Below are 922746 nucleotides of genomic sequence, written 5' to 3'. Positions count from 1 at the left end.
CGATATGACTAACATGGAACAAAGCTTGCCCTGATACGTCATTCCGGCGAAAGCCGGAATCCATTTCTGGGGAATGGCTATGTACTGTATGTGCTGAATAGTTACGATTGAACCTGTAAATCAGAACAGTACAAGGAGTACGTCATGAATAAATTGCAACCTGAACAGGGCTACAACCTGATTGATCATTCCGCGGTATCCGTGGATGAGCTGAAAAGTTCCTATGTATATGACTCCAACCATGCCAAGATTTCCGGGGTAAAAGATGTAATTGTCACATCAGACAAAGTTGACAAGTTTATTATCGATGTCGGCGGATTTCTCGGAATAGGCGCGCATACCGTTGCCATTTCTCCCAGCGAGGTCGAAATTCATAAGGATGATCATGGAAACACTCGAATTTATCTGCCGATGACAAAAGAGCAATTGAAAGATCTTCCTGAGGATGCAGGCAAGTCATCGCCCCTTTAAAAAAATACAGCCGTCCGTCATCGACGTCGATGACGGACGGTTTTCAACGAGAATGGACTGTGAATCTTCGGTTTCGGCAATTTACAGTTCGTATCTTCATGAGGTGAACAATGGACGGTCAAACGTACGATAAGCCTGGCCCAACCACGGCAGAACAACAGGTTTCAGGCAAGCCAACGGGTTTTGAAAACGTCAAGCATACCATTGCCGATCAGTTGGATGCGGTCTCCGAGGCATTAGGCGGAAAGACGGTGGATCAGGTCGGGAACGAGAGTATGGTTGAGTATGGAAATCAGGCGTCGGAGTGGTTGGGGAAATCAGCTGATTACGTTCGGCAATTTGATTTGGAACAGGCGGATGCCGATGTTCGGGAATACATCCGGCAGCACCCGGTTCCAAGCCTGATGGCTGCAGGAGCCGTAGGTTTTTTTGTCGGAGCAATGTTACGACGAAGGTAAGGAGGCGGTTTTCTACATGGAAAACAAAGTGGAACACAAAAGTCCTGCGCAACGCGAATCATTCAAAGAGTTGTTGGAGCAACTTGCCAACAATGTATCAAATATAGTTCGCGATGAGATCGAACTTGTGATTCGCAGAGCCCAAGAAAAGGCGGCGGATTTTCGTGGCGGAGTCGTGACGCTGATCATAGGCGCGGTTATCTGTTTTATCGCCTTCATACCACTCAGCATCGCACTCATCATTTGGCTCACTTCTTACATGGAGCCTGTCATGGCGGCGCTGGCCAGCGGTGGAACGTTTATATTCATTGGGGTGCTCATTGTCCTTATCGGCTCCATGAAATTGAAAAAAGCGTTCCGGAAGTGAAAAATCAGTAATTCAAGGAGGACAACGGAATGAATGATGACACAGGTGCAAGGCCAAAGCCGAATGCCGAACGGAGCGTCGACGAGATTCGTCAGGACATCGCCAGGGAAAAAGAGAATGTATCCCACACGGTGGAGCAGATCGGCGAGCGGATCAAATCAAAAATGGATTGGCGGGAGCAGGTAAATAATTATCCGTATTTGTCCTTGGGAGTTGCTGCCGGCTTGGGCTATCTTGCCTCCGTGGCTTTGCTGCCGCGTCCTACTCCCATGGAGCGATTCCTGCGCCCGATTGCCGATGAAGTTCGCGATACCCTCGGAGATCTGATGCCCCGGTCCTCGAGTCCCGGCATCATCAGGCTGACCCTGACAGGCATTGCCACGAAGGTTGCCTCGAATATGATCAAGGATGCCACCCAGAAAGCTGTTTCCAACGGGGTGTCCCAGGCATCATCGCATAAAAGACGTGATTCAGGTGAGGGCGTGCCGAGCGGTTATGAAACATATTAATGAATAATTTTTTATGAACTATCAAGGAGAACATCATGGCTAATGAGAAAAACAGATTTGAGACTTCAAGTCAGGGGATAGTGGGACGCGGTGGCGAAAGGTCCGAAGATCAGGGCGTCAAGGAACGCGGCGCGGAGTATTACGATAGGGCAGAGAGAGCCGTAAGTGACACTTATGAGAAAACAGAACAGATGGCTGGAGAAAAATATCGCCGGGTCAGGAACTACAGTAGCGAAAACCCCGGCAAAGTCGTGCTTGCCGCATTTGGTATTGGATTGGCGCTTGGCTTTATCCTCTCCGCGAGCACGCAACACCACCCGAGCATGAGTGACCTTCGGAAATATTACCGTAATTACACAGCCTGAGAGAGGGCAGCATAAGGGGAGCTTTCAAAACATGCGCCAAGCATGTTCTGGATTCGCCGCCTTTGCGGGAATGGTATTGGTTCCGTGGCATGTCCAAGTCAGTCATGCCCGCGAAGGCGGATATCCCCATTGCGGACTGTGATCCCATTATCCTCGCTTCAGGCCAGGAGATAGAATCCGAGGTCTTTTGCGTAGGGGGGCGGGTTGTAGAATTCGGCGTCGATCTTTTCGCCGTGAACGCCGCGAACCATGACCCGTCGTTCGATCAGGGACCTGTTCCTGTCGTCCAGGTGGAATGAAACATCCAGAAAATCCCCCGGCCGGATATTGTATTGATCCGGCGGGACGGTAAAACCCATCTCAAACATGGCGAGTTCCACCACATTCATGATCCCTCCCTGTTTCGTCTGGAGCTGCGTGAACTCGCCGTACAGCATGACCTTCTTGCGATAGACTTTTTTCCTGCCGACTTCCTGGTTCCTCGCGCCCTGATCCAGAAGGGGCCGCAGGCTCTCTTCCATGGTTTCCCCGGAGGCGCATGCCTCACCGGCCTTGTCCTGGGGAAGTCGTTCCTCAATGAACCGGATCAGACCGCTGGAGTGATCCGTGCGCACGGAATGCACGAAGACGCTGATGGAGGTGTCCGTCTCGCCCTTGAGCGCTTCAAACGACTTGCGCATCCGGTTTTTGGCCTGGTCCGCTGCCTGTTTGTCGGTTCCGGACAGCAGGGCGATGAATTTGTCCCCCTCGTAGCGAAAAACGTCGTCAGTGCGCCGGAACGTCGTCTTGATCAACCCGGCGACCTGTTTCAGGAGTTCGTCCGCGGCCCGGCGGCCCTGTTTCCGGTTGACCTGCTTGAAGTCGTCAATGTCGATGATCATGATGGACATATCCTGTCCATATCGCCTGGATATCTCGTCCTTGTTGCACAGAATGCGTTCAAGACTGTAGCGGTTCTTGAGCCCGGTCAGGGCATCCGTGGTGGCCGCCCGATGCAGGACCTGGTTGTAATGGACGCGTTCCATGGCAATGGCCGCATAATCCGCAATGGACTCAAGCAGCTTCAATTCGTCTGCCGTGTAGACGCCTCCGTCGACCTTGTTGACCAGTTCAATCACCCCGAACGTATTGTTTTCGCCGCGGAGCAATGTGCCCATGCAGGTTCGCGGTTCAAGGCCCAAAGAGGTGGTGACGCCACCGGCCAGGCCGGGATCTTCGGACAGATCTTCGACAAGCAGCGACGCCCGGTTTTCCAGGATGCGGCCGGCAATGCCCTGATCCCCGGCGAGTCGGGTTCCGCGCAGTTTGTCCTTGTTGGCGCCCTCAACCACGGAGAAGACCAGATCCCGGCTTCTGGGGTCCTTGAGCAGCAAGGCCCAGTGCATGGGTTCGAATGCAACGCCGATCCGGTACATGATCAGGTCCATGACTTCCCGAAAGGTTTTCGCCTTGGCCAGGTATTTGCCGAACTCGAAGCCGTCGTCGGGGAGGAGGGGAGGGCGGTTTGCCCGCTGCTGGAGGCCGGGAGCTTTTTTCAAAGCTTCCGGATCACCTTGGGCGTCTGGTGCATGTGGGACATGTGGTGCATGTGAGGCATTCGGGAACAGCAGCCTGGTGTTCGCCCTGGAAAGATGGAAGTTCATTCGGATCAGACTTTCATGAATCTGACCGGGGGTGGGAAATACAAAGTGGAAAAACTCGGATATGCGTTCCATTTCCCGGTTCATGGCCATGATTCGGTCAATGATGCCGATCTGCTCAATATCGATGCAGTGCTCGATCTCCGGAACCAGAATCGGCGGGCGAATCCTGTCTCCAGCCAGCGAGCCGACGCCCTGGGTCCAGCAGATGAAATCGGCGAGGGAAACCGTGGCGATGAGCAGGGTCTCTTCATCGGAAAAGTTTCGCGTCTGGAATTGCTGGTGATGGTATTTGACGGGCAGCACGATTCGCTCCGGCAATTTCCACAGGGAGCAGAAAAATGCACCCACATCGTCATGCCCCAGACCCAGGGCAGCGCGCTCCTGGTCGATCAGGCATTCCTCGCCGGTTGCGGCCTGGTAAAGAAAATCTCCGTAATCCCGGTGGCCTTGAAGATCGAGGAAGATTTTTCCGACATCGTGCAGCAGACCGGCGACATACGCTTCCTCCGGGCGCGGGTAGCGGGCCTTGCGGGCGATTTCCAGGGACAGCACCGCCACGGAAAGAGAATGACGCCAAAAATGGATCCTGTCGAACTGCTTCGACCCGGCCGAGGCGAACAGCCCCTGAAAGATCGTGGTGCCGATGGCCAGTTGCCTGATTTCATCCTCCCCGAGAACCACCATGGCCTCGGGCAGCGTGGTGATCGTCCTCTGGGTGCCGTAGCCGGCCGAGTTCACAATTTCGAGAACCCGGGCCGCAATGCCGGGATCCGTCTCGATGATCCGGGAAATGTCGTGCAGGGAAGTGGTCGCATCACCCAGCGCTTCCAGCATTTTCAGGGCGACCTGGGGAAAGCTGGGCAGTTGCCTGCGATCAAACCTGATGACGCTCTTGATCTCGGCTGGTGAAGGAAGATGGACATCTCGAGGCATTACGTGACAAGATCCTTGGAATAGCAAAGAAAACAGTGAGTTGAAGAAGATGCTCCCGGCATCATTCTTTTGCAGTGAAGTACCCAAGAACAGGATGCAAGGCAAGGAAGTGTCGTCCCATGGCGTCTCACGGCAGATTTGATCTTCCGGCTGGTTTACCCTGTTTGGGCCGGACAGAAACTCCCTCATCGGCCTCTTACCAACAAGCCGTTGCGCAGTCATAACGGTACCTATTCAGCACATACGCGCATGACAATTCTCCAGCTACTGGATTCCGGCGTTCACCGGAATGACGAATCGAAGCAAACCTTTTCTTGTCAGTCATCCCGGCGAAGACCGGCGCTATCGCTATCCAGTTTTTTCTCCGGCACTGCTGAGTAGCCACTCACAGCAAGAGGCTGTGCTCCCGCAACTCATGCAGAGCCGTGTTTGAGATCAGCCGGCTCATCCGGATTATCAGATTTATGGATCAACAGATAGATAAAACCTGCGGTTTATTTTGGAACTCGCCAAATTCTGAGTTTTTTCTCAAGAATCAGTTCTTGCAACCATGGAATTCATTTGGTCCATGGTTCTGCTTCATGTTCCAAAAGTAAATGATTCCAAAGTATTGCTCGCGGTAATGCGTTGGCATTGATATTGATACATCGTCATGTAAACGCAGCCTTGGATCCGGTCCAGTTCCATGCGGGATCAATCAGGAATTCCAATCCGCAATGACTCTACAAGGTCGACGTTGTCTGCGAGGCTGGCAATCCATGACCATGTGAAGGTGATTCAGATGTACAACGCGAAAATTCTGGTTATCGATGACGAGTACTATATCCGTCTGTTCTATTTCGAGGAACTCCAGGATGCGGGGTATAATGTCGCCACATCCGACGGTTCAAGAAACATCCTTGATCTGTTGCGGCAGGAAAATCCCGATGTGGTCATCCTGGACATCAAGCTGGACGGCAATCGTTCCGGATTTGATCTGTTGCAGGAAATCCGGATTCATGATCAAGGCATTCCGGTTATTCTCTGCAGCTCCTGTGAGGATTTTCAGTATAATCTGCAATCATTGATCGCGGATCACTTCGTCTGCAAGTCCATTGACCTGACCGAGTTGAAGGAAAAGATCGAACAGGTTCTGATCAGTTCAGGACGCCCCAACTTCCCCTCCGGCGAAAACTGCTGCCGCGTGTAATTCCATATCCCATGCACGATTCCCCATCCAACTCATAATCGAAATCGCAATCATAATCGCAATCGACTGGCCGCACTGGTGGATGACTTAATCTCAAGCACACCAACCATCGTGCCCTTCGTGGTAAAATAATCCTCAGAGATTTAACCACGAAGAGCACGAAGAGGGAAGGGGAAGAGTCGATTTCGATTTCGATTGCGATTTCGAAGGGAAAACCAGCTTTTATCTTCCTGGGGAGGTTCAGCCCGCGGAGATGAACCCCGGGTAGAGGATCATGCCGCCGTCCACGATCAGGCTCGTGCCGTGGACGTAGTCCGACTCGTCCGAAGCCAGCCACAAGGCCGCCTTGGCTATATCCGCGGGTTCGCCGATGCGGTGGCGCGGGATCAGCTTCAACAGTTCGGCCTTCGCCTCGGGGTCATCCCAGGATTCGCGATTGATGGGCGTCCTGATCGCGCCGGGAGCGATGCTGTTCACGCGGATTCCCTTGGCCCCCAATTCCTGGGCGATGCTTTTCATGAACAGCATCAGCCCGCCCTTGGATGAGGCGTAGTTCACTCGTCCGGCCCAGGGAATTACTTCATGCACCGAACTCACGAAAATGATCTTGCCCAAGGCCGAAGATCGCTCCGGAACCATGCCCCGGCGCAGAAACTCCCGGGTCGCGGCCTGGGCGCAGAGAAAGCCCCCGGTCAGGTTGATGTTGATGACCATGTTCCACTCATCCAGGGTCATCTCCGTAAACTCCGCGTCCTGCTGCACTCCGGCGTTGCTGATCAGGATGTCCACGGTGCCGAACTTCTCCACGGTCTTGCGAAACATGTCCCCCACATCCGATTCGCTGCTTACGTCGGCCTGGAAGGCCATGGCCTGGGAGCCATGCGTCTTGATCCCCGCGACGACCTCCTCGGCCCCCTCGCGGCTGCTGGAGTAGTTCACCACCACGTTGGCCCCGGCCTCGCCCAGCGCCCGTGCAATGCCCGCGCCGATACCCGAACTGCCGCCGGTGACAATGGCGGTCTGGCCGTCCAGAATGGTCGATGGTTTGGGATAATTCTGGTTCATGTCGTTCCTCCGATTCGTGTAGTTGTGGATATTTGGTGAGTATCGAATGATTAGGAAATTTGAACCGCTCGCTTCGCTTAAGGCGCAGAGGACACGAAGAAGAATTTTTGACTTCCGCTGGAAAGATGCGGAAGTCAAAAGAGATTCACGCCTGACGGCGAACATGACTTCCCCCTTCAGGGGGAGGCAATCCTTTTGGAAAGCATCTCTTTCCCTGCTTTCCAAAATGTTTTCCTGGGCGTCCTCCGCGCCTTGAGAGAAGCGGGCGGTTCAATTTGGCATCAGATGATGCTGAAGTCTTCCGTAAAGATCTGCTCAAACGGCACACCGGCTTCCATGAGTTTCTCGCGCAGCGAGTCCATCATCGCCTTGGGCCCGCAGATCAGGTAGACCCTCGCCTTCAGGTCGCCGCCCACACGGTCCGCGATGACCTCCGGCGTAAGGTAGCCTTCCTCGTCGGAGGAGTGGGGGAGGTAGTGCAGGTTTTCCTCCTTCAGTCCGAGTTCCTTTATTTCATCGTGATAATAGGCTTCGTCCGGTTTCTGCACACTGTAGAAGAGATGGGCCTTGTTGAACTTTCCAGCGCGAAAATCCTCGTTCTCCACCATGCTCAAGAAGGGAGTGATCCCGATCCCGCCGGCCAGGAGCACGGATTCCTTGTCCGCGTGTTCCGCCATGTGCTCCCCGAACTTGCCGTAGGGGCCCCAGACATGGGCCCGCTGACCCGGCTCCAGCACGGGTAGCTGTTCCGTCCAGTCGCCCATCTGCTTCACTGAGATCCGGATGGTTTCGGCCTGGGGCGCCGATGAAATGCTGAATGGATGCGGTTCGGCCCGCAGGTCCGGCGATTCGAAGTAGACGTACAGGAACTGGCCGGGCTGAAAGACCATCTTTCGCTTCGGATCCCGGGGGCGCAGGTAGACTTCGGTGATGTCGCCCAGGGTCCGGACATGATCCACCAGGTAGTCATGGAGCGGGCCGAACCAGCGGTAGAGCACCCGGATGTAGAAATAGCAGCACACCGCGGCCGCAACCCACACGCCGAACCAGAGGCCGAGCAGCGGATAGGACATGATCTCGCCCTGGGCCACGATCCCATGGAAAACAACCACAACCAGCACCAGCCCGAAAAAATTATGCGTCTGTTTCCAGACGTGATAGCGTAGCGAGATCCACAAGGACACCGCCGTCAGCCCGACCAGCCCCGCCAGGGCAACCAGACCGGACATCCGGGCAAGATGGTAATGTGCGGCTTCACCGGGCAGTTGCGCGATCCAGAAAAACCGAAGGAAGTTGAACTCGGGATCCAGGGCCAGAAAAATCGGGTGCAGAAAAATAATGTACAATGCGATTTCGCCGAATCGACGGTGCGCCTTGTAGACCTTGTCCAGCCCCCCGAACAGCCGCTCCACGACCCGCAACCGCGCGGCTAAAATTATCGCCCAGCACATCAGCATGGTCGTGCCCATGCTTCCGAGCTTGGCCAGGTACTTCAGGCGGTAATCGTACCAGTCGTCGTAGAACCACATGGACCCGAAATAGATCGCGTAGGTGGCCAGCACGCTCAGCAGAACCGCCAGATACCCCCAGTAGTACTGTTTCTTGATGATCACGCTATCCCTCCGCATGCAAGTATTTCTTGCATCGTAATCGAAGTCGGTCCTCGCCCGGGACCGCCGCACCCCAGTGCGGCCACCGGACCCAAAGCCACCGGAGAACAGTCGGCCTTAACCCGAAATTCCCGCTTTCTGCCGGAACTCATTCTTAGCGCGCTAGACCTCGGCCGCACTGGGGTGCGGCGGTCCCGGGGTTTCCCGGGGGGGGGCGTCTGAAACATTTCCTCGTCTCAATATCAATTCATAAGAAATCATTCTTGTCCGACGATAACCAATGCATCCCGCGTCCTCTAGATTCACATAAAATATAATAATTCCGATTTTTTAGTCATCATCCATATTCTGGCACTCATATTGTTACCCCAAGGAATGAGCATTCCTTGTGCCAAAGGTAAATCATTGAATTCCATGGCTCCGGAAAACGAAAATGGACGGATACAGCAGAGAGGAACAGATGACCCGGAATTCCGAGAAGGTGAACAAGACTTTGACCAGTCTGGCGGACGATCTGGTTGCAGCGGGGGATGTTCCCGCGGTGATCAGGATGACTTCCGACGATATTGAACGACGAACCGCGCGCTTTATCGGCGAAACCGCCCTCAAGCTGGCCCGGGGGCTGAGCGAGCAGGGCATCGGGACGGGAGACAGGGTTCTTCTGCTCGCTCCGGCCTCGCCGGAATTCTTCATTGCAGCTCTGGCGATTTTCCGCGTGGGCGGGGTGATGACGCCGGTGGACATGCAACTGGGCGACGAGAATCTGGAACACGTGTTCAATGCCAGCAACGCGAAAATGGTGTTCGCCGCCGGAAGGGTCGCTCGTCGGCTGCGGCAACTCGACAATGTGCCGGATTTACCCACGTATCTGCTGGACCGGGACCAGGACGGGGAAGAAGACGGCGAACAAAGCTGGCGAAGTCTTGTGGTCGAGCCTCCGTCCGGCTCTGGGGCGGACACGCCACCCCAAAGCGATCCCGACGACATCGCGGTGCTGTTCTACACCTCGGGCACCACGGGCGCTCCCAAGGGAGTGCCCCTCTCACACAAGAACGTGATCTCCCAGATCCGGATGCTCGAAAATTCCGGGCTGCTGGCGGACAACGACCGGATCATGCTCCCGCTTCCCCTGCATCACGTCTATCCCGTGGTCATCGGGATGCTGGCGCCATTGGCCTTGAACGTGCCCATCGTTCTGCCCCATGCCCTGACCGGCCCCGCGATTTCCCGGGCCCTGCGCGAGGGCGAAGCGAGCATCGTGATTGGCGTGCCCAGGCTGTACCGGGCCCTGTTCAACAGCGTCCAGGACCGCGTGGCCAAATCCGGCCGCATGGCCGCCGCGGCCTTTCGCGGCCTTCTGAGTGTCTGCCGGTTCGGGGAGCGCTTCAACCTGGGGCTGGGGCGCAAGGTATTCCGCTCGGTCCACAAGCGCGCCGGTCCCAGGGTGCGCATTTTCGCCTCCGGCGGATCGCCCCTTGATCCGGATCTGGCCCGCGATCTGGAAGCCCTGGGATGGCCCACGGCCGTGGGCTACGGTCTGACCGAAACCTCTCCGCTGCTCACCCTGAAGAAGCCTGGAGAGGCGCATTATGCGTCGGTGGGTCAGGCGGTCCAGGGGGTGGAATTGAAGATCGATCCCTCGGCCCTGTCCGAAGCCGGCCCGAACGACAGCGGAGCAGGTAGGCAGGAACAGCGGGGCGAACTGCTTGCCCGCGGGGACAACGTCTTTCGCGGCTACGACGGCCTGCCCGAAAAGACCGAGGAAAGCTTCTCCGACGACTGGTTCCGCACCGGGGACATCGCGCACATCGATGCCGAAGGCTACGTCTACCTGCATGGCCGGGTCTCCACCATGATCGTCACGGAAAGCGGCGAGAACATCGATCCGGAAAAGGTCGAGGACGCCTATGAGGAAAGCGGCCAGGTGGATGAAATCGGGATCGTCGCGGATGAAGGCAGGCTGGCCGCGCTGGTGGTGCCGAACAAGGAACTGTTGCGCGAACATTCCGATGATCCGGAAAAGCTGGCCAAGATCATCCGCAAGGCCCTGAACGAGCGGGCTTCCGGTCTGCCTTCCTACCAGCGCATCTCCCGGGTCGAGGTGACGCGGGAACCCTTGAGCCGGACCCGGCTCGGCAAGCTCAAGCGCAAGCAACTCCAGGAAGCCTACGACGCCGTGAAAGCGGGCAAGGGGCACGGAAAAGCGCCCAGGAAGGAGCCGATGCCGATCAGCGAGATGCAGAGCGAAGACCGGGCCCTGCTGGGAGACGACCGGGTCCGAAAGCTCTGGGACATGCTGGTCCGGCGGTACCCGGATCAGCCGCTGTCGCCGGATGCCAGCCTGGAATTCGATCTCGGGGTCGATTCCATGGGCTGGGTGGAGCTGTCCATGGAGATCGAGGAAAGCGTGGGCGTTGCCGTGGATGAAACCTGGTTCGAGCGCATCCAGACAGTGCGCGAACTCATGGAAGAGGTCGCCGACTCCGAACAGGTTGAAGCCTCGGAGGGCAGGCAGCCGCTGCGGGAGCCGGAAACCGTGATTCCGGAAGAGCAACGCAGCCTGGCCAAGCCGCGGGGTTCGGCGGCCCACGCGGTGGCGGTGGTGTTCTATGCGCTCCTGATTGTGATCATGAAGATCTGCTTTCGCGTTTCCGCCAAGGGTCTGGAAAACGTGCCCCAAAAAGGGCGTTTCGTCCTGTTGCCCAACCACGTCAGTTACATCGATCCCTTGGCCATGGCCGTGGCCCTGGGCTACGGCCGGACCAGGCCATGTTTCTGGGCCGGTCTCTCGGAAATTCTGTACCGCAATGCCGTACTCCGCGCCCTGAGCCGTATCGGACAGGTGATCCCCATAGATCAGACCCTGGGACCGCTGTCCAGCCTCGCCTACGGCGCGCTGGTTCTCAAAGGCGGACATCCGCTGGTCTGGTTTCCTGAAGGCCAGCGTTCCAAAGACGGGGAACTGCAGCCCTTCAAGAACGGAATCGGCCTGCTGCTCGGCGAATACGATGTGCCGGTGATTCCCGTGTTCATCGAGGGAGCGCACCGGGCGCTGCCACCCGGACGCGCCATGCCGCGGTTCGTGAACATCGTGATCCATTTCGGCAAACCCATGGATTCAGCGAAACTGCGTGATGAAGTCCGCAAAAAAGGCGGGGACCAGGAACAACACAAGCTGATCACGAAGCGGTTGGAAGAGGAGATGGCTGCTCTGCGGGATCAGGTGCTGCAGTGATGAAGTGGGGAATCCGGCTGGAAGTGTTAAGCATGAGGAATTGAACCGCCCGCTTCGCTTGAGGCGCGGAGGACGCCAGGAAGATTTTTTGTAACTGCTCAATAAGGCAGGGCAACGAACCACCGCGGATCCGTGCTGCCTGGATAGCGGAACGCGCCGGCCTGCGCCGGTATGACGGAGTGGAGTACCTCGAAAGCGAGTTCTCTCGGTCGTCACCCCGGCGCAGGCCGGGGTCCAGGTGTTTTTTCTATGGTTCACTGCCCGGAGTTATTGAGTAGTTACGATTTTTTGACTTCCGCTGGAAAGATGCGGAAGCCAAAAGGGCTTCACTCCTGACAGCGACCATGCTTTTCACCTCCAGAGGGAGCAATCCTTTTGGAAAGCAGCTCTGTCCCTGCTTTCCAATAATGTTTTCCTTGGCGTCCTCCGCGCCTCAAGCGAAGCGGGCGGTTCATAATTTCTGCTGTCTCATTTCTTGAGAAAATAAATCTTGTTATTGTGGAATAGAGCGCATCCGAAACAGCCAGAGAATATTTTAAGCTGTAAATTCATGTTTGTAGCAAATGTTCAGCGGTGGCATTTTTCTTGTACTTCAATCATGGTCGACGTGGTCGGTGGTGGCTGATTACGTCAATTTGGGTAACTGCTCAAAAAAAGGTCGGGCACGGACTGCGCGTTACCCTTGAAGCTGGATTCCCGCCTTCGCGGGAATGACCTCAATGCGAACGTTTTTACAAGCACGTCATGCCCGCGAAGGCGGGCATCCAGACCATGCTTGCCACAGTTTATTGAACAGTTACTAATTTTGTCACATTTCAATCAATAAAAGTTCATTATTTCACGTAAAGGAGCAATACAAATATGATTGTCAGGCAAGTCACGATTCACGACCCGTATGGATTGCATGCCCGGCCTGCGGCCATGCTGGCCAGGAAGGCCAAGTCGTTTGATGCAGACATCAACCTGTGCGTAGAGAACAAGAAAGCGGATGCCAAGAGCATCCTGGATATTCTCGGTCTGGCCGTGGGACCGGGAATGGTGGTGAACATCGAGGCCTCAGGCAATGACGCCGGCATGGCCCTGGATGAGATCTGCGACCTTATCGGCAACGGCATGCGCGAGGAAAAGGAGCGCTTATTGGATCAAAGAAAATTTCCTGACAAAGACGTATTCCGGAATACGGTCCACGCGGCTGAAGAATTTGTCAAAAGCGAAGTGTTTCATGTTCAGAGCTACCTGCGTAATTCCGTTCGTGTCCAACCGGAGAAGACCGTGGAAAATTACGCCAGATAGCTGGTGAATGGAAAGAGGAGGTGCGTGATGCAGGCCCGTGGGCATTTGATGAAAGAACACCGGTTGATTGAGCGGATGATAACGCTGATCAAGGAAACAGTGGAGTATATCCGGAAAGGAAACCGGATCGACCCTGATCTGGTGGATGTTGCCGTTGATTTCATCCGGACCTATGCCGACCGAACGCATCACGGAAAAGAAGAGGATATTCTCTTCAAAAAACTTGACCAAAAGGGTTTGTCCACTGAAGACCGAAAAATGATGGACGAACTGATCGAAGACCATGTGTTCGGGAGAAAGATCGTTCGCAATATCGTAGAGGCCAATGAGCGGTATCGCAAGGGCGATGCATCCGCTCTGGAACAGATTGCGCAAAATCTTCAAGCTCTGGCTGAGCTGTATCCCGGACACATTGAAAAGGAAGACAAAGACTTTTTCCCGGCTTCCAGAAACTATTTCACCGACCAGGAAGACGAGGCCTTGCTGGAAGAGTTCCTGGAGTTCGACAGACAAATGATTCACGAGAAGTATGAATCCATAGTGGAGTCATACGCCAAGAAAGCGAATATCGGGTAGATTTCCAATCCTGCCCTGTTGATATAGGGACCATCGACTCAGGTTCCACACATCCATTTCCACCGCCGCACGGCTTCGGGCATCCAGCGCCAAATCCGCGAGATGTTCGAAGCAGGCGGCGGTATCCTCCTGCCCCTACCGGGGTTCAGCCGGGACAAGCTCCCGGCGCAATCGTAACCGCCCGACTGCAAGGGCGACATCCACTATGATTTCATGCCTGACAATCCAATTGCAAATCACGGATCTTCCTCTTTGAACGAAGCTTGTTTGCGCCGACTGCTGCATGTTCTTGTGGCGACGATTCTCGTGTTCACGTCCGGCGTTGCCCGGGCCATGGAACTCAGCTTTGAGAACGCCCTGGATCTGGCGCATCGCCATGCCACCGAGCTGCAAAGCTTGGCTGCCGAGCAGGCCATTGCCGAGGCCGGCCATACCCGTTCCGCCCAGGTCTTCCTGCCGCGTTTGACCGCCGACGCCACTTGGCTGCGCGCGGATTCCTCGCTCATCAACGACATCACGCTGCCCACGCTGACTCTTCCGCCCCGCCTGGTCACCCGGGATTTCGGCCCGGTGGAAGGGACGGTCAGCGCCCTCCAGGTGGTCCAGCCGCTGATCAATGTCGATGGCTGGAAAGTCCGCAAACAGGCCGGATTGGGTGTGGAAACGCGCCGTCTGGCCCGGGAGTGGGGCGCGGAAATGGTCCGCCTGGAAACGGCCCGGCGCTACTTTGCCGTGGCCGTGGGCGAGTATGCGGTCAATGCCGGCGTGATGGCCGTGGAGGCCTCGCATCAGGCCCTTGTGGCGGCCCAGCGGGCCTACGAGGAGGGATTTGTAGCGCGGCTGGACGTGCTGCGGGCGAATACGGAATACGAAACAAACAGGGCCCGGCTGATGGAGGCCCGGGGCGACCTGCACGAGGCGCGAACGGATCTGGCCACGTTTCTGGGGTTGCCGTCTTGGGAAGACCTTATCCTGACCAGCGATCTGCCTCGGCCCCTGCCCCCGACCGAGGTGTATCCCGCCGCGCCGCGCAAGGATCTGCTGGCCATGGAGACCAGGGTGGAAGCGGCCGCGGCGGGCTTGGAACGGGCCGGAGCGCGGTGGTTGCCCCGGGTCAATTTCCTGGCCCGCCAGCAATGGTTCGACAGCTCCAGGCCCATCGACACGGATGGCGACAGCTGGGTTGTGGCCGTGAATCTGCAGTGGACCCTTTTCGCCGGCATGGACCGGCAGGGAGACATTGCGGAGGAGCGGGCCCGAACCAGCCTGTCGCGCATCGAATTGTCCCAGGCCCGCCGGGAGGCGACCCGGGAGCAGGAAACCGCCTCCAGCGCATGGTACGCCGGCTGGTCCGCGTGGCAGGCATCCACCCTTGCCCTGGAATCCGCGTCCACCGCGGCAACCCTGGCCCGAAGGCAATACGAGGAAGGTCTCGGCAGCATGACCGATCTGCTGGCTGCCCAGGCCATTCTGCACCAGAGCCGGCTGGAACAGGTCCGATATCAGTACCGTGCGCTTGTGGCGTCCATGAGCGCCTACCTCAGCCATGGCCTGGATCCGCTCCTGGCGCTGTCCGGAGAGCGGCCATGAACCCAGCGGAGCTTCACCATGATCCATGGCCGCGCATCGCGGGTCGGCAATGGCGTGCCGAACGGCTCTCGTTCCGGGTTCGAATCCTCCTGACCGTGATTGCCGTGCTGATGCTGTGCGGCTGCTCAGAAGCCGGAAACGGGCAGCCCGTGACCGGGAACGAGGGGAGCGAGCCGGTGGTGGTGGAAACCGCCGAAGTGCAGCCCTGGCCCACGGAGACGGTTCGCCGGTTTCCCGGCGTGGTCCGGCCGGGACGGCGGGCAACGCTGAGCACGCGCATGAGCGGCGCCGTGAAGTCGATTCCCGTGCGGGCCGGGGAACAGGTTCAGGCCGGGGACCTGCTGGCAATCGTCGAATCCCGGGAAGTGGAGGCCGCCATTGCCGCTGCCGGGGAACAACTGACGGCCGCGCAAACCGCCCACGCGCAGGCCGTAAAGAACGTCCAGCGCCTGCAGCGGCTGTACAGCGAGGATCTCGTGGCCCGCAACCGGCTGGAGCAGGCCCAGGTTCGAGAGCAGGAACTCGACGCCGCGGTCCGGCAGGCAACAGCCGAACTGCAAGCGCAGCGTGTCAATCTGGACTACGCGAACCTTGCCGCGCCGTTTCCCGGCATCGTGAGCGAGGTCGCCATGGACGAAGGCGCATTCGTCGGACCCGGCACCCCGATCGTGATTCTGGAGGACCGCTCCACCTTGCGGATTGATGTGGTCGTGCCGACGCCCATCGCCCATCGAATGCAGACCGGAGAATCCCTCTCCGTGGCCAGTCCGTTGATGACCGAGCCCGTTCGGGCGGAATTCGTGGCCGTTATTCCCGCTCTGGAGGAGGCCGCGGTGGGGCAGCGTCTGCGCCTTGCCCTGGACGCACCGCCGGATGCACTGCAACCGGGTCATGTCGTGGACGTGCTGGTTCAGGACCGGGACATGGATGGCCGGGTTGAAGCGGCTCTGCCTGAAAACGCGCTGATCCGCCGCGGGCAGTTGAACAGCGTTCTGGTGGTGCAAGAGGAGAATGGCGAGAATGGCGGGCATGTCCTTGAACTGCGCTGGATCAGCGTCACGGCCAGGGACCATGGCGAGGGCGGTCTGGTTCCTGTCGCCCAGGGACTGCAGCCCGGAGAAATCGTCGTTGTGAACCCCTCTTTGGAACTTCGGGAGGGGCAACGGGTGATTCCGGAAAGGACGCCGACGCGCTGATGGAAAAACTGGGACTGGCCGGATGGATCGCGGATCGACTCCTTGATTCCCCATTGGTGCCGCTGTTCGTGATTTCCTGCCTCATACTGGGCGGCTACGGCCTGCTGGTCACGCCCCGGGAAGATCGCCCGGACATCGACGTGCCCACGGCCATGGTGATCATCCCCTGGCCCGGCGGCGGCACGGAACGAGTGGACGACCAGTTGGCGCGCAAGGCCGGATCCTGGGTCCGCCGCCTCGCCACGGTGACCGAAGTCCGTTCCAGCAGCACGGATCATGCGGCCTTGCTGGCCGTGGAGTTCGAGGCCGGCACCGCCGAATCCACGGCTTTCGCCGAACTGCAGGAAGTGTTCAGCGCCAACGCGGAACTGTTGCCCGTGGATGCAGGCCCGGTGGTGATCGAGACCTTCGGCGAGCAGCGCCTGGTCATGTTCATCGCCACCCTGAGCAGCCCAAGCCGTTCGCCCCGGGAACTGGAGCTGATTGCCGGAGAATTTGCCGCCCGCCTGGAACCGGTGGCCGGAGTCCGGAGCATTACCCGTCACGGCGGCGAGGCGCGGGCCGTGGAAGTCCTGCCGCGCCCGGAAGACATGGCGGCCCGCGGCATCCGGTTCCATCAGCTCGAGGAGGCCTTTGCCGGTCTCGCCGGACAGCTTCCGGCGGGCACGCTGGAAGATGCACCGGTGACCCGGGTCCGATCCGGAGCGAACATCGGCGACAGCCGGGTATTGGCGCGCATTCCCGTGGGGCAGGGGGATTTCGGCCCGGTCCACCTCGAAGACGTCGCGGACATTCGGGACGGCATTGAACCGCGCAAGGAGGCGGTGCTTTACTGGAGCCGCGATCAGGCCCAGGCATATCCCGCCGTGACCCTGGGGGTGACCACCCTGGCCGGGCGCAATGTCAGCGACGTGACCAACCGGGTTCTGGAACGGATGGAGGAGCTGCGGTTCGAGCTGCTCCCGGAGGATGTCCGGCTCACGGCGGGATATGATGCCGGCAAGGACGCCACGGAACGGGTGCGCAGGGTCCTGCGGCAGCTGCTGTCCGGAACCCTGGTGGTTGTCGGGATCATCTGGATCGGGCTGGGCTGGCGGGCCGCGGTGATCATTGCCATGATGATGCCCTCGTCCTTGGCCATCGTGCCCTATGTCTACAACCGGTTCGACTTCACCCTGAACCCCGTATCCATCGCGGCCATGATCCTGGCCATCGGCATTTTGTCCGACGATGCCGTGGTCATGCTGGAGAACATATCTCGGCAGTTTCGCAAGGCAGGCGAAAAAAGCCGGGAGTTGACCGTGCGGGCCGTGAACGAGGTTGGCAATCCCACCATCCTCGCCGACCTGCTCGTGGTGGCGACCCTGCTGCCCACGGCCTACATCACCGGCGAAATGGGCCAGTACATTCGGGCCATTCCCGTGGGCGCATCCGTGGCCGTGATGTTTTCGCTGCTCATTGCCCTGAGCATCACGCCGTATTTCGGCCTGCGCCTGCTGAAGGTCGACGCCTCCGCAAGCAAAAATGATCAGGAAGAGAACGGCGGCAAAGAAGGGGAGCGGTACACCCGGATCTACCGGGCCGTGATCGGGCCCTTTCTGGCTCGCGGACTTCTGCGCTGGATTTTGTATCTGGCTCTGGTCGTCCTGCTTCTGGCAAGCATTTCCATGGTCTGGTTCCGTCTGGTGCAGGTCGGACTGACGCCGCTTCTGGATCGCCAGGTGTTCGTCGTCCATGTGGAATTGCCCGCCGGATCAACACTCACCGAAACCCTGACCGCCACATCCGCCCTGAGCGGGCACCTCCGGGAACTGGAGGAAGTGCAGAGCCTGACCATCTATGCCGGCCTGGAAGGACCGCTGATCTATCCGCCCGCGGAAATCCCCGTGCCCCAGGACACGCCGCCGCATCTGGCCGCCGTCCATGTGGAGCTGGTTCCCCAGGAGGAGCGGGAGCGGCAAAGCTACGAAGTCGGCCGGGAAGTGGCCGGCCGGCTCGGCGACTGGCTGGCCCCGTACGACGCCTTCGGGTACATCGGTCGGATTCCCTCCGGTCCTTCCAACGACCGGGACATCACCGCGGAAATCTATGGGCCGGATGCCGAAGCCCGCGAAATCCTCGCCCAGCGCGTCAAACGCTCTCTGAGCCGCCAGCCCGGCGTGGTGGGGATTGAGATGATCCCGAGAGCGCCGCTGGACGTACTGAACATCGAGATCGACCCCCAGCGCGCCGCCGCCTACGGCGTCGTGCCCGGGGAGATTACGCGCACCCTGCGCCTGGCCGTGGAGGGCCGGCATGTGGCTGATCTGCCGGGCGTCGTGTCCCGAGATCCGGTACCCATCATCCTGCGGCTGGATGAAAACCGGCGCGCCAATGCCGATGCGCTTAGGGCGCTGCATGTTCCCGGCCGTACCGGAATGTCGGCGCCCCTGGAAGAAGTGGCTGATTTTCGTTTCCAGGCCGGTGATCCCGTCCGTTACCGTCGCGATCAGCTCCCGGTGATCACGGTCGTGGCGGATCTGGACCGTTCCATTGCCCAGGCCGTGACCGTGCAGCAGGATGTCCAGGAGGACCTGCGCCGGGAGTACGGCGAGGAGGCGATTCCCATAAGCTGGCTGTCACTGCCCGAGGACACCACGCATTCCAGCCTCTATTGGGCCGGGGAATGGGAAATGACCCGGGACGTGTACATCGATCTGGGGGCGGCCGGAGCGGTGGTGATGCTGATCATCTACGTCCTGCTGGCCGGATGGTTCGGGTCGTACGGCCTGCCGTTTCTGATCATGATGCCGATACCGCTGATCTTCATCGGCGTAATTCCGGCCCACTGGATCTGGGGCATCGACATCGCCGGAACGGGGATTCTGGGCGTCATCGCCCTGGCCGGAATCGTGGCCCGCAACTCCATCCTGCTGGTGGATTTCATCCGCAAACGCCAGGAGGAAGACATGGAATTGGGAGAGGCCGTGATCCAGGCCGGAGCCCAACGCACCCGGCCGATCATCCTCACCGCCGCAACCGTGATGTTCGGCAGCGGCGTGCTGATCTTTGAACCATCACTTGAACCTTTAGGCCTGACCCTGGCCAGCGGAGTCCTGATCTCCGTCCCCCTGACCCTGCTCCTGATCCCGGTCCTGTATTTCCACACCCACCAGGAAAAGAAAGACTAACTCCCGCCTTTTCTCCCTCGAAATCGCAATCGCAATCGAAATCGACTCTTCCTCTTCCCCCTTCGTGCTCTTCGTGCCCTTCGTGGTGAAATATTCCTCAGAGATTCAACCACGAAGAGCACGAAGGACACGAAGGGTGGGGTGCTTGAAATCAAGACATCCACCAGTGCGGCCAGACGATTTCGATTGCGATTTCGATTTCGATAAGAGCCGCAAGCCCCCTGGGACCGCCGCACCCCAGTGCGGCTCCATCATTCTCTATCCCCTTCGTGCCCTTCGTGGTGAAAAAATCTTCAGAAATTTAACCACGAAGAGCACGAAGGACACGAAGGGTAGGGTGCTTGAGATCAAGACATCCACCAGTGCGGACAGACGATTTCGATTTCGATTTCGATAAGAGTCGCAAGCCCCCTGGGACCGCCGCACCCCAGTGCGGCCAGCCTTGTTCCGCTCCTTCGTGCTCTTCGTGTCCTTCGTGGTGGAAAAATCCTCAGAGATTTAACCACGAAGGGCACGAAGGACACGAAGCGTTGGGTGCTTGAAATCAAGACATCCACCAGTGCGGCCAGACGATTACGATTTCGATTTCGATTCGTTGAAAAAAAAACGGCGCCCGGAGTGGTTTCTCCGGGCGCCGTGTTGGCTGACAAAGCAAAGCGGGGTTATTGCTTGACCATGGGAGCTTCGCAGCAGGACAGTTCGCCGCTGCCGGCTTCCTTTACTTCCACGACGTTGCCGCACATTTCACACTTATAGATTTCACCTACGTTAGCCATGATGCACTCCTTTCAGGTTAAAACATTAAAACTCATCAAAAAAAGACTTTATTCCAATCAGGCGGTCTGAGTTCCCTGAGCCGTCTGCTTGTACTTGGCGTACAGGTCGTAGACTCGTTTCCGCAATTCCTTGATCCGCTTGGACTCTTCCTTGGAAGCCCATCTCGGTTCGCTGATGGCGAACAGGTTCTTGTTCAGATCGTCGATGACATGCTCGATAGCCTCACACCATTCATCCGTGCAGACGCCTTGCATATTGGCGGCTTCGTCGATGTCCTTTTCCAGGTCGTTCAGCGACTCCTCCAAGGACGAAAGGAAGATATTCCAGGATTCCGCCGATTTCTTTTCATACCTCGACTTGACTACCGTGTCTGACATTTTTTCCTCCTACAATGGACAAAGGTTGATACCCGCATGAAATCAACTGCTGATGAAAATGTAGCGGATTCGATGTATCCCCTGTTTCCATCAAATATGATGCCAATGTCATGGCTGGATTATTTCTCTGGAATCACAAAACAAAAAGCGAAAAACATTCTGTGATGGTCATAAATTCCACAATTCTGATTCCATTTTCTTGAGAAAAAGGAATCAGGTTTTGAGGTTGTATTCTTCTTCCAAATGGCTGGAATTCTTAAAAAGTCATTCTTGAGTTTCAAGAATAGTGTGTCATGTGCAAAAGGATATTTTATAAAAATAAAATATTCAGATAGGTTAAGTCTAGTCCAACTTTGGCACTCAATTTGATTAGCCATGGTCTGAACAGCGACAAAATTGAGTGTTGTTGATGAACGAAAATAATCACTATTTTGCACCTATGCAAAGCCATGAGGATGCACACACATGATGGAAACAAATGCAAAAGGGAAATATAAAGGGAAATTGGTGAATGGAAACAAGGGCGACGCCCACCAATTTTCCGTTCCATGCTCCTGCGATAATGTCCATGAGATCAAAAAGGTGAAAAGAAATCATCTTTCTCAGGATGATGGAGTAAAAAAGATGCCTCGCTCCATATTGCGCCCGCGCAAGATTTTTCAGGTTCCGCGTTCGGAAGGACCATCGCGGACGAATAACAAATCAATGCCGGCGTTGGAACAGTTTCCACCTCTGCAAGGGTATATTCCCTTGGACTATCGGCACGACGGAATCGATGATGGGACATCGTGGATAGATGTCGCGGAAGTGCTTGAGGGCGCTGAACGTGAAAATGTCCATCACCTGCTCTTGGATGAACCAGGCGAACTGCATGAGCGCATCCTGGACAAAATATGGGCGCTGTATCTGGATAATGCACCAGTCGAACAAAATAATACGGCTTTGACCTTCCGCGGCGAAACCGGCGGTGACGAATCCATTCCGCGGGACGATCCGGCGACGGTCTCGAGAGGTTGGGTTGTCGAATCCGGCGAAACGCATCGCGAGCGCAAACTGTCCAGCCTGCTGAATGCAATCAGCGACACATTGCTCCTGGTCTCGCCGAAGTTTGAACTGTTGTGGTCCAACCATTTCGGAATTCATGGATCCAGTGGCGAGGCTGCAGACGGCGTATGGAAATATTGCCTGAAAATGCTGCGCGAGGGCGCGACTTCATCCAATGGCTGCCTGGTCCAAAGGTGTTTTGAAGCGAAAGATAAGGTGATCGATATCGTCAACCATGATGGAACGGCACTGGAGATAAAGGCCTACCCCATCAGCAACGGCGAGCATGGCGGCAGCGTTTTGTTGTGGGTCAGCGACGTGACCGAGAAGATGGTCCTGGAGGCGGAACGCATTCAGGCCGGAAACCTGGCCGCGGTGGGCGAATGGGCTGCCGGAGTCGCGCATGAAATCAACAACCCCATCATGGGAATCATCAACTACGGCCAGATCCTGATCAACGAATCCGCCCCCGACAGTCTGGAAAAGAACCTTGGCCGGCGCATCGTCAAGGAGGGTGAACGGGTCGGCCGGATCGTCAACAACTTGCTTTCCTATGCTCGGGACAGGCAAAATGAACAGACTCCGGCCCAGGTTTCGGCAATTCTTGAGGAAACCATTATTCTCACTCGAACCAAGCTGCGAAAGGATGGCGTGTACCTGAAGGTCGACCTTCCCGACGATCTTCCGGAAGTGGATGTCAACTTTCAGGAAATCCAGCAAGTTTTCATCAATATCATTACCAATGCGCGTCATGCCCTGAATGAAAAATATCAGGGTCGGCATGACAACAAGCGCCTTGAAATCCGAGTCGAACAGATCCACGTTCATGATCGGCCGCATGTCAGGATCGATTTTCTGGACTACGGGGTTGGAATAGCTCCCGAAAATCTTGATCGGATCACCAAGCCGTTCTTCACCACAAAACCTTCCGGAACAGGAACCGGGTTGGGATTGAGCATCGCCGGAAGAATCATCTCCAATCATGGCGGCCGGCTCTATTATGAAAGCACGGAAGGCGAATATACAAGATCAATCATCGAGTTGCCGTTATCGACGGCTTGATGATCGAATCAATTGATCAGTTCGTCTTGCAATGAATGGAAATATGTGTAAGCAATATATCATCCGTTTGTGTGGAAAGTAAAACAGAGCAGATATCTTCAATTTATCATAGCGGAGGGGCTGTGAACAACCGGCATGGTCGTGTATGACACTGTGTCCTCGCGGTCGAAACCGAATCGATTCGAAGCCGGATGTAGCATCACCCTGAACCCCCCCCTTTTTTCATATATAATGGAGGTTGCAATGCAGTCGAAAGAAAAGGTCGTCATCGTGGTTGGGCCGCAAATGTTCAGAGAGTTCCTGAGAACGATGCTGGAGGCCAAGGGGGACCTTGAAGTGGTCGATGAAGTGTTCGACGGCATGGAAGCCATCGAGACTATCAAAAGTCATGCACCAAACTTGTTGCTGCTGGATCTTGCGTTGCCGCGACTGAGCGGGGTGAGTGTCCTGAATGCAGTCCGGGATCAATTTCCGGACATGAAAATCATGATTTTGACCGATTACAAGGCGGATCAGTACGTGCTGGAAGCCTTTCAGGCCGGTGCGAACGGGTACTGCATCAAGGACGCGAGCAGGGAGGAACTGCTTTTGGCCATCGAAAGCGTCATGGCCGGACACAAGTTCGTGAGTCCGGGTATTGCCGGCAACGTGGTGGATGGGTATCTGGACGGCCGCAAGAAAATCAAGGAAAGCAGCGACTGGGACTCCATCACCCAGCGGGAACGAGAAGTGCTCAAGCTGCTGGCCGAAGGGTACAAAAACAAGGAAATCGGGGCCATGCTGCATATCAGCTGCAAGACGGTTGAAAAGCATCGTTCCAACATCATGAACAAGCTCGATCTGCACAACGTCGCCGCACTGACCACCTTTGCCATTGATCATGGACTGGTCAATGGAAATGCGAACTCCTTCATCTTTTCCGCGGATTCCCCCTTGATGACTCCCACCTCCAGCAACAGCAACAGCGGCAACTTCAATCGCCGACATTCCGACTTCGTGCCGAATCTGAAAAACGAACTGGCAGCTTCTCGATAACCCGAGGCAGAAACTCAAACGGCAACCCGGATGATCCCGGGTTGCCGTTTTCGGGTGTTTGGCTTCGCTCTTCTTTACGTCCCCTGCGCTTTTGCGCGTGGGCAGTCATTCATCAAAAAGTATGCTCCAGACTGATGGACTGATTTTCAGCATCCCGTGATCGATTGGAATCAGGAGACTGAAGAATAATTCCATGTGTCCGGCTGCTTTTCCTGCTTTTTGAGTAGAGGTGATACCCCTTCATTTTCAGCTTGTTGATGACATGAATCGATCTGTTCAGGTCATTGATGACGTGTTCCACCGTGGCGCAACATTCCTGGGTCAGGCATTCATTCTTTGCCGCCTCGTCAATGTCCATTTCCAGTTCCTTCAGGGATTGCTCCATAAATGCAAGATGAGCGTTCCATGATTTGGCCCACTGTTTTTCATACTTCTCCAGAATCAGCGGCATGTTCATCTCCTTAGGACATAATAATTAGGTTCATCCGGCTGAAGCTATTTTTCTTACGCTTTAGGTGGAACTGCTCAGCGCACCTTATGTGATTTACCTTCGGCAATCGGGGTCGGTTGTAGTTACCTTTTCGGTTTCATTTTGTCCTGGGTCATCGCAGCAGGGCAGCAGGTGGTCCACTCCCGAACGAGAATCAAGGCAAGCCGGATTTTGAATGAAAATTGACCATCAATAATAATGCCATTGGTGACGAACTCTTAGTAGATTGAATTTGCTGGAGAATGATTATTCCGAGGTGCGCCTGTGAGCTGTCGTTCTTAACGATCTTTGTGCAGTTATTGAGAAATGAGAACAGGAATGCCGCTGCAGGTGGATGAAGAGTAAGTTCACCAGAAGTGCGATATCACGATTATAGATCAGATGGACAGGCATACCTTCTTGTTGGATAAGAAATACATATTTCCCCTACTTGTTCCGGGTACTGAAAATATACGATAAGAAAATCAAGTGTTAATTGCTCTTAGGTGAAGTTTTTTGCCGTTGTCATAACGCATGTTTCATCGAATGAGCCAATTGTTGTAGAGGAAAAAGTCAATTCAACCAGAGGAGGTGCATATGCTGTATTGGGCGGTTATTTTTCTGGTTATTTCCATTGTCGCGGCACTTTTTGGCTTTACCGGCATTGCCGTGGCCAGTGCGGAGATCGCGAGGATTCTTTTCTTCATATTCATCGTGATTTTTCTCGTCCTGCTCATCACCGGACTTATGCGTCGACCACGTGGACCATCGGGAACGCATCATCCATGACTGCTGTTCGTCAATCTGCCGTGTATCAATGTGTTGTCAATATTTTATTCACGTTTAATCAAAGGAGAATGTCATGTTGAATGTTAAGAAAATGTTGGGATTTGGTTTTGTTTTGATGATTCTTGCCTCTCTGCTTGCCTGCCAGACTCCCGCGGGACGGACGCCCGGCGAGTTTTTCGATGATTCAGGCATCACGACACGTGTCAAATCCGCCTTGCTGGCTGATGATTCAATCAGCGGATTTGCAATAGGCGTCAAAACCTTTGAAGGTCAGGTAAATTTAACCGGCGCGGTGGATACTCCCCAGCAGAGACAGCGGGCTGGTGAACTGGCCGCCAATGTGGATGGGGTTCGTCAGGTCAACAACCAGATTATTGTCCGGCAACAGCAGTAGCTGTGCCAAGTTCCGGGAACCTGCCATTGTGTCTTCACTATGGGACGGTTCCCAGAATCCAACAATAAACACGATAACACACAAGGAGCATGATATGCTGAGCTGGGCGCTACTGTTTCTGATCATCGCAATCATTGCCGGAATACTTGGTTTTTCCGGAGTTGCCGGTACCGCCTCCTGGATTGCTCAGGTCATCTTTGTGGTTTTCCTGATTTTGTTGATTTTGAACCTGCTGTTTGGCGGGACACGGGTCGCGGCACTGGATTTGGCCCTGTTGCATCAATTTTTGCTTCCGACAACATGCTGACCATGCATTATCAGCGGTAGTGCATTCACCCATAGAACAAGGAGTAGCGTTATGCCTATCATTTTATGGCTTCTTGGAGTACCTTTGTCTTTGATCATCATTCTCTGGCTCCTCGGTGTATTCTAACTTGTACATCTTAACTACTCAGCTGCGTTCCGGATTGTCTCGACTTTTCGGCATTGCAACTCCTTCGCCGGCTTCGGAACATCCAACCATTGCTCGAACAAACCTCATCTGGCGCTTCTGGCGTTGGACGATAAATCGATGAACGAATCCTGGCTCAGTCAGACAGGCAATGCCGAAAAAACGAGACAATCCGGAACGCTTCTGACCTATCCTGAAAGTGCTGAGTAGATCCGAACATTCAAATGTTGATCCGCATCTGGAGCCGGTTGCCGACAGGCGGCAATCGGAACCAATTTTTGATCCTTGACCCATAAATGGTGATATAACAGCAGAATGAATGAAATCAGAGACAATGCTCTGAAAAAGATGCAACAAAACGGCCCAAAGGAAGAGCCCAGGCTGTTTAGTGAAACGGATTACCGTATTTTTCGCGCAACAGCCGTTCTCGCATCGGTCGTCGCGTTCATTGGTTTGATCATACTGGTTCTCTGGGTCGTCAGCATCGTATTGTCCCAGTTCTATTCGCTGCTGTTGCCATTGGCCGTGGCCGGCGTTCTGGCCCTGGTTCTGGATCCGGTCGTTCGTTTTTTTCAGGATAAACTGCGAGCGAGCCGTCTGGTCGCCGTAATCATTACGACCATTCTGCTGCTGATTATCCTCGCCGCGGTCTTGATTCTGGCGCTTCCGGAAATGCTTGCCCAGATAGGTGAATTGATCCGGATCGGACCGGACTATCTGACGGGATTATATGAATCCTTTCAAAAAACTTTTCCAAACCTTGTGAACACCATTGCTGCCAAGATTGAAGCAGCGGAAATCGACATCTTCGGATTCGACATTGAGCCGTTTATCGAGCGAATGCAGAGGTACACCGGAGTACTCATCGTCATGCTGTTCGTCCCGTTGTTTTTGATTTTCATGTTGATCGACGGGCACAAATTCAGAAAAACTGCCCCGGAATTGATTACCGTGCTGGGTCAAAAACAGCAGGATGAAATCATGTTTCTGACGAACATGTTCATCGGGTATGTCACTGCATTCTTTCAAGGCCAGTTGGTTATTGCGCTGCTCATGGGAATCATGATGGCAATCGGGTTCACATTGATCGGACTGCAGGCGGCGATTCTGCTCGGCCTTGTCCTGGGCCTGCTGAACATCGTTCCATTTCTCGGAGTGATTGTCGGCCTGACCCTGGCTCTTCCGGTGGCCTGGATTCAACCGGACGGTGGATTGCATCTCGTGGGTCTGACTTTGGTCGTCTTTGGTGTGGTTCAGGTCATTGAAAGCTGGGTGCTCACGCCCAGGATCATGTCAGAAAAGTCAGGGTTGCATCCAGCAATCGTAGTCATATCTCTCTTTTTCTGGGGGATCGTTTTGGGCGGGATTATCGGGATGATCCTGGCTGTTCCGATTACCGCGTTCCTGGTCTCGGCCTGGTGGCACATCAAGGCCAAGTACCTGACCACTGTGGTCATCGCCTCGGAGCATGATGCAATTGAGGTGGAGTTGAAACAACACATTGATCTAAAGGAGTAAAATCATGAACAAGACCGTTGATCAGGTTTCTGAAAAAACGCACGAAGCCGTTGATTTCGCGGCACGAATGGCAGGGGAGGCGGAACACCGGCTTCGCGACGTCGCGGAACAGGCCCAACATGGATCACATGATTTGATCGAGGCGGTCACGGAGTACGTCAAGGAAAATCCTCTGACCGCTCTCGGCATTGCCTTCGTGGCCGGCAGCCTGCTTTCGAATTTTACGCGTCGCCGGTAGCAGCGCCACAGTTTTTGGCTTGGAGCGTTCAATAACGTTTTTTCTCAGTCACGCTGGGTAGCCTCTTCCGGAAACCGGCTTTCGCCGATGTAACTTTTAGGGTCTGCCTTTTCGGTCCGCAAGAAACTGCCTTTGTCTGTCATTTCGACGAAAGTCGGAATCCAGGTCTTTTCAGGGCAGTTCAACGCTCAGCCTTTTTAAGCAGTTACACGATAACATTCTAGCCTATGGAGGTCACATGAACTGGGATAAAGTGAAGGGAAACTGGTCGCAGGCAAAAGGGACGATCAAATCCAAGTGGGGAAAGTTGACCGATGACGAATTGACTCAGATCGACGGCGAGCGGGAAAAGTTCATTGGCAAGATCCAGGAAAAATACGGCATTGCTCGGGATGAAGCCGAAAAACAGGTCGATGATTGGACGAAGAACTACTAGCGTCTGCGGAGTGTGCCACTTCAAAGTGGCACACTCTTTTGCGGACTTGCGGCCGTTGATCATCGTCGTGTTGCTCGACTTGCGGCAAGCGTGACAAATTGATCAGGAAGGTTGAAATGCGTTCGATTACATCAATAATGGCGGCTTTGGTGTTGATCAGTCTGGTTACAACAACCCTTCTCAGTGCGGAACAAGAGGCTCAGGAAGCTGTTGCCGGGCAGCTCAGCCTGATCACATCCACGCCTGAAGAAGGATTCCAGTTGGCCCTGGTCCTGGCCCGGAAAGGCGTGACCGAAACCCAGCGCGACAAGGAAGTGTTGGAAACGCTCCGGCCGGCGTATGCACATGATCCGGACAGCCTCATCGCCGCGTCACATGTGGTTGCCGTCCATTTCCAGACCATTGCCGCGGCCAACAATTACTGGCGCGACAATGACTGATGTAACTACTGATGTAACTACTCGGCTCATTCGAGAAAAATTGGACTGGATACCGGCCTTCGCCGGTATGACTTAACTTGGAAAGTACGTGGTACGATACGTCATTCCGGCGAAAGCCGGAATCCAGCTCTGGCGAGTGACCACAGAGTATGTGCTGAATAGTTACCGACTGATCAGGATTCAGATTCCAGAGTAAGATGATAATTTGCAGTCAATGATCCAGGAGAAACGATATGGACCACGTACAGCAGGAACAGCGGGAAAATGTCTCGCCGGCGGAAGGGAAGACGCCGGCTGATCCGCCTTCTGAAAAGGACTATTCTGCGGTATTGCAAGACATCGCCCGGACCAGCGGCGCCATGTTCACGGACCTGCTGGATCTGTTCGCCACCGAGCTTCGCCTGGCCGGCCGGTCAATGGCCGCCATGCTCATGTTCGCCGTGGTACTCGCCGTGGTTGTCCTCAGCGCCTGGCTGCTGATGAACGCCGTCGTGGGGGTGTGGCTCGTCTGGAGCCAGGTTTTCAACCTGATTCAGGCTCTGTTCTTCCTGATCTTCGTGAATATCCTGCTGGCCGTGACCATTGCCTTTTCCATCATCCGCCTGTCCCGCAACCTGACCTTCCAGGAGTTCTCCGGAGCAGTCCGGGATCTGATTCCGGCCAAGCCGGTAGAGGACGACAAGATTCCAACTCCACCAAAAGAGGATACTGCATCGTGATCAAAAAATTTCGAACCCTCTCCCAAAAACGTCGCATGCTGCGGGAACAGATTCAGGCTCGACACGGTGAACTTCATCTCAGCAGGCAGCTTCTGGTCGAGAAGACGCACCAGTATCTCGGCACGAAACATGCTGTCACCCAGGCTTTCGTCGTCGGCTATCTCGTCGATCAACTGCGATCCCTGATGCCCGGCAAACTGACGCAGCTCAGGTTCTATCTGCCCTGGGTGATGCGGTACATGCAATGATGGAAAAACGTAACTACTCAGCAGAGCCAGAATATAGATCTGGATAGCGATAGCAGGCCTTCGCCGGTATGACTAACATGGGAAACGGCTTGCTCCGATCCGTCATTCCGGCGAAAGCCGGAATCCAGAGCTGGGGACTGGTCATGCACCGTATGTGCTGAATAGTTACGGAAAAACAAGAAATAACCTCGGAGAAAGCATGATTCCAAAAGACACCATCGAAAAAGCAAACCAGCTTCTTCTGAAGCGACGTGAAGATCTGCGCGAGATGCGCCGGGAGAACGAGGAAGCCAATTTGCGACTGAGCGAACCACAAGTGGAGTTCGAGGAGCGGGCGCAGCAGGAAAAGATGCAGCAGGAACTGGAGGGATTGGACCGGCGCAACCGGGATGAACTCAATGCCGTGAACATGGCGTTGCAGCGGATCGGAGCCGGAACGTTCGGGCTGTGTCTGGAATGCGGTGAGGAAATTTCCGAAAAACGCCTGCTGGCCATCCCCTGGACCGCCACATGTATCGAGTGCGCCGGCGGTGGAACGGCGGACATCGCACCGCCGGTGGTGGAACTGGACGAAGAGGAGGAAAGCGAGCAGCCGATGAATGAAACCTATCCCAAGTTTACTAATTGCTGGGCCCAAAACCATTTTTTCGGGTCATTTTCAGGCAGACTCCGAATGTAAGCATTTAATATAATTAACATGAGCTTCCAGGAAAGGTCGTTGTAGTGCCCATATGGATAGCCTTGGGGGTTGCCAAGCCTCGTGAGTATGCTACAATGGCCCGATGTTTATCCGCGAAAAAGTCAAACAAAACAAAAACCCGAAGAAAGTTTATCATGCTCACTTTCTCGTAGAGTCCATCAGAACGGTCAATGGCCCAAGGCAGCGAACAATTCTCAAGCTGGGAACGCTCTCGTTGCCCAAGGAGAAATGGAAAGCTCTGGCCAATCGGATCGAGGAGATTTACCTCGGATCCCAAAACTTTTTACAAGTCGATCCTGAGGTTGAACCACTGGCGAGCCACTTTGCCAGGCTCCTGATCCAACAAAAAATCGCCGAGAAACAGCAGGCTCCGCAAGAAGATAAGGGAGGCCCGGATTATTTGACCGTAGATGTCAGTGAACTCTCCTCTTCACCGGCGAAGTCGGTCGGGGCGGAACATGTCGGCGTGCATGCCATGCAACAGCTCGGTTTTTTTGATCTCTTCAAAGAACTTGATTTAACGAGAAGGCAGTCCGACTTGGCGACCTTGTCCATCGTAGGCCGACTTGTTCATCCCTGCAGCGAGAACGAACTCAAACGCTTTGCAAAAGAAAACAGCGCGTTAGACCTGATCCTGAATACCGATTTTTCAAGAATCGGCCAAAATGAACTCTACAATGTTTCGGATCTGCTCTTTGAAAACAAAGAGCACATTGAATCCTTTTTGCGCAATCGCGCCAAGAAAGTGTTCTGTCTTAAGGAAACCATCATCTTATACGACTTGACGAACACGCATTTTGAAGGCGCGGTCAAGCAATGCTCCAAGGCTCATCGAGGACGATCCAAGCAAAAGCAGCATCAAAGGCCGCTGGTGACGCTCGGCCTGGTCATGGATGAACTTGGTTTCCTCAAGTCCAGCAAAACCTTCGACGGTAACGTCGTCGAAGCTCATACTTTCCAGGAAATGATCAAGGATCTTCATCAACAATCCCAAGGACTACGACCGGTTTTACCGCTTTACAAGCCTACGGTGGTCATGGATGCCGGAATCGCCACCGAAGAGAACCTTGCTTTCCTCAAGGAACAAAATTTTGCGTATATTGTCGTATCTCGCAAGAAATACAAAGAAATTCCTGAAGGAGAGGCCGTCTCCGTTAAAGACGGCGTCACGGTCAAATCCTTCACTCAGGATGATGAGGTGATCCTGCATTGTCAAAGTCAATCCAAAGAACAAAAAGAACAGGGTATCGTCACAAAAGCTAAAGACAAGATGGAAGCCGAACTCAAGGCGTTGCGCGAGGGCCTGAGTCAGAAAAACAAGCTCAAAAAATACGTCAAGGTCCTGGAAAAGATCGGTAAGCTTCGCAAACAGTATTCGCGAGTCTCCAAAGCCTTTGAAATCAACGTCACACAAGATGAAGACTTGGCCGTGGATCTCGTATGGACCTATGATCCGAAAAAACTGGGCAAACCCTACGACGGCAGCTACTTTCTGCGTACAAGTCGCACCGACCTCGATCCGGCCCGGATATGGGAGGTCTACATCATGCTGACGATTCTGGAGGGAGCCTTCCGTCACATGAAGAGCGAACTTGGCCTGCGTCCGAACTTCCACCGAAAAGAGGACCGCATCGAGGGTCACATGTTCATAACCGTGCTGGCCTACCACCTCTTGCATTGGATCGGGTACAGGCTCAAAAAGGCGGGCATGTGCAGTTCGTGGACAGGGATCAGGGAAACCCTTGATACCCATCGTCTTCTGACCACCAGCATGCCCGTCAAGGATGGTGGAATTGTGAGTATTCGGCACTGCACAACTCCAACGGTCGAACAAGCGAAAATCTACAACGTCTTGGGCGCTTCGGGGATGCCAATCAAAAAAACGAAGGTGGTCACGAAACAAAAGTAGTGCCTACGAGATGCCGCAAATCCAACGTAACACGCTAAAATAAAATGAATAATCTTCAACGCATTAGTAAACTTGGGCTATGAGGGGCTGTTCGACGAGGAATTGAGCAGCGCCATCATGGAACATCTGCGCCATGATCGTCGGGTCGAACTCGACGACCTGCAGATCGACTGCGACGGCCAAAAGGTGATTTTAACGGGAGCCCTGCCAAGTCGGGAGCGGGTCGAACTGCTGCATGAAATACTGGAAGATGTTTTCGGTGTGCATGATATCGAGGACAACCTGCGCATCGATCCCGAAGCCTGGGAAAGGGCGGATCGCACCCCCGGAGTGGACGTCCCCGAACGCAGCGACGAGGAAGACCTTCTCGAAGGCGAACCCGGAGAAAGCGAATATTTCGTCTCCATCAAGGACGGTGAACCCGTTGACCCGAATTGAACTATTTTCATCCCTCAATCGCAGGATTCCTCCAATCCAAATCGAAATCGTAATCGAAAAAGATTCGTAACTACTCAGCACACTTTTATGTAAATCTGTCTCCGGCAATCGGGGTCGGAGTCGGTATCGGAATCGGGTTCGAGAACGTTGAGGCTCCCTCCGTACGGCTTCGTTTCCGATCCCGATACCGATACCGACAGCGAGTCGAACTGGGCTGCGGTGGTGCCGGACTGGGGATCTCTACCACCCATACTCCCCAAGCAGCGGAACGAAGCGACAGCCCCCCAGTTCCTGTTTTTCGATCCGGCCCTTGTTCTTGGTCACCTTGATCAGTTCCTGGAGGCCCTGGTCGCCTACGGGAATGATCATTCGGCCGCCTTCGGCCAGTTGATCGACCAGGGGCTGGGGCACTCCCGGAGCTCCGGCGGTGACCAGAATGGCATCGTAGGGCGCGTATTCCGGCCAGCCCAGGGTACCGTTGTGCAGCTTGCAGAACACGTTGTCATACCCCAGTTCCTCAAGAACCGCCTTAGCGCGTGCCAGCAGCGGCTCAACTTTTTCGATGGTGTAGACCTGCGTGGCCATCTCCGCCAGGACGGCGGCCTGGTAGCCGCTGCCGGTCCCAATTTCCAGCACCTTGTCCTCTTCCTCGAGTTCCAGGGCCTCGGTCATGAGCGCGACGATATAGGGTTGAGAAATGGTCTGGTGATGGCCAATGGGCAGCGGCTGGTCGGTGTAGGCGAGGTGCTCGTCTTCCGGTTCCACGAAACGGTGACGGAGGACCGTGCGCATGGCCTTCAGCACGCGCGGGTCGGCGATTCCGCGGGCCGCGATCTGGTCCTCGGCCATTTGTTTTCTGGCCTGATCATGGTCTTGCATATCAGCTCCTTGTATCGTGGCTTTTCGATTTCGATTTCGATTTCGATTTTAATTGGGATCAGGATGAGGATTGGGGCAGGGAAGCATTTTCCTCGAGGAGAGAGTTAAATTCCTTATCGTCCAGGACTTCCTTCTCCAGGAGACGTTCGGCGACCTTGTGCAGGACTTCCAGGTGCTCTGACAATACGTTCCGCACCACGTCCTCCCGTTCGCCCAACAGTTCCTTGACTTCCAGATCCAGTTGCGCGGCCGTGGCTTCGCTGTATTCCTTGCCCTGAAAGGGGGAATGTTCCGATTCCAAAAAGGCCGGCCGCCGTTGTTTCGGATAGGTGGACAACCCCAGGGTCTTGCCCATGCCTAGTTCCAGGACCATGGCCCGGGCGATGTCCGTAGCCCGCTGCAGATCGTTCTGGGCGCCGGTGGACACCTCGTCGAAGACCAGAGCCTCGGTGATCCGGCCGCCCAGCATGACGTCGATCTTGCCCAGGAGTTCCTGGCGGGTCATCAGGTACCTGTCCTCGGTGGGCAGTTGCTGCGTATAGCCCAGGGCGCCGATGCCCCGGGGCACGATGGTGATCTTCTTGACCTTGTCCGCGCCAGGGGTGAACGCGGCAACAAGAGCGTGACCGGTTTCATGGTAGGCCACGATCTTTTTTTCCTTGGGATTGATGACCCGATTCTTCTTGGCCAGCCCGGCGATGGTCCGGTCCACGGCTTCCTCCAGCTCGGGCATTTGCACCTCGTCCTTGCCTTTGCGGGTGGCCAGCAGGGCGGCCTCGTTGATCACGTTGGCCAGATCCGCGCCGGAAAAACCGGGCGTCATCCGGGCGATGGTCTCCAGGTCCACGTTTTCGGCCAGCTTGATCTTCTGGGCGTGCAATATCAGGATCGCCGTGCGTCCCTTGAAGTCCGGCTTGTCCACCAGGACGTTGCGGTCGAACCGTCCGGCTCGCAACAATGCAGGGTCCAGGGTTTCCGGCTGGTTGGTGGCGGCCAGGACGATGATTCCTTCCCGGGGGTCGAAACCGTCCATTTCGGACAGCAACTGGTTCAGGGTCTGTTCGCGTTCCTCATGGCCGCCTCCGAATCCGCCCTGACCGGCCCGGGCCTTGCCCACGGCATCGAGTTCATCCACGAAGATGATGCAGGGCGCGGTTTCCCGGGCCTGCTTGAACATGTCCCGGACCCGAGCCGCGCCCACCCCGACGAACATCTGGATGAAATCCGAGCCGCTGATGCTGAAAAAGGGCACTCCGGCTTCGCCGGCCACGGCCTTGGCCAGCAGGGTTTTGCCGGTTCCCGGCGGCCCGACCAGGAGGACGCCCTTGGGCATCCTGCCGCCAAGACGGCGAAACGGCTCGGGATTCTTGAGAAAATCCACCACTTCCCGCAGTTCTTCCTTGGCCTCGTCCACCCCGGCCACGTCTTCAAAGGTGATCTTGATGTCCTTTTCCAGATAGACCTTGGCCTTGCTCTGGCCGATGTTCATGAAACCGGCCCCGGCGGACATCCGGCGCATGATCAGAAACCAGATCCCCAGAAAGATCATCAGGGGAATGACCCAGGCCAGAATGTCTCGGAAAAAGGTTCGCTCCGGTCGGCCCACAAAGGTCACCCCGTGTTCGACCAGTTTTTCCGACAATTCCGGCTCCACCCGGAAGGTGGTGAACCGGACGTCCGTGTCCGGATCGTCCCGGTCCAGCATCAAACCTTCAATCTGGTCCCCGGTGATGGAAACCTCCACGATCCGGCCTTCGTCCAAAGCATCCAGGAATTCGCTGTAGGGGATGTCCCGGGGGGCGTACTGGGCCACAATGAGCTGATTGAGGACCAGGACCCCGATAATGGCGAAGACGACGTACCAGATCAGGAACTTTGTCTTCTCGTCCCACTGATTCTGCTTCTCCGGGCCGTGGTGCTTTCCGCGGGGACCATTGTTCATGATGTGACCAATCCTTGCACGGCGCGTACGATGGCCGTCTCATCGATGTTTTCCAATTCCAGCAATTCCCGCGGCGTGCCGCTGCGGGGGAGCCGGGTCACGGCCAGCGTGTGCACCAGGCACTGGGTTCCGGCCACCGCGCTCATCACGGCTTCGCCGATTCCGCCCTGGGCCGCATGGTCTTCCACAGTGACGATGAGGCCGGTTTCCTGCGCTGCCTTGCGCAGGGTATCCTCGTCCAGGGGCTTGACGCTGTACAGGTCGATGACCCGAACGGAGATGCCCTGCTTTTGCAGGGTGTCAGCCGCCTTGATCGCCTCGTGCAGTGTGATGCCCGCCGCCACCAGGGTGGCGCGATCCGCGGAGCTTTCGCGCAGCACCTTGCATCCGCCGATGGGGAAGGATTCTTCCGCATCATAGAGAATCGGCGTCTTGGCCCTGGTGGTGCGCAGGTAGACCATGCCATGATGCCGGGCAGCCTCTTCCACCAGCCGTTCGGTGCTCATCGCGTCGGAGGGGTAGAGCACCACACTGTCCAGAATGGTCCGGAAAAAGGCGATATCTTCCAGCCCCATCTGGGACGGACCGTCCTCGCCGATGGATACTCCGGCGTGGGAACCGCAGAACTTGAGATTCGCGTCGGAGTACCGGGCCATGCGCACCTGATCATAGGCCCGGACCAGGAACGCGGCGAAGGAGGAGATAAAGACCAGCTTGCCGCGCACCGCCAGACCGAGGCCCGTGGAAACCATGTTCTGCTCGGCCACGTACATCTCGAAGAACCGGTCCGGAAATTGTTTGCGGAAGATGTCCGCCATGGTGGAATTGCTGACCTCGGCGTCCAGGACCACCAGATCGGGATACGCCGCGCCGAGACGGGCCAGGGCGCGGCCGTAGGCCACCCGGGTCGCCTCCTGTCCTCCGGCTTCATATGCGGGGTTTTCCAGCTCCTGGGGGGCGGGCTTTTCAGACTGCAGACGTTCCGGCTGCGCAAGGTTTCCAGGTACATCGGCGGGAGCCTGGCCCAGTTCCCTCAGGGCTTGTTTACCCTGTTCCGCGTTCAAAGGCTTCCCGTGCCAATCCTCCCGGTTCTCCATCAGGGGCACGCCCTTGCCCTTGAAGGTCCGGGCGATGATCATCACCGGCGCCGATGCATTCATGGCCCGGGTCAGCGCTGGGATGAGCTGACCGAAATCGTGCCCGTCCCGCACCAGAATGGTTTCCCAGCCGAAGGCCTCAACCCGACGGGCATAGCCCTCAATGTCGTGACCATACATGGTCTCGCCGCGCTGCCCCAGTCTGTTTACGTCCAGAATGCCCACCAGGTTGTTCAGCTTGTAATGGGCCGCGATCTGGATGGCTTCCCACTGCGAGCCTTCCGTCATTTCGCTGTCGCCCAGCAGGACGAAGGTGCGGTAGGGCAGCTTGTCCAGGTACCGGGCGTTCAGGGCCATGCCCACGCCCACCCCCAGCCCCTGGCCCAGGGAACCTGTGGCTGCCTCGGTAAAGGCGAAGCGCCGGGTGGGATGTCCTTCCAGGGGGCTTTCCAGCTTCCGGTAGGTCAGCATGTCGTTGAGGCTCAACTGGCCCGCGGCGGCCCAAAGGGAGTAAAAGAGGGGAGAGGCGTGACCCTTGGAGAAGATCAGCCGGTCGTTGTTTGGATACATGGGATCCTGGGGATCGAACCGGAAAAACGGCTTGCCTTCGGCGCTTTCGCCGAACATCAGCCCGGTGGCGAGTTCCACGGCGGAAAGGGACGACGTGGGATGACCCGAACCCGCTTCCGTGGTGCTTTGCAGGATCAAAACCCTCAGATAATGGGCGATTTCCGTGAGTTTCGCTTCAACTTTGTCCATGATTTCTCCTTTTCGGCTCAACAGTTTCGATTGCAATCCACCTTCAAATCAATTGAATCGAAACCGTAATCGAAATCGCTACCGAAATCGAATCCGAATCACACCATCCAGTCAAGCATTTTTATCACCACGAAGGACACGAAGAGCACGGAGGAATCCAGTCTTCGTGTACTTCGTGCTCTTCGAGGTAAAAATTAGTTTTTATCCTTGCAGTGCCTAATGAATATGAATCGAAATCCAAATCGAAATCGTAATCGAAATCGAATTCAAATCACATCATCCGGTCAAACAATTTTTATCACCACGAAGGGCACGAAGGGCACGGAGGAATCCAATCTTCCTGTACTTCGTGCTCTTCGTGGTAAAAATTAGTTTTATCCTTACAGTGACTAATGAGTATGAATCGAAATCCAAATCGAAATCGTAATCGAATTCAAATCACATCATCCGGTCAAGCAATTTTTATCACCACGAAGGGCACGAAGGGCACGGAGGAATCCAATCTTCGTGTACTTCGTGCTCTTCGTGGTAAAAATTAGTTTTATCCTTACAGTGACTAATGAGTATGAATCGAAATCCAAATCGAAATCGTAATCGAAATCGAAAGAAAATTGTGCGTCATTTCATACCATAGCGGCACAATGATGAAACATTTTCGATTTCGATTGCGATTTCGATTTCGATGAAAAAAACCGTGAATAACACTTTTACATTATATTCCGGATGACCATCCCCCGACATAAGGTCAATTTCGTATTTCCGAAGAGAATCGCAACCAAAAATACATGATTTCCCTCATTGCACTTGTTTCACCTCCAGCAATAGGTTCGTATTCATGAAAGGTGATTATTCATGGATTTGATCATGGCTTTGGTGGCGCTCCTGCCCATTGTCATCGTGGGCGTGCTGATGGTCGGCTTCATGTGGCCGTCGAGCAAGGCCATGCCAGTGGGAGCACTGGCGGCTGTGGGCATAGCCGTGGGCGTCTGGAACATGTCTCTTTACGACCTGGCGGCGGCCGTTGCGGCCGGTATCATCAACGCCCTGGACATCCTGATCATTGTCTTCGGCGCCATCTTGATCCTGCAATTGATGAAAAAAAGCGGCGGCATGGACGGCATCTCCCGGTCCATGGCCTCGCTTTCCACGGACCGCCGGGTGCAGGTTATGATCATTGCCTGGCTGTTCGGGTCATTCCTGGAAGGGGCGGCCGGATTCGGCACGCCGGCCGCCGTGGCCGCACCCTTGTTGATGGGCATGGGTTTTCCGCCGCTTTTGGCCGCGATCTTGACGCTGGTCGCGGACAGCGCGTCCGTCTCGTTCGGTGCGGTGGGTGTGCCCATTCACGGCGGATTCGAGGCGATCCGCGACGTGGTCAGCCTGCCCGACGGTGTGGCGTTCAACGATTTCCTGCACAGTATCTCCATCCATGTGGGTTTGTTGCATCTGGCTCTGGGAATGTTCATTCCCCTGGTCATGGTTCTGTTGATGACCAGGATGGTGGACGGATCGTTCCGGAAAGGCAGGGAAGTCTGGCTGTTGGCCCTGTTCGCCGGGATCGTTTTTACCTTGCCCCAGATGCTGGTGGCCTGGTTCTTCGGTCCGGAACTTCCAGCCCTGCTGGGCGCCTTGATTGCGTTGCCGATTTTTCTGTTTGCCGTGTCCAGGGGATTCCTGCAGCCGAAAAAAAAGTGGGATTTTCCGGACAAACAGGACTGGCCCGACACCTGGCAGGGCAAGATCGAAGCCGGGGCCGGAAACGGCGACGGACCGACCATGAGCTGGTGGCTGGCCTGGTCGCCCTATGTGGTGGTTGGTTTGCTGCTCTTGCTCACCCGGATCGAGCAACTGGGCATCTCCGAGCGATTGCAACAATGGAGCGTGGGCTCGGAAGACCTTCTGGGCACAGGCATCGGCGCGACATTTGCACCACTTTATAATCCCGGGATCATCCCCTTTGTTCTGATCGCCTTGGTGATTCCGTTCCTGCACCGGATGAGTTCGGAGAACGTGATCGTGGCCTGGAAAAAAACAGTGTCCATGATCGGCTCCGCATCCGTGGCCCTGATCGCTGCCTTGATCATGGTCTACGTGATGATGAACTCCGGCGGCGCGGACGGCAGGGACTCGATGATCATTACTGTCGCAAAGGCCGCCGCTGACGTCACGGGACAGAGTTGGTACCTGATCGCACCGCTGGTGGGTGCGCTGGGAACGTTCATTTCCGGCAGCAACACGGTGTCCAACATCATGTTCGGCGTGCTCCAGCATGACACTGCTGTCCAGAGCGGGCTGCAGGTGGTGCCGGTGCTCGCCCTGCAGGCCGTAGGCGGCGCGGCAGGAAACATGATCTGCGTGCATAACGTGGTTGCCGTGCTGACGACAGTTGGCTTGCTGGGCAAGGAGGGTATCGTGATCCGCAAGATCGCGCCCATTGCCGTGGGCTATGCTTTGCTGGCCGGCGTGATCGGGTGGATGGCGATCGGGATGGGTTTTGGTTGATTTTGTTTGAATATTCAAATGCTTATGTGTTGAAACTTGCCCAATATATCAAAATGTTCAGTCCAACCAAACAAGGAAGCGCAGCATGAGACGAATGCTCATTTACCTGATTATCGGCGTTTTGGCTGTTTTGGGCGTGATCTGGTTCTTTACCGCGGATGAACCGCCACCGGTCATGCAACCTACCGAAGAACGCCACCCACCCCCGGGACTGGATATTTTCACCCCTGAGGATCTGGCCGAACATGCCCATGAACGGATGGAAGCCTAGCGGGTGCGGCCTGAGGACATTCAGGATGAACTCGCCCAGGATGGAGAAGTAGTCCGGCGGGCGCCTGACACCTATGTCGTGGAATACGATGAGGCCATGGACGAGCGGATCTCGTCGGAGATCAGCAACAGGATTGCGGGAGATCCTGCGCTTGCAGAGTTCGACATTGACGTATCCACTGATGAGGGACGCGTCCATCTGTCCGGCACGGCGGGATCCCTGGAATACATCGGGCGGGCCATGGCGCTGGCCCTGGATACGCCAAACGTGCGCGAGGTCAGATCAACCCTTGAGGTTCGGTAGACGCATTGACAGAAGCGGCCCTTCCAGCACATACTTTGTTCATGTTGATTGTCACCTGCTGAACACTTGCCTCGGTCTGGCAGGACAAAGTGAAGCCAGGGTTTGTTCAACTTGCGATTGAATAGGATTACGAAACCTGCTCATATATACAATCCAACCAAACAAGGAGGCGAATCATGAAAAGAACGGTTATTTATCTGATCATCGGCGCTCTGGTGGTCGTGGGGCTGATCTGGTTTTTCACCGCGGATGAACCGGATCCGGTCATGCAGCCCACGGAAGAACGCACCACCCCTCCGGGCATGGAGCCGGGACGAGCAATCACTGCTGAGGATCAGGCCGGACAGGAATACCATGCCCGCATGGAGGTCTGGCAAGTGCGGGTCGAGGACATCCAGGACGAACTCGCCCAGGACGGTGAAGTTGTCCGACGAGCGCCTGATCCCGAGGATGTGGAATACGATGCAGCCATGGACGAACAGATAACTTCGGACATCAACACCAGGATAGCGGGTGATCCGGCGCTCGCGGTGTTCGATATCGGCGTGTCTACCAATGAAGGTCGCGTCCATCTTTCCGGGACGGTGGGATCACCGGAATTTATCGGTCGAGCAATGGCCCTGGCCCTGGACACGCCCAATGTACGCGAGGTCAGATCGACCATTCAAGTTCAGTAGGGGTGGTTCGTGAATCCGACGAACATTCATCCAAACAACGACCGTATCAACCAATTCTGAACCATCAGTTTTGATATTTTTTTTGAAAAGGAGCGAGACATGGAAAAGTCCCCAGCCCAATCCTCATTTACACTGATGCCCCTTCCGTATTCGGAGGACGCACTGGAACCCGTGATTTCCGCGAAGACCCTGCAGTTTCATCACGGCAAGCATCATCAGAAATACGTGGACACCCTGAATGAGCTCATCTCCGGGACCGAGTACGTAAACAAGTCTCTGGAAGAAATCATCAGGGATACGGACGGCAAGGAAGACAAGTCCAAGATATTCAACAACGCGGCCCAGGTCTGGAATCATCAGTTTTTCTGGAAAAGCCTGAACCCCAAGGCCGGGGGGAAGCCCACGGGCGAATTGATGAAGAAAATTGAAGAGTCCTTTGGAAGCTTCGAGGACTTCAAGACAGGTCTTTCCGAAGCCGCCGTTTCCCAGTTCGGCAGCGGCTGGGCGTGGCTGGTGTATGACGGCGACGGGCTCAAGGTCATGAAAACCTCCAACGCCAAAGTCCCCTTCACCCAGGGCTTAAAGCCGCTGTTGACCATTGATGTATGGGAACACGCCTACTACCTGGACTACCAAAATCTGCGCCCGAAGTACGTTGAGGCGGTGATCGACAAGCTGCTCAACTGGGAATTCGCGCTGGAGAACATGCGATAGATTTCGGCATCTCTTCAGTAAATTTGCGAAAAAGGCCTGGATAGCGAAGGCGTCGGTATTCGCCGGTATGACTGATGGGGAAAAGGCTTGTTGCGACAGGCCATTCCCGTGAAAGCAGGAATCCATTGCCGGTGAATGACCACTGGATATACTGCATAATTTTAGATTTCATTGCACTAGTGTCCCAACGTTTTATATCGATCAATGCTTAACCAATTGTAAAGTTTTACTTTTTGCTCGTATTTGGCTGTTACCGATTTGAACATCCAACAGCATGTCCTTATACCTCTTGCAACTTTTTTCAGGAGGTATGCGGTGTTAACCGAGAAAAAAAACTCAAATTCAAGGTTTCACTCTACAAATTTTTACAGATTTTGAGCGTGAACATCTTTAGACGAATTCAATTTTTACAGGCAGTTGGGAATTTCAGCTACGAAAACGGAATTCTTCCAAACAGTAACCTGTTGAGTTTGTAAGATTAAACGTTGGGACACTAGTGATTTCATTGCTTAACGCAAAAAAGCAGAGTGGACCTTAAAAGCCACTCTGCTTTTTTTGGGGACAAAATGTTTTCAAGGTTGCTGGGTGATCCTCAACCCAGCCTATGACCACGATATGCACCGTAATCTACGCACACTTACCCGGAACGTTCATCGAGTTGCCGTTTCAGTTTTTCCAGTTCAGCCAAGGCTTCTTCCTTCATTTGACGCTCCTTTTCAACCTGCTGCCTAGCCTCTTCCAAAATCGCTTCATATGAACGATCCCGGCGTCGCCAGGCTTCCAGGTATTCGTCTTCCACTTCCATCTGGGAGCGGATTTTCTTGTCCAGGGCTGCCCGGTAGAGGCGGTCCAGTACGGTCTGGAACTCTTCGGGTAGTTCGTCCTCAAAGACCTTCAGGTGCTTGTTGGCCTGGAGGTTCATTTGTTCGAACAGGGCCAGCAACTGCTCCAGCTTGTTGCGCCGGCGCTGCATCAGCTCGGAAACCTGGATTACATGACTGTCATGGGTCAACAGCTCGATGAAGTCCTCGCGTGCTGGGATTTCCTCTCCAGTGACCGAGTCCTGATAATGACGTCGGATCGTGACCGCGGAATGTCCCTGGAGGTGCTTGAGCGGATAGCCGAGAATGTAGATGGTGATGATCGGCGCCATGGGAGCGTCTGTCTCCGATGCGCCGCTCGCTTCCTGTTCTTCCAGTTGCTTGTGCACGGGGGAGTAATAGTTCTCGGCCAGGTAGCGGCGAAAACGGGGGATGTCGTCTCCGCTGTCCGCTTTCTGAATCTCGATGAGCACATTCTTGCGGGAACCGTCCGCGGTTTTGACCACAGCGGAAAAGTCCAGGCGAAAGATGCTCACTCCAAGGGTCGCCAACTGGGCAGATCGTTCACGCTGCTTGAAAGCCAGCTCCTCGATTTCTTCGCCGATGATCGTGGAAATGATCACCTTGGCCGACCGGGGATCGTCCATCAGATACTTGAAGACGCTGTCGTAGATGGGATTGGCGATCAGCATGAAGCAGCTCCTTGATTTTTCCATATGCACTCTCAGGATGGGGCCGGACCAGAATAGCACGTGATTACGTGATAAAGGTAAATGGATGATGCCACCGGAATATGGCTCTTGGCGTCTAACATCGCTGCCGCACTGGGGTGTGGCGTTCCAGGATTTAACACGTTTATTGCCGCGAATATGAGCAGTTACGAACGTTCCTCCAGTTGTCGTTTCAGTTTTTCCAGTTCAGCCAAGGCCTCTTCTTTCATTCGCCGCTCCTTTTCAACCTGCTGCTTGGCCTCTTCTTCCCTTGCTCTGGCATCTTCCAAAATCGCTTCATATGAACGATCCCGGCGTCGCCAGGCTTCCAGGTATTCGTCTTCCACTTCCATCTGGGAGCGGATTTTCTTGTCCAGGGCTGCCCGGTAGAGGCGATCCAGTACGGTCTGGAACTCTTCGGGTAGTTCGTCCTCAAAGACCTTCAGGTGCTTGTTGGCCTGGAGGTTCATTTGTTCGAACAGGGCCAGCAACTGCTCCAGCTTGTTGCGCCGGCGCTGCTTCAGCTCGGAAACCTGGATTACATGACTGTCATGGGGCAACAGCTCGATGAAGTCCTCGCGCGCTGGGATTTCCTCGCCAGTGACCGAGTCCTGATAATGACGTCGGATCGTGACCGCGGAATGTCCCTGGAGGTGCTTGAGCGGATAGCCGAGAATGTAGATGGTGATGATCGGCGCCATGGGAGCGTCTGTCTCCGATGCGCCGCTCGTTTCCTGTTCTTCCAGTTGCTTGTGCACGGGGGAGTAATAGTTCTCGGCCAGGTAGCGGCGAAAGCGGGGGATGTCGTCTCCGCTGTCCGCTTTCTGAATCTCGATGAGCACATTTTTGCGGGAACCGTCCGCGGTTTTGACCACAGCGGAAAAGTCCAGGCGAAAGATGCTCACTCCAAGGGTCGCCAACTGGGCTGATCGCTCACGCTGCTTGAAAGCCAGCTCCTCGATTTCTTCGCCGATGATCGTGGAGATGATCACCTTGGCCGACCGGGGATCGTCCATCAGATACTTGAAGACGCTGTCGTAGATGGGATTGGCGATCAACATGAAGCAGCTCCTTGATTTTTCATACGCACTCTCAGGATGGGGCCGGACCAGAATCAGCACGTGATCACGTGATAAAGGTAAATGGATGATGCCATAAGCCGGAGCAGCATGGCATAGCCTGCAGGACTCGTAATTCCAGCCGTCATGCCTCGCAAGCAGTCATGACTTCCAGTGCATATGGTCGACCGTGAAATGTTCAATCCTGCAGTCGCTTATCCGGAACGTTCCTCGAGTTGCCGTTTCAATTTTTCCAGCTCAGCCAAGGCTTCATCTTTCATTCGCCGCTCCTCTTCCGCAAGTGCCTTGGCCGCTTCTTTTTCACGCCGCTCCTCTTCAACTTGCTGCCTGGCCTTTTCTTCTCTTGCTCTTGCCTCTTCTTCCCTTGCTCTGGCCTCTTCCAAAACCGCTTCGTATGAACGATCCCGGCGTCGCCAGGCTTCCAGGTATTCGTCTTCCACTTCCATCTGGGAGCGGATTTTCTTGTCCAGGGCTGCCCGGTAGAGGCGATCCAGCACGGTCTGGAACTCTTCGGGTAGTTCGTCCTCAAAGACCTTCAGGTGCTTGTTGGCCTGGAGGTTCATTTGTTCGAACAGGGCCAGCAACTGTTCCAGCTTGTTACGCCGGCGCTGCTTCAGCTCGGAAACCTGGATTACATGACTGTCATGGGTCAACAGCTCGATGAAGTCCTCGCGTGCTGGGATTTCCTCGCCAGTGACCGAGTCCTGATAATGACGTCGGATCGTGACCGCAGAATATCCCTGGAGGTGCTTGAGCGGATAGCCGAGAATGTAGATGGTGATGATCGGCACCATGGGAGCGTCTGTCTCCGATGCGCCGCTCGTTTCCTGTTCTTCCAGTTGCTTGTGCACGGGGGAGTAATAGTTCTCGGCTAGGTAGCGGCGAAAGCGGGGGATGTCGTCTCCGCTGTCCGCTTTCTGAATCTCGATGAGCACATTCTTGCGGGAACCGTCCGCGGTTTTGACCACAGCGGAAAAGTCCAGGCGAAAGATGCTCACGCCAAGGGTCGCCAACTGGGCTGATCGCTCACGCTGCTTGAAAGCCAGCTCCTCGATTTCTTCGCCGATGATCGTGGAAATGATCACCTTGGCCGACCGGGGATCGTCCATCAGATACTTGAAGACGCTGTCGTAGATGGGATTGGCGATCAGCATGAAGCAGCTCCTTGATTTTTCATACGCACTCTCAGGATGGGGCCGGACAGGATAGCACGTGATCACGTGACAAAGAAAAATGGATTGATGCCACCGGAATATGGCTCTTGGCGTCTAACATCGCTGCCGCACTGGGGTGTGGCGTTCCAGGATTTAACACGTTTATTGCCGCGAATATGAGCAGTTACGAACGTTCCTCCAGTTGTCGTTTCAGTTTTTCCAGTTCAGCCAAGGCCTCTTCTTTCATTCGCCGCTCCTTTTCAACCTGCTGCTTGGCCTCTTCTTCCCTTGCTCTGGCCTCTTCCAAAACCGCTTCGTATGAACGATCCCGGCGTCGCCAGGCTTCCAGGTATTCGTCTTCCACTTCCATCTGGGAGCGGATTTTCTTGTCCAGGGCAGCCCGGTAGAGGCGGTCCAGTACGGTCTGGAACTCTTCGGGTAGTTCGTCCTCAAAGACCTTCAGGTGCTTGTTGGCCTGGAGGTTCATTTGTTCGAACAGGGCCAGCAACTGCTCCAGCTTGTTGCGCCGGCGCTGCTTCAACTCGGAAACCTGGATTACATGACTGTCATGGGTCAACAGCTCGATGAAGTCCTCGCGTGCTGGGATTTCCTCGCCAGTGACCGAGTCCTGATAATGACGTCGGATCGTGACCGCGGAATGTCCCTGGAGGTGCTTGAGCGGATAGCCGAGAATGTAGATGGTGATGATCGGCACCATGGGAGCGTCTGTCTCCGATGCGCCGCTCGTTTCCTGTTCTTCCAGTTGCTTGTGCACGGGGGAGTAATAGTTCTCGGCCAGGTAGCGGCGAAAGCGGGGGATGTCGTCTCCGCTGTCCGCTTTCTGAATCTCGATGAGCACATTCTTGCGGGAACCGTCCGCGGTTTTGACCACAGCGGAAAAGTCCAGGCGAAAGATGCTCACTCCAAGGGTCGCCAACTGGGCTGATCGCTCACGCTGCTTGAAAGCCAGCTCCTCGATTTCTTCACCGATGATCGTGGAGATGATCACCTTGGCCGACCGGGGATCGTCCATCAGATACTTGAAGACGCTGTCGTAGATGGGATTGGCGATCAGCATGAAGCAGCTCCTTGATTTTTCATACGCACTCTCAGGATGGGGCCGGACCAGAATAGCACGTGATCACGTGACAAAGGAAAATGGATTGATGCCACCGGAACTAGGCTCTTGGCGTCTAACACCGCTGCCGCACTGGGGTGCGGCGCTCCAGGATTTAACCCGTTTTATTGCCGCGGATATTGATCACTTACGAACGTTCCTCGAGTTGTCGTTTCAGTTTTTCCAGTTCAGCCAAGGCTTCTTCTTTCATTCGCCGCTCCTCTTCCGCAAGCACCTTGGCCGCTTCTTTTTCACGCCGCTCCTCTTCGACTTGCTGCCTAGCCTCTTCTTCCCTTGCTCTGGCCTCTTCCAAAACCGCTTCGTATGAACGATCCCGGCGTCGCCAGGCTTCCAGGTATTCGTCTTCCACTTCCATCTGGGAGCGGATTTTCTTGTCCAGGGCTGCCCGGTAGAGGCGGTCCAGTACGGTCTGGAACTCTTCGGGTAGTTCGTCCTCAAAGACCTTCAGGTGCTTGTTGGCCTGGAGGTTCATTTGTTCGAACAGGGCCAGCAACTGCTCCAGCTTGTTGCGCCGGCGCTGCTTCAACTCGGAAACCTGGATTACATGACTGTCATGGGTCAACAGCTCGATGAAGTCCTCGCGTGCTGGGATTTCCTCGCCAGTGACCGAGTCCTGATAATGACGTCGGATCGTGACCGCGGAATGTCCCTGGAGGTGCTTGAGCGGATAGCCGAGAATGTAGATGGTGATGATCGGCACCATGGGAGCGTCTGTCTCCGATGCGCCGCTCGTTTCCTGTTCTTCCAGTTGCTTGTGCACGGGGGAGTAATAGTTCTCGGCCAGGTAGCGGCGAAAGCGGGGGATGTCGTCTCCGCTGTCCGCTTTCTGAATCTCGATGAGCACATTCTTGCGGGAACCGTCCGCGGTTTTGACCACAGCGGAAAAGTCCAGGCGAAAGATGCTCACTCCAAGGGTCGCCAACTGGGCTGATCGCTCACGCTGCTTGAAAGCCAGCTCCTCGATTTCTTCACCGATGATCGTGGAGATGATCACCTTGGCCGACCGGGGATCGTCCATCAGATACTTGAAGACGCTGTCGTAGATGGGATTGGCGATCAGCATGAAGCAGCTCCTTGATTTTTCATAGGCACTCTCAGGATGGGGCCGGACCAGAATAGCACGTGATCACGTGACAAAGGAAAATGGGTTGATGCCACCGGAATATGGCTCTTGGCGTCTAACATCGCTGCCGCACTGGGATGTGGCGTTCCAGGATTGAACACGTTTATTGGCGCGAATATGAGCAGTTATGAACGTTCCTCGAGTTGTCGTTTCAGTTTTTTCAGTTCAGCCAAGGCTTCTTCCTTCATTCGCCGCTCCTTTTCAACCTGCTGCCTGGCATCTTCTTCTTTTGCTCTGGCCTCTGCTTCTCTTGCTCTAGCCTCTTCTTCCCTTGCTCTGGCCTCTTCCAAAACCGCTTCGTATGAACGATCCCGGCGTCGCCAGGCTTCCAGGTATTCGTCTTCCACTTCCATCTGGGAGCGGATTTTCTTGTCCAGGGCTGCCCGGTAGAGGCGGTCCAGTACGGTCTGGAACTCTTCGGGTAGTTCGTCCTCAAAGACCTTCAGGTGCTTGTTGGCCTGGAGGTTCATTTGTTCGAACAGGGCCAGCAACTGCTCCAGCTTGTTGCGCCGGCGCTGCTTCAGCTCGGAAACCTGGATTACATGACTGTCATGGGTCAACAGCTCGATGAAGTCCTCGCGCGCTGGGATTTCCTCGCCAGTGACCGAGTCCTGATAATGACGTCGGATCGTGACCGCGGAATGTCCCTGGAGGTGCTTGAGCGGATAGCTGAGAATGTAGATGGTGATGATCGGCGCCATGGGAGCGTCTGTCTCCGATGTGCCGTTCGTTTCCTGTTCTTCCAGTTGCTTGTGCACGGGGGCGTAATAGTTCTCGGCCAGGTAGCGGCGAAAGCGGGGGATGTCGTCTCCGCTGTCCGCTTTCTGAATCTCGATGAGCACATTCTTGCGGGAACCGTCCGCGGTTTTGACCACAGCGGAAAAGTCCAGGCGAAAGATGCTCACTCCAAGGGTCGCCAACTGGGCTGATCGCTCACGCTGCTTGAAAGCCAGCTCCTCGATTTCTTCGCCGATGATCGTGGAGATGATCACCTTGGCCGACCGGGGATCGTCCATCAGATACTTGAAGACGCTGTCGTAGATGGGATTGGCGATCAGCATGAAGCAGCTCCTTGATTTTTCATACGCACTCTCAGGATGGGGCCGGACCAGAATAGCACGTGATCACGTGACAAAGGAAAATGGATTGATGCCACCGAAACTTGGCTCTTGGCGTCTAACACCGCTGCCGCACTGGGGTGCGGCGCTCCCAGGATTGAACACGTTTTATTGCCGCGTATATGAGCAGTTACGAACGTTCCTCGAGTTGTCGTTTCAGTTTTTCCAGTTCAGCCAAGGCTTCTTCTTTCATTCGCCGCTCCTCTTCAACCTGCTGCTTGGCCTCTTTTTCCCTTGCTCTAGCTTCTTCTTCCCTTGCTCTGGCCTCTTCCAATACCGCTTCGTATGAACGATCCCGGCGTCGCCAGGCTTCCAGGTATTCGTCTTCCACTTCCATCTGGGAGCGGATTTTCTTGTCCAGGGCAGCCCGGTAGAGGCGGTCCAGTACGGTCTGGAACTCTTCGGGCAAATCGTCCTCAAAGACCTTCAGGTGCTTGTTGGCCTGGAGGTTCATTTGTTCGAACAGGGCCAGCAACTGCTCCAGCTTGTTGCGCCGGCGCTGCTTCAGCTCGGAAACCTGGATTACATGACTGTCATGGGTCAACAGCTCGATGAAGTCCTCGCGTGCTGGGATTTCCTCGCCAGTGACCGAGTCCTGATAATGACGTCGGATCGTGACCGCGGAATGTCCCTGGAGGTGCTTGAGCGGATAGCCGAGAATGTAGATGGTGATGATCGGCACCATGGGGGCGTCTGTCTCCGATGCGCCGCTCGTTTCCTGTTCTTCCAGTTGCTTGTGCACGGGGGCGTAATAGTTCTCGGCCAGGTAGCGACGAAAGCGGGGGATGTCGTCTCCGCTGTCCGCTTTCTGAATCTCGATGAGCACATTCTTGCGGGAACCGTCCGCGGTTTTGACCACAGCGGAAAAGTCCAGGCGAAAGATGCTCACTCCAAGGGTCGCCAACTGGGCTGATCGCTCACGCTGCTTGAAAGCCAGCTCCTCGATTTCTTCGCCGATGATCGTGGAGATGATCACCTTGGCCGACCGGGGATCGTCCATCAGATACTTGAAGACGCTGTCGTAGATGGGATTGGCGATCAGCATGAAGCAGCTCCTTGATTTTTCATACGCACTCTCAGGATGGGGCCAGACCAGAATAGCACGTGATCACGTGACAAAGGAAAACGGATTGATGCCACCGAAATTTGGCTCTTGGCGTCTAACATCGCTGCCGCACTGGGATGTGGCGTTCCAGGATTTAACACGTTTTATTGCCGTGGATATGCACAGTTACGAACGTTCCTCGAGTTGTCGTTTCAGTTTTTTCAGTTCAGCCAAGGCTTCTTCTTTCATTCGCCGCTCCTCTTCCGCAAGCACCTTGGCCGCTTCTTTTTCACGCCGCTCCTTTTCAACCTGCTGCTTGGCCTCTTCTTCTTTTGCTCTGGCCTCTTCTTCTCTTGCTCTAGCCTCTTCTTCTCTTGCTCTGGCCTCTTCTTCCCTTGCTCTGGCCTCTTCCAAAACCGCTTCGTATGAACGGTCCCGGCGTCGCCAGGCTTCCAGGTATTCGTCTTCCACTTCCATCTGGGAGCGGATTTTCTTGTCCAGGGCTGCCCGGTAGAGGCGGTCCAGTACGGTCTGGAACTCTTCGGGTAGTTCGTCCTCAAAGACCTTCAGGTGCTTGTTGGCCTGGAGGTTCATTTGTTCGAACAGGGCCAGCAACTGCTCCAGCTTGTTGCGCCGGCGCTGCTTCAGCTCGGAAACCTGGATTACATGACTGTCATGGGTCAACAGTTCGATGAAGTCCTCGCGTGCTGGGATTTCCTCGCCAGTGACCGAGTCCTGATAATGACGTCGGATCGTGACCGCGGAATGTCCCTGGAGGTGCTTGAGCGGATAGCCGAGAATGTAGATGGTGATGATCGGCGCCATGGGAGCGTCTGTCTCCGATGCGCCGTTCGTTTCCTGTTCTTCCAGTTGCTTGTGCACGGGGGCGTAATAGTTCTCGGCCAGGTAGCGGCGAAAGCGGGGGATGTCGTCTCCGCTGTCCGCTTTCTGAATCTCGATGAGCACATTTTTGCGGGAACCGTCCGCGGTTTTGACCACAGCGGAAAAGTCCAGGCGAAAGATGCTCACTCCAAGGGTCGCCAACTGGGCTGATCGCTCACGCTGCTTGAAAGCCAGCTCCTCGATTTCTTCGCCGATGATCGTGGAGATGATCACCTTGGCCGACCGGGGATCGTCCATCAGATACTTGAAGACGCTGTCGTAGATGGGATTGGCGATCAGCATGAAGCAGCTCCTTGATTTTTCCATATGCACTCTCAGGATGGTGGGGCCGTACCAGGATAGCACGCGATCACGTGACGGAGAAATATGGAATGATGCCATAAGCCGGTGCAGCATGGCATAGCCTGCCGGACTCGTATTCCAGCCGTCATGCTTCGCCGGCAGTCATGACTTCCACTACCCTATGCGTCGACCGGGAAATGTTCAACCTATGACATCAGGCAAGCCGACAATCTGCCCGAATTCGTCTCCCAGGTCAGGCATGGGGCATGACTCCGAAGTGGGCAGCAAAAGCCCAGAGCAGACTTGCCCCTGGCTCTTTGTCAGCGACAACTGATTCTTGAAATATTGGATGAGCTGCTTTTTCTTTGTTATTAAGAATTGTTTTTGTTTTCTTGTGAAATGCAGGTCAGTGTGAAGCGGGGATATCGTGTGGGCCTGGAAAAATATAATAATTTCAGTATATAGAGCAGCCTCTTTGCTATGGCATCATTCTTGATATGTATTTGGGGAATAATCCCGCTTGGTCGCCTGGACAGGGCGATTGGAAGCTTCGGGAACCGGGCAGCCCGGTGCTGAGCGGGAATGAAAGGGGATGTGCGATGCGGCGAATGACCCGGGCAATGATGTCATGATGACGCATGGGTGCAACATATCATTATTCTATAAGTGGAGGAACAATGCAGGAATATCGAATCAAACGCATGAATCTTGAGGATCTGGTTTTTCATGGTGTTCTGCTGGCATCGGTGGATGATGAAAACCGAACGGTGAACTGTTCCACCCGGATGCAGCTTGCCCTGTATCGATCAGCGGCGGATGCATACATCCTGGGCATCATTCTTCGTCACAGCGGAGATTTGGAAGAAAAGGTCTTCAATGGAGCCATTACTTTTGCCTCCATTGAAGACATCCACCTCTTTCTTCTGTCCGATGAAGGCCGATCCATCGCGGATCTTGTTTACCTGCTTCTGGCGCAACTCATCGAACCCGAAGTCGACGCCGTGGAAGACAGGAAAAGGATGCATCACGCTCCGTTTCGGAACAGGGAAGCAGTCAGTGCGAAAATGTAAGTAATGCCTGATTCCTGTCAGACGACCAGGCGGCTCGACCTGATTGTCGCAGGTCGTTTCATGTGCAGCGAGGGTAATGTGGGAGAGCAGGAAGCATCGAGTCTTTCAAGGCGAGATGCTTCCTGCTCGTTTTTGTGCTCCACACGCTTTTGAACGATCCCCATCTGCAAGGAGGCCACTGCAAAAAGTCCGTAGACTGAAACTACAATCTTGTGGGATTCGACACATGTTGACTTATTGGACGCTAATCACTGATCACTGACCACGCCCTGACGAAAATTACTGTTTCGCCAGGCTCTGTGAGTCCAAAATGACTCCGCAAGTCATCAATATGAGGATACAGCCATGAAATGGAATAAATGCGCGCCGATTCAACACGATGAAGAAAACCGGCTCTTTGTTTCCGGGAGATACGGCTCCAGCGCCGTCATTTCCGAATTGAACCGCCTGGCTGATCGTCACGGCCCGCGTCTGGGCATGACCCGGCGGGATTTTTTGAAGAGCCAGATGGGGCTTGCGGCCTCGTTTCTGGCCTTGAATTCGGTTTTCGGTCACTTTTTTCACGTCAATATCGCCGAAGCATCCGATCCGGGCATGGCGCGGGATCAGATCGAACGCTACGCGCACCAGTTCATTTTCGACGTCCAGGTTCATTATCTCCATGAAGAATTTCCCGAGCCCGAGAACCTGCTCGCCCTGCGCCGGGCTGCGGATGACTGGAACCCGAAAAAGGACGACGAGAACCATGAATTCGAGGATCTGCTGTTTGAAAACTTCTACCGGGAAGTCTTTGTCGAGAGCCAGACAACCTGTGCCGTACTGAGCAACGCGCCCAGCGACGACAAGGAAGGCTGGTTTCTGACCAACGAACAGGCCCTGGCGACCCGAGAGAAGGTCAATTCCCGCACCGGCAAGCGTTCCCTGCTGGGCCACGCGGTGATCACCCCCGGCCAGCCGGGCTGGGAGGAGGAGCTGGATCGGTCTCTTGAACTGAAACCCGACGCCATCAAGGGCTACACCATCGGCGACCCCGTAGGCGAATCCGAATACCCGTGGCGGCTGGACGATGAAAAACTGGTCTATCCGGCCTATGAGAAGATCCAAAACGCCGGCATCCGGAACATTTGCATTCACAAAGGCCTGTTGCCCGTGGGCTATGAGCAGAACCTGTCCCCGGAACTGGTTGCCTACGCCAACGTGGACGACGTGGGCCAAGCGGCCAAGGATTGGCCGGATCTGAACTTCATCATTTACCATTCCGCCATCGAGCGGGTGGTTCCCATAGTCCAGGACGTGGACGAATTCCAACGGACCGGCCGGATCAAATGGGTGACTGACCTTTCCGAGATTCCGGAAAAGTACGGTGTGGCCAACGTGTACGCGGAACTGGGCGCGGTCTTCGCCGCGACCAGCGTGGCGCATCCGTATCTGTGCGCTGGAATCCTGGGCACGTTGATCAAGAACATGGGCGCGGACCATGTCTGCTGGGGCACGGATTCGGTCTGGTTCGGCTCGCCGCAGTGGCAGATCGAGGCGCTGCGCCGGTTCGAGATTCCCGAGACCGTCCAGAAGCTGCACGGTTTCGAACCTCTGGGGCCGGCGGATGGGAAGGTAAAGAACAAGATTTTCGGTGAGAATTCGGCTCGGCTGTACGGCATCGATCCCGCTGATTACGTTCCGCGTCACGACAACTATACCGCTTGAACAACCGGCATCGTCGCCGCTTTTGCTCGTTGTTTGGGTCTACTCAGCTTCAGAGCGGAAAAGCTTTAGCTTTTCAAAGCTTGTGGCAAGCATGACCTGGATTCCCGCCTTCGCGGGAATGACTTGTTTTTCAATGCCGTCTTCGAGTCAGTCAAATCCGCGAAGCCTGTCCTCGTGTAGACGGGGAGCGGTATCCAGTCAGTTTTTAAACGGATGAGCCGAGTAACTACCCTTGTTGTCGATTTGATCCGAGGAGCGGCGTGGAGCTTGTCGAGTCATTCTGAAGCGACATCCAAAATTTGGACGGATGCGGCTAAAAGGCCGCATCCGGCCAAGTGTGTGATTCTGTCCGTTATTATAACATGCGAATGCATGTTCCCATTTGTTGAGAATTGAGATAACGACATCCGGATAAAACATGCTTCAGGGAGAATGGCTTTTGGCGCATGAAGGCTCATCGCCGATAGCACAATCGCAATCGCAATCGAAATCGAAATCGCAATCGCAATCGAGTCAAAAATTGTTTTTTGTAATTCAGCACATACGGTGCATGACCATTCCCCAGCACTGGATTCCGGCTTTCGCCGGAATGACGAAACGGAGCAAGCCGTTTCCATGTTAATCATACCGGCGAAGCCGGTAACCAGATCTTTTTTTTTGGCTTAGCTGTAACTGCTCAAAAACTCCGGGCGATGAAGTTCCCTTGTGCAGGTATACCCATCGACGCGGAGTTTCGTGACCAAGCTACTGGGACCATGCTCCAGCCGGAACTTTGCCCTGAGTGCGTTACACCGTTGCCGCACTGGGGTGCGGCGCTCCCAGGATTTATCCCGTTGAATGCCACAAGTTTGTGAGCGGTTACGCTCAGCTGGTAATTACGTTTTTTTTCGATTGCGATTGCGATTGCGATTGCGATTGCGATTTCGATAGAGAGAGATGGACCTCACGAAATTGGACTGCCGGGATAATCCCCCTCCCCGGAAGATGCGTTGCCTCTGGGTGGCGGGTGGCGTACGTTCTTAAAAAAAAGCGGAATCTTGCTTCCGTTGAACCTTCGGACAATAGAGACCTCACATGGCGAACATTCTGATCATTGACGACGATGAACTGTTCAGCGCGGCGCTTTCCGACGTTCTGGCCAGCGAGGGGCACAGGATTTTTCACACCCCGACCTTGACCCAGGGCCAAAACCTGGCTCATTCCCAGAATCAGGACATCGACCTGATCTTCCTCGACCTGCAGCTTCCCGACGGCTTTGGGCTGGACATCCTGTCCGATCTCAAGTCTCTGCCCAATTCGCCGGAAATCATCGTCGTCACCGGCTCCCTCGAATCCGAGAACGCGGAACTGGCCATCCTTAAAGGCGCCTGGGACTTCATCACCAAGACCAGTACCCCGTTGCAGATGAAGCTCTCGTGCATGCGTGCTTTGGAGTATCGGAGCACCAGGCTGGCCCTGCAGCCGGTGAATCGGGATGGGATCATCGGCGACAGCGCGGCTTTGCGGCGCTGTCTTGAAGAAATGGGCCGGGCGGCCAAGAGCGCGGCGGAAGTGCTTTTTCTGGGGGAGACCGGCACCGGCAAGGAGGTCTTTGCCCGGGCCCTGCACGCCAACAGCCCGCGCAAGGACCAGGAGCTGGTGGTGGTGGACTGCGCTTCCTTGACCGAAACCATCGCGGGCAGCGAGCTGTTCGGATACCGCAAGGGCGCGTTCACCGGGGCGGTCACGGATCGCACCGGGCTGATCCAGCGGGCCCACAAGGGCACCCTGTTCCTGGACGAGGTCAGCGAGATGCCGCCGGCCCTGCAGAAAAGCTTTCTGCGGGTGCTGGAAAGCCGGACGTACCGCCCCCTGGGCCAGAATCAGGAGCTGACCAGCAATTTCCGACTGGTCTGCGCCAGCAATCGCAACCTGAACGAAATGGCCCGCCAGGGCCGTTTCCGGGAGGATCTGCTGTTCCGGATCCAGACCGTGACCATTCAACTGCCTTCGCTTCGAGAGCGCCTCGACGATCTGGGCGATCTGGTGAATCACCATCTCAACACCATCAGTCGCCACTCGGGACTTCCGGACAAGGTCGCCTCTCCGGATCTGATGGAACTCTTCGCCGACCACGACTGGCCGGGCAATGTGCGGGAACTGGTGAACACGCTCAAGGCCCTGATCGCCTCGGCGCCCGAGGAACGGGTGCTGTATCCGTCCCATCTGCCCCGGGAACTGCATGTCCGGTTTCTGAAGTCCAAACATGCGGTTCATCCCGTTGATTCCGGCGTCTCGGCCGCCGCGAACGAAGGTTACGCCCCTCCGGAAGAACTGCTCGGCCAGGATTGGAAAACCTACTGCACCCATGTCCGGGAAGCTTCTGAAAAGCATTATTTGACGCATCTCATGCACAGCGCCGGCAACGATCTCCGCAAAGCGCTGCACCATTCGGGTCTCAGCCAAGCCCGGCTCTACGGCCTGCTCAAGAAATACGACATTCCTCGTCCCGGCAGATCGGCGTAACTTTTGTAACTTTTCAGCACACACGGTGTATGGCCATCCTCCAGCACTGGATTCCGGCTTTCGCCGGAATGACATCGCATTTCATGTCGTTTAAAGTCAGTCATGCCGGCGAAAGCCGGCGCTATCGCTATCCAGTCCGAATCATTCTCGGATGAGCGGAGTATTTACTTAACTTTTTTGTAAATACTCAGCACAGCTAGAAAAAAGATCTGGATACCGGCCTTCGCCGGTATGACTAACGTGGAAACGGCTTGCTCCGATTCGTCATTCCGGCGAACGCCGGAATCCAGTGCTGGAAAACGGTCATGCACCGTATGTGCTGAATAGGTACACTTTTTTTTGGATGAGGAACCCCGGCATGACATCCGATACCAAGGCCGAAAATCAAGACCGAAGTACCCGCAAAACATCGGAACCGGATCAGGATTCCGAGTCAAATACCAGGGCAAAAAATCAAGACCCCGGTACAGGTAAGACTTCGGAACCGGATCAGGATTCCATGTCCGATATTTTCCCCATTGTCGGCATGGGCGCTTCGGCCGGAGGGCTGGACGCGTTCAAGGCCTTTTTCTCGGCAATGCCCAAGGACGCGGATCCGGGCATGGCCTTTGTCCTGGTCATGCACCTGTCCGCGGACTACAAGAGCATGTTGACGGAGATCCTCCAGCGCCATACCCGATTGCGGGTTTTCGAAGTGCAGGACGACATGGTCGTCGAGACGAACTGCGTCTACATCATTCCACCGGGCCGGGACATGGCCGTTCTGGACGGCAGGCTGCACCTGGCGAAGCAAAAATCAAAGCATCGCCAAATGTCCGTGGACTACCTCTTTCGCTCCATGGCTCAGGATCTGCACGAACGGGCCATTGTCCTGGTCTTTTCCGGCACGGGCACCGACGGAACCCTCGGCGTGCAGGACGTCAAGGACGAAGGCGGACTGGTCATGGTTCAGGAGCCGTCCACCTGCGAATACGCGGACATGCCCAGGAGCGCCATTGCCACGGGAAAGGCGGACTTTGTGCTGCCTCCCGAGGAAATGCCCGACCAGCTCATGACCTACAAGCGGCATTTCTTCAAAAAGCTCCGAACTGCCCCCGCCGCACCGGGGAAGAAAATCAATTCCACTCTGAAGAAGATTCTGGGTCTGCTCAGGGCCCAGTCCGGCCATGATTTTTCCCAGTACAAGCCCCGCACCATCCATCGACGCATCGAGCGGCGCATTGCCGTTCATCACATAAACACCATCGAGGAGTACGAACAATATCTGCGCGACAATCCGGAGGAGGTGGAAGCCCTGTTTCGCGACCTGCTGATCGGCGTGACCAGTTTTTTTCGGGATCCTGACGCGTTCAAGGCGCTTGCGAAAACCGTCATTCCGAAGATTATCGCCGACAAGCACGAAGACGGAGTCATCCGGGTCTGGGTGGTGGGGTGTTCCACCGGCGAGGAGGCCTATTCGCTGGCGATGCTGCTGACCGAGGAACTGCAAAAGGCAGGTGAGCGCATCAACGTGCAGATCTTCGGCACGGACATTGACAGCCGGGCTATTTCCGTGGCCCGGGCCGGCATCTATCCGCGAAACATCGCCGAGGACGTGCCGCCAAAGCGGCTGCGGGACTTTTTCACCAAGATGAACGGCCAGTACCAGGTGAAGTCGTTCATCCGGGAAATGATGGTTTTCAGCGAACACAGCGTGATCAAGGACCCGCCGTTCTCCAAGATCGATCTGATCAGCAGCCGCAATCTTCTGATCTACCTGAACGACGATTTGCAGAAAAAAGTCCTCCCCCTGTTTCATTACAGCCTGAAAACGAAGGGATTTCTCTTCCTGGGCAGTTCCGAAAGCGTGGGGAATTTCCATAATCTTTTTGATACCCTGGACCGCGCGTGGAAGCTGTATCAAAAAAAGAACGAAGATCCCACGTCGCAACGGCTCGCCCTGGAGAGTTTTCTGCCGAGCATGGAACGAGTGAAAAAGCCGCCCCATCGAGATATGCGACAACATAAACCACCACTGCTGAAAATTATTGAACGGAATCTGCTGCTGCACCTTGCTCCCTCCGCCGTACTGGTCAAGGAGCACGGTCACGTACTCTACTACTACGGCCGCACGGGCGAGTATCTGGAGCCGTCCCAGGGCGAATCCGGAGCGGACAACGTCGTGCAAATGGCGCGTCCGGGATTGCGCCGCGAGCTGGCCAAGGCATTGCGCAACGCCGTCGATTCCCGGAAGGTCGTGCACCACCCCGGAGTGCACATGTTTTCCAGCGACCGGCCGATGCTGGTCGATCTGACCGTCCGTCCGGTGGCCCGGCTCCCGGACGAATCCGAAGAAGAGACGCCGGTTCCTCTTTTTCTGGTGATCATGGAGAAGTCGACGCGGACGGACCATGCGGCGTCGGATCAGGACTCCGGTTCCCGGCCTGGCGGCGAGAACGTTTCCGGGAACGAGGTTTCCGGCGCAAAAACTCCCGCGACCGAGAATCGGGACGCTTCCCTGATTGCCTCCTTGCAGCGCGAACTCCAGTTCAAGGAAGAGAGTCTGCGGTCCGCGTATGAGGACCTGGAGACGTCCAACGAGGAACTGCAAGCCTCCTACGAGGAACTGCAGTCCGTCAACGAGGAGCTGCAGTCCACCAATGAGGAACTGGAAACCTCAAAGGAGGAGCTGCAGTCGGTCAATGAGGAATTGACGTCGGTGAACAGCGAACTGCAGGCCAGCGTGGTCGAACTCACCCGCGCCAACAACGACATGAACAACATGTTGGCCGGCACGGGCGTCGGAACGGTGTTCGTGGACATGGACCTGCGCATTGTCCGCTTCACGCCCGCCGTCACCAAGGTGATCAACCTGATCCAGAGTGACCTGGGCCGTCCCGTGAACCATGTGGCCACCAATCTGAAAGATTACGGCGATCCGGCCGAAGACATCAAGGCGGTGCTGGACAACCTGACTCCCAAGGAGCTGGAAGTCCGGGACAAGAGCGGCAAATGGTATTTGATGGAGATTCGTCCCTATCGGACCATGAACAATGTGATCGAGGGCGCGGTGCTCACGTTTGTGGACATTTCCCAACGCAAGCAGGTGGAACGGGAGTTGCGGGAGGCGAAGCTGCGCGAGGTACGGGACAAGCTGTTCAAGACCGTCTTCGACACGGTGCATGAACCGTTGGTGGTGCTGGACGAGCAAATGCAGGTGGTGTTCGCGAACTGGGCTTTTTGCGGCCTGTTCCAGGTCACTCCGGAGAACACGAATGGACGGGCCTTCTACGAATTGGGCGACAGCCACTGGAACACCCCGAAGCTGCATGAATTGTTGGAGGAAGTTCTGCGTGAAAACAAGATGGTTACAGATTTTGAAGTGACGATCGAATTCGCGAAGATCGGACAACGCACCGTGTTGCTCAACGCCCGGCGCATCTACAACGAGCAGGGACAATCCGAGCATATCCTGCTCGCCATCCGGGACGTCACCAAACCCGAGGCTCTCGATACCGGGCAATCCTGAACGGGCGAATTATGCCGAACATCATGCCGGAGGCGGAACAATGAGCAAAAAGAAGCAATCCCAGGATTCCAGCGAGTTGCGCGAGTGCGCCGAGGAAAAGCTCCGCCGGGATCCTGATTTGTCCACAAAATATCTTTCCGAGGTGACCGGATCGGAGAAGAAACGCATATTTCATGAACTGAGCGTGCACCGCGTCGAACTGGAACTGCAGAATGAAGAGTTGCGCCAAACTCAAGAAAAGCTGGAGGCGGAGCGCGCGCGCTACCAGGATCTGTATGACTTCGCGCCCATGGGGTACCTCACGGTGGATGAAAAGAACCAGATCCTGGAAGCCAATCTCACCGCCGCAACCCTGCTCGAGATTTCCAGGCAGGATCTGATCCACCGGAAGCTGACCAGTTTCATCCTGCCCGAAGACCAGGACGCCTTCCTGCTGTACCGCAGGCGAGCCATGGAATCGGATCAAATGGAGACCGAGGAACTGCGGATGTTGAAACAGGACGGAACCTGGTTCTGGGCCTATGTCCGCTCCGCGGACATGGAGGTTTCCCACGGCAGGAAGCTCTGCCGCATCGCGTTCAGCGACAACACCGCCCGCAAACGGGAACAGGAAGAGATGGCGCGCACCGCCGGACTGCTCGATGCCGCCGGAAAAATCGGCCGCTTCGGAGGATGGAGCGCTGACCTGACGAAGAAGAGAGTATACCTGACCAGCCAGGCCGCCGAAATCCGGGGCAAGCCCGAGGAGCAGGACATCCCCCTGGTCGAGGCCGGGGCATTTTATCCTCCTGAGTGGCGCAAGCTGATCGGCAATGCGTTCCGCAAATGCGCCCAGGAGGGGGTGCCCTACGATGTGGAAGTGGAAATGTTCACCGGCTGGGGCGAGCGGATCTGGGTCCGGAACATCGGCGAGCCCATCCGGGACGCCTCCGGCGCCGTCATCCGGATTGACGGCTCCATCCAGGACATCACAAGGCAAAAACAGGCCGAGAAGAAGGCCACACAGACCCAGGTGCTGCTGGAACGCGCCGGCCACCTGGCTCGGTTCGGCGGCTGGAGCGTGAATCTGGTCGAGAACCGGCTTGTTCTGACCGCGGAAGTCGCCTCGATCTACGGCTTGCCTCCCGACTTTTCGCCGACAGTGGAAGACGCCATTCAATATTTCACTCCGAAATGGCGGGACAGGATCACCGAAGTATTCGGCAGTTGCGCCCGGGAAGGCATTTGTTTCGATGAGGAGATGGAACTGGTCACCATCCATGGCGATCGGGTCTGGGTGCGAATCCTCGGAGAAGCGGTCCGGGACGCCTCCGGCGCCATCGTGGGGGTGGAAGGGGCATTTCAGGATATCACCGAGAGCAAGCGGGCCGAAGAGGAAATCCTGCGCGTCAAGACCATGCTGGAACAGGCGGGGCGCGTGGCTCGTTTCGGAGGGTGGTCCGTCAATTTTGCCGAAAATCGCGTTTATTGGACGGATGAGGTTGCCGATATTCATGAAGTGCCGCGGGGCTATTATCCAGCCTTGGAAGAAGGCATCAATTTTTACGCTCCGGAATGGCGGGCGAAGATTGCTGAAGCATACCGCAAGTGCGTCCACGAAGGCATCCCATATGACGAGGAAATGGAAATCATCACCGGAAAAGGCAATCGAACCTGGATCCGAGTCATAGGAGAAGCGGTTCTAGACGACAGCGGCTCGGTCGTAGGGGTCGAGGGAGGATTTCAGGACATTTCCGAGCGCAAGCGTGCCGAAGAGGAGATCCTGCGCACTCACCTTTTGCTTGAGCAAAGCGGCCGCCTTGCCAGGTTCGGCAGTTGGTTCGTGAATGTGGAAGATCAAAAGGTCTTTCTTAATCCAACGACGAAGGAAATTCATGGCTTTCCAGCTGATGCTTCCCCATCAGTGGAGGACTGCATCAGGATGTATGCCCCGGAATGGCAGGAATCAATTACCGAATCACTCAGGAAATGCACTGAAGAGGGAGTACCCTTTGACGAAGAAATGGAATTGATTGTCCAGGGTGAAAGACGGTGGGTCCGCGGGATTGGAGAAGCCGTGCGCGACGCATCCGGGAACATTGTGCAGGCGATCGGCTCGTTCCAGGACATATCCGAGCAGAAGCAGGCTGAAATGGAAATCCTGCGCGTGAAGACCATGTTGGAGCGGGCCGCGAGCATGGCCTTGTTCGGCGGTTGGAGCGTGGACGTGTCCGAAGAGAGGCTCTATGTCAGCGGTCAGGCTTCTGAAATCTATGGACTGGAGCTGGGAGAATCGCTTACACCGGAGGAGGCCATCAGCCGATATGTTCCGGAGTGGCAACAAACGATCACTGATTCATTTTACAAATGTGCCCGGGAAGGCCTGCCTTTTGATGTTGAAGTGGAAATCATCAACAAGAGAGGCAATCGCATCTGGATCCGCAAGACCGGCGAGGCGATCCGCAATGAATCCGGAAAGATCATCCGCGTCGAGGGAGCTATCCAGGACATCACGGACCGGGTCCAGGACAAGGAGGCGCTGGTCCGAAAGAACCAGCAGCTGCAAACAGCCATTGACGAAAAGGACAAGTTCTTCTCCATTATTGCCCACGACCTGAAAAGCCCCCTGGCCGGCTTCATGGCTTTGACCAGGATGCTCACCGACGAGTTCAACACCCTGCCCTTGAGGGATCTGCGCCGCATGGCCGCTGAACTGTCCCAGGCCACGGAAACCATGTACAATCTCCTGAAAAATCTGCTGGAATGGTCGCTGATGCAGCGAGGGCTGATGACGTACAACCCGGTGATCAGTCAGTTGGCGGACCTGATTGAAAACAACATCGAGCTGTTCCAGACCACTGCCGGCAACAAGAACGTGTTCCTGCAAAGCGATCTTGACCAGAATTTGATGATTTACGCGGACAAGCAGATGATGGACACCGTGATTCGCAATCTGATCTCCAATGCCATCAAGTTCAGCATGAGCGGGGGAACCGTGTTCATTACCGCGGCCAGAGAAAAGGACATGGCCATTGTCTCCGTCCGGGACGAAGGAACCGGCATGGACGAAGAACATCTCTCCAACCTGTTCATTCTGATCCGAAAAAAATCACTGCGCGGCACGCAGGGCGAGCTGGGCAGCGGCCTGGGCCTGCTGCTGTGCAAGGACTTTGTGGACAAGCACGGCGGCAAAATATGGGTGGAAAGCCAACCCGGCAAGGGCAGCACGTTTTCCTTCTCCCTGCCCATTGCGGATGGAGTGGACTTCGTTCAGTAGAATCCCCGGCACATACAAACTTGCGACATCCGGCAGGAAGTCGCTCCCTCCAAAGCGAAAGGCGTCGTTCTTTTGCCGAAACGCCGTCCTGATCAAGCCGGCGAAAGGCTTTTTTTGCGGCCAGGAACAGGTTGACGTCGTAGGATAATTAATTATTTATTGGCCTCTTTTTTGGTTCATCCGGGTGGAACGTACTTTGGAAAATTAGAACCGCTCGCTTCGCTTGAGGCGCAGAGGACGCCGAGAAGAAAAAGATTTTGACTTCCGCTGGAAAGATGCGGAAGTCAAAAGGCTTCATGCCTGACGGGAAAAGTGTTTTCCTTGGCGTCCTCCGCGCCTTGAGCGAAGCGGGCGGTTCCCATTAAAATTTTATCGATTGACCACGTACGCACAAACCGGATGAGCCCTCATTTTGGTCGAGAAGCGTAATATTTCATCTGACAAGCGAGGGAGCATTTTTATGAACGCGGAAGCACAGACAGTTGAAACGAGAGAATTTCAGGCTGAGGTCAAGAAGATTCTCGATATCGTGATCCACTCCCTGTACACGGAGCGGGAAATCTTTCTGCGGGAGCTGATTTCCAACTCGGCGGACGCCTTGGAACGGTACCGACACCAGAGCTTGACCGAGCAGGACGGCGCGGATCCGGATTTGCCCCTGGAGATCAAGATCACGGTGGACAAGGATGCCAAGACCTTGACCGTGACGGATACGGGCATCGGAATGGATCGCGGCGAACTGGAAGCCAACCTGGGAACCATCGCCCATTCCGGAACCAAGACGTTCCTGTCCCAGCTTGCTGAAGGCGGCAAGGACGTCAACCTGATCGGCCAGTTCGGTGTGGGCTTCTATGCCGCCTTCATGGTGGCGAAGAAGGTGCGGGTTTCGTCGCGATCATTCCGGCAGGCGGAGCCGGGTCATGTCTGGGAATCCGACGGCGCCGGAAGCTACACCATCGCCCCTGCCTCGGATCTGCCCCGGGGCACCTCCATCGTTCTGGAACTCAAGGACGATGCCGAAGAATTCGCGGACCCGGAACGGATCAAGCGGATCATCAAGCAGTACTCCAGTTTCGTCCCGTTCCCGATCAGCCTGGACGGCGAGGCCGTGAACACGGTTCAGGCGCTGTGGACCAAGAGCAAGAGCGAGATCAAGGACGAGGAATACACGGAGTTCTACAAGTTCGTGGGCAATGCCTTCGACGAGCCGCTGCTGCGCCTGCACTTTGATACGGACGCGCCCCTGGCCATCAAGGCGCTGCTGTTCGTGCCCAAGGAGAATTTCGAGAAGTACGGCCTGGGCCGCACCGAGCCGGGCGTGAACCTCTATTGCCAGCGGGTGCTCATCGAACAGCACTCCAAGACCATCCTCCCGGAATGGCTGCGCTTTCTGAAAGGCGTCATCGACTCCGAGGACCTGCCGCTGAACATCTCCCGGCAGGCCCTGCAGGACAGCTCCCTGGTGCGCAAGATCAACACCGTGGTCACCAAACGGTTCCTGAAGCACCTGGAAGAAACCGCCAAGAACGATGCCGCAACCTACGAAACATTCTGGCAGGATTTCGGCTACTTCCTGAAGGAAGGCATTGTCAGCGACTTCGGGCACCGGGAAGGCCTGGGCAAGCTGCTGCGTTTCGAGTCCTCCACCACGGAGCCGGGCAAGCTGACTTCCCTGGCGGACTACCTGGGCCGGATGAAGATCGCCCAGAAGGAAATCTACTACATCCACGGCTCCAACCGCGAATCCATCGAAGCCGGCCCCTACATCGAGGCCTTCCGCAAGCGCAACCTGGAAGTGATCTACACCATGGATCCCATCGACGACTTCGTGATGGGGCACCTCGCGGAGTTCGAAGGCAAGAAGCTGGTCTCCGCGGACCGCGGCGACATCGAACTGCCGGAACTGGAAGAGGAAAAGGACAAGCCGGAAAAAAAAGAGCCGGAGAAGGAACTGGACAAGGCCGAAGCCACGGATCTGGCCGCATGGATGAAAGAGGTCCTGGGAGAGCGGGTCAAGGAAGTCAAGGAATCCAAACGCCTCGAAGGCAGCCCGGCCATGATCGTCAACCCGGACGCCTACATGACCAGCTCCATGGAACGCATCATGCGCGCCGCCGGCCGCCAAGGCGATCTGCCCATGTCCGCAAAAAACCTGGAAATCAACGCCCGCCATCCCCTGATCAAGGGATTGGCCGCATTGAGGCAAAAAGACGACACGTTTGCCCGAACCGTCGCCGAACAGATTCTTGACAACGCCATGGTCCAGGCCGGGTTGTTGATTGAGCCAAGGGATATGGTGGAGCGGACGTATCGGATTTTGGAGCGGGCGGTTGGTGGAGCTGAGGAAGCGCCTGTCAAGGACGAGCCAGTCAAATCAGAGCCGCAGGCGGAATAATTTACTGGACTTTCGCTTTCCACCCCATCAAACGCAAACAGGCCGGGAGCAGATACTCCCGGCCTGTTTACGTTAAAGCGTATATTTCGAATTACCGCTTCATCCGAATCACTTCATCCAACATCATGTCGGTAGTGGTGATGGTCTTGCTGTTGGCCTGGAAGCCTTTTTGGGTGCTTATCATTTTGACGAATTCAGTGGCCAGGTCGACGTTGGAGAGTTCGAGGGAGTTGGAGGACACTACACCCAATCTCCCCGTGCCGGCGACCCCGGTATAGGCAGGACCGGAATCCCTGGTCTCGGCAAAGAGGTTGCCGCCTTCTCGCCGTAGCCCCCAAACGTTGTTGAAGTCGCCAACCGTCAACGTGAACAACTCCTCTATTTGGCCGTTGGAATAACGACCAGTCATTACGCCGTCACGACTGATGGACACGTTCTGCAGAAAACCGGCGGTATAGCCGTCCTGGGTCTGAAATAGGGTTGCGGAGCCACTGGAATAGCTGGTGGAGGACAAAGCTTCACGTTGATCAAACGCACCTAATGGATCCAGTGTCGCTCCGAGATTTAATTCAATAGGTTGTGCAGCGCCACCACCTTGTGTCGTACCAAGAAAATCGGCATAAATGAGAGGATAGCCGTTTCTAAGATCGGCTGGATCGATTGCTCTGGCAGCGGGGGCGTTGCCGGGGTTGGCGGGGTCGTGATAGGTAAAAAGGTTGTTTAAATTTGCGAATTCACCGGCGGCATTGAAAATCATCTCACCATGGAAGAGCAGTCCGGCAACTTGTTGTCCAGCTATAGCTCCGTCGTTTCCATCATTACGCATGTCCTCATCAGGAGGGCAGGTCACGATGAATTGCCAATATTTCTGCGCTGGATCTTCACCAGCCTCCGGTTCTCTTTGCCGATAATAGACAGTCAAGTTGTGCCCACCGCCATTTTCGTCATAAACTCGCAACGTGGATTGATATGTATAGTTGTTTGCTCCGATGGGAGGATTCTGTGCGCCATCCCAGCCACCGGGACCCAATTGCCAGATATTTCCTGCTGCCGCATCGAATTGGTCGCTACGTGAATCCAGATTGGCAATAATATGTAAATTCGCCGTCGGTGCCGGAGGGGACTGAAAATTTTCCAATTGCATGTCACCGGGTACACCTTGTATGGCTCCGCCGTCCATGCCCCATCCCTGCACCCTATACCCTTGCGGATTAATGAAGTAGCCGTCCTTGTCGAACCGAAAGTTGCCGGCCCGGGTGTAGTAAATCATCTCCTCGTTCGGGGGGCTGACCATGAAAAAGCCATTGCCCGTGATGGACACGTCTGTGGCCTCGTTGGTGGACTCAAGAGCGCCCTGGCTGAAGTCGCCTAGGATAGTACCCACGGTGACGCCGCGGCCCACTTGGCCCGCACCGCCGGCCGTATTAACCGTCTGGCTCATGAAGTCCTCAAAGTGAAGACGCGAGCCCTTGAACCCCAACGTGCTCACGTTGGCGATGTTGTTGCCGATCACGCCCATCTTCTGACCATGGCCCTTGAGGCCGCTGACTCCGGTCCACATTGATGCCGTGAGACTCATGGTGGTTCTCCTTCTAATTGGTGCTTGTCCGGAGTCCGGACGTGCAGGTGATTGTCTATCATTCTTGGGAAAGGTTTGTGGCCGACTATCGCGCAACTCAAGAACTCAGAAGCCCCATCAGATCCTGAGTGCTGCCCATACCCGAGAGAATACCGTTCATACCCGTCATGCCGCCGGTCAGGTTTTGAAGCTGGGAGGTCAGGGTGGCGGGATCCGTTCCCGTGCCGGTTCCCACGACTTCCTTGACGTCACGGAAGTTGACTCTCCGTCCATCGGCAAGACGGAGAAATACCGAATTGTCATCATTGACCACACCAGAGACCACGCCGCTGGATCTGGTGGAAACCATCATCGGCTCACCGTTCTTGCCCTCCGCGGCCATGGACACGGTGTACACGCCGTCAGGCAGTTCATTGCCATGATGGTCCTTGCCATCCCAGGAGAACTGGTGCTCTCCAGGCATCCGTCCTGGCATCTTCACCGTGCGGACGATGTTGCCGTGGTTGTCGAAGATGTTCAGGTAGAGTTTTTCAGCCACGTCCGGAAGCGTATAGGCAAAGGAACTCGTTACCGCGCCTTCCTTGCTGATGCTGCGCCCCTCGACCATGACCTCCTTGCCGATGTACCCAACAGCGCCCTGCATTTCCTGGCGCTCAACGGCATCCTTCATTTCGGTCATGGCTTCGGCCATATTGCTCATCTGTTCCAAGCTGGAGAACTGGGCCAACTGGGCTACGAATTCCTTGTCGTCCAAAGGATTCAGCGGATCCTGATGCGCCAGCTGCGTGGTCAGCAAGCGCAGGAACGCATCTTTATCCAGCGCGGAGCGATCTCCTGTTCGCGGTCCTGATGGCGCGTGGTCGGTTTCCGCGCGACCAATGAGATTACTGGTCTGTGGGGCAAAAGTTGGGCTGGTGGGCATGGCGCTGCTCCCGGAAAGAGGAAAATTTTGCTAGGCGACTAGGTTAATTCCGCCTTCTCGGGACGAATCAAGCAAAATTGATGCCTCTTCAGAGGAAACATTTATTCCCGAAGCACTGTTTTTCAGCAGACCCCGCCCCAGGGCGGCCCACTGGGTATTGGCTCCTTGCTCCTGAAACTTCTGACCCTCCGAACCGTGCCAATGCTGGGTGAACTGGTTTTGGCTCTGGTCCTGCAGTTGGGTCGAGACTTCCAGGCGGGTGACGCGCAGGCCTTGGGATTCCAGGGACTGGCGGAGCAGGGGCATGTTTTCGGCGATGATTTGCCGAGCCTCGGAACTTTCTGCCCGGAGTACGGCCTGGATTTCCTTGCCCACGACCTTCAGGTTGACGGTCAGGCTGCCCAGGTCTGCAGGGTTGAGCTGCAAGGTCAATTGCTGCCGGCCCTGGCCCAAGTTCTGGAGCAGGCCTGAATTAACCTGGTTGAGCACGCTGCGATGCGGAGCCGGTGCGTTGGAAATGATCCGTTTGGCTGCGGTTTCGGCGTTGTTGGCTGAATTTGTCTGGCCGAGAATTGTTCGAAGATCAGGGCCTGCATCCTTGGTGATGGTTCCGGCGGCTTCTCCCGTATTCTGGACATTGATTTTGTTCCAGAACGATTCCCAGCCCTGAGCGGATTTGTTCTGAGCGGTGGGATTGTCCCTGGCCGATCCCTGGCCGGCGTTTTGATTCATCATGCCGGAATCCTTGCCGTCTCCACCTTGGGACGCCATCTTCAGCGCGTTTGTTGCCTCGGTCATGGAGACGCGGGGCGCATTGGCGCCGTTGTCCGCGGCATTCAGGCGCTGTTCCCTGCCCTCGCCGGCTGCCATGGCCTTCTGTACCTCGGCCAGGATTTGTTCTTTGGAATTACTGGTCGCCTGGTCCCTGGAAGTGACGGCATCCTTGATCTGGGCCAGGATTTTTTTCAGTTCTTCCGGGCTGAGTTCCTTTTCCGTTGCCAAGGCGATGATCTTTTCCAGGCTGGATATGTTCTGATGACTGTCCTTGATCATGTTTTGCAGGGCGGCACGCAGTTCTGGATCCATTTTCAACTCGCCCTTGCTCAGGGCTTCGGCAAGCCTGCGCATGGTGTCGAGCGTCTTGCCGTCCAGTTTTGAGAGGCCTTCGGTATCGGTCCCCAGGAGCTTGGCCAGACGCGACATCGCATTTTCGGGAACCTTGACAGGATCATTGCCGGCTGAGCCGCCGCTCTCCAGAGTGCCTGCTCCGACCTTCAAGCCAAGCACCTGGAGCAGAGAGAGAATTTCCGCGGGAGTAATGGAAATCTTTTCGCTGCCGGTCAGGGAAGAGAGAGTGTGCTGGATGCGGCTCCAGACGGAGTCGAAGTTTTTATCAAGGATATCCTGGGCCAGGTTCAATCCATCTTCCGGCGAGAAGCCGATTTTGTCGAACAGGCTGAGCAGGTTGCGTTCCTGTTCCGGAGAAATCTTGATTTTGGCCAATTCCTTCAGAGGCTCGCGCAGCACTTCCAGAACCTGGCGCCAAGTTACCGTACCGGGCTGATCATACAAATCCTCAATTTGGTCCAGTGTCTCCTGATCCACGCCAAGCTTTTCCAGTTTGTCCCGCAACCGGGCAAAATCTTCCCGGTTGGCCGGCTTGTCCAGGTGCAGCGGGGTTGGAGGCGGATCCGAATGCACGGAGGACGGTGGAGCAGGGTGTTGCCGTTGTTCCTGGATCGGGTTTTCACGGGGAGGAAGAGGCTCCGGAAGTAAAGCATGATGCCGATTCTCCTCCTGGGGAGCAGGCATGAAAGTGCCGAAGACATCCTCGAAATTATTGTTTCCCAGGTTGAACAGCGGAATGTCTCCGCCGGGAACCGAATTGCCGGATGCCCTGGAAGTGGCTGGAAATGAGGGAAAAATCTGCATGGTTCTCTCTCCTTGCAGCTGATGATTCAAAAGCCATTCCAGCCCAGGCAATCACCCTTGTCCCCAAAGGCATGTTGCAGTAGAAACATGCCATGTCCGCTCCACACGCGTCTGCCATTGGGTTTGCCATTGGATCTTCAAGGCAATCCTGTCGAATGTATCTGCAGATCGACCCCAGCAACATCTCTTTTCTGAAATTTCTCCTGGAGGCCCACGACAATCTGGCCTACCTGACCACGATCAGTCCGCAATCGGCGGTGATAAAACTGGTCTTTGCTCCGGAACAGGAGCGGGAAGTGCGGGAATTTCTGGAATCGGTGCGAGATGAGATTGGATTTCTGGAAATAATGATGGGTAGAAACGACGTTTGTAACTGCTCAAAAAGATCGGGCGATGAGGTTTACCGTGGAAGGAGTTTCAGGGATGGAGTTTCGTGATTCAGCTACTGAGGGCCATGCTCCAGCCGGAACTTTGTCCTGAATGCGTTACACCGCTGCCGCACTGGGGTGCGGCGCTCCCAGGATTTGCCCCCGCTGATTGCCGCAAGTTATTGAGCAGTTACCGACGTTTAGCTTAACTATATATTATATTTGAATAAATATTGTTGCCAAGATATGGAGGGGCTATGCGTTGTCGTTCACATCACTCAAGAATGACGCGGTGGGTTGCGGTATTGGTGCTCTTGGCCTGGTTGTGCATGGGCATGGGTGGCTTCGGGGATACGGAAGTGGTGACCAAGATACCAAGGCCGGAGCGATCCTTTTTGGTGGAACTGATAGACGCTGATGACGTGTCCTTCCGGCTACATGATTTTTCCATGGACGGTTTAACCCTGATTCCGGTCACCGCGGGCAGGGCGCAGATCAGCCTGGATTTCGCGGAGATTCGTGAAGTCCGGATGTATGTCCAGGATGATCAGGTCATGGCCCGGGTATCCTTCCGTAATGAATCCACCAGTGAATTCATGATGCAGCCTGACCTGATGTTTTACGGACTGACGGATTGGGGGAAGATGAAAATCGAGGCCGGGGATGTGCGCCGGATAACCTTTCTGGGGCGGGCTGATGCACCCCAACCGGTCAGGCCGGAGGCAAATTGAAGAACTCCCGCGCCGTATTTGCGCAGGATTCCCAGATCCGCGGAATTGACTCTCCGCGTAGATTCGCAACGGCCTGGGCCGTATAACAGAGATAGGCCGGCTCGTTGCGCTTGCCCCGGAAGGGCATCGGGGTCAGAAAGGGACAATCCGTTTCCAGAACCATTCGCGAGAGCGGGATTCTGGTAACGGCTTCATGAAGCGCGGTGTTTTTGGGAAAGGTGACCGGCCCGGGAATGGAGATGTGCCAGCCTCGGGCCAGGACTTCTTCGGCCAGATCCGGATCGCCTCCGAAACAATGCCAGAGCAGAGGACGATCCGTGAAGCCCATGTCCTGAAGGATGGTCAGGGTTTTCTCTTCAGCTTCACGGCTATGGACGACCACAGGAAGATCCCGTTCCTTGGCCAGGGCCAGTTGGTCCTGGAATGCGCGGATCTGAACATCGTGCGGGCTGCGGTTCCAATAGAAATCGAGCCCGATTTCACCCAGGGCTCGCAGGTTGGCGTCGTCGGCAAACAGGGCGTTCATGTCCGCCAGGACACGGGAATTGACGGTGGATGCTTCATGGGGATGGATGCCCAGGGTGAAGAAGATGTTTTGCGACGCGGATAATCTGGATTGATGGGCCTGATACGCCTCCACCGAGAGGAAGATATTTCCAATCCAGGCCACGCCTGCATTCCCGGCCCGCTCCAGGACCTGATCCAGGTCTTCGGCAAAGTCAGGAAAGTCCAGGTGCGCATGGGTTTCCACGCCCACATGGGGCAGGGCGAACGTCTCCGGCAAGGGGATATTTTTTTTTGACGACATGGGTGCTTCTCCTGGGGGGCAAGGTAGAGTATGGCCTGCCGCTTGTCACCTTTTCGAGGGCGGGTACGGGAAAATTAGCTCAACGGGAATGCGTCATTTAGTGTCTCCGGGATGGAGTTTCGTGATTCAGCTACTGGGGCCACGCACCAGCCGGAACTTTGTCCTGAGTGCGTTAAACCGCTGCCGCACTGGGGTGCGGCGCTCCCTGGATTTAACCGTTGATTGCCACAAGTTTTTGAGCAGTTACATTTTTTATTACATCATATGACGATACGAACATGCATTTCTCCTGACGGGATGTTCCGGTACGGCGTGCATCGACCTTCCTATTCCGTGGCCAATATGCGCGGCGCCGATCATCATGCGGAATTGGGGCTGACTTTTGATGGCGAGCGGGTGGAGAATCGGCGCAACTTTCCGGAAGGCGACGTTGACGTACCCCAGGCCGGGGCGATTTATGAAATTCCGAATGCTTTTGCGTTTCGGGGCACGACGTATATTGATTCCTCCTGGGCCGACGCCAAGGCGCGTGATCCCAAGTCCATTGCATTGCCGCGACAGCAAGAGGTTTCCTTGTTCCGGGCGGTGAGTTCATGGTCCGGCGACGGGATTACAAAACAAGGAATTAAAGAGTTGTTTGGTCTGCTTCCGGATTCAATTCTGGCGGCGGTGGCCACCACGTCCACGGACCCGGAGGATTTGCGAATCCTGGCGGAATCGTGCTGCGAGTTGCTCTTTGATCCGCAAACCGCAGAACCCAAGGGGTTGCGTTACACAAAGGACGATTCAGGACGAGCGCGCGCCGTGGTTCATAATCATGATCTCTTTGAAGCCGTGGCCAATAACCCGTATTTGCCCGATGCCTACAAGGTGGCCATGGTATTGCAGCCCGGAGTCCAGGGCGACAGCGAGATTGTCGGCGATGTGGGGGGCGGCGACGGCGGGACGCATGTTTTCGAGTACCTGCGTCGCAACAGCTACATTCCCTGGGGACATTTCGCGGCGAACATGGCCCATGATGCAGTGCGATACGCTGTCCGGGATCTGGATGTGGAGGATATGCGCGGTCTGCGTCATTTGTATTACCAGCGGACGTATCTGCGTCTTGCGCAAATGTTGGATCTTGATGTTCCGCGTCGCGGTATACTGAGCGAGGAGTCACTGGAAGAACTGCGTCTGGGGATCGTGGAGCGGATGGCCGAGGCGGCGAAGCAAGGTCGCGGCCTGCCGTACACCGCAACATTGTGGGGCTGGAATTTTGGTTTCGACTTTGCGCCCAGCGGCTATCGCCTTCATGCCTCGCACCAGCAGATTCACCAGCAGTTCGCCTTGATTCCGAAAACGGTTGCGTCCACCTCGTCGGCCGCCGATCAAGACCGGGAGCCGGGTCGGGATCCGCATGCCTTTGCCTGCGGCGATCTGGTGACCGATGCCGTGTCCGCCTACCGCCGTGAAACCGGCCGGGGGCTGTTTACGGACTACCTGCGGGCCATTCGGTCGAATCAGCGCACTGATGGGAGGCCGGGAGAATCCAGCCTGGTGGTATATGAGGATGAACAGGTGCTGCTGTTCGTGCCTAAAGCGCAGACATCGGCCTTTGAGTTGCAACTCATGCCCCTTGGGCCGATCGGTCACCTGCTGGAGGCGGACACGGCCTGCCGCAAGGCCCTGGACGAGGCCTTGCTCAAGGCCCAGCAGGCTCTGGAGGGGCTGGGAGCGCGCATGGTCACGAGCATCGAGTATTCCCGCCGTCTTGACTCGGACGACACGGACCAGCGCCTGCTCTATGCCTTCCTGCCCAAGCTGCCCTATGCGCCCGGCGGTTTCAGCGAGGCGCAGCTGCGCAGCATCATCGGACATTATCCCGAAGACTTCGCCCATGCCTGCCGCATGGCCCTGGCTAGGGCCTGATCATGCGGCGTCGGGAAGTCTCCAATTACCTGGAAAAGTCCGATCCTGTTCTGTTCACGTTCTCCGGTGTCCGGCGCGGTTTTCAGCTCTGTCTGCCGCTGGGCTTGAGCGTGTTCGCCTATGGGCTGGTTTTCGGCATCCTGGCCGTGCAGGCCGGGATGAGCGCCGTGCAGGCCGGGGCCATGAGCCTGAGCGTCTTTGCCGGCGCTTCCCAGTTGATGGTCCTGGAGTTCTGGGGCCCGGTCCTGCCCTTTCTCGGCATTGTCCTGACCACGTTCATCGTCAATTTGCGTCATGTGCTCATGGGCGCGGCCCTGCGCGACTGGCTGACCGGAATCGCGCCATGGAAGGCCTACAGTTCCCTGTTCTTCATGACCGATGAATCCTGGGCCCTGTCCATGCGGGAGATGGCCGGCGGCGGCCGGGACGTCGGTTTTCTGCTCGGGTCTGGGCTGTGCATCTATGTTTTCTGGTTCACGGCTACCTGCCTGGGAGCGTCCAGCGGATATTTCGTCGGTTCGGCCTTGAGCGATCCGGCCAGATGGGGACTGGATTTCGCCTTCACCGCGGTCTTCATCAGTCTGCTGATTTTTTTCTGGAAAGGACGCCGCGATCTTCCGGTCTGGCTGGTGGCCGCGGGCGCGGCCTGGATCGGCGTCCTTGTCCTGCCCGGCAAATGGTATATTCTCTGTGGCGGACTGGCCGGCGGGCTGTATGGAGCATGGCGTCATGAGTCTTGAGTCCGGAGCCGTCGCATCCAACCTGGATGTCTTTATCGTCCTTCTGGGGATGGTCGCGGCGACGTACTTCACCAGGGCGGCGGGGCTGTTTCTGATCAGCCGGGTCACGCCCACTCCCCGGGTCGAGGCTTTTTTACGACATGTTCCGGCGTCCATTCTGGTGGCCATTGTGGTTCCCAATCTGGTGAACGGAACGTTGGCGGAACGTCTGGCCGCCGGGGCAACGGCTATCGTCGCCGGCTTGACCCGCAATCTGATGGCCGCCCTGGGCGCCGGCGTTCTGGCCGTGGTGCTGCTGCGAGGAGTACTATGACCGCCGTACCGTCTCTGACCGTAACATGGCACGATCGGATTGAGGACATTGATCCGCGGGACTGGAACATGCTCTGCCGGGAGCGGGATATTCCCTTTCTGCGCTGGGAATGGCTGCACCTGCTGGAAGAGTCCGGAAGCGTCACTCCCCAAAACGGATGGCAACCCCGGCATCTGACCATGCACAGCCAGGGCCGAATGGTCGGCGCCGCGGCTTTGTACCTGAAGAGCCACAGTGACGGGGAATTCGTCTTTGATCAGGCCTGGGCTCAACTGGCTTCCAGCATGGGGGTGCGCTATTATCCGAAGCTGGTGGGGATGAGTCCTTTCAGTCCGGTCACGGCGTATCGGTTCCTGATGGCCGAGGACGTGAACCAGTCCAGGCTCAGCACGGCCATGAGCCTGGAAATTGAAAAATTTTCCCTGGAGCATGGCGTATCGGGTTGCGGGTTTCATTTCGTGACCACGGCCTGGGGACAGATCCTGGAAACCTTGGGATACAAGGTCTGGCTGCACCAGGGGTTTGTCTGGCTCAACCCCGGGTTTGCAAGTTTTGACGATTACCTCTCGGGATTGAAGGCAACCCAGCGCCGCAACGTGCGTCGCGAACGAACGCGCCTGGCCGGACAGGGCATCACCACGAAGTTTTTTTTGGGCGAGCAGATACCGGAGCCGTATTTCGAGCTGATGTATGAATTCTATGCCCGGCATAACGATCGCTTCGGGCAATGGAGCTGCAAGTTCCTGACGCCGGAGTTCTTTCAGGGACTGCGCCGGACTTTCCGCCGAAACGTGCTGATCATCGCCGCCTTTGAACCGGGCGACGATCAGCCGGTGGCCATGTCGCTGTTGATCGCCGCCGGAGATCGTCTTTATGGCCGCTACTGGGGCACGCGCAAGGAGGTGGAGTTTTTGCACTTTGAACTCTGCTACTACCGGCCCATGGAGTGGATGATCGAACAGGGTTTTCGACTCTTCGATCCCGGCATGGGCGGGGTGCACAAGGCACTGCGCGGTTTTGTCTCCGCGCCCAACTACAGCCTGCATAAATTTTTTGATCCCCGTCTGCACGGAGTGATGGAAGTCTACATTCCGGAGTACAATCGCATGGAAATGCAGGATATTGCCGCCTTGAACAGCATCCTGCCCTACAAGAGCAGGAAATGACCGGCTGGTTTCAAGGCTCTCATTTGAATTTGCGTTCATTCCGAGGACGGGTATCCAGCTCATCTCGCATGTAATCGCGATCGCAATCGAAATCGCAATCGCAATCGAAATCGAATGGTATCTATTCAGCACATCCGCGAAAAAAATCTGGATACCGGCGTTCGCCGGTATGACTGTATAGATGCAGCTTGCCACGATAAGTCATTCCGGCGAAAGCCGGAATCCAGTGCAGGTGAATGACCACCCTCCGGATGAACTGAATAGTTACATCGAATGTAACTACTCAGCACATACGGTGCATGATCAATATCCAGGTCTTTTTCTGGCTCTGCTGATTAGTCACAATCGAATGTAACTGCTCAATAAGGCAGGGTAAACAACCACCGCGGATCCGTGCTGCCTGGATACCGGCCTGCGCCGGTATGACGGAGTAGAGTACCTCGAAAGCGAGTTCTCTCGGTCGTCACCCCGGCGCAGGCCGGGGTTCAGGTGTTTTTTCTATGGTTCACTGCCCGGAGTTATTGAGTAGTTACAAACGAATAAACAAAAGAGATCATGAAACTATTGCGATAACGATACCGATTTCGATTGCGATTTCGATTTGGATTTCGATTTTATTTCGATTACCAAGGATTCAGGGGGCGGTTTCGTGATGCTTCGCCGCCGACCGCATTTACATTTTCACCTCAACCGGCTACAGGTTTCAATGAAATGTTGTCCATCATCCCATTTTATCTTCTCTTTTTTCCGCTGACCATCTTTCTTGCAATCATCGCCATTGCGCTGTCCTTTTTTGACTCCAGTGGAAATCTCCCGAGCAGGGTCGGTACCTTCTGGGGCGAGCTTGTCTGTCGTCTGGCAGGGGTCAAGGTCCATGTGGACCGGAGCGGCTTTGATCCTTCAGGCAAGTACATTCTCATGGTCAACCATCAGAGCTGGTTTGATATCCCTGTCCTTATGGTCGCCTTGAAAGGGCATCATTTTCGGTTTGTCGCCAAAGAAAGCCTCTTCCGCATCCCGTTTTTCGGCCAGGCCATGACCCGGATCGGCTATATCGGCATTGACCGTGACAATCCCCGCCGGGGCATGAAAAGCATCCAGGATGCGATTGCGAAGTCCGAGCACGCCTCGATCCTCATCTTTCCCGAAGGCTCCCGGTTCGCCCAGCTTGGCGAGTTCAAGATCGGCCCGATGATTCTGGCCATCAAGAGCGGTCGCCCCGTGGTTCCAGTTCTGATCTCCGGAAGCCACGACGTCCTGCCCAAGCCTTCCTGGAGGATCAGGCCGGGGCATGTCGCGGTTCGCTTCTTTCCCGCAATTGATACCAAGGACAATTACACGATCAAGGATCGTGAACGATTAAAGCAGGATATGTGGAATATCATGCACACGCATTCCAAGGAGACTGATGAATGGTTGACCAAGAAACGTCCGTGACCCTGACCCCTTTGGGAGGGCTGGGCGAGATCGGAATGAACTGCATGCTGCTGGAATCCGCTGACAGCATCATCGTTATCGATTGCGGGCTCATGTTTCCCAGTGATTACCACTACGGCGTGGATATTCTGATCCCGCGCTTTGAAACCCTGCTGGCCAAGAAAGACAAGATCCGGGGAATCATTCTGACGCACGGTCACGAGGACCATATCGGAGCCTTGCCGTGGCTGTTGCCCTATGTGGATGTTCCCGTCTACAGCTCGTCATTCACTTTGGCCCTGCTGGATAACAAGCTGCGGGAGCACAACCTGAACAAATATGTGGATCTGCGTCAGGTTTCCGGTGGGGATCAGGTGAAACTGGGTCCGTTCACGGTCCATTTTATTCCGGTGTGCCATTCGATCATCAACGGCTTCGGCCTGGGCATCGAGACTCCGGTGGGACGCATCGTGCACAGCGGTGACTTCAAGATCGACCTGACGCCCATGGACAACCAGTTTACTGATCTGGATGCCTTTGCCGCCTTTTCCGAGCCGGGCGTGCACTTGCTGCTTTCGGACTCCACCAATATCGAACGCGACGGCGTGACTCTGACCGAGATGGAGATCAAGGCGGCCCTGGAGCGGACCTTTCGTCAGGCCGAGGGCCGGATCATCATCACCTTGTTTTCCAGCCATATTCAACGGATGCAGGAAGTTTTCGACCTGGCGGCCTTGACCGGACGGAAGGTGGCCATCAGCGGCAGAAGCCTGGTGAACAATATCGGCCTGGCGCGAGAGTTGGGCTACCTGCGGGCTGCACCGGACGCCACCTGTTCCCTTGAAGATATCGACAACATGCGCGACGACAAGCTCGTGCTTCTTGTGACCGGGTCACAGGGGGAGCCGCTTTCCGTTCTGACGCGCATCGCCCAGGGCGATCATCGCCAGATCAAGATTCATAAAGGGGACTTGGTATTGATGTCCTCACGGATCATTCCCGGCAACACCAAGGCCATATCGCGGGTGATCAACAACCTTTATCGGCTGGGCGCCGAAGTGTTGTACGAAAAGGTGCAGGGCATCCACGCCTCAGGCCATGCCCACCGGGAAGAACTGGCCACCATGCTGAACACGGTCAAGCCCAAGTTTTTCGTACCCATCCACGGCGAGTACCGTCACCTGGTGAAGCATTGCCAGTTGGCCCGGGAATGTGGGGTGGCTTCGGAACGAGCCATTGTTCTGGACAACGGTCAGCCATTGACCTTTTTCGAGCGGGGCATCCGCTTTGAGGATCGAATTCGGGTGGATTCGACCCTGGTGGACGGCAAGGGAGTCGGAGACGTGGGAGCCAGCGTGCTCAAGGAACGTAAATTGCTTGCAGAGGAAGGACTGGTGGTCGTGCACCTGGTCATTGATCAGGAAACGGGACACATCCTCGTTGGTCCGGAGATGATTACCAAGGGCTTTGTTTTTGAGCAGCAGTTCGAACACGTTCTGGACGACTCCAAGTGCCTGATCCTGGATGTTTTCGAATCCAATCCCAAAGCCTCGCCCAAGAAAAATGCTGAACGAATACGAGTAGTTTTGCGTAGCTTTTTCCGCAAGGTGCTGCAACGCGACCCCGTGGTCTTGCCCGTTGTCGTCGGGGTGTAACGTGGCAGAGGCCAGCCAGGCCGGACAAGTCTCTCGCCGGAAGGGCTTGGTCCTGGCGAGCCGACACCAAATTGTTTCCGGCGCAGGGCCTCTGGTTTCTCTGAGCATGTCGGCGTGGAACGAGTCCGGCTCAATCGGACAGTAACGGCGCAACACCGAGACAAGATCGACCAGCTTTCACCTTGAGTTTTAGGAGTGTAACTGCGTATGGCTCCAGGCACGTGGACCAAACAAAAACACCTGGACCCCGGTCTGCGTCGTGACGATCCAGAGAACTCGCTATCGAGATATTTTTTTAGTCCTACCGGCGCAGCCCGGTATCCGGACAGCACGGAGTCACGGCGGAAAGGCTACCAATCTTTTTGAGCAATTGCCAAGAAGTTGCTGAAGCGCAACCTATTTGGTTGAAACCTCCAGGGAGTTTTTTATGCGTGTCGTGCGAGTTCAATATGCGGGGAAGACGTTCTATGCCACCCTGCAACCGGATCATGTGATGTGTCTGAACAAGGACATGGGGTTGAACGATCCGATTGGTCTGGATCAGATTGCCCTGCTTCCTCCGGTGGCCCCGAGCAAGATCATCTGCGCGGCCCTGAACTACCATGCCCACGCTGAGGAAATGGGCCAACCCGTTCCGGATGAGCCGGTTCTTTTTCTCAAACCCCCTTCCGCGGTCATCGGCGCCTGGCAGCCCATAGTCCTGCCTGTCCAGTCCTTTCGGGTCGATTATGAAGGAGAATTGGCCGTGGTCATCGGCAAGCCCTGCCGGCGGGTCAACGCGACCCAGGCCGCGGAATACATCTTCGGGTATACCTGCGCCAACGACATTACCGCCCGGGATCTGCAAACCAAGGACGGCCAATACGGGCGGGCAAAAGGATTTGATACCTTTGCGCCCATTGGACCGTGGATCGAGACGGAAGTGCCCGATCCTTCCGAACTGACGCTGGTCACCAGGGTCAATGGGCAGGTGCGTCAGAGCGGCAACACCGGCGACATGATTTTCAGCGCCTGGGAGTTGCTCAGCTTTGCCTCCCATGTGATGACCCTGCTCCCCGGGGATGTTATCCTGACTGGTACGCCTCCCGGAATCGGCCCCCTGCATGCTGGAGACGAGGTGCAGGTGGAAATTTCGGATATCGCCTTGCTGACCAACACGGTGATCGTGGAACAGGATCACGTGGAAGGGTATTCCGTTATTCAATAATGCGTTTGCGACATTTTCGGAGCAAGAAGAGCCGCCGTAGATTGAACCACGGGGCGCACGGGGAGCACGGGGAAGGTTGTTATCAGTTAATGGTTATCGGGGCCGGAAACTGTTTGGCAATTGAAGCCAACGCAGCGCGATCGTAACTGCTCAGCTCGTCCGAATATTAATGGGCTGGGTACAAGCCTGTGCGTACATGACTGACTCGGCGACGGCATGAGAAACAACGTCATTCCCGCGAAGGCGGGAATCCAGGTCATGCTTGCCGCAAGTTTGAAAACTGTCTTGCCCCGTAACTGCTCAATAACACTAGGCAATTAACTATACGAAACACCTGGACCCCGGCCTACGCCGGGGTGACGACCGAAGGAACTTGCCACGTGGCACTCCATTTTGTCATACCGGCGCAGGCCGGTATCCAGGCAAAACGGAACTTTGGGGGCAGGCTGTCAGGTCTTATTGAAGCAATTACCTTCAAGCTGAGTAGTAACGCGCGATAAAATCAATTTGTATCCAGGAACAGGAGTTGTGAGTGGGCTTTCTTTCCGCGAGTACGGGGTTGACGAGATACAGATTGCCGGATGACGTCGGGGACGATGTTCTTACAGAAATTCCCAGGCGATTGAAGAGTTTCGCCTTTGTGGATATTGATCAGAGCATGGAGGAGCGATCCTTCGGGTGGGTCTGTTTCGATGACCTTCTGGATGTGGAATGGGCCGCGGCCGGTCCGGAGAAGGGGCCCTACCTGGCGTTTTCCCTTCGCCTGGATACCCGCCGCATTCCGCCCGCGGTGTTCAAGAAGCACTGGATGATCGCCTTGAAGGAACGGCAGGCTCAACTTGCCCAGGAGGGCAAGAAGTTCGTGCCCAAGGATCAGAAAACCGAACTGCGCGAGCAGGTGCGCCAGAAACTGCTGATGCGCAGTCTGCCGATTCCGGCTGTCTTCGATGTAGTCTGGAGTGTACGCGACAACAGGGTGTACCTGGCCACCACCAACGGCAAGGTCCGCACGCTTTTTGAAGATCTGTTCGCCCGGACATTTCAGTCCGAACTGGAGCCCTTGACGCCGGTCGTCCTGGGTCTGGAGATGCTGGGGGCTGGGGCTGAAGGTCATCTGACAAGCTTTGAAGGTTCGGTTTTCATTCCAGCCCGGGAGGCTTCCCAGTGACCCTGGAAACGATCAAGGCCAAGGACCTGGCCCTGGGGCAGGAATTTCTGACCTGGGCCTGGTTTCGCAGCGTGCGTAACAACGGGCAGTGGCAGACCATGGACGGTGTGGCGTTCGGGTTGATCTTCGAGGGCCGGGTCATGGTCCAGAGTGGAGAAGGCGAATACCTGGAATCCGCGATCTGTAGCGGTCCCGGCGGTGAACTGCACGAGGCCAAGACCGGTTTGGCACGGGGCAAGAAGGTTCATCAGGCTAAATTGCGAATGGATGAAGACGGTCAGGGCTGGCAGGTCACGGTAAAGGCCGAGGATTTTTCCACGGGCGGCTTCAAGACCCCCAAGGTTGAGTTCAAATTGGAAGAAGGGCAGGATCCCGACGGTCCTTTTCTGGAAAAGATGTATCTTCTCGAACGGGGCCTGTTCTTTTTCGACCAGATGTTTCTGCAATTCCTGAAGCTGCGATTCTCGCCTGAATGGTCCCAGGAACTGAACGCCATCCGCAAATGGGTGGCTGACTGACAAATATGTCACCGGATGTATTTCCCTACTCCATGCATCATGCCCAGGGCGATCAATCTGGTTGGATTACAGTGACATACTGCTTCAAGCCTGTCACAAAACAAGAATTTGTTATCGGTTAGTATTTATTAGCATGCCACTGCCTTGTGGACTTTAGCATCGCAGTCGGCGTCGGTATCGGTATCGGGATCGCAGGCGGAGCCATGCGTAGATCTTTTCAACATTTTCGAATCCGATTCCGACCCCGACACCGACCCCGATGTCGGAGGCAGATCGCACATTATGTACTGAATAGTTATCGGTTATTTGTTATCAGTTATCAGGATGAACCAGATGACAAAACTGATAACTGGGGTTGCGGGGAAAGCCCGCTTTAGACATTTCTTATACTGAATACGGGATTTCCCGAAAACTGCACATTTTGACCAGCCAACGTCTCGACGCAGAAAAACGACCTTGCACAGGAGCACATCGTATGTCCGATTCGCAAATGGAACAGAGTTTTGCCGAAATGTTCGAAGCCTCTGAAATGGAAATGAAACCGGAACTCCGGGTCGGCAACCGGATCAAGGGCAAAATCATCGCTGTCGGCGAGGAAATGGTCTATGTGGATACCGGGACCAAGAGCGACGGCGTGATTGATAAGCACGAGCTTCTGGATAAGGACGGGGCGTTTACCATGCGGGAGGGCGATGAAGTCGAGTTGTACGTGGTTTCGATGCAGGGCAGTCAGATCCGGCTTGCGCGTGCCTTGGGCGGCGAGGGCGGCATGGAGCAGTTGCAGCAGGCCATGGAGGAGCGCATTCCCGTGGAAGGCAAAATCAAGGAGGTCTGCAAGGGCGGCTTCCGGGTCCGCGTGCTGGACAAGATTGCCTTTTGTCCGCTGAGTCAGGTGGACAAGCGTCCGGTGACCAACCCCGACGACCTCGTGGGCCAGAACATGCAGTTTTTGATCACCCGCATCGAGGAGCGGGGGCGGAACATCGTGGTTTCCCGAAGAGCGCTTCTGGACCTGGAACAGGCCCACTCCCTGGCCGAGTTCCTGGACCGCACCAAGGTCGGCGACGTGCTGCAGGGTACGGTTACCCGCCTTGCTCCTTTCGGAGCCTTCGTGGAGGTTGCCCCGGCCCTTGAGGGCTTGGTCCATGTTTCAGAAATGGGCTGGTCCAGAAACATCTCCCCCGAGGACGTGGTTGCGCCAGGGGATCAGGTGACCGTGAAACTGCTGAAGGTCGATGACCAGGGCAAGGGACAGGTCCGGGTGGAGTTGTCCATGAAGCAGGCCATGGAAGACCCCTGGGGGCAAGTTGCCGCGGAGGTGCAGGTCGGCGCCAAGATCACGGGCAGGGTGACCAACCTCGCGCCCTTTGGTGCTTTTGTCGAAATCCTTCCGGGCATCGAGGGTCTCGTGCACGTCAGCGAAATGAGCTACCTCAAGCGCGTGCACAAGCCCGGCGACGTGGTGGCCGTTGGTGACATGGTCCCGGTCATGGTCAAGTCCATTGACTTGCAGACGAAACGCATCGGACTGTCCATGCGCGACGCCGAGGGTGACCCCTGGGACGGACTGACCGACCGATACAAGAAAGGCCAGGTTGTGCAGGGCATACTGGAGAAAAGAGAAGCCTTCGGCATGTTCGTCCGGCTCGAACCCGGGGTTGTTGGGCTGCTTCCGGCTTCACGGCTGGAACGCTCCGAAGACGATGTTTACGGCAAGGCCAAACCCGGAGATACGCTCCCGGTGGCCATTGATGTCGTGGATCTGGAAAAAAGACGCATATCTCTGGGGGTGCCGGACGCCGAGCAAAGCGATGACTGGAAGAGCCACGCCGTGCAGGAAGCTCCCATGGGAAGCTTGGGGGAACAATTGAAAAAGGCCATGGAGCAGAAATGAGCTTGATGCAAAAAGTCATTTGCACCAAGCAGTGGTCAGTGATCAGTGGTTTGTGGACAGTAAAATCAGCATGTTGCCGGAAGTTTACAAGGTTGTGGATTCAGTCCACGGACTTTTTGCAGTGGCCTCAGAAATCTCAGAAATAGGATTTAATCAAATCACCCAAAAAAAGGGGCGAAGGCATCTTCGCCCCTTTTTTTATTTCTTCTTCCGCGCCCTGCTTCGTGTCTGGTCTTTTTTCGCGGGAGAGGCCGGTTCAAGCAGGGACGTCAATTTTTTGTGTTGCGCCTGGCGTTGGGCATCGCCGCTGGCGACGAACAAAGGATTGCCCGCAGTGTCTTTCCCGGCATGAAACATGGCCGTGGCCAGGGTTCCGGGGGTGGGCACGAAGCATTGGACCTGCTGCGGCCGCCAGCCTTTTTGCTTCAGCCAGTTGGCCAGTTCGGCCATGTCCTGATCCGTGCAACCCGGGAAAGCGCTCATCAGGTAGGGAACGACAAACTGTTTTTTGCCGATCCTGGCGGATTGGTGTTCGAACAGGGCCAAAAACTGCTCAAAAACCTTGAACCGGGGCTTGCGCATCAATCGCAGAACGTTTTCCGAGGCGTGCTCCGGGGCCAGTTTGAGCTGACCGCCGACAAAATCCCGGATCAATCCCACCGCGGCCTTGGTATCCTGAAGCAGCAGATCAAAACGGACTCCGCTGGCAACACGCACATGGCGGACATCCGGCAATCCCCGGATTTCAGAGAGCATGGCCAGGATGGATTGCTGGTCGACGCGAAAAAAGGGGCAGACCGCCGGGTGCATGCAGCTGTTCCTTTGGCATGGCTCGCTTTCACGGGAGCAGGTGGCCTGCCACATGTTCGCGCTCGGCCCGCCCACATCGCTGATCACTCCTTTCCAATGATCCATGGCGGTCATCTTCCGGGCTTCGGCCATGATGGATTTCTTGCTGCGCGAGCTGATCCGGCGGCCTTGATGGAGGGCCAGGGAGCAGAACGAGCAGCCTCCTCCGCATCCGCGATGCGTCGTGATGCTGGCCGCAATCATTTCCAGGGCCGGGATCGGTTCCGTGTAGGAGGGGTGCTGTCGCCGGGCAAAGGGCAAATCGTACAGGGCGTCCATTTCCTGTTCGCTCAATGGAGCGGATGGAGCCGTGAGCACGAGCAGCCTGTCGCCCACGGACTGGATCAAGGCGTGCTGTCCCTGGTGAACATGCTGTTCCATGAGTTCCGTCGCCTTGAGCAAGGTATGGGGCGATGACAAGATTTGATCGTGGGACGGCAATTCCAGGGCATCGGGCAGCCGTGGCAGATCTGCCTCGCGGCAGGAAAAAACAGCCCCCGGAATCTGCAGGCATGTTTTGACGGAAAGGGGGGCGGCGGGTTGTTCCGCTGACTTGTCCGCTTTCAAGGCTGTTTCCAGCGCCAGTGCCAGTGCCAGAACGGATCTTTCGGCCATGCCGGAGAGCAACAGGTCCGCCTTGCTGTCCAGCAGAATGGATCGACGGATCTTGTCGGTCCAAAAATCATAATGGGATATTCGCCGCAGGGAAGCCTCAATTCCGCCGATAACCACGGGCAGACCGGGAAAGGCGCGCTTGACCAGATTGGTGTAGACGATGGTCGCCCGGTTTGGCCGTGCTCCGGCTCGGCCTCCGGGGGAATAGGCGTCGTCGCGGCGAATTCGTCGAAAGGCCGTGTAATGGGCCAGCATGGAGTCCAGAGCGCCGGCAGTGACCCCGGAAAAGAGCCGGGGACGTCCCAGAGCCAGGATGTCCTCCAGGCTGTCCCAGCGCGGTTGGGCCACGATACCGACCTTGAATCCGTGGGCCGAGAGCCAACGCCCCAGGAGCGGTACCCCGAAAGCGGGGTGGTCGATGTAGGCGTCGCCGGTGACCAGGAGGATATCGAGTTCGCGCCAGCCCAGGTCCTGCATTTCGCTGCGCGACATGGGCAGAAATTCGGGTTGGGCTGGAGTGTTGGAGAGGGACTTTGTGACCATTCGTCGTTCACCTGAGCCATTAGAAAAATTTCGTGGGCTGGATTGCCTGAAAGGAGCTTAGCCCCTTCTTCCCGGTTCGGAAAGTGTGTTGGGTACGTTGTAACTATTCAGCACATACTCTGGTCACTCGCCGGAGCTGGATTCCGGCTTTCGCCGGAATGACGTATCATGCCACGTCCTTTCCAAGTTAAGTCATACCGGCGAAGGCCGGCGCTATCGCTATCTAGTCCGATTTGTCTCGGATGAGCTTCGGATGAGCTTCGGATGAGCTGAGGAGTTACGATACGTTTAGCTGACTGTTTTCCGCGGATGCATTCCCATATTGCGGCTTGCACCGACATTGTCACTGCAATACAACGAAATCGGCGGATGAGATACCAAAATCAGGGCGATCAGGTTACTGCCCCTCCCTGGGAGCGCCGCACCCCAGTGCGGCCTCTGGCGCCGAATGAACGAATGCAAGCCGCACTGAAGGCGGTGATCCCAGGCCGCACTGGGGTGCGAGGTTCCCAAAAGTGAGAGGGGGTTGTGTGGTATGGACTCAAAAAGAGCTATCCAGTGACGTAATATGTCCAGAGCTGCTGGGCACCCTGCTGAGTTGACACTGAACATTCACCAAAAACGATGACCGTATTTGCTGAAATTCTGTCCGTTGCTCTGGCCGCGGCCCCCTGGTTGCTTCTGGGATTGTTCGCCGGGGGGCTGGTCAAGGCGTTTGTTCCGGAAAGCATCCTGAAGCGTATGGTCGGCGGCCGTGGATTTATTGCCGTTGCGCGGGCCGCGGTTGTCGGCGCGCCATTGCCGCTGTGTTCCTGCGGCGCGATTCCCGCGGCCCTGGCCCTGCATCGAGGAGGCGCGGGGCGTGGACCAACCACCGCTTTCCTGATCGGCACGCCGGGTATCGGCGTGGATTCAATCACCATCACCTACGCGCTGCTTGGGCCGTTCATGGCCGTTATTCGCGCTCTGGGCGCAGTGGTCACGGCCCTGATTACCGGTCTGCTCGTGGCTGCCGTCGCGGACAAGGGTGCATCCTTGCCCTTGGCGGATACAACTGCCTCATGCAACGGGGAATGCTCCGGCGGCACATGTTCCGGAGGCTTGAAGCCCTTGACTCTGGAACCCGCGCCGTCGGCCGGAGCCCGACTTCGTGGCGGCATGCGCTTTGCCTTCCGTGACCTGCTGGACGATATCAGCGCCTGGATCTTCGCCGGCCTGGCCATTGCCGGAATACTCATCGCCTTTATGCCGCCTGAAGCGATGGCCGCCTACGGAAGCGGTCTTTTGCCGATGCTGTTCATGGCCGTGGTCGGCATGCCTCTTTACATCTGCGCCACCGCGGCCACGCCCATCGCCGCCGGAATGCTTCTGGTGGGCGTCTCTCCCGGCACGGTACTCGTCTTCCTGCTCACCAGCCCGGTCACGAGCATGGCGACGCTCGGCATTTATCGTCGGGAAATGGGCAACAAGGCCCTGGGCTGCTATCTCTTCGGCATCGTCTTCACGGCGGTGCTTCTGGGGATTTTGGTGGATCAGGCGGTTGCCTGGCGGGATGTTGACGTTGTCGGCCAGATCGGAGCCGTACAGGAGATCATGCCGCAATGGCTGGAGTGGAGTTCTCTGGCCATCTTTATCGTGCTGGCCGTGCGGCCGGTCAGATCCAGGATTGGTTCATGGTTCACACGTCATCCTTGAGAACCTGCCGGTTAATAAATCATTTGACTCGAAACAGTTAAAGAAACTATTCGTGCTTCACGCAATAGTTTCATCTGGAAATTGTCGGCAGCAATTCGGATGACTTCCTGTATGGCACGATGAGCGTGATCGCTGACGGTTGGAGACACGGGACTTGATGTTCGAATACCGAACCTGTCGGATACGGTTAATCTGTAAAAGGAGGGTCTGCGGTGGGCAAGAATGTTTGGTGGGGTGGACTGGTTTTGTTCCTTTTTCTGGGGTTGGCGGCGCCGGTCTCGGCGCAAATCGTTCCATACCAGGACGGTGGTCAGCATGATTTGGGAAAAATTCTTGGCGGTCAGCGGGCTGACATCAGGACTTGGCCCTGGACTGTTGCCGTGGCGCATGCCGGTGTGGCGGATGCATTCCGTGCCCACTTTTGCGGCGGCACCTTGATTTCCGGACGCTGGGTAGTCACCGCGGCCCATTGCTTGACGGACAGTGCCGGAAACCTGAAATTCAGACCTGGAGATCTGCATGTGGTCACCGGCAGATCAAATCTGCGTTCCGAAGGAGGGGATCGGATTCCCGTCAGCGGGTTGGTGGTGCATCCCGGATATAATCCGGAATCCAACGATTCAGATCTTGCCCTGCTTCAATTGGCCAGAGATCCCGCGGAAGGAACGATCTGGAGTGTACTGCCGGTAATCCAAACCAATGACCCGGCAGGCCTGACTGCTGCGGGCAACCCTTCCTGGGTCACGGGCTGGGGCGCCTTGGGACCTCAGGGTCCATTCCCTCAAGATTTGTACCAGGCTCAAATCCCCCTGGTCTCACAGACAGCCTTGATTTTGGCCTACCCACCTCCTTTCTTTTCCATTACCGGCAATATGATCGGCGCGGGTCCGGGAGACGGGCGCGTGGATACATGTCAGGGCGATTCCGGCGGGCCGCTGATGGTGCGTGACGGATCAGGCAATTATGTGCTGGCCGGCGTGACCAGTTGGGGGCTGCGCTGTGGCACCCCTGGCATTTACGGTGTTTATGTCCGATTGGCGAACTATTGCGGCTGGATCAAGGGCGCTACCGGCGTGGGCGATTGCGGTCCTGAGCATGGAGGATCCGGAGGCGGCTGCACTGTCGGCGGAGAAAACCAAGGCGGAGAATGGTTGTTGCTGGTCATGGTCTTGCTGCTGATGGCGGGGCGAACGTTTTTAAAACGCCAGGCAGCACCCTGATTACCGAAATAAGTATGCTGCTGAGTTCTCACCACGTTTTCAAAAACATGTGGCAAGCATGACCTGGATACCTGCCTTCGCCGGAATGACTTGTTTCTCAATGCCGTCGCCGGATTAGTCATACCCGCGAAGGCGGATATTCAGTTCTCTTTTTACTCGGATGAGCAGAATAGTTACCTCCGGTCCCCTGCGTGAATTCTCCATGTACACCATTTAAAGGGGTTGGACTTCCGTGCTTTACTCCTCAGCTTGTGAGATTCACAGGGGGAGCCATTTCCATTATCCTGGGATCTTTTCCAGCTACTGCTTCCGATTGCCTTGAACGGCGTAACCCATGACGTGACGGCAATCCGGGCGGTAGCGAGACTTGTCTCCGCACGGGATTTTCAGATTCGGCGCGGAAGAGAAAGGAGCTTAGGTGATGATTGAAGTGGTCCGTGTCACAGTTGCCCCGCGCAAGGAACTGGTGGTCGTGGTCAATGCCGGACTGGAAGGTTTGTGTCGCCTGATGAACTACCCTGAAGACGTCTCCAAACGGTTGCAACTGGCGACGGAAGAAGTGTTTCTTTACGTCGTGAATACCATCAGAACCACAAAGATGAACGCGGATATTACGGCGCGTTTCCGCCATCATGCCCGCAGTTTCCAAATCGTGATTGAATATCCCGGAATCCGCGGTCCCTTGGATCACTATCTACGACTGGGGCATCTTCATCTGCTGCAGGTGAAGACCTTCGAAGCCCTTGGTCTCTGTCTGGCAAGCCAAATCCTGGATTCGCTCAATGCGCGGTATTGGCCGCAAGAGGGCATTAATTCCTATGTTCTGTCCTTGAACGCACCGAACCCAGACTGAGGAACGTTCGCGTTTTGCCGCAAATATCCCGAAAACCCCCCAACCTGCTGTACGGAGTCAACGACAGCCCCCCCAGGCTGAGTCTGGTCATCCTGGGTATCGAGCACGGCGCGCTGCTGATTTCCAGTCTGATGGCCACCGTTTTTTTTGCCCAGGCACTGGACTTGGACACGCCTGGGACGACCTCCCTGATCAATATCGCGCTCATTGCCGGAGGGTTGGCCTGTATTCTTCAGTCCCTGGGCAGATGGGGGGTCGGCTCGGGATATTTTTGTCTGCACACCAGTTCATTCATCTACTTTCAGGCTTCCATTACCGCGGCCCATGTCGGCGGACTGCCCCTGGTTTTCGGCATGACCGCGTTTGCCGGCATCATGCAGGCCATTCTTTCCAGGATGATCGGCAGGCTGCGCGTTTTGTTCCCTCCCGAGGTGGCGGGTTTGGTGGTGGCCATGGTTGGGATGGCCTTGGCTCCGTATGCGGTGAGATCGCTGTTCGGTTTGGGAATGGGGAACGTCAGCCTCGAACTGGATACATTTCTGGTGGGAGTCGGCACCCTGGTCATCATCGTCGGCTTGAACGTCTGGGGATCCAAAGTTTTCAGGCTCTACTCCATCCTGATCGGCATCATTTACGGATATGCGTCCGCCCTTCTGCTGGGGGTCATGCCTCGAGAGGTCCAGGTGGAGGCGTGGGCCATGTCCTTCTTCTCATTGCCGCATATCGAGCATCCGGGATTTTCCTTCGATCCTCTGCTTATTCTGCCGTTTCTGATCGCCGCGATCTGCGCGTCGTTGAAGCTGACCGGCGACATCATCACCTGTCAGAAAATCAATGATCTGGAATGGAAACGGGTGGATATGGCTTCGGTGCAACGCGGAATCAACGCCGAAGGTCTCGGCACCATGACCGCCGGGCTGCTGGGCGGCACCGGCTTGGCCGCCTCGTCGTCGAACATCGGGATGTCCTATGCCACCGGCGCCACCAGCCGCGGAATCGGGTTCGTTACGGGCGCTTTTTTCATTGGTCTGGCTTTTTTTCCGCAGGCGGCGTTTATTCTCGCCAACATGCCCGTTCCGGTCATCGGGGCGATCATCATGTACGCGGCCTGTTTCATGATCGTTACCGGCTGGTCCATTATCATGTCCCGAATGATGGACTCCCGCAAAACCTTTGTCGTGGGGATTTCATTGATTCTGGGCGTGAGCGTGTTGGTCGCGCCGGAAATATTCGATTCCATCCCGAACCAGTTCAAGCCCATCTTTGGGTCGTCCATCGCCTTGACCGCGGTTTCCGGCGTGCTTCTGACGCTGCTGTTCCGGATCGGCATCACGGATCGGGCGGTTCTTGTCTTGAGCCTGCACAAGGGTGCCGGAAGCACGATCCATGATTTTTTTGAAGACATGGGTGGAAAGTGGGGTGCCAGACAGGAAGTGGTGCGCAAGGCGGCCGGGGCTTGCGCGGAACTGCATGAATCAGTTTGCGGAACAAGTTCGGCAGCAGGGGAGATGCGCCTGGAGGTATCTTTCGACGAATACGTTCTCAAGGTATGCGCGGAATACGAAGGCCCGGAACTCATCGCCACCCACCACAGGCCAAGTCCCGAGGAACTGTTGGAGGACGATCAAGCCCTGGCCAGGATGTCGGGATATCTCGTCATGCAGTATGCGGACAAGGTCCAGTTGGAGAACGTAGCAAACAGGCGAACGGTGAGGTTGTCCTTTCTGCATTGAGGAGGGAATCGTTGTCCTGCAATGGTTCGATGAACGAATCCTGACTCAATTGAATACCATGCAGGATCGCAAAATCAAGGCAACCCAGGCCAGTACCGTTTCATGGAACTTTTGCTGTGGAGTTACCCAGAACGTATACTGTAACTGCTCAAATAAGGTCGGGCACAGACTGCGCGTTCCCTTGAAGCTGGATCCGGCCTTCGCGGGGATGACTTCAATGCGAACGCTTTCAAGCACGTCATGCCCGCGAAGGCGGGCATCCAGACCATGCTTGCCACAGTTTATTGAGCAGTTACCGTATACTTGCTCAATTACTCCGGCAGCTTCGCCTGGACACCGGCCTGCGCCGGGGTGACGACCGCGAAAATTCGCTAATACAGAACACCAGCCGGTATCCAGGCAGCAAGGAGCCCGATGGCAGGCTGCCCGTTGTTATTGAGCAGCTACCAATGTGATCGTTAACTAATTAAAATCAAAGAGAAAATTTTGCTGCACATTTTTGTCGATGCTGATTCCTGCCCGGTCAAAGAGGAAGTGTACCGCGTTGCCGACCGTTATCAACTCTGCGTTACGTTGGTGGCCAACTCCTGGATGCGTATTCCCAGTGAGCGCAGGATCGTGCTCGAAGTTGTCGCGGAGGGGCTGGATGCGGCTGACGACTGGATTGTCGATCACGTCAACGCGCATGATATCGTGGTCACCACTGATATACCGCTGGCCGGCCGCTGTCTGAAGAAAGGTGCGCAGGCGATCAGACCCACGGGCAAGCCATTTACGGAAGACAATATCGGCATGGCCGTCGCCACTCGGGATCTGTTATCGGAGCTTCGCGGTTCAGGTGAGATGATCGGCGGTCCCCCGCCCCTCAAAAAGCAGGACCGATCGCGTTTTCTGCAACAATTAGATGAGATGATTCAAAAGATTCGCCGTCTGCACCCGCCGGAGTGAAAAGCAAAACCACATGTTTTGGCGATGTTATTTGTTTTCAGTCACGCTCTCGTCTTGGGCATCCCCGGGCACGACTTTTTGGCGTTGGAGGCCTTCTTTGCCTTGGACGGGCGACGTTTGCCCATAAAGCCTGAATCCAGGCAATACACCCTCGAGTCATCACGGGAAGCCTCGTTTGATATTTGAATTCCGGCCTTGGACAGGGCGGATTGGCGATTTATGTGTTGAAAGGAACATTTCAAACCATGGAGGAGTCATGAGCAACTTGACGACAACATCCGCCTGGAAGGCTCTGGCAGAGCATGCCGAGATCATGAAGACCCGGCACATGCGGGATCTTTTTGCAGCCGATGCACAACGATTTGAGCGTTTTTCGGCCACGGTGAACTCGATTCTGGTGGATTACTCAAAGAACATCATCGATCAGCAGAGCATGGATCTGCTGTACAGCTTGGCGCGGGAAGCCGAAGTGGAGCAGTGGCGGGACAGAATGTTCGGCGGGGAGCGGATCAATTTTACGGAAGACAGGGCTGTTTTGCATGTGGCTCTGCGAAATTACTCGGACAGGGCGATTATGGTCGACGGCAAGGACGTCATGCCCGAGGTGCGCGATGTCCTGGCCAAAATGGAAGCCTTTTCCACCGCGGTTCGGGATGGAGACTGGGTGGGCTTCACCGGCAAGCTGGTCAAGGATGTCGTGAACATCGGCATCGGGGGATCGGATCTGGGGCCGTACATGGTCACCGAGGCCCTGAAGCCGTATGGGCATCCCAATCTGCGGGTTCATTTCGTATCCAATGTGGACGGGACGCATATCGCGGAAGTGCTCAAGCGATGCGACCCGGAAACCACGCTGTTTCTTGTCGCTTCCAAGACCTTCACTACCCAGGAAACCATAGCCAATGCCAATACGGCCAAAAAATGGCTGTTGGATGCGCTGCTTGATCCGACAGCCGTGTCCATGCATTTCGCCGCATTGTCCACCAATACGGAGAAAGTTCGGGAGTTCGGGATTGATCCGGAAAACATGTTTTCGTTCTGGGACTGGGTCGGCGGGCGATACTCCTTGTGGTCGGCCATCGGGTTGTCCATTGCCATCTATGTCGGGATGGACCACTTCGTGGAACTTCTGGAAGGGGCATTCGTCATGGATGAACATTTCCGGACCGCTCCCCTGGAAGAGAACCTGCCTGTGATTCTGGCCCTGCTCGGCGTCTGGTACAACAATTTTTTTGGCGCCCAAAGCCATGCCATCCTGCCGTACGATCAGTATCTGCATCGGTTTCCGGCCTATTTTCAGCAGGGGGACATGGAAAGCAACGGCAAGCGGGTCACCCGGGACGGGGATGTCGTGGACTATTCCACCGGCCCGGTGATCTGGGGCGAGCCCGGAACGAATGGTCAGCATGCATTCTATCAGCTGATCCACCAGGGAACCAAGCTGATCCCCGCGGATTTCCTGGCGCCGGCGCAGAGCCATAACCCATTGGGGAAGCACCATGAAATCCTGCTCTCCAATTTTTTCGCCCAGACCGAGGCCCTGATGCGGGGCAAGACCGAGGAGGAGGCGCGGCGAGAGCTGGAGGCTTCCGGCATGGATGCGAAACAAGTGGATCTTATTGCACCCCACAAGGTTTTTCCGGGCAATCGACCCACCAACTCCATTCTTTTTCCGCAATTGACGCCGCATACGCTGGGCAGCCTGATTGCCATGTACGAACACAAGATTTTCGTGCAGGGCGTGATCTGGCGGATCAACTCCTTTGATCAGTGGGGCGTGGAACTGGGCAAGCAGCTGGCCAACGCCATTCTTCCGGAACTGGAGGATGATCAACCCGTTCAGGGGCATGATTCGTCCACCAATGGGTTGATCAATTACTTCAAAATGATCAGGCGCTGAGATGTCCGCTATACCGGTTCAGCATCTTTATGCCGATGAACTCAGCCATTGCTATGGTTGCGGCAGGAACAACCCGCACGGACTGCACGTGCAAAGCCGGTGGGACGGCACGGAAGCCACGTCCCGGTTCTCTCCGGGTCCGGAGCATATCGCCGTTCCGGGCTACGTCTATGGCGGGCTGCTGGCCTCGCTGGTGGATTGTCACGGCGTGGCCACGGCCGCGGCGGCCGCCGGGATGGAGCGCGTCGGCAACGAGCCCCTGGGGCGGTTCGTCACCGCCTCCCTGAATGTGGTTTTTGTCAAACCCACGCCCTTGGGCGTTGAGCTGGAGCTGCGAGGGCGGGTCACGGAGCGTCGCCGACGCAAGCTGGTGGTGGCGGTGGAAATTCTGGCCGAGGGGGAAGTCCGGGTGCGCGGCGAGGTCGTGGCCGCGCCCATGCCGGGGAGCATGGAAATGAAGTAGGAGCTGTTTCTTGTGCTGATAATACTCGAAAAGGCGGCCTTTGGCCGCCTTTTATATTTCTGATGGTGGGAAATGGTCCGGGACCGCCGCACCCCCAGTGCGGCATGAGCGCGAACATCCCAAGTGACATGGCATTCACCAACTTGCCGCACTGGGGGGCGGCGGTCCCAGGAGGGCAAGGCGCAGCATGTCAATGTGTGAACCATTTCTGAACCAGTTCACATTTTATCTGAACAATTCGACGAACTGTCCGTAGCCTTCGGCCTCCAGGTCTTCCGCGGGAATGAAACGCAGGGCCGCGGAGTTGATGCAGAAGCGCAGTCCGGTGGGAGGGGGGCCGTCCGGGAAGACGTGGCCCAGATGCGAATCGGCATGCTTGCTGCGGACTTCGGTCCGGCGCATGAACAGTTTACGGTCCTGACGCTCCACGACGTTTTCCGGAACCAGCGGCCCGGTGTAGCTGGGCCAGCCGGTGCCGGAATCGAATTTGTCCAGGGAACTGAAGAGCGGTTCGCCGGAGACCACGTCCACATAGATGCCCGCCCGCTTGTTGTCCCAGTATTCATTCTTGAAGGGCGGCTCGGTACCGTCTTGCTGCGTGACCTGGTACTGCATGGGCGTGAGTCTGGAGCGCAATTCCACCATGGAAGGCTTGGCAAAGGGCGGAGTGAATCCAGGGGATGCGGGGCGCTGAACCTCAGACTCGCTCCAGTGCTTGTCCAGGAAGGGCTGGCGCCCGGAAAGCACTCGGTAGCGTTGATAATGCTCGGGATTGGTGTCCGAATAGTTCTGGTGATAGCCTTCGGCGGCGTAGAACTTCCCGGCCGGAAGAATCTCCGTGGCAATGGGCCGGGAAAATTTTCCTGAGTCCCCAAGAGCCTTCTTTGATGCCTCGGCCGCCGCTCGCTGTTCTTCATCATGATAGAAGATCGCGGTCTTGTATTGGGAGCCGCGATCCGCGAATTGTCCACCCTGATCGGTGGGATCAATGGAACGCCAGAAGGCTTCCAGGATTTGTTCGTAGCTGGTCACGGTCGGATCGAACCGGACCTGGACGGCTTCATAGTGGCCCGTTCGTCCGCCGGTAACCTGCTCGTATGTCGGATTGTCCACATTCCCGCCGGTGTAACCGGATATTGCCTCCTGCACTCCAGCCAACTTCTTGATGTCCGCTTCCAGGCACCAGAAGCAGCCTCCAGCCAGCGTGGCCAATCCATGATTTCGGGATTCCTGTTGCATTGTCGTTTTCTCCTTGGCGCTGATCAATGTCGGCAAACCCATATATGTCGGCAGAACGATCAGACAGCTGAATATGAATGTCTTCATGAGGGTCTTCATGCCAAACTCTCCTGTTCTTTCGCAATTATGCCGTGCAGTCACGATAAGATCCGGATGAGCAATGGCAAGCAGATAATGTGTTTGGGGCTTTTGAACGAACTGCCGGACAGGACTTTTTCGACACTCCGTTATGCCAGATGGATTTGGCGGCGTTTTTGGATGGATGAGGATTGCAATGAAAGCAGTCGTTGTACCCGTTTTTCTGTCGCGGGATGGGTCCGCAGCCAGGAATACTGAGGAATCCGTGATCCCGGCCAGAGACGTCGGAGGATGGAAACATGGTGATGTTCGACCTTGTACAGGGCGCTGGCCAGTCCTTCAGGATCGTTCGTCAATTGAACGGCCTGCATGTCAGCATCATATTCCCTGGTCCGGGAAAGACCCAGCTGGGCCAGCAGCATGATTTGCGGAGCAAAAACCAGCAGCAGGACAGCCCACCAGTTGACATGCACTTCCGCCATCAGGATCAGGGGTAGATTCAGAAATAAAAGAAACTGGCCGATCAATGAGAGTAAACCTGCCATGCGGGTAATCAGATCGGCCAGGACCATGACCCGCAGGTCATTGTTCGCAATGTGGCTGATTTCATGGGCCAGCACGCCAACGATTTCTCGGGGTTGCAGGGATTGCAGCAGGCCATTGGTGACGGCCACGGCGGATGCTTTACGGTTGCCGACGCTGAAGGCGTTGATCACGTTGCTGGAGATGAAGAATATTTGCGGAACAACCTGCAATCCGGCTCTCTGGGACAATTCGCGGACAAGTCCGAACAAGGCCGGAGCCTGGTCGAAAGAAAGGGGGCGAGCCCGGTAAAGACGCAACACCAGGTGAGGTGATTTGGACGGGTTCCAGAGCAGGGGGATGACGGACATCAGCAGCATCATCCACAGCCCCTTGGAACCAAAAAGGATGTAGCCAAGCAGTCCCAGAAAGCCGCTCATGGAAATCAGCAGCAATCCGGCCTGAAGGCGGTTGTGCAGGTTATGTCGCTTCCAGTCGGCGCGATTGATGCGGGGGCTGTTCATGTACTCATATGGGAAATGGCTTGATGCCGTGGATGTGGACACTAATAAATAACAACTCGAACAAATGTCGTACCAAGTTGGCATCTGCATCGGGGTCGGTATCGGCGTCGGTATTGAAAGCGCAGTCTGCAGGAGCATCAATGTATACGAAACCGATTCCGATTCCGGTCCCGACCATGATGCAGAAAACCGGAGCAATGGTGCAAAACAGAACGGGTGCTGAGTTGATATATCGATAATGATTGATGACCACGCGAAATGTGATCACGGATGGTATGACCATCTCGAGAGATGGCAAGAGGGAGGAGGGGAATTGACCAGCTTCAGTCGATCAAGACGGTAATTTCAAAAAACCTTGGTCGGACTGGTGAAACGCTTGGCAGAGGCTGTACTATTTGCCGGATCTCCGGCATTCCGGGCAGACCCCGAAAAGGTACATTTTGTGTCCCGTCAACGTGAAATCGTGGTCCTTGGCCAGCTGTTCCTGAAGCTTCTCGATTTGGTTGTCGATAACTTCCACGCTGCGGCCGCAGCTTGAACAAATCAGGTGATCGTGATGGGCATGGCCGAAGGTCGGCTCGTATCGCGTCACGCCATCGCCGAAATTCACTTCACGCGCAATTCCTGCTTCTGAGAGCAACTTGAGTGTCCGGTACACGGTGGCCTGACCGACCTGCGGGTCGCTCTGCTTGACCAGGTTATACAGTTCTTCCGGGGAGACATGATCACTGGTTTGCCAGAAAACATCAAAAATGAGCCCTCGCTGGGATGTAAACTTGAGCTTCTTCTTGGCCAGAAAATGAAAGAACTGATTGCGTGCATCTTGCATGTGGCTATCTCCATAATTTGATTATCCTTAACTAGCCTGCAGCATGTAACCTGTCAATGTCGTATTCTGATCCGACGCGAAGTATTTTTTTGGAAAAACCAATCAAATCAAGTTATTGACATTAAGTCGAAGTCTTTTTAAGATCCAAATCGCAATATGTTGACTAACGATTCATGGCTGCTCATGAATATGTCTCATCATCGGCTCATTGTCTTGCACGGCTTTCCACGATAATGATTTTTTTCCACTTCGCCCGCTGCCAATGAACGAATGGATTGATCGCGGGTATGGACCCTCATGCACACAATTCATGGGGATGAAGCTGGAATTTCAAGCCCGCGGCCCGGATTTTTTGCAGACACCTTGCACCTCCTTGGAGTTCTCGATGTCCAAGAGCAGCCAATGCCCCCGGATTAAAATCAACACCAAATTTTGCACATGCACATCGGTAGATTGTCCGAAGTATGGGTTGTGCTGTGAATGCCTTCATTATCACCGGCAACGCAACGAGCTTCCCGGATGCTACTTCACCCCGGAGGAGGAAAAGTCACTGAATCGAAGCATTGATTTTTTTGTTCAAAGACGCTCCCCAAAATGATTTTCAACCTGGAACCTATGGATAGTCAGCATATCGGGTGCTTGCAGCACCTGTTGAGCATCATCGCAAACTCCTTCGACGCCTACTCGACGGTTTTGTTCCTGCCTGACGCAAGCGGCACGTACAGCGTGGCCGCTCACTTCAGCCTGGGAGATGATCTCTCGCGCAATGCCACGGTTCAACCTGGAAAAGGGCTGGTGGGATGGATACTCCGAAACAATCAGCCGCTGCTGGTCAATAACTTTGAACTGCAGAGCGAATCTTTGGGGTATTATTCCGGCCAGAGCGAGTCCGTGGTCAAGGCGTTCATGGGCTGCCCGCTCAGGGATGGACAGGGAGTCTTGTGCGTCGACAGCAAAAAAAGCTACTCCTTCAGCACCAAGGATCAAAAGATTCTCCATCAGTTCGTGGAGTTTGTCGCCGCGCTGCAAATGGATAGTTGTCGGCTGCGGACAAGCAGGAAGGACTTCACGTATTATCAGGCGCTACAAAAATTGCGTGAGCTTCGACAGCGGTTTCCGCTCTGGTCGTCATACCTCAAAAATTTTCTCGAGATTCTGTCGGAAACCACCCAGATACAACACACTGCCCTTGCCGTCCGGGATGAACTCGGACAAAATTTTTCCATCGAGGGCTGGACCGATGGATTTCCACTCAACAATCTTTCCAAACTCGACTCTTACCCCATTGGAAGCGGACTTGTGGGGTGGGTTTTCAAGAACGAAAAGCCCGTGTTTTCAGCGGACATGGAATCGGGACATACCGGGGTCACGCTGTTTGCCAAAGATGTCCTCGGTTCAGAGGTGCTGCATACGGTTATCTGCCTGCCGCTCAACGTCTCCAAGCGAACGAGGGCTGTTTTGGTGCTGGCCGATCCAATAGTCCGTGTCCCGTGTAACGAAATGAGGGTCTTTCTGCGGTTGGTTACGGAACATCTCGAGTTTTTTCTGGAAAATCTTTATCTGCGCAATCAGGTGAGCAAACTCAAAGCCATGCTCCCGCCACCGCCCGCTCCGGAAAAAGACCACTGATTTTTGACGATCCTGACATATCAGGTTCTTATCGTAAATTTTTGTTCTCACCCAACTCACTGAGATACTTAAAGGTGGTTGCCCTGTTTTGGGTGGAACGGCTGCCCAACCGAGCCGGACATCGCTCATCAAGCCGTTGCCAAACGCAGAGAGCACAGTCTCTTGTTGTTGCAGCGCACCGGTTTGGTGTTCCGGTCGGGCGGAAGTTTTGATCCGGCCAAAACAGGGTACACCACCGGGAGAACAGATTTGTCCTGGGTTTCTGAGATTTCCGTTGACAGCGGATACGAACTTGGGTCAGGAAATTACGTCAGGCAGCATGGCTTCACTTTTTTGTCCCCATTCATCATTTGCAAGGTGGTCACGGCATGTTTTTCAAGCGCTTCTTCTCTTTCATGAACACCGATTTGGCCATGGATCTGGGTACGGCCAATACGCTGGTGTATACGCCGAAAGATGGCATCGTCCTTAACGAACCCTCGGTTGTGGCATTGGACAACCGGAGTGGAAACGTTCTGGCGGTGGGCAAGGAGGCCAAGGAGTTTCTGGGCAGAACCCCGAAAAGCATCCGTGCGATCCGGCCCCTGAAAGACGGGGTCATTGCCGATTTTGAGGTGACCAAGGAGATGATCGCCTATTTTGTCCGCAAGGTGATCCGGGGAATGCGCCTGATCAAGCCGATGATCATCATCGGCGTTCCCGCAGGGATCACCCAGGTCGAGAAGCGGGCGGTCATAGAGTCCGGAACCCAGGCCGGAGCACGGGAAGTCAAGTTGATCGAAGAGCCGGTGGCCGCGGCCATCGGCGCCGGTTTGCCCATTGACGAGCCCATTGGGAACATGGTCGTGGATATTGGCGGCGGAACAACCGAAGTGGCCGTCATCTCTCTTTCCTCGGTGGCCTATTCCGAATCGGTGCGCATAGCCGGCGATGAGATGAATGAAGCCATCCAGCGTTATGTTCAAGATGAGTATCAGATGCTGATCGGGGAAAATATGGCCGAGAAAACCAAGATCGTCATCGGGTCGGCCTTCCGTCAGGACAAGCCTCTTTCCATTGAAGTCGGCGGGAAAAACATGGTGGACGGGAATCCGCGCACATTGACCCTGCACGATGAGGAGATTCGGGTGGCGATTCAGGAACCGGTCAATGCCATCGTGCTGGCGGTTCGTCGCGCTCTGGAAAAAACCCCGCCGGAACTGGTGGCCGACATTGCCAACAACGGTTTATATCTGGCCGGAGGCGGGGCATTGCTCAAGGGGCTGGATCAGCTCATTGCCCAAAGTGCGCATCTCCAGGTCATCAAGGATGACGACCCTTTGACCACGGTGGTGCGAGGCGTGGGCAGGGTCCTGGAAAATCAAAAAAAATATACGTCCGTGTTCATCAACTAATTACCTTCACGGTTGTCACGCATCCGATTTTTCGGATTTCTCTTTCAATAGCCGGTCCAGCTTGCTGTCCAAGCCGTTCAGGCGAGCTTCCAGCCTTTGCCAAGTCTTGGCCGGATCTTCCCGTATTCCCTCTTCAATGGCCTTTTCCTCCATGGCCCCGACAATGATGCCCACAACCAGGTTGATGACCGTGTATGTGGTGACAATGATGAAGGGCACGAAAAACATCCAAGCCAGCGGAAAAACCTCCAGTACCGGGCGTACGATGCCCATGGACCAGCTTTCCAGGGTCATTATCTGAAACAGGGTATATAAAGAAGCGCCGATGGATCCGAACCACTCCGGAAAGGCGGCTCCGAAAAGCTTGGTCGCAATGACCGCTCCCACATAGAAGATGATGCCCACAATGCCGGCTACGGAACTGACGCCGGGCAGGGCGTGCAGCATGGCGGCAATCACCCGGCGCATGCTCGGCAAAGCGGAGATCATCCGCAAAACGCGCAGCACCCGCAGCGAACGCAGTACGGCAAGCCCGCCATGACTGGGTATCAATGAAATGGCCACCACGAGAAAATCGAATATGTTCCAGCCTTCCTTGAAGAAACGTCCCCGCAGGGCGTAGAGCTTCAATCCGATTTCACAAATGAAAATGCTCAGACAGATCCGGTCAATGATCAGGAGAAGGGGGCCTGCCATTTCCATGGCCCGGGCCGAGGTTTCCAGGCCAAGCACAATACCGTTGATGATGATGACAACAATAATGGCATTTTGGAACCGACTGCTCTGGACGACGTCCTGGATGCGGTCACGGGTGACGGCGGCAGGGGATTTGAAAGGCATTCTGTATCCGTTGGGTTTTGAGAATTAAGGAGGAATGGGAAGGTGAAACAGCGGAGAAGTCACGATCAAGAGGAACTCCTGACCATGACCCGAATGGAATTTCAGCAAATTGTATGGGCAACTTTTCCGGATCGATTTAAAGAAGAACCATGTACCCGTCAAGAAATCAGAACAGCGATTTTGTTGCAAGCCTTTGGTTCGGTGAGTAGTTGCCCCAAAAAATATGCAACCGCCGAATAAAGCCTCCGGCGGTTGCTATGCTGGGAGCTGGAATTTCACTTTTCCAGCAATGCCCGTATCAGGGATAAGGATCAATCAGACGCGGGGATGTTTGTGGCGGGGCCGTCTGGTTCAAAGAGTCCCACTGGACCGCCAACGATAACCGTCACCATAGTTTCGGGCCGCAGGCGGCGTTGGAGCGCGTCGTGAGACTCCTGCGTCGTGACCTGAGAAACATGCTCGGTATAAGTTTCCAGGTAGTCCAGAGGAAGCTCATAGAATCCGATCATGGCCAGAGCAGAGACGATTTCGCTGTTGGAGACAAGGCCCAAGGGAAACCGGCCAATGATGTTCGCCTTGGAGGCGGCCAGTTCTTCTTCCGTGGCACCATGTTCTATGAACTGTTCCAATTCGTTGTGCAGTACTTCCACGGACAGAGGGGCCTGATCGATGCCGGTCTGCATGCTGATCACGAAGGGCCCCTCCGCAGACATGGGAACAATGCCGCTGGAAACGGAATACGCCAATCCACGTTCATTGCGAATTTCCCGGAACAGTCTGGACGTGAATCCGCCGCCGCCCAGAACGTGATTGGCCACACTCAGCGGGAACCGGTCCGGATCGTTGCGACGCAGCACGGGAGTACCCATCTGGATATGGGCCTGTTCGGAAGCGAAAGGAATGTGCTCCAGAACGGGAGACGTGCGCGGCGATACCGGCGGAAGCTCCGGCATCCGCTCTCCCTGAGGGAGTGCAGCGCAAATGCGTTCGCTGATTTCCCTGGCTGTCTCCAGGTCCAGATCCCCGGTCATGGCCAGAACCCCGTTTCGGGATGTATAGTGTTCCTGAAAAAATCGCAGCAGTTCGTCGCGGTCCAGGTTCGGGATGCTGTTCTCGGTCCCCAGCGGGTGCGCGGCATAGGGATGATCGCCATACGCCAGCTGGTAGAAGCGCCGGGAGGCGAGGGTTCCCGGCTCCTGGCGTTCCTGCTGGAGTGCCTGCAGCGTATGGCGACGGGCTCTTGCCAGATCGTTCTCCGGAAATGACGGGTCATCCAGGATGGAGACGAAGGTTGCAAGGGCCGTCTCCATCCAGTCCGGTTCGGTCAGGGTTCGCAGGCGAAGAACGGCCATGTCCCGGGCCGTGCTGGTGCCGAACTGAGCTCCGATGGATTCAAACCGTTCCGCCACGGCGTCCGCGTCCAACTCTGTAGTGCCGAAGGCCAGGGCCTGGTTCGTCAAGCGGGCCACGCCGCCACGGTCGCCGTCCCGGGCGGAGCCGGCATCGAAAAGCAGGCGCACGTCCAGCATGGGCAGGGCCGGAGCCGGTGCAAAGAGCACGGTCATGCCTTTTTCTGTTTCCCAATGCTCGAACTCCGCGGCCGTTGCCGACGTCGCGATCAAGCAGGCGGCCATGAAGAAGAACAGGAAAGGAATCAGGAAACGTCTTTGAATCAGCATAGGTTTCAGGAAAGCTTGCATGTATGGATCACGTTGTTGCATGGGATACCTCGGATGAAAGAACCTTTGTTCAATTGGGAGTCGACGAGCACAAGAGGTGCTGGCTACTGACGCTTTGCCCCTTCGTGCTCTTCGTGTCCTTCGTGGTGAAAAAAAACGAAACGGACTGAAAGAAACCAAGTCTGCGACGGTATTATTTGAATCGATCGATTACCATAATTCTTAACTAAGTAATTCTTAACTACTGGACCAGGATATCTGACGATTCTCGCACAGGGACATCCAGCGGCAGCGGGTCGAGAACGGCGACGGTTCGCGTATCCGGAATCAGATATCGTTGCGCAACGCGCTGGACATCTTCCGCTGTAACTTCACGAATTCCCTCGGCATATTCTTCAATGGTCCGCCAGCCGAGCCCGATGGTTTCCAGCATGCCCAGCTCAAAAGCCTGGGCATTGAGCGAATCCCGGCGATAGACCATTGAAGCGATGACCTGGGCCTTGACCCGTTGCAGCTCCTGCTCGGTGACGGGTTCGTTCCGCAACGTCTCCACCTGTTCAAGGAGCGCCTCTTCCAGGACCTGGATTTCCGTTCCCGTGGACGGCATGGCCGCGAGAGTAAAAAGGCTGTCCAGGCGGCTGAAAGCGCTGTATCCCGCGTTGGCGGCTCGTGCCAGTTCCCGGCCCCGGACAAGTTCACGGTCCAGGCGGGATGCTCGGCCGGAACTGAGCACTCCCGCCGCGACCATCAGGGCATAGGCGTCCTTGGCCGATTCCAGAGAATCTTCGCCGTGTTCCCGCAGGGTCAAGAGCACCGGCGTTTTCCAGCCCATCATCAAATACGGCATTTCCGCCGGCACCCGCAGGGTGGTCCGGCGTTCGCCCCGCTGAGGAGTTTCCACGCGCGGTTTGACTTCCGGCAGCGGTCTGGCCGGGATGGGGCCGTAATACCTTTCGGCAGCGGCAATGACTTCCTCCGGATTCACGTCGCCCACCACCACGGCCACGGCGTTGTTGGGCACGTACCACATGTCGTACCATGCCTGAAGATCCTCCAGCGTGTAGGCTAGAATGTCCGTCATCCAGCCGATGGCGGTATGCCGGTAGGGGCTGTTGAAGAAGGCCGTGGCCATGAAATGTTCGTTCAAAAGGGCAATGGGCCGATCTTCCCGGGTCAGCCTGCGCTCTTCGATGACGACGTTGCGCTCCGGTTGGAACTCGTCCTCGGTCAGCTTCAAGCCGTGCATCCGCTCGGCTTCCATGGACATGACCATCTCCCAGTGCGGCGTTCCGACAACCTGAAAATAGGCGGTGAAATCCGGCCCGGTGAAGGCGTTCTGGGACCCGCCGATTTCCGAAATGATCCGCGTGAACTCCCCGGGCGGATATTTTTCACTGCCGCGGAACATCATGTGCTCCAGCATGTGGGAAATGCCGGTGATACCGCTATGCTCATGCATGGAGCCGACGCCGTACCAGATCTGATTGGTGACGACGGGAGCGCGTTGATCCGGAAGAACCAGGACGGTCAACCCGTTGTCCAGGCGATGCTCGACTACGTCCGCTGAAACCGTGAGCGGCAAAACCGCCAGCCAAAAGAACACGACAAAAACAGTGAGTGATCGTTTCATGTTGAGTACCTTGTCTGATTGGAGGATGTGTGGAGATTGGTGGATATGTTGGCGGTGACTTGGAATCGCCTGCAACCTGAATCTCACAATTCTTGGGTGGTATGGTGATCACTGATCCGGACTTGGCAAGAGTGAAAAAGGACACGCGGCACCGACCATTCGTTACGATCCGGATAACCTGATCTGGCGGAGAACTGTATCATTTGTGCTTGTAGGACGATGAGTTAGTAACAGTAAGTAAACAATATTTCAGGAGCGAGTCAATTTGTTCAAGGTTGTTGATTTTCCATATTTTTCGCCGTAAGAGACCCAATCAGCTCAGTGTTGCTGCTGGCATTCACAACTGGTTTCGGCTTGGAATGGTTCAACCTTTTTCTTCCGTAGGAGGCAATTGCATGAAAAAACGTTTGTTTTTAAGCGTGTTGGCGAGTTTGCTGGTGCTGCCCCTGTTGCTGGGCCAGGCCCATGCCGAGATCCGGATCGGCCTGATGGCTCCCTTGACCGGCTCCTGGGCCAGCGAGGGTCAGGCCATGAGGCAGATCGTGGAACTACTCGCCGAGGAACAGAACAATGCCGGTGGAGTCATGGGGCAGAAGGTGGTCATTGTCGCCGAGGATGACGCAGGCGATCCGCGTACCGCTGCTCTGGCAGCCCAGCGTTTGTCCACTCGCAACATCGTGGCCGTCATCGGCACGTATGGCTCGTCCATTACCGAAGCCAGCCAGAACATCTTCGATGAAAACAGGATCGTTCAAGTGGCCACCGGCTCCACGGCCATTCGCTTGAGTGAGAAGGGTATGCGTTATTTTTTCCGCACCTCCCCCCGCGATGACGAGCAGGGACTTGTAGCGGCGAATACCCTCAAGGACATGGGATTCAACAAAGTCGCCATCCTTCACGACAACACCACCTACGCCAGGGGACTGGCCGATGAGGCCCAGGCACTGCTCAGGGAAGGCAATGTTGAAATCGTCTTCTTCGATGCCCTGACTCCCGGCGAGCGCGACTACAGCGCCATTTTGTCGCAATTGCGTGCTCGTGGCCCGGAAGTCGTTCTGTTCACCGGCTATTTTCCTGAAGCAGGTCTCCTGCTGCGTCAGAAAAAAGCCATGGGCTGGGATGTACCCTTTATCGGCGGCGACGCCACGAACAATCCCGACCTGGTGAGCATTGCCGGGAAGGAAGCAGCCGAAGGCTTCATGTTCCTCAGCCCGCCCGTGCCTCAGGATCTGGACTCTCCGGAAGCCACGTCCTTCATGAATGCCTACCGGGCCAGGTACCAGGACGACCCGGCTTCGGTCTGGGCCGTACTGGCCGGCGACGCCTTCAAGGTTCTTGTTGCCGCCATTGAAGGCACTCAGTCCACGGATCCGGACAAGATCGCGGAATTTCTGCGGACGGAACTGCAAGATTTTCAAGGCCTGACCGGAACCATCGCCTTTGATGAAAAGGGCGACCGGGTGGGAGAATTGTACCGCGTGTACAAGGTGGACGGCGAAGGCCGCTTTGTCATGCAGCAATAATTTGTGACATATCCCGGCAGGCCGGCTTGTGCTGGTCTGCCGGAATCGCCTTTGAGGAATAAAGCGGATTGGCGATAGCCCTTTAGGTAATGATTTTGAAATGATGCCGAGGCCCACGGCGTGCCGATCTTTTGAAAAAGCAAGCATGCATATTCAAAATACTTACCTGAATGTCCATCTCCCGCATCATCTTCACAAGCTCCGTGTTCTCCTAACCACTCGAAGGACATGAAATGCAACTTTTCCTGGAACAACTGACCAACGGCTTGGCCGTGGGCGGCATCTACGCCCTGATCGCCCTTGGGTACACCATGGTCTACGGCGTACTCAAGCTGATCAACTTCGCTCACGGCGACCTGTTCACCATTGGAGCCTACCTCGGATTGACTCTTCTGCTGTCCTTGGGGTTGACCGAACACCTCGGTCCCATGGCCGGCATTATGGTTCTGGTGATCATGGTCATGGGTTTGGTGGCCGTTATCGGAGCGCTGCTGGAGCGGGTCGCCTATCGCCCCCTGCGCACGTCGCCAAGGCTGTCCGCGGTTGTTTCCGCCCTGGGTGCGTCCATTTTTTTTCAGAACGCCGTGATGCTCATCTACGGCGCCCGGTTCCGCGTCTACCCCCACGACATCTTGCCGACCACGTCGATCTCCATGTTCGGAGTGGACATTCCTGTGATGCGGATCGTTCTTTTTGCCGCGTCCATTGTGATGATGGCAGGGCTGTACTTTTTCGTGCAGCGCACCAAGACCGGTACGGCCATCCGGGCCGCGGCCATTGATCAGGGCGCCGCCAAGCTGATGGGCATCGATGTGAACCGGGTCATCATGTACGTCTTCCTGATCGGGCCGGCCCTGGGCGGAGCAGCCGGGATGATGGTCGGGCTCTACTATGGTCAGATCAACTTCACCATGGGCTGGGTCTACGGCCTGAAAGCGTTCACGGCCGCAATCCTGGGAGGAATCGGCAACATTCCCGGCGCCATGCTCGGGGGCCTGCTTCTGGGCGTCATTGAAGCCATGGGCGCGACGTACATCTCCCTGGCCTGGAAGGACGCCATTTCCTTCATGGTCCTGATCCTGATCCTGATCTTTCGCCCCACCGGCATCCTGGGCGAGCGCGTGGCGGACAAAGTATGAAGCCCGCAATCATCATCAATATTCTTTTCGTTGGGGCATTGCTGGCCGCTCCGCACTTTCTGGACGCCTACTGGATCGATGTCCTCAATTCCATCGGCCTGTACGCGATTCTGGCCCTCAGCCTGAACATCATTCTCGGCTACGCCGGGTTGTTTCACATGGGGCATGCCGCATTCTTCGCGGTGGGCACCTACACCACGGCCATCCTGAACACCCAGTTCGGGATTCCGGTGCTCTGGCTGATGCCCCTTTCCGGCATGGCGGCCGGGATTTTCGCCCTGCTCGTGGCCAGACCGATCATTCATCTGCGCGGCGACTATCTGCTCATCGTGACCATCGGAATCGTGGAAATCGTGCGCATCGCCCTGGTGAACAACGTTTTCGGGATCACCGGCGGCGCCAACGGCATTTTTGGGATCAGCCGGCCCGTTGTTTTCGGCTATGTGATCCGCACGCCATATGATTTCTACTATCTGATCCTCGCCTTTGCCGCGATCACGGTGCTGCTTTTCACGCGCCTGGAAAACTCACGTTTCGGACGGGCCTTGAACTACATTCGCGAGGACGACGTGGCCGCGGAAGGCAGCGGCATCAATGCGGCCCACTACAAACTGGTGGCTTTTGTCATCGGTGCCTTCTGGGCCGGCATGGTCGGGACCATCTTCGCGTCCAAAATGACCATTGTTTCCCCGCAGTCCTTCACGTTCTGGGAATCCGTGATCATGTTCACCATCGTGATTCTGGGCGGAGCCGGTAACATCAAGGGCGTCATTCTCGGAGCCTTTCTGATCATCGGCCTGCCGGAAGTCTTTCGGGAGTTTGCCGGGGCACGAATGCTCTTCTTCGGTGCGGCCATGATCCTGATGATGATCTTTCGGCCAAAGGGCATCCTGCCGCCTCCGCCGCGGACGTTCAATCTGGATTTCCTGGCCAATTCGCGGGGAGGTGGAAAATGAGCGGTACGCCTCTTTTGCGCCTCGCCAATCTGACCAAGTCCTTCGGCGGGGTCATGGCCGTGAACAACGTCACCTTCGATGTGGATCACGGTTCCATCGTCGGCCTGATCGGCCCCAACGGCGCGGGCAAGACCACTGTCTTCAATCTGATTACGGGAAACTACCAGCCCAATAGCGGACAGATTCTTTTTGACGGGCGCAATATCGTGAACATGCGCACCAACAAGATCGTTTCCCTGGGCGTTGCCAGAACGTTTCAGACGATTCGCCTGTTTCAAAACATGAGCGCGCTTGAAAACGTGCTTGCCGGATGCCATTGCCGGATGCGCTCCGGAGTCGTCGGCGCCATGCTCCGGCTGCCCTGGCAGAAAAAGGAAGAACGCGAGGCCCTGGAAATTGCCGTGAAGGAACTGGAGTTCGTCGGGTTGCGGCCGCATCTGGATCAGGCCGCCCGGAACCTGTCCTACGGCAACCAGCGCCTGCTGGAGGTCGCCCGGGCCCTGGCCACCAAGCCGCGCTTTCTGATTCTGGACGAGCCGGCGGGCGGGATGAACGACTATGAGACCCAGGTGCTGGTGAACCTGATTTTGCAGATCCGGGATCGCGGAATCACGGTGCTGCTGATCGAGCACGACATGAATCTGGTCATGCAAATCTGTGAAAAACTGGTGGTGTTGGAGTATGGGGTATTGATCGCCCAGGGGACTCCGGCCGAAATACAAAAGGACCAACGGGTCATCGACGCCTACCTGGGTGCACCGGATGACGACGACGAGGATTTCTGATCATGCTCCTGCGAATTGAAAATCTGGAAGTCAAATACGGCAATGTTCAGGTTCTGCATGGACTGAACCTGAACGTGGCCCAGGGCGAGATCGTGACCATCCTCGGGGCCAACGGCGCGGGCAAGTCCACCACTCTGATGACCGTCAGCGGCCTGGTCAAGCCGTCGGGAGGCGGGATCTACCTGGAAGACAAGGCCCTGCACAAGCTCGAGGCCCATGATATCGTCAAGCTCGGCCTGGCCCAGGTTCCGGAGGGGCGACGAGTCTTTGGAACCCTGAGCGTGCAGGAGAACCTGCATCTTGGAGCGTTCACGGCCACGGATCAAGCACGGATCCGCAAGAACATGGATTGGGTGTACGAGATGTTTCCCATCCTGCATCAGCGCCGCGGACAACTGGCCGGCACCCTGAGCGGCGGTGAACAGCAGATGCTGGCCATCGGCCGCGGCCTGATGGCCAATCCCAAGATCCTGCTCCTGGACGAACCCAGCCTGGGGCTGGCGCCGATTCTGGTCAAGTCCATCTTCGCCACGATCCGGGAGATCAACAAATCCGGCGTGACCATCGTCCTCGTGGAACAAAACGCCCGCCTGGCCCTGAAGCTGGCCGACCGGGGCTACGTCCTGGAACTGGGAAAGATCGTTCTGGAAGATACGGCCAAAGCCCTCCTGGTCAATCCGGAAGTCCAGAACGCCTACCTGGGAGGAGTAGGGTAAGCTGAGCGGACTGCTACGACAGGTTATACAACGCCCCTTTCAGCAATGAACAGGGGCGTTTTCACGTTAAAAACGTAATACTCAGGAAATGTAACTACTCAGCAGAGCCAGAATAAAGATCTGGATAGCGATAGCGCCGGCCTTCGCCGGTATGACGAACATGGAACGGCTTGCTCCGATCCGTCTTTCCGGGGAAAGCCGGAATCCAGTGCTGGGGACTGGTCATGCGCCGTGTGCGCTGAATAGGTAACTGCTCAATAAGGCAGGGCAACCAACCACCGCGGATCCGTGCTGCCTGGATACCGGCCTACGCCGGTATGACGGAGTGGCGTACCTCGAAAGCGAGTACTCTCGGTCGTCACCCCGGCGCAGGCCGGGGTCCAGGTGTTTTTTCTATGGTTCACTGCCCGGAGTTATTGAGTAGTTACCTGAATAGTTACCCAAAAATAATTATTGAGACAGAACTTTCCAATACCGCTCCATGAACCGCTGAACAGCTACTTGCAAGTCCCCTGGCAGCGCAACATCAATCCCTTTTAGTTCGGACAGCTTACCTCGAATACAACCGTTGGTATCAGGATAATATCGGCCAAGTCGTCGATTATCCGCGCTCCATTAATCGCGGCGTACCAGGTCGGAGCGAAAGTGAATTGCCACTCGCCGCGCGGGTCGAGTAACTGCGCTCCGTCGAGATTCGTGGGCGGCAGCAGTAGACCAGCATTTGCCTGGTCCACGGCGAAGCGCGTGCGCGGCGTGCCGGTCCCGTCGACCCCTGCCCCGATGCGGCTGCTGTAGGCACCGTGATCATCGGTGGTAATGGGCAGTTCCGGCAACATCCCCACTTTCCGCAGGGCGAGGTCGCCGCTACGCTCTTTGCCCGCCGGGCCGACGAGGAGCACCATCAGGTGCTGGAGTCCGAGAGGGGCGCCGGCAGGTGGCGGGAAGGTGTGAGCCGCGAGCGCGAAGGGGATCGTCTGCGCAGTGGTCGGGTCGGCCGGGTTGTGCAGGTCGTACCATTGGTCGGGGTAGCTGTGACGCAGGCTGATCACCACGTCGCTGCTTTTCCGCTCCCCGAGACGGGCGATGACCTGGCCGCGATAGGCGGCGTCCTGGTATGCCGTGTACTCGATGGTAAACAGCACATCCACCAGGGAGTCGAAGTTGAGGCGGTTGCTTGCATGGGGCAGCTCGAAGCGCCACAGGGTTTCCACGCCAAGGCCCTCAAAGGGCAGCAGCATCGGGTCGTTGTAGTTGAGTACGAAGACACCGCTGTCGTTTATTGGGCTGTCTAGGGCGACGGTTTCGGGAAAGCGTTGAAGGGCGTCTACTTCCACAAAACTGCCGCTGTTGTTCACGACTACACGCGAAAAGCCGCTGTTGCTCAGGGTGGCGTGAATGCCGTCAACAGGCGGTACAAGGGCGATCACGGTGACCTTTACGCTCTTGACGAGGCGCATGTAATGACCGGGAAAATCCCAATCGAACCACTCCTGCAGAGTGTTGAAGGTGATCGCACCGCTTTCGCGCAGATGCATTAACGCACTTGGCAGAGCCTGGGCCAGGGAGATAGTCTTGCTCAGTTCCAGGCGTCGGCGGTCGGTGCGGATCTTCCACTCATCGAGCTTGCTCATATCGGCCAGAAGACGTTCGGCGCCCAACAAGCCCGAGGCACGCTGGGCCTCGCTGAGGGTTGCCTCGTCAATGCTCCAGTAGTCGCCCTGGATCACGGTGATCGGCTGTTGGCGCTCGAATTCCAGGGCATGCTGGGCGAGGCGCGCCGTGGTGACGGCGTGTTGCATTACGCTGCGATAGGAATCCTGGAGCACGCCGATCATCCACTGGTACAGCTGCTCGTTACTAAACTGGTTCTTGAGAAAATCAATTACCAGACGCGTGTGGTTGTGCTGCAGTTCGGCCACAGCCTGCTCCTGGGCGGTGATTGTCACGCGCAGCTGAGCCTGGCCGAGGTGCGCGTCGGCAAGTCGACGCCCGATGCCGGCCAGTTCGTGTTGATGCTGCCAGTCTTCCCAGCGCCTTTCAAAGCTGGCGAAGGTCAGGGCGAGGCTTCCGAAGGTGCCGAGGGCGCCGGCTGTGGCGCTGAAGCCGCTCGCCATTTGCTGTCCGCCGGCGATCAGCCCCGCGCCGATGGCGGCGATGCCTGCAATGCCAACGGCGGCGTTAACCGGCAACGTCGGCAACCCAGCGACCGACGCCGCCTGGACCAGTCCGGCGGCTGTAGCGCCGATGCCTGCGGCCGCTCCGGTGAAAGCCACCCCGGCAGCCGGCGCGGCTATCATAAAGTATGTGAGGGCGGACAAGCCTTGAAACGCGCCGCTACTCGCCATCAACGCCATAGCGGTCATCTCCGCCTCGTTCAGCCCGCCGGCGCCCATCATGTTCATTCCGTCGCCCACGCGGTCCTCCCAGAAGCCGAGTTCAACTAGGGCACGCTCCAGTTGCAGGTTTGCGATCTGGACGCCACGCACCGCTTCGTCGCGGCCAAGGGCGCGCAAAGTGATCGTAGCGGCGGCCACTTCCTCGGCGATCTCGGCTTGCAGCAGGGCCAGGGCGGCGCTGTCGCGCTTTTCGATCGCCGCGAGCATCAGTGTCTGGAGTTGCTGTGCCAGGCCGGTATGTTGACGCGACTTCTCGATCAGAAAGTCGTAGCGATAGCGCGGAGGCGTGATCGGCCCGCTGTTCAAGGAATTCTGCAATTGGCCAAATGTGTCGATGATCCGCCCCTCCAAGCTGCCTGTGAGTTGCGGTTGGCCGGGTTCACCGTTGATATCCAGACAGTTACGCAGCAAGGTTAGGGCGACGTCGATCCGCATCTGGTAGGCCTGGAGCAGCGGGTTGGGCGGGATGCAGAAAACAGCCGTGGCGTTACTCGGCGGCGCGGCACTGCTTGGCGTGGGTGGGCCGATGTTTTTCTGCCAGTGGGGATCGAGAATCTGTTCGAGCTGGTCGTGTAGAGCTTGCTCCTCCTTCCTGCGCCCCAAGAGGGTTGCCGGCAATGCCTGCTGCTCGCGGGCCTTGAGCAGGGCTGACGCGACGATCGTCTCAAGCTCGAGGGCCAACTGCCGCAGCGACAGACTCCTGGCCTGGAGCGCCTTGATATGTTCCGTTGCTTCACGCACGATGTTGAGCAGTGGAATACCCATCAGTTGCGCGATGGCTCGTTGGATGAGCTGGGCGCGGGCTTTGTGTTGTGCTGCTGCTTCCGCTGTGGTCGCACGCAGGCCGCCAACTTCACGCGCAACGGCGAACTCCAGGGCCTGCAGTTGCTCCGCGCAAGGATTAGCGAAGGCCGGCGCCTGGAGCACCTGCGCCGCCAGTTGGTACAGTTCGCGCGCCCGGTTGCGCGATTCGGCGTTGTTCAGCGTAAACTGGTGGTCGGCCCAATCGAGGAGGTTCTTCGTTTGCATCAGAATGGCGTGGCGCAGGTAAGGCCCGGCCCGACGCTTGGCGACGGCGTCGGGATCCTCGATGCCGTGCAGCCAATCATCGGGGCGCTCGAAGCCACCCGTGAAGACGTCCGTGAAAGGAAAGACCTGCTGGGGCTGGGCGAAGAGGTCGTATAATCGGCGATACATCTGGTAGGCGGAGGCGAAGTTGCCGGAGCGGTTCAGAGCCCATCCAGCCAGCAGCGGAAAATAGAGATAGCGCTCGGTCACGGCAATGTGGCGAGCCGCCGGTGATGCCGGGTCGAGTTGATTGAAGGCTGTCCCGATCGGCCAGCGCTCCGCCGTGGCAATGTGCTTGAGCACCACCGTCACACGCATTTGGAAATCCAGATCGAGACCGTTGTTGCGGACGGAAACGCGCTTGACCTGGATGGCTCCGTTCGGTTCACTCAAAATAAGATAGCTTTCGTTCCCATCACGATTCCAAGCCAGGCTGACTGAGCCACCCGCAGGCGAGGATAATGGTTTGTCGAGCTCCAATACAGCATCTTGCGGTGCAGCTTCAGCCGGGAACGGCCATGAGCGGATACCAGCCGTGAGCGCATCTTTGCGCCATGCGGAGCAAGGGCTTCGATTGACGATAGTCGAGCCAAGCCAGTTGAACCAGGGCGTCAGGTTGCCACCGGCGGCGTAGGGATCACCGTGATACTGCCAGGCCGTCCAAGTGCCCGAGTCGCTGTCGAGACGGGCATAAAAGTAGTGCAATGTCGTGTTGTTGCCTTGTGTTGTGAAGGTTCTGGCCCAGAGTGTGGGCTCGTGAGAAAGAGAGTTGCTTGTACTGAGGTTCCAAAACTCACTTTTGGGATTGCTTCCCGGTGCGTTCGGCAGCGTACCCTCGATTGACGCTTCGCCCGTAACGCGGCCTTGCGGCGCAAGACGCAGGGTACGCCAAGAATCGAACGCCTCGGAATTATTGCCTTTGTAACCAAGGCCAATGAACATGAGGCCGTCGCCGCGGCCGTAAGGCAATACGACGTGCGGGATGAGTTCTTCGGGCCAACCGAGCACTTCCGTCCAGCCGCCGGCGTCGGGAGTGACCGGGTTGACGGCAACGGGCGGCGTGCTGAGCGAAGACGTGGAGAGTCGGTTCAGCCAGAGACGATACGTGCGCGTGCTGTCGGCGGCGATGACCTCGTTGCGGGCGAAGATGAAGAGTTCGGAACCGATCACATGGGACGTTACAGCTTCAAGCTGATCGATACTGCGGAACAACTCTTCATAGTCGCGCTCCAACTCGGAGACGACCTGCAGCGAGGCGCTGCCGGCAACCAGTCGCTCGATGGCGCGCTGAAACAGGTTGGTCATTCGCCGACGCTGGATGGGCGGTGAGAGCAGATTCTCAGGGTAGAGCAGGACGTACATCGCGGCGTTCCAACTCGCGTAGCTCTGGAGCCAGTGCCATGGCTCGGGAGCGAAGCGATCTATGTCGATGGCTTGCGCCGCCGGACGGGGGTTGCCGGCGAGAGCGCGCGTGCGCACGGACAGAATGAAGGATTGCAGCGATTGGATGATCTGGATACCGCGCGTCGTCATCTGGCAGGGCGCAGTGTGCAAATCAATAAACAGGTGCTGCTCAAGGGTCGCTGCATCGTTGTTGCTCGCGGCGATCAACTGCTCGCGATATGCGCTGAAGAGGGGCGCGGTGAGCCCCTCAATCTGCTTGTCAAATCGACGACGCTGCTGTTCCTGTTCCGCTTCAAGTTGCATTTGAGCGGCCAGGTAGGCCGCGTAGGCGTCATCGTTGTCTGGCGGCGGACCGAGAAGAGCGACGGCGGCCTCTAACGTGCTTTCAAAGACGGCGTGGGCTTCTTTGTTCAACGCCAGCAGTTCCTTCAGGGTCGGATTCGTACTGTTGGCTGCTTGATAGAGCGGTTGATGGGCCGGTGGCGGTGCTGAGGAGGTCGGCGCGAGTCCCAGGAGTTTGAGCACGGCTTGGGCATGCTCCTGATAATGGTTGCGCCAAGCCGCTGAGCTGCTGAGAGGCCCGGCAAGCTCGCCTGTAAGGTGCTGTTCGAGCACTTCACAGGCGAGCAAGATCTGGCGGATTGGCGCCTGCGCTGCGGAACAATCCAGGTCGATCGGCTGCAAAATCAAGCGCTCGATCTCCTGAGGCTCGATGAACCATGTCGAACCGATAAAGGACACAAGATCATAGATGTAGGCCAAGGGACTAAAGACCGTCGCGCAGGCATCACAATCGGCGCAAAGGGGTTCGTCGTTTGGCGCCGGCTCAATGATCGGTTGAAAAATGCCTGGAATGACGTCCTTCCAGATCATGCTTCCGTGACGATCGGGGTGGATACGCGTGTTCGTGCCACGAGCGATGATCGCATCCTTCACCAGGTGCGCGCCGACTCGCGCCTTGCCGATCAGATCTTTCAGGGCGGCACGCTCTTCGCTGCTGAGCGGCTTGCCGTCGCGCGTCAGGCGTGCTTCGGCCTGGCCGGGCGTGACGGAGGCCAAGCGGTTGAGCGAGTCGAAGCCGTGATCAATAAGTCTGGCCGATAGCGCAACATCACCGGAAAGAGCGGCCCAGCGGCCTGCGGCGTACAGCGCTCGGCTTTCTGCGGGGCTGAGATCCGCAGCAGTCAGGGAATCACGCGCTTCGGTGCTGAAGAGATCGTCAAGTGTGGCAATATTCGCTTGGCGCAGTCGCTCCAGCGTCTCCGTAGACAGTTGCGCCGCCTCGGCGATTGCCCGGAGGTCGAGTTCCTTGCGCAAGGCCTGGGGAGCGGACGCTGCCTCAAGCCGGCTGAGGGCTTTCGCGGGCAGCGCGATCTCCACGGGTTGCGCGGCGGTGTCGAGCGACACCCTCAGCGGCTCGCGCCCGGTGTAGAGGGGCCGTCCGTTCCAGGCGACCTGGAGGAACAGCTCCGCCGGGGCGGATAAACCCATGTGCCGCCATTCGTCGGCGGTGGTTTGGAGGATAAAGGTGCCATCGGTATTGAGAGGACTGCGCAGGGCTGTCTGGCCTGATCGTTGATCGGCAGTGACGAGGATAATGCTAAGTTGTTGCCAATCGATGTTGGATGGCAGGTTCGTCACACGCCCGCTGAGTGTCACCACACGTTTATGCTCGGTGGCGGCATTGCTCTGGGTGAGATCGCCAATTATGCGCAAAACAGTATCCGCTTTGGCGCGGCCATCGGCCACCGTGCGGCCGGTCATGGCCGCGAGCAGTCGATCCGGAGACAGACGAAGCAGCTCGGCAGAGTCAAGATCGCCAAACGTATCTTGTAGTTCTTTGATCTCAAGGGCACTGAAACCCTTTTGCCGGAGCGCCTCGCTGAGTTTTTTCCAGAATTCCATGGGTTGCCTCCGGCATACGTCTTTTTTGGTCGTTAACGGGATGCAAACTGCATAGTATCGTTTTGTTGTAACCTGCTCATATAGCAGATTTTAGATCCGTTTGTTTCAATTCCCAGCGGAATATCGTCGCTCATGATATCGATCGTAGAGATCCGCGGCTTGATCGCCCCACCACGACAATGCGGTTTCACCGATGCCGTATTCATCATCCATCTGGCGAAATGCCTGAAAAGCCTTGCCGAGATCGTTGAGCTCATCTGGTGGCGTCCACGGTGATACTGGTTCGCTCTCGCGAAGTCCCAATTGATATTTAGCGAGTTCACCGAAATAGTTGGCCTCTGAGTCTAGTCGCTCTGCAAAATGTGGATCAAGAACACTAAATGCGTCATTGCCTGTAGCGGCAGGCGTGTCCTGCAGCACGCCAAGGCCCTGCCCAATGCCGCCCAAAGCTTTACCGAATACTTTAACGCCAACGGCGCGTGACATCCTCATTGCGGAACTGAATCGCTTAGTCGCGTCCTGCAGAGACTCCAGGGTCTTCGCTGGCACCTTGCCGCCGAAATTAGCAACCCAATATCCATCTGAAGTCACATAAGCCAACACGCGCCCTTTGTTGACTGCTTTATCTATGAATACGCGCTTCTGTGTCACCCGAACGGATGAATCGTGCAATTTCAATTCAATATCCAGCTTATGTTGCTTCAGTGACACATCAATTCGGTGCTGAGTCTCCACTGCACTATATTTGACTTCAATGTTATCCTTGCCAAATATTTCAGCGATATCTTCCTGCAGAATTCTGGCCGCACCTTCACCGATTTGTGAGGGTGTCGCCCTTGGATTGCTTTTGGCGAAATCTTGAGCGTACATTGAATATCGTTCCTGTACGGCTTCGACAAAGTGCACCATCTCGGTTGGAACTTCAGATTGATAGCCAAGAGAATCTAGATATAATAAAGGGCTATTCTGGACATAACTGTAAAGCCCGACGTTATCCGCCGGTCCTGCCGGATCACAACTCACCCAACGGCACATCCACGGTGCAAGATAGCGAACACCGTAGTAATACAACCCACTCTCCTCATCCCGCTCCTTGCCACTGTAGCGGTAGCGCTTTTTGCCAAAGCCGCCAAAGCTGGTCTCACCGTAGGGGAAATATTCCTCATGATTGATAAACGAATTCGAGTCACTGCCGGTACCACCCACCACCAGATGGCTGCTGCCCAGGTGGTCGCCCAGGTGGTACTGCACCCGCTCGCCGCTGTCGTCCGGGTGGCGAGTGCCAATGAGTACAGTGGCGAGCCTGCTCTGGTCGTCCATGACATGCAGCGAATTGTTCGCGCCGCCGCCATCCTGCTGCCAGCGGTGATGTTCGAAGACACCGTCCACATAAGTGCTGGTGTGGACTTGCCCCTGCTGGTTGCGCACCCACTTCTTCACGCGCATGCCGTCGGCGCCGTAGAGATAATGAGCCCGGATCGAAGGCGGATTGCCGTTGTTAATCTGCACCCGGTAGCCGATCATGCGGTCGGCATGGTCCCAGATGTGGTGCTTTTCGGTGTTTTGCCGGATCAGGTTGCCGTTGACGTCGAAAAAATGGTTGCTTGTCTGGTCTTCGTTCCCCACGTTGGTCAGCCGGTTGCCTTCCGTGCCCCAATCTGTTGGAGTCCCGCCGGGTGCGGAGAGCTTCGCCGCCCATTGGTCGGGTGTGAAGCCGGCCATGCCGAAGCGTCGCGTCCATTGCCCGCTATCTGCGTTGTAATGCAGCGTGAGCATGTTGCCGGCCGGGTCGTAGGTGAAAGTTTCTTTGTAGCCTTCGGTCAGATCTGGGCCGTTGGTCTGGCTGCCTGTGGCGGAACCACCGCTGAAATGGCCACAACGTGGGTCATCGCTGAATGGGCGAGGCTGGCCGATATCTGCGCAGGCTCGGCCGGTGGCCGACAACAGCCGGTAGATTGGATCGTAAGTGAATTGCCGCAATAGCCGATCACGTCCGTGGATGCTGTTGGCAATCCCGCAATCAGGCGTATGTTCGTCAATAACCGTGATATTGCCTGTCAGGTCGTAGCGATAGCCAAAGTCTTGCAATGGCTGCCCATTGCTGCTCCACCTTTCTGTATTGGAAGCTTGATCATCGCTGTAATCAAAATGCTCTGTGCGCACGCGGACCAGGCGAAAGGTCTGCTCGTCGTAATGATGACGCGTCATAATGCCGTTGCCGTAGGCGATCAGCACCCGCTGGCCTTTGGCGTTGTGGGCGATTTGCTGCACGTAATCGTCGTTGCCAAGCCGGACGGCCTCCAGTGCGCCGGCGCGGTTGTAGCGCGGGGTGAGCTTTTTGCGCTCGCCGTCCACATCTTGCGGATAGATGATCTCCGTGGGCCGGTTGAGAGCGTCATAGCGACCGCTGGTCTGATAGACGGTATCTTCAAGCGCATCCTCGGCGTTTGCAGCCGACCAATCGGCCTGCCATCCATTGGCCAGGGCCTGATCCGAGATGGTGCGGCGTTTCTTTTCCAGCAGATTACCCTTGAAATCGTATTCGGGCATCTCCAGCAAGCCCGCTTCGTCCTCATGGCGGACCGGCTTGCCCAGCGTGTTGTGCTGCCGGGCCAGGGCATGGTCGTTTTCATCCCCGTACTGGATGCGCTCGCGCAAGGTAAAAGCGCTTGCGCTGTCATTGCGCGCCCACAGTTCCTTGGGCCGGTTCAGGGGGTCGTAAGAACGCAGCGCCAAGCTGCCTTTGCTGTCGCGGTACTCGATCAAATTTCCCGGAGCATCAAATACTGAGGTGCGCAATCCGGCATCGATGCTGTTGACCGTCAGCGCGCGGTCAAGCAGGTCGTAGCGATAGGTGAAGGCAGTCCGCCCCAGTGCATCGATTACTGTAAGCAGGTTGCCGCGAATGTCGTGGCTGGAGCGGGTGATGTGCCACTGGTCGGCCGACTGGCCATTGCGGGCAACGGCGCACAGGGTACGGCCCATGCCGTCGAGTACCACGCTGGCCGGAGTGAAGTGGTGGTCGTCGGGGACAGCGCTATTGCCGTCATGGGTCAGCTTCGCCAGATCGTTGGCGTCATAGGTGTAGCTTTCCCAGGGCGTCGGCGCGAAGCCTTCCGGCACATCAAGGGATGTCAGCCCGGCCGGGGTCAGGTCGAGCTGATCGGCTTGGATCGGCCGGCCGAAGATGATCCGCTGCTGTGAACCATCTGGGTTGAGGGTCCGGATCACTTGGCCGCGCGGGTCATAGAACAGGGTGGTGTGTTGGCCTTTTTTGGCGTCCACCTCGCCCTGGAAATCCCAGCCAGTGGAAAAGAAGGGTTCGTACTTTTCGATCACCTGACCCTTGTTGTCGAAACGCTCCCAACCGCTGACCACGACGCTGTCGTCGACATGCTGACCAACGGCCGGGCCCGACGCGCTGCCCGCTTGGGCGGACAGGCCGACTTCACTGCCCAGTTCGCCAAAGACCAGGTCTTCGGCTTGAGCGCGGCTCTGGATCAGACGCCCATAACCGTCGGAGTACTCATATGATTGAATGGTAGCGTCCGAGATATTGTCGCCCGCATGATGTATGCGGCGCGTGGTGCGGACAAAGACGGGGCCGTTTGTCTGCTCGAAGTGGCGGAAGTTATAAATAAAGGCGATTTCGGGTTTGTCTTCCGTTCCTCCCACGAAATTGCCCTGGTGGTCATGACCGGTCACAAACTGCTTCGCCGGCAGGCCGATGGGGTTGTAGCGAACGTGAGTGCTGTTGCCGTTCGGCTCAGTCAGGCTTGTGGGCTGGAGCAGGCGCATATTGTAGGTGGCCCTGACCGTCATCCCTCCGGCGTCTATAACCTCGATCTGCAATAAATCGTGACCGTCATAGGCAATCTGTGTGTCATGTCCGCGAGAGTCACGCACGATCTCCGGCAGGCCGCGCGGCGAAAGCTGCCGGCGCAGCGTGGGAGCATAGTAGGCCGCTTTGTCGGGGTCTGCATTGGCCGGTTCTTTGCGATAGCCGAGGGTGTCGAGGGTGACTGCCGGGGCCGGTCCGGGCAAGGCAGCCGTGCCGTCAAGATAGGCAGGGCGGCGTTCCTCATAAGCGGCGTCCAACAACGCTCCGGTGCAGACCAGCGCCTCACTGCGGATAAGCGCGCCGTGCCGGCCGATCTGGCCGGATGCCAGGCCAGTGAATGCCGGGCCGTCATAGTGATGGATCTGATGGCCGATCAGCGTGCCGTTATCCGGGTCGTTGAAGAGCTCGTGAATCTGGGCAGCCGTTTCCTGCTGTTTGCGCAGGGCTTGCTGAATGGAGTCACCAGCGCCGTCCGGCCCTGACGGCGGGGAAGCCAACTCATAGGCGCGCACCTGGGCCACCCGGTCATGGATGTAGAGGCCACTGTTGTTAGGTCGGGCGTATGCGGTATGGGTGTGCGTTGCCAGCACGTGGGTTTCGTTGATTTGTTCGGCTGGGAGCGTCCCGACCACCGCGCCGGTGATGCTGCGTTGATGCCGACGCAAGCGGGGCATAGCGACAGCGCTCTGCCGTTGCGGCTGACCGAAGTTGTCGTAATCGCCGGTGAAGGCGAACTGTGTCATGGGGTCGTCACCCCGCTCCCACTGGGTGGTTCGCTGCGCGATCAGGTGGGGGAAGAAGATGCGCTTGCGGTCGCTGCCGTCCACCGGGACAACGATTTCCTTCAGGTGGTAGGCGTGCTCCGTCACGGTGTAAGGCCTGTCCTGCCGCTCGCTACCGTCCAGGGCATACAACTCGCTACGCAGGATGCTGCCGCGCAGGGTGCGCAGGGCGTCACGCTTGATACGCCGGTTGCGGGGCGAGGGCATGGCGCCGGGGCCTCGGTCGTTATAGCCGCGCAGAAAGGCGTTGACCGCATCGGTATGGCCCAGCAGTTGCGGGTCTTCCGGCCAATATTCGTGGGTGTAGTCCACCTCCTGCCAGTCACCGAACTCTTCGCCTATCGGCCCTTGATGAAACCAGGTCTTGGTGAGCGTGGGGGGAGAAAACAGCTGCTCCACCTTGTGAAAGGCGTCGGGATCACCCGCTAGACCCGCGCTGTTGTAGTCCTCGAATGATTCGGTATCCAGTTGTTCCACCATGCCGAAGCCGCGAAACTCCCGCTCCGCGCCGTCCCAGTAGCCATGGTGGTAGCGGTACTCGGTGGTGAGCTTGCCCCTGGAAATACGGTCAATCGCCTCAACCTTGGCCACCACCTGCACCGGGAAAGGCAGCGGCGTGCGCCAGCGCGTGGCCGGTTTTCGCTGGTCTTGCAGGAAGTAGTAGGTGGAAGGCCTGTACTCAACCCGCGTCACGGCGCCCATGTGGTTGTCCATCTCGTTCAGCACATAAGGCTTCACCCCGCCGGTGAAGTCCAGAAACATCAAGCGGTGGGGGACCAGATGAGTGACGTCGCTGCTCCAGAGCACGCCGCTCACTCCAGTGCCATGCAGGTCGACCAACCGCAGGTGGTCCATGCTGGTGACGGGCGGCGTGCCTTTGATCACGATTGGCTCAGGACACCAGCCGTTGCCGCTCTGGTTGATCCAAAGCCGCACTTCGCTGTGGCCCACGTAAACCAGGTCGGCCAGGCCGTCGCCGTCCACATCGCCGAGCAGGACGCGCCGCGGGTCATAACCCAGTTCGTATCCGCTGTCGTGAAAGCGTGGGGCGTGACGCATGCTGATGCGCTTGCCCCATCGGTTGTGGCCGAGGTTGGGCCAGTACTCCACGTTGCCGTCGTGGATCAGAACGATGTCCTGAAGGCCGTCGCCGGTCATGTCGGCCATGCGTACGCGCGGATCGGCGAAGTTGACGTCGGGGAAGGCATCGAGCCGCTGACGTTCGGCAAAACGGGTGCGCTGCCAGGCTACGGTTGTGTCGGGATCATTGAAGAATGCTTCAAGGCGGCTGCCGGAGCGCAGGATGTCGGTGTAGCCGTCGCCGTCCAGGTCCACAAGCTTCACTTCCGGGGCGTCGAGGTTGAAGCTGGGGGCGACTGGATAGCGTTGGAACGATTTTTTCGACCAGCGGGCGCCGTGCTCCAACGGATAGTAGCCGGCCACGGGGCCGGAGGTGACGAGTAGATCCATGCGGCCGTCGCCGTTGGCGTCGATCATCTGGACATCCGGGTCAGCGAGGGCGTGTGGCGGCGCTTCCTGCATGGGCCGAGGCATGTCGAAACGGCCGTGGCCCAGGTTGCGCCAGTAGCGCACCGTGCCATTCATCTCCAGGATGTCCGGCAGGCCGCTGCCGTGCAGGTCTACCAACTCCATGTCCTGCGCGCCCAGGGCTCGGGTAGGCAGATCGCGGCCCTCGACAATCTCAAAGCGGCGCTTGTCCGGTGCAAACTGGGTGTAATCGAAGGTCAGCGGTGGAAGCTGCCTGGAGTGGGCGGCATCATGATCGTCGTAGGGTTGTTTGGCATCGTCGAAACCGATGATATCGAGTTGCCGTAGCAGCGACACGCCATTGTAGGGGGCGGCGGAATAGGCAAAGCGGTACTCGCGTGCCGGGTGCTCTGAGCCGTATTCGGTGTGGGTGGTGATCGTGATTGCCCGGCAGCGCCGAGTGGTACGAATCTCGAAGCCGGCGCGGAAATCGGAGAAGGGGTCGGGGCGCTCTTCGTCATCATAGAAGAAATTGACGTGAACAAGAAATTGATCCGAATTGCCCCCATAGTCCACGTACCGGATCGACTTGAGCAGCAGCTGGTTGCCGCGATCGCCCGGATCAGCTTCGTACTCATAGCGGATCCGGTTGCCGAAGGGATCTTTGGTTTCGGTCAGCTTCCAGGCGAATATTCGCGTGGGATCATCCGGTTTGGTCAAGGTCGCCGGATCGCCGGCTGCCTGCTCTGGTGTGCCGTAGATGCTCACCAGGCCGTCTTTGCTCTCCACCTGCCAGTAGTTTTTTCCATCCATCCGGTGGTGGACGATGCGGGCAAACAGCCCTTCGGTTCTCGGCCGGTAGACGACCTGGCCGGGATAACTTTCCGTTATGGGAGTCAAGTCTTCGGTGCCGGAAAGAATGAACGTATCGCGCTTCTCACCGGTTGGGAGATGTTGGGCGTTCTCGTTATAGAGTGGTACTCCAGCAGATGTTTTCCGGCTCACGCCGGGAATGCTCAAACTCCATCCCAGCCCGTAGGGACTATTGCCGTTCCCGGTACTGTAGACCAGTCTCAGTTCCGGCTGAAAACCGTTGCGGCCCGGCGGCAGGGCAATGGGCACCGTGAAGTTGCCGGTACCGGTATGCAGGTCGGGTGAAAACTTCTCCCCGATGCCGGAGAGGGCGCCGCCGCCCTGGGGTAGGGAGATGACATGACCAGCGGTGTTGGAGCCACCCATATTTCTCTCCTTGATTCAATGACCCGTCACGTCATTCGAACAAACAGGCCATATGTGCTGATAGTTACAGCACTACAGCGACACTCCATTTTCCATCGTCTGGTCTGGTTGTTTAACCACGGGGCACACGGGGAAAGACCCTTGAATGGAATATGTTCCCTGTGCCCCGTGATCCCCGTGGTTGAATCTTCCAGCGGTGTCGGTTGCTTTCTCAAATATCGATAGTGTTATGAACCTGATCGGTTTGTGGAAGAGCAGATCCACGACGCAGCGAATGCCGCACCTTGAATAGAGCGGGTGCAGGAACTATCGCACAGCTTTTTGCTCCATACGCTTGATCTTTTTGAAAAGGATTGATTGATCAGGATTTTTCAACGTTCAGTTGTAGGGGGACCATGCGGCCTTGGAGAAAATCAGGAGGGTTATGCAATAATCATGCGAAAATATTACTTTTTAAATATCACTTGAAATCAATATGATGGATGAAGTCCTGGGGAAGTCCCTGAAGCAAAAATCATCAAGTCTGTAAAATTTTTCGAATAATTGAGGCTGCAAATGTAAAGATTCCCGACAACATCCTGATTATCCGAAGGAATCGCATAATAACGTTGCCGCGGACAAGACATGACCTGACCTGACCCCGCATTCCTTGCCATGACCGGGATGATCCGTTTGGATCAGGAAATTGGAGAACGCTTCGAACGTTTCGACAGCCGGACCGGTCAAAGCCATGAGGTTGAATGTGGAGCAGGTGTTTCAAATTATCAATCCAGGTTGTTCAAAGCATCCCTTCACGGCAGCGATCCAAAAGCTCTTCCTGTGCATTCGGGAGAAGGTTGTCTGCACCGTCGCTTACCAGGCCTCACCAGCTTCACCGGAGAAATGCCACAGCTTTGCGCCATTGCGCATGGTTTCCTACCGCGAAGCCTTGTATGTCAGCGGGTTCAAGGTGCCGCACGAGGGCAGGCCGGAAATCGTCAACCCCATGACCCTGTGCGTGCATCGGATCAAGGATGTCGTTCCGACCATCCGGGTACATGATCACCATGCGGATCAGGCCAATGACGGATACTTCGGATTCCAGCGCGAAACCCCTTTCCGCGTGACAGTCAGGTTCAGCCCCGAGGTGGCAAACTATGTTCTGGAACGCACCTGGAGCGAGGATCAGAAGTGCACCCAACGCAAGAACGGTTCAGTGGTGCTGGAATTCACCGCCCAGAGCAGACCAGAGGTGGTCTCCTGGGTGCTGGGCTTCGGCGGCCATGCGGAATTGATCAAGCCGAAGGACGTGAAAGAGGATATCATGAAGGAAGTCACGCGAATGTATGCCATTTACCCATTGGCGGGACAGGGAATCGAGTAGCAAGTCCACAATCAGACGTCGAAACAGGAGAACTCTTCATGGGCGCAATGACCGCACAAATCCTGATCGGTTCCGGCCATCCCAACCACGACGGCATCGGGCTGAGTCACTATCTTTTTCTTTCAGAAAACAGCAGGCCAGCCTGGTTGCTGGTGGAACGAAAAAGGGTTTACGATTTTATTCGTAAACCCTTGATATTTCTTGGTGCCGGGGGTCGGAATCGAACCGACACGGAGTTGCCCCCGCTGGATTTTGAGTCCAGTGCGTCTACCAGTTTCACCACCCCGGCCAAAAGATCATTCTATACTCTGGGTCAAAGTTTGCTGTCAAGGATGGAAGAACTGTTTTTTGGAGGAGCGGTGAAGTTCTGTTTCCCAATCGGCAACTGTGGGATCAAGTCGAGTCGGCGAAGTAATGAGAAGCCATGGTGCTATCCCGGTTCCGGCAACTTGGCGATGAGGGGGAGGGCCATGGTCATGGGGGGAGTCCAATTGGCTACTGATGCAGTGAGCTGAGGGCTTCCAGTTGGTCAATGCGTCGTTGATGGCGTTCGCCTTCGAATTCCGTGGACAGAAAAACGGAAACAATGCTTTTTGCCAGTTCACTTCCCAAGACTCTTGAGCCGAGGCAGAGCACATTGGCATTGTTATGGGCTCTGGTCATTCTGGCCAGAAATTCATTGGTGCACAGTGCCGCGCGGATACCAGGGAAGCGATTGGCGGCCATGCTCATGCCAAGACCGGTACCGCAAATCAGGATGCCGGGGTTGTGCGTGTCGAGCACCACTCGGCACAATTCGCCGGCCATAAGGGGGTAATCGCAGGAATCGGCCGAGAACGGCCCGATGTCGTGCACGGCATATCCCAGTTCTTGAATATGATCCGTCATGATTTTTTTGAACTCAAAACCGGCATGGTCTGAGCCGATGACGATGGTTCGGATGTTCATGTGTATGACCTTATGGGATGTTCAGTTTGTGATGAAGGGTGGTGGTGATTTTGCAGGCAAATGAAACCAGACTGCCTTCAAAAGCGATTATATGTTTATCCGGAGAACTGACGTCATGACTTTGAATCACGACAGGTGCCACTTGCGAACACGACGGCGGACATACTCCTGGCGCTCGTCTCGGAGCTGATCCGTCAAGAAGGCGATTTCATCCAGCAAGAAAGAGATCTGCTTGATGGCCAGTTCTTTATCATCAAAGATATCCAGTGCGTCTCCGGCCTTGGCAATTTCCAGGTCCGAGGCGGCCGCCTCGATCATGCCCAGGGTGTGATATTCCTGGTGAAGTCGCTTGCGCAGTTGCGAGATCTCCAAGTTGCGCAACGAGCGAATAAAAATCCATTTGAATTCGCTTCCCAGGACCCTGAATCCGAGCAAGAGGTCGGTATGTGCCGAGATACCATAAAAATGCGACTTGGCCGGGTGGTTCATGCATTTTCTCCGTTCACTTGTTCCGTCTGAGCTCATTGTGTTGATGGGTGAAGCGTGCTTCAGCGGGATAAATTGAAAAGTTGCGTCCCGGGCGGCAATTCCAGTCGAAGATCGTTGTCCTGCCAGGGATCGACATCGAGATCCAGACGCTGAACGCGAACCACGGCGGACTGGTCTCCCTGATACAGGCTGATGCGTCTTGGAAGGCGACGGAATTCTTCCGTCCACTGGTCAATATCGACAACCCATCCGGTCGGTGTTTCCTGACGAATGGTCAAGGGGTGGCCATCCGGAGTGAGGTGGATGGATATGCTCATGTCGTTGATGGAATAGGAGAACTTCAGGTTGCCGCCGGTACTCAGGACATACTCGTACTCCGGTGAAACGACGGTTTGCCAGCAACCGACGAGCAACTGGGCCAGCGCGTTCAGACGCAGGGGCATGAACAAACCCATTTCCCGGGCTCCATCCTGGACGGAATCGGCAAAATAGGCCTCACTGCCTGTGGGCGAATATCCAACCCAGCCTGAATCGTCTTCCCGCCAGTGAGCCAGCATGGCGCCCACGCCGGCTCTGATATCGAGCCGGATTGGAAAATCGGTGCGGCCCCACATGGAGAGCACGAAACGGGATTGCTGGTCCGGAGAAGCATAATTGACGCTGGCTCGCAGCGAGAAGTCCCGCGGGGCGCAGTTCGCGACGTATTGCTCAAGGAACCGCTCCCAGATCAGATCAGCCTGTTCAGGAGCGATATCCAAGGGAACCAGGGTTTTGGGCGCACATCCTCCTGCCAGTACCCCGAGCAGAACGCAGCACCCGAAGAAGCAATGAAGCCATGACCTGGAACGAAAACTGGCAGTGATCATAACTCCTTCAGCTTGCTTTGGATCTCGTCCGGATGTTTTGTCTGAAAACGCAGGGCGTTGTTGTAGCCTTTGCGGGCCTGATCCTTTTTGCCTTTGGCCGCGGCAATGTCTCCGTAGTGTTCCCATATGATCGGATCATCGGCCATGATTTCCACGGCGGAGCGGATATGCCGCCACGCCTCTTCCAGGTTGCCCATCTTGTAGTGCACCCAAGCGAGGGAGTCGATGATGTGCCCGCTGCCGGGCTTGAGTTTCAGCGCGTTTTCAATGAGCACCAAGGCTCGTTCCAGCTCGCGACCTTCCAAGGCCAGGGTATAGCCGATAAAGTTCAACGCTTCGGCATGATTTGGATCCAGAGCGATGATCTCCTCCATGGTCCGCAAGGCTTCCTCTCGGTGCCCCACCTGTTCCTGAAGATATCCCAGGCGATAAAGAACGTCCGTATCACCAGGCCATTTTCGGCGGGCTTCTTCCAGCAACTTGGAAGCCTGGAGCATCTTGTCTTCACCAATCAATATTTCCGCTTCCAGCAGAAGAAAATCGCTCATGTTCGGAAAAAGCGCCCGGCCTTCCCGGGCCAGTTGACGAGCCTCGTCGGTGCGTTCCATTTGCAGGAGCAGGTAGCCTTGAAAACTGAGCGCTCTGGAATAATGCGGATGATCTTCCGGAATCCTTCCCAGGTAGACCAGGGCTTGCTCCGGATCGCTCTCGCCCTCATAGGCAATCAATGCGCGGTAGAAGTCCGCTTCCGGCGGACCGTCGTCATGGACGTCGAGCAGGGTTTTGGCTTCCTGGAACAGGTTTTCACCAATGAAAATCAGGGCCGCCTCCAGGACAAACGACTCTCGATCGGATTGGCTCAGGGCCAGGGAAAGGGCTTGTTCCGGTTGGTTCAGGGTCACATTGACCTGAACCATGCGCAGCAGAATGTCGTCCGCGTCGGGGCGCAGTTCAAGAATACGTCGATACGTCTCCTCGGCACGAACAAGATCGCCTTCGGTCTCATACAGAAATGCCAGTTCCGCCAGGGCCTCGAGAAAATACGGATCCTGATCCAACGCAAGCAGGAGTTGTTCCTCGGTCTGGCGGGTCAAGCCAAGTCCGGCATTGCTTTTGGCCAATAAAAAGCGGATCTCGGCCGTACGCTCGGATTCGGGTATGGCCGACAGGATGTCCGCGGCATGGGCATATCGGGCATACTGCAGCAGCAGGGCCGCCATGTTCCGGCGCATCTGCCAGTCATTGGGGGAAAGTTGCAGATACTGCTCCATGATCGCGATGGCTTCTTCGGCCATGTTGTCGGCAAGATAGGCGTTGACCAGGGCCGAAGACAGGATCTGGTCAGCCGGAAAAACCAGCAGGGCGCTGCGCAAGACCTGTCTGGCCTCGGCGGTTTTGCCTTCACGCCAGTAGGAATTGGCCAGTTCCATGGCCAAAAAAGGATTGGGTTCCAGGGTCATGGCCAGCTGGAGAGCATACCGTGCACCTTCCTGATCTCCCCGGCGTTCCAGCTCCTGTGCCCGCAGGTAGGCGAAAGCAGCCTGGGCGGAGGAGGTCAGCTCGAGTTCCGGCTCGGATATCTGCGCGGTCAGCAATGGTTCAGGGGCGTAATCAATCCTGGGAGCGCAGGCGGCCATGAAAACGAAGCAGGCGAGGCATACCGGAACCCGGAAAAAGCGAAACATGGGAAGAGTGTTGAACACCGAAAAAAATCCTTGTTGAAGAAGGAGCAAAGCGGGATTGAAGGGCGATTGTTTGTGGCGGCTTTTGGTCTTTTATGTCCGCGCCGTGGTTTCGCCCCTGTCCGGGGAAGGAACATGATGCTGCAGAATGGTGTAAAGACGGTTCCCGAGCTGAATTCCAAGCTCGATGAATTCAGGACCGAAGGTTCGTCCGACTTCTGTGCGAAAGGTGTTGGCTATGGCGCGGATTCGCTCCACTCCGGCTGGGAATTTGCTAAGAATTTCACGCAGACACCATTCTTCGTAGTCGCAAATCTCCCACAATGTCGTTCCGAAATTGTCCGGACCCCACCGAAACTTGTCCGCGTCATACAATGCGGAAGCGATAATTTCCTCCATGGGATCGTCCGTGGCTTCCTTGGGCCGAAAGGCCTCGTGGCTGCGGATGGAGAACGCGACCATGCTCTTGTCCCTATCCGCCAACGGATAATCGTGCAGAATGCGCAGCGCCAGTTCCGCCCCACGAAAGGCGTGTTCCGGTTCAAGGCGACATATATCGTGCATCAGGCCGCCAAGTTGCGCCAACATGCAAAGATGGCGGGCCTGGTTCATGCCAAAGGGCTGGGCCTCAGCCAGGGTGATGGCCCCGGCCTCCAGGGCCACCTTCTTGGCATGATCAATGCCGTGTCCGTACTCGTCGCTGAGAAAGGGCAAGACGTCCTCGCAGCAACGGACGACAAGAGGATGATCGAAGAATAGTTCCTTGGAAAAAGCCAGCTCGGCTGAAAATCGTTCATAAAATAGTGGTTGCGACTGAATGCCGACCAGGTTTTTTGCTTCCTGCCGTACGAGTTCAAGTTCTTTCAACATGCTCTCCCGGTCCTTTTCTGCTGGGAATCTCAAGTTTTTGAGTAAAATTGTCGCGGATTTTTTCGATCAGCCGGGCTTCAATCTGGCGTACTCGTTCCCGCGTGATACTGTACTTTTCACCGATTTCCCGAAGCGTGACGGGCTCCTCGTTCATCAAGCGCTGCTCCAGGACATCGCGCTCCTTGGCGTTGAGCTGGGGAATCATTTCCTTGATCTGGTCCTTGAGGATGTGGATCATTTCTTCCTCAGCCAGAAGATCATCCACGGGAGTGGTCAACGCCGGGAGCATGTCCATCCGGGACATGCTCGTATCCTCCGAGAAGGGGGCGTCCAGGGAAAGGTCTGAGCTTCCGAGCCGTTGGTCCATCTCCGTGATGTCCTGTTCGCTGACATTGAGGCTTTTGGAGAGGGAACTGGCATTGACGTCGAAGCCCTGGTTCTGCAGTCGCTGGCGTTCCTTGCTCAGGTTGTAAAAGAGCTTGCGCTGGGCCTGGGTCGTGCCGACCTTGACCATGCGCCAGTTGTCCATGATGAACTTGAGGATATAGGCCTTGATCCAGAAGGATGCATAATAGGAAAACTTGATCCCGCGGTCGGGATCAAATTTCTGGACGGCCTTCATCAGGCCGACATTTCCTTCCTGGATCAGGTCCAGGATGTTCTGCATCCAGCCACGCTGGAAATCCATGGCAATCCGGACTACCAGGCGCAGGTGGGAAGAGATGAGCCGGAATGCTGCTTTGGTGTCGTTGTTCTCCCGATACTGATGGATCAAGGTGAATTCTTCATTCGGCTTAAGCATTGGGAATTTATTGACTTCACGCAGATACAATTGCAAAGAGTCCCGGATTGCCGGTGAAGAAGTCTTGGAGAAGTCGATGGGCCCTGGGACGTCGACAGGTTCATTGTCCGAGTCCAGGGATTCATCGGGATCTTCGGCCAGGATATCCTCGGATTCCTCTTGCAGGAATTCTTCTGAACTTTCCGTAACAAGTTCTTTCGAATCCTGGTCGGAGCGAATATTTTTATTTTCATCAACCATGACGTGTACCGTTTTTTCCTTGATAAAGCTGAGTCGGGTTGCTTGCGGTGGTGTCTCGGTGGATGCAGTCTCATACGAACCTCACCCGGGGGCGCCCGCGAATGCCAATTGCTCGGATCTACCCGTTACCTCAAACGGGCAGAGAGTTTGCGGCGAGGCTGACCCTCCAAATGATCGATGCATTCATAAGCCACGGCGAGTTGCACAGTGAGTTGCCGTGCGAACGGTATTCGTGCATGTGGCAGGAGTGCGGTGGACAAAGTCTCGCGGTATGATCATGGATCTTATATTTTTTATTTGTCCTTTTCAATGTTTTTCAGTAAGTCCTCGTTTTGCAGGTTTTCCTGTGTTTTGGCACCTTTCAGCACAGAAGGGCCAGGGCAGATTTGTTCTCCCGGCTTGTTCGCCCGGGTTTGGCCGGATTGAAACTTCCTCGCAGGCCTCGCAACCGCAAGCCGTTGCGCTATCATTTTCTGATTTTATTGAGATTCTCAACGTCCAACAACCATAACCACCAGCGTAGCTGGAGCAAGACAACATGAACGACAAGGTTCGGTCCTTGATCCGGGACAACAACATTCTTGTGTTTGACGGAGCCATGGGAACCCAGTTGCAGGATCGCGGCCTGCAACCGGGGCAATCTCCGGAAGAGTTCGGCGACCGGCATCCAGAATTGATCGCCGCCATTCATGCGGATTATCTGCAGGCCGGAGCCATGTTCCTGACCACGAACACCTTTGGCGGAACCAGCTTCAAGTTGCCTCACTCCCTGGAACCCCAGGCCTTTAACCGCAAAATGGCCGAGGTGGCCCGGGGCGTGGCGGGAAGCAGGGGGTTCGTGGCCGGCAGTGTGGGGCCCACAGGCGAACTGCTGGCTCCGCTGGGCAAGGCCGGTTTCACGGAACTGGTGGATGCCTTCGCCCGCCAGATTTCCGGTCTGGCCCAGGGTGGTGCGGACTTGATCCTTGTCGAGACCCAGTTTGATCTCGGGGAGATTCGGGCCGCGGTGGTTGCCGCACGTAGGGTTTGCAATCTGCCCGTGGCCGTTTCCATGACCTTCGAGTCCGGTACCAGCCTGACCGGCACCTCGCCGCTGACGTTTCTGGATACCATGCAGAACCTCGGCGTAGACCTGATCGGCACCAATTGCAGTCTCGGGCCGGAAGGCCTGGAGGAAATCGTTCGGGCCATGTTGCCGCGGGCGAGAACACCTCTTTTGGTCCAACCCAATGCCGGCCTGCCGATTCTGGAGGACGGGCGAACGGTCTTCCCCCTGCAACCGCAAGAATTTGCCGAACGGATGAGACGGTTTCCGGCGCTGGGCGTTCAAGGAGTCGGCGGTTGCTGCGGCACCAGTCCGGCGCATGTCCGGGCCATGGTCGAGGCCTTACGGGATGTACGCATTTCACTTCAGTCGCCGACATCCAATCCGGATATGGTGCTCACCTCCCGATCAACGTCGGTCTGTATCGGCCTTGATGAACCGGTGGTCATCATCGGCGAGCGGATCAATCCCACGGGCAAGAAACAGCTGACGGCCCAGTTTCAAGCCGGTGAGCAGTCCCTGGCCATGGAAATGGCCGGGCAGCAAATAGCGCAAGGGGCCGGAATACTGGACGTCAATGTCGGGGCGCCCATGGTCGTAGAGGAGAACTTGCTGCCGGAGCTGGTTTCAAGGCTGGCCGCACGCTTTCCGGCTCCTTTGAGCATTGACTCCAGCAAGGCGGAAGCCATCGGCGCAGCGCTGGAATGCTATCCAGGCTCGGCCCTGGTCAATTCCATCAGCGGAGAAACCGGCCGCATGGAAAGCCTGGGGCCGCTTTGCAAGATGTTTGGCGCACCCTTTGTTCTTCTGCCGCTGGCCGGCCGGGACTTACCGGAAACGTCCAACCAGCGATTGAAAATCGTCGAATCCCTGCTCCGTAAAGCCGAGGATCTGGGAATCCCGCGGCATTTGATCCTGGTGGACGCCTTGGCCTTGACCGTGTCCTCCAAGCCGGAATCCGCGAAACACTGCCTGCAGACCATTCGTTCCTGCCGGGAGGAGTGGAATCTGCCCACGGTGGTCGGGCTGTCGAACATATCCTTCGGCCTGCCGGCAAGGGAATTGCTGAACAGCACCTTTCTGACCATGGCCATGTCCCACGGGCTTTGTGCCGTCATTGCCCACCCCGGGGCGCGGCGGGTCAAGGAGGCCCTTGCAGCCGGGGAGGTTCTGCTGGCCCGGGACCCGCAGGCCAAGGCGTTCGTGCGGAATTATTCGGGTTGGACGGCCGGCGACGGTTCAACCACGGGCAAGGCGGACAGCAGCATCGTGAGCGCCGGAGCCCCGCGAAAGGAAGTCGGAACCTTGGGCGAGGCAGTCATCCAGGGAGAAAAGGAACATATCCTGGAGCTGCTGGAACAGGCCCTGAACAATGGAGACCGAGCCGGCGAGCTGCTGGACCAGCATTTGATCCCGGCAATCATGGAAGTCGGGCGGCGCTATGAGAGTCGGGAGTTCTTTCTGCCGCAATTGATACTCTCAGCGGAAACCATGCAGAAGGCCTTTGATCGATTGACGCCTCTGCTCCAGGAACAGGCCGGCAACGCAAAGAGAGCGTCCATCGTCATGGCCACGGTGGAAGGCGATATTCATGACATCGGCAAGAATATCGTCTGCCTGATGCTGCGCAACATGGGTTATGAAGTGCACGATTTGGGCAAGGACGTCCCGGCTCGAACCATTGTTCAGGCAGCCAGGGAAAAGCAGGCCGGCCTGATCGGCTTGTCCGCGCTGATGACCACGACCATGGTCCGCATGGAGGACACTGTCCAACTGGTGCGGGAATTTGGAATCAAGGCCAAGGTCATGGTCGGCGGAGCCGTGGTAACCCAACGATTTGCCGATATGATCGGTGCTGACGGATATGCTCCTGACGCCGTTGCGGCAGTCCGCGTTGCCGCGCGGCTCCTGGAAGAGACCATCCAAGACCAGGCTGCTGCCTCGTGACTTTACCGCAAGGTGTGATTAATCTTCAGGGTGCCGGGCAATGAACATCTCTGAATCGATTCATGTCGCGCCGGCAAATCGGCGACATGATTATTGGTGGATATAATATGAAAAAACTATTGATTTGCATCCTGCTGCTTTTTGGCGTGCTCCTCTGCCCGCGGCCAAGTTTGGCTCAGTCTCTGCCGATAATGGATCTGTCGGACTACAAGCAATTCCTGGAGAAAAACAAGGGGAAGGTGATTGTTGTTGATTTCTGGGCAACGTGGTGCGGCCCCTGTCGCAAAAAGCTGCCGGAATTGAAAAAATGCCGTGACGCATTTACCACTGAGGATCTAACCCTGATCGGCATTTCCCTGGACTTCAATCCCGATACATTGGCGACTTTTTTGCAAAACAATCCTCTCAATTACCCGGTCTATCTGGCTGAGGAAAATTTGGCCGAGCAGCTGGGAGTACAGACCATCCCCATGTTGTTCATTTATGATGTCGCCGGACAGTTGCAAATCGTGGAAGAGGGGCTGACACCCCATGATACGCTGTGCCAAAATATTGACAATCTCTCAGCCGTTCCATGACCGCATCTTCCGGCATCTATATTCGCAAGGCCCGCATCCAGGATGTTCGCACCATCCACGCCCTGCTCATGGATTGTTCCAAGCAGGGCTTGCTGTTGCCTCGGTCCTACAATCAGCTCTACAGCCATCTGCGGGATTTTTTCGTGCTGGCCCAGGATCAGGGAGCAATTCTGGGATGCTGCGCGCTCAGCATCACCTGGGATGATCTGGCTGAGGTCCGCTCTCTGGCCGTGGCGCCCGAATGTCGCAGTCAGGGTTGGGGACGCAGACTCGTGGAGGCCTGCCTGAGCGACGCCATCACCCTGGGCATTTTTCGCGTCTTCACCCTGACCTATCAGGCTCACTTTTTTGAGCGGCTCGGGTTCCAGGTGGTCAGCAAGGACAATCTGCCGCAAAAGGTCTGGGCTGACTGTCTGCACTGCCCCAAGTTTCCGGATTGCGACGAAATCGCCATGAGCATTGAAATGTAACGTTAATCGAGCAACGAGCGCATCATGACTCCATCCAAGCACATGATAATCAGCAGTGAAGCTATTGCCGCCCGGGTCAAGGAACTTGGAGCGGCCATCTCCGAGCAATATGGCAATGAACCTCTGGTCATGGTTTGCGTGCTCAAGGGAGCCTTTATTTTCTTTGCCGATCTGGTACGCACCTTGTCCATTGAACCGGAAGTGGATTTTGTGCGTTTGGCGAGCTATGGCGGACAAACCACCCGTAAAGGCCGCATCCTCTTTACCAAGGATATGGAATTGCCGGTTCACGACAAACATGTGCTTGTCGTGGACGACATTGTGGATACCGGTCATTCCGCGCGGTATCTGTTGAACGTTCTGCGGATGCGCGGGGCAAAAAGCCTGCGCGTCTGTGCTCTGGTAGACAAGCATCAGCGCCGGGAAGTCGACGTGACTGTCGATTTTCCGGGCTTCACCCTCTTTGATGGGTTCGTAATTGGTTATGGATTGGACCATGCGGAGCGTTATAGACATTTGCCCGCGGTTTATACCCTCAACGAAGCGAAACCGGCCCCAGAGGCAACCAGAGAGGAAGCACAATGATCGTAACCTGCCCCAATTGCGATACAAAATATAATCTCGATGCTGCCGTGCTCGGAACCGATGGGGCAAAAGTACGCTGCATCCGCTGCAGCCATATTTTTTTCGCCACCCCGCCGTCGGACCACGAATCAGAGCCGGACCATCATCTTGATGCCGAATTCGATTGGCTCAAGGATATTGACGAGCCAGGCATTGGCGGCAAGAAGACCAAAACCGGTGGGGCAGCCTCGGACTCCCATTCTTCAGATATTTCTCTGGAGATCCAGACTTCGGAAGAACCGAAAAGCAGGGCGCTGACGCTGGTTTTCGTCGCACTGGGGATTGTGATCATCGGCCTTGGAGTTTTGTTGTTTTCGCGCCAGGATGGTCAGAATATTTTTGCTTCCTGGTTCGGGACCCCGCCCGCCGAAGAGGCGCGGACGCCGGAGGTGCTCGGACCGGACCAGGTTCACCTGATATCCTTGCAAAATGTCCGTCAGTACTTCGTGTCCAACGAAAAAATTGGTCAGTTGTTTGTCATTGAAGGAAAGGCGCGCAATGATTTTCCCATTCCCATGGAACTTTTCAAGATCGAAGCCACGCTTTTCGACGAGGAAGGGCATGTGGTGGAGCGCAAGGAGTTTCTGGCAGGGAATTCGGTTTCGCTTTTTCAGCTTCAGATTCTCTCTGAACAGGAGCTGGAAGCAGCTCTTCAGGCCAGAGTCGGCATCCTGAGCAACAATACGAACTTGCGTCCCGGCATGGATGTGCAGTTCATGGTTGTCTTTCCCAATCCGCCGGAAACTGTTCAGGAGTATGGGCTGAAAGTCATTGAAGCCCGGCATCCGCCACAGTAGCCGGCCGTGACGGCAGCTTTTCGCGGCCGGATATCGACACCTTCATGAAGCCTCGCCAAATCGCCTACGTCTGTTCTGCCTGCGGAGCCGAAACTCCCCGGTGGCAAGGTCAATGCCCCCAGTGCAAGGGATGGAACTCCCTCCGGGAGGCGGCAAAAAGCGCTCCCGTGAAGCCGGGGCATATTCCGAGCTTCAAGCCCGTCAGCCTGACGGATGAAGCCGAAGCCGCAGCTGAGTCCTGGAAAACCGGTCTGCCGGGGTTGGATGAACTCCTGGGAAATGGGCTGATGCCTGGCGCCTCCATGTTGCTGGGAGGGGAGCCGGGTATCGGCAAATCCACCCTGTTATTGCAGTTGGCCGCCCAGGCCGCCAAGGCCGGGCGGCAGGTCGTCTATGTTTCCGGGGAGGAATCCCTGGGCCAGATCAAGTCCAGGGCCCAGCGTCTGGGTTCGGTTGCGGCGCTTCTGAAGGCATTGAGCACCAATCGCCTGGAGGACGTGCTTCCTCTGGTGCTGCAGTCCGATGCGCCGGCATTGCTGGTGGTGGATTCCATCCAGACCATCTCCTCGGATGAATCCGACGGCCTGCCAGGCAGCGTCAGCCAGGTGCGCACCGTGGCCACGCGGCTGGTTGAAGCCTGCAAGGGGCATGGGGTCTGCCTGATCCTGGTCGGACACGTGACCAAGGATGGCTCCATTGCCGGACCAAAGCTCCTCGAACACATGGTGGATACGGTGCTTTCCCTGGAAGGCGACCGCCAACACATGTTCCGATTGCTTCGCGTGTCGAAGAACCGCTTCGGTCCCAGCAACGAGCTGCTGGTTTTTCAGATGGAGCAGCAGGGGCTGACCGTGGTGCCGGATCCCTCGGAGTACTTTCTGGGGGATCGGGACGCCAGCTTGAGCGGAGCGGCCCTGGTCATGGCTCTGGACGGCTATCGCCCCTTTGCCGTGGAGGTCCAGGCCCTGGCCACCAAGAGTTTCCTGCCCATGCCCCGCAGGACGGTGCTCGGCTTCGACGCCAACCGTCTGCACCTGCTGCTTGCCGTTCTGGAAAAGCGCCTGCGCCTGCCTTTGGGACAATTCGACATTTACACGAAAATCGGCGGCGGTCTTCGCCTGCAGGACCCAGGACTCGATCTCGGAGTCGTGGCCGCCGTGCTTTCCTCCTTCCTGGACAAGCCCTTGCCGGAACGCGCCGTGCTCTGGGGCGAGGTCGATCTGAACGGCCAAATCCGCCCCGTCCTGGCCCAGGACGTCCGCAAACGTCAAGCCGACCGTCTCGGCTACACCCCCATCCTCACACCTCGCGGCGCGGACAACCCGAAAGGCCTGGGCAATGTGCAAGAGCTGGCAAGGACGTTGTTCGGGAGCGTGGGGTAGGTTTCCATGCACATTTGCATGTTTTCGCTCGTAGTGTGCCACTCTCATCGGCAAACCTTTGTTGAAAACGGTGCAGGGTTATCGATTTCACTATACCGGAAGGGAAGTGTATGCCTCTCCTGAGAGCAAAAGCAGGATTATATGTTGTTTATCGTAAAGGTCGACTGGAACGTCAAGGGGTTGCAACCTGCTCTGAAAATAGTCAAGCAAAGCGGCAGCAGAATGATCATTGCCGGAGATTTTCTTGATCCCATATTTCATGAAAGGGAACTCCATCGTCAACTGTTGAAGAAAACGAATTCTTAGCCCTGTTGGCGGGCAGGAGAAAGCGCGTATTCCGACAGATGCCAAGGCTTTGATGTTTCCGTCACCCTGGCCGGAACCATTTGGGTTGGTTTCCACCGAGGTGAATAGTCAGCGGGACCTCTGTCCTTGAGACAATGAACGGAACGCTTCCAGAAGTTTCATTGTTCATGGAAAATCAGGGTTTCTGGCTCAAAAACCGTCACAGCAATTGAGCAACTGGGCATGATTGAGACGATTCAACCAAAATTTGCCGGAATCATGTCCTGAGGAACTTTACCAGTACCAGAATGGCTGAAAGATACCTGCGTTTATATTCTCAAGCCATTTCGCGCTTCAACTACAGTTGATTCAACATATAACGGCTGTATATGAGTTTGCGGATGGTTTCAGTGGAAATCTGACGCCTATTGCGGAGCGAACTATGGAATGAGGTATTTGCAGCACTTAACGATATAAAAGAATGCAATATCATGTATTGCCTATTGCACCCCAAAAGGATGTCAAGGCTGCGCGTGATAATTCAGGACTGTATCGCATAGCCGTTTTTCTTCCCTGCTGGAGATAGTTTTGTTCTCCTTTTCGGACAATGATTTTACAGGCTTCATCCAGGCGCCTAGCCGCTTGAAGCAGATCACCCTGTCGACACCAGAGTCCGTTTTTGTCTGTGGCATACTCCTGTCCTCCATAATTGGAGAAACCGACCACGAGACAACCTGAAGACATCGCTTCAAGGGCTGGCAGGCCAAATCCCTCAATGGTGCCCAGATAGAAAGATGGCCGATTCACCAAGTATTTTCCGCGAGTCTCGTGGAATTTTCGTGGGCTATCTCCTGAAATGCGAATAGTGATCATATTTTCCGGTCTTTTGGACATTTTCGATAACGAATCGATATTGTTCCGGAGCCTTGTACGGAATATACGCCACGGTGTATTTTTTCTTTCGTGGTTTGAACATTTTACCGTCAACCGAATTTGGAACAAGGACGCCGTTGATTCCTGTAACGGAAAAAAGTGTTTCCTGGATAACCTTGGAACAGCAGATGACATGGTCCGGAGGACAGTCCTTCCAATCCCGAAGCGAAGTGTTTTCAAAAAGTCCCGCAAGGCTTTGGATAAACAAGCATTTTCGAGATGTGATTTTATTCAGTTCCTTCAGATCATTCCCCTCTGGAAAAACAACAGCGTCCTCTTTGCCGATCAGTAAGTCATTCTGGGTGATGATCGGCACGTCAATGTCAGCATAGACATTGCTTTGATGTACGATATGTGCCTTGAATCCATGCGCATTAAGCCAGAATACATGAAGATATATTCTGTGGACACCGCCGCATGGCGAGTCTATCTCGGGACAAAAGTAATATATGTTATTCATTATTGATGTTCATCAGTATATTAAGATGTTTTTTCGCGATCTCTGAGCATTTTGTTAAAAGCAGCGATCAAGAACATCATGAATTTTTTCTTATTGCATAATTCCGAATGCAAGAATTTGGATCGCAACTCTGAACGCGCCTTTATAAATTCAGTGCTCTTCGTTGAGTAGCGAACAGCTTTCGCAATGTATTCATCCAGTGAGTGACAGATCGCATCTTTGATCCCCGCAGCATGAAGAATGGAGTAACCCATTCGACTGACCATCGTCTCGCCAACCAGCGTTAAAACCGGAACTCCCATGAGCATGGAGTCGCACGTAATTGTTCCTCCATTGTAGGGAAAAGGGTCAAGGCACAGATCAACACGTTTGAAGGAGGCCAGATATTGGTGATGCGGGCTCGTGCCTTCGAAAAACAACCGTTCTTCGGGCACGCCATTGTCCTTGAAAAGACGTATGAATCTTTGTGAAACGCTTGGATCAGAGAACGCCCTGGCTTTCAGGAACAGTCGAGAAGTCGCTGAAGCACGCAGGATTTTGGACCAAACACTGATCACCTTTGGTCCAAGTTTTTGAGCCTCGTTGAAACAGCCAAAGGTGAAGGGTTTGCCTTCAAGGCAAGGGGCTGTCTTCGCCGGACAAGGAGCGTGATCCGGCGGAGTGTAGCAAAAAAAACTGCCCGGAAGACGTATTATTTTTTCCGTGAACCAATGATCTTCCCCCAGTGGACAACATCGTTCATCAGCTATCAGGTAGTCCATGGCGGGAACACCCGTAGTGTTGAAGTATCCCAGCCATACTGCCTGAACGGAAGCTGCGCGATGCGCCATCAGCGGTAAACGGTTTCGGGCCGTATGTCCTGAAAGGTCGACGAGTATGTCGAGCTTTTGACGACGGATCAGATTCAGGGCTGCCTCGTCGTTCAGTTCAGTGATTTCAAAAACATCCACTCCCACAACCTTGAGGCGTTCTGCAACTTGCGCATCCACCGGTGCATTGCAGAAAATCATGGTTGTGCTTTGAGTCGGGTCATGACATTCCAAAAGTGGCAAGATGAAAGTGCTGACCGCATGGCCACTGAAATCGGCAGACATGTAGCCCAACCGCAAAGGTGTCTCATCTTTTGCCGACACGATGGGCCAAGGGGCGGGATGATGTTGCCGGCTTCCGTATTCCTTGGCTTTTTCTAAATAATATTGGCGAGAAATATCCAGGCAAAGATTCATGGCCAAAAGGTAGTTGCTGTGTACGGCCGGATTGTGGTTGGAGGCGATGGTTGCCTTGCGATACGCTTCCAGAGCCTCGTCAATGCGCCCCATCTCCTGAAGCACGACGGCCATGTTGTTCAGGTTCTGGGAGCTTCGCGGGTCAAATTCCACAACCTTTGAGTACCATGCAACAGCTTCCTCGCGTTTTCCGGCTGCATGGGCCTGATCGGCTAGCCGCTCCAGCGCTCTGGTCAAACCCGCCCGTGCCGGATGAAACGTCGGATCACAGCGCAAAGCCTGCTGGTAGTAGGCTGCCGCTTTCTGAAGATAACCAGAACCTTTGTATGCTTGTGCGATATTCGAGAGCAGTGGAGGTGATTCCGGATTAAATGCCAGGGCATGATTAAGAAGTTCCAGGCCTATGGCATATTTGCCCTGCTGGCTGTATAAAACGCCCAGCAGGTGGACGACATCCGGATTGCGCGGCTGGAAAACGAAGGTGAGGAGATATTTTTCGCGAGCCAGAGGCAAATCGCCATTCATATGGGATTGATGCGCCTTTTGTAAACATTCGTTCCTGAAATCCGTGAGTCGACTTTCAAGTGATTGTGGCGCCTGAATCCCAAGATCGTTTTGCAACACAATATAAAGTAAACGGTTCACGAGATCTGTCGCAACCCGATCAATGTTTCTCAGGTTGATCATGGTCATGAACATCTTCCTCATGTCGTACTTCCCCGGTTCCTGGTTGGTTGATATCGTTTGCCGGTGGTTGATATCGTTTGCCGGTTATTCGCACGATGCGTTGCCGAGATTAGCCCACAACCTGGCATCATTTGGCGAATGTTTCAAAGCCTCGATGTACTGGTCCACGGCCTCATGAAACTTGCCGCTCCTGAACAAGGCGTCCGCATGATCGAGGGAATTTTGCATAATCCTGTCAGGCTTTCCAGTACGAAATCCGGGCTTGTAAGGGCTCAATCGAAGAACCAACCGACGATAGACATTGATGGATCATCTATTGCGCTGAGGATCCATAGAATGAGAAGTCGAACGACTCTGTGGCGGAGGGATTCAAGGAGTTTGCGACATGTTGCAGGATGCCATTTTGTTCGAGCGGCCTGAACACCTGCAGGACTTCATTCCATGCCGTGCTGCCGTTTCCCTGAAATTTGCCATTTTCAATCAGGTGACCGAGACCGCGAAGATCCTGAAAAAAATGGGAAAGCAACAGGTGGTGTGACTTGAAACAATTCCTTCATCGAGGTCAGGAAGAAAACCCTGTCGGCAAGAGGTTCGTCGATGCCCAATAGCGATGCTTGATCCATGAGGTGGAGAAAGACGTGGGACATGTACAAAAACTCGATATAGATGAGAGCAGGATCTTTGTTGTTCAAGACGTGATTGATGCGGTGCAGCATTTCCTGCATGAACAAAACCACGCATACTTCCATCGACGAACTTTTTTTCAGTTTCCCCATCTCATGATCGGCAAACCAAGCCCATTGTCTCATGATCAACGCATTCAGCGAAAGTTTGCGGACTTGTGTTGCCTGAAGATTCGGAGGGGCATACAGAAGATAGCCCATCTGGCGAAGCTTTTTGCAAAAGTGATGATCCTCATGCGTTCTGTGCCGGTATTCGCTCAATCCGCCACTTTCCCTCCAAATCTTTTTGCGAAGAAACCAGATCCCGCCGGTCAGAAAGTCCATCGAACCGGATTGTGGATGACCATGGAACATCCTGAGGTATCGTCCGGTCAAACTGTTGCCGGCGTTACAGACAATGGAACTTCCGATTAGCCCGATATCTTTCCGAGCCGCGTATGGCAGGCATGATTCAAGCCAATCCGCGGGTAGACGGATATCGCAATCCATCGACAAGACATACTCTCCTTGAGCAGCCGTAATGCCGGCATTCTTTGCTGCCGCGCAACCAAAGTTTGTCTGATGTCGTAGGATACGAAACGGGATGTGGCCTGAGGTCGTCTCGGCATCAATTCCGAAGGCTGGTTCGGATCCGTCGTCCACGATGATGATTTCTGAGGGTTTGACTGTCCAGCCCTGAAGAGTTGCCAACAATTCGCGCACCAGACGGGCGTCATTATAAGTATAGGTACAAAGGCTGATCCGTGGCAATTCAACGTGCATGGTGGGACGTGAGGAGTTTTTGCAATGACTTCCGGATGCATCACCTGCACTCAGGCCTGACTTCCCAGCCATTGTTCCATTGCCCGACATGCATGGCCAGATCGCATGCAAGGAGGGTCATGATGGAATAGACTGGTTCCACGGGCATACGGCGGGTGTGGTGGGCGATGATGAAGTCGCGGCGGGGTTGGGGTTCCATGCGCCCGGAGTGTTCCATGATCCAGATTCGCTGACCGCCTTCCACCTCGAAGATTTCCGTGAACAGGCTGATTGCCGTGGTGCCTCTGGACCCCCCGCTCAGAAAGTAGGGAATCTCCGCGCGAATGATGAGGTCCACATCCAGGGCTCGAGCTCGGGCCAGAGCTCGAGGCAGCCCGGGCCACGGAGTTTCCTCCTCGTAGACAAGCGTTGGAAACACCAGGGCCTGGTTCCAGGTTTGCCAGAATATGCGCCCCAGAGCGCGTCCAAGAACAAGAGGATTGTCGACAGGTTGGGTGACACGGGGAGGATAGAGGATCGCGGAAAGAGGTGCTGCCGGCGTGTTCGTGGGATAAAGAGAAATGACCGGAGCATTACGGAATACCGGTGCGTCGGTGGTGACCTCCTGAGGGCCGATTCGCGGCTCCCAGTAATCGCCCACTCGCTCGACATAACCGCAACCAGAGAGCATCAGCCCCAGGAGCGGGACCAGGATCAGTGCAACAAGTATAAAGAGTGAGCGCATGCTGAAGCTTTTCCCTGATGGCCAACCAGTCCAAAGTCTACCACAACTGATCTTTATCGGTCGGTTCATTCTGACTGTGATCAACATGTCATGCGGTCAGTGAATAAGTTCCTGAGCGAATCAATCGCCTTGAGGTGTTCATGAATGTAAACTGTACAGGTCACTGTTACTGGCACTGGATGCTGCCGGGGACATAATGTCTTTTGCGTTACAAGCATCATTGAGGCAAGGGGGATGCAGTCGGCGCCTCCTTGACTGCCTCCAGGAGATGCTCTCGTGATTCAATAAGGTTTTCCCGCAACTGGATTCTTTTTTCGGTTGAAACCAGACGGAAGTTCGGGCGCTCGATAATTTTTTCCAGTATTTTCATTTCCTGTTCGATTTTCAGCAGTCTGTCCCTGTGTTTGGGTTCGTTCACCCAGAAACGATTTACGGCTTCAGCCAGAGCCCGGACTTCCCTGGAAAGATCCAGCAGCGCCTCGGGTTTGGTTTGCCTGGAGATTTCGTGGTTTTCCCTGTAGGCGGACCATTTATTCTTCAACCAGGAAATGAACATATGATGAATCTCCAAAAACAAAGCGAGTTTAAAAATCAGAAGGTCGGCACGCCGCTGTTTTGGGCCATGCTCATGACCACGGCCAGGATGAGGACAAATGGGATCAACGGAAGCAGCATGGCCAGGATAACCTTGGCCGTCGTTGTTCCGTGAATGTGCTTGTAGCCGAGAAACGTCACCACCAGCGACCAAATTGCGCCGATCAACGGCCCGATAACTGGAACAATGGTCATGACCATGGGGGCGCTGCCGTAGGTCAGTGCCCGAAAAGTTCCCTCAAATCCACGCGTGGCGCCTCCGACGAGATTCAGGCATGCATGGACCAGTACGGCCATAATGTACAGAAGAACAGTTAATATGGCCGGATAGCCCACAAGAAGCATCAGCATGTTGGCGCCCATGGCTTCACCATCGCCGGCCATGCCTGGTGCCACCCCGGTCATCTCCCAGAGCATTTGCATGACAATCTGGAACAAGGCAATCAAGAGGTAGAAAATCAGGGGCTTTATCTGGCCCGAGCCCACCGGCATGGCCTGAAAAAAGCCGACCGGGCGGAGCATGGCCCGCTTGATGGTTTCCCACATCCCGGGAAAAAAGCCGTGAATATCCAGACGTTCCCAAGGGACCTCAATTTCCCCATTGGGTGTGACGTCTGAGTCGTGGTCATGCCGGGTTTCCTGGTGGGGGGACCCCATGGAGGCGAGGCTGTCCCAGAAATCCCCATTGCCTGCACCCGCTTTTTCTGATTCCTGCGTCTGGGACGTTTTCCGGGGCGAGTCGTTTTCAGGTACCTCAGGGTCCACCGGCGGCGATGGGTCCTGATCCTGGCTTTTTTCACTGAGAAGCGGTGGGGGAAGGGTTTCAGTCGTTGTTCGAAATTGGAATTTCTCTTTGCATTTCGGACAAGTGGCTATTTCGGCACGTGCCGGAATTTTTTCATCCGGGATATTTCGGGTAAAGCCGCACTTGGGACAGGTTATCTCCATGTTGATTCCTCGGAAACAGGCGTTCAGAAAATATCCGCATATTTAGCCCTTCCGGCGGAGAGAATCAAGCAAGGTGCATTACATGGAAACTCAGGATAAAGCTTGTTTGCGGCTTCTACTTGTAGGCGTTACGGGCGTAGCTCATGCTCGTAGTCGGAGTCGTCGTGGGCATGGGGATATTTTGTGAGGTGGACGTGTTCATCTCGAAAGCGCCGGACTGCATCGGCGTATGATTTTGGTTCTTGATTTCCTCGAAAGCGGACTTCAGACCCGAAAGAATGGTGATCACTTCATCCACAAGCTTCGGGTCAAGCTGCAGGTTCGCCTGCAGCAACCGTGTGTTGCAGAAGAAATACAGCTTGTGCAGGTTCTCTCCCAGTTCGCCTCCCTTCTGGGTGTTAATGCTACCGTCGAGTTCAGCGATAATGTCGAGAGCCTTGGAGATCAGGATCCCTTTTTGCTCCATGTCGCGCTCAGCCATTTTGATCTTGGCCTGCTGCAAAAACTTTATGGCGCCTTCATACAGCAGGACGACAACGTCACCAGGGTTGGTCGTCGTGACTTGAGTCTGCAAATAGGCTCTTGCTGCGTTGTACATAACTCTCCCGATGATCGTCCAATTTTTACGGATTATTAGCTATCGGTCCGGAGCGCGCCCAACTGGGAATTCATTGCCTGACCGAGCTGGTCGTAATAGCCAAGTAGTGTTTCCAGCCGAGCGAAACGATTGCGCAAATCTCGTTCCAGACGGGTAATGCGCCTTTGTTCAAAATCGATTTTCCGATCAATACCCTCAGTGATGTCGTCGTAATTCTCTTCAAGAATTTTCAAGGGACCGGATGAAGCATCCGTCAAATCCCTGAGCGCATCTGCCAGTTCGGGGATCTTGCCGTATTTCAAGAAAACATTTCCCGTGAACGTTCCATCCGTGGTCAAATCGTCAACCTTGATTACCATACCGGCCTCAGGCTTGCCGCTTTGGCCGGTTATTTCGCCGTTGCCGCTGTAACTGGCCGGATTGCCGTTGATGGTCGCATTGATGATGGTCCCTCCGCTGACAGTGTACTCCACAGCATACTCGCCGCCTTTGGTCACGCCGTTAACGCTGGATAGATACCGGAAGTGCTGTGAATCGCTTGACCCGATATAGTCCGCGGCAAAAACCCGGGCCAAGGCATCTGGACGGTTGCGCAAGGAATGATCCAAAACCGCTTCGTCGAGCTTGAGCATGCCGAAGGTGGGCGAACCTTGCTCCGCATCCGTGGTGATGCCGACCATGGACAAGGAACTGAACACGTCGTTATTCACGTCGAACCCAATGCCTTTCACCGCCAGAATGGACTTCAGCCGGGAATCGATCATCTGAATGGCGTAGTTGCCGGTGAGGATCGAGCCGTTCCCACTTGTATCAACCTTGGTGAGTTCATTTATCTGTTGCCGAACCTCATTCACCTGGTTGACGAACTCACGGACGTTGTCCTTGATCTTCTCGTTGTCCACTGCAATGTTCAGGGTTGTGGCGCCCTTCTCGCGCAAGGTGAGGGTGACGCCTTCGATGAAATCGGAGATGGAGTTTGTGGATCGTTCGATCCAAAAGTCTGGGTCGGCTGGAAATCCGTCCACTTTGATTTGCGAGTTCTGAGCCGTCAATGTTGTCACAAAATCAGTAGCCTCATATCCCGCGAGTGTGCTCGCTTCAATGATGACATCCTTACCGGCTCCCAGATCCATGCCGCGCAGTTGCAAGCGATAATCTTCGTCGGCATTCTTGATAATGCCGGCCCGTATTCCCGGATTTTCCGGATCAGAGTTGATCAGGTTGCGCAAGGCCTCCAGGGTCGTTCCAGAGGGAATCGTTAAAACCCGGGTTTTTCCATTGTAGGTATATGAAAACTCTGAGCTGAGGCCGCCAGTAATATCCGCGGTCGGGGATGCCGGCCCGGGCTCGCGGGTGGTGAGGATGTGATTCTGGGCCAGTTGATTGACTGTGATGGAATGGGTTCCAACCTGAGCCTTGTCCGTAGCCGTGGCTGTCAGCACGTTTGTGTTAATGCTGTCTGCTCCTTTGACCATGAACCGACTCATGGTGTTCATCCCTTGCAGGTTTGTCCGCAAGGAGAGCATCTTGGAATTCAGCTCACGAAATCCGACCTGCTTTGCCTCCCATTCCGCTTTCCACAGTTCCAGACGGACGGTATGACGCTGTTCCAGCTTGAGGAGCTGGTCGATCATGGTCTTGAAGTCCGTGCCGGAGCCCAGGCCGGTGAAACTGATCTGTCCCGATAAAAGAGCTTCTGTATCCATAAGTGCACCTTGCGGAAAATAATGCCGTTATATTCTAGTGCATATTCTTATGCAAAATACATGCTATTGTGTAGGGTTGGGACAGAAGTCGGGAGTTGGGTTCAGTCGTTTTCGCAGGCGCAAAACCAGTGGCATAAGGTATGTAGTTCTTCAAGAAGATAACAGCCTTTACCAGTGATATTCTCAAATATGAAAGTCGTTAGTTGTTGATAAAATGGCCGGACCCTTATGGTGCCCGGCCTATTTGTTAAGGATGCGTGTGTTTTTATCCGCCGATGAGCTGCATAGCCATTCTGGGCAGGTTGTTGGCTTGGGCGAGCATGGCCACACCAGCCTGAGTCAGAATCTGGTTACGCACGAATTGTGTCATTTCCTGAGCAACATCAGCGTCGGAAATGCGCGATTCCGCAGCCTGGATGTTCTCAGCCTGAATCTGGAGGTTGGTGATAGTGTTGGAGAGTCGGTTCTGGAGAGCTCCAAGGCTGGCTCTGATGTTGTCCTTCGACAATATTGCCACTTCAAGCGCTTCTAAAGCATTTTGGGCACCTTGTTGGGTTGAGATAGAGAATCCAGCGTCATCCTCTACATCTTCTCCGTTGAATTTGCCAGATGCGCGATTGGCATCGGAGTTGTTGCCGAGCCCAAGTGCCGAGGCCGTAGATATGCCAATTGCAATGTAGTAGTAATCTTCAGAACTGTTATTGCTTGGACCAAAGTGTACTTTTAATGGGCCTGTGGATTTAAGTTCAGAGCCATTATGCGCCTCTCCCCAGAGGTGAGGATTTGCTGTAGCTACATTATCACCAGATCCAGAAAGATTGCCATTCAAAAGGTAGATGCCGTTAAACTTCGTTGCATTTGCAATACGCGTGATTTCCGAAGCCATGGCTTGGTACTCGGAATCAATGATCAATCTTTGGTCCGAGTTGTACGTCCCAGTTGCGGCCTGGGTGGCGAGTTCCTTCATTCGGATCAGCTTTTCGTCGATAACGGCGAGGGCGCCGTCGGCCGTCTGGATCATGGAAATAGCATCGTTTGCATTTCTGATGCCCTGGTTTAGCGAAGCGATTTCCGCGCGCATGAATTCACGAATTGCCAAGCCTGCGGCATCGTCGGCACCGCTGTTGATGCGCAGACCCGATGAAAGGCGTTGGGTTGAAGTGCCCAGAGCCGCATAGCTGTTGCTTAAGTTCCGAGCGGTATTCTGCGCCATAAGATTGGTGTTAATACTCAGCATGATACTTCCTCCTTGCGTAATGTTGGCTTCCTTGCCTGAGCGTCAAACCGTCCATCATGGACATGATCCGCACCCCCATGAGTGCAGCCGCTCAGTGTTAAACTCTCTATCGACGGAAGGAGGAAAAACTTTAGGGGGTTGGAATATCTGCTCGTCATCACCGGCTTAGCCGGTGACTTGACTGGACCTGCAAGGGGTTTTGGCTTTCGAGGTTGGACGGGGAATTGGCAGTTTTAAATGAGGGAGTGTCATGAGTGCGCACTTACTCAGCAACCACCGCGACAAATTCAATCTCCACCAGCGCGTCCAACGGCAGCTTGGCAACCTGGAAGGTGGAACGGGCCGGATGGTCTTTTGTGAAGAATTCGGCGTACACTGTGTTCATTGCCGCAAAATCGTCGATGTCCTTGAGCAGAACCGTGGCCTTGACCACGTTGTCCAAAGTGCAGTCGGCGGCTTCCAGAATCGTTTTGGCGTTGACCAGAACCTGCCTGGTCTGTTCGGAGATGCCGCCGGGAACGAACTGCATGGTCGCCGGGTCCAGAGGCAACTGGCCGGAAAGAAAGAGCATGTTGCCTGCACGCACTGCCTGGGAATAGGGGCCGATGGCCTGGGGGGCGTTTGGTGATGCGATGCATTGTTTCATTTGTTCATCCTTTGGTTGAAGTTTGTGCAGTCGGCTTGATTGTCTCCCAAGGGCGAATCGGCTGATCGTCACGGTTGTGCACGTCGTCTCGCCAGGGATTCAGCGGTGCGCAGCAGCCTTTTCCCTGGAGCAGAGCCTTGCGTGAAGCGCGGCCCTGGACCGGGTCCAGCATCATGGAGCATTGATACCGCTGTTGAAGCTGGTCCCAGAACACCTCGGGGCAGCGGGGCAGGTATCCGTGTTTGCGGTGCGACTCCATGCATTGGTCCGTCAGACAGCACCAGCCGCAGCCGACGCAGGATTTCGTTTCCATGGTGATCTTCCTCCCGGTGGCTGAGATATGGACACATTGAAGTCTTGAGTATGCGCCTGTTTTATGAAAACATCCAGCATTATACGGACAAAGATGTACTGGCGGAGCAAATCATGCCGCCTTGGAAGGCAGGACAGCAGGTACGGCATGGATTCGGGTTTGGCGGCAACAGCAAAGGAGGGACCATGGACCGTGATGAAATAGTCAGCGTATTTGAAGCGTTTTTTGAGAAGTACAAAAAGACCGAGGGAGACCGCACATCCTGGTCCGCCCACTGGACCGAACAGATGCCTTCCGGAACCAGCGTGGAGATCAACATGACCAAATGCCCGCAAGGGACACGATTCAAGGTTTTCAAGAACGGTTCAAAACTCGGGGAGATTTCCGGCTGGGACGGCTTTTTCTCCGAAATCGACACCATGCTCGGCTCCGACTGGGATCAGGAGGCGTTTTTTGGTTCGATGCGCGATATGGCGTAGCCGAGCTTGGTGAAAAAGTCGGTTCATCCGGCTGGAGCATAATTATGAATTCTGAACCGCCCGCTTCGCTTAAGCCGCGGGGGACGCCAAGAAGAAAGATTCGAAGATTTTTGACTTCCGCTTGAAAGATGCGGAAGTCAAAAGGCTCCTCGCCTGAAGGCGAATAGGGAAATACCCAGTCAGGGGGAGCCAACTATTTGGCAAGCAGTTTTTTACCTGCTTTGTAACTATTCAGCAAAGTCAGAAAAAAGACCTGGATTCCGGCTTTCGCCGGAATGACATATTGAAGAACCCGTTTCCACGTCAGTCATGCCGGCGAAAGCCGGTATCCAGTGCGGATTTATGACCATACGGATGATGTGGTGAATGTTTACCCTGCTTTTAAATTATACTTTACTTGGTGAACTTGGAGCCTTGAGCGACCAGCGGGAGTAGCTTGCCCCGCACTCACTTTGCCCAGACACATAGCCAAAGCCGAGTGATGCAAATGTTCAGGCAAAATGAGTGCGGGGGGCGGTTCAGGAGAGGATTTCTACATGGCAGATCGTCGAGAAACATGCAGGCCGTTGGCGGACTCGGTCTCGGACCATGCCAGGTCATACGAGCACTTCCAGGAATTTCTGGTTCATAATTCCGATGCCCTGGAAGCCATGGCGGAAGTGGATCAGGCGTACCGGAGCGGCCGGTCTCTGCGGTCGGCGGACGTGCATGAATACCTGGGCAGGCTGCTTGTTTCCGTGAGAGCCATGGTTTCGTCCATGGAGGCTCTGGGCGGCGACAAGTACGCACCGTTGGGGCAACTGTTGGAACGGATCGGCAGGGAGGTTCTGTTGGAACTGCGGCCTCTGGCCGAAAAGCGCAAGGAACTTGTGCTGCCTTTGCGGGCGGTGACGTCGGAAATGATCAGCTTTGCCGGGGCCAAGGCCGTCAACCTCGGGATCATGGCTACCCAAATGGATATTCCGGCTCCGCCGGGATTCGTGGTGACCGCCGAGGCATTCCGGATGTTCATGCGCGAAAATCAACTCCAGGAACGCATCCGGGAAGCCCTGATCGATCTCGATCCGGATGCGACGAACGCGCTGGAGCAGGTCAGCGAGAATCTGCGGCAGGCCATTCTGGAAGCTGAGGTTCCCCGACCGTTGGCCCAGGCCATGGAGGACGCGTGGCAGGAGTTGGAAACACAGCACGGGGAGCCTTTCCTGGCTGCCGTGCGCAGCAGCGCCGTGGGCGAGGATGGTCGGATATCCTTTGCCGGGCAGTACGTCACGGTGCTGGGGGTGGAGAGGGGCCGGATTCTGGACGGCTATCGGCAGATTCTGGCCGGAAAATACAGTCCCCGGGCCATCGCCTATCGCCTGCACAACCAGCTCGGGGACGATGAAACTCCCATGTGCGCCTTGGTCATGGCCATGGTGGATGCGCGAGCCGCGGGCGTGGCCTATTCCGTGAATCCAGCAGGAGAACAACGCGATCGAGACCTTGCGAAGGATGCTCCGAAGCCCGACGACATGGATTCCAACGTTGTGATGATCTTCGCGGTCCTGGGGCTGGGTGAGACGCTGGTCAGCGGAGTGAGTTCACCGGATGTCTACGTTGTGGACAAGGCGGATCACTCGATCTTGCGGCGGGAGGTGGTGGGCAAATCACGTCAGTTGCGCTTGCGGTCCAACGGCGGCACCGAACTCGCGGACGTGGAAGGCAACCTTCGGGAAAAGCCGGCTCTGTCCGACGCCCGCATCCAAAAGCTGGCCCGGCATGTGATCCGGCTGGAACGCTATTTTCAATCCCCCCAGGATGTCGAGTGGGCCGAGGATCGGCAGGGCCGCATGCTGCTGTTGCAGTCCCGTCCCTTGAAGGTGGTTGAAAGCGACCAGACTTCCAGGGCCGGGGTCGATGACGCGGTGCATCCGGTGCTGCTCAGCGCCGGGAAGACCGCTTCCGCGGGCATTGCCGCGGGACCGGCGTTCTTGCCCGGTAATCCCGCGGATATGGAGCGGATGCCGGAGAAGGCGATTCTGGTGGTCCGGAATGCATCGCCGGACTATGCCCGGTACATGCATCGCATCCAGGGCCTGGTGACGGAAACGGGCGGGGTGGGCAGCCATCTGGCTTCGGTGGCCAGGGAATACGGGGTTCCGGCCATTGTGGACGCAGGGGAGGCCGCGACGCGGATCGAACCGGGCCTGGAAGTAACCCTGGACGCCGGGACAACCACGATCTACCAGGGGCGGATCCAGGAATGGGTGGACGCGGCCAAAAATCAAGGCATGGGAAGGGCGATGCATGGCCCCATGCAGCGTCGCCTGGAAGAGATCCTGGAGAAGATCACCCCGTTAAATCTGCTCGATCCCCAGTCCGAGGCGTTCACTCCTGAATACTGCCGGACCATCCACGATGTGATCCGCTATCTGCACGAAAAAAGCATCGCCGAGATGTTCGCCGTTTCCAGAGATGAGCAGGCCCATGACCGGCATCCCGCCGCAATACTGACGGCGGATATCCCGCTGCGCATCCGTCTGATCGATCTCGGGGGCGGTCTGCGGGAAGGTTTGACGGACTGCGACACGGTGACTCCGGAAGACATTCGCTCGGTTCCTCTGCGGGCATTATGGAACGGTCTGACGCATCCCGGGTTGAACTGGACCAGCGCGGTGGACCCAACGCCGCGCAATCTGGCGGCATTGATGAGCAGCGACTCCATGGGCCATGCGCGACAAGCCGTGGGACAGGACAGCTTTGCCCTGGTCGCCGGGGACTATTTGAACCTGAATGCCAAATTCGGGTATCACTATGCCAATCTGGACGCGATCTGTACCGATGAAGGATCGCAGAACATTATTTCCTTCCAGTTTTCCGGCGGCGCGGGAAGCTACTTCGGCAAGTCCCTGCGCGTTCTCCTGCTGGCGGAAATTCTGGAGCGGCTGGAATTTCAGACCGATCTGAAGGGCGACTACATATCCGCCGTACTGAAGGGATTTGATGCACGGGTTCTGCGGGAAAAGCTGGATCTGGTGGGACGGCTTCTGGGTTGCAGCCGCTTGCTGGACGTGGCGTTGAAGGATGAGTCGGACGTGCACCGGCTGGCGGAAATGTTTTTTGCCGGGGAATATGATTTTCTGGTCGGCCAACCTGAAGAGGGGGTCAGGAATTTCTATGTTCGGGAAGGTCACTGGACGCGCCATGGGGAGGATGGAAAAACGATCTGCCGGCAGACGGGAACCCGGATGGTCGATCCCGTTTCATCCGGGCTGGCCTGCCTCATGGGGCGGGTAACGGGGGACGGCTATCACTCCTTTCTGGAAACCATCAAGGCCTACTTCTATTTTCCCCTGGCCATCGCCAAGGACAGCCGCTTATCCGACGGCGAACTTGAGGTTGCCGTCCGCTGCGAATCCGGATGCATCGACATGGCCGCCGGCGTGGTGTTCGGACTGCGCGATGTGGGAAACTACTTCGTCTTCCGCATCGATGCGCTGAAGAACAATGCAATGCTCTTGGTCTTTGAACAGGGCCGCCCCAAGGAACTGGTCAAAACGGCCATGGAATTGAATCCAGACCATTGGTACCGCCTCGGCATTCGCATCGAGGAGCAGGTGCTAACAGCTTCCGTGGACGGTCAAATTGTTCTGGAACATCATGCTTTGAAAGCGGTCCAGGGCTATTGCGGTCTCTGGTCCAAATCGGACTCCGTCACATCGTTCGGGGAACTGCATCTGCGCCATTCGCGGGGGGAACAGACCTTTGCATGCTGATATCGGAACCTTACACAAGCACGTCCCGTTCATCCGAAAGCAGGGCCAAGGCGAGTTGCATTTCCTGGTCGAAACGGGATTGGACCGCTGAACGAACTGCCGGGGTGGAGCCGGTGAAGCGGGTCTTCCGTTCATTGTAGATGGCCTGGATCAGCTCGCTCTCCGAGGGGGAGTTTCCGTTGGCGGATGCCGTATCCAGGGCGCGCTGGAAGACGTTGGCCGCGCCATGAACGCCGTGCTGCACGGCCGTGCTCCAGATAACTTCCCGCAGAGCCGGGGATGCCTGGGCCGGATCGATGCCGGTACGCTGCCGCACCAGTCGGGCAGCCGGATCATAGTAGGCCTTCTGGGTAAAGGCGTGCTGAAGGTCGGCGAAACGCCGCGGGTCTTCCTGGTAGATGCGTTTCCATTCCGCGGGCATGGCGCCGCTGGTCCCCTTGGTGTTGGCTGGACCGGCGTTCCTCAAACGTTTGGCCCACTGGGGGGCTTCAGTGTCCAGGAATTTCAGGAAGTTGTCCATGCCGCCCATCCTGGAGGAGAGCTGGTAGGTCCCATAGCAGGTGCCGCCGCGACGATCGTAGCCGATGGCGTCCGGACGATTGGCGGATTCAAATCTCGCCGCCAGGATACCGGGTTGTGCGGGGGGGGCGATGGGGCGCATGCGGTCCGCGTGGTGCGGGAGAGGAAGATCATGCTCTCGAAAGGGTATCCGGGCAGGATTCTTGTCGAGGTGCGCCATGGTTTCGGGTGCTTGGGCAGGATTTTCCGACGCAACATGATGTGCGGCGACGTTTTTAGTGGAGAAGTCAATCTTTTGGCGCAATCCTTCCGAGGAGTAGTGCGGGGTATAGGCGGAAATGGCCCGGCGCAGGCTGGACGAGTTGGCCGGATCAGGCGAGGGTGGCTGCGCCGGATGTTCGACGGTTGCCTGGATCAAGGCCATCAGGGCAGCCGGTGAATCCAGCGGCAATCCGTTCGCCGGAGCAAGGGGAAGCGGCGGATTTCCGCCTTGGCCAACCTTGGGCAGGGACATTTGGTTCATCCGAGACAAAGACGACTCCAGCGGCGATACCTCGAGTCCGGGCAGATCGCCCAGTGATTTGATGGCGGATGTATTCAGCGACAGTTTCAGCATTTCAGACAGAAAGTCGGCATTCCGACGCCCATCCGCATCAAGGGGACCATTCTGAGCGGAATTCTGCTGCTGTTTGTCCGGCGGAAGCAAAGGCGACCATGGGTAATTGACGATCATCACCTCATCCTTGGTTGTGAATTCTTCCATGTCGGATTACAAAATATGGGCCAGTTTGATAAAGCCGGGAGGCATGATGAATCAATACAAGGTGATCGTTGAGAAACATGTGGACGGATATGTGGCCTACCCCCTTGGGTTCAAAGGCGTAGTGGTCGGACAGGGAGACACTTACGAAGAGGCTCTGGCCGACGTGAAATCAGCCATTGCGTTCCATATCGAGACATTTGGTCGTGAAGCATTCGACATGGTTCAATGACTTGTAAGCTTGATCAAACTCCCCAACTCCGAAACTTTGTTGAACCCATACTTCCCAGGAGGCAATTCATGGCCGTACATCCCTTGGCAGGGCAGCCGGCTCCCCAGGACATGCTGCCCAACATTCCCAGGAGCCTTTCCAGATACTATGCCCTGGAGCCGGACCCGGCTCAGCCCGAACAGCGCGTCGCTTTCGGCACATCCGGCCATCGGGGCGTGGCCGAGGCCCGTTCCTTCAACGAGGCCCATGTTCTGGCGGTGAGCCAGGCGGTTTGCGAATATCGTCAAAAAGCCGGGATTGCGGGGCCCCTGTTTCTGGGAATGGACACCCACGCCCTGTCTGAAGCGGCCCTGGCCACGGCTGTGGAAGTCTTCGCGGCCAATGGGGTCCGGGTGATGATCCACAAAGGGCTCGGTTACACGCCGACTCCGGTGATCTCCCACGCCATCCTGACCTTCAACCGGGACAACCCAGGGCAACAGGCGGACGGGGTCGTGATCACGCCCAGCCACAATCCACCCGAGCATGGCGGGTTCAAGTACAATCCGCCCCACGGCGGGCCGGCGGACACGGATGTCACGAAGGCGGTGGAGGGCAGGGCGAATGAACTGCTGGAATTGAACCTGCGCGGCGTGCAACGGATTTCCCTGGCCAGGGCCCTGGCCGCGGAAACAACCCGGGAATATGATTATGTCGGCCCGTATGTGGCGGATCTGGCCAATGTGGTGGACATGGCAGCCATTGCCCGGGCTGGTCTGCGACTGGGCGTCGATCCCATGGGTGGGTCCGGAATTGCCTTCTGGGAACCCATTGCCCAACGCTACGGCCTGGATCTGACCGTGGTGAACAAGGTCCTGGACCCGCGGTTTGCCTTCATGCCCCTGGACAAGGACGGCGTGATCCGCATGGACTGTTCTTCGCCCTATGCCATGGCCGGCCTGCTGAAGCTCAAGGATCGCTTTGACCTGTGCTTTGGTAATGATCCGGATTACGACCGCCACGGCATCGTTACTCCTGCCGGACTGATGAATCCCAATCACTACCTGGCTGCCGCGACAGCGTATCTTTTTTCCCATCGTTCGCGGTGGAGCGAGAACGTGCGGGTGGGCAAGACCGTGGTCACCAGCGCCATGCTGGACCGGGTGGCCTCAACCCTGGGCCGGGTGGTGCATGAAGTGCCCGTGGGCTTCAAGTGGTTCGTGCCCGGACTGCTGGAGGGCAGCCTCGGCCTGGGTTGCGAGGAAAGCGCCGGCGCCTCGTTCCTGCGCATGGACGGAACGGTCTGGACCACGGACAAGGACGGCCTGGTCATGGATCTGCTGGCCGCGGAAATGCTGGCCATGACCGGCAAGACGCCCCAGGAACTCTACGACGAGTTGGCGGACAAGCTGGGCCGGCCGGTGTACGAGCGGCGTCAGGCCCCGGCGGGACTGGCCCAGAAGCAGGCCTTCAAGACCATGACGCCGGAAATGATCCGCGCCGACACCCTGGCCGGGGAGCCGATCCAGGCCGTGCTGACCAACGCTCCCGGCAACAACGCCTCCATCGGCGGGCTGAAGGTGGTCACCACCAACGGCTGGTTCGCGGCCCGTCCGTCTGGCACCGAAGACATCTACAAGATCTATATTGAAAGCTTTCGGGATCAGGCCCATCTGGATCAACTGGCCGAGGAAGCGCAGGACCTGGTGGACGCGGCTTTTCGCGAGGCCGGGGTGGAGTGATTGTGTTTAGACGTTATTTAGATACTTTTGCTAATGACCCATCAGGATAGGGCACGGGGTCAAGAATTCCCCTCCTTTGGAGGGGTGGCAGGCGAAGCCTGACGGGGTGGTGCCGAAGAGAAGTACAAAAACGCTACATGTCCTTACTTTTCAACCTAAACCACCCCGCCCTACGGGCACCCCTCCGAAGGAGGGGGATTTAAAACCACCCCGCCCTTCGGGCACCCCTCCGGAGGAGGGGAATTTAAAACCACCCCGCCCTTCGGGCACGGGGTCAAGAATTCCCCTCCTTTGGAGGGGTGGCAGGCGAAGCCTGACGGGGTGGTGCCGAAGAGAAGTACAAAAACGCTTCATGTCCTTACTTTTCAACCTAAACCACCCCGCCCTTCGGGCACCCCTCCGAAGGAGGGGAATTTAAAACCACCCCGCCCTTCGGGCACGGGGTCAAGAATTCCCCTCCTTTGGAGGGGTGGCAGGCGAAGCCTGACGGGGTGGTGCCGAAGAGAAGTACAAAAACGCTACATGTCCTTACTTTTTTACCTAAACCACCCCGCCCTTCGGGCACCCCTCCGAAGGAGGGGAATTTAAAACCACCCCGCCCTTCGGGTACCCCTCCGAAGGTGGGGAATTTTAAACCACCCCGCCCTACGGGCGCCCCTCCGAAAGAGGGGCAAATACAGCCCAGGGCAACGCCCTGGGATACCAATGAGTTAGTTTATCCAGCCCTGAAGGGACGATCTAAATGGGTGAAGCTCATCAAAAAATGCGCAATGCTCGCATCCCGATTTACAGAAACGCGTAATGCTCCCGGGGCACACCTACAGTTGTATGATGCGGTAATGATATAGAGGCGACCCTTTGCGCTCGCCCTGGTTTTGTTTTGCAAAGTCACATTATGACCTCCATTCTTTTCGTTTACCCTCCCATTGCCAAGCCGTCCGAACCGCCGGCGGGCATCGCCGTGCTGGCCGGAGTGCTGCGCGGGGCGGGGGTGGGATGCGCCGTGGTGGACATGAATTTGGAGGGCATGCTGGCCCTGATGAAGGGCCCAGTGCATGCCGCGGACACCTGGACCCTGCGAGCCGTGCGCAACCGCGAGAAGAATCTGGAGCTGATCCGTCGGCCGGAGACGTATGCCGTTTCGGGCCGCTACCAACGCACAGTGGCCGACCTGAACAGGGTGCTGGAGAAAACGGTTTCCGAACCAGACGTGCATCTGTCCCTGGCCAATTACCAGGACGACACCCTGTCACCCACGCGGAGCGCGGATCTGCTCCAGGCCGCGGAGCATCCCGAGACCAATCCGTTTTTCCATATTTTTGCTTCGCGCCTGACCGAGGCGATGGATGAATTCCAGCCCGGCGCAGTGGGTTTTTCCCTGAACTATCTGAGTCAAGCCCTGTGCACCATGGCCATGGTTGGGTACGTCCGTCGCCAGTGGCCGGGTTTGGCGATTATCCTGGGCGGCGGACTGGTGACGTCCTGGATGCAGGGGCCAAGCTGCCATGGTCCGGATGACCACGCACCCGGGGACGCACGCGGTGGCCCATCCTTAATGTTGGATGCGGATTCGATGCAACGTTCTTACAAATATCCCGTTCATGCCTTTACGGGATTGGTGGACGAGATGGTTTCCGGGCCGGGGGAAGAGGCGCTGCTGCAGCGATTCGGCAAAATTGACGCAGCGAATCCGGCACATGCAACTCCGGATTTCAGTGACCTGCCCTTGACCGAGTATTTTTCACCTGGGCCGATTCTGCCATACAGTGCTTCCCGGGGCTGCTACTGGAATCGTTGCGCCTTCTGTCCGGAAAAGGCCGAAGGCAATCGCTACGCTCCGGTTCCCCGTTCTGTGGTCGCTTCGGATTTGCGGATTCTCGTGAACAAAGTCCATCCGGTCCTGATCCATCTTTTGGACAATGCGGTCAGTCCGGCCATGATGCGCGAACTGATCCGTCGTCCTCCCGGCGCGCCCTGGTATGGTTTTGCGCGTTTCAACCGTCAGTTGGCGGAACCGGATTTTTGCCGTGAACTGCGCAGGGCCGGTTGCGTGATGCTCAAACTCGGGCTGGAATCCGGCAGTCAATCCGTGCTGGACGGAGAATCCAAGGGCGTGGACCTGGCCCTGGCCGAACGGGTACTGGAGAACCTGCGCAGCGCGGGCATTGGCACGTATGTCTATCTGCTGTTCGGCACCCCGTCGGAGTCCGAAGCCGAGGCCCGGGAGACCCTGGACTTTGTTGCCAGGAACCATCGGGGCATCGGCTTCCTGAACCTGGCCATATTCAACCTCCCCCTGGCCGGAAGAGGGCGGGCCGGTCTGGACGTCATTCCCCACGGCAACGACGACTTGTCCCTCTATGCCGGCTTTCATCATCCCCTTGGCTGGGATCGGGCAAAGGTTCGCCGGTTTCTGGACCGCGAATTCCGACGGCACCCGGCCATTGCCCCGATCCTGCGCCGCGATCCGCCGATTTTCACCTCCAATCATGCGCCGTTTTTTCTGAAGAAGTGAAACCCGGAATCACCTGATCCGGGTAGGGGAGACCTGGGACCGCCGCACCCCAGTGCGGCATGTAAGCCTGGGACCGTCGCACCCCAGTGCGGCACGGTATGAGCGCGCAACATCATAAGTAGCGCGAAAGTTCCCAAATTGTCGGAATAAGGTGCGAGGATTCTTTCGATTTCGATTGCGATTGCGATTTCGATTGAGCGCGGGCAACATCATACGTGCGCGAAAGTCCCCAAGTTGCCGCACTGGGGTGCGGCGGTCCCATGCTGGGTACCGGCCTTCGCCGATATGAGTGAACTTGGAAAGGATATGGGTACAATAGTCATTCCGGCGAACCCCGGAATCCAGTGCAGGTGAATGACCAAACACCGGATGTGCTGATTAGTTTCGCTCTGGGTATGCTTGCATGAGAGGCTGTGGAACGGGCATAAGGATTCTTTCGGTTACGATTTCGAGTGGAATCGATGGTGCGAGAATGGAATGAGGCTGGGTTGATATGCGTGGAATAGTGGTGGAGTGGCAATTTCTTGGAAACTGGCCGACGTTTCTGGCGGTTGGTTTTTTTCTGTACTGGCTGACGGTTCTGGTGGTGCTGGTCAATGATCAGCGTGATCCCACCAAGACTTTGGCCTGGCTGATTGTGCTCTCGATGGTGCCGCTTGTCGGGCTGATCATCTATTATTTTTTCGGCCGGAACTGGCGCAAGATGGCCGAGCTGAGCGGATTGCACGAGCTGCGGCGGGCATTGGCCGAACCGAGCCTCGATTCAATTCGGATGCGGTATGCCGAGGATTCCAATGCCGGCCGCAAATGGGCCGAGAAGCATGGCTACGCCGGCTTGGTCCAGCTGATCGAGCAGGCTGAAGGCGTCCAGCCTCTGCCGGCGTACGACGTCTGGATCCTGCCTGGCGGGGCTGAAAAATTCGCGCTGCTCAAGCAGGAACTGGCCGCCGCGACCCAGACTATCAACATCCAGTATTTCATCTGGGAGTGCGATCAACTGACCGCGGAACTGGTGGAGATCCTTCTGGAGCGCATTGCCGCGGGCGTGGAAGTACGGATGCTCAACGATTTCATCGGGTGTCTGCCATATTCCAAGTCGGAATTGCGGAAGTTGGTCGCGGCGGGCGCCAGGGTTCATTCCGACGTCAAGCAGATCAACAGGGCCAATTACCGCAATCATCGCAAAATCGTGGTCATCGACGGCCTGTGGGGATATACCGGCGGAATCAACGTGGGCCAGGAATATGTCGACGGCGGCTCCCGATTTTCCGCCTGGCGCGATACCCATGTTCGGTTTGGTGGCCCGGCCGTTGCCGAGTTGCAGAAACTCTTCGCCCTGCGCTGGTATCAGGCGACCCGGGAAACACTTTTTTCACCCCGGTTCTTTCCGGAGGAGCATCCTCTTGGAGCGTCAAAAGTTCCGGCTTTAACTGTTGCCACCAGTGTCGAGGACAAATGGCAGTCCGCCCGGCGGGCGCATATTCTGGCCATCAGCATGGCCCGCAAACGGATCTGGATCCAGACGCCGTATTTCGTGCCGGACGATCAGGTATACGAAACCATGGTCAATGCCGCCCTGTCCGGAGTGGACGTCCGATTGATGATGACCGGAATCCCGGACAAAAGGACCGCTTGGTATGCGGCCCATACTTATCTTGGACTGCTTCTGGAGTCGGGTGCGCGGGTTTTCTTCTACACCCGTGGCTTTTTTCATGCCAAGACCATGACCGTGGACGGCAAGCTCCTGGCCATAGGAACCATGAATATCGACATCCGGAGCCTGGAACTGCACAAGGAACTGATGGTCTGGTTTCTGGACGAAGACCTGGCCGGACAACATGAAGCCCTTTTCGAGGCGGATTTGGCCCATTGCGAGGAATACACCCTGGAAAGACTGCAATCCCTGTCACGATACGAAGTCTTCCGCAATTCCGCCATGCGTCTGGCCTCCAACCTGCTGTAGGGTGTGCGGATGCCGCATTCTTGCCGCAATCCCGTGATTAGGGGAAATCCGTCAGGCGACTGGGGGCGCATCATTTCTTGCAACTATTAACCTGATTGGTTAAAAATAAAAATGGAGAAAGCTACGCCGCACTGCAGCCTGGCGCAGATCAAAACTCTTGTAGAGGCAGGAAAAGTACGTTCACCATGTCGGCATTGGCTGGTGCCGCGGAGCTAGGCTTTGATTTTGATGGCATTGTTCAAATTATCTTGTCATAGTCGACAAAGGATTTCTACAAGAGCATGACCACATATTCCAACCATCGGGTATGGCAGGACGTTTACATGCCCCTCACACCATCGGGCGAAATCTATCTTAAGCTGACCGTTGTCGAGGACGTGCTCATCGTGTCTTTCAAGGAGCTGTAATCATGAAGTGTCCATTTTGCGATGCCGCAGAAATGATCCATGACATCCGAGACAGGCCCTACACCTACAAGGGCGAGTCAACCGTGATCCAGGACGTGACGGGTAATTATTGTCCGGCCTGCGACGAAGTGCTTTTGGATGTAGACGAGTCAAGGCGGGTCAGTTCAGCGATGTCGCAGTTCAACAAGCAGGTCAACGCCTCGAGCATCGACCCCATGTTTATCGCCAACGTGCGCAAGAAACTTGCCCTGGATCAACGAGAGGCGGCCATGATTTTTGGCGGCGGAGTCAATGCCTTTTCACGTTACGAAACCGGAAAGACAAAGCCGCCCATGGCCCTGGTCAAACTCCTCAAGGTGCTTGACCGTCATCCTGACTTGCTCAAAGAGATCAGGACCGGGTAGGTTCACAGCTGTGCGCACACAGGGGGCGTGCCCCTACGGGATGTTGCGCGGTGATTTTGGGGATAATTCGGGTAAATGCGTTGGGGGCGGATTGTCGATGATGATCCCAAGGGGCAGGCCCTGTTCGGAATTTGCTTCCTTCACCTGAGAAATAGCGCTTCGAGCACTGGCCCAAGCGGACTGCGCTGTATGCAGTCCGTCTACGCCACGGCGACCTGAATATGACCGACCGGTCTGGTGGAAGGCATCATCCGGATCTCGATGTCGTAGCCTAAGCGGCTCAGGCACTCCATGAGCTTTCTTTCTGAAAACCTGTCGAGCTTTCCGCGTGTCATTTCCGAAACCTTCGGCTGGGTCAGCCCCATCCTCTCCGCTGCCTGCTGTTGGGTCAGGCCCAGTCGGTCCATGGCATTCATGATTTCGACGACCAGATCCGTCTTGATCTTGAGCTTGTCCGCATCGGGCAGCCCAAGATCCGCATAGGCAGTAACTGCTCAATAAGGCAGGGCAACCAACCACCGCGGATCCGTGCTGCCTGGATACCGGCCTGCGCCGGTATGACGGAGTGGAATACCTCGAAAGCGAGTTCCCTCGGTCGTCACCCCGGCGCAGGCCGGGGTCCAGGTGTTTTTTCTATGGTTCACTGCCCGGAGTTATTGAGTAGTTACCGTAGACATTACCCGAACCGACCTCGTATTCAATTCCCCTGGTGTCCTGTTTTTCCATGGTGACGCTCCTTTACAATGCTTCAGCAGCTTTCAGCCTCTGCTTGATAATTTCCATATGTTCCCTGGGAGTGGCAATCCCTCGTGTGCTCTTCTTCTGGAAACAACGCAGGACAAATACGATCTCGGCGAACCTCACGGTATAGACTGCCCGATACGTACCGCTAGTGGAATGCTCAGGCAAGGTCATCGATTTCTCCCGAATCCAGCGCAAAACCGCCCCTGGCCCTGGTCAAACTCTTCGTTTCCGACAGGATGTGAACACGCAGGGTCTGGAGACAACATCTCCCGTTTGCGAGTTTCTTGGAAGTGGTTACATTTTCTGGTAGCCTGGCAGCAAGACTTGCGGAGAGGGTGCCGACTGCGGAAGGCATGGGAAGCAATCCTGTCTTCACGAGCAGGCCGGGATCGAGCCGCAGCAACGCGATCAACATGCCGTTTTCAACCCCTTAATGGAGGTGTTTATGCAGTCTGACAGCGTGTACAAGATCATCGAACTGGTGGGGACGAGTCCGACGTCATGGGAAGACGCGGTCCAGAGGGTCGTGGAAAAAGCATCCAAATCATTGCGGGATCTCCGGGTTGGTGAAGTCAACAAGCTCGACGTCAAGATCGAGAATGGCAAAATCGTAGCCTATCGAGCCAGGGTGACTGTCTCATTCAAATATCATCCCAAGGATTGAGGCCGATTAATCGATTGATGCCGCCCGCCATGATCGTCGGACAGATCCTGGCGGGCGAAGTGCAGAAAGAGAGATCATGAGAGCGGAAAGGTAACTGCTCAATAAGGCTGGGCAACCAACCACGCGGATCCGTCTTGCCTGGATACCGGCCTGCGCCGGTATGACGGAATGGAGTACATCGATAGCAAGTTTTCTCGGTCGTCACCCCGGCGAAGGCCGGGGTCCAGGTGTTTTTGTGTGGTCCACTTGCCCGGAGTTATTGAGCAGTTACGAGGAAAGTGCCTATATCCGCGGAAAGTTTGTAACTACCCAGCTCATCCGCGAATAATTCGGACTGGATAGCGATAGCGCCGGCCTTCGCCGGCATGACTTACCTTGGAAAGGACGTGGTATGATACGTCATTCCGGCGAAAGCCGGAATCCAGCTCTGGCGAGTGACCACAGAGCATGCGCTGAATAGTTACGAAAGTTTCAACAAGGGAGTTGAATGGAGGACCACAATTATCGCATTCTCAGACCGGGCGAGAACTGCGGTCTGGTGGCCAGGGCGCATCGCGCGGCTGTGCTGATCGACGGCGAAAGCTATTTTGCCGCTTTTCGGCAGGCTGCCATGAAAGCTCGTCGGCAAATGTTCATTCTCGGCTGGGACATTCACAGCAAGGTCGAGTTGTTGCGCGGGGATGCCGCGATCGAAGCCGAAAAAGACGGTGCGCCCATCACTTTGGGACCATTGCTCAACCATTTGGCCCAGAACAACCCGAATCTGGAAATCCATATCCTGATCTGGGATTTTTCCATGCTCCTGAGCCTGGAGCGCGATCCGAACCTGCGGTTCAATCTGGGCTGGACGTTGCATCCCCGAGTTTTTTTTCATCTGGACAAAGAGCATCCCATCGGCGGGTCACAGCATCAGAAAATCGTGTCCATTGACGGTCAGATCGGTTTCTGCGGTGGTCTGGATCTGTCGCATTACCGTTGGGACTCTTCCGACCATGAACCGGACGATCCGCGACGCACGACTCCTGCCGGCGATCACTACGGGCCATATCACGACGTGATGATGATCGTAGACGGTGAAGCCGCCGCGGCCCTGGGCGATCTGTGCGCGGACCGCTGGCAACGGGCCACTCGTCAATCCGTCAAAGTCAACAGACATGACCAGTGGGATGCCTGGCCGGACTCCGTCCAGCCCTGGTTCAAGGAAGTGGATGTGGCTGTTGTGCGCACGGAGCCGCCCTTCAAGTCGCGGCAAGAGGTCCGGGAAGTGGAAGCCCTGTACAGGGATTCGATCAAGGCAGCCGAGCGCTCCATTTTTATCGAAAACCAGTTTTTCACGTCCACGGTGATCTGCGAAGCCCTGGAAGAGCGGTTGCGGGAGGAGCATGGTCCGGACGTGGTGATCATTCTGCCGAAAGAGGTTGATGGCTGGGTGGGCAACAAGTTCATGGAATTCCGGCGCGTGAACATCCTGAAAAAGGTGCTCAAGGCGGACGTTCATGGCCGGTTGCGGCTGCGCCATGCCTGGGTCGGAGAACCAACCAAGCATGGGATCATGATCCATGCCAAGCTGATGGTGGTGGATGATCTTTTCCTGCGCATCGGTTCGTCGAACCTGTCCAATCGCTCTTTGGGCATGGATACGGAATGCGATCTGGCCATCGAGGCGTCTTCACCGGAACAGGAAGCCGGAGTGCGTCGGTTGCGAAACGAGCTGCTGGCCATGCATCTTGGTTTTCCGACGGATGAAGTGGATCATCTGACCAGAGAAACAGGTTCCATTGTCCGGGTTGTGGATCTGCTTTCGAATCCGGAAAGATCCGACTCGAAAGCTCGCGGACTTGGCCCCTTAGAGGCTCAGGAAGAGCAGTTCCCGGAACTGGTCACCGAATCGGAAATCGTGGACCCGAAACGCCCCCTGGAAATCGACCGCCTGCTGGATGTCTTCATTCCTGACGAGACGACGCAACACAGCTGGCTGCGGGCAAAATGGCTGTGGGTTGTACTGGGTGTTCTGGCGCTGGTCGGACTGGCCGGAGCATGGCACTTTACGGCCCTTTCCGAGTACGCAAACCGGGAAGTCCTGGCCGAGACCATGGAGGGCATGGCGAGAGGCTGGACCATATATCCGCTGATCGTCATGGTTTATCTGCTTGGCGGCTTTATCTTGTTTCCGGTGACCGTGATGATCGGCGCCACGGCCATCCTGCTGGAACCCATACCCGCGATGCTCACGGCCTTTGCCGGGACCCAGGCCAGTGCCATTGTCCTGTATTTCGTAGGCATGAAATTGGGCCGCGAGCGGATCCAGAACATGGCCGGCAGCCGGCTGAACCGGATCAGCAAGCACCTGGCCAAGCACGGCGTACTGAGCGTGACCTTGATCAGGATCGTGCCCGTGGCACCGTATACCATTGTCAACATTGTTGCCGGCGCATCGCATATCCGCTTTTTCGACTATGTTCTCGGCACACTGCTGGGCATGACTCCGGGCATCCTGGCCGTGACGATCTTCACCGACCGGCTCTTGGCCTTTCTGCGACAACCCGACCTGAGCAACGTCCTGATCATGATCGCCGCCCTGGTTTTTCTTGTGTTCACCACCAGATGGCTCAAACGCAGATTTACCTGAGGGCCGATGACCGTACCCCTGCTGACTGCGGTGACATATAACGTCCATCAATGGGTAGGCATGGACAGTTTCTATGACCCATTCCGCGGACTCAAGGTTCTGCAGGAGATGGTCGCGGACGTTATCGGCCTTCAGGAAGTCAATTTTCCCAAACACATCAAGCACAAGATCACTCCCTCCATCCTGGCCGAAGAACTGGGCATGGAGCTGGTCGTGGGCAAGACCCTGATGCGCAAGGAGGCCTTCTACGGCAATGTCCTGCTGACGCACCTGCCTATTCGCGACGTTCGCCGGCACGACATCAGCGTGGGCAGCCATGAACCCCGCGCTGTTCTGGACGTGGATCTGCAAGCAGAATCCGGATTGATCCGGGTCCTAAACACGCACTTCGGCCTGCGGTTCATGGAACGGTGCAAACAGCATCAGCGGCTTCTGGAAATCCTGAAGGAGATCGACCACCGGGAAATGACCATTCTGATGGGCGATTTCAACGAATGGTTGCCGTGGTGTTTCCCTTTTCGAAAGATAATGACCATTTTCAAGTGTCTCCATGCCCCAAGATCCTTTCCCACCTTCTTCCCTTTGCTTGCTTTGGACCGGATTCTGGTCGCCCCGGACCAGCACCTGATCGAGATCCACGTCCACAAGAGCAAGCTCGCCAGAACAACCTCGGATCATTACCCCGTGGTTGCCACGATCAAGTGTTGCTGATCCATATATCAGCCTGAACTGGATCACTCCATTCCGGAACTGCATCCTGTCGCACGCCGCGAGCGGCGCTGCATCTGCCGCGAGCATTTCGCGAAGTACCCATCTCTCATAATCAATCTACAGGGAATCATGTATTTCAATAAATCCTTGGATTTGGTTATTCAAACAATACGGTAACCGCTCAACAGAATGGAAAGAGGTCAGCTATGTACGAACTTGTGACAAGCATGACCTGGATTCCCGCCTTCGCGGGAATGACTTGTTTGTATTATGCCGTCTCCGGATCAGTCATACCCGCGAAGGCGGGTATCCAGTCCGGATTTATTCGGACGAGCTGGGTGGTTACACAATACGTTCAGCAACTGGTGAACAATCAGGCGGAAGATGTCCGGCCTGAATACTCGTGATCCCGGACGGGGATCAATAACGTGTTCAAGGACCGGACGGACTCGAACCATGTCGAAACCCAAAAGGAATTGACTGCTTATGAATGAATCTCGCCAAGACGGTTATGTACGGTGGTTTGACGATCTCAGTTCCAACGACGTGCCTCAGGTCGGAGGCAAGAATGCTTCTCTGGGTGAAATGATCATGGCCCTGAAGGAGAAAGATATTCGTGTTCCCGATGGATTTGCCACGACCACCAAAGCCTACCGCGCGTTCCTGGCTGAAAACGACATTGAAGACCGGATCAAGGAACTGCTCGGTGAATATCAGCAGGGAAAGTCATCCCTGAAGGACACGGGGCAATCCATCCGCGACCTGTTCAAGCAGGGGGAGATGCCCGCGGAGGTGGCCGAGTCCATCCGCGATGCCTACCGGGAACTGGGCAAGCGCTACGATGCGACGGACGTGGATGTGGCGGCCCGTTCCAGCGCCACGGCCGAGGACATGCCCGAGGCCAGCTTTGCCGGACAACAGGAATCCTATCTGAACGTGACCGGAGAAGACGATCTGCTGGAGGTCTGCAAGAAGTGTTTCGCCTCCCTGTTCACCAATCGGGCCATCTCCTATCGGGAAGAACAGGGTTTCGAGCACATGAAGGTCGCCCTCTCCGTGGGCATCCAGAAGATGGTCCGCTCGGATCTGGCCGGTTCCGGAGTGCTGTTCACCCTGGATACGGATTCAGGATTTCCGGACGTGGTCCTGATCAACGCTGCCTGGGGACTGGGGGAAAACGTGGTCCAGGGCACGGTGAACCCCGATCAGTACACCGTGTTCAAGCCCTTTCTCGGCAAGGACGGCATCGAACCGATCATCGAAAAGACCCGCGGAGCCAAGGAAAAAAAGATGATCTACGCCAAGGACGGAGCCGAACCCACGAAGAACGTGTCGACCAGCGAGGAGGAGCAAAGTTCCTTCGTGCTGACGGACGAGGAAATTCTTCAACTGGCCCGTTGGAGCAAGGTTATCGAGGATCATTACGACAAGCCCATGGACATCGAATGGGCCAAGGACGGGGAGCAGGACAAGATCTACATCGTCCAGGCCCGGCCGGAGACGGTGCATTCCCGGAAGACCGGCCAAAGCATGAAGACCTACAGGCTCAAAGGGGAGGGCGAGCGTCTGGTGAGCGGCCTGAGCATCGGCCAGTCCATTGCCGCGGGCAAGGTCTGCGTCATCGAGAGCGCCGAGCAGATCGATGACTTCAAGGACGACTGCATCCTGGTGACCACCATGACCGATCCGGACTGGGTTCCGATCATGAAGCGCGCCGCGGCCATTGTCACCGATCACGGCGGGCGCACGTCCCATGCCGCCATTGTCAGCCGCGAGCTGGGCATTCCGGCCATTGTGGGCTCCAACGACGCGACGAAAAAGCTGCGGGACGACCAGGAAGTGACCGTATCCTGCGCCGAGGGCGACAAAGCCTTCGTCTACGATGGCATCCTCGAGTACGAGGAAGAAGACGTGGACTTGGAAAACGTTCCTGAGACAAAGACGCAAATCATGCTCAACATCGGCGCGCCCCAGGCGGCCATGCGTTGGTGGAAGCTGCCCTGCAAGGGCGTGGGCCTGGCCCGGATGGAGTATCTGGTCAACAACGTGATCAAGATCCACCCCTTGGCGCTGACCCGTTTTGATGACGTCGAGGACGACAAGGCCAAGGACAAGATTAGGGAGCTGACCCAGGGATATGCCGAAAAGAAGGACTATTTCGTGGAACTGCTGGCCAGGGGCATCGGAACCATTGCCGCTTCCCGTCATCCCCATCCGGTGATCGTGCGCATGAGCGACTTCAAGACCAACGAGTACGCCGACCTCATCGGCGGCCGGCAGTTCGAGCCCAAAGAGGAAAACCCAATGCTCGGCTGGCGGGGAGCCTCGCGCTACTACAGCGAGGACTACCGGGACGGCTTTGCCCTGGAATGCAGGGCCATCCGCATGGTGCGCGAAAAGTTGGGGTTCACCAACGTCCTGATCATGATTCCTTTCTGCCGCACTCCGGCCGAGGCGGACAAGGTTCTGGAAGTCCTGGCCGAGAACGGCCTGAAGCGGGGGGAAAAGGATTTGGAAGTCTATGTCATGGCCGAAATACCCACCAACATCCTGGAAGCCGAGGCCTTTGCCGAACGCTTTGACGGATTTTCCATCGGCTCCAACGACCTGACCCAGCTCGTCCTGGGCATCAGCCGGGATTCCGAAAAATTGTCCCACCTGTTCGACGAGAGTGAAGAATCGGTCAAGCGTCTGATCCGGATGCTTATTGATACGGCGCACAAGGCCGGGCGCAAGGTGGGAATCTGCGGCGAGGCGCCCAGCAACAACAGCGATTTCGCCGCTTTTCTCGTGAAATCCGGAATCGACTCCATTTCCCTGCAGCCGGACAGCGTGCTCAAGGTCACCCGGCGAGCTGCCGAGGTGGAGCAGGGCGGATGAGACAAGAACCTGAACCGTTATCGGAGATTTTAATGCAACCAAATGTGTACAGCCACCGCAAGGTGACCATCGTTGGAACAGGCTTGGTAGGCATGTCCTATGCCTACGCCCTGACCATCAAGGGGCTGGTCCGCGAACTCGGGCTGATCAACCGCACCGCGGCCCGGGCCGAGGGCGAGGCCATGGATTTGAGCCACGGGCTGCCCTTCGTGAAACCCATGGATATTCAGGCCGGCGGATATGAGCTTTGCAGGGATGCCCAGATCGTGGTCATCGCGGCGGGCGCGAACCAGAAGGAGGGGGAGACCCGCCTGGACCTGGCCAAGCGCAACGTGAAGATCGTCGAGGACATCGTGCCCCAAATCATGGAGAACAACTCAAACCCGATTCTGCTCATGGTCAGCAATCCGGTGGACATTCTGACCCATGTGGCGCTCAAGGTTTCCGGCCTGCCGCCGCAACGGGTGATCAGTTCCGGCACGGTGCTGGACACCATGCGCTTTCGACATCTGCTTTCCGAATTCTACAACGTCGATCCGCGCAACGTGCACGGATACGTCATCGGCGAGCATGGAGACAGCGAGGTGCCGGTCTGGAGCCGGGTGAACATCGCGGGAATTCCTTTGGATGACTACTGCGAGTCCTGCGGCAAATCCATCGAAGCCCGAAAAAAGGCCATCGAGAACGACGTTCGGACAGCAGCCTACGACGTCATCGAACGGAAGCAGGCCACCTATTACGCCATCGGTCTGGCCATGATCCGGATCACGGAAGCGATAGTCATGAATCAGCACAGCGTACTGACCGTGGGAACCTTGATGCAGGGCGAATACGGCATCAAGGACGTCTGCCTCTCCCTGCCCAGCATTGTCGGCGCCCAGGGCGTGGACCGCGTGCTGGCAAATCCTCTGGCCGAATCTGAACTCAATGCGCTTCTTGAATCAGCACGTATCCTACGTGAAGGTCTTGATTCCATCGGCTATTGAGCATGTCGTTCGCTTTCAGCAACTGTGCGGAGAAGATCATGTCTGAAGAACGAGATGCATACTTGAAGAGTTTGCAATCCGAGATTGATAAATGCAACGCCGAGATCGACAGGCTGGCGTACAAGGTGCATCAGTTCGAAGCTGAGATAAAGGCAAGGTATCTTCAGATGGAAGACTATCGTAATCAACGTCAATCTCTGGAAAACAAGATTTCGGAACTGCAGCGTTCCGAAGATGTTCCCGGTGATGAGGCAACGGAAGGTATTGAAACATCCTGGGACAGTTGGATGGAAAGCTTTGCGAAATCCAAGTCGGAATTCCAGAAGGGCTTCCATGAAGGCAGGACCAAATGAAGTTGGAATAACCATTACATCAAGGGAGAATTCAAATGCTGGGAAAAATCGTGATTGATCAGGATGAATGTATCGGCTGCGGCACTTGCGAATCCATCTGCCCACAGGTTTTTCGTCTGGATGAGGATGCGGCGAAGGGCGTTGTAATCATGGCCAGAGGAGGCCCGTCTGAATTTATCGAGGAGGCCATGGAGAGTTGTCCTCAGGAAAGTATCCGGATTTCCTGGTCGCGCAAGCCGTCCAGGAGACCCATGGAAGTAGAGGCTTTTGGTTGGCAAATGTAATGAGGTTGGCAATACTTCAACTTGGTCCGGCTTGCCTTGATCTGGCTGCCTTGCAAACTCCTATGTCGCCTTCGCAACAACTCTGCTTATTCCATGATGCAATACCCTTTATGTCATTGGAAAAACGCAGGACAGGCGAGGGAGACAAGGCCACATAATCAAGGCAAGCCGGACCAATTCCACCTGGACTTCGACTTTCTTTGTAAATCCGAAGAGCCAGATCCCCCCACAAGTCATATCGGCGAAAGCAGGGTGTTTCTCTATGACGATGCTTGGAATGTTAAGCAGTCGTCCTTGGAACAGGAGGAAAATCAGTATGAACAACAAAAATACCAAAAATGAATATATTCTGGATATGCAGCGCAGGATCGATGAATTGTACGGCTATATTGTCCAACTCAGGACAAAACTCAGCATTTCCAATCCTGAAAAGAAATACGAGTACAACAAACAACTGGAAAGCCTGCGTGAAGAGCGGGATGAACTTGAGAAAAAAGTCGCCGCAATGCAGGCAGCCGATGAATCCTCCTGGGAAAAGCTTAAGGACGGCTTTGAAAGATCTTGGGAATCCTTCAATGAAAGTTATGCCTCGCTAAAATTAAAATTTACACATGATTCCGAAAAAGAACGGGATCAAGATCATGAGAGGAGGGAATCATGACATTACGTATCGGACTCAACGGCTTCGGCCGGATCGGTAAGAATTTCGCTCGCCTGGTGATGCAGGATCCGGAAGTGGAGCTGGTGGCGTTCAATGCCCGAAAAAGTCCTTCGACCTATGCCTATACGTTCAAGTACGATTCCGTGCATGGAAACTGGCCGGGAGAAGTCAGCGCCGACGACGACGGCATTATCGTCGACGGCAAGAAGATCAAAATGACCAGCGCCGGCAAGGGCGAGTGGCAGTGGGGCGATCTTGGGGTTGATCTGGTTGTCGAGGCCACGGGCATGTTCGTGGATCGCGAATCCTGCCAGATGCATCTCGACGGGGGCGCCAAGAAGGTGATCATCAGCGCGCCCGGCAAGAAACCCGACCTGACGGTGGTCTACAACGTCAACCATGATCAGTACGATCCCTCGCAGCATAACATCATTTCCGTGGCCTCATGCACCACGAATTGCCTGGCGCCCGTGGTTCTGGCCCTGCACAAGGAGTTCACCGTCACGAAAGGGCTGATGACCACGGTTCATGCCTATACCACCAGCCAAGCTATCCTTGACAGCACGAACCCCAAGGATCCGCGGAGAGGCAGAGCTGCGGCCATAAACATCCTGCCCACGTCCACGGGAGCTGCGAAAATGGTGGGGCAGGTGCTGCCGGAAATGGAGGGCAAGATTGACGGCCTCGCCATCCGCTCGCCGAATCCGAACGGATCCATTGTGGATTTGACCGCCGTGGTGGAAAAACAGACGTCAGCGGATGAAGTGAATGAGGCGTTTCGCCGTCTGCAAAGCGAGACCCTGGGCTATTCGGATGAATACATTGTTTCAAGCGACATTGTCGGTGATACGCATGGATGCGTTATTGATGGGCGAAGCACGGCGGTGATCCAGGGAAACCTGGTCAAGGTTCTTGCCTGGTACGACAATGAAATGGGATTCAATAACCAGATGCTGAGAATGGTCAAATACGTGGGATCGAAGCTGTAAGACAAACGCCTGAAGTTTGCGCCCGAAGTCCGGCTTGCGCGGGAGCAATCTTGTGTTCATATAAAAAAAGTCCAGCATGGACAAACCATGCTGGACTTTTTTTATGCGATTCCAGAGTAGATGACTATTCCTGATATTCCGGCTGATTTTCGAACTCTTCCTCGGTCATCTGAATGTAGACCCTGATGTCGTCGTCCAGGCCCAGGAAAATGTCGATGTCATTCATGTCCACGGCGGCGGTATGTCCCCCGACACCGAGAAAACCACCGGCGGTTATCACGACGCGTTCAATTTGACCATCGGGAGCCATCAATACCTGTTCCACATTGCCGATGTTCTCGTGGTTGACATCAAAGACATTGGCGTCCCTCAGTTCGTCCACGGTAATGGTTTCCGGGGTGACCCGCTCAAAACCCTGGCCAGGATCGGGTCTGTAATGCTCACCTTCCGGCAAATGGGTGGTCCCTTCCGGAGACGGCGGATAGGTGGTGCGACGATATACGTCGCCCATATCCTGATCATCTCCATTTTCAGGGGCGGCTTGCTGCTGGTCATTGGTTCGTTCGTTTGAACGACCTTCCGGACTTCCCGCTGCTCTTTCATCGGCTGCGGCAAGGAGGATGAAAGCATCGCTTCCGGAATAATTTTCTAAATTGCTGGTTTCATTTGCAAAAACAGGGCTCAAGGCCAACAATCCAATAATCAAACTAAAGATCAAAGCTTTCATGAGTCACTCCTTTGTTGAGCAGTTACTTTTTGACGAACAAGAGCGCGAGTCCGACGACGGAAGAAACGCCGCCGATAATCAGCAGCCACATGGTGGATTCCGTGAACCTTCCGGTTAAGGCTTCGAAAATTTGATCATCCACGGCTTGAGAAGACTGGTATCCGAAAATGAGCATAATAATGCCGATCACAAGAAGTGCAATGCCAATTATCTGCTGGCTGTTCATGAATCCGTCTCCTTCTTGTTGCGAGTTGTCGTTTCTTCTTTCCGTGTTTGAAACAAAGCTGTCCAGGCATCAGATTGTTCCGTGCCTGGACAGCTTCGGGTCGTGCCGTGGCACGGTTATGACTAGTTGTTTCTTCTGTATTCAGGCTGGTTGCGCAGTTCCTGTTCAGTCATCGGAACGTACACGCGAATATCGTCTTCCCCGTCTCGTTGAATGTCGATCTGATCGATATCAAGGGCCACATCGCGTCCACCGAATCCGAGGAAGCCGCCCACTTTCACGACAACGCCCTCGACCTCGCCTTCGGGAGAGAGCAGCACTTCATCAACATTGGCAATATTTTCATTGTTGATGTCGTAGACATCGGCACCTTGCAGGTCATCCGCAGTCATCATTTGCGGTGATACACGGTTGAAGCCTTCCTGGGCCTGTCTGTCGTTATACTGCTGATCTCTTGTCTCGTCGTACTGCTCCGGCCGCTCTTCGGTGTTCACGCGGGGCTGTCCAACGCCTCCCGTGTGGTCAGGAGACTGCCGATCACGTTGGTATTCTTCCCGCATCTGTTGGTCTTCCCTGAATTCCGGGGCATTCTCAAGCTCTTCCTTGGTTGCTGGAATAACCAGATAGAATTCATCCTGACCTTCTCGCTGCACGACTTCCAGCGCGTCCATGTCGATGGCGATGGTCCGCGCACCCATGCCGAGAAAGCCGCCGACATCGACCAGCACGGCCTTGATTTCGCCGTCACGGGAAAGGATAAGATCGTCAATGGATCCGACATTTTCCCACTCGTCGGGTTCCTGGCTTACGGAACGGGGTACGTCACCGCCGCCCGATGCATAGACATCCTTGTCCATGATGTCGGATACACGCGTCATTTGCTCGTCCATCTGCTGAGGGTCGACAAACATATTGCCGTGTCTATCCGCGAATGCCGGACTCAAAGCCAATAAGCCGATGATAATGCTGAGAAACAATGTTTTCATGGTGGTTCTCCTTTCCTGTAAAAGTTAGGTTGAGTGAAGCATTCTACTCGCCTGTGTCTCTATGTATCCGGGTTGTGCTGCGGCCGATGTCGTTGTCGTATCGATGAGCGCCACCCTGGATTCCGTGTTCCCAATCCCGAATATTTGAATTGCGAAGAGTTTCGTTCTTCCCGTCTTGATCGTGCTGCTCCCGAGTTTCGGAATCGGAATATTCTTCGTGAGGTCGCCGATCATTTTCCAATTTGCCTTCTTGCTTTTTACGATCCGGCCCGGCGGGAATATGGCCGTAGGCTTCCGGGGCGCCTTCTGGCTGCCACTGGGTCGGTTCTCCGTCACTGGTTCTTGAATGTTCCTGAACTTCAACTTCCTGATGCATTTGCTGATCGCTAGGTTGTTCCTGATTCCGGGACTCGGCAAATGCGGGACTTATGGCCAATGATACAATGATGATGCTAAACATGAATCTTTTCATGGAGGCTCCCTTTGTTATGTTGGTGATCGCGAAGAGGAGGCCGCTCCAGTTTGTATTCTTCACAGTTCATTGACCCGTGATGAACTTTCCTCCTGAAAATTTTGCCATTTCCAGTTCCAACTTTACGGATTGTCGTCATTTGGGGAATAGGGACATTCCCGTATTCTTCTTCTCTGTCACCCGTAATGTCATCTACTTCATGAGGGTGGCAGTGGAATGAAAAAGCCCAGGTCATCAGCCCGGGCTTGAGAATGCTTGAACACTGGCAGCCAACACTGTCGGACTAGTTCGCGGGGCTGTATTCCGGTTGCTCTCTCAATTCTTCCTCGGTCATGGGAACATAAACACGCAGTTCGTCTTCCGCATCCTGATGGATCTCGACTTCATCAATGTCGATGGCAACGCTGTGTGCGCCCAATCCGAATAAGCCGCCAACATTAACGACCACACGCTCAATAATGCCTTCCTGGGTGACGAGAACTTCGTCCACATTCCCCAGGTTTTGGTGATTTGGGTCAAAAACATCGGCATTGCGAAGATTGTCCGCAGAGACGTGTTCCGGAGAAATCTTGGAATAGCCTTCCAGAGGATCCACCTCGACAGCTCTGAGAGGACGTGCCGGATCGAGGACAACTTCCCGTTCAGGATCATACCTGGGTAGAATATCCCTTTCTTCATTGTTTTGGGCTTGGGTTCGACTGTCCGCTCCTTCCTCCTGGGTCTGGCCGGCGGCGGGACGCTGCTGGTCCTGACTTGCAAATGCCGGGCTCAGGGCCAACAATCCGATCATGATACTGGTCAGCAATGTTTTCATTTTATCCTCCTGGCTGGTGTTCTCGTTGCTTTTCAAGGAAGTTTCGCAACTACTTCGTCGTAATCCGCTCAACGCTTCAGACCTGCCGCTGAATCTGCTTCATGCAGTGGATCAAGTTCTGTAGGTTGCAGGTAAAAAAAAGCTGTCCGGGCCTCTGATTGCTCGATGCCCGGACAGCTTCATGGATGCCGTACGAGGGCAATCCATTGATACTAGTTGTTTTCTTGGAATTCAGGCTTGTTTCGCAGTTCTTCCTCGGTCATATCGATATAAACCCGAAGATCGTCGTCATTGTCCTTATGGATGTCGATTTCATCGAAATCCAGGGCCACGCTGCGGGCGCCCATTCCAAGGAAGCCGCCGACATCAACGACCACTTTTTCAATCTCGCCTTCCTGGGTGACCAGGACTTTTTCAATGCTGCCCACATTCTCATCCTGAGCATCATAGACATCGGCATTTTGCAGATCATTTACGGAAATCAGATCAGGGGAAACACGATCATAACCCTCACGAGGCTGGACTTCCGTTCTTCTCTCACCGGGCTGGTGCATGCGATCCTGCTGCATTTGATCATGCTGCATGCGATCCTGCTGCATTTGATCATGCTGCATACGATCCTGCTGCATTTGATCCTGTTGCATCTGATGCTGGGTGCCGGTCTGTCCGTGGCCGTAACCGCTGTCGCCCTGCTGAGCCGCAATTGCCGGGCTCATGGCCAACAATCCAATAATGATGCTTGCAAGTAACGTTTTCATGATGGACCTCCAAGTCTATCTATATTTATGCATCCAGTCGGAAAATTCCGTGCGGATGCACAGCCTGGTCGAGCAAACTCGACCAGGCTTGTTGGTGATGGAAAATAGTTGTGTTACCAGTTACGCTGCGTGTCATCTCTCATGAAAGTGCTGGGATAGCGCAAGTCATCCCGATGCCGCTGGGGTACGTTGGAGCGATGCGGATCGGCATCATCGCCAGGGCGCCACTGGTGCGTCCATTCCTGATCCTGCCATCTGCGCTGATCCTGATCGCGCCACTGCTGATCACGCTGCCACTGCTGGTCCTGACCCCACTGCTGATCCTGCTGTCGCTGCCACTGCTGGCGCTGTTGATCCTGATCGCGCCACTGTTGCTCACGCTGCCACTGCTGGTCCTGCTGCCGCTGCCACTGTTGGCGCTGTTGATCCTGGTCGCGCCACTGCTGATCACGCTGCCACTGCTGGTCCTGACCCCACTGCTGGCCGCGCTGCCACTGCTGATCCTGATCGCGCTGCTGGCCGCGCTGCCACTGCTGATCCTGATCGCGCTGCCACTGGCGCTGTTGATCCTGATCAGGGGCGCCGAGAATCTGGGAAGTTGTGGGGCGCTGGCCGCGCTGCCTCTCCTGGTCCTCGTCGCGCTGCCACTGACGCTGGCCGTTGAACCGCTGGTCCTGATCGCGCCACTGCTGCTCACGCTGTCTCTGTTGGTCCCACCGACGATCCCTATCAGCTGGATCTCCTGGCCGCCACAAACGCTGCTCCTGGTCACGCTGCCACTGCTGGCCACGCTGCCATTGCTGATCCTGGTCTTGATCACGCCACTGCTGCTGACGCTGCCACTGCTGGTCCTGGTCACGCTGCCACTGACGCTGTTGATCTTGATCGCGCTGCCACTGTTGGCGCTGCTGCCATTGCTGATCCTGGTCCTGATCACGCCACTGCTGGCCACGCTGCCATTGCTGATCCTGGTCCTGATCACGCCACTGCTGCTGACGCTGCCACTGCTGGTCCTGGTCACGCTGCCACTGACGCTGTTGATCTTGATCGCGCTGCCACTGCTGGCGCTGCTGCCATTGCTGGTCCTGGTCCTGATCACGCCACTGCTGCTGACGCTGCCATTGCTGGTCCTGGTCACGCTGCCACTGCTGGCGCTGTTGATCCTGATCACGCTGCCACTGGCGCTGTTGATCCTGGTCACGCTGCCACTGCTGGCGCTGCTGATCCTGGTCTCTATCCCTGTTCTGGTTGTTATTGTTGCGATCGCGTTCCTGATTCTGCTGACGCTGCCATTGCTGCTGGCGCTGCTGATCCTGGTCCTGGTCACGCTGCCACTGGCGCTGTTGGTCCTGGTCCCTGTCTTGATTGTTGTCGTTTTGATCCTGAGGCTGCAGCTGCCGCTGGCGCTGCTGATACTCGTCAGCAGTGCGCGAATGTTCCAGCGTGCCTTCTCTTTGCCGTTGCTGCTGTCGATTCGTGTCCCGCTCCCCATTTCTTTCCTGATCCGTTCTTTCTTGTTGGATCTGGATTTGAGTGCGAGTTTCCTCATCATTTTGATCTTGCGCAAAAGCGGGATTCAGAGCCAGGAGGCCGATGATGATGCTTGCTAACAATGTACGCATGGAAAATCTCCTATTAAGTTTTAGAAGGTTGAATTTAGCCGGATTGGACGATTGGGATCAGAAGGTCATGGATAATTGCTGCTCATGATCCACCTCCTGGGATTAGGATGTTGAAATTTCCGCGACCATCCTTGGTTGGGTACATCTTTTGGCGGCCCCTGGTGCAGGATTGTTCAACCCCACGGATGCCGCAGAAAAACAACAGGTTCCTGTTCACAATTAGGATATGGATTGTGGATAAACGTTCGGCTTTCCGTTGTTCAGCCGAAGGTGTTTCCGGCTGAACAAGCCGCGCTGCCGCAATCCCCGCCTTCGTTAGGTATTAAGATTATGATTTCGGCCTGCTTTGAATATGGGGAGTACTCCGTATTTGGCATCCACTCCCTACCTAATTGAATGCTACGAATTCAGGCAGTACCAGAAAATATGACTGATTATGAATGGTTTAGACAACTATTCATTTGTTTAGTTTGATTTGGCTGAATATGTTTCTTAATAAACAATAATTTTCGATCATTGCTGCATCTATTTTATATAGATGAACAAATTACAATATCTTATTAAATTTCAAGAAAATGCCGCGGCATCTCTAATCGTCCATGTCAAGTTGTGCCTATGATCTCAGTATGTTGCGTGGGCAGATATTTGGCATGGAAATTGAGGCGGTTAAGAACTTTCAAGGAGGGTGCTGACTGGATGTCGAGGAAATTGCGCCAAATACGTACTGAAATGTTGCGAACTCACGGAAGAAAGATTTCGACCGTAAAGCCAAGACAGCCGGGTCAGTTGCAGAGTCAAGCAGGATCGAACAATTCAAACAGAAAGGTGGAGGGAGTAATGGTTGGAAGAAAATGGTTGATGATATTGATGGGGCTGTTGTTCTCCATATTCATGATGAACCAGGCCTTGGCCGACAGGACGGCAGGGGAGATACTCGATGATTCCGTCATTACCACCAAGGTCAATGCCCTTCTGTTTGAAGACGATTTTGTGAGTGGGCTGGACGTCTCCGTGAACACTTATGCAGGAGAGGTCACTCTCACAGGCGGTGTCGAGAACGTGGATCAAAAGCAACGAGCGGAAGAAATTGCGCGTTCCGTGGACGGCGTCGTCGGCGTGAACAATCTGCTCAATATTAGCGATCAATAGCCAGCAATACTTCTGAAGGCTTGCCGATCGCATCTCACCCACAACATCACATGGATAGGCAACTATGATGTGATTCAAGGAGGTTGACATGCTAGGCTGGACGATTGTTTTCCTGATTATCGCCATCATTGCCGGTATTCTCGGATTTTCCGGAATCGCGGGCACTTCCGCATGGATTGCTCAAGTATTGTTTGTGATTTTTCTGATCCTGTTGATCATCAGCTTCTTTTTTGGAGGAACGCGGGCGCCTGCCGCGGAGGTAGGTTATCTTGTTCCATATGTGTTTCTTTCATGACTTTGCAAAATCATCCGTAATTATTCAGCACATACCGCCAGCGTATGTGCTGAGGTAATTACGTTTTCCTGAGCGTGAGGTGCTGGACTTTGCACAACAAACCTGAAACATAGGAAGGGATCCCGTGAGAGTAGAAGTCGGCGGTTTTTTCGGACTGATCATTTTCATTCTCTGCATCTGGGCCATCATCCGGACCATTCAGAGCAATGCGTCCACCGGGGCAAAAGTGTTCTGGACGGTCATCATTCTCATCTTTCCGGTAGTCGGACTCATCATCTGGTATTTCGCGGGGCCTCGCCCGGTCCGGAATCACCCTGTACGAAGATGATTGGCGCAGAGGGGTCATCGTGCTGATGCCGTCCGTGATTTGAAAGATTGTTCGGAGGCGGCAACTGCTCAACATTGGAAAAATTCATATTTGACTGACTTGGAGAAAGTGTGGTCGAGACATGTCAGCCGGTGGAAGCCTGAATCCAGTGTCGAAGGATGGCCATACATCAGATTTGCTGATGATTACCGGATGCGAATGCTTTAGGTCGATGCGACCCCACGATGACAACGAGGAGCAGACATGAAGAGTGACAAATGGTTTTTCAACCAAAGGCTATGCTGGACGGTTCTGATCGCGTACGCGATTTTTGCGTTGATCCCCAACAATGCCGAGGCGTTCCTGGCCCAGAGCCGGTTTTCATCCGGAGAACTCATCTCCGAGCGAAGTGCATGTATCGGATCCATTCAGGCTGCCTTGGAACACAAGATCGTTGCGCAAAGATTGGCGGACTTCGGGCTGACCAAGGATGAAGTGCTGGCCAAACTGGACGGCATGAGCGACGAACAGCTGCATCAACTGGCCGGCCTTTCCCATGACGTCGGCGGCGGCGACGCCATCGGCACGGTAATCGGCCTTCTGGTCATCGTTATCCTGGTCATTGTCATTCTGAAACTCAGTGATCGACGCATCGTCATTCAATAAAGTCCTTCTCTTCCTTCTCTTTGCCTTTGCTCTGAGCGGGCAGGGATGCGGCTCGCATTCAGGAAAACAGCTTCTGCCGGAGCTTCCGGAAGAGGCTGTTTTCCTGGATGTGCCATTTGTTCCCCAGTCCCGGAAAAACGACTGCGGTCCCGCGGCCCTGGCATCCGTTCTGATGTTTCTTGGTCATAATCCCATATTGGACGAAATCACCCGAGATGTTTTCACGCCGGCCCTGGGCAGAACCCTGCTGCCGGACATGGAAAACCATGCCCGGGGTCTTGGTTTCAGCACCCAGGCCGGCAGAGGCGACCTGGAACTGCTCAAGGAGCGGATCAACTCCGGCAATCCGGTGATTCTTTTGCTGGAAATGGGCAGAGGCGTTGTGAGCAGGGGGCATTACGTCGTTGTTTTCGGTCATGCCCGGGACGGATTCCTGATGCACGCCGGAGAATGGGCAAATGTCCTGATGCCCGCGGACGAACTTGTTTCTCGTTGGGCGGGGATGAACAACCTCTATCTTGTGGTGGAGTAGGGGGAGAATGGCTTTTCGTGCGGAGTTTACCTTGCTGAAGGTTCTGTGTTTCTTGGCGGCGCTCAGCCTGATGTCCTGTTCCATGCCCCGGATAGTGCTGCTCAGCGACCCCCTGAACGCTCAGGAATACAACGACCTCGGGGTTTCCTACGAGGCTTCCGGAGAAATGGCCTTGGCCCTTGAAGCCTATGCGTCCGCCGCGAAGAAAGACCGTGGCTGGGAACAGCCCCTGATCAATCTTGGCAACGTCCATGCCGCCCTGGAGAATTGGCTGGCCGCGGAGACGAGTTATCGTCAGGCCTTGAGGAGAAATCCGGAAAACCCCGAAGCGATGAACAATTTGGCTTATGTCCTGCTCAAGCAGAACGATATTGCCGGAGCATTGCGGTGGTCAGGGCTGGCTTTGGATGCCGAACCGGCCAATCCATTCTTCAAAAGCACCAGAGCCATGGTTTTCGCGGCAAAAGGCGACATGGACCTGGCAATGGAACTCCTGGAATCCGCTTTACATGGCCTTTCCGTCAATGATCCGCTCCATCACGACATCCGCCTTTTGCAACAACGCCTCCATTTCTCAACCCAGGAATGATGATCGGCCGGGCAGGTCGGCTGTGTTTTATCCCTTCATCGTAACTTATGAAAAAATACTGCTTTTTGTGTCCTGATTCAGGAATGATGTTACTGGGCTTGTTCCGGGCTGTTCCATATTGACCTGATTTGTTATGAGAGTTACCAAAAAATGGTAGATGTGAAAACGCTGATTCGCTGTGGATTGTTTATTCCATGGGGAGCTGGAACAAGCAGGGACGAGGGAAACCGATCACGCATATTTCCGGGAGTCGTTGATGCAGATTTCCTTTGCCAGGTTCATTCCACCGGAAGTCGGGACACTTGTTGTCCGGCAGAGGCTTTTTGACTCTCTCGACGAAGCCTCGTCCCGGCCCATCACCTGGATTTCCGCCCCCCCGGGTTCAGGAAAAACCCTTCTTGTCGCCAGCTATGTGCTCGAGCGGAAGCAACCTCTGATTTGGTATCAGCTGGATGAATCCGATATTGAGCCCGCCGTATTTTTATCCCGTCTGGCTCAAGCCTCCTCATCCGTTTTGGCCGATGAACATCTGAATCTGCCTGCCTTGCACCCCCTCCAGGCCAAGGATCTTTCATCCTTTACCGATCATTTTTTCAAGCAGCTTGCCCAGCGCCTTCCTGAAAACTGCTTTCTGGTGCTGGACAATTATCAGGCTGAAATGGACACCAGGGAGCACAAACGCATCCTGGAGACCATTGCGGTTCTGCCGGGAAGATGCAGAGCGCTGATCACCTCCCGCAATCTGGCTCCGCGGCATACCGTGCGCATGCTGGTGGAACGAAGAATGAGCGTCCTCGATTGGCATGATCTGCGGTTTACCCTGGAAGAGAGCAAGTCCCTGCTTGGACCGGAAAGGTTTTCCGATGAGGTGTATGACCTGCTTCTGGAAAAAACGGACGGCTGGGCAGCAGGACTCGTACTGCTCGGTGAAAGTCTGCGTCGCGGGGGGAGCATTGTCGGGGCTTCTCCATGGATGCCCATGCGGGATGTTTTTGATTACCTTGATGTGGAACTGTTCGATAAGCTGACCCCTGAACTGCGTGATTTCCTGGTCAGGACGTCCTTTCTGCGAACAATGACCCCAGACATGGCCAAGGCAATATCCGGCTCCGATCATGCCGAAGCCATCCTGATGCAGCTGTTTCAAAACAACCGCTTCACCTATCGGCGCGCCTCTCCCCATTATGAATTCGAGTATCACCCGCTGTTCACGCTGTATCTGCAATCCATCGCCGAGAATACGTATTCCGCTGAAGAACTGAATGCCCTGCGCTGCTTGGCCGCTGAAATTCTGGAGTCGGCCGGCCGGATCATGGATGCCGCTGAATTGTGGCTGGCGGCAGACGTCACGCAACGCCTGGAACGGCTGATCCTTGCTCATGCCGAACAGTTGTCCCGTCAGGGGCATTTTCCGACCCTGGAAAAATGGATCACCGGCCTTCCAGCCGATGCGCTGGAACGAGAACCCTGGCTTGTCTACTGGCTGGGAGTATGTCGCCAGATCGAAGATCCGGCCCAGAGTCGAAACTTTTTTCGAAAAGCCTTTGAAATGTTTCGGGAGCGCCGGGACGAGAATGGCGTCCTGGCCTCCTGGTGCGGCGCGGTGGACACCTTCATCTACGACTGGAGCGAATTCCTTTCCCTGGGGGAATGGATTTCCCTGCTGGAATCATTGTTGGAGGCGGGACTGGATATACCTTCCACGGACCTCGGGGGCCGGACGGCCTCCTGCATGGTCGCTGCCCTGGTTTATCAGCATCCGTATCAATCGCGAAAGATCCAGCAATGGCTGGAATTGGCCTTGCGGCAAAACTCCCTGTGTTCCGCCGGATACATCCATCTGCATTCCGGCTTCCATGCCGCCTATCACTCCATGTGGGTGGGCGATCTTATCCGGCTTCGGCTTATCAACGACAATATTCAACAGATGGTCCGCAATCCGGATGTACCCATGGTCCATGTGCTGAATGCGAAGTGCATGGAAGCCATGGTCCTCAATCTCTGTCATGCCCGGGGGGATCAGGCCCTGAAGGTGGTGAAGGAGAGCTTGCAGCTGGCCCGACGGCACAACCTCGACGCCTGGAACACGATGCTCTACGGACAGGGCGTGTTTGCAGCCCTGACCATGGGCGACGTGGACGAAGCTGACAAACATCTGACGCAAATGGAGCGAAACACGTCCCGATCGAAGCGTTTTGCCCGGGGGCAGTATCATTATACGGCCGCCTCCTACCATCTGTACCGGGAAAACTTCCTGCTGGCGGCGATGGATGCCGGAAAGGCCCTGGCCATCGCCGAGGAGACTGGCGCCCGGTTCGCGTATCCCTACTTTGCCTTGTCCAAGGCCCAGACCTGCCATGAGACCGGAGAACGTGACGAACGGGACCGACTCATGGAGGGCCTGGAAGCCTTCATTGCCGATTCAGGGAGCAGGTTGCTGGAGTATATGTGGCTGTTATGTGCCGCGCACTTTGCCCTGGATCAGGAAAAAATGGACAATTCGCTGCAGCTTTTGGGTAGGGGATTCAACCTGGGGCGCCGGGAGGGTTACATAAACATGTACGGGCAGTGGCGACCGAAATTGGTTGCCCGGTTGTGCACGGTTGCCTTGCAAAACAATATAGAGACGGAATACGTCAAGCTGTTGATTCGCCGGCGAAACCTGTTTCCCGAATCTCCACCCATGGATATTTCCGACTGGCCCTGGCTGTTTCGAATCCATACGTTGGGTCGATTCGCGTTGATCCGGGAAGGCGAGGTGGTCCATTTTTCCGGCAAGTTGCAGCGTCGCCCCCTGGATATGTTGAAGATTCTTTCCTCCAACGACCAAAACGGCGCCAACGAGGAGGAACTGTGCGACCTGCTTTGGCCGGACTCGGATGGGGACCGGGCTCACAGCGCCCTGACCACCACTGCTTCCCGGTTGCGAGGCCTTCTGGGCTGCCACGAAAGCATTGTTGTCTGCAATGCCCGCGTCAGCCTCAATGCCAGACTCTGCTGGGTGGACGCCTGGGCGTTCATGCAATTGTGCAGACAGATCGCAAAGCTGGAGCAGGAATTCGGCGCAGCCTGCACCAAGCCGTTGCGCAACGGGGATGCCGCCCGACTGTTTTTATTGGCGCAACAGGCCCTGGACCTGTATCAAGGCCACTTCCTGCCGGATGACCTGGCTCTCTCCTGGACCATACCGGTACGGGAGCGTCTGCGCGGCAAGTTTTACGATCTTGTCGCCACCATCGGGGACGTCCTGGAATTATCCGAAAATTGGAGTTCGGCCCGAAGCGTTTATCTGCAGGCCCTGGAGGTGGACGATCTCCATGAAGACATCAATGGGCGCGCGGTCCGCTGCGCCCACCTTCTGGGCCGGCCCGGCGAGGCGCGAAACCTGTTGCGTCGCTACCGGGAACGATTGAAAACCGAGTTGGGCCTGAACGTCTCGCCCGAAATTCAATTACTGGTCCGCAAACTCGGTATTGACGACACTCCGGACAGTGCTCGATGACAACCGGGTTCCGACCGGTGTCGCCTTCACCATATATCTTCCGACTGTTTCCCCCAATCGTTCGTCCTTCTCACCGCCCCCCGGTTATCAACTCCTGAAATCTGTTCAGCGCAATACGTGACCTATCCGTGACCAGTCTTCCATGAAACTATGATCGAGTTTCAGATGGAAACCCCTCATCAGTGCTTCAGAGTCTTGTGATTCTTCCGGAAGCACTCTTTTGCGCCATCCCCTCAAAAATTGTCTGTTGTCCACGAAACCGCTTTGATCATGCTCTCTCCCGGCATTATCAGCTCCGCTTCCGAAAGGAGAACGGTCATGCGCAAGGTACCCCTTAACAGGCTGCTTAAACCGTTCCAGGTCTGCTACCGGCATGGCCTTTGGGATCAATACGCCCGATTGGTGGAAGATTACGGCGCTGTCTGGCTGCTGGATCTGCATTTGCACCGGCTGGCAATGCACGTCATGCCGCTGCTGCATGTGAACAAGGGATTCGTGGGAACGGCCCGAGTACGTTTTCTCCTTGATGTCGTTCAAGGGGCGGCGGACCAGGAGAAGCTGTCGGCGTATCACCGGAAATTTCATGAAGCCGGGGATGCGCTGTATGCAACCGCGGCCATCGATATGGGCGTGTCCCAAATCTGGAGCTGCGGAAACTCCCTTCAGCGCCTGGAAAACTGGAAACGGCTCGCAGACAAGACACTGGAATTTGCTGAGATATCTTATCCGGCAGCTGCCGGCTTATGGCTTCAAAAAGCATTCATCGCGCTGCTGGGCGAAGGGGATTTCGAATCCGCGTTGCATTGCGCGAAGTTCGCCAAAAATCAGGCCGCTCACGGCGGCTCCTCATCCCTGATGCTCAGAACGGCTTGGATATCCGGGATGCCCCTCACTTTTACCGGTGATTTTGGGGCCCTGCGGATTCTTGTCCAGGACGCGCTTCCGCTTTGTGCGACGGATGACGCATCCTTCGGCGCGGTTTCCCAGCTCAAGACCCTGGCCGGGCTGCTGAACTACTTCGAGGGGAGATGTTTTGAGGCGGAGGAAATATTTCGCGAGATACTGGCCCATCCCATGGCGGAGCATCTTCCCGTTTCCGCCCGTCTGCTGATCTCCGGTCCCCTGCTGATGACGGTCTCCGGACTGGGGAAAAAGGATGAGGTTGATGAACTTGCCCATGAACTCCGCCAACAGGCAATTGCGCAACACAATTATTATTTTTGTTCATGCGCCCACTACTGTCTCGGCGTCTCCGAACTGGCGCTCGGGAAACCTTATGATGCACTGCTGCACGGGAAAGAAGGCATGGAGCAGGGCACTCTCAGTGACGGCCCACTCCCGGCGAGTCAGTGCGCCCTCGTGGCTGCCCAGGCATTGGTGGATCTGGAGAGAATGGATGAAGCGGAATCATTTCTTCTCCACTGGATCACCCATTGGCGTGAAACCGGGTTTCAATATTTCGCCGCCTGCGGCGCCATGGAAATGGCCCGGCTGCGGTTGTGCAAGGGCGATTTGGAGCGGGCCGGGGAGTTCCATGACCTGGGCATGAGCCTCACAACCAATGGCCGGAACCTGCGCGTGGTGAACAGGCCACCGGAGTTTATGCAGAACTTGCGCAAGGAGCTGCAGCCCAGGGAAAGCTCGTCCTGCTCCTGGGGGGATGCGAATCATGTGGTTGTCCGCGTTCAAACCCTGGGTGATTTCGTGATGACCGTAGGCGATCATGTTTTGTATGATCGAAAATGGCGCGGCGAGAGAACGAAGCTGCTCCTCAAAGCCCTGATCGTGCACGGCGGCACCAAGGTTTCCATGGAAGTGCTCGTGGATCTGCTCTGGCCGGACAAGGATGGAGACATGGCCGCGAACAACCTCAAGGTGGCAATTTCCCGACTTCGCAAGCTTGTGAACAAGGTAGCGGAAGATCAGGTGAATTGGCTGATCGTTACGGACAGTCGCGTTTCACTGGTCAAGAGGCTGTGTCATGTGGATTGCCTCAGTTTTCGGGAAATGTTGCAAGCTGCGTTGCATGCGGAATGCGACGTCGATGATCTGGCCGGAATTCTGGACAAATATACGGGCGATTTCATTCCGGCCGACGCGACCGGGCAATGGATTGACGAGTATCGGCAACGACTCCGCAAGGAATATGTCCGGGGGGTTGTTTTTCTGGCTCAACGCTGTCTGCGGGTGGGAGAATCGGAAAAAGCCCTGGAGTATCTTCTCCGGGTTCAAGACATGTCCATGATCAATGAGCAGATCTTTGCCCTGCTCATGCAGACGTATCTGAACATGGGGTATCCTTCGGATGCCCTGGCGGTTTTTCGACAGGCCCGTTTCCGCCTGAAAAAGGATTACGACGTCCTGCCCGGAACCACCCTGTTGTCTTTGGCCCGTCAGGCACGGGAAGCCGTTTGACGGCAGTCGACCCACCAAGGCGCCACCGTCTATACCTCCCTCATAACCACACTGCCCGTCTTTCCCACAAAAACCACGAAAGTCTCCTCAAACCTTTCGGTTTCAAGCAGTTGTTACCGAACCTGTTACCTTGCGGATACTGGTCTATCTATAGGATCAAGTCCAATTGGGAATGGACCATGTAATAGGGGGGAGCGCCATGAGGTTAAACAATCCACTCGAAAAATCGATGCGAGGTTCGGCGGGAGCTCTTGTCGGCATGGATAGTACCGTAACACGACGACCAACCAGAAGCACAGGAAAGAGCGGAACATACTTTGGAGATGAGAAAAGCTATCTCCGGGGAGAAGATCACCCTGTCCGGGTAGGGCTGGATGCCGAAAATTTCAATGAACACTCCAAAGGGTTCCGGGATCTGGAACGTGAACTCATTTCCCAAAAACAATGCCGATGTTGTGGGGGATGCGTAACGTACTGCACTTCAGCGCGGTACAATGCACTTGAGATGGGAGAAGACGGCTATCCCCGCTTTGCGGACCAGAACAATTGTACCCAGTGCGGCTTGTGTTATCTGGTTTGCTCGTCAAGCAGCGAACTGGATGCGCGCGTCAAGGAAATGCTTTCCTGGCAGGAGCCATGCGGCCGTGTTCTGGGAGTCGGTTTGTACAGGGCAAAAGATGAAAATCTGCGCAAAGAGTTGGGCAACGGAGGAACACTGGTTGCCTTGCTGAGCCATATGCTGGGTTCGGGGTATCTGAGTGGAATCTGCGTACCGCGTCATGCGGACGGGGAACGGCTGCCCCTTGTGGTTCACGAAGAATCGGAAATCCTTCGCAATGGTGCACTGTTCATGGAACCTGGCCATGGAACGCTTCTGTATCGCACTGCTTCAAACGGTTCAGTGGTTGCGCCAAACGGGGGGCGCCAGGGCGACAGTTCCTCGCAATTCGGGAAGTTGGGGTTCGTCGGCAGGCCATGTCAAGTCCATGCTTTGCGTAAAATGGAATATCTCGGGGTCATGCCGGCGGAAAACTTTGCCCTGAAAATCGGCGTATTTTGCAGCGACGAGGACATGAACCTGGAGCGGGGCAATGGTTGTGGCGGATGCTCGGATCATTACGCGCAATTCGCGGACGTGGCCATCAGCGATTATTGTGTAAAAAACGACTATTGCGCAATCATCACGCGCACGACATTGGGGATGATGCTCATCTCCGGCGCAGCAGAAAGCGTTCTGGAATACGGTCGAGGTTCTTGCGCGTAATAGTACAGTCACGCAGGGAGCACATTGTTCTGGGTGCAAAACGTGGCGGCGCAAGTACAACCCTTTCATATTCACGATGGAGGTCATGATCATGATGAAATGGAAACTGGTATTCGCGACAGTGGCAGTGTTGTTTTGGTGCACCATGGAATGGGTCGTTCCGGCAGTCGGCAACGCGGGGTGTGGCCATGTGGCCGGTCGCGCCTGTGTGCGCATTGACGGGGCTAATGCCTTTCTTTCCAATACCGATCAGGGGTTGACCATTGTCAACATGAGCGATCCGAGCAATCCGATCGAAATGGGGTGTCTGCAGACGAAGGGTCGCATTCTTGATATGGACTTTTCCAAAGGGTTTGCCTACGTGGTCGACGATCGCGAAGGGTTGTTGATCATTGATGTCCGGAATCCTGAACGCTGTCTTGAGGAGGGCAGATACGAGGTCTTCGGGGGCGGCATTCAGGCCTTCAAGGTTTTCGGCGAGTACGCCCTTGCCTCCATCTCCGGGCAAGGCTTGCGGCTTTATGACATTTCATGGCCCGCGACGCCGCGTCAAATCGCCAGAATGGACTCGCCGGCACAGGTTCAGGGACTTGTTGTTGTCGACGGCCTGGCCTACGTGGCCAATTTCAACGGCGGACTGCATGTTTTCGATCTGAGGCAACCGGATAATCCAAGAGAACTGGCGATGATCGACGTCCCCGGGCGTCCTCGGAGCCTGGGAGTATCAGGATCGGTCCTTTTCATGAACACTTCCGAGCGCAAGATGCATATTTTTGATATTCAAGCGCCCACAAGTCCGAGATTGACCGCCACCATCAACACCGGCGGGGCTCCGTTGGCCGTGGTTTCCGGAAACCACGCATTCTTTGCCAGCCAAGACAAGGGATTCCTGGTGTACGACATCAGCGATCCGAATGAGATCGTCATGGTGGGCAGGGAGGACCTGGACGGCATCTGTCTGGCAATGTGCATTCACGACACTCTCGCGTTCGTGAGTGTCGCGGGGCGGGACGAAGTGCGGGTGATTAACCTGCAGCAAATCGTGCAACGCTAGGTCGGCCTCCAAGCACGGTTCACTCATCATCACGCACTCAAAGCGTCTGAAACGGCTTCACGCCGCTTCAGACGCTTTTTCGTTTTCAACGTTCCGCCGTGCACCAGTACACCGCCCAGGGGCCGAGGGTGAGGCGTTCTTGTTGCTCCAGGAGAGCGTTGGATGACGCGAACAGTTCCTCGATCCGGATATTTTTCACGTCCACGTTCCAGGATTCAAGGTCTTGCGGCTCGATGAACAGCGACCGGGGGCCGATATTGGCTGCCAGGGCAAGCGACCGGTTGTCGCGCAACGGCCATTGTACCAGGAGCACCGAGTTCTGAAGGATCTTCCATCTTGCCTCACCGGGCCGGATCAGGGGCAGCAGGGGCTGGATCCGGTTGCGGCGAACCGCAAGCAATTTTCGGTTCAGGTCCAGCCAGCGGGCATACTTGGGCTGGACCGGTTCGTCCCAGTGCAGGACCGTCTTCTTGAAGGTGTCCGGATGGGTTGGATCCGGGATCTGCTCAAGCATGGCCGGATCGGAGAATTCGGGAAAGCTCGCGAACTCCCGTCGCCGCCCATCGCGCACGGCATTGGCCAGATCGCCTTCGAAATCGCAAAAATAGAGAAACGGCCGCCGTGTTCCCCACTCCTCGCCCATGAAGAGCAGCGGAATCTGTGGGGAGAGCAGAATGATGGAGGCCAATGTTGTCCGGCGATCCGGAGTGGTCAGCATGCTCAGACGTTCGCCCCGGGCCCGGTTGCCGATCTGATCGTGATTCTGGAGAAAGGCAACGAAGCTTTCCGGGGGCAGGTGGGCGCTGGGTTCGCCTCTGGTCTGGCCGTTGCGATGCGCTGACGGATCGCCCTGGTAGGTGAATCCTTCGGCCAGACAGCGCCCCAGGCGATCCAGGGGGGCTTCGACGAAGTCGGTATAATAGCCGTGGTGCTCGCCGGTGGCCAAAACATGGCAGACGTGATGGATGTCGTCGTTCCACTGGGCCGTGTAGAATCCCGACCTGTTGGTCTCGCTTTGTTCCAAGAAATGAGCCTGATTGGCATCGTTTTCCAGGACAAGATGAACGTGCCGGTCCCGGGGCAGAGCCTGCCGGATCCGCTGGGCCATTTCCTCCAGGATGTGCGGCGTGCCGGTGTCCTCGATGGCATGCACCGCGTCGAAACGCAACCCGTCAAAACGGTAGGTGTCCAGCCAGTAGATGGCGTTGGCAATGTAGAATTCGCGGACCTGGGGCATGGAGAAGTCGATGGCCGCGCCCCAGGGAGTGTGCCGCTCCGGATTGAAGAAGTCCGGAGCGTACAGATGCAGATAGTTCCCTTCCGGTCCGAAATGGTTGTAGACCACATCCAGAAAGACCATGATTCCCAGTCCGTGGGCCTCGTCGATGAGCCATTTCAGTTCCTCGGGCGTTCCGTAGTTCGAGTCCGGCGCAAAGGGCAGCACTCCGTCGTAGCCCCAGCCGCGGCCTCCGGGAAAATCCGCCAGGGGCATCAGTTCAATGGCCGTGATTCCCAGGTTCTTGAGATAATTCAGCCTGGTCCGCACGCCGTTGTAGGTGCCCTCGGGGGTGAACGCGCCCACATGCAGTTCGTACAGCACCGTATCGGTCCAAGGCAGCCCCTTCCAGTTCGGGTTGTCCCACCGGAAAGCGGCGGTATCCACAACCTGGCTGGGGCCGAAGACATCTTCGGGCTGAAAGCGGGAAGCCGGATCCGGCACCAGGGTTTCCTCGTTGATCAGGAAATTGTACAGGGTTCCGTCGCCAGCCTCCGGAACCAGAACTTCATGCCAACCGTCCTCCATCGGAGACATGCGTTCCCGGCGATCCGGTCGTTGTTGATCCTTCAAGACCACGTCCACCTGATCGGCGCCGGGAGCCCATAGCCGGAACCGCACGCCGTTTTTTTCAATGGAAGGTCCGTACGCATTCATCATGTCACCTCTCTCATTCGCTCCTGAACGCGATTTCCAGCGTCTTCCCCTCGTCAAGTTCATGGATTGTTCCCTTGTAGCCGATCTTGATGACGTTTTTTCTGGCCCTGCAGGCCGTGATTTTCATGTGTTGCGGAAAAATCTCGATGCTCAGGTTATGCCCTCGATAGTGAATGTGCATCTTCATTCGGTCGAGATCCTTGGGCAGACAGGGATTGAACCACAGCACGTCGCCTCGTGTTTCCAGGCCGGTGTAGCCCACCTGGATCATGTTTACCGTGCCGGCCATGGCGCCGAGATGGATTCCTTCGGGAGTCGTCCCGCCCTGGACGTCGGATATGTCGCTTTCCAGAGCTTCGGAGAAAAGTTTCCACGAATGATCCCGGTCCCTTCGAAGCATCACCCAGGAGTGGGCCACCCGGCTCAGGGTTGATCCGTGGGAAGTGCGCTGGATGTAGTATTCGATGTTTTTCGGGATGGTGTCCTGCTCGAAGGGGTAGTCGAGTCGCTGGAACAGCTCCTTGAGTTCTTCCGCCGAGAAGAGATAGAACAGCATCAGCACGTCGGCCTGCTTTGAAGCCTTGTAGCGGTTGGGGCTGTCGTCCTCGCTTTCCAGAATTCTGTCCAGGCGCTGAATATCCTCGTATTTTTCCCGATACCCCTCCCAGTCGAATTCCTGAAGTTGATCGTAGCCCTCGAACTGGCTGATGATGCCGTCACCATGAAAAACCAGCCGCATTTTGCGGCTGACGCGGCGCCAACGATCCAGTTCTTCATCTTTCAGGGCCAGCTTTTCGCACAATTCCTTGCGTCGATCTTCCGGGATCACCTCCAGCAATTCCAGCGCCTCGTTCAGGCACCAGGCCGCCATCACGTTGGTGTAGGCGTTGTTGTTCAGGCCTGGAGTATCCGAATCCGGGTAGGCCTCATGATACTCGTCAGGACCCATCACGCCGAGAATCTCGTACCGGTCTTGACTGCTATTGTACGTGGCGATGCTGGACCAGAAGCGGGCTATTTCCAGGACCATCTCCGCGCCGTAAAAAGAGAGAAATTCCATGTCCTGCGTGGCCTGGTAATAGTCGCGGATGTTGTAGACGATGGCCGCGTTCACATGGCGCTGACGGCGGGAATTATCCGGTATCCACCGGCCGGACTTGGGATTGAGGTGCAGCCGCTGCGATTCCTCGCGGCCGTTGCTGCCGCTCTGCCATGGATACATGGCGCCCCTGAAGCCTTCCTCCGCGGCAGCGGCTCGGGCCTGATCGATGCGCCGGTAGCGGTACATCAGCAGAGACCGGGTGATCTCCGGAACGCGGAGGTTCAGAAAAGGAAAGATGAACAGTTCATCCCAGAAGATATGACCGCGATAGGCTTCGCCATGCCAGCCGCGCGACGGCACGCCCACGTCCAGATCCATGGTGTGCAGGGAAGTGGTCTGGAGCAGATGAAACGTGTGCAGATGGAGGATCATGCCGGTTCGATCCTCGATGGGCGGGTTTTTTTCCTCAAAGTCGATATCGAAGCGCCCCCAAAGGTGCTTCCAGGCCAGGACATGGCTTTTACGCAGGCTCTCGAAGTCGCCGGCGCGGCGGACATGGTTCATGGCTTCAAGCCCGCACTCCGAAGAGGCCTTGTCCCGCGAGGTGGTCAGGCTGACGATCTTCTCGACATGGATATCCATGCCTTTGCCCACCTGGACGAAAAAATGTCGGGCCATATATTTCGGCTCCACCACGTTTTCATGGTGGATGTCCAGCGGTTCACCGTTGCCGCGGAGCGTGGTTCTGGCTGCCTGGGCAATTTCAAGCCGGGACTGGTTCGTCCGCACCTTCAGCAGGATGGTTTCCTGGTCCGGCACGTCGTTTTCCACCGGTTCCAGGTGGGCGTTGTTCAGATCACGATACCGTGGAACTCCGCTGTTGATCACTCTGCCGTCCAGACCGGAACGAAACTCCACTTCGCCGGACCAGTTTTCAGGGCTGAAGATCAGTCGCAGGGCAGCCAGATGCGGTTGGGCCATATGCACGATGCGCTGTTCCTCAAGCCGGGTTCGTTTGCCCTGACTGTCCCTGAAACGGACCTTGCGGTGCAGGATGCCGCGTTTCATGTCCAGTTCCTGACGATATTCCAGGATCTCCACGTCCTGGAGACGGAACCAGTCCTGGTCCGCGTAGCGAAAACTCAGGTTGAGCCAATTGGGCAGGTTCACCAGATCTTCATTTTCAATAATTCTGTCTTTGATTTTGGTTTTAAGCCGATTGTACCCTCCGGCCAGATAGGTTCCGGGGTAGTGCGTATCGTCCGCTTGCGCCTCGGATGCCGCCCCCCTGGTGGCAAAATATCCATTTCCCAGAGTGCACAGCGCCTCGCGCAACTTCTCCTGTTCAGGGTCGAATTCGTTGTAGATCAGAGACCAGACTGTCATGATTGAGTTATATCCTCGGGCAGTTTGTCTTGCACATACGTAATGGGTGCAAGGAATGCAAACGGATCAGGCTGAGACTCAACATCAGTGTTACCTTGGTCGGTTGCCCCGCGTACCAATGGGAGAACCACGATGCAGTGCCGTATTGATGTCCGCCAGGATGAACGACAGATCCTCGGGCAAAGGTTGTTCATGCTGCTGGAGATGCATTTTGATCTTCTCCTTCAGTTCTTTCAGATTAAATGATTTGACCACATAGTCATCAGCCGCCATTGTTTTAAGGTCATCCTGAAATTTTTCGTAGGCACTGCAAAGAATGATCGGCAGGGTTTTGTGGTGCATCCGGATTTTTTGCAGCAAGTCCAGGCCGGACCGGTTTTTGCCGAGTTTGATGTCCAGAACCAACAGATCCGGCTGTGTTTTGGTCAGAATATCGAGAACATTCCCCGATCCGTCGGAGGTCCGCACCTCATATCCTTCCCCGCTCAGTTCTTCGCGATAAAGCATCCGAATATGATGTTCATCATCCACAATGAGTATCTTGGGTTTACCCATAATTCGTCCTCTTGGCCGATGGCAGTTTGATGGATTGGCAATTATTCTTTCGAGATTGTAACTACTCAGTTCATTCGAGAAAAATCGGACTGGATAGCGATAGCGCCGGCCTTCACCGGTATGACTTAACTTGGAAAGGACGTGGTATGTTAGGTCATTCCGGCGAAAGCCGGAATCCAGCTCTGACGAGTGACCACAGTGTATGTGCTGAATAGTTACTCGAGATTATACATATGTCTTTCTTAGTTTATTTGGGAAATTCAGACATGGGGAAAACTCTGTATTTGTCGATCCCATCAACGGTAATCATCACTTACCGCTCATTGCCTTATCAATCAGCCACAATAAAACGAAATAAGAGTTCATTCACTGCAATGCGTCGGCTTTTCTCCGAGCTACGCCATTTGCTTATTCGAAGTACGGGAAAACCCCACTGTTCATTATTCCAGATATTTTGGAAAATCTGGGACTGTTCAGCTTGTATGGGAAAAGGTGAATTGTCAAAACTTATGGCAAGCATGACCTGGATTTCCACCTTCGCGGGAAAGACTTTTTGAAACTACTCAGCAGAGCCAGAAAAAGACCTGGATACCGGCCTTCGCCGGCATGACTAGCGTGGTAGTAACTATTCAGCACACGTTCTTTCTCCGGTAATCGGAATCGGGGTCGGGGTCGGAATCGGTCTCAAAAACAATGGGATGCCCTTCCACATGGCTTCGCTTCAATACCGATCCTGATACCGACCCCGATTCCGAGCGAAACCCGACAACAGCATTCGCTTGCTGAGTAGTTACGCGTGGTAAAGGCTCTTGCCCATACGTCATTCCGGCGAAAGCCGGAATCCAGTGCTGGAGAATGATCATGCACCGTATGTGCTGAGTGGTTACGACTTTTTTCTCAATGCTGTTCTGAAGTCAGTCATACCGCAAAGGCGGGTAGCCAGTCCGTAACTGCTCAATAACTCCGGGCCACTGCCCCACACAAAAACACCTGGACCCCGGCCTGCGCCAGGGTGACGATCGAAAGAACTCGCTATCGAGGCACTCCATTCCGTCATACCGGCGCAGGCCGGTATCCAGGCAGCACGGATCCGCGGTGGTTGGCGCCCTGCCTTATTGAGCAGTTACGCCAGTCCGTTATACTCAGGCGAGCTGAATAATTACATTCAAGGAAATAACTAGCAATTCAGGAGGTAGACATGCCCGGAATCGTTACGCTGACCATGAATCCGACCATCGACAAGAGCACGTCCATCAATAACGTGGTGGCGGAACGCAAATTGCGTTGCGATCGTCCCAGGTATGAGCCGGGAGGAGGCGGGGTCAACGTATCCAGGGCCGTCAAGAAGCTTGGAGAGGATTCACTGGCCGTCTACCTTGCCGGCGGGCCTCCCAGCGACATGCTCAAAAGTCTCCTGGACGCGGAGGAGATCCGCCAGGATCCCTATCCAATCAAGGGGCTGACCAGAGAAAATTTTGTGGTTTTCGAAAAATCCACGGAACAGCAATACCGTTTCGGCATGCCGGGTCCGGAGATCCAGGAAAATGAATGGCAAGGCTGCCTGGACCGGCTTGAACAGATGGACCCGACTCCAGAGTTTCTTGTCTGCAGCGGAAGCCTTCCGCCTGGCGTACCGCCGGACTTTTACGCCAGGATCGCCAAGTTCGCGAAAAATAATGGATCAAAGGTCGTCCTTGATACATCCGGAGAACCGTTGACCGTCGCCTCGGAAACGGGCGTCTTCCTGATGAAGCCGAATCACCCGGAACTGGAAAGTCTCGCGGGCCAAGCCATCGAAAATGAGCAGCAGCAGGAAGAACTCCTGCAAGATCTCATTGCAGCGGGACGTGCCGAAGTGATCGTCGCTTCCCTCGGCGCCGCTGGAGCGCTGCTTGTCTGGAAGGAGGGCGTTTTCAGAACGCGAGCCCCCAACGTGCCCATCAAAAGCAAGGTTGGCGCGGGCGACAGCATGGTCGCCGGCATGGTCACGGCGTTGTTCCGGGGATGGGATATGAAGGACGCGGTGCGTTTCGGTGTGGCCGCCGGAGCCGCAGCGGTCATGACACCCGGGTCCGAGTTGTGCCGCCGGGAGGATACGGAGCGGTTGTACGAGAAGATCAAAGACGAATGAAGAAGGAAGAGTAGGAAGGAACCGCCCCCGCACTCACTTTGTCCTGACAGACTGTAGCAAGTGATAATCAACCTGAACAAAGTGAGTGCGGGGGCGGTTCAATTTCTTATAACCATCCTGTCAGTTACGCTTGAACCGGATGTGCCGGAACTTTGGATTGCAAGGAGACAAACCATGATCAGTTATCACGCTTCCCACGAGCAGTTTCCCCCCGGAAAACTGCTCGAGCTGGCCCAGCTGGCCGAGGATGCCGGCTTTCAGGGCATAACCTGTTCGGACCACTTCAATCCCTGGAGCAGGCAGCAGGGACAGAGCGGCTTTGCCCTGTCCTGGCTGGGCGCGTCCCTGCAGGCAACCGGGGTGCCGCATGGCGTGGTCACGGCGCCCGGGTGGCGGTATCATCCGGCCATTCTGGCCCAGGCCGGGGCCACGCTTGCGGAAATGTTTCCAGAGCGGTTCTGGATGGCTCTGGGCAGCGGCGAGCTGCTCAATGAAGGCGTCGTGGGGCAGCGCTGGCCCGCGAAAGCGGTTCGCATGCTCATGCTGCACGAATCCGCGAATATCGTGCGCTCGCTCTGGGCCGGAGAAACCGTGACCCACTACGGTCATGTGAAGGTCGAAGAGGCCAAGCTCTATTCCCTGCCCGCGCAGCCTCCCATGCTCATCGGAGCGGCCATCAGCCCGGAGACCGCGGAGTGGGTCGGCGGATGGGCCGACGGGATGATCACCGTGTCCGCGGAGCGGGAGAAAATGGTCCAGGTGGTCGAGGCGTTTCACCGCGGCGGCGGCAAGGGCAAACCCATGTTCCTCAAGGCGGAACTCTCCTATGCCCAGACCGACGAGGCGGCTCTCCAGGGAGCTTGGCAGGAATGGAGAACCAATATTTTCGACAGCTCCCTGCTGGCCCAGTTGCGGCTGCCCAGCGAGTTTGAAGCGGTCGGGAAATATGTCCGTCCGGAAGACATGCATCCTCATGTCCGCATCTCCTCGGATCTGGGCAAGCACCTGGAGTGGATCAGGGAGGACATGAACATGGGTTTTTCCACGATCACGCTGCATAACGTCCATCGGGACCAGGAAGCTTTTGTCCGTGATTTCGGCCCGGAGATCAGCAGGCTTGCCAAGGGGTGATGACAAACGGAGTAAAAGAAAAAGAATAGGTGAACCGCCCGCTGCGCTTAAGGCGCGGAGGACGCCAAGAAGAAAGATTTTTGCCTTCCGCTGGAAAGATGCGGCAGGCAAAAGACTTCAGCCTGCGGCGAATCCGCTCCCCGACAGGGGTGCAATCCTTTTGGAAAGCAGCTCTTTCCCTGCTTTCCAAAATGTTTTCCTTGGCGTCCTCTGCGCCTTAAGCGAAGCGAGCGGTTCAAATTAATACTCCGCTCCAGCCGGATGAACCGCACAGATCCGCCAACACTGAAAAAGGAGTCCATAAGAATGAACATCCAGGATTACAAGCCCATTTCCGATTACGGCATCATCGGCAACCTGAAAAGCTGCGCCCTGATCGCCAGGGACGGGTCCATCGACTGGTGCTGCCTGCCCAAAATGGACAGCCCCAGTGTTTTCGGGGCCATCCTGGATGCCCGGCGGGGAGGATATTTCCGGATCGGTCCCATGGGCGGGGGCGGCGGCAATCAGGAATATGTCGAGGAAACCAACGTCCTCAAGACCAACTTTGAACAGGAAGGCGCCGTCCTGACGGTGACCGACTTCATGCCCCTGGAGGGCGACATCAACGGGCGCAACGTCTCGTATGCGCCACCGGAAATTCACCGTCTGATCGAGTGCCATGGCGATTCCGTGGACGTCGAGGTCCTGTGGTGTCCTCGCTTCGATTACGCCAGAAAAACCGTTGCCGTGGAGCAAGTCACGGGCGGATGGATTGCCCGAAGCGACGAGGACGCCATGCGCCTGGAGGGCCTGGATAACGCGGAACTGGGCGAAGACGATCACGGTCCGCTGATCCGGGCCCGGTTTCGGATCAATCCCGGGGAGAGCAAATCCATTGTCGTGCGCTGGGGCGAGGATGACGGGAAGGACGGATACCAAACCGCTCTTGCACTCAAATCCACCCTTGAATGCTGGAACGGCTGGCTGCACCAGGAAGGCAGCGTCAAGAAGCAGGTCTGGGCCGGGGATCAAATCAACATGCTCATCCGCTCGGCGCTGGTCTTCAAGCTGATGTGCATCGCCGACCAGGGCTCCATTGCCGCGGCGCCCACAACATCCCTGCCGGAAGAGATCGGCGGGGTTCGCAACTGGGATTATCGCTATGCCTGGATCCGGGATGCGGCCATGACCGGACAGGCCTTGATCTCCATCGGCCATGAAGCGGAAGCCGTGGATATGTTGCGCTGGTTCGAGGAAGTTTCCAAGTCCTGCAAGTCCTGCAAGCGCGACCTGCAGATCATGTACGGCCTGCACGGCGAATTGGAACTGACCGAGCAGCACCTTGAACATCTGGAAGGATACAAGGGATCGAAACCGGTGAACATCGGCAATGAAGCCTACGGACAGTTCCAGCTCGAGGTCTACGGCGAGCTGGTCAGCACGGCATACGAACTGGCCCGCAGAGGCCATTCGCTTACTGAAGACATCTCCGAATTCATCGCCTGGGTCGCCGACCATGTGGTGGAAGTGTGGGAGCGGCCTGACTACGGGATCTGGGAGGTCCGGGGAGAGACGCGTCATTTCGTCTATTCAAAGGTCATGGCCTGGGCCGCCCTGGACAAGGCCCTGCTTCTGGCCAGTCATTACGGACTCAAGGGCAATGTGGAACTCTGGGCCGAAACGCGGACCAAGATTCGGAAACAGGTCCTGGAGAAGGGTTTTGATTCGGAATTGAACGCGTTTGTCCAGTCCTACGGCTCCAAGCACATGGATGCCGCCAACCTCCGCATTGCTCTGGTGGAATTCCTGCCCGCCGACGATCCCATGATCCAGGGCACGGTCAACCGGATCATGGAAGAATTGATGAGCGACTGCCTGATCCGTCGCTATATCTCCGACGATGGTCTTCCCGGCGAGGAAGGAGCGTTCGGATTGTGCACCTTTTGGCTGGTGGATGTGTTGGCGCTTTCGGGACGGATCGAGGAGGCTGAAAACATCTTCAGGAACATAGTCCAATACGCCAACCATCTCGGACTTTTTTCGGAACAGCTGGTCCCGGAAACCGGAGAGTTTCTCGGCAATTTTCCCCAGGCCTTCACGCACATCGGCCTGATCAACAGCATCTTGTACCTGGCCTACGCCAAAGGCCTGGATGTGCCGGTGCATGACCCGGTGGGCACCCCTGGTCACAGGGAATTCCGGAACAGTCGGTGAAGCTGGACGGGGGCAATGAAAGAAGGAGGGAACCGCCCGCTTCGCTCGAGGCGCAGAGGACGCCAAGGAAAACATTTTGGAAAACAGGGAAAAAGCTGCTTTCCAAAAGGATGCCTCACCTCTGTCGGGGTGAGGTCAAGTTGCCGTCAGGCGTGAAACCCTTTTGGCTTCCGCATCTTTCCAGCGGAAGCCAAAAAATTCGTAACTGCTCAATAAGGCAGGGCACCAATCACCGCGGATCCGTGCTGCCTGGATAGCGGGACGCGCCGGCCTGCGCCGGTATGACGGAATGGAGTGCCTCGATAGCGAGTTCTCTCGGTCGTCACCCCGGCGCAGGCCGGGGTCCAGGTGTTTTTGTGTGGGTCAGTGGTCCTGAGTTATTGAGCAGTTACAAGAATTCTTCTTGGCGTCCTTCCGCCTTGAGCGAAGCGGGCGGTTCATCTTTAAATCAAAGGAGAGCGGACGATGAAGGAATGGTCAAACTGGTCCGGGAGTCTACGGTTTACACCGGCTGCCCTGGTTGTTCCCGAGAATGAAGAGGAACTTGCCCAAATCGTCCGCCGGGCCGGGGAGGAGGGCAAAACGGTTCGGGTCAGCGGGGCGGGGCATTCCTCGACTCCCCTGGTACAGACGACGGACATCCTGGTGTCCATGAAAAAGATCACGGGCTTCGTGTCCAAGGATGGAGCGACCATCGCCATCCGAGGCGGAACCATGCTCAAGGATGCCAACGAGATCTTTCTCGAGCACGGCCTGGCCCTGGAGAACCTTGGGGACGTGGATCTCCAGGCCCTGGCCGGGGCCATCGGCACGGGAACCCACGGCACGGGGCGAAATCTGCGGATCATCTCCAATCATCTCGTAGGGGGCAGGCTGGTCAACGGCAAGGGGGAAATCGTCGATTTCAACATCAAGGATGATCACGACTTCACCCTGGCCGCCCGGGTGGCCCTGGGAACTCTGGGCATTTTCACCGAACTGCGGCTGAGGCTGCTGCCGGCCTTCCACCTGCACCGCAAGGAATGGTGCACCCACATCGAGGACTGCATGGTCAACCTGGACAAGCTCATCGCCTCGAACCGCAATTTCGATTTCTACTGGTATCCCCGCAGCGACGAGGCCAAGCTGAGAACGTTGAACATTCCCGGAACAGGGCCGGAGGATATCCCGTACGCCTGGTGCCAGAAGGAACGGGTCGGCTGGAGCGGCGACGTCATCCCCCGCACCCGGGAGAACAAGTTCGATGAGATCGAATTCTGGCTGCCCATCGATAACGGTCCGCCCTGTTTCGAGGAGATCCGCCAGCGGATCAAGGAAGTTCACAGAAAGGACGTGGGCTGGCGTGTTCTGTATCGCACCGTGGCCGCGGACGAGGCCTTGCTGAGCGGAGCCCACGGCAGGGCCACGGCCACCATTTCCATGCACCACAACGCTTCCCTGCCCCACGACGCATTCTTCCGGGACATCGAACCGTACCTGATCAAGTACGGCGGCCGGCCGCACTGGGGCAAGAAACACTACCGGACCGCCGCGGAACTGAAAAAACTGTACCCCCGCTGGGATCGATTCCAGGAAATCCGCAAGTCCATGGATCCGGAAGGGGTGTTCATGAACGAATATTTGCGGACGATTTTCGAGGAAGGGTAGGGGGATGGGTGGTTGCCGCGATTTTGGAATTTGCGGCAGACCTGAGTTCCTTGATTTCATGTTGATTCAATTATCACCACGAAGGACACGAAGAGCACGAAGAAAGAGGGGAAGCGAAAGATTTGATGCCGTTCTGCGTTTCGTAAATTTGGATAGCCAAATCTGGTAATCTTCGTGTCCTTCGTGCTCTTCGTGGTGAAATCTCAAGCGGGGGTGGGGAGATGACAAAAATGGGAAGGAAGGTCTGGATGATCTCGGCGGGGCATATTCCGTTGCGCAGCACCGGGCGGGAGCCGGAAAACACCAGCAGGGACGAGTTGTGTTTTCTCAATGCCGGGTACCGGGAAGCGCAGGTGGAGGTGACCCTGTTTTATGCGGACCGGGATCCGGTGGGGCCTTACAGGCTGGATATTCCGCCGCGCCGGATTCGGCGGGTGCGCGTGAACAATCTGATCAATCCCGAGGCCCCGCCGCTGGATACGGATTATGGCGCGGTGATCGAATCCAACGTCCCCATCGTGGTCCAGTTCGAGCGCACGGACACCAGTGAATCGAAACCCGCCATGCCGGCCATCATGGGGTTTGCGTCATGAACCAGAAAACGGATGATCGCAGCCACGAGCAGCGTCGGGCGTTCGTCGCTCCCGTGCCCACAAAGTGGGACAAATTGAAATGGTACGGTCCCGGATTCGTCTGGATGGTCTCCTCGGTGGGCTCCGGATCAATCCTGTTCACGCCCCGGGTCGGCTCCCGATACGGCTACGACCTGCTCTGGGCCGCGCTGATCGTGACCTTCCTGACCTGGGTGATCATTCGGGAGATCGGTCGCTACACCGTTGTTTCGGGCCGGACGATCCTGGACGGTTACGAGGGGGTCAAAGGCCCCAGGGGGTGGGCCGTATGGCTCATCTTTCTGCCCGGCATCCTCAGCGGCATCGTGGTGGTCTCCGGGATTGCGGGCCTAGTGGGCAGCGCCCTGTTGATCATTCTGCCCCTGAACCAGGCCGTCAGTTCCGTGGCGATCATCCTCGTCTCGGCCGTGCTGGTGATCAGTGGGCAGTACAAGAAACTGGAGCTGGTGACCACGATCATGGCGGTGATCATGATCGTCTCGGTTTTTCTGACCGCCATAGCCGTCTTTCCCGGCTGGGGGGCGTACGGCAGGGGATTGCAGCCCACAATAGTCGCGGATTTCGACCTTTACTTCATCCTGCCCTGGTTCGGGTTCCTGCTGGCCGGCGCCGCCGGCATGATGTGGTTTTCCTACTGGGTCGCGGCACGGGGGTACGGCGGGGAAATCATTGAGGGGGGGGCCACGCTGCCTCCGGAAACTCCTGCCGAACGCACCGATGCCGACACGCGCCTGCGCCGCTGGCTGGTAATCATGTCCACCACCGCGGCCATCGGCGTGCTCGGCGCCACCATGGTCAACTTCTCCTTTCTCACCCTGGGAGCGGAGTTGCTCCGGCCCCAGGGCGTGATTCCCGAAGGCGTCAGGGTGGCCGAGGATCTGGCCAGGCTTCTGGGCGAAGTCTGGGGCGGACCGGGTCAGTATCTGCTCATTGCCGGCATTTTCGTAGCCCTGTGGGGATCCATCCTCTCCAACCAGGACGGCTGGGGCCGGATGTACGCGGACGCAACGCTGATGTTGCTGCCGGGGACCATGGCCCGGTTCCGGAAGGGCGATTCCCCGGCCAGACTGCGCAGACGACTGATGAACATCTACATCATCGTCGTCCTGACCGTGATCCCGATCATCGTCTTTCTGATCTTGCGCGACCCCGTGGTCATCCTTTCCGCTGCCGGGATCATCACCGCGGCCCACTTGCCGGTGATGGTCTCCTTGACCCTTTACCTGAACCTGACCCGCCTGCCGCGCCAGCACCGTCCCGGCATCTTTTTTGTCGCCGCAACAGGTTTTGCGATACTATTCTATGCATTCTTTTCGATCCTGTTTTTTTACAATCTGCTGTTTACCTGATAACATTGAACATGGAGAAACTGTTTTCTTCAGGGTGAACAGCTAACAGGAGGGAGTAAATGACAGCACCGAAACAGCGTCATCACCATCCATCCGGTGAACGGCACCAATCTGACCGGAATCATTCCGGTGGTTCAAAAAACGGAGATCACGCCGATCACGGCGATCATAAAAAGCAGGACAACGGTCACGGCGGACATGGCGGCGACCACTCCGGCCATGACAAGCACGCCGGCCACAGCGTGGAAATGTTTCGCACAAAGTTCCTGGTCTGCCTGATTCTCAGCATTCCGGCATTGATCTGGGAACCGATGCTTATGGACTGGTTCGGCTACACCGCGCCGGAATTCACCGGGTCCGAGTTCATTCCCGCCATCTTCGGGACCATGGTATTTCTGTATGGCGGCCTGGTTTTCCTGAAAGGGGCGATGCATGAGCTGGCGGATCGTATGCCGGGCATGATGACCCTGATCGCTTTGGCCATCACCGTGGCCTTCGTCTACAGCGTCGCCGTGACCCTTGGGTTTGACGGACATGCCTTGTGGTGGGAGCTGGCCACGTTGGTCACGATCATGTTGCTGGGGCACTGGATCGAAATGCGTTCCATTTCCCAGGCCCAGGGATCGTTGCGGGAACTGGCCAAGCTTCTGCCGGACACGGCGGAGCGAATTCTGGAAGGAGACCAGACCGAAGAAATTCCGGTGGATCAGCTGCAGGAAGGTGATCTTGTGCTGATCCGCCCCGGTGCGAACATTCCCGCGGACGGAATTGTGGAGAACGGGAACAGCTCGGTGAACGAGGCCATGGTCACCGGGGAGTCGCGCCCGGTGAAGAAACATCCCGGCGAAAAGGTCACGGCCGGAACGATCAATGGAGACGGCTCGCTGCGCGTGAAAGTGGAAGGCGTGGGCGACGAGACGGCCCTGGCGGGAATCATGAGGATGGTGGAGCAGGCCCAGGGGTCACGTTCACGTGCCCAGACCCTGGCCGACCGGGCGGCGTTCTATCTGACGCTGGTGGCCCTCGGTGCGGGGGGAGCGACGTTCATCGCCTGGCTTGTTTTCGGCGCCACGCTGGACTTCACCATTACCCGCATGGTGACCGTGCTCGTCATTGCCTGCCCCCATGCCCTGGGGCTGGCGGTGCCCCTGGTGATCGCCATTTCCACCACCGTGGGCGCGCGAAACGGGCTGCTCGTTCGCGACAGACGCGGCCTGGAGGAGGCCCGGAAGCTGCAAGTCGTGGTTTTTGACAAAACCGGCACCCTGACCATGGGCGAACATCGGGTCGTGGACAGTGCTGTTTCGGGCAGCATTGAAAAGAACGAAGCTCTGCGTCTGGCCGCCGCTGTGGAACACGACGCGGAGCATCCCATTGCGAAGGCGCTGCTCGGCAGTGCCCGGGAAAAGGAACTCGACATTCCCCAATCGCGGGACTTCCAATCCATCCCCGGACATGGCGTCCAGGCCGTGGTGGATGATCAGACGCTGAAGGTCGGCGGCCCGGCCCTGCTGCGGGAACTCGGTGTCGACCAGCCGGATGAGATCCGCCAATCCGCGGAACGCTTTGAACAGGACGGCCAGGCCGTGGTCTATCTGGTCAAAGACAACCGGGTCGTTGCCGTATTCGCCCTGGCCGACGCGATTCGTCCGGAATCCCATGAAGCCGTGCAGAAACTGCATCAACTCGACATCGAAGTGGCCATGCTGACCGGCGACTCCAAAACCGTGGCTGACAGCGTGGCCCGGGAGCTGGGCATCGATACGGTGTTCGCCGAGGTCCTGCCTGAAGACAAGGCCAAAAAGATTCAGGAACTGCAGCAGGGCGGCAAGCGGGTGGCCATGGTCGGGGATGGTGTGAACGACGCGCCGGCCCTGGCCACGGCGGATATCGGCATCGCCATCGGCGCGGGCACGGATGTGGCCGTGGAAGCCGGAGACGTGGTTCTGGTGCGCAGCGATCCGCGGGACATGTCGCGCATCGTGACCCTGAGCCGGGCCACCAACCGGAAAATGATCCAGAACCTGTGGTGGGCCGCGGGTTACAATATCGTGGCCATCCCCCTTGCCGCCGGGATCATGGCCTGGGCCGGCATCATCCTTGCCCCGGCCACGGGCGCGATCCTGATGTCCGCCAGCACGGTGATCGTGGCCGTGAACGCTCAGTTGTTGCGGCGGGTTGAATTGTAGGAATTTGTGCAGACAGAAAAATCACGGAGGTCATTCGTGGATAAGGAAATATGGGAGAAGGTCCAGCAGGTCTTGCCTTCCATTTCACTCAGGGATCAGGGCAGGGTGGTTACGGATACAACGGAATTCATGGGCATTTCCTATGGGGATGTCCTGGCCCTGGAGGACCGGCATTTCGTGGTCATCCGGGATGAGGCGGAACGGCGTTTCGGCATGGAGGATCCCAAGTTCTGGGTCAAACGATGCCGGGATCTGGAAGCGGGTGATATATCCATCCTCAAACTGGTCTTCCATGAAAGCTTCAAGCAGACCATCGGCTCCATATCCATCCGCTGCTATCGCAGTCCGGAAAAGGAATCCCGGATTCTCGACCTGGTCAGGAACGACGATAGATTCATGCAGGGCGTCACCCTGCGCGACACGCAAGGAAACTCCGTCCGGGTCCTGGAATTGATCCGGGGGCGGAGCCTGGACAATGTAATCGAGGATATTGATGCCGATCACCAGACATACTTTCAGTCCTTCTTTCCCGAAATTCTGGAAAAATTCATCGGCGCCTGCAGGGCGATCAGGTATCTGCATGAGCAGGGCGAAAAGCATGGCGATGTCCGTCGGGATCACATCTGGGTGGAGCACAGGACCGGAAAGTACCGCTGGATCGACTTTGATTACGCCTATGAATCCATGGAAAGCCCCTTCGGTCTGGACCTGTTCGGCCTGGGAAACATTCTGCAGTTCATCATCGGCAAAGGTGTTCATACAACCCATGACATGGCTGCCTCGCCTTCAGGCCGGGAAATCCTCTCCGGCCTGCGCAATGAGGATTTTTCGCTTTTTTTTCCCAATCGTCTGGCCAACCTGAAACGGTTGTTTCCCTACATCCCCGTCCAGTTGAACAACGTGCTGCTGCGATTTTCAGCCGGTTCGGACGTATTCTATGAAAGCGTTGAGGAACTGCTCCAGGATTTGGAACCGTGCATGGAGAGTTTGAAATGATGAAATGATTCCGTGGAAGCATACGACTGAACGCAGCCTCTGGGATCGCCGCACCCCAGTGCGGCCACCAAATGAGCGCGAATATCCCTGGTGACGCGTAATTCATGGATTGCCGCACTGGGGTACGGCGGTCCCAGAGGCTCAACATTTTCCGGAGGTAAACGATGAACTTCAAAAAAATTCTTTTGGCCGTGGACGCATCCGAGAATTCGAATCGTGCCGTGGACTATGTCGGCACCATGATCGGAGGTGCTTCGGGTTTTGAAATTCAACTGCTGTACGTGGAACGCAATCCGGAGCGTGATACGTTTCCGGATGACGCGGCGTGGAAAAAGGCCTGTGAGCAGGAGGAGAAGAAGATGCGCGACTATCTCGACCAGGCCAAGGAAGAACTGCAAAATCGGGGCGTCGCGTCCGAAACGGTCTCCATCGACTACTACGTGCCGACTTTCAATGCCGTCCCGTCCCAGACCGGCTCCACACCTCCCCTCAGCGTGGCGGATCATCTCTTGCGGGTGATCCGGGAGGGTGGGTTTGGAACCGTGGTGGTCGGCCGGAGAGGCATGTCCAAGGCCGAGGAGTTCCTGTTCGGCAGCGTATCCACCAAGATCGTGCACAATACCAAAAACTGCACGGTCTGGGTGGTGGAGTAGGGCTCTGCCTGATGCCCACATATCCGGATCTTTAGGTGAATTACTGCTTCTACCTGCCACAAAAAAACATGAAATTGTTATCAGTTAGTTTTATCAGTTGTCAGGAAAATCGTAACTGCTCAATACTCTGGCAAGTGGACCACACAAAAACACCTGGACCCCGGCCTTCGCCGGGGTGACGATCGAGAAAGCTCGTTATCGATGTACTCCATTCCGTCATACCGGCGCAGGCCGGTATCCAGGCAGCACGGATCCTTGGTGGTTGGTTGCCCTGCCTTATTGAGCAGTTACGGAAAATCCAGATAACAAATTACTGATAACTGATAACCGCGTTGCGGGCATGGCCCGCTTAGAAACCCTTTGAATAGTGCAACACACTGTTGCGAAAATGTTGCATGGTTACAATTTTTGCGTTGGATTGAGTGTCACTGGGTTTACCCTTGAGGAGAAAGATCTATGATTTCAAATCATTAATTCGAGAGTAGCGAGTTGCTCAGCAGGCATGACATTTGCTTTAGTTATCTTTTGACTCTTGCTCTCAAGCATCACGAAAAGTGATCGAGGAGGAAACAATGACTGGAACCCCTGAAAAAAAATCAATGGACATGTTTTGCTACCAGTGCGAACAGGCTGCCAAGGGTGAAGGCTGCGAAAAAATAGGCGTTTGTGGAAAAAAACCGGATGTTGCGGCGCTTCAGGATTTGCTGGTTCATGCCCTGCAGGGATTGGGGATCGTGGCCCATGAGGGTCGCAAAGTGGGCGTGAGGCGGGCGGATGCGGACGCCTTTGTCTGCGAGGCCTTGTTTTCCACCCTGACCAATGTGGATTTCGACCCGGAACGATTCAAGCCCATGATCGAGCAGGCTGTCAGATATCGCGAGGAGTTGCGTTCTGAAGTCAAGGCCGCCGGCGGAGTTGCCGACTTTGACGTGCCGGAAACGAATTTTGAACCGGCGCCGTCACTGGACGGCATGATTCGCCAGGGTGAGGAGCACGGCCTGCTCAACGACAAGGAGACCGATCCGGACAAGCGCTCCCTGAAACACACGCTGCTCTTCGGATTGAAGGGCATCGCCGCCTATGCCGACCATGCCAGGATTCTGGGCCAGACCGACGATTCCGTCTATGCCTTCCTCCATGAGAGCATGGCCGCACTGGCCCGCACGGATCTGTCCCTGGAGGACTGGCTGGATCTGGTGCTGCGCTGCGGCGAGGCCAACCTGAAGACCATGGAATTGCTGGACAAGGCCAACACCGGAACCTACGGCGATCCGGTGCCCACGGAGGTGCCCCTGGGCCCGAAGAAGGGCAAGGCGATCCTGATTTCCGGCCATGACCTGAAGGATCTGGAAGACCTGCTCAAGCAGACCGAGGGCAAGGGCATCAACATCTATACCCATGGCGAGATGCTGCCCACCCATGGCTATCCCAAGCTGAAGGCCTATCCCCATTTCTACGGCCATTACGGCACGGCGTGGCAGAACCAGACCAAGGAGTTCAGCGCCTTTCCCGGCGCCATCCTGATGACCACGAATTGTCTGATGCGTCCCCAGGATAAATACAAGGACAACCTTTTCACCACCGGTTTGGTGGGCTTTCCCGACGTCCGGCACGTCAAGAACGGCGATTTCGGGCCGGTAATCGAGAAGGCTCTGGAGATGCCGGGCTTTCCCGAGGACGTCCAGGACAAGACCGTGATGGTCGGCTTTGGGCACAACGCCGTAATGTCCGTGGCGGACAAGGTCATCGACCTGGTCAAGTCCAAGAAGATCCGTCATTTCTTCCTGGTGGCCGGTTGCGACGGGGCCAAGCCGGGTCGCAACTACTACACGGAGTTCGTGGAAAAGGTGCCCAAGGACTGCGTGGTGATGACCCTTGCCTGTGGCAAGTTCCGCTTTTTCGACAAGGATCTTGGCGATATCGAAGGTCTGCCCCGGCTTCTGGACATCGGCCAGTGCAACGACTCCTACTCGGCCATCCAGATCGCCGTGGCCCTGTCCAAGGCCTTCGGCGTGGGGGTGAACGATCTGCCGTTGTCCATGATCCTGTCCTGGTACGAGCAAAAGGCCGTGGCCATCCTGCTGACGCTGCTGCATCTGGGCATTCAGGACATCCGGCTCGGGCCGTCACTCCCCGCATTCACTTCTCCCAATGTCCTCCAGGTTCTGGTGGACAAATTCAACATCAAGCCCATCACCACCCCGGAGGAAGATCTGAAGGCCATTCTCGGATAGGATGAGACGTGAACGTACAACGAGGTTCGAGACACAACGAACGATGTTGGATGTTCAATCCAGGAACAGGAACGACAAAAGTCGTTCCTGTTTCCAGGATGAGTGTCTTCAGGATAGGGCACATAGTTGGTAACTGCTCGATAAACCGTGGCAAGCATGATCTGGATGCCCGCCTTTGCGGGCATGACGTGCTTGGGAAAGCGTTCGCACTGAAGACATTCCCGCGAAGACGGGAATTTAGCTTCAAGGAAACGCGCAATCCGTGCCCGACCTTTTTGAACAGTTACCATAATTGTAAAAAAAAGATTCGCCATGACTAACCAGTGCGGCAAACACAACCTGAGAGGTTGCATTTGCCGCATTTTTTTCAAAATCAAACATTCCCTCTCGACAATGATTTAAAATACAATATACCTATCAACCAACCGCAACCGCAAGGGCAACGCATCCCGAAAGGGTGCTGCGCAAAGCCACCGGCCTACGTTCCATGTATGCGGAATAGGGTAGCGGGGTTGCCGGATTGAGAGCCTCTGAAGCCATGTTTTAGCTGTTTTTGTTTGCCTCAAGCAACCGGTACCTTTGCTGTGATGACTCTGTTGTTCATTTTTTGACTGAGTTCAATTGAGCCGCCGCAAGGTGGTGTTCAAGAGGCCATCATGACAAGAATCAGGCACGATATGGCGATGCATGCAGGTTCTTCAGACCAGACCGGGATCTCCATGTCCAGGCAAAGAACCGTTCAATATCACGAAGCCACGCCTTCGAACAATCCGGCGCTTGGTTTTCCGGTGGTCGGCATCGGCGCTTCCGCCGGGGGTCTGGCGGCTCTGGAGGCGTTCTTCTCCGATATTCCGGAGGGTACTGAACCGGCCATGGCCTTTGTCCTGGTTCAGCATCTGGCTTCGAACCACAAAAGCGTTCTCGCCGACCTGCTCAAGGAACAAACCGGAATGGAGGTTCTGGAAGTCCGGGATGGGACGCGGATTCGTCCCAATCATGTCTACATCATTCCCTCCGGTTATGATCTGGCATTGCAGGGCGGAGTCCTGTACCTTTTTGAGCCTACTGTACAGTACGGCCACCGAATGCCCATCGACTTCTTTTTCCGATCCCTGGCCCGGGATCAACGCGAAAATGCCATCGGTATCGTGCTCTCAGGCACCGGCAGCGACGGCGCGCAAGGCGTGCGGGACATCAAGGGCGAGGGGGGCATGGTCATGGTCCAGGCCCCTTCCTCAGCCGAATTCGACGGCATGCCTCGGGCCGTGGTGAACACGGGACTGGCCGACTTTGTCCTGCCGCCGGCCGCCATGCCCTCCCGACTCATCGCCTATGCCTCCCAAGCTCTGGGCATGCTGCCCCAGCCCGCCGCCGCCCCTCCGCAGCAGGATACGGTGGTGCTGCAGAAAATCCTGATTCTGGTCCGCGACCAGAGCGACCATGATTTTTCACAATACCATCTTTCCATTACCTGGCGACGGGTACTGCGACGCATGGCCGTCCACCAGATCCATTCCATGGAAGGCTATTTGAAATATCTCCGTCGCACGCCTGAAGAAGTCCAGGCCCTGCTGCGCGACCTGCGCATCGGCCTGACAAGTTTTTTTCGTGATCCCGAAGCTTTTAAGATTCTTGAAAAACAGGTCATTCCAAAACTCTTTGCCGGGAAGTCCTCCGGATCAACTATCCGGGTCTGGTCCGTGGGATGTTCCACCGGAGAGGAAGCCTATTCACTGGCCATGCTTCTGACGGAACAACGGCAGAAGTTGCAAAAAAACTTCAAGATTCAGGTATTTGCCACGGATTTGGACAGCGAGGCCATTGCCACGGCCCGGGCGGGTCTTTACCCGGCAAGCATTGCCGCGGATATCGGATCCAAACGGCTGGCCGGTTTTTTTACCATGGACCGGGAAACCGGCGGATACCAAATCAATAAGGACATCCGGGACATGGTGATCTTTTCCGAACATGACATGATTCGGGATTACCCGCTTTCCCGGATGGACCTGATCAGTTGCCGCTATGTTTTGATCTACATGAATGAAGAACTGCAGAACAAGCTTATTGCCAAATTCCATTACGCACTGGTCCCGAGGGGCTATCTTTTTCTGTGCCCCACCGGGACGGTGGCGGAGATCAGTGACCTGTTCAACACCATGGACCGAAAAATGAATCTGTACCAACACAAGGAAGATGTTCTTGTTGCGCATCCACCGTCGCCGGCAATGGGCAACCCGGAATTTTCGGATCATGGAGCGAGAATGCCGAGTGCGGGATTGCCGCTGAAGGAATTGACCGAACAAGTGCTCCTGCAGGAGGTCGGTCTGGCGGCCGCCCTGGTCACCGGCTCCGGCGACATGCTCTATCTGCACGGCCGGACCTGCCTCTACCTGGAGGCTCCTTCGGGAGTGATCGGAGTGAACAATATCCTGAACATGGCCCGCCCCGGGCTGCGCAACGATTTACGACGGGCGCTGCACCGAGCCGAATCGAGCCAAAAAACCGTGCATTGTCCCGGATTGCGCGTCAAATCCAATGGCGATGCGCAACCGGTCAACCTGACCGTCCGGCCCGTGACCACGGATCCCCTTTCCGGAGCCCAGGCCGATCCCTCGAAAATGAACGGCGCATCCTTGTATCTGGTCATTCTTGAGCCGGGCCGGTTCATGGAACAAAAACCGACCTCCTTGCGGGAGGACCATGACGGAACGGATGTTTTTGAAGCCCCTGCCGAATACGATGCGGACAGCGAATCCGAGATCTGGATCGCCGCACTCCAGCAACAGTTGCGGGAAAAGGAAGAACAGCTTCGCGTCGCCCTGATCGAACTGCGCAAGACCAATGCGGAACTCAAGTCCTCGAACGAGGAAATGCATTCCGTGAACCAGGAGCTGTCCTTCAGCAACGAGAAGCTCAGTTCATCCAAAAAGGATCTGGAATCGCTCAACACCGCGTTGCAATCCAAGATCAATCAATTGTCCCGGGCCAACAACGACATGAACAACATGTTCGCCGGAACCGGGGTCGGAACCTTGTTCGTGGACATGGAACTGCGCATCGTCCGGTTCACTCCGGACATCAGCAGCGTGATCAATTTGATCGAAACCGACATCGGGCGGCCCGTGGGCCACATTCTGTCCAACCTGGAGAATTACGACGATCTGGTGACGGACACCCGGAACGTCATTGAAACCCTGACCGCCAAAGATGTGGAAGTGCGGACCATCACCGGATTATGGTACCTGATGCACATCCGGCCCTACCGGACTCTGGAGAGCAGGATCGAGGGCGCGGTGATCTCCTTTGTGAACATCACAAAACGCAAAGATATTGAAGAGGCGAAGCGCAAGAGCGAGGAGCATTTCAAGCAACTGTTCCTGAACGCGCCCATGCCGTACCAGTCCCTGGACGAAGAAGCGAATTTCCTGGATGTCAATCAGGCTTTCCTGGACATGCTGGGTTATTCCGCCGAGGAACTGATCGGCAAAAACATGACGCGTTTTCTGCCGCAAGAGCTGGTCGAGGGATACCGCAAGGAGTTTGCCAAGTTGAAGGAGGTCGGGACGGTTCAGGGGTATGAATTCAAGATGGTCAAAAAAGATGGGGCCGTCATTCTCGTGTCGCTCAGCAGTCGGGTCCAACTGGATAATAACGGCCGGTTTGCAAGAACCCACTGCATTCTGCAGGACATCACGGAGAAGAAGCGAGCCGATCGAAAGCTCAAGGAAACGCTGGACCAGTTGTCGGCCACCCTGAACGCCCTGCCGGACTTTCTGTTCGAAATGGACATCGAGGGCCGCATTCTGGACTGCCGGGCCACGAATCCGGAACTGCTCTATCTCCCACCGGAGCAGTTTCTGATGAAAACCGTACAGGAGGTGCTGCCGGAGGATGTGAGCAACATTTTTGTTGAGGCCATAGCCGAGGCCGCTGTCGAAGGAACGCACCGGGGGGCGGAGTATTGTCTGCGAGTGGCCGACGAGGTGAACTGGTACGAACTTTCCATTGCCGTCAAGGGCGATCCTCTGGCCGCAATGCCCCGCTTCATCGTCATGGCCCGGGACATCACGGATCGCAAGTACGCCGAGCAGGCACTTGAGGAAACCCGGGATCAGCTTGTCGCCACCCTGAATACCCTGCCGGACCTCCTGATCGAGGTCGACGACAGAGGGTTGATCCATGATTACCGGGCTCCGCTCCGGGAGCTCCTCTATCTCCCCCGGACGGAATTTCTCTCGCAAGACATGCATGACGTGCTGCCCATCAACATGAGCCGGGCCATCGAGGAATCCATGGCCGAAGCCAAAATTCACGGATATCACAAGGGAAACATTTTCTCACTCTATCTTGGCGACAATCTGCACAGTTTTGAAATTTCCGTGGCCTTGAAAGGTGACCCGCATGCAGCCAATCCTCGTTTCATCATTCTGGCCAGGGACATCACGGAACGGCGCAAGGCGGAAGAGGCGCTGAAAAAAAGCCAAATGGAGTTCCGGACCCTGGCCGAGAAGTGTCCGATATCCATCATGCGCTTCGACAAGCTGGGCCGGATTACCTTTGTCAACGAATGGCATATCAGAACGTTTGGTCAGGACAGAATGGATCAGGATTTTTTTCTGGGGAAATACATCTACGAACTCCCTGGGCTGGTAAAAGCGGGTATCGGGGATGAGGTCAAAAAACTTGTTTACGGCGAACCGCTGGAAATGGACGAGGTTTATTTTCCCGAGTTCACCGGAGGGCATTCCGGTTGGGTCAGCGTCCGGGGGGTCCCAATCATCAAGGAAGGCATTCCTGACGGCGGCATCCTGATCCGGGAAGACGTCACCGAGCGCAGAAAGTTCGATGAGGAGATTGTCGAATACAACTCCCAGCTTCAGAAGGCCCTGTCGGAACGTGACAAGTTCTTTTCCATCATTGCCCATGACCTGAGGTCGCCGTTCATCGGCTTTCTGGTCTTCATCAAGATGCTGACCGAGCGCATCGAAAATCTCTGCCTGGAAGACATCCAAAGACTGTCCCAGGACATGCAGCAAACCGCTGAAAATCTATACAATCTTCTGGAAAATCTCCTTGAATGGGCCATCGTCCAACGCGGGGAGGCCCAGTTCATGCCGCAGCTTTTCAATCTCACTGACCAGGTCAAGAAGAACATCGACCTGATGCGTGCCCCTGCGTACCAGAAGGATGTTCAGATCATGTACGACATTCCGGAGGACCTGAACGTGTACGCGGACAAGCCCATGTTCAACATGATTTTGCGCAACCTGCTCACCAATGCCGTCAAGTTCACCAAAGCCGGGGACATGGTGGTGGTTGCCGCCTCAAAACGAGGATCCATGGTCGTGATTTCAGTGGAGGACAACGGCATGGGCATGGATCAGACCTCTCTGTCCAAGCTGTTCATGCTGGACAAGGTTTCCTCCCGCAAAGGCACGGCCGGAGAGAAGGGAACAGGGCTGGGATTGTTGCTGTGCAAGGAGTTTGTCCAGATTCACGGCGGCCAGATCTGGGCGCAAAGCAAGCACAAAGAAGGCTCGACCTTCTATTTCACCCTGCCCGCGCACAACCCGGAAGAACCCCCCGACCAGCAAGCACTGCCGGCCGAATAACGCGAAAAAGCATTGCCGGAGATTTCACCACGAAGGGCACGAAGGACACGAAGGGTTGAGGGCGCTTTCATCCAATCGCGTCCAGTGCGCCCATCCTGGGACCGCCACACCCCAGTGCGCCCCCTCTCCCTCTTTCCCCTTCGTGCTCTTCGTGCCCTTCGTGGTGAAAAAATCTTCAGAGGTTCAACCACGAAGAGCACGAAGGACACGAAGGGTAGGGTGCTCTCATCCAAATCGCACTCCATTGCGCCCATCCTGGGACCGCCACACCCCAGTGCGGCCCTTCTTCCTCTTTCCCCTTCGTGCTCTTCGTGTCCTTCGTGGTGAAAAAATCTTCAGAGATTCAACCACGAAGAGCACGAAGGACACGAAGGGTTGAGGGCGCTTTCATCCAATCGCGTCCAGTGCGCCCATCCTGGGACCGCCACACCCCAGTGCGCCCCTTCTTCCTCTTTCCCCTTCGTGCTCTTCGTGCCCTTCGTGGTGAAAAAAAATCTTCAGAGATTCAACCACGAAGAGCACGAAGGACACGAAGGGTAGGGAGGCTCACATCCAAATCACATCCAGTGCGCCCCCCTGGGAGCGCCGCACCCCAGTGCGGCCCCTCTAAGCACAGCACGGCCAGACGACAGATGAACCCGTGACCGCTGTATTCCAGGCGGGGAGTGTTCCTTGCCGCGTTCAACCGCAGCCGCACTGGGGTGCGGCGGTCCAACACTCTTGACTTGTGTATCAATAGAGATACAATCCGGATCAAATGAAAGGAGGTATTTATCATGTCCCAAACATCAATGATCCATGTTCGTGTTGATACGGAGATCAAGGACCAAGCAACTCAAGCTCTGGAGTCCATGGGGCTTACGATGTCTGATGCCGTCCGCATCCTGCTGAAGCGAATCGTAACGGACCAGGCGTTTCCTCTGGAACTCAAGGTGCCGAATGCTCAGACCAGGGCGGCTATGGAAGAGGCTCGTGAAATCATGGCTGCTCGTTCTTTGCGGTTCTCATCCTCTGAGGCTTTGATCGATGACATCGAAAAAAGCGCCCACTAAACGAACGAAACTGCCGAGAACCTCAGACTACACCAAGCAATTCCAGAAGGATTGGGAGCGCCTTTCCCGTGCAGCCCGGCATGACATGAAGATGCTCAAAAACGTGATGCTTTTGCTCATAGCCAATGATGAACCATTGGGGCCGGAATGGAAGGATCATCCGCTGAAAGGCCAATGGAGTGATCACCGGGAATGCCACATAGGCGGAGATTTTCTCTTGGTCTATCAGCTTGATGGGGACTCCATCGTTTTTGTTCGCACAGGAACACATGCGGAACTTTTTAAAAACTGACCTGGGACCGCCACACCCCTTTGCGGCCCTTCTCCCTCTTTCCCCTTCGTGCTCTTCGTGCCCTTCGTGGTGAAAAAATCTTCAGAGATTCAACCACGAAGAGCACGAAGGACACGAAGAGTAGGGTGCTCTCATCCAAATCGCACTCCATTGCGTCCCCCCTGGACCGCCACACCCCAGTGCGGCCCTTCTTCCTCTTTCCCTTCGTGCTCTTCGTGCCCTTCGTGGTGAAAAAAATCTTCAGAGATTCAACCACGAAGAGCACGAAGGACACGAAGGGTAGGGTGCTCTCATCCAAATCGCACTCCATTGCGCCCCCCCCCTGGACCGCCACACCCCAGTGCGGCCCTTCTCCCTCTTTCCCCTTCGTGCTCTTCGTGCCCTTCGTGGTGAAAAAATCTTCAGAGATTCAACCACGAAGAGCACGAAGGACACGAAGGGTAGGGTGCTCTCATCCAAATCGCACTCCACTGCGTCCCCCGTGGACCGCCACACCCCAGTGCGGCCCTTCTCCCTCTTTCCCTTCGTGCTCTTCGTGCCCTTCGTGGTGAAAAAATCTTGCCGCACTAGGTGCGGCGGTCCCGGCTGTATATTCTCTTCTCGCAAGAAATATATTATTGTAATAAAAGAAAAAACTCCTCTTCTCGTTCTTTTCTTCCACGGAAAGCCATAAAAATCAGCATATTATCACGTCCACCTCCTTGGCATTGATATTGAATCCAAGATGATGGTTCTCGACCCAATCCAGTGCCGGATCCGCGGCGAACTGCGTACGGACTTCTCCGGCTGGAGTCAGTCGCCATTCCATCACCCACATTACGGAGGATAATGTTGATGTCCCTGGCGAAAAATTACCCGAAAAACAGTTCCAAGTGCAGAGTCACCTTCAAGATCCCGAAGGACGTGGCCAAAAGCGCTGAACAGGCGTCCGTGGTCGGCGATTTCAATGGCTGGGATTCCTCGGCCTCGCAGATGAAGAAACTCAAGGACGGCTGTTTTTCCGTAACCTTGAGTATTCCCGCGGGAGCGACATACCAGTTCCGTTATCTGCTGAACGACGACTCCTGGGTGAGCGATTCCGAGGCCGATGGCTACGCCTACTGCACGTATGCGAATTGCGAGAATTCCATTCTCACGATCTGAACTCCAGCGCGAACCGAAGCCGGATTGCAATACCGGCATCCTTTAACAGGGTTGTGTCCTGAAAGATGGTTCCGCGGGAAACGGTAAATCATCTCCAAGACATATCCATGTTTTTCGGGCTGTTTGGCAACCGGTCGCGGTATTGCGTCCGGCAAAGACGCCAGTGCGACATTATTTTGGAGGTAAATATGCATAATGAATATGTGACGACAATTGAAGCTGAAGAGACAACCAGCATCAAGCCAAGGGTTCCGGCAGGGCGTTCGGTTGTCGCAAGCCGTTCTTCCGATGTGATCAGCATGACCAATCACAAGCGGGAAATGCGCATGGTCATCGCGAAGACGCTGTATTGGTGCGATTACTTCATGCAGCTACAGAAAGATTTGCACGAAAGTTTTCAGTCCGACGAGGAAACGGAGCACGTGGCTCGAGATGTCAGCCCTCGGAGCAATGCCGCTCCTCGTCGCAAGTCATCTCGCAAAGAAGCGACCCGCGACCGCAGGTCCGGGTCTCGAACTGCAAGACGGGATGATCGATCCCGAATCGAGAAATCAGCATTTTATTGATTGCTTCGGCAAGAGGCTCCGTGGCGCTGACCATCTGATCCGGAACCACCACGTGTGCGGTCAGGGCCACGGACTGATCGCTGATGTTCCAGACATGGAGGTAGTGGATGCCCTCAACGCCTTCCAGGGCCTCCAGTTCGACCTGAACTGCTTTCAGATCCAGACCTTTGGGGGTTGCGTTGAGCAGAACCCGTGTCGCTTCGCGGAGTAGATAGACGCAGTTGAAGAGAATGTAGGCCACGATCAGCAGACTGAGGGCCGGGTCCAGCCAGGGCATGTCCGTGAAGCGCATCACCAGCGCGGAGACGAGAACGGCCACGGAGGTCAGCATGTCTCCCATCATGTGCAGGAATGCCCCCCGGGCGTTCAGACTGTGCCTGGAATCGTCATGGAGCAGCCAGGCGGACACCCCGTTGCCGACGATCCCCAGCAGGGCTAGGCCGATGACCAGTTCCGTGAGCACGGGCGTGGGAGCGAGCAGCCGCTTGAACGCCTCCATGGCGATGTACACGGCCGCTCCCCCCAGCAGGGCGGCATTGATCACGGCCGCAAAAATTTCGACCCGGCGAATGCCGAAAGTGTGCCTGAGAGACGGGCTGCGCCTGCCGAGCTTGTGGGCGACAAACGCCAGCAGCAGAGCCATGAAGTCGCCGATATTGTGCACCGCGTCCGAAATCAGGGCCACGCTCCCCGCCGCAATACCTCCGACAATCTGGAAAACAGGGATCACGATGTTGATCCCCATGCAGATCAGCAGACGCTTGCCGAATCGGTGCGTTGAGTGATTGTGGACGCGGCTCATTATCTAAACCTCTCCAGCCACTTTGCGATGATTTCGCGTACTTTTCAATGATGGCCCGAGAATCGTTCACCTGCGGCACGCATAAAACACCACTTCTCCATTCACTCCTGAATTATGTTTGCTGAACCTATGGGTTGAGAAGTTGGGTCAAGTTGATCATTGATGAAAGATGAGCCTCCTTGAAATGACTGGAGGCTCTTTTCATTCCATCACCCCTCGGTGGCTGTCGGAATGACTTGGCTCTCGCCTGGCGATCAGTCGACAGATCTCACGGACAGGAAGATAGGGCTGAATATTTGTCTGATTTTTTTTTGAACAATTGATCCATGTCAAGGCGCGCTTTCTCCACGCCTGACATACAGGAATCGCGTTCAGAGAAAAGAAGGCGATGGCGACCAACTCGATTCACGAGTCGCCGTGCACAACCAGCAAAATATATCAGCCCAAGGAGAAACGGATCATGAACAAGGAAATCAGGGACATCGTACGGATCGATGAGGAATTATGCGATGGTTGCGGCGTCTGCGTGCCCAGTTGCGCCGAAGGGGCCATTGAGATCAAGGACGGCAAGGCCGTCCTGGTGGCCGAGAAATTTTGCGACGGGCTGGGGGCGTGCCTCGGGCAGTGCCCCAAGGACGCCATCACGATCATCAAGCGGGAAGCGGACGCCTTTGATGAAGAAGCGATGGAGAAACGGCTTGAGGAATTGAAAGCAGGGGAGCAGGCCGAGGCAACGCAAAGCAAGCCCTTGCCCAATCTAGGCTGCGGCTGCCCCGGATCGGCCATGGCCACGTTTGCTCCGGCCAAGTCCGCCGCCAAGCCCGTTGCCGGAGCGAAATCGGAATCAGCTGAAACGCCCGGCGAGTCGGCCCTGAGCCACTGGCCGATCCAAATTCGCCTGATTCCGCCCCAGGCTCCGTTTCTGAAGGGAGCGAACCTGCTGGTGGCCGCGGACTGCGCACCGGCGGCCTATCCAGACTTGCACAAGGAACTGCTCCCGGGAAAGGTGATCATGCTCGGTTGCCCAAAATTTGACGATTTCCAGGCATACGTGCAGCGATTCGTGGACATTTTCAATGTCGCCGGCATCAACAGCGTCACGGTCTTGTCCATGGAAGTGCCGTGCTGCGCCGGACTGGCGGAGATCGTGCGCCAGGCCATGCTCGTTTCCGGGAAGCGGATTCCGTTCCAGGAGATCAAGATTTCCCGCCAGGGCCAGATCCTGCCCGAGAATGCCGGCGGAATGAGGCCGCTGTAAGCAGCGGCAATGTGAGATGTATGCTTTAGCAGTTGGGATGCGTGATATGTGGAAGAAGAGTAATAGCTCGATTGCGATTTCGATTGCGATAAGATGAAGCCCGGCTGTGAGTAACGTCACTGACGCAAATGAAACAACCCAGTGTCTACTCAGCAAAAGCCTCGACAAAACCTGGATAACGGCATTCGCCGATATGACTGGAGAGCTTGCTTCGGTAAGTCATTCCGGCGAAAGCCGGAATCCAGTACAGGTGAATGACCATCCACCGGATAAGCTGAATGGATACCAACCCAAAAGGAGAACCATCATGAAGACGGTCAACTTGTTCGAAGCCAATGGGTTCAATGATCTGGGGCTGAAGAAATTTCTGGTCCATGACTCGCCCTACTTCAAAATCCTGAACTTCAACTTCAAGGCGGGCCAGCAACTCCCCGTGCATTCCCATGACATCGAGGGTCAGCTGTCCATCCTGATCCTGGAAGGGGAGGGGGAGTTTTTGGCCAATGACGGAGCGCTCCCGGCCAAGGCCGGCGACGTCCTGGTCTGCGACATCAGCGTGCCCCACGGCATCAAGGCCACCACGGACATGCGCACCGTGGTCACCATCGCCCCGCCGATCTGATGCGAGGCAAGTGATTCGTAACTATTCAGTTCATCCGGAGGGTGGTCATTCACCTGCACTGGATTCCGGCTTTCGCCGGAATGACTTATCGTGGCAAGCTGCATCTATACAGTCATACCGGCGAAAGCCGGTATCCAGATCTTTTTCGCGGAGTTGCTGAATAGATACAGTGATTCATGCAAAACATGAAACATCGGTCCCGATCAATCGGACCGAGCAATCTTGATCAACAAACAAATATTGGAGGTCCATCATGGCACGGCAAGTTTATGTCGATTGGGATGAATGCATTGGGTGCGAGAGTTGCGTGGAAATCTGTCCGGAAGTTTTCAAAATGACTGAGGATGGCTCAAAGGCGGAAGTCATCCTTCCCGAAGGTGGTCCGGAGGATCAAATCGAAGAAGCCATGGATACCTGTCCGGTCCAGTGCATTCACTGGCAGGAGTAGCGGTTGTGTCGCGTCGGTGTTGTCATCACCCGTTGGGACCGGCGGTGACAGCTCGAGTGCGTAGAGCTATCTGAAAGACAACAACGGCCCCCGCGGATTTTCCGCGGGGGCCGTTGTACGTGGTGCAGGTTTTCAATCCAGGAGCTTGATTCAGTCCGTGGTCACAACTTTCGTCCCCTTTTGTTCGGGTGGGATGTCCATGGTTCTCGGCCAGGCCCGAAGCACGGCCTGAACCACCGTGGCCAGGGGGATGGCGAAGAAGATGCCCCAGAAGCCCCACAGTCCGCCAAATACGAGAATGGCCAGGATGATGGCCACGGGGTGGATGTTCACTGCCTCGGAAAAGAGCAGCGGCGCCAGGATATTGCCGTCCACGGCCTGAATGATGGCATAGGCGATGAGCACGTAGAGCATTTCGTCGCCGAATCCCCATTGGGCATAAGCCACCAGGGCCACGGGCAGGGTGATCACCGCCGCTCCGATGTAGGGAATCAACACGGACAGCCCCACCACCAAGCCAAGGAGCATGGCGTACTGCAGACCGAGCCAGAGGAAGGTGACGTAGGTGACGCCCCAGACGATCATGATCTCCCAGAATTTTCCCCGCACATAGTTGCCGATCTGGCTGTTCACCTCGGCCCAGACCTGGGATGCCAGACGACGTTCATGGGGCAGGAAGGAAGCGACCCAGGCCATGATCTTGTCCCTGTCCTTGAGAAAGAAAAAAACCAGCATGGGTACGATGATCAGATACACGACAATGGTGATCAGCCCCATGACAGAGGCCACGGAAAAAGTGAGCAGCTTTTGACCAAAATTGAAGAGTTCGGTTCGTAAGACGCTGGTGAACTGCACTACCTGTTCGTCGGTGATCAATTTGGGATATCGATCGGGAAGTTGGAGCAACAGGGATTGCGTTTCCGTGATCAAGCCTGGAATCTGCTGAACAAGCGAGGCCACCTGCCTGGTGAGCAAGGGCAGCAGCCAGAACAACGCGAAAAACATCCCGGTCATGAAAGTCAGAAAGACTACCAAAACCGCGAGTAATCTGGGGATTCGCAATCTGGTCAGGAACTGGACCAGGCCTTCCAGGAGATAGGCGATTACCAACCCCGCCAGAAACGGGACCACCATTCGACCCAGAAAAAAAAGCGCGGCAAAGCAAATCGTGAGCATGCCCACCAGGATAACCACCTGGGGGTCGTTGAACTGGCGTTGAAACCAGGCGCGAATCAATTGCATGATCTTAAATACATTTGATTTTTTGAATGTGGATCTTGCTGTTACCGCGAAAAGACGGGGCTGGTACAAGGTCAACCGTAACTATTCAGCACCTACTCTATGGTCACTCGCCAGAGCTGGATTCCGGCTTTCGCCGGAATGACATACCACGTCCTTTCCAAGTTAAGTCATACCGGCGAAGGCCGGTATCCAGTCCGATTATTCTCGGATGAGCTGAGTTAGTTACGGTCAGCCCCAATAAGCGCTAACTTGAAAAAAGTGATAACTATTCAGCATTATGGTGAATGAACATTTCAACACTGGATTCCGACTTTCACTGAAATGGCGAATCGAAGCAAGCCGTACCAACATCAGTCATACCGGCGAAGGCCGGTATCCAGTCTTTTTCTGGCTCTGCTGAGCAGTACAAGAAAAGCGGCCTTTGTTAGTATACGTCATTCCGGCGAAATTCTGAATCCAGATAAACGAGCTCATGATATAAATCTAGCCATTCCGGGTTCAAATGTTCTATCAAATCCAATTTCCATTTGCGTTTCCAATCCTTTATCCGCTTCTCCCTCTCAATGGCTGATTGCATATTGTCATGTAACTCATACCAAACTAGGTGATGAACGGCGTAGCGCTTGGTAAATCCTTCGACCAAGTTGTTTTTATGCTGCCAAATCCTCTTCAAAAGGTCAGAAGTAACGCCTACATAGAGAGTTCCATTTCGTTTGCTAGCCAAAATATATACCGCTGGCTGTTTATTCATCGCTTCTTTCTGGATTCCGGCTTTCGCCGGAATGACGGATAAGAGTTGCATTCCCGCATTTAAGAGTTCATCCGAGAAGCATTCAGACTGGATACCGGCCTTCGCCGGTATGACTTGTCGCAGCAAGCCGTTTCCGCATCAGTCATAACGGTGACTGCCGGTTCCAGTTTTTTCCCGAATTTGCTGAATAGATACAATGCTCATTTACTAGCACAGTGTGGCTGCCTGGGGCCTTTAAACATGGTTGCGCAGCTTGAGTTCAAGGGGATGGGGGTCAAAGAAATATTGGTCCTTGAGATACGGTTCGTCGAACTTTCGGATGTAATGGTTGAGCAGGACAATGGGCACGATGAGTGGAATTCGGCCTTCCTTGAAATTTCGGAAAACCTCCAGCAGTTCCTGTTTCTCCCAGGCGGTGAGCTGCTTCTTGAAGTACCCCATGCACTTTTCCAGCACGTTGAACAGTTTGGCCTTGGTGGTGCGCAGTTGCAACGCCTCGGCCAGTTGCCGGGCATATTCGGCAAAGACCTCTTCGCGCTCCATTTCAGAGGCGTGCGCGACCAGGGCGCCCATGGACCGGTAATGCTTCGTGCTGTGCGATAATATAAGATACTTGTGGCGGGAATGAAAGGCAATCAAGGGCGACAGGGCCGGTTTGGCCGCTTCCACGTCCTGCCAGCGACGCATCACGAAGATCCGCTCAATGAAATTTTCCCGGATGCCCGGATCATGCAGACGACCATCGTCCTCCACAGGCAAGAGGGGGAAGTTTTGAATGAATGTCCGGGCAAAAATGCCCACGCCGGCTTGCCGCGGCATGCCTTTTTCCGAATAGACCTTGACTCCCTGAAGACCGCTGGAGGGCGATCTGCTCTTGAAAATGAACCCGCACAGATCCTGCCGGGCCAGCCACGCATTCTTCTCCGCCGCCCAGGCCTGCATCTGATCAGTAAAATCCTGGCCGGAACGAATGGTCACCAGACGTGGATTGTCCACTTCACCCACCAGGCGCATGGCTTCGCGGGGCACGGGCATTCCGCATTCCACTTCCGGACAGACCGGCACAAATTCCACATACTTACCCAACGTATCCCGCAGAAAACGATCCAGCTTGTGCCCTCCGTCATAGCGCACATTGTTCCCCATCAAGCAGGAACTGATCCCCAGTCGCAAAGGCCTGTCCAAGTTGCTGTTCATGATTTCCCCTTTATTGACGGTGCTCAACCAGGCTCTTCGTGGTTTTAGTTATCTGTTATCTGTTATCTGTTATCTGGATTTTTCCTGAGAACTGATAACAAACAACTGATAACAATTCCTACAATTCCTAGTTATTCTGATGGCTTGAAGCAACAAGCGCCTAAATGACCGGCAGGGTCACCAAACAGGTGGTCCCAACTCCGGGTTCGGAATGCATGGACAGGTGTCCGAGATTCTTGCGCACGGCCAGTCTGGCAATGGGCAGCCCAAATCCGGTCCCCAGGGCTTTCGTGGAAAAGAATGGAGTGAAGAGGCTTTCCAGGCTGTCCGGATCCGGGGCCGGGCCGTTGTTGAAGATGTTCACATCCAGGAATTTCGGATTGTTTTCGCTTTGTTCCGATGTGACGCGGATTATCGGCTCCTGGACTTCCGCGACGTTTTCCAGGCTGTTCTGCAGCAGATGAAAAAAAATGATCCGCAAGTCGTCGGCATCGACCAGGACGGTTGAAGGTCCGGGATCAAGGCGGATATCGATCCTGAAGGAATCAGCGGGATGAAGTTCTTCCAGGGCTGTTTTCAGGTATGCCTCCAGATTACAGGAAACCGGATGGGGCTCGCGCTGAAAGACCTCGTTGTAGGTGGCCACGTTGCGGACCATACGCTCCAGGCGATTGGCCTCCAGAAGCATGGTGTCATAGACCTCATGCTTGGGATCGTCCGGCGGGATCTGCCTTTGCAGCCGCAGCACGTTGCCCCCGATGACCATCAGCGGGTTGCGCACCTGATGGGCGATGCCCCGGATGATCTCGTGGTCGCATTTGCTCAGGGACGTGATGAAGGCGTCGGTTTCCACCAGCAGGCAAAGATCCAGGACCCGGTCCATGAGGTCCAGGGCATGGATGCCTTCACCCGCCTCGAATTTGGCCGCGCCAATTTCGCGGATGAACTTGCGGACCAGGGCGTAGGCCAGGCTGATGTAGCGATGGTCGATGCCCGCCGCGACATGATTCAGGCCGCTGCGCCATTGCGAAACCAGAAACGCTTCCTCGTTGCGGTTGTGGAAAAGGGATTCGTACCAACGGCTCCAGACCTGGATCATCCGCTCCTGCGACGGTCCGTGGTCCAGGATGATCCTGGTTGCCGGAATAGAATGAAAATGGTCGAAGATGCGGTGGGCAAACTCGATCTTTTCCGGCAAAAACACCTCTGAAAAAGCGTTGATCCGGGCAAAGTCCTCTTCAACCACGCCCAATTGATTCTGGAAGCTGCGCAGGCGATCCAACGGCGCCGGCATGCCCGCGAACACGGCCTTATTGGGTGCGCCTATTCCTGGAGGCATTGCCGCTCCAAAGCGACCAGATCGGCGTAGGTTTCCCGCTTTCTGGCCAGGATGACGTTGCTGCCGTCCACCAGGATCTCCGCGGCCCTGGTGCGCGAATTGTACTGGGACGACATGGTGAAGCCGTAAGCGCCGGCGGAAAATACGGCCAGCAGTTCGCCGGATTTGACCTCAGGCAACTCGCGATCCCGGGCCAGAAAGTCGCCTGTCTCGCAAATCGGTCCGACCACGTCCACGTTGCGAACGGGCCGCTGCTGGGGAACGACTTCGGCAATGCCATGGTGGGATTGGTAGAGCGAAGGGCGGATCAGGTCGTTCATGGCCGCATCCACAATAACGAAGTGCTTGGTCTTGGTGGATTTGGTGTACACGACCTCGGTCACCAGAATGCCGGTGTTGCCGGCGATCACCCGCCCCGGTTCCAGAATCAGCGTCAGGTCCATGTCCTTGAGTTCCTGAACCAGGGCCTGGCCGAATTCCTTGGGATGGGGCGGTTCCTCCTGGTCGTAGGTGATCCCGAGCCCGCCTCCCAGGTCGAGAAACCGGATATCCAGTCCCAGATCCTTGAGCTTCGCATGAAAATTCTTGATCCGTCGGAGAGCTTCGAGAAAAGGATCAAGGGATGTGAGCTGGGATCCGATATGGCAGTCGATGCCGATGGGCTCGATGCCCGGCAGGGCCATGGCCAGCTTGTACGCTTCCAGGGACTGCTCGATGTCCAGTCCGAACTTGTTTTTCTCCATTCCCGTGGAAATGTAGGGATGGGTTTTCGGGTCCACGTCCGGGTTGATGCGCAGGCTGATCCGGGCCACCTTGTCCATTTCCTGAGCAATCTCGTTGATGCGGTGCAGTTCGTCCACGGATTCCACGTTGAACATCAGAATGTCCGCCAGCAGCGCTTCCCGGATCTCGCCGGCTTTCTTGCCCACCCCGGAATAGACGATCTTGCGGGCCGGCACCTTGGCGGACAGGGCCCGAAACAGCTCGCCGCCGGAAACAATGTCCATGCCCGCGCCAAGATCGCTCAGCAGACGCAGGATGCACAGATTGGAGTTGGCCTTGACCGAGAAACAGGTCAGATGCGGCAGATCGGCGAAGGCAGAGTCGAATGCCTGGAAATGACGCTTGAAGGTTGCCGTGGAATAGACGTACAACGGCGTGCCATATTCCGCGGCCAGTTTCCGGACCGCCACATCCTCCGCGAACAGTTCGCCATCGCGATATGTAAAGTGATGCATTAAGATTTCTCCTTCTAGCTATCCTGATCCAAGTCGTTCCCGCCAGCTCTGGAGCAGGGTCAGGGCCTGCATTGGACTGAGGTGGGCGGGGTCCTGTTTGCGGAGCTGATCCAGGATTTCGCTTTCCGGTCCCGGCGGCGTTGCCGCGGGCGATGATTCCATGCCGGGCAGGGCTTCCCGAAGACGGGGGATTTCGCGGGACGATATCTTGCTCGGTTTCCTGGCATCCAGGCCTTCGAGAATTTCCTTGGCCCGGGCAATAACCCCGCGAGGCACTCCGGCCAGTTTGGCCACCTCGATGCCGTAACTGCGATCCGACGGCCCCGGCACCAGCCGGCGCAGGAAAATGATCTCTCCCTTCCACTCCTTGACCGCGATATTGTAGTTGCGCACCCCCGGGAACCGGCCTTCCAGGGAGGTCAGCTCATGGTAATGGGTGGCGAAAAGCGTCCGGATGCCGCCTTGGCCCTGCCGGACCAATTCTTCCACCACGGCCCAGGCCAGGGCCAGGCCGTCATAGGTGCTCGTTCCGCGGCCGATCTCGTCCAGGATGACCAGGCTGCTCCGGGTGGATTGCCGGAGAATGCGCGCCGTCTCGATCATCTCCACCATAAAGGTGCTTTGCCCGAGACTCAAGTTGTCCGATGCGCCGACCCGGGTGAAGATGCGGTCCGTCAGCCCGATCACGGCTTCAGAAGCGGGAACGAAGGAGCCAATCTGCGCCAGGATGCAAATCAGGGCGGTCTGGCGCAGGACAGTGGATTTGCCGCCCATGTTCGGGCCGGTGATGATCAGTACCCGGCGCTGGGCGTCCATGACCACGTCGTTGGGAATGTAGTCCGCGCTCCCCTGACAGGCTTCGATGACCGGGTGCCGGCCCGCGGTGATGGCGATATCGAGTTCAGCGGTAACCACGGGTCGCGACCAGGACCATTTCCGGGCCGCCTCGGCCAGAGCCAGCCAGACGTCCAGGCGGGCCACGGCGTCGGCCATGCGCATCACCCTGGGACGGTACTGGTCCACCAACTCCCGCAGTTCCTGGAACAGGCGGTACTCCAGCGACTTGCGCTCGTCCGAAGCGCCAAGCAGACGATCCTCCAGTTCCTTGAGTTCCGCTGTGATGAATCGTTCGCTGGACACCAGGGATTGACGCCGCTCGAATCGCTCCGGCAGGGTTCCGGACTGGGACCGGGAAAGTTCAAAATAGTACCCGAAGACCCGGTTGTAGCCCAGCTTGAGCTTGGACAGCCCTGTCTGTTCCTGCTCCCGCCGCAGGATTTCCTGCAGCTTGCCCTGGCCGTGCTCCACCAGTTCCAGCAAGCCATCCAGTTCGGAGTGGTATCCGGACCGAAAAATGCCGCCGTCCGTGACCAACAGGGGAGGGGAGTCCACCAGGGCCCGGCCCAGCAGATCGGTCAGCTCCGGCAGATTGTCCCATGTATCCAACGTGATCCGGAGCAGAGACGGCAAGTCTGTCTGTTGCTCGTTCGGCTGCGTGTTGTCCGGCAATTGCGGTTGCGGCAGGTTGCGGAGCAGGTGCTCGATTTCGGGCAGATGCCGGATACCCTGAAGCAGAGCGACAAAATCCCGGGGAGAGGTCCGGTTCATGGTGATCCGGGTGCAGATCCGTTCCAGGTCCGTGGTCTTGGCCAACAGGCGGTTCAGTTCGCCGCGCAGTTGCTCCTGGAGGAGAAAAAAGGCGACCACGGCCTGATTGTCCTGGATGGGCCGGAGTTCCTTCCAGGGATATTGCAGTCTGGTCTCCAGCATTCGCCCGCCCATGGGGGTTCGGGTCTGGTCCAGGACATGCCACAACGTGCCGGGGCCCCTTCCCCCGTCCATGCGCCGGAATATCTCCAGGTTGCGCAGGGTGACCTCGTCCAGGAGCAGAAAATCCCCCGGATGAATGATCCGGAAAGATTGCAGGTGATCCGGATCCCGTTTCTGGGTCTGCTTCAGATAGGCCAGCAGCGCGCCGAACGCCTGGATGAGTTGCGGTTTGTTCTCCAGATCCAGGACCTGGAGGTCCGCGACGCCCTGAGCTTTGAGGACACGTTCGCGAGCCTGGCCGAATTCAAAAAATCCGCGCTGGGGCAGGGGAGTGATCCGGGCTGCGATGTCTCCGGCCTGGATGGGCGGACGCTGGTGATCCGGCAACAGGAGTTCCCGGGGCGCCAGTTTGGAAACCCAGGACCAGATCTGCATCTGTCCGCGGATTCGAATGCCGGTGCACTCTCCGGTGGAGACGTCCACCCAGGCCAGCGCGCCCCAGTCGGTCTGGGCGTCCCGGAACAAGGCTGCCAGGTAGTGGTGCTCCTTGGCTTCCAGGCCGGCGTCCTCGATCAGGGTGCCCGGGGTCAGGACCCGGGTCACGGCCCGTTTGACCAGCCCCTTGGCCTCTCGCGGGTCCTCGACCTGATCGCAGATGGCGACCTTGATCCCCTTTTTCAGCAACTGCGTCAGGTAGGAATCACAGGCGTGGTAGGGCACCCCGCACATGGGCACGGGATGTTCGGCATTGGGATTTCTGCTGGTCAGGGCGATCTGCAGTTCTCCGGCGGCCCGTTCCGCGTCCTCGAAGAACAGCTCGTAAAAATCGCCCATCCGGAAGAAGAGCAGGGCATCGGGATGCTCGGCCTTGATGCTCAGGTACTGCTCCAGCATGGGAGTCAGCTTGAGGGGTGCGGAATCATTCATTCAGGTTGCGCCGAAAAGAAATGGAATGCCAGGCGCCGCAGCGAGGGCAAACGAAAAAGACCGACTCGCGTTTCAGGCCGCACTGCCGGCAGGCGTAGTTCTTGACCTCCCGGGCCCGGGAAATGAAGAAGTCCAGCTGCACGTCCAGGCTTTTGGGCAGATCATGGTTTCTGCGCGTCAGTGCCAGGAGCTCGAGACGCGCCAGCCAGAAATTGGAATCCAGAAGCAGGCATTTCTCGAACCAGATCCGGGCTTCCTCCTGGCGACCGTGATCCAACAGAAGCAGACCCCCATAGTACTGGAGCAGCATGTCCTGGGGATAGCCGGATAGACTGGCCAGAATGCCTTCCAGCTCATTCATGTCGCTCACGGCGCCAGCTGTACAGGAGCCTTCCCTGGAGGTGGTCAACAGGCCCTCCAGAAGGGCGAACCGCATCTGCTCCGGAACCTGCCCCATGGCCTGGTCCAGGATTTTGGAAGGCTTGCCTTTTTCCAGGCCTTTCCAGACGCGCTGCAATTTCTCAAGCCAGGCTTCGGTGGAGCCGGGGTACACCTTCAGGGCCCGGTCGATCCATTTGACAATCTGGGAGCTTTTCGGATTGTCCCGGCATTCCTTCTGGGCCTGGCGGACGAGATAATGCGCCTCGGCAATGTTGTTTCCGAGTTCGACGTAATATTTGGCCGCCTGGAGATACTCCTCGGAGTCGGCGCTGAGCCTGGCCAATTCGTGGTTGATGGCCGGATTGTTGCCGGCGATTTTCCGCGCCTGCTGAAAGGCGTCGAAAGCCCGGTCTACAAAGCCGCCGCGCTTGTAGTCGCGGCCAAGTTCATACAAGGCCCGGGCCTTGAACTCCGGATGCAATCCAGGGCGCAGAATCAGGTTCTGGCGAATGTGCACCGCCCGCTCGATTTCCCCCTGGGAACGATACAGATTGCCCAGAGCCAGGTAGATCTCCACGGCGTCCGGATTGTTCTTGACCACCCGGCTCAGCTCGTTGATGGCCGAGAACGTATCCTCCGAAGGCGGCAGCAGCCCATCGGCATGCACTTCGCCGGGAAAGCGGTCGCCTCCGGTGCTTTTGGAGGAGAAAAATGTTTTAATCCAGCCGGACATAGATGAATTTCCTGGGATTATCGATCTTGAGAGGACGGGAAAGGCAAGAGATTGAAGGACCGAGGCAAATTTGTTCTCAATTTCAATCAAACGTAACTACTCAGCATAAGTTTTTACTCCGATAATCGGTATCGGGGTCGGTATCGGAATCGGTATCGAAAACATTGTATTGCCCTTACACATCGCTTCGCTTCGATACCGACCCCAACTCCGACCCCGATACCGGTGTCAAACTCGGCAACAGTCTGAGTTTGCTGAATAGTTACAATCGAACAAACAATACGATACAGTCATTGCAGACAGGGCTTGATTCCAATCGAAATCGAAATCCAAATCGATATTGGGATCCGAATCAAATCAAGAGGTCCGCGGCAAAAACGAAGGTGATGCGTGATCTCCATCCGATTTCGATTTCGATAAGAAAGTGCTTGAGATCAAGTTTGTCCTGTTTGCACGCATCTATACGGTGTAACAAGGTGGGTGAAAAACCGCCGGCCCGTGTTCCAAAGTGCCGGATCCTCGCGGCCATGTGTCCGGATCCGACTGTTTTCAGCACCGTGAAGACAGATGACAATGCCGAAACATCGGCAGGTCGTCAGCCTCACGGAACCGGAAACTCTTCCTCACGTTCAGCCGGCGGGTTTGTTCCGCGCATGCGACTTTGTTGATTTCAACACGCTGTTGGAAAGAATACCATGTGACGTGTGAGAGTAGCGCAATACTCAGGTTCTACGTGTTTTCTTCACGCTTTTTTTCCGCCGGAGCAGAGGCTTCCTTTTCCTTCTCGGCTACCGGTTTTGCGTAAATCGTCGGAGGTTGTATTTCTTCCTTTTCGGAGGCTGTCTTCGGAGGCGTGGCCGGAGCTTTTTCAGCTTCCTTCACGGTTGCTGTCTGCGGAGGCGTGGTCGGAGCTTTTTCAGCTTCCTTTACAGTCGCTGTTTTCGGAGGCGTGGCCGGAGCTTTTTCGGTTTCCTTCGCGGCGACGGTTTTTTGGGGAGCCGTGGGATACGTTTCCTCTTCCAGGGGCAGATTACGCAACGAGGTCACTTCCTGTTCCAAGGCGGCGCGCTTGTTGTTGGCGGCCTTGAGTTCACGGCTCATGCGGATCTTTTCGCCAATGAAATAGGCCAGGCTGAAAACCGATCCGACCACGAAACTCAAGAGGACAACAAGATAGAAAGGCAGCGGCCGGGAGGCGACATGCCAGTCGAACAACTCCAGTTGCAAGACGAGTTCCTCGGAAAGCACTTCGTTGTTTTGAATGAAAAAAAGCATGGAAACGAAGAAAAACAGGATCAGAAGCAGAACCTTGAGGTAGCGCATACGCCTCTCCTTACAAGTGTGTTGAGGGTGATGAAGATATGAATAGCGGGGCCAATCTCGCATACGTTGAACAAAGATGCTCGGGTACGACTCGGGTATGCCCGCAAACCGCCATGAAGGACGTATCGCCATGCCAACGGGGCACCACATGCACATGCAGGTGCTCCTGAATGCCCGCGCCGGCGACGTCCCCCAGGTTGACCCCGACATTGAACCCGTCCGGGTTCAATGCCTGACGCAATGCCTGAACCGAGCCGCGAATCCAGTACATCATCTCGGCGGATTCCCTGTCGTCCAGGTCGGTCAGGTCCGGGACATGACGCCGGGGCGACACCATCAGGTGGCCGTTGGCATATGGATACCTGTTCATGATCACAAAGCAAAGCGCCCCCCGGGCCAGAACAAATTGTTCACGGTCCGTGGAGGTGGATTCCGGGATGCAGAAAACGCAATCGTCCGCCTTGGGTCCAAGAATATATTCCATTCTCCAGGGCGCGAAAAGAGTGTCCATGGGGGATAAATATCCAGGAAAATCTACATTTACAGAATTTGACTCAAGAATTTTTTGGTCCGAGGATGCCGGGTCTGTTCGAAGAACTGTTCCGGCGTCCCTATCTCGACGATCTCCCCCTGATCCATGAAGACAATTCTGTCGGCCACCTCGCGAGCAAAACCCATTTCATGCGTGACCACGGCCATGGTCATGCCTTCCCGAGCCAGGGTGACCATGACGTCCAGCACTTCGCCGATCATCTCCGGATCCAGGGCGGAGGTCGGCTCGTCGAAGAGCATGATCTTCGGGCTCATGGCCAGGGCCCGGGCAATGGCGACCCGCTGTTTCTGCCCGCCGGAAAGTTGCGCCGGATAGACGCTCGACTTCTCATCGATTCCGACCTTTTTCAACAACGCCATGGCCATGGTTTCGGCCTTGTCCCGCGGCATCTTGCGGAGCTTGATGGGAGCCATGGTCAGGTTTTCCAGAGCCGTCCTGTGGGGGAACAGGTTGAAGCTTTGAAACACCATGCCCATGTCCATGCGCATGGCATTGATGTCGTTTTTCGGGTCGTTGATGTCCTTGCCGTCCACGGTGATGGTGCCGGAATCAATGGTTTCCAGGCGGTTGACGGATCGCAGGAGAGTGCTTTTGCCCGAGCCGCTGGGGCCGATGATGACAACTTTCTCCCCGGCGTGAATGTCCAGAGAGACGTTGTTCAGCGCCTTCAGCGGGCCGAAAAATTTGTAGACGTTGGTAATGCTGATGATCTTGCTAGCGTCGATCATAGTAGCTCAACCTTTCTTCCATGGTGCTGACGATCTTGGACAGCAGCAGGGTGATCACCAGATAGACCAGGGCAACCATGGTGTAGGTCTCGAAGTAGTTGAAGGTCACGCTGGCGAACTCCCGTCCGCGTCGCAGGATGTCCGAAACAGCCAGGATGGAAACCAGGGAACTGTCCTTGAGCAGCGCGATGAATTCATTGCCCACCGGCGGAAGAATGGTCCGCCAGGCCTGGGGCAGAATAACGTAGAACATGGTCTGGGTGCGATTGAATCCCAGGGACCGGGCGGCTTCGGTCTGGCCATGATCAATGGATTCGATCCCGGCCCGGAAGACTTCGCCCATGTATGCGCCGTAGCAGATCCCCATGGCGATGACCGCGGCCACCAGAGGCGGCATGTTCCGCAAGAAGATGAAGAGCGCGTTGGTTTCCGGCAGATTGGCAAAAACCTGCCCCAATGCAAAATAGATGTAGAACAACTGGACCAGCAGCGGAATGCCCCGGACCACTTCCACATACGTGGAGGCGATCAGGTTGATGAACCTGTTCTTGGAAATGCGTCCCAGGCCCGTGAACAGGCCGATCACGAGCGCGAGCAAAATGGAGAGGATGGTGACCTGAAAGGTGACGACGATGCCGTCGGGAAGAAACTTGATGATCCGCAAATAGGGATCGGGCCGGGACAGGCACAGGTAAACAATGATGCTCAGCGCTCCGATAAGGGAAATCCACCAGGCATTGAAAAGGCCTTTGTCACGCTTGCGTGGAATGGCGGCTCCATCCCCAACTTCAATCACCACATTCTTGTCGGCCATCGTGCACCCTCAGTGACTTACTGCTTCAAGCCTGTCACAAAAAATAAGAATTGATATCAGCTACTTGTTTGCAGTTATCGTAACTGCTCAAAAAGGTTGGGCAACCAAACATCGCGGGTCAGTGCTGCCTGGACCCCGGCCTGCGCCGGGGTGACGACCCAGGGTGCTTGCGAACAAGGCACACCATTCCGTCCTACCGGCGCAGGCCGGGGTCCAGGAGAGGCAGTCCAAAGTTTTTGAGCAGTTACCAGTTATCAAGAAAACCCAGATAACAAGTAACTGATAACTGGGTTGCGGGCAAAGCCCGCTTCAGGATTGCGGATGACGGAATCCGGCCCTTCGTCAAGCGAAAAGGCCGGAATCCGTTTACGTCAGCCGGAGAAAAAAGCTATTCCCCGCCGAACCACTTATTGAAGATCTGATCGTATTCGCTGCTGGCCTTCACCTGGGCCAAGGCGTTGTTGATGAGCGTCAGGGCTTCCTCGTCGCCTTTCTTCACTGCAAAGCCAAGATATTCAGGCTCATCCGGCTCGATCAGGAAAGCCAGCTTCAGTGTTTTGGAAAGCTCCGGATGGGTCAAGGCATAGTCAGCGGCCACGGCGTCGTCGGCAATGGCGGCGTCGATCCGGCCGTTGGCCAGGTCGATGACGGCCAGACCGATTTCATCGTAGCTTTTGGCGTTGTTACCGGCAATGCGCATGGCGGCAAAGTAACCCGTGGTGCCGATCTGGGCGCCCACGGTCTTTCCAGCCAGATCTTCCTCCGACTTGATGGGAGAATCCTGCCGGACCACGACCCCTTGCTTGACCTCAAAATAGGGGTCGGAGAAGTCCATGGCTTTCCTGCGCTCTTCGGTGATGGACACGGAAGAGGAAATGGCATCATATCGGCCCATGGCCAAGCCGGCAAAAATTCCGTCCCAGGCGGTATTCTGGATCCTTGCCTCGAATCCGCCCACCCGGGCCATGGCATTGACCAGATCAGGACCAAAACCGACGCATTCGCCGGCTTCGTTCATCATTTCCATGGGGGGCCATGTACAGTCGGAAGCGAACACAAGAGTCCGCTGAGCCCAAGCCGTTGAACTCATGGCCACCAGAATCAAGGCCGTCATCAACAGTCGTTTCACCATTCTTCGAAACCTCCGTTTGTTGCTGAAATGAAAAATCATTGAACAAGAAAACAACACCTTCCACACCACGTGCCTGTAAAGTGTTGCCCCGTCCAGGTCAAGAACCTGGACAGACAGGATGGATGGTATCGGCCTTCATCCATCGAAATCGCAATCGAAATCGCAATCGAAATCGAAAAAATGCCGCTATCCGCTTATAAGACTACCGATTGCGATTTCGATTGCGATTTCGATTTGGATTGCCGTGGTAGCGCATTTATCAGAGAGGTGTTCGGGGCTGGATCGTCATTGTCGCTCCCGCGGAACCTCGCCTTGGGACTTGAGACGCGACACCAGTTCTCCGGCCAGGGCCAGCTGGCTGTTCCGGTCAATGGCCTTGCCGTCGATCATGGCCGCATGCAGGGTCCGCAGGACGTCGGAATAGACGGGGCCGGGGGTAAGTCCCATGGCCTTGAGATCCTTTCCGGTCACGGAGACCTTCTGGGTCTTGAGTTGCGTCAGGAACAGGGAAATGTGCCGCCGCATCTCCTCCTTCTGGCTGCGGGCCATCAGATACAGGATGGACTCCAGGGGCAGGGGATCGAGGATGAAAAACAGTTCGCTCAGGCTGCCGGTCCGGCCCTGCCATTGATGCAGCTGTTGAATCGTTTCGGTCAGGCCGTCGCGCACTCCCTGGAAATAGCGTTCGTCCCTGTCTGAAAAGTTCAAGCGACGCATGAGGATTTGGAATTGGGCATTGTCCAGGTTCGACGCCAATCCCAGCATGAATACCTTCCATGACTGCACATGCGGTTCCAGATAGAGCAGGCGATACCAGTTCAGGACCCGTTCCACCTCTCCCAGAATGTTTTCCAGGTGATCCGAGAATTTCAGCAGCGGATGCAGAACCTGCAGGAGATTGAAGGCGTCCATGCGCCGGAAGCAGGCAAGAACCTCCTTTTCCTCCATGATCAGATACAGTTCGTGAAAAAGACGTCCTCCGGACAGCTTCTGGAACAGGTTCAGGTTCAGGGCGTTCTTGATCAACCGTTCGGTCTGGCGGTCCATCCGAAAATTGTAGCGCTGTTCAAAGCGGATGGCCCGCAGGATGCGTGTCGGATCTTCCACGAAGCTCAGGGAGTGCAGGACCCGGATATTGCGCTCCTTGATGTCCTTCTGGGCGGAAAAGAAGTCCACCAGGTTTCCGAACTGGTCCGGGCTCAGGCGCACGGCCAGGGCGTTGATGCTGAAATCGCGCCGGTAGAGATCCATCTTGATGGAGGACAGCTCCACCGTGGGCAGGGCGGTGGGGTACTGGTAATATTCCAGACGGGCCGTGGCCACGTCCACTTTCTGGCCGTCCGGAAGGATGACCACGGCGGTCTGGAATTTCTTGTGCATCCGGATGCGGCCCCCCAGCTTGCGAGCGAGTTCCTGGGCGAATTCGATGCCGTCGCCCTCCACCACCAGATCGATGTCCAGGTTTGGCCGATCCAGCAGGATGTCCCGCACGAAACCGCCCACGGCATAGACGCTGACCCCCATTTCCCTGCCCAGGGCGCCCGCCTGCTCCAGGAGGCGGAAAATGTCCGCCTCCAGCCGCGACCGGAGCATGTTCTTGATGTTGCGCTCGTTTCGGCGTTCCGGGAGCAGAAACTCCGGTATTCGTGCGGATTCCTGGATGAAGATAGTAATCAGATCGGTGCGGGTGATCACGGCGATGACCTGGCCGTGCTGGGCCACCGGAACAAGGCGCTGCTTCAGCCCCAGAATGATCTCCATGACCGCGTAGAGATCATCCTCCGGCGATACCATGGCCACATCCCGCTGCATGTACTCCTCAACAAAAAGCTGTCCCAGTCCGTGCCCCACGGCCCGGTCCGACAGCTGGTGCTCCAGGATGCCGACGCAGAACCCGTCTTCGCGAACCACCGGAATGGCCTTCAATCCATAGCGGGTCATGATTTCCGTGGCCTGGATCAGGGTTGTCCCTTCGGGAACGGTGACCGCGGGCTTGGACATGAAGTCGCGGACCAGGATTTGCGGGTTGATGTGCGAGTAGAGCAGGGCGAACAGCTCTTCCTTGATTTCGGACAGCGTGCGGTCCTTGATGGTCGCCGAGGCGGCATAGACATGTCCGCCGCCGCCGAAAAAGCCGCAGATCCGACCCGTGTCCACTTCCGGGCGACGGCTGCGGGCAATCAGGTGCACCCGGTCGTTCATGCGGGCCAGAGCGAAGAGCACGCGGATGTTCTCCATGTCCACGAGCTTGTGCACGAGCACGGCGAAGTCGCCCACGTATTCATCAACGCTGACTTCGGTGATTACCACCTCGATGCCGTTGATGTCGTGAATGGTGGCAGATCCCAGCATGGTATGCAGGAGATGGACTTGCTCCGCACTCAGGTCCCGGGTGATGAGGTCGGAAACCGTGTTCAGGTCCATGCCCTGGGCCAGCAGCCAGGATGCGGCGTCAAAATCATGGGTGGTCGTCGAGGAAAAGGTGAAGGAGCCGGTATCCTCGTAGATGCCCAGCCCCATGATCGTTGCCTCGTCCGGGTTCACGGATATGGAACGCCTGCGGATTTCATCAATCAGGATCGCCGTGGTCGACCCCCAGGGCAGAACCACGGATTTTTCGGCAGGCAAATCCTCATCAGAGTCCGGATGGTGGTCGTAGGCATGAATGACAAGACCGGACTGTTCCAGGACGGCGCGCACGTGATCCAGTCGCGAACGCTGGCGGGTGTCCACCACCACCAGCAGTTCCACGGCGGAAACGTCGATCTCTTTCATGGACTGGAAATTGAAAAGATAGGTGGCGCTTTGGATGAAGAAATTGCGCAGGTTCTTTTCCTGGCTGCCGGGAAAGATCAGTGCTGCGTCCGGATAGAGTTTTCCCGCGGCCACCATGGCCGCCAGCGCATCGAAATCCGCGTTGTTGTGGGCCGTGATCAGGGTCTTGGGGGTGGATGAGGACATTGGATGTGTTGTTTATTCGCGCGGTTCACCGGAAGACGCTTTTTCCTGATCGCCCCGCGGATGATGACGGCAGTGCTGGCTCTTCAGGCGCGAGGACTGGACATGGGTGTAGATTTCCGTGGCCAGAATGTCGGCGTGGCCGAGCAGGATCTGCACGGTGCGCAGGTCAGCTCCGCCTTCCAGCAGATGCGTGGCAAAGGAATGGCGCAGGGTATGCGGTGATATGGGCTGCTGGATGCCGGCCTTGCGCGCGTATGTCTTGATCAGTTTCCAGACGCCTTGCCTGGTCAAACCTTTGCCTGAACGGTTCAGAAAAAGAAAGTCCGATTTGGGAAGAAAGGCCGGACGCCAGGACTGAATGTATATTTCTAGCAGGTTTCGAGCCGAATCGTGCACCGGCGTGATCCGTTCCTTGCGACCCTTGCCGAAAACCCGGAGCAGGCCGGTCTGCAAGTCCACGTCCAGGGGGCGCAGGGCAATCAGCTCGGAGACCCGCAAGCCGGAGGCATAGAGCAGCTCAAGCATGGTTCGGTCCCGAAAGCCCAGCTTGTCGTTGACATTGGGCCGAGCCAGCAATTCGGTGACTTCCTCCCGGCTGAGCACGTCCGGAAGGTGCCGGGGCAGTTTGGGATTTTCCAGCTTCTCCAGCGGATTGTCCTGCATCAACCGCTCCTGAACCAGGAAAGCGAACAGTCCGCGCAATGTAGCCAGATGCCTGGCCAGCGAACGGTTCTGCAAGCCGGACTGTCGCAGATGCAGAAGATAGAGCAGGCCGCTCTGGGAGGTGAATTTCTCCAGAACGATGTTTTCACTATTCAGGAACCGCTGCAGTGCCTCAAGGTCCATGGTGTAGGCGGCCACGCTGTTTTCCGCAAGGCCTTTTTCCACGAGAATGAACTCCAGAAAGCGGTCCATCCAGGGGTGCAGGGCAAAGGCGTCAGGTCGCGGCATGGTTGTCGGATTCGGTCGTGCAAATCGTCGTCCGCGATCCGGCCGGCCGTGATTTCACGGCCGCGAAATACAGGATTTGACTTACACGGCAAGTCTTTTTAATCAGCATGTTGGCGTTGAGCTGTATTGATTTCGCTCACAGGGTAGATTTTATATGAACTCCTCAGCCACCAGTGGCGAGGAGTTCATTCCATTACGTTTAGCATTCAAGGAGTCCACACACATGCCGAATTTCAAGCCGGCTGAGCGTTTGGCGCTGTTGCCGCCCTATCTGTTCGCGGAAATCGATCGAGTCAAGAACGAAGTCAAGGCCAAGGGTGTTGACATTATTGATCTTGGAGTAGGGGACCCGGACCTGCCGACTCCGAACTTCATCATTGAATCCATGAACAAGGCCATTACCAAGGGCGAAAATCATAGATACCCTTCTTACTCGGGATTGAACACCTTCCGGGAATGCGTGGCAAAATGGTATGGCACCCGCTTTGGCGTCAACCTCGATCCCAAGTCCCAGGTACTCAGTCTGATCGGTTCAAAAGAGGGATTGGCCCACTTTCCCCTGGCGTATGTGGATCCCGGGGACCTGGTCATCACCAGTACGCCCAATTATCCGGTTTATCCCATTGCCACCATGTTCGCCGGCGGAGAGACCTATTTTGCGCCCCTGACCGAGGACAACAACTTTCTGCCCGACCTGGACGCCATCTCTCCGGATATCTGGAAAAAGGCCAAGATCTTCTTCCTGAATTATCCGAACAATCCCACATCCGCCATGGCTCCCCGCAGCTTCTACGAGCAGCTGATCGCCAAGGCGAAGGAGTACAATACCATCCTGGTGCATGATGCCGCCTACTCGGAAATGTACTACAATTCCGAAAACAAGCCGTTGAGCATCCTGGAAATTCCCGGCGCCATGGATGTGGCCATCGAGTTCCACTCCCTGTCCAAAACCTACAACATGACCGGATGGCGTGTCGGCATGGCCGTGGGGAACGCAGAATTGGTCCAGGGACTGGGAAAAATCAAGAGCAATATCGATTCCGGAATTTTTCAGGCCGTCCAGGAAGCCGGGATCACCGCCCTGGAAGATGGCGAGTCCTTTGCCCAGGAAATGCGGGATATCTACAAAGGCCGACGCGACGTCGCCGTGGCGGAATTGTGCAAGATCGGCCTGGATTGCCGCTCGCCCGAAGCCACGTTCTATATCTGGACCAAGGTGCCCAAGGGCATGGACTCCGCCGGCTTCGTCACCAAGGTGCTCCAGGAAACCGGAGTCGTGGTCACCCCGGGCAATGGTTTCGGCGCCCCTGGAGAAGGGTACTTCCGCATCGCCCTCACTGTGGGCGAGGACCGGCTGCGCGAGGCTCTGGGCCGGATCGCCAAACTGTAGGGCAGGGCAGAAGGTAGCAGGGCAGAGGTCAGGAAATCGCAACGAAGACTGACCCTGGACCAGCGCAGGAAACGTAAACCCTGGAAACGCGGGGCTCCGTACCCGCTCTTCAAGAACTGCGAGTTCAGAGCCTCGCGTTCCCGGCAAAGGCAGCCCACGCCCCTCGAAACCTTCTTCGATAAGGTCGAAACCCATATTTTTTTTTGGTAACCAATACACGTTATCTGATCTGCCTCCGGCAATCGGGGGCAATATCGGAATCGGTTTCGAGAAAGTTGTGGCTCCCTCCGCACGACTTCGTTTCCGATCCCGATACCGAATACCGACAGAGATGCCTAACTCGGCAACAGGCAGGGTATGCTGAATAGTTACAATCCGGGCAGACATCGCGTCTGCCCGGTTTTTTTCTGAAAAGGTGTTGCCCTTGAATGATGATCGTGACCCGCTGTCCCAAATAATTCCCGGCTACATCAGCCTTGGGTCGAACCAGGGCAACCCGGTAGCCAATCTGCAACAGGCGCGAAATGCTCTGGCAAAATTGCCCGGAGTCCAACTCGGACCATGTTCTCCAATCTACAGGACAGAACCACAAAATGTCCGAAACCAGCCCTGGTTTGCCAATCAGGTTTTGCGGCTTGATTGCGGTCCGGCATGGACTGCGGTATGTTTGCTGGAGACGATGCTGGAAATCGAGAATCAGATGGGCCGGGTCCGGGAAGAGGACAAGGGTCCCAGAATCATCGATCTGGACCTGCTCCTTTTCGGCAATCAACGCCACGACACACCGGCCTTGACCCTGCCGCACCCGCGAATCAAGGAAAGAGCCTTCGTTCTCGTCCCCCTGCGGGATATCGCACCGGACCTGATCTTTCCCGACGGCACCCCCATCCAGACCACCCTGAATGCCATTGACTTTCAGGTACGAGGGGACTTGATTTTTCAGACGGAAAAATGAACCACTCGAATTCACCTATGCACAACAACATGAAACGGCAGCGAAAGGCTGAATTTGTTCAATGGATGGGACCACTTCTGGATGCATTGCGTGAATTGGGTGACACCGCGACTCCACAGGAAGCATCCGATCTGGTTGCCCTGAAATGTGGTGTGTCGGATGAAAAGAAAGAAGAGTTAATGGAATCGGGAACAGCCCGCTTTCACAACCAAGTCTGCTGGGCTCGTCAATACCTGGTGTGGGAAGGGTTGGTCAGCTCTGCAAAAAGAGGAATCTGGGCACTGACCGAGCAGGGCAAGAATACCAGTCTGACTGAAGCACAATCGAGAGAGATCTTCAAAAAATGGGTAGCCATCCACTCGGAGCGAAGGAAAAATAAAAAAAAGACCCCCTCAACCTTTCCGGAATGCATGGAAGAAACCAATGCGAATCAACCTATTGATAGCAAACATGAAGATTCTGATGAGCAAACTCCTGAGCTGAAAGAAGAGGTGAAACTTCTTGATGTCCTACGCAAGATGACACCAAAGGGTTTCGAAAAATTTTGCAAATACCTGCTTCGTGTATATGGATTCGAGAGGGTGGAGGTCACGCCTGACGGTAAAGATGGTGGAGTGGATGGTTATGGCGTACTCCAGTTGAATCCCTTTGTCTCGTTCAAGGTCATTTTTCAATGCAAACGTTATGTCGGCACGGTTTCCAGGTCACAGGTCGGGGATCTACGCAATGCCATGCTCGGAAGGGCTGACAAGGGGATTATGATAACAACAGGCATTTTTTCAGAAGATGCAAAACGGGAGGCTACCCGTGAGGGAGCTCCTCCTATCGAGCTTATTGACGGGAATCGCCTCGTGGCCATGCTGGAAAAGGAGGAAATCGGTGTTATTTCCCGTACGGTTTTTGATATCGATTACGCCTTTTTCAGATCATATTTACCAGAGTAGCCGGAATCGTAAAACAAGCGAGTGCGGCGTAAGGAAAAGATTATGCTTAAATTTTTGATATTCATTGCGGCCATTTTCATCCTGTACAAGCTCCTGATGGGAGATCTCAAGAAGAAGAAGGAAGTAAAGGAGAAGGAGCACGAAAATCTGGCCGCGACAGGGGTGATGACCAAGGATCCCGTATGCGGAACCTACGTCCCGGTGGGCAGCGACATCCGGATCAAGGAAGGCGATAATGTCCATTGCTTTTGCAGCTACGAATGCCGGGATTCCTATCTGAAGAAGCTGGAAGCAAAGTAGAGTCATTCACAGCAGCGACCAGCAATGCTTGCAGGCCGTCCTGGAATTCAGGGCGGCTTTATTTTTGGGCAACGTACAAGTTCAGGGTGGGGCAGGAGGCATCCCTGTGGGAGGAATTGACGGCAGGAAGCGCCGATTCATCCACCCAGAGCGCCTATGGGCACCGCCTGCAGCGGTGTACCCTGGTACTCTCCGAAAGGCAGCGCGGTTTTTCCTGAATAGAGAACCAAGCCCTTCTTGATTCGGTCCGGGTTCTGATCGATGAAATGACGGATATGCCGGAAATCATCCGGATGTACGCTCTGGCTCGCCTTGACCTCAAGGGCGATCACTGCCGTTCCGTTGTCCAGAATGAAGTCGATCTCCTTGCCGTCGCTGGTGCGATAGAAGGTGATGTCGGCGGGTGACTCGGCCCAGGTATTGGCCTTGATCAGTTCGCTGAGCACGAACGTCTCATAAATGCTTCCCCTGGCAGGAGATTCGTGTAGCCGTCGAGGGTTGTTGATTTTCAGCAGATGGCAGAGCAGGCCACTGTCGAGCATGAACAGCTTTGGCATTTTTACGAGACGTTTCAGTGGATTGCGATAAAACGGCTTGACCAGGTGGACCTGATACGTGTGCTGGAGAAGGGAGAGGTAGTGGTCAAGCGTCTTGTTGTCCACCTGGCTTTCCCGTCCCAGTTCCGCCTTGTTCAACAGATTTGCGCTACGATAAGCCAGGGAAAGGTAGAGCCTGGTAAAACGGTCAAGATTACGCAGGTTGCTGATGTCGTGCAAATCCCGTTCGATGTAGGTGCGAATGTATGAACTGAACCACAGGTAGCGGATCTGAATTTGCGTGATGGTCTGAACTTCGGGAAATCCCCCCTTGAGGATCTGGTCGGGCAGGTTGAAGCAGGCTTCTGCTTGATGGAAAAGATCCTTTTCGTAAAGGCCATCGATAATGTTCCATCTGGTCTGTCGAATTTCCCCAAGACTGAATGGATAGAGGTCAATGATCGCGACACGGCCGGCCAAAGAGTCCGATATGTCCCTGAACCCCTGAAAATTGCTGGATCCGGTCAGGACAAAAGTACCCGCAACCCGTTGCGTGTCGATATGTTCCTTGATGGCGACAAAGATTTCCGGAACACGCTGGACTTCGTCGATGATCACAGGTTTGGGCAGACTGGTGATAAATCCCTTGGGGTCGGCCTTGGCGCTTTGATACAAGGCCATGTCGTCGAAGGTGACGGCATGCTGGATCCCCAGATTCAAGGCCAGGGTGGATTTCCCCACCTGACGGGCGCCGGTAATGAGCAGAGCCGGAAAATGCTCCAGACCTTGTTTCACAAGAGGGGCGATATGACGTGCAAGCACATGATCCTCCATGTTTCTTCCGGCAAATTACTCCTGAAAATTGCAGGAGTCTACTCCTGTAATTTTCAGGATAACCATGATTTTTTTTGCCATGAAATTCACCAGGAGCACAAAATTGAATTTCGTGACCACACTGGGGTGCAATGGTCCCATGGATTGTAGTAAATGATCATGGATATCAATTATTCTAGAAAGTTATATTTATGTCCCATAATGTAAATTATGTAAACTTTCATCCAGGAAAGGCTTTCCTTCTCAATAATCATGAACTGGATTCATGACTCGCTGGATCGTTTTTTCGGGAACTCCCCTTGCGGGTTCCATAAGGTAGCGCGATCTTGCTCAAGTTAGTTATCGGAGTCGGTATCGGGGTCGGGGTTGGAAATCGGTTTTGAAAAAGCAATTGTGACTACTCAGCTCATCCGAGAAAAAACGGTACTGGATACCGGCCTTCGCCGGTATGACTTAACTTGGAAAGGACGTGGTATGATACGTCATTCCGGCGAAAGCCGGAATCCAGCTCTGGCGAGTGATCACAGAGTATGCGCTGAATAGTTACAAACAATTTTGAAAAATTATGCCCATCTTCAGATGGCTTCACTTTCAATATCGATCACGTTCCCTGCCCGATACCGATACCGACCCCGACTGGGACTCCGATACCAAATGCAAAATTCGGCAACCGTATTTTGCTGAGCATCAACTCTCAGGCTTCCACTTCTTCCATTGGTCTGGTTTTCCAGCGACGATGCATCCAAAACCATTGCTCCGGATACTGAAGCACGACCCGTTCGACAGCTCTGGTATAAAATGATGCCAGCGCGTGAATCTTTTCGTGCCGATCTCCTTGAAGTTGTTGCGTATCCAGCGGCTCGTCGAAAATAAGCCGATACCTGTCCGGATCTTCCCGTACCAGAAAGACCGGCATGACCAGAGCCTTGCCCCGCAAGGCCAACAAGGCCGGACCGGCGTTGACCGCGGCCAATCGACCGAGAAAAGGAAGGAAAACGGCTTCTTCGCGCCGGCAGTTATGGTCCACGAGAAAGGCGCTGGCCCCGGGTTTCCTGAGGTTGCGCAGGACCTTTTGCGCGGCCTGTTCATGCTCCACGATGTGCACTGTGGAATGGCTGCGCAAGCGTTTGATCACGGCGTACAGATCCTTGTCATGGGTGGCTTTGACCACCACCTGACCATGCTGTTGCGGCGCCAGGAGGTGCAACAGGCCCGCGAGCATCTCCCATCCTCCCAGATGAGCGGTCGTGATCACGCAGGCCCTGTCCCGTAACAGGTTGAAGGTGCGTTGCATCCGCGTCGGATCATCCACAAGCAACCGGTCCCGGACAAACCTCCAATCCACCTTTCGGCTCAAGCATATTTCCAGAAATGATCGCCCGTTATGCTGGAAGCTGGACCGGGCCAATGCGGTGGCCGCGGAAAAATCCAAGCCAATCCGCTCGCTGATTGCGGCCACGGCCAGTTTCCGCCGGGACGGCACCACGTTCCAGATCAATTTCCCCATGCCGGCCCCCAGAGCCTGGACACGAGGAAAATCCGCATTTTGACCCAACGCAGCCAGGGTTTCGTACAAAATTCCACGCATATGAAAAAGCTCATGTAGTACTTGAAGGTTTGCTTTCAAGTCGCTCAGGCGAGCGAAGTCGCGATTCCTCGTCAGGTTCGAGCGATTGTTTCTATCTGCTAACCGCCTGTTAATAAAGTCTTGTTTTTGTGGGCTGCCAACTCATCATTCAGCATTGTTTTATGCCAGATAACAAGGAATGGCATGCACAGGCGGTTTTTTGGCAAGTCAACGAGAAACCTATTGATTTTTCTTCAAAAATTAGGTATTTACAATGCACTCATCCGATATGGAGCTGCCATGACGAGTATGATTCTCATGACATGTAATGAACTCGATTGATCCATGAGCATTATCTGGGAACAAGCTTTTTCACAGGTCAAGGATATGATCTGGCAGGATTCCTGGTCTCTCAAGGAAATGCCGGAACTGTCTTCGTTGCCCGAGCTGCGCCGTTTTCTGGACATGGTGCATATCAAGTACTGCCTGATCAAGCCCTACTTTGAAACGGCGAACTATCCTCTTGTCGAAGCCCGGGAACTTCTGCCCTCCTTTGACCTGGACATCTTTGAATATCAGCATTTGCCGGGATTCAGCCTTGTGGCCCTGGCGCGTCCCCTCTCCTACTTTCAGGAAATTTTCCAGTTTGACATCCTGCATTCGCCTTTCGAGTATCTGGATCAGAAAGATTCCTCCATCTGTCCACTGGAAACCCACATCCTGCAACAGAACCAGCTGTCCTTTCAGAATCGGTTGCCCAGGCAAATGCATGACGAGTTCCAGTATTACTTTTCCGAGCGGGACCTGACCGCCCTGGAACATTATCCCCGTGTGCTCTCGTTTCTGTTGCACATGGAGCGTGGACACGTGTTCTCCACAATCCCCTCGGGGCCTTTTGTCTTTTCAGGCGTCAACGCCTCCTTCCCTTCCGACCTGGATACGGAACTCAAGCGTTTCGGCCTGCGCATCGGCATGTTCAAGGTGGGCCACAACCGCTGTTATGAGCTGAACAGAAATTTCGTCTACCAATTCCTGATGGAACTCTATGGCTTTCCCATCGTTTCCGAACGCCGAACCTCATCCGCCTTGTTCGCCCGCCGTCTGTACAAGCTGAGCGAGGAATTCCTGGTCCGCGTGCTGGGACAATCGGATCGCACCATCACCACCTTGTACTCCAACGCCCATGCCACTCCTTATCCGCAAGTGGACAAGATCGCCCTGGTCCGCATTGATTCGGATCAGCATGACCTGATCGACCATCTCAGCCATAACGGCGCCTTTGTCGATTCTCAAAAAAACGTCGTTATTTTACGCGTGACCTATCGCCAGCATCGCTACGACAAGAACAACGTCCGTCAGGACCGGGCGCTTTCGGTTCTTCGGCAGGAGATCATCCACCCCCTGACCGGCGAAGTCTGCTGTGAAGCCAATGTGATCAAGGACATCTCGAACATGCTTCTCAAGCTCAACGACATCGTCAAGGGGGAGTATGCCGGATCGATTCGTTTCAAGAAATCAGAGGTCGTCAGCAACACCGACACCCATGAAAAACGTCTCAAATTCTTGTATGCATGGCTTTCCAAGCATCAACGCAGAATCATCGGCTACGGCGACGAATTCTATTCCGGTGTGGTCAAGGTACTGGACGGGTACATCTTCCAGCCTGAACACCTGGATACCTTCAAAAATCATCAAAGCCTGTACACCGATGTCTGGTCCAAATATTCCTATATCCGCCAGGCACGCAAGGTTCGCATCCTCGAAGACCTGACCCGGCGCTCCCGCAAGGGAACGCCTCTTTCCTGGCTGGACATGCTCCAGCAAATGAACGAACTTCTCAATGACTTCAAGTTCGAGATCCACCCGTATTTTGACGGGCTGATGGAACGGGTCATCGACCAGTGCGAAAGGGTTCTGCGCAATTCCTATCTCAACAAACGATATGTCCAGCTCGATGAGCGTCAGGCCGGCAAGTACGGACTGAACGTCAAGACCCAGTACCGAAGACTGGTGGGATTGGTGGACGAGTTGAAGGACATCCGCAAACAGCGACCGGAGTACCGGCAAACGGATCCAGCTCAAAGCGGAAAAGACAAAGGCGAAAAAGACAAGTGATGCACAAGACACCGCTTCACGCATGGCACGTCGCGCACAAGGCGAGGATGGTTCCGTTTGCCGGATGGGAAATGCCCGTTCAGTATGAGGGCATCCTGGTCGAGCACGAACAGACAAGGACCAGGGCCTCGTTGTTCGACATCAGCCACATGGGCGAGTTCCTCGTTTCCGGCGAGAACGCCCTTGTGGCCCTTGAGCGCATCGTGACCCACAACCTGCAAACACTGAAACAGGGCAAATCCAGATACGGCTTTCTGCTCAACCATGCCGGCGGCATTCTGGACGACCTGATCATCTATCGCCTGGATCAGGAAACATTCATGCTTGTGGTCAATGCGGCCCGAATCGACCACGACCGGGAATGGATCGCCGGCAGGTTGCCGGATACCGTGGTTTTGGAGGACATTTCTGCCGGGACCGCGAAAATTGATCTGCAAGGTCCTCTTTCCGCGGACGTGCTGGGCGGCGTTCTTCCGGAAAACCTGCGGGATTTGGCCTACTTTTCTTTTCGTCAGACCACGTTCCAGAATGAATCGATCCTGGTCAGCCGAACCGGCTACACCGGTGAACTGGGCTACGAAATTTACCTGCCGAACACCCTGGCCCTGGATTTTTGGGAAGCCTGCCTGGAAGACCACCTTGTTCGTCCGGCTGGTCTGGGGGCCAGAGATACTTTGCGCCTGGAAATGGGGCTGCCTTTGTATGGTCAGGATCTGGACGAGAATCACACTCCGGCCGAGGCCGGCTACGAGGCCCTGCTCACCTCCCCCGCTTCCTACGTCGGCAAGGACCGCCAATCCGATGTCCGGGAGCGCCTGACACCGCTTCTCGTTCCCGGCCGACGCAGCGCACGGCACGATGACGAAGTTTTCACAACGGATGGGCGCAAGGCTGGTCGAGTCACCAGCGGCAGTTTTGCACCTTCCCTTGGCCATGGCATTGCCCTGGCCTACATTGCCCAGGAGTTCGAGGGGGAGGAGCATTTCAGCGTTCGGACCGGCAAGACCGAGTTGGCCGCACGGAAGTCCGCCCTGCCCTTTTACAAGAACGGCACGGCCCGGATCAAACTGTAATTGCTCTCTTTGCCGTCGTTGAAATCACTGTACCTGACCTCGGATCAATGGCGGGAGCCCTTTGTTCTGGAAGGCTCCGAAGCCCACCACCTGCTCAAGGTGCTCCGCGCTCGCACCGGCGAAACGATCCGCGTTTTCGACGGGTGCGGCCGAGTCGGCATCTTTGAAATTCTCCGCCTGGATCGCAAGGCGGTCTATCTTGACCTGATCTCCGAGCAAACCCTGCCTCCCCGGGATCGGGAAATCATCCTGGCCCTGGGTTGGAACAAGACCGCGCGGCGCGGTTGGCTTCTGGAAAAGGCAGTGGAGCTTGAAGCTTCGGGAATTGTTTTCTGGCAGGCCGAGCGGAGCCAGGGGCGGGTTCCGGACACTCCCAAGGACACCTGGTCAGCCCAGCTTGTGGCCGCGGCCAAGCAGTGCGGCAACGCCCGTCTGCCCTTTCTGGGCATTGCATCCGGAGGGGCAACGGAACTGGTGCGGCAATTCGGAACAAGCCCGGGAAAATTCCTGCTTTGGGAGCAAGCCGCCAGGGAACGCCTTTTCAATCCCAGCCTGCTTCCAGCCTCCGGACGGAGCATCATCCTTCTCGGCCCGGAAGGCGGATTGACGGATGACGAGGCCCATGTTTTCATCCAGGCCGATTTTCACCCGCTTTCCCTGGGCCGGTCCGTTCTGCGCTGGGAAACAGCCGCCCTGCTCTGCCTGGGGTTGTGCTACTGGGCGGATCAATAGCAGTATGACGCTGAATAGTTACTTTTTTTTGTAACTATTCAGCACATACTCTGTGGTCACTCGTCAGAGCTGGATTCCGGCTTTCGCCGGAATGACGTATTGTGCCACGTACTTTCCAAGTTAAGTCATACCGGCGAAGGCCGGTATCCAGTCCAATTTTTCTCGAATGAGCTGAGTAGTTACCTTTTTTTGAGTAACCAGGGAAGCGTAAGTTTGAACCTCGGGGTACACGGGGAGCACGGGGTAAAAAATCAATAACAGGAATTTCGTCCAGCGGGGACGAGTTTTTTTATGAAGGTAGGATCATGTATTGTCCGAAATGCAAATATACCAGTTTTGATCACCTCTCCACTTGTCCGAATTGCCGGTACGACTGGCAGCAGATCCGCTCGACCCTGAATCTGACATGGCTGCAGTCCGCGGGCTTTGAATGGTTCCCCGGACCCAGGGATCTTTCGCAAGGCATGGCAGTTCCATCCGCCTCCCTTGACACTCTCGAAGCGCCGGCGGTTCCTCAGATAGATTCCCCAACCGAACTTGCACTGGACCTGCCCGAGAATCCGGGCATGGCGGAACTGGAACCGGACATTTCCACGGACGGTCTTCCCTATTTTGAATCCGATTCCTTGCCGCAGAGCGCTCCCCTCACTTCCGAAGCCGAAACCGATCTTTCCAGCGACGATCTGTTTTTGCCCGAGGACCTGAATGCGGAGGCAATATTCGAGGAGCATGCCGTTGATGTTTCGAAAGATACATTGGAAGAATCTGCTTCACGGGAATCGACGGAAGCGGAGGTTCCGGTTTGGGAAATCGAGTTGCCCGAGGACATCCTCCCCAAGGATGACTCCGCAAGCTCCAGCCGGCAGGATCTCCAAGCCGAATCCAACCCCGTGTCCCCGGATACTGAAGAAGTCCTGACCCACGAAGACATTGTCTATGACTTTGATGATCTTGACGCCATTCTTCCGGAACTGGAGATTGAAGTCGATCAAGACTCGCCCCGGGACGAGCATTCCATGAACCGGAAAGCTGACGACCCGGACCGGAAAGCGCCAAACTCTGCCGACAGCAGCCCCGACAAACTGTCATGACCTGTCGCCAGCCATTGGCCGCGGCCATTCGGCCCACAACGCTCGATGACTTTGTCGGCCAGGATCATCTTCGCGTCCGACTGGAAGCCCTGTTTCAAGCCAAGCGGATGCCGAGTCTACTGCTGTTCGGCCCGCCGGGCTGCGGCAAATCGACTCTGGCCCTGCTCTTGGCGACATCTCGAGACCAGGCCTATTTGCGACTGAGCGCGCCGGAAGTCGGGCTGGCGAATCTGCGCAAAAAGCTGGAAAACGTGGAAATTCTTGTCCTGGATGAGTTGCACCGCTTCTCCAAGGCTCAGCAGGATTTCTTTCTGCCCATCCTGGAAAGCGGAGAAATCACCCTCCTGGCGACGACGACGGAAAATCCCTCCTTCAGCGTCACCAAGCAACTGCTGTCCAGGATGCACGTCCTGCGCTTGCGCCCCCTCGGCCGCCATGAGCTGGCCGTGCTGGCCAAACGCGGAGCCCAGAGCCTTGGGGTCGACATTCCCGACGCCAGCCTGGAGATCCTGGCCGGACTCTCCAACGGCGATGCGCGAACGCTCTTCAATCTCCTGGAACTGACCGCGGAACTGCCGCCGGAAAAATGGCCGGCGGACAAGCTGCGTCAGGCTCTGCCGGAAGTGGTGATGCGCGGGGATCGGGAAGGCGATTCCCACTACGAACTTGCCTCGGCCCTGATCAAGTCCATCCGGGGTAGCGATCCGGATGCGGCGTTGTACTATCTGGCCTGCCTCCTGGAGGGCGGCGAGGATCCCCGCTTCATCTGTCGCCGCCTGATTCTGTCCGCGTCCGAGGATGTCGGGTTGGCCGATCCCCAGGCCCTGTCCCTGGCCGTCTCCTGCCAGCAGGCCGTGGAGTTCGTGGGCATGCCCGAAGGCTTCATTCCCCTGGCCGAGACCACGGTCTACCTGGCCCTGGCTCCCAAGAGCAATGCCACCTATGCGGCCTATCTGGCCGCCCAGAAGGAAATCCGCACCCACGGCGCCCATCCCGTGCCCATGCACCTGCGCAACGCTTCCACGGCCTTGCAGAAGGAATGGGGCTACGGCCGCGGCTACAAGTACCCGCATGCCTACCCGGATGCCTGGGTGGAACAGGACTATCTGCCCCCGAAAGTGCAGCTCCGGTTCTATGAGCCGAAAATCCAGGGCCAGGAACCGCGCCTCAACGCCTGGCTGGCTAAACACCGCAAAAAGCGCAAGCCCGGTTGAGGGGCATATCTTGCGGCATTTGCGCTACGTCGTCGTTATCATTGCTTGGGCAAGGCGCAGCTTGTCGCGGAGATCTCGTTCATGAACCTGACGGGGCCTGATGGGCGACCCGTTCGGTGGGCGATCTTGCGGAGCATGCCTTTGAAGATCAGGATATGCAGAGGGTATGTTCCATACCAATAGGCCAGTCCAAAAAGCCCCAGGGGCAGAAATCGCGAGCGCATGATAAGTTCGGTACGCTCTCCGGCAGCCCCTCCCGGAAGCAGTTCAATGTCCAGAAGCGCTTCACCGGGAACCTTCATTTCCGCCAACAGACGCAGCCGTCGTTCCGGTTCCAGTTGCAATACGCGCCAAAAATCCAGGGCATCGCCGACGCCGATTTGCGAGGGATGACGTCTGCCCCTGCGCAGCCCCACTCCGCCGACCATTCGGTCCATGAATCCGCGCAACCGCCACAGGTAGTCGCCATAATACCAGCCGGTCTCCCCGCCCAGCGCACAGACCACGGGCCAGACTTCTTCGGGACTGGCAGCGATATCGATGTGATAGGAAAGGCCATGCAAGGTTCCGCCGGCATACGGCGCATCCCCGCAGTCCAGCCATTCCGGAGGTGGCTGGAATCCGGCGTCGCTCCAGCAGGTTTCCACGTCCAACTGCTGCACCTTTTGCAGAGCGACTTCGATGGCCTGCCTGCTGGTCAGAAGCTCCTGGGGGATGATCTCCCGGATGCGATTTTCGGTACAGACCACCCGGTTGCGCAGCCCCTGGACAAGCGGTCTGGCCAGGGCCGTGGGTACCGGGGTCACGAAGTTGATCCACAAGGATGAAAGGTACGGGGTCAGCCAGGGGACCGGAATCAGGATTCGCTTGGGCAGGCCGGCTACCTCGGCGTAGAGCTGGAACATCTGCCTGTAGGTCAGGATGTCCGGACCACCGATGTCGTAGGTTTGTCCGGCGGTGCCTGGATGATCCAGGCAACCCGCGAGATATTCAATGACATTGGAAACCGCGATGGGCTGGCATTCGGTGTTCACCCAGCGCGGCGTGATCATCACCGGCAGACGTTCGGTGAGATAGCGGAGGATTTCGAAGGAGGCGCTGCCCGCGCCGATGATCTGGGCCGCACGGAAGAAGGTTACCGGAACCCGGCCCTGGCTGAGGACATTGGCGACCTCAAGCCTGGAGCGCAGGTGCTTGCTCAGCTCCTTGTCGTCCTTGTCGCCCAGACCGCCCAGGTAGATGATCCGTTCCAGCCCCTTCCGTTCGGCGGCCTGGGCCATGTTCGCCGCGGCGGTCCTGTCCTTGTCGGCATAATCCCGAATCCCCGGCTGCATCGAGTGCACGAGATAGTAGGCCGCTGTGCAATCCTGCATGGCCTCCTCCAGGGAAGCCAGATCCATGACATCGCCCTTGACCAGGCGGATCAACTCATGGCCGGCCCAGGGTCGACACCCCAGCTTGTCCAGGGAACGAGCCATAGCCGTGACGGCTTGACCCCGCTCCAGAAGATTCTTGATCAGTCGACCACCGATATATCCCGTTGCGCCGGTGACCAGTACGCGCTGTCTCGTCATCACAACCTCCCCTGTTCAAGGGTAAATCCGAATTATTATTGAGGAACCTGAATTATTGCCAGGTTGTTATATGTTCTCAATTGATTTCCATAAGTATTATCGATAGCTTGTAGACCGTCACGTCCAACGGGACACCACATGCTGCCTCCCTGTTCATCACGAATTTCTCTGTTGAGAGGCCACAGCAAAAAGTCCGTGGACTGAATCCACAACCTTATGAGCTTCAGGCAACATGTTGATTTTACTGACCACTAACCACTGATCACTGACCACTGCTTGGTGCAAAATGACTTTTTGCACCAAGCTCTGTTGAGGACCCTTGCAATGCTCGGCACGGATTACCTGCAGATATTTCTCAATTCATCACTGATTATCCAGGCAATGTACATCCTTCTGGGGGCCATGTCCGTGATCTGCTGGGGATTGGCGTTTGCCAAATTGATGCAGTTCCGGCGGTTGCTCAGGATTGTTGCCGAAGACACGGAATCACTGCAAGAGGCCAAGGAACTCCAGACCGCGTTTCTTAATCTGACCCCTGCTCCCGACGCCGTCGCCAGAAAGGTCGCGCAGGCGGGCTACGACGATTATCAGGAACTGCAGGGGCTCAGGATGCCGCAAGGGGAACGGACTCAAATCATCCTGGATAATCTGCGGCACACGCTTCGGGATGAAGTGGGACGTCAGGCAGGTAAATGCTTCAGGCCCACCGCTTTTCTGGGCGTCTGCGCCAATGCCGCTCCATTGATGGGGTTGTTCGGAACGGTATGGGGCATATTCCACTCTTTCCAGGGATTCGGCAACATGAGTCGCGCTGCCGGTTTGATGGTCGTGGGACAGGGGTTGGGCGAAGCACTGGGTACGACGATTGTCGGCTTGCTGGTGGCCATCCCGGCAACCCTCTTCTACAATTACTTGCTGAGTCGTCTGGGAGAACTGCAACGCAATCTGTCCTACTTTGCTCAACTCTTTCTGAAGCTCATCAAAGCCGACCTCCATCAGCAGCAGATTCGAGAACGCCAGGCGCGGCAGACAGCGTCCATACTCGCGAAAGGCCATCCGTCTGAAGACGCCTGAACCGCTTTCGTTTTCTCACCATCGTAAACAAAACGAACTACTCAGCTTGAGCAAGAATAAAGTGACTTTTCAAGAATTGTGGCAAGCATGACCTGGATTCCCGCCTTCGCGGGAATGACTTGTCGTAGCAAGCCGCTTCACCTCAGTCATGCCGGCGAACGCCGGTATCCAGGTCTTCTTCAAATCTGATGAATAGTAACCAAAAAAACAGGATATTGTGACAGGATCAACAGGATTGGCAGGATAACAATCCGTGGGCGGAAGCCGCGGATTGAATGAGCCATCGCCAAAAGCGATCGAACAATGTCGCAAGCCTGGCCTACTTCTGTATACCTGCTCCCAAAAAATGCTGTTTGATGACGGCATCCACTTCCTTGGGAATTTCCGGCTTGCCCTGCTGGTTCAGGGCCGTCGCGGTTATCTTGGCCTTGAGGATCAGTTTTTCGTCCGACAGCCGGTGAATGTCCTGATAAAAGACCATGCGCAGACGGGTTTCCTTGATCAGGTTCAGGCCGACGACAAAGGCGTCGCCGCCGGTCAGGGCGCTTTTGTAGTCAATTTCGGCCCGGACCACGACAAAAAAGATGCCCATCATGGTGTAGCTTTTGAAGTCGATGCCCACCTTTTTCATGTACTCGTGCCGGGCGTGTTCCAGGTAGTTCTGGTACACGGCATTGTTCACGATCCCCTGCATGTCGCATTCATAATCCCGCACAGCCATTTCCAGCGTGAAATCGTATTGTTTCATTGTATTTCCTTGGATGTGGATTCGTTTGCCCTTCGACGAATGAATAATTGATTACCCGTGCTTTCTGCTCTCCAGCCGGGTAACAGATCGTGCCAGCAGGACGTACATAGCCGCCAGAATCGCCAGTCCGGCGCCCACGGCCAATGTTTCTTCAACCCGCAACAGGACCAGCGCGGCGCAACCGACAACCATCATCACGGCGTATTCGGCCAACACTGTCTTGCGGTGGCTCCACCCGGCCTGGACCAGGCGTTGATAATAATGGCTGCGATGGGCTTGCCAGATCTTCTCTCCGGCGAGGAGGCGACGCAGCAGGGTCACCGTGGCATCCACAATGAACGGGGAGAAGACCAGAATTCCGGCCCAGAAAGAAAACAAGCCCTGGGCATCCGCCCAGAGGATCAGCACCGCGGCCCAAAAACCCAAGGTGGACGCACCGGCATCGCCCATGAAAATCCGGGCCGGAGGAAAGTTGAAGACCAGGAATCCCAGGCAAGCCAGGGCTGTTATCCAGCAGAGCAAGGCATATCCCGGATCGCCGGCCAGCCAGCCGAACAACCCCAGAAAGCCGAACCCCAGCGCCCCCATGCCTCCGGCAAAGCCGTCCATGCCGTCCATGAAGTTGTAGAGATTGGTCATCCAGATCAGGAAGAGCAGGGAAAAAACGAGGCCGATGAACTTCGGCCAGATCCAGCTCCACGAACCGAGTTCCACAGCGGAGAGGAACAATCCGCTGGAGACCGTAATCACCGCGGCCGCCGCATGTACGGCGAAGCGATGACCCACGCCCACTCCTGAGCAATCATCCCAAAAGGACACCAAGGTGACCAGACTTGTGGCGAGTGCGGGCCAGACAAGGCTCCTGGTCAGGACAAAGGGCAATCCTGCAAAGAAATGCATCCAGACCATGGCCAGCAGGCCGGCGACCATGCCGCCGAGAATGGCCAGGCCTCCGGTCCGGGAAACCGGTGTATGGTGCAGAGAGCGTTCATTGGGATGATCCAGAATGCAGAGCCGGGTGCGCGAGGATGCCAGATAGGCGGTCAGCCCGGTGCTCACGCCGAAAGCGATCAGCAGGGGCAGAAGAAGATGGAGATGCGCGGCGGCCGGAAACATGCGTGATGACTACTTCGACCGGGAATCCGTGTACCATTGGACCATGTCGCCGAGCCCCTCATGCAGGCTTTTGGAGGGGGACCAGCCCAGTTCGCGCTGGATCTTGCCCGCATCCACTTCCAGGGAGCCTGTCAGGCGGCGGAATTCCGATTTGCGCTTGATGACCTTGGCCGCAAGCTCCATCAGGGGCACCGGCACGGCGAACTGGCGGACCTGACGGCCCATGGCCTTGGCCAAAGTGCGGACAAGCTCCGGAGAAGAAATCGATTCCGAATCCGCGACAAGATAGGTTCCGGTTGCGGGATGGGCAACGCACAAACACAGGGCGGAACATAAGTTTTCAATCCCGATCAGACTGCGTTTGTTCACCACCGCGCCCAGGGGAAATGGACGGTTCTGTTGAATCCCCTGCAGCAGGCGCAGCAGATTGCCCTTTACGCCGGGGCCATGCACGAGGGGCGGGCGTAAAACGGTGATTTCCAGGCCGGTCTCGGCGGCCACTTCGGCCAGGGCCTGTTCTGCCTCCCATTTGGTGATGCCGTAGGGGTCTTCAGGATTAGGCGGATCGTCTTCGGTAAAGGGTCGGCTATGCGTTTCCTCACCGTTGACCTTGACCGAACTGACGAAGACAAGACGTCGGACGCCGTGTTTCGCTGCCTGCCGGGCCAGGTTCTCCGTGCCCTCCAGATTGACGCGACGATAGGCGCTGAATGCTTGAGCCCGGTCCCCGGTCATATGGGCCCGCCCTGCCAAGTGAACGACGACTTCCATCCCCTGCAGAGCCTCGACCCATTCGGTTTGTCCGTCAATCTCGCCCACGGCGACCTGGTCGTTCCCGCCTTCGGCTCGAACGGCTTCCCGGACAGCGTGTCCCTGCTCACGCAGTGCGGAACACAGAGCCCGTCCCACGAATCCATTAGCGCCGGTGACCAATATATTCATTGTATTCAAGAGATTTCCTCAACAATTTGTAACTGCTCAAAAACTCTGGGTCGCATCGCCTGGACCCCGGCCTGCGCCGGCGTGACGACCCAGGGTGCTCGTCAACACGCACTCCATTCCGTCATACCGGCGCAGGCCGTTATCCAGGCGGCACGGATCCGCGGTGATAGTTGCCCTGTCTTATTGAGCAGTTACAATAGTTTGTATTTGCATGCCAGATTGGCATCACTCATTTCATCCCATGATAATTATTGTAAATCTTCAGTTTCGCGCCCCACAGGCACGGCCAGGCTCAGGAATCGGTCACCCTCACCGAACATCAGGCGCTTGTCCAGCATCATGCGCAGAAAACCGTCCACTTTGTCCGCGGGCAGTTTGCAAAACCAGGTCTGAATCTGCTCCCGGGTGCGACTGGTGCGGCAGAACAGATAGATCCGCCGCGAGGCCAAGGGCAGGCGGTGGACCGCGTTGGCATCGCCGGGCTTTCTGTGAGTGATGATCAGAAAGTCCCCACCATCCTGATATCCCAGAATCGGATCCGGATCGGGCCCGCGCATCAGGAGGTCGTATTCCTTGCTCCATTGCCGTACCCTGGTCGCCACCGGCGCCCAAAGCCCCCGCTGCGCTCTCCCTCCTCCGGCGTAGCCCTGGATCATCAGTCGCATGCTCTGGATCACTGCGGCCGGGAACAGGGCGCTCCAGCGCGGATCATTACCCGTGAGCCGGATGCCGTATAGTTCGGGCCGGCAATAAACAGGACTATCAAGTCCAAGCCAGAAGGAAACCGGCTTCAGAGGGCGATAACAGGCGGCATATTCCAGGTTTTTCAGGGTCTCCCGGATCTCATCGGCGGTGCTTCCGGGAAAACGCATCAAAAGATTGCCGCCATGATGCATGCCCAGGGCTTCGCAATGGCGCATCATCTCGATATTGTCCAGGGCACTGGTCCCCTTGTTCATCCTGGCCAGCAATCCGCTGCTCAGGGCCTCGACGCCCACCTGCAGCTCCCGCATCCCGGCCCGGCGCATGGCGGCCAGTATGTCTAGAGGCGTATCCGCGCGGATTTCTCCGAACAGGCTGTACTGTTTCCCGCTGTCGGCCAGGGCCGTGAACAGCTCCCCTGCACCCTTGCGGGGCAACAGATTGTCCATGAAGGAGAAACCCAGCACCTTGTGCCGGGCGCTCAGATGTTCGATCTCCGCGACGATTTTTTGTGGCGACTTGGCGCGGTATCCACTCCATTGCAGATTCAGGTTGCAGAAGGCGCAGCCCCGCCCCGACGATTCATTGACGGATTTGCGCCACCAGCAGCCCCGGGAGCCTTCCACCGGCAGCACCGGAAAGAAGCGTTTCTCCGGCGCGAGACTTTGCAGCAGCGCAAAATATTCCTCGAAGTCCGGCCCGGGAAGGCTGTCCAGATCCGGAATTTGACGGACCTGGTGAGGTTCAAAACGGCTCTTGTCCGGTGCTGAACCGTTCCGGCACACCTCGTCCGCCAACTCGGCCAGGGCTTTCTCACCCTCTCCGCGAATCAGGTGATTGATCTCCGGAAAAAGTCTGGTCAGCGTCTCAAAAGATTCCCCGGAAAAAGTGGAGCCGCCCACCACGACGCGCAGGGACGGGAAACGCGCCTTGATGCGCCGGATCAGGTACAAGGAGGCGGTCATCTGGCACAGCGAGACGCTGAACCCGGCCAGCCCCTGATCTTCCCAGCGAATGCCTTCGATGAAACGCCCGCAGACATCCTCCAGGGCAGTGGTCAAAAACGCCAGTCCTGCCCGGCGCACCACCCTGCTCTGCCGGCTTTCCCGCGCGAAAAGCTGTTCAATGCGCGCAGCCTGCTCCGGAAACAGCAACGCCGCGGCCACGCATTCCGCGATCCATGTCCGCTCGGATACGGCTTGATACAATGGATAGCCGATATGCGCCGCGGCCTGGAGATGAAAATGCTCCGCCCGAACCGGGAGGTCCGGGAAGCATTGCCGCAGATGGGCCTTGAGCACCCCAAGCTGGATGGAAGGTCTGTTGTACAGCGCCCAGGGTGCGGAAATGAGAATCAGCGGTCGCATGACCGCGACCTTAGCTTTCACCGCCTTGGTGTTGCAAGCACGCGGCCAGAGTCACCAAAGGACTTGGTGCACGGTCAATAATCACTCAGCATACGACAAGGCATGCGCAAAACATGAGTTCGTTCTTGCTGATAAAATCATGTAGTTTTGTTGATGTGTTATTGATCTTCCGGCCACTCCCTGACCAGTTCCAGCAGCGTTCGCACGCCGAAACCCGTTCCGCCGGAGATGCCCAGGTCTGTTTTCTTTTTGGAATAGGCCGGACCGGCGATGTCCATGTGAATCCAGGGTGTCTTTTCCGGAACGAAGCGCTGCAGGAACATGGCCGCATGGATGGCGCCGCCTTCCCGGCTGCCGACGTTTTTCAGATCCGCCACTTCGCTCTTGAGTTCATCCTGATAGCCGTCCCACAACGGCATGGGCCAGCAGGGTTCGCCGACCCGTTCCCCAATCCCGCGGATCAAGGTGGAAAGGGATTCCTGGGGAGAAAATGTGCCGGCGATCTGCGGCCCCAAAGACACAACCATGGCGCCGGTCAGGGTGGCGAGATCCACGATGCCCCGCGGCTCGTACTTCCCGGCATAGGCTAAAACATCACAGAGCAGCAGCCGCCCCTCGGCATCCGTGTTCACGATCTCCACGCTCTTCCCTGAAAAGGTCTTCACCACTTCTCCGGGCTTGATGGCCCGCGAACCGGTGAGGTTTTCCGTGCAGGGAATGATGCCCACCACGCGCCGCTCGGGCTTCATTTGTCCATAAGCCTCAAAAAACCCGATCACCGCGGCCGCACCAGCCATGTCGCCCTTCATCTCCTCCATGCCTTGGCTGGGCTTGAGGGAAATGCCGCCGGTATCAAAGGTGATGCCCTTGCCGATGACCACCATGGGCTTGTCTGCTTCCACGGCTTTCGCTCGTGTCTGGCTTCCTGTTTCCTGGTCCGTATGCGTATCCAGAATGATCAACCGGGCCTGTTCCCGGCTGGCCTGAAAAACAGCCGCAAAAGCCCCCATGCCCAGAGCCTCGATCTGATCCGCCTCCAGTACTTCGATTCCGAAACCATGACGCTTTGCCGTTTCCAGGGCCGCTTTTGCCAGATACGCCGGCGTGGCCAGATTGGAAGGCATGTTCACCAGGTCGCGGGTCAGCCGCAGTCCCATGCCGACAGCCCTGGCTTTTTCCACGGATCGAGTCAGATTCGCTTCCGACTCTTTCGAGGCAAGCAGCCGCAATTCCGTGGGATTTCCCTTGGGGCCATTCTCATTGGTCTTGAGTTGATCAAATTTGTAGGTTGCCGTTTCAGCGGCGCACATCGCCTCTTCAACGGCCAAAGTCGATTCCAGACCGGTATCGGCGAGAACGGCGACATCCAAGCCCAGGGATTTCAATTCCAGATCCGCGGCGCAGCCCACCGCCGCAACCATCCCCTGGCGCAGCTCTCGAACGGTGAATACCTCGCGCTTGCCCAGTCCCACCAGAATCACCGCCGGACCGGCTACGCCTGCCGAAGGAAAAAAATACCGAACGGATTTCTTGCGTCCGGAAAACCCGACCAAAATTGGATTTTCAGCCAGCCAATCGCCCGTTCCCCCCAGCCAAGCCTTGAACGCGGGCATCAACTCGCCTTCCTTCTCAAAAGCAAAAAAAACAAGCGCCTCGCAATTCTCAGCGCCTTGTGCCTGCAATATAATTTCCATTATTTCACCTGTCATTTTTGCGATTTGAATGATGATCGATTGACGAATATTAAAATATTTACCGTAGATATTCAGTCATTCGGCACGCTCAGCCGGAATCTGGTTCCATCTGCGTGAAAGCGAATTGCTGATTAGGGTTTCGATGTTCATGGGAATTTTTTAGCTGGGATCGCGAGGCTCTGCACTCGCGATTTAAGAAGCGGGTGCGGAGGCCCGCGTTCCCAGGCTGCTTTTCAACACATGTGGATAAGCTGCCGAACTGCCATTCATACCGCCAGCAACGTCATCTCGTCCAGCCGGCCTCTCCAGCCCACAGGGCAGATCTGTTACAAGGCTGGTAAAGCCCGTTTTTATGTCGGATCGAGACAAATGCCTGCACCTGACCTTCACCATTGCGGACCGCTCAATCGTCACTCTCCTTTCTTGTTGTACAAATCCATGAAGCAGACTTCCGACTCCGCGTCGCCGATCATGATCAATTCGGAATCCGCGGCAATGGCGCTGCCCGGGGCGGGGTTGACGTCCAGCCTGCCCTCCCGTCTGATGGCGATCACGTTGCAACCGGTTTGCTGTCGAATGCTGCTCTCTTCCAGGGTCTTGCCGCTCAACTGAACGGGAGCGGGCGCTTTGAAAATGTTCAACCCTTCGGAAACCATCAATGTATTGTCCTGAAGCAGGTAGTTGGTGATGTTGGTCCTGCCGAGAGAGGCATAGGACATCACCAGGTCCGCGCCCGCGCGGTGCAGCTTGGATATGTTGCGATCCAGCGTGGCGCGGGTGATGATCTGGATATCCGGCCGGAGCCTGCGGCAGTAGATGGTCAGGTAGATGTTCATGTCGTCGTCGTGAGTGGTCACGATGACCGAGGGAGCCGTGTCGATGCCCGCCTTGCGCAGGGTATCCAGATCCGCCGCGCTGCCATGGATGTACTCCTCCGATCCGCTCCGCACGGCGCGAATATTCTTCTCCACGATCCGGTAATTCACGTCCCGCGATTTCAGCGTATCCGCGGCGGCCCTACCCACCCGGCCACCTCCGAGAATAAGTACCGGAGCGTCGCTTTTCCAATTTCCGCCAAATATTTCGTCATACACGGCCAACTGTTGTTCTGAACCTGCCAGCACCAGCACAGTGGAGGATGTGATGATTGTATCCGGCGTCGGCACTCGGAAACGGCCGCGTTCCCAGACTCCGGCCACGGTGATCCCGGTCAGTTCCCGCAGTCTGCTCTCAAAGATGGTTTTTCCTTCCAGGGAACTGCGCATGGCCGGAACTTCGGCAATCAGCAGTTCATCGAACCTGCCGATGATGTTCGCCTGCATGCTCACGCCGAGCACTCTGCGCGCCAGGGATTGGCCGAGCATCTTGGTGAACTGATACACTTGCGAACTCCCCGCCAGTTGCAGGATGTCCACGGAATCCTCGTCCGAGGCGTTGGACACGATGGGTGTCTCACAAAACTCCCGCAAGGTGTAGACGATATTCGTGTTGATCTTGTCTTCGCCGCTGTTCACCACGACCAAGGCAGCCTTGTCGACCTGGATCCGCTTGTAGGTTTCACCGTCGTCCAGATCGCCATGGATGACCTTGTAGCCCTGATCTTGAAGAGTCGAAGCAACTTGTTGATCGTCGACGACCAAATAGGGATTACGCTGATGCTGCTTGAGCTTGTTCGGCAGGCTCAGGCAGACGGCATCCGTGCCGACGATGATCACATGGTTTTCCGTCTCCTCAGGCAAGGAACGGATGGTGCGCGATTTGGCATAGGCTTCCAGCCAGGGCGCATAGAAAAACTGGATAAAGGTGAACGGCAGCATGACCAGAAGAAATACGACCCCTGAGAGCAGAACCGTGACGGAAAAAAGCATTCCCAGATCGGTGTAAAAGACGATGTCTCCGAAGCCCAGCGTGGACATGGTCACCAGGGTCCAGTAGAAACCCGTCACCCAGGAGAAGCTGCGCCCTTCGTGGTGCTCCATGATCACATGGAAAAGGATGGTATAGGTTGTAACCAGCAGAAAAAGCACCAGCAAAAACTTCAACAGAACCCGCAGGTCTCTCTTTGCCGGCTGCTTCTGCAGCATGGTGATGATCTGCGATGGAAGATATTTCATGAAATGCGACCAACCTTGAAAGAAGCTTATCGTTTTGTCCGAATGATCAGAACGAGCACAATTATGCTCCACAGTTAGACCTGGACTTGGTCCTGCTCTGTCCAACCGCAAAACTTCTCAACTCCCACAGGCCTTGTCAAGGCGACGATTTGAGCTTAGGTTCAGTAGGATTTGGTCTTTGCCTTTCGGCAAAAATTGACATACATACTCCCCTTTTTTGCATTCAATTCATGAACATGAGGAAACCATGATCGGCATATCCAAACTTTACTGCGGCACCATAGAACCTTCCGACGCCCTGCGCTACGGCCGGCACTCCGGCAAGCTGCCGTCGCACCTGCTCCAGTTTTCCCAGGACAAGAAACCGGTAGTGGTCTGGAACATGACCAGGCGCTGTAATCTGAAGTGCGTGCATTGCTATGCCAAGGCAGTGGACCCGGACGGAGTGGACGAGATCTCCACGGATCAGGCCAAGACCATGATTGACGATCTGGCGGCCTTCGGCTCGCCGGTCATGCTTTTCTCCGGCGGCGAGCCCCTGGTCCGCAAGGATCTGGTCGAACTGGCCCATTATGCCGTTTCCAAGAACATGCGCGCCGTGATCTCCACCAACGGCACCCTGATCACCAAGCAAAAAGCCCGTGAACTCAAGGAAGTCGGCCTGTCCTATGTCGGTATTTCCCTGGACGGCGGCGAAGCGGTGCACGACAGCTTCCGGGCCGTGCCGGGCTCCTTCAAGAAAGCTTTGGAAGGCATTGCCAACTGTCAGGCCGAAGGGCTCAAGGTCGGGCTGCGCTTTACCATCAACAAGCGCAACGTGGATGAGGTCCCGGTGCTGTTCGATCTGGTCCGCGACCTGGAAATTCCCCGGATCTGCTTCTACCATCTGGTCTACTCCGGGCGCGGCTCGGACCTGATCAACGAGGATCTGAATCACGAGCAGGCCCGGGCCGTGGTCAACCAGATCATCGACCGGACCAAGGCCCTGTTCGACGCCGGCCTGCCCAAGGAAGTGCTCACCGTGGACAATCATGCCGACGGCCCCCTGATCTATATGCGCCTGCTCCAGGAAGACCCCAAGCGGGCCGAAGAGGTCCGGGAACTGCTGTCCTTCAATGAAGGCAACAACTCCGGGCGGGGCATCGGCTGCATTTCCTGGGACGGTCAGGTCCATGCAGACCAGTTCTGGCGCAACCACACCTTCGGCAACGTCCTGGAGCGCCCGTTCTCGGAAATCTGGATGGACCCGAACATCGAACTCCTGGCCAAGCTCAAGGACAAGAAGGCCCACGTCACCGGACGCTGCGTCGAGTGCCGTTTCCTGAACGTCTGCGGCGGCAACTTCCGCGCCCGCTCCGAAGCCTTCCACGGCGACATCTGGGCCCCGGACCCGGCCTGCTACCTCACGGACGAAGAAATCTCCGGCCCGGCCATTGCGTGAGAGCTACTTTCGCAACACATCAGGAATGATCCAAACCCTCGAGCATGCCATGACCTTCCACCGTGGACGTCGCCTGCGGCGGACCGCAACCTTGCGCGGTCTTGTCCGGGAGACGTCAGTTTCCCGTCATGACCTGATCCAGCCCTACTTTGTCGTGGACAATGACGATTCGAACTTTGTCAAACCCATCGGCGCCATGCCCGGGCAGAATCAGCTCGGCCTGAACAAGCTGGTGGAGCGCGTCGGACGGGCCGTGGACCTGGGGCTGACGTCCTGCATCCTCTTCGGCATCCCCAAGACCAAGGACGCTTCCGGCTCCCAGGGCTGGGCCGACAACGGAATCGTCCAGCGCGCCGTGTTCGCGCTCAAGCACGCCTATCCGGACCTGTGCGTGATCACGGACGTCTGCCTTTGCGAGTACACCGACCATGGCCATTGCGGCCTGATTTCCGGCGAGGAAGTACTCAACGACCCGACACTGGATCTGCTGGCCAAGATCGCCCTGTCCCATGCCCGGGCAGGAGCGGACATCGTCGCGCCGTCGGACATGATGGACGGTCGGGTGGGCGCGATTCGCGACGCCCTGGACGGTCAGGGGTTCACGCACCTGCCGATCATGAGCTATGCCGTGAAATACGCCTCCGGTTTCTACGGCCCCTTTCGCGAGGCCGCGGAAAGCCCGCCCCAGTTTGGCGACCGCAAGACCTACCAGATGGACCCGGCCAACCGCCGCGAGGCCTTCCGGGAAGCCCAGGCCGACCTTGACGAAGGGGCCGACATGCTGATGGTCAAACCGGCCCTGCCCTACCTGGACATTCTCCGTGATCTGCGCGAAACCACGGACGTTCCGCTGGCCGCCTACCAGGTCAGCGGCGAATACGCCATGATCAAGGCCGCGGCCCTGAACGGATGGATCGACGAAAAGACCGTGGTTCTGGAAACCCTGACCGGCATCAAACGCGCCGGCGCGGACCTGATCCTGACCTATTTTACCGAGAATGTGCTGGAATGGCTGGAGTGAGAAGCATCCCGCTCCCGCTGATCCATTGTTAGCTGCTTAATTCGTAATTATTCAGCTCATTCGAATAAAAAGGGGCTGGATACCCGCCTTCGCGGGTATGACTGACTCGGAGACAGCTTGAAAAACAAAGTCATTCCCGCGAAGGCGGGAATCCAGGTCATTCTTGCCACAAGCTTTGCAAGCTGCCCTTTTCCCGCTCTATCAGGCTGAGTAGTTACCTTAATTCTTACTTTTTTCTCAACCAACACCATGCATCCAAAATCCCAAGCTCCCCAATCGCATCCGGGCCATCCTCGGCATGAACGGCCTTTGGACGGTCCCCAGCCTTCCCATGGGACAGGCCACCCGTCAGGCCATCCGTCTGGACAATCGGGAACACCGCCCATCGGCCACCCCCACGGCCATCCCGGTGCGCCGAAAACCCTGGAGGACGGCTCTCCCCTCTGCCGCCTGATCGCCTGGGAGGTGACCCGCTCCTGCAATCTGGCCTGCAAGCATTGCCGGGCCGAGGCGCACATGGAACCCTACCCGGGGGAATTCTCCACCGAGGAAGCCAAGGCGCTGATCGACACGTTTCCGGAAGTGGGCGACCCGATCATCATCTTCACCGGCGGTGAGCCGCTGCTCCGGCCGGACATCTTCGAGCTGGTGCGTTATGCCGACGCCAAGGGCCTGCGCTGCGTCATGGCGCCCAACGGAACCCTGGTCACCGCCGAGAATGCCCGCCGGATGAAGGATTCCGGCATCCAGCGGGCGAGCATTTCCCTGGACGGTCCGGACGCCGCCAGCCATGACGCGTTCCGCGGCGTGGAGGGCGCATTCGACGCGGCCATGCGCGGCATCGAACACCTGAAGGCCGTGGATCTGCCCTTCCAGATCAACACCACCGTGACCCGGAACAACCTGGGCCAGTTCAAGGAAATCTTCCACCTCGCCGAAAAACTGGGCGCCGTGGCCTGGCACATTTTCCTGCTCGTGCCCACGGGCCGGGGCGCGAACCTGGGCCGGGAAGTGATTACCGGCGAGGAATACGAGGAAGTCCTGAACTGGTTCTACGATTTCCGCAAGACCACCAGGATGCAGCTCAAGGCCACCTGCGCCCCGCACTACCTGCGCATCCTGCGCCAGCGGGCCAAGGAGGAAGGCATCCCGGTGACCATGGACAATTTCGGGCTGGACGCGGTCAGCCGGGGCTGTCTGGGCGGGACGGGATTCTGCTTCATCTCCCATACCGGCCAGGTCCAGCCCTGCGGCTATCTGGAACTGGATTGCGGACAGGTCAGGGACACGCCGTTTCCGGAAATCTGGAAGAAATCGAAGCAGTTTTTGGAATTTCGCGATCAGAAAAGCTATCAGGGCAAGTGCGGGGTCTGCGAATATCACAAGGTCTGCGCGGGCTGCCGGGCCCGGGCCATGACCATGAACGGCCACTATCTGGCCGAGGAACCCTTGTGTACCTACCAGCCCAAAAAATCAGAAAAAGCGGATTTAAGCCATGGATGACGTCGACAAGAAGATTCTGGACCTGATTCAGACCGATTTCCCCATTGATCCCCGCCCCTACGCCAGGATCGGCGAACGCTTCGGGTTGACCGAGGCCGAGGCCCTGGCTCGGGTGCGGGCCTTGAAAGGCAAGGGCATCATCCGCCGCATCGGCGCCAATTTCCAGTCCCGCAAGCTGGGCTGGACCAGCACCCTTTGCGCGGCCATGGTCCCGGAGGACAAGCTGGAACTCTTCACCGCCGAGGTCAACCGACATCCCGGCGTGACCCACAACTACCTGCGCCAGCACATGTACAACGTCTGGTTCACCATGATCGCGCCCAGCGTGGAAAAGGTTCGCGAGACCCTGGCCGAGATCACGGCCAAAACCGGAATCGAGATCCTGAACCTGCCCGCGGTGAAGACCTTCAAGATCAAGGTGGATTTCCCCATGGCCCGGAAAGGCCAGCAGGAATAGCACCTGCCACTCGACGCGAACGGCTGGGCATGGAAAACATGACCCAGCCAGGCAGCTCTTTAGAAAAAACCACCCGTCAGCTTACCGTATCTTCGGCCTCGTCCTTCTCCGGCCACTGGGCCAGGCAGTCCAGGATCTCCACAGTTGCGTCCAGCACCTCCTGCGGGATGCCGTCCAGATCCCCTGCCCAGTCATCCTGATCGCGCCCGGGCAGCTTCCCGCCAGCTTCCCCATCACCCACCTGCCCTGCCCGCATCGCAGGGCCTTTGTCCGGATCAACAGCTGATTTGCTCCTTGAATAACCACCCAACACCATACGCAAACCTCCTCAAGCCCACGTTTTTCCACCCACTCCAATTCCCTCAGCCACCTGGAATAGCCCCCTGGACCTCTGCCCCCTGATCTCCTCCTCAAGCTCAGTGCCCCTCCTGGGAGCGCCGCACCCCAGTGCGGCAAGTCGCGAATTCCCGCGTCACTTCAGATGTTCGCGCTCACATCGTGCCGCACTGGGGTGCGGCGCTCCAGGGCTGCGTCCAAAGCATTGAACGGCAACGTTCCAAAGAAAAAATCTCTAACCTCTGACCTCTGCCCACTGATCTCTGATTTCTACCCTCCGCCTTCCGTCTCCAACCTGCAGCACTGGCTGTAATACGCGGCGCAGTTGCCCATGTCCGTCTCACGGATCTCGATGATCGCATTGGGCCCATGGCCCAGGCTGACCCACCCGTCACGGCGGATGATCACGGCCAGCGGGTGCAGGGTCTCGTCGATCCCTACGGTCACGGACATCCGTCCCAGGGGGGTGGCCAGGAAAATCTCCGCGTCTTTGTCCAGTTCCGACAGGTCGGGATTGTCCGGCGACACCCATATCCTGGGCAGGCCCTGCTGTTCGGCCTCGGGGATCTGGGAATGCATGTATTTGCCCCGCACCAGGGAAAGCAGGCGCAGGGAATACTCGTCGTCCTCGTCAGGTTCCGTATCCAGCGAGTCCGGGAAACGATAAAGTCCGTCCGGATGGGCAAAGCGCATTCCGGCAAAGGCCACCTCCGGATGCTCGGCCTTGGCGAATCCCCTGCTTCGGAATGTGTCCAAATCCATGTCCAAAGGACTCAAACCGATCCGCAGACATTCCTCGACTTCAGGGAAGACCACCGGCGGTTCCAGCCGGGCTCCCAGATCCCGCAGGATGTCGAAGTCGGACCGGCACTCTCCCCGAGCCGAGACAGCCCGGCCGGAATAGTTCACGTAATCATGCAGGCACGAGCCCAGAATCTCCTCGCGCTCCAGCATCAGGGCGGGCGGAAGCACCACGTCCGCGCATTGGGCCGTGTCGTTCCAGAAGGCGTCCACGCAGACCGTGAAAGGACGCTCCAATGCCTTGGCCATGGCCAAACTGTCCGGGACCTGATTGACCACGTTGTGCCCGTCCACCCAGACGAATTCCACAGACGGATCGGCCCACTCCAGATCCCATGCCAGAGACGGAAGCAGAAAGGAACGTCGGGCTTCCGCATCCACCGCGCGGCCGGGGGATGAAGCCGACCACTGCCCCAGGTTTCGCCCGGATGCGATGTTGAAGTAGGCCCCGCCGCCGCTGCGGCCGATGTTTCCGGACAGCACGGCCAGGGCATTGATGAACCGCACGTTCTGTCCGCCGAAGACATGACGCTGCAGTCCCCAGCCGATCAACGAGGCCGTGGGTCCGGCAGCGGCATACCATTCCAGCAGCTCCCGGGCGTCATCGGGATTCACATCGCAGACCCGCAGCAATTCTTCAGGATCTAGGCTCAGCACAAGTTCCCGGAACCGAGGCCAGTCTAAGGCCGCCCTGGGCACATCCGCTGTAACGGCGTCCAGCTCCAGCAATCCCCGCATCACCCAGGCCGCCAGAAAACGATCCGTTCCCGGCCGGATGCGCAGAATTTTGTCGGAGAAGGCCCCGCTGCCGTCGCCTCCCGGGGAAACAGTCAACACCCGTACGCCACTGCTCCTCGCCCGTCGGACAAGCAACGCCGTGTGCAGGGACGACCGACCCAGATCCTTGCCCCAGTTCACGATCCGAGCCGCCTTCAGCAGATCAATCGGATCATTATGGTCCAATGCCCCGAAATCGCGCAAACAGGCCTCGATGCCTGCTTCATCGCACAACGATCCATGAATCGTGGATGATCCCAATGCCGCGAAAAAATTCAGGCTCGCCTGGGCCAGCACGCCGCGGTAGCCGTAGCCGCGGACATGGAGCACGGCATCGGGACGATCCCGCAGCGAATTCAGCCTGGAGGCGATCAGATCCAGGGCCACATCCCAGGATACCGGCTCGAATCCCCGCCCCCCATGCCCCGCCTGAAGCCGCCCCGTCTTTCGACGCTTGCGGATCATGGGCTGAAGAATCCGCTCCGGCGCATCCAGCCGCTCGAAGAACCTCGCTCCCTTGCGGCAGATCAAGTTCCCGGTGAACGGATGATCCGGGTTGGGGCGAATGGTGCGGGTGTGCGGATCGGCCAGGAAGGAGCAGCCGTCCGGACAGTCGAGGGTACATGCGCTGATAGTTGACGATGTTGTTCCGGGACTGTTCACTGATCCTCTATTACTCGACACTGTTCATGCTCCTCTTCCAGTTCATCATGAATCCAGATCCAGCTCGGCCGTGAAGTAACCCACGACGACCTTGCTGCGCACCCGCACCGGCAGTCGCGATTCATCCGCTGTGACCCAGATCTGCAATGCGGCATCCGGGCTTTTGCGGAACACGCCGCCCAGGTCCTGCAGGTCCGGCTCTACGACGAAACAGTCGAATACCCGGTCGTCGATGCTGATCTCCTCACGGGCGACCACTCTTGCCACTCCCTGGACGAGCTTCTTGCCGTCGGAGACCGGAACGCTCAGTTCCTCGCCCACTTCCAAAGGCTGGGTACGGAAGACATAGAAGATGGACAGCGGGTCGAAGGTACCGTCCACCAGTTCGGCCCCGTCCCTGGTCTGGCCCTTCTCGCTGATCCGAGCCACCTGACGGTTCCAGTCGAAAAGCACGTCCACGTTCCGATGACGCGAGCGTTCCTCCTCCTGCTTGTTGAAGGCAAGGGACCGGCTCATGTCGATCTCCGTGAAGGAGTCGATGTAGTTGCGGTAGCGGTAGAAATAATCGGCAAAGGAGTTGGTTCGGGTGGTCATCACGAAGTGGTGCGCCGGTCGACCGTGCAGTTGTGCCCTGGGATGGACTTCCAGGGTGGCATGGGCCGCGGGAATGACGCCCCAGCGGACGTTGTAGCGCAGGACTTCTCCGGGCGAAAATGAGAACTCATGTGGTTCAGGGTGTTCATCGCCCGGCATGGCGACGGAATGCCCAAGGAAGAGGCCGAGACCCGCGCAGACCACGATGGTCAACATGCAAAACCACATTGCTCCCGCAAATACCCGGCGCGGGCGCACCGGTGTTGTCATTGGGCGCGACTGGGAGTGCTTGATGAAAATGATCATTTTTTTCTCCGAAAATCAAAAATACGACCACGAACCATGGCTTCCGGCCCGAACTTGTCCCGTATGGCGTCCAGGGTCCGGTCCAGGGTTTCGTCCACGCGGTTTTCTTTAGGTTGGAACAGTGAAAGCTGACTTTGCCCGCTGGAAAAATTGGAGACGCTCAGCCCGATCAGGCGGACCTTGCGGGCAAGTTTCTCATTGTCCAGCAGGGAGGCGGCGGACTCGAAAATCACCCGCGTCGAGTTGGTGGCCTCGCCAAGGGTCCTGGAGCGGGTGATGGACTTGAAATCGCTGTACTTGAGCTTCAGGGTCACCGTTCGCCCCTTGTGACCGTCCCGGCGCAATCGCCGCCCCACGCGCTCGGCCTGGTCCAGAAGCCAGCGCTTCAGTTCCTCCCGGTCCTCGGTGTCCTCGGCAAAGGTGTTTTCCGCGCCCTCGCTCTTGGCCTCATACTCCCGGACCACCCGCCTTGGGTCAATGCCACGGGCGCGGTCGTACAGCAGTTCCCCCCACTTGCCGAAACGCTCTCGCCAAAATTCTTGGCTAAACCGCTGCACGTCCCCGGCAGTCCGAATCCGGAAGAGGGCAAGCTTCTCCACGGCCCGCGGACCAACGCCGGGGATTTTCGAGATGGGCAGCTGATTCAGAAACGCCTCAACCTGATCCGGCCGAAGGATGAACAGCCCGTCCGGCTTGTCCTGGTCCGAAGCGATCTTGGCCAGGAACTTGACCGGCGCCATGCCCACGGAACAACGCAGTCCGGTCGCATCCAGCACGGCCCGCTTCAGGTCCGCGCCAAGCTGCTCTGGCGGACCGAAAATCCGCTCCTGGCCGGTGACGTCCAGGTAGGCCTCGTCCACGGAAGCCTGTTCCACCAGCGGCGAAAACCGTTCCAGGACCGCCATCACGCTTCGGGACGCCTCGCTGTAGCGCCGCATCCGACCCGGCACGAATACCCCATGGGGGCAAAGCCTCTTGGCCTTGAACATGGGCATGGCGGAATGAATCCCGTAGCGGCGGGCCTCGTAACTGCACGCGGAAACCACCCCCCGCTCCGAGCCGCCGACGATCACCGGTTTGCCGCGCAATTCAGGGCGATCCAGCTGTTCAACGGAAGCAAAGAACGCATCCATGTCCACGTGCAGGATCAAGGTGGGGTGCGTGCAGGGTGAAATGTGGGGAGGAGTTTGCAAGGTAACTCAAGGAGTAGAAAACAGAAATCGTCACTGCTCGAAAAATATGGCAAAAATGGTCTGGATACCTGCCTTTGCGGCATGACGCGATTGCAAAGGTTCACATTGACGTCATTCCCGGGAAGGCGGGATCCAGTTGTAAGATAACGCAGTCTGTACCCGCGCTCTTTGAGCAGTTGCCGGAATCCAGAAAAAGTCATTTCATGAGTCTTGTCGCGGCCTTGGCTGGGAAGGTGGCAACTTCTCATAAAGGTCGGGCGATGAGGTTTTCTGTGCGAGGGATCCCTCCCTGCTCGGGGTTTTGTGATACAGCTACTGGGCCGTGCTCCAGCCGAAACCTGGTCCTGAGTGCGTTAAACCGCTGCCGCACTGGGGTGCGGCGCTCCCAGGATTTCTCCCTTTGGTGCCGGAATTTTTGTGTTGTTATGAAAAAGGTGGTCCCAGACGTCTTGTACCCGCCAAGCGATAACTGCCGGTCATCATGATCATGAGTATATCCAAATCGCGGCAACTATCCAATCAAAAAAGGGCGATCCTGCGGATCGCCCTTTCTTTCCGGGATGAAAAAGAAACGGACTACGCATCAAAGACAAGTTCGAGAATGTTGGAATCCCCCTCTCGCCGATAATGCTGGGACCGGCTCATTTTTTTCATCAGCAGAATCCCCAACCCTCCCTCCTGGCGGTCATCCATATCCAGGGTCACGTCTGGAGGGGGCATGGAAAGCGGATCAAAAGCCTGTCCCTGATCAGTGAAACGCACCAGGAATCCCTGCCCATTTCCCTGGATTCCACACGCCAGTTCCACGCCCCCCTGGTGATCCGGCGGATAGGCATTCTTGAATATATTCAAGAGCACCTCTTCCAGGACCATGGAAATCTTCAAAGACACGGCGGGTGGCAATCCCGCCGAATCTGCGCATTCCTGGAGAAATTCCTGGAACCTGTCCAGTGAGGAAAAATCCGCCGGCAAGGAAAGGCGATGCGATTCCGGAGGATTATTTTGCTGCAAGCGCCGCCTCCACGGAATCATGCACCGGAAAGATGGAGGCAAAACCGGAAATATCAAAAACCTCCTTGACCATGGCGCTCATCCCGCCAAAGGACAATGAACCGCCCTGGGCCTTGAGCTTCTTGCCAACGCCCAGGATGACCCGCAACCCAGCGCTGCTGATGTATTCCAGGCCGGAAAAATCCACGATCAAATCCACATTGCCTTTTTCCACCCAGCGCATGCATTCCTGCTCGAAAGTCGGCGCGGTCACGGCATCCATGCGTCCGGTTGCCTTGATGGTTACAGCCTTGTCAACATTCTTGCTCTCAAAATCCATGAATCCTTTCCTCCCAAAGATGAATGATACTCCGGCAACAGGCCAACCAAAGGCCTGTTCTTCTACATTCCCATGAAGTCCTGCCTGGTATAGCCTTCCGGTATATCGAAGCTTCCGGCAGGGGGGGGCATTTTTTTATGCTCCAGTAGTTCTTCCCTGGAAACGATGGTTGCGCCCATGACCGTGGCCCTGCTGACAGTCAGCACCGAGACGCCCTTGATCTTCTCCATTTCCCTGATCAGATCGTCAAAGCCCTGCTGTCCGGCCATCATGGCATGTCCGATCTTGTGATACACGCTCATGTCCACATCGATGTCCTCGGTGGCGCAGATCTCGGAGACGGTATTGCCCATGGGCATCTTCATGTTCAATTCATAGACCCGGCAGTTCCAGTCGTTGACGGTCTTGGTAACGCCGGTATCCCTGACGCTGGCGTTGATCTTCATCATCGCCCCCATCATTTCCGCCATCATCTGGGCCATCTGCTGATCGCCCCCATGCTCGCCCATGATGCCGGACATGGCCTTGGAAAGATCCAAGGGGATCTCGGCATAGGTTCTCTTGTCGTGATCCAGCATGTACATGACCTGCTTGTCCCCACGCATGATCACCGACGAACTTGTACCGGAGTTCATCCGCGCCTTGTTGCCGCTCAACCATGTCTCAACGATTTCCTCCGTGGCAGGCTGCTTCTGGCCCATGACCTCATAGGCCTCGTTCACATGCCGGATTTTCAGGTAGTCATCCGCCCATGACTGCGTTGCCACAGTCAATAAAAACATCATTACGATCAAGCACATTGTCTTTCTCATTGCTCACTCCATGGCTCGGGTTGTCTTGTCAGGTGATCATGTCCGTATTCGGCCCATTCATGAAATACACAGTACTTCTCTATGAAGCAGACCGTAAAATGTCCAGATACCCGGCCCAGATTCTCCAGGCGACTCTCGCCGGTCGATTGGTCCGGGAAGGCGCCAGGTTGCGGTCCTGGAGATGAACCTCCAGGAGCTTGGTCCCTCCTCCAGAGCAGTGCTGAACACGATGTGGTGTATTGACAATCTATCGTTCCGCACAAACCCAGCAGCGTGGCCCATTTTTGGTGTCCTGAGGCAAGGGACAAACGGAGAAAAATGAATAATCGCGGGAACTATTCAGCACATACTCTGTGGTCACTCGTCAGAGCTGGATTCCGGATTTCGCCGGAATGACGTATCATACTACATCCTTTCCAAGATAAGTCATGCCGGAGAAGGCCGGTATCCAGTCCGATTTTTTTCGGATGAGCTGAGTAGTTACAAATCGTGTATGTCCCACCTTGCAAGCCAGCCGGTCCCATGTTTGCACTCCAGTGTCGTCAATCCCGAGCCGCGATGCAAAACACTTAATGCATTATGAAAATGTTGTTGCACCACGCATTATTTTTTTTAATCCCTATTGCATTCGCTACAGTTCATAACTAAACATATTGTCACTGAAGGGGATTGTCTCAGGTCTTGGCTCACTTTTTTTCCCTCATACCGTTGGATTTGATATGACCTTCCTTGTCCATGATACCTTTATTTGAACGTTGACGTATTCTCAATCCATGACCAACGTTCAAGTGTTTTCTCTTCCGAAACATTCACCCGTTTCTTTAGATCCAAGCGTATTCACATACAAAATCGGGGGCATAATGTCCGCCCTTTGTTTTGAAGTCATGGCCGGCAACTGAGGGTTCTTTTTTGCCCCGCGCTGAGTCGTGCCAACCCCTGGCGATATATGTATCCAGTGAATTGAAACCAGTTTTTGGCTATGCGGAGGAATGATTTTTATGCGGAAACATTTTGTTGCGGTCTTTCTGTGTCTTGCTGGAGCTTTTTTGATTGTCGGCACGGCGTGGTCCGAGTCGCTTGAGGGAGAAGGGCAGGTGGTTACATTGAAGAGCGCGATCCAGCATGTTCTTCAAACCCATCCTGAAATAAAGGCTGCCTCTTATGGAAGAATCGCCAGAGATTGGGAAGTTGTGCAGGCGCGGGCGAATTACTTTCCGACCTTGGACGGTTCGGCTACCTGGGGGTATCAGAAGCAGGTGCGTCCTGATATCTCTGACGATGTCACCCGGCCCCAACAACAAACCATTGGCCTGCGCCAGAATGTATTTCGTGGCGGAGCCGATCTTGCTGAAGTGAACCGTCAGAAAGCCCGTGTGGAATCGCAAACACATATCGTGCAGGGTACGTCAGAAAATCTGGCCCTTTTGACGTCCAGGGTCTACTTGAATGTGTTGCGCAACATCCAGTTGCACGAACTTGCCAAGGAAAATCTCCTCAATCACGAACGCATAGCCGACCAGGTGAACCTGAGGATGGAATCCGGCCTGGATACTCGGGCTGAAATGGATCAGGTCGTCGGCCGCCTGGCTTTGGCGCGATCCAATATTGTTGCAACGCAGGCAAATCTGAATGATGCAATGACGGACTTTCAGGCCGTAGTGGGCATCTTCCCTGGTGATCTCGAATTTGTCGCCCCATTGGACATTTCCTTTCCCCCGACATTACTTGAAGCCGAAATTGCAGCCCTGGAAGACCACCCCATCATCAAATCCGCTATGGCGGACGTGGAAGCCAGGGAAAATCAGCGCAAGGTAGCTCAGCGTCTGCAGTATCCTCGTTTTGACCTCTCCGCGGATTACAACTGGAACAAGGACGTATTTCCTGTCGACGGCAGACGCGACTTTTGGGCTGTGGCCGGAACGGTCAGCTTCAATTTTTTCAGCGGCGGTCGCGATTACGGACGAACCCAGGAAACCATTAACCTTGTCAAGGAAGCAAACGAAATCCTGGCGAACTCCCAACGCGAAACCACCCAGTCAATTCGACTTTCCTGGGAAGCCAACCAGGCCGCCAAGGAACGCGTCGCCTTCCTGCAGGAATATGCCGAAGCGGCCCAGGCCACGGCGGACGCCTTTTCCACGCAGTGGACCATTGGCCGGCGCACCATGTTTGACCTTTTGGACACGCAGGCCGAGGCGATCAACTCCAAGGCCGAACTGGTCCGGGCACAATATGAACTGCTCTACACCGAATACAGGATTCTGAACAGCCTAGGCCGGCTTGTGCCCTCACTGGGTCTGGAATGGCCCAAGGAAGGTCGTGTTTCCGATGATGGATAGAACGACATAACCGGAGACTCTCCCCTGCCCCGGACATCGACATTCTTAAGTTCTTGAGCGCATTGAGGTTCGGAAGAGGACTTCATCTGCAGCAAACCATGGAGGATGCATTATCGCTCCACCGCATTTGAAGCAGGTGGCGGATCAACATGCCGGCACCAACAGGTCACATGTCTTGTGTTGGTCCGCCTTATTTGCGCTTATTGCTGAAACAATCCCGTCTGAATGTTTGTGGATGTCATGAAGCGACGAAATTACCGTACTTGGCTGTTTGCGATCTTGATCGCCGCGGCGGTTTGCCCCAGCGCTTTTGCCGACGAAAATTTCCGGATCAATCGGGAAATCTTGAATCAAGCAGCGACCCGGTACGGGGAAGGTGCTGTGACCCGTCTGCTGGAGTGGGAAGATATGATCCGCAACACGGACAGAACCAAGTCGGACCTGGAAAAACTGGAAAAGGTCAACCAGTTCTTCAACACGCGAATCATGTATGTCACCGACATGGAACTCTGGGGCGTGGAGGACTATTGGGCCACCCCCTTCGAGTTCCTGAGCAGAAACGCTGGGGATTGCGAAGATTTTGCCATCGCCAAGTATTTTACCTTGAAGGCCATGGGCGTAAAAGAGGAAAAGCTGAATATCATGTACGTCAAGGCCTTGCAGTTCGGAATCGCCCACATGGTTCTCGCATACTACAGTACACCGGAGGCCGAGCCATTGATCCTGGACAATTATATTGATGCCATCCTTCCAGCATCGAAACGGCCCGACCTCCTTCCGGTATTTGGTTTCAACGGAAGCGGACTCTGGTCTGCCAGGCAGAGGGCGCAGGGCAGCCTCCCCGGTCGCAGCGAACGGCTGAGGCCATGGCAGGAACTACAGTCAAGAATGCCAATGGACGGGCTGTAACTAGAAGGAAAAACAATGACTCTTTTCCGCCAAATCATCATCTTTACCTTTGCCTTGTTCCTCGTCCTGTTTTCCGGGATATGGTTCGCCAAACTGGGAACGACCAGGGCCTTTCTGCTTGACCAGCTGGAGTCTCACGCGCAGGACACGGCGACGTCCCTCGCGCTTTCCGTGACTCAGCACATGATCGATAGAAACTTCGTGATTATTGAAAGCATGATCAACGCTGTCTTTGATCACGGGTACTATATGGTCGTCCGGCTTACGGACGTCCATGGCGAAGTACTCACGGAGCGCGTCATGGACGTGACAATAGAGAGCGTTCCTCCCTGGTTTATCAGATGGATCGACCTGGAAACACCCGAGGCCGACGCTCAAGTCATGGCCGGCTGGCATCAGGCGGGCTTTATTTTTGTGAAGAGCCACCCGGGCTATGCATACCATACGCTTTGGCAGAGCGTGGTCAGGACCACGCTCTTGTTTCTGGCCTGCGGAGTTGTCGTGCTTCTTGTAGGGGGATTCGGATTGCGAATGCTGCTCAGGCCACTGGAACTGGTGGAGCGGCAGGCGGACGCCATCTGCCGGAAAGAGTATGAAATTCAGGAGAACATCCCCTGGACAAAGGAGTTCAGGAGGGTTGTCGAGGCCATGAACCGTATGACCTACAAGGTCAAGGAGATGTTCGAGGAGCAGGTGGCGCAGGCGGAAAGCCTTCGGGAGCGTGCCTATACCGATCCGGTCACCGGCCTGGGCAACCGGCGCTACTTTGAATCCCAGGTCACGTCGCGCCTAGATCGCCGGGACAGCACCACGAAAGGAATCTTGCTGCTGGTCAAGGTCAATGACCTGGACAAGCTGAACAAAGACAAGGGGTTCCAGGCCGGAGACGATTTCCTGCGACGCGTTTCTGAACTGCTTCAGCAGACCATGGGTCAGTATGCCGGTTGCGTCCTCGCCCGCCTCAACGGCGGCGACTTCGGCATTTTTCTTGCCGACGCCCCCGCCTTTGACGCCGAAACCATAGCCAAACACATTGTCGCTGATCTGGCGCGTCTTTCAACCGAAGAAATCTCGATCACGGACAACATCGCGTATCTGGGGGCGGCAACGTCTACCGCATCCGTTTCCTTGAGCCGCATGCTCTCCGAAGCTGATCTGGCCCTTTCCATGGCCCGGCAGTCAGGACCCAACGGATGGAACGTGCGCGACATCACCGAGGATTCGGACATCATGCCTCTTGGTCAGCAGAAATGGAAAGAGGTACTCGAACAGTCCCTGGTGGAGCGCAAGTTCAGCCACGACGCCCAGCCGGTGGTGACAATGTCCGACTGGAACACGCTGCTGCATCTGGAGGTGTTTTCCCGAATCGTCCTTGAAGGCGACAAACTCCTCAGCGCCAGTGTCTTCATGTCCCTGGCCGAGCGGCTGAGCCTTGTCTCATCCATCGATCGCATCGCCATCGAAGAGGTGATGAAGCTGGATCGCGCCTTGCTTCCAACGGAGAGCGTCGCCGTAAACGTATCGCCCGCCTCGCTTCAGGATGGAAACTTCAGGGAATGGATCACGCCGGCCCTTAAAAACCTGCCTCGGTCAGCTCCTCGCCTCATCTTTGAATTTTCAGAATACAGCGCTGTCCAGAACCTGGACCTGGTAAAGGAGTTCAGCCGCATTGCCCGCGACAGTGGTCATGCCACGGGCCTTGACCACTACGGGCAGAGCTTTTCCAATCTTGGTTATCTCAAATCCATGCGGCCGGAATACGTGAAGATAGACCGGGCCTATACCGGGGAACTCAAGGAAAGGGATAATGACAGTCGGTTCTACATCGCATCGCTATGCAGTGTTGCGCACAGCATTGATGTGAAGGTCATTGCCGAAGGCGTGGAGACAGAGCAACAGGTTCAGGTCCTCAAGGAACTGAACGTGGATGCGATTCAGGGATATCTCGTGGCGCGGCCGAAACCGATTCGGGATATGGTAGGTAGGTCGTGAACCTTGGCAAGCTAGAGGATATCCTCCACGGTCAAGGTTTGTGTGCTGGTTGTTTCTCTCAACAATTTGCGTTTTCTGATCTTTTCCCGCGCTAATTCGGGCAGCTCGGTATAGAGGATGATGTTCTTGCTGATCAGCAGATCAATCAGGTCTTCCACCAACCGGATCATCCCCATGTCCGATAATGACAACAGAAGCTTCCGTGTATCATCGCTGGTGGATCTGTGCAGAAACTCCAGCAGTTCATCGTCGACGGCATGTTTTGCTTCATCGACGTTGGGTTTGGGAGCGTTGTGTATCGCAGTGATTATGCCGTTTGCGTCGCGTTCCACGTATAACATGACTGTCTCTCCGGATGGAAGTGTAGTGTTTTGCATCTGATGGAAATGATAACACCAACTTACAAAAAAAAACAGGGGGGCATAGGCTGCCCTGTGCAGGAAATCGATGCATGAGCGTATCTGAAACAATGGATCCGACCATTCCGGAAGGATGGGATCTCACCGCGGGAGACATGGAAACCCAGGACGACCCGCTTCTGGACTGCCTGATCCAGCTGACCAAGCTCCACGGTTTGCCTACAGCCAGGACCGGTCTGGTCTCCGGGCTGCCTCTGGTCAAGAACCGTTTGACAGTGGAGCTCTTTTCCAGGGCCGCGGCCCGAGCCGACCTGTCTTCACGGGTGGTAAGGAAATCCCTTAAAAAAATCACCCCGCTGCATCTTCCGACAATCCTTCTTCTCCAGGAACAACAGGCCTGTGTCCTGGTCGGAATTTCTCCCGACGGCCAGACATTCGATATTCTTCTGCCGGAATCGGGCACTGGCGAAAAAACCGTCACCAGAGCCGAACTGGAAAAGCTCTACACGGGATACGCCATCTTCGCCCGGCCGAAATATCATCTTGAAAAGAAATCAGTGGAAGAAATCAGCCCCGGGGTTGGGTCGAGTTGGTTCTGGGGAACTTTTTTTCAGCACTGGCGCCTCCATCGGGACGTTCTGACGGCTTCGTTCTTGATCAACGTATTTGGCCTGATGACCCCGTTCTTCGTTCTCCAGGTCTATGACCGGGTCATTCCCAATTTCGCCATGGAAACCCTATGGGTCCTGGCCATCGGAATTTCCATAGTCTGCCTCTTTTCCATGCTGATGCGGGGGCTGCGCATCTACTTTATCGACCAGGGGGGCAGGAAGATGGACCTGAAAATATCCTCTCTCCTGCTCCAGAAGGTCATGGATCTGAAGATGGAGGTTCGACCCAATTCGGTCGGTTCCTTTTCCAAGAAGATACAAGAGTTTGACAACATCCGTGACTTCGCAACCTCTGTTTCCATCACCTCGGTGATCGATCTGCCCTTCATGATGCTGGGCCTGTTCGTGGTCTGGTACATCGGCGGCAACATCGTGATCATTTTCCTGGTCGCGATACTCATTTTGACGCTGCATGCCTTGCTTATCCAGCGCCCTCTGCGCAATGCCGTGAGTAAGACCTTCAAGGCTTCCTCCCAAAAGAACTCTATTCTTATTGAGGGCATCTCGGGGCTGGAAACAATTAAGACCATGGGCGCGGAAAGCCAGGTCCAGCGAGCCTGGGAGGAGGCGGTTGGATACATTGGAAAATGGAGCTCCCGCTCCAGAGCCCTGGCGAACTCGGTGAACGATGCGGCTTTCTTTTGGCAGAGTATGGTGGTGGTCGGGGTTGTTGTGGGCGGCGTGTACAAAATTTCCGCGGGTGAATTGTCTCAGGGCGGCCTGATCGCGCTGGTCATTCTTTCCCGGCATACTCTGGCGCCCATGGGCAATGTCGTCAGACTGGTCACGCGCTTCCAGCGAGCCAAGGAGGCTCTGAAGAGCCTCAACGAGATCATGCGCCTGCCCACGGAAAGACCTTCCGGCAAGGTCTTCCTGCATCGGCCCCGTGTCGAGGGCACCATCGGGATCAAAAACCTGACCTTTTCCTACCCGGACCAGACGACAAATGTTTTGAACAACATCTCGCTCGAGGTGGGCGCGGGTGAGAAGGTGGGCATCATCGGGCCCATCGGCTCAGGCAAGACCACCCTGGGCAAAATCATACTTGGCCTTTACGAGCCGCAAAACGGCATGGTGACAGTTGACGGAACGGATATCCGTCAGATCGATCCCACGGAACTGCGCCGGTTTATCGGCTACGTGCCCCAGGACATCCAACTTTTCCGCGGCACTGTGCGCAGCAACATCACCATAGGAACCTTTGGCATAGACGACCAGACCGTTCTCCAGGCAGCAAAAGACGCGGGCGTGGATGATTTTGTCAGAAAGCACCCCCAGGGATACGACAAGGACATTGGAGAACAGGGTCGAGGACTCTCCGGCGGCCAGCGCCAGTGCATTGCCATGGCCCGTGCCCTGCTGCTGGATCCGCCTGTGCTGGTTCTGGACGAGCCTTCGAGCAACATGGACAACCGGACTGAAGTCCTTCTCCGAAAGAAGCTGGTGGAGCTGATCCGGGACAAAACGCTGATCCTGATCACCCATCGGGCATCCCTGCTGGACATGGTGGACCGCCTGGTGGTTATCGACAACGGAATCATCGTTGCGGACGGACCGAAAGCCTCGGTTTTGGAAGCTATGAAGAAAGGCCAGCTGAACATGTAGCTGGAGGAGGGATAATTGAAAGAAGGACCACAGATTGACCCGGCACCCAAGAAAAAGCCGAAACAAAAGGAATTGTTCTACCGAATTGATCCGGAGGACGTGGATTTTACCACGGACATCCGGGCGACCCTGCTGGCGCAATCTCCTCGGGGCGCCAGGGCCATCGTTTGGCTGGTCTTGCTTCTCTTGATTGTCGGCATTTATTGGGCGTCAGTGTCGGAGATCGAAGAGGTCACCCGAGGCGAGGGCAGAGTCATTCCCTCCGGCCAGATCCAGGTCATCCAGAACCTGGAGGGTGGAATCGTTTCAGAAATTCTGGTCAGGGCCGGGGACAGGGTCGAGAGTGGCCAGTTGCTCCTGCGCATCGACGAGACCAGATTTTCATCATCGTTTCAGCAGAGCCGCGCCAGATACCTGGCCAACCTCGCTAGGGCGGCCCGCCTTCAGGCAGAGTCTACCGGCTCGCCCTTCACCGTTCCTCCGGCAGTGATGGAAGAGGCGCGGGAAATCGGCGAGAGCGAAAGACAACTCTATGACTCCCGTCAGAACGAGTTGCGCCTTGCGGTGAACATCAGGCAGGAGCAGCTCAACCAGCGCCGGAGCGAGTTGCGCGAACTCCAGGTCAAGCTGGATGAACTGAGCAAGACCGCGCAATTGTTCGAGAACGAGATCGCCCTGCTCAGGCCTCTAGTGGCCAGAGGCGCGGTTTCGGAAATGGAACTCCTCCAAAGCGAGCGCAGGGCCAGCGAAATGCGCGGGGAGATCGAGGTCATCAGACAGTCCATCCCCAGGGCCCGCTCCAGGATTGAGGAAAGTACGGCAGCCATCCAAGAGATCAGGCTGAACTTCGTCAACAAGGCCAAGGTTGAATTGAGCGAAGTGCAGTCACTGCTGGGGGAAGAGACGGCCGCGGCCTTTGCCCTGAGGGACCGCCTGGACCGGACCCTGGTTCGATCACCTGTCAACGGCATCGTAAACCGCGTCCTAGTCAGCACTCTGGGAGGGGTCATCCAACCGGGCATGAACTTGATTGAGATCGTTCCGGCTGAAGGCACGCTCCTTATCGAAGCCAGGATCAGACCCGCGGACATCGCCTTCTTGAGGCCGGAACAACAGGCCATGATCAAGTTCACGGCTTACGACTTCACCATCTTTGGCGGACTGGTGGCCAAGCTTGAACACATCGGCGCGGACAGCATCACCGATGAACATGGAAACAGCTATTATCCCGTGCAATTGCGCACGGAACGCAACCACCTTGGAACCGAGGAGAACCCTTTACCGATCATTCCGGGCATGGTGGTCACAGCGGACATTCTCACTGGCAAAAAGACGATCTTGTCATACCTGTTGAAGCCCATATTCCGGGCCAAGCACACGGCATTCAGAGAGAGGTGATTCCATATGAAAATTCTGTTTTGCAGCACGAATCCGGCGGTGATCAGGCGATGGCATGACGTGCTTTCACCATACCAGACCGAGCAGGCGACAACCCTGAAAGATGTTCGACGCTGCCTGGCCGCAAGCGCGTTCGACCTGGCTCTCCTGCACCGCCCTCTTCTCGATCAGCAATCGTTTTCGGAACTTTATAAAACGTTTCCAGGAACCCGATTCCTCCTTCTGTCGGATCATCCCAAGGACAGCGAGGGCATCGTCTTCCTCAAAGCCGGCATCTCAGGATATGCAAACACCTATATCTCACCTGACCGACTGAAGGAGGCAGTGCGCGTTATTGCCGACGGCGGAGTCTGGCTGGGTCAACAAATCATCCAGAGGTTGATCCTGAACATGGCCAAGACTGTATCGACGCAGTCCCCCTCGGATTCCGGGGCTGCCCTGGCAGGAATGACCGGCATGGAACAGAAGGTGGCGCTGATGGTCGCCCAGGGAATGAATAACGCAAAAATCGCAGAGGAACTGAAGATCACGGAACGGACCATCAAGGCTCACCTGACCTCCATTTATGGCAAAACCAAAACCGGCAACCGTCTTGGACTGGCGCTGCTCGTCAATCGGGGACAAGAGTAGGTTGTCAAACTGTTATTTTTGTAATCATTGCTGAGTAGTTACTAATTTAATCTGAAAGGCAATATCGGATTTGTCGATAAAACAACGGCCGCGAAGGGTGCATCCCCCTCGCGGCCGTTCCTGTTTGTCAGGTTGTTGGTCGATTAATCGAGAACTTCATCTCCCAGCAAGTTCGAGAGTCCATCATCTTCAATAACTGCATCGTCATCGTCATAGTCATCGTAATCATCATTTGTGTTATCTTCGTCAGAGTCCGCATCAGAATCGGCATCCGCGTCGCTATCCGCATCAGCATCCGCATCTGAGTCTGTGTCAGTGTCTGTATCAGAGTCAGCATCTGCGTCAGAGTCTGCGTCTGCGTCAGAGTCTGCATCGCTATCAGCATCAGCATCCGCGTCGGTATCCGCGTCGGTATCAGCGTCAGCGTCGGCATCCGTGTCGTCATCAGCATCCGTATCAGTATCTGCATCGGAATCCGCGTCCGCATCAGAATCAGCGTCGGCGTCACTGTCAGCATCCGCGTCGGCATCTGCATCCGCGTCGGCATCAGCATCGGCGTCGGCATCCATATCAGTGTCCGCGTCTGCATCGGCGTCGGCATCTGTGTCTGAATCCGCGTCTGCGTCGGAGTCGGTGTCGGCGTCGGCGTCATTATCAGCGTCTGCATCACTGTCAGCATCCGCGTCGCTATCGGCATCTACATCCGAATCGGTGTCTGCATCGTCATCAGTCTCTTCACCGACATTATTCTCGTCATCCTCAGGATTCGGATCAAACCCGTCCTTCCAATTCCACTCGCCGTCTACCACCTGTCCACCATTATTGGTCGGCCAATCGATATTCTCGCCAGCACCGAAATACATCACGGTCGATGTGAATCCCCCAGCAGCAGGATTGCCACCCTTGACGTAGATACCTACCCAATCCCCTTGTGAATTGGCGAAATCCTCAATCGCTGACTGGTTTTCAAGGGTCACCCCATCCAAGGGATTTTCGAACTTCTTAACGGTGCCGTCACTAAAGGCAATCGCAGTATAAGAAATCTCCGGATATTTATCGCCACCGTCATCGTCCGCGTCACTATCCGCATCTGCATCAGAATCAGCGTCAGCGTCCGCATCAGCGTCAGCGTCCGCATCAGCGTCAGCGTCCGCATCAGCGTCTGCGTCAGCATCGGCGTCTGCGTCAGCATCGGCATCTGCGTCGCTATCTGCATCCGCATCAGAATCAGCGTCCGCATCACTGTCAGCGTCGGCGTCGGAGTCGGCGTCTGCATCACTGTCGGCGTCGGCGTCGGAGTCCGCGTCTGCATCAGAGTCAGCATCCGCGTCAGAATCGGCATCAGCGTCGCTATCGGCATCTGCGTCAGAATCAGCGTCTGCATCACTGTCAGCGTCCGCGTCGGAGTCCGCGTCTGCATCAGAGTCAGCGTCCGCGTCACTATCGGCATCTGCGTCAGAATCGGCATCTGCGTCACTATCGGCATCCGCGTCAGAATCAGCGTCCGCATCACTGTCAGCGTCGGCGTCGGAGTCGGCGTCTGCATCACTGTCGGCGTCGGCGTCGGAGTCCGCGTCGGCATCAGAGTCAGCATCCGCGTCACTATCTGCATCCGCATCAGAATCGGCATCAGCGTCGCTATCGGCATCCGCGTCAGAATCAGCGTCGGCATCACTGTCAGCGTCCGCGTCGGAGTCGGCGTCTGCATCACTGTCAGCGTCCGCGTCGGAGTCGGCATCCGCATCAGAATCGGCATCAGCGTCGCTATCGGCATCCGCGTCAGAATCAGCGTCTGCATCACTGTCGGCGTCCGCGTCGGAGTCCGCGTCTGCGTCACTATCGGCATCCGCGTCGGAGTCGGCGTCGGCATCAGAGTCAGCATCAGCATCGCTATCCGCATCCGCATCAGAATCGGCATCAGCGTCGCTATCGGCATCTGCGTCAGAATCAGCGTCTGCATCACTGTCGGCGTCCGCGTCGGAGTCCGCGTCTGCGTCACTATCGGCATCCGCGTCGGAGTCGGCGTCGGCATCAGAGTCAGCATCAGCATCGCTATCCGCATCCGCATCAGAATCGGCATCAGCGTCGGCATCTGCGTCAGAATCAGCGTCTGCATCACTGTCGGCGTCCGCGTCGGCGTCTGCGTCACTATCGGCATCCGCGTCGGAGTCGGCGTCGGCATCAGAGTCAGCATCAGCATCGCTATCCGCATCCGCATCAGAATCGGCATCAGCGTCGCTATCGGCATCTGCGTCAGAATCAGCGTCTGCATCACTGTCGGCGTCCGCGTCGGAGTCCGCGTCTGCGTCACTATCGGCATCCGCGTCGGAGTCGGCGTCGGCATCAGAGTCAGCATCAGCATCGCTATCCGCATCCGCATCAGAATCGGCATCAGCGTCGGCATCTGCGTCAGAATCAGCGTCTGCATCACTGTCGGCGTCCGCGTCGGCGTCTGCGTCACTATCGGCATCCGCGTCGGAGTCGGCGTCGGCATCAGAGTCAGCATCAGCATCGCTATCCGCATCCGCATCAGAATCGGCATCAGCGTCGCTATCGGCATCTGCGTCAGAATCAGCGTCTGCATCACTGTCGGCGTCCGCGTCGGAGTCCGCGTCTGCGTCACTATCGGCATCCGCATCGGAATCAGCGTCTGCATCACTGTCAGCGTCCGCGTCGGAGTCGGCGTCGGCATCAGAGTCAGCATCAGCATCGCTATCCGCATCCGCATCAGAATCGGCATCAGCGTCGCTATCGGCATCTGCGTCAGAATCAGCGTCTGCATCACTGTCGGCGTCCGCGTCGGAGTCCGCGTCTGCATCAGAGTCAGCATCAGCGTCACTATCCGCATCCGCGTCAGAATCAGCGTCCGCATCACTGTCAGCGTCTGCGTCGGAGTCGGCGTCTGCGTCGGAGTCGGCGTCTGCGTCGGAGTCGGCGTCTGCATCAGAGTCTGCATCAGAGTCAGCATCAGCGTCGCTATCCGCATCCGCGTCAGAATCAGCGTCCGCATCACTGTCAGCGTCTGCGTCGGAGTCGGCGTCTGCGTCGGAGTCGGCGTCTACATCAGAGTCTGCATCAGCGTCACTATCCGCATCCGCGTCAGAATCAGCGTCCGCATCACTGTCAGCGTCTGCGTCGGAGTCGGCGTCTGCATCACTGTCAGCATCCGCGTCGGAGTCCGCATCCGCATCAGAATCGGCATCCGCGTCACTATCGGCATCTGCATCGGAATCAGCGTCTGCATCACTGTCAGCGTCCGCGTCGGAATCAGCGTCCGCATCACTGTCAGCGTCGGCGTCAGAGTCGGCGTCTGCATCAGAGTCAGCATCAGCGTCGCTATCCGCATCCGCATCAGAATCGGCATCTGCGTCAGAATCAGCGTCTGCATCACTGTCAGCGTCCGCGTCGGAGTCCGCGTCGGCATCAGAGTCAGCATCCGCGTCACTATCCGCATCCGCATCAGAATCGGCATCTGCGTCAGAATCAGCGTCTGCATCACTGTCAGCGTCCGCGTCGGAGTCCGCGTCGGCATCAGAGTCAGCATCCGCGTCACTATCCGCATCCGCATCAGAATCGGCATCCGCGTCAGAATCAGCGTCCGCATCACTGTCAGCGTCCGCGTCGGAGTCCGCATCGGCATCAGCGTCAGCATCCGCGTCACTATCCGCATCCGCATCAGAATCGGCATCCGCGTCAGCATCAGCGTCAGCGTCGGCATCAGCATCAGCGTCCGCGTCAGCATCAGCGTCGGCATCGGCGTCAGCGTCGGCATCAGCATCAGCATCTGCATCTGCGTCAGCATCGGCATCGGCGTCCGCGTCAGCATCAGCGTCCGCATCAGCGTCCGCATCAGCGTCGGCATCAGCATCCGCGTCAGCGTCGGCATCAGCATCCGCGTCAGCATCAGCGTCAGCATCGGCATCCGCATCTGCGTCTGCGTCAGCATCGGCATCGGCGTCAGCGTCAGCATCGGCATCCGCATCGGCGTCAGCGTCAGCATCGGCATCCGCATCAGCGTCTGCGTCGGCATCGGCGTCAGCGTCAGCATCGGCATCCGCATCGGCGTCGGCATCAGCGTCAGCATCGGCATCAGCATCGGCGTCGGCATCGGCGTCAGCATCGGCATCCGCATCGGCGTCAGCATCGGCATCCGCATCGGCGTCAGCATCGGCGTCAGCGTCGGCATCAGCGTCTGCGTCGGCATCGGCGTCAGCGTCAGCATCGGCATCCGCATCGGCGTCGGCATCGGCGTCAGCATCGGCATCCGCATCGGCGTCAGCATCGGCATCGGCATCCGCATCGGCATCAGCGTCAGCATCCGCGTCACTATCCGCATCCGCATCAGAATCGGCATCCGCGTCAGCATCAGCGTCAGCGTCGGCATCAGCATCTGCGTCAGCATCAGCGTCGGCATCGGCGTCCGCGTCAGCATCAGCGTCCGCATCAGCGTCGGCATCAGCATCCGCGTCAGCGTCGGCATCAGCATCCGCGTCAGCATCAGCGTCAGCATCGGCGTCAGCGTCTGCGTCAGCATCGGCGTCAGCGTCAGCATCGGCATCCGCATCCGCGTCGGCGTCAGCGTCGGCATCAGCATCCGCGTCAGCATCCGCATCGGCATCAGCATCAGCGTCGGCATCAGCATCCGCGTCAGCATCAGCGTCAGCATCGGCGTCAGCGTCTGCGTCAGCATCGGCGTCAGCGTCAGCATCGGCATCCGCATCCGCGTCGGCGTCAGCGTCGGCATCAGCATCCGCGTCAGCATCCGCATCGGCATCAGCATCAGCGTCCGCGTCAGCATCAGCGTCGGCATCGGCGTCAGCGTCGGCATCAGCATCAGCATCTGCATCTGCGTCAGCATCGGCATCGGCGTCAGCGTCGGCATCAGCATCGGCGTCCGCGTCAGCATCAGCGTCAGCATCAGCGTCCGCATCAGCGTCGGCATCAGCATCCGCGTCAGCGTCGGCATCAGCATCAGCGTCTGCGTCAGCATCGGCATCCGCATCTGCGTCTGCGTCGGAGTCGGCGTCAGCATCCGCGTCAGCGTCGGCATCGGCATCCGCATCTGCGTCTGCGTCGGAGTCGGCATCCGCATCAGCGTCAGCGTCTGCGTCAGCATCGGCATCAGCATCAGCGTCGGCATCGGCATCAGCGTCGGCATCAGCGTCGGCATCGGCATCGGCATCCGCATCGGCGTCGGCGTCCGCATCGGCGTCCGCATCAGCATCCGCGTCAGCGTCTGCATCGGCGTCAGCGTCGGCGTCATCATCGTCATCATCGTCCGCCGGAGGAGGCGGAGGCGGTGCATCGGTATCGTCGTCCGTCAAGGGCGGGGGCGGAGGTGGTGTATCGTCTGGCTCGACAGGGGGCACTATTGAGCCATCTTCCTCGAGGATCACCCCCTCCAACGGATCTGTGATCGGGGGGATAAATCCTGTGGTCTCGGCTCCACTTGTAGGTAAAACCTCATTGCCATCTACGTCGAACCTGACCAGAGTCAGCCCACCTCCGACACCTTCGGGTCCGCCAGCCGCCGGGGCATCGATCTCAATCTCCTGATCCGATTCAAGGGCCTCCATGATTCGTTCGGCCTCGGCAATGAGATCCGCAACTTCGGCTGCTTCAGGTACTCCAGCATAAACGTCCTCGTTCAGGAGCACATCGCTCATTCTGCCGAGATCCACCTGCATGGGCGGAGGTCCGTCCAGCATGATGGACACGCTGCCATCACTTTCTGTTACGATCCGTTCGTTGGCATAGACTATACTGTTGGGGCCAAGGACGCGCTCAGTTCCATCCGGCGCGACTGCCTTGACCGTTCCATACAGAATGACCACCTTGCCTATTGCTTCACTTCCTGCAGCCATTGTGCTCTCCTCTTGTAAAAGGCCCGGGTCTTGTTGAGGTTATTTCCAAAATTTTATTGGATGATACATCAACATGATAACCTGTCTATTGTACCTTGGTACAGGTTCAGCGGGCGGGCAATGCCATGTTTGGCTTATGAGCAATAGATTCGGACCAAAAGTATGAGAAAGGGGCGTTGCGAAGAATTCGCAACACCCCTTTCATCCAGAAAAGAAATCGCCTGACGGTGACGGAACAGAGCGCAAATGTATCCTTCTTCACTTCATGACAAGCCGGTTTCAGCGCGACTGACGTCTTGATTGCCGGCATTGAACAATTTCTTGATTACGGCGCAATTCGGGTATGAAGGTCTGGAAAGAAAGCAGTCAATGGTGCTGCTCCAATTTTGGACAGCATCTCGTTGCTGTCGATGTTGAAATTGATCACAGCATCTTGATAATTTCTCGGAATAGACCCGGATTGGCGGTCGTTTCAGGAAGCATCCAGGAATTGCTTGGCCCATTGTGCGGATTCGTTCAGGATCTTGGCGGTATGTTCGGCTTCGAGATTCAACCCTTTCAGCAATGTCTCAGCCTCGTCCCAGTTGCCGCGTTCGCATGCCTCTGCCAGATCCAACCATGCTTGCAGATCCGCATCCTGTCTCAGCAGTGCCGCCTTCAGGTGAGGCTCCAAGGACAGTCTGGCCAAAATTTCGGTCATGGGCAGACCGAGAATGACGTCCAGAAAGGAAAACAGACCGAGAAGAAACATGCCCTCGCTGGAGAGCCGGGCTGGCGCTCCGGCATCACGCAACGCCTCCAGCAACTTTGCACGTTGCAACGAAAGAAAAAGCAACTCCCCGGAGAGGGGGGTGGTCTTCATTTCGGCCATGATCAAGACCCGCAGCCAAGCAGTCACCTTGCGTTGTCCCAGGAGGTTTACGGCCTGATTAATTGACGTGATCTCGTTCGGCAATCCTACCCCTGGAGAATTGATGTAGCGCAGCAGTCGATAGCTCAAGGCCACATCATGCTGGACGATTTTGGCGATCTGCATCAGTTCCAGATCCGGCGCACTCAATTCCTTGAGCAACTGCAGCTTGGAAATCTGGTTGGCCGAGAGTTTCTTGCCGCTGACCAGTTCCGGTCGGCTGAAAAAATACCCCTGGAAAAGATCGAATCCGAGCTCCCGACATTGATCAAACATGGCCAGGTCTTCGACTTTCTCGGCCAGCAGCCGGCAATTTTGGATCCGTCGCAGATTGGCGACAATATCTTTGATCTGTCCGTAATTCAGATTAAGTACATCGACCTTGACCAGATCAGCCAGTTGGAGCAGGGCCTCGAAGCCACACTGGCCGACAAAATCGTCCAGGGCCAGAACGTAACCCTCTGACTTCAGCTGGTTGCAGATGCTCAATATGTCCGGTGTCGGCTGAACCGTTTCCAGAATCTCTACAATGGCCACTTCGGACGGCAATGCCCGCGGCGCACCCTGGAGCAGCATCCTGCCCGGGTAGTTGATCAGGATCTTCTGGGTTGGGGCAAGAAGATCCTCAACCAGACCGAATCCGTCCGCGATCACTCGTGAGGTCGCTTCGTCGGCGTCGTCGATTCGGGCCGTGGAGCACTGAGCGCTATGCCGGAAAAGCAACTCATAGCCCCAGATGTTCATGTCCCGATCAAAGACCGGTTGTCGGGCAACATAAATGGGTTCAGGAATTTCATTTTCCCCACCACCCTGCCCCAGCGGGTTGCCTCGACAATTTTCAAGCTGCTTTTTTTGGGTCATGATTTCAGGTTTATTCTCTTCATGTTTCTCTTTCACGGAAATTGTATTCTCCGTGCTGGCATACGATGTGTGATGCATTCACTCATGTTCCATTTTGATGGTCGGCGTCAACAGGCTGCGCATTCCGGCTTAGGCCATCTTCCCGGTTGCGTGGAAGGTTCATGATGAGACTTTTGGTTTGCAAATGCCGACATGGATTCGATCCTGACGGACTTCAATGCACGTGCTCATCGTCAAGAGTTCATCCTGTGGTACAACAGGCATCTCCTCGGCCGGGGGGAATCGACAATCCCTGTATTTGCAATTGGCCAGCTTTCTCCATAGGATAATAAAAAAAATGTAATTACTCAGCTCATCCGAGAAAAGTCGGACTGGATACCGGTCTTCGCCGGTATGACTTGATTTGGAAAGGACGTGATATGATACGTCATTCCGGCGAAAGCCGGAATCCAGCTCTGGCAAGTGACCATAGAGTATGTGCTGAATAGTTACAAAAAAAATTAAAGTGCTCAGCTGATGGCGCGGAAGGCCTCACTCCGCCCGAAATTCATGCCCGGCAAGGCAAAGTGGTTTGTATTCAGAATTCAGGAATCGACGTTCACCCCCCTGGATTCCCTTCCCTCCCCGGGATGACGTAATATTTTGACGATTCAGATCAGCCTACTCGCAAGCCTTTCTGGATGCAGATGGAGTCGGTGCCGAATCTCGTGACACCAATCAGTCGGAGTATTACATTATGTAATTGCTCAGCCGGACTTTCATGACCAGGACATCTTTGTTCCTAGCCAACCACCTGAGATGAGTTACAGATATTCAACCATTGACGAGCAGGCTTCCGTTCTCTCGCAAGCAAGGAGCAAAAGATGAGAAAAGTGAACTTGACCAAAGACAGCGAACCGTTGAAGAACGGTCCACGTGTCTGGCCCGGCTCCCCGATCCCCCTGGGAGCCACCTGGGATGGGTCGGGAGTCAATTTCGCCTTGTTTTCCGCCCATGCCGAAAAAGTCGAACTCTGTCTGTTCGAGAGTGACGGAATCACCGAAAGCGCCCGAATCTCAATGCCGGAATACACCGATGAAGTCTGGCATTGCTATTTGCCGGACGCTCGCCCCGGCCAGCTCTATGGTTATCGCGTCCATGGCCCCTACAAGCCGCTGGAAGGCCACCGCTTCAATCACAACAAGCTCCTGCTGGATCCTTATGCCAAGATTCTTGTCGGCAGCCTGAAATGGAATGACGCCCTCTTTGGATACACCGTGGGCCACAAGGACGAAGATCTGTCCTTCGACAAACGCGATTCCGCCCCGTTCATGCCCAAATGTCAGGTTGTGGATCCGGCATTCACCTGGGGCAAGCCCATGGCATCCAGACCCTGGCACGAAAGTGTGATCTACGAGTTGCACGTGGCCGGATATACCATGCGCCATCCCGATGTGCCGGAGGAATTTCGCGGAACCTTCGAGGGATTGGCAGCGCGTCCCATTATTGACCATCTTACCCAGCTCGGAATCACGGCCATCGAACTGTTGCCCATTCACGCCTTCCTGCAGGACCGCCACCTGGTCGACCGGGGCCTGAGCAACTATTGGGGCTATAACTCTCTGGGCTATTTCGCCCCCCACCCGAGCTACCTCCGACCCAAACACGAACTGTCATCCTTCAAGAGTTTCGTGCAGATCATGCATGATGCAGGCATCGAGGTCATTCTGGACGTGGTCTACAACCATACCGCCGAAGGCAATCATCTCGGCCCTACCCTGTCGTTCCGGGGGATCGACAACTATTCCTACTACTACCTGATGAACGACGAACCAAGGTACTATAACGATTTCACCGGAACCGGAAACACCCTGGAACTGCGCCACCCCAAGGTGCTGTCCATGGTCATGGACTCGCTGCGTTACTGGGTTCAGATAATGGGCGTGGACGGATTCCGTTTCGACTTGGCCACGACCCTGGCCCGAGTGGAGGGACCGTACAACGAGCACTCCAGCTTCCTGGACGCCGTGGCCCAGGACCCGGTGCTGGGTCAGGTCAAGTTGATCGCCGAACCCTGGGACACGGGCCTTGGCGGCTATCAGGTGGGCAATTTCCCGCCCGGCTGGGCTGAGTGGAATGACCAGTACCGCGATACCATGCGCCGGTTCTGGAAAGGCGATGAAGGTCAGCTTCCCGCTTTTGCCGATCGGATTTCCGCTTCCGCCGACATTTTCAATCGCCGCGGCCGGCGCACATGGACAAGCGTGAATTTCATCACGGCGCACGACGGATTCACCCTGCACGACCTGGTCAGCTACAACCACAAGCACAACGAAAAGAACGGGGAGAACAACCGGGACGGATCGGACAACAACAATTCCTGGAACTGCGGCGTTGAGGGACCAACAAACGATCCGGAGATCCTGGCCCTGCGCCGCCGTCAAATGCGCAACTTTCTGGCCACGCTGATTCTTTCCCAGGGCCTGCCCATGCTGACCGCCGGCGACGAATTCGCCCGGACCCAGCTTGGCAACAACAACGCCTACTGCCAGGACAATGAACTCTCCTGGATCGACTGGAACGGCATCGACGAATCAGGCAAACTGCAGATCGCCTTTGTCAGCCGTCTGCTCAACCTGCGCCACGAACACATTGTCTTTCACCGCAATCGTTTTTTTCAAGGCGAGATCATTCCCGGCACCGCGGTCAAGGACGTCATCTGGCTGCGTCCCGACGGCCGGGAGATGAGCACCGACGACTGGAGCAATCACCATGCGCGGGCTCTTGCGCTGCGCTTGAGCGGCGAGGCCGGTCTGGTGCACTTGAGCGAACGCGGCGAACAGGAACCGGACGATACCTTTCTGCTGCTGGTGAATGCCAGCCATGAGCGTGAAATCTTCCAGCTGTCCAAGGGAGATCTTGGTGCATGGGAACCCCTGGTTGACACCATAAACGAAGACGGCCGACCCGAAAACGGCCCCCACCTTCCGGGAGCCAGAATCATCGTGGGCGGGCGTTCCCTGCAGTTGCTCCGACTGGTGCTGGATGCATGAAACGGGCAGGACCATGAATCCAATCTACCAACCCACCGCCTTCTACCGCTTGCAGTTCCATGCCGGCTTTACCTTTGCCGACGCCTTGGCCATCGTCCCATACCTGCGCGACATGGGGATCAGCCATGTCTATACATCGCCCATTCTTGAGGCCAGGCCGGGATCGACCCATGGCTACGACATTGTGGACCATCAGGCCCTAAATCCGGAACTTGGCGGGCGGGAAGGTTTTGACGTCTTGAGCGCGGCCCTGCGGGATGCCGGCATGGGGATGGTCATGGACATTGTCCCGAACCACATGGGCATCGGTCGCAGCGACAACCTGTGGTGGCTGGACGTGCTGGAGTGGGGACGTAGCAGTCGCTACGCCCATTTTTTCGATATCGAGTGGTTTCCCGAGACCCACGGGATTCACGACAAGGTCCTGCTTCCGATCCTCGGTGATCTCTACGGGGCCGTGCTGGAACGCGGGGAACTGCGGCTGCGGTTCGACGCGCCGACCGGTTCCTACAGTGTCTGGTATTACGAGCACCGCTTTCCCATCTGTCCGTCGACCTACCACCGCATTTTGGCTCCCTGCCTGGAAATGGCCGAAGATGCGGCGAGCAATCCGGATGTCCGGGCCGCCTTTACCGAATCCAAACGCCTGCGCAGCAAACCCCGCTCCAACACCCGGCGCAAGGCGCTGCGCACTCGCGGCACGACCTTCAAGCAGACGCTGGCTGGACTGACCCGTGACATCCCGGACTTGCACAAGGCACTGGAAGGCGCCGAAACGCTTTTTGCACCGGATTCACCGGATGGACTCGGGCTGGAACGGCTGCACAAGCTCCTGGAACGCCAGCACTACCGTCCTGCTTTTTGGCGCGTGGCCGGGCGGGAAATCAACTATCGCCGTTTTTTCCAGATCAACGACCTGGCCGGCCTGCGCGTGGAAGAACCGGAGGTTTTCGCCGCCGCTCACGTCCTGATCCGGGATCTGGTAGCCGAGGGGCAGGTTCACGGGCTGCGCATCGATCATATCGACGGCCTGTACGATCCGTCCGGCTACCTGGACCGATTGCAGAAACTGCTCAAGCCGCATGCGGAAGCAGCGGGCTTCGCAGCGGGTCGTTTTCCGGTTTACGTGGAGAAAATTCTGGAGGAGCATGAAACCTTGCGCACCCAGTGGCCCGTGCACGGCACTACGGGCTATGATGCCTTGAGCGAGATCCATGCCGTGCAGTTGGATGCCGCCGGCGTCACGCAGCTGAAAAGGTTCCATGAATCCCGGGAAGGAGCGGGCGCCGCGGACGCACACGACGAAGGGGTCCGGGCCAAGCGCCAGATCATGGACCAGGAACTGGCCTCGGAATTGGAGGTTCTGGCCACGGAGACGACCCGCCTGCTCAAGCGCGATCTGTATTCCAGGGATTTTTCCCGCGGCGAGGTCCGTCAGGCCCTGCGGGAAATCGTCTCCCGCTTTCCTGTCTATCGCACCTATGTCGGGTCCAGGGGCCCCTCTCCCGAGGATAACCGGGATCTGGACTGGGCCCTGGGCCTGGCCCGTCGAGCCCGGGCCGTGAGCCATCCCCTGCTGTTCGACCTGCTGGAAGCCCTGCTCAAGGCTGCCTGGAAACCGCGCGCCGACGGCCGGCCCAATGCGGAATGTCTCCGCCTGGCCCGCAAATTCCAGCAGTTCACCGGTCCGGCCATGGCCAAAGGCATGGAAGATACCACGTTCTATCGGGTCCTCCCACTTGTTTCCATGAATGAAGTGGGCATGGGACCCGACCGGCGCGTCAGTTCCGTGGGCGACTTTCATCAGCAGATGATCCGCCGTGCCGCCCGCTGGCCCCGGTCCATGGTCACCACCGCCACCCATGACACCAAGCGCAGCGAGGACGTTCGGGCGCGCATCGCGGTCCTCTCCGAAATGCCCGCTGTCTGGGCCGAACATGTGGACCGCTGGCAAATCCTGAACCGTCGGGCCCGGCAGGAATCCGGAGGAGCAATGCAGCCCGCCGGCCGGGATGAGTACCTGTTCTACCAGACTCTGGTCGGAGTGTGGCCGCTGAATCGCACGGGAACCGAACTTCCGGCCCCTGAAATCCTGTCCTCCCTGCGCGAACGCCTCCAGGCCTATATGATCAAGGCCGTCAGGGAAGCCAAGACCTATACGTCCTGGATCGATCAGGACGAAAGCTATGAAAACGCCCTGAACGGATTCGTGGCCCAGGTGCTGGACAGTCCGGCATCCGTGCCGTTTCTGCGGGATGTCCATGAATTCGCCCAGACCCTGGACGTACCCGGAGTGTGTAATGCTCTGGCCCAGGTGATCCTGCGCCTGACCATGCCCGGCGTTCCGGACAATTATCAAGGCACGGAACTCTGGGATGATTCCCTGGTGGATCCGGACAATCGTCGTCCGGTGGATTTTGAGACCAGGACCGCGCACCTGACCGCCTTCACTGCAACCAGGAATACCCACGACCAGCAGGAATTCATCACAACACTCCGTTCTTCCTGGCAGGACGGACGTCTGAAACACTATCTGCTCCGACAGCTGTTGCACCTGCGCCGCTCCCATCCGAACCTGTTTTCACACGGGCGGTACGTTCCCGTACATGTCGCCGGCGCTTATGCCGAACATGTCCTGGCGTTTGCAAGAATCCATGAACGACAGGCCCTGATCGTCGCCCTTCCACGTCTGGTAGCCGGCCTTTGCGGACCGGACAAAAGCTTTCCCACGGGCCAGGTCTGGGCGGACACAACCCTGCGCCTCGCCGGCGCTTTGCACAGAAAAGGCAAAGGCCTGCAGTGGCGAGATGTGCTCACCTTGCAGGCTGCCGAACCAAAGGAATCAACCCTGTCCTGCACTGAACTTTTCGCCAACCTGCCGTTTGCGGCATTGATTTCCGAACCACGGAAATAATTCCGCACTCCAACAAATCCTGAAGATTCGAAATCGCAATCGATCAATTGCCTCCACGATTGCGCGTCTTCTCGTTCGGATGCCCCACGATTTATTCGATCAGGTTGTAACTACTCAGCTGCGGCCCGGCTTGTCTCGATTTTTCGGCCTCGCAACTCCTTCGTCGGCTTCGTAACATCGAACCATTGCCTGAATTAACAGCATTTAGCGCTTCAAGCGTCCGGCAATGGTTCGATGAACGAATCCTGACTCAGTCAGACAGGCGATGCCGAAAGATCGAAACAAGCCGGACCACTTCACTCCATGGAATCAAAAGTACTGAATAGTTACATCAGGCTTTGCAATAATATGCAGGACATGCCCATGTTGCTCATGTCCTCGATGTTGTTTTCAGCTATCCGGGTGGTTTGGGCCGAACAGGCGTCCGTAACCACCACCACCCGGTAATCACGGGCCAGGGCGTCCATGGCCGTGGCGCGAATGCAGTTGGGGTATTGTGTTCCGGCCATGACCAGGGTCTCGACTTGCAACCTGCGCAGCAGCAGATCCAGTTCCGTGCCCAGAAACGCGCTGAACCGCTGCTTGGTCAAGACATAATCTCCAGGTTCCGGCGTCAATTCATCCACAATGCGCGCTCCGGGCGTGCCCGTGACGCAGATCCCTCCGGATTCGCCGAACAGTTCGCGACGCGTGTATTCCACGTCTGATCCATCCGCCCGGTGCTCGCGGATCGCATGTACCACGGGCCACGGCTGACGGCGGGCATGATCCAGCAGTTTACGAATTGCGGGAATGGTCGCCCTGGCCCCTGCCACCGTAGCAGGAGCGCCGGGCAGGACAAAGTCGTTTTGCATGTCCACCACGATCAGGGCGGGATTGATAAGCGTCAGCACGGTACGCCCCTAGATTTCATAGTCCACCACGCCTCTCGCCGAAACCACCTTCTTCACGAACTCCACGCAGCGCATATGCTCGGGGTGTTTCTGATACCCCTCCAGCGCCTCGCGGGATTCCAACTCGGAATAAAGCACCACATGCCATTCCGGCGAAGCCTGGAAAACATCCAACCCCACCTCCAGGTGCTTCAGCCCCGGAATCTTTCCATTCAATCTCTCAAGCATCTCTTTGATTTTCAGTGCATTCTCCCCGGCAGCGGCCCCTTCAGCCTCATCCTTCAGCGTCCACATGACAATATGCTTGATCATTGCTTCCTCCAGGTAACAGGTTGACTACATTATAACTCCATAGAAATTCGGATCATTTTTACAAGTCGCAAATTCCTTTACAAACCTCAAACATCAAGCCATTGAGTGAAAAAACAGAGCTTGATGATCCAAGTCCACCTAAAGGAACGAGATCGAATCCCGAATTAAGTACGTCACGCAACGGGGCAAAAGCAAGGCAATCCAGGTGAGTAATTTGGGCCAAAAAAACGGCAGTCTGAAGCAAATTGCCAAATTGCCTTTGAGCAGCCAGGAGGTTGGAATTGATACGGATAAGGGGAAAATTAGTAACTGCTCAATAAGGCTGGGCAACCAACCACGCGGATCCGTCTTGCCTGGATACCGGTCTGCGCCTGTAGACGAATGGAGTACATTGATAGCGAGTTTTCTCGGTCGTCACCCCGGCGAAGGCCGGGGTCCAGGTGTTTTTGTGTGGTCCACTTGCCCGGAGTTATTGAGCAGTTACGAAAATTACGATCACATGAGAATTATCATTGCGGTAAGATTCGCGAATCGGTCAACCCCAATTCGAAAGCCATTTTTTTAAATTCGGGTGTGACGTCCATATCCAGTTCTGTTTTCAGTCTTTCCTTGTAGCGAAGAAAAATCATCCGGGCCTCGCCGGATCGATCCAGATTCTGCAGGCAATTGATCAACCGAGCATAGAAATCTTCATGGAGAGAATCCATTTCCAGGGCCTGTTGATAGCAACGTCGTGCCGCGTTCCAATCTTCCGAATGCTCCAGGATGTCGCCGATGGTGGCAATGAGTTCAAAATATTTGCTGCGCAGGCAGTCTCGAAATGAGATTGTCCATGGAAACGCAACGTCTGCAGGCAAGAAGTGGCCTCGGTACATATCCAAGGCCTCTTGAGCCAATAAAAAAAGTTGAAGCGTATCTCCGTCCATCCCTTCAAGCTTGGGTACCATGCCAAGCCGTTCCTCAAGTTGACGGATACATTTGCAGAGGTGACTGAACGTCCAGGTATCGACCCAACAAAGATGCGGGTTCAGGTAAATTCGAGTGTTGCTGACAATTATCGCCTCATTACAACCCAGCAAGCCCCGCAATCGGGACAGCGTGGTGGTCAGGGAACTGTGAGCCCTGTCGCCATCGGAATCCGGCCACAACAAGTCGCAGACCTCTTCCTCCCCTGCCCCGCTCTCTCCCACAGCAGCCAGTAACTTCAACAAATCCAAGGGGCGTCGTTGGACCTTGCCAACAAATTGAACAACTTTGCCATCCCGGAGCAGTTCGAATCGACCCAGCATGTGGATCCGGAACAACCAAGGCCAATTCAATATTTCCAGAGGTGGTGGATCGAGAATCAGATTTCTTCGACGAATAAGATGCCGGGCATATTCCACTTCAATGTCGTTTTTAAGTGCCGTGGCGCAAAGCATGGCCATCATAGTCGGTCGCCACTGCAGAAACATGTTCAGATAACCTTCCCTGCGGCCCAGGGCAAAGCCTTTGCCCAGCAGTTTCAATCCTTGCTCCGTTCGGCCTTGATCAAGGGCGAAATACGCAGCGCAAAGCAGCCACATGAATTTCTGCAAATTGCTTCCAGAGTGGGCAATGAAGTCCGCGAGTCGCTCCATGAGTTCTTCACGCTCGTCAAACTCTGCGCTTTCATGACATGTTTGCGCCTTGGCCAGACCAAAGAAAGGAAAAGCAAACCAGGCACCTGTCTCTTCAACAATGCGTAACGCTTTTCCGGCGTCCTGGTCAGCCGGCAGGATGTTGCCGCAAAATAAGTGAAACGTGGCGGCCAAGTAGTGATAATATCCTCGGGCAAACCGCTTGGTTCGAGGCACAATGTACTCCATTTGCCCCAGATAGCTTTCCGCGGCGGCAACATCGCCCATGGTCAGGGCGGCAAATACGCCCTGTCCAAAGAGCATAAAATTCCAGGTTGTCAGGTCATTGTTCCGGGACAGGCACAATCCTTTTTCCACCAAATCCCTGGCGAGATCCCCGCGTGCAAAGCAGAGGCTTTGCATCAACGCCTCCAAGGATTTCCCCTTCACCTTATGGACCATCTGCACATCTGAAGCCTCCAACACACGTTGAATGCTTTCGGAGATGATTCGGAGCTTGGTCAAGTCGCCCATCCATGTGGCGTGGAAGGCAGCATGGAACGTCGCAGGGAGATGAACATGTCCGGAACAGAAGCGATAGTTATGCTGTAATGCCAATTCCAGCCACCGTTGAATATCCCCGGCTCGGCTCGGCCGCTGAAATACCAGTGCTCCCACCATCCCGGACGTCACACGGGCTCCGAGTTCCGTAGCGGGAAGCGTCAAACCTTCCGCAAGCAATATCTCCAGGGATGTAATCCATTCCTCAAGAGAGAGATAATCGCTCCAGTCATAGATGTAGGAATCCACTGCGCCGCACCAGGAAGACAAGATACCTTTTTCATCACGACGGACACGAAAGGCTTCGAAGGAACGTCCAAACAGGTCTCGACTGCGAATGGGATCAGTGACTTGATTGCATACGCCCAGCCAATACAAAAGCCATGGCTCTTGATCCAAAACGTTTTCCGGAAGGCCGAGAATCCATTTTTCCAAAGTCGGAAATCGACTTTGGCTGACCAGTTGCGGGGCATGGTCAAGAATGAGCCGTTCCAGGCGAACCGTGGCGCCGGCCGTTTGAAGCAACTCCACTGCCCTATCTATATGACCGGATGATTCCAAAAGCTCGGCCGCCTGACAACGCAACTCATCCAGTGTTTCGTCGCCATATTGCTTTTCGGCAATGGACTGTAGAAAATGGGCAAACAGTGGATGATATTCGTACTCCGGTTTGGCGGCAGCATGGCGTACGGTAAAGTGGTTGTTGTGAAAAAGCAGCAGCAGGATCTCTTCGGTCTGGCTTGAACCTGACAAGGCGTGGGCCATGTTCACTGTCATTTTACGCAATAACGAAGTTTTGATGAGAAAATCACGAACTTTGGGATCAAGTTTTTGAAATATTTCAACATCAAGATATTCGAAGACCTTTGATGTGGGCATTCTGGTTTTGGCGTTGACGATGGTCCCTCCGCAACGCAGACTGTCTCCAAGCAGCACCAAACCTGCTGCCCAGCCCTGTGTTATATCCAAAATCGACTTACAAACTTCGCTGGCAAAAACATCCGGTCCAAGAAGTTCCTTGCTCTCAGAAAGGGTGAAACGCAGGTTTTCCCAGAAAAGAAAATTGATTTTCTGTTCAACTATCATGTGGATCGAGTGCATTGGAGCATGCAGCCGAGTTGTAACAAAAATCCTGCATCCCGAAGGCAAAACCGCAAGTGCCTCCAAGAAACGCTTGTGAATCTCGGAATCCATCCCGTCTTGATAGTTGTCAAGCACCAGACAACAGTTAGCGGGAAGCCGCATCAAGAACTGTTCAAAAAAATGATCCGTAAATGATAGGAGATGTTGTTGATGGCGTGAACCGAATGCGTCCTGTTTCGTTTTCTCACCTGCCAGAAGAGGTGACGCGGCCTCGACCAATCGTGAAAAGAAAACATTAGGTTCAATGTCGGTCTCATCCATCTGATACCAGATGAGAGGCAGCTTTCTGGCCTGAACATAGCCGGCGACAAGAGCCGTCTTTCCCGAACCGGGAGGCGCGGAAATCCAGGTCAACGGTCGTGAAGACGCGTTGTCTAAGAGTTCAGACAGCCTTTCACGGACAATCAATTTCCCCACGTCCGGAGGAATGAACTTGGTGTATGAGATTCGTGACATCTGCCGACTCCATAGATTTGCCAAGCATACATCCGATTTGTCCAGCCGCCGAATTTGCTCATTTTTCCCTGATCCGCTCAGCTTTTGGGCATCGCAGGAAATTCATCCCATTCGGAGCGGGTGTGCCTTATGTTTTGAAATTGTGAACAGCTACAGCATAATAGCTGAATTAATCAACACTGAAATATATTACTGAAGATTAATACTGACGAGTATCAGTAATAATCAGGCTTTATCTCAGTATTGTTGATAAAATAGTAAAAAAATGAAGATGTGTTGAAGTGCGTTAAGCACAGGAGGAGCGCATATCTGAAATGCGCGTCGGCTGAGCGGAGAGCAGAGGAATCAAGAATGCTTTCAATGCAAAAGGGCGCTGGTTAGAAGGTTGGCAGTTCCTGATGTACCGTTTTTGCTCCGTAAGGATAGGTAGGAGGGATGTCACTTTGGTAGGACAGGCCTAAGTACGGGACAAAAAAATAAATTGTCCAATAATTCTGGTAATTTTTTTCTTGACATCTAGGCCTTGCAAGGGAGCCTATGCGTGATGTCATTTTTTTTTAGAGTGCAAGTATTCCGGTCCTATTGATTTGTTGCACAAAATCTTAATAATCTCTTGATATTCGAGAATATATTTCAATCTGTAGAGGAGAATGCGTTGAAGATGATCAAGCCCTACCTTGAATACGCTTTTTTCCTTTCGGCCATGGCTTTTGATCATGATCGGCTGTTTTTTACACTCCAGTTCGCCGGAAAGGTAGGCCCAGGTAAATCCAATAGCTAGTATCCCTAGAAGATTATTAACTCTTTCTGTGTGCGTTAAATGTGTATCTTCTAGATTGAAGCCACTTTTCTTAAAACATTTAAAAAGACTCTCAATTTCCCATCGCATAGCATAATCACTCAAAGCGGAGTAAGCTTCATCATCTGTGATTACAATTACAAGTTCGCCAAGAGGAGATTTGACACATGCAATAAATACATGATGACCCCACAGAATTCTTCTGCCTTCAAGTATTTTTTCTTGCCCCGGACCAATGCTCCTGAAGAAATTTTTTAGTGGTGCGAGTTGCCCGTTTTTTTTGTTTATGATTTCTTTTTCTTTAACCCTGATTCTAAAGTTAATTTTTGCAACATTTTTTAGATAATATACCCAGTCTTTACCAATGAATTCCCTGTCACAGAGAATGCTTTTAATTATTTCTTTGCCAAAAACACCAATGAATCTTTCAACAATTTGAATTCTGTCATTAGTATTTGATGAGCCTCCATTGTTGTCTAGCATTTTCCACATTACAGGAAACGCAATTCCATCATAAGTAATAGATAGCATTAAAATATTAATATCAATTTTTCCGAGCTTCCAGTTTGTTCTGTCTATCGCAAGAATTACATTTTTCTTGTCACCTGGATATAAACGGAATAAAAATTTTGAAAGCATTATAAAATCAAATTTAAAATCTTTGAAAAATCTTTGACATCTTTTATATCTTGAATCTTTATTTGCTTTAACATCCATAGCGTTAGAAATTCTAGTCAATTTTACAGTCTGCACGATAAAAAGAGCCGTCATAAAATCTACAATAAATTTAGCTCTGGAAAGATTTATGCCAAGTGAAGTCTTTAAAATGGATTTCAAATAATTTTCGCTAAGCACAGAAGACCTCCTTTTTCTTCTGCTATAGCATAGCGATATTATAAAATGGAATATTTTTAATCTACACGACGCTCTCTATGTCTTCATTTTATACATAATGCATGCTCATATTGCACCCTGTAAGCCATTTTACAAGAAATAATGAAATCAGCCTTATCTCTGAAACGCTCTGTAATTTAGATTAAAATTGTGCAAATTGAGTATTGAATAGTAGATTTCTTTATAGAACAAATCAAAAAAGATAATGAATGCCGTTATTAAATATTTTTTGTCCTGTACTTAGAGGACAGGCATCTTGCCTGTCTGTGCAGGCGAGATGCCTGCATCGTTCAATTCACAAACGGTATTTCAGTAACAGCCATATACCTTCATTTTCGTGTAATTTGATCAACGGGGAAGATCTAGGAAACAGATATGGTTTGTGCAAGAAATCTATTCAACCTGGTCTTTCGCGGGAGGTTAAACTTTTTCCGGATGCTGTAGCAGTGGGATTGCACGCATCGTAGGGATATTCGCAGTAACTGGCTTATTTCCCGACAGCTTCGACCGTCGGCAAGAAGCAGTGCCACCTCATATTCTCGTTCCGTGAGTGAGCACCAATTATTGGGAGCAATATCAGAGTGATCGCTGGAACCAACCATGAGTTTTGTCAAAACAGTGTCTACCAGTATACGGAACTCATCACTGGGCGCCAATCTCCGTAACCGTTCCACAACCGGCAGAATTTCACTCTTCCACTGATTGATTGCGGCTTGAACGAGGATCTTGCGGTCATTTTCATGTTTCTGGACCAGCACGTCCAAGGCAATATTTGCTTGCCGCAACTGCTGAGTCCGGTTCATCAAGTCAATGCTTTTCTGCTCCAACTCCGTGATGTGCTTGCGGACATCTTTTTCAAGTCTTTTCTTTGTTCCGGCCAATTTACGGGTCAACTGCTTCAATTTGTGATTCTTTTTTTCAAGATGAGCCAAGGCGAATTCATATTTCCTGCAAAACGCCTCACACATGCATGCCTGGCTTTCGGCCAGGGGCTCCTGCATTTCCAGCGGACGATTGAGTTGAATCAATCGCCGCTCCAGGCACACATTAAGTACGGCTTCTTCCAGGTTCGCATAGTATGGACAAGGTTCGGTAGCCAAAAATGATGATCCGGCAAGGTTGTTCATGGTGCCTCCTCAAGCAGCGATTCATCTTAGGCATACATGCCGTAATATGCGGATGGCCGGATGGCCTTCAGATCATGTCAATAAATATGAAACATTACACCCTCAGAAACAGGTTCCATGTTCTATGCATGAATAATGTATCCAAGTAAACAACCTCAGAGGTATGATTTCGGGACGTTTTGATAAATTATTGTCACCGAAAGCGGTCAGACCGGCTCAAAGCCATCACTCTGCCTTGGTCGGCTTTTTTTCAGCGGGGAGGATGGACACGAAGCGAGTTTCGGCTTCGGCCATCAGTCGTTCGACTTCCAGGGCTTCCTCTTCCTGGAAGGTGGCCCGCAATTCGGCCACATATCTGTCCAGCAGTTCGCGGATATCCTCCAGGGCTTTTTCATCCACTGGGCGTACCGCCATGTCCGCTCCGGAAGCCATTCGCCGTTGCAGGGCGGCCTCGGTGAATCCGAATTCCGGATACAGGCACTGGTAGATCACGCCGCCGGTCATGCCCGAGCAGATCCACGGTCCCGGATCACCCAGAACCACGACCCGCCCGCCGGTCATGTACTCGAAGGCAAAACCTTTCAGATGAGCGCGGACAGCCAGGTTGCCCTCTTCGTCGCGAACTCTCGCGGTGATTCGCGCCCCGAACACGGCGTCCGCTCCAGACATCCGGATGCAGGCCCGGGAATCGGCATAATTCTGGACCATGAGCATTCCGCCGATGGCCCCGTAGGCGAAGCTCTTTCCCGTGGAGCCGTCCACGCGACGCCCCAGCAGGTTGGCGCCCTTGAACACGCCGCACGCGCCGCCGAAGCTGCCCTTGGCCGTGCCGTCCTGGGCTCCGCCGTCCACCATGACCTCGATGCCCGGAATGTTGAACGCGCACAAACCATTGCCCGGTACCGAGGAGTCCAGGCGCAGGCGGGCTTGACGCTCGCCGGTATCGCCGAAGCGACGGACCACGGCCCCTGCAAGATAGGTGCCCATGGCCCGGTCCACGCTGCGCACGTACTGGTCCGTGTAACGCACTTCGCGGGTCTGTTCGTCGGCGAACTCGGAGACAGAGATGTTCGCCACAAGTTTGGTCAGATAATTGAGTGGCTTGCGGACAACACGCAACGCTCCCGCAGGGCCGCATGACCCGTCTATGGCCGGTTTGGCCAGAATATCATCCAGGGCCACGGCTTCCTTGTGGGAGATCTGGGTCAGGAAGTCCGTCCGTCCGACCATGTCCCGCAGGCGGGCAACACCGAGATCAGCCAGTATCGCGCGCATCTCCTCGCCGATACAGGCCAGCAGACGGACCAGATTGTCCGTCTCCGCGGCAACGTCCATCGCGGTGAAGCCCTTGACGCCCCGGGCCAGGGCATCCTTCCTGGTCCGCAATTGGGTGGAAATGGCGCGGGGGCAGGCGTCCAGGTGGCAGCGTCGGCAACTGATGCATCCCAGCCCCATCAGCGCCACCGTGCCCAGGCCCACCCGGTCTGCTCCCAGAAAAATCATTTTCACGGCGTCCGCTCCGCTGCGCAACCCGCCGTCGGCCCACAGCTCAACACTGCTGCGCAATCCCGACTCCACCAGGGCCCGGTGCGCGTAGGCAACACCGATCTCCGCGGGCAGGCCGACATATTTCTTGCTATGCTCCCGGGCCGCTCCCGTGCCGCCGTCAAAACCGGAGACGGCGACAATGTCCGCCCCGGCCTTGGCAACACCCACGGCAATGGTGCCGACCCCGCTGGTCACCGGGATTTTGACGGAAATCCGCGCCGTGGGGTTGGCTGTTTTCAGCTCGGTGATGATCTGCGCCAGATCCTCAATGGAGTAGATGTCGTGATGATTGGAGGGCGAGATCAAGGGGATGCCGGGCTTGCAGTGCCGGGCTTCGGCCACCATGGCCGTTACCTTCTGCCCAGGCAGATGGCCGCCCTCGCCGGGTTTGGCGCCCTGTCCGATCTTGATTTCCAGAAAATCAACGGAATTCAGGAACGCCATATGCACGCCGAACCGTCCCGATGCGATCTGCTGCCCTCGGTTGTGACGGTACCTGCCGAGCATGTCCGGAATTTCTCCTCCTTCGCCGTTCAAGCAAATGATGTTCAGAATTTTCGCCGCGTCGGCATAGGCCCGGAAGGAGTTTTCACCCTGGGAGCCGAAGCTCATGGCCGGAATGTACAATGGCATGTCGTGATTGCCCACGCTGATATCCACATCCCGCATGACCAGGGGCTTTGCAAGCTGTGTTTGGGGTGCAAAACCCAGGACATGGCGCAAGGCCACGGGATTCGCCTGTTCCAGAGCGGTCAGCTCCTGGGCCATCTCCCGAAATCCGGCCACGCCGGTGGCGGCTCGGCGCAGAATCTTGCCGACCATGGCATTTCGGGGCGGAGTGCTCCAGAGCGCAGCCGGGACCTGATCCGTGGCCTTGGCCAGACGGATGCGAGCCGTCTCCTCCATGCGGTTCATGGACAGCCCCGTGTCCGCGGAACGGCAAAAGTTCGGACACTTGAAGACGGCAGCCAGATCGTCAGCCAGTCCGATGGAGGAGAAAATCCTGCCGTAACCGCACAGTTCATGAATGCCCATGGTGGACATCACTTTTTCCATTCCTTTTTGGAGGACGTCCATGGTGGTCCGAATGACCGTCTCGGCCGGACGGGACTCGGTGGCATGCAGCCTGGCCATGCGCCAGATCAGGTAGGGGTTGATCGCATCCGCGCCCAGACCGATCAGGAACATCACATCGTGCAGATTGCGCACCGCGGCACTGCGCACGATGAGTGAACACCGCCGCCGCAACCGATGCTCCTCCAAAAAGTTGCCCATCACGGCCAGGGCCAAACCCGGGTCGAGATAGACCCGGTCGTCGGAAAAGCTGCGCGAATCATCCAGTATCAGCAGAACCGCCCCGTTGTTGATGGCCGTACGGGCCTCGTTGCACAGATCGTCAAGACGCAACGAGAGGTCGCCCCGCGGATCAAAAGTGGCGTCCAGGATGGCCACTCGACCGGGATCACGGCCCTGGGCGGTAAAAAAAGAAAGCACCGCATCCATGGTCTGGGTGCCGAACTCCGCGGCCAGTGCGGAAAGAGCCGAGCCGCAAACCTGACTGTCCAGGCAGCCGCCCAGCAACAGCGGAGTCCGCAGTTCCAACCCCACGGCGCCGGGACGCTCACGACTGCCCATTTCCGGACGATCGCCAAGGATGCAGCGCGTTGTGAAGTGGTCCGCTTCCCGCTCCCGGTCAATGGCCGGATTGGTAACCACGGCCACGTTTTCCTTGAAATACTCGGATATGTTCGGCAGCCCCGCACCGCTCAGGCAGGCCAACGGACCCTGGTAGCCCATGGAACCGATGACCGCTCCACCGGTGGTTGCGGTCTTCTTGCGCATCTCCACGTCGTATTTATGCCAGCCGAAAGCCGCCAGAACATTATCCCGGGTCATTTCCGTGGGCGTCATGCGCGGCAGACCATCGTCAAACAGGTCTTCCAGACGGACCAGCTCTCCCTTCTGTTCGGGTATATCGCGGTAGTACGCCTTCACTCGCTCCTGAAGCGCGCTTCGGCCCTGCATCAAGCGAACCAGGCGGCGCTGATAGGCCCGGTAGTTGAAGACCACGGCCCGGCGACCCGAAACGGACAGGATCGCCATTTTTTCTCCCGGCGCCAGAGGAACGGGATCTGAGGCCGTATCCTCCAGATCCACCACGCCTTTTTCCGATGAAAGGTAATAGTTGTAGTCGCTTTCTCCGAACCAGAGCGGACGCAGTCCCAGGGCGTCCACGCTGCCGATGCAGACGTCGCCATGCCGGGCGACAATCGCGGCCGGCCCCTGGGCCGAGGGCGGAAACAGCCAGCGGTAGGTTTCATACACCTTGCGCAGGTCTTCGGGATACTGCTCCACCTCGCTGTGCACCGCCGGGAAAAGCATGGCAAAGGCTTCGGTGAGTTCAAAACCGAAGCGATGGATCAGGCCTTCGATGCACCGGTTCAGATCCTGGGAGTCGCTGCCGCCAAGGACCGGATCGATGCCCAGGTTCCGGGACGCGCTGCGCAGACGCTCAATGGTGTTGATTTCACCGTTGTGGGCCAGAATGGAAAAAGGCTGCGTGCGCTCCACCGTAGGCAGGGTATTCGTGGAATACCTGCTGTGCCCCAGACAGATCTTGGAGCGGGTGGCCGGATCACGCAGTTCCGGATAGACCCTTTGCAACAGATCAGGGCCGCCGCGAACCTTGTAGACCACAGTGTCATGGGACAAGGAGGCCACATGCAGGTCGGGTTCCATGGCTTCCAGCTCCTGCACGACCTTGAACAGGAGTCGGCCGGTGGTGATGCGCACTTCCTGTTTCACAAGACCGGCTACCTGCCAGAACAGAGGCGTTTCGGCCCGGGCCATGGGACCCAGTTCCGCGTCATTGGTCCGGCCCCGCAGTTCCAGGAGCAGATCCAGGCCGCGCAAAGCAAATGTTCGGCGGATCTTTTCGCATATCTCTTCTGCCCGCTCACGGATTCGGTGCGGGAGGAGAAAATGACCGACGAAAAAACCGCTGGATTCGGCCAGGTGCGGCGACAATCCGGCTTCATGCAGCCTGTGGCTCCAGAGTTCACGCGGAATGTCCGTCATGATTCCGCAACCGTCCCCTTCGTCATTGATGTCGCCGGAACGATGCGCCATTTTTTTCAAGGCCTCGATGGTCCGGACCACATTGGCGTGGGTCATCCGGCCGCGTTTGTCCACGAAAGCAATGATGGCGCAGGCATCGCGCTCTTCGCAAAGAGCTGCGTCTGGTCTGGAAAGCTGGACGGGATGGGACACAAAACCTCCAATATGGATCATGGTTGCAATCTGATGGCGACATGAAATCGTCGGCACAACCTTCTAGGGACAGTTGAAAACGCAAACCTGTTCGGCATGCACTTTGCCGCCGCAGTTTTGATAGCAGAGCCGATATCGTTCTTCACAATGATCATAATCCGTGGTGCAGAAATCCAATTGCGAACATTCGGATGAATTGGGCTCCCGACCTTGCCGCCGGATGTTGTCCTTGCAGCGTTCTTCATCGAATCTGACGCGATTTCTGCAGTTTTCCGCCTTCATCTGCTCAAGCTGCTCACACTGCATCTTGATGTTCTCACACTGAAAAATGCAGGTTTGACCTTGTGGATTACCAGGCGGAACATATGAATACCGAGTATCATAGATCGGACCGCATCCTCCGGTCATGACGGCCAACAATGCTGCTGCGATCAAAATCAAGGAAATCCGCTTCAAGGACATGCCAAACTCTCCTGTGATGAGGTTGCTGAGATAATCGACTACCGGATAGTCAGTTTTTTTCGCCTGTTGCAGCTCAGTTCGGGAGCTTCATTCCGCATAACGGGTTCATATCTGCTCCTTGCATGAGCTGCAATATCCGTCCTCCTTTTTTTTGGTGGCGGCACCAGAGAGGCTGGAGAACGGATATCAGGCGGGAAGAAACGGAGGTTGCGGCACAACCCGGAACAATCAGCACCAGGCATTACCTGTCGCCTGTCCAGGATTCATCAGCTCCGCTTCAATCCGTTAATACTGTATATAACAGGGAAGTTGCCGCGCTACGGCTTGATGGTACGAAGCCGTCGAAGGAGTTTCGATCCAGCCAAAACAGAAAAATCAACCGGGAGAGCAAATCTTTCCTGCTGCCTGAAACGTTCAATCTTGCCTCATGCTGAAAGATTGTTTATATGATTCGACTGAGTCGCGCGTCCCTATGCATCTCAAAACACGTCAAAAAGCTTTAGTCTGGAGGATATCGAAAACATGAAACGCATAGTCCTTTTCCTGCTGACAAACATTGCAGTCATTCTTGTTCTCAGCATCGTTTTGTCTCTGTTGGGATTCACCGGCATTCTCGATGAAACCGGCGTCGGTCTTGATTACGGCAGCCTGTTGCTGTTTGCCGCTGTATTCGGTTTTGGCGGTTCATTCATCTCCCTGGCCATGTCCAAGTGGATGGCGAAAAGGTTGACCGGAGCCCAGGTCATCACCACGCCGCGCAATCAGGCCGAGGCATGGCTGGTGGAAACCGTGAAATCCCAGGCCGCACGCGCCGGCATCGGCATGCCTGAAGTCGCCATTTTCGATCAGGACACTCCCAACGCCTTTGCCACCGGCATGACCAAGAACAGCTCCCTGGTCGCGGTCAGTACGGGCTTGATGCGGGTCATGAACAAGGACGAGGTCGAGGCCGTTCTGGCCCATGAAGTCAGCCATATCGCCAACGGGGACATGGTCACCCTGACCCTGGTCCAGGGCGTGGTCAACACCTTTGTGATCTTCATTTCCCGCGTTGTGGGCTACTTCGTGGACCGCGTGATTCTCAAGAACGAAGAGGGCTTGGGGATCGGCTTTTTCATAACCAGCATCATTGCCCAGATCGTTTTTGGCATTCTGGCCAGCACCATCGTTTTCTGGTTCAGCCGGCAACGGGAATTTCGGGCCGACGCCGGCGGCGCGAACCTGGCCGGACGCGAGAAGATGATCTCGGCCCTGGAAAAGCTGCGCAAGAGCATGACCGAACCTTTGCCGGAACAGATGAGTTCCTTCGGCATCAGCGGCAAGACCGGCGACCATGGCCTGAAAATGCTGTTCATGACCCACCCGCCCCTGGAACACCGCATTGCCGCTTTGCAGGGCAAAAGCGTCCAATAGCTCCGGCGGTCTTTCCAAGTGATCAAGTCCGCCATTCGGCTGTCCGAATGGCGGTTTTTTTTTGCAATCCTGCCGAAAATTCGTAACTACTCAGCACTTTTCATGAGATACTTGGATTGTTCCGGCTTGTCTCATTTTTTGGGCCTCGCCTGTCTGACTGAGCCAGGATTCATTCATCGAACCATTGTCAAACGCCTGAAGCGTCAATGGATGTTTATTCAAGCGATGGTTCGATGTTCCGAAGTCGGCAAAGAAGTTGCGAGGCCGAAAAATCGAGACAAGCCGGAACGAAGCTGATAGTTACAAAAAATCAAGGTCAACCGGTCCTTGGATGAGCAGCCACACCGGCGAAAATGAGTTGAGGCAGCGGCGTTTACGGAATAACAGTTGAAATGGAAGCAGACCGTCGTCCCCATAACCCTTTATCCCCACTCAGGACCAGGCAATGCTCATCAATACATTCTGCCATATCCCGCGCATCGGAAATATCAAGGAACGAAAAATCTGGGAGGCCGGCATTCCGACCTGGGAGGATGCCCTGAGCAACGGCCAAAAACATCCGAAACTGCTTTCCAAGACTGCCCTGATAACATTGGAAGAATCCACTGAACGCCTGCACAACGGGGAAGCTGACTGGTTCGCCCAATGTCTGCCCAAGTCGGAAACCTGGCGGCTTTGTTCCCATTTCAATGATCGAGCGGCCTTCGTGGATATCGAAACCACCAATGATGACGGAGAGATCCGGATCACGACCATCGCCCTTTACGACGGCAAGCGGCTGCGCACGTATGTCCAGGGCCGCGATCTGGAGTCGTTCTGCGACGATATCCTGGAATATTCCTTGTTGGTCACGTTCAATGGACGGTGCTTCGACGGTCCGATTCTCGAACGCGAACTCCAGGCGCAATTGCCCAAGGCCCATGTGGATCTTCGCTTTGTATTGCGGTCTGTCGGGATTACTGGCGGGCTGAAGGCCTGTGAACGCCGTCTGGGGCTGAGTCGGGATGAACTGGAAGGCTTGGACGGATATTTTGCCGTGCTGCTCTGGCACGAATACCAGACCACCGGTGATGAACGGGCCCTGGAAACGTTATTGGCTTATAACGCCGCGGATGTCCTCTCCATGCCCGTTCTGCTGGCCCATGCCTACGAGGCCAAACTCAGGGAAACGCCCTTTCATGTGGCTCCGGTGCCCTGCCCGGACATAGCGAAAAATCCTCACCGCGCTCATGAAGAGATCATTCAGCGCATCCGCAAACGCTTCGGCCTGCGCTTTCTGTCCCAATGGGGGGATCACAGCAAAGGGTAAACATCCCGCATCGGCATGCATCCTTAGCACTATATCGACACTTCCATTTCCATCATGGAACAAGTTGTTTAACCACGGGGCACACGGGGGGGCACTGGGAAGAAATCATGATTTTTACGGGATATGTTCCCCGTTTCCCCCGTGATCCCCGTGGTTAATCTCCAGCGGTATCGTTGTTTCTACAAATGTCGTTGTCGTGTTAGGGATGTTCCGGATCTACGAAACCTTGCTTCCGGGCGGGACCTGATCCGAGGGAGCGAGAAGGCGAAGCCCTTCCGGAGCATGCACGGCCAGGACCATGCCCTGGGACAAGGCTCCGCGCAATTTGCGGGGCTTCAGGTTGGCCACCACCACGACTTGGCGACCCACCAGATCATCCGGCTTCCAGTACTCGGCGATACCGGCCACGATGCTCCGCGCCTCGGGTTCAGCCAGGTCAACGTGCAGATGCAACAGCTTGTCCGCTCCCTTGACCGGCTCGGCTGAGAGTACTGTACCCACACGAAGATCCAGGCGCTGAAAATCGGCAAATTCCAACAATTCCGGAGTGGATTCAGCAGCCTTGGCAACTTCGGATGCGATTGCTCCGGAGCCGGGCGAGCTGTCGGCGTCCTTGGTCTTGGGCTTTCCGGTTTTCAAAGCCGCGGCATTCTCGTCGCGGCTTTGTGCCGACTTCGCTGTTTCCAGCCGGGGAAAAAGGCTGGAGGATTGGGCGACTTCCGTTCCAGGCTCCAGTGCTCCCCAGCGCAAGACCTCATCCGCCAAATGCGGCCATAACTTCGCGGGCCTGCGATCGCCGAGCTGGGCCAGCATGGTTTCGCTTTCTTCGGGCATCACCGGCCAGAGATGAACGGCAACCTTGCGCATGCCTTCGAGGAGCGTGTACATCACCGTACCCAGTTCCTCGCTGCGTTGCTCCTTGAACAGGGTCCAGGGCTGGGACGCGTCCACGTACTTGTTCAGCGCCCGGACAAGGGTCCACAGGGATTCCAGGGCAATTGAAAACTGGAAACGCTGGAAATGGGCCTGAAAATTTTCCAGGCACTCCGAGGCCAGGACATGCAGCTCTTCCTCTGCCTGCCGGATGGGACCCGGGGCGGGAACCTTACCCTGAAAATACTTGTGGGTCATGCTCAGCACGCGGCTGAACAGGTTTCCCAGGTCATTGGCCAGGTCCGCGTTGAACCGCATCCGCAAGGCATCCTCGGACACATTGGCATCCTGCCCGAACTGCATCTCCCGCAACAGAAAATACCGAAACGGACCGCGCCCGTACTTCTTGGCAAAATCCAGCGGCTCCACCACGTTGCCCAGGCTTTTGCTCATCTTGGTGTCCTGGACCAGCCAGTAGCCGTGGACGTTGAGGTGCCTGTACAGCGGCACACCGGCGGACAGGAGCATGCAAGGCCAGAATATGGCGTGGGGCTTGAGGATGTCCTTGGCCACCAGATGCTGGGCCTGGGGCCAGTAGCGCTGAAACCGCTCGCCCTCCGGCCATTCCAGGGCGCTGATGTAGTTCAGGAGCGCGTCGAACCAGACATAGGTCACGTAGTCCGTGTCAAAGGGCAGCTCAATGCCCCAGGACAAGCGGCTTTTGGGGCGGGAAATGCAGAGATCCCCCAGATCCTCGCGCAGCAGCCCCAGGACTTCGTTGCGATAGCGCTCCGGGCGGATGAAGTCCGGGTTGGCCTCGATGTGTTCCCGCAGCGGCACCAGGTACTTGGACATTCGAAAAAAATAGTTCTTCTCCTGGATGAATTCCGGCGCCGTGAGGTGGTCCGGGCATAGACCGTCCCGAAGCTCCTTTTCGGTGTAGAATCGCTCGCAGCCGAAGCAGTAGTGCCCGCCGTACTCCCCGTGATAGATGTCCCCGCGATCGTAGATGAGCTGCAGGAAACGCTGCACGATTCGAATATGCCGGGGCTCGGTGGTCCGGATGAAATCATCGGGCTCCAAGCCCAACTCGCTCCAGAGGGATCGGAACCGGGCGCTGATCGTGTCCACATAGGCCTGGGGAGTTTCGGCGTTGGCCTCGGCGGCCTGAACGATCTTGTCGCCATGCTCGTCCGTGCCGGTCAGAAAAAAAGTATCCCTCCCCATCAGCTTTTGAAACCGGATCATGGAATCGGCCACGGCAGTGGTATAGGCGTGCCCCAGATGGGGTTTGGCATTCACATAGTAGATAGGGGTGGATAGAAAAAAGGATTGCAAGGAAAACCTCTGCGCGGTGTTTCAGCTCTTGTCCGGAGTTGCGGACGCCTGCTGCTTATTGGATTTACGACGGGAAGAACGGGAACGACGCTTGGATTTACCGGGATTGTCGGTGACAGGTTCGTCCTGGCACGGCGGTTTTCGACCGGACTTCCGGGATTTCTTAGGCGGCTGAGATTCCGAAACGGATTCGCTGCCCGATGGGACGGAATTCGCTTCCGGTTTCGGGGAGGCGGTTTCCGCGGCTGCCTTGATCCCATCCTGAAGCATCTTGCAGTTTTTCGGATGGACAGGCTGTTCCGGCCGTGTCGGTTGCACCGGTTCCCGCGATCCGGACAGGATTCGCTTCCATTCATCCAGGTCGATTTCCTTTTCACCCCCCGGTTCCATGAACACGGACAGGGTACGCCGGAAATAGTTGGCCCGAATGACTTTGGCCGAACCGAGAAGCGTTGTGTACCGCTTCCCGATCTTCGGGCATTGATTCAGAAATTCATCATAATTGGGCTGCTCGAAACTCAGGCAGCACAGCAGACGGTTGCATACTCCGGAAATCTTCGCCGGATTCAGAAACAAATTCTGTTCCTTGGCCATCTTGATGGTCGAGGGCGCAAACTGCCGCAGGAATCGCTGGCAGCAGACAAGCTGCCCGCAATTGCCAAGACCACCGAGCATCTGCGTTTCATGACGCGCGCCGATCTGGCGCAGTTCAATGCGCGTGCGGTAGGATCTGACCAGATCCTTGACCAACTCCCGGAAGTCGATCCGGTTCGGCGCCGTGAAGTAGAAAATGATCTTGCTGCCGTCAAAAAGGACTTCCACCTCCACCAGTTTCATGTCCAGAGCGCGTTCCTCGATGCAATGCCGACAATACTCATGGGCATTGCGGGCTAGTTCGCGGTTGTCGCGGTCACGGATCAGGTCTTCCTCGGTGGCTGGTCGAAAAATTGCCTGCAGATCCTCCAGGGACCGCATGGAATTGGAATTTTCACCGCATGGCACGGACTTGGTTTCGACAGGCTGCTGCCGTGACGGCTCAGCTGTGTCCCTGGACGGGACGGAAGGTGCATCCGGGGCGGAGTTCGCGGAGGTCTCGGTATACAGCACCTTGACCCTTTCCTGGGTCGAAACATCCGGAAGCTTCGACCCGCTGCTTTCAAATACTGCCATGGGCGTGGTGCGTTCCACCTTGCCCATGTGGATTTCACCATCCACCTGAACCAGAACGTGGTCGCCCACCGTGACGACATACGGTTCTGAGCGGTAGAAGAGCAACCGGTTTCCGGAAGCAATGCAAACGGCCAGGATATTGCTCATACCGCTCCCATCATGCCGACACCAGCTGCCTTACATGTTCGAGCACCTGGGGTATTCCGGCCGGATTGCCGCCACCGGCCTGGGCCATGTCCGGTCGTCCCCCGCCGCTGCCGCCCACCAGGGGCGCCAGGGACTTGACCAGGGAGGAAGCCGTGAACCGGTCATGCAGATCCTTGCTCACCGACACGATGAGCATGGCCTTGCCGTCCGTCTCGGCTACCAGAACGATCACTCCGGAAGACATCTTTGAACGCAAATCGTCCATCATGTCCCGCATGGCCTTTACGTCCCGGACATCCACGGCCGTGGCCAGGAGCGCAACGCCGCCCACGTCCTCAAGGCGGGCCAGAAGGTCCTTGCCTTTTCCGGAGAGCAACTGGCCTTCCAGGGCTTCCTTCTGTTTCGTAATGTCCCGGTTCTGAGCCAGCAGGGCCTGAATTTTTTCCGGCAGGCCGGTTGGGCTCACCTTCATCAGGGCCGCGGCCTCCCGCAGCAGGGCCGCCTGATTCCGCCAGTGCGCCAGGGCTCTGGTCCCGGCCAGAGCCTCAATCCTGCGCACACCGGCGGCGATCCCGGATTCCGAGAGAACGACGAAACTACCGGCCTGCCCGGTGGAGCGCAGATGGGTGCCGCCGCACAACTCCGTCGAGTAGCCGGGCACGCTGACCACGCGCACCTCAAGGCCGTATTTCTCGCCGAAAAAGGCCAGGGCGCCGCGCTGCTGGGCTTCCTCCGGCGTGGTCATGACCACGTCCAGGGCCACATCCGCCATAATGGCCTGATTCACCGCGTCTTCCACGGCCCGCAGCTCGTCGGCGGTCATGGCCATGGTATGGGTGAAGTCGAAGCGCAGGATTTCCGGCGAAACAAAGGAGCCGGCCTGGCGGACATGATCGCCCAGGACCGTGCGCAAAGCGGCCTGCAGCAGATGGGTGCAGGTGTGATGCCGGGCCGTGTCCAGACGCAATTGTTCACCCACGGCCAGTTCCGCCTCCTGGTCCAGGAACAGCTCGCCCTCCCGGACGGTGACCCGCTGTACCGCCAGATCCGGACCAACCTTGACAACATCGTCCACAAGCGCCAGACCGGTAACCGTGCGCACCTCGCCCTGGTCGCCCACCTGTCCACCGGAGGCCGCGTAGAACGGCGTCCTGGCCGCCACCAGCCAGCCCTGCTCACCTGTCAGGAGCTTTTCCACGCTTTCGCCGCGGGCATCGGTCAGGGCCGTGATCCGGCTGGGGACCACGAATTCATCATAGCCCACGAATCGGGTGGTCATCCCGGACTCCAGCATGTGGCCGAACATGACCGCGGGATCGTTTTCCCCGCTGCCCTTCCAGGCCTTCTTGGCCCGCGACTTCTGTTCAGCCATGCAGGCCCGGAACCCGTCCTCGTCCACTCCGAAGCCCTGCTTGCCGGCCACGTCGTGAACGATATCCAGGGGAAATCCGAAGGTGTCGTAGAGCTTGAAGACCGTTTCCCCGGAAACCTGCCGCTCGCCGCGGCCGGCAATGGCCTCCAGCTCTTCGGAAAGCAGCTTCAGTCCCTTGTCCAGGGTCTGGCCGAAGCGCTCCTCTTCCTGGCTCACCACCCGGACCATGAACGTCCTGTTCTCCAGCAGCTCGGGAAAGGTTCCTCCCATGCGTTCGGATACATCGTCGCAGACCTTGTGCAAAAACGGCCCGGAAAGCCCAAGCAGTCTCCCGAATCGGAAGGCGCGGCGGATCAACCGGCGCAGGACGTAGCCGCGTCCCTCGTTGGAGGGCACGATGCCGTCGGCCACCAGGAAGGCCACGGACCGGCTGTGATCCGCGATGACGCGCATGGCTGTGTCGCTTTCCTCGGATTCGCCGTACTGCCTGCCGGAAAGATCGCTGATATGAGCAATCAATGGAGTGAACAGGTCGGAATCGAAGTTGGAGAAGACTCCCTGGCAGACCGCGCTGATCCGCTCCAGCCCCATGCCGGTGTCGATGCTCGGCTTGGGCAAGGGATGCAGTGTTCCGGAAGCGTCGCGTTCGTACTGCATGAACACCAGATTCCAGATTTCCAGATACCGGTCGCAATCGCACCGGCCGATGCCGCAGTCCGGGCCGCAGGACATGGCTTCGCCCTGGTCGATGAGGATCTCCGAACAGGGCCCGCAGGGGCCGGTATCGCCCATGGACCAGAAATTGTCCTTTTCATCCAGGCGGAAAATACGCTCGCGGGGTATGGCCGCCACCTGCTCCCAGATTCCGATGGCTTCGTCGTCATCCCGGAAGACCGTGACATGCAGTCGCTCCTTGGGCAGGCCCAGTTCCTGGGTCAGGAAGCGCCAGGCAAAGTCAATGGCTTCGGTCTTGAAATAGTCGCCGAAGGAGAAATTGCCGAGCATCTCGAAAAAGGTGTGGTGTCTGGCCGTGCGTCCGACATTTTCCAGGTCGTTGTGCTTGCCGCCCACGCGCAGGCATTTCTGGGAACTCACGGCCCGGTTGGAGGCGCGTTTTTCCTGCCCCAGAAAGGCTTTCTTGAACTGAACCATGCCCGCGTTGGTGAACAGCAGGGTCGGGTCCTCCCGGGGCACCAGCGAAGAACTGGGGACGATTTCATGGCCGTTGCGGGCAAAAAAATCCAGAAAACGTCGGCGAATGGTTTCAGCGGTCATCACTGTATCAATGCTCCTGAACCGGCATGGCCGGCGAAATGGTTACGATGCTTCCCCGGAAATGGAGGATTCCACCGCCGGATCGTCCTCTGCGCCGGAAGCATTTCCCACACCCAGGTGTCGCAGCAGTTGGACCTCGATGGTTTGCCGCAGATCCGGATTCTCCTGAAGAAAAGCGCGGACGTTTTCGTAGCCCTGCCCCAACCGCTCGGAACCGAAAGAGAACCATGAACCGCTCTTGTCCACGATCTTGTGTTCCACGCCCAGTTCCAGGATCTCGCCTTCCCGGGAAATACCCGTACCGTACATGATGTCGAAAACCGCTTCCCGGAACGGGGGAGCGACCTTGTTCTTGACCACCTTGACCCGGGCCTTGATGCCGATGGACTCGTCCTTGTCCTTGAGAGTCTGGATGCGGCGGATGTCCAGGCGCACGGAAGCGTAGAACTTGAGGGCGTTGCCGCCGGGCGTTGTTTCCGGGCTGCCGTAGCCCACCACGCCGATCTTCATTCGGATCTGGTTGATGAACAGAACCGATGTCTTGGACTTGTGGATGGTCGCCGTGAGCTTGCGCAGGGCATGGGACATCAGCCGGGCCTGGGAACCGACCTGGGTCTCGCCCATGTTGCCTTCCAGTTCGGACTGGGGAATCAGGGCCGCCACGGAGTCGATGACGATCAGGTCCACGCCGCCGGAGCGCACGAGCATGTCCGCGATGTCCAGGGCCTGCTCGCCGTAGTCCGGCTGGGAGATGAGCAGCTCGTCCGTCTTCACCCCCAGTCTTCGGGCATAGGTCACGTCCAGGGCGTGTTCCGCGTCAATGAACGCGCACACTCCGCCCAGCTTCTGGGCCTCGGCGATCATGTGCAGGGTCATGGTGGTCTTGCCCGAGGACTCCGGCCCGTAGATTTCGATCACCCGGCCCCGGGGGATCCCTCCGATGCCCAGTGCCAGATCCAGGCCGATGGATCCAGTGGGAATGATCTCGATGGCCTGATGCGCATCATCTGAAAGACGCATCACCGACCCTTGACCATATTTACGTTCAATGGTCGTCAGCGCTGTCTGCAATGCCTCCCGGCGGGCATCCTGGGGTTCCACCGCGGGTTTACGAGCCATGATTCATCTCCTTGGTCCATGTTCAATCCATGGGCTACTCTCAAAAATTGATGAAACGAAAGTCGTCGTGAATAGCAAAAGACATGAACATGGGCAACAGGGTTTCGTTCCCGATTGCCACAGGCTAACGCCTCGGATACCATGGCGGGATGCCCGACACCTATCATGCCTTGGCTCTTTTTTCCGGAGGCCTGGACAGCATTCTGGCCATGAAAACGCTGCAGGCCCAAGGCCTGCGCATTCTCGGCCTGCATTTCTGCTCGCCCTTTTTCGGCCATCCGAACCGAATAGAACACTGGGAACGAATCTACGACCTGGAAATCCAGCCCATCGACGTTCACCAGGAATTCATCGACCTGCTGCTCTCGGGACCGCGCTTCGGTTTCGGTAAGGTGCTCAACCCCTGCGTGGACTGCAAGATCACCATGCTGACCAGGGCCAAATCCCTGCTGCCGACATACGGCGCCCGATTTCTGGTCAGCGGCGAGGTTCTCGGCCAGCGTCCCATGTCCCAGCGTCGGGATACCCTGAACGTGATCAGCAAGCAGGCCGATGTCCGCGATCTCCTGCTCCGCCCACTCTGTGCCGGCCACCTCGAACCCACGCCCATGGAACGGGAGGGGCTTGTGGACCGATCCAGACTGCACACCATTTCCGGCCGCGGACGCAAGGATCAGCTCCGGCTCGCCGCGGAATACGGCCTGACTGAAATCCCCACTCCCGCCGGAGGCTGCCTGCTGGCTGAACGGGAATCGGCGAAACGCTTCTGGCCGGTGCTCACGCGCATCCCCGACCCGAACCCCCAGGATTTTGCCCTGGCCAATATCGGACGCCAGTACTGGAACGGCCGGCTCTGGATGGTGGTCGGCCGCAACAAGGCCGACAACGAGGCCCTGGAGGGCATGGCCACCAGCGAGGATTTCCTGTTCAAGGCCGTGGACGTCCAGGGGCCGCAGGCCCTGGGACGATCCAAACCCGGCATTGCCTGGACCGAGGAGGACGTGCGCCGGGCCGCGGCCTTCGTGGCCGGATTCAGCGCCAAAAAACGCCCGCCGGACCAATCCGCCCGAATCCGGTTTGTCCGGGACGCACGTTCAAGTCATCTGGAGAGTCCTGCCCAGACGAATAATGATCCGCCGGCATGGAAGGAATTCACCTGGGAGGAAACACGGCAGGAGAAGCAGGAGCGGTTTGCGCGGGATCAGGGTGATGGTAACTACTCAATAACTCCGGGCAGTGAATCCTAGAAAAAACACCTGGACCCCGGCCTGCGCCGGGGTGACGACCGAGAGAACTCGCTTTCGAGGTACTCCACTCCGTCATACCGGCGCAGGCCGGCGCGTTCCGCTATCCAGGCAGCACGGATCCGCGGTGGTTGGTTGCCCTGCCTTATTGAGCAGTTACGGGTGATGAGACATAAGATTGAGGATTTTGGGGAACAGTCAGCTCCCGGGATTATCACCGTCAACCTGAAAAACACGCAAATCCAGCTCGGGGATGGCCTGGAAATGTTTGCGGTTGGCGCTGCAAAGCACCAGTCCGAACTCCATGGCCGTCGCGGCGATGATGGCGTCACCGGCACGCAGACCATCCGCCAAGCCATGTCGTTCAACGTAAATCGCGGCTCTTTGTCCAATGGCATCGTTCAGAGGCAAAATCCTGATTCCGGCGTCCCTGATGAATGCTCGAATGATTCCATGCTGGACTTTGTTCCTGGCGCATTGCAGCAGTTCCATGTAAGTGTAGATGGAAATTGCCGGATGCTTACAATTTTCAACCAGTTCCAGCGCCCCAAGGTTGCCTCTCTGAACCCAGATCAACACATCAGTGTCAAAAAGCATCACGATTATCCACTGCGTACCTGCCGCAGCTCGTTCATGACTTCGTCAACGTCCGGTTGCCCGGCACAGGTCATACCGAAAAAGGGGTGTTCCCTGAGGCTTCCTGTTTTTCTTTCGGAATCCACGGCATGAATAATCCCTTTTAATTTTCCGCGATAAAAAATCTGTACCTGTTCATTCCGTTCAAGTGCCTGTATAATCTGTTTGGTATTGTAGCGAAGATCCAGAGCGCTGGCCTGCATGACGACCTCCCGAGGGCAATTATGAACTTGACACTCGAAACTATACAGTTAGCCAGACGTCCTGGTCAAGACAAACCTTCGAAATCCGGGGGCCTCGCCGGCTGCCCAGCCATTCAAGGTCGTCCCGCGGATGCGCATGCCCCGTCACAACCCTGACCAGCCCGCTCAACAGACCGCCAATGGATATACTCGTCAATCTTCTGCTCATCGTCTTCAGCGCCGCACTGCTCTGGAAGGGCGCAGACCTCATTGTGGACAACGCGGCAGCCATTGCCCGTCGCCTGGGCATTTCCGAACTGGTCATCGGCCTGACCATCGTGGCCGCCGGAACATCCGCCCCCGAGTTCCTGGTCACGGTCACCGCGGCCTACCAGGGACTGGCCGAGATCTCCCTGTCCAACATCCTGGGGTCCAACATCTTCAACCTGGGACTGATTCTCGGGCTGGTGGCCCTAATCCGACCCATCTCGACCCACCCCATCCTGCTCTACCGGGACGGCGGCGTGCTGCTGGGACTGACCATGCTCATGATGGCCTTTATTGCCCTGGACTTCCTGGGCCGCTGGTCCGGCATGCTGCTTCTGGCCGTCCTGCTCGGATATGTCGGATATTTGTTCTCCAGGGCGCCAAGGGCCATTGCCGAAGCCACCATCACCCCCGGCAGCGATGTTCTTTCTGGAAAACCGGAACCGGTGGCAACATGGCGCAACTACCCGTTGCTCTTTGCCGGCTTTTTGGGAGTGGCTCTGGGAGGAAAATTCATGGTTCAGTCGGCCACGGAACTGGCCCTGATCTTCGGCGTCAGTCAGTGGGTCATCGGCGTGACCATTGTCGCCGGCGGAACATCCCTGCCCGAACTGGCCACCTGTCTTGCTGCTTCCCTCAAGGGACGCAACGACATGATTCTGGGCAATCTGCTGGGCAGCGACATCTTCAATTTCGCCGGCGTCCTCGGTCTGACCATGCTCATCAAGCCTTTGTACGCGCCCCACAGCGCCCTGCTCTCCATGCTCCTGCTCAACCTGATGATGCTGCTGGTCCTGTTCTTCATCCGCAGCAACTGGCGGATTTCCAGAACCGAAGGCGCACTGCTGATCTGCCTGGCCCTGTTTCGCTGGGGCATGGATATTTCCGGCGCGTGATCCAGGTTACAGCGCCTGGTAGCGCCTTGGGCAATAATCGGTTTCGCTTCCGTGTATTCTCTATATTCCGTGGGGGATATCTTACCTGATCTGACCGTGCCGGAGTTCCTCTTGCACCCGTTCGTGGAGCCAGACCTTGATCAGGGCGCCGCGATCAACTCCGATTTGGCAACGAATTCGATCAATGGCATCTACCAGCGATTGGCTGACGTCCAAGGTGATCCGGCATTTTTTCCCCGGCCTGACTGTGACGGCCTGAGAGAAATCGATCAGGTTGTGGATATCTTCACCATCATCAAACCGACGATCAAATTCTTCATTGTTCGTGGCAAGCGTTGACTTGCTCATAGAGCACCTTTTCCTTTTTCCTGGCCCTTCTTACAGAGATAATTCGCACCGTGGCGTTTCTCATGGTATAAATGGCCACCCATAAACTTTCGTCGATTTTGCCGATCAGGATATGCCTGTTTTCCAACGGATACGGGGCCAAGATTTCCAGGCGTTCAGGATCGGCCCATAGTGCGCCGGCTTTTTTAAAGCTGATGCCATGCTTTTTCTGATTGGCGGCATTTTTCATTGGGTCCCATTCGAACTTCATGGCTAATTTGTACATATTGTTTTGCTCATTGCAACAAATTATGAGCCTGACGCGCAAAATACTCGGAAGGGTATGGGAGGGGAATGAAAATTGCCTGTACGTCTCAAGGGCTTTTGAAGGAAAGTTGCTCCTGCAACCACGAGCAGAGCCGGTCAAGGGCACTGTCAACGGAACAGTCATCCATGTCCAGAACCAGGTCAGCCGCCTCCCGGTACAGGGGTTCGCGTTCCGCGTACAGTTCTTCCAGGCTTTGCCCCGGCCGTCGGGCCAGCCCTCGCCCCCGGGCGTCGCGGACCCGCTCGCAGATCGTGCCCACTTCAACCCGCAGATAAATCACCGGCCCCAGTTCCCGCAGACGCCGCACCGCCCGGGGCCCATAGACCACGCTCCCGCCGGTGGCCACCACGGTCCGCCACAGCCAGAGCTTCGCCACCACGTCTTCCTCGGCCCGCAAGAAACCTTCCAGCCCGAAGCGATCCAGCAAGTGCTGCAAGGGAGCGCCCCAATGGGCCTCCATCAGCCGATCCGTATCCACCAAAGCCCACCCCAGACGTTCGGCCAGGGCGCGACCAAGAGTGCTTTTCCCGGCCCCGGCCATGCCGATCAGGCTGACGCAGGGCACGGTTTTCGGAGCGTAATCAGGGTTGGACAGTCGAAGATCCGGAAATGGTGAAGGCATGGAAAGTCAGAAGATGGTAAATCAAGTTTCAGGGTAACTCTTCAGCACAAGTTGTGCGATCTGCCTCCGATAATCGGGTTCGGTGTCGGTATCGGGGTCGGAATCGGTTTCAAAACGTTGAGGAGTCTTCACATGGCTTTATTTTCGATACCGATATCGACACCGAACCCGATATCATAGTTACGCTCAGTTTTCAGTAATCCACGTCATCCCCAACGAAGAACAACGAACATGGGCAAAGAACATCATCTCCTCAGCCCTCCGCCCTCACCTTCACCCTCCCAGATACGCCTTCTTGATGTCCGGGTGATCCATGAGTTCGGAGCAGGGTCCTTCCAGGCGGATGGCGCCGGTGTCCAGGACGTAGGCCCGGTGGGCGAACTGCAGGGCCAGCTTGGCGTTCTGCTCCACCAGCAGGATGGTCATGCCGCCCTGGTTCAAGCGCTTCAGGGCCCGGAACATGTCGTACATCAGCAGCGGCGCCAGTCCCATGGAAGGTTCGTCCAGCATCAGGAACTTGCATCCGGTCATCAGGGCCCGGCTCACGGCCAGCATCTGCTGCTCGCCGCCGCTCAGGGACTCGCTGCGCTGGTGGCGGCGCTCGTGCAGCCGGGGAAAGAGGTCGAAGATGTGCCGGTATTCAGCTTCCAGGTTCTCGCCGGGATTGCGGGAGTAGGTGGCCAGCTTCAGGTTCTCCATCACCGTGAGGTTGCCGAAAATGTGCCGGCCCTCGGGGCACAGGGCCATCTTCAGCTTGCTCACCACTTCATGGGCCGGGGTCTTGAGCAGATTCTTGCCCTGGAACAGGATCTCGCCTTCCGTGACCCTGGGACCCTCCGGCGGGGGCAGGCGGGCCACGGACATCAGCGTGGTGGACTTGCCCGCGCCGTTGGCGCCGATGAGGGTGACCACCTCGCCTTCATTGACGTGAAAGCTGATTCCGTGCAGGGCCTCGATGTTGCCGTACTTGACCTTGAGATTTTTGACTGAAAGCATCACAACGTACCGTCTCCCAGATAGGCTTTGACCACGTCGGGGTTGTTCTGGATCTGTTCCGGAGTGCCTTCGGCAATGGTCGAGCCGAAATCGATCACCTTGATCCAGGTGCACAGACTCATGACCACCTGCATCTGGTGTTCGATCATCCAGATGGTCAGCTTGAATTCCTTGTGGATCCAGCGGATGAGCTGGATCAGCCCGTCCACGTCCGAGGTGTTCAAGCCGGCCGCGGGTTCGTCCAGGAGCAGCAGGTCCGGCTTGACCGCCAGGGCCCGGGCAATCTCCACCCGGCGCTGCATGCCGTAGGGCAGGTTTCGGGGGCGCTCGTGGGCATAGCGATCCAGTTGCAGCGCCTCCAGAATCTCATGGGCGTTGCGCTCGATATCCGCCTCGGCCCGCTGATAGCGCCTGGTGCGCAGCAGGGCGTCCGCCAGATTGTATCCGAGATTCTGGTGCCGGGCCAGACGGATGTTGTCCAGCACGGTCATGTCGTGCCAGAGGCGGATGTTCTGAAAGGTCCGGGCCACGCCCAGGGCGGTGATCTTGTGCGGTTTCAAGGGCTTGGTGTCCCGGCCCTTGAACAGAATCCGCCCCTGGGTCGGCTTGTAGAAGCCGCTGACCAGATTGAACACCGTGGTCTTGCCCGCGCCGTTGGGGCCGATCAGGCCGTTGAGTTCGCCGCCGTCGAAGCGGAGGTTGAAATCCGAAAGGGCGCACAGGCCCCCGAAGATCTGGGTCATTGATTGTATTTCCAGCAAGGCCATTTTTCGTTCCTCCACGTCCTACTTGAACTGAAACCAGCGACGCAGGCGCGGGAATATGTCGGACAGCTCCCGGTTGCCCATGATTCCTTCGGGCCGGAAGTGCATCAGAATGATCAGCATCAGGGGCACGATCACCCACTTGATGATCTGTAACGGCCGCATGGCCTCCATCAGCAGGGTGAACAGGACCGCGGAAAGCACCGAACCGGTCAGGGAGCCCATGCCTCCCAGGTAGACCATGACCATGATCTCCGTGGTCTTCAGGATGCCGAAGGCGCCGGGGTTGACGTAGCCCAGCACGTGGGCAAACAGGCCGCCCGCCAGGCCGGCCAGGCCCGAGGAGAGCATGAAGGCGACCACCTTCATCTTGTTGGTGTTCACGCTCATGATTTCCGCAGCCACCTCGTCCTGGCGCACGGCAATGATGCCCTTGCCGTAGGTGGAGGAAACGAAACGCCGAATGATCCAGATGGTGAACACGGTGCAGATGAAGATCCAGATGAGCATCCAGGGCAGCTCGATCACGTCCTCCATGAACACCACCACGGACCGCATGCCCATGAAGCCCCTGGGACCGCCGATGGCGCTGATGTTCTCGATGGTGCTCTTGATGATGTACAGCGAAGCGATGGTGATGATGGCCAGGTAGTCGTCCCGGGTCTTGAAGGACGGGATGGCCACCAGCAGCCCGGCCAGGGCCGCGGCCACGGCACCGCCCAGCAGGCAAAAGGGGAAGATGACCAGGGCCAGTTCCGGAGAGAGCACCGCCGGACCGAAAACCCGGTCGTCGGTGAGCAGCCAGACCGAAAGCAGCGAGGACACATAGGCGCCGACGGCCATGAAACCGGCATGGCCGCAGGAAAATTCGCCCATGTAGCCGTTGACGATGTTCAGGCTGGAGGAAAGAATGATATTGATGCCCATGAACATGATCACGGTCTGAATATAGAGATCGATCATTCCGCCCTGGCTCATGCCGATCAGCCCGGCAAAAAGCGCGGCCAGCAGAATGGGCATGGTGAAACGCTGCATGGTTTCTGTCCGCCTATGATGAAGGTTGAAAACGTACGAATCCCGGCCGGCGCTCCTCGAACCGGCCGGAGTCAGCCCGAAACTCGGCAAAGACCGCCCCGCGCGGCGTGCGCCATGAAGTCGAGGCAGAGTCGGCCAGGGGCTGCATCGTTTATTGCTAGATCTTCGTGGTGATGGCCGTTCCGAAGATGCCCGTGGGCTTCAGGGACAGGATCAGCAGGAGAATGGAAAAGGCGATCAGATCCCGGAACGTGGATGGAAAGAAGGCCACGACCATGATCTCCAGAAAGCCGAGCAGGAAACCGCCCACGAAGGCTCCGCGAATGTCGCCGATGCCACCCACCACCGCGGCGATGAAGGCCTTCCAGCCGATCATCGCGCCCATGTACGGCTCCAGCACGGGATAGGACATGGAATAGAGCAATCCGGCCAGGCCGGCCAGGGACGAGCCCATGATGAAGGTGATCACCACGATGGTGGTCACGGGAATGCCCATCAGCGGGATGGCGAAACGATCGTAGGAAATGGCCCGCATGGCCATGCCGATCCGCGTTTTGGAGATGATGGTGTACAGGCCGGCAAAAACCAGCAGAGCGGTGACGATGGTGATCACCCGCAGGTTGGTGAAGGTCACTCCGCCGACGGTGTACACGGTCCGTTCCAGCAAGTCGGGAAAACTGCGTCGGCTCGCTCCGAGCACGGCCAGGTTGGCGTGCTGCAGAATCAGTCCGCACATCAGGGCCGTGATCACTACATACAGCCGGTGCGCGCCCTTGTTGCGCAGCGGCCGGTAGGCCACCCGCTCGATGGTCACGCCCACGCCCGCGGTGAGAATCATGGTGATGGGGATGGTCAGCAGCAGCACCAGATGGTTGGGCAGGCCGAAGGTAAAGTCCGTGTACATGCCCATCAGGAAGGTGGCCGCGAAATAGGCGATGAAGGCCCCGACCATGAAGATGTCGCCGTGGGCGAAGTTGATCAGCCGCAACACGCCGTAGACCAGGCAGTACCCCAGGGCGATCAGGGAATAGAAACTGCCCCATTGCAAGGCGTTCATGATGTTCTGAAAAAATGATTCCACGGGAATGCCTCGAAAGAAAAAAATTAAAAAAAAATGAGTAACTTCTCAGCTCATCCGAGTAAAAGTGGACTGGATACCCGCTCACCGTCTACAGGAGGACAAGCTTCGCCGGGATGACTGATTCAGGGACGACATTGAAAAACAAGTCGTTCCCCTGAGGCGGGAATCCGAATCATGCTTGCCACAAGTTTTTGAAACTGACCTTTCCTGTTTTAATGCTGGGTTGTTGTAAATTTGGTCAAGATGGAGCAACCGGCGTCGCTGAAAGGATGATCATGGAACCAGGCGGCTTATGATCCAGAAATCGCGGATTCAGCTCCGGCAGGAGAACCCTTCCCTCGTACAAACCGGGACGGCACGCTCATGACGTCTTTCCTGGAAGGCCGCATATTGCCGGGGCAGGCTCAATGACCCGCCCCGGCATGAAAGACGAATCGTCTACGGACAAACGGACTCGGTGTATTCGAACTCTCCGGCATCGTTGATCCTGACCACCACGGCGCACTTGATGGGGTCGCCCTCGTCGTCGAAGCGCATGTTGCCGGTGATGCCCTCGAATTCCTCGATGGCGGCCATGGCGTCGCGGATGCTCGCCCTGTCGTTGCGCAGGTTGCCGGACAGCCCGCCCGTGGCCTGGATGGCCTGGAGGACCAGACGGGTGGCGTCCCAGGTCAGGGCCGCGACGTCGTCGGGAGTGTAGCCGTATTTGGCTTGGTACTTCTCGATGAAGTCCCTGGTGGCCCCGGTGGCGCCGGCCGCGGCGTAGTGGGTGGAGAAATAGTGACCCTTGCACAGATCGCCGCACAAGGTCATCAGTTCGGCGGAACCCCAGGCGTCCGCGCCCATGAAGGGGCCTTGCCAGCCCAGATCGCTGGCTTGGCGGACGATGAGGGCCACCTCGTTGTAGTTGTTGGGCAGGAAGATGACGTCAGGCCTGGCCGCGATGATCTTCGTCAACTGGGCGCTAAAGTCCTGGTCCCGGTCGCCGTAGGATTCGTAGGCCACCACGGAACCTTTTCCGTTCTTGGATTCGAAGTCGGCCCGGAAGAATTCCGCCAAGCCCTTGCTGTAGTCGTTGGCCAGAGCGAACAGCACGGCTGCCCTCGTGGCGTTGAACTGCTTCATGGCGAAATCCACGGCTACCGGAGCCTGGAAAGGATCCAGGAACGCGGCGCGGAAGACCCAGGGCCGATTCAGGGTCGTATCCGGATTGGTGGACCAGGGAGAGATCATGGGCGTGCGGTTGTCATTGGCCACCTGCCCGGCCGGAACCGCCTGCTTGCTGGACTGGGGACCGACAATGGCCAGGACCCGGTCCCGATCGATGAGCTTCAACGTGGTCATGACCGCGGATTCCGGCTTGGACTCGTTGTCCTCGTAGATGAACCGCAGTGGCAGCATCTGTCCGCCGACTTCCAGTCCGCCCTGGGCCATGATCTCCTCGCGCAGCATTTCGGCGGCAAAGCGGGAGGACTCCCCGACCTTGGGAATATCACCGGTCAGGGGGATGACGAAACCGATGGTCAAAGGGTTGGCCGCATGCGAGGAAGATCTTTCCCCCATCCCGCCAAGAAGAAGAGAACAGCAAAGTAACATCGCCATAGCCAGCAAACCCAACCGAATTTTGCTCATACGCATGTCTCCGTGGAAAAAGGTTGAAACACGAATCTTTGGGGCTGCAAAAGCCATTAGACGAACTCCGAAAAAAACAAAAGAGCCTTCGGCATTTTTTTTAGCTCCCCACGTCATTTGATTGCGCCCTTCCGTCAGATTGCTGTGAAATATTGAACGTGCGATCACTGCTTGACATCCATTTTTATAATGGCATAGCAGCAAGTTACTTTCATCCAAAAGGCCGTAAAATACCCAATTTGACGGCATCTCTTGCTACAGCATCGTTACCACGTTCCGGCACGCCACAATCTACAGGAGGCTTTCCCCCGTGCGCATCAAGCTCCGTGAAAAAGTGTTCATCCCGTTGTTCATAGCCCTGCTCCTTCTCGGAGCGGTCATGTACTCCATTACGGATTCAAGTCTGAGACGGTTGAGCAATGAGTTTGTCACGCAAATCGGATTGAGCAAGGTTGCTGAAATCGAGGCGTCCATGAGCATGGCAACCATGAAGGCCCTGGAACTGACCTCGCTGTTCACGAGACTTGATGCCGTGCAACGGGCATATCAGGTAGCGCTTGCGGGGGACATTGATAATGAGGCCGATCCTATGGCGCAACAGGCTCGGCAGATGCTGCGCAATGAACTGTTCCACATCCTCCAGGGATATGAAACAGTCATGGGGGAAAGGATGAAGCTCCACTTTCATTTGCCCAATGGCCGCAGTCTGGTGAGAATGTGGAGGGATCAGAATTTCCGCCGTGACGGGGAGTGGGTGGATATTTCCGACGATATTTCCGGTTTTCGGCAGACCGTCATGGAAACCAACAGGGAACGACGAATCGTTCATGGACTGGAAATCGGGGTCGGCGGCTTTGACATTCGCAGTGTCCTCCCATTGACTTCAACGCGCGGGGAACATCTGGGCAGCGTGGAAACGCTGGTGGAATTCGAGCCGATCCTGCAGGCGGCTGCCGCTGGTGATGATCAGCATTTGCTTTTGTTCATGAATGCGGAATTTCTGCACATTGCCCAGCGCTTGCAAAACCCTGCCCTACATCCTCTGATCGGCAATCAATTTGTCCAGGTCTCCGGTTCCGATCAGCCCGCAATCAACAATCTGATCTCGTCCTCCCTGCTGGAACAAGCCCGCAATCAGCTGACAGTTGCCGTTTCCGATGTTTTTTCGATGACGGCGTTTCCCGTAAGCGACTACAGTGGGAACCAGATCGGCGTCATGGTCTACGTGCTGGACATATCAAATGAGCAGCAGATGATCCGCAACCTGACCTGGGTGCTGATGGGCCTGATCGGCGCCATTCTGCTTGTCTTCGCCGTTGTGGGGCAAACCACGGTTTGGGCGGCGATACTCAAACCCATGCGGCAGCTGCTCGGGTTCACGGGAAAGGTCAGCGCCGGCGACCTACAAGCACGAGCGGTCCTGAATTCCAACGATGAAATGGAAGACCTCGCCCGGGCCATGAACACCATGGTCCAGAGCCTCCAGGACAAGATTCTTGAGGCGGAGCAGAAAACCCAGGAAGCAGCGGAAGCTGTCCGGCTGGCCGAATCCAGCACCAGGGAAGCGGAAGCAGCCCGCCGCGAGGCTGTTCAGGCCCGCCGGGAAGGAATGCTTCAGGCCGCGGATCGCATTGACCGGGTGGTTGCCCAGATCGATGATTCGGCGCGGGAAATGTCCATGCATGTCGGAGCAGCCAGATCAGGTTCGGAACAGCAGAAGATGCGCACCGGTGAAACAGCCACTTCCATGGAGCAGATGAACGTTACGGTTTTGGAAGTCGCCAAAAACGCATCCAATGCGGCCGAGGGTTCGGACCAGGCCAAGGCCAAGGCGCAAGCCGGCGCGGAAATCGTCCAGAAGGCGGTCAAGGCCATTGCCGACGTACAGCGCAACGCATTGGAACTCAAAAAGAAAATTGCCAGCCTTGGCGACAAGGCGGACGGGATTGGCCGAATCATGAACGTGATTGATGATATCGCGGACCAGACCAACCTTCTGGCCCTGAACGCGGCCATCGAAGCGGCCCGGGCCGGGGATGCCGGGCGGGGATTTGCCGTGGTGGCAGATGAAGTCCGGAAGCTCGCGGAAAAAACCATGGCCGCGACAAAGGAAGTCGGCGACCACATCTCCTCCATTCAGACGGAAGTCCGCAACAATGCCGCCAGCGTGGATCAGACGGTGGAGTCGGTCAAAAGCGCGACGCAGTTGGCTGCCATGTCCGGTAAAGAGTTGCAGACGATTGTCAGCTTGTCCGAAGCCACGTCGGATCAGGTGCGCTCCATTGCCACGGCCGCCGAGGAACAATCCGCGGCCAGCGAACAGATCACGCGATCCGTTGAAGAGATTGACCGCATTTCCACGAGCAATTCAGAAGCCATGCACTCCTCCACCCAGGCCATTGATACATTGAACAATGGCCTGCGGGAGTTGAATGAGTTGGTGGAGGATTTGAAACGAGCGGATTAAAGTACAGGAAGTTGCCCTTTGGCTGTAATGTCATCAATTCCAGATCAGGGCGACCCATTCACCCTGATCCAGTTTTCGTGGGGCGGCCAGGCCCTGATCGAGGTAGGCCGCCTCCACACGAGGAGATTGCTCCCGCAGGATGCCGGAGAGCACCAGGCAGCCGCCCGGTTGGAGACGGGAAACCAGTTCGGCGGCCATGTGCACCAGCGGGCCGGACAGGATATTGGCCAGAATCAGGTCGAAACGCCGGCCCTGCTCCAGGGTGTCCAGGGCGCCTCGCCGGACCGTCACGTTCTCCACTGCGTTGAGGGCGAAATTCTCCCGTGCATTGTCCACGGCGATGGGGTCGATATCCAGGGCGATTCCGTTCAGCCCGAGCTTGGCGCAAGCCAGGGCCAGAATCCCGGATCCCGTCCCCAAATCAAGGAATGTCGATGATTCGGAGACGGCCTTTTCTTCCCGGAGCATGGCCACGGCCTGCAGGCAAAGCGCCGTGGTGGCATGATGCCCGGTGCCGAAAGCCATTTTCGGCTCGATGTACAGCGGAATAAGTCCTCCGGCGTCCGCGTCGCTGTTCAGCCAGGGGGGGAGGACCATGAAGGTGTCTCGGATGCGTACGGGAACGAAAAATTCCTTCCACGATTCACTCCAGTCCCGATCCTCGAACGTTGAAACGTTGCAATCCGCCTCCGGCCACTGCCCGCGAATCGCCTCGATCAAACCCTGGGCATCCGCATCCTTCTCGAAATATATCACGAATCGGGTCCTGGATGCCCCATCGGACTCAACCTCCCACCCCCAGGATATCCTCTGGGCCAGGTAGCCGGCGAACAAATCTTCCTGCTCTTCCGGAACAAGTATTTCCACGCGCAATAGTTTCATAATTCCTCTGGCTCATGCCTGGATGGGACCGCCGCACCCCAGTGCGGCAAGTTGGGGACATGGGACGTAACTGCTCAATCAGGTCGGACAATCAGGTACCAAAGAAACAGCTGGATTCCGACTTTCGTCGGAATGACTAACGAGAGCTGCTGATTAGATATTGAAGTCATACCGGCGAAAGCCGGTATCCAGAAAAGGCTGCCCCGAGTTTTGAGCAGTTACCCCCGGGACCGCCGCACCCCAGTGCGGCAAGTTGCGAATGTTTAGTCAATTTTGATGTTTCGCGCTGACACCGTGCCGCACTGGGGTGCGGCGGTCCCAGGCGGGACTTCCTTGAATTTCATGGAGCAAAAGGCATGCTTGTCAGAACAGCGACAAAAAAAAGCGACGAATGCCGGAGTTCACCCGCATTCGTCGCCGCTACCCATTTTTGCGAACATGCTAATCGTGCGTATGCTCGTGGGGAATGATTTCTCCGGTATCCGTGTCGTGATCGTGATCGTGTTCGTGAGGATGGCTATGAACTTTATCCCCATGGCGATGCTCATGGTCGTGAATAAACTGAGACGCCTTGGATTCCTTTTGTGGTCCGCATCCGCAACCTTTGCACATGGTTCGCTCCTCCTTGTCAAATGTTACACCATTTCGTCGACAAACTGTCCGGCAGCTTGCTCCGGCGCTCGGGAGGCCGCGACAACATCGTCTTGCTGGCGCATTTCCAGTTTTTGCAGTCGCTCCTGTTCGGCGATCTGCCGGGTTCGCTCATCGGCCCCTACGGCCAGAACGCCGGGCACATCCGCATGCGCAGTCGATACTTCCATAAGTAATCCTCCTTGTTGGGCCGTCAATTAATGCTTTTTGAGAATTGCATCCAAAGCCTGATTGAAACGCGCCAGATCCTCCTCGGTCACCACCAGAGGCGGCAGAAGGCGCAGCACCCGGTCCTGGGTCAGATTGAGCACGAAGCCGGATTCAAGCAGCTCCCGCCAGACATCCTGACCGGGAAAGGACAGTTCGATGCCGAGCATCAGCCCCCTGCCCCGGACATCGACAATCTTGTCCGGATGGAGAGTTTGGAGTTCACGAAACATTTTTTGGGCCAGGTTGCCCATGGTTTCAGCCCGCCGCGCAAAATCGTCCCGGAGCAGGATGTCCACGACTCTTGCGGCCACCGCGGCCACCAGCGGGCCGCCGCCGAAGGTGGTGGCATGGCTGCCCGGCTGAAAGCCCTGGGACGCTTCCTCGGTACAGATCATCGCCCCCATGGGCAGACCGTTGGCCAGAGCCTTGGCCGTGGTCAGGATATCCGGCGAGATCGCGGCATGTTCATGGGCCCAGAATTTTCCGCTGCGCGCCAATCCCGTCTGCACTTCGTCCACCATCAGCAAAATGCCGCGATTTCGACAAAGATCCTGGACCGCCAGCAGATAGGTCTCCTCAAGGGGTCGAACCCCGCCCTCGCCCTGGATGATCTCCAGGAGAACACCGGCGGTCTTTGGAGACACGGCCTGTTCCAGGGCCGGGAAGTCTCCGAACGGTACGGTCTGGAATCCTTCCGGCAAGGGAGCGAAGCCATCCTTGACCTTGTCCTGGCCTGTGGCTGTCAATGTCGCCAGTGTCCGGCCGTGAAAGGAGCCGGCCAGGGAGATGATCTCGTAGGCATCCCGGCCCTTGACCTTTTGCATGTACCGACGGGCCAGCTTGATGCCCGCCTCGTTGGCTTCGGCCCCGGAATTGCACAAAAAGACCTTGTCCAGGGAACAGGTTGCCAGCAATTTTTCCGCCAGGACAAGCTGCTCGTCCTGGTGAAAAAGATTGCTGACATGGATCAGCCGTTCGGCCTGCTCCCGCATCACCGCAAGCAGTTCCGGATGGCTGTGGCCGAGATTGCAAACGGCGATTCCCGCCAGCAGATCCAGATACTCCCGGCCCTGAGGATCATAGAGCTTGCATCCTGAAGCTCTGGTCACGGCCAGGGGGTATCGCCCGTAGGTATGGCAAAGCACGCGTTGTTCACGTTCCTGATATTCCGCTAGAGTTGTGCTCATGGTTGTCCGTTTCGCGTTATGAGTTGAGATATGAGGGCTGTGAATCAAAATGAATCCGGTCATTCGCCGGTATGACCAAAGCCGCCTGCGCCGCGCTGTGTGGCGGTAAGTTGATCCTTGACGGTGAACACGGGGGACAGGAACGGCATGAAAATCAGCTGGGCGATGCGTTGGCCACGGGCAACAATACGCTTCTCCGCGGATGTGTTCAATAACGAGACAATGATTTCGCCGCGATAATCGGGATCGATCACTCCCACTCCCTGACTGACTACCAGACCTTGCTTCGTCCCCAGCCCGCTGCGGGAGAAAACGTATCCGGCAATGCCCGGATGCCGGATGTCGATGGCCACGCCGGTGGGAATTGCAGTGCGTTCTCCCGGAAGAAGCATGCGGCTTTCTTCGGAAAAACATGCCTTGAGATCCAGTCCGCATGAACCTGGAGTCGCGCCGCACAGGTCCGACTCGGTCCACAATGGATTGAGGATTTGAATATCAACGGAAATGGAATTCATGACAATATTTCCTCTTCTTAAGTAATGTCCATGCAGGATATCGCGTGTAGCGCATGCCGTTTGGAGATGATCGCTCATTAGCTTTTGCCGGTAAAGCTCGCAAGTCGCAAGCCGCGATTTGCGCAGACGGCACTTGTTTGACAAGTTCGTTTTGGCCTCAGCCTGGAAAAAGTTGTCGCTATTCAATGGACTGAGCCATTGAATTTTGCAGCATTCCCTGGCAGAACCTCCATGCATGTCACGAGACCTGCCTGAAACAGCAAAACGTGATCATCTTGTCCAGCACATAATCTCACCTCAACAGCAATCCTGAATTATCCGGAGTCTAATAATGAAACCGCTGCACACTTACAGCGTCATCCCCAAACTGCCGCCAAACCTGGAAGCGCTCTGGGATCTGGCCTACAATGTCTGGTTTGACTGGAATCATGAGGTGACCGGGCTCTTTTCCCTGATCGACCCCAAACTGTGGGCCAAAAGCTACGGGAATCCCATCGCCTTTCTGAACCACCTGCCCCAGACAACTCTTGAGAATCTGGCCAAGGACGACTTTTTTCTCGAGCGCCTGCGCTCGGTCAAGCATAGTCAGGACATCTACATGGAACGGAAAAGTTCCATGCTGCCCTTTCCTTATCCGGAAAAACAACCCCTGGTGGCCTATTTCAGCCTGGAATACGGTCTGAGCCTTTGCCTGCCCATCTATTCCGGCGGCCTGGGCATTCTGGCCGGGGACCATCTCAAATCGGCCAGCGATCTGAACATCCCTCTGGTCGGCGTCGGGCTGGCCTATCAGCAGGGCTATTTCCGGCAATATCTCACGGCAGACGGCTGGCAGAACGAACGTTACCCCGACTACGGCTTTGAGCAGATGCCCATGACCCTGGTCCGTTCGGAAACGGACCACAAGCCGGTGACCATCAGCGTCGACCTTGCCGGTCAGCCCCTGAGCGCCCAGATCTGGAAAGTGCGCGTCGGCCGAATCCAGCTGTACCTGCTGGATACCAACATCCATGAGAATCCGCCCCATTTCCGCCAGATCACTTCCCGACTTTACGGCGGCGACCTGGAAATGCGCATCTGGCAGGAAATCCTGCTGGGCATCGGCGGAATCAAGGCCTTGAGCATCCTGGGACTGACCCCGAGAGTCATCCACATGAATGAAGGTCACTCCGCCTTTGCCGGGCTGGAGCGCATCAGGGTCTTCATGACCGATTACGGTCTGTCCTTTGAAGCCGCCATGGAGTTGACGGCCTCCACCAGTGTCTTCACCACGCACACTCCGGTCCCGGCAGGCAACGACCGATTTCCGGCGGAACTGATGCAGCGATATTTCGATGGTTATGCCCGCAGCCTTGGCCTGGCCTTCAAGGTGCTCCTGGCCCTGGGCCGCGAGGATCCGCGCAACGATGGAGAATGGTTCTGCATGACCGTTCTGGCCTTGCGCCTTTCCCGGTTCAACAACGGTGTCAGCGAACTGCACGGCCATGTGTCCCGCCGGATGTGGCAGAAGGTCTGGCCCCAGTACCCCGTGGAAGACATTCCCATCGGCACGGTGACCAACGGAGTGCATATTGCTTCCTGGGTGGCCAGGGACATCGCCATGCTCTTCGAGCGCTACCTTGGCGGAAACTGGAAGGAAGACCCGGATTGCAGCCGGGTCTGGCAGCAGGCTGAAACCATTCCGGACGGTGAACTCTGGCGGGCCCACGAACGGCTGCGGGAACGGGTGGTGGACTACGCGCGGGCCCGTCTGCGCGTCCAGTTGGCCCAACGCGGCGCCCGGCGCACGGAATTGTTGCAGGCCGATGAAGTGCTCGATCCGCAGGTGCTGACCATCGGCTTTGCCCGCCGCTTCGCCACCTACAAGCGCGCCACCCTGCTCCTGGCGGACAAGGATCGCTTTCTGAAAATGATCACGGACCCCAAACGGCCCGTGCAGTTCATCTTTGCCGGAAAGTCTCATCCTCACGACAATGAGGGCAAGCGGTTCATGCAGCAGCTGGTGCATTTCTGCCAGCAGCCGGAAGTGCGCAACCGGGTTGTCTTTCTGGAAGACTACGATATGGAAGTGGCCCAGTACATGGTCCAGGGCTGCGACGTCTGGCTGAACACGCCGCGCAGGCCTTTGGAAGCCTGCGGCACCAGCGGGATGAAGGCCATTGCCAATGGCGTTCTGCATGTCAGCACCCTGGACGGATGGTGGGTGGAGGCCCACCGCATGGACAGCGCCGTGGGCTGGTCCATCGGTCAGGGCGAGGAGTATGACGACACCGGATATCAGGATTTCGTGGAAAGTCAGATCCTCTACAATCTGCTGGAGAAGGAGGTCATACCCACTTTCTACGAACGCGGTCAGACCAATTTTCCCCGGGAATGGATCCGTAGGATGAAAAAATGCCTGCAGCTTTTCACGCCGGTCTTCACGTCCCACCGCATGGTCGCGGATTATGTCAAGAATGCCTATGAACCGGCCTACAAGAATTCCGTCAGCCTGATGGAGCAGGATTTTGCTCCGGCCAAGCAGCTGGCATCCTGGAGAATGGACATCATGACCAAATGGAACGCCCTGCGGATCAACAACGTCCGCTCCGACGTGCCCGAAACCATTCATGTGGCCCAACCCATCTCCATCAAGGCCGATGTGTACCTGAACGGTCTTGCGCCCATCGACGTGTGCGTTGAAATCTACGCCGGACCAGTCAGCGCCGACGGTTCCTTTACCGAGCGAAAAACGGCCAAAATGGAGTTGACCAAGCCCCTGGATGATGGCTGGTTTTTGTATGAGGGCCAGTTCACCCCGGAGGCTCCTGGCAGTTTCGGTTTTACAGTGCGCATGCTGCCCTGCCACGAACACCTGCTCGACCCGCATTCCCTGGGCTTGATCCACTGGGCGCAGTAGTAGGGCGACAATGGATGCTTGAACCGAAGATTGCTTGAGCCGAGGTAACTACTCAGCACACCTTATATGATCTGCCTCCGGCAATCGGGGTCGGAATCGGTTTCGAAAACATCGAAGCCCCCTTAGGCTTCGCTTCCGATCCCGATTCCGATGCCGACCCCGACTTGGATGCCGAACGGCAATGGCAGTCGCATGCTCAACAGTTACGCCAACAAGACGAATGAGACGTATTGATGACCTTCATACCTGAAATCACCGCGGACAAGCTCATTGATATCCAGACCGCCGGCCTGCAATGGACCGTCCGCCATGCATTCGAGCAGAGCCCTTTCTATCGGCAGCGCATGGAGCAGGCCGGTGTTCATGCGGACAACATTCGGACCCTGGACGACCTGCGCCTGCTCCCCTTTTGCGACGCCGCGGATCTGCAGACCGGGTATCCCTTTCCGTTGCGCAGCGTGCCCTTTGAGGACATCGTGCGCATCCATGCCTCCTCCGGCACCACTGGCAAACGCAAGGTGCTGGCCTATACCCGCCAGGACATCGACGACTGGCAGGACATGTTCGCCCGCTGCTTTGAACTGGCGGAACTGACCCCCGCGGATCGGGTCCAGATTGCCGTGGGCTACGGATTATGGACGGCCGGAGCCGGCTTTCAACTGGGTTGCGAGCGATTCGGGGCCATGGCCGTGCCCCTGGGGCCGGCCAATTCGGACATGCACTGCGAAATGCTGGTCGACCTGGAAACCACCGTTTTTTGCGCCACGGCCTCCATGGCCCTGCTCATGGCCGAAGAACTGCACCAGCGCGGCCTGATCGACAAGGTCCGGGTCAAGAAGATCATTCTCGGCGCGGAGCGCCACAGCGACGCCATGCGCCAGCGGATCAGGGAACTGCTCGGCGTGGAGCACATTTTCGACATCTACGGTCTGACAGAGCTGTACGGTCCGGGAACCGGCCTGGACTGCACCCTGCACCGGGGCATTCACTACTGGGCGGACTACTTCATTTTAGAAATCCTCGATCCCGTCACCATGCAGCCGGTCCCCCCCGGTGAGCCGGGAGAGATGGTCATCACCACCCTGCGCAAGCAGGCCGCGCCATTGATCCGGTACCGGACCCACGACATCACCCGGCTCCTGCCAGGGGCCTGTCCCTGCGGGGTCGGCTTTCCGCTCCACGACCGGGTTCTGGGACGCACCGACGACATGTTCATCTACCGGGCAGTGAACATCTATCCGGGCCAGATCGACGACGTGCTCAGCCGGATTCCCGGGCTGGGCAGCGAATACCAGATCCATCTGCACCACCGCGACGACGGCCGGGACATCATGACCCTGAAGGTGGAGCGGGCCCCGCATGTCGATCCGACCGGAGACAAGGCCCTTGCCGAAGCCGTGGCCGGAGAAGTCCGCCGCCGAATCATGGTCCGCTCCAATGTGGATATCCTGGACTACGCCGCCCTGCCCCGCACCGAGCGCAAAAGCAAGCGGGTCTTCGACCACCGGGATGGTGTCTCCAGTTTTCTCGATCATGCAAACTCAAAGCAGTAACCATCCGATGTCCAAATCCAACCAGTCACCGATCTATATTCACACGCAACGCGGCACCTTGATGATTGTGTCCTTTCTGCTGGCCGGCGGCTATGTTCTGCACCAGCTCGTGCAGGGCGGCCCGTCATGGCTCTGGTTTCTGCTGGCCGTGGCCGTGCTGATCGGCTTCACCTTTTCCAGCCTCACGGTGACCGTCACATCAACAATGCTTCAGGCCCATTTCACGCCGGGTTGGCCCCGCAAAAGCGAATCCCTGGCCAACATCGCCGCTGTACGCGCCGTGCGCAATCCGTGGTACTACGGCTGGGGCATCCGTTTGACGCCGCAGGGCGCGCTCTATAATGTCTCCGGTCTGGATGCCGTGGAAGTGCGCACCAAAGACGGCAAAGCCTTCCGCATCGGCACGGATGAGCCTGAAAAGCTGCAACGCGTCCTGGAAAACGCCGTGTCGAGCACCCGGCAGCGCTAACAAATCGCATCTTCCGTATCCAAGACCCATCAACCTGAACCGCGCCTACAGGGGGAGTACAGAGCAATGGAAATCCGCATCGAAACCGCCACTTCAGCCCAGCGCCGCACCAAGCCGGCGGATGAAAGCAAGCTGGTCTTCGGCAACACCTTCAGCGACCACATGTTCCGGATGGATTACCGTGATCAAGGCTGGACCGATGCCAGGGTCGTCCCTTTCCAGAACATCAGCCTGGATCCGGCGGCCATGGTCCTGCACTACGGCCAGGGCATCTTCGAGGGCATGAAGGCGTATCGCCGGCGCGACGGGAAGATCAACCTGTTCCGGCCTCGCCAGAATTTCGAGCGCCTGAATCGCTCGGCCCAACGGTTGTGCATGCCGACCATTGATGTGGACGAACATTTCACCATTCTCGAGGCCCTGCTCCGCGAGGATCACGAGTGGATTCCCCACAGCAAGGGCTCTTCCCTGTACATCCGGCCGACCATGATCGCCTCGGAGCCGCATATCGGGGTCCGTCCGGCCAAGGAATACATCTATTACATCATCACCGGCCCGGTAGGAGCATATTACGCCGAGGGGTTCAATCCAGTGAGCATTTATGTTTCGGATGAATTCGTGCGCGCTGTGCGCGGCGGCGTGGGCGAAGCCAAGACCATGGGCAACTACGCCGCCAGCCTGCTGGCCGCGGAAACGGCCAAGAAAAAAGGCTTCACCCAGGTGCTGTGGCTGGACGGCGTGGAGCGGCGATATATCGAGGAAGTCGGCACCATGAACATCTTTTTCCGCGTCGAAGACACCCTGGTCACTCCCCCCCTGAGCGGATCCATCCTGCCGGGCATCACCCGGGATTCGGTCCTGACCCTGGCCAGGCATTGGGGCGTCAAGGTCGAGGAACGGATGATCGACATCCAGGAATGCGTTGAGGGCGTTGAAGCAGGCAAAATCACCGAAATCTTCGGATCCGGCACGGCCGCGGTCATCTCTCCGGTGGGCTCCATCTGCTACAAGGACAAGACATATTCCGTCCGGGACGGCAGCGTCGGTGAAATGGCCCGCCGTCTCAACGACGAGATCGTGGGCATCCAGTACGGTGAAAAAGAGGACGTCTTCGGCTGGGTCCACGAAGTGAAGATCTGATACCATTCTTCACCCGCGCTCCGGCTTGCCTTGATTCCTCCGGCTCGATACCTATTTAGGCGAGGTCCGGCTTTGCCTTGGTTTTGCGGCCTCGCAACCCAAGGCAAAGCCGGACCGGTTCTTTTTCAACAACAATCCATCGCAAAAATACCCCCTGATGAACACAAATCAACCACCGGCGGTTCCCCATGGGCGAAGAAATCGCTCTTGGCGCATCTTGCGAATTATTTCGGTATTGGCTCTGAGCCTGGCCCTGGCCATGCTCTCCATGACCGCATCCGCCCAGGATGCCTCACCAACAGCCCCGAACGGGGTTGATAAACAGGAGAAAACCATGAATGTCGTAATGACCACCAGTCACGGTGATATCACTATTGAACTGAACCAGGAAAAAGCCCCGATCACGGTGGAGAATTTTCTGCGCTACGTAGACGAAGGCTTTTTCGAGGACACCATTTTCCACCGCGTCATCCCGGGTTTCATGATCCAGGGCGGCGGCATGAACGAGGAAATGTTCCAGAAACCAGGTCATCCGGCCATCAAAAACGAGGCGGACAACGGCCTGAAGAACCTGCGCGGCACCCTGGCCATGGCCCGCACCGCGGACATCAACAGCGCCACCAGCCAGTTCTTCATCAACCTGAAGGACAATGCCTTCCTGGACCACGGCGGACGTGACTTCGGCTACGCCGTCTTCGGCAAGGTCGTGGACGGTATGGACGTGGTCGACGCCATCGCCCAGGTCCCCACCGGCACCAAGCGCATGCACCAGGACGTTCCCCTGGAACCCGTCAAGATCATCAAGGTGGTTCGGGCCGAGAACTGATCAACTCTTCTGGTGAAAAATTAAAGTAACTATTCAGTTCATCCGGAGGTTGGTCATTCACCTGCACTGGATTCCGGCTTTCGCCGGAATGACTTATCGTGGCAAGCTGCATCTATACAGTCATACCGGCGAACGCCGGTATCCAGATCTTTTTCGCGGATTTGCTGAATAGATACAAATTAAAAGCCGTTACCGCTCTCGCCAGGAGCAGTAACGGCTTTTTTAATTCTTTCGGAACTCTATTCTGCACACTCTGTGTACAACAGCATTGTCAACTGTATTTGTAACTATTCAGTTCATCCGGAGGGTGGTCATTCACCTGCACTGGATTCCGGCTTTCGCCGGAATGACTTATCATGGCAAGCTGCATCTATACAGTCATACCGGCGAACGCCGGTATCCAGATCTTTTTCGCGGATTTGCTGAATAGATACCTGTATTTTTGCAAAACTTTCTGTAAGGAAACCGCACATATCTTGCCTTGGTCATAGGCATCCACCCTGCTTTCAGCTTCCTTAGACCATAATTGAGCAGTATCTTTGTCTGATTCGTCAAGTGCCGAAATCAGCAACTCTATGAGCTGTACTTTTTCAGATGGCTTGAGTGACAAGGCTTCATTAAAAATCGTGGAGATGGATGTCATTCATTTCTCCTTGGTGTCACCTGAGCTTTGGCAATCATGTTCATTCGAGTGAAAGGAGGTGCTGCAAAGAGTCTTTGCCTTTCATTCGGAATCCATGGTCAATTCGTCCTGATAGGCGCGTTGTTTTCATCCGTAGGCGACTGCTGTCGCAAAATCTCCATCACCGCCTTTTCCGCAACGGCGATATCCACTGCCAGCCAGACCAGTTCAACGTCCCTGGCAAAGAAGTAATGGGCCTGTCCCTGCCCCAGGGCCATGTAGAACGGCAGGCCGTCCTCGTCCCGCTTCATGAGATGCGTGAAGCCGTGCCCTTCCCTGGCCATGACCTCGGCCATGTCCTCCATGGCTTTCACGGCCTGTTCCGGAGTCATGTACAGGGAAAGATAATAATCCGCGGAATGACCGCCTCCCTTGTACCGGGCGATAAAATTGGACTGCGTGGCCACACTGCCTTGGTGCATGCGGTCGATAATCCGCGCGGCCTCCATTCCGCTGACCAACTCCACGCGCTCCATGCCGGCGATGCGTTCAGGGATGTTCGCCGCTGCAGCCTGCTCCGCCTGCGCCGTGGCGACGTCAACGATCATTGCTGCAAGCAACATGGTCATCACGACGAGACGACATAAACCATGTCCGCGATCGCGCTGCAACAATCTCCAACCCGACAGGATCCGGGCGACGATATCGTTTCTCATGCCAAACCTCCCTTCAATTTGTTTGTGTGTGCAAGGCGACAGATACGCAGCCTAAAAAAATCGCCATATTTCAGGGCTTGCCATACTATTTCACTATGATTACAATATACGGTTGGATCGTTAAATTTCAGTATGTTAGGCGGCAAGCTGTGCTATACTTTCTCATCTTATTGTTTAGTGATTCACCAAAGCGCGAGCGGCGACCTTTTTAATAATTTGCAAACAATTATTTAAAATCAATGATGATTTAATTGGTTTTTGAGGTGGGGGCAATTCGATCGTGATCCAGCTTGTTGGCTTGAAATTTGACAAAGTATTGCATGATGCTATCCCTCTCGCTACGATATGCAATACTTTACCAGGAGGCCAACATGTCTTCTTGTCTATCGCCAGATCAAAAGCTTGCCCCTCCCTTCTCGGAACAACCATGCTGGCAAATCGAACCCCTTGCAACTCGACTCAACTACTCAGTTCCCTCTACACGGCGTTTTTTGAGCGTGGTTGGATACCACAGAAGCTTTTCCCACAATGGCAAATGGTACACTCTGAAAAGCATTCCCAAGTTCGGCCACGACGGGTTATGGTTTTCGGACGACATCGGCTTTTCCAGGGTAGGCAATCTCAACAAAACCCTTGTCAGGCTGGTCAATCGCAGCCCCAAGGGAATTACTGCCGAGGCCTTGGGAGAAATACTGCGTTGTCGATGTCATTCGGTGCTTGTCCAGTTGTGCAGGCAGGGGCGGTTGCAGCGGGACAAAATTGGACGTTCTTTCGTCTATTTTTCCCAGGATATGACCACTGCCGACAAGCAACGCCAATCCGCGGCAAATCGGGCCATGCCATCGGAATTGCTTCCTGCCGAGATCGCGGTTTTCGTCTTGGCGGAATTCATCCGGTCCCCCAATCTCAGCTTCGAGGAACTGGCAATGCATATAAAGCGCACAAGGCATGTGAGCATCAAAGCAGCCCAGATCGAAAAGCTGTTTGCGCAGCACGGGTTAAAAAAAACTCCAGAAACTACGGCCCGCAAGCAATCGAGGCGTTGAAACGATGTCAGGCGCTTCTGCAACGGGAAATATCCCCGGCGGCATTATTCCCAAAACCGCCAGTGGTGTCTTTTGTTCCGGAGCAGGAAAACTGCACATGCACCCATCCGCGACTTGTCCAGAAAACGCGCAGAAAAGTTGTTTACAGCATGGCCGGACCATTCATCGCACATGAAACCGTACTTAACTGCCCTCAATGCTCACGAGCCATGGGCTCCGAAACGCTGCTCCGAATGGTGCCGACTCGATGCAACGTGGCCTATGACGTCTTGGTCTTTGTCGGCCAGGCTCTGTTCAGAAACTTCCGCACACTCGACGAAGTGCAAACTGAACTGAAAATGCGCAACACGCACATCAGCCTCTCAGAGATCGACTACCTGGGCCGCAAGTTCATCAAGTATCTGGCCCTTGCTCATGCCCAAGCCGCGCCCTGCATCCGCCAGAAAATGCGGATGGCCGGCGGATATGTCCTCCACCTGGACGCCGCCCATGAAGGAGATGCGCCAACCTTGTTCAGCGGCCTGGACAGTCTGAGTCAATTTGTTCTGGGCAACATCAAAGCACCCAGCGAAAACGCCGTCCACATCAAACCGTTCCTGAAGAACATTCAAGACACGTATGGTACGCCGGTTGCCTGCGTCCATGACATGGGCACCGGCATTTGCAAGGCGGTCAACGAAACCTTCCCCGGCATTGCCGACTTCATCTGCCATTTCCACTTTCTGCGTGATGCCGGCAAAGACTTCCTGGAACCGGCATACTCGCGATTGAGAAACCGCCTGAAATCATTTGCAGCGACTACCAACCTGCGAGCACTCATTCGGCAAATACGGCAATCGCTGGGGCAAAGCCCTGATTTACCCTTGCTGGTTGATGCAGTGAATACAAAAACTCCGCCCCATAATGTCGAAATGCTGCCGTCTTTGTCCGCGTATTCTCTGGCGCTATGGGCCTTGCAGGGCAAAAACAACGGCAACGGATATGGCTTTCCCTTTGATCGTCCGTTGCTGGAGTTTACTGAGCGAATGCTTGAATTAGACCGGTATTTGCCCAGGCTCCTTGAACACCCCTGCGGCCTTGAAGATAACCACAAACCTCTGCGCGTCTTGGCAAAAAAGATATCCAACATCGCCAATGATCCCGAATTGGTCCAGGCAACGACAGAACTGCGATGGCGCGTCGAAGTGTTTGACGATCTGCGCAACGCCATGCGCATTGCCACGCCGGACGAAAATAACGGCCTCAACGATGACGGTTCGTCTGAAGCCATGTCAACCATCCGCCAGGGTGTTGAAAAGTTCCGACATAGGCTCCAAAAGGAAAGCCGTTTGGCTGATGACCAGCTTTGCCTCAAAATGGAGCAACAAATTGATAAATACGGTAAAAAGCTCTTTGCCGACCCCATTATGGTAGCCAGTCCGCAAGGCTTTGTCACAATCTACCCTCAGCGGACCAATAACATTCTCGAACGCTTATTCCGCGGCCTGAGAAGAGGCCATCGCCGCAAAACCGGCAACAATTCCATGCGAAGAACACTACAGGCGATGATCGCCGATACTCCGCTTGTCAAAAACCTGGACAATCCCGCATACATGGAAGTGCTTCTCAACGGAAAAGACAGCCTGGAGGAACTCTTTGCCAGTATCAGGTACGAGGACGAAAAGGACAGCAACAGTTCAAACGGAGACACCGACCGGATACTCCCTGGTGGGCGTGCAATCATCAAAAAGCAAGGGTTACCACAACAGATCCTCGAGTTGTTCATGAAAACGAAATCAGCTCAAGACAGTCAATCCAACTGAATTTTGTAACCATAGCTATTTCAATATGATAATGCCTTGAACGGCATGATGATATGTGGGGAACTGTTTCGTCAACCGAGCGAAAAGTCCTTGTCCGGCAATCCACTCATGGAATCAATATACCATGTACCGTAAGCAAAAAGTTGACGGGCTTGTTGACCCCAAGGAGTTGGGACTGTTGATTTTAAGCAGGTATGCGCAAAATTTGCGTCACATAACCATTGGCGGAATCAGCTGCATCACCTATGACCTGCGCCAAGTGCTTGAGTCAATATGAGGAATGGACAAGTGAAAAATCAATCTGCCGGAGCATACTTGCGAGACATCCCGGACAACGAGTTATGGGCTGAAGTGAATCGACGTCTCGGACGTACAGAGCAACACCAGGATGTGTTGTATGCGGCATTCGAAGAAACCTTCCGCGGCTCTCGCAGCGAAATCAAGCAGAACCAGCGTGTCTACTTGCCGTATATTGACCAGGTTGGCGCCGGGTCGCCTGTCGCTCCAGTTTTGGATCTTGGCAGTGGTCGCGGCGAATGGCTCGAGCTGCTGCGAGAAGAGAACAAAACAGCGCGGGGTGTGGAATCAAACCGCTATTTCCTGAACCAATGTCAGCAACTCGGCCTGGAGGTCATCCATGCCGACGTCCTGGAACATCTTCAGGGCCTGCGGACATCCTCCATTGGAGCCGTAACGGGATTCCATCTCGTCGAGCACCTGCCTCCACCGCTACTTTTGCCTTTTTTTCAGGAAACGCTCCGAGTGTTGCATCCCGGTGGGATTGTCATCTTCGAGTCGCCCAACCCGGAAAATCTACAGGTCGGGGCGCATCTCTTCCATATTGATCCGACCCATGCCAAACCTTTACCGCCCAATACGCTGGTGTTCCTGTTGAAAGCGAGCGGATTGACGCCCCTTGAAGTGCTACGTCTGCATCCATGCAATACAGATCACCTTCCACGGTCGACCTTGTCGCCAGCCCTTGCCCCCTTGGTGCAGCTCCTTTATGGCCCCCAAGACTACGCCGTTATTGCACAGAAAGCCTGACTGCGGTTGCAGCTATGGCGGTTACGCCTTGCCTGGCCGGACTGGTCCTGTCCGGTATGGCTTTTGCCGAAAGATGCGTGGACACTATTGCCTTCATTATTGCCTCTGTGCCGACATCCACGGACGGCGTCATCGTGAACCAGGCCATTAGTGAAGCGGAGGTTCTCGCTGCCCAGCACTGAAGAATGTAACTGATTCTGGTGTGAGGTTTTTTTCATATTTCAACGCCACACAGAAGGGGCCATACTTGGCATATCAAGGGCTTGCATTCATATTCCGCAAGCCCTTTTTCTTTGTCTGATATCACGTCACTATCTCTTGCTCATGACAGCAAAAACCTTGCGGACACGACAAAATTAACCACACTATTACCAATTCATAAAGTCTTTGCACTTTTTTATTGAGCATGGCATGGTCAATCGGTAATCAAGATAGACCATTCGAAATCAGGAGCATGCCTGCCATGCCGTCTCCATTCCCTTTTTCCTGTTCCAATACAGATCATGTCGGCTCTTTTGGCCGACGATTGAAGGCCCTGCGCAAACAGGCCAGATTGACCCGCAAGGACTTGGCCGCCAGGGCCGGAATTTCTCCCCATCATTTGAACAAAGTAGAACGCGGAGACTCGGGGCCTTCCTTCGGGGCCATCCATGCCCTGGCCGCTGCCCTGGGAGTTGCTCCGGGGGTTCTATTCATCGGCCCTGATGAAGGCGTTGATGCCACCTGCGTTGCCAGGGAGCCGAATCCAACCGCATCCCGTATTTCCTGGCCGGAATTCATTCCCCGGTTTGGCCTGCTGGCCCTGGACCAGTACACGGGTCGTGTGCTCATGTCTGCCTCCCTTTCCGTCCTGCTGGGTTTGGACGACTCTCGACAATACCTTTCTCTGGCCACTTTCCTGGAACGTCACGTTGTGCCGGCGGATCGGTCCGCCCTCAAGCTGAATCTGGAAGCCCTGGCGACCGGGGTTCCGGTCCCGGCCAAGGAATTCCGTCTGCTCCTGACATCCGGAGCACAGGCCGTGGTCGTGCTCCAGGATGCTGCCTGGCTTGCGGAGCAGATTGATCCTTTCGGCGATGGCCAGGCCGCGGGTCCCTTCTCGGATCAGCCGGCCTGGATGATCGTTGCGGATGTGACGCATCTGGATGCAGCACTGCGCGAACACTCCGCCACCCAGGTCGGACAGATCGTCCAGTTCGATGAACTGATCAAGGAGCGGAAACGCTGCGGCAAGGACCTGGAGCAGGAAAGCCATGCCCGCAGGCAGGCCGAGCGAATGCTCCTGGATGCGCAGCAGTTGTTGCAGGGCGTGGTGCATTCCGCACGAGACGCTCTGATCATTCTTGATCCGGACTTGTCCATATTGGACGGAAACAGCGAGTTGCTCCGGCTCTGTCAGGGAAAATGCGACTGCATAATCAATTGCCGCATGCAGGATATTGTGGACAGGAAAACGCTGCTTCTGCTCAAGGAACTGGTCGAGCAGGCTCTGACCACAGGCCGTCTTGCCCATGCTGACGCGCGAATTGGCGACCGGGACCTGGAACTCTGGCTGTACCCCGTACTCGACTCTTCGCAAACCTCCCGTCGAGTATTGCTCTGGATGCGCGACGCGACGCAGACGAGCCGGCAGCGGGAAGAGCTGCGCAAACAGCGAACGCTGCTGGAAAAATCCGAACAGATGGCCCGGATGGGCAGTTGGGAGTGGGACATGGAGGCGGACGTCTACCGGATGTCCCCCAACTGGTTCGCGATCCACGGCAGCCGGCCCAGAGTGATGACCGCTTCGGAACTCTTTCCCCTGGCCCACCCCGAAGATCTGCCCGCGGTCCATGACAGTCTCCAGAAGACCCTGGACGGGGAGCCGGAATACCGGATCGAGCACCGGATCATCCGTCAGGACACCGGGGCCATCGAAGCGGCCCGAGCCGGAGATGCGGGCAAGGGCTTCGCGGTTGTGGCCGCGGAAGTGCGCAAGCTGGCCGAGCGCAGCGGCACGGCGGCCACGGAAATCAGCGAACTGTCCAGGTCCAGCGTCCAGGTGGCCGAGCAGGCCGGACATATGCTGACCAAGATCGTCCCGGACATCCAGAAAACCGCGGAACTGATCCAGGAGATCAATGCCGCCAGCCGGGAGCAGAGCATCGGCGTGGAACAGATCAACAAGGCCATCCAGCAACTGGATCAGGTCATCCAGCAAAACGCCTCGGCAGCCGAGCAAATGGCCTCAACTTCCGAGGAACTCTCCAGCCAGGCCGAGGAACTGCAAGCCACCATGGCCTTTTTCAAGATGAGCGGCTCCGGTTCCGGGCCAAGGAGGCAAAAAGCCCTTGGCCCCAAACCCGGAAACCTCCTGACCTCTGCCCGCAAGGCCGTCCCGGCGAAGAAGCAGGTTCAAGGCGGCATGAGCCTGAACATGGGGCCGGATGATGAGTTCGAGAAGTTTTAGGTGAGAGGTTCAGCGGTTCACGGTTCAACGGTTCAACGGTTGAAGAGGCGGAGGACGGAGGTGTTGGCGTAGGGGCGAAAAATCTTTCGCCCGACGATGTCAAGCCAAACGCAACATATATACCCACGCTACCCCGGACCCAACCGTGAACCGCTGAACCCGGAACCTAGCGACCGTGAACCGTTGAACCAGAAACCCCGAATCCCGATCATCGCCGTGACCGCGCATACCCAGCCCGGCGACCGGGAACGCTTCCTGGCCGTGGGCATGGACGACTACCTGGCCAAACCGGTCAGGATGGAAAATTTGGTTCAGGTGCTGGAACGTGTTGCCTGCACGCCGCGCCGGAATACGCCGCAAGCCGGGGTGAGCTGAAGCGTTGCCGCGGGGACGTGATTGCTGGTAGCGGGGTGTTTTGTCGGCGTGCTTTGACGGTTTTTTGCTGTATCTGTAAATGCACGGCGACAATGTAACCCCTGTACCCTGTTCACAAGGCTGGCACGAGGGGCGACACGATCCGTGGCCCTACATCAATTTTGCACTGTCCATCATGAAGGCAAGCAGTATGACAGCCATGAGTAATCCAGGGGACAAGCCTTTTACCGTCAGGCATATTCCGGACGACAGTCATCTGGCAAAGCGCCATGCGGCGATGACGGTTGGCGGATTCGTCATTCTGGCAGTGCTGTTTGCGATCAGCCGGACCAATTTCCTTCTGTTCCACACCCTGGTCGAACTTGGCGCGGTGGCCGTGGCCTGGGGCGTGTTCCTTCTGGTCTGGAATGCACGTCATCTGGGTGTTTTTTCGGGGCTGGTGATCCTGGGCATCGGCTATGTTTTTGTCGGGCTGACGGACCTGCTCCACACCCTGGCCTACAAAGGCATGAACGTCCTTTCCGGGGGCGGCTCGAACATGGCCACCCAACTGTGGCTGGCGGCCCGCTATCTCGAAGTGGCGACCCTGGGGCTTTTTGCCCTTGCCTTGCGCGTCCCGCTCCCGGTGCGCCTCGGCGCGACGGTCCTGGCGGCCCTGTCCGTCGGCCTGCTTGGGACGATCCTCTGGTGGGGCGTCTTTCCCGTCAGCTTTGACGCCAACACCGGGCTGACCCCGTTCAAGAACATCAGCGAATACGTGATCATCGTCCTGCTTGGGGGGATCGGGTATGTTCTGTGGCAAAAACGTGAGATCCTGGGTACTCGGGTCACCTCCCTGATTCTGGGATCCATCGTCCTGACCATGCTTTCCGAGTATTGCTTCACCTTGTACGATCATCCCTACGCCCTGGCGAACATGACAGGCCACTTCCTGAAAGTCGGCTCCATTTTCCTGCTTTACAGGGCCTTGATTGTCGAGGGTCTGCATCGCCCACTGGAAACCCTGGTCAGGGAACGCTCCACCATCCTGGACCAGACCACCGACGCGATCATCACCACGGATCTGGACCTGCACGTTACCTCCTGGAACAGGGCGGCAACGCGCATATACGGGTGGTCCCAGGAGGAGGCGGTGGGGAAGCCCGTGGACGACCTGCTGGCCACGGAATTCATCGCTACGTCCCAAGCCAAGGCGCGCGCCGTTCTGGAGGCCGAGGGCGCATGGCGCGGGGAAGTCCGGCAAAAGACCAAGGGCGGACGGATACTGGTCGTGGAGGCTTCGGTATCATGGCTGACCAACGGTCAGGGCAAGATCACCGGCGGCATTACCGTGAACCGCGACATTACGCGGCGCAAGGGTTTTGAGGAAGCGCTTCAGCGCAGCGAGCAACTCTACAAGCGCATCGTGGAAACGTCCCAGGAGGGAATCTGGATGATCGACTCCTCTGGGCGCACCATCTATACGAACAAGAAAATGGCCGACATGCTCGGATATGCTCCTGAAGAGATGCTGGGCACGTCTTTTCTGGATCTTCACTTTTCAGAGGATGTGCCCACGGCAAAGGCCTTTTTCCAACGCAGGAGAGAAGGGATCGGGGAGCGGCATGATGCCAGGCTGCACCGCAAGGACGGCTCTGAACTGTGGACCATCGCCAGCACCAACCCGCTTTATGACGTCGAAGGCCGGTTCGAAGGGGCACTGGGAATGTTCGTGGACATTACCGAACGCCGGAGGATCGAGGAGCAGCTTCGTGAAAGCCAGTCCCGTTACCAAGCCGTGGTCAACGACCAGACCGAGCTGATCTGCCGTTCCACCCCGGACGGCCTGTTGAACTTCGTGAATCCTGCCTATTGCCAATATTTCGGGTTGGACGAGGAGGAATTGCTGGGGAAAAGTTTCCTGTCGCTGGTGCACGAGGATGATCGGGAATTCGTGAACAGGTGCATGACCTCCATAACCCGGGACTCCCCAATTGCCACCTATGAACAGCGGGTGGTTCTGCCCGATGGACGACAGCGCTGGCAGGAATGGACGGATAGAATCATCTGTGATGTCCAGGGAAACATCGTGGAATACCAGAGCGTAGGCAGGGACGTGACTGACCGCAAGGCCCTGGAGCAAAGGCTGTTCCAGGCCCGGGAACAAGAGCAGAGACGTCTGGGTCAGGAACTGCACGACGGGCTGTGCCAGGACTTGAAAGGATTGGAGATCGAGACGGCCCTCTTGGAAAACGCCTGCATGCGGGGCGGCCCTGAAGGAGCTGACAAGGCAGTGGAATTGGGGCGGCGTATCAACCAGGCAGTGCGCGCCGCCTATGACTTGGCGCGGGGGCTGCTGCCCCTGGGCATCGACGCCGAGGGGTTGTCGGCTGCCCTCGCGGACCTGGCCCACAGGGTCGGGAAGCGGGGCAGGATAACAGTCATTGCGGACATTCAGGGGAAAGTCTTCCCGCCCGACGCGAAACATGCTCTGCATATCTTTCGGATTGCCCAGGAAGCCTTGGGCAACGCTGTGCGTCACTCCGGCTGCGGCAAGATTCTCGTATCCTGGACCCAGAGCAATAATCATCTGCTGCTTGAGGTTCAGGACGACGGCCACGGCTTTGAACCCTCATCGTCCGGCATGCCGGCCACGGGCATCGGCCTGATCGTGATGCACTCACGCGCCCAGGCCATGGGCGCGGCCCTGAGCATACACAGCAGGCCCGGCCAGGGCACAAGAATACGGTGCGGCCTGCCCATTGTCCTTGCGAGGTCAATGTGACAAGGAAAACGCAGATTCTGATCGTGGACGACCATCCTGCCGTGCGCCATGGCATCGCCCAACTGATCGCCGCGGAGCCGGACCTGGCGGTGAGCGGCGAAGCCGCGGACAGGGATGAGGCTTTGCAGGCAATTTCACGGCACAAGCCGGACTTCGTTGTCCTGGACATTTCGCTGAAGGGCAAGTCGGGCTCCGGCCTGGAGTTGGTGGACGTGATCCATGAACTGGCCGGACCGATCCCGATTTTAATCTACTCCATGCACGACGAGGTTCTGTATGCATTGCGCGCCTTGCGCGCCGGCGCACGCGGCTACCTGATGAAGCAGGAGCCGGTGCGGCAGGTGATCGCGGCCATTCGGACCGTGCTGGCAGGCGGGGTCTTTGTCAGCGAGGACATGCAGCAGGCCCTGCTGCAACGGCATGTCAGTCCCGGGACCGAGCCCTTGCCGGCCAGTCCCATACAGAGCCTTTCCGACAGGGAAGTAGCCGTGTTCCAGTACATCGGCCACGGATTGCAGCCCAGGGAGATCGCCTCGGCCTTGGTCTTGAGCGTCAAAACCGTGGAAACCCACCGCATGAACATCCGCAAGAAGCTTGGCCTGACCAACGCTTCGGAACTGACCCGCTTTGCCGTGAACTGGATGCGCCGCGGAAGCGACTGATACCAGTTCTCGTTCGATCATTCGTTGTTCGCTTGATAATACAGTCATCGGCGCCAATATCGCCATTTGCCCTCCGAGCCTTTCGTCAGTCAATGCACTGGTTTTTCACTCAGTGAATTGACTGATTTTTTGCTTTTTCCGTGCAATTTGTTGCTGATGTTGCTAATGTCCGACATAAAGCAATATAATTTGCAACTACTAACCAGCCAACCTGCATTCAATAAGTGAGAAAATCGGGAGTTGATTATCTCTACAGCGAAACTTCCATTCATTATCAGGACAAGACGCATAAACCACGAAGCGCACGGGGATCGCGGGGAAAGAAATCTTGGCTGTCGGCCGCATTGTTACAGATCTTTCTCGGATCAGTGGTCGTGACGCACACGCACCCCCAAAAAAGCATGTTTTTCCGTGTGTTTTGTGGGCCGCTTCTGGACGTTTCCGAAGGAAAAAACGAAGTTTCGCTAAAGTGATATTCGATTGTAACTATTCAGCATGCTACTGCCGTGCGGTGTTTGGACATCGGAGTCGGTATCGGGATCGGAATCGGGATCGTAAGCGAAGCCATGCGAAGTGTTTCACAACGTTTTTCAAAAACCGATTCCGATTCCGATTCCGATAACGACCCCGATTGCCGGAGGTAGATCACATGACCTGCTGAGTAGTTACATTCGATTGAATATTTCGTAGGGGCAGACCTGTGAACGGAAAAAACTGAAAAATGCAGGTTGCCATGGCTCTCCCACGGAACGAGGGCCCCAAGCCCTCGTCATCATGTCCCTGAGCAGTACGGTCGTGAACACTTGCTGAAACAACAATCGGACGCCTCATGTACGAACAAAGTTTCAAGCGAATCATGGATTGCTCGTTTTTCGGCTACGCCTTGCATCGGATCATCGTGGACGGTTCCGGAAAGCCGGTGGATTATGAGTTTCTGGAGGTCAATGCCGGGTTTGAGCGGATGACCGGGTTGTCCGCCGAGAACATCCTCGGCCGACGGGTGACGGAGGTCTTGCCCGGGATCGAGGACGATCCCTTCGGCTGGATCGGGTTTTACGGGCGGATAGCCCAGGAAGGAACCGAGGAGGAATTTAAGCAGTATTCACAGCCGCTTGGACGTTGGTACAAGGTCAGCGCCTACTCTCCGGAAGCGGGCCATTTCGTGACCGTGATCCAGGACATCACCTCGGAGAAGGAACAGGCTCTGCAGATGGAGCGTTTTTTCTCGGTGAACCTCGACCTGCTCTGTATTGCGGACACGTCCGGCAACTTCGTCAAGGTCAACGCCGAGTGGGAGTCCGTGCTCGGCTACACGGCCCAGGAACTCGAACAACGCACCTTCCTGGAGTTCGTCCATCCGGACGATCTTCAGCCTACACTGGCGGTCATGGCCGAACTGGACGAGCAGAAGCCGGTCCTCCAGTTCGTGAACCGCTACCGCTGCAAGGACGGCTCCTACCGACACATCGAATGGCGCTCCCACCCTCACGGCGCCCTGATCTACGCAGCGGCCCGGGATGTCACGGAACGGGTCAACAACGAAGCGGAATTCCATCGCCAGACCGGCCTGATCACCTCCCTCCTGGATTCCATCCCGGACATCATCTTCTACAAGGATGTTGACGGCGTATACCTGGGCTGCAACCCGCCCTTCGCGGAATTCGTGGGCAGGCCGCGGGAAGAGATTGTCGGCAGGACCGATTACGACCTGTTCGAAAAACACATTGCCGATTTTTTTCGGAAGCATGACCAAAAGATGCTTAAAAAAAATGCTTCCCGGCATAATGAAGAGTGGATTACCTATCCCGACGGGCGGACCATTCTGATCGACACCCTGAAGACTCCCTACCGAGGTCCGGACGGAAAACTCATCGGCATCCTGGGCATCAGCCGGGACATCACCGAGCGCAAGCGGATTGAAGAAAAACTGGCTGTGAGTGAAGATCGTTACAGCCGAGCCATTGCCGGAACCGGGGCCGGCCTCTGGGACTGGGATATGGTTGAGAATACGGTGTATTTCAGTCCGCTGTGGAAGGACATGCTCGGATATGAAGATCACGAAATCGCGAACGATTTTTCAGGCTGGAGAAACCTCTGGCACCCGGAGGACGTCGCCCGTATCGAAACAGCGATTAATGACCATCTTGAGGAAAAAACCAAAACTTACGAAATCGAGCACCGTCTGCGCCACAAGGACGGCAGTTGGCGCTGGATACTGACCCGAGGCGATATTCATAAAAACACAACGGAAAAAATGGTACGCTGGGTTGGGACCAACATCGACATCACCGAGCGCAAGCAGGCCGAAGAGGCCCTGCGTCGCGCCATGGAGCAGGCGGAAGAGGCCAGCCGGATCAAGGGCGAGTTTCTGGCCAACATGAGCCATGAAATCCGTACGCCCATGAACGCGATTATCGGCCTGGGCGATCTGATGATGCGCACGGACCTCAACGCCAAGCAGCGCGACTACCTGACCAAGATCAGTGGCTCCTCGCGGATGCTCCTGGGCGTCATCAACGACATCCTGGACTTTTCCAAGATCGAGGCAGGCCGGCTGGAGCTGGACCGGCACCCGTTCCGGCTGGACGAACTCCTGGACCAGCTGAAGACCCTGTTCGCGGCCACCGCGGATGAAAAGGGCCTGGAACTGCTCTTCCGGGTCGCCCCGGACGTCCCGCGCTCCCTGATCTGCGACTCCCTGCGCCTGGGCCAAATCCTGACTAACCTGCTGGGCAATGCAATGAAGTTTACGGAGTCGGGGCGGGTGGAAGTTGGAATTGAAGAGGTTCACGGTTCAACAGACGGGGTTCACGGTTCACGGTTCAACGGTTCAGCGGTTGAAGAAACGGAGGACGGAGGTAATGGCGTAGTAGCGAAAAATCTTTCGCCCGACGTTGTTGCGCAACATGCAATCTATTCGGGTGCTCCCACGCCCCCAACCGTGAACCGTGAACCGCTGAACCGTGAACCTGCATCAATCGTGAAGCTGCGCTTCACGGTCTCGGACACGGGCATCGGCATGGATGCGGAGGAGGTGGCCCGGTTGTTCCAGGCGTTTTCCCAGGCGGATACCTCCACCACCCGCAGATACGGCGGCACCGGCCTGGGTCTGGTCATCAGCCAGAGGCTGGTGCAGGCCATGGGGGGAGATCTGGGCGTGGAGTCCGTGCCGGGCCGGGGCAGCGTATTCTCCTTTGACCTGGAACTGCCGCTTGTCGCCGGGGAATTGGATCGCTCCGACTGCCCGGATGAGACCAGACCCGGGGCCAGGGTTCTGGTGGCGGACGACCAGGCCGTGGCCCGGGAGGTGCTTCGGGAAATCCTGGAACGCTGCCTTCTGGACGTGACCGAAGCCGACAGCGGCTTGGCCGCCGTGGATGCCGTTGTCCAGGCCGAGCAGGCAGGAACGCCCTTTGAGTTCATCCTCATGGATTGGAAAATGCCCGGGGAGTTGGACGGCCTGCAGGCCATCCAACGGCTGCACCAGCTTCGGACCGAAGGTGTCCTGTCCGGCCCCGCCGCTCCGGTAGCCATCATCAGTGCGTACAGCCGCGAGGACATGCCCCCGGACCCGCCCTACAACGCCTTTCTGGCCAAGCCCGTGACCGCCTCGACCCTGATGGACGCCATGATCGCCGCCACAGGCGGCACCCTTCGCGCTCCAGTCTCCACCGTCCCGGCCCATGCGGCCATCCCCTGCTTTGCCGGTTCCTCCATTCTCCTGGTGGAAGACAACCTGCTCAACCAGGAGGTGGCCGCGGAAATCCTGCGCCAAACCGAAGCCACGGTAACCATCGCCAACAACGGCCTCGAAGCCGTATGCCTGACCCAATCCCACCCCTTCGATCTGATCCTGATGGACTTGCAAATGCCGGAGATGGATGGGTTCGAAGCGACGCGGCGCATTCGCGCCGCGGAGATTCACGGTTCACGGTTCAACGGTTCAACGGTTGAGGAAACAACGGATGGTGGTGTTGATGCAGGGGCTACCCGCGGTCGCCCTTCTGCTGGTCCGCCATCCCCAACCGTTGAACAACTGAACCGTGAACCGCTGAACCGTGAACCTTCCAAAACCGTGAACCAGCGTAAGCGCACCCCCATCATCGCCCTCTCCGCCGCGGTCATGGAAGCCGATCGGAGGCGGGCCGGGGAGGCGGGGATGAATGGGCATGTGGCCAAGCCCATCGACAGCGGGGAACTGTACGCTGTTCTGGGGCGGTTTTTGGAGCAGCGGGGCACGGTGGACCGGGAGACAGAGAGCGCCGGGGTAAGTCTGGCGGAAATAAGTCTGGGAGGATTCGATTTGGAGCAGGGGCTGGCTGTTTTGGGCGGCAATGTCTCATTTTATCTCAAGATGCTGCACGGTTTCAAACAGCAACTTGAAGAAGAGTTCGAGGTCCTTCCGGAATTGCTGAACGCGGTGGCTTGGCCCGGCCAGCCGGAGGATTCCCGCCGCTGGGACGCCAGGCGCATGACCCATATCATCAAGGGGGTGGCCGGAACAGTGGGCGCGGTTCGTCTGGCTGACGCGGTTCGGGAGGTGGATCAGGCTCTTGGTTCGAGTGAGGCCATTTCGGAAAACCGTTGGCAAGAGCTGCGCCGGGAAGCCGCCTTGGCCTTGAGCCAGGCCCGCGAGCAACTGGACGGACTGCCTCCACTCCCGAAATCCCCGCCCCCGGTCTCCGAGGAAGTGGCCGCCCCGGCCGTCCAGAACCTGCTGGCCAGTCTGCGGGACGGTGAGCTGGTGGACGACAAGCTCCTGGAAACGGTCACCGTTTTTCTTGGCCGACGTCTGGGCCGGAAGCATGCAGCGGTATTCAGGGAACTTGTAGAAGGGTTTAAACTGGACCGGGCCGCGGAGATGCTGGATGGGATGATCCGGGAAATGGGGATGGAAGAGCTGGGCCAAGGGGTCAAAAATACAACACAGGCAGAACATCATGGACACCAATGATCTCAGGCAAAAACCCGCCAAACCCGTCGTGCTCATAGTAGACGATCAGCCGGCCAATCTCCAGGTTCTCGGAAACCTGCTCCGGGAGGAGTACCTGGTTCTGGCCGCGCCCAACGGGGCCAAGGCCTTGTCGATAGCCACCGGCAAAAAGACTCCGGACGTCATCCTGCTGGACATCATGATGCCCGAGATGGACGGGTACGAGGTTTGCCGGCGGCTGCAGGCCGACCCGCGCACCGCGGACATCCCGGTGATCTTCGTCACGGGCAAGGAATCGGAGGAGAACGAGCGCAAAGGGTTCGACCTCGGGGCCGTGGACTACATCGTCAAGCCGATCCAGCCACATATCGTCGAGGCCCGGGTGCGCAGCCAGGTCCGGCGCAGGCTGGCGAAAAAGTCGCTGCGGGAGAGCGAGTCCCAGTTCAAGTCCCTGGTGGCCAACATCCCCGGCATCACCTTCCGGTGCCGGAACGATCCGGACTGGACCATGCTCTACATCAGCAGCATGGTGGAGGCGGTCAGCGGTTATCCGGCATCGGACTTTCACCACAACGTCGTGCGCAGTTACGTGAGCGTCATCCACCCCGAGGACGCTCCGGCCGTGGAACAGGCCATTTCGAATGCCGTGGACGCCGGCGCCTCGTGGGAGATTGAGTACCGGATCATTCACCGGGACGGCGGTATCCGCTGGGCCTACGAGAAGGGGATGGGCGTCGCCAACGGCGGGGCCGAAGTCGCGTTTCTGGACGGTTTCATCCTGGACATCACGGCGCGCAGACAGGCCGAAGAGGCGCTTCTGCACCAGAAGGCTCATTTCGAGTCCCTGTTCTTCAACACCAACGACGCCATTGTCTTTTTCGACACCCAACACAGAATTATCAATGTGAATGCCGTGTTTACGAACATTTTCGGGTACACCCTGGACGAGGTGTTGTACAGGAACATCAATACAGTGGTGGACCCGCTGAAAAAGGCACACGAATACGGCTCACCCCGGATTTTGCGCGGCGAGCAGATCAACATTGACGCCATCCGCTACACCAAATCCGGCGAATCCAGAAACGTCCTGCTCAAGGGCGGCCCAGTGCGCAAACAAGGCATGATCGTGGGCGGGTACGCCATCTATTCCGACATAACGGATCGCAAAATGGCCGAGGAGAAACTCCGCCAGTTCGCCAAGCAGATGGAAATGAAGAACATGGAGTTGGACGCGGCCCTGGCCCGGGCTGAGGCGGCCACCCGGGCCAAGAGTGAGTTTCTGGCCAATATGAGCCACGAAATTCGGACCCCGATGAATGGCGTGATCGGCATGACCGGGTTGCTCCTGGATACGGAACTGGATGCAACCCAACGCCGCTATGCCGAAACCGTTCGCTCCAGCGGCAAAGCCCTGCTGAGCCTGATCAACGACATCCTGGACTTTTCCAAGATCGAATCCGGCAAGTTGGAAATGGAGACCCTGGACTTCAGCCTGCGGTCCCTGCTGGACGATTTCACGGCCACAATGTCCTTCAAGGCCGTGGACAAGGGCCTGGAGTTCATCTGCGCCGCCGACCCGGACGTCCCGGACCGCCTCCTCGGCGACCCCGGACGACTGCGCCAGATATTGACCAACCTGGTCGGCAACGCATTGAAGTTCACCGAACAGGGCGAGGTGGTGGTCAGGGTGCAGTTGACGGCGAGAAATGCTGGAATGCTGGAATGCCGGGATGCTGGAATTGTCGAGGTAGACGACGCGATCAGTATTTCAGATACGGTTGAACGGACTCAGACGTCGGAGTCGATCGACCTGGAGACACAATCGTTTCAGCACGGTTTGCATTCCAGCATTCCAGCATCCCAGCATTCCAGCATTCCGGAAATTACTCTGCTTTTCACAATTCGGGACACCGGCATCGGCATACCGGCGGACAAGGTGGGTTCTTTGTTCCAGAGTTTTTCCCAGGTGGATGCGTCCATTACCCGGAAATTCGGCGGTACCGGTCTGGGATTGGCCATTTCCCGGCAGTTGGCGGAGATGATGGGCGGGAAAGTTGGCGTGGAGAGCATCGAGGGACAGGGTTCGACATTCTGGTTCACGGTGCGCCTGGGAGCAGCCGAGACGACGGACACGGCTCTGGAATCCGTGAACCTGCGCGACGTCCGCGTATTGGTGGTGGACGACAATGCCACGAACCGGGAATTTCTGCTGACGCTCCTCATGGTTTGGGGCATGCGCCCGGACGAGTCTCCGGACGGCCCCACGGCCCTGGGCCTGCTGTACAAGGCTCTGGCCGAGGGTGATCCGTACCGTCTGGCCGTGCTGGATTTGCGTATGCCCGGAATGGACGGCGAAACCCTGGGTCGGGCCATCCATGCCGATCCCAAGCTGCAACCCCTGCGCTCCGTGATGCTGACGGCCTACGGCAGCCGCGGAGACGCCAGGCGTTTTCTGGAAGCCGGTTTTTCCGCCTTCCTGACCAAACCCGTGCTGCATGGCGAGCTGTTCGACACCCTGACCATGGTGATGGCCAGTGACGGGCATGCCTCATCCCGGGAACTGATCATCCGGCATCGGGCCAGGGAAGCAGCTGAAAACCGCAAGCACTTCGCTCCGCGCAAGGCCCGCATCCTCCTGGCCGAAGACAACCCCACCAACCAGCAGGTGGCCCTGGCCATGCTCAAGAAACTCGGCCTGTCCGCCGACGCCGTGGCCGACGGTTCTGAAGCCCTCCAAGTCCTCCAATCCATCCCCTACGACCTGGTGCTGATGGACGTGCAGATGCCGGTGATGGACGGACTTTGTGCGACAAGGGAGATTAGAAGAATCGAGAATAATGCTGGAATGCTGGGATTCTGGAATGCTGGCATTGAAAATACAGAAGGGAAAACCGGGATTCCAGGCCAGACTGAACAGTTGGACGCGGCCCCTGGATCAGATTCACAGGCATTTCAGTATTCCAGTATTCCAGTATTCCAGCATATCCGGCGTCTACCGGTCATCGCCCTCACCGCCCACGCCATGCAGGGCTTTCGGGAGCAGTGTCTGGATGCGGGGATGGATGATTATCTGCCCAAGCCGCTGGAACCGGCCAGGTTGGCGGAGATGCTTGAGAAATGGCTGCCGATCCGGGAGGACGCGGAACCAAATGTCGAGACCGGCGAGGGCGGACAGGAGCACAATGAATCCTTACCCAGGGATAAAGACCTAACGGTGTTCAACAAATCGGAGTTTGTGCGTCGCATGTGCGGGGACGAGAAGCTGGCAAAAGAGATTATTGCGGGATTCGTGGGCCAGAATCGACCACGCTTGATCGGCTTGCGCCGGAAGATTGAGGAAGAAGATTCCGTTGGCGTTCGCGAATATGCCCATGCCATCAAGGGATCGTCCCTGACCATCAGCGCGGGCGCTTTGGCCAGGACGGCCGGGCTGATTGAACAGGCAGGGCACGATGGCGATGTGGCTGCTTATCGCGATTTGTGGTCGCAAATGGAACGTGAATTTGAGCGATTGTGCTTGGAGTTGCTTTTACATTAACCGTTTACGTACCATGCACCCAAACCGCCCGCATCACGCAGCACCCATCGCGCTGCCTCCATGGTTCCGCTTCCGGCGACTGGCCTTGCCCGGAGTGATCCTGCTTGTCGGGCTGCTCTGCGCCTGGTGGCTCATTGGCCATGCCGATCGCGGGTTGCGGGAGGAATGGCTGGATCAGGCCCGGGTGGTGGCCGGGGCCGTGAACCTTGAACACGTCCGGTCCCTGGCCGGCGACGAATCGGACCTGGCCCTGCCGGAATACCGGCGGCTCAAGGAGCAGCTTGGAGCCATTCGGGCGGCCAAGCCCGAATTTCGCTTCGTGTATCTCATGGGGCGCGCTCCGGAGGGAACGGTCTTTTTCCATGCGGACAGCGAGCCCGCCGGGTCTGATGATGAATCGCCGCCCGGAGAAGCGTACGCCGAAGCCTCGCTGGAACTCCTGGCGGTGTTCGATGCCGGTCGGCCATTCGTTGAGGGCCCGCTTCAGGATGAATGGGGAACCTGGATCACCCCGCTGGTTCCGTTGCTGGACCCGTGGACCAGAGAGGTGCTCGCCGTGCTGGGCATGGATATCGACGCCCGGGACTGGAAACGGAACGTGGCCGCCCGATCGGCCCAGTCCCTGGTCCTGCTGCTCCTGGCGGTGTTCGGCCTGCTGGCCCTGAACCTGGGGCTGGTCCATCGCGGAAAAGCGGATATCCTGGCCCGGCAGGCGGAGCGGCGCGAGCGGGACGGCCGTTTTCAGGTGCTCTTTCGGCAAAGCCCGGACCCGTTGTTCATCTGGCGACTGGACGACACCCTGTTCGATGTGAACGAGGCCGGATGCCTGATGCTGGGCTATTCCCGCGAGGAGCTTCTGCGTCTGTCCCTGGCTGATATCCTTCCCTCCGTCGTCCGGGACAGGGACGTGGAGATCGTCAGCGCGGAGTTGCCGCTGAGCCGTTTTGAGAGCGTCAATCTGCGCCGGGACGGCACCACCATTCCCGTGGAGATATCCAAAACCCGGATCACGCTGCACGGCCGGAGCTATGTCCTTTCCGCGGCCAGGGACATTTCCAGACAGAAGCAGGCCGAGGCCGAGCTGGTCAAGGCCAGGGAGCAGGCCGAGGCGGCAACCCAGGCCAAGGGGGAGTTTCTGGCCAATATGAGCCACGAAATCCGGACCCCCATGAACGGGGTCCTGGGCATGACCCATCTGCTGCTGGACACGCAACTCAACGACACGCAACGCAGCTACGTGGAGACCATCCTCTTCAGCGGACAGGCCTTGCTGGGGGTCATCAACGACATACTGGACTTTTCCAAGATCGAGGCCGGCCGCCTCGAACTGGAAACCCTGCCTTTAGACCCCCACGAAACCGTCCACCAGATCGCCGCGGCCCTGGCCTTCAAGGCCGAGGAAAAGGGCTTGGAACTCCTGTGCGTCATCGACCCGGACGTACCGCGCCAGATCTCCGGCGACCCCTCCCGCCTGGCCCAAATCCTGAACAACCTCATCGCCAACGCCGTGAAGTTCACCGAGACGGGGGTGGTGGAGGTGCGGGTTCGGAGGGCGGAAAGAAATGCTGGAATGCTGGAATGCTGGAATGTTTACCCGGTTGAACCGGGGTCCCCTCCGGGGTGTTCAACTGCGGCTGGAATTGCAGAGGTAGACGACGCGATCAGTATTTCAGATCCGGTTGAACGGATTCAGACGTCGGAGTCGTTCGCCTTGGAGACACAATCGTTTCAGCACGGTTTAGATTCCTGCATTCCAGCATCCCAGCATTCCAGCATTCCGGAAATTAGTTTGCTTTTCTCGGTCCGCGACACCGGCATCGGCATTCCCCTGGAGAAGCAGGCCGTGTTGTTTGACAAGTTCAGCCAAGTGGACGCCACGGTGACCCGCAAATTCGGTGGGACCGGTCTGGGGTTGGCGATTGCCCGGCAGCTGGTGGAACTCATGGGCGGGAGCATCGGGATGGAGAGCGCCGAGGGGCTCGGGTCCATGTTCTGGTTCGAGCTTCCCTTCGGCCTGCTCGAACAGCAGGCGGCGTTCGCGGCGGATTGCCGGAATCTCGCCGGATTCCGGGCGCTGATCGTGGACGACAACGCCACGAACCGGACCTATCTGACCACCCTGTTGCAATCCTGGGACATGAACGCGGAATCTGCCGTGGACGGCCCAGAGGCACTGGCCCTGATCATCCGGATGACCAAGTCGGCGCATCCTCCGGATGTCCTCCTGCTGGACATGCAAATGCCGGGCATGAGCGGGGATATTCTGGCCCAGGTGATCCGGGCCGAACCTGACTGGTCCGAAATTCCCCTGGTCCTGCTGGCCTCCACGAACTGGCAGGATGCGCGGGATATCTTCGCCGCCGTGCTGATCAAACCCGTGCAGCCCCGCCAACTCTCCCAGACCCTGCACCAGGTTTTGGGCCTGGACGAGCAGGCAATCGGAGGAAGTCGCCTCAACGACACGGCAAGCTCCGCCGCCACCCTGACGCCGGATTCCGCTGATCACTTCCTGACTCCCTTGCCAAGTGCCCGGATTCTCGTCGTTGAGGACAACGGCACAAACCGCAAAGTGATCACGCACATGCTCCTGCGCTACGGCCTGCATGTCGACGTCGCAGCCAATGGCCTGGAAGCCCTGAGCCTCCTGAATAAAACCGACTTCGACCTCGTCTTCATGGACGTCCAGATGCCCGTCATGGACGGCATCGAAGCCACCCGCCGCTTTCGCGCCGGAGAGCTTCAAGCAGCGATTCAAGGTTCACGATTCAACGGTTCAGCGGTTGAAGAAACTGAGGACGGAGGTAATGGCGTAGGGGCGAAAAATCTTTCGCCCGACGGTGTCACGCCAAACGCAACATATTCTCACGCTACCACTGTCTCAACCGTGAACCGTGAACCGCTAAACCGTGAACCCCACACCCCCATCATCGCCATGACCGCCTTGGCCATGTCCGGAGATCGGGAGCGTTGCCTCAATGCCGGGATGGACGACTACGTGACCAAGCCGATCACCCCGGCCAGCCTCCGAAACACCCTGACAAGGTGGCTTGCGCCCTCCCAGGCTGAAAATCCAGTGGACAGCTCGCCTTCTCCAAGAGGAGTGGTTTCGGACGCTATGGAAAACGGCCCCGCTCGGGACGGCCAAACAGGCCCCCGGCCCCTGATTCTGGATTGGAATGACTTTTTGGCGCGAATGGAAGGCAATCTGGAACTGGCCCGGGAGCTGCTGGACGATTTTCTACAGGATATCCCGGAGCGGCTGAGAGATTTGGAAGCCGGCCTGACAACCGGCAACCTCCAGCAGATCCAAAACCAGGCCCATGCCGTCAGGGGCGCCTGCCGGGTCCTGGGCGCTGGGGCCATGGCCGAGACGGTCCGGGAAATCGAACGGATTGCCTTGACGGCGGACGGGGAGACCCTGGCCGCACTCGTGCGTGAGCTGAGCGCGCAATTTGAGATGCTCAAGGCGGGAATCCAGGCAAAGGCGCCGGAGCTTTGACGCATGTTCATCATTTCAGGCTGTTCGATTGACATGCCGGCCATTTGTAAGCTCGCTCCATCGTCATCAAGGGAGGAAAACATGCAGGTACGTTTGGATACACAAGGCAATGTGGAGTCGCTTGCCCGGATCGGCGCGGAACTTTTGGCCGATCCGGCCTTTAAAGGCCTGATGGTCCTGGGCTGCGACGCGAACATGTGGGCCGCGGAAGAGGTTTCGCCCTGCTTGTCTGGTTTTGACAAGCCCGTGTTCGGCGGATTGTTCCCGCAGATCATCCACGAGCAAAAAAACTACGAAACAGGAACCCTGCTGGTCGGCCTGCCGGTTGTCCCGGACGTGGCCGTGTTGCACGGGCTGAGCGATCCGGAGGCGGATTTCGACGAACAGGTGGAGGCAATTGCCGACCAGTGGGACGACGGCGACCTGAAAAACGAAACACTGGTGGTTTATGTTGATGGTCTGAGCCGGCGTATCGCGGAGCTGGTCGGGGCGCTTTTCAACTGCTTCGGCCTGGAGCGCAACTTCATCGGCGGCGGGGCCGGTTCACTGTCCTTCGTACAAAAGCCTTGTCTGCTCACGCCCCAAGGGCTGCTGGCCGACGCGGCGGTGATCGTCCGCCTGCCCATGCGCAGCGGCATCGGCGTGACCCACGGCTGGCAGCCCATCAGCGAAAGCATGAAAGTGACCGAGTCGGACCGCAACCTGATCAAGACCCTGGACTGGCGACCGGCCTTCGAAGTGTACCGCGAGCTGGTGGAGCCCCACGGCGGCCGGACCTTCAGGGAGGACAACTTCTTCGACATCGCCAAATGCTATCCCTTCGGCATCAACAAGCTGGATTCCGAGGTCGTGGTCCGTGATCCGCTGATGGTTGGCCCGGATGGCGGGTTGATCTGCGTGGGCGAAGTGCCCGCGGGCAGTTTCGTGCGTCTGCTTAGCGGCAGCCCGGACTCCCTGATCGAGGCCGCTGGCCGGGCCCGGGAACTGGCCGAGAAAGCCTTGCCCGGCGGCAGTGGGCAGGCCGCGTTTTTCATCGACTGCATTTCCCGGGTCCTGTATCTGGGCGACCGGATCCAGGACGAGCTGGCCAACGCGGCGGGGAACCGCCCCCTATTCGGGGCTCTGACCCTGGGCGAAATCGCCAACAGCGGCAAGGACTATCTGGAATTCTACAACAAGACCTCGGTCCTGGGACTGCTGGAGTAGCTCATGCAAAGCCAACAAGAGACGGAGATCCTGTACGAGATATCCCTCTCCCTGGGCATCAGCCTGGACCTGAAGAAAATGCTCCGCGAGGCCGTTTCCACCATGATGCGGACCCTGAACTGCAATGGCGGGCACGTCTTGCGGGCTCATGCTCCTGATTTGGAGGGAGGGTCCGGGGCGGGCAGTCCGGGGTTGATCTGGACCCCGGTCTGCGCGCTGCCCCGGGCTCTGGCCCGCAATGCCGGACATGCGGCGTTCATCGAGGCGGCGGAGCTTCCCGCGGCCAGGGCGTACTGGGCGCCTTGGGCCGCCAAACTGCCGCTGATCCGACAAGAAGATCAGCTCACGCGGATGCTGTTCAACCTTCCGGAATTTGGGGTTCTGATCCTGGAAAAGACGGGCGCCCCGCTTGGGGAGACGTTCTGCCGCTCCCTGCAAATCCTGCTGGACAAGCTGGCCAAGTTCGCCCTGGCCTGCCTGTACGAGGAGGAACTGCACCGCCAGATGAAGGCGGCCCAGGCGGCCAGCCTGGCCAAGAGCCAGTTCCTGGCCAACATGAGCCACGAAATCCGCACTCCCATGAACGGGGTGATCGGGATGACCTCGTTGCTTCTGGACACGGAACTGAACCCGACTCAGCGCGCCTTTGCCGAGACCGTGCGCTCCAGCGGCGAGGCCCTCATGGCCGTGATCAACGACATCCTGGACTTTTCCAAGATCGAATCTGGAAAACTGGAAATTGAAACCCTGACATTTTCTCTGCGGAATTTGCTGGACGATGTCGCGGCCATGATGGCGGTGAAGGCCCAGGACAAGGGCCTTGAGTTCATCTGCTCCGCGGATCCGGACGTCCCCGACGCCCTCTCCGGCGACCCCGGCCGCATCCGCCAAATCCTGACGAATCTGATCGGCAACGCGGTCAAGTTCACGGAACAGGGCGAAGTGGAGGTCAGGGTTCGGAGGATGGAAAGAAATGCTGGAATGCGGGAATGCTGGGATGCTGGAATTGCCGAGGTAGGCGGTACGTTCAGTATTTCAGATACGGTTGAACGGACTCAGGCGTCGGACTCGAACGTCCTGGAGACACAGTCGTTTCAGCACGGTCCAGATTCCAGCATTCCAGCATTCCAGCATTCCAGCATCCCGGAAATTGCATTGCTTTTCACGATCCGGGACACCGGCATCGGCATCCCCGAGGACAAGCAGGATCGGCTGTTCAAAAGTTTTTCCCAGGTGGACGCCTCGCATACCCGGGAATTCGGCGGGACCGGGCTGGGGCTGGCCATATCCAGGCAGTTGGCAGTTTTGATGGGCGGGGATGTGGGGGTGGAGAGCGTTCCCGGCGCGGGCTCCACGTTCTGGTTCACGGTGCGCATGGGGCTCGCCGCGGACATGGGCGAGAAGCCGTCTTTCCCCGCTGATTTACGTGGAGTGCGCGCCCTGGTGGTGGACGACAACGCGACCAACCGCGAAGTCCTGACCACGCGTCTCGCCGCCTGGGGGATGCGTCCGGACGAGACCTCGGACGGACCCACGGCCTTGCGACTGCTGTACAAGGCCCTGGAAGAGGGCGATCCGTACGCCCTGGGACTGCTCGACATGCAGATGCCGGGCATGGACGGGGAGATGCTGGGTCGGACCATCCGGGTGGAGAGCAAGCTGGACGACCTCCGGTTGGTGATGATGTCCTCGGCCTCCCAGCGCGGCGACGCAAAGCGGGTCGAGGAAATCGGATTTTCCGCGTTCCTGGCCAAGCCCGTGCGCCATGAAGAGCTTTACGACACCTTGGCCTTGACCCTGGCCTCGGAGAAATCCCCGAACCTGATCACCCGGCATACGGCTCGCCAAAATGCACGGGAAAGAGACAAGCGCGCAACCCCCGGCTTCTCAAACCGCAAGGCCCGCATCCTCCTGGCCGAAGACAACGTCACCAATCAGAAGGTGGCCCTGGCCATCCTCAAAAACCTCGGCCTGACCGCCGACATCTTCCCCAACGGCGTCGAAGCCCTGAACGCCCTGAAACAATCCCCCTACGATCTGGTGCTGATGGACGTGCAGATGCCGGTGATGGATGGGTTTGAGGCGACGCGGCGCATTCGCGACTGGGAGGTTCAGGGTTCACGGTTCAACGGTTCAGCGGTTGAAGGAGAAGAGGTTCAGGATTCACGGTTCAATGGTTCAGCGGTTGAGGAAACAATGGTTGGTGGTGTTGATGCAGGGGCGACCCGCGGTCGCTCTTCTGCTGGTCCGCCGTCCCCAAACATGAACCGTGAACCGTTGAACCGTGAACCTTCAAAAACCGTGAACCGTGAATCGCTAAACCCTGAAACCCGCATCCCCATCATCGCCCTCACCGCCCACGCCATGCAGGGCTATCGGGAGCAGTGCCTGGAAGCGGGGATGGATGGTTATCTGACCAAGCCGCTGGAGACGAACCGACTGGCCGAGGTGCTGGACAAGTGGCTTCCGGTTGATGAGGGGGGAGAGTCCTGATGTGTGGCGATGTCAGGTCCGTAGCCCTGAATTCCAGTTGCAACGCAAGTTGCATTGCTGGGCTTTCCTGACGTTTGCCGCGGAAAAGCCGCTGAGCAGTTGCCGCTGGATTATACTGGTTTAGGGTGAAACAGTGAATACTCCACCGGCTGCAAGCCGGTGGCTTCAATTAACAGCTAAAGCTGGCGGGGTCGGCTTCGCCGACTCTATATGCGTCAACATTTTGCTGTCGTACGGCACGCTTTTAAAACATTTACGCGATAGGTCGATATCTTCAAGTCAAATTGACAAGAAGAGACGCTAAAGCTGCCACCTAAAAGGTGGGGGTTTTAACCCTCCCAAACGGGGACAATAAAAAAATTCCGATGATGCCATATGCCGCCCTTACAGGGCTATTTTTGTTTTAACTTCATCTACCCAGGGCGTTGTCCTGGGCTACAATATGTCGCCCCTTTGGGGCTTCAGAAAAACCCTGTAAGGGCGTACTGCCGTAGCCCAGGGCAACGCCCTGGGTAAAACGCACTCCAACAATTATAGCCCTGAAAGGGCGACCTAAAATGATGCAACGCAGGCCAAAATAGAACGATGCTCCTCATGGAACGTCGGCAAATTTGAATAGTCAACCTCAATCAGTATAACTCGCGGACAGAGGATGACCAATGAAGGTACTTGTCGCGGATGATGAGACGCTGAGCAGGAAAAGTCTTGGGTTTTATTTGAAGGGACTTGGTTACGACGTGCGCCAGGCCGTGAACGGCAGGGAGGCTCTAGAGGTCTGGCGCGCGGAAACGCCCAGGATACTGCTCACGGACTGGAACATGCCAGAGATGGACGGGGCTGACCTGTGCCGGACGATTCGCGCGGAAGAGGGGGACGAGTATACCTACATCATCATGGTGACCTCCCGTGACAAATCCGCCGACCTGCTGACCGGGTTCGAGGCCGGTGTGGGCGACTACCTGACCAAGCCGGTGGGCAAGGAAGAGTTGCATGTCCGCTTGAAGGCCGGGGAGCGCATCTTCAGTCTCCAGGACAAGGACATGGTCATTTTCGCCATGGCCAAACTGTCGGAGACCAGGGATCCCGAAACGGGCTACCACCTCGAGCGCATCCAGGGCTACTGTCGCATCCTGGCTGAAAAGCTGGCCCGTGAGCCTGCGGTATTTCCGGAGATCAACCGCCAGTTCATTGAAATCATTTACGCCACCAGCCCGTTGCACGATGTCGGCAAGGTGGGCATCCCGGACCGCATCCTGCTCAAGCCCGGCCGACTCACCGTCGAGGAATTCGACGTCATGAAGTCGCACACCGTCATCAGCTACGAGACTCTGCACAGCGCCATCCAAAAGAACCCGAGGGCTCTCTATCTGCGAATGTCCGCGGAAATAGCCCGTTCTCACCATGAGCGTTTCGACGGCGGCGGATATCCAGACGGCCTGGCCGGAGAGCCAATTCCATTGAGCGGCAGAATCCTGGCCGTGGCGGATGTCTACGATGCACTGATCTCCAAGCGAGTCTACAAGGAGGCCTTTTCCCACGCCGATACCAGGAAAATCATTCTGGAGGGCCGAGGGGCGCATTTCGACCCCAACATTGTGGACGCATTTCTTGCCTGCGAGGATGATATCATCGAGTTGGCGGCAAGATTAAAGGAAGACTGATGCGGCCATCGAAATAATTTGGATTATTGATCCTACCAAAATACCCACGGAGGCGGAATGGTACGGACGCAAACAACCGAAGCAGCTCTTTCCCGGGCAGGCTTCCCCAACGCCCAAGGCATGCTGATGGACGCCCCCATCGGAATCTACGCATCCACGCCGGAAGGCCGCTTCCTGGCGGCCAATTCGGCCATGGCAACGATGTTCGGGTACGATTCAGCACAGGATTTGATCGCCTCCGTCACGGATATTGCCGCGCAACTTTACGCGGACCCTGCCGACAGGGATGAATTCAAGCGCCTTGTTGAAGAGCAAGGCGAGGTCAAGGGGCATGAGTTGCGCATGTTGCGTCGCGATGGTTCAGTCGTCCGGGTATCACGGAGCGGGCGCGGAGTTCGAGACTCGGAAGGCAAGATCATTCATTACCATGGCTTTGTTACCGATATAACGGAGCAAAAAGTCATGGATGAGGCATTGAGAGAGCGAACGTCAAGGTTCAATACGATTGTCGACAACATGTTCGATCTGGTTTCTATTACGGACATGGAGGGGTATTTCAAGCACCTTGGCGTGTCACATTCGATACTCGGTTACGATCTCGATGAGCTGGTTGGCAGGAATGTCATGGAATTCGTTCATCCTGATGATATCGATCATGTCGCATCTTCCTTTGCGGACTTCATCAACACGCGGCGGAGCGGGCAAAAGCTCGAGTATAGATATCGCCGCGCAGACGGAGAGTATCTTTGGTTTGAAACGGTTGGAAAGATGCTTTTAGATGCCCAGGGGCAACCCAAGGAAATTCTTTTCAGTACCAGGGACTTTACCCAACGCAAGGCAGCCGAGGACGCCTACAAGGAAAGCGAAGCCAAGTGTCGTGAACTCTTTGACAACGCACCTGTCGGCATATTCGAGTCGACTCCGCAAGGACGCTATATTTCCGTCAATTCCGAGTATGCGAGGTTGATTGGGTATGCCGGCCCCGAGGAAATGATTGAAAATGTCGTGGACATAGCCAGGCAGCTTTATGTCCGGCCGGAGGAAAGAGAGAAATACAACAATCTGCTTAAGGAACATCAAATTGTAAATAATTTTGAAGTCGAACTGAAGCGCGTCGATGGCCAGTCAATCTGGGTCTCCATGGATGCCAAAGTCAAAACAACCAAGGATGGTGAAATTATTTATGCAGGATTTCTTACCGATATCAGCAAGAGAAAAAATGCGGAGCAAAAATACAACAGAGAAAAAATATTTATCGAAGCCATTTTCGATAGTGTACCGGGACTACTTTATCTTTATGATTCCAATGGAAGATTAATACGCTGGAACAAACAACATGAGATCTTTACAGGATACCATCCCGAAGAACTTGCGAACATGCATTTGATGGATTGGTACTCCGAAGACATTGAAAGCCAAAATGCAGTTCAGGAAGGTGTCGCCACAACCATGGAGAAAGGCCATGGAGAAGCGGAAGCCGTGTTGCAAAGAAAGGACGGTTCCGGGGTCTCAATGCATTTCACCGCCAGACTGTTGACCATTGAGGGCAAGCAGTACTTTACCGGTGTTGGAATTGATATTTCCGAACGGAAGAAGCGGGAGCGGGAACTCAGGGAAAAGACCCTGCTGCTGGAAGGAATACTGGACAACATCCCGGACATCATGGGCGTCAAGAAGCCGGATCTGACCGTGATCCGATACAACAAGGCTGGATATGATTTCTTGAAGCTGCCGCCGGAAAAGGTCATCGGATCCAAGTGTTATGAGCATCTCAACCTGAATAGCCCCTGTAATCCCTGTGCGACGCTTGAGGCAGTCAAACAAAAAGGCCTTGTAGCCCTGGAAAAGCATCTGCCCGAATTGGACATGCACTTCAACTGCAGAGCAAATCCGATTTTTTCAGAAGATGGCCGGATTCTCTATACAGTGGAACTGATTCGCGACATAACCCAGCGCAAGAAAGCCGAAGCCGAGTTGCGAGCGCTGGCGCAGATTCTGGAAAACGTCGACAGCATCGCGGTGATGAAAGACCCGTCGCTGCGATACATCGCGGCAAACCAGGCCTACTTGCGTCTGACGGGATTCACGAACCAGGCCGATCTGATCGGCAAGACTGATGCGGAATTGTTTCACGGGCTGGCCTCGGATGAGCAAATCGAGTCCTACATGGAAAACGACCGGAAAGCCTTGGGACTCCCGGCTGGAAAGGTCCACACGGCGGAAGAGCTGTTTCCCGGCGACGACGGAACCATGAAGACTTTTCTGACCAAGAAATTCCCGGTCTACGACAAGGATGAGCAGCACCTGCTGGGCGTGGCGACCCTGACCACAGAAATCACCCAACAGAAGCGTCTGGAGTCCGCCCTGCGCGATGCCAAGCTTGTCGCCGACGCGGCCAACCAGGCCAAGTCCGAGTTCCTGGCCAACATGAGCCATGAAATCCGAACGCCGATCAACGGCATCATGGGGATGATGCAGCTATTGGAGACCACCGCCCTGGACGAAGAGCAGCGGCAATACGTTCAGTTGACCAAAACTTCCGCCGAGCGGCTGACCCGACTGCTCTCAGACATTTTGGACCTGTCCAGGGTTGAGGCCGGGAAGATGGAAATCCATGATTCCGAATTCAGCATATCCGATTTGCGGGATTCCATCATCGGGCTGTTCACCTTGGCGGCTCGAAGCAAGGGAATGTCCGTGGAGTGCATTCTGGACCCGGCAATTCCGGATAGGCTTGTGGGAGATGAAGCCAGATTGCGGCAAGTTCTGTTCAATATTGTCGGCAATTCGGTAAAATACAGCGATCATGGGAAGGTCGTCGTGAAGATGGTCCCAATCCGTTCCTGGAAACCCGCCGTCGTCAGGATACTTTTCTCGGTGACCGATACGGGTATCGGCATCCCTGATGAGAAAGTGAACGATCTGTTCAAGCCCTTTGTGCAGGTCGACGGCTCGTACACCCGAAAACATCAGGGCGCGGGACTCGGGCTGGCCATCGTCAAACGCCTGATTGAACTGATGGATGGGCGGTTGTGCATTGACACCGCCATTGCACAGGGAACCACTGTCCATGCGGCTCTCTATTTCAAGGTTCCAGGCGAGAGCGCCGCAAAGCATTCAGGTGATTCGTCACCACCTTCCTCCAGATGTCTGCGCATCCTGCTGGTCGAGGATGAACCGTCAAACTCCATGCCGATCATGAAGCTGCTGGAAAAGACCGGTCACACCGTGACCCTGGCCGAAGACGGACGACAGGCCCTGGATATCCTCGCCACGTTGGATTTCGACGCCATCCTGATGGACGTGCAGATGCCGGTTATGAATGGGGTGGAAGCGACGAAAGCGATCAGAACGCTGGAATATGAGAAGAATTCCAGCATTCCTGAATTCCAGCATTCCAGAATTCCCATCATCGCCCTGACCGCCTATGCAATGCTCGGAGACCGGGAGAAGTTCCTTGCAGCCGGGATGGACGACTACCTGGCCAAGCCGGTGAAGATGGGTGATTTGGAGAAGGTGCTGGAGAGAAACATTCGCTCGCAGGAATTAATGACATGAAACATCTGCCTGACCAACATGCCGCGCAGGAGAGAGCCAGACTTTCGAAAAAAAGGGAATATGACCCCACGAAACGCCTGCCTGACGGAATTTCCTTGCAAACTGCCCTGGTTTCCTTGATCGCGGTTGTGACCATTCTCGCGGTTGGTCTGGTAGGGGGGCTTTCGTTTTACAGCGGTCGCCAGGCGGTCAATGATGTGGTCCATCAACTGAGTGCCGAAATTGCCGAGCACATCAACGAGCATGTTCAGGGTTTTTTGAATTTGCCCCAGGTGACCAACCAGGCCAATGCCCGGATCATTGCCATGGAAAGTGGCCTTGCCCATGACCAGGAGGGTCTGGTGGCCCATTTTGCAAAGCAGATTGATCTGTTCCCCACGGTGACCAGCATATATTTCGGAAACACGCTTGGCGGGCTGGCCAACAGCGGACGGGAAATTGTGGACGACGCCCGCTATGTCATCGTTACGGACGATTTCCAGGCCGGAGCGTTTCGAAAAATTGCTCTTGATTCCAATGGATCGCAAAGTCGGGACTTGGCCGTCATATCTCATTTCGATGCCCGGACACGCCCCTGGTATGCCAATGCCCAGGATCTGGGCGGACCGCTATACAGCGATATTTACATCATCTTTACCGGCCAGGACATGTCCCTGGCCGCCAGTCGTCCGGTCTACGACCAGGAAGGAACCTTCCTCGGCGTGGTCTCCGTGGATCTGTTTCTTTCTCACCTCTCGAAGTTTCTCCAAGACCAACGCATCGGGACGAACGGACAGGCCTTTATCATGGAGCGTTCAGGGGAGCTGGTGGCCTGTTCCAAAAGCCGGGTTCTGATGGTTGACGACGACTCGTCGCTAAGCCGCCGGGTGCGCGGGTTGGAAAGCGAGAATCCCGTGGTTCGCGAGGCTGCCCGGGTCTTGGCGGACCGGTTTGATGCTCTGCATGTCCTTGAAAGTGACCTTGCTCTTGATTTCGAGGTCCACGGCCAAAAGCACCTGTTGCAGGTTTCCCAGCTACAGCTTGACCCCGGCATTGACTGGCTGGTGGTGGTTTCGATGCCAGAAGCTGATTTCATGGCCGGAATCGCGGCCCAAAACAGGACGACCATTCTGCTGACCCTGGGCATTCTTTCCTTGGCCCTGTTGACCGGCACAATCGTCGCCAGGGGAATTATCCGTCCCATCAGTCTGCTGGATGGTGCATCCCGCAAACTGACCTCAGGCTCGCATCCCGAAGAGATAGACGAAAATACGTCCTTTTTGGAAGCCAGGAATCTGACCAGATCATTCAACCTGATGTCGCGCAAGCTGTCAGGCACCATCCAGATGCTCAACACGGAACTTGCCGAGCGCAAGCAGGCCGAGGAGGCCCTTCGGGAGAGTGAAGCCCGTTACCGGGAACTGGTGGAAAACGCCAACAGCATTATCCTGCGCATGAACAAGGACGGCAAAATTACCTTTTTTAACGAATTCGCGCAGCATTTTTTCGGATACAAGTACGACGAGATCATTGGCTGCAATGTGATTGGAACGATTGTTCCGGTAACGGATTCCACCGGCAAGGATCTTCGTAATTTGATTTCAGAAATCTGGCGTCATCCCGAAACATACATTAACAACGAAAACGAAAATCTGCTCAAAAACGGTTCACGCGTTTGGGTCTCCTGGACGAACAAGATCCTACCGGATGCCTCGGGTATGCCCAAGGAAATCTTGTGCGTAGGCAAGGATGTCACGGATATGCGGCAGGCTCAGCTTGCCTTGCGCGAGAGTGAGGAACGTTTTCGGGTTCTGTTCAGGCAGAACCCTGACCCGCTGTTCATCTGGCGGATGGACGACTCCCTGTTCGATGTCAACGATGCCGCCTGCCTCCTTCTCGGGTACGCCAAAGAAGAACTGTTGGGCATGACCCTGGCCGATATCCAGGCTCCCTCGGTTCGTGGTCGTCCCGGCACCATCATTGGCAGGGAAGTGATCTTGTCAACTGTTGAAGGCCTAGATCTTCACAAGGATGGCACCGAGATTCCGGTGGAAATCATCACCGCCCCAATCACCCTGCAAGGCCAACCCTACGCCCTGTCAGCAATCCGCGACATCACGGAACGCAAACGTAACGAAACGGCACTGGCCATGGCCAAGGAGCAGGCCGAAGCCGCCAACCAAGCCAAGTCCGAATTCCTGGCGAACATGAGTCATGAAATCCGCACGCCCATCAACGGGATCATGGGCATGATGCAGCTTCTGGCAACGACGCCCCTGGACGTCGATCAAAAACAATATGTTACTCTCTGTAGAACCTCGGCCAATCGACTGACCAGGCTGCTCTCGGACATTCTGGACCTGTCCCGTGTCGAGGTGGGCAAGATGGAAATCTATGAGTCGGAATTCGTGGTCAATGAACTTACCGATTCCGTATCCGACTTGTTCAAGGTTTTGGCCAGGGAAAAGGGCGTCCGCCTGGAATGTGCCATTGATCCGGATATCCCCACGCACCTCATCGGCGACGAGGCGCGGGTCAGGCAGGTTCTGTTCAATCTGGTGGGCAATGCATTGAAGTTTACAAAGGAAGGAAGCGTCCGCCTGAAAATGACTTCACTGGGTGTCGAGGAAGACAACATCTTCAATGTGCTGTTCTCTATCTCCGACACCGGCATCGGCATCCCCGACGACAAGATCGATGGCCTGTTCAAGCCCTTTGTCCAGGTGGACGGCTCCTACACCCGCTCCTACCAGGGCGCGGGCCTGGGTCTGGCTATTGTCAAGCGGCTCGTCGACCTGATGGGCGGGAAGATTTCCATGAAAAGCGCTGTCGGCGAGGGGACCACGGTGCAGGTGCTCCTGCCCTTCAAACTGCCTAAGGAATGAGGTTCACATTTCCGGTTCAATGGTTGAAGAAACGGCGGATGATGGTATTGACGTAGGGACGAAAAAACTTTCGCCCAACCGAGTCGCGCCAAAGGCAACACATTCCGGCGTTCCCCTGCCCCAACCGTGAACCGTGAACGTGAATCTGGAGAGGGTTCTTGGGCCTTGACGAGGAACATGCCCCCCCAACCTTGACCTCCTACAAGCACCGTCTGTCTTCGGCGGAAGCCGTAAGCGGTACGGCTTCCGTCAACCAGTCTCACTCCCCTTTTCTCCAGCCCGTTCCCGGTTTCTTGGTCCGAAACGGACGCGCGGCAATGGTTCGAACTCGGCCTGGGCCTTGATCATCGCCGAAACCTCCTCCGGCAGGCGACGCAGCCTGAACCTTGATGCGCAATCCCCGGATCTGGTTGTCGTCCATTATACGAATCACCTCGCCGGCAAATTCCGAAGGCACTTCGACAAAGCATTGCCGATCCTGCATCAGGATCTTGCCGATCTGTCTGCCGGATAGGCCTGTTTCGCCGGCAATGGCGCCGACCACATCCCGAACCTCCACGTTCTGATTGCGACCCACGTTGATCACAAGTCGAGTCATGCCTTGTGGCGTGCCAACGTCCCTGGGACGACCACCAAATCGATCCCGTGCCCCCCGGTCTCCGGACCGGTCACCAAACCGACCACGGGAAGGTTCGCTGATCGTAATGAGTTCATCCTCACTGGTCCTGGGTGGCCCCATGAGCATTTTCAGAAGGGCAGCGGCCATGTCCAGGGATGACACCTGATCAATTTCCAGAAAATGTTCTATGGTGCGTACCTGTTTTTCCAGGCCGCCCTGGGCCATGGTTTCCTTGACCTGATTCAAAAATTTTTCCGTTTTGGCCTGCTCCACGTCCCCCACGCTCGGCACGCTGCGCTGGACCATCTTGGACTTGGTGAACCGCTGGATGTCCTTCAGCTTGTAGAATTCGCGACCCGAGGCAAAGGTGAACGCCCTGCCCGTCCGACCTGCCCGGCCGGTGCGGCCGATGCGGTGGACGTAGTATTCGACGTCGCTGGGAATATCGAAATTGAAAACCGCTTCCACGTCATCCACGTCGATGCCGCGGGCGGCAACGTCCGTGGCCACCAGGATCTCGACATTGCCGGTTCGAAACTTGGCCATGACCCGGTCCCGCTGGTTCTGGTTCATGTCCCCATGCAGTCCTTCGGCCAGATAGCCGCGAGCCTGCAGATGCTCCACGATCTGGTCCACTCCCCGCTTTGTATTGGAAAAAATAATGCTCAGCTTGGGATTGTAGACGTCGATGATCCGGCACATGGCTTCCAGACGCAATCCTCGCGGAACCTCGTAAAAAAGCTGCTCGATATTCGGGACCGTGAGCATTTTCTGGGAAACCTTGGCCAGAACCCGATCAGTGAGATAGGTGTCCGCCAGGCGCAAAATCTCCGGCGGCATGGTCGCTGAAAAAAGAACCGTCTGTCGGTCTTCAGGCGCATTCTGAAGAATCGATTCAATATCCTCCCGGAATCCCATATCCAGCATCTCGTCGGCCTCATCCAGAACAGCGACCCGGATCTGGTCCAGCTTGATGGTTCCGCGCTGGATGTGGTCCAGAACGCGGCCCGGCGTGCCGATGACCACCTGCACTCCCTGGCGCAAGGCCCGAAACTGGCGATCGATGGGCTGTCCGCCATAGACCGGCAGCACGGAGATTCCCCGGCAATATTTGGCCAGCGAGTTCAACTCCTCGGCGACCTGAATGGCGAGTTCCCTGGTCGGGCAAAGCACGATGGCCTGGATGTTTCGATTGGACGCTTCAATTTTCTGCAGGATGGGAATACCGAAGGCGACGGTCTTGCCTGTGCCGGTCTGGGCCTGCCCGACCACGTCGCGACCTTCCAGGAGCATGGGGATGGCCAGGGACTGGATCGGGGACGGCTCCTCGAACCCCATGTCCTGGATGGACTTCATGATTTCCTGGGAAAGCCCCAATTCTTCAAAGCTGCTGATCGACATGTCGGTATCCTTTTGCTCAATTTGATTTGAAATGTGATTCATAGTTCCGGAACTCCGGCGGACATGGAAGAGATTTTCCTCGCCAAGACATGATGCTTGTCCTTACCCACCCTCCATATCCTCATAGGCATCCGGAATGAACCTGGGTGTGCAAACGGCCAGAAAAAGCAGGTCGGAGACGCCGGGATTGTGGATGCGTTGCGACACTCCCGGGGGGATCAGAACCACATCGCCCTGAGCCACGATTCTGGCTGGCCCACCGTCAACTTCCATCAGCCCCTGACCCTCAAGAATGATGTATCGTTCCGCAATGCCTCGCAGTCTGTGCAACCGCGTGGTGACCTGCGGCAGCACCCGCACTCGGGCAACGGATACGGCATTATCCGCGGAGGAATTCCACCATTCGGTGATGAAACAACGCTCCTTGAAAAAGTATTCATCCACCGACCCTTTATGGAACATAGGTATTTTTTCGTTCATGCAAAGCGCTCCAGCGGCAAAAGAACTCCGGCAAGACAAAAACCATCAATAATACAAAGTCACAAAGATAAGGACGAGGAGGCCATTGACTGGGTTCCGAAAACACGTCCCAGAAGACGCTATGCAACGGAAGCGCGGGTGCATGGATCTGGATCTACAGGACCACAGGCAACGGTTTTTCCAGAAAGATTTCCCGCTCTTCCACCCTGGCCTGCCAGGCCAGGGTCTCGACACCCTGTTGCACAACCCGCCGCAACGTCTGCCCGTAAAAGGGATCAATGGCGTCCGCGGGTGACAGGCAACGGGCGTCCCCGCGCTGGACGCAAAAAAAGATCACGGCCCGGTGACCGGCCAGGGCCAATTCGGCCAGGGCCTCCAGGTGCCGGGAAGCCCGCGCGCTGACGGCATCCGGAAAGATCGCCGCCTGATGCTCGTCCACGGCGGTCACGTTCTTGACTTCCAGATAGCAGGCATGTCCCCGAAAGTCTTCAAGAAGCATGTCCAGTCGGCCATGGGACACCACGACCTCCCGGCGCACGGGGGCATATCCGGCCAACTCGGTCACCTTTCCCGCGGCCAGCGCCTCCCAGACCAGAGCGTTGCTGCGCCCGGTATGGATTCCCACCAGAGTGCCCGGACAGGCCTCGGTAATCTCCCAGGTCCAGCCATACTTTCGTTTGGGATTCTCCGCTGCGCTCAGCCAGACCCGCATGCCGGGAGTGGAGCATCCGAGCATGGAGCCGGTGTTCGGCGTGTGGGCGGTGATGATTGTGTCGTCATCCAGGCGAACGTCGGCCAGGAAACGGTTGTAGCGCCGAACAAGGGTGCCGGAAACAAGGTTATCGGGAAAAAGCATGGTAATTGCTCAATCGAGATCCGGAATGCAAAGCGGATTATGAGATCCGGCACGAACCATCTTCAAATCGCAACCTGAGCAGAAACCGCTCCGTTTCTCCAGGGCCAAGACGCAGAGAGCGACAGAAATAGAACGCGGAACCCTGGGGAGTGCGTTCAAAGCCGTTTTCGGATTTGGTCACGGCCCACAGCGGGACATGGCGCAGGGTTCCCCGCGGAGCCACGTCGACCAGAAGGCGACCCTTGGTATACGGGCAGGCAAACACGACGTCCACGAGATCGTCCATGCTCCAGGGTAGATCCAGATCCTTTTCCTCCTGTCCGCCGCCGTTCCCGTTCCAGCTCCCCGTGCACTGCGAGGTCAATCCCAGAGCCAGTTCCGTAGCCCAGAGCGAACTCAGGCCGGTTCCCTGCTCCAGGGTCAGAACGTAGTGGATCTCCAGGCAATCATCAAAAAGACGATATGTTTTTTCAACACGCAACACGTCGGAGTCTTCGGCGCCGAACAACATTTTGCCTTCAAGGTCAGCCTGCAGACTTGTCTCTTCCTCCCGAACCCGCCACGCCATCCTGGTTTTCCAGGAACTGCCCAAAGGCTGAAAGCTGCCGTGGACCAGGTCGTCCAACGAAGTATCCGACGTCAGGAGGTAGTCCACGAAAGGCAGGTGATCAAAGCGGTCATAATCCAGATATTGCTCCAGTCCCGGCTCCTTGGACCGCACTTCCGCGGAGTGGATATGAAAAAACTCCTTCCACTGGGGATGATCCGGGGTGATTACTTCGCCCTTTTCGGCTGCTTTGCGCAGGGCTTGATGATACGGCTCGGGGTGACGGGAAAATGCCGTGGCCAGGTTGAGACGTTTGGGGAGATAATCCAGTTCCTTGGCCGCGCCGCCGTTGCGCGGATTGAGAAACATCTGCCATGGGCCGTATCGCAGGTGAACCTCGTCGGTGCCGTCCACGTCAATGTCGCGGCTGGACCAGTGCGGCGAAGGCCATAGACCGGATTCCTCCTGGGCGGCCAGCAGATTGGATGCATTGGCCTGACGCAGATGGGTCAGGTAGACGCCGCCAAACACGCCGTGCCAGTAGGCGCAATTGCATTGACTGGCCCAGACCCGCCGGCGTCCCCGCTCGAGAGCCTCTGGATCGAAGGGAACCAGTCCGCCCGCTTCGCCCTTTTCCTGTTCATCCTCCAGTGCATCCAGTGCCCGGGACAAATCCATGCCCCGCTTTTGCAGCCAGTTCACCTCCGGGTATTTGACCAGAAAATTGCGCCAGAACCCGCCGGATAGGAATCGAGCCGCATCAAGGCTTTCGTTGTCCAGGCGGCACTGCCCCAGGGCCGCGGCTTCCTCCGAAGGCATGGCCCAATCCATCATTTCCAGGTAGGAGGCCGTGGGCAGATAAATCCGGCCCTGATCCCCGTGACGGTCCATGTATTCCGCGGGCGTGACCACCCGGATCCAGTCCTTGCGCTCCAGGAGCCCATCGAAGAACCGCCGCATGTATCCCTGATCCCAGCAATGCTCATGGGTTCTCGGCCACAAGCCGAACCGCTCGGCATCATCGCCCAGGCAGGCCAGGGGAGCGATGCCCAGTTTTCGGCCTTGTTCGGCCAGATCACCCAGCATGCTCCAGACCGCGTCCAGGGGCTGCCATGGGATCAAGCGGCGCAGGGGCTTGAGGTTGACCAGCAAACGCAGCGGATTCCCGCAATCCTCGGTTCGCCAGGTTCCGGAAAGGCAGCGCACTCCGGCCCGGTGCAGATGGTTGTCGTCCACCAGGCTGTAGCCGATGCCCAGGGGCGCGAGCCAGGACGGCAGGTGCGGTTCCCAGACCCGTTCCGTGAGCCAGAGCCCCGTAGGGGTGACGGACCAGAGGCGTTGCATGGCCTCGATATGCATGCGCACCTGCCCCTGGGCGTCTTCCTGCCGGAGCATGGGGAGCACGGGTTCGTAGTATCCGCCGGTCAGGATTTCCACCTGCCCCCGGCGGACCAGCCGATCCACCTGGTCATGAACCTGAGGTCGATGCTCCAGGAGCCAATCCAGAAGACATCCGGAAAAATGCATGCCCACCCGAATGTCCGGATAAGACCAGAGATGATCCAGCAGGGGTTTGTAGGCCAGATCGTACGCCTTGGCAAAGACGTGATCAAAATTGCCCACGGGTTGATGGAAGTGCAGAACCAGGGAAAAATATATCGGAGATTTTGTCATGAAATACCTGATTGGAAAGTTGGAAATGCTGGAACGCCAGAACAATTTTTATCCGCGGATTACGCAGATCGACGCAGATTTAAGAAATTGGAGTAACTACCACGCGGAGTTTGCCCAAGACGGGGGCCATATTCCAGCCGGAACTTTGACCTGAGTGCATTACACCGTTGCCGCACTGGGGTGCGGCGCTCCCAGGCGCTCCCAGGGTTTATCCTGTTGATTGCCGCAAGTTTTTGAGTAGTTACGAGCTGAGTAGTTGCATTTGGATTCAAAAAGGCAATTCCGTTGCCGGAACTTCTTTTTCCTGAAACGTGGTTTTATAGGTGAGTCCGGCCAGGGGCAATCGATTCAACGGCGCCTGGCGCAGGCGCAATCCCAGCCCGAAAACCCGGCGTAACCGGCTGCGCAGGGTTTCCAGAACCGGCCCGGACAGCGTCGCTCCTTCCGGCTGCGCCGCCACCAGTTCCACCTGGTCGCCCAGACCGTGGACCGTCTGGACGACAAGCCGGAAGTCCGGCACGTCCGGTGCGACTTCATGGAGTATCCGCTCCACGATATGCGGATTGAGCCGGATGCCGCGCACGGAAACGGCATCGTCGCTGCGCTTGTGCACCGGTGAAAGACGGGCCGAAGTCCGCCCGCAGGGACACGGAGCCAGATGCAGGCGACTGATGTCCCCCGTGCGATACCGGATCAGCGGATAACCCTGGGTTGAGAGACTGGTCACCACGACCTCCCCTTCCTCGCCGGGAGCCTTGGCATCTCCCGTATCCGGATCGATGATTTCCACGAGAAAATGATCCTCGGCCACATGCATCCCGCTTTGCTGCATGCATTCCGAGGCCAGGGCCGGCTCGATCATTTCGGCGACGCCGTAGACGGTGTAGGCTTTCAAGCCCAGCCCGCGTTCCAGAACTCCCCGCACCTGGGGCTGCAAAGCCTCCGGTCCGAACATCCCGACCCGCAGATGCAGCCCGGACACGTCCTTGTCTTTTGTGTTGTCTTGCGCAGGGCTTTCGTTCATCAACCGGATCAGACTCAGGGCGAAGGCCGGAGTGCCGGCCAGGACGGTGGATCGAAAATCCTGCATCATCTTGATCTGCAAGGCCGCGGAGACCGTGGCCGCCGGCGTGAGCACCGCGCCCAGGGATTCCGCACCCTGGTTGAACGTGAACGCACCGGGGAATTGACTGTAGTTGAAGGCTACCTGAATGATGTCCGTGCGCCCGACCCCGGTCGCGGTCATGGCCCGGCACATCAGTTCGGTCCACATGCGCAGGTCCTGCCGGGTGTATCCGATGACAATCGGTTCGGCGCTGGACGTTGCCAGACGCAATTGGACCACGCTGCGTAGCGGTACGGCGAACAAGCCGTAGGGATACGCCTGGATCAGATCTTCCCGGGTGGTGAACGGAATCTTGGCCAGGTCGGCCACGTCTCGAACATCCTCGGGCAGCAGCCCCAGTTTTCGGAACCGCTTGGCATACAAATCCACATTGCGGGCGGTCAGGTTGAGGGTCATCTGCAACCGTTCCAGTTGGATCTGCTCCAGTTCCTCACGACCCATGCACTCAGCCCGGGGATTCCAGATGGTATGATCCATGATCAGCGCTCCCACTTTGCCTTGTAGTCCCGGCCCAGATAGGCCCGGCGAAATTCATCGTTGGCTTGCAGTTCCTCGGCCGTTCCGCTGAGTATCAGCCGCCCGGCTTGCAGCACGTAGGCCCGGGTGCTGATGCGCATGGCGGCCAGAGCGTTCTGTTCCACCAAAAGAATGGTCAGGCCCTCCGCCTGAAGATCCTGCAAGGTCCGGAATATCTCCCGGATCACCAGCGGCGCGAGTCCCAGGGACGGTTCGTCCAGCACCAGAAGCCGCGGACGGGCCATCAGGGCCCTGGCAATGGCCAGCATCTGCTGCTCCCCACCGCTCAAGGTCCCGGCCTTTTGATCCAGGCGTTGCCCGAGCACAGGAAACAACTCCAGCAGCTTGGCCCGGTTGTTCCGTATGTCCGCGGCAGCCAGCCGGTTGCGCAGGGCAAAAGCGCCCAGGTCGAGGTTCTCGCGGACCGTCATCGAGGGGAACAGCTCCCGGGCTTCGGGAACCTGGACCAGCCCGGCGGCCACAATCCGGTGCGACGCCATTCGCGCCAGATCCTGCCCTTCGAAGCGCAGTTCCCCGGACATGGGACGGATCAGGCCGCTGACCGCCTGCAGCAGGGTGCTCTTGCCGGCCCCGTTGGCGCCGACCAGGCAGACCGTTTCGCCCTGAGCCACGTGCAGACTGACACCATGCAGGACGGAAATGCCGGAGTATCCGGCGTGCAGATTGCGAATGCGCAGCATGTTTCACTCCCCCAGATATGCCGCGACTACTTCCGGATTCGCCTGGATCTCCCGCGGCGAACCCTGGGCCAGGAGCCGGCCGTGGTGCAGAACCAGGACATGATCCGTATGGGTCATGACCATGTCCATGTCGTGTTCCACCATGATCATGCTCAGCCCCTGGCTGCGCAGGTCATGGAGCAGGTCAGCCATGGCTTCGCGCTCATTCATGGTCAGTCCGCCCATGGGTTCATCCAGCAGCAGCAGTTTGGGATCGCCGACTACCGATCTGGCCAGCTCCAGCAGCTTGCGCTGCCACAAGGACAGTTTCCCCACCGGGCTGTTCCAGACCGTATCCAGCGAATATCGGTTCAAGATCTCCATCCCCTTCTCGCGCACCAGCCCTTCTTCCCGACGGCTGCCCGGACTGCGCACAAGATGCCCCAGCATTCCCACCCTGCCACGGCAATGCAATCCCAAGAGCAGGTTGTCCAGGACATTCATCTCCAGAACCAACTGTACGGCCTGAAACGTACGAGCCAGCCCCATGGCGGCCCGCTGATGCACGGCCAAGCCGTCCAGACGCTGACTTTCCAGAAGCACTTCCCCACGCTGGGGTACGTACAGCCCGCAAATCACGTTCAACAAAGACGTCTTGCCCGCCCCGTTGGGCCCGATCAACGCCGTCCACGCACCCCTGGAAACGCCCACGGAAATTTCGGTCAAGGCCTGCAAGCCGCCGAAGGTCAGGGAAATCTCACGCAGGGAAAGCAGATACTGCTCATCCGGTTTGGCCATCTCTTCTCCGGATCAGGTTCTTCACGAAATTCAAGCTGGCGAGAGGTCGAAAGATTTGGACGGAGTTATGCAAAATCAGACTCGGGGATGGAATCATAAGCAACCCGCGGCATCTCCAGATAGCAATCCGGCTTCTCCTTATTGCTCTGGATAGCGAAAAATCGTTTCTCGATATTCTTCAACACCAAGGCATCAAAATAGATCATGCCGCATGAGCAACAGATTTCAACAGGGGTGTCTGGAACCAGCAGGTAATTTCCCTTGTACGAATACAAATACTCGGTTGTCCTGGTCTCATGCTCCACATTGCCGCAAAAATTACATTTATTTTCAGTCAAGATTTTGTCCTATTCGATGACGCCACAAAACCGGAGTATGGTATAAATACGACTCATTATTATATCTAAGCTCATCCGAGCTATTGCGTCCTGGATACCCGCCTTCGCGGGTATGACTGACTCGGATAATATATTGAAAACCAGTCATTTCCGCGAAGGCGGGAATCCAGGTCATGCTTGCCGCAGTTCTAAAGATACGATTCCTATCAAGCTTTGCAGTTACTTTATTTTGCCATTCGCTTGTTACTAACATGGCGATAGACCTTCAGCATCCCCTCCCCTGCCGCGGGAAGCAGTCCCTTGGGACAGAACATCAGGACGACCATGAGAATCAGGCCGTGCAGGAGGATCATCAGGTCGGGCCAAGCGTGCAGCCATTCGGGCAAAATCAGCAGGAAGGCCGCTCCGAAAATGCCGCCCCAAAGATTTCCCAGTCCGCCGATGGCAGTCATGGTCACCAGTTGCAGGGAGACGAACATGTCGAAGCTGTGCGGGCTGATGAACTGCAGATAATGGGCGTACAGGCTTCCGGCAAGGGCCGCGAGCAGGGCGGCGGCCACGAAAAGTCCGACCTTGTAGCGCGTCACCGGGACGCCCAGGGAGGCGGGCAGCAGATCCCCCTGGTGCAGGCTGCGCAGGGCCCGGCCGGGACGGGTGCGCAAAAAATTGGCGCACAGCCAGAGAACCAGCAGCACCACGGCCCAGACCAGATAGAAAAAATTGCGGTCGTCGCTGAGATTCAAGCCGCCAAGCTGCATCCCTGGAATGCCGAACAGGCCGGATGTGCCGCCGGTCATGGGCTCCCATTGAATGCAGATGATGGTGAAAATGATGTTGAAGCCCAGGGTGGCCATGACCAGGTAATGGCCTTCCAGCTTCAATGTCGGGATGGCCAGCAGCAGAGCGATCAGGCAGGCGATGGACACGGCGGCGAACATGGCCAGTCCAACGGGTATCCCAAAGTGTACGCTGAGAATGCCCGACGCATAGGCCCCAAGGCCGAAAAAAGCGGCCTGTCCCAGGGAAACCTGGCCGGCCATGCCGATCAACAGGTTCAAGCCGGTAACGGCCAAGGCAAAGACCCCGATCAGGCTGCCCAGGGACAGCAGGTACGTGTCCGTCACCAGCCAGGGCGTTGCCAGCACCGCCAGGGACAGGGCAACGTAAGGAATATACGGCAGCATGCGTTCTGAAAAAGAAGGCAGGGATCCTGCTTTCCGGTGGGTCGTTGAAAGCTCCGTGTTCATACCCGCCTCGTTTTGGCCTGACCGAACAACCCTGAAGGACGGATCCAGAGCACGCAGAGCAGGATCAGGAAGGCCAGGGCGTCCTTGTAGGCCGAGGAAATGAAGCCCGCGGCCAGGGATTCCAGCACCCCCAGGAGCAGCCCCCCGGCCACCGCGCCCCAGACATGGCCATAGCCTCCGAGAATGGCCGCGGCAAAGCCCTTCAATCCGAGCATCACCCCGGCGCTGTAATGCATTCCGGTAATGGGCGCGATGAGAATTCCCGCCGTGGCGCCCAGTCCCGCGCTCAGGGCGAAGGAGACCATGACCATTTGAGCCACGGGGATGCCCACCAGCACCGCGCCGTGCCGGTTGTCGGCCACCGCGCGAATGGCCTGCCCCACCGCGGTGCGTTGGAAAAACAGATGCAGCAGGGCCACGCAGATCATGGTCACCGCCAGTATCCACAGCGCCTGCCGGGAGATCACCGCACCGGCCAGAAGCAGCGGGCCTTCCGTGGAGAATGCCGGCAGGGCCCGGGCGGTCTTGCCCCAGATCAGGGAGGCGGCGCCCCGGGCGGCAATGGAGAAACCCACGGTGATCAAGACCAGAATGAGGACATGCCGCGACCTGGCCAGTCCCAGGGGCACGCGTTCCAGAAAAACGCCCAGGAGCATGGCCGCGGCGATGCTTGTCCCGAACGACAAGGGCATGGACAGGCCCACGTCCTGGGTCAGGCCGATCATGATCATGGCGCCGAGCATCACGAACTCGCCCTGGGCGAAATTGACGATGCCCGTGGCATTGTAGATGATGCAGAATCCCACGGCCACCAGGGCATAGATGCTGCCCGAGGTCAGCCCGGACAGCAGGAACTGGGGGAGTTGATCAAGAATCATGGTTCATGGACGGGAGAAGTGAAGAAATCGGAAAGTAACTGCTCAAAAGCTTGTGGCAATCAAGGGTTAAATCCAGGGAGCGCCGCACCCCAGTGCGGCAGCGGTGTAACGCACTCAGGACAAAGTTCCGGCTGGAGCGTGGCCCCAGTAGCTGAATCACGAAACTCCATCCCGGAGACACTCCTTGCACTGCAAACCTCATCGCCCGACCTTTTTGAGCAGTTACGTCGGAAATCCCCCTTTGGAGAACGTCGTGACCGATGCCTGGATCTTCGGACAGGGACTTGTTGCAAAGCGGGATGAGTGATCGCTTTCTCCGAGAACTCTTGGCGCGGATGCCGTTAGTGTACGCCATGCCGTTGTGCGACGTTGCCATCACGGCTTTTCCGCCGCCCGGCGCAGGGCCCAGGGCAACAGATCGTCGCCGCGCTCCAGGATCAGCCCGGTGGTAAAAGCAAGCTCTTCCGTGAACCGCGAAGTGGACGGTCCGGTCGTACCCGGCTGCCAGAAGAGAAACGGCACGGGATCGCTGACGTGGGTTCGCTTCACCAGCGGGGTCAGGTGGTCGCAGGCGACCAGAACCGCCACGTCCCCGCCCTGCAAGCCGGAGAGAATCGGGCCGACGACCTGGGCGTCAAAATCGGCAATGGCCCGGACCTTGTTTTCCAGGTTGCCCTGGTGTCCGCACTCATCAGGCGCCTCGACGTGCAGGAAGACGAAATCGCCCTGCTCCAGAAATTCCAGGGCCGCGGCCACCTTCCCGGCATAGTTCGTGTCCAGGTAGCCGGTGGCTCCGGGGACCTCCAGAACGGCCATGCCCATGGCCCGTCCCAGTCCCTTGACCAGATCCACCGCGGAAATAACCGCTCCGGTCCGGTCGAAGCGCTCCGTGAACCGCGGCAGATGCAGTGGCCGACCCTGGCCCCACAGCCAGATGGCATTGGCATGGGAGCTGTTGCTCCCGCCGTTGCCCAGCAGCTCGGCCGCTTCCCGAACCAGACGCCACAATTCCGGACACTGCCGGTAGGCCTGGATGTCCGGCCCCAGCTGCTGATCCAGAATGTCATGGGGGGGGCGAATGCCCAGGGTCGCTTCCAGAGCTGAGACTTTCCCCGGCTGCACCACCAGGTGCCGGTACTGGACTCCGGGATGAAAATCCGCGCCCTTGCCGCCGAGACGTTCCTGGAGCAGTCTGACCAGCCGCGTTGCCGTGGGCGTATCAATATGCCCTGCCGAGTAGTCCAGCATCGTGCCCTCCGGATCCAGGGCGGACACGCGAACCAGATTGCAGCGCCAGACGAGATCCCCGGCCTGGAGTTCAAGCCCCTGGGCCGCCGCCTCGATGGGGCCGCGGCCGGTATGGAAACGCGCGGGGTCACAGCCCAGCAGGGCCATGTTGGCGATATCCGAACCAGGGGGCATGCCTTCCGGGACGGTCCGGCACAGGCCGACAGCGCCTTTTTGGGCCAGCGCGTCCATATGCGGGGTAACGGCGGCATCCAGGGGAGTCTTCCCCCCCAGTTCATCCACGGGCCAGTCGCCCATGCCGTCCGCGATCAAGAATATCAGTTTGCTTGCACTCATGCGTCGCTTCCTTGCCCCCGCGCCGCACGGCCGGGGTTGGTGCGTTGAAATGAAATGCTCTCTCGAAAATCAAGAGAGTTGCTGTTTCGGTTTCTTTTCCAGACCCAGCTCGATCAACCTTGCGAGCAGATGATCAAAGTCCAGCCCGTGAACGGCAGCGGCCTGGGGCAGAAGACTGGTGGCGGTCATTCCGGGCAGGGTGTTCACTTCCAAAAGATAGGCTTGCCCTTCATGGAGGATGAAATCCGCCCGGCTGTATCCGTGCAGGCCGAGAATGCGATGGGCATGCAGGGCCATGGCCTGGATGCCCCGACAGATGTCCCGCGCAAGAGGCGCCGGACAGACCTCTTCGGCCTGACCGGGCATGTATTTGCTTTTGTAGTCGAAAAAGGACGACTCTTCACCCGGCCGGATCAGAATCAGCGGCAGGGCTTCATCGCCCAGGATGCCGCAGGTGACTTCCAGGCCGGGCTGGTACTGTTCCACCAGTACTTCGCGCCCCTGGGCCAGGATCCGTTCCACGGCCGGCATGAACTCGCTTTGCTGGTGCACCACCTCGATACCCAGGCTGGAGCCGCCAAGATTCGGTTTGACCACGTACGGCAGTTTGAAGGGCGGATTTTCCTCGACCGATGGGCTCTGGGGGATGAAGAACCAGGGCGGTGTGCTCAGATTGTTCTGAGAGAACAGAGATTTGGAAGCCGCCTTGTTCAAAGCCAGCATGGAGCCCGCCGGGCCGCTGCCCTGATAGGGCTTTCCGAGGCGATCCAGCATGGCCTGGATCAGGCCGTCCTCACCGGGAGCCCCATGCAGGTTGATGAAGACAAAATCGAAATCTTCCACGAGAGGTGGCAGCTTGCCCAGGCCGGCCAAAGGGTCATACATGGCCACGGAGTGACCCTGGCGGCGCAGGGAGGACTCGATGAGCCCGGCTCCGGCCAGTGAGACCTGACGCTCGTCAGACCATCCGCCGGCGATCAAAAGAATACGCATTCAATTCCACCTTCATTTCCGCGGTGAGCAGCCGCTCAATGGCCTGCCCCTGCTCCAGGGATTCCTGGATGTGTTTTATTGCCGTGGCGTTCATCCCATAACGGGTTTGCAGATCGGCATACCGTTCTTCCAGGGTGACGATTTCCGTATGCTTGACCCGCTTGTCGCTGTAGCAAACGATCAACGATACGGGGTAACGACGCAAATCCATTGCAAACGGCCACTCGACATGATGCAGCACGGCCCGGGCCAGGACTGGATTGCCGGTATGCTCCTGAACCCATGCCGCCCCGATCTGGCTGTGGCTGCCGCCATGCAGGATGGTGTAGAACTTGGCCAGATCATGCAGCATGGCCGCCGCGATGACGACATGAACATCGAGATTTGGCAGCAACGTCTTTTTCATCAGCTCGGCGATGCACCGCGAAACCCTGGTCACCGTCAGGCTGTGGCTTTGAATGTGCTCCGGCATGTCCCATCGTTCCCACATCTTCCGGCACTGGGCCTCGGTGGGAGTCCAGCCGGACGTCGCACTCCAACAGTCGTCCTCGGGAGAATTGAGAGCTGTTTCGATCCGGCCTGGATTCATGATCGTTTCCGTGCTTGCCCGTTTGACACCCAAAGCCAACATGCTTATCAACAGCGCAATGAAAATGCAAAAGGAGTTGCCGCATGTGTTTAGCCGTACCCATGGAAATTAAGTCCATCGATCAAGACCTGAATATAGCCTACGTGGAAATCTCCGGGATCAACCGCAAGGTCCGTCTGGACATCATCGACTACCCGGCAAAGGTGGGCGATTACGTCATCGTTCACGCCGGTTTCGCCTTGCGCCGGTTGGACCGTGAGGATGCCCTGGAAACCATAAAGCTCTTCCAGGAAGGTTTTAACCTTGAAACCAACTGATCCGCTGATCAGATTCAAGGATCCGGTCCTCTGCAGAAATCTTCTGGACCAGATCCGCTCAGAATTGACCGACCCTCTGGCGTTCATGGAAGTCTGCGGAACGCATACCATGGCCATTTTCCAGAGCGGTCTGCACTCCCTGCTGCCGCCGGAAATCCGGCATCTTTCCGGGCCCGGCTGCCCGGTCTGCGTGACCCACGAGGGCGAGGTGGCGGCTTTCCTGGAAATGGCCGCCAAGGACGACGTGATTATCGCCACTTTCGGCGACCTGATCCGCGTCCCCGGACCACGGGGAACCAGCCTCAAGCTCGCCCAGGCCGAGGGGTGCCGGGTCGAGGTCGTCTATTCCGCCTTTGATGCCCTGGCCCTGGCCCAAAAACATCCCTCGGAAAAGGTCGTCTTCCTGGGCGTCGGTTTCGAGACCACCGCTCCGACAGTGGCTGCCACGGTCAAGGTTGCCGCGGAACAGAGACTGGACAATTTTTTTGTCTTCGCCATGCACAAGCTCGTACCGCCGGCCCTGGCCGCCCTGCTCCAGGACCCGGAAGTCAAGGTCGACGCTTTGCTCCTGCCCGGCCATGTTTCCACGATCATCGGCACCGAGCCCTACCGGTTTCTGGCAGCGGATCACGGCGTACCCTCCATCATCACCGGATTCGAGCCCCTGGACATTCTCCAGGCGCTTCTGCTGATCATCGAGCAGCGCAAGAGCAACCAGCCGGCCGTGGTCAATCAATATTCCCGGGCCGTGGCGGATGCGGGCAACCCGCAGGCCAGAAAAGTCATGTCCGAGGTTTTCGCCGTATCCGATGCCTTGTGGCGCGGTCTGGGCACCATCCCGAACAGCGGTTTGGCCTTTCACGGCAACTACCGCCGCTTTGACGCCCGCGAGGTGCTCGGCGTGGAAGTCCAGGATCTGCCTCCTCTGCCCGGCTGCCGATGCGGGGAGGTGCTCAAGGGCAAAATGAAACCCAGCGCCTGTCCCCTGTTCGGCAAAGCCTGCACTCCGGCCAGTCCGGTCGGGCCGTGCATGGTTTCCACGGAAGGAAGCTGCGCGGCGTACCACAAATACGCACTCTAACCAGCCTTCTGCCACCCCGCGTCTCCGGCGCGGGACAAAACAACACTCTTCCTCTTTCTCAACTTCCTATGCAAAATACCCGACTTCTTCTGGACACCGGCAGCGGTGGCAAGGCCTCGCATCGCCTGATCAAGGACTTGTTCGTGAAGCACTTCAGCAACCACGTGCTGGACAAGATGGACGACGCAGCTCTGATCAACGTGACCGGACCGCTGGCCATGAGCACGGACACCTTTACCGTGACGCCGTTGTTTTTTCCCGGCGGCGACATCGGATCGCTGGCCGTGAACGGCACCGTGAACGACGTGGCCATGCTCGGGGCCAGGCCGCTGTATCTGAGCTGTGCCTTTATTCTGGAAGAGGGACTGGAGATGTCGGACCTGGAGCGGATCGTGCAGTCCACGGCCCAAGCCGCGGCCAAGGCCGGCGTGAAGATCGTGACCGGAGACACCAAGGTCGTGCCCCGGGGCGCCGTGGACAAGATGTTCATCAACACCACGGGCATCGGCGAAATCATGGTCCAGCCCTGCCCCCAAGGCCACCGGGCCGCACCGGGCGACGCGATCCTGGTCAGCGGGACCATGGGAGACCACGGCCTGACCATCCTGGCCACCCGTGAAGGATTGAGCTTCGAGGCGCCCATCCAGAGCGACTGCGCCGGGCTTGGGCACCTGATCGCCAAACTGCTGCAGGCCATTCCGGAGATTCACGTCCTGCGCGACCCCACCCGCGGCGGACTGGCCACCACGCTCAACGAAATCGCCGGACAGTCCGGGGTCCAGTGCCTGATCCGCGAGGACGCCGTTCCCGTGAACCCGGTGGTCGCCGCCGGATGTTCCTTTCTCGGCCTGGATCCTCTTTATCTGGCCAACGAGGGCAAGCTGATCTGCATCCTGCCCGCCCAGTACGCTGAACAGGCCCTCTCCATCATGCGCGAGGATGAACTCGGCCGGAATGCCGTGCACATCGGCGACATCACCGACGACCATCCCGGCAGGGTCGTCCTGCGGACGCCCCTGGGCGGCCACCGGCTGCTGGACATGCTCGAGGGAGAGCAGCTCCCAAGAATTTGTTGAGATTCTTTTTATTCCCTTCGGTGCTCACCGTTCTGAAACCGCCGCCAGCACCATGCTCAGCTCCCGGCAATGTTCCTCAAGCCGCGGGAGAATGATCGTCAATTCCGCACGGGAAAACTTGTCCAACAGCGGTTCGTAGCCGTCCAGCAGTTCATCCGGCGCAAAGGACGGCAATAGGCGTGCCAAAGCAGCCAGTGACTCCCCACTGGCGCCATGTTCTCCGAGCGATGCATAGAATCCCCGGACCGCGCTCTCCACTACAGCGCGATCCATCCAGACCCATTCTCCGACTCCGTCCTCCCTGTCCAAACGCACCCGCAAGGCCATATCCAGGACAAAGGCAAACAATGCCGACAAAGGATTGTCCGTCACCACCAGAGGGCCGTAGTCCCTGGCCGTGATCAGTCGCACATCGACGGCCTGTCCTTCCCAGCGAACAATGAAATCACCCGCCGCATGGCTCCAGGGATGAATCCCTGCCCCGGTCTTCGGGTCAAGGCACAGCGTCAGTATACGGCCGACCTGAAAGTAAACCTTTTCCAACTCCGGTTCACCCAGGCGGCGAAGCCCTCGGTCGTGATCCCAAAGTGAAAAGCTCCCGTCGCCGCGGACATGGAACTCGTGAAACCCTGCAAACCAGGGAACAACCAGTAGCGATGCGGTCTCGTCGGCCATGGCGTACAGCGGCCGGGGCAGAAAGGAAGCACCGGGCTTGTCCCGCAGAAGACTGAGCACCTCTGATTCATGCTGCAGCGCCTGTTTGCCGCGCTCTGAAATGGCGACCAGCAAAGCGAATTTCGCGGCTGTGCCATCCCGCCATGTCATGCTCAGGCTCGCCGGATGATACAGCGCCCCATGTTTTTCCGCCCGGACCGAAATGCTTGTCGCCCCCCCCTGGGCTTTCAGGAAGGTTCCCAGAGACCGGAGAAGACGCCCGTCGTTCCTCAGCAAAGCCTGACGGATGAACGTAAAGTATTTGCCGTAGCTCGTGCCCTGATCGCAGCCTTCCAATTGGATGCGCAGATCCTCTTCCGTCACCAGCAGGTCGCCATCCGGGGAGGACACGAGACATGAAATCTCAGGCGGGCAATTCGGGTTTATCATGCAAATTTTTATTCATTTCGGCCCGTACTCTGGGCAGGGCCTGGGGGTGTTCACGCTGGATGTATTCCAGCAGTTTCTCACGAACGTGGCAGCGCAGATCCCATGCCGCTCCGGCATCCTCGGCGCTCATCAAGGCACGCAGTTCCACGGTCCGGTCAGTGGCATCCGTGACTTGCATGCCCCAGACCCGACCGTCCCAGTTCGAACTCTCCTTGAGTATTCTGTGCAATTCGGCCCGCACCGCATCCACCGGAACGGAATAGTCCGTGTACAGGAAAACCGTGCCCAGAATTTCCGACGTAGCCCGGGTCCAGTTCTGGAACGGCTGCTCCATGAAAAAGGTGATGGGCACGATCAACCGTCGCTGATCCCAGATGCGGACCACCACGTAGGTCAGGGTGATTTCCTCGATCCGGCCCCATTCCCCTTCCACGATGACCACGTCGTCCAGCCGGATGGGCTGGGTCAAGGCGACCTGGACTCCGGCGAACAAGGTGGAGATGCTGCGCTGGGCCGCGAAACCGGCGATGATACCGATCACGCCGGCGGAAGCAAGAAGGCTGACCCCGATCTGACGGACATTGTCCAGAGTCATCAGCATGGAGGAGATGGCAATTACGGAGATGATGAAAATCAGGATCCGCCGCAGGATGCCGATCTGGGTATGCATTTTGCGGGCTGTCAGGTTATTCCTGGCACTGATCTGAAAGCCTCGCAGAGCCGCTTCCTGCAGCAGCGACGTGAAACGGATCAGGGACCAGGCAATGGCCAGGATGAACAGGATGCTCAGCACATGCCGGAATGTCTCCAGCATTTCCTCCGGCATGACCAGATTCGGCGCAACCAGCATCAAGACCAGCAGCGGAAAAAGCAGTCGCGAAGGCGCGGTCAAATGCTTGGGCACCAGCGCCAGGAGCTTGTCCGAGTCCGCGGGAAAGAGGCGGTGCAGCACGTGAAACAGTATCCCGTGGAGAAACAACCCGATGGACAGCGCAACGAGGATGGTGGTTACGGCGACGCCCAGCCCCCACCAGTCCACTTCCCAGAAATCATTCAATACAGCATTCAGTTCCAGCATATCTCGTCAAACCCTTCATACGTGAGACGCCTGGCCTCAGCACCTTTGGCGCCTCATGCCATGCTGCTCACTCAAGCAACGGGCTCAGCCCGCTTGTCTTTGCGCATCAAAGAGGCGCATTTTTTTGGCCAACTCCTTCCAGTTGCACTGCTGAAGCACCCGGACTTGGCGATGGATGTGGTTCTCGTTGATGGCGATCTCCTTGTCCCGATCATCAGTGATTCCATAAAAGGGGAGCGTCACCCAGAACGCCTTGTTCTTGTAGGGATCCAGGGGGGTGAAGACATCATCGCGCCGATTGTAGAACGGATCTTCGTCTTCAGCGCAGGGTGTGTCGAAGACGTTGAATTGACGGCAGGCCATGGGACGAAGTTCATGGACGGCGCAAACGTCATTCACCAGAAAGGGACAAGCTTGCCCTTCCTGAAAATTTTCCAGTTGGGCGATCAACAACTCCCGCTCCTCACCAAAAACCTGCTCCGTACAGTACCAGGCCATCCCAGCCATTTCCAAGGGATAAACCGGGACAGCGGCATGGATGCGGCAACAGCTGGCACATCCTTTCTTGCATGCCAGTGTTCTTCCATTCGTGGAAACCTCTTTCGATATTCCCTCATCGACGCCGTGATCCACAATGGAATAGGCGTCCAGCAACAGGGACAGCCAGGTCAGCTTCGTCTCGACATCGGGAAAGCGCAGTCGTTTTTCAGGATAAACATTGCCCACTTCCATATTATCCTCCAAAATGAGTATCATTTTTACTCTATTGAACACGTCGCTCAAGATAAACGTACAGTCTAACAAGCAGAGTCGTTTTGGACAACCTTCCAGGGGTTCATCAATCCGGATGTCGATTCAACAAATCATTTGGCAGCCCCCCAAAAAAAAGAGCATGTCGGCTCAGCCGAACATGCTCGAATAGCTGCATTTGCTCCTGATTCAGTTCACGTGTCGCAAGAGATGCCTTTTGTCACGCATATTGCCGGCTCTCCTCCTCCGCCTCGCCGGCCAGACAGACCATGTTACGGCCGTTTGCCTTGGCCCTGTACAGCGCGGCATCCGCCTCGCCCACCAGATCCACGTCTTTGGCGAACAGCCCTGTTTCCATGGATGCCAAGCCGATGCTCGCGGTGACCTTGAAGAATTTTCCCTTGAAGTGAAAACGACGCCTGGCAATGGTTTCCCGGATTCGTTCCGCCAGGATGGCCGCCTGCTCCTGCGTGGTGTGCGAGAGCAGAATTACGAACTCTTCCCCGCCAAACCGAGCCGGAATATCTGAACTTCGCAGGATGTCCCGGAGCAGTCGCCCGATATCCTGCAAAACCAGGTCCCCGGCCTGGTGACCATAGGTGTCGTTGATGCTTTTGAAATAATCCAGATCCATCATCATCAGGCTCAGCGGAATCCGATAGCGTTGATGGCGCTTCACCTCTTGCACCATGCGCTCGTCAAAATAATGACGATTGGGTAACCTGGTCAAGGCATCCCTGTCCGCTCGGGAGCGCATTTGCTGAAAAAGCAAGGCGTTGCGCAACGCCAAGGCCAGGTGGTTCACCGCGGCCAGGATGGTCTGCAACCGGTCACGGCCCAGACGGGAAATTTTTTCCGAGGCAATGCTGATGCAGCCAAAACTTTTTCCGCCGAATCGCAAAGGGAGGACGAGGACATCATCCTCCCGGACATCTTCGATGACATTCATGCTCTCGATTTTCGACATAAAATTAACATGGTAGCCGGTAATCTTCTGGTCGGCATGTTTCGCGGCGTGTTCGAGCAGAAAATGAATCATCTGATCCTGGATCCACTTGCCCGAATGCTCATGAATGAAAATTTCCGCCTCCAATTCCTGGTTCTGATTGCTTTGCCAGAAGATCGCATCCACGCTTTTCACCGGCAAAAGAATGCGCAAATCTTCATGGGCCTGGTGCAGGATTTCGATCGTATCCAGTGAAAAGCTGGCATTGGTAAGAATCTTGTTGAAGAATTGCAGCAGATCAGCCTGACGGGAAAGAATTTCACGCTCCAAACATATTTCCCTGGCCATGTGGTACAAGTCCTTATAGAGCCCCTGGGATTCCATAAGCTGGTCCACAAGCGCCTTCACCTTCTCCGGTTCAAAGGGATAACGGAGCACGCTGGAGAAACCGGCATCCACGACACGTTCCAGATCGCCCTGGGCAACGGGTGCATCCAGGATCAGCACACGTGGGGGAAAACTTTCATCGGCAAAAGAAAATCGGGTCAACTTTGCGATTTGTCCGTTCACTCCACGCCAGGAAACAAGAGCCATCAGCTTGCTGCCCATGTCTGGACGACCATTCCCGGAACAGGGAAATACAAATCGTTTCAAAGAGAACTCCGGTCCAAGAATAGCTTGCATTTCCTCTTCTTCTCGTGGACCAAGCCCTATGGCCAAAACTTCGGTCCGGCTATGGGATTGATTCTCTTGCATAATAAACGCCTCTCCTGGTTTGGAATCTCGATACATTCAGTCGGATCGATGCAATACCAAGGCCAAAAAAGGCGGATGCCAAGAAAATGGTATCAAATAATGTCACATATCTTCAGGTTTTGTTCCAGATAAGTTCGGAATGGGGAAATAATGAGTGTCGGTGAAGAGACAGCAATATGCAAAGGCGAAGCAAGGTCCGCCTCAGCGGATGGGACAGCGCCCATGCACTTCGGAATGCCGCGATTGGTCCCCGGCAGGGGCAGGTCTCGCTCCTGCCGGGGGAACGCTTCGGGATGAAGATGGGGAATCAGATTACATCATTGCCGGCATGGACGCGGCCACGGCCAAAGAAATTTCATTGATGGAACGGGATACTTCACGGCCGATCAGATCCAGTTTGGCCAGTTCCGTGATGCGAGGCCGCAAGTTGTTCAATTCTTCAGGGGTAAAAATTTCATCAAACAATTGACACGCGCTGACAAGGCTGACCAGCACGGCCTCCCGCGGGTCAGGGATGTTGTCGCTCATGATCAATTCGCGCAGGCGGGTTTTTACTTCCTTGACTTCCCGATCATCCATCAGCGGATAGCGACGAACGGCAAAAACCCACAGAATCTTACGATTCTCGATCTTCAGGACGTCTTTGTTCACAAGCTGTCGCAGAACATGATCCTGCAAATCCCGCATATGCCAGGCCAGTTCCGTCAGCCAATAGGTGGTGCCGCACTCCGTACGCGAAGACGCCAGACGCTCCAGCACGAGATCCAGCAGTTCATCGCCCGTGGGTTCGGTATTGATTACCTTAAGCGTATCAAGGTCCGTGTCGATTCGGTCCAGCAGGGCCAATTCCGTGAGCAGCGCCCCAACCAGGGCATATCGCAGGGCCTGAGGCGGCAAGGGTTTGATTTTTCCATTCTGGTCATCCAGAGCCAAGAGCAGGATTTCTTCCGCAAAGGTCAACATAGGCATGTCCTTGATGTTCATGGCCATCGCAAAGTGCGAGAGCGAATCCTCAACCGGTTGTCTTTTCTCGGCAAATGCATCCCGAGATGAATCCATCTGCCTCTACTCACTCTCAGGTCATGATTCAAGAAGAATACTACCAGCCATTGCGGTGTACCCGCTCTTCCTTGTACCGGTCCTGGCGCTTGAATTCCTGTAACGGCCATCCCAGGGGAACAACGGCATGGGGCTCCACGCCGTCCGGCAGTCGGAGTATCCGGCGCACGGCATCCATGCGCTCCTGGATCGGGCAGACCCCGGTCCAGACAGTCCCCAGCCCGAGACCACGCGCTGCCAGGAGCAGATTCTGAACCGCGGCGGCCAAATCCTGCACCCAATATCCGGGGTACTTTTCCAAAGCCAGTTCAGCGCAAATCACGATCCCCATCGGCGCATCGCGCAGCATGCCGATATATGGATGAATCCGACTCAACTCCTCCCTCAGAACCGGGTCCGTGACCACCACGAAATGCCAGGGCTGAGCGTTCCCGGCGCTGGGGGCAATCATGGCGGCGCCAAGAATCTTGTTGAGGTCCTCATCACTCACCGGCTTGTTGGGGTCGAATTTGCGAATGCTCCGCCTGGTATGCAAAGCTTCAAAGAGATCCATGATCGACTCCTTGGTTAGGGGTGGATTTTTTGAACGCATATTTTCATGAACCGGAACGCATCGCAAGCCGGACCTCAGCAGAAAAGCTATCCCAATTTGCTCCCGGAAACACACAATTGATTCAACTTTGCAATATTTCATAATCGCACTCGCAATCGAAATCGCAGTCGAAATCGAAGCGGTATCGCAATAGTTCATTATTTTTTATCGATTTCGATTGCGATTTCGATTGCGAGTGTACAGGACTATTCATCTTCAGTTACAGGCAATTGGAATTCGAAGATAACAAGAACATTGGCGCCGATATTTGCATAATCTGTACTGGTAGGCCAATTATGACCGGGAGCAGTCATTGGATTGTCAGGTTTTGAATAGTGTCGTACTGCCTGCATTTCAACGGCGTGTCCCGTTCTTGGCTTGCGAAGCGCGTTCCGGGTGATGTTCTATTCCGGACAGACGACGCAGGCGGATAATTGCGCAATCTGCACGAAAACCAAAAGCAATCCAAGTCCCTATTGCATTGTTTCCCATGAATAGTCGCCAAAACATTCCGCGGCAATCGGTTTCGCGGACGATCTTCAAGTCATCCGATTTCATCTGGTACCTCCTCGGTGCGGCAACGCTGTCCATGCTGTTCATTGTCAGCAGGTACAATTTTCTGCTTTTCCACGGTATTGCCGAATTGTTCTCCATTGCCGTGGCCTGGGCCGTGTTCATACTGGTCTGGAACGCTCGGCGCTACATCAACAATGACGCCCTGCTTCTGCTCGGATCCGCCTATTTGTTCATCGGGTTCGTGGATCTCCTGCATACACTGGCTTTCAAGGACATGGGCTTCTTTCCGGATGAATGGGGCACCAACCTGCCGACCCAGCTCTGGGTTGCGGGTCGGTACATGGAAGGCCTTGCGCTGCTGCTCTTCTCACTCCTGTTGGGACGCAGAATTCCCCCCTTGATCGGATTGGCCTTCTGGGCCGGTCTGACCGCGCTCTTGCTGGGCATGATTTTTTTCTGGTGCGTTTTTCCCGATTGCCATCTGGAGAGCATCGGCCTGACGCCCTTCAAGGTATGGAGCGAGTACGTCATCTGTCTTGTCCTGGCGGCTGCCTTTGGCATTTTGTATCGAAAACGGGCCATGCTGGACGAGAAGGTCTACAGGCTCATGGCAGGATCCATGGCTGTAAGCGTCGCCGCGGAATTGACGTTCACCACATATTTGGGCGTCTTTGATATTTCCAACATCATCGGCCATTTCCTGAAAATCATTTCCTACATGTTCATCTACCTCGCCTTGATCCGGTCCGGGCTGACCAAGCCTTTTGATCTCCTGTTCCGGGAATTGGAGCGTGAGAAGGCTGTGTTGCGGGAGACACAGCGCCATCTGAGCCTGATCGTGGATACGGTTCCAGCTCTGATCTGGCAAAAGGACCATAACGGAACATATCTCCAGGCAAACAAAACCTTTTGCAAGACTCTCGGAATTTCCCAGGAACACATCCTTGGCAAAACCGACCATGACATCTTCCCGAGAAAGATTGCCGACAAATTCCGTGAAATAGACCTGGAAGTACTGCGTACGGGCACGGAACAGATGGGCATGGAGGAACAATACGCCTCGATATCAGGCGTGCATGGCTGGAGGCTCACGGATCGCATGATCTTTCGCAATCAGAATAATTCTCCAGCTGGAATCATCGGCTTTGCCAAGGATATCACCCAGCACAAGACAGCGGTGCTGAAAGCCGGCGAGCAACAGGAACAACTGCTCCAGGCCGCGAAAATGACCGCACTGGGCACTCTGGTGGCCGGCGTGGCCCATGAAGTGAACAATCCCAACAACTTCATCATGCTCAACGCCCCTCTTCTGGAAAAATCCTGGCAGGACGCCGTGCCCGTTCTGGAAGCGCATCAGGAACGGCACCCGGAATTCACCCTGGCCGGAATTCCCTTTTCGCAAATGCGCGGATATGTAGCGGAACTTTTTTCCGGTATTCACGAAGGCAGCAAGCGAATCAAACGCATTGTTTCCGAACTGAAAAATTTCGCGAGGCAAGCCCCGCCGGATATGAATCAGGAGGTTCAACTGAATCAGGTGATCGAAGCCGCCCTGGTCATGCTTCGCAAAACCATCACCCAGCATACAAACCAGTTCACCGTTTCATTGGCGCCGAATCTGCCGTTGATCCGGGGAGATTTTCAGAAGCTGGAGCAGGTGGTCGTCAATCTGCTGATCAATGCATGCCAGGCTCTGCCGCATAAAGATCACTGCATTGCCCTGGAAACCTTCCCGTGCAACAAAGGGAGTCAAATCGCGATGCGCGTTACCGACAACGGCTGCGGCATCCCTCCGGATATTGTCGGCCGAATCTGCGATCCTTTTTTCAGCACCAAGCAGGACCACGGCGGCGTCGGGCTGGGCTTGACCATTTCCATGGCCGTGGTCCAGGACCATGGAGGTCAGATGCTTTTTGATTCAGCACCGGATCTGGGCACAACCGTCACCGTCTACCTGAACGTTCCTGCATAATGCCTCTCACTCCCTCGAATCATCCCATATTCATCGTCGATGACGAGCAGCGGCTCCTGGAAGGAGTGAACTACACGCTGCGTTCGGCCGGTTATGAGGAAATCACGACCTTCAACAACGGACGGGAGATCCTCTCTCTTCTCCCCGACCTTGAATGCTCCCTGGTCCTGCTGGACTTGTACATGCCCGACATTTCCGGAGAAGAAGTATTGCTGCGACTTCGCGAAGAGTGCCCGCATGTCGTGGTGGTGGTCATAACCGGGGTGGATGAAACAGAAACCGCCGTGCGGTGCATGAAGGCCGGAGCATTCGACTATCTTGTCAAACCCGTGGAGCCGGAACAGCTTGTCGCCACGGTCCGGCGAGCGTTGAGCCATGCTGTGCTGATTCGACAGAATTTCAGCCTGCGCCAACGACTTCTTTCAGGCAAACTGGAGCATCCCGAAGCCTTTGCCGGAATCATTACAGCGAATCGGAAGATGAACGCGATTTTCCAGTACCTGGAAGTCGTCGCTCCGGCATCCGATCCGGTTTTGATCACCGGAGAAACCGGAACAGGCAAGGATCTGATCGCAACAGCCCTGCATCAGGTCAGCGGCAGGAGCGGTCCGCTGGTCGCCTTGAACGCGGCTGGTCTGGATGACAACATCTTCGCGGACACGCTGTTCGGCCACGTCAAGGGGGCATTCACCGATGCCGCGGTCCCACGTCAAGGCATGGTGGAGCAGGCCCGGAACGGCACCTTGTTTCTGGATGAAATCGGGGATTTGACGATGTCTTCCCAAATCAAGCTCCTCAAGCTGATCCAGGATCGTGAATTCTATCCGCTGGGAGCGGACAAACCGTGCCGAAGCAGGGCCCGAATTGTCCTGGCCACGAACCGGAACCTGGAAGTCGAAGTGCGCCGGAATCGGTTTCGCAAGGATCTTTTTTACCGAATCAACACCTATCACGTGCACCTGCCCCCGCTCCGGGAACGCCCCGAGGACATTCCATTGCTGGCCGATTATTATCTCAGCCAAGCTGCCGAGGAGTTCAAAAGTCCTTTCCGGCATATTGAACCGAGGCTGAGAAGTTTCTTGCAGGCCTACAATTTCCCGGGCAATGTCAGGGAGCTGCGTGCCCTGATCTTCAACGCCGCGGCCCATGGCGGACAGGAAGTCCTGATCCGCAGGCTGTCCCGGCTGCTCAAATCGCCGCACGTACCTGCCATCGAGGACAATACCCGCTCTGAAAACACCATGCAGTTTCCCGATCCGCTGCCGACCATGGATCAAACCATTGACCTGCTGGTTCGGGAAGCCATGCGCCGTGCTCACGGAAATCAGGCCGCGGCAGCGCGCATGCTCGGCATATCCCGCCAAGCTATGCACAAGCGAGTGCACCAGGTAACGCTGGAAAATCAGCGACCTCCCCTTCTGTCAACTCATGTTGACAACTGCGCTGTCAATAAAAACTGACAACGTATTTCGTAACTATTCAGCACATCCGGCACATGACCAGTCCCCACTCTGGATTCCGGCTTTCGCCGGAATGACGGATCGGAGCAAGCTGTTTCAATGTTAGTCATACCGGCGAAGGACGGTATCCATATCTATATTCTCGCTCTGCTGAGTAGTTACCGTATTTCAACAGAACAACTCCGCACATCCTCTCCTGACAGTGGCACAGCGACGCTCTTCGCGCGGTGGTCTTGCTGCATGTCCGTTTCGAATCCTGCATCTGATGATGAATGTCATCCCATGTCCCCCTTCCGCATCCGTCAACATGGGTTGACAAAAGATCTCCTCCCCGCCCTCACCTTTGGTTGAAATTGAAAGGCTGCAAGAAATTACTTCATTATTCCGTGATGATAAGAAAAATACCTGACTTGGTACAATCCCTGCTCAAGAGATCCTAATCCGGAATACCCAAGTATCTGCAGTACAGATCGTAACTTACTCAGTTCATCCGAGAAAAATCGGACTGGATAGCGATAGCGCCGGCCTTCGCCGGTATGACTTAACTTGGAAAGGACGTGGTGTGATACGTCATTCCGGCGAGTGACCACAGAGTATGTGCTGAATAGTTACTACAGATCTTGAGTAAAATCGGGTCAGACCTTCCAACCCGCTGACAGCGGCACTGCAATCGCAAAGAGTGGCCATGGCTTCCAAAAGCATCCTGATTGTCGAAGACGAATCGAAGTTTCGTTTTTCAATATGCCTGGTTCTCCGTCAGCAGGGCTATTCTGTTTACGAGGCCGGACACGGAATTGAAGCCATGGCAATCCTGAATGAACTTTCGGAAAGCAATCACAACGTTGATCTGGTCATTACGGATATCAGAATGCCGCGGATGAGCGGCATCGAACTGATGGAAGCCCTCACCGGAAAATCGATCATGTCACAAATACCAAAAATAATCGTCATGACCGGTTATGACCACAATGAATATGCTTCAAAGCTACGAGCAATGGGCTGTTGGAAAATCATCAACAAGCCTTTTGATGCGGACGAGTTGTTGCGTGAAGTTGCCTCTGCCTTGAGTGCGGAGACAATACCTGGTTCCTTGCCGTAAACACGTCTAACAGGAGAAGGTGGCATGAAAAACATGAAGCTGGGGCTGAAGATTGGAATGGGATTCGGCTTGCTGATCCTCATAGCTTGTCTTTTGGGTGGAATAGGCGTCTGGAACATGAAACGCGTGGAAACCGAGGCCACCCGTCTGGCCGTGGCCTATGTTCCGGAAGTGGAGGTGGCCAATGAGCTGGAACGGAACACCTTGCAGCTGATGTATGCGATCCGCGGGTATGGATTTACGGAACAGGCCCAATTTCTTGAGGAAGGGAGGCGGGAGGCTGCGGAAGTACAGCAGGCCCTGGCGGATGCCCAAAACCTGGCCGAGCGCCAATCGCTGCCCGCTCTGCGGGAGAACGCTCGTGTCGGCGCGGAACGCTTGAATGCCTACTCCAACCTGATCGACCAGACCGTGGCTCGAATCCAGGCCATGAACACCGACCGCCAATCCATGGATACCAGCGCAAGCCAGTTCATGCTCAGCGCGGAAAACTTCCTGATCTCACAAAACGAGGCCATGACCGCCGAGATCCGCACCGCAGCAGCCGCGGCAAGTCTTCAGGAGCGATTGGAGAAGATCAATGGAATCAATGATGTCATTGATCTCGGCAATGCTGTCCGGATCAGCGCCTGGCGGGCCCAGGCGGAACGCGACCCGGGCATCATCGAAGAAGCCATGGCCGATTTTGCCCGCATCGAACAAACATTGACCATGATCAGGTCCCGCACCTTTCAGGAGGCTGATCTGCGCCAGATTGCCGCGATTCAGGATGCGGCGGCCGGTTACCAGAACGCCATGAACTCCCTGCTCACGAATTGGCGGGATCTGGACCAGATCGGCGTGCGCCGCACCCAGGTCGGATACGAACTTTTGACCTTGGCGGAAGAAACGGCTCAACTGGGCCTGAGCGAAACCCAGTCCATCGCCGACCAGGCCGTGGTCAATCTGGGCCGGGCCTCCATGATCATGATCATTGGCTTGGCCGTGGCCCTTGTTCTTGGTGTTTTCATCGCCGTATTCCTGACTCGGGCCATCACCCTGCCCGTGGGGCTGGGTGTTTTCTTTTCCAAGGAACTTGCCGAGGGCGAGCTGGACGCCAAGCTGGCCGTGGACCAGAACGACGAAATCGGCATCCTGGGCAAGGCCATGCAGGGCATGCAGAACAAGCTGCGGGAGATCGTCGGCGAGGTCAAATCGGCTTCGGAAAACGTGGCCTCGGGCAGCGAGCAGCTCTCCGCCTCGGCCGAGCAGATGTCCCAGGGCGCCACGGAACAGGCCGCGGCCGTGGAGGAAGTCTCCTCAAGCATGGAAGAGATGACCTCCAACATCAAGCAGAACGCCGACAATGCGGCCCAGACCGAAAAGATCGCCCTGCAGGCGGCCAAGGACGCGGAAAGCGGCGGCAAGGCCGTGGCCCAGACCGTGACGGCCATGAAGCAGATCGCGGACAAGATTTCCATCATCGAGGAGATCGCCCGCCAGACCAATCTCCTGGCCCTGAACGCGGCCATCGAGGCGGCCCGCGCCGGCGATGCGGGCAAAGGGTTTGCCGTGGTCGCCGCGGAGGTGCGCAAACTGGCCGAACGCAGCGGTACGGCAGCCACGGAAATCAGCGAACTCTCCACGTCCAGCGTGCAGGTGGCCGAGCAGGCCGGGGAAATGCTGGTCAAGATCGTCCCGGACATTCAGCGCACGGCAGAACTGATCCAGGAGATCAACGCCGCCAGCCGGGAACAGAGCATCGGCGTGGAGCAGATCAACAAGGCAGTGCAGCAACTGGATCAGGTCATCCAGCAGAACGCCTCGGCAGCCGAGCAGATGGCCTCCACCTCCGAGGAACTCTCCAGCCAGGCCGAAGAACTGCAGGCCACCATGGCCTTCTTCAAAATGCGCGGAGACATCGGAAGCCGCGCTCGTTCCCCGCAGGTGCGAAACGTCAGCAGTTCGGCTCGCAACATCCTCCCGGCAAAGCCGGCCGCCGGCAAGCAGCCGAAAAATGCCGGATTTGCTTTGGACATGGCTGCTGAAAAAGATGACGAGTTTGAAAAATTCTGATCAACGACGATAATCGCCAGCCATAGAAGATCCTTATTCGGGAGGTAAGAAATGAACGAGAAACTCAGCAAAACGTTGAGTCAATATCTGACGTTTACGTTGGACAGGGAACTGTACGCCATGGACATTGCCAAGGTGCGCGAGGTTCTGGAGTATACGGAAATAACGCGCGTGCCGCGGACTCCGGAGTTTCTGCGCGGGGTGATCAATGTCCGTGGCCGGGCCGTTCCCGTGGTGGACATGCGCCTCAAGTTCGGGTTGAGCAAGACCGGGCAGACCGTAAACACCTGCATTATCATTGTGGAAGTGGATGTGGATGGTGAATCCACCATCCTGGGAGCACTGGCCGATTCGGTTCAGGAAGTCATCGACCTGGAGCCTGATCAGATCGAGCCGGCGCCGCGTCTGGGCACCAGAATCAAGACCGAATTCATCGAAGGCATGGGCAAGAGCGCGGATCAATTCATCATTATCCTGAACATCGACAAGATCTTTTCCGCGGAGGAACTGAGCGTGGTTCAAGAGGTGGGCGAGGAAGAAGTCCAGGTTGCGTGACGATGCCGCGAATCATCCGCTGACAACCCGGTGATCGACTTGATCCAAAAAGAAACGCCGTAACTGCGCAAAAACTTGTGGCAATCAGCGGGTTGAATCCAGGGAGCGCCGCACCCCATTGCGGCAGCGGTGTAACGCACTCAGGACAAAGTTCCGGCTGGAGCGTGGCCCCAGTAGCTGAATCACGAAACTCCATCCCGGAGACACTCCTTGCACGTTAAACCTCATCGCCCGACCTTTTTTAGCAGTTACGAAACGCCTTCCTGCTTCATGAGCGGGAAGGCGTTTCTTGTGGGTTGCAAAAAGGGATCAAGCGGGTGATTCAGCCAGACGCGACATACCCGCATCATGGATGTTGCATGCGTTGCAGCAGCAGCATGTCCGCCAGGGTCAGGCAGACCATGGCCTTGAGCACGGGGACGATACGGGGAATGGCGCAAATGTCGTGACGGCCGCCGATCCGCAGTTCCTGCTCCCGGCCCTGGTTGTCGATGGTAACCTGGGGCTTGGCGATGGAGGGAATTGGCTTGACCGCGGCCCGGATCAGCACGGGTTGACCTGAGCTGATGCCGCCGAGAATGCCGCCGGCATTGTTCGTGGCAAATCCGTCAGCCAGAATCGGATCATTGTTCTCGCTGCCCAGCATTCGGGCGGCCTGAAAGCCGGAACCGATCTCCACGCCTTTGACCGCGCCCACGCCCATTACGGCGCAGGCCAGGCGGGCGTCCAGCTTGTCCAGGACCGGCTCGCCAAGCCCCGCGGGGACTCCGTCGGCAACGATCTCCACCACTCCTCCCAGGGTGTCTCCCGCGTCCCGGACATTTCTGATCCGCTCCTCCCACAAGGAAACAACATCGCTGTTTGCGGCAAAAAAAGGCCGTTCCGCCGCGGCCTCCGGATCCACGGAACCGGCGGCAATGCCGCCGAGTTCGACGGTGTACGCCGTCACGGCAATGCCCATGGTCGCCAACAATGCTCCGGCAATGGCGCCGCCCGCCACCCGACAAACGGTTTCCCGCCCCGAGGAGCGTCCGCCGCCGCGATGGTCGCGGATGCCGTACTTGGCCTGATAGGTGAAGTCGGCATGTCCCGGCCGATACATGCTCTCCAGCCGACCGTAGTCTCGGGAACGCTGATCCTCGTTGGCAATGTAAAACCCGATGGAGGTTCCGGTTGTCCTGCCCTGGAACACGCCGGAGAGTAGGCGGACCAGGTCCGACTCCTTGCGGGTGGTGGTTCCCAGCCCCTGCCCGGGCTTGCGGCGATCCAGCTCCTGCTGGATCATGTCTTCATCCAGGGCAATCCCCGCGGAACAGCCGTCCACAACGCCGCCCAGTCCGGGGCCATGGGATTCGCCGAAGGTGGTCAGGCGAAAGACCCGGCCGAACGTGTTCCCGCTCATGCCGCCTCCTCTGAAATCCGTTGCGGGGCAGCGCCCGACGGTTGCGCATTTGCGGCCCCGTGATCGCCCTCCTGCCCGGTCAGGAGGCATTTGGTCTCCTGAATCTTGTATTCAGGCACCATGCGTCGCAGGACGTCCTTGACGGTTCCGGCGTCATGATTACGTGCGGCAACCTGCAGTTCCTCCAGCAGGGCATGGAACAAGTCCGCTTCCTGTTTGCAATCCGCCTCGGTCCGACACCCGTTCTCGAGCAGGACCATGATCTTTTCGTGGCTTGTGCTGTCCACGCCCTCGCTGTCGGTGATCAGTTCCTCGAACATCTTCTCGCCTTCCCGCGGACCGGTGATCACGATGGGGATGTCCACGTCCGGCTCCTTGCCGGACAGGCGGATCAGATCCCTGGCCATGTCCAGAATGCGCACCGGCGTGCCCATGTCCAGGACGAAGATCTCGCCGCCCTTGCCCAGGGTCGCGCTCTGAAGGATCAGCTGCACGGATTCGGGGATGGTCATGAAATAGCGGATCATGTCCGGATGGGTCACGGTGACGGGCCCCCCCAGTTCGATCTGCCGGCGGAACAGGGGAATGACCGAACCGGAAGAACCGACCACGTTTCCAAAGCGCACGGCCATGAACTTGGTTTGCCCGTTCTGGATGCGGCGCAGCAGCAGCTCGGCCACCCGCTTGCTGGCCCCCATGACGTTGGTCGGGCGGACGGCCTTGTCCGTGGAGACCAGAACAAACCGTCGCACGCCATGGGCCAGGGATTTTTCCATGACCACCCTGCTCCCGACGATATTGGTCCAGACCGCCTGCCAGGGATTGTTCTCCAGCATGGGCACATGCTTGTAGGCCGCGGCGTGGAAAACCACCTCCGGCGTGTAGGCGGCAAACAGATCCTCCATCAGTTCGACATCCTGGACCTGCCCCAGCACCGGCACGTATGCCGAAAAACGATGCTCGTGCTCCAGTTCCATCTGGACAGCATACAGATTGGTCTCGCTGGAATCCAACAAGATCAGGTTTTCCGGTTTGTAGCGAATAATCTGACGGCACAATTCGGAGCCGATGGAACCGCCGCATCCCGTGACCAGAACACGCTTTCCAGCGAGAATGCCGCGAATGCCCTCGTCGTCCAGATGCACTGCGGGACGGCCAAGCAGATCCTGGAAATTGACCTCCCGCAAGGAACGCACGCTGACCTTGCCGTCGATGATCTCGCCGATCACCGGCAGGGTCTTGAAGGGAACGTCCACCTCCTTGCACAGTTCGACGATGCTCCGCATCCGGGTGCCGCTGACGGACGGCAAGGCGATCAGCAACTCATCGGGCAAAACCTTCTGCACGACATACGGCAGCATGTTGATCTCTTCCAGAACCGGAACGCCATGCAGGGCCCGGCCCTTCTTGTCCGGATCGTCGTCCAGGAATCCGACCACGTGATGGTCCAGGACCGGGTTCTCGATGATCTCACGCAGGATCTTTTCACCGGCATCGCCGGCGCCCAGAATGAGCACGCGCTTGCCCTTGGGAGTGCGCCGCAAGGGAATGCACCAGGGGAAATTGCGCACGCTGCCCTGCATGGTGTAGCCGGAGCGGATCATCATGCGCAGTCCGCCGGCAAAAAGCATGGTAAACGCGGCATCCAGCAGAAAGACCGTCCGTGGATAGCCCTCCAGACGATTCCAGGTGAACATGGCCGCGACCAGCAAAAGACTGCTGACCAGCGAAGCCTGAACCACGTGCCACAAGTCATCCAGTCCCGTATACCGCCACATCCCGCGATACAACCCGAAAATGGAGAACAACACCAGCTTGATGGGGATGGCGACCACCAGCAGTTGGACCATCTGGGCTTGATAAAATTCATCGACCTGAAAATCGAACCGAATCAGATAGCCCAGAACGATGGCCATGGTGAAGATCAGGCCATCGATGAGGAGCATCAGATAGAGTTTGGGATTGGTCAATTTATGGATCATGAAAATGGCGGACGTTCAAGATGGTCGAAAAGCGCTGAGACCTGTTGTCCAGCCGATCGCAGGTACCGGCTGAACCGTGCATGGTGAAAATCTACACGAAACACTCGATAAACTAAAGGAGTGGACGGGAACGGAGATACTGCAAGGGAATGAACGGTGCAGGTACCGACATTTCAGGAATCAGAGCCGTGCCGACCAGAGGCTGTCCAGCCGCTGGGTCGCGGTAATCTGTCGTGTCCGCACGATCAGCAGGACCAGCCAGAGCACGCCCATGGCGGCAAGAGACGCGCCCATGGCATGCCACATCTCCGGTTCCATGCCCCCGCCGGAGGAGGTGATCACGGAGGGATGAATGCTGCGCCACAAACGGGTGGAGAAAAACACCAGGGGAATGTCCACGAAGGCCACGATTCCCAGGACCGCGCACAGGGTGCGGCGTTTGACATGAGGCAACGGCGATGTCCGCAGGATCAGGTATCCCGTATACACGAACCACATGATCAGGGCCGTGGTCAGCCGCGGATCCCAGGTCCACCAGACGTTCCAGATCGGGCGGGCCCACAGGGAGCCGGTGATCAGGGCCAGACCGCTGAACAGGACTCCCAGTTCCGCGGCGGACCCGGCCAGGGCATCCCAGAAGTCGTTTTTGCGCAGGAGCACCCCGACACTGCCGACAAAGACCAGAAAAAAGCTGAGCATTGCCCACCACGCCAGGGGCAGGTGGAGATAAAAAATCTTCTGCACCAGGCCCATGGTCAGTTCCACGGGAGCGTGCAGCCAGATGACCAGATGGGCGATCACCAGAAGAAGCGCGGCGATCGCGGCGAGATAGGAGAGATAAGGAATTTTTTGCATATCACCTGTTGGTTGATCCCAATTCGGCTCGCACCGGAACAGCCCTCATCCTTCCCGAAAAACCAGGGGGAAAAGGATCAGCGCGACTGCGGTAAAAAGCGCGTCGAATGCCAGGATCAGGACCAGCCATTGGGTTTCGTCATGGACTCCCGCGCCGGAAAGCAGGCTGCCGCCGACCTTCACCCCGCCGAGAAGCAGGGGCACCAGGAGTGGAAAGAGGATCACGCTGAGCAGGGATTCCCTGGCGGCCTGGCCCTGGCTCAACGCGCCCAGCAGCGAGCCCATGACCACGAGCCCCAGATTCATGGAAGCGACGAGCCCAAGGGCCCAGAGCCATTGTCCGTGCAGGGACTGGCCGAGAAAGACCACCAGCCCGAGCAGGAAGAAAATCTGGGCCAGGAAAAGGAGTACGGCACCGGCCAGGGCCTTGCCCAGAAAAACGGTTCCCGGAGCGATGGGCGCCAGCAGCAGGCCCAGGCGGACGCTGTTCGCCTCTTCGAGGTGATACAGCGCGTTGAACAGCAGGACAAGGCCGAAAACCGAGGCCAGCCAGAAGATGGCCGCGGCGGACTGGCCGCTCATGGTCTCCCCGATGGGCAGGGAAAGACTGAAGACGAAAATGATCAACAGTCCCAGCAAAACGGTCTGCACCAGCCCCAGGCCCAGGCCGAGCATCAGCCGCAAATCCTTGACGGCCAGGATCAAAAACCTAGGCATTGGCGGCCCATTCGGAGTAGTTTCGGGTGGTTCCGAGAAATGCCGGCCCCTTGTTTTCCAGAACCAGTACCCGGTCCGCCAGCAGGATGTCGCGCTGGGCGTCATGGCTGACCCAGGCCACGGCCGCTCCGCGGGATCTGGCCTGACTGATCTCGCGGTCCAGGATGTCCCGCGACGCGATATCCAGACCGGTGGCCGGTTCGTCCAGGAGCAGCAGCCGGGAATTGAGCAGCAGGATGCGCGCCAGGCTCAGCCGCTGGGCCATGCCCCGGGAAAAGGTTCCCGCCCGTTCCAGGGCCGCGACTTTCAGCCCGACCCGGTCCAGGACGGCGACCACCGCGTCCGAAGTCGGCGCCAGGCCGTGCATGCGTCCCCAGAACAGGAGGTTATCCATGGCCGTCATGAAGGGGTACACGCAGGTGCCGTGGCCCAGGTAGCCGATCTCCCCGTTTTCCAGGGCCCAGTCGATCTCGCCGCCGGTGGGCGTCAGCAGGCCGGCGATGATCTGCAGCAGCGTGGACTTGCCTGCTCCGTTGGGCCCCAGAACCAGCAGCACCTCGCCGGGCACGACGCGCAGACTGACGTTCCGGAACACGAGGCGGGCGCCGAAGAAATGGCTGACCTTGCGCAGATCGACCAGGCCCGTGGAATTGCGCTCCATGCCTCGATCAGATGTCATGACCTGATGGCCGCGGCCTGATCAGGCCGCGGCAATTTCCGTTTCACGCCGCACGCCCTTGTTGGTCCGCAACGCGACAAAGCCCACCAGGCAGAGTACGGTCCCGCCGATCCAGACCCAGTTCACCAGGGGATGTGTGCTCATCCTCAAACTGATGATTTCGTCCTCGGTAAATCCCAGCAAAGTGGCATAAAGTTCCTCGCCCAGGCTGAACCGGGTGGCGATCTTCGCATGGGGACGGTCCCAGGTCCGGTAGCTGCGCCGCTGGGGCAGGAGTTCGCCAATGACCTCGCCGTCCCTGGAAATCTCCAGCCGGGCGGCATAGACCATCATTGCCGGAGTGCTCCACGTTTCAATGCCCTGATAGGTGATGGTGAAGTCCCTGATGGTCATCGACTCTCCGGGGGAGAGAATCGCATCGACTTCCGTCTTGTAAGGCCCGGAGAAAGCGATGCCCAAAACCATCAGCGCCACTCCGAAGTGAACGCCATATGCGCCCCAGGCGGTGCGCCGGCGGCGAATTCCGGGTTCCAGGATAAACAGCATTCCGATACTGACAATGATTCCCAGAGCGGCGCTGGCACTGACGAGGGCCAGTGGCAGACGGACACCGCCGAACCAGAGCACCACGCCCAGGGCCACCCAGACCCCGAGCAATGCAGCCACCCACTTTCCGTGGCGCATGCCTTCCTTCCACTGCACCCAGGGGCAGAAGATCAGGATGACCGCGATCACCGCGAAGAGCGGCAGGCAGACCCGGTTGTAGAACCCGGCGTCCAGTCCCATGGGGCTGTCGCTCCAGATGGAACTGATCACCGGCCAGAAGGTACCCAGCATGACCACGAGTCCCAGGGTCAGCAAAATCCAGGCCGTAATCACGAGCAGGCCCTGACGGCTGAGCAGGCCGCTCAACTCTTGATTGTCCCGGCTGGGTCCGAAAAAGAGGATCAGCCCCGTGAGGATCATGCTGAAAATCATGAACAGCACCAGCGGCGTTCCCACCCCGCCGTCGCCGAAGGCATGCAGGGAATCGATCACCCCGCTGCGCACCAGGTAGGTGGCCATGAAACACAGAACCAGAGTCAGGACCATCAGGAGCACGTTTGTCTTGCCCAGGGCCTTGCGCCCCTGCCCGACGATGGCGGTATGCAGAAATGCCGTGGCGCTGAGCCAGGGAATCAGCGAGGCGTTTTCAACCGGGTCCCATGCCCAGTAGCCGCCCCAGCCCAGTTCCAGATAGGCCCACCACCCGCCGAGGATGATGCCCATGGAGAGAAATATCCAGGATACCAGGGTCCAGTTGTGGCCCACCTGAATCCAGGATTGCTTTTCGCCGACAATCCAGCAGGCCAGAGCCAGACAGGCCGGAATGGTGAACCCGGCGTATCCCACAAACAGGGTGGGCGGATGAATGATCATTCCCGGATGCTGGAGCAGAGGGTTCAATCCCTGGCCGTCCAGGGGCGCGGGAGAAATTTCGATGAACGGATTCTGGACCCCGGTGAGCAGGTACATGAAAAAAGCCTGCACCGCGAGAAAGAAGATCCAGAAAAAAACCTTGGTCTGGCTTCCCAGCCCCTGGTACTTGGGTGAAAAGACCCAGAGCGTGCCGAAAATGACCACCAGCCAGGCCCAGAACAGCATGGAACCGGCCTGACCGGCCCAGAAGGCGGTCAGGGTGTAGAACATCGGCAGGGTCAGGTCGGAATAGCGGCTGACGTAGACCAGTGAAAAATCACGGCTGTAAAACGCATAGAACAGAAAAAACGAACTGATGGTCACCAGGGTGCAGACCACGATCTGGGAGTTCTCCACCCAGGCCAGAAGGCGCGACCTGCCCTCCCATGCCTGGTAGATGCAGGCCGCGGCACCCAGCACAGAGATCAACAGGGCCGCCAACAAGGCAAAATACGGAATGATGTGCATGAACAGTCTCCAAAAAAAACGGCCCGCTCATCTCATCCGCGGACCGCTTCTGCAAAAGAATGGAAAAAGATATCAGCCGGAACGATTCTCCGCCTCATACTTGGAGGGACACTTGGTCATCAAGGTCTTGGCATGAAAGTACCCGGCCTGGACTTGGTAACCGCCCTCCAGAATCACCTCGGCCCCAGGCACGAAAAGGTCCGGCACCACGCCGCGAAACTGAACGGGAATGCGCTTGGAAGGATCGTCGCTGTCTTCCAGAAGAAACTGCACTCCCATGTGATCCGCGTCGTACGCCAGCCCATCGTTGGCCACGGTTCCAAAAAGGCGGATCTGGCGAATATCTTCGGCGGGCATGGCCAAGGCTTCGGATACGTTGAGGAAATAGATGCTGTTCTGCTTCAATCCGGTCATCAGCAACGTCCCGAAACCGGCAATGAACAGAACCAAAGCGACGGCATACACCATGCGCGAATTTTTTGTTTTTCTCATGAACTGTTCACCTCATGGATAACAATTATAAAGTAACGGACCATAACTATTTCCGCAACGTCTGACAAGAGTTGGCGTGGCTTCGATAAAAAGAAATGGAGCAGCCGGACCGCATAAAGCAGAGTCACAATTCACTCATGCGATACCGTCGCGAGATGTAACGTACCGGCACTGCAATATGTTCATGCTGGTTGCGCAATGCCGAAAAAGCAAACGCGCACGCAAACACGGGCTGGCTGGACATTCAAATCCCCAGGCTACTGTGCTCCGGCCATGAGCATGCCGATGCGCTTCATGCGCTCCGTGTCGTCCACGGAAAAGTCGTCCATGATCCGTCCCCGGAAGATGACCGCGATGCGATCGGCCAGGGTCACGGCTTCGCGCAGATCCCCGGTGACCAGCAGAATGCCGGCATGGGCACGGGCCTGCAGGAGTTGGCGCCAGACCTCCTCGGTGGAAGAGACGTCCAGTCCCTGGGTGGGCTGTTCGGCCACGATCAGCCTGGAGTTGCGATAGAATTCCCGGGCCAGGACAAGTTTCTGCAGATTTCCGCCGGACAACCGCCCGGCGGCCATGTCCGGCCTGCCCGGCTGCACGTTGAATTCCTTGACCTTCCGGGCAACCGTTTCCCTGGCTGCCTTGCGCTGCAACCACATCCCCCTGCAAAATCCCTGGCGCGTTGTTAACAAAAAATTGTCTGTCAGGGTCATTTCCCGGCAAACAGCCAGGCCAAGTCGATCCTCGGGGATGTAGCTCAGGGTCTCCTTCCAGGAGGGGTTGGCAAAAAAATCCGCCCACTCGCGGCTCAGGATTGCCACCCGTCCCGCTCCCGGCGGCCGCAACCCGGCCACTGTTTCCACCAGCTCCTTTTGGCCGTTGCCCGCCACGCCCACCAGGGCCATGACCTCGCCCTCGCGCACCACCAGGTTCACGTCGTCCAGACGGGGACCGCTGAGATGCTCGATGCGCAGGACTTCCTCACCGGGAATCGATTCGGTTCTGTCAATGTCCAGGGAAACGCTGCGCCCCATCATCCGACTGGCCAGTTCTTCCTTGGACTGGATCTCGTCGGCTTTCCATTGGCCGACCACTTCCCCGCCCCGCAACACGGCAACATCGTCGGCCACGGCAATCACTTCCTCCATCTTGTGGCTGATGAAAATGATGGCCTTGCCCTGCTCGGCCATCTTCCACAGCGCCTCGAAGAGATGCGCCGTTTCCACGGGCGTGAGCACCGCCGTGGGTTCGTCAAAAATCAGGACCTGGCTCTGGCGGTAGAGCAGTTTCAGGATTTCCACCAATTGCCGCTCGCCCATGGACAGATCCGCGATCCTGGCGCCGGGATCAATGGGCAGGTTGAAGCGCCGGGCCAGTTCCCCCACCTCCCGCTCCATGGCGCGGCGGGAAAGCCAGAACGTTTTTTCCTGCCCCAGAAGGACATTTTCGGCCACGGTCATCGCATTGACCAGCATGAAGCTCTGGTAGACCATGCCGATGCCGGCGGCAATGGAATCCTTGGGCGAAGCAAACCGCGTCTCCCGCCCCCGAACCAGAATCCGTCCGGCATCCGGGTGCAGACGCCCGGCCAAAATGCTCATCAATGTGCTTTTGCCCGCCCCGTTTTCGCCGAGCAGGGCGAGAATTCGGCCGCCATGGATATCGAAACTGATGTCGTTGTTGGCCCGCACCGGTCCGAAGGACTTGGTCACGCCCTCCAGGCGAATCAGGGGAGTTTCCGCGGTGGACATCACAATCTATTCCTCAGGTGGAATGTTCACGCCCAGGGCGGCCGGAGCCGCGCTGCCGCGTCCGGTCATGGTGGAGGCCACCAGCACCAGAATGGTCAGGGCATAGGGCAGCATCAGCAGGAATGAAGACGGTATGTCCGTTCCCGTGGCTTGCAGGCGCAACTGAAAGGCCATTACGCCGCCGAAGAGATAGGCTCCGAAAACGGCCCGTCCCGGTCGCCAGAAAGAGAAGATGACCAGGGCCACGGCAATCCACCCCCGGCCCGCGGTCAACCCGTTGGACCAAAGATGAATGTAGGCCAGGGACAGGTAGGCTCCCCCGAGTCCGACCAGGTACCCCCCCATGATGATCCCCAGCCAGCGCAGGCCGACCACGTTCAATCCGGCCGTGGCCGCGGCGGTCGGGTTCTCGCCCGCGGAGCGCAGGTGCAGCCCCAGCCGGGTATGGCGGAAGAACAGCCAGATCAGGACCGGCAGGCCAAAGGAAAGGTAGACGAGAACGTCATGGTTGAACAGAATCGGTCCCAGAACGGGAATATCCGACAACACGGGCAGCGGCATCCGGGAAAAACCGATCCCCTGGGTGCCCACCAGCGGCGTGCCCAGGAAGTTGGCCAGCCCCGTGCCCATGATGGTCAACGCCAGGCCGGAAACAACCTGGTTGCCCTGGAACCCCAGACAGACCATGCCGTGCACCGCGGCCAGCATGGAGGCGCACAGGCCGCCCATCAGGAAACCCAGCCAGGGGCTTCCGGTGGTCAGACTGAACCAGAAGGCGCCCAGAGCCCCGACCATCATCATTCCTTCGACGCCAAGGTTGAGCACGCCGGATTTCTCCGTGATCATCTCACCCAGGGTCGCGTACAGAATCGGCGTCCCGGACTGAACGGCCGCTGCGAGCAGCGCGATGATGAGTTCAATGGGCATGGATTTGGTCCTCGGTTACAGCCAAAATAGAATTACCCGACACTACCCAATCAACCGCATTTCGTAACAAAATCGCAATCGAAATCGCAATCGAAATCGATCTGTTTCCTGAAGCATGCCGACACATCGTCACTCTACCGAAATTGAACCACGCTATCTACAACGGTTGTAACTATTCAGCACATACTCTGGGTCAATCGCCAGAGCTGGATTCCGGCTTTCGCCGGAATGACGTATCATACCAAGTCCTTTCCAAATTATCTCATACCGGCGAAGGCCGGCGCTATCGCTATCCAGTCCTATTTTTCTCGGATGAACTGAATAGTTACCAACGGTTAGCCAATCAGCCAGATCAAAACACCAATCTCCACGAGAAGTTGTTTTCGATTTCGATTTCGATTGCGATTTCGATTGCGATTTCGATTGCGATTTCGATTGCGTTGAGGATTTCGGTGGGGAGGATGATTTGATCATTGTTGTATCACGCGTCGTTCAAAACGTAGGGTATACGTCGTGAAGAACTGCCCGGCGAGGACCGTCAGCAGGATCAATCCTTCCAGGATGAACCCGAAGGCGGCGGGGACTCGGAGTTCGAGTTGGAGAATCTCGACCCCGACACGCAAGCCGGCGAGCAAAAAGGCAGCCAGGGCCATGGGCCCGATTTTCAGGCGTGCAACCCAGGCCACGACAATCGCGGTGTAGCCGTACCCGACCATCACGCTGGGCTGGAGGCGTTGGGCCACTGCGGACGTTTCCACGAACCCGGCCCATCCGACGATCATGCCGCAGATCCCCATGACCAGAAAAACGAGAAAGCCGTACGGCATGAAGGCATAGCGGGCCGTGCGCAGGCTTTCGCCGCTGGCCTTGATCTCGTATCCCAGCCGGGTCTTGTTCAGGAACGCCCAGGCCAAAACGCTCAGGACCACGCACAGCACCAGACCCCAGTGCAGCCGGCCGGCGCCGATCATGCCGATCTGCGCCGCGGCCGGGTATTCCATGGTCATGGGGAAACCCATTCCGCGCGGATCCTTCCAGGGACCATAGACAAGATAGCTCAGCAGCAGGATGCCGATGTAGTTCAGCATCAAGGTGGAGATGATCTCGTTCACGCCCAGGCGTACCTTGGTATATGCCGGAAGCAGAGCCCATGCCGCGCCTGCCGCACCGGAACAGAGCATCATCAGGGGCAGCAGGACATATCCGGGCAGGGTCGGGAAGGTCAGTACGGCCCAGGCTGCTCCGATGGCGCCCAGGGCGAACTGCCCCTCAGCCCCGATGTTCCAGATCTGCATCCGGAAGGTGAAGGAAACTCCCAGGGCGCACAGGTAAATGGGAATCGCCTTGAGCAGCGAGTCCTCCAGGGACCATGTATGGCCAAAGCCTCCCTCCCAGAGCAAGGCCATGGCCCGCAAGGGAGGAACGCCCTGCACCAGCAGCGCCAGGCAGGCCAGCCCCAATGAAAAGGCCAGGGCTGCAAAAAAAACGAGGACCGAGCCCCAATACAGGGGCTCGGTCCTTTTCTTGACGCGAAACAACCTCATGTCGCTATGGTAACACTTCAGGAAACAATGCTTCTCTGAAGCGCACGTTATTGCGTGGTTCCCACAACTCCGCGTACGAACCAGTCCATGGTCAGCATTTCCTCATCCGTGGCCCGGACGCCTTCAGGAATGCGGACTTCCCCTTTCTGGTCCAGAACAGGACCGACAAAGACATCGGTTTCACCGGAGCGAATTTCTTCCTTCTTGGCCAGGACTCTGTCCTGAACCTCCTGGGGCACCATGGGGCCGAAGGGCGCCAGGTCCACCAGGCCCCGATCCAATCCCCACCAGATGCTCTCGCTTTCCCAGGTCCCTTCCCGCACGGCCTGAACGACATACTTGTACACCTCGGCCCAGTTCCAGACCGGAGCGGTCAGGTGGGCGCGGGGGGCAAAGGAACTCATGTCCGAATTGTAGCCCACGGAATAGACGCCCCGTTCCTGCGCCGCGACCTGGGGGCCGGGGGAGTCTTGATGCATGGCGATGACATCGGCGCCCACGTCCAGCAGACTGTTGGCCGCTTCTTTTTCCAGGGCGGGATCATACCAGGTGGAACTCCAGACCACGCGCACCTGGACATCCGGGTTCACGGCCTGGGCGCCCAGGGTGAAGGCATTGATGCCGCGGATCACTTCGGGAATGGGGAACGCGGCAACATACCCGAGAATGTTCGATTCCGTCATGGCGCCGGCGACCATTCCGGAAAGGTAGCGGGGCTGATACATGCGGCCGAAGTACGTGCCCACGTTCTCCGCCTGCTTGTAGCCGGAGCAGTGCATGAACACAACGTTCGGAAACTGGGCCGCGACCTTGAGCACCGGGTCCATGTAGCCGAAGCTGGTGGCAAAGATCAGGTTGTGCCCGCGCCGGGCCATGTTCAACAGCACCCGCTCCGCATCCGGTCCCTCGGCGACGGCTTCGACGAAGGTGGTTTCCACGCCGTCCAGGGCCTCGATGGCCAGACGGCCCTGATCATGGGCATGGGACCAACCGGCATCGCCGATGGGCGAGACATACACGAATCCGGCCCTGATCTCTTTGGCCGCGCCCACTGCCGGCATGCTGATCAGCATCAGGCATAACAGCATAAGACCTGTCAAACTCCGTTTCATACTGGGATCCTCCAAAATGTTGTCGAAAAAAGGAACTAGTCAGCTTGATTGAGCGGGATAAGGGTAGTTTCAAACTTGTGGCAAGCATGACCTGGATTCCCGCCTTCGGGGGAATGACTTGAGTTTTCATACCGTCTCGGAGTCAGTCATACAGCGAAGGTGGGTATCCAGCCACTACTTTGATGAGCTGAGTTCCGAAAAATTTATTCGCGGAAATAGTCCAGCATCAGGAAACTTGCAAGAAGAAAAGCCAGTGCCGCATGCGATCACTTCAACTACTTACCCCGTTGATCCACCATGGGCTCGACAAAACGGGACTCGGCGTCCCAGGGAAAGAGAATCCAGGTATCCTGACTGACCTCGGTAATGAAGGTATCCACCATGGGGCGGCCGTCCGGCTTGGCGTAGACAGTGGCAAAATGGGCTTTGGGCAGCATGTCGCGGACAATGCGCGCGGTGCGTCCGGTATCCACCAGATCGTCAATGATCAAGGTCCGGGTCGCGTCCTCGTCCGTGATGGGCTGAAAGTTTTTGAGCACGTTACTCTGGCCTTGATCCTGCCAAGCATAACTGGACACGCACACCGTATCGATAACCCGGATTTCCAGTTCTCTGGCAATCACCGCAGCGGGCACGAGACCGCCCCTGGTGATGGTCACGATTTTGCTCCAGGGGCCAATGTCCAGCAGCCGCCATGCCAATGCCTTGGAATCCCGGTGCAGTTGCTCCCAGGAAATATGGTACAGCCTTTCGTATCGATCTTTCATGTTCAAAAAGTTGGTAGATGTTGTCGAAAGAACGCCGAAACATCGCAACTGCTCATCGGCGATCTGGTCTGAATTTCACGAAAAGCACGATGTAGAGATCAAGGCAAACAACGAACTCGAAGTCGGGTCACGAGTCGCGATGATCCCGCGAATCATCCAGCCGCTTGATCTCGTAGTCGTAGTGTTTTCGAGCCTCAAATTCCCTGTGTACTGCTCCTTGTCCCTGCTTGCCCATTTTTCGGAGCATCCATTTCCAGCGGATCCACATCACCACGGCGGCCGTAAACACGAAGGCGATGAACACCAGAAAAAAGATCGCTCCCAGAAATATTCCAAGGATCGCCAGGGGCAGCAAGAGAATCCAACCCCACCAGGGGAAGCGAGGCGAGAGAAAAAAAATCTGTCGTTGATTCATGGCGTAGATTCAATGAGTAACCACTAACCGTTGCCGTCGACACCTGATTGTCTTGAGTTTGGGGTACCTGTCCGGTTGACCGGAGATGCCTGTCCACATCTGAAAACCCATGAAGCGTCAATGCTGACAAGGCCTTGAACCGGTTGTCGGGATCTGCAAAATGACAATCAGGCAGGAGGCAGGAAGATTGGTTGCCTCAGGTTAATATTTATTCCATTCTCCGCCTTCAGGCATTTCCAGGTAATCCTGGAGCCGATCCAGTTCAGCCTGAGGCAGAGCAAGAGGTTTGGCAAACTGCACTCCCCAATGTCCGGAATTGCGTCGCACGATCCTGCCCCGAACGTTCCCAAGTGCAGGCCTCAGAAAGTCCGGAGTGTCCAGAAATTCCAGGCTGTCATTCTCGGTTGGTTGAAATTGTCTTCCCTCGTTCTGGGAAACATCCAACAAGACTCCCGTCCTGCTGATGTTGTAGACAATACCAAAGAATTGTTCGCCACTGGAGGTCTGGAGGATGCAAAAGTCCGGTACGACATCCACCCGGGGTGCACCGCGTTGATCTTCATCCATAGATCAGGATCATGGCCGAATTGGCGTCAGGTCAAGCCGTTTTATGGGGAATGGCATCCAGATAGAACAACCCGGAACGCAAAAGCATTGCCTAACCTTAACGGCACGGAAAGGCAATGGCATTTCCAAGCAAAGCCAAAGTCACTCGAATTCCCACTCCAAATCGCAATTCGCAATCGAAATCGCAACCGAAATCGAGTCATAATTGAACAATTAAAATCATTGGTAACTGTTCAGCATGCTACTGCCCTGCGGACTTTGACATCGCAGCCGGCGTCGGTATCGGTATCGGGATCGCAGGCGGAGCCATTCGCAGGTCTTATTCAACATTTTTCGAAGCCGATTCCGACCCCGATATCGGAGGCAGTTCGCACACCATGTAACTATTCAGCAGTGCCGGAGAAAAGACCTGGATACCGGCTTTCGCCGGAATGACTAACAAGAAACGGTTTGCTCCGATTCGTCATTCCGGCGAAATTCGGAATCCAATTCTGAAGAATGGCTATGCGCCATTTGTGCTGAATAGTTACAAATCCATGGGGATAATCCACAATGACTACCGCTAAAAGCTGGGAAACCACCATTGTGAATCCATGCTGTCTTGATATCGGCCTTCGTCCGCTTGGGAATGGAGGGCTATATTTGCGAACTCCTTTGGCCGTCAACCCGGCGTAGGCTGGGGGCCAGGTGCTTGTTTTGTGGGAGGAATGTCTGAATTATTGAGCTGTTACAACGAGGATGTAATGATCAGTAATATTTTTCGATTCCGGGCTGGAGGTATACATCCCGATGGGGGCATTGGCGATCAGATCCCCGCCGAAATCCGCATGTTCAGCCGGGAGAATCCGTGTCTCGTCCTGTTCCTGGGGATCAGGGTTCTTGAGCATAAGCCTAACCTGTTGCCTTTCCGAATGCTGCAGTGCCGTTATTCCTGTTCAACATCTTTCGAATTCAGCTTCACAATCCCGTCATCCCAGTCCAGTTGCTGCATTTCGCCGTGAAACTGATGCAGCATGCTGCTGACCGAACTCATGAGCATCGCCACCGCCGAACCGGTTGGCGATATCTTCTGGGCCATGTCGACCATTTTCCGGCATTGATACAGCACCATTTCGAGTTGTTGATTGGATTGAACCAGATAATCGTCCCGAAGCTTGCTGATGCTGACGTCGTTCACCAATCCTTCAAACTTGATCACCTTGCCGTCCCTGGAACGGATGAAGGTGGTCATTTCCTCAACCCAGACGATCCTGTCGTTGGGCGTGATGATGCGGTACGGCGCCAGTCTGGCCTGCGCGACATCCTTGCAGGAGGCGAGATGCCCGAGTTCGCTCCAGACCCGGTCCCGGTCATCGGGATGAAGGATTTCGAAGTAATGAACATTGCCGGACAACAATACTTCCCGGGGCCAGCCGAAAAGCTGCGCCACGTTTTCCGAGACGGCTTCTACCGATCGATGCAGATCGTTTCGCCAGACAAACGCCGCCACAGGGCCACGGGCCACAATTTCGGAGATGATGCGATGATCAACTTCCTGCTGTTGGCGCTGAGTGACGTCGTGACCTATGGACAAAATTTCAACCAATTGCCCATGTCCGTCATAAATTCCCTGGTTGTACCAGCCCACCCAGACACGACTTCCATCCCGACGGACATTCTCGTTTTCCACAGTAGAAAAACGCTCCGGATTCTGACAGAGTTCTTCAATCATGGCGACCAGATCCCGTCCAGCAAGATCCTTGCGCGGCGTAATCGTGGCCAACACGCTGCGCCCGACAAGCTCCTCCGCCGTATACCCGAAAAATTGCAATCCGAACTCATTGATGAACACGATCCTGCCCTGGACGTCCATTTGCAAGATGATGCACTGCGCATTCTCAACCAAGGTCCGGTATCGTTTCCGGCTTTCGCGCAGTTCCGTCTCGGCCTGCTTGATTCTGGATATATCCGAGACCATGGCCAGAAATCCGGATATTTTACCGGAACCGTCCTTCAAGGGGGTGACCGAGATCTGCGTCCAGACCCCGCTTCCATCACTGTGAAGCTGGCGCACGTTGTACCGGGTGCGCATACCGCTGTGTTGCCGATTCAGATGATGTTCAACGACATGCAAGTCTTCGGGATGAATGAATTCCGTCAGAAAGCGGCCCTCCATCTCGTTCCGGGTCCGCCCCAGCATTGCCGCGCATTGCGGATTGACAAACGTCAGGCGCCCATCCTCGTTCATGACCCAGATCCCTTCATTGGCCGTTTCCACGATGAGCTGATACTGGTTTTCCTGGTTGCGCAGCTTTTCCTGCAGCAAAACGATCTTCGTCAGATCGTGTACGGTCACGAGAATCCCGGTCACAATCCGGTCACTCCAGAAGGGAGCGTAGCTGACCAGAACCAGATTTCGACCATCATCATGCCCGGGAAACTGCATCCACCGGCAAAAACTGACCTGCTCTCCCCCGAAGGCCCGTTCAAGCAGAGGCCTGGAAAAATTTTCGAACAAATCGCTGCCGAGAATTTCAGAGACATGTTGCCCGACGATCTGTTCCCTGGTCTTCTCGAAAAGCCGCACGTAACCGTCATTGACGATGCGATACCTGTATTCCCGGTCAATAAAGGCAAGAGCGTCGTGGGACAGGGAAAGAACCCATTCAAAGCGTCGCAGATCACTTTCCAGGCTTTCACGAGTCTTTATCTCGACCTGACATTGCTCCAGAGCGATGGCCAACTGCTCGTTGCGCTGGGAGATGGACTCCTCAAGCTCCAGGGTGTTGTCTACCAGCGCCAGTTCCAGATATTTCCATTCGGTCACGTCGATGATGGTCAGGGGGACAATCACATTGCCGTCCACCGGCACCTCGCCGGGCTCCACGTGCAACAGGCCGATCCTCGGACGAACATGCGTGAGATCGTCCAGCAGCATGTCGTCATTGTCATTGAAGGAAATATCCTTGCGCAAAAAATAGAATATCAAGGATGCGGTGTGGGATTTTTTTCTGGCGTTTTCCAGAAATGATTCCACCTCGCTTCGGCTGCTGGGGAGGATATGCCGCAGGAAGCGGTTGGCCGTGGAGGGAGCGTGTTCACTGGCATAGCCCAGCATCCGGTAGACGGAGCCTGACCATACCTGCTGCTGCGGCGCCTTGAGAAGGAAAATGGTCCCGATGAACGAGGGCCGTGGCCCCCAGTGCATGAGCCGAGAGGTTCCGAAAGAGGTTTTGAAAAAATCGGACAACGATGTGTTGTCGGAACTCAGGAGGGGTTTGTCGAAGAAGAAGAGGTTGAATGGCTCCACGCCCAGTGCCGCGCAGATCCGTTCAATGACAGCAAAAGAAGGAGAAACCCTGCCCTGCTCGATCCGGCCGAAATACTGAACGCTGACTTCGGCGGCCTGGGCCAGTTCCCGTTGCGTCAGCTGGTGAACCCGACGCAACTCCCTGATTCGTTCCCCAAAAAGCACTTCCAGCAAGCCGTACCTCCTTTTGTACAAAGAGATAGCTGAAACTGAAAAAAAGGGAACAACCTGAGAGGTGGTATTTTTGAAGGTTTTTTGTAACTGCTCAAAAACTTGTGGCAATCAAAAGGATAAATCCCGGGAGCGCCACACCCCAGTGCGGCAACGGTGTAACGCACAAAGGGTAAAGGTCCGGCTGGAATCCGGCCCTTGTAGCCTGGTGACGAAACTCCACGTCGATGGGGACAGGAAACCGCGTCGCCCGATCTTTTTGAGCAGTTACGGTTTTTTATCAATAGAACGAAATAAGCGAATAAAATTGTAACGACTGAGGTTCAATGCGGGGAAGATGAAAAACTGGTAATTGCTGAGCTGTGTCTGAGAAAAGACCTGGATGCAGGCCCTCGCCGGAATGACTTTTTCCAATGCCGTCTCTTGAGTCAGTCTCACCGGCGAAAGCCGGTTTCCAGATCATTTTCTGACTCTGCTGAGAAGTTACAAAAAAATCGTAACTACTCAACACATCTTGCAACAAGACCTGGATTGTTCCGGCTTGTCTCGATTTTTCGGCATCGCCTGTCTGACTGAGACAGGATTCGTTCATCGAACCATTGCCGGACGCATGAAGCACAGAATGCTGTTTATTCACGCAATGGTTCGATGTTACAAAGCCGGCGAAGGAGTTGCGATGCCGAAAAATCGAAGCAGGCCGGAACGAAGCTGAGAAGTTACAATAATTCGTAACCACTCAGCAGAGCCACGCCACTACACTACATCCCAGACCTGGCCGGCGGGCGTATCCCGCACTTCAACGCCCATCTCCGCCAATTCGTGACGGACAGCGTCGGCACGCTGGAAATCCTTGGTTTGACGGGCATCCTGGCGGGCAGCGAGAAGTTCATTGATGCGCTCCACGTCCAGTTCCCTGCGTTGCACCCGGGTGTCCTTCAGTTCCGCCAGCCATGAACCCGGCTCAGCCAGGAATAGTCCCATGGCCTGTCCCCAGCGTCGCAGATCCTCAAGGATTCGCATACCCAGATCCCGGCTTGCGGCGCTTTTGCGCCAGGCCTTGGTCTCCAGCATCCTGTTGCCCAGCCGGACCACCCCGAAAACATGCCCCAGGGCTCCGGCGGTATTCAGGTCATCCTCCATGGACTTTGCCCAATCGTTTTCCAGTGCAGTCAACTCGGTCTCCAGCTCCGGCGGCAGGATCGTGTCGTTCCACTTGCCGCCGGAAACGTGCTCGGAAAGCAGGGCCATGGTCTGATAGATGCGTTGCAGCGCCTTTTCCGCCTCTTCCATGGAGGAGAAGGAAAAATCCAGGGGACTGCGGTAATGCTTGGTCAGCAGGAAAAAACGCAGGACTTCGGGGTTGAACTTGGCCAGGATATCCCGGATGGTCACGAAATTCCCCAGGGACTTTGACATTTTTTCGGCATTGACCTGGACAAATCCGTTGTGCACCCAGAACCGGACAAATTCGCCGCCCGTCGCGGCCATGGACTGGGCCATCTCGTTTTCATGATGCGGAAAGGTCAGATCCTGGCCTCCGCCGTGAATATCCAGGGGCAGGCCCAGTAGCTGCTCGCTCATCACCGAGCACTCCAGGTGCCAGCCCGGCCGGCCCGAACCCCAGGGGCTGGGCCAGGACGGCTCTCCCGGCTTGGCGGACTTCCACAAGGCGAAATCCAGCGGATCTTCCTTGCTTTCCCCCGGTTCGACCCTGGCGCCGGAACGCAGCTCCTCGATGTTGCGACCGGACAGACGCCCGTACCCCTCGAAGGCCCGGACCCGGAAATAGACGTCGCCCTGATCCGTGGCATAGGCATAGCCCCGCGCAATCAGTGATTCGCAAAGCTGGATCATCCCCGGGATATGTTCCGTGGCCCGGGGTTCGTAGTCGGCCCGCAATATGCCCAGCCGGTCCATGTCCTCATAGAAGGCGACAATGTATTTCTCGGCCACCTCGGCGGAACTCAGCCCCTCAGTGGCGGCCCGATTGATGATCTTGTCGTCGATGTCCGTGAAGTTGCGGACAAACGTGACCTGCCACCCCCGATGTCGCAGATACCGGACCAGAACATCAAAAACCACCGCTGATCTGGCATGGCCGATATGGCAGTAGTCGTAGGCCGTGATTCCGCAGACGTAGAGGCGGACATGGTTCTCACTCAGGGGCTGGAACTCTTCTTTCTTGCCGCGCAGGCTGTTGTATAAAAGCATACCTTCTCACTTTAGCGATTGACGGTCATCGGGTTCAGTAACCTTGGGAACGGATCAGGCGGGCATTTTGACTGGAGCCTTTAATGCCGTGACCACCGCCATGGCCTTGATTCCCTGTTTTGCGCCGGTGAACCCCATCCCTTCCTCGGTGCCGGCTTTCACGCCGACCTGTGCCGGGTCCAGTTGGAGCAGGCGGGCGATGTTGCGCCGAATCTCCTCCCGCCGCGGTGCGATTTTGGGAATCTGGGTAATGATGTTCAGGTCCACATGGGTCAGGGTCAGCCCGCCTTGATGGACCAGTTCAAGAATTTCAGACAGAAGAATTGCACTGTCGATGCCCTCGAACCGGGGGTCCGTGTCCGGAAAAAGGTCGCCGATATCGCCCCGGCCCAGGCATCCCAGCAGGGCATCGGCCAGGGCGTGCAACAGGACGTCGCCATCGGAATGGGCTATGATCTCAGGACCACCGGGAAAGGAGACCCCGCCCAGCTTCATGGGCCGTCCGGGACCGAAACGGTGGACATCATAACCAAAACCGACACAGGGCGCAGAAACGTTCATGGGGGAAGAATCCTTGAGTAAATTGAGATCGTCGGGATTGGTGATCTTGGTGTTGCACGGCTCGCCGGGCGCCACGCGAACAACATGCCCCAGGCGTTCCAGCAGCGAGGCATCGTCCGTCACGACCCACTGCTCCCGGACACAATGCTGATGTGCCTGTTCCAGGATTGACCGGACAAAAGCCTGAGGTGTCTGCACCGCCATGAGCGATCCCCGATCCGGGGTTCCCAGGACTTGCCCGTCCGCAACCTCTTTTATCGTATCCGTCACGGGAATGCCCGGAACAACTCCGGCGGTTCCCGCACCGGCATGCTCCCGCAGTGCTTCCAGCATTGCCTGCACCAGGGCCGGGCTCAGAAACGGCCGGGCTGCATCATGAACCAGAACAGCATCGCATACGCGCGGGATCGCGGCCAAACCAAGGCGCACGGAATCCTGGCGCAACGCCCCGCCCTGGACGACAAGCACCGGCACGCCGGGATTTTCCTCGGCCATGAGTCGCTGCACCCACTGTTTGCCGGCCGCAAGCTCCGCCTCCGGAAAGACCACGACCACTCCGCGCATGGCGGGGATGCGCGCAAAAACACGCACGCTGTGCCAGAACAGCGGGACATCCCGCCAGATCAGGAATTGTTTTTTGGTGGAAAGTCCGGCCTGACCGAGGCGCGAGCTTTGACCGGCCGCCGCGACAATGGCCCAGGGGGACTGGAACGGGAGCGTATTTGGTGGGGTGTCGGAAGTGGATGACATGAGTATGTTGAATAAAAATGCGGGAGTCGGGCGATAAGCCGGGTTCTGTCTCCCGGCACTCACTTTGCCCAGGAAGATAACTCAAGATTTCCGTATCTTCCAGGGCAAAGTGAGTGCCGGGCGGCTGTCATTCCTCTAGGACAGGGATTACTCCCTGCCTCAAGCAACCTACCCGAGGACTTCGGCCGGGCCGGCCTCAGGCGTCCTCCTATTTGGTCTTGCTCCGAACGGGGTTTGCCGAGCTTGCCGCGTCACCGCGACAACTGGTGGGCTCTTACCCCACCGTTTCACCCTTACCCGGCACTCACTTTGCCCAGGAAACTTCTCTCAAGAAGATGAATTCCCAGGGCAAAGTGAGTGCCGGGCGGTCTGTTTTCTGTGGCACTTTCCCGGGGTCGCCCCCGCTGGACGTTATCCAGCGTCCTGCCCTGTGGAGCCCGGACTTTCCTCCCGGCACTCACTTTGCCCAGAAAAACCTTTCTAAAGAAGATAAATTCCCAGGGCAAAGTGAGTGCCGGGCGACAGCCTGCCCAACTCCCGCATTCAAGTTATATATGACAGTGTCCGATGAAGGTCAAAGTCGCACTGAATCTTGAAAGTAACTTCTCAGCTCGAGAAAAACGAACTGGATACCGGCCTTCGCCGGTATGACTGATGTGCAACCGACTTGTTGCGACAAGTCATTCCGGCGAAAGCCGGAATCCAGTGCAGGTGCGTGACCGAACACCGCATGCGCTGCAGAGTTACTTCACGGCAATAATACAGGCAATTATTCAAAGCCGATTATACGGCTTCCGCTTCCTCGGCCGCAAAGTGTTCGGACCAGTAAATGATCCGTTGGCAGTTCGGGCAACTCAGAATCTGTTCGCCCTTCTGGAGAACGTTGTAAGTCTGCGGCGGGATACTGATGTTGCATCCCTTGCAGATTCCCTCGCCCACGGACACCACGACAGGCTGGGACAATCGTGAGCGGATGAATTGATACCGGCTCAGGATCGGCTTGGGAATCACTTCCTCGGCATCGCCGCGCAGATTATGCAGAACCTCCAGACGGGCCTTGGATACTTGCAGCTTCTGGTTGATCTGTTTCTTTTTCTGGGAAATCTCCTGTTGCAGGGACTTCTGTTCGCCTTGGGCCACGTCCAGTTGCTCCTCCTGACGGGTCAACTCTTCCAGCAGGGAAACCTTCTCCTCCTCGCGGCTGCGATTCGTCTTTTCCAGATTGTCGATTTCCCGCATCATGGCTTGGTGTTCTTTGGAATTACTGACCATCATCAACTTGTTCTTGCTTTTTTTGATCTTCATGCCGGTGTCTTCGATCTCCCGGTCCAGATCATCACGCTGCTTGACGATAATGGCGATTTTTGCGTTCACCTGGGCCACAGCGTCCTTGAGTTCAAGGTGCCGTGTTTCCATCCGCTCCAACTCGGCGGGAGCATTTTTCAAAAATCCGTTCAACTGCATGATTTCGTCGTCAATCATCTGCAGAGCGACCAACTGCTCGATCTGTTTCATATACAAGCTCAATGTCTTCCCCTCCTTGCAGGCAAAAACCATGTTCTACTGATACGTTCTTCGATTACCGCGGCAGCAACGTTACGCCGTGCGTTCCCCGGAAAAACGATGCGTGAGTGCGTCGTGTCCGGGAATAAAAGTTACCTCAATTGCAAATTCATTCAGTTTGAGCCGCAAATCCTCGGCAAATAACCGCATCATCTGTTCCTCAAGACGAAAATGACCCACATCCGCGACCAGAAGACCAAGCTCTTCAGCCATCTGGGCGTCATGATACTTGAAGTCCCCCGTGATGTAGACCTGGGCGCCGGATTTCGCGGCCCGAGCAAGCAACGACGCTCCGGACCCCGGGCAGCAAGCAACCCTGCGCACCTGGTCCGGAACAACGCCGGCCACGGTCCGCAAAGGCTCCTCGAGAATCCCTTCCAGAGTCCGGACAAAGTGAGACCAGGGCAACGCCGACGGCAGTTCGCCGACAAAACCGAACCCGACAGCCTTTGCGGGCAGGTCCAGGTCCTGGGAAATCATGCGCAGCGTGCCGCCGGCGTCCCCGGCGACAGCCTCCCGGACCAGCGCACACTGATCCGGCCCGCAAACGACCTCCAAGGCCTGGTCAGACTGCTGGTGGATTTCAACTGCGGGCTGAGTTGCAAGTGCCCGTCCGATTTCGGCAACGGCATCCGCGGATCCAAGAATCCGGAACCATCGCCCGACCTGTTTTCCTGTTTGCTCCAGAACGCGAACATGCTGAAGGCCCAGGGCTTTGGCCAGCCACTGCACGGGACCGTCGGGCTGCGTGTCCAGGCTGGTATGGGCCGCGTAGAGCCAGACATCATGGCGGAAAAGAGCTCCGAGAACATGATGATACCGGCTGACCGAACGGGACGGGAAATCCGGCTTCATGGCCAGTGGATGGTGCACCAGGATGAAATCGGCGCCCCACTCCAGGGCCTGACCAATCAGCTCCGGCGTCGGATCCAATCCTACGGCCAGCTTTTGAACCTGCGACCGCCCACCCGCAACCTGGACACCGCCCTTGTCCCAGGAGGCCGCGCACTCCGGCGGCGCCTCCATTTCAATTTTTGCTATCAAGTCTTGGACATGCATATCATAACCTGAAAATCATATTCGATGTTCGCGACGCGGGCATCAAGGCATCTGTCCATGCTCCGCAACTTGAAAAAAACGCAACCTCTCGCCTGCCGCCTGATTTGTCGTGCAGTGGAGATAAGTTCAGAAAAGCTACAAAAGAACAAAAAAAAGGTGTTTCCCGGATAAACTTTTCCAAGAAACACCTCTCGTAAGAACGGCGAACACGTTTTCAGCAATGCGGTTTAAGTAGATATGCGCCTGAGGCACCAGTATCCTCTTTGGTGGGCCTACCAGGACTTGAACCTGGGACCTGCCGGTTATGAGCCGGTGGCTCTACCAACTGAGCTATAGGCCCTTTTTGAAATTGCAAAAGAGGAGATATTTACCTTTCACCGACAGCCTCTGTCAAGTTGAATGTTTCTTCTTTACGTACTCGATGGCCGAGCGGGCTGCCAGCGCGCCTTCCCCAACGGCCACGCTGATCTGCAGAAACCTGCCGACGCAGTCGCCGGCGGCATAGATTCCGGGAATATTCGTTTGCTGCTGCTCGTTCACGTCGATGAACTGTTTGCGTTTCACCAGCCCCAGACTGGCGGCGAAATCCGAGGTGCTGGCCTGTCCCATGGCGATAAACAGTCCTTCCACCTCCTCCTGTTCGCCTCCGGCATAATGAACCGTGGCCAGGCCGTCGCTGCCGCCAAGGGAAAGGATCTTGTCCTGAACGATCGTGATCCCGGAGCGCAGCAGTTTGTCTTGAAATTCCTGAGCCATGTCCAGGGTCTTGCCCTGGGTGCAGATCCGCACATGGGGAGTGTAGTGCAGCAGTTCCAGGGCCTGGTTCGCGGCGAAATTCCCTTCGCCCAGAACCATCACCTTTTTCTGCCGGACGAAAAATCCGTCACAGCTCACGCAATACGAGACCCCCTTGCCTTCATAATCCTGAAGGTTGTCGATTCCCGGGCGGACCCGGGACACGCCGGTGGCCAGAATCACCGCGAAGGTTTCGTACTCGTCCTGCTCCGTCCGGACCCGAAAACGCCCTTCTGCCACCGCATGAATGGAGAGCACACGTTCGTTGCGCACTTCGGCCCCGAAACGCTCAGCCTGTTTGATCCCGCGCTTGATCAGCTCCATGCCGGAAATGGTTTCCGCGAAGCCGAAGTAGTTATCGATATCATAATCCCCGGCAATTTTCGGAGCGCATCCCAGGACAAGCGTTTCAATTCCGGCTCTGGCTGTATAAATGGCGGCGGACAAGCCTGCCGGTCCCTGACCGACGATGACCAGACGTACGTTTCTCATGACAACTCCTGGTTGAAAAAAATGTTGGTAGCTGAAAGCGTCGTTATAATGTCCCCGGACATGTAACCATGACCACAATTGTCAAAAGCGGGTCATGAAGCTAGGGTGCCGGCGATATGCAGAACATATTACACATCCACAATGCGACGGTATACCGGGAACGAAATCGTGTTTTCCTGAACCTTTGCCTGAACATCGACAGTGGGCAGCACACCGCCCTCCTCGGCCCCAACGGCGCCGGCAAGACCACGCTGCTCAAATTGCTGGCCAGGGAAATTTATCCCATGCCGGGACCGGACACGGTCCTGCGCCTTTTCGGCCAGGAGCAGTGGAACGTCTGGGAACTGCGTTCCCGCCTCGGCATGGTGTCCCAGGACCTGCAGCAGGAGTATCTGGGCAATGTTTCCGGACGTGAAGTGGTTCTTTCCGGCTTCAGATCCTCCATCGGCACCTATGCCCATCACCATTTCAGCCGGGAGGAATTACAGCGGACCGATCAGCTTCTGCGAACCCTTTCCGTTGCCGAACTGGCGGAGAATCCCTTCCGGTCCATGTCCACCGGTCAACAACGCCGACTGCTGCTGGCGAGGGCCCTGGTGCACGATCCCCAAACCCTTCTTCTGGACGAACCCACGTCCGGACTGGATATCAAGGCCTGTTTCTTCTATCTGGATACGCTTCGCGAACTGATGCGTCAGGAGAAAACCGTGATCCTGGTCACCCATCACATCCACGAAATTCCCCCGGAAATGAAGCGCATCGTCCTGCTCAAGAACGGCCGCGTGGTTGCCGACGGCCCCAAGGATGCCGTCCTCACCGAGCAGGCCATGGCCGACTTGTTCGAGACTCCCCTGCGTCTGCTGGAGTCCGGTGGATTTTATCAAGTGGTGCCGGCCTGACCACTGCCTCTTTATTCCTCCAGAAAAACTGTCATCTGCTGAATATAGTCATGAATTACAGACAATAATGATTCCGGAATCTGTTTGAACTTCAGGCCCAGCTCAACTTTCGAGCCGCTTTTATTGATACGTTTGATTACGCATTCCACGCGTTCATTTTCATTTTTAAACAGAAAAGAACACTGCACTTCAACGACATCATCGATTTCAAATGGAATTTTCTGACTTTCTTTGCCCTGAATGCCGATCCCGCAGCCGGACTTGCTGATGTCCAGCAAGGCGCCTTGAATTGTAACGCCCTTGATGGCCATCTTGACCGGGAACAGGCAACTTACACGGCTGTCCTTGCGTAAGTTGTAGGATTCGATCCTGTCGGGGAACTCCAGGAACAAGAGAGGAAATGGAGAAAATGAAACGTGCTGGATCACGGTGGCGAATCCAAGAACGGAGCCGGACTTGATGAAGCGGACCGTCATGGAGTTGCCCTTGTACAGATGTTCATACAGCATGGACCGATTTACCTCGGGTACCACCGGTATCATCGTAATCACGCAGCGCTTGTTGATATACCCTACAAACCGAGTATGAAGCTTGTCCTTCATGCCGGGCAATTCAACCATGACTTTCATGCCGACTTCAATTGCGCTCAAACCTATCTCCATCAAAGCGGTTTCCAGAAAGCATTGAGACGCGACAATCGCAGCTCATGTTTCGAGTATCTACTCACCTACGATCCGGACTGTCTCGATTGTTTCGCCTCATAAGGCAGGAAAAACTATAAAATCCGGACAATTTTTCTCCATGGGGACGTGCTGGAGAGCTACGATTCAAGAGGTCAGCTGGTTTTCCGGCACCGATCAGGTGTTGAGCTTTCGGCAGTATTCCAAAAAATCTCTCGCCTCCTCAAAATCCTGATTAAGCACCAAGGCACGCTGGAGGTGATCAACACATTTGGCATAGTCTTTCAGATCGTAAAAGACTCGAGCCATATTGAAGTGCAAGTGTTCATCTTGGCCGTTGAGCGACAAGGCCTTGTCGTAATATGCCAGGGATTCGTCTAAAAATCCCCCTTTCCGCAAATTGGTGCCGAACTCATTGAATCGATGCCGTTCCGTTTCCACGAAAACATTATCAAGATTCAGAATACGGGCCAGAGCCTTCTTCAGCCGTTGATGATCTTTTTTCTGGCAGTAGACATCTCCAAGCCTGAGACTTGCCTGAGGATTCTGATCATCGATATGCAATGCCTTGACAAACTCTGACTCTGCCGCGTCCAACTGATTCAATTGGAAAAGCTTCTCGCCTTGATCCAGTTTACGCTGCAACGATTGAAGCACAGGCAAGGTCTTGCGCTCGTAGTAGTCGAGTTCCGGAGCATACTCGAGCATGAATATTCGCTTGGAAATCCTTGAAATCATGCCGGAAGGAACATGATGTTGATTCAGTGGCTGAATCTCGTAGGTATCGTCGTCCACCCTGCGGACAAACCAGTATGTCCTGGTTGTTGAGGACATTCGCGTCCCGCCGAACCCGCCGGACATTTCCGCTTTTTTTGAATAAACGCCAAGAATCATAATTTCTCAAATATAAGGTTGAGCTGACAGGATAATCAGCAGCTGGAGATGTACGATGAGAAAAAGTGAACCCCTAACCATTAAGCTCTCATGAATTCAACACTTTTTGAAAAACCTATGCAGCCGGTTTTGGTCGCGCGGCAGGTAGCTGGTCCAATCGCGGAGTTACCGTAACTACTCAGCTCATCCGAGAACAATCGGACTGGATACCGGCCTTCGCCGGTATGACTTAACTTGGAAAGGATGTGGTATGATACGTCATTCCGGCGAAAGCCGGAATCCGGCTCTGCGAGTGACCACAGAGTATGTGCTGAATAGTTACAATCTCTCAAGGTTTTCAAATGGTAAAAGAATTGTAAATCTTAAACATGTCCCCATAGCTGACCCCATTGCGCATGCCGAAAAACATCTCCAAAGACATTTCCATCTTGTTTTCCATGTCCGCCAGGATTTCCTTGCGCAGCAGGATCAAACGATATTTCACGAAGTCATGTTCAAATCCGTCCTGGATCAAGGCCATGCCTTCGGAAAAGTAGTAGGAACGGATGTACTCGGAAAACAGTTGCATTTTCTTGTGATCGTTGCGCCGTGCGTACATGGAATAGACCATCATGTTGATGATCAACGCCTCGATCTTCATGGCCTGATCGATAAGCAGGAACTTTTCCCTGGTTTTCGGTTTGTCCAGATTCTGCAAGGCCTGCTGGGCGATCTCAAAAACCTCTTTCTCGAAAATGGGCGAAATGGAAAACTTGGATATGATGCGGATCAGAACTTTTTGCGGATTCTCGTTCCCGGCGATGCCGAGCAGGCAGATTGCCAGCAGATCCAGCTTGCGGTGCAAATCCCGCAACAGGTTGCGTTGTTTCACCGTGGCCAGCCGTCTGCAGTCCTCCGTTGAAAAACCGGACTGCAGCAGACTCAGCAGATGCCTGATAAAGGGTTCGGCCGCATGCCTGGCCTCTTCCTCCAGGAAACGGCCGTTCTTGTGCCGGTCCAACGCCTTCTTCAGGGAAAGCCAGTAGGCTGCCACGGCCTCCAGGGGAGTGTGCACAAGATCGACGATACGGGAAGATTGCTGGGTCTCATCTGCCTTTGCCACAGTATTCACATCACGCTCCTTGATCCCCGTCGTTGCCTTAACGCGCATCCGCCTGAGGCCTGCTCAACCTGTTGTGCAGAATAAAACCGGCGATGAACAAACCGGCCAGAACGATCAGCGGCCACAGAACCTCCAGGGAAATCATCTCCCGGCCTTCCTCGATGTCCATGACATTATGCAGGATCGACGCGTACAGCAGCCCCTTGAGCATGTAGCCGATCGTCGCGCTGATGACGAAACGCTTCAGCGGCACATCCAGTAGTCCCGAACCGTAATTGATGATGGAATGTGGAAAACCGGGCAAGGTGCGCATGGCGCACAGCATCATGAAATTCGTATTGCGTCGCAAGATCTGGTACATACGTCCGCGCTGCGCCCGTGCCACCCAATTGCTTGCCAGACGCCCTGAGAGAAAATAGGCCAGGGTGCTTCCCAGAACGCCGCCGGCGGTAATCATCGCGGTAGCCGGAAGGGGATCGTAGAGCAGGCCGATTACCAGAAACATGATGGATCCGGGCAGGGCCAACGCAAAAGGGAATGCCTGGGCGCAGATCAATATCGGGACAAGCCACCAGGTATGCGTCCACTGCTCCGCCTTTTTATGGATCATTTCCCCATATTCCACGCCGAACCACAGTGCCAGCCCCATGATGCCCAGGATGAGCGCCCAGCCCGTAACGGACAATAGCGATGATGTACGCGCCGACTCGATCATTGCAACTCTTGTTTCTCCTGGCGGAATCATATCCTTGATTTACCTGATCAGCCGTTTGCGCATGCTGCGTATGGCAAGAATAAAAAACACGCCGCTGAACGCCAACAAATACCCCAGGCTGGTGAAAAGGCCGGACTCCATTCGGCCCGTGGCGGCAAGCCGGGCAATCTCCACCAAATGATACAGCGGCGAAAGCTGTGCCACGAGCTGCGCCCATTCCGGCAGCCCGGCCACGGGAAAAAAGGTTCCGCTGAACAGGAAAAGCGGCGTGATGAAAAGAAACATCGGCAGGTTGAACATGTCGATGCTCGGGGTGATGCCCGTGAAGTACATGCCCACTGACCCGAAGGCCATACCCCCCAGGAAGGCCAAGGGCAAGATCCACAACCCCTCCGGCAACCGGACCAGCCCGAACAAGGCGATCACCACAAGCATCAATGCCGCGGCCATGACGGACTTGGTGGCTCCCCAGAGAATTTCCGCGGTGATGATCTCTTCCAGGGACAACGGCGTGGCCAGCATGGCGTCAAAGGTCTTCTGGTAGTACATGCGGACAAAGGAGGCAAAGGTGGTTTCGTAAAACGCGTTGAACATGATGGCCGTGGCCAGGAGAGCCGGGGCGATGAAGGCCACGTAGGTCAGTTCGTGCCCCGCATAGACCACGTCGCCGATCAGTCCGCTGAATCCCACGCCGAAGGCCACCAGGTAGAAGATCGGCTCCAGCAGGGGCACGAGAAAATTGACCTTCCAGATCCGCCGGTACACCACCAGGTTGCGTTCCCAGACCCGCAACAGCCGCCGGGAATACAGCGTTAAAAAGCGCACGGAGTGGATCATTCGCGCAACCCTCTTCCAGTCAATCGCAGAAAGACGTCCTCCAGGGTCGCCAGTCTGAAGGTACAGGTCTGGGTGCAAAACGTGCCGCGCAATGTCTGTTCCAGCTCCTGCCCGCGATCATTGTAGATGATGATCCGAGATTCCAGGTCCTCATGGGCAAGTCCATGGGCTCGCACGAACTCCCGCAACTCCCGTGACGGCGACTCCACTTCGATTACGGAATCACCGGCATATTCCCGGATCAGCTTGACCGGTGGCCCTTCCACAAGCAGCCTGCCGTGGTCGACGATGATCAGCCGGTCGCATAGCCGGGCAGCCTCTTCCATGTAGTGGGTGGTCAAGAGCATGGTCAGTCCGCGGCCGCGCAACTCCTTCAGCTTGGTCCAGACCTGATGCCTCGACTGCGGATCGAGGCCCGTGGTCGGCTCATCCAGGATGACCAGTTCCGGATTGTTGATCAATGCCCTGGCCAGCATCAACCGCCGAGCCATGCCCCCAGACAGTTCCAGAACCCGGGCCGACTTCTTGTGTTCCAGGGCGAAGAACTCCAGCAACTCCGCTGTCTTCCGGGCCGCCACCACCCTGGGCATGTTGAAGTATCCGGCAAAGACCAGCAGATTTTGTTCCACGGTCAGATCCGGATCCAGAGTATTTTCCTGCTGACAAACGCCCAGCCTGGACCGGATATCCCGCCACCCGACCCCGATATCCTGACCGAAAACGCGCATTGTCCCGGAGGTCAGGGGCGAGAACCCGTAGATCATCCGAATGGCCGTGGTCTTGCCGGCGCCATTGGGGCCCAGGACACCAAAGAACTCTCCTTTGGCCACGGAAAAACTCAAATCATCCACCGCGGTGAACGAACCGAACTGTTTGTACAAATTGAAGGCTTCAATAACCGTGGGAGTGGTCGAGGACATAAGTCAGTAATGGAAATGCATTGTTAACCTGCGCGACAGTTCAGGTCGAGGCGACATACTCGGCCTATGGCCTCGGCCTTGCCAGAGCGCGCCAGTTCTTTGATCGAAGAGATACCTTCCACGCTGCGGACCGGCGTGAACCTTCTTTTGTTTTTCGAAGCCGGGAGGTGCTTGATCGAGTCGAAAACTTTTCTGAGAGTGGTTGATCGTTGTAAATGTCATCACCTTGCTCAGGAGCGAAATAGTCGTTTGAAAATTTTCTTCAACCCGGTGCGACTCTCCATGTCCTGGGTGTGCCCTCCCCTCTGCTCCGGGTCGTCCCACCATTCCAAAGCACCAAACCCGCACGGCAAGTCCTTCCGCAGACACGGCAAGATCTTTTCTTCAAGCAAAACCTTTTCATTTTCCCGAAGGTGAGCCAGATAAATGAACTGCTCCATGAAAAACCACGGCTCTGTCTGCTCCGAGCCGTGCAATTCATTGACCATAAGCATCTGAAAGTCCGACCCCAACACCGTCCGCAACCGGTCATCAGTCATGTTGACGAAAATCTTCTCGAGTCTGCCCCGGACCTCGAGAACGCCATCCGTGTCCACAAGATACGTCAAGGTCAAATACCCGCTGCCGTCCGGACGATAAAACGCCGCGACTTTCATCACGCCGTCCAGAGATGTGCTCTCCGGGGCGGGCTGAATGGAGAATCCCGCATAGGCGATCATCCTCTCACGGGCCTTCAAGGCAATGTCTGTTTGAGTGACGTCGTACACTTCTGGCATACTATGCTGCTTATGGATGAGTATTTAAATTTTGTAACTATTCAGCACATACTTTGTATCACTCGCCAGAGCTGAATTCCGGCTTTCGCCGGAATGACGTATCATACCACGTCCTTTCCAAGTTAAGTCATACCGGCGAAAGCTGGTATCCAGTCCGATTTTTCTCGGATGAACTGAATAGTTACAAATTTTGTAACTATTCAGTCCATCCGGAGGGTGGTCATTCACCTGCACTGGATTCCGGCTTTCGCCGGAATGACTTATCGTGGCAAGCTGCATCTATACAGTCATACCGGCGAACGCCGGCGCTATCGCTATCCAGATCTTTTTCGCGGATTTTGCTGAACGGATACTAATTTTTTTGAAAAAACTGTTCAGCACATCCAGGGCAAAATCACATTCCGGCAGTGCATTCCTGATTTGGCGGGAATGACTTGTTTCTGCCGTTTTCGAATCAGTCAAACCCGCGAAGGCAGTTACCCAGTCAGCTTTCGCACGGTTTGCCTTTAAGAATCTTCGCCTTCTTCTCGGCCTTCCTCTAGGCCCTTCATTTCAGCGGAGATCATTTGGGAACGTTGGTCCATGAGTCGGCTTTGCGGGCTTCGTAGGCCATGCGTTTGCGTTTGTCCATGGAAATGATCTCGAGCAGGTTGTAGGCTTGCCGGATGTCCTTGTTGTCGTGGGCGAGCATTTTGATGACCTCACGCTTGCGTCGTCTCAACCTTTCTCCTGCCCAGCCTGCATTGGTCCCTGCAGTCCGGCCACCTGCTCCCTGTCCATCCCGGTGATGGCCGCTACTTCGTCCAGCGACATGCCACGGGCGAGCATGGCCTGGGCTACTTTCCTGATCCCGATCTCTTCACCTTCCTTCCTGCCTTCCTCCCTGCCTTCCTCTCTGCCTTCCTCTCTGCCTTCCTCTCTGCCTTTGATCTCTGCGGAAATAAGCCGGGAGCGCTGGTCCATGAGTTCGGCTTTGCGGGCTTCGTAGGCCATGCGTTTGCGTTTGTCCTTGGAAATGACTTCGAGAAGGTTGTAGGCTTGTCGGATGTCCCTGTTGTCGTGGGCGAGCATTTTGATGACCTCAGGCTTGCGTCGTCTCAACCTTTCTCCTGCCCAGCCTGCATTGGTCCCTGCAGTCCGGCCACCTGCTCCCTGTCCATCCCGGTGATGGCCGCTACTTCGTCCAGCGACATGCCACGGGCGCGCATGGCCTGGGCTACTTTCCTGATCCCGATCTCTTCACCTTCCTCCCTGCCTTCCTCCCTGCCTTCCTCTCTGCCTTTGATCTCTGCGGAAATAAGCCGGGAGCGCTGGTCCATGAGTTCGGCTTCGCGGGCTTCGTAGGCCATGCGTTTGCGTTTGTCCTTGGAAATGACTTCGAGCAGGTTGTAGGCTTGTCGGATGTCCTTGTTGTCGTGGGCGAGCATTTTGATGACCTCCTGTGATTCTCCGTCGATGAACAGCATCCATTGCGTGAGCGGATCGGTTTCATGCCCGGTCAGGATCGCCTCCCGCAGCCTGGGCAGCTCCAGGAAGTGCACTTCCAGGACGTCGGTCAGGCGGTGGCCGGTGGCGTCATCCGTGAGATGAAAGCAGGAATGGAGTTGCGAGAGCGGGATGCAGTGGAAATCCACAATGTTGATGGTCACGCATTTCTTCAGCTTCTGGTAGGAATCTCCGGCCTTGATCTGCCCGGCATACATCTTGGCCCAGTAAAACAGGGTCCGTTCGGGCATGGGGTCCGTGGGCAGGATCTGGATTTCCACGTTGATCTGCCGACCATCCCGGAGCTGGATGCGGACATCCAGGATACCCTTCTTGTCCTCTTGGAACTCCTTGTACAGCTCGGAATTGACAATCTCCAGGTCGACCAGCTCTTCTTTGGGCAGACCCAGGATGGCGCTGAGCAAGGCGACAGTGTTCTCCTTGTGCCGGGGATCGCCGAAAATCAGCTTGAAGACGTAGTCGATCTTCAGGGACATCAAGGAGACTTCAGGGTGATCTGCCATGCCGGCTCCGGGGTTGTTGAAGGTGAGGGTGGGCTGCTGACCGATCATTTTTTCAATCTGTCTTTTGATGCAATTGGATACTTAGATACCCCGGCAACCAGGGATAATCAAGATTCATGTAATACCTTGAAGGCGTTGGGCCAGCTCGCCAGCCATGCCCCCCTGCTCTTTACCGAAACTTGCTGGAAGTGCTACAAGAATTCTTTTTCTGTCGTGGGATGGTTGTTGTCATCACTTCGCTTACCTGTCGGAATGATGGGGCATGGAGCCACTTCTCCCAGCCAGATGCTGCAAGTGGGTGTCTGTTCTGCACCAACCTCGCCCCAAGCGAGAGAATACAAACGTCGGCTTCAGGCAACAGAAAGCAGGGGTGAAACTCCTTTATCCTTGGAATCCAGCAGGTGCTTCACCCCGTCGAACGCCTCGGCCACGATCCCCTTTTGATCCAATGCCGGGGTCGTTGGAATATCGGCAGCGGTGGCGGATGACTTTGGCGCGGGAGAGGCGAAGTTTTTTTGAGTTCCTGATTTTCTCATCAGGTCTTCATTTTTACCCAAACCGCATGTGACGTGGAATGTGTAGGATTTCGGTTGTCGGCAGGCAGGGTACGCGAGGGGATGTGGTTTTGTTTGACAGGTTGGCCCCAGCCGGGACAAGAAGGTGTTCCTGATTTTTTGATGGCAGACAACCCTCAACTCTTGCGAACCGCCATGCCCATTCTCGCCGCATCTCCAACCCACCAAGCCCCACCCTGTTCTCCGGACGACAATCCCTGCCCCAGAGCGCATAGCGTGCCGATCCTGCTGATGGTTCTGCTGGTTGGCGTGATCTACGCCAACAGTTTTTCCGGGGCCTGGGTTTTCGACGATGATCCGAACATTGTTCTCAATGCCAATGTGCATATGCAGACATTGGAGTGGAAGACCATCAAGGCCACGTTTTACGGGATCACCGGGGAGAAGGTGAACCGACCTCTGGCTTACCTGAGTTTTGGATTAAACCATTTCGTGCATGGGCTGGACGTGTTCGGGTATCACCTGGTGAACCTGCTCATCCACTGCACCACCGCGATATTCCTCTACTTATGGGTCTTTCACACCCTGCGCCTGCCCCGGCTGCGGGAGGATTACGGCCAGCATGCCGCGTCCATCGCGCTGCTGGCCGCGGTACTCTGGGCCACCAGCCCGATTCAGGTCACCGCGGTGACGTATATTGTCCAGCGCATGGCCTCTATGGCCGGGATGTTCTTCATCATGGCCATGTATTGCTACACCCTGGCCCGGACATATTCCGTACGCAACAGTTGGGACAGGACAAGACAGGTCGGCTTGTTCGGCCTGTGCGGACTGGCCTTTGCCCTGTCCCTGGCCAGCAAGGAAAACGCGGTCATGCTGCCGGTGGTCCTCTACCTCTATGACCTGCTGCTGATCCAGGGCGCGACCAGGAACAATCTGCTCCGCCACCTGCGCTGGGGCGCGATCCCGGCCGCGATCTGCATCGGCATCGCCTTGCTGCACACCAACCCCTTGAACTGGCACCAGGGCTATGCCAATCGGCCCTTTGACATGGCTGAACGTCTGATGACTCAACCCCGGGTCCTCGTCTTCTACATCTCCCTGATGCTCTATCCGGCCACGGAACGGTTCACCTTTGTCCACGACGTGCTGGAATCCACCTCCCTGCTCACGCCCTGGACCACCACCCCGGCCATCCTGATCCTGTTCGCCGCCGCGATCTTTGCTATACTCCAGATCCGCAAGCGTCCCCTGGTATCCTTCTGCATTCTCTTTTTTCTGGTCAACCACCTGGTGGAAAGCTCGTTCATCGCCCTGGAGATGATCTTCGAACACCGGAACTACATCCCATCAATGGCGGTGTTTCTGCTGGTGGCCGTGGGGATCTGGCGGGTGTTGCAGATGCTCCCCAGGCTTCGCGTCCGCCTGCTGATCGTCGCCGCCCTGTGCTTCGTGCTCTTTGCCCAAAGCCATACCGTGATCCTACGCAACGAACTGTTCCACTATCCGCTGATGCTGTGGGATGATAATGTGCAAAAGGCGCCGAATTCGAGTCGGGCTTATACGAATTTGGGCAAGGCATACTGGGAGCTGGGGATGCCCGAGGAAGCCATGCAGGCCCACGCCCGGGCCATGGAATTGGACCGTTACCAGAATGCGCGTAACCGCGGGGTACCGCTGCTGACCACTGGCCAGTACTACCTGCAAACCCGAAACGATCCGCAAACCGCGATCAGATACCTGCGGGAGGGCTTGGACATCTTTCCTCAATACTGGCCGGGCTGGCTATATCTGGCAACAAGTCTGGTGCTACTTGGGGAAGATGGCGCCGCGGAGGAAATCTTGCAAGACACTTTGGTAACCTGGCCCAACAATGTCCATCTGGGAACCCTCCATGCCCTGATTCTGCTGCGCCTGAACAAAATAGACACGAGTATGGAGGCTGCCTATCGTGTCCTTTCCCGGCACAACAACATCAGTCTCGCTCACAGCGTTCTGGGTGCGGCTTGGATGGAGAAAGGCAATGTCCAGCAGGCTCGGAAACATTGGTCAACAGCCGCCACCCTTGCGACAGAAGATCCCCTGCCACGCTTGGCCTTGTTGCTGTTGGCCTGGGGTATAGACGATCAGTCCAATCTTGTCCGACACGCGGCATGGCTTGCCAATGCCAAAGGGGAGATGAGTTGGGTGGCGGCCCTGGATGAATGGCAACAACCAGACTCTATCCAGGCTCCGCTCCAGGCGGACACGATCATTCATCTCGCCGCGATACACAAAGGATTGCTCTTGAGCCTGCCAGCTTTGAATCAGCATGGCCGGGCATTGCCTGATTTACTCCAAGAAGTGGAGCAAACTCAGTAACTAATGCGGGCTGTCGGTGGGTATTTTTTCACGCCTACCTCTGCGGGGCTAATAAACGATAAAAGGCCAATGAAGTGCCGAATCATAATCTTAATCACGAAAAAAAACCCCGGAGCCTTTTGAACTCGCGGGGCAGAGAGACGGTGTGAGGTTAGCTAGCGTAGGTAGCTAACACCCAGTTGTATCTATAGTTATTGTAGCAGGTGTGTTAGCGCTGGGCGCATGAGTATATGTCATTTCGCATTCAGATTGTAAACGGAAAATTAACACATTATCTGCGGTATCCCAATTAATCCATTTAGCCGTATCAGGCTCAAAAATCATTGCACCAATGCCCCTTGAAGTTGCAGCTGGCCAACCATATCTGAAAGCAACATCTCCAATTCCAGGTACCGAGGTTTCCGTATTATCCGAGGCTGCGATATTGCGTACCTGCGCCACACCATACCCCATATTGGCTGCAGCCTGTACAGCACCTCTGGTAGCTTGAATGTTAGCAATCCTCGCTTCTTTGCCAAAATCCACAAACTTTGGAATCGCCACTGCGGCCAAAATGCCGAGGATGACTATGACGACGATGAGTTCGATAAGGGTGAAGCCTTGTTGGGTTTGATTTTTCATGGGGTTCCTTGCTCCTTGAATTCTGGGGTGATGCTGTTGAGTTGCGACTCGTCCGAATGGCGCTGACTGGGCGCGGGTTTGTGCCGGGGTGGTTCGGTGGGTATATATGGTTGGGCACTGCCCCTGATCCATGGCCAGTGACAAATACATACTGGTTGGGGTCTGGGGTGTGGTGTTGGCTGGGTGTGGTAAATGTTTGGACATCGACAGAGAACAGGGGGATGAGTCAAAAATGTGACTCGAAAAACTTCTCCTGGCAGACAAGGTTTTCGACCCGTTGAACTGATGTCTTCTGGGTGGCACAACAACGCTTCGCATGGCAGGGTGGGGTGGGCAACTTGTCAGTTAACTGTTACGTCACAGGGGGACATTGCCGCAGTTGGAAAAACATCTTCAATTGGTACAGATGTGGAATTCATTAAAACTCCGCAGACTGATCTGTCAAGAGATCAACGATCAACTCTGAAGATTGTTATGAACTGAACCCCTTTTTATACTTTGAGATTCAGCTGGATGAGTCTATACTGCAGGTATGCAATCCATAAGCCACATCAGCAACCTGAAGTCAAGTTCGCTGTGGGGCAGGAGCATGGAACGTCAACGTTGCACGAGCCACATAGCGTGAAGACAACCACGGGGTGTCAGGCATTGTTTGCAAGACAAACCGGGATTGGATATTGTTAAAACCATGATACCACGGCAATACCTCATGGACATATTTTTTCGTTTCAGCCGGAATCGAAAACACCACTCCATGCAGGTTTATCATTCGATCATGCATGCTCGCCTTGGCTTCACCATGATCGAGCTGATCCTGACGCTGGTTTTAATCGGCATTCTTTCAGCCATAGCCGTCCCCCGCATCCTGGCCCCCTCCCCTTTCAAGGTCCGCGCATTGGCCGACGAGATTGCCGCGGAAATTCGGTATACGCAGCAGTTGAATATGAATTATGATGCGAATGCGACGTTTTGGATCACGGAGAATGATGGTCGGTGGGTCATGTTTATCGAAAGAGATGTCAATGGCGAAACACGCAGACTTCACCTTCGATCGCGACAAGACGATGGTGGGAATGCCTGTCCTGGGGATACTTCTGACCCTTGCAGGGTACTGCCATCAGGCTTCGTTTTATCCAGCCTTGAACTATCTTTTTCGCGATTAGGCCAGCCAAGAGGCTTGGATTTCGAAGATCATCCACGTTTCACCTATACTTTGTCTTATGCAGACCAAGTAACAACTCTCTGCATTGAAGAAGAAACCGGCTTTGTGGATGTACGACACGGATCAGGGAGCTGTCCGCCATGATGATCAAACAATTCAAGGATGCCAAGCCCCAATCAGGAGCAACCCTGATCGAACTGGTCATCTCCATAGTGGTCATCTCCATTGCCCTGACCGGTTTGATGCTGACTATATCCTTGAGCTTGCGGCACAGTTCGGATGCTTTTGTTCAGATACGGGCGGCGGAATTGGCGCAGGCGTATATGGATATGTTGGTGTCGATGGAGTACAATGAAGATTGTGTTGTCCCAGAAAATTCGAATTATAGAGACTTGTTTAACAGTCTCAAATGTTTTGAAGACTATGATCCAAAAACAAATGGTTGGATTATTGATATCACTCCTTGGAATGTCAGCAGCATGCTTGATCAGCGATATGAAGCCTATTCTGTACATTTTCAAGTGACAGACACTCCGCAACTTTATGGAACGAGCGGTAAATGGATTTATGTAAATATTGTTATACCTTACCGTAACGATGAAACCATATCTTTTTCGACTTTTCGAGCGGAATTTTAATGAATCCTCGTTCCCATTATCAGAAAGGGTTTACCCTCGTTGAACTCATCGTCGTCATCGTCGTGTCCGGCATTCTCGCCGTTGGCACGAGTATCTTCATCATGCAGGCGGTGCGGGGTTATGTGGATGTAGCTGGGCGGGATGATTTGGCGACGAATGGACGGATTGCCATTGAGCGGATGACCAGGGAGATTCGGGATGCTTTGCCGAATAGCATCAGAATCGAAAATGGCAGCAATTTTATATGTATAGAATTTTTGCCTATAATTGACGCTGGATTGTATTCCAGTGAAATGATTAATGTTACACCTAATAGTGATCTATTGCCAACAAATGGTACAAACTCATTTCATGCATATGGTTTAACGCAATGTCCGCAACCTGTTGCAGGGGGTGGAACAGGTGTGCGGCAGTTGACTGTAAAATCCAAGGGGGTTTCAAACGTTCCAATATCATCGAATCAAACGGATTATTCGGGTGACACCGATTATACGTTGAATGATATCCCGCATGGAGCCAGTATTGTTTTGACAGCACCACAAAATTTTGCAGGTTTGCAATTCGGTTCCTGGATTTGCTGTGATGATGTCGATGTTATTGATAATAATGATTGTATTTTAGAAATGAATAATGACAAAACAGTTACAGTTAATTTCGTAGAATCGTTTGTAGCTGTCTATCCGGTAGATGGAGATAAGATTTATAGCAAAAACGAAACAAATGGAACAGGTCCACATTTACCTGATGGACATTTGAGGAAATTGGCACGTATGTCAGTGAGAGCTTCAGGCAATGTCTATCCTACAACAATTAAAATTGTTCTAGATGACGTCGACCCGCCTTTTCCTGATGTTGTCCCACCACAACCACGATTTTTTTTGGTCGCTTCACCAGTAAGCTACTGTATTGAAAATGACAACGATATTGGATATTTAAACCGCTATGAAGGGTATAATTTAGCTGTTATACAGCCTACTCCTATTCCTGGCTCAACAGGTAACCAAGTAAATGGATCGGATGCTAGGCGGTTAGCTAGTAATATTGTTTTCAACGATTCTTCTTTCAAATACACCGACGACCCTGCCCTTACACGCAACGGAATGGTACGCATCAACTTGGCCTTGCAACGATCTGACGAAGAAAGCGAAGTCATCCGCTTCAGCCATGAGGTGCAAATCCGCAATGCACCCTGAAATACAACAATACAGCCCATCCGGTTTTTCTCTGCCGGTGGTCATCTTCATTCTGGTCGTCATTTCCGTGCTGGCTGGAGCAATGGCAAGGCTTGTCGGTGGTGGTGCGCAAAGCATTGCTTTTGAAGTGCAGTCGACAAGAGCACATCTAGCGGCGCGGAGTGGGTTGGAGTGGGCGGCGAATGCGACGTTGGGCAACTCAACAGCGCATTACACAAATCCAACTCCCGAATTTAACGAATGCCCAAATTCCATCCTCAACGATGATGAAGGTGGTTATCCTACCACACTTGATTTCTCCAGCCAGACCACCCCTTTTCCGGGATTGCAGGATTGTTTGGCCGAAATCAGATGCCAAAAAATCTCGCCGGATGATCTGCAGCGCAGGGATGGCTTTTGCAATGACGATGCAAATACAGGCAACTGCACCGTCAGCCTCTTCCTCCTCTCCTCAAACGCCACCTGCGGCACTGTTCCAGCCCAAGCACAACGCAATCTGCAATGGCTGGTTGGCAAGGAGACTTCTGATAATTGATAACATTTTTTCTGACAGTCTTAAAGTTACTGCTCCAAAAAGGACGGGCGGTGAAGTCGTCTTTGCAAGGTTCCCAACTATGCGGAATTGTGTGTTCCAACTTTGGGGCCGCGCTCCAGCCGGTACTTGGTTCTGAGTGCGCTAAACCGCTGCCGCACTGGGGTGCGGCGCTCCCAGGACTACTCCCGTTGATTGCCGCAAGTTTTGCGCAGTTACAAAACGTTAATCAAACTTCCAGCTATAATTCACCAACCCAACCACCTCCGGCAAGCTGTCGGCTTCTGGATTGGTTTGGTGGATGGCGAAGAGGGCGGTGCGGCCGTCGGGGGATTGGGAGGTGAAGTAGCGGGTGTGCTCGGCCCGGTAAACCAGGACCTGGGCGTCCAGATCGAAGAACCAGGCTCTTTTGGCCTGGACGGGATTATCGTGTGCCCTGAATTCTCCGAGGTAGGTGCTCGGCGGATTCGCGAACTGCATGGGGTTTGCGCCGATCATTGCGGCCAGGGCTTCCGAATTTCCCTCCAGGGTGTATTTGATGGCATGCGCGGTTACGGCGTACTTCAGTCCCCGGATGGTCAACGTCATGGCCGTGCTTTCGCCTTCGGCGGCCAGCCGCTCCACCCTCGCCAGTACGGCCAAGGCCGTAATGCAGGCGACAAGGACCACGATGATCAGCTCGAACCGGCTCAGGGGACGACGGTCGCGGAAATTCAGGATGCGCATTTGGAATGGGAATCCTCACAGCTATCAATCTCACCGAATCGCCCTGGTCATATCCCACATGGGCAGAAACACCCCCAGTGCCAGGACGAGGATCATGCCCCCCACCATCACTGTGAGTATCGGCTCAATCATGCTGCTCAGGTTTTTCAGGTCGTAGTCCACTTCCCGTTCGTAGTGGCCGGCCACTTCTTCCATCATCTCGTCCACGGCGCCGGTTTCCTCGCCCACGGAGAGCATCTGGAGCACCAGGGGGGTGAACAGGCCCGTGGCCTGGGCGCCGCGGGTCAGGCCGTCGCCGCGTTCGATGCTGGCGCGCATGTTCTCCACGCGTTGCTCCAGATACACGTTGTCCGCTGCCCGGGCCACCAATCCCAAGGCGCCCACCAAGGGCACTCCTGCCTTGTAGGACAGGGCAAAGGCCGCGGCGAAACGGCTGAGCAGGGCTCGTTGGAGGAGGTCTCCGAAGATTGGGATGCGCAGCTTGAATCGATCCCACTTGTAGCGCCCGCCGGGAGTGCGCACATACTGGCGCAGGGCCAGGAAGACCGCGACCATGCCCACGAGGATGTGCGGCCAGTACTGCACGGTGAAATCCGAAAAACCGATCAGGAAACGGGTGGGCAGGGGCAGTTCCATGCCGGAACGGCTGAACAGGCCGGCAAACGCGGGAATGACGAAGACGTTGATCACGGCCAGGGCCACTCCCAGGATCACGACGACGATGGTCGGGTAGCGCATGGCCGCCTTGACCTTGTCCCGGATTTCCTTTTCCCGGGCGAGGTGCTCGCCCAGACGCTGGAAGATGGTATCCATCAGGCCGGTATTTTCCCCCACCTGGACCATTCCGATATACAGACTGGAAAAAATTCTCGGATGCTTGAGCATGGCCGAGGACAGTTCCCGGCCCGATTGCAGATCCGCGGCGATATCCCGCAGGGCCGCAGCCAGAACCGGATTGCGAGTGGTTTCCGCCAGGCCGCGGATGGCCGGCAGCATGGTAACCCCGGCCTTGAGCAGGCTGTACATCTGCCGGCTGAACAGGACCATGTCGTCCAGGTCAACCTTGCGTTGCGGCAGCCAGCTGGAGATCGCCGAGGTCCGGGCAGCGCCCTGCTCGGCCTGGAGCGTGATTTCCAGGGGCGTTCCCCCTTCCTCCAGAATCCTCGACGCAACGACATCCGTGGACGGAGCCTCCATGCTGCCCTGGCGCAATGCCCCATCGGCGCTCCGGGCCCTGTACCGCCAGCTGGGCATCAGGCGGCCATCTCCTGTTCATGGGTTGGGATTTCCTGGGGGCCTTCCTCGAGGGTGCCGGCGATCCGGATCACCTCCTCCAGGGTGGTGACGCCCCTGGCGGCGTAGACAAGGCCGGACTGCCCCAGGGTGCGGAAATTCGGCTTTGCGGACGCCAGACGGTGAAACATACTGGTATCCGAACGCCGCAGCGCATCGGCCAGATCCGCATCGATCTCCAGAAATTCAAAAACCCCGATCCGCCCGCGATACCCGGTATTGTTGCAGCGGAAACAGCCGTCCCCGGCCTTGAAGCTGAGCCGTTCGGCCTTGGCGCCCAGCACGGCCCGCAGCCAGGCCGCTTCGTTCGCCGTGGGCAGATAGGGAACAACGCAATGTTCGCAGATCCTGCGCACCAGCCGTTGCGCCAGGACCCCCAGCAGGGAAGTGGCGACAAGATAGCCTTCCGCGCCCATGTCGATCAGCCGGCCCGCCGTGCTCACGGCATCATTGGTATGCAGCGTGGAAAGCACCAGGTGGCCGGTCATGGCGGCCCGCAGCCCGATTTCAGCGGTTTCCTGGTCGCGAATTTCCCCCACCAGGACGATGTCCGGGTCCTGGCGCAGGGATGAGCGCAACACGTTGGCAAAGGACAGGCCGATGCGGGAATTGACCTGGACCTGATTGATCCGCGGCAGGCGATATTCCACGGGATCCTCGATGGCAATGATCTTTTTGTCCGAGGTGTTCAGTTCGCTCAGCGCCCCATACAGGGTCGTGGTCTTGCCGCTGCCCGTGGGGCCGGTGACCAGCACCATGCCGTGGGGCTCGTGGATGATCCGCCGGAAGCGCGCCAGGATGTCCCTGGGCATTCCGATCTGATTCAGGTCAAGGATGCCCTGGGACTGATCCAGCAGGCGCATGACCACGGACTCCCCGTGAATGGTCGGCATGGTGGATAGACGCACGTCCACGCTGCGCTCCTTGACCCGGATATTGAATCGCCCGTCCTGGGGCAGGCGTTTTTCGGAGATGTTCAGGCCGCCCATCAGCTTCAGTCGGGAAACCAGCGCGGAAACAATCCGCCGCTCCTTCATCACTTGCTCCTGAAGCAGGCCGTCGATGCGCTGGCGGATGCGCAGGACCACTTCATCGGGCTCGATATGGATGTCCGAGGCATGCACCTGCATGGCGTCCTCGAATATCGTCTGCAGCAGGCGGACCACCGGGGCGTCCGTGACGTCCACCCCATCGGTCAAGCGGGCCAGGTCGAAGTCGGAGGTTCCCAGTTCTTCGCCCAGCTCCGAGGCCAGGCTGGAGATCTCCTCGGTCCGTCGATAGACGTTATCGAAGGCCGCCAGCAGATCACCTTCGCGCACCAGGGCCACGTGGACCGGGCGCTGCAGAATGCGCTCCAGCTCATCCTGGGCGAACAGGTCCGTGGGATCGGCCAAGGCAACCAGATAACCGTCGTCCTTCTCCTCCAGGACCAGGGCCCGAAAGCGACGGGCCGCGGTTTCCGGCAAATAGCCGACCAGCTCCATGTTGAACCGGTACATGCGCAGATCGACCAAAGGGACGCCCAACTGCTGCGAAAGCACGGCCAGCATCCTGTCTTCCGCGACAAATCCCAGCTGAATCAGCGTCCTGCCGAGGCGGGAGCCGGATTTCTTCTGCTCGGCCAATGCCTGCTGCAACTGCCCTTCGGTAATGACCGCATTATCGACCAGCAGGTCGCCCAGGCGGATCTTGCGTCGTTGTCGGGGGGGAGTGGAAGTCATGCAGTGATTTGGTGGTTTGTTTATTACTGGTTATGGGTTATACGCTCCAGACTGAACCTGGCACAGGTACCATGTGCGTGTGAACATAAAAGTACGAAGAAGATTTTGATGCTTATGGTTGTTTTTGCCGGGAGCGCGAGGCTCTGCACTCGCGATCTTTTTTGAAGAGCGGGTGCGGAGCCCCGCGTTCCCAGGTTTGTGTTCGCGGTATTGCTCCAGGGCCGGTTGTGGAATCCAGGAGAACTTTTCCCTGAAAATCACGGGTGTTGGCCTGGGACGGTGTTGGTACGACATGACAGCCCTGAAAGGGCGGTCCTCATGCTGATTCATGAAAACTGATCTCAAGCGGAGCACCTGTAACTGCAAAAAAATGTCGGGCGGCAGGGTTGTTCCGTGCAAAAGTTATCCCCAGAATGGAGTTTCATGACTCAGCTATTGGGGCCAAGCTCCAGCCGGAAACTTGCCCTGTGTGCGTTAGACCGCTGCCGCACTGGGGTGCGGCGCTCCCAGGACATCCTCCTCGTGAATCGCACAAGTTTTTGAGCAGTCCGAGCAGCTGTCCGTAACGCTTGAAACCGCCGGATCAACGCAATGCGGCGTAGCGTGCGGAGACGTATTGGGCCAGGCGTTCGTTGGCTATTCCAAGCTCCAGGCCGCGGCGGAAGGCTTCCCGGGCTTCGGATTTGCGTCCCAGCCCTTCCAGGGCGATGCCCAGCCCGGACCAGTTGGTTCCCGTGTGAAGTCCGCCGCGAACGGCGTCGCCAAAGGCTCTGGCGGCCTGCTCGTGCTGTCCCAGTTGCTGGAAGACAAAGCCGCGCAAGGCGTGAAACTCGGCGGGTCGTTCCGCCTCCGGGATGGATTCCAGAACGTCCAGAGCCTGTTCGTGGGCTGCAAGTCCGGCATGGAGGCGGGCCAGAATCATCGTCAACCGGGGGGACAACAGGCCCTGGTTCACGGCTCTGGACAGCAGCCCCACCGCGTCGACGGTTCTTTCCTGGCGCAGCAGAATGGTCAGCATGGCGTCCAGGGAGGGCTCATGGCCGGGATCATCCCGCAGGGCGTGTCGCAGCAGGTCTTCGGCTTCCCGGAAATTGCCCCTTTCCAGGGCAGTCAAACCCCGCTGGTAATTGTCCCGGATTGTCCCCTTCCCGGCATGGGTCAGGGAGAAGTGTCCCTTGCGGGGCAACGGATCGGCAAAAGAAGGCGGCGGATTTTCATCCCACAGTCCGGGGCGGTGCCAGCCTTCGGCAATAATCACCTCTTCCAGTTTCGCATACGGCGGCTCTTCCGGCTTCGGCCCATCCTCCGCAACTGGACGCTGCCCACTTTCCTGGCTGCCGGCGGCTGCATGCTCTCCGGGAACTGCCTCGGCAATTCCGCTGCCCCCATCCTGCGTTGGGCGGATTTCCAAATCAGCCTTGTGCGGGACCTCGCCGCCCGCTTCTTCGCCGGCCGAGTCCTGCCCGACAGCACTCCCGGAAGCAACCTTCCCGCCCTGGACTGGAGCGGCGGGACTTCCAGGAGCAACGTCCCTGCCCCGGACTGGAAGCGAACCCGATGTTGATGTCGGCTCCGCCGCGACATGCACCAGCGGCGAATCCGCGCTGACCGCAATGCCTTGGTCGGCAACGGGTACGGCCGCGACAGTATTCGTCGATGGCAGCTCATCCGGCTCCGCGTGCGGGCGTTCACTGGTGATGGGTTCACGGATCGGTGGGCTGGCAGCGGGCATGGAAAGCGCGGCTGGATCATGCGCAATCGTTTCGGACTGATCGCTTGGCCAAAACTGCCATGCCCCGGCCCCGGCCAACCCCGCGATGAGCAGCAATCCCAGAAGCAAGGCACCAGAACGCGACCCGGAGTTCCGGCTCACGGGACGTATGCCGCCGGGCAGGCCGGAGCGTGTCCGGGTCTGGCTGATGCGGCGGCCCTGCAGATCACGCAGCATGTCATTGATCAAGCTCATGTGTCACAACTCAAAAAAAATCGAACGACGAGAGTTTCTGTGCAAGGATCCCATTGACGCGGAGTTTCGTGTCCAGACTACTGGGGACATATTCCAGCCTGAACTTTGCCCGGGTGCGCTACATCGTTGCCGCACCGGGGTGCGGCGCTCCCAGGGTTTGTCCTGTTGATAGCCACAAACTTCTGAGCAGTTACGCGCATGTCCGTGAACCGCACCGAATAATCTTGTTCATCCGCAAGATCACCCCCATCTTTCCAGGGCGAAACGCAGTCCGTCCAGGGAGAGGAACGCGGGCCGTTCGGCTTCCTCGGAATCCAGGACAGCACGGCGGGCATGGACAACCGCTACCTGGTCCATTCCCAGTCCCCATGCGGCCATCAGTGCCTTGCGCGCCAGAATGTTCACGATCCGGGGCACGCCGCGGCTGGAGCTGGCGATCCGCCGCAGGGCCGCAAGGGTGAACCGTTCTCCGGCCCGGTCATCCCCGGCCACATGCAGCCGGTGGACGACGTATTCCTGCACCGCTGCCGAGTCCATGGGCGCCAGGAAATGCGAAAAGGCGATCCGGGTGCGCAACTGGCGCAGGGTCTTTCCGGCAAGGCGGACATCCAGTTCGGGCTGACCGAACATGACCACCGAGAGCAGCTTTTCCTTTTCGGTTTCCAGGTTGCTCAGAAGGCGCAGGGCTTCCAGGGTCTCGTCGGGCATGCACTGGGCCTCGTCCAGACAGACCACGACCCGCCGCCCCTGGGCCGTGATCTCCAGCAGGTGATGATGGATCAGCTTGAGCAGCCGATGCTGGTCCGTCTCCGAATCCACGTCCAGCCCCAGCTCTTCGGCCAGGGCGAGCCGCAATCCGTCCGGGGTCAGCATGGGGTAGTGCAGATACGCGGTGACATGGGTTTCGTCCAGCAGACTGAGCAGCTTGCGGCAGAGCAGGGTCTTGCCCGTGCCCACTTCCCCGATCACCTTGAGAAAGCCGTCTCCCGCGGCCAGGGCCACCAGCAGCACGTTCAGGGCCTCCTGATGGGTGCCCTTTTCAAAGAAAAAGCTGGTGTCCGGGGTGAGCGAAAACGGGGGCTCGTTCAGGCCGAAGTAAGCCTCGCAGGTGGTCGGCGACGAGGTCTCGCGGTCTTTAACCGGGCTGCGCAGGATCTGAAGCAGTTCACGGGACTCGGCTGTTTTGTCGCGTTGGAAGAGCATGGAGTTCTAGGGGTAGATATTGTGCATTCTGGTGGCAGCGTCCTCGAGGGCGTTGGTCCAGACGTGGTCGCCGTCCACCACCATAGGCCGGATCAGGATGACCAGCTCGGTCTTGGTGCGCTGCTTGTTGGTATGGCGAAACAGGCCGCCGACCATCGGCAGGCGGCTCAAACCCGGTACGCCGGCTTGCCGGTCGCGCTGGGTGTCCTGCATCAACCCCCCGATGATCACGATCTGACCGCTGCGCGCCCGGACCACGGTATCGGATTCGCGGGTCCGGCTTAGAGCCATGGGCAGAATCGTGGTCCGATTGTCCACCGTGATCACCTTGTCCTGCTCGCGTACGTCACTGATCAGCGGACGCACATGCAGCATGATCATGCCGTCCTCGGCGATGGAGGGCGTCACGTCCAGGGCTATGCCCGAAAAAAACGGCGCAAGGGTCGGCGTGGTCACCAGCCGCCGTTCAACCCCGACCCCTTCGCTGGACGTACTGATGTCCGAGACGAAGAATTCATCCTGCCCCACCTTGATCAAGGCCTTTTGGTTGTTCATGGTCGCCACCCGGGGGCTGGAAAGAACCTGCACCTCACCCTGGGTCTGCAGCAGTTCGATGAATGCCGCGAAATCGTTGAGCCTGAGCGCGGCGGAAAAGACGGGCGACGCGGTCACGCCGCCGAGGGTGGAGGCGCTCCCTGACAGGGAGGCGCTGTCGAAGATATTGATTCCCGAGGCAGTCTGGGAACCCCCGACCATGCCGCCAAGGGCGCTTTGCCCGTGCTTGTTGTAACCCAGGGCTAACCAGTTGATGCCGCTCTGAAAGCCGTCGGACAGTTCCACTTCCAGGATCTTGGCCTCCAGGATGACCTGGCGGACCACATTGTCCTGGACCGCCTGCAGAAACGACTCCACTTCCCGCAACTCGCCCGGCAGGGCGCGGACCATGACGATGCCGGTATGGGGATTGACCTGAAAGCTGCGACCGCCTTCGGGTTTGACGATTACGGCCAGGGATTTTTCCAGCTCGTTCCAGAAATGCATTTCGCTGTCCGTGGCGACCCTGCTGGTGGATCCCGCCCTGGTTCCGCGATGGTCCCTGCCGGATGTGCCGTCCCTGTGCAGTCCGCCGGCGCTGACCTGGGTTTCGGTCTCCCCTCTCCGGTGCAGATGCAGATTGTTCAGGACGAAGAGGCGGGATTGCAGGGTGGCCGGAAAGACCTGCCAGCCGGCGGAGGTCCGCCGAAAGTCGTAGCCGTAGACGTCCCGGACCATCTCCATGGTTTCGGCAATGGTCACATTGCGCAGATTCAGGGTGATCACCCCGCTGACGTCGGGATGAACCAGCATGTTGTCTGCCGTATCCTGTACCAGCCCCATGAAAAACGATCCGGCATCGAGATCGTGCACGGCCAGGTCGAAGCGCTGGGCACTGGACACGGGCGCCGGCAGTTCCAGCGGCGGCAACAACCCCGCCATCACGTCCGGCGGCGGCGCGACAGCCTGGGATTGCCGGGCCGCGGCATCCATTTCCGCCTGGATCGCGCCAAACGCGGAATCCGCTCCCGGATGCTGCGGCTTCATGCAACCCACCGCGGCGAACAGGGTTGCAAGCATGCACATGACAACGATTGGACGCATGGAAGAAGGCTCTCCTGCTCAATAGCCGGAACTGGTCGTTATTTGCATTGCATCGGATCTGAATCCGAGAACGATGTGATTCCCGTTGCCGTGTATCAGCCAGACCCGGCCGGGATCGATCCGGGTCACCCGCGCTCCGCTGATGGTGTCGCCAATGGAGAGGGTCGTTCCGTTGATGACCGCCGTACGCTGGCTGCCGAGCACCTTGATGCCCTGAAGGTTCAAAACCGGGGTTGCGTTGTTCACCTGTTTTGCTTCCTGGACCGGCGGAGGCGGCAGCAGAACTGCCGGTGGACGCATGGGATCCCGAATCTCTTGGCCCTGGACATGACCCTTCGCCGGCAAGGCCAGGGCGAGAATCAAAAGGAGAAGAACTCTGGATACCGGTTTCATATTCCGATCCATCCTGGCTCAAGGCTCAATGTGTATACCCTCAAATGAATTCGTGTTTCCGGATGTTCACGAACGTTGATTTTCAAGACGTCCCAATGCAGACGCCAGCGGGACTCTTCAATGGCCCGCAGATATCTCAGCAGCGCGATGTATTCCCCCCGCAGTTCCAGTTCCACGCCTCGCCGGTAAAGGCGGGGCACATCGGAGGATGCGCCGATATCCAGCGCCGTGGTGGGCAGACTGCGCACACTTTCAAGGCGTAAGCGCCCGTCCGCCGGTACAAAGGCCCGCAGCACCCTGGTCATTTCCGTGGGCGAAACAAGATTGTCCAGCTCGGCCCGCAAACCTTCCTCTTCCCGGACGATCTCCATGCGCAGGTCCTGGATTCGCTGCCGGTTCTGCGCATCAAGGTCAACCTGCATGCGGGTCTGCAGTTCAATCTCCTTGACCCGCAGTTCGCTGCGCCGATTTTGCTGGGCGACAATGCGATTCTGTTCCCGGGCCAGTTCCCGGCGTGCGGGCTCCAGGTAGTAGGTCTCGCCGACAAAGCCGACAATGGCCAGAAAAACCAGGAGCAAGAGAACTCTTTCCCGGGGCTTGAGGGAGTTGATGCGTTGGGCAAGCGTCTTGAACGCGTTCATGGTCATCAGCACTGCTCATCCGGCAGGCAGTTCGTGGCAATGGTAAACTTGAGGTGAGGATGATCGCCCTCCACCCGGGTAACCGTAAGGTTGTCGAAAAAAAGGCCCGCGTAAATCTGCTCCGCCTCCAGGGCCTGGATGTACTCCGGAATCAGGGAGGGGTCGAACACGCCGCCACTGAGCAGGAAGGAACGACCCTGGTTTCCGATACGGATCTCCGTGAGCCAGATTCCATCCCGGCTTTGCCTGCCCAGGCCTTCCAGGTAACTGGAGAACATGGCCATGGACGGCGGCGGTATCGCCGCCTGTCGCAACTGGCGAATCCCACGCAGCCGGTTCTGCAAGGTTTCGACCTGGCGAATCAAGGCCTCATTGGGAGCCTTCCTGGAAACCTGCTCTTGAAGCTGTCTGACCGTCTGATCCAGCTTGTCCGCCTCGGCCTGAAGGGCATTGGCTTCAGCTCGCGGCTTCTCGGGCAGGGTCTGCATCCACCAGCAGGTTGCCGCCATTCCGGCGACAGCCAATCCGGCAATCATCAGCATCTGCCGCGCCGGCAGCAAAATCCTGGCTTCCTTGAGGTCGTCTTGATAGAGATTGATGCGTTGCATAGTCAATTTTCCGACAATCAGTGGTCGCGAAGAAACCAGCATTTATTGTCCGGGAACAGTTCGCCAAGCGCTCCGCCCATGACCCAGCCCGGCAATCCCTGGGAAAAAGCATGCTCCTGATCGGTCTGGAATATGTCGCTCATGATATAGGCCATGGTGCTGACTCCCAGATTGTCTTGCACAAAGGCGGCCAATTCCTCAGCCCGAATGGTTTCGGAGAAAATACCGATCCGTTTGATGGGCGCCAGACCGAAATGGCTGTCGTAATAGTCCATGGTCCGCTGCACTTCCAGTGATACCCGGTCCATCACGTCGGATCGGTCTATCGACATGTCGCCTGATTTTCGCAGAGGACCGAGCTGATGCAGTCCGTAATCCAGGTTGCGCGCCAGGTAAAAATCCCCTTGTCGGCAGATTTCCAGCCATCCCCGGTGCTCCTGAAAAAAAAGCATGGCCACGGCTTCATTGTCGTTCTGTTGGATGATGCCGGCGAGATTGCGCAGGGCGAGTTCGGAAATGTCAATGCGCGAGATACGCAGACCCGCCTTTTGGATCAGGGATGCCCGCTCCTTGAGCAGAGCCTTTTTTGCCGCCGTGACATAGACCGTGGAGGATTCGCCGCGACGGCCAGGGGGAACGCTGAACACGTCCACCACGGCCTGCTCGGGGGGATAATCGATGAAGCCCTTGATCTTCCAGCGCACTGCCGCACGCAACTCCGTGCCGTCCACTGCCGGCTTCTCCACCTGGAACAATCCGTATGCACCGCTTTCCAGGGTCAATACAGCGGAAGCGCCATGCAATCCATTGGAACGGACCCAGTCACCCAACACCTTGACGCGGGCATCCGGAGCCGCGGGCAGAACCTCAACCGCCTGCAGCCAGGGCCTGTTGTCCTTCAGCGAAACATGCATCACCGCCAGCTTGTCGGGCAGGAAGCCGATTCCAACATAGCCCTTGGGCTTGCGCGAATTTAGGAGCCGGGAAAGAAATCCACCCATACGTGTGCCGTTGCGTCGTGATTGATGTTATCGAGAATGTATCAGTGAGATGCGGTGAAAAGATCTCATGTCAAAAGCGCGGAGCGTTTGTGTTGCCACGATCCGGCTTTCCAAGGGAAAGTATTCCGCTGATTGTCTTGGGAGGCCTGAAACGCTGATTACTTATTGGTGCAACACAACTCAGGATGAATCTGAGGTGCAAATACGCCCTCAAATTCAACAGGCGTCAAGGACGCTGACGGACAGTTCTTATTGACTGTATTGACAAGGAAAAGCAAGAGACAAGGTTTTTCTCAAAAAATTGGTTCACGGCCGTGACAATTGACGATTTTTGTAGCAGACACCACAAAATACTGTCAAACACCTGCCACGCCGCAAACCTGCTTATTTGTTATCTGTATTTACCTGATAACAAGCAACTGACAGCTGGCAACATTTTTGTTTCGGGGACAAGGGTGAAGCAAGAAGTCACTCTATCTTGAAGGCAACATGATCCGGCATGGTTGCCGTTCCCATCCGTAACGCCGCCTTGCCGGCAAGGATCAGTGCGGCAACTGTTCCTTCTGCAGGGGCCTGTAGGTGCTCCCCGCCATTTCGACCACATAGGCGTTCGCGCCGTGTTTTTCTTTTACGACGCGAAGCTGATCCAACGCATCATCAGCATTGGAGAATTCCGCCAGATAGACGATATGAAACGTCCGCCCATTGAACTCGATTTCGTTCATGGCCACGGTGTCATACTGCTTCCGGAACATGGCATACAGGCTGTCGGCCTTGGAAATCTCGGTGAATGCGCCGACCTGTAGGAGATATCGAACCTGGGGCTCATCGGCATCATTGGAAGGCCGGGCATCGGGCCCGGGTGGAGAGGCCGCGTCCGGGGCAAGGTCGCTTTCCTCCTTTCCGGGATCATCGATTGCCGCGAGCTGCTCTGAACTGATCAAGTCGTTCACGGCTTCCGACCTCTCGTGCGCGACAGCCGCGGGAATGCCGGCCAAACCTTCAGGGCGATTGGCGGCCTCGGGCGCGGCTTCGGGAACTGCAGCCAGATCATGGGACAGAGCCTTCACAGTGGCATTGATCGATTCGATTGGTTGAGCTGCCGCTTCGGATTCCTCGGAAACGACCCCCTCCCTGTTCTCCGGGGAGGCGGAAGCATTCCGGCCAGGCGAATACGGTTCGACAACAATGGAGGGATGGAATACGGAGGATTGGACTTGTCCTGAACCCTGCATGGAAGTAGGCAAAAAAAACCGGGTTATTGATTCCCGGTTTGCTGTCGCGGCCAGCAGCAAAATGAATATGAACAGCAAAACCGCGAGCCTGGTCCCCGACGCGAGCCGAGGCGTCCACCCCTGCTCCACCGCACAGGAGCGCGCCAGCAGATAGCGAACCTGGTCCCGGTTCTGGGCAACCAGAGCCAGCAGGGCCTTGTGGGCCAGATGGACGACTCTGCGCGGCATGCCCTGCGCAGCGGCATGGATCATGTTGAACGCGCCGGAGCTGAAGAGTTTCGGCTGCTGCATGCCGGCCTGCTGCAACCGGTACTGGATCAGGCTCCTGGTCTCGTGTCTGGTCAAGGGAGCGAGCCGGTGACGATCACTGACCCTGTCCGCGAAGGAAGGAAGCCTCTCCATGGTCCGCTCGAAGTCGGGCTGCGCGAAGATGACCACCTGGAGCAGCTTTCCGTCGCGGCTTTCCAGGTTGAGCAATTCGCGAAACACTTCCAGGCACTGCGGTGTCAACCGCTGCCCCTCATCCACGCACAACACCATATTCGCACCGTCACGCCCGGCGGCCCGATCCAGCAGGGACGCCTTGACGGCCTCCAGCAGTCCGCGAAATCCGGTTTCAGGCTGCGGATCATTGCCCGTCACGCAATGATGCAGCGCATGCATGAACTCCAGCAGATTGCCGGACAGAAAACGGAACACCGGCAAGACCTCAACCTGGTCATTGTCCTGCAGACGCTGCGCCAGAGCCTGGCAAAGCATGGTCTTGCCCGACCCAGGCCCCCCAAGACAAACACAAGCCCCCCGCCGCAACAATACCGCGATCTCCAAACCATCCAATATCGCGGCAACAGGCCCGGAGCGGTACAGGAAATCCGGATCAGCAGTAGGGGCAAACGGTTCACGGGCCAGACCGAGGTATTCAAGATAGGACATAAATGGATCGAAAACCTTATGGAGAAATTATAGAATATTTGAGCTGCAGAACAAGACCGGGCATGCCATGTAGTAGAGGATGACAGCAGTTCGCAACGATATCAAGGCAGGTCCCAGATATCACTCCCTGGGAACACCACACCCCGGGAGCGCCGCACCCCAGTGCGGCAACGGTGTAACGCACCCAGAACCAGGTTCCGGCTAGAGCATGGGCACAGTTAAATCTGATCGAAAAACGGATATTCGATGCGTATAAACCTTCCACTTCGTGCTAGAAAACCTCGCGCTGAAAGATGATCCGGTCGTTGCTTCGGCGGACGCCGAAGGTGGCGCGGGCTGAGGGGTTTCCAGCATCACAACCGTTATTGCCCCAATCAAAGCTAAGCCAAGGGAATGTGGAAAAGATGTTGCCACAGATGTCAACATGACCTGGGCTGTTGGGGGCTAAGAAATCAATATGTAACTGACCTTGCTCAATTGGCCGATTAGTAGGGTAGCTAGCTTGAGTTTTTCCAGAGCCTACATTTAGATCATCATTTTCTTTTTTCCAAGCATCATCTTTATCTTCATTACCTCTAAAATCAATTTCTGTACCATCAAAAGTGGTGCATGAATCATCATTATTCAAAACAAAGCTCTTCCCATCAAAATACTGAAAATGCATCGGAACTTTCAGGTTTTGATTTTCAGGACCATGTGCGCTGACGAGGCGGAGGCGGCCGTAGCGAATTTTTGTAACATCCAGCTCTTTCGCATTACAGTCGCTTTCAGGAATGCAGACATAGGAAGTTGATGGATTCATATCCATACCAAGCAATTTTGATGTGCCATAATCATCATCGTCAACTTTCACTCCAATACGTAATTCTTCAAATGGACCATCAGGTGAAGAGGATCGATCAAATGCAATGTTTTCATCAACGATGTGGATTTGTCCCTCCTCCCATGAATAAGATGAAAAATCATAATTCAGCCTGTCAGAAAGATCCAATCCATCATTAGAATTTTCAGCTACAATGCTAACTTCAGCCTTCCCAAAAATTCCATGATAATTTCCTGTTATTATATCAAAACCATTTCTTGCTTCAAGAGAAAAATTTAGAACAAAATACTGAGAAGGTTCGTTCCGATTACTCATATATGTAAAATCACCACATCCTGGAGTTATCCTTAAATCAGAAATAGGTACTGGTAAAAGAAAAAAATGATCAGGAACAAAACGTCCAAACCATTTGGAGTTAGTTTCATTCCCGAAATTGCATCCATATCTTCCATCTTCTATTTCATTGGAAAAACTGCCTGTCACACAATCACCACCATGATCAATGATAGTGAATTCATCATCATAAATGGCATAAGGATTAAATCGAAAATAGCCAACCTCTGAATATTGAAATTCGCCACTGGCAATTCCAGAATTTATATATGCATCGCTGAAAGTGCCAGTCACTTCTCCATTTCTGACACTGCCTTGGTGTGCTTCAATCTCGAAATTATTAATTTTTGGTTGACCATCATAACCTGCTACAGAAACAGCATTTATCGTGAACTCGTCACTGCCGGATTTAAACAAAAGAGTTGCATTAGAATCGTTTCCATTTTCAGTATCCGCTGTTGCGTCTGGATTCTGTACTATGAAATACCTTGGGCGCACAGAGAACAAGTCAGTAGAATTGTATTCGTTGTTTAATTCATCAATTATACGGCATCGCAGTTCACGATAGGCTCTATCTATATTTATGGAATTCAATGCCTTACGGCCACCATGCGTATGTTCAAACCGGACAACCTCTTCATGTACTACGGCATTTCCATTTACCACATCTATTAGTTGCACAGTGATATCTCTATATAAGGTCTGATATTCATCATCCTCGACAAAATTTACCTCTCTGGTGCCATCTTCACGTAACGCAACAACATCAAATGTGAACTCAGTGTCTGTGATCTTGGTAAATAACCTTCCTGTTCGAATATCGTCACCTTCACTAATAAGTGTATTCTGTTCTAAACAGTTAAAACCATCAGCGCATGCCGAAAAAAACATCTCACAGGTTTCATTTGAATCAACAAAACATCGTGTAGCCATTGCCGCTGGCATCGAATTCGAAATGGCATCTAGGATAACCAAACCTGGCTCAGTAACAGAAAGGTCAACGACGGAATCTCTTCCGCTGACAACGATTGGATTTATTGACCAATCATTAGCAGGAGATGCCAAATATACCTCGACATCGTCAAGAGTATCCTCGCAGTCGCTATCGGCACAAGCGAGGACGGTTATTTCTTCGGGGATACAGGTCAAACCTTGGCCAGCGTGTAACAGTCTCAAATGATTCAATTGAGGATCATCAACAATTTGTTGTGGTTCGCAAAAAGATTCCTCAATATACTGCAATTCATTTTTGGAATAATTAATTATTGACTCACCACTCACATGCAGGTTGCCGCCCACTGATACCGCACCATGATATCGGGATTCATATCCGGAAACAAAATTTCCATTTACATGCAAAAATCCGGAAAAAGCAATTTCTGAATCTGATCCAGGCCAATTGTTATATACAAAAACAGCCAAACGAGAAGGTGCTCCTGGAGCGTGTAATGATTCTGAATTGAACCGGGACCGATGTGGAATCATGTTGACATTATTAATGATTAAGGTCGCAGTTCCATCGCCAACTACCTCAACATTTTGCTCTGTTGATATAAACTCAAGGTAGTCAACCCAATAAGTAGTACCGGCTTCAAGTCGAAGAGTATTTCTGTAATTGAGACTCAACCTATCGATGAAATACACATTTGCTAATCCACTATCCGATATTATTGCATTAGATCCTGCGTATAGCGAAACGAGATCCCCATAATGGTTGCTCCCATTACTGCCAATGGCATATGTATAGTCGTTTGTGTTTGTCCATGCAGGAATGGTAATGTCATAAATACCTAGACTTCTTCTAAAATCAGGCTGATGTATCGGTAGTGAAGGTTCGCCATTTGCCAAACAAGGATCCGACACACAAGTTAATTTTCCGGTATACCATTCTTCATAAGCATCTGGATCAACTTGGACATTCATTGAAGCCAAAAGAAAGGTTTGTTGACCTGTTATCTGGCCTTTCCAATCAAATGTTACAAAACCATGTTCTGAATGATTCTGGGCACCACCTGGAAAAACAAGTTCGCATGGGGCTAAAGCGGAATTAATTGTCACTGAAGCTACCTCATGACCCAGATTGGTCTGATCAATCGCAACCGTGGCAGTGTTTGTTATAGGTCCATTGTCATTGACAACCGCTCTTAATAGTAGCTCGGCATGTGCTCCTACCGGAAGCACCCCAAACACCCATCGAAAAGTTTCTGTATTGAACGTGCCAAAAGGAGAGATGAGATCTTCATAACTTGTAGTGAATCCAACAAAATCAAGCTTATCAAAAGGAAAATGGTCATCGACCATGATCCCGGTTGCTGTCATGGGGCCTCGATTGAAGACTGTTATGCTATAGGTTATTTCTTGCCCAATACTTGCTTTGACAACATTCGCTTCTTTACTGATGGAAACATTTGTTTCAAACTGTGTCGGGTTAGAGCTTCCACCCATATTACTGCTACCTGTAGTTGGAATGACAGGCGAGCCATCCGGGTAAACTTCGTACATGTTTCCTGTCCCATCCGTTAACCGAGACATGTCTTTTAAATTTGAAGAAGCTTCAAACACAAGTGAACAGCCATCAGGTTCAGGTGGTGATGAATAATTTGGATCATTGTGATTTTTATAATAAAAAAAATGATTCACCACGACTTCATCCCCAACAGTCAATGGAGCCAGGGAGTCGACAAGAAGAAACTCACCTCGGTTTGGGCTTATCCGATTTAAATCATAAACTAAAAAAGTTCCCTTAGGAAAAGTCGTGGGGTTGGAACAATGTGTTGAAGGGCAATTATAATCTGAGAATCTTGATCCATCCGGCAAATATGATTCTGCGCTAAACGCACCCTCACCCAACAAAAAATCACGAAATTGATTGCCATTACCATCATACCAATATATTTTCCAACCATCAATATCGGCGGTATCATTGAAATATAGCTCAAGAAATTCGAGATTACCCTCCCCGCCACCTCCGGTGAAAAGTTCGTTAATAGCTACTTTGGTGCTGTTTGTTGGAGAACACTGCAGTTCCAGTTGTGCGAAAGCCGCCACAGGTGTTACAACAAAAATCAACATCAATGATATGATAACGATAACACGATATAACACAAACGCATTATCAAATAAGTGCTGAACAATTTTAATTTTTGATCTCAATTTTAACTCCTTGGTCAACTTATCATATGAAATGATCATTCACATATTATGTGTACTAAAGCCTTCAATGCTATTTTTTTTCATTGCTGTATATATCAGATTGTTGCCCAGGATGTCGTAAGCCGCAAGTTGGGGATCAAAGAAAATAATGTGCGTCTGGACTGAGATATTTGAGCAGTATTTTGGTTTTTTCAGCGTTTTTTAAAAACGGGCACAGCAGGATCGCGGGGAAAGGAACCCGTCTTTGGCGAACTCCCCGGCCCCGGCGAACATTTTCGTAACAGCTGTCGTGATGCAAACTTCATCAAAAAGGCCGGACTTGCAGTCAGCAACGAAGAGTGGCCCTGAAGCAGCGTAGAAAACATAAACCCAGGGAACGCGAGGCTCTGCACTCGCAGTTCTTGAAGAGCGGGTACAGAGCCCCGCGTTCCCGGCAAAGGCAGCCCATGACCATCGAAGCCTTCTTCGATAAATTCGAATCCGCGTTTTTTTGTTTTCCGGGAGCTGCCCTGGCCATATTTCATAGAAAAATCGAAGTTTCGCTGTCGCGTTACCCAATCTTGTTCCGGTCCTCACCCCCCATCACCATATCCCATCGGAGTTTCGTTCACCGCAAGAACCTCCTCCAGCGATTTTCCGTCCAATACCCGCAAGGACCAGTCTTCCAACTGCTCCGGCCGGGCGGAAAAAATGCGCTGTTCAGCCCATCCCGGTACAGCGCCAAACCTTTTGGAAAGCTGTTTCTGGAGCATTCGAATCTGTCCTTGCAGTTGGCCCTGGGATAGCCCCTGAGACAATCCCTCGGCGCGTCCTTTTTCAATTCCCCTTCGCTCAATGCTGGTGACGTAGGGTTTCATTTTGTGTTCCTCCTCAATCTGGCGAATATTTTCGTCGAGTTTTTGTTCCAGTTCTTCGGGCAACTGCATCAGCCAATCGATGACCGAGAACAGATCCAGGATGCGCTGGCGTTCCCAGCCACGCTCAAACAGGATGCGAATCAGGCGCAGTTTGGCCGTGTAACGGTCCTTCGGACTCTGGCGGGTTTGCCTGGTCAGCAGGTGCGCGGCCGTGACCAGGGCAAAGGCGTTGTCCGATTCCAGGAGCGAGGGCATTTCGTCCTGTTTGTCCAGCAGTTTGACCACGGGAAAACCCTCGAAACCTCCTGTCAGGGCAAGACATTCAAACCACGGGGCACACGGGGGAAAGAAATCTTCTTCGATACGTTCCAAATCCTTTATCTCAGTTATTCGGGAGCTGTCCTGGGCTATTCTTCGCAGAGAAATCGAAGTTTCCCTACAGCGTTACCCAATCTTGTTCCGGTCCTAACACCCATCACCATATCCCATCGGAGTTTCGTTCACCCCAAGAACCTCCTCCAGCGATTTTCCGTCCAATACGCGCAAGGACCAGTCTTCCAACTGCTCCGGCCGGGCGGAAAAAATGCGCTGTTCAGCCCATCCCGGTACAGCGCCAAACCTTTTGGAAAGCTGTTTCTGGAGCATTCGAATCTGTCCTTGCAGTTGGCCCTGGGATAGCCCCTGAGACAATCCCTCGGCGCGTCCTTTTTCAATTCCCATTCGCTCAATGCTGGTGACATAGGGTTTCATTTTGTGTTCCTCCTCGATCCGTTGAATATCCTCGCCAAGTTGTCGTTCCAGTTCTTCAGGCAAGTGCATCAGCCAATCAATGACCGAGAACAAGTCCAGAATCCGCTGGCGTTCCCAGCCTCGCTCAAACAGGATGCGGATCAGGCGCAGTTTGGCTGTGTAACGCTCCTCCGGACTCTGACGGGTTTGCCGGGTCAACAGGTGCGCGGCCGTGACCAGGGCAAAGGCGTTGTCCGATTCCAGGAGTGAGGGCATTTCGTCCTGTTTGTCCAGCAGTTTGACCACGGGAAAGGTGAACTGCATCCGGCAATCGAACAGCTCGTATCCAAAACCGTCCGGTCGCCACCCGGGCTGTTCGTCGGCCAGGACCGCCAGACTGGCCAGGGGCTGACCGTCGCGGTCAAAAAGACGATAGTGGTAGACGAACATCCGCCGGGCAAAATCGCCTTCCGGATTCCCCTGGACCTCGATATGGATGCAGACCCTCTCCTGGCTTCCGTCAAGCAATCGAACCCGGACCAGCTTGTCCACAAACCGCTTGCCCAGTTCCCCATCCCGGACAACCTGTTGCAGCTCCTTGTCCAGAAAGACGTATCCCGCATCCCAATCGATCCGGGCATGGGCCTTGGGGAAAAAGAAGGCCATGAACTCGGGAAAATACCGCTCCAGAGCGGTCTTCCAGGGGCTGTTGTACTCGTCAGGTGACATGGTATTTATCCTTCATGGCTTGCATCCGTCATTTCATGCGACCGTGCGCAACAGGCGAGCATTACGCATTTTTGATCAGCCTCATCCTTTTAGGCCGCCCCTTCAGGGCTGGAAAAACAACTCATTGCTATCCCAGGGCGTTTGCCCTGGGCTGTAGTTGTTTCGCCCTTTCAGGGCTTGATTTCAGCCCCAAAGGGGCGACATATTCAAAGCCCCCTCATCCCCGAATATTCTCGCATTCCTGGGATCGATCCGGTCCAAATCCACCGGTTCGGTTACCGGTTACCTCCCCTCAATACAAAAAACCGAACAACCACAACGGAATCTTGCGTCCGTGTCCGACTTCAAGATCATCCACCGCTAGGTAGCCATCAGGCAGGTCGATGATCTGATCATTCTTTTTACCCTTGCCCCCGATTTCAAACGTCCACCTGCCCTGGACGAGGAAATCTCCTCTTGCCGGGATGGTCAACCCTTCATCCACGAGGCGCCGACGGGGCAAGGCCGAGGCGATCTGGTTCGCGAAAAAGGTCTCGCGGATATTTCCGGAATCCGGCTTTTGTGCCAAGGCCACGGCAAGATTGGTGTTGTCAAGGTAGACTTTCTCCGGCTTCGACAGCATCCCGGCCCCTCCGCCAGACTGCCTCACCAGGCGCAGCAATCGGGCATCTTGCAACTTCTCCAGGTAATCGTAAATGGTGGGCCTGGAAATCCCCGTCATTCGCGACAATTTGGCTATGTCCGGGATCATGGGCACGCTGGTGGAGATCAGATAGAGCAGTTTCTTTAGTTTGCCTATCTGCCGAGTGGCGATGGTGGCTGCCAGGGGCAGGTCCATCTCCAGGATCTGGCTCATGACTGCGGTCAATTTCAGCGGATATTGGTCTACGCCTTCCAGGAAAAAGGGATAGTGACCATGCTCAAGATATGCTCTGAAATGCGGTAATATCTTTATGCCTCGAACCACGGACAGGGCCAGGGCAACATGATCTTCAAGCATCTGCTCCAGAGATAACGGCTCAAATGCCTGCTGGCGGGCGAAAAACAGGTATTCCCTGAAGGACAGGCCATGCAGTTCATGGATCAGGGCTCTCCGACTCAGGTCCGCCGCCTGGGTGCTCATCCTCAAAATCGAAGAACCGGAAAAGACAACCCGCAGATTGGGAATGGCGTCGTGAATGGCTTTGATCTGCCGTGACCAGTCGGCTTGCTTATGGACCTCGTCCACGCAGAGCAACTCGCCTCCGTATGCAGCGAAAGACTCGGCAAATTCAAACAATGGCCGGGCATCGAAGTAGGGATGGTCGATGCTGACATACGCCGCCTTGCCGCTGTCCCCGTACTGGTCCTTGATGCGCTGCAGCATCATTGTCGTCTTGCCCACTCCGCGTGCACCCACAATCCCAACCAAGCGATGACCCCATTCGATCTGATCATGCAGGTAACGCTTGGATTCGCTCAAATTGGCGAGCAATGTGTGTTGCTGAGATAAAATGGCGTCCATGTTTCGTGCGTTTGGTTACTTCATGAAAATAAAGGCAGCTTCAGCCTGTCAATGACAAGTTGATTTTACATTACCAAACGTGAAACGTAAAATCGACTTTACATCCATACACCTTCCACCTCCCCACTTTCCCCGTCTTTTCCTCATGCGCCCATCCTCGATCAAATTCGGCATGGCCGTCCGGTCCACTTCACCTTCCATGAAGGCCAAGGTCTTGGTCAGGAACGCCTGGTCTTCAAACCGACTGAACACTGGAAAGTGGGTCATTTTTTAATAAGCACAGGTCGGGTCAAAACCCTGAGAAACACTGCGAGTGCAGAGCCTCGCATTCCCGGGAAAGGCCACCCATGACCCTCGAAACTCCTGTCAGCGCAAGACGTTTAAACATGGGGCACACGTGGATCACGGGGGAAAGAAATCTTCTTCGATAAGATCGAATCCCTTTTCTCGGTTTCCGGAAGCTGATCTGGCCATATTTCACAAGGAAATTGAAATTCGCAGTAGCGTTGCTCAATCTATTTTCGGCCCTCAACCCCATCGCCATATCCCGCCGGCGTTTCGTTCACCCCAAGAACCTCCTCCAGGGATTTTCCGTCCAACACGCGCAAGGACCAGTCTTCCAGCTGTTCCGGCCGTGCCGAAACAATGCGCTGCTCAGCCCAGCCCGGAACAGCGCCGAATCGTTTGGCGAGCAGCTTCTGGAGCATTCGGATCTGTCCTTGGAGTTGGCCCTGGGACAAACCTTGGGACAGGCCCTGGGACAGGCCTTCGGCACGTCCTTTTTCAATTCCCATGCGCTCAATGCTGGTGACGTAGGGTTTCATTTTATGTTCCTCCTCAATTCGTTGAATATCCTCGCCAAGTTGTCGTTCCAGTTCTTCGGGCAACTGCATCAGCCAGTCAATGACCGAGAACAGGTCCAGAATCCGCTGGCGTTCCCAGCCGCGCTCAAACAGGATGCGGATCAGGCGCAGTTTGGCCGTATAACGCTCCTTCGGGCTCTGGCGGGTTTGTCTGGTCAGCAGGTGCGCGGCGGTGACCAGGGCAAAGGCGTTGTCCGATTCCAGGAGCGAGGGCATTTCGTCCTGTTTGTCCAGCAGTTTGACCACGGGAAAGGTGAACTGCATCCGGCAATTGAACAGCTCGTATCCAAAACCGTCCGGTCGCCACCCGGGCTGCTCGTCGGCCAGGACCGCCAGACTGGCCAGGGGCTGACCGTCGCGGTCAAAAAGACGATAGTGGTAGACGAACATCCGCCGGGCAAAATCGCCTTCCGGATTCCCCTGGACCTCGATATGAATGCAGACCCTCTCCTGGCTTCCGTCAAGCAACCGAACCCGGACCAGCTTGTCCACAAACCGCCTGCCCAGTTCCCCATCCCGGACAACCTGTTGCAGCTCCTTGTCCAGAAAGACGTATCCCGCGTCCCAATCGATCTGGGCATGGGCCTTGGGGAAAAAGAAGGCCATGAACTCGGGAAAGTACCGCTCCAGAGCGGTCTTCCAGGGGCTGTCGTACTCGTCAGGTGACATGGTATTTATCCCTTCATGGCTTGCATCCGTCATGATTTTTTTTCATGCGCGGCATGAGAGCAATCTACAATAGAACTCCAGGCTTCCACCAGGATGGGAGCAGCGTTGGAAACGCACCCCCCGGGAACGCGGGGCTCCGTACCCGCTCTTCAAAGACTGCAAGTGCAGAGCCTCGCGTTCCCGGCAAAAGCAGCCCATGCCCCTTTCCCTTCGCTCAATGCTGGTGACGAAGGCATTTTGTGTTCCTCCCCAATCTGGCGAATCTTTTCGTCGAGTTTTTGTTCCAGTTCATCGGGCAAATGCATCAGCCAGTCGATAACCGAAAACAGATCCAGGATACGCTGCCGTTCCCAGCCTCGCGCGAACAGGATACGGATCAATCGCAGTTTGGCCTTGTATCGGTTGGTCGGATCCTGGCGGGTCTGTCTTGTCAGCAGGTGCGCGGCGGTGACCAGGGCAACGTTGTCCGATTCCAGAAGAAACGGCAGCTCATCCTGTTTGTCAAGCAGCTTAACGACGGGAAAGGCAAACCGCATTCGGCAGTCGAACAGTTCGTATTCAAAACCGTCCGGACGCGTAGGGACCGCAGACGCAATGCGTCAAAACGTCGTTTTGGAAGTCACGAGGCGGCGGCGTTGGCGGGCGAGTTCGCGCATGTCCACGACCTGGTCGGTTTCGTCCACGATCTCGCTGCCCAGAATCTCTTCCAGCACGTCCTCCAGAGTCACGAGTCCGGCCAGGCCGCCATATTCGTCCAGGACGATGAACATGTGCATCCGGGATTCGAGAAAGCGCACCAGAAGCTTGTCCAGGGTCGTGGTTTCCAGGACGAACTGGACGGGTTTCATCAGCTTGCTGAGCACGAGATTGTCCTGGTCGTTGGCCAGGGCTTCCAGCAATTCGCGCCGATAGACCAGGCCGACGATGTCTTCCTGGTCATCTTGATCATATACGGGAATGCGACTGTGGGGCCAGGCTGTCTTTAGTTTACGGGCCTGTCCCACGGTGAGTTCCGACGGAAATGAAAAAATAACCGTGCGCGGCGTGAGGATGTCCTTGACCATCTTGGTGTCCAGGGTCAGGATATTGCGGATGGACATCTCTTCGTAGGGCTTGATCACACCGGCTCTTCGGGTGAGACTGATCACGGCACGCAGATCATCTTCCGAGGTGTCCGGGCCGGTTTTCTTGCGTCCGATCATTCGGGTCACCCGGTCCATCATCCAGATTATCGGACTGAAAACCAGCACCAGCCCGCAGAGGGGCTTGGCCAGGAAACCGGCCAACTGTCGGGAGTACATTACGCCAACGGTCTTGGGGATGATCTCCGCGAAAACCAGGATGATCATGGTAAAAACTGCGGAAAAGTAGATCAGGCTCTCCGTACCGAACAGGGCCGCGGCAAAAGCGCCGGCCACCGCCGCCCCGGCTGTGTTGGCCACGGTGTTCAGGGTCAGGATCGCGGCGATGGGACGTTCGACGTTGTTGCGCAGATCAAAGAGCAACAGTCCGCTTTTCTTGCCGCTCTTGCGCATCTGTTCAAGATGACTCCAGGGCACGGAATAGAGCACGGCCTCGGAGAGTGAACACAGTCCCGAAACCAGCGTCGCCAACCCGACCACCACCAGCAACTCAAACATAACTCAGTTTCCCGAGGTCGTCCTCATGATCAAGCATTCGATGAATATTCTTCTCGACCGGGATGGAACGGTCATTGAAGAATGCCATTACCTGTGTGATCCGGCCCATGTCCGACTTACTCCCGGTGCCGGAGACGCGTTACGCTCATTGGTGGAGGCGGGACATCGGCTTTTCCTGGTAACCAACCAGTCCGGCATCGGCCGGGGGTACTTCAGCCATGAACAATATGAGGCCGTGCAGGAACGTATTGCCGAAGTCCTGCGGGAGTTTGACGTTGTATTCACGGACACGGCTCTCTGTCCCCACGCTCCCCAGGACGACTGCCTATGCCGCAAACCTTTGCCCGGCCTCTGGGAGCAACTGCGGGACAAGTACGACCTGCGGCCCGAAGAGTCCATGATGATCGGCGACAAGGCCGCGGATATCTGTTTTGCTCGCGCCGGGAACATGGCTGCCGCCGTGCTCGTGCTGAGCGGATATGGACTCAAGACGGCCCAGGACCTGGATCTGGTGGTTCCCAGCGGCAAGGTTCTGGACCTGCGACCTATTGCGAATCCGAAGCATCCCGACATTGTCGCGCCTGATCTGGCCGCGGCGGCGGAGTGGATGCTCGGGAAATGAGCGGGAATAGTCGGATTTTGAATTAGCACTACAGCGACACTTCCATTTCCATCATCTGAATAAGTTGTTTGACCACGGGGCACACGGGGGGCACTGGGTAAGAAATCATGATTTTTATGGAATATATTCCCCGTGTCCCCCGTGGTTAATCTTCAGCAGTGTTGGTTGTTTCTACAAATGTCGCTGTAGTGTTAGGAACTCGATTTCGATTGGGTTTCTACGAATCATCAAGATTCCAGGACGTCCGTAAAAGTGTAGAGTTTGCCCGATGTCTGTCCGGTCAGCCATTTTGCGGCCCGCAAAGCGCCTCGCGCGAAATTTTCCCGGGAATGGGCGCGGTGGGTAATCTCGATGCGTTCGGCGGGGCCGAAAAAATAGACCGTGTGGTCGCCGACCACGTCCCCGCCGCGCAAGGTCTGCACGCCGATTTCCTCGGCCGGACGTGCGCCGATGATCCCTTCCCGACAACAATTCTTGACGGAATCGTATTCCCATCCCTTGGCCTCGGCCAGGCACTGGGCCAGTTTCACCGCCGTTCCGCTGGGCGCGTCCTTCTTGGCATTGTGGTGGATTTCCATCAGCTCCAGGTCATAATCCGGGCCGAGCAAATTCACCAGCTGAGGCAGAAGCCGCAACAGGACGTTGATGCCCACGCTCATGTTCGGCGCCCAGAGAATGGGTGCTGTTTGCGCAGCCTCGCGCAGTTCCTCGGTCTGTTCCCGGGTCATGCCCGTGGTGCCGATCACGGCCCGGTGACTGGTCTTGGCCACGATCCGGGCCGTGGCCACGGAGGCTTCCGGGGCGGTGAAATCAATGACCACGGCATTGGACAGTTCACCCAGCACCTGTTCCAGGCTGGTTCCATGGACACAGCCAAAATCCGCCAGACCCTGATCATGCCCCGGCCGCTCCACGACTCCGGCCAACGTCATTTCGGGGTCCGCCTGGGCCAATCGCGCCAGCGTGCCTCCCATTCTCCCGTTTGCTCCCAAGATGACAACCTGACACGCATTCATGTTATTCTCTCCTGTTTGAATTTTCATCGATTCGATTCAAGTTTGGATCCAAATTGTAACCGCTCAAAAAGTTCGGGCGATGAGGTTCCTGTGCAAGCCCCCCTGCGCGGAGTTTCGTTGCCAGGCTACTGGGGCCATGCCCAATCGAACCTGGTTCTGAATGCGCTCAACCGCTGCCGCACTGGGTGCGGCGCTCCCAGGCTGAGAGCATGCTTGCGGCAAGTTTTTGGACAGTTACGAATGACTACGGGTTTTAATCGGCACTGTCCGTTAAAACGCCGACCATGTAACTGCTCAATAACTCCGGGCCACTGACCCACCCAAAAACACCTGGACCCCGGCCTGCGCCGGGGAGACGACCGAGAGAACTCGCTATCGAGGCACTCCATTCCGTCATACCGGCGCAGGCCGGCGCGTCCCGCTATCCAGGCAGCACGGATCCGCGGTGGTTGGTGCCCTGCCTTATTTAGCAGTTACCCGACCATTTGTCGGAACGTCTCGCCATCCAGCACGGTCAGGCCCAGTTCCCGGGCCTTGGCCAGCTTTGAGCCGGGATCGTCACCCACGACAACGTAGTCCACTTTTTTGGAAATGCTCCCTGCCACGGTACCACCTGCCTGTTCCACCAGCTTCTGGGCCTGGGTCCGGGAGATGTTGGGCAGGGTTCCGGTGAAAAGCACGCGTTTTCCGGCAAAAGGCGAGTCCGTTGCCTGTTCCGGCAGCCGGGAACTTTCTGCCTGGGGCCAGACACCCTGCTCCCGCAACTCCCGCAGAATGCGCTGATTGTCAGGGTTGGCGAAAAAGCCGTGAATGGACGCAGCCACTTCCGGTCCGATGTCGGGAAGACGTTGCAGGTCGGTCTGGTCCGCGCGGCCCAAAACGTCCAGATCCGGAAAATGATTCGCCAGCACTCTGGCGGTTTGCGCACCCACGTGCCGGATGCCCAGGGCCCGGATCAGCGGGGCCAGTTTGGCTTCCTCCCTGGCTTTGGCGATGGATTGAATGATGTTTTGGGCCAGTTTGGGTCCCATCCGCTCCAGGGTCAGCAGATCCTCTTCCGTCAATCGGAAAAAATCCGCCGGGGTGCGGACCATGCCCTTGTCCGCCAGGGTTTCCACCCATTTCCGGCCCAGGCCTTCCACGTCCAGACCCGCCTTGGCCACGAAGTGGACCAGGCTTTCCCGCAGCAGGGCCGGACAGGCCAGATTCTGGCAGCGCCAAGCCGCCTCTCCGGGCAGGCGCACGGCGGTCGTCGCACAGACCGGACATGCCGAGGGAAAAACAAACGGCTGTTCCCGGCCATCGCGCTCCTCCAGTACCGGGCCGACCACCTCGGGAATCACGTCCCCGGCTCGCTGGATCACCACCAGATCTCCGATGCGCAGATCCTTGGACCGGATCTCGTCCTCGTTGTGCAGCGTAGCCCGGGAGACGGTCACCCCGGACAGGGCAACCGGCTCCAGCAGGGCCACGGGAGTCAGGACACCGGTCCGCCCCACCTGAACCTGGATGTCCAGCAACCGGGTCGTGCCTTGGCCGGCCGGAAATTTCCAGGCCAGAGCCCAGCGCGGGGCCCGGGCCGTGGATCCCAGCTGGCGCTGGTGTTCCAACCTGTCGAGCTTAGCCACCACCCCGTCGATTTCGTAGTCCAAATCCTCGCGGAGAGCGGCCACCGCGGCATACTGCTGCTCCACTTCCTCGGGGCTGGCACAGAGGCGGGCATATTCGGGCAGGGCAAGCCCCAAGGCCTTCAGTCCGGCCATGATTTGTCCCTGCGTGGTCCACCGATCCGCGCCATCGACCCATTGGACCTGTCCCACGCCATAGGCAAAAAAGCGCAACGGCCGCCGGGCCGTGATACGGGAGTCCAGTTGGCGGACCGAGCCGGCGGCTGCGTTGCGTGGATTGGCGAAGATTTTCAGGCCGGCCTCGGCCTGTTCCAAATTCAGCCTGGCAAAGTCCGAACGAAAAATGATCACCTCGCCGCGCACCTCCAATCGCTCCGGAATAGGGAAATCGGCGGAATGCAGGCGAATTGGCAGATTACGCACCGTACGCATGTTCTCGCTGACGTCCTCGCCGATCACCCCGTCGCCCCGGGTGCCGGCCCGGACAAAACGGCCTTGCTCGTAGACCACTTCAACGGCCAGGCCGTCGAGCTTTGGGTCCACCCAGAATTGCACGTCATTTTTCGGCACAAGACGCTCCAGACGGACGAGAAAATCCCGCCATTCCTCCAGGGACAAGGCATTGTCCAGGCTGTACATGGGCAGGCTGTGAGCAAAGGGCTGAAACGCCGCCACCGGTGCCCCACCCACCCGCTGGGTCGGCGAGTCCGGGTCCTTCAAATCCGGATATCGCTGCTCCAACTCCTGGAGTTCCCGGAACAGAGCGTCGTACTCGGTGTCGCTGATCTCCGGATCATCCAGAACGTAATAGCGATGGTCGTGGTGGCGGATCAACCGGACAAGCTGTTCAATGCGTTTGCTTGGATCATTTGAATGGGAACTCACAATTGAACCTCGTCGTGGAAATCAATTTGCGCCTGGCGCAGAATCTCGCCATACCCAAGTCCGAGGCGTGCTTCAAGATACGCTTTTTCCTGAGCGGCCGCGGCAACCAAGAAACCTGGAATCGATCCGGCAGTGGAGTGGTAGATGTGGCGCATGTGGACATGATGATCCACGATCACCGGCCATCCCCTCCTGGACGCACGCAGGGAAAAACAGAGATCCACACCGTATCCGCGTGGATTGTCCCCGCAATCCAGCCCGCCCAAGGCTTGCCAGCATTCCAGATTGATCAGTGGCGCCACGCCGTCCACGCATTTTGCCCGGCGATAAGCGTAGCCCGGACTGGCCACCATTTGAGGATGGTAGGGATGATGTTCAAAGGAAGGAGAATAGATGCCCGCGGGCCCGAGAGTCCGCTCGATTTTTCTGAGACGCTGCCAGGCTTTTTCCAGATGGGGAGGGTTGGAGATGAAAAAAGCGTCGTTGTTGAAAAACCAGAGATAGGGCCAGCCCTGGTCCCGACAGACGTGCAGGGCGTAGTCCAACGCACCGCACCAAAACAGGTTTTCATCCAGCCGCTGCCAGGCATCCGGATAGGATTCAGGGGCATGGTTGTCCAGGACCATGATCCGCTCTTTCCAGCCTGGATCGCTGGCCAGCAATTGACGATGCAGGCGCCGTGTCGTCGCTGAACTTCCGTAGTGCAGAATGAAAACGGCCGGGCGAGAATCATGATTACAGGCAAGGCTTTTAGCCATTGCCGGCATCCGTTTCCAACAACTTGCTCCGCAGCATGGCCACCTCGTCGCGCAATGCGGCGGCGCGTTCAAATTCCAGTTCCTTGGCCGCGGTACGCATTTCGCGCTCCAGGGTTTTGATGCGTTTGCCGATTTCTCTGGGATTGCCGTACATAGCCCCGGCTTCGCGGAGTTGTTCCGGCTGGTTTTTGTCCCGGGCCTCGGCATAAATATGTCCGAGGATATTGTCCATACTTTTGATGATGGTGGCGGGCACGATGCCGTGTTCGGCATTGAATTGCAGCTGGACCTGACGTCGCCTTGCCGTCTCTCCCATGGCCTCTTCCATGGAACGGGTCACCCTGTCCGCATAGAGAATCACCCGGCCCTGGACGTTGCGGGCGGCACGGCCGAAGGTCTGGATCAGGGACCGGAAGGACCGCAGGAACCCTTCCTTGTCCGCGTCCAGAATGGCCACAAGGGAAACCTCGGGCAGATCCAGTCCCTCCCGGAGCAGGTTGATGCCCACCAGGACGATGAATTCGCCCTTGCGCAAGGCCTGGATGATGGAGACCCGCTCCAGGGTGTCGATGTCCGAGTGCATGTAGCGCGACGGCATGCCCATGTTCTGCAGATATTCCGTGAGGTCTTCGGCCATGCGCTTGGTCAGCGTGGTCACCAGGACCCGTTCGCCACGCTGTTGGCGGACCTTGCATTCCGCCAGCAGGTCGTCCATCTGGCCCTGGACCGGACGCACCTCCACCTCCGGGTCCACCAGCCCGGTGGGCCGGATGATCTGCTCCACCACCCGCCCCTTGCCATGCTCCAGCTCGAATGGTCCCGGAGTTGCCGAGACATAGACCACCTGCCCCACTCGTTCCCAAAACTCGTCCATGCTCAGGGGCCGGTTGTCCAGGGCCGAAGGCAGCCGGAAGCCGAAATCCACCAGGGTCTTCTTGCGCGACAGGTCGCCGTGATACATGCCGCCGATCTGGGGCAGGGTGATGTGCGATTCGTCCAGAAACAGCAGGTAGTCCGAGGGAAAGTAGTCCAGCAGGCAGGACGGCGGCAGTCCGGCCCTGCGTCCGTCCAAGTGCCGGGAATAGTTCTCGATGCCGTTGCAATAGCCCAGCTCCTCGATCATCTCCAGGTCCAGCATGGTCCGTTGCTCCAGACGCTGGGCCTCCACCAGGCGGTTCTCCCGGCGCAGAATACGCAGCTGCTCGCCCAGCTCATCCCGGATATCCGACATGGCCCGGCGCAGGTTGTCCTTGTCCGAGACATAGTGGCTGGCCGGATAAATAACTGTTTTCCGGACAGATCCGTGATATTTTCCGGTCAGAGGATCTATCTCATGAATGGCTTCCAGCTCGTCGCCGAAGAAGTCCAGGCGCAATCCCTTTTCATGGCTGTAGGCCGGGATGATGTCCACGCTGTCGCCCCGGACCCGGAAGGTGCCGCGGTGGAAATCAACATCGTTACGTTCGTAGAGCACTTCCACCAGCCGTCCCAGCAAGTCCTCCATCCGCAACTGCTGCCCTGCCTCAATGGGGATCATCATTTTGGCGTAGTATTCCGGCGAGCCCAGCCCGTAGATGCAGGACACCGAAGCCACGATGAGCACGTCCCGGCGGGTCAGCAGGGCATGGGTGGCGGAGTGGCGCAGCTTGTCGATTTCCTCGTTAATGGAGGAATCCTTCTCGATATAGGTGTCGCTGTGCGGAAGATAGGCCTCGGGCTGATAATAGTCGTAGTAGCTGACGAAGTATTCCACGGCGTTGCGCGGGAACAGCTCCTTGAACTCGTTGAACAGCTGCGCGGCCAGAGTCTTGTTGGGGGCCATGACCAGGGCCGGACGGCCCAGGCCAGCGACCACATGGGCCATGGTGAAAGTCTTGCCCGAACCGGTCACGCCCAGAAGCACCTGATGCGGCTCTCCGCCCCGGACTCCGGAAACCAGTTCATCAATGGCCCGGGGCTGATCGCCCTGGGGCAGAAACGGACTGACCAGCTCGAAACGGGCCGGTTCCAATGGATCGACGGAAGAACTGAAGATGGTCGTCATTGCGATATACAGCGGTAAATGGTATGAATCATTTGTTTGTTATTAATTATCTGTTATTTGTTATCGGTTATTGTCTATTGTTTAAGAGTTGTCGGTTCCCCTTGATAACAGATAACCAATAACTGATAACATACAGCAAACGACAACAAGAGAGGACTCTCATGGAATTGAACATCATCAACCCCGAGCAAAAACTACCCGTCCCCAGGGCTCATGCCCTGACCATGGTTATCAAGAGTTTCAAGGGTCGGCGTAACGTGGAGGTCCATCTGTACCGGGCCGGCTGGCGGGCGGAGGAAATGGAGGCCCAGGACTGGGACACGCTTCTGGGTGCTCCGATCAGCCCTGATACGGAAATTCCCCTTGAGAACAGCAAGAAGGTTCTGATGGAGGCGTTCACGGCAGAAGAACGGGACCAGCTCGTGGCCTACCTGCAACACCGGTACGGCGAAAAACTCGAAAGCATCTCCAGCTGTTATCTGGATTTCCCCATTCCCAAGGGATTGGCCGCCCTGTCCGATGTTCCGGAAGGCAAAAGCGTGGGTCGACTGCGGCTCGAAACCGTGCCCCAGTTCACCCTGCCCTTTCCCGTGCACGGACTGTATGATCTGAGCCAGCATGAACCGTTGATGGAAGCCAACGGACGGGAAGCGTAATTTTTTTTGTAACGACTCAGCACACGCTCATTCTCGATAATCAGATCGTGAGTCGGGGTCGGAATCGGTTTCGAAACATTGGGATGCCCTTCCACGTGGCTTCGCTTCCGATACCGATTCCGACCCCGATACCGATTCCGATTCCAAGCGCGGTAACACAACCATCCCGACGCGGCGAATGCCCCTGGGGCTCTGTCGATGCGAGCATTCTCCGTCACTTCAGTCGTCGGGCCATTTTCCAAAAATGGTCGGTTGGATCGCTGTCTCTTCCAGGATGGCCATGAATTGGGATCTGGGTATTTCCCGTGCTCCGAACCGCAACATGTGCTCGGTGGTCTGCTGGCAGTCCAGAACCTGGAAATCCCAGCGCCGCAGACGCCGGACCAGATGGACCAGAGCGACCTTGGACGCGTTGGCCCGGGTGTGAAACATGGATTCTCCAAAGAATATCCGACCCAGCGCCACACCGTAGATTCCGCCCACCAGCTCCCCTTCCTCCCATACTTCCACGGAATGGGCCACTCCGACCTCATGCAGCTTGATGTAGGCGCACTGCATTTCCGGAACAAGCCATGTACCCAGGCCGTTCGGTCTGGGCACGGTGGCGCAGCGTGTGATCACGTACTTGAATGCCTTGTCGAAGCTGACCTGAAATGCATCCCTGCGCAAAACTCGGCGCAAACTCGCGGAAATGTGCAGTTCCTTGGGAAACAGTACCAGACGGGGATCGGGAGACCACCAGAGAATGGGTGAACCGGGAGCGTACCAGGGAAAGATGCCCAGACTGTAGGCATGAAAAAGCCGTTCCGGCGTGAGATCGCCGCCCACGGCCAGCAGCCCGTCCGGCTCGGCGTTTTCCACAGGGGGGAAAACAATCCTCTGATTCAAGGCATAGACAGGCATGGCGTACAATTGAAACAGAAAGAGCCGAGCCGGATCCGGCTCGGCTCTCCATTCAACATGATGACTCCGGGCTATTCGTAGTTGAACACAAAGTCACTGGTCTTGGACGTGTCCGTATCCACTTCCTCCGGGACGTCCACCACCACCTTGCCGCCCTTGACCAGTCGCCCGAAAAGAATCTCGTCGGTCAAGGGATCCTTGATGGTCTCCTGCATCAATCGTCCCAGAGGTCTGGCCCCATAGATCGGATCAAACCCTCGTTCAGCCAGGTGCTCCAACGCCCGCGGTGTCAGCGTCACCTTGACCCGTTTGTCCTTGAGCTGAACGTTCAGCTCGTTCACGAATTTCTCCACGATGCGCTCCATGACATCGTTGTTCAGGGAGTGGAAATAGATCGTGGCGTCCAACCGGTTGCGAAATTCCGGAGCAAAGAGCTTTTCCACGGCCTTCTTGCCAATATGGCTGCGGTCATCCTTGCCGGGCTCGCCGAAACCGATGTTGGCCACGCTCATGTCCTGGGCCCCGGCATTTGACGTCATCAGCAGGATCGTGTTCCGAAAATCGGCCTTGCGCCCGGCATTGTCCGTCAGGGTCGCATAATCCATGACCTGCAGCAGAATGTTGAACAGGTCCGGGTGCGCCTTCTCGATTTCATCGAGCAACAATACGGTATGCGGATTCTTGCGGATGGCGTCAGTGAGCAAACCGCCCTGTTCGAAGCCGACATATCCCGGAGGCGCCCCGATCAATCTGGCCACGGCATGCTTCTCCATGTATTCGCTCATGTCGAAGCGCAGGAAATTGATGTTCAAAACCTGGGCCAACTGCCGGGCCAGTTCGGTCTTGCCCACGCCGGTGGGACCGGTGAGCAGGAACGATCCGGTGGGCTTGTGTTCGGCGCCGAGACCGGCCCGGGAACGCTTGATGGACTTGGCGAGGCTGTCCACGGCCTCGTCCTGGCCGAAGATGACTTCCTTCAATCGCCCTTCCAGTTCCTGCAACTGCGTCTTGTCCGAAGCGGATACCCGGGTTTCCGGAATGCGGGCCATGCGGGCCACGACCTGCTCCATCTCCAGCGGCCGGATCACGTTCTTCTTTTTTGCCTTGGCGTTCAACTTGAACACCGCGCCGGCCTCGTCGATGACATCGATGGCCTTGTCCGGCAGAAACCGATCGTTGAGATGGCGAATGGAAAGATCCACGGCGGCTTCCAGGGAACTGGGCGCGTATCGGACTCCGTGATGATCCTCGTAATAAGGCCGCAGGCCCTGGAGAATCTGCACTGTCTCGTCGCGGCTGGGCTCCGGGATCTCCACCTTCTGGAAGCGCCGCGACAGGGCGCGGTCCTTCTCGAAGTGATTCTTGAATTCCTCGTAGGTGGTGGAGCCGATGCAGCGCAGCTTGCCGGAGGCCAGGGCGGGCTTGAGCAGGTTTGATGCATCCATGCTTCCACCGCTGGTGGCGCCGGCGCCGACAATGGTGTGGATCTCGTCGATGAACAGGATCGCGTCCGGGATGGCTTCCAATTCCTTGAGCACGCCCTTGATCCGGGCTTCGAAGTCGCCGCGGTACTTGGTGCCGGCCAGAATTGCTCCCATGTCCAGGGCGTAGATCATGGCCTTTCCGAGATACTCCGGCACATCTCCTTCCGCGATGCGCAGGGCCAAGCCTTCGGCCAGGGCTGTCTTGCCCACACCGGGATCACCCACGTAGATGGGATTGTTTTTGCGCCGGCGGGCCAGGATCTGCATGGTACGGTGCAGTTCCAGCTTTCTGCCCACCAGGGGATCGATTTCACCAGCCTTGGCCTTGGCCACCAGATCCACGGTAAACTGTTCCAGAAATGATTCCTTCTTCTGCTTCTGGTCCGATCCGCGACACTCGGTGCAGGCCTCTTCCTCTGCGGGCTGGGCTTGGACCGGCATGCCGTGGGAGATGAACTCCAGAATGTCCAGTCGATCCACGCCAAAGGACTGCAGGAAATAGTTGGCGTAGGATTCCTGCTCCTGGCAGATGGAGGCCAGGACGTCGCCCACGGTGACTTCCGCCTTGCCGGAGGATTGGACATGCAGGATGGCTCGCTGGATCACCCGTTGCAGGCTGGGGGTCTGAACCACTTCCGTCATGCCGCCGGTGGGCATGACCTGCATGTGCTCCAGAAAAAAACGTTCCAGTTGGCTCTTCAATTTGCCCAATTCCACGCCGCAATGCTCCAGGATGTCCTTTGCCGTGGAGTTTCTGATCATCGCGTAAAGCAGATGTTCCAGGGTCAAGAATTCATGGTTGCGCACCCTGGCTTCACGCACCGCAACCAAGAAGGAGCGCTGCAATTCCTTACTGACCATATTTTATACCTCTTCCATGGTGCATTTCAATGGAAAACCCCTTTTCCGCGCCATGTGATGAACCATGGCCACCTTGGCTTCGGCGATCTCCGCGGTGTAGATTCCGCATATTCCCACGCCCTCCTGGTGCACCTTGAGCATCACCATGGACGCTTCGCTTTCGGACTTGCCGAAGACCGTTTTCAAGACATGCACGACAAATTCCATGGTCGTATAATCGTCATTGTGGAGCAGCACCTTGTAGCGCTTGGGCTGTTCCAGGAGATCCTCTACCTGCAAGTCGCCCTCTATACGAGGGTCGCTGATTTCTGCGGACAAGGGTTGTTCCTTATTTTTTTCGCGCCAATTGCGCCAGTTGCTTCCGAGAGAAAATGGCATTCACGAGAACAAACAAATTCGCAACACCGCGACCAGAATCTTTTCGTTGATTTCGCGGCCCAACCGGAACAAGCTGATCAGCGTCGCGCACTACATGTTCGATTCCTGACTCAGTCAAACATGCGCGACCGTAAAATCATCGTCAACCCCGACCTGTTCCGAATTCACAATGACAACCTTGCTCACGAGCTACCCTGCAGCTAACTAACATCGGAGATGCGCTTGTCAATTCCGGGAAAATCGGGCTTCAGCTCCTTGACCCGCTGGAACATAGCGAGAGCCTTGTCCCGTTTATTCAACTGCTGCATCACCACCCCGATGTTGTAGGTGGTTACGTCATTTCCAAGTATCCCGGCTTGATTGATTTTCATCGCTTTTTCAAAGGCATCGTGAGCATCCCAGTACCGACCGCCTTCCATGTACGCCATGCCGATATTATAATGAATGACTTCAGTGTCGTTGGCAACATTAAGGACCTTCTTGAATTCCTTGACGGCCTGCTCCCATTTGCCCTGTTTGCGCAAAGCGATTCCCAGGCGGTTGAAAACGTGGACATCCGACTGGGAGAGCGATGATTTGCCGTCCAGGATTTCCCGAAAATACCTTTCGGCCATTCCCGCGTCCTTTTTCAGACAGGCTTCAGCCACGGTCAACTTGACCTGGTCGATCATGTCCCTGGCCTGTTTGGTGGAAATTTTCACGGCTTCCTGGAAATAATCCTGGGCCGTATCCAGGTTGCCTTGATCGAGATGCAATTCTCCAATCTCGATTTTTCGGTCCATGTTCATGGGGCTCAAGCGTTCCAGTTTTTCCAGGTAGGCCAACTGGGACGACACGTCCTGCTTTTGACGAAAAAACTCGACAATCTTTTTCAGGGGTTCAAGGTACATCTTTGCATATTCGGCTGCCTCCAGATAGCTCTGCAAGGCTTCCTCATCCCGGCCCATCCGCAGGTAGGCGTCTCCCTGGATCATCAATGCCGCCGAACTGTTGGGCTTGATTTCAAGGAGTTTGTCCGCCGTTTCGAGCGCCTTCTGGTACTCCCCGTTCTGGACCAGTTCCTTGCCCAGCCCCACCAGCTTGGGCAACTGCCCCTGGGGCCGAATGGTCAGCGCGATCTTTTCAATCAATGTGTTCACGGAAACCGGTTTGACAATAAAATTGTCCGCTCCTATTTCGTGCAAGTACACGAGCAGATTTCGATCGGTCTCCGTGGTCATCAAGATGATCGACGCCTCAGGGTAGGTTGTCTTCAGAAATTTGATCAACTGATTGTTGCTACGGTTGTCCACGACCCGCTCAATGAAAAAAAGAATTTTGCCCCTGAGTTCGATGATCCGCCGCGCCTCCTTGAGCATTTCATTCTCACGCATGGCGAAGCGCAGGCAGTCTCCCTTCAGTTGCAGATGGCTGGAAAAAGTATTGCGAAGAATCTTCGCGGCAATGGCGTCATCCGTGTAGATGAGGCTGACACCGCGCTCATCCTGGACGAACTGCTTGATGATGACCTCATACTTCTTGACCTGCTGCAACGCGACTAACTGCTTGTCATACATTCATCGGCTCCATGTCACTTTCGGTTCACGCAAGGCGGTTGACGAGGCAAGAAAACTTTGGACCGCACATCATGAGTTTCCACAGCAAAAACAAGTGTAACTGCACAAAAAGATCGGGCGAAGAGTTTTTTCTATGGTTACAAAATTCAGTTGGATTGACTGTCTTGAGCTGATTTCGTTTTCATGAACAACTCGAGGATCTGTTGTGGTAACCCTTGCTTTTTGATGATTGCACGCCCACCAGGGAGTATCCGGTCGGTGTCTCCGTTTGAACTGTTGCTGTCCTTTTCGTCCTCGTACCTGATACTGGCAAAGAGTTCCTCCAGGCTGTCTTTTCCGTTGAGAAGCACTTCCATGTATGCGGGATTGTCCAGGTTTTTGACAAGCGGAGTATCGGCGATCATCGCCTGTAGTGTTCTTCGCATGGAATTGTTGCCGGTTTTGCGGCGATGGCCTCTTCTCAGGCCGCGGAATAAGCGTTCGAGAATGTTATTGGTCCGCTGAGGGTAGATTGTGACAAAGCCTTGCGGACTGGCTACCATAATGGGGTCGGCAAAGAGCTTTTTACCGTATTTATCAATTTGTTGCTCCATTTTGAGGCAAAGCTGGTCATCAGCCAAACGGCTTTCCTTTTGGAGCCTATGTCGGAACTTTTCAACACCCTGGCGGATGGTTGACATGGCTTCAGACGAACCGTCATCGTTGAGGCCGTTATTTTCGTCCGGCGTGGCAATGCGCATGGCGTTGCGCAGATCGTCAAACACTTCGACGCGCCATCGCAGTTCTGTCGTTGCCTGGACCAATTCGGGATCATTGGCGATGTTGGATATCTTTTTTGCCAAGACGCGCAGAGGTTTGTGGTTATCTTCAAGGCCGCAGGGGTGTTCAAGGAGCCTGGGCAAATACCGGTCTAATTCAAGCATTCGCTCAGTAAACTCCAGCAACGGACGATCAAAGGGAAAGCCATATCCGTTGCCGTTGTTTTTGCCCTGCAAGGCCCATAGCGCCAGAGAATACGCGGACAAAGACGGCAGCATTTCGACATTATGGGGCGGAGTTTTTGTATTCACTGCATCAACCAGCAAGGGTAAATCAGGGCTTTGCCCCAGCGATTGCCGTATTTGCCGAATGAGTGCTCGCAGGTTGGTAGTCGCTGCAAATGATTTCAGGCGGTTTCTCAATCGCGAGTATGCCGGTTCCAGGAAGTCTTTGCCGGCATCACGCAGAAAGTGGAAATGGCAGATGAAGTCGGCAATGCCGGGGAAGGTTTCGTTGACCGCCTTGCAAATGCCGGTGCCCATGTCATGGACGCAGGCAACCGGCGTACCATACGTGTCTTGAATGTTCTTCAGGAACGGTTTGATGTGGACGGCGTTTTCGCTGGGTGCTTTGATGTTGCCCAGAACAAATTGACTCAGACTGTCCAGGCCGCTGAACAAGGTTGGCGCATCTCCTTCATGGGCGGCGTCCAGGTGGAGGACATATCCGCCGGCCATCCGCATTTTCTGGCGGATGCAGGGCGCGGCTTGGGCATGAGCAAGGGCCAGATACTTGATGAACTTGCGGCCCAGGTAGTCGATCTCTGAGAGGCTGATGTGCGTGTTGCGCATTTTCAGTTCAGTTTGCACTTCGTCGAGTGTGCGGAAGTTTCTGAACAGAGCCTGGCCGACAAAGACCAAGACGTCATAGGCCACGTTGCATCGAGTCGGCACCATTCGGAGCAGCGTTTCGGAGCCCATGGCTCGTGAGCATTGAGGGCAGTTAAGTACGGTTTCATGTGCGATGAATGGTCCGGCCATGCTGTAAACAACTTTTCTGCGCGTTTTCTGGACAAGTCGCGGATGGGTGCATGTGCAGTTTTCCTGCTCCGGAACAAAAGACACCACTGGCGGTTTTGGGAATAATGCCGCCGGGGATATTTCCCGTTGCAGAAGCGCCTGACATCGTTTCAACGCCTCGATTGCTTGCGGGCCGTAGTTTCTGGAGTTTTTTTTAACCCGTGCTGCGCAAACAGCTTTTCGATCTGGGCTGCTTTGATGCTCACATGCCTTGTGCGCTTTATATGCATTGCCAGTTCCTCGAAGCTGAGATTGGGGGACCGGATGAATTCCGCCAAGACGAAAACCGCGATCTCGGCAGGAAGCAATTCCGATGGCATGGCCCGATTTGCCGCGGATTGGCGTTGCTTGTCGGCAGTGGTCATATCCTGGGAAAAATAGACGAAAGAACGTCCAATTTTGTCCCGCTGCAACCGCCCCTGCCTGCACAACTGGACAAGCACCGAATGACATCGACAACGCAGTATTTCTCCCAAGGCCTCGGCAGTAATTCCCTTGGGGCTGCGATTGACCAGCCTGACAAGGGTTTTGTTGAGATTGCCTACCCTGGAAAAGCCGATGTCGTCCGAAAACCATAACCCGTCGTGGCCGAACTTGGGAATGCTTTTCAGAGTGTACCATTTGCCATTGTGGGAAAAGCTTCTGTGGTATCCAACCACGCTCAAAAAACGCCGTGTAGAGGGAACTGAGTAGTTGAGTCGAGTTGCAAGGGGTTCGATTTGCCAGCATGGTTGTTCCGAGAAGGGAGGGGCAAGCTTTTGATCTGGCGATAGACAAGAAGACATGTTGGCCTCCTGGTAAAGTATTGCATATCGTAGCGAGAGGGATAGCATCATGCAATACTTTGTCAAATTTCAAGCCAACAAGCTGGATCACGATCGAATTGCCCCCACCTCAAAAACCAATTAAATCATCATTGATTTTAAATAATTGTTTGCAAATTATTAAAAAGGTCGCCGCTCGCGCTTTGGTGAATCACTAAACAATAAGATGAGAAAGTATAGCACAGCTTGCCGCCTAACATACTGAAATTTAACGATCCAACCGTATATTGTAATCATAGAGTTTTTTTGTTCCCATCGACGCGGGTGTTTCGTGACCAAGCTACAGGGCAATATTTCAGCCGGAACTTTACCCTTTGTGCGTTACACCGTATGCCGCACTGGGGTGCGGCGCTCCCAGGACTTATCCTGTTCATTGCCAGAAGTTTTTGAGCAGTTACAAACAAGTCAAAACGGCCTTCGGCATGTAAGTGGCTTTCCTATAGTCTTCCTCGTTCAAAGGAGCGGTTGTGGCATTGGAAATTGAACAAAAATTTCTGGAACCGGACATGGATTTGCTCACGGAGCGGCTCACAAGAGAGGGAGCGGCGTTTTGCTCCCAGGGGTTTGAAGACAATCTCATTTTCGACAAGCCTGACAGGTTGCTGCGCAGCCAAAACATCCTCCTTCGCCTCCGCCATGCGGGAGAAGTCGTTTTGACCTTGAAAATGAAGCCTGAATCCCCCGCGGCGGATGATCCACGATACAAGATCCTGAAAGAAATCGAGACAACAGTGGGCGACATGGCCGCACTACGGAAAATTCTTGAACTTCTCGGTTATGTTGTTGTATTTCGGTACCAGAAATACAGGGTCATCTGGCAGTGGGAATCCTGCATCATTTGCCTGGACACCTTGCCCTTCGCTCAAGTGGTGGAATTGGAGGGAACGCCGGAATCCATCCAACGGACCGCGCAACATTTCGGTCTCGACAAATTGCAATCATCCACCCTCAATTATCTGCAACTCTACCGGACGCACCAACAATCACTGGGCTTGCCCGTAGAGGATAGGTTTCTTTTCACCAAGACGCAACGGGATGCCCTCATGGAAGTCCGTTGAAAGACCGCCGGCAAAAAATCAGCTCATGCGCAGAATTTCCCCGGCCAGACCGCCCAGGGGCAGCACCTTGCGCACTCCGCCTTTTTTGATGGCCTCATGGGGCATCCCGAACACGACGCAGGTTTGTTCGTCCTGGGCCACGGTATGGGCCCCGGCGTCGAACATCTCGCGCATACCCTTGGCTCCATCGTCCCCCATTCCGGTCATGATCACCCCCACGGCATTGGCCCCGGCATAGCGGGCCGCCGACCGGAACAGGACATCCACCGAGGGACGGTGCCGGGAGACCAGCGGACCGTCCTTGATCTCCACATAGTATCTCGCCCCACTGCGCTTGAGCAGACAATGGCGATTCCCCGGGGCGATGAGCGCCTGCCCGCGCAGCATCGTATCGCCATCCACGGCCTCGCGGACGGTTATTCGGCAGATGCCGTCCAGTCGCTTGGCAAAAGCCGCGGTGAAGTTTTCCGGCATATGCTGCACCACGGCGATGGCCGGACAATCCATGGGCAAAGACTGCAGCAGAATGCGCAAGGCCTCGGTTCCTCCGGTGGACGCCCCCACCACGACGACTTTTTCCGTTGTCTTGACCATGGCCTTGCGGGCAGGCGACATGGGGATGACGGCATCGGCGTTCAACTTTGGCTTTACCTGGATGGAGGAATAGGGTTTCAGCTTGGCGCTGGCCGCGGCCTTGACCGCATCGCAGATTCTGATTCGAGACTCCTCGAAGAATTTTTTCGTGCCGACCTTGGGCTTCTGGATGATCTCCATGGCTCCATATTCCAGAGCCTTGAGAGTGGTTTCCGCGCCCTGCTCGGTGAGGGTGGAACAGATGATCACCGGAATCGGATGCTGGGTCATGATCTTGCGCAGGAAGGTCAGGCCGTCCATGCGCGGCATTTCCACGTCCAGGGTCATCACATCCGGGACGATTTCCTTCATCCGCTCCACCGCGGCATAGGGATCACCCACCGCCCCGATGACCTCGATCCCCGGATCCGAAGTCAAAAGCTCGATCAGGGTTTGGCGGACCAGGGCCGAATCATCAACGACCAGTACTTTGATTTTTGATTTCACGATTGCGCTCTCTTTGGCTCAAATGTGACGGCCGGAGGACGTGGGCCGGTGTGGCGTATCAAGGTCCACGGAGTAAATGAATAAAATCCAGGCATTATTGTCTGGATCGAAATCGCAATCGAAATCGCAATCGGCATCGAATACCTATTTGTTTTTTTCGATTGCGATTTCGATTGCGATCCGGAGCATGCACTGGCTATTCCATCTTATTGCAGTACGCATTGTTCGCGATGGACGCAGCCGGGATCAGCCAGAACTAATCCGAAAACAGGGTTCGTTGAATGCGCTTGACCCAGACTTCCCCCGTATCACTTAAGAAATACAACTTGCGTCCCAGCGCCCCCCCCACATCCGAGGCCATGATCCGCAAGCCGGCTTTTTCCAGTTCAACAATAGCCGTTCGGACGTTTTTCCGGCCGACACTGTTCGCCACCGAACCTGTCCCGCCGGAAAAGCCGAACAATTCGGCGCCGCCGAAAACCTTGATCTGAATGTCCCTGCGCCGGCCGCCATTGCGTTCCACGGCCAGGAGGATTCGTTGAATGGACTGATCCACAAACCGGCAGGGCTGAGTGGTTGACGCTCCCTCGTCATTGGCCGGCGAGTCCGGAAGCAGGGCATGGAAAATGCCCCCCAGGCGGATCATGGGTTCAAAAAAAGAAACAGCGACGCAGGATCCGAGAACGGTACAGACCAATGTCGGCTCCCTGGAGAGAAAGCATTCGCCGATCTGGAGATGAAAGACCGGATAATTGGCAAAATGCGCGGAATTCATTGCGTGACACAGCTCCGTAGGAACGCGATTCCGGCGATGCCCGGATTCAGATCCGGATTAATTGGCGGATAATACATGGAACAGAACACAGTAGTCAGTCCAGCCCAAGCTGCGCCAACAGATCGTCGACGTCCTGCTGGTTGGCATCGGTCTGCGGCCCCTTGAGTTCGGAAACCTTCTGTTGGGCCTCGGTATTCAATGTCTGGATATCCCTGTTCGGGTCCTCATTCAGCCCCTTGATCTTCAATCCCGTCGACACGAACAGATCCAGGGTAATCCGCTCAACCTGCTTGATGGCCGCAATGATTTTTTTGATCCGCTGGCCGGTCAGGTCCTGAAAGGAGAGGGCCGTCATGATCCGCATGAAATCATCGCTGAGCTGCTGATTCGTCGCGATCAGGGCGTTGACGTCCGCGGCCCGGGCGCCTCCGCTGCGAAATCGTTCCAGGATGGCGGTCATCTCGGCCTGAAGTTCCATCTGGTTTTCCACGATGTCCATGACCTGGACCGCGGCCTGTTCCGTGGCGATCAGGATCTCGTCCAGCTGGTCCGAGGCTTCCGAGATCAGCGATGAGGTCTGAGACCCGTCATCGGCCGTGGATAAGGACTGGCCGTCATGCTTTTTGGCATGGGAGATTTCCTTGTAGATCTGCTTCAATCCATCCTGGAGTTCGGAATTCATGATCCGGTAGAACTCGCCCTGCATCATGGCCCGGGTGATGTTCTGCTTCAGCTCGGCTTCCAGAGCCTGCACCATGGACTTGCGCAATTCCTCGGCGATCTTGCCGGAAATTCTGTCCATGACTCGATCGATCAGTTCGTTGTTGTTGAGCATGACGTTCCTTGTCGGTGAGCACTCCCTGGTGGAGATTTCGCCGGATGAAGAGAAAATGGAGTCGACTCGAACCTATGCGGCAAAAATTGACAACGACTCAGTACTTTCAGGATAAGACCGGAGTGTTCCGGCTTGTCTCGATTTTTCGGCATCGCCTGTCCGACTGAGCCAGGATTCGTTCATCGAACCATTACTCAACGCCCGAAGCGCCGGATGTGGTTTGTTCGAGCAATGGTTCAATGTTGCCAAGCCGACGAGGGCGAGAGAGTTACGATGCCAAAAAAACGAGACAGTCCGGAACGAAGCTGAACAGTTTCAAAAACCGAAAAGAAAACCTGGATAGCGATTGCGCCGGAGTTCACCGGTGTGCCTGATGTGGAAACGGCTTGCTGCGACACGTCCTTGCGGCAATGTCGGAAATCAGTGCAGGTGAACGACCAAATAATGAGTGTGCTGGATAGTTTCGTCGATTCAGGTGTACTGCAACGTGTTCCGGCGCCTGCCCTGCATGCGTCCGGTGATCACCCCGGCCAGCCAGGCGACCAGAAAAACCGCGCCGCCACTAAGAAACCAGTAAAAGCGATCCAGTTTTTTCATCCGGCTGTTGTCCTGGCGCAACGCTTCGGCTTCAGCCTGTACCGCGGCCAGTTCCACGGCCATCAGGTCGTAGCGTTCTCGCAGATCAAGAACATTGGCGGCATCCTGCCGCAGGGCGGCATGTTCCCGGTCCAGACTTACAAGATTGTTTGATGTGGTGGACAGAACCTCCATCAGGTTCTTGTTGACTTCCTCCAGTTCGGCGATGCGGCCCAGGGCACCGCTGGACGCGGCATGCAGCGCGTCGAATTTCTCGCGTAGGGTCTGGTATTTCAGGCTCACCGGCACTTCCTCGCTGGTAAATCGCTTCAGCACCCAGCCCTCGACATTATTTGGCCCGCGTACCCGAAGCCAGCCGTCCCGTTCCTCCAGCAACTCCATTTTCGCACCGGCGGGCAACATGCTGAGGATGCGATGCCCCGTGGACGGGCCATTCCGTTTTGAAATTTCCCGCACATCCGACACATAGACTGTTTCCGCTTCAGCTTTTGAAGCACAGACTGTCATGACCAGCAAGACGATGATCAAGGTAAGATGACATGCTTTCAACATTAAAAAATTCGAACCTCTGATTATGTCATTGATAGCGCCGCACATGTTCCTTGCACTCAAAAAGCAACGTAACTACTCAGTTTCGTTCCGGCTTGTCTCGATTTTTCGGCATCGCAACTCCTTCGCCGGCTTCGTAACATCGAACCACTGCATGAATAAACATCATTATGTGCTTCATGCGTCCGGCAATGGTTCGATGAACGAATCCTGGCTCAGTCAGACAGGCGATGCCAAAAAATCGAGACAAGCCGGAACAATCCAGATCTTGTTGCAGAATGTGCTGAGTGGTTACAAAGCAACAAAGGCGATGCAAGAGCATGACGAACATGACTCCTCAAGTTGTTAGCCTTGTTTCGGCTCTACCGCAACTCCGTCACCTCTCTATCTCGACGCCCGTCCGGAATGTTCAGCCATTCAGGCAACAATGTGCTGGGCACTTGTCGCATGAGTTACCGTTGCTGATGGATGACGGATATGGATTCAGCCGTCCCTGGATCCATAGAAATTGTTGCAGGTCCAGGTCAAGGCCAGGGCGAACAATGCCGCGGCCAGGCCGATTCCGGCGTCATAATAGGATGAGCCGCCAGAGACAGGCGCAACAGCAATATGGAAACGGCGTATCCGGAATTGCGCAGAACGGCATGGAATATCGGCAAAAAACGGTGCCAAACGTGCACCAGGAGAATGTCGCTGAAGATCAGCACGGTACAGAAGGTGGCGAAAAAGGCGAATGTTCGTCTCTCAAAGAGAAATTCCCAGCCGCCATAGAGCCCTGATCCCGGAAATGCAACCAGCAATCCCCAAGGCGACAAGTTTTTTGGCGGCCATGAAGCGATATCTGGTCTCGCTGCGCATCAGTTCGCCGCGATGTTTCTGCTGTCGGTATCAGAATCCCAGGATAATTTCGATAACGATCAGGACGAGAGAAACAGAGTCACCAGGAGCGCCGTGACGATCTTGCGGTTGGTCTCGGACTCCCAGGCTTGAAGAAGGTCGAAAACGTGGGTGGCGGCGGCGTAGATCCGGTGAGTCATGACCATGCGCGACTGTTTCCTGGTCCGGATGAACCGCGGCAAAGCGGTAAAAGCACCGGCCGGGTTCGCCGACTTGACCTATCGTGGATTGTCCGAAGTGGCGGCCATGACCTCTCGCAGCCTGTCTTCAAGATCCATCAGGACATGCTCCAGGGCGTCGTTCCAGGCGCCGATCAGCGACTGGGTGGAATCATCCGGCAAATCCCGGACCTGACGATAGTTGTCCTGGAACACCATATCCATGGCGCCGAATTGATCCGACCTCAGAAGCAGGATCTGCATCGCCAGCACGGCCTGAGGGGAGCCGGTGCGATAATCCCGGTAGAGTTCCTGCACAACCCCTTCCAGGATCCAGTTAGATTCCTTCAGCCCGCCAAGATCCGTAACCAGGGTGAACATTCCGGAGCCCCTGAGCCATTGCCGGATCTGACTGGAAATCATCTCCCCGGGCAGCAGAAAAAACTGGTCATAAAAATCGCTCTCCACCCGTCCTCCGGAACGGATGGTCACGATCCCCCTGGCGTCATAGGCCGAAGCCACGCGGAAGGTGCGCACGGCCAAAACGCCCTTCGCGGTGATGGATTCGTCAAAAGGGATTTGGGGCCGCTCCACCTGCAGCATGTAGTGGCGTCGGTCCGGATCCGGGCGGGACAGGGTCGCGCACCCGGCAATGGTCAGGAGCAGCAGGCCAAGGACGAGAATCCGGTATCTTTCGGTCATGTCGCGACTCCTAGTTCCGGGAACCCCGCGGCGGTTCGCCGAAGAAAAGCCTGGAAGGATAATCCCTGGCGTCATCGGTGATCTCGCGCACGTTTTCGCTGGAACGTTCCAGGTTGTGCAACAGGGCGTCGATCTGCTCCAGTTGCGATGTCAAACGTATCTGCACCTGCCGCAGCATCTGCTGCAATTGAGCGAAGCTTTGCTGGGCGGTATCCGCGGCGGCCGAAAACTCATCAATCATCTCCGGAGCCAGGGTCATGGATCGCCGCAGGTCGGCCACGCCCAGCCGCAGGTCCTCCACCCCGCCCTCCTCGCTCTGGATCCAATGGTTCATCCCTTCGGCCATGGATCGCATCTCCCGGACGGTCTGGAAGATCTCGGCAAGAATGCCGTGCACGTCGGCCTCAACCTGCTCGTCGGCGTCCACGTCTCCAAGCAGCCGCGAAAAACGGGCGTTCGTCTGCCGCAATTCCTCGAGCAGTCCCACGACTTCGGAACTGATCAGGTCGGTTTGGATACTCTCGACCTTGCCCAGAACCATTAATACGAGGTCTTCCAGACGTTCGACGAACTCCTCGAGATTGACGGCCTCGATGTTCTTCAAGGTTCTGCTGACGGATTCAAAGGTTTCCTCGAACCGGGCTATGGTGCCTGGAGCCGAGGGTATGTATGGGCGGGCGGGCTGCCAGTTGATGGGCAGCGGGGGGGCCCGGAACGGGCTGGTGTAGTCCAGTTCCAGAAAGGCAGCACCGGTCAGTCCCTGGGGAGTGATGCGCACCCGCAGGCCGTTTCTGATTTCCTCGGCCAGCAGAACCGGGAACTCATCACGGGATACGTCGCCGAACTTGTCCGGCTGCAGCCCGATCTCCACCAGCACGTAACGGTGTCCCGCCTCAAAGGCTTCCGGATACTTGATGTACACGAAACTGATGTTCTGGATATTGCCCACCTGCACGCCGCGCATCTTGACCACCGAACCGATCTCCAGCCCCTGGGCCGACTCGTCCAGATACGTCTCCACGCCGATGTGCTCCGTCCAGAGTCTCCCGCCGCCCAGAACGATCAATGTTCCGATGATCAGCATCAGGGTGGACAGCACGAAAAGCCCGAGTTTGACGTAATTTGCCTGAGCGCTCATGAAGAAGCCTTGCTTGACGAATGATGTTGCCGTTCATGCCGTGCATGACGATGAAAAAAGTCCACCACCACCGGATCGGTGGCCGTATCCCGAAGTTCCCGGGGATCTCCCTGGGCCACGATGCCCCGCTTGCCCTTGTCCAGCATGATCACCCTGTCGGCAATGGCGAACACGCTGGCCAGCTCGTGGGTGACGATTACGAAAGTCATGTTCATGTTTCTGGCCAGTTCGAGGATCAGCTCGTCCAGTTCCGCGGAAGTCACGGGATCCAGGCCGGCGGAAGGTTCATCCAGAAAGAGGATGTGCGGATCCAGGGCCATGGCCCGGGCGATGGCCGCGCGCTTGACCATGCCGCCGCTGAGTTCCGATGTGGCATGGTGCTCGAAACCGTCCAACCCCACCTGGGCCAGCTTCATCCGGGCGATCTTTTCCCGCAGGGGCTCGGGAAGGTCCGTGCATTCCTCCAGCGGCAGCAGGATGTTTTCCAGAAGACTCAAGGAGCCGAACAGGGCTCCGGTCTGGTAGCTCACGCCGAAGCTGTGCAGGATGCGCATCCGTTCCTCGCCTTGTGCCGCGTGTACGTCGCGGCCCTCGATGAGAACCTGCCCTTGCATGGGCGTTTCCAGGCCGATCATCTGCTTGAGCAGCGTGCTTTTGCCGCATCCGGATCCGCCCAGCAGTACGAGGATCTCGCCGGGCAGAACGTCCAATGAGACGTCTTTCAGGATAACCGCATCCCCATATCCGGCGCGGAGGTCGCGGACCGAGATGATCGGCTCTTTCCCGGTCGATTCAGGCGATTCTTGATTAATAATTGAAGACATACTGTACCACCGCGAAAATGCCGTCCGCCACGGCAATCAGGATAATCCCGCTGACCACGGCGCTGGTAGTGGCCGCTCCCACGGCCCAGGCGCCGTGGCCGGTCTGGAGTCCGCGCACGCACCCGATCCAGCCGACCAGGATGCTGAACACGAACGCCTTGAACAAGCCGTTGAAGAGATCTCCCATGCCCACGGACATGGTCACCTGGGTCGTATAGGTGATCAGCGGGTAGCCCAGGGAAAGCATGACCACGGCTCCGCCGATCAGGCTGAACACGATGAACAGCATGGTCAGCAGCGGGGTCATGAACATGGCCGCCAGCATCCGGGGCACCACCAGCAGCCGGATGGGATCGAGGCCCATGGTGGTCAGGGCGTTGAGTTCCTCGTTGATCTTCATGGTCCCCAGCTCCGCGGCAAAGGAGGCCCCGGAACGGCCGGCCAGAATGATCGCCGTGACCAGCGGCCCCAGTTCCCGAATCATGGACAGCCCCAGCAGCCGGGCCACGTAGATCTCGGCTCCGAACATGCGCAGGGGCATGGCGGATTGGAAGGAGATGATCAGCCCCATCAGGAAGCCGATCAGGGCGATGATCAATACGGCGTTGGCGCCCACGGTCTCGCAGTTCAGCCAGAAGTCCCGCCAGCGTATGGATCCCGGATGACGCACAGCCCGGGCAAACCCCGCGGTGAACGCGCCGACGTACCCCACCAGTTCCCGAATGTCCTGATAGAACACCTCGGCTCCGCGGCCGACCTTTTCCAGGGTTCCGGTACGCCGCCGCGGAGCCGTGGCGGCCTGGGCTGATTCCCGAAAATGCTCCAACCGCGAATGCAGATCGGAACGCAGGCCGAGCAGCCGCAACTCTCCTCCCTGGGACTGAAGATGGTCTTTCAGTTCCGAAAACAAGGCCAGCCCGGAACTGTCCACATACTCCAGCCCGGAAACGTCCAGATCCAATGTCCTGGCTCGGCTTTTCCCCAAAGACTTTCGAATCTTTCGCCAGACCGCTCCAGTGGAACCCACATCCAGGTGTCCTCTCAGGACCATGGCCTGGGCGCCGGTCTCCGGCATTGTGCCATGGTCGTCCAGAACCGCGGAAGCGGAATGATCGGAGTTCACGGTTCGAAATCCGGCCTGGATTTGAGGGTGAATGAGTACAACAGGGAGGTTGAAGTGCTGTTTTTGATGGAAATGGTCATGGCAGTGAACTTTTCGATTTCGGTTGCGATTTGGATTATGCGGAATGATTTACGAATACGAGTTGAACGCGGTTTGCAGTGCTTTTTGGAGGGATTGGATGCTGAAGGGTTTCTGGAGAAAGGCTGTCGGACGATCTTCCGCAAAGCGCTGTTCGGTCTCCTGAGAGCTGTACCCGCTGCAGAGGATGACCGGAATACTCTTGTGGATTTTGCGCAACTCGGCAAACGTCGTCACGCCGTCCATGTTCGGCATCATCAAATCCAGAATAACGCAGCCGATATGCTCCTGATACTCCTTGAAAATCCGCACCCCTTCCTGCCCGTCCCCGGCGACCAGGACCGAATATCCAAGATGCTGCAACGCCTCCACGGACAATTCTCGAACCATTTCCTCGTCATCCACAACAAGCACCAACTCCGGGATCGTCTGACTCATTTCAGAACGGAGCGCCCCCTCCCCGTGCGGCGGTTCCTCATCATTTGGATTATTTCGGATCACCGCTTCATCCAGGGGGAAAAGAACCTCGAAGGTTGTCCCGGATCCAGGTGAACTCTCCACGATGATACCGCCGTGATGTCCCTGAATAATGCCGAGCACGGCGGACAAGCCCAGTCCTCGTCCGGTGAACTTGGTGCTGAAGAACGGATCGAACAGCCTGGACTGGACCTCATCGCTCATTCCGTCTCCCGTATCCTGGACCGAAAGCTGGACATGCCAGCCTGGATCAGGTTTTACCGTAGTGCGGGAACGTTGGACGCAACTCTCATCGCAATAGCGCACCCTGGTGGACAAGGTCATGGTTCCTGGATGATCCCCAATGGCCTCCGCGGCATTGGTGATCAGGTTCATGATCACCTGCTGGACCTGACCGGAATCGGCGCGAATCAGGGGCAGGGACGGTGCGAGATTCAGAACCAGTCGAATGTTTTTCGAGAGGGCGGTCCGGAAAATATGCACGTTGTCCTGGACCAGCTCATTGAGCATGAGAGGACGGACCTCAAAGCCTCCCTTGCCGGAGTAGGCCAGCATCTGCCGGGTCAAATCCGCTGCCCGCCGCGCGGCAGTATGGGCTCGCAGAATCCGATTCCGGGCCGGGTCCTTAAGGGACGGCAGAGTCAGCGCCAGCTCCATATTGCCCATCATTGCGGAAAGCAGATTATTGAAATCATGGGCTATGCCTCCCGCAAGCACCCCGAGGCTCTCCAGTTTCTGCGTATGCAGCAACTGGCGCTCCATGTCCAGCCGTTGCTCCTCCATCCGTTCACGTTCAGTCACGTCTTCCAGCAGGACCACGGTCTCTTGATGTTGGGTCCGGGAATATCGAATCTTGAGCACGCGCCCGCTGGTCAATCGCAGTTCATCCGATCCCTCTCCGCGGTGAAACATTTGCAGTTGGGCTTCCATCCAGGCCGAAGCCCTTTCCCCCTGGAACAACCCTTCGTCAATCACCGAGGAAAGACACTCCCGAAATGTTGCACCGGGTCGCAAAACATGTCCAGTGGGCGGCAGAAGCTTGATCACGTTCCGGTTGGCCGTGACCAAACCGCCACGCTTGTCGAAGAGGGCAAAACCTTCCTCAATGGATTCAATGCCTTGAAAGAGTCGGATCTGACTCATCTCGAAACGTTGCTGCAGATCGTGCATCAGGTTGCTGATCCGCTCGGCCATGGTATTGAAGGTTTCGGCCAGACGCCCGATCTCGTCGCTGGAACGCACAGTGGCCCGGGCCTGGAAATCGCCGCCCCGCAACCGGTCCGCGGCCAGGGCCAATGCCGCGAATTTGCGGGTTATGGAACGGTGCATGACCAGGGCCGTGGACATGCCCAGAGCCATGGCGAAAAGCACGGCCAGGAACAAAAGCAGCGTCGTGTTCAAGCGGGTCTTGTCGATGCCGTCCCTGGCCCGATCCACTTCCAGACGGGCCATGGTCGTCAATTGTTCGGATATCGGCATCAGCGCGTTGACCTGCAGGTCGAATTCCCGGAATTTGCCTTCCAGATGCCAGTCCAGTTCCAGGATTTGCGCAATGACATATTCAAGGGCCACAAGAATGTTCAAGAGATCCTGGCGGCTTACATCCGTCAGATTTTGTGTCGAGAGTATTGATTCCCGTAACGACTTCAAGACGTTCAGTGCGGACTGCATGTCCGGACGTTGCCGGGTTCCCAGGTAAAGATTCTGCCAGGTCTGGTATGTGCGGAACAGCAGCAGCAAATCGTTCGCCTGCAGCATCTCGATCCGTTCGACAAATATGTCGGAGAGAACAGCAAGATTGGTCTGGCGTCCAGTTTCCTGGCGGGCCAATTCGGAAACCAGAACCACGGCATCACCAAAGGTTCCGGCATAGCGTTCCGCGGCGGAAAGATAGAACTCCAGATGCAGGACAGCCTCCTGCAATTCAAGAGTGATGGCCGAATTATCCAGTTTATTGCGCAAGGAACCGGTCAGTTCGATTACTTTCCGAATCCGCTGCTTCGCCTGGTATCCAGAGGCTGCCATGGCCTGCTCAAACCCGATCCGCGGCCATTGCATGAAAAAGGCTCGTTCCAGTTGCCGGGCATGCTGCAATTCCCTGTCGATTTCCATGGTCAGTTCCCGGATCTCCGTACTCGTCAGGATTACGGACTCGACATGGTTCAGGGTCATGCGCAGGGCTATGGAACCGATAACCGCCGTGAAAAGGATCAGGAACATCATGAAGGCCATAACGGCCCCGAACTTGAACCCGATGGGCGCGCTTCGCCATCTCCGGACCACGGCTTTCTGGATCATCATTGACTGGCGGAGAAATTTTGTCGCTCCAGTGGAGCATGCACGGCGATAACGTTATTCAGCAGTTGTTCGAATTCCATGTCCTGGGACAATCTCACCAGTTTGAATCGCGGATTGCCGCAGTCGCCGAACTCGTTGCAGCTCAGCCTGCCGGTCAGTCCGGGAAAATCTTGGATTGAGGACAAGGTGGTACGCAGTCTTTGACGTTCGATACGCAACGAACCGTCCGGTTCGGGAAAGGAGGATTGTTCCAGGGCGTGCAGCAAGATGACCGCGGCATCATACCCATGGGCATGAAAATATCCCTGGGGACCTTCCCCGAATTTTCGGAAGTAGCGCTCCAGATAAGAGACATAGGCCGGGGTTTCCGCGCTGCCCGGAGCAATGAAAAACATCCCCTGACAAAGATCGCCGCAGATTTCGAGAAACGGTCGATTCAGGAGGCTGTCCGCGCTGAGCAGCGCCAACTTTTCAGATAAGGGATGGTTTCTGAGTGCCTGGATAAAATAATTGCCCTCACGGGAAAAGATGGGAAAGAAGACAAGTTCGGGCTGTTGGCCGACCAATGCCTGGACCAGGGGGGTCATGTTCCGGTCGCCGCGATTGATGGCTCCCACATAAACCACTTCGCCGCCCAGTTCTTGAAACGCCGCGACAAAGGCTTCAGACAATCCCATGGCATACGCATCCTGATCATGAACCGTGGCCGCACGACGAACCTCGAGAACATGATAGGCAAAGTGAGCGGCGGCAATGCCCTGGTATTCGTCATTGCTGGCGGTTCGAAAAAAACCCGGCTGACGGTGTTCGCCGGGCATACCGGATCGGGTCGTCAAAGAGGGGGCCGTGGCCGAACCGGAAACCAGAACCAGACCGGCTTCCGAAAGAATTCGCGCTGCCGGAATGGCCGCGCTGGAACAATTCGGGCCGTGGATGGCCACGATATTCCTGTCCGTGACGATTTTCTGGGCCGAAACAAGCCCCCCGGCGCGAGAGCATTGTTCATCCTCGGCGACCACGACAAGAGGATGGCCATGCAGCTTGCCCCCCCGCTCCGCGATGAGCATCTCAAGCGTCTGAAGATGCTCCCGGCTGATTCTTTCCTGAAGGCCGCTGAAGGTCTGCAAACTGACGATCTTCACCGGCGAGCCGGGTTCAATCCAGACGCACCCCAGTTCGTCGGCGCAGACGCTTCGCAAAGGCGCATCCGAGGCGCACCCGAAAGCCGTCAGCGTCAAAATGACAACGATCATCCGCAGTGCGAGTCGGAAAATTTTTCTATTTCGCGTCATGAACGTATCTATTTAAGTTCCACTCATTCAAGATGGTCCGGGAATATTATTTTCAGCGTGCATTCGGGGCACATCCTCCTCCGATCGAAATCGAAATCGCAATCGAAATCGAAAAAGTTACTTTTCCAGCTCAAGTTGGATCGTTACGATAATTATTTGTACTTGCTCGGTAACTATTCAGTTCATCCGGAGGGTGGTCATTTACCTGCACTGGATTCCGGCTTTCGCCGGAATGACTTATCGTGGCAAGCTGCATCTATCCAGTCATACCGGCGAACGCCGGCGCTATCGCTATCCAGATCTTTTTCGCGGATTTTGCTGAATAGATACCTTGCTCAAAGGTCTGGCAGCCTCCCATCGGAATTTCGTGCTGCCTGGATACCGGCCTACGCCGGCATGACGTAATGGAGTGCTGCGTTGGCAAGTTCACTCGGTTGTCACCCCGGCCCGGCCGGGGTCCAGATGTTTTATGTGGGACACTCCTCGGAATTATTGAAAGAAACTGGTAACTATTCAGCACACGTTCTTTCTCCGGCAATCGGAATCGGGGTCGGGGTCGGAATCGGTCTCGAAAACAATGGGGTGCCCTTCCACATGGCTTCGCTTCGATACCGATCCCGACCCCGATTCCGAACGAAACCCGACAACAGCATTAGGTTGCTGAGTAGTTACAGAAACTGTTACAATTTTGCGATTTCGATTGCGATTTCGATTGCGATTTCGATTGCGATTTCGATTGCGAAGATGTTGGGGGGACGGAGTTCCCCCCAACATCTTCGCTACGAGTTATTTTTTCCTGCCTTCCGCGGCTTGAACCTTGGCCCAGGTATCGCGCAGGGAGACGATTCGGTTGAAGACCAGGTCTTGCGGGGTGCTGTCCTGTGGGTCCACGTTGAAATAGCCCAGTCGCTCGAACTGCCAGCGGCTGCCGGACTCGGCCGTGGCCAGGTGCGGTTCGACCAGGCAACCTTCCAGCACTTCCAGGGAATCAGGATTGAGATTGGCGCGGAAATCCCGGCCATCGGACGTTTCATTGGGATTGGGCACGGTAAACAGATGGCTGTAGATGCGCACCCTGGCCGGTTTTGCGGTGTGGGCACAGACCCAGTGCATGGTGGCCTTGACCTTGCGGCCGTCCGGGGTTCCCCCGCCCCGGGAAGCCGGATCATAGACGCAGCGCAGTTCCACGATCTCGCCCTGCTCGTTCTTCACCACATCCCGGCAGGTGATATAGTAGCCGTAGCGCAGGCGGACTTCACGGCCCGGGGCCAGCCGGAAGAATTTCTTCGGCGGGTCCTCCATGAAATCATCCCGCTCAATGTACAGTTCCCTGGCAAAAGGTACCTTTCGCGAACCCATGTCCGGATTTTCGGGGTGCAGGGGGGCGTCCAGCTCCTCCACCTGGCCCTCGGGATAATTGGTGATCACGACCTTCAACGGCTTGAGCACGACCATCACCCGCGGCGCGCGAACATTGAGCGCCTCGCGGACGCAATGCTCCAGCAGGGAAATGTCCACCATGGAATCCGCTCTGGAGACGCCGATCCGGTCGCAAAAGGTACGCAACGCATCCGGAGGCACGCCCCTGCGGCGTAGTCCGGAGATGGTCGGCATGCGCGGGTCGTCCCAGCCTGAAACGGACTTGTCCTGGACCAGCTGGATCAGCTTGCGCTTGCTGAGCACGGTATAGCTCAGATTGAGCCTGGCAAACTCGATCTGCTCCGGGTGACAAGTGGTTTCCAGGGCATCCAGAAACCAGTGATACAAGGGCCGATTGTTCTCGAATTCCAGAGTGCAGATGGAATGCGTAATGCCCTCCATGGCATCGGACAGGCAGTGCGCGAAATCGTACATGGGGTAGATGCACCATGTGTCGCCGGTCCTATGATGAACGGCCTTCTTGATCCGGTAGATCACCGGGTCGCGCAGACTGACGTTGGGCGAAGCCATGTCGATCTTGGCGCGCAGCACATGCTGCCCCTCCTCGAACTTTCCGGCCCGCATTTCGGCAAAAAGGTCCAGATTCTCTTCAACGCTCCGTTCACGATACGGACTGTTCCGACCAGGTTCGGTCAGGGTGCCTCGATATTGCCGGATTTCTTCGGCGCTCAGACTGCAGACATAGGCCTTGCCCCGCCGGATCAGTTCGCAGGCGTATTCATGGAGCTGATCAAAATAATCCGAGGCGTAGAACAGTTTGTCTTCCCATTCGAAGCCCAGCCAACGCACATCACGCTTGATGGACTCCACATACTCCACATCTTCCTTGATCGGGTTGGTATCGTCGAAACGCAGATGGCAGACGCCACCGAATTCGCGGGCCAAACCGAAATTCAGGCAGATGGATTTGGCATGACCGATATGCAGGTAGCCATTGGGCTCAGGGGGAAATCTGGTGGTCACCCGTCCGTTGTTTTTTCCGGCCCGCAGGTCTTCCTCGACGATATTCTTGATAAAATTCGGCGCTATACTGGGGTTTTCAGGGGTGGACATACATTTGCTCCTTATTCGCCGGCGGGAGCGCCATTGGATTTGGTTCCCGCCATTTCCACAACACGTTGGAATTCCTGAAGGGGGACTGCGCCGCGCACTGGAATGCCGTTGATCAAAAACATGGGCGTGCCGCTGAAACCGAAGCTTCGCGCCTCTTCCATATCCTTGAGGATCCGTCCCGCCGCTTCAGGACTTGCGCGGTCCGCGGCAAAACGATCCAGATCGATATCCAGGCGGGCGACAATGCTTTCCAGGACTGCTTCAGCATTGCCGCGAAGTTCCGCCTGGCGTTCGAAGAGAAGATCGTGCAACTGCCAGGCGGCTTCATGGCTCTGCATGGCCGCGGCTTCATAGGCCAGGGCCAGTTCCCGGGAAACGGGATTCAGGGGCAGATGCTTGAAAATCAGTCGCAACTCTCCGTCATCATCCAGATCCAGAAGCCGCTTTACCGTGGCTGTGGCCTGGCTGCAATACGGGCACAGGAAGTCGGAATACTCGACAATGGTAATGGGTGCGACCGGGTTGCCGCGGATTGGGCGGTCCTTGGAAATTTCGGGATTGCGGTCCATGGCCAGGTCTTCCTGCTCCTGGCGTTGCCGCTCCAGTTCTCTTTTTGCGAGCAGGCCCTGTTCCAGGATCTGCACCAGTTCCAGCGGGTGCTCGCGAAGCACGTCCAGAACCAGTTCCGGATGCGCGGCCAACAAGTCCCGCAATTGCGTCTGTGTCGGATACCGCGCCTCGACATCAGAGCGGGCCGTGCCGGGTTGCATCAAACTCATCAGCAGCGCCAGAAAACAAAGAGTCGTTATGAACCGAGTCGGTTTCGCCATGGGTTAATCTGCTCCATTCCGGGATCATCCGGTACTTTGCTGGAAGTTGCATGAGGGGAAAGTGCCGCACTGGATACGGCACCACGTCGACAACATCTTGGCGGCGGGAACAAAAAGGATCCGGCCCCCGACAAAACACAGAGGATAGAGCCGGAAGCACGTAAGGTAAAGTGTTGCGAATCGAAGGTTCCGTTCGTGCCCAATTTTCCAAAATTCAGCTTTCAAAGGTAACTACTCAGCTCAGCCGAGAAAAGTCGGACTGGATACCGGCCTTCGTCGGTATGACTTGGTTTGGAAAGGACGTGGTATGATCATTCCGGCGAAAGCCGGAATCCAGCTCTGGCGAGTGACCATAGAGTATGTGCTGAATAGTTACGTTCAAAATATCTCTGAACCAAAAACACAAGCCGAAAAAAGGATGGAGTTCTTGCAACTATTCAGCTCAATCGAGAAAAATGACTGGATACCGGTCTTCGCCGGCATGACTGACTTGAGAGACGACATTGAAAAAAAGTCATCCCGCGAAGGCGGGAATCCAGGCCATGCTTGTCGCAAGTTTTTGAACAGCAACCCTTTTTCCTGCTCAAGCGGAGTAGTTACGAATTCTTATCTTGTGCGCCAGGACTTGTAAACAATGTCCGATTTGGGCAGCTCGATCGCTCGGGCGATCCGATCTCTCGTTTTCATCCGGAAACGACCCTTTTCCTTTGGCTGCGTCAATCGTACAATTATTCGTCAACGTATTGATAAATTCCTCCTCAAAATTGTTTGACTTCCTGCCAAAAGAATTGATAGCTCGCTACATTACCGGCAGTTTCAACATCCGGAAACAAAAGTGTTCCGGATGGAAACTATCTCATGATGCCTGGTGCAAAGCGATTCATCGGATTATTCAGGCATAAGATCAGAACATCCCCCTTGCTCCCAATCTATTTTTCCCCTACTTGTATCGAGACAGTTTTAGTAACTACTCAGCTCATCCGATAAAATTAGATTGGATACCGGCTTTCGCCGGTATGACTTAACTTGGAGAGGACATGGATGATACGTCATTCCGGCGGAAGCCGGAATCCAGATCTGGCGAGTGACCACAGACTATGTGCTGAAGAGTTACCAGTTTTATTAAACAGCAATGACTGTACAACCCGACATTGTGCCGGATTCCAGTTCACGTTGCAGGGCATGCAATTCTGCATTCACCGCAACCCCGACATCCGCATGCAACATTCTGTCCCCTACCTTCTCTTCGACATTGACCGGAAACGGTATGCTCTACCTGTTTCCGAGGTCATCCGCGTCCTGCCGGCCGCGGAAACAACACCGGCGCAAAACTTGCCGCCCATGGTTCGGGGATTGATCAACATCGGCGGTGAGGTGCTGCCCGTGGTGGATATCCGGATTTGCCCGAACAAGGCAGATCAAGAAATCGACCCTGACGACCGTTTCATCCTCACCACTGCCGACGGGATCCGCATGGCCCTGCTGGCCAACAGCGTGGATGACGTTCGGGAGCTTGCCGAGCAGACCATATCGCTGCCCCTGGAGGACGACCCGGAGATGCCTGAATCGCATTCCGGCGACAAACGGCGGGCCTGCACCGTGGTCTCCACGGTGGATGATGAAATCGTACTCATCCAGGACATGCGCCTGTTCATCAAGGCAGCGGCCTCCCTCTCCAGCCCTGCCCATTTTGACGCCTTGCCGACTCCATCAGAGTCGGAAGCCACATCCCATAACGCCCCCGGAAGCCACGAATGAACATGCCGGCATCTTCCTCCCCGGACATGAATCCTCCGGAAATCAACCTTGCGGAGATTTCACCGGATTTTTTGGGAAAACTGGGAATCTTGATCGGCAAAAAAATGGGCTTGCGGATCGAGGACAACAAGCTTGACGATTTGCGGAAAGCCGTTCTTGAACTCTGGTCAACCCGGGGCAGCGAGAGCCCGGAGGCCTTCATGCGGACCTTGCTGGATGCATCCCTGAGTGACCAGTACATTCCGTTGCTGGCTGAGCGGTTGACCACGGGCGAGACCTATTTTTTTCGCGAGCAAAACAGCCTGGATACCCTGCGATCGCATATTCTGCCCCGGTTGATCGCCGCAAGGCCGTCCAGCCGTTCCCTGCGCATCTGGTGCGCCGGATGCAGTTCCGGAGAGGAAGCCTACACTCTGGCCATGCTCCTGGATCAAAACCTGCCCGGGCCGTCCACCTGGAACTTCCGGATTCTCGCCACGGACATCAACCTCCGGGCCCTGGAAAAGGCCCGACGCGGCGTCTATTCCAAGTGGTCCTTTCGCGGAGTTTCCGATGCTGTCCGGGACCGCTATTTTCTGTCTTTTGGCAACGGCACCTATGCGGTCAAGCCGCGATACCGCGCCAACATAACCTTTGCTCCCCTGAACCTGGCCACGGACGAATATCCTGCCTTGCTGAACAACACGCATTCCCTGGACCTGATCATCTGCCGCAACGTGATGATCTATCTGGTGCCGAAAGCCATTCGCCGCGTACTGGACGGTTTTCACCGGTGCCTTGTGGAGGGAGGCTGGTTGATCGTCTCCGCCAGCGAAAGCGCCCGAGTGTTGTCCAGCAAATTCAGGCCGATCCATCTGAACGGGATGACAGTCTATCGCAAAAGCACGCTGGATGTGGAACAAAACCGGGTAATTTTCCCCGGTGATTCCGATCCGCCGGATTTTCCGAATACCATCCTCGCCAAGAACATTGCAGAAGAAAAACCCATCCCTGCCGGCCTTGCCCGCGGGGACGAAAAATGGTCGTTCCGGAAAGAATCAACTGCCGGCCCTGAGACCGTCGCCCCGCAACTCCCGCCGCCGTTGGCAAGTCCCGTTCCCCCTTTCCCGGAACCATTGTGGACGCAATACGAGCAGGCGGTTCAGGCTCTTCGCCGTGGTCGGCCGGATGAGGCCCGGACTCTGCTGGCTCCCCTGGTCACGGAGCAAAAAATGATGCCGATTGCACCCCACCGAAGAAGCAAGGCCATGCAGCTCATGGCCACGATCCAGGCCGACAAGGGACTCCTGGGCGAGGCCTCGGACTGGTGCCGCCGCGCCCTGCTCGAGGACAAGACCAATGCCGGGGCCCTGCACCTGCAGGCCATGATCTTCCAGGAATCGGGTCAGGACCAGGAGGCCTGGCAGGCCTTGAAGCAGCTGCTCTATCTTGAACCGGATTGCATCGCCGCCCATGCCGGACTGGGCAGCATTGCTTCGCGCGGCGGCCGGCTCAAGGAAGCCGGAAGACATTTTGAGAACGCCCTGGAGCTGCTCTCGACTCTGCCCAGGGAAACGCCCGTTCCTGAAATGGACGGCATGTCCGCCGGACGACTCATGGAAAGCATTAAGACAATGATGGCCAGGGAAGGTTTGTGATGAGCCTTTCGGACGAGCATGACGAAGAGGATCGAGCAAGTCCCATGGTTGAACGAACTCCGGAACAAAAGCAACGCATTTTGCGCCACAGAGCGAGGTTGTTGGCGCAATCCTCGAACCGGGCCGCCGATCCGGAACAGAACCTGAACATCGTGGAATTCCTTTTGTCCGGGGAGCGGTATGCCGTGGAATCCGTCCATGTGCGCGAGGTTCTCGTCCCGCCGGATGTCACCCCGGTTCCCTGCACGCCGGAGCACATCCTCGGGATCATCAATGTCCGGGGAAAGATTGTTTCCGTCATGGATTTGCGTGTTCTTTTCGGTTTGCCCCACAGCGGGTCATCCTCAAGCGACAAGACCCTGATTCTGGCTTCGGAGAACATGGAGTTCGGAATCCTCGCCGAAGAACTGGTGGGCGCGGATGCCGTGGCCCTGGATGCCGTCCACCCGCCGCCGGCCACCATGCAGGACGGCCGAGGAACATATTTGCGCGGCGTCATCGGGACGGATCTTATCCTTCTGGACGCCCTGAAACTGCTGTCCGACCCGACTCTGCTGATCAACGAAGAATCGTAACTATTCAGCACATACTGTGCAGAACCATTCTTCAGCACTGGATTCCGGCTTTCGCCGGAATGACGAATCAGAGCAAGCCGTTTCTTCGTTAGTCATGTCGGCGAAGGCCGATATCCAGATCATTTTTCTGGCTCTGCTGAGTAGTTACGAAGTGTCATGAAATAGGGGCAACGCGATAAAGACCCTTTGGAGCAAGCCGAATAGCGGAAGGCTGAAACCGCGGCGCCATATGCTGTTCGTCCACAAACTGAAATTCGGAGCTGAAAGATGCTGAACCTGGCAAATCTGAACATCGGCAAGAAACTTGGATGGGGCTTTGGTCTTCTGGTGGGGATTGCCGTTTTACTCGGACTCGTCGGCCATTATGGCATTTCCCGGACCGAACAGGCTCTGCACGATATCGGATCGCATCGACTTCAGGGCGTGACAAGTCTTCTGGAAATCAAGGCCGAGGCTGAAAAGCTGCGCGGCGCCCAGCGCATTCTGGGCATTCCGGGGGTATCCATCCAGGACCGACGCCAGCAGTATGAACTGATGCAGGTCATGAACCGTCGCCTTCTCGCCGCACAGGAGATTTTTTCCTCCCTGGATCACGACCCCCGGGATGCGGAACTGTGGCGAGAGTTCACCACGGCCTGGGACGCCTGGCAGGCCGAGAGCGCGATCTTCATGGACCTCAGCCGGGAGTTCGACGCCTTGGGCATTGCCGATCCCATTGAGGTTTCCCGACAAATTGAACGGTTCATGAAGGACCACTATATCCTGATTCAGGATGTGCTCCATCTCGTCTATCGCGACATGGCGTTCATCGGGGGCGAGGACCCCACGGCCTGCAACTTCGGACGCTGGCTGCCCACCTTCTCCACGGACAACCAGGAACTGCACGAGTTGCTGCGCGCCTTCGTCGCCCCGCATCACCGCTTTCACGAATCCATCGGCCGGATCAAGCAGGCCATGGCACAGGGCAGCCGCGGCCAAGCTGAAGCTTTGTACATGGCAGAAATGATCCCGAGCATGCAGGAAGTGTTCTACCGGTTTCGAGAAATGCTGGACATAGCCAACCGTTCCGCCCAGCTTCTGGAAACCGCCCTGACCCAGCTTCTGGGCCCGTTGACCGATCGACAGGAAGAAGCCCTGGTCATTCTGGACCAGTTGGTCTCCCTGAACCTGGAAATGGCCGAAGAAACGCTCCGTGAAGCCAAGGATCAGAGTTCACTGCTCCAGGCCGCCAGCCTGATCGCCATGAGTCTGGGACTGCTCCTGGGTGTTTTTCTGGCCGTGACCATCACGCGCAGCGTCAGCCGTCCCATCAATTCCGGAGTGGACCTGCTCAAACGAATCAGCACGGGAGATCTGCGCAAGGATGTGCCCGAGTCCCTGCGGGAGCGCCGGGACGAAATCGGCGTCCTGGCCAGGGCCCTGCATGAAATGAGCACCGCGTTCCGGACGCAGCTTCAGGAAATCGCCGAGGTTTCCGCGTCCCTGGGCGCATCCGCCGGTCAGATTTCCGCCTCGGTCACCCAGGTCACCTCCGGGGCCCAGGAAAGCGCCGCTGCCGTGACCGAGACCGTGGCCACGGTGGAAGAGGTCAAGCAAACCGCCCAGATCACCAGCCATAAAGCCCGGGATGTGGCGGACAATGCCCAAAAAGGTCTCCGCACCGCCCAGGCCGGGCAGCAGACCACCGAAACCCTGGCCCAGGGCATGGAACGGATCAACGAACAAATGATTTCCATCGCGGACACCATCATGAAACTCAGCGATCAGACCCAGGCCATCGGGGAGATCACCGCCAGCGTGGACGACATCGCGGAGCAGTCCAACCTCCTGGCGGTCAACGCCGCGGTGGAAGCGGCCCGGGCCGGAGAACAGGGACGGGGTTTCGCCGTGGTGGCCCAGGAAATCCGCAGCCTGGCGGAACAGTCCAAGCAGGCCACGCGCAAGGTGCGCGCCATCCTTAACGACATCCAGAAAGCCACGGCCGCCGCGGTCATGGCGACGGAACAAGGCGGCAAGGCCGTGGATCAGGGCGTGCATGAGGCCCGGGAAGCCACGGCCGCAATCCAGAGCCTGAACAAGACCTTTACGGAGTCGGTCCAGTCCGCTGCCCAGATTGCCGCGGCGAACAAGGAACAACTTCTGGGCATGGATCAGGTTTCCCAGGCCATGCTCAATATCAAGGAAGCCGGAAACCAGAACGTGTCCGCCATGCGCCAACTCGAGGCCGCGGCCCGCGGGCTGCGCGACATGGGGCTCAAATTGGGCGAATTGATTGGAAAGTACAAAGTTTGAGCATTCGCGTTTGTAACACTACAGCGACACTTTCATTTCCCTCGTCTGACCGATTTGTTTAACCACGGGGCACACGGGTAAAGGAACCAGTTTTTTTACGGAATATGTTCCCCGTGCCCCCCGTGATCCCCGTGGTTAATCTTCAGCGGTTTCGGTTGTTTCTTCAAATGCCGTTGTAGTGGTAACTATTAAGCACATTTGAGAAAGTAACGACTCAGCTCATACGAAGAAAAAACGGACTGGATACCGGCCTTCGCCGGTATGACTGACTCGAGAGACGGCATTGGAAAAATTCATTCCCGCGAAATCGGGAATCCAGGCCATGCTTGTCGCAAGTTTTGAACAGCCACCTTTTGCTGCTCAAGCTAAATGGTTGCTCGCGTTGTAACTATTCAGCACAAATTGCGCATAGCCATTCTTCAGAACTGGATTCCGACTTTCGCCGGAATGACGAATCGGAGCAAACCGTTTCTTGTTAGTCATACCGGCGAAAGCCGGTATCCAGGTCTTTTCTCCGGCACCGCTGGATAGTTACATGGATTGTAACTATTCAGTATATGGTGTGCGAGCTGCCTCCGACATCGGGGTCGGTATCGGGGTCGGAATCGGTTTCGAAAAATGTTGAGAAAAACCTACGCATGGCTCCGCCTGCGATCCCGATCCCGATACCGATACCGACGCCGACTGCGATGTCAAAGTCCGCAGGGCAGTAGCATGCTGAACAGTTACCTCGCGTTTACGAATGCGGCCTTCCCGGCTGTCAGGGGCTGATCAAGGCAGATGAAGTCCTTTCACCCATTGAACTTGGATACAGCGTTCTTTCATGTCCCTATCAGACCATGAATTCCTCTTGCGGCTGCGTAAAACCTTTGCCGTGGAAGCCGATGAGTATCTGCGGACCATTGTCCGGGGACTTGTGGAAATTGAACGGCAGGACGATTCCATCCTGCGCGGAAAAGAAGTCGAAGAGGTCTTTCGAGCCGCTCACAGCATGAAGGGAGCGGCGCACACCGTGGACATGGCGGGCATTGGAACGGTCTGTCATTCCCTGGAAAACATCTTCCTGGCGCTCAAGAACAACAAGCTGACGTTGCAAGCTGAAGATTACGACATCCTCCAGCGCACTGTCGACGTCCTGGGTGCGATGCTTGCCGCTCCGGACGCCGCGGAGCAAACCCCGGATGAGGAGTTGTTGGCGACCCTGGACCAGATCGTCGCCCGCCGGAGCGATGCTTTGTCTCCCAATTCTTCCGCAACCAGGCATTCCAAGATCCTTCCGGCGGTCAATCCGCAGAGGCAGGACCGTGCTGAGGGTGTTGCAGAGCCGGACAAGCCTGTTCAGCCGGTCCCGCGGACACAAGATGACGTGTCCTTGCCGTCACCGGAACAATCCATTTCATCCACGGACCGAATGGGTGCCGATGTTGAACCTCCGCGGGATTCGCCAACGGAAACCGAGTCTGAACCGTCTGAACCGGCAACCGAATCCTCCGCATCGACTCCTGCGCCGGATACCCCTCCTGACGTCACTTCCGAAACCATCCGCATTTCCGCCCGCAAGCTGGATTCAATCCTCTTGCGGACCGAAGAGCTTGTTTCCATCAAGCTGGCCCTGGAGCAGCGCACCCAGGATCTGGCCGACCTTCTTGCCTTGCTCGGTCCTTGGAAACGATACTGGAGCCAGCTGGAGGGTACGGCGAAACGCACTTCCCGCCATTTTGAGGACAATGGCTGCTCTCCGCGGGACAAGGATTTGCGGACCATGCTCCAATCCTGGGACTGGAACCAGTCCCGCTTGATGCAACTTGAAGAAGGCCTGGACGCCATGCGCGGCGCTTTGATCGCGCAAACCCGCGGGGCCGGTCAGCTGATAGCCGATCTGCTGGAGACGACGAAGTCCGTGCTCATGTTTCCGGCGGCCGCCCTTGTGGACGCCCTGCCCAGAACTGTGCGCAATATTGCCCGCGCCCAGGGCAAGGAGGCCTTGTTCACATCCAGCGGCACGGATATCGAAGTGGATAAACGCATCCTGGAGCGGATCAAGGATCCGCTGATCCACCTAGTCCGCAACTGCATCGACCATGGTCTCGAGCCGCCGGAGATTCGCCGCGGCCATGGCAAGGCGGACACCGGAACCATTCGCGTGGTCTTTTCGCAAATCCGCGGCAACCTGCTCCGGATCGTGGTTTCCGATGACGGGGCGGGCATGGATGTCCGCAAAATTCGCGACACGGCCCTCAAGCGCGGGCTTATTTCTCCGGAAGAAGCCCAAAACCTCGATGAGCAGGCAACCTTGAAACTGATTCTGCGCTCCGGGATCTCTACCAGCCGGATCATTACCGATATATCCGGGCGCGGTCTGGGCATGGCCATTGTCCAGGAAGCAGTGGAAAATCTTGGCGGGGACATCCAGATCCAAAGCTTTCCGCAGCGCGGCAGCGTCTTCCGGATCACCCTGCCCATGTCCATGGCCGGTTTCCGGGGGCTCCTGGTCAGTGAATACGGACAAACCTTCGTTCTCCCGGCCGCCCATGTCCAAAGCACCTTGCGTCTGCCGCGGGATGCCGTCTTTACCCTGGAAGGACGGGACGGCATTGCCGTACAGGGCGCGCCTCTGCCCTTGCTGCGCCTGGGCCGGGTTTTGGAAATGGACCCCATGCCCGACAGCCCGCCCGCTTCTCCCCATATCACGGTGGTTGTTCTGCGGGCAGGACGCCAACAAATGGCTTTTTCCGTGGACGCCGTGCTCAACGAGCAGGAAATTTTAACCAAAAGCCTGGGCAGGCAACTGGTCCGGGTGCGCAATGTGTCCGGAGCCGCCGTGCTCGGCTCGGGGCGGCTCGCTCCGGTGCTCAATGTCAATGATTTGCTGCGATCCGCGGTCCGGGTCGCAAGCCCGTCCCGTACCGCCCCGACATCCCAGGAAAAGCCCCGCCTCAAGGTGCTGGTGGCCGAGGACTCCATCACTTCCAGAACCCTGCTCAAGAACATCCTCACCGCGGCGGGTTACGACGTCCGGGTTGCCGTAGACGGTGCCGCTGCCTGGGAAGCTTTGCATCAAATGCGTTTCGACCTCGTTGTTTCGGACGTGGAAATGCCGGAACTGAACGGGTTTGACCTGACGTCAAGGATTCGTTCCGACAAGAACACCGCGCATCTTCCCGTAGTGCTCGTCACTTCGCTGGAATCTCGCCGGGACAAGGAACGCGGCATTGAAGTCGGCGCGGACGCCTACATCGTCAAAAGCAGTTTCGACCATGGCAACCTGCTGGAAGTGCTGCGCCGACTGGCGCGGTGAACGACGCAATGGAGAGCAATCCCCGTATCCCAATCCAATTATGCTGAATAGTTATGGATCAGAATTGTAACTACTAAATAACTCCGGGCATGTGGGCCACGCAAAAACATCTGGACCCCGGCCCCGGATCAGTCCGGGGCAGGCTCTGCGCCGGGGTGACGACCGAGAGAACTCGCTATCAATGTACTCCTTTGCGTCATACCGGCGCAGGCCGGCGCGTTCCGCTATCCAGGCAGCACGGTGTTCCGGTGGAAGTCTGCCCGGCCCTGTTGAGAGATTACCCAGAATTCGGCAAATGACATGATCAACGTGCTTGTGGTGGACGATTCCCAGTCCGTGCGGGAATATCTGGAACATCTCATCTGTTCCGATCCGGGAATGCGGGTTGTCGGCAAGGTCCGCAACGGAAGCGAGGCCCTGGAATTTGTACGGCACTCCCGTCCCGACGTGATCACCATGGATATCGAGATGCCGGAAATGGACGGTTTCGAGACCACCCGTGCGATCATGGAAACAGACCCGGTGCCCATCGTGATTATCAGTTCCCTGTGGCAGCCTGGCGAGGTTGCAAAGACCTTCCAGGCCATGGAGGCTGGGGCCGTGGCCATTCTGCAGCAACGGGCCGGTTTGCGCCATCCGGATCATGCCGCGTCCACAGCCGAACTGCATTCCACCATCAGGCAGGCCGCCGCGGCAAAGGTTCGCAAGCTCCGCGTCCCGCGCCGGGAAATCTCCAGCACCAACCTCAGGCCCGAGGAACTGCCCGTCAAGCCGATCCAGGTCGTGGCGGTGGGCGCGTCCACCGGCGGACCAACGGCAATCCAGGAACTGCTTTTTGCTCTGCCGGCAACGTTTCCCGTGCCCGTACTCATCGTGCAACATATTGCCGCCGGCTTTGCCGAGGGTTTCGCGGACTGGCTCAACAGCACCGTTCCCATGTCCGTCCGTCCGGCCAGGAACGGAGAAACCATCCTTCCCGGACATGCCTATGTCGCTCCGGACAACCTGCATCTGCTGCATGGACCCCACTCCACAGTGATGCTCAGCGACGCACCTCCGGAGCATTCCATGCGTCCGGCGGTTTCCTGTTTGTTTCGTTCCGTGGCCCGAACCCTTGGCAGTGCCGGGATCGGCATCCTGCTCACGGGCATGGGCCGCGACGGAGCCGCGGAGCTGAAGCTGATCAAGGACGCCGGGGGGATCACCTTCGGCCAGGATCAGGCCTCGTCCATCATTCACGGCATGCCCGGCGAAGCCCATCGGCTCGGTGCATGCACCTACATGCTGCCACCGGGCGAAATTGCCTCAATGCTTCTCAGACTGACCGCCGTTCCCAACCTTCAGACTTCCAAGAGCCATTCATGAAAACCAGTAAAGAAATCCTGATCGTCGAAGACAGCCTGACCCAGGCCCTGCGCCTCCAACACCTTCTGGAAGAGGCAGGTTACGTGGTCCATGTGGCCCGGAACGGCAATCAGGGGCTGGAGATGGCGCGAAAAGTCCATCCCACCGTGGTGGTTACGGACATCATGATGCCGGAATTGGACGGTTATGAAATGTGCTCCAGGATCAAGAACGACGATCAGCTCCGGGATATCCCCGTGATCCTGCTGACGTCCTTGTCCGATCCCAGGAATGTGATCCGGGGCATCCAGTGCGGGGCGGACAACTTCATCACCAAGCCCTATGACCAGGAATTGCTGCTGCGCCGCCTGGACCACATCCTCACGAACATGGAGCTGCGCAAGGCCGGCATCGCCCAGGTCTCGGTGGAGGTTTTTTTCGCCGGACAGTACTACACCTTGAATTCAAACCGCTTCCAGATCATCGACATGCTCCTGTCCACCTTCGAATCGGCCATGCAGCAGAACATCAAGCTGAACAGGACCGAGGCCGAACTGCGCGAAGCCAACCGGGAACTTCAGGCGGCCAAGGAAGCCGCCGAACAGGCCAACGCGGCCAAGAGCGATTTTCTGGCCAACATCAGCCACGAGATACGGACGCCCCTGAACGGCGTCGTCGGAATGATCGAACTGTTGCTGGACTCGAAACTCAGTGCCGAACAGCGTTACCAGGCCGAAGTGGTTCGCTCCAGCGCCACGACGTTGCTCAACCTGATCAACGACATCCTGGATTTTTCCAAGATCGAGGCCGGCAAGATGGAGCTGGAGCAGATTGAATTTTCACTGCATGACATGCTCGACGAATTCGCGGCCATGATGGCTCTCAAGGCAGGGGAAAACGGCATTGAGTTCATCTGTGCCGCGGACCCGGACGTACCCGTGATGCTTTACGGGGACAAGAAGCGGTTGTGCCAGATTTTGACCAACCTGACTTCCAATGCCTTGAAGTTCACCACAACTGGGGAAGTCAGCGTGCGCGTCTCCCCGCTGGAGCGGACAGGCGGCCAGGTCCGGCTACGCATGGCGGTCCGGGATACGGGCATCGGCATCCCGGCGGAGAAGATCGGCAAGCTGTTCAAGAAGTTTACCCAGGTCGACGCCTCCACGTCCCGGAAATACGGAGGCACCGGGCTCGGACTGGCCATCTGCAAACAGCTGGTCGAACTGATGGGCGGAGAGATCAGTGTTCATAGCACACTACGCAAAGGCACGGAATTTTGGGTGGACATCAGCTTGAACGTTTCGCAAAACGCTCTCCCGCTGAATGTCCCCCAGGAGGTCCGGGGCACACGCATTCTGGTCGTGGAGGAAAACGATACAGCCCGGGAAATGCTTGTCCGGTGGCTGACCCACTGGAACTTTGTTCCCGTGAATGCCTCAGATCTTCAAACAGCCCAAAAGCTGCTCTCCGAGGCGGCGAGCACGGAAGCCCCGTTCAGGGTTGCCCTGGTCAATCTCGTCTTGAACAATACGGCGGAACCGCTCAATCCGGAGGCGGTCAGGCTTGCAAGGGCGTTCCCACAGACCAGAATGCTGGCCATGATCCCCCTGAACCGTCACGGCATGCGGAAGGACATGCAAGACTTTGGTTTTTCCGCCTGTCTGACCAAGCCGGTTCGGCCTTCCGTCCTGCTGGACTGCCTGAAAGCGATACTTGGTACGGGCGACGTGGATGCCTGTCGGCCCGCCCACAAACACGGCATTGATTTGCCCTTCATCACGAAGTCGGCCAAAATTTTGCTGGTGGAGGACAATATCGTCAACCAGCAGGTTGCCCTGGGCGTTTTGAGAAAAATGGGCGTCCACGCGGATCTGGCGCAGAACGGGGCCGAGGCCCTGTCCATCCTCGGACATGCCTCCTACGATCTGGTCTTCATGGATATTCAAATGCCCGTCATGGACGGCCTCGAAGCCACCAGGATGATCCGCTCCGGGTCCGGAAACATGTCCGGCGCCGTCAAGAGTCCCGACGTGCCCATCATCGCGATGACCGCACACGCCCTGGACAGGGATCGTGAGAAGTGTTTCGAGGCCGGCATGAACGACTTTCTGACCAAACCCCTTGAACCCGCACACCTGGCAGGGATTCTCGAAAAATGGCTGGGAACCGGACGCGTCGACGGATGCCTCGCCAACAAACCGGGGCACGCCAGCTGATTGGCAACTCGTGCCGCAACTAGTGCGTGGATGTGTTCCGACCCCGCAACAGCAGCAGGGGAACGCCGGCGGCAAGAACACCTAATCCGACAATGGCCCCGGGGCCTGCATAGAGGGTGCTCGACCAGAGCAATCCAATACAGGTTGCCCCGAACAGCACCGGGGTCAGCGGGTACATGGGCACCCGGAACGGACGCTTGCGAAGAGGATCGCGGTGCCGCAGGACGAAAACGGACATCGCCGTCAGGAGCATGAACAGCCAGAAAACCGGCGCGGTATAGGCGACCATGGTGCCGATGCCGTCCTGCGTCATGGCGCCGAACAGGACCAAGGCCAGGGTAATCACGCCCTGGAGCGCCAGCGCCCGGACCGGCGTCTCGGAGCGCTCGCTCCAGGCGCCGAGCACGGAAAGACGCGGCACGTCGCGGCCCAGGGCATAGTAGACGCGGGCCCCGGTCAATATCGTGGCGTTGAGGGTACTCAGCGCCACTATGCAGATCATCACGCTCAACAGGAAAGCGGCCATGGGCCCGGCAATAAGATGCATCATCTGCGCTCCCACCGCATGGGTCTCACGCAGACCTTGCAGGCCGAAAATGTGCAGATACGACAGGTTGGCCAGAACATACACGAAGATGACAATGGCGACGCCGATCAACAGGACCCGGCTCATGCTGCGCTGCGGGTCGCGCAATTCACCGGACAGGTAGGCCGTTTCGTTCCAGCCGCCGTAGGTGAGCAGGACAAAGACCATGCCCATGCCCAAGGCCCCGGCCGGATTGCCGCTCAACGCCGCCGTGGTTCCGGCGCCGATGATCGGCTCGGCCATGGCCGGCGACGACATGAGCAGTCCGCCGCCGATAACCAGGGCCAGGGCCAGAACGGTCATTGACGTAAACAGGATCTGCACCCGCTTGGCTTCGCGGGTGCCGGCAATATTCAGGGCCGTCAGCCCCACGATGGCGAAGGCCGCGTGCAGTGCGGCGCCCCATTCTCCGAGGGGCACCAACTGCTGTGCGTATTCACCATAAATGAACCCCACCGCCGCGATGGATCCGGTCTGGATGACCGTGCCGCGGGCCCAGGCGAAGAGCACGCCCACGCCCGATCCCCAGGCCCGCTGCAGGAAGTGGTATTCTCCGCCGGCATGCGGATATGTCGAGCCCAACTCCGCGTAGCAGAGAGCACCCAGCAACATGATCAAGCCCCCGGCCAGCCACAACCCCATATAGATTTGGACATTGCCGGCATGCTGGGCCACCAGGGGTGGAAAACCGAAAATGCCGATGCCGATGACCACGCCCACGAGGACTGCGACACCGTCGACGACGCTCAGCCCTCCGCGGAGCTGTTTTGTTTCCGCGGGACTAGTTTCGCTGGGCATGCCATCCTTGCGCCGCACCGGAGGTTTGTACGGGAACCATCCTATCGCCATCCACCCTGCCGACATAGCTGTCCGAGCCGATGACAAAGCGAATCTCGTCGCCGCGCAGGCTTGCGCTCGTGAGATCCATGGAAGTTCCATCCACCAAGGCGTGTCCGCTGATCTTCTGGTAGGCCTGGGTCAACGACAGGATGGCTTCTCTGCCGTCGGCCGTGACGAGCTGCCATCGCCCCTGGACTTGGGCGGGGACGATCCAGAGATAAGCGTTGCGCCCGTCGACCACTTCATGCTGGTCCGGTTCCCAGTCGCCCATGTTGAAGGCGTGGGAGACAACGCGGGTTCCGGGAGCCATGGTCTCCAGGATCACCGGACGCAGACGCAGATTCAGCGTTTGCAGAAGGTACATGGTCAGGACGGTGGCTTCGGAAAAATCCATTTCGAACAAGTCACCTTCCTCGAAAGTGGCCCGATCCTCGACGCCGTACCTGCGCGCATTTTCCCGGCCTTCGGCAACGCGCTGGGGGTCAAGGTCGATGCCGTGGGCAGCCCGGGCGTTGAAATCCCTGACAGCCGCGACCACAATGCGGCCATCGCCCGAACCGAGATCGATCACGTAATCATCCTCCTGAACATCGGCCATTTCCAGCATGCGATGGACGAGCCTTTCCGGAGTGGGAACGTAGATGACGCTGAGCTGCGGTGATGCGCCTGCATCGGATACTCCTCCCCATGGGATGCCTGGCGCCATCAGCAGGCAGACAATCAGAATCGCTGTCCAGAATGAAATTTGACCAGATCGAACAAGTGACCCCCGAATTGACGACATTGTTTCCCCTCCTCCAAGCAGTTTTTGCAACACACCGACATCCGCACGTGTGATCAATAACCATGCCAGCCTTTGGGCACCATAACCATTTTGATTATTTAATTATATATTAATCAGTATTCGTTCGAATCAAGAATTATCTTGGATTTGAAGAACATTTTCTCGTGAAAGGATAATCCCCGATCAATGGTCATGCCACCCAACTGATTCCGAACAGGATTTGAAATCGCATGGAATTATCTCTTGGATCACCCCATCCAACAGGTATTGTCCGGTTCACCGTGGAACCTCGATCCCTTCTTCCAAATTCTGTTGTACACGGCGTCATCATGCTTGACCTGGACAAGATTCTTGATAAACACGTATCGAATTATGACATAACGATTTCATGCCGTTATGAATGACCCGAACAGTTCCCACGACCTTCGCAAGGACCAATATGACTGATCCATCCGCTGCTGCTTCCTCCAGTCCATCCGTGGTCCGGGAAGTCCTGAGCGACTTCGCCTCGGTCAAATGTCTTTCCGGAATAAGCATCGGACTGGTGGTCAGCCTGATGGTGATCATTATTCAGGTTTCCTTCGCCGCGATGATTTTTTCCGGCCCCTTGGAGGTTCACGCGCAGCGGGGCATGGGATTGACCATGGCCGGAGCCCTGGCGCTCCTCCTGGTATCAGCCCTGTTCAGCAGCTTTCGTCCCACCATCAACATCCCCCAGGATGCGCCCGTTGCCATTTTTGCCGGTGCCGCGGCCGGCATTGCCATGACGTTGGGCAGCGGACACACCGAGACGGCCTTCATCACCGTTGTGGCCGCATTGATGCTTTCCTCCATGGCCACTGCCGTATTTTTCCTGCTGGCCGGGGTCATGCGTTTTGCAGGCTATATCCGATTCATGCCCTATCCTGTAGTTGCCGGGTTTCTTGCCGGCACAGGCTGGCTGCTGACAAAAGGCAGCCTGGAGGTGATGACTGGATTTTCCATGACATGGGCCACGGCCCCGGCTTTGCTGTCCACGGAGACGCTCATGCTCTGGGCGCCCGGAGCCGCCTATGCCCTGCTACTGTTCTTTTGCCTGCGCCGCTGGTCCCACTTTTTGATTCTCCCCGGCTCGATGGTCGCTGGCTTGATCCTGTACCACCTGGCCATGCCCGTCTTTGACCTGGACATGGAACAGGCCCGAGAATCGGGACTTTTTTTTGCTTCCTTTGCCTCGACGCATCTCTGGCCGGTATTCAGCCTTTCGGATTATCAAATCATCCAGTGGAACGCCCTCTTGCCCCAATTGCCGACCTTGGCCGTTATCCCCTTCATCGCTCTGCTTGGATTGCTCCTGAACACCGGCGGAATCGAACTGGCAGCGCAGCGAGATCTGGATTTGAACCGGGAGTTGCTGGTCAACAGCGGCGGAAACGCCCTGGCGGCCCTGGCCGGATCGTCCGCCGGGTACTCCGCCCTGAGTCTCTCCATGCTGGGCTACAAGACCGGCGCGGACACGAGGATCGTCGGACTGACGGCCATGGCCGTGGTCATCGCAACGCTTGTTTTCGGCGGTCAAATCATTTCAATATTCCCAAAGGCCTTGTTAGGCGGTTTTTTACTGCTTCTGGGCCTTTTTTTTCTTTCGGACTGGATCCTCGATACGTACAAACGGATGCCCAGGGCCGACTACATGATCGTGGTCGGCGTTTTTGCCACCATCGGCATATTTGGATATTTGTACGGGGTATTGCTGGGTCTGCTGGCCACCGTGACCTTGTTCGTGGCCAAGCTGAGTCGGATTCCGGCTGTCGAGTCCGCTTCCACCTCCGCCCAGACCCGCAGCCGCAAGGCACGTCCCCTGCCCCACCAGCGGCTGCTTGCCGAACATGGACGCAGTGCCTATATCTTTGACCTGAACGGCTTTCTTTTTTTCGGTTCGGTCAACGCCTTGACCTCGGCGGTCATGGAAGCCTGGACGAATGAGGAAACCCGGTTCATTCTGGTCGACTTTCAGAAAGTGACCGGATTCGACATCTCGGCGGTGAACAACTTCGTCCGTCTGGCCCAACGCATCTCGACACGCAATGAAAATTTCATTCTCTCAGCACCACCAGGACTTTTCGTGGACCTGTTCAACCAGGTCGCCGGACCGGAAACAGCTTCCAAGGTTCGAGTTTTTCCGGATAAAAATACGGCCCTGGAATGGATCGAGGACCAGTTGCTGAACTCCGCCCTGTCGACATTGGCCAAGGCCACGCCGGACTCACGAATATCACATGACCGGCTCTTCGACGAAGTCGCCGACGATCTTCTGGATCAGCTGGAACAGCAGGAACACGTTGAAACGCTGTTGGATCGAATCCGTCCATATCTGGAGGCCCGCTCATTTGCCGCGGGTCAGGAACTGTTGGCGGAAAACGCCCCGGCGCCCGGAATGTTCTTCATTCATCAAGGCGCTGTCCGCGAGAGCGTTTCAGCTTCCTCGGGGAGCAGCAGTACGTTGCGAACTCTTGGCCAGGGCACTTTTTTCGCCGTGCCCGCTGCCTATGAGCCATGGAAATCCTGCTGCTCTTATCAGGCGGAATCCGCGGTGGAAACTTTTCTGCTCACCCCGGAGGCCCTGCGCGAACTGGAATCCGTCGATCCCCGGACGGCCCAGGAAATCCACCGTCTGGTCGTCTCGTCCCTTGTGCGCGCATAATCGCGACTCCGGATCATGCCCGGCAGTCGTGACCGGCACGATTCAGTGGCCGCTCTTCACGACCGCGACAATCCTCACTATCATCCAAAACAATCAAGAACATCATGCCCATTGAATTCCACCCTGTCAGCTTGCGGGACCAGGAGCAGTATCTGCTGTTGCTGGCCCAGTGCCCCCAGAAAACATCGGACTACAGCTTTGCGAACATTTTCGGTTGGGCCGAGGAATACGGCCTGGAATGGTTTTTCGAGAAGGACCTGGTCTGGATCAGGCAACAGAAGCCGGAACCGGTCTACTGGGCCCCTATCGGATCATGGGAGAAGATTGACTGGGAGGAGCATGCCCCACGACTCAGGTCGGCCCGTTTTCAGCGCGTGCCCGAGGAACTGGCCCGCATCTGGCGGGGCCGTTTCGGTGAGCGGCTCGTGGTGTCCGATGCCCGGGGGCAGTGGGATTACATCTATCTGGTTCGGGAGCTGGTGGAGCTGAAAGGAAATCGCTTTCACAAAAAAAAGAACCTTTTCAACCAGTTCGAACGCGCACACCAGGCAATCTATCACGATCTGGATATGGATTGCGTGGAGCGCGTGCTGGAAATGCAGCAAAACTGGTGTTCCTGGAAGGAATGCGCCCACTCCAATGCATTGGAAGCGGAGAACACGGCCATAGGACGCGTTCTCAAGGAGTGGGACAGGATCCCGGGGCTCAAGGGCGGAGTTCTGGAGGTGAACGAGGAAATCGTCGCCTATACAGTGGCCGAGGCTCTGACCGAAAACACCATGGTCATCCACTTCGAAAAGGGGCACACCGGCTACAAGGGCGTCTATCAAGCCATCAACAAGCTGTTCCTGACCAATGCGGCAAGTGGTTTCGAGTACGTCAACCGGGAGCAGGACTTGGACGACGAAGGACTGCGCAAGGCGAAACTCTCCTATAACCCAATCCGCTTTCTGAAAAAAAGCAGCGTCCGCTTTTTAGGATGACATGAGTCGTCATTTTTTCGACAACATCAACGCCAACACGCCAACACAACGGGTCCAACATGGATGAACACATCACCGCCCTGCTCGGCAAGATGCCGGTCTTTCAAGGGCTGTCCACGCAGCAACTTCAGTCGCTGGCCAATATTGCCGAACCGATTCGGTATCAGCCTGGTGATCTCATTTTTTCCGAGGGCGATCCGGCGGCGGGCTTTTTTCTTGTTCTTTCCGGGCAGGTGAAGGTGTTCAAGATGTCCTTTGACGGCAAGGAGCAGGTGCTCCACTTTGTCGGACCGGATGAAATTTTTGCCGAAGTCCCGGTCTATTCCGGGGGAGCCTATCCGGCCAATGCCGCGACGTTGCGGGAGACGAGAACCCTTTTTTTTCCCAGGGCCGCCATTCGCAGGCTTGTGGCCAGGGATCCGAATCTGGCCATGAACATGCTGGCCGACCTGTCGAAGCGGTTGCGTCAGTTGACCAGGCTGGTGGAAAATCTGTCCCTCAAGGAAAGTCCGGCCCGGCTGGCGGCGTATCTGCTGCATGCCGGCAGCGAACTGGTGCAGACGGACGAGGTGGAACTGGATGTGACCAAGGGCCAGCTGGCCACCCTCTTGGGCACGACGCCGGAAACCCTCTCCAGGACATTGAAAAAGATGTCTGAAAACGGCGTGATCGAGGTCCACGGGCGGACCATCAGGCTCCTGGACAAGGCGGCTTTGGAAGATATGGCCGCGGGATAAATATGCCCGCACTGAGTCGTTCTGCTCAGAGCGTCCCAAGCCAAACCGGATGGCAACGATTCACCTTGAGAGCAGAAAAGGATAGTTTTCCAGTAACTACTCAACTCATCCGAGAAAAAATATGACTGGATACCGGCCTACGCCGGTATGCCTTCAATATGCATCGGCCTTCTTTCACCAGTCATTCCGGCGAAAGCCGGAATCCAGTTGTTTACCGCGGTGTTCAACAGCCTTTTCTGAGCAGCTACATTTTGCTGAGTAGCCAAATGGTATTCAACCGGATGATGTTCAAGGTGTCACGTCAACCCGAATGCCGCTCTGAACCGTTCTTCCAGTTCCCGCAAGTACTTTGCTGCATCAACGCTGTCCGCGGGCGGGGCCCAGGGGGCGAAATCCTTGTCCGTTGCCGGTGCATAGGGCCCCGGCTTGACTTCATAGATCACGGTATCCGGCGCCAGGGCCAGAATCGTGTGCCAGACGCCGGCCCGGACGTCGACGGCGAAATCCCCGCGCTCCCGGTCCAGCAGGACGCGCTCTTCCCGGATACCGTCAGGAGTCTGATCAAAAACCACAACTCCGGCACTGCCCTGCAAGATGACGAATCCTTCGGACTTGGGCGGATGCAAATGCCGATGGGGCCGGGCGTAGGTGCCGGGCTGCAGAGCGTTGAGCATGCGGTGCATCGGATCCTCGTCTCCGGCATGCAGAATGTGAATTTCACGCAGCCGGGGATTGCGGGCCGCATCCGTGGCTTTCTGCCGCAAGAGGCGGGCATCCACCGCCTGAAAGTGCTCGTGGCCGGAGATCGTGGCCAAATCGGATTTACGGTGCAAGGCGCTCATCGAGTGGGTGACGTTCTTTCAGGCTGGTCCTGTCGGACAAAAATGCCCGGTCGGCAGGATGGGTGAGAGCAGGAGAGCAGGACACGCTGACCTGGGTGGGCGAAAGCGAGCTTTTCGCCCCGCTCGTTCTCCAGGCCGTACTCCGATGCCTGCACCACAGGGCGGCGCAGGCCCGGCAGAACCAGTTCCATTGGTTTCGCCGCATCCCAACGATCCAGAACCTGGACCATCCACTGTTCCTGTGTTTCCTGGCGGATCAGATGGCCAACCATGGTCATCCGACCGGCACAATCCCAGCGTCTCGCGGTTGCACTCGGAGCACCGGGAAGAAAGAAGCCGGAATCCATGGGCCGATGCAGGGCCAGTCCAAGTTCATGCAGGTAGAGCTGCGGCCGGAACCGGCCCACGGTCAGATCCTCGAGTGCCGTGTGATAGACGTCGCAGGTCAGGGCGACATAGGCCGCGGATCGCATTCGGCCCTCGATTTTCACGGCTTTGATCCCATTTTTCCAAATCCAGGGCAGATACTTGACCAGGCAGAGATCGCGAGGACTGAAGAAGGCCGTGTACTCCTGGTCCTCCAGGACTTCCCACAGGATTTCGCCAGGCCGGAGCTGTTCTTCCACGGCCATGGCCTTTGGCCGATACTTGAACCGGCATGGCTGTGTGCAGCTTCCCTTGTTTGCGGAGCGGGCGTTCAGATAGGCGCTCAACGAACAGCGCCCGGACAAGGCCAGACACATGGCGCCGTGGACGAACATTTCCAGTTCCAGATCCGGCACGGCCCTGGCCAGGCTCCGGATATCGCCCAAGGCCATCTCCCGCGCCAGATTGATCCGCGTCGCGCCTTGGTCGCGCCAGAATGCCGCGGCCGCGCTGTTGCCGGTATTGGCCTGGGTGCTGACATGGAGAGGCACATGCGGCAAAAACTTCCGGGCCAGATGAAACACGCCGGGATCGGCCACAATCAACCCGTCTACGCCGGCATCGCCCAAGTCCGAAAGCTGCTCCAGGCAGGTTCGGACCAGGTCCAGGTCCTTCTCCAGAGGGAACGCGTTCAGGCAATAATAGATTTTGACATTGGAGGAACGAGCCTGCTCCAGGGCCTCGGACAAGGTTTCCCGGTGAAAGCCGTCGGCGCCGGCTCGCAGATTCAACGAGGGTCCGCCGAGATACACGGCATCCGCTCCGTAAAGCAACGCAGCCTGGAATTTGACGGGGTTGCCGGCCGGCGCCAGCAGTTCAGGGCGAGGCGAATGGAAAGGCATCAGCAGAGGTCAATGTACTATCAGGCGGCAAGCCCCTGACGGACTCGATGTTCCTTCATCGCCTCCAGCAGCTCGGAGGATACGAACAAGCCGCCGCGGCCGACGCCTAAATGGACATCCGGCTTCACGGAGCCGTGAAAATCCGATCCGCCGGTGACCAGGAAATCCAACTCCCGCGCCAGTTGCAGGTACAGGTGGGTCTGATCCGGCCGATGCAAGGTGTAATGTGCTTCAATACCGTCCAGGCCGAATTCCTTGAGCTGGCGCAGAACACCCCGAAGATCCGGCCCCTGCAACCCGAGCAGGAAAGGATGCGCCAGAACCACCGTGGCTCCGACGGATTTCAAGAGTTCAATGCCCTGGCGAGGGTCCAGCTTGACCTTGGGGATATAGGCCTTGCCCTCGGAACCGAGATAATCCCGGAAGGCTTCACCGACATCCCGCACATATCCCTTGGCCTGCATCACCTGGGCAATATGCGGGCGGCCCACGGCATCGCCTCCGGAAACGGCCAGAACCTCTTCGTAGGCAATTTCCATATCCAGGGCGTTGAGTTTCGCCATGATCAGATGATTGCGCTCATGCCGGCGGTCCCGCAGATACTGCAGGGAGTCGCTGAGCGCGCTCCGGCCCGAAGGGATCCAGTACCCCAGGATATGCATGTTGCCATGAGGCGAAACAACGCTCAGCTCGCAACCCGGGATGAATTCTATTCCCAGATTCTCGGCTGCTCGAGAGGCCTCGTCCAGGCCGCCGGTGGTATCATGGTCGGTCAGGGCAATGGCCTCCAGACCAGCGGCAACCGCCGCCTGGATCAATTCTGTGGGGGTCAGGGTTCCATCGGAAGCATTCGAGTGGGTGTGCAGGTCTATTCCAGGCATGGGATGGGATGGTTGGGTAGAAGGTGGGTTGGCGGGATGTATTGCATTCTGAGTGCAGTTCACCAGATGCTCAATCCGGATCAGCGTTGAATTTTGAACATCTCTACCCTATTCCCAGTGGGCTCACAAGAATAAGCCCATGCCGGAAACGTGTCGTCTTGCTCCCCTCACAATGATCGATTCACGATCAAGCCGGCCATCTCGTCAATGGATTCAGCCAGCCGAATGATCTCGTCCGGCGGAAAACGCCGTATGACCTCCTTGGTTTCCGGGTTGAACACCTCCACCTGAAACCGGTCGCTGTTGTCGGTCATTTTCAGCCGCACATTCAACCCCGTTCCGTCCAACCTGTCCTGGGCGACATCCAGGGCCTCCATCAGAATGTTTTTGGTTTGTCGTGAAGAGCTGTCGTCAGGTTCATGACCAACAGGCTCAACAGCCGCTTTTGCCTTTTCATCGACCTTCCCGACATTGTTCAGCAATGCCGTTCCTGAAGGGGATGCAATTTTTTCCAAAACGCTTTCCAGTTGCATGTCGGCACTCCTCCGTTGACGGCTGAACTCACAAACAAATTATGCTGGATTGATGGATTATTTCCGGCTCCACAGTCTGAACGAACAGTTCAGGAAAAAGGGGTGAGCCGGCCAGGGAAAATTTCAAGTCGATATACCTCGTCTGCTCAAATCCATTATCGGACAATCTGCCTGATTACTTTAGCCCAAAGCCGCAGCATTCAGGCAACTCCAACAACAATGGGCGAACGCACTACCATATCAACACCAATCTCTGACCATCGCCTGGATGAAGGCCAAATCAGATAAGCAATATTTTCAGCCTCGCGTCATGCCAATGACATGGATAGACACATGAAAAATCCGGTCAAAAAATAATTATCACCCCATAACAACTTGAATTAAATAAAAAAATAAAAAAAATCATCATCCTTGGCGCAGTTGGCTGCACCTGTTCAGAATCTTTTAAAAAATTGTCGCCTCAAAAAGTGCCATACAATCCAACAAATTGAAATAATGTAGATATTAAACATTGGCATCTGGATTGCTTAGCACGAGACATCACCGTGTCACACCTTTTTGAGGAGGTCTCGCTATGTCTTTGACTATCAATAACAACTTAATGGCCCAGAACGCCGCCCGGAACCTTGCCCAAAGTTATGGCAGGCTTGGGACGTCCACGGAGCGGCTTTCTTCAGGTTTGCGCATCAACAGCGCCGCGGACGACGCCGCGGGTTTGGCCATTCGCGAATTGATGCGCGCGGAGATTTCCTCCATGCGCCAGGGCATCCGCAATGCCAATGACGCCATCTCCATGATCCAGACAGCGGACGGCGCCTTGGCCGTCATCGACGAAAAGCTGATCCGAATGAAGGAACTGGCCACCCAGGCCGCCACCGGCACCTACAACTCGGACCAGCGCCTGATCATCGACTCCGAATACCAGGCCATGGCCTCGGAAATCACCCGAATTGCCAATGCCACGAAGTTCAATGGGATCTACCTGCTGAACGGCAATCTTTCTGCTTTAAGCCCCAATGCCGCCAATTGGGGGGAAGATCATGAAGGTGACGGATTGAATTCTAAAGGACCTCTCAAAATCCATTTTGGCCCAGCAAACAATAGTTCCGAGGATTATTACTACATCGCAATCGGAAATTCCACGGCCTCGGCTTTGGGCGTGGGCAGCAGTTCAGACACGTCCAACAGCAGTGCAGGTCATTCCATTTCCACCCAACAGGGTGCCCAGGAAGCACTGGAAGCCTTGGAAAACGCCATCCTTTCCAAGGACAACATTCGCGCAAGTCTCGGTGGTCTGCAAAACCGCCTAGCCAACACCATCACCAACCTCTCCATCCAGGCCGAAAACCTGCAAGCCGCAGAATCGCGGATCTCGGACGCGGACGTGGCTCTCGAGATGACCGAGTTCGTGCGCAACCAGATCATCACCCAGGCCGCGGTGGCCATGTTGGCCCAGGCCAACTCTCTGCCCAGAATGGCCATGCAGCTCATCAGCGGCTAGTCGGCACAGCCGGTTAATCCATAAAATTGTAGTACTTGTGACATCGGTTGACCTCCTCCTGACATCCGTCCCCTGGGACCGTGTTCCCACGGGACGGATGTCTACCGCTGCAGGTCAACTGTTTTTGAGGAACATCAGGGCTTGGCTGGCGGCATTTTGCTCGGCTTTTTTCACGCTGCTCCCCGAACTCCGGAATTCCTCCCCCGACGGCAGCTTGAGCATGACATGAAAGGTTCGCTCATGCTCCGGTCCCGAACTCCCCTCCAGAACATAGGACGGCCTGTCCCGATAATTCTGCTGGGTCAATTCCTGCAATTTGGTTTTATGATCCTTTTCCACGGTCACCTCGACCTGTTTGGGCCATAGGTCGGCGAACTGCTCCACCACCCACTTCCTGGCCGTGGCATAACCTCCATCCAGAAAAACGGCCCCCAGCAGCGCCTCGAAAGCATCGCTGAGCAGCGATTGGCGGTGCCGCCCACCTTGATTTTCCTCTCCCCGCCCCAGCAGCAAGGCCTGGTCGATGCGCAGTTTGCGGGTCAAGCCGGCCAGTACGGCTTCATTGACAAGCATGGCCCTGAAGGTAGTCAACTGCCCCTCGTTGGCATCGGGATACCGGGCAAAGAGTTCCTCGGTGATGCACAGTTCCAGAACCGCGTCTCCCAGAAACTCCAGTCGCTCATTGCTCTGGCCTCTTCCGGCAGACTCGTTTGCAAACGAACTGTGCGTCAATGCTTCATGCAATAGATTCAAGTCCTGAAACGTGTAATTGAAATTCCTTTTTGACAAGTCATCCTGAGTCAGTGACACGTTGACCTTCCCCCTTTTTTATGTGCAAAAGAGCCTTTTCACTCACCGGGATTTAATGGCCTTCCACTTGAGAATGCTGCCCGTTCATGTCCGATGGCAAGCCAGACATTTCCTCCACTCGGCCCCCCCGGGCCGTCATCGGCTGTCCATTCCCGGAAGCGTCCCATGCTCCGGACAGGTGCAGCTATCAGGGAAAAAAATACCCAGTCAACCGTTTTTTCAAACAGAAATCCGGACTGCCTGCTTGCCCATCCAACCTTTCATCGAGCAGAACATGCCATTTATCTAGGTTGGAGGAGACTTGCCTTGAAAATCTTGCGATTGATATTGGGTCCGCGTAAATTACATGGAGTAAATTGCTAGAAGTTTGACGGAAGTTCATTCACCCTACACGATAACGAACGTACTTGAAGGAGGCATCCTATGGTCGGCATGTATGTTGGCTCGACGTCCGGTTATTCAGGCAAGAACCTGATAGCCATGGGACTTGGTCTGAAGTTTCAAAAAGACGGCCTGAACGTCGGCTACATTAAGCCAGTGGGCGCCGTTCCCGTGCAAAAAGACGGCAAAATGGGCGATGAGGATGCTTTTTTTGTCCAGGATGTTCTGGGCCTGAGCGAAGATCCTGAAGTCGTCACCCCTGTTCTTGTCACCGAAGACTTCAAGGCCAAGGCCTTTGGCGGTCTGACCCACGACCTTATGGGCGACATCAAGCGCAGCTACGAAACCATCAGTAAAGGGAAGGACGTCACCATCGTGGCCGGTTCCGGAAGCATGTACTCCGGAAAATACTGCAATGTCGACGCTGTCGAGGTCATCCGCACCCTGGGCATCAAGTCCATCGTCATCGATCGCTATTCCAAGGAGTTGAACTACGACTACCTTGTGGTGCTCAAGGACGCTTTGGGAGATCAGTTGATCGGCACGATTCTGAACGATGTTCCCATGGACTTCATGGATGAGTTGAAAAACATGCTTGTTCCCTTTCTGGAACGCAGTGGCGTGAAGGTCCTGGGAATTCTGCCGCGGGATCCGCTGCTCGGCGCGGTGCAGGTGGGCGAACTGGCCCAGAGGCTGGGCGGCAAGCTTGTCGCGGCCAAGGACAAGGCCGACCGGGTCGTTGAGAATTTTCTCATCGGCAGCATGCAGGTCGAAAACTTCATGACCCACTTCCGCAAGAACAAAAATACCGCCATCATCATGGGCGGCGACAGATCGGACGTCCAGCTCGTGGCCCTGGAAGGCGAGTGCCCGTGCCTGATTCTGACCGGCAACATCTACCCCAACGACATCATCCTGACCAGGGCCGAGGTCAGAGGGGTGCCCGTCATCGTCGTTCGGGACGACACCTTTACCATGTCCAAGAAAATGGATGCCATTTTGTCCCGGATGAAACTGCGGGACATGGTCAAGATTCAGCAAGGCGCCCAGATCGTCAGCAACAATGTTGACGTTGCGTACATCAAGGAAAAACTGGGATTGTAGGTTCCTCGCCAGCCGCGGGTGCGTGCCGCTCAGGTTATACTCAAGGCGTCCCTTCCAGAAGGGACGCCTTTTTTGCAGCCGTTACGCCGTGATGACCGCGGTCGTTTCCGTCCGGCACGTCTCCCTTACCGGATATACCCCGTGTCTTTCGGCAAACCTGAGCCCGATGCCGCGGCGCTGGCCAGTCGGTCGCAGCATTCGTTCTCCGGGTTTCCGGAATGACCGCGCACCCAGTTGAAACAGACATCATGGGTCTTGAGCAGCGCATCAATCCGCACCCACAAATCCTGGTTCTTGACCGACTTCTTGTCTGCCGTCCGCCAGCCGTTACGCTTCCAGTTGGCCAGCCACCCCTTGTTCACGGCGTCATGCAGATATTTTGAATCGGTATATAACGAAACCACGCTGGGCTCCGGCAGTGCATTCAGGGCCTCGACCACGGCCAGCAGTTCCATCCTGTTGTTGGTCGTCAATCCAAATCCTCCGGAAAACTCCCTGCGGTCCGGTCCGTTGATCACCACCGCTCCCCAGCCCCCAGGACCCGGATTTCCCAGGCATGCTCCATCTGTATAAATAATTGTCGTCTTTTCCTGATTCATTCCTTCTCATCCTCATTCTTCAAGGATCCCCGGTAGGACCCATAATTTCCCACTTGTGCTCCAGAACCATGCGGTTCGAATCGGACGCCGCCCGGGTTGCTCAACGAATCCCAGATCATGCCCAGGGCATCTCCCAATCCCCGTTGCCAGTTGCCGCTTTCCCAGTACGGAATGAAGTGCTCATGGCGCAGATAGGTCGTAAAACCATGCCCCAAAGCTCGTTCCACAATGGGAGGCAGCACCACGACCACCTGCTCCTGTTCCGGGTTCAGGGCAATGTAGATGGTTCTGGCGTCCAGAACCGGCATGGAGAGGGCGTCCGTCGCGATGAGCAGGCGCAGTTCCAATCCGAAAGATACGCGCAAAGCCCGCGACAACTCCACGACGGAATTCTTCTGCTCCTCGGTCAAGGCTCCGGCCTGATCCATCACAACCTGCCGTGTATCCAGCATTTCGATGGTGCGTTGATTATGCTTCCAGAACAGCCAGATCACGCCCATGAACACAAAGATCACGCCCAAAGTCCGCAACAACCCTTCCCAGGGTGGGGCATCCTGTCTTACGCTGAATGGCATTCAACAACCTCGCTCGGATCTGACTCGCTCTACAATCATTGCATTTCGCCGCCGAATTCAGCAATCCACTGTTGCAAGGGTTCTTCCACCAGAGCGCGAATCTCCGCCAGCCTTTGTTCGGACTCTGCTTCAAAACGCAACACCAGCACGGGTTGGGTATTGGAAGCCCGCAGCAGACCCCAGCCGTCCGGAAGGACAATCCGGACACCGTCGACGTCGACCATGTCGTAGCGGTCCCGAAAGTAGTCCCGGGCCCGATCCACGACCTGGAACTTGATCTCTTCCGGGCAATCCACCCGCAGTTCAGGCGTGGAAAAGATCCTGGGCCATTCGGCCAGATACTTGCTCAGGGGCTTGTCCGGCGCCTGTCCGATGATCTCCACCAGCCTGAGGGAAGCATAGAGTGCGTCATCAAACCCGTAGTAGCGGTCGGCAAAGAACATGTGCCCGCTCATTTCACCGGCCAGAACCGCCCTGGTCTCCTTCATCCTGGCCTTGATCAGGGAGTGCCCCGTCTGCCCCATGATCGGCTTCCCGCCGTGATCGGCAATATCCTGAAACATAAGGTGCGAACACTTCACTTCGCCGATGACGGTTGCGCCTGGGCGTTCCTTGAGGACCTGGCGGGCGAAGACAGCCAGCAGACGGTCTCCATAGATCATCTTGCCCTGTTCATCCAACGCGCCGATACGATCCCCGTCCCCGTCCAGCCCGATGCCCACATGGGCCTTTGTCTCCAGAACCTTGGCCCGCAGATCGTCGTTGTTCTCGTCCCGGGTCGGGTCCGGATGATGGTTGGGAAAGTCGCCGTTGGGTTCGCAGTATAATTCCACAACATCCGCACCGATCCGCCGCAACAACTCGGCGCAGATTTCCCCGCCCGCGCCATTGCCGCCATCCACCACGACCCGGACCGGGCTTTCCAGGCGAACCTGCCCCCCAACCTCTTCCAGGTACGCCGGAACAACATCGTGCTCCACGGCCATGCCCTGCCCCCGGGCGAATTCGCCCCGACGCATGATGGTATACAACTCCTGGACATCAGCCGAATGAATGGTCCCCTCTCCGAGCCAAACCTTGAAGCCGTTGAACTCCGGCGGATTGTGACTGGCAGTGATCATCACCCCCGCCTCACGGTTGAACTTCTTGACCGCATAATAAAAAACCGGCGTTGGAACCATGTTGATAAAAAGGACATCCACGCCCGTTGCCAGCAAGCCCCTGATCATGGCGCTCTGGTAACCCGGAGAACTGTGTCGGCAATCATGGCCAACCACGGCCTGCCGCCTGCCATGCTGCAGGAAAAAGGTTCCGCATGCCCTGCCGAGCGTTTCCACCCATTCCTCGTCAAAATCCCGGTCCACGACCCCCCGGATGTCATACGCCCGAAATATCTCCTGTTTCACGGATTTCATGTAGCTGCTCCTCGTCGATGAACTTCAATGATTTTTGTCTTGCCGAGTGACCTCATATTCGCATTTTGATATCAAGCCAAGCAGATCCCGCGCATGTTCAGACTTTTAGTAGGTTCGGCTACGTAAAACCTTACAAGCGAGATACAGTATTGACCTGATATGCTTCTTAACTTATATTCAGGCGATGAACTGGGACTGGGACAAACTCCAAGACAAGCGGAAAAGGAACGGCCCTCCGAGCGGGGGCCCGGATCTCGCGCAAATCAACGAACAGTTGAACAAACTGAAGAATATCAAACTGCCTGGCGGCGGCAAGATAGTTTTCCTGGTAGTTCTTCTGCTGTGGCTTGCCTCCGGGATCTACATCGTCAATCCCGACGAACTCGGTGTGGTGCAACGCTTCGGCGCCTTTCACCGGATAACCGAACCGGGGCCTCATTTCCACATCCCCTATCCATTCGAGTCCGTGCAGACTCCCAAGGTCACGCAAGTCCGGCGGTTTGAAATCGGCTTCCGGACCATTGGCCAGAATACGCCAATGGGGGTGGAACCACAGTTTCGGGCTGTACCTGAAGAATCGCATATGCTCACCGGTGATGAAAACATCGTGGACGTGCAATTCATCGTCCAGTACCAACTCAATGACCCCGTGAAGTACCTGTTCAACATCCAGATGCCGGACGCTTCCGTGAAAAGCGCCGCGGAAACGGCCATGCGTGAAGTTATCGGCTACAACATGCTGGATGCGGCCTTGACCGACGGCAAACCGGCCATTCAGGATGAAACCCGTGCCCTGATGCAAATGATCATGGATCGTTACGAATCCGGAATCCAAATCCTGGCGGTACAGTTGCAGGACGTGCAGCCGCCGGAACCGGTCATCGACGCGTTCCGAGACGTGGTCCGAGCCAGGGAGGACGCGGTCCGCATCCAGAATCAGGCCGAAGCCTACCGCAACGACATCGTGCCCCGGGCTCGCGGTGAAGCCGCGATCATCCTGAACCAGGCCGAGGCGCACAAGGAAGCCGTGGTCCGCAGGGCCGAGGGTGAAGCGCAACGTTTCCTCTCCATCCTGGCGGAGTACAATCAGGCTCCGGATGTCACCAGAACGCGGATGTACATCGAAACCATGGAGGAGATTCTGAGCAATCCCGAACTGACGAAAACCTTTCTCTCGGATCAAGCCTTGAGTCAGGTTCTTCCCTATCTGCCTCTGGACAGAGTCGCTCCACGGACCAGAAATCCTGAACCTGTTGATGCGGGCCGACAGGCCGGTCAACCCGCGGTATCCTCGGGGGCTCCCGCCTCCACTGGCTCCACCGCGGTTCGAGGAGGGCGCGCGCAATGAAGACGCCTCGCTTGACGCTTCCGGTCTTCCTGGTTGCGGCCTTCGTCCTGTTCATTCTGGTAACGCAGAGCGCTTTTATCGTAGACGAAACGCAACGGGGCATCGTTCTCCAACTGGGTAGGCCGGTAGGAGAGACAAAAGAACCAGGGCTGCATTTCAAACTGCCCTTCATCCAGAACGCTCTACTCTTTGATGCCCGGATCCTGGACTACGATTCCCGCCCCGCGGAAATCCTGACCAGGGACAAAAAGAACATGATGGTGGACAACTACTCCAAGTGGCGCATCGTTGATCCCTTGCGGTTCTACACCACCCTGCGCACCCTGCCCATGGGGCAGGCCCGCCTGGACGACATCATCTATGCCGAGCTGCGGGTCCTTCTGGGTCAGCATACCTTGACCGAGGTTGTCACCACGAAACGGGCGCAGATCATGGAAGAGCTGACCATCAAAAGCAACAGACTGGTCCAGGAGTTCGGCATCGAGGTCATCGACGTGCGGATCAAGCGCACCGACCTGCCCGCGGAAACACAACGGGCCGTATTCAACCGGATGATCGCCGAACGGGAGCGGGAGGCCAAAACCTACCGCGCCGAAGGTGAAGAAACCGCCGCCAACATCCGCTCTCAGGCGGATCGGGAGCGGGTCATCCTCCTGGCCCAAGCCAACCGCACGGCGCAGCACCTTCGCGGTGAAGGCGATGCCCAAGCCGTAAAGATCTTCGGGGAAGCCTTGAACCGCAACCCCGAGTTCTACGAGTACATGCGGACCCTGGAAGCATACAGACTAGCCTTCCACGGCAACACCCAAGTCATCCTCACCCCGTCCAGCCCGTTCTTGCGGCTGTTGCAGGATAATAATTTGTAGTTTGGGTGAAACGTAAATCGAACTTGAGTCAAAAACAGCGGAGGCCTAAAGCCTCCGCTGTTTTTTTTGCAGCTAATGATATTTCCGATTTGGCGTTGGAATCGAAGTCGGGGTCGGTATCGGGGTCGGTATCGGAATCGAATGAAAACATGTGGTATCCTCCGCATGGCTCGGTTCCGATACCGATAGCGATTTCGACCCCGATACCGATACCGATACCGATACTGATACTGATACTGAAGGAATAGCGCCAACGTATGCTGGTAGTCACCTCCGAGGATCAACACCAGCGTTGAATTTAACGGCTCCGGGTGTTCTCCAGACGGTCCAGCTGAGCGTGGAGGGAGGGGTCCAGGGGGTGGCGCTTGGACAGGTTTCGGGCCAGGTCCCGTGCCGCGGCGATTTCGCCCTGGGCTTCGAGGACCAGGGCCATGTTCAACCCGGCCCGGAGGTCGAAGGGGTTATCCCGGAGCAAAAGTTCCAGGAGCTGTCTTGCCTGCGCATAGTCTGCTCCTGTCATGGCCCGGGCCGCACGCCAATGGATCAGCGCCTCCCCGGTCCGCAGGGCCGCCAGCCGATTGTAGGTCAGGTCGAACGTCGCCCAGTCCCGGGCTCGCAAGGCCCGCCCCAGTTCCTCCTCCAGGGATCTGATCAGCGCGACATCTGAAGAGTCCTTCCGGCGGTCAACGGAGACATGAACCACCGGCAACGCTTCGTCTTCTCTCTCGCCTCCCGTGGTCCCGACATCCGCCAAACCGTCCGAGGCAGGATGTCCGGCGGCATGCGGCACGGAAACTCCAACTGATTTCTCCATTTCGTTCCCGGTGTGTTCCGGATACGGCTCCGCGAGGCGGGTTGCGAATCCTGCCGCGGATGGATTCAGTGCGACCAACACCGCGGACAGGCGCTGATTCAGCTCTTCCAGTTTCCGCTGGTCCAGCACGTGCGCGACTGCGTCCGGGGCTCCGATCTCCTCTGGTGTCGATGTCCGAGGGACTGAGGAAGGGGCGCGAGTCTGATTCCAGGCCGATTGCGTCGGCAACGTAGCTTCAGTTGGTGAGAGTTCAATCTGCCTGAAGGCATGTTCATGAACAGGAGCGCTAAATGAACGTGAATCATGCGTCGCGGGTCTTGTCCTGGACGGTTCGCTGCCGGTAACCGAAATCGGGCTGGAACTGGATTCTCGAAAGCTTTCGTCCTGGTGAACAATAGGGCTGCGGATTTGCGTCCCCCCCCCTTGCGACGCAACAGGCGACGGAATCACCCCGTGCGGTCCCCCGGTGGTCGGCCAGAGCTGGACGATCCCCCAGGCTCCCAGACTGAACAGCACCAGCCCGCCCAGCAACAGCCATGTCCGGCGCGTGAAGAGACCGCTTTCCGGCCGGGGAGGCTCGGCGGGCATGGGGAGGGACCATGGAGGTCCAGGCCCTGCATCGATGGTTCCTGCCCGCCGATGACGTTCCAGGCTGTCGTGCAGAATGCTCAATTCACCACCCGGATATCCATGATGATCACCAGTTCCGAAACTTCGGCCCGCTCGGCGCGGACTCCGGTAAGCGGAAAGCGGGACGCCGCGATCAAGCCGCTACGATTGCGGGAATCGCTCTTGCCGATCAGACCTCCCAGAACGACCGTGTCGCCGTCCCTGGCCCGCACATTGGTGGTGATGTTCCGCACGGCGACTTCGGGCAAGGTGATGCGGTCCCCGCTACCCGTGATGTCCACCAGTTCCAGGCTGGCGGGATTGACCTGGCTTTCCACGGGATAGATGTGCAGATCCACGATGCCGTCGTCATCCACGTACGGCACCACGCCGAGCATGACGCCGTCGAACAGGGTGCGCACCTCCACGGAAAACGTTTCCCGGAGCACGTCCGTGGCCCGATCCCTGGACAGGCTGTGGACATAGTTCTGGGAGCGCCCTGAAGTGAACAGGGCAGGTTGTCCGTGCTTGACCCGGACGTGCGGACTGGAGACCAGACTGACCTGACCGAACCGCTCCAGGGCCTGCATGGTGGCCGAAGCCGCCGTGGCGCCCATGCCGATGGTCGAAGCGCCGGCCACGAACATCGGTGTCTGCCCGCTCAACGGCACATTCCAGCCCGCTTCCAGCCGGAGGCCCCGCAGGTTGGACAGCCAGTGCGTCAACAACTGCCAGTCGACGCCCAGCCGGTATTCGGAGGAGAGCCGCACTTCCACCATCCAGGCGTCAATGATCACCTGCCGCGAGACCTTGCGCTTGACGTTGCGGATCAGGTCGGCCACGGCCCGATGCCGGGACGGCGTGGCCCGGACGTAGAGTGTCCCGGCGGTGGGGTCCAGGGTGAAGTACTGGCCGGAGGCGCCCTGGTCGCGGGACTGGCCGATGATATCCTGGATATTGGCCTGGAGCATGCCGTACAGGGAATCATCCGTGATCCCCTTGCCCATCCCTGCTGAAATCTTGAAAGAGCTGTTCAGGTTTTGCGACGAATCCCTGCCCCGCGAGGAGCGTCCGGTCGAAGAATCCCCACCGGTCATGGTATTGCCGAAAATGTCCCCGCCCGCGTCCAGCGAAACATGGACCTCCCGGTTCAGAAAGCCCAGCTCGTAGGATTTTTCGATGTAGCGCTGGATGACCAGAAAGTTGTCCCGGCGTTCATAGGCCACGTCATGGGCCGCCAGCAGGCTGTCCAGCACGGTTGAGGCCGGGGTGTCCACCAGCCGGATGGTCACCCGGTCCGCCAGTCGAACGTCCGGGTTGATCACCAGGCTTAGCCCGATGCTGTCCGCCAGGGCGTAAAGCACGTCGGTGAGCCGCTGATCCTGGGCCGAAAGGGTGACCCGCATCCCGTCCAACGGATCGGAGACCGGCAGGACCGGCTCCAACGGCTCCGGAATCCGTCTGCTTTGATCCAGGGCCATTTCCCGCTCCCGCAGAGCCCGAATTTCCTCTACGTGCTCGACCAGCGTGGAATGTCCCCCGGCCGCGGGAATAGGCTGCTGGGCCTGGGAAGCGCAACCGGCCGTCATCCAGGCCAGGGCGACCAGAACGGCCAGGGCGGCCAGCGGGAGGCCCAGGGTCATGGAAGTGATGGTCTTGCGCATGGGTTTCTCCTTCGGTGTTCTCACTTGCACTCGTTGGCGTGCTCGTACTTGATAAATCGCTATCGGGGTCGGAATCGGGATCGAATCAATGAATCATGTGGAATCCTCCGCATGGCTCGCTTCCGATACCGATACCGATAGCGATACCGACCCCGATTTCGTCCCCGATACTGATACAGACCCCTTGGTCTTGCGCATGTTTTCTCCTTCGGGGTTCTCACTTGGCAAACGATGGCGTGCTCTTGCTCTTATAATCGGCGTCGGGGTCGGTATCGGTATCGGGATCGAATGAAATCATGTGGAAGCCTCCGCATGGCTCACTTCCGATACCGATACCGACCCCGATACCGATACCGACCCCGACGCCGACCCCGATGCCAGACCCGGCAATCACCATTTTGGTGTTGTTCCTCAGGGTGAAACGATACGGCCAGCGGGGGCGGGCAGGCGGCGCAGCGCGCCACGTTTTTCCAGAGTCACGCCGTCGGCCTGGATGCTCACGACCCGGGAACCATCCCCGAGCACGTCCCCGACCCGGATCAGACGACCGGAAAGAACGGCTCGTCCCTGCTCTCCGGCGGCGATAATCATGTCCACGGAAAAGGCCATGGGAGGCGGGGCTGCTTTCACGAGGACCGGCTGTGCCGGCGGCGGTGCAGGCGGCCTGACCGCGAACAGGACCGCCAGCTCCGGGGCCGGAGAGGAACCGTGAACCTCGGCCAGGCCTCGGGCCACGTCCAGCAGATTCTCGGCCTGAAGCACCAGTTCGTCCTGGTCTTGATTCCTGATCACTCCTCTTGGCTCGACTCCAGTCACGGCATTCCAGAACATGGCCATGGCCATGACGGAACAGGAGATCATCAGCAGCCAACGAACGGGAATGATCCAGCGATACGGATTCACGGAGCACCCTCTTGAGCCAGGACGGCAATTTTTCCCGTTTCGGATCGGCCCAGGGACGCGGTGACTGAAAATTTTGTCCCTCCGGGCGCCATTTCCAGCAGTCGATCCTCGATCCCAAATCCCTGGGCGGACAACCCCAGAAGAAACCGCTGGAACAGGACTCCAGCATCTCCTTCCCTGGTCGCCAGTCCCCCCTTGATCCGCAAAACCAGGGTCTCGGGTCCTTCACTAACCGCGATCTCGGCAATCCTGGTCGTCCCTTGCGCTGCCGCGGCCAGCCGGGCCAGAGCATCCCCGATCAGGGGCCGTTCCAAGGCCGGCCCCACTGCATCCCGAAGCCGGTTCAGCTCTCCCCAGGCCGCATGCGTGGCCAGGTCCGCACTCGGGTCGACCCGCTCGGCATTTTGAGATGGCGCCTGAAATGGCGCCTGAAATTGCGTATGGGCTACTGCCTGGATCTGGTCGCGAACAGACGAGGTCTTGACCTCGAGTTCCACTGCCCGCTCCTGCTGCCAGAATCCGAAACCGAACAACACGGCCCCCGCCGCGGCCAGTGCGGCCCAGGCCAGGGGTTCGGCCCGCTCCAGAGGGCGAAGCAGGCGCTCTTCCCTGCTGGCTGGACAATAATCCAGGGGCAGCCGGGGAAGAAGCGACTCCAGGCTGGATAGATACTGACCGTCTCCCTGAATATACCCCCGAGCCGGCCATTGCCGCACATCCTCGGACAGGGGAACCGGACCGGCATCGTCCAGTATCCGAACCAGATCGATGCCCTGGAGAGACAGCTTGCGCCAGGCCGCCTCGGCCCGCACCCGCTCCAGGACCGGTTCCAGCCGTCCGTCGTTCACGACCATGCGCACCAGCCAGTGACAGTTCCGACAATCCCCGATCCCAACCACCGCCGTACCCGAGATCAGGACGATCACCGCCCTGATCCTGCCGACGCGGCAGCCCTTGAGCAGCCCCAGGACCACGGACACCCCGTCGTGCAAGGCCGTTCCGTCGATTCGCTCCCGGCAGGTCTGGGTCAACGCCTCAAACCGTTCGCCGGAAAAAATCCCGTACACGGCCTGGAACCGGCCACCGCCCAGACTTGCCACCCGGTACAGCCAGAGCCGGTCTCCTTCGGTCAGCTCCCGGCGCTCGCGCAATGCTCTGCGCACCAGCGGCTCGGCGAACTTGACCTGGCCCTGGACATCCACCACCCCGAAACTCCAGTCCTGATCATGGGTGATGAAGACATGGGCAAATCCGGGACCCCAGTCCTCCACGGGGCGCAGCCGGCCCTGGTCCAGCAGAAGCCTTGCCGTGGTCGTCTCCAGATAGGTCCGGACCATCAGTGATCACCATGCTCCATGGAGAAGGCCGGAATCGGAGCGAACACCTCGGCCCGCAGGTCGATGTGGAATCGGTCGCAGGGCTCCAGTCCGCACTCCGAACGCATGGTCAAGGCCTCGGTCCGCAGAAAGGTCCAGTCCTCCCCTCGCCCCAGCAACCTTAAGGCGCTCCCGGCCTGTTCCCGGTCCAGAACCGCCCGCATCACCAAAGGATAACTGGTCCAGTGCCGGGGAACCGGCTCCAGGGTTGATAGTAGCGTTCCGGCCTGGTCCATCCGCTGCCAGGCGATTGCCAATTGGTCACGCTCCCGCTCCCGCTCCGCCAGCTCCCGCTGGGCACGCTCCAGCCCGGCCAAGGCCCTGGCATGCTCCTGGTGCCCGGCCATGGCAAACCGCAACCCGGCAAAAAGGATTCCCACGGCCAGCAGGGCAAAGATGGAGCGGATCAGCAAATTTTGCATGCAGGATTCTCCGTCAATGGTGTTCTTCTCTCCCCTGCCCTCACAAAAACGACTCGGCACTTTGTATGTTTTCCCCAGTAATCGGGGTCGGGGTCGGGGTCGCTATCGGAATCGGGGTCGAAAGCATTTGAGGAGTTCTCCACATTAACCTCTTTTCGATACCGATACCGATTCCGATACCGACCCCGATTGCCATGACGGAACCGAATCAAATCCTTGATTCATAATTGTACTCAGCACCCGTCATCCGCTCTTACTTGATCATCGGGGTCGGGGTCGCTATCGGTATCGGAGTCGAAAGCATTTGAGGAGTTCTCCACATAAATTCTCTTCGATACCGATACCGATTCCGATACCGACCCCGATTTCGTGAACCCCACGCATTCAATATCAGAAAACTACATCCCGCCAAGACTCTGGTAGATCGGAGCCAGGAAACCCAGGATGAAAAAAGCCAGCATCAGGGTAAAAACGACAAGCAAAAACGGTTCCACCATTTTGGAGAGCATCTGCACTGAATGATTCAGTTGACGACGATACTCCGCCGCGGCCAGGTCGCATTGCTCCTTGAGCCGTCCGGTGCGTTCTCCGGCGTGCAGCAGGCGCAAGGCCGCATCGTCAAAGCCCTTGCTCCGGGTCAGGGCCTCGGACAGGGGTACTCCGCCGCTGATCAGCCGGCGAGCCTGGGCAAGAATTTCCTGATAATGGGCGTTGTGCGTAGCCTTGCACGTCAGGTCCAGGGATCTGTCCGGAGCCACGCCGTTGCCCAGCAGCACTCCCAGCAGTTCCAGGGCCCGAGCCGCCGCGGCCTGGGCCAGAACAGGACCTATGAAGGGCAGCCGGATGGCGATCTTGTCTTTCCAGCGGCGCAGCAGTGTTGATTTTTTGACGGCCAGCCAGAGCAGCGGTCCGGCCACTCCCATGCCCGCCAGCATGGACAGTCCGTGGACACGAAGAAAATCCGAACCGCGGAGCATGGCCTGCATGATGCCGGGCAGCTCCCGCCCCAAATCCCGAAAGGTTTCGGCCAGGGCCGGAACCACCATCACGACCCAGAACAGGAAAACTCCCAGGAGCACGGTCAGGGTGATCAGGGGATAGATCAGGGTGCGCCGTGCCAGCTTGGCGATCTCGTCCATGTGGCGCATATGCCCCGCCGCGGCCCTGATCTGGGCCGGCAGTTCCCCAGCCTCCTCGCCCACGCCGACCATGGTGGTGGTTACCTGGTTGAAGACGTGCTCGTGGCGGGCCATGGCCGCACTCAAGGCCACTCCGGAGCCGACATCCACCAGCAGGTGACCGATGATCTGACGCAGCTCGACCCCCTTGGTCCGGTCGCGCAGGTCGCTCAGGGCATCAGCCAAGGCAATGCCGCTACCCAGATAGGCGGCCAGAGTTTCGAGGCACTGGGCGGTTTCGGAGCGGGAAACGCTCTGAAATCCGTAAACCCGCAGCCTGGCCCACAGCCGAAATACGCCCGGCACCCGGGCCACGTTCAGCACCACGGAGCCATCCCGTTCCAGGTATTCCATGGCCGTCACCGGATCGCCTGAACCCAGACGCAGCATTCCTCGCTCCGGGGTTCCGGCGGTGGTCAGGCGAATAAACCTATAGGAATCCATTATCAGACTACCAGCAGCATCCAGTTTCAGTTTATGTACTCGGACTCGGGGTCGGGGTCGGTATCGGAATCGGTATCGAATTCTTCAGAGTATCCCTCCAAATCCTCATGAGAGCATCCCCCCTTTGATCCCTTATCAGACTCCCCAACAGCATCCCGTTTCAGTTTACGGACTCGGGGTCGGTATCTGTATCGGAATCGGTATCGAGCTCCTCAAAGTATCCCCCCAACTCCTCATGAAGCGCGTATCCCCTTTGCCCAAGTTTCGTGAGCATCGCCACGATCCTGTCGAGCAAGTGTTTAGCTTCCCTGTTCTGCTCGGACGTAATGGCTCCGCACACCTGAAGAACATCCTGGATCGCCGCGCACTCCAAAGCAGAGCCTCGGGCGATCTCAAAAAAACGACGCCGATCCCCTTTGGTCGCCTTGCCGTTACCTTCAGCGATATTGAGGGGAATTGCATGAGAAGCACGAATAAGTTGATCTTTTGCGTTTCGATGCCCTTTCAGTCCTTCGCAAAGACGATGTGACCATCCGACGTATTCAATAGCTGCGCGATAGACATCAAGTTTTTCATGACCGAAACTCAAGGTGTGCATCCTCCCTTTCAGATGAAGCGGGGGGTGATTAGCGAACAGAATGATGATTCCGATTCGATACCGATTCCGATTCCGATACCGATACCGATACCGATACCGATAAATAGTGCTTATTCAGGGGGCTGGGCAATGGCAACCCTGCCCAGAACCCGGCGCAGTTCATCCTTCGTGGTTTGGCCCAGGGCGGCTTTGCGGCGTCCGATTTCCAGCATGTCCTGAAAACCGGTTTTGCGGGCCTCGGCGACCAGTTCTTCCGGAGCCGCGCCGTTGAGCACCATGGTCTTCAGCCGGACGTCGAAATCCAGAATCTCGTAGATCACGGTCCGCCCCTTGTACCCGGTACCCGAGCACTCGCTGCATTCCAACGGCTTTTGAACAGGTTCGGGAAACGGTTTTCCGGTCTTGCCGACCAGGCAGCGGGGGCAGGGAACGCGGACCAGGCGCTGGCTGACGATGCTGACCAGGGTTTCGGCCATGGTCAGGGGATCGATGTCGAATGTGCGCAGCCGGGCCAGGACCCCGGCGGCCGTGGTGGCATGCACCGTGGTCAGCACCAGGTGGCCGGTCAGGGCCGCGGTCATGGCCGTGCGGGCCGTGGCCGTGTCCCGGATTTCCCCGACCAGGATCACGTCCGGATCATGGCGCAGGAACTGGCGCATGGCCTTGTCAAAGGTGTATCCGGCCTCGACGTTCACCTGGGTCTGACGGGCCATGGGCACCACGTGCTCGATGGGATTTTCCACGGTGAGCACCTTCAGGGAGGTCAAATCCAGGGAGCACAGTCCGGCGACCATGGTCGTGGACTTGCCCGCGCCCGTGGGGCCGGCCAGGATGACCACTCCAGCGGGCTCGCGGAAGGCTGTTTCCAGCCGGAGCCGATCTTCCGGAAAGAAGCCCAGGGAGTCCAGGGTAAAGGCGGTTCGTCGCTTTGGCAGCAGCCGGAGGACCACGTCTTCGCCGTAGGGCGTGGCCACGGTGGAAACCCGGACGTCGTACCCCTTGCCGAAAAGATCCACGGAAAACCGGCCATCCTGGGGCAGACGCTGCTCGCCCAGGTCCATGCCGGCCTTGAATTTCAGGGCGTTGATCAGCCGATTCAGCTCGGCGGGCAGATGGAGGCGCTGGCGCAGGATGCCGTCCAGCCGCAGGGCCACCCCGATGCCGGAGGGCATGGGCTGGAAATGCACGTCCGTGGCCTGGCTGTTGGCGGCCAGGTGCAGAATGGCGTTGATGCATTCCTCGGGAGAGCGGGTCTGGGCCGTATCCTCTGCCAGGGCCTGGATTTCCCGGTGCAGAACCTCCTCCAGGGAAGCTTTCTTGAAGGCCACGTGCCCGGCCAGCACGTCCTCGAACAGGGATCGCGGGGTCAGGGCATAGGGCGGTTGGCGTGGATAGGCCGTTGCCAAGGCATCCCGCCGCCGCTCGTCCAGCAGTTCCGGCCCGACCACCGCGGACTTGCCGTTGATCCGGACTGGAGCCAGCCCGAGAGACAGACAGCGCCCCTTTCCCAACCGGTCCACTCCCTCCAGATCCAGCATTTCCTGCGTCAATTGCACCACCGGAACCCCTTGCTGGCGGCCCAAAGCGGCATAGACATCGCTTTCCGCCACCAGCCCCAAAGAGGACAACACCTCCCCGATCCGCTGTCGGGTGGCCTCCTGGACCACCAGGGCATATTCGATATGCGACGCCCGGGCCAGCCCGGCGTCCACCAGCATCTCACCCAGTCTGCGTTGTGGTTCGGTGGTCATGGTTCAAAGACTCGGAGTAGTGAGAGAAATCTTGATTGACGGAGGCATGATTGCAATATTACTTGTAACTGCTCAAAAACTAGCGGCAATCAACGGATAAACCCTGGGAGCGCCGCACCCCAGTGCGGCAACGGTGTAATGCACTAAGGCAAATTTCTGGCTGGAGCATGGCCCCCGTAGACTTGGTCACGAAAATCCGCATCAATGAGAATCCTTGCACAGGAAACCCCGTCGCCAAATCTTTTGAGCAGTTACTATTACTTCGGGCAAGTCACATGGAATACCTCAGGCCCAATGCGTCAGCAATCTGTCTCTGGCCTGTTCCGGTCTCATGAATTCCACAGTCCATCGCGCCCGCGACGGCCTGTTCCTCCAGGAACTGTTTTTCCTCGCCATATAATCCGGGCAAACACTGCCGGTGTCTTATTCGAATTGCACATCCAGTGCCAGAGAGAACCTTGTTGGAATCAAGAGACGGCTCATCCATCCAGCATTTACAGGAATCAAGACAAAGCCGGATCGTATCTATTCAGCATAAGCTGCCGTTGCCCAGTTCGATTCGCTGCCGGGATCGGGGTCGGTATCGGTATCGGAAGCGAATCCTTGTGGAGGGAGCCTCAACCTTCTCGAAACCGATTCCGATACCGACCCCGACCCCGATTGCCGGAGGAGATCACATAACGTGTGCTGGGTACGCCGGATCAGTGGATAATCGACGCTTGCCGACAACGGCCACTGAATAAACCACGATGCCGTCCTGGTCAGTGCATTGCCCGGCAAGCGTCAATTGACGGGTATAACGAACCCCATTATAACATCATCCATGATAATGACTTTCAAGTCTGCTGGAACGGAAGATGTTTTTGATGGCTTGGCATCTTCCATGAGAAGGCTAGTCAACGTCCGCCGTGGCGGACCACCTTTTTATGCCTGCGAGCCCTTGGTGAGCAGTCCCATTAAGTCATGCTTCCATTCGCACTCTTAGTGGGCCTTTGCCATTAGGCCCGGTGCACTGTGGGATCCTCATGTTGGAAGCTTAAGCACGGTCTTTTGTTGTCGCCGGCAAGCGACTTGACCTGGACGCCAATCGCAGTCTTCCGGATGGGACTTTTCAATTATGGGCATTGATGAAGGTGTGATAACAGATTGACTTGACGACATGTTTCTTTACCGTGATTGGTTCATGTAATTATGTTGGACAAATTCAATGTTTTGGGAGCGATTATTGATTTTATATGGTGCGGCTGCACTTTAGGCTGCTTTTTTGGCTTTTGGCTGGTTATAGAAAGGATCGTAAGCCTCTCCTGTAACCCAGAGCCTATGCAACAACACGGCTAATTTACGTGCCACGGCGACGACTGCACGCTTTTTGGCCATCTTACCACCATGTTGAGATATTCTGTTTCCAAATCGCTTTAATTCGCAGTCAGGTCCAAAAGGGCCGAGGATATAATGCGCACAATTGACCAGCAACTGACGCAAGTAGATGTTACCACATTTGGTGATCCGAAGCTGTTTGTCCATTTCTCCGGATTGATCCTTGCGAGGAACCATACCCAAGGCCGGACCGACTTCACGGCTCTTTTGAAAACGGGTGGGATCTTCCAGGGTCAGGACAAACGCCAGTGCAGTTATGGGACCAACTCCGACTACCTGTCGCAATACTTCCGTCTCTTTGTATTTCTCCTTGCTCAGATTCTCTATCTGACGATCATACTCCCTGATCGCCTTGTTCAATTGCTCAATTTGCGAAAGCAGCGGCAACAATGCTGGCTTCAGAATTTCCGGCATGTGTTCTTTGGCACGTTTGGCCATAGCTTCAGCGCTGGAATCCGGGATGCGTGCTCCCATCGATTTCACCGCGCCGCGAACATAGTTGATCAATCCGGACCTGGTTTGAACCAGCATGTCTCTGGCCTTGATGATTGCAAGATCCGCCTGGGCTCCTTCGTTACGATGATAGATAGGGTACAACAGATTTGGATCAAATCTCGCTATCCTGCCCAAGGTCTCGGCATCGCGGAAATCAGTCTTGACCGGACTACGCCAGATGGAAGGAAGTTTGCGAGCGTTGCCCACAAGAACCCGACATCCTAGTTTTTCCAGTAAATGACTGACCCAGGGAGAGTGGGTACCGTTTTCAATAGCAACCAAATTTCCAGCAAAGGGTGAGAAAAATTTCTTGAAGGCTGTCATTGTAGTGGTCACTTTCAATTTTTGCTGAATGTTGCCGGCTGGATCAATAATGCAAACAGCGCTTTGCTTGTCGCCAAGGTCGACACCGAGTGTAAAGTTGAATAGTGTTTTCATGGCTGGTTCTCCTCATGTTTGCAGCAAAGACTGCGTTGAACTTTGAGCATGATTTTACTCATAGCTCGTTAGGAGGGCCAGCCTTCTCATCCTACCTCAAGCAGCCTGAAAATGCTGTCCCCAGTCAATTTGGCCGGTTGCACGCCGGAAGCTGGACCAAATCAACAGAATTCGAATGCTTGACGAGCTTAACGTGCCCCCTGGGAATCGGTTGGAGCGCTTGAGGGGGGATCTTGAGAATCAATACAGCATACGGGTTAATCAGCAATACAGAATTTGTTTCACATGGGAGGAAGGCCATGCCTACGATGTCGAAATCACGGACTACCATTGATGCGGGAAGAAGACTTCCTCGAAATCGTCCCCCGACCCATCCGGGAGAGATGCTTTTGGAAGAATTCGTCAAGCCGCTTGATCTTACGCAAACAGAGTTGGCTCGACGCTTGGAAGTTTCATATCCACGGCTCAACGAAATCATTAAAGGCAAACGCTCGGTGACTCCGGACACGGCGTTGCGACTCTCTCGGGTCTTGGGCATGTCCGCCGATTTCTGGCTGGGTTTGCAACAGGATTGGGATCTTTGGCATGCAATGAACAGCCCGGAAGCAACTCAGATTCAACGCTTGAAACCAATTCCCAGAGTGCAACAATCTTGTGCATAACCATATAGGAGATGATCATGTCGGGTCCGTTGGAATCGGGGTCGGGGTCGGGATCGGGATCGAAAAGCCGGAGACGCGGAATGATTGTGTTTCGATACCGATACCGATAGCGACCCCGACACCGACAAATCCGAAAAAGCTCCAAAACTTCCCGGTTGGGATTCAGATCGGGGTCGGGGTCGGAATCGGGATCGAGGTCGAAAACCGGTGAACGCGGAGTGTTTTTTTTTCGATACCGATTCCGATAGCGACCCCGACGCCGACAAATCCGAAAAAGCTCCAAAACTTCCCGGTTGGGATTCAGATCGGGGTCGGGGTCGGAATCGGGATCGGGGTCGAAATGCCGGAGAGGCGGAATGATTTTTTTACGATACCGATACCGATAGCGACCCCGACACCGATAAATCCGAAAAAGCTCCAGAATTTCCGTTTGGGATCAGATCGGGGTCGGGGTCGGGGTCGGAATCGGGATCGAAATGCCGGAGAGGCGGAATGATTTTTTTTACGATACCGATACCGATAGCGACCCCGACACCGACAAATCCGAAAAAGCTCCATAAATTCCGGTTGGGATTCAGATCGGGGTCGGGGTCGGAATCGGGATCGGGGTCGAAAACCGGTGAACGCGGAGTGTTTTTTCGATACCGATTCCGATACCGATAGCGACCCCGACACCGACCCTACGAATCGAAACGACAGCCGATGATCATGATCACTCAGGACAATACACCGGCTCCGGAACGGAATATCCCGGCTCCGGTTTTTCCGTGTACATCGTCTCCGAGAAGTACTTGTAATAGTGGTTGGCCAGGGCCTGGACCTGGGGTTGGGTCAGGCCGCGGCCCAGTTCGAGGACATGGCCGCTTTGCCCTTCGCTGTCACGGCGCACGACGCAGACATCCAGCCCCACGTCCCGAACCATATCCGCCATGCGCCGCGCATCCTCGATCCGATCAGGAGCGTCCACGGTCAGGACAACGCCTTCATCCGAAATAGCGGGCGCCCTGCTCTCCTCTTTCGCCTTGGCCGCCGCCATGCCCGGACCGCCGCCAAGATACCTTTCGGACCGTTCTCCCAGCAGGGAGGACGCCCCGCCATGCCCGATGAACCAGCCCAACAACAAGGCCGCCATGACCGTCAGAATCATCCCCAGCCCCCTGACGTCGACTAGGCCGGACCATCTGGTTCGCGTTCGCGGCTCGGGCGATGATTGGCGGCTAGTCCCTGAACGGCAGATTTCCAGATCCTGAATCGCGGCCTCCATGACCCGCTCGTCGATCACGTCCCGTCCCCTGGCCACCATGGCGTAGAGACAGCGCTCCATGAGCAGGTTCACGGTCCTGGGATTGCCCTGGGAGGTCCGCCAAAGCAATTCCAAGGCCTGGGCCGAAGGCCGGATTTGCGACCCGGCCTGGGCCAGCTTGAACTCCACATAACCGTGGGTTTCGGCCCGGGTCAACGCCGGAAGGTCGGCGGCAATACTGATCCGGCTGGCGAACTGCCGCAACCGGGGGGCCTGCAACTCCTCCCGCAACTCCGGCTGACCGCAGATCACCACCTGAACCAGCTTGACCCCGGCGGTTTCCAGGTTGGCCAGCATGCGCAGGGATTCCAGGGCCTCGAAACCCAGATGATGGGCCTCGTCCACCAGGATCACGCAATTGCGGCCCTTCTTGAATTGGTGCAGGAAAAAGGTGTGCAGGACGATCAACAGATGGGACGTAGTTAAGCCGGGCCGGTGCTTCAGCCCGAAGTCCGCGCAGATGCTTTCCAGCAGCTCCCGCTTGTCCAGCAGGGAATTGACCACCATGGCCGAAACCATGCCCCGGGATTTAAGACGATCCAGCAACCGCAGCAGCAGGGAGGACTTGCCCACTCCCACCTCGCCGCTGAGCAGCAGAAATCCCTTCCGGGTCTCCGCGCCGTAGACGATCAGCTCCATGATCCGCCGCGTGGCCGCGGTCTCATAGTAGCTGTCCTGATTGATGGCAATGGAAAACGGATTGAAGCCCAGGCCCAATGAAGCCAGCAATCTGTCCCTGGCCTGTTCCGGCCGTATGGATTCCGTCGCTCGTCGCGCCTGTAGCATGCCTGTTCCGCCTGGATATGATGCTTGTCTTCGCTATGATCACCGGCGGCAAACACTGCCGGTGTTCATTTGATTAGCACATCTAGTGCCATTAGATCTTTTCGGAATACGGAGGACAGCTCATTCTGCTCGCACGAGATCAAGACAAAGCTGCATGTGCGTGTTCGACTCGTGACGACAATTACCCTTGGATCACCTGCAAGGCCATCCTGGGCAGGGCGTTGGCCTGGGCGAGCATGGCCACCGCGCTTTGGGTGAGGATCTGGTTGCGGACAAAGGCGGTCATCTCCAGAGAAATGTCGGCGTCGGAAATTCTGGATTCGGCGGCCGACAGACTATCTGCCTGGATGGAAAGATTGGTAATGGTATTGGCCAAACGGTTCTGCATGGCTCCGAGGTCGGCCCGGATGGAGTCTTTGTAAATTATGACTTTATCTAGGTTCTCAAGAACATTCTGGGCTCGTTCCTGTGTGGTTATATCAAAAGGCTCTACTCGATTTACATATATTGCCTCGGAGGGCGATGTTGAAAAACTATTCGCGGCAATCATCACCCAAGAATCCAGGGAACTATCTCCAACATCCGCAATCGCTATTTTCATGCGATGCATATTTCCAGGTGTCACGTTTGCCTTGATATTGATGACTTTTGTAAAACCGTCAGCCTCAGTATTATATATACCCTTTTCGTTATTGACATAATAATTGCTATTATTATGCAAATTCACATTGTTTATTGAAATTGGATCTGTTGTTCCTGGAACAATTGCAATATTTTGTCCATCAATAAAGAAACCGAAAACATCGTTAAATGGACTTCCGACATATTCATTATATTCTTCAGATCCAAAAACAAAATCAAAATTCAGCTGATCACCTTCAGGAATAAAATCAAATTCAAGAACAGCAGCATCGTAAGTTATTCCTCCAGAAAGGTTATCAAGATCGGCATCACCAGGAGTTCCAGCAGAATAACTAATTCCTGTTGACGTATTGGGACCAATAATATGTTCAACTTTTCCTGAACTAAGAATTATTCCCTCGTTGATTCCTATTCCAGCATTTTCTCCATCATTAAAAATTCCAGCTGAAAGAGGCGATCCTGTATAAGTAACATTAGAAATTACAACTCCATTCCCTAATATCCTGTTAACCATCGTCTCGGCATTAACTGTTTCACCTGAAACAGTGACTCCGATGTGTCAGGTTCTGATAGGTTGTGTAAGCCCAAGACCGCCAATTGAAACATTAGGTATTTTTATATAATAATAATCTTCTTTTTCATTGTTGCTTGCACCGAAGTGTATCTTCAAACCATCATGTTGCAGATTGCCGTTGAGGAGTTTAATTCCATTAAATTCCGTAGCCTCGGCGATTCTGGCAATTTCTGAGGCCATTGCCTTAAACTCACTGTCGATCATCAACCTCTGATCACTATTGTACGTCCCTGTGGCTGCCTGGGTGGCCAGCTCTTTCATCCTGATCAGTTTCTCGTCAACAATCTGCAACGCACCGTCGGCCACCTGAATCATGGAAATGGCGTCATTGGCGTTGCGGATCCCCTGCTTCATGGAGGCCGCCTCCGTCCGCATCAGCTCACGAATGGCCAATCCAGCAGCGTCATCCGCGGCGCTGTTAATCCGCAGTCCGGAGGACAGGCGGTTCACGGAGGTGCTCAGGCCGCTGTAGTGGTTGGTCAAATTCCTGGCGGCGTTCTGAGCCATCAGGTTCTGGTTGATGGACAGGGACATCATGCTCTCCAATGGCGGAAAAAATGATCGTTGCTTGCCGATATGTGCATCAGTAAGCAAATTCCGCGCCACCAAGAGCATCTAGCAAACTCATCAAGCTGAAAAAATACGTGTCGTTCCGGTGATTAGAATGATTTCATTTTCACTGCGCCAAGGACGAGGCTAATGTTGGCGCTACTGCAGGAGGATGTTGAGATGCCCATGTCGCTAGGCGTATATTCTCGATTGGAGAGTTGGCAGTCGAGGTGTGGGGGGTGGGGAATTGGGAATACGAGGAGGTATTGGCTTTCCTTTGGCAATCATATCTGGGTATGTCACTGTTGCAAAGCTAGTGAAAAAGCATAGCGCATCTTATCATTAAAGAATCCTGGCCCATAGGACCAGGATTTAGGCCACCCCTGAAAGGGGTATACACTGCCTTGCTCCCTGAGGAAGCAAGGTACCCGTTGTCCCCAATTTGTGGTTAACGCTCGTAACGCCGTTCTTTGTCTTCCTGATACTTCACGTACTTGCGTATTTTATCAGAGTCTAAGCCAACGGTGTCAACACAATAGCCTCGAGCCCAAAAATGGTTACCCAATAGGTTTTTGTTTGAGATACCTGAACTTGTTGAATATGCGAATTGCCGTACGCCCCTTTAGTATACCTACCACGTCAGATATCGACTCCTTCGGAGGCACCATGATCAGCAGATGAACATGATCCGGCTGAACATTCAGTTCAATGATCACGCACTTTAGCTGGGAGCAAAATGTCCGAATGCAATTTTCTACCTCTGTGCCTACGGCCCCAGTCAACACCCGATATCGTTACTTCGGGGTCCACACGATATGTTATTGGCAAAACCAGATCGTGTGAGATAGCTTGTAAAAACGTCCCATGCTTACTCCTTCGTTCCAGCTGTGGTGACAACGGAACTCCGGGGTAGCATGGGATGTTCAACTGCCATAGCCGTTGAACTCTGACCCGGTCCAGAGGACCGGGATTTCTACAATAAATTAATTATATCTTACAAAAACAAAAACATTATCGCCGTTACCAATCGCTGTGGTTAATTGTGCGGTTGTCATAGCTTGTAATGGCGTACCACCAACTCCTCCAGCTGATGCAGTGACTCGAATATTACCTGTCTGTGGATCATCATTGTCAAGGGACTCGACCAAAGTTCGTGCCCATTTAGCCGGAATGTTATCATATTTAAAAACAGTGACATTTCCTGGATTGACAAAAGGCTGATTATCTTCGTCAGCATTAATATTAAAGTCAACAGCGTTACCAAAAGCGTGAGTATTTGCTCTATTTACCGAGGTAACAAGCTGCTCCTTAACTAAATCATCTTCCCAAACAGCAGTGGCAGGTGCAATGCTTGATCCAGGTAATACTCCCATTCTTTCACGATAAAGATCAACCGCTACCTTCAACTCTTCAATCTGTTTTTGCAATCGTAAAGAGCTTCCTGCTTCCTGTATACCTCGTGAATTCAGCACTGCTCCGATAAGCAATCCAGCGATCAAAATTACCAACGCAATTTCCAGTAGTGTAAACCCCGACTCACTCTTTCTTTTCCGCATATCTACCTCCAATGATTATTTCGCCTTCCCCCCAGGGATCCTTTGAGTGCCGCTTCAAGAGGTTTTGGAATTATACTCACAAAAATGACTCCAAACTACCGGAAGTGGCAGCCTCGTCAGCCAATAATAGAAATATTAACTTCCCAAATTACAAACATTTCCAAAATGTAGTTTTGGAATCCAGCATTCGGATAATGTATCAGGAATTTCGTTGCAAGGGGTGTCCCTTATTAATATCCGATCGTTATGCCCAACTACATGCGTGCCAGCAAAAAAATAGATAAAGTAATTATTTAGATTAAACGTGTTGAGAACGGGTAAAGATTAAAATCGGAATGAAGACAAAGGAAGAATCTGTTGTCGCATTCGTCTCTCCTGAAACGTGTCGGTATATTGTGATGCACCACCTCTAGTCGCCCTGATGTTCTGGCAGCAGGAAAATATATCAACCCGATTTTCAATCAGATTGTCAACCATTATGTTTCAAATAAATGCTACCACAGAACTACGAATTTAGAGATTTCGAGAACTGCTTTCTCCCCGTAGGTGAAAATTGGTGCCATCCTCCTGATGATCTTGTTAAACTTATCGACCAGTAAAGAGAAAAACTTTAGGTCGATTATGAAATCGAAGGCTGCTTCGCAGATAGCGACTTCCTGCCAGGATCGGACATGGCATGCCGACAATGCAACGAAAATGCCATCAAGTTGTGGCTGTATCGGCATTTTTTTCACTCTATGGGAATCCTGATGACACAAGAAACCGACAGATGTTACTGTAAGCGTCGCTCAATTGTCATTCTCGCGAACTCGGCACGGGATTAGCAACCCACTGATCACCATGAAATCGATCAAGCCGCACCTGAATGCGGGTAAAGCGGATACATCAACCAGTACCATTGCCGCATTACCTCTACGCGCCGCGTCTCCGGGTGCGGGGACAAGACAAGGCAACAATCCCAAAACCCGCACCATCGCCATTGCCAGCGGCAAGGGCGGTGCCGGAAAAACGACGGTTTCGGTGTCTTTGGCTTGGAGTCTGGCGGAGAGTGGGCGGAATGTCTGCCTGGTGGATGTGGATTTGGGGCTGTCCAATGTGGATGTGCTTCTGGGGCTGAACCCGCGCCATACCCTGGAGGACGTGATTCTTGGGGATGTTCCCGTGGACAGGGCCGTCAACCGGGTCCGGCCGGGACTGGATGTGATCTCCGGTGGTTCCGGGGCCGCGGCGCTGGCTGACCTGGATCCGGTCCGGCGGAATCTGTTTCTGTCCCGAATCAAGTCCCTGGATCACTATGACTTTCTGCTCCTGGACAATGCTCCGGGCATCCATCGCCAGGTGGTGGCCTTTTGTCTTGCCGCCCGGGAACAGATCATCGTGATCAATCCGGAACCCTCGTCCGTGACCGACGGGTATGCCCTGCTCAAGGTGCTCCGGCAAAACGGCATGCGCATGCCCCCCTACATCCTGCTGAACAGGGTCCAACGGGGCTTTGACCATGCAACCCTGACCCGGCGCTTCGCGGGGGTCTGCAAAAAGCACTTGCAGGCCGCGATCCTGCCTTTGGGCGCGATACCGGACGACCCTCTTTTTCAGCAGGCATCGGCCCAGTCCATGGCGCCGGCGGTCCTGCGGCCCGAGGCTCCGGCCATGACGGCGGTGGGCCGGATTGCCTCGCTGCTCAACCGGCGGAAGGAAAGCGATGCTCTGTTCAACAATGTCGAAAACTTCTGGTCCGCTTCACTGAATACCCTGTTCCAGGGGCTGCGCATCCCTGGTCAGCCTGATTCGCGGGCAATTGCCGGAAAGCCGACTTCGGTCCAGGACGTACTGGGCCGACTGGAGCAGGTTTTGACGGATCTGGAAGACCTGGGTAGGACGGCATCCGGTACGAATTCCCTCCCGCTCATGACCCAGCTCGAAGCGGACCGGCTGACCCGGTGCGGAGACCGGCTGCGGCATCTGGCCGCAACCTGGAAGCGTTGCCCGGAACAAGACGCAAGGACGGGCACTCCCGAGAGGATGAGGGAGGCCTCGGATCAACGTCTGCAACGGACCATCAATGCCCGCGCGGGCTGAACCGCCACCCGGCGACAACGGACACGACCTGCCATGCCCTCAGCTTCTCCACCATCCTCCAAGGCTTTCACCCTCGTGGAAGTGGCCCTGGCCCTGGCGGTGATGGGCCTGATCGGGGCCATGACCTTCCCTTTGCTCTCCCACTTCCTGAACCAGCAAAAAGTGGCCCGGACCGAGACGATCCTGGAAGTCGCCCGATCCGAAGCGCTGGGATACGCCATGAACACCCTGTTCCTGCCCGGCAATATCGGCCATCTCGGTCACCAGGTCGACGCCTGGCGAAACGAACTGGTTTACATCAGGTCGAATGTCGATCTTTGCGCACATTTCGACGGGCATCCTGCAGAGTGGCTGCGCATCGAACTCCCCCAGGGCCGGACAATCGTCAATGTCGCCTTCGCTCTGATCAGTCCCGGCAGGAACAGGGTCGCGGATTTTGGATACGATCCGGGTTCAGGGACCATCACGATCCTCGAGCCCGGCGCTTCGATCAACGGCAGGCAGTACGACGACATGCTGACGTACATGACCGTGGATTTCTTGCGGAGCAAAGTTTGGGAGCGCTGTCCGGAGGATGAGCAATGATGACCCTGACAAAGGGGAAACTGCCCAGCAAACAAATGCTGTTGCCAAGTTTGGCTTCAGAATCCGAATCGGGGTCGGTATCGGTATCGCGATCGGGATCGGTATCTGGATCGGTATCGGGATCGGAAGCGAAGCCATGTGGAAGAGCATCCCAATGTTTTCGAAACCGATTCCGACCCCGACCCCGATACCGATTAATGGGGCGAAGGGCGCTTGAGAGGAAGCAGTCATGGAGCTTTTGGTCCATGCTGGCGAAGCCGTAGCCAATTGATTGATAATTTAATCATTTTTCGTAACTATTCAGCTCATCCAAGAAAATCGGACTGGATACCGGCTTTCGCCGGTATGACTTAACTTGGAAAGGACGTGGTATGATACGTCATTCCGGCGAAAGCCGGAATCCAGCTCTGGCGAGTGACTACAGAGTGTGTGCTGAATAGTTACCATTTTTCAATGAATAAATTTATTCACTGAATAATGCTTAAATTTATTCATTGATGCAAGTAACCAGCGAATCCGCGCGCTTGGAGTGGACTATGTGGTGAGGAGGCGCTTCTAGCGATCCTCATAGCCTTGATCCCTTATGGATTTATCACGCGAGGTCATGCTTTCTCCGAATCCTGCCTGCCGCGGAGGTATGCGCACCGGCCCTAGGTGCGAATCAAGTGCGCATATTCCGGCTCGACATGCTCCATTTCCACGATATTCAGGGGAAAGTCGGTCATTATTTCGGCACGGGCGACAAGAGCGAAGAACCTTTCGGCCGATCCCAGCCCCTCGACAGCGATATCAATGTCGGAAATATCCGAAAAGGAGTTCGCTTCGAGAATCGACCCCCATTGATACACGGCGACGGGGTCAAATTCATCGACAATCATGGAAATGATTTGTTTTGCGTCTTCCGCGGCGCGGCGCGGCGCCAAGCCCGCATGTTCCGGGCTTTTCGCTCGGCGGCCTTGTTGCGGATGAAATTTCGCAACTCGCGAATTGTCGCGGTCTCATTCGTCATGAGGAGGTCTCGCTATTTGCGGCGGTTTTGACATATAATTCGTAACTACTCAGCTTGATTGAGTGGGATAATGGTAGTTTTCAAAACTTGTGGCAAGCATGACCTGGATTCCCGCCTTCGCGGGAATGACTTTCTTTTTCATGCCGTTTCCGTGTCAGTTTTACCCATGAGGGTACGTTCTACTATCAAGCCCATTTTAATTTTGATGATTCGGATGGAGCTGAGTAGTGATTTTTTCTTCTAAATGTAGTGCAATGGGTATAGAGTGTCGAGGCGAATCCTGCTCTGCGATTGGCGTTCCTTGACTTGCTTCACGAGAAAAAATAGCAATTGAAGATAATGACCATTCAGCCATGTTCTTGTCCATGGCGTTCCGACAGGAGGTACCGCCACGATGACCGCCAGACCCCAGCCGCAAGAGACACCGTCAACCTACACATACGACGACTACCTGCAATGGTCGAATGATCAGCGCCTTGAGCTGATTGAGGGCCAGGCATGGGCCATGTCACCTGGGCCGTCGGTGCTGCATCAACAGGTCGTTGGGGAGCTGTTTCGGCAAGTTGCCAATGCCTTGCACAACCATGAGTGCCGTCCGTTCATCGCTCCGCTGGACGTTGTGTTTCCCAAGCCGGGAGAGAGTGAAGACCTGGCACAAACGGTTCTCCAACCGGATCTGTTCGTGGTCTGCAATTCAAGGAAGATCAGCCCCAGAGCCGTTGTTGGAGCACCGGACTGGGTGGTGGAGGTGTTGTCGCCGCCAACGGCTTCCCGGGATCATATCGTCAAGCGTCAAATTTACGAGCAGGCCGGAGTGCGGGAGTACTGGCTGGTGCATCCGGAGGACCGGGTAGTGCTGATCTACAGGTTGGAACAGGACGGGTTCGGCAAACCGGACGTCCTGGCCATGGAAGGGGAAACCGGAGTGGGTATTTTGCCGGACGTGGTCATTCAGTGGAAATGATCGCGGGGTTTTACCGTTATTTTTACAGGAAACCATGAAAAAACTGTGCATCGCCATGGTCGGTCTTCCGGCCAGGGGCAAGTCGACCATTGCCTTGCGGCTCAAGGAGAGCCTGGAGGCGGAAAATTTTACCGTTGCGATATTCAACAACGGCGAGGTCCGGCGAAGAATGTTTTCGGCCGATACGGCCCACGCCGACTTCTTCAGCCCGGAAAACAGGGAGGGTGTGGAGCTGCGTGAACAAATCGCCCGGCAGAACATCCGGGCAGCCGTGGATTTTCTTGCCGCTGATGGGGATATTGCCCTTCTCGACGCCACGAACATCACCCAGGCCCGCCGGCAATCCATCTGCCGCGGCATGGATTCAGTTCCGGTTTTGTTCATCGAGTGCATCAACGAGGACAAGGAATTGCTGGCCACCAGCATTGCCCACAAGACCAGGATCTCCGAGTTCGGCCACATGACATTTGCCGAGGCCCTGCAGAACTTCGAAAAACGGATTCATTTCTATGAGGGGCAATATGAAACGCTGCATTCCGAGGACAACTTCGTCATCCTCAACTCTCTCCAGAATCGGGTGGTGCGGGAAAAGATCACGGACGACATCCCGCATTATCCACGCATTCGCGACATCCTTGTCTCGGACCTGATTCCCAATCTGTATCTCGTCCGGCATGGGGAGACCTATTACAACCGGGAGCGCCGGATCGGGGGGGATTCCACGCTGACCGAAAAGGGGCTGCGGCAGGCGGAGCAACTTGCGGCCCATTTTCGCCGCATCCATGTACCCTTCATTTTCACCAGCACGAAAACCAGAGCCATCCAGATGGCTGAGAAGATTTCAGCCCTCCAGCAGGAATGCGTTCATGTCCCCCTGAAGGAACTGGACGAAATCAATGCCGGCATCTGCGAATCCATGACCTATGACGAAATCCGGAAACACCACCCCCAGATCCACCTGGCTCGCAGCATGGACAAGTACCACTACGTCTATCCGGACGGCGAAGGCTACATCACCCTGCAACCCCGCATCCAATTGGGAATCAAGAAGGCCCTGTACCTCAGCGGCAATGCCGAGCATATCATCATCATCGGCCATCAGGCTGTGAACCGGATGATCCTGTCCTATTTCCTCTTCCGCCGGATGGAGGACGTGCCCTACATCTACATCCCCCAGGACAAGTATTTTCACATCGTGTCCACCCAGACCAAGAAGCTGTTTGAATTGAATAAATTCTAGCGCCCAGCAATCTCGGATTGCATTCAAAATGATTTGAATCTCGGTAACATTCAGCTCATACTCTGTGGTCACTCGCCAGAGCTGGATTCCGGCTTTCGCCGGAATGACATATCATACCACGTCCAAGTCAAGTCATACCGGCGAAGGCCGGTATCCAGTCCAATTTTTCTCGGATGAGCTGAGTAGTTACGAATCTCAAAAGCAAAATCATGACTATCCGCAGATTACGCAGATACACAGTAACTGCTTAACAAAGATCGGGCGACGAGGATTCCTGTAGAATGGTATCCAACTCCGCGTAGCTTCATAATACGGCTACTGGGTCCATGCTCCAGCTGGAACTGGGTTCTGAGTGCGCGACACTGTTGCCGCACTGGGGTGCGGCGCTCCTGGGGTGCGGCGCTCCCAGGATCTACCCTTTGTGTTTCTTTGTAGTGACAGTCTCAGGGCAGATACCGCTCCACCGGAGCCAGGGCGTCCGTGAGCATGGGGAGGTCGCGTGGGATGGGATCTGTTCGGCGGTGGGCGAGTTTGTCGGCCAATGCAATGGTGCCGTTCAACTCTTTGATGTCCTCGCTTTTCGTCTTTCGGGCCGAAAGGACGATGTTCTGGACCAAAGTATCATTGTCCGGATCGGAGACGGGATAGACGTTCACCTGGGCGAAGACGCTCTCCATGGTGGCCAGCAGGGCCCGCAGGAAGCGTCCCTGGTCGCCGGACACCGCGGATATCAGGTTGACCAGCACCACGCCGTCATCTTCAAGGTTTGCGGACATGCGCTGCATGGCCTGGCGCGTGGTGAGCTGAAAGGGGATGGAGTAATGGGAGCTGAAGGCATCCAGGATGATCACGTCGTAGGGCTGATGGAGCCGATTGAGGTACCGGCGGGCATCGAGGTGATGGACAGCCACCCGGTCATCCGGCGTAAAATGAAAGTATGATTTTGCCAGCGCGGTAAAGGCAGGATCGATCTCCACCACGTCCAGATCCAGGTCCTCTCGGGTCTGCATCAGGTATTTCGGAAAGGAATACCCTCCTCCACCAACCATCAACACCCGGCGAAAGTCGGGAACATAAACCTCGGCCAGACGGAAGAAGCGGGTATAGGGCAGGGCCAGTTCCAGCGGATCATCCGAATACATGGCGGATTGCAGCCATCCCGGTCCCGTAGACATCACCAGCAGGTGCCTGCCTGTGGTTTCCTCCATGGCTCGGGCCACGATGATCCGGTTGTAGGTGGTATCCATGTCGATGTATCCCTGTTCCGCCAGGGCCGTCTTGTACTGGACGTGGAGCATGGCTCCCAGGGCCACCAGGACCAGAAACGCGGACTTGACCGCCAGGCCGGACCGAGGCGCCAGGGCCATGGCCAGCAGGGTCATTACCGCGCCGAGAAACAGCAGGATGGACAGGCTGCCGAAAAAGGAGAGCAGCACGAATCCGGCCATGAACGTTCCCAGAATGCTGCCGATGGTTGACAGGGCGTACATGCGCCCGACCACAGCGCCGGAATGCTCCAGGGAGGCCAGTTTCATCTTCACGGCAAAGGGAGCGATCATTCCCAGGAGAATGCTGGCCGGCGCGAAAAGGATCACGGTTCCCAGCAGCACCCCCAGGTGCAGGTTGGAGACATGGGCCTGGAGCAGACGGAGAACGGGCCCCTGGATGAGCGCGGTCAGGCCGATCAGCGCACCGGCCGCAAAGACGATCCAGGCCAGCCGGGCCATGGTCGGACCGCGGTCGGCCAGACGGCCGCCCCACCAGTAGCCAATGCTGAGCGCGGCCAGAACGACCCCGATCAGGCCGGTCCAGACCACCAGGGACGTGCCGAGAAAAGGGGCCATGAGCCGTGATCCGGTCAATTCCAGGATCATGACCACGGCCCCGCAGATGAAGACGGTGATTTCCAGCATCAAATAAACTCAACAATAAAGACGTTTGTAACTGTTCAGCGCACGTTCTGTTCCGCGCTCTTCCTCCGGCAATCGGGGTCGGGATCGGGGTCGGAATCGGTTTCGAAAGCTCTGGAGTGACTCCACATGGCTTCGCTTCCGATACCGACCCCGATACCGACTCCGATACCGACTCCGACTCCGACTCCGAGTCAAAAGCGCGATAATAGCATTAATTCCAATGGTTTTTTTATTTTCCAAAAGGACATTTGGGAAAGGAACAGGTCCGGCATTGCATGCACAAGGAGCCGGCGCCCATGCGGGCCAGTTCCCGACGGGTGACCGTCCGGCCCGCCAGGAGGCGCGGCAGGAACAAATCCAGGCTGGTGGTCTTGAAAAACAGGGCGCAGGCCGGAACGCCCAGCACCTGAACCCGGCCGATGCGGGCAAAGAGGGTCATGGTTCCGGGCAGGATCGGCGTCCCGTAAAGCAGATCCTCGGCCCCGGCCTCCATGAGAGCCTGCCGGGTCACGTCATCCGGATCCACGGACAAGCCGGCGGTGGTGACCAGCAGATCGACGCCGAGATCCAAAAGTTCCCGAACGGCGGCGGCAATTTCGCTTTGGCTGTCCGGAACGATCCTGGCGCCCAGCACCTCGCTGCCCAGAGCCTGCACCTTGGAACTGACGATGGGGATGAACTTGTCCTCCACCAGCCCCTGAAAAACCTCGGTGCCGGTGACCAGGATCCCCACCTGCGCCTTGCGCAAGGGCAGAATGGTAAAAAGCGGTCCCTGTTCCAGAACGCTCATGGCCCGCAGGTAATGGCGTCTGGAAAGGTACAGCGGAACAGCCCGGGTTCCGGCCACGGCCATGCCCTGCTTGACCAGCACCGCGTCATGCCGTGAAGCGCACATCACGTCCGGCACCAGGTTGAAGGCTTCCAGGCGATCCACTTCCACGCTCAGCAGGCCGTCCCGGGCGGCCAACAGATCCACCTTGCCCTCCCTGGGAGGCAGACGGAGTTCCACGCCCTCCCCGGCCATGGCCCGGGCAAAGGATTCGGCGGCCTGATTTTCATGCACCCATTCCGGGGCATCCTCAGGCTCCACCGCTTCCTGGTCCTGCACATAGACGTGCATGCGCCCCATTTGCTGCAACCGGCAGATATCTCCAACAGTGATTTCCTGGCCGTGAACGAAAACGGCGTCTTTGCTCTTTCCCGGCTCGATCCGGGTCATGTCGTGCAGGGCCTTGCGCCCCACCGCCTGGTCCACGGGCACGGCCCGAAGGGCGGGCGAAGCAATATTCGACACGCTTCCCACATAGGGGGCCTCTCCCTGACAGGCCCGGCAGATGCGACCATCCAACTGGGGATAGGCTTCCTTGCAGACCGGACAGACCACGATTCCTCCGCGACCCCGACGCTGCAGCAGATGCGGCGAGATCTGTACGCTCTCCAGGCTGCATGCCCCGGCACCCACTGTCTTGATTTCCTCGAACAGGGCCAGGCTGTCCTGTTCCTTCTTGGGCTTGAGCTTCATGTACCACGTGTTCATGGCCGACAAAGACTGAACTTTTTGGGGATCAAGAAATATCCGGACTCCGTTGCCCTGATACTTGTCATAGAGCGTCAGGGCGTACCGGCCCAGGTTGATGATCCGCAGCCAGCCGTTGCCGATGGTGCAGGGCGTGAGCAACTGGACCGCGTCCGGCAGACAATGGGTGGTTTCGGAAATGGCGTCGAACAGCGTCCCCTCGGGCAGATGCCGTCTGGCCTCCTCGACCATGAAACCGCCGAGGACCAGGCCAGGGGCCGCAGAACCGTGAAAGTCGCGGACCAGCAAGAGAAAATCGTCAAAGGACCGTGAACCAACTTGGACACTTGGGGATTCGGTTTGCATGCTGTCACCTTGCCGAGCTGATTATGTTGGAGAATGCCCGCCGCCGGGAAACGGCAGAACGGGCCAGGGAAAAATTTCCTGGGCCTGATCCAGAGCAAAGCGCTCCACCTTGTCGTACCATTCCAAAAAACCGAGGGCCAAGGTTTCCCCAGTTTCCGTCAAAACATATCCTTTGCCGTTTTTATGAACCAGTTCCTCGCCCAGGCACTCCTGGGCCTGCCGGATTTTGCCCCATGCAGCCCGGTAGGAAATGCCCAGTTCCTCCGCTGCCCTGCGCAGGGAGCCGCTTTCCCTGATCTTGACCAAAAGCATGGCTCGACCCAGCCCGATCAGGGTTCCCTGGTCATTCTCCAGCCAGATGTGCAGTCGCATGGAGGGTGGTGGCAGATTGTTCATGGCGGGGAGGTTATGTTAAAACAAACATAACCGCAAGTGGGTATCTGCAAAAGACGCAGAGAACATAACGATTCAGTATAAAATACCGCTGTCGCTTGACATCCAAATTAAGAACGCTGCCGTAATCAGGATCGGTATCGGGATCGGTATCGGGATCGAAAACGATACCATGTAAAGGGCACACCGATGTTTTCGAAACCAGTTCCGATGCCGACCCAATTACCAGATGAAGAGCAAAAACAGAACGTGTGCGGGAGTTACCCGCCCAACACCCTCAACAAAGCCGGACCGGTTGGGAACAGTCATTCAGGGTGCGCTTACATCTTCACCATTGTAAAACTGACGGCATACCGTTTCGTCTTCCCGAAAAGCAAGGCAATTCGGCCGCATTCCTGGGGTTCAAGATTCAAGCCCAGATCATGCGGACGATAAATGGCTCGAGCCTTGGTCAGCTTGCGCAGCGTCGTCTCGACGGTTCCTTCACGTCGGTGGATGTACAGCCGCAGATCAGGCCGCAGTTCGCCTTCAATGGTTCGAGACTTGTCCAAAACAGTCAAGTTTGCCCTGGGCCCGAAGATCCCTGAAACCTCGAACTTGAAAAGGCGTTCCAGCACTCGGAATATGCCGTCGTGCGGGTTTTCCCCGGCATACAGGTTCCACAGAAAACGACCGATCCCGTAGGAATCATTCCACCAGACGCCATTGCGGTTCAAGACATGGACACCGGAAGGGATGAGTCTGTGCGCACCTAGTCCAAGATCGTCAGTGAGGATATCGAAACTGACCTGCCGGCAGCCGAGATGGTAGTGGGCCTGTTGCACCAGCAACGCGGAATTCCTGGGCGTCAACAGTTTCAGGGCCATTCTGTCGCGGGGTTGAAGCGGAAGGCCGCGGGTTCGCTCCACGGTCTCGATGACATCCAATGCACAGGATGTGATCAGCTGTTGATCCCGAACAATGCGGAGGGAATCGTTGTCTTTGCGACTGCGGCGATGGGATTCGCTCATGGCTTGATTGAACGAATCATTCCGGCGCAACAGGCGCAAGAGATTGATGTTTTCGAAGCGGATGGGCAGTCACGGTCGGAACTGGTTTGCATTCTCGGTTGGTTGCATATATGAACTAACCGTTTTCTATCACTTCTCCATCTTGCGCACAATAATCCGTCATCCGTTCACTGCCCCGTGAAAGTGCTTGAAAAAGCCAATTGAGTGGGGCGAAAATGATTCTTGCGAGAGAGACTGTCATTCGGTAATGAAAAACGACCATGACATACTATGGCAATTACTCAGCCGAGGCCCAGTTTGCCTTGATTTCTGCAATCTCACAATTCTCGCCGGCTTTCATAACATTGAACCATTTCGAGAATGAACAACTTCTCAGGATAGACTCGTCACTCAGTTTTGCACATTCTGCCCTCTACTCCTCCATCGGCTCATTTTCGTCTTGCCGGAGGTTGAAACAAAGCTTGGCGCTTTTTTTAGGATCATGCCATGTCAGCACGGGTTTTATTGGTCGAGGATGATCACCTCAACAGATTTGCACTCAAGATGCTTCTGGAAAAAAAAGGCTACATTATCCATGAAGCTGAAGACGGCAAACAGGCTTTGGCTCTGATGGAATCACAGACCATCGACTGCGTGCTGATGGACATCCAACTGCCCGTGATGAACGGAGTGGAATCCACCGAAATCATCCGTGCTCACGACGGATCCCTCTACAACCCGAATGTGCCTATTATTGCCATAACGGCTTATGCCATGCCTGGAGATCGGGAAAAATTTTTGAAAGCCGGAATGAACGATTATCTGGCCAAACCGGTCTCCATTCAGGAAGTTGTACAGGCGATGCAAAAACTGCTGCAATCATGATTCATATTCGGGTTTTACATACCCCAGGTTTCGGTATCGCCAGATCGTCTTTATGAACTGAAGACAACCTGAACAAAGGAGCAATGTCCGTGAAAATCCTGATTGTCGACGACGAGATGACAAACCGGGTAATAATGCAGACTTTCCTGAAAAACAGGGCCTCGTTCATCAACACGGCCACCAATGGTGAAGAAGCTGTCATGGCCTTCACCATGGCGCTGGAGGAAAAGGACCCCTACGACCTGATCATGCTGGACATCATGATGCCGGTGATGGATGGCCACACGGCATTGCAGAAAATTCGTGAAATTGAAAAAAATCACGGCGTGCAGCCAGGAAAAGAAGTCAAGGTGGTCATGGTCACATGTCTGGAAGATCAGAAAAATGTCTGTCGGGCATTTTTTCACGGCATGGCGACCAGCTATCTCACCAAACCGTTGACCAAGGAAGCGCTGGATAATGCCTTGGATAATCTTTCTAGCTGAACAGTAACCATTCAGCTGACCTGAGTGAAACGGACTGGATACCCGCTTTCGGGTATGACTAAACTTGGACACTGTTGCCGACTTTGGCATTGGAATCGGAGTCGGTATAGGGATCGGTTTCGAAAATGTAGCCATGTGGAGAGGGATTCCATTTTTATGAAACTGATTTCGACTCCGATACCGATCCCGACTCCGACTCCGATCCCGACTCCGACTCCGATCCCGACTCCGATCCCATCCCGATCCTGAACCCGATCCCGATTATCTGAGGAAGAACGTGCCGTGCAGTTATCCGGCATTGATTACCCCCCCTCAGCCAAGATCCGGTTTGCCCGTCTTCCCTTCCAAATCACCGGATTTGCGTTCCCGAATGACTGAATTGTTGTGCTCGCGACGATTCACGAAAAAGGAACTGCCCGCAATGCTTTTGGCCATTGATTTTACCTCGGCGCACATGCTGGCGACCTCGAGATGATGATTGAACACGCCGCGCTGTATTTCCACCACCCCCAGGCTGATGCTCATCAAGGGGAATGTCCGCAGGTTCCCGGTGCGGTCCTTGACCCTGATTTCCGCCTTTTCCAGGTCATGGGCGTCATAGAAGCTCCTGATGCCTTGATCGAACTCGCGCATTAACAGTTTGACTGCATCCAAGGTGCAGTGCGATGGTGCGATGAAGACGAAATCATCTCCCCCCACATGCCCGACCATCCCCCCCTTGCCGCAAACCTCTTCCACGGCCGTGACAAGCTTACTGGCCGTGAACCGCAGAACCTGATCCCCGGCCGCAAAACCGTACTTGTCGTTGAACGCCTTGAAATTGTCGATGTCCACATAAACAACGCTCACTTCCTGCCTGTCCTTCATTGCATCGGATATCGCCTTGAGGATGGAGTTGTTTCCAGGCAACTGGGTCAAGGGGTTTGCATCCAGGGCCAGTTGACGCAATCGCTCCAGTTCCAGAAGCACGTCGTGCAATCTGACGTGCGTCTGCACGCGAGCCAGGATTTCCGCCTCATTGAAGGGTTTTGTGATGTAGTCCACGGCTCCGGCGGAGAAGCCGCCGACAATATCTTCAGAGGAATTCTTGGCCGTGATGAAGACAATGGGCGTGGCCGCGAACCTGCCAATCTGCTTGATCCTGCGACACAGCTCCAATCCGTCCAGGCCGGGCATCATGACGTCCAGCAAAAAAATGTCCGGCGTCTCTTCCTCAATGATCTCCAATACCTCGGCACCATCCTCGGCAACCAGGACCATGTACCCGGATTTGGAGAGAATGTTGTATAAAAGCTGCAGGTTGCTCAGCGAATCATCGGCAACCAAAACAGTTTTCATGCTCATTGTTTTTCCTCTATCCGACTCAGAAATGCATGTGACTTGCGCAAGGCGGACAAATTCATATTCTCGGCATGGCCGCGCAAGATCCGGGGAAAAATCGCGGCATCCGATCGTCCCTCGCGATTGAAGAACGATTCCAATTCCGCGCTGACAGATTGGATGCGGCCCACATTCCGGGCCTTCAGAGCACTTTGCAGGGCGGTCAGGGACATCGCAATCTCGTCCTCAGCCTGGTTCCTGATCGCTTCGGCAAAGGCGTGCATGGCCTTCTCCTCGGAGACGGGATCCTGTTCGTCATCGCTGAGCTGGCCCCCGGCGTACGCCGGAAACATGGCCGCGACCAGCGCTTCGGACCTCGCATGCAAAGCCTTGGCTTCGTTCCAGTCGCCCAGCTCCAGGACTGCTTCCAGTTCCTCGGCCAGGGCCTGCACTTTCTCCAGACGCAGGTTGGCCGCACTGCCTTTGAGGGTATGGGCGCACATCCGGGCCTTTTTCGCATCACAAACTTCCAATGCGATTTTCAGTTGGTCCAGCAAGGCCGGGGTGTGTTTGCCGAAGAGCGCCATGGCCTTGTTCTGAATCGTGTCCGATAAGCCTGACGCCGGGTCTGTATCCGAGCGCTCCGCCCCGGCCCCCCCCGCTGCTTTCGGCAACGACACGGAAAGATATTTCTCAAGAACGCGGTACAGATCGTCGGTCTTGACCGGCTTGGCCAGATAGTCGTCCATCCCGGCTGCCAGACACTTTTCCTTGTCCGTGGCCATGGCGTGGGCGGTCATGGCCACGATGGGAGTCCGGCGGCTTCCGGATTCCAGGGCCCGAATTCGTCTGGTCGCTTCAAACCCATCCAATTTCGGCATCTGGCAGTCCATGAAGACAATGCCGTACTGCCTGTCCCGCACCGCCTGTACGGCTTTCAAGCCATCTTCGGCAAGATCCACGTCAAGCCCGAATTCACGCAACAAGCCCGAGGCAACCTCCTGGTTCACCGGATTGTCCTCCACCAGCAGCACCGTGCCGGACAGCCTGTTGTGTTCATGGCCACGCTTGCTCTGGGCAGCCCTGGCTTCGACAATGCGGTGCCTTGTGATCAGGGAAGCGCCGTCCGGCTGATCTTGGCCGGCCAACAGAACCAGCGTATCGTAAAGATGGGATTGGAGAACCGGCTTGATCAGGTAGGCGGCGAAACCGATCTGCTCCATCCGTTTGGCGTCCCCTCGCTGACCCATGGAGCTGAGTAGAACCAGCCTGGTTCCAGCCAGATCCGGGTCGGCCTTGATCCGGCCGGCCAGATCCGCGCCGTCCATGCCCGGCATATGGTAATCCAGGATGGCAATATGGTACGCTCTTTCCGTCCGGACGCCCTGGCCCAAGAGTTCCAGGGCATGCTCACCGGAATTGGTCGTTGTACAGGATATTCCCCAGCCGGCCAGAAGCTCTTCGAGAATTTCCAGATTCACGGCATTGTCGTCCACGACCAGAACCCGCAGGGAATCCATGTTCACGTTTGCCGGGATTTCGTCGATTTCCTGTTCCGCCTGGGGCATATCCAGGATTACCGTAAAGGTCGACCCCTGTCCCATCCGGCTTTGGACCTGGATGTTTCCGTCCATCAGTTCAACGATCTGCCGGGTGATGGACAGGCCCAGCCCTGTTCCGCCGTACTTGCGCGTGGTGGACTGATCTCCCTGGGTGAAGGAATCGAAAATGTGGCGGATCATCTGGGAATCTATTCCGATGCCGGTGTCCTCCACGGTGATCCGCAACTGATAGCGTCCCGGACCTGATTCCATACAGTCCACACCCAGATAGACATGGCCTTGCGAAGTGAACTTGATGGCATTGCCCAGTAGATTGGTGAGGACCTGACGGATCCGCCCCGGATCACCGACGTATTTGTCCGGACAGGAAGGAGGATAGCGAACGATGAACTCCAGATTTTTCTCCTCGGCCCTGGCTGCCAGCAAATGAGCCATTTCCTCGATGATCACCCGAAGATTGAAGGGAATGCATTCCAGGGAAAGCTTGCCGGCCTCGAGCTTGGAAAAGTCAAGGATGTCATTAATGATCCCCAGCAGGGCTTCCGCTGATTTTTTAGCCGTCTGGGTAAAGTGGCGTTGCTGATCGGTCAGCTCGGTCCTGGACAGCAGTTCTGTCATGCCCACCACCCCGTTCATGGGGGTCCGGATCTCATGACTCATGTTGGCCACGAATTCGCTCTTGGCCCGGTTGGCCGCCTCGGCAGCCTCCTTGGCCTGGAGCAATTCCGTCTCGGCCTTGAGACGTTCATTCATTTCCGCACGCAACTGGTCCACGACGGTGTGCAGTTCGCTTGTGCGCTCCTTGACCCGGCGGTCCAGGACGAGATGGGCATGCTTCAAGGCCCGCTGCGCCCTTTTCGCCGCCGTGATGTTTCGGACAATAATGATGAAAAAGCATTCGTCGTTCACCCGCAGGGTCGTCGAGGCCAATTCGATGTCCATTTTTTTTCCGTCATGTTTCTGGATCATCGCCTGAAAACGCACTTTCTGTTCCGGACCATGAGCAATCCCGTCACGGGAGCCTGGATTGGCACCAAACTTCTGATCACGAATCATTCGCATCATGGAATGGATGCGGTCCCCTACTTCGTCCCCAAACAACTCGGGGATGCTTTTTGTCGCGAATTCAGCCTCGGAAAGCCCCAGCATCTCTCGGGCCGCGGGATTGAACTGCTGCAGATTGCCCTGCAGGTCGTAGACGACCATGCCGTTGGCCATGTTCATGTAGATGGCGTTGAAAAAGATCAGGTTCTCCTGGATTTCCTGGGTGGCTTTTCGGATCCGCCCGCGCAGCCCGGAAATCATCTCTTCCAGCTGGCGGGCCATATGCTGCATGGTCATGGCCAGATCGCCGATCTCATCCGTGGACCGGACATGCATCGGAGCGTTGAAATCATGATCCGCCACCCGTTTGGCGTAATCCGTGAGCTGGGTCAGAGGGTAGGAAATTCGGATCATCATGACATAAGCCACACTGATGCCCACCAGGAAAAAAAGAATGAACATGCCGTGCTGCAAGAGCACTTCTCTCCAGATGAAAGCGGTGATGCTGTCCAGGTCCATGCCCACATGCACGTCTCCGGCAAGACCGCCCAGAATGGGATGAGAAATGTCCAGAACCCGGCCCATGGACGGCAGGGTCACTTTCTGAACGACAACGTCGTGGTGCAGCACTCCGTCCGTGAAAGAGGAGTCGTACAGCCCCATCAGCTCTTCGGGAACCCTTGGCGTGAAGGTGTGGGAGACAATGTCGCCGGAGCGGTCATAAACAAAAACGTACGCCACGTTTTTGATTTCCAAATACTGGTCGATCACCCCTTGCAGGGTCGCCGCGTCCCGGCCCAGCAGCAATTCGGTGCTGGAATTGGCGATGCTCCGGGCAATGGCCACGGCCTTGCTTTCGTTTTCGAGCATCAATTGCCGGTACAGAGTCCAACCGGAATAAAAGGACGAGCCCGTGGCCATGGCGCCGAAGACAAGCACCATGGCCAGCAATGCCTTGCGGAACAATCTGGAAGATTTCATGGGCGCTCCTGTTGGCTCAACGCGCCCCAGTCCGTCAATGGCACGAACCGCTCATCCCGGACAGTGGCAAAGTAGACCGTGTCCATTCCGTGGCGATGACCTGGACCAAGAACAATCGGTTTTCCGATGCCCAGATGGATGAGCAGCGCGTAATCCGCATCCGGCGCAGCCTTTTCAAACAACCGATCAAGCGGAATTTTTCGCACCATTTCCGTGAAAACTTTTGCGTTCAGCATCCCTTCAAAACTGGCGAAACTGTACCGTCGCGGCTTATACGGATCCGGCTTGAGCTGCATGGGCGACTCGCATGAACAATTGTCCATGATCCAGCGATACTCCATCACGCCCCACATGGAGTAATCCTCATAACTGGGCACCACCTGCGAATTGACCAGATTGTGCGTGTAGCTGCCGCCGGTCATTTTTTCCTGTTCCAGCAACAGGTCAAGCATGCTCTCGCTGCTCACAAAGGATACGTTGGTTACCGGAACATCCCAGCTCTGGTCCCGGGCGTCGCGGATGAACGCGGCCGCCGCGCCATAGGTGGCGATGCTGATCACCACTTCCGGCTCCGCCCTGCGCAGGATGCCGACCTGCTCCTCCATGCTTTGCTCAAATTGAAACCCGCGTCGAAAGGTGGCTTCCTCGACAATGCTCAATGCATGCCGCTGCAGGACGTTGCGCAGGCCGTCCCAGCCGCTGCGGCCGTAGGAGTCGGCCTGATACAGGATGGCAAATCGCGTCTTGCCCAGCTTGATGAATTCCTCAGCCAGAGCCTCCACCTCCTGACTGTAGGAAGCCCGAAGATTGTAGACGAACTGTTCATAGGGCGGCCGGCGCTGCGGTTCGGCTCCGGTGACCGGAAAAAAGAGGGGAATATTTCGTGACTCGTAAACCTTGAGCAGGGGGAGAATGCGACTCACCGTCGGCGTGCCGATAAAACTGAACAAAACGTCCACCTGATCCCGCTCCACCAGTCTGAGCGTATTTTCCAGGGTGATCGCCGGATCATAAGCATCGTCATACGCCAAGAACACTACGGGCCGTCCGTTGATCCCCCCCTGGCGGTTGACATGCTCGAAGTAGGCCATGGCCCCCCGGTACACTTCAATCCCCAAGGCCCGGATCGGACCGCTGAACGCTCCGGACATGCCCACCCGGATCGGTTCTCCTCCCAGGCTTTGGACTGGCTGTATCAGCAACAGGACGCACAATCCCCAAAGGCTCACTCTGCATGCAACGGTCATCCCCGTCTCCCTTTGACACTGTATGTCACTACACCTCGCCGGCACCGACACGGCAACGCGATCCGACCAGATTCAGGCTTCAGCTTCCGTCCCGTGCAACACGCCCGCCAGCAACCCAACGCAACCTCTGAACTACGTCTGTAACTGCTCAATAAGGCAGGGCAACCAACCACCGCGGATCCGTGCTGCCTGGATACCGGCCTGCGCCGGTATGACGGAGTGGAGTACCTCGAAAGCGAGTTCTCTCGGTCGTCACCCCGGCGCAGGCCGGGGTCCAGGTGTTTTTTCTAGGATTCACTGTCCGGAGTTATTGAGTAGTTACCTACGTCTGGCCGGAAAAGCTCTCGACGTGCGGAAAAAATCCGGGCAAACTGATTACTTGCTGAGCATGAGATCCTGGATACCCCTGTAAAACCTCTGAAGGAACAAAAATGGCCTCTCACAACTCTCATCACGGCGTGATTTTCGACCTGGACGGCACATTGCTGAACACCCTTGAAGACCTGGCCGACTCCATGAACACTGTGCTGACCCGCGGCAATCTCCCCCCCCACCCGGTCTCCGCCTATCGCCGGTTCGTCGGGGACGGAATGACCATGCTGGTGACGCGGGCTCTGCCCGAAGAACTGCGCGAGGAATCGCATATTGCCCGGTTCGTGCAAGACATGCGAAACGAATACGCCCGGCATTGGGCCGATAAAACCAGACCTTATGCCGAAGTTCCGGAACTGATTCATGGGCTGGAGGCTCAAAACGTCCCCATGACGATCCTGACCAACAAGCCGGAAGACGCCGCCTTGGCCATGGTGGCGCATTTTTTCCCGTCCACGAAATTTCGAACGGTCATGGGCGCGAAACCGGAACGGCCGCGCAAACCGGATCCGACAGCAGCCCTGGAAATTGCCGCGCACCTTGAACTTGCTCCGGACCAAATCCTCTTTCTCGGCGATTCGGATGCGGACATGCTCACGGCACGTTCCGCCAGGATGACCGCTTTGGGAGCCGGCTGGGGCTTTCGAGGCCGGGAAGAGTTGATACGCAGCGGAGCGCGCCGGGTGCTGGAGACTCCCCTGGAGTTGCTGGACTGGCTGGACGCACCCTCCTGACCCCACCCGTCTCTACCCTTTGGCCCTTCTATCTCCACCCTTGCGTCGAGACTGGGCCGCCTTCTCCATCTCCTCCTGCTGCAATGCCCTGCGCAACACCTTGCCGACGAGGGTCTTGGGCAATTCCGTCCGGAACTCCACCCGCCTGGGAACTTTGTACTTGGCCAGCTTCTGGGAACAGAATTCAATGATCTCTGATTGTTCAATAACTTCTCCGTCCTTGGGCACGATAAAAGCCTTGACAATCTCGCCCCGAGTGGGATGCGGAATACCGACAGCCACGGCCTCCTTGACCTTGGGATGCTGGTAGAGAACCTCGTCCACGTCTCGCGGATAGATGTTGTACCCGCCGGAGATGATCAGATCCTTCTTGCGGTCCACGATGAAAAAGAAGCCGTCTTCGTCCATGGTGGCGATGTCGCCCGTGTACAGCCAGGTGTTGCGCACCGTGCAGGCGGTCTCGTCCGGACAGTTCCAGTAGCCGAGCATGACCTGGGGCCCCCGGACCACCAGTTCCCCAATTTTACCCGGCGGAACCGGCACGGCGCCGCCCTCCATGTCCACGATGGCCGCATCAGTGCCCGGCGCGGGAATGCCGATGGAGCCGGGCTTGCGCTGTCCGTCCAGAGGATTGAGATGGGTCACCGGAGCGGCTTCCGTAAGGCCGTATCCTTCGATGACCTGCGCACCGGTGATGCTTTCAAACTTGTTCATCACCTCCACGGGCAGGGGCGCGGAACCGGAGATGCAGTAGTCAATGGAGGACAACTTGTACTGGGCCAGTTTCTTGTGCTGGATCATGGCCACGAAAATGGCCGGTACAGCGGGAAAAATGGAGGGCTTGTACTTTTGAATCGCCTTCAGCAAATCGTCCACCACCAGCCGGGGAAAGGGAATGATGGTCGCGGCCAGGGCCACGGAAAGATTCATGCATACGGTCAGGCCGAAGATGTGAAAAAAAGGCAGAACCGCGAGCAGGGTATGCTGCTGGGTTTTCAAGTTGGGCAGCATGGCCAGACACTGCTGGACATCCGCGGTCAGGTTGTAATGGGTGAGCATCACGCCCTTGGGCACGCCCGTGGTGCCGCCGGTGTACTGGAGCATGGCTATATCACGGCGCGGATCGGAATAGACATGGGAATAGGTTTCCCCACCCTGAACAACCTCTTTCCATTTGACTACGGTATTGTCGCCGTAGGGCACGTCCGTGCCGGTTCCCTGCTTCCAGGCCTTGACCTTGTAGAGCTGGCGCAGAGGAAATCCCAGAGCGTCGGCAATGCTGGTAACGACAATCTTGCGCAGTTGCACTTTGCTGCGCAGCCCTTCGATCTTCGACCAGAGCAAATCCAGGGTGACCATGAACTCGGCTCCACTGTCCGCAAGCTGGTCGTACAGTTCCTTTTCCATGTACAGCGGATTCATCATCACCAGCACTCCCCCGGCCTTGAGCACCCCGTAATAGGTGATCAAGGTCTGGGGCAGATTGGGCAGCAGGACAGCCACCCGCGCCCCGGGACGCAATCCCATCGCGCGCAGGTTCGCGGCCATGACTCCGGCCAGACGATCAAACTCGCCGTAGGACATGGACCAGTTCTGGAAAACCACGGCCTTGCGGTTCGGATCCTTCTGCGCCGCCTGGCGCAACAATTCCGGAATCGCCATGACCGGCGGCTCGTAGTCTGCTGAAGCATGGGAACCATAATACTTGGTCCAGGGACGTGATACATCGTTCATGATCAATCCTCATGTCGATTGGTTGTCCGCCGCACATCCGTCCTCGGAAACGGGGCAGCGTCGTGATAGGTTCGTTGTCTGGTATTCTAAAGATGTCTGTTGTCAGTGAAAGGGAGGTTTTACAGCCTCGCACGCCGGTTCATTTCCCGGCTTGCAAGGGTGTGCTGAATAGTTGCGAGCAAGCAAATGTATCCTGGAGACAAAAGGCTCTCTCCCGGCAACATGACAGCAATCACGGTGTATTGGAAATCCGAGTTGTTGCCAACAGACGCCTAAAACAAAAACCGATTCACTTCAACCTGCGCGCGTTCATGCTTCAACGTTGGTCCTCCGCGCAATGTCACAAAGGTTGCGCAACAGTATCTGCCGTCCATGGAAATGAGTCGGGTGCAAGCGGTTTGTACCCGACAGAGAACAGCACCAGAGAACAGCACCAAAGAACAGGACAAGAGAACAGGACCAGAGACCAGAAGACGGAGACCGCGCAACAACAGGTTGTGAATCCTTCCTTCAGGCAAAGAAACGGTTCTGGACTCATTGCAGCGACATCTGAATATGTCCCGCCCCAGAAATGGTACACAATCATGATGGCTTTTCCTGGATAACCGATTCAGATAGATTCCCGCCCAGTTGGGTTGTCGAAAGAAGGGTCATCGATATTGCCGGGATTACAATTCCGGTCAAGCTGCTCCCGGTGGCCTTGGACCGTTGCTGCTTACCAGGGTTGCTTGCCGGGACTGATTAGCTGTCAGAACATCGGCAAACTTTTGGCCGGAATATCCAATGGCAAACACCTCAAACAGCCATCCGCCGCGAATTGATCACTTCAAGGTAACTACTCAGCTAATCCATGTTCAAGATGATCAACCACGAAGAACACGAAGGACACGAAGATTACGGCGGATGGATTTCGGTAAGAGTATTGCGAATGCGCGGTGCGCCGCTTCTTTTCTTCCTTCGTGCTCTTCGTGCCCTTCGTGGTGATAAAGAATCAACATGAAATTAGAACAAGCTCTACATCAAATTGCTGAATAGTTACAACTTTTAGTGCAAAGCCGCGATAGATGAACCGATGGAGGACATTCCTTGAAAGTTCTTGTTTACAATGAGTTGGCCCCCAAAAAGATACCCAACTTCAAGAAAATTACATCCTTTCTGGAGAAAGGCGATTTCCGTTCCGCGGAAGTCAAAAAGCTCGCCCCGAATCTCTATCGGGCTCGACTGGACAAGGCCGACCGGCTGCTCTTTTCGCTTTATCGGCACAAGGACGAAACCTGCATCCTGGCCTTGGAACACATTCCCAATCATGCCTATGAAAAATCCCGTTTCCTGCGGGGAGCAACGATCCAGGAAGACAAGATCCCCGTTTTGACCGATCCCGGCGCCGAGCAACCCAATGAGCTGGTCTACCTGAACCCGGCCAGTTCCTCCTTTCATCTTTTGGATAAAATCCTCTCCTTCGACGACCTGCAACAGGCCGTGTTCGCGGTCCCGCCTCCGCTGATCGTGATCGGGTCGGCCGGCAGCGGCAAGACGGCCCTGACCCTGGAAAAGATGAAACTGGCGGCCGGGGACGTGCTCTACGTCACCACCTCGCCGTATCTGGTCCAGAGCGCCCGCAACATCTACCATGCCCATGGATATGCCAACGAGGCCCAGAACATGGACTTCCTGTCCTACAAGGAATTTCTGGAAAGCATTCGGGTTCCTCAGGGCCGGGAGCTGACCTTCCGGGAATTTGAATCCTGGGTTTCCCGCCAGCGCCTGTCCCGGGAGCTGCGGGACGCACATCAGCTTTACGAGGAGTTCAAGGGCGTTCTGACGGGATCCGCGGACGAGGCCTACCTCTCCCTGGACCGGTATCTGGATCTTGGGGTGAAGCAGTCCATCTATCCTCCGGACTTGCGCCAAGACATCTATGAAGTCTTTCGTGGATATCTGCGTCTGCTGAAGGACCAGGGCTGCTTTGACGTGAACATGCTCAGCCACGCCTACGCCGATCTGGTGCAGCCCCGCTACGACTTTGTCGTGGTGGATGAAGTCCAGGACATCACGGCGGTTCAACTCCAGTTGATCCTGCGTTCCCTGCACAAAATTCGCAATTTCATCCTGTGCGGCGATTCCAACCAGATCGTCCACCCGAATTTCTTTTCCTGGGCCAGGGTGAAAAGCTTTTTCTACGCCCAGGAAGATGCCGGGCCGCCAGCGGAATTGATCCGCATCCTGAACACCAACTACCGCAACTCGCCGGAAATCACCGAACTGGCCAATCGCATCCTCAAGCTGAAAAACGCCCGCTTCGGTTCCGTGGACCGGGAAAGCAACTATCTGGTCCACAGTACGGCCCGTGATCCGGGCAAGGTCTTGCTGCTGCGCGGCGATCCGACCCGACTGCGGGAGTTGGGCCAACGGGCCAGGACCTCTACCCGGTACGCGGTGATCGTTCTCCATCCGGAGCAAAAAGCCGCGGCCAAGGCCGCCTTTGGCAGCCCCCTGGTCTTTTCCATTCAGGAAGCGAAGGGCCTGGAGTACGAAAATGCGATTCTGTTCAACTTCACCTCCTCCGCGACCAGGCGCTTTGCCGAAATCACCAGCGGCGTAACCCCGGACCAGCTCATGGGTGAAGAGCTGAATTACGGTCGAGCCAAGGACAAGAGCGACAAGTCCTTGGAAATTTACAAATTCTATATCAATGCCCTGTACGTGGCCGTGACCAGGGCCGTAACCAATCTGTTCTGGGTTGAAGAAAAGCCGGATCACGACCTGCATGCCCTGCTTGGTCTGGAAGTTCTGACCGGCAAACTGGATCTGGACAGTCGCCAATCCAGCCTGGATGAATGGCGTCAGGAGGCGCACAAACTGGAGTTGCAGGGCAAACAGGAACAGGCCGAGGCAATCCGCCGCGATATTCTCAAGCAAAAGACTCCGCCCTGGAAAGTGCTTGCCGGGGAGACCCTGGAGACCCTGGAACACAACGCCATGGTTTCAGGCGAAAAGAAGTCCAGATTGCAGCTTTTTGACTACGCCCTGGTCTACAATGACCAAAAGCGGCTCCATGACTTGCGCAAGGCTGGTTTCGGCCCCGCGGACAAACCGGAAAAGGGCCTGACCATCCTGAACCAGAAGCACTTTTATACCTACGAACTGAAGCAAAGCCTGGCCGTCATGCGTCAGGTGGATGACTTTGGCGTGGATTTCCGGGACGTCTTCAACCAGACCCCCTTGATGAACGCGGCCCGAATGGGCAACGCCGATCTGGTCAAGCGCCTGCTGGAGGCCGGAGCGGACACCTCCTGCGTGAACAGCGCGGGCTTCAATGCCTTCCGGATCGTCCTGGAGCAGGCCGTCATGCAGCCCAAATATGCGGTCCACAAGCTGCCGGAGCTTTACCATCTTCTGGTGCCGGACAGCATGTCCGTCCAGGTCGAGGGAAAGCTGATCAAGATCGACAACATCAGCATGGACTTTTTTCTCTTCAACCTGATGATGGCCATGTTCTACACCCGATTCGATTACAAGTACCTCCACCAGGGTGGACGCTGCTTCGAAACAGCCGATTTCATCCAGATCCTGGAACCCTTTCCGGAAAGCGTCCTGCCGGAGCGCCGCAAGAAACGGCCCTATATCTCCAGCATCCTTTCAAAAAACGAAGTGCATCGGGACGGCCCCTACAATCGCCGCTTGTTCATCCGGATGCGCCAGGGCAACTACCTCTTCAATCCCAAGCTCAGTCTGCGTGTGGAAGGCCAGTGGCGCAACATCTACGACGTCTTGAACGTGAACATGCTCTATGTGCGCATTGATCTCAAATACATCGACCCCGACACGCTGGCCCGGATCGAAAGCATTACCGACAACAACCTTCTGCGACTGCGAACCTGGCTGGACAAAATGCGCCAGGACACCGATTCATCCTCCACCACGGATTCTTCTTGAAAGTAGAACTGCCCCATGCTCATTGGAATCCCTGATCAACTCCCGCATCTTCGCCACCGCTCCAGGCGCGTCGGCGAAGAGGTTGAATTTTTGGAAGAAGGTTTCGGTGTTCATGGGTATTTATTGCTGGGCACGCGAGGCTCTGCACTCGAGGGTTTTGAAGAGCGGGTGCGGAGTCCCGCGTTCCCAGGTTTTGCGTTTCCGGCGCTGCTCCAGGGCCAGTCTTCGGGGCGGGTTGAAGTCGGGCCTTGACCGGGTTGTTGTGGATGTAGGACAAAGCGGCGGCGAAGTGGTTCTGGTCGCGGATGAAGCGATCCCAGAACTCGGGGTGCCAGATGCGGGGCAGCGGTTTGTGCGATTTGCGGACTATCCGCCCAATGGCGTTGGTAGTAAACGTCTTCCATGAACCGACCACGGTGTTCATGCTCCACTCCGGCAGGGTTTGGAACAGCGCGTGGACATGGTTGGGCATCACGACCCAGGCGATCATGTGATAGCGTTCACCGTTGAAGTGCAGAAGCGCGTCCTGAACGATCCGGGCGCAATCCGGTCGACGCAGCCAGCAGGCCCATGACCGGCATCGACAAGGGTTTCGAGGCGGGGGCGTTTTTCTATGTCGCGTTGATTCGGATCCAGGCGCCGAATTTGCTCCAGCAGTCGCTCGACTGTTTCCTTATGGCAGACTGTCGGCGATAAGCATATTTAGCCCCTATTGCCTTTTTGTGAAAATACGGACAGATCACTTAGATCACTTCGTGCGTTCCCATCGCCTTTTCTGTCGAAAAGCGCACAGACACATCCCGTTGTCAAGATCCCAAACAAAGTCCTACCCCCGATCACGACCCCGCTATTTGCCGTACGTATCGTTTGTTTTTTCTCCAACCGCGAGCACGGGTTCGGAAGTGACGACGTACTCCACGCCGCGAGGATTTTCCACCCGTTGGGACGCGTCGAGAATCTCCATGCCGACGACATTGCCGTCTTTGTCGTAGTCCAGAATAACGCCCGGCTTCTCCTCGTCGCTCTCCTCGATCGGAGCGCTGTTGAGCATAATCCTCAGCACATCCACTTCCGGGTCATAGGTTACTTTCATTGCTGCCTCCAATATTTCTCGATTTTGCTGGTGCGGTAGGCCGTCACCACAACGGCAGGATTCGCAGTATCATCAACGATCAGACGCACCAGGAAAACTTTGCCGTCATCAAAGCAAGCCGTAGACCGAAGGTCTGTTTAACAGGGTGAACCGCTCGCCCCAGAAAAAGCCCCGGCCCCGACTTTTGTTGAAATGGCGGGTGAAACCCTGCTTGATGTCCTTCACGAACGCTCCCAGACTGACCAGCCGACGGCGGTAATCCTGCACTTGGTGCGGCATGATTTCGGCATCCTCGCCGAACTGCTTCTTGTACCGCTTCACGATCTCCGCATCCGTGGCAGCTTCGGTGTTCTATTGCCCTTCTTGCCACGATCCTTGCAATGCCAATTGATGGCATATATGCTGTCACTATGATTTCCTTGGTGATTGACACGAATGTTTTCGTGGCGGGTTTGCGTTCTGCGCGGGGCGCTTCGCGTGAGGTGTTGCGACGTGCGTTGATGGGGCGTTATGAGCCTTTGTTCGGCAACGCGCTGTGGCTTGAGTATCGCGATTTGCTGGATCGCCCGGTGTGGGGCGACGCAACTTCGGCGACGGAGCGTCTTGAAGTTTTGGCGGCTCTAACCCAACGCGGCCGTTGGGTCACAATTTATTACGGCTGGCGGCCAAACTTGCCGGACGAGGCCGACAATCACCTGATCGAGTTGGCCTTGGCGGGTAATGCCGAGGCGATTGTCACGCACAACGTGCGGGATGTTGGCCGTGGCGAGTTGCACCTCGGCTCGCTACGCATCCTGACACCAGCACAATGTTTAGAGGAGTGGCCATGAGTAGTACATTGACTATCCGTTTGCCCGAGGATACGGCGCAGCGCCTGAAGGCGCTTGCCAAGAGCCGCGGCTTGAGCACGAACAAGCTGATTGAGGAGTTGAGCGCGCATGCGCTGGCGGCCTGGGATACGGAAAACCATTTTCGGGCCTTGGCGGCGACGGGTAATGTGAATCGGGCGCTGGAGATTCTGGAACGGCTGGATGCCGAGGATAATCAGGCAGATGCATAGCGCGCCGTCCTCGGAGCCCCCCCCGCAGCGACTTGCATGCCGACGAAGCGAACCGATGCGCCTGGCGTTGTCACAAGCAACAATCAATGATCTGACCTCAACCATTCTAGCAATCAATCAAGGTCGAAGCGTATTAATACATACGTAAGAGTTTGAACTTATTGCGGCGATGCAGCAATTGGGAGTTTTTCAACGTGTTATGCCAGCAACCGCTTCATCGAAAACACGCCGTCCACCCCGCTGACTGGCGTGAACCTCCTTGTGTCCTTTGAATCCAGCAGGTGTTTCACCCCGTCGAAGACTTCAGCCACGAACTCCTTGGTGCCGATGATGCCGGAGTCCGTGAAATAGCGGCAGCGATGGCGGAAAACGTCGGTTCGGGAGAGCCGATATCCTTTCTTGCGCTCGCGTTTGACCAGCTCGGGATCAAGCTGTTTGCCCTTTCCGGCATCCATGGCCCCGGTCTCGTAAACAAACCGGCGATATTTGCGGATGATCTCCTTCGGCTCCAGCTCGTTCCACTCCTTCAAGCCCAGGTCCAGATCCAGCAGGCCGTCCCGGTTGCCGCGCTGCACCAGATACCCCAGGCCGGACCAGCGGTAGTCCTCGGGCTTATGCACCAGACCGGCCCGCACGGGATTGAGATCCACGTAGGCCAGCAAATTGACCAGACTTGCCCCCTCCTGCACGATCAGACTCTTGAACCGCTCGCCCCAGAAAAAGCCTTTCCGGCCCCGAATTTTGTTGAAATAGCGGGTGAAACCCTGCTTGATGTCCTTCACGAAAGAATATTTATCCTATGTTCCATTTGCGGCCAGTTCATTCTTCAAATGAATCTCAACTACTGTAACGCTTTACATTTATCCCCATTCCATTCTGGAAAGAAGAATTTGAGTCGTTCCACAGTATGGCGCCATTTGGGTGTCGTTGGTTGGCAGACCGTGTTTTGATTGCCGAATAAGCCAACTTCTTTCACCGCCTTGCTTTCTGGAACAGTGTCGAGCCATTTAATGCGGACGAAATATTCGGACAGATCTGGATCGCCAGCGTGACTGCGAAGCTTGTCTGATGTTGAAAGAACATCCATGGCAAAGCGTTTTTCGTCGGAGCTCTCGAGCATGAATTCGTTCACTGACTGCACCGATTCTGTCACTCGACCGACTCCGACATAGCCTTTGTCTGGAATCTTTACCCACACCCGGTCTCCAGGTGAGAGCAGCTTGAGCGTTCGAGTATACCAACTTCCTCCTCCCGCACTGATGAATCCATGCGTTCTCGCTTCTTCCCAAGTGCAGTCACCACCGAAAGAAACGTAGTATTCGCCGTTCCAGGGCTCTTTGTCGCCTTTTGTCTTGGTCGTTACGGCTACATTGGCCTGCGTTTCGCCTGGGTCGATCAGCCATGCACGACTGAGGAACTGTTCGGGGCCGTTCTGGAAGACCTGGAAGAAAAGGACGTTGATCGCGATGTCGCGGGCGTTGAGGTAGGAGATGATGCGTTCGGTCGAGTCGTCAAGTTCTGCCGCCACGAGGAGGATCTGGTGTGAAGCGTTGAGCGTTTCTTCATCAAGTTCAATTTTGAAATGTTCTTTGAAGGCAGCATCGAGATTGCCTCCTTTTGAAAATCGTTGGTAAATTTGTGCGATCTTGTCTGCGGTAAGCGTCTCCACCCAAAAGGCGTAATCAAGCGCCTGGGCCACGATCTCACGCGGGGTCCTGTTTCGCTTAAGTTCGATCAGGACGAGCGAAGCATCTGGGGCGATGGCCAGCAGGTCGATCCTGCCGCCAAATCCTGTTTGCTCCTGGCGACCGATCAGCATCCACTCACTGGAAAGGATTTGTGGCACGGTCATGATCATATCTTCCAACTGATGCTCATTGATCAGCTTAGATGTGGGCAACGGCGTCGGCGGGGAGCCGACCTTCCAAATGGCGTGCTTGATGGGCATGGTTCATTCCTTTGGCGTGAGTTCGGCGAGGGGGGGAGGACAGAGCGTGCTTGCATGTTGTCGTCTATCATTATGATATTGCTCAATGTCATGTAGTGTAGACCAAGATGTTTCGCAATTTCCTTTTCTTGACGCATTCGTGGCTATGCACGAATCATGTCCTGACTCACACCCAATATCTCCGCCAATTGACGACACTGCTCGCCGGAGATGGTGCGTTTGCCGGTTTCCATCTGCGAGATGTAGGCTTGGTTTAGGCCCAATACTGTTCATTTAAACAATTTTAATGCAACTATTATAACTTGGTACGGGCACAGGCTTAGAATTTCTCGGTCTCACTAAGTAGCTGCTCATCTTACGTTTTACGCCCCGTGGACATTTACAATTTCGACTCGAGACAACACGTTCATCCAAGATTTCCCTCAGCATTGGCTTGTGAAACTCCATCCACTGTTGAGGGGGGAAAAGCGCCGAAAAGCGGAAGCTTCCGGCGCACAACCTTTACTGAATGAACAAACGACAATTGATCAGGATCAATGTCCTCGCTCAAAGCCGCTTCATGCATCAAGCCACGAATTGCAAAATGAGTCATCAAGAGCCCGTAAAATTCTTGTCTGCACAAATCCGGAGTCTTGCTCCGAAGAACCACCCTGGCTCCTCTCAAATGTGTCTTGAGTTCATCAAGGGCCGTCTCAATCTCCCAACGTTCATGGTACAGTGCTGCCAATTCTTGCGCCGGTGCCTTGGCCGGATCCAAAATCGTGGTCATGAGTCGATACAATGGCTCCGCATCCGTAATTCCGACAAGTTGATATTCAATTACTCTCACCTTCGTTCCAACCCCATGACGGCGGTCCTTGGCGGTTTTGAATACCATGCTGAGGTAGGAACCGTCGGACAAGCGTTCCAAGATGGGCAAATCCAAGTTCTTCTTTACTCGCCACAGCAAGTCAGCCCCGGTGGCATGGGAAGAATTCCAGAGATCATATCCAAAGAAACCACGGTCGGCCAAGCAGAGCATCCCTGGCTGCAAGTGCTCTATCACCTGCGCCGCCAGCTTTCGTTCACTCGTTCCGTAGGAACCCATCTTCGTGCCAAACAACACGTGCGTTCCGTTTTCCACAAGCGAAACAAATCGCATTTGTGGAAAGCCGCTTACGCCTTTCTTCGAGGCAGGACGACCAAACTCCTCAGCATTCACGCTTTCGTCCGCTACGTCCATGCAGCTCCCATCGATGCTGACCACGCGCCACGATCGATACCAAGCCCCGCGGGTCGCTTCGGTTGCAATCGGCTTGACCAGTTCGTCATGCAACCGCATCATTGGCTCCACTCCCAGGCGAGTACGTGCTTGGGATATGCCCGACTTCCCTGTAATCTTCAGGTTGACGTCTTCTCCCCTCAACCATTGAACTCCCTCAAGCAAACACCGAAGAACTTCTCGGTAAGAGGACTGCATATACAAAGCCAGGGCCATGACATAGTAAATAACAACATGAGCCGGAAGCTCCCTTTCGCGGATGCTTTTCTTTCCGGTATCGGAAAGAATCTGCTTGACCTTGCCCAGGGGGAAAGTAGTGGCCAATACTCCAAATCCAATATAATCTGTAATCCGACTCCCCTTGGGAAGTTCTGCAACCGTGCGTGCCATCTCGCCACCTCCTCTGGTTGAGATGGCTCATTGTAGACATTTTTTTGATCAAAGTGAACAGTATTGGGTTTAGGCCCATGGCCTTGGCCACGGCGGATTGGGACAGTCCGGCGGCCTTGCGCAGTTCGGCCAGGGTGCGGGCGGTTTGGGGTACGGCGGTTGTAGCTGGAATTGCCGGGCCTGAAGGCTTCGATGCCGGAGCAGTGGGGGCTGATGGAACCGGCTGGATTGCGGGTCGTGGCGCGGAGGCAGCGGGCTTGACGGGCGAGGAGGAAACGTTGCGGCCGTTGGTGGTGCCGGTGAGTTCGGCAACCAGGGCGGAAAGAAGGTTCGCGGCCATAACACGGGAGGCGGCAAGCTGTGCTTCCAACTCGTCCACCAGGGCCATGAGTTGATCTACTTTGGCCACGACCCGGCGTTGTTCGGCGAGGGGTGGGAGGGGAAATAGATAGTTCCTCAAGAATCCGAGGGAAACAAATGACTGAACTCCACCAGCAGCTTTCTCTCGCATCTCTTCGGATACGAGTTTGAGATATAGGAGAAGAAAGCTCGGCTCCGAATCGGCTGTAGAGTAGTATTTGAACAGTGCAAGGTTCTTGATGCTGAACTCTCGGTCGGTGTCCACGATGACGGGATTTCCAATGCTGCCAATCATCGCAAAGAGGATGTCACCTCGGTCAACACGTGACCTCTCCGAAATCTGGCGATGGTCATTTTCCGATATGAAGTTGGCTCCTTCAAACAAAAGTCTTCCAGAATATATGTTCTTGCTCGTAATGAGTGGAAAACCTTGAGTCGTATATTTCGGCGTGTCATGAGTTCCATCGCGGACATCAAAGATGTTCCCCAATCGTGTCCACAGCCAGCCGGATGGAAGCGTATCACACATATCGCCGATTGGATTAGGTTCTACAGTAGTGCGCTTAATCTTTCGTTGTTTAATGAGCTGTTCTTTGGTGCCTTTAATCCGAGCGAACAAATCTTCCGCCGGCTCATCATCCGGATCTTGCGGCACAAGTTTACCCTGCACAGCCAGGGAGAGGATTGCTTTACGCAGGTCAGCGGGTGAAATCGTGTATGACGGGTGGAAAAGATAATTGAGATTGGCCGGGGTGGGGGCGTCGGCAAAGCGAGCCAGGGCCGCGCGGGCGAGGGCGGCGTGTCTGGTCTCCCGTTCCTTCTGCTGCGCCTCCAGTTGATCACATAACGCCATCAACTCATCCACCTTGGCCACGATCCGGCGTTGTTCAGGGAGGGGTGGAAGGACTAATTTCAAGTTCAAAATGTCTTTCCTGCCAACTCCGGGTATGGCTATTCCTGTCCTGGCGTTTTGAAGGTATCCGGCAGCTCTCTTCAAAACAATGTGGACGAAGCCTGGTTCGGCATCGACAACACGGACGGCCATAAGCTGTCGGCTTATGGCCGTTGGCTGATCTAACAGAATGTTAGTTTTTCCGACTCCTGATCCTTTAACCGTGATTAAGATATCACCAGGTTGGGCTATGACTTTGGGGTGCTCTGTCCAGCGTGTGGGAATTGGACTTTTACTTCCAAAGTCTGCTGGGCCTGTGAGATAAGGCACTCCTCGCCCCTCATCGTTTTGTTCATGACCCAACAAATGTTGGCCTGAAATCAATGCGATGACATCACCTAATATTGCTTCTTTCCAGCAATCTAAATCGTTGGTGCACAATTTCCCTGTAACGGCCCAATCCAGCACCAATTCCCGCATCTTCCCCACCGCCCCCGGCGCGCCCGCGAAGAGGTTGAATTTTTCGAAGAAGGTTTCCAGTTTCATGAAACCTGCTCTTTTCCGGATTCCTCGCTGTCCCACATTTCGCGGTAGGCGTGGACATAACTGGCGGTAGCGGCTGGGTCCATAGCATAATAGTAGCGGCAGAGAGAGCGGAAGAGTGCGAGACCTTCCGGAATGTAGGCACAGTCGAGGAGACGGTCGAGCATGTGTTCGATTTGTTGTCGATCCTGCGTTCGGCTCCGGATCATGTCCCGCACCATGGGCGCACAGTTGGCAGCCGCCTGACAATGCAGTTCGTTCACGGCGTGGGCCAATTCCAGGATGTCGTCGAAATCATGGCCGCTCTCGGATGCAATTGCCTGCGGGGTTTGATCCGCGGACGGCCGCTGGGTGATGCGCTTAGTTCCCATCGCCGATCTCTTTGCCGAGCTGTTTGAGGAAAGCCACCATGGCGGCTTTGTCCGGCATCTCCACGGCGTAGCGGGAGACGAACAACGTGTTAGGCAGGTCGCCGAGGGCGAACTCGACGAGGGCTTCGTTTTTGCGTGTGCAGAGGAGGATGCCGACGGGGGGCTGATCTCCCTCGGTCATTTCGTACTTCTTGTAGTAGGCCACGTAGGTATTCAGCTGGCCGAGGTGTTCGTGGTTGAAGGCGGCGGTCTTGAGTTCAACGAGGACGTGGCACTTGAGCACGCGGTGGTAGAAGACGAGGTCGACAAAAAAATACTCATCGCCGATGAGGATGCGCTTTTGCCGGGCCTCCAAGCAGAAGCCGTGGCCCATTTCGAGAAGGAAATCCTGGAGGCGGTCAAGCAGGGCGTCTTCAAGGGCGGATTCGCCCATGACATCGCGGGAGCGCAGGCCGAGGAATTCGAAAATGTAGGGATCACGAATGATCTGGGAGGGCTGGAGGGTTTCCGCTGTGGCATGAGCCAGGGCGGAGAGCTTGGTCTTGTCCTTCGAAAGACCGCTCCGCTCGTAGTAGAGACTGGCGATCTGGCGACGGAGTTCCCGGACCGACCAATTGCCCCTCATGCACTCGATCTCGTAGAAGCGACGCTGGGTGTCGTTGGGGAGTTCGATCAATTCGGCAAGATGGGAAAAGGAGAGTCGATGCAGGATGTCGGGCTGGGCGGGGGCCAATTGTGGAGACGCTGTCTCCACAATTTCAGATTCGGGAGACAGTGACTCCCGATTTGGCCTGGTTGTAGCAGACAAAAATGCCATGAGCGGAGTCAACTGCGGCAACCAAACCGATTGTGGAGTCAGTGTCTCCATTATGTTGGGATAGGCAAGGTAGAACTTCCGAAAACGGTAAAGTTCTCGGCGATCACAGCGCTCCCAGCCTTGTGTCGCGAGGCGCCGGGCGAGAGTGTCCATGAGTTTGTCGCCGTAGGCGGCACGGTCGATGCCCTGCCGTTCGTAAACTTCGATCTGCCGTCCAATGAGCCAGTTCCGCATGGTGAGACCGACATTGACCGCCTTGGTGGCATATGCCTGAGCTTCGTGGTGGATCTGAACAATGACGGCCACCAGCGACTCGAAGTCACCCTGCTGCATCGATGTCGGGTTCTTCTTTTTCATCGACTCAGTGCCTCCATAAGCTGCGCCTTCAGCTTGCCCCGCGTTGCGGCGATCTGCTCCAGCAGCTTTTCGTATTCCGGCAGCAGGTGCTCCACGTCTCCCGGGCCGGTGTCGGCGTTGTGCGGATTTTTCAGGTCCAGGTTGTAGTTTCCGGACTTGATCCGGTCGATGGGCACGCGCCAAGCCCGTTCATTCTCCACGCGGCCGGAGAAGCCGTCCTCTTCCCTCCCCCACCACGCCCGCTCGGCCTCGAACTCCTTGATCCGAATGGGCTTGCCCTTGTTGTAGCTCTTGGCTCCGGGCGGATACGGGTGCTCGTAGTACCAGACTTCTCGGGTGGGCGAGCCCTTGGTGAAGAACAGGAGGTTGGTGCGGATGCCGGTGTAGGGGTTGAAGACGCCGTTGGGCAAGCGGACGATGGTGTGCAGGTTGCATTCGGTGAGCAGGGCTTCCTTGATGCGCGTTTTCACGCCTTCGCCGAACAGGGTGCCGTCGGGCAGGACGAGTCCGGCCCGGCCGCCGGGCTTGAGGATCTTCATCAGCAGGACAAGGAACAGGTCCGCGGTTTCGCGGGTCCGGAACTCGGCGGGGAAGTTGGCTTCGATGCCGTCCTCTTCCATGCCGCCGAAGGGCGGATTGGTGACCACCACGTCCACGCGCTCCCTGGGGCCCCAGTCGCGCAGGGGGCGGGCCAGGGTATTGTCGTGGCGGACATTGGCGGGCACGTCGATGCCGTGCAGGAGCAGATTGGTGATGCACAGGACGTGGGGCAGGTGCTTTTTCTCGATCCCGGCGAAACACTCCTGGATGGTCTGTTCGTCGGCTTCGCTTCTGGCCTGTTTGCGCAGGTGCTCGATGGCGCAGACCAGAAAGCCGCCGGTGCCGCAGGCCGGGTCGAGGATGGTTTCGCCCAAGCGGGGGTCGACCTGCTCGACGATGAACTGGGTCACGGCCCGGGGGGTGTAGAACTCGCCCGCGTTGCCGGCGGACTGGAGGTCCTTGAGCAGCTTTTCGTAGATGTCGCCGAACATGTGGCGGTCATCCGAGGCATTGAAGTCGATGGCGTTGATCTTGTTGATCACCTGGCGCATCAACGTGCCGTTTTTCATGTAGTTGTTGGCGTCTTCAAAAGACATCCGGATCAGGCCGCTGATCTTGTCCCCGGCCACGGTCAGGGACTTGAGTTTGGGCAAAAGCGCGTTGTTGACGAAATCCAGCAGGGCGTCGCCGGTGATGCCCTCCTCGTCCACGGCCCAGGCGGACCAGCGCAGATTCTCCGGCAGCGGGGAGCGGTAGGCGTCGCGGAGAAGCTGCATCTCCTTTTCGCGGTCGTCGAAAATTTTCAGAAAGAACATCCAGCCGAGCTGTTCCAGACGCTGGGCATCGCCGTAGGTCCCGGCGTCCTTGCGCATGATGTCCTGGATGGATTTTACGATGCCTGAGATGTTGGGCATGATTATGCGGATCGTTGAAAATACGTGAGCAGGTTGTTCATGGCCGCATTCCTTCAGGCAACGGCCAGTTGCCGGACTTCCTCGTTGATCCGTTCGGCCAATGCGTCCTCAGCCACGTCCAGATCGTAGTCCATTTGCAGTCCCAGCCAGAAACTTGCGGAGTTGCTGAAATATCTGGAGAGCCGCAGGGCCGTATCCGCCGTGACGGCGCGTTTCCCGTGAATGATCTCGTTGATCCTGCGCGGGGAAACCGCAAGATCCCTGCCCAGCCGATTCTGGCTGATGGCCAGCGGCTTCAGGAACTCCTCTTCCAGAATCTCTCCAGGATGTACGGGAGGAATTTTCTTCATTTCTCACCCCTTGTGGCAATGCTGTTTTACGCGACATCCATGTAGAGTTGCGCCTCCAGCTCCCTGACCGCGGCCAGGTAGGAAGGCTTGCCGCCAAAGAGATTGATGATCTCGATAGGGGTTCCGAAGGCGCGCAGGGGGTCAACCTTGAGGATGTCCAGGGATTCGACGCTCTGGATGCCGGTTTCGGCGTACTTGGCCAGCAGGGCGTTCAGGACAGTGCGGGCCTTGTCGCCGTATTTTCCGAAAACATTGCGCTTTTTGACCTTTTCGGCCCGCTCCGTGCGGGTCAGCGGGGGCTGGTCAAAGGCGACGTGGCAGACCAGATCAAAGGCGTCATAGTCCCGACCCACCTGCTCGGCAAGTTCGTCCAGGAATACGCCCCTGGCGGCCAGTTCCTCCAGCACGGCCTGCTTGCGCTCGGCCTCGTTCCAGACGGTCAGGAACGAGGCCAGGGTGGCGTAGGTCCGGCGCACGGCCTTGCGGGAATAGTCCGTCAGGGATTCGGTGATCAGCTTGCCGTGTTCGTCCAGATACTGGACCCGCTCCGTGGCCACGCGGACTTCCACGTCGTCCACGTAATACTTGACCGGCGGTTGCCGGGCATTTGCCGGATCTCCCGGATCATCGCACAATGGTTAGGCGTCTCGTCCGGAGACGCTTCCGAAGGACCTTCCGAGAGATCTGCCGAGAGATCTTCCGGCGGTACCGGCGGGTCTTCCGGGCCGGGTTCGTAGATCCGGACCGGATCGCCGTCGCAATCCAGGTCCGCGAACATGCTTGTGGCCCGCTTGAAATCCATGATCATGAAAAAGAGCTTGCCGTAGTCCTCGTTGATCCGGCTGCCGCGGCCGATGATCTGCTTGAACTCGGTCATGGAGGCGATGCGCCGGTCCAGGACGATGAGCTTGCAGGTCTGGGCGTCCACCAGGTGCTCATCAGCCGGGAGGTGGTGCAGACCACCGGGTAGGCGGATTCCGGATCGATGAAATTGTCCAGTTGGGCCTTGCCCTCGTTGTTGTCCCCGGTGACCCGGACCACATAGCGGCTGTTGGCCGCGGCCAGGTCCGGGTTGGCGTTGACCATGGCCTGGCGCATCCGCTCGGCATGCTCGATGTTTTCACAGAAGATGATGGTCCTGGAAAAGCGGTCCGTTGTCCGCAGGAACTCGGTGACCTTGGCCGCCACCAGGGCGGTGCGCTTTTCCAGGATCAGATTGCGGTCGAAATCGCGGTCGTTGTACTCGCGGTCCTCGATGACCCGGCCGTACTTGTCGGTCTGGCCGTCCTCGGGCCGCCAGCCGTCCAGGTCCTTGTCCAGGCCGAAGCGGATCACCTTTTAGGGTGCGAGAAATCCGTCGGCGATGCCCTGGCGCAGGGAGTAGGCGTAGAAGGGCTCGCCGAAGTATTCGATGTTGGAGACGTCTCTTGTTTCCTTGGGCGTGGCGGTCAGGCCGATCTGGGCGGCGGAGGAAAAGTATTCCAGCACCTTGCGTCAGGCCGCGTCCTCCGCGGCGCTGCCCCGGTGGCATTCGTCCACGACCACCAGATCGAAAAAGTCCGGCGAGAACTGCTTGTAGATGTTCCAGTCTTCCTCGGCGCCGGTGACGGCCTGATAGAGGCAGAGGTAGATCTCAAAGGCCTTGTCCACGACCCGGTTGGTGATCTTGGTCATGGCCTGACCAAAGGGCTTGAAGTCGTTGGTCTTGGTCTGATCCGCCAGGATGTTGCGGTCCACCAGGAACAGGATGCGCTTGCTTGCTCCGGACTTCCACAGCCGCCAGATGATCTGGAAGGCGGTGTAGGTCTTGCCCGTGCCCGTGGCCATGACCAGCAGAATCCGGTTCTCGCCCCGGGCAATGGCCTCCACGGTGCGGTTGATGGCGATGATCTGGTAATAGCGCGGCGTCTTCTGGGAGCCGTCGTCGTAGTATTCCTGCGCGGCCACGGCCTCCTGGGCGGCGGTGTAGCCCCTGGCCGCGCGATAGCGGGCCCAGAGTTCGGCGGGAGACGGGAACTGGTCCAGGGGGATTTCCCGGGTGACGGGACCGGCGACGCCTTGACCGGTGGTTTTGGTCCGGTCGTGTTCCAGGAAGGCGTCCCCGTTGGTGCTGTAGGCAAAGGGAATGTCCAGGATCTCGGCGTATTCCAGAGCCTGCTGCATCCCGTCGCCCACGCAGTGGTTGTTGTCCTTGGCCTCGATGACCGCGATGGGCAGGTTCGGCTTGTAATAGAGAATGTAGTCGGCTTTCCTGGCCTCGCCGCGTTTCACGGTCCTGCCGCGCACAATGACCCGGCCCCTGGTGAAATAGAATTCCTCCCGGATCTGGGTCATCAGATCCCACTTGTCGCCGCTTGCGCCCACAAGCGCGGGGGTGACGAACTTGGTGCGGATGTCCGCTTCGGTGAGGGCTTTCTTGTTCATGGGGACCTCTTGTTACAGGGTTCCATGGGCAGGTTACCGGTCATGTCGAGACCGGCATTGATGTCTTCCGGCTTATTGGGTGACAAGTGCCCGTCCGTTCGAACCTATTTGATTTCCGCCAGGCGCCGCAGACAGCTGTTCAGGCTGGGTGATAATTCTCTAGCCCGCTCAGGGCACCATATTTCAGATGTAAAGCGGTTGATTTCGGACACGTATGAGCGACCGACCTGTGCTGTCGATCCTTTTTGAGGAACAAGTGCCGACCTGATCGAGGAATACCTTGATTGGCGGGCCAAATTAACCAAAGTTTGTTTTGGATCATCCAGTTGTTCAGGTGACAGAGGCACTTTACTTAAAGCTACTCCTAAAAAACCGGCCGTTCCCTCTCTGTCGGCCAGAAGCCAACTCTCCAATTCTCTCACCACGACCCGAAATATCATCCTCGAGTGCCTGTGCGGCAACCATTTATCAAGAATCTCCGGTGGGCATGGCAAATCTGCGTCCATAAAATCCAGTAGAGTCAGCACCGGAATCGAAGCGGCTGATTTGTTGAATGCTTCGACCTTTGCCTTGATCCATGAACTGCCCCTTTTACCATAACAAGCCCCAACCTGATGGCCGGACGTTTCGGCCAGTCTGCGAGCCATCGCTTCATCAGTCGGGCCTTCCACCAAGGCATAGATAATCATCGCCCTACTCCGCAAACAAAGATAATTGATGAGCCCTTGGTGGCGCGGTGCGGGGAAGCAGGACTTCGGCCACGGACAGACCTTGCCGGAGCAGCAGGTTTTCGTTTTCGTCGGGAGGCTGAAAAGTTGTGCCGTTTTCTCCGATTTCAAGTCGGACAATCTCTTCACCTCCAATTCCCTTGTCCTGGAGGATTTCCTCAGAATGCGTGCTGAGAATGATCTGACGTCGATTTTTGCGAAGCTTTTGCAAACGCTCAAACAATTGCGGCAAGTACCGGACGACTTCACTGTGCAGCGAAAGTTCTGGCTCTTCAAGTAGAAGGGCGCCGTTTCCCTCGAATACAGTCCATAAGAGACTGAACAATCGCAGTGTTCCATCTGAAAGCTGGCTTTCGTTCTGGAAAGCGCCTTGTGCCCTCCAATGCTCATACCGACCGATAAGATGCGGTGTGCCCTGCTTGTCCATGACAATGTCAAGCTCCTGAAGTTTGGGCACTGCCACTTTCAGGGCCGCTGCAATCCTCTTGAGTCGCGCTGTTCTGGTTTTTTTTTGTGTATTCCACAATCGCAGGAGAAAATCCCGGCCAAACGGGTCGTCATGCACCGGCATCGAGGTAAAACCCTGAGGATCACGCACCACCTGAGGAACAATATGCTGATAGGAAATAGTCTTGAAATAATCAGATATTTCTCGGAATTCTTTATTGGCAATGACTTGTTCAAGATCTGTCTGCGTCAACCGTTCGGGATCGTTTCCGTCCTCCGGGCCAGGACGATCCAGAGCAACAGATGAGTTTTTCAAGTTATAAACCAATTCCTTTTTCACGATCGGGCGCTGCCTGTTGTCCTGATTGATGACAATACAGTACTGCCATACATCTGTACCAGAATCATCAGCCAATTTCACATCGATATCTATGTCGGAATAACGCCTGGCCGACAAACAGCGCAAAGAGGAGATCCCCCCCCTTCTGCCAACCGCTGGAGCCAATCCGTCGATGGCCAACTCACGCAGAAAACGCAATGCATCAAGCAAGTTTGATTTGCCGGAAGCATTGGGACCGATAAGAAAGGTTCTCCAGGAGAGTGGTGTGGCGGCATCTCCAAAATTTTTCCAATTCCTAAGACGAATGCGGCTGATATACATTTTATGAATTCTCCCTCGCTCATGAAGCACCAAAATTTATCATGAGACTGATGTGGCATAAAAACATGCGCTTTGCCGCTAGCTTACCATTACCGTCAGCGTCTTGCCATGCATTCTCGCTACACCGGCTACTCCCCCCAGCTTTTTCAAGCCGTGGGCGCGCTTGGGCAGCCGTTCGGCTTCCAGGGCCTGACCGACCGGATCATTGCCGATGTCGGCAAGCCTCATCCACTTCGTGCCCATGCCCAAAGCAAAAATCACCGCGGCATAGGCTCCAATGCTCACTCCGGGATCGCCTTTCTGAATTTTGGCCAAAGTCTCCCGGCTGATCCCGGCCCGCTCCGCCACCAGGGTCATTTTTAACCCTCGCAGCAATCTGGCCCTGCGGAGGTCTTCTCCGAGGCGGACAAGTCCTTGACGTACGCTGAGAGGAGGTTTGAGTTTCGCCATGATATTTCCATTAAAATTGGCTTTTAATTTTATAATGCTGCCTATTCCGGTGAAATTGACCAGCGATTCCGGTGAAAGTGACCACTGTATCGGAGCGAAGCGACGCCGGGTTGAAGGGCTGTCTACATTGGGTCAGTTGATGACAAAGAGAGCGACTTGATCTTTCTCATGGAGTCTCCAGTAAGGTTGAATTTGTAGGCGTTGTGAACAAGCCTGTCCAGGATGGCATCTGCCAGGGTTTCACATGATGCTTCTTTCTCCTGTTTCAAGGCCGGCAGGGTTAACCCAAACTTACTCTTCCGCGAGGGTCATTTTTGCCAGGGAGGGGCATAGAGCCATATCTCCCGGCCTGATGCGGCAAATGGATGTCTGGTCGGTAACCAAACTCGACCCAAAGTGAGAGAATGAAACGTCGGCTGCGTGGATAAGCTGGCGCGATGCCGCGATCCAGAAGAGACTGCCCGGCATGATTGGGAAGATACCATAAGAGTGACAACCGCCCGAATACCTTTGCCTATACAGCCCGAAGTCGTCTCCGGCAATGGCGGATTGCATACATCATATGTCTTGTAACATGCGGCAACGTGGCTCCAAGACTGAAAGCGCAAAAGAGCAGTTGCTTGAGCGAGAGGCTCTGGTTGTGGCGATTTGCCTTTACCATCACTCTCGAGTAAATGCTTCCAGTTCGGTTTGTTGCCGGAATGCCGCACCTGAAGCCGAACGAACAGTGCATTGACGGCACTTCCGCAGTCACCCTGATATTTTAGTCACCTTCCACACCCGCAACCTATCCGAGAGACATACTCATGCCCAAACGAACCGACCTCCGCCGCATCATGCTCATCGGCTCCGGCCCCATCGTCATCGGCCAGGGCTGCGAGTTCGACTATTCCGGAACCCAGGCCCTGAAAGCCTTGAAGGAAGAAGGCTATGAAGTCATCCTGGTCAATTCCAATCCGGCCACCATCATGACCGATCCTGAATTGGCCGATAAAACGTACATCGAGCCCATTGTCCCGGACGTGGTCGCCAAGATCATTGCCCGGGAGCGCCCGGACGCCCTGCTCCCCACCCTGGGCGGGCAGACTGGGTTGAACATCGCAGTGGCTTTATCCGAATCCGGCGTTCTGGAGGAATACGGCGTGGAGTTGATCGGCGCCTCGCTGCCGGCCATCCGCAAGGCCGAAAGCCGGGAGGAATTCCGGCAGGCCATGCTGAACATCGGCCTGCAGGTCCCGAAAAGCCTGATTGCGCGGAACATGGATCAGGTTCGCCAGGCCGCCAAGGAGATTGATTTTCCGATCATCATCCGCCCGGCATTCACCCTGGGCGGCACCGGCGGCGGCGTGGCCTACAACCAGGAGGACCTGGAATCCATGGCCGAACAGGGCCTGACAGCGAGCCTGAAAACCGAGGTCATGCTCGAGGAGTCCGTCCTGGGCTGGAAGGAATATGAAATGGAGGTGATGCGGGACAAGAACGACAATTCCGTGATCATCTGTTCCATCGAGAACCTGGACCCCATGGGCGTGCATACCGGGGATTCCATCACCGTGGCCCCGGCCCAGACCCTGACGGATGACGAATACCAGCAGATGCGCAATGCGTCCCTGGACATCATGCGCGAAATCGGCGTGGAAACCGGCGGCTCCAATGTCCAGTTCGCGATCAACCCGGTCAACGGCAACATGGTGGTCATTGAAATGAACCCCCGGGTCTCCCGGTCCTCGGCCCTGGCCTCCAAGGCCACCGGCTTCCCCATTGCCAAGATCGCCGCCAAACTGGCCGTGGGCTATACCCTGGACGAACTGCCCAACGATATCACCCGGGAAACCATGGCCTCCTTCGAACCGGCCATCGACTACTGCGTGATCAAGATTCCGCGCTTCACCTTTGAGAAATTCCCCGGTTCCCAGGACTACCTGACCACGTCCATGAAGAGCGTCGGCGAGACCATGGCCATCGGCCGTACCTTCAAGGAGGCCCTGCAAAAGGGCATGCGTTCCCTGGAAGTGGGCGTCACCGGTCTGTGTTCGGATTTTTCGCAGCAGCTTCCGGACCATGAAACCATCCTCGCCGGTTTGCGTCTGCCCCACTCCAAGCGCCTCTTCATCCTGCGCCAGGCCCTGGCGGCCGGACTCGGCGAGACTGAAATTCAGGAAGCCACGGGCATCGATCCCTGGTTCATCCGTCAGATCGCCGAGGTGGTTGCCTTTGAAAACGAACTGAAATCCTTTGCCCTTTCCGAGAGCCTGTCCGCGGCAAACCCCAAGATGCCGCACATCCTGCGCCGGGCCAAGGAAATGGGTTTTTCCGACGCGCAGCTGGCCGTAGCCTGGAAGCGTTCGGAAACGGACATCCGCAAGATGCGCCTGGAACTGAACATCGTGCCCACGTACAAGCTGGTGGACACCTGCGCCGCGGAGTTCGAAGCCTATACGCCCTACTACTATTCCACCTACGAGTCGGAAAACGAAACCCGGACCAGTGTAAAACGCAAGGTGATCATCCTGGGCGGCGGTCCCAACCGCATCGGCCAGGGCATTGAATTCGACTACTGCTGCTGCCACGCTTCCTACTCCCTGCGGGAAATGGGCGTAGAATCGATCATGGTCAATTCCAACCCGGAGACCGTAAGCACGGACTACGACACATCGGATCGTCTCTATTTCGAGCCGCTGACCTTTGAAGACGTGATGAACATCGTGGAAATGGAGCAGCCCGAGGGCGTCATCGTCCAGTTCGGAGGGCAAACGCCCCTCAATCTTGTGGTGCCCCTGATGCGGGCCGGAGTGAACATCCTGGGCACCAGCCCGGACAGCATCGACCGGGCCGAGGACCGGGAGCGCTTTCAGGCCATGCTCCGGAAACTGGATTTGCGCCAACCGGATAACGGCACGGCCATGACTCCGGATGAAGCCATCGTCATTGCCGGACGCATCGGCTATCCGGTGGTGGTCAGGCCTTCCTATGTCCTGGGAGGACGGGCCATGGAAATCGTCTTTGACGAGAACCAGCTGCGCTCCTATTTCACCGAAGCCGCCCAGGTCTGTCCCGGTCATCCGATCCTGATCGACAAGTTCCTGCAGCACGCCGTGGAAGTGGATGTGGATGCCTTAAGCGACGGTGAAGACACCTATGTCGCCGGCATCATGGAGCACATCGAGGAAGCCGGAATCCATTCCGGCGATTCGGCATGCGTCCTGCCGCCTCACACCCTGCCCGAGGAGGTTCTCGCCGAAATCCGCCGCCAGACCGCGGCTTTGGCCCGGGAACTGGGCGTGGTCGGACTGATGAACATCCAGTACGCCATCCAGGGCGGAACCATTTACATCCTTGAGGTCAATCCCCGGGCCTCGCGCACCGTGCCCTTTGTGAGCAAGGCCACGGGCCTGCCCCTGGCCAAACTGGCCACCCGGGTCATGCTCGGTGCCCGCCTGCGGGATCTGAACATTCCCGACCAGCGACCCCTCAATTATTTTTCCGTCAAGGAGTCCGTCTTCCCCTTCCGCCGCTTTCCCGGGGTAGACGTGCTGCTGGGGCCGGAGATGCGTTCCACGGGCGAAGTCATGGGCATTGACGAGAGTTTCGGCCTGGCGTTCATGAAAAGCCAGTTGGCTGCCGGGCAGCGGCTGCCGGAATCCGGCACGGTGTTCATCTCCGTGAACGACGAAGACAAGGAAGAGATGCTGCCCGTGGCCCGGGTTTTTCAGGAGCTCGGCTTCCGCATCCTTGCCACCCGGGGTACCGCAGCCTACCTTCAGGATCATGGGTTGCACCCTGAACAGGTGTTCAAGGTCCACGAAGGCCGCCCCCACGTTGTTGATCACATCAAGAACAAGGCCATAGACCTGGTGATAAATACCTCCTCCGGAAAGAAAAAAACCATCAGCGACTCTTCATCGATCCGCCAAAGCACCCTGCTCCACGCCATCCCGTACACCACCACTCTGGCCGGGGCCAAGGCCATGGCCCAGGCCCTCCAGGAATTGCGGGGCCGGGGACTGGAAGTGAAGAGTCTGCAGGAATATCATCAAGGTTGAGCAAGAATCGTTTTTACTCACTCAAAGGGGAACTGCTCAATAACTCAAGGCAAGTGGACCACACAAAAAACACCTGGACCCGGCCTGCGCCGGAGTGACGACCGAGAGAACTCGCAATCGAGGTGCTCCATTCCGTCATACCGGCGCAGGCCGGTATCCAGGCAGCTCGTATCCGCGGTGGTTGGTTGCCCTGCCTTATGGAGCAATTACCTCAAAGGCATCATATGAAACGTGAATATTGCGGACTCGTCGGCATTTCCGGTCATCCGGAAGCAGCCAGGATGGTCTATTTCGGCCTGTACGCCCTGCAGCACCGCGGTCAGGAAAGCGCGGGCATCGTGACCTGGGACGGGGCCAATCTTCGGGAACAACGGGGCATGGGACTGGTGGCCGACGTGTTCAACGAACGTCACCTGGGCAAGGAACTCAAGGGCGACACGGCCATCGGCCACATTCGCTATTCCACCACCGGGGCCTCCCTGTTGCGCAACGCCCAGCCGTTCATGGTCCGCTTCGGGGACTTCCGGATTGCCATCGGTCACAACGGCAATCTGGTCAATGCACAGGCTTTGCGCCGGGAACTGGAGGATCAGGGCTCCATTTTCCAGACCACCATGGACAGCGAAGTCATCATGCACCTGATCGCCCGGAACCTGAACGGCAAAGGCCTGGTAGAAGCCGTCGCCCTGGCCTGTTCCCGGATCAAGGGCGCCTATTCATTGATCATCCTGGCCAACAACAAGCTCATCGCCCTGCGCGATCCCCTGGGCTTTCGCCCCCTGTCCCTGGGCCGGATGGGCGACAGCTACGTCGTTGCTTCCGAAACCTGCGCCTTTGACCTGCTCGAGGCCGAACATCTGCGCTGCATTGATCCAGGTGAAATGGTGATCATCGAGGACCGCTGCCTGACCTCCAGGCGGTTTGCCGATCCCGAGCCGACCAAGTCCTGTATTTTCGAACTGGTCTACTTTGCCAGGCCGGACTCCCTGGTTTTCGGCACGGAAGTCTATTCCGCGCGCAAGCGGATGGGAGAGATACTGGCTCGGGAAGCCCCCGTGGACGGCGACTACATCATGCCGTTTCCGGATTCGGGAATGTACGCGGCTGTTGGTTATGCCCAGGCTTCAGGCCTGCCTTTCGAGCTGGCCATGATCCGCAACCACTACATCGGCCGGACCTTCATCCAGCCTTCCCAGGACATGCGCGATTTCGGCGTCCGGGTCAAACTGAACCCCGTGCGCTCGCTGATCAAGAACAAGCGCATGGTAATCATCGAGGACTCCATCGTCCGGGGCACCACCATCCGCACCCGGGTCAAGAAGCTGCGCGAGCTGGGGGCGCGGGAAATCCACATGCGCGTCAGTTGCCCGCCCATCCGGCATCCCTGTTTTTACGGCATTGATTTCTCCTCCAAGGGCGAACTGATTGCCGCAAACCATCCGGTGCCGGATATTGCCCGGTACATCGGCCTGGACAGCCTGCACTATCTGAGCATCGAAGGCCTGTTGCAGGCCACCGGCCGCAGCGAAGGCTATTGCCTGGCCTGTTTTGACGGAAATTATCCGGTTGCCGTGGACGGTCCCTGTTCCAAGATGTGCCTTGAAGACAAGTGCTGCGGCTGACTTGCGGGAGCCGCTGATGGATCAGGAACTCGATCTGCAATCCGCAATCCGTTCCGGCCGGCAAGACTGGCTGGCTCTGGGACGCGAGGTACTGGATGTCGAGATTGCCGGCCTGACCGCGGTCCGCGACGATCTGGGGCCGGGCTTTCTGGATGCCCTGGAAGCCCTGGCCAACTGTTCCGGCCGGGTGGTGGTCATCGGTCTGGGCAAATCCGGCCTGGTGGGCCGCAAGATTGCCGCCACCCTGAGCAGCACGGGCACTCCGGCCTTTTTTCTGCACCCCGTGGAAGGAGCTCACGGCGATCTGGGCATGATCCGGCCCGAGGACGTGGCCCTGGCCATTTCCAACAGCGGCGAAACCGACGAACTCAATGCCATTTTACCCACGCTGCGATCCCTGGGCGTGCGCATCATTGGCCTGACCCGGAATGAACGCTCCTCCCTCGGCAACTTGTGCGACATCGTGATCAAGGTGGCGGTCCCTCGGGAGGCCTGCCCTCTCGGATTGGCCCCCACGGCCAGCACCACCGCTGCTCTGGCCGTGGGCGATGCATTGGCCGTGTGTCTGATCCACTGGAAACGCTTCGATGCCTGCGCCTTTCAACGCTGCCATCCGGGCGGCGCTTTGGGACAGCGCCTCCGACTCTCCATTCGCGACGTCATGCACCACCGAAAAGGACTGCCCGTTGTCCGCTCCGGCGCTTTTCTTGGCCAAGCCTTGTCGGTCCTCAATGAGGGCGGTCTGGGAACCGTGGCCGTGGTGGACGAAGCCGATCGACTCGCCGGCATCCTCACGGATGGCGATATCCGCCGCCTGGTCTGCCAGGGCCGCCTGGATCCGGAACTGGCCGTGGAAGAGGTCATGACCAGGGCGCCGCGCAGCGCTGCCCCGGATCAGACCGCGGCTCTGGCCCTGGACATCATGGAATCCGCGGCCATCACCGTGCTGCCGGTGGTTGACTCCTCCGGAATGCTCCAGGGCATGGTCCATCTTCATGATCTCCTCGGCAAGGGACGGGTGAAGTTTTCTGGCTGAGGTTACGGACTTGTGGCTGAACTGAAGGATTACCTCGCAGGTTTGTGTTGGTGATTGCTGAAGATAACTGCTCAGCACACGTTCTTCCTCCGATAATCGGTGTCGGGGTCAATATCGGAATCGGTTTCGAAAAAATAATTGCCCTTCCACATGGCTTCGCTCCGATACCGACCCCGACACCGATTCCAATGCCAAACTCGGCAACAGCTTGTTTTGCTGAATAGTTGATTTCGAGGTAACCATTCAGCACATCATCCGTATGGTCATAAATCCGCACTGGATTCCGGCTTTCGCCGGAATGACATATTGGAGAACCCGTTTCCACGTCAGTCATGCCCGCGAAAGCCGGTATCCAGGTCTTTTTTCTGACTTTGCTGAATAGTTACATTTCGAGTAACTATTCAGTTCATCCGGAGGGTGGTCATTTACCTGCACTGGATACCGGCTTTCGCCGGAATGACTTATCGTGGCAAGCTGCATCTATACAGTCATACCGGCGAACGCCGGCGCTATCGCTATCCAGATCTTTTTCGCGGATTTTGCTGAATAGATACGATTTCGATTGCGGATTTTGATTGCGGAAAAATGGGAGTGGGCTGGAGCAACTGACCGGGGAGTGAGTTTGACAGACCGGACCGAGGGTGGGATCTGTGGGGAATGTGCGCTGTTGCATCCGACATGTTGCTGGATTGATCCTGCCATGGTGGATACGTGTTTTCCTATCAGTCTCGAGGAACAGACCCGTCTTGCCCCTCATGCCCAACGCCTGGGAATTCAGGGCCATTCCTGGTCACCCAACACGGAATTCTTTCTGCACAGTCTGCATAAACTGTTTCCCGGCGAACGCGAACGTATTCAGGTTCTTTTTCCGGAAGGTGAAAGACATTGCCGATTGGCCATCAAAAATGATGGAAGTTGCCTGTTTTTGGGAACCAATGGGTGCATTCTTCCGAGAAAGGACCGCCCCTTTTATTGCCGTCTCTACCCCTTCTGGTTTATAAATACCAAATTGTTCACGTTCTCCTCGCGCCAATGCCTGGCCGTGAACCGTGTTTCCTCAACCACGGGGCTGTGCGCCCTGTTCAAGACCGATCCATCCGCTCTGCGCACCCTGTACGAAATGCTGCGTACCTCCTGGGGACTGCCCGCGGATGAGAAGAGATACATTTCATGCGCAAAAAATTGCTCGTTATAGGAAGCGCATTTGTCGTTCTCCTGATGCTTGCCGGAATCGGCGGCCTTGTCGGACTCTATTTCTGGGCTGCCCGGGACCTGCCCAGCTTCAAGACAATCACGGACTACAATCCTTCCCTCGTCACCACGGTTCTGGCCCGGGACGGTCAGGTTCTCGGATACTTCTACAATGAGCGGCGGTTTCTCGTGGAGTCCACGGATCTGCCCCCCAAGGTGACCCAGAGCTTCCTGGCCGCGGAAGACAGTAATTTTTATCACCATGAGGGCATCGACATCTCCGGAATCCTGCGCTCCCTGATTCGCAACATCCAGGCGCGGAGCATCGTTCAGGGGGGAAGTACCATCACCCAGCAGGTCATCAAGTCATTGCTCCTCACCCCGGAACGCAGTTACGAGCGCAAACTGAAGGAAGCCATCCTCGCCTACCGTCTGGAACATTACCTGACCAAGGATGAGATCCTGACCATCTATCTGAATCAGATATTTTTCGGCGCCGGCGCTTACGGGATCGAAGCCGCCGCCAGAACCTACTTCAACAAGCACGCCCACGAATTGACCCTGGCCGAGGCGGCTCTTCTGGCCGGCCTGCCCAAGGCTCCCTCCATGAACAACCCCCTGCGCAACGCCTCCAGGGCCCGCTCCAGACAGGTCTACGTCCTGGAGCGGCTGCTCACTCTGGGTTGGATTACCGCGGAGGAATACCGGACCGCCATGGATCAGCCCATGATCTTTGACACCGGAAGCGATCCATCCTGGAGACAGGGCGCCTGGTATCTGGAGGAGGTTCGCCGGGAATTGATCGCCAGATTCGGTGAGGAGAAGGTTTATAACGGAGGGTTGAAAGTTCAAGCCCTGGTGGACTTGGACCATCAGGCAGCCGCTGAAAACGCCCTGCGCGGCGAGTTGGTCGCCCTTGGCAAGCGTCAGGGCTGGCAGGGTCCGATCCGCGCTCTTGCCGGTCAGGATGCCGACTCGTTCCTGGAGTCGCAGTCGATTTCTCCGGCAGCCTTGCTTGCCGGCGACTGGATCCGGGTTCTGGTCACGGACGTGCGCTCAGACGGGGCCTATGTCCGCTTTGGGCCGTATCACGGCTGGATCGATGTTCAGACCATGGGATGGGCCAGAACCCCTGATCCGTCCCGAGCACCTGAAGACGTTCCCCCTGTGCGTGATGCGCAGCGCGTTTTGAATGTGGGCGACGTGGTCTGGGCCGCCCTGCGCCTGGACAAGGAAGAAGATATGGAGGACTTGTCTCTGGACATGGATGACGCGGTCCTTCCGGCGGCGCTTCTGGGGCGGAAGTGGGAGCTTTCCCTGGAGCAGGAACCCTTGGCGGAAGGCGCGATTGCCTCCATTGATCCCCACACCGGGGATGTCCTGGCCCTTGTCGGCGGTTACAGTTTTCATCGCAGCCACTTCAACAGAGCCACCCAGGCCATGCGCCAGACCGGTTCGACCTTCAAGCCCATCGTCTACTCCGCCGCCCTGGACAACGGCTTTACCGCGGCTTCCATCCTGATGGACGCCCCCATTGTCTATACGGATGCCACCACTCTGGACACCTGGAAGCCGGAAAATTTCGAAGGCCGGTTTCACGGTCCGACCATGCTCCGTACGGCGCTGGTCAAGTCCAGGAATCTGGTCACCATTCGCGTGGCCCAGTCCGTGGGCATTCACAAGATCATCGATCGAGCACGGGAATTGGGTCTTCAAGGTGATTTTACTCCGGACCTTGCGGTCAGCCTCGGTTCAACTTCCGTCAGTCTGATGAACATGTGCAAAGCCTTTTCCGCATTTGCCCGGGACGGTTCCACCGTGGAGCCGCGAATCATCCTGTCCGTTCATACGGCCTGGGGTGAACCGTTGCTGGAAAACGAAGTCCGAACCACGCCGGCCATATCTCCCCAGAATGCCTACATCATCACGGAGATGCTTCAGGAGGCCGTCCGGGACGGAACGGGTCGCCGTGCCCGGGCCCTGGGACGGCCCGTGGCCGGAAAGACAGGCACCACCAACAACCACCATGATGCCTGGTTTATCGGGTACACGCCGTACCTTCTGACCGGGGTCTATATCGGCTTTGATCAGCTGCAATCGCTGGGCAGGATGGAAACCGGATCCCGCGCGGCCCTGCCGGCATGGCTGGCCTACCGCCGGCAAGTCGAAGAAACCTATCCAGAGCAGAACTTCACGCCGCCTGCCGGTTTGACCATGGCCCGGATCGATCCAGAAAGCGGCCTGATCGCCGGACCGGATTGGAGGGGAACGAGCTTTCTTTTGCCGTTCATTTCAGGTACTCAGCCGCAACAGGTTGCCGTCAGCATGGTTGACGGCGTCAAGGAAAGACCGAGTACCGAGGAAGACCTTTTGCGGCAGGTCTTTTAGCTGAAGCTGAAAGACCTGCCCGGATGCTTGCCGCCAGATAAAATGACGGCCGGATGCATGCCGATATGCTGCTATCCGGCCTGATGCCGCCCGATAAATCTCCAAGGAGCACGATCTATGAGCATTGAAATCGCCAAATCCTTCACCAAGGCGACATCGGAAGTACTGTCCACGATGGCCATGATCACCCCCGTGCCGGGAAAACCGTACGTCAAGAAGGACAGCATGGCGAAGGGCGATGTGACCGGAGTCATTGGTTTAACGGGAGACAAGATAGGAACCATATCCGTGACCTTCACCCAGAAATGCGCATTGGCCGTGGTCAAAAACATGCTGGGCGACGACATTCAGGATGTCATCACGGATACGAAAGACGCCGTGGGCGAGATCACGAACATGATCTCCGGCAAGACACGACAACTGCTGGCGGAAACCGGGCTGACCATCCTGTCCGCGACCCCCACCGTGATCATGGGCAAGGGGCACACCATTCATCACATCTCATCTGAACCGATCATGGCCATCCCCTTCACTACGGAACATGGCGAATTTACGGTGGAATTTTGCTTTCAGTGATTGATTTCCGGTGATTGTACCTGAGGGGAACAGCCGATCCCTGGATAGGAAGCGCTGAAGGATATCGATTTTTCTTTCTTGCGAACCGGCCTGGCTTGGGACGCCCGCAAGGCCAGGTCGATGGAATACAGCAATCCTTTTTGTCTGAGCGGTTTTGTCAGATACACTGCTCTCATGCGCTGACTGGCGTCCTCGGTTTCCGTGGTTGGATACGCCGTCATGATGATCACCCGGGTTTTGAGATTGCGCTTCACGACCTCCCGCAAAATATCCATGCCGCACCCATCCTCCAGAATAATATCCGCGAGGATGAGATCGAATTCCAAGGCATCCATTTCCGACAAGGCTTCACGATACTTTTCCGCGGTGATCACATGATGCCCCTCCGCGGAGAGAAATCGTTGAAAACTGAAGCGAATGGATTCTTCATCGTCAATAACAAGAATATTGGCCTGCATCCGGGAACCTTGCGAGTGAGTATAAATTACTGATATCGTAATAAAATTTTTGTTACATCGGCGGTAACCATTCAGCACATCATCCGTATGGTCATAAATCCGCACTGGATTCCGGCTTTCGCCGAAATGACATATTGAAGAACCCGTTTCCACGTCAGTCATTCCGGCGAAAGCCGGAATCCAGGTCTTTTTTCTGACTTTGCTGAATATTACATTTTTTGTAACTATTCAGTTCATCCGAGAAAAATCGGACTGGATACCGGCCTTCGCCGGTATGACTTAACTTTGAAAGGACGTGGTTTGTTACGTCATTCCGGCGAAAGCCGGAATCCAGCTCTGGCGAGTGACCACAAAGTATATGCTGAATAGTTACCATCGGCGCATCGCCCCCAAGACAGGAGGGATTCGTCGTCTTTCGAAACAAATATTCGTCCTTCGCGGCATCCTTCATTCTTCATCAAGATGCGTGCCATTTCCCTTGGCACGTGTATATCCTGAAAACATCCAGATAATTCATCCGATTGCCGACGACGTTTTGTAAAAGCATAAGGGATGCGATTGCGAGGATCATGTTGCACGCAACAAAATTGTTGCCCGAGGTTTCATCTCTCTCGCAACACATCAAAATTTGATGGAACTGCTCAGCTTCTGAGCTTCTTGCTACGCAACTGCTCGGCTTCAAGAGCGAAACGATGTTGGCTTGGCACAAACCTGTGGCAAGCATGACCTGGATTCCCGCCTTCGCGGGAATGACTTTTTTAGCCGTTCCCGGACCAGATCATACCCGCAAAGTGAGCATCCAGCCCGGTTTACTCGAATGATCTGTAACTGCGCAAAAAGGTCAGGCGATGAGGTTTACCGTGCAAGGAGTGTCTCCGGGATGGAGTTTCGTGATTCAGCTACTGGCACGCTCCAGCCGAAACTTTGGCTTGAGTGCGTTACACCGCTGCCGCACTGGGGTGCGGCGCTCCCTGGATTCAACCCGCTGATTGCCACAAGTTTTCGAGCAGTTACAATGATCTGAATAAATTACCTTACAACTATGACAAGGCAACCGGCGTGAGGTTGTATTTCTTGATTTTTCGGTAAAGGGTAACGCGATCCACGCCCAGAAGGCGGGCTGCCTTGGCCTTGTTCCAGGCGGTTTTATCCAATGCCTCGAGGATCGCCTGGGAATCGACTTCGCGATGTCTGGTGGAGGATTGCTTCTCCAGTTTCGGGGCATTCATGAAATCCGACGGAAGATGGTCAAAGGTGACGATGTTCTGGTTGCAGATGACAAAGGCATGCTCCAGGGTATGCTCGAATTCACGCACATTGCCCGGCCAATGGTATTTGAGAAAGGCGTTCAAAACGTCTGAGGAAACCGCCTCGATGTCTTTCTTGAACAGCGCGTTGAACTTGTTGCGAAAATGCTCGACCAGCAGCGGAATGTCCTTGCGCCGTTCCCGCAGTGGCGGCAACCGGATCTCCACCACTTTCAACCTGTAGTACAGATCTTCCCGCAGTTCTCCTCGACTGACCCGCTCGGCAAGATTGCGGTGGGTCGCCGCGATCAGCCGGACATCCACCTTCGTGGGCGTCGAACTCCCAACCTGCTCGAACTCCTTGCCTTCAAGAACCCGCAACAGCTTCAACTGAACCTTTGGCGAAAGATCTCCAATTTCGTCAAAAAAGATGATCCCGCCGTCGGCCCTGTGCAAACGTCCGGGATAGTCACGGATGGCGCCGGTGAAAGCGCCCTTGACATGGCCGAACAGTTCGCTTTCCAGGAGTTCCTCCGGAACCGCGGAGCAGTTCACCTTGACCAAGGGTTTATGGCTTCGGTCTCCGGCAAGATGCAAAGCCTCGGCCACCAGTTCCTTGCCTGTTCCGCTTTCGCCGGTGATGAGCACCGTGGTCTGCACCCCGGCCAGGGCCTTGATGAGGGAATAGACCTTTTGCATGGGCTCGCACACGCCGACAATGCGGTGAAACTTGCGGTGCTCCTTGAGTTCGCTTTCCAGGGCGGCCATTTGCGTATCGTCTCGCAGGGACATGACAACCCCCGCGGCCATGTTCTGCTGATCCAGCAAAGGATACATGCGCACGCTGATGACCCTTCCAGGGCGATTCGCGGGACGACATTCGATTCGATCCACGCATATCGGCTCGCCGGTCCTGATCCCCTCCTCGAGAATCTCCCTGCACCTGCCGGTGCAATTGGCGGACAATGAACCAAAATGCTTGCCGATGTCGTCCCGATTATAACCGCACATGCTCGTGGCCGCGTCATTGAGCTCAACCACGACTCCGTCCTTGTCAACGGTGACAATGGCATCCCTGACGCTTCGGAATATCGCCTCAAGATTAGCCCGGTAGCGTTCCTTCTCGTCGCTCACAAGCTTGTATTTCAGGGCCGTTCGCGTCACATGCAGCAACGACTCCTGATTCACCGGCTTGGAAATATAATCAAATGCTCCCAGTCGGATGGATTCGGCGGCGGTTTCAAATCCGGGATCTCCGGTGATCATGATTACCTGACAATTCAGCCCCAGGGCCTTGATCTCTCGCAAAACGTCGATTCCCGTGCCATCCTCCAAGATGATGTCCGCAAATACCACGTCAAAGTCGCCATCCGCGAGAAGGTCCAGGGCTTCGGTATGGTTTGCCGCTGTCGTCACGATATAGCCGGCTGCGCCGAGGAATCGTTCAAAGGTAAACCGAATAGACTCCTCATCGTCGATAACAAGAATTTTTGCGATCATCTTTCCCCTCTTGCTGAGTATGATTTACTGTATTTAATCAAACCGAAACCATTCAGCTCACTCGGCGGGAGGTCATTCACCTCCACTGGATTCCGGCGTTCACCGGAATGACTTGTCGCAGCAAGCCCATTCATTCAGTCATGCCGGCGATTGCCGGTATCCAGTTCGCCTACTCGGATTATGCTGATATAGATATTCAAAACGTAGCTACTCCCGCTGTTCCTGTTTCGTGCATCCGCATTGGACAGGGCAGCTATTCCATTGCCGGCAAATCGATGATCACACGAGTAAAATCATCCTTTTCGCTTTCAAATGACATCACGCCGCCATGTTCGGTGATGATGCCATGCGAGATGGTCAACCCCAGTCCGGTCCCCTTGCCGATAGCCTTTGTTGAAAAAAAGGGCTTTGTGATCAAGGGAAGATCATGATCGCTGATCCCGGAACCGAGATCGAAAAAAATGATGCGTACGTGCTGACGGTTTTTGACCAATATTTTCTCAATACTGATCTCGAGACGTTTTTCCGCATGTCTGGTGGTAAACTTCTCGTTCAGGGCATGGCGGGCATTGTTGATGATATTGATGAAAACCTGCTGCAGCTCTTGAAAGTAGGCGTTCACGAAAGGAAGATTCTCAGCAACGTGAATCTTCAGATCAATTCCTTCCTTGCGAATCTGGGCCTGGGACAGCACGAGAGATTCCTCAAGAACGGTCTGGATGCGCACAGGTTGTTTGTCGCTACGTCCGTGCCGCGTATAGGATAGCAGTGTTTTGACGATCCGACCGACCCGTTCCCCCTCCTTGACGATGCGTTGTCCGATGTCCTTCTCCAGGCTGCCCGGAAGACATTCGTTGATCAGGATTTGGCCGTAATTAATGATCCCGGTGATGGGATTGTTGATTTCATGTGCCACCCCAGCGGCCAACTCCCCTAGTGCCGCCAGGTGACTGGCCTGCAGGGCCTCGGCCTGGAGCGCCATTTTTTCGGTAATGTCGCTGACCCACAACAGGACACTGTTGATTTTTCCGGCATCCCTGACCGGAAATGCCTTGACATCCAGGACCGCTCCGTCAAAGTTGACCACAGCGACCTCTACTTCATTTGTCGCAAAGCATCGGGCCGTCGGATTGTTAAGGGATATGCCGGAAGGTGCAGACAGCAGCCTGTCGCAATACTTGCGCACGGCGCTCGAACTATCCCGTTCCAAGCCTGAATCCATTTCACGATTGGTCCACAACACTTCCAGAGACGGTGAGAAGAGAATCAATGTATCACTGATTGCATTCAGGAGGGCATGAAACTCCTGGGAAAGTCTTCTGAATCGTTCTTCGCTCACCTGAAGTCTCGCGGTCCTTTCATTGACCATTTGCTCCAGATCTTCATGCACCTTGTTCAGCTTTTCTTCCGCCTTCTTTCGGGCGGTAATGTCGGTAGTCGAGGTTCGGCAAACCACGGCGCCATCGATGTCCGTTCCAAGAATACTGTCCAATTGTACATGGAGCAGGCGCCCTGCATCTCCTTTCAGTCTCACCTCACAGGACTGGCGTTCGCCGGTTTCAAAAACAAGATCGTGATGTGATTGCAACCTGTCCTGGTCCGCCATGAAGGCATGCGCCCATAACAGACTGTCTATCAGTTGACTGCGGACAATGCCGAGCTGATCGGCAAAGGTGAGATTGGATTCCAGGATACGTCCGGTTCTTTTGGTGGTCACATAGCCGACCGGAGCAAAATCATAAAGATCATTGTATTTTTCCATCGCCAGGTACAGCCGTTCCTGGGTCCGATGAAGCTCATCATTTTGCATTTCCAGCTCTATCTGGTGCACCTGCAGCTCATGAAGCAGATTCTGCCGGTCATGCGGTGTTTCGCGCCCAGTCGGTGACTGGAGAAACTCCCTGCTTTCTTCACCCTGCCGGGCCTTCAGGATACGATCTGGCTTGTCAAAATCGTCAGGCATATCAACCCTCCAGTTTGGCATTGGGATGGAGCCGAAATAAAGACGCCGCAGAAATCTGTACGCCGAAGAAATCCCCTCCGCGAATGGTGCCGGACCACGAAGCCATGGTCAGTAAGATTGAAGTTCATAGTTCAACAAGCCTCCAGTTGCCAAGAAGCTCCAGGTTCATGGCCGGAGAAATGTCTTTCTTTTCCAGATTCCAAAGCACCACACGGCGAAAGTACGCAACAATTGTGTTGCATGCAACACTTTCTTCATGACAATCACTTGCAGCAGCGCTTGCCCATGACACCCAACCATTTGGAATATACTCAGATATACCATCTCCTCATCTTGGGCATGGATGTTGCTCAAGTATGGGTTTGACAAGCCGCCCTCCATACATACTGAAGAATGTGAATGACGGACAATGAAGTCGAACAAAAAAAGCAAAAGGGAGAAAACAATGAAAAAATCAGTGATTCTCGTGATTCTACTGGCAAGTCTTTCCTTGATGCAGATCGGATGCGGACGGTTTACCGGCGGCGCGGCCACGGGAGGAGCAGTGGGCGTTCTCGGAACCGGAGCCGCCTATGAATACCAGACCAAACGCCAATTGGACCAGTTGGAGGCGGATCTGGCAGCAGGAAGAATCACTCAAGAGGAATATGATATCAGGAGGGATCAGATCTCAAGAGGTTCCATCATCTATTGATATCCATTCAAGTTTTTGCTGATCGGCGGTTGCTCTGGAACCCGGTCTCGATGGCATTGAACTTATTGACGTTAAGCCGCGGAAGAGAAGCATGCCGAACAGCAGGCCGGCTGAGGATTTTTTTGGGCGAAACCAAAAAAGAGCTTGAGGAAAGTTGATCTATTTCAAAAGGAGAGGTTGAAATGAAAAACACTTTTAAAATCCAATTCCTTGTATTGGTAGCGTTTCTGCTGGTTGGACTCGTCGGACCGGTGCAGGCCCAGACGCAGCTCAGGGAACTGGGACAAAGCCCGTTTTATCCGAACGAGATGAACACGGTGGGAGATTTCCAGGAGATGGTCAGGGAGACGATGCCGGCCATTCGGGAAGGCTTCAGCATGGTGGGGGCGCAGGACCTGGTGGACCCTTTCGTTGATCAGGTTCGACAGGGCAATATTGAGCAAACCAGCATTCCTCCAGGGCAGAGAATGCAGTGGATGCTGTTCAGAGCAGGTGGTCGCATCGAAGTCCTCAACAACCTGGTATGGGCCGGTCAACAGCCTTTTAACGCATTCCAGGTTTTTGTGGACAGAGGGCCAAACAGGCACGTGTTCATCGTGCCCGCGGTGTGTGGAAACATAACCCTGGTCCAGACAATTCAGGCGCCAGCCCCTGCACCGGCCCCGACTCCGGCTCCAGCACCGGCACCGACTCCGGCGCCCGCGCCAGCCCCAGAACCGGCCCCGGCACCGACTCCTCCTCCACCACCGGTTGAAGAGGTCCAGGAACTGGTCACCAGAATTCCCGGCAATTTTGTGGCTGACCTCGGTTACATGCACCAACCCGATCCGGCAAACTACGCCTTGTTCCGGATTGGATACAGGTACCCGGTCCACCAGAATATTTCCATTCTGGGCATGGTCGGTTTTGCTCCTGTATTTCGAGGCGACGACGATGATGATTCCTTTTTGATCGATCTGCTTGCGAACTATCATCACGATCGGATGTTTTTCGGAGCCGGAGTCGGCTTCTGGACTTCCAGCGACAACGACCGTTTCGATCTTATCCTGAACGCGGGGTACAGAGTCTATGAGATGCCGAATCGGTTCAACGTATCCCTCTTTCTGGAAGCCAGAGGAGCCGTGGATGAGCTGAATGAATTGGCGGATTATGGGCGATTCGGGGGTGGATTGCGTGTGGAGTTCTAATATGAACTGATCCGCTTCAATTCATCTGATCAGCTCTCTTGCTGAAATCGTCGGGGCGAGGAACGGATTGTTGGAATCGCAACGACCGGCAACCTCGTCCCGACGATATTTATTGATACAAACCAGGCCAAAGGATCGTTCTTCCTGCTGTAGTTTCTTTATGTGAGGATTCGCAGTTACCATTACCGCGAAACAAGGGAAAGTATCACATGAAAGAATCGCCGTCTCGGATCGTCATGATCAAAAGCCATGTTCGGAACCAGGGGAGCCTTCTGATTCCGAAACATGGCGGATACTATCAACTGAGGAGCCACCAAGGGTGGCATTTGAAAAACAAACGCAGAGGGCAACGAGATTCCGAAAAAATCGGCAGGTTGATGCTGTGGATCTTGTGTTTGTCGATTCCGGTCCTGGTGCTTTTTCTTCTGATCCGCGGTTGGATCTGACGGAGTGTGCATGGTTCAACGCGAAGAAGGAGCAAGTCCAAGCCGCGCGACAAGGATCATCACGCCTGCTCTGAACCCGGCCCAGATATGCCGGTCCTGGAATTGTTCAGCTATTTTTTCCCGGAGCTTTGTCCACCTGAAACATAGAACGACGCATTATGAAAAGGCCCTTCCGCAAGATATTCATGGCTGTAGTCACCGCCATGGGGATGCTGTTGATTGCATCGGTTCACGCCTTATCAGCGGCTGATTCGAGTGTCTACGCGGAAGTGCACCAGTTACATCCGACAATCCAGGGCGATGGGTATCAAAGCCGTATCCAGGAATTGCCGGATGAGACGTTCACCATCACAAGAGAAGGAACTTCCTGGAACAGTCAACGAGGAGACGGCAACCGAATCAGCCTGTTTTCCCTCCTTGAACCTGATGAAACATTTCCTCATGATCTCGAGCCTGGTCTCGGGTTTGCTTCGTCCTTCTTGTCCGACACTGAGAATTTTTCCCAGTTCGACCGCTTTTTTCGCCAGTACCCGTCCTCCAGCAAGGCATATCAATTAGATCCCTTCAAACAACGGGTGAAACCGAGCCCCGAAGGTATCGGCTCCTATCTTTCCTATGACCTGTTCCACGGACTGCGCATTTTTGGAGGCGCAGGCCGCTGGTTCCAGCATGAGCCTACGCCTGTCAAGCCATGGTTCACCCGATCAGGGCTGGAATTTGAAATGCCCAAAGCGTGGCTTGACGTTGGCCTCCGGCCCATCGGTTCCATCAACATCCGGAACTTCAAAGACGACGAATGGCACATGGATGTCTCCATGCGGGCCGGATTCCAAATTGAAAACACGCTGCTCCTGAACCACAGGCTGCTCTTTTTGATCGAATACTTTTTCGGCCGATCTCCGGATGGCGAGTTTTATATTCGTGATGTGGAATCCATTGGCATCAGGCTCAATTATTTCTATGATTGAAGCCGAGCAGCAGTCGCCCCCATAAGAAGAGACATTAACCGTAAATTCAGTAAGGAGAAATGATGATCATCCAAGTCAATACGGACAAGCATATTGAAGGTCGTGAACAACTGGCCGCCGAAGTGCAAGCCGTGGTGGAACACAGCCTGACCAAGCATCGTGATCATGTTACCCGCGTGGAAGTCCATCTCAGCGATGAAAACAGCCTCGTCCGCGGCGGCGACAACGACAAGCGCTGCGTGATGGAAGCCCGCCTCAAGGGTCGCAATCCCATTGCCGTAACCCATAAGGCCGGCACGTTGACCATGGCCGTGGAGGGCGCGGCGAACAAGCTGGAAACTTCCCTGCGCAGCATTCTCGAAAAATTGAAGGACCACCAGAATCCTGCCCGGCGAGCCATGAAAACGGCCATGCCCGCCTCTTCCGACGAGATGGCTGAAGCCGCAAGCGAAGTGGAAATCGAGCTCGAAACGGAAATGAAGGAGGAAACGGAGGAAGCGGATCAGGCTCGCAAATGCTGAACCGGGGATGAAGGTTGCATAAATGGTTGGGGGGACGGGATCTGCTGCAGCGACGTCCCGCTCGGGTGCTCAGGGCTGCCGCATTGCCAGGATATTTCGCATCCCGGAGGCCAGCCAATCCAGTACCAGGGCCGGCGAAACTTGATAACGCAGCGCTTCTTCAGCTTCATCAAGCCGCAGGTCGATCCGACGCCAGGCCCGGGGATGCCCCTGGGCCAGAAAGACGTTGGCAAGGCTTGAATCCGAGACGCCCTGACAGGCCTTGATCAGACTGCGGCGTGTCGCGTGGATCATATTGAACGCCAGGTTGCGGTCGACCTGCCCCTTGACCATGGTTTTGCCAAACCAGCCCCGCCCTGACTTGAGGAACACGCAGAGCGTCTCCTCCCATTCCGGAGCAACAGCAGCCTCCCCGGCTGCTTCCAGATCCCAGGACAAGGTAACGACCCAGCTCCGGGAGACCAGGGTCGGCAACAGGCGTTCGCGTTGCGGGGTCAGCAGGACGAAGCTGTTCCGGGAATCCGTCTCCTCCATGGATTTGAGCAAGGCATTGGCTGCTTCCACGGTCAACTCCTGCGCCTCGCCCAGTACGAGAACCCTGCGCTTCCCACTGCGTGGAGCCTGCCCCAGAAGCCCCCGCAACTCCCGCACCGCGTCAATGCTGATCCGCCCTTCCCGACCGTCCAGATAGATCAGGTCCAAAAACGCCGCGTCTCGAATCCGACTGCACGTCGGGCAGCTCTGACATGGTTCCCGGCCTGATCCGCTGTTCAGCAAGGCCATGCAGTTCAGCAACGCAACCCAATACAGCCCGAGCTTTTCGCGATCCTCGGCTGCTCCGCCCTCCAGCAACAGCACTCTCGGCGGACGTTCAACCAGACGGGAAAGACAATCCAGAACCCTCTCCTGCCCCTTCAGGGAGAAAGGATCGATCGCTTTACCGGTTTCGTTCTCCTGGGATGGGTTGGTCATCGCTATTCGCGCTTAGCCTCTGCGTTCAATGGTCTGCTTGCGGTCCGGCCCTACGGAAATGATGGATACGGGAACGCCCAGTTCCAGCTCGATCCGCTGAATATAGATCTGGGCCGCAACGGGCAGGTCTTCCCAGGAGACGGCTGTGCTGATGTCTTCCCCCCAGCCCTCCACCTCTTCATACCGGGGCTGGACCTCGGCCATGAGTCCTTCCCCCTGAGGCGGATACAGCAACGTCTTCCCGTTGTGATCGTATCCGGTGCAGATCTGAATCCGATCCAGGCCGCTGAGGACGTCCAGCTTGGTCAGGACAACTTCGTGCACGCCATTGAGGCGGACGGATTCGCGAAGCAGAGGCAGGTCCAGCCATCCACAGCGTCGTTTGCGGCCCGTGGTCGCGCCGAACTCGCCGCCCTGGCGTTGCAGGCGTTCGCCCACCTCATCGAACAGTTCCGTTGGAAACGGACCGGAACCGACCCTGGTGGTATAGGCCTTGACGATTCCCAGCACCGTGCCCAGATCCTTGGGTGCACATCCCGCCCCGGCAGCGGCATTGCCGGAGACGGTGTTGGAAGACGTCACAAAGGGATAGGTGCCGTGATCAATATCCAGGTGCGTTCCCTGCGCGCCTTCAAACAGAATGTTTTGTTCGGATTTCGCGGCCTGGGCAATGCGTTCCGACACATCGCCGAGGTACTCGACCAGCCGCGCCCCATGCTCCATGACAGCGTTGAAAACCGCATCCCCATCCATGGCGTCAACGCCGAAATAGCTCGTGAACAGTGCATTCTTTTCCGCGAGGGCTTCAATAATCTTGGACCGAAGCAGGTCAGGATTCGCAAAGTCCCCGGCTCTGATGCCGACACGAGCGACCTTGTCCTCATAGCAGGGACCGATCCCTCGGCCGGTGGTGCCGATTTTCTCGCCGGTGCGCTTTTCTTCCCGTACTTTGTCCAGAAGGCGGTGGTACGGCATGATCACGTGGGTCTTGGGGCTGATCGCCAAGCGGTTCGGACCGACATCAATGCCGCGCGCGGCCAAGGCGTCCAGTTCACGGCAAAAAACTTCCGGGTCCAGGACCACGCCGTTGCCGATCAGACAGACCTTGCCGGGATGCAAAATACCGGAAGGGATCAGGTGCAGGATGAATGTTTCCCCGCCCACGACCAAGGTATGACCGGCGTTGTTTCCGCCTTGAAAGCGCACGATCAATTCCGCGCGCTCCGTCAGCAGATCAACGATCTTGCCCTTGCCCTCATCACCCCACTGGGTGCCGACGATTACCACATTTGACATTAACCACTCCTTGAAAGTACATGTACAAGTTTACGCAAGACGACCTCACTCCCTAAAAAAGGCCGTCCTTAAAGTCAATGCATCTCAAGAAAATGCACGGTCATATCGATCAGGATCCCAGGTCCTCGCGAGTACACGACCACTCTTTCGACTGGCAACTTTCCTCGGAAATTGCCTTTGGGACCGCGTTCCTGGCTGAATCCGTTCTTGCTCAACCTCAGACCATCCCACGAATCGCAACCTCGACATCCTCATGATCCTGACGAATATCCCGGGGTGCGACGGATGCTTTGCCGGACTTGCCGGGCGCAAGCACGTCCATTCCGGCGGTTCCCTGTATCGCCCATGAAAAACCTCGTTTCGGCTCTTCCCGGTCCGCGCGCCCGGCTGCTCATTTTTTTACTGGTGTTTGTCCAGCTCATCCTGGTGAACAAACTGCTCTGGAATACCCGTCCACCGGGATTGATCACCCCGGTGATCAGAGTCCTGGCGCCGGATTCGGAATTGGTGCATTCCCATATCTCGCCGTATGGACCGGGTCTGGAACGGGAGCTGGTGGAATTGTTCGCGGAACAGACCGGAATGCACCCTGTCTGGATTCATATGGACAGCGCCGGGGCAGCCTGGGATGAACTGAGCCGCCGCCGGGCCGATCTTCTGGTTGGAGCCGGCTATGCACCGCCGCGCCGCTTTCTGGACGTCCTGGTGGCGCCTGTAACAGCCGGCCCCACCTACGCCCGCCATTCCGTGGGCGTGGTTCATCAGCGAAAAAATCACGGCTCCCCGGATCTCTCCGACCTGTGCGCGGAGCAGATGCTTCTGCCGGAGAACGCCCTGCTTCGGCAAACATATGCCCGGCTTTTGGACGACCTCGCGTGTACGACGCCGGCTCTGTTCACGATCGAAGGATCATTGCCGGTCCAGTTCGCGGCCATGGAGGAATCCGATGCCCGCTATACCCTGGTGGACACCGGGCGTTTTACGCTCTGGGAGCCGTTCTACGCGGACCTGCAGCTCGCCGGCAGCCTCGATGCATCGCTGGAATATCGCTGGTTCTGGCGTGGGGATCATGCCGGACCCGCGGAGCATCTGGATCGGTTCTGGAAAACATTGATCAATGACAGCGAGCTGACCAGGATTCAGGACAAGTACCTCGGATTCCTGCCGGACAGGAGCGACCACTTTGCCCTGCGCCATTTTCTGGAGACCTTGCAACGCGAACTTCCGCGCTACAGCAAAACCATCCTCAAGGCGGCGGAACGCCATGACATCGATCCGTTGCTGCTCATTGCCCTGATCTATCACGAATCCAGATTCGACGCCTCGGCGGTCAGCCGGACCGGAGTGCGCGGGATCATGCAGATCACCCAGGCCACGGCCCAGGCACTCGGTCTGGATGATCCCATGAACCCCACCGGGAGCATCATGGCGGGGGCCGCTTACTTACGCCAAATCTGGGACCGGCTGGACAGGCCGGACATCTCGGAATGGGACCGCTGGTTCCTGGCCCTGTCCGCGTACAATCAGGGGCTGGGGCATACCTGGGACGCCATGCGACTGGCCGGTGAATTCGGATTGGCGGAAACGAGCTGGAACGACGTAAAAACCGTTTTTCCCCTGCTCAGTCAACGGGAATACTTCAGCAGGACTCGCCACGGTTATACCAGGGGATTCGAGGCCGTGGCCCATGTCGAGGCGATCCGGTACTACTACTATATCCTGCACGGTCTATTCGTCCTTGAGCGCCCTGAAGGGCAACACCTTGGCGGGCTTGGATTCGCGCCCTTTCTGTCCTGACCGGGGCAGCGGCAACGCCGGCGGATCCAGATCTTTTTTCGGTTTCTGCTGGGCCGCCCAGTGATGGTTGAAGAGATGATTTTTCCAACGTACGACTTGGATCAGCCCCAGAATCATGACGGCCTGTTCCCATTTTTTCGTCGGCTGAAACTCGCCGGCCATGCTTTCGTATTTATCCCATAATGCGGTCAACGACGCCTCATCGAACGCCGCAAGCTGATCAGCCAACTTGATTAACACCTTTTCCACGGGTATTGCCTTCCTTCGTTTTGATGCATTCATTGAAACAGCACACTGCTGCTTTGGCCCTGTCTAAGCGTTCCGGCTCGGCTTTTCAAGCCGCCTGATCCGGATGAGATCCTGATTCTGACGCCCTCATCCCCCTGAGCCCCGCAGCGGGATACGAAAACGGCCGCCGCCCAGGACAGTTCCCAACTCGTTCCAACCGACACGGAGCATACATGCAGGATTTGAAAAACATCTACCGGACCCTGTCCTCGGACCCCTTTCCGAAGACCATGACCATTCGCCTGGGGGACCAGGAACTGCTTTTTCACAAGCGTTCCTGGCACATCGACGGCGAGGACCGGGGACTGCGGTACGGCGAGAATCCGGATCAACCCGCTGCCCTCTATGCCCTTGCCGACGGATCCCTGGAACTGGACGGAATACGATTTCGCGACGCAGAGGACGGACTCGTCTCCGCCGTAACCGAGGAGCACATGCTCCAGGCCGGCAAACATCCGGGCAAGATCAACCTCACGGATGTGGACAACGGAATCAACATCCTGCAGTACCTGCACACCAGGCCCGCAGCCGTGATCCTCAAGCACAACAATCCCTGCGGCGCGGCATGGAACGAGCAAGGGCTGGAAACCGCCCTCAAGAACGCCTACTGGAGCGACCGCATTGCCGCATTCGGCGGCACCGTTGTCGTCAATAGGACCGTGGACGCCGCCTGCGCCGCTTTTCTTGGGGAATCCTACTTTGAAGTCGTGGCCGCGCCGGACTATGATTCCCAGGCCCTGGAACTTCTTAAAAAACGCAAGAACCTGCGTATTCTCCGCCTTCCGGGATTGGCCCGTCTCGAGGAATTCGCCGGAAAACCATTTCTAGACATCAAGTCCCTGGCAGACGGGGGCATGATCGTCCAGTTTTCATTCACCAACCGGATTCGAACCCCCCAGGACTTCCTGCCGGCCAAAGCCGAGAAGGACAACGTTCTATTCCAGGCCAGTACGCCGAGTCCCCGGGAGATGGACGATCTGCTCTTTGCCTGGGCCGTGGAAGCCGGAGTGACGTCCAATTCCGTGCTCTTCGTGCGTGACGGGGCCACGGTTGCCGTGGGAACCGGCGAGCAGGACCGGGTTGGATGCGTCCAGTTGACCATTCACAAGGCCTACACCAAGTATGCGGACTGGCTTTGCTTTACCGAACAGGGCATCTCCCTGTACGAGTTGCAGGCCAAGGCCGAATCGGATACCCAGGCCCGCGCCGCACTGGAGAACATTCAATCCCGGACCCAACTGGCCAAGGGCGGACTGCCCGGGTCGGTTCTGGTTTCCGACGGCTTTTTCCCCTTTCGTGACGGCGTTGATCTGGCCATGGCCCAGGGCGTCATGGCCATTGCCCAGCCCGGCGGCTCGATCCGGGACCATGAAGTCATTGAGGCGGTCAACCAGGCCGAGCCCCAGGTGGCCATGGTCTTCACCGGCCAGCGATCGTTCCGGCATTAGTGATCTATACCTGATAGCCTGCAAGAAAAAACAAGAAGTTTTGAACCCCCAGTGACGGGCGTGAGATAACCGCCCGCTACGCTCAAGACGCAGGGGACGCCAAGGAAACATTTTGGAAATCAGGGAAAGAGCTGCTTTCCAAAAGGATATCTCACCCCTGTCGGGGTGATGACACTTCGCCGTCAGGCGTGAAGACTTTTGCCTGCCGCATCTTTCCTGCGGAAGGCAAAAATTCTTCTTGGCGTACTTCCATGAGAAGGCTAGTCAACGTCCGCCGTGGCGGACCACCTTTTTATGCCTGCGAGCCCTTGGTGAGCAGTCCCATTAAGTCATGCTTCCATTCGCACTCTTAGTGGGCCTTTGCCATTAGGCCCGGTGCACTGTGGGATCCTCATGTTGGAAGCTGCCACCTTAAGCACGGTCTTTTGTTGTCGCCGGCAAGCGACTTGACCTGGACGCCAATCGCAGTCTTCCGGATGGGACTTTTCAATTATGGGCATTGATGAAGGTGTGATAACAGATTGACTTGACGACATGTTTCTTTACCGTGATTGGTTCATGTAATTATGTTGGACAAATTCAATGTTTTGGGAGCGATTATTGATTTTATATGGTGCGGCTGCACTTTAGGCTGCTTTTTTGGCTTTTGGCTGGTTATAGAAAGGATCGTAAGCCTCTCCTGTAACCCAGAGCCTATGCAACAACACGGCTAATTTACGTGCCACGGCGACGACTGCACGCTTTTTGGCCATCTTACCACCATGTTGAGATATTCTGTTTCCAAATCGCTTTAATTCGCAGTCAGGTCCAAAAGGGCCGAGGATATAATGCGCACAATTGACCAGCAACTGACGCAAGTAGATGTTACCACATTTGGTGATACGAAGCTGTTTGTCCATTTCTCCGGATTGATCCTTGCGAGGAACCATACCCAAGGCCGGACCGACTTCACGGCTCTTTTGAAAACGGGTGGAATCTTCCAGGGTCAGGACAAACGCCAGTGCAGTTATGGGACCAACTCCGACTACCTGTCGCAATACTTCCGTCTCTTTGTATTTCTCCTTGCTCAGATTCTCTATCTGACGATCATACTCCCTGATCGCCTTGTTCAATTGCTCAATTTGCGAAAGCAGCGGCAACAATGCTGGCTTCAGAATTTCCGGCATGTGTTCTTTGGCACGTTTGGCCATAGCTTCAGCGCTGGAATCCGGGATGCGTGCTCCCATCGATTTCACCGCGCCGCGAACATAGTTGATCAATCCGGACCTGGTTTGAACCAGCATGTCTCTGGCCTTGATGATTGCAAGATCCGCCTGGGCTCCTTCGTTACGATGATAGATAGGGTACAACAGATTTGGATCAAATCTCGCTATCCTGCCCAAGGTCTCGGCATCGCGGAAATCAGTCTTGACCGGACTACGCCAGATGGAAGGAAGTTTGCGAGCGTTGCCCACAAGAACCCGACATCCTAGTTTTTCCAGTAAATGACTGACCCAGGGAGAGTGGGTACCGTTTTCAATAGCAACCAAATTTCCAGCAAAGGGTGAGAAAAATTTCTTGAAGGCTGTCATTGTAGTGGTCACTTTCAATTTTTGCTGAATGTTGCCGGCTGGATCAATAATGCAAACAGCGCTTTGCTTGTCGCCAAGGTCGACACCGAGTGTAAAGTTGAATAGTGTTTTCATGGCTGGTTCTCCTCATGTTTGCAGCAAAGACTGCGTTGAACTTTGAGCATGATTTTACTCATAGCTCGTTAGGAGGGCCAGCCTTCTCATCCTACCTTCCGCGCCTCGAGCGAAGCGGGCGGTTCAAATATCTTCAGTTTGGATTGTGAGCATGGCCCACATAAGACTGACGGCTGTCATATCCGCACAGGGTAATGACACGCCGGAATAAACAAGGCAAAGGACAATGTTTTGATCAAACCCCAGGTCCCGCCAGGACCAGGTACCATCGTCGAATACCTCCAGGACAACCAGGTCCACCTGGCCGTGGTGATTGAGGAACAGGGCGGCCGTGTCCGGCTGTTTACCCAACGCGGCCGGGAAATGGCCCTGCCCGCCGCCCGGCTGCTGCCCTGGCACGGCCCGAAATACCCTCATCCCGCAAGTCGGAGCGAGATGGAAGAGCGTCTGGGTCGCCACCTGGAACAGCGATCTGAACTGGCCGGGACCATTGAGGTCATGGATATCTGGAATCTGGCCCAGGGTGAAATGTCTTCCGCACCCCTGGACTGGTTCGCGGAGCTGATCTGGGATAGCCCGAATCATGACCAGCTTTCCGCCATCGGCCGAGTCCTGCTGGACGCCAAGACGCACTTCAAATTCCAGCCCCCCTCCTTCCTGATCTATCCGGAACAGACCGTGCAAGCCCGGCTGGCCGAGCAGGAGGCAGCCCGGGAACACCAGGAACTGGTGGTGGCCGGCCAGGACTTTTTCAGTCAACTCTGGAAAACGGGCAACACGGATGCCTGCCCGCCGGAACCCGCCGCCGGAAGGCTGAAGGACCTGCTCCTGCAACGGATTTCAAATCCCGAAGATCCTTCCCATGACGAACTCTGGCGCAACCTGACCAAAAAGCTGCCGGAACATCCGCAGCAGGCCCTGATTCTGGCCCAGGCCTGGGGCCTTGTACCGCCCCACTACAATCATCTCCTGGACCAGGCGGGTTATGACTGGCAGAACGGGTGGACCCAGGCACACAACCAGGAAATCCGCACCTTGAGCGAGGCGGTCCGTGCCCAAGTCGGATCCCTCGAGCCCCTGCGCCTGTACAGTGTGGACTCGGAAAGAACACAGGACATTGACGACGCCTTTGCCCTGGAACGCACCGCTGATGGCGGATTTCGCCTCACCCTGGCCATTGCCTGCCCGACTCTGGAATGGCCGTGGGAATCTGATTTGGATGCAGCCATTGCCCAGCGGGCTTCCAGCCTCTACCTTCCCGAGGGTGTCTGCCACATGCTTCCTGAAGAGCTGGGCATCGGACTGTTCAGCCTGCGGGAAAACGAACCCCGCCCTGCCCTGCTTCTGGAATTCGAGCTGGATTCAGAGGCCCGGGTCACCTCCCTGCAACCCCGCCTGGGCTGGGTCCAGGTCTGGGCCAATACCCATTATGAGCTGGTGGAACAGGATATCCAGGAAGGTCGGGAACCCTTTGCCGCGGCCCACGCACTGGCGGCAATGCTCCGCGACCGCCGCATCCGCCAGGGCGCCGTGGTCTTTGACCAGCCGGATCCGCAATTGATGTTGATCGGGGAGGACGCCGACCTGCAGGTGCTTCTTGAATCCAAGGATCCCGCTCCCAAAGCCCAGCTTTTGGTCAGCGAATTCATGGTTCTGGCCAATGCCGAACTGGCCCGGTGGGCTTGCGACAATGATCTGCCGCTGCTTTTCCGCACTCAGAACGTGGCCTTGCCGCCGGGAACGGGCGGGCATTATACACGGCCCGAGGACATGTACCGCATGGCCCGCATGCTGGCCAACGCCACACTGCAGACCAAGCCGGTGCTGCATGCCAGCCTGGGAGTCCAGGCCTACGCCTCGGTCACTTCGCCGCTGCGCCGATATGTGGATTTCCTGAATCTCGGACAAGTCGCAGCATGGATCCAAGGCGGATCCGGTCGATTGAGCAAGGCGGATCTTGACGCCGGACTGCCCATGTGGCGATCGCGCCTCGAGGCCGTGGGTCGGGTGCAACGCTATCGAACGCGCTACTGGAAACTGGAGTACTTGCGGCTCCAGGGCCCGCAAAAATTTTGGTCTGCTGTCCTGGTAGACGAAACAGCGACTCAGGCAGTATTCTCTCTGCCCGTGGAACAAGTTATGGTTCGTGCTCCGAAACGGCTACTGGGAGACAAATGCTTCATTGGCGGGAACTATCTGCTGCGACTTGGCAGGATTGACCCATTGCTCAATGAGATAAAAGTGGTGGAAGTCGTTGAAGATCAAACATATGAAAAGGAGTAGACAATGCTTACGATTCTCTGGTTGGGCATGAGCTACGTGCTTGGGGCCATCCCGTTCGGCTTGCTGTTGACCAAAGTGCGGGGTCTTCCTGATCCGCGCAAACATGGCAGCCGCAACATGGGCGCCACGAATGTGGCTCGGGTCTGCGGCACCGGGTGCGGTATCGCAACGCTGTTGCTGGATATTCTCAAAGGCTTTTTTCCGGTTGCCGTTGCAGCCTCCTTCAGTACTTCCTGGTTCTTCATTTCCCTGACTGCCCTGGCCGTGCTTCTGGGGCATATGTATTCCGCCTTTCTCGGCGGCAAAGGGGGAAAGGGCGCGGCCACCACAGTCGGCCTGTTCCTGGGGTTGGCCTTCTGGCCTACCGTCCTCGGCCTCATCGTCACTCTTGCCGTGATCAAACTCGGCGGATTCGTCTCCCTCGGCTCCCTGACCCTGGTCACCTTGATGCCCGTTCTGCTGCTCCTGTCGGGAATGTATTCATTTCTTCCCGTGGCCCTGATCATCATGGTCCTGGTCTATTCTCGGCACACGGAAAACATCCAGCGCCTTGCCAAGGGTGAGGAACAATCCTGGCGACACTACGCATAGACGCATTGTTTTCATCCCGCCCGCGAAACGCACGGCGGGATTTTTTTTTGTTCGTGCAAGGAGAACATCATGGACTCAGCTTCCTGCTTGAACCGCATGCGTCGCATGCTTGGAATAACGTTGATTCTTGGCCTGGTCCTGCTCATTGCCACCCCGGGCTGGAGCCGGGAGGATGCACCGGCCGATCCCGGACAATCGCGCCCGGACCGGGTCATGCCTTTGGGTAAAGCCGTCATCAGTGGAAAGCATCAGTTCCCAGGGCATCTGAATGATGATCAGGGCAAGGTTTCGGTGTCGCATTCCCGCGTTGATCTCAGCTATTCCCGATACACCTTGAGCTGGCAGACATCCTGGTATTCCTGGCAGGACAGGCATGCCCTGCCCTTTGGCGACGCAAGAACGGACCCATGGAACGACCTGCACTCGCTCTCATTTCTGGCGGACCAGCGGGGACGCCTTTCCCAGCGTTGGTCCTACTTTGTGCAGGGAGCAATCCGCTCCGGCTTCGAGAAACAGGTTTCGCGTTCCGTGGGCGTCGCCGCCAACGGCGGAGTAATCTATGCCTGGGACGAGGACTGGACCCTGGGTCTAGGTGGGTTCATCGGCGTGGATCCCACCAGCAAATTCGCCTTTTCCAGCACCTTTGCCATGGTCGGCCCCTTTGTTCAGTACCGTCACCCCGGCGCAGCGGGATTGTCCGCCCGCCTTGGATTTCCCCAAAGCGAATTGCGCTACACCTTCAATCCCGTCTGGTCCACATGGCTGGGTATTGGGATCAATTCCGGCACCTACCGCCTTGCCGACAACAGCACGGTCATGCCCCGAGGCTATGTTCGGGAAAAAACGTATACGACAGGCATCTATCTGGACGTCACCCCGACTCCCTCCCTGAGAATTCGCGTCGGCCCCACATACAATTTCGGACGGAGACTGGAATTTTTTGATTCCGGAGGAGACAAACGCCGCAGCTACGACCTGAAAGCCGTTCCAGGGTTGGAAGCCGGGCTGAACTGGACTTTTTGATTTTTTGGTGCAAAGTTGAGTAATTCTTTGTTCACCTTGCCCGGAGCAGGCCTGAGTAACGATGAAGCGAATTGTGATATCGACGGTTTGGCTGTGAGATGAGGGAAGTTTAGCGATTTCGATTTCGATTTCGATTTCGATTTCGATTTCGATTTCGATTTCGATTAAAGATAAGTCATGGATGCCGCGGAACGTCAAGGTGTTCGTGATTATGAAAAACAGGAGAATGTCATGAAAGAGCAACGCCGGCCCGGCCTGAATACCCTGGCCTTGCACGCCGGTCAGAAACCGGATTCCCAGACCCATTCCAGGGCCGTCCCCATCTACCAGACCACCAGTTACGTCTTCCGGGACAGCGACCACGCGGCCAACCTTTTCGGGCTCAGCGAGCCGGGGTATATCTACACCCGGATCATGAACCCGACCACCGAGGTGCTGGAGCAACGCCTTGCGGCCATGCACGGCGGCAGCGCATCTCTGGCCGTGGCCTCGGGCATGGCCGCGATATTTTATACCGTGGCCAGCATCACGTCAGCCGGACAGAACATCGTCAGCGGAAGCAACCTCTACGGCGGCACGCACACCCTGTTCGCGCATACTCTGCGGCGCTTCGGCATCGAGGTGCGGTTCGTGGACTCCTCCCGGCCTGAGAACTTCACCCAGGCCATCGACGAGAATACCCGGCTCATCTTCACCGAATCCATCGGCAATCCCCGCTGCAACATCGACGACCTGGAGGCCATCGCCGCCATTGCCCACAACCACGGCCTGCCCTTCGTGGTGGATAATACCGTCAGCCCGCCTCCGATCTTCAACCCTTTCGACTATGGCGCGGACATCCTTGTCTACTCCCTGACCAAGATGGTTGGCGGCCATGGCAACAGCATCGGCGGAGCCGTGGTGGAAAAAGGAAGTTTCGACTGGAGCGTCGATAACAAGTTCCCTGAACTCACCGAGCCGGATCCCGCCTACCACGGGTTGAACATCTGGGAGAACTTCTGTTCCCCGGACAACCCTGATTCCTGTCAGGCCTTCACCCTGAAGATGCGCACCGGCATGCTGCGGGACACCGGAGCGGCCCTTTCCCCCATGAACGCCTTCCTGATCCTGCAAGGCGTGGAGACCTTGCCCCTGCGCGCCCAGGCCCACTGCCGCAACGCCCAGCAGGTGGCCGAAGCCCTGGCCGCCCACGAGCAGGTCTCCTGGGTCAACTATGCCGGCCTTGCCTCACATTCGGACCATGACCGAGCGAAACTCTTGTTTCCCCTGGGCCCAGGCGCCGTCTTCGGCTTTGGCATCAAGGGCGGGCTGGAAGCCGGCCGCAAATTCATTGACTCGGTCCGGCTCTGCTCCCACCTGGCGAACATCCTGGACGCCAAGACCCTGGTCATCCATCCCGCAAGCACGACTCACGCCCAGCTGACGCCGGAAGAACAACTCCAGGCCGGAGTCACCCCGGACCTGATCCGTATTTCCGTCGGGCTGGAAGACGCTGAAGACATCATCGCCGACCTGGATCAGGCCCTGCAAGCGACTCGGCAGTAAGCCTGCCGGATCTCGGGCCGATCAAATGTGGAAGCCCCCGACACCAACACGCTTTTTAAAATCGTATTGGTGTCGGGGGCTTCTTGTTTTTGACGGTATGGTCGCACCGGCTCAAAGAGACTGATCAAACATTCTGATCGTAAAGCTCATAACAATCGTCATTATCACAACGCACCACAAGTACTGAACACGGGGCGTGGCGAACCACCTTGGCCGTATTCGATCCCAGGAGATAGTCCTGCAGCTTCATGCGGTGCGCCGGCATGACGATCAGGTCGGCATTGACCTTCTCGGCCATGCGCAGAATTCGCCTGTAGATCGAACCCTGGGCCACCAGGTGCTGCACCTCGATGTCATCGGGAATATAGGAATCGACCATCTCGTGCAGCATTGTTTCCGCTTCGGCCACGATCTTGTCGCCGGCGTCTTCAGGAAAGTAATGGGCTACAATGGGCATCCCCATGTCCGGGACTACCGTGAGCGCGTACAATTTGGCCTGATAATACCGGCACAGCTCCACGGCCCGGTTCAGGCCCAGCCGCCGCGCCCTGTCGTCCTGCTGCAGATCAATGGGAACAAGGATGCGCTTGTACATGCAATCACTCCTTTGATTTAATATCGTGTTGGCCCTGCGACAATCTTTGTCTTGGGTTTCTGCTGCGTTGACGGATTACTTGCCATGCGATCAGGCCAAAAAACATGGACACGCCGAGTATCTGCATACCCAGGCGTTCAAAGGGCAGGTAGGCTTCGAAGAAGCCGGGCCGAAACGTCGTGGCGCAAATTGCGATCAGGAAGATTCTTTCAAACCAGTTGCATTTTGTCACCAGCCAGCCCTGCAACGCCGAGGCGAATGCGAACATGGCGATCAACCCGGAAATGAATATCCAGGCCAGATGGATGGGATTATCCAGCCAGATGATGGCGCCGGCCGCGGTTACTCCGGCAATCATCAGCAGGTCGGTGTTGAAGAGAAAAATGAACGGTAAAATCGCCGTCCGCATGCTGTACGTGAATCCCTGCACCCCCGTCTTGATCGGATCTGTCCGGGCGATGGCCGCACCGGCATAGGCCGCCAAGCCCACCGGGGGGGTCACATCCGCCAGAATGCCGAAGTAGAAGACGAACAAGTGCGCGGCGATGAGCGGGAAAATCAATCCGGCGTCCCCGCCGAGCTGGATGATCACCGGTGCGGTCAGGGTGGCCATGATGATGTAGTTGGCCGTGGTGGGCATGCCCATGCCCAGGATCAGGCTGGTCAGGGCGGTGAAAAAGAGCATCAGCACGATATTGCCCATGGACAAGGTGGCAATGATGGTGATGAACCGCCCGACCAGACCGGTGATGGTCACCACGCCGACGATGATTCCGGCGGTGGCTGTGGCGATCCCCACGGAAATCATGTTCCGTGCGCCCATGATCAGCCCGCTCCAGACATCCTGCACGCCCTGCCAGGCGGCCGAGGCCAGAAAACTTTTCACGTTGACGTCGGCATCAAGCGTTCCGGCTTTTTTATGCATTCCCAGGGACAGGAAAGCGATGATCGGCCGCTGGATGAGCATGATCACGATCAGACTCTGAATGGCCAGAAGGGCCGCGGTGGTAGGCGTGCGGCGCATGATCACCAGGTAGAAGATCAGGACGGAAAGCGGCACCAGGAAGTGGCACCCTCGAAGTACGGTTTTCCCGAAGTGCGGCAGCTCGGCGCGAGGAATGGCCTTGATGCCCATTTTCATTGACTCGATGTGCACGATGTACAACAGCGCCAGATAGGAAATCAGCGCGGGAAACAGGGCCGCACGCACGACATCCAGATAGGGAATGCCGATGATTTCGGCCATGATGAAAGCGGCGGCGCCCATGATCGGGGGCATGAGCTGGCCGTTGACCGAGGAGGCGACTTCCACGGCCGCGGCCTTGTGCGCCGGAAAGCCCACCTTTTTCATCAGGGGAATGGTGAACGTGCCCGTGGTCACGGTGTTGGCGATGGAGGAACCGGAAATCATGCCGGTCAGGCCCGAGGCCATGACCGCGGCCTTGGCCGGACCGCCGCGAAAAGTGCCCAGGGCGGAGAAGGCGACATCAATAAAATATTTTCCCCCGCCGGCCCGGTCCAGCAGGGCTCCAAAGAGCACGAACAGAAAGACGAAATCCGTGGATACTCCCAGGGGAACACCGAAAATACCCGTGGTCGTCAGGTACATGTCGCTGATGATGAAATCCAGGGGCACGCCGCGATGACGCAACAGCTCGGGAAGATGGGGTCCAATAATGGTGTAGATCAGGAAAATGGTGGCCAGAATGGCCAGAGCCGGCCCCAGGGCGCGGCGAGCGGCTTCCAGCAGGAGAACAATCAGGATCACGCCCATGATGATATCCAACTGGGAAGGCAGCCCCATGCGCATGATGATCCCGCTGTAGTCCCACCAGATGTACAGGGCCCCGGCTGTGGCCAGCACCGCCAGTACATAATCATAGATCGGTATGTTCGTGCGGATGGAGCGGCGCGCAAAGCTGGGTATCACCTTCTGGGTCCAGGTGACCCACATGGGCGGGCTGTACTGCTTGTAGGCAGGATAGGCCAGAAAGGCGAGGCAGATGGCGAATCCCAAATGCCAGGAACGGGCGATATGGGAATTCATCGGCATATAGGCCAAATAGAGCTGGAAACCGGACCAGCCAAGGCACAAGAGGGTGATCAGCCAGCTTGCGAAGGGGTTCTTGGGCTCCCTGGCGCCGGCCTCGACAATGGCCACCAGATCTTCGGCGGTTTCGCGTACTCCAGCCTTGCGCCGGGACGGCTTCTGATCATTGGGCAATCCGATAGTTTTCTGATCGGTCATCATTCAGTCCTTGCTGTCCGTTATGCGTCGTGCAGCCACTTTCGACCGCCCTCCTCCACCGGCAACAGGGCGCGGGCTTTTGTCCGGAGTTGCGACGTCAGCCTGCACCGGGCGGAAATAATCCAGCTCCTTTCATCAAAATGCTGACCGGGCCGGAAAAGCATGATCGAACATGGTGCGGAGAATTCGAAGCCGGAGAAAGCGGTGCCGGAAGGTGAAATTCAAGACAAGTCCGCCCGCAGCGCAAATGGTGAAAGTTGCGAATGCGGCGAGCCTGGCAATCGACTATCAATGAGCATAAAAAAGGGGGCCCTGAAGGCCCCCATGAAAAGGAACGGAGCTACATCCAGCCCTGTTCCTTGTAGAATCGCTCGGCTCCTGGATGCAACGGAGCGGAAAGGCCCTGGAGCATTTCCTCGGGCTTCAGGTACCTGAAGGCGGCATGGGAAGCACGAAGCTCGTCCAGATTCTCGAAAACGGTCTTGACCATGTCGTAGACGACCTGTTCGCTGATGGCCTCACTGGTGACCACGGTGGCGGTCACGGCGTAGGTTTCGATGTCCCTGTCGATGCCGCGGTAGGTGCCGGCCGGAACGGTGGTCATGACGTAGTAAGGATGTTCGGCTACAAACTGCCTGATGGCATCGGAATTCAGGGGAACCATATCGATATTGATGGACTGGGCCGGCTCTTCAATGGCTGCACTGGGATTGCCCACCGTGAAGAAAAAAGCGTGAATTTTCTGGTCGACCAGGGCTCTGGAAGCCTCAGCCTGCTGCAGCGCCTCGGCATGAAAGTCCCTGTTGAAATCCAGGTTGTACAGGCGGAGCACATCCTCGGCGTTTCCGCGTTGTCCGGAGCCGGGATTGCCGATGTTCACCCGCTTTCCGCGCAGATCATCAACGCTGTTGATCCCGGCGTCCTGGCGGGTTACGAGCATCACGGCTTCCGGATGCATGCTGAACACGCTGCGCAAGGTCTTTACCGGCTTGCCTTCCCAGTCCGCGGTCCCATTGTAGGCTTGATAGTTTCTGTCGGACTGGGCCACGGCAAAGTCAAAGGCGCCGCGATCCAGGGCATTGATGTTGAACACGGAGCCGCCGGTGGGACGTCCGATGTAGTTGTACTGATCACCAATGTGCTTGTTCATTATGTTGCTGATCTGCAGGGCAACCTGGTAGTACACTCCGGTGATGGATGCGCCGCCGAACAGAATATCTTGTTTGGCCATGGCCTGAGGAGCCGACAGGCACAATCCGAGAGCGACAATCAAGGCAACGAACCATTTTTTTCCAACCATAGTCACACCTCCCAAAGGAATTTGTTAAACTTCAAAATAACCTTCCAACAACTTAGCTCTTCTTTTTTATGCCGGAGAAGAAGGACGCTGTCAAATATCCGGCCGATTTGTTTGAGTTAGCTGGAAATGCTTCCATCAAGCGCGAGCAGGCAAGCGGCCACCAGACAGGACCGCTCCATCATGCTTTCCTTGATAATATATTCCCGGTCGCTGTGGTCCATGTCGCCCACCGGACCCAGGCCGTCCAGGGCGGGAGTTCCGTGATCGGCAATATAATTGGCATCTGAAACCCCGAAACGCAATTCATGGGGCAGATCGTAGCCCATTGCCGCGGCCTGCCGGCGAGCCACCTCGAACAGTTCCATATTGGCTGACGACTGGGGCATGGCGGGCCGTCCGGAGATCATCTCCAGTTCGCATGATGTCCCTGGTATTGTCTCTCGGGCCGCTGTTGCCCGGATCTCCTCCTCGAGACGCTGTTGATCATGGGAAGACAAAAACCGGGCATCCACCAGCAGTGTGGCCATATCAGGCACGGTGTTGGGACCGATTCCCCCTTCAACCCGTCCGACATTGACTGTGATCTCGGGATTATCGTTCAGACCTTCCAGGGCGATGATCTTGTGCGCCGACTCCAGAATCGCACTGGCCTTGGGTCCGGGCTTGGCCGCATGTCTGGCCTGCCCGCGCACCGTCATCCGCAGGCCCATCCGCCCTTTGCGACCGGTGACCACCTCACGGTTTATTCCGCCGCCTTCGAGGACCAGAGCCGCCGTATGCAGCCTGGCGTTTTCATCGATCCACGCCTTCGACACCGGCGAGCCGATCTCCTCGTCCGAATTGCAGAAAAAGGTCACGGGCATTTTTTCAAGCACGCCAAGGTGTTGCAGCGCCTTGAGCGCGTAGATCCCGGCTACCAGTCCTCCCTTCATGTCATACACGCCGGGGCCGTAACACTTCTGCTCATCCTCCCGGTAGCAGGTGAAGCAGGTGTCCGCGGGGAAAACCGTATCCATGTGCCCCACCAGCAAAACCCCCTTGCTGCCGGACGCAGCGGGCAGGGTCTGCCCCAGAACCATGTTCCCATGAGAGGCGAAGGGCAGCACCCGGACCTGAGGCAGAATACCGCCCAGGACATCGGCCATGGCAGCGGCCATGTCATCCAGGCCCGGCTTGTTCCAACTGCCGCTCTGGATTTCCACCAGCCGCCGAAGCAGCCCCAGGGCTTCTGCCTTGTGGGACGCGATATACTGGATAATCTTGTCGTGCATGGATAGTTCAGTGATCTGTCGTCTGTTATCGGTTATCCGTTGCACTGCTCAGCTTGGGCCGGTAAAAGTCAGTTTTCGGATGGTGGCAGGCATGGCCTGGATTCCCACCTTCGCGGGAATGACTTTTTAATGCCGTCTCCGAATCTGTGATGTGTTGAGTAGCAATAGCTGAACAAAGTTACTCTTCGTATTTTCCGAATCCGAAATCGGTGCGGGCGTATTCCTTGGGATCCGCGTCCGGATACATAACCCGTTCTCCGCTCCAGGGCTTTTGCACCCGGATATTTCCGTCCTTGCGTCCGAGAAGGTTCGTTTTGTGCAGCGGAATCTTGCCGCCTGCGGTGGCGATGTACCGGGGGATCGCATCTCCGGAGATATTTCCGTACATGCTTTCGATGATTTCCTGCCCCACGGCGACGGGAACCCGCAGATGCGCGAACTGGGGATTGCGGTAGCTGCAATTGAAGACATAGTACGGCCGCACATAGGCCTCCTGAATGGTTTCGCACAGTTTCCACATCTTCACACGGGTATCGTTGATGCCTTTGAGCAGCACAGCCTGGTTCATGACCGCGGTCACACGCTTGGAGATGGACTTGAACGCGGCCTTGGAAACCGGCGTGATCTCACGGGCCGTGTTGATCTGAGTAACGACCCGAACCGGCTTGCGGTCGTTGCTGGCTTCCAGAATGTCCAGCAATTCGTCGTCCACCCGCTGGGGCGTGGTCACCGGGATGCGGGTGCCCAGCCGCTTCATCCGGACGTGGTCAATGGCGTCCAGTTCACCCAGAAGCCATTCCAGCATGCTGTTGGGCAGAACCAGGCTGTCCCCACCGGTGACCAGCACGTCACGGATTTCCGGATTGGCGCGGATATAGTCCAGGGCTTCGCCGTAGGCTTCCTTGCTGTAAATGCGGTCTTTGCCGCCGATGTGGGCGATGCGCAGACAGTGGGTGCAGTACATGGCGCACATGTTCGTGGCCTTGATGGTCACCACCCGGGGATAGAACTGGTCGATCAGACGGGCCGGAGAGTGATCCGCGGCCACCGGAGGAATCTCCACTCCCGCATTGTCCACCATTTCGCCGGTGGGCACGGCCTGAAGCAGAACGGGGTCGTTGAACTCTCCGGGAAAGATGAGACCGGCATAGTAGGGAGTCATGCGCATCCGGTAGGTCTGCGTCACCCGACGCACATCCTCGACGGCTTTCTCCGGCAACCCGATCAATTCGGCCAATGCGTCCACGGATTCAATGGCATAGCGAAGCTGCCCGGAATAGGAGTTCCAGTCCTCGTCGCGCATCTTGAGCTGCTTCTTGATGCGGTCCTGATTCTCCACAATTCGGTCCCAGCTCTCGATGCCGCTGGGCGCTTCGAGAACGTGCCGTTCCAGATAGTCGGCGATCCGGGATTTGGCTTCCCGAACTATGGGCAAGGCCTTGCCCACGCGTCCGCCCACGGTCACTCCATGCTCGTCCAGCTTCTGATGTTTTTCCGCCAACTCCAGCAGTTCTTCCCTGGAAAAGCCCAGATGTTCCGGGGTCAGACCGTAGTCCTCGTGAGCATCGTTCAGGGCTGAGAATAAATCGACCACGGCGCCGATGCGCTGCTCCGCATGTGCCCGCTCCTTGAGCAGGGCCATGTTTTTGCGAAGCTCAGCGCGAAGATCATCCGAAGCATTGGCTTCAAGCGTTGCATCAAAAAGTTCTTCCAGAAGTTCCTCTGTAAACGGATCCAGTGCGTGTCCACCTTCTGAGTTCATTTGCCGTCACCCTCGGAGATTGATGTTTTCTGTATGGTGTCAAATATGGACTCCTTGAGGCGCTGAATGCCCTGCCGGATGTCCTCCTCTAACTGCGCACGGCTGTGACCCACCGCCACAACCCGTCCCAGAAATGTGCCGGGCTGAACGGATAGTTTGCTGCCAACATGCTCGACAACGATCACGCCGTGAGCTTGGGCGTCCGCCACCACCTGCCGGAACAGGGTCCGTTCGTCCTCGTCCACGGGCACGATCTGGCAAGTCTCCGCTTCCTGATCCAGCTTGTAGTTGTAAGTCCGCCAGCACAAGCTGCCCAGGGCTTCCGAGATTTCAACCATGTTCTCCGGGAAGCGGTTGTGCATCACGGCGTAGTACTCCAACTCCAGCAGTCCCGGCGTCTCCGGCGGAAGCGCATTCTCCAGGGTACAGCACATTTCCATGGTCGTGCCCTGCTTGCGGGCATTGACTTCAACAAAATAAATCCGGCCCTGGGCATCCACTACATAATCGCATCCAAAAATGCCCCGGTAGCCGCTTCGCCCCATGGCCCTACCGATCCGGCGCGTTATCTCCCGCAACTCCTTCTGCAAGGGAGCCGGAAGCGCGGACGGAAACGTCGATCCGCGGAACATGTTGCCGTTTTGGATTTCCTGATCCGCAATCGCGGCAATGAAGACATCCGCGGCATTGGCCACAACCCCCAGGACAGTGGGATCGTCTTGATGCGGAATATAGCGGCTGATGAAAAACTTGCCCCTGAGATGCCCCGCCTTGACCTCGATCTCTTCCTGGTTCGTGGCGAGAAAGCTGTTCACGCCGGCCGCGGAATACGGCTGGCTGACGAAAATACCGTCCGTCCATTCCTCCCAGAGTCCTCTTGTCGTTTCCAGCATCTGATCGGCATCCGCGCAAACCCGGTAGTTGATCAAGGGTGCTGTTTCCTTGAGCATCTGGAGCTGGTAGAGCTTGTTGTTCCAAATGTTGGATATGTGGCCGCTGGGACCGAGAATGCGTACCCCTGGAATGAGGGCCAGAGTCAATTCGGGAACGGACTCGAAGACATGGATGAAGACGTGTCCCTGCTTGTCCAGCAACTGTTGAATCAGGTTGTTCACCGTGGAGGAGGCGGAGACAAGAGAGGCGAAGGTGCGGGGAGCGATCCGGAAACTGACCTTGCGCCCCTTGGCTCGCATCAGTTCTCTGGCCATGGGGTTGATGACCAGGGTGTTCTTATGGGGATAGGATTCAAGAACATCCGGAAGGATGGAGATGAAGTCGAAGGACTGCCCGTGAATCTTGGTCAGGGTTTCCTTGACGAACTGATTCAGGCAGTCGGTTTTCAACTCCCCGATATAGAGGAAATAGAAAATATCGGGATCAAGTTTGACATCCGCAAAGAAGACGTCGCTCCCGTCATCCATGAACATAGCCTTGTCCTCCGAAACATGTGGATGCAAAGATAAACCCGGTAGGCCTTTCTTCAGGAGAGGTCAATATTCATCCTGTAGAATCTCAAACTGCTCAAAAAATCGTGGCGATGAGCTTTCCTGTTCAAGGATTCCACCTACGCAGAGTATCGCTGGGTCCACGCTCCAGCCGGAACCTGGTACGGTATACCTAACACCGCTGCCGCACTGGGGTGTGGCGCTCCCGGTGTTAAGAATCATGCAGCCTCGCATCATCATCTTCGTGCCTTGCGGGCTTTTTCCGAGGATAGCGTCCGCACGTGAACCGTTCCCCTTCGGGGCAGTATCCCAGGGATTCGCAACGCGCACCGGCGGTATCGAAAACCACTGGCAATTGTTCGCGGCAGATCGCGAGCATCTGCCGCGCCAGGGCCCGGATTTCCCATTGGGCCCGCTCGCAACAACGCAAGGCAAAAAAATGCAGCAGGCTGCGACAATTCATGGTCAGGACGATTTTGCTTTCCGCGGCCTGGGGCAGCACGAAGCGAGCGTCCTCGTTGGCCTTGGCGCCCTTGCGGCCATGCTCCTGCAGCAATGCGCGCAACTGTGCATAGGTCTCTGCGGTCTGCCGCATGAAGGACTCGAAAAGCTTTTTGGCTTCCGGGATCCTGGCAATCTGGGGAGGCAAAACGTACTCAAACCCGCTTTCGTTCACATAGCGCTGGCTCTGCTGGGAATAGGACGCCAGCCGGTGACGTACCAACTGATGGGTCAAGGCGCGAGAAACACCTTCCACGGCAAAGGTGAAGCCGACGTGTTCGATGGGGCTGTGGTGGCCGGATTCCATGATGCTCGACACAAACTCGGCCTGTTCCTGTGCGGGCAGTTCCCCGTTCAACAGCTTGGGCCACAGATCCCCGGCGTAACCAGGGCTGTAGCACTGCCGAAAGGCGGCATAGATCAGGGCCAAGGCATCCGGGGTCACGGCGAGAAGGCGAACTTGAAGCTGGGTTTGAGGCATGAATTGAGGGGAAGCAGTTAGGGTTTTTGGAGTTTTTGTTTCGATTTCGATTGCGATTTCGATTTCGATTGCGATTTCGATTTCGATTGCGATTTCGATTATGTTTTCATGTTTACCCGTTCTGGGGGCTAATCCAGATCCAGGGGGAGTTGTTGCTGGGCGGCGAATGATGGAGGTATGCGGAGCTTCAGGTGGGCAAAAGCTCGGGGAGTGGCGACTCTGCCCCGGGCAGTGCGTTTCAGGAAGCCGCATTGGATCAGGTACGGCTCGTAGATATCCTCGATGGTCCGAACTTCCTCGGAGCAGGCCACGGCCAGGGTTTTCACTCCCACCGGACCGCCCTGAAAATGGTTGATCAGGGTCGTCAATATCCGGCGATCCATCTGGTCCAGGCCATGGGCGTCCACATCCATGCGCGCCAAGGCGTTATGGGCCAAATCGGCATCAATGCGCTGTCCGCCCTGAACCGCGGCAAAATCGCGCACCCGGCGCAGCAGGCGATTGGCGATCCTGGGCGTTCCCCGGGCGCGGCGACCAATTTCCAGCGCGCCGTCGTCCGTGATCGGAGCGTTCAGCAGCACCGCCGCCCGACGGATGATGGCCGCCAGTTCGTTCTCATTATAATAATTCAAGCGGCATATTACGCCGAACCGATCCCGTAATGGAGACGTCAACAATCCGATCCGGGTCGTGGCGCCGACCAGGGTGAAGGGCTCCAGGTCGATCTTCACGGTTCGTGCCCCGGGTCCCTGGCCGATGATCAGATCCAGCTTGAAATCTTCCATGGCCGGATAGAGAATTTCCTCTACGCTGGGCGGCATGCGATGGATCTCGTCGATGAACAGGAGGTCATGGCGGCCGAGATTGGTGACAATGGCCGCCAGGTCGCCGCTACGTTCCAGCACCGGCCCGGAGGTGGTCACCAGGTTCACGCCCATCTCATTGGCCATGATCTGGGCCAGGGTGGTCTTGCCCAGACCCGGCGGGCCATAGAACAGCGTATGATCCAGAGCCTGACCGCGTTCCCGGGCCGCCTGCAGAAACACCCGCAGGTTGTCCCGCAGATCCTCCTGGCCAATAAAATCACCCAGCCGTTTCGGCCGAATGGTCTCTTCGATGGGCAAGGATTGTTCCTGGGTCATTGGTGTCTCGACTATACAATACAGTATAAATCATATAAAAAATACTTAACACAACCTGCAGGGCAAACAAATTTCAAAAAAAGTGGTATAACAGTATTATAGTTACGTTCCAATCTGATCCACAATAGACCTTTGTTGCTCTTTGAGCCCCATACAATTATAAACATGAATAAGCTGTTGATATGCTAATTTCACAATTTCTGGGAAATTGTTGAAATAGATCATAACTTTTTGAATCGTGAGAAACGATTTTTCAAATTCACCCTCCGAAGCATATATCCTTGTGAGTGCGAAGTACAAGAAAGGATCTTTTTTATAGCGAAGAGATTCATTTATTATAGAAATTGCCCCTTTCGTATCACCAAAAGAAATCTTCTTTTCAATCCTCCTCATAATATCATCACTTTTGACATTTTTCACGGACTCGATCTTTTCTTGTATAAACTTAGGACCTTCACATGAAAATTTTTTGTAAATATTCATAAATTTTCTAATTGAGAAATCTTCATAACCGAAATTATTCACTTGTCTATAAAAAATATTTATATCATAACCTTTTGAATTTTTTATTGGCGTTGCATAGCCTCTTGAAATTTTAGATTCAAAATCTTGTTGTGATTTATAATAATAATGATTTAATTGAACATATTCAGTAGAATGATATGATCTTGGACCAATTATTGGTATATAATGTTCATTGACACAATAATGATCATTTTTGTATAAAAAATGATGTGGCGAAGAAACGCTTTTTACCTTTTCCCCACATACAATACTTTTTATCAAATTATGATTACTTACAACATTAGTGTATGAATAAAAAACACTCTCTTTTGGTCGAGAGATGTGACCACTAGATCCAAAGATTTTCCAACTTACACCAAGTGCAGCATAGAGTTCATAATTTTCCAACAAAACTTTCACATCTTTTGTTTTTTTTAAGACAATATATTCATCTATGTCGATAAAACATATCCATTTGGCTATTTTTGAATACTCTTTTATAAACGAAGCATAAGCTGTCAATTGGGGATACTCAATATCATTGATTTCAAATACCTGGACAAGCTGCAAATCAATATATTCAGCAAGTAAACCAGCAAGAGGGATCTTACTATTATTGTCAAATAGATATACTTTTTCAAAACCTATTGCAAAATGAAAATCCAACCAATCAATTATAAAATTCTCTTCATCCCTTGCTATAGCACAAATCACAGCATAATCCATGCAACGATCCTCGTAATTTGTCCACAAAAATCCGAAACCAAAAAATAGCTTCTTGACTAGCCTAACGAATCTCAAGACTTTAGCAGCGCAATCCGCTTGAGGACAACGCGGATCACCTCGCCGGGGTCCAGGTCCGGTTCCTCGCGGAGCGCTTCATCCATCAGCGGGGCGACTTCGGCTTCGGCATATCCGAGGTTTGTCAGGCCGGCCAGGATATCTCCCCTGACCCAAGAGGAACCTTGTGCCGATTCCCCCGCCTTCGGGCTCGTGGGCAGGATCTTCAATTTGTCCTGCAGTTCCAGTAGAATGCGTTGCGCGGTTTTCTGACCGATCCCTGGTACCTTGGAAAAGGTGTAACTGTCCTGCTTGGCCACGGTGTCGCGCAGCGAGTTCAGGTCGAAGTGGGACAGGATGGCCAGGGCCGTCTTCGGTCCGAGCTTGGATATTCCCAGCATGACCTCGAATGCCGACCGCTCCTCCCAGCTTGCGAATCCGTAAAGTTCCAGCGCATCCTCACGCACCAGGGTGAATACGTAATATGCCGCCTCATCCCCGGTTGCGCCCATGCTCCGGATCTCCCGCACCGGCAAAACCAGGGAATACCCCACGCCCCCTGGAGTCATCAGGATGCAGCCCTTGGGAGTTTTATGAAATATTTTGCCTTGCAGGAATCCAATCATCAAATTTTTCCAATTTTACCCAATCAAAAATCTGGTCGAAATCGCAATCGAAATCGCAATCGAAATCGAACCAATTTCTTAGCTAATCAAGCAACGCGCTGGTTACCGCCTTCATGAATATGCCAGATCCGAAACGCATGGTGAAGCAAGCAAATCATTCAACCGAGGCGGGGATCCTGTGCCTGAGTGGTCATATGCTCTCGATTGCGATTTCGATTTCGATTGCGATTTCGAGAAGTGGCATTGGGGATCATCCGAGTGAAAGAGATCAAGTCCTGGATCAGGGTCCCGGTTGGGTGCACTTTGCCAGCCGCAGAAAACGCTGCTGATTGACATGGCAGATGGCCACGGCCAGGGCGTCGCTGGCGTCCAGGGCCCAGTCCGGTTTTGTCACGCCCAGCAGCCGGGCCGTCATGAAGGCCACTTGCGATTTTTCGGCCCGGCCCACGCCGACAATGCTCTTCTTGATCATGGTCGGCGCGTAGCTGAATACCGGAACCCGGCCCTGGGCGCAGGCGGCGATGGCTACGCCGCGAGCCTGGCCGAGTTTGAGCGCGGATGAGGGGTTGAGGGCCTGAAACACGCTTTCGATGGCGCTCTGCGCCGGCTGGTGCAGAGCGATGATTTCGCTGAGCCGATGAAAAATTTCACCCAACCGGATATCCATGTCCGCATCCGATCCGGTCCGGATAACGCCTGCTTCCACCAGAGAGAGCGAACCCGAGATTTCGCGGATCAGGCCAAACCCGGTGACCCGGGAGCCCGGATCAATTCCCAGAATGATCAGGCAGGCCTCCCGGCTTTCGGCCAACACGAGCAACGCATCTATTCATCCTGCATCAGCTCTTCCGGAAAATCGCAATTGACATAAACGTCCTGGACATCGTCGTAATCTTCCAGAGCTTCCATCAGCCGGATGATCTTCCGGCCGGTCTCCACATCCACGGGAACCAAGTTCTGCGGGACCATGGTCACCTCTTCGCTCTCGGCGGAAAATCCTGCCGCGGCATAGGCCTCCTGAACGGCCTGGAAGTTTTCCTGCGTGGTGCTGACCTCCCACATGTCCCCGTCATCCCGGATGTCCTCCACTCCAGCCTCCAGCCCGGCTTCCAGCAGCTGCTCTTCGGTGTACGATTCCTTGGCAAAGGAGAACAGTCCTTTTTTGTCAAACATCCAGGCGACACAGCCGGATTCGCCCAGGTTGCCGCCGTTCTTGGAAAAAATATGGCGGATATCCGCCACGGTCCGATTCCGGTTGTCGGTGGCCGCGTCCACGAGAATGGCCACTCCGCCTGGACCATAGCCCTCGTAGGTGATTTCATCCAGAGCTTCGCCGCCCAGTTCGCCGGTTCCTTTTTTCAGGGCCGTGTCGATCTTGTCCTTGGGCAGGTTCACGGCTTTGGCCGCGGCAATGGCCGAACGCAGCCGGGCGTTGATGTCCGGATCACCGCCGCCCTGCTTTGCCGCGAGCATGATCTCCTTGGTCACCTTGGTGAAGACTTTGCCCTTTTTCTTGTCCTGCACGGATTTGCGGGCCTGAATATTCTTCCATTTACTGTGTCCAGCCATTGTGATTCCTTGTTGTTTTTTGGACGACAACCCCGCCGCAAGCCAGAACCTACTTCTTGCCCATGGCGATATAGAACATTTCCTTGCTTTCCGCTCGAGAACTTTTGGGTTTGAAGCCCTGAACCTTGGCAAACGACTTGCGCATTTCGTCCAGGAGCTGCTTGGCTTCCTGGGCTTCAAAAAACTTGACCACGAAAGAACCGCCCTTTATCAAGCATTCTCGGCATAGAGCAAGAGCCTGGTGAGCCAAATCCAGGGACCGGGCCTGATCCGTGAACCGGATGCCGGTGGTTTGCGGAGCCATGTCGCTCAGAATGACGTCAAAGGGCGCCGTGTCCATGATCAACCGATAGCCTTCCCCGGACTCGTCAAAAATGTCGCCCTGCATGAAATGGGCTTGGGCCGGCAGTTCAATGCCCAAAGGCTTCAGATCCAGAGCCAGAAGCCTGCCCCCCGGACCGACCTTCTGGGCCGCGTACAAGGACCAGGATCCCGGAGACGCGCCCAGATCCAGAACCTTTTGACCGGGTTGCAGCAACTTGAAACGCTTATCCGCCTCCTTCAGCTTGTACACCGAACGAGCCGGATAATTGTCCTGCTTGGCCTTTTGAAAGTAGTGATCTCTGTATATTTTCATCAGAAAAAAATCGTAATTGAGCGAGTAAAAACGGACTGGCTACCACGTCTTCACGGGTATGACTGACTCGGAGATTTCATTGAAAAACAAGTTATTCCCCCGAAGGCAGGAATCCAGATCATGCTTGCCACAAGTTCTTGAAAAAATATCTTTTTCCCGCCCAAGCTGAGTAGTGCGACTCATCGCGAAGAGCATTGGCAGTGAGTCGGGATTCAAGGGCTGGAACAACACATAAAACCGACAAGTCCTCCCACGGTGCGGCGCAACACCCTAACCGAAAGCAGGCATAAGGCCAAGTCGTGACGTCTCTTCAAAATAAACGCCCGCGGCGGCTTCGGGTAATCGATCAGCTGGGACGGATGAAGTCGCTCCCAGACGGGCCGGAACAATACCGGTTGCTTCGCGAAGGCGGGGAATACGGCGTGCTTCTCCTCGGCCTGGGACCCAATCCCCGTATCCCGTTACAAATCATTGCCGGCCGCTCTGATGACGTCCTTTACCTGGAAGCCCCGGAATTCCTTGACCAGCTTCCGGTATCGCGTAAATCCGAAATCCCGAGTCATTGGCGACCTATCAGTTCTGAAGCGCTTGCCGATGAAAAAATTCGCAACCGCGCCATCCTGTTCTATCAACCAAATCTCCATCTTTTTCCGGATTTCTGGGCTCCCGCCGTGGCATTTCTGAGGCACGGGCCTAACATGTCCGCTCCCAGTCTCAGGGAACGGGACACGGTCTGGATGCCGACTTCGGAACATGGCCTGCTGGCCAGAGAACTAACCCAGGCATTTGCGAACACCGGCCTGCGGGTTCGGGCATTACCGGAAAAACTGCTTCCCACAGAGCTGGAGGCCGATTTACGTCAGTCATCTCCAGAGTTGTTTTTCAGCGTCAACTTTCGCGGACTGGACCCGTATGGCCAGAATTACGAATTCCTGGCAACCTGCAAAGCACCGGTTGCCGTTTGGTGCGTGGACAACCCCTTCCACCTGCTGACCGGAATCCAGTCCGGTTTCTGGCGCAAATGCATCCTCTTCGTGACCGACGACTGGTTCATTCCCCGGCTTCGCGAGCTGGGCGCGCAACATGTCGTTCATCTCCCCCTGGCCGCGGCGCCGAATTTTTTTGAACCCGCTGTTGAAGCTGCCACCTTGAACGGCCAGCCTTATCCCGGACAGAATGCCTCCGGCACAGCCAATTTGATATTGCCAGACGGCAGCCTTGCAAGCCGGACGATTTTTGTCGGCCGCTCCTCCTTCCCAGGAAAAAATGCTTTTTTTGCTGGATGCTCTGTTGCTCCCGACCTGCGGCAACAGGTCAGCAACGAAATCTCCCGGGGAAGCAGGCCGGACTTCTCCTGGTGGTGGGATCGTTTGCGGAACCCGCCTCTCTGGCCGGGCCGGGCAGTTCGAAATGTGGGATATGCCGCGGAAGAAAGCAGTCAAATGCATCGCACCGTGCATCTCCAGGCCGTGAACCTGGAGGCACGACTGACGGTCTTTGGCGACCAGGACTGGCACGCCCTGCTGCCCGACCTGAAGGATATTCGTCCGGGAGTGGATTACTACGGACCGCTGCCCCGGATCTATCGCCAGGCCCGCTGCACCCTGAACCTGACCAGCCTCCTTCTCCCCCACGGCCTGACCCAGCGTCACTTCGACGTCTGGGCAGCCGACGGATTCCTGCTTTCCGACGCAACCCCGGGCCTGTCGATTTTCGATCAGGAGCTGGTCCGGGAAATCAGCTTCAACTCACCGAAAAACCTGGTTGCCCTTCTGACCCGACTGGACCTGGATTCCCGCCTGGCGGACCACCTGCGGCATGACTGGAAAAAACTCATCCTTGATGCACACACCTATGATCATCGTATTGAAACCATCATGCAGGCAGTATCAAAATTTGGTATTCAACCAAATTAGCAGCCGGCAGCGGCAGGATTACCTCCTGCTCACTGTCGGCAATATTTCGGCAACCGCCGAAAACTATACTCCTCAGGTCCCCCCAAACCCAACCTCAACCTTGCCGTCGACAACTATGACCGGCACCTTGCGCTGACCTTTGCTGAGAACGAGCATTTCATCCAGCCGACCAGAGTCCGCCTTCACATCGTGATACACATGTCCAGGATGCGCCTCCCGGGCGCGATTCGTGTAGGGTCACCCCTGCTTGCCGAAAATAACGGTCTTGTTCATAACCTGCCTCCTGACGGATAAAGGTTGACGGAAACGGGTAACACTGCAACGACATTTTGGAAAAATAACCGACATCGCTGGAGATTTAACCACGGGGATCACGGGGGGCACGAGGAACATATTTTGCCAAAACCCCTCCGAAGGAGGGGAATTTAAAACCACCCCGCCCTACGGGCACCCCTCCGAAGGAGGGGAATTTATAACCCCCCGCCCTACGGGCACGGGGACAAGGATTCCCCTCCACTGGAGGGGTGGCAGGCGAAGCCTGACGGGGTGGTGGCCTGACGGGGTGGTGCTATGGAAGTACGAAACGCTACATGTCCCTGCCACTAAACCACCCCGCCCTACGGGCACCCCTCCGAAGGAGGGGAATTTATAACCCCCCGCCCTACGGGCACCCCTCCGAAGGAGGGGAATTTAAAACCCCCCGCCCTACGGGCACCCCTCCGAAGGAGGGGAATTTAAAACCCCCCGCCCTACGGGCACCCCTCCGAAGGAGGGGAATTTAAAACCCCCCGCCCTACGGGCACCCCTCCGAAGGAGGGGAATTTATAACCCCCCGCCCTACGGGCACCCCTCCGAAGGAGGGGAATTTAAAACCCCCCGCCCTACGGGCACCCCTCCGAAGGAGGGGAATTTAAAACCCCCCGCCCTACGGGCACCCCTCCGAAGGAGGGGAATTAAAAACCACCCCGCCCTACGGACATCCCTCCGAAGGAGGGGAATTTACCCCCCCCCCGCCCTACGGGCACCCCTCCGAAGGAGGGGAATTAAAAACCACCCCGCCCTACGGGCATCCCTCCGAAGGAGGGGAATTTACCCCCCCCCCCGCCCTACGGGCACCCCTCCGAAGGAGGGGAATTTAAACCACCCCGCCCTACGGGCACGGGGACAAGGATTCCCCTCCACTGGAGGGGTGGCAGGCGAAGCCTGACGGGGTGGTGGCCTGTCGGGGTGGTGCTATGGAAGTACGAAACACTACATGTCCCTGCCGTGTCGCTGTAGTTACAAATGATAACTGATAACTGATACTGATAATAGCTAACGGACACCAAATTTGACATCCACCTCATTCCTAAGTCAATCTTACGAACAAGATTCAATTCATGCACAGCGCCTGAAGCCTTCCCGACAATCTCGCCACCCCAGATCAGTGAAAAGCAGCGAAGGAGCATCCTATGCGTTTGGTTATTGTTTCGAACAGATTGCCCATCAGTCTTCAGGAGGAGAACGGCAAGATCGTGGCCAAGGAATCCGTGGGCGGTCTGGCCACGGGATTGAATTCGTACCTGGACTCACTGAGCCAGGATTCCCAGTTCAGCGGAGATCCCTTGTGGATTGGCTGGCCGGGCATGTATCTGGACGACCCGGACCGATTCGATTTCTCATCGCGGATCATGGGCAAGTTTCGAATCTGCCCGGTCAATCTGACCGCCGTCCAGATGGACAGCTTTTATCTCGGATTCTGCAATTCCACCTTATGGCCTTTGTTTCACTACTTTCCTTCGTATGTCGAGTTTGATGAAAGCTCATGGGACAGCTACGTGGAGGTGAACGACATCTTTCGGCAGGTTGTCGAATCCGTTTTGCAGCCGGACGACGTGGTCTGGGTACACGACTACCAGATCATGCTCCTGCCGGAGATGATCCGCCAAAATCGACCGGATGTAACCATCGGCTACTTTCTGCACATTCCTTTTCCGTCCTATGAGATCTTCCGGCTGTTGCCCAGCATCTGGCGGACCCGTCTGCTGCAGGGTCTTCTCGGATCAGACATGGTCGGTTTCCACACCTATGATTATACCCAACATTTTCTGCGCAGCGTCTCCGCCATTCTCGGCCTGGAACACAATCTGGGCAAAATCATGGTCGGCGATCGTCTGGCCAGAGTGGATACCTTCCCCATGGGCATCGATTACCAAAAATACGCCCTGGCGGCCAAGGACGAGCGCACGCAGACCGAGAAACAGGAACTGCGCCAAGCCTTTGGCTCGGTCAAAATCATGCTCTCCATCGACCGATTGGACTACAGCAAAGGCATTGCCAACCGGTTGCAGGGCTATGAAAAATTTCTGGAGTTGTACCCCCAGTGGCATGAGCGGGTGATCCTGATGCTTGTGGTCGTGCCCTCCCGCACGGGAGTCGGCAAATATCAGGAAATGAAAAAACAGATCGACGAACTGGTGGGAGCGATCAACGGTCGCTTCGGCAAGCTGAACTGGACCCCGATCATCTACCAGTACACCACCTATCCTCTGCGCGAACTGACCATGCTCTACGATACCAGCGACGTGGCGCTGGTCACGCCGCTGCGTGACGGGATGAACCTGATCGCCAAGGAGTACATCGCCGCCAAGACCGAAAACAAGGGCGTGCTCGTGCTCAGCGAAACCGCGGGCGCGGCCATTGAATTGGGAGAAACCCTGATCGTCAACGCCAACAGCGTTCAGGATATCGCCGAAACCATTCTGAAGGCACTGGAAACGCCGGAGGAGGAACAAGGCCGCATCATGACCCTGCTCAAGGACCGCATGAAGCGCTTTGACGTCAATCACTGGGCTGAAGACTTCATGAATTCACTGCTTCTGATCAAGTCCGAGCAGGAACGGATGGAATCCACCTTCATCAACACCGAGAGCGCCCAGGAAGTGGTGCAGCGCTTCAAGACGGCGCACAGCAGACTGCTCCTGCTGGACTACGACGGCACCCTGGTTCCGTTTCACAATGCCCCTTCCATGGCCTGCCCTTCCGAGGATGTTCGGAAAACCTTGAACTCCCTGACCTACATGCCCAACACGCAGGTGGTCATTCTCAGCGGCCGCAACAAGCACAACCTGGAACACTGCCTGACCGATCCTCCCGTTGCTCTGGTTGCTGAGCACGGAGTCTGGATCCGGGAGATCGGAGAGGATTGGCAGATGATCCGCCCCCTGCTCAATGACTGGAAAGAGCAGATTCGGCCCATTCTGGATCGTTTCAGCTCTCGGGTGCCGGGCACCTTCACCGAGGACAAGGATTTTTCCATGGCCTGGCACTACCGGCAGGCAGACCGGAACCTCGGCGCTCAGCGTGCCCGGGAATTGGCTGAAACCTTGCGGGTTCTGGCATCCAATGTGGGTATTCAGGTCCTGCAGAGTCCCATGGTGGTCGAGGTGCGCAGCGCCGGGATCAGCAAGGCCGTTGCGGCCATGCATTTTGCGGGCAAGCAACAATGGGATTTCATTCTGGCCATGGGGGACGCAGAAAGCGACGAGGAAATGTTCAAAACCCTGCCGGACCACGCAATAACCATCCGCGTCGGCCACGACCTCTCCCACGCCACCTACAACGTCCGTAATCCGAGGGCGGCGGGGGTTTTATTGAAGAATTTTACATTGTAGCGAGGAAAACCACCCCGCCCTTCGGGCACCCCTCCAAAGGAGGGGAATTTATAACACCCCGCCCTTGGCGCACGGGTCAAGAATTCCCCTCCTTTGGAGGGGTGGCAGGCGAAGCCTGACGGGGTGGTGCCGAGGCCTGACGGGGTGGTGCATATGAGAAGTACGAAACGCTACATGTTTCCGTCATTACTCATGGAAATCCATCCTACCGCCAGATGAACCCGAAATCAAAGTCAAAGGCGCATTTGCTCAATTCGAACAACAGCGTTTCCCTGGAAAAGTCGCCGACCTTGCGGTACAGCCCATCCACCAGCCGATAAACCTTGGCTTTGCGCTTGTCCGGGTAGACCAGCACAAAATGGAGCACGCCCTCGTGCTGATACAGCTCATGCTTGAGCAACTCATCACGGCGGGCGCTGGATTTGGACACCACCTCGAAAACCAGTTCCGGCGCCCTGGTCAAGCGGTCATCTTCCGGCTCATAACAGATCACCATGCAGTCCGGCCGGACCACGGTGTCCTCGGACAGCTCCACGTCCGTCTCGAAAACGGCATGACAGTCGGGGCATTTATCCAGCATCTCGTCCAGCAGACGGGCAATAGACAGAACGACACGTTGGTGGGTGAATGTCGGCGAAGGCGTCATGGCATGAGGGGCTCCATGAATCAGCTCCCAGTCGCCCTGCCATTGGCGGTAGTCGGAGACGGAGTAACGTTCGGTGTAGAGTTCAGGGTTGACGACCATGACATTACCCTCTTGATAGATGATGGCGGTTATTCAGAATCGTTTTTTCTCAGACTGGACTGATGGAAGATTAACTGGGAGCATTACGTTTTCTGAAAAACGGGCTTGAGAGAGATCAGAGACAGGGAAAACCTTTTTTTTGCAATATTGCCCCATTTGGGACATTCTTCACCATTCCAATTAACATTAGAGTGACAATTTTTAGAATGCGCAATATGCGCAATGCTTTCAGAAAAGAAGCCAAGCAATGGCCTGATCTTTTTTAATCTATTAATATTACATAACCAAACTCATATCAGCCCAACTGACAAGAACAACAGCTTTATACCTGGGAATATAAATGTTATCCATTGGCTTTCTATTATCAAATTTTAAATTTCCAGGAAGTGTGACATTAGGTTCTGGATTAAGATCTGTTTCAAAATCTCCTGAGGTTACAACCGATCCATACAATTTATTTTTTCCGTTGTGTCTAAATTCTCCATTTGACCAGAATACTCCAGCTGCATCATCTTGGCCATTAAAATTAATGCTCTTATCTGCAATAATTAAATTGTTTACAGTTTCAAGACTCCATTGTGTCTGGCTACTAAAAGTCACACTTCCCTTCGCAACTATTGTGGTGTTTGAGATAATACATTTATGACAAGAAAAATCTCCAAAAGTAAAAATTACACGATCAGTTAAATCCACTATATCATTGCCTTGGCCGTAACTTATACTAGCAGGTGGATCAATATTATCATTATATTCTTTAGCAATATTTTCAAAATATTGAAATATATCTTCAGTAACTTTTGGTATAACCATTTTTTCAGAAATTTCTTTAACTTCACCAGTTACTGTAATATTCGGATTTATGTCAGGGATTGAACCATATGCGGTTACAGATCCATGCAATGTGACATCTGTAGACCCTTGAGCTGTTTGCGTTATCCCTTTGTTAGCATGCATTGAACCATAAAACATATTAATATGGCCACTAATATTAATCTTATTTTCCGATACAATTCCGTGTGTAAATATATCGACAATTCTTGTCTCATAATCGTAACATGCCCTAATTTTTGCATTAGAATTTCTTAAACCCTTTCCAAAACTATAAAAACATTTATCACCAGAATCTTCAAAATAGAAATCAAATCCATCTGGAGAATTATATACAGTTACATCAATTGTTTTTGAATCATCGTTATTAATATCAATTTGAATCATTTCCATAGCATACTTAACACCAGCATCAGCATTATAAAAAGCTATCTTTGATGTCTTGTAATTAGAAGAAATAAGGTTTTCGATGTTTGAAATATTCGCTGCGGTTATACCTAAAAAAGTCATCACCGCAAGAAATAGCAACACAGTGATTAATGCAACACCTCTTTCAGAATCAAATCTAAAATTTAAAAAAAAACTAGACATGAATCCGAAAGTAAACTTATTGTTGATAGCTTTCATATTTCACCTTTGATCACATATCATCGCAAATTTCTTGGTCTAACAGTTGATTCCAAAGTGATTTTTGCTTCATTACCTGTATTAGGAAGTTTCCTTTCTGTTTCTGCTTTTATTTTGACTAAAAACATATTTCCAACATTTACAACCTCGAAACACGTAATGTTATTCGTGTAAGGTTGATTTTTATACCGAAATACGGAATTCACTAAATCAAAGCTATGGTTTTGACCATCTATATCTGTTAAACTGACAACATGTTCGCACTCATCTTCAGGATCTATCACAGGGGCAGTGCTATTGCTATTCCTCAGGATTCTGACAACAAAATCCATGGTACCCCTAGCATTGTTTTGCATACCAATAATTTGATTATGTACCACATATTGCTTGTATTCTGAAATAAAAAAAGACACCAATGATCCCATAAAAATTCCGAAAATAACAATTGAGATTAACACCTCAACCAATGAAAAGCCTTTGTTGTTCATAAGTCCCTATTTAGATCTTAAAATACTTCTAACAGTGACATTGTACTTTGACCAATTAACACTGACTTCAACCACTTTCAGATTCATATCATCAATTTTATTAACATTCTTCGTCCAAATATATCTGTTATCCCCACAATCTCCACTACTATTCCCAACTGGAATAGAAGATAAAGAGCTTTGATATACAATTTCTTCCAATTCTTCTAAAATTTGCTCTGCACAAATCGTGGCTTCGGTGACTCTTTGGGCGGAGATTGTGGCCATCAATGTCGAATTTTTCAACTTTGAAAGAGCAAATAACGCAACAACCATAATCAAAATAGCAAACAACAGTTCAAGAATGGTAAATCCTTCTACAATTTTGTTATCATTATTTTTTTTCATTGAATTACGCCAATATTTCCGAAAGAATAAATTATAAAATGTCTGTAATCGCCTGCCAACTCAATCTGGATAGTTGCATTAGTTGAGTTGTGAATAAGTACGGATGTGTTGCTGTTGAATGTTATTGAATTTGAAGAAGTGTTTAACGAAATCCCTTTGTATTCACTTGCCAAATCTCTCTCAAATGCTTTATCATTATTTTCAGAAATATAAAAATGATATCCTGTAGAAGTAAACAAAACATGGATTGGATTATTTTTCTTGATAGCCATCATTCTGGCATGCTGCATATCGCTCCAAACCACCCTTGCAGCTCCATTCAAACGGGATTTATCGATCATGTTCATCCGCGGCAAAGCAATGGCGAACAAGGTGGCCATCATGGCGATAACCACAAGAAGTTCAACCAGACCAACTCCATTCTGATTATAGGCATTTTTCGGAGATGTTTTTTCTGAACACATCAATTAAATTTTCCTAGTCAGTGCTTATCCTGAGCTAAATACATGTAGTTTTATCAGTCCTTACTCGACCTGTTCTGGCGATGACAATCTTAATGCCCCGCGCTTGTCGACATAGCGTAAGGGTTCCTGCCTGAAATGCTCCAGTCACAGACAGCGTGGTTCCCTTTCCAACATAGGAGATGTAATTGCGTACAGGCGTGTTGCCAACCAATGTGGAGCCCCCATCCAACGCTATTCGTCTCTTGAGAATATACGCTGCATCTGCTACTTGACCAGTGTTTTCGACATCTACAAAAATAATCCACCCCTGATCCCAGTTGCCGCTGGTTACGCAATCCACCCCATCTGCACTCTTGCAGATGGTTATTCTCTGATTTCTTTTGATCGCCTCGCTCCGGGCATAATTTAAATTGGATAAAAACTCGTGAGCCTGCGTGGCAACGCTGGCACTTTGTAACACCCCGGCCACATGTGGTGCACTGATCGCCATAAGCAACAAGCCAATCGCCATGACGATAATAACCTCAAAAAATGTCAAGCCTGAAGATCTATTCCCACCCCGCCGCTTAACCTCTTTGATCTGGCGGCGATCGTCCCCTTTCGCGAATGGATCCTTGTCCACTTGATTGCCCCCTTATCTTGCTTGATTACATCAAGGACAGATATCAAGTGACACGAAATTCATCAATACCAGAAAAAAAGGCTATTGATGACTATCTGAATCTAATTAGTACGTCGTGTACTTTATCAAGCTGAGGTAACACGAAAGTGGACAAGGCAATTACTACAAAACCAGGGCGGATATCGGGAGGGAAAGATAAAGAAGGATTGGTGACAGGCTTTGAGAACCAACCCCCTGTCCGGCATCCCCGCTACCCTATTCTGCCGTGGCAAAACGTAGGCCGGTGGCTTTGCGTCGCATCCTTTCGGAGTGCTTTGCCCTTGTCAGACATTTGGATAAACAGTAACTCGCTCAAATATGATTGTCCAGTATTTCTTTCTTTGCCGCGGCAACTATCTCACAATTTGTCTACAGTGGGCCTTTGCCCAGAAAATTGCTCCATCAATTTCGGCTCACGCCTTTTCACCAATATCCCTGTTCTCCAGACAACCAAAATCAAAATGGGAGCCAAAGCTCCCATTGTTATCATCTCGCCACCAGGCTGGAATAGCACCGCATCTCACCAGTTGGCCCACCTTGGGTTTGCGGTTGGCGATCGGCCTCCTTGATGTGCCTCAGCATGCTGCTCTGGCCTGCCCCGGAACCGCTCCCATGGCCCGGCAACCACCCTGGCGCTTGGCTGCGTAGAGGGCCTGGTCCGCTGCTTCAAGCAAGTCTTCGGGTTTGGTCATGGACGCTCGGGCCTGGGCAAAGCCGATGCTCACCGGCCCCTCCCAGATGACCACCCGATCCGCGTTGCGGTAGACCTTGTCCGCGTCCAGAATTTTCTTCGCCACCAGAGCCGCGTCTTCTTCCGGACAATTGGGACAGATCACCAGAAACTCATCCCCGCCAAGGCGGCAGACGATGTCGTCGGTCCGCACGGCCTCCCGAAGAGCAACGGCCAAGAAACGCAGCAGGTCGTCCCCAACGGCATGGCCGTGGATGTCGTTGACCTGCTTGAACTTGTCGGCATCCAGCAGAAGGATGGAAAAATTGAAGCCCTTCTCCGCCGCCTCGGCCCAAAGATTACCCAGCAACGACATGGCAAAACGTCGGTTGGGCAGGCCGGTCAGCTCGTCATGCACGGCCAAGGCCTGCAACTGGCGATTGGCCTGCTTCAACTCGGCCGTGCGCTCTTCGACAAGCTGCTCCAGATTGCTGTTGAGCCGGCGCAATTCCAGGTTGCGCTGGGAAACCGTCCTGAACAGCCCCTTCAAGGCGGTGAGCAGCGGTTCAGTGCCGCTCTGGTCATCATCGGCTTCGGCCAGGTAAACCTCTTCCGCGTCCTGACCTGCCTGCACTGCCCGGACCTGCCTGGCCATTCCCTGGTCAACGCCGAGTATGTGGTAGGCCAGCCAGTCCACCAGATAGCCCAGCATCTGTTCCGTCTCCTCAGGCGAAAAAACACCAGCCCTGTCCTCCAGCAATGCGGCCTCATCTACAAATGTCTTATGCAGTCCCTGGTGATACCGGATATAGGCCGGGGCCAGACCGACTGACTGTATCATGGCCTCCTCGTCCCTGAAATGAATGCGGGTGTAGTCCAGCATGGCCTTGCAGGCCGCTTTCAGCCTTTCAGGGTCAAACTGCTCGTTTTTCAAGGCCACTTCGCCGACATCATTGATCAGATCCACCAGTTTCTGATGTTGATCATCCACCATGGATATGCCCACCAGAAACGACTCGGTCCAGTTGAAAACTTTGGTCATGCGTCCTCCTCCGATAATGGCTGCGTCATTTCGCAATATGGTTGCCAGGCGGGAGAGACCAGGACAAGATCCTCTTTTCCATAAGGCCGGCGAATTAAAATCACGCGGAACACCTGGCACCTTCACCCGGCCCGCGCGCCGGAGTGACTGAAGCAGGGCCTTCCCGCAAGTCACACTGGCGCCGGCCGGGGTCCATGCGAAGCAGCCCGGAGTTGTTGAGCAGTTACGGGAATGCTTGGTAATATCCGGACATCATGTAACATCTATTCCATCTTAATCAACGCCCTTTACGCCATTTCCCAGGCAAAACCGGCTATATTGCGCTTCTGGGGCTCGAACTCCACGCCGACGAGATGGACCATGACGCCCGGTGTCTTGTACTTGTCCGCGTAGCGCTTTTGCCTGATCTGCTCAAGGGCGGCCCCGGGTTGGACGCCTGGACCAATGACCTTGAACTCGAAGATGAAGATCTTGTCCTCCAGCTTGATCGTCATGTCGATGCGCCCCAGGCTGTTGGCGTCCTCCGGAATGACCTCCAGGCCCAGGGCGGCGAAATAGCAATAGAAGATGGACGAATAATAGCCATCATACCCGGCCAGTTGGTTCTTGCGGTACCAGTCCGCGGGAATGGAGGAGAAAAAGGCATGGAACACGTCCCGCAACCCGTCCAGGTCTGATTCGGCCAGGGCGTCATATGCCGCGAACTTGGCCGCTTCCGAGGCCGCTAGGACACCGGTCAGGTGCGGCAACAAGGCGTCCGTCAGGCTCTGCTTGACCTCCAGGTTGGGATATCCCAGCGTAAAACGCCGTGTCCCGGCCACCTGGCGCACGGTCTTGATAGACAGATAGCCGGTCTGGAACAGCAGGGTTTCCACATCAATGCGCTCCACGTCGAAACTGCCCAGGAGCTTCTCGCTGGCCGTCAATTCTTCCAGGGCCGGGATGTTGTACTTTCCTTCTTGCAGCAGCTTGACCAGAAACGTCGGTGTCCCGGTTTCGAACCAGTAGGGCCGGAACTCCCGCGAGTCGAGATAGAGCAGGATGTCAAACGGATTGTAGACCTCCTCGCCCAGCCAGTTGTACCCATTGTACCAAAGCCGGACCTGTTCCAGATCCACGCCATGCAGGCGATCGGCGAAAACGCTTTCCAGCTCGTCCTGGGTGTAGCCGCAGATGGCGGAATAGCGCTCGTCAATGGTGATGTCCTTCAGGTTGTTCAGCCCGCTGAACAGGGAAACCTTGCTGAACTTGGACACCCCGGTGATGAATACGAACCGCAGATAAGGGTCGGCGTCCTTGATGACCGAATAATAGTTCTTCAGCTCATCCCGGATGGCCGCGGCCATTTCCGGCTTCTCGATGTTGTCCAGGATCGGCTTGTCGTACTCATCCACCAGCACGACCACCTTCTGATTGTACTTGTCATGCAGGGTCTGGATCAGTTCGGCAAAACGGCCCTGCCGACTGTGTTTACCGAAGGTCAGGTCGAAGGCCCTCTGATGATCGTACAAAATCTCGTCAAAGATGACTTGAAGCTCTTCGACGCTCTTGGCCACTCCCGTCCCGAAACTGAGGTGCACCACGGGATGCACCGCGTCCCAGTTCCAGTGATTTTCCAGGTACAGACCCTGGAACAGCTTTCTCTTGCCCTGGTACGCTGCCTTGATGGTGCTCACGAAAAGGCTCTTCCCGAAGCGCCTGGGCCGGGAGAGGAAGTAGTACGAGCCGCTTTGCGCCAATTCATGGATGAAGGCTGTCTTGTCGACGTAATATTGATCATCTTCGATAATCTTATCAAAGGACTGAATGCCGATAGGCAGTTTCTTCATGCGCAACGCCTCCCGTAAAAGCTTGGCTTGCTTGTATTCATGCATGAAACCAGTAAGGAATCATAGAGTGGCACCTCGGACCGAATGCCCGATCTGAGTCAACGATCTGAATCAATCCGGCCCGTGGATGTTTCCAGGCTCCCCGAAAGTTTGAACGGACAGCATGAATCGCAGGCCCACATGCGAACAGATGTCATAACCTCCAAACCCGAACCTGACCCCGGTCGTCTCACGCCATTTGCTCCCACTCGAAGCTGACGATATTGCGCGCCTCCCGCTCGAACTCCACGCCAATCAGATAGACGGCCTCGGCGCCGGCCCGGTATTTGTCCGCGTAGCCCTTGCGCTTGATCTGCTCCAGGGCGCTGCCCGGGGTCTGGTCAAGGTCCGTGACCTTGAATTCAAAGACATAGGCCCGGTTTTCGAAGAGCACGGCCATGTCCATGCGCCCGTGGTTGGTGGACTCTTCGGGGCGGGTGTCCAGGCCCAGGCCGGCGAAGTAGCAGTAGAGCACCGAACAGTAGTAGCCTTCGTAGGCGGCCAGGTTGTTCTTGCGGTACCAGTCATGGGGAATGGATGCGAACACGGCGTGAAAAACCGCCCGCAGATCGTCCACTTGGCCATGGCGGAGGGCGTTGACCACGGTACGCATGGATTTCTTCATTTCCACAGGCTGCTGGGTGAAGAAGTTCAGCAGGTACTCGGTGAAGCTTTTTTTCACCTCATGGTTGGGGTAGTTCAGGCGGTACAGAACCTCGCCGGGCAGGATTTCCTCCTGCCCGGTGATGGTCAGATAACCGGCCTGGAACAGCAAGGTTTCGGGAAAAATGGACTCCACGTCAAAACTGCCCAGCAGTTCAGGACCGATCTCGATCCGCTCAATGGATGGAATGTCGTACCGCCGGGACATGAGCAGGCGGATCAGGAATTCCGGAGTTGCCGTTTCAAACCAGTAGTTCCGCAACAGACCTTCCCGCAGATAACTGAGCAGACTGAACGGGTTGTAGACCTTCTCTCCCAGCCAGGAATAGCCGTTGTACCAGCGCCGGATTTCATCACGATCCTTGCCGTGCAGGTGTTCGGCAAAGGTGGCGGTCAACTCGGCTTCGGTCCAGCCGCAGATGGCGGCGTAACGCGGAGACAGCGTAATGTCCGTGAGGTTGTTCAAGCCGGAAAACAGGCTGACCTTGGAGAATTTGGATACGCCGGTCAGGAAGACGAACTGGAGATGGGCGTCGCTGTCCTTGATCACGGAATAGAAATTTTTCAAGCCCTTCCGGACCATGGCGACTTTTTCCGGCTCGGTGATGTTGTCCAGAATGGGCTTGTCGTACTCGTCCACGAGGACGACCACGCGCTGACCGTGCTTTTGCGCGGCAAGGCGGATCAATTCGCTGAAACAGCCGGCAATGTCCTCGGGGGCGGTGCATTCGACGCCCAGGGCCTGCTGGTTGACCCGCAAAATATCCATGAGCCGACGATCCAGTTCCTGACGGTCGCCAATCTCACCTTTGCCCAGGGATACGCTGATCACCGGATGCCGCGTCCCCCAGTCCCAGCGGTCCTCCAACCACAACCCCCGAAACAGCTCCCGATTGCCTTCGAAGGCTTCCTTGAGCGTGTCCACGAACAGGGACTTGCCGAAGCGCCGGGGACGGGAAAGAAAGTAGTATTTTCCGGTATCAGCCAGTTCATGAACAAACCTGGTTTTGTCCACGTAGGCGTAGCCTTGGATGATGATTTCATTCAGGTTCGCGATGCCAAGGGGCAGTTTTTTCATGACGCGCCTCGCAAGAGTGAAATGGAGTGGGCTGATGAGGGAGAATAATCCGCAACTTCCGATGTTGCCCGCGGATACCGCGCCCTACTGGGGTGCGGCGGTCCCAGACTGTCCTTATCGCGGATATCCATGATAAAACCGGGAACGCTCACATTCTCACCCCCGCTCCCACTCGAATCCCACGATATTGCGCGCCTCCCGATCGAACTCCACGCCGATCAGATAGACGGCCTCGGCGCCGACCCGGTATTTGTCCGCGTAGCCCTTGCGCTTGATCTGCTCCAGGGCGCTGCCCGGAGTCTGGTCCAGGTCCGTGACCTTGAATTCAAAGACATAAGCCCGGTTCTCGAAGAGCACCGTCATGTCGATGCGCCCGCGATTGGTGGACTCCTCGGGCCGGGTGTCCAGGCCCAGGCCGGCGAAGACGCAGTAGAAGATCGAGCAGTAGTAGCCCTCGTAGGCGGCCAGGTTGTTCTTGCGGTACCAGTCGTGGGGAATGGCGGCGAACAGGGCATGGAAGATGTCGCGCAGCTCGCCGGGATCGTCGGCCTGCAAGGCGCGGTAGATGCGCTGCTGGACGACCTCCTTGCCCGGCTTGTCCTGGACGTAGCTGTTCAGGATGGTGTCCGTGAGGCTGGCCTTGACCTCCATGTTCGGATACCGGAGCGCATAGAAAGTCTTCCCGGCCATCTGCTCGGCACCGGCCACGGTCAGGTACCCGGTCTGGAAGAGCAGGTTTTCCGGCTCGATGAAATCCACGTCAAAAGCTCCGATCAGGGACTCGGATGCCCGGATGTTTTCAATGGCCGGAATCTGATAGCGACGTTTCTTGAGCAGCTCGATAAGAAAGGTCGGCGTCCCGGTCTCGAACCAGTAGTTCCGGAACAGGCCGGTCCGCAGATGGCTGAGCAGACTGTACGGATTATAAACCTTCTCACCCAGCCAGGAATAGCCGTTGTACCAGCGCCGGATTTCATCGAGGCCTTTCCCTTTCAGATGCTCCGTAAAGCTGGCGGTCAGTTCCGCCTCGGTCCAGCCGCAAATCGAGGAGAAACGCTCTTCGAGCGTGATGTCCGTGAGATTGTTCAGTCCGGAAAACAGGCTGACCTTGGAAAATTTGGACACGCCCGTCAGGAAGACGAACCGGAGATAGGCGTCGCTGTCCTTGAGTACGGAGTAGAAATCCTTCAGCCCTTCACGAATGTCCGCTGCCAGGACGGGATCGGCAATGCAGTCCAGGATGGGCTTGTCGTACTCGTCCACCAGAACCGCCACGCCCTGGCCGAATTTGTGGGCCGTCTGCTCAATGAGCTGACCAAATCGACCGGAAATGGTCCGAAACGCGCAATCAACGCCCAGCCGCTCCTCATGCAGGGTCAGTTGCTCCCAGATCTTTTCCTCCAGCCGCGCCCTGTCGCGAAACACCCCTTCCCCAAAGGAAATACGGATCACCGGATGCCGCGTCTCCCAGTCCCAGTGGTCCTCCAACCACAACCCCCGAAACAACTCCCGATTGCCTTCGAAGGCTTCCTTGAGCGTGTCCACGAACAGGGACTTGCCGAAGCGCCGGGGACGGGAGAGGAAGTAATAGGAACCAGACTCCACCAGGTCGTGGACGAACCTGGATTTGTCCACGTAGGCATAACCTTCTGCGATGATCTTGTTCAGGGTGCTGATGCCAAGGGGCAGTTTTTTCATGATGCACCTCGCAAGGGTGGAATGGTGTGGATTGATGAGGGAGAATAATCCGCAAATTCTGATTTAGCTCGCGGATACCGCGCCGCACCCGGGTGCGGCGGTCCCAGGCTGTCCGTATCGTGGAGTAACTATTCAGCACATACTCTGAGGTCAATCGCAGAGCTGGATTCCGGCTTTCGCCGGAATGACGTATCATAATCACGTCCTTTTCAAGTTAAGTCATACCGGCGAAGCCGGTATCCAGTCCGATTTTTCTCGAATGAGCTGAGTAGTTACATCGCGGATATCCACGATGAAACCGGGGAAGTTCACATTCTCACCCCCGCTCCCACTCGAAGCTCACGATATTGCGCTCCTCCCGATCGAACTCCACGCCGATCAGATAGACAGCCTCGGCGTCGGCCCGGAATTTGTCCGCATAGCCCTTGCGCTTGATCTGCTCCAGGGCGCTGCCCGGAGTCTGGTCCAGGTCCACGACCTTGAATTCAAAGACATAGGCCCGGTTCTCGAAGAGCACCGTCATGTCGATGCGCCCGCGATTGGTGGGCTCCTCGGGGCGGGTGTCCAGGCCCAGGCCGGCGAAGACGCAATAGAAGATCGAGCAGTAGTAGCCCTCGTAGGCGGCCAGGTTGTTCTTGCGGTACCAGTCGTTGGGAATGGCGGCGAACAGGGCATGGAAGATGTCGCGCAACTCACCGGGATCGTCGGCCTGCAAGGCGCGGTAGATGCGCTGCTGGACGACCTCCTTGCCTGGCTTGTCCTGGACGTAGCTGTTCAGGATGGTGTCCGTGAGGCTGGCCTTGACCTCCATGTTCGGATACCGGAGCTCATAGAAGGTCTTCCCGGCCATCTGCTCAGCACCGGCCACGGTCAGGTACCCGGTCTGGAAGAGCAGGTTTTCCGGCTCGATGAAATCCACGTCAAAAGCCCCGATCAGGGACTCGGACGCCCGGACGCTTTCAATGGCCGGAATCAGATAGCGACGTTGCTTGAGCAGTTCGATAAGAAAGGTCGGCGTCCCGGTCTCAAACCAGTAGTTCCGGAACAGGCCGGTCCGCAGATGGCTGAGCAGACTGTACGGGTTGTAAACCTTCTCCCCCAGCCAGGAATAGCCGTTGTACCAGCGCCGGATTTCATCGAGGTCTTTCCCTTTCAGATGCTCCGTAAAGCTGGCGGTCAGTTCCGCCTCGGTCCAGCCGCAAATCGAGGAGAAACGGTCTTCGAGCGTGATGTCCGTGAGATTGTTCAGTCCGGAAAACAGGCTGACCTTGGAAAATTTGAACACACCCGTCAGGAAGACGAACCGGAGATGGGCGTCGTTGTCCTTGAGTACGGAATAGAAATTTTTCAAGCCGTTCCGCATCATGACAGCCTGTTCCGGCTGGGTGATGTTATCCAGGATGGGCTTATCGTACTCGTCCACCAGGATGACCGCCGGACTGCCGAATTTCTCAGCGGCCTGGCGAATCAGGTCTTCAAAGCAGTCAATGACATTGTCGGGTTGACGGCACTGGATGCCCAATTCCTGTTGATTGCTGCGCAAAATAGTGATGATCCGCTGATCCAGTTCCTCTCGGCTACGCAATACGCCGCTGCCAAAAGAAATTTGGATCACCGGATGCCGCGTCTCCCAGTCCCAGTGGTCCTCCAGCCACAAGCCGCGAAACAGCTCCCGATTGCCTTCGAAAGCCTCCTTGAGCGTGTCCACGAACAGGGACTTGCCGAAGCGCCGGGGACGGGAGAGGAAGTAGTAGGAACCAGACTCCACCAGGTCGTGGACAAACCTGGATTTGTCCACATAGGCATAACCTTCAGCGATGATCTTGTTCAGGGTGCTGATGCCAAGGGGCAGCTTTTTCATGACGCGCCTCGCATGGGTGGAATGTTGTGGGCTGCTGAGGAAGATTAATCCACAAATTCTGATGATGCTTGCGGATACCGCGCCTAACTGGGGTGCGGCGGTCCCAGGCTGTCCGTATCGTGGAGTAACTATTCAGCACATACTCTGAGGTCAATCGCAGAGCTGGATTCCGGCTTTCGGCCGGAATGACGTATCATACCACGTCCTTTTCAAGTTAAGTCATACCGGCGAAGGCCGGTATCCAGTCCGATTTTTCTCGAATGAGCTGAGTAGTTACATCGCGATATCCACGATGAAACCGGGGAAGTTCACATTCTCACCCCCGCTCCCACTCGAAGCTCACGATATTGCGCTCCTCTCGATCGAACTCCACGCCGATCAGATAGACGGCCTCGGCGTCGGCCCGGAATTTGTCCGCATAGCCCTTGCGCTTGATCTGCTCCAGGGCGCTGCCCGGAGTCTGGTCCAGGTCCACGACCTTGAATTCAAAGACATAGGCCCGGTTCTCGAAGAGCACCGTCATGTCGATGCGCCCGCGATTGGTGGGCTCCTCGGGGCGGGTGTCCAGGCCCAGGCCGGCGAAGACGCAATAGAAGATCGAGCAGTAGTAGCCCTCGTAGGCGGCCAGGTTGTTCTTGCGGTACCAGTCGTTGGGAATGGCGGCGAACAGGGCATGGAAGATGTCGCGCAGCTCACCGGGATCGTCGGCCTGCAAGGAGCGGTAGATGCGCTGCTGGACGACCTCCTTGCCTGGCTTGTCCTGGACGTAGCTGTTCAGGATGGTGTCCGTGAGGCTGGCCTTGACCTCCATGTTCGGATACCGGAGCTCATAGAAGGTCTTCCCGGCCATCTGCTCAGCACCGGCCACGGTCAGGTACCCGGTCTGGAAGAGCAGGTTTTCCGGCTCGATGAAATCCACGTCAAAAGCCCCGATCAGGGACTCGGACGCCCGGACGCTTTCAATGGCCGGAATCAGATAGCGACGTTGCTTGAGCAGTTCGATAAGAAAGGTCGGCGTCCCGGTCTCAAACCAGTAGTTCCGGAACAGGCCGGTCCGCAGATGGCTGAGCAGACTGTACGGGTTGTAAACCTTCTCCCCCAGCCAGGAATAGCCGTTGTACCAGCGCCGGATTTCATCGAGGTCTTTCCCTTTCAGATGCTCCGTAAAGCTGGCGGTCAGTTCCGCCTCGGTCCAGCCGCAAATCGAGGAGAAACGGTCTTCGAGCGTGATGTCCGTGAGATTGTTCAGTCCGGAAAACAGGCTGACCTTGGAAAATTTGGATACACCCGTCAGGAAGACGAACCGGAGATAGGCGTCGCTGTCCTTGAGTACGGAGTAGAAATCCTTCAGCCCTTCACGAATGTCCGCTGCCAGGACGGGATCGGCAATGCAGTCCAGGATGGGCTTGTCGTACTCGTCCACCAGAACTGCCACGCCCTGGCCGAATTTGTGGGCCGTCTGCTCAATGAGCTGACCAAATCGACCGGAAATGGTCCGAAACGCGCAATCAACGCCCAGCCGCTCCTCATGCAGAGTCAGTTGCTCCCAGATCTTTTCCTCCAGCCGCGCTCTGTCGCGAAACACCCCTTCCCCAAAGGAAATACGGATCACCGGATGCCGCGTCTCCCAGTCCCAGTGGTCCTCCAGCCACAACCCCCGAAACAACTCCCGATTGCCTTCGAAGGCTTCCTTGAGCGTGTCCACGAACAGGGACTTGCCGAAGCGCCGGGGACGGGAGAGGAAGTAATAGGAACCAGACTCCACCAGGTCGTGGACGAACCTGGATTTGTCCACGTAGGCATAACCTTCTGCGATGATCTTGTTCAGGGTGCTGATGCCAAGGGGCAGTTTTTTCATGATGCACCTCGCAAGGGTGGAATGGTGTGGATTGATGAGGGAGAATAATCCGCAAATTCTGATTTAGCTCGCGGATACCGCGCCGCACCCGGGTGCGGCGGTCCCAGGCTGTCCATATCGCGGAGTAACTATCCAGCACATACTCTGAGGTCACTCGCAGAGCTGGATTCCGGCTTTCGCCGGAATGACGTATCATAACCACGTCCTTTTCAAGTTAAGTCATACCGGCGAAGGCCGGTATCCAGTCCGATTTTTCTCGAATGAGCTGAGTAGTTACATCGCGGATATCCATGATGAAACCGGGGAAGTTCACATTCTCACCCCCGCTCCCACTCGAAGCTCACGATATTGCGCTCCTCCCGATCGAACTCCACGCCGATCAGATAGACGGCCTCGGCGTCGGCCCGGTATTTGTCCGCATAGCCCTTGCGCTTGATCTGCTCCAGGGCGCTGCCAGGAGTCTGGTCCAGGTCCACGACCTTGAATTCAAAGACATAGGCCCGGTTCTCGAAGAGCACCGTCATGTCGATGCGCCCGCGGTTGGTGGACTCTTCGGGGCGGGTGTCCAGGCCCAGACCGGCGAAGTAGCAGTAGAACAATGAACAGTAGTAGCCCTCGTAGGCGGCCAGGTTGTTCTTGCGGTACCAGTCGTTGGGAATGGCGGCGAACAGGGCGTGGAAGATGTCGCGCAGGAGGTCGGGACTCCCGGCCTGCAAGGCCCGGTAGATGCTTTGCTGGATTTTTTCCTTGCCCGGCTTGTCCGGCACGTAGCTGTTCAGGATGTAGTCCGTGAGGCTGGCCTTGACCTCCATGTTTGGATACCGGAGCGCATAAAAGGTCTTCCCGGCCATCTGCTCCGCGTCGGCCACGGTCAGGTAACCGGTCTGGAAGAGCAGGTTCTCCGGTTCGATGTAATCCACATCAAAGGCCCCGATCAATGATTCGGAAGCCCTTATCTGTTCGATGGCCGGAATGTGATAGCGTCTTTGTTTCAGCAGCTCGACGAGAAAGGTCGGCGTCCCCGTTTCGAACCAGTAGTTCCGCAACAAGCCTTCCCGCAGATAACTGAGCAGACTGAACGGGTTGTAGACCTTCTCTCCCAGCCAGGAGTAGCCGTTGTACCAGCGCCGGATTTCATCACGACCCTTGTCCCGCAGGTGTTCGGCAAAAGTGGCGGACAACTCGGCCTCGGTCCAGCCGCAGATGGCGGCGTAACGCGGAGACAGCGTAATGTCCGTGAGGTTGTTCAGGCCGGAAAACAGGCTGACCTTGGAGAACTTGGAAACGCCGGTGAGGAAGACGAATTTAAGGTAAGCGTCGTTGTCCTTGATTACGGAATAGAAGTTTTTCAAGCCTTTGCGGATTTGTATCGCTTGTTCGGGCACGGCAATGGTATCCAGGATAGGTTTGTCGTACTCGTCCACCAGCACGACGACGCGCTGGCCGTATTTTGCCGCGACAAGGCGGATCAGTTCACTGAAACAGCCGGGAATGTCTTGCGGATCAATGCACTCGACGCCCAGCGCCTGCTGATTGACGCGCAAAACATCCTTGAGTCGCTGATCCAGTTCCTGACGACCGGCCACATCGCCCATCCCCAGGGAAATGCTGATCACCGGATACCGCGTCTCCCAGTCCCAGTGGTCCTCCAGCCACAACCCGCGAAACAGCTCCCGATTGCCTTCGAAAGCCTCCTTGAGCGTGTCCACGAACAGGGACTTGCCGAAGCGCCGGGGACGGGAGAGGAAGTAGTAGGAACCAGACTCCACCAGGTCGTGAACAAACCTGGACTTGTCCACATAGGCATAACCTTCAGCGATGATCTTGTTCAGGGTGCTGATGCCAAGGGGCAGCTTTTTCATGACACGCCTCGCAAGGGTGGAGTGGTGTGGGTTGATGAGGGAGAATAATCCGCAAATTCTGATTTAGCTCGCGGATACCGCGCCGCACCCGGGTGCGGGGGTCCCAGGCTGTCCATATCGCGGAGTAACTATCCAGCACATACTCTGAGGTCAATCGCAGAGCTGGATTCCGGCTTTCGCCGGAATGACGTATCATAACCACGTCCTTTTCAAGTTAAGTCATACCGGCGAAGCCGGTATCCAGTCCGATTTTTCTCGAATGAGCTGAGTAGTTACATCGCGGATATCCACGATGAAACCGGGGAAGTTCACATTCTCACTCCCGCTCCCACTCGAAGCTCACGATATTGCGCTCCTCCCGATCGAACTCCACGCCGATCAGATAAACGGCCTCGTCGCCGGCCCGGTATTTGTCCGCATAGCCCTTGTGCTTGATCTGCTCCAGGGCGCTGCCTGGAGTCTGGTCCAGGTCCGTGACCTTGAATTCAAAGACATAGGCCCGGTTCTCGAAGAGCACGGTCATGTCGATGCGCCCGTGGTTGGTGGGCTCCTCGGGGCGGGTGTCCAGGCCCAGACCGGCGAAGTAGCAGTAGAACACCGAGCAGTAGTAGTCCTCGTAGGCGGCCAGGTTGTTCTTGCGGTACCAGTCGTGGGGAATGGATGCGAACACGGCGTGGAAAACCGCCAGCAGATCGTCCACTTGGCCATGGCGGAGGGCGTTGACCACGGTACGCATGGTTTTCTTCATTTCCACAGGCTGCTGGGTGAAGAAGTTCAGCAGGTACTCGGTGAAGCTTTTTTTCACCTCATGGTTGGGGTAGTTCAGGCGGTAAAGAATTTCGCCGGGCAGGACTTCCTCCTGCCCGGTGATGGTCAGATAACCGGCCTGGAACAGCAAGGTTTCGGGAAAAATGGACTCCACGTCAAAACTGCCCAGCAGTTCAGGACCGATCTCGATCCGCTCAATGGATGGAATGTCGTACCGCCGGGACGTGAGCAGGCGGATCAGGAATTCCGGAGTTGCCGTTTCAAACCAGTAGTTTCGCAACAAGCCTTCCCGCAGATAACTGAGCAGACTGAACGGGTTGTAGACCTTCTCTCCCAGCCAGGAGTAGCCGTTGTACCAGCGCCGGATTTCATCACGACCCTTGTCCCGCAGGTGTTCGGCAAAAGTGGCGGTCAACTCAGCCTCGGTCCAGCCGCAGATGGCGGCGTAACGCGGAGACAGCGTAATGTCCGTGAGGTTGTTCAGGCCGGAAAACAGGCTGACCTTGGAGAATTTGGACACGCCGGTGAGGAAGACGAATTTGAGATGGGCGTCACTATTTTTGAGGACGGAGTAGAAATCCTTCAACCCTTCCCGAATGTCCACGGTCACGGCGGGTTCGGCAATGCGGTCCAGAATGGGCTTGTCATACTCGTCCACCAGAACGACAACCCCGTGACCGTACTTGCGAGCCGTCTGCTCGATGAGCTGCCCAAAGCGTCCGGAAATGGTCCGGAACGCGCATCCAACCCCAAGACGCTCCTCATGCAGGGTCAGTTGTTCCCAGATTTTTTCCTCCAAACCCGCCCGGTCGCCAATCACCCCTTCCCCAAAAGAAATCCGGATTACCGGATGCCGCGTCTCCCAGTCCCAATGGTCCTCCAGCCACAACCCGCGAAACAGCTCCCGATTGCCCTCGAAGGCTTCCTTGAGCGTGTCCACGAACAGGGACTTGCCGAAGCGCCGGGGACGGGAGAGGAAGTAGTATTTTCCGGTGTCAGCCAGTTCATGAACAAACCTGGTTTTGTCCACGTAGGCGTAGCCTTGGGTGATGATTTCATTCAGGTTCGCGATGCCAAGGGGCAGTTTCTTCATGGCGCGTGCCTCGTTGGGATCTGGTGGACTGACGGGATGGTGAGAGGATGGAGGATGTCCGTGCGTCGTCTTGCGTACCTATATAATGGAACAAACTCTAAAAGTCTTCCCGTGCCATGCGCCTGGGCTCCGAGGGCACGGGAAAGCGCTGGGTAATGCGCCAGGCTCACCTGAGTCCGAGGTACACGACGAACTGGCGGGAACTGCCGGTGGCGCGTCTTGATTGAGCTTGAATCGATCTTATCACCTGTCCACGATCATCACCGCCAATTCTCAATCCCGCCGCCCTCCCCCGCCATCGCCGCCTTCTCCAGCTTGGCCATCATCCTCAATATTCCCCATTCCTGACAACACAAGGCGCATGACCACGCCTTGAGCCTTTGGTCGTCACGTCCCGGGATTCCACCTGATCTGCACCTTCACCCTCGCCCCGTAACTGCTCAATAAGGCAGGGCACCAACCACCGCGGATCCGTGCTGCCTGGATAGCGGAACGCGCCGGCCTGCGCCGGTATGACGGTATGGAGCACCTCAATAGCGAGTTCTCTCGGTCGTCACCCCGGCGCAGGCCGGGGTCCAGGTGTTTTTGTGTGGGTCAGTGGCCCGGAGTTATTGAGCAGTTACCTCGCCCCCTACTGCAAAATTATCACCCCACATATGGTTTTTGCTGCTCAAAATGAAGCAAATCCCTACTCACGCTGTCGACTGGGACAAGATACTATTTGACCCATATCTGAGTGATCAAGGCAAGCTGGACCAGTTCCGGTCCGACATGCATTGCTCGAAAAACCTCATCTGGCGCTTCGGGCGTTCGGCAGCGGTTCATTGAACGAATCCTGGCTCAGTCAGGCAGGCGATGCCGAAAATCGAGACATTCCGGAACACTCCGGTCCTATCCTGAGGTGCTGAGCAGTTACAATTGTGAAGCAGTTACGCCGAAAAAACCTTTAAGAACTTTGGAGGATTACAATGAATATCGAAAAGAGTTCGACGGAAATACCGAAGACGCCGGGAGTGGGAGATCCAGGCGAATCCAGCGTCCAGCGGATGAGCGAACGGGGCGGCGAACTTTACGGCAAGGCGGAATCCGCCGTGGGCGATGCGTATGAAAAGACGGAACGAGTGGTCGGCGAAAAATATAGGCAGGCCATGAACTATGGCGGCAAAAACCCTGGGAAGTCGCTGCTCGTCACTTTACTCATCGGGATGGGGTTGGGTTATCTCCTGGGTGCATGCACCAGGGAAACACGGACCAGTCAATTCCAGAAGTACTTTCGGTGATCGCACGATTAAACCTGTTTCGCAAAACGAGCTTCGCTAAATTCGACGATACGACTTCAGATTGTCGGATCTAAGACAGTACTCTGATTCATTCACCCATATCCCGTGGAGGTAAACATGCTTTGGACAATTTTTGTTATTCTGTTGGTCATGTGGTTATTGGGACTGATTTCCGGATACACTGTGGGCGGATTCATTCATCTCCTGCTGGTCATCGCGGTCATCGTCATCGTAATCCAGTTGCTCCAGGGAAGACGAGTCACCTGACCCTGACGATCCCCCGATGACACATAAACAATCGAAAAAGGAGTAACCGCTCAAAAACTTGTGGCAATCAACGGGTTGAATTCTGGGAGCGCCGCACCCCAGTGCAGCAACGGCGTGACGCACTCAGGACAAAGTCCCGGCTGGAGCATGGCTCCAGTAGCTGGGTCACGAAACTCCGCGCCGGCGGGAATTCTGGCACAGGAAAGATCATCGCCCAACATTTTTGAGCAGTTACGTAAAGGAGATTCAACATGCCGATCCTTTTAATTATTCTCATCATTCTGCTCATCGCCACCCTTCCCACCTGGAACTACAGCAGATCTTGGGGACCGTACCCCAGCGGCGGAATCGGCTTAATCCTGTTGATTCTGATCATTCTGATGGTGATGGGACGGATTTAACCTTCAACACACAGGAGAACACGATGAAATCAAGTACTGAAGACAAAGCGGAAGGCAAATGGGACCAGGCCAAAGGCAAGGTCAAGGAAACCGCGGGCAAGGCAGCGGACAACCCGGAAATGGAAGCCGAAGGCAAAGTGGACAAGGCCAGTGGAAAAACGCAGGAAAAAGCCGGTGACGTGAAAAAGGTGGCCGGAAAGTAAATCCAGCGCAACTCAGGAGGCAGACTCGGGAGACAGGAGGCAGGAATCAGGAGACATATGGGTAAGGGATTATCGGAAGACACGGAATCCGATATCTGGACATCAGTTCCGGACATTTGATCTCTGCTCAACCAGGCCTTCATACCGCCTTCCTCCCTTCTGATTCCTGCCTCCTGCCTTCCGAATCCTGCCTCCTGTGGTTCTCACTCAGTTCATCCGAATAATTATGACTGGATACCGCCTATGCGGGTATGGCTGACGCGGAGACGGCACGAAAACAAAGTCATTCCCGCGAAGGCGGGAATCCAGGTCATGCTTGCCCCAAGTTTTGAACGCTCCCCATATCCCGCTCTATCAAGCTGAGTTACCATCTGTTTTTGTTCTCATCCCATTAACAGATAACCGACAATTAGCCCCGCCCATCTTCCAGTCATGTCCTTGACAATCGATTGACATTTGTCAATTATCCAATCCGCGAGGATGCGGAAATGAATTTCGACGAGTTTTTCCACAGGCTCTCCCGAGCCACGGACATCAGCAGCCAAAAGGAACTGGCAACGCTGCTCGGGGTTGATCCATCGGCCATCACCATGGCCAAGAAGCGCGGTGTTCCCAAGAACTGGGCCCTGATCGTGGCCACGATGTTCGGCCTCAATCCCGAATGGCTGAAAACCGGCACGGGGCCGATTCGCTCCGGCAACCGGGACAGGACGCTGTTCATTCCCAAGGTTTCGGCCCGGGCCAGCGCCGGAGCGGGCTCCCTGGAAACCATGGATGATGTTGTCGGCGAGATTCCCTTTGACCGGCGCTGGATATCCGGGAAAGGCAACCCGGATCGCATGGTGGCCATGGACGTGGTGGGAGACAGCATGTCTCCGGAGTTGGAGGCGGGCGACGTCATTCTGGTGGATCAAAGCCGCTCCGAAGTCCAGAGCAACGCCGTGTACGTGGTCGGCCTGCGAGACGCCGTCCTGGTCAAGCGAATTCAGGCCCATCCCGGACTGGTCATCCTGTACAGCACCAATCCCAGATATGCCCCGGTCACCTTGCAGGGCGACGAAATCGAAACCTTGCGCGTCATTGGTCGGGTTTTGTGGAGCAGCCGGGAATACGCGTAGCTTTCTGAATAAATTGAACCGCCCGCTTCGCTCAAGGCATCAAGGACGCCAAGGAAACTTTTTTTGAAAGCAGGGAAGCTGCTTTCAAAATGGGTGCCGTTCCCTGGCGGGAGACAAACAGCGCCAGGCGTGAAGCGGGCGGTTCATTCTTCAATAGTACGCTTGAACCGAAAAAGTTCTTTTTTTTGCCCTTCCAGTTAACATAAGTCAATAAATACAGGAGGCCTCTCATGCAGCAACGGTATTGTGAATGCGGACATCCGGTTACGGTCGCGTATGTGGTCACCGACAAGGGGATCAGGCATCTCTATCAACCCAGGGCCAAGATGATCAAACTGATGCGCTGCCCGGCGTGCGGCAAGCCGATCAACATCGACAACCTGCGTTAGTCCATTGCCAACCCTCAACAGCCATGCCCAAGCCAGCCGGTTATTCCGGTGAAACGTGCCCTCGATGATCCGCACCCGACCCGTCGCCCTCTCCAGGGAACTGTTCCTGATTTCCGGCATCGCGCGGAAAACAGCCTGTCGGCTGCCGTTGTCTCTTTCCCCGGTGACAGCCGGATTTCCCTCTCCGGCGGATGATTTCCTGGAAGGCCGACTGGACTTGAATGAGCACCTGATCAGGAATCCCATGGCAACCTATCTCGTCAAGGTAACCGGGAACTCCATGCAGGACGCCGGGATTTTTTCCGGGGACACCCTGGTGGTGGACAAGTCGGTTCAGGCTGATGACGGAAAAATCGTGATTGCCGTGGTCTTCGGCGAGTTCACCGTGAAGACGCTGCGCGTGCGCGGTGCGAAAACCAGCTTGGTTCCGGCGAACGGCACGTTTCCGGAGATTGAGATCACACCGGAAATGGATTGCGAAATTTGGGGCGTGGTGACCAGCGTCATTCGCAAGCTGCTTTGAGAATTCTCGACCTTTCGGATACAGGAATGAAAAATGGTAACTGCTCAAAAAAATCGGGCAATGAAGTTTCCTGTGCAAGGGTTCCCTCTCGGCGGAATTTCATGGTCCAGCTACTGGACCACGCTCCAGCCGGAACTTTGTTCTTGGTGTCTTACACCGCTGCCGCACAGGGGTGCGGCGCTCCCAGGATTTAACCCGTTGATTGCCGCGGATATTGAGCAGTTACAAAAAAATGTAACTACTCAGCTTCAGAACTGGAAGAGGTAGCTTTGCACAAACTTGTGACAAGCATGACCTGGATTCCCGCCTTCGCGGGAATGACTTGTTTAATGCCGTCTCCGGATCAGTCATACCCGCGAAGGCGGGTATCCAGCCCGGTTTTAGTCGGATGAGCTGAGTAGCAACAGGGACGAAAAATTTGAAAATCCACATGAGATCTATTAACAGCGTAGAAGGTCCCCGATTAAAAAGATCGCCCTCTTTGCTTCACGCATGTCGCGCCGTTGAACCGACCCAATCCAGGCCGCCTGAACGAATGCAAAAAAAAACGAAAATCACGACGAAACAGGCAATTGCGCTGAAGTGCCTGGAGTGCTGTTGCGATGACTGGGACGAAGTGTTCCAGTGTCCTGCATCCGGCAAGGGGGAAACGACAAAATGCTTCCTGTATGACCTCAGGCCCAAAAAGCGAATGGACGATTTGAAATCCATTTTCTTTGACAAGGATGGCTCCCGAAGCGACGCCGCATTCAGCATCAAAAGAGAGACCAGGAAGGGCACCGACTTGAAAAAGCAGCCCAAAACTGAATCCAGCCCGCAGGCGGAACGCCGACGTAAGAAAAATTCCACATCCTCCAAATAGACAACCACCAGCTGAAAGCTGGTGGTTTAGTTTTCATCCGGATAACTACTCAGCATGCTCCTGCCGGGAAGAGTTTGACATCGCAGTCGGCATCGGTATTGGGGCCGGTATCGCGAAGCCATCCGAAGACTCGTCAACGTTTCGAATCCGATTCCGACCCCGATTGGCAAGAGCCAGATCGTACAGCGTGTGCTGAGTCGATATCATCCGGGTAACAATTCAGCTTTGGAGCGGAAAGAGGTTGGCTTAACACAAACTTGTGGCAAGCATGACCTGGATTCCCGCCTTCGCGGGAATGACTTTGCCTATACCGTCTCCGGGCCAGTCATACCCGCGAAGCCTGTATTCGTGCAGACGGGGAGCGGGTATCCAGCCCGGTTTTACGCGGATGAGCTGAGTAGTTGTTGGTCTTGAGTCCAAGCTTTCCGGCCCTGTCGTTCCTTAAACAAACGCTTCACATCATTTTTTCGGGCCAGCACAGGCCGGCTCATTCGTCCCCTGTACATTCAGACAAGCCAGCTTACCTTGTTGCGTCCATATGATCCCGTCCTTGATGCCGGGGAACTGAGCAGCCATGGTTCCGAGTTGTCAGGCCAAAAAACACAAGAAGGCATTAAAAATATTCCTTTTTCATTTAATTTATCAAAAATTCTGGTTTTTGCGCAATTCATTCCATTTTTCTCGCCTATATACTCTTTTCCTTAATGGTTGAGATTCCGGTCGCAAAAAATTGTTGACATGCTTATGGAACGTGAAGCAATCAATAGCAGAAGCTAAATAACCATAAAAATCTCAAGGAAATCCTCAGCATTCCTTTGATCACGAAATTTTAACTACTCAGCACTTTCAGGATAGGAGGACAGGAGTGTTCCGGATTATCTCGGTTTTTCGGCACCGCCTGTCTGGCTGAGCCAGGTTTTTCCTTCATCAAACCATTGCCGAACGCCAAAAGTGTCAGATGAGGTTTGTTCGAGCAATGGTTGTAACTGCTCAATAAGGCAGGGCAACCAACCATCGCGGATCCGTGCTGCCTGGATAGCGGAACGCGCCGGCCTGCGCCGGTATGACGGAGTGGAGTACCTCGATAGTGATTTCTCTCGGTCGACACCCCGGCGCAGACCGGGGTCCAGGTGTTTTTTGGATGGTTCACTGCCCGGAGTTATTGAGCAGTTACCAATGGTTCGATGTTACGATGCCGGCGAAGGATTTGCGCTGCCGAAAAATCGAGACAATCCGGAACGCAGCTGAAAGGTTAGACGAAATTTCACTTTTTTTCGAGCTGGCTCTCCAAAATAAAATTCAAAGATAACAGCTTTCTGCAAATAAGAGTTATTGCATGCTAGAATATAAATTTGCAAAGATGAACAGTTTGAACAGTATCCGCTTATCAATACCTTTTGTATTTATTCAGCAAAATTCGAGAAGAAGACCTGGATAGCGAAAGCGCCGGCGTTCGCCGGCATGACTGATGTGGAAACGGCTGCTGCGACAAGTCATTTCGGTGAAAGCCGGAATCCAGTGCAGATGAACGAATGAACACTGGATGTACTGAATAGTTACTACCTTTTAAGGATATCCGATGAATCAAGATCATTGCCCTCCGGCATTCAAACCATCTCACGGTTCAAGCATCCCGAAGACCCCAACCGGCATCCGGGGGCTGGACGAAATCCTGCATGGCGGCCTTCCGATCGGCCGGACCACGATATTCAACGGCAAGCCCGGCACCGGCAAGACCATTCTGGCGTTGGAGTTCCTCTATCATGGAGCAATGGCGGATGAGCCGGGCATTTTTGTTTCTTTTGAAGAGCGCGCCGAAGACGTTCGCCACAATGCCGCCGGGATGGGCATGGACATTGCGGCCTTGGAAGCCGCCGGCAAGATGAAGGTCATCCATGCCGAACTGCCCCATGATGCCTTCCGAACCGGTGATTTCGACTGCAGGGGCCTCTTGGCCCAGACTGAAGGATATGTTCGGCTCCTCGGCGCCAGGCGGGTGGTTCTGGACGCCATTGACGTGCTCATGTGGACCTTCGCCGACCCGGTGCGCGAACGGGAGGAAATCTACTTCATCCACAACAGGCTCCGCGATCTCGGCATGACCACCGTGCTCACCGCCAAACTGGGGCAAGACGGTGAAAGGAACTATCCCTTTCTGGATTTCATGGTCGATTGCGTGCTCCTCCTGGACCAGAGAATGTCCGGACAGGTCCGCACAAGGAGGCTGAACGTTCTCAAGTATCGCGGATCAGACTTCATGGGGAATGAACATCCTTATGTTTTTTCGCAAAATGGAATCGTCCTGATGCCCGTCACGTCCGTCCAGTTAAAACAGCCTTTTTTCGGCAAACGCGTAACCAGCGGCAATGACCAGATCGACGCGCTTCTCGGCGGGGGGTATAAAGAGGGAACATGCGTTCTGATTGCAGGTCCCAGCGGCAGCGGCAAGACTTCCCTGGCCTGCACCTTCGCCCATGCCGCCGGAACCAGAGGAGAGAAAGTCCTGTACGTGGATTATGAAGTGTCCCGAGAGGCGTTGATCGACGGGATGCTGAGCATTGGCCTCGACCTGAAGTCGATCACGAAAGATGCCGAAAGACTGCGCATTATGACGACCATGCCCGAATCGGACGGAGTCGAAGGCCATTTGTTGCGCATCCTCATGAATATCGACCAATTCAAACCGCAGCACCTTGTACTCGACGCCATTACAGCCAGCCGACGGATGGGAAATGAACGCGCCGCCTTCGACTTCCTGATGCGGTTGATGACCGAATGCAAGAACCGCGGCATCACCTGTTTTTACCTGAACCAGACGACCGGGACCGAGTCCATCAGCCAAGTGAGCGGCATAGGCCTCTCCTCTCTGGTTGATACGATTATCGTACTGGATTATTTTCTGATTGATGAAAGCCTGAGCCGTCGACTGCTGGTGGTCAAATCCCGCGGCTCGGCTCATTCCCACCATTACCATCAGATTTCCATGACGAATGATGGGATCATCCTCATGCCGCAGGCGGCCGAGCCCGCTGAAGCGTCTCCTTGAAAGCGAGGACGATCATCATGAGCAGACACAATTACCCCGAATCAAAAAATATGGTTCACTATCATCTTACCCTGTTCATTGCCGGAAACGGCATCAATTCTCAAATTGCCCGCAAGAACCTGATCGAACTCTGTGATGACGAACTCGCGGAGCGTTGTACCAGGAAAATCGTGGATGTCCTGGAGGACTTCGCCGCGGCGGTAAAACACAATGTCCTCGTAACACCCACGATGTTGATAACCACTTCCCTGAATACCGTAATGATCGTGGGCAACTTGAGCGACCATGAAAAGGTCCGTCTTGCCCTCGAATCGAGTGTGGTTGAATCATGAATGAAGATATTGAAAGCCTGCGCAAGCGGCTGAAACGCGCCGAAGACGTCCTGGAGGCGATCCGGAACGAGGAAGTCGACGCTGTTGTCGGAACCCGCAAAATCGTTCTCTTGAAGCTCCAGGAAACCGAGAAGGAACTGCGCGATACCGAGAGACGGCTTCGTCTCGTCATGGAGTCGGCAAAAGTCGCTTCCTGGGAACTCGACCTGGCCACCGGAAGCCTCACGTCCTGTTTGAAACTGCGCCGGATGTTCGGACTGCCGGAGCAGGACTGCCCGCATTCCCGGGACGAGTACCTCCGCCTGTACTCCGAGGAAGACCGACAAAAAATCAAGGCCGCGGATGAACGCGCAATCAGAACGGGTGAACAGTACGAGATGGAGTTCCGCATCCGTCGTCCGTCCGGGGTGTCTCGCTGGCTGCGCAGCCTTGTGGTGCCCGTGGCCGACGATCAGGGACAGGTCGTCAAACTGATAGGCCTCATCACGGACATCACCCGCGAGGTTCGATCCCGTGAAGTGTTGCAGGAGAGCGAAAAACGCTTTCGGGTGATGGCCGACGGATCGCCTTTCCCAATTTGGGTCAATGACGTTCATGGAAGGTCGGTCTACGTCAATCAAGCCTATAGTGACTTCTTCGGAGTCACTATTGATGACCTGAAAAAGAACGAATGGCATGCGTTTGTCCACCCGGAGGACGAGGAGACATATACCAGATCGTACCTGGATGCTGTCCGGGAACGACGATTTTATTCCGCTTCCGGGCGTCTCCGACGTCATGACGGCGAATGGCGCTGGATCAAATCCCAGGCTGCGCCACGTTTTTCGAAAACAGGCAGATTTCTCGGCATGGTGGGCAGCAGCACGGACATCACCGATCATATCCGCGCCGAGGAGGAGATCGCCCGAAAGAACGAGGAACTGGAGCAAGCCCTGGAGGAACGGGACCGATTTTTCTCCATCATTGCCCACGATCTCAGGTCCCCCTTCATGGGTTTTCTCGTTTTCATCAAGATGTTGACGGAGCGCATCGACAAGTTGTCTCTGAACGAGGTCCAGCGATTGTCCGAGGACATGCACGAATCCGCGCGGAACCTGCATCGCCTTCTGGAAAACCTGTTGGAATGGTCACTGACGCAGCGCGGCGAAATCGCTTACACCCCGGTCCGATGCGATCTGGCTGAAATGGTTCATCACAACATCGAGCTGATAAAGATGGTCGCTCTGCAAAAGGGGGTCGAATTCCAATACGACATCTCCGAAAACGTGAGCGTCCTGGCCGACAAGCACATGCTGAACACCATCCTCCGCAACCTGCTCACCAATGCGGTCAAGTTTTCGAACAGTTCCGGACAGGTGCGCGTTCGCGCCCTCCTGGATGAATCCGTGGTTCAGATCTCCGTCAAGGACGACGGCATCGGAATAGACCGGCAAACCCTGACCAACCTCCTGAAACTGGATAAAATGCGCTCCCGAAAAGGAACCAGTGGTGAAAAAGGAACGGGACTCGGTCTTTTGTTATGCAAGGAATTTATTGAAAAGCATGAGGGAAAAATCTGGGTGGACAGCAAAGTCAACAAGGGAACGACAATTTATTTCACCTTGCCGCTGTATGCCCAAGACCTGGTGACGAGTGATCCTGACCAGCGTCATGAACATCAAGACTTTGCCGCGGTGGAACTGGAATTCACCCCGACTGAACAAGCTGCCCCTGACCGACACGACCACGATGCCGTACCGAAACCACACTTCACCACCAGATGCGCCATGACCTCAAGCCGCGATCATGATTCCGGACAAGGCTGAAGGCATGGCCACATGGAGCCGTGATGATTTTTGATGCCCTGCTCTCCCCCTGGCTTGCCTGGTTTCTGCTGGGTATCGCCTTCGTGCTTCTGGAACTTTTTCTGCCCGTATTCATTTTCCTGTTCTTCGGCATCGGCTGCCTGGGTGTGGTCCTGGCCTTGTTCGCCTTCGATCTGGACCTTGCCCAGCAGCTGGTCGTTTTCCTCCTGACCACCATCATCTCCCTTCTCGTCTTCCGCAAATGGATGATGCGCACCTTTCGCGGCGTCACCGCGAATCATCAGGGCACGGATTTCGACGACTTTCCCCAGGGCGAACGCGTACTCGTGCTCAAAGCCATCTGTCCGCCTCAAAAAGGCCGGGTTCAGCATCGCGGGACGTCCTGGGACGCCGTGGCCGATGAAGCGGTGGACGCCGGCCAGACCGTTGAGATCGTGAAATATGCCGACGATTCCCGGCACGTTTTTCTTGTCCGTTCAATAAAGGAGCCTTCCGAATGAACCCGACACTTATTGCATTATTGGTCCTGACAGGTCTTATTGTCGTCGTCCTGTTGAAATCAGCCGTGGTCGTACCCCAAAAAAGGGAATATATTGTTGAACGACTGGGCAAATACAACAAAACCCTGGGCGCGGGTTTTCACATTCTGATGCCCTTTCTGGACCGGGTGGCGTACAGGTACTCGATGAAGGAGGAAGTTTTCGATATTCCCAGTCAGACATGCATCACCAAGGACAACGTGACCGTGGAAGTGGACGGATTGATCTATCTGCAGGTCATGGACAGCAAACGCGCGGCATACGGGATCAACGACTATCGCATGGCCTCATCACAACTGGCCCAGACCACGTTGCGCTCCTGCATCGGCCGCATCGACCTGGACAAGACCTTCGAGGAACGCGAAACCATCAACACCCAGGTGGTGGAGTCCATTGACCTGGCTGCCCAGACCTGGGGCGTCAAGGTGCTGCGGTACGAGGTCAAGGACATCATCCCACCGGAATCCGTGAAAAAGGCCATGGAAGCGCAAATGACCGCGGAGCGCGAGAAACGGGCCGCCATCGCCAGATCGGAAGGAGAACGCCAGGCCACCATCAACCGTGCTGAAGGCGACCGTCAGGACGCCATTCTGCGTTCCGAAGGCGAAAAGCAGCGGCGCATCAACGAGGCCGAAGGCGAAGCCCGGGAAATCCTGACCGTGGCCCAGGCCACCGCCGAAGGCCTGAGCACCATTGCCAAGCAGCTGGAAATGCCCGGCGGCCAGAACGCCGCGGCCCTGAGGATCGCGGAACAATACGTCAATGAGTTCGGAAAATTGGCGAAGACTTCGAACACGCTGGTCATTCCCGCCAATATCGGGGACCTGGCCGGCATGGTTACCTCGGCCATGACCGCGCTGCAGGCGGTGAAACCACAGAAATAAGTGACTCCTGAGCTTGAGTGGAAATACAGAACTTCAGATAACCATTCAGCACATACGGTGCATGACCATTCCCCAGCACTGGATTCCGGCTTTCGCCGGAATGACGAATCTGACAAGCCGTTTCCATGTGAGTCATACCGGCGAAGGCCGGTATCCAGATCTTTTTTCCGGCTCAGCTGAGTAGTTACAACTTCAGAACTTGTGGCCGGCATGACCTGGATTCCCGCCTTCGCGGGAATGACTTGTTTTCCAAAGACGGAACAATTCAGTCATGCCCGAAAAGGCTCACGCGGAGGCCCGATAGTTGCGATGGATACGGATCCATGATTGACGTGATGCCGGCTCCTGATTCCAGCATTGACGCGAAACATCAGGACCTGCTCCGCTCACTGCGGGCCATGGGCAAGGTCGTGGTGGCCTTCTCCGGCGGGCTGGACAGCACGTTCCTGCTCCATGCGGCGCATCAGGCCCTGCAGGACAATGTTTTGGCCGTGACCATCGTCACCCCGTACATGCCGGAACTGGAGATCGCAGAGGCATGCAGCACTGCCCAATCCATGGGCGTTGCTCATGAAATGCTGAAAATTCCCTTCCCGGAAGCCATCCGCAACAATCCGGAGAACCGCTGCTACCTCTGCAAGCGCGCCTTGTTCGCGTACCTGATTCAGTTGGCGGAGGCACGGGACATCAACCATGTCCTGGACGGCACGAACCAGGACGACCTGGGCGATTACCGCCCCGGGCTGCAGGCCATCCGGGAGCTTGGAGTCGAAAGCCCCCTGCTCGCGGCAAGGCTGACAAAGCAGGATCTCCGGGATCTTTCCAGGACCCAGAACCTGCACACCTGGAACAAACCCGCCGGAGCGTGCCTGCTGACGCGCATTCCCCACGACACGCTCGTGGAAGAAGCCGAACTGCGCCGCATCGACCAGGCTGAATCCTTTTTGAAGGATCTGGGCTTTCAGGCGGTGCGACTGCGCAGCCACGGCGACATCGCCCGGATTGAGGTTCCCCCGGACCAGCTGGCCGAGGTGGTCGAAGCCGAGGCACGGCACGGGATCAGCAAGCGGCTCACGGCTCTGGGCTATCGCCATGTAACCGTGGACCTGGCCGGCTACCGCATGGGCAGCCTCAACCGACAAGCCCAATAAGCCCATCGACACGCATCATCCACCAAGAACAGGCCTGCCATGGACGCACAAGAGATATTGAAGCAATTGCTGACGGATATTCAGAGCGGCAAACTGAACGTGGACCAGGGAATGGAGCAACTGCGAGATTTCCCGGTCATGGATCTCGGCCACACCAGGATCGACCGGCACCGCGCACTGCGAAACGGATTTCCCGAGGTCATTTACGGCGAAGGCAAGACGCCCGAGCAGGTCGGCGAGATATTTCAACGCATGGGCGAGTTGGCCAACGTGCTCGCCACCCGAGTCTCTCCAGAGATGGCCGCGCATGTTCAGTCCCTCTGCCCGGATGTCCATTACCACCCCTTGGCCCGCACCCTGTCCCTCACCCGGAATGCAATCACCTATTGTCCGAGAGAGGTCGCCATTGTCACAGCCGGCACATCTGACCTGCCCGTGGCCGAGGAAGCGCGGGTAACCTGCGAGATGCTCGGCAGCCGGGCATCCATCATTTCCGACGTCGGCGTGGCCGGCATCCACCGGCTTTTTGATCGCCTTGCGACCATCCGCAAAGCGCAAGTGATCATCGTTGTCGCGGGCATGGAAGGCGCCCTGCCCAGCGTGGTCGGCGGACTCGTCTCCCAACCCATCGTGGCCGTGCCCACTTCAGTGGGATACGGCGCGTCCCTCTCCGGCTTCACCGCCCTGATGTGCATGCTCACTTCCTGCGCCAGCGGAGTGACCGTGGTGAACATCGACAACGGCTTCGGCGCAGCCTGCGCAGCCTGCAAGATCACCAATCTCTTCCGCGATCCCTGATCCTGACGATCAGCATGAATCCCTTTGAGGAGCGTTGCCGTTCAGCAGCTACTTGTTCGTGAAATCGTCCGAGTGCGCGTTCCTGCATGACCTGGAAGGCCGCATCCTCAACACCAACCAAGCCGCCCAGGGCATGTACGGCTACGCCCTGGACGAACTGCGCACCCGAGGCCATTCGCGAAGTGCTGACAACGACTTCAATGCGAATGACTTTCCAAGCACGTCATGCCACGAAAGTGGGCATCCAGACCATGCTTGCCACTGTTTATTGAGCAGTTACATCAACCTCAATGAAACATTGCCTGACGTGAACACGTTATCAGCTCCAGCCGTGAACGCGGCAAGGGATCGTCGAACTCCGCGCCTTTCATGGTCCGAATGTCACGCTTGTCCCGGCCGACGACTTTTCCTTGGGCTTCGAACGACAAATGTTGGCGAACAACCTGCAGGATGTCCCAGGCCACCCGTGCGTTGTCGTGGACGAGCTGACTGTTGATTCCGTAGTAGGCATCGCCCCGCAGTTCGGGGAAGAAGATCTCACTGAAGCGCCGGTCGAAAGCGTGTACTGCCTCGGCTGCATCAACCGGACAGGCCAGGTATCCGCCCACAACCCAGCCCTGCCCGATGGCCAGCCTGGCGTATACTTCACAAGCGGTTTTCAGGCAGGACAATTCAGCACCGGTGATCATTGCCGAGGCCATCCCCCGCGCGTCGTATCGCGCCTCCTTGATCTTCTTCAGGCATTCAGCCACCTCGGCCACATCCCCTTCGGAGGGCGGCTCAGGGGAAGCTGTCTGAACGAGACATGAGAACGCCTCCTTAAGGGCAACGCATGCATCCGCATCTGGCCGCAGATCGAATCGTTCGGACATCTTGCGCTCGGTTTCCACATCACCGGCATGTCGTGACGCAAACATTTCACAAACGAAATCAATCTTGAAATCGTTCAAGTTCCCTGCCAGAATCAATGCGCTGCGCATCACCTTGGCATGATCTTCCGTAAACCCAAGCACCCACTTTGCTTTCATCACCATCCCCTGCGTACATTCTTCCAGAAATCCATTACCCCGCTTCACCCCCGCGGATCATGGACCGATATCTTGACATGATTTTTGTCAGCCGTAATAAAGACACGTGCGTAACTTTTCCGTAATTCGCCATTTCTCATTTCATAACGATCCGCCGATCCTTCCACCTGCTCAAATTTCTTACATAAGTAAAACTGGGCCCACCATGAAAACACGATACATTCAGACGATACAGCTTCTTGCCTGGGCTGTTTTGGTCTTGTCGGCCATATCAGGAACCGCGACCACAGCCCGGGCTCACCCGCATGTCTGGGTTGATTATGCCATCGAGGCTCGATTCGATCAAAACGGCCTGACCGGCTTTCATCACCGCTGGGTTTTTGACGAGATGTTCAGCATGCAGATCATGGAGATGTTCGATCTGCCTAGCGACGGCAATTTCTCCGCCGCGCAAATCGAGGAGGTCCGGCAAGGCGCCTTCGATTACCTGCGGGAGTACAATTACTTCATCCACATCAAGATCGACGGCAAGGACTTTTTCGTGCAGTACATCCGGGATTTTCACGTCACGACCCAGGGCCATAACATCGTTTACGAGTTTTTCGTACCGTGCACGGTGGCGGCGGCGGATACGCCCAAAAAAGTCCATCTCCTGGTCGCGGATATGGAGTATTTCGTGGATCTGGCTTTTGTCGCCGACAAGTTGGAAATCCAGGGAGAGGAATACGTAGAGGTCTCCCACGCCTTCACCAGCGGAGAGCCTTTCTCCTTTTGGGGCGGGGCATGGATTCCGGAACATTTTGCCCTGCAGTTTCAAAAAGCATCATGAAGTTTATAATCGCTTTCGCGTTTCTTTTTTCATGGTTGGCCTGCTCCGGGCCGGCCTTGGCTCAGAACCCCTTTCTCACCCCCCCTTCCCAGGAACGCAACCAGGACCAGCGCGATCAGCAAGACCTGGGCCGGGAAGAGCGGGCTTCCGATCCTGGCATGCGGAGTGCACCAAGATCCGCTCCCAGGATAACGCCCCCCTTCTTCACGAAGATGACAGCGGCTCAGCGGGACCTGCGCCAGAAGATGACCACCTATTCCCGGCAGATCCAGGAAACGCCATTCGGCCGGGCCACCTGGCAGCTGATGGCCCTGTCCCTGCTGTACGGAATCATCCATGCCCTGGGGCCGGGTCACGGCAAATCCATCGTCTGCTCCTACTTCCTGTCCCGCAGGGGGACCATCAAACAGGCTCTCGTGTTCGGCAATGCCATCACGGCCATGCACATCTTTTCCGCCGTGGTCATCGTGACGGGCTTGTCCTGGTTCATGGACCGGGCCAACATCGCGGCCTTTCACGGAGTGGAAGGCCGCCTGGAATCCATCAGCTACGTGCTGATCATGGTCATCGGCCTCTTTCTCCTGGTCCGGACCCTCTACGAATGGATGACCACCGCTCCGGAACAGGCAACCGAATGCTCCAAGGCGACAACAAAGGACATGCTCTCCCTGTCCCTGGCCACGGGACTGATGCCCTGCCCCGGCGCGGCCCTGATCCTTTTGTTCACCTTGAGTCTCGGCGTGTACTGGGCCGGGCTCCTGGCCATGATTCCCCTGGCTCTGGGCATGGGCCTGACCGCATCCGCCCTGGGCGTCCTCACGGTCACGTCCACGGGAGTTGCCCTGAACCTGAGCAGCCGCTCCAAGCGGGCTTTCGTGCTGACCCATCGGATCCTGGCCTGCATCGGAGCGCTGATCATCATCATTCTGGGCGCGAGTTTATACTACGGCACCCGCTGACGCACCAGCGGGGATGCTCACCAACGGGATAAACCGGTTCTCTGTACACAGCCGGATACGGCGTAGTGAACAGAGCCTTAACGACATTCAGGTGAAGCGGAGGTTCAGATGTCGCCGCCACTGGCAAGGAACCGTTCAACATCCTTCCCAAGCCAAATTCCGTGACCACGCAGTCGGGTGATGGCATCAGTGATGTCCAATGAAAATCCGGCCTGTTTTGCCTTCAAGAGAATACCAGCGGAACCGGTCACGACCAAGCCGTGGAGGCGCGCGATGCGTCTCCCCATTTTCTCATCAATGCAGACCCGGATCATGCCGTTGCAGACAGCAGCCTGGATGACGGCCGCTTCACCCTTGTCCAGTGAATTTTGCAAAAAGAGAGGAATTTCTTGCGGGATCGGCACTCGTTCGATCCAACGGTTTGTCATGAGGGCCGCCACGCCTGGCGCCTGCGGACCAGCGGCCAGGATTTCCTGCTCAACTTCATACGGCACAATCACGCGGTCATAGCAGACCCGAAGGATGTCCAGACCGCCGGTTGCCACTGTCAGGGCAATGATCGGCGTCGTATTGACAACCAGTTCCCGTCCAAAATCAGGCATTGCCCAAGTCCGATTCCAGTTCTTCCTGACTCAGGTCGATCATGGGGACGCCGTATTCGCCGAGTTGAAGAAGGAAATGGACCCGCTCCATGCCCACCATCCGAGCTGCGATCCCCGAAGATATCTTGCCCATTTCATAGAGCTTGACGGCCATGGCCATCTTGGCCTGCCGAGTGAACTCCTCCGGCGTGCAGTTGACGGCATCGGGCAGCTGCCGAGGGATCTCGATGGTCAGGAGCATACAATCTCCTTTTGTTCAAGGTTAATCATAACCAAGTCACCTGACTTGAGCTTATACGTCACTGCATAAAAAGTGAATCTTGGATCATGAGGGCAAGACTAACCATGTAAAGGGGTGGGAAGCCGTTTCTGGGTTTCGGGATTCGGCCTAACCCCAAAACATACCTCCTCCCTCAAAGCAACATAACGAAAATGCAGAGCAGGAACCAGCTGATTGCGCTTGACATTGATATTGCTTTTATTACAGTCAATTTCTTACATATGTTAAACTGGAAAGGTTGCAAATATTAATACCAAAAATTTGCGATCGTTGTTCTCACTGTTCTTGGCTTGCTGAGGCTGGGATGCTCTACCGCTCAAGAGTGATGGACGGAGAATTGCGCCAGCGCCTGTCATCCACCGGCGCGGTGGTGATTGAAGGACCGAAAGCTTGCGGCAAAACGGCAACGGCACGAAATCTGGCCGCCAGTGAAGTGTTGCTTGATGTCGATGAAAATGCCCGACAGGCGGTAGCGATTGACCCACGCCTGGTGTTGGCGGGCGATACTCCGCGTCTTATTGATGAGTGGCAGATTGAACCAGCCATCTGGAATCATATCCGTCGTGCGGTTGACGAACGCGGCGCACCGGGTCAGTTCATCCTGACCGGTTCCGCTGCGCCTGCCGATGATATTACCCGCCATACCGGAGCCGGGCGTTTGACGCGGTTGCGACTGCGTCCCATGACCTTGTTTGAGCTTGAACGAAGCACGGGAACCGTTTCCCTGGCAGACCTGCTGAAAGGCAAGAGACCGGCCTGTCCCGACCCCGGTTTGAGGATTCAGGAATTGGTTGAGTTGATTGCCGTGGGTGGATGGCCGGGGCATCTGCGTCTGACCCCAAAGCAAGCCCTGCGGGCCAACCGGGACTACCTGGAGGAAATCAGGCGGGTGGACATCAGCCGTGTGGACGGGATCCGCCGGGATCCCGATAAAGTCGGCCGACTGCTGCGCTCCCTGGCCCGCAATACCGGCACCTATGCGTCCGCAACCGGAATGGCCGAGGATATCGGCGGCATTACGGTACAGACTGTACTGGAGTATCTGGCCAGTCTGGAACGTCTGATGATCATGGAGGATCAGCCGGCCTGGGCGCCGCATTTACGTTCACGGTCACGGCTAAGAAGCATGGCCAAGCGTCAATTTGTAGATCCCTCCCTTGCGGTCGCGGCATTGCGGACTTCCCCGGAAGGATTGCTGAAGGATATGAACCTGCTGGGTTTTCTCTTTGAATCTCTGGTCGTTCGTGATCTGCGGGTTTACGCTCAGGCCATGGATGCCGAAATATTGCAATATCGGGATAATACGGGGCTGGAGGTGGATGCCGTGATGCATTGCGCCGATGGTCGATGGGGAGCTTTTGAAATAAAGCTGGGGCCAGGAATGGCCGGGCAAGGCGCCGCCTCTTTATTGAAATTTCTTGACCGCGTGGATACCGACAAGTGCGGCTTGCCATCCTTATTGGCTGTAATCACTGGTAGTGGTTATGGCTACCTACGGGACGACGGTATAGCGGTGATCCCCATCACCGCTCTTAAACCGTAAAACCTTGGTAACTACACAGCAGAACCAGAAAAAGACCTGGATACCGGCCTTCGCCGGTATGACTAGCGTGGTAAAGGCTTGCCCAGATACGTCATTCCGGCGAAAGCCGGAATCCAGTGCTGGAGAATGATCATGCACCGTATGTGCTGAGTAGTTACAAACCGTAACGCACTGACGGACGATCAGTTGGCAGCGACTCCGCGGCATGCCCGCGAGGCGAAGCTGAATGCCTTCCCGAACTGCGTCAGTTCGTGTTGGGATCCGCCGGGAAGACGTGGAACTGGTCCCGGGGGACGTGGAGGAAGACTTGCGCGCCCTCGGGCATGGGAAAAACCCGCGGCACGCGGGCATGCAGATGCAAAGCCCCATTATCCGTACTGCAGGATGTGAGGCGTAAGTGGACCAGGGTGGCGCCGGGCAGCAGCCGGGTTGCCATGACCTGCGCCGTGCAGGAATCCGGCCGTTGGGGATCGTCCTGAAAAACCTGAACGGCTTCGGGGCGGAACATGATCTCGGCCTGCCCGCCCTCCTCCATCTCCCCGGCGGAAAGAAGTCCAAGCGCGGTGCGGACTCGACCGTCGTGAACAGCGCCCTTGATCACGTTTACGTCGCTGAAGAACGTTGTCACAAAGGCATTTCCGGGGTTGGAGTAGAGTTCCACCGGCGTTCCGCTCTGGATGATCCGCCCCTGGTGCATGAGCACGATCCGGTCGCCCATGAACATGGCTTCCTCGGGATCGTGGGTGACCATCACCGTGGCCACGCCGCTGGATTTGAGCACGTGCAGGGTCTGGTCCCGGATCTGGACCCGCAACCGGGCATCCAGGCTGGAAAAGGGCTCGTCCAAGAGCATGATTCCGGGATTGGGCGCCAGGGCCCGGGCCAGGGCCACGCGCTGCTGCTGGCCTCCGGAAAGCTCATGGGGATAGGCGTTGTCGTAGTCCTGCATGTCCACCTGGCGCAGGGCGTCCAGAGCCCGGCTTCGACGCTGGTTCTTGGCCTTGACGGAGGACAGGCCGAACATGGTGTTTTCCAGGACCGTCAGGTGGGGAAAGAGGGCAAAATCCTGAAACAGGAATCCGATGCCTCGCTTTTCCGGCGGAAGCTGGCGGTTGTTGTCCGCAAAGACCCGCTCTTGGACCATGATTCTGCCGGACTGCAGTTCTTCCAGACCGGCAATGAGCCGCAACAGCGTAGTCTTCCCGCAGCCCGAAGGCCCAAGCAGACAGACCACCTCTCCGGCGTGCACCTCCAGGTTGATGTTCCGGAGCACGGCCTTGCCGTTGTAGGCATGGCGAATATCTTCAATCTTCAATGACATGTTCGGTGCCTTTGCCTCTGATCGGCATGGTTTTGGTCTGCCCCGGCCTGGAGCGGGCGATCATCAGGCTGGCCAGGATTACGGGAATGATCCCGGCCAGGACGATGGCCAGTGAGGAACTGGCGGATTCCTTGAGCAGGCCGTCCGAGGCCAGTTCATAGGACCGGATGGCCAGGGTGTTCAGGCCGAAGGGGCGCATCATCAAGGTTGCCGGAAGTTCCTTCATCACGTCCACGAAGACCAGTACTCCCGCCGTGAGCAGGCTGCCCCGCATGATCGGCCCGTGCACCCTGCGCAGGGTCTGCCCGGCCGACAGCCCCAGTGTTCGTGACGCGCCGTCCATGTTCGGGGTCACCCGCAACAGGCTGGCCTCCACGGTATTGGTGGAAACGGCCAGGAACCGGACCACGTAGGCGAAAATCAACGCCGTCCAGGTGCCGGTGAGCAGCAGGCCCGTGGAAAAACCGAACAAGTCCCTGGCCAGCCCGTCCACGGCATTGTCCAGGAAGGCGAAGGGGATCATGATGCCCAGGGCGATGACCGCGCCGGGAATGGCGTATCCCAGGGACGCCGTCTGCACGGCTATGCCCGTTGCTTTTCCCGGCACGAGGCGGCGCCCGTAGGCCAGCAGGACCGCCGTGATCACCGCGACCACGGCGCTGATCCCGGACAAGGAAAGGCTCGTGCCGGCCATGCGCAGGTAGCGGGGGTCGACGAAATCCCAGGTCTGCCATGTCCAGATGATCATGGCCCCTACCGGCAGAATGAACCCGAAAAAGACGGGGACGAAGCAGATGGTAAAGGCCAGCAGGGACTTGGCGCCGGAAAGCTGAAAGCTCGGCAGTTGGCGGTAGTGGCCGACGGCATGGCTAACCCGGCCCCGCCGGGACCAGCGCTCGAGGAGGATCAGCGCCAGGATGAAGAACATCAGCACGGCCCCCAGTTGGGCGGCGATGGCCGGCTGCCCCAGCCCCAGCCAGGTACGGTAGATTCCGGTGACAAAGGTGTCCACGGCGAAAAAGTCCACCGTGCCGAAGTCGTTCAGGGTTTCCATGAGCGCCAGGGCCAGTCCGCCGGCCACGGCCGGCCGGGCCAGGGGCAAAGCGACCTTGAAAAACGTCTGCCACGGACCCTGGCCCAGGGTTCTGCCGGCGTCCAGCACGGTGACCGACTGTTCCAGGAACGCGGCCCGGGAAAGCATGTACACGTAGGGATAGAAGACCAGGGTCATCATCACGATGGCCCCGGGCAGGGAGCGGATTTGGGGGAACCAGTAGTCGGCTGCGGAACGCCAGCCGAAGAAGTCGCGCAAAAATGTCTGGATCGGACCGCTGTACTCCATCAGGCCGGTGTAGGTGAAGGCGATGACGTAGGCTGGGATAGCCAAGGGGATTAACAGGCTCCACTCGAAGAAGCGCCGCCAAGGAAAGCTGGTCATGGTCACCAGCCAGGCCGTGCTCACCCCCAGCAGCAACGTTCCGGCGCCTACGCCGAGCATCAGAATGAGCGAGTTGGTGATGTAGCGCGGCAGGACCGTGGAGGCCAGATGTCGCCAGACATCCGCGGAAGGCACGAACAGATGCGCGATGATCACGAGGATCGGCGCGGCGACAAGAACGGCTATGACGAAAACCAGCAGCTTCCAAAAACGCAAATGTTACTCCCTGGTAAACAACTCGAATTATCAAAACAGGATTGGTCCGGGTTGCCTTGATTTTGTGGTCTCGCATGTCTGACTGAGCCAGGATTCGTTCATCTAACCATTGCCGGACGCTTGGAGCACCAAATGTTGTTTATTCACGCAATGGTTCGATGTTACGAAGCCGACGAAGGAGTTTGCGAGGCCTCAAAATCAAGGCAACCCGGACCTCAACCGAATAGTTGCACTCCCTGAAGACAAGAAGTCGGGTGCAAACATGGTTTGCACCCGACATGAGAATGAAAACCAGAGAATCTACTATCGCCAGCCGGCCCTGTCCATGACCCGGACCGCCTCGGCGTTGTACTTCTCGATCAGGGAGAGGTTCAGGTCGTCCGCCTTGAATTCGCCCATCTGGACCACTGGTCCGCTGGGCTCGACGTTGGGATTGACAGGGTACTCGTTGTTTACCCGGGCATAGAACTCCTGGGCGGCTTCGCTGGAAAGGAATTCCAGCAGCTTGACGGCCTGCTCGATATTGCGGGCGCTCTGGGTCACGCCGCCGCCGCTCAGGTTCATGTGCGCTCCCCGGTCCTCCTGGTTGGGCCATACCAGGCTGACCTTGCGGGTCACTTCCTGATCCGCGGGATCATCCGAAGCCAGCAGGCGGCCGAAGTAGTAGCTGTTGGCAATGCCCACGGCGCATTCACCGGCAGCCACGGCACGGATCTGCGCCGTATCGTTGTCCTGGGGAGTGCGGGCAAAATTTCGCACGAACCCGCGGGCCCACTCTTCCGTCTTTTCCACGCCGTGATGGGCGATCAATGCGGCCACCAGGGACTGATTGTAGATGTTGGAGGAGCTGCGCACGCAGATCACCTTTCCGAGATCCGGGTCGGCCAGGGCCTCGTAGGTAGAGATTTTCGCGGGGTCGATCCGCTCCGCATCGTAATAGATGATCCTGGCCCGGGAGGAGAGGCCGAACCAATACCCTTCGTCGTCACGGTATTGCGCGGGAATGTTTTGTTCCAGAACATCCGATTGCGCGGACTGCAAAACCCCGGCCTGTTTCGCGGCCACCAGGTTACCCACGTCCACGGTAATCAGGATGTCCGCGGGGCTGTTCCGGCCTTCGCTGCGCAACCGCTCCAGCAGTGCAGGTCCTTGACCTGTAAGCAGGTTGACGGTGATCCCGGTCTCAGCGGTGAACTCGTCCAGAAGCGGCTTGATCAGGTGCTCCTGGCGGGCGGAATAGATGTTCACTTCGGCTGAAAATGCGTTATGCACTCCGGGCACGCAGAGAAAAAGGATCAGCAGCGAGATGATGACGAGAAGTTTTGCAGGCTTTTTCTTATCGGACATGAAGCGTTACCTCCGGTTAGTTGGTTGGGATTGAATTTGATATCCTCTTTCAGAAACAGGAAGCAATCTGATAATGCTTTTCATTTTAACAGTCAATGCAAAATTATAAGTTTTTTTGTTCCTTGTTCTTCGTCCTGGCTCAATCCTTGGCATGAGGACTCAAAGTTATTCCTCACCATAACGAAGAACAACGAACCAAGAACGTTCTTTTGCTCCTCATTCACCGTTCTTTGTTCCTGGTTCAAAACCGCGCCAATAATCTGGAACACGGCCTGGAAATACCCTTCGTTTAGTTCTCCCGCCTGCACCACAGTGTTTACTCTTCACCCCCGAGCAACAAGACACCAACCAATCCATATATCCCGGTCAGAGCCACCAGCGCGAAGTTGAGGGGGCGGTACGAGTTTCGTCGGCGGGAATGGACCAGCAGGACGCCCAGGGCCGCCAAAATGCCGAGCCCGGACCAGACGCCGCCCAACAGCAGTTGCGGGTCCGCTTGGCCGTGATACGGATTGTCCAGGCGCAGTTCAAAGGGAAAAAGCAGCTCCCGGGCTTGGCGGACCAGGGCCGGGGCATGGTCCGTCCTGACCAGTTCGTACCTGCGCAGGGGCTGATATTCGTCGTCCATGGCCACGCCCGAGACCGTCCGATCCGAGGCCACGGTTGCGGTGCGGTACAGGGGATCGATGAGCAGCTTGAAGTCCATGCTCGCGGGGTCGTAGCCTTCCACGGGCACCGGAATCAGGCGGTAGTCGTCCCAGGAGATCAGAAGCACCCCGCCCTGCCTGGTGACGATCACCGCGCGGAATTCCCGCCGTTCGTTCTCGTTGACCACGATGTCCAGAACGTCCAGGGACGGATCGATTTGCGTATCCACCACTTCCGGCTGGTTCAGGACCCGCTTGACGTGAAAAATCCGTCCAACGGCGTCGCGGATGAAGTAGCCGTCGTCGAAGGGCTTCAGGTTCGTGGGCTTGCCGCCGATCACCGTGGCCGGAAACGTGAAGCCCCGGTCCCGCAGGGCCTGGGTGAAAGTGTGCGTCAGGTCCTGGTCGATGATATTGTAGTCCGCGTTGAGGAACTCCATGGCTGCGTCCGTGAACCGGAACATCTCCACGGGGAAGCGCATCATGGCCGTTTCCGGATCGTTGTTGAACAGCGGATACAGCTGCATCTGCGGAAAGTTGCCCCGCAAGTGCCGGGCGCGGATGTCCAGCCCCTGACGATCAGCGGAGATGTCCTCCGCATCGAAGTTCCGTCCGGCAATGGTCATTGGCAACAGGTTGCGGCGCTCCAGGGTGCGAAAATAGACAAAGGGCAGTTGATCCTCGAATTCCTGACGGCTGTAGTCGTTGCCGTCCTCGTCCCGGTAGTTGAACCGGTGACCGCCCAGGGATTCCTGATAGATGAATCCCTCCAGCAACGGGCTGTAAAACAGCAACGGCTCGTCGACCCGCGTTGCGGCGATCTTGTCGAAGGTCGTCGGCAGGAGAAAGCTCAATGCCAGAACGGCAAGGAGAATCATGCTCCACCGGGAAAGCAGCGGGAGCGGTTGAAACACGCGGGCAGACATCAATTACCCCCCTGTTGAAAACGGCGACCGGATTCGTAGACGCAGAGAAACGCCAATGGCAGCAGAAGCAGCAGCCAGGGCAGGGCCGGGGTGAACCAGTCATATCCGAGCCCCATCAGCAGCATGTACACCAGTCCGCCAAACACGAAACCCAGGAATACTCGTCTCGACCAGGCCGTTTCCAGGAGCATGACCGCTCCACCGATGTAGCACAGCAATCCGGCCGCATACCAGGGCATCATGGTCAAAAATGCCGAGCGGCCCACCTCGGCGGGGAAATACGTGACCATGGTCAGATGGGTCAGACCCGCGACCAGACCGAACACGACCAGGACATGCCCCACTCCCACCAGCAGGCACCACGAAAGCATCTTCTCCCGGTAGACGGGCAGATGAAGGGCAATGCGCATCCGTCGGTTCAGCAGCTCGGGAACGAATTGGGCCGCGGCCAGAGCCAGTCCGGTCAGCAGCGGCAGATAGCGCATCTGGTCCTGAAAGACGCTCTGTAAATGGATGGCCTGATACCAGACCATCTGGGCATGTTCCGTGTTCAACTGCTGGCGGATGTCCAGGAACACCTTGACGCAAAATCCCAGATTCACGGCCAGGGCCGCGAAAAAGACCCAACGCATCTTGAGTCGCTCTTTGAGCAATATCGAACGCCACATCATTTAGTATTTCCCCATCAGTCCGATAAAACCGTCTTCCAGGCTCATGGGTGCGCGGCAGAGTTCCCGCGGCTGAAGGCCCAGGGCCGTCAAATGACGCTCCACGTCCTGGATGTCGGCATACGAATACAATGAAATTTTCGTTCCTCGCCGCTCAAAGCCCCTGACGACTTCGTCCCGGGGCAGTTCCGTCACGTTCTCGCAATGAAAAACGTATTTATTGAACGCGTTCATGAATTCATCCAGCCCGACCTGCATGATCTGGCCCTGGTCGATGAAAATGATGGTGTCCACCAGTTGCTCCAGGTCCTGGACAATGTGACTGGTGACGAAAATGGTCTTGCCCTTTCCGGACGCGAAATCATGCAGCACGTCCAGGAACAAGCGCCGGTATCCGGCGTCCAGGCCCATGGAATAGTCGTCCAGGATCAACAGGTCCGGATCCTGGGCCATAATCACGCCCAGCACCACCTGGGAACGCTGCCCGCAGGACATGTTGCCCACTTTATGGCTCGGGGACAGGCCCATCTTGTTCACCAGACCGAAAAACATATCCGGGTTCCAGCGCGGATAAAAGCCGCGATAAAAACGCTCGGTCTGGGCGATGGTCATGAATTCATACGCCAGATGGCCCTCGTGCAGCAGGCCGATCCGGTTGCGCACGTCCGGCGGCAGGTCGTGGGAATCCTCGCCCAGCACCAGGCAAGTCCCGCTGGTGGGCTTCAAGAAGCCCATCAGGATGTTCACCAGGGTTGTCTTGCCTTGTCCGTTCTTGCCGAGCAAACCGCAGACCGAACCTTCCGGAACCGCGAAATTGAGGTCTTCGTAGACGGTCCGTCCATTGTATCGGTGGCAAAGCCGGCGCACCTCGATGGCGTTGCTCATTGGGTGATCTGCCTTCCAGGAACCCGCAACTGATGCTCGGGACCGGCGTCAAAGAGCACGACAAAGTCGCCGCGGGGCTTGTCGAAGGTGAATTCCGAGGCGTCGTTCATGAGGCCTTCCAACAGCACCCTGCCGTTCGGCGCCTTGATGCGCATGGTCACGCCGGCAGCGGAAGAGCCGTCGGAGAAGCCACCCTGACAGGTGATGGTGTTGTCGCCATTGTCCATGCACAGGCAAAGCGGCGTGTGGGCCTGGGCCACAAGAGGGGTCGCGAGCAGCGCCGCGATGAAAACAAGACATCGAAACATAAGCACCTCAAATCGTTAAAACTCATGAAAAATCACATGCACATGCATAATGTAATCGCAGCACCTGCATGTATCCGTCCGCATAAAAAGCATGCAATCTTCTGCTCCAGATTGCCTCCGTCCTGTTTCACTACATCATGGAAAAGATAATCAAAGTCAATAGGAACATGATTCTTTCGATGTGCAACGATAGAAACGACAAATTACCCAAACAGTATACAGGCGAAGCGCTCTATTGCCCAATTTCTGACCCTCGTCCGCCATTCAATCTCCAAGTAATCACTTGTAGTCACGCTGTATATTGATAGAGTGTTGACTCAAGGAGACAGAACTTTGAAAATCATTCTCTGGAGCGAGGAAAAAAATACGGCTCCTGGAAATACGCGGCATTTGCTTCGAGGATGTCCTGCTGGCCGTCCAGGAAAATCGACTCCCCCTCTGCCATCGAGGTTCACCCTCGCCAGGACACGTACCCGCAAAAAAATCCTGGTGATTGACCTCAATGGCTACGTACACATTGTGCCCTTTGTTGAGACGGAATCCGTTGTTTTTTTGAAGACCATTTTTCCGGACAGGAAATTTCACAAGAAGTACGCTCACCTGTTGAAGAAGGAAGCGCAATCATGAAAGACGACACGTATCTGGACCAGGAAGAAAAAGAATTGTCGAATCGATCCACCGGGACGGCTATCAACGGCCTTCGAATATGGCAGCGGCCATGCAGGAGTTTTCAGCTTTGGTCGACAAGACAATGACAGGGTGACCTTCACCGGAAATTGATTGTCACGTACTGCGGCAGCGGGCGATCAACAAGACCATCGGCTTTGTAACTGCTCAATAACTTCGGCCAAGTGACCCACACAAAAACACCTGGACCCCGGCCTGCGCCGGGGTGACGACCGAGAGAACTCGCTATCGAGGCACTCCATTCCGTCATACCGGCGCAGGCCGGCGCGTACCGCTATCCAGGCAGCACAGATCCGCGGTGGTTGGTTGCCCTGCCTATTGAGTAGTTACTCGACCTTTTGATAATGTGATGATTCTTATCGAAAAATCCACACGGAAGGGAAGAATTATGGCACATGACCTTAATGAACAATGCGGCAATTGCAGCCTTTTCTTCCCCGACAGCGACGGCATGACGGAATATGGAATCTGCATAAACGACCCGGCGTTCGCTCCCTATGAGGACGATATCCTGGAATTGCGATTCGACAGATGCCGAGAATTGATCAAGGCTAAACGTTTTCTTCTGACAAGAGAGAGTTGCGAAAAATTCGAACCAGTGGAGATCGTGGAAATCAAGACAAGGGACGGATCAACAGAGCCAGTGGAACTGACGACCATTTTCGGGGCTGAGCAGGGCGCAGAATTTCACATGGCCTTTGACCAAAAAGGAGACATCTGGGTCAACGGCATCAGGATCCCGCTGCAGTCCTATATCGACCAGTTGCATTCTCCAAAGACACGGGAATCAGCCTTGAACGGCTTGATACTCTTTTCATCCACGGGCAACGAACAGGCCACGACCGCCCTGCTGGATTTTTTCGAACGCCTCGGCCCGCCACGGACATTGGAACATGTGCACTTCAAGGTGGGTATGTTACAGAATTTGGTTGGCTGCAAATCTCAAAGATTCCTGGAATTGCTCCTGACCGACCTGGAAGCGACGCACTCCAACAACACCACCCGGCAGTGGGTCACGGCAATCATCAAGCATCTGCGCCGCTTTCCAAAAGAGGACGTTGAAGCTCGCCTGCGCGACATGATTCGGAAAAACGTTTTTTCTCACCGTCTGCGTCGACGCATAGAGGACATGTTGGACGATGCCTGGGAATGATGCTGATGCGGATATGCGGGTTGTGCAGTCTCAACGGGAGGTTGCGAACATGTGTCGTAACTGCTCAATACTCTGGGCAAGTGGATCACACAAAACACCTAGCCCCCGGCTTGCGCCGGGGTGACGACCGGGAGAACTCGCTACCAAAGTACTCCATTCGTCATACCGGCGCAGGCCGGTATCCAGGCAGCACGGAGTCCCGGCGGTAAGGATGCCCGGTCTTGTTGTTGAGCAATTACCATGTGTCGCCCCTTTGGCGCTGAAATCAAGCTCTGAAAGGGCGAAACAAGTACAGCCCAGGGCAACGCCCTGGGTATCAATGAAATAATTTACCCAGCCCTGAAGGGGCGGCCTAAAAGGGTGAGGCTCATCAAAAATTGCGTAATGCTCGCACCCCGATTTACAGAAACGCGTAATGCTCCCGAGCCATCGATGTTTGGCAATGGCTTGTTTGGTTCAACGTTACGCCGGCGATTTCATGAAACACCAGCGAAGGACCTTTGGCCCTCTTGTTGCAAATCATGCTCATTTTCAATCATGAGGGCCTGTTTGGGCAGGCCCTCATGTAGAACCTGAAATGTGGTCAAGACAGATGGGGCGGCGCCAGCTTTGCGAAAATCCGGCTCAGATAGCTCTCGCCGTCCCTCAGCCGCGTGGAGGCTTGGCCTTGTTCGTTCTTCTCGTGCCAGTCCAGGCGCAGAACGCCCTTCTCGATCATCCTCTCCGCTAGACCTACCTCACCGTCACTGGCCGCCGAACCCCTAAACTGGCCAAGTGGGGACGTGTCCCGCAGCAGGATAAAGGAGTGAATGCTCCATTCCCGTCCGGTTTTGTGGCTCATCTTTTGAGCCAGTTCCTTCAGATGTCCGCTGGTGGCCACCCGGACCTTGTCGTTCATCCCGTCCGGTCCACTCAGACCAAGATCGCTTTCATCGCGGATTCCCGTCTGCCCCTTGGGGTCGAAGAGCGCCAAGGTAGTCCTCCGACGCTTTTCGTCGACGATCCACAACACGAAGTCCGGATAGAAAACCCGGGTTTCGCCTTCGAGATACAGGCCGATGGAGCGCAGGGATTCCACATTGCGCATCAGGTAGAATTCGCGGTGGTCGCGGGCGTACCTAGTCCCGATGAAGTCCAGAATGTCGCGGAGGAACTTGCGTTCTCCGGCATTGAGCCGGTCCGGGGAGATGCCGATCCGTTGCAGCTTGTGCTTCCTGAGCAGGTCTTCCTCGGCCTCGTGCAGGAGCGGCTCGTAGATGTGGTAATCCCCCCGTTTTTCCTCGAAATTGAGCCGGAGCTGCTCCCAGACGTCGGGTTGCTTTTCAAAAGCCTGCTTTTCGCTTTCCTTGGCAAATTCAAGAGTCACGGTGTAGCTGTCGATGAAATCGCCGGGGGTGCTGGCCGTCTTTTGTTCCACCGGGCCGAAGCGGTAATTGCGCTTGTCGATGTCGTAGCGGACCTTGTGGAAGATCTTTTCCAGAACGTCGCGCCGCACCTCGTCCAGCAGGCGTTCGGCCACGGACCAGGAACGATCATCCAGGGGATGATCGTACAGCACCTCGCCGACGGTCCGCAGAATGTCCCCAAGGCGCAGACACCGGGTCCGGCCGTCCTGGCGCAAATAGAGTTGGACCCGTTGCTGTCGGGACCAGATCAGCAGGCGTTGTTGCAAGTCATCGACGGGCAGGAAGGCGGATTGATTTTTCAGGCAGTGAATCAAGGAATGATTTACATTTTTTCCCCTCGCGTTGCGGTTGGCCCGGTAGTCAAGCTTAATGCCCGGATTGGGAAGCGTGCCGCTCACGGTTTCACCGTCCTGCACATGCTCCCACTCCCAGGCATGGCTGCCCGCGTCCAGGATCACCCGCAGCGGCGCGTCGAACTCGGATTGCCCGACCTTGAAGGTCTCCAGCTTGGACTGATAGTCCAGGAAAGAAAGTTGCTTCTTCTTGCCGACCTTGACCACGCCCGGTTTGACGTCAATGGAAAAGGGGCCGGAAATATAAGAAATCTCCTGCTCCAGAGCCTTGAGAAACGTCTCCAGCCAGGAGCGTTTGAGGCTGTAGACGTTGAGCGTTTCCAGGCGGCGCAACTGGTTGTCCGGGGTGCTGTCCCGGACCAGGGCGGGATAATCGAGGCAGTGCTCCAGGTTGCGGCGCTTGCCGTCGCCGCGCAGCCCCTTGAGGCGCACGCCGCGGCCGAAAATCTGGATGATCTTGTTGCCCCTGCTTGATCCCAAGTTGATCAGCCCGATGATCGAGACGCGGAAGCAGTTCCAGCCCTCGGCGAACTTGCGGCTGCCCACCAGCACGTTGATGGGCGAGGCCGGATCGTCGATGGCCGAAAAGTGATAGCGGGGGTTGACAATGCCCGCCTTGGTCAGAGTGACCAGCGGCTCCCCGCCGGCATTACGCAGTTGGGAATGCTCTCCACAATCGGCGAAGAATCTGTCGCCGTTGCCCACGTTGATCAGCCCCCAGTATCCGCCGTCGCCCCAGGACAGCCAGATTTCGTCCTGGATGCCGGGGGAACGGGTCAGGGTCAGCTTGCCGCTGTACTGGCCGTTGAAAATGGTCTGGTACTGTTCTCGCTCCTCGATCCGCAAATGGGCCAGCCAGACGACGAACTTGCGGATGTCCGAAACTTCATCCTTGTCTTTGCCCTCATTTTTGGGATCTTCCACCGTATTCCCCATGAAAGCCAGCAGCGGCTTGTCGGGGAAACGTCCGGCAAAGGCGAACTGTCCCGTTTTCTGCGCCTGGCTGATGGCCAGATGCTCATGGGCCGTCAGTTTGTCGCTCAGGGTGTCAAAGGTTGCTCCGAAAAAGTCGGCCTCGCTCTTGCCCTGATCCGCAAAGCGGTCGTCGTTCAGGGATTGCAGGGCGTAGTCCTTGCCGTAGCCGTCCTTGAAGAAGCGGTAATAGTTGTAGTCGTAGACGATCTGTTCCTCGTATTCGCTCACGTGCTGCTCGGCGATGCCGTGATAGGTGGCTGAATACTCGAACAGAAAGCTGTTTTCAGGCTTGAGCAGATCCTGGCGCAGTTTCTTGAATGCACCGATTTTTTCCTTGCCCACGCCGGACAGGCCGATATGCCCCTCGTCCACCAGCACCAGGCGGAACATGCGTCTGCTTTCCGGCATGTTGAAAAAGCCGGGCTCCCTGTTCAGCAGCGCCCCGGTGGTGGCCACGATCAGCTTGATGCGGTTGTTGCAGAGGCGGTTCAACCGCCGGACCAATTCGCCCAGTTCCCGTTCGTGCTGCTGGATGAGATTCACGCCCGGAGTGGTCAGGATCAGTTGCAGCTCGTCAAAGGCCTGTACTCCACCGATATGATCGATGAACTGCAGGATATTCAAATGCATCAACAGGGTTTTGCCGCTGCCCGTGGCCATCCAGTAGACCAGGGCCTTCTGCTCGGCGTAACCTTGGCCGGTACGTTTCTGGCTGAGAACGTGTTCGGTGAAGTAGAGGGCCAGAATCTGGTAATAGCGGAGCCGGAACGGGCGGGTTGCCAAAAGCCGGTTGTATTCGGCCAGCCAGCCCTGAATCTTGCGCCCAAACGTTTTCGGCAGTCCACTGTGCTGCCTGGACGCGAAGGATTCCACCTGCTGCTGGTACGCACGGTCGTTCCCCTCGGCGCACTGGTACAGGTCGCTGAGCAGTTCGCGCTTGAGGCGGTTGTAAAGTTTCAGTTCCATAAGATGGCAACCCCTTCCGTCATTGACGCCCCGGCAACTCGCTTCCCTTGTCAACGCCGGGCTCCCGGTCCTGCATTTCCTCAACAATCTTTCCGTCTTTCATCACGATCACGCCAATCCCTGCCTGCCGTGCCCGTCGCCGGGCCAGCTGCGCCGCCCGGAGCAACGCGGCCTCGGCATGTATGAAATCAGGGTCGCGTGGTCTTTGTGGTCGGCTCACGTCCACGTCTTCAGTATTCATAGGTTCTCTCCTTCCGCAAGGAAACGCGGCGATGCGGCCGAATTGTCATAAAGCAGCCACTCGTTGACGATGGGCTTGTAAAGTGTCTCAAAATTCCGCAAACCAGCCAAAAATCTGCGCCTTATCGTTGATTCCGGAACATTGTGCCCGCCTGCCCGGACCCGTTGCCGCACACGGGCTATGGCCAGTTCAGCAGACGTCAAACGCAGGAAGACCAGCTTGACCGTAAAGCCGTTCGCCTGCCAGCCTGGAATCATGCGCGCATAGCACCGCCCGCTGAGCGTGGTCTCAAAGGCAAAGCTCACTTTGCGCAGGGCATGGTTGCGAATTTCTTCCAGCATAAGACGGCCCGCCTTGAAAGCAGCTTGGTCGGGGTCAAACGGCGAGAGGCCGGCGGCAATCAGGTCGGCATTGACGAAGACGGGGCAGTCGGCTTCCTTGGGCAGGAATTCCTCGGCAAAGGTGGTTTTGCCTGCTCCGTTGGGACCAGCGACAATGATGATGCGCGGCGCCTTGTTCAGCTCCACTGCGTCCCCCGCATGAAGTCCGCGGCATTGATCAAAACCGTGTCGATGGACAACCGACGCAGGTCGGCGTCGTGGTTGACCTCCAGCCGCTGCAGGGCGCTGACCCCGTTTTCGTCGATATATTTGGCGAGAATGGCGTTGAGGTTGGTGGTGTCGTCCTCGGCATCGTCGATGTCCCGGAACACGACCAAGGTGCCGTGGGTGGTTTCCACTGCCAGGTAGGGACGGTCGAATTCCCGGTACAGCCGTCGTGATTTGACCCAATAGCCCTGCAAATAGCACCAGGTTTCCATCAGATCGATGGTTCTTTCCTCCCGCGCTTTTCCAACGCGGATGGTCTGGGCAAAGGGACGCGACAGGTTCAGGCTGGAGGAAAGTGCGTTCCGCTCGGGACGGAAAAGATAGCTGACCGGCACCCGGTCCGGCAGTGCCGCGTCGTCCCAGGCCGGAAGGAGATTGTCGAGAACATCTTCGTATTGCTCGAAGGCCTGCACCTTGATGATACGCCGCTGCAAGCCACGGGTGGTCGGAGAGCCGTCCTTCCACTGATTGGAATACATCACCCGCTTGATGCGCGGCTTGAGAATGGAATCAAAGTAGCCACCCATTTCCGTCAGCACAAACCGTCGCTGCTCGTCACTACGCATGACAGCATGGCCGGTGGTTCCGGAACCGGCAAAGAAGTCCAGAACCCATTCGCTGGCGGCAGTGGTCTGTTGTACAAATCTTTCAATGAGGCTTACGGGTTTTGGGCTTGCAAAAGTTCTTGTCTTGCCTGTGGTGGCCGTTAGATCTTTTTCTCCATCTGAATAATCCAGAATAACTGATTTTCCAACGTTAGTTTCAACTTCATGAAGATAGCGCTTAATCTGAGGAATTTTTTTCTCATTCCTCCCCCAAACAATTCTTTTATCTGCATCTAGCTCAACAAAGCAGTAAGTTTGTCCATCCATACGATTCAAAGGCCAGGCCCATCCTCTTTTAGGACAGGGACTTTCTTTTTTTGTTAATGGATGTATAGGCTTATAAAAACGAAAAGCTGGATTATTGGGATCTCTAAATTCTGCTTTTTGTGAGTCTTGCTTTACTTGAGGCATTGAAGCATCACTTTCACGCCAAATCCAAATGTTTGCTTTTCTCTGCTTTGCATTTTCCTCTAGAACGTAATGGCCTTTATCATCACGATATTCAGCATTTTTGTAATTATAAAGACCTTTCCAGAGATCAAGATTTTTATCAAACTCAATACCCTGCTCTTCAAGATCATCTCTAAATTCTCGACGGTGCTTATCAAACAATTGAACAATAGCAAGCTCAATTTCTTCAATTGACGGGTAGTTAAAGCCAATTTTTTCTACTAACTCCATAATATCTGAGAGACCTGGCTTTGCCTCTCTGAACATAGACTGATCGACTTTCACGGTATCTAGGTCACGTGAAAAAACCTGCACATATTCATGATTCGTAGAATACGTCGGGGACTTATTTTTATTGCTATTCTGCGCCCAGATCAGTTCTTCCACTCGATTGCCCGGGCCGAAGATCAGCTTGAGCTGGTTTTCGAGCTGGGTGCGTTCCTTGTCGTCGATGCTGGCGAAGAGCACGCCGCTCTTGCTCAACAGCGGGTAGGCCAGTTGCAGCCGGTCGTGGATCATCGAGGCCCAGCTCGAATGGCGGAAGCTGTCCTTGTACAGGAATCCGTCGCCGCCGGTGTTGTATGGCGGGTCGATATAGATACACTTGATCTGTTCGCGGAATTTTTCCTGCAGCAGGTTCAGGGCCTGCCAGTTTTCCGAGTTGATCAGCAGTCCGTCGGTCCGGGCGTCCAGATCGTCGAACTCGGGCAGGCTGAGCAGGTCGTCCTGGAAGTCGGGGTCAACATCCCGATAGAGACTGGTATCCAGCACCAGGGTCGGGTGCTCGACGATCTGTTCGGCGTCGGAGACATCCACCTTGAATACTTCCCGCCACTCGGCACGCTGGGCCTCGCAGGCCAGGACGCGCTGGTGAAAGGTCGCGGGTATGTTTCCCACGGAAATCAGATAGTGGGTATCCACCACCTTTTTCTTCATCTCGAACAGCCCTTTCTGGAAATTCTCGATGGCCGCGAGAAAGTTGATCAGGGTGTCGGCAACAATATTGAAGGCCCGGGCGATCAGCGTGGTGGCGTTGTCCTCCCCGGCGTGGAGCAAGGCGTCCAGGTCGGAGAAGATCACCTGCCTGATGAAGCGGGCTTTTTCGCGGGTCAGGAAGCTGAGCAAATCCTTGTGGATGAAGTAGTCGGAATCATTGCCCACGAAGAACTTGTTCAGATTGCGGTCGAGCTGCCAGAGGGCCTTGGCCACGGCGTCCCGTTCCAGGGACTGCTTTCGTTCATCGGCGTTCTTGCCAAGGTCCTTGAACTCGTCCCGGCCGGCCAGCTCTTCGACGTATTTTTCGAACTTCAGACGTAGTTGTCCGATCCCCTTGACCGAACCGCCATCGGTCTTGGCATAGTCGTCGCCCAGGTCGTTGAACAGCGGCTTGCCGGGCGGGTCGTCATTTTTTCCCGGTTTTTTGTAGAGATAGGGCGTGAGGTCCGTGGCGTCGGCAAAGACTTCCCGCCACAAATAGGGATAGATTTCGGTCTTCGGGGTGGACGCGGCGGCCAGGGCGAATCGGACCTGCCACAGGGTGCGCGGTTTGCCCTGACCGTCGATCTCTTCCACCAGCTGAACATCCAACAAGCGATAGTGCTTGATCGCACTGTCCTTGTTGTTGTTCCGCTCCTCAGCCCCGGCCTCATCCTCGCTCCCGTTGAGCCGAAACTCGATCCACTGCCCATTAATTTCGCAGCGCACACTGTGAAAGCCGTTGCCGGTCTTGATGTAGTAGCTGTCCTTGTGCTTCCAGTGAAACAGGGTGTCCGAACCGTCATAATCCGCCTCGTAGGCCACCTTGAAGGCACTGGCCGCCCGGGTGTTGTAGCCGAAATCGCCGTGCTGGTAGTACAGCTCGAAAAAGTTCAGCAGATGGTTGTAGACCCGGACTTCGAGATCCGCCACGGAAAGACGGCGGGTTTCGATGAATATCTTGAGCTGGGCCTCCACCTGCTCGCGCTCCTGCTCTTCTGCCAGAGCCAGCATGACCCGAAAATCGGCCTGAGCCGCCCTGCTGGCGGGCGCGGCGTCCATGGCTTTCCATTTGGCACTGCCTTTATCGCCCAATGTCGCGGCAAACGACGCAAGCCAGTTGCGGGCCGCTTCACTCTGAGTGTTATGCACTCCGCTCAACGCCCGCGTGACCGTGGCCCGCAGGCTGCTGTCGCCGTCGCCGTCAATAAACGTCTCGATGAACCGCCGCTTGAGGCGGATGATGCGATAGATGCCGAAGTCGAGGTCATGGTCCTCGAACTGGAACATCTCCTTGAGAAAGACGCGCAATTGGTCAAATTCCGAGGTCATACGAGATCCTTGCAGTTGGACATTTCGGTGATTTCAGCAGCGCGGGAATAGGGGATGATTGCCCCGGTGGGGCATTGCCGCCAGATGGCTTCGCGGTGAGAGGCGTCGTAGATCATCTTGTTTGTGGGAAACCGGTTGCGTTTTTTCACCTCGGCTTGCTGGACATCCCCGTAGCAACTTGGGCATCTCTTTTCCATGGATCGACTCATCATGGCACTCCCCTGCCTTTTTGACTGGTGCTGACATGCAACGACACCAGATAAAGAAACTCTTCATGGAGAGAAAATTTTAACAGATACGTGGTTCTATTCGCCGACAGATCACCAAAAAGGCCCACAAGTCAAGAAAAGATCCTATGGAAGAGCATCCGGGATACGCCAAAAACTTCTTTCAATCAGGCGAAGGTAATCCTTCGGAATCAGGCCCGTCGCCGGGCCAGCTGTGCCGCCCGTTGCAAGCGTTTTCGGAATACACAAAATCAGGATTGTGCGCTATTTGAGGCTGGCTGGTGTCCGGCATTTTTACGTTCTCCTTCAGTTCCATATTGCTCCCCTGCTCACTCCTCAGTTTTGCCCGCCGAATAAGCCTGATCAACCCGATTGGGTTTGTCGGGGTAGCGGAGCCGCAGCAAACCATAGGCAACCAACGGGGTCAGAAATCGTGATCGCAAACTGTCCGGATTGCGGTGCAGAATAGCCGCAAGATCACGCCGGGTCATCCAACGCCCCCGGCAAGATCGAGAATGATCTTTTCCATTTCATCCGGAGGAAGGCGTTGAGAGTGCCTTGCCGGGGCCGCAATTCGCTCTGTTTCTGGGTCGCTGGACCAGGAAGGTCCGACGCTCTGTTCGGATTCAGAATCCTTATGTACGGAGTTGCCCCCCTTATGTACGGAGTCAATGCCGTTATGTACGGAGTCGACCTCCTTATGTACGGAGTCAATGCCGTTATGTACGGAGTGCCCCATCAACGGCACACGGTTGACGTGCCCCCGTCCGGAGCCAGGGAAACTTCCGCCGGTTAGGGGATTCTGGCCCAAAAAAACCGGCCGCTGATACCGTGTTGCCTGAGGAATGCGAATGGCGAGGATCAATCCTTCCGGAGTGTTGACCTCCGCCAGGTCAGTATCGTTCAGGAGGTTCAGATTGACCTTGCCCCGGTTGTTGACCGTGTTCCAGAAATTTTTTCTGAGCGTTGCCGGTTCTCGAACTCCGCTGACCTGGCCGTCATCCTCCACGCCCAGCAGAATCACCCCGCCGTAGGTGTTTGCCATGGCGCTGTAGGTCTCCCACAGACTCAACGGCAGCCCCCCTTTGGCAGACTTGAATTCCAGGTCGTCGTTTTCCGCCCAGTCAAGCCGTGTCAGGATGTCGGTCGGATTGAAGGCCGAGCCTTGGCGGCTCATCATTGCGCCCCCCGCATGAAATCCGCGGCATTGATCAAAACCGTGTCGATGAACACCCGGCGCGGGTCAGCGTCGTGGTTGACCTCCAGGCGCTGGATGGTCTGTGCAAAGGAGCCGAATTCCGAGGTCATACGAGATCCTTGATTTTGGGCATTTCGGTGATTTCAGCAGCGCTGGAATAGGGGATGATTGCCCCGGTGGGGCATTGCCGCCAGATGGCTTCAAGGTGGGAGGCGTCGTAGATCATCTTGTTTGTGGGAAAGGTCCCGGCCACGGCTGCGATGACGGCCGTTTTGGTCGGCGAGAGGGGAGGCGCGCAGGAAGTATCGGCTTTGGCGATTTCATCCACCAGATCCCGGTAGTTGTTGCTGCTGGAGTACAGGATCAGCCCCTCAATATCTCCTTGTACTCCATTTTTGCCCTCCACTGAAGGCAATTTTTTAGTAAAAAGTTGTCCTCTTAACAAGGCAATTTGAACTGCTCAAAAACTTGTGGCGAGCATGGTCACATGCCTGCCTTCGCGGGCATGACGAGCTTGGAATAGCATTCCTATGAAGTCTTCCCGCGAAGGCCTGAGAATCAAGGTGCAAGGCAGCTACAAGGCTGTGCCCGACCTTTATGAGTAATTACTGAATCAAGAGTTATGCGCTGCGCCAAGGGAGTGGCAGTTCCAAGGGAGCGGTCGAGAGTGAATCAACTCACGTTGCGCTTCAGCGCTTCGCCGCCGCCTTGTAAACCAAACCACGCTCGCGCTTCCCCACGGCAATGACCACAACCACCAAAGCCGCATCACGGACCTCGTAGACAAGACGGTATCCCGTGCTTTTCAGTTTGATCTTGTATCGGTGGGTGCTTTCGGACAAACGAGAGGCGGGGACATGCGGGCTGTGCAGCCTTTCCTGGAGTTTGCGTTTGAATTGTTCTCGAAGATGCTCGTCCAGCTTTTGCCACTCCTTCAAGGCTTGCTCCTTGAACCGCAACCTATAATTCATCGAAGGTGACTTCCACTTCCGGCTGATCCTTGCGGGCATCGGCCAATTCGTTCAGTTCCAGGTCTTCCAGCCTTTCCATAAGTGCCTCGTAGGCTTGCGACGGGACACAGTAGAAGGCAGTCTTGTTTCGGTTCAGGATCGCCACGGGAAATCCGTCGCCCGCCTCTACGGTCTTCATGGGATTTTTCTTGAGATCTGATATGCTGGCAGTAACATCCGCCAAAACAAGGCTTGTCGGCATGAGACTCCTCCTGTGATCCTTGAAAAGACCTATTAATAGGACCAGAGAAAGGTCTGGTCAAGCTGGTTGGTTGATGGTTGATTGTCAGATATGGGCATAACTCAATGACATGTCTTGGCAGTGACACAACTTTGTAGTAATGTGACTACAAACACATCCGCAAGGAGAATGGCCATGAGTAAAACAATGAGCAGCCGAGAATTCAACCAGCATGCCAGCCAGGCCAAAAAAGCAGCCCAGAATGGTCCAGTTTTCATTACAGACCGGGGGAAACCGTGCCATGTGCTGCTGAGCATTGAGGAATATCGCAGATTGACCAGACAGGGGAAAAACATTGCAGACCTGTTGAGTATGCCCGGATCTGAAAATATTGACCTGGAGATACCCAGGATGACTGACCTTCCTCAAATGGCGGACTTCCAATAATGTACCTCCTGGATACCAACGTTGTCTCCGAGTTGAGAAAAACCCGCCAGGGCAAGGCTAATCCAGGAGTTATTCGCTGGGCCGAGGGAGTGGCCAGCAGTGATCTGTATCTCTCCGTAATATCAGTTCAAGAGCTGGAAATAGGGGTTATGCTTGCTGAACGACGTGATCCGGAGAAAGGAAAAATTTTGCGCTTATGGTATGAAGACAAGGTTCTTCCGGTCTTCAGGCATCGTATTCTTCCAATAGATACGCAAATTTCCCGGTGCAGCGCCAAGCTGCATGTGCCAAATCCCCGACCTGTGCGGGATGCCTTTATCGCAGCAACAGCAATAGCCTACGGCATGACAGTCGTGACCCGTAATGTGCATGACTTCGAGCCGATGGGAGTAGCCTTTATAAACCCTTGGAAAAATTGATGAGGGCCTGTTTGGACAGGCCCTCATGTAGGTTTTCTGCCTGCTAATCCACTTGGAAGGTCAGCACTCCGCGGAATGTCCTTGTATCGCAAACATCCGCGTCAGGGTACGGCCCTTCCTGTTCGACGTAGATCAGCCAGATTCCCTGGCTGAGGATGCGCAATCTGCCTTCTCCGTTGGCGTTTGTTCGTGCCGTGTAGGCGAAGACGTCCTCTTCTGTTGAAAAACCGGCATATGTTGCATAAAAGAACCCATCGTAGGGTTCCCCATTCAACATGACGCGGATGGGCAGGTAGTCGTTGACTTTCAAGGTCGCCGGGTTCACAAGGGGGACGATCTCCAGCGGGTGCCCGACAACAGTGTCCACATTTCCATCGGCATCGCCGACATTGAGGATTGATTTCATGCCGTTGAATGAAATCGAGCAACTGATGGCGTTGTCAAGCCCGGCTTTTGATCCGCGGGCATACCCTGTGGTCGTCCGTGTTCTGTATCCGGACTTGGGCTGACCGACGACCAGATACGATCCCGTCCGCAAGGGCCTTACCGAAGCGAACTCCAGGTCAGACTTTGCCTCGATTTCGATCTTTGTTCCGCCAGGGGCCAGGATATACAATTCCTCGACTCGATCCTGCTTCAGGAACTCGTCGTACGGAAAGGCATGGCCCCAGCCGATGGTCAGGTTCACGGGGCTGTTTGGCAGGGCCTGGTATCGTTGCATGTTGATCCAGGGATAGTGCGCCTGGGCCAGAACCGGCAGCAAGACCAGTACCGCCGCTGCGAGTATCGGCAACATGATGAATTTTCTGCTCATGATATTTTCCTTTTTGAAGTTATTGCAAAAAGCCCAGAAGGCGAAACCTTCGTCTCACGTAACTACTCAATAACTCCGGGCAGTGAACCATAGAAAAAACACCTGGACCCCGGCCTGCGCCGGGGTGACGACCGAGAGAACTCGCTTTCGAGGTACTCCACTCCGTCATACCGGCGCAGGCCGGTATCCAGGCAGCACGGATCCGCGGTGGTTGGTTGCCCTGCCTTATTGAGCAGTTACCGTCTCACGTATTTGTAACTGCTCCAAGGTCGGACGAAGTCTGAAGCACGAAACTGGATTCCCGCCTTCGCGGGAATGACTTCTCGGGTGCCCTTCCCAGGCTCGCTATGTCTGCATAGCCTGTCCTCGTGCAGACAAGAAGTGGACATCCAACTCATACTTGCCGCACTTCTTGTGCAATTACATGAACTTCCTGCAAGATGCAGGATTACTAAACTGCCAGCCATCCTTCACGAAAGACTGCCTGATGCAAAAGGAATTTTGCATCAGAAATTTATTCTCCTTTACGCGGACGCTAGAACTGCAATTCCAGGTTCAGGCCGATGCTGCGGCCCATGCGGTGCGAGAAGTCACTGTCGCCCCGGTCGGAATTGGTGATGTTCTTGGCATCCAGCGAGATCCGGAACATTTCCGAGAAGTTCTTCCAGATCCGGGCGTCCACGACGCCATGCTCGCCGACTTCCTGGGTATTGGCGGTGTTGCGGTACTGCTTGCCGACGTAGGTCAGAATCACGCTGGCGCCCAGGTCCCAGGGCTGGAAGACGTAGGTTGGGGCCAAAGAGGCCGTGTACTTGGGCACAAAGGGCAGATCCTTGCCTGTATCACGGTTCTCCGACTCGGTGTAGGTAAAACCGGCATTGATGAAGAGCGAGTCGAGCAGCGTCAAACGCGCCGAGAATTCTCCGCCCTGAACCCGGGCCTTCTCTACATTGATGAAGCTTTCAATGGGCAGACCGTCCACTGCGAATTCCCCGGTGCCGTCCCGGACAACCATGTCTTTCACATCGTTGAGAAAGTACCCCAGGTTGACGGTCAGACGGTCATTCAGAAGCCCCTGTTCCAGGTTCAGGGAGTAGGTCCATGCGGTTTCAGGATTCAAATCCGGATTTGAGCGGATATAGTACTCGTTGTGCCGCAACAGGCCGACGTAATACAACTGGCGGATGGTGGGCGATTTGAACCCGCGCCCCACGGATCCGCGCAGGGTCGTTGACGGTGTGGCCCTGACCATGGCGCTGAATTTCGGATTGATTTCCGTGCCGAAAGTGGAATGATCTTCCAGACGCACGCCGGGAACCAGAGTCAAGCGGTGGTCGAAAAGCATCAGCTCGTCCTGAACGAAAATGCTGTTGACGGTGATGTTTTCATCCACCGTGATCCGGGACAAACCGCCGTCGCGCTGATAGTTGATGGAAAAATAATCCATGTGCTGGCGCTGGGTGGATGCGCCGACTGTCAGGATGTTCCAGTCCGCATACCAGTTGTACACCAGTTCGGCCTGGTCGTAGCCAATGGTTCCGTCGCGAAAACCATGCTGGAAGCCCGGATATCCATTGATGAAATCCTGCCAGTAGGTGTATCCGCTGAGGGTCATTTCATGATTGCGGTTCTGCCCGAACTGGTAGTTGAGCCCCCCGGAGAAACGATAGGTGTCATACTCGCGGTCGTAGTCCGCCTCGGGGCGATCCAGTTCCCGGCGCGCCTGTCCGTAATTCGCGCCCAGATCCACGCGGAGCGCATCGGTGATCGCTGTCTGCCAGCGTCCCATCACGGAATGGCGAAAGGTTTTGGCCGGATCAAAGGCAACACCTTCGTCCTGCTCATAACTGTAGTGCAGGTAGTAACCCGAATCTGCCAGAACCGGACCGCCCAGTCCGACATTGGCGCGATAGGTGTCGCGGGAGGATCGATTTGCTGAAACGCCCTGGCGGTCGGTCACCTCATACCGGCTGTAGCCGGTACTGGCGTGGGTGGTGAACTCCCTGGGCGTCTTGCGGGTGATGATGTTGATCACTCCGGCCAGAGCGTCGGAACCGTAAAGGGCCGAAGCCGCGCCCTTGACGACTTCGATGCGCTCAATCATGCTCAGCGGGATCTGGTTCATGCTGATCCCGTAATCCCCATGTGCGCCAAGTTCGCCGTGGACGCGCTGCCCGTCGATGAGGATCAGGCCGTAGCCTTCGTTGAACTGCAGGCCGCGCATGGTGGACCGCAGATTGTCCGAGCCGATGGCGTCGTCCAGCATGGTCATGTTGATGCCCGGAACGGTGTTCAGGACGTCGAGAATGTTTTTCGACGGCATCCGTTCAATGTCATGCCGGGTAATGACCTGCGTTTCCACGGGCACGTCCTGCAGGGTGTGCCGGGTACGGGTTCCCGTGACGACGTACTCGTCAACTTCCGTGGCCTGCCTGCTCTCCGCCGCATAAGCCGGCGCCCCGAGGCACAACGCCGAAAACAGGACGGTGCCGAACTTCAATCCAAATCGCATTAACCAACCTCCAATCTTTTTCTGTTTACGTTATTCCTGCGCCTTTGCCGTTATCCGGCACGACGCAGCACCTCCAGCCAAAACTCAGCCTGCCGGCGCTGCTCGGGTATTTCCCGAGCCTGAGTGAAGGCATCGCGGGCCTGGCACAACCGGCCCTCGTGATATGCGGCCATGCCCAGGAACATCAGTGCCTCGGCCCGGACGCGGCCGCACCGCCCCTGGGCCGCGGGCTCCAGATGTTCCTTGGCCGCACCCCAGTCCTCCACCTGCATCAGCAAACGACCGGCACGAAAATGGATTTCACAATCGCCGCTCCCATTCGCCTTTCGGCCCAGCACATGGGCGGCACGGCGCGTCTCCCGGGCATGCAGCCAGGCATTGGCGAGCAATTCCTGATGCTCCACACTGGACGGGACGCGTCCGCTCTCCATGGCCTGCTCCAGAAGCCGGCCGGCCTTGTGCGGTACACCGGCCTGAACGTACATCTGGGCCAGCCGCACCACGTCCTCGGAAGTCTTGAAAACGCCCTGGTAATGCCCCGCGGACAGCACGCCGGCGGCCCGGCGTTGTTCGTTCAGCTGCAGGTACGCTCCGGCCAGTTGCAGCCAGGGCCTGTTGTCCTGGGGATTGCGGGCGATGAGCCTGGGCAGCCAGCGGGTCAGGGCCTGATACTGTTCATCATGGTGCAAGGCCGCCACGAGCATCTCGATCCAGGCAATCTCCGGAGCGCCTGTCTCTCGAATGGCGACCTCCAGATGCTCGATGGCCGCCTTGTAGCGTTGCGCGCCATAATAGATCCAGGCCACCCGGACCCGCTGCTCCGGCACGAGAGGGCCGGCCTGCTTCATCCAGGTTTCGATCCGGCTGACGGCCTCGGCCGGGCGGTTGGCCTGCACCAGCAACTGGGCCGAATTGTACAGAACCTGTTGCCGCAGCTCGGCATCCAGACCATCCGCGGCCAGGACCAGATCAAAGGCTTCCAGGGCCCGGCCGTGACGGCCGGTTTCATGAAACAGGTAGCCGAGCATCTGCCAACCCAGGGCCTGGGCGTATGGTTCATCCTTGAATTCCTTGACAAACCGGTCCAGGTGCGCCTCGGCTTCCGTCCATTTTTGATTTTGCAACAGTTCCTGGGCCGCGCTGAGCTGCTGATGGGCGTCGTGAGGGATCGTGGGCCGACCGGAAGCCGGCGTCGCCGTGATCGCCAGAAAAACCCACAGCAACAGTGCCAGACACATCGCGGAACGTACGCGTAACCAACCCAATGCCGAACGACGAGAAGGTGTCGACGGATACATGCTCAGTTCTCCAGGGTGAAATTGATGACAATCGTGGCCAGGGCCGGGACGGCCACTCCGTCCCGGGTCTGGGGCTGAAAGCGCCATCGACTCAAAGCCCGCACGGCTTCCTGATCAAAGATGCCCCGCCGGGGATTGGCCTCCACCACCGTGACCTCGCCCACCGAACCATCCGGGTTCACGATGAACTCCAGGCGCACCCAGCCGGAAATCCCGTCCAACTGCGCCCGCCGGGGATAACGCGGCGGAATCTGACTGACCGGAGTCAGGGACTGGGTGTAGTGGACCGGGCCATCGTCCGCTGCCGAAGTTACTCCCGTCATGGCCGCGGCCATGGGCAGGCCGGCCAGGGCCAGATCCGGGCGAATGTCCGGCATGTTGGGATCAATGGTCGGGGTCTGGGGGTTTGGAGGCTTGGGGGTACTCATGGCCTCCATCCTGGGCAGAGGTTCGGGTTTTTCCAGGGGCTTGGGCTCCTCCCGCTGCCGTTGCCGGACAATCTCATCGGGCTGGTCCATGCGAATGAAATTGGGCAACGGAACCCGGCGCTGGAGCTGATGATCCATCTCTCCCCGGCTGATCATGCCCTGCATCAGCAGGAACAATCCCAGAGCAGCAGCGACTCCCAGAGCCAGACAGACGCCGTGACGGACCAGGGACGATCCGGGTCCGGAAAGCGGGCCTGGAGAGCCGGGACTTCCCAGGCTGAGCGTGCTCATGGCCGCTCCGCGGCCACGGCCACATCGAGTACTCCGGCCTGCCGGACCTGGTCCATGACCTGGATCAGGACGCCGGTGCGCGACGACTCATCAGCCTGGATGACCACAGCGCTTTCCGGGTTTTCGGCCCGCAGTCGCTCCACGTTGGCCCGCACGGCCCGCACGTCCACTTGCCGACCATCAATCCAGACCGCCCCGGCATCGGACACCGCGATCATGATGTTGCCCCGTTCCTGTCGCTCGGCCGTGGCCGCGGTGGGACGGTTCACCTCGATCCCGGCCTCCTTGACGAAGGAAGTGGTCACGATGAAAAAAATGAGCATGATGAAAACCACGTCCATCATGGAGGTCATGTCGATCTGGGCGCCTTCCGGCTCGTCGTATCGTCGTCTGCGTCGCATAGGGATTGGGGTTGTGGGTTGAAGGTTGAAGGTGGGAAGGAGCAATGCGCGGCGCGGAGCAGCTCGTCCGCGGCCCATTGGGTCTTGGTCCGGCTGCCGCGTTGCAGGCGGATGCTGAACACGAAACCGGACAAGGCCACCACCAGGCCGGCCATTGTGGGAATGGTGGCCATGGTCACTCCCGAGGCCATGGCCCTGGGGTTGCCCGTGCCGCTGTAGCCCAGAACGTCGAAGACATGAATCATCCCGGTGACCGTACCCAGCAGCCCCAGCAGCGGACAGACCGCGATCAACGTCCGGACCAGGAACAGCGAGCCGTTCAGGCGCATCCGCAGCTCGCCCACGTCCCGGCGCAACTGCATGTCCCGGAGTGCCCGGTCGCGACATGCCCTCCCCTGCCAAACGTCACGCAGGATCGCGAAATCCCGGGGAAAGATCCGCCAATGATACCAGTATCGTTCCAGGAGCAGAGTCCACAGCACCACGGCCACCAGGAGAATGATCCAAAGAACCGGACCGCCGGTGTCCATGAATCGATTCAGGTTGAGGAATTGTTCGGTCATGGGGCGTACATCCGGATCAGACTGTTCGGACCCGCTGAATGTGCTCCGCCAGCAATCCCGCGCCCTGCTCCTCCAGAATCATCGTCAAACTCCGGCTCTTGGCCGCGACGAGGCTGTGCAGGAACAACAGGGGGATGGCCACGGAAAGTCCGAGCGCCGTGGTCACCAGGGCCTGGGAGATCCCGCCGGCCATGAGCTGCGGGTCACCGGTGCCGAACAGGGTAATGGCCTGAAAGGTCTCGATCATGCCCACCACCGTGCCCAAAAGGCCCAGCAGCGGCGCCACCGCGGCCAGGATCTTGATGGTCGTCAGGCCCCGCTCCAGACGCGGTGTTTCCCGCAACACGGCCTCGTCCAGGCGAATCTCCAGGGTTTCGGGATCGGACTGGGTGTTGGCCTGGGCCTGGAGCATGATTCGGCCGAGAGGATTGTCGTCCTGAGGCTCCCCGCTACGCAGCTGCCGACCGACGCGGCGACCGATGGCCGTGAGCACGGAGAAGCGGACAAGAAAAATCGTCAGCCCGAGCAGGCCCAGCCCGAGAATGATCACGCCGATCTCGCGGCCCTGCTTGATCCGCTCGATGAGGGTGGGAGACTGGACCAGATGGGCCAGGATGGCTCCCCGGGAGGGATCCAGGGCAAAGAGGCCAACGCTTCCCGGCGACGCGGCTTCCAGTTCCGCGGCCAGACGCAGTTGACTGGATTGGGGCTGGCGGGGCAGTTCCAGGAACTGGTTACGCCCCTGGACATGGCTCAGATAAAGACCGTCGGCCACGGCAGTGAACGCTCCGATACGAAGTACGTCCTGGTCCCGCCGCGTTCCGTCGGGAGAAACCACCTCACTGGGAAAGTGCTCCACCCGGGCCGAACCGATCATCTCTTCCATAAGCAGCATCCAGAATCCTTCCAACTCGGTCATGGAGGGCAGACCGCGGCTGTCGGCCAATTCACGCACAAAAGCCAGATCCCGGGGCCGATCGGCCATGGCCAGGGAACTCAGAAACTGGGCGTGCACGTCCCCGGCGCTCTGACGGACCACCCCGAACATCTCGCCCAGGCCGCCCTGCTCCTCGCGCAAAACCGCCTCCAGTTCCGCAAGAGTCGTCTCATTGATTTCATAGGTCGCGAGCAGGCCCTCCTGCCGCTTCTCTTCCGCCCGGACTTGCTCACGGGCTCTGGCGACCCGGCCGCGGGCCGCATCCCTGTCGGCCCTGAATTCCCGTTCGCGTTCCTGGTTGACCTGCTCTTCGGCCTTGGCCCGCTGACGGATCTGCTCCAGAAGAGCGTCCAGGCCGGTGGCGGACTGGGCAAAGACAGGGCTGGGAATGGCCGGCCCCAGAAGCAGGGCCAAGGACAGTATGACAATCATCAAGAAGGGAATACGGTTCATGACGCAACCTCCACATCTGTTCCGGACGCTGTTTCCGGATGTTCACCGTCCCCGTCTTCAGATTCGGATTCGGACACGATCCCGACCTCGCTCTCTTCGAGTTCGGTGATCAGGGAAAATCCAGGCGCCACAGGTTCGGACACCATGACCGGAACCTGAATCAGTTCCGGCGCGGTCTGCCGGGCCGCGATGCGCAACCCCTGGCGAATGGACTGGTTGTGGCGCGTTTCCAGCGGCGTCCACGCCTGGTTCCGGGCGTCCCAGAAACCGCTCTCTCCCCGGTCCAGGGTCTGGTAGGCCAGGACAAGGCGACCGATGCGCAGGAATTCTACGCTGCGCTCAATCCCGTTATCCGTGACCAGTTCGCCCTGATAGGCCTCAATGGTTCGTCCATAGTCGGCCTCGGTCTGATAGGCATGCATGATCTGACGGAACTTCTCCGGAACGTCCACGTCCGCCCGGCGCATCAGGGCCCGCAGCCCCTCCACCCTGGCCAGACGCTCCTCCAGCAGAAACGGCAGATCAGCGGCCACAAATCCCTCCAGACCGTCCACCATGCGCAGCATCAGGGGCACGATCTCCCGCTGGGTGACCTTGATCTCCTCGATCTGGCGTTTCAGCGAATCTTTTTCCGCCTCCTGGGAACGGATCATTTCCTCCAGGTTGTCGTTGTACACGGCCAGATTCTCCTGCTCGCGCATCAGATTCCGGTATTCATGCACCAGCTTCAGGGTCTCATCGGCCATGGCGTCGATGCGCGTCTGGGATTCCTGGCCTTGACGCAGGATTCCCTGTTCCGTCTCGATCACCCGGGACACCTGGTCCGAGGCGATAAGAGAGGAGGTCCAGAGCGGCAGAAGCAGACACCATCCGAGCGCCGCAAGCCAGGCTCTGGAGAACCTGGTAGGATTGTTGTTTCTGATCATCATCATTCTCTGTCCTGGTATAGTGCGTGAAGATGGATTGTTTTTCGCCAAACGGGCTTGCCTCTGATTCCAATGATCGTTTTCATAAAACTCGCTCAAACAGCACGTTGCCGATCAAGAACGTATTTTCTCACAACACTACCGGGCGTCCGATAGGTTGCCCTTGCTACTGATCCCCCGCCATTGCGGATGAATTGCAATATGAAAGTGCTACACACTAAAAGAAAATGAACATTACATTCAAAATCTAAAAAATTGTTGGCCGCTTCCGTAGCTGTCCAAAATCACTCAAGCATAGTCGTTGCCCGTTCCCGGACTGCACGAGGATTACGTGAGGGTGACCTGCTTTGAAACCTTTCTTCATTGAATTCGGTTTTCAATATTGATATCTTTTGTGGATGTCAATCCTGAAGTGGATTGTCGTGGACGGCGGCAGCCTTAGATAGGGCTGTTGAGTAATATGGAAATCACCTGTCATCCCGGATTCCACCGGAATGACAGGTGATATGGGACCATTGCATGTTGTAAGCCATACCGGCGAAGTGGGTACGGCCTCAACGATCACGCTGTATGTGCTTGAATGATGCAGCTTGTTTCCGTCTGGACGTTACGCAGTTCGATGCAGTGCACCGCGCAGGCAATGCAGGGATCGAAGGAATGAATCAACCGCATGACCTCCAGGGGTTTGGCATTGTCCACGACCACCAATCCTTCCAGGCACTTCTCAACAGGCCCCGGTTGATTCTGAGCGTCCCTGGGGCCGAAGTTCCAGGTGGACGGCACCACCATCTGATAGTTGGCGATCCTTCCGTCGTCCCCGATCCGGAGCCAGTGGCCCAGGCTGCCTCGCGGCGCCTCGCCCAGGCCGACGCCGGAAGCAGCTTTGGGCAGGTCCACGTTCCTGAAGATGTCCAGGTTGCCCCCGGAGATGTTCGAGGCCAGGCGCGAGGACCAGTTGCCCATGATATTGGCTATGACCTGCGACTCCACGACTCTGGCCACGATCCTGCCCATGATGGAATTGAGCTTGGCGAAATCCCAGTTTAACCGGTTCATAACTGGCCCCATTGTGCTGTTCATCGCCTCGTGTTGCGCGGCCATGGCCACCAGGACCCGGGATAAAGGACCCACTTCCATGGTCATCCCGTTGTATCGCGGAGCCTTGGACCAGGTATAGCGCTGCTCAAGATTCAGCCTGTCATAGCTGGGCGACGTGGCGCCCGTGGAAGGATGCGCGGTTTGGCTCGAATACCAGGCCCGACTGACGTCCTCGGTGATTTTGGTCATGTCCACTGATTGATAGCCAATACTGTTTCCGCTCAGCAACGCGATGCCCTGCGGCAGGTAATAGTCCGCCGGAAGATTGGCCGACAGGGGAAATCCACCAAATACCAAATGCCTTGGACTGCCGCCGAAAAGAGCGTACTCGGAATGTCGTTCAGCCAGCAGTTCCGCGTCCGGCATGAGGATGGTCCTCACGAAGTCCCGCACGTCGACCAGATGCCGGTTGAAATCCGCCAGCCGACCATTGAACAGCTCGCCTCCGCAGGTCATTCCGCCGGGCACCATTGCCGCAGGGTGCGGATTCTTGCCTCCCAGGACGGCCATCATTCTGGCTGCGTTGACCTGGACCTTCAGGGCTTCCAGATAATGGCCCACGAGCAGAAGGTTCTCCTCCGGGCTCAACTTGTATCCCGGATGGCCGAAGTGCCCTCCGGCGAATAGGCCGTGGTTGCCAGTGTTCATCATGGTCTGGAGTCGACTTTGCACGGCGGCGTAATCGATGGGCCGCGCCGCCGGAGTCCGACTTTGGGCCAGGGACTGGGTGGCGCTGGGACTGGCCAGCAGTGCCTTGTGCACGTCGATCCAGTCCAATCCCTGCAGGTGATAGAAATGAACAATGTGGTCGTGCAAGAACTGGGCGCCGAGCAGCAGGTTGCGCACCAGGCGAGCATTCTCGGGAATCACGTTGTTCGCGGAATTTTCCAGGGCTTGAATGCTGCACTCGCCATGGACATAGGTGCAAACGCCGCAGACCCGCTGGGTTATCAACGGCGCATCCCGCGGATCACGGCCCACCAGGAGCTGCTCAATGCCCCGGAATAAGGCTGCCGTGGACCAGGCCTTGACGACCGTGTTCCCGTTCATTTCCAACTGGACCCGTAACCGGCCTTCTATGCGGGTCACCGGGTCGATGACCACCGAATTTATGGTTGCCGCGGAAACCAGAGCCGTAAATGTGGCCGGAACTACCCCGCCACCACTGACTTCGAAAGTTGCCTGCGCGCCTCCCGCGCCGGGATCGGCGGAAAGGCTCACGTTCTGCCAGTTGCTCCAGTTCGTGGGTGTAAAAATCAATACAGCTCCAGAGGCGATGTGGATGCCCGTCGAACCGCCTGTCTTGACCACGTTCACTGTCACATTCTGAATTGGTGCGCCGGAAAGCCTGACCTGAACATTGGCCATGCTGCCCGGGGAAATCGATACCGAGTCAGACTGAAGCACAACCGAAAGCTGTACCACTTGCTGTTCGACCTGGACGGTGAAGCCAGCGCCGACAACGCCATTGCCATTGACCTCAAAGGCTGCCTGCGTGCCTCCCGCACCGGGATCCGCCGAAAGGCTCACCACCTGCCAGCTGTCCCAATTCCCGGATGTAAAGGTCAAAGATGCCCCGGAAACGATCTGGACTCCCGAGCCCCCTCCTGTTTTGACCACATTCACGGTCACTCCCTGGGACGGAGCATCGGAAAGCTTGACCAGCACTTCGGCCGTGCCTCCAGGTAAAATGTTCACCGTCGAAGATTGCAGGACAACGGAAACCTGTTGCGTCTGTTGTTCGACCTGGACGGAGAAATCGGCGTTGGGAAGTCCTTGGGCCGCAGCCCGCATTGTCGCTTGTTGACCTCCAGCGTCAGGCCCGGCGGAAATCGTCACTGTCTGCCAATTTGACCAATTACCTCGCGTGAATCGCAAATTTTCACCATTGACGACCGTGATGGACGAAGCGCCGCTGGCCCTGGCAACCATTACGTCCACATTTGAGGAAGGTCTGCTGGATAGCCTGATCCTGTTTTCCGCAGTGGAGTCCGCCGTTATGCCAACATTTTGATTTTCCCAGATGATGCTCATATGTCTTACCTGCTCCCGAATCCATCAGGTTGTACATGGCAGGCTCCGCATGTCTTGTCGCCGACCTTGGTCCTGGCCTGAATCAAGTCCACATTATGTCTGTTGTGCATTTTTTCCTGGAAATAGCGTTCCGTCTCCTTAACAAGGTTGTCCTGGAAGATGTTCGGCTTTTTGTTGTGCTTGTGACAGGTCACGAAGCAACCGGCATTTTCCGGCGTGATATGGTCGCCGATCTTACCTCGATAGATGGCGAACGCCTTGGGCCACTCAGGGGTGTAGAACGGTGCGTTCCTGTCCCAGAAACCGGATTCGCTGCAGCCGATGCACATGTGACCGGCCCGAATGCAATACGATTCCTCGTTGTATGGCTGGGAAGGACAATTGTTGAAGGACTGTGGTCCAATGCATTTGTATCCCAATAGACAACCATTGTCCGTGGTGCATTGCGAATGCACTGTCTGGCCGTGGCAGAATACAGGGCGTCTGTCCGACGAGGAGCGAAATGAGGGCAGCTTGTTGTTGATCAGAAATCCGGCGATCAGGGCGACCAGATTGGCCGGATGCGGAGGGCAGCCGGTCAGGTTGATGGTGTTCACGCCCGTGGCCGCCTGCACGCCCCTGGCACCGGTGGGATTGACGCCCGCTGCCGGCAATCCCCCGTAGGCCGCGCAGGTGCCAAACGCGACCACATACTTTGCCTTGGGCAGAATATCCTGGGCCACTTCCAGAAAGGTGTGACTGCCGATGAATCCAAAATGGCCGGCGGGAATCGCTCCCTCGACCACGCAAATGAAATTCCCTCGATGCTGCTGGACCGCGCTCTGCAGCAGGGCCTCGCTCTCCTCGCCGCTGGCGGCCATCAAAGGCTCCATGTAGACGATGTTCAACACGTCCATGATCAGAGTGGTGAAATCCGGATCCTGGGTACGCAGAATGGCTTCAGTGCAGCCTGTGCATCCAGCGAAATTGAGATAGATGACCGGAGGCCGGTTGTCGCTGCTCAAGGCTTCGGCGACCTGGACGGCCGGCACGCCGATCATGGCGGCCACAGTTGCGCAAAGCTTGAGAAATCCCCGCCGGTGGAGCAGATTGTGCGGCTTGGAAGATGAATCGAGTTCTAGGTTCATGTTTGTCTTATACCTTTGGTTATGGTTCTTATAAACTTTCACAATTTACCACTCTGGATCTGTGTCTGCACAACCTCCCAAATCCGAGGTCATGGCAGTGGGGCGGTAAATGGAATGGAGCACCCAATAAGTGCCCCATTCATCTTTTTTTTGCAGTCCAAACGCGGATACAGACGAGGTCCGTGGTGGACTAGGCTTGAAAGGAGATCCTGCCAGTCAGGCATGCGAGACCGGAATCAGGATACACGTCTCCCGCAATTGATCTCATTTTTTCGCTGTCTCTTGGTGAGGAATCCCTCATTTGTCTTCTTCAAGACATGCTAGAACGAAACATTCAGCCCAGCCAGGATCGCATAGTCCGGAGCCGGGTCGTTGAGGCCGAGTTTCACGCCGAAATCCAGAACCACCCGTTCCGTCAGGCTGAAGATCAACCCGCCCAGCAGGAAAGCCGGCGGCGTGTTCGATTCGAAAGCCAGATTCCTGTCCATGCCGATGTTCGCCACCAGGGCGAGTTGATCCAGAACCTGATACTCCGCGGCAACCGAGGCATGCCAGATGTCTTTGCGTTCATCCACCTTGTTTTCGTTGCGCACGTAGCCAAGGTTGGCGTGGAAGGCCAATGGTTCAATTTCCTTCGTGCCGATCAAAAACATGCTGTACGTGACCTTGCCGGTACCGAGCCCGCGCTCTTCGTCGCCGGTGGGCAGCGTCACCCCGGGTTTCACGGCAAAGCCCAGACCGTTCTTTTCAAACAGTCTCCACTTCACCTCCACGCCGACATCCGACAGGCCGTCTTCCGTGAACTTTCCGTCCGGCTCCTTCACACTCACGTAAAGATAGGGGATGGTGAACATCAGATCCACCGCGTCCGTGATCCCATAGGAGAGGACCGTCGACAGCTCCGTCGCACTCGTGGTTATTCCGTCCGACTTGTCGTGCTCGTACTCCAGGTTGAACTCCACATTCGCAACCCCTTTCCCGAAAGTCCCCGCGTCGTCCGTAATCAGCGGATGCGCGGCGAAAACGCCTCCGGGCACAATCAACAAGGCAAGAAGCAGTGAACAAACAGACAATACTTTCATACAATCACCTTTGGTTAGCTGTTACATGAATCAGGCCACACGTTGACTCCCGACAACCACAGTCCATGGAACAAGATGTCCTTAAGGCCCGGATGTGCGACCCCTCGCCCGGATCCACAAAAAAAAAGCGTACCAGGAGAACATGCCCGTAGGCATGGAGCGCTCCTCCCTGGGCGCGCTCCTTCTCTCCAGTTACGCCTTCACTTTCTTCGCGATTCGATAATCCGAAAGACCGTAAGGGTCCCTGTCCAATGGACGGGTGATTTACAGCATCATCTTCTTTACGTCAATATGAATGAAAATCAAATCCATTTTCTCTTCACGGCTGAAATGTGGGACATCCCTGCTAAGGCAATGGACGTATTGCCAAAATGGCGCCGTGCTTCGGCGAACACAGCATCCAGCCCCGCCAACTGCGCCAGCTCGCCAGCGGCCTCTATCAGCGAGGGCGGCGTGAGCTTGCCTTGGTTTTGCGTTCCGCATGTCTGAATGAGCCAGGATTCGTTCATCGAACCATTTGCCGGGCGGTTGGAGCACCAAATGTTGTTTATTCACACAATGGTTCAATGTTACGAAGCCGGCGAAGGAGTTTGCGGGGCCGTAATATCAAGGCAAGCCAGACCTCGGCTGAGTAGTTACGAATAAGCTTGGTAATCTCCAATGCTCCCTTGACTTCATGTAATACAGATAACACATGTATTGCAAAGGAGGTCATTCACATGCTCACCGTCCGGCTCCCGGGAGAAATAGAATCCCGACTGAACGTTCTTGCCGAAGCCACCAACAGGCCCAAAAGTTTTTACGTGCGTGAAGCCCTGAATCGTTATCTTGATGACATTGAGGACGTCTATCTCGCCGAATCCGCACTGGAAAAATTCCGGGCGAGCGGGGAAAAGACAATTTCCTTAGATGAACTGGAGCGACGTCTTGCCGTGGAAGATTGAATTCACCCCCGAGGCCGCGAAGAAACTTGCACGCTTGGGAAAAGAGGCTGAAAAACGGGTTCTGGAATTCATGCGCGAAAGAATCTCCAACTTGGAAAATCCTCGTGACACGGGAGAACCCCTTAAAGGCACGCGTTTTTCCGGCCTATGGCGCTACCGCGCCGGAGACTATCGGATATTGTGCGAAATCCAGGATGAACAAATCCTGATCCTGGTCGTTTTGGTGGGGCATCTACGCGAGGTTTTTTACAAGTAGGCTCAATATAAGCCCTTTCATCTCATCCACACCCCTCCCTGTAGGGTTTCTTCGCGTTCTTCGCTCTTCGTTGAGCCAGAAAGCTGTGAATCACAACAACAAAGAACAAACAACGCCGAACGGGATAACGCCTCCCCCCTCAGGTCTCAGGTCTCAGGTCTCAGGTCTCATCCCCCCGCCCTCTCTTTTCATCCCCGCATCTTTATTCATGCATCAACCAATTTATCCAGAAAATCTGCTGGCGCAAGAATGGCGCATTCTTGAAACCACACATCTGGATAGTGCCGAATATTTCCTGTGATCAAAGGAACCTTCGCGGCCAGAGCCACTTCCAGAAACGGCGCATCACTCTGATCCGGCAGATCTCTGATATGCCGCCGGACCAGCACATGCATGCTGCCGCTGTGCAGATAATCAAGTATCTGTGAAAGATCCGAAGATACAAAGTAGCGAGAAAGCCGTGGCCGGTGCAAAACGTCAACATATTCCGCCAGAATCCGGTCATCAACAGCAACACGCAATCTCCCAGAACGAAGCAAATCCACAAGGCGGCCAGGGGGGCCATGTGGATTGATCATGCCGGAAACAAGAACATTGGTGTCCATGACCGCGATCATCGCCGGTCTCGACGGCTTTCCTCAATGGCCTGGGCGATGTCCTCATCAGCCAAAGGCAGCGTCTCGGCCCGCCTGCGAACACGCCCTACTGCTGCTGAAAAAAGAGCCCGTCGGATCTCGCTCAGGGAGCTCTCCAGGTCATCAGGCTCCACGCTGATCATGATCGCCCTGGGCTGCCCATCCTTCGTGATAACAAGCTCACGGTCCCGCTCCAGCCGCCCCCACAATTCTCGCGTTTTTTTCAAGTCTTTGACCTGCAAGTATGCCATAAATATCTCCTTGTTATCTCCTGATTTGGAGACAACAGATTGGTTACTTATTCAGACCTTGTCAATAATTTTCGGCGTCACAGCATCTTTACCCCGTGAAATGCCGAAGGCACGCGAAGCAAATTGAACCGGGACCAGCATCCCAGCATCCCAGCATCCCAGCATTTCCCATCAGGACTCAGGCCAAACCTCTTCCCCCTCTTCAGGTTTCAGGTCTCATCCTTCAGCCCTTCCCAGCCCCCATCACGTCCACACCCCACCGAAACTCGCGCCGGTTCCGGCCCAATCCGCTTCCGCGGCCTGTTCGATCTCGCGCATGCATTGCACGCACACCCTGGCTGCGGGGTGAACTTGCAGGCGGCGTATGTCGATGAGTTCGCCGCAACCTTCACAATATCCATAATCACCACAATTGATCCGGTGAAAGGCCAAGTGGATTTCCCGCTTCAGACGACGTTCCCGGTCCGCCTGCAGGAGGAGCATCCTCCGTTCGGCCTCCAGCGTCGCGCGATCATTGGCATCCGCGCACTGCGGGACGACATCCCGCAGGGAAAGGTTGATCCTGTCCACGTTGACCGTGATTTCCGTAAGAAGTTCGTCCAGGCTGTGACGAAACGATGCCAGTTGTTCATGCGTCATGTTCGGATCTCCTTGATGATTGCCACGACCTCCGGAAGGATTGCTCTCTGCCGGCTCAACAAATTTGACTGAGGGTGCAAAGGATGGGAAACAGAGCATCGCCTCCTGTTACGAAAGGAATAGCCCTTGCGGCAATGCCGCTGTATTTTTCGTTCTCTCTTACCCTTCTTCCTCACACTTTTTTTCCAACCTCCTCAGCCCACTCTTCGATGTCACTTCGTGCGACCGACGGGTCGCCGTCGATGAGGAGCGGTTCGTTGACCAGGTTTGCTCCCAGGGCTTCCACTTTCTGGCGCAACAGGACCACCGCGCCGCAGAAGTGTTCGTAGCTGGAATCTCCGCAGCCGAAGAGGGCCACTTTCTTTCCCGCCAGCCGGGCATTGTCCATCTCCTCGTAGAAGGGCTCGAAATCCTCCTGGAACTCGATTTCCTCCTCGCCCCAGGTAGAGGCGCCCAGCAGAGTCAGATCCACCCCGTTGCCCAGTTCCTCGATTTTGGTATCCACGACGTTTTTCACGGTGACCTCGTGGCCCATTTTTTCCAGCACCCTGCCCGTCACCTCAGCCACATGCTCCGTATTGCCGGTGGTGGAGCCGTAAACGATCAGCACCTTGCCCATATTGTATCCTCCTTGAATGTTGGTGAAAAAATGAAACCGCAGATTACGCAGATTAACGCAGATTATTTGAACGATTCAGCAAAATCCCAGGAAGACCTGGATACCGGCGTTCGCCGGCATGACTGACGTGGAAACGGCTTGCTGCGAGAAGTCATTCCGGAGAACGCCGGAATCCAGTCCGGGTTTATGACCATAGGGATGATGTGCTGAGTAGTTACAAAAACATGGCCAAAACAAGGATGTCGTTGACAACTTCGCCTCGAAACCCAGATCAGGCCACGCCCTCGAGACATTTCTTCAGGCTGGAAACGCCGCAGGAATGGAGCATGTGCACGGGAATCTTTCTATTCCTGGCGATGTTCACGGCTTCGTTCCGGGCCTGGTGGGAAACCTTGTTGGTAAAAATGATGATCATTTCGCTCTCCCGCAACTGCGCGGAGATGGAGTTTTCCTTGCCTGTAAAAATTTTCAGATTCACTCCGGCCTGTTTTGCCGTTCGCAGATAATTCGACTTCAGGCGGTCCATTCCGCCGATCAACGTTGCGCACATAGTTTTCTCCTTGTACAACCTAACATTAAATCTGACTTTCAATATCATAAATGAGCTGGACCTGTTCTCACACGGAACTTGTTCCCATTGCCCAATTACCTCATGTTGAATCTTAGGGTGTTTCCTAACCCTCTCCCCGGTTCCTCGGATTACGCCGCATTACGGTGCATTACGTTTCAATCCGTAGAGACAAGGCATGCCTTGTCTCTACATCCTACATAATTCCATATGGATGCCTTGCCTCTGCGTGCCGAGGAAACCTGCATGGCCCACAACAAAGGGCGGAACCACGGAGGGCGCGGGGCTATTGCCCGTCGCTCACTGTCCGTCGTCCCGCCCTCACTTGCTCCGCGGCCGCATGTGCGTCCGAAGCCCGTAGAACGATCCGTGAATCAAAAGATGAGTCTGTTTATCGTATTGAACCACCGCTGTCAACAATTTTGAAAATAGTTATCAAGACCATATTTTATGCGTCGCTCTACAACTCACGTTTTACCGTCCCTTTCCCCGCTGACCGCTTCAGATTCACCGAGCAGTTGACGGACGTGTAAGCCCCATCAAGACTTTGGATCCGCATTTGTCCGTCCATCAAACCGATCAGCTTCCGGACCACGGCCAGCGCGAGACCTCGTCCCTGTATTGTCTGGTCGCCTTCCGCTGCCCCGGACGGTTCCGTTTCGCAGGAGGATTGTTGCCTCGTCGGGCTCTGCCCGGTATCGAACACAGTCAGGCTGAGGCGGACGGTGCCGGAATCCGGATGGGGCATGGTGTCGACCTCTACCCTGATCTGGCCCTGATCGGAGAAACGAACGGCATTGTCCACCAGATGCGTCAGAATCCGTCGCAGCCTTTCCGGGTCGCCGAACATGCGCGCAGGCACCGAGGAGGAGATGTTCACCGTCACGGTCAGCCCTTTGGCACGGCAGACATCCGCGTAATCTTCCCGAACGCTTTCCAGGATATCGCTCATGCTGACCAGCTGTCGGTTCAACAGCTCATCAGCCAGCCGGCCGTGCAGAAAGTCGTTGGCAATTTCCAACTCCTCCAGCTGAATCTTCAGTTCCCGCACCGCCCGGCAGGCCTCGGCAGGCCAGACCATCATCGGTGGCGCTGCCAGGCAGTCTTCCCTGGTCCGCACGCCGGACTCCGCCTGCAGCGATGATGCCGGAGTGGCGCCTCCGCCAACGCGTATGGAAGATTCCCCGGATCCAGCCCCGATCTTCACTTCCATTTCCTTCCTAGAGAAACCGGGCCATCCTTTGCGCATCAACGCGCCAATCCTGGTCATCATGATTCAACTCCTTCGCACGTACTACAGGGTTCTCACTTCCGAGCATTCGCACAAAATGGTCAGGCGATTGCCAACCCAAGTCCGACCACGCGGCGGCGTTCCGGCATCAGGCGGCATCGCCGGACTCCCACGGAGACGATCCGACGCTGACGACGGGCAGATTCCGGCGACGCGACATGGCCCGTCCCATGGCCCCTGTGAAGACCAGCCGCTGATCGAGGCGAGGCAGATTCTTCAGGCCGTCCCAGAACAGGTCGCGGGCCATGACGTGAACCCGCCCCATTTCAGCGGTGTCGATCACCACGCGCTGCCAGCCTGCTTCTTCAGCCCGGAGAACCTCCATCAATTCGCGCGCGGCAGCCCGGTTGAACTCGCCGCTGGGCCTGATGCGCAATTCATCGCAGTCGATTTCGATATTTATGGCATGGGCTCCGTACATCATCGACCTCCTGTGACTTGCTGTCCGTCAGATTCTTTCAGGTCCGCCTCAAGCAGGACCTGGGTCAGCCGCTTGCGCAGATTCTCAAGCTGCCTGGAGCGAAAGCTTCGCCGACTCTCCTCCAGAACCGCGACCGCCTCGTGCAACGCCTGCATCAGGCGCTGCTCCCGCCTTGGATTGCCTGGAAAAGAATTCTGACTGCCATTATCGATTTTCGCTTGCAGTTCCATCAACCGGGACAGCAGTTCATTCTGCCCATCCAGCTTTTGATGCAGTTCCGTGATGCTCTTGTTGAGTTCCTCGTGTACAAGACCTGTATGCATATTCTTCCAGATAATGGTCGGTGAAAAGTGAGTGCATTGGCAGAAAAGAAGTAACAGCTCAAAAAGAACGGGCGAGAGGTTTCGTTTGCAGGGGGATCCCTCGTTGCGTGGAGCTTCGTAACCCAGCTACTGGGCCAAGCTCCAGCCGGAACCTAGCGCTGAGTGCGTTACACCGCTGGCCGCACTGGGGTGCGGTGCTCCCAGGTTTACCCCCCGTTGATTGCCGCAAGATTTTGAGCAGTTACGAAACGAAACACCACAAAGATTGACTCTGAAATTGACTGCCATATTCAAATAATTGTCGTGCCTTGGCCGCCTCGATGGAGAAGCTGCGTCACATGCCGAGGGCGTCGTGCAGCTCGCGCAGAATGTCCGCGGCCTTCTTGTCATCGGCGTTGATCAGGTCGTCCAACAGTCGCGGTTTGATTCGCCCGGGGTCGTACTCGATGATCACGGATGTTGCCAGGATATTGACCCGGACGTTGGTCACGCCTTCGGGAATATCAGGACGTTCCTGGGCCAGCTTCCGGATTTCCGGCCGGAACGCCAGGGCGGGATCGAAGGTCACCCGGATCCGTCCGGGGATGTGGTGCTTGACCGTCAGGTAGCGGCGCAACGCCGCGAGATCGTGAAAATTCATGATGATTCAGAAGTTTTCCGGTTCTGAGTAATTGTCCAGCCGCGGCTCTGCACCGGCTTCATGCAGGATTGAGCGCCGGAACCATGTTCCGGACCGAGATGGTCCCGATTGCGCCATGCTTCTCCCAGCGGACAGTTTCTTCACCTGAATTCGCTGCCGTAATGTACTGGAAATTGGGTAAAACCAGGATATCTGTGACATTCTTCGCCTTCCTACGTGCCTGGCCGCTTGGGGCGGTGGTCGTCCGGCTACGCGGGGAAGCGTTGGCCGGGGCCCCAATCTTGCCCGGCATACGGGCTTCCTTCTGCTCATGTTTCTCGAGGCGAGAACCAGGCAGGACGGGCGCGGTCCCTGCAGATGATCCAAATCCGGCCGAATGCGAGGATTGGACAAAGCGGCAACGGTCCTCCAGCAGCGTGGAAACCATCCTACCCACATTACGCGTCAAATAAAAGGTCAGCAGACGCAATCCCAGATTTACCGGCAAGCTTGCGCCGGAAAGCGCTTCGGCCCTGGCTTGAAGACAGGCCTTGAACTGTGTGGACAGCTCATGAATCCGGGCTGCCTCGGCCCCTGGCAGGGCACCGACTCGCTGCACTGCCGGAGCAGGGAACGCCGCCTGGAGCAGCCTGTCGGAGAACTGTTCCCGGAAGCGAGCGCCGGACCATGGCTTTGCGAGACGGGACGGCAAGGTCCCGCCCTCTCCGCCTCCCAGAAGCCGGACAGACAGGGAAAGTCCCGTTAACGCAACGCTCCGGAAGTGGAAGTTTCGCTTGCCCCGGAACAAAAAGCCCACCCCCCTGACCAGAAGGGACATTATCCGCGGCAAGGACGTGAACAGGTCCGCCAGGCGCTCCGCAAGAGCCCCGTGCCGCCGGACCGTGGCGGCCGAGGAAAAAGAGACCTCCGCAGCGGAAACCCGTTTCGGTTTGATCATGCCTGTTCCCGCCCACGCCGGAATGGCGGGAGACACCGTCATCCAGATCCGATCCCCTTCCCGGGGCGCGAGCATCTGCCGCAATCCGGCCGGCCCCTGCAGCCGGCCCAGGATCTCCTCCTTGGAGATCGCCGGATCATGGGTGATCAGAATGCTTCCGGTGCGAGGAGAAATTCGCACCTCCCGGACCGCCTGAAGGTTGGACAGTACCTGGTGAATCAGGGATACGTCCGCCTCATCCGGAAGGTGATCCAGACGCAGGCGCATCCGCCCCGGCACGGCATGGACAAGATAAGTGAGAAAACGCTTGGGAGGTCTGTACATGGCAACCCACCTGAAGATCAGGTTTAACAATCCGCCAGGAAACGCCCGCTTGCAGCGGTGTGGCAATTGGGAGCACGGCCTGCCGGACAAGGACTTTTAGAAATACAATGGTAACTATTCGCAAATTCTAATGCAGACTTGTTTTTTTGATTTAATGTTGTTTTTTCACCACGAAGACCACGAAGAGCACGGAGGAAAACAGGAAACAAAACACCTGATGTCGCACTGCGCATTCATTACAATTATCCGCAATAGCAACCCATACTTCGTGCCCTTCGTGCTCTTCGTGGTCAATCATCATGAACATGGAGCTGAGTTGTTACATACAATGAAAGATGTGACGGGATGATGACGGATCAGAAACCGGCTACTTGCTCTGCTCCGACGATTCCAGCGCGGAGGACTGCGTATGCTTTGCCTCGGCGACCATGTCCTCCACGTTTTCCTTGGCCCTGGCCACGGAGGAGAGCACTTTATCCCTCGCGGTCATTCCATGGGCCAGGGTTCCCACCACGGCCCCCCGCAATGAACTGTCCTGACGGGCCATCAATCCGACTCCGGCTGCCCCAGCCACCACTCCGGCCAAAAACCAGAACCCGCTGCGTACGACAACTTCATTCATTTTTTTGTTCCCCCTGTTGAGAATATTTCCGCATCCACACTGTTCGCTGTCATGCCTAGCCAGAAGATTCCCAAATGTCAATGGTCTTGAAAATCATATTCAAACTTTGCTCGAATTCATTCCTTGCAAGCTCCTCGGCCTGGTCGCAAGCTGGGGGTTGCTTGTCCCTGGGACCACCACACCTCAGAGCGGCAAGTAGCGAACTTTTTCAACATATGTTGATTTGAGATAACTACTCAGAACACGTTCAGTCTTGAGATCTTCCTCCGGCTATCGGTATCGGTTTCGAAAACTCTATAAGGCTTCACTCGATTCCGACCCCGATACCGACTCCGACTCCGATCCAAAATCGGCAACAGCAATTTGCTGAGTCGTTACGATTCGCGCCCATGACGGTGCCGCACTGGGGTGCGGCGGTCCCGCGGTGCTTGTCTCTAGGATTAAACGCATCTGTTTGATCGTTCTCCTTGACAAGCAAATCCGACAACACTAAAAAACAGCCTGTTTTGCCGCAAAAAACGGCTTTTTCAACCGAAACAAGGAGAATTCAACGCATGGACGAAGGCCCTCCCAGGCGCAATTGCGCTGCTGTCGGATCAATCCCGGTCCTTCAACCACTTAACCCGGACACGCCCGACGTGAACGGAGACTGCTGAGCAACACGCCTTTCTGATGGCCTGATTGCCTCGTCTGCCGTCCGTCATGGACGGGTCCGGAACAAGGAGACGAGTCATGGACAAGGCCGCAATCTTTTCCACCATTCAGAATTTTCTCGCGGAAAACAGGGCGCTGGAAATCAAGGAATTCTGCGATTCCCTGCATCCCGCCGACCTGGCCGCGTATCTTCCCGACTTCTCTCAGCAGGAACAGCTTCGCCTGCTGGACATCATCGGCAGTGAAACCGCCGCGGACATCGTCTGCCATCTGAACGCCGATGATCAGGGCCAACTCGTATCGTCCATGCCGGACAAGCAGCTGGCCGAGATCATTACCCACATGCCCTCGGACGACCGGGTCGACCTGTTCAAGCGTTTGCCGCAGGACAGGGGCGAAACCGTCCTGGGCTTGATGGCCAAGGTCGAGCGGGAGGACATCCGCAAGCTGGGTTCCTATGCCGAGGGGACGGCGGGCAGCATCATGTCCTCGGATTATGTCACGCTCACGCCGAAACTCACGGTCCAGGAGGCCCTGGCCAAAATCCGCGTGGAAGCTCCGGACAAGGAAACCATCTACACCGTGTACATCATCGATGATCAGCGCAAGCTCCTTGGCGTCATCTCCTTGCGCAGCCTGATCATCGCCAAGCCGCAGACCAGGGTCAGCGACATCATGTCCACCGATCCGGTGTTCGTACGCGCCGGGGACGACCAGGAAGACGTGGCCCGAAAGCTCAACAAGTACGACTTGCTGGCCATCCCCGTCATCAACGGCAACGATGCCCTGGCCGGCATCGTGACATTTGACGACGTGCACGACGTGATGGTCGAGGAAATCACCGAGGACTTTCACGGCATGGGCGCCATTTCTCACCAAACTCCCCCTGGGCTGGCGGACATGAACCTGCGCGACGCCGGATTCTGGATGCTGTTTCGCAAGCGCATCCCCTGGCTTCTGATCCTGGTGTTCATGAACATCTTTTCCGGAGCAGGCATCGCCTATTTCGAGGACACCATTGAGGCCGTGATCGCCCTGGTTTTTTTCCTGCCGCTGCTCATCGACTCCGGCGGCAATGCCGGCAGCCAGGCCGCAACCCTGATGGTTCGCGCCCTGGCCACGGGCAGAGCCAAACTTTCGGACTGGTTTCACCTGTTGGGTCGTGAAGTGCTGGTGGCCGTGGCTCTGGGGTTGGCCATGGGGCTGGCGGTATCCATGATCGGCGTCTTCCGGGCCGGGCCGGAAGTGGCACTGGTCGTGGCCATGACCATGGTCTGCACGGTGCTGTTCGGCAGCCTGGTGGGCATGTCCCTGCCGTTTCTGCTCAGCAGGCTGAAGATGGATCCAGCCACTGCCAGCGCCCCGCTGGTCACGTCCATCGCGGACATCGGCGGCGTACTGATCTACTTTTCCATCGCCACCTTTGTTTTGCGGGACATGATCGCCGCGGCGGGATGAACTTGAGCTGAAACGGTCACCCAAATGAATTGATGGATCGATTGACTCTCGAACGCCGTCAGGTCTGGCTGTACCTGGCGGCGATCATTATCGGCCTGGCGGTGGGCAGTGCATGGCCCGGCGTGAGCCGTGCTTTCGAGGCCCTGCTGTGGCCGACGTTGATGCTCCTGCTCTATTCGACCTTCATCCAGATGCCCCTGTTGCATCTGCGTGATGCATTCACGGATCACCGGTTTCTCCGTGCCGTGCTGACCGGGAATTTCCTGATTCTGCCTGCCCTGGCCTGGGTCCTGGTGCAATGGCTGCCGCCCGATCCGGCCCTGCGCCTGGGCGTGCTGCTGGTCCTGTTCGTGCCCTGCACGGACTGGTTCATTACCTTCAGTCAGCTTGGCGGCGGGAACGTGGCCCGGGCCGTGGCCGTGACCCCGCTCAATCTCCTGGCGCAACTACTGCTTCTCCCTGTCTTCCTGTGGCTGACCATGGGCGCGGAGCTGTCCGCCGCGCTCGGCTTTTCGGAAATCTGGCCCGCGCTCTTGGTCGTGATAGTGCCCCTGGTCGCGGCCGCGGTTTCAGAGCGCTGGATCGAGGCCCGCGAGAGCCGAGCCGTGCTTCGAGAACGGCTGGCATGGTGGCCCGTGCCGCTCCTGGCCCTGGTGGTTTTCCTGATTGCCGGGGCTCAGGTCGGCGCCGTTCGCGTCGCGCTGAGACAACTGCCGGTGGTGGTGCCGCTGTACGTGCTTTTTCTGCTGTTGGCCGCGATGACAGCCAAAATGCTGGCAGTAATCATGAAGCTGCCCACGGATCAAGGCCGCACTCTTACGTTCAGCCTCGGCACCCGCAATTCCTTCGTGGTCCTGCCCTTCGCCCTGGCCCTGCCCGCCGGTTGGGAAGTCGCAGCCGTGGTCATCGTGGTCCAATCCCTGGTCGAACTTTTTGGAATGGTCTTTTTTCTCTGGTGGGTGCCGCAAAAGCTCTTCAGATGGTAACTATTCAGCTCATCCGAAAAAAACGGACTGGATACCGGCCTTCGCCGGTATGACTGAACTGGTAAAGAACATGGTACGATACGTCATTCCGGCGAAAGCCGGAATCCAGCGCCGGCGAGTGACCACAGAGCATGAGCTAAATAGTTACTTTAGATGAAGAACGGCATGGTTATGACAACTATGAGCGCAATCGCAACTGGATTCCCGCCTTCGCGGGAATGACTCCAGTAGGTTCGCTTTTCCAAGCTTAGGTGGATTGTGTCTATTACTTGAATGGAATTTCTAGGGGCGAGGGGAGAGGTCGTAACTGCTCAAAAAGATCGGGCGACCAAGTTTCCCGTGCAAGGATTCGCATCGTAGCGAAATTACATGACCAAGCTGCGGGAGACCATGCTCCAGCCGAAACTTTGCCCTGAGTGCGTTACACCGCTGCCGCACTGGGGTGCGGCGCTCCCAGGATTCATCCCGTTGATTGCCACAAGATTTTGAACAGTTACGAGATTTCGATGCCGGTGTTCTGGATTTCATTTACCAGCGGATTTTCTCTGTTGAAGTCCTCGGGCCGAAATGGACTGGGCTCAATCCGGTCATCAAACTGCAAGGCCAGTTTCATCAATAAAACACGTTCTTCAAACAGATTGTTGGAAAAATCAGGGCTGATAATGGCTAGGTCGATATCGCTCCATTTTTCTGCAGTCCCTTTGGCGTAGGAGCCGAACAGATACGCTTTTGCAACACGTCGCTCTTTTTTGACTTGTTCGACAAAATTTTGAACAACATCCACTATTTCAGGTATGACTGCAGCCATTCATACCTCCTCTTTATCATGGCCATCTGGTCCGCGGTATATTCCGGAGTGCAAAGCTGGCCCGGCTTTGCATCATGGCTGAAAAAAACTGAGATGGGGACTGCCTGGGAAGCTGCGACCGGCTTTTCGCGTTGAGCACCGAATTATGCTGTCTCCCGCAAACATTTCCGCAGGCTGGAAACACCGCAGGAATGGAGCATGTGCACCGGGATGTTACGGTTTTTCGCGACGGTCATGGCTTCGTTTCTGGCCTGATGGGAGACCTTGTTGGTGAAAATGATGATCATTTTGCTTTCGCCAAGCTGATTGGCAATGGAATTCTCCTTGCCGGTGAATATCTTCAACTCCACACCGGCCTGCCTTGCCGTCTGCAGGTAATTGCTTTTCAAACGGTCCATTCCACCGATAAGTGTTGCGCACATGGTTATGTCTCCAGGATAAAAGATATGGAAATCAAAAATCGTTATCAATTAGTGACGACATTTGTCCTCACGCGCATGGGACTTGATCAGTCGCCTGATTTCGGCGCAAGCTGTTCCAGCACGACCTTGCCGTGTGAATCCTCCTTGCGCTGGGCGCACTTGCAGACTTTGCACTTCCCGGAGCAATTGCACCTGTGAGAAGTCTTGGTGTGCAGCACGCGGTGCCCATCCATGGCCATGAGCTTGCCCTTCTTTCCCTTGAAGTAGATCCTTGAATTGACCTCGGAATCCTTCAATCCGGCGTGCAGGATTTCCGTGGCCGGTGGTTCAATTTCCGCCAATCCTTCAGTATTTATGAACAACCGATGATGCTTCGCTGCCGCTTCCCGAAGGACGTGGGCCAGGGATGATGCGGAATGCTGATCAAAAATTCCTTCCAGCCGAACATGCAGATTGCCCCTGCTTTTTCTGGTCTCCATCCGAAATGGTGCTTTCATGTTCTCTCCCCTCGTGAAGTTTGTTGCGGTGCTTGAATTTGATAAAAAATATCCACCTCGGAAACATGGCGTTGCAAAAAACCGGTCCTCAGCGAACATGATGTTTATGATACAGATACTGATTTTATTTATCAAGTAGAATTTATGTTTTGTTTCGAGTAACTGTTCATTATGCTACTGCCCTGTGGACTTTGACATCGCAGTCGGGGTCGGGCGGGTTCGCAGGCGGAGCCATACGTAGGTCTTTCTCAACATCTTTCGAAACCGATACCGACCCCGACTGCGACCCCGATATCGGAGGCAGCTCGCACACCATGTACTGAATAGTTACCGATTATTCAGACATCCTTGCACACGGGCATACAGGGCAGACACGGAGGTCTGCCCCTACGGGATCATTATCCGCAATCCGAACCCGATGCAATCATACAGATATGTCCCCCCCAATCAAGGCGTGAGCGCCTGTAGGGCGTGCCCCCATGTGTGTGGCCACGCCCCGCGAAACATCGTTCACGCCAGCACGCGTTTCCGGTAGCCATACAAATGATAGCCCAGGAATCCGAGAAACGCCGCGCCGCTGGCAACGTGGGCGTCCTCGTGGTCCAGGAGAGCAAAGGTCAAGGCCAGACCAAGGCTGCCGAGCATGCCGCGTTTGGCAATGGTCATGTACTGCATCTTCGCCCCGGACTTGGCCGTCTTGCGGGAAGCGTTGGGCAGGTGCTTCTTGATCAGGGACTCGATCTTGGCCTTGTCCAGTTCCTGTTTCTCGAACAAGATCAGCATACTCCCCGTTCGTTCATTGATCGAGGTATCCAGGATGCCTGGCTTGTCGTGCAGCGCTTTGGCAAGCTTGTTCAGTTGAGATGGGTCTTGCATTCGAATCCGGATCCTGCCGGGTACATAACTGATATACATACGTCACCTCGCTTTCACTCCATTGGTTGCAACATCGAAGCATGCGCAACGGTGCCATCATGCTTCAGACTTGGCTTCATGCTTATCGTCAACATCGATGTCATTGCTCAATGCCGACTGCTTTCGAAACCTGTTCACCAGCCGCTGAGCCATATTCATCGTGTCGAAGGGACGTAAACTGTTCATGGTTACCGTAATGGTGACCAGGTTGTGCAACAGCGCGGAAGTGGACGGGCTGATGCGCCCGGCCAGCCCCAGGAGTACCAGTGCTCCATTGATGCCGATGGCGGCGCCGTAATTCCAGCGCAAACGGGACATCGCCTTTACGGAAATGGATTTGGCCGTAAGGATGCCTTCCAGATCGGCCCGGGTCAGCAGCACATCGCAGACTTCATGCGCGATATCCGCACCGGATTTCATGGAAATGCCTACGTCCGCCTCGGACAAGGCCGGGGTGTCATTGATTCCATCGCCCACCATGGCCACAACCAGCCCTGACTGGCGCAACTCCTTGACGATGTGGACCTTGTCCTCGGGCAGGAGCTGGGCGTGAAATTCGTCAATGTGCAACTTCCGGGCAACATTGGCCGCGCTTTCCTCGCCGTCTCCGGTCAGCATCATCACCCGCTTTACACCCTCCTGATGAAGCAATTGCAGGAATGGAAGCGCGCCCTCACGCACCGGATCTTCCAAAAGTATGATTCCAGCCAGATCCTTGCCAATGGAAACATAGAGAATGGAATAGCCTTTCGACGCGGCTTTTTTTATGGTTTCCGCAGCCTGGCTCAGGTCGACCTGGCCATGCTTTTCCAGAAAATGCCGGCTTCCCACCAGAACCCGCTGCCCTTTCAGCTTGGAGGCAATGCCATGAGCCAGAATATAATCCATCTTCTCAGCATGCTCCTCGCGGTGCGAAAGCCCTTCCTGATCGGCCATGTCTACCACGGCGCGAGCCAATGGGTGAGGGAAATGCTCCTCCAGACAGGCGGCAATGCGTAAAACTTCCGTTGATTCATGGCCATTGAAGGCCACCACTTCCAATCCACGGGGCTGTGCCTCGGTCAGGGTCCCGGTCTTGTCAAAGACGTATGTATCCGCCTGCTCCAATTTTTCCAGGTAGCGGCCTCCCTTGATCAGCACCCCCTTGGTGGAAGCCTCGCGCATGGCGGCAAGCATGGTCAGGGGAGTGGACAGCTTGATGGCGCAGGAAAAGTCCACCAACAAGACTGACACGGCTCGAGTGGCATTGCGGGTCAGAAGAAATGTCGCCAGGCTCAGGCCCAAGGTCAGCGGCACCACCCGATCCGCCCATAACTCCGCAGTGGCCTGCAGTCCGGCCTTGTGCCGTTCCGATTCTTCCAGGATCTTGACGATCTTGTTCACCCGAGTGGCATCGCCCACATGCTCCGCACGGATTACGATGGTGCCTTCCTCGACCACGGTCCCGGCAAAGACGGTAATGCCCGAGGTTTTGGCCACGGCCAGCGGTTCGCCGGTCAGGGAAGCCTGGTTGACCATGGCCTCGCCTTCCACCACCACTCCGTCCACGGCGATTCGTCCGCCGGTTTGCACGACAACAAGGTCCCCGGCCTGGATCTGTTCCAGCGGGACCTCCTCCACATCATCGTCGCGCTTCACCCAGACAGTTGGGGGGAGATGCAGCAGATCCTGAGCGAGTTGATCCCGGGAACGTTTGCGGGTCCATTGCTCCAGAAACTCTCCCAGAGAAAGCAACGTGGTCAGGATCATCGCCGAGCGCAGATCGCGACGGACCAGGGATATGCCGATGGCCAAACCATCCAGCAGGTCGATGTTCATCTTGCCCCGAAACAGGGCGGCAAGACCTTTGCGCAGGAAAGGCCAGGCAGTGCGTGTCGCGAGAAGCAGTCGTACCCAGGGAGGCAGAAATGAGCGCAGCAACATTACAGGAATGGAGAGACTCTGCATCAATGACGGCTGTTCATCCGGAGTCGGTATGAGGCTGACCGCTTTTAGCGATCCAAACCGGGACGAGGGAGCATCTTCTTGCGGGTCAGGAATCCGATCCGGGTTCTGGTCGTGAAAACAGGCCAGGATTTCATCCCTGGGCATGTCGGGTTCATGAAAAACCAGGATGCTTCCGGTTCGCGGAGATATCCTGACTTCACGCACCCCCTGGCAACTTGCCAGAACCTGCTGGATTGCCTGCCAGGTCGCATCATGCGCGGACAGTTCCAGTCGCAACCGGAATCGTCCGGGCAGGGTATGAACAAGCGTTACACGATGACTGTCAATCGGTTTTTGCATCAAGGCTGCCTGTTGGAAATGTTGGGACAACTATTCATTCACGCTGGGACCACACTCTTCAAGAAACTGGAATGAATACTCGCCTGTTGATAAAAAAAGGGGGACATGTCCGCCCCCTGATAATAATTCCGCCCTGATTACCGACAAAGCTCCGCCGGATCAGAGGGCCGGAACATCCCCGAACATTATTGACGGAAACGGATCCGGTTATGAACTCTTCTCTGAAACCTGCTGCTGGTCTTCGGACTGAACGTGTTTGGCCTCGGCCACCATGTCCTCCACGTTTTCCTTGATCTTTTCCAGCGAGGCGAGAACCTTCTCCTTTGCCGCGATTCCCTGAGACAACGTTCCGACCATGGCGCCACGCAGAGAATTATCTTTCCTGGCCACAAAGTTGACTCCGGCTGCGCCGACAGCGACACCGGCCGCGAACCACAAGCCATATCTGAAGAAATAATTCAATTTGCACCTCCCTGATTTTTTCTTGCATGAAAAACGACGCGCACGCACGTCAAGGTTGATGGAATATTGTGGTCATGGAAAGAAGGCATGTCAATCGATACGGAATTCACGCCTTGAAGCCCGCTCCAAAAGGCCTACCGCCGCCTTCGTATCCTCGTGCGAGGGAAAGCGGCGGCAGATCAGGAAGAATTGCTAGGGCAGATCGGTGACCTGAATCCAGAGAACGGCCTCCTGGACCAGTTCCTTGCCGTTATGTTCCAGTTCGACGACGTCCGGTACGGCAATGCCCCACCAGCCGGCCTTGGGCAGGCCGATGGTGAACTCGCCCTTGTCGTTGGCCAGAACGGTCATGGTCTCGAAAGCCGGATGCGGTGCTTCGATCTTCAGATCGCCCACAAATGCGTTTGCGGCCATGTCCACGTCCGCGTTCAGGTACTCGATTTCCAATTCGGCATTGGGAACGGGCTCGCCGTTGGACATGACCACGCCGGAGAACACGCCGCCGGTCCAGTTGGCATAGGGCTTGTTCAATGGAACGATCTCCGCGGGCAGACCCAAAGGCTCATGCCAATTGCCGGGCATGCCGCCCACATTTACGATCATCTTGGTGAACTGCTGGATGTATTCTTCATCCGCCTTTTCATAATACGGAGCCGGGACCAGCACGAAGACATAGTCGCCCATGGAGCGGACAACACGGGCCGGAAGATTGGCTTCAAAAGCCTTGCCTTCGGCGCCGTCAAGTCCCTTGAACGAGATTTCCGACAAGAATTCTTTCAGGTCCGTGGTCTGGGCCTCGCCTTCATCGCCGCGCTGATGCACCACGTAGAACTCCTGGACAGGTTCCATGTCCATGATGTGGTCGGCATCGAAGGGATGGGTGAAAACCAGCTTCAAGCTCAACTCTCCACCTTGGGTCAATGCACTTTGCGGAGTGTACAGCATCTGGAAATGGGCCAGGGCCGGAGCGCTCAGGAACAGGGTCAACAATCCGGCAAGCAACAATCCTCGTTTCATTTCATCCTCCATTGAACGGTTTGTTGAGATCGAATATGAAACTCCATCTCAGCACATAATTATCCGTGTCGCCGCAAGAGCGAAGCACGGAAGCCTCATTACTCAAAAATCTGCGAACCGGGAATCAGCACCTCGTGACCTTCGCCGCCATCGAAGAGCACGGAATACTCGCCTTCGGGCTTTTCGAATTCCACATCGCTGTTCCGGGACAGTTCAAGGGTCTGGATCACGTTTCCGGAACCATCCTTGACGATGATCGGAATACCGGCCGCGGTGGAACCGTCGGAGAATCCGCCTTCGCAATAGATGGTCCCGTCAGCGTTGTCGAAACAGGCGAACAGGGGTGTGTGCGCAGCGGCGAGTCCGGGCAGGACCAGAAAGGCGGCAAGAAAAAAGAGGGTGAATATACGGTGCAACATGGTCAATACCTCCATTTGAGTTTATCGTTTGTTTTCATTTTCAGTAACTATTCAGCACATTATGGTGAATGACCATTCTCCAGCACTGGATTCCGGCGTTCGCCGGAATGACGAATCGGAGCAAGCCGTACCCACGTTAGTCATACCGGCGAACGCCGGTATCCAGATCTTTTTTCTGACTCTGCTGAGTAGTTACCATTTTCATACCAAAAAACGTTAACCTGCAAACCAGGAACCCGTTCACGTTCACTGCTTTTCCCGGTCGTCTCGCAAATTCCCAATTCCACTCTGCCCTGGCATTTTCGTGGCCGAAGGGCAGGAGTCGCAAGAGCAGCCTTTTTTCTTGAAAAAGCTCTTCCAGATGTAAAAGACGGCCCAGGCCAGCAGTAGTCCGAGAATCAGGTATTCCCAAATCATGGTCATGCCTCCTTGGTTCGGCTGATTGCCGGTGCGGGCGTTTTCCAGGCCGGATCAGGAAGGAAGGACAGAGCAATGGCCGTGCCCAGGGCCAGGATGTAGAATCCGACCATGGCCTGGATTCCGGTCAGGCCGAGCATGGAGCTGATGGTGAAGACGCTGCTGGCCACGACCAGGCCGAACACCGTTGGAAAGATGATCGAAAAGAGCATCCACTTGTAAGACCCCGTCTGCACCTTGACCATGATCGTGGTGGCCAGGCAGGGCGGATACAACGCGAAAAAGAGGATCAGTGAAAAGGCGTGCAACGGAGTGAATCCCGAGGCCGCACCTGCCTGCCCCATGCGCTCCTCCAGGCTCAGGCTTTCGTCGGCGCCCTCCTGGAACAGCACGCCCAGGGTGGCCACGCTGGATTCCCTGGCTGCAAAGGAGCTGATCAAGGCCACGTTGACCTTCCAGTCAAACCCCGCATATTTGGTGACCGGCTCCAGGGCCCGGCCCACCGTGCCGAAATAGCTGTAGACAATGGTCTCTTCGCGGATGGCGGTACGCAGGGATGATCGTTCCGTGGACAGGTTGCGCAACGCGCGGCTTGCCGAACGGGCTTCGGGGTCGCGGGGACGCAACAGGGGAAAAATTTCCGGATGCATGGCCTCATAGCGCACATCCACGGCCGTGGAAGCGTCCTGGGTCGTGGCGGCCAGCTTGGCCTCGCGGTAGGAGTTGGAAATGTTCAAGAGCCTGAGCACGGCATCGTCGTCCGCCGCCAAATTTGCATATTCCGTATCCTGGATGTCCGCGCGAAACTCGGCAATGGCCTCGTCCATCCGGGCCTCGAAGATGGCCATGCGTTCGGCCGGAATGCCGGGGAACTGCAGCAGCACGTAGACCACGATGGCCACGGCCACAACAATGGTGCCGACCTTCTTGATATAGACCCAGGTCCGGTCAACGGCTCTCCGCAGCACGCCAAAGAGCGTCGGCAAATGGTAGTTGGGCATCTCCATGACAAAAGGCGCCGTCTCTCGACTACGGAGGATGGTCGACGTGAGCAGCTTGGCGATGATCATGGCCATGATAATCGTAATCGTGGAGATAAAGAGCATCAGATAGGACTTGTAGGCCGCGAAATAGATGCTCACCAGCAGGGTGTAAAGCGGAATTTTCGCCAGACAGTTCATGTACGGCACGGTCAGGATCGTGGCCAGGCGCGAGCGTTCGTCGGGAATTCCCTTGGTGGCCATGATCCCGGGCACGGCGCAACCGCCGGTGAACACTCCGCCAAGAATGAACGGCAGCGTGGACTGGCCGTGCAGCCCGAAACTCTGAAAGACCCGGTCCAGGATAAAGGCGATCCGGGCCATGTAGCCGGAGTCCTCCAGGATCGCGATCAAGGCGAAAAGGATCAGGAAGATGGGCACGTAGTTCAACAGGGTATTCACGCTGTCCACCATCCACAGAGACATGGATCGGATCAGGGTGTCCTGGAGCAGACCGGGATCGGGCAGCAGTCCGGCCACTCCGGTCCGGACCCAGGCCAGGGCCGGCCAAGTCAAAAACGTCAGCTTGTATCCCTGGACAATGGACAGTTCATAGATCAGGTAGACCGTGAAGACGAGAAAAACCGGCGCGAATACCCGGTTCAACAGCACCCGGTCGATCTTTTCGGAAAGACGGACCGTATCTTTCCCTGTCATCTCCACGCATTGTTCGATGATGGTGGCGGCCAACCGGTCCCGGCAGGTGACGATATAGTCGCCGGTGGTGATGTCCATTCGCTGCTGAAAAGCGTTGGAGGCGGCGGAAACGGCGTTCAGAATCTCTTCGGCATCTTTATGATGCATCCGCAAAATCTTAAAGGCCTCGGAGTCGCCTTCCAGAAGCTTGACGGCCATCCACCGTAACGGAACGATCTTGCCCAGGCTTTTTGATTCCATGAGCCGCTCATGGATCTCGACGATATCTGCTTCAAGCTCTTCGTAATTGATCCGCAGCGCGTGACGATCCTGCAACTTTTCATCGTCATTTTGCCGCTCCTGGGCCACCCTTCGCACGGCCTGGCGCAACTCGGCCTTGCCCCGCCCCTTGCGACCCACGGTCGGGACGACCTCGATGCCCAGCAATTGAGCCAGCTTTTCGTGGTCCACCCGCCGGCCGTTGGACTCGGCCACGTCCACCATGTTCAGGGCCATGACCACGGGAAAGGACATTTCCAGAATCTGGAAGGTGAAGTACAGACCGCGCCGCAGGCTGGACGCGTCGATGACGTTGATGATCGCATCCGGCTTCTCCCGGAGCAGAAAATCCCGGGCCACCCGCTCTTCCAGGGAAAAAGAGGTCAGGCTGTAGGTTCCCGGAAGATCGACTACCTCCACCTTCCCCAACTCGTCGCGATAACTGCCGACCTTCTTGTCCACGGTCACGCCGGGGTAGTTGGCAATATGCTGGTTCGCCCCGGTGAGCATGTTGAAGATGGTCGACTTGCCCGCATTCTGCTGACCGGCCAACCCGGTGATAATGTTCTTCTTGATATCGGCCATGAGATCCTTCAACTATCCATAACTGCCGGCAATCCGACAAAATAAAAACGTAGCACAGTAAATGATTTTCAACATCAAAAGAAAAGCGGGTGTCTCCGCATTGAAAAAGCCTGGTCGCGTCGAGAGCAGATTACGCGGTCTTCACGTCGATCAAATCTGCTTCCCGCTTGCGCAGCGTGACATAGTAGTCACCCACTCGCATCTCCAGGGGGTCGCCAAGAGTGGCGCAGCGGATCATTTCAACTTCCGCATTGGGAACAAAACCGAGATCAAGCAGGCGCTGCCGGATGGCACCGTTGGCTCGATGGCGACGAATTCGGCAGCGGCACCCATTGCCCACCTGCGTCAGGATCTGATCGGCTCCCCTTACGCCTTGGGTCTCGGATGAGCGATCCTTGCAACCCGCACCAAAATTACGCATTTGATTTCGAAACCTCTGAAACATCTCGCCACCTCCAGTTGGATATATCTGCAGCTAAAAATAATCTTGAAACCCATGATTCCGTTTTGAAATGCATGGGAGAGGCTTAAGTACTGATAACAAATATCAATGTCAAGGGTTTCCCGGATCGCTTTCCAAACCGAGCAGTTTCAACCACATCCGCAAGTGCTGTCAGATGTTGCCTTGACGCGCGAGCTACCGTATTCTGAAAACTCGAGACTGGGCAGCCGCCATGCTCCCGAATCATCGTCTTCAAGGCCCCTCAAAAACCACCTCTTTTTACTTTCAAGGCAAAGGGTATGCGATTACAACGTACATTGGTTTTCCTCCTGCTGTTTCTTGTGTTTGCGGCATCGGCCCAGGCTCGCCTGCTGGTCGATCCGCCCTCCGGACTCACCGCCCGCAACTATTTTCTGATGGACGCCTACAGCGGCGCGACCCTGGCGGAAAAAGACGCCGATGAGCGCGTCGAACCGGCCAGTTTGACCAAAATCATGACCGCCTATCTCGTCTTCCGCAACTTGCAGAACGGGAATCTGGCCATGGATGAACGAGTCCTCGTCAGCGAACAGGCCTGGCGCACGGGAATGACCGGAGCATCCAGGATGTACATCGACGTGGGCAGCCTGGTTACAGTGGAAGATCTGATCCGGGGCATGATCGTCCAGTCCGGCAACGATGCCTGCGTTGCCCTGGCCGAACGGATCGCCGGAACCGAAGCGGCTTTCGTCGACCTGATGAACGCCCAGGCGCGGGAACTGGGCCTGACCAACACCCAGTTCCAGAACAGCCACGGCCTGCCCAGTGTACAGCCCCAATACACATCGGCCCGGGACATCGTCACCCTGGCCAGGGAATTGATCCTCAACTTTCCGGAATATTACGGCTTCTACTCGGAACGCGAATTTACCTTCAATGATATCAGGCAATACAACCGCAATCTCCTGCTCGGACGTGATCCTTCGGTGGACGGCGTCAAGACCGGATGGACCTCAGCCGCCGGATACAATCTGGTGACCTCGGCCAAACGCGACGATATGCGCCTGGTCGCCGTGGTCATGGGCATCGAAGCGCCCAACACCCGCCAGGGCGGCCTGGCCCGCGCCGATCAGTCCCACGCTCTCCTGAACTGGGGATTCCGCCAGTTTGAAACCGTGCTTGTGCGAAGTGCCGGCCAGACGATTGTTGAACCCCGGATCTGGTTCGGATCCGAAACCCGGTTGCCGGTGGGCGTTGCCACGGCTTTCTATGCCTCCATCCCCCGGGGCAGCCAGGACAACCTGCGCCTTGAAATGGCTGTTTCGGAACAAATTCAAGCGCCGATCAACATTGGCGACACGGTGGGAGAACTGCAGTTGTTTCTTGACGACGATCCACTCGCCACACACCCTCTCGTCGCGATGCGTACCGTCGAAGAAGGCAACATCTTCCGACATCTGACCGATAGAGTTTTTCTCATGTTCCACTAAACGCGCACCAAACACACCTGCTCCAGGCACCTGTCCGGCGCGTACGGCTGACGACGTATTCACAAAATGCTGAAGCTTGTTTTCCCTGCAGCCAAGGAGTCCGGAATGAAAAAAATCGAGATCGTCACCAGGCCTCACAAGCTGGATGAAGTGAAGTCGGCTCTGACCGGCCTGGGCATCAAGGGCATGACCATCACCGAAGTCAGGGGATTCGGTCGCCAACACGGCCACAAGGAAATCTACCGCGGAGCCGAGTACCAGGTGGAATTCACCGCCAAGATCAAGATCGAGGTGGTGGTGGACGACTCCATGACCAACGACGTGATTCGGATTGTTCAGGAAACGGCGAAGACCGGTAAAATCGGAGACGGCAAGATCTTTGTACTCCCCGTGGAAGACGTGATCCGCATCCGCACCGGGGAAACGGGCCTCGAGGCGATTTGAGACAGGATCATCCTGGCGGAGCGTACTTTTGCATATTGAATCGCCCGCTTCGCTTGCGGCACGAGGGACGCCAAGAAGAGATTATTGCCTTCCACCGTTAAAAACGCGGAATTCAAAAAGCTTTGTAACTACTCAGCTGAGGTCCGGGTTGCTTTGATTTTGCGGCCTCGCCAACTCCTTCGCCGGCTTCGTAACACCGAACCATTGCTTGAATAAACAACACTCGTGCTCCAGGAGTTCGGCAATGGTTCGGTGAACGAATCCTGGCTCAGTCAAACAGGCGAGACCGCAAAATCAAAGCAACCCGGACCATCCCTGCTTCAACTGCTGAATAGTTACAAAGCTTGTAGCTACTCAGCTAATCCATGTTCAAGATGATCAACCACGAAGAGCACGAAGGACACGAAGGTAATGACACGAAGATTACGGCGGATGGATTTCGGTAAGAGTATAGCGAATGCGCGGTGCGCCACTCCTTTTCTTCCTTCGTGCTCTTCGTGCCCTTCATGGTGATAAAGAATCAACATGAAATTAGAACAAACTCTGCAACAGAATTGCTGAATAGTTACCAAAGCTTTTCATTTGGGCGATCTTTTCTTGTGCCCTGGGCGAGTCAAGTACATCAGCGATCAACAGGATAAATCCCGGGAGCGCCGCACCCCAGGGCGGCAACGAATCCACGGAAGCTGCTTGATCAACGGCGTGGGGATGTCTCTGGCGGACTGATTTGCGCCGAATGTCAAAGAAACTGAAGTAGTCACGGGTGAGACGCAGCTTCGACTGATTTCGACTCGACTCCAGTTTTGACTTCGATAGCGATTTCGATTTCGAGTTGGGATGAGAATGCGAGAATCTCTGGCTGTGTGGACCAATCAGGGAGGTAAAAGGACGTTTCAGCAATGCTCGCGATGAAGAACCACGGAGTAGGCTCCGAAAAGCACCCAGGCTGCGTCGTCCACCTGCAAGCCCAGGCGCTCCAGTCCGGTCGCGGTGATCACCGCGCAGATCTCCGTGCCGTCGGTGAGACGCACCAGAACTTCCGCGTTCACCTTGCCCGGATTGACCGCCATCACCCTTCCCGGCAGGCGGTTTTCCGCGCTGTTCTCCGCGGCCTCGGCGGACCCGGCAATAAGCACCCAGGGCGCCTTGATTTCCGCGGTCACGAACGAACCGATCTTCAGACGCATCCGCTGCAAACTGGTATTGGTGATTACCGAGGAGATGTTCAGGTCGCCCAGTGTTTGCAGCATCACCATGGACTGGATGTCGCCCTGGGCGATTTCGACGATTTTGCCGAAAAATATGTTCCGGGCACTGGTGCGTCTGCGGCTTTCCCGGTCCACGTACTGTCTCGCGGCGTGGTGGACGTCCTCCTCGGAAACGTCCAGGTGCGCGGCGGTGAGATTGGGCGTGGAATGGCCGAGCAGCCTCTGGACCACGGGCAGCGGCAGGTTGCCGCGCAACAGTTCCACTGAGCGCGATCGGCGCAACGTACTGGGATTGCCGAAATCCCTTGATAATCCGCACATCTCTGCCTGCTCGTAGAACTTGCGCCGGACATGGGCCGGATCGATCCGGAACAGAGCGTCATCCGGAGCATGTGAGCCTTTATTCAAGGCCGTGCGCAGCTCCTCGGCCAGATCGTCCGGGATCTCCACGGTTCTGGCCTTGTCCTTGTCGTCACCAGCCAAAGTGACGGCCCGCTTCTCCAAATCGATATCCCCGAACTTGAGCTCCAACACCTCGTTCAGCTTGGCGCCCGTATGACGGATCAAGAGAAAGATCAGCAGAATGCGCTGCCTGGACCACCGGACGTCCCGCCGCGGAGAGTCCGTTGCCCAAGCCCGAAACGTCCGCTCCAACTCCGCAAGTTGGACGGAGTCGAGAATCTTGGCCGCGGGCGGAACGGAAAACGAACCGCCCGGCGAAGACTGGATCGTCGGATCTTCATTGAAAGTGGAATGCATTCAAGCCTACAGGGATCAGATGGTGAACGTACTTCCCAGGAGAAACAGCCCGATGGCCGGTGACAGACAAATTATGCCGGACAGCAGAGAAGCAGGCGTCAGGGGTGTCCAGCCTTCTGCACGCCGTGATCAAGGTTAATGCCGATTGTAATGTCCGCCGATGGCGAAGATGTAAATGTAATCAGCATCGAATTTGTAAATGACGCGGTCTTTCTGGCTCAACCTGCGCGACCAAAAGCCGGAAAGATTGTGTCGAAGGGGTTCGGGCTTTCCCGTTCCGGCGGTGGGATCTCCACGATGCATTTCTTTGAGAATTGAACAAAGGGATTTATGCAAACGCGTATCTTTTGTTCTGAGCTCTTCGCAGACTGTCCATGTGCCCCCTTCAAACACCACGGATCTCATCCATTTCCCCGTCAGTCGGCGTATATCCTGAGCGCTCGGCATGTGTGCGTGCAGCTTCGGAAATCTGTTTCATCAGGCTGGTATTTTGAAGAATGTAAAGGGTCTCCTGGTCACGTTCCCAATCTTCCGCGCTCATGACAATAAAGTCACCCCCATTACGGCGGGTCACCTTCAGCGGCTCATGCTCACTGGCCGCTTGTTCGACATAATCCTTCATGTTTGCGCGAAATTGATTGATGCTGACAGTTTCCATATCGCACCTCCTTTATGTACTGTTTTCCAGTACATAATAATATGCCCTGTCAACATAATCAACCGGACGAGATTCCCGCTCGAAAACAGAGTCAAACTCTACCCGTCCGACGAGCGCCCTGCTCATACATGCAAGGAGCTGAGCAACATCAAACCCTGACAAATCGAGTATCGAACAAGCAAGGTTCCTCAAAAAATCACATTGCCACATCATGGTCGCGACAGGGCGACCACCACAGAATATCCGCTCCTATTGGTTACTGCTCCTGCTTCCAATACCCAAAGAAAAACAACAGCCCCCCAGCGACCAGGCAGCCAAGACCGATCAAGAAGTGCCCGACAGCAAGCGGCAATCCCAATCCCAGCAAAAAAAGCGGTCCCACCGTTGTGAGCACCTGCCGGGGTGCGATCCGGTCCGGAAAACAACTCGTGCCTTCGGCCGCACCGTCCGCATGCACCGCGGAACACCACCCCAAACCGCTTTCACAAATCACGATCAAGCTGACGGCAATGCCGATCAATATGATAAGCTCCATGACAATATCCTCCTGTTCTGACTACAGCAGGCACTGTGCCAACTCATAACATGCCGGCATTTAACAGGTTGCCTTATCTCCAAGGACTATTCGCTACATTTATGTAAGCAAGGAGGATACATTTTTGAAAACTGAGCCATATTTGGTCGGATAGCCGTGACCATCTTGCTGAAACTGATTCTTACTGAAACCCGGAATGCACTCCCCCGCAACACGGGATCGCCCGAAATCAAAAAGCCACCTCGGACGGCCGGCGGATGGCTTGACAGATCATTGCTCCCGGCATAAGGACAAAGAACAGGCATGGATTAAAAAATATTCGTGACAATAAAAAGCAGAATATGACGAGACAACGTCGTCGGCGAACAGCCGAACATGTCGTCCATCCAGGTCAAATCAGGAGATTACTATGCTGTTTCCCGTCGCCGGAATCGAGATCGCCCCTTGGATCCCCTTTGTCGCCGGATTTGCCGTGGCCTTCATCTGCTCCATGGGCGGCGTGTCCGGAGCCAACCTGCTTTTGCCTTTCCAGATGAGCGTGCTGGGGTTCGTCACCCCGGCGGTCAGCGCCACCAATCATCTCTTCAACATTGTGGCCATTCCCAGCGGCGTCTACCGGTTCATCCGGGAAGGTCGGATGGTCTGGCCCCTGACCTGGGTGGTCATCGCCGGGACCGTGCCCGGGGTCCTGCTGGGCGTAATTCTGCGGGTTCAATACCTTCCCGACCCAACCCATTTCAAGGTCTTTGCCGGGCTGGTCCTGCTGTACATCGGGTTCGTGATGGTCCGATCCATCATCAAGGGCCCGATTCCGGGATCGGACAAGGCGTCCTCGGAAATGCGATTTCAGGAGTTGGTGGCCGGCTTTCGAAAAAAAGAGGCCAGATCCAACGAGCCACTCCCCCGGATCAGCATCGACCAGATCAGTCTGAAGACCATCGACTATTCCTTTTACGGAGAAAAGATCAGCGCGCCGACCATGGGTATTTTTATCCTCAGCGCCATTGTCGGCGTGATCGGCGGGATGTACGGCATCGGCGGCGGAGCAATCATCGCTCCCTTTTTCGTGGCCGTATTCCAGTTGCCGGTGTACACCATTGCCGGAGCCTGCCTGATGGGCACGTTCATCACGTCCGTGGTGGCGGCCCTTATGTTCCAAGCCATCGCCCCATTCTACCCGCACATGGCCGTAGCCCCGGACTGGACCCTGGGCATCCTCATGGGCGTGGGCGGGATGATCGGCATGTATGCCGGCGCGAGAATGCAGAAATTCGTCCCGGCCAAGGCCATCAAGTGGCTATTGGCCTTCATCCTGGTGTTTACCGGCGGAAGGTACGTGCTGGGATTCTTATTTTGATCTTTCCGGTAACTGGTTTTCATTCAGAAACAAAAGAGTTTCCGGATGGAAACTGACTATTCAGCATGCTGCTGCCGTACGGAGTTCGGCATCGCTCTCGGTATCGGGATCGTGATCGGACCGGAAAAATGTCCAGGACTCTCCACGAAACACACGAAAAACACGATTTTTTAGTGCGTCACGCGCCTTGTATCTGAGAAAGTTTGCAATAATTGCCAATAGCCGAGATTATACTGTTTTAGGCTGAACGATTAAATTTTTCTATGATGCCTTTAGGCCGCCCTTTCAGGGCTATTCTACTTTTACCATCATCATTCCCAGGGCGTTGCCCTGGGCTACGATATGCCGCCCCCTTGGGGCTTCAGACAAGCCCTGTAAGGGCGAAATATTACAGCCCAGGGCAACGCCCTGGGTAAACGCCCCCAAAAAATTGTAGCCCTGAAAGGGCGGCCTAAATGACTGCAACTCTTGCCCAAAAATCATAATGCTCCCGTTGGCGCACCAGCTAATTATAAATAATCAACCTCAAGCAGTATGCTTTCCACGTGAGCCCCGTGTTCCCCGTGGTTAAAGCGTCTTACCCGGAGGTTGAAAATGGAAGTTTCGCTGTAGGGTTACCCAATGATCTGTAACGTCGCGACAATACGCTTTCGGATATCGGCCTCCAGGCGCATCAGAAAAACCGCGTCGGGTCCATGCGGCTCAAGAGCCTGCAATGTGGGGACGATGGCCGTCTCCAGCGTCTTGCAAAAGGCCGTCAGGTCATGGAGCAGAATCTTCGGTTTCAGACCCAGTTCCTCGGCCATACGTTCCCAGTGCCGCTTCATGATCCATTCGGGGCGATTCTCCCCGCCGATCTTCATGGCCAGCCTCGGACTGAGTTCATCATAGATCCGGGTGGAGATGATGTCGTAGAACGGCGCCAACCGTGGAGCCTTGGCCTGATCGTAGAGCAGGGACAAGTTCTTGGCGTGGCCGTCGGCGTTGCCCAGCAGGGTATTGGCAAAGCACCATTTTGCCAGCAGCCTGACATCCTTGGCCGGTGTCGTACTGCACTGGCGCAATAATTTCGCGCAGTCCCGCAACCCGGGACCGCCCTCAGACTGGTACTTCACCTCCGGCGAAATACCCATGGCCTGGCAAAAATCCTCCTGATGCAGGCGCAGGATGCGCTCTTTGCCGGGACGGCGGTCGTAGCGGGTCACCAAAAGCAGCGGGGTGTTCCCAGCCTGCATGATCCGGCAACCTGAAGTGGGCAGTCCGGCGTTCCTGGCGAGATTCATGCAGAACGCCTCGTTGATCACCGTGGATTCCAGGCGGGCAATGGGCGTCTTGAGGATGTGGGTGCTGGGTGCGCCGTCGCGGGGCAGGGAGATGGTTTCTCCGTCGCAATAGACGGGCAGTTTGTCTTGAGCCCCGGCCAGGGACAGACGGATGCCTTCGGAGCCGGCCAGAAACGGCCGGATGGGAAGGGTGGACACGATTTCCGCAAGTTCGGCGGAACTCAGGGGGCTGTATTCGCCCTGGCCCAACACGGGAATGGTCCCTTCGGGGTGAATGCTCAAGGCCCCGGCGCAGTCTCCGCCAATCTCCCGCAGCAGAGCATGGACGTTTTGCCTCGAAATACCGAGCCGGTGCGCCACCCGGTCGCGGAGTTCACCCTCAGGCAGGAGGTTGGCGAAGAAAAAACGGACCACGTCGCCAATAAAAATATTCGGCGCCAAGGGCAGGGATATGGACAAAGGAATGTTGTCGGGGTTCGCAAGCCATTCCGGATCGTACTGAAAGGCATATGTTCGGTCCTGCTCCAGCCAGAGCCGACCGACACGGACGTCATTGAAAAACACCCATAAAGCGGAAGGCATGCCTATTCTCCCCTGGCCTTGACGATCAGTTCCAGCCCCAACCCTTCAAGCACCTGCAGGGCCTTGTCCAGCCGCACTGTGGGCTTTCCTCGCTCCAACTCCCCGACGAATCGCTCCCCAACCCCACAATACCCGGCCAGATCAGCCTGGGTCAGTCCGTCCAGCTTTCGTTTCTCGGCCGCGATCCGACCAAGGTCCGCGGCGCTGGCAATACGATGCGGCATGGCCTTTCCTCATGCTTTGTGAGTGGTCAAGATGATGCTTCGTGAACAACAATTCTTCCCGTTCGGGATGAAATACCTTTTCTGTCCGTTCAATGCAACGAAATCTTCCCTTTCGGGAAGATCACTCCCTGTGCAACCATGCCTCCAAGCCAGTCTTTGTTTTCATCCTGGGATACCATAGCGACATACGCCGAAAAAAGCCGAAGGCGCACCCGAAGCAAACAGTTACCCAACTTCTTTTCAATCGCCCGGACACAAGCTTGTGCAGCGAGCTCGCAATAAGTCTGGTACGGCACTCCTTCGCGAGCAGCCTTCACCTGGACTGGTCGGCTTGACCATCCTGGAGCCGAAGGCCGAGACGTGGCGGGTTCGCTGTCTGAACCTGCGGCCTGGATACCATCAGGGAATGAGTAAGCGGTCGGGATCGGCATCGGGATCGAAAGCGAAGCCGTGCGGAGGGAACCTCAACGTTCTCGAAACCGATTCCGATTCCGATACCGACCCCGACCCCGATTGCGGAGGAAATCACATAACGTGTGCTGAGCAGTTAAAGATCGTTGATGAAAATCTGAAGGGTGAAGTCTTACAGTTTTTTGGGGAAGTTCAAAAAAGGAGAGCATGATCTCTGTATGCGCTCAATATTCTCGCTATTTCGACTTTATCCTCAACAACTCTGTAATAGACGACGTATTTTTTGATTGGTAAGGACCTCAATCCAGGGATCAATTCATCCCGTCTTCTGCCCATTTCGGGAGCAACGCAAAGTCCTTGACACTTTTCGTGGATCATCTCCACAAACTTGTCGGCCATCTCAATGGAATCCAGAGCAATGAACTGCCAGATGTCAATCAAGTCATCCTTGGCTTGTGTTGAAATCAGCAATGAGAAGGCGACTGTCACGGTCTGAACCTTGACCGCGCATTGGCCTTGATGATCTTGATCGCCTGATTGTCAAAAATTTCAGAGCAACCGGCATCGAGTTGTCTGAGTCCGATAAGAATATCCCGCCGGAGATCCTCGGTCAGTGCTGAACGTTGTTCTTCTTGAACTTTCAGCAAACGTAAGCCCTCAAGAATCAGTTCGTTTGGACTGTTGTACAGGCCGGCGCTCACTTTTTCGTTGATCCATTGGCTCATACTGGGGTGGAGTTTAACTTCCATCATTGTCCTCACCTTATCGTTGAAACCGCTCTGGGTTGTGGTTGGTTTGTTTTTCAAGATTCCATAAAAATAGGTCGATATTTCATCTCCCACCCCTTTCTGCTATCCAGCGGAAAGGCCTCGGTCAACCCCACACTGACAATATTTCCATCTCCATCCCGCATCACGTCACGCCAACGGCCGTTCCCGCAAAATCGCCAGGATCCTTCTGCTCAGCGAGCCACCGGCTCGGGCGTTATTGAACCGGAATTCGCATTCCTTGAGGTGCAGCCGGAGCGTGTCCGGACAAATGCCGCGGAGCCTGGACAGTCTGGTTCGCAGATAGGCCAGGAACAACCCGACGAGTTTTTCCCCTTCCCCGCCCTGCCCCTGATGTTGGCTGAGCTGACCGACTGGTTCACGGAACACGTTAGCGCGAATTCCCCCGGTATTTTGTGCGAAGACATCTTGGGTGGTCCGGACCGCAAGTCGGACCTGGGCCGCTGCGGTCGTCTGCTCCTGCAAACCTGAGCCAAAGTGCTTGAAATTTTAGAGAAAATAAAATTGACCTCCCTGGAGGCGCGCTAACAAATACGTACATCAGATGTCCGCGACCGACCATGTCCGCCGCTGCCAAGCGCAACTCCCGCTTCCCAATCATTCTTGGTGACCGCCGAATCACCTGTGAATTTTCGGCAGCGGCGGACATGGTCGGGATCGGAAACGCAACTCCTGGAAGCGTACCCCCCGGGAACGCGGGGCTCCGTACCCGCTCTTCAAGAACTGCGAGTGCAGAGCCTCGCGTTCCCGGCAAAGGCCGCCCATGGTCCTCGAAAACCTTCGATAAGCTCGAAATCCATGATTTTCCGAGTTCCGTAGGCTGCATGACCATTTTTCGGAGGGAAATCGTTTCGATATAGTGATAACAATTTTTGTTTTTTTCTGACAGGACATCAAAAACAACGTGCTGATGCACGTCCGGGACGGCAAGCTGATCAACGTGGAGGGGGATCCGGACTATCCCGTGAGCGAGGCAAAAGCCTCCTCGCCCTGCTCGATGCGCTGGCGCAACAATCCGGACGGGCCGAATTCCGTCGCCACCGAATTTCCCGTCGCGGCCTCGAAAGCCTTGGCCACGTCGCTCAGAGCCGCCCGCAGACTGCCCGCGGCATAAAGATTGACCTGCTCGGCCTTGACCGGCATGGGGACGAAAAGAAGGACCGCCACAAGAAAAAGTAGAACCTGCCTGATTTTCATAACAGTAACCTCTCTCTTCAGTTGATTATGACGCAAAAGGCGACAATCCCTCTTCATCCGGCCAGCTCCAATGCGTCCGGATCAACCAGCACGCGCACCTTTTCCCCGACCATGACGCCGAGGCGCCTGGCCTCGTCCTTGCTGAGCAAGGTTCGAAGGGGCACGCCGATATCCAGGAGCACCTTGATGTTCGGCCCTTCCGCGGTCATCTGCAATATCTCGCCGACATGGCCTTGCCCACCCGGTTCTTCCGGGCTGCCATTCATGGGAAAGAGTCTGATCAGATCGGGTTTGATAAAGACCCGCCCCGGCCCAAAGCGTGTCGTTCGCACGGGCAGGGCCACGTTGTCTCCCACCACGCAGGTTGTTCCCCGCTCTCCCGGCACTATTTCGCAGGAAAGCAGATTCTCGCCCCCCGGCCCCGTGAGTCTCCCCTCGAACAGAAATATCTTTTCGTCGGCCAGTCTGGCTGCTTCCAGACGCTTGTGCGTCGAGAAGATGATCGAAATTCCCTGTTCCTTGCGCAGGTCGCGAATCACCCCGTCGATGACCGCCTGGTTTTCCACGTCCACGCTGGCCGTGGGCTCGTCGAAGAGCATCACCTCGGGACGGCAGGCCATGGCCCGGGCAATGGCCACGCGCTGGGTCTCTCCCCCGGAAAGCAGGTGGGCAGGGCGCTGGGCAAAAGCGGACATGCCCACGCGTTCCAGGCACTGCTCGGCGATGGCTCGCCGCTCGCGGACTGATTCGCCGCGCATCCGGGGGCCGTACTCCACGTTTTTGAGCACCGTGGAGGAAAACATGATCGGATGCTGATCAACGAGCACAACCTTCCGGCGCAGGTCGGTCAGGGCGCTGTTGCGCCACTCCACCCGCCGGCCCTGGAACAGGATCTCTCCATTTGCCGGCGGCTGCAGAAAAGCCAGAACGTGGAGCAAAGTGGTCTTGCCCGAGCCGTTGGGCCCCAACAGGGCGTAGCTGGCGCCGGCCTCCAGTTCCAGGGCATCAATATCCAGCACGATTCGGCCTTCAAAGATCTGCCGCACGTTGTTCAACGAATACAGGCTCACCGGTTGCCTCCGTACTTGCCCTGCACCAGTTGCAGGGCCACGTTCATGATCAGGCTCACGGTCAACAGGACAATGCCCAGGGCAACGGCCAGGACGAACTCGCCCTTGTTGTGTTCCAGGGCCATGGCCGTGGTCATGGTTCGGGTGAACCCCTTGATGTTTCCGCCGAGCATCATGGCAATGCCGATTTCCGCGATGACCCGGCCAAAGGCGGCGATGATCGCGGCCAAAATGCCGAACCGGGCTTCCCGGGCCACGACCAGGGCCGCCTGCAGAGCGTTCGCGCCCAGGGTCTGGGCCGTGCGTCGATAGCGCTCGTCGATCCGACTGACCGCGGCCATGGTGAAGGTGGCCACCCAGGGCAGAATCAGGATCACCTGGCCGATGATGATGGCCTTGGGCGTGTACAGCAGGCCCAGATGGCCGAGCATGCCCCGCCGGGACAGAAAAGCGTAGACGAACAATCCGATGACCACGGTGGGCAGAGCCAGCATGGTGTTCAGAATCGTGATCACGGCCCGCTTGCCCCGGAACTTTTTCACGGCGATGAGAAACCCCAGCGGCACGCCGAGAACGGAGGCGATGATCGTGGAGAAAAAGCTGACGTACAGGGACACGTAGACGATAAAGTACATCTCAGGGTCCAGGGACCAGATCATCCGGAAGGCTTCGATGATGCTTTGGGTGAGGAAATCCATGGAATTTTGAAGTCAGAAGTCAGTAAACAGTGATTGGAGTTGAAAGTTGGGAGTCAACCTGGGGCCGCCGCAGCCCATTGCGGCAAGGTTCGACACTTCCTGAACAACCAACAGAGCGACCGGCAAGATAACTCTTTGTTATTTCATGCAAGCAACTACTGGGCTTGAGCAGGACAAAGTGAGTGTTCAAAAACTTGCAATCGGCAACTGGATTCCCGCCTTCGCGGGAATGACTTGTTGTCGCAAAACCGGTAACTGCTCAAAAATGTCGGGCACAGATTGCCCGCTACCATGAAGCTGGATTCCCGCCTTCGCGGGAATGACTTCAATGCGAACGCTTTTCCAAGCACGTCATGCCAGCGAAGGCGGGCATCCAGACCATGCTTGCCTCGGTTTATTGAGCAGTTTAGTAACTGCTCAATAAGGCAGGGCAACCAACCACCGCGGATCCGTGCTGCCTGGATACCGGCCTGCGCCGGTATGACGGAGTGGAGTACCTCGAAAGCGAGTTCTCTCAGTCGTCACCCCGGCGCAGGCCGGGGTCCAGGTGTTTTTTCTATGGTCACTGCCCGGAGTTATTGAGTAGTTACAGCAGTTACAAAACCGTTTCCGAATCTGTCATACCGGCGAACGCCGACGCTATGGCTATCCAGATCTTTTTCTCGATTTTATCTATTTTTGCTGAACAGTTACCAAGCGACAACACGCATGGTTGAACCGGAAGAGCCTGGTTACTGACCATTTTCCGGATCTTTGGGAAATATTGTCCTTCCGGCCTGGGAGACGTCGTATCCGGTCAAGGTCTCGGCCTGTCGCTGGAATGCCACGTCGTGGAGCAGGCCCAGAAACTGTTGCACTCCCTTGTCGAAAAAACGCTCCCGGGAAATCAGCAGGTCGAACCGTTCCCGGCCCAGCGGCAGAAAGTCCAGTTCCAGGATTCCGGCCACGGCCCTGATCCCCGGCCCCACATCCGCCCGCCCGGCCAGCACCTCCAGCCCGACATCCAGGTGACGATGCACCTCGTTGCCGTAGCCGACCATGGTTTCCGCGGCCACGTTCGCCTTTTCCAGGTGCTGATCGAAGAGCAGGCGCGTCCCTGTGGTCAGGGGGCGGTTGACCACCCGGATTTCCTTGCGTCCAAGGTCGGCCACGGAGCGAATGTTCAGAGGATTGCCCTTGGCCAGGATCAGGCCCTGCTCCCGGAAGCAGAAGTTGATCACCGCCGGTGGCGCGGACAGTTCCTCCTCGGCGAACTGGAAATTGAAGTCTCCGTCATCCGCCTGGATCAGATGGCTGGACGCCATGTGGCACAGATTGTTGCGCAGGGCCTTGAGTCCCCCGAAACTGCCGACATTGCCGTAGACCGCGAGATGCTTCGGAAAGGTCTTGTTGAACAGGTTCAGAACCCGCTCCAAAAGCGGATCATCGCTGCCGGCCACGATCAACAACCCGTGATACGGCGGCAAGGGAGAACCCGGAGCTGGATAGTTCTGGGTGGAATTCTCGATCCATTGCTCCACAAGGTGCTTCGGAAAAAGCCACTTCCCGGTAACCTTTGTGGCCGGAAGACCTTTTTCGGCTATCAGGCCGTAGACCATCTTTTCATTCACATCGAGCAGTTGGGCAACTTCTTTGGTCGACAGCAAGTTCTTCATGTCAAATCCTCTCTTGACCTTTCATGCTATTGATAGGCGTGCATAACCACTGAGGTTGCCTATCGTCAAGATAAAAATAATAGCAAATCAAAATTACCGGAATAAACCTATTCAAACCAAAACAAACAGCCTCCATATTATTCTTGAGTTAACGTCAAACTTGCACTATTCATCTTTTCTGCCACTATAAAATTCTCGAACCTTTGTACTCCCACGGAGTTTTCATGTCCTTCCAGCGTTCCATCTATCTGACCACCATCCCCATTCCCGAAGCCGTGGCCAAGGCCAGGCAAGCCCTGGACCGCGACGCACTGGTTCTCAGGGAGACCATTCCATCACATGAAGCCGTGGGCCGGGTAACGGCGGCGCCGGTTTATTCCCGGTATTCCAGCCCCACGCATCACAGCGCGGCCATGGATGGCGTGGCCGTGAACGCGGAAACGACCTTCACGGCCCGTGAAGGTCGCCCCCTGGAACTGAAGCTGAACAAGGAGTATTGGCCGGTGAACACCGGTCATGCCATGCCCGAGGGAACCAATGCCGTCATCATGATCGAGCAGGTGGTTCAACTGGACGAGCAAACGATTGCCGTCGAGGCCCCGGCTTTTCCCTGGCAGCATGTCCGACGGATCGGCGAGGACATCGTGGCCACGGAACTCCTGCTGCCCCAGAATCACCAGATCACGCCCTACGACGTCGGCGCCTTGCTCAGTGCGGGGATGTGGGAAATCGAAGTCTGGGAGCGGATCCGGATCGCCATTATTCCTACCGGCGACGAAGTCCTGGATTTCTCAACTAGGCCGGAACCAAAGCCCGGACAGGTGGTGGAGAGCAACTCCCAAGTCTTCACGGCTCTGGGGGCGTCCTGGGGGTGTGTGGTCAAACGCGTTCCGCCGGTGCGCGACGAACTGGAAGCGCTGGAATCGGCCGTGAACAAGGCCCTGAGTGAAGCACACATCGTGGTCATCGGCGCCGGCTCTTCCGCGGGCTCCAAGGATTTCACCCGCACGGTCATGGAGCGTGCCGGCCAAGTCCTGGTCCACGGCATCGCGGCCATGCCCGGCAAGCCTTCCCTGCTGGGCGAGGCTCGGGGCAGGCTGCTGGTGGGCGCGCCCGGATATCCGGTCAGCGCGGTGATCTGTTTCGAGGAACTGGTTCGGCCCCTGGCCGCGTGGCTGGGCCGTCGCGATCCCGGATCACGGCCCAGGATCGAGGTCGAGCTGACCCGCAAGGCGCCCTCGAAGCTGGGAGTCCAGGAATTCATGCGTCTGGCCATCGGGCGGGTGGGCGAGAAATGGGTGGCCACCCCCCTGGCCCGCGGTGCCGGGATGATCACCACCCTGACCAAGGCCCAGGGCATTGCCCGCATCCCCATGCACAGCGAAGGCGTGGAGGCCGGGGCCACGGTGGAGGCCGAACTGCTGACCCCGGAAGCCGAACTGGAGCGGACCATCGTTTCCGTGGGCAGCCACGACAATACCCTGGACCTGCTGACCAACGAACTCATGGGCCTAGCCGAGCCGTACCGACTGGCCTCCACCCATGTGGGCAGCATGGGCGGGCTGACCGCCCTGCGCAACGGCGCGGCGCATCTGGCCGGTTGCCATCTCTTCGACCCGGAAACCGCGGACTACAACTTCCCGTTCCTGGCCAAATACCTCCCTGGGCTGGACCTGCTGGTGATCAACCTGGCCATTCGCCACCAGGGGCTGATCGTGGCCAAGGGCAATCCCAAAAACATCAAGGGCGTCGAAGACCTGCCCCGGCCTGACCTGACCTTCATCAACCGCCAGCGCGGGGCAGGCACGCGAATCCTGCTGGACCACCACCTCAAGCAGGCCGGCATCGCTCCGGACGCGGTGAACGGCTATGCCAAAGAAGAGTACACGCACATGGCCGTGGCCGTGAACGTGCTCAGCGGCGCCGCAGACTGCGGTCTGGGCATCTTCGCCGCGGCCCGCGCCCTGAACCTGGACTTCGTCCCTCTGGCCCGGGAACGCTACGACCTGATCATTCCCAGGCAGTGGTCCGATGATCCAAAAATCACCACGATCCTGGAACTGATCCGTTCAGAGGCTTTGCAGACGAAGATCCGCAACCTGGGAGGTTATGATACGGACTTGACGGGGAAGGAGATGACGCCGGGGCAAGGCTTGGGGTGAACGACGACCACACCCTGCTCCCTCCCGCGGGTGACCGTTCTTCTGACGGGGATGATACAGAAATCCAACCTCATTGGAACGAAACTTGTAACTATTCAGGTAACTGCTCAATAAGGCAGGGCAACCAACCACCGCGGATCCGTTCTGCCTGGATACCGGCCTGCGCCGGTATGACGGAGTGGAGTACTTCGAAAGCGAGTTCTCTCGGTCGTCACCCCGGCGCAGGCCGGGGTCCAGGTGTTTTTTCTAGGATTCACTGCCCGGAGTTATTGAGTAGTTACCTATTCAGCACATATTTTGTGGTCACTCGCCAGAGCTGGATTCCGGCTTTCGCCGGAATGACGTATCATGCCACGTCCTTTCCAGTTAAGTCATACCGGCGAAGGCCGGTATCCAGTCCGATTTTTCTCGGATGAGCTGAGTAGTTACCGAAACTTTTGTCCATTGATCGTTCCCACGCTCCAGCATGGGAACGCAACCCTGGGCGCTCCAGCGCTCCGTGCCTTGAGGACGAAGGAGCGCCCGACACCCCGTTCCCACGCTGGAGCGTGGGAACAACACACCCAGCATCCCAGCATTCCAGCATCCCAGCATTCCAACATCCCTTCCATCCAGCAGCATCCCTGCAGATCGGCCCCGAGTCATCGCCCCTCAGCATCCCCAAACCATGATCTCCCACTTCCCATGCTGCTCCCTCCGCTGCCAGATCCGCTCTTCCCAGCCCATCTCCGGATCCCGATGGAAGAAGACCAGATGGGCCTCCCCGGCGCCGACCTTGTCCGCGTAGTCCGCGGTCTGCTCCAGGCCTTCGGCCAATGTGGATTCCAGGCTTCTCCGGGCATGGAGCAGTTTCAGTTCGATGACCACCCGCTGCACAGGGCCGAAAAAGCCCGCGGCTTTATCCACGGGCCATTCCAGGAACAGGTCCGTGCGGCGACGGCCCAGCCCGAATTCCCGGTTCAGCCGACCGCCACCGTTGAGGACGCGCTGCAGGAAGGCCTGGAGCAAGAGTTGCGGGCCGGCCTCCTTGTACTCGAAGCGCTCCACCCAGCTCTCGCCGTTCTCGCGAAAAAACTGCTGGAACGCTGCCAGCAGCTTCCGCATGTCCATTCGACGATCCGGTCCCAGGTACCAGGCCAGCTCCTGGTTGGCGATCATGGCCTGGGTGGTCCAGGTCAGTTCACGGGGGATGATCTCCTGGTAAATGCGATTGCTGATGGCAAGCTGGGGGCGAATGCGGATCAGTCCAAGATCCTCCACGTACAGCAAGTCATCAACAGGCATCTGCATCTCGGTCTGCTCCGCGGACAACAGGGCCGCGACCACCGCCCGGACACGGGGTTCCTTGAGCTTGTCCGCCAACTGATCCAGGTGCGTGGCCCGGGAGAGGATCAGCCGCTCCCGCCCGGCCCGATAGTCCTCCAGGGTGATGGGCCGGGTCCGGTCACGGGCTTTCCGGTTTTCCCAGGTCACCTCATGGCCCAGGGCGTTGACCAGCCACGGCTGGCCAAGTGTATCCAGCCAGAGTTCGTCAAAAATTGCGAGGGCAAATGCCTGGCCCGTGGCGGCGGTATGCTGATGCCACAAGGCCCGGACCTCCTCCTCAATGAAGTTGCCCATGCGCAGGGACTTGGCCTTGATGTTGAAGGCGCTGCCGCCGGTGACCACCTCTTCCCCTGCCTGGTGCATCCGATAATCGCGCACATCCCGCACCCCGCAAAGGATCACGCTCTGGGGAAAAGCCGCGGGGCGCTGATCATACCCGGCCCGGATCTGGCGCAGCAGGGAAATCAGGGTATTGCCCACCAGGGAGTCCACCTCGTCCAAAAGCAGAACCACGGGCTTGGACGAAATTTTGGACCAATGCTCCAGGAGGCTCGTGAGCTGGTCATGGGCCACCCTGTTCCGGCCCTCTCCATCAAACCAGTCCTTGATACGCTCATCGCCCAGGTGGTTGTGTACGCCCCGTGCAATGGCGCTGCACACCGCCGGAATCCCCTCGCCCACATCCCCCCGAGCCGCCTGGGCCCCCTCGATGTTCGCGTAGGCGCAGGCAAACCGGCCCTCGGCGTTCAACTCGGCCATCATGGCCAAAAGCGTACTCGTCTTGCCGGTCTGGCGCGGGGCATGGAGGACGAAATAACGCTCCGTGCGGATCAGGTGCGCGATCTCGTCCCATTCCAGTCGCTGCAGGGGGGGGATGTTATAGTGGTGTTCGGGCTTGATCGGCCCGGAAGTATTGAAGAATTTCTCCATGCTGGCTCCCTGGTTATGAACGATTCCCGCATCTGGAAATGTAGAGACATTCCAACCTGAGAGCAAGAAAACACCCCTTTCGCAGGCCGCGGCCCCGATGCGCCGAAGAAACCACCCAAAGAGCCATCTTGGCCATTGGCACGGGCTCCGGCCGCAACAGCCCCGCATGACCAACCACCTCGACATCCGGGTCACGGCCACATAGCTGACAAGTACGCCCCGGGCGACCAGATCCGGAAGGACCTCGGGCCTGGAGAAGGCCTCGTTCTTGGAGGAGTAGCCGTAGGACAGCTGGAACAAGCCGAACATGCAGGACATTGTCGGGCTGGAGCGGCCGGATTTCAGGCGGTTTTTCCGGAGCCTCTGAAGCCTCCGGTGTCGGAAGCGTCTTTACTGCCTCCTCCGCGAGGACCGCGGCATAGAGGTGACTCACGGACCGGGCAACGGGACCGGATGGCGGAGGATCTCCGCGAGCATGCCGAAGTCTTGCTTGTCCTGGAAGTCCACCTTGGGCGTCTGGAGCGTGGCCTCGAAACTGGAAGTCCGTTCAATTTCCTGACGTCAAGATGAGAAAAAACCGCTTCCGCCTGGGGAATGATTCAATCAACCCATAGCCCCACCAGCTCGAAGCGGTTCACGTCCACCAGCCCCTTGTCCGTCAGCTTCAGTTCCGGAATAACCGGCAGGGCCAGGAAGGAGAGGATCATGAAGGGGTTGGCATGGGTCAGGCCCATGGTTTCACATGCCGCGGAAAGTTTTTCCATGGCCGCGACCACCTCGTTCAGGGGGATGTCACTCATCAGTCCAGCCACGGGCAGGGGCAGGGAGGCCAGGACATTGCCGTCCAGAACCGCCACCAGACCTCCGCCCATGCGCTGTGCCGCGCGGGCCGCGGCCAGCATGTCCGCGTCGCTGATCCCGGCGATGATCAGGTTATGCGAGTCGTGGGCCACGGTGGAAGCCAGTGCTCCACGTTGCAACCCCAGCCCGCGCACGAACCCCAGGCCGATGTTCCCCGTTGCCCGGTGACGCTCGATCACGGCCAGCTTGGCCAGGTCGGCGGACGGGTCGGCCAGGGCCAGGCCGCTGCGGATCGCAGGCCGTCCCAAAGCGGCTTTGGTCACGATCTGTCCGGGGACGATCTCCACGACCCGGGCCGTTGCGCCGGCCGCGGGAACGGCGAAGGAGTGCTCGTCCAGATTCCGGATGTGCATGGAGTTGCCGGGCAATGCTGTCTCGGCGGCGAAGGAACAATCATCCAGGGCCATGCCGCCCAGATAGACATCCCTGATCCGGAAGTCCCGCAAATCCTCCACCAGAACCAGATCGGCCCGGTAGCCCGGCGCTATCACTCCCCTGCGCTGCAGGCCGAAATAGCGGGCCGGATTGATGGTCACCATCTGCACGGCCCGGACCGGATCGAGCCCCAGTTGCACGGCCCGGCGCAGATTGTCGTCCAGGTGACCCAGCCTGGACAGATCACCGGGATGGCGGTCGTCGGAAACGAGAGAGAAGTTGGGCCAGTTGCTGTCCGTGACCAGGGGCAGCAGCTCGTCAATGTTATGTTCGGATGTACCCTGCCGGATCATTACGTGCATGCCCTTGCGCAGTTTTTCCCGGGCTTCCTCCAACTGTACGCATTCATGGTCGCTGCCCGGTCCGGCCACAATATAGGCGTTCAAGTCCATGCCCGTGAGTCCGGGGGCATGTCCGTCGATGACCAGATCCCTGGCCAGGTCCAGCTTGGCCAGTACGTCCGGATCACCGTGGATCACACCGGGGAAATTCATCATTTCGCCCAGGCCGGGGAACCGGCCTGGATGCTTCTCCAAAAGAGCCCGCATCTCCACCGCGCCGATCCTGGCCCCGGCGTTTTCCAGATGCGTTGCCGGAACGCAGGACGAGAGCATGCAGAAGATGGATACGGGCAGCTTTCTTGTTGATTCGAGAAAATACTCGATCCCCTCCACCCCAAGAACATTGGCGATTTCATGCGGATCGCAGACCACCGCCGCCGTGCCCCTGGCCGCCGCGACCTCGGCAAAGACCGGCGGCGCGAGCAGAGTGGATTCGATGTGGATGTGCGCCTCGATGAACCCGGGGCAGACATAGGCGCCGCCGCCGTTCACGACCTTGCGGGCCGGATAATCCTCAAAACCCAGGACCACGCCGTCACGGACCGCGACGTTGGCCGGGTGGATCTCGCCGGAAAGGGTGTTCACCAGCCGAACGTTGGTGATCAGGAGATCCGCCGGGCTATGGCCCCTGGCCGCCGCGATCATTGTCTGTTGCTGTTCCATGGACAAGGCAAGATCCTTTTTCTTGAGTCGGTTGATCTGTATTTGTTTCAGCCCCTGGTTGTCGAAGTCATTTTCAGGCGCATGCGAGAGGCAGTTGATGCATTGCGGGGTCAAGTCTTGCTTTTGATGTGTTTCATTCTTTTTTGATGATTCTGCTGACAATACTGTAAAAAAGGCCGAGATGCGCGACAATCGACCGCTGAGAATAGACGTGGTCAAACGTGAGTCCGGTTGATCCGAAGTATTTTGCGCATCTTGTCAAGAAGGCCGAGGACGAATGGTGACGTTGCGGTGCGAACGCATCGTCGACCGCACTCAACACCCCCACACATCAATATCCCGTTTCCCGGACCGCTCCCGCCGGTTCCAGATCCGCTCTTCCCAGCTGATCCCAGGATCCCGGTGGAAGATGACCAGGTGGGCCTCATCGGCCCCGACCTTGTCCGCGTAGTCCGCGGTCTGCTCCAGGCCCTCGGCCAATGTGGATTCCAGACTTCTCCGGGCATGGAGCAGTTTCAGCTCGATGACCACCCGCTGCACAGGGCCGAAAAAGCCCGCGGCTTCTTCGATGGGCCATTCCAGAAACAGGTCGGTGCGCCGACGGCCCAGGCCGAATTCCCGGTTCAGCCGACCGCCGCCGTTGAGGACGCGCTGCAAAAAGGCCTGCAGCAGCAGTTGCGGGCCGGCCTCCTTGTACTCGAAGCGCTCCACCCAGCTCTCGCCGTTCTCGCGGAAAAACTGCTGGAACGCGGCCAGCAGCTTCCGCATATCCATTCGACGATCCGGTCCCATGTACCAGGCCAGCTCCTGGTTGGCGATCATGGCCTGAGTGGTCCAGGTCAGCTCGCGGGGGATGATCTCCTGGTAGATGCGATTGCTGATGGCCAGTTGAGGGCGAATGCGGATCAGCCCCAGATCTTCGACGTACTGCAAATCGTCGTCGGGCAATTGCAATTCGGTGTGCTCCGTGGACAGCAGGGCCGCGACCACCTTGCGCACCCTCGGTTCCTTGAGCTTGTCCGCGAGCTGGTCCAGGTGCGTGGCCCGGGACAGGATCAGCCGCTCCCGGGCGGCCCGATAATCCTCCAGGGAGATGGACCGGGTCCGGTCCCGGGCTTTACGATCTTCCCAGGTGACTTCGTATCCCAGGGCGTTGACCAGCCAGGGTTGGCCCCTGGTGTCCAGCCACAGCTCGTCGAAAATCTCCGGAGCGAATGCCTGGCCCGTGGCTTCGGTGTGCTGCCGCCACAAAGCCAACGCTTCCTCCTGAATGAAGTTGCCCATGCGCAAAGATTTTGCCTTGATGTTGAAGGCGCTGCCGCCGGTGATGATCTCTTCCCCCGTGCCATGCATTCGATAATCGCGCACGTCCCGCACGCCGCAGAGAATGATGCTCTGGGGAAAGGCCGCCGGACGCTGATCGTACCCGGCCCGAATCTGACGCAACAGCGAGATCAGCGTGTCCCCCACCAGGGCGTCCACCTCGTCCAGGAGCAAAACCACGGGCCTGGGCGAGATTTGCGACCAATACTCCAGCATCTGACGCAAGAGATCGTTGACGGGTTGATCCTTGCCCGTGGAGCCCAGCCATGAAAATACCTCGGGTTGGTCGAGGCGAAGTCGGATTGCTCCGGCAATGGCGCTGCACACTGTTGGAATGCCCTTGGTCTCGTCACCACGGGCCGCCTGCGCCCCCTCGATATTGGCATAGGCGCAGGCGAACCGGCCTTCGGCGTTCAACTCGGCCATCATGGCCAAAAGCGTGCTCGTCTTGCCGGTCTGGCGCGGGGCGTGGAGAACGAAATAGCGTTTGGTCCAGATCAGGTGATTGACGTCTTCCCAATCCACGCGGTGCAGCGGGGGCAGGGAGTAATGTTCAGCCGGGTCAACGGGGCCTGAAGTGTTGAAGAATTTTTCCATGCGGCTCCTTGGCGTTCTCTCATCTCCAGTCTCAAACCAGGATTTGCGTCAGATAATCATCCTGTCCAAATCCGGGACGGCTGTCGAAAGCGAGGGTGACGTCGGACATGGCGGGATACCGGCAGGCTGAAGGTGTAACCGAATGATGATCCAGGATTACCTGGAAGCGACCATGTCCGCAATCCCAAACCATGATCGATCCCGCGGTTGTGACTCCGGGGGAGACTCGTCCCCTCAAAACGAACATTCGTTACTCCTGTTGCGCCTTCTTCCGATCATCCCCGAATTGGGCAAGGCATTCTTCCGAGCAGTCACATGACAAAGGGCACCAGGAAATTCAATTCGAAGTGGTCTGCCATGTATCCATGGCTTATTTCGCAGGAAATCAAAATACAAGACCTGACGCCTGATTTCCCCTCAACGCCTTTCGGCATCAAAGATCGTTTCAGGAGACCCGTCCATGATTGTTTCAATCCTCGCCCACCCCGAAGGGCGGGCGCTACGGAAGGGTTGACGCAGTGACGCAATATCTTATCGTTTCAATCCTCGCCCACCCCGAAGGGCGGGCGCTACGCAAAGACAGCGACGGTATCAAGATGCAGCTATCAAGGTTTCAATCCTCGCCCACCCCGAAGGGCGGGCGCTACGCTGAATGCACCGGCGAAAGCAGTACCCACGGCCTTGTTTCAATCCTCGCCCACCCCGAAGGGCGGGCGCTACAAGAAGCCGCTGCTCGTGAATGGCAACGGGTATGGGTTTCAATCCTCGCCCACCCCGAAGGGCGGGCGCTACATCTAGGCAATCGGGATTTGGTACGCCGTGAAATTGTTTCAATCCTCGCCCACCCCGAAGGGCGGGCGCTACTCATACAGATAAGAATATCCAGCACGGATCTACACGTTTCAATCCTCGCCCACCCCGAAGGGCGGGCGCTACGAGCCCTCCACGGCCTGGGCTACACCGAAATCCCGGTTTCAATCCTCGCCCACCCCGAAGGGCGGGCGCTACCCGATGACTTGCCTGTCGCCCATGCCGCCCGACAGTGTGTTTCAATCCTCGCCCACCCCGAAGGGCGGGCGCTACAAGTTGCCCGTTGTTGTACGAACCTTTGCGTTTGTTTCAATCCTCGCCCACCCCGAAGGGCGGGCGCTACCCAGTGGACTGATGCAATGTTCGCTGGCTACATTGTTTCAATCCTCGCCCACCCCGAAGGGCGGGCGCTACAATCCACATCGCGAGTATCTGCGCCCCCACATGGCTGTTTCAATCCTCGCCCACCCCGAAGGGCGGGCGCTACATTCAACGCAACGGCAAACAACCATAACCAAGGGGTTTCAATCCTCGCCCACCCCGAAGGGCGGGCGCTACTTGCGTAGCACATCGCAACCGAGCGGCTAGCTCGGTTTCAATCCTCGCCCACCCCGAAGGGCGGGCGCTACATACGCCAACCGGCGGGGCGCAAATCCATAAAGGTGTTTCAATCCTCGCCCACCCCGAAGGGCGGGCGCTACACACAACCACAGCGTCGGTAACGAGTCACCGCACAAGTTTCAATCCTCGCCCACCCCGAAGGGCGGGCGCTACCTATCCTGATTGGTCAAGCGCAATGCACAGAGCGAGTTTCAATCCTCGCCCACCCCGAAGGGCGGGCGCTACAGTTCCGAGCATGCCAGCAACCGGGATTGCAAGTGTTTCAATCCTCGCCCACCCCGAAGGGCGGGCGCTACCTGCAAGGACGATACAGGCGGGTGGGACAACATAGGTTTCAATCCTCGCCCACCCCGAAGGGCGGGCGCTACGCGAGAACACTGTTAAAAGCCAGAGGTGAAGAATGTTTCAATCCTCGCCCACCCCGAAGGGCGGGCGCTACGTAGCACGCGGGATGTCCTACCTCGTAGGCGAAGTTTCAATCCTCGCCCACCCCGAAGGGCGGGCGCTACACGCCATACGCCGCCGCTGCCGGTTTGGACGAACCGTTTCAATCCTCGCCCACCCCGAAGGGCGGGCGCTACTGCCGGGGGCGCATACATCATCAAAGCACTCGACGTTTCAATCCTCGCCCACCCCGAAGGGCGGGCGCTACCTTGCCACTGACCCAAGAAACAGCCCTCGAACTCGTTTCAATCCTCGCCCACCCCGAAGGGCGGGCGCTACCATCGGCGATTTTTCGCCAACATTTCCGGCATATTGCATGGTAGTTTCCGCGAATATGCCGTGTGTGGCCTGAGCAGGGCGTTTCAACTCGGGGAGTCCTTGTATTTGTTGTGTTGTTTTCATGGGTTGCCACATCCGCGAACCTCCCTGGGAAAACGATGGTGCATGGGGTTCGCGGCTTAAACGATGAGGGTATCTTCAGCGAATTTGGTGATGCTGGCCAGGCCGTACATCTCAACGTGGTTGTCCCGAGGCTCAGTCAGCCTGTAGATCATCAGGTTATCCTCCTCCTTGTCGATTTCCTTGAGCAGACTGCGTTTGAGTTTTTCGTATTGCACGTCCGTGACCTGGCACTCAAAAACCGATTTCTGAACACGCTGTCCGAAATTGACGCAGACCTGAGCCACCCGTCGCAATCGGCGACGACCGGCAGGAGTTTCCGTGTTCACATCGTAGCAGACCACAATCCACATGGCTGTCTATCCTCCGTAAAGCACTGGCGTATAGGCCTCCAGGTCGCCCCGCAGATGCCTGGCAAGCAAGCGTGCCTGGATGTGCGGAACAAGGCCGAAAGGGGTTTTTTCGCGCAGCAAGGGATGCTGAAACTCATCCTGTTTGCGTCGCTGGTAGGCGCCGATGACCTCTTTACGCCCTGCCTCGTTGAGATAGACCGCGCCGCCGGTGCGGTGCTCGAAGTGTTGACCGGTGATCTGCTTGCGGTTGATCAGGGTCAGGGCCAGCCGGTCGCCAAGAACGGGACGCAATTCCTCCATCAGGTCCAGACCGAGGGAGGGGCGGCCGGGACGTGGGACATGCAGGAATCCTACCTGACTGTCCAGGCCGACGCCTTCCAGGCCGGAGACGCAATCGCTCAGCAAGAGGGTGTAGAGAAAGGACAGCAGGGCATTCATCCGGTCACGCGGCGGGCGGCGATTGCGGGACTGGAAGCGGAAGGTGTCCCGCTGATCTTCCCGGACCATGATCTCCAGAACGGCAAAGTAGGTGTTGGCGGCTTCACCCTCAAATCCGCGCAGCCGATCAAGATCGTCGCAGTCCGGGACATGACGCAGGGTATCCTTCAAGCTTTGCCCGGCTCTGGCGAGTGCTGTCCGTTCCTGCTCAGAAAGACATTCCCGGGCGCAGCGCATCACGATTTCCCTGCTGTTCCTGATCTTGCCGGCGATCATGGCCCTGGCAATGGCGGCGCTGTGTTCCTTGTCCCGCATGGCCGTGAACTGGGCCAACCGCAACAGGACATTGCCGGTGGTCTTGCCCACCACGCGGGCCTTGAACCGACCGTTGCGATCCAGGATGACCACGGCGCGGCCGTCCTCGGCGCATTTGGCCATGAGAAACGGGCTGATCATCACGTTGCCCATGATCACGATGCCGCCAAGGTGATGCAAGGGAACCTGCCTGGAGGTCTTGCCTTCCACTTCGATCACCACTGTTTCATGGTCCAGGCGGACGTAGGATCCCTGGGTCAAGACATAGAGGGTATTCAGGAACTGCTTCATTCTTTCTCCGTGAAGAGATCCTTGTGCATCTTGCGCCCGCGGGTTTTGTCCGCCACGATTTCCGGCATGCAGGAGCCGCGCAGGGAACAATCCCGGCACCGCTTGTCGTTGACCGGTTTCGGAAGCGTGTCGCCGGCTAGCATGGTTCGAACCGCCGCGGTGATGGTTTCCACGTCCCGGCGCATGGACTCGGTCAACTCGATTTGCACCCGTTTACGGGAGCCGTGCCAGAACAGGGCTCCGGCGTGGACGGGCTCTCCGGTCATCTCTTCCAGGCAGATGGCCTGGGCGCAGAGTTGAATTGTTTCCGGCCTGCCCTGGCGCTGTCGACCCGATTTGTATTCCACCGGATAGGGCGTCGGCCCGTGGAACTCCACCAGATCCGCCTGTCCGACCAGCCCCAGCCGGACGGACCAGAGCGGCAGGGCGCGTTCCAGGCGGACGCCTTCCAGAAGGTGGGAGGAATCTTCATCCACCCGTTCATGCACGGCGTGGCCGCGCATGGTGTAGATGTTCTCGTCCCAGACCTGCTCCAGGTGGATCAATGCGCACTGCCGGGGGCAGTAGGCGTAGTGCTCCAGAGCAGAGATGAGGACAGGGTCCGGGGGAAGCGACGGCAGCATGAGAAAACCCGGTTTGCCCCCGGTCCGGCAACCGAACCGGGGGGTGGTTGGAGCGGGTTAGAGCATCACGTCGAGGGTGACGCCTTCGGGCATGTCCGCCTGGGAAGGAATGGTAATCCGGGCGGGATCGAAGTCCCGAGCCGGGCCTTCGCTCCGGGCAGCCTGGACCATGTCGAACAGAACATGGGCCGGAGCGTTGCCCATGGGGCTTTCGTGCTCGAAGACGATCAGCTTGCGCGTGGCCATCTGGCCTCGGGCCGCCGAACGGTCGTGCTCGAACATGCTCTTCAAGGCGTCCCAGAAAAGGGTCAAATCCGCTTCACTGAATCCGGTCTGTTTGGCCAACGGTGCGGAGATGTAGCCGTGGCAGCGGTACAGGGCATAGGGCACGGTGTACTTGCGGCCCATGGTCCGGTTGTCGCCCTGCTGCTTTTCCGCTTCAGCCTCTGTGGCCACGGCCATCCTGGTGATGCTGTGCTCCAGCGGCACGATGGGATCCACACTGCGGGCAAAGGTCAATTGCACCGGACCGCGGACCTGACCGCAGTTTGGCGCGGACTTCAGGGACATCACGGCCCCGAAGGTCCGCACATCGTAGTAATCCTCGCACATTTTGCCCTTGCCCTTTTCCACTTCGGTACTGCTGGGCTTGCGGGACTTGGCCCCCTTGAGGGCATTGGTCAAGGCGGTTTTCACGTCCTTGGGCGGCTTGGCTTCCTTGATCCACTCGTTGACCTCCTTCTTGTCCGCGTCCGCGGCCACAACCAGCATCGTGGCGTTGGTCTCCACGTCCGTATCCGTGGATACCCCGTCAGGCGTCCCATTGTCTTCCAGCCAGTCAAAAATTTCCTGGGCAATTTCCTGCCGGGATTCTTCGCCAAGCTGGATGCCCAACTCCTTGAAGGCCTTGAAATGAGCCTGCCCCAGCACCGCCTTTTCCCGAACATAGATGTTGTAAGGCGGCCGGAATTCCTTGGCCAGCTGGACGTAGTTGCGCACCTTGCGCTTCAGGCAGACGTCCGTAACCAGGCCATGCCCTGATTCCGGATCAATGCGCGGCAGGTTGCCGGCGTCCGGGTCGCCGTTGGGATTGCCGTCCTTGACGTCAAAAAACAGTACGAAGTCGTAGCGTTTGGCGATGTTTTCCATGCTGCTGCCTCCTATGGCGCTTCGGTCGTGTCGGTGGTGAGGCTGGTGCCGTTTTCCTGGATGTTGTCCTTGATGACTTTTTTGAAGAAATTTTGGCGCTGGTGATAATAACCCACGGCAAACCGGCCCTGATCCCGCATGCTCAAATGCGTTGGAAAATCCTGGATTCCGTCCATGATCTCCCCGAGTTGCTTCTCCAGGCCTGCGGCCCGTCTCCGATTCTCCAGTTTTGACAGGTGGTGGTTCTTCAGCTTCAAGAGCTGGGGAAATGCCGAGACCGGCGTCCCGGATGCCGCGCCGTAGAACCGGTCGCGGATGGTCGCATTGATGCCCGGATTGGCCTCTTCCTGGATTTTTTCCAGTACGGCGAATAGTCGGCCCAGGCGGTAGCCGATGTTGATGTTGGTGGGATCCAGGACCATGCCGACCTCCTTTGTGGATGGTGCGTAATATCGGGTGAGACGCGCCAGAACGGCCTTGATGATCGCGGCGCGAGGATATGTGATTTCCCGTTCGGCCCTGCAGCGGCGTACGGCAGCGGCCAGTAGGGTCTGGGGATAGGGGGTGCCGGAGAGGATGGCCTTCATCATTTCGCCGGCCATGCTGGGCGGGATGTTTTCGGACTTGCCCAGGGCCGCCGTGCAGATCAGCAGCCGGAAAAGGGAAAGATGCTCCGGCTGATGCGGTCCGTGGACCATGGCGCAGTCGTCAAAATGCTGTTGGATATGCCGCGCGGTCTGGCCCACGGTTCCGGCGTGCCAGAACCGTATGGCGATGCGGGCCACATTGGGGGCCAGGCCCAATACGAAAAAACGGGTCAGATCCTCGGCCAAAGGCGGAGCGCCTGCCCTGGGCCCGGCATACAAGGCCCGGATGGCATTGGCCATCTGCTCCGGATTCTCCTTGGCCGGCTCGCCGAACAAGTCGGCAAAGACGTCTTCCAGCGGATTTTGCTGTTCGGCCCAGAAGACGACGGTATCCGGCCCGACCATTAATTTTTGGCGAGAGTTCTTGGCCAGCAAAGCATTGAGTGCCGTTGCGTATTCAAAAACGGCCCGTTTTCCCGTTGGCGCATTGAAACTCTGCTCCCGGCCATAGGAATCGAAGCCCATCCCTGTCTGAAAAGAAACAATTTTCGAAGTGCTTTGGGCTCCGACAATTGGCGTACGGGGGTGCAATCTTTCAATCTGGTCATGTTCACCCGTCAGCATGCAAATATTCCGCAACCCATCGGATGTATCCGCATCTTCATTCCCTTCTCTGTGCTGGTTGGCGAGAAATTTTTGAATATCCTCCTCTTCACAAACAAGGCAGTTGCGGCCTGAGATCATGAAACTCAGATTGCATCCTGGAATCTTACGGCATTCGCTCCAAAGCGGGTGCTGAAAGACACGTTCTTTCTCGTCCCGCTCAAAAAAGCCGGCTACTGCCTGGACGCTGGCATTGTCCGGGATGTCATTCAGAAATTTTTGAATCGCGGCGATAAAAACCTGATTTTGCTTTTTGGCCATCTCCTGGTCAGCCTTATCCTCGGATTTGGGCCAGCCCAGGACGTAACCGTAATGGTCCCAAAACAGATTCGTTGCTTTCCATGCGTTCTTGCCAACCCGGCCGCTTTCCTTGGGCACGAGAAATTGCCGAACCGGGGCATTCCTGGCCGCGCCGGCGCGGGTGTCCATCAAGTCGGCAAATGTGCCGTCAGGGTTGATGACGATAAGAAATGGAATGCCCTTGCGCTCAAAACCTTCAGGAGGCAAATCTTCCTTTTGCCGCTGATACAACCGATGCAACTCTTGCAAGATCATCGCCGCACCTCCTCGCTGTCCACCGCGGGAACCATAAGTTGGCCGTTATCCAGTCTGCCCCTGAAGAAGGCTGGTCGGCAGCCCTCGTGGCAGGTATGGACATGGTCCACGTCCCGGCTGTTGTCGTGGAACATGTCGTAGAGCATGAAGCCAAGATCCCTGGTTTCAGCGATGGGCTCGGGGACGGGATGGTCATGCGGGATCAGCTCGAAGTGGGCTGCGAATTCGCGGCAGCCAAGGTACGGACGATGGAAGCATTTCCCTTTCCCCGCCCGATGCAGGAACATTTCCTGGAACTTGATGGCCGAGTTTCGCTCGTCCGGCGGAGCGACCAACTCGAACCAGGCATGAATGGTGTAGGCCACGTCCCGCAGGAACAAGCCCGCCCGTTGCTGACGTTTGTCCTCGACGGCAAACCCGTCCGTGCGGGGCGACATGGTTCCGCCCACCTCGTTGCGGCGTACCGATTCCCAGCGGATCGGCCGCAGCACGTCGATCTGTCGGACATACCAGCGCAGGGCCGGTTTCCAGAGTATGGCCTCTAAAATCCCGCGGGCCGCTGAAGGGGTCATCACGTCGTAGGAGACCCTTTCCACTTTCATCTCCGGGCGTGTGAAACAGGCATTCTCGCCCCAGACTTTGAGCCGCAGCAAACGGCTTTTGGTGGATGTCAGATCCATGCGCGTTCTCCTTTGCGAAGTCAGTGCAACATGCCTGTGAAGCGAGCCATGCATCACGCAAACCACATGCAACACATTGGCTCTTCACACCATCGAACAACTTGTCGCTGATCACTGCGTTCTGTCAAAATACTTTTCAGGTTCTTCTGTCATCAATTCAGCACAACAATTCATCCGGTTCGTATACCAAGGAACGGTCCGGACACAAGCCCAATTCCTGATGATACAGGTTGCTCTGAATCTGGATGAAGATGCCGGGATAGACTTCCCGAATCGCACCTGCCTCCATCAGACTCAGGTGCTTGCGGCGCGGGATGTTCACCACGTACCGTTGCAACCGACGCATCAACAGACGTTCGGGCCCGCGTCGTTCCAGGCGGTCCAGCAGTTCCGAATTGTCGTACTGAACGATCACCGCGGCCTGGGCCAAGTCGTCAATGATCTTGAACCTTCCGGCCGCGGAGCGGAAGCTGAATCGCATTTCACGATCATTTCCGAGCAGTTTCAAAATATCCTGACTGTCCAAGCCCTCGCCTTTCAGCCAGTACAGTTCCCGGAAAAAGTCCGTAAAATCCTTCTGGGTCAGAACGTCACCTTGAAGCTGGTTCAACAGCCGCATCCCGATGCCGGCGGCCTGGCGCAGATATCCTGCCGGAATACGAGACGGCGGCGTGAAGACGTACACAAAACCCCTTTCCCGCAAACCCTCCCGGTTGCAGCGCCCCGCGGCCTGGGCAATGGAATCCAAACCCGAGGCGGCCCGGAAGACAACGGGAAAATCCACGTCCACCCCGGCTTCCACAAGTTGCGTGCTGATCACCCGCGTTGGTTCGCGCCGTGACAGGCGGGCCTTGATTTCGCCAATCACCCGTGAGCGATGCATTCCGCACATCAGTGCAGAAAGATGGATCGTGCCAGGCGGCATCATTTCCCAGAGCGTACGAGCATCGTCGCGACGGTTGACGATGCACAGGGCAGAATCGTGGGCGTTGATTTCCGCGGCCAGTTCGTCCCAGGAAATCGGTTCCAGGTCGCGAAACTTGCGGATGCTGGTTCGACGCAATGCCAGGTCCAGGGCTGGCGGGTCGTCGATGATTTCGGTGATCTGATCGATGCCCTTGAATTGATAAGCCGGCTGAGGGTCAAAGGCAGGCTGGGTGGCCGTTGAAAAGATTACCGTAACCCCATACCCCTGCTGCAGTTCGGTAAGGGCTTCGAGAATCGGAGACAGATGCTCCGTCGGTAAAAGTTGCGCTTCGTCCAGCACCACAACGCTGTTGACGATGTTGTGCAGCTTGCGGCAGCGACTTGTCCGGCTGGCAAACAGGGACTCAAAGAATTGCACCGACGTGGTCACGATGATCGGCGCATCCCAGTTCTCCGCGGCAAGCTGCAAAGCATAGCCTTCCCGGCCTGTCTGGGCGTCGTCGGCCAGGACCACGTTGCTGTGGTGCTCCACAACGCTGTCCGGGAAGATTTTACGAAACAAATCGGCAGTCTGTTCAATGATGCTGGTGTACGGAATGACGTAGATGACCCTGCGCAATCCATGGCGGCAAGCATGACGGAGGGCGAAGACCATGGTCGCCAGAGTTTTGCCTCCGCCCGTGGGGACGGTCAGCGAGAAAAAGCCTTGGGGGAATTCAGCCTTGAGCATGCACTGGGCTGCGATTTCGCGGCGCTTGCGGTTCACCGGCGTATCCGGCGCCTTGTCTTCCAGATTGCGCATGAAGACGGTAAAGCGCTCCAGCAGCTCGGCCATGGATGCAAAGCGGCCGCGCTGCTTCGCTTTGTCCTGGTCGAAAAAAGCCTCGGTGTCCAAAAAGTCCGCATCAACCAGACAGGAAAAAAGCATCCGCAACCACAGGGAGGCCGCCAGTCTGGTGGCTGGACGCGGTGGACGGTCCTGGGGCCGCTGGGCATCCAGGATGGCAGACGGAAGAACCGGCAGGCGCTCCAGCAATTCGCGTTTATTCAGGCGACGAACCAGGGTCGATAGGGGTTCGGCATCCCCCTGCCAGTCCGGCAGACCGGCATGATGGCCGGCAATGAGATACGCCAGCACGCGACCGTGGATTCCCAGTTGGTCCACGGCATGAATCGCCCCGGCTGTTGAATGGTCTGTCCGCCCGCCGTTGTTCAGCAGATAGTTCTGAAATTCGAAGGAACTCTTCCCGATGTCATGCCACAACCCGGCAAGCCGCCCCCAGCCGGGACAACCGAATGCGTCCGCAAAACCCTCCGCCAGGGTTGCGGTGTCCAGAAGGTGGGCTTGCAGATCGTGAGTACGACCGTCTTCGTCGGCATGGGCCAAAAGCAAATCTTGATTCCGTGATTGCACTCGCAACTCCCCCCGAGTCCTTTATGCAGATGATTTATGGGTGACATCCATGCGCATCCCGGCGATACGTGCCTCGTTTTTCCATTGCCTCGCGACCGGAAAAACTGCGGGTCAACTTCGTGACCACGGACCAGTCACTGCGTAGAATTCTGGCTCTTTGCAACAGTCTGGACGCCCAGCGCTCGGACGTGATCCGCGCGTCACTAGAGATGGCCCTGCCCGTGTTTGAAAGCCACCCGGAGATGTTTAACTACTTCGCGCATCTGGCCAGAAGGGACTGGTGAGCCGGCAACGTGGCTCAAGGCGCATGACCCGCGAAACCGGCGACGGATCAGCCGTGGTTGCGCGCAAATGATGCAGTTTTCTTATGCAGGGGAGGAGGTTTGTTCCATGGGCATACTGGATCGATTGGCCGGCAAGCCGATGAGTGACGAGGATTTCGCTGCGCTGTTGTGCGGCAAACTGCCCGCGGCCCGTGCCGCGGATGTGGAGAGGTTGAGCAGGGAGTTGGGAGTCCAGCGCATGGACCTTTTCCGGGCCGCCCTGGAACTGGCCCTGCCCGTGTTTCGAGAGCATCCGGAGTATTTTGCGTATCTTGTCGAGAAGGCCGGGGACGAATGGTGACGTTGCGGTGCGAACGCATCGTCGACCGCACTCAACACCCCCACACATCAATATCCCGTTTCCCGGACCGCTCCCGCCGGTTCCAGATCCGCTCTTCCCAGCTGATCCCAGGATCCCGATGGAAGATGACCAGGTGGGCCTCACCAGCCCCGACCCGGTCGGCGTAGTCCGCGGTTTGTTCCAGGCCCTCGGCCAGGGTGGACTCCAGGCTTCTGCCGGCATGCAGCAGTTTCAGTTCGATGACCACCCGCTGGACCGGCCCGAAAAAGCCTTGGGCCTCGTTCAGGGGCCATTCCAGAAACAGGTCCGTGCGCCGGCGGCCCAGGCCGAATTCCCGGTTCAGCCGACCGCCGCCGTTAAGAACGCGCTGCAGGAACGCCTGGAGCAAGAGTTGCGGGCCGGCCTCCTTGTACTCGAAGCGTTCCACCCAGCTCTCGCTGTTTTCCCGGAAGAATTGCTGGAACGCGGTCAAAAGCCTGACCATGTCCAAGCGCCGATCCGGGCCGATATACCAGGCTGTTTCCTGAAGCATGGAGTCCTGAGTCACCACGGTGAGTTCCCGGGGGATGATCTCCTGATAAATCCGATTGCTGACATGAATCTGCGGCTTGCGCGTGATCAGACCTAGATCCTCGACATATTGCAGGTCGTCGTTGGGCATCTGCAGTTCGGTTTGTTCCGTGGAAAGCAGGGCCGCGACCACCGCCCGCACACGGGGCTCCTTGAGCTTGTCCGCGAGCTGGTCCAGGTGCGTGGCCCGGGACAGGATCAGCCGCTCCCGCCCGGCCCGATAGTCCTCCAGGGAGATGGGCCGGGTCCGGTCTCGGGCTTCCCGGTCTTCCCAGGTCACCTCCTGGCCCAGGGCGTTGACCAGCCACGGCTGGCCAAGGGTATCCAGCCAGAGTTCATCAAAAATTTCCGGGGCAAATGCCTGACCCGTGGCCTCGGTATGCTGATGCCACAAAGCCCGGACTTCCTCCTCAGTGAAGTTCCCCATGCGCAGGGACTTGGCCTTGATGTTGAAGGCGCTGCCGCCGGTGACCATCTCTTCCCCAGCCTGACGCATCCGGTAATCGCGCACGTCCCGCACCCCGCAAAGGATCACGCTCTGGGGAAACGCCGCGGGCCGCTGATCATATCCGGCCCGGATCTGGCGGAGCAGGGAAATCAGGGTATTGCCCACCAGGGAGTCCACCTCGTCCAGGAGCAGGACCACGGGCCTGGGCGAGATCTTGGACCAATGCTCCAGCAGGCTCGTGAGTTGGTCATGGACCACCGTGTTCCGACCCTCTCCATCAAGCCAGGCTTTGATCCGCTCATCGTTCAGGTGGTTATGGACGCCCCGCGCAATGGCGCTGCACACCGCCGGAATCCCCTTGCTTTCATCCCCCCGGGCCGCCTGGGCCCCTTCGATGTTGGCGTAGGCGCAGGCGAATCGGCCCTCGGCGTTCAGTTCGGCCATGATGGCCAGCAAGGTGCTCGTCTTGCCGGTCTGACGCGGAGCATGGAGCACAAAGTAGCGCTTGGTTTGAATTAGATGGCTGACATCCTCCCAATCCACACGGTGCAGAGGAGGTAGTGCGTAATGTTCATCCGGATTTACCGGTCCGGACGTATTGAAAAATTTTTCCATCACGGCTCCTTGGCCTTATATCCATGCCACATGGCTCTGCCCTGGGAGCAGGTCTTCGATGTTTAATCAACACATCTGTAAATTACATAACGATCAGAATTCCAGATGCCCCGGCGTACGCGGGAAGGGAATCACGTCGCGGATGTTGGTCGCGCCGGTGGCCATCATCAGAAAGCGCTCGAAGCCCATGCCGAAACCGGCGTGGGGCACGGTCCCGAAGCGGCGGGTATCCAGGTACCACCAGTATGCGTCCCGGCTCAGTCCCTGCTCGTCCATGCGATCCGTCAGGATGTTCAGCCGTTCCTCGCGCTGGCTTCCCCCCACCAGTTCCCCCACCCGGGGCACGAGCAGGTCCATGGCGGCCACGGTTTCGCCGTCGTCGTTCAGGCGCATGTAGAAAGGCTTGATGGTCCGCGGATAGCCGTGCACCATGACCGGCTGCTTGAAGTGTTCCTCGGCCAGGAAGCGTTCGTGTTCAGTTTGCAGGTCTGATCCGAAAATCACCTGGAATTCAAAATCACGTCGGCTCTCCTCAAGTATATCGATGGCTTGGGCATAGGATATCCGGGCAAAGGGCTTGGCCAGAAGGATTTCCAGATCGGCAAGCAGGGTCTTGTCCACGAATTTTCCGAACAGTTCCAGGTCGTCCGGGCAGTGCGCCATGACATGCCGGACCATGGATTTGGTCAGTTCCTCCGCCAGATCCATATTGTCGCCCAGATCGCCAAAGGTGAACTCCGGCTCGATCATCCAGAATTCAGCGGCATGACGGGGCGTATTCGAGTTCTCCGCCCGGAAGGTGGGACCGAAGGTATAGACCATGCCCAGTGCGCAGGCATACAGTTCCGCTTCCAGTTGCCCGGAAACGGTCAGATTGGCCTGCCTGCCGAAAAAATCCTCGGCGCAGGGATCGGAACCGGGCACCGGCTTGTGGTCCAGGGGCAGACTGGTCACGCGGAACATCTCCCCGGCTCCTTCGCAATCCGAACCGGTGATGATGGGCGAGTGCAGATGCCAGAATCCGCGTTCACGAAAGAACGCGTGCACGGCAAAAGCCGCTTCGGAGCGAATCCGGGCCATGGCCCCGTACTTGTTGGTCCTGGGCCGCAGATGAGCGATGGTCCGCAAAAATTCATCGGAATGCCGCTTCTTTTGCAGGGGATATGTTTCCTGGTCGGCCAAGCCGATCAGCGAGACCCTTGTCGCCTGCACTTCCCAATTCTGCCCCGCGGCCGGTGAAGCCACGTGTCTGCCGTGAATCTCCACGGAGGCGCCGTTGTTCACGTCCTTGAACGACTGCTCCGCCGCGGCATGATCCATGACCACCTGAATATTTTTCAGGCAGGAACCGTCGTTGATCTCCAGAAAGGAAAACCCTTTCGCGTCCCTTCGGGTACGCACCCAGCCTTGCAGATGAATTTCCCCGAGAGCATTTTCGGTGGTCAGGGCATGATTCACGAATGTACGCATCTTCATCCTCTGTTATGCTTTGCAATTATGACTGCACTGAACATGCAGTCGTTCCATCAAGGACTGATCTCAACAAACTCGAGTTCTCGCCGGTGAAGTCAAGGAGCCGCACCCACGGTCATCATTGACGGAGTCTTCATCTCATGCAAGTGTTTCTTAAAAATCAGCGTCACAGCAACCGTCAGTTTGAACGGAGTGCTCCATCATGCTCACATCCCTTGCCGTCTCGAATTTCTCCATTTTCCAGGAGCTTCACCTTCGCTTCACCGGCGATCTGAACATCATCGTTGGTGAAAACAGTACTGGCAAGAGCCATCTCCTCAAGTTGGCCTATGTTCTTTGCGCGATTCAAAGCGAGAGCTCCGAGACGACGGCTCCCGAGATCCATTACCATCTTGACGAACGGATCGCGGAAAAGCTTGTGGCCGTATTTCGCCCAGATTTTCTCGGAGGGCTGGTGAACCGTTCATCCCTGCGCTCACGTTGCCGGGTCGAGTCCCACTTCATGGAACACAAAGCCCTGGAAAGCAGCCTTGGCTTCAGCTTTGCTCCGAACAGCCGGAAAAAGGTCTCGCTGGAAAGGCACAAGGCTTCCAGATCGTTCAAGTCGCCGGTGATGATGCCGCCCAAGGAAATCCTGACAATTTTCCCGAGTCTGAGCGGATTCCATGATCGCCGGGAACTCTTCCTCGATGAGACATACTATGACTTGAGCCGAAAATTCCTGGCCGGTCCGCTTCAATCCGCCAAACTCGAAGGCTTCGCCCACCTGATCGCAGAACTTGAGTCCATTCTGCAGGGAAAGATCATCCTTGAGCACGGCCGCTTTTACATTCATTCCCGGGACAAAGGCAGACTTGAGGTCGGCCTGTTGGCTGAAGGACTGCGCAAGGTAGCCCAATTGGCCTACCTCCTGCTGAACGGAGCCCTGAGCAAGGGCTGTACCCTGCTTTGGGACGAACCTGACGCAAACCTCAACCCGAAGCTGATCCGCAAAGTGGCCAAGGCCCTGATGATCACTGTCCAGTCCGGAATCCAGGTCGTCATCGCCACGCACAACCTTTTTCTGCTTCGTGAACTGGCTCTTCTGCGCAAAAACTATCCCCTTTCAACTCTTTTCACCGGCCTGGAATGCAACGGGGCCGGAGCCACTGCCCATCAGGCCGATGAACTTGAGGGGCTTCCCAATATCACGGCCCTGGATGAGGAACTGGAACAAAGCGATCGGTACCTGGAGCAGCAACTGGAGTCCGGCACATGATCGAATTCGTCGAAGGCGACTTGCTCTTTCGGTTCGCCAAAGGCATCACCGTGTGCAAGTACGACGAGACAAAGTTTTACCGCGGCACCATGCTCCGAGTCGAAGGGAGCAAGGCCGTGGACTTCATTGTCATTCGCCCGGGATCCGGCCTTCCGGGGGACCTCGTGTTCATAGAAGTCAAGGATTTGAGCGGTCATGAATCCCGCAACCGGGACCGTTTGCTGTCCGGACGTCTGGCATCCGAAGTCGCCCAGAAAGTCCGGGACACCATCTCGGGACTCTTTGCCGCGTGGCGATGGGATGTTCAGGAACTTCGCCCTTTTGCAAGCGCTCTTTTTCACAAGAGCAATCCTTTACGGATCGAGGTCGTTCTTTTCCTGGAAGAGCGCAAAAGCGCATCGCTGCTTTTTCCGTATAAACGTCGGCTTGCGGATCAGATTCAATTGCTGAAGAATAAGTTGCGCCCCTTTCGGGCGGACTGTAAAATCTACAACAGCAAAACGTTGCCCAGCAGTTACGGCTGGAAGGGCGTGCGTCGCGCTCCCCCCCACCGCGAGTAGGAATGGCGAGCAGCCCCGATTTTGTGAACGGACAAAAAGTCTGCACTCCCTCCGCGATGATGACGCAAAATAAAGCCTTAAGCCACTCAAGTCGGAACTGTCTTGACAGTAAGGGCTTTTCGGTTGTAACAAATTTCACGAGGCATGTATTTCAAAAGCTTCAAGCCTTTGGATCCATGTTTGCAGCTAGGGGGGCCATTATGACCGGATCCACCGCTCTTTGGTCGGATACATGTCGGTTGACGGTTCCCTTCTTATTGTGACGAACCACCCTAAACCCTTCGAGGAGGCAGAACAATGGCGAAACACAAGACCCCGTTGTTGGACGAGCTGGAAAAGGGACCATGGCCCAGCTTTGTTTCCGACATCAAACGGGAAGCGGAGTCAAGGGCGAAGAACGTCAACAACGTTGAGTACCAAATTCCCGTGGATGTCTGTGAAGATCTGCTCGGCGTGCTGGAACTCTCTTACACTGACGGAGAGACCCACTGGAAACACGGCGGCATCGTCGGCGTTTTCGGATACGGCGGCGGCGTTATCGGCCGGTATTGCGACCAGCCGGACCAGTTCCCCGGGGTCGCGCATTTCCACACCGTACGCGTCAACCAGCCTTCCGGGTTTTACTACTCCACGGATTTTCTGAAGCAGCTCTGCGATCTGTGGGAATTCCGCGGCAGCGGCCTGACCAACATGCACGGCTCCACCGGCGACATCGTCTGGCTCGGCACCACCACCCCGCAGTTGGAAGAAATCTTCTACGAGCTGACCCACAAGCTGGACACCGACCTCGGCGGTTCCGGATCCAACCTGCGTACGCCAGCGTCTTGTCTCGGCATGTCCCGCTGTCAATACTCCTGTATTGACGCTCAGGATCTGTGTCACGACCTGACCAACGAATACCAGGACTTCCTGCACCGTCCCGCCTTCCCGTACAAGTTCAAGTTCAAGGTCGACGGCTGTCCCAACGGCTGCGTGGCCTCCATCGCCCGCTCCGACCTTGCCTTCATCGGCCTCTGGAAGGACAACATCCGCATCGATCAGGAAGCGGTCAAGGCCTACATCGGCGGCGAGATCAAGCCCAATGCCGGCGCTCACGCGGGCCGCGACTGGGGCAAGTTCGACATCCAGAAGGAAGTCCTCGATCTCTGCCCCACCGAGTGTATGTGGATGGAAGGCAACACCTTGAAAATCAATGACAAGGAATGCAACCATTGCATGCACTGCATCAATGCCATGCCCCGCGCTCTGAGGATCGGCGAGGAAACCGGTTGCGCCATGCTTCTGGGCGCAAAGGCCCCGATTCTGGACGGCGCACAGATGGGCACGCTGATCGTCCCCTTCATCAAGTGTGAAGCTCCGTACACGGAAATCAAGGACCTGATCGAGAAGCTCTTCGAGTTCTGGATGGAAGAAGGCAAGAACCGCGAGCGTGTCGGCGAGACCATGAAGCGTGTCGGCCTGTACAAGATCCTGCAGGTCATGGAACTGGACGTTGACGTGCGAGTTGTTCAGGAACCTCGGACCAACCCCTACATCTTCTGGAAGGAAGAGGAAGTGCCGGGTGGCTGGGACAGGAAGATCGAAGACTACAGAAGCCGACACAAAATGTAACGAGCCCAGGAGGTATCAAAAATGGCATTCATTTCCTCAGGATACGATCCGAAACAGCCGATGAAGGATCGGATCACGGATATCGGCCCCCGGCACTATCAAGATTTCTTGCCGCCGGTACTCAAGAACAACTACGGCAAATGGCTGTACCATGAGATTCTCGAGCCCGGGATTCTGATGCACAAGGCCGAGAGCGGCGATGAAGTCTACACGATCCGGGTTGGTTCTCCCCGCCTCATGGGCGTGCAGACCATTCGGGAAATCTGCGAAATCGCCGACAAGCACTGCGGTGGTCATGTCCGCTGGACAACCCGCCACAATGTCGAATTCATGGTGGACAGCAAGGACAAGGTCGGTCCGCTGAAAGAAGACCTGCTCAGCCGCAAGCATGAGGCCGGCAGCTACAAGTTCCCCATCGGCGGCACCGGCGCCGGCGTGACCAACATCATCCACACCCAGGGCTGGGTTCACTGTCACACCGCTGCATCGGACGCTTCCGGCACAGTCAAGGCCGTGATGGATGATCTCTTTGAAGAGTTCACCAGCATGCGCTTGCCCGCGCCGTTGCGCTTGTCCATGGCCTGCTGCGTCAATATGTGCGGCGCCGTGCACTGCTCGGACATCGGCTTCGTGGGATACCACCGCAAGCCTCCGATCATTGACCACCACACCCTGGACAACATCTGCGAAATTCCGTTGGCCGTGGCCGCCTGTCCCACCGCCGCCATCCGCCCGACCAAGGTGGACCTGCCTGACGGAACCAAAGTCAATTCCGTGGCCATCAAGAACGAGCGCTGCATGTTCTGCGGCAACTGCTACACCATGTGCCCCGCTCTGCCCCTTTCCGACGGTGCAGGCGGCGACGGCTTGATCATCATGGTCGGCGGCAAGGTTTCCAACCGCCGCAGCAATCCGAAGTTCTCCAAGGTCGTCGTGGACTTCGTGCCCAATGAGCCGCCGCGCTGGCCCACGCTGGTCAAGAAGGTCCACCAGATCGTCGACGCCTACTCCAAGGGCGCCCGCAAGTACGAGCGCCTGGGCGAATGGGCCGAGCGCATCGGCTGGGAACGCTTCTTCGAAGTTTGCGACCTGGAATTCACCTGGCACTTGATCGACGATTTCCGTGATCCTGCGTACGAAACCTGGCGCCAGACAACGAACTTCAAGTTCTAATCAACCTTCATTGCTGCCCGGGGCCACCCCGGGCAGCACACTTTGAGGAGTCTCACATGGATGAAGCAGCTGCAAAACAGGCCATTATTGATGGTATGAAGTCCAAAAAAAACAAATCCAAGTTCTATTTCAAGGATTTGACTGCCATGGTTCCGGAGATGAAAACATTGCAGACCAAAAAGCTTCTCGGCCAGATGGTCAATGAGGAAATTCTGGAATACTGGTCCAGTGGAAGCACCACATTTTACGGCCTCAAAGGCGTTGGCAAACAGCAAGCCGGTGAGGGCGAATAGAGCTCCTTTCGGGGGTTCCCATTATATCAGGTGTGCCAGAACATAGCCGGGATGTCGCGGATCGAGGTCCTCTGATCACTCGATTTGCAACGCCATGAAGCTTGGCCGGCTGATTATTTTGGGAGTCCCTTTTTTTATTCTCACTGCCCCCCCTTTATTTTCCAACTTCCACCCCCAGCATCGACACCATCCGTGAGTACGACTCCTCGCCTGATTTTAGCCGGTCTCAGCGGGGGAGCAGGCAAGACCATCATTTCCCTTGGCTTGTGCCGCGGCCTGGTTGACTCCGGTTTGCGGGTCAAACCCTTCAAAAAGGGACCGGACTACATCGACGCCGCGTGGCTCGGGCTGGCGGCACGACGGGAAGCGTCCAATCTCGATCCCTTTCTCATGTCCACGGATGCGCTGATGGGTCTGTATCGGAAAGGCGCAGCAGGCGTGGACATGTCCCTTGTTGAAGGCAATAGAGGTCTTTTCGACGGCAAGGATGTCAGCGGGACCTATTCAACGGCCGAACTGGCGAAACTGATCCAGGCGCCGGTTGTGCTCATCGTGAACTGCACCAAGATGACCCGGACCGTGGTTGCGATGATCCTTGGGTGTCGCGCTTTCGAGCCCAGCCTTCATCTTGCCGGCGTGATCCTGAACCGGACCGCCGGAACACGACACAAGACCATATTGCGCCAATGCATCGAGGAGTATACCGATGTGCCCGTGATCGGCATTTTGCCGAAAATCAAACCGGATCCCATTCCGGAACGGCATATGGGCCTGGTATCGGATCAGGAGTGCTCGGAAGCAGAAGCCACGCTGAATCACCTTGCGCAAATTGCCCGGGACTGCATCGACCTTGACGCCATCCGCGACATAGCGGCCAAAGCACCTCCGCTTGCCCTTCCCCAGCCTCTTGTGGATTCCTCGAATACTGCCGGAAAGAATTTTTCGCCAACCGGAAGTTCAGGAACATGCTCCTCCCCCGATTCTCGAAAAAACCATGGACACAAGGTGCGCATCGGCGTGATCCGGGATGCCGCTTTGTGGTTTTATTACCAGGAAAATCTTGAAGAACTCCGCCAGGAAGGCGTGGAACTCGTGGAACTCAGCCTGCTTTCGCCCAGCCCCTGGCCTGAGATTCATGGTCTGTATCTCGGAGGAGGTTTTCCGGAAACCCAGGCCGCCCAGTTGTCTGAAAACATTTTCATCCGCCGGGAGGTGTCGCGACTGGCCCAGGCAGGGCTTCCCATTTATGCGGAATGCGGCGGCTTCATGTATCTTGGCGAGAGCCTCGTGTATCAAGATGCCCTCTACCCCATGGCCGGAGTCTTTCCCCTGCGGACGATGCTGTGCGCCAAACCCCAGGGACTGGGCTACACCGTTGCCCGCGTGATCCGCCCCAATCCGTTTCACCCGGTTGGACTGGAGTTTACCGGCCACGAATTTCATTATTCGAGGTGCGTGACCCCGCTTCAACCAGACATGCAATTTGCCCTTGAGATGAAGCGTGGGTGCGGCATGGATCAAAACAGGGACGGTCTCATCTTCAAGAACACCTTCGCGTGCTATACGCATTTGCATGCACTCGGCGTTCCCACGTGGGCTGGAAATTTTATTGCCGCCGCGCGTTCCTACCAGCAAGAAAACACAAAATCGCCGGGTAACTTCGCAGCAGAATAATTACACTTCGGCAAGACCGCGAAATGGTCATGTCGTTTCTGACTGGATACCGGCGATGGCTTCCAGAGCCAGGTCGGCGATGCGATAGGTCTGCAATCTGTCATTACGGTACAGGGCAACCTGGTGCGCATCCTCGGTCAAATTCTCCAAAATGGGCACGTGCTGCGCATTGCCCACGCTGCCAAGTCCCCATGCGCCCACGGCTCGGTCCAGCGGATCGTCCTTGGTCGCGATTTCTGAAAAGGTGGTCAGGCCCTGTTCCATAAGCTCCGGCCGCACCTCGGCCAGGCGAGCCATTCCCCAGTAGGCGCCCCAACGCAGGGGAGCGTGGTCGAGGTAGATGCCGTCCCCGGAAACCGGCTCCTGGGCGTATGCAGTCAATATCCTGTTGAACTCGCGGGCAAGAGCCGGGCTGCGGGCCAAAGTTTCGCCCATGGATTCGGGAGCGCCCCAGCCAACCGCTCCGGACTCCTCGTTCAGATTCCACATCAGTCGACGCATGATCACTCTCGCCGATTCCATATCCTGTTCAGCGAGATCTGCGGTGACGACTCCGAATGCCGATACGGCACGCCACTTCAAAAGCGGTTCTGGCGCCAGAAGCAGGGAGAACAACGGTCCCAGAAGCTTGCGCCGGGGCAGGTCGAAATACGTGCTCAGCTTCTCCTGCCAGTCATCCTGCACCAGAAAGGATGAGAATTCCTTTTTGAGCGTCCTGAATTCGGCCATGAAGAAGCTCCTTTTCTCGCAACTACTCAGCTTCAGAGCGGGATAAGTTTGGTTTTCAGTAACTACTCAGCTCATCGAGAAAATCGGACTGGATACCGGCCTTCGCCGGTATGACTGAACTTGGAAAGGATGTGGTATGATACGTCATTCCGGCGAAAGCCGGAATCCAGCTCTGGCGAGTGACCACAGAGTATGTGCTAAATAGTTACGTTTTTCATAAACTTGTGGCACCATGACCTGGATTCCCGCCTTCGCGGGAATGACTTGTTATTCAATCCGTCGCCGGATTAGTCATACCCGCGAATGCGGGCATCCAGTGCTCTTTTTCTCGGATGTGCTGAATAGTCACCTTTTCACAAAAGATAATCAGCGATGAGCCTCAAGCATTTGTCGAAACTCCGGTTTCACCTCGAAGCCGTTTTCGATGGCCTTGTCCATGTTCTCCAAAGCCTGCTGATACTTGCCCTGCTCATAATAACATAAGGCAAGATTGTTGAGTGCCGGTGCAAATCTGGGCTCGATCTTCAAAGCACGCTCACAATGGTCGATGGACTTGTCGTATTGCTCCAGTGCATAATACACGCTGGCAAGGGTGGTATGGGCCTGCACGAACTTCGGCTGCAGCGAAACGGCCTGGAGAAGGGGTTCCAAGGCTTTATCCGGCTCGCCGAGCTGGAGGTAGACGAATCCGATGTTTCCATAGGGGATGGGAAATTTCGGACGAACTTCCGCGGCCTTTTTGTTGAAGTACAGGCAGCCCTCCAGATCGCCCTGATACATCCGAATGCCGCCGATCTGCACATAGGCTTCAGCCATGGTCGGTGAACATTCTACGGCCGCAAAGAACTCGTTCTCGGCCTCCTGCCAGTTTCGCTGCGCCAGATAGGCTACGCCCAGGTTGAAATGCGAATTCGCGCAACTGGGATTCTGTTCGAGTATTTCCTTTTTCTGGCGAATATATTTTTCCGTTTTGTCAATATCAGTCATTGCCTCTCCATGTAGAATTTCAAAAAATGTAACTATTCAGCATGCTGCTGCCGTGCGGAGTTTGACATCGCCGTCGGTATCGGGATCGGGATCGGAAGCGGAAGCGAAACCATGCGAAGTGCTCCTCAACGTTTTCAAAACCGATTCCGATTCCGATTCCGACTCCGACCCTGAGTGTCGAAGGCAGATCGCACAACGTGTGCTGAGCAGTTACCAAAAATTTATCCATTTCGGCGGAATATCCATGGCTAAACCGCGAGTATCAATATCCCGCTGTCCGCCTTGGGCGGTCATCCGTCATTCTCAGGCTGTCGCTCAATCGCGCCTGAATGTCCTTTGATCCTGGACGTCGATATGATGTTGCGTCTGGTGCTGATACCATTGAGCGAACTCGTACATGGCCACATACCGTTCATCATTGTCCATCAGGCCCATGCACATGTCCAGCACCGCCTTGGCATAGACGTTGGAATAGTGTTCTTCCTTTCGTTGCTGCAAAAACCCCATTGCCATGGCCCGGGCAGTCTTGTCGGTGCTGAATTTGCGCATATCGAGAGGATCGTTGGGCTTCTGGAACGGGTCCCATTTATCGTACCCGACTTTTTGGACAAAAGTCTTGGCCCGTTCCGAAAGGCTTTCGTAGATTGCCTTTTTCTGCGCTTCCTGCTCGTTCATTTCTGACATGGACCGCAACTCCCTGAACCTTTTGATTCCGAATCGCAGCCGCAGGAACCACCGGAAGGTGAATCGCAACCTCCGGATCCGCATGCGCCTGAACCGCACCCGGACTTGCTGATCCCGAGATACTCGTCGTCATATACGGTGAGCAGGGCCATTGAGGGTGGGACGAGCATGTCTCCCATATGGGGATACTTGGTACTCAGACTTTGAACCAACTCCAGGCTCAAGGCCGCAAGCATCTGGTGAATCTTTTCAATCTGAACCGCGGGGTATTGAACACCGGGTTCGAATTTTGACAGCGTGCAGGTTCTGGCCTTGGAATTGATTTCCTGCGGAATGCCGTACAACCTGCAGGTAATGGGTCTGAACTGGTACAAGTCGCATCTGTCCTGGGAATTCAATAACGGACAACGAACCCGCTTGCGTGCGAAGTCCTCGAGGATTTCATCCGTCTCCACTCCTTCCCGCTGACTCTTGTAAGCCTGAAACTTCAGCTTGTAAGCAGCCCGATCGGCTTGATCCGCCTTGGCCAGGATTTGCGTCTTGGTCTCCCTGGGCAGAACCCCATGGAAGTGGTGATTCAGGTACAACGCCTCGATCAAGGGCAAATCGAACATGGCGTGACAGCAATCGCTGCAACCCTGCTCACATATTACGCATTGAGGGTACTTCTCCTTCACGGTGTCGAATATCTTGTCAACGCTCTGCAGGAGTTGTTCGTATTTTTTAAAAAAAGGTGAAAAATCCGGAGGCATGCAGTGCTCCTAAAAACGCCAAAAGGAGGAAAATCCTCCTTTTGGCGATAGTCAAAAAAATGAAAAAAACTAGACTTCTTCTACAGTGAGTGCATTTGTCTCACAGACTTCGATGCAGGACTCGCAACCGAGGCACTCTTCCTCGTTCACGGCAACGGCTTTTCCGTCTTGAAGTTCATAAACTTCGGTAGGGCAAACATCGACACACTCGCCATCACCTGTACACTTGTCGACATCAACGGTGATTTTCCAACCCATTTTCTACCTCCAGTTTGAATAAGATCTGCCCCTGACATCCGGAGCAGGTTGTTGTGCGGAGTTTCACCCCCGTGCCACGGGCAAGGTTGTCACAAAACAGAAACAAAAATGCCCATCCTCAGATAAACAATGGAAATTCTTAGCTAGGCGAACATGCTAAAAAGATGCCCATCATCCGTTCGCTACCCTGAACGACCAGACATTCTTTAGATGTTTAAGACCGTATGTCAAGAGTGAGGCAAAGCATTTTCGGCATTGAAATATGGCCGGTCTTACGCACTCGCCGAAGCACTTTATGTTGAGATAGCGGTATCTATTCAGCAATCCGCGAAAAAATCTGGATAGCGATAGCGCCGGCCTTCGCCGGTATGACTGTATAGATGCAGCTTGCCACGATAAGTCATTCCGGCGAAAGCCGGAATCCAGTGCAGGTGAATGACCACCCTCCGGATGAACTGAATAGTTACAGATAGCGAATGTATGTGATGCAACCGTTGGAATCTCTCAAGGACATGATGCGGTTCAATTACCGGGCACGATGTTCGTGTTGAGGAACCAACATGAAGAAATTCGAACATTGGCAAAATCAGTTGAATAAACAACTACCCGCCGCAACCGAAGCTGCGGCGGGTAGGTATCAGCGCAGGTCAGCCTGGTTCGCGTTACGATGCAGCTTCACGCTGGACCGACAGGGCAACCTTGTAGAGCACCGTCAGGATCAGCAGGCCGATGGCATAAATGCCCACGGTGATGAAGAATTCAGGGATGGTCGGCCAGTATTCAGTATAGGTCTTGAACGGATTGGGAACAAAGCCGCCTATGATCAGGGCAAGGCCCTTGTCGATCCAGCCGGCGACGAAGACCATGATCAAGGCGATGGTCAACGTCGTCTGGTTTTTGCGGGTGGCGGGAATAATCAGCAGGGCCAACGCCACCACGGCCAGGAAGACAAAGTTCCACATCCAGGGCATCAACATCTGACCGCCGACTCCGCCGTAGAGGTAGTCGAAAGTCAGCATCTTGCCCGGATACTGGCTGTAGTATGCCGAAAACACCTTGAGCAGGAGCATGAACAGATTGATGGCCCAGGCATATGCAATGACCTTGGCCATGGTTTGAATGGCCTCCTGTGGAATGACCAAGCCGGCGACACGTCGGACAATAAAGAGCAGCAGCAAAAGCAGAGCCGGCCCTGCAGCGAAAGCCGAAGCCAGGAAGCTGGCGGCCATCAACGAATCAAACCAGAAGTATCTTCCGGGCAACCCGGCATACAGGAAGGCCGTGACCGTATGGATGCTCACGGCCCAGGGGATGGACACGATGATCAGGAACTTGACCCAGCCCGCGGGGCGAATGCCTTTTTTCATGGCCTGCAGCACGGACCAGCCAATGACCAGGTTCAGGAACAGATAGCCGTTCAAGACGACCATGTCCCAGAACAGAATGGAATTGGGCGTGGGGTACAGTACCACGTTCATCAGTCGTTGCGGCTGACCAAGGTCCACCACGACGAACAAGAGACAGACGATAACCGCTGACACGGCCAGAAATTCGCCGAAGATGACCAGCTGGCTGTATGCCTTGTAGTTGTGCAGATAGTAGGGCAGGACCAGCATGACCGCGGAGGCGGCGATGCCGACCATGTACGTCAACTGTCCAATGTACAGTCCCCACGATACGTCGCGGCTCAGACCGGTGACCGTAAGCCCGTGCTGCAACTGATAGATATAGAACCCGAACCCGATGCCGATGAACACCAGGAGCGTGGCAATCCACCCCCAGTAAGCCTTATTGCCCTGAAGCGCTTTTTCCAACATATTTGCTCACCTCATATCAGATAGAAGACGTGGGGCTTAGTGCCCAGGGAGGGCTTGCGGACCAAGCTGTACCGTTCCTTCAGCACCCGGCGTACATCAGATTCCGGATTGTCCAGATCGCCAAAGATCAAAGCCCCTTCGGAAACTTCCACGCAAGCAGGAATCTGGCCTCTGTCCAGTCGGTCATCGCAGAAGGTGCATTTTTCGACCACGCCTTTGGTGCGCGTGGGATATGTCGAATCCATATTCCGGATGAAGGGTCTGGGGTCACGGTAGTTGAAACTCCGCGCACCGTAGGGGCACCCGGCCATGCAGTAGCGACAGCCGATACAACGGTGCATGTCCATGGTCACGATTCCGTCTTCCCTTCGAAACGTGGCTCTCGTGGGGCAGACCCGCACGCAAGGCGGATTGTCGCAGTGGTTGCAAAGCATCAGAAAAGGCTGGTTCTTCACTTCTTCCGGGACGATGATGCTCTGCTGATCCGTAAAGGTTTCCTTGTAGCTGCCTTTCCAGATCCACTTGATCATGTCCTTCCCGGGGATATGGGGCACGTTGTGGCGTTGATGGCAGGCATCGATGCACTGTTGATACAAGCGGGCGGAGGTGAATCGCTCCATGTCGATGGCCATTGCCCAGCGCTCGCCATGCAGGGCTTCCGGATACGCCGTGACCCGTGCGGGACCGGATGCGCCCAATGAGCCGGGGGCGAGAAGTTCCATTGCCGCGTGCCCGCCGACACCGGCCAAGGTGGCCAGCCCGGCGGCTTTCAAAAATGTTCTCCGATTGATGGCCATGGTTATTCCCCCCCAACTGACGGTACGACGTGGCAATCCCAGCAATACGGCGCAACAGCCAAGGCATCGTGACACTGGTCACAAAACTCGTCCTTGTTCGCATGGCATTGGCTCGACATGCAGGTTATGGTCAAGCTCATGTCAAACTGCTTGCCGGCCTGATTGGTGTACAGACGGACACCATCCCGCACCGCGAGATCGCGCCAGTCATCAAGAAGCGTCATGTGATGGAGGCGCATCCATTCTCCATCTTCGACACATTCCTTTTCAAATTCCGGCAATTTCAGTTCCGGTCGTTCGTATGCGGCCCGTCCAAGATTCGACCAGAACGGGAACGTCATCAGAATGAGGAAAATGATCAATCCGGGGATAATTTTACTGGCGTTATACATTATTCTTCACCCTCCATGCCTGGAATGTCCTCACCCCGCAAATCCACGGTCCGCTCGTGCTCGCCGTCCATGACCAGGGCGTTGGCTACCAGTTCCGTCAGTCCGGAAACCGAGACCTCGGGAACCCAATAATCCATCAGCGGCGGCAAGATTGCTCTGTCCAGGGCGCACATGTTCACCAAACGGTTGACGCCATGCTTTTCGTGGACGTGCTTGACGGCGAATGCCCGGGGCATGCCGCCCATCATCCGCAGGTATTCGAATTCGCCGGCGTTGAGTCCCGTGCCGCCACCGCAGCAGAAGGTGGCCTCCTTGATGGTATTCTCAGGCATGTCAAAGAAGTTGTTGCACACGCTTTTGAGAACATAACGCGGTTCCTCGAATATTCCCATGCCTCTGGACGGATTACATGAGTCGTGCCATGTGGTGATGAGATGATCGTTGCGCTTCGGATTCAACTTCAGCTTGCCGTGGTGAATGAGGTCCGCCATGAATTCGACGATGTGGATCATCTTGGTGGTTTTGGAGTTCTCGAACACCGTTCCGGTAATCGGGGACTTGGGCACCTCCAGGAAATCCGAGGGGCCGTTCATGGTGTCCATGTACTGGTGCAGAACCCGCCACATGTGCCCGCATTCGCCGCCGATGATCCATTTGACTCCCAGGCGCTTTGCTTCCGCGTAGATCTTGGAGTTGAGGCGCTTCATCGTATCATGGTTGGTGAACAGACCGAAATTTCCACCTTCCGACGCATAGGTGCTGATGGTGTAGTCCAGACCGATTTGCTCGAAAAGCATCATGTACCCCATGTAGGTATAGATGCCGGGGTCGGCGAAGACGTCTCCGGAAGGTGCCACAAAGAGAATCTCGGCGCCCTTGCGGTTGAAGGTCGGGTTGAGGCGGACGCCGACGTATTCCTCGACGTCGTCCACGAGAAAGTCGATATTTCCCTTGAAAGCCTGCGGTTCAAGCCCCAAGTGGTTTCCAGTACGATAACAGTTGGCCGCCGCGCCCACGACCCAATCGATGTTCACGCCGATCAGGTTCAGCAGTTCGCGGGCGACAATGGTGATTTCCGCCGTGTCGATGCCGTAGGGACAGAACAGCGAACAGCGCCGGCACTCGGTACACTGGTGGAAATAGTAGAACCATTCCTTGATCACTTCCTGGGTCAATTCCCGGCTGCCGGCAAATGCGCCCAGGATGCGTCCCACTGTGGTGAAATCCTTGCGATAGATGGACCGCAGAAGTTCAGCCCGCAGAACCGGCATATTCTTGGGATCACCCGTGCCGATGAAAAAATGACACTTGTCCGCGCAGGCGCCGCAGCGCACGCAAATGTCCAGAAAAATCTTCAGCGACCGGTATTGCCCAAGACACTTTTTCAGGCCCTCGTGAATAATTTCCTGCCAATTGGGGGGAAGCTGCCAGTCGTCGTCCGTGGGCTTCCAGATCCTCGGATTGGGCATGTCCAGGATCTCCAGGTTCTTCGGCTGCCCCGGGTAGCCCCACGTGCCGGGAACGAGATCCACTTTTGGATCAACCCAACTCTTCTTTGGAGCGACATGCGATACCTGGAGCAATTCTTCAGGTTTTGGTGCTTGTGACATAATGACTCCTTATCTTGATTGCCTATGGCTGCCTGTTGCTTCGACAAGACAGCCTACGGCTGCTTTTCCACGGGGATGTCCGCTTCGATCATCTTCTCCCGGAAATCATCCTCATAATGGTCATACGAATGAACCTTTACAGGAGCATTCCAGGGGTTGACATGGCGAACCATCCGGCTGTCGTTGGGGAGGTTCCTGGTCGGGCTGAGAAATACGCCGCCAAGGTGCATCAGCTTGCTGAAGGGGAAATAGGCCAGCAGGACACTGAACAGGAAAAGATGGATATAGAACATGGCCCCGAGTCCATCCGGCACCGTGGGATTGAACGTGGCCAGTCCCATGGCCAGAACCTTCACGCCCATCAGGTCGACCTTGGTGAAGTAGCGCATCATGATTCCGGATAATGCGATGCCCAGGATCAGGAACAACGGAAAATAATCCGCCGCATGAGAGATGTACCGCATCTGGGAATCATAAAAGCGGCGCAGCAGAAGAAACAACAAGGCGGCAACCAGAAAGACGTCCGTCATGTACAGACCCGGAGAACCGATCTGGAGCATTCCGTCAACATTCTCCAGCACCTGGACAAAACCCGGAACCGGCTCGGTGAAGAAGCGAAGATGGCGGATAACGATGAGCAGAAAGGAATAGTGGAACACGATTCCTCCCAGCCAGAGCCATTTTTCCGAACCGTAGACCAGCTTGCCTTCGGTCAGACTCATTTTCGTGTTCCGGAACAGTGACCGGAAAAAAAGGACCTCCAGGGCCATTCTGCCCACAACTCCCCAGGTGGTGTACGGGCTGTCGATCTTGGAGGGCTTGATCCAGTCCAGGGTTTTCTGCTGTCCGGCTGTTGTCGGAATCCTGAATGGTACCGGCGACCGGGCCCAATCAACGATCCGGACCGTGAATCCGATCAGGAAGACCAGAATCGCGGCATACGGAATCACGATTCCGAAAATCGCATCCAGACCGAGAAGTCCGGCTCCCAGGTACACGAAAAGAGACATTCCCAAAACTATTAACAAAGAATACCACGCTGCCATTTCCCTACCTCGCTTTGCGTTGATGCTCCACTGGTTGCGTTAAAATGGTTGTCCACCCCGTCAGGAAAGACGGGTTTCCTCGCTCATCAGATTTGCCCGTTTCAGAAGACGGGCATGACGGTTGATGAATTCGTTGCTTTTCAATTCAGTCAAGGTCGATCGGCATTGGGAATAAATGTCAAAAGCAACGAGCAGCACCCCGTCGATACGCTCTTCAAAAACCAAGAGTTGGTCTTCCATTCCCTTTGCCTTGATTTCCGAACCGAGCTCTTCCCGGATGATTTTTTTGATAAAAAGAAGGAACGCGAGGGACTTTGAAGGCGTAAAGCCCTGAACGGCCCGAATCCTGATCATGCTGTCCATAATTGCAGTAATCTGTTGCACGTCGAGTCCGCCCAGCATGGCGTCAAAAATTTCGGCCAAGCCTTTGTTCATGGCATGGCCGACAGGATTGGCGAATTGATCCTTCTCCCTGGTATAGAAATTGGCGCTTTCAGCGGGATAAGTCTGAAGGGTGAGCTTGGTCCAACGGTCGACAAGCATGACCTTGTTGTCTTTGAGCAGGTTGATAATGTCGTTTTTCATAAATCAGCAAATGCCGGGAATCCGGCTGGGGTAATAAAAGTGAAATACAGTGGAGATGAGATGAGCAGCGGGATGAATACGCATTGCCTTCATATGTCCATGCCGGTGGCAACTATATCAGCGTGTCAGAGAAAAAGACCTGGATGCCGGCTGCGCCGGCATGACTGACATGGATACAGGTTGATCCAGAATGTCATTCCGGTGAGAGCCGGAATCCAGTGCGGTTTTATGACCAATTGGATGATGTTCCGAGTCTTTTCGAAAAAGTGCAACTCCATCATCCTCTGGAAAAGATCGGGACGAGTCACCCCGGTTGAACTGACAGCTTAGGCGTTGCGGCACGCGGCTATCTGTCTCTATTCTCAATTGAGAAAGTCGACTATCCGATTGGGAAATTTGTGTCAAGGCGGGTTTCGGGCCGGGCCAGGCATCCCAACGCTGCCGAAAATTTGCCTTCCCCATCTCTTTTCTACATAATCGCCTTTTTTTTCAAAATCCGGAGGTTCATCATGAAAGAAGCAACATCCGACGTCAGCAGGCCTGACAAGGTTTCCACGATAATTCCTGATCTGGGTCCCGCGAAAATTCGTTCCCACATGGAGTGCGCCCTGTTCATTCAAGACGATCAGCGGGTTCAACTCTTCGTCGCCAATGAGGAAGGCGAATCCGGCACCATGTCCATGCAGACCTATGAATTCGAACCCGCGGGCCCGCGTTCAAACCTTTATTTCGACCCTCCCAAAACAAAGTGCGCCATCGTCACTTGCGGCGGCCTCTGCCCCGGCATCAACGACGTTATTCGCGCCCTGGTCATGACCGCGCACCACAGCTACGGCGTGGCCGGCATCCTGGGCATCCGCTACGGACTGCAGGGCTTCATCCCTGAATACGGCCATCAACTCATGGAACTGACTCCGGACAAGGTCGCCAATATTCACGAATTCGGCGGAACCATCCTTTCCTCCTCCCGGGGGCCGCAATCACCTGAAGAGATCGTCGATGCCCTGGAGCGAATGAACGTCAGCGTGTTGTTCCTGATCGGCGGAGACGGCACCATGCAGGCGTCCCTGAAAATCCAGGAGGAAGTCGCGAAACGCAAGATCAAGATGGCCGTCATCGGGATCCCCAAAACCATCGACAACGACATCAATTTCGTTCCCCGCTCCTTCGGCTTCGACACGGCCGTGGAAAAGGCCACGGAAGCGATCCGCTGCGCGCATACCGAGGCCCTGGGCGCTCCCAACGGCATTGGAATGGTCAAGCTCATGGGCCGGGAAGCGGGATTCATCGCCGCTCAGGCCACCCTGGCCCTGAAGGACGTCAATTTCGTCCTGATTCCCGAAGACCCTTTTGAGATTCACGGCCCGAACGGTTTTCTGCAGGCCCTGGATGATCGTATCCGCCGCCGTGGCCATGCGGTGGTCGTGGTGGCGGAAGGCGCGGGCCAGGATCTGCTCGCCGCCTCCAGCGAAACCGACGCCTCGGGCAATCCTGTACTGCGAGACATCTGTGGATTGCTGCGCCGTGAAATCGACGTCTACTTCAAGTCCACGAATACCGAATACACCCTCAAATTCATCGATCCCAGCTACATCATCCGCTCGATCCCCGCCAATGCCAATGATCGCGTCTACTGCGGGTTTCTGGGCCAGAACGCCGTGCATGCCGCCATGGCCGGCAAGACCGGAATGGTGGTGAGCAAGTTGCACGGCCACTATATTCACCTGCCCTTGAGCCTGGTTGCCGGAAAGCGCAAGTCCATCAGCACGGTCAGCAACTACTGGCAAGCCGTGCTGCAGTCCACCGGTCAGCCCGTGCACATGAAGACAGACCTTGCGCAATATCCCCAGGGAACAACATGCAAAATTTAACCTCCGCCGGGGCATGAGCATGTCCTTCGTCTCCAATTCTTCCGAATCAGCAGGAACAGTACTCCAGGAATGCACAGCGGCCATATCGGCGTTGGACATGTCCGCCGCTGCGGACATTCAAGCCAGGCTGGACAATCTGACAAAACCCAGGGGAAGTTTGGGCAGGCTGGAAGACCTGGCTTTGCGATTGACCCTGATCAGCCTGGCCGCTGGTCGCGGGGACATTCCTCAGGCCGACCCGGCCCGGATCTACACCTGCGCCGCGGATCATGGCGTGGCCGCCAGAGGGGTCAGCAAGTTTCCCCAGGAAGTGACCCGCCAAATGGTCGCCAACTTCCTGAACGGCGGTGCGGCCGTCAACATCTTCACCCGCACGTCAGGGGTGGAGCTGCTCGTTGTCGACGTGGGCGTCAAGGGAGCTGATTTTCCGGATTCGCCCAGCCTGCTGAACCGCAAGATCGCGCAGGGCACCGCGGATCTCAGCGCCGGCCCGGCCATGCGTTCCGGGGAGTGCATCCAGGCCGTGGAACTGGGGATTTCTCTGGCCGGACAGGCCGCGAAGGAGGGCATGCGCGTGGTCGGCACGGGAGAAATGGGGATCGCGAACACCACCGCGGCCACGGCTCTCTACTGCGCGTTTCTGGATCTGCCCCCGGAAACGATCACAGGCCCGGGCACCGGCTTGACCGAAGAGGAAGTCCGCCACAAGGCCGGAGTGGTTGCCAGGGCCTTGCAGGTCAATCATGCCGAATTGTCCGCCGCCGACCCCATGCGGACCCTGGCCGCTCTGGGCGGGCTGGAAATCGCATGCCTGAGCGGGCTGATCCTGGGCTGCGCGCGGCACAAGCTGGCTGTCGTCATCGACGGGTTCATCTCCACAGCGGCCTATGTGGCGGCATGGAAAATCCATCCCTCCGTGGGCGATTACGCATTCTTCGCCCACGGCTCAGCCGAGCCGGGACACGGCGTCATCCTGAATCGCCTTCGCGTCCGTCCCATTCTGGATCTGGGCATGCGACTGGGTGAGGGCACGGGCGCCGCCCTGGCCGTTCCCATCCTCAGGGCCGCCACAGCCATGTATAACGACATGGCCAGCTTTGCCACCGCCGGGGTAAGCGACTCCGAAGGCTCTGCCTGATGTCATGACGGTTCCATCTGCCGTTTTCAGCATAGAAACCGCATCTGGATGATCCAATTGCTTGGCAGGATTGAACGGGCCTCTTTTTTTAAGGCTTTTTTGTTCGATACGGCAGGACAGCATTTCAGAGGCCGCAAGCCGACACTACTCCTTGCCTTAGGCAAGGGAAGCGGATAACAGCAAGTCGATGCACCATCTTCAACAATTTTTCCAAGACGAACTGCCGGTCATCAACGACTATCTGGTTCAGGAAACCCGAAAACTTCCGGATCTCGTCCGTCCCGTGGCCGAGCATGTTCTCCGGGCGGGCGGCAAGCGCCTGCGCCCCCTGCTCACCATTCTCTTCTCTCGATGCGTCCCGGCTGGAAGCAAATCCGCCGACAGGCCGCCGGCTTCGCGCGACGTGTATTCCCTGGCCTGCGCCATGGAGTTTCTGCATTCGGCCACGCTGCTGCACGACGACATCCTGGACGGCAGCGACCTGCGCCGGGGCCAGACCACGGCGCACCTGGTCTTCGGCAAAACAGAAACCATCCTTGCCGGCGATGTGCTCCTGGCTCTGGGCAACCGTCTGGTTGCGGAGCATGGAGACACCCGCCTGAGCTGGCGCGTTGCCGACGCCATCATGCGCACGGCTGCCGGAGAAATCCAGGAATTGGAGTGGATCAAGAGCCCCACTCTGTCCCAGGAGCACTATCTGGAGATCATCACCGGCAAGACCGCCTATCTGATCCAGGCCTCCTGCCACTGCGGAGCGCTGTTTTCCAGCAGTGGACCTGCTGTGGAGCAGGCCGCCCTGGACTTCGGCATCAATCTGGGCATCGCCTTTCAGCTGACCGACGATGCCCTGGATTATTCGGCCAAAGCCGAGGTGGCGGGCAAACCAGTCGGCAACGATCTGCGGGAAGGCAAGCTCACGCTGCCCTTGATCTCCTATCTGGAGACCCTGTCCGAGCAGGAACGACAAGAAACCATGCGTTGGATCCGCGACCTGGGGGCCACCGCCGAACATGGCGTCCTTTCCGAGCAAAACCGGGCCCGCCATGATCAAATCATCCAGGCCGTGCGCTCCGCCGGCTGTGTTCAACAGACCCGCGACAGGGCTGCGCATTTCGTTTCCCTGGCTGACGACGCCCTCGCCAATCTTGAACAAACCCCGGAATGCACGGCTCTTCGGGAAGCTCTCCACCATACTCTGCACCGGGAAAAATAGTCGTGCACACGCTGCCGCGCAATGGACAAATGGCTACCAGGAAACCCATCGAATCCCTTGCCGCAAGTCTGAACAAGACCTTTGCACCCGCCCTGGTGGCTCTTGTCCAGGAAATTGTGCGCCCCTTCCCGGATTTTGGCCGCATCGCTCAATTCATCAAATCAGATCCGGTCCTGACCACGAATATCCTTGCTCTTGTCAACTCACCCTTCTACTCCCTGAACCAGAAGGTTCTCGACCTGAAGCGGGCCGCGGTCATTCTCGGGACTCAGGAACTGCTGAAAATCACCCTGAGCGTCTCCCTGTATCAGTCCATTTCCGACTCCACGAAATGCACCCGGAAAAACTTCCATACATGGCGGGAGACCATCTGGTCGGCTCTGGCCGCCCAATGTCTTGCGGAACGTCTTTGTCCGGGAAAAGCTGACCTGGCCTACCTCAGTGCCCTGCTGATGGACATTTCCCGGCTGATGCAGGCCTGTCTCCCCGATGATCAGGACCATGCGGCGGTCAGCATGGAACTGCTCAGCCTGTGGGAACTGCCGGAGGACGTCCTGGAAGCCATAGCCCTGCATCACGACATGGACTCCCTGCGCGAGCATTCGCCCTTTCAGCAGTGCGTCATTCTCGGTGCGTACTGGGCCAAGCTGGAAGTGGAAAGCGATGCCGACCCCCTGGAACTGCTCCGTTTCAAGCACCTGCTCCAGGATGTGACGCACGACGTTCCCGGCCCCGACGCCGGCTATGAACTGTTGCGCGAAAGCATCCTGCGCCGCTTCAGCGCATTGACGGACCTTTTGAATCTTTCGGACCGGGAGGCTGACCTGCATCTGCTTTCCCAGTCCATGGAAACCATCCAGCGGCTCTTTTTCATGAGTCTGGACCTGTCCCAGGCCACTGGCGGAGTGCAGGCCCTGGCAAATATTTTCCAGAAGCACCTCTTTCACCAGTGGAATCTGCGGACCTGGGAGCTTGGCCTTGCCTGGCCTCAGGAGCAAGGATGGTCATTGTTTCGGTGCCATCAGGGTTCCGCGGTTTCCGAGGTCCAGACCTTTGTTCCATGTAATGAGCTGGCCTGGACCTTCAAGGGGCTGAGCATTCCCATGCGGGTCGGCCCCGCCACATGGGCGGAACTGCGCATCCATCAAAAGGAACTGCCCCATGAAGCCGTTGTCCAATTGGGACATTACGCGCATTTCGCGGCTTTGGCCCTGGAGCGGTACATGCAGCGAACTGCTGTCCTGGAAGAAAAGGCCGGCATGCTGGATGGTCTGCCCGTCGGAGTGGCCCGGCTGAATGATTCCGGGGAGGTGGTGGCCGCCAACCCCAGCCTGCTTCGGCTCCTGCGCACGAAAAGCATCCATGGCCGCGACATCGCCCCTGCCTTGCAGACCATCGGACTGCTCAACTCCGAAACCGCATGGCACGAGTTCGTCCGCGACGAAAACACCCGGTCCATCAGTTCCCTGAACTGCCCCGGTTCCATGAGTCAGGACATCAAAACGCCCTGCCTCTACTTCACCGCTCACAAATTCCCGGATGCACAGCGTCCCGGAATTCTGCTCCTGCTGGAGGACATCCAGGATATTGCCGGACTGCAGTTGAGCATGCACAAGCAGCGGAACTTCCTGAAGGGATTGGTCAACGCCATGCGGGACGTCATACTCACCGTGAACGCCCGCGGCATCATTACCTTCACCTCGAAGCTGCTGCCGGCCGAACTCGTCGGCCGCAACCTTTTCTCCATCACGACCCCGGCCGGGGCTTTCGCCGGGGTCTGGGACGAGCATCTCCTGGAAACCATGAGCGATCCTCAGGAAGCCGTCCTGTTTATCGAAGGCGGACCAGCCATGCCCCTGGAATTGATCTTCTCTCCTCTGCCCGCCGTGCCGGATGAACCCGCCGATTACCTTGTCGTTGGGCGTGATCTGACCACCATCCGCCGTCTGGAGGAAAAACTCCGGCAGCAAGCCATGCTTGATGATTTGACCGGACTGTTCAATCAACGCTATTTTCACGAGATCCTGCGCCGGGAAATCAGCCGGGCTCTCCGCAACAGGCACGCCCTGAGCCTGATGTTCTGCGACATGGACAGATTCAAAGTGATCAACGACACCAAGGGGCATCAGGCCGGCGACGAGGTGCTGCGCAACATCGGCAAGATCTTTCGCGACACCTGCCGCAAGGGCGCGGACTTTCCCGTCCGGTACGGCGGCGATGAGTTCGTCATCCTCGCAACGGAATCCTCCACCGAGCAACTGGCTCACCTGGCGGACCGCGTCAAAAAGAGCGTGGCTGAGACCTTTGTCTCGGAAATCAGCCTCAGCATCGGGATCAGCGAGTATCAGGCCGGGGAATCAGCGGAGAGTTTTCTCAGCCGCGCGGATCGAGCGTCGTATTCGGCCAAACAGAGCGGCGGCAACACGATTGTGGTAGCGGACAATTCCGCCTCCATGCCAGCCAATAGTTGACACATTCTGTCAGCAATTCATGCTTGGTAACTATTCAGCGTATTCGAGAAAAATCGGACTGGATACCGGCCTTTGCCGGTATGACTGAACTTGTAAAGGACATGGTATAACACGTCATTCCGGCGAAAGCCGGAATCCAGTGCTGATGGATGACCAAACACTGGATGTGCTGAGCAATGACTCATGCTTTAACAAAATGATTTTGATCGCGATTCAGAATCAGGATCAGGATCATTGGCATACAGGAGTAGGATCATGATGTTGTGGCGTGTGGAAGTAGGCCCGCGGGACCATGTCAGCGACACCCTCGGCAACCGGGTGGGCCGCAAGATTTGCCAGGAACTGGGCATCGACGTGCAAAATGTGTCCACCATCAAGGTCTTCACGGTGGCCGGTCTGGACGAGAAGCAGATCCGGACGGTTCTGGAGCGCCATGTCCTGGACGACCCCATCCTGCACGTGGCGTCGCTTTCTCCCCTGCCCGCCCCCGCTGGGTTCGACTGGACCCTGGAAGTGGGGTTCCGCCCGGGCGTCACGGACAACGAGGGCCGTACCGCTACCCAAAGCGTGGCCATGGTCCTGGGCCTGCCCAAGCCCCTGCCGCGGGATTTCGCCGTGTACACCGCCACCCGCTACCTGCTTTCCGGCAACCTGACCCAGGCTGATGTCCGGCACATCGCCAAGGACCTGCTGGCCAACGAGTTGATCCAGCGCTTCGAGATCAAGAGTTTTTCCGAGTGGCAGGCATCTCCCGGTTTTCCGGCCCGGGCCGCCCAGGTGGTGGGCCGCCCCAGCGACACGGTCCAAACCATTGCCCTTTCCGGCTTGAGCGACGAGGAACTGATGGAGATCAGCCGCAAGGGCGTTCTGGCCCTCAGCCTCGATGAAATGAAGGCCATCCGCGGATACTATGAACGTCTCGACATCCGCATGGCCCGCCAATCCCAAGGCCTGCCCGAGCATCCCACGGATGTGGAACTGGAAGCCCTGGCCCAGACCTGGTCCGAGCACTGCAAGCACAAGATCTTCTGCGCCAAAATCACCTATCGCAACCAAGACGCCGGACGCACTGAAACCGTCAACAGTCTCTACAAAACCTTTATCCAGACCCCCACCGCAATCCTGCGTCGGCGCATGGGGCAGGACGACTTCTGCCTTTCCGTGTTCAAGGACAACGCCGGCGTGATCCGTTTTGCCGAGGACCACAACATCTGCATCAAGGTGGAAACCCACAACAGCCCGTCGGCCCTGGATCCCTACGGTGGCGCCCTGACCGGGATCGTGGGCGTGAACCGCGACCCCATGGGCACGGGCCTGGGCGCGAACCTGCTCTGCAACACCGACGTCTTCTGCCTGGGCTCGCCCTTTTACGACCAGCCCCTGCCCCCGCGGCTGCTCCACCCCCGGCGAGTCCTGGAAGGGGTGCGCGAGGGCGTGGAACACGGCGGAAACAAGTCCGGCATTCCCACGGTCAACGGTTCGCTGGTCTTTCATGAGCGCTTCCTGGGCAAGCCGCTGATCTTCTGCGGCACCATCGGCATCATGCCGGCCATGATCGGGGACCGCCCCAGCCACATCAAGAAGGCCCGTCCCGGCGACGCCATCGTGATGGTCGGCGGGCGGATCGGCAAGGACGGCATCCATGGGGCCACCTTCTCCTCGGAGGAGCTGCATGAGGACTCACCGGCCACGGCGGTCCAGATCGGCGACCCCATCACCCAGCGCAAGATGTACGACTTCCTGATGGTTGCCCGGGACCGCGGTCTGTACCAGGCCATCACGGACAACGGGGCCGGCGGCCTGAGTTCCTCGGTGGGCGAAATGGCCCAGGACAGCGGCGGCTGCGACCTGGATCTGAGCCTGGCCCCGCTGAAGTACGACGGACTGATGCCCTGGGAAATCCTCCTGTCCGAGGCCCAGGAACGGATGACCGCGGCCGTGGCCCCCCAGGATCTGGAAGCCTTCCTGGCCCTGGCCGAAAAGATGGACGTGGAAGCGACGGCCCTGGGCCGGTTCACGGACAGCGGGCTCTTTCACATCCGCTTCGGTGAAAGAACCGTGGCTGCGCTGGAAATGGCCTTTCTCCATGAAGGCACGCCCCAGATGCAGCTGGAGGCCGAATGGGTTCCGCCGCCCCAGACCGACATGGCCATTCCCAGGACCAGAGACCATAATGAGCTGCTCAAACGCATGCTCGGCCGGCTGAACGTGTGCAGCAAGGAGTACGTGATCCGCCAGTACGACCACGAGGTCCAGGGCGGCAGCGTGATCAAGCCGCTGATGGGTCCGCGGGCTGACGGGCCCACGGACGCCGCGGTGATCAGACCGCTGCTGGATTCCAATGCCGGCCTTGTGGTTTCCCACGGCATCTGCCCCAAGTTCAGCGACCTGGACACCTACTGGATGACCGCCAACGCCGTGGACGAGGCCGTGCGCAACGCCGTGGCCGTGGGCGCGGATCCGGACCGCATGGCCGGAGTGGACAACTTCTGCTGGTGCGATCCGGTCCAGTCCGAAAAGACCCCGGACGGCCGCTACAAGCTGGCGCAACTGGTCCGGTCCAATCAGGCCCTGGCGCATTATTGCCTGGCCTATGGCGTGCCCTGCGTTTCCGGCAAGGATTCCATGAAGAACGACTATTCCGTGGGCGGGGTGAAGATTTCCGTGCCGCCCACGTTACTCTTCAGCCTGGTGGGCATGGTGGAGGATGTCCGGACCTGCGTGACCTCGGACTTCAAGCAGCCCGGCGACGCGATCTACCTGCTCGGGCCGACGCATGACGAGCTGGGCGGCAGTGAACTGGTTTCCGAACTGGGACTTTCCACCGGCAATGTCCCGCAGGTGGACGCCCTGGCCAACCGGCGCCGCTACCAGAGTCTGCATGCCGCCATCCGGGCCGGACTGGTCCGGGCCGCCCATGATCTCTCCGACGGCGGCCTGGGAGTCGCCGCGGCGGAAATGGCCATTGCCGGACGGCTCGGAGCGGAGATCGATCTTGCGCTCGTGCCTTCCTGCCCCGGCGATCTCGCTTCGGAAATCCTGCTCTACAGCGAATCCGCGGGTCGACTCCTGGTCTGCGTCGCACCGGAACAGGTCCAGGCATTCGAAGAACTTTTCAGGGGCCAGATCCTGGGCCGCATTGGCCGGGTCCATCCGGAGCCCTTCCTGCGCGTCAACCACGGCCCATCCACAATCATCACCACCTCCGTCGAAGATCTGGCCGCCGCCTGGAAAGCGACCATGGACTGGTAGGAGCTTGTTGATCGTTAATGGTTAATGGTTATAATTTGGTAACTATCCAGCATACGCTTCCTTTGCCCGGTTCGGCATCGGGGTCGGTATCGGGATCGGGATCGGAATCGGAAGCGAAGCCGTGCAAAGGAAGCCTCAATGTTCTCGATACCGATTCCGACCCCGACCCCGACTCCGATTGCCGGAGGCAGATCACATAAAGTATGCTGAGTCGTTACATTGTTTGGTTACTATCCAGCATGCGCGTCCGTTACCCGGTTCGGCATCGCTGTCGGTATCGGGATCGGGATCGGAAGCGAAGCCGTGCGAAGGGAGCCTCAATGTTCTCGATACCGATTCCGATACCGACCCCGATACCGATTGCCGGGGGCAGATCACATAAAGTATGCTGAGTCGTTACATTGTTTGGTTACTATCCAGCATGCGCTTCCGTTGCCCGGTTCGGCATCGGGGTCGGTATCGGGATCGGGATCGGAATCGAATGCGAAGCCGTGTGAAGAGAGCCTCAATGTTCTCGATACCGATTCCGACCCCGACCCCGACTCCGATTGCCGGAGGCAGATCACATAAAGTATGCTGAGTCGTTACATTGCTTGGTTACTATCCAGCATGCGCGTCCGTTGCCCGGTTCGGCATCGGGGTCGGTATCGGGATCGGGATCGAATGCGAAGACGTGCGGAGGGATTCTCAACATTATCGATACCGATTCCGATACCGATTGCCAGAGGCAGATCACGCAATGCATTTTAAGTAGATAGAATGTAACTACTCAGCAGAGCCAGAAAGACCTGGATAGCGATAGCGCCGGCCTTCGTCGGTATGACTAGAGTGGTAAAGCTTGCCAGATACGTCATTCCGGCGAAAGCCGGAATCCAGTGCTGGAGAATGATCATGCTCCGTATGTGCTGAATAGTTACTGGAAGATAGAATTTATCTGCGTCCATCCATGGTTCACATCTACAAACGACCGGGGTGGACCATCAGCAGATGAGACGACAGATCACCCCAAGGAGCATCATTTGACTGAAGAGAACACTGATCATCCGCCTCAGGAGCAACCGGAGACTTCTGACTCCCCTGATTCCCTGCGGCCAGAGACATCACTGGAAGAATTGCCTGAAGCCTTGCGCCAGGCCTGCCAACGTGCCGGCTGGACTGAGCTGACCCCGGTTCAGAAAAAAGCCATTCCCTATGTGCTGGCCGGCCAGGATATCATGGCCCAGGCCCGCACCGGCAGCGGCAAGACCGGGGCCTTCATCCTGCCCCTGCTGGAACGCATCGATCCCAAGAAATCCGAATGCCAGGCTCTGGTCCTTGTTCCGACCCGTGAGCTGGCCCGCCAGGTCAGCGAGGAAGCCGGCGTCCTGGCCGGAGATTCGGGCTTGAACGTGGTTCCGGTGTATGGCGGCACCGGCTACCAGTCCCAGATCGACGCCTTTCGCCGAGGCGCGCACCTTGTGGTCGGAACTCCGGGTCGGATCCTGGACCATCTCCTCAGCCGCAACCTGAGCCTGGACCATATCCGCGTGCTCATCTTCGACGAGGCCGACCGGATGCTTTCCGTGGGCTTCTACCCGGACATGCGCGAACTGCAGCGCTACCTGCCGCGTGGCGGCTATGACGCCTTCATGTTTTCAGCCACGTACCCGGAGAGCGTGATTCGCCTCGGCGAGGAGTTCCTGAACAAACCAGTTTTTCTTGGCCTCTCCGGGGATCAGGTCCATATCGCGGAGATCGAACATGTTTTTTGCGTCGTCCCCCGCATGAGCCGCGACCGGGTCCTGATCCGCCTTCTGGAGATGGAAAACCCGAGTTCCGCCATCATCTTCTGCAATACCAAGAACAATGTGGAGTACGTCGCGGCAATCCTCAAGCAATATGGTTTCGACGCCGAAGACATTTCCTCCAATCTTTCCCAGGTTCAGCGCGAACGGGTCCTGGCCCGCATCCGCGGCGGAAAGCTGCGTTTTCTGGTGGCCACGGACGTGGCCGGCAGAGGCATAGACATCCCGGGCCTTTCCCATGTCTTTCTGTACGAGGCGCCGGAGGATCCGGAATCCTATATTCACCGGGCCGGGCGCACCGGCCGGGCCGGAGCCACGGGCAGGGTCATCTCCCTGGTGGACATCATGGAAAAGATCGAACTGGGGCGCATTGCCGCCCGGTTCAACATCAACATGCTGGAACGCACCACGCCGGAAGAGGAAGACGTGACCGCGGTTCTTGAGGACCGCATCACCGTGATGCTGGAAAACAAGCGCCGCACCATGACCTTGGCGCAAAAAGAGCGGACAGCGCGGTTTGTTCCGACCATTCCCAGGTTCGCCCAAAGCGAGGACACCTCCGCCCTGCTGGCCATTCTTCTGGATGAACTCTACCAGCAGACCATGAATGTCCCCCCGCCCAAGCCCGAGGACAAACCAGCCCCAAAAACGACGTCAAAGACCACCCAGATTTCAACAACGGACCCCCAACCCAAGAAAAAACGCCGTCGCCGCAAGCCGAAAAGGAATGACCAGGGAGATTCGTCAACCGGAGAAAGTTGAAACGATGATCCGTGAACCAACCAGCATCAATCCAGCCTAAATATTGCCTTGACGCCTTTTCTGCTGGAATTTATGTTTCTTTGTAACTACCCAGCTTCAGAGCGGGTTAAGGTTGGTTTCCAAAAACTTGTGGCTAACATGACCTGGATTCCCGCCTTCGCGGGAATGACTTGTTTCTCAATGCCGACCCGCATTAGTCATACCCGCGAAGGCGGGTATCCAGTGCGCTTATTCTCGGATGAGCTGAGTAATTAGGTTTCTTTTAAGTATCCGAAGCACGCTCAACCAACTTGAAGACGACAAGGAGACACGTATGCCCCAGATTGATTTTGACGGAAAGACTTGTGAAGTGGATCAGGATGGTTTTTTGCTGGACCCTGAATGCTGGAACGAGGATGTGGCCAGGGCGATTCTCAAGCATCATTCCGGTCCGGAGCTGAATGAGCAGACTCTGTCCATCCTCCAGTTCATGCGTGAGCACTACAAGAAATTTCACGCCTTCCCGATTCTTCATGCCGTCTGCAAGAAATTAAATCAGCCCAAGGAATGCGTGCGAGAGGAATTTCTGGATCCGTTGCTGGCCTGGAAGGCCGCCGGGCTACCCAAGCCGGATAATGTCTTCTCCGAAGCGGACGACCGGAATCAAGAATTCTATCGACTCATTTCCATGCAATAACCCGCTGAATCCGCCACATCGTGCAGACTCGTCAGCTCATTGACGTGATCTTTCCAGCGGTCCCTTCATTTCCATTCAACAACTTTCCGCGCTTGAGTGAGCCGGCCATGGTTTGCTGAACCATGGTCGGCTCACCAGACATCCTCGCGCCTCTCCAAAAGGAGGGGTGCCGAATCCGAGGACATTGGACGCGAACCTGTGCCCCCCGTCCTGAACGACTCTGCCCCACCTGCATTTGAACCTGCCAGCAATCAAACATCGACAAAGCCCTACCCATCCAGTCCTGAAGTGGATCGGCTTTGCCGACTTCTTCTTCAATATCTGCTGAAAGCGGCTGGATACCGGCTTTGCCGGCATGACTTTGTGTGAAGGATCTCCCTCTTTCAGTCATTCCGATGAAAGTCGGGATTCAGATGTTTTCCAGGGCAGTTAAATCGCCACGGAGTTTATGAGCAGTTACAATTCGAAACATTGATGGGATTCTTGAATCGTTGTCCCACCTCTTGCGTTCTAAATTTCACAATGTTAAGCGGCACCGTGAGATACAAAAAATTTAGCCTACGTTTGCAGATCAGGACGGCTACCCTCTTTAAAACGTCACCATATTTTATCTTCTTGTACCATGTACCATGGCATAATCAAAGGGGTTTTATTGATGTTCAAGAACATGAGACTGGGAGTGAAGCTGGGGCTGGGGTTTGGACTGTTGATCATCATCATGTTGGCTTTGGGGGGGCTGGCTATCCTGAACATGCATCGCGTCGGCGGCGACAGCAACCGTCTGGCCAACGAGTTGGTTCCGGAATGGGTTATTGCCGGGAACATCGCTGGGAGCCAAGCCCAGGCGGTCAACTATCTTTCGCGCTACGGCCTGACCCATGACTCGGCCCTGTTGGAACGAGGTCGGAACGAGATCAGGGCCATTCGGGACCATCTGGAAGAAGGCCGCGGTCTGGCCCAGGAGCGGCCGCGTCTCGCCCAGCTGCGGACCGGCGTCCAAGAAATCACGACCCTGATGAACACTTTTGAAGAGGCCGTGACCAAGACCGAGCAGGCCGTAGGGCGCATCGCGGATGCACGCGCCCAGGCCGGTCTGGCCGCGGACACATTCGTGGAGAGCATTTCCGCCTATATTCAGGCCCAGAACACGGCCATGACTAGGCAGATCACGGAGCAGGACACGGTGGCCGAGTTGCGCATCCGCCAGGATCGGATCGCCGCGGGCAACGACATTCTGGATCTTGGCAACGAGATCAGGGTGGCCAACTGGCGCGCCCAGGCCACTCGGGACATGGCTGGCATGGAACGTATCCTGGGCAACTTCGGAGTCCTGCAGTCACAGTTGCAAAACCTGATCAACGTGACCCGTCAGGAGGTCAATCTACGCCAGCTCAATCAGACCAGGACCGCCGCGGAGAGCTACCAGCTGGCCATGGAAGCCATGCTCGCGGCCCAGCACGACATGGAGACACAAAGCCACTCCATGATCCGGGCTTACACTTCCGTCCTGGAACAAAGCAACACCCTGGAATCCAACGCGGAACGGCAGACCTCGGCCATTGCCCTGCAGACCATGGAGTCATTGGTTTCGGCGTCGCGAGTGCTCATCTTCGGCTTGATCGCGGCCCTGCTGCTCGGCATTCTTGCCGCAATCATCCTGACCCGCATGATCACCCGCCCCGTTGCCAAGGGCGTGGTGTTTTCCAACGAACTCGCGACGGGCGAACTGGACGCCGGACTGGAGGTGGACCAACGAGACGAGATCGGCATGCTGGGCAAGGCCATGCAGGACATGCAGACCAAACTCCGGCAGATCGTCAGTGAGGTCCAGTCGGCCTCGGAGAACGTGGCCTCGGGCAGCGAGCAGCTTTCCGCCTCCTCGGAGCAGATGTCCCAGGGCGCCTCGGAACAGGCTGCCGCGGTGGAAGAAGTCTCCTCCAGCATGGAGGAGATGACCGCGAACATCAAGCAGAACGCGGACAATGCCGCCCAGACCGAAAAGATCGCCCTCAAGGCGGCCAAGGACGCCCTGGAGGGTGGACAAGCGGTCTCTCAGACCGTCTCGGCCATGAAGCAGATCGCTGAAAAGATCTCCATTATTGAAGAGATCGCCCGGCAGACCAATTTGCTGGCCCTGAACGCGGCCATCGAGGCGGCCCGGGCCGGCGACGCCGGCAAGGGGTTCGCCGTGGTGGCCGCGGAAGTGCGCAAACTGGCTGAGCGCAGCGGCGCCGCGGCCACGGAGATTAGCGAACTTTCCGCCTCCAGCGTCCAGGTGGCGGTACAGGCAGGCGAGATGCTCACCAGGATCGTCCCGGACATCCAGAAAACCGCTGAACTGATCCAGGAGATCAACGCCGCCAGCCGGGAACAGAGCATTGGCGTGGAGCAGATCAACAAGGCCATCCAGCAGCTGGATCAAGTCATCCAGCAGAACGCTTCGGCGGCCGAGGAAATGGCCTCCACCTCCGAAGAGTTGTCCAGTCAGGCCGAAGAATTGCAAGCCATCATGTCTTTCTTCAAGATGAGCGGTTCCCACGCCGGACCAAGGGTGCGCAATGACCGCGAGCAAGTAGCCGCGAACCCGCGCCTATCAGCCGGCAGGGCCGCCATGGCAGCCCCAAAAAGGAACCAAGGCGTTTTTTCCTTGGATATGGCGGAAAAAGACAATGAGTTCGAAAAATTCTAATGATTGCCTCCTCGAAAACCCCACCCCCAAAAGAGGTCTTTATGGGCGCTGAAAGCATGAATGCTGATGTGACATGGCCGTGCCAGGACGAGTTGACCAGCAGGCAGATACTGGAGGACGCCCCCATCGGCATTTTCCGCTCCACTCCTGACGGACGCTATCTCAGCGTGAACAGGGCCATGGCTGAGATGCTCGGCTACGACAATCCTGAAGAGGTGATCGCAGCAGTGACTGACATCGGCCTCCAAATCTACGTCACACCAGACTCCCGGACCAGCTTGCTGCGGATTCTGGAGCGGCAATCCCGGATTACTGCTTTTGAACTGCCTCTTTTCCGTCGCGACGGTTCCGTGATCTGGGTCAGCAAGAGCATCAGGGTTGTTCGCGACGCCCAGGACCGCATTAGCTACTTCCAGGGTTTTGCAGTGGACATCAGCGACCGAAAGCGGGTGGAGCAGACCCTGTTTGACAAGGAACAACGGATAAGAGGAATGCTCAACGCCACCTCGGACTCCGTATTTCTGATGGATGAGAACGGTCTGATCCTCGAAAGCAACGTTGTCGCGTCCAGACGCCGCAATACGGATATCGACTACATGCTGGGCAAACCGATTTTCGATTACCTCTCACCCGTAACCGCCACCCGCCGACGCGAGGAACTGAAAAAAGTCTTTACCACGAAAACAATGATCCGGTTTGAAGAGGAGCGCAACGGTCGAGTCTACGCTCTGCGTTTATTTCCTATCCTGGATGGCTACGGCCGAGTCGTTCAGGCGGTCAGCTATTCACGGGACATCACGGAACGAAAAAAAGCACTTGAAAAGCTGAAGCGTTCAAAGGAAGCGGCCGAGACGGCCCGCCGGCTTGCAGAGGAGGCCAACAAGGCCAAGAGCCAATTCCTGTCCAATATGAGCCATGAAATCCGGACGCCCTTGAACGGCTTCCTTGGCATGATGCAACTTCTGGAAAGCACGGGCCTTGACCAAGAACAGCAAAAGTATGTGCATATCGCCGTGAAATCCGCGCATCGCTTGACCGCCCTGCTCAGCGACATCCTTGACATGTCCCAGATCGAAGCGGGCAAGGCTCGGATATGCCCTGAGCCCTTCGCACTGAACCAGATGCTGGACGAACTCGAGGACCTGTTCAGACCGTCCTGTTTGGAGAAAGGATTGTCCCTGGACATTATCCGAGACGATTCGGTGCCGGATCAACTTATCGGCGATCCCAAACGCATACGACAAATTGTCTTCAACTTGACGGCCAACGCGGTGAAGTACACGAATACCGGATCCATCAAGGTGGAGATGCATTGCTTGCCGTCTCCTTTTCCAGAACAGTGTCGTCTGCATCTCGCTGTCGATGATACCGGCATCGGCATCACATCGGACAAACAGGAGGCGATATTCGATTCATTCATCCAGGCTGACGGTACCTATGCCAGGAAATACGAAGGGGCGGGCCTTGGGCTGGCCCTGGTCAAGCGCCTGGTCGAGATGATGGACGGCAGCATTGCCTTGGACAGCGAACCCGAACGTGGAAGCACGTTCACCTGCGTCCTGCCTTTAAGGACGATCTCGGGTCGACGAAACGCCGCGTCACTTCAACGTGACGCTTCCGACCACGAGTCGGAAGAGAAACGGTTGAAAATCCTTTTGGCTGAGGACGATGAAGTCAACAGCATGGTTATTCAGGGATTATTGCGAAAAATGGGACACCAAGTGGTCGCTGTGAAGAACGGCCAGGAAGCCGTGGATGCTTTACTGGAATCGGGCCGGACCTATGACGCGGTCCTCATGGACATCGAAATGCCGGTGATGAACGGTCTGGAGGCCCTGAAGCGGATTCAAGGCCATGACGGCTCATTGCATGATCCGGCCATCCCCGTCATCGCAGTGACCGCACATGCCCTGAACGGCGACCGTGAAAGATTCGTCTCCGCGGGAATGAGCAGTTACGTGGCCAAGCCGATGCGGAAAGAGGATTTGGTTCAGGCCTTGGAACAAGTGATGTCCCAAAGACCCGCCGCCTGAGCGCGGCGGCTGAGACGTCAAAGCCTTTGCGCAGAATGATCAGTTTTCAACATCGTCGCCAGGTGCCTGCATGGGCAGGGTCGCGGTGAAGGTCGAGCCATTGGCCACGGCGCTGTCCACCGTGATCACGCCGCCCAGCTTGGTCACAATCCCGTAACAGATGGAGAGGCCCAGTCCGGCGCCTTTGCCAGGCGGCTTGGTGGTGAAAAAGGGTTCGAAGACTCTGTGCAGATGATCCTCGGGAATGCCGCAGCCGTCATCCTTGACAGTAAGCAGGACCCAATCCGTCCCTTTCCTACGGGTGCCGACGACGACCTTGCCGTCGCGCTCCACGGCATCCAGGGCGTTGTTGACCAGGTTCAAGGCCAACTGGCGCAACTGAGCCGAATCACTATGCATCAGCGACAGTTCCGGATCAAAGTCGCGCTCGATGACGATATTGCTTAAAATCGCGTCCTTCTCCAGAATGCCCACGACCTCGTCCAGAATGTCGTTCAGGTCAACTTCCCCGATATTGGAATCCATGTTTTCGGCAAAGCGCAGCAGTTTGCCGGTAATGCTCCCGCAGCGATGCGTCTGCTGAACGATGATCCGCAGCGAATCCTTGAAGTCGCCGCGATATTTGAAATCCCTGCTTTCCTCCTTTGCCAGGAGGTCTTCCAGCCAGCCCGCCTCCTCGTTGATGATCGCCAGAGGGTTGTTGATTTCGTGCGCCACCCCCGTAGAAAGTTGACCGAAGGCGGCCAGCTTGTGGGCCTGGATCATCTGCTCGTCCACGACGCAGGCCGGAGCATTTTGCTGGGCCGCACCGGCACCTTGATCAGCTTCGGTCGGCCTATCCAGGCGAGTATCCGGCAGATCCGGTGCAGCGGACGTGGACCGTGTTGCATGCAGGGTTCCGATGAAATACCCAGCCCCCACGCCGCAGAGAAGAGCGAGGATTACGAGAAGGATAGCAGACCTCCGGGTTGAACGTGGAACGTTCCGTCAGCCGTCCGCTCTTTTGCGGGCGGCGTCCTGAATGGCCTCTTGCAGGGTAGCAAGGTCGCAGGGTTTGGCCAGGCAGGCGTCGATCATCCCGCTGACCTCTTCTTCCTTGAAACTGAACGATCCATGACCGGTGACCATGATCACGCCCATCTCCGGATGGTCTTGTTTCAGCCGCTGCATCACTTCCTTGCCGTCCATGCCCGGCATCTTCACGTCGATGACCGCCACGTCCACGACTTCGGATTGGGCGACCTTCAGGGCTTCCTCGCCGCTGTTCACGGCGATCACCCTGAACCCGCGGTATTCCAGCCGCCGCCGGACCGACTCCAACAGGGAGATTTCGTCGTCCACCAGCAGCACCGTGATGGTTTTGTTCGTCACTGGGCTTCCTTGATTCAATTATCCAGAATTTCCTGGCGGGTCACGGGTTGACCGTGACCCGCCAGGGAACGTCGGTTGCGGTGAAGTGGGTGCGCGAGTGCGCACCCACGGAGTTTTCCCCAAACCTTCCGAACTAGGCCGGGAAGGGCAGGAGCTGCCAGTAGCCCAGGATAACCCAGAACCACAGGACCAGCCAGGACAGCAGGAGCACGGCCACGCCATGCTTGAAGAAGTCCGTGGTGGTCAGCAGCTGTTCGCCGGTCTTTGGGTCCTTGGCCATGGCGTAGATCAGGGCGTTGTTCGGGGTGCCGATGATCAGGCAGTGGGCAAAGGACGAGGCAAAGGCCGTGGCCAGGCCGACCATGACCGGAGAGACTCCCGCGATAATTGCGCTGGGTACGATAATCGGGCCGAGGGCCGCGACCGTCGCGCCGTCGCTCATGAAGTTGGTCAGGACGCCGGTGATGATCGAAGCGGCGATGGCCATGCCGGCGCTGGAGCTGGTCAGGAACGCGGGCAGGGTCCCGATCAGGGTGTCTGCGATCCACAATGCTCCGCCGGTCTGGGCCAGACCGAAGCCCATGGCGCTGGCCGCGGCGTACAGGAGGATGACGTTCCAGTGGACCTTGGTGATGTCCTTCCAGCGCAGGATCTTCAGGATGCTCAGGGCCACCAGGGCCAGGATCACCGGGCCGCCCATGCCGTACCTGTGGGACAGGGCCGACCACAGGAAGATCAGCACCACCAGGACGACAAGGGTTTTGTACTCGTCCGTGGTCCACTTGCCCAGTTTCTCGGATTCACGCCGTACCGCAGCGGAGATGTTCAACTTGCTGAGCTGGACCTTGTTCCGGCCCCACAAGTAGAAATACAACCCCACGATCACCGCCATGAGCGGCACGAAGGGCAGGCCGTACATCACCCATTGGCCGAAACTGATGGAGATGCCGTAGTCGCTGAGCGTGGTGATCATGATCACGTTGCGCCCGCCGGCCGCCGGAGATCCGGGACCGCCCACGTTGCAGGCGAAGTTCAGGGTCAGCAGGAGCATGATCACCAGGGTCTTGTCCTTGGTGATCCCGCCGGCCTTGATCGCGCCGATGTAGACCATCATCAGGATCGGGCCGATGAAGGCGATCAGGGCGTGTTCGGACAGGAAGGACGCGCAGATGGCGACCATGGGCGCGAAGATCAAGCAGAGCTTGTAGATCGAGGTGCTGGGCTTGAGCAGGACCAGACCGATGCGCCGGTCCAGCCCGGTCTTGCCGATGGCGATGGACATGGCCAGAACCCCGAAAATAAAGACCACCGCGTCCGTGGCAAAGGCCTTGGCCACGTCGTTGGGTGGAAAGACCCCGAACCAGTACATGAACACCCCGACCATGATCGAGGAGATGCCCAGGGGCAGGGCCGTGGTGGCCCAGAACAGGGCCGCGCACATCAAGACGCCGACCATGATCTTGGCCCGCTGCATGGCCGCCTGCTCCAGGGCCGCGCCTTCCAGATTCAGTCGGGCCATCCGGGTGCCGTAGAACTCGGCGATGCTCTGGCCGGGCTGCATATTCCTGAACTGGGCGTAGCCCATGATCATTTCTTCCTGGGGACTGCCCTTCTGAACGGTCATCAGCGTCACCAGACGGTCCGGGGCGGGAATCATGTACATGAACAGCATGATCAGAAAGCCGATGCAGATGAATCCGGGCCGGTATCCCTCGCGTCCGAAGAACCAGTTCTTGAAGCCCTTTTCCTCGATATGCGGGGATTCCATTTTTTGCTGGGCATAGCGGTATTCTTCCCGGGCGCTGTTGATCTTCTCGATCAAATCCTCCAGGGCCGCGGGTTTCTGCATGTAGGCAAAGGCTTCCCGCTTTCCGGTGACCCGGGCCGCCTCCATGGTGGCGTGCCCGGTGAGCATGATCACCTGGACTTCGTCATCCAGTTCCTTGATGGCCTCCAGGGTTTCGATGCCCTCCATCTTGGGCATTTTCTGGTCCAGGACCACCACCTGAGGCTTGTCGTGACGCACGGCCAGCATGGCCTGCTCGCCGTCCGCGGCCTCCAGCACTTCATAACCGCGGGATGCCAGCCGCTTGGCCAGGGAGGACCGAAACTGGTCCTCGTCGTCCACCAGCAGGACTTTCGTTATCCCTCCGGGCGCGGCTCGCAGTTCCTGACGGCCGATTTCAATCAGGTCCTCATGGTTTTCGGAGCCTGGCGGATTCTTGATCTTTTCCGTTGTCATGCATCCTCCGTTTCATGTTCATCCATTTAAAGGTTGCCACCACACAATCAGCCTCATGTTCGCGATCGATTTCGATCCGTATCGACACCGGGGTCGTTGCCGGGCATGGGCAACGACAAGGAAAAGACCGTCCCCTGCCCCGGAGTACTGCGCACTTCGATTGTTCCACCCAGATCCTCCGCGATGTTCCTGCAGATCGGCAGGCCCAGCCCGGTTCCCTTGCCGGGCTTCTTGGTGGAAAAAAACGGGTTGAAGCATTGTTCAAGCTGTTCCGGACTCATCCCGTGCCCGGTATCCGCCACCGAGACGAGGACGCGGCCGTCTTCCACCGCGGTGCGCAGGGTCAGTTCGCCGCCGTCCTCCATGGCATCACCGGCGTTGTTCAACAGGTTCAAGAACATCTGCTGGATCAGGTCCGGGTCGAGCAGCAGTTTCGGCAACCGCCCGTACTCCCTGACGATGTGGATCCCGGAATGGGCGAATTCCTTCTCCTTCATCCCGGACACCACGTCGTCCAGCAGTTGATTCACGTCGCTTTCCTGAAGCCTCGGTTCGGTCTTGCGCACGAAGCTGAGCACCTTGTGGGTGATGCCCCGGGCCCGCTTGACCGCCTTGTCGATTTCGTCCAGCTCCTTGCGGATGTTCTCGGGCGAGGCGTCCAGGCCCAGACTCGGATCCAGCATGTCCCGGATAACTCCGGACTGGGAATCAATGATCGCCAGGGGGTTGTTGATCTCATGGACCACCTCCCCGGCGATCTGACCCACGGAGACGACCTTCTGGGCATGATACAGCTGCTGTTTGAGGGCCTTGACCTGCTCGTCCATGATCTCGTGGTCGCCGGGGACACCGGATTCGTGGTCGCCGAGCGCGACGGCATTCAGGGGTGCGGCTTGTGGCGCAAAAGCAGCAAGTTGGCGCTGCGCCCAAACAAGGATGACCAGGGCAAGACCGACAAAAGCGGCGGGGAAGAAAAACAGCAGGGATTGGAAACGGAAAAATTCAGAGATGGAAAACAATGGCAGGAGGGCCAGCGGGAGAGCCCCCAAGGCAAGACATAAAAGCACGAGACAGGTCCGGAAGGCGGTTTTCAGGCCGATGGGTACATGCTCCACAGCCGCTGAACGAACCGAATCATTCGGGGCGTTCATGGAGTGCGAACCTTGGCATTCGTCATTCCGGGGCGAGGCATTCTTCCAGGGATCCATTGTCGACATCATCTTTGTCCTAAAAGCAAGTCTACATATTAGATCAACTCATGTTCAATCGGTTTCACTCCACAGGTGGTGACTGAAAAACAGTTTGTGCAAAAAATGTCAAGCTGAGCGATTCGAAACAATTTGAAACATGACACAACAAGAAACAAAAAAAAACAGTGTGCACAGCAGCACATCCTATACGGCATTCGCCTGCACTGGGTTTTCGGCTTATACAGCAATAACGTATCTTAACGAGTTTACAAGCAATTCGGGACACTCAGTGTATCATGGACCGGTGCGCCGCCTCGATCTTGCCAAGCAGTTCCTCGATGTCGCAGGGTTTGAGGATGTAGTCGAACGCGCCGAGCTTCATGCCCTCGATGGACGAGTCCACGGAAGCATGCCCGGTCAGCATGATCACAGCCATTTCCGGACGAATCTTTTTCAGCTCCGTGAGCGTTTCCAGTCCGTTCAAGCCGGGCATTTTCACATCCAGAACAACAATATCGAAGGGTGTCTGCTTAACGGACTCGATGGCCGCCAGCCCGCTGCCAACGGCCACCACGTCCTGACCTCTTTCCACCAGACGCTTGGTCACGGTGGTTCGAAAACGGGTTTCATCATCCACCAACAGTATTTTCGGCTTGCTCATGTTTCCTCCAACAGACGCAATGTTCTGAATAACGTTCGGTCAAAGATGACCAAAAACAAAATGAATGAACATCTTTGCTCTTTGGCGACTATTCGCCGTGAATAATCTTCATTAGCCGCAAGCCGCCGTTATTGTCCATATCTGCGACCCCTCGGATATGGGTTGCCCCACCCTCTCACTTCCAAGCCTTCTTATCTTCATGTTATTTTTTGAACTTGCTTGTACTCAAGTCATACCGGGTGTATGCGAGAGTTAGCGACAAAGTCGAACAGATAGCACAGATGTCTCTCGCGCGCCTTTTGTCTGACATTCGAACATCAACCGCCTTGATGCCTGCTTTAGGAACCAGACTCCATGGATAAAGAACCAAAATTCTCCACCCGAAAAACCATTTTTTTTGTCATACTCCTCCTGGCCCTGATTCCGTATCTGGGGGTGATGGGCGCGTCCTGGTTCATCCTCAATCAAACAGCCGTGACTCCTCCCTCCGGGGCGCTCCAGTTCGGCCTGCTGATCCTGATCGTCCTGGGCATGGCCTGCATCGGCGCAGCCGCTTTTCTGCTGAACAAGGTCATGGACAACGCCGCCTTGCCCCAAACCATGCCGAAGATGAACGAACAATTCATCGAGGCAGGGAAAATGGCCTCCATCGGTGAGTTGGCCGCGGGCATCGCCCATGAGATCAACAATCCCGTGGCAATCATGGTCGAGGAAGCCGGTTGGATGAATGATCTCCTGGAGGAGGACGAAGCCTTCTCCAATTCCCCCAACCTGGGAGAATTCAAAAGGGCATTGAACCAGATCCGCACCCAGGGCGCCAGGTGCCGGGAAATCACCCACAAAATGCTGCGTTTCGCCCGCAAAACCGACCTGCGCATCCAGGAGGTGCATATCAACCCCCTGCTCCAGGAAGTCGTGGCCCTTTCGGATAAACGAGCCCGCTATTCGGGCTGCACAGTAGTTCTGGAACTGGACGCCGATCTTTCGCCGGTGGCCGCTTCCGCGTCGGAAATGCAGCAAATTTTCCTCAATCTGATCAACAATTCCCTGGACGCCATGGAAGACAAAGGCGGCACGCTGAACATCAGCACGCGCAGGGTCGGCGACATGGCCGAAATCGTCGTCGCCGACACCGGCGACGGCATTCCCAAGGCAAACCTGACCCGCATCTTCGACCCCTTCTACACCACCAAGCCGGTGGGCAAGGGGACCGGGCTGGGCTTGTCCATCTGCTATACGATCATCAAGAACATGGGCGGCGACATTATGGTTCAAAGCCAAGTCGACCAGGGGACTACCTTCACCATTCACTTGCCGATATGTCGATCCGGACCGGATGCATCACCGGCCGCCCCGTGAGGGTTCAGGACTTCAGGCAGAGGCAAACGCCAACGTCGCCCCGCCGACACAATTGCTGTCCAGGAAACCGCCGTCCACCCGTTGACCGAGGTTACATGCGCATTGACCCGATATCCATTGTCCATCAATCAAGCGACACCTATTTAGCAAATTGAGAACCAAAACCACCGGAGATTCCCATGGCATTGGCAAACGTTCTGCTCGTCGATGATGAGGTTCCTTTCGTGGAGACCATGGTCAAACGCCTGTCCCGCCGCGACTTGCACGTCCTTACGGCACACGAAGGCCAAGAGGCGCTGGATCTGTTGGACCGGACGCCCAACGTGGACGTTGTCGTGCTGGACGTGAAAATGCCCGGCATGGACGGCATCGAAACTCTCAAACAGATCAAGAGCCGCTTCCCTCTGGTGGAGGTGATCATGCTCACCGGCCATGGGACAGTGGAATCGGCCATCGACGGCATGAAGCTCGGCGCCTTTGATTTCCTGTTGAAACCGGCTGAATTCGACAGCCTGGTGGAAAAGGTGGCCCAGGCGGAAAAGGTCAAACGCGACCGGGAAGAGAAAATCCGCGAAGCCGAGGCCAAGGCCGTCTTTTATAGAATGGGGGCCTAGAACCATGGCCTCCTCCCCTGAGAAGACGACCGGAACCATCCGACTGTTGCTGGTGGACGACGAACAGGGCTTTGCCGATATTCTGTCCAAGCGATTGAAACGTCGCGACATCGACGTGACCAGCGTCCTGTCCGGTACGGACGCAATACAGGCTCTCCGGGGCCGCTCCTTCGACATCTCGATCTTGGACCTGAAAATGGAAGGCATGGACGGAATAGCGGTGCTCAAGGTGTTCAAGGTCATGGCCCCGGAAATGCCCGTGATCATCCTCACCGGACACGGCTCCGAGGAGGCTGCCCGAGACGGGATGGCCCTCGGCGCGTCGGACTACCTGATGAAGCCTTGCGACCTGGAAGATTTGATCCACAAGATCACCGATGCTCTGGCCGGTTCCAGGAAGGCGGTCGGATGAAAATCGTGTCCGTGCTGGTGGTGGAGCACGACGATGAACTCCGCGACGTTCTGGTCAAGCGATTGACCCGGCGCTGGGTCGCCGTCCGGAGCGCGTGTTCGCACCGCGAAGCCTTGGCAGCACACCGGAATCAACCCGCGGACGTGATCCTGCTGGACCTGGAGACACCGGAACGCGATGCTCTGTTGACGTTGCGGGACATCAAGCGGGATTACCCGAAAACCATCGTGCTCCTGCTTACCGGTCACGCCTCCCTTGAATCGGCCCTGGAAGGAATGCGACTGGGCGCGACGGACTACTTGCTCAAACCCTGCGTGGCGGATGAAATCATGATCCGGATTCAAGAAGCCCTCCACGGCGACTCCCCGGTCTGATTCCGGCGTCTTCGGGAGTTGGCTGGTCTCAGTTCACGGTTTTTTACCACCCGAGCTATATGTTCCAAGAGTGGGCAGGAAGGGTTCAAATGGTGGGACAGGCATCTTGCCTGTCCACGCAGGCAGGATGCCTGCGCCACTCAACTCACAACCGGTAATTCAGTAACAGTCATATCCCTTAGCGAACCAAGCACGAAATCCCAATGCTCAGCCACCTCGACACATTGCGCCGAACGATCATGTCTTCTTTTCGTTCCGGACCAGGAGCCGGCGCCGGAGCGTTGCATCCAAAGACCTACCAGGCTTGGCGGTCGCTGATTTCCTCCCACAACCGGTTCTTGAACCTTATTCTGTCCTCTCAAAAGGCTGCCCGTGGAGAAAAATTCATTTCCATGGCCTTTATCCGGGCACAGGGCACGGGCATGTTCGTGGCAGTCTATACCATGCTTCGACACCTCCAAATGTTCGACGAGTCCACCCGAGGACCTCTGGAGGCCCCCTTCCAACGTCTTCGGACCCGGGTGAATCGGCTCCTCGCCACTCCCGACACCCCGTGCGGAGAGCTGGTCCTCCCGCTGAACAAGGTCTCCGCCGCCATGTCCAGTTCCGTAGGTACGAAAATGGCTTTTCTTGGGGAGATCCGCTCAAAGTTTCCAGAGGTTCGCGTTCCAGACGGATTCGTGGTCACGGCTGCGGGCTTTCACCTGTTCTTAAACCAAAGCGGCCTGCGCGGTGAAATCAATCGCCGACTCCAAACCCTGGAGGTCCATGATGTCGTGGACATGTTCCGGGTCAGTTCGGATTTGCAGATGCTGTTCATCAACGCCCGACTGCCTGAACAGCTCGAAGAAGCCATCTTGTCCGCCTACCGCGCATTGGAATATCGAGCCGGGCTGCGCGGGGTGCGTGTGGCCGTCCGTTCCAGCGCAGTGGGCGAAGATTCCATGGAGACGTCCTTTGCCGGACAATACCGGAACGAACTCAACGTCAGCGAGGACCTCCTGCTCATGGCTTACAAGGAAGTGGTGGCCAGCAAATATTCGCTGACCGCCATCAGCTACCGCCTTTCCCTCGGCCTCAAGGACGAGAACCTGCCCATGTGCGTCGGGTGCATGGTCATGGAGGACGCCGTCGCAGGCGGGGCCATGTATACCCAGGATCCGACGTCCTCGGACACGGAAACGCTGTATGTGGACGCGGTACATGGGTTGAACAAGGCGGTGACCGACGGCTACGTCAGTCCGGACCATTGGGAGATAGCCAAAAAGCCTGAACCTGAGATTCGAGCAAAGACCATCCGGAACAAGGACAGGAAATTCGCCTGTTTTCTCTCCGAGGAAGGAACGGCGTTGATACCTGTTCCCGCGGCCCAACGTCTTCGCCCCGTGCTGACGCCGGAACAAGTGGTCGCCCTGAGCCGTCACGGCATGGCCCTGGAACGTCACTTTCTGTGCCCTTTGGACGTCCATTGGTCCATGTCCAGGGAAGGCGTTCTTTCCATCCTCCAGGCCCGCCCGCTCAAAACTGTCGTCGCCAAGCAGCCCTCCCAGGATACGCCAATCATGGAAGGGAAGGAAATCCTGGCCAGAGGCGGCCAGACCGCCAGCCCAGGCGTTGCCTGGGGACCGGCCTACGTCGTCCGCTCCAACATCGACATGTTTCAGTTTCCAGAAGGCGGAGTGCTCGTCGCCCGAGGTCCGAACCCCGCTTGGTCCGCGCTGCTGCCGCGAGCCGCCGCGGTGATCACGGAACAAGGCGGAGGGATATTCGGTCATCTGGCAAACATTGCCCGGGAATTCGGCATCCCGGCCTTGTTCGACGTACCTGAAGCCCTATCCCGGATCGAGCCGGGCATGAACATCCTGGTGGACGCTTCCCAAAAGCTTGTTCAGCGCGTGGCCAAACAACCGCTTGAGCATCGCACTCCGCATCAGTGGGGAACGTTGGTGGGCTCTCCGGTACATCAAGCCTTGACCGAAGTCCTGGAGGTCGTCGCTCGTCCGAGTTCCGCCAACCCTTTTGTTCCGCGACTGGACCCGGAAAGGCTGACCTCGTTGTGGGACATCGCCCATGCAGCGAACCTTCTGGCCACGCAGCACCTGCTCCAGGCCATCGCCGCCGCCACTCCGGGCTGCTTAAATGTTTCCCAGCCCATCGATTGGCGAATTCTGGACCTGGATGCTTCTGAACCGTCGGCCCCTTCTCCAGCGAAACGGAAGTCCCCCCCACTGATCTCCGTTTCGGAACACCCACTGCTGGAAGTCATCTGGCCGGCCATAGCGCAACACTCCTGGACGGTATTCGCCAAGTCGCCGCGGCGAACCGTCCTCGGAAAACTTCTGGGTCGACTAGGATACGACAACCGTCATCTTTTTGCTTCGCCCTGGCCTCGCTTGTTCATCATCGCCAAGGACCTTCTGCACCTGCATCTCCACCTCGATGCCGGGCTTTTCATCATTCAAGCCCAGAACAGCAAAACACCCAGCGAACGATGCGTCGCCCTGTTCTGGCAATGGCCACCCAGACGACGGCCGAACCAGGACCGGCTTGAAACGTTCAGAAACGACATGGCCGAACATGGTTTCCTCCTCGACATCCTCGACGAAGGGTTGTTCTCCTGGTCCTCCGGAGACGACGCTGCGGACGTTGCCGCCAAGTTGGCGCTGGTGGGAAACATGGTCGGAACCGCCATACAATGGCGGACAGTCGCCGGCACGTCGAACATCAAGGCGAGCTGACCTACCCTTTGTTGCAGTCATGCCAATCACTATGAGGAGACGACCATGTACAAGCTCACAATTCGCAACCTGATGAAATCGGTGGAAGAGTTTTCACGCATCTCCGTCCAGGCGACCTTCATGGAAGCCATGGAGATGTTACGCCGTTCCCAAGAGGCCTTTCAGGCAGGCAAACAAAAGCAACGCATCCTGCTGGTGGAAGATCAGAACGGCGTAATCCTCGGAAAGTTGTCCCCCATGGATTTGGTCCGGGGACTGGAGCCGAAATATGACAAGATCGACAACATCCAGGAGCAGATCCTGTACGGAGTGCCCCACATCGTTCAATCCATGAAGGACGACTTCCGGCTTTGGCATGAGCCTCTGGCTGACATGTGCCGCAAGGCAAAGCAAATCACTATCGAATCTTTCCTGAACAAACCCGACCTGAACCACACCGTCTCCATCGACGACGAATTGGACAAGGCCTTTCATCTCTTCGTCACGACCCGGCACGACTCTTTGTATGTCATGGATGGGGAACGGATCATCGGCCTGTTGCGCTTTTCGGATGTATACAACGCCATCCGCGAAGTGGCGACATCCTGCGCCTTGGAGGATACATCGCCATCGCCCACATGAGCGATCCCGCCAGCAACCCGGCGTCGAAGTTTTTGTATTTCATGAGCCGACTTTTGTGTTTCATCTTCTGAATATGAATTCCCCAAGGAGGTCGAAGCGTGTCCGCCTCATTCGCTTCTCCAACATCATCACCCGATTTCAAACGTCTTTTCTTTCTGTTCCTGGGCCTGACGCTGTTCAGCATCGTCTATTTTTCGCCCCCCTGGCCGGATGCCATTGATCCCGGCGGCAAGCATTTCATCCTCTCCCGAGAGGGCAAGGCCGCTCTGGCCCTGTTCCTGCTGGCCGGAACCTGGTGGGTCTTCGAGGTGCTGCCCATCGGGATTACCGGCCTGACCATCGGCGTGGTTCAGGCCCTGTTCTTCATCCGTCCGGCCCAGGCGGCCTTCAACGACTTCATGGACCCCTCGGTGCTGTTCATCTTCGGCTCCCTGGTCATCGGAATGGTCTTCACCAAGGTGGGCATCACCAAGCGGCTGGCCTACAAGATGCTGGTCATCGTGGGCGAGCGCACGTCCATGATTTATCTGGGCTGTTTCGTGGTCACGGCCCTGCTGACCCACTTCATGGCCCACACCGCGGTGGCCGCCACCATGTACCCGTTGCTGCTCTCCATCTACGCCCTGTACGGCGAGGGTGACAAGCCCACCAGGTTCGGTAAGGGCCTGTTTATGGGCATGGCCTTCGTGGCCGGAGCAGGCAGCATCATCACTCTGCTTGGCGCGGCCCGGGGTATCGTGGCCCTGGGTTTCTACACGGAGATCACCGGAAAGGAGATCACCTTCTTCGAGTTGTCCTACTATATGACCCCGATCGGATGGCTGATGGTCTTCCTGCTTTGGGGCTTCTTCATGGTCGTCTACAAACCGGAAAAGGCCGTGATTCCAGGGCTGCGGGACCGAGCCCGCCGACTGCACGCTGAAATGGGCCCGATCTCCCGCAACGAAATCCTGGCCGGTTCCATTATTTTCGGCGTGATCCTGTTCCTCTCCCTGCAATCGTTCTTCCCGGCCCTGGCGAACCTGAACAAGGCCGCCGTGCTCCTGGTGTCCACCATCTTGTTCTTTGTCCTCAAAATTCTGGATCTCCGCGATCTGGAGGACATCCCCTGGAACATCATCCTGCTCTTCGCCGGGGCCATGAGCATGGGCTTCTGTCTCTGGCAGACCGGAGCGGCCGAGTGGCTGGCCATCAACTGGCTGGGCTTTTTCCAGAACGCGCACTGGTTCGTGTTCGTGATGAGCATCGCCTTTTTCGTGCTGCTGATGACCAACTTCATCATGAACGTTGCGGCCATCGCCATTTCCGTGCCGGTGGCCCTGGTGGTGGCACCCTACCTAGGCGTGGCTCCGGAAGTCATCGTTTTCGCCGCCCTGGTCACCGCGGGGATGCCCTTCCTGCTCCTGGTGGGCGCCGCGCCCAATGCCATAGCCTACAACTCCAGGCAGTTTACCAGCGGCGAATTTTTTATTACAGGCCTTCCGGCCAGCATCCTGCTCCTGGCCGTGGTCGGCCTGGCCGTGATCCTGATCTGGCCGTTGATGGGTATGCCGGTTACCTTACGTTAACAATTACGGAGAAATTACAATGAAATGCCAAGAGATGCGGAACAAGGAGGAAATTTGCACCCTCTTCGATGCCTGGAACCAGGCCATTCAGAGCGGAGAGCCGGACAGGGTCGTCGCCCTCTACGCCGAGGACGCCATCTTGCTGCCCACTGTGTCCAACAAGGTCCGCCACAACCATGACGAGATCCGGGAATACTTCGTCCACTTTCTGGCCATGAAACCCCAGGGCGTGATCACCGAATGCAACACCCGCTCCTGCGGAGATCTGGCGGTCAACTCCGGTGTGTACACCTTCACCCTTTGCCCCAAAGGCGAGTGCGCCCGCGCCGTCGCTGCCCGCTACACCTTCGTCTACCAGCGTTTCGGCGATAAATGGCTGATCGTGGAGCACCATTCATCGGTCATGCCGGAAAAGTAGGAGGAAGCTTGAAAAAAGAAACGGCCCCGCGAGAGCGGGGCCGTTCAGGAGTATGCCATGACTAACGGCCAGAATAATGGGAGGAGTTATGGGAACCAACACAACTCACCCAAACCTCTCGCCCCCTGCTCTTGTTCCAGAAAGCCGAAGTAAGTCAGGAGCCCCTGACTCCCTCGAGTCAATGCGAGATGAACTCCAGGTCCTTTATTTCTTCGCACTCGCGTAAATTCTTCGGCGGTTCGATGGGAATCTTGACCGTGAACGTCGTTCCCTGGCCCACCTGACTGGCAACGGTAATGTCGCCGCCCAGCTTTTTGATGATCCCGTGGCATATGGACAACCCCAAGCCGGTACCCTTGCCGGGCGGCTTGGTGGTGAAGAAGGGATCGAAGATCTTCCCCAGGTTCTCCTGGGGAATGCCCATGCCCGTATCGTTGATGGAGACCACGACGCAACTGTACTTGTCCGGGCACACCCCGGTCTTGACCGTTATCGCTCCACCTTTCTTGATGGCGTCCACGGCGTTGTTGATCAGGTTCAGGAAAACCTGTCGCAGCAGCGATGGTTCGCTGTAAACCAGCGGCAGTTCCGATTGGTACTCCTTGTGAAACTGGATGTTGTTCAACGCCGCGGCGGACTCCCGCATGCCCACCACGTCGTCCATGATCTTGTTGATGTCCACGTCCGTGATCATGGAGTCCATCTTTCTGGCGAAACTGAGCAGCTTGTGGGTTATTTCCCGGCATCTTCCGGCTTGCTGAACAATTTCCTGGAGCGAGCTGGAAAACTCGGAATGTTCCTTGAACTCCTTCATCTCCTCACGCTTGAGGATGTCCTGCAGCCAGCCGGCCTCTTCGCCGATAACCGCCAGGGGATTGTTGATTTCATGGGCGATGCCGGCGGAAAGCTGCCCGATGGCGGCCAGTTTTTGGGACTGGATAAGCTGATCGTCCACCTCGCTCCGTTCGGTCCCAACGCATTCCAGCTTGCGCCGTAAAAACCCGACGGTCATGACCAGAACCAGAAAGGTGACGGCAAATCCGGCTCCGAGTCCGGCCAGCATCCAATTCCGTGAAACAACGATCTCGGCCAAAGCCTCGTCCTTGTCCTGCTGAACCACCAGGGACCAGGTTTCCATGCGCATCCTGGCCTTGGCCAGAAGCACGTTGCCCCGGGCCTGCCGGGACTCCAGCACTTCCACGCCGGAAAGGGACATGAAGGTCCGGCCGCCGTGATCAAGCCTGGTCAAAAGATTGCCGTGGGAGCGGGAACGGGTCTGCAAGACCCCGGCGTCATTGACGATGAACACCTCGCCGGTCTTTCCGAAACGCACCGTGTCCACCATGTTGCTGAACCGAAAAACGTTGATCGTGGCCCGCAGTATCCAAAAATCATCCCCGTCCTCGACCTTGACGGCCAGGATCAGATGCGGAACCTTTCGGTGGCCGAGAAAGACATCGCTGACCACCACGTTCTTGGTTTGCAGTTCCCGAAACCAGGCCGCGTCGTCATATTTCTTGTCCAGCAGGTCATAGGGCCCGACATAGGCCAGATGGTTTCCCCGGCCATCGATGACCCCAAGGTCCTCGATCAGATGGTCGTGCTCCCGATCCAGCTCTGTCAGCACGCCCTCCAGAAAAGACATGTCGGTCAATTCATCAAAACCATGGTGTTGCAGGATATTCTTCATGGACCGTTCCACGCTCAACAAAAAAGAATCCACTTTCCGCTGATAATGCAAAGCTTTGGAAACCAGGCCCAACTCGACGTGACCACGAATGGTGTCCGCCAGGTGTCGGTAACCGACCCAAGCGAAAGCCAACTGGAACAGGAGAATAGGAACGGCAATAGTTCCACAAAGGATGAAAAACAGGTTCCGCTTCAGCCAGTCATGGGTATTCTCCCGCGGTATGGCCATCACTCGCCCCTTTTCATGCGTCGCTTTTCAGGGTCTTGGGCTCAAGAGGAATGCGGATCGTGAAGGTGGCTCCTTCGCCGACCTTGCTGGCAACGTTGATCTTGGCGCCCAGTTTTTCCAGAATGCCGTGACAAATGGAAAGTCCCAGCCCGGTCCCCTTGCCCGGAGGCTTGGTGGTGAAGAACGGGTCGAAAATCTTGCCCAGGTTCTCCTTGGCAATGCCGGGACCGTTGTCCGCCACCCGGATGACGGCTCCTCCCCGTTCCCACATGTCCGTGCTCACGGTGATCGTGCCGGCGTGGCCCAGGGCGTCCATGGCGTTGTTGATCAGGTTCAGCAACACCTGCCTGATCTGGGCCGGGTCGGTATGGACCTTGGGTATATCCGGCTCGAATTTTCGAATGATCTCTATGTTGTTCAGTTGGGCCTGATGCTCGCGCATCTCGATGACTTCTTCCACGAGCTTGTTGATGTCCACGGCCTTGATCACGGCGTCGCTCTTACGGGCGAAACGCAACAGCTTGTGGGTAATGTCCCGACACCGTCCGGCCTGCTGCACGATTTCCCGCATAGAATCCTGCAACTCGCCCAATTCTTCCACGCCCTTGAAGTGCTCGCGTTTGAGCAGGTCCTGCATCCAGCCGGCCTCCTCGCCGATCACGGCCAAAGGATTGTTGATTTCATGAGCGATGCCCGCGGAAAGCTGTCCGATGGAGGCCAGTTTCTGGGATTGCAGAAGCTGCTCGTCCACCAGGTGGCGCTCCGCGTCCACCTGGTGGACCCTGTTATTGAGCGCGCGGATGGTGAGCAGGGACAGGATGGCGATGAACAGCCCGCCTCCGAGAAAGAAAGCCATTGCCTTGCGGCGTTCGGCATGGAATTGGCCCAGCACCTCCCCGGCCTCCTGCTCCACCACCAGCAGCCAGTCGTTGTTTTTCATCCAGGTCATGGCCCGGAAGACCTTCTCACCCTCATGGTTGGTCATCCGATGGTAGCGCACCCCCTCGAACGCGCTGAAGTCGAATTCTCCCTCAGCCACCTTGTCCATGATTTTCCCACCATGCCTGGGGCGGGTCTGGAAATAGCCGTCGGCGCTGACAAGATAGGCGTGCCCGGTTTTGCCGAAACGGACATGCTCCACGAGTTCGCCGAATCTGTCCGCATTCACCGTGGCCCGCAGTATCCAGCTTTGGGCTCCGTCGCCGTAGCGCACGGCAATGATGAAATGGGGCAGATCGCGGAACCCGAGAAAGACGTTGCTGATATAGACCTCATCGCGCATGACGTTGGCGAACCATTCCGTTTCCGAATAGTTTTTGTCTATCAATTCAAAAGGACCGACATAGGCCAGATGGTTGCCCTTGGCGTCGATGACTCCCAGATCCTCGTAGGCATAGTTTGTGCTAGCCTGCAGGCGGTGGAAAAGGTCTTCCAGGATTTCTTTATCCTGCAAACGCTCAAGAGGTTCCATCATGGTGATGGTGCGCATGGTCGTGGAAATTTCGGCCAGAAAGTCGTTGATCTCGCCCTTGTGCTTCAAGACGATGGAGACCAGACGCTCGGCGGCTTTTTCATTGATCACGCTACGATACTCGTAATACACCGTGAAGCCTACCAGAATCAGGGAAAGCAAACCCGCCGCGCCGAGATACATGAAAATGTGTTTGCGCAGCCAGTCGTAGGTTTTATAAATGTCTTCCGTAGGCATGTCCGTTCCTTGTGGCATGTAGGGTATCGGGGCCTGATCGTTTCAGCATCACAGGGAAAAAAATAACCGAGTCATTCTCCACTGACGCTTATCATGTAACGGTTTTGTCTAAAAAGAAAGAAACATCCGATCCAATGGGCGGAACCGTACGATCAGGATGGGGAAAGACGCAATGGAAGTCAGCGACCCGCGAAAAAGTCCCAGATATACGGGTAAACATAAAACATCACCAGCAGGAAGGCCGCGCTGGCCGGCCAGAACCACCAGATCTTAATGAACTTGGGGTCCCAGGTGTTTTTTCCGCGGGGCAGATTGTGCAAGGGTTTGAGCATGGTGTAGAGATGATCCGCTTCGGTGAGTTTTTTTTCTTCCGGCTGATCCTGGTTCTGGTTGACTGGGTCTGATACCTCTCCGGAGGCCTTGCTCTCTGCCTTCATGGGGTTATCCATAGGGATCGCGCCTTTTATTGTGTTTTTGTTTCGTGAAATATTCGATGATGATCGTTCCCACGCTCCAGCGTGGGAACGATCGGATGATTTCATGATTGATGTTGTTCGGAACGATCGGATCGGAGTCCAATTTTATACGAATTGCCGTATAGTTACAACAGCATCAAAAAACGGGCCGACCAAGTCGGCCCGTTTCAGGTGTGCCTCAAAAGCGAACGCTCTTCTCCAGCCTGTCCAGCCGGCTGCGCTCCTCGGCGTGCTGGAGCCGGACGTCCCGGGCGTGCTTGATCTTGTAGGCACCCAGGATCTTTTCCAGCAGGTCTTCCAGTTCACAGGGTTTCATCAGGTAGTCGTAAGCCCCGAGGCGCATACCCTCGATTGCCGAATCCACGGCCGCGTGGCCGGTCAGCAGGATCACCTCGATGCCCGAGTTGACCTTCTTGATCTCGTTGAGTGTTTCGATGCCGTCCAGGTCCGGCATCTTGATGTCCAGGACGATGACGTCCACGTGATGGTCCTGGATGTATTGCAGAGCCCATATGCCGCTGTCCAGCGTGACAACGTCGATGCCTTTTTCCTGCATCCGCTTGGCCAGCGTTGTGCGAAAACGTTCCTCATCATCCACCAGAAGCAGTTTCATTCCTTCCGCTCCCTGTACCTGTTCCGCCATTTGATGCCTCCTTAAGAGATGCTGGGCGGGGGCGTCTGTTCTCCCCCAGCCCGACCATGTGTTATGTTTACATCCGCGACCAGCGGACGCAAGAAGCTTATTTTTAACCGATTAACCTATTTGATAGCAGACAAGAATTCTCCTTGCCCATGATCCGCTTCAGATCAATGCACCCCGATCAGCGGCCACCAGACCAACGCGCCGAAACAGGCCACCAAAAGCAGGATCAAGCACCAGGGCACGGCCACCTTGATGAACTCCACCTGGGTGAAGTAGCCCGAGCTGTAGGCAATGATCGTGGGCGGGCAGCCGATGACCAGCATGATGAAGGACGTGGTCATGGGCGCCAGCAGGGCCACGGCCGTGGGGGACATGCCCAGCATGTCGGCCATGGGCAGGGTCACGGGCAGGGCCAGAGCCACGGCCGCGGAGTTGCTCATCAGACTGGACAGGAACGAGCCGAAAAAGCCCAGGCCGTAGAAAATCGCGAAGTCGCTGCGGCCTTCCAGCAGCGGTAAAAAACTCGCTGCCAGAAACTCCCCTGCGCCGGTCTTCAGCAGCGCCAGACCCAGGGACACGCCCGCGCCGAACACGATCCAGGATTCCCAGGGGAACTTGTCGCAGATGGTCTTGAAGGACACCCAGCCCGGCGCGCAAAAGCCGATCATGGCCAGCATGGCCACCACACTGACGTGCCAGCCGGTCAGGTCGCCCAGGAACCACATTACGAAGGCGCCGATGAACACGATGGCCACGCCCAGTTCCGCACCGCGCAACGGTCCGGGATATTCCAGCTTTACGCCGGTCAGTTCCTTTTCCTTGGGCCGGAACAGCACGTAGACCATGGCCCAGGTGGCCACGGCGGTCAGAAAGCAGATGGGAAACTGGATAAGCATGTACTCCAAGAAGCCGATGACCTTATACGAACCGTAGTTGGTCTCCTGATAGCGGTACAGGATTTCCAGGGCCAAGGGGTTCCGACCGCCGCCGATCATGGTCCCGAATCCGCCGGCGGATGCAGCCAAAGGTATAAGAATAATGAAAAACTTCGGCAGCCTGTGTCCCTGCCCCGGCTTCATGCCCATGGCCATGAACACCGGCACGAAGGCGAAGACCATGACGACGGTCACAGTGGCGTCGTGCAGGATCGTGGCCAGCATGGTGCAGCCCACGGCCAGGATAAAGCTGAGCCGCATGACGTTGGTTCCGGCCACCTTGAGCAGGTGATACATCAGTCTGCGGGCCAGCCCCACCTCGTTGAGCACCACGCCGAACATGATGATCATCAGCACGAACATGACCGCCGGATTGGCGTAGGGGGTCCACGCGTCGTTGCGGCCCACGATGTCGAACATGATCATCCCGCCGCCCACGAACAGGGCCGTGACGCCGATGGGGATGGCCTCGGTAGTCCACAGAATCAGACACGTCAGCAATAAGGCCAGCAACTTGTGACCTTCGATGGAAAGACCGTCCGGGGTGGGCAGGGCGTAAACCAGCAAACCCGCGAGCACGGCAATGGTGCACTTGATGAGAATACTCTTCCCGGACTGGGGAGGGGATTCCGGATGCTCGTCGATCACCAGCTCATCCGCCGGATTGTTCCGAAAATCATCTTTTCCTTTGACGAGTTCAGCCATGATGTTGCTCCTTGTGGATTATTTCACGAGAATGAATGCGCAAAGTCGCGTGTCTTGGTTCAACCCCGATCATATCTTGCAGACGTTCTTGATGTGCTGCTGGATCTCCCGATAGACGTCGGAGAACCGGACCAGACCGACCAGATGCCCGTTCTCGGTCACGAACAGGGAGTCGTTGCGGCCCAGGACGAACCGGTGCAGGGCCTCGTTCAGGGAGTCGTCCGCCTTGACCAGGTGGGCTTCCGTGGGGTGGCGCAGGAAATCCTTGACCTTCACGTCCTCGGCCGTCTTGCAGAGATCGTCCAGGGGCTTGGACCAGAGCGTGGTCTGCTCCTGGGCCTTTTCCATGACGTATTGATACGTGGACGCGAAGGAGCTGTAGTTCATGTCCACCGGCATCTTGCCGTAACCCGGCTCCAGTCCGCGGACCACGTCCACGGGCGTCAACTTGCCCACGATCCTGTTCTTTGCGTCATGCACCAGGGTAATGCGCTGCTTGGCTTGACCGGCCATGAATGCGTCATTGTTTTTTTCCAGGGCCAGGATCGCCTCGGAAAATGTAGCTTCGTCGGAAATCCGGGGAAAATCCGCCACCGGGATCATGAGTTCTCGAACCTTGGTTTTTACCATCATTTGCCTCCTGTTTGTTTTGCCTGTTCGGCCTTGCTCCTTCCGCACCGCTCGTTTCGCCTCTTTTGCAACGCTACCGGACCACCAGCCTTCGTCTCAGCCGACGGCCGAACGGACCTTCTCCACCAGCAGTTCCATGTCCACGGGTATACTCACCTCATCCACCGCTCCAAGCTTCATGGCCGTCATGGACAGACTCATGTGCTCCAGATTGTTCATCAGGACCACCCTGCTGGAAGGACTGACCTCAAGAATCAGCTTCAAAAGACTGATCCCCTGTTGTTTCAATCCCGCCAACCCGAGCAATACGACGTCGACCCTTTGCTGCTGCAGGACAAGCCCCATGTCGTCCGTCAACTCCGTCGCAAGCACCTCAAAACCGTGCGCCCTCAGATGGCCGGCCAAGGTCGCCCGAAAAGCAGAATCCTCCTCGACAACCAACACAATCGGAGACCTGATCTCAGACATGCCCACCCGTCCCGTTGCAAAATCTTCAGACGCTTCGCCCCATCCGCCGCGGCCGATAAACCGGAAAACAACCACCCCAGCAAATCCAACCACGCTCTTCCATAAGCAATGATTGTGCCAAAATAAAAAACTTTAAATGTCAGGCAGTTAAAAATTCAAGCCACTTCTTGTTTCAAAAAGTAACACATAATGAAACATTATAAAAAAACAAAAAGAAACAAAACGAGACAATTACGATCACTCATTATAACGTGAAGGTTTTCCGGCCTGATCGTTCCCCCGCTCCACGTGGGAACGATCGGAGATCGGAACTCCCACCTCCTGAATTCTGAATTCTAACTTCTGACTCCTGAATCCTGACTTCTGCTTTCGATCTCTCACAAAAAAAAAGCCCCGCCGAAAAGCCAAAGCTTCCCAGCGGGGCAGGAAAAAGCCGGATCGGCTTTCGTGGTTATTGGAACCCGATCAGCGGCCAATAAACCATCACGGACAGCGTGCAGACCACCAGCAGAGCCAGACACCAAGGCACGGCCACCTTCACGAATTCCACCTGGGTGAAGTAGCCCGAGCTGTAGGCGATGATGGTCGGCGGGCAGCCGATGACCAGCATGATGAAGGACGTGGTCATGGGCGCCAGCAGGGCCACGGCCATGGGCGACATGTCCATCATCTCGGCCATGGGCAGGGTGATGGGCAGCATCAGGGCCACGGCCGCGGAGTTGCTCATCAGGCTGGAGAGGAACGACCCGAAAAAGCCGAAGCCGTAATACACGACGAATGAGGGCTTGCCGTCCAGCAGCGGCAGGAAGGTCTCAGCCAGGAAGATGCCCGCGCCGGAGGTGAGCATGGCCATGCCCAGGGACACGCCCGCACCGAAGACGATCCAGGATTCCCAGGGGAACTTGTCGCAAATGGTCCGGAAGGAGATCCAGCCCGGGCCACAAAATCCGGCAATGGCCAGGGCCGCGGCAATGCTCACATGCCAGCCGGTCAGGTCGCCCATGAACCAGAGAACAAAGGTGGCCACAAACACGACCAGCACCCCTTTTTCCTTGCCGGTCATCGGGCCGGGATAGTCCAGCTTGACGCCGACGAGCTCCTTCTCTTTGGGCCGGAAAATCAGCCAGAGCACGCTCCAGGTGGCCAGGGCCGTGAGCAGGCAGATGGGGAACTGGATCAGCATGTACTCCATGAACCCGATGACCACGGGCTCCAGGAACTTGGGCGACTGCTCGGTGAAGACGTAGAGGATCTCCGTGGCCAGGGGGTTTCGACCGCCGCCCAGAAGGGTGCCGAACCCGCCGGCGGACGCGGCCAAAGGTATCAGGATGATGAAAAACTTCGGCAACGTGTGCCCTTGGTGCGGTTTCAGCCCCATGGCCATGAATACCGGCACGAAGGCGAAGACCATGATGACCGTGACCGTGGCGTCGTGAAAGATCGTAGCCATCATGGTGCAGCCCACGGCCAGAATGAAGCTGAGCCGTTTGACCCTGGTCCCGGCGAATTTAAGCAGGTGATACATCAATCGCTGGGCCAGACCCACCTCGTTGAGCACCACGCCGAACATGATGATCATCAGCACGAACATCACCGCCGGGCTGGCAAAGGGCGCCCAGGCGTCATGCGGAGTCTGAACGTTGAACATGATCAATCCGGCCCCGGCCAGCAGAGCCGTGACGCCGATGGGGATGGCCTCAGAGACCCAGAGGATGACCACGGTGGTCAGCAGGGCCAGCAGGCGATGCCCTTCCGGCGTCAGGTTGTCGGGAGTGGGCAAGATGAAGACGAACAGCCCCAGGCCCAAGGCAATGGCGGCCTTGATCAGGATGCTCGATGTGGATTGAGGGGCTTGTTCAGCCATTTCAGCCATATCAATAGTCCTCCTTGCGTAACTGTCGCATGCTGTGTGGATTAGTCGCAACTACTCAGCAACGTTTCTCGCTTGGCAGTACCAAGGCCTGGATTCCCGCCTTCACGGGAATGACTTGGAATGCTTGACCAAGCTCGTCATGCCCGCGAAGGCGGGCATCCAGGTCGTGCTTGGCACAAGTTTTTGAGCATCTCCATTTTCACCTGCCAAGCTGAGGAGTTACGGCCAATCAGCCGTGCAGACATCCCTGATTCTGCGCGAGACTTCCCGGTACACGTCGGAAAAACGGAGCAGCCCGACCAGTTCTTTTCCTTCTTGGACGAACAAGGAGTCGTGCCGGCCGACCACAAAGCGATGGAAGGCGGCATCCAGGGAGTCTTCGGCCTTGATCAGGGTGCTCTCCGAGGGCTTGCGCAGGAACTCCCGCACCTGAACGTCCTGGGCGGTCTTGCACAGATCGTCGAAGGGCTTGGCCCAGAGCCGGGTCTGCTCCTGCATGGTCCGGACAACGTAGTCCACGTCCCGGAAGCGCAGGTTTTCCGTGTCAATCACCCGCACGTACCCCGGCTCCAGCCCCTGAATCACGTCCATGGGCGAAAGTTTGCCCATGATCCGACTTCGCTCGTCCTCCACCAGCAAAATGCGTTGCTTGGCGCGACCGGAGACGAAATCTTCCTGGGCCTTGTCCAAGGCCGCCACAGCCGCACCAAAACTCACGTCCTGGGAAATGCGGGGAAAATCCCCCACGGGAGTCATCAAATCCCGGACGACGGTCTTCTCTACCATACCGCTCACCTCCTGTAGCTGCTGTTGTAAACGCCTCCGGAGAAGACGTTTTTGGCTTGTCCGTGTTTATACATGCCTAACCTATTCGTGAAAAATGTGTCAAGAATTGCCAAATTGAATTAAAATACATTTTGAAACAAAAAGAAACGCCCAAGAGTGTACGCTATGAAACGGTTCGGGACTGACAACCCCATGCCGAGGCGTTGATCGTTCCCACGCTGGAGCGTGGGAACGATCAAAAAAAAAACGCCCGGCCGAGATACGACTCGACCGGGCGTTGCACAGGAGGGATGGGAAAAGTTGGCCAGATAATCAGGAGTCTTGCTGCATCTTCATGGCTCCAGCCAGGCTTGTGGCTTCCACGGTTCCCTTCCAGACGTACTCCTTGTCCATCAACTTCCTGGCCCGCCACTCATTGCCCTTGAAAGCCGGATAGAGCATGATCCCCATGTAGACAGAGAGAACCGCAAAATTGATAAAGGGCTTCAGCCAAGCATCAAGCTCCATGGACTTTATGGCGTTCTCGACGAACATCATGACCAATATAAGCGCAAACCAGATGCCGCAAAACTTCCAAAGGCCTTTGGCTGCCATCCAAAAGATTCCCAGAAAAAAAGCCGGCCAGGAAAAACCATGTTTGACAACCTGACGCCCCTGATCCGGATGTTCAAAAATATGATATTGTTTTACGGAGCGAAAGATACTGGGTATGGGTATGGGTAAATTTATCATGCCGTCTTTATGTTTAGGTCAAAGGTTTGTTCACAACGTCGTGTCGACCAATCATTCCCGACGCTCATCCGTCCCGGTCGCCTTGCGGGATTGAGAACGGATGAGCGTGTCGACTATCTCCAGCTTTTCTGAATCCGGTCCAGGCGACTGCGGACCTCGGCCTGGCGCAACCGCTCGTCCCTGTCCTGCTTGACCTTGTAGGCTGCCTCGACCTTCTCTAAAAGAAGCTCGAACTCACAAGGCTTCAGCATATAATCGAATGCCCCCAGCCGCATCCCTTCCACCGCCGAGTCCACCGCGGCATGGCCGGTAAGCAGAATCACCTCAATGGACTGGTTGATCTTCTTGATCTCGCCCAGGGCTTCAATGCCGTCCATTTCCGGCATCTTGATGTCCAGGACGATGACGTCGAAGGATGTTTCGCGAATCAGCTTCAAGGCGGTTTTCGCTTCTCCAGCCTGGGCCACGTCGACACCTTTTTCGACAAAGCGCTTGGCCAGGGTTGTCCGAAACCGCTCCTCATCGTCCACCAGCAACAACTGCAACTTTTCCGCCGACATACAAATCTCCTTTGCAACCAGGTTGCGCCAGCATTTTTGATCAATCCGCGACGGGAACCACACATTGAAAATCCCCGTCGCGTCGGCAATCAACATCCTCTGTCAAGAGAATCCACAACTGTCAACCTTCGGATCAACCAAACCCGATCATCGGCCAGTAGAACATCATGTACAGCGTGGTCAGAGCCAGCAGGATCAGACACCAAGGCACCGCCACCTTGATGAACTCCACCTGGGAAAAATATCCGGTGGAGTAGGCGATGATGGTCGGCGGGCAACCGATGACCAGCATGATGAAGGAGCAGGAAATGGGCGCCTGCATGGCCACGGCAAAGGCGCTCATGTTCATCATGTCCGCCAGGGGCAGGGTCACGGGCAGGCTCAGGGCCACGGCCGCGGAGTTGCTCATCAGACTGGACATGAAAGAGCCGAAGAAGCCCATGCCGTAGTAGGCCACGAAGGTGCTTTGCCCCTCAAGTAGCGGCAGGAAGGACTCGGCCAGGAACTTGCCCAGGCCCGTCTTGAGCATGGCCGCACCCAGTGACACTCCGGAGCCGAACACGATCCAGGACTCCCAAGGGAACTTGTCGCAGATGGTTTTGAAGGAGATCCAGCCCGGGGCGGTGAACCCGAACAAGGCCAGGGCCGCGACCACTGTCAGGTGCAGGCCGGTAAAATCGCCGATGAACCAGAGCACGAAGGCGCCGATGAACACCAGGGATACGCCCAATTCCGCGTTGGACATCTTGGGCATGCTTTCAACCCTAACCGAAGCGGGTAGTTCCTTCTCCTCGGGCCGGAAAATTAAATACACCACCAGCCAGGTGGCTATGGCCGTGAGAATGGCCAAGGGAAACTGAATGATCATGTATTGCACAAAACCGACAGATATATCGATACCGGTGGTGTCCTTCATGTACTTGGTCAGAATCTCCACGGCCAACGGGTTGCGCCCGCCGCCCAGCAGGGTGCCGAAGCCACCCGCCGAGGAGGCCAACGGGATCAGGATGATGAAAAACTTGCTCAGGCGTGTGCTTTTGCCTGGCGTAATGCCCATGGCCACAAAAACGGGCACAATGGCGAAGCACATGATGATGGTCACCGTGGCGTCGTGGAAGATGGTGGCCAGCATGGTGCAACTGATGGCGACGAAAAGGCTCAGCTTCAACACGTTGGTCCCGGCGAACTTGAGGATCCAGAAGAGCAAACGCTTGGCCAGGCCCACTTCGTTGAGGACAACGCCGAACATGATGATCATCAGCACGAACATGACCGCATTGTTGGCGTAGGGCATCCATGCGTCGTTGGGAGTGGCCACCTGCAGCGCGATCATGGCTGCTGTGGCACAGAGGGCCGTGATGCCGATGGGAATGGCCTCCGTGACCCACAAAAAGATCACCGGCAGGAGGATCGCCGCCAGGCGATGGCCTGCGATCGGCAGGTTGTCCGGCGTGGGCAGAAGTAATATGCCCGCACCGATGCCCAGGGCGATGAGTATTTTAATCAGGATGGTTGTCCCCGATTGCTGGACGCCCGTGGGCTCCTCATGCACCACGATCTCATCGGGGGGTTGTCTGTAATCCGCGACGTCCTTGGACTTTTGAGCACTCATATGCAAACCTCCGGGAGGATACAAATTTGATTCGTTTATGAACAATTCCAGAGATCGACACGGATCAGGCCTTGCACACGCCCTTGATCTTGCCCTGAATCTCTCTGTACACGTCCGAAAAGCGGATCACGCCCACCAGTTTCTGACCGTCCGTGACGAACAGGGAATCATGACCCCCAAGAATAAACCGATGCAGGGCTTCGTTCAGCGAGTCTGATGCCTGCACTACCTGAGCCGGTGTGAGCTTGCGCAGGAATTCCTTGACCCGTACGTTTTTGGCCTTGACGCAAAGGTCATCCCAGGGAGCCGACAAGTGCTGGGCCTGCTCCCGCATGGTGGCGATGACGTATTCGAAATTGCTCACGTATGCACTGGCATGGGTGTCCACCAGCTTGCCGTAGTTGGGCTCCAGCCCCCGGATCACGTCAATGGGCGTCAACTTGCCCACAATTCTGTTTTCATTGTCGTAAACCAGCAGGATGCGCTGCTCCCGCTTGCCATCCATGAATTCCTCCAGGGCCTTGTCCAGGGCCAGGACCGCTTCAGAGAACGTCACGTCCTGGGAGATTCGCGGAAACTTGTCCACTGGAACCATTAAAGACTCAACTGTGTTCGCAGCCATTGGCTCCTCCGTCATTTTGTATGTTATGTCGCCTGAGTTACAATCTGCCCCTGCCACTTCAGATGTTGTCGCCAAAGCAAAGCACATGCCAAGAGATTTATCCCATTATTTCAACATATTGTATTTTCATGAGATACAGAGCCAACATCGAAGCGAAACAAAACAAGACATATCGGAACAAAACGAGACACCATTTCCGGCACATTTTGAAACACACATGTTTTCATGCCTACCTCGTACACCACGCAAATCACACATCTCCGGAGTTCGCCCTGCAGGAGCGCAAAAAAAAAGCGCATCCTCGCTCGAGGACACGCTCTCAGCATCCGACGCAGATCGTCGGACCAATTGATTATATTGTCAGCTTAAGAAAAAAATAAAAAAAGAACTATTCAGATAAGTTCTGGATTGCTTTGAATGCGGCCTCGCAAACTTTATCACCTCTTCGTGGCATTGATCCATTGCGTGAACAAATAACATTTGTGCTTCAAGTGCCCGGCAATGGTTCGTTGAACGGATCCTGGCTTAAACATGCGAGACCACTGAATCAAAAGCAACCCGGGCCAGCTACTGTTTCGTTTCTCAGCCCGCTGTGGATATCATGAACATCACGGAAAGGATCAGCTACGCTTCCAAACGATGAATGTCCCCGGCCTGAAGATCCCCGGACTTCCAGCGCTGGAGAGCCCAGTCCACGGGGCCGATGACGTTGTCCAGCACCTTTACCTTTTTCCATGTCAGGTACTGATAATACTCGTCCTCGATGCCTCCGCAGACGACTTCCTGGACATTTTCCTTCAGTATCAAATGACAAAGCTCCTCGGCCGAAGACTGCGGCATGATCAGGTTATGTTTCGCATCCTCGTCTTCCGTGGCCAGCACGGCTTCCAGGACATGATCGAACCGTGGAGCGACTTCTCCCTCATGAACCACCACAAGCACGCTTCTGATATTTGGATTTTTGATCATATCAATTGTCTAACTCGTATTCCCTTATTTTTCTCCAGAGAGTGCTCCGCCCCCAGCCGAGGATCTCTGCGGCCCGGCTGCGTTTGCCTTTGGCCTGGGCCAAGGCTTCCAGAATCATTTTTTTCTCCATGTCCTTCCAGGTCACCTCCATGGGATTGGCCATGGGTTGAGCCTCCTGCTGGGGGATAAATGTGCGAATCTCCTGGGGGATGGCCTCCTGCTGCGGCAGGGTCTTGCTTTCCAGAACATACAACGGAAGATGCGAAGTCAGGATTTGATCCCCCTGACAAATGTTCACGGCATACTCCACGATGTTCCGCAACTCCCGGACGTTGCCCGGGTAAGGGAAGGACAACAACTCCCGCAAGGCGTCATCCGAATAGCCCGCGATATTCTTCTTGAACTGGGAGGAAAAAACGCGCAGAAACTGGTCCAGCAGCAGCCGGACATCCCCCTCCCGCTCGCGAAGGGGCGGCAGATGCAGGCGGACCACGTTCAATCGAAACAGCAGATCGCTCCGAAAGACCCCGAGCTGAACCATCTGTTCCAGGTTGCGCAAAGTGGCGGCAACCACACGGACGTTCACCTTGATTCCCTTGGAACTGCCCAAAGGATAGACCACCTTGTCGTCCAGAAAAGACAGTAGTTTGGTTTGCAGATTGAAGGGCAGATCGCCGATCTCGGTCAAAAACAGGGTGCCATTGTGCGCCAGTCGAAATCGCCCGGGCTTGCTCTCCACCGCCCCGGTGAAGGCGCCTTTCTGATGACCGAACAGTTCCGATTCAAGCAGCGTTTCCGGCAACGCGCCGCAATTGACCTTGATGAACGGCCCCTTGGACCGGTCCGAGGCATGGTGAATCGCCTCGGCGACCACATCCTTGCCTGTCCCTGTTTCTCCTGTGATCAACACCGAGGAGTCGGTCTGACCGATCATGGGCAAAATCTGAAAAATCCGCTGCATCTCCCGACTGTTGCCGATGAGGTGCCCGTACCTTTCGGCATGGACGCGTTCCCAATCCCATTTCTCGCTTGACCGCAGGTCCTCGATGGTCTCCAGATATCCCTGGCACTCCCCATTTAAATCGTAGATCGGGGCCAGGACGATCCGCACGGGAATCTTCTTGCGGTCGCTGGCAATGATATTCCCGGCCGGGCATTCTCCCGTGCCGTCCCCGACATGAGGCAACACCGGGCAATGCTGTATGCAGATGGTATTGCGGACGATATTCCCGCAAAAAATACCGCAGGCCTGTTCCCGCGAAAAACCGGTCAAGGCCTCAAAGGCTGTGTTTACGGACACGATGCGGCGCTCCCGGTCCAACAGAAAGGCACCATGAGGAATTTCATCAAAAAGATGCTGAAACGACACCGGACTGTTGAACAGGCCGTGGACTTCGGGATCAATCTGGTTCTTGTTCATGAGAAGGTTCCACTGTCTTGTAGGCTTGGCTTGTTGATCAAGGCTTTGAAAATGTCTCTAATTGTGTCATTTTCGCTCATGATGAAACAAAAATACTATCACGCTCTCCCTGGTCCGGCAACAACCCTGACAAGCCCTGAAGGCCCTTGCCGTGCTTCTGATCTGGCCATTGCTGGGCATGCCGGTACTTGTTGACTGATACCGACAATCCGGCATAACTGTTACCAAGGACGAAGAAAATCAATTCAGAGCCAGATGCGAGACATCCGCATACGGCTCCTGGAGTATATGCATGGACTCAATGCCCACCATTCGTGAACTGACGTGTCCGATTGACGATTTTCCAAAAGTTTCAGAGCATACCTTTTTTTTCGACATCATCATGGCGCTGGAAAAGGCGCAATGGGATTTCAAGGCCAAAATCTCCAAGCAGACGGTACTCCTTGTGGAGGACAAAGATAAAAATATCGTCGGTAAAATTTCTCCCCGAGATGTCGTCCGCGCTTTGGAACCACAGTATGACAAGACCAACAGCTTCACCGACGACATCCGGTTTGGTCTTCCGCAGGTTGTTGAATCCAAGAGGAAAGACTATTTTCTTTGGCAAGAGCCTTTCGCCAATCTGTGTGACAAAGCCTGGAAAATTACGGCAAGCGACATGTACAGCAGGCCAAGGTCGACTCAATCGATTGATATTGACGAACGTATAGAAAACGCGTTTCACCTCTTCGTCACGACAAGTCACGAATATCTCTACGTTATTGAGAATGAACGTGTAGTTGGATTACTCAGATTTTTCGATCTCTATAAGATTATTTGCAAAAAAATCTACCAATGTGAAAGAAAGTCGTATTATTAACGATTATAACAATAATTTCTAAAAATTCATGCAAAAATTCACCTCCCTCCTGCCCCCCCCATTTTCCTTCCCGGCATGATGCCATCCTGCCGATATCAAGCGCAAACACAAAAAAAAATAACCTTACAAAATTGAACCCTTTTGCCTCGACAAAATTGGGAGTTTCATCAGCAGCATATCGCGAGGTCCCACATGCCCATCCTGACCATGTACAGCACCGCCTACTGCCAAGAACAGGAGGTGGCGTGCGTCGTTGCCGAGGCCCTCTCCCTGAAGGTCCTGGAGGATCGCCGGATCATCTCCGAAGCCGCTTCGACCTACGGAGTTTCGGAAAACAAGTTCTATCGCGCCTTGTTCGGCAAACCCTCCATGTTCAACGTCTACACCCGTGAGCGTGAACGTTGCGCATGTTTCTACAAGGCAGTGGTCGCCCGACATCTGCTCAGCGACGACCTACTGCTCCTGGGACTGGCCGGCACTCTGGTTCCCAAGACCATGACCCACGTGCTCAAGATCTGTCTGACCGCTGACGAGACGTTCCGGCTCCATACAGCCGCCAAATTCCACCATCTGGACCCCAAGGCCCTGGCCAAACTGATTGCCCAGGAGGATGAATCGCGAACTCGCTGGATCGACTTCCTGACACAAAAAAGCTCTGTGAGCACCTCACCCTGCGACATCCTGATTCCCATGGACGCATACTCAGTCCAGGACGCAGCGCACCTGATCCAAGACCGGGCTCGCCGCGCCGTGACTCTGGCTACTCTGGAATCCTCACAGTCAGCGAAGGATTTCGCCTTGGCCGCCAGGGTCGAGGCGGCCCTGGCCGTAAAGGGCCATTTGCTCCAGGTGGACGTAAAACTGGACCAAATCGAGTTGCACGTAGACAAGAACGTAGTCCGGCCGGGGAAACTGGAAGAGGAGCTGCGGGTCATCGTCCGCAACGAGATCGGTGAGGCTCCCCTGCAAATCAGAATGGGCCCGGACCTCTACCGGACGGACGTCTATCGCCCGTTCGATTTTGAAAACCCAGCCAAGGTGCTGGTGGTGGACGATGAACGGGATTTTGCCGTGACCTTGTCCGAACGGCTCAAAATGAGGGAGATGGGCGCGGCCGTGGTCACCAGCGGTGAGCAGGCGCTACGAGTAGTCGAGGAAGACGACCCCGAGGTAATCCTGTTGGACCTGAAAATGCCCGAGATTAATGGCATGGAATTGTTACACATGATTCGCCAAGGCCATCCTCATGTCCCGGTGATCATTCTCTCGGGCGCGGGGACGGAAAAGGACATCCAGACCTGCCTGAGCTACGGAGCTTTCGCCTGCTTACAAAAACCGTTGGATTTCAAGGAGTTGGTCGAAGTCATCCGCCGGGCATATGCCACACTGGACTCGTCCCGAGACACAAGCAATTAGGTACTCAGCAAAGTTCACATGAAATAAGGAACTGGTCCGGGTGCATTGATTTTGCGGTCTCGCATTTTTGACTGAGCCAGATTTCGTTCATCGAACCATTGCCGGACACCAAAAACAAAAATGTTGTTTATCCTTGCAATGATTCGATGTTACGAAGCCGACGAAGGAGTTTGAGAGGCCAGAAAATCAAGGTAAGCCGGACCTCAGTTGAGTAGTTACGACGTGGATACAAAAAAACCGCCCCCGGAACCTCACGCAGGGGACGGTTTTTTTTGGCAACCGAAAATGACCGCCATCGCATATGTTCAAGTCACGATCAGGCCACCTCGACCACTTCCAGATCAAAAGTGAGATTTTCACCGGCCAGGGGATGGTTGGCGTCCAGAGTGATGGTCGTATCCGTGAGTTCGGCCACCGTAACCACCGTGGCCTGACCGTCCTGACTGACCTGCAACTGCTGACCGACTTCGGGCTGAATGTGATCCGGCAGCTGAGCCCGTTCCACGGAGAACAACAACTCTTCCTGCCGGGTTCCGTAGGCGTCTTCCGCGGGGATGGTCACGGTCTTCTTGTCGCCGACCTGCATTCCGGTCACGGCTTTCTCGAAACCGGAGATCAACTGCCCCTGACCAAGGGTGAACTCCAGCGGATCACGATCCGCGGAACTGTCGAAAACCTGTCCGTTGTCCAGCCGCCCTGTATAATGCACCTTGACGTTGTTGCCGGTTTGTGCCTGTGTCATAAGACCTCCACAAGTTAGGGTGAAAATGGTCGCGGCCGGGATAAAATTCCCGGCCGTCCACCAATTATAACCATGTCCAGCGATGAGGAAAGGGGTTGCCCCATCTCATGTCTGTCCATGGATAGTCACGCTGAAACAGATATAATCAGCCGACGCCGGCCAAAGCCCATGGACCAGGAAGCTATTCGGCGCAATGCACGCACAGTACTGCCTCGGGCATGGCCAGAAGGCGAGCCGGGGCAATGGATTCTCCGCATTCGGCGCAGCAGCCGAAATCCTCGTCTTGGATTCTGGCCAAGGCCCGTTCCAGGCGCGCCAGACGGCTTTTGGCTTTTCCCAGAGCATTGATGGCAATGCTTTGGTTGGCCAGGGAATCCATGCGTGACAGCCTGCCCACGGCCTGCTGGTCCAGATCCACGGTTTGGGCCCGCTCCTCCAGGTCCTTCAACTGGCCTTGAATGGCGGAGGTTTCTTCCCGCAGGCGGGCTTCAAGCACCCTTCTGTTCTCCTGATCCATACGGCCTACTTGTGCTCCTTGATCGTCTGAAGGACGATGTCGTCGTACGTCTCCAGCAACCGTTCCAGGCGCCAGGGGTTGGAAACCAGGTAGACCATGTCGCCGTCAATGTCCGTGGCAATGTCCCGGCCGTTCTCGGCGATGAACTTCTTGGCGTCCCGACCGCCCACGATCCAGCGGGTGCCGGAAATGTCCACGGGTTCGTACCCGGCGTCCACGTTGTATTCGTCCTTGAGCCGGGCCATGGTGATCTCGAACTGCAGCGGACCCACCGCGCCCAGGAGGTAGTCGTTGGTGCGCAGCGGACGGAAAACCTGAACCGCCCCCTCTTCGCAGAGCTGCAAAAGTCCCTTTTCCAACTGCTTGGCCCGCATGGGATCCCGCAGGCGGACCCGGCGGAAATGCTCCGGCGCGAAGCTCGGGATGCCGGTGAACTTCAGCGGTTCCTTGATGGAGAAGGTGTCCCCGATCTTGATGGTGCCGTGGTTGTGGATGCCGATGATGTCCCCGGGCCAGGCTTCCTCCACCCCGCTGCGGTCATGGGCCATGAAAATGGTGGCGTTGGCGATCTGCATGTCCTTGCCGATCCGGTGGTGCCGCACCCGCATGCCCTTCTGGAACTGCCCGGAAACGATGCGCAGGAAGGCGATCCTGTCCCGGTGGGCCGGATCCATGTTCGCCTGGATCTTGAAGACCACTCCGGAAAAGTCCGGCTCCAGCGGCGAAACCAGCCGGTTTCCCTTGGAGGTTTCAGCCTGACGGGCCTGGGGCGGCGGGGCCAGTTCCACAAACGTGTCCAGCAATTCCTGAACCCCGAAGTTGTTGATGGCGCTGCCGAAAAACACCGGTGTCTGTTTCGCGGCCAGATAGCGCTGCAGGTCGAAGGGATGCCCGGCTCCGGCCAGCAGTTCCGCATCCTGGCGCAGATCCGCTGCGTCTCGGCCCAGCAGTTCGTCCAGTTGCGGATCGTCCAGGCCCTTGACATGCGCCACGTCCGTGGGCCGGGTGGATTTCTGTCCGTCGGGCACGAAAAAACGCAGTTCATCTCCGCGCAGGTCATAGACTCCCTTGAATCCCTTGCCCATGCCCACGGGCCAGGTCAGCGGCGCGCACTCGATCCCCAGATTGGTCTCGATGTCGTCCAGCAGTTCAATGGGCTCCAGCCCGTCCCGGTCCAGCTTGTTGATGAAGGTCATGATCGGCGTGTTGCGCATCCGGCAGACCTCCATCAGCTTCCGGGTCTGCACTTCGACGCCCTTGGCGCTGTCGATGACCATGAGCACGGAATCCACGGCCGTGAGCACGCGGTAGGTGTCCTCGGAGAAGTCCTGGTGGCCGGGGGTATCCAGGAGATTGATCTCATGCCCCTTGTAGTCGAACTTCATCACCGAGGAGGTCACGGAAATGCCCCGCTCCCGCTCCACGGCCATCCAGTCGGACGTGGCGCTGCGGGAACTCTTCTTGGCTTTCACCGCCCCGGCAAGATGAATGGCTCCTCCAAACAGGAGCAGCTTTTCCGTAAGCGTGGTCTTCCCGGCGTCCGGGTGGCTGATGATCGCGAACGTCCGCCGACGTTCGACTTCTTTTTGTAATTTGTTCATGTTCGTTGAGGGAAAATTGTGAATCGTAAACTGTCAAAAAAGAAAACCTCGCCGCCCTTCGGCACAATCCGATGGCGGCAAGGCAGAAGATGGCAAGAAGAATGAATCAGGGATGCACTGGAGATCCTTGGCTGGCAAAACATGCAAATTAGCGTTATTTTCCTCCAAGGGTCAAGTTCCCCACTTGCAACAGTCAATTCTCGCTTCAATCGAAATGGCAATCGAAAACGCAATCGAACCATTCAGACGCTTTTCCCGGTACCAACGAACAGGGCAATTACGTACCGCACTGGGGTGCGCCGGTCCCAGGGATTCTGAATCACCGTTCACACGAATGCCAACGCGATTGCGATTGCGATTACGATTTCGATTTCGACTGGGACTGAGGCTGAGAGAGGAATGGAGGTATCTGGGATTTGACTCCAAAACAATCCAGAGATACGAAGCATCCAAGACATGCTGGTGTCTCCGCTTTGGAGATGAAAAGGGAATCCGGTGCAAAGCCGGAGCGGACCCGCCGCTGTAATTCCAGGCCGCCAAACAACGAATCGTCGTTTCATTTTCGTCCACCCCGTCTTCCGGTGCAGACCGGGCGAACGGGAAACGACGAAAGGCCCATGCCCTGGAAAGCCAGAAGACCTGCCTGCATGAAGCCCCGAGGCAACGGGTGTTTGCCGTTGAGGGGATGTCCCGCCACGCTCCTGCTTATGGTCCCGCGCCGAGACTCCTGCTCATCTTTTCGATTCCTCTCGATCCACTTTACTCCACCGGAGAGTTTTTGATGCATTTCGATCCCCACGCCCCCGCCCATGGCGGCCACGGTCACGGTTGCGAACTCGGCTGCAACCACGAATGCCATGGCCACGGGCATCCGCATGACCACCATGACGACCACGGCCATAATCACAGTCACGACCATGATCATGGCCACCACCACGGTCCCGAGGCCCCGTGCGGCCCCAAACGTCCGGGCATTCTGCTGGCCACCTTCGGCACCACCATCATTCCGGCGCGCAAGGCCTACGACAGCTTCGAGGCCCGGGTTCGGGCCCGTTATCCGGACATCCCAATTGCCTGGGCATTCACGGCCCACAAGGTCCGCCGCAAACTGGCGGCCCGCGGCCTGCCCCACGATTGTGTGGCCGTGGCCCTGAGCCGACTGCACGACAGCGGGGTGACCCATCTGGCGGTGCAGTCGCTGCATACAATTCCCGGGGTGGAGTATTTCTGGACCCATAGCCTGGCCAAGGCCTACGAACATCCCCGTAAAGGATTTCACCAGGTCCGGGTCGGAACGCCGATGCTCAACGAGGACGCCGACCTGCTCCGGGCCGCGGCCGCGCTGCCGGAGTTCATCCCCGCCCGGCGCAAGCCGGATGAGGCCGTGATTCTTGTCGGCCACGGCACCTATCATCATGGCCAGCGGCGCTACCTGGACTTTCTGGCGCAAATCCAGGAGCAGCACCCTCTGCTGTTCATGGGCCTGCTGATGGGAGAACCCGGCATTGACGCCATCATCGCCCAGCTCCGGCAGACTCGCGTGTCCACGGTCTGGCTGCTGCCCTTCATGACCGTTTCCGGCTACCATGTCCGCAAGGACATGTTCGGCGACCATTCCAGCTCCTGGAGCAACCAGCTTCGCTCCGCCGGTTTCGATGTCCGCGAACATCTTCCCGGAACCATCGAATGTCCGAATTTCCAGTCCATCTGGCTGGACCACCTGGATATCGCAGTGTCCGAACTGGATCTGGGCGATCATGCCGGCTGCCCCGTTACTCAGGGCAAAAAACATGCACATTGCTGAAGGAATACTTTCCGCTCCGGTCCTCGCCCTGGGCGCGGCCACGACCGTTACCGGCCTCTGGATCGGTCTGCGCCGGCTGGACGAACAGCGCCTGATCATGGCCGCGGCCCTGGCCGCGGTCTTCTTCATCGGCTCCCTGATCCACGTTCCCCTGGGGCCGGGCAGCGTGCACCTGCTGCTCAACGGGCTGGCCGGGCTGCTCCTGGGCTGGGCCGCGTTTCCGGTGATTTTCACCGGCCTTCTGCTCCAGGCCCTGCTCTTCCAGTTCGGCGGCCTGTTGGTCCTGGGCGTGAACACTTGCACCGTGGCTCTGCCAGCCATCCTGTGCGGTCTGGCCTTGCGCGGATGCCTGGCCCGGGGCGGCTCATTTGCTCTGGCCGCGAGCTTCACTGCCGGAACCGGCGCCGTCCTCGGCACCGCCCTGCTGACGGGTGCAGCCCTGACGTTGACGGATCAAGGGTTCCTCACCGCGGCGAAACTTGTCGTGCTCGCCCATCTTCCGCTTGCGGCCATCGAGGGAACCATGACCATGTTCGTCGTCGCGCTTCTCGGCCGAACCAGGCCGGACCTGCTGACCACGCCCGCGCATTCCGCCGGAGATCTGCCATGCTGACCCGCTTTCTGATCCTGATTTTCCTGCTGCTGGGAACCGCAAACCCATGCCTTGGCCACAAGCTGCTGCTCATCGCCTGGGTCCAGGGCGACCGGCTCATGGCCGAAGCGGCCTTCGGCACGGGGCAGTATGCCTCGAAAATGCAGATCATCGTCGACGATGCGGTGAGCGGAGAAACACTCCTCACCGGCGCCACGGATGAACAGGGCTTCTTTGAGATCACTCTCCCACCGGAAGTTCTGAACCGGAGAGCACCACTCCTGGTCACCGCCTCCGACGGCGCCGGTCACGTGGCCCGGCAGACAATCCCCGCCGAGGATCTGCTGCCTGCCGTCAGCGCTGACAGAACGGAAATTTCCGCGCTGACGGAGGATGCGGAGCAAACCCAGCCGCGGATATCCGACCTGGACGAGACTCTGCTCCGGGAATTGGTACAGGACGCAGTGCGCCAGGAAGTAGCCCCCCTGCGCCGGGACATCCTGGCCCTGCAACAGGCCGGGCCCGGCATACCGGAAATCATCGGCGGCATCGGCTGGATCATCGGCCTGGCCAGCCTGGGAGCATGGCTCCTGCGCCGCTAATAACCCTCGCCGCAACCGCTCAAAACGCGCGGCAAGCAAGGGCACAAGCTCAAAAAGCGCCGCACTGGGAGCGCCGCACCCCAGTGCGGCAACGGAGTAACGCCTCCAGAAAAACTTCACGGCAGAAACTCGCACCAAGTAGCCAAGCCACAAACCCCAAAAAACGCGCAAAACTTGCGACAAGCAAATTTGATCAGCGAAACCTTCAGTCAAGGCCAAAGCCTGCTCCACCGCATGGACGCCCGGATCAAGATCCTGGCCACGGGCATCTGTCTCATGGCGGTTTCCGCCATTCATGGACATGCCGCGGCCCTGGCCGCGCTGCTTTTCGCCGTGGTGCTGATCCTTTTGGCAAAACTGAAAATCCGCTCCGTGCTCCTCCGTCTGGCGCCGGTCAACGTCTTTTTCCTTGTCCTGGGGCTGGTTCTCGGTTTCACATACCCCGGCCAACCACTGGAATCCTTGCCTCGACTCAGCCACGATGGCCTGTCCCTGGCGCTGCGCATCTTCCTGAAAGGCAATGCCCTGCTCTTGATTTTCATGGCCCTGGCCTGCACCTCCAGCGTGCCGGCCCTGGCCCAGGCCCTGCAGAGTCTGCGCCTGCCCCGCAAGATGACCTTGCTCCTGGCATTTACCTTCCGGCAGATTTTCCTGGTTTTCGAAGAATTCCAGCGTCTGCACCGTGCCGTTCTTGCCCGTGGCTTTCATCCCCGATGCAGCCTGCACACCTACCGGACTTACGCCGTGCTCCTCGGCCAGACCCTGCTGCGCAGCCTGGCCCGGGCCGAGCGCATCCACGGAGCCATGCTCCTGCGCGGATTCAGCGGTCAGTTCCGCCTCCTGTCCGCGCCTCCCTGGAATCGGGCCGACGCCTACCCTGCCCTGGGTCTGTGCATCCCGCCGCTGCTCATCAGCCTGCACGACCGGTGGCCCTGGTGAGCGATGCCCCTCTGCTGGCGCTGCAGGATGCCGAGGTCCAGTATCCCCGAAGCACCCACCCCGTACTGAAAGATTTCGATTTTTCCCTGCTGCCCGGAGAGCGCATCGGTCTCATGGGACCCAACGGCAGCGGCAAGACCACCCTGCTCCTCAGCCTGGTCGGTCTTGTCCCACTGAATAAAGGCAGCCTGTTGTTTCAGGGACGGCCGGTGCGCACGCCGAAGGACCTCGCCCGCCTGCGCCGGCTGGTCGGTCTGGTATTCCAGAACCCCGACGACCAGCTTTTCTCGCCTACGGTCCTGGAGGACGTGGCCTTCGGCCCGCTGAACCTGGGGCTCTCGCAATCCGAGGCTCAGGATGCCTCCCTGGCCATGCTGGACCGCCTGCACCTCGCCCACCTCGCCCATCACCAGCCCCACACCCTCTCCGGTGGCCAGAAACGCCTGGTCTGCCTGGCCACGGTCCTGGTCATGCGCCCCCTGGCCCTGCTCCTGGATGAACCCACCAATGACCTGGACCCGGACTCCCGCCAACTGTTATTCCAAGCTCTGCAAGCCACCCCCTGCGCCATGGTCATCGCCAGCCACGACCAGCAACTCCTGAGTGCCTTGACTGATCGCGTTGTTGCAATCTGAATGGGCTGAATCGGTCTTTTCGCGCTTGATACCTTGCAGTAGCAAGTCCAGAGAACAACCGGTCATGGAAATCGCGGTAATTGACACATCCAACAACGCGACGTACTTCCTGAAACCAGATATACGTCAGGAGGGAAAAGCATGAATACGAAACTGACCCTGCGCCTGGAAGAGGAGTTGATTGTTTCGGCCAAGAAACACGCTGCCCGCACGGGAAAATCCGTATCGAGGGTTGTTGCCGATCTCTTTGAAATAATCCGCAACGAAAGGATTGAAAATGATCAACCCCTTCCTCCGGTGGTGAAGAGCCTCAAGGGTGCTTTGAAGGGAAAACCGGCAGAGGAAAACGAATACCGAAGATATCTGGAAAAAAAGGTAACTATTCAGCACATACTCTGTGGTCACTCATAGAACTGGATTCCGGCTTTCGCCGGAATGACGTATCATGCCACATCCTTTGCAAGTTAAGTCATATCGCCGAAGGCCGGTATCCAGTCAGATCTTTCACGGATGAGCTGAGTAGTTACCTTTAATCTCCAGTTCCGAAACGATTTCCCGGACGTCCTCGGACATGTCCGAAAATGATGTCCACCCGCAGATCCGGAGGCAGATCCGGCAAAGCCTGGGCCACCTTGGCCCGCACCTCGTCGCAGATGCGCACGATGTTCTCGCCGCTGAGAGCGGCATAAGCTGTCCATGCTTATTGATCAAACCCATGGCCCGTGCTACACGGATTCAGCGTAACGCGATACCAGAACAACTGGAGGGCGGAAATGGGCAATCTGACGATCACGGTGGACGAGCATACATTGAAAAGGGCCAGGATACGGGCTTTGGAGCAGGATACTTCGGTCAACGCGGTACTGCGGGAATACCTGGAGTGTTACGCGGGAACCAGGCTTCATCGCCATGACGCGGTACTAAAAATTTTGAACATAGCCGATACGGTTGAGTCCGGTCGCGGCGGCCGAACCTGGAGCCGGGAAGAACTGCATGAAAGGCGCGTAAATCGTCAAGCGGAACGATAGCAACCATGCGTTCTTTTTTCGACACCAATATTCTGGTGTACATGTTCGACAGGGATGCCCCGGCCAAACGCACCCTGGCCCGAGAGCTGTTCCAGACAGAAACACTGGCTGGCCGGGCCATTGTCAGCGCACAAGTCTTGCAAGAGTTCCATGTGACCGCGACCCGCAAGCTTGCGCGACCATTGGATGAGCAAGCCGCCGCGGAAGTCGTGACCGTCCTTGCCAGCCTGCCGGTGATAGCCAACGATGCTGCACTGGTTCTCAAAGGTATTGCCCGTAGCCGATGCATGCGCTTATCGTTCTGGGATGCGATGATCATCGAGGCAGCCTTGTCCGGGGGGGCGAAAACCCTGTTCACCGAAGATCTGCAACACGATCAGGTGATTGACGGAATGCGCTTGCACAACCCTTTTTTATGACTGCTCCACCCGGGCTGCAAGGCCGAGCGGATACCCGGAACGTCCTGCGCGCCCACCTGGCCCGCCAGTAATTGCTCAATAAGGCAGGGCACCAACCACCGCGGATCCGTGCTGCCTGGATACCGGCCTGCGCCGGTATGACGGAATGGAGTGCCTCGATAGCGAGTTCTCTCAGTCGTCACCCCGGCGCAGGCCGGGGTCCAGGTGTTTTTGTGTGGGTCAGTGGCCCGGAGTTATTGAGCAGTTACGCCCGCCACTCATTTTCGCCGTAAGATTGCCACTTCCTGCTCGGTCAACCCTGTCTTCAGGGCAATGGTCGAATCATCCAGAACATCCAGCAGGCTCCCGGCCAATCTCAAAGTCGCCGCTTTCCGTCCTTCTTCACGTCCTTCTTCCCGCGCCGTATCCAGAACATTCTTCATATCCCGGTAGTACTTGAGGTTTGCTTCGTACTTGATAATTTCTTCCCTGGTAAACCTGGAAATCTCGGCTACTTCAAAAAATTTTTCAAAGATTTTTTCCCGCAAGGCATCAGGAACCTTGTCCAGACGATCAAGATTTTTGATTGCAAAGAGCCATTTTTCAAAGCGGGTATTGAGTTCGTCGACGTCCTTGTTGAATTTTGGCATTTCCAAGTAGATGAAGGTCAACTTGTCGTAGAAAATCTTGTTCGTCTCGATGTCCTGGAGTTTGACGTCGTATCTGTATTTCTCAGGATTGTCCTTGTCCTCGTCAAAAACAAAATCCAGGATGCCAATAGTGTAGACTGCTTTCAGTTCAAAGTTCCACGTCTTTCCACGAATAGCCTGCTGCTGAATCGGAAACGTGGCGTAGTAAATGCTGCGGTCCTTGAAAAAATTCTGCTTGCTTTTCTGCAGTTCGACAATGAACTTTTCCCCTTTCTCGTTTTCGCAATACAAATCAAATACTGCCCGCCGGTCGATATCCGTGCCGCCCAGGTTCTCGTCTTTCAGGTAGGTCAGATTGACGATATTGCCCTGTTCTTCCTTCAAAAGTTCATTCAGGAAATCCTGCAGCAAATCCTTGTTCGGCTCCTCGCCGAAAAGCCGCTTGAACCCGTAGTCCGTAAAAAAATTGACATAGCGATCAGTCTGGGGAGTCATCATGGCCATCTCCTTTCCACGTCGTGGCACCTTGTCCGTTTCCTTCCCTCTCGCAAAGTTCGCGAAGTTACGCAACGATAGAAGATAAAAACAAAGATTTCAAACCTTTTCGTTGGTGTCCCCTTTCGTGTCCCTCTGCACCCCCTGCGTGAAACAATGGAGAGGGTTGCCTCGGCCTCGTCCGCGGGGCAGATCAGTTTACACCGGCTCCTGATCCCTCCCCCCATACAGCCCTTGGGCCACCTTGGGCAGGCTCTTGGACAGCGAACACAGCACCGGGACCACCACCAGGGTCAGCAGCGTGGCCACGGCCAGGCCGAAGACCACGGCTACGGCCATGGGGCCCCACCACTGGGCGGATTCGCCGCCGATGCTCCAGGACAAGGTCTTGAAGTCGAAGCTGACGCCCGTGGCCATGGGCATCAGGCCCAGGATGGTGGTGATGGCCGTGAGCATCACCGGCCGGAAGCGGACCATGCCCGCGCGCAGCAGGGCGTCCGTGCGTTCCATGCCCCGGGCCAGAAGCTGCATGTAGTAGTCGATGAGCACGATGGCGTTGTTCACGACGACTCCGGCCAGGCTGATCACGCCGATTCCGGTCATGATGATCCCGAAGGCCGTGCCCGTGACCAGCAGGCCGAAAAAGACGCCGATCAGGGAGAAGAGCACCGAGGCCAGGATGATCAGGCCCGGGATGATGGAGTTGAACTGGGTGATCAGGATCAGGAAGATCAAAAACAGCACCGCGATGAAGGCCTTGCTCAGAAACTCCTGGGCCTTGGCCTGCTCTTCCTGCTCTCCGGTGAACTGGTAGGAATAGCCGCGCGGCCATTCGAACCCGGCCAGACGCTGCTCGATGTCCTTGAGCACGTCGTTGGCCAGCCGCCCGGAGACCGAGGCCGAGACCGTGACCACCCGCTGCTGGTTCAGGCGCATGATATCCCCCACCCCGCTGGACAGTTCCACATTGGCCACGCTGGTCAGGGGAATCGGCTCGCCATGGGGACCGGAAACCGTCAGCCGTTTCAGGGATTCCAGTGAATTCCGGGACTCTTCCGGCAGCCGGGCCGTGATGTCGTACTCGTCCCGGTCGTCGCGCAAAACCCCAACGCGCACACCGCCCACCGCGGCCTTGATCGTATAGGCGATGGTGTAGGTGTCCAGCCCCAGCAACGCGGCCTTTTCCTTGTCCACGTTGATCCGGATTTCCGGCCTCCCGTGCACGAAATTGTCCTTGAGGTCCACCAGGCCGGGAATGTCCCGGATGGTCCGGCGCACCTGGGCGGCCAGTTCACCCAGCACATGGATGTCCCGGCCGCTGATCTCCATGTTCACCGGCGGCCCGGTGGGCGGCCCGCCCTCCTCGGCCTCCACCTGGACCTCGGCTCCGGCAATGGCTGTCAGAACGCGCTCCCTGATCTCGTCCAGGACCGCGGTGGATGAACGGGAACGGTCATGGAAATCAACAAAATCAAGGGCCACCCGGCTCAGATGGGTGCCCGGCCCGCCCGCGGAAAACGGATCGCCGCCGGCGGAGCCGACATTGGCGATCACGAACTTGATGTCCTCGTACTCCATGGCGATGTCTTCCACCTGGGCCACCAGCCGGTCAGAGGCGTCCAGACTGGTGCCTTCCGGCGCCCGGATATGCACGAAGGCTCGGTTCGGATCGGTTTCCGGAAAGAATTCCACTCCCTTGCCCCAGATCCCGAACCCGGCAGTGGACGCGACCAGCAGCAGGACCGCGACGGTCAGGACGATCAGGCGATGCCGCAGGGACCATTCCAGCAAACGCAGATAGGCCCTCTTGACCCAGACTTCCCGAACAGGCTGGTCAGGATCTTCCCCATCGCGGATTCTGGGCCGACGCACCACCTGGTAACGGGCCGAAAGCACGGGGTTGACCACCAGGGCTATGAACAGGGAGGCCGAGAGGACCATGATCAGGGTCTTGGGCAGAAATTTCATGAATTCGCCCACAATGCCCGGCCAGAACAGCAGCGGGATGAACGCGGACAACGTGGTCAGGGTGGCCGTGATCACGGGCCAGGCCACCTGATCCGTGCCGATGCGCGCCGCCACCTCACGTGGACGTCCCTCCTGCATGTGCCGGTAGATGTTCTCCACGATCACGATGCCGTTGTCCACGAGCATGCCCAGGGCCAGGATCAGGGAAAAGAGCACGACCATGTTCAAGGTGATCCCGAATCCCGCCAGCAGGGCGAAGCCGATGAACATGGAATAGGGAATGGCCAGGGCCACAAAGATGGCCGATCTGCCGCCGATGAAGGCCAGGATCACGGCCAGCACCAGGATCAGGCCGGAAAGGATGTTGTTTTCCAGTTCGGAAACGATTTCACGGACGTCCTCGGACATGTCCGAAGTGATGTCCACCCGCAGATCCGGGGGCAGATCCGGCAGAGCCTGGGCCACCATGGCCCGCACCTCGTCGCAGATGCGCACAATGTTCTCGCCGCTGCGCTTCTGGACGGATAGGGTCACGCTGGGGCGACCGTTGATCCTGCTGCGGGTCAGGGGATCCTTGTGGGTGTCCTCGATCCGGGCCACGTCCCGCAGATAGACCGGCTTTCCGTCGCGGACAAAGGCCACGATGGAGAAGATTTCAGAGGGGTGCTTGAAATCCTCGGGCACCCGGACCAGATAACGGGTCTCGCCGATGTCCATGCTCCCGCCGGGCATGTTCACGTTGCTCTGGGTCACGGCCTGGATCATGCTGGAAAAGGGCACGTTATAGGCCCGGATCCGGTCCAGGTCGAATTCGACCCGAATTTCCCGCTCCAGCCCACCGCTCTCCAGGACGTTCAGCACACCGGGGATGGTCTCGATCCGGTCCTTGAGATCCTCGCCCCAGGTCTTCAGCCGGGCCAGGGAATAGGGTCCGGAAAGGACGACACGTATCACCGGGATGTCCGAAAAATTGACCTCCTCCACCACCGGATCGTCCTCCAGGTCCGACGGCAGATCCGCCCTGGCCTGGTCCACCTTGACCCGGACCTTCTGCAGGGCGTCGTCGATGTCCACCGAGGGAATAAACTTCACCGCCACCGTGGACAGCCCCTCGGCCGAACTGGCCCGCATCTCCTCCACCCCGGCCAGTCCCTTGAGCTTGCGCTCGATGGGCATGGTGATCAGCTTCTCCATGTCCTCCGGCGCCACGCCCTCATAGGTGGTGGTTACAAAAACATATGGGATGGTGATGTCCGGGAAGGCCTCCCGAGGCAAGGTCAAGTAAGAATGAACGCCGACGATCACCAGGATCACCAGCAGGGTCAGAACCGTAGCCTGTCGCCGCAAGGCCCAGGTGTTGACGATCATAACAAGCTTCTCGTTGTTGGGTAATAATGAAGTTCCCGAAGCAAATGCGCAAAGAAACGTTGCGTAAGAATTTGAGCGGGATCATGGGAATGGCTCAAACTAACCTTGTATCTCAGGTGGTTAACTGAGAACAAAAATTATCCTGCTTGCCAAGCAGGCAGGATGAGAACCGAAACTCTCAGGTTATCGAGTTAAGAGCTCCGCAAGGATATTGTCTTCATTTCCTTGATTTTGAACATCGGTTTCGTTGGTTTTTCTCCAGATATGAATTCGTCGGCTCCTGCATCTATCGCAGTGGCAATATGGATTGCATCCATTGCTGCGAGGCCATACCGCTGTGCAAGGTCTTGAGCAGACTTCAAGACATTTGTTTTCCATGGACATAGATCCGCGTGTGCAAAAATGGCTTCATAAAATGCTTTTTCCCGATATTCTTCTTGAAATATTGGTTTCGGCATGACTTCCAGCCATAAAGCTTCACTCACTATAAGCAGCCGGAACGGGTCATCCAGAATGCCCAGTGCCTTCGCAGCGATTTCATCCTTGCCACGCCACGCTGCAATGAGCAGGTTGGCATCAACATATGTCCGCCGCTTACTCATCCGTCAGACCGCCACGACGACGACGTACTTCTTCATTTATTTCATCCCAATCCATGAGCTTGCCACCGTCATGAACATTTTCCTCTCGTGCCTTCAACAACTTACGACCCAGTTCCGACTGAGGGATAAAATGGGGTGCATGCAAGTCCTTTTCAATCGCTTCTACCGTGACGCGAATGACGCTGCCCACCGGCAAGGATGTCGGCAGATTGAAACAGAGTTCATGTTTCGGAGATACAACGGTTTCAAATGTAATTTCAGCCATAAACTGCCTCCTGAAAATCCGGTGAAAAAACCTCCAGACCGCTGGGTCATTTCGGATATCCCTGTAAACTCGACGTCTTTTGGTTCCCTGCCCCGACGAACCAAGTGCAACACCGACCAGCCCCTCACGGGCAACAAAGAGATTATAACGTAATCCCCGCAAACTTTCTTGCAATCAGAATGCATCAAACGCCGTAACTATTCAGCTACAGGGGCCACGCTCCAGCCGGAACTTGGTTCTTGGCGTCTTATTTCGTTGCCGCACTGGGGTGCGGCGCTCCCAGGATTTAATCCGTTGATTGCCGCGGATTATTGAGCATTGAACAGAGCCGAGTGCAAAAAGTGCTTTTTGCACTCGGCAGTGGTCAGTGACTTGTGGCTTGTGGTCTGTAAAAACAGGAAGTTGCCGAAAGACCTTGGGGAATTGAATTCGTCCCAAGGGACTTTATGCACCAACCTCTGAACAGTTATCCAACTACTGCACCACCACCGCCGTCCCCTCCTCCACCTCCCGGTGGCCGGCCACGATCAGGCGGTCGCCAAGTTCCAGTCCCTGGGTGATCTGGATGCGGTCGCGTTCGATTACGCCGATGGAGACGTTGCGGGCTTTGGCAACGCCGTTCTCCTCCACGTAGACGAGCCGCTCCCCTCCCCGGTCGATGAGGGCGGACAGGGGGATGGTCACGGCATCCGGAATGACCCGGCGAACGAACATCACCCGGGCGATCATTCCAGGGCGGATTATGCCCTCGGGATTTTCCACCACAACCTGAGTGCGGAAGGTCCTGGTCGCCGGATCAGCCCGGTAGGCGATGAAGTCGATCACCCCGGAGAACGTCTGCTCCGCGAAGGCGTCCACAATCACCGCGGCCGGCTGGTCGACGCTCAGGAACCGAACATCCATCTCCGGAACCTGGACCTGAACCTTGATCTTCTCGATATCCACCAGTTCGATGATCACCTGCCCCCGATCCACGAACTCGCCGACCTCGATCCGCATGTTGTTCACCCGCCCGCTCCCAGGCGCCCGCACAAGCCCGCGTCCGTATTCGATTTCGGCCTGGCGCAACTCCTCCCGGGCCTGCACTTTTCCGCTGCGAACCTGGTCCAGCTCTTCCTCGGAAATAATATTGTCCTGGAACAGGCGTTCCCGCCGGCGCAATTGTTCCTCGTACAGATCAAACGCCGCCTTGGCTCGCGCCCTGCCGGCCGCCAGGGCCGTAACCTCGACCTGCGCCAGAATCTGTCCGGAAGTAACGCGATCTCCTTCACGCACGGATAGTTTCTCGACCCGGCCGGCGGTTTCCGCGGCCAGGTCCACGCTCAACCAGGGATCCGCCGTGCCGGGCAAAACAACAGCATCCCTGATTTCTGTCGGAAATATTTCCTTGACGACCACATTCACTTTACGAGGAAGACTCGTAGCCATGTCAGGGGCATCACCCAATGAATCGGAACATGCGCCCAGCAAAGCCATGCTCATTACGAACAGCAGCATTACCCGGAACAGGGGTGAGTCTTTAACTATCGTATACAGGCACATACAGGTCCCCCTCGGGGATTGGTTTATTCTAAAAAAAGATCATGGTTGCGAAAATGAAAACGGTGAGGTAATTGGGAAGAGTTGATTGCCTTGTCAACTACTTTTCCCAGTTTGTACTCTCTTCACCAATCATGTTCAAGCGCCACTTCCATCACATCTCTTTGTTTTACCACATCCTTCCTGCTGCCAAATGATCCCACGAAACCGCCGACAGCCGAGAACAGCAATGGCATCCGTTGCAGACATCCCGTGGGGTTGCCATATCCTGCAAAGTGCAACAGCTTTCATCGCGCCATGCGCCATACAAGATCAACCATATCTTTTTGACGAATCAATCTCAGGAGAAGCCTCATGACCATACCCAGGGCATTGCGCCCATTCCACCTGCTCCTGCTGTCAGCACTGGCGTTGTTTCTCATCGTGGGCTTGCGGTCAATCGCCGAAGCACGTGAAAACTCCGACGCCATCCTGAACGAGGCGCCGACCCAGCCCGCGCCAGTCGAACCCACGGAGGAGCCTGCCGTCATTCAGAACCTGGACAACAGACTGGAGACATCGCGCGCCCAATTGGCCGGCATAGCCCGGTCCATTGAAGAACGGCGCAAGCACCTCAACGAACTGCGACTTCAGGTAGCCACTGCCGAAACAGCTTCCGAACGAGCCGAACTGGAAGCGGACATTGCTGAATTGGAACGGTTGATCCAGGCCTCCAGAATCGCTTTTGAATCCATTGCCACGGGTGGCATAGACAGCAACATCTTCAAGGACGAACCCGATCTCCCTTTCAATTGGCAACAAGAGCTCTTTGATATCATCGAACCCTTTCTGGAACAGATCAAAGGCTTCACCGAAACGCCACGCACCATTGAACGACTGAATCGCCAAATCGCGCAGGATCAGGCCAGGTTGAACGCGGTCGAGAGAGCTTTGGCCAATATTGCCTCTGTCAGTGCCGCGGTCGAGGACAAGCAACTTCTGCAGCGGCTGCAAGCCCTGGAAAAGTCATGGCTTCAGCGCAGGTCAGACCTGCTGCTGGAAATTGAACTGCTGAATTTCCAGTTGAAGGAATTGCGGGAAGAGCAGGATACGTTCTGGAGCATGCTCCATCAGGGTCTGCTGTCCTTTGTCCAGGGCAGAGGCTTGATCCTGCTGCTGGCGATTGTCGCCACCGGAGGCATCTGGTTCCTGCTGCAAACCCTGCCCAGGGTCTTTCAGCGCGGAAAAGGAAGCCAGCCGCCCGTAAAACGCAAGCCCTACGCTCGCCTGATGACCGTCGGCTACCAGGTGTTTTCCGTGCTCGCGGCCTTGTGCGTTCTGCTTCTTGTGCTCTATGTTTCCGGAGACTGGCTGCTGCTTGGTTTTGCCATGATCATTCTCGTGCTGATAGCGGTCGGTTCCAGAACCTATCTGCCTCGTTTCATGACCGAAGTCCGGATGTTGCTGGACATGGGGCCGGTCCGGGAAGGAGAACGAATCATCCTGAACGGCGTGCCCTGGGAGATCAAGAATCTGAACATGTACTCCACGCTGGTCAATCCGGAACTGCAAGGCGGCATTCTGCGCCGCCCCCTCGCGGAACTGTCCGAGATGGTCTCTCGTCCGGACGAGCCGGATGAGCCATGGTTTCCCACCCGGCAAGGGGATTTCGTGATGCTCTCCGACGGCACCTACGGCCAGGTCATGCTCCAAACCCCGGATGTTGTCCAAGTCAAGCACGTCGGATCGGTCCGCACCTTCTCCACCGGCGCCTTCCTTGGGTCCTCCCCGCGCAACCTCTCCCGCAACGGATTCGGCTTCGCCGTGACCTTCGGCATCGACTACCAGCACCAGGCCATCTGCCTGGATGAAGTCCCGCAAGTTTTCGACGCCGCCGTAACCGAGGCTCTGCAGCGTTCGTTCGAGGAGAGCGTGGAATCAGTATTTGTGGATTTCACGGCAGCCGGATCATCGTCTCTGGACTACCTGATCTACGTGATGATGAACGGCAGTGCGGCAGGTTCGTACTGGGCCGTCGGCCGCACCATCCAGAAGGCCTGCGTACAGGTCTGCAACGAACGAGGCTGGGTAATCCCCTTCAATCAGCTTACGGTTCACCAGGGGGATGGCTTTGAAGCCCTGCGCACGACACAACGCAAACCCGGCTGAACCTGTTTGACAGCAATTCGTTGAATTTATAAAATTTCAATATTGACTTGAAAAGTAACCTCAGTAATTGCGGTTGCCGAATCTGGCATCGGAATCTAATTCGACGGGAATACACCATTTGATGCAAGCACTTCTTCGCGTCGTCCTTCTTGCCGTTGCGGGTCTGCTCCTGATGTCCGGCTTGGCCCGGGCCCAGTTGGACGCTCTCCGGGACATTCTCCCCGATGCCCTGCAGCAGACCCTGTTCGGTTCGGACGCCTATCGGGTGGAATTCCGTGGCGAGTTGGACAACGGGCTGAAAGAGGTCCTGCGGTCCGTCTCGGAAACCTACGCCCTGCGGGAGCGCCTTCCAGCCACTCCGCAAATGCTGGAACGCCGCGCCGGAAGCGATATCCAGAACCTGCAGCGTGGACTGCGATCCGAAGGCTATTACGACGCTCAGGTTGAAGTACAGGTCAATCATGATGACTCCCCGCCCCGAGTCGTCTATCTGGTGCGCCCGGGACCAGCCTACACCCTGAAAGCCGTCAACTTTAGCGGCCCGTTGTCCGAGCTGAAAGCGGATCTGCCTCCACTCGACGCTGAAACCGTGAACCTGAATCTGAACAATAGGGCTCGCGCTCCGGAAATCGAGCAGGGCGTGAGTGAGCTGCGGAGTTACTTGCGGGAACACGGTCATCCCTTTCCTCGGGTGGCGCTCAAGGAAGCCCTGGTGGATCATGAACTCCGAACCATATCCGTTACCTACTCTTTCGACCCAGGGCCACTGGTCCGCTTCGGCCCCCTCATCTTTCTGGGGCTGGAGCGTGTACATCCCGACTATATCGTGGACAGGGTCCCTTGGTCGGATGATCAACTGTACCAGGCCTCTCTGCTGAACCGACTGCGCTCGGACTTGATGCTGACCGGGCTGTTCACCATGGTGGACGTATCACATGGGGATATCACCCACCGCGGCACCGATGGCGAAAAGACACTGCCCATCTCCGTTTCCGTTGTTGAACGGGTCCCCAGAACGGTCAAGGCCGGAGTATCCTACGAAACGGATACCGGATTCGGCACTGCGCTGGAATGGGAGCATCGAAACATCCTGGGCCGGGGTCAACGTCTGCGCACCAGGCTGGATCTGGCCGAAAAGCGGGAAATGCTTACCGCGGATTTTACCGTGCCTGATTTTCTGGAAGAATCCCAGTTGGAACTCGTGGCGAATCTCGGTCGGGAACAGACAGAAGCCCTGGAGAGCAAGCGCATCGCCCTGGGCGCCAAGTTGAGCCGCCAACTGGACGAATTCTGGTACGCCAGTTTCGGTGCAAACTACCTGCTCACGGAAACGACGCAGCTGGGCAAGACCCAAACTTACGGCCTGTTTTCCACACCCGGCGAACTGACCTGGGACAAGCGAGACGATATTCTCAACCCTTCATCGGGCTGGCGGGTGCAACTGCGAGCAGAACCCTTCATCGACACTCTGGACATGCGCACCATGTTCTTCAAGCTCTCCAGCGGGCTCAGCGCCTACCTTTCCCTGGCAGCCGAAGATCGACTGGTGCTCGCCGCGCGGGGGGCCCTGGGATCGATCATGGGCGAGGGCAATCTCAGCCTGCCCCCGGACCAGCGCTTCTACGCCGGCGGCGGCGGCTCGATTCGCGGCTATGCGTACCAATCCGTCGGTCCCGAACTCGACGGCACGGTCATCGGCGGTCGGAGCATAGTGGAGACCAGCATGGAACTGCGTCTGCGCATGGCGAACAATTTCGGTTTGGTCGCTTTTCTGGACGGCGGCCAGGTCTTCTCCGAATCCAAGTTGCAGTTCAACGAGGATTTCATCTGGGGCGCCGGACTGGGCGCACGCTACTATACGGATTTCGCGCCCATTCGCCTGGACGTGGCCTTTCCGCTGAACAGGCGGGACAGGGATGATGCGTTCCAGGTGTACGTCAGTATTGGTCAGGCTTTCTGAGTCTACTGCAACTCCTTTGCTGATCCATGTACAAGATTATTTACCACGAAGAGCACGAAGGACACGAAGGATGGATGTCTTGTAGGTATTGTACATGCGCAGTGCGGCATCAGGTATTTCGTTTTTCTGTCTTCCTCGGTGCCCTTCGTGCTCTTCGTGGTTGTATATTCAACTTGAAACCAGAAATACAAGTCCGCCTGTAACTACTCAGCAGAGCCAGAAAAAGACCTGGATACCGGCCTTCGCTGGTATGACTAGCGTGGGAAGGCTTGCCCAGATACGTCATTCCGGCGAAAGCCGGAATCCAGTGCTGGAGAATGATCATGCTCCGTATGTGCTGAGTAGTTACGTCCGCCTCAGAATTAGCTGAATGGTTACGTCTGCGACCATTAATCAGCTGAGGTCCGGGTTGCCATTGGTCATGACAAACTTACAATGCTTCATTCTGATTATTACTGATTATTCAGTTTCAATGATCGACAACGATTCAGCCGTATAAGATCATTTCGATTCCGATTTCGATTTCGATTTCGATTTCGATTTCGATTTCGGACTGGTCGGGGATTCTGGTTGATATGGCAATATAGGTGTTGATGTGGAAATGAACGAATCGACTCCGAAGCGTCGGTGGTGGGTATACCTTCTACTTGTTCCGCCGCTGCTGGTGATTTTTATTCTTGGCGCGACGATTCTTTTTCTGCGTACGGATTACGGGCTGGAACGGGTCGAGAGGGTTTTGAACCGCACCCTGATTGATGTGGGAGGGCAGAACATTGCTCTCAATGGGTTGCACGGCCGTTTCCCGTTTGACCTGCGCCTGGACGAACTGCGCCTGGCCGATGTCGAGGGAACCTGGCTGGAGCTCGACGATCTCATGTTGCGCTGGTCCGGCCGGGATCTGCTGGCGGCCAGGCTGCGCATCCATGAACTCAGCGCCACTCGTCTGGAATTGCTGCGCACGCCGGTTGCGGAAGAGGTCGAACGCGACCCCCGGGAACCCTCTCGAGGCATCGATCTGCCGGAGAGCTTTCCGCGGATCGTCATTGAAGATCTGGCCGTCCAGGAAATCATCCTGGACGAAGCCGTGGCCGGAGAACGCATTGTCCTGCAACTCCAGGCGGAACTGCTTGCCGAAAGCCATGAGCTTTTGGCTGACCTGAGGGTCGAGTCCCTGGCCGGGCCGGCCGGAGAAGCCGGACTGCTCGTCCTGCATGTGGGATACATCCAGGATGCGAATCTGCTCACATTGCAATCCGAATTCTCCGATCCTCAAGGCTCCCTTGCGCCCTTGCTCGGTCTGCCCGCTGCCACCCCGCTGGCATTGCGCCTGGACGGGGACGGACCGCCGGCGGCATGGAGCGGGACATTCCATCTGGAAGCTGGGCAGCTTATCTCCGTGGCCAGCGATCTGGCCTTGGATTGGCAGGATCACCCCAGCCTGAGCTGGACAGGGGATTTTTTTCTGGACTCCTCTCTGCTGCCCCATCCGGCGGACAGCTATCTCCCCCGCACAAACTTCCGCATCCTTGCCGCCATGCCGGATGCGCGGCAGGTTGAACTGAGCGAAGTCTCTGTACGCAACCCGTTGCTGGAACTGTTCCTGGGTGCGCATCTTGATCTGCGTCAGGCCGCCTTGCGTGGCGAACTCCAGGCAAATGTGCTGAACACCTCTCCATTGGGTGAACTCACGGGCCTGGAACTGGGACCGGAGATTCTCCTGCACAGCCGCTTTGACGGCCCGTTCACCGCTCCGGATATCGACCTCGCCCTGCATTTGACCCGGTTCGCGGCCGACCCGGCCCGGATAGCCGGCCTGGAACTGACATCTTCCGTTCACTTCCAACAACGGCAGTGGGATTCGAGCCAGGTCGTCTCGGCCCGCGGCACGTTGAAAGCGCAAGGCGTGGATGTGCCGAATACGGCATTGCCGAATGATCTGGTATCGGAATTCGACATGCACTACCGGCTGGACGACAATTTCCTGGACCTGAAATCTCTTACGCTGAGCGGAGAAGGCTTGGCCCTCCAGGCCGCGGGCGGGTACGCCCTGAACCGGAACCACCTGGAGGCCCGCCTCGACCTCCTGCCGTCCCAGATCCAGCCCTGGCTGGCCCTGCATGACCAGGATTTCGAGGGCCTGCTTGATCTTCAGATCACGGCACAGGGCGTGGTGCATCCCCTGGACCTCCAATTAAACGTCCAGGCCGCCCTGGAAGAAGCAGGCGGTCTGCCGGCTCCCCTGCCCCAATTGCTGGGCCAACGGATCGATCTAGCCACCCGGCTCAGCCTGCTCTCGGATGCGGATGATCCATCCCGATCCGGGCTCCACCGGATTCAGGCTGAAAACATTTGGCTGCACGCCGATGGTCTGGATCTCTCTGCCGATGCCGCCTACACCCTCGAAACCCGCCAACTTGCGGCCCAGGCCGTCCTGAATTTGCCTGACCTGGCCCTTGCATCGCCGGATCCGGAACTGGGATTGGACGGGGCAGCCATGCTGGAAGTCCGGGCTCAAGGAGATGTCAGTGAGAATCTTTCGCTCGACGGCGAATTGTTTAGCGACAACCTTCGGATAGCAGACCTGGATGCCTTTCCCCTTCGCCTTGTATTGCACACCGACGCGCTGCCCGGAAACCCGCAAGGCTCGCTCTCCCTTGTCACATCGCCGATGCAGACCGACCTTGCCGCGGAAACGGACTTTGCTTTGGACGACAATCTGCTCCGTTTTTCCAGACTGATCCTCACCCTCCCCGATGGCACGCTGTCCGGTCGCGGCGCCATCGAACTGGAAACGCAACTCGTGACGTCCCAGATTGAGGGCCGGATCAGGGATATCAAAGCACTGAGCGCGCTTGCCGGTCAAAACATGAGCGGCGCTCTGGATCTTCAGCTCGACCTCCAGCCGGACGGCCCAATCCAGAACGCCCGGCTCAATCTTGTTCTGGACAATCTTCTGGCTGAGTTCGGAACCCTGTCCCGCATGTCGGTCCAGGCCGAGGCCCGAGATATTCGCGGGGTTGCCGGGCAGCCGCATCTCGACGCAGCGGTGGCGGCCCGCGATTTTCACACCGGCGAGACCCGTGTGGACGTCCTGGAAGCCGGAGCCAGGGGAACTCTTTCCGACATCGCCCTGAACGCCGCGGCACAAGGGTATGCCCTGCACCCCTTCGATCTTCGAGTTCAGGCAGCCTCCGCCGAAATGGAAGCCGGCCGCGTCATCCGCCTGCAAAACCTGAACGGAGTCTGGGCCGGACAAAATCTTGCATTGGCCGATCCGGTGACCATTACCTTGGCTGGAGACGACGTTTCAGCCTCCCCATTGCTCCTGGAATTCGGAGCGGCCATTGTTCGCGCGGAGGCACAGCTCTCCAGGGACACGGCGGATCTGCGCCTGGGCGTGGAAGACCTGCCCCTCCACCTTTTCACCCCGAATGTTCAGGGCACGCTCACCCTGGGCGCGGTGCTGCACGGACCCAAATCGGCCCTGCGGGGCGACGTGACCCTGCTTGGGAGCGATCTTGCTCCGTCGGTCACCGGTCTGGAGGAGATTCCATTCCTGGATCTGCAGGCCGATGCCGTTCTGGATGGCACGTCGATGAGGCTGTACGCCGAACTGCGCGAAAAGGGGCTCGCCGAAGCCCTGCTCCAGGCCCAAGGGCAGACGCGGATGCGGCTGAGCCTCGAACCGCCAGGCCTGGACCTGCCCAGGAGCGAACCCGTGACGGCATCCGTCGTCGGCAATCTGGATCTGGGCTGGCTGGGAGACATTGTTCTCCCGGACAGCCAGTTGCTCAGCGGCCTGCTCGGCGTGGACTTCCAGCTCGCCGGAACCATTGATGCACCGGACCCCAATGGACGCATTCATGTCCGCGGGGGCGGATATCAGCATCTCCTGCAGGGCGTGCTGATCAGGGATGTGGAAGGAGATGCATGGATCACATCGGAACAGTTCACCCTGGAATCGCTGACCGCCACGGACGGAGCCCAGGGCACGCTGCGCATGGAAGGCCGGGCCGATCTCGATCCCGAGCAGAACTTTCCTTTCCGTTTCACCGTAAACGGCGCCAATATGAACGTTCTGGACAGTCCCCAGGCACGGGCTCGACTGTCCCGGCTGGCCATGGAAGTCACCGGAACCACCGGTGCTCAGGAAGTCAGCGGGCAGGTGGATCTGGACCGGGTCGAGGTGTTTCTCAGGGATCTGGGAGGCCCGCGGGTCGTGGATCTTGATGTCGTGGATGTTCATAAACCAAGAGATGACGCGGAAGATGGCGGCTTCGCCCCTCCCATCCCGCCCCTTGCCCTGGATGTCGGGGTCCATTTTCCCAACCGGGTCTTCGTGCGCGGCCGGGGTCTGGATTCGGAATGGGGAGGGAACCTGCACATCTCCGGGACTGCCGCGGAACCGATCATTCGCGGGGAAATCAGGCCCCAGAGAGGCCGCCTGGATCTTTTGGGCAAGCGCTTCACCATTGACGAGGACAGCGTCATCCAGTTCACCGGCAGCAGTCCGCCGATGCCTTACGTGAACCTGATAGCCTCTCAGACCAGACGCGACCCGGACGGGGAAAAAACATTCACCGTGCGCATCTCCGGCGTGCCCCCGGACATCAGCCCGCCGACCCTTGAATCCGATCCTCCCCTGCCCCAGGACGAGATCCTGGCCCAAATGCTCTTCGGCCGCACCCTGGCCAGAATCTCGCCCACCCAGGCCGCGCAACTTGCCCTGGCGGCCCGGGAACTGGCCGGACACGGCGGAGGGCTGGACATCATGGGCACGGCCCGGGACATCCTGCACCTGGACGATCTGGACGTGGTCACCGGTCAAGGCGGCGACATGAGCCTGCGCGCCGGAAAGCATATCAACGAGCGGGTCTATCTGCGCCTGGACAGGGACATGAAAACCGGAGAGGAGACCATGTCCGCGGATATCGACCTGACCCCCAGGATCAGCCTCGAAAGCACCCTCGGCCCGAGAGGCGGCGGACTGGGGTTGTTCTGGAAACGGGATTATTGAGGGTGCAGATTTTTTTGTACAAAAATTGTAACCATTCAGCACATCATCCGTATGGTCACAAATCCGCACTGGATACCGGCTTTCGCCGGAATGACACATTGAAAAACCCGTTTCCACGTCAGTCATGCCGGCGAAAGCCGGTAACTGCTCAATAAGGCAGGGCAACCAACCACCGCGGATCCGTGCTGCCTGGATACCGGCCTGCGCCGGTATGACGGAGTGGAGTACCTCGAAAGCGAGTTCTCTCAGTCGTCACCCCGGCGCAGGCCGGGGTCCAGGTGTTTTTTCTATGGTCACTGCCCGGAGTTATTGAGTAGTTACGAAAGCCGGTATCCAGGTCTTTTTCTGATTTTGCTGAATAGTTACCAAAAATTGCCTTAACTATTCAGCACATACGGGACATGACAATTCTCCAGCACTGGATTCCGACGTTCGCCGGAATGACATAGCATTTCATGTCGTTTGAAGTCAGTCATACCGGTGAAAGTCCGAGCTACCGGGCAAACCCAATCATTCCCGGTAATCTACCAGCCATATTCCTGTAAACATCCACGCCTTCCCCCCTAAAGCCTCCTCCAAGGTCTCCCCAAAAAGCGTCTTGCCCAATCTCGGGATCGCCACAGGTAGTTGTTTTTCCCGCCGAAGCGAGTTGACGGCCAGCCCTGGGCTGGCCATTTCCATTGGGATGAATACTATTTTGGTAACGACTCAGCTTGAAGCAGGAAAATCAGGATAGCTCTCAAGACCTGTTGCAAGCATGATCTGGATTTCCGCCTTCGCGGGAACGGCATTGTTTTTCATGTCGTTTCCGGGTCAGTCATATCCGCGAAAGGTGGATATCCAACCTTTTTTTTTAATTCGGATTACCTGAGGCCACTGCAAAAAATTCGTGGGTTCTATCCACAAACTTGGAGCTTCCGGCAAATGTTGTTTTTTTTGATCACTAACCACTGATCACTGACCACAGCTTGGTGCAAAAATTACTTTTTGCACCAAGCTCATGACCTGAGCAGTTACAATATTTTCTTCTCAAGTATGACCTGCAAAGAGATCTATAACATGGACTTTGCTCATGATGAAAATTGGCGCAGTACTTAACGAGAACTCCGGGTCACTGCCGTTCCAGCAGAAAATGAATCGTCTTGAAGCGATAAAAATGAATCTTCTTGCCCGCATGCCTCCAGAATATTTGGCTGTTGTCGCAGGAGACCAGATCCGGAAAGAGATCGAGCGTCTTCAAGAACAAGGCATTGAGATGCTTGTTGTCGGCGGGGGTGATGGGACCGTGAGTACCGCCGCAAACATTCTGGCAAACACGGAAACTTTGCTTGTCGTGCTCCCTCTGGGCACAAAAAACAATTTTTGCCGCGACCTCGGCATTCCTCTGGAGTCCATGGAAGCTCTCCGCCTCATGGATACCATGCAGATCAAGCAAGTTGATCTTGGAGAAGTGAACAGGATCAAGTTCATCAATAATGTATCTCTTGGAATTTATCCTAAAATGGTAGCGGAGCGTGATGAAATCAGGAAGAAGCGAGGATGGCGGAAATGGTCAGCCCAGATTGTGGCTGCGATCATCGCCTTACGAGAAATGCCAAACATGAAGTTGGTTCTTGAGGATGAAATCTATAATGTTAAGCGTTTCACCCCTTTGGTATTTGTGGGAAATAATGAGTATCAAGGAGGATTTGACTCGGATTTCCACCGGCCCGCCATCAATAAAGGAAAACTTTGGCTCTGCATGGCGTGTTCCTTGGGGTTTCTGCCATTACTGCGCATGATTTATGTACTGAGCTTCAGGGGGATTCAGGAGATGGAAAATCTGGAGATGCGTTCCGTGAATAAATTGATCGTCCGTTCCCGTCGCAGAACACTGAAAGCGGCGATAGACGGTGAAATCCATAAAATGTCGATGCCGCTTCAGTTCCGCAGCCTTGCAAAAGCATTACGAGTTGCCGTGCCATGAAAATACTCGCTCATATTTCCGATCTGCATTTTGGCAGGGAAGATCTCCAAGTAGCGGAAGGCTTGGTTACGGATCTTCATCTACAACAGCCCCACCTGGTAATAAACAGCGGGGACTTCACCCAAAGAGCACGGAAAGCTCAGTACTTGAAAGCGGCTGAATTCATGAAACGTTTGCCGCAGCCCCAGCTATTCGTTCCAGGCAATCACGACATTCCTCTCTTCGATGTGGCCCGGCGGTTCTGGAGCCCTCTCAAGCGCTACAAAAACTACCTCACCGAGGAGATGATGCCTTTCTATCAGGATGATGACCTCCTGGTAATCGGTCTCAATACCGCTCGATCGTTCACCTGGAAAAACGGTCGGATCTCCCTTGCTCAAATTGAAGAAATGGAACGCGTGCTTTCAAAAGCACCGCGGACCGTATTCAAAATTGTCGTCACCCATCACCCCTTTATTCCCCCTCCGGGAGAGCAAGATGCCGGGATTTCCCTGGTGGGAAGAGCTCAACGGGCGCTGGATGTGATTGAACGGTGCGGCGTGGACCTTCTGATTTCCGGTCACTTGCATCACGGGTACACAGGAGACATCCGGACGTATTACCCTTCCACAAAGCGCTCCATCCTCGTGGTGCAGGCAGGAACAGCCATATCCCATCGCATCCGCGGCGAGCCCAACGGATACAACATCATCATGCTCAAGAAGGGGTGGATTGAAGTGCAGGTGAGACAATGGGTTGAAAACAAATTTACGGAGGGTGCAAAAGTTTCCTTCAGACTGGAGGAAGGTCACTGGATCCCACAGGCATAATGAAAAGGGTCCCGGACACATGCTCAGGAAGTATGAGCCGGGATTCCCGATCAGGAGTACAATAGGGTCGAAGAGAAAGGAACTACATCGATCGCTCAGGAAGAACTTCAGGGGAGGTTGAAATCATGGAAGAGATCGGAAAAAAAATATGGGTCATCGCGGAAGGATTCATTCCCGCGGACGACGAAACAAAAGACGACAAGTTCATCAGCCATGAAACAGCGTGCATCTTGAATCCCAACAAGGAAGAGGCGGAAATCGAAATAACCGTCTACTTTACCGACAAAGACCCCATCGGACCATATAAGATCAGACTTGCGGGCGAGAGAACGAATCATCTGCGTTTCAATGATCTCACTGAGCCGGCAAGGATTCCGCGCGATACGGATTTTTCCAGCATCATTCGCTCGAACCTGCCCATCGTGGTCCAGCACACACGACTGGACTCCAGAAGACCTGACATTGCCCTTCTTTCAACGCTGGCATTTGGTCAATGACGGCAGCGATGGTCAAGGCGGGTGCGTCCACCCGGCAGGACAGATTTTGGTCCTCCCGGCTGACTGCCCTGGACCACCCGGCTTCTGTTAAAAACTCTGCAACACTACAGCGACACTTTGCTATCCACCATCTGACCAAGTTGTTTGATCACGCGGCTCGCGGGGAAAGAAACTCTGGATATTGCCAAATCTGTTCCCCGTGATCCCCGTGGTTACATCTTCAGCAGTGTCGATTGCTTCCTCAAGATGTCGTTGCAGCTTAAATTCTTTTGTAACTACTCAGCGACACTAATGCTGTTGCCGGGTTTGGCTCGGAATCGGGGTCGGTATCGGTATCGGGATCGGTATCGGGATCGGGATCGGTATCGAAGCGAACCCATGTGGAAGGGCATTCGGTTTTTTTTTCGATACCGATTCCGACCCCGACCCCGATTACCGGAGAAAGAAGGTGTGCTGAATACTAACTCGCTATTTTGGTTGCAGGCACAGCCCGGGTTAGGATCAGAATTTGCAAAAATAGTTACCAAACATCGAAGCATCCAGAAAACCAAGGTGAACGATTGGTCCAGGGTTCCATCTTCTGGAATGTTTCCGACAGAAAAAATCAAGCCGTGCCGTCCGATCAGACAGGCTGCGGCTGCAATCATGATGAAGCCCTATTTCTTTGGATTCACTGACTTTTAATCATACCTTAATCAGGGGAGGACAAAATCATGGCCAGCAATTTTTTCGCGGAACTGAAAAAAGATCATGACGAACAAAGAGAGTTGACCAAAAAATTCAATCAGGCGGAGAATTCTTCAGAAAAGAAGAAATTGTTCCAAGAAATCAAGAAAGAGCTCAAACCCCACGTCAAAGGCGAAGAGGCTTCCGTTTTCCATCGCCTCAAGGACAGCAAGGACAAAGAAACCCGTCTTGAGACCCTGGAAAAGCTGGAAGAGCATGATGTGATGGAGTATTTGCTCGAAAAAGCCCAGAAATCGGATCAAGACAGTGAGGAATTTTGGGCACAAGTCAAAGTTTTGCTTGAAATTAATGAACATCACATCGACGAGGAAGAACAAGAAACCTTTTCCGCCATGAAAAAGGAGCTTTCAGATGATGAACTTGATTCACTCCTCAACAAGTTCAATCAAGAAAAGGAAAAGGTGAAAAAGGAAATTGGCTGAACCGATCACTGCTTGGTGCTGTTTGCACCAAGCAGTGGCCAGTGCTGAGTGACTTGTGGATAGTGAAACAGTATATTTCCGGAATCCATGAGACGAATTTTTCGTCTTTCAGGCTTTGGGACTGGCCTATCGATACATGGAAGTGATTGTAAATCGGGAGCAAGAGTTTCAATGAGGTGCATTATCAAGCTTGCATGGAGAAAGAGGACAGATGCCTGACCAGTATCCCCCCGGCCCTCCAGTGATCGAGCATCGCCCCGGCATTGTTGAAGAGCGTTGGTTTCGAACCGACCGGGTCCTTCTGCTTGGGGCTTTGGGCCTTCTAATCTGGTTGACCAGCGACGTTCTGCTGTTGATGTTCGCCAGCCTGCTGCTCGCTATCGGCCTGGATGGCTTGGCCGCGGGCATTGCCAGGCGTACCCCCTTTTCCCGGGGGTGGGCTCTGGCCCTTGTGCTCGCTCTGCTCACCAGCTCAATAGGACTCCTTGGCTACTGGCTCCTGCCGCGCTTTTTTGAACAGGTCGGCGATCTCTGGCAGACCTTTCTCGGCTTTCTTGAACAGGTACAGGAAAGGCTGTCCACCACCGGCTTGGAAGATCTGTTGTTCAACATGAACAATGAACAAGGTCAGGAGCAGTGGGCGGACATGGCCCAATCTGTCGTCGGGCATATCGCCACCGCCACGACGAGCGGAGTGAGCGCCATCGCCAGCCTGATCGTTTTGCTGGCGATCACGATTTTTGCCGTTGGAAATCCTGAACTCTATCGGCGCGGTTCACTGCGGCTGTTTCCCGTCCACCGCCGCCGACGCATGGATGAAACATTTTCAGCGGTTGCCCATGCCCTGCGCTGGTGGTTCCTGGGGCAGATCGTTTCCATGCTGCTGCTGGGCATCTCAGTCTCCATCGGCCTGATGCTGATCGGAATCGAACTCTGGCTCAGCCTTGGAGTGCTCACCGCGCTGCTGACCTTTATTCCATTCCTGGGTCCAATCATCGCGACCATCCCCATCGTCATGGTCGGGTTCGCCGAAGGCTTGCAAACCGGCCTGATCGTCCTGGCATTCTACCTGGTCATTCAAAATATCGAAGGGAACTTCATCGTGCCCATGATCCAGCATCGCGCCGTCAATCTGGCGCCGGCCCTGTTGATTTCAGTTCAAGTGCTGATGGGCGTTTTGTTCGGCGTCCTGGGCTTGATTCTCGCAGCACCGCTCACGGTTGCCGCCATGATCATGGTAAAAATGCTCTATATTGAGGATGTAGTGGAGAGCAACGCACAAGTCATTGCCCCGGCGTCCCCTCAATAGATCCTGGCTTTGGAATCAGATCTTGAATAATTACTGATTGATCTCTGCCAGCGTTGCAGACAGCTGTTCAGGCTGGGAGATAATTCCCGAGCCCGCTCATGGTTCCATATTTCAGATATAAAGCGATTGACCTCGGATACATAAGATCGATCGACCTGCGCTGTCGAACCATTTTGCGGAACGAATGCCGATTTGATTGAAGAATATCTTGATTGACGGGCCAAATTTACGAAAGTTTGTTTCAGGTCAGTCAGGTGTTCAGGTCTCAGCCTCAATGACAAAGAGGGGCGACCGCGAACAGTTTGAATTTTTCGAAGAAGGTTTCGATGTTCATGGGTGGTTATTGCCGGGAACGCGAGGCTCTGCACTCGCGTTTTTTTGAAGAGCGGGTACGGAGCCCCGCGTTCCCAGGTATTTCGTTTGCGGCGCTGCTCCAGGGCCAGTCTTCGGGGCGTGTTGCGAGTCCGGCTTTGACCGGGTTGTTGTGGATGTAGGAGGCGCAGCGTTGAAAAGACGTGTGCAGGTTGTTTATGGCTGCATCCCTTAAGCAACGGCAAGTTGCCGCACTTCTTCGTTGAGCCGTTCGCCCAGTGCGTCCTCGGCCACGTCCAGCTCGTAGTCCATTTGCAGGCCCAGCCAGAAACCGGCGGAGTTGCCGAAGTATCTGGAGAGCCGCAGGGCCGTGTCCGCGGTAATGGCGCGTTTTCCGTGAACAATCTCGTTGATCCTGCGCGGGGAGACCCCAAGATCCCTGCCCAGCCGGTTCTGGCTGATGGCCAGCGGCTTGAGGAACTCCTCTTCCAGAATCTCTCCGGGATGCACGGGTTGAATTTTCTTCATTTCTCACCCCTTGTGATAATCGATAATCTCAACGTCATGCGCGCCGCCGTCGCGCCAGACAAAACATATTCGCCATTGGTCGTTGATGCGGATGCAATGCTGCCCCTGGCGATTGCCCATGAGTGCTTCCAGGCGGTTTCCCGGGGGGATGCGAAGGTCTTCCAGGCTTGAGCTACGACTGAGCATGCGCAGCTTCCGGAAGGCGATTCTCTGGATGTCGGTGGGCAACCTTCGCGAATATTCACGCTGGAAGATCCGCTCCGTCTCTTTACACCGGAAGCTTTTGATCATTGTGAGAGCATCGTATAACGCATATCGTTATACGTCAAGATTCGATAAATTCGATGAAGATGTACCTTTTTTACGCGGCATCCGTATAAAGTTCGGCTTCCAGTTTCCACTTGTCGCCGCTTGGGCCGACCAGCGCCGGAGTGACGAACTTGGTGCGGATGTCCGCTTCAGTGAGGTCTTTTTTGTTCATGGGGCGCTCTGGGTGACAAGATTCCATAAGCAGGTTGCCGATCGCGTTGAGGCCGGCGCAGCCCGCATCCCGAACCTACCTGTTCAGCACCACATACAGCCGCATCAGGTGCAGATCGTCGTAGCTTACGGCTCCCTGGAGCGCATCGAACACGGGCCTGAGCCGTTCCGGGCCGTGTTCGGCAAAGGCGTCCAGGACGCGTTGCCGGACATCCTGGGGTAGCGTGATCTGGTCTTCAAGGACGTCTCCACGCACGCTCTGTCCGGCCAAGACCGCCTGCCATAAATGGTTGACGATGGTGGCGGACTTGACTTTGAACATCGCGCATATCTGGGCAATGCTCTGCCCGCTTTCGTACAGCGCGAGCACCTCCAGGGTACGTGGTCCCAGGCCCTCGGGCTTGGGTCGTGGAGGCGGCGCGGCGACTGCGGGCTGCTCGACAATGCCGCGTTGCGTGCAGTACTCGCGAATGATCGGCAAGAACTCATCCGCATACCGAGCCAGCTTGGCTTCGCCCACCCCGTGGATCGCCGCAAAAGTGCCGGACGATTGTGGAAACACGGTGGCCATCTCCACCAGGGTGCGGTCCGAAAAAATCATGTACGGCGGGATGTTGGCGCTCTCCGCCAGCTCCTTGCGCCGCGCCCGCAACAGGTCGAACAACTGCGCGTCATACGCCTGGTCGTGCCTTGCGGAAGGCCCCGAAGAGGGGAAAGCGGGTGCAGCCGGCTCGGGCAGCACGCCCATGACCTGACGCCCCTTGAAGACCTGGTACGCCTCCTGTCCCAGGCGCAGACCCCCGTGTTCCATATCCTGGATCAGCAGTCCCTGCTGGATGAACTGCCGGGCCAGATGCTGCCATTGCTTCTTGGAATGCTCCAGACCGATCCCGTAGGTGGACAGGGCGTCGTGCCGCCGGCTGAGCACCTTTTCCGACCTGGAACCGCGCAGCACGTCGATGATATGGCTCAGGCCGAACATTTCTCCGGTGCGCTTGACGCAGGACAGAAACTTTTGCGCGGCCACGGTGACGTCGCTCAGTTCCTTGGGCTCGGTGCAGCAGTTGTCGCACATCCCGCAGTTGGTGGCTGGATGGGATTCATTGAAATAGCCCAGCAGGGGGATCCGGCGACAGACCGCGGATTCGCCATACCCGACCATGGCCTCCAGTTGCAGCCGCGCCGGTTTCTGCTGCGCCGGGTCCATTTTCTTGATGAAGGAGACATAGGTCTGCACGTCGGAGTGGGTGAAGAGCAACAGACAGTCCGCACGCAGGCCGTCCCGTCCGGCGCGGCCCACCTGCTGGTAGTAGCTTTCCAGGTTCTTGGGCAGATCATAATGCAGGATGAACCGGATGTTCGACTTGTTGATGCCCATGCCGAAAGCGATGGTCGCCACTATGACCCGGACATCGTCGCGGATGAACCGGCGCTGATTGCCCATCCGGGTCGGAGCGTCCAGTCCGGCATGATAGGGCAGCGCAAAAAGCCCCCGGGCGCTGAGCACCTCGCAAAGTACGTCCACCTGTTTGCGGGTGGCGCAGTAGATGATCCCGGACTGGTCCCGGCGACCCTCAAGAAAGGCCAGCAACTGGCCCATAGCGTCGGTCTTGGGGACAACCTCCAGGTAAAGGTTCTCCCGGTTGAAACTGGCCAGATACTGATGGGCGTCGTCGATGCCCAGGGTGGTCTTGATGTCCTTGCGCACCAGTTCCGTGGCGGTGGCCGTAACCGCAAGGCAGACCGCTTTGGGCAGACGGCGGCGCACGTCCACCAGCCGGCGGTATTCCGGGCGAAAATCATGGCCCCACTCGGAAATGCAGTGGGCTTCGTCGATGGTCAGACAATCCACGGCCACGCTCTCCAGCAGTTGCAGGATGACCGGCTGGAGCAAGGTCTCGGGGGCCGCGTACAGCAGCTTGATGCCACCAGCCCGCACATCGGCCATGATCGTCTGATACTCCTGGATTGGTACCGTGCTGTTCAGAAATGCCGCTGGTATGCCGAGTTCCCGGGCCTGCATCACCTGGTCTTCCATCAGGGCGATCAGGGGCGACACCACCACGGTCAGCCCGGGAAAAAGCAGCGCGGGAAGTTGAAAGCACAGGGACTTGCCGCTGCCCGTGGGCATGATGGCCAGGGCATCCTCCTTGGCCAGAACCGAGGCAATGACCTCGGCCTGCAACGGGCGGAAGTCTTCGTAGCCAAAGACCTGCTTCAGGACAGTTCGCGGATCCGAATTCCGAAACCGGCTCAAATCCAGAACAGGGCGCTGCGGATCCGAAACCGGACCGGCCTGCCCTTCCGATCCGGACCATCCCGACTGCCCAAAATCTCCGTCGGATTCGTCCCGCATCACATCCATGGGCATGTCCGCATCCGAAGGAGGCGGGACGTCCAGATCCGGCATGCCTGCAGCATCGAAATCATCCTCGGGGAGCTGTCCCCCGGCATGCTCCTGCCCCAGTCCCCCGAACTGCCCCTGTTCGCGGGATACGGACAGGCGACGCATGACCTGCTCCTGGGAAACCAGGACGCCGTTCTCGTCGATGTGCTGCACCGGAATGTCCAGTTCCGCCAAAGCCGCTCCAATCAGCACGGTACGGTGGCACAGTTCCGGCTTGGCCTCGCCGCAAAAAAGCGCCACCCGCAGTTGCTGCTGATGGGCCTTGCAAAGCCGCGCAATGCCTTGCCGGAATTCCGGACGTTCCCGAGCGGAAACTCCCGCCGCTTGATCATCCGCCATCCCTCCAAGGGCGTCGCCCATGAACAGATACCGGATACCGCCGGTTTTCACCCGCTCTTCCAGGCCGGCCTTGGAGAACTCGGGCCGTCCTTTGGAGTACGGCCTGGAGCGGACATCCAGAAGATACTCGATCCGCTGTTTGCGCAACAGTTCCAGCAAATCCGCCAAGGACCGGGAGCCATAGCCGATGGTGTAGACGGGATTCTCGCTCATCTGATTGTCATGGTCTTGTGTTGAAGCGAAGGGTTACGATTGATCAACCATCTTCAGAGAAAGGGAAATCCGGCGGCGCTCCAGGTCCACCTCCAGAACCCGGGCCCGGACGTGCTGCCCTGGACGGACCACCTCCGCGGGATCGCGGACAAAGCGGTCCGCCATCTGGCTGACATGGACCAGCCCGTCCTGATGCACGCCCACGTCCACGAAGGCCCCGAACCGGGTCACATTGGTCACGATGCCCGGCAGGATCATGCCCGGAGAAAGATCTTCAGGACGATGCAGCCCCTCGGCAAAGGCAAAATGCTCGAAGGCCGGCCGAGGGTCGCGCCCCGGACGGTCCAGCTCGGCCAGAATGTCGGTCAGCGTGGGCAACCCCACCTCTTCGGAGAGATAGCGATGCGGATCAATACCCGCCCTGATCCGCGCATCCTGTATCAGTTCGCTCACCCCGGCGCCCATGTCCCGGGCCATTCGCTCCACCAGAGCATACCGTTCCGGATGGATGCCCGAGGCGTCCAAAGGATTTTTCGCGTCCCGGATGCGCAGAAAACCGGCTGCCTGTTCAAAGGCCTTGGGCCCCAGCCGCTTCACCCGGAGCAGGTCCCGCCGGGAACCAAACGCCCCGTTCTCATCCCTCCAGGCGACGATGTTCCTGGCCAGAGACGGCCCAAGCCCGGAGACAAAGGACAACAGGGCGGCGCTGGCCGTGTTCAGCTCAACGCCCACCGCGTTCACGCAGCTGATCACGGTATCGTCCAGGGCCCGCTTCAACGCCGCCTGATCCACGTCATGCTGGTATTGGCCCACGCCGATGGCCTTGGGATCGATCTTGACCAGCTCCGCCAGGGGATCCATCAATCGCCGCCCGATGGACACGGCCCCGCGCACGGTCAGGTCCAGATCAGGAAATTCCTCCCGGGCAACGTCCGAGCCGGAATACACCGAAGCTCCGGATTCGTTGACCATGACCACGAACACGCCCGGCAACCCCAGGGAGCGGACAAAAGCCTCGGTTTCCCGCCCAGCCGTACCGTTGCCCACGGCCACGGCCTGGATGGCGAAGCGAGCCACCAACTCCCGGATGCGCCGCGCTGATTCCGCTGCCTGGCGTTCCGACCCGACCACGAAGACGGTTTCGTGATGCAGCAGACCACCCTGCTCGTCCAGGCAGACCAGTTTGGCTCCGGTTCGAAATCCGGGGTCGAGGGCCATGATCCGCTTGCTTCCCAGGGGCGGGGCCAGAAGCAGCTCCCGCAGGTTGGCTGAAAATACGGCAATGGCCTCCGTATCGGCCCGCTCCTTGAGTTTTGTCCGCAGTTCATTTTCCATGGAGGGTGCGAGCAGGCGTCGGTAGCCGTCCTGAACAGCCAGACTCACCTGTTGCGCGCACGCTCCCCGCCCGCGCACGAAACGACGCTCCAGCCCAGCTAGGGCGACAGTCTCGTCCGGCCGGACCTCCACCGAAAGCACACCTTCCCGCTCCCCGCGGAACAAAGCCAGAACGCGGTGACCAGGAGCGCGCTCCGCGGCTTCTTCCCAATCGTTCCAATCGCGAAACTTGGCCGCCAAGGCCGGATCGACCTTGGACGCTCCCCTGGCCGGGCGGGAGCAAAGCCGGGCTCTGGTCATGAACAGCTCGCGCATCGCGGCCCTGGCGCCGGCATCCTCGGAAACGCGTTCGGCCAGAATATCCCTGGCTCCGGCCAAGGCCTGATCCGTTGTTTCCACGCCCCGGCCGGGATCAACAAAGGAGGACGCGGCAGCAACCGGATCCGTTGTTCGTTGTTCCATGATCAGGTTGGCCAGGGGCTCCAGCCCCTTCTCCGCGGCCATCATGGCCCGAGTGCGACGCTTGGGCCGATGCGGGAGATAAATATCTTCCAGTTCGGTCAGGGACCGGGCTCCCTCCAGTGCGCTGCGCAAGGCATCGGACAACAGCTCCCGTTCCTCCAGGGAGGCCAGCATGGAGGCACGGCGCTTGTCCAGATCGGCCAGCGCCTCCAGCCCGTCGCGCACCTTGCGCACGACAACCTCGTCCAGGGAGCCCGTGGCTTCCTTGCGGTAGCGGGCGATGAACACCTCAGTGGAACCTTCCTGGAGCAGGTCCGCGACGGCCTGAACCTGTCGCGTTGTCAGCCCGAGCTGCGCGGCCACCTGTTCGGCATGAGTCGAAAGCATATTTCCTCTTAAAGTAACTACTCAGTTTTTATGATAAACCTGGATTGTTCCGGCTTGTCTCGATTTTTTGTCATCGCGTGTCTGACTGAGCCAGGATTCGTTCATCGAACCATTGCCAAATGCCTGAAGCGCCAATGGATGTTTATTCGAGCAATGGTTCGATGTTACGAAGCCGGCAAAGGAGTTGCGAGGTCAAAAAATCGAGACAAGCCGGAACGGAGCTGGATAGTTACCTCTCAAATAACATTTGCAGCATCACGGTGCGGTGGTCCCACGGCGTAACGCCATTTTCAAACAAGACAGCGTTCCGGCAGCCACCTGCCAGGATGCCTGTGCATCGACAAGGCGATCACGGCCCTGTGTGACGGGGGGCTTCGCAAACTTCCGGAAAAGGTCCCTTGTCGATCAGGTCGAGGTTACGCAGGGTTTCCAGAAGCATTTCCGGTTCAAAGGGCTTGGTGATGTAGGCATCGGCCCGTTCTTCAAATTGGGCCTGGAGAATGTTCTCGTAGTCAGAAAGGCTGGAGACCATGACGGCTTTGGTCCGGATGCCGCCCAGCCGCTGCTCTTCCAGCCGCCGGATCATGCTCAGGGCCTTGTGACCGTCCAGGACCGGCATTTCGATGTCCATCAGGATCAGGTCGTACAATTTCTTGTCTTCCAAGGACCGCACGAAAGCGTTCACGGCCTGCCTGCCGTCCGGCACTTGAGTAACTCCGCCATAGGGAGCCACAATCTCTTTGAGATGTTCCTGCATGCTCCGGCTGTCCTCAACAATCAACGTGCGCATAATACATCCTCATATCAGAGCAATTATGTTCTCAGCCGACAACCTGAGATGCTGAGGCTGGTTTACCCTGTTTTGGCTGGATCGACTGTCTGACCGAGCCTGGCATCGTTCATCAAGGCATTTGCCAAACGCGCAGAGCACAGCCTCTTGTTATGACGGCGCAACGCCTTGATGTTACGAGGCCGGCGAGGGAGTTTCGATCCGGTCAAAACAGGGTAAACCAGCCGGGAGAACAGGTCTGCTCTCGTCCTCATGTGCTGGTGGATTGGGTGCAAGTCGCTATTCCTGGAATTGCTTTGGGCACTTGCTTTCTCTCTACTTCTTCCTGAACTTGCCTCGACCGGTCTCATCCCGGCGCGGCTCTTGTTTCGGATTCTTCACGTCTTTGGAACGTCGTATTGCTCTTTCAGGTCTTTTCTCCGGGTGCAGCATGCCGATCAGAGCCTGGCTTTTGGGATCAAGGCGAGGTTTTTCGGGGAGAAGTACGGGAACGAGATCGCCGGATTGGGTTCCAGATTCGCCTTGACCGGAGAGAATCAGCAGCTTGCCCTGGGCAGCGCAGCCATATCGACCGGTCATCGCTCCTTTTTCCCGATCCGGCACCGGAAACTCCGCGCTGATGATGCGGGCCAGATCGTCCTTGGCATCCGGCCGACGGCCCTGGGGGCCGGCCAGATGCACGTAGCTCAAACTGAGATCCCGCTTCCGCAGCTCCGCTTCCCGGGACAATTCCTCCAGCCAGGGCGGACATCCCTGGGTGGACAGCGTGAAGTGACACCAGGAGGTTTCGCGGTGAACATGCATGGGGCAAGGCTGGGGATGGGTGCAGGGTCCCAGCACGTTCCAGCCCGCGTCGACAGCGCTTTCCCGCAGCAAGGCCGTCAGCTTTCCGCCAAGCCTGTTGCCGGGTTCCACGAACAGCGCCTGGCTGTCAAGACGCAGGTTGGCGGAAACCTCGCGAAAGAAACGGCTGACCTGTTCGCTGAGCGGCGCCCGGCGATGCCAGGGCAGCTCGTTCATGAAGTTGGCTGCAACCAGCAACTCAGCCCGGGGCAGATCCTTGAGCCCGACATGCCATGGGGCATGCACCAGATGAATCTTCCACCGGGCCGATTCCGCCGCTCCCAGGGCCTGCAAAAGCCCATGGTACAGCTTGCGCCCCTCGCGCATCGGCTTGGGGGTCGTATCCAGACAATGAAAATGCAGTTCCCTGGTCAGCAGATCCGGTCTGGCCAGGGCGAGAGCCTGCACAAACGTCAAGGGGCCGGCCCCGAGGTCCACGATGTGCGCACCCTCGGGAAGGTCAGTTTCCAGACCGCCCAGAAGCCGGGTCAGACGCAGCAGGTTCCAGGGCAGGAAATACCAGAGATACGCTCCCAGAGCCGCGGGCGTATGCAGGTAGTCCCGGCCCAGCACCTCCGTACGGTCTTCGATCAGAAACGAGGACAGTTCTTGAATATTCTCGGCCAGCTGACGACGATGCGCGGCCTTCATCGGGAAAACGTCCCGCAACAGATCGGCATACCCCGTCAACGCCTGTCGCGCCTGCGGAGAAAGATCCGGAAAGGGTGCTCCCCGGGAAATGTTGTCCATCCTTTCAGACATATCGAAAGACCAACCTTTGAATGTAGTTCGTAAAAAAGTTATTTTCCTGCCCGATGTTCAGGGTCGTGATCCGGGGCACGATCTGCTCGATCCAGTCCCGGACCCGCTGATCATTCGCCAGCAGACGGGCGCCGGCCAGGGAGGTGTTCCCCAGGGGCTTGATGCGTTGCCGTGATCCCAGGGGGACAAATCCCAGTTCCTCCAGGGCGGACAGATCGATATGATCCCCGAGCGCACCGGCCAGATACACGGCGCGCAACGCATCAGGGACGACCCCCCCCGCCTTGAGCAGCCGGGAGAACGCCAGGTTGAAAGCAGCCTTGACCTTGAGCACCTCTTCCACGTCCCGTCCCGTCAGATAGACGTCCGGTCCGAGCATGAATCGGGTTTCACCCTGGTCCTGCCTCAATTCAAGGCCGACACGCCGTGCCAGGGGGTTCTGGCCGGCAACAAAAGCGCCGGTCTCGTCCACGAGACCCAGGCGGCGCAAAGCCGCCAGCAGGGACAGATAGCCCGTTCCGGAAATGCGTTGGCCAGCCATGGGCTCGGCTTGCTCCGGCTTCGGCTGAATAACGGCTGCCGACCCAGCGACGGGAGCCGGTTCCGTCAAGACCCGGGGCTGGAGTCCACGGGCCGTCAGGGTCACATCAACCCAGACGCCGGGCAGAGCCGCCGAGCCTCGCGCCATGCCGATTCCCTCCAGAGCCGGTCCCATGGGCACGCTGGCGGCCAGGTACTGTTCCGGCCCCAGGGCCAGTATGAATTCTCCGTTTGTGCCGAGATCCGCGAACAGCCAGGGATAGGCGGGAGGGGACGCCTGATCGAAATGCAAAGCCGCAAGCCCGGCGCTCACATCCGCACCGATAAACGGCGCCGGAAGCGGAGGGATGTAGGTCTGCAAGTCTGAATCCCCGGGCAGCGAAATCGTAGTCCACATTCCCCCCGCGTGCGGCAGCCTGTAGGGAGCTGATGCCAGACCCGCCAAAGGCCAATCCAGCAGAAGCGCGGTCATCACCGTATTGCCCGCGATGCATGCCCGCTCCACGGGTTCAGGGAAAGCCCTGACCAGAGCCTGCAGCCGGCGCAGGACAATATCACGCAGGACGCCTGCATTGCCGGGATCAGTTAGGGCAAAGGCCAGCCGCGACATCACCTCGCTGCCCGCGACCAGTTGGGGATTCAGTTCCCGCCCCCCGGCGAGATCGCCGGTTTGATCGCCCGCCAGCCAGTGAATGCTGGTCGTGCCCAGATCCACTGCCAGGGATAACGACCCTAGAATGGGCCTGGACAGGGGAATTTTTTCTGTTTCGATTATGGATGCGGGAAAGGAAAAAGGCAAAGCAATCCGCAGCCCGGGTTCGGCAACACGGCGGCAGGCCAGGCGTCCGCCGCGGGAAAGGGCAATGGATGAAAGCGCTGCCGTTTCCGCGGGCAAAGGCTCCGGTGGGGCATGATCAAAATAGACGACGCAATGTCCACAGCGCCCCAGACCGGCGCAAAAAGGACGCGTCGGCCAAAGCCCCTCCAAAAAGAGGACATGCGCCAAGGTTTGCCGGGGATCCGCCCGCACCAGACGAACCTCGCCCCGGGAATCCACAAAACGAACGGGCTCGTCCATCACCCCCTATACCATGCCTTTGCGCTTTCGAGGAATCATTTCTTTTCCTCTTTGACCATGGTTCCCTTTTCCCCGCACTTGGGACACTTTTGCGGCTTGCAGCGCCCTTCCTTCTTTTCTCCGCAGCTGGAACAGATGAATTCAGCCATGGTTGCAGTCTCCTTTCATGGTGGAATATGATGTCTGGTTGGTAACTTCAGCACATACTTTGTGGTCACTCGCCAGAGCTGGATTCCGGCTTTCGCCGGAATGACGTATCATGCCACGTCCTTTCAAGTTAAGTCATACCGGCGAAGGCCGGTATCCAGTCCGATTTTTCTTGGATGAGCTGAGTAGTTACTCTGGTTGTAACTAACTACTCATCTCTGTACCGGTTGTCTTGATTATTCGGCCTTGCGGTTCTTTCACCGGCTTCGGTAAATCATTGAACGGAAAAAGCGACATCGCGATTATCAAAATATTGTCGAACACGGGACTGCATGCCTGCTCGGTCCGTGGTCACGATCCGCCATCTTGCCTGGAGCAGCCCATCCGGCTGCATGGAGATGCCAAGCAGATCAATCCGGTCCACTGAAATTTCCCAGTCGCGCAGGGCCTGATCGAAGGATTGGACATCCCCGGCCGCGGTCCAGCCATGGGTGTCGAGAATCATGTCTTCCTCAAAAGCTCGCCGCACCCTGTCCATGCCGAAATATCTGGACCAGAGCCCGATCCAGACATCCGCGAGGTCCGGTCCAGCGGCGGACCAGACCACCCCCTCGAAGTCCAGCACTCCCTGCACGGTGCCATCCGCAAGGGCGTTCAGCCGCAAAATCAAGCTGTCGCCCCTGTCCTGACGGACCCCGGACAGAATTTCCAGGTTCCGGATCATTTCCGTCTGTCCCGCATCGAGACCTGGCGCCTCCAGAAGATACCCGATCGTGTCGTGCTGGGTATAGTATGTGCCCACGGACTGCAAAAAGCCGCGCAATGCCTGCCGATGGACGCGCACGTTCACGTGCAGAACCGCCCCCCACTCCGTAGGCAGGAACTCGCGTTCCTCCCAGCCCAGGACATATTCCTGGGCCCGGGGCTCCAGAATCCGCCGCAGGGCCGATCGTCTCGACTCGCTCAGTTCGACCCCGAGGAGTGCTTCCGCTTCCTGGAACACCCCTTGCGCCAAGGCCTCACGCAAGGCTGAGGGACGTGGCTCCGCAAGGTTGACCTCGTCAGCCTCCACGAAAATCCGGACATCCTGACCGGCAATCAGGGGGGAGTTGACCAGCAAAAGGACTGCCATCGCCAAGGCCGTCATGAAGATCCGATTCATAGCATGATCGTTTCGCAAACTAAGCACCTCACATTCAAGTATCATTGAAACCGGTTCAGCTCGGGTTCAGCTTCTGCCTGGCCACGCAGCGCAGCAGTTCTTGCTCATCCCCGGCCCGCACCCATTGCACTTCCGGGATATTATTGAACCATGTCTCCTGCCGCTTGGCATAGGCCCTGGTTCGAAACAGCCACAGGTCTTTGGCCTGGTCCAGGGTGGTCGCTCCGGAACAGTAATCCAGAAGTTCCCGGCAACCAATGCCGGAAAAACCCGGTGCTGCTCGGTCCGGACATCCGTGCCACGCCTGCTCGATCTCCCGGACCGCACCGAGTTCAAGCATCTGATCGATCCTGATTGCCAGGCGTTGGTGCAGTTCCCGACGGTCCAGGCGCAGACCGACAATAAACAGTTCCAGGCCCTGGGTGGACCGGCGGTGGGCGTGCCACCAGGACAACGGTCGACCTGATGCCTGGTGGACCTCCAAGGCCCGACATACTCGCTGCCGGTCCCGGGGATGGATCTTGACGCCATATTCCGGATCCACTTCCATCAGTCGCGCATGCAGGATTTCCGGACCCTGTTCGGCACAGCACCGCAGCACTTCTTCCCGAATTTCACCAGGAACATCGGGAATGTCCGCCAGTCCGCCCCCAAGCGCGCGCAGGTACAGCCCGGTACCTCCCACCAGCACGGGCAAACGCCCCTGCTTCCGGCATGCCGCCAATTCGCGCCGAGCCTCGTCCATGAATCGGCCCGCGGAGATGGTCTCCCGCATGTCCAGAAACCCGTACAGCCGGTGAGGGCATACGCTCTGCTCAACATTGTCCGGCTGGGCCGTAATGATCGGGACATCCCTGTAGACCTGCCGGGAATCGGCGTTGATCACGGTCACCGGATAATGCCGGGCCAGGGCCAGGGCCCCGGCGGTCTTGCCGGTCCCGGTCGCGCCCACGAGACAGATGATTCGGGACGCTTCCCCGACATCGCTTTCAGTCTGTATTGATGGCACGGATTCGTCAGTTTTTCCTGGTCCCATACTTTTGCTGCAACCGCTGCAAGACCACATCGGGCACAAGTCCCTGCACGTCGCCATGCAACCGGGCCGCCTCCTTGATGATCGTGGAACTGATGTACAGCCATTTGTAGTCGGTCATCAGGAACATGGTCTGGAGGCCGCGTTCCAGGCGACGATTCATCAAGGCCAACTGAAATTCGTACTCAAAATCCGAGGTTGCCCGAAGCCCCCGCAGGATGACGCTGGCGCCGCGATTACGGGCATACTCCACCAACAATCCTTGAAACCCTTCGCCCACGACCCGCGGTTCCGGAGCAAAGACGGTATTCACCATATCCAGCCGTTCTTCCAGATTGAACAGTGGGGTTTTCGGCGTGTCGTGCGCCACCGCGACAATGACTTGATCGAAAACTTCCAAAGCCCGTCGAATCAGACTGACATGGCCGTTGGTCAAGGGATCGAAGGTGCCGGGATAGACGGCGATCCGTTTCTTGCAATAATTTTTTTCCATAGAATGATCCGGGTTTGGCCATAAAGTCGATCGGTTTCCAATTCGTATTCAGGCAGTTTTATTTGCGTGACATCTGCGTCCGCCTCGACCTCCACGCAGACCAGGGCTTCCGGGGCAACCCAACCGTTGGCATGGGCAAGGGCAATCGCTTGACCCAGAAAGTCGCGGCCATAGGGCGGATCAAAAAAAAGCACGTCATATCCCTGATCCGGTCGCGCCTCGCCTGTCGGACCATCGTCGGAATATCGGAATGCTCTTTTATCGCTTGATTTCGGAGGAGCGGCCAGGATGCGCAGGGCATCCCCGGGCAGGACGCGCACGATCTGTCCAGGACGCGAAAAGGAGGATGCCTGCTCCCGCAGCAGATGCAGGGCCTTGGGATTGCTCTCGATAAAACAGACCTCCCGTGCCCCTCGGCTCAGGGCTTCCCATCCCAGACTGCCGCTGCCGGCGAAAACATCCAGCACCCTCGCGTCCTCCCACTGCACCCCACGCGAGGACAACATGGAGAACACCGCTTCACGCACCCTGCCCATGGCCGGACGGTAGCCTTCCCCTTCAGTGGTCTTGATCCGTCGCCCTTTCCAGTGCCCGGCAATAATCCTCACAAATTATCCCTTGCCAGTTCCTATTCAGAACCCTGTTTCAACAACTTTCTTCCAATCCCAACCGAATCCCAATCGAAATCGAAATCGAATCAACTTCACATCCAGGCTCAAACATCCTCCCTGAATCAGTCATGCACGCACAGGCGATCACAAGATCCAATCGGCACGGTTGAAAATGAATAGCTCGAAAATCAGTAACTATTCAGCACACACGGCGCATTGCCCTCCTCAGCACTGGATTCCGGCTTTCGCCGCAATGACATGGCGTATCATGTCATTTCAAGTCAGTCATGCCGGCGCAGGCCTGTATCCAGTCCGAAATTATTCTCGGATGAGCTGAGTAACGAAAAACATTTCGATTTCGATATCGATTGCGATTTCGACTTGTTTGCGATGGCGACTTGAGGGTGAAGAAACACGAGCCATCGGGTTTCCTGCGTTCTTGCCAATAGGGGCGTGGCGATATATGTTCCGATACTGCCACCCACAAGCTTTTCGCTTCCTACCCCCTCCAAGAAATCGAATCAAGCACACCAGATCCAGGCCGGTTTACGCCATGAAATTCAATTCCCTTGAAGACCTTCAGGCCCTCAAAAAGAAGTTTCCCAAAAAGGAGAAGGTCAAACGTCCTGTACTGAAACAAGCGTCCACCGCGAAATCGGAATCGCCGCGACCCAAGGATGACGATGACCTCTTCACCCAGGCCATGACCGGGGTTTCGCCCATCAGCGGCGCCGCAAAAGGCCGGCAAGTTACCGCAATAAACTCCCAGCCGACTTTGCCGGCGGCTAAAGAGCAGAACATCGGCGATGAAGATATCTGGGTGGCCGATTACCTGCGCAATCTGGTTCAGGGAAATGTGGACTTCGAGCTTTCATACTCTGAAGAATACATGCACGGCTACATCCAGGACCTGGACAAAAAGATTCTTGGAAAGCTCAAGGCGGGGCAATTCAGTGTTGAAGCCCATCTTGACATGCACGGCCTGAACGCCGCCCAGGCCAGGGACGCGGCCTACGACTTCCTGCGCACCCAGTACCACCTTGGGCGGCGCTGCGTGCTGCTGATTCCCGGACGCGGCAAGAACTCGCCGGGCGGCCTGGCCCTGATCCGCGAAGAACTGCCCCTCTGGTTGACCCGCGACCCCCTGCGCCGGGTCGTTCTTGCCTTCTGCACCGCGCAGCCGCGGCATGGCGGAGCCGGAGCCCTGTACATCCTGCTCCGCAAGCACAAAAAGACTCAAGGCAAGGTGCGCTGGGATCTGCCGGCTTCCATGGAATGATCACTTCCGCAAATTCAGATGTACGTCAGGGGTAAGGGAGTTGGAATATGCTAAATTACCGTTACGGTGTTTTAATTCAACCAATCTCGGTCCTTAAACAACGGTTGCAGCGCTCCTTAAAACTCTCACTGTACGATATCCTCATCCAGTCAAAAACGGTAAATTAGTATTTTCCATCTCCCTAACTACTGAGCTCATTCGAGAATAATCGGACTGGATATCGGCCTTCGCCGGTATGACTTAACTTGGAAAGGACTTGGTGTGATACGTCATTCCGGCGAAAGCCGGAATCCAGCTCTGTTGAGTGACCACAGAGTATGTGCTGAATAGTTACCGTCAGGGTGTTGGTCCCGGCTTGTCTTGCGTTTCCGGTCTCGCACGTCTGACTGAGCCAGGACACGTTCATCGTTTCATTTCCGTTATCGACGTCGGGGTCGGGGTCGGAATCGGTTTCGAAAAAACTGGGATGGACCCCAAGCCTCTTCGCTTCCGATTCGACCCCGATTCCGACTCCGACGCCGATTGCGATTCCGATCCCGACCCCGATTCCGTTCCGATGCTGATTTGGAAAAAAGTATTTTGCTGGACAGTTACAATCACAGCATGTTCACGGGATCCAGATCCAGGCTGGAACGGAACGGGGATGATCGCGGCAGGACGCTCTGCAGGGAGGAGTAGACATCTCGCAGTTCCAGCCAGGACATTGCCTTGACCAGGCATTGAAAGCGTTTGCGGCCATTGAGCAGACTCAGCGGCGCGGGCGCGGGCCCCAGCACCCGCAGGCCCAGCCTGGAGCCCTCCCGGAGCAGATGCTCACCGGCCTTGGTAATCACGTCCGCCCCCCGCTCCCATTCCCGAGGATAGCTCAACCTGATCATGGCCAGCTTCACAAACGGCGGATACGCGAACTTCCGGCGCCGTTCCAGCTCTTGCGCGAAAAAAGCTTCATAATTGCCGGTGCGGATATGTTCCCAGCAGGGATGCTCCGGATTGCGGGTCTGGATCAGCACTCTGCCCGGCCTCTCCCCCCTCCCGGCCCGACCGGCCAGTTGCACCAGAAGCTGAAATGTCTTTTCCGCGGCCCGGTAATCCGGAAGATTCAGCCCGACATCCCCGTCCACGGCCACGACCAGCGTCACGTTGGGAAAATGATGGCCCTTGCTGAGCATCTGCGTGCCGACCATGATCTGGGCCCGCCCCTGGGCAAAGGTCTCCAGGATGGATTCCATCCTGCCCTTGCGCCGGGTGCTGTCCCTGTCCAGGCGCACGATGGCCCGGCTCGAAGCGACCATGTTGCCCAGATATTCTTCCAGCCCTTCAGTGCCCTCGCCCATGGGCAGGAATCGGGTGCCGCCGCACTGGGCGCACTTGCAGGGGAACAAATGAGTGTAGCCGCAGTAGTGGCACAGCAGCCGTTCCCACCCTTTGTGATAGGTCAATCCCACTTCACAGCGCGGACATTTGGGGGCCGTGCCGCAATCCAGACAGGAGACCAGCGGAGCGAATCCCCTGCGGTTGAGCAGAAACATGGCCTGTTCCTTCCGTTCCAAAACGCCTTCCAGTTCCGAGCGGCAGATCACGGAAAGGGGGTCGGAGCGTGATTCGCGGCGCATGTCCACGAGACCGATTTCCGGCAATCGACATCGGCTGATCCGTTTGCGCAGCGTAACCCGGGCGATCTCGCCCTGATCTGCCGCATAAAACGTCTTCACATCCGGCGTGGCCGATCCCAGCAGCATCAGCCCGCCGTGCTGATTGATCCGGAAGTAGGCCACTTCCTTGGCCTGATACATGAACCCTTCGTCCTGCTTGTATGAGGCGTCATGCTCCTCATCCAGGATGATCAGGCCCAGATCGGCAAAGGGCAAAAACAGCGCGGAACGCGTGCCGACCACAATTCTGGGCGTCGCCTGTTGCCGCACGGATCTGAATATCGCCAGTTTCAATCCGGGATTGAAATAGCCGTGGTACCAGTGCTTCGGAACCTCCGGGAAATTTCGCGAAACCTCGGTCCAGAGCTGCGCCGAAAGGGCCACCTCCGGCGCGAGTAGCAGCACACTTTTGCCCATGGCCAGAGCGGCCCGAGCCAGGCGCAGATAGAGCAAGGTCTTGCCGCTGCCCGTAATCCCGTGCACCAGCCGCACCAGTCCGTTGCCGTGACGCACCGATTGCTCCAGGTCAGCCTGGAGCGCGGTAAACGCAGCCGTCTGCTCGGTGGTAAACGCATGTTCAATCGTGGAGGTTCCTGCGCACTCCCGGGGTTGCGGTTGTGCGGGCAGAATCGCTTCCGGCACGTCAAATCCGGGTGATTCCTGGATCAATCCCTTGCGGACCAGATCCGCCAATACGCGTTCCGGATTGCGGCTTTCCGACGCTGCCGCATCCATCTGCCACGCCTGGGCTATCCGCTTTCGCGAGGCACTGCCGTGGGTGAAAAGGTACTCCAGCACAGCCAGTTGACGTTTTGCTCCCGGCCGCAGATCCCAGGGCGGATCCCGCAAGAGAACATATGTTGCGTTCCGTTTGTCGGCACGATCCGCGATCACCGGCGTCAGCAGGCCGTTCAGCCAGGCCTGACCGTACATTAAAAGCTCCGAAGACGACGCCCGCAATATGCGATCCAGACGGATTTTGCGAACCACTTCCCCTTCCCGAAGGGCAAATTGTACCGCGCCGGCGCGAAGGGCCTTGGGCAGGACCGACGACAGCACCAGCCCCTCCGGCGCCATCTGACGTTTGGCCAGATGGCGAACCAGTTCCAGAACATCCTTGCTCAGCAGCAATTCCTGATCCAGAGGCCATGCCAAGGGTTTCAGTTTTCGTTCGACTTGGAGTTCTGCATCCTGTCGCCCGACGATCACGCCCATCCGTATGGAGCCGCTCACCGGAACCATGACCCGCTGCCCCGCGGCCCATGCGTTCTCCGGCAAATACTCCGGGGTCCCGTAGCTGAAGGTGCGATACGGAGGGCTGCACAAGGCCACATTCCAGGCCACAGTCATGCTGCGCACCGCCGGTTTCGCGGGTCCACGCACATGGCGGTCCACCCCATCCCCCCGATACCAGGCCTGATGCGGACATGAATAGAAAAGTGAGACATGCTGAATCGTTGTGCCATCATATCGGCTGATTCACGCCGAAAGGGCGAGCCCATGTCGCCAAATACGTGAGCCGGCTGCACCGCATGGGGTGCAGCCGGCTCTGAATGATGAATGCATTGCCGGCCGTGAGGTACCTGTTCAACTGGGGCAGGAAAGCAGGCCTTTCAATTTGAAGACCAGCTCGTCGCGAAGCGTTTCATCCTGCAGGGCAAAATAGATGTTCGCCGTAAGATAATCGCTCCAGTCGCCGACATCGAATCGCATTCCGCGCATTTTCACAGCCAGAAGGCGATTCTTGCGCGCCAAGGTGATCAATGCGTCGGTAATCTGGATTTCACCTCCGTGACCCGGGGAGGTGCCTTCGAGGTATTGAAAAATTTCCGGCATCAGGACATAGCGTCCGACCACGGCCATGCGCGACGGCGCCTGCCCCTGTTCCGGTTTTTCCACCAGGGAACGGACCCGGAAAATACCCGGCGCGAACTCTTCACCCTGAATGATGCCGTAACTGCTCACCTTGTCAGCGCCGACCTCGACAACGCCGACCACGGACATGTTTTCCGAAAGGGCGACATCCATCAGCTGCTTGATCCCCGGTTCCATGCTGAACATCAAGTCGTCGCCCAGCATCACGGCAAAGGGTTCCTGTTTGATGACCTCTTTGGCGCAAAGCACGGCGTGGCCGAGTCCGAGCTGTCTTTTTTGGCGCACCGAGATAATGTTCACCATCTCGGCTACGTTGCGTACTTCTTCCAGAAGAGCTGTTTTTCCGGTACGTTGCAGCAGATCCTCAAGTGCCCAGTTGTAGTCGAAATGATCTTCAATGATTTTCTTGTTGGAGTTGTTCACGAAAACCACGTCTGTCAGGCCGGAGTACATCGCTTCTTCGACAATGTATTGCACCGTGGGTTTTTTGAATACCGGCAGCATTTCCTTGGGAATATTCTTGGTTGCCGGCAATGACCTGGTTCCCCAACCAGCCACGGGAATAACCACTTTTCTGATTTGCATCGGAGCAATCTCCTTTGTTTTGAGCGATGGCCGTCTGACTTTTCGCACCGAAAAATTGCCATTCCGGTTTGCATGTCCTCAAAAATCGACAGTTCCTTCGGCATTCTCTCCTGAAATAACCAGATTTATCATCAAAATGTAAAGAACATCCTGGCACTTGAAGAAGAGCATATACCCAATCCCGAGAACAGTCTATCGCAGATGGGTTCGCAGCACGTCGACAATTTCATCCGCCAGTTGTTGGACCATTTCCGGCTCCTCTCCTTCCACCATCACCCGGGCCACCGGTTCGGTTCCCGAATATCGGAGCAGCACTCTGCCCCGTGTTCCGAGCTTCTGCTCGGCCATGGAAACCACGCGCACCACCTCCGGCGACTGGTCGAAGGGAATCTTGCGTTCGACATGGACATTCACAAGCACCTGCGGAAAGGGAGTCAGCAGGGCTGCCAGTTCGGAAAGCGGTTTCCCTGTTTCCTGCATGATCCGCATCAGTTGCAGTGCGGCCAAAATGCCGTCTCCGGTGGTGCAATGGTTCAAAAAGATCAAATGGCCGGATTGCTCGCCGCCGAACAGGGCTCCCTCCTTGCGCATGGCCTCCACGACATAACGATCCCCCACGGGGGTGCGCAACAACCTGCCGGAATTTTCCTGCATGAATATTTCCAGGGACATGTTGCTCATTACCGTGGCCACGAGGGTATTGCCGGGCAACGTGGCGTTGTCGATCATGTCCCGGGCGCAAATGGCCATGATCTGATCGCCATCCAGGATCTTGCCCCGCTCATCCGTGACGATCAACCGATCGCCGTCCCCGTCCAGGGCCAGCCCGATATCCGCTCCGGTTTCCAGGACATGGTGGGCCATCAGTTCCGGATAAAGCGAACCGCACTTGCGATTGATGTTCAAGCCGTCCGGCTCCGTTCCGACCTCCTCCACCTTGGCGCCAAGTTCTTCAAAAAGCAGTGGCGCCACCTTGTATGTTGCACCGTTGGCGCAATCCAGGACAACCTTCATGCCATCAAAGGTCATGGTCGAAGGAATGGTGTTCTTCAGGAAGACCAGATACCGTCCCAGACTGTCCTGGATCCGGAACGCCTTGCCCACGGATTCCGGTTGCGGATAATCCCAATCCGTGTCCGGCGAGAGGATCATTTCCGAAATCCGGTCTTCCATGTCGTCGGCCAGCTTGAAGCCATAGCGGTCGAACAGCTTGATTCCGTTGTCCATGAATGGATTGTGGGACGCGGAGATGACCACCCCCACATCGGCGCGCATGTTCCGGGTCAGAAAGGAAATGGCCGGGGTGGGCATGGGACCGACCAGATAAACGTCCATTCCGGAAGCGCAAAAGCCCGAGGTCAGGGCCGTTTCAAAGACATAACCGGATAGGCGCGTATCCTTGCCGACCACCACCCGGTGTCGTTTTGAACCATTGCGCATGGTCTGCCCCACGGCCAGACCAAGACGCAACGCAATCTCAGGAAGCATCGGAAAAATGTTCACCTGCCCCCGCATTCCATCCGTTCCAAAGAGACCTTTACGCATATGATTCCTTATGAGCCGATTCTCCCATCAGGGAATCGACGTTACATCATTTCAAAGTAAGTACTGAGCACTTTTATAACAAATTTGGATTGTTCCGGCTTGTCTCGATTTTTGGGCCTCGCCTGTCTGACTGAGCCAGGATTCGTTCATCGAAACCATTGCCAAACACCTGAAGCGCCAATGGATGTTTATTCGAGCAATGGTTCGATGTTACAAAGTCGGCGAAGGAGTTGCGAGGCCAAAAAATCGAGACAAGCCGGAACACAACTGAATAGTTACAATTCAAGTTTCAAATGAGCCCGTTTTGCGGCGACGACGGAGCAATAGGATCAGCAGGGTCCGGCACGGCGGCGATCTGTTCGATTTGAACGCGCACGTTTTCAGGCTCTTTTTGCAGCAGGACTACCCCGGGAGGCAGTTCGACCCGGTAGCTGACCTCATGCTCTCCCGACGCAAGGTCCCCCAAAGGACTTGTGGTGACCCAGACACTGTCGACAAGCTTTTCATCACGAACCATGGTAATGGGCGCTCGGAGGTTGAGGCGAACCCTTGCCGGCTCCACCATGACCGTCATTCCGGCTGGTTGCGCGACAAGAACCTCGCGTTCCAGTGAAATATCCGTGGTTTTCTCTCCAAAATCAAGCTGCAGGGTGACCCTGGAGGGAGTCGCCTCGACCTCCGGCGGCAGAATCAGACCAACGGTCACTTCCAGTTTTCCAGGACGATCATCCTCCACCGTCACCGGTTGGGTTAGAATCTCGTCGACTTCCTCGATCTTGACCTGAGGGCCTCGCAGAGCGACGGTCGGCGGACGAAGGACAGCGCTTTTGAGTTCGTGATCATCATGCAAATCCGTTTCCACCTGTTTGATGACCGGCACGGTTTTGGTTATCAACCGATCAACCAGCAACTCAACCCGGGATGGCGAAATTTCGACCACCTCAATGGCCCGGGACATGCTGATGTTGCGCGTTTCAAATTCCAGCTGGTTCAGTCCGGGCTGCAATTCCGCGAGATCAAGGGGATAAAAGACATTGCGCATATCAATGGTGCGGAGCATCGGCCTCGGTCCCCGGACCCGAACCTCGATTCGATGAACCATGCCTTGGCGAACGACATAGCCCTGAGGCATGTTCACCATTTCCACGGGGACCTGAATCCAGGTATCCACCTTTTCACGTCCGGAAACCAGGTGCCAGGAAAAGAGGGCCAGTGCAAAGGCCAGAACCAGATACTGCCAATTCGTGCGCATGCTCCTTACTTCTCCAATGCGTTGCGCAAGGCGTCCTTGAGCTGTTCTTCATTCAGGTTTTCCGACAGCACGCCTCCCTGGGCCAGAGAAATGATCCCCCGCTCCTCGGATACCACCAGGGCCACGGCATCGGACTCCTCGCCCACGCCGATGGCGGCCCGGTGCCGCGTTCCCAGTTTGGTGGAGCGTTCGACTCCGGACGACAAAGGCAGAATGCATCCCGCGGCTTCGACCTGGCCGTCCCGGACCACCACGGCCCCGTCATGGAGCGGCGTGCCCGGAGTAAAGATCGTCACCAGCAGCTCACGGGACATGCCGGCCTTGATTTCCACTCCGCGGGCAATGATGTCCCCCAGAGGAATGGCCCGCTCAAAGACAATCAGCGCACCGATTCGCGACTTGGCCATGTTCAACGCTGCATAGACCACTTCGTTCACCAGGCGATCGGACACGTTGCGCCGCCTCCAAAGACTGCCGGCGCCCAGCTCGGATAGGGCTCTGCGAATGTCCTGTTGAAAAAAAATGATGATGACCAGGAACAGGGAGCCCAGAAAGTTGGCCAGCAGCCAGTTCAGGGTCAGCAGGCCGAATTCCCCGGACAGGTAGTAAACCACCAGGATCAATATCAACCCGTAGATGATCGATACGGCACGTGTCCCCTTCACCAGAAGAATCAGCCGGTAAAAGGCAAAGGTCACCAGACCGATGTCCACCATTTCCCGCAAGCCGAACTGCATTTCTAGCACGACCCGCCTCCGCTCAACGCCTCGCATACCCGCAATGTTCGTCGTGTCGCCTCGACGTCGTGAACCCGATGCACCCGCACCCCTTTGGCGGTCAACAACGCAGTGGCCACCTGGTTGACGGTTTCGCGCTCCTCCAGTTCCAGCCCCAGCAGGCTCTTCCAGAACGACTTGTTGGAAATGCCCACCAGAAGCGGCCTGCCCAGCTGCAGCAAGTCGCCAATATCACGCAGCAGCCGCAGGTTATGTTCCAGCAGCTTGCCGAACCCGATCCCCGGATCCAGGATAATGGAGTCCTCGGGCAATCCGGCTTGCACCAGGACGTTCATCCGCTGCTCGAAAAACCGGCGGACTTCTTCCAGAACATTTTCATAAGATGGATTGGACTGCATGGTTGCCGGTGTTCCCAAAGCGTGCATCAGCACGTAACCCGGCTGATATTGGCAAAGAACATCCAGCAATTCCGGATCGAACCGGCAGGCGGAAATGTCATTGACCACGGCCGCGCCGGCGGCCAGCGCCGCGGCGGCCACTTCAGCCTTGGTGGTGTCCACCGAAAGAACAACCTCGGGATGGCTTAGCTCCAAAGCCGTGCTCAATCCCTCGATCACGGGCAGGACGCGTTCCCGTTCTTCTTCCCGAGCCACGGGCAGGGATCCGGGCCGGGTGGATTCGCCGCCGACGTCCAGAATTTTGGCTCCCTGGGAGGCGAGCATACGGCCGTGGCGTACGGCATTGCCCGGAAGGAGATGCTGGCCGCCGTCATAGAACGAGTCCGGAGTGCAGTTGATCACCCCCATGATCAGGGGGTGATCCATGTTCAAGAGTCTATTGTTCTTGATGCGCCATGCAGGGGCAGAATTCACTGGCAATCCGTTCGGCAAAATGCGATCAGTCTAGGAACGCTGTGGTTTCTCGGGCTCTTCCAGCGAAAATTCGTCTTCCGCATCATCGCCCTTTGACGAAGCGGCATCATCAGACGGCTTGTTTCCGCCTTCCTCCTTGTCGGCTTCCTGATCGACGTTCTCGGACTTCGTGGGCGAGTCGGTCCGCGTCGGCTTCTTGGCCACCAAGTTGACGGGCGGCAGGGGTTCGCCCTGCATCAGACGGGCGATGTCGTCTCCGGAGATGGTTTCACGCTCCAGAAGGGCATCGGCCATGGCATGCAGGATTTCGATGTTCTGTTCCAGCAATTTCCGACCCGTGGCGAGAGCCCTGCTGATGAAGCCTTTGATCTCGGCATCGATCTTCTGCGCCGTTTCTTCACTATAGTCCTTGTGGGATGAAATTTCGCGCCCCAGAAAAACATGGTCGCTGTTTTCTCCCAGCGACAACGGCCCCAGCACATCGCTCATCCCCCACTGGCAGACCATTTTCCGGGCCATTTTCGTTGCCCGGTCGATGTCATTTCCGGCTCCCGTGGTCAGCTGATCAAAAATGATCTGTTCGGCCACCCGACCTGCAAGAAGCACGGCCAACGTCTTTTCCAGGTAAGTACGGCTGTAATTGTGACGTTCGTCGTCCGGCAGCTGCATGGTCACGCCCAGGGCCATGCCCCGGGGAATGATGGACACCTTGTGAATCGGGTCCGTACCGGGCAGCAGCCGTGCCACGAGGGCATGACCGGCTTCATGATAGGCCGTGGTCTTCTTCTCGTCGTCGCTGAGGATCATGCTCCGCCGTTCCTTGCCCATCAGAAGCTTGTCCTTGGCCTCCTCGAAATCCTGCATTTCCACCTGGTCCTTGTTTTGCCGGGCGGCAAACAAGGCCGCTTCGTTGACCAGGTTTTCCAGATCGGCTCCGGACATGCCCGGAGTGCCCTTGGCCAGGGATTCAAGATCGACCCCCTTGGCAAGGGGCGTTCGCTTGGCATGAACCTGCAGGATGCGCACTCTTCCCCGCAGATCCGGGGCCGGGACCACGACCTGTCGGTCAAAACGGCCGGGACGCAGCAGGGCCGGGTCCAGGACGTCCGGACGGTTGGTGGCGGCGATCAGGATGACGCCTTCGTTGGATTCGAAACCGTCCATTTCCACCAGCATCTGGTTCAGGGTCTGCTCGCGTTCATCATGACCTCCGCCCAGTCCGGCTCCGCGCTGTCGGCCGACGGCGTCAATTTCGTCGATAAAGATCAGACAGGGCGCGTTTTTTTTGCCCTGGGTGAACAGGTCGCGCACCCTGGCGGCGCCCACGCCGACAAACATTTCCACGAAATCCGAACCGGAAATGGAAAAAAACGGCACTCCGGCCTCTCCGGCCACGGCCCGGGCAAGCAGCGTTTTCCCCGTTCCGGGTGAGCCGACCAGCAAGACGCCCTTGGGAATTCTCCCGCCAAGACGGGTGAATTTCTTGGGTTCCCGCAAGAATTCCACCACTTCCATCAATTCGTCCTTGGCTTCGTCCACCCCGGCCACGTCTTCAAAGGTGACCTTGGTGGATTCCTCGCTGAGCATCTTGGCCCGGGATCGGCCGAAGGACATGGCCCGGCCGCCGCCGGACTGCATCTGGCGCATGAAAAAAATCCAGACGCCAATCAGCAGCAGCATCGGGAACCAGGAAACCAGCACGGTAAAGTACCAGGGCGACCGGTCTTCGGGCTCGGCGACCACCCGGACATTGTTCTCCAGGAGCATGGGCACGAGATTGGGATCGTTGGGATGGTACGAGACAAAGCGCTGCTCGTTGAGCAGCACGCCCTGGATTCTCTGACCCTGCACGACGACTTCGGTAACTTCGCCGGCTCGGACGCGTGCCAACATCTCACTGTAACTCAATTGTTGTTCCTGCGCCGGCGGTTGGCTAAACATGTTGAACAGGACCACCATCACGACGGAAATGGTAGCCCAGAGCAGCAGGTTCTTGGAAAAATTATTCAATGAAGATTCCTCCGAAAAAGGATTGGATTATCGTGAAACAAGTATCTGATGAGCAAGAAGGGGATCGAAGGAGGTACCGAAAAGATCTCACGGATGCGATTGTTCGACGCCATTTTGAGTGCCGGTTTGCGAAACGACTCGCAAGGTCGATCAAGACGCAAGACTTCCGGAGGCTCCACCGCCCTCCCCCTTGCGGTTCTACGTTGAAATCTATACAAAGCACTTTTTGCAAGGGGAAGCGTTTCGTCACCGGTGTGGCGCCTGGACTTCAAATCCAGTGGACGGTCGAGAGGTCGTCGGTAGGTTCGACTCCTATACGCTTCCGCCAAATCACAGCCCGCCGTTCTTCCCTGCAGTCGCTGTCAACCAAGCCTTCAATTCGGCAATTTGATTTTGGACCGAAGCCTCTCCGGTTCCGCCCCGCCCGCTTCGCCGAGCCACGGCCTGATGGTAATCCAGCACGGAATAAACATCTTCCTGAATCAACGGGGAAAAGGACTGCAACTCCTGCAGTGTCAGCTCCTCCAGAGGTCGGCCCTGGTCTTCGGCAAACGCCACGGCTCGCCCGACAACATGATGGGCATCCCGGAAAGGCAGTTTTTTTCCCACCAGGTAGTCCGCAAGTTCCGTGGCATTCAGATAGCCGTTGCGCAAAAGCGCCAGCATCCGTTCAGGCACGAATTCCATCTCGGCCATCATGGCCGCCATCAGCCGCAAAGATGTTTCCACGGTCTTGTCGGCGTCGAAAAACGGTTCCTTGTCTTCCTGCAAATCCCGATTGTACGTCAGCGGAAGTCCTTTGACCAGGGTCATCAAGGACATCAGCGCCCCGTAGACCCGCCCGGTCTTGCCCCGCATCAGCTCAGCCACGTCCGGATTCTTTTTTTGAGGCATGATGCTCGATCCGGTGGCAAAGGCGTCCGGCAACCGTACGAACCCGAATGCCGGATTGGCCCAGAGAATCAGTTCCTCGCACAGCCGGGAAAGATGCCCCATGGTCACGGCCGCGACAAAGACGGATTCCAGTACAAAATCACGGTCCGAGACGGCGTCCATGCTGTTTGCGAAAACTTCCGGAAAGCCGACTTCCCGGGCCACCATGGCCGGGTCGAGAGGATAAGTGGTCCCGGCCAGGGCCGCGGCTCCCAGGGGGCTGACCTGGACTCGTTTCAAGGCATCACCCGCCCGGGCATGGTCGCGGCGAAACATCCAGGCATAGGCCAGCAGGTGCTGAGCAAGACTCACGGGCTGGGCCGGCTGCAGATGGGTGCACCCGGGCAGCAGAGTCCGGCGATGCTCCTCGGCCCGCCGCACCAGCACGGTCACCAGTTCTTCCATCCCGTCCTGCCAGCGTTTCAGGGCTTCGTCCACGGAGAGGCGGAAATCCAGCGCGACCTGATCATTGCGGCTTCGCCCCGTATGCAGCTTCTTGCCGGCATTGCCGATCAGTTCCGTCAGCCGGGACTCGATGTTCATGTGCACGTCTTCCAGCTCGTCCCGCCAGACAAAGACGCCGGAATTCACCTCCGTCAGGATCTGATCCAGCCCGGAAACAATGGCATCCACATCGTCGGGAGACAAAACGCCCTGCTTCCCGAGCATTCTGACATGCGCCATGGAGCCGCGGATATCCTGGACGGCCAGACGGCGATCCACATGCACCGATGCCGTATATTCCTCCACCAGCCGATCCGTGGACTTCTCAAAGCGTCCGGACCAAAGCTTATGCGCGCTGCCTGTTTGCGTGACCATCACTGATTCCAGGCCTTGAGTCGCAAGGCGTTGAGGCGGATAAATCCCGCGGCGTCGGCCTGATCATAGACCATGTCCTTCTCGAAGGTTGCCAGCTCGGGATTGTAAAGCGAAACAGGGGATTTGCGGCCAAGAATCGTCACGGACCCCTTGTACAGCTTCAATCGCACGCTGCCCCGAACCCGTTCCTGGGTCTTGTCGATGAAGACCTGCAGGGCTTCACGTTCCGGAGCAAACCAGAATCCGTTGTAGACCATGGCCGCGTACTGGGGCATCATTTGATCGCGCAGACGCATGGTTTCCCGGTCCATGGTCAGGCCTTCCAGATCGCGATGGGCTGCCTGCAGAATCGTCCCGCCGGGAGTTTCATAGACTCCGCGGGCCTTCATGCCCACAAAACGACTTTCCACCATGTCCACCCGCCCGATGCCGTGCCGACCGCCCAGGGTGTTCAGCCGGGCCATGATTTCCGCCGGTGAGAGAGGTTCGCCGTCCAGCGCAACCGGATTGCCGGACTCAAAATCAAGCGTCACGACTTCCGGCCGGTCCGGGGCCTGTTCCGGAGGAACGCACATCACGTAGGTGTGCGGCCCGGGCTCGGCCCAGGGATCTTCCAGCTCACCGCCCTCAAAGGAAAGATGCAGCAGATTGCCGTCGCAGGAGTAGGGCTTGTCCTTGGTCACGGTGACGGGGATGTCGTGCTGTCTGGCGTATTCAACGCAGTCCGTGCGCGAGCACAAATCCCATTCCCGCCATGGGGCAATGGTTCGGATGGTCTTGTCCAGGGCCGCGGCGGTCAGTTCGAACCGCACCTGATCATTGCCCTTTCCCGTGGCTCCGTGGGCAATGGCCTGGGCGCCTTCGGCCCTGGCGATCTCCACCAGGCGCTTGGCGATCAGCGGACGGGCAATGGACGTTCCCAGCAGGTAGCGGCCTTCATAGACGGCATTGGCCCGCATCATCGGAAAAATAAAATCCCGCGCGAATTCCTCGCGCAGATCCTCGACAAACGCCTTCACGGCTCCTGTGTCCAGGGCCCGGCGTTCAACGCCGGAGAGATCTTCGCCCTGTCCCAGGTCCGCGGTGAATGCGATCACGTCGCAGGAATAGGTCTGCTTGATCCACTTCAGAATGACGGAAGTATCCAGACCGCCGGAATAGGCCAAAACAACTTTCTTGATTGTTTGTTCCATGATTTTTCAAATGGGGTTGGAGAAGGGGAAGGAAGAACAACTCGGGATCATGCGCAATTCAAGGCGTCGATTAATGGCGACACCCCAGGAACGAGAGCGACCTGGAGTGCAACCGGACAACCGTCCGATCACGGTTACCCGTGATGCTCGTCATAGACCCACTCCAGGAGAGCCTTTTGCATGTGCAGCCGGTTTTCGGCCTGATCCCAAACCAGGGAAGATTCGCCCTCCAGGACGTTGTCCGTGATTTCCTCGCCGCGCTTGGCCGGCAGGCAGTGCAGGACCTTGCATTCCGGATGGGCCAGGGCCAGCAACCTGGAGTTGACCTGAAAGGGCGCGAAAATTTCCCGGCGCTCGTTCGCCGCATCTTCCTGGCCCATGGAGGCCCAGACGTCCGTATTCACATAGTGGGCTTCGCTCACGGCCTCCTTCGGATCATGGGTCAAGACAATGTTGGCTCCGTTTTCCTTGGCATGCTGCAATATCGCGGGATCAGGCTCATAACCTTCAGGTACGGCCAAATGCAGGGCAAACGGAAAATACATGGCCGCATGCAACCAGGAATTGGCCATGTTGTTGCCATCGCCGACCCAGGCAATCTTCAGACTCGGCAAGTCGGGGGTGTTCTCGAAAACCGTCAGCATGTCGCTCATCACCTGGCAGGGATGATGCAAGTCGGTCAGGGCGTTAATGATCGGAATGGACCCGACGGAGGCCAGTTCCTCCAGGGATTCCTGAGCAAAGGTCCGAACCACGACGCCTTGAACATAGCGGGAAAGAACCCGGGCCGTATCCCGCAAGGGTTCATTTCGCCCCAGCTGCGATTCCTTGTTGGTCATGAACAGGACATTTCCACCAAGGGAGCGAATGGCCACTTCAAAAGAGATCCTGGTCCGGGTCGAAGCCTTTTCGAACAACAGAATCACGGTCTTCCCGTTGAGCAGGGTCGAGCGCCAGTTGCTGGCCTTGATCTCCTTGGCCCTGGTCAACATGTTCCAGGCCTCGGAACGCTTCAAATCGGTAATCTGTAAAAAATGTCGAGCCATAATGCCCTCACTCGCCCCACTCGGCGATTCAAGATGGATAGACTCCATGGCGAGTATCAGCGATCCAACTTCTGCCAGGAGCAAGCCTTGCGGAAATAAAAAATAATGAACATAGCCTTACAATATGGGATGTGTAAAGAAAAAGCTTTTGAGCGAAGTCATCCACGCGACGGCGAGAATCCAGGTCATGCTTGCCACAAGTTTGCGCCAAGCCAACTGCTTCCCGTTCCAAGGCCGAGTATCACTGTTTCAAAACTAATACCGAAACTCCCCGTTTTCATAAATCACCTGGGTCTTACCGGAGCCGAGCCGTGCCGTGACGGTCTTCTCGCGGGTGTTGACCAGGTCCCAGTGCAATGCGGACTCGTTGAAGCCCAGGTTGCGTTTTCGTCGCTTGTCCAGGTCGGACACCTTGCCGGAAAAGGATTCGACATACGATGATCCCAGGGCCAGATGGCAGTTGCCGAAGGGTCCTCCGAAATTTTCATCGAACAAGGTGTTGGCCATGAAGGCATTGATCCTGGAAAAACGCTTGTCCGTCAATGAGAATTCACCGACCCTGGCGGCGCCTTCATCCATGGCGATCTGGGACCGAAGAAATTTCTCGCCCTGCACGGCCTGAGCGTCAACAGCCCTGCCGTCCTTGAACTCCAGGCGAACGCCTTCCACGATATTGCCGTTGCGGTAGGAGAGCTGATCAGCAAAGTAGACTCCGCGTACTCCCCGCCAGTCCGGGGACAAGAAAATCTCGAAGCTGGGTATGTTGTGTCCTGAAAGTCCGACCCACCTGCGCTGCTCACCCACGGAAACTTCCAGATCCATGCCGGCCGACTCCACGCGCAGAGTTTTCGGCTTCAGGGAGTTGAGCCAGCGCTTGATGCGATTGACCGAGTCGAAAACTTCCCGCCAGCTGCCCACGGCATCGTCGCTGTCCAGATAGCAGGCGTTCACGATCTGTTGCGCATAGGCGTCCACATCCATGCCCGCGGCCAGGGCCAGCTGCTCGGTGGGCAGCATGGCCAGGGTCCAACCGAACAGTTTCTTTTGTTCCCGGACATCCAGAATGTCTCGCAACGGTTTCCGCGCCAGAGTGGCCATGCTGATCCGCTCCGGACGCACATCCCGCAGATGAGTCAAAGACTCCGGGGCCCGCAAATGGATGGCCCCATGCAAGGCGCCGAGCAGTTCTTTCGTGCCCGGTGGATGGAAGGTCAGATGTCTGTCCTCGCCCCGGGCATAGAAATCATGTTCCATGCGCACGCTGGGATTCCAACGGACGACAGGCTGGAGGGATCGATCCAGCAACAGGGCGTAGATCTTTTCGGAAAGGGCGACGGCAGCGGGATCGGACTGGAGCAGGACGATATTCCCTGCTTTGAGTTTGCGCCCTCTGGCCGTTTCCAGAGCCCACAACATGACCTGGGCATAGGCGTCCAAATGTTTTTCAGTGAACATGGAAGGTCTCCTTCAGAAGTCGATGGTCACAAGAGTCAGGAGTAAGGTGTCGGAATGAGGCAACCGGAGCCCGGAGCCCGGAGCCCGGAGCCCAGAGCCCAGAGCCCAGAGCCCAGAGCCCAGAGCCCAGAGCCCAGAGCCCAGAGCCCAGAGCCCAGAGCCCAGAGCCCAGAGCCCGAACAGATAGGCAGTCGAGTCGGATTTGGCAACCACTGCGGGAATGTTCGTGACCATGACAAAACGTCAGCTGATTTGCCTTGTTGTGATTTTGTCGCTACTGCCTCTCAGACGTGAATTCAGTCGGTCTCCATCGGCTGAACCGTTTGACATGGCTGGGAATAAGATTTCCAAGTTTCAATCATTTTCCAGGAGGATGACATCCATGACCGGCAAGGAGAAGGCGACTCTTTTTCCCTCAGCTCAAGAAGATGCTGAGTCAGCTGTCCAGCACCCTTCAACACCTCAAACCGAATCCGCTGCATACCGTCTGGCGTTTCTGGACCATGACTTCATCCTGCAGGATGAGCTGCGCCCGGTACGCCTGCAGTTGGAATTGCTCAAGCCGGAAATGTTGATGCAACAAAACCGCATCGAATCAACGGTTGTCATCTTTGGCAGCGCACGGTTGCTGGACGCGGAAAGCGCCACCGCCCTGCATCAGGTGGCCCGGGAGCAGGCCGAACTCCTGCCTGATGATCCGTCCGCGCAGGCTGCGCTGAAAGTGGCGGAGCGCACTCTGGAAAACAGTCATTATTATGAAGAAGCGCGAAAACTTTCCCGAATCATCTCTGAAAACTGCCAGCATGACGGAAAAAAGACGCATGTGGTCATCACCGGCGGCGGCCCAGGAATCATGGAAGCTGCCAACAGGGGTGCAACAGAGATCGGCGCCAAAAGTATCGGCCTGAACATTGTCCTGCCCCACGAGCAGGCCCCCAACCTGTACATTCCGCCAGACCTTTGCTTTCAGTTCCATTATTTCGCGATCCGCAAAATGCATTTCCTGATCCGGGCCAGGGCCCTGGTGGTCTTTCCTGGTGGTTTCGGCACGCTGGACGAATTATTCGATGCCCTGACCCTGATCCAGACAAAGAAGATCACCCCCATGCCTGTATTGCTTTTTGGTTCCAATTTTTGGAAAAAAGTAATCAGTTTCGACGCGCTTGTTGAGGAAGGAACCATCTCGGCGCAGGATTTGCATCTTTTTGAATACGTGGAAACAGCCGAACAGGCCTGGGAGTGCATTGCCCGTTTTGACAATCTGGAAACAAAAGGGAACTGAGTAACTACTCAACTCAGCTCAAAGCGGAAAGATTAAAAAACTTGGTAACTATTCAGCTCATCCTGGGGATGGTCATCCAACTGCACTGGATTCCGGCTTTCGCCGGAATGACTTATCGAAGCAAGCCGTGTCTACATCATCAGTCATACCGGCGAACGCCGGTATCCAGATCTTTTTCGCGGATTTTACTGAATAGATACAAAACTTGCAGCAAGCATGACCTGGATTCCCGCCTTGGCGGGAATGACTTTGTTTCCAATGCTGTTTCCGGATAAGTCATACCGGCAAGGCCGGTATCCAGTCCGTTTTTTCTCGAACGTGCTGAATAGATACGGCAACCGATGCCCCTCGAAAATGCCATTCAAGCCGTGGCTTCTTGCTGATATGCATCACCTTTTTTCGCGATCAAGCCCAGCATGTCCGCGGCCAGGCCGGGATCGACCCGAAAAGGAGAGCCGATTCCCTGAAAAAAGCCATGTTTTTCGACAAGATGGATGGACAAGGGAGTTATGATGAAAGACTGGGCGTCCTTTTCCCGAGTCACCCGCACCTGGTGCTTGGGGAACGTCCCTTCGCCTGGAAACGGGGAAGGCGTTCTGCCCCGGCATGCCAGAAACTCGGCCTGGACCCCCGGCGCGATGTCCGCCCACTCGCCTTCAGCCTGTAAAGCGGCATGGTAAACAGATCGAAGCGCCTCGACCAGGAGGTCCATGGTTATTCCGAGACGTTGCAGGGTCTGGTGGTCATCGGCAATGATGTCTTCCAGTTCCCGGGTGTCGTTTCCCAAAAAACCCCACGCGGAAAAGCATGAGGGGCTGAGTTGTTGGTATTTCTTTGCATCCACTGGTGATCTGCGGGGCATGTCGATACCCTCCCGGTTGAAATGCTGTGGCTGCGACCTTGTCATCCTGACGACAAGGTCGCAGCCCACGAAAAGCTTGATGATTCGGCAAAAGCATGGACATTCACCATAGTATTTTATAAGGCAAAGCAAAAGATGCAGCCACCGACGGGGAATTTAGCCATTTTTTCCCCTGATTCCTTGCAATGAAAAATGCTTTGGGCTAGAGCCCGTTTTGTGAAGCGTGGGCCTTGGGCTTTCAAGTGGGTTTTTAATCACTGTTTCAATATGCAAAAGGAGAGAGCGTTATGACAAAGGCGGATTTGGTAGGAAAGGTTGCAAACAAGGCCGGAATGACGAAAGCAAGTGCGGAAAACGCCATCAATGCCTTCATCGATTCCGTGGAGGAGATTTTGGCTGCTGATGGAAAACTGACTTTGACGGGTTTCGGCACCTTCGAGGTTCAGGAACGCAAGGAACGTACCGGTCGCAACCCTCGAACCGGCGATGAAATCAAGATCCCGGCCAGCAAGGTTGTCAAATTCCGCCCCGGAAAACTGCTCAAGGACTCCATTAACTAACCTCTTGCACTTGGAGTAATTTATGCTACCCGGAGAAACCATTCAAAGCTTTCTGCCTCAGGACATTCCCTGGTGGATGCCCGACCATGCCATATTCATGGGCGCATTCTATTTGGCGTTGATCATCATTGGTTCCGGCGTCGGATATGTTGTCCTGAAATCCATCAAGGACACGTTGAGCTCATCCGACAGTCACGGCGAACACGGCAATCATTAGATCAATCTCCTTTTTTTCCTTCAACCGGGCACCCTCATGGAGGATGTCCGGTATTTTTTTCTCATCTTCCACCCTTCCAACATCATTGGATCAGCCATGAGCACCGACGACAAGAAAATCATCTACTCCATGAACAGAGTCAGCAAGTTTTACGACAAGAAACCGATTCTCAAGGATATTTCCTTATCCTATTTTTACGGCGCCAAGATCGGCGTCCTGGGAATGAACGGTTCCGGCAAAAGCACGCTGCTCAAAATCCTCGCCGGTGTGGACCAGGACTTTCAGGGCCAGACCGTTCTCGCTCCCGGCTATGCCGTTGGCTACCTTGAACAGGAGCCTCTGGCCAATGAAACCCGGACGGTACGGGAAGTCGTGGAGGAAGGCGCGGCCGAATCCGTTGCTCTGCTTCAGGAATTCGAAGACATCAATGCCCAGTTTGCCGAACCCATGAGCGACGACGCCATGGACGCCCTGCTCGCCCGGCAGGCTTCGGTCCAGGACAAGCTGGACGCCTTGAACGCCTGGGAGCTGGAGAGTCGGCTGGAAATGGCCATGGACGCCCTGCGATGTCCTCCTTCGGATATGCCCGTGAATCTTGTTTCCGGAGGCGAACGGCGCCGGGTGGCCCTGTGCCGCCTGCTCCTGCAGCAACCGGACATCCTGCTTCTGGACGAGCCCACCAACCACCTGGACGCTGAATCCGTGGCCTGGCTGGAGCACCACCTGCACCAGTATCCGGGAACCATCATCGCCGTCACCCACGACCGCTACTTTCTGGACAATGTGGCTGGATGGATCCTTGAGCTGGACCGGGGCAAGGGCATCCCCTGGAAAGGCAACTACTCTTCCTGGCTGGAACAGAAAAAGGAACGGCTGCGCCGGGAAGAAAAATCCGAGAGCGACCGGCAAAAAACATTGCAGCGCGAGCTGGAATGGATCCGGATGTCGCCCAGAGCCCGGCACGCCAAGAGCAAGGCTCGGATCGGAGCATATGAGCAATTGTTGGCGCAGGAATCGGAAAAACAGTCCAGGGAGCTGGAAATATTCATCCCGCCGGGCCCCCGGCTGGGCAGGAAAGTGATTGAGGCGGTCGATCTGAGCAAGGCTTACGCAGACCGGATGCTCCTTGCGGATGCCAACTTTGTGATCCCACCGGGAGCCATCGTGGGCATCATCGGTCCCAACGGGGCAGGCAAGACCACCCTGTTCCGGATGATCACCGGGCAGGAACAGCCGGATTCCGGGCAGATCGTCCTGGGCGAAACCGTAAAGCTGGCCTATGTGGACCAGAAGCGGGACGACCTGGAAGCGGACAAAACCGTCTTCGAAGTGATCAGCGACGGTCATGACATGATCCGCCTGGGCAATCGCGAGGTCAACGCCAGGGCTTATCTGGGCCGGTTCAACATTACCGGTTCGGATCAACAAAAAAAGGTGGGACTGCTTTCCGGCGGCGAGCGCAATCGGGTGCATCTCGCCCGCCTGCTCAAAGACGGAGCCAATGTCCTGCTCCTGGACGAGCCCACCAACGATCTGGACGTGAACACCATGCGCGCTCTTGAGGACGCCCTGCTGAACTTTGCCGGCAGCGTTCTGGTCATCAGCCACGATCGCTGGTTTCTGGACCGAATCGCCACCCACATCATGGCCTTTGAAGGAGACAGCCAGGTCACTTTTTTCGACGGCAACTTCACGGAATACGAGGAAGATCGCCGCAAACGACTGGGCAAGGATTCAGACATCCCAAAACGCATCATCTACCGCAAATTCACCCGCGGATGACGAGTTTTGGGTTATCGGCAACAGGCTGATGCCTGGAACGCCTGTTGCCGAAACACGTTTTCTCCATCCTCGACATGGCCAAAAAACGAAAGCTCCGCAATCCCCTGAAGGCCATTCGCGCCAAGTGTCTGGAATGCTGCGGCGGAAGCCCCAAGGAAGTCCGCCTCTGCACGGACGAATCATGTGTCCTGCACCCCTTCCGGACTGGAAAGAACCCCTTTCCGCGCCGTAAACGGGCCGTGGCCAAACAGACCGCTGATGCATCAGCAAATGGATCCCCCGAGACAACCCGGGGAGTTGCGAAACAAGTCCAGCTCAGCCTCTTTGAAAATCCCCGTTCCGAATCCTGACATCATCATGCCGTGATCTGGTGACCTTACCCCATGCTCTGGCTCACCATTCCCGTCATCGCTCTGGCCCTGGACCTTTGGCTCAAGGATCCGCCCCATTGGCCTCACCCTGTGAGGCTTGCGGGCCGGGTGCTGCAGCGCATGGAATCCCTGGCCCGCGGCTCGGGTATTTCCTTGAAATTTGCCGGCGCGCTCTGCACCCTGATCATGGCGCTGGCCGCCGGAATCCTTGTCCACCTGCTTGTCTCCCTGCCCATTCTGGGTTGGTTTTTGGCCCTGTATCTCAGTTACGCGGGACTGGCCCTGGGCGGTCTGCTTCAGGAATGCCGCCGGGTCGCGATATTTCTGCGCAACAAGGACATCCCGCTGGCCCGTGCGGCCATGGCCGGCCTGGTCAGCCGCGACGTATCGGAACTGGACGAGGACGGACTGCGCCGCGCTCTGGCCGAAACCGTCAGCGAGAACCTTAACGACGCCTTCGTCGCCCCGTTCTTCTATCTGATCTGCCTTGGTCCCGCCGGACTCTGGGCCTACAAGACCGTCAGCACCATGGACTCCATGTGGGGCTACAAGACGCCGCAGTGGCGGGAACTGGGCTGGGCCGCGGCCCGGACCGACGACGTCCTGGCTTTCCTCCCGGCCAGAATGACCGCCCTGTCGCTCCTGTTTTCCGCCCGTCTGCTTGGTTACGCCGGTTCTTCCTGGTCCGAAGTCGGAAGGGTCGCCGCACGCACTGAAAGCCCCAACGCCGGGTGGCCCATGGCCGCCGCTGCCTTGATTTTTCAGTCCGGCATGGGCGGACCGACCCGGTACTTTGGAAGCCTCAAGGCCAAGCCATGGCTTGGCCCCTCCCGGAATCCCTGGACTGACGAGAAACTGGCCGACCTGTTTCGGCTCACCATCATTTCCGGGCTGGGATTCAGCTTTCTTGCCCTGTCCATCATTTTTCCCATCCGGCAATTTTTTTCTTGACCCATCAGAAAAACGGGAGTATCGGCCGTCAAAAGAGCGTGCATCGCGCCGTTCTGCTGTTTGTATTTCTCAAGGAGGCTTTTTTTTATGAGTTTGCAAGGTATCGTCAAGTGGTTCAGCAAGCAGAAAGGTTATGGATTCATCACCCCTGATGGTCAGGAAGACGGCAAGGATGTCTTTGTTCACTTTTCGGCCATTGAAGGTAACGGCTTCAAAACTCTCAGGGAGGGTGCCAGGGTTTCGTTTGAGATCGTCGACGGGGACAAGGGCCTGCAGGCCTCGCAAGTTCAGGAACTTGATTAAATCAGCAGCACCAATATACTGAACGAAGGCCGCTTCTCAGCGGCCTTTTTGGTTTTATCCTCAAAAATCCCAAAATCGTCATCCACTCCGCCTCCTTTGCTGTTCAGCGTCGGTTCGCCGGAAATACTCGGATCCTGCCCTTGCTCTTCAAACGGACCATGCTGATCATTCTTTTCAAACAATCCATTCCGCTCATCCAAGCAACTGCCCGGCAAAGGTTTTGTGCTCTTCCTTCGGGTAACGGAATCGGGGTCGGTATCGCTATCGCTATCGCAAGACGTTGGAGAGCCCAATGACTTCGCTTCCGCATCCGATTCCGATACCGATTCCGATGCCAAACCGCAGCAACAGCGGTATGATGGTGAATAGGCGCTTAAGCGTCTATTCTGAAGCAACCTTTTTTCCGCTCAAGCCAAGTGGTTGTCGTTCAAATGACTGAAACCATCGTCGTCTTCCTGCAACAATACGGCATGTATGCGGCCTTGATCAGCATCTGCCTGAATATCGTCGCCACGATTATCGGCATTTTTCCGACATTCTTCATCACCGCCGCGAACATCATCCTGTTCGGCTTCTGGATGGGAGCCTTCGTATCCTTTCTGGGCGAATCACTGGGAGCCGTGACGGCCTTTCTGATTTACAGGGCCGGCTTTCGATCCACTGCCCAGAAGGCCCTGGATGGCTATCCCAGGGCCAAGGCCCTGATCAATGCCCAGGGCCGGGAGGCTTTTCAGCTGATTTTTCTCCTGCGACTGCTGCCCTTTGCCCCGGCATGGCTGTCGACCCTGGGCGCAGCCCTGGGCAAGGTCTCCCTCGGACTTTTCACCGCGGCCTCCACCCTCGGAAAGATTCCGGCTTTGCTCATGGAGGCCTATGCCGTGTACGAGGTCAGCCGGTTTCAGCTGCCGGGCAAGATTATTCTGCTTCTTCTGGCCGTCTGGCTGGCCTACGACGTCTGGTTGCGCCTGCGCGGGAAGCTCCGCTCCCGTCCAAAATCTTCCCGGGATCAGTCTCGGTAGCCCCTTTCTTCGAACAACTCAGCAACATGTTTTGCGCTCTTCTTCCGATAATCGGGGTCGGGGTCGGTATCGGAGTCAGGATCGAATACATTGGAATACACTCCACACGTATCGCTTCCGATTCCGACTCCGATACCGATACCGACCCCGATACCGATACCGTCTTCAATACCGACTTTGATTCCGACTTTGATTCCGAACCTTTCTCCTTGCAATTTTGATGTTGCGACAATACCCTCCTTTGATAAGCTATTTCAGGCAGGAAGGTTCAACCCCATGACCAAAACATGGTCAGGGATTATGAGCAGACGATGCGGTGAGCACTCACTTGAGGAGGCGACATGAACCCGGGATTGAGCAGAATCATTCTTTACCTCTTGCTGGCAACCCTGCCGGTATGGATCGTGACCGTCCTGGGGATGCAGGGCGACGGGTTGCTGCGGGACGTGGGCCGGAATCTCGGCCTGATCGGTTTCATGATTCTGGCCATGCAGTTCATTCTCGCGGCCCGGATCAAATGGATTGAAAAAGAGTTCGGATTCGACATCCTGATCCGTTTTCACAAGTACATTGCCGTAGGCGCCCTGTGCCTGTTGATTCTCCACCCCGTGCTGCTCGCCGTGGATGGAATGGGATGGAGACTGCTGATCGGTCTCGATCTGCCCTGGTATGTCATGGCGGGCAAAGCGGCGCTGTTCCTGGTAACGGCCAGTGTGCTGTTCAGCATCGCCCAGCCCAAACTCGGCGTGAAATTCGAGAAATGGCGACTGATGCACGACATTTCAGCATTGGCCATTCTCGCCCTGATCTTCATCCATCCCTGGTATACCGGCAGCGACATGCACATCCCGGCCTTGCGGACATTGTGGGTCGGCGTTTTCCTCCTGGCCGCCGCGACATTTGTCTACCACCGGTTCATCAGGCCGCGACTTCTCCAGAAACGGCCCTACCTGGTGCAGGAGGTGGTGCAAGAGGCGGAAGACGTCTGGACCGTGAAACTGGTCCCACCCAAGGGAGAAATCATCGCCGACTACATGCCGGGCCAGTTTCACTTCCTGACGTTCTACCGGGATCCGGCCTTGCCC

Annotated in this window: 762 protein-coding genes, 3 tRNA genes, 1 other RNA gene, 9 pseudogenes, 1 CRISPR repeat array and 3 riboswitches (1 of these 779 cut by a window edge); of the genes and pseudogenes, 318 read left to right on the top strand and 457 right to left on the bottom strand. The window is 56.5% G+C overall.

Features of this window, described 5'->3' with window-relative positions; translation table 11 throughout:
- Positions 1 to 144: 144 nt before the first annotated feature.
- The 5 genes from ACYQ15_RS06345 (at position 145) to ACYQ15_RS06325 (ending at position 2170) form a co-directional block, all read left to right on the top strand.
- Positions 145 to 471, top strand: a complete 327-nt coding sequence (locus ACYQ15_RS06345) for a PRC-barrel domain-containing protein (RefSeq protein WP_459936685.1) — start codon at positions 145 to 147, stop codon at positions 469 to 471.
- Positions 472 to 581: 110 nt separating this feature from the next.
- Positions 582 to 929 (top strand): hypothetical protein, encoded by a 348-nt coding sequence (locus tag ACYQ15_RS06340; RefSeq protein ID WP_459936684.1) that lies wholly within the window; start codon positions 582 to 584, stop codon positions 927 to 929.
- 16 nt (positions 930 to 945) lie between these two features.
- Positions 946 to 1296, top strand: a complete 351-nt coding sequence (locus ACYQ15_RS06335; protein WP_459936683.1) for a phage holin family protein — start codon at positions 946 to 948, stop codon at positions 1294 to 1296.
- Between the two features lie 29 nt (positions 1297 to 1325).
- Positions 1326 to 1805, top strand: coding sequence for a hypothetical protein (locus tag ACYQ15_RS06330; protein ID WP_459936682.1), 480 nt, complete (start codon positions 1326 to 1328; stop codon positions 1803 to 1805).
- Between the two features lie 35 nt (positions 1806 to 1840).
- Entirely contained in the window at positions 1841 to 2170 is a 330-nt protein-coding gene (locus tag ACYQ15_RS06325; protein WP_459936681.1) for a hypothetical protein, read from the top strand.
- Positions 2171 to 2328: 158 nt separating this feature from the next.
- Here the strand turns inward: ACYQ15_RS06325 and ACYQ15_RS06320 are convergent, their stop codons facing one another.
- Positions 2329 to 4746, bottom strand: a complete 2418-nt coding sequence (locus tag ACYQ15_RS06320; RefSeq protein WP_459936680.1) for a sensor domain-containing diguanylate cyclase — start codon at positions 4744 to 4746, stop codon at positions 2329 to 2331.
- A gap of 781 nt (positions 4747 to 5527) precedes the next feature.
- Between ACYQ15_RS06320 and ACYQ15_RS06315 the strand changes: the two genes are divergently transcribed.
- The gene (locus tag ACYQ15_RS06315) at positions 5528 to 5935 is read left to right on the top strand and encodes a response regulator (RefSeq protein ID WP_459936679.1); all 408 of its coding nucleotides are present in this window, start codon (positions 5528 to 5530) and stop codon (positions 5933 to 5935) included.
- 240 nt (positions 5936 to 6175) lie between these two features.
- On the opposite strand, the gene ACYQ15_RS06310 is transcribed toward ACYQ15_RS06315, so the two are convergent.
- Positions 6176 to 7000 carry a glucose 1-dehydrogenase gene (locus ACYQ15_RS06310; protein ID WP_459936678.1) on the bottom strand — a complete coding sequence of 275 codons (825 nt, stop codon included), beginning with the start codon at positions 6998 to 7000 and terminating at the stop codon, positions 6176 to 6178.
- Positions 7001 to 7281: 281 nt separating this feature from the next.
- On the bottom strand, positions 7282 to 8613 hold the full coding sequence (locus ACYQ15_RS06305) for a ferredoxin reductase family protein (RefSeq protein ID WP_459936677.1): 1332 nt from the start codon (positions 8611 to 8613) through the stop codon (positions 7282 to 7284).
- Positions 8614 to 9043: 430 nt separating this feature from the next.
- On the opposite strand from ACYQ15_RS06305, the gene ACYQ15_RS06300 reads away from it, so the two are divergent.
- The 6 genes from ACYQ15_RS06300 to ACYQ15_RS06275 all read left to right on the top strand — a co-directional run bounded on the left by ACYQ15_RS06300 (position 9044) and on the right by ACYQ15_RS06275 (position 19670).
- The gene (locus ACYQ15_RS06300) at positions 9044 to 11845 is read left to right on the top strand and encodes an AMP-binding protein (protein ID WP_459936676.1); all 2802 of its coding nucleotides are present in this window, start codon (positions 9044 to 9046) and stop codon (positions 11843 to 11845) included.
- An 861-nt stretch (positions 11846 to 12706) separates the two neighbouring features.
- Positions 12707 to 13138 (top strand): HPr family phosphocarrier protein, encoded by a 432-nt coding sequence (locus ACYQ15_RS06295; protein ID WP_459936675.1) that lies wholly within the window; start codon positions 12707 to 12709, stop codon positions 13136 to 13138.
- A gap of 27 nt (positions 13139 to 13165) precedes the next feature.
- Positions 13166 to 13714, top strand: coding sequence for a hemerythrin domain-containing protein (locus ACYQ15_RS06290; protein WP_459936674.1), 549 nt, complete (start codon positions 13166 to 13168; stop codon positions 13712 to 13714).
- A gap of 252 nt (positions 13715 to 13966) precedes the next feature.
- Positions 13967 to 15304, top strand: coding sequence for a TolC family protein (locus ACYQ15_RS06285; protein ID WP_459936673.1), 1338 nt, complete (start codon positions 13967 to 13969; stop codon positions 15302 to 15304).
- Positions 15301 to 16500, top strand: a complete 1200-nt coding sequence (locus tag ACYQ15_RS06280) for an efflux RND transporter periplasmic adaptor subunit (RefSeq protein WP_459936672.1) — start codon at positions 15301 to 15303, stop codon at positions 16498 to 16500. The genes ACYQ15_RS06285 and ACYQ15_RS06280 overlap by 4 nt, the downstream gene beginning before the upstream one ends.
- The gene (locus tag ACYQ15_RS06275; protein ID WP_459936671.1) at positions 16500 to 19670 is read left to right on the top strand and encodes an efflux RND transporter permease subunit; all 3171 of its coding nucleotides are present in this window, start codon (positions 16500 to 16502) and stop codon (positions 19668 to 19670) included. Before ACYQ15_RS06280 ends, ACYQ15_RS06275 begins: the two co-directional genes overlap by 1 nt.
- Positions 19671 to 20344: 674 nt before the next feature.
- Here ACYQ15_RS06275 and ACYQ15_RS06270 read toward each other — a convergent pair.
- Positions 20345 to 20446, bottom strand: a pseudogene (locus tag ACYQ15_RS06270) (desulfoferrodoxin FeS4 iron-binding domain-containing protein); the annotation flags it as partial.
- A gap of 57 nt (positions 20447 to 20503) precedes the next feature.
- Positions 20504 to 20824 (bottom strand): hypothetical protein, encoded by a 321-nt coding sequence (locus ACYQ15_RS06265; protein WP_459936670.1) that lies wholly within the window; start codon positions 20822 to 20824, stop codon positions 20504 to 20506.
- A gap of 624 nt (positions 20825 to 21448) precedes the next feature.
- Here ACYQ15_RS06265 and ACYQ15_RS06260 point away from each other — a divergent pair.
- A complete protein-coding gene (locus ACYQ15_RS06260) occupies positions 21449 to 22930 on the top strand; it encodes a sensor histidine kinase (protein WP_459936669.1) in 1482 nt (493 codons plus the stop codon).
- 243 nt (positions 22931 to 23173) lie between these two features.
- Positions 23174 to 23965, top strand: a complete 792-nt coding sequence (locus tag ACYQ15_RS06255; RefSeq protein WP_459936668.1) for a response regulator — start codon at positions 23174 to 23176, stop codon at positions 23963 to 23965.
- Positions 23966 to 24077: 112 nt separating this feature from the next.
- Here ACYQ15_RS06255 and ACYQ15_RS06250 read toward each other — a convergent pair whose 3' ends face one another.
- A complete protein-coding gene (locus ACYQ15_RS06250; protein ID WP_459936667.1) occupies positions 24078 to 24416 on the bottom strand; it encodes a hypothetical protein in 339 nt (112 codons plus the stop codon).
- Between the two features lie 615 nt (positions 24417 to 25031).
- On the opposite strand from ACYQ15_RS06250, the gene ACYQ15_RS06245 reads away from it, so the two are divergent.
- The 12 genes from ACYQ15_RS06245 to ACYQ15_RS06190 all read left to right on the top strand — a co-directional run bounded on the left by ACYQ15_RS06245 (position 25032) and on the right by ACYQ15_RS06190 (position 32714).
- Complete coding sequence (locus ACYQ15_RS06245) at positions 25032 to 25223, top strand: DUF1328 domain-containing protein (RefSeq protein ID WP_459936666.1); 192 nt, start codon at positions 25032 to 25034, stop codon at positions 25221 to 25223.
- Between the two features lie 73 nt (positions 25224 to 25296).
- Entirely contained in the window at positions 25297 to 25617 is a 321-nt protein-coding gene (locus tag ACYQ15_RS06240; RefSeq protein ID WP_459936665.1) for a BON domain-containing protein, read from the top strand.
- A gap of 94 nt (positions 25618 to 25711) precedes the next feature.
- Positions 25712 to 25924 (top strand): DUF1328 domain-containing protein, encoded by a 213-nt coding sequence (locus ACYQ15_RS06235; RefSeq protein WP_459936664.1) that lies wholly within the window; start codon positions 25712 to 25714, stop codon positions 25922 to 25924.
- A 459-nt stretch (positions 25925 to 26383) separates the two neighbouring features.
- Positions 26384 to 27586, top strand: a complete 1203-nt coding sequence (locus tag ACYQ15_RS06230; RefSeq protein WP_459936663.1) for an AI-2E family transporter — start codon at positions 26384 to 26386, stop codon at positions 27584 to 27586.
- Between the two features lie 4 nt (positions 27587 to 27590).
- Entirely contained in the window at positions 27591 to 27824 is a 234-nt protein-coding gene (locus tag ACYQ15_RS06225; RefSeq protein WP_459936662.1) for an ElaB/YgaM/YqjD family protein, read from the top strand.
- A gap of 238 nt (positions 27825 to 28062) precedes the next feature.
- Complete coding sequence (locus tag ACYQ15_RS06220) at positions 28063 to 28260, top strand: CsbD family protein (RefSeq protein ID WP_459936661.1); 198 nt, start codon at positions 28063 to 28065, stop codon at positions 28258 to 28260.
- 116 nt (positions 28261 to 28376) lie between these two features.
- Entirely contained in the window at positions 28377 to 28700 is a 324-nt protein-coding gene (locus ACYQ15_RS06215; protein WP_459936660.1) for a hexameric tyrosine-coordinated heme protein, read from the top strand.
- 233 nt (positions 28701 to 28933) lie between these two features.
- Positions 28934 to 29419, top strand: a complete 486-nt coding sequence (locus tag ACYQ15_RS06210) for a hypothetical protein (RefSeq protein ID WP_459936659.1) — start codon at positions 28934 to 28936, stop codon at positions 29417 to 29419.
- A complete protein-coding gene (locus tag ACYQ15_RS06205) occupies positions 29416 to 29667 on the top strand; it encodes a hypothetical protein (RefSeq protein ID WP_459936658.1) in 252 nt (83 codons plus the stop codon). Before ACYQ15_RS06210 ends, ACYQ15_RS06205 begins: the two co-directional genes overlap by 4 nt.
- 199 nt (positions 29668 to 29866) lie before the next feature.
- A complete protein-coding gene (locus ACYQ15_RS06200) occupies positions 29867 to 30346 on the top strand; it encodes a TraR/DksA family transcriptional regulator (RefSeq protein WP_459936657.1) in 480 nt (159 codons plus the stop codon).
- Between the two features lie 103 nt (positions 30347 to 30449).
- A complete protein-coding gene (locus ACYQ15_RS06195) occupies positions 30450 to 32276 on the top strand; it encodes an IS1634 family transposase (protein ID WP_459935669.1) in 1827 nt (608 codons plus the stop codon).
- Between the two features lie 72 nt (positions 32277 to 32348).
- Positions 32349 to 32714: a BON domain-containing protein gene (locus tag ACYQ15_RS06190; protein WP_459936656.1), complete on the top strand. Its 366-nt coding sequence runs from the start codon at positions 32349 to 32351 to the stop codon at positions 32712 to 32714.
- Between the two features lie 240 nt (positions 32715 to 32954).
- Here the strand turns inward: ACYQ15_RS06190 and ACYQ15_RS06185 are convergent, their stop codons facing one another.
- The 3 genes from ACYQ15_RS06185 to ACYQ15_RS06175 are packed head-to-tail and all read right to left on the bottom strand — an operon-like array spanning position 32955 to position 37391.
- Positions 32955 to 33593 carry a protein-L-isoaspartate(D-aspartate) O-methyltransferase gene (locus tag ACYQ15_RS06185; RefSeq protein ID WP_459936655.1) on the bottom strand — a complete coding sequence of 213 codons (639 nt, stop codon included), beginning with the start codon at positions 33591 to 33593 and terminating at the stop codon, positions 32955 to 32957.
- Between the two features lie 58 nt (positions 33594 to 33651).
- Positions 33652 to 35535 (bottom strand): ATP-dependent zinc metalloprotease FtsH, encoded by a 1884-nt coding sequence (ftsH, locus tag ACYQ15_RS06180; RefSeq protein ID WP_459936654.1) that lies wholly within the window; start codon positions 35533 to 35535, stop codon positions 33652 to 33654.
- Positions 35532 to 37391: a transketolase gene (locus ACYQ15_RS06175; protein ID WP_459936653.1), complete on the bottom strand. Its 1860-nt coding sequence runs from the start codon at positions 37389 to 37391 to the stop codon at positions 35532 to 35534. Before ACYQ15_RS06175 ends, ftsH (ACYQ15_RS06180) begins: the two co-directional genes overlap by 4 nt.
- A gap of 852 nt (positions 37392 to 38243) precedes the next feature.
- Here ACYQ15_RS06175 and ACYQ15_RS06170 point away from each other — a divergent pair.
- From ACYQ15_RS06170 to ACYQ15_RS06150, 5 genes are all read left to right on the top strand, one after another.
- A complete protein-coding gene (locus ACYQ15_RS06170) occupies positions 38244 to 39893 on the top strand; it encodes an L-lactate permease (protein WP_459936652.1) in 1650 nt (549 codons plus the stop codon).
- An 85-nt stretch (positions 39894 to 39978) separates the two neighbouring features.
- Positions 39979 to 40164 (top strand): hypothetical protein, encoded by a 186-nt coding sequence (locus ACYQ15_RS06165; RefSeq protein ID WP_459936651.1) that lies wholly within the window; start codon positions 39979 to 39981, stop codon positions 40162 to 40164.
- Between the two features lie 3 nt (positions 40165 to 40167).
- On the top strand, positions 40168 to 40467 hold the full coding sequence (locus tag ACYQ15_RS06160) for a BON domain-containing protein (RefSeq protein ID WP_459936650.1): 300 nt from the start codon (positions 40168 to 40170) through the stop codon (positions 40465 to 40467).
- Positions 40468 to 40643: 176 nt separating this feature from the next.
- A complete protein-coding gene (locus ACYQ15_RS06155; protein WP_459936649.1) occupies positions 40644 to 41144 on the top strand; it encodes a BON domain-containing protein in 501 nt (166 codons plus the stop codon).
- A 99-nt stretch (positions 41145 to 41243) separates the two neighbouring features.
- Positions 41244 to 41858 carry a superoxide dismutase gene (locus ACYQ15_RS06150; protein ID WP_459936648.1) on the top strand — a complete coding sequence of 205 codons (615 nt, stop codon included), beginning with the start codon at positions 41244 to 41246 and terminating at the stop codon, positions 41856 to 41858.
- Between the two features lie 637 nt (positions 41859 to 42495).
- Here ACYQ15_RS06150 and ACYQ15_RS06145 read toward each other — a convergent pair.
- From ACYQ15_RS06145 to ACYQ15_RS06110, 8 genes are all read right to left on the bottom strand, one after another.
- Positions 42496 to 43371 (bottom strand): hypothetical protein, encoded by an 876-nt coding sequence (locus ACYQ15_RS06145; protein ID WP_459936647.1) that lies wholly within the window; start codon positions 43369 to 43371, stop codon positions 42496 to 42498.
- Between the two features lie 185 nt (positions 43372 to 43556).
- Positions 43557 to 44450, bottom strand: a complete 894-nt coding sequence (locus tag ACYQ15_RS06140; RefSeq protein ID WP_459936646.1) for a hypothetical protein — start codon at positions 44448 to 44450, stop codon at positions 43557 to 43559.
- A gap of 212 nt (positions 44451 to 44662) precedes the next feature.
- Complete coding sequence (locus ACYQ15_RS06135) at positions 44663 to 45622, bottom strand: hypothetical protein (RefSeq protein ID WP_459936645.1); 960 nt, start codon at positions 45620 to 45622, stop codon at positions 44663 to 44665.
- 184 nt (positions 45623 to 45806) lie between these two features.
- Entirely contained in the window at positions 45807 to 46700 is an 894-nt protein-coding gene (locus ACYQ15_RS06130; RefSeq protein WP_459936644.1) for a hypothetical protein, read from the bottom strand.
- 187 nt (positions 46701 to 46887) lie between these two features.
- Positions 46888 to 47823, bottom strand: coding sequence for a hypothetical protein (locus tag ACYQ15_RS06125; protein ID WP_459936643.1), 936 nt, complete (start codon positions 47821 to 47823; stop codon positions 46888 to 46890).
- A gap of 185 nt (positions 47824 to 48008) precedes the next feature.
- Positions 48009 to 48944: a hypothetical protein gene (locus tag ACYQ15_RS06120; protein ID WP_459936642.1), complete on the bottom strand. Its 936-nt coding sequence runs from the start codon at positions 48942 to 48944 to the stop codon at positions 48009 to 48011.
- 187 nt (positions 48945 to 49131) lie between these two features.
- Positions 49132 to 50046 (bottom strand): hypothetical protein, encoded by a 915-nt coding sequence (locus ACYQ15_RS06115; RefSeq protein WP_459936641.1) that lies wholly within the window; start codon positions 50044 to 50046, stop codon positions 49132 to 49134.
- A gap of 186 nt (positions 50047 to 50232) precedes the next feature.
- Complete coding sequence (locus tag ACYQ15_RS06110; protein ID WP_459936640.1) at positions 50233 to 51231, bottom strand: hypothetical protein; 999 nt, start codon at positions 51229 to 51231, stop codon at positions 50233 to 50235.
- Positions 51232 to 51908: 677 nt separating this feature from the next.
- On the opposite strand from ACYQ15_RS06110, the gene ACYQ15_RS06105 reads away from it, so the two are divergent.
- The 6 genes from ACYQ15_RS06105 to htpG all read left to right on the top strand — a co-directional run bounded on the left by ACYQ15_RS06105 (position 51909) and on the right by htpG (position 65669).
- The gene (locus ACYQ15_RS06105) at positions 51909 to 52301 is read left to right on the top strand and encodes a hypothetical protein (protein WP_459936639.1); all 393 of its coding nucleotides are present in this window, start codon (positions 51909 to 51911) and stop codon (positions 52299 to 52301) included.
- Between the two features lie 345 nt (positions 52302 to 52646).
- Positions 52647 to 54005 (top strand): amidohydrolase family protein, encoded by a 1359-nt coding sequence (locus tag ACYQ15_RS06100; protein ID WP_459936638.1) that lies wholly within the window; start codon positions 52647 to 52649, stop codon positions 54003 to 54005.
- A 1074-nt stretch (positions 54006 to 55079) separates the two neighbouring features.
- The gene (locus ACYQ15_RS06095; protein WP_459936637.1) at positions 55080 to 56510 is read left to right on the top strand and encodes a sigma-54-dependent transcriptional regulator; all 1431 of its coding nucleotides are present in this window, start codon (positions 55080 to 55082) and stop codon (positions 56508 to 56510) included.
- Positions 56511 to 57009: 499 nt separating this feature from the next.
- On the top strand, positions 57010 to 60018 hold the full coding sequence (locus ACYQ15_RS06090) for a chemotaxis protein CheB (protein ID WP_459936636.1): 3009 nt from the start codon (positions 57010 to 57012) through the stop codon (positions 60016 to 60018).
- A gap of 40 nt (positions 60019 to 60058) precedes the next feature.
- Positions 60059 to 63274 carry a PAS domain-containing sensor histidine kinase gene (locus tag ACYQ15_RS06085; protein ID WP_459936635.1) on the top strand — a complete coding sequence of 1072 codons (3216 nt, stop codon included), beginning with the start codon at positions 60059 to 60061 and terminating at the stop codon, positions 63272 to 63274.
- Between the two features lie 460 nt (positions 63275 to 63734).
- Positions 63735 to 65669: a molecular chaperone HtpG gene (gene htpG, locus ACYQ15_RS06080; RefSeq protein WP_459936634.1), complete on the top strand. Its 1935-nt coding sequence runs from the start codon at positions 63735 to 63737 to the stop codon at positions 65667 to 65669.
- A 91-nt stretch (positions 65670 to 65760) separates the two neighbouring features.
- On the opposite strand, the gene ACYQ15_RS06075 is transcribed toward htpG, so the two are convergent.
- The 3 genes from ACYQ15_RS06075 to ACYQ15_RS06065 form a co-directional block, all read right to left on the bottom strand.
- On the bottom strand, positions 65761 to 67248 hold the full coding sequence (locus ACYQ15_RS06075; protein ID WP_459936633.1) for a flagellar hook protein FlgE: 1488 nt from the start codon (positions 67246 to 67248) through the stop codon (positions 65761 to 65763).
- 97 nt (positions 67249 to 67345) lie between these two features.
- Positions 67346 to 68170 (bottom strand): flagellar hook assembly protein FlgD, encoded by an 825-nt coding sequence (locus ACYQ15_RS06070; RefSeq protein WP_459936632.1) that lies wholly within the window; start codon positions 68168 to 68170, stop codon positions 67346 to 67348.
- 30 nt (positions 68171 to 68200) lie between these two features.
- Positions 68201 to 70102, bottom strand: coding sequence for a flagellar hook-length control protein FliK (locus ACYQ15_RS06065; RefSeq protein ID WP_459936631.1), 1902 nt, complete (start codon positions 70100 to 70102; stop codon positions 68201 to 68203).
- A 92-nt stretch (positions 70103 to 70194) separates the two neighbouring features.
- Between ACYQ15_RS06065 and ACYQ15_RS06060 the strand changes: the two genes are divergently transcribed.
- Together ACYQ15_RS06060 and ACYQ15_RS06055 are read left to right on the top strand one after the other, a co-directional pair.
- Positions 70195 to 70539, top strand: a complete 345-nt coding sequence (locus tag ACYQ15_RS06060) for a DUF4911 domain-containing protein (RefSeq protein ID WP_459936630.1) — start codon at positions 70195 to 70197, stop codon at positions 70537 to 70539.
- A gap of 215 nt (positions 70540 to 70754) precedes the next feature.
- A complete protein-coding gene (locus ACYQ15_RS06055; RefSeq protein ID WP_459936629.1) occupies positions 70755 to 71201 on the top strand; it encodes a hypothetical protein in 447 nt (148 codons plus the stop codon).
- Here the strand turns inward: ACYQ15_RS06055 and ACYQ15_RS06050 are convergent.
- On the bottom strand, positions 71182 to 72009 hold the full coding sequence (locus ACYQ15_RS06050; protein ID WP_459936628.1) for a TatD family hydrolase: 828 nt from the start codon (positions 72007 to 72009) through the stop codon (positions 71182 to 71184). The two genes, ACYQ15_RS06055 and ACYQ15_RS06050, sit on opposite strands and share 20 nt — an antisense overlap.
- 264 nt (positions 72010 to 72273) lie before the next feature.
- Between ACYQ15_RS06050 and ACYQ15_RS06045 the strand changes: the two genes are divergently transcribed.
- The 10 genes from ACYQ15_RS06045 to ACYQ15_RS06000 all read left to right on the top strand — a co-directional run bounded on the left by ACYQ15_RS06045 (position 72274) and on the right by ACYQ15_RS06000 (position 83997).
- Positions 72274 to 73920, top strand: a complete 1647-nt coding sequence (locus ACYQ15_RS06045; protein WP_459936627.1) for a hypothetical protein — start codon at positions 72274 to 72276, stop codon at positions 73918 to 73920.
- 2 nt (positions 73921 to 73922) lie between these two features.
- Positions 73923 to 74660 (top strand): AzlC family ABC transporter permease, encoded by a 738-nt coding sequence (locus ACYQ15_RS06040; RefSeq protein WP_459936626.1) that lies wholly within the window; start codon positions 73923 to 73925, stop codon positions 74658 to 74660.
- Positions 74650 to 74973 carry an AzlD family protein gene (locus ACYQ15_RS06035; protein ID WP_459936625.1) on the top strand — a complete coding sequence of 108 codons (324 nt, stop codon included), beginning with the start codon at positions 74650 to 74652 and terminating at the stop codon, positions 74971 to 74973. Before ACYQ15_RS06040 ends, ACYQ15_RS06035 begins: the two co-directional genes overlap by 11 nt.
- The gene (locus ACYQ15_RS06030) at positions 74970 to 76139 is read left to right on the top strand and encodes a GNAT family N-acetyltransferase (RefSeq protein WP_459936624.1); all 1170 of its coding nucleotides are present in this window, start codon (positions 74970 to 74972) and stop codon (positions 76137 to 76139) included. The genes ACYQ15_RS06035 and ACYQ15_RS06030 overlap by 4 nt, the downstream gene beginning before the upstream one ends.
- A gap of 711 nt (positions 76140 to 76850) precedes the next feature.
- Positions 76851 to 77576 carry a lysophospholipid acyltransferase family protein gene (locus ACYQ15_RS06025; RefSeq protein ID WP_459936623.1) on the top strand — a complete coding sequence of 242 codons (726 nt, stop codon included), beginning with the start codon at positions 76851 to 76853 and terminating at the stop codon, positions 77574 to 77576.
- Positions 77552 to 79210: a ribonuclease J gene (locus ACYQ15_RS06020; RefSeq protein ID WP_459936622.1), complete on the top strand. Its 1659-nt coding sequence runs from the start codon at positions 77552 to 77554 to the stop codon at positions 79208 to 79210. The genes ACYQ15_RS06025 and ACYQ15_RS06020 overlap by 25 nt, the downstream gene beginning before the upstream one ends.
- Positions 79211 to 79637: 427 nt before the next feature.
- Positions 79638 to 80417 carry a fumarylacetoacetate hydrolase family protein gene (locus ACYQ15_RS06015; RefSeq protein WP_459936621.1) on the top strand — a complete coding sequence of 260 codons (780 nt, stop codon included), beginning with the start codon at positions 79638 to 79640 and terminating at the stop codon, positions 80415 to 80417.
- 532 nt (positions 80418 to 80949) lie between these two features.
- Entirely contained in the window at positions 80950 to 81585 is a 636-nt protein-coding gene (gene rdgC / locus ACYQ15_RS06010) for a recombination-associated protein RdgC (RefSeq protein ID WP_459936620.1), read from the top strand.
- Positions 81582 to 82103, top strand: a complete 522-nt coding sequence (locus tag ACYQ15_RS06005; RefSeq protein WP_459936619.1) for a hypothetical protein — start codon at positions 81582 to 81584, stop codon at positions 82101 to 82103. The genes rdgC and ACYQ15_RS06005 overlap by 4 nt, the downstream gene beginning before the upstream one ends.
- A gap of 475 nt (positions 82104 to 82578) precedes the next feature.
- The gene (locus tag ACYQ15_RS06000) at positions 82579 to 83997 is read left to right on the top strand and encodes a 30S ribosomal protein S1 (RefSeq protein ID WP_459936618.1); all 1419 of its coding nucleotides are present in this window, start codon (positions 82579 to 82581) and stop codon (positions 83995 to 83997) included.
- 198 nt (positions 83998 to 84195) lie between these two features.
- On the opposite strand, the gene ACYQ15_RS05995 is transcribed toward ACYQ15_RS06000, so the two are convergent.
- Positions 84196 to 86004: a YgiQ family radical SAM protein gene (locus tag ACYQ15_RS05995; protein WP_459936617.1), complete on the bottom strand. Its 1809-nt coding sequence runs from the start codon at positions 86002 to 86004 to the stop codon at positions 84196 to 84198.
- A gap of 624 nt (positions 86005 to 86628) precedes the next feature.
- Between ACYQ15_RS05995 and ACYQ15_RS05990 the strand changes: the two genes are divergently transcribed.
- From ACYQ15_RS05990 to ACYQ15_RS05960, 7 genes are all read left to right on the top strand, one after another.
- Positions 86629 to 87699, top strand: coding sequence for an SO_0444 family Cu/Zn efflux transporter (locus ACYQ15_RS05990; RefSeq protein ID WP_459936616.1), 1071 nt, complete (start codon positions 86629 to 86631; stop codon positions 87697 to 87699).
- Positions 87700 to 87911: 212 nt separating this feature from the next.
- The gene (locus tag ACYQ15_RS05985; RefSeq protein ID WP_459936615.1) at positions 87912 to 88919 is read left to right on the top strand and encodes a serine protease; all 1008 of its coding nucleotides are present in this window, start codon (positions 87912 to 87914) and stop codon (positions 88917 to 88919) included.
- A gap of 421 nt (positions 88920 to 89340) precedes the next feature.
- Positions 89341 to 89772 carry a hypothetical protein gene (locus tag ACYQ15_RS05980; protein ID WP_459936614.1) on the top strand — a complete coding sequence of 144 codons (432 nt, stop codon included), beginning with the start codon at positions 89341 to 89343 and terminating at the stop codon, positions 89770 to 89772.
- A 14-nt stretch (positions 89773 to 89786) separates the two neighbouring features.
- Positions 89787 to 91505: a solute carrier family 23 protein gene (locus tag ACYQ15_RS05975; protein WP_459936613.1), complete on the top strand. Its 1719-nt coding sequence runs from the start codon at positions 89787 to 89789 to the stop codon at positions 91503 to 91505.
- A gap of 486 nt (positions 91506 to 91991) precedes the next feature.
- Complete coding sequence (locus ACYQ15_RS05970) at positions 91992 to 92453, top strand: YaiI/YqxD family protein (RefSeq protein WP_459936612.1); 462 nt, start codon at positions 91992 to 91994, stop codon at positions 92451 to 92453.
- Between the two features lie 256 nt (positions 92454 to 92709).
- On the top strand, positions 92710 to 94353 hold the full coding sequence (pgi, locus tag ACYQ15_RS05965; RefSeq protein WP_459936611.1) for a glucose-6-phosphate isomerase: 1644 nt from the start codon (positions 92710 to 92712) through the stop codon (positions 94351 to 94353).
- A 1-nt stretch (position 94354) separates the two neighbouring features.
- Positions 94355 to 94816, top strand: coding sequence for a PaaI family thioesterase (locus ACYQ15_RS05960; RefSeq protein ID WP_459936610.1), 462 nt, complete (start codon positions 94355 to 94357; stop codon positions 94814 to 94816).
- A gap of 225 nt (positions 94817 to 95041) precedes the next feature.
- Here the strand turns inward: ACYQ15_RS05960 and msrB are convergent, their stop codons facing one another.
- The 3 genes from msrB to ACYQ15_RS05945 form a co-directional block, all read right to left on the bottom strand.
- Positions 95042 to 96154 carry a peptide-methionine (R)-S-oxide reductase MsrB gene (msrB, locus tag ACYQ15_RS05955; RefSeq protein WP_459936609.1) on the bottom strand — a complete coding sequence of 371 codons (1113 nt, stop codon included), beginning with the start codon at positions 96152 to 96154 and terminating at the stop codon, positions 95042 to 95044.
- 128 nt (positions 96155 to 96282) lie between these two features.
- The gene (locus ACYQ15_RS05950; protein ID WP_459936608.1) at positions 96283 to 97179 is read right to left on the bottom strand and encodes a zinc metalloprotease HtpX; all 897 of its coding nucleotides are present in this window, start codon (positions 97177 to 97179) and stop codon (positions 96283 to 96285) included.
- Between the two features lie 391 nt (positions 97180 to 97570).
- Positions 97571 to 98008 (bottom strand): Fur family transcriptional regulator, encoded by a 438-nt coding sequence (locus tag ACYQ15_RS05945; protein ID WP_459936607.1) that lies wholly within the window; start codon positions 98006 to 98008, stop codon positions 97571 to 97573.
- Positions 98009 to 98270: 262 nt separating this feature from the next.
- On the opposite strand from ACYQ15_RS05945, the gene ACYQ15_RS05940 reads away from it, so the two are divergent.
- The 3 genes from ACYQ15_RS05940 to mreB all read left to right on the top strand — a co-directional run bounded on the left by ACYQ15_RS05940 (position 98271) and on the right by mreB (position 101031).
- Positions 98271 to 98606: a DUF6485 family protein gene (locus tag ACYQ15_RS05940; RefSeq protein ID WP_459936606.1), complete on the top strand. Its 336-nt coding sequence runs from the start codon at positions 98271 to 98273 to the stop codon at positions 98604 to 98606.
- Positions 98603 to 99637 (top strand): GAF domain-containing protein, encoded by a 1035-nt coding sequence (locus ACYQ15_RS05935; RefSeq protein WP_459936605.1) that lies wholly within the window; start codon positions 98603 to 98605, stop codon positions 99635 to 99637. Before ACYQ15_RS05940 ends, ACYQ15_RS05935 begins: the two co-directional genes overlap by 4 nt.
- A gap of 368 nt (positions 99638 to 100005) precedes the next feature.
- Positions 100006 to 101031 (top strand): rod shape-determining protein, encoded by a 1026-nt coding sequence (gene mreB, locus ACYQ15_RS05930; protein WP_459936604.1) that lies wholly within the window; start codon positions 100006 to 100008, stop codon positions 101029 to 101031.
- 15 nt (positions 101032 to 101046) lie between these two features.
- On the opposite strand, the gene ACYQ15_RS05925 is transcribed toward mreB, so the two are convergent.
- Entirely contained in the window at positions 101047 to 101871 is an 825-nt protein-coding gene (locus ACYQ15_RS05925; protein WP_459936603.1) for an ion transporter, read from the bottom strand.
- Positions 101872 to 101955: 84 nt separating this feature from the next.
- On the opposite strand from ACYQ15_RS05925, the gene ACYQ15_RS05920 reads away from it, so the two are divergent.
- Entirely contained in the window at positions 101956 to 102111 is a 156-nt protein-coding gene (locus ACYQ15_RS05920) for a hypothetical protein (protein ID WP_459936602.1), read from the top strand.
- A 71-nt stretch (positions 102112 to 102182) separates the two neighbouring features.
- On the opposite strand, the gene ACYQ15_RS05915 is transcribed toward ACYQ15_RS05920, so the two are convergent.
- Together ACYQ15_RS05915 and ACYQ15_RS05910 are read right to left on the bottom strand one after the other, a co-directional pair.
- Positions 102183 to 103592 carry a M16 family metallopeptidase gene (locus ACYQ15_RS05915; protein WP_459936601.1) on the bottom strand — a complete coding sequence of 470 codons (1410 nt, stop codon included), beginning with the start codon at positions 103590 to 103592 and terminating at the stop codon, positions 102183 to 102185.
- Between the two features lie 199 nt (positions 103593 to 103791).
- On the bottom strand, positions 103792 to 105180 hold the full coding sequence (locus tag ACYQ15_RS05910) for a M16 family metallopeptidase (RefSeq protein WP_459936600.1): 1389 nt from the start codon (positions 105178 to 105180) through the stop codon (positions 103792 to 103794).
- A 395-nt stretch (positions 105181 to 105575) separates the two neighbouring features.
- On the opposite strand from ACYQ15_RS05910, the gene ACYQ15_RS05905 reads away from it, so the two are divergent.
- The 5 genes from ACYQ15_RS05905 to ACYQ15_RS05885 all read left to right on the top strand — a co-directional run bounded on the left by ACYQ15_RS05905 (position 105576) and on the right by ACYQ15_RS05885 (position 110299).
- Complete coding sequence (locus tag ACYQ15_RS05905) at positions 105576 to 106703, top strand: branched-chain amino acid ABC transporter substrate-binding protein (protein WP_459936599.1); 1128 nt, start codon at positions 105576 to 105578, stop codon at positions 106701 to 106703.
- Positions 106704 to 106936: 233 nt separating this feature from the next.
- The gene (locus tag ACYQ15_RS05900) at positions 106937 to 107842 is read left to right on the top strand and encodes a branched-chain amino acid ABC transporter permease (protein ID WP_459936598.1); all 906 of its coding nucleotides are present in this window, start codon (positions 106937 to 106939) and stop codon (positions 107840 to 107842) included.
- On the top strand, positions 107839 to 108798 hold the full coding sequence (locus ACYQ15_RS05895) for a branched-chain amino acid ABC transporter permease (RefSeq protein WP_459936597.1): 960 nt from the start codon (positions 107839 to 107841) through the stop codon (positions 108796 to 108798). The genes ACYQ15_RS05900 and ACYQ15_RS05895 overlap by 4 nt, the downstream gene beginning before the upstream one ends.
- A complete protein-coding gene (locus ACYQ15_RS05890) occupies positions 108795 to 109583 on the top strand; it encodes an ABC transporter ATP-binding protein (RefSeq protein ID WP_459936596.1) in 789 nt (262 codons plus the stop codon). The genes ACYQ15_RS05895 and ACYQ15_RS05890 overlap by 4 nt, the downstream gene beginning before the upstream one ends.
- 2 nt (positions 109584 to 109585) lie before the next feature.
- Positions 109586 to 110299 (top strand): ABC transporter ATP-binding protein, encoded by a 714-nt coding sequence (locus tag ACYQ15_RS05885; protein WP_459936595.1) that lies wholly within the window; start codon positions 109586 to 109588, stop codon positions 110297 to 110299.
- A 536-nt stretch (positions 110300 to 110835) separates the two neighbouring features.
- On the opposite strand, the gene ACYQ15_RS05880 is transcribed toward ACYQ15_RS05885, so the two are convergent.
- Together ACYQ15_RS05880 and ACYQ15_RS05875 are read right to left on the bottom strand one after the other, a co-directional pair.
- Positions 110836 to 117072 carry a Tc toxin subunit A-related protein gene (locus ACYQ15_RS05880; RefSeq protein ID WP_459936594.1) on the bottom strand — a complete coding sequence of 2079 codons (6237 nt, stop codon included), beginning with the start codon at positions 117070 to 117072 and terminating at the stop codon, positions 110836 to 110838.
- Between the two features lie 105 nt (positions 117073 to 117177).
- The gene (locus ACYQ15_RS05875; protein WP_459936593.1) at positions 117178 to 124422 is read right to left on the bottom strand and encodes a SpvB/TcaC N-terminal domain-containing protein; all 7245 of its coding nucleotides are present in this window, start codon (positions 124420 to 124422) and stop codon (positions 117178 to 117180) included.
- 751 nt (positions 124423 to 125173) lie between these two features.
- Here ACYQ15_RS05875 and ACYQ15_RS05870 point away from each other — a divergent pair.
- Positions 125174 to 125785 (top strand): WYL domain-containing protein, encoded by a 612-nt coding sequence (locus ACYQ15_RS05870; RefSeq protein ID WP_459936592.1) that lies wholly within the window; start codon positions 125174 to 125176, stop codon positions 125783 to 125785.
- A 202-nt stretch (positions 125786 to 125987) separates the two neighbouring features.
- Here ACYQ15_RS05870 and ACYQ15_RS05865 read toward each other — a convergent pair.
- The 7 genes from ACYQ15_RS05865 to ACYQ15_RS05835 all read right to left on the bottom strand — a co-directional run bounded on the left by ACYQ15_RS05865 (position 125988) and on the right by ACYQ15_RS05835 (position 131682).
- A tRNA-Leu gene (locus ACYQ15_RS05865) sits at positions 125988 to 126074 on the bottom strand.
- A gap of 206 nt (positions 126075 to 126280) precedes the next feature.
- Entirely contained in the window at positions 126281 to 126733 is a 453-nt protein-coding gene (rpiB, locus tag ACYQ15_RS05860) for a ribose 5-phosphate isomerase B (protein WP_459936591.1), read from the bottom strand.
- Between the two features lie 126 nt (positions 126734 to 126859).
- Positions 126860 to 127222 carry a hypothetical protein gene (locus tag ACYQ15_RS05855; RefSeq protein ID WP_459936590.1) on the bottom strand — a complete coding sequence of 121 codons (363 nt, stop codon included), beginning with the start codon at positions 127220 to 127222 and terminating at the stop codon, positions 126860 to 126862.
- A gap of 59 nt (positions 127223 to 127281) precedes the next feature.
- Positions 127282 to 128088 carry a hypothetical protein gene (locus ACYQ15_RS05850; RefSeq protein ID WP_459936589.1) on the bottom strand — a complete coding sequence of 269 codons (807 nt, stop codon included), beginning with the start codon at positions 128086 to 128088 and terminating at the stop codon, positions 127282 to 127284.
- Entirely contained in the window at positions 128085 to 129791 is a 1707-nt protein-coding gene (locus tag ACYQ15_RS05845) for a tetratricopeptide repeat protein (protein WP_459936588.1), read from the bottom strand. Before ACYQ15_RS05845 ends, ACYQ15_RS05850 begins: the two co-directional genes overlap by 4 nt.
- A gap of 72 nt (positions 129792 to 129863) precedes the next feature.
- Positions 129864 to 130640, bottom strand: a complete 777-nt coding sequence (locus tag ACYQ15_RS05840; RefSeq protein ID WP_459936587.1) for an HD domain-containing protein — start codon at positions 130638 to 130640, stop codon at positions 129864 to 129866.
- A complete protein-coding gene (locus ACYQ15_RS05835; protein ID WP_459936586.1) occupies positions 130624 to 131682 on the bottom strand; it encodes an RNA polymerase factor sigma-32 in 1059 nt (352 codons plus the stop codon). Before ACYQ15_RS05835 ends, ACYQ15_RS05840 begins: the two co-directional genes overlap by 17 nt.
- 538 nt (positions 131683 to 132220) lie before the next feature.
- Between ACYQ15_RS05835 and ACYQ15_RS05830 the strand changes: the two genes are divergently transcribed.
- The 7 genes from ACYQ15_RS05830 (at position 132221) to ACYQ15_RS05800 (ending at position 138831) form a co-directional block, all read left to right on the top strand.
- A complete protein-coding gene (locus tag ACYQ15_RS05830) occupies positions 132221 to 134674 on the top strand; it encodes a homocysteine S-methyltransferase family protein (protein WP_459936585.1) in 2454 nt (817 codons plus the stop codon).
- Between the two features lie 107 nt (positions 134675 to 134781).
- Complete coding sequence (locus tag ACYQ15_RS05825) at positions 134782 to 135252, top strand: TlpA family protein disulfide reductase (RefSeq protein WP_459936584.1); 471 nt, start codon at positions 134782 to 134784, stop codon at positions 135250 to 135252.
- Positions 135249 to 135722, top strand: a complete 474-nt coding sequence (locus tag ACYQ15_RS05820; RefSeq protein ID WP_459936583.1) for an N-acetyltransferase — start codon at positions 135249 to 135251, stop codon at positions 135720 to 135722. The genes ACYQ15_RS05825 and ACYQ15_RS05820 overlap by 4 nt, the downstream gene beginning before the upstream one ends.
- A 24-nt stretch (positions 135723 to 135746) precedes the next feature.
- The gene (hpt, locus tag ACYQ15_RS05815) at positions 135747 to 136307 is read left to right on the top strand and encodes a hypoxanthine phosphoribosyltransferase (protein WP_459936582.1); all 561 of its coding nucleotides are present in this window, start codon (positions 135747 to 135749) and stop codon (positions 136305 to 136307) included.
- Positions 136304 to 137143, top strand: a complete 840-nt coding sequence (locus ACYQ15_RS05810) for a DUF3426 domain-containing protein (RefSeq protein ID WP_459936581.1) — start codon at positions 136304 to 136306, stop codon at positions 137141 to 137143. The genes hpt and ACYQ15_RS05810 overlap by 4 nt, the downstream gene beginning before the upstream one ends.
- A gap of 44 nt (positions 137144 to 137187) precedes the next feature.
- A complete protein-coding gene (radA, locus tag ACYQ15_RS05805; protein ID WP_459936580.1) occupies positions 137188 to 138525 on the top strand; it encodes a DNA repair protein RadA in 1338 nt (445 codons plus the stop codon).
- 141 nt (positions 138526 to 138666) lie between these two features.
- Positions 138667 to 138831, top strand: a complete 165-nt coding sequence (locus ACYQ15_RS05800) for a hypothetical protein (RefSeq protein ID WP_459936579.1) — start codon at positions 138667 to 138669, stop codon at positions 138829 to 138831.
- Positions 138832 to 139299: 468 nt separating this feature from the next.
- Here ACYQ15_RS05800 and ACYQ15_RS05795 read toward each other — a convergent pair whose 3' ends face one another.
- The 13 genes from ACYQ15_RS05795 to ACYQ15_RS05735 all read right to left on the bottom strand — a co-directional run bounded on the left by ACYQ15_RS05795 (position 139300) and on the right by ACYQ15_RS05735 (position 150327).
- Positions 139300 to 139683, bottom strand: a complete 384-nt coding sequence (locus ACYQ15_RS05795; RefSeq protein WP_459936578.1) for a glycosyltransferase — start codon at positions 139681 to 139683, stop codon at positions 139300 to 139302.
- On the bottom strand, positions 139655 to 140203 hold the full coding sequence (locus ACYQ15_RS05790) for a hypothetical protein (RefSeq protein WP_459936577.1): 549 nt from the start codon (positions 140201 to 140203) through the stop codon (positions 139655 to 139657). The genes ACYQ15_RS05795 and ACYQ15_RS05790 overlap by 29 nt, the downstream gene beginning before the upstream one ends.
- Positions 140204 to 140223: 20 nt before the next feature.
- Entirely contained in the window at positions 140224 to 142122 is a 1899-nt protein-coding gene (locus ACYQ15_RS05785) for an O-linked N-acetylglucosamine transferase, SPINDLY family protein (RefSeq protein WP_459936576.1), read from the bottom strand.
- A 78-nt stretch (positions 142123 to 142200) separates the two neighbouring features.
- Positions 142201 to 142344 (bottom strand): tetratricopeptide repeat protein, encoded by a 144-nt coding sequence (locus ACYQ15_RS05780; protein ID WP_459936575.1) that lies wholly within the window; start codon positions 142342 to 142344, stop codon positions 142201 to 142203.
- A gap of 248 nt (positions 142345 to 142592) precedes the next feature.
- Positions 142593 to 143561: a glycosyltransferase family 2 protein gene (locus ACYQ15_RS05775; RefSeq protein ID WP_459936574.1), complete on the bottom strand. Its 969-nt coding sequence runs from the start codon at positions 143559 to 143561 to the stop codon at positions 142593 to 142595.
- A gap of 40 nt (positions 143562 to 143601) precedes the next feature.
- Positions 143602 to 144285 carry a hypothetical protein gene (locus ACYQ15_RS05770; protein ID WP_459936573.1) on the bottom strand — a complete coding sequence of 228 codons (684 nt, stop codon included), beginning with the start codon at positions 144283 to 144285 and terminating at the stop codon, positions 143602 to 143604.
- Between the two features lie 217 nt (positions 144286 to 144502).
- The gene (locus ACYQ15_RS05765; RefSeq protein WP_459936572.1) at positions 144503 to 144841 is read right to left on the bottom strand and encodes a hypothetical protein; all 339 of its coding nucleotides are present in this window, start codon (positions 144839 to 144841) and stop codon (positions 144503 to 144505) included.
- Positions 144842 to 144876: 35 nt separating this feature from the next.
- Positions 144877 to 145827 carry a YIP1 family protein gene (locus ACYQ15_RS05760; RefSeq protein ID WP_459936571.1) on the bottom strand — a complete coding sequence of 317 codons (951 nt, stop codon included), beginning with the start codon at positions 145825 to 145827 and terminating at the stop codon, positions 144877 to 144879.
- Positions 145828 to 145942: 115 nt separating this feature from the next.
- The gene (gene fliS / locus ACYQ15_RS05755; RefSeq protein WP_459936570.1) at positions 145943 to 146425 is read right to left on the bottom strand and encodes a flagellar export chaperone FliS; all 483 of its coding nucleotides are present in this window, start codon (positions 146423 to 146425) and stop codon (positions 145943 to 145945) included.
- Positions 146426 to 146460: 35 nt separating this feature from the next.
- On the bottom strand, positions 146461 to 148131 hold the full coding sequence (gene fliD / locus ACYQ15_RS05750) for a flagellar filament capping protein FliD (protein ID WP_459936569.1): 1671 nt from the start codon (positions 148129 to 148131) through the stop codon (positions 146461 to 146463).
- 265 nt (positions 148132 to 148396) lie between these two features.
- The gene (locus tag ACYQ15_RS05745; protein ID WP_459939550.1) at positions 148397 to 149371 is read right to left on the bottom strand and encodes a flagellin N-terminal helical domain-containing protein; all 975 of its coding nucleotides are present in this window, start codon (positions 149369 to 149371) and stop codon (positions 148397 to 148399) included.
- Between the two features lie 259 nt (positions 149372 to 149630).
- Positions 149631 to 150014 (bottom strand): RidA family protein, encoded by a 384-nt coding sequence (locus ACYQ15_RS05740; protein WP_459936568.1) that lies wholly within the window; start codon positions 150012 to 150014, stop codon positions 149631 to 149633.
- 4 nt (positions 150015 to 150018) lie between these two features.
- Positions 150019 to 150327 carry a hypothetical protein gene (locus ACYQ15_RS05735; protein ID WP_459936567.1) on the bottom strand — a complete coding sequence of 103 codons (309 nt, stop codon included), beginning with the start codon at positions 150325 to 150327 and terminating at the stop codon, positions 150019 to 150021.
- A 113-nt stretch (positions 150328 to 150440) separates the two neighbouring features.
- Here ACYQ15_RS05735 and ACYQ15_RS05730 point away from each other — a divergent pair, with 113 nt between their 5' ends.
- Together ACYQ15_RS05730 and ACYQ15_RS05725 are read left to right on the top strand one after the other, a co-directional pair.
- Positions 150441 to 150806 (top strand): hypothetical protein, encoded by a 366-nt coding sequence (locus tag ACYQ15_RS05730; protein WP_459936566.1) that lies wholly within the window; start codon positions 150441 to 150443, stop codon positions 150804 to 150806.
- Between the two features lie 536 nt (positions 150807 to 151342).
- Entirely contained in the window at positions 151343 to 154561 is a 3219-nt protein-coding gene (locus tag ACYQ15_RS05725; protein WP_459936565.1) for a PEP/pyruvate-binding domain-containing protein, read from the top strand.
- A 10-nt stretch (positions 154562 to 154571) separates the two neighbouring features.
- Here the strand turns inward: ACYQ15_RS05725 and ACYQ15_RS05720 are convergent, their stop codons facing one another.
- Positions 154572 to 155843 (bottom strand): VgrG-related protein, encoded by a 1272-nt coding sequence (locus tag ACYQ15_RS05720; protein WP_459936564.1) that lies wholly within the window; start codon positions 155841 to 155843, stop codon positions 154572 to 154574.
- Positions 155844 to 155886: 43 nt separating this feature from the next.
- On the opposite strand from ACYQ15_RS05720, the gene ACYQ15_RS05715 reads away from it, so the two are divergent.
- From ACYQ15_RS05715 to ACYQ15_RS05690, 6 genes are all read left to right on the top strand, one after another.
- Positions 155887 to 156072 carry a type II toxin-antitoxin system HicB family antitoxin gene (locus ACYQ15_RS05715; RefSeq protein ID WP_459936563.1) on the top strand — a complete coding sequence of 62 codons (186 nt, stop codon included), beginning with the start codon at positions 155887 to 155889 and terminating at the stop codon, positions 156070 to 156072.
- A gap of 68 nt (positions 156073 to 156140) precedes the next feature.
- Complete coding sequence (pgm, locus tag ACYQ15_RS05710) at positions 156141 to 157793, top strand: phosphoglucomutase (alpha-D-glucose-1,6-bisphosphate-dependent) (RefSeq protein ID WP_459936562.1); 1653 nt, start codon at positions 156141 to 156143, stop codon at positions 157791 to 157793.
- An 895-nt stretch (positions 157794 to 158688) separates the two neighbouring features.
- The gene (locus ACYQ15_RS05705; protein WP_459936561.1) at positions 158689 to 160308 is read left to right on the top strand and encodes a B12-binding domain-containing radical SAM protein; all 1620 of its coding nucleotides are present in this window, start codon (positions 158689 to 158691) and stop codon (positions 160306 to 160308) included.
- Positions 160309 to 160801: 493 nt separating this feature from the next.
- Positions 160802 to 162271, top strand: coding sequence for a cardiolipin synthase (gene cls / locus ACYQ15_RS05700; protein WP_459936560.1), 1470 nt, complete (start codon positions 160802 to 160804; stop codon positions 162269 to 162271).
- Positions 162272 to 162552: 281 nt separating this feature from the next.
- The gene (locus tag ACYQ15_RS05695; protein WP_459936559.1) at positions 162553 to 162678 is read left to right on the top strand and encodes a type II toxin-antitoxin system MqsR family toxin; all 126 of its coding nucleotides are present in this window, start codon (positions 162553 to 162555) and stop codon (positions 162676 to 162678) included.
- Positions 162679 to 162680: 2 nt separating this feature from the next.
- Complete coding sequence (locus tag ACYQ15_RS05690) at positions 162681 to 163082, top strand: type II toxin-antitoxin system MqsA family antitoxin (protein WP_459936558.1); 402 nt, start codon at positions 162681 to 162683, stop codon at positions 163080 to 163082.
- A gap of 200 nt (positions 163083 to 163282) precedes the next feature.
- Here ACYQ15_RS05690 and ACYQ15_RS05685 read toward each other — a convergent pair.
- From ACYQ15_RS05685 to ACYQ15_RS05675, 3 genes and pseudogenes are all read right to left on the bottom strand, one after another.
- Positions 163283 to 163555 (bottom strand): annotated as a pseudogene (locus tag ACYQ15_RS05685) (helix-turn-helix domain-containing protein); the annotation flags it as partial.
- A gap of 265 nt (positions 163556 to 163820) precedes the next feature.
- Positions 163821 to 163997, bottom strand: coding sequence for a type II toxin-antitoxin system RelE/ParE family toxin (locus tag ACYQ15_RS05680; protein WP_459936557.1), 177 nt, complete (start codon positions 163995 to 163997; stop codon positions 163821 to 163823).
- The gene (locus tag ACYQ15_RS05675; RefSeq protein WP_459936556.1) at positions 163984 to 164241 is read right to left on the bottom strand and encodes a hypothetical protein; all 258 of its coding nucleotides are present in this window, start codon (positions 164239 to 164241) and stop codon (positions 163984 to 163986) included. Before ACYQ15_RS05675 ends, ACYQ15_RS05680 begins: the two co-directional genes overlap by 14 nt.
- A 30-nt stretch (positions 164242 to 164271) precedes the next feature.
- On the opposite strand from ACYQ15_RS05675, the gene ACYQ15_RS05670 reads away from it, so the two are divergent.
- The 9 genes from ACYQ15_RS05670 (at position 164272) to gap (ending at position 173983) form a co-directional block, all read left to right on the top strand.
- A complete protein-coding gene (locus ACYQ15_RS05670) occupies positions 164272 to 164490 on the top strand; it encodes a dodecin family protein (protein WP_459936555.1) in 219 nt (72 codons plus the stop codon).
- A gap of 487 nt (positions 164491 to 164977) precedes the next feature.
- On the top strand, positions 164978 to 167119 hold the full coding sequence (locus tag ACYQ15_RS05665; RefSeq protein ID WP_459936554.1) for a VTT domain-containing protein: 2142 nt from the start codon (positions 164978 to 164980) through the stop codon (positions 167117 to 167119).
- Between the two features lie 6 nt (positions 167120 to 167125).
- Entirely contained in the window at positions 167126 to 167830 is a 705-nt protein-coding gene (locus ACYQ15_RS05660; RefSeq protein ID WP_459936553.1) for an endonuclease/exonuclease/phosphatase family protein, read from the top strand.
- Positions 167831 to 168316: 486 nt separating this feature from the next.
- Positions 168317 to 170710, top strand: coding sequence for a phosphoenolpyruvate synthase (gene ppsA / locus ACYQ15_RS05655; protein WP_459936552.1), 2394 nt, complete (start codon positions 168317 to 168319; stop codon positions 170708 to 170710).
- Between the two features lie 32 nt (positions 170711 to 170742).
- Positions 170743 to 171696 carry an L-lactate dehydrogenase gene (locus ACYQ15_RS05650; RefSeq protein ID WP_459936551.1) on the top strand — a complete coding sequence of 318 codons (954 nt, stop codon included), beginning with the start codon at positions 170743 to 170745 and terminating at the stop codon, positions 171694 to 171696.
- A gap of 38 nt (positions 171697 to 171734) precedes the next feature.
- Positions 171735 to 172049, top strand: coding sequence for a sll1863 family stress response protein (locus ACYQ15_RS05645; RefSeq protein ID WP_459936550.1), 315 nt, complete (start codon positions 171735 to 171737; stop codon positions 172047 to 172049).
- A gap of 35 nt (positions 172050 to 172084) precedes the next feature.
- Positions 172085 to 172333 carry a ferredoxin gene (locus ACYQ15_RS05640; protein WP_459936549.1) on the top strand — a complete coding sequence of 83 codons (249 nt, stop codon included), beginning with the start codon at positions 172085 to 172087 and terminating at the stop codon, positions 172331 to 172333.
- 316 nt (positions 172334 to 172649) lie between these two features.
- The gene (locus ACYQ15_RS05635) at positions 172650 to 172994 is read left to right on the top strand and encodes a sll1863 family stress response protein (RefSeq protein ID WP_459936548.1); all 345 of its coding nucleotides are present in this window, start codon (positions 172650 to 172652) and stop codon (positions 172992 to 172994) included.
- Complete coding sequence (gene gap, locus ACYQ15_RS05630; RefSeq protein ID WP_459936547.1) at positions 172991 to 173983, top strand: type I glyceraldehyde-3-phosphate dehydrogenase; 993 nt, start codon at positions 172991 to 172993, stop codon at positions 173981 to 173983. The genes ACYQ15_RS05635 and gap overlap by 4 nt, the downstream gene beginning before the upstream one ends.
- Before the next feature lie 124 nt (positions 173984 to 174107).
- Here the strand turns inward: gap and ACYQ15_RS05625 are convergent, their stop codons facing one another.
- The 6 genes from ACYQ15_RS05625 to ACYQ15_RS05600 all read right to left on the bottom strand — a co-directional run bounded on the left by ACYQ15_RS05625 (position 174108) and on the right by ACYQ15_RS05600 (position 177966).
- Positions 174108 to 174710: a PRC-barrel domain-containing protein gene (locus ACYQ15_RS05625; RefSeq protein WP_459936546.1), complete on the bottom strand. Its 603-nt coding sequence runs from the start codon at positions 174708 to 174710 to the stop codon at positions 174108 to 174110.
- Between the two features lie 22 nt (positions 174711 to 174732).
- The gene (locus tag ACYQ15_RS05620; protein ID WP_459936545.1) at positions 174733 to 174936 is read right to left on the bottom strand and encodes a DUF3185 family protein; all 204 of its coding nucleotides are present in this window, start codon (positions 174934 to 174936) and stop codon (positions 174733 to 174735) included.
- A gap of 122 nt (positions 174937 to 175058) precedes the next feature.
- On the bottom strand, positions 175059 to 175922 hold the full coding sequence (locus tag ACYQ15_RS05615; protein WP_459936544.1) for a PRC-barrel domain-containing protein: 864 nt from the start codon (positions 175920 to 175922) through the stop codon (positions 175059 to 175061).
- A gap of 43 nt (positions 175923 to 175965) precedes the next feature.
- A complete protein-coding gene (locus ACYQ15_RS05610) occupies positions 175966 to 176382 on the bottom strand; it encodes a hypothetical protein (RefSeq protein WP_459936543.1) in 417 nt (138 codons plus the stop codon).
- Positions 176383 to 176677: 295 nt separating this feature from the next.
- A complete protein-coding gene (locus tag ACYQ15_RS05605) occupies positions 176678 to 177208 on the bottom strand; it encodes a PRC-barrel domain-containing protein (RefSeq protein ID WP_459936542.1) in 531 nt (176 codons plus the stop codon).
- A gap of 212 nt (positions 177209 to 177420) precedes the next feature.
- Entirely contained in the window at positions 177421 to 177966 is a 546-nt protein-coding gene (locus tag ACYQ15_RS05600; protein WP_459936541.1) for a PRC-barrel domain-containing protein, read from the bottom strand.
- A 197-nt stretch (positions 177967 to 178163) separates the two neighbouring features.
- Between ACYQ15_RS05600 and ACYQ15_RS05595 the strand changes: the two genes are divergently transcribed.
- The 11 genes from ACYQ15_RS05595 to ACYQ15_RS05545 all read left to right on the top strand — a co-directional run bounded on the left by ACYQ15_RS05595 (position 178164) and on the right by ACYQ15_RS05545 (position 191361).
- Positions 178164 to 179576: a hypothetical protein gene (locus ACYQ15_RS05595; RefSeq protein WP_459936540.1), complete on the top strand. Its 1413-nt coding sequence runs from the start codon at positions 178164 to 178166 to the stop codon at positions 179574 to 179576.
- Positions 179577 to 180425: 849 nt separating this feature from the next.
- Positions 180426 to 180737: a BON domain-containing protein gene (locus ACYQ15_RS05590; protein ID WP_459936539.1), complete on the top strand. Its 312-nt coding sequence runs from the start codon at positions 180426 to 180428 to the stop codon at positions 180735 to 180737.
- An 88-nt stretch (positions 180738 to 180825) separates the two neighbouring features.
- Positions 180826 to 181032: a DUF1328 domain-containing protein gene (locus ACYQ15_RS05585; RefSeq protein ID WP_459936538.1), complete on the top strand. Its 207-nt coding sequence runs from the start codon at positions 180826 to 180828 to the stop codon at positions 181030 to 181032.
- 124 nt (positions 181033 to 181156) lie between these two features.
- Positions 181157 to 181360 carry a PLD nuclease N-terminal domain-containing protein gene (locus ACYQ15_RS05580; RefSeq protein WP_459936537.1) on the top strand — a complete coding sequence of 68 codons (204 nt, stop codon included), beginning with the start codon at positions 181157 to 181159 and terminating at the stop codon, positions 181358 to 181360.
- A 243-nt stretch (positions 181361 to 181603) separates the two neighbouring features.
- Positions 181604 to 182005 carry a PA2779 family protein gene (locus ACYQ15_RS05575; protein ID WP_459936536.1) on the top strand — a complete coding sequence of 134 codons (402 nt, stop codon included), beginning with the start codon at positions 181604 to 181606 and terminating at the stop codon, positions 182003 to 182005.
- Entirely contained in the window at positions 181980 to 182537 is a 558-nt protein-coding gene (locus ACYQ15_RS05570; RefSeq protein WP_459936535.1) for a cysteine peptidase family C39 domain-containing protein, read from the top strand. The genes ACYQ15_RS05575 and ACYQ15_RS05570 overlap by 26 nt, the downstream gene beginning before the upstream one ends.
- A gap of 7 nt (positions 182538 to 182544) precedes the next feature.
- Positions 182545 to 183126 carry a tetratricopeptide repeat protein gene (locus ACYQ15_RS05565; protein ID WP_459936534.1) on the top strand — a complete coding sequence of 194 codons (582 nt, stop codon included), beginning with the start codon at positions 182545 to 182547 and terminating at the stop codon, positions 183124 to 183126.
- 256 nt (positions 183127 to 183382) lie between these two features.
- The gene (locus tag ACYQ15_RS05560) at positions 183383 to 186628 is read left to right on the top strand and encodes an AfsR/SARP family transcriptional regulator (RefSeq protein ID WP_459936533.1); all 3246 of its coding nucleotides are present in this window, start codon (positions 183383 to 183385) and stop codon (positions 186626 to 186628) included.
- A gap of 318 nt (positions 186629 to 186946) precedes the next feature.
- Entirely contained in the window at positions 186947 to 189043 is a 2097-nt protein-coding gene (locus ACYQ15_RS05555; RefSeq protein WP_459936532.1) for an AfsR/SARP family transcriptional regulator, read from the top strand.
- Positions 189044 to 189302: 259 nt separating this feature from the next.
- On the top strand, positions 189303 to 190307 hold the full coding sequence (locus ACYQ15_RS05550; protein ID WP_459936531.1) for a Coenzyme F420 hydrogenase/dehydrogenase, beta subunit C-terminal domain: 1005 nt from the start codon (positions 189303 to 189305) through the stop codon (positions 190305 to 190307).
- Between the two features lie 91 nt (positions 190308 to 190398).
- Positions 190399 to 191361: an LVIVD repeat-containing protein gene (locus ACYQ15_RS05545; RefSeq protein WP_459936530.1), complete on the top strand. Its 963-nt coding sequence runs from the start codon at positions 190399 to 190401 to the stop codon at positions 191359 to 191361.
- Positions 191362 to 191446: 85 nt separating this feature from the next.
- On the opposite strand, the gene treZ is transcribed toward ACYQ15_RS05545, so the two are convergent.
- The 3 genes and pseudogenes from treZ to ACYQ15_RS05530 form a co-directional block, all read right to left on the bottom strand.
- Positions 191447 to 193297: a malto-oligosyltrehalose trehalohydrolase gene (gene treZ, locus ACYQ15_RS05540; protein WP_459936529.1), complete on the bottom strand. Its 1851-nt coding sequence runs from the start codon at positions 193295 to 193297 to the stop codon at positions 191447 to 191449.
- 10 nt (positions 193298 to 193307) lie between these two features.
- Positions 193308 to 195722 (bottom strand): glycoside hydrolase family 65 protein, encoded by a 2415-nt coding sequence (locus ACYQ15_RS05535; protein ID WP_459936528.1) that lies wholly within the window; start codon positions 195720 to 195722, stop codon positions 193308 to 193310.
- Positions 195723 to 195917: 195 nt separating this feature from the next.
- Positions 195918 to 196277, bottom strand: a pseudogene (locus ACYQ15_RS05530) (response regulator); the annotation flags it as partial.
- Positions 196278 to 197475: 1198 nt separating this feature from the next.
- On the opposite strand from ACYQ15_RS05530, the gene ACYQ15_RS05525 reads away from it, so the two are divergent.
- The 13 genes from ACYQ15_RS05525 to ACYQ15_RS05465 all read left to right on the top strand — a co-directional run bounded on the left by ACYQ15_RS05525 (position 197476) and on the right by ACYQ15_RS05465 (position 218391).
- On the top strand, positions 197476 to 198408 hold the full coding sequence (locus ACYQ15_RS05525; protein ID WP_459936527.1) for a 1-phosphofructokinase family hexose kinase: 933 nt from the start codon (positions 197476 to 197478) through the stop codon (positions 198406 to 198408).
- Between the two features lie 174 nt (positions 198409 to 198582).
- Complete coding sequence (locus ACYQ15_RS05520; RefSeq protein ID WP_459936526.1) at positions 198583 to 199539, top strand: TIGR03885 family FMN-dependent LLM class oxidoreductase; 957 nt, start codon at positions 198583 to 198585, stop codon at positions 199537 to 199539.
- A 306-nt stretch (positions 199540 to 199845) separates the two neighbouring features.
- Entirely contained in the window at positions 199846 to 201735 is a 1890-nt protein-coding gene (locus ACYQ15_RS05515) for a glycoside hydrolase family 15 protein (protein ID WP_459936525.1), read from the top strand.
- A 465-nt stretch (positions 201736 to 202200) separates the two neighbouring features.
- Positions 202201 to 203382, top strand: coding sequence for a D-arabinono-1,4-lactone oxidase (locus tag ACYQ15_RS05510; RefSeq protein ID WP_459936524.1), 1182 nt, complete (start codon positions 202201 to 202203; stop codon positions 203380 to 203382).
- 221 nt (positions 203383 to 203603) lie between these two features.
- Complete coding sequence (locus ACYQ15_RS05505) at positions 203604 to 203975, top strand: sensory rhodopsin transducer (protein WP_459936523.1); 372 nt, start codon at positions 203604 to 203606, stop codon at positions 203973 to 203975.
- On the top strand, positions 203972 to 205363 hold the full coding sequence (locus ACYQ15_RS05500; protein WP_459936522.1) for an Nramp family divalent metal transporter: 1392 nt from the start codon (positions 203972 to 203974) through the stop codon (positions 205361 to 205363). The genes ACYQ15_RS05505 and ACYQ15_RS05500 overlap by 4 nt, the downstream gene beginning before the upstream one ends.
- Before the next feature lie 59 nt (positions 205364 to 205422).
- The gene (locus ACYQ15_RS05495; RefSeq protein WP_459936521.1) at positions 205423 to 207552 is read left to right on the top strand and encodes a heavy metal translocating P-type ATPase; all 2130 of its coding nucleotides are present in this window, start codon (positions 205423 to 205425) and stop codon (positions 207550 to 207552) included.
- Between the two features lie 36 nt (positions 207553 to 207588).
- Positions 207589 to 208548, top strand: coding sequence for a serine/threonine protein kinase (locus ACYQ15_RS05490; RefSeq protein WP_459936520.1), 960 nt, complete (start codon positions 207589 to 207591; stop codon positions 208546 to 208548).
- Positions 208549 to 208712: 164 nt separating this feature from the next.
- Complete coding sequence (locus ACYQ15_RS05485) at positions 208713 to 209201, top strand: universal stress protein (protein WP_459936519.1); 489 nt, start codon at positions 208713 to 208715, stop codon at positions 209199 to 209201.
- A gap of 605 nt (positions 209202 to 209806) precedes the next feature.
- Positions 209807 to 211435, top strand: a complete 1629-nt coding sequence (gene hcp / locus ACYQ15_RS05480) for a hydroxylamine reductase (protein WP_459939549.1) — start codon at positions 209807 to 209809, stop codon at positions 211433 to 211435.
- Positions 211436 to 211863: 428 nt separating this feature from the next.
- Positions 211864 to 211955: riboswitch (cyclic di-GMP riboswitch) on the top strand.
- A 136-nt stretch (positions 211956 to 212091) separates the two neighbouring features.
- A complete protein-coding gene (locus ACYQ15_RS05475; protein WP_459936518.1) occupies positions 212092 to 217047 on the top strand; it encodes a chemotaxis protein CheB in 4956 nt (1651 codons plus the stop codon).
- A 776-nt stretch (positions 217048 to 217823) separates the two neighbouring features.
- Positions 217824 to 218099 carry a type II toxin-antitoxin system RelB/DinJ family antitoxin gene (locus ACYQ15_RS05470; RefSeq protein WP_459936517.1) on the top strand — a complete coding sequence of 92 codons (276 nt, stop codon included), beginning with the start codon at positions 217824 to 217826 and terminating at the stop codon, positions 218097 to 218099.
- A complete protein-coding gene (locus tag ACYQ15_RS05465) occupies positions 218074 to 218391 on the top strand; it encodes a type II toxin-antitoxin system YafQ family toxin (RefSeq protein WP_459936516.1) in 318 nt (105 codons plus the stop codon). The genes ACYQ15_RS05470 and ACYQ15_RS05465 overlap by 26 nt, the downstream gene beginning before the upstream one ends.
- 676 nt (positions 218392 to 219067) lie before the next feature.
- On the opposite strand, the gene ACYQ15_RS05460 is transcribed toward ACYQ15_RS05465, so the two are convergent.
- Positions 219068 to 219199 (bottom strand): hypothetical protein, encoded by a 132-nt coding sequence (locus tag ACYQ15_RS05460; protein ID WP_459936515.1) that lies wholly within the window; start codon positions 219197 to 219199, stop codon positions 219068 to 219070.
- A 26-nt stretch (positions 219200 to 219225) separates the two neighbouring features.
- Between ACYQ15_RS05460 and ACYQ15_RS05455 the strand changes: the two genes are divergently transcribed.
- The gene (locus ACYQ15_RS05455) at positions 219226 to 219534 is read left to right on the top strand and encodes an isoamylase early set domain-containing protein (RefSeq protein WP_459936514.1); all 309 of its coding nucleotides are present in this window, start codon (positions 219226 to 219228) and stop codon (positions 219532 to 219534) included.
- A 435-nt stretch (positions 219535 to 219969) separates the two neighbouring features.
- Here the strand turns inward: ACYQ15_RS05455 and ACYQ15_RS05450 are convergent, their stop codons facing one another.
- Positions 219970 to 220902: a cation diffusion facilitator family transporter gene (locus tag ACYQ15_RS05450; RefSeq protein WP_459936513.1), complete on the bottom strand. Its 933-nt coding sequence runs from the start codon at positions 220900 to 220902 to the stop codon at positions 219970 to 219972.
- Positions 220903 to 221362: 460 nt separating this feature from the next.
- Here ACYQ15_RS05450 and ACYQ15_RS05445 point away from each other — a divergent pair, with 460 nt between their 5' ends.
- From ACYQ15_RS05445 to ACYQ15_RS05435, 3 genes are all read left to right on the top strand, one after another.
- The gene (locus tag ACYQ15_RS05445) at positions 221363 to 222160 is read left to right on the top strand and encodes an ATP-binding protein (protein ID WP_459936512.1); all 798 of its coding nucleotides are present in this window, start codon (positions 221363 to 221365) and stop codon (positions 222158 to 222160) included.
- Between the two features lie 307 nt (positions 222161 to 222467).
- Positions 222468 to 222782, top strand: coding sequence for a cupin domain-containing protein (locus tag ACYQ15_RS05440; RefSeq protein ID WP_459936511.1), 315 nt, complete (start codon positions 222468 to 222470; stop codon positions 222780 to 222782).
- A 253-nt stretch (positions 222783 to 223035) separates the two neighbouring features.
- Positions 223036 to 223230, top strand: a complete 195-nt coding sequence (locus ACYQ15_RS05435) for a ferredoxin (protein ID WP_459936510.1) — start codon at positions 223036 to 223038, stop codon at positions 223228 to 223230.
- A gap of 150 nt (positions 223231 to 223380) precedes the next feature.
- Here ACYQ15_RS05435 and ACYQ15_RS05430 read toward each other — a convergent pair whose 3' ends face one another.
- From ACYQ15_RS05430 to xerD, 14 genes are all read right to left on the bottom strand, one after another.
- Complete coding sequence (locus tag ACYQ15_RS05430) at positions 223381 to 224472, bottom strand: AI-2E family transporter (RefSeq protein ID WP_459936509.1); 1092 nt, start codon at positions 224470 to 224472, stop codon at positions 223381 to 223383.
- A 424-nt stretch (positions 224473 to 224896) separates the two neighbouring features.
- Complete coding sequence (locus tag ACYQ15_RS05425) at positions 224897 to 225349, bottom strand: GIY-YIG nuclease family protein (RefSeq protein WP_459936508.1); 453 nt, start codon at positions 225347 to 225349, stop codon at positions 224897 to 224899.
- 108 nt (positions 225350 to 225457) lie between these two features.
- Positions 225458 to 226420 carry a YbgA family protein gene (locus ACYQ15_RS05420; RefSeq protein WP_459936507.1) on the bottom strand — a complete coding sequence of 321 codons (963 nt, stop codon included), beginning with the start codon at positions 226418 to 226420 and terminating at the stop codon, positions 225458 to 225460.
- A gap of 160 nt (positions 226421 to 226580) precedes the next feature.
- Entirely contained in the window at positions 226581 to 227759 is a 1179-nt protein-coding gene (locus ACYQ15_RS05415) for an ATP-binding protein (protein ID WP_459936506.1), read from the bottom strand.
- A complete protein-coding gene (gene lysA / locus ACYQ15_RS05410) occupies positions 227744 to 228997 on the bottom strand; it encodes a diaminopimelate decarboxylase (protein ID WP_459936505.1) in 1254 nt (417 codons plus the stop codon). The genes ACYQ15_RS05415 and lysA overlap by 16 nt, the downstream gene beginning before the upstream one ends.
- Positions 228998 to 229015: 18 nt before the next feature.
- Positions 229016 to 231694 carry a DNA mismatch repair protein MutS gene (gene mutS / locus ACYQ15_RS05405; RefSeq protein ID WP_459936504.1) on the bottom strand — a complete coding sequence of 893 codons (2679 nt, stop codon included), beginning with the start codon at positions 231692 to 231694 and terminating at the stop codon, positions 229016 to 229018.
- A complete protein-coding gene (locus ACYQ15_RS05400) occupies positions 231687 to 232808 on the bottom strand; it encodes a tetratricopeptide repeat protein (RefSeq protein ID WP_459936503.1) in 1122 nt (373 codons plus the stop codon). Before ACYQ15_RS05400 ends, mutS begins: the two co-directional genes overlap by 8 nt.
- Before the next feature lie 729 nt (positions 232809 to 233537).
- Positions 233538 to 234131, bottom strand: coding sequence for a LapA family protein (locus ACYQ15_RS05395; RefSeq protein WP_459936502.1), 594 nt, complete (start codon positions 234129 to 234131; stop codon positions 233538 to 233540).
- 10 nt (positions 234132 to 234141) lie between these two features.
- Positions 234142 to 234642: an HIT family protein gene (locus ACYQ15_RS05390; RefSeq protein ID WP_459936501.1), complete on the bottom strand. Its 501-nt coding sequence runs from the start codon at positions 234640 to 234642 to the stop codon at positions 234142 to 234144.
- A gap of 29 nt (positions 234643 to 234671) precedes the next feature.
- Positions 234672 to 235412, bottom strand: a complete 741-nt coding sequence (locus ACYQ15_RS05385) for an amino acid ABC transporter ATP-binding protein (RefSeq protein WP_459936500.1) — start codon at positions 235410 to 235412, stop codon at positions 234672 to 234674.
- Entirely contained in the window at positions 235399 to 236226 is an 828-nt protein-coding gene (locus tag ACYQ15_RS05380) for an amino acid ABC transporter permease (protein ID WP_459936499.1), read from the bottom strand. Before ACYQ15_RS05380 ends, ACYQ15_RS05385 begins: the two co-directional genes overlap by 14 nt.
- Positions 236227 to 236614: 388 nt before the next feature.
- Positions 236615 to 237358: a basic amino acid ABC transporter substrate-binding protein gene (locus ACYQ15_RS05375; protein ID WP_459936498.1), complete on the bottom strand. Its 744-nt coding sequence runs from the start codon at positions 237356 to 237358 to the stop codon at positions 236615 to 236617.
- 285 nt (positions 237359 to 237643) lie between these two features.
- Positions 237644 to 240319 (bottom strand): CBS domain-containing protein, encoded by a 2676-nt coding sequence (locus ACYQ15_RS05370; RefSeq protein ID WP_459936497.1) that lies wholly within the window; start codon positions 240317 to 240319, stop codon positions 237644 to 237646.
- 12 nt (positions 240320 to 240331) lie between these two features.
- Entirely contained in the window at positions 240332 to 241270 is a 939-nt protein-coding gene (gene xerD / locus ACYQ15_RS05365; protein ID WP_459936496.1) for a site-specific tyrosine recombinase XerD, read from the bottom strand.
- A gap of 223 nt (positions 241271 to 241493) precedes the next feature.
- Here xerD and ACYQ15_RS05360 point away from each other — a divergent pair, with 223 nt between their 5' ends.
- The 4 genes from ACYQ15_RS05360 (at position 241494) to ACYQ15_RS05345 (ending at position 244859) form a co-directional block, all read left to right on the top strand.
- Positions 241494 to 242660, top strand: coding sequence for an LL-diaminopimelate aminotransferase (locus ACYQ15_RS05360; protein WP_459936495.1), 1167 nt, complete (start codon positions 241494 to 241496; stop codon positions 242658 to 242660).
- 424 nt (positions 242661 to 243084) lie between these two features.
- Complete coding sequence (gene folK / locus ACYQ15_RS05355; protein WP_459936494.1) at positions 243085 to 243615, top strand: 2-amino-4-hydroxy-6-hydroxymethyldihydropteridine diphosphokinase; 531 nt, start codon at positions 243085 to 243087, stop codon at positions 243613 to 243615.
- Between the two features lie 29 nt (positions 243616 to 243644).
- A complete protein-coding gene (locus tag ACYQ15_RS05350; RefSeq protein ID WP_459936493.1) occupies positions 243645 to 244559 on the top strand; it encodes a restriction endonuclease in 915 nt (304 codons plus the stop codon).
- A 42-nt stretch (positions 244560 to 244601) separates the two neighbouring features.
- A complete protein-coding gene (locus tag ACYQ15_RS05345) occupies positions 244602 to 244859 on the top strand; it encodes a transcriptional regulator (RefSeq protein WP_459936492.1) in 258 nt (85 codons plus the stop codon).
- 137 nt (positions 244860 to 244996) lie between these two features.
- On the opposite strand, the gene ACYQ15_RS05340 is transcribed toward ACYQ15_RS05345, so the two are convergent.
- Both ACYQ15_RS05340 and ACYQ15_RS05335 read right to left on the bottom strand, forming a co-directional pair.
- On the bottom strand, positions 244997 to 246217 hold the full coding sequence (locus tag ACYQ15_RS05340; protein WP_459936491.1) for an ATP-binding protein: 1221 nt from the start codon (positions 246215 to 246217) through the stop codon (positions 244997 to 244999).
- A 706-nt stretch (positions 246218 to 246923) separates the two neighbouring features.
- Positions 246924 to 247817 carry a lysophospholipid acyltransferase family protein gene (locus tag ACYQ15_RS05335; protein ID WP_459936490.1) on the bottom strand — a complete coding sequence of 298 codons (894 nt, stop codon included), beginning with the start codon at positions 247815 to 247817 and terminating at the stop codon, positions 246924 to 246926.
- Between the two features lie 324 nt (positions 247818 to 248141).
- Here ACYQ15_RS05335 and ACYQ15_RS05330 point away from each other — a divergent pair, with 324 nt between their 5' ends.
- The 5 genes from ACYQ15_RS05330 to ACYQ15_RS05310 all read left to right on the top strand — a co-directional run bounded on the left by ACYQ15_RS05330 (position 248142) and on the right by ACYQ15_RS05310 (position 254021).
- Positions 248142 to 249911 carry a hypothetical protein gene (locus tag ACYQ15_RS05330; protein ID WP_459936489.1) on the top strand — a complete coding sequence of 590 codons (1770 nt, stop codon included), beginning with the start codon at positions 248142 to 248144 and terminating at the stop codon, positions 249909 to 249911.
- Positions 249911 to 250984 (top strand): glycine cleavage system aminomethyltransferase GcvT, encoded by a 1074-nt coding sequence (gene gcvT / locus ACYQ15_RS05325; protein WP_459936488.1) that lies wholly within the window; start codon positions 249911 to 249913, stop codon positions 250982 to 250984. The genes ACYQ15_RS05330 and gcvT overlap by 1 nt, the downstream gene beginning before the upstream one ends.
- A complete protein-coding gene (locus ACYQ15_RS05320) occupies positions 250985 to 251716 on the top strand; it encodes a 16S rRNA (uracil(1498)-N(3))-methyltransferase (RefSeq protein WP_459936487.1) in 732 nt (243 codons plus the stop codon).
- 305 nt (positions 251717 to 252021) lie between these two features.
- On the top strand, positions 252022 to 252807 hold the full coding sequence (locus ACYQ15_RS05315; RefSeq protein ID WP_459936486.1) for a hypothetical protein: 786 nt from the start codon (positions 252022 to 252024) through the stop codon (positions 252805 to 252807).
- Positions 252804 to 254021, top strand: a complete 1218-nt coding sequence (locus ACYQ15_RS05310) for a replication-associated recombination protein A (RefSeq protein ID WP_459936485.1) — start codon at positions 252804 to 252806, stop codon at positions 254019 to 254021. The genes ACYQ15_RS05315 and ACYQ15_RS05310 overlap by 4 nt, the downstream gene beginning before the upstream one ends.
- Positions 254022 to 254059: 38 nt before the next feature.
- Here ACYQ15_RS05310 and ACYQ15_RS05305 read toward each other — a convergent pair whose 3' ends face one another.
- Positions 254060 to 255595, bottom strand: a complete 1536-nt coding sequence (locus tag ACYQ15_RS05305) for an SDR family oxidoreductase (protein ID WP_459936484.1) — start codon at positions 255593 to 255595, stop codon at positions 254060 to 254062.
- 324 nt (positions 255596 to 255919) lie between these two features.
- Here ACYQ15_RS05305 and ACYQ15_RS05300 point away from each other — a divergent pair, with 324 nt between their 5' ends.
- Positions 255920 to 256669, top strand: a complete 750-nt coding sequence (locus ACYQ15_RS05300) for a MotA/TolQ/ExbB proton channel family protein (RefSeq protein WP_459936483.1) — start codon at positions 255920 to 255922, stop codon at positions 256667 to 256669.
- 319 nt (positions 256670 to 256988) lie between these two features.
- On the opposite strand, the gene ACYQ15_RS05295 is transcribed toward ACYQ15_RS05300, so the two are convergent.
- The 6 genes from ACYQ15_RS05295 to ACYQ15_RS05270 all read right to left on the bottom strand — a co-directional run bounded on the left by ACYQ15_RS05295 (position 256989) and on the right by ACYQ15_RS05270 (position 265352).
- Complete coding sequence (locus ACYQ15_RS05295) at positions 256989 to 257417, bottom strand: acyl-CoA thioesterase (RefSeq protein ID WP_459936482.1); 429 nt, start codon at positions 257415 to 257417, stop codon at positions 256989 to 256991.
- Positions 257418 to 257468: 51 nt separating this feature from the next.
- Entirely contained in the window at positions 257469 to 258533 is a 1065-nt protein-coding gene (locus tag ACYQ15_RS05290; protein ID WP_459936481.1) for an MraY family glycosyltransferase, read from the bottom strand.
- Positions 258534 to 258542: 9 nt separating this feature from the next.
- Complete coding sequence (locus tag ACYQ15_RS05285; RefSeq protein WP_459936480.1) at positions 258543 to 259475, bottom strand: UDP-glucose 4-epimerase family protein; 933 nt, start codon at positions 259473 to 259475, stop codon at positions 258543 to 258545.
- 248 nt (positions 259476 to 259723) lie between these two features.
- On the bottom strand, positions 259724 to 261544 hold the full coding sequence (locus tag ACYQ15_RS05280; RefSeq protein ID WP_459936479.1) for a RiPP maturation radical SAM C-methyltransferase: 1821 nt from the start codon (positions 261542 to 261544) through the stop codon (positions 259724 to 259726).
- A gap of 158 nt (positions 261545 to 261702) precedes the next feature.
- The gene (locus tag ACYQ15_RS05275) at positions 261703 to 263238 is read right to left on the bottom strand and encodes a leucyl aminopeptidase (RefSeq protein WP_459936478.1); all 1536 of its coding nucleotides are present in this window, start codon (positions 263236 to 263238) and stop codon (positions 261703 to 261705) included.
- A 410-nt stretch (positions 263239 to 263648) separates the two neighbouring features.
- Positions 263649 to 265352, bottom strand: a complete 1704-nt coding sequence (locus tag ACYQ15_RS05270; protein WP_459936477.1) for a potassium channel family protein — start codon at positions 265350 to 265352, stop codon at positions 263649 to 263651.
- A gap of 247 nt (positions 265353 to 265599) precedes the next feature.
- Between ACYQ15_RS05270 and ahbC the strand changes: the two genes are divergently transcribed.
- The 4 genes from ahbC (at position 265600) to ahbA (ending at position 269774) form a co-directional block, all read left to right on the top strand.
- Positions 265600 to 266793 (top strand): 12,18-didecarboxysiroheme deacetylase, encoded by a 1194-nt coding sequence (gene ahbC / locus ACYQ15_RS05265; protein ID WP_459936476.1) that lies wholly within the window; start codon positions 265600 to 265602, stop codon positions 266791 to 266793.
- A gap of 49 nt (positions 266794 to 266842) precedes the next feature.
- Positions 266843 to 267814 carry a porphobilinogen synthase gene (hemB, locus tag ACYQ15_RS05260; RefSeq protein ID WP_459936475.1) on the top strand — a complete coding sequence of 324 codons (972 nt, stop codon included), beginning with the start codon at positions 266843 to 266845 and terminating at the stop codon, positions 267812 to 267814.
- Between the two features lie 249 nt (positions 267815 to 268063).
- Positions 268064 to 269317 (top strand): heme b synthase, encoded by a 1254-nt coding sequence (gene ahbD / locus ACYQ15_RS05255; RefSeq protein ID WP_459936474.1) that lies wholly within the window; start codon positions 268064 to 268066, stop codon positions 269315 to 269317.
- The gene (ahbA, locus tag ACYQ15_RS05250; protein ID WP_459936473.1) at positions 269310 to 269774 is read left to right on the top strand and encodes a siroheme decarboxylase subunit alpha; all 465 of its coding nucleotides are present in this window, start codon (positions 269310 to 269312) and stop codon (positions 269772 to 269774) included. Before ahbD ends, ahbA begins: the two co-directional genes overlap by 8 nt.
- Positions 269775 to 269850: 76 nt before the next feature.
- Here ahbA and ACYQ15_RS05245 read toward each other — a convergent pair whose 3' ends face one another.
- From ACYQ15_RS05245 to ACYQ15_RS05215, 7 genes are all read right to left on the bottom strand, one after another.
- Complete coding sequence (locus tag ACYQ15_RS05245) at positions 269851 to 270090, bottom strand: hypothetical protein (protein ID WP_459936472.1); 240 nt, start codon at positions 270088 to 270090, stop codon at positions 269851 to 269853.
- Positions 270091 to 270380: 290 nt separating this feature from the next.
- The gene (locus ACYQ15_RS05240; RefSeq protein ID WP_459936471.1) at positions 270381 to 272372 is read right to left on the bottom strand and encodes a molybdopterin-dependent oxidoreductase; all 1992 of its coding nucleotides are present in this window, start codon (positions 272370 to 272372) and stop codon (positions 270381 to 270383) included.
- Between the two features lie 24 nt (positions 272373 to 272396).
- Positions 272397 to 273251 carry a DUF3108 domain-containing protein gene (locus ACYQ15_RS05235; RefSeq protein WP_459936470.1) on the bottom strand — a complete coding sequence of 285 codons (855 nt, stop codon included), beginning with the start codon at positions 273249 to 273251 and terminating at the stop codon, positions 272397 to 272399.
- Complete coding sequence (locus ACYQ15_RS05230; protein ID WP_459936469.1) at positions 273248 to 274444, bottom strand: DNA polymerase IV; 1197 nt, start codon at positions 274442 to 274444, stop codon at positions 273248 to 273250. Before ACYQ15_RS05230 ends, ACYQ15_RS05235 begins: the two co-directional genes overlap by 4 nt.
- A 576-nt stretch (positions 274445 to 275020) precedes the next feature.
- A complete protein-coding gene (locus ACYQ15_RS05225) occupies positions 275021 to 275455 on the bottom strand; it encodes an ATP-binding protein (RefSeq protein WP_459936468.1) in 435 nt (144 codons plus the stop codon).
- Positions 275442 to 275774: an STAS domain-containing protein gene (locus ACYQ15_RS05220; protein WP_459936467.1), complete on the bottom strand. Its 333-nt coding sequence runs from the start codon at positions 275772 to 275774 to the stop codon at positions 275442 to 275444. The genes ACYQ15_RS05225 and ACYQ15_RS05220 overlap by 14 nt, the downstream gene beginning before the upstream one ends.
- A 62-nt stretch (positions 275775 to 275836) precedes the next feature.
- A complete protein-coding gene (locus ACYQ15_RS05215) occupies positions 275837 to 276586 on the bottom strand; it encodes a hypothetical protein (protein WP_459936466.1) in 750 nt (249 codons plus the stop codon).
- Positions 276587 to 276645: 59 nt separating this feature from the next.
- On the opposite strand from ACYQ15_RS05215, the gene ACYQ15_RS05210 reads away from it, so the two are divergent.
- The 4 genes from ACYQ15_RS05210 to ACYQ15_RS05195 all read left to right on the top strand — a co-directional run bounded on the left by ACYQ15_RS05210 (position 276646) and on the right by ACYQ15_RS05195 (position 281826).
- Positions 276646 to 276771, top strand: a complete 126-nt coding sequence (locus ACYQ15_RS05210; protein WP_459936465.1) for a hypothetical protein — start codon at positions 276646 to 276648, stop codon at positions 276769 to 276771.
- A gap of 813 nt (positions 276772 to 277584) precedes the next feature.
- Positions 277585 to 278925, top strand: a complete 1341-nt coding sequence (locus ACYQ15_RS05205) for a TolC family outer membrane protein (RefSeq protein WP_459936464.1) — start codon at positions 277585 to 277587, stop codon at positions 278923 to 278925.
- A 240-nt stretch (positions 278926 to 279165) separates the two neighbouring features.
- Positions 279166 to 279834: a transglutaminase-like cysteine peptidase gene (locus ACYQ15_RS05200; protein ID WP_459936463.1), complete on the top strand. Its 669-nt coding sequence runs from the start codon at positions 279166 to 279168 to the stop codon at positions 279832 to 279834.
- Between the two features lie 15 nt (positions 279835 to 279849).
- Positions 279850 to 281826, top strand: a complete 1977-nt coding sequence (locus ACYQ15_RS05195) for a bifunctional diguanylate cyclase/phosphodiesterase (protein ID WP_459936462.1) — start codon at positions 279850 to 279852, stop codon at positions 281824 to 281826.
- Positions 281827 to 281837: 11 nt separating this feature from the next.
- Here ACYQ15_RS05195 and ACYQ15_RS05190 read toward each other — a convergent pair whose 3' ends face one another.
- A complete protein-coding gene (locus ACYQ15_RS05190) occupies positions 281838 to 282167 on the bottom strand; it encodes a hypothetical protein (RefSeq protein ID WP_459936461.1) in 330 nt (109 codons plus the stop codon).
- 110 nt (positions 282168 to 282277) lie between these two features.
- On the opposite strand from ACYQ15_RS05190, the gene ACYQ15_RS05185 reads away from it, so the two are divergent.
- The 3 genes from ACYQ15_RS05185 to ACYQ15_RS05175 are packed head-to-tail and all read left to right on the top strand — an operon-like array spanning position 282278 to position 286489.
- Positions 282278 to 284461, top strand: a complete 2184-nt coding sequence (locus ACYQ15_RS05185) for a type I secretion system permease/ATPase (protein WP_459936460.1) — start codon at positions 282278 to 282280, stop codon at positions 284459 to 284461.
- Positions 284462 to 284476: 15 nt separating this feature from the next.
- The gene (locus tag ACYQ15_RS05180) at positions 284477 to 285859 is read left to right on the top strand and encodes an HlyD family type I secretion periplasmic adaptor subunit (protein ID WP_459936459.1); all 1383 of its coding nucleotides are present in this window, start codon (positions 284477 to 284479) and stop codon (positions 285857 to 285859) included.
- A gap of 6 nt (positions 285860 to 285865) precedes the next feature.
- The gene (locus ACYQ15_RS05175; RefSeq protein ID WP_459936458.1) at positions 285866 to 286489 is read left to right on the top strand and encodes a response regulator transcription factor; all 624 of its coding nucleotides are present in this window, start codon (positions 285866 to 285868) and stop codon (positions 286487 to 286489) included.
- Between the two features lie 143 nt (positions 286490 to 286632).
- Here the strand turns inward: ACYQ15_RS05175 and ACYQ15_RS05170 are convergent, their stop codons facing one another.
- The 4 genes from ACYQ15_RS05170 to ACYQ15_RS05155 all read right to left on the bottom strand — a co-directional run bounded on the left by ACYQ15_RS05170 (position 286633) and on the right by ACYQ15_RS05155 (position 294124).
- Positions 286633 to 287466, bottom strand: coding sequence for a hypothetical protein (locus tag ACYQ15_RS05170; RefSeq protein WP_459936457.1), 834 nt, complete (start codon positions 287464 to 287466; stop codon positions 286633 to 286635).
- On the bottom strand, positions 287463 to 289499 hold the full coding sequence (locus ACYQ15_RS05165) for a hypothetical protein (RefSeq protein WP_459936456.1): 2037 nt from the start codon (positions 289497 to 289499) through the stop codon (positions 287463 to 287465). The genes ACYQ15_RS05170 and ACYQ15_RS05165 overlap by 4 nt, the downstream gene beginning before the upstream one ends.
- A gap of 48 nt (positions 289500 to 289547) precedes the next feature.
- On the bottom strand, positions 289548 to 291755 hold the full coding sequence (locus ACYQ15_RS05160; protein WP_459936455.1) for a hypothetical protein: 2208 nt from the start codon (positions 291753 to 291755) through the stop codon (positions 289548 to 289550).
- 1070 nt (positions 291756 to 292825) lie between these two features.
- Positions 292826 to 294124, bottom strand: a complete 1299-nt coding sequence (locus tag ACYQ15_RS05155; protein ID WP_459936454.1) for an EAL and HDOD domain-containing protein — start codon at positions 294122 to 294124, stop codon at positions 292826 to 292828.
- A gap of 863 nt (positions 294125 to 294987) precedes the next feature.
- Here ACYQ15_RS05155 and glgX point away from each other — a divergent pair.
- Positions 294988 to 297156 (top strand): glycogen debranching protein GlgX, encoded by a 2169-nt coding sequence (gene glgX, locus ACYQ15_RS05150; RefSeq protein WP_459936453.1) that lies wholly within the window; start codon positions 294988 to 294990, stop codon positions 297154 to 297156.
- A 13-nt stretch (positions 297157 to 297169) separates the two neighbouring features.
- Positions 297170 to 300070 (top strand): malto-oligosyltrehalose synthase, encoded by a 2901-nt coding sequence (gene treY / locus ACYQ15_RS05145; protein ID WP_459936452.1) that lies wholly within the window; start codon positions 297170 to 297172, stop codon positions 300068 to 300070.
- Positions 300071 to 300396: 326 nt separating this feature from the next.
- Here the strand turns inward: treY and ACYQ15_RS05140 are convergent, their stop codons facing one another.
- From ACYQ15_RS05140 to ACYQ15_RS05115, 6 genes are all read right to left on the bottom strand, one after another.
- Complete coding sequence (locus ACYQ15_RS05140; protein WP_459936451.1) at positions 300397 to 300963, bottom strand: cysteine hydrolase family protein; 567 nt, start codon at positions 300961 to 300963, stop codon at positions 300397 to 300399.
- A 9-nt stretch (positions 300964 to 300972) separates the two neighbouring features.
- Complete coding sequence (locus ACYQ15_RS05135) at positions 300973 to 301275, bottom strand: Dabb family protein (protein WP_459936450.1); 303 nt, start codon at positions 301273 to 301275, stop codon at positions 300973 to 300975.
- A 509-nt stretch (positions 301276 to 301784) separates the two neighbouring features.
- Positions 301785 to 305033 carry an AfsR/SARP family transcriptional regulator gene (locus ACYQ15_RS05130; protein WP_459936449.1) on the bottom strand — a complete coding sequence of 1083 codons (3249 nt, stop codon included), beginning with the start codon at positions 305031 to 305033 and terminating at the stop codon, positions 301785 to 301787.
- Positions 305034 to 305580: 547 nt separating this feature from the next.
- Complete coding sequence (locus tag ACYQ15_RS05125) at positions 305581 to 306687, bottom strand: IS4 family transposase (RefSeq protein ID WP_459936448.1); 1107 nt, start codon at positions 306685 to 306687, stop codon at positions 305581 to 305583.
- Between the two features lie 401 nt (positions 306688 to 307088).
- A complete protein-coding gene (locus ACYQ15_RS05120) occupies positions 307089 to 307853 on the bottom strand; it encodes a response regulator transcription factor (protein WP_459936447.1) in 765 nt (254 codons plus the stop codon).
- 225 nt (positions 307854 to 308078) lie between these two features.
- A complete protein-coding gene (locus ACYQ15_RS05115; RefSeq protein ID WP_459936446.1) occupies positions 308079 to 312671 on the bottom strand; it encodes a glutamate synthase-related protein in 4593 nt (1530 codons plus the stop codon).
- A gap of 984 nt (positions 312672 to 313655) precedes the next feature.
- On the opposite strand from ACYQ15_RS05115, the gene htpX reads away from it, so the two are divergent.
- Positions 313656 to 314546, top strand: a complete 891-nt coding sequence (gene htpX / locus ACYQ15_RS05110) for a protease HtpX (protein WP_459936445.1) — start codon at positions 313656 to 313658, stop codon at positions 314544 to 314546.
- Between the two features lie 445 nt (positions 314547 to 314991).
- Positions 314992 to 315855, top strand: a complete 864-nt coding sequence (locus ACYQ15_RS05105; RefSeq protein WP_459936444.1) for a ribonuclease H-like domain-containing protein — start codon at positions 314992 to 314994, stop codon at positions 315853 to 315855.
- A 216-nt stretch (positions 315856 to 316071) separates the two neighbouring features.
- Here the strand turns inward: ACYQ15_RS05105 and metG are convergent, their stop codons facing one another.
- From metG to recA, 4 genes are read right to left on the bottom strand one after another with little or no spacing between them, the layout of a single operon-like run.
- A complete protein-coding gene (gene metG, locus ACYQ15_RS05100) occupies positions 316072 to 318066 on the bottom strand; it encodes a methionine--tRNA ligase (RefSeq protein WP_459936443.1) in 1995 nt (664 codons plus the stop codon).
- A 21-nt stretch (positions 318067 to 318087) separates the two neighbouring features.
- Positions 318088 to 319383, bottom strand: coding sequence for a PSP1 domain-containing protein (locus tag ACYQ15_RS05095; protein WP_459936442.1), 1296 nt, complete (start codon positions 319381 to 319383; stop codon positions 318088 to 318090).
- A gap of 10 nt (positions 319384 to 319393) precedes the next feature.
- Positions 319394 to 322033: an alanine--tRNA ligase gene (gene alaS / locus ACYQ15_RS05090; RefSeq protein ID WP_459936441.1), complete on the bottom strand. Its 2640-nt coding sequence runs from the start codon at positions 322031 to 322033 to the stop codon at positions 319394 to 319396.
- A gap of 39 nt (positions 322034 to 322072) precedes the next feature.
- Complete coding sequence (recA, locus tag ACYQ15_RS05085) at positions 322073 to 323149, bottom strand: recombinase RecA (protein WP_459936440.1); 1077 nt, start codon at positions 323147 to 323149, stop codon at positions 322073 to 322075.
- 149 nt (positions 323150 to 323298) lie between these two features.
- Here recA and ACYQ15_RS05080 point away from each other — a divergent pair, with 149 nt between their 5' ends.
- The gene (locus tag ACYQ15_RS05080) at positions 323299 to 324396 is read left to right on the top strand and encodes a tRNA(5-methylaminomethyl-2-thiouridylate) methyltransferase (RefSeq protein WP_459936439.1); all 1098 of its coding nucleotides are present in this window, start codon (positions 323299 to 323301) and stop codon (positions 324394 to 324396) included.
- A gap of 195 nt (positions 324397 to 324591) precedes the next feature.
- Here the strand turns inward: ACYQ15_RS05080 and ACYQ15_RS05075 are convergent, their stop codons facing one another.
- Complete coding sequence (locus ACYQ15_RS05075; RefSeq protein ID WP_459936438.1) at positions 324592 to 324990, bottom strand: type II toxin-antitoxin system VapC family toxin; 399 nt, start codon at positions 324988 to 324990, stop codon at positions 324592 to 324594.
- 5 nt (positions 324991 to 324995) lie between these two features.
- A complete protein-coding gene (locus ACYQ15_RS05070; protein WP_459936437.1) occupies positions 324996 to 325232 on the bottom strand; it encodes a hypothetical protein in 237 nt (78 codons plus the stop codon).
- Positions 325233 to 325411: 179 nt separating this feature from the next.
- On the opposite strand from ACYQ15_RS05070, the gene ACYQ15_RS05065 reads away from it, so the two are divergent.
- Positions 325412 to 326374 carry a calcium/sodium antiporter gene (locus ACYQ15_RS05065; RefSeq protein ID WP_459936436.1) on the top strand — a complete coding sequence of 321 codons (963 nt, stop codon included), beginning with the start codon at positions 325412 to 325414 and terminating at the stop codon, positions 326372 to 326374.
- 81 nt (positions 326375 to 326455) lie between these two features.
- Here the strand turns inward: ACYQ15_RS05065 and brnA are convergent, their stop codons facing one another.
- From brnA to ACYQ15_RS05025, 8 genes are all read right to left on the bottom strand, one after another.
- Complete coding sequence (gene brnA, locus ACYQ15_RS05060) at positions 326456 to 326722, bottom strand: type II toxin-antitoxin system BrnA family antitoxin (RefSeq protein ID WP_459936435.1); 267 nt, start codon at positions 326720 to 326722, stop codon at positions 326456 to 326458.
- Positions 326691 to 326987 (bottom strand): BrnT family toxin, encoded by a 297-nt coding sequence (locus ACYQ15_RS05055; protein ID WP_459936434.1) that lies wholly within the window; start codon positions 326985 to 326987, stop codon positions 326691 to 326693. The genes brnA and ACYQ15_RS05055 overlap by 32 nt, the downstream gene beginning before the upstream one ends.
- Positions 326988 to 327075: 88 nt before the next feature.
- Positions 327076 to 327651, bottom strand: a complete 576-nt coding sequence (gene thrB / locus ACYQ15_RS05050; protein ID WP_459936433.1) for a homoserine kinase — start codon at positions 327649 to 327651, stop codon at positions 327076 to 327078.
- Positions 327652 to 327924: 273 nt separating this feature from the next.
- The gene (locus tag ACYQ15_RS05045) at positions 327925 to 328650 is read right to left on the bottom strand and encodes an ABC transporter ATP-binding protein (RefSeq protein WP_459936432.1); all 726 of its coding nucleotides are present in this window, start codon (positions 328648 to 328650) and stop codon (positions 327925 to 327927) included.
- Positions 328647 to 329414, bottom strand: coding sequence for an ABC transporter ATP-binding protein (locus ACYQ15_RS05040; protein ID WP_459936431.1), 768 nt, complete (start codon positions 329412 to 329414; stop codon positions 328647 to 328649). The genes ACYQ15_RS05045 and ACYQ15_RS05040 overlap by 4 nt, the downstream gene beginning before the upstream one ends.
- Positions 329415 to 329432: 18 nt before the next feature.
- Positions 329433 to 330446: a branched-chain amino acid ABC transporter permease gene (locus ACYQ15_RS05035; RefSeq protein WP_459936430.1), complete on the bottom strand. Its 1014-nt coding sequence runs from the start codon at positions 330444 to 330446 to the stop codon at positions 329433 to 329435.
- Positions 330447 to 330603: 157 nt separating this feature from the next.
- On the bottom strand, positions 330604 to 331527 hold the full coding sequence (locus ACYQ15_RS05030; protein WP_459936429.1) for a branched-chain amino acid ABC transporter permease: 924 nt from the start codon (positions 331525 to 331527) through the stop codon (positions 330604 to 330606).
- A 438-nt stretch (positions 331528 to 331965) separates the two neighbouring features.
- Positions 331966 to 333165, bottom strand: a complete 1200-nt coding sequence (locus tag ACYQ15_RS05025; RefSeq protein WP_459936428.1) for an ABC transporter substrate-binding protein — start codon at positions 333163 to 333165, stop codon at positions 331966 to 331968.
- Positions 333166 to 333469: 304 nt separating this feature from the next.
- Here ACYQ15_RS05025 and ACYQ15_RS05020 point away from each other — a divergent pair, with 304 nt between their 5' ends.
- Positions 333470 to 335626 carry a methyl-accepting chemotaxis protein gene (locus tag ACYQ15_RS05020; RefSeq protein WP_459936427.1) on the top strand — a complete coding sequence of 719 codons (2157 nt, stop codon included), beginning with the start codon at positions 333470 to 333472 and terminating at the stop codon, positions 335624 to 335626.
- Between the two features lie 33 nt (positions 335627 to 335659).
- On the opposite strand, the gene ACYQ15_RS05015 is transcribed toward ACYQ15_RS05020, so the two are convergent.
- The 5 genes from ACYQ15_RS05015 to dut form a co-directional block, all read right to left on the bottom strand.
- A complete protein-coding gene (locus tag ACYQ15_RS05015) occupies positions 335660 to 336508 on the bottom strand; it encodes a 50S ribosomal protein L11 methyltransferase (protein ID WP_459936426.1) in 849 nt (282 codons plus the stop codon).
- A gap of 441 nt (positions 336509 to 336949) precedes the next feature.
- A complete protein-coding gene (locus ACYQ15_RS05010; RefSeq protein WP_459936425.1) occupies positions 336950 to 337120 on the bottom strand; it encodes a hypothetical protein in 171 nt (56 codons plus the stop codon).
- A gap of 23 nt (positions 337121 to 337143) precedes the next feature.
- The gene (locus ACYQ15_RS05005; RefSeq protein ID WP_459936424.1) at positions 337144 to 337329 is read right to left on the bottom strand and encodes a hypothetical protein; all 186 of its coding nucleotides are present in this window, start codon (positions 337327 to 337329) and stop codon (positions 337144 to 337146) included.
- Between the two features lie 27 nt (positions 337330 to 337356).
- The gene (locus tag ACYQ15_RS05000) at positions 337357 to 338556 is read right to left on the bottom strand and encodes an aspartate aminotransferase family protein (RefSeq protein ID WP_459936423.1); all 1200 of its coding nucleotides are present in this window, start codon (positions 338554 to 338556) and stop codon (positions 337357 to 337359) included.
- A gap of 59 nt (positions 338557 to 338615) precedes the next feature.
- Entirely contained in the window at positions 338616 to 339071 is a 456-nt protein-coding gene (gene dut / locus ACYQ15_RS04995; RefSeq protein WP_459936422.1) for a dUTP diphosphatase, read from the bottom strand.
- A gap of 331 nt (positions 339072 to 339402) precedes the next feature.
- Here dut and glgP point away from each other — a divergent pair, with 331 nt between their 5' ends.
- From glgP to ACYQ15_RS04970, 5 genes are all read left to right on the top strand, one after another.
- Positions 339403 to 341970, top strand: a complete 2568-nt coding sequence (glgP, locus tag ACYQ15_RS04990; protein ID WP_459936421.1) for an alpha-glucan family phosphorylase — start codon at positions 339403 to 339405, stop codon at positions 341968 to 341970.
- A 233-nt stretch (positions 341971 to 342203) separates the two neighbouring features.
- A complete protein-coding gene (locus ACYQ15_RS04985; RefSeq protein WP_459936420.1) occupies positions 342204 to 343523 on the top strand; it encodes a phenylacetate--CoA ligase in 1320 nt (439 codons plus the stop codon).
- Between the two features lie 7 nt (positions 343524 to 343530).
- Positions 343531 to 343992, top strand: coding sequence for a hypothetical protein (locus ACYQ15_RS04980; protein WP_459936419.1), 462 nt, complete (start codon positions 343531 to 343533; stop codon positions 343990 to 343992).
- A gap of 66 nt (positions 343993 to 344058) precedes the next feature.
- Positions 344059 to 345132 (top strand): branched-chain amino acid aminotransferase, encoded by a 1074-nt coding sequence (locus ACYQ15_RS04975; protein WP_459936418.1) that lies wholly within the window; start codon positions 344059 to 344061, stop codon positions 345130 to 345132.
- Positions 345133 to 345466: 334 nt separating this feature from the next.
- A complete protein-coding gene (locus tag ACYQ15_RS04970; RefSeq protein WP_459939548.1) occupies positions 345467 to 345958 on the top strand; it encodes a peptidylprolyl isomerase in 492 nt (163 codons plus the stop codon).
- Positions 345959 to 346328: 370 nt separating this feature from the next.
- On the opposite strand, the gene ACYQ15_RS04965 is transcribed toward ACYQ15_RS04970, so the two are convergent.
- Together ACYQ15_RS04965 and ACYQ15_RS04960 are read right to left on the bottom strand one after the other, a co-directional pair.
- Positions 346329 to 346601 (bottom strand): addiction module protein, encoded by a 273-nt coding sequence (locus ACYQ15_RS04965; RefSeq protein ID WP_459936417.1) that lies wholly within the window; start codon positions 346599 to 346601, stop codon positions 346329 to 346331.
- A gap of 98 nt (positions 346602 to 346699) precedes the next feature.
- On the bottom strand, positions 346700 to 347296 hold the full coding sequence (locus ACYQ15_RS04960) for a hypothetical protein (protein ID WP_459936416.1): 597 nt from the start codon (positions 347294 to 347296) through the stop codon (positions 346700 to 346702).
- A 497-nt stretch (positions 347297 to 347793) separates the two neighbouring features.
- Here ACYQ15_RS04960 and ACYQ15_RS04955 point away from each other — a divergent pair, with 497 nt between their 5' ends.
- The 16 genes from ACYQ15_RS04955 (at position 347794) to ACYQ15_RS04880 (ending at position 381193) form a co-directional block, all read left to right on the top strand.
- Positions 347794 to 348342, top strand: coding sequence for a hypothetical protein (locus ACYQ15_RS04955; RefSeq protein WP_459935726.1), 549 nt, complete (start codon positions 347794 to 347796; stop codon positions 348340 to 348342).
- A gap of 65 nt (positions 348343 to 348407) precedes the next feature.
- Positions 348408 to 350144, top strand: coding sequence for a hypothetical protein (locus ACYQ15_RS04950; RefSeq protein WP_459936306.1), 1737 nt, complete (start codon positions 348408 to 348410; stop codon positions 350142 to 350144).
- A gap of 288 nt (positions 350145 to 350432) precedes the next feature.
- The gene (locus ACYQ15_RS04945; protein ID WP_459936415.1) at positions 350433 to 351191 is read left to right on the top strand and encodes a class I SAM-dependent methyltransferase; all 759 of its coding nucleotides are present in this window, start codon (positions 350433 to 350435) and stop codon (positions 351189 to 351191) included.
- A 14-nt stretch (positions 351192 to 351205) separates the two neighbouring features.
- Positions 351206 to 351373 carry a hypothetical protein gene (locus ACYQ15_RS04940; protein WP_459936414.1) on the top strand — a complete coding sequence of 56 codons (168 nt, stop codon included), beginning with the start codon at positions 351206 to 351208 and terminating at the stop codon, positions 351371 to 351373.
- A 281-nt stretch (positions 351374 to 351654) separates the two neighbouring features.
- Positions 351655 to 353640, top strand: coding sequence for a methyl-accepting chemotaxis protein (locus ACYQ15_RS04935; RefSeq protein ID WP_459936413.1), 1986 nt, complete (start codon positions 351655 to 351657; stop codon positions 353638 to 353640).
- 183 nt (positions 353641 to 353823) lie between these two features.
- A complete protein-coding gene (locus ACYQ15_RS04930; protein WP_459936412.1) occupies positions 353824 to 354015 on the top strand; it encodes a response regulator in 192 nt (63 codons plus the stop codon).
- A gap of 199 nt (positions 354016 to 354214) precedes the next feature.
- Positions 354215 to 356779, top strand: coding sequence for a PAS domain S-box protein (locus tag ACYQ15_RS04925; RefSeq protein WP_459936411.1), 2565 nt, complete (start codon positions 354215 to 354217; stop codon positions 356777 to 356779).
- Positions 356776 to 357441, top strand: a complete 666-nt coding sequence (locus tag ACYQ15_RS04920) for a response regulator (protein WP_459936410.1) — start codon at positions 356776 to 356778, stop codon at positions 357439 to 357441. Before ACYQ15_RS04925 ends, ACYQ15_RS04920 begins: the two co-directional genes overlap by 4 nt.
- Positions 357442 to 358270: 829 nt before the next feature.
- Positions 358271 to 362395 carry a PAS domain-containing hybrid sensor histidine kinase/response regulator gene (locus ACYQ15_RS04915; protein ID WP_459936409.1) on the top strand — a complete coding sequence of 1375 codons (4125 nt, stop codon included), beginning with the start codon at positions 358271 to 358273 and terminating at the stop codon, positions 362393 to 362395.
- A complete protein-coding gene (locus tag ACYQ15_RS04910) occupies positions 362382 to 365912 on the top strand; it encodes a response regulator (RefSeq protein WP_459936408.1) in 3531 nt (1176 codons plus the stop codon). Before ACYQ15_RS04915 ends, ACYQ15_RS04910 begins: the two co-directional genes overlap by 14 nt.
- 13 nt (positions 365913 to 365925) lie before the next feature.
- Positions 365926 to 369411, top strand: coding sequence for a hybrid sensor histidine kinase/response regulator (locus ACYQ15_RS04905; RefSeq protein WP_459936407.1), 3486 nt, complete (start codon positions 365926 to 365928; stop codon positions 369409 to 369411).
- An 81-nt stretch (positions 369412 to 369492) separates the two neighbouring features.
- Positions 369493 to 370617, top strand: a complete 1125-nt coding sequence (locus ACYQ15_RS04900; protein ID WP_459936406.1) for an FIST signal transduction protein — start codon at positions 369493 to 369495, stop codon at positions 370615 to 370617.
- Between the two features lie 3 nt (positions 370618 to 370620).
- Entirely contained in the window at positions 370621 to 373110 is a 2490-nt protein-coding gene (locus ACYQ15_RS04895) for a response regulator (RefSeq protein ID WP_459936405.1), read from the top strand.
- A gap of 659 nt (positions 373111 to 373769) precedes the next feature.
- Positions 373770 to 374771: a response regulator gene (locus ACYQ15_RS04890; protein WP_459936404.1), complete on the top strand. Its 1002-nt coding sequence runs from the start codon at positions 373770 to 373772 to the stop codon at positions 374769 to 374771.
- Between the two features lie 57 nt (positions 374772 to 374828).
- Positions 374829 to 378329 (top strand): PAS domain-containing hybrid sensor histidine kinase/response regulator, encoded by a 3501-nt coding sequence (locus tag ACYQ15_RS04885; RefSeq protein WP_459936403.1) that lies wholly within the window; start codon positions 374829 to 374831, stop codon positions 378327 to 378329.
- Positions 378326 to 381193, top strand: a complete 2868-nt coding sequence (locus ACYQ15_RS04880) for a PAS domain S-box protein (protein WP_459936402.1) — start codon at positions 378326 to 378328, stop codon at positions 381191 to 381193. Before ACYQ15_RS04885 ends, ACYQ15_RS04880 begins: the two co-directional genes overlap by 4 nt.
- Positions 381194 to 381452: 259 nt before the next feature.
- On the opposite strand, the gene ACYQ15_RS04875 is transcribed toward ACYQ15_RS04880, so the two are convergent.
- The 4 genes from ACYQ15_RS04875 to ACYQ15_RS04860 all read right to left on the bottom strand — a co-directional run bounded on the left by ACYQ15_RS04875 (position 381453) and on the right by ACYQ15_RS04860 (position 386770).
- On the bottom strand, positions 381453 to 383213 hold the full coding sequence (locus ACYQ15_RS04875; protein WP_459936401.1) for a DEAD/DEAH box helicase: 1761 nt from the start codon (positions 383211 to 383213) through the stop codon (positions 381453 to 381455).
- A 102-nt stretch (positions 383214 to 383315) separates the two neighbouring features.
- Entirely contained in the window at positions 383316 to 383693 is a 378-nt protein-coding gene (locus ACYQ15_RS04870; RefSeq protein WP_459936400.1) for a cupin domain-containing protein, read from the bottom strand.
- 154 nt (positions 383694 to 383847) lie between these two features.
- Positions 383848 to 384549, bottom strand: a complete 702-nt coding sequence (gene sfsA, locus ACYQ15_RS04865) for a DNA/RNA nuclease SfsA (protein ID WP_459936399.1) — start codon at positions 384547 to 384549, stop codon at positions 383848 to 383850.
- Between the two features lie 37 nt (positions 384550 to 384586).
- Positions 384587 to 386770 carry an alpha-amylase/4-alpha-glucanotransferase domain-containing protein gene (locus ACYQ15_RS04860; protein WP_459936398.1) on the bottom strand — a complete coding sequence of 728 codons (2184 nt, stop codon included), beginning with the start codon at positions 386768 to 386770 and terminating at the stop codon, positions 384587 to 384589.
- Between ACYQ15_RS04860 and ACYQ15_RS04855 the strand changes: the two genes are divergently transcribed.
- A complete protein-coding gene (locus ACYQ15_RS04855) occupies positions 386769 to 386924 on the top strand; it encodes a hypothetical protein (protein WP_459936397.1) in 156 nt (51 codons plus the stop codon). The two genes, ACYQ15_RS04860 and ACYQ15_RS04855, sit on opposite strands and share 2 nt — an antisense overlap.
- A gap of 114 nt (positions 386925 to 387038) precedes the next feature.
- Here the strand turns inward: ACYQ15_RS04855 and ACYQ15_RS04850 are convergent, their stop codons facing one another.
- The 9 genes from ACYQ15_RS04850 to ACYQ15_RS04810 all read right to left on the bottom strand — a co-directional run bounded on the left by ACYQ15_RS04850 (position 387039) and on the right by ACYQ15_RS04810 (position 395519).
- Positions 387039 to 388373: a phenylacetate--CoA ligase family protein gene (locus ACYQ15_RS04850; protein WP_459936396.1), complete on the bottom strand. Its 1335-nt coding sequence runs from the start codon at positions 388371 to 388373 to the stop codon at positions 387039 to 387041.
- Between the two features lie 2 nt (positions 388374 to 388375).
- Positions 388376 to 389113 (bottom strand): ABC transporter ATP-binding protein, encoded by a 738-nt coding sequence (locus tag ACYQ15_RS04845; RefSeq protein ID WP_459936395.1) that lies wholly within the window; start codon positions 389111 to 389113, stop codon positions 388376 to 388378.
- 3 nt (positions 389114 to 389116) lie between these two features.
- A complete protein-coding gene (locus tag ACYQ15_RS04840) occupies positions 389117 to 389890 on the bottom strand; it encodes an ABC transporter ATP-binding protein (RefSeq protein ID WP_459936394.1) in 774 nt (257 codons plus the stop codon).
- A gap of 65 nt (positions 389891 to 389955) precedes the next feature.
- Positions 389956 to 390228, bottom strand: coding sequence for a type II toxin-antitoxin system MqsA family antitoxin (locus ACYQ15_RS04835; RefSeq protein WP_459936393.1), 273 nt, complete (start codon positions 390226 to 390228; stop codon positions 389956 to 389958).
- Positions 390229 to 390452: 224 nt separating this feature from the next.
- Positions 390453 to 391475 carry a branched-chain amino acid ABC transporter permease gene (locus ACYQ15_RS04830; RefSeq protein WP_459936392.1) on the bottom strand — a complete coding sequence of 341 codons (1023 nt, stop codon included), beginning with the start codon at positions 391473 to 391475 and terminating at the stop codon, positions 390453 to 390455.
- Complete coding sequence (locus tag ACYQ15_RS04825; protein ID WP_459936391.1) at positions 391472 to 392353, bottom strand: branched-chain amino acid ABC transporter permease; 882 nt, start codon at positions 392351 to 392353, stop codon at positions 391472 to 391474. The genes ACYQ15_RS04830 and ACYQ15_RS04825 overlap by 4 nt, the downstream gene beginning before the upstream one ends.
- 375 nt (positions 392354 to 392728) lie before the next feature.
- Positions 392729 to 393937 carry a cofactor-independent phosphoglycerate mutase gene (locus ACYQ15_RS04820; RefSeq protein ID WP_459936390.1) on the bottom strand — a complete coding sequence of 403 codons (1209 nt, stop codon included), beginning with the start codon at positions 393935 to 393937 and terminating at the stop codon, positions 392729 to 392731.
- A gap of 69 nt (positions 393938 to 394006) precedes the next feature.
- The gene (locus tag ACYQ15_RS04815; protein ID WP_459936389.1) at positions 394007 to 394930 is read right to left on the bottom strand and encodes a D-alanine--D-alanine ligase family protein; all 924 of its coding nucleotides are present in this window, start codon (positions 394928 to 394930) and stop codon (positions 394007 to 394009) included.
- Positions 394896 to 395519 (bottom strand): HD domain-containing protein, encoded by a 624-nt coding sequence (locus ACYQ15_RS04810; protein WP_459936388.1) that lies wholly within the window; start codon positions 395517 to 395519, stop codon positions 394896 to 394898. Before ACYQ15_RS04810 ends, ACYQ15_RS04815 begins: the two co-directional genes overlap by 35 nt.
- Positions 395520 to 395602: 83 nt before the next feature.
- Here ACYQ15_RS04810 and ACYQ15_RS04805 point away from each other — a divergent pair, with 83 nt between their 5' ends.
- The 3 genes from ACYQ15_RS04805 to hypE all read left to right on the top strand — a co-directional run bounded on the left by ACYQ15_RS04805 (position 395603) and on the right by hypE (position 397993).
- Positions 395603 to 395836, top strand: a complete 234-nt coding sequence (locus tag ACYQ15_RS04805; protein ID WP_459936387.1) for a HypC/HybG/HupF family hydrogenase formation chaperone — start codon at positions 395603 to 395605, stop codon at positions 395834 to 395836.
- Positions 395823 to 396917 (top strand): hydrogenase formation protein HypD, encoded by a 1095-nt coding sequence (hypD, locus tag ACYQ15_RS04800; RefSeq protein ID WP_459936386.1) that lies wholly within the window; start codon positions 395823 to 395825, stop codon positions 396915 to 396917. Before ACYQ15_RS04805 ends, hypD begins: the two co-directional genes overlap by 14 nt.
- Before the next feature lie 68 nt (positions 396918 to 396985).
- Positions 396986 to 397993, top strand: a complete 1008-nt coding sequence (hypE, locus tag ACYQ15_RS04795; protein WP_459936385.1) for a hydrogenase expression/formation protein HypE — start codon at positions 396986 to 396988, stop codon at positions 397991 to 397993.
- Positions 397994 to 398017: 24 nt separating this feature from the next.
- Here the strand turns inward: hypE and ACYQ15_RS04790 are convergent, their stop codons facing one another.
- From ACYQ15_RS04790 to ACYQ15_RS04765, 6 genes are all read right to left on the bottom strand, one after another.
- Positions 398018 to 399058 carry a hypothetical protein gene (locus tag ACYQ15_RS04790; protein WP_459936384.1) on the bottom strand — a complete coding sequence of 347 codons (1041 nt, stop codon included), beginning with the start codon at positions 399056 to 399058 and terminating at the stop codon, positions 398018 to 398020.
- Between the two features lie 13 nt (positions 399059 to 399071).
- Positions 399072 to 400175 (bottom strand): mechanosensitive ion channel family protein, encoded by a 1104-nt coding sequence (locus tag ACYQ15_RS04785; protein ID WP_459936383.1) that lies wholly within the window; start codon positions 400173 to 400175, stop codon positions 399072 to 399074.
- 84 nt (positions 400176 to 400259) lie between these two features.
- Complete coding sequence (locus tag ACYQ15_RS04780) at positions 400260 to 400907, bottom strand: YkgJ family cysteine cluster protein (RefSeq protein WP_459936382.1); 648 nt, start codon at positions 400905 to 400907, stop codon at positions 400260 to 400262.
- 238 nt (positions 400908 to 401145) lie between these two features.
- Positions 401146 to 402627 carry a GGDEF domain-containing protein gene (locus ACYQ15_RS04775; RefSeq protein ID WP_459936381.1) on the bottom strand — a complete coding sequence of 494 codons (1482 nt, stop codon included), beginning with the start codon at positions 402625 to 402627 and terminating at the stop codon, positions 401146 to 401148.
- A 312-nt stretch (positions 402628 to 402939) separates the two neighbouring features.
- Positions 402940 to 403686 carry a GOLPH3/VPS74 family protein gene (locus ACYQ15_RS04770; protein ID WP_459936380.1) on the bottom strand — a complete coding sequence of 249 codons (747 nt, stop codon included), beginning with the start codon at positions 403684 to 403686 and terminating at the stop codon, positions 402940 to 402942.
- A 40-nt stretch (positions 403687 to 403726) separates the two neighbouring features.
- Positions 403727 to 404239: a nitroreductase family protein gene (locus ACYQ15_RS04765; RefSeq protein ID WP_459936379.1), complete on the bottom strand. Its 513-nt coding sequence runs from the start codon at positions 404237 to 404239 to the stop codon at positions 403727 to 403729.
- 529 nt (positions 404240 to 404768) lie between these two features.
- Here ACYQ15_RS04765 and ACYQ15_RS04760 point away from each other — a divergent pair.
- From ACYQ15_RS04760 to ACYQ15_RS04740, 5 genes are all read left to right on the top strand, one after another.
- On the top strand, positions 404769 to 406766 hold the full coding sequence (locus ACYQ15_RS04760; protein ID WP_459936378.1) for an MASE3 domain-containing protein: 1998 nt from the start codon (positions 404769 to 404771) through the stop codon (positions 406764 to 406766).
- Entirely contained in the window at positions 406766 to 408226 is a 1461-nt protein-coding gene (locus ACYQ15_RS04755; protein WP_459936377.1) for a sigma-54-dependent transcriptional regulator, read from the top strand. The genes ACYQ15_RS04760 and ACYQ15_RS04755 overlap by 1 nt, the downstream gene beginning before the upstream one ends.
- Before the next feature lie 685 nt (positions 408227 to 408911).
- Positions 408912 to 409325 (top strand): response regulator, encoded by a 414-nt coding sequence (locus ACYQ15_RS04750; protein ID WP_459936376.1) that lies wholly within the window; start codon positions 408912 to 408914, stop codon positions 409323 to 409325.
- Positions 409326 to 409349: 24 nt separating this feature from the next.
- Positions 409350 to 411380 carry a HAMP domain-containing methyl-accepting chemotaxis protein gene (locus ACYQ15_RS04745; protein WP_459936375.1) on the top strand — a complete coding sequence of 677 codons (2031 nt, stop codon included), beginning with the start codon at positions 409350 to 409352 and terminating at the stop codon, positions 411378 to 411380.
- Positions 411381 to 411431: 51 nt separating this feature from the next.
- Positions 411432 to 411935 carry a chemotaxis protein CheW gene (locus tag ACYQ15_RS04740; protein WP_459936374.1) on the top strand — a complete coding sequence of 168 codons (504 nt, stop codon included), beginning with the start codon at positions 411432 to 411434 and terminating at the stop codon, positions 411933 to 411935.
- Between the two features lie 346 nt (positions 411936 to 412281).
- Here ACYQ15_RS04740 and aroC read toward each other — a convergent pair whose 3' ends face one another.
- From aroC to ACYQ15_RS04620, 24 genes are all read right to left on the bottom strand, one after another.
- Positions 412282 to 413337 (bottom strand): chorismate synthase, encoded by a 1056-nt coding sequence (gene aroC, locus ACYQ15_RS04735; protein WP_459936373.1) that lies wholly within the window; start codon positions 413335 to 413337, stop codon positions 412282 to 412284.
- A complete protein-coding gene (locus ACYQ15_RS04730; protein WP_459936372.1) occupies positions 413334 to 415319 on the bottom strand; it encodes a polysaccharide biosynthesis protein in 1986 nt (661 codons plus the stop codon). Before ACYQ15_RS04730 ends, aroC begins: the two co-directional genes overlap by 4 nt.
- A gap of 180 nt (positions 415320 to 415499) precedes the next feature.
- Entirely contained in the window at positions 415500 to 416174 is a 675-nt protein-coding gene (gene ccsA, locus ACYQ15_RS04725; protein ID WP_459936371.1) for a cytochrome c biogenesis protein CcsA, read from the bottom strand.
- A 45-nt stretch (positions 416175 to 416219) separates the two neighbouring features.
- Positions 416220 to 416891 carry a heme exporter protein CcmB gene (locus ACYQ15_RS04720; protein ID WP_459936370.1) on the bottom strand — a complete coding sequence of 224 codons (672 nt, stop codon included), beginning with the start codon at positions 416889 to 416891 and terminating at the stop codon, positions 416220 to 416222.
- Positions 416884 to 417570, bottom strand: a complete 687-nt coding sequence (locus ACYQ15_RS04715; protein ID WP_459936369.1) for an ABC transporter ATP-binding protein — start codon at positions 417568 to 417570, stop codon at positions 416884 to 416886. The genes ACYQ15_RS04720 and ACYQ15_RS04715 overlap by 8 nt, the downstream gene beginning before the upstream one ends.
- A gap of 21 nt (positions 417571 to 417591) precedes the next feature.
- Complete coding sequence (locus ACYQ15_RS04710; protein WP_459936368.1) at positions 417592 to 419496, bottom strand: heme lyase CcmF/NrfE family subunit; 1905 nt, start codon at positions 419494 to 419496, stop codon at positions 417592 to 417594.
- A 72-nt stretch (positions 419497 to 419568) separates the two neighbouring features.
- The gene (locus tag ACYQ15_RS04705) at positions 419569 to 419988 is read right to left on the bottom strand and encodes a cytochrome c maturation protein CcmE (RefSeq protein ID WP_459936367.1); all 420 of its coding nucleotides are present in this window, start codon (positions 419986 to 419988) and stop codon (positions 419569 to 419571) included.
- A gap of 257 nt (positions 419989 to 420245) precedes the next feature.
- Positions 420246 to 421736 carry an ABC transporter ATP-binding protein gene (locus ACYQ15_RS04700; RefSeq protein ID WP_459936366.1) on the bottom strand — a complete coding sequence of 497 codons (1491 nt, stop codon included), beginning with the start codon at positions 421734 to 421736 and terminating at the stop codon, positions 420246 to 420248.
- 6 nt (positions 421737 to 421742) lie between these two features.
- Positions 421743 to 422663 carry an ABC transporter permease gene (locus ACYQ15_RS04695; RefSeq protein WP_459936365.1) on the bottom strand — a complete coding sequence of 307 codons (921 nt, stop codon included), beginning with the start codon at positions 422661 to 422663 and terminating at the stop codon, positions 421743 to 421745.
- A gap of 470 nt (positions 422664 to 423133) precedes the next feature.
- Positions 423134 to 424207: an ABC transporter permease gene (locus ACYQ15_RS04690; protein ID WP_459936364.1), complete on the bottom strand. Its 1074-nt coding sequence runs from the start codon at positions 424205 to 424207 to the stop codon at positions 423134 to 423136.
- A 47-nt stretch (positions 424208 to 424254) separates the two neighbouring features.
- Positions 424255 to 425319: a BMP family ABC transporter substrate-binding protein gene (locus ACYQ15_RS04685; RefSeq protein ID WP_459936363.1), complete on the bottom strand. Its 1065-nt coding sequence runs from the start codon at positions 425317 to 425319 to the stop codon at positions 424255 to 424257.
- Between the two features lie 275 nt (positions 425320 to 425594).
- Entirely contained in the window at positions 425595 to 426092 is a 498-nt protein-coding gene (gene gpt / locus ACYQ15_RS04680; protein ID WP_459936362.1) for a xanthine phosphoribosyltransferase, read from the bottom strand.
- Positions 426093 to 426213: 121 nt separating this feature from the next.
- On the bottom strand, positions 426214 to 426501 hold the full coding sequence (locus tag ACYQ15_RS04675) for a hypothetical protein (RefSeq protein WP_459936361.1): 288 nt from the start codon (positions 426499 to 426501) through the stop codon (positions 426214 to 426216).
- A gap of 201 nt (positions 426502 to 426702) precedes the next feature.
- A complete protein-coding gene (locus ACYQ15_RS04670; protein ID WP_459936360.1) occupies positions 426703 to 427068 on the bottom strand; it encodes a PilZ domain-containing protein in 366 nt (121 codons plus the stop codon).
- 716 nt (positions 427069 to 427784) lie between these two features.
- Positions 427785 to 427955 (bottom strand): hypothetical protein, encoded by a 171-nt coding sequence (locus ACYQ15_RS04665; protein ID WP_459936359.1) that lies wholly within the window; start codon positions 427953 to 427955, stop codon positions 427785 to 427787.
- Between the two features lie 38 nt (positions 427956 to 427993).
- On the bottom strand, positions 427994 to 430522 hold the full coding sequence (locus ACYQ15_RS04660; protein ID WP_459939547.1) for a PAS domain S-box protein: 2529 nt from the start codon (positions 430520 to 430522) through the stop codon (positions 427994 to 427996).
- Positions 430523 to 430808: 286 nt separating this feature from the next.
- A complete protein-coding gene (locus tag ACYQ15_RS04655) occupies positions 430809 to 431165 on the bottom strand; it encodes a hypothetical protein (RefSeq protein WP_459936358.1) in 357 nt (118 codons plus the stop codon).
- A gap of 116 nt (positions 431166 to 431281) precedes the next feature.
- Complete coding sequence (gene cysS / locus ACYQ15_RS04650; RefSeq protein ID WP_459936357.1) at positions 431282 to 432739, bottom strand: cysteine--tRNA ligase; 1458 nt, start codon at positions 432737 to 432739, stop codon at positions 431282 to 431284.
- 54 nt (positions 432740 to 432793) lie between these two features.
- Complete coding sequence (ispD, locus tag ACYQ15_RS04645) at positions 432794 to 434050, bottom strand: 2-C-methyl-D-erythritol 4-phosphate cytidylyltransferase (protein ID WP_459936356.1); 1257 nt, start codon at positions 434048 to 434050, stop codon at positions 432794 to 432796.
- Positions 434051 to 434068: 18 nt separating this feature from the next.
- Positions 434069 to 434588: RNase P RNA component class A (gene rnpB, locus ACYQ15_RS04640), an RNA gene on the bottom strand.
- A 245-nt stretch (positions 434589 to 434833) separates the two neighbouring features.
- A complete protein-coding gene (locus ACYQ15_RS04635; RefSeq protein WP_459936355.1) occupies positions 434834 to 435565 on the bottom strand; it encodes a zinc ribbon domain-containing protein in 732 nt (243 codons plus the stop codon).
- An 81-nt stretch (positions 435566 to 435646) separates the two neighbouring features.
- Positions 435647 to 436672 carry a Nif3-like dinuclear metal center hexameric protein gene (locus tag ACYQ15_RS04630; RefSeq protein ID WP_459936354.1) on the bottom strand — a complete coding sequence of 342 codons (1026 nt, stop codon included), beginning with the start codon at positions 436670 to 436672 and terminating at the stop codon, positions 435647 to 435649.
- A gap of 264 nt (positions 436673 to 436936) precedes the next feature.
- Positions 436937 to 437012 (bottom strand) — tRNA-Ile (locus tag ACYQ15_RS04625).
- Positions 437013 to 437062: 50 nt separating this feature from the next.
- Positions 437063 to 437959, bottom strand: a complete 897-nt coding sequence (locus ACYQ15_RS04620) for an NAD(P)/FAD-dependent oxidoreductase (protein WP_459936353.1) — start codon at positions 437957 to 437959, stop codon at positions 437063 to 437065.
- A gap of 116 nt (positions 437960 to 438075) precedes the next feature.
- Here ACYQ15_RS04620 and ACYQ15_RS04615 point away from each other — a divergent pair, with 116 nt between their 5' ends.
- The gene (locus ACYQ15_RS04615; protein ID WP_459936352.1) at positions 438076 to 438858 is read left to right on the top strand and encodes an ABC transporter ATP-binding protein; all 783 of its coding nucleotides are present in this window, start codon (positions 438076 to 438078) and stop codon (positions 438856 to 438858) included.
- 11 nt (positions 438859 to 438869) lie between these two features.
- Here ACYQ15_RS04615 and ACYQ15_RS04610 read toward each other — a convergent pair whose 3' ends face one another.
- The 11 genes from ACYQ15_RS04610 to ACYQ15_RS04560 form a co-directional block, all read right to left on the bottom strand.
- Entirely contained in the window at positions 438870 to 439508 is a 639-nt protein-coding gene (locus ACYQ15_RS04610) for a flagellar brake protein (RefSeq protein ID WP_459936351.1), read from the bottom strand.
- A 207-nt stretch (positions 439509 to 439715) separates the two neighbouring features.
- Positions 439716 to 440432 (bottom strand): tetratricopeptide repeat protein, encoded by a 717-nt coding sequence (locus tag ACYQ15_RS04605; RefSeq protein WP_459936350.1) that lies wholly within the window; start codon positions 440430 to 440432, stop codon positions 439716 to 439718.
- Positions 440433 to 440769: 337 nt separating this feature from the next.
- Entirely contained in the window at positions 440770 to 441543 is a 774-nt protein-coding gene (locus ACYQ15_RS04600) for a hypothetical protein (RefSeq protein WP_459936349.1), read from the bottom strand.
- Positions 441544 to 441571: 28 nt separating this feature from the next.
- Positions 441572 to 442249, bottom strand: a complete 678-nt coding sequence (locus ACYQ15_RS04595; RefSeq protein ID WP_459936348.1) for a TVP38/TMEM64 family protein — start codon at positions 442247 to 442249, stop codon at positions 441572 to 441574.
- Between the two features lie 39 nt (positions 442250 to 442288).
- Positions 442289 to 443086: an ABC transporter permease gene (locus ACYQ15_RS04590; protein WP_459936347.1), complete on the bottom strand. Its 798-nt coding sequence runs from the start codon at positions 443084 to 443086 to the stop codon at positions 442289 to 442291.
- The gene (locus ACYQ15_RS04585; protein ID WP_459936346.1) at positions 443083 to 444006 is read right to left on the bottom strand and encodes an ABC transporter ATP-binding protein; all 924 of its coding nucleotides are present in this window, start codon (positions 444004 to 444006) and stop codon (positions 443083 to 443085) included. Before ACYQ15_RS04585 ends, ACYQ15_RS04590 begins: the two co-directional genes overlap by 4 nt.
- Positions 444007 to 444236: 230 nt before the next feature.
- Positions 444237 to 444782 (bottom strand): hypothetical protein, encoded by a 546-nt coding sequence (locus ACYQ15_RS04580; protein WP_459936345.1) that lies wholly within the window; start codon positions 444780 to 444782, stop codon positions 444237 to 444239.
- 562 nt (positions 444783 to 445344) lie between these two features.
- On the bottom strand, positions 445345 to 445503 hold the full coding sequence (locus ACYQ15_RS04575) for a hypothetical protein (RefSeq protein ID WP_459936344.1): 159 nt from the start codon (positions 445501 to 445503) through the stop codon (positions 445345 to 445347).
- Positions 445500 to 445883 (bottom strand): hypothetical protein, encoded by a 384-nt coding sequence (locus tag ACYQ15_RS04570; protein WP_459936343.1) that lies wholly within the window; start codon positions 445881 to 445883, stop codon positions 445500 to 445502. Before ACYQ15_RS04570 ends, ACYQ15_RS04575 begins: the two co-directional genes overlap by 4 nt.
- Positions 445880 to 446791 (bottom strand): Rpn family recombination-promoting nuclease/putative transposase, encoded by a 912-nt coding sequence (locus tag ACYQ15_RS04565; RefSeq protein WP_459936342.1) that lies wholly within the window; start codon positions 446789 to 446791, stop codon positions 445880 to 445882. The genes ACYQ15_RS04570 and ACYQ15_RS04565 overlap by 4 nt, the downstream gene beginning before the upstream one ends.
- Before the next feature lie 350 nt (positions 446792 to 447141).
- Positions 447142 to 447348, bottom strand: coding sequence for a hypothetical protein (locus ACYQ15_RS04560; RefSeq protein WP_459936341.1), 207 nt, complete (start codon positions 447346 to 447348; stop codon positions 447142 to 447144).
- Positions 447349 to 447468: 120 nt separating this feature from the next.
- Between ACYQ15_RS04560 and ACYQ15_RS04555 the strand changes: the two genes are divergently transcribed.
- Complete coding sequence (locus ACYQ15_RS04555; RefSeq protein WP_459936340.1) at positions 447469 to 449667, top strand: hypothetical protein; 2199 nt, start codon at positions 447469 to 447471, stop codon at positions 449665 to 449667.
- A gap of 168 nt (positions 449668 to 449835) precedes the next feature.
- On the opposite strand, the gene ACYQ15_RS04550 is transcribed toward ACYQ15_RS04555, so the two are convergent.
- Positions 449836 to 450288: a prepilin-type N-terminal cleavage/methylation domain-containing protein gene (locus ACYQ15_RS04550; protein ID WP_459936339.1), complete on the bottom strand. Its 453-nt coding sequence runs from the start codon at positions 450286 to 450288 to the stop codon at positions 449836 to 449838.
- 709 nt (positions 450289 to 450997) lie between these two features.
- Between ACYQ15_RS04550 and ACYQ15_RS04545 the strand changes: the two genes are divergently transcribed.
- The 4 genes from ACYQ15_RS04545 to ACYQ15_RS04530 are packed head-to-tail and all read left to right on the top strand — an operon-like array spanning position 450998 to position 453816.
- Positions 450998 to 451594 (top strand): pilus assembly FimT family protein, encoded by a 597-nt coding sequence (locus ACYQ15_RS04545; protein WP_459936338.1) that lies wholly within the window; start codon positions 450998 to 451000, stop codon positions 451592 to 451594.
- Positions 451591 to 452088, top strand: a complete 498-nt coding sequence (locus ACYQ15_RS04540) for a type IV pilus modification PilV family protein (protein ID WP_459936337.1) — start codon at positions 451591 to 451593, stop codon at positions 452086 to 452088. The genes ACYQ15_RS04545 and ACYQ15_RS04540 overlap by 4 nt, the downstream gene beginning before the upstream one ends.
- On the top strand, positions 452088 to 453281 hold the full coding sequence (locus ACYQ15_RS04535) for a prepilin-type N-terminal cleavage/methylation domain-containing protein (protein WP_459936336.1): 1194 nt from the start codon (positions 452088 to 452090) through the stop codon (positions 453279 to 453281). Before ACYQ15_RS04540 ends, ACYQ15_RS04535 begins: the two co-directional genes overlap by 1 nt.
- Positions 453271 to 453816 carry a hypothetical protein gene (locus ACYQ15_RS04530; protein ID WP_459936335.1) on the top strand — a complete coding sequence of 182 codons (546 nt, stop codon included), beginning with the start codon at positions 453271 to 453273 and terminating at the stop codon, positions 453814 to 453816. The genes ACYQ15_RS04535 and ACYQ15_RS04530 overlap by 11 nt, the downstream gene beginning before the upstream one ends.
- A 222-nt stretch (positions 453817 to 454038) precedes the next feature.
- On the opposite strand, the gene ACYQ15_RS04525 is transcribed toward ACYQ15_RS04530, so the two are convergent.
- The 18 genes from ACYQ15_RS04525 to ACYQ15_RS04440 form a co-directional block, all read right to left on the bottom strand.
- The gene (locus ACYQ15_RS04525) at positions 454039 to 454539 is read right to left on the bottom strand and encodes a hypothetical protein (protein ID WP_459936334.1); all 501 of its coding nucleotides are present in this window, start codon (positions 454537 to 454539) and stop codon (positions 454039 to 454041) included.
- Between the two features lie 30 nt (positions 454540 to 454569).
- A complete protein-coding gene (locus tag ACYQ15_RS04520; RefSeq protein WP_459936333.1) occupies positions 454570 to 455793 on the bottom strand; it encodes a type II secretion system F family protein in 1224 nt (407 codons plus the stop codon).
- Positions 455793 to 457553, bottom strand: coding sequence for a GspE/PulE family protein (locus tag ACYQ15_RS04515; protein ID WP_459936332.1), 1761 nt, complete (start codon positions 457551 to 457553; stop codon positions 455793 to 455795). Before ACYQ15_RS04515 ends, ACYQ15_RS04520 begins: the two co-directional genes overlap by 1 nt.
- 583 nt (positions 457554 to 458136) lie before the next feature.
- Complete coding sequence (locus ACYQ15_RS04510) at positions 458137 to 459519, bottom strand: tetratricopeptide repeat protein (RefSeq protein ID WP_459936331.1); 1383 nt, start codon at positions 459517 to 459519, stop codon at positions 458137 to 458139.
- 240 nt (positions 459520 to 459759) lie between these two features.
- Positions 459760 to 460722 (bottom strand): ExeA family protein, encoded by a 963-nt coding sequence (locus ACYQ15_RS04505; protein ID WP_459936330.1) that lies wholly within the window; start codon positions 460720 to 460722, stop codon positions 459760 to 459762.
- 6 nt (positions 460723 to 460728) lie between these two features.
- The gene (gene mshL / locus ACYQ15_RS04500; RefSeq protein WP_459936329.1) at positions 460729 to 462360 is read right to left on the bottom strand and encodes a pilus (MSHA type) biogenesis protein MshL; all 1632 of its coding nucleotides are present in this window, start codon (positions 462358 to 462360) and stop codon (positions 460729 to 460731) included.
- An 18-nt stretch (positions 462361 to 462378) separates the two neighbouring features.
- A complete protein-coding gene (locus tag ACYQ15_RS04495) occupies positions 462379 to 462753 on the bottom strand; it encodes a hypothetical protein (RefSeq protein WP_459936328.1) in 375 nt (124 codons plus the stop codon).
- Positions 462750 to 463400 (bottom strand): hypothetical protein, encoded by a 651-nt coding sequence (locus ACYQ15_RS04490; RefSeq protein WP_459936327.1) that lies wholly within the window; start codon positions 463398 to 463400, stop codon positions 462750 to 462752. The genes ACYQ15_RS04495 and ACYQ15_RS04490 overlap by 4 nt, the downstream gene beginning before the upstream one ends.
- Positions 463400 to 464002: a PilN domain-containing protein gene (locus tag ACYQ15_RS04485; RefSeq protein WP_459936326.1), complete on the bottom strand. Its 603-nt coding sequence runs from the start codon at positions 464000 to 464002 to the stop codon at positions 463400 to 463402. Before ACYQ15_RS04485 ends, ACYQ15_RS04490 begins: the two co-directional genes overlap by 1 nt.
- Before the next feature lie 17 nt (positions 464003 to 464019).
- Entirely contained in the window at positions 464020 to 465003 is a 984-nt protein-coding gene (locus ACYQ15_RS04480) for a hypothetical protein (protein WP_459936325.1), read from the bottom strand.
- A 542-nt stretch (positions 465004 to 465545) separates the two neighbouring features.
- Entirely contained in the window at positions 465546 to 467171 is a 1626-nt protein-coding gene (locus ACYQ15_RS04475) for an AAA family ATPase (protein ID WP_459936324.1), read from the bottom strand.
- A 271-nt stretch (positions 467172 to 467442) separates the two neighbouring features.
- On the bottom strand, positions 467443 to 471480 hold the full coding sequence (locus ACYQ15_RS04470) for a DUF6701 domain-containing protein (RefSeq protein ID WP_459936323.1): 4038 nt from the start codon (positions 471478 to 471480) through the stop codon (positions 467443 to 467445).
- Positions 471481 to 472052: 572 nt separating this feature from the next.
- A complete protein-coding gene (locus tag ACYQ15_RS04465; protein WP_459936322.1) occupies positions 472053 to 472709 on the bottom strand; it encodes a DUF4351 domain-containing protein in 657 nt (218 codons plus the stop codon).
- A 93-nt stretch (positions 472710 to 472802) separates the two neighbouring features.
- Complete coding sequence (locus ACYQ15_RS04460; protein ID WP_459936321.1) at positions 472803 to 473795, bottom strand: Rpn family recombination-promoting nuclease/putative transposase; 993 nt, start codon at positions 473793 to 473795, stop codon at positions 472803 to 472805.
- Positions 473796 to 474087: 292 nt separating this feature from the next.
- Positions 474088 to 475299, bottom strand: a complete 1212-nt coding sequence (locus tag ACYQ15_RS04455; RefSeq protein ID WP_459936320.1) for an ATP-binding protein — start codon at positions 475297 to 475299, stop codon at positions 474088 to 474090.
- Between the two features lie 515 nt (positions 475300 to 475814).
- Complete coding sequence (locus ACYQ15_RS04450; RefSeq protein ID WP_459936319.1) at positions 475815 to 476831, bottom strand: Rpn family recombination-promoting nuclease/putative transposase; 1017 nt, start codon at positions 476829 to 476831, stop codon at positions 475815 to 475817.
- A 149-nt stretch (positions 476832 to 476980) separates the two neighbouring features.
- Positions 476981 to 477367: a hypothetical protein gene (locus ACYQ15_RS04445; protein ID WP_459936318.1), complete on the bottom strand. Its 387-nt coding sequence runs from the start codon at positions 477365 to 477367 to the stop codon at positions 476981 to 476983.
- Positions 477368 to 477430: 63 nt separating this feature from the next.
- Entirely contained in the window at positions 477431 to 478471 is a 1041-nt protein-coding gene (locus ACYQ15_RS04440) for a hemolysin family protein (protein ID WP_459936317.1), read from the bottom strand.
- Positions 478472 to 478496: 25 nt separating this feature from the next.
- Here ACYQ15_RS04440 and ACYQ15_RS04435 point away from each other — a divergent pair, with 25 nt between their 5' ends.
- Positions 478497 to 479093, top strand: coding sequence for a D-glycero-alpha-D-manno-heptose-1,7-bisphosphate 7-phosphatase (locus ACYQ15_RS04435; protein ID WP_459936316.1), 597 nt, complete (start codon positions 478497 to 478499; stop codon positions 479091 to 479093).
- Between the two features lie 227 nt (positions 479094 to 479320).
- On the opposite strand, the gene dapB is transcribed toward ACYQ15_RS04435, so the two are convergent.
- The 4 genes from dapB to uvrB form a co-directional block, all read right to left on the bottom strand.
- A complete protein-coding gene (gene dapB, locus ACYQ15_RS04430; RefSeq protein ID WP_459936315.1) occupies positions 479321 to 480109 on the bottom strand; it encodes a 4-hydroxy-tetrahydrodipicolinate reductase in 789 nt (262 codons plus the stop codon).
- Between the two features lie 473 nt (positions 480110 to 480582).
- Positions 480583 to 482622, bottom strand: a complete 2040-nt coding sequence (gene ligA, locus ACYQ15_RS04425; protein ID WP_459936314.1) for an NAD-dependent DNA ligase LigA — start codon at positions 482620 to 482622, stop codon at positions 480583 to 480585.
- On the bottom strand, positions 482619 to 483380 hold the full coding sequence (locus ACYQ15_RS04420; RefSeq protein WP_459936313.1) for a glycosyltransferase family 2 protein: 762 nt from the start codon (positions 483378 to 483380) through the stop codon (positions 482619 to 482621). The genes ligA and ACYQ15_RS04420 overlap by 4 nt, the downstream gene beginning before the upstream one ends.
- Entirely contained in the window at positions 483373 to 485424 is a 2052-nt protein-coding gene (gene uvrB, locus ACYQ15_RS04415; protein WP_459936312.1) for an excinuclease ABC subunit UvrB, read from the bottom strand. Before uvrB ends, ACYQ15_RS04420 begins: the two co-directional genes overlap by 8 nt.
- 161 nt (positions 485425 to 485585) lie before the next feature.
- Between uvrB and ACYQ15_RS04410 the strand changes: the two genes are divergently transcribed.
- On the top strand, positions 485586 to 486080 hold the full coding sequence (locus ACYQ15_RS04410) for a hypothetical protein (protein ID WP_459936311.1): 495 nt from the start codon (positions 485586 to 485588) through the stop codon (positions 486078 to 486080).
- 219 nt (positions 486081 to 486299) lie between these two features.
- On the opposite strand, the gene aat is transcribed toward ACYQ15_RS04410, so the two are convergent.
- From aat to ACYQ15_RS04380, 6 genes are all read right to left on the bottom strand, one after another.
- Entirely contained in the window at positions 486300 to 486983 is a 684-nt protein-coding gene (aat, locus tag ACYQ15_RS04405; RefSeq protein ID WP_459936310.1) for a leucyl/phenylalanyl-tRNA--protein transferase, read from the bottom strand.
- A gap of 71 nt (positions 486984 to 487054) precedes the next feature.
- Positions 487055 to 489328 carry an ATP-dependent Clp protease ATP-binding subunit ClpA gene (gene clpA / locus ACYQ15_RS04400; RefSeq protein WP_459936309.1) on the bottom strand — a complete coding sequence of 758 codons (2274 nt, stop codon included), beginning with the start codon at positions 489326 to 489328 and terminating at the stop codon, positions 487055 to 487057.
- Positions 489329 to 489331: 3 nt separating this feature from the next.
- Complete coding sequence (gene clpS, locus ACYQ15_RS04395; RefSeq protein WP_459936308.1) at positions 489332 to 489646, bottom strand: ATP-dependent Clp protease adapter ClpS; 315 nt, start codon at positions 489644 to 489646, stop codon at positions 489332 to 489334.
- Between the two features lie 260 nt (positions 489647 to 489906).
- Complete coding sequence (locus tag ACYQ15_RS04390; RefSeq protein ID WP_459936307.1) at positions 489907 to 491262, bottom strand: tetratricopeptide repeat protein; 1356 nt, start codon at positions 491260 to 491262, stop codon at positions 489907 to 489909.
- Positions 491263 to 491408: 146 nt separating this feature from the next.
- A complete protein-coding gene (locus tag ACYQ15_RS04385) occupies positions 491409 to 493145 on the bottom strand; it encodes a hypothetical protein (protein WP_459936306.1) in 1737 nt (578 codons plus the stop codon).
- A gap of 65 nt (positions 493146 to 493210) precedes the next feature.
- Positions 493211 to 493759, bottom strand: a complete 549-nt coding sequence (locus ACYQ15_RS04380) for a hypothetical protein (protein ID WP_459935726.1) — start codon at positions 493757 to 493759, stop codon at positions 493211 to 493213.
- Positions 493760 to 494391: 632 nt separating this feature from the next.
- Between ACYQ15_RS04380 and ACYQ15_RS04375 the strand changes: the two genes are divergently transcribed.
- Positions 494392 to 494982, top strand: a complete 591-nt coding sequence (locus tag ACYQ15_RS04375; RefSeq protein ID WP_459936305.1) for a class IV adenylate cyclase — start codon at positions 494392 to 494394, stop codon at positions 494980 to 494982.
- An 18-nt stretch (positions 494983 to 495000) separates the two neighbouring features.
- On the opposite strand, the gene ACYQ15_RS04370 is transcribed toward ACYQ15_RS04375, so the two are convergent.
- From ACYQ15_RS04370 to ACYQ15_RS04355, 4 genes are all read right to left on the bottom strand, one after another.
- Positions 495001 to 496062, bottom strand: coding sequence for a protein-glutamate methylesterase/protein-glutamine glutaminase (locus ACYQ15_RS04370; RefSeq protein WP_459936304.1), 1062 nt, complete (start codon positions 496060 to 496062; stop codon positions 495001 to 495003).
- Positions 496063 to 496318: 256 nt separating this feature from the next.
- Positions 496319 to 496837: a chemotaxis protein CheD gene (locus tag ACYQ15_RS04365; RefSeq protein ID WP_459936303.1), complete on the bottom strand. Its 519-nt coding sequence runs from the start codon at positions 496835 to 496837 to the stop codon at positions 496319 to 496321.
- Positions 496838 to 496931: 94 nt separating this feature from the next.
- Positions 496932 to 497672, bottom strand: a complete 741-nt coding sequence (locus ACYQ15_RS04360; protein ID WP_459936302.1) for a protein phosphatase CheZ — start codon at positions 497670 to 497672, stop codon at positions 496932 to 496934.
- A gap of 471 nt (positions 497673 to 498143) precedes the next feature.
- Positions 498144 to 498821 (bottom strand): TIGR04211 family SH3 domain-containing protein, encoded by a 678-nt coding sequence (locus tag ACYQ15_RS04355; protein WP_459936301.1) that lies wholly within the window; start codon positions 498819 to 498821, stop codon positions 498144 to 498146.
- Positions 498822 to 498972: 151 nt separating this feature from the next.
- Between ACYQ15_RS04355 and ACYQ15_RS04350 the strand changes: the two genes are divergently transcribed.
- Together ACYQ15_RS04350 and ACYQ15_RS04345 are read left to right on the top strand one after the other, a co-directional pair.
- Positions 498973 to 499167 (top strand): hypothetical protein, encoded by a 195-nt coding sequence (locus ACYQ15_RS04350; protein WP_459936300.1) that lies wholly within the window; start codon positions 498973 to 498975, stop codon positions 499165 to 499167.
- A gap of 229 nt (positions 499168 to 499396) precedes the next feature.
- The gene (locus ACYQ15_RS04345; RefSeq protein ID WP_459936299.1) at positions 499397 to 499597 is read left to right on the top strand and encodes a hypothetical protein; all 201 of its coding nucleotides are present in this window, start codon (positions 499397 to 499399) and stop codon (positions 499595 to 499597) included.
- Positions 499598 to 499735: 138 nt separating this feature from the next.
- Here the strand turns inward: ACYQ15_RS04345 and ACYQ15_RS04340 are convergent, their stop codons facing one another.
- From ACYQ15_RS04340 to ACYQ15_RS04300, 9 genes are all read right to left on the bottom strand, one after another.
- Complete coding sequence (locus ACYQ15_RS04340) at positions 499736 to 499861, bottom strand: hypothetical protein (RefSeq protein ID WP_459936298.1); 126 nt, start codon at positions 499859 to 499861, stop codon at positions 499736 to 499738.
- 72 nt (positions 499862 to 499933) lie between these two features.
- Positions 499934 to 500575, bottom strand: coding sequence for an ABC-type transport auxiliary lipoprotein family protein (locus tag ACYQ15_RS04335; protein WP_459936297.1), 642 nt, complete (start codon positions 500573 to 500575; stop codon positions 499934 to 499936).
- 10 nt (positions 500576 to 500585) lie between these two features.
- Positions 500586 to 501713 carry an MlaD family protein gene (locus ACYQ15_RS04330; protein ID WP_459936296.1) on the bottom strand — a complete coding sequence of 376 codons (1128 nt, stop codon included), beginning with the start codon at positions 501711 to 501713 and terminating at the stop codon, positions 500586 to 500588.
- Positions 501710 to 502537 carry an ABC transporter ATP-binding protein gene (locus tag ACYQ15_RS04325; RefSeq protein WP_459936295.1) on the bottom strand — a complete coding sequence of 276 codons (828 nt, stop codon included), beginning with the start codon at positions 502535 to 502537 and terminating at the stop codon, positions 501710 to 501712. Before ACYQ15_RS04325 ends, ACYQ15_RS04330 begins: the two co-directional genes overlap by 4 nt.
- Positions 502521 to 503660, bottom strand: coding sequence for an ABC transporter permease (locus ACYQ15_RS04320; RefSeq protein WP_459936294.1), 1140 nt, complete (start codon positions 503658 to 503660; stop codon positions 502521 to 502523). The genes ACYQ15_RS04325 and ACYQ15_RS04320 overlap by 17 nt, the downstream gene beginning before the upstream one ends.
- A gap of 129 nt (positions 503661 to 503789) precedes the next feature.
- Positions 503790 to 506516, bottom strand: a complete 2727-nt coding sequence (locus tag ACYQ15_RS04315) for a hybrid sensor histidine kinase/response regulator (RefSeq protein WP_459936293.1) — start codon at positions 506514 to 506516, stop codon at positions 503790 to 503792.
- Positions 506513 to 507805 carry a branched-chain amino acid ABC transporter substrate-binding protein gene (locus ACYQ15_RS04310; protein ID WP_459936292.1) on the bottom strand — a complete coding sequence of 431 codons (1293 nt, stop codon included), beginning with the start codon at positions 507803 to 507805 and terminating at the stop codon, positions 506513 to 506515. Before ACYQ15_RS04310 ends, ACYQ15_RS04315 begins: the two co-directional genes overlap by 4 nt.
- Positions 507806 to 508591: 786 nt before the next feature.
- The gene (locus ACYQ15_RS04305) at positions 508592 to 510298 is read right to left on the bottom strand and encodes a glutamine--tRNA ligase/YqeY domain fusion protein (protein ID WP_459936291.1); all 1707 of its coding nucleotides are present in this window, start codon (positions 510296 to 510298) and stop codon (positions 508592 to 508594) included.
- Between the two features lie 11 nt (positions 510299 to 510309).
- The gene (locus ACYQ15_RS04300; RefSeq protein ID WP_459936290.1) at positions 510310 to 511128 is read right to left on the bottom strand and encodes a DsbA family protein; all 819 of its coding nucleotides are present in this window, start codon (positions 511126 to 511128) and stop codon (positions 510310 to 510312) included.
- 307 nt (positions 511129 to 511435) lie between these two features.
- On the opposite strand from ACYQ15_RS04300, the gene ACYQ15_RS04295 reads away from it, so the two are divergent.
- From ACYQ15_RS04295 to ACYQ15_RS04260, 8 genes are all read left to right on the top strand, one after another.
- Positions 511436 to 511759, top strand: a complete 324-nt coding sequence (locus ACYQ15_RS04295; RefSeq protein ID WP_459936289.1) for a hypothetical protein — start codon at positions 511436 to 511438, stop codon at positions 511757 to 511759.
- A 587-nt stretch (positions 511760 to 512346) separates the two neighbouring features.
- Entirely contained in the window at positions 512347 to 512886 is a 540-nt protein-coding gene (locus tag ACYQ15_RS04290; protein ID WP_459936288.1) for a chemotaxis protein CheW, read from the top strand.
- Positions 512883 to 514523: a CheR family methyltransferase gene (locus ACYQ15_RS04285; protein WP_459936287.1), complete on the top strand. Its 1641-nt coding sequence runs from the start codon at positions 512883 to 512885 to the stop codon at positions 514521 to 514523. The genes ACYQ15_RS04290 and ACYQ15_RS04285 overlap by 4 nt, the downstream gene beginning before the upstream one ends.
- Positions 514523 to 515098, top strand: a complete 576-nt coding sequence (locus ACYQ15_RS04280; RefSeq protein ID WP_459936286.1) for a chemotaxis protein CheW — start codon at positions 514523 to 514525, stop codon at positions 515096 to 515098. Before ACYQ15_RS04285 ends, ACYQ15_RS04280 begins: the two co-directional genes overlap by 1 nt.
- Before the next feature lie 267 nt (positions 515099 to 515365).
- Positions 515366 to 517390 (top strand): methyl-accepting chemotaxis protein, encoded by a 2025-nt coding sequence (locus ACYQ15_RS04275; RefSeq protein ID WP_459936285.1) that lies wholly within the window; start codon positions 515366 to 515368, stop codon positions 517388 to 517390.
- A gap of 823 nt (positions 517391 to 518213) precedes the next feature.
- Positions 518214 to 520688, top strand: coding sequence for a response regulator (locus ACYQ15_RS04270; RefSeq protein ID WP_459936284.1), 2475 nt, complete (start codon positions 518214 to 518216; stop codon positions 520686 to 520688).
- A gap of 300 nt (positions 520689 to 520988) precedes the next feature.
- Complete coding sequence (cheB, locus tag ACYQ15_RS04265; RefSeq protein WP_459936283.1) at positions 520989 to 522053, top strand: chemotaxis-specific protein-glutamate methyltransferase CheB; 1065 nt, start codon at positions 520989 to 520991, stop codon at positions 522051 to 522053.
- The gene (locus tag ACYQ15_RS04260; protein WP_459936282.1) at positions 522050 to 524248 is read left to right on the top strand and encodes a response regulator; all 2199 of its coding nucleotides are present in this window, start codon (positions 522050 to 522052) and stop codon (positions 524246 to 524248) included. The genes cheB and ACYQ15_RS04260 overlap by 4 nt, the downstream gene beginning before the upstream one ends.
- 19 nt (positions 524249 to 524267) lie before the next feature.
- Here ACYQ15_RS04260 and ACYQ15_RS04255 read toward each other — a convergent pair whose 3' ends face one another.
- Positions 524268 to 525632 carry an APC family permease gene (locus ACYQ15_RS04255; RefSeq protein WP_459936281.1) on the bottom strand — a complete coding sequence of 455 codons (1365 nt, stop codon included), beginning with the start codon at positions 525630 to 525632 and terminating at the stop codon, positions 524268 to 524270.
- The gene (locus ACYQ15_RS04250; protein WP_459936280.1) at positions 525616 to 526458 is read right to left on the bottom strand and encodes an SAM-dependent methyltransferase; all 843 of its coding nucleotides are present in this window, start codon (positions 526456 to 526458) and stop codon (positions 525616 to 525618) included. Before ACYQ15_RS04250 ends, ACYQ15_RS04255 begins: the two co-directional genes overlap by 17 nt.
- Positions 526459 to 526897: 439 nt before the next feature.
- On the opposite strand from ACYQ15_RS04250, the gene ACYQ15_RS04245 reads away from it, so the two are divergent.
- The 3 genes from ACYQ15_RS04245 to ACYQ15_RS04235 all read left to right on the top strand — a co-directional run bounded on the left by ACYQ15_RS04245 (position 526898) and on the right by ACYQ15_RS04235 (position 530861).
- On the top strand, positions 526898 to 529141 hold the full coding sequence (locus ACYQ15_RS04245) for a SulP family inorganic anion transporter (protein WP_459936279.1): 2244 nt from the start codon (positions 526898 to 526900) through the stop codon (positions 529139 to 529141).
- Between the two features lie 104 nt (positions 529142 to 529245).
- A complete protein-coding gene (locus ACYQ15_RS04240) occupies positions 529246 to 530124 on the top strand; it encodes a DUF2156 domain-containing protein (RefSeq protein ID WP_459936278.1) in 879 nt (292 codons plus the stop codon).
- A 59-nt stretch (positions 530125 to 530183) separates the two neighbouring features.
- Entirely contained in the window at positions 530184 to 530861 is a 678-nt protein-coding gene (locus ACYQ15_RS04235; RefSeq protein WP_459936277.1) for a Crp/Fnr family transcriptional regulator, read from the top strand.
- A gap of 296 nt (positions 530862 to 531157) precedes the next feature.
- Here ACYQ15_RS04235 and ACYQ15_RS04230 read toward each other — a convergent pair whose 3' ends face one another.
- From ACYQ15_RS04230 to ACYQ15_RS04215, 4 genes are all read right to left on the bottom strand, one after another.
- On the bottom strand, positions 531158 to 531703 hold the full coding sequence (locus tag ACYQ15_RS04230) for a WbuC family cupin fold metalloprotein (RefSeq protein WP_459936276.1): 546 nt from the start codon (positions 531701 to 531703) through the stop codon (positions 531158 to 531160).
- Complete coding sequence (locus ACYQ15_RS04225; RefSeq protein ID WP_459936275.1) at positions 531700 to 532971, bottom strand: peptidase U32 family protein; 1272 nt, start codon at positions 532969 to 532971, stop codon at positions 531700 to 531702. Before ACYQ15_RS04225 ends, ACYQ15_RS04230 begins: the two co-directional genes overlap by 4 nt.
- Positions 532972 to 532991: 20 nt before the next feature.
- Positions 532992 to 533852 carry a PHP domain-containing protein gene (locus ACYQ15_RS04220; RefSeq protein ID WP_459936274.1) on the bottom strand — a complete coding sequence of 287 codons (861 nt, stop codon included), beginning with the start codon at positions 533850 to 533852 and terminating at the stop codon, positions 532992 to 532994.
- 167 nt (positions 533853 to 534019) lie between these two features.
- Positions 534020 to 534385 (bottom strand): flagellar protein FlaG, encoded by a 366-nt coding sequence (locus ACYQ15_RS04215; protein WP_459936273.1) that lies wholly within the window; start codon positions 534383 to 534385, stop codon positions 534020 to 534022.
- Positions 534386 to 534959: 574 nt separating this feature from the next.
- Here ACYQ15_RS04215 and ACYQ15_RS04210 point away from each other — a divergent pair.
- Positions 534960 to 535886 carry a flagellin N-terminal helical domain-containing protein gene (locus ACYQ15_RS04210; protein ID WP_459936272.1) on the top strand — a complete coding sequence of 309 codons (927 nt, stop codon included), beginning with the start codon at positions 534960 to 534962 and terminating at the stop codon, positions 535884 to 535886.
- A 114-nt stretch (positions 535887 to 536000) separates the two neighbouring features.
- On the opposite strand, the gene rnc is transcribed toward ACYQ15_RS04210, so the two are convergent.
- Positions 536001 to 536690 (bottom strand): ribonuclease III, encoded by a 690-nt coding sequence (rnc, locus tag ACYQ15_RS04205; RefSeq protein ID WP_459939546.1) that lies wholly within the window; start codon positions 536688 to 536690, stop codon positions 536001 to 536003.
- 429 nt (positions 536691 to 537119) lie between these two features.
- On the opposite strand from rnc, the gene ACYQ15_RS04200 reads away from it, so the two are divergent.
- The gene (locus ACYQ15_RS04200; protein ID WP_459936271.1) at positions 537120 to 538181 is read left to right on the top strand and encodes a phosphotransacetylase family protein; all 1062 of its coding nucleotides are present in this window, start codon (positions 537120 to 537122) and stop codon (positions 538179 to 538181) included.
- Between the two features lie 125 nt (positions 538182 to 538306).
- Here the strand turns inward: ACYQ15_RS04200 and rnhA are convergent, their stop codons facing one another.
- The 3 genes from rnhA to ACYQ15_RS04185 are packed head-to-tail and all read right to left on the bottom strand — an operon-like array spanning position 538307 to position 540770.
- Positions 538307 to 538780 (bottom strand): ribonuclease HI, encoded by a 474-nt coding sequence (rnhA, locus tag ACYQ15_RS04195; protein WP_459936270.1) that lies wholly within the window; start codon positions 538778 to 538780, stop codon positions 538307 to 538309.
- On the bottom strand, positions 538777 to 539355 hold the full coding sequence (locus ACYQ15_RS04190) for a TPM domain-containing protein (protein ID WP_459936269.1): 579 nt from the start codon (positions 539353 to 539355) through the stop codon (positions 538777 to 538779). Before ACYQ15_RS04190 ends, rnhA begins: the two co-directional genes overlap by 4 nt.
- 35 nt (positions 539356 to 539390) lie before the next feature.
- The gene (locus tag ACYQ15_RS04185; protein ID WP_459936268.1) at positions 539391 to 540770 is read right to left on the bottom strand and encodes a phosphomannomutase/phosphoglucomutase; all 1380 of its coding nucleotides are present in this window, start codon (positions 540768 to 540770) and stop codon (positions 539391 to 539393) included.
- Positions 540771 to 540954: 184 nt separating this feature from the next.
- On the opposite strand from ACYQ15_RS04185, the gene hflK reads away from it, so the two are divergent.
- Positions 540955 to 542118: an FtsH protease activity modulator HflK gene (gene hflK, locus ACYQ15_RS04180; RefSeq protein ID WP_459936267.1), complete on the top strand. Its 1164-nt coding sequence runs from the start codon at positions 540955 to 540957 to the stop codon at positions 542116 to 542118.
- Entirely contained in the window at positions 542115 to 542984 is an 870-nt protein-coding gene (gene hflC / locus ACYQ15_RS04175; protein ID WP_459936266.1) for a protease modulator HflC, read from the top strand. The genes hflK and hflC overlap by 4 nt, the downstream gene beginning before the upstream one ends.
- Positions 542985 to 543282: 298 nt before the next feature.
- On the opposite strand, the gene ACYQ15_RS04170 is transcribed toward hflC, so the two are convergent.
- From ACYQ15_RS04170 to ACYQ15_RS04125, 10 genes are all read right to left on the bottom strand, one after another.
- Complete coding sequence (locus ACYQ15_RS04170; protein WP_459936265.1) at positions 543283 to 544470, bottom strand: tetratricopeptide repeat protein; 1188 nt, start codon at positions 544468 to 544470, stop codon at positions 543283 to 543285.
- Positions 544467 to 546071, bottom strand: coding sequence for a hypothetical protein (locus tag ACYQ15_RS04165; RefSeq protein WP_459936264.1), 1605 nt, complete (start codon positions 546069 to 546071; stop codon positions 544467 to 544469). The genes ACYQ15_RS04170 and ACYQ15_RS04165 overlap by 4 nt, the downstream gene beginning before the upstream one ends.
- 217 nt (positions 546072 to 546288) lie before the next feature.
- A complete protein-coding gene (locus ACYQ15_RS04160; protein ID WP_459936263.1) occupies positions 546289 to 546468 on the bottom strand; it encodes a hypothetical protein in 180 nt (59 codons plus the stop codon).
- A 14-nt stretch (positions 546469 to 546482) separates the two neighbouring features.
- On the bottom strand, positions 546483 to 546974 hold the full coding sequence (locus tag ACYQ15_RS04155) for a hypothetical protein (RefSeq protein WP_459936262.1): 492 nt from the start codon (positions 546972 to 546974) through the stop codon (positions 546483 to 546485).
- Positions 546971 to 548311, bottom strand: a complete 1341-nt coding sequence (locus ACYQ15_RS04150; protein WP_459936261.1) for a hypothetical protein — start codon at positions 548309 to 548311, stop codon at positions 546971 to 546973. The genes ACYQ15_RS04155 and ACYQ15_RS04150 overlap by 4 nt, the downstream gene beginning before the upstream one ends.
- Positions 548311 to 548772 (bottom strand): hypothetical protein, encoded by a 462-nt coding sequence (locus ACYQ15_RS04145; RefSeq protein WP_459936260.1) that lies wholly within the window; start codon positions 548770 to 548772, stop codon positions 548311 to 548313. The genes ACYQ15_RS04150 and ACYQ15_RS04145 overlap by 1 nt, the downstream gene beginning before the upstream one ends.
- A 398-nt stretch (positions 548773 to 549170) precedes the next feature.
- On the bottom strand, positions 549171 to 550394 hold the full coding sequence (locus ACYQ15_RS04140) for a type II secretion system F family protein (RefSeq protein ID WP_459936259.1): 1224 nt from the start codon (positions 550392 to 550394) through the stop codon (positions 549171 to 549173).
- Between the two features lie 160 nt (positions 550395 to 550554).
- A complete protein-coding gene (locus tag ACYQ15_RS04135) occupies positions 550555 to 550983 on the bottom strand; it encodes a four helix bundle protein (RefSeq protein ID WP_459936258.1) in 429 nt (142 codons plus the stop codon).
- A gap of 119 nt (positions 550984 to 551102) precedes the next feature.
- Positions 551103 to 552743: a GspE/PulE family protein gene (locus ACYQ15_RS04130; RefSeq protein ID WP_459936257.1), complete on the bottom strand. Its 1641-nt coding sequence runs from the start codon at positions 552741 to 552743 to the stop codon at positions 551103 to 551105.
- A gap of 1251 nt (positions 552744 to 553994) precedes the next feature.
- Complete coding sequence (locus ACYQ15_RS04125; protein ID WP_459935780.1) at positions 553995 to 555053, bottom strand: IS110 family RNA-guided transposase; 1059 nt, start codon at positions 555051 to 555053, stop codon at positions 553995 to 553997.
- A gap of 175 nt (positions 555054 to 555228) precedes the next feature.
- Between ACYQ15_RS04125 and ACYQ15_RS04120 the strand changes: the two genes are divergently transcribed.
- Entirely contained in the window at positions 555229 to 555387 is a 159-nt protein-coding gene (locus ACYQ15_RS04120; protein WP_459936256.1) for a type II toxin-antitoxin system RelE/ParE family toxin, read from the top strand.
- Positions 555362 to 555715, top strand: coding sequence for a HigA family addiction module antitoxin (locus tag ACYQ15_RS04115; RefSeq protein ID WP_459936255.1), 354 nt, complete (start codon positions 555362 to 555364; stop codon positions 555713 to 555715). The genes ACYQ15_RS04120 and ACYQ15_RS04115 overlap by 26 nt, the downstream gene beginning before the upstream one ends.
- Positions 555716 to 556427: 712 nt before the next feature.
- Here the strand turns inward: ACYQ15_RS04115 and ACYQ15_RS04110 are convergent.
- The 5 genes and pseudogenes from ACYQ15_RS04110 to ACYQ15_RS04090 all read right to left on the bottom strand — a co-directional run bounded on the left by ACYQ15_RS04110 (position 556428) and on the right by ACYQ15_RS04090 (position 561125).
- Complete coding sequence (locus ACYQ15_RS04110) at positions 556428 to 557804, bottom strand: ExeA family protein (protein ID WP_459936254.1); 1377 nt, start codon at positions 557802 to 557804, stop codon at positions 556428 to 556430.
- A 181-nt stretch (positions 557805 to 557985) separates the two neighbouring features.
- Complete coding sequence (locus ACYQ15_RS04105; RefSeq protein WP_459936253.1) at positions 557986 to 558960, bottom strand: choice-of-anchor L domain-containing protein; 975 nt, start codon at positions 558958 to 558960, stop codon at positions 557986 to 557988.
- Positions 558961 to 559026: 66 nt separating this feature from the next.
- A pseudogene (locus tag ACYQ15_RS04100) lies at positions 559027 to 559554 on the bottom strand (flagellin N-terminal helical domain-containing protein); the annotation flags it as partial.
- A 463-nt stretch (positions 559555 to 560017) separates the two neighbouring features.
- Positions 560018 to 560384, bottom strand: a pseudogene (gene tnpA / locus ACYQ15_RS04095) (IS200/IS605 family transposase).
- A gap of 168 nt (positions 560385 to 560552) precedes the next feature.
- The gene (locus ACYQ15_RS04090) at positions 560553 to 561125 is read right to left on the bottom strand and encodes a type II secretion system protein (RefSeq protein WP_459936252.1); all 573 of its coding nucleotides are present in this window, start codon (positions 561123 to 561125) and stop codon (positions 560553 to 560555) included.
- 840 nt (positions 561126 to 561965) lie between these two features.
- On the opposite strand from ACYQ15_RS04090, the gene ACYQ15_RS04085 reads away from it, so the two are divergent.
- Genes ACYQ15_RS04085 through ACYQ15_RS04075 form a run of 3 tightly spaced genes read left to right on the top strand, consistent with a single transcriptional unit; the run spans position 561966 to position 564006 of the window.
- Positions 561966 to 563204: an AAA family ATPase gene (locus ACYQ15_RS04085; RefSeq protein ID WP_459936251.1), complete on the top strand. Its 1239-nt coding sequence runs from the start codon at positions 561966 to 561968 to the stop codon at positions 563202 to 563204.
- A 33-nt stretch (positions 563205 to 563237) separates the two neighbouring features.
- Positions 563238 to 563789, top strand: a complete 552-nt coding sequence (locus tag ACYQ15_RS04080) for a type II secretion system protein (RefSeq protein WP_459936250.1) — start codon at positions 563238 to 563240, stop codon at positions 563787 to 563789.
- Positions 563779 to 564006, top strand: a complete 228-nt coding sequence (locus ACYQ15_RS04075) for a hypothetical protein (RefSeq protein WP_459936249.1) — start codon at positions 563779 to 563781, stop codon at positions 564004 to 564006. Before ACYQ15_RS04080 ends, ACYQ15_RS04075 begins: the two co-directional genes overlap by 11 nt.
- A gap of 433 nt (positions 564007 to 564439) precedes the next feature.
- On the opposite strand, the gene ACYQ15_RS04070 is transcribed toward ACYQ15_RS04075, so the two are convergent.
- Entirely contained in the window at positions 564440 to 564712 is a 273-nt protein-coding gene (locus tag ACYQ15_RS04070; RefSeq protein WP_459936248.1) for a hypothetical protein, read from the bottom strand.
- Positions 564713 to 564994: 282 nt separating this feature from the next.
- A complete protein-coding gene (locus ACYQ15_RS04065; protein ID WP_459936247.1) occupies positions 564995 to 565165 on the bottom strand; it encodes a hypothetical protein in 171 nt (56 codons plus the stop codon).
- 27 nt (positions 565166 to 565192) lie between these two features.
- Here ACYQ15_RS04065 and ACYQ15_RS04060 point away from each other — a divergent pair, with 27 nt between their 5' ends.
- Together ACYQ15_RS04060 and ACYQ15_RS04055 are read left to right on the top strand one after the other, a co-directional pair.
- Positions 565193 to 565762: a Uma2 family endonuclease gene (locus ACYQ15_RS04060; protein WP_459936246.1), complete on the top strand. Its 570-nt coding sequence runs from the start codon at positions 565193 to 565195 to the stop codon at positions 565760 to 565762.
- A gap of 34 nt (positions 565763 to 565796) precedes the next feature.
- Positions 565797 to 567002 carry a bifunctional nucleoside/nucleotide kinase/histidine phosphatase family protein gene (locus ACYQ15_RS04055; protein ID WP_459936245.1) on the top strand — a complete coding sequence of 402 codons (1206 nt, stop codon included), beginning with the start codon at positions 565797 to 565799 and terminating at the stop codon, positions 567000 to 567002.
- A gap of 443 nt (positions 567003 to 567445) precedes the next feature.
- Here ACYQ15_RS04055 and ACYQ15_RS04050 read toward each other — a convergent pair whose 3' ends face one another.
- The 4 genes from ACYQ15_RS04050 to ACYQ15_RS04035 all read right to left on the bottom strand — a co-directional run bounded on the left by ACYQ15_RS04050 (position 567446) and on the right by ACYQ15_RS04035 (position 572200).
- Positions 567446 to 568915, bottom strand: a complete 1470-nt coding sequence (locus tag ACYQ15_RS04050; protein ID WP_459936244.1) for a fused MFS/spermidine synthase — start codon at positions 568913 to 568915, stop codon at positions 567446 to 567448.
- Positions 568916 to 569144: 229 nt separating this feature from the next.
- The gene (locus tag ACYQ15_RS04045; protein ID WP_459936243.1) at positions 569145 to 570797 is read right to left on the bottom strand and encodes an FmdE family protein; all 1653 of its coding nucleotides are present in this window, start codon (positions 570795 to 570797) and stop codon (positions 569145 to 569147) included.
- 21 nt (positions 570798 to 570818) lie between these two features.
- Complete coding sequence (locus ACYQ15_RS04040) at positions 570819 to 571193, bottom strand: winged helix-turn-helix domain-containing protein (RefSeq protein ID WP_459936242.1); 375 nt, start codon at positions 571191 to 571193, stop codon at positions 570819 to 570821.
- 317 nt (positions 571194 to 571510) lie between these two features.
- Positions 571511 to 572200: a hypothetical protein gene (locus ACYQ15_RS04035; protein WP_459936241.1), complete on the bottom strand. Its 690-nt coding sequence runs from the start codon at positions 572198 to 572200 to the stop codon at positions 571511 to 571513.
- Positions 572201 to 572686: 486 nt separating this feature from the next.
- Here ACYQ15_RS04035 and ACYQ15_RS04030 point away from each other — a divergent pair, with 486 nt between their 5' ends.
- Both ACYQ15_RS04030 and ACYQ15_RS04025 read left to right on the top strand, forming a co-directional pair.
- Entirely contained in the window at positions 572687 to 573064 is a 378-nt protein-coding gene (locus ACYQ15_RS04030) for a response regulator (protein ID WP_459936240.1), read from the top strand.
- 89 nt (positions 573065 to 573153) lie between these two features.
- A complete protein-coding gene (locus ACYQ15_RS04025) occupies positions 573154 to 573549 on the top strand; it encodes a response regulator (RefSeq protein ID WP_459936239.1) in 396 nt (131 codons plus the stop codon).
- 312 nt (positions 573550 to 573861) lie between these two features.
- Here ACYQ15_RS04025 and ACYQ15_RS04020 read toward each other — a convergent pair whose 3' ends face one another.
- Genes ACYQ15_RS04020 through ACYQ15_RS04010 form a run of 3 tightly spaced genes read right to left on the bottom strand, consistent with a single transcriptional unit; the run spans position 573862 to position 579703 of the window.
- Positions 573862 to 574893, bottom strand: coding sequence for a GGDEF domain-containing response regulator (locus tag ACYQ15_RS04020; RefSeq protein WP_459936238.1), 1032 nt, complete (start codon positions 574891 to 574893; stop codon positions 573862 to 573864).
- Positions 574890 to 578456: a response regulator gene (locus tag ACYQ15_RS04015; protein ID WP_459936237.1), complete on the bottom strand. Its 3567-nt coding sequence runs from the start codon at positions 578454 to 578456 to the stop codon at positions 574890 to 574892. The genes ACYQ15_RS04020 and ACYQ15_RS04015 overlap by 4 nt, the downstream gene beginning before the upstream one ends.
- On the bottom strand, positions 578453 to 579703 hold the full coding sequence (locus ACYQ15_RS04010; protein WP_459936236.1) for an ABC transporter substrate-binding protein: 1251 nt from the start codon (positions 579701 to 579703) through the stop codon (positions 578453 to 578455). The genes ACYQ15_RS04015 and ACYQ15_RS04010 overlap by 4 nt, the downstream gene beginning before the upstream one ends.
- 431 nt (positions 579704 to 580134) lie before the next feature.
- Here ACYQ15_RS04010 and ACYQ15_RS04005 point away from each other — a divergent pair, with 431 nt between their 5' ends.
- Positions 580135 to 580809 carry an HAD family hydrolase gene (locus tag ACYQ15_RS04005; RefSeq protein ID WP_459936235.1) on the top strand — a complete coding sequence of 225 codons (675 nt, stop codon included), beginning with the start codon at positions 580135 to 580137 and terminating at the stop codon, positions 580807 to 580809.
- A gap of 12 nt (positions 580810 to 580821) precedes the next feature.
- Here ACYQ15_RS04005 and ACYQ15_RS04000 read toward each other — a convergent pair whose 3' ends face one another.
- Entirely contained in the window at positions 580822 to 582543 is a 1722-nt protein-coding gene (locus tag ACYQ15_RS04000; protein ID WP_459936234.1) for a long-chain-fatty-acid--CoA ligase, read from the bottom strand.
- A gap of 1086 nt (positions 582544 to 583629) precedes the next feature.
- On the opposite strand from ACYQ15_RS04000, the gene ACYQ15_RS03995 reads away from it, so the two are divergent.
- Positions 583630 to 586479, top strand: coding sequence for a UvrD-helicase domain-containing protein (locus ACYQ15_RS03995; RefSeq protein WP_459936233.1), 2850 nt, complete (start codon positions 583630 to 583632; stop codon positions 586477 to 586479).
- Between the two features lie 19 nt (positions 586480 to 586498).
- On the opposite strand, the gene ACYQ15_RS03990 is transcribed toward ACYQ15_RS03995, so the two are convergent.
- From ACYQ15_RS03990 to ACYQ15_RS03980, 3 genes are all read right to left on the bottom strand, one after another.
- On the bottom strand, positions 586499 to 587038 hold the full coding sequence (locus tag ACYQ15_RS03990) for a transposase (RefSeq protein WP_459939545.1): 540 nt from the start codon (positions 587036 to 587038) through the stop codon (positions 586499 to 586501).
- A 288-nt stretch (positions 587039 to 587326) separates the two neighbouring features.
- The gene (locus ACYQ15_RS03985) at positions 587327 to 587572 is read right to left on the bottom strand and encodes a DUF2283 domain-containing protein (RefSeq protein ID WP_459936232.1); all 246 of its coding nucleotides are present in this window, start codon (positions 587570 to 587572) and stop codon (positions 587327 to 587329) included.
- A 108-nt stretch (positions 587573 to 587680) separates the two neighbouring features.
- Complete coding sequence (locus ACYQ15_RS03980) at positions 587681 to 587893, bottom strand: hypothetical protein (RefSeq protein ID WP_459936231.1); 213 nt, start codon at positions 587891 to 587893, stop codon at positions 587681 to 587683.
- A gap of 59 nt (positions 587894 to 587952) precedes the next feature.
- Between ACYQ15_RS03980 and ACYQ15_RS03975 the strand changes: the two genes are divergently transcribed.
- Positions 587953 to 588402, top strand: coding sequence for a putative toxin-antitoxin system toxin component, PIN family (locus ACYQ15_RS03975; RefSeq protein ID WP_459936230.1), 450 nt, complete (start codon positions 587953 to 587955; stop codon positions 588400 to 588402).
- The gene (locus tag ACYQ15_RS03970; protein WP_459936229.1) at positions 588399 to 588632 is read left to right on the top strand and encodes a ribbon-helix-helix protein, CopG family; all 234 of its coding nucleotides are present in this window, start codon (positions 588399 to 588401) and stop codon (positions 588630 to 588632) included. Before ACYQ15_RS03975 ends, ACYQ15_RS03970 begins: the two co-directional genes overlap by 4 nt.
- Positions 588633 to 588829: 197 nt before the next feature.
- Here the strand turns inward: ACYQ15_RS03970 and ACYQ15_RS03965 are convergent.
- The 14 genes and pseudogenes from ACYQ15_RS03965 to ACYQ15_RS03900 form a co-directional block, all read right to left on the bottom strand.
- Positions 588830 to 589420: pseudogene (locus ACYQ15_RS03965) on the bottom strand (transposase); the annotation flags it as partial.
- A 53-nt stretch (positions 589421 to 589473) separates the two neighbouring features.
- Complete coding sequence (locus ACYQ15_RS03960) at positions 589474 to 590580, bottom strand: endonuclease NucS domain-containing protein (RefSeq protein WP_459936228.1); 1107 nt, start codon at positions 590578 to 590580, stop codon at positions 589474 to 589476.
- A 143-nt stretch (positions 590581 to 590723) separates the two neighbouring features.
- Positions 590724 to 590843 carry a helix-turn-helix domain-containing protein gene (locus ACYQ15_RS03955; RefSeq protein WP_459936227.1) on the bottom strand — a complete coding sequence of 40 codons (120 nt, stop codon included), beginning with the start codon at positions 590841 to 590843 and terminating at the stop codon, positions 590724 to 590726.
- A gap of 143 nt (positions 590844 to 590986) precedes the next feature.
- Complete coding sequence (locus ACYQ15_RS03950; RefSeq protein ID WP_459936226.1) at positions 590987 to 592231, bottom strand: IS4 family transposase; 1245 nt, start codon at positions 592229 to 592231, stop codon at positions 590987 to 590989.
- Between the two features lie 367 nt (positions 592232 to 592598).
- Positions 592599 to 593963: pseudogene (locus ACYQ15_RS03945) on the bottom strand (restriction endonuclease subunit S); the annotation flags it as partial.
- A gap of 62 nt (positions 593964 to 594025) precedes the next feature.
- A complete protein-coding gene (locus ACYQ15_RS03940; RefSeq protein WP_459936225.1) occupies positions 594026 to 594397 on the bottom strand; it encodes a hypothetical protein in 372 nt (123 codons plus the stop codon).
- Positions 594387 to 595571 carry a PDDEXK nuclease domain-containing protein gene (locus ACYQ15_RS03935; RefSeq protein ID WP_459936224.1) on the bottom strand — a complete coding sequence of 395 codons (1185 nt, stop codon included), beginning with the start codon at positions 595569 to 595571 and terminating at the stop codon, positions 594387 to 594389. The genes ACYQ15_RS03940 and ACYQ15_RS03935 overlap by 11 nt, the downstream gene beginning before the upstream one ends.
- Positions 595568 to 597025, bottom strand: coding sequence for a type I restriction-modification system subunit M (locus ACYQ15_RS03930; protein WP_459936223.1), 1458 nt, complete (start codon positions 597023 to 597025; stop codon positions 595568 to 595570). Before ACYQ15_RS03930 ends, ACYQ15_RS03935 begins: the two co-directional genes overlap by 4 nt.
- A gap of 53 nt (positions 597026 to 597078) precedes the next feature.
- On the bottom strand, positions 597079 to 597375 hold the full coding sequence (locus ACYQ15_RS03925; RefSeq protein ID WP_459936222.1) for a HigA family addiction module antitoxin: 297 nt from the start codon (positions 597373 to 597375) through the stop codon (positions 597079 to 597081).
- 26 nt (positions 597376 to 597401) lie between these two features.
- Positions 597402 to 599799: pseudogene (hsdR, locus tag ACYQ15_RS03920) on the bottom strand (EcoAI/FtnUII family type I restriction enzme subunit R).
- A 104-nt stretch (positions 599800 to 599903) separates the two neighbouring features.
- Positions 599904 to 600488 carry a DUF4276 family protein gene (locus tag ACYQ15_RS03915; RefSeq protein WP_459936221.1) on the bottom strand — a complete coding sequence of 195 codons (585 nt, stop codon included), beginning with the start codon at positions 600486 to 600488 and terminating at the stop codon, positions 599904 to 599906.
- A gap of 4 nt (positions 600489 to 600492) precedes the next feature.
- Positions 600493 to 601635 carry an AAA family ATPase gene (locus tag ACYQ15_RS03910; RefSeq protein ID WP_459936220.1) on the bottom strand — a complete coding sequence of 381 codons (1143 nt, stop codon included), beginning with the start codon at positions 601633 to 601635 and terminating at the stop codon, positions 600493 to 600495.
- Positions 601636 to 601713: 78 nt separating this feature from the next.
- A complete protein-coding gene (locus tag ACYQ15_RS03905) occupies positions 601714 to 602085 on the bottom strand; it encodes a helix-turn-helix domain-containing protein (RefSeq protein WP_459936219.1) in 372 nt (123 codons plus the stop codon).
- Positions 602086 to 602207: 122 nt separating this feature from the next.
- Positions 602208 to 602324 (bottom strand): annotated as a pseudogene (locus tag ACYQ15_RS03900) (ATP-binding protein); the annotation flags it as partial.
- Between the two features lie 567 nt (positions 602325 to 602891).
- Between ACYQ15_RS03900 and carB the strand changes: the two are divergent.
- From carB to ACYQ15_RS03870, 6 genes are all read left to right on the top strand, one after another.
- Positions 602892 to 606128, top strand: a complete 3237-nt coding sequence (carB, locus tag ACYQ15_RS03895; protein ID WP_459936218.1) for a carbamoyl-phosphate synthase large subunit — start codon at positions 602892 to 602894, stop codon at positions 606126 to 606128.
- Between the two features lie 224 nt (positions 606129 to 606352).
- Positions 606353 to 607750, top strand: a complete 1398-nt coding sequence (gene purF, locus ACYQ15_RS03890) for an amidophosphoribosyltransferase (protein ID WP_459936217.1) — start codon at positions 606353 to 606355, stop codon at positions 607748 to 607750.
- Between the two features lie 16 nt (positions 607751 to 607766).
- The gene (locus ACYQ15_RS03885) at positions 607767 to 608786 is read left to right on the top strand and encodes a KpsF/GutQ family sugar-phosphate isomerase (RefSeq protein WP_459936216.1); all 1020 of its coding nucleotides are present in this window, start codon (positions 607767 to 607769) and stop codon (positions 608784 to 608786) included.
- A gap of 700 nt (positions 608787 to 609486) precedes the next feature.
- Positions 609487 to 609981: a zinc/iron-chelating domain-containing protein gene (locus ACYQ15_RS03880; RefSeq protein WP_459936215.1), complete on the top strand. Its 495-nt coding sequence runs from the start codon at positions 609487 to 609489 to the stop codon at positions 609979 to 609981.
- Positions 609957 to 612365: a penicillin-binding protein 1A gene (locus tag ACYQ15_RS03875; RefSeq protein WP_459936214.1), complete on the top strand. Its 2409-nt coding sequence runs from the start codon at positions 609957 to 609959 to the stop codon at positions 612363 to 612365. Before ACYQ15_RS03880 ends, ACYQ15_RS03875 begins: the two co-directional genes overlap by 25 nt.
- Positions 612366 to 612482: 117 nt before the next feature.
- A complete protein-coding gene (locus ACYQ15_RS03870) occupies positions 612483 to 612941 on the top strand; it encodes a chemotaxis protein CheX (RefSeq protein ID WP_459936213.1) in 459 nt (152 codons plus the stop codon).
- Here ACYQ15_RS03870 and ACYQ15_RS03865 read toward each other — a convergent pair.
- The 3 genes from ACYQ15_RS03865 to ACYQ15_RS03855 form a co-directional block, all read right to left on the bottom strand.
- Positions 612935 to 613399 carry a response regulator gene (locus ACYQ15_RS03865; RefSeq protein WP_459936212.1) on the bottom strand — a complete coding sequence of 155 codons (465 nt, stop codon included), beginning with the start codon at positions 613397 to 613399 and terminating at the stop codon, positions 612935 to 612937. The genes ACYQ15_RS03870 and ACYQ15_RS03865 overlap by 7 nt on opposite strands.
- Positions 613400 to 614439: 1040 nt before the next feature.
- Positions 614440 to 616146: a sigma-54 dependent transcriptional regulator gene (locus tag ACYQ15_RS03860; RefSeq protein ID WP_459936211.1), complete on the bottom strand. Its 1707-nt coding sequence runs from the start codon at positions 616144 to 616146 to the stop codon at positions 614440 to 614442.
- A 253-nt stretch (positions 616147 to 616399) separates the two neighbouring features.
- On the bottom strand, positions 616400 to 618109 hold the full coding sequence (locus ACYQ15_RS03855) for a PAS domain-containing sensor histidine kinase (RefSeq protein WP_459936210.1): 1710 nt from the start codon (positions 618107 to 618109) through the stop codon (positions 616400 to 616402).
- Between the two features lie 445 nt (positions 618110 to 618554).
- On the opposite strand from ACYQ15_RS03855, the gene ACYQ15_RS03850 reads away from it, so the two are divergent.
- From ACYQ15_RS03850 to ACYQ15_RS03830, 5 genes are all read left to right on the top strand, one after another.
- A complete protein-coding gene (locus tag ACYQ15_RS03850; protein WP_459936209.1) occupies positions 618555 to 618803 on the top strand; it encodes a hypothetical protein in 249 nt (82 codons plus the stop codon).
- A 182-nt stretch (positions 618804 to 618985) separates the two neighbouring features.
- Entirely contained in the window at positions 618986 to 619990 is a 1005-nt protein-coding gene (locus ACYQ15_RS03845) for a hypothetical protein (RefSeq protein ID WP_459936208.1), read from the top strand.
- 319 nt (positions 619991 to 620309) lie between these two features.
- The gene (locus ACYQ15_RS03840) at positions 620310 to 620510 is read left to right on the top strand and encodes a hypothetical protein (protein ID WP_459936207.1); all 201 of its coding nucleotides are present in this window, start codon (positions 620310 to 620312) and stop codon (positions 620508 to 620510) included.
- Between the two features lie 84 nt (positions 620511 to 620594).
- Positions 620595 to 621404, top strand: coding sequence for a DUF1207 domain-containing protein (locus ACYQ15_RS03835; protein WP_459936206.1), 810 nt, complete (start codon positions 620595 to 620597; stop codon positions 621402 to 621404).
- Positions 621405 to 621463: 59 nt separating this feature from the next.
- Positions 621464 to 621925, top strand: coding sequence for an HPF/RaiA family ribosome-associated protein (locus ACYQ15_RS03830; RefSeq protein ID WP_459936205.1), 462 nt, complete (start codon positions 621464 to 621466; stop codon positions 621923 to 621925).
- A gap of 69 nt (positions 621926 to 621994) precedes the next feature.
- Here ACYQ15_RS03830 and ACYQ15_RS03825 read toward each other — a convergent pair whose 3' ends face one another.
- Positions 621995 to 622897 carry a DNA polymerase III subunit delta' gene (locus ACYQ15_RS03825; protein WP_459936204.1) on the bottom strand — a complete coding sequence of 301 codons (903 nt, stop codon included), beginning with the start codon at positions 622895 to 622897 and terminating at the stop codon, positions 621995 to 621997.
- Positions 622898 to 622909: 12 nt separating this feature from the next.
- Entirely contained in the window at positions 622910 to 624193 is a 1284-nt protein-coding gene (locus ACYQ15_RS03820; RefSeq protein ID WP_459936203.1) for an adenylosuccinate synthase, read from the bottom strand.
- A 345-nt stretch (positions 624194 to 624538) separates the two neighbouring features.
- Between ACYQ15_RS03820 and ACYQ15_RS03815 the strand changes: the two genes are divergently transcribed.
- Positions 624539 to 625990, top strand: coding sequence for an MltF family protein (locus tag ACYQ15_RS03815; RefSeq protein ID WP_459936202.1), 1452 nt, complete (start codon positions 624539 to 624541; stop codon positions 625988 to 625990).
- Here the strand turns inward: ACYQ15_RS03815 and ACYQ15_RS03810 are convergent.
- Complete coding sequence (locus ACYQ15_RS03810) at positions 625922 to 626239, bottom strand: hypothetical protein (RefSeq protein ID WP_459936201.1); 318 nt, start codon at positions 626237 to 626239, stop codon at positions 625922 to 625924. The two genes, ACYQ15_RS03815 and ACYQ15_RS03810, sit on opposite strands and share 69 nt — an antisense overlap.
- Positions 626240 to 626451: 212 nt before the next feature.
- Here ACYQ15_RS03810 and ACYQ15_RS03805 point away from each other — a divergent pair, with 212 nt between their 5' ends.
- Positions 626452 to 627726 (top strand): IMP cyclohydrolase, encoded by a 1275-nt coding sequence (locus ACYQ15_RS03805; RefSeq protein ID WP_459936200.1) that lies wholly within the window; start codon positions 626452 to 626454, stop codon positions 627724 to 627726.
- Between the two features lie 626 nt (positions 627727 to 628352).
- Here ACYQ15_RS03805 and ACYQ15_RS03800 read toward each other — a convergent pair.
- Complete coding sequence (locus ACYQ15_RS03800) at positions 628353 to 629411, bottom strand: IS110 family RNA-guided transposase (protein WP_459936199.1); 1059 nt, start codon at positions 629409 to 629411, stop codon at positions 628353 to 628355.
- A 231-nt stretch (positions 629412 to 629642) separates the two neighbouring features.
- Here ACYQ15_RS03800 and ACYQ15_RS03795 point away from each other — a divergent pair, with 231 nt between their 5' ends.
- From ACYQ15_RS03795 to ACYQ15_RS03780, 4 genes are all read left to right on the top strand, one after another.
- Entirely contained in the window at positions 629643 to 631694 is a 2052-nt protein-coding gene (locus tag ACYQ15_RS03795; protein WP_459936198.1) for a ribonuclease catalytic domain-containing protein, read from the top strand.
- Between the two features lie 3 nt (positions 631695 to 631697).
- The gene (gene plsY / locus ACYQ15_RS03790) at positions 631698 to 632285 is read left to right on the top strand and encodes a glycerol-3-phosphate 1-O-acyltransferase PlsY (RefSeq protein WP_459936197.1); all 588 of its coding nucleotides are present in this window, start codon (positions 631698 to 631700) and stop codon (positions 632283 to 632285) included.
- Positions 632286 to 632354: 69 nt separating this feature from the next.
- Positions 632355 to 633308 (top strand): hypothetical protein, encoded by a 954-nt coding sequence (locus ACYQ15_RS03785; RefSeq protein ID WP_459936196.1) that lies wholly within the window; start codon positions 632355 to 632357, stop codon positions 633306 to 633308.
- A gap of 231 nt (positions 633309 to 633539) precedes the next feature.
- Complete coding sequence (locus ACYQ15_RS03780; protein WP_459936195.1) at positions 633540 to 634853, top strand: O-acetylhomoserine aminocarboxypropyltransferase/cysteine synthase family protein; 1314 nt, start codon at positions 633540 to 633542, stop codon at positions 634851 to 634853.
- A gap of 124 nt (positions 634854 to 634977) precedes the next feature.
- Here the strand turns inward: ACYQ15_RS03780 and ACYQ15_RS03775 are convergent, their stop codons facing one another.
- The 13 genes from ACYQ15_RS03775 to ACYQ15_RS03715 all read right to left on the bottom strand — a co-directional run bounded on the left by ACYQ15_RS03775 (position 634978) and on the right by ACYQ15_RS03715 (position 649714).
- On the bottom strand, positions 634978 to 635448 hold the full coding sequence (locus ACYQ15_RS03775) for a universal stress protein (protein ID WP_459936194.1): 471 nt from the start codon (positions 635446 to 635448) through the stop codon (positions 634978 to 634980).
- A 4-nt stretch (positions 635449 to 635452) separates the two neighbouring features.
- Complete coding sequence (locus ACYQ15_RS03770) at positions 635453 to 637699, bottom strand: TRAP transporter permease (protein WP_459936193.1); 2247 nt, start codon at positions 637697 to 637699, stop codon at positions 635453 to 635455.
- Between the two features lie 337 nt (positions 637700 to 638036).
- Positions 638037 to 638996 (bottom strand): TAXI family TRAP transporter solute-binding subunit, encoded by a 960-nt coding sequence (locus ACYQ15_RS03765; RefSeq protein ID WP_459936192.1) that lies wholly within the window; start codon positions 638994 to 638996, stop codon positions 638037 to 638039.
- A 116-nt stretch (positions 638997 to 639112) separates the two neighbouring features.
- A complete protein-coding gene (locus ACYQ15_RS03760) occupies positions 639113 to 640267 on the bottom strand; it encodes a M20 family metallopeptidase (protein ID WP_459936191.1) in 1155 nt (384 codons plus the stop codon).
- 178 nt (positions 640268 to 640445) lie between these two features.
- Complete coding sequence (locus ACYQ15_RS03755; protein ID WP_459936190.1) at positions 640446 to 642029, bottom strand: KamA family radical SAM protein; 1584 nt, start codon at positions 642027 to 642029, stop codon at positions 640446 to 640448.
- Positions 642026 to 643456 (bottom strand): ATP-grasp domain-containing protein, encoded by a 1431-nt coding sequence (locus ACYQ15_RS03750; RefSeq protein ID WP_459936189.1) that lies wholly within the window; start codon positions 643454 to 643456, stop codon positions 642026 to 642028. The genes ACYQ15_RS03755 and ACYQ15_RS03750 overlap by 4 nt, the downstream gene beginning before the upstream one ends.
- Positions 643457 to 643685: 229 nt before the next feature.
- Positions 643686 to 644456 (bottom strand): FAD-dependent thymidylate synthase, encoded by a 771-nt coding sequence (thyX, locus tag ACYQ15_RS03745; protein ID WP_459936188.1) that lies wholly within the window; start codon positions 644454 to 644456, stop codon positions 643686 to 643688.
- Positions 644457 to 644584: 128 nt separating this feature from the next.
- Entirely contained in the window at positions 644585 to 645598 is a 1014-nt protein-coding gene (gene ruvB, locus ACYQ15_RS03740) for a Holliday junction branch migration DNA helicase RuvB (RefSeq protein ID WP_459936187.1), read from the bottom strand.
- Positions 645599 to 645700: 102 nt separating this feature from the next.
- On the bottom strand, positions 645701 to 646828 hold the full coding sequence (locus ACYQ15_RS03735; RefSeq protein WP_459936186.1) for a glycosyltransferase family 2 protein: 1128 nt from the start codon (positions 646826 to 646828) through the stop codon (positions 645701 to 645703).
- Positions 646829 to 646899: 71 nt separating this feature from the next.
- The gene (gene ruvA / locus ACYQ15_RS03730; protein WP_459936185.1) at positions 646900 to 647508 is read right to left on the bottom strand and encodes a Holliday junction branch migration protein RuvA; all 609 of its coding nucleotides are present in this window, start codon (positions 647506 to 647508) and stop codon (positions 646900 to 646902) included.
- Between the two features lie 280 nt (positions 647509 to 647788).
- On the bottom strand, positions 647789 to 648328 hold the full coding sequence (ruvC, locus tag ACYQ15_RS03725) for a crossover junction endodeoxyribonuclease RuvC (protein ID WP_459936184.1): 540 nt from the start codon (positions 648326 to 648328) through the stop codon (positions 647789 to 647791).
- A 5-nt stretch (positions 648329 to 648333) separates the two neighbouring features.
- The gene (locus ACYQ15_RS03720) at positions 648334 to 649077 is read right to left on the bottom strand and encodes a YebC/PmpR family DNA-binding transcriptional regulator (RefSeq protein ID WP_459936183.1); all 744 of its coding nucleotides are present in this window, start codon (positions 649075 to 649077) and stop codon (positions 648334 to 648336) included.
- Positions 649078 to 649126: 49 nt separating this feature from the next.
- The gene (locus tag ACYQ15_RS03715; protein ID WP_459936182.1) at positions 649127 to 649714 is read right to left on the bottom strand and encodes an RlmE family RNA methyltransferase; all 588 of its coding nucleotides are present in this window, start codon (positions 649712 to 649714) and stop codon (positions 649127 to 649129) included.
- Positions 649715 to 650073: 359 nt separating this feature from the next.
- On the opposite strand from ACYQ15_RS03715, the gene ACYQ15_RS03710 reads away from it, so the two are divergent.
- Positions 650074 to 651630 carry a glycosyltransferase family protein gene (locus tag ACYQ15_RS03710; RefSeq protein WP_459936181.1) on the top strand — a complete coding sequence of 519 codons (1557 nt, stop codon included), beginning with the start codon at positions 650074 to 650076 and terminating at the stop codon, positions 651628 to 651630.
- A gap of 72 nt (positions 651631 to 651702) precedes the next feature.
- Here ACYQ15_RS03710 and uxx1 read toward each other — a convergent pair whose 3' ends face one another.
- The gene (uxx1, locus tag ACYQ15_RS03705) at positions 651703 to 651903 is read right to left on the bottom strand and encodes a UXX-star selenoprotein family 1 (RefSeq protein WP_459936180.1); all 201 of its coding nucleotides are present in this window, start codon (positions 651901 to 651903) and stop codon (positions 651703 to 651705) included.
- Between the two features lie 1178 nt (positions 651904 to 653081).
- On the opposite strand from uxx1, the gene ACYQ15_RS03700 reads away from it, so the two are divergent.
- A complete protein-coding gene (locus tag ACYQ15_RS03700; RefSeq protein WP_459936179.1) occupies positions 653082 to 655283 on the top strand; it encodes a bifunctional alpha,alpha-trehalose-phosphate synthase (UDP-forming)/trehalose-phosphatase in 2202 nt (733 codons plus the stop codon).
- Between the two features lie 205 nt (positions 655284 to 655488).
- Here the strand turns inward: ACYQ15_RS03700 and ACYQ15_RS03695 are convergent, their stop codons facing one another.
- The 14 genes from ACYQ15_RS03695 to ACYQ15_RS03630 all read right to left on the bottom strand — a co-directional run bounded on the left by ACYQ15_RS03695 (position 655489) and on the right by ACYQ15_RS03630 (position 673944).
- On the bottom strand, positions 655489 to 656028 hold the full coding sequence (locus ACYQ15_RS03695) for a Uma2 family endonuclease (protein ID WP_459936178.1): 540 nt from the start codon (positions 656026 to 656028) through the stop codon (positions 655489 to 655491).
- A gap of 276 nt (positions 656029 to 656304) precedes the next feature.
- On the bottom strand, positions 656305 to 657483 hold the full coding sequence (locus tag ACYQ15_RS03690) for a pilus assembly PilX family protein (RefSeq protein WP_459936177.1): 1179 nt from the start codon (positions 657481 to 657483) through the stop codon (positions 656305 to 656307).
- A 20-nt stretch (positions 657484 to 657503) separates the two neighbouring features.
- Complete coding sequence (locus ACYQ15_RS03685) at positions 657504 to 657971, bottom strand: PilW family protein (RefSeq protein ID WP_459936176.1); 468 nt, start codon at positions 657969 to 657971, stop codon at positions 657504 to 657506.
- 6 nt (positions 657972 to 657977) lie between these two features.
- On the bottom strand, positions 657978 to 658358 hold the full coding sequence (locus ACYQ15_RS03680; RefSeq protein ID WP_459936175.1) for a hypothetical protein: 381 nt from the start codon (positions 658356 to 658358) through the stop codon (positions 657978 to 657980).
- On the bottom strand, positions 658355 to 658822 hold the full coding sequence (locus ACYQ15_RS03675) for a GspH/FimT family pseudopilin (RefSeq protein ID WP_459936174.1): 468 nt from the start codon (positions 658820 to 658822) through the stop codon (positions 658355 to 658357). Before ACYQ15_RS03675 ends, ACYQ15_RS03680 begins: the two co-directional genes overlap by 4 nt.
- A gap of 34 nt (positions 658823 to 658856) precedes the next feature.
- Complete coding sequence (locus ACYQ15_RS03670; protein WP_459936173.1) at positions 658857 to 659444, bottom strand: GspH/FimT family pseudopilin; 588 nt, start codon at positions 659442 to 659444, stop codon at positions 658857 to 658859.
- Between the two features lie 237 nt (positions 659445 to 659681).
- Positions 659682 to 659773, bottom strand: a riboswitch (cyclic di-GMP riboswitch).
- Between the two features lie 285 nt (positions 659774 to 660058).
- Complete coding sequence (locus tag ACYQ15_RS03665) at positions 660059 to 661195, bottom strand: GGDEF domain-containing protein (protein ID WP_459936172.1); 1137 nt, start codon at positions 661193 to 661195, stop codon at positions 660059 to 660061.
- 287 nt (positions 661196 to 661482) lie between these two features.
- Positions 661483 to 663024 (bottom strand): ATP-binding protein, encoded by a 1542-nt coding sequence (locus ACYQ15_RS03660; RefSeq protein WP_459936171.1) that lies wholly within the window; start codon positions 663022 to 663024, stop codon positions 661483 to 661485.
- Between the two features lie 229 nt (positions 663025 to 663253).
- The gene (locus ACYQ15_RS03655; RefSeq protein ID WP_459936170.1) at positions 663254 to 664804 is read right to left on the bottom strand and encodes an ATP-binding protein; all 1551 of its coding nucleotides are present in this window, start codon (positions 664802 to 664804) and stop codon (positions 663254 to 663256) included.
- A 156-nt stretch (positions 664805 to 664960) separates the two neighbouring features.
- Positions 664961 to 666502 carry an ATP-binding protein gene (locus tag ACYQ15_RS03650; protein ID WP_459936169.1) on the bottom strand — a complete coding sequence of 514 codons (1542 nt, stop codon included), beginning with the start codon at positions 666500 to 666502 and terminating at the stop codon, positions 664961 to 664963.
- 316 nt (positions 666503 to 666818) lie between these two features.
- Complete coding sequence (locus tag ACYQ15_RS03645; RefSeq protein WP_459936168.1) at positions 666819 to 668363, bottom strand: ATP-binding protein; 1545 nt, start codon at positions 668361 to 668363, stop codon at positions 666819 to 666821.
- Between the two features lie 316 nt (positions 668364 to 668679).
- On the bottom strand, positions 668680 to 670221 hold the full coding sequence (locus ACYQ15_RS03640) for an ATP-binding protein (protein ID WP_459936167.1): 1542 nt from the start codon (positions 670219 to 670221) through the stop codon (positions 668680 to 668682).
- Positions 670222 to 670538: 317 nt separating this feature from the next.
- Complete coding sequence (locus tag ACYQ15_RS03635) at positions 670539 to 672083, bottom strand: ATP-binding protein (protein WP_459936166.1); 1545 nt, start codon at positions 672081 to 672083, stop codon at positions 670539 to 670541.
- Positions 672084 to 672399: 316 nt separating this feature from the next.
- A complete protein-coding gene (locus ACYQ15_RS03630; protein WP_459936165.1) occupies positions 672400 to 673944 on the bottom strand; it encodes an ATP-binding protein in 1545 nt (514 codons plus the stop codon).
- Between the two features lie 116 nt (positions 673945 to 674060).
- Between ACYQ15_RS03630 and ACYQ15_RS03625 the strand changes: the two genes are divergently transcribed.
- The 15 genes from ACYQ15_RS03625 to larB all read left to right on the top strand — a co-directional run bounded on the left by ACYQ15_RS03625 (position 674061) and on the right by larB (position 687542).
- Entirely contained in the window at positions 674061 to 674171 is a 111-nt protein-coding gene (locus ACYQ15_RS03625) for a DUF4113 domain-containing protein (protein WP_459936164.1), read from the top strand.
- Between the two features lie 741 nt (positions 674172 to 674912).
- Positions 674913 to 675224 (top strand): hypothetical protein, encoded by a 312-nt coding sequence (locus ACYQ15_RS03620; protein ID WP_459936163.1) that lies wholly within the window; start codon positions 674913 to 674915, stop codon positions 675222 to 675224.
- Between the two features lie 117 nt (positions 675225 to 675341).
- Positions 675342 to 675491: a lmo0937 family membrane protein gene (locus ACYQ15_RS03615; RefSeq protein WP_459936162.1), complete on the top strand. Its 150-nt coding sequence runs from the start codon at positions 675342 to 675344 to the stop codon at positions 675489 to 675491.
- Positions 675492 to 675742: 251 nt separating this feature from the next.
- Positions 675743 to 675892: a DUF3309 family protein gene (locus tag ACYQ15_RS03610; RefSeq protein WP_459936161.1), complete on the top strand. Its 150-nt coding sequence runs from the start codon at positions 675743 to 675745 to the stop codon at positions 675890 to 675892.
- A 23-nt stretch (positions 675893 to 675915) separates the two neighbouring features.
- Positions 675916 to 676095 carry a CsbD family protein gene (locus ACYQ15_RS03605; protein WP_459936160.1) on the top strand — a complete coding sequence of 60 codons (180 nt, stop codon included), beginning with the start codon at positions 675916 to 675918 and terminating at the stop codon, positions 676093 to 676095.
- Positions 676096 to 676583: 488 nt separating this feature from the next.
- The gene (locus ACYQ15_RS03600) at positions 676584 to 677213 is read left to right on the top strand and encodes a LexA family transcriptional regulator (protein ID WP_459936159.1); all 630 of its coding nucleotides are present in this window, start codon (positions 676584 to 676586) and stop codon (positions 677211 to 677213) included.
- Positions 677214 to 677443: 230 nt separating this feature from the next.
- Positions 677444 to 677602, top strand: coding sequence for a hypothetical protein (locus tag ACYQ15_RS03595; protein ID WP_459936158.1), 159 nt, complete (start codon positions 677444 to 677446; stop codon positions 677600 to 677602).
- Positions 677603 to 677666: 64 nt separating this feature from the next.
- On the top strand, positions 677667 to 678125 hold the full coding sequence (locus ACYQ15_RS03590; protein ID WP_459936157.1) for a LexA family protein: 459 nt from the start codon (positions 677667 to 677669) through the stop codon (positions 678123 to 678125).
- 2441 nt (positions 678126 to 680566) lie between these two features.
- A complete protein-coding gene (gene kaiC / locus ACYQ15_RS03585; RefSeq protein WP_459936156.1) occupies positions 680567 to 682033 on the top strand; it encodes a circadian clock protein KaiC in 1467 nt (488 codons plus the stop codon).
- Between the two features lie 17 nt (positions 682034 to 682050).
- Positions 682051 to 682365, top strand: coding sequence for a circadian clock KaiB family protein (locus tag ACYQ15_RS03580; RefSeq protein ID WP_459936155.1), 315 nt, complete (start codon positions 682051 to 682053; stop codon positions 682363 to 682365).
- On the top strand, positions 682362 to 684170 hold the full coding sequence (locus ACYQ15_RS03575) for a sensor histidine kinase (protein WP_459936154.1): 1809 nt from the start codon (positions 682362 to 682364) through the stop codon (positions 684168 to 684170). Before ACYQ15_RS03580 ends, ACYQ15_RS03575 begins: the two co-directional genes overlap by 4 nt.
- Before the next feature lie 23 nt (positions 684171 to 684193).
- Complete coding sequence (locus tag ACYQ15_RS03570; RefSeq protein WP_459936153.1) at positions 684194 to 684670, top strand: NfeD family protein; 477 nt, start codon at positions 684194 to 684196, stop codon at positions 684668 to 684670.
- Positions 684667 to 685593 (top strand): SPFH domain-containing protein, encoded by a 927-nt coding sequence (locus tag ACYQ15_RS03565; RefSeq protein WP_459936152.1) that lies wholly within the window; start codon positions 684667 to 684669, stop codon positions 685591 to 685593. The genes ACYQ15_RS03570 and ACYQ15_RS03565 overlap by 4 nt, the downstream gene beginning before the upstream one ends.
- Positions 685594 to 685916: 323 nt before the next feature.
- Complete coding sequence (larE, locus tag ACYQ15_RS03560; protein WP_459936151.1) at positions 685917 to 686744, top strand: ATP-dependent sacrificial sulfur transferase LarE; 828 nt, start codon at positions 685917 to 685919, stop codon at positions 686742 to 686744.
- 39 nt (positions 686745 to 686783) lie between these two features.
- Positions 686784 to 687542 carry a nickel pincer cofactor biosynthesis protein LarB gene (gene larB, locus ACYQ15_RS03555; protein WP_459936150.1) on the top strand — a complete coding sequence of 253 codons (759 nt, stop codon included), beginning with the start codon at positions 686784 to 686786 and terminating at the stop codon, positions 687540 to 687542.
- Here larB and ACYQ15_RS03550 read toward each other — a convergent pair.
- Positions 687517 to 687717: a hypothetical protein gene (locus ACYQ15_RS03550; RefSeq protein WP_459939636.1), complete on the bottom strand. Its 201-nt coding sequence runs from the start codon at positions 687715 to 687717 to the stop codon at positions 687517 to 687519. The two genes, larB and ACYQ15_RS03550, sit on opposite strands and share 26 nt — an antisense overlap.
- On the opposite strand from ACYQ15_RS03550, the gene ACYQ15_RS03545 reads away from it, so the two are divergent.
- The 3 genes from ACYQ15_RS03545 (at position 687625) to ACYQ15_RS03535 (ending at position 690358) form a co-directional block, all read left to right on the top strand.
- Entirely contained in the window at positions 687625 to 688038 is a 414-nt protein-coding gene (locus ACYQ15_RS03545; RefSeq protein WP_459939544.1) for a PAS domain-containing protein, read from the top strand. The two genes, ACYQ15_RS03550 and ACYQ15_RS03545, sit on opposite strands and share 93 nt — an antisense overlap.
- Positions 688039 to 688775: 737 nt before the next feature.
- Positions 688776 to 689399, top strand: a complete 624-nt coding sequence (locus ACYQ15_RS03540) for a DUF1007 family protein (RefSeq protein ID WP_459936149.1) — start codon at positions 688776 to 688778, stop codon at positions 689397 to 689399.
- The gene (locus ACYQ15_RS03535; RefSeq protein WP_459936148.1) at positions 689396 to 690358 is read left to right on the top strand and encodes a nickel/cobalt transporter; all 963 of its coding nucleotides are present in this window, start codon (positions 689396 to 689398) and stop codon (positions 690356 to 690358) included. Before ACYQ15_RS03540 ends, ACYQ15_RS03535 begins: the two co-directional genes overlap by 4 nt.
- A gap of 104 nt (positions 690359 to 690462) precedes the next feature.
- On the opposite strand, the gene ACYQ15_RS03530 is transcribed toward ACYQ15_RS03535, so the two are convergent.
- Positions 690463 to 690960 carry a PIN domain-containing protein gene (locus ACYQ15_RS03530; protein ID WP_459936147.1) on the bottom strand — a complete coding sequence of 166 codons (498 nt, stop codon included), beginning with the start codon at positions 690958 to 690960 and terminating at the stop codon, positions 690463 to 690465.
- Complete coding sequence (locus ACYQ15_RS03525; protein ID WP_459936146.1) at positions 690953 to 691201, bottom strand: UPF0175 family protein; 249 nt, start codon at positions 691199 to 691201, stop codon at positions 690953 to 690955. The genes ACYQ15_RS03530 and ACYQ15_RS03525 overlap by 8 nt, the downstream gene beginning before the upstream one ends.
- 343 nt (positions 691202 to 691544) lie before the next feature.
- On the opposite strand from ACYQ15_RS03525, the gene ACYQ15_RS03520 reads away from it, so the two are divergent.
- Positions 691545 to 692783: an ATP-binding protein gene (locus tag ACYQ15_RS03520; protein ID WP_459936145.1), complete on the top strand. Its 1239-nt coding sequence runs from the start codon at positions 691545 to 691547 to the stop codon at positions 692781 to 692783.
- A 244-nt stretch (positions 692784 to 693027) separates the two neighbouring features.
- On the opposite strand, the gene ACYQ15_RS03515 is transcribed toward ACYQ15_RS03520, so the two are convergent.
- The 7 genes from ACYQ15_RS03515 to ACYQ15_RS03485 form a co-directional block, all read right to left on the bottom strand.
- Positions 693028 to 694104 (bottom strand): ABC transporter ATP-binding protein, encoded by a 1077-nt coding sequence (locus ACYQ15_RS03515; RefSeq protein WP_459936144.1) that lies wholly within the window; start codon positions 694102 to 694104, stop codon positions 693028 to 693030.
- Positions 694088 to 695758: an ABC transporter permease gene (locus ACYQ15_RS03510; protein ID WP_459936143.1), complete on the bottom strand. Its 1671-nt coding sequence runs from the start codon at positions 695756 to 695758 to the stop codon at positions 694088 to 694090. The genes ACYQ15_RS03515 and ACYQ15_RS03510 overlap by 17 nt, the downstream gene beginning before the upstream one ends.
- Positions 695759 to 696061: 303 nt before the next feature.
- On the bottom strand, positions 696062 to 697105 hold the full coding sequence (locus ACYQ15_RS03505; RefSeq protein ID WP_459936142.1) for a Fe(3+) ABC transporter substrate-binding protein: 1044 nt from the start codon (positions 697103 to 697105) through the stop codon (positions 696062 to 696064).
- A gap of 316 nt (positions 697106 to 697421) precedes the next feature.
- Positions 697422 to 698678 carry a DUF4857 domain-containing protein gene (locus tag ACYQ15_RS03500; RefSeq protein WP_459936141.1) on the bottom strand — a complete coding sequence of 419 codons (1257 nt, stop codon included), beginning with the start codon at positions 698676 to 698678 and terminating at the stop codon, positions 697422 to 697424.
- A complete protein-coding gene (locus ACYQ15_RS03495) occupies positions 698678 to 699349 on the bottom strand; it encodes a hypothetical protein (RefSeq protein WP_459936140.1) in 672 nt (223 codons plus the stop codon). The genes ACYQ15_RS03500 and ACYQ15_RS03495 overlap by 1 nt, the downstream gene beginning before the upstream one ends.
- Positions 699350 to 700231, bottom strand: a complete 882-nt coding sequence (locus tag ACYQ15_RS03490; protein ID WP_459936139.1) for an ABC transporter ATP-binding protein — start codon at positions 700229 to 700231, stop codon at positions 699350 to 699352.
- Positions 700228 to 700539: a hypothetical protein gene (locus ACYQ15_RS03485; RefSeq protein WP_459936138.1), complete on the bottom strand. Its 312-nt coding sequence runs from the start codon at positions 700537 to 700539 to the stop codon at positions 700228 to 700230. The genes ACYQ15_RS03490 and ACYQ15_RS03485 overlap by 4 nt, the downstream gene beginning before the upstream one ends.
- A gap of 1075 nt (positions 700540 to 701614) precedes the next feature.
- Between ACYQ15_RS03485 and ACYQ15_RS03480 the strand changes: the two genes are divergently transcribed.
- The gene (locus ACYQ15_RS03480; protein ID WP_459936137.1) at positions 701615 to 702379 is read left to right on the top strand and encodes a hypothetical protein; all 765 of its coding nucleotides are present in this window, start codon (positions 701615 to 701617) and stop codon (positions 702377 to 702379) included.
- Positions 702380 to 702962: 583 nt separating this feature from the next.
- Here the strand turns inward: ACYQ15_RS03480 and ACYQ15_RS03475 are convergent.
- The 11 genes from ACYQ15_RS03475 to ACYQ15_RS03425 form a co-directional block, all read right to left on the bottom strand.
- A complete protein-coding gene (locus ACYQ15_RS03475; RefSeq protein WP_459936136.1) occupies positions 702963 to 706079 on the bottom strand; it encodes a DEAD/DEAH box helicase in 3117 nt (1038 codons plus the stop codon).
- 19 nt (positions 706080 to 706098) lie between these two features.
- Positions 706099 to 706320 (bottom strand): hypothetical protein, encoded by a 222-nt coding sequence (locus tag ACYQ15_RS03470; protein WP_459936135.1) that lies wholly within the window; start codon positions 706318 to 706320, stop codon positions 706099 to 706101.
- The gene (locus ACYQ15_RS03465) at positions 706317 to 706847 is read right to left on the bottom strand and encodes an ATPase (protein ID WP_459936134.1); all 531 of its coding nucleotides are present in this window, start codon (positions 706845 to 706847) and stop codon (positions 706317 to 706319) included. Before ACYQ15_RS03465 ends, ACYQ15_RS03470 begins: the two co-directional genes overlap by 4 nt.
- A complete protein-coding gene (locus ACYQ15_RS03460) occupies positions 706838 to 710290 on the bottom strand; it encodes a site-specific DNA-methyltransferase (protein WP_459936133.1) in 3453 nt (1150 codons plus the stop codon). The genes ACYQ15_RS03465 and ACYQ15_RS03460 overlap by 10 nt, the downstream gene beginning before the upstream one ends.
- Positions 710287 to 710487, bottom strand: coding sequence for a hypothetical protein (locus tag ACYQ15_RS03455; protein WP_459936132.1), 201 nt, complete (start codon positions 710485 to 710487; stop codon positions 710287 to 710289). The genes ACYQ15_RS03460 and ACYQ15_RS03455 overlap by 4 nt, the downstream gene beginning before the upstream one ends.
- Positions 710488 to 710680: 193 nt before the next feature.
- The gene (locus tag ACYQ15_RS03450; protein WP_459936131.1) at positions 710681 to 710833 is read right to left on the bottom strand and encodes a hypothetical protein; all 153 of its coding nucleotides are present in this window, start codon (positions 710831 to 710833) and stop codon (positions 710681 to 710683) included.
- A 171-nt stretch (positions 710834 to 711004) separates the two neighbouring features.
- Positions 711005 to 711697: an AlbA family DNA-binding domain-containing protein gene (locus ACYQ15_RS03445; RefSeq protein ID WP_459936130.1), complete on the bottom strand. Its 693-nt coding sequence runs from the start codon at positions 711695 to 711697 to the stop codon at positions 711005 to 711007.
- Positions 711694 to 711825, bottom strand: coding sequence for a hypothetical protein (locus ACYQ15_RS03440; protein WP_459936129.1), 132 nt, complete (start codon positions 711823 to 711825; stop codon positions 711694 to 711696). The genes ACYQ15_RS03445 and ACYQ15_RS03440 overlap by 4 nt, the downstream gene beginning before the upstream one ends.
- Positions 711822 to 712121 carry a hypothetical protein gene (locus ACYQ15_RS03435; RefSeq protein ID WP_459936128.1) on the bottom strand — a complete coding sequence of 100 codons (300 nt, stop codon included), beginning with the start codon at positions 712119 to 712121 and terminating at the stop codon, positions 711822 to 711824. Before ACYQ15_RS03435 ends, ACYQ15_RS03440 begins: the two co-directional genes overlap by 4 nt.
- A gap of 283 nt (positions 712122 to 712404) precedes the next feature.
- The gene (locus tag ACYQ15_RS03430) at positions 712405 to 712686 is read right to left on the bottom strand and encodes a type II toxin-antitoxin system RelE family toxin (RefSeq protein WP_459936127.1); all 282 of its coding nucleotides are present in this window, start codon (positions 712684 to 712686) and stop codon (positions 712405 to 712407) included.
- Complete coding sequence (locus ACYQ15_RS03425) at positions 712676 to 712927, bottom strand: type II toxin-antitoxin system Phd/YefM family antitoxin (protein ID WP_459936126.1); 252 nt, start codon at positions 712925 to 712927, stop codon at positions 712676 to 712678. Before ACYQ15_RS03425 ends, ACYQ15_RS03430 begins: the two co-directional genes overlap by 11 nt.
- Before the next feature lie 174 nt (positions 712928 to 713101).
- Between ACYQ15_RS03425 and ACYQ15_RS03420 the strand changes: the two genes are divergently transcribed.
- Positions 713102 to 713353, top strand: a complete 252-nt coding sequence (locus tag ACYQ15_RS03420; RefSeq protein WP_459936125.1) for a type II toxin-antitoxin system Phd/YefM family antitoxin — start codon at positions 713102 to 713104, stop codon at positions 713351 to 713353.
- Positions 713353 to 713772 carry a type II toxin-antitoxin system VapC family toxin gene (locus ACYQ15_RS03415; RefSeq protein ID WP_459936124.1) on the top strand — a complete coding sequence of 140 codons (420 nt, stop codon included), beginning with the start codon at positions 713353 to 713355 and terminating at the stop codon, positions 713770 to 713772. Before ACYQ15_RS03420 ends, ACYQ15_RS03415 begins: the two co-directional genes overlap by 1 nt.
- Positions 713773 to 713815: 43 nt before the next feature.
- On the opposite strand, the gene ACYQ15_RS03410 is transcribed toward ACYQ15_RS03415, so the two are convergent.
- The 12 genes from ACYQ15_RS03410 to ACYQ15_RS03355 all read right to left on the bottom strand — a co-directional run bounded on the left by ACYQ15_RS03410 (position 713816) and on the right by ACYQ15_RS03355 (position 728245).
- The gene (locus ACYQ15_RS03410; protein ID WP_459936123.1) at positions 713816 to 714586 is read right to left on the bottom strand and encodes a DUF4198 domain-containing protein; all 771 of its coding nucleotides are present in this window, start codon (positions 714584 to 714586) and stop codon (positions 713816 to 713818) included.
- 535 nt (positions 714587 to 715121) lie between these two features.
- Positions 715122 to 717098, bottom strand: a complete 1977-nt coding sequence (locus ACYQ15_RS03405) for a TonB-dependent receptor plug domain-containing protein (protein WP_459936122.1) — start codon at positions 717096 to 717098, stop codon at positions 715122 to 715124.
- 50 nt (positions 717099 to 717148) lie between these two features.
- Positions 717149 to 718396 (bottom strand): tetratricopeptide repeat protein, encoded by a 1248-nt coding sequence (locus tag ACYQ15_RS03400; protein WP_459936121.1) that lies wholly within the window; start codon positions 718394 to 718396, stop codon positions 717149 to 717151.
- A 2-nt stretch (positions 718397 to 718398) separates the two neighbouring features.
- Positions 718399 to 719115, bottom strand: coding sequence for an energy transducer TonB (locus ACYQ15_RS03395; RefSeq protein WP_459936120.1), 717 nt, complete (start codon positions 719113 to 719115; stop codon positions 718399 to 718401).
- On the bottom strand, positions 719112 to 719468 hold the full coding sequence (locus tag ACYQ15_RS03390) for an ExbD/TolR family protein (protein WP_459936119.1): 357 nt from the start codon (positions 719466 to 719468) through the stop codon (positions 719112 to 719114). Before ACYQ15_RS03390 ends, ACYQ15_RS03395 begins: the two co-directional genes overlap by 4 nt.
- Entirely contained in the window at positions 719465 to 720079 is a 615-nt protein-coding gene (locus ACYQ15_RS03385) for a MotA/TolQ/ExbB proton channel family protein (RefSeq protein ID WP_459936118.1), read from the bottom strand. The genes ACYQ15_RS03390 and ACYQ15_RS03385 overlap by 4 nt, the downstream gene beginning before the upstream one ends.
- A 16-nt stretch (positions 720080 to 720095) precedes the next feature.
- Entirely contained in the window at positions 720096 to 721469 is a 1374-nt protein-coding gene (locus tag ACYQ15_RS03380; RefSeq protein WP_459936117.1) for a MotA/TolQ/ExbB proton channel family protein, read from the bottom strand.
- Positions 721466 to 722401 carry a DUF3450 domain-containing protein gene (locus ACYQ15_RS03375; protein WP_459936116.1) on the bottom strand — a complete coding sequence of 312 codons (936 nt, stop codon included), beginning with the start codon at positions 722399 to 722401 and terminating at the stop codon, positions 721466 to 721468. Before ACYQ15_RS03375 ends, ACYQ15_RS03380 begins: the two co-directional genes overlap by 4 nt.
- A 555-nt stretch (positions 722402 to 722956) precedes the next feature.
- Positions 722957 to 725287, bottom strand: a complete 2331-nt coding sequence (locus tag ACYQ15_RS03370; protein ID WP_459936115.1) for a nickel-dependent hydrogenase large subunit — start codon at positions 725285 to 725287, stop codon at positions 722957 to 722959.
- A gap of 245 nt (positions 725288 to 725532) precedes the next feature.
- Positions 725533 to 726654 carry a hydrogenase small subunit gene (locus ACYQ15_RS03365; protein ID WP_459936114.1) on the bottom strand — a complete coding sequence of 374 codons (1122 nt, stop codon included), beginning with the start codon at positions 726652 to 726654 and terminating at the stop codon, positions 725533 to 725535.
- Positions 726655 to 726974: 320 nt separating this feature from the next.
- Positions 726975 to 727736: a transporter gene (locus tag ACYQ15_RS03360; RefSeq protein WP_459936113.1), complete on the bottom strand. Its 762-nt coding sequence runs from the start codon at positions 727734 to 727736 to the stop codon at positions 726975 to 726977.
- Between the two features lie 302 nt (positions 727737 to 728038).
- Complete coding sequence (locus tag ACYQ15_RS03355; protein WP_459936112.1) at positions 728039 to 728245, bottom strand: hypothetical protein; 207 nt, start codon at positions 728243 to 728245, stop codon at positions 728039 to 728041.
- Between the two features lie 210 nt (positions 728246 to 728455).
- On the opposite strand from ACYQ15_RS03355, the gene relB reads away from it, so the two are divergent.
- Together relB and ACYQ15_RS03345 are read left to right on the top strand one after the other, a co-directional pair.
- On the top strand, positions 728456 to 728680 hold the full coding sequence (relB, locus tag ACYQ15_RS03350; protein WP_459936111.1) for a type II toxin-antitoxin system RelB family antitoxin: 225 nt from the start codon (positions 728456 to 728458) through the stop codon (positions 728678 to 728680).
- Positions 728664 to 728936, top strand: coding sequence for a type II toxin-antitoxin system RelE family toxin (locus ACYQ15_RS03345; protein WP_459936110.1), 273 nt, complete (start codon positions 728664 to 728666; stop codon positions 728934 to 728936). The genes relB and ACYQ15_RS03345 overlap by 17 nt, the downstream gene beginning before the upstream one ends.
- Before the next feature lie 206 nt (positions 728937 to 729142).
- On the opposite strand, the gene ACYQ15_RS03340 is transcribed toward ACYQ15_RS03345, so the two are convergent.
- The 11 genes from ACYQ15_RS03340 to ACYQ15_RS03290 all read right to left on the bottom strand — a co-directional run bounded on the left by ACYQ15_RS03340 (position 729143) and on the right by ACYQ15_RS03290 (position 736206).
- On the bottom strand, positions 729143 to 729553 hold the full coding sequence (locus ACYQ15_RS03340; protein ID WP_459936109.1) for a putative toxin-antitoxin system toxin component, PIN family: 411 nt from the start codon (positions 729551 to 729553) through the stop codon (positions 729143 to 729145).
- Positions 729550 to 729822, bottom strand: a complete 273-nt coding sequence (locus ACYQ15_RS03335; RefSeq protein ID WP_459936108.1) for a hypothetical protein — start codon at positions 729820 to 729822, stop codon at positions 729550 to 729552. The genes ACYQ15_RS03340 and ACYQ15_RS03335 overlap by 4 nt, the downstream gene beginning before the upstream one ends.
- A gap of 243 nt (positions 729823 to 730065) precedes the next feature.
- Positions 730066 to 730461: a TraR/DksA family transcriptional regulator gene (locus ACYQ15_RS03330; protein ID WP_459936107.1), complete on the bottom strand. Its 396-nt coding sequence runs from the start codon at positions 730459 to 730461 to the stop codon at positions 730066 to 730068.
- A 172-nt stretch (positions 730462 to 730633) separates the two neighbouring features.
- Positions 730634 to 731080 (bottom strand): flavodoxin, encoded by a 447-nt coding sequence (locus tag ACYQ15_RS03325; protein ID WP_459936106.1) that lies wholly within the window; start codon positions 731078 to 731080, stop codon positions 730634 to 730636.
- 271 nt (positions 731081 to 731351) lie between these two features.
- On the bottom strand, positions 731352 to 731630 hold the full coding sequence (locus tag ACYQ15_RS03320; protein WP_459936105.1) for a DUF2325 domain-containing protein: 279 nt from the start codon (positions 731628 to 731630) through the stop codon (positions 731352 to 731354).
- A 478-nt stretch (positions 731631 to 732108) separates the two neighbouring features.
- Positions 732109 to 732921 carry a sensor histidine kinase gene (locus ACYQ15_RS03315; RefSeq protein ID WP_459936104.1) on the bottom strand — a complete coding sequence of 271 codons (813 nt, stop codon included), beginning with the start codon at positions 732919 to 732921 and terminating at the stop codon, positions 732109 to 732111.
- 106 nt (positions 732922 to 733027) lie between these two features.
- Positions 733028 to 733363: a hypothetical protein gene (locus ACYQ15_RS03310; protein WP_459936103.1), complete on the bottom strand. Its 336-nt coding sequence runs from the start codon at positions 733361 to 733363 to the stop codon at positions 733028 to 733030.
- Entirely contained in the window at positions 733360 to 733683 is a 324-nt protein-coding gene (locus tag ACYQ15_RS03305; protein WP_459936102.1) for a hypothetical protein, read from the bottom strand. Before ACYQ15_RS03305 ends, ACYQ15_RS03310 begins: the two co-directional genes overlap by 4 nt.
- 334 nt (positions 733684 to 734017) lie before the next feature.
- A complete protein-coding gene (locus ACYQ15_RS03300; RefSeq protein WP_459936101.1) occupies positions 734018 to 734323 on the bottom strand; it encodes an HMA2 domain-containing protein in 306 nt (101 codons plus the stop codon).
- A 58-nt stretch (positions 734324 to 734381) separates the two neighbouring features.
- Entirely contained in the window at positions 734382 to 735584 is a 1203-nt protein-coding gene (locus ACYQ15_RS03295; RefSeq protein ID WP_459936100.1) for a hypothetical protein, read from the bottom strand.
- A gap of 367 nt (positions 735585 to 735951) precedes the next feature.
- Positions 735952 to 736206, bottom strand: coding sequence for a DUF6110 family protein (locus tag ACYQ15_RS03290; protein ID WP_459936099.1), 255 nt, complete (start codon positions 736204 to 736206; stop codon positions 735952 to 735954).
- Positions 736207 to 736938: 732 nt separating this feature from the next.
- On the opposite strand from ACYQ15_RS03290, the gene mgtE reads away from it, so the two are divergent.
- Both mgtE and ACYQ15_RS03280 read left to right on the top strand, forming a co-directional pair.
- A complete protein-coding gene (gene mgtE / locus ACYQ15_RS03285; protein WP_459936098.1) occupies positions 736939 to 738318 on the top strand; it encodes a magnesium transporter in 1380 nt (459 codons plus the stop codon).
- 32 nt (positions 738319 to 738350) lie between these two features.
- Positions 738351 to 739304, top strand: a complete 954-nt coding sequence (locus tag ACYQ15_RS03280; protein WP_459936097.1) for an arsenic resistance protein — start codon at positions 738351 to 738353, stop codon at positions 739302 to 739304.
- A gap of 493 nt (positions 739305 to 739797) precedes the next feature.
- On the opposite strand, the gene ACYQ15_RS03275 is transcribed toward ACYQ15_RS03280, so the two are convergent.
- From ACYQ15_RS03275 to ACYQ15_RS03225, 11 genes are all read right to left on the bottom strand, one after another.
- Positions 739798 to 740112, bottom strand: coding sequence for a nucleotidyltransferase domain-containing protein (locus ACYQ15_RS03275; protein WP_459936096.1), 315 nt, complete (start codon positions 740110 to 740112; stop codon positions 739798 to 739800).
- Positions 740113 to 740255: 143 nt separating this feature from the next.
- Positions 740256 to 740534 (bottom strand): DUF2325 domain-containing protein, encoded by a 279-nt coding sequence (locus tag ACYQ15_RS03270; protein WP_459936095.1) that lies wholly within the window; start codon positions 740532 to 740534, stop codon positions 740256 to 740258.
- A gap of 86 nt (positions 740535 to 740620) precedes the next feature.
- Positions 740621 to 741031 carry a hypothetical protein gene (locus ACYQ15_RS03265; RefSeq protein ID WP_459936094.1) on the bottom strand — a complete coding sequence of 137 codons (411 nt, stop codon included), beginning with the start codon at positions 741029 to 741031 and terminating at the stop codon, positions 740621 to 740623.
- A 510-nt stretch (positions 741032 to 741541) separates the two neighbouring features.
- Positions 741542 to 741907 carry a hypothetical protein gene (locus ACYQ15_RS03260; protein ID WP_487247218.1) on the bottom strand — a complete coding sequence of 122 codons (366 nt, stop codon included), beginning with the start codon at positions 741905 to 741907 and terminating at the stop codon, positions 741542 to 741544.
- Between the two features lie 96 nt (positions 741908 to 742003).
- A complete protein-coding gene (locus ACYQ15_RS03255) occupies positions 742004 to 744232 on the bottom strand; it encodes a heavy metal translocating P-type ATPase (RefSeq protein ID WP_459936092.1) in 2229 nt (742 codons plus the stop codon).
- Between the two features lie 207 nt (positions 744233 to 744439).
- Complete coding sequence (locus ACYQ15_RS03250; protein WP_459936091.1) at positions 744440 to 744694, bottom strand: DUF6110 family protein; 255 nt, start codon at positions 744692 to 744694, stop codon at positions 744440 to 744442.
- 192 nt (positions 744695 to 744886) lie between these two features.
- Positions 744887 to 745711 (bottom strand): DUF4198 domain-containing protein, encoded by an 825-nt coding sequence (locus ACYQ15_RS03245; protein ID WP_459936090.1) that lies wholly within the window; start codon positions 745709 to 745711, stop codon positions 744887 to 744889.
- A gap of 98 nt (positions 745712 to 745809) precedes the next feature.
- Entirely contained in the window at positions 745810 to 746130 is a 321-nt protein-coding gene (locus tag ACYQ15_RS03240; protein WP_459936089.1) for a hypothetical protein, read from the bottom strand.
- A gap of 246 nt (positions 746131 to 746376) precedes the next feature.
- Positions 746377 to 746547 carry a FeoB-associated Cys-rich membrane protein gene (locus ACYQ15_RS03235; protein ID WP_459936088.1) on the bottom strand — a complete coding sequence of 57 codons (171 nt, stop codon included), beginning with the start codon at positions 746545 to 746547 and terminating at the stop codon, positions 746377 to 746379.
- 2 nt (positions 746548 to 746549) lie between these two features.
- Positions 746550 to 749087: a ferrous iron transport protein B gene (gene feoB / locus ACYQ15_RS03230; RefSeq protein WP_459936087.1), complete on the bottom strand. Its 2538-nt coding sequence runs from the start codon at positions 749085 to 749087 to the stop codon at positions 746550 to 746552.
- A gap of 130 nt (positions 749088 to 749217) precedes the next feature.
- Complete coding sequence (locus ACYQ15_RS03225) at positions 749218 to 749508, bottom strand: FeoA family protein (RefSeq protein WP_459936086.1); 291 nt, start codon at positions 749506 to 749508, stop codon at positions 749218 to 749220.
- A gap of 320 nt (positions 749509 to 749828) precedes the next feature.
- Here ACYQ15_RS03225 and ACYQ15_RS03220 point away from each other — a divergent pair, with 320 nt between their 5' ends.
- Together ACYQ15_RS03220 and ACYQ15_RS03215 are read left to right on the top strand one after the other, a co-directional pair.
- The gene (locus tag ACYQ15_RS03220; protein ID WP_459936085.1) at positions 749829 to 750998 is read left to right on the top strand and encodes a D-alanyl-D-alanine carboxypeptidase family protein; all 1170 of its coding nucleotides are present in this window, start codon (positions 749829 to 749831) and stop codon (positions 750996 to 750998) included.
- A gap of 105 nt (positions 750999 to 751103) precedes the next feature.
- Positions 751104 to 751442 carry a P-II family nitrogen regulator gene (locus ACYQ15_RS03215; protein WP_459936084.1) on the top strand — a complete coding sequence of 113 codons (339 nt, stop codon included), beginning with the start codon at positions 751104 to 751106 and terminating at the stop codon, positions 751440 to 751442.
- Between the two features lie 893 nt (positions 751443 to 752335).
- Here ACYQ15_RS03215 and ACYQ15_RS03210 read toward each other — a convergent pair.
- From ACYQ15_RS03210 to ACYQ15_RS03195, 4 genes are all read right to left on the bottom strand, one after another.
- Entirely contained in the window at positions 752336 to 753409 is a 1074-nt protein-coding gene (locus ACYQ15_RS03210; RefSeq protein WP_459936083.1) for a TOBE domain-containing protein, read from the bottom strand.
- 135 nt (positions 753410 to 753544) lie between these two features.
- Complete coding sequence (locus tag ACYQ15_RS03205; protein WP_459936082.1) at positions 753545 to 753814, bottom strand: Txe/YoeB family addiction module toxin; 270 nt, start codon at positions 753812 to 753814, stop codon at positions 753545 to 753547.
- Positions 753795 to 754067, bottom strand: coding sequence for a type II toxin-antitoxin system Phd/YefM family antitoxin (locus tag ACYQ15_RS03200; protein WP_459936081.1), 273 nt, complete (start codon positions 754065 to 754067; stop codon positions 753795 to 753797). Before ACYQ15_RS03200 ends, ACYQ15_RS03205 begins: the two co-directional genes overlap by 20 nt.
- A gap of 256 nt (positions 754068 to 754323) precedes the next feature.
- Positions 754324 to 754602 (bottom strand): hypothetical protein, encoded by a 279-nt coding sequence (locus ACYQ15_RS03195; RefSeq protein ID WP_459936080.1) that lies wholly within the window; start codon positions 754600 to 754602, stop codon positions 754324 to 754326.
- 409 nt (positions 754603 to 755011) lie between these two features.
- On the opposite strand from ACYQ15_RS03195, the gene ACYQ15_RS03190 reads away from it, so the two are divergent.
- Positions 755012 to 755959, top strand: coding sequence for a sulfite exporter TauE/SafE family protein (locus ACYQ15_RS03190; protein WP_459936079.1), 948 nt, complete (start codon positions 755012 to 755014; stop codon positions 755957 to 755959).
- Between the two features lie 614 nt (positions 755960 to 756573).
- Here the strand turns inward: ACYQ15_RS03190 and ACYQ15_RS03185 are convergent.
- The 9 genes from ACYQ15_RS03185 to ACYQ15_RS03145 all read right to left on the bottom strand — a co-directional run bounded on the left by ACYQ15_RS03185 (position 756574) and on the right by ACYQ15_RS03145 (position 763867).
- A complete protein-coding gene (locus tag ACYQ15_RS03185; RefSeq protein WP_459936078.1) occupies positions 756574 to 757824 on the bottom strand; it encodes a type II toxin-antitoxin system HipA family toxin in 1251 nt (416 codons plus the stop codon).
- 2 nt (positions 757825 to 757826) lie between these two features.
- A complete protein-coding gene (locus ACYQ15_RS03180) occupies positions 757827 to 758048 on the bottom strand; it encodes a helix-turn-helix domain-containing protein (RefSeq protein ID WP_459936077.1) in 222 nt (73 codons plus the stop codon).
- A 603-nt stretch (positions 758049 to 758651) separates the two neighbouring features.
- Positions 758652 to 758948 (bottom strand): type II toxin-antitoxin system RelE/ParE family toxin, encoded by a 297-nt coding sequence (locus ACYQ15_RS03175; RefSeq protein WP_459936076.1) that lies wholly within the window; start codon positions 758946 to 758948, stop codon positions 758652 to 758654.
- The gene (locus ACYQ15_RS03170; protein WP_459936075.1) at positions 758945 to 759301 is read right to left on the bottom strand and encodes a type II toxin-antitoxin system ParD family antitoxin; all 357 of its coding nucleotides are present in this window, start codon (positions 759299 to 759301) and stop codon (positions 758945 to 758947) included. The genes ACYQ15_RS03175 and ACYQ15_RS03170 overlap by 4 nt, the downstream gene beginning before the upstream one ends.
- A gap of 75 nt (positions 759302 to 759376) precedes the next feature.
- Positions 759377 to 759712, bottom strand: coding sequence for a hypothetical protein (locus ACYQ15_RS03165; protein ID WP_459936074.1), 336 nt, complete (start codon positions 759710 to 759712; stop codon positions 759377 to 759379).
- 492 nt (positions 759713 to 760204) lie between these two features.
- Entirely contained in the window at positions 760205 to 760444 is a 240-nt protein-coding gene (locus tag ACYQ15_RS03160) for a substrate-binding domain-containing protein (RefSeq protein ID WP_459936073.1), read from the bottom strand.
- A gap of 53 nt (positions 760445 to 760497) precedes the next feature.
- Positions 760498 to 761514: an ABC transporter ATP-binding protein gene (locus tag ACYQ15_RS03155; RefSeq protein ID WP_459936072.1), complete on the bottom strand. Its 1017-nt coding sequence runs from the start codon at positions 761512 to 761514 to the stop codon at positions 760498 to 760500.
- The gene (locus tag ACYQ15_RS03150) at positions 761511 to 762212 is read right to left on the bottom strand and encodes an ABC transporter permease (RefSeq protein WP_459936071.1); all 702 of its coding nucleotides are present in this window, start codon (positions 762210 to 762212) and stop codon (positions 761511 to 761513) included. The genes ACYQ15_RS03155 and ACYQ15_RS03150 overlap by 4 nt, the downstream gene beginning before the upstream one ends.
- Positions 762213 to 762943: 731 nt before the next feature.
- Positions 762944 to 763867, bottom strand: a complete 924-nt coding sequence (locus tag ACYQ15_RS03145; RefSeq protein WP_459936070.1) for a substrate-binding domain-containing protein — start codon at positions 763865 to 763867, stop codon at positions 762944 to 762946.
- A gap of 224 nt (positions 763868 to 764091) precedes the next feature.
- Between ACYQ15_RS03145 and ACYQ15_RS03140 the strand changes: the two genes are divergently transcribed.
- On the top strand, positions 764092 to 766029 hold the full coding sequence (locus ACYQ15_RS03140) for a molybdopterin biosynthesis protein (protein WP_459936069.1): 1938 nt from the start codon (positions 764092 to 764094) through the stop codon (positions 766027 to 766029).
- 651 nt (positions 766030 to 766680) lie between these two features.
- Here ACYQ15_RS03140 and ACYQ15_RS03135 read toward each other — a convergent pair.
- The 11 genes from ACYQ15_RS03135 to cas3 form a co-directional block, all read right to left on the bottom strand.
- The gene (locus tag ACYQ15_RS03135) at positions 766681 to 768603 is read right to left on the bottom strand and encodes an ATP-binding protein (protein WP_459936068.1); all 1923 of its coding nucleotides are present in this window, start codon (positions 768601 to 768603) and stop codon (positions 766681 to 766683) included.
- A 281-nt stretch (positions 768604 to 768884) separates the two neighbouring features.
- Positions 768885 to 770585, bottom strand: coding sequence for an adenine deaminase (gene ade, locus ACYQ15_RS03130; RefSeq protein WP_459939543.1), 1701 nt, complete (start codon positions 770583 to 770585; stop codon positions 768885 to 768887).
- A gap of 315 nt (positions 770586 to 770900) precedes the next feature.
- Positions 770901 to 772505, bottom strand: a complete 1605-nt coding sequence (locus ACYQ15_RS03125; RefSeq protein ID WP_459936067.1) for an ATP-binding protein — start codon at positions 772503 to 772505, stop codon at positions 770901 to 770903.
- 31 nt (positions 772506 to 772536) lie between these two features.
- Complete coding sequence (locus ACYQ15_RS03120) at positions 772537 to 772752, bottom strand: hypothetical protein (protein WP_459936066.1); 216 nt, start codon at positions 772750 to 772752, stop codon at positions 772537 to 772539.
- Between the two features lie 219 nt (positions 772753 to 772971).
- A CRISPR array of direct repeats spans positions 772972 to 774659; the repeat unit is 37 nt; unit sequence GTTTCAATCCTCGCCCACCCCGAAGGGCGGGCGCTAC.
- 179 nt (positions 774660 to 774838) lie between these two features.
- Positions 774839 to 775132 carry a CRISPR-associated endonuclease Cas2 gene (gene cas2 / locus ACYQ15_RS03115; protein WP_459936065.1) on the bottom strand — a complete coding sequence of 98 codons (294 nt, stop codon included), beginning with the start codon at positions 775130 to 775132 and terminating at the stop codon, positions 774839 to 774841.
- 6 nt (positions 775133 to 775138) lie between these two features.
- Positions 775139 to 776176 (bottom strand): type I-C CRISPR-associated endonuclease Cas1c, encoded by a 1038-nt coding sequence (gene cas1c, locus ACYQ15_RS03110; protein WP_459936064.1) that lies wholly within the window; start codon positions 776174 to 776176, stop codon positions 775139 to 775141.
- On the bottom strand, positions 776173 to 776799 hold the full coding sequence (gene cas4 / locus ACYQ15_RS03105; protein ID WP_459936063.1) for a CRISPR-associated protein Cas4: 627 nt from the start codon (positions 776797 to 776799) through the stop codon (positions 776173 to 776175). The genes cas1c and cas4 overlap by 4 nt, the downstream gene beginning before the upstream one ends.
- A 57-nt stretch (positions 776800 to 776856) precedes the next feature.
- Positions 776857 to 777948, bottom strand: coding sequence for a type I-C CRISPR-associated protein Cas7/Csd2 (gene cas7c / locus ACYQ15_RS03100; RefSeq protein ID WP_459936062.1), 1092 nt, complete (start codon positions 777946 to 777948; stop codon positions 776857 to 776859).
- Positions 777949 to 777959: 11 nt separating this feature from the next.
- A complete protein-coding gene (gene cas8c, locus ACYQ15_RS03095) occupies positions 777960 to 779753 on the bottom strand; it encodes a type I-C CRISPR-associated protein Cas8c/Csd1 (protein ID WP_459936061.1) in 1794 nt (597 codons plus the stop codon).
- Positions 779750 to 780433 (bottom strand): type I-C CRISPR-associated protein Cas5c, encoded by a 684-nt coding sequence (cas5c, locus tag ACYQ15_RS03090; RefSeq protein WP_459936060.1) that lies wholly within the window; start codon positions 780431 to 780433, stop codon positions 779750 to 779752. The genes cas8c and cas5c overlap by 4 nt, the downstream gene beginning before the upstream one ends.
- A 157-nt stretch (positions 780434 to 780590) precedes the next feature.
- Entirely contained in the window at positions 780591 to 782774 is a 2184-nt protein-coding gene (gene cas3, locus ACYQ15_RS03085) for a CRISPR-associated helicase Cas3' (RefSeq protein WP_459936059.1), read from the bottom strand.
- Between the two features lie 68 nt (positions 782775 to 782842).
- On the opposite strand from cas3, the gene ACYQ15_RS03080 reads away from it, so the two are divergent.
- Positions 782843 to 783058, top strand: a complete 216-nt coding sequence (locus tag ACYQ15_RS03080) for a hypothetical protein (RefSeq protein ID WP_459936058.1) — start codon at positions 782843 to 782845, stop codon at positions 783056 to 783058.
- Between the two features lie 106 nt (positions 783059 to 783164).
- Positions 783165 to 783398, top strand: a complete 234-nt coding sequence (locus tag ACYQ15_RS03075) for a hypothetical protein (RefSeq protein ID WP_459936057.1) — start codon at positions 783165 to 783167, stop codon at positions 783396 to 783398.
- Between the two features lie 31 nt (positions 783399 to 783429).
- Here the strand turns inward: ACYQ15_RS03075 and ACYQ15_RS03070 are convergent, their stop codons facing one another.
- Both ACYQ15_RS03070 and asnS read right to left on the bottom strand, forming a co-directional pair.
- Positions 783430 to 785031, bottom strand: a complete 1602-nt coding sequence (locus ACYQ15_RS03070) for an ATP-binding protein (RefSeq protein WP_459936056.1) — start codon at positions 785029 to 785031, stop codon at positions 783430 to 783432.
- A gap of 93 nt (positions 785032 to 785124) precedes the next feature.
- Positions 785125 to 786501, bottom strand: coding sequence for an asparagine--tRNA ligase (gene asnS / locus ACYQ15_RS03065; protein WP_459936055.1), 1377 nt, complete (start codon positions 786499 to 786501; stop codon positions 785125 to 785127).
- Between the two features lie 205 nt (positions 786502 to 786706).
- On the opposite strand from asnS, the gene ACYQ15_RS03060 reads away from it, so the two are divergent.
- The 6 genes from ACYQ15_RS03060 to ACYQ15_RS03035 all read left to right on the top strand — a co-directional run bounded on the left by ACYQ15_RS03060 (position 786707) and on the right by ACYQ15_RS03035 (position 793073).
- A complete protein-coding gene (locus tag ACYQ15_RS03060; protein WP_459936054.1) occupies positions 786707 to 787762 on the top strand; it encodes an AAA family ATPase in 1056 nt (351 codons plus the stop codon).
- Positions 787759 to 788322, top strand: coding sequence for a hypothetical protein (locus tag ACYQ15_RS03055; RefSeq protein ID WP_459936053.1), 564 nt, complete (start codon positions 787759 to 787761; stop codon positions 788320 to 788322). Before ACYQ15_RS03060 ends, ACYQ15_RS03055 begins: the two co-directional genes overlap by 4 nt.
- 297 nt (positions 788323 to 788619) lie before the next feature.
- Positions 788620 to 789933, top strand: coding sequence for a dissimilatory-type sulfite reductase subunit alpha (dsrA, locus tag ACYQ15_RS03050; RefSeq protein WP_459936052.1), 1314 nt, complete (start codon positions 788620 to 788622; stop codon positions 789931 to 789933).
- Positions 789934 to 789954: 21 nt separating this feature from the next.
- Positions 789955 to 791106, top strand: a complete 1152-nt coding sequence (gene dsrB / locus ACYQ15_RS03045) for a dissimilatory-type sulfite reductase subunit beta (protein WP_459936051.1) — start codon at positions 789955 to 789957, stop codon at positions 791104 to 791106.
- A 56-nt stretch (positions 791107 to 791162) separates the two neighbouring features.
- On the top strand, positions 791163 to 791399 hold the full coding sequence (locus ACYQ15_RS03040; RefSeq protein WP_459936050.1) for a dissimilatory sulfite reductase D family protein: 237 nt from the start codon (positions 791163 to 791165) through the stop codon (positions 791397 to 791399).
- Between the two features lie 192 nt (positions 791400 to 791591).
- Positions 791592 to 793073 (top strand): cobyrinic acid a,c-diamide synthase CobB, encoded by a 1482-nt coding sequence (locus ACYQ15_RS03035; protein ID WP_459936049.1) that lies wholly within the window; start codon positions 791592 to 791594, stop codon positions 793071 to 793073.
- A gap of 27 nt (positions 793074 to 793100) precedes the next feature.
- Here ACYQ15_RS03035 and ACYQ15_RS03030 read toward each other — a convergent pair whose 3' ends face one another.
- From ACYQ15_RS03030 to ACYQ15_RS02980, 11 genes are all read right to left on the bottom strand, one after another.
- Positions 793101 to 793802, bottom strand: a complete 702-nt coding sequence (locus ACYQ15_RS03030; protein ID WP_459936048.1) for a DVU0298 family protein — start codon at positions 793800 to 793802, stop codon at positions 793101 to 793103.
- 366 nt (positions 793803 to 794168) lie between these two features.
- A complete protein-coding gene (locus tag ACYQ15_RS03025) occupies positions 794169 to 794789 on the bottom strand; it encodes a tetratricopeptide repeat protein (protein ID WP_459936047.1) in 621 nt (206 codons plus the stop codon).
- Positions 794790 to 795104: 315 nt separating this feature from the next.
- Positions 795105 to 795473 carry a hypothetical protein gene (locus ACYQ15_RS03020; protein ID WP_459936046.1) on the bottom strand — a complete coding sequence of 123 codons (369 nt, stop codon included), beginning with the start codon at positions 795471 to 795473 and terminating at the stop codon, positions 795105 to 795107.
- A complete protein-coding gene (locus tag ACYQ15_RS03015; protein ID WP_459936045.1) occupies positions 795461 to 796225 on the bottom strand; it encodes a YkgJ family cysteine cluster protein in 765 nt (254 codons plus the stop codon). Before ACYQ15_RS03015 ends, ACYQ15_RS03020 begins: the two co-directional genes overlap by 13 nt.
- A gap of 69 nt (positions 796226 to 796294) precedes the next feature.
- Entirely contained in the window at positions 796295 to 796483 is a 189-nt protein-coding gene (locus ACYQ15_RS03010; protein WP_092120790.1) for a ferredoxin, read from the bottom strand.
- Between the two features lie 662 nt (positions 796484 to 797145).
- Positions 797146 to 798300 (bottom strand): sulfate reduction electron transfer complex DsrMKJOP subunit DsrP, encoded by a 1155-nt coding sequence (dsrP, locus tag ACYQ15_RS03005; protein ID WP_459936044.1) that lies wholly within the window; start codon positions 798298 to 798300, stop codon positions 797146 to 797148.
- Between the two features lie 11 nt (positions 798301 to 798311).
- The gene (gene dsrO / locus ACYQ15_RS03000) at positions 798312 to 799097 is read right to left on the bottom strand and encodes a sulfate reduction electron transfer complex DsrMKJOP subunit DsrO (protein WP_459936043.1); all 786 of its coding nucleotides are present in this window, start codon (positions 799095 to 799097) and stop codon (positions 798312 to 798314) included.
- Between the two features lie 2 nt (positions 799098 to 799099).
- Positions 799100 to 799489: a sulfate reduction electron transfer complex DsrMKJOP subunit DsrJ gene (gene dsrJ / locus ACYQ15_RS02995; RefSeq protein WP_459936042.1), complete on the bottom strand. Its 390-nt coding sequence runs from the start codon at positions 799487 to 799489 to the stop codon at positions 799100 to 799102.
- Positions 799489 to 801099 carry a sulfate reduction electron transfer complex DsrMKJOP subunit DsrK gene (gene dsrK, locus ACYQ15_RS02990; protein ID WP_459936041.1) on the bottom strand — a complete coding sequence of 537 codons (1611 nt, stop codon included), beginning with the start codon at positions 801097 to 801099 and terminating at the stop codon, positions 799489 to 799491. The genes dsrJ and dsrK overlap by 1 nt, the downstream gene beginning before the upstream one ends.
- Before the next feature lie 53 nt (positions 801100 to 801152).
- A complete protein-coding gene (gene dsrM / locus ACYQ15_RS02985; protein WP_459936040.1) occupies positions 801153 to 802145 on the bottom strand; it encodes a sulfate reduction electron transfer complex DsrMKJOP subunit DsrM in 993 nt (330 codons plus the stop codon).
- A 60-nt stretch (positions 802146 to 802205) separates the two neighbouring features.
- Positions 802206 to 802730, bottom strand: a complete 525-nt coding sequence (locus ACYQ15_RS02980; protein WP_459936039.1) for an RsbRD N-terminal domain-containing protein — start codon at positions 802728 to 802730, stop codon at positions 802206 to 802208.
- A gap of 509 nt (positions 802731 to 803239) precedes the next feature.
- On the opposite strand from ACYQ15_RS02980, the gene ACYQ15_RS02975 reads away from it, so the two are divergent.
- From ACYQ15_RS02975 to ACYQ15_RS02935, 9 genes are all read left to right on the top strand, one after another.
- On the top strand, positions 803240 to 804601 hold the full coding sequence (locus ACYQ15_RS02975) for an ATP-dependent 6-phosphofructokinase (protein WP_459936038.1): 1362 nt from the start codon (positions 803240 to 803242) through the stop codon (positions 804599 to 804601).
- A gap of 19 nt (positions 804602 to 804620) precedes the next feature.
- Entirely contained in the window at positions 804621 to 805739 is a 1119-nt protein-coding gene (gene cobT, locus ACYQ15_RS02970) for a nicotinate-nucleotide--dimethylbenzimidazole phosphoribosyltransferase (protein ID WP_459936037.1), read from the top strand.
- Between the two features lie 187 nt (positions 805740 to 805926).
- The gene (locus ACYQ15_RS02965) at positions 805927 to 806952 is read left to right on the top strand and encodes a polyprenyl synthetase family protein (protein ID WP_459936036.1); all 1026 of its coding nucleotides are present in this window, start codon (positions 805927 to 805929) and stop codon (positions 806950 to 806952) included.
- Between the two features lie 2 nt (positions 806953 to 806954).
- Positions 806955 to 809423 carry a sensor domain-containing diguanylate cyclase gene (locus tag ACYQ15_RS02960; protein ID WP_459936035.1) on the top strand — a complete coding sequence of 823 codons (2469 nt, stop codon included), beginning with the start codon at positions 806955 to 806957 and terminating at the stop codon, positions 809421 to 809423.
- Positions 809424 to 809681: 258 nt separating this feature from the next.
- Complete coding sequence (locus tag ACYQ15_RS02955) at positions 809682 to 812675, top strand: AIR synthase-related protein (protein ID WP_459939542.1); 2994 nt, start codon at positions 809682 to 809684, stop codon at positions 812673 to 812675.
- A 1019-nt stretch (positions 812676 to 813694) separates the two neighbouring features.
- Positions 813695 to 815221 carry a DEAD/DEAH box helicase gene (locus tag ACYQ15_RS02950; RefSeq protein ID WP_459936034.1) on the top strand — a complete coding sequence of 509 codons (1527 nt, stop codon included), beginning with the start codon at positions 813695 to 813697 and terminating at the stop codon, positions 815219 to 815221.
- Between the two features lie 313 nt (positions 815222 to 815534).
- Positions 815535 to 815897, top strand: coding sequence for a TusE/DsrC/DsvC family sulfur relay protein (locus ACYQ15_RS02945; protein ID WP_459936033.1), 363 nt, complete (start codon positions 815535 to 815537; stop codon positions 815895 to 815897).
- A gap of 655 nt (positions 815898 to 816552) precedes the next feature.
- Positions 816553 to 818586, top strand: a complete 2034-nt coding sequence (locus ACYQ15_RS02940; RefSeq protein ID WP_459936032.1) for a methyl-accepting chemotaxis protein — start codon at positions 816553 to 816555, stop codon at positions 818584 to 818586.
- Between the two features lie 41 nt (positions 818587 to 818627).
- Positions 818628 to 820619, top strand: a complete 1992-nt coding sequence (locus tag ACYQ15_RS02935; protein ID WP_459936031.1) for a PAS domain-containing hybrid sensor histidine kinase/response regulator — start codon at positions 818628 to 818630, stop codon at positions 820617 to 820619.
- A 39-nt stretch (positions 820620 to 820658) separates the two neighbouring features.
- On the opposite strand, the gene ACYQ15_RS02930 is transcribed toward ACYQ15_RS02935, so the two are convergent.
- The 5 genes from ACYQ15_RS02930 to ACYQ15_RS02910 all read right to left on the bottom strand — a co-directional run bounded on the left by ACYQ15_RS02930 (position 820659) and on the right by ACYQ15_RS02910 (position 826083).
- Positions 820659 to 821540: a sensor histidine kinase gene (locus tag ACYQ15_RS02930; RefSeq protein WP_459936030.1), complete on the bottom strand. Its 882-nt coding sequence runs from the start codon at positions 821538 to 821540 to the stop codon at positions 820659 to 820661.
- 66 nt (positions 821541 to 821606) lie between these two features.
- Complete coding sequence (locus tag ACYQ15_RS02925; RefSeq protein ID WP_459936029.1) at positions 821607 to 821990, bottom strand: response regulator; 384 nt, start codon at positions 821988 to 821990, stop codon at positions 821607 to 821609.
- A 133-nt stretch (positions 821991 to 822123) separates the two neighbouring features.
- Positions 822124 to 824232: an SLC13 family permease gene (locus tag ACYQ15_RS02920; RefSeq protein WP_459936028.1), complete on the bottom strand. Its 2109-nt coding sequence runs from the start codon at positions 824230 to 824232 to the stop codon at positions 822124 to 822126.
- A 53-nt stretch (positions 824233 to 824285) separates the two neighbouring features.
- Positions 824286 to 825440 (bottom strand): sensor histidine kinase, encoded by a 1155-nt coding sequence (locus tag ACYQ15_RS02915; RefSeq protein WP_459936027.1) that lies wholly within the window; start codon positions 825438 to 825440, stop codon positions 824286 to 824288.
- Positions 825441 to 825708: 268 nt separating this feature from the next.
- Positions 825709 to 826083: a response regulator gene (locus tag ACYQ15_RS02910; RefSeq protein ID WP_459936026.1), complete on the bottom strand. Its 375-nt coding sequence runs from the start codon at positions 826081 to 826083 to the stop codon at positions 825709 to 825711.
- A gap of 354 nt (positions 826084 to 826437) precedes the next feature.
- On the opposite strand from ACYQ15_RS02910, the gene ACYQ15_RS02905 reads away from it, so the two are divergent.
- The 8 genes from ACYQ15_RS02905 to ACYQ15_RS02870 all read left to right on the top strand — a co-directional run bounded on the left by ACYQ15_RS02905 (position 826438) and on the right by ACYQ15_RS02870 (position 834187).
- On the top strand, positions 826438 to 827442 hold the full coding sequence (locus tag ACYQ15_RS02905) for a sensor histidine kinase (protein WP_459936025.1): 1005 nt from the start codon (positions 826438 to 826440) through the stop codon (positions 827440 to 827442).
- Between the two features lie 179 nt (positions 827443 to 827621).
- Positions 827622 to 828056 (top strand): response regulator, encoded by a 435-nt coding sequence (locus ACYQ15_RS02900; protein WP_459936024.1) that lies wholly within the window; start codon positions 827622 to 827624, stop codon positions 828054 to 828056.
- 4 nt (positions 828057 to 828060) lie between these two features.
- Positions 828061 to 828468, top strand: coding sequence for a response regulator (locus tag ACYQ15_RS02895; protein ID WP_459936023.1), 408 nt, complete (start codon positions 828061 to 828063; stop codon positions 828466 to 828468).
- Complete coding sequence (locus ACYQ15_RS02890) at positions 828465 to 828842, top strand: response regulator (protein WP_459936022.1); 378 nt, start codon at positions 828465 to 828467, stop codon at positions 828840 to 828842. Before ACYQ15_RS02895 ends, ACYQ15_RS02890 begins: the two co-directional genes overlap by 4 nt.
- 203 nt (positions 828843 to 829045) lie before the next feature.
- Positions 829046 to 831580: a PEP/pyruvate-binding domain-containing protein gene (locus ACYQ15_RS02885; protein ID WP_459936021.1), complete on the top strand. Its 2535-nt coding sequence runs from the start codon at positions 829046 to 829048 to the stop codon at positions 831578 to 831580.
- A 45-nt stretch (positions 831581 to 831625) separates the two neighbouring features.
- Entirely contained in the window at positions 831626 to 832201 is a 576-nt protein-coding gene (locus ACYQ15_RS02880) for a CBS domain-containing protein (RefSeq protein ID WP_459936020.1), read from the top strand.
- Positions 832202 to 832299: 98 nt separating this feature from the next.
- Positions 832300 to 833769, top strand: a complete 1470-nt coding sequence (locus tag ACYQ15_RS02875; RefSeq protein ID WP_459936019.1) for an SLC13 family permease — start codon at positions 832300 to 832302, stop codon at positions 833767 to 833769.
- Positions 833770 to 833788: 19 nt separating this feature from the next.
- On the top strand, positions 833789 to 834187 hold the full coding sequence (locus tag ACYQ15_RS02870; RefSeq protein WP_459936018.1) for an SgcJ/EcaC family oxidoreductase: 399 nt from the start codon (positions 833789 to 833791) through the stop codon (positions 834185 to 834187).
- A gap of 178 nt (positions 834188 to 834365) precedes the next feature.
- Here the strand turns inward: ACYQ15_RS02870 and ACYQ15_RS02865 are convergent, their stop codons facing one another.
- The 15 genes from ACYQ15_RS02865 to ACYQ15_RS02795 all read right to left on the bottom strand — a co-directional run bounded on the left by ACYQ15_RS02865 (position 834366) and on the right by ACYQ15_RS02795 (position 850244).
- The gene (locus tag ACYQ15_RS02865; protein WP_459936017.1) at positions 834366 to 836105 is read right to left on the bottom strand and encodes a sensor histidine kinase; all 1740 of its coding nucleotides are present in this window, start codon (positions 836103 to 836105) and stop codon (positions 834366 to 834368) included.
- Between the two features lie 13 nt (positions 836106 to 836118).
- The gene (locus ACYQ15_RS02860) at positions 836119 to 837813 is read right to left on the bottom strand and encodes a sensor histidine kinase (RefSeq protein ID WP_459936016.1); all 1695 of its coding nucleotides are present in this window, start codon (positions 837811 to 837813) and stop codon (positions 836119 to 836121) included.
- Positions 837814 to 837992: 179 nt separating this feature from the next.
- Positions 837993 to 838250 carry a hypothetical protein gene (locus ACYQ15_RS02855; RefSeq protein WP_459936015.1) on the bottom strand — a complete coding sequence of 86 codons (258 nt, stop codon included), beginning with the start codon at positions 838248 to 838250 and terminating at the stop codon, positions 837993 to 837995.
- A gap of 217 nt (positions 838251 to 838467) precedes the next feature.
- Positions 838468 to 838932 carry a response regulator gene (locus ACYQ15_RS02850; RefSeq protein WP_459936014.1) on the bottom strand — a complete coding sequence of 155 codons (465 nt, stop codon included), beginning with the start codon at positions 838930 to 838932 and terminating at the stop codon, positions 838468 to 838470.
- Positions 838933 to 839096: 164 nt separating this feature from the next.
- Positions 839097 to 840572: an SLC13 family permease gene (locus tag ACYQ15_RS02845; protein ID WP_459936013.1), complete on the bottom strand. Its 1476-nt coding sequence runs from the start codon at positions 840570 to 840572 to the stop codon at positions 839097 to 839099.
- Between the two features lie 69 nt (positions 840573 to 840641).
- Complete coding sequence (locus ACYQ15_RS02840) at positions 840642 to 841205, bottom strand: CBS domain-containing protein (protein ID WP_459936012.1); 564 nt, start codon at positions 841203 to 841205, stop codon at positions 840642 to 840644.
- Positions 841206 to 841298: 93 nt separating this feature from the next.
- A complete protein-coding gene (locus tag ACYQ15_RS02835; RefSeq protein WP_459936011.1) occupies positions 841299 to 841763 on the bottom strand; it encodes a response regulator in 465 nt (154 codons plus the stop codon).
- A gap of 358 nt (positions 841764 to 842121) precedes the next feature.
- Entirely contained in the window at positions 842122 to 843543 is a 1422-nt protein-coding gene (locus tag ACYQ15_RS02830) for an SLC13 family permease (protein WP_459936010.1), read from the bottom strand.
- A 219-nt stretch (positions 843544 to 843762) separates the two neighbouring features.
- Complete coding sequence (locus ACYQ15_RS02825) at positions 843763 to 844329, bottom strand: CBS domain-containing protein (protein WP_459936009.1); 567 nt, start codon at positions 844327 to 844329, stop codon at positions 843763 to 843765.
- Positions 844330 to 844641: 312 nt separating this feature from the next.
- The gene (locus ACYQ15_RS02820) at positions 844642 to 845061 is read right to left on the bottom strand and encodes a DUF2628 domain-containing protein (RefSeq protein ID WP_459936008.1); all 420 of its coding nucleotides are present in this window, start codon (positions 845059 to 845061) and stop codon (positions 844642 to 844644) included.
- 113 nt (positions 845062 to 845174) lie between these two features.
- On the bottom strand, positions 845175 to 845621 hold the full coding sequence (locus ACYQ15_RS02815; protein ID WP_459936007.1) for a response regulator: 447 nt from the start codon (positions 845619 to 845621) through the stop codon (positions 845175 to 845177).
- 133 nt (positions 845622 to 845754) lie between these two features.
- The gene (locus ACYQ15_RS02810; RefSeq protein ID WP_459936006.1) at positions 845755 to 847233 is read right to left on the bottom strand and encodes an SLC13 family permease; all 1479 of its coding nucleotides are present in this window, start codon (positions 847231 to 847233) and stop codon (positions 845755 to 845757) included.
- 64 nt (positions 847234 to 847297) lie between these two features.
- The gene (locus tag ACYQ15_RS02805) at positions 847298 to 847855 is read right to left on the bottom strand and encodes a CBS domain-containing protein (RefSeq protein WP_459936005.1); all 558 of its coding nucleotides are present in this window, start codon (positions 847853 to 847855) and stop codon (positions 847298 to 847300) included.
- Positions 847856 to 848479: 624 nt separating this feature from the next.
- The gene (locus tag ACYQ15_RS02800; protein ID WP_459936004.1) at positions 848480 to 848824 is read right to left on the bottom strand and encodes a NifB/NifX family molybdenum-iron cluster-binding protein; all 345 of its coding nucleotides are present in this window, start codon (positions 848822 to 848824) and stop codon (positions 848480 to 848482) included.
- A 1-nt stretch (position 848825) separates the two neighbouring features.
- On the bottom strand, positions 848826 to 850244 hold the full coding sequence (locus tag ACYQ15_RS02795; RefSeq protein WP_459936003.1) for a sigma-54 interaction domain-containing protein: 1419 nt from the start codon (positions 850242 to 850244) through the stop codon (positions 848826 to 848828).
- 292 nt (positions 850245 to 850536) lie between these two features.
- Here ACYQ15_RS02795 and ACYQ15_RS02790 point away from each other — a divergent pair, with 292 nt between their 5' ends.
- Both ACYQ15_RS02790 and ACYQ15_RS02785 read left to right on the top strand, forming a co-directional pair.
- Positions 850537 to 851103: a CBS domain-containing protein gene (locus ACYQ15_RS02790; protein WP_459936002.1), complete on the top strand. Its 567-nt coding sequence runs from the start codon at positions 850537 to 850539 to the stop codon at positions 851101 to 851103.
- A 192-nt stretch (positions 851104 to 851295) separates the two neighbouring features.
- Complete coding sequence (locus ACYQ15_RS02785) at positions 851296 to 852519, top strand: response regulator (protein WP_459936001.1); 1224 nt, start codon at positions 851296 to 851298, stop codon at positions 852517 to 852519.
- A gap of 316 nt (positions 852520 to 852835) precedes the next feature.
- Here the strand turns inward: ACYQ15_RS02785 and ACYQ15_RS02780 are convergent, their stop codons facing one another.
- The 3 genes from ACYQ15_RS02780 to ACYQ15_RS02770 form a co-directional block, all read right to left on the bottom strand.
- On the bottom strand, positions 852836 to 853261 hold the full coding sequence (locus tag ACYQ15_RS02780; protein WP_459936000.1) for an FKBP-type peptidyl-prolyl cis-trans isomerase: 426 nt from the start codon (positions 853259 to 853261) through the stop codon (positions 852836 to 852838).
- A 181-nt stretch (positions 853262 to 853442) separates the two neighbouring features.
- Positions 853443 to 853778 (bottom strand): TraR/DksA family transcriptional regulator, encoded by a 336-nt coding sequence (locus ACYQ15_RS02775; RefSeq protein ID WP_459935999.1) that lies wholly within the window; start codon positions 853776 to 853778, stop codon positions 853443 to 853445.
- A gap of 5 nt (positions 853779 to 853783) precedes the next feature.
- Positions 853784 to 855379 (bottom strand): peptide chain release factor 3, encoded by a 1596-nt coding sequence (locus ACYQ15_RS02770; RefSeq protein ID WP_459935998.1) that lies wholly within the window; start codon positions 855377 to 855379, stop codon positions 853784 to 853786.
- A 443-nt stretch (positions 855380 to 855822) separates the two neighbouring features.
- Positions 855823 to 856040: riboswitch (cobalamin riboswitch) on the top strand.
- A gap of 120 nt (positions 856041 to 856160) precedes the next feature.
- On the opposite strand from ACYQ15_RS02770, the gene ACYQ15_RS02765 reads away from it, so the two are divergent.
- From ACYQ15_RS02765 to ACYQ15_RS02740, 6 genes are all read left to right on the top strand, one after another.
- Complete coding sequence (locus tag ACYQ15_RS02765; protein ID WP_459935997.1) at positions 856161 to 857183, top strand: sirohydrochlorin cobaltochelatase; 1023 nt, start codon at positions 856161 to 856163, stop codon at positions 857181 to 857183.
- A complete protein-coding gene (gene cbiM, locus ACYQ15_RS02760) occupies positions 857170 to 857796 on the top strand; it encodes a cobalt transporter CbiM (protein WP_459935996.1) in 627 nt (208 codons plus the stop codon). The genes ACYQ15_RS02765 and cbiM overlap by 14 nt, the downstream gene beginning before the upstream one ends.
- Positions 857790 to 858377 carry an Ig-like domain-containing protein gene (locus ACYQ15_RS02755; RefSeq protein ID WP_459935995.1) on the top strand — a complete coding sequence of 196 codons (588 nt, stop codon included), beginning with the start codon at positions 857790 to 857792 and terminating at the stop codon, positions 858375 to 858377. The genes cbiM and ACYQ15_RS02755 overlap by 7 nt, the downstream gene beginning before the upstream one ends.
- A 174-nt stretch (positions 858378 to 858551) precedes the next feature.
- Positions 858552 to 859316 (top strand): cobalt ECF transporter T component CbiQ, encoded by a 765-nt coding sequence (gene cbiQ / locus ACYQ15_RS02750; protein WP_459935994.1) that lies wholly within the window; start codon positions 858552 to 858554, stop codon positions 859314 to 859316.
- Positions 859313 to 859951 carry an energy-coupling factor ABC transporter ATP-binding protein gene (locus tag ACYQ15_RS02745; protein ID WP_459935993.1) on the top strand — a complete coding sequence of 213 codons (639 nt, stop codon included), beginning with the start codon at positions 859313 to 859315 and terminating at the stop codon, positions 859949 to 859951. Before cbiQ ends, ACYQ15_RS02745 begins: the two co-directional genes overlap by 4 nt.
- Before the next feature lie 141 nt (positions 859952 to 860092).
- Positions 860093 to 860362, top strand: a complete 270-nt coding sequence (locus ACYQ15_RS02740) for a DUF6364 family protein (protein ID WP_459935992.1) — start codon at positions 860093 to 860095, stop codon at positions 860360 to 860362.
- Positions 860363 to 860480: 118 nt separating this feature from the next.
- On the opposite strand, the gene ACYQ15_RS02735 is transcribed toward ACYQ15_RS02740, so the two are convergent.
- Positions 860481 to 860612, bottom strand: coding sequence for a hypothetical protein (locus ACYQ15_RS02735; RefSeq protein WP_459935991.1), 132 nt, complete (start codon positions 860610 to 860612; stop codon positions 860481 to 860483).
- A gap of 112 nt (positions 860613 to 860724) precedes the next feature.
- Here ACYQ15_RS02735 and ACYQ15_RS02730 point away from each other — a divergent pair, with 112 nt between their 5' ends.
- Entirely contained in the window at positions 860725 to 860979 is a 255-nt protein-coding gene (locus ACYQ15_RS02730) for a hypothetical protein (RefSeq protein WP_459935990.1), read from the top strand.
- Between the two features lie 5 nt (positions 860980 to 860984).
- A complete protein-coding gene (locus ACYQ15_RS02725) occupies positions 860985 to 861398 on the top strand; it encodes a PIN domain-containing protein (protein ID WP_459935989.1) in 414 nt (137 codons plus the stop codon).
- Positions 861399 to 861655: 257 nt separating this feature from the next.
- On the opposite strand, the gene ACYQ15_RS02720 is transcribed toward ACYQ15_RS02725, so the two are convergent.
- The 5 genes from ACYQ15_RS02720 to ACYQ15_RS02700 all read right to left on the bottom strand — a co-directional run bounded on the left by ACYQ15_RS02720 (position 861656) and on the right by ACYQ15_RS02700 (position 868267).
- Complete coding sequence (locus ACYQ15_RS02720; protein ID WP_459935988.1) at positions 861656 to 862525, bottom strand: Rpn family recombination-promoting nuclease/putative transposase; 870 nt, start codon at positions 862523 to 862525, stop codon at positions 861656 to 861658.
- Between the two features lie 195 nt (positions 862526 to 862720).
- On the bottom strand, positions 862721 to 865858 hold the full coding sequence (locus ACYQ15_RS02715) for an efflux RND transporter permease subunit (protein WP_459935987.1): 3138 nt from the start codon (positions 865856 to 865858) through the stop codon (positions 862721 to 862723).
- 191 nt (positions 865859 to 866049) lie between these two features.
- Entirely contained in the window at positions 866050 to 866460 is a 411-nt protein-coding gene (locus tag ACYQ15_RS02710) for a type II toxin-antitoxin system VapC family toxin (RefSeq protein ID WP_459935986.1), read from the bottom strand.
- On the bottom strand, positions 866453 to 866725 hold the full coding sequence (locus ACYQ15_RS02705; RefSeq protein ID WP_459935985.1) for a hypothetical protein: 273 nt from the start codon (positions 866723 to 866725) through the stop codon (positions 866453 to 866455). Before ACYQ15_RS02705 ends, ACYQ15_RS02710 begins: the two co-directional genes overlap by 8 nt.
- A 474-nt stretch (positions 866726 to 867199) precedes the next feature.
- Positions 867200 to 868267 carry an efflux RND transporter periplasmic adaptor subunit gene (locus ACYQ15_RS02700; RefSeq protein ID WP_459935984.1) on the bottom strand — a complete coding sequence of 356 codons (1068 nt, stop codon included), beginning with the start codon at positions 868265 to 868267 and terminating at the stop codon, positions 867200 to 867202.
- 351 nt (positions 868268 to 868618) lie between these two features.
- On the opposite strand from ACYQ15_RS02700, the gene ACYQ15_RS02695 reads away from it, so the two are divergent.
- The 8 genes from ACYQ15_RS02695 (at position 868619) to ACYQ15_RS02660 (ending at position 883139) form a co-directional block, all read left to right on the top strand.
- Positions 868619 to 870412 (top strand): hypothetical protein, encoded by a 1794-nt coding sequence (locus tag ACYQ15_RS02695; RefSeq protein WP_459935983.1) that lies wholly within the window; start codon positions 868619 to 868621, stop codon positions 870410 to 870412.
- Between the two features lie 121 nt (positions 870413 to 870533).
- Positions 870534 to 872372, top strand: a complete 1839-nt coding sequence (locus tag ACYQ15_RS02690; protein ID WP_459935982.1) for an autotransporter assembly complex protein TamA — start codon at positions 870534 to 870536, stop codon at positions 872370 to 872372.
- A 601-nt stretch (positions 872373 to 872973) separates the two neighbouring features.
- On the top strand, positions 872974 to 877389 hold the full coding sequence (locus ACYQ15_RS02685; RefSeq protein WP_459935981.1) for a translocation/assembly module TamB domain-containing protein: 4416 nt from the start codon (positions 872974 to 872976) through the stop codon (positions 877387 to 877389).
- Between the two features lie 1072 nt (positions 877390 to 878461).
- Positions 878462 to 879355: a diacylglycerol/lipid kinase family protein gene (locus ACYQ15_RS02680; protein ID WP_459935980.1), complete on the top strand. Its 894-nt coding sequence runs from the start codon at positions 878462 to 878464 to the stop codon at positions 879353 to 879355.
- A complete protein-coding gene (locus tag ACYQ15_RS02675; protein WP_459935979.1) occupies positions 879352 to 880164 on the top strand; it encodes a metallophosphoesterase family protein in 813 nt (270 codons plus the stop codon). The genes ACYQ15_RS02680 and ACYQ15_RS02675 overlap by 4 nt, the downstream gene beginning before the upstream one ends.
- Before the next feature lie 125 nt (positions 880165 to 880289).
- Positions 880290 to 880661, top strand: a complete 372-nt coding sequence (locus ACYQ15_RS02670; RefSeq protein WP_459935978.1) for a sensory rhodopsin transducer — start codon at positions 880290 to 880292, stop codon at positions 880659 to 880661.
- 713 nt (positions 880662 to 881374) lie between these two features.
- Complete coding sequence (locus ACYQ15_RS02665) at positions 881375 to 881830, top strand: hemerythrin domain-containing protein (RefSeq protein ID WP_459935977.1); 456 nt, start codon at positions 881375 to 881377, stop codon at positions 881828 to 881830.
- 211 nt (positions 881831 to 882041) lie between these two features.
- Positions 882042 to 883139: an AI-2E family transporter gene (locus tag ACYQ15_RS02660; protein WP_459935976.1), complete on the top strand. Its 1098-nt coding sequence runs from the start codon at positions 882042 to 882044 to the stop codon at positions 883137 to 883139.
- Between the two features lie 543 nt (positions 883140 to 883682).
- On the opposite strand, the gene ACYQ15_RS02655 is transcribed toward ACYQ15_RS02660, so the two are convergent.
- The 12 genes from ACYQ15_RS02655 to rsmD all read right to left on the bottom strand — a co-directional run bounded on the left by ACYQ15_RS02655 (position 883683) and on the right by rsmD (position 897058).
- Entirely contained in the window at positions 883683 to 883979 is a 297-nt protein-coding gene (locus tag ACYQ15_RS02655) for a HigA family addiction module antitoxin (RefSeq protein ID WP_459935975.1), read from the bottom strand.
- A gap of 3 nt (positions 883980 to 883982) precedes the next feature.
- Entirely contained in the window at positions 883983 to 884270 is a 288-nt protein-coding gene (locus ACYQ15_RS02650) for a type II toxin-antitoxin system RelE/ParE family toxin (protein WP_459935974.1), read from the bottom strand.
- A gap of 265 nt (positions 884271 to 884535) precedes the next feature.
- Entirely contained in the window at positions 884536 to 887418 is a 2883-nt protein-coding gene (gene recQ / locus ACYQ15_RS02645) for a DNA helicase RecQ (RefSeq protein ID WP_459935973.1), read from the bottom strand.
- 33 nt (positions 887419 to 887451) lie between these two features.
- Positions 887452 to 889602, bottom strand: a complete 2151-nt coding sequence (locus ACYQ15_RS02640; protein ID WP_459935972.1) for a Tex family protein — start codon at positions 889600 to 889602, stop codon at positions 887452 to 887454.
- A 349-nt stretch (positions 889603 to 889951) separates the two neighbouring features.
- Positions 889952 to 890392 (bottom strand): response regulator, encoded by a 441-nt coding sequence (locus ACYQ15_RS02635; protein ID WP_459935971.1) that lies wholly within the window; start codon positions 890390 to 890392, stop codon positions 889952 to 889954.
- 315 nt (positions 890393 to 890707) lie between these two features.
- Positions 890708 to 891997 (bottom strand): small ribosomal subunit Rsm22 family protein, encoded by a 1290-nt coding sequence (locus tag ACYQ15_RS02630; protein ID WP_459935970.1) that lies wholly within the window; start codon positions 891995 to 891997, stop codon positions 890708 to 890710.
- Complete coding sequence (locus ACYQ15_RS02625; RefSeq protein ID WP_459935969.1) at positions 891990 to 893615, bottom strand: ASKHA domain-containing protein; 1626 nt, start codon at positions 893613 to 893615, stop codon at positions 891990 to 891992. Before ACYQ15_RS02625 ends, ACYQ15_RS02630 begins: the two co-directional genes overlap by 8 nt.
- Positions 893616 to 893650: 35 nt before the next feature.
- Positions 893651 to 893764, bottom strand: coding sequence for an RCKP-type rubredoxin-like domain-containing protein (locus tag ACYQ15_RS02620; protein WP_459935968.1), 114 nt, complete (start codon positions 893762 to 893764; stop codon positions 893651 to 893653).
- 272 nt (positions 893765 to 894036) lie between these two features.
- Positions 894037 to 894924, bottom strand: a complete 888-nt coding sequence (locus ACYQ15_RS02615) for a hypothetical protein (protein ID WP_459935967.1) — start codon at positions 894922 to 894924, stop codon at positions 894037 to 894039.
- A gap of 55 nt (positions 894925 to 894979) precedes the next feature.
- Entirely contained in the window at positions 894980 to 895933 is a 954-nt protein-coding gene (gene miaA / locus ACYQ15_RS02610; protein ID WP_459935966.1) for a tRNA (adenosine(37)-N6)-dimethylallyltransferase MiaA, read from the bottom strand.
- Between the two features lie 7 nt (positions 895934 to 895940).
- Positions 895941 to 896450, bottom strand: a complete 510-nt coding sequence (coaD, locus tag ACYQ15_RS02605) for a pantetheine-phosphate adenylyltransferase (protein ID WP_459935965.1) — start codon at positions 896448 to 896450, stop codon at positions 895941 to 895943.
- Complete coding sequence (gene rsmD, locus ACYQ15_RS02600; protein ID WP_459935964.1) at positions 896390 to 897058, bottom strand: 16S rRNA (guanine(966)-N(2))-methyltransferase RsmD; 669 nt, start codon at positions 897056 to 897058, stop codon at positions 896390 to 896392. Before rsmD ends, coaD begins: the two co-directional genes overlap by 61 nt.
- A 556-nt stretch (positions 897059 to 897614) precedes the next feature.
- On the opposite strand from rsmD, the gene ACYQ15_RS02595 reads away from it, so the two are divergent.
- Positions 897615 to 898340 (top strand): Smr/MutS family protein, encoded by a 726-nt coding sequence (locus tag ACYQ15_RS02595; protein ID WP_459935963.1) that lies wholly within the window; start codon positions 897615 to 897617, stop codon positions 898338 to 898340.
- A gap of 596 nt (positions 898341 to 898936) precedes the next feature.
- Here ACYQ15_RS02595 and priA read toward each other — a convergent pair.
- The 7 genes from priA to ftsH (ACYQ15_RS02560) all read right to left on the bottom strand — a co-directional run bounded on the left by priA (position 898937) and on the right by ftsH (ACYQ15_RS02560) (position 908868).
- Positions 898937 to 901375: a replication restart helicase PriA gene (priA, locus tag ACYQ15_RS02590; protein ID WP_459935962.1), complete on the bottom strand. Its 2439-nt coding sequence runs from the start codon at positions 901373 to 901375 to the stop codon at positions 898937 to 898939.
- Positions 901376 to 901579: 204 nt separating this feature from the next.
- The gene (gene galU / locus ACYQ15_RS02585; protein WP_459935961.1) at positions 901580 to 902452 is read right to left on the bottom strand and encodes a UTP--glucose-1-phosphate uridylyltransferase GalU; all 873 of its coding nucleotides are present in this window, start codon (positions 902450 to 902452) and stop codon (positions 901580 to 901582) included.
- 192 nt (positions 902453 to 902644) lie between these two features.
- Positions 902645 to 903997, bottom strand: coding sequence for a phosphoglucosamine mutase (glmM, locus tag ACYQ15_RS02580; RefSeq protein WP_459935960.1), 1353 nt, complete (start codon positions 903995 to 903997; stop codon positions 902645 to 902647).
- A gap of 289 nt (positions 903998 to 904286) precedes the next feature.
- The gene (locus ACYQ15_RS02575; protein WP_459935959.1) at positions 904287 to 905249 is read right to left on the bottom strand and encodes a CdaR family protein; all 963 of its coding nucleotides are present in this window, start codon (positions 905247 to 905249) and stop codon (positions 904287 to 904289) included.
- Between the two features lie 5 nt (positions 905250 to 905254).
- Positions 905255 to 905986 (bottom strand): diadenylate cyclase CdaA, encoded by a 732-nt coding sequence (cdaA, locus tag ACYQ15_RS02570; protein ID WP_459939541.1) that lies wholly within the window; start codon positions 905984 to 905986, stop codon positions 905255 to 905257.
- A gap of 2 nt (positions 905987 to 905988) precedes the next feature.
- Positions 905989 to 906858, bottom strand: coding sequence for a dihydropteroate synthase (gene folP, locus ACYQ15_RS02565; protein ID WP_459935958.1), 870 nt, complete (start codon positions 906856 to 906858; stop codon positions 905989 to 905991).
- Between the two features lie 30 nt (positions 906859 to 906888).
- Positions 906889 to 908868, bottom strand: a complete 1980-nt coding sequence (ftsH, locus tag ACYQ15_RS02560; RefSeq protein ID WP_459935957.1) for an ATP-dependent zinc metalloprotease FtsH — start codon at positions 908866 to 908868, stop codon at positions 906889 to 906891.
- A 234-nt stretch (positions 908869 to 909102) separates the two neighbouring features.
- Here ftsH (ACYQ15_RS02560) and ACYQ15_RS02555 point away from each other — a divergent pair.
- Positions 909103 to 909196, top strand: a tRNA-Sec gene (locus ACYQ15_RS02555).
- A 2-nt stretch (positions 909197 to 909198) separates the two neighbouring features.
- Here the strand turns inward: ACYQ15_RS02555 and argH are convergent.
- The 5 genes from argH to ACYQ15_RS02530 form a co-directional block, all read right to left on the bottom strand.
- Positions 909199 to 910620 carry an argininosuccinate lyase gene (gene argH, locus ACYQ15_RS02550; RefSeq protein WP_459935956.1) on the bottom strand — a complete coding sequence of 474 codons (1422 nt, stop codon included), beginning with the start codon at positions 910618 to 910620 and terminating at the stop codon, positions 909199 to 909201.
- Entirely contained in the window at positions 910620 to 911813 is a 1194-nt protein-coding gene (locus tag ACYQ15_RS02545) for an argininosuccinate synthase (RefSeq protein ID WP_459935955.1), read from the bottom strand. Before ACYQ15_RS02545 ends, argH begins: the two co-directional genes overlap by 1 nt.
- A gap of 134 nt (positions 911814 to 911947) precedes the next feature.
- Positions 911948 to 912859, bottom strand: a complete 912-nt coding sequence (gene argF, locus ACYQ15_RS02540) for an ornithine carbamoyltransferase (protein ID WP_459935954.1) — start codon at positions 912857 to 912859, stop codon at positions 911948 to 911950.
- Positions 912860 to 913114: 255 nt separating this feature from the next.
- Positions 913115 to 914314, bottom strand: coding sequence for an aminopeptidase (locus ACYQ15_RS02535; protein WP_459935953.1), 1200 nt, complete (start codon positions 914312 to 914314; stop codon positions 913115 to 913117).
- A 12-nt stretch (positions 914315 to 914326) separates the two neighbouring features.
- Positions 914327 to 914548, bottom strand: a complete 222-nt coding sequence (locus ACYQ15_RS02530; protein ID WP_459935952.1) for a hypothetical protein — start codon at positions 914546 to 914548, stop codon at positions 914327 to 914329.
- A 148-nt stretch (positions 914549 to 914696) separates the two neighbouring features.
- On the opposite strand from ACYQ15_RS02530, the gene ACYQ15_RS02525 reads away from it, so the two are divergent.
- Complete coding sequence (locus tag ACYQ15_RS02525; RefSeq protein WP_459935951.1) at positions 914697 to 915596, top strand: LOG family protein; 900 nt, start codon at positions 914697 to 914699, stop codon at positions 915594 to 915596.
- A 361-nt stretch (positions 915597 to 915957) separates the two neighbouring features.
- On the opposite strand, the gene ACYQ15_RS02520 is transcribed toward ACYQ15_RS02525, so the two are convergent.
- A complete protein-coding gene (locus tag ACYQ15_RS02520; protein ID WP_459935950.1) occupies positions 915958 to 916458 on the bottom strand; it encodes a hypothetical protein in 501 nt (166 codons plus the stop codon).
- A 287-nt stretch (positions 916459 to 916745) separates the two neighbouring features.
- On the opposite strand from ACYQ15_RS02520, the gene ACYQ15_RS02515 reads away from it, so the two are divergent.
- From ACYQ15_RS02515 to ACYQ15_RS02490, 6 genes are all read left to right on the top strand, one after another.
- The gene (locus ACYQ15_RS02515; protein WP_092120581.1) at positions 916746 to 917018 is read left to right on the top strand and encodes an HU family DNA-binding protein; all 273 of its coding nucleotides are present in this window, start codon (positions 916746 to 916748) and stop codon (positions 917016 to 917018) included.
- A 22-nt stretch (positions 917019 to 917040) separates the two neighbouring features.
- Positions 917041 to 917235: a hypothetical protein gene (locus ACYQ15_RS02510; protein ID WP_459935949.1), complete on the top strand. Its 195-nt coding sequence runs from the start codon at positions 917041 to 917043 to the stop codon at positions 917233 to 917235.
- 96 nt (positions 917236 to 917331) lie between these two features.
- Positions 917332 to 919017, top strand: a complete 1686-nt coding sequence (gene ettA / locus ACYQ15_RS02505) for an energy-dependent translational throttle protein EttA (RefSeq protein ID WP_459935948.1) — start codon at positions 917332 to 917334, stop codon at positions 919015 to 919017.
- 44 nt (positions 919018 to 919061) lie between these two features.
- The gene (locus ACYQ15_RS02500) at positions 919062 to 919367 is read left to right on the top strand and encodes a hypothetical protein (RefSeq protein WP_459935947.1); all 306 of its coding nucleotides are present in this window, start codon (positions 919062 to 919064) and stop codon (positions 919365 to 919367) included.
- A gap of 33 nt (positions 919368 to 919400) precedes the next feature.
- On the top strand, positions 919401 to 920339 hold the full coding sequence (cbiB, locus tag ACYQ15_RS02495) for an adenosylcobinamide-phosphate synthase CbiB (protein WP_459935946.1): 939 nt from the start codon (positions 919401 to 919403) through the stop codon (positions 920337 to 920339).
- 87 nt (positions 920340 to 920426) lie between these two features.
- Complete coding sequence (locus ACYQ15_RS02490; protein ID WP_459935945.1) at positions 920427 to 920642, top strand: cold-shock protein; 216 nt, start codon at positions 920427 to 920429, stop codon at positions 920640 to 920642.
- On the opposite strand, the gene ACYQ15_RS02485 is transcribed toward ACYQ15_RS02490, so the two are convergent.
- Positions 920639 to 920824, bottom strand: a complete 186-nt coding sequence (locus tag ACYQ15_RS02485; protein WP_459935944.1) for a hypothetical protein — start codon at positions 920822 to 920824, stop codon at positions 920639 to 920641. The genes ACYQ15_RS02490 and ACYQ15_RS02485 overlap by 4 nt on opposite strands.
- A gap of 249 nt (positions 920825 to 921073) precedes the next feature.
- On the opposite strand from ACYQ15_RS02485, the gene ACYQ15_RS02480 reads away from it, so the two are divergent.
- A complete protein-coding gene (locus ACYQ15_RS02480) occupies positions 921074 to 921661 on the top strand; it encodes a TVP38/TMEM64 family protein (RefSeq protein ID WP_459935943.1) in 588 nt (195 codons plus the stop codon).
- Positions 921662 to 922002: 341 nt separating this feature from the next.
- On the top strand, positions 922003 to 922746 hold the 5' portion of the coding sequence (locus ACYQ15_RS02475) for a ferredoxin reductase family protein (protein WP_459935942.1). 576 nt of this gene lie beyond the right edge of the window; only the first 744 of its 1320 coding nucleotides appear in the window; it begins with the start codon at positions 922003 to 922005; the stop codon falls past the right edge of the window.

Source organism: Desulfonatronum parangueonense (genome assembly GCF_054656975.1).
Note: the sequence above shows the minus strand (reverse complement) of the source record. Positions and strands in the feature narration are given on the sequence as shown.

What these genes read in the sequence shown, in the direction of transcription:
- ACYQ15_RS05680 (WP_459936557.1), bottom strand. Translation starts at nt 163,997, where the DNA reads ATGACCTTGCCTGAGCATTCCACTAGCGGTACGTATCGGGCAGTCTAT.
- ACYQ15_RS04875 (WP_459936401.1), bottom strand. Translation starts at nt 383,213, where the DNA reads ATGTCGATCAGCAGCTTTGAAGAATTGGGGCTTTCCCAGGAAATCATG.
- ACYQ15_RS05950 (WP_459936608.1), bottom strand. Translation starts at nt 97,179, where the DNA reads ATGAACAGCCCCCGCATCAATCGCGCCGACTGGAAGCGACATAACCTG.
- ACYQ15_RS06255 (WP_459936668.1), top strand. Translation starts at nt 23,174, where the DNA reads ATGCAGTCGAAAGAAAAGGTCGTCATCGTGGTTGGGCCGCAAATGTTC.
- ACYQ15_RS06110 (WP_459936640.1), bottom strand. Translation starts at nt 51,231, where the DNA reads ATGCTGATCGCCAATCCCATCTACGACAGCGTCTTCAAGTATCTGATG.
- mutS (WP_459936504.1), bottom strand. Translation starts at nt 231,694, where the DNA reads ATGAATGATTCCGCACCCCTCAAGCTGACTCCCATGCTGGAGCAGTAC.
- ACYQ15_RS04285 (WP_459936287.1), top strand. Translation starts at nt 512,883, where the DNA reads ATGAACATGCCGGCATCTTCCTCCCCGGACATGAATCCTCCGGAAATC.
- ACYQ15_RS04000 (WP_459936234.1), bottom strand. Translation starts at nt 582,543, where the DNA reads ATGAACGATGTATCACGTCCCTGGACCAAGTATTATGGTTCCCATGCT.
- cobT (WP_459936037.1), top strand. Translation starts at nt 804,621, where the DNA reads ATGTCCTTCGTCTCCAATTCTTCCGAATCAGCAGGAACAGTACTCCAG.
- ACYQ15_RS02955 (WP_459939542.1), top strand. Translation starts at nt 809,682, where the DNA reads ATGTTGTGGCGTGTGGAAGTAGGCCCGCGGGACCATGTCAGCGACACC.
- sfsA (WP_459936399.1), bottom strand. Translation starts at nt 384,549, where the DNA reads ATGCTTTTTCCCGATAACCTTGTTTCCGGCACCCTTGTTCGGCGCTAC.
- ACYQ15_RS04435 (WP_459936316.1), top strand. Translation starts at nt 478,497, where the DNA reads ATGATCAAGCATTCGATGAATATTCTTCTCGACCGGGATGGAACGGTC.
- ACYQ15_RS03805 (WP_459936200.1), top strand. Translation starts at nt 626,452, where the DNA reads ATGCAGGATTTGAAAAACATCTACCGGACCCTGTCCTCGGACCCCTTT.
- cas4 (WP_459936063.1), bottom strand. Translation starts at nt 776,799, where the DNA reads ATGCTGCCGTCGCTTCCCCCGGACCCTGTCCTCATCTCTGCTCTGGAG.
- ACYQ15_RS05290 (WP_459936481.1), bottom strand. Translation starts at nt 258,533, where the DNA reads ATGTTTCCGGCCGCCGCGCATCTCCATCTTCTTCTGCCCCTGCTGATC.
- ACYQ15_RS02740 (WP_459935992.1), top strand. Translation starts at nt 860,093, where the DNA reads ATGAATACGAAACTGACCCTGCGCCTGGAAGAGGAGTTGATTGTTTCG.
- ACYQ15_RS03260 (WP_487247218.1), bottom strand. Translation starts at nt 741,907, where the DNA reads ATGCAAGACCCATCTCAACTGAACAAGCTTGCCAAAGCGCTGCACGAC.
- ACYQ15_RS03675 (WP_459936174.1), bottom strand. Translation starts at nt 658,822, where the DNA reads ATGTGTTCAGAAAAAACATCTCCGAAAAATGCCTATAATCAGAATGGA.
- ACYQ15_RS04750 (WP_459936376.1), top strand. Translation starts at nt 408,912, where the DNA reads ATGGCTTCCAAAAGCATCCTGATTGTCGAAGACGAATCGAAGTTTCGT.
- ACYQ15_RS03720 (WP_459936183.1), bottom strand. Translation starts at nt 649,077, where the DNA reads ATGGCTGGACACAGTAAATGGAAGAATATTCAGGCCCGCAAATCCGTG.
- ACYQ15_RS05595 (WP_459936540.1), top strand. Translation starts at nt 178,164, where the DNA reads ATGCGGATCGGCATCATCGCCAGGGCGCCACTGGTGCGTCCATTCCTG.
- ACYQ15_RS02980 (WP_459936039.1), bottom strand. Translation starts at nt 802,730, where the DNA reads ATGAAAAACGACATTATCAACCTGCTCAAAGACAACAAGGTCATGCTT.
- ACYQ15_RS06000 (WP_459936618.1), top strand. Translation starts at nt 82,579, where the DNA reads ATGTCCGATTCGCAAATGGAACAGAGTTTTGCCGAAATGTTCGAAGCC.
- aroC (WP_459936373.1), bottom strand. Translation starts at nt 413,337, where the DNA reads ATGAGCGGGAACACGTTCGGCCGGGTCTTTCGCCTGACCACCTTCGGC.
- ACYQ15_RS03780 (WP_459936195.1), top strand. Translation starts at nt 633,540, where the DNA reads ATGAAAGAGCAACGCCGGCCCGGCCTGAATACCCTGGCCTTGCACGCC.
- ACYQ15_RS04185 (WP_459936268.1), bottom strand. Translation starts at nt 540,770, where the DNA reads ATGAAATCCGTGAAACAGGAGATATTTCGGGCGTATGACATCCGGGGG.
- ACYQ15_RS04305 (WP_459936291.1), bottom strand. Translation starts at nt 510,298, where the DNA reads ATGTCCACCCCTGAAAACCCCAGTATAGCGCCGAATTTTATCAAGAAT.
- hflC (WP_459936266.1), top strand. Translation starts at nt 542,115, where the DNA reads ATGAAGACGCCTCGCTTGACGCTTCCGGTCTTCCTGGTTGCGGCCTTC.
- ACYQ15_RS05245 (WP_459936472.1), bottom strand. Translation starts at nt 270,090, where the DNA reads ATGGTGTTGGGTGGTTATTCAAGGAGCAAATCAGCTGTTGATCCGGAC.
- ACYQ15_RS04565 (WP_459936342.1), bottom strand. Translation starts at nt 446,791, where the DNA reads ATGGCAGATCACCCTGAAGTCTCCTTGATGTCCCTGAAGATCGACTAC.
- ACYQ15_RS05735 (WP_459936567.1), bottom strand. Translation starts at nt 150,327, where the DNA reads ATGGAAACGAAATCCTGCGTCGGCTGCGGCTGGTGCTGTCTGACGGAC.
- ACYQ15_RS04850 (WP_459936396.1), bottom strand. Translation starts at nt 388,373, where the DNA reads ATGGATCATACCATCTGGAATCCCCGGGCTGAGTGCATGGGTCGTGAG.
- ACYQ15_RS04765 (WP_459936379.1), bottom strand. Translation starts at nt 404,239, where the DNA reads ATGGATCTCTTTGAAGCTTTGCATACCAGGCGGAGCATTCGCAAATTC.
- relB (WP_459936111.1), top strand. Translation starts at nt 728,456, where the DNA reads ATGCTCACCGTCCGGCTCCCGGGAGAAATAGAATCCCGACTGAACGTT.
- ACYQ15_RS05400 (WP_459936503.1), bottom strand. Translation starts at nt 232,808, where the DNA reads ATGTCCGGCTGGATTAAAACATTTTTCTCCTCCAAAAGCACCGGAGGC.
- ACYQ15_RS03500 (WP_459936141.1), bottom strand. Translation starts at nt 698,678, where the DNA reads ATGTCTGCCCGCGTGTTTCAACCGCTCCCGCTGCTTTCCCGGTGGAGC.
- ACYQ15_RS05300 (WP_459936483.1), top strand. Translation starts at nt 255,920, where the DNA reads ATGCTCGGCACGGATTACCTGCAGATATTTCTCAATTCATCACTGATT.
- ACYQ15_RS06115 (WP_459936641.1), bottom strand. Translation starts at nt 50,046, where the DNA reads ATGCTGATCGCCAATCCCATCTACGACAGCGTCTTCAAGTATCTGATG.
- ACYQ15_RS06300 (WP_459936676.1), top strand. Translation starts at nt 9,044, where the DNA reads ATGGACGGATACAGCAGAGAGGAACAGATGACCCGGAATTCCGAGAAG.
- ACYQ15_RS03930 (WP_459936223.1), bottom strand. Translation starts at nt 597,025, where the DNA reads ATGCCCAACATCTCAGGCATCGTAAAATCCATCCAGGACATCATGCGC.
- ACYQ15_RS05795 (WP_459936578.1), bottom strand. Translation starts at nt 139,683, where the DNA reads ATGATCACTATTCGCATTTCAGGAGATAGCCCACGAAAATTCCACGAG.
- ACYQ15_RS04290 (WP_459936288.1), top strand. Translation starts at nt 512,347, where the DNA reads ATGCAACATTCTGTCCCCTACCTTCTCTTCGACATTGACCGGAAACGG.
- ACYQ15_RS02900 (WP_459936024.1), top strand. Translation starts at nt 827,622, where the DNA reads ATGGCATTGGCAAACGTTCTGCTCGTCGATGATGAGGTTCCTTTCGTG.
- ACYQ15_RS02770 (WP_459935998.1), bottom strand. Translation starts at nt 855,379, where the DNA reads ATGAACAAATTACAAAAAGAAGTCGAACGTCGGCGGACGTTCGCGATC.
- ACYQ15_RS06250 (WP_459936667.1), bottom strand. Translation starts at nt 24,416, where the DNA reads ATGCCGCTGATTCTGGAGAAGTATGAAAAACAGTGGGCCAAATCATGG.
- clpA (WP_459936309.1), bottom strand. Translation starts at nt 489,328, where the DNA reads ATGGTCAGTAAGGAATTGCAGCGCTCCTTCTTGGTTGCGGTGCGTGAA.
- ACYQ15_RS02815 (WP_459936007.1), bottom strand. Translation starts at nt 845,621, where the DNA reads ATGTCGGCGGAAAAGTTGCAGTTGTTGCTGGTGGACGATGAGGAGCGG.
- ACYQ15_RS04540 (WP_459936337.1), top strand. Translation starts at nt 451,591, where the DNA reads ATGATGATCAAACAATTCAAGGATGCCAAGCCCCAATCAGGAGCAACC.
- ACYQ15_RS05510 (WP_459936524.1), top strand. Translation starts at nt 202,201, where the DNA reads ATGAAGGAATGGTCAAACTGGTCCGGGAGTCTACGGTTTACACCGGCT.
- ACYQ15_RS04900 (WP_459936406.1), top strand. Translation starts at nt 369,493, where the DNA reads ATGCAGGTACGTTTGGATACACAAGGCAATGTGGAGTCGCTTGCCCGG.
- ACYQ15_RS05330 (WP_459936489.1), top strand. Translation starts at nt 248,142, where the DNA reads ATGAGCATTATCTGGGAACAAGCTTTTTCACAGGTCAAGGATATGATC.
- galU (WP_459935961.1), bottom strand. Translation starts at nt 902,452, where the DNA reads ATGCAAATCAGAAAAGTGGTTATTCCCGTGGCTGGTTGGGGAACCAGG.
- ACYQ15_RS04335 (WP_459936297.1), bottom strand. Translation starts at nt 500,575, where the DNA reads ATGACCGAAAGATACCGGATTCTCGTCCTTGGCCTGCTGCTCCTGACC.
- ACYQ15_RS04035 (WP_459936241.1), bottom strand. Translation starts at nt 572,200, where the DNA reads ATGAGCGAATCCCATCGCCGCAGTCGCAAAGACAACGATTCCCTCCGC.
- hpt (WP_459936582.1), top strand. Translation starts at nt 135,747, where the DNA reads ATGACTCCATCCAAGCACATGATAATCAGCAGTGAAGCTATTGCCGCC.
- ACYQ15_RS03660 (WP_459936171.1), bottom strand. Translation starts at nt 663,024, where the DNA reads ATGAAGAAACTGCCTATCGGCATTCAGTCCTTTGATAAGATTATCGAA.
- ACYQ15_RS04965 (WP_459936417.1), bottom strand. Translation starts at nt 346,601, where the DNA reads ATGACATCCATCTCCACGATTTTTAATGAAGCCTTGTCACTCAAGCCA.
- ACYQ15_RS05430 (WP_459936509.1), bottom strand. Translation starts at nt 224,472, where the DNA reads ATGCAATTGATTCGCGCCTGGTTTCAACGCCAGTTCAACGACCCCCAG.
- ACYQ15_RS04105 (WP_459936253.1), bottom strand. Translation starts at nt 558,960, where the DNA reads ATGGTTAACAGGATATTAGGGAATGGAGTTGTAATTTCTAATGTTACT.
- ACYQ15_RS04060 (WP_459936246.1), top strand. Translation starts at nt 565,193, where the DNA reads ATGACCGCCAGACCCCAGCCGCAAGAGACACCGTCAACCTACACATAC.
- ACYQ15_RS04980 (WP_459936419.1), top strand. Translation starts at nt 343,531, where the DNA reads ATGTCCAAATCCAACCAGTCACCGATCTATATTCACACGCAACGCGGC.
- radA (WP_459936580.1), top strand. Translation starts at nt 137,188, where the DNA reads ATGAAGCCTCGCCAAATCGCCTACGTCTGTTCTGCCTGCGGAGCCGAA.
- ACYQ15_RS05450 (WP_459936513.1), bottom strand. Translation starts at nt 220,902, where the DNA reads ATGAGCCGCGTCCACAATCACTCAACGCACCGATTCGGCAAGCGTCTG.
- ACYQ15_RS03200 (WP_459936081.1), bottom strand. Translation starts at nt 754,067, where the DNA reads ATGGAAACTGTCAGCATCAATCAATTTCGCGCAAACATGAAGGATTAT.
- ACYQ15_RS03615 (WP_459936162.1), top strand. Translation starts at nt 675,342, where the DNA reads ATGCTTTGGACAATTTTTGTTATTCTGTTGGTCATGTGGTTATTGGGA.
- ACYQ15_RS03195 (WP_459936080.1), bottom strand. Translation starts at nt 754,602, where the DNA reads ATGGAGCTTATCATATTGATCGGCATTGCCGTCAGCTTGATCGTGATT.
- ACYQ15_RS05185 (WP_459936460.1), top strand. Translation starts at nt 282,278, where the DNA reads ATGAGCGTATCTGAAACAATGGATCCGACCATTCCGGAAGGATGGGAT.
- ACYQ15_RS05715 (WP_459936563.1), top strand. Translation starts at nt 155,887, where the DNA reads ATGATGAATCAATACAAGGTGATCGTTGAGAAACATGTGGACGGATAT.
- ACYQ15_RS02940 (WP_459936032.1), top strand. Translation starts at nt 816,553, where the DNA reads ATGTTCAAGAACATGAGACTGGGAGTGAAGCTGGGGCTGGGGTTTGGA.
- htpG (WP_459936634.1), top strand. Translation starts at nt 63,735, where the DNA reads ATGAACGCGGAAGCACAGACAGTTGAAACGAGAGAATTTCAGGCTGAG.
- ACYQ15_RS03550 (WP_459939636.1), bottom strand. Translation starts at nt 687,717, where the DNA reads ATGGCCTCGGGTGCGCAGTTCGTCCAGGGCGTAGCCGTACATGCCCTG.
- ACYQ15_RS03695 (WP_459936178.1), bottom strand. Translation starts at nt 656,028, where the DNA reads ATGGTCGTCAACCCTGAACTCTACACCGAACGTTACTCCGTCTCCGAC.
- ACYQ15_RS03765 (WP_459936192.1), bottom strand. Translation starts at nt 638,996, where the DNA reads ATGGTTGGAAAAAAATGGTTCGTTGCCTTGATTGTCGCTCTCGGATTG.
- ACYQ15_RS04260 (WP_459936282.1), top strand. Translation starts at nt 522,050, where the DNA reads ATGAAAACCAGTAAAGAAATCCTGATCGTCGAAGACAGCCTGACCCAG.
- cbiB (WP_459935946.1), top strand. Translation starts at nt 919,401, where the DNA reads ATGCTCTGGCTCACCATTCCCGTCATCGCTCTGGCCCTGGACCTTTGG.
- ACYQ15_RS03800 (WP_459936199.1), bottom strand. Translation starts at nt 629,411, where the DNA reads ATGAAAACACTATTCAACTTTACACTCGGTGTCGACCTTGGCGACAAG.
- ACYQ15_RS04445 (WP_459936318.1), bottom strand. Translation starts at nt 477,367, where the DNA reads ATGCGGTTTGCCTTTCCCGTCGTTAAGCTGCTTGACAAACAGGATGAG.
- ACYQ15_RS03275 (WP_459936096.1), bottom strand. Translation starts at nt 740,112, where the DNA reads ATGGCTGCAGTCATACCTGAAATAGTGGATGTTGTTCAAAATTTTGTC.
- ACYQ15_RS03655 (WP_459936170.1), bottom strand. Translation starts at nt 664,804, where the DNA reads ATGAAAAAACTGCCCCTTGGCATCGCGAACCTGAATGAAATCATCATC.
- ACYQ15_RS06195 (WP_459935669.1), top strand. Translation starts at nt 30,450, where the DNA reads ATGTTTATCCGCGAAAAAGTCAAACAAAACAAAAACCCGAAGAAAGTT.
- ACYQ15_RS02685 (WP_459935981.1), top strand. Translation starts at nt 872,974, where the DNA reads ATGAACGAATCGACTCCGAAGCGTCGGTGGTGGGTATACCTTCTACTT.
- ACYQ15_RS03240 (WP_459936089.1), bottom strand. Translation starts at nt 746,130, where the DNA reads ATGTTGCACCGTATATTCACCCTCTTTTTTCTTGCCGCCTTTCTGGTC.
- ACYQ15_RS03360 (WP_459936113.1), bottom strand. Translation starts at nt 727,736, where the DNA reads ATGAAAGTATTGTCTGTTTGTTCACTGCTTCTTGCCTTGTTGATTGTG.
- ACYQ15_RS03845 (WP_459936208.1), top strand. Translation starts at nt 618,986, where the DNA reads ATGAAAAACACTTTTAAAATCCAATTCCTTGTATTGGTAGCGTTTCTG.
- ACYQ15_RS03245 (WP_459936090.1), bottom strand. Translation starts at nt 745,711, where the DNA reads ATGAAACGAGGATTGTTGCTTGCCGGATTGTTGACCCTGTTCCTGAGC.
- ACYQ15_RS04730 (WP_459936372.1), bottom strand. Translation starts at nt 415,319, where the DNA reads ATGATCCATAAATTGACCAATCCCAAACTCTATCTGATGCTCCTCATC.
- recQ (WP_459935973.1), bottom strand. Translation starts at nt 887,418, where the DNA reads ATGAGCGAGAATCCCGTCTACACCATCGGCTATGGCTCCCGGTCCTTG.
- ACYQ15_RS05475 (WP_459936518.1), top strand. Translation starts at nt 212,092, where the DNA reads ATGACAAGAATCAGGCACGATATGGCGATGCATGCAGGTTCTTCAGAC.
- ACYQ15_RS03225 (WP_459936086.1), bottom strand. Translation starts at nt 749,508, where the DNA reads ATGCGTAATTTTGGTGCGGGTTGCAAGGATCGCTCATCCGAGACCCAA.
- ACYQ15_RS06330 (WP_459936682.1), top strand. Translation starts at nt 1,326, where the DNA reads ATGAATGATGACACAGGTGCAAGGCCAAAGCCGAATGCCGAACGGAGC.
- ACYQ15_RS03760 (WP_459936191.1), bottom strand. Translation starts at nt 640,267, where the DNA reads ATGCACGACAAGATTATCCAGTATATCGCGTCCCACAAGGCAGAAGCC.
- ACYQ15_RS04855 (WP_459936397.1), top strand. Translation starts at nt 386,769, where the DNA reads ATGAAATACCTGATTGGAAAGTTGGAAATGCTGGAACGCCAGAACAAT.
- ACYQ15_RS05390 (WP_459936501.1), bottom strand. Translation starts at nt 234,642, where the DNA reads ATGGACACTCTTTTCGCGCCCTGGAGAATGGAATATATTCTTGGACCC.
- ACYQ15_RS03335 (WP_459936108.1), bottom strand. Translation starts at nt 729,822, where the DNA reads ATGGCATACTTGCAGGTCAAAGACTTGAAAAAAACGCGAGAATTGTGG.
- ACYQ15_RS03870 (WP_459936213.1), top strand. Translation starts at nt 612,483, where the DNA reads ATGAGCATTGAAATCGCCAAATCCTTCACCAAGGCGACATCGGAAGTA.
- ACYQ15_RS05840 (WP_459936587.1), bottom strand. Translation starts at nt 130,640, where the DNA reads ATGTTGAAAGAACTTGAACTCGTACGGCAGGAAGCAAAAAACCTGGTC.
- ACYQ15_RS03290 (WP_459936099.1), bottom strand. Translation starts at nt 736,206, where the DNA reads ATGAATGAAGTTGTCGTACGCAGCGGGTTCTGGTTTTTGGCCGGAGTG.
- htpX (WP_459936445.1), top strand. Translation starts at nt 313,656, where the DNA reads ATGAAACGCATAGTCCTTTTCCTGCTGACAAACATTGCAGTCATTCTT.
- ACYQ15_RS03210 (WP_459936083.1), bottom strand. Translation starts at nt 753,409, where the DNA reads ATGCATTCCACTTTCAATGAAGATCCGACGATCCAGTCTTCGCCGGGC.
- ACYQ15_RS03515 (WP_459936144.1), bottom strand. Translation starts at nt 694,104, where the DNA reads ATGTCATTGAAGATTGAAGATATTCGCCATGCCTACAACGGCAAGGCC.
- ACYQ15_RS03785 (WP_459936196.1), top strand. Translation starts at nt 632,355, where the DNA reads ATGGACTCAGCTTCCTGCTTGAACCGCATGCGTCGCATGCTTGGAATA.
- ACYQ15_RS05560 (WP_459936533.1), top strand. Translation starts at nt 183,383, where the DNA reads ATGCAGATTTCCTTTGCCAGGTTCATTCCACCGGAAGTCGGGACACTT.
- ACYQ15_RS05810 (WP_459936581.1), top strand. Translation starts at nt 136,304, where the DNA reads ATGATCGTAACCTGCCCCAATTGCGATACAAAATATAATCTCGATGCT.
- ACYQ15_RS05590 (WP_459936539.1), top strand. Translation starts at nt 180,426, where the DNA reads ATGGTTGGAAGAAAATGGTTGATGATATTGATGGGGCTGTTGTTCTCC.
- ACYQ15_RS04280 (WP_459936286.1), top strand. Translation starts at nt 514,523, where the DNA reads ATGAGCCTTTCGGACGAGCATGACGAAGAGGATCGAGCAAGTCCCATG.
- ACYQ15_RS02715 (WP_459935987.1), bottom strand. Translation starts at nt 865,858, where the DNA reads ATGATCGTCAACACCTGGGCCTTGCGGCGACAGGCTACGGTTCTGACC.
- mgtE (WP_459936098.1), top strand. Translation starts at nt 736,939, where the DNA reads ATGGACAAGGCCGCAATCTTTTCCACCATTCAGAATTTTCTCGCGGAA.
- ACYQ15_RS03185 (WP_459936078.1), bottom strand. Translation starts at nt 757,824, where the DNA reads ATGCCTTCCGCTTTATGGGTGTTTTTCAATGACGTCCGTGTCGGTCGG.
- ACYQ15_RS06315 (WP_459936679.1), top strand. Translation starts at nt 5,528, where the DNA reads ATGTACAACGCGAAAATTCTGGTTATCGATGACGAGTACTATATCCGT.
- ACYQ15_RS04685 (WP_459936363.1), bottom strand. Translation starts at nt 425,319, where the DNA reads ATGAAACGGAGTTTGACAGGTCTTATGCTGTTATGCCTGATGCTGATC.
- ACYQ15_RS03030 (WP_459936048.1), bottom strand. Translation starts at nt 793,802, where the DNA reads ATGGCCGAATTCAGGACGCTCAAAAAGGAATTCTCATCCTTTCTGGTG.
- dapB (WP_459936315.1), bottom strand. Translation starts at nt 480,109, where the DNA reads ATGAATGCGTGTCAGGTTGTCATCTTGGGAGCAAACGGGAGAATGGGA.
- ACYQ15_RS04065 (WP_459936247.1), bottom strand. Translation starts at nt 565,165, where the DNA reads ATGGACAAGAACATGGCTGAATGGTCATTATCTTCAATTGCTATTTTT.
- ACYQ15_RS04020 (WP_459936238.1), bottom strand. Translation starts at nt 574,893, where the DNA reads ATGAGCATGAAAACTGTTTTGGTTGCCGATGATTCGCTGAGCAACCTG.
- ACYQ15_RS04665 (WP_459936359.1), bottom strand. Translation starts at nt 427,955, where the DNA reads ATGCTCAAGAACCCTGATCCCCAGGAACAGGACGAGACACGGATTCTC.
- ACYQ15_RS04515 (WP_459936332.1), bottom strand. Translation starts at nt 457,553, where the DNA reads ATGACTTCCACTCCCCCCCGACAACGACGCAAGATCCGCCTGGGCGAC.
- ACYQ15_RS03060 (WP_459936054.1), top strand. Translation starts at nt 786,707, where the DNA reads ATGCTCACATCCCTTGCCGTCTCGAATTTCTCCATTTTCCAGGAGCTT.
- ACYQ15_RS06215 (WP_459936660.1), top strand. Translation starts at nt 28,377, where the DNA reads ATGCGTTCGATTACATCAATAATGGCGGCTTTGGTGTTGATCAGTCTG.
- ACYQ15_RS03410 (WP_459936123.1), bottom strand. Translation starts at nt 714,586, where the DNA reads ATGAGCAGAAAATTCATCATGTTGCCGATACTCGCAGCGGCGGTACTG.
- ACYQ15_RS03140 (WP_459936069.1), top strand. Translation starts at nt 764,092, where the DNA reads ATGTCCTTCCAGCGTTCCATCTATCTGACCACCATCCCCATTCCCGAA.
- larE (WP_459936151.1), top strand. Translation starts at nt 685,917, where the DNA reads ATGATTGACGTGATGCCGGCTCCTGATTCCAGCATTGACGCGAAACAT.
- ACYQ15_RS06290 (WP_459936674.1), top strand. Translation starts at nt 13,166, where the DNA reads ATGCAGGCCCGTGGGCATTTGATGAAAGAACACCGGTTGATTGAGCGG.
- ACYQ15_RS02635 (WP_459935971.1), bottom strand. Translation starts at nt 890,392, where the DNA reads ATGCGCACGTTGATTGTTGAGGACAGCCGGAGCATGCAGGAACATCTC.
- ACYQ15_RS02705 (WP_459935985.1), bottom strand. Translation starts at nt 866,725, where the DNA reads ATGGCTGAAATTACATTTGAAACCGTTGTATCTCCGAAACATGAACTC.
- ACYQ15_RS04485 (WP_459936326.1), bottom strand. Translation starts at nt 464,002, where the DNA reads ATGCAACGCATCAATCTCTATCAAGACGACCTCAAGGAAGCCAGGATT.
- ACYQ15_RS02785 (WP_459936001.1), top strand. Translation starts at nt 851,296, where the DNA reads ATGCCCATCCTGACCATGTACAGCACCGCCTACTGCCAAGAACAGGAG.
- ACYQ15_RS03610 (WP_459936161.1), top strand. Translation starts at nt 675,743, where the DNA reads ATGCCGATCCTTTTAATTATTCTCATCATTCTGCTCATCGCCACCCTT.
- ACYQ15_RS05610 (WP_459936543.1), bottom strand. Translation starts at nt 176,382, where the DNA reads ATGTTTAGCATCATCATTGTATCATTGGCCATAAGTCCCGCATTTGCC.
- ACYQ15_RS04390 (WP_459936307.1), bottom strand. Translation starts at nt 491,262, where the DNA reads ATGTATGACAAGCAGTTAGTCGCGTTGCAGCAGGTCAAGAAGTATGAG.
- ACYQ15_RS04300 (WP_459936290.1), bottom strand. Translation starts at nt 511,128, where the DNA reads ATGGCGAAACCGACTCGGTTCATAACGACTCTTTGTTTTCTGGCGCTG.
- ACYQ15_RS05095 (WP_459936442.1), bottom strand. Translation starts at nt 319,383, where the DNA reads ATGAGCAATATCCTGGCCGTTTGCATTGCTTCCGGAAACCGGTTGCTC.
- ACYQ15_RS03205 (WP_459936082.1), bottom strand. Translation starts at nt 753,814, where the DNA reads ATGAGATCCGTGGTGTTTGAAGGGGGCACATGGACAGTCTGCGAAGAG.
- cas5c (WP_459936060.1), bottom strand. Translation starts at nt 780,433, where the DNA reads ATGGATCTGACATCCACCAAAAGCCGTTTGCTGCGGCTCAAAGTCTGG.
- ACYQ15_RS02670 (WP_459935978.1), top strand. Translation starts at nt 880,290, where the DNA reads ATGGAAGAGATCGGAAAAAAAATATGGGTCATCGCGGAAGGATTCATT.
- ACYQ15_RS04895 (WP_459936405.1), top strand. Translation starts at nt 370,621, where the DNA reads ATGCAAAGCCAACAAGAGACGGAGATCCTGTACGAGATATCCCTCTCC.
- dsrK (WP_459936041.1), bottom strand. Translation starts at nt 801,099, where the DNA reads ATGTCACAAGCACCAAAACCTGAAGAATTGCTCCAGGTATCGCATGTC.
- ACYQ15_RS05395 (WP_459936502.1), bottom strand. Translation starts at nt 234,131, where the DNA reads ATGCGCTACCTCAAGGTTCTGCTTCTGATCCTGTTTTTCTTCGTTTCC.
- ACYQ15_RS05555 (WP_459936532.1), top strand. Translation starts at nt 186,947, where the DNA reads ATGCGCAAGGTACCCCTTAACAGGCTGCTTAAACCGTTCCAGGTCTGC.
- ACYQ15_RS05890 (WP_459936596.1), top strand. Translation starts at nt 108,795, where the DNA reads ATGAGCGGTACGCCTCTTTTGCGCCTCGCCAATCTGACCAAGTCCTTC.
- ACYQ15_RS05155 (WP_459936454.1), bottom strand. Translation starts at nt 294,124, where the DNA reads ATGACCCAAAAAAAGCAGCTTGAAAATTGTCGAGGCAACCCGCTGGGG.
- ACYQ15_RS03475 (WP_459936136.1), bottom strand. Translation starts at nt 706,079, where the DNA reads ATGGAACTGAAACTTTACAACCGCCTCAAGCGCGAACTGCTCAGCGAC.
- ACYQ15_RS04530 (WP_459936335.1), top strand. Translation starts at nt 453,271, where the DNA reads ATGCACCCTGAAATACAACAATACAGCCCATCCGGTTTTTCTCTGCCG.
- ACYQ15_RS02810 (WP_459936006.1), bottom strand. Translation starts at nt 847,233, where the DNA reads ATGAGTGCTCAAAAGTCCAAGGACGTCGCGGATTACAGACAACCCCCC.
- ACYQ15_RS04220 (WP_459936274.1), bottom strand. Translation starts at nt 533,852, where the DNA reads ATGCCTGGAATAGACCTGCACACCCACTCGAATGCTTCCGATGGAACC.
- ACYQ15_RS02515 (WP_092120581.1), top strand. Translation starts at nt 916,746, where the DNA reads ATGACAAAGGCGGATTTGGTAGGAAAGGTTGCAAACAAGGCCGGAATG.
- ACYQ15_RS04050 (WP_459936244.1), bottom strand. Translation starts at nt 568,915, where the DNA reads ATGCTGGAAATCACCGTCTTCATCTGCGGGGCCGTGGTCATGATCCTG.
- ACYQ15_RS03320 (WP_459936105.1), bottom strand. Translation starts at nt 731,630, where the DNA reads ATGTGCGCAACGTTGATCGGCGGAATGGACCGCCTGAAGTCGAATTAT.
- pgi (WP_459936611.1), top strand. Translation starts at nt 92,710, where the DNA reads ATGAGCAACTTGACGACAACATCCGCCTGGAAGGCTCTGGCAGAGCAT.
- glmM (WP_459935960.1), bottom strand. Translation starts at nt 903,997, where the DNA reads ATGCGTAAAGGTCTCTTTGGAACGGATGGAATGCGGGGGCAGGTGAAC.
- ACYQ15_RS03820 (WP_459936203.1), bottom strand. Translation starts at nt 624,193, where the DNA reads ATGTCAAATGTGGTAATCGTCGGCACCCAGTGGGGTGATGAGGGCAAG.
- ACYQ15_RS06240 (WP_459936665.1), top strand. Translation starts at nt 25,297, where the DNA reads ATGTTGAATGTTAAGAAAATGTTGGGATTTGGTTTTGTTTTGATGATT.
- ACYQ15_RS06245 (WP_459936666.1), top strand. Translation starts at nt 25,032, where the DNA reads ATGCTGTATTGGGCGGTTATTTTTCTGGTTATTTCCATTGTCGCGGCA.
- ACYQ15_RS05445 (WP_459936512.1), top strand. Translation starts at nt 221,363, where the DNA reads ATGAACAAGGAAATCAGGGACATCGTACGGATCGATGAGGAATTATGC.
- ACYQ15_RS04365 (WP_459936303.1), bottom strand. Translation starts at nt 496,837, where the DNA reads ATGAATTCCGCGCATTTTGCCAATTATCCGGTCTTTCATCTCCAGATC.
- ACYQ15_RS04810 (WP_459936388.1), bottom strand. Translation starts at nt 395,519, where the DNA reads ATGAATCCAGGCCGGATCGAAACAGCTCTCAATTCTCCCGAGGACGAC.
- ACYQ15_RS05790 (WP_459936577.1), bottom strand. Translation starts at nt 140,203, where the DNA reads ATGAATAACATATATTACTTTTGTCCCGAGATAGACTCGCCATGCGGC.
- ACYQ15_RS02820 (WP_459936008.1), bottom strand. Translation starts at nt 845,061, where the DNA reads ATGATAAATTTACCCATACCCATACCCAGTATCTTTCGCTCCGTAAAA.
- ACYQ15_RS02695 (WP_459935983.1), top strand. Translation starts at nt 868,619, where the DNA reads ATGACCATACCCAGGGCATTGCGCCCATTCCACCTGCTCCTGCTGTCA.
- ACYQ15_RS04090 (WP_459936252.1), bottom strand. Translation starts at nt 561,125, where the DNA reads ATGCGGAAAAGAAAGAGTGAGTCGGGGTTTACACTACTGGAAATTGCG.
- ACYQ15_RS03860 (WP_459936211.1), bottom strand. Translation starts at nt 616,146, where the DNA reads ATGATCGCAAAAATTCTTGTTATCGACGATGAGGAGTCTATTCGGTTT.
- ACYQ15_RS03925 (WP_459936222.1), bottom strand. Translation starts at nt 597,375, where the DNA reads ATGAAGAAAATTCCTCCCGTACATCCTGGAGAGATTCTGGAAGAGGAG.
- ACYQ15_RS03270 (WP_459936095.1), bottom strand. Translation starts at nt 740,534, where the DNA reads ATGTGCGCAACACTTATCGGTGGAATGGACCGTTTGAAAAGCAATTAC.
- argF (WP_459935954.1), bottom strand. Translation starts at nt 912,859, where the DNA reads ATGGCTCGACATTTTTTACAGATTACCGATTTGAAGCGTTCCGAGGCC.
- ACYQ15_RS03400 (WP_459936121.1), bottom strand. Translation starts at nt 718,396, where the DNA reads ATGTATCCGTCGACACCTTCTCGTCGTTCGGCATTGGGTTGGTTACGC.
- ACYQ15_RS05940 (WP_459936606.1), top strand. Translation starts at nt 98,271, where the DNA reads ATGAACGAATGGATTGATCGCGGGTATGGACCCTCATGCACACAATTC.
- ACYQ15_RS03430 (WP_459936127.1), bottom strand. Translation starts at nt 712,686, where the DNA reads ATGAATTATAGGTTGCGGTTCAAGGAGCAAGCCTTGAAGGAGTGGCAA.
- ACYQ15_RS02910 (WP_459936026.1), bottom strand. Translation starts at nt 826,083, where the DNA reads ATGAGCAAGCCGAAAATACTGTTGGTGGATGATGAAACCCGTTTTCGA.
- ACYQ15_RS05370 (WP_459936497.1), bottom strand. Translation starts at nt 240,319, where the DNA reads ATGTCCTCATCCACCCCCAAGACCCTGATCACGGCCCACAACAACGCG.
- ACYQ15_RS04340 (WP_459936298.1), bottom strand. Translation starts at nt 499,861, where the DNA reads ATGGTCATGACTCACCGGATCTACGCCGCCGCCACCCACGTTTTCGAC.
- ACYQ15_RS05075 (WP_459936438.1), bottom strand. Translation starts at nt 324,990, where the DNA reads ATGCTTTTTGACACTGATGTGTTGATCTGGGTTCAGAGAGGCAACCTT.
- ACYQ15_RS05705 (WP_459936561.1), top strand. Translation starts at nt 158,689, where the DNA reads ATGACCTCCATTCTTTTCGTTTACCCTCCCATTGCCAAGCCGTCCGAA.
- ACYQ15_RS03830 (WP_459936205.1), top strand. Translation starts at nt 621,464, where the DNA reads ATGATGATCATCCAAGTCAATACGGACAAGCATATTGAAGGTCGTGAA.
- ACYQ15_RS03490 (WP_459936139.1), bottom strand. Translation starts at nt 700,231, where the DNA reads ATGAGCAACGCCATCGAGGTGCGCCGGCTTTGCCACCGATACAATGGA.
- ACYQ15_RS03645 (WP_459936168.1), bottom strand. Translation starts at nt 668,363, where the DNA reads ATGAAAAAGCTGCCCCTTGGCATCAGCACCCTGAACAAGATCATCGCT.
- ACYQ15_RS02775 (WP_459935999.1), bottom strand. Translation starts at nt 853,778, where the DNA reads ATGGATCAGGAGAACAGAAGGGTGCTTGAAGCCCGCCTGCGGGAAGAA.
- ACYQ15_RS02825 (WP_459936009.1), bottom strand. Translation starts at nt 844,329, where the DNA reads ATGGTAGAGAAGACCGTCGTCCGGGATTTGATGACTCCCGTGGGGGAT.
- ACYQ15_RS04840 (WP_459936394.1), bottom strand. Translation starts at nt 389,890, where the DNA reads ATGGCCAAACCGGATGAGCAGTATCTGCTTTCCCTGCGTGAGATTTCC.
- ACYQ15_RS04720 (WP_459936370.1), bottom strand. Translation starts at nt 416,891, where the DNA reads ATGCCTAGGTTTTTGATCCTGGCCGTCAAGGATTTGCGGCTGATGCTC.
- ACYQ15_RS04450 (WP_459936319.1), bottom strand. Translation starts at nt 476,831, where the DNA reads ATGTCACCTGACGAGTACGACAGCCCCTGGAAGACCGCTCTGGAGCGG.
- ACYQ15_RS03570 (WP_459936153.1), top strand. Translation starts at nt 684,194, where the DNA reads ATGATTTTTGATGCCCTGCTCTCCCCCTGGCTTGCCTGGTTTCTGCTG.
- ACYQ15_RS05130 (WP_459936449.1), bottom strand. Translation starts at nt 305,033, where the DNA reads ATGTCACGAATCTCATACACCAAGTTCATTCCTCCGGACGTGGGGAAA.
- ACYQ15_RS02625 (WP_459935969.1), bottom strand. Translation starts at nt 893,615, where the DNA reads ATGGACGAGCCCGTTCGTTTTGTGGATTCCCGGGGCGAGGTTCGTCTG.
- ACYQ15_RS02535 (WP_459935953.1), bottom strand. Translation starts at nt 914,314, where the DNA reads ATGTTCACTGAAAAACATTTGGACGCCTATGCCCAGGTCATGTTGTGG.
- ACYQ15_RS03450 (WP_459936131.1), bottom strand. Translation starts at nt 710,833, where the DNA reads ATGGAACTGAAGGAGAACGTAAAAATGCCGGACACCAGCCAGCCTCAA.
- ACYQ15_RS05285 (WP_459936480.1), bottom strand. Translation starts at nt 259,475, where the DNA reads ATGAATATATTGGTCACCGGCGCTAATGGATTCGTGGGACGGGCTCTG.
- ACYQ15_RS04695 (WP_459936365.1), bottom strand. Translation starts at nt 422,663, where the DNA reads ATGCCCATTGAACTCATCATCGCGCTGCTCGCAGCGGCCGTTCAGTCC.
- ACYQ15_RS03700 (WP_459936179.1), top strand. Translation starts at nt 653,082, where the DNA reads ATGCGTTTGGTTATTGTTTCGAACAGATTGCCCATCAGTCTTCAGGAG.
- ACYQ15_RS04215 (WP_459936273.1), bottom strand. Translation starts at nt 534,385, where the DNA reads ATGCAACTGGAAAGCGTTTTGGAAAAAATTGCATCCCCTTCAGGAACG.
- cas1c (WP_459936064.1), bottom strand. Translation starts at nt 776,176, where the DNA reads ATGAAGCAGTTCCTGAATACCCTCTATGTCTTGACCCAGGGATCCTAC.
- ACYQ15_RS06045 (WP_459936627.1), top strand. Translation starts at nt 72,274, where the DNA reads ATGACGATACGAACATGCATTTCTCCTGACGGGATGTTCCGGTACGGC.
- ACYQ15_RS05360 (WP_459936495.1), top strand. Translation starts at nt 241,494, where the DNA reads ATGCCGAATTTCAAGCCGGCTGAGCGTTTGGCGCTGTTGCCGCCCTAT.
- ACYQ15_RS02510 (WP_459935949.1), top strand. Translation starts at nt 917,041, where the DNA reads ATGCTACCCGGAGAAACCATTCAAAGCTTTCTGCCTCAGGACATTCCC.
- ettA (WP_459935948.1), top strand. Translation starts at nt 917,332, where the DNA reads ATGAGCACCGACGACAAGAAAATCATCTACTCCATGAACAGAGTCAGC.
- ACYQ15_RS02655 (WP_459935975.1), bottom strand. Translation starts at nt 883,979, where the DNA reads ATGAAGAAAATTCAACCCGTGCATCCCGGAGAGATTCTGGAAGAGGAG.
- ACYQ15_RS03300 (WP_459936101.1), bottom strand. Translation starts at nt 734,323, where the DNA reads ATGAATTTTCACGATCTCGCGGCGTTGCGCCGCTACCTGACGGTCAAG.
- ACYQ15_RS06100 (WP_459936638.1), top strand. Translation starts at nt 52,647, where the DNA reads ATGAAATGGAATAAATGCGCGCCGATTCAACACGATGAAGAAAACCGG.
- ACYQ15_RS03480 (WP_459936137.1), top strand. Translation starts at nt 701,615, where the DNA reads ATGGCACATGACCTTAATGAACAATGCGGCAATTGCAGCCTTTTCTTC.
- ispD (WP_459936356.1), bottom strand. Translation starts at nt 434,050, where the DNA reads ATGTCATCCACTTCCGACACCCCACCAAATACGCTCCCGTTCCAGTCC.
- ACYQ15_RS04715 (WP_459936369.1), bottom strand. Translation starts at nt 417,570, where the DNA reads ATGACATCTGATCGAGGCATGGAGCGCAATTCCACGGGCCTGGTCGAT.
- cas2 (WP_459936065.1), bottom strand. Translation starts at nt 775,132, where the DNA reads ATGTGGATTGTGGTCTGCTACGATGTGAACACGGAAACTCCTGCCGGT.
- mreB (WP_459936604.1), top strand. Translation starts at nt 100,006, where the DNA reads ATGTTTTTCAAGCGCTTCTTCTCTTTCATGAACACCGATTTGGCCATG.
- ACYQ15_RS05215 (WP_459936466.1), bottom strand. Translation starts at nt 276,586, where the DNA reads ATGAGAAAGACAATGTGCTTGATCGTAATGATGTTTTTATTGACTGTG.
- ACYQ15_RS02640 (WP_459935972.1), bottom strand. Translation starts at nt 889,602, where the DNA reads ATGCTTTCGACTCATGCCGAACAGGTGGCCGCGCAGCTCGGGCTGACA.
- ACYQ15_RS03975 (WP_459936230.1), top strand. Translation starts at nt 587,953, where the DNA reads ATGCCAATTGATGGCATATATGCTGTCACTATGATTTCCTTGGTGATT.
- ACYQ15_RS02790 (WP_459936002.1), top strand. Translation starts at nt 850,537, where the DNA reads ATGGACTCAATGCCCACCATTCGTGAACTGACGTGTCCGATTGACGAT.
- ACYQ15_RS05200 (WP_459936463.1), top strand. Translation starts at nt 279,166, where the DNA reads ATGAAGCGACGAAATTACCGTACTTGGCTGTTTGCGATCTTGATCGCC.
- ACYQ15_RS03875 (WP_459936214.1), top strand. Translation starts at nt 609,957, where the DNA reads ATGCGCAAAAAATTGCTCGTTATAGGAAGCGCATTTGTCGTTCTCCTG.
- ACYQ15_RS04010 (WP_459936236.1), bottom strand. Translation starts at nt 579,703, where the DNA reads ATGACCGTTGCATGCAGAGTGAGCCTTTGGGGATTGTGCGTCCTGTTG.
- ACYQ15_RS05135 (WP_459936450.1), bottom strand. Translation starts at nt 301,275, where the DNA reads ATGATCAAGCATATTGTCATGTGGACGCTGAAGGATGAGGCTGAAGGG.
- ACYQ15_RS04870 (WP_459936400.1), bottom strand. Translation starts at nt 383,693, where the DNA reads ATGAACGAAAAAATACCTATGTTCCATAAAGGGTCGGTGGATGAATAC.
- ACYQ15_RS02480 (WP_459935943.1), top strand. Translation starts at nt 921,074, where the DNA reads ATGACTGAAACCATCGTCGTCTTCCTGCAACAATACGGCATGTATGCG.
- ACYQ15_RS05775 (WP_459936574.1), bottom strand. Translation starts at nt 143,561, where the DNA reads ATGCACGTTGAATTGCCACGGATCAGCCTTTGTACCTATACTTATAAT.
- dsrP (WP_459936044.1), bottom strand. Translation starts at nt 798,300, where the DNA reads ATGTTGGAAAAAGCGCTTCAGGGCAATAAGGCTTACTGGGGGTGGATT.
- ACYQ15_RS05010 (WP_459936425.1), bottom strand. Translation starts at nt 337,120, where the DNA reads ATGTGCAAAGGTTGCGGATGCGGACCACAAAAGGAATCCAAGGCGTCT.
- ACYQ15_RS02545 (WP_459935955.1), bottom strand. Translation starts at nt 911,813, where the DNA reads ATGGAACAAACAATCAAGAAAGTTGTTTTGGCCTATTCCGGCGGTCTG.
- ACYQ15_RS02490 (WP_459935945.1), top strand. Translation starts at nt 920,427, where the DNA reads ATGAGTTTGCAAGGTATCGTCAAGTGGTTCAGCAAGCAGAAAGGTTAT.
- ACYQ15_RS04615 (WP_459936352.1), top strand. Translation starts at nt 438,076, where the DNA reads ATGCAGAACATATTACACATCCACAATGCGACGGTATACCGGGAACGA.
- ACYQ15_RS04145 (WP_459936260.1), bottom strand. Translation starts at nt 548,772, where the DNA reads ATGCAAAATTTGCTGATCCGCTCCATCTTTGCCCTGCTGGCCGTGGGA.
- ACYQ15_RS03505 (WP_459936142.1), bottom strand. Translation starts at nt 697,105, where the DNA reads ATGTCCGATAAGAAAAAGCCTGCAAAACTTCTCGTCATCATCTCGCTG.
- ACYQ15_RS03370 (WP_459936115.1), bottom strand. Translation starts at nt 725,287, where the DNA reads ATGCGGGCTGCGGCCCAAGGACTTCCCAACGCCGATTTCTCCGTCCAG.
- ACYQ15_RS06225 (WP_459936662.1), top strand. Translation starts at nt 27,591, where the DNA reads ATGAACAAGACCGTTGATCAGGTTTCTGAAAAAACGCACGAAGCCGTT.
- ACYQ15_RS06070 (WP_459936632.1), bottom strand. Translation starts at nt 68,170, where the DNA reads ATGCCCACCAGCCCAACTTTTGCCCCACAGACCAGTAATCTCATTGGT.
- ACYQ15_RS04880 (WP_459936402.1), top strand. Translation starts at nt 378,326, where the DNA reads ATGAAACATCTGCCTGACCAACATGCCGCGCAGGAGAGAGCCAGACTT.
- ACYQ15_RS04985 (WP_459936420.1), top strand. Translation starts at nt 342,204, where the DNA reads ATGACCTTCATACCTGAAATCACCGCGGACAAGCTCATTGATATCCAG.
- ACYQ15_RS04315 (WP_459936293.1), bottom strand. Translation starts at nt 506,516, where the DNA reads ATGATGATCCAGAAAGCCGTGGTCCGGAGATGGCGAAGCGCGCCCATC.
- ACYQ15_RS02730 (WP_459935990.1), top strand. Translation starts at nt 860,725, where the DNA reads ATGGGCAATCTGACGATCACGGTGGACGAGCATACATTGAAAAGGGCC.
- ACYQ15_RS04005 (WP_459936235.1), top strand. Translation starts at nt 580,135, where the DNA reads ATGGCCTCTCACAACTCTCATCACGGCGTGATTTTCGACCTGGACGGC.
- ACYQ15_RS06335 (WP_459936683.1), top strand. Translation starts at nt 946, where the DNA reads ATGGAAAACAAAGTGGAACACAAAAGTCCTGCGCAACGCGAATCATTC.
- ACYQ15_RS05335 (WP_459936490.1), bottom strand. Translation starts at nt 247,817, where the DNA reads ATGCGTGGAATTTTGTACGAAACCCTGGCTGCGTTGGGTCAAAATGCG.
- ACYQ15_RS05375 (WP_459936498.1), bottom strand. Translation starts at nt 237,358, where the DNA reads ATGGTGAAACGACTGTTGATGACGGCCTTGATTCTGGTGGCCATGAGT.
- ACYQ15_RS02890 (WP_459936022.1), top strand. Translation starts at nt 828,465, where the DNA reads ATGAAAATCGTGTCCGTGCTGGTGGTGGAGCACGACGATGAACTCCGC.
- ACYQ15_RS03125 (WP_459936067.1), bottom strand. Translation starts at nt 772,505, where the DNA reads ATGGAAAAATTCTTCAACACTTCAGGCCCCGTTGACCCGGCTGAACAT.
- ACYQ15_RS06140 (WP_459936646.1), bottom strand. Translation starts at nt 44,450, where the DNA reads ATGTTGATCGCCAATCCCATCTACGACAGCGTCTTCAAGTATCTGATG.
- ahbC (WP_459936476.1), top strand. Translation starts at nt 265,600, where the DNA reads ATGATCGGCATATCCAAACTTTACTGCGGCACCATAGAACCTTCCGAC.
- ACYQ15_RS03590 (WP_459936157.1), top strand. Translation starts at nt 677,667, where the DNA reads ATGATCCGCACCCGACCCGTCGCCCTCTCCAGGGAACTGTTCCTGATT.
- ACYQ15_RS03650 (WP_459936169.1), bottom strand. Translation starts at nt 666,502, where the DNA reads ATGAAAAAACTGCCCCTTGGCATCAGCACCCTGAACAAGATCATCGCA.
- ACYQ15_RS02805 (WP_459936005.1), bottom strand. Translation starts at nt 847,855, where the DNA reads ATGGCTGCGAACACAGTTGAGTCTTTAATGGTTCCAGTGGACAAGTTT.
- ACYQ15_RS04150 (WP_459936261.1), bottom strand. Translation starts at nt 548,311, where the DNA reads ATGGTCCGGACCTATCTGGAGACGACCACGGCAAGGCTTCTGCTGGAC.
- ACYQ15_RS03405 (WP_459936122.1), bottom strand. Translation starts at nt 717,098, where the DNA reads ATGCGATTTGGATTGAAGTTCGGCACCGTCCTGTTTTCGGCGTTGTGC.
- ACYQ15_RS05880 (WP_459936594.1), bottom strand. Translation starts at nt 117,072, where the DNA reads ATGGAATTCTGGAAAAAACTCAGCGAGGCGCTCCGGCAAAAGGGTTTC.
- ACYQ15_RS02915 (WP_459936027.1), bottom strand. Translation starts at nt 825,440, where the DNA reads ATGGATCCCTGGAAGAATGCCTCGCCCCGGAATGACGAATGCCAAGGT.
- ACYQ15_RS05910 (WP_459936600.1), bottom strand. Translation starts at nt 105,180, where the DNA reads ATGAAACGATCACTCACTGTTTTTGTCGTGTTCTTTTGGCTGGCGGTT.
- ACYQ15_RS04225 (WP_459936275.1), bottom strand. Translation starts at nt 532,971, where the DNA reads ATGCCTTTCCATTCGCCTCGCCCTGAACTGCTGGCGCCGGCCGGCAAC.
- ACYQ15_RS04770 (WP_459936380.1), bottom strand. Translation starts at nt 403,686, where the DNA reads ATGGATTCATCTCGGGATGCATTTGCCGAGAAAAGACAACCGGTTGAG.
- ACYQ15_RS04040 (WP_459936242.1), bottom strand. Translation starts at nt 571,193, where the DNA reads ATGAACAATCTGCCACCACCCTCCATGCGACTGCACATCTGGCTGGAG.
- ACYQ15_RS04330 (WP_459936296.1), bottom strand. Translation starts at nt 501,713, where the DNA reads ATGAGCGCTCAGGCAAATTACGTCAAACTCGGGCTTTTCGTGCTGTCC.
- ACYQ15_RS03625 (WP_459936164.1), top strand. Translation starts at nt 674,061, where the DNA reads ATGCGCCTGGGCTCCGAGGGCACGGGAAAGCGCTGGGTAATGCGCCAG.
- ACYQ15_RS03970 (WP_459936229.1), top strand. Translation starts at nt 588,399, where the DNA reads ATGAGTAGTACATTGACTATCCGTTTGCCCGAGGATACGGCGCAGCGC.
- ACYQ15_RS03950 (WP_459936226.1), bottom strand. Translation starts at nt 592,231, where the DNA reads ATGGCACGCACGGTTGCAGAACTTCCCAAGGGGAGTCGGATTACAGAT.
- ACYQ15_RS03340 (WP_459936109.1), bottom strand. Translation starts at nt 729,553, where the DNA reads ATGATCGCGGTCATGGACACCAATGTTCTTGTTTCCGGCATGATCAAT.
- ACYQ15_RS05105 (WP_459936444.1), top strand. Translation starts at nt 314,992, where the DNA reads ATGCTCATCAATACATTCTGCCATATCCCGCGCATCGGAAATATCAAG.
- ACYQ15_RS05695 (WP_459936559.1), top strand. Translation starts at nt 162,553, where the DNA reads ATGACCACATATTCCAACCATCGGGTATGGCAGGACGTTTACATGCCC.
- ACYQ15_RS04910 (WP_459936408.1), top strand. Translation starts at nt 362,382, where the DNA reads ATGGACACCAATGATCTCAGGCAAAAACCCGCCAAACCCGTCGTGCTC.
- ACYQ15_RS05665 (WP_459936554.1), top strand. Translation starts at nt 164,978, where the DNA reads ATGGAGGACCACAATTATCGCATTCTCAGACCGGGCGAGAACTGCGGT.
- ACYQ15_RS03775 (WP_459936194.1), bottom strand. Translation starts at nt 635,448, where the DNA reads ATGTACAAGCGCATCCTTGTTCCCATTGATCTGCAGCAGGACGACAGG.
- ACYQ15_RS05025 (WP_459936428.1), bottom strand. Translation starts at nt 333,165, where the DNA reads ATGCGTATGAGCAAAATTCGGTTGGGTTTGCTGGCTATGGCGATGTTA.
- ACYQ15_RS05645 (WP_459936550.1), top strand. Translation starts at nt 171,735, where the DNA reads ATGTCTGAAGAACGAGATGCATACTTGAAGAGTTTGCAATCCGAGATT.
- ACYQ15_RS06030 (WP_459936624.1), top strand. Translation starts at nt 74,970, where the DNA reads ATGACCGCCGTACCGTCTCTGACCGTAACATGGCACGATCGGATTGAG.
- ACYQ15_RS06220 (WP_459936661.1), top strand. Translation starts at nt 28,063, where the DNA reads ATGAACTGGGATAAAGTGAAGGGAAACTGGTCGCAGGCAAAAGGGACG.
- ACYQ15_RS04700 (WP_459936366.1), bottom strand. Translation starts at nt 421,736, where the DNA reads ATGTCCACCGCGGAAACTCCCCTGATTCGCCTGGAGGGCGTGACCAAG.
- feoB (WP_459936087.1), bottom strand. Translation starts at nt 749,087, where the DNA reads ATGGCCGATATCAAGAAGAACATTATCACCGGGTTGGCCGGTCAGCAG.
- ahbD (WP_459936474.1), top strand. Translation starts at nt 268,064, where the DNA reads ATGCATCCAAAATCCCAAGCTCCCCAATCGCATCCGGGCCATCCTCGG.
- uvrB (WP_459936312.1), bottom strand. Translation starts at nt 485,424, where the DNA reads ATGACGACCATCTTCAGTTCTTCCGTCGATCCATTGGAACCGGCCCGT.
- ACYQ15_RS04970 (WP_459939548.1), top strand. Translation starts at nt 345,467, where the DNA reads ATGAATGTCGTAATGACCACCAGTCACGGTGATATCACTATTGAACTG.
- ACYQ15_RS03850 (WP_459936209.1), top strand. Translation starts at nt 618,555, where the DNA reads ATGAAAAAATCAGTGATTCTCGTGATTCTACTGGCAAGTCTTTCCTTG.
- ACYQ15_RS05310 (WP_459936485.1), top strand. Translation starts at nt 252,804, where the DNA reads ATGACCTGTCGCCAGCCATTGGCCGCGGCCATTCGGCCCACAACGCTC.
- ACYQ15_RS03235 (WP_459936088.1), bottom strand. Translation starts at nt 746,547, where the DNA reads ATGATTTGGGAATACCTGATTCTCGGACTACTGCTGGCCTGGGCCGTC.
- ACYQ15_RS04755 (WP_459936377.1), top strand. Translation starts at nt 406,766, where the DNA reads ATGCCTCTCACTCCCTCGAATCATCCCATATTCATCGTCGATGACGAG.
- ACYQ15_RS06235 (WP_459936664.1), top strand. Translation starts at nt 25,712, where the DNA reads ATGCTGAGCTGGGCGCTACTGTTTCTGATCATCGCAATCATTGCCGGA.
- ACYQ15_RS04245 (WP_459936279.1), top strand. Translation starts at nt 526,898, where the DNA reads ATGACTGATCCATCCGCTGCTGCTTCCTCCAGTCCATCCGTGGTCCGG.
- ACYQ15_RS06325 (WP_459936681.1), top strand. Translation starts at nt 1,841, where the DNA reads ATGGCTAATGAGAAAAACAGATTTGAGACTTCAAGTCAGGGGATAGTG.
- ACYQ15_RS04890 (WP_459936404.1), top strand. Translation starts at nt 373,770, where the DNA reads ATGAAGGTACTTGTCGCGGATGATGAGACGCTGAGCAGGAAAAGTCTT.
- ACYQ15_RS05825 (WP_459936584.1), top strand. Translation starts at nt 134,782, where the DNA reads ATGAAAAAACTATTGATTTGCATCCTGCTGCTTTTTGGCGTGCTCCTC.
- ruvB (WP_459936187.1), bottom strand. Translation starts at nt 645,598, where the DNA reads ATGACCCAGGAACAATCCTTGCCCATCGAAGAGACCATTCGGCCGAAA.
- ACYQ15_RS04075 (WP_459936249.1), top strand. Translation starts at nt 563,779, where the DNA reads ATGAGCAATGATGACCCTGACAAAGGGGAAACTGCCCAGCAAACAAAT.
- ACYQ15_RS05770 (WP_459936573.1), bottom strand. Translation starts at nt 144,285, where the DNA reads ATGCGCTCACTCTTTATACTTGTTGCACTGATCCTGGTCCCGCTCCTG.
- thyX (WP_459936188.1), bottom strand. Translation starts at nt 644,456, where the DNA reads ATGCCTCAAACCCAGCTTCAAGTTCGCCTTCTCGCCGTGACCCCGGAT.
- ACYQ15_RS06150 (WP_459936648.1), top strand. Translation starts at nt 41,244, where the DNA reads ATGGAAAAGTCCCCAGCCCAATCCTCATTTACACTGATGCCCCTTCCG.
- ACYQ15_RS03330 (WP_459936107.1), bottom strand. Translation starts at nt 730,461, where the DNA reads ATGACGCATGAACAACTGGCATCGTTTCGTCACAGCCTGGACGAACTT.
- ACYQ15_RS02660 (WP_459935976.1), top strand. Translation starts at nt 882,042, where the DNA reads ATGCCTGACCAGTATCCCCCCGGCCCTCCAGTGATCGAGCATCGCCCC.
- ACYQ15_RS03910 (WP_459936220.1), bottom strand. Translation starts at nt 601,635, where the DNA reads ATGTATATCAGCCGCATTCGTCTTAGGAATTGGAAAAATTTTGGAGAT.
- ACYQ15_RS06075 (WP_459936633.1), bottom strand. Translation starts at nt 67,248, where the DNA reads ATGAGTCTCACGGCATCAATGTGGACCGGAGTCAGCGGCCTCAAGGGC.
- ACYQ15_RS06135 (WP_459936645.1), bottom strand. Translation starts at nt 45,622, where the DNA reads ATGCTGATCGCCAATCCCATCTACGACAGCGTCTTCAAGTATCTGATG.
- dsrJ (WP_459936042.1), bottom strand. Translation starts at nt 799,489, where the DNA reads ATGTATAACGCCAGTAAAATTATCCCCGGATTGATCATTTTCCTCATT.
- ACYQ15_RS06065 (WP_459936631.1), bottom strand. Translation starts at nt 70,102, where the DNA reads ATGCAGATTTTTCCCTCATTTCCAGCCACTTCCAGGGCATCCGGCAAT.
- ACYQ15_RS06145 (WP_459936647.1), bottom strand. Translation starts at nt 43,371, where the DNA reads ATGCTGATCGCCAATCCCATCTACGACAGCGTCTTCAAGTATCTGATG.
- xerD (WP_459936496.1), bottom strand. Translation starts at nt 241,270, where the DNA reads ATGCCGCGACCTGACGCCTTTGCCCTGCACCCCTGGATGGACCGCTTT.
- ACYQ15_RS05600 (WP_459936541.1), bottom strand. Translation starts at nt 177,966, where the DNA reads ATGAAAACGTTACTTGCAAGCATCATTATTGGATTGTTGGCCATGAGC.
- dsrA (WP_459936052.1), top strand. Translation starts at nt 788,620, where the DNA reads ATGGCGAAACACAAGACCCCGTTGTTGGACGAGCTGGAAAAGGGACCA.
- cysS (WP_459936357.1), bottom strand. Translation starts at nt 432,739, where the DNA reads ATGCTTTTATACAACAGCCTGCGCGGCAAGAAAGAAGAGTTCCAGCCC.
- ACYQ15_RS03150 (WP_459936071.1), bottom strand. Translation starts at nt 762,212, where the DNA reads ATGGATTTCCTCACCCAAAGCATCATCGAAGCCTTCCGGATGATCTGG.
- ACYQ15_RS03825 (WP_459936204.1), bottom strand. Translation starts at nt 622,897, where the DNA reads ATGACCAACCCATCCCAGGAGAACGAAACCGGTAAAGCGATCGATCCT.
- ACYQ15_RS04915 (WP_459936409.1), top strand. Translation starts at nt 358,271, where the DNA reads ATGTACGAACAAAGTTTCAAGCGAATCATGGATTGCTCGTTTTTCGGC.
- ACYQ15_RS03985 (WP_459936232.1), bottom strand. Translation starts at nt 587,572, where the DNA reads ATGAAAGTAACCTATGACCCGGAAGTGGATGTGCTGAGGATTATGCTC.
- ACYQ15_RS06020 (WP_459936622.1), top strand. Translation starts at nt 77,552, where the DNA reads ATGGTTGACCAAGAAACGTCCGTGACCCTGACCCCTTTGGGAGGGCTG.
- ACYQ15_RS04355 (WP_459936301.1), bottom strand. Translation starts at nt 498,821, where the DNA reads ATGTTGAAAGCATGTCATCTTACCTTGATCATCGTCTTGCTGGTCATG.
- ACYQ15_RS04420 (WP_459936313.1), bottom strand. Translation starts at nt 483,380, where the DNA reads ATGGCTAAAAGCCTTGCCTGTAATCATGATTCTCGCCCGGCCGTTTTC.
- ACYQ15_RS03440 (WP_459936129.1), bottom strand. Translation starts at nt 711,825, where the DNA reads ATGACCTCGGAATTCGGCTCCTTTGCACAGACCATCCAGCGCCTGGAG.
- ACYQ15_RS03265 (WP_459936094.1), bottom strand. Translation starts at nt 741,031, where the DNA reads ATGAAAGCACCATTTCGGATGGAGACCAGAAAAAGCAGGGGCAATCTG.
- ACYQ15_RS02840 (WP_459936012.1), bottom strand. Translation starts at nt 841,205, where the DNA reads ATGATGGTAAAAACCAAGGTTCGAGAACTCATGATCCCGGTGGCGGAT.
- ACYQ15_RS04140 (WP_459936259.1), bottom strand. Translation starts at nt 550,394, where the DNA reads ATGGATTCCTATAGGTTTATTCGCCTGACCACCGCCGGAACCCCGGAG.
- ACYQ15_RS04940 (WP_459936414.1), top strand. Translation starts at nt 351,206, where the DNA reads ATGGCGGTTACGCCTTGCCTGGCCGGACTGGTCCTGTCCGGTATGGCT.
- ACYQ15_RS03280 (WP_459936097.1), top strand. Translation starts at nt 738,351, where the DNA reads ATGGATCGATTGACTCTCGAACGCCGTCAGGTCTGGCTGTACCTGGCG.
- ACYQ15_RS02855 (WP_459936015.1), bottom strand. Translation starts at nt 838,250, where the DNA reads ATGAAGGCAGAGAGCAAGGCCTCCGGAGAGGTATCAGACCCAGTCAAC.
- ACYQ15_RS06155 (WP_459936649.1), top strand. Translation starts at nt 40,644, where the DNA reads ATGAAAAGAACGGTTATTTATCTGATCATCGGCGCTCTGGTGGTCGTG.
- argH (WP_459935956.1), bottom strand. Translation starts at nt 910,620, where the DNA reads ATGGTCACGCAAACAGGCAGCGCGCATAAGCTTTGGTCCGGACGCTTT.
- hypE (WP_459936385.1), top strand. Translation starts at nt 396,986, where the DNA reads ATGCAAAATACCCGACTTCTTCTGGACACCGGCAGCGGTGGCAAGGCC.
- ACYQ15_RS05465 (WP_459936516.1), top strand. Translation starts at nt 218,074, where the DNA reads ATGACATCGAAAAAAGCGCCCACTAAACGAACGAAACTGCCGAGAACC.
- ACYQ15_RS05040 (WP_459936431.1), bottom strand. Translation starts at nt 329,414, where the DNA reads ATGGCCTTGCTGGAAATACAATCAATGACCCAGATCTTCGGGGGCCTG.
- ACYQ15_RS05035 (WP_459936430.1), bottom strand. Translation starts at nt 330,446, where the DNA reads ATGCAGCGTTTCACCATGCCCATTCTGCTGGCCGCGCTTTTTGCCGGG.
- ACYQ15_RS02920 (WP_459936028.1), bottom strand. Translation starts at nt 824,232, where the DNA reads ATGACAACGGAAAAGATCAAGAATCCGCCAGGCTCCGAAAACCATGAG.
- ACYQ15_RS03750 (WP_459936189.1), bottom strand. Translation starts at nt 643,456, where the DNA reads ATGTTCATGGATGACGGGAGCGACGTCTTCTTTGCGGATGTCAAACTT.
- ACYQ15_RS03380 (WP_459936117.1), bottom strand. Translation starts at nt 721,469, where the DNA reads ATGAACCGTATTCCCTTCTTGATGATTGTCATACTGTCCTTGGCCCTG.
- ACYQ15_RS05605 (WP_459936542.1), bottom strand. Translation starts at nt 177,208, where the DNA reads ATGAAAACATTGCTGACCAGTATCATGATCGGATTGTTGGCCCTGAGC.
- ACYQ15_RS04585 (WP_459936346.1), bottom strand. Translation starts at nt 444,006, where the DNA reads ATGTCCTCGACCACTCCCACGGTTATTGAAGCCTTCAATTTGTACAAA.
- ACYQ15_RS05575 (WP_459936536.1), top strand. Translation starts at nt 181,604, where the DNA reads ATGAAGAGTGACAAATGGTTTTTCAACCAAAGGCTATGCTGGACGGTT.
- ACYQ15_RS04825 (WP_459936391.1), bottom strand. Translation starts at nt 392,353, where the DNA reads ATGATTCTTGATCAACTCCCCCAGTTCCTGCTGTCCGGGCTGACCTCG.
- ACYQ15_RS05270 (WP_459936477.1), bottom strand. Translation starts at nt 265,352, where the DNA reads ATGAAATATCTTCCATCGCAGATCATCACCATGCTGCAGAAGCAGCCG.
- ACYQ15_RS05995 (WP_459936617.1), bottom strand. Translation starts at nt 86,004, where the DNA reads ATGGTCACAAAGTCCCTCTCCAACACTCCAGCCCAACCCGAATTTCTG.
- ACYQ15_RS05065 (WP_459936436.1), top strand. Translation starts at nt 325,412, where the DNA reads ATGGATATACTCGTCAATCTTCTGCTCATCGTCTTCAGCGCCGCACTG.
- ACYQ15_RS02630 (WP_459935970.1), bottom strand. Translation starts at nt 891,997, where the DNA reads ATGTCTGAAAGGATGGACAACATTTCCCGGGGAGCACCCTTTCCGGAT.
- cheB (WP_459936283.1), top strand. Translation starts at nt 520,989, where the DNA reads ATGATCAACGTGCTTGTGGTGGACGATTCCCAGTCCGTGCGGGAATAT.
- ACYQ15_RS05525 (WP_459936527.1), top strand. Translation starts at nt 197,476, where the DNA reads ATGCCCGGAATCGTTACGCTGACCATGAATCCGACCATCGACAAGAGC.
- ACYQ15_RS04015 (WP_459936237.1), bottom strand. Translation starts at nt 578,456, where the DNA reads ATGAAATCTTCCAGATTGTTCCGCAAGGCATTGCTGGCCATGGTGCTT.
- ACYQ15_RS03325 (WP_459936106.1), bottom strand. Translation starts at nt 731,080, where the DNA reads ATGGGCAAGGTGCTGATCGTTTACGGCTCCACCACCGGCAATACGGAG.
- ACYQ15_RS05725 (WP_459936565.1), top strand. Translation starts at nt 151,343, where the DNA reads ATGGCAGATCGTCGAGAAACATGCAGGCCGTTGGCGGACTCGGTCTCG.
- ACYQ15_RS05495 (WP_459936521.1), top strand. Translation starts at nt 205,423, where the DNA reads ATGACAGCACCGAAACAGCGTCATCACCATCCATCCGGTGAACGGCAC.
- ACYQ15_RS05175 (WP_459936458.1), top strand. Translation starts at nt 285,866, where the DNA reads ATGAAAATTCTGTTTTGCAGCACGAATCCGGCGGTGATCAGGCGATGG.
- ACYQ15_RS04670 (WP_459936360.1), bottom strand. Translation starts at nt 427,068, where the DNA reads ATGGATGAAGATCAACGCGGTGCACCCCGGGTGGATGTCGTACCGGAC.
- ACYQ15_RS06025 (WP_459936623.1), top strand. Translation starts at nt 76,851, where the DNA reads ATGTTGTCCATCATCCCATTTTATCTTCTCTTTTTTCCGCTGACCATC.
- ACYQ15_RS04505 (WP_459936330.1), bottom strand. Translation starts at nt 460,722, where the DNA reads ATGCTCTTCCAACGCGACAAAACAGCCGAGTCCCGTGAACTGCTTCAG.
- dsrM (WP_459936040.1), bottom strand. Translation starts at nt 802,145, where the DNA reads ATGGCAGCGTGGTATTCTTTGTTAATAGTTTTGGGAATGTCTCTTTTC.
- ACYQ15_RS03305 (WP_459936102.1), bottom strand. Translation starts at nt 733,683, where the DNA reads ATGCATACAGGTCTTGTACACGAGGAACTCAACAAGAGCATCACGGAA.
- ACYQ15_RS05565 (WP_459936534.1), top strand. Translation starts at nt 182,545, where the DNA reads ATGGCTTTTCGTGCGGAGTTTACCTTGCTGAAGGTTCTGTGTTTCTTG.
- ACYQ15_RS02755 (WP_459935995.1), top strand. Translation starts at nt 857,790, where the DNA reads ATGCTGACCCGCTTTCTGATCCTGATTTTCCTGCTGCTGGGAACCGCA.
- ACYQ15_RS03540 (WP_459936149.1), top strand. Translation starts at nt 688,776, where the DNA reads ATGAAAACACGATACATTCAGACGATACAGCTTCTTGCCTGGGCTGTT.
- ACYQ15_RS04620 (WP_459936353.1), bottom strand. Translation starts at nt 437,959, where the DNA reads ATGAGAAACGTACGTCTGGTCATCGTCGGTCAGGGACCGGCAGGCTTG.
- ACYQ15_RS05195 (WP_459936462.1), top strand. Translation starts at nt 279,850, where the DNA reads ATGACTCTTTTCCGCCAAATCATCATCTTTACCTTTGCCTTGTTCCTC.
- ACYQ15_RS05915 (WP_459936601.1), bottom strand. Translation starts at nt 103,592, where the DNA reads ATGCAACAACGTGATCCATACATGCAAGCTTTCCTGAAACCTATGCTG.
- ACYQ15_RS02850 (WP_459936014.1), bottom strand. Translation starts at nt 838,932, where the DNA reads ATGGCGGAACAGGTACAGGGAGCGGAAGGAATGAAACTGCTTCTGGTG.
- ahbA (WP_459936473.1), top strand. Translation starts at nt 269,310, where the DNA reads ATGGATGACGTCGACAAGAAGATTCTGGACCTGATTCAGACCGATTTC.
- ACYQ15_RS03595 (WP_459936158.1), top strand. Translation starts at nt 677,444, where the DNA reads ATGCAGCAACGGTATTGTGAATGCGGACATCCGGTTACGGTCGCGTAT.
- ACYQ15_RS03355 (WP_459936112.1), bottom strand. Translation starts at nt 728,245, where the DNA reads ATGAACGAATCCTGGCTCATTCAGACATGCGGAACGCAAAACCAAGGC.
- ACYQ15_RS04550 (WP_459936339.1), bottom strand. Translation starts at nt 450,288, where the DNA reads ATGAAAAATCAAACCCAACAAGGCTTCACCCTTATCGAACTCATCGTC.
- ACYQ15_RS04115 (WP_459936255.1), top strand. Translation starts at nt 555,362, where the DNA reads ATGTCGAAATCACGGACTACCATTGATGCGGGAAGAAGACTTCCTCGA.
- ACYQ15_RS05635 (WP_459936548.1), top strand. Translation starts at nt 172,650, where the DNA reads ATGAACAACAAAAATACCAAAAATGAATATATTCTGGATATGCAGCGC.
- ACYQ15_RS02885 (WP_459936021.1), top strand. Translation starts at nt 829,046, where the DNA reads ATGCTCAGCCACCTCGACACATTGCGCCGAACGATCATGTCTTCTTTT.
- ACYQ15_RS06310 (WP_459936678.1), bottom strand. Translation starts at nt 7,000, where the DNA reads ATGAACCAGAATTATCCCAAACCATCGACCATTCTGGACGGCCAGACC.
- ACYQ15_RS04110 (WP_459936254.1), bottom strand. Translation starts at nt 557,804, where the DNA reads ATGCTACAGGCGCGACGAGCGACGGAATCCATACGGCCGGAACAGGCC.
- ACYQ15_RS05550 (WP_459936531.1), top strand. Translation starts at nt 189,303, where the DNA reads ATGGATAGTACCGTAACACGACGACCAACCAGAAGCACAGGAAAGAGC.
- ACYQ15_RS04740 (WP_459936374.1), top strand. Translation starts at nt 411,432, where the DNA reads ATGAACGAGAAACTCAGCAAAACGTTGAGTCAATATCTGACGTTTACG.
- ACYQ15_RS03160 (WP_459936073.1), bottom strand. Translation starts at nt 760,444, where the DNA reads ATGAAAATCAGGCAGGTTCTACTTTTTCTTGTGGCGGTCCTTCTTTTC.
- ACYQ15_RS03520 (WP_459936145.1), top strand. Translation starts at nt 691,545, where the DNA reads ATGCTCTACCGCTCAAGAGTGATGGACGGAGAATTGCGCCAGCGCCTG.
- thrB (WP_459936433.1), bottom strand. Translation starts at nt 327,651, where the DNA reads ATGCCTTCACCATTTCCGGATCTTCGACTGTCCAACCCTGATTACGCT.
- ACYQ15_RS04710 (WP_459936368.1), bottom strand. Translation starts at nt 419,496, where the DNA reads ATGCACATCATTCCGTATTTTGCCTTGTTGGCGGCCCTGTTGATCTCT.
- ACYQ15_RS03295 (WP_459936100.1), bottom strand. Translation starts at nt 735,584, where the DNA reads ATGTACAGACCTCCCAAGCGTTTTCTCACTTATCTTGTCCATGCCGTG.
- ACYQ15_RS03635 (WP_459936166.1), bottom strand. Translation starts at nt 672,083, where the DNA reads ATGAAAAAGCTGCCCCTTGGCATCAGCACCCTGAACAAGATCATCGCT.
- ACYQ15_RS03495 (WP_459936140.1), bottom strand. Translation starts at nt 699,349, where the DNA reads ATGATGTGGCGTTCGATATTGCTCAAAGAGCGACTCAAGATGCGTTGG.
- ACYQ15_RS05005 (WP_459936424.1), bottom strand. Translation starts at nt 337,329, where the DNA reads ATGGAAGTATCGACTGCGCATGCGGATGTGCCCGGCGTTCTGGCCGTA.
- ACYQ15_RS05350 (WP_459936493.1), top strand. Translation starts at nt 243,645, where the DNA reads ATGAAACGGCAGCGAAAGGCTGAATTTGTTCAATGGATGGGACCACTT.
- ACYQ15_RS05165 (WP_459936456.1), bottom strand. Translation starts at nt 289,499, where the DNA reads ATGCGGACGCTGATTCTGACGCGGATGCGGATAGCGACGCTGATGCTG.
- ACYQ15_RS03940 (WP_459936225.1), bottom strand. Translation starts at nt 594,397, where the DNA reads ATGGGAACTAAGCGCATCACCCAGCGGCCGTCCGCGGATCAAACCCCG.
- ACYQ15_RS06125 (WP_459936643.1), bottom strand. Translation starts at nt 47,823, where the DNA reads ATGCTGATCGCCAATCCCATCTACGACAGCGTCTTCAAGTATCTGATG.
- ade (WP_459939543.1), bottom strand. Translation starts at nt 770,585, where the DNA reads ATGGAACAGCAACAGACAATGATCGCGGCGGCCAGGGGCCATAGCCCG.
- ACYQ15_RS02720 (WP_459935988.1), bottom strand. Translation starts at nt 862,525, where the DNA reads ATGATGACTCCCCAGACTGATCGCTATGTCAATTTTTTTACGGACTAC.
- ACYQ15_RS05080 (WP_459936439.1), top strand. Translation starts at nt 323,299, where the DNA reads ATGCCCGACACCTATCATGCCTTGGCTCTTTTTTCCGGAGGCCTGGAC.
- ACYQ15_RS03215 (WP_459936084.1), top strand. Translation starts at nt 751,104, where the DNA reads ATGAAAAAAATCGAGATCGTCACCAGGCCTCACAAGCTGGATGAAGTG.
- ACYQ15_RS04235 (WP_459936277.1), top strand. Translation starts at nt 530,184, where the DNA reads ATGGATGAACACATCACCGCCCTGCTCGGCAAGATGCCGGTCTTTCAA.
- ACYQ15_RS05280 (WP_459936479.1), bottom strand. Translation starts at nt 261,544, where the DNA reads ATGCGACCGCTGATTCTCATTTCCGCACCCTGGGCGCTGTACAACAGA.
- ACYQ15_RS03180 (WP_459936077.1), bottom strand. Translation starts at nt 758,048, where the DNA reads ATGCCGCATCGTATTGCCAGCGCCGCGGACCTTGGTCGGATCGCGGCC.
- ACYQ15_RS05520 (WP_459936526.1), top strand. Translation starts at nt 198,583, where the DNA reads ATGATCAGTTATCACGCTTCCCACGAGCAGTTTCCCCCCGGAAAACTG.
- ACYQ15_RS06130 (WP_459936644.1), bottom strand. Translation starts at nt 46,700, where the DNA reads ATGCTGATCGCCAATCCCATCTACGACAGCGTCTTCAAGTATCTGATG.
- ACYQ15_RS04440 (WP_459936317.1), bottom strand. Translation starts at nt 478,471, where the DNA reads ATGTTTGAGTTGCTGGTGGTGGTCGGGTTGGCGACGCTGGTTTCGGGA.
- ACYQ15_RS04830 (WP_459936392.1), bottom strand. Translation starts at nt 391,475, where the DNA reads ATGAACACGGAGCTTTCAACGACCCACCGGAAAGCAGGATCCCTGCCT.
- ACYQ15_RS03530 (WP_459936147.1), bottom strand. Translation starts at nt 690,960, where the DNA reads ATGCCTGATTTTGGACGGGAACTGGTTGTCAATACGACGCCGATCATT.
- lysA (WP_459936505.1), bottom strand. Translation starts at nt 228,997, where the DNA reads ATGCATCACTTTACATATCGCGATGGCGAACTGTTCGCGGAGGATGTG.
- ACYQ15_RS03815 (WP_459936202.1), top strand. Translation starts at nt 624,539, where the DNA reads ATGAAAAACCTCGTTTCGGCTCTTCCCGGTCCGCGCGCCCGGCTGCTC.
- hcp (WP_459939549.1), top strand. Translation starts at nt 209,807, where the DNA reads ATGTTTTGCTACCAGTGCGAACAGGCTGCCAAGGGTGAAGGCTGCGAA.
- ACYQ15_RS02525 (WP_459935951.1), top strand. Translation starts at nt 914,697, where the DNA reads ATGACCGGCAAGGAGAAGGCGACTCTTTTTCCCTCAGCTCAAGAAGAT.
- cas7c (WP_459936062.1), bottom strand. Translation starts at nt 777,948, where the DNA reads ATGGAAAACATCGCCAAACGCTACGACTTCGTACTGTTTTTTGACGTC.
- ACYQ15_RS03375 (WP_459936116.1), bottom strand. Translation starts at nt 722,401, where the DNA reads ATGATGATGATCAGAAACAACAATCCTACCAGGTTCTCCAGAGCCTGG.
- ACYQ15_RS03680 (WP_459936175.1), bottom strand. Translation starts at nt 658,358, where the DNA reads ATGAAAAAAAATAATGATAACAAAATTGTAGAAGGATTTACCATTCTT.
- ACYQ15_RS03665 (WP_459936172.1), bottom strand. Translation starts at nt 661,195, where the DNA reads ATGACCAAAGTTTTCAACTGGACCGAGTCGTTTCTGGTGGGCATATCC.
- ACYQ15_RS02935 (WP_459936031.1), top strand. Translation starts at nt 818,628, where the DNA reads ATGGGCGCTGAAAGCATGAATGCTGATGTGACATGGCCGTGCCAGGAC.
- msrB (WP_459936609.1), bottom strand. Translation starts at nt 96,154, where the DNA reads ATGAAGACCCTCATGAAGACATTCATATTCAGCTGTCTGATCGTTCTG.
- ACYQ15_RS04815 (WP_459936389.1), bottom strand. Translation starts at nt 394,930, where the DNA reads ATGCGTATTCTTTTGATCGCCGGCGGATGGTCTGACGAGCGTCAGGTC.
- ACYQ15_RS03470 (WP_459936135.1), bottom strand. Translation starts at nt 706,320, where the DNA reads ATGAATACTGAAGACGTGGACGTGAGCCGACCACAAAGACCACGCGAC.
- kaiC (WP_459936156.1), top strand. Translation starts at nt 680,567, where the DNA reads ATGAATCAAGATCATTGCCCTCCGGCATTCAAACCATCTCACGGTTCA.
- ACYQ15_RS05980 (WP_459936614.1), top strand. Translation starts at nt 89,341, where the DNA reads ATGATTGAAGTGGTCCGTGTCACAGTTGCCCCGCGCAAGGAACTGGTG.
- ACYQ15_RS05220 (WP_459936467.1), bottom strand. Translation starts at nt 275,774, where the DNA reads ATGGATTTTGAGAGCAAGAATGTTGACAAGGCTGTAACCATCAAGGCA.
- ACYQ15_RS06275 (WP_459936671.1), top strand. Translation starts at nt 16,500, where the DNA reads ATGGAAAAACTGGGACTGGCCGGATGGATCGCGGATCGACTCCTTGAT.
- ACYQ15_RS05960 (WP_459936610.1), top strand. Translation starts at nt 94,355, where the DNA reads ATGTCCGCTATACCGGTTCAGCATCTTTATGCCGATGAACTCAGCCAT.
- ACYQ15_RS05620 (WP_459936545.1), bottom strand. Translation starts at nt 174,936, where the DNA reads ATGAACAGCCAGCAGATAATTGGCATTGCACTTCTTGTGATCGGCATT.
- hemB (WP_459936475.1), top strand. Translation starts at nt 266,843, where the DNA reads ATGACCTTCCACCGTGGACGTCGCCTGCGGCGGACCGCAACCTTGCGC.
- ACYQ15_RS05305 (WP_459936484.1), bottom strand. Translation starts at nt 255,595, where the DNA reads ATGACGAGACAGCGCGTACTGGTCACCGGCGCAACGGGATATATCGGT.
- ACYQ15_RS05615 (WP_459936544.1), bottom strand. Translation starts at nt 175,922, where the DNA reads ATGAAAACATTGTTTCTCAGCATTATCATCGGCTTATTGGCTTTGAGT.
- ACYQ15_RS05780 (WP_459936575.1), bottom strand. Translation starts at nt 142,344, where the DNA reads ATGCAAAATTCCCTCGATCATGCGGACGCCTTGTTCAGGAGCGGCAAG.
- gap (WP_459936547.1), top strand. Translation starts at nt 172,991, where the DNA reads ATGACATTACGTATCGGACTCAACGGCTTCGGCCGGATCGGTAAGAAT.
- ACYQ15_RS04820 (WP_459936390.1), bottom strand. Translation starts at nt 393,937, where the DNA reads ATGAGTGCAAGCAAACTGATATTCTTGATCGCGGACGGCATGGGCGAC.
- ACYQ15_RS03575 (WP_459936154.1), top strand. Translation starts at nt 682,362, where the DNA reads ATGAATGAAGATATTGAAAGCCTGCGCAAGCGGCTGAAACGCGCCGAA.
- ACYQ15_RS04460 (WP_459936321.1), bottom strand. Translation starts at nt 473,795, where the DNA reads ATGTCACCTGACGAGTACAACAGCCCCTGGAAGACCGCTCTGGAGCGG.
- ACYQ15_RS05670 (WP_459936555.1), top strand. Translation starts at nt 164,272, where the DNA reads ATGCAGTCTGACAGCGTGTACAAGATCATCGAACTGGTGGGGACGAGT.
- ACYQ15_RS05545 (WP_459936530.1), top strand. Translation starts at nt 190,399, where the DNA reads ATGATGAAATGGAAACTGGTATTCGCGACAGTGGCAGTGTTGTTTTGG.
- purF (WP_459936217.1), top strand. Translation starts at nt 606,353, where the DNA reads ATGAAACGTGAATATTGCGGACTCGTCGGCATTTCCGGTCATCCGGAA.
- ACYQ15_RS04480 (WP_459936325.1), bottom strand. Translation starts at nt 465,003, where the DNA reads ATGGGTGGATTTCTTTCCCGGCTCCTAAATTCGCGCAAGCCCAAGGGC.
- ACYQ15_RS02680 (WP_459935980.1), top strand. Translation starts at nt 878,462, where the DNA reads ATGATGAAAATTGGCGCAGTACTTAACGAGAACTCCGGGTCACTGCCG.
- ACYQ15_RS05515 (WP_459936525.1), top strand. Translation starts at nt 199,846, where the DNA reads ATGAACATCCAGGATTACAAGCCCATTTCCGATTACGGCATCATCGGC.
- ACYQ15_RS02700 (WP_459935984.1), bottom strand. Translation starts at nt 868,267, where the DNA reads ATGTGCCTGTATACGATAGTTAAAGACTCACCCCTGTTCCGGGTAATG.
- ACYQ15_RS05460 (WP_459936515.1), bottom strand. Translation starts at nt 219,199, where the DNA reads ATGGAATGGCGACTGACTCCAGCCGGAGAAGTCCGTACGCAGTTCGCC.
- ACYQ15_RS04410 (WP_459936311.1), top strand. Translation starts at nt 485,586, where the DNA reads ATGGAATTGAACATCATCAACCCCGAGCAAAAACTACCCGTCCCCAGG.
- ACYQ15_RS06165 (WP_459936651.1), top strand. Translation starts at nt 39,979, where the DNA reads ATGAGACGAATGCTCATTTACCTGATTATCGGCGTTTTGGCTGTTTTG.
- ACYQ15_RS04785 (WP_459936383.1), bottom strand. Translation starts at nt 400,175, where the DNA reads ATGCTGGAACTGAATGCTGTATTGAATGATTTCTGGGAAGTGGACTGG.
- ACYQ15_RS03040 (WP_459936050.1), top strand. Translation starts at nt 791,163, where the DNA reads ATGGATGAAGCAGCTGCAAAACAGGCCATTATTGATGGTATGAAGTCC.
- ACYQ15_RS02945 (WP_459936033.1), top strand. Translation starts at nt 815,535, where the DNA reads ATGCCCCAGATTGATTTTGACGGAAAGACTTGTGAAGTGGATCAGGAT.
- ACYQ15_RS04555 (WP_459936340.1), top strand. Translation starts at nt 447,469, where the DNA reads ATGGCAGACAACCCTCAACTCTTGCGAACCGCCATGCCCATTCTCGCC.
- ACYQ15_RS04925 (WP_459936411.1), top strand. Translation starts at nt 354,215, where the DNA reads ATGAGTAATCCAGGGGACAAGCCTTTTACCGTCAGGCATATTCCGGAC.
- aat (WP_459936310.1), bottom strand. Translation starts at nt 486,983, where the DNA reads ATGCCTGTCTATGCCTTGAATCAGAGGATTGTTTTCCCCCCTGTGGAA.
- ACYQ15_RS04935 (WP_459936413.1), top strand. Translation starts at nt 351,655, where the DNA reads ATGCCGTCTCCATTCCCTTTTTCCTGTTCCAATACAGATCATGTCGGC.
- ACYQ15_RS04630 (WP_459936354.1), bottom strand. Translation starts at nt 436,672, where the DNA reads ATGCATGTCCAAGACTTGATAGCAAAAATTGAAATGGAGGCGCCGCCG.
- ACYQ15_RS05855 (WP_459936590.1), bottom strand. Translation starts at nt 127,222, where the DNA reads ATGAACCACCCGGCCAAGTCGCATTTTTATGGTATCTCGGCACATACC.
- ACYQ15_RS05345 (WP_459936492.1), top strand. Translation starts at nt 244,602, where the DNA reads ATGCTTAAATTTTTGATATTCATTGCGGCCATTTTCATCCTGTACAAG.
- ACYQ15_RS05765 (WP_459936572.1), bottom strand. Translation starts at nt 144,841, where the DNA reads ATGTTCATTTCCTGGTTGAAGAATAAATGGTCCGCCTACAGGGAAAAC.
- ACYQ15_RS02800 (WP_459936004.1), bottom strand. Translation starts at nt 848,824, where the DNA reads ATGATCAAAAATCCAAATATCAGAAGCGTGCTTGTGGTGGTTCATGAG.
- ACYQ15_RS04805 (WP_459936387.1), top strand. Translation starts at nt 395,603, where the DNA reads ATGTGTTTAGCCGTACCCATGGAAATTAAGTCCATCGATCAAGACCTG.
- ACYQ15_RS04080 (WP_459936250.1), top strand. Translation starts at nt 563,238, where the DNA reads ATGCCCTCAGCTTCTCCACCATCCTCCAAGGCTTTCACCCTCGTGGAA.
- rpiB (WP_459936591.1), bottom strand. Translation starts at nt 126,733, where the DNA reads ATGAACATCCGAACCATCGTCATCGGCTCAGACCATGCCGGTTTTGAG.
- gcvT (WP_459936488.1), top strand. Translation starts at nt 249,911, where the DNA reads ATGCACAAGACACCGCTTCACGCATGGCACGTCGCGCACAAGGCGAGG.
- ACYQ15_RS06035 (WP_459936625.1), top strand. Translation starts at nt 74,650, where the DNA reads ATGAGTCTTGAGTCCGGAGCCGTCGCATCCAACCTGGATGTCTTTATC.
- ACYQ15_RS04255 (WP_459936281.1), bottom strand. Translation starts at nt 525,632, where the DNA reads ATGCCCAGCGAAACTAGTCCCGCGGAAACAAAACAGCTCCGCGGAGGG.
- ACYQ15_RS04675 (WP_459936361.1), bottom strand. Translation starts at nt 426,501, where the DNA reads ATGAATCAACGACAGATTTTTTTTCTCTCGCCTCGCTTCCCCTGGTGG.
- ACYQ15_RS04125 (WP_459935780.1), bottom strand. Translation starts at nt 555,053, where the DNA reads ATGAAAACACTATTCAACTTTACACTCGGTGTCGACCTTGGCGACAAG.
- ACYQ15_RS03905 (WP_459936219.1), bottom strand. Translation starts at nt 602,085, where the DNA reads ATGGCGAAACTCAAACCTCCTCTCAGCGTACGTCAAGGACTTGTCCGC.
- ACYQ15_RS03145 (WP_459936070.1), bottom strand. Translation starts at nt 763,867, where the DNA reads ATGAAGAACTTGCTGTCGACCAAAGAAGTTGCCCAACTGCTCGATGTG.
- ACYQ15_RS02520 (WP_459935950.1), bottom strand. Translation starts at nt 916,458, where the DNA reads ATGCCCCGCAGATCACCAGTGGATGCAAAGAAATACCAACAACTCAGC.
- ACYQ15_RS02780 (WP_459936000.1), bottom strand. Translation starts at nt 853,261, where the DNA reads ATGACACAGGCACAAACCGGCAACAACGTCAAGGTGCATTATACAGGG.
- ACYQ15_RS04310 (WP_459936292.1), bottom strand. Translation starts at nt 507,805, where the DNA reads ATGACGCGAAATAGAAAAATTTTCCGACTCGCACTGCGGATGATCGTT.
- ACYQ15_RS03445 (WP_459936130.1), bottom strand. Translation starts at nt 711,697, where the DNA reads ATGATGAGCCGCCAAGGCTCGGCCTTCAATCCGACCGACATCCTGACA.
- ACYQ15_RS04745 (WP_459936375.1), top strand. Translation starts at nt 409,350, where the DNA reads ATGAAAAACATGAAGCTGGGGCTGAAGATTGGAATGGGATTCGGCTTG.
- ACYQ15_RS03915 (WP_459936221.1), bottom strand. Translation starts at nt 600,488, where the DNA reads ATGATTATCTATGCCTTGGTGGAAGGCCCGACTGATGAAGCGATGGCT.
- ACYQ15_RS06175 (WP_459936653.1), bottom strand. Translation starts at nt 37,391, where the DNA reads ATGGACAAAGTTGAAGCGAAACTCACGGAAATCGCCCATTATCTGAGG.
- ACYQ15_RS03310 (WP_459936103.1), bottom strand. Translation starts at nt 733,363, where the DNA reads ATGATGTACGGAGCCCATGCCATAAATATCGAAATCGACTGCGATGAA.
- ACYQ15_RS04760 (WP_459936378.1), top strand. Translation starts at nt 404,769, where the DNA reads ATGAATAGTCGCCAAAACATTCCGCGGCAATCGGTTTCGCGGACGATC.
- ACYQ15_RS04120 (WP_459936256.1), top strand. Translation starts at nt 555,229, where the DNA reads ATGCTTGACGAGCTTAACGTGCCCCCTGGGAATCGGTTGGAGCGCTTG.
- ACYQ15_RS03120 (WP_459936066.1), bottom strand. Translation starts at nt 772,752, where the DNA reads ATGTTCGTTTTGAGGGGACGAGTCTCCCCCGGAGTCACAACCGCGGGA.
- ACYQ15_RS05990 (WP_459936616.1), top strand. Translation starts at nt 86,629, where the DNA reads ATGACCGTATTTGCTGAAATTCTGTCCGTTGCTCTGGCCGCGGCCCCC.
- ACYQ15_RS03880 (WP_459936215.1), top strand. Translation starts at nt 609,487, where the DNA reads ATGGTGGATACGTGTTTTCCTATCAGTCTCGAGGAACAGACCCGTCTT.
- ACYQ15_RS06055 (WP_459936629.1), top strand. Translation starts at nt 70,755, where the DNA reads ATGACGCGGTGGGTTGCGGTATTGGTGCTCTTGGCCTGGTTGTGCATG.
- ACYQ15_RS05420 (WP_459936507.1), bottom strand. Translation starts at nt 226,420, where the DNA reads ATGAACAGCAACTTGGACAGGCCTTTGCGACTGGGGATCAGTTCCTGC.
- ACYQ15_RS04475 (WP_459936324.1), bottom strand. Translation starts at nt 467,171, where the DNA reads ATGTCCTATCTTGAATACCTCGGTCTGGCCCGTGAACCGTTTGCCCCT.
- ACYQ15_RS02615 (WP_459935967.1), bottom strand. Translation starts at nt 894,924, where the DNA reads ATGAATCGGATCTTCATGACGGCCTTGGCGATGGCAGTCCTTTTGCTG.
- ACYQ15_RS04240 (WP_459936278.1), top strand. Translation starts at nt 529,246, where the DNA reads ATGCCCATTGAATTCCACCCTGTCAGCTTGCGGGACCAGGAGCAGTAT.
- ACYQ15_RS05190 (WP_459936461.1), bottom strand. Translation starts at nt 282,167, where the DNA reads ATGTTATACGTGGAACGCGACGCAAACGGCATAATCACTGCGATACAC.
- ACYQ15_RS02905 (WP_459936025.1), top strand. Translation starts at nt 826,438, where the DNA reads ATGGATAAAGAACCAAAATTCTCCACCCGAAAAACCATTTTTTTTGTC.
- ACYQ15_RS05485 (WP_459936519.1), top strand. Translation starts at nt 208,713, where the DNA reads ATGAACTTCAAAAAAATTCTTTTGGCCGTGGACGCATCCGAGAATTCG.
- ACYQ15_RS03135 (WP_459936068.1), bottom strand. Translation starts at nt 768,603, where the DNA reads ATGTCCTGCATGTTCGGCTTGTTCCAGCTGTCCTACGGCTACTCCTCC.
- ACYQ15_RS05455 (WP_459936514.1), top strand. Translation starts at nt 219,226, where the DNA reads ATGTCCCTGGCGAAAAATTACCCGAAAAACAGTTCCAAGTGCAGAGTC.
- ACYQ15_RS03460 (WP_459936133.1), bottom strand. Translation starts at nt 710,290, where the DNA reads ATGACCTCGGAATTTGACCAATTGCGCGTCTTTCTCAAGGAGATGTTC.
- ruvA (WP_459936185.1), bottom strand. Translation starts at nt 647,508, where the DNA reads ATGATTGGATTCCTGCAAGGCAAAATATTTCATAAAACTCCCAAGGGC.
- ACYQ15_RS05935 (WP_459936605.1), top strand. Translation starts at nt 98,603, where the DNA reads ATGATTTTCAACCTGGAACCTATGGATAGTCAGCATATCGGGTGCTTG.
- ACYQ15_RS04200 (WP_459936271.1), top strand. Translation starts at nt 537,120, where the DNA reads ATGGTCGGCATGTATGTTGGCTCGACGTCCGGTTATTCAGGCAAGAAC.
- ACYQ15_RS04210 (WP_459936272.1), top strand. Translation starts at nt 534,960, where the DNA reads ATGTCTTTGACTATCAATAACAACTTAATGGCCCAGAACGCCGCCCGG.
- ACYQ15_RS02690 (WP_459935982.1), top strand. Translation starts at nt 870,534, where the DNA reads ATGCAAGCACTTCTTCGCGTCGTCCTTCTTGCCGTTGCGGGTCTGCTC.
- ACYQ15_RS04360 (WP_459936302.1), bottom strand. Translation starts at nt 497,672, where the DNA reads ATGCTCAACAACAACGAACTGATCGATCGAGTCATGGACAGAATTTCC.
- ACYQ15_RS03935 (WP_459936224.1), bottom strand. Translation starts at nt 595,571, where the DNA reads ATGAAAAAGAAGAACCCGACATCGATGCAGCAGGGTGACTTCGAGTCG.
- glgX (WP_459936453.1), top strand. Translation starts at nt 294,988, where the DNA reads ATGAGAAAAGTGAACTTGACCAAAGACAGCGAACCGTTGAAGAACGGT.
- ACYQ15_RS02845 (WP_459936013.1), bottom strand. Translation starts at nt 840,572, where the DNA reads ATGGCTGAACTCGTCAAAGGAAAAGATGATTTTCGGAACAATCCGGCG.
- pgm (WP_459936562.1), top strand. Translation starts at nt 156,141, where the DNA reads ATGGCCGTACATCCCTTGGCAGGGCAGCCGGCTCCCCAGGACATGCTG.
- carB (WP_459936218.1), top strand. Translation starts at nt 602,892, where the DNA reads ATGCCCAAACGAACCGACCTCCGCCGCATCATGCTCATCGGCTCCGGC.
- ACYQ15_RS04520 (WP_459936333.1), bottom strand. Translation starts at nt 455,793, where the DNA reads ATGCCCAGCTGGCGGTACAGGGCCCGGAGCGCCGATGGGGCATTGCGC.
- ACYQ15_RS05205 (WP_459936464.1), top strand. Translation starts at nt 277,585, where the DNA reads ATGCGGAAACATTTTGTTGCGGTCTTTCTGTGTCTTGCTGGAGCTTTT.
- ACYQ15_RS03425 (WP_459936126.1), bottom strand. Translation starts at nt 712,927, where the DNA reads ATGCCGACAAGCCTTGTTTTGGCGGATGTTACTGCCAGCATATCAGAT.
- ACYQ15_RS03485 (WP_459936138.1), bottom strand. Translation starts at nt 700,539, where the DNA reads ATGTTTCGATGTCTTGTTTTCATCGCGGCGCTGCTCGCGACCCCTCTT.
- ACYQ15_RS04495 (WP_459936328.1), bottom strand. Translation starts at nt 462,753, where the DNA reads ATGAAACCGGTATCCAGAGTTCTTCTCCTTTTGATTCTCGCCCTGGCC.
- ACYQ15_RS04510 (WP_459936331.1), bottom strand. Translation starts at nt 459,519, where the DNA reads ATGAGCTTGATCAATGACATGCTGCGTGATCTGCAGGGCCGCCGCATC.
- ACYQ15_RS04295 (WP_459936289.1), top strand. Translation starts at nt 511,436, where the DNA reads ATGATCATTCCGGCGAAAGCCGGAATCCAGCTCTGGCGAGTGACCATA.
- ACYQ15_RS04455 (WP_459936320.1), bottom strand. Translation starts at nt 475,299, where the DNA reads ATGGACGCCATTTTATCTCAGCAACACACATTGCTCGCCAATTTGAGC.
- ACYQ15_RS05895 (WP_459936597.1), top strand. Translation starts at nt 107,839, where the DNA reads ATGAAGCCCGCAATCATCATCAATATTCTTTTCGTTGGGGCATTGCTG.
- ACYQ15_RS06095 (WP_459936637.1), top strand. Translation starts at nt 55,080, where the DNA reads ATGGCGAACATTCTGATCATTGACGACGATGAACTGTTCAGCGCGGCG.
- fliS (WP_459936570.1), bottom strand. Translation starts at nt 146,425, where the DNA reads ATGTACAACGCAGCAAGAGCCTATTTGCAGACTCAAGTCACGACGACC.
- ACYQ15_RS02860 (WP_459936016.1), bottom strand. Translation starts at nt 837,813, where the DNA reads ATGCCTACGGAAGACATTTATAAAACCTACGACTGGCTGCGCAAACAC.
- ACYQ15_RS02880 (WP_459936020.1), top strand. Translation starts at nt 831,626, where the DNA reads ATGTACAAGCTCACAATTCGCAACCTGATGAAATCGGTGGAAGAGTTT.
- ACYQ15_RS06200 (WP_459936657.1), top strand. Translation starts at nt 29,867, where the DNA reads ATGATTCCAAAAGACACCATCGAAAAAGCAAACCAGCTTCTTCTGAAG.
- ACYQ15_RS06050 (WP_459936628.1), bottom strand. Translation starts at nt 72,009, where the DNA reads ATGTCGTCAAAAAAAAATATCCCCTTGCCGGAGACGTTCGCCCTGCCC.
- ACYQ15_RS06105 (WP_459936639.1), top strand. Translation starts at nt 51,909, where the DNA reads ATGCAGGAATATCGAATCAAACGCATGAATCTTGAGGATCTGGTTTTT.
- ACYQ15_RS02895 (WP_459936023.1), top strand. Translation starts at nt 828,061, where the DNA reads ATGGCCTCCTCCCCTGAGAAGACGACCGGAACCATCCGACTGTTGCTG.
- ACYQ15_RS04270 (WP_459936284.1), top strand. Translation starts at nt 518,214, where the DNA reads ATGTCCCTATCAGACCATGAATTCCTCTTGCGGCTGCGTAAAACCTTT.
- ACYQ15_RS02965 (WP_459936036.1), top strand. Translation starts at nt 805,927, where the DNA reads ATGCACCATCTTCAACAATTTTTCCAAGACGAACTGCCGGTCATCAAC.
- brnA (WP_459936435.1), bottom strand. Translation starts at nt 326,722, where the DNA reads ATGAGCAAGTCAACGCTTGCCACGAACAATGAAGAATTTGATCGTCGG.
- ACYQ15_RS04690 (WP_459936364.1), bottom strand. Translation starts at nt 424,207, where the DNA reads ATGAGGTTGTTTCGCGTCAAGAAAAGGACCGAGCCCCTGTATTGGGGC.
- ACYQ15_RS03770 (WP_459936193.1), bottom strand. Translation starts at nt 637,699, where the DNA reads ATGATGACCGATCAGAAAACTATCGGATTGCCCAATGATCAGAAGCCG.
- dut (WP_459936422.1), bottom strand. Translation starts at nt 339,071, where the DNA reads ATGAATTCCATTTCCGTTGATATTCAAATCCTCAATCCATTGTGGACC.
- ACYQ15_RS06340 (WP_459936684.1), top strand. Translation starts at nt 582, where the DNA reads ATGGACGGTCAAACGTACGATAAGCCTGGCCCAACCACGGCAGAACAA.
- ACYQ15_RS04845 (WP_459936395.1), bottom strand. Translation starts at nt 389,113, where the DNA reads ATGCTGCGCATTCGCAATCTGCACGCCGGATACTCCGGCATTTCCGTC.
- ACYQ15_RS06185 (WP_459936655.1), bottom strand. Translation starts at nt 33,593, where the DNA reads ATGCAAGACCATGATCAGGCCAGAAAACAAATGGCCGAGGACCAGATC.
- ACYQ15_RS05505 (WP_459936523.1), top strand. Translation starts at nt 203,604, where the DNA reads ATGACAAAAATGGGAAGGAAGGTCTGGATGATCTCGGCGGGGCATATT.
- ACYQ15_RS04605 (WP_459936350.1), bottom strand. Translation starts at nt 440,432, where the DNA reads ATGATTCTTGGCGTTTATTCAAAAAAAGCGGAAATGTCCGGCGGGTTC.
- ACYQ15_RS06345 (WP_459936685.1), top strand. Translation starts at nt 145, where the DNA reads ATGAATAAATTGCAACCTGAACAGGGCTACAACCTGATTGATCATTCC.
- ACYQ15_RS05470 (WP_459936517.1), top strand. Translation starts at nt 217,824, where the DNA reads ATGTCCCAAACATCAATGATCCATGTTCGTGTTGATACGGAGATCAAG.
- ACYQ15_RS02830 (WP_459936010.1), bottom strand. Translation starts at nt 843,543, where the DNA reads ATGGCTGAAATGGCTGAACAAGCCCCTCAATCCACATCGAGCATCCTG.
- ACYQ15_RS05120 (WP_459936447.1), bottom strand. Translation starts at nt 307,853, where the DNA reads ATGAACAACCTTGCCGGATCATCATTTTTGGCTACCGAACCTTGTCCA.
- ACYQ15_RS04325 (WP_459936295.1), bottom strand. Translation starts at nt 502,537, where the DNA reads ATGTCTTCAATTATTAATCAAGAATCGCCTGAATCGACCGGGAAAGAG.
- ACYQ15_RS05675 (WP_459936556.1), bottom strand. Translation starts at nt 164,241, where the DNA reads ATGTTGATCGCGTTGCTGCGGCTCGATCCCGGCCTGCTCGTGAAGACA.
- ACYQ15_RS06015 (WP_459936621.1), top strand. Translation starts at nt 79,638, where the DNA reads ATGCGTGTCGTGCGAGTTCAATATGCGGGGAAGACGTTCTATGCCACC.
- ACYQ15_RS02595 (WP_459935963.1), top strand. Translation starts at nt 897,615, where the DNA reads ATGAAATTCAATTCCCTTGAAGACCTTCAGGCCCTCAAAAAGAAGTTT.
- ACYQ15_RS05720 (WP_459936564.1), bottom strand. Translation starts at nt 155,843, where the DNA reads ATGGAAGAATTCACAACCAAGGATGAGGTGATGATCGTCAATTACCCA.
- ACYQ15_RS03640 (WP_459936167.1), bottom strand. Translation starts at nt 670,221, where the DNA reads ATGAAAAAACTGCCCCTTGGCATCAGCACCCTGAACAAGATCATCGCA.
- ACYQ15_RS04230 (WP_459936276.1), bottom strand. Translation starts at nt 531,703, where the DNA reads ATGAGCGCCTTGCACCGTAAATCCGATTTGGCCACGATCTCCGGCCAC.
- ACYQ15_RS02530 (WP_459935952.1), bottom strand. Translation starts at nt 914,548, where the DNA reads ATGGTCACGAACATTCCCGCAGTGGTTGCCAAATCCGACTCGACTGCC.
- ACYQ15_RS04030 (WP_459936240.1), top strand. Translation starts at nt 572,687, where the DNA reads ATGTCAGCACGGGTTTTATTGGTCGAGGATGATCACCTCAACAGATTT.
- ACYQ15_RS03855 (WP_459936210.1), bottom strand. Translation starts at nt 618,109, where the DNA reads ATGCCTGACGATTTTGACAAGCCAGATCGTATCCTGAAGGCCCGGCAG.
- ACYQ15_RS05625 (WP_459936546.1), bottom strand. Translation starts at nt 174,710, where the DNA reads ATGAAAGCTTTGATCTTTAGTTTGATTATTGGATTGTTGGCCTTGAGC.
- ACYQ15_RS02975 (WP_459936038.1), top strand. Translation starts at nt 803,240, where the DNA reads ATGAAAGAAGCAACATCCGACGTCAGCAGGCCTGACAAGGTTTCCACG.
- ACYQ15_RS06040 (WP_459936626.1), top strand. Translation starts at nt 73,923, where the DNA reads ATGCGGCGTCGGGAAGTCTCCAATTACCTGGAAAAGTCCGATCCTGTT.
- ACYQ15_RS05660 (WP_459936553.1), top strand. Translation starts at nt 167,126, where the DNA reads ATGACCGTACCCCTGCTGACTGCGGTGACATATAACGTCCATCAATGG.
- ACYQ15_RS03535 (WP_459936148.1), top strand. Translation starts at nt 689,396, where the DNA reads ATGAAGTTTATAATCGCTTTCGCGTTTCTTTTTTCATGGTTGGCCTGC.
- ACYQ15_RS03960 (WP_459936228.1), bottom strand. Translation starts at nt 590,580, where the DNA reads ATGCCCATCAAGCACGCCATTTGGAAGGTCGGCTCCCCGCCGACGCCG.
- ACYQ15_RS04055 (WP_459936245.1), top strand. Translation starts at nt 565,797, where the DNA reads ATGAAAAAACTGTGCATCGCCATGGTCGGTCTTCCGGCCAGGGGCAAG.
- plsY (WP_459936197.1), top strand. Translation starts at nt 631,698, where the DNA reads ATGCTTACGATTCTCTGGTTGGGCATGAGCTACGTGCTTGGGGCCATC.
- ACYQ15_RS03315 (WP_459936104.1), bottom strand. Translation starts at nt 732,921, where the DNA reads ATGATGACCAGGATTGGCGCGTTGATGCGCAAAGGATGGCCCGGTTTC.
- ACYQ15_RS04535 (WP_459936336.1), top strand. Translation starts at nt 452,088, where the DNA reads ATGAATCCTCGTTCCCATTATCAGAAAGGGTTTACCCTCGTTGAACTC.
- ACYQ15_RS04345 (WP_459936299.1), top strand. Translation starts at nt 499,397, where the DNA reads ATGAGCCGCCAGAGACAGGCGCAACAGCAATATGGAAACGGCGTATCC.
- ACYQ15_RS03885 (WP_459936216.1), top strand. Translation starts at nt 607,767, where the DNA reads ATGGATCAGGAACTCGATCTGCAATCCGCAATCCGTTCCGGCCGGCAA.
- dsrB (WP_459936051.1), top strand. Translation starts at nt 789,955, where the DNA reads ATGGCATTCATTTCCTCAGGATACGATCCGAAACAGCCGATGAAGGAT.
- ACYQ15_RS03190 (WP_459936079.1), top strand. Translation starts at nt 755,012, where the DNA reads ATGCTGTTTCCCGTCGCCGGAATCGAGATCGCCCCTTGGATCCCCTTT.
- ACYQ15_RS05650 (WP_459936551.1), top strand. Translation starts at nt 170,743, where the DNA reads ATGCAACCAAATGTGTACAGCCACCGCAAGGTGACCATCGTTGGAACA.
- ACYQ15_RS05760 (WP_459936571.1), bottom strand. Translation starts at nt 145,827, where the DNA reads ATGGAGATAACCTGTCCCAAGTGCGGCTTTACCCGAAATATCCCGGAT.
- ACYQ15_RS03415 (WP_459936124.1), top strand. Translation starts at nt 713,353, where the DNA reads ATGTACCTCCTGGATACCAACGTTGTCTCCGAGTTGAGAAAAACCCGC.
- ACYQ15_RS05015 (WP_459936426.1), bottom strand. Translation starts at nt 336,508, where the DNA reads ATGAAACTATTGCGCGTGGAAATACTTGTTCCGGAAGAGCAGGAAGAT.
- ACYQ15_RS06265 (WP_459936670.1), bottom strand. Translation starts at nt 20,824, where the DNA reads ATGTCAGACACGGTAGTCAAGTCGAGGTATGAAAAGAAATCGGCGGAA.
- ftsH (WP_459936654.1), bottom strand. Translation starts at nt 35,535, where the DNA reads ATGAACAATGGTCCCCGCGGAAAGCACCACGGCCCGGAGAAGCAGAAT.
- ACYQ15_RS04250 (WP_459936280.1), bottom strand. Translation starts at nt 526,458, where the DNA reads ATGTCGTCAATTCGGGGGTCACTTGTTCGATCTGGTCAAATTTCATTC.
- ACYQ15_RS05380 (WP_459936499.1), bottom strand. Translation starts at nt 236,226, where the DNA reads ATGGCCGACAAGAATGTGGTGATTGAAGTTGGGGATGGAGCCGCCATT.
- ACYQ15_RS05885 (WP_459936595.1), top strand. Translation starts at nt 109,586, where the DNA reads ATGCTCCTGCGAATTGAAAATCTGGAAGTCAAATACGGCAATGTTCAG.
- ACYQ15_RS05925 (WP_459936603.1), bottom strand. Translation starts at nt 101,871, where the DNA reads ATGCCTTTCAAATCCCCTGCCGCCGTCACCCGTGACCGCATCCAGGAC.
- ACYQ15_RS05585 (WP_459936538.1), top strand. Translation starts at nt 180,826, where the DNA reads ATGCTAGGCTGGACGATTGTTTTCCTGATTATCGCCATCATTGCCGGT.
- ACYQ15_RS04580 (WP_459936345.1), bottom strand. Translation starts at nt 444,782, where the DNA reads ATGCCAGAAGTGTACGACGTCACTCAAACAGACATTGCCTTGAAGGCC.
- ACYQ15_RS02575 (WP_459935959.1), bottom strand. Translation starts at nt 905,249, where the DNA reads ATGCGCACGAATTGGCAGTATCTGGTTCTGGCCTTTGCACTGGCCCTC.
- ACYQ15_RS06260 (WP_459936669.1), top strand. Translation starts at nt 21,449, where the DNA reads ATGCCTCGCTCCATATTGCGCCCGCGCAAGATTTTTCAGGTTCCGCGT.
- ACYQ15_RS04860 (WP_459936398.1), bottom strand. Translation starts at nt 386,770, where the DNA reads ATGACAAAATCTCCGATATATTTTTCCCTGGTTCTGCACTTCCATCAA.
- recA (WP_459936440.1), bottom strand. Translation starts at nt 323,149, where the DNA reads ATGGCTCGTAAACCCGCGGTGGAACCCCAGGATGCCCGCCGGGAGGCA.
- ACYQ15_RS06120 (WP_459936642.1), bottom strand. Translation starts at nt 48,944, where the DNA reads ATGCTGATCGCCAATCCCATCTACGACAGCGTCTTCAAGTATCTGATG.
- ACYQ15_RS04085 (WP_459936251.1), top strand. Translation starts at nt 561,966, where the DNA reads ATGAAATCGATCAAGCCGCACCTGAATGCGGGTAAAGCGGATACATCA.
- ACYQ15_RS04045 (WP_459936243.1), bottom strand. Translation starts at nt 570,797, where the DNA reads ATGCAAACCGAATCCCCAAGTGTCCAAGTTGGTTCACGGTCCTTTGAC.
- ACYQ15_RS05070 (WP_459936437.1), bottom strand. Translation starts at nt 325,232, where the DNA reads ATGCAGGCCAGCGCTCTGGATCTTCGCTACAATACCAAACAGATTATA.
- ACYQ15_RS04885 (WP_459936403.1), top strand. Translation starts at nt 374,829, where the DNA reads ATGGTACGGACGCAAACAACCGAAGCAGCTCTTTCCCGGGCAGGCTTC.
- ACYQ15_RS03365 (WP_459936114.1), bottom strand. Translation starts at nt 726,654, where the DNA reads ATGAACCTAGAACTCGATTCATCTTCCAAGCCGCACAATCTGCTCCAC.
- ACYQ15_RS03835 (WP_459936206.1), top strand. Translation starts at nt 620,595, where the DNA reads ATGAAAAGGCCCTTCCGCAAGATATTCATGGCTGTAGTCACCGCCATG.
- ACYQ15_RS02620 (WP_459935968.1), bottom strand. Translation starts at nt 893,764, where the DNA reads ATGGCTGAATTCATCTGTTCCAGCTGCGGAGAAAAGAAGGAAGGGCGC.
- ccsA (WP_459936371.1), bottom strand. Translation starts at nt 416,174, where the DNA reads ATGCAAAAAATTCCTTATCTCTCCTATCTCGCCGCGATCGCCGCGCTT.
- ACYQ15_RS03025 (WP_459936047.1), bottom strand. Translation starts at nt 794,789, where the DNA reads ATGACTGATATTGACAAAACGGAAAAATATATTCGCCAGAAAAAGGAA.
- treY (WP_459936452.1), top strand. Translation starts at nt 297,170, where the DNA reads ATGAATCCAATCTACCAACCCACCGCCTTCTACCGCTTGCAGTTCCAT.
- ACYQ15_RS06170 (WP_459936652.1), top strand. Translation starts at nt 38,244, where the DNA reads ATGGATTTGATCATGGCTTTGGTGGCGCTCCTGCCCATTGTCATCGTG.
- ACYQ15_RS06085 (WP_459936635.1), top strand. Translation starts at nt 60,059, where the DNA reads ATGAGCAAAAAGAAGCAATCCCAGGATTCCAGCGAGTTGCGCGAGTGC.
- ACYQ15_RS04775 (WP_459936381.1), bottom strand. Translation starts at nt 402,627, where the DNA reads ATGCAAGAGAATCAATCCCATAGCCGGACCGAAGTTTTGGCCATAGGG.
- ACYQ15_RS04975 (WP_459936418.1), top strand. Translation starts at nt 344,059, where the DNA reads ATGGAAATCCGCATCGAAACCGCCACTTCAGCCCAGCGCCGCACCAAG.
- ACYQ15_RS06060 (WP_459936630.1), top strand. Translation starts at nt 70,195, where the DNA reads ATGTCCGCTCCACACGCGTCTGCCATTGGGTTTGCCATTGGATCTTCA.
- ACYQ15_RS02725 (WP_459935989.1), top strand. Translation starts at nt 860,985, where the DNA reads ATGCGTTCTTTTTTCGACACCAATATTCTGGTGTACATGTTCGACAGG.
- ACYQ15_RS04635 (WP_459936355.1), bottom strand. Translation starts at nt 435,565, where the DNA reads ATGAAACAGATCGAGCAGTTGGTCGCTCTGCAGATGATTGACGACGAA.
- ACYQ15_RS06295 (WP_459936675.1), top strand. Translation starts at nt 12,707, where the DNA reads ATGATTGTCAGGCAAGTCACGATTCACGACCCGTATGGATTGCATGCC.
- ACYQ15_RS04545 (WP_459936338.1), top strand. Translation starts at nt 450,998, where the DNA reads ATGGACATATTTTTTCGTTTCAGCCGGAATCGAAAACACCACTCCATG.
- ACYQ15_RS03220 (WP_459936085.1), top strand. Translation starts at nt 749,829, where the DNA reads ATGCGATTACAACGTACATTGGTTTTCCTCCTGCTGTTTCTTGTGTTT.
- ACYQ15_RS05435 (WP_459936510.1), top strand. Translation starts at nt 223,036, where the DNA reads ATGGCACGGCAAGTTTATGTCGATTGGGATGAATGCATTGGGTGCGAG.
- ACYQ15_RS02865 (WP_459936017.1), bottom strand. Translation starts at nt 836,105, where the DNA reads ATGGCCATACCGCGGGAGAATACCCATGACTGGCTGAAGCGGAACCTG.
- ACYQ15_RS05905 (WP_459936599.1), top strand. Translation starts at nt 105,576, where the DNA reads ATGAAAAAACGTTTGTTTTTAAGCGTGTTGGCGAGTTTGCTGGTGCTG.
- ACYQ15_RS05640 (WP_459936549.1), top strand. Translation starts at nt 172,085, where the DNA reads ATGCTGGGAAAAATCGTGATTGATCAGGATGAATGTATCGGCTGCGGC.
- ACYQ15_RS05385 (WP_459936500.1), bottom strand. Translation starts at nt 235,412, where the DNA reads ATGATCGACGCTAGCAAGATCATCAGCATTACCAACGTCTACAAATTT.
- ACYQ15_RS02765 (WP_459935997.1), top strand. Translation starts at nt 856,161, where the DNA reads ATGCATTTCGATCCCCACGCCCCCGCCCATGGCGGCCACGGTCACGGT.
- ACYQ15_RS02795 (WP_459936003.1), bottom strand. Translation starts at nt 850,244, where the DNA reads ATGAACAAGAACCAGATTGATCCCGAAGTCCACGGCCTGTTCAACAGT.
- ACYQ15_RS05835 (WP_459936586.1), bottom strand. Translation starts at nt 131,682, where the DNA reads ATGGTTGATGAAAATAAAAATATTCGCTCCGACCAGGATTCGAAAGAA.
- ACYQ15_RS03390 (WP_459936119.1), bottom strand. Translation starts at nt 719,468, where the DNA reads ATGACCTCCATGATGGACGTGGTTTTCATCATGCTCATTTTTTTCATC.
- ACYQ15_RS05160 (WP_459936455.1), bottom strand. Translation starts at nt 291,755, where the DNA reads ATGATGACGCCGACGCTGACGCCGATGCAGACGCTGACGCGGATGCTG.
- ACYQ15_RS04160 (WP_459936263.1), bottom strand. Translation starts at nt 546,468, where the DNA reads ATGGTGATTGCCGGGTCTGGCATCGGGGTCGGCGTCGGGGTCGGTATC.
- ACYQ15_RS04595 (WP_459936348.1), bottom strand. Translation starts at nt 442,249, where the DNA reads ATGATCGAGTCGGCGCGTACATCATCGCTATTGTCCGTTACGGGCTGG.
- hflK (WP_459936267.1), top strand. Translation starts at nt 540,955, where the DNA reads ATGAACTGGGACTGGGACAAACTCCAAGACAAGCGGAAAAGGAACGGC.
- ACYQ15_RS03755 (WP_459936190.1), bottom strand. Translation starts at nt 642,029, where the DNA reads ATGAACTCAGAAGGTGGACACGCACTGGATCCGTTTACAGAGGAACTT.
- ACYQ15_RS06320 (WP_459936680.1), bottom strand. Translation starts at nt 4,746, where the DNA reads ATGCCTCGAGATGTCCATCTTCCTTCACCAGCCGAGATCAAGAGCGTC.
- ACYQ15_RS04705 (WP_459936367.1), bottom strand. Translation starts at nt 419,988, where the DNA reads ATGAGAAAAACAAAAAATTCGCGCATGGTGTATGCCGTCGCTTTGGTT.
- ACYQ15_RS03075 (WP_459936057.1), top strand. Translation starts at nt 783,165, where the DNA reads ATGGGCATACTGGATCGATTGGCCGGCAAGCCGATGAGTGACGAGGAT.
- ACYQ15_RS06230 (WP_459936663.1), top strand. Translation starts at nt 26,384, where the DNA reads ATGAATGAAATCAGAGACAATGCTCTGAAAAAGATGCAACAAAACGGC.
- ACYQ15_RS03715 (WP_459936182.1), bottom strand. Translation starts at nt 649,714, where the DNA reads ATGAAAATATACAGAGATCACTACTTTCAAAAGGCCAAGCAGGACAAT.
- ACYQ15_RS05210 (WP_459936465.1), top strand. Translation starts at nt 276,646, where the DNA reads ATGAAATACACAGTACTTCTCTATGAAGCAGACCGTAAAATGTCCAGA.
- ACYQ15_RS04780 (WP_459936382.1), bottom strand. Translation starts at nt 400,907, where the DNA reads ATGGAAGTGGGCAATGTTTATCCTGAAAAACGACTGCGCTTTCCCGAT.
- ppsA (WP_459936552.1), top strand. Translation starts at nt 168,317, where the DNA reads ATGAATGAATCTCGCCAAGACGGTTATGTACGGTGGTTTGACGATCTC.
- ACYQ15_RS05850 (WP_459936589.1), bottom strand. Translation starts at nt 128,088, where the DNA reads ATGATCACTGCCAGTTTTCGTTCCAGGTCATGGCTTCATTGCTTCTTC.
- ACYQ15_RS03580 (WP_459936155.1), top strand. Translation starts at nt 682,051, where the DNA reads ATGAGCAGACACAATTACCCCGAATCAAAAAATATGGTTCACTATCAT.
- ACYQ15_RS03605 (WP_459936160.1), top strand. Translation starts at nt 675,916, where the DNA reads ATGAAATCAAGTACTGAAGACAAAGCGGAAGGCAAATGGGACCAGGCC.
- ACYQ15_RS05740 (WP_459936568.1), bottom strand. Translation starts at nt 150,014, where the DNA reads ATGAAACAATGCATCGCATCACCAAACGCCCCCCAGGCCATCGGCCCC.
- ACYQ15_RS04905 (WP_459936407.1), top strand. Translation starts at nt 365,926, where the DNA reads ATGCACCCAAACCGCCCGCATCACGCAGCACCCATCGCGCTGCCTCCA.
- ACYQ15_RS02870 (WP_459936018.1), top strand. Translation starts at nt 833,789, where the DNA reads ATGAAATGCCAAGAGATGCGGAACAAGGAGGAAATTTGCACCCTCTTC.
- ACYQ15_RS05830 (WP_459936585.1), top strand. Translation starts at nt 132,221, where the DNA reads ATGAACGACAAGGTTCGGTCCTTGATCCGGGACAACAACATTCTTGTG.
- ACYQ15_RS04190 (WP_459936269.1), bottom strand. Translation starts at nt 539,355, where the DNA reads ATGCCATTCAGCGTAAGACAGGATGCCCCACCCTGGGAAGGGTTGTTG.
- dsrO (WP_459936043.1), bottom strand. Translation starts at nt 799,097, where the DNA reads ATGGCCATCAATCGGAGAACATTTTTGAAAGCCGCCGGGCTGGCCACC.
- ACYQ15_RS03735 (WP_459936186.1), bottom strand. Translation starts at nt 646,828, where the DNA reads ATGGATTATGCTGTGATTTGTGCTATAGCAAGGGATGAAGAGAATTTT.
- ACYQ15_RS04490 (WP_459936327.1), bottom strand. Translation starts at nt 463,400, where the DNA reads ATGACCATGAACGCGTTCAAGACGCTTGCCCAACGCATCAACTCCCTC.
- ACYQ15_RS05000 (WP_459936423.1), bottom strand. Translation starts at nt 338,556, where the DNA reads ATGAGCACAACTCTAGCGGAATATCAGGAACGTGAACAACGCGTGCTT.
- ACYQ15_RS05440 (WP_459936511.1), top strand. Translation starts at nt 222,468, where the DNA reads ATGAAGACGGTCAACTTGTTCGAAGCCAATGGGTTCAATGATCTGGGG.
- ACYQ15_RS03620 (WP_459936163.1), top strand. Translation starts at nt 674,913, where the DNA reads ATGAATATCGAAAAGAGTTCGACGGAAATACCGAAGACGCCGGGAGTG.
- ACYQ15_RS04130 (WP_459936257.1), bottom strand. Translation starts at nt 552,743, where the DNA reads ATGACCACCGAACCACAACGCAGACTGGGTGAGATGCTGGTGGACGCC.
- ACYQ15_RS05900 (WP_459936598.1), top strand. Translation starts at nt 106,937, where the DNA reads ATGCAACTTTTCCTGGAACAACTGACCAACGGCTTGGCCGTGGGCGGC.
- ACYQ15_RS03865 (WP_459936212.1), bottom strand. Translation starts at nt 613,399, where the DNA reads ATGCAGGCCAATATTCTTGTTATTGACGATGAAGAATCCATTCGCTTC.
- ACYQ15_RS02675 (WP_459935979.1), top strand. Translation starts at nt 879,352, where the DNA reads ATGAAAATACTCGCTCATATTTCCGATCTGCATTTTGGCAGGGAAGAT.
- ACYQ15_RS04590 (WP_459936347.1), bottom strand. Translation starts at nt 443,086, where the DNA reads ATGATCCACTCCGTGCGCTTTTTAACGCTGTATTCCCGGCGGCTGTTG.
- ACYQ15_RS03525 (WP_459936146.1), bottom strand. Translation starts at nt 691,201, where the DNA reads ATGCTCCTGACCATCGAGATCCCTCGGCAGCTGCCCGATGCCGTCAAC.
- ACYQ15_RS02710 (WP_459935986.1), bottom strand. Translation starts at nt 866,460, where the DNA reads ATGAGTAAGCGGCGGACATATGTTGATGCCAACCTGCTCATTGCAGCG.
- ACYQ15_RS03420 (WP_459936125.1), top strand. Translation starts at nt 713,102, where the DNA reads ATGAGTAAAACAATGAGCAGCCGAGAATTCAACCAGCATGCCAGCCAG.
- ACYQ15_RS05800 (WP_459936579.1), top strand. Translation starts at nt 138,667, where the DNA reads ATGTTGTTTATCGTAAAGGTCGACTGGAACGTCAAGGGGTTGCAACCT.
- ACYQ15_RS05415 (WP_459936506.1), bottom strand. Translation starts at nt 227,759, where the DNA reads ATGCCTCCAGGAATAGGCGCACCCAATAAGGCCGTGTTCGCGGGCATG.
- cbiM (WP_459935996.1), top strand. Translation starts at nt 857,170, where the DNA reads ATGCACATTGCTGAAGGAATACTTTCCGCTCCGGTCCTCGCCCTGGGC.
- ACYQ15_RS05945 (WP_459936607.1), bottom strand. Translation starts at nt 98,008, where the DNA reads ATGCAAGATGCACGCAATCAGTTCTTTCATTTTCTGGCCAAGAAGAAG.
- asnS (WP_459936055.1), bottom strand. Translation starts at nt 786,501, where the DNA reads ATGCGTACATTCGTGAATCATGCCCTGACCACCGAAAATGCTCTCGGG.
- ACYQ15_RS03015 (WP_459936045.1), bottom strand. Translation starts at nt 796,225, where the DNA reads ATGCCTCCGGATTTTTCACCTTTTTTTAAAAAATACGAACAACTCCTG.
- ACYQ15_RS06280 (WP_459936672.1), top strand. Translation starts at nt 15,301, where the DNA reads ATGAACCCAGCGGAGCTTCACCATGATCCATGGCCGCGCATCGCGGGT.
- ACYQ15_RS04960 (WP_459936416.1), bottom strand. Translation starts at nt 347,296, where the DNA reads ATGAGAAACGATATCGTCGCCCGGATCCTGTCGGGTTGGAGATTGTTG.
- mshL (WP_459936329.1), bottom strand. Translation starts at nt 462,360, where the DNA reads ATGCGTCCAATCGTTGTCATGTGCATGCTTGCAACCCTGTTCGCCGCG.
- ACYQ15_RS03685 (WP_459936176.1), bottom strand. Translation starts at nt 657,971, where the DNA reads ATGAACAACAAAGGCTTTTCATTGGTTGAGGTGTTAATCTCAATTGTT.
- ACYQ15_RS03565 (WP_459936152.1), top strand. Translation starts at nt 684,667, where the DNA reads ATGAACCCGACACTTATTGCATTATTGGTCCTGACAGGTCTTATTGTC.
- ACYQ15_RS02665 (WP_459935977.1), top strand. Translation starts at nt 881,375, where the DNA reads ATGGCCAGCAATTTTTTCGCGGAACTGAAAAAAGATCATGACGAACAA.
- ACYQ15_RS05500 (WP_459936522.1), top strand. Translation starts at nt 203,972, where the DNA reads ATGAACCAGAAAACGGATGATCGCAGCCACGAGCAGCGTCGGGCGTTC.
- larB (WP_459936150.1), top strand. Translation starts at nt 686,784, where the DNA reads ATGGACGCACAAGAGATATTGAAGCAATTGCTGACGGATATTCAGAGC.
- cls (WP_459936560.1), top strand. Translation starts at nt 160,802, where the DNA reads ATGCGTGGAATAGTGGTGGAGTGGCAATTTCTTGGAAACTGGCCGACG.
- ACYQ15_RS04275 (WP_459936285.1), top strand. Translation starts at nt 515,366, where the DNA reads ATGCTGAACCTGGCAAATCTGAACATCGGCAAGAAACTTGGATGGGGC.
- ACYQ15_RS05055 (WP_459936434.1), bottom strand. Translation starts at nt 326,987, where the DNA reads ATGTACAAATTAGCCATGAAGTTCGAATGGGACCCAATGAAAAATGCC.
- ACYQ15_RS03055 (WP_459936053.1), top strand. Translation starts at nt 787,759, where the DNA reads ATGATCGAATTCGTCGAAGGCGACTTGCTCTTTCGGTTCGCCAAAGGC.
- ACYQ15_RS06210 (WP_459936659.1), top strand. Translation starts at nt 28,934, where the DNA reads ATGGACCACGTACAGCAGGAACAGCGGGAAAATGTCTCGCCGGCGGAA.
- ACYQ15_RS03070 (WP_459936056.1), bottom strand. Translation starts at nt 785,031, where the DNA reads ATGGAAAAATTTTTCAATACGTCCGGACCGGTAAATCCGGATGAACAT.
- ACYQ15_RS05275 (WP_459936478.1), bottom strand. Translation starts at nt 263,238, where the DNA reads ATGGAAATTATATTGCAGGCACAAGGCGCTGAGAATTGCGAGGCGCTT.
- ACYQ15_RS05875 (WP_459936593.1), bottom strand. Translation starts at nt 124,422, where the DNA reads ATGGGTGGCTCCAACACCGCTGGTCATGTCATCTCCCTACCCCAGGGC.
- ACYQ15_RS05235 (WP_459936470.1), bottom strand. Translation starts at nt 273,251, where the DNA reads ATGATCATTTTCATCAAGCACTCCCAGTCGCGCCCAATGACAACACCG.
- ACYQ15_RS05730 (WP_459936566.1), top strand. Translation starts at nt 150,441, where the DNA reads ATGCCGCCTTGGAAGGCAGGACAGCAGGTACGGCATGGATTCGGGTTT.
- ACYQ15_RS04350 (WP_459936300.1), top strand. Translation starts at nt 498,973, where the DNA reads ATGAATAAACATCATTATGTGCTTCATGCGTCCGGCAATGGTTCGATG.
- ACYQ15_RS04525 (WP_459936334.1), bottom strand. Translation starts at nt 454,539, where the DNA reads ATGCGCATCCTGAATTTCCGCGACCGTCGTCCCCTGAGCCGGTTCGAG.
- ACYQ15_RS05820 (WP_459936583.1), top strand. Translation starts at nt 135,249, where the DNA reads ATGACCGCATCTTCCGGCATCTATATTCGCAAGGCCCGCATCCAGGAT.
- coaD (WP_459935965.1), bottom strand. Translation starts at nt 896,450, where the DNA reads ATGGAAAAAAATTATTGCAAGAAACGGATCGCCGTCTATCCCGGCACC.
- ACYQ15_RS03395 (WP_459936120.1), bottom strand. Translation starts at nt 719,115, where the DNA reads ATGAGCACGCTCAGCCTGGGAAGTCCCGGCTCTCCAGGCCCGCTTTCC.
- ACYQ15_RS02650 (WP_459935974.1), bottom strand. Translation starts at nt 884,270, where the DNA reads ATGATCAAAAGCTTCCGGTGTAAAGAGACGGAGCGGATCTTCCAGCGT.
- ACYQ15_RS03630 (WP_459936165.1), bottom strand. Translation starts at nt 673,944, where the DNA reads ATGAAGAAACTGCCCCTTGGCATCGCGAACCTGAATGAAATCATCACC.
- ACYQ15_RS03385 (WP_459936118.1), bottom strand. Translation starts at nt 720,079, where the DNA reads ATGACCGAACAATTCCTCAACCTGAATCGATTCATGGACACCGGCGGT.
- ACYQ15_RS05920 (WP_459936602.1), top strand. Translation starts at nt 101,956, where the DNA reads ATGACCCGAATGGAATTTCAGCAAATTGTATGGGCAACTTTTCCGGAT.
- ACYQ15_RS04165 (WP_459936264.1), bottom strand. Translation starts at nt 546,071, where the DNA reads ATGCGCAAGACCATCACTTCCATGACCCTGGGCCTCCCGCTGGCCGCC.
- ACYQ15_RS03455 (WP_459936132.1), bottom strand. Translation starts at nt 710,487, where the DNA reads ATGGAAAAGAGATGCCCAAGTTGCTACGGGGATGTCCAGCAAGCCGAG.
- ACYQ15_RS05535 (WP_459936528.1), bottom strand. Translation starts at nt 195,722, where the DNA reads ATGACAGTCTGGTCTCTGATCTACAACGAATTCGACCCTGAACAGGAG.
- ACYQ15_RS05295 (WP_459936482.1), bottom strand. Translation starts at nt 257,417, where the DNA reads ATGAAACAATACGATTTCACGCTGGAAATGGCTGTGCGGGATTATGAA.
- ACYQ15_RS06090 (WP_459936636.1), top strand. Translation starts at nt 57,010, where the DNA reads ATGTCCGATATTTTCCCCATTGTCGGCATGGGCGCTTCGGCCGGAGGG.
- ACYQ15_RS05315 (WP_459936486.1), top strand. Translation starts at nt 252,022, where the DNA reads ATGTATTGTCCGAAATGCAAATATACCAGTTTTGATCACCTCTCCACT.
- glgP (WP_459936421.1), top strand. Translation starts at nt 339,403, where the DNA reads ATGAAACCGCTGCACACTTACAGCGTCATCCCCAAACTGCCGCCAAAC.
- cdaA (WP_459939541.1), bottom strand. Translation starts at nt 905,986, where the DNA reads ATGCAGTTCGGCTTGCGGGAAATGGTGGACATCGGTCTGGTGACCTTT.
- rnhA (WP_459936270.1), bottom strand. Translation starts at nt 538,780, where the DNA reads ATGAATCAGGAAAAGACGACAATTATTTATACAGATGGAGCATGCCTG.
- ACYQ15_RS03010 (WP_092120790.1), bottom strand. Translation starts at nt 796,483, where the DNA reads ATGGGTTGGAAAATCACCGTTGATGTCGACAAGTGTACAGGTGATGGC.
- ACYQ15_RS05690 (WP_459936558.1), top strand. Translation starts at nt 162,681, where the DNA reads ATGAAGTGTCCATTTTGCGATGCCGCAGAAATGATCCATGACATCCGA.
- ACYQ15_RS05785 (WP_459936576.1), bottom strand. Translation starts at nt 142,122, where the DNA reads ATGACCATGATCAACCTGAGAAACATTGATCGGGTTGCGACAGATCTC.
- ACYQ15_RS03255 (WP_459936092.1), bottom strand. Translation starts at nt 744,232, where the DNA reads ATGCAAAAACCGATTGACAGTCATCGTGTAACGCTTGTTCATACCCTG.
- ACYQ15_RS03600 (WP_459936159.1), top strand. Translation starts at nt 676,584, where the DNA reads ATGAATTTCGACGAGTTTTTCCACAGGCTCTCCCGAGCCACGGACATC.
- ACYQ15_RS03710 (WP_459936181.1), top strand. Translation starts at nt 650,074, where the DNA reads ATGAAGTCGCTCCCAGACGGGCCGGAACAATACCGGTTGCTTCGCGAA.
- ACYQ15_RS03690 (WP_459936177.1), bottom strand. Translation starts at nt 657,483, where the DNA reads ATGAAAGCTATCAACAATAAGTTTACTTTCGGATTCATGTCTAGTTTT.
- cas8c (WP_459936061.1), bottom strand. Translation starts at nt 779,753, where the DNA reads ATGATCTTGCAAGAGTTGCATCGGTTGTATCAGCGGCAAAAGGAAGAT.
- treZ (WP_459936529.1), bottom strand. Translation starts at nt 193,297, where the DNA reads ATGATGAATGCGTACGGACCTTCCATTGAAAAAAACGGCGTGCGGTTC.
- fliD (WP_459936569.1), bottom strand. Translation starts at nt 148,131, where the DNA reads ATGGATACAGAAGCTCTTTTATCGGGACAGATCAGTTTCACCGGCCTG.
- ACYQ15_RS03020 (WP_459936046.1), bottom strand. Translation starts at nt 795,473, where the DNA reads ATGTCAGAAATGAACGAGCAGGAAGCGCAGAAAAAGGCAATCTACGAA.